The sequence below is a fragment of the Georgenia sp. X1117 genome (genome assembly GCF_057784635.1).
In genome coordinates, this window is sequence record NZ_CM173492.1 from 741962 (window position 1) to 1657938 (window position 915977).

Here is a 915977-nt window from a genome sequence, read left to right on the forward strand (position 1 = left end):
CGGGGGTCGTGACCAGCATCGTTGCCGTCTCGTGACCTACGGGACATATCTGTGACTCATCGCTCCACGTAGTGTGCCCTCCATGACCGAGACCACAAGGTCGGCCGACGGCGTTGTCGGCGCCGACACCGACGTCCCCCTCGTGTCCATGCGCTCCGTGGACAAGCACTTCGGGGATCTGCACGTCCTCAAGGACATCAACCTCGAGGTCGCGCGCGGCGAGGTCGTCGTCGTCATCGGGCCGTCCGGTTCGGGGAAGTCCACCCTGTGCCGGACGATCAACCGGCTCGAGCCGATCGACTCCGGCGAGATCCGCGTCGACGGCCAGGAGCTGCCCGAGGAGGGCAAGGCACTCGCGAAGCACCGCGCCGAGGTCGGCATGGTGTTCCAGTCGTTCAACCTCTTCGCCCACCGGTCGATCCTCGACAACGTCACCCTCGGGCCGACCAAGGTCAAGGGGATCCGCTCCGCGGACGCGAAGAAGCGGGCGATGGAGCTCCTCGAACGCGTGGGCGTGGCCAACCAGGCCCACAAGCGACCCGCCCAGCTCTCGGGCGGCCAGCAGCAGCGGGTGGCGATCGCGCGGGCACTGGCGATGGAACCCAAGGTCATGCTCTTCGACGAGCCGACGTCGGCCCTGGACCCCGAGATGATCAACGAGGTCCTCGATGTCATGACCGGCCTGGCGAGATCAGGCATGACGATGATCGTCGTCACCCATGAGATGGGCTTCGCCCGCAAGGCCGCGGACCGGGTCATCTTCATGGACGACGGCCGGATCGTCGAGGAGGCGAGGCCGAACGACTTCTTCACCAACCCGCAGACGGACCGCGCGAAGGACTTCCTGTCCAAGCTCATCACCGACTAGTCACCCACGGACCACCCCACCGGCCGGCCGCCCGGCCGACCGGACGCTCGAGACACCTGGAGATCCCATGCGACGCACCAGATACTCGACCGCAGCAGCGCTGCTGGCGGTCGGGACGTTCCTGGCAGCCTGCACCTCCGACGCCCCCGACGAGGGGGGCGACGCAGGAGACGACAACGGCGCCGACACCGGTGGCGGCACCGAGGAGAACGGCGGCGACGACGCCGGCGACGGCGAGACCTCGACCGACGGCGCCGCCGGCGGCGACGAGGGCGGTGACGAGGGCGGCGGCGACGGCGAGGGACTGACCATCGGCATCAAGTTCGACCAGCCCGGCCTGGGGTACCAGGACGGCAGCGAGTTCACCGGCTTCGACGTCGACGTCGCGTACTACGTGGCCGAGCACATGGGGTACTCGCCGGACCAGGTCTCCTTCGTCGAGGCGATCTCGGCCAACCGGGAGACCATGCTGCAGAACGGTCAGGTCGACATGATCATCGCGACCTACTCGATCACCGACGAGCGCGACGAGGTGGTGGACTTCGCCGGCCCGTACTTCGTGGCGGGTCAGGACCTCCTCATCCGCTCGGACGACGAGGGGACCATCACCGGCCCGGAGTCCCTCGACGGACTCAACCTCTGCTCGGTCTCCGGCTCGACCTCGGCCCAGCGCGTGCAGGACGAGTACTCGGAGGGCGTCCAGCTCATCGAGCAGCCGGGCTACTCCGAGTGCATCCAGTACCTCATCGGCGGTCAGGTCGACGCCGTGACGACGGACGACATCATCCTCGCCGGCCTCGCCGCCGACGAGGGCAGCGGCGCGCTCGCCGTGGCCGGGAGCCCCTTCTCCGAGGAGCGCTACGGCGTCGGCATCCCGGACGGGGAGACCGAGATGTGCGAGCAGATCAACGAGGCGATCCAGGCGATGATCGACGACGGCGCCTGGGAGGAGGCCGTCACCGCCAACACGGACGGCACGGGCTTCACGCCGGACGAGTCGCTCAACCCGCCGGAGCTGGACTCCTGCGGCTGAGCCGGTCCCCGGCACGCACGAGGGGTGGGGGCGCCACCGGCGCCCCCACCCGATCCCCCTTCCCCCCGACCGAAAGGCGGTGACCGGTGGGCGACTACCTCGAGATCCTCTCGAGCTACGACCTGCTCCACGCGTACCTCGTCAACCTCCGGCTGGCCCTCTTCTCGGCGCTCATCGCCCTGCTCATCGGCGTGATCCTCGTCCTCATGCGGATCTCGCCCGTCCCCACCATGCGGTGGGCCGGGTCCCTCTACGTCACGCTCGTCCGCAACACGCCGCTGACGATCATCATCGTCTTCGCCGCGCTCGTGCTGTGGCCGGTGCTCGGCCTGGAGTTCTCCCGGACCTTCGAGGTCAACTTCTTCTGGCTGGCCGTGCTCGCGCTCGGCGTCTACCACGCGTCGTTCGTCTGCGAGGCGTTGCGCTCGGGGGTCAACACGGTGCCGGTGGGCCAGGCCGAGGCCGCCCGTGCCATCGGCCTCTCCTTCCTCCCGGCGGCGCGCCTCGTCATCCTCCCGCAGGCGTTCCGGGGCGCGATCGCGCCGCTCGGCAACACCCTCATCGCCCTCATCAAGAACACGACGGTCGCCGCGGCGGCCTCCGTGTCCGAGGTGTCCCAGCTCATGCGGGCCATGATCGAGAACCAGGCCAACTACGTCCTGCCGATCTTCTTCACGATCGCGATCGGCTTCGTCGTCATCGTCATCCCGATCGGACTCCTCACCACGTACCTCTCCCAGCGTCTGGCGGTCGCCCGATGAGCTCGCACCAGGTCCTCTTCGACGCCCCCGGCCCGCGCGGCCGGCGCATCATCCTCGTCGGCAACATCATCGGCACCCTCGTCGTGCTCGGCATCGGCGCCTGGGTGCTGTGGACGATGTATGAGAACGACCAGTTCCGCGCCGAGCTGTGGGCACCGATGGTCGAGGCCCGCTCGTGGCAGTACTACTTCCTCCCCGGCCTGCAGAACACCCTGGTCGCGGCCGCCTACTCCGTCGTGCTGGCGATGTTCTTCGGCACGCTCTTCGGCGTAGGCCGGCTCGCGTCCAACCCGGTCCTGCGCTGGTTCTGCGGCATCGTCGTCGAGTTCTTCCGCGCGGTGCCGGTGCTCATCATGATGGTCGCCGGCTGGTTCCTCCTCGGCTCCACCGGATGGGTCTCCCCCTCGATGGCCCCGCTCGTCGCGGTCGTGGCGGCACTGACCCTCTACAACGGGGCGGTGATCGCCGAGCTCGTCCGCTCGGGCGTCCACGGTCTGCCGCGCGGCCAGCGCGAGGCCGGCCTGGCGATCGGCATGACCCGGCGCAGGTCGATCCAGCACATCGAGCTGCCGCAGGCCCTCATCGCCATGCTCCCCGCCCTGGTGAGCCAGTTCGTCGTCATCCTCAAGGACTCGGCGCTCGGCTCGATCATCACCTACAGCGAGCTGCTCCGGAACTCCCGGCTGCTCGGCTCGGGCAGCCCGTTCCCGATCCTCCAATCGCTGTTCGTGGCCGCGGTGCTGTTCATCATCATCAACTTCATCCTCACGAAGATCGCCGAGCTGGCCGCCCGCCGGGTGGGCTCCCTCACCTCCGGCCGAGGCGCGCCCCCGGGTCAGCCGGACGCCGCCGTCGAGGCCGCCGTCGCACGCGTGACCCTCGAGCCGAACCCGGACATCCCCGACCGGCCGCGACAGACGCCCTGACGGTCACCGGGAGGGATCACCCCGCGGCCTGACGCGCGCCGCCACCCACTCCGCGCGTGCCCGCGGGGGCTCAGTCCTCGACGTCGGTGGGGCCGAGGTCGTCGACGTCGACGTCCTCCTCGGCCAGGGCCGTGCGCAGGGCGCGCCGGGCCACGTCGCCGGAGAAGCCCTTGCGCCCCAGCGCGGCGACGGTGCGGCGATAACGCACCTCGTGCGCCAGGTGGCGGGTGGACCTCAGCCGGGACCGGGCCACCGTCAGGGCGGCCTGCTCCTCGTCGTCGTCGCCGAGCTGGTCGAGGGCGCGCGCGGCCACGTCCTCGTCGACGCCCTTGCGGCACAGCTCGAGGGCGATGGCCCGCCGCCCCTGATGGCGTTCGGCGTGGCGGGTGCGCACCAGACGTTCGGCCAGCTCGGCGTCGTCGAGGAGGCCGACGGCGGTGAGCCGGTCGAGCAGCGTGCTCGCCACGGCCTCCTCGACCCCCTTGTCCGCGAGCTTGTCGGCCAGCTGGGCGCGGGTGCGCGGCGCGGCGGCCAGGGACCGCAGGGCGATGGCCCGCGCTTCCTCGAGCGGGTCGACCTCCTCGGGGCCGCCCGCCCCCGGGCCCTCCGGCGCAGGGCCGTCGGGACCGGGGGCGCCGCGGCGGCGGGGCCGTGCGGTCAGAACGCCACCGGGACCTCGTCACGAGCACCGGCCGGTGCGCCCTGACGGGCGCCCCGGGCCGGAGCCTTGGCCGCCGGCGCCTCGCCGACCGGCACCTGGCCCTCGGGGGCGGCCGGCGCCTCGTCCTCGGCGGGTGCCTCCCCGATGCCGAGCTTGGTGAGGATCTTCTTCTCGATCTCCTCGGCCAGCTCGGGGTTGTCCTTGAGAAACTGCCGCGAGTTCTCCTTGCCCTGGCCGAGCTGGTCGCCCTCGTAGGTGAACCAGGAACCGGACTTGCGCACGATGCCGTGCTCGACGCCGAGGTCGATGAGCCCACCCTCGCGGGAGATGCCCTGGCCGTAGAGGATGTCGAACTCGGCCTGCTTGAAGGGCGGCGCCATCTTGTTCTTGACGATCTTGACGCGGGTGCGGTTGCCGACCGCGTCGGTGCCGTCCTTGAGCGTCTCGATGCGGCGCACGTCGAGCCGGACCGAGGAGTAGAACTTCAGCGCCTTGCCACCGGTGGTGGTCTCCGGCGACCCGAAGAACACCCCGATCTTCTCGCGGAGCTGGTTGATGAAGATGGCCGTGGTCCCGGAGGCGGACAGCGCACCGGTGATCTTGCGCAGCGCCTGGGACATGAGCCGGGCCTGGAGGCCGACGTGGCTGTCCCCCATCTCGCCCTCGATCTCGGCCTTGGGCACGAGCGCGGCGACCGAGTCGACCACGACGATGTCCAGCGCGCCGGAGCGGATGAGCATGTCGGTGATCTCGAGCGCCTGCTCACCGGTGTCCGGCTGGGACACGAGGAGGGCGTCGGTGTCCACGCCGAGCTTCTTGGCGTACTCCGGGTCGAGCGCGTGCTCGGCGTCGATGAAGCCGGCGATGCCGCCGGCGCGCTGGGCGTTGGCCACGGCGTGCAGGGCGACGGTCGTCTTGCCCGAGGACTCCGGGCCGTAGACCTCGATGACGCGGCCGCGCGGGAGTCCGCCGATGCCCAGGGCGACGTCCAGGGCGACGGAGCCGGTGGGGATGACCTGGACCTTGGGCCGGGTGTCGTCGCCGAGGCGCATCACCGAGCCCTTGCCGAACTGGCGGTCGATCTGGCTGAGCGCGGCCTCGAGCGCCTTGCTGCGGTCTGCTGCGGGTGCGGGCATGAAGTCTCACCTCTCGGCTGGGGGCGGTTCTCGCCCCGTCTGGACGGTCCGGGCTGGCCTTGTCAGGGGGTGTCCCCTCTCCGGGGCGCTACCTGAGACGACGCTATGTCCGACCACAGACATCCGCCCCGGAGGCCCTGCTGGGTTGTGGACCCGCCGGTGGCGTCGTCATCTGTGGAGCACACTACGCCGAACACCTGTTCGAGGTCGATCGACACGCCGGGCGTGTCCCGAACGATCGGCGCGACGGGACCACCGGCGCCCGGGAGCCGGCCAACACGTCCGCGTCCGGGAGCCGGCCAACACGTCCGCGTCCGGGAGCCGGCCGACACGTCCGCGTCCGGGCCGTGACCGGGTCCGCGGCGAGCAGCTCTCCGGCCCGGGGTGCTCAGTCCTCGGGCTCGCGGCGGTGGTGCCAGCGCGCGGACTCGCCGAGGTCGAGCTCGTCGACGAGGGCGTCCCACACGGTCTGGGGCCGCTCCCCCTGGTCCAGGGCCTCCTGCGCGGTCCGGTAGCCCACGCCCGCCAGGGTGAGGTCGCTGAGGTAGGAGGAGGCCGCGGCCTCGCCGAGGACCTCACGGGCGGTGGCGGTGAACTGGGAGCGCTTCACCCACCAAGGGTGGCACGCCGTCGTCGGCCGGCGCCGATGTCCGCCCGCGGTGCCACCATGGGCCGGTGACCTTCGGACCGGCGACCCGCGCCTGGTTCGCGAGCGCCTTCGACGGCCCCACGCCCGCGCAGTCGGGCGCCTGGGACGCCGTCGCCTCCGGTGAGCACGCGCTCGTGGTCGCACCGACCGGCTCGGGCAAGACCCTGGCCGCCTTCCTCTGGGCCCTCGACCAGATGCTCACCGAGCCGGTCCCGGCCCGGGAGGAACGCACGCGCATCCTCTACGTCTCGCCGCTCAAGGCCCTGGCGGTCGACGTCGAGCGCAACCTCGAGCGCCCGCTGACCGGCATCCGTGCGGAGGCCGCCCGGCTCGGCCTCGACCTGCCCGGCCTCCGGGTCGGGGTGCGGACCGGCGACACTCCCCCGGCCGAGCGACGCCGGCTGGTCACGCACCCGCCGGACATCCTCATCACGACGCCGGAGTCGTTGTTCCTCATGCTCACCTCCTCGGCGCGGGCGGCGCTGCGGCACGTGCGCACGGTCGTCGTCGACGAGGTGCACGCGGTGGCCGGCACCAAGCGGGGCGCCCACCTCTTCCTCAGCCTCGAGCGGCTCGACGCCCTCACGCCCTCCCCCGTCCAGCGCATCGGCCTGTCGGCCACGGTGCGGCCGGCGCAGGAGGTGGCGCGGGCTCTCGCCGGCGTGCGCACGCCCGCCGAGGGCGGGCGCCCGGTGCGGGTCGTCGCGCCGCCGTCGCCGCGCCGCCTCAAGCTCGAGGTCCGCCTGCCGGTCGAGGACCTGGCGGCCCCCGGTCCCCCGCCGGGCAGCCCGGCGCCGGAGCCGGGGCAGACATCGCCGGTCGGCCCGACGTCGGGCGTCTCGACCCCGGGCGCCCCGACACACGACGCCCCGACCCCGGACGGTCACCTCGCCGGGGACGACGCCACCACTGCCACCCCCGACGACGCGGCAGGCCTGGCGGGGCGGCCCGAGCCGCCGTCGATCTGGCCGCACGTGGCCGCGCTGGTCGTCGACCTCGTGCGCGCCCACCGCTCGACGATCGTGTTCGTCGGCTCGCGGCGCCTGGCCGAGCGGCTCGCCGCCCAGGTCAACGAGGAGGACGAGCGGCGCCGGGGCGGCCTGGGCGTGACCGGCGAGGGCGCGGCCTGGCCCGCCGCCGTGCCGGGCCAGTCGGGCACCGCGCTCGGCTCCGCACCCGTGCTGGCCCGGGCCCACCACGGGTCGATGAGCCGGTCCGAGCGGGCCCTGGCCGAGGAGGCGCTGAAGTCCGGTGAGCTGCGCTGCGTGGTGGCCACCGGCACCCTCGAGCTCGGCATCGACATGGGCGAGGTCGACCTCGTCCTCCAGGTCGGGGCGCCGCCGACCGTCGCCTCGACCGTCCAGCGGGTGGGCCGCGCCGGGCACCAGGTGGGCGGGACCTCGCGCGGGGTGCTGGTGCCGGTGCACCGCGCCGAGCTGCTGCCGACCCTGGTGGCCGCGGGGCACGCCCTCGACGGCGAGGTGGAGGAGACGGTGCTGCCCCGCTCCCCGCTCGACGTCCTGGCCCAGCAGCTGCTCGCGATGGTCGCCGTCGAGGACCTCACCCCCGACGAGGCGCTGGCGCGCGTGCGACGCGCGGCCAGCTTCGCCGACCTCGCCGAGGCCACCTTCTCCGGCGTCGTCGACATGCTCTCGGGCCGCTATCCCGCCGAGGAGTTCGCCGACCTGCGCCCGCGCCTCGTCCACGACCGCACCGAGGGCGTGCTGCGGGCCCGCCCCGGTGCGGCCCGCCTGGCGGTGACCTCGGGCGGGACGATCCCCGACCGCGGCCTGTTCGGCGTCTTCCTCGCAGGCGGCGCGGCGGGCGGCCGCCGGGTCGGTGAGCTCGACGAGGAGATGGTCTTCGAGTCCCGGGTCGGCGACACGTTCACCCTCGGCAACTCGACGTGGCGCATCGAACAGATCACGGCCGACCGGGTGCTCGTCACCCACGCGCCGGGCCGGCCGGGGCGGCTGCCCTTCTGGCTCGGCGACACGGTGGGTCGGCCGGCGTCCTTCGGTGCGGCCATCGGTGCGGCGGCCCGCACCTGGCCGGCCGGCGGGCAGGGGCCCGACGACGCCGCGGCGCAGCCGGGCCCGGGGCTCACCCTCGCCCCCGCCACGGAGCGCGGGGTCACCGCCTGGATCGACGAGCAGCGCGCGGCCACCGGCGCGGTGCCCGACGACCGCACCGTCGTCGTCGAGCGCTTCCGCGACGAGCTCGGCGACTGGCGCGTGGTCGTGCACAGCCTCGCGGGCCGCCGGGTCAACGCCCCCTGGGCGCTGCTGCTCGCCGCGGCCCTGCGGGAGCGCACCGGCGCCGACGCGCAGGCGATGGCCGCCGACGACGGCATCGTCCTGCGCCTGCCGCCCGGCGCGGACGAGACCCTGCACGCCTCGGACCTGCTCGTCGATCCCGAGGAGGTGCGCACCCGCGTCGTGGCCGCGCTCGCCGGCTCCCCGCTGCTGGCCGCCCGGTTCCGCGAGGCCGCTTCGCGCGCCCTGCTGCTGCCCCGCCGCTTCCCCGGGCGCCGTCAGCCGCTGTGGCAGCAGCGCCACCGGGCGGCCGCCCTGTTCACCGTCGCCGCCCGCTTCCCCGAGTTCCCCATCACCCTCGAGGCCGTGCGGGAGGCGCTGCAGGAGGACTACGACGTGCCGGCGCTGACCGCGCTCATGTCGGCGCTCGCGGCGCGCCGGGTCCGCCTCGTCGAGGTCACCACGTCCGGCCCGTCCCCGTGGGCGCGTTCCCTGCTCATGGGCTACACGGCCCGGTTCCTCTACGGCGAGGACGTGCCCCCGGGCGAGCGCCGGGCCGCCGCGCTCGCCCTGGACACCTCGTTGCTGGCCGAGCTGCTCGGCGGGGACACCGCGGACCTGGTCGACATCCTCGACCCGCGCGCGGTGTCCGAGGTCGCCGTGGAGGTCGCCCTGCTCGGCGAGGCGGCCCGTGCGCGCGACGCCGAGGGCGCCTTCGACCTCGTGCGCCGCCTGGGCCCGCTGCCCCGCAGCGAGCTGGCCGAACGGCTCGAGGAGCCCGGCCACGTCGACGCCCTGGCGGGCGAGCTCCTCGCGTCCGGCCGGCTGATCGAGGTCGACGTGGCCGACGAGCCGCACCTGGCCGTCGTGGAGGACGCCGGCCGGCTGGCGGGGGCGCTGGGCACGGCGCTGCCCGCGGGGCTGCCCGCCGAGCTCACGGCTGCGGTGGCCGACCCGCTGGGCGACCTGCTGCGCCGGCACGCGCGCACCCACGGCCCCTTCACCGCCTCGGACGTCGCCGCACGCCTGGGCCTGCCCGCGGGTGCGTTGCGGGCCGGACTGGACGCGCTGGTCGCCGAGGGCACGCTCGTGGCCGGACGGGTCACCGGTCACGCGGAGGGGGTCGAGCTCGTCGACGCCGACGTCCTGCGCCGGATCCGTCGGCGCTCGCTGGCGCTTCTGCGCGGCGAGGTCGACGCCGTCGAGCCGCAGGTGCTCGCGCGCGCCACCCTCACCTGGCACGGCGTGCGCGCCGAGGAGGTGTCGCCCGGCGGTCCGGGAGGCCCTGGCGAGAGCGACGCGCCGGTGGCGGACACCACCTCCACGCCCGCGTCCGCGTCGGGTCGGGCGGATGCGTCGCCGACGGCGGCGGCCGACCTGCTCGACGTCGTCGACCGGCTCGCCGGCCAGCCGCTGCCGCTGGTCGGTCTCGAGTCGCACGTCCTGCCCGCGCGCGTGCCCGGGTACCGGCCCGGTCTCCTCGACGATCTCGTCGCCGACGGCGAGGTGGTGTGGGTGACCCGCGGGCCCGCCACGCTGCCGGCGGTGCCCGACCAGGTGGTGCTGCTGCCGGCCGACGCCGTCGCGGACCTGGCACCGGCCACCGACGCGTGGCGGTCACCGTCCGCCGCATCCCCGCCGGGTACCGAGCCTCCCACCGAGGTGCTGCTGGCCGCGGTCGTGCGGGCCCTCTCCGACGGCGCCTCCCGCACCCTGGCGGACCTCGTGGCCGCGGTCGGCGCCACCGACCCGGCCGACCCCTGGGACCGCGGCGAGCCGGGCGGCGCTGCCGGCCCGGGCGGGCACGGCGGATCTGGCGACCTGGATCGGCCGACCGGTCCCGCCGTCGGGGAGGCGCTGTGGTGGCTGGCCTGCGCGGGGATCGTCACCACCGACTCCGCCGCGCCGCTGCGCGCACGGCTCGCGCGCGGCTCCGGCCCGGTGCGCTCGCGGACCGCGGCCCGGCCCCCGCGTCCGGTGCGCGGCGGCCTGCGCCGGCGGGCCACCGCCGCGATGCGGCCGACCTCCGCGCTGGCGGCGAGCCCGGCCGACCTCGTGGGCCGGTGGTCGCTCGTGCGCCGCACGACGCCCGCCCCGGACCCGACGACTGCCCTGGCCGCGCGCGTGGCCCAGCTCGTCGAGACGCACGGCGTCCTCACCCGCGAGTCGGCGGGCATCGGCGAGATCGCCGGCGGCTTCCCCGCGGCCTACGAGGTCCTGCGGCGACTGGAGGACACCGGCCAGGTCCGGCGCGGCTACGTCGTCGAGGGGCTCGGCGGCGCGCAGTTCGCGCTGCCCGCGATGCTCGAGACGATCCGGGAGACGCACGCGGCCTCCGAGTCAGGCCCCCGGCCGGTGCACGTGCTCGCGGCCGGCGATCCCGCCTCCCCGTGGGGCGCGGCGCTGCCCTGGCCCTCCGCCCCGGGCCGCGAGCAGGGCGCAGAGCCCGGTCATCGGCCCTCGCGGCGCCCCGGCGCCCTCGTCGTCCTCGTCGACGCGGTCCCTGCCCTGTTCGTCGAACGTGGCGGCCGATCGGTGCTCGGGCTCGGCGCTGACGGCGAGGCTCTCGCGCTCGCCGCGCGCGCCCTGGCGGCCCAGGCGCGCGACGGGCGCCTCCCCCGGGCCACCATCCGGCAGGTCGACGGCCAGGCGCCGGCGGGCGCCTCACGTGCGGGGCCGACCGAGCGTGCGCTCGTGGCGGCCGGCTGGGTGCGCGGCCCGGGCGGCCTGCACCCGCCGGCCTGACGGGCCCACACCGCAGCCTGCGGCACCGCGGTCCACGCGGGACGACGTCGCCCCGGTCCCCCGCCTACGCAGACCGGCCGGCCGGACCACGCACGCCCCCCCAGGCACGACGAAGGCCCCCCGCCACGGCGGGGGGCCTTCGGAGATCGTGGTGCCGGGCCGGACCGGTCAGACGGTGGGGGCCAGCTCGCCGAGCAGCTCGTCGGGCACCGTGTCGGGCACGCGGACGGGCTCGGTGGCCGCCAGACGCCCGGAGACGACCCGCATGATGTGGCTCAGCGGGGTGTTGAGCGCCTCGGAGATCGACGAGAGCAGCTCGGAGGAGGCCTCCTTCTGGCCGCGCTCGACCTCGGAGAGGTAACCGAGGGAGACCCGGGCGTCCGAGGAGACCTCGCGCAGGGTGCGGCCCTGGCGCTGGCGGACCTCGCGGAGGACGTCGCCGATGACCTGACGAAGCAGCACGGGGGTCCCCCTCTCCGGGTCGGTCGGTGCGGCCGGCGCGTGCGCGTCGGTCGCGGGTGTGGTCACACGGTACCTGGCGTGCGGCGCACGGCGGGATCCGTTGTGGTGGGCGTCTCGCCGGTCGGGACGACCGACCGGGCTGGCGAGGGAGGTGGGAGGCATCATCGCTCTCGACAACGCACCGGCCCGCCGAGTTGTTCCCGCTCCCCTCCTACCGCCGCCCGGGCCGCGGGAGCAGGTCCGCGGCGGCGTCGTGGAGCAGGGCGAGCGCCGCCCCCACCGCGGCTTCCCGCACGAGCGGGCGGGTCCCGACGACGAGGAGGCTGCGGGTGCGCGTCCCGCCGGGGTGGTGGCAGGCCACGTGGAAGGTGCCGGCCGGGTGACCGTCGGCCGGGCCGGGACCGGCGACCCCGGTGGTGGCCAGGGCGACGTCGGCGCCGAGGACGCGGGCCGCACCGCGGGCCATCTGGGCCGCCACCTCCGCCTGGACGGGGCCGCCGGAGCGGAGCAGGTCGGCGTCGACGCCGAGGAGCTCGGCCTTGACCTCGCTCGCGTAGGCGACGAGGCCGCCGCGCAGGATCCCCGACACCCCGGGGACCGCGGCGAGGCGGGCGGCCAGCGCCCCGGCGGTGAGGGACTCGGCCACCGCGAGGCGCACCCCGGCGGCGCTGAGGTCCGCGACGAGGGCGGCGAGCGGGTCGGGCGCCCCCACGGTCAGCCCTCGGCGCGCGCCTGCGGGCCGGCGCGCAGGGCGCGGGCCGCGGCGACGAAGTACTGGACCCCGGAGACGACCGCCACGCCGACGGCCGCCCAGGCGATGACGAGCGCGGTGGTGAGGATCGCGTCGGCGGCTCCGTCGCCGAGGATGCTCGCCCAGGGCACGAGCATCATCGTGAGGAAGACGAGCTGGAGGACGGTCTTCAGCTTGCCGCCCGAGGATGCGGGCATGACGACCTGGCGGCGCCGCATGACGTCGCGCAGGACGGTGACGGCCAGCTCGCGCACGAGCAGCAGGACGGTGATGATCCAGGGCAGCTCGCCGGCGATGGAGAGCACGATGAGGGCGGCCCCGACGAGCGTCTTGTCGGCGATCGGGTCGGCGAGCTTGCCGAAGTCGGTGATGAGGTTGCGCGAGCGGGCGAGGTAGCCGTCGAGCTTGTCGGTGATGGCCGCGAGCAGGAACACGCCGGCCGCCGCCCAGCGTGCCGAGGTCCCGTCGAGCAGGAAGAGGACGACGAAGACCGGCACGAGCGCGATGCGCACCATGGTGAGGATGTTGGCGATGTTCCACAGGGAGGCCTGCGGGGCGGCCGGCGTCGTCATGCGCCCAGGGTAGGTCCCCCTGGTGCCGATCCCGCGCCCGGCGCCCCGAGCGCCCTACCCTGCCTGTATGCCGCGTCTGAGCCGGACCACCCAGCTGGTCATCGTCGTCGTCCTGGTCGTGGCCCTCGCCGTGGGTCTCGTCGTGCTCGCCATGCGACTGGCCTCCGGCTCGGAGGGCGGCAGCGGGGACGACGCGGCGACCGCCCCGGCCGGCGAGGACGATCAGGAGAGCGGGGCCCCGCCGGAGGACGGGACGGACGACGGCGAGGAGTCGCCGTCGGAGGAGGAGCCCGCCGGCGAGGAGGTGTCCTTCACCCTGGCCGCGGCCGGTGACGTCATCACCTACCCGCTGATGAACGAGGAGGCCCGCCAGGCGGACGGCTCCTACGACTACTGGCCGATGATCGAGCCGGTCGCCCCGTACATCGAGGGCGCCGACCTCGCGCTGTGCAACCTCGAGGTCCCGATCACCGCCGAGGGCGCCGAGCCGGCGGGCTACCCGGTCTTCGCCGCGCCGGAGGACATCGTCCCCCTGCTGGGCCGGGCCGGCTACGACGGCTGCTCGACGGCGACGAACCACTCCGTGGACCAGCAGACCGACGGCGTCATCCGCACGATCGAGGTGATGACCGAGCACGGCCTGGGCTTCGCCGGCACGGCCCGCACCCCCGAGGAGCAGGCGACGCCGCAGATGTACGTCCTCGAGCGCGACGGGCGCGAGATCACGGTCGCCCACCTGGCCGCGACCTACTCCACCAACGGCATCCCGGTGGCCGAGCCGCACCTCGTCGACCTCATCGACGACGACCCGATCGTCGACCAGGCCCTCGCCGCGCGCGAGGCCGGGGCCGACGTCGTCATCGCCTCGATGCACTGGGGTGACGAGTACACCTTCGAGCCCAACGACTACCAGCGTGACGCCGCGCAGCACCTGGCGGACTCCGGCGAGATCGACCTCGTCCTGGGCTCCCACCCGCACACGCCCCAGCCGATCGAGCAGCTCGAGGGCGGCGTCGACGACCAGGGCATGTGGGTGGTGTGGTCGATGGGCAACTCGCTGGCCAGCCAGCAGCCGGGCAGCTCGACGATCATGGAGACCGCCGTCGGGCTGATGACCCGGGCGACGATCACCGTGCCGGCCGAGGGGCCCGCCCGCGTGGACTCGGTCGAGTGGATGGGCACCGTCATGGACTCCAACGGCGACTACGGGCTCGTCCCCCTGCACGAGGCGCTCGCCGACCCGTCGGCCACCGCCTGGGACCCCGCCCAGATCGAGTCCTACGACTCCTGGCTGAACGACCTCATGGGCGACGAGCCGCCGTCCTTCGACGCCCCGACCGAGCCGGGCGGCGAGCCGCCCCGCGTCGAGCCCCGCTCCTGACCGTGACCACGCGACTTCTCCTCGTCGCCGACACCCACGTGCCGGCCCGCTCGCGGCGGATCCCGGGCGAGGTGTGGCGGGCGGTCGAGGCGGCCGACGTCGTCGTGCACGCCGGTGACTGGGTCGACGTCGCCACCCTCGAGGCGTTCAAGGAGCGGTCCGCGCAGCTCGTCGCGGTCCACGGCAACAACGACGGCGCCGAGCTGCGCGCGCGGCTGCCGGAGGTCGCCCGCGCCCGGGTCGAGGGGCTGGACCTCGCGGTGGTCCACGAGACCGGTGCCGCCGCCGGCCGGGAACGCCGGATGGACGCGGCCCTCGCCGACGACCCGCCGGACGTGCTCGTCTTCGGCCACAGCCACATCCCGTGGGACACGGTGACGCCTGGCGGGATGCGCCTGCTCAACCCGGGCTCGCCGACCGACCGCCGGCGGCAGCCCGAGTGCACGATGATGACCGCCGTCGTCGAGGGCGACGAGCTGCGCGAGGTCCGCCTGGTCACGGTCGACCGGGAGTCGTGAGCGGGCCGGAGTCGCCCCCGTCAGGCGCCGAACAGCGCGAGCGGAACCACGGCGACGCCGTCCTGGCGGCGGTACGCCTGTCGCCCGGTCGTCAGCACGACGAGATCGACGACGTCGGGCACCTGGTCACGGAGCCAATGGAGGTGCCGGACGTCGGCGTCACCCACCGAGGAGGCGAGCTTGACCTCGATACCGAGCACCTGTCCCTCCGTCCCCTCCACCACGAGATCGACCTCGTGGTCCCCGTTCCGGGTCCGCAGGTGCCCGACCGTGGCTTCCGCGGCCTGGGCCGCCACACGCACTCCGAGGGTGGCGAGCGACTCGAACAGCGGCCCGGCCATGCTCGCGCCGGCGGCGCTCCTGAGCGTGGTGGCGGTCAGACCGAGGAGGCGGGCGGCAAGCGCTGGATCGGCGAGCTGGTGCTTCGGCGCCTGCTGGACACGGCTCAGCGGCCGTCGGCTGTGCGTCCAGCCCGGTACCGGATCGAGCAGCCACAGCCGCGTGAGCATCTCGCGGTAGACGATCGTCGTGGTCTTCGCTGGCTGCGTCCCGTCGCCGGCCGTGACCGCGTCGAGGATGGCGGAGTAGCTGCTCGTCGTCGATGACGCGGCGGCATAGGCAGCGAGCCAGCGCCGCAGGGTCTGCGGCCGCCGCACCCTGTGTCCGAGCTCAGGGAGATCGCGCTCGACGACCAGACCGAGATACTCGTCCAGCTGCGCGCGACGCAGCCGTTCGGGGCTGTGCCGCAGCCCGGGAAAGCCGCTCGCGACGATGGCGTCGAGATAGTCGGGGAGCATGCGGTCGCTGGTGCCCGAGAGTCGACCGGCGGATCCCGCGAGAAGCGCACGCATACTCACCGTCGGGTCCTCCGGCCAGCGCTCGTGCAGCGCCATCGGTCTCATGCGCAACGACAGCAGCCGCCCCGCACCGCTGTGCACCGACGACTCAGGAGCGGGCGACGCGCTCCCCGTGAGCAGGAAGCGTCCGGGGGGCGCACCTTGGTCGACCTTTCTCCGCACCGAGTCCCAGACGGCAGGCAGTCGCTGCCACTCGTCGAGGAGCAACGTGCCCGACGGCGCCCCGTCGAGCCGGAGGTCCGCTGCCAGGAGCTCGCGATGATCGGGGTCGTCGAGGAACCAGCTGTGGTCGGCCCGCCTGCTGGCGGTCGCCGACTTGCCGACCGCCTTCGGACCGTCGAGCGCGATCGCCGGTGCGAGCGCCAACAGCTCATCCAGCTCGGCGTCGACCGTCCGTCGCACGTACTCCACGCCGCTACGCTACCTTGAGCAGGGCTCCTACGCTACCTTGAGCAGGACTTCTACGCTACCTTGAGCAGGACTCTCGCACGACGTCGAGCAGCGCTCCGACGCTGACTCCGGCCTCCGTCGCGGGCGAGGTCGAGCACCGATCGCCGCTCACCTGCGGTCGGTCAGCTCCCAGGCGTCCTCGCCGCCGTCGTCGTCGCCGTACCCGTCGTCGTCCCACGACGGCGGGGCCACGACCTCGGTCTGCCCCTCCCCCGCGGCGGCCGCGGCGTCGAAGGGGACGTCGGCCGACGACGCTGCGCCCGCGGCCGGTACCGCTCCGGCACCGTCGGGCGCCGCACCACCCGAGGCCCCGCCACCGGGCGCCTCCTCGCCGCGCAGCATGGCCAGCGTGCCGGCCAGGTCGTCGGGCTGGACGAGCACGTCGCGCGCCTTGGAGCCCTCCGAGGGGCCGACGATCTCGCGGGACTCGAGCAGGTCCATCAGCCGCCCGGCCTTGGCGAAGCCGACGCGCAGCTTGCGCTGCAGCATCGAGGTCGACCCGAACTGGGTGGTGACGACGAGCTCGGCGGCCTGCAGGAGGACGTCGAGGTCGTCGCCGATGTCCTCGTCGACCTGCTTCTTCTCGACCGTCGGGACGACGTCGTCGCGGAACTCCGGGCTCGCCTGGGACTTCACGTGCTCGACGACGCCGTGGATCTCGCTCTCGCCGACCCACGAGCCCTGCACGCGCATCGTCTTGCTCGCGCCCATGGGCAGGAACAGGGCGTCGCCCTGGCCGATGAGCTTCTCCGCGCCGGGCTGGTCGAGGACGACGCGGGAGTCGGCCAGCGAGGAGGTCGCGAAGGCGAGCCGGGAGGGGACGTTGGCCTTGATGAGGCCGGTGACGACGTCGACGGACGGGCGCTGCGTGGCCAGCACCAGGTGGATGCCGGCGGCGCGGGCGAGCTGGGTGATGCGCTGGATCGAGGCCTCGACGTCGCGCGGGGCGACCATCATGAGGTCGGCGAGCTCGTCGACGACGACCAGCAGGTACGGGTAGGGCGAGATGACCCGCTCGCTGCCGGGCGGCGGGGTGACCTTGCCGGCCCGCACGGCGACGTTGAAGTCGTCGATGTGCTTGAACCCGTAGGTCGACAGGTCGTCGTAGCGCATGTCCATCTCGCGCACGACCCACTCGAGGGCCTCGGCGGCCTTCTTCGGGTTGGTGATGATCGGGGTCACCAGGTGCGGGATGCCCTCGTAGATCGTCAGCTCGACCCGCTTGGGGTCGACGAGGACCATGCGGACCTGCTCGGGGGTGGCCCGCATCATCACCGAGGTGATCATCGAGTTGATGAAGCTGGACTTGCCCGAGCCGGTGGCACCCGCGACGAGCATGTGCGGCATCTTCGACAGGTTCGCGACGACGTAGCCGCCCTCGACGTCCTTGCCCACACCGACCACCAGCGGGTGGTCGGTCTGCCGGGCGACCGCGGAGCGCAAGACGTCGCCGAGGGCCACGGACTCGCGGTCGGTGTTGGGGATCTCGACGCCGATGGCGGACTTGCCGGGGATCGGCGAGAGGATGCGGACGTCGGCGCTCGCCACGGCGTAGGCGATGTTCCGCGACAGGGCGGTGATGCGCTCGACCTTGACCCCGGGGCCGAGCTCGAGCTCGTACCGGGTGACCGTCGGGCCACGGGAGAAGCCGGTGACGGTCGCGTCGATGCCGAACTCGTCGAGGACCTGCGTGAGGGCCTCGACGACGCGGTCGTTGGCCGCGGAACGGACCTTGTGGGGCGGCCCCTGCTCGAGGAGCGACTCCTCGGGCAGGTCGTAGTCGCCGTCGGGCAGGGTGAGCTGCTCGCCGGCGCCGGGCAGGGAGCGGGTCGGCGGTGCCTCGGGCCCCGCGTCCTCCGGCTCGGTGGTCGCCTCCGCCGGCTGCCCGGCGCCGCGCACGGCGGCCGCCGCCGCACCCGGGACCACCTGCGTGGCACCGGACTCCCCGCCCGTGCCGAGGTCGACGTCGTGGGTCTGCGGGCGCCGGGCCCGGCGGGCGTTGGCCGGGCGCGGGGGCGGCCCGTCGTCCAGCGCGAGGGCCGGGCCGGGCCCGACGTCGGCGGCCTGGTCGAAGGCCTCGTCACCGGCGTAGCGGTCGAGGAGCTCGGTGCTGCCCTCGTCGCGGCCCCCGCGCCGGCGCGAGCGTCCCGTGCGTCGCGGCGCGTCCTCGGTGCCGTCCTCGGCGTCCTGCCCGCGACCGGGGGTGTGGCCGGAGATCCAGGCCGTGGCCGCCCGGGCCTTCGAGGGCAGCGCGCGCAGCGGGGTGCCGGTGAGCACGAGCGCACCGAACAGGCCGAACAGGACGAGCACGGGCACGGCGCCCCAGGGCGAGAGCAGGGCGTTGAGCGGCGTGCCGAGGAGCCAGCCGACGAGACCGCCGGCGTCCTCGACGGCGCTGAAGGAGTCCCCCGGGGAGGGCGAGCCGGCGAAGATGTGGATGAGCCCGGCGACCGCGAGGCCGAGGATCGTCACGCCGATGACCACGTGCGGACGCAGGTCGTCGTCGGGGTCCTCGGGGTCCTCCCGCCAGAGCTGGACCGCCAGGACGACGAGGACCACCGGGACGAGCCGGCCGAGGACGCCGACCAGCCCGGCCACGGCGTGGTGGATGACCACGCCGGCCAGGCCCGACAGGCCGAACCACTCGCGCAGGGCGACGACGATCGCCAGGGCGAGGAGGCCCAGGGCGATCGCGTCGTTGCGGAAGCCGGAGGGGATGCCGCCGCGCGGCCCCCTGCTCCCGTTCTGGTCGTCCTCGGGCCGCCTGCCTCGCACGCCGCCCCCTTCCTTCTTCGGTGATCGTCCCCCGGACGATCCGCGACCGCGCGACGAGCCGGCCGGGCCCGCGCCGTCGCGGGAACCGCCCCGGGGACGCGTGGGGCGCGCCGGCGAGGTGGAGGCACCGCGTGCCGTCCGGGCCGGCCGTGAGGGGGAAGACGCACGGGTAGCCATCGCCTCACACGATAGCGGCCGGGCGCCGCGATCCCCCGAGGTGGAGCCGGTGTTGCCCGCGCGAGGGTGGTCACGCCGTCGGGCCCGGGCGTGCGTGCGCCGGCCGGTGAACACTGCCCGCCGGGCTGGATATCGGCGTCGGCCGCACGAACTATCGTCGCCGCATGGGACATCGGCGCCGGTACGACGACAGCCTGAGGGCCGATCTCCTCCGGGCGGCCGCACGTGCGCTGGCCGCCGACGGGGAGGCGGCGATCTCGATCCGCGCGGTCGCGGCGGACGCCGGCACCACCACCGCCGGGGTGTACGCGCTGTTCGGCTCGCGCGACCAGCTCGTCGACAAGGTCGTCGGCGACGGGCTGGCGCAGTTCCAGCGGCGCATCGCCGAGCGCAAGCGGCACGAGGACCCGCTGGCCGACCTCGTCGGCCTGTGCCACGCCTACCGGCGCGCCGCCCTGGAGATGCCGCAGGTCTACCGGGCCCTCGGCGTGGTGGCGCGGCGTCGGGAGGTCCCCATGCTTGGCGGGCCCGAGCAGATGACCCTCGTCGGGCCCGCCGTCGCCCGGGTGCTGGGCACCGGACCGGACGACGCCGAGACGTATGAGCACGCGATCACGTTGTGCGCGCTTGTCCACGGGCTGGTCCTGCTCGAGATCGACAACGTCCTCACCGGTGGCGAGGGTGAGAATGGGGAGCGGTTCGGACGTGCGCTCGACCGACTCGTCCTGACCACGACGCGCCGGGCGCCCGCGCCCGGGACACCCACCGAGGAGAGTGAGCGATGACCGGGACGACGCACCCCCAGGCCGCGACCACCACCGCCGCGGCGGGCGGCGACCACGTCTCGGAGGTGGCGGCGCTGCGCTCCTCGGGCGGGAAGATCGCCTGGCCGCAGGACACCGACGTCTACGGCACGTTCATCGCCGAGTCCGACCTCGGCACCGCGCCGGTGGTGCTCGAGGCCCTGCACCGGGCCGTGGACGACCAGCTCCTCGGCTACCTCTCCCCCACGCTGGCCCGGGCCTGCGTCGAGGCCACGGCCGGGTTCCTGACCCGCCAGCACGGTGTGGAGGTCGTCCCCGACCAGGTCCGCCTCCTGCCCGACGTCCTCTCGGCGATGCACCAGCTCGTGAGCCGGCTGCCCGCCGGCGGGCGGATCATCCTGCCCACGCCCGCCTACCCCAGCTTCTACGGCGTGCCGCCCCGCTGGGGCACCGAGCTGGTCGAGGTCCCGCTCGCACCCGACGGCGAGAGCTGGACCTTCGACCTCGACGCCCTGGCGGCCACGATCCGGCGCGGCGACCTCGTCATCCTGTGCAACCCGCAGAACCCGACCGGCCGCGTGCACACCCGGGCCGAGCTCGAGGGCTTCGCCGAGGTGGTCGAGCGGGCCGGGGCGACCGTCTTCGCCGACGAGATCCACGCCTCGCTCGTGCGCCCCGGCCACACGCACCTGCCCTACGCGAGCATCTCCGAGACGGCGGCCGCGCACGCCACGACGGCGACCTCGGCGTCGAAGTCCTTCAACCTGCCCGGCCTGCGGTGCGCCCAGCTCATCGCCTCGACCCCGGAGGCGGCCCGCGAGTGGGACACGCACGGCGCGCACCTGGCCAAGGAGGTCTCCACGCCCGGGGTCGTCGCGGTCACCGCCGCCTACGACCGCGGCGAGGAATGGCTCGCCGAGCTGGCCGCCACGATCGACTCGCGGCACGACCTGTTCGCCGGCCTGGTCGCCGAGCAGCTGCCCGAGGCGCGGGTGGCGCCGGCGGAGGGCACCTACCTGGGCTGGCTCGACCTGCGCCCCTACGGCCTCGGCGACTCCCCGGGGCGCGCGCTGCGCGGGGCCGGGGTGCTGGCAGGCAACGGTCCGACCTTCGGCAGGGTCGGCGCCGGGCACGTGCGCGTCTCGCTGGCCACGACCACCTCGATCCTCACCGAGATCGTCGGCCGGATCGCCACCGCCTGCGGCGTGCGCTGACCGGCCGAGCCTGACCGGCCGCGGTTGACCGGCCGCACCCGGACACCCGGGGTGCGCGGCGTCAGACCTCGACGACGGTGGGCAGGATCATCGGCGAGCGCCGCAGGCGCCGCGAGGCCCAGCGGCCCACGACGCGGCGCATCGCCTGCTGCATCTGGTGGGTGTCGGCGTTGCCCCGCCCGGCGACCTCCTCGAGCGCCGCGGTGACGTCGGGCAGGATCCCGTCGAACACACCGGCGTCCTCGGCCATCCCGCGGGCCTCGATGTGCGGGCCCGCCACGACCGAGCCGTGCTGACGGTCCACCACGGCGAAGATCGAGATGAAGCCCTCCTCGCCGAGGATGCGACGGTCCTTGAGCTCGGTCTCGGTGACCTCGCCCACGGAGCTGCCGTCGACGTAGACGTACCCGCACTCGACGGCGCCGACGATGCGGGCGCGCCCCTCGTTCAGGTCGACGACGACGCCGTCCTCGGCGAGCACGACCCGGTCGGCGGGCACCCCGGTGCGCACCGCGAGCGCCCCGTTGGCGACCAGGTGGCGGATCTCGCCGTGCACCGGCATGACGTTCTTCGGCTGGACGATGTTGTAGCAGTACAGGAGCTCGCCGGCCGAGGCGTGCCCGGAGACGTGGACCTTGGCGTTGGACTGGTGGACGACCTTCGCGCCGAGGCGCATGAGGCCGTTGATCACCCGGAACACCGAGTTCTCGTTGCCGGGGATGAGCGAGGACGCGAAGATCACCGTGTCGCCGGGACCGACGTCGACCTTGTGGTTGCGGTTGGCGATCCGCGAGAGCGCGGCCATCGGCTCGCCCTGCGAGCCGGTGGCCATGAGGACGCGCTGGTGGGCGGGGATCGAGTCGATGTTCTTCTGGTCGATGAGGACGCCCGGCGGGACCGTGAGGTACTCCAGGTCCGCGGCGATGCCCATGTTGCGCACCATCGAGCGCCCCACGAGGGCGACCTTGCGGCCGTGTAGGGCCGCGGCGTCGAGAACCTGCTGGACCCGGTGCACGTGGCTGGCGAAGGAGGCGACGACGATCTGCCCCTCGGCCTGGCCGAAGACCTGGTCGAGGACCCCGCCGATGTCCCGCTCGTTGGCGGTGAAGCCGGGGACCTCGGCGTTGGTGGAGTCGGTCATGAACAGGTCCACGCCCTCCTCGCCGAGGCGGGCGAAGGCGCGCAGGTCGGTGATGCGCCCGTCGAGCGGGAGCTGGTCCATCTTGAAGTCGCCCGTGTGCAGGACGGAGCCGGCGCCGGTGCGGATCATCACGGCCAGGGCGTCGGGGATCGAGTGGTTGACGGCGACGAACTCGAGGTCGAACGGGCCCTGCGTGAGGCGCTCGTTCTCGGCGACGACCTGCAGCTGCGGGGTGATGCGGTGCTCGCGGAGCTTGGCCTCGATGAACGCCAGCGTGAGGCGCGAACCGAGCAGCGGGATGTCGGCGCGCAGGCGCAGCAGGTAGGGCACGGCGCCGATGTGGTCCTCGTGGCCGTGGGTGAGGACGACGGCGACGACGTCGTCGATCCGGTCCTCGATGTAGCTGAAGTCGGGCAGGATCACGTCGACGCCGGGCTGGTGCTCCTCGGGGAAGAGGACGCCGCAGTCGACGATGAGCAGCTTCCCGTCGTGCTCGAAGACGGTCATGTTGCGTCCGACCTCGCCGAGGCCGCCCAGGGGGACGATGCGCATGGCGCCCTTGGCCAGGACGGGAGGGACGGTCAGCTCAGGATGGGGATTGCTCACCGGGGCATCATCCCATCCCTGGGCGCTCACTCAGGCGGCGACCCGCTGCGGGGTGCCGGACGTGCGGTCGCTCGGCTGTCTGCGTCCCTTCGCGTGGCGGCGGCCCCACACCACCGTCGCCCCTGCGACCTGCGCGGCAGCGAGCACGATGAGGGCGAGCCCCACCCCTGGCTGCAGGCCGAACTCGCGGGTGGCGGCACCCAGCCAGACCAGCGTGCCGACGGTGAGTGCCGCACCGACCAGCAGCGACACGGCTACGGCGGCAAGCAACCGGGCGGCGCGCCGCTCGTCGGCGGCCGGAAGCTGCCACGCGAGCAGCGCGGCAACCTGGATGGGCACCAGGCACAGAACGACGGCGACGGTGGTGGGTGCCGAAAGGTGGGCTGCCTCCGGGTAGTGCGTCGCCAACGTGGCCGCGAACCACGGCAGAACCACCGCCTGAACGGCGAGGACGGCAAGCACGACCACCACGGCAGCGACACGCAGCGCAGGAAACTGTCGCGACTCGCTCGACATGATCTCTCCTCTCCGACTTCCCCTCGTCGGCGTCCGTCACCTGTGTTGACAGGCGATCAAACACCCATATCGTACCGATCTCCGTGCGTGAGTGACAGACCCAGAACCTGATGATCGAAGGTTGGAGATCCCGGGCTCCGCGCGAATCAGTCCGTGCGCCGCCGCAGGGTGAGCGTGCCCAGCAGGAGGACGCCGACGGCGAAGGCGAGGACCACCGCGAGGTGGCCCCAGGTGCCGTCCGCGACCTGGCCGTCCGCACCGGCCTGGACGCCCTGCATGGCCTCGACGGCGTAGGTCAGCGGCAGCACGGTGGACAGCGCCTCGGCGACGTCGGGCATCTGCTCGCGCGGGAGGAAGACGCCGCACAGCAGGAGCTGCGGGGCGACCAGGGCGGGCATGAACTGCACCGCCTGGAACTCGGTGCGAGCGAACGCGGAGATCGCCAGGCCCAGCGCGGTGCCGAGGAAGGAGCCCGCGGCCGCGACGAGACCCATCACCCACACCGGGCCGCCGACGTCCATCCCCAGCAGGCCGACGCCGAGGCCGATGACCAGGGCGGACTGGAACGCGCAGACGAGGACCAGGGCGGCCGCGTAGCCGAGCAGGATGTCCGCGCGCCCGACCGGCATCGCCAGCATGCGCTCGAGCGTGCCGGCGGTGCGCTCGCGCAGCATGGTGATCGAGGTGACGATGAACATCACCGTGAACGGCATGAAGGAGATGAGCGCCGGCCCGAACTGGTCGATCATCTCCGGGCCCGGACGGTCGGAGAAGGCCCACCACAGCAGCAGGAGCAGCAGGCTCGGCAGCCCGAGAAGCAGGGCGACGGTGCGCGGGTCGCGCCGGAGCTGACGCAGCACGCGGCGGGCGACGGCGGCGGTGCGCGCGGCGCTCATGCGGCCTCCTCGACCAGGGCGAGGAAGGCGTCCTCGACGGTGGCGGCGCCGGTCCGGGCCCGCAGCTCGGCCGGGGTCCCGGTGGCCAGCACCCCTCCCTCGCGCACGAGCGCGATGCGGTCGCAGCGCTCGGCCTCGTCCATCACGTGGGAGGAGACGAGGATCGCGGTGCCGACGGCGGCCAGCCTCCGGAAGGTGGCCCACAGGTCGTGACGCAGGAGCGGGTCGAGGCCGACGGTGGGCTCGTCGAGGACGAGCACCGGCGGGGAGCCGAGCAGCGCGGTGGCCAGCGAGACGCGCGAGCGCTGCCCGCCGGACATGGTGGCCACCACCTGGTCGGCCGCACCCGTGAGGTCGACGGCGGCCAGGGCGGCGTCGATGTCGTCGGGGCCGGCCGATACGACGGCGGCGAAGAACTCGAGGTTCTCCCGCGCGGTGAGGTCGACGTAGACCGCGGGCGCCTGGGTGACGTACCCGACGCGGCCGCGCACCGACGGGCTGCCGGCCGGTGCGCCGAGGACGCGCAGGTGGCCCGAGACGCGGGCCTGGACCCCGACGACGGCGCGCATGAGGGTGGACTTCCCTCCCCCGGACGGACCGATGAGGCCGACGAGCTCGCCGGCGCGCACCTCGAGGTCGACGCCGTGCAGGACCTCGCGGCCGCGCCGACCCCCGCGCACGACGCGCAGGTCGCGCATCTCGACGGCGGGTGGCTGGGGGGTCTCGTCGCTGCCGTCCATGTCTCCTCCGACCGATCGGTTGGTCAACGCGTGTTGACTCAGAAGGTACGCCGCTGCGCCCGCGTGGTCAACACTCGTTGACTACAGTGTCGCCATGGCCAGACGCACCGCCGAGGAGAACCGCGCCGCGATCACCGACGCCGCGCGCGAGCTGTTCGCGACCCTGGGTTTCGAACGCGCGACGATCCGGGCGATCGGCGAGCGCGCCGGCGTGGACCCCGCGATGGTCATGCGCTACTTCGGCTCCAAGGACGAGCTGTTCGCGCAGGTCGTCGGGCTGGATATCGGCGCGGAGAGCCTCGACCCACCGGCCGACGTCGAGCACCTCGGCGAGTTCGTGGCCCGCAACGTGCTGCGGATCTGGGAGGGCGACGGGACCCTGGTGGCGATCCTGCGCTCGGCGGTCGCGCACGACCGCGCCGCCGAGCGGCTGCGGGAGGTCATGGGCGACCAGGTCGTCCCGCTCCTGGTCCGTGCGGGCGTCGATCCCGACCAGGTGCGGCTGCGCGCCTCGCTGGTGGCCACCCAGGTCCTCGGCCTCGTCCTCGTGCGGATGATCGGGCGCGCCGAACCGCTCGCCTCGGCGAGCCCCGAGGACGTCGTCGCGCTCGTCGGGCCCACCTTCCAGCGCTACCTCACCGGCGACCTGCCTGAACTGGCACCGGGTGACACAACGTCGTAGCGTGACACCACACACACGCAGTCACGAGGACGTGGAGGAACCGTGGGAAAGCTGGACGGCAAGGTAGCGGTCATCACCGGCGGAGGGCGCGGCCAGGGCCGCTCCCACGCCATCGAGCTCGCCAAGGAGGGCGCGGACATCGTCGTCGCCGACATCGGCGGGCAGATCGAGGGCCTGACCTACGGGCTCGCGACCGAGGACGACATCGCGGAGACGGTGCGGCAGGTCGAGGCGCTCGACCGCAGGATCGTCGGCGTGACGGCCGACGTGCGCAGCACGGAGGACATGCAGCGCGTCGCGCAGGCGGCCATCGACGCCTTCGGCCGGATCGACGTCCTCGTCGCCAACGCCGGCATCCACCAGGTGCTGCCCGACACCTTCACGATGTCCGACGACGACTGGCAGCGGATGATCGACGTCAACCTCACGGGCGTCTTCAAGTCGGTGCGGGCGATGATCCCGCACCTGTCCGAGGACGGTGGCGGCTCGATCATCATCACCTCCTCGACCGACGGGCTGCGCGCGTCGCCGTCGTGGGGCCACTACGGGGCGGCCAAGGCCGGGATCATCTCCCTGGCCAAGACCCTGGCGGTCGAGCTGGCGCCGGAGCACATCCGGGTCAACGTCGTCGTGCCGACGGGCGTCAACTCCCCCATGGCCGAGGCGCTGATGGACACGGTGCCGAAGACGCTCGAGCGCTGGGGCTTCGCCACCGACCGCGCGAACCTCATGCGCGAGGTGGGCGTCATCGAGCCGGTCGACGTCTCGCACGCGGTGGTCTACCTGTCCTCGGAGAAGGCCCGCTACGTCACCGGGATCGTCCTCCCCGTCGACGCCGGGTACACGGTCAAGCACTGATCTCACGTCGGGTCAGACCCGGCGTCGGGTCTGACCCGAACGGCCCGCGGCCCCGCCCTCGTGGCGGGGTCGCGGGCCGTCGTCGTCGGTGCGGCGCGTGCCTACTGCTCGGGGAGCAGTCCCGCCGAGACCAGCGTCTCGCGCACGAGCTCGACCTCCTCGACGGTGGCGTCGGCCAGCGGGAGGCGCACGGTCGGCGTCGGGATCCGGCCGAGCAGGTGGCTGGCCACCTTGGCCATGACCGCGCCCTGGCCGCCGCCCATGATGGCGGCCACGACCGGCCGGAGGTGCGCGGCGACGGCGCGTGCGGCGGGCAGGTCGCCGTCGTCGACCGCCGTGACCATGTCCAGGTACTGCGAGGCGACCGCGTGGCCGGCCACGGAGACGACGCCGGAGGCGCCGTGCGCGAGCCAGGCGAAGTTGAGGGCGTCGTCGCCGGAGTAGTACTCCAGGCCGGTGCGGGACATCTTCTCGAAGCCGGCCGGGACGTCGCCGGTGGCGTCCTTGACGGCGAGGATCTGCTCGTGCTCGGCGAGCCGGTCAAGGGTGGCGTCCTCGAGCCGCACGCCGGTGCGGCCCGGGATGTCGTAGACCATGACCGGCAGGTCGGTGGCCTCGGTGACGGCGACGATGTGGCGGTAGACGCCCTCCTGGGAGGGGCGGTTGTAGTACGGGGCCACCACGAGCAGGCCCTGCGCGCCGGAGCGGGCGGCGCCCTCGGCGATGCGCACGGCGTGCGCGGTGTCGTTGGAGCCCGCGCCGCCGATGATCATCGCGCGTTCCCCCACCGCCTCGACGACGGCGCTGACCAGGGCGTCCTTCTCGGGCTGGTGGGTCGTCGGGGACTCGCCCGTGGTCCCGTTGAGGACGAGGGCGTCGCAGCCGTCGTCGACCAGGGCGAGCGCGAGCCCGACGGCGGAGTCGACGTCGATCGCCCCGTCGGGCGTGAAGGGGGTCGCCATCGCGACGGCCACGGATCCGAAGCTGCGCGAGGGGTGGTACGGCATGGTCATGCTCGAACGGTACTCGCGTCGCGGCCCTGCGGGCGGGTGGTGGCCGCTCGTGGGCATGGGCGTGGCGCTCTGCCTACCCTGGGGCGGTGAGCGAGCACCACGACGACGTCCTGTCCTCCCTGTCGGCCGGCCGGACGCCCGAGGGGCTGCCGACGACCTCGCGCGGCGGGCCCGACGTCTCGGTCCGCCCCACGATCCCCGCCGACGCCGACACCCTCGGTGAGATCCACGCGGCGACCATGCGGGCGGCCCTGGCGGCGGGGGCCGACCTGGCCGCCGACGACCCGTCCCTGCCCGGGATCGAGCCCGGGGACCTCGCGCTCGCGTGGGCCAGCGCCGCGGACGTCTCCCAGCGCGGGCACCACGTGCTCACCGCGCTGGATGCGGCCGAGGTCGTCGGGCTCGCCGCGATCGCTCCGGCGGCTCCCGCGACGCCGGAGGAGGACGAGCTGGTCGCCGAGGTCGCCGGCCAGGCCGCGGGGGGCGGGCAGCAGCAGGAGGTCGAGGACGACCTGGCCGGGACGGTGCTGGCGGCCGGCCGCGGCACCCTGGTGGAGATCATCGCCCTCGAGGTGGCGCCGGGGCACGAGCGGGTGGGGCACGGTTCCCGCCTGCTGGCGGCGTGCGCGGACCTGGCCCGGGACTCGGGGGCGACGGCGCTGTCGATCTGGGTGATGCGCGGCGACGAGCCGCGCCAGCGTTTCCTGGATGCCGCGGGGTTCTCACCCTCGGGGCGGCGCCGAGAGATCCCGGTGGCAGAGAAGCAGGCGATCCAGGACGAGTGGTGGGCGAACCTGGGGTCCGGCGGGTAGTCGCCGAGCAGTGCGGGCCGGAGCCTCCGGCCGGGCGGTGGTGGATCCGTCAGACCTCGAGCAGGGGGTCCAGGCCGCGCGTGAGGCCCGGCCTGCCCGCGACGTTCCGCACGGCCAGGAGCACGCCCGGCATGAAGCTCGCCCGGTCGAAGGAGTCGGTGCGGATCGTCAGCTGCTCGCCGGGGTTGCCGAGCAGCACCTCCTCGTGCGCGACGAGGCCGCGCAGCCGCACCGCGTGCACGTGCACGCCCTCGACCGACGCCCCGCGCGCGCCGTCGGGGTCGGTCTCGGTGGCGTCCGGCGAGGGCGCCACGCCCGCCTCGGCGCGGGCGGCGGCGATCCCGCGCGCCGTCGACAGCGCGGTGCCCGAGGGGGCGTCGACCTTGTCGGGGTGGTGCAGCTCGACGACCTCGACGGACTCGAAGTACGGCGCCGCCTGGCGCGCGAAGGACATCGCGAGCACGGCCGAGAGCGCGAAGTTCGGGGCGATGAGGGCGCCCAGGGGCTCCTCACCGTCGGCGGTGCGGCGCTCGTTGACCCCGTCCAGGTGCTCCTCGAGCTCGGCGAGCGCCTCGTCGGTCCAGCCGGTGGTCCCGACGACGACGTGCACGCCCGCCTCGAGGGCCGCCCGCACGTTCGCCCCGCTCACGCTCGGCACCGCGAACTCGACGGCGACGTCGGCGCCCGCCTCGCGCAGGCCGGCCGTCACGTCGTCCCCGGCATCGAGCTCGGCGACGAGCTCGAGGTCCTCCGCGGCGCGCACGGCGCCCACCACCTGCTGGCCCATGCGGCCGGCCGCACCGATGACCGCCACCCGGATCGAATCGCTCATGACGCCGACGATACGAGCCCGGTGGCGGCCGGCGCAGCCATGTTCACGGCGCGGTGACGACCCACTCCTCGCGGATCGCCACGTCGGCGGCACGGAACAGGCCCAGCGCCGGGCAGCGGCGGCTCGCCGCCTCCTTGAGCTGCTCGACCTGCGCGGCGTCGGCGCCGGTGGTGATCCGCACGGTGACCTCGAGGGACTGGATGTGGGCGGGGACCTCGGCGGTGCCGAGGAAGCCGCGGGTGTCGAGGTGGCCGGCCACATCGATGTCGAGGGCGTCGAAGGTGATCCCGAGCTCGCCGGCGACGACCTCGACGACCACCGACAGGCACCCGGCGGTGCCGCCGACGAACAGGTCCATCGGCGACGGCGCCAGGTCGGTGCCGCCGATCGCCTCGGGCTCACCGGTGGCGTAGGTGAAGTGGCGCGAGGTGAGGTCGGTGTGCAGGTCGCCCCGCCACACGCCGTGCGCCGCGGGGACGGCCTCGTGGGCGGCGGGGATGGTGGTGCGCTCGTCGATCGTCGTGGTCACGTCGTCTCCTTGAAGGCTGTGCGCCGGTCCGGTTCGACCGGCTGACCCCACTGTGACGATCGCGCCCGCTCCCCCGCCGGCGTCCCCCGGCTCGTCCCACCTCCTGGACACGGCGCCGGGGCGGGGGCCGTCCCCGCCCCCGGCGTGGGTCAGCCAAGGAGGCCGTCGGCGGCGTCGGGGGCGACGGGACCGACCACGCTCGCGGCGCGGTCCCCGGCCGCGATGAACGCGCACATGTCGGCGACGTCGCGCGCGGTGACGGCGTCGATGAGCTCGATGGTGGCGTCGATCGAGGTCAGCTCGCCGCGCACGATCTCGGCGCTGCCGAGCCGCGACATCCGTGAGCCGTTGTCCTCCAGGCCGAGCACGATGCCCCCGCGGAGCTGGCCCTTGGCCCGGGCGAGCTCGGCGTCGGTGGGCCCGTCCCCCGCCAGGTCGGCCAGCGTGCCCGCGAGCAGCGCCGCGACCTCGGGTACCGACTCCGGCGCGCAGCCCGCGTACAGCCCGGCGTACCCGGCCTCGGCGTAGGAGGTCGACCAGGCGTAGGTGGAGTAGGCCAGGCCGCGCCGCTCCCGCACCTCCTGGAACAGCCGCGAGCTCATCCCGCCGCCGAGGATCGTGGTGGCCAGGGCCATCGCCCAGCGGCGCGGGTCGCCGGCGCGCAGGGCGGGCGCCCCGATGACGACGTGGGCCTGCTCGGTCGGCCGCACCACGGTGATCGCCCGCGACGGCGCGGAACCGGTGCCCGGCTCCGCGACGGCGCCCCGGCCACGGGTCGGGTCCAGGGCGCTGCGGCGCGGGGCGGGCGCCTGGTCGGCGTCGAGCTCCCATCCGCCGTCGGTGAGCAGCCCGGTCAGCCGCTCGCACAGCTCGTCGTGGTCGAGGGAGCCGGCCGCGGTGAGCACGAGCTCGTCGCTGCGGTAGTAGGAGTGGTAGTGCTCGGCGACGACCTCGCGCGGCAGGGCCCGCACCGACTCCGGGGTGCCGCCCACCGGGCGGCCCAGCGGGTGGTCGCCGAGCACCGCGGCGGCGAAGCGCTCGTGGGCGACCTCCTGGGCGTCGTCCTCCGCGGCGGCGAGCTCGTCGAGGATGACGCCGCGCTCGTTCTCCAGCTCGCCCGGGTCGAGCGTGGCGGAGGTGACCATGTCGGCGATGACCTCGAGCGCGAGCGGGGCGTCGTCGTCGAGGACCCGCGCGTGGTAGCAGGTCGACTCCTGGCCGGTGACCGCGTTGGACTCCCCGCCGACGGCGTCGAAGGCCTCGGCGATGTCGAGGGCGCTGCGCCGGGCGGTGCCCTTGAAGAGCAGGTGCTCGAGCACGTGGGTCGAGCCGTGGTGGCCGCCGGTCTCGTCCCTTGCGCCGACGGCGATCCAGGCCCCCAGCGCGACGGAGCGCTGACCGGGGACCTGCTCGGTGAGGACGCGCACCCCGCCGGGCAGCACGGAGCGGCGGGACAGCGTGCCGCCGACCTCCCAGGACAGCTCGGTGCCGGGCGCGCCGGCGGGGGCGACGACGAGCGGGCGGGTGCCGGTGGAAGTGGTCTGTGGGTCGTGGGTCGCGGGGCGGCGGTGGTCGACAGGCATCGATCGATCCTAGGTGGCCGCACCGTCATCGACGAGAGACGACCGGGGGCCGGGCCATGAGGCCCGACCCCCGGTCGGTGGTCAGATCAGGCCGCGCGGCGGCCCGACGTCAGCTCGCTCACTCGCCGTCGGTGGAGCCACCGTTGTCGGAGGAGCGGGTGCGCGTGCGGGGACGACGCTCGCGCGGCGCGCGCTCGCGACGGGCCGGAGCCTCGCCCTCGGACGCGCCCTCGGCGGCCGGCTCGGAGCCGGCCTGGGCGCCGCCCGCGGACTCCTCGTCCTCGACGACGGCGTGCAGCGAGAGCTTGCCGCGCGGGTCGATCTCGGCGAGCTCGACCTGCACCTTGGCGCCGACCTGGAGGACGTCCTCGACGGCGTCGATCCGCTTGCCGCCGACGAGACGCTTGACCTGCGAAATGTGCAGCAGGCCGTCCTTGCCGGGGGTCAGCGAGACGAACGCGCCGAACGAGGTGGTCTTGACGACCGTGCCCACGAACCGCTCGCCCACCTCGGGCATCTGCGGGTTGGCGATCGAGTTGATCGCCTGGCGGGCCGCCTCGGCGGAGGGACCGTCGACCGCGCCGATGAACACGGTGCCGTCGTCCTCGATGGAGATGTCGGCGCCGGTGTCCTCCTGGATCTGGTTGATCATCTTGCCCTTGGGGCCGATGACCTCACCGATCTTGTCGACGGGGACCTGGACGGTGATGATGCGCGGCGCCGTCGGGGCCATCTCGTCGGGCGAGTCGATGGCCTCGTTCATCACCTCGAGGATCGACAGGCGCGCGTCGCGGGCCTGGGTCAGCGCGCCGCCGAGCACCGAGGCCGGCAGGCCGTCGAGCTTGGTGTCGAGCTGGATGGCGGTGACGAACTCCTTGGTGCCGGCGACCTTGAAGTCCATGTCGCCGTAGGCGTCCTCGGCGCCGAGGATGTCCGTCAGCGCCGCGTAGCGGGTCTCGCCGTCGACCTCGTCGGACATGAGGCCCATGGCGATGCCGGCGACCGGGGCGCGCAGGGGCACGCCCGCCTGGAGCATCGACAGGGTCGAGGCGCAGACCGAGCCCATCGACGTCGAGCCGTTGGAGCCGAGCGCCTCGGAGACCTGACGGATCGCGTAGGGAAACTCGGTGCGGCTGGGCAGCACCGGCACGAGCGCGCGCTCGGCGAGGGCACCGTGGCCGATCTCGCGGCGCTTGGGCGAGCCCACCCGGCCGGTCTCACCGGTCGAGTAGGGCGGAAAGTTGTAGTGGTGCATGTAGCGCTTCTTGGTGACGGGCGACAGCGAGTCGATCTGCTGCTCCATCTTGAGCATGTTGAGCGTGGTGACACCCAGGATCTGGGTCTCGCCGCGCTCGAACAGCGCCGAGCCGTGCACGCGGGGCAGGACCTCGACCTCGGCGGAGAGGGTGCGGATGTCCTTCAGGCCGCGCCCGTCCATGCGCACGCCGTCGGTGAGGACGCGGCGGCGCACGGCCGCCTTGGTCACCGAGCGGTAGGCGGCGGACAGCTCCTTCTCGCGGTCCTGGAAGTCGGCGCCGAGCGCCTCGAGCATCGCTGCCCGGATCTCCTCCTGGCGGGCCTCGCGCTCGGCCTTGCCGGCGATGGTGATGGCCTGCTCGACGTCGGCGGAGACGTGCTTCTCGACGGCGGCGTAGGCGTCCTCGGCGTAGTCCGGGAACAGCGGGAAGTCGCCGGTGGGCTTGGCGGTGGTGGCGGCCAGCTCGGACTGGGCGTCGCACAGCACGCCGATGAACCGCTTGGCGGCGTCCAGGCCCTGGGCCACGACCTCCTCGGTCGGCTTCGGGGCGCCGGCGGCGACGAGCTCGAAGACGTTGTCGGAGGCCTCGGCCTCGACCATCATCACGGCGATGTCCGAGCCGTCCTTGGTCTCGACGCGGCGGCCGGCGACGACCATGGAGAAGACGGCGCGCTCGAGCTCGGAGTAGCGCGGGAAGGCGATCCACTCGCCGTCGACGAGCGCGATGCGCACGGAGCCGATCGGGCCCGAGAAGGGCAGGCCGGCGATCTGGGTGGACATCGAGGCGGCGTTCATGGCCACGACGTCGTAGGCGTCGTCCGGGTGGACGGCGAAGACGGTGCCGACGACCTGGATCTCGTTGCGCAGGCCCTTGACGAAGGAGGGGCGCAGCGGGCGGTCGATGAGGCGGCAGGCGAGGATGGCGTCCGTCGAGGGGCGGCCCTCGCGGCGGAAGAACGCGCCGGGGATCTTGCCGGCGGCGTACTGGCGCTCCTCGATGTCGACCGTCAGCGGGAAGAAGTCGAAGTGGTCCTTGGGGTGCTTGCCCGCCGTGGTGGCGGAGAGCACCATCGTCTCCTCGTCGAGGTAGGCGACGGCGGAGCCGGCGGCCTGGCGGGCGAGGCGCCCGGTCTCGAAGCGGACGGTGCGGGTGCCGAAGCGGCCGTTGTCGATGACGGCCTCGGCGGCGGTGATCTCGGGTCCCTCCATGGGTCCCTCCCTTTCGGTGCGGGCCGCACCCACCCCCGACGGTCATCGATCGAGGCCCACGGACGCCTGTCGTTCGCGTCCGGAGGCCACTACCGAGGACCGGGCGAGCGGTCGGGCGCGGCGGTGTGTTCTGTTGTCCTGCGTGGGTCCCCCGTGCGCACCTGGCACACGGAGCGGCCCCGGTCTCCGTGTGGAGGCCGGGGCCGTGGCGTCAGCGGCGCAGGCCGAGACGCGCGATCAGCGAGCGGTAGCGCTCGATGTCCTCGGCGGCCAGGTAGGCGAGCAGTCGCTTGCGCTGACCGATGAGGAGCATGAGGCCACGACGCGAGTGGTGGTCCTGCTTGTGGGTCTTGAAGTGCTCGGTGAGGTCCTTGATACGACGCGAGAGCATCGCGACCTGCACCTCGGGCGAACCGGTGTCGCCCTCGTGGGTCGCGTACTCGGCGATGATCTGCTGCTTGACGTCGGCGGCGAGGGCCATGTGGTCTCCAGTTCGGTTCGTTGCACGGAGCTCCGGGGCATGTTCTCCCGGGCATGACGCATCCGTGGCCGGCTTGACGGCAGCGACCATCCTATCAACCGGCGGCCCCCCGGTCCGAGGTCCCCGCGTGACCCCGCCCACCACCGGAGGGGGCCGTGGGTTCAGCCGCGCAGGATGCCGCGCCCGCGGGCGGCCGCCACCGCGGCGGTGCGCGAGTCGACGCCGAGCTTGGTGTAGATGTGCGCCAGGTGCGACTTCACGGTGGCCCGCGACAGGAACAGGGCCGCGGCGATCTGCTCGTTGGAGTCCCCGCGGGCCAGGCGCTCGACGACCTCGACCTCCCGCGTGGTCAGCGCGGTCGCGGGCGAGCGCATGCGCCCCACGAGGCGCTCCTGGACCGCCGGGTCCAGCGTGGTGCGACCGGCCGCCGCGGCACGCACGCCGGCGACGAGCTGCTCGGTCGGGGCGTCCTTGAGGAGGTAGCCGGTCGCCCCGGCGTCGAGCGCGGCCAGCACGTCGGACTCGGTGTCGTAGGTGGTGACCACCAGGACGGCCGGGCCGCCCCTCCCCCGCACGGCCCGCGTCGTGGCGACGCCGTCGAGCGCCCCCGCGCCGAGCTGGAGGTCCATGAGCACGACGTCGGCGCTCCCGCCCGCGTCCAGGGCGGCCAGCAGGTCCTCCCCCGAGGCGTGGTCGGCGACGACGTCGAGGTCCGGCTCGGCGTCGAGCACCGCGCGCAGGCCGGCGCGCACGACGGGATGGTCGTCGACGATGACCACGGCGATCGGCGCGGTCATGCCTGCGCCCCCTCGTCCTGCGGTCCGGGCGCGCCGACCGCGGCGGGCCCGGGCGCCAGCGGGACGACGGCGCCGACCGTGCTGCCGCGAACGGCGCCGGCCTCGAGGGTGAGGCGTCCGCCGACGGCGCGCACCCGGTCGGCCATGCCGGCCAGCCCCGTCCCGCGGCCCGGGGCAGCCCCGGCGGCCTCGGCGTCGTCCGGGCGCGCGGCGAGGATCTCGGGCGGCAGGCCGACGCCGTCGTCGACGACGTCCAGGGCCACGGCGTCGCCCAGGTGGCTGAGCGTGAGGGTGAGCCGGCTCGCCGAGGCGTGCTCGACGGCGTTGGCCACCGCCTGCTGGGCGACCCGCCACAGCGCCTGCTCGACCGGGCCGGGAAGCTCGCGAGCCTCGCCGGTGGTGGCGAGGGTGACCTCGAGCCCGCCGCTCACCCGGGTCCGCTCGGCCAGCCGGGCCAGGGCGTCGGCGAGCCCGCTCTCGACCAGCGGCGAGGGCCGGTCGCGGACGAAGGCGCGCGCCTCAGCCAGGTTGTCCTGCGCCGCGGCGCGTGCGGCACCGACGAGCTCGCGCACCCGCGCCGGGTCGCGTTCGGCGACGGCGCCGTCGAGGGAGGAGTCCGCGGCGCGCAGGAGCAGCTCGATGGAGGCGAAGCCCTGGGCGAGGGTGTCGTGGATGTCGCGGGCCAGCCGCCGCCGCTCGGCCTCCACGGCGTCGGCCCGCTCGCGTTCGGCGAGGTCCGCCCGGGTGGCCGCGAGCTCGTCGGTCAGCCGGGCCCGCTCCTCGGCCTCGGCGACCACCGCGCGCACGCCGAGGACGACCGCCACGCACACCGCGGCGCCGAGCACCGGGCCGAGGGCCGCGCCCGCCCCGGCGCCGTCGTGGGTGAGCCCGGTCGCGACGGTCAGGGCCGTCGTCGCCGCGACGGCGAGCACCCCGGCGAGCGCGGGGAGCATGTGGAGCTGGACGAGGAAGACGGGGAAGGCGAGCCAGACGCCCTCCTCGCCGCGCAGCGCGGCCACGAGGGCCAGCGCGGTCAACGCCACGGTCCAGGCGATCGCGGCCCACCGGCCGCGGGTCCCGCGGGCGGTGCCGGGGCGCTCGTGGACGAGCCGCCCCACGGTGAGGCGACCCGCGCCGTAGACCAGCCCGAAGCCGAGCCCCCAGGGCCAGGCGGGACCGCCGCGCCAGAGCACGAGGGCGACGAGGACGATCACCAGCACGTCGAGCCCGAGCTGCACGCCCCGGGCGGCGCTGCGGGCGGTGGACGGACGGGGCACCGGGCCAGGGTAGGTGGGCCTGCCGCCCGGCGGCATCGGCCGAAAGGTCCATCCGGTCGTGCACCTCGTGGCGCGAGACGTCGGCCCGGCCGGCCGATGTGAGGGGCCGGGTCCGCGCCGGACGATCGAGACCTCACCGACCCGGAGGTTCACACCCATGTTCGTCGCCCGGCGCGACCTGCGCTTCGCCTCGGGACGCTTCGCCCTCGTCGCGGGCGTCGTCGTCCTCATCACCATGCTCGTCACCTTCCTCTCCGCCCTCACGCAGGGTCTGGCCCGGGAGTCGACGTCGGCGATCGCCGACCTGCCGGCCGACCACGTGGCCTTTGCCGCGGGCGAGGAGGACCCCTCGTTCACCGCCTCCCAGGTCGGCCCCGCGCAGTGGGAGGCGCTCGCCGCGCGAGGCGGCGTCGAGCACGCCGAGCCGCTCGGCGTGGCCACCACCCGGGCCGGCGCCGGGGACACCACGGCGACCGTCACCGCCCTGGGCGCCGAGCCCGGCGCGACGCTGCTGCCGGGCGACGTCGACCTCGCCGCCGGCCAGGTGTGGCTCTCGCCTGCCGCGGCCGAGGACCTGGGCGCGGGTGCCGGCGACACGCTCGCCCTGGCGGGCACCGAGCTCGAGGTCGCCGGCGTGAGCGGGACCGCCGCCAGCTACTCCCACTCGCCGGTGGTGTGGACGACCCTGTCCGACTGGCAGCCGATCGGCGCGACCACCGGCCCGGGCGCGACCGGTGAGGTCGCCACCGTCGTCGCGCTGACGACCGACGGCGAGGCGGACCTGGCCGCCGCGGACGCCGCGGCCGGCACCGTGACCGTCGACCGCTCGGGCTCGCTGCAGGCGATCGGTTCCTACGCCTCGGAGAACGGCTCGCTGATGATGATGCAGGGCTTCCTCTACGCCATCTCCGCGCTCGTCGTCGGCGCCTTCTTCACGGTGTGGACGATCAGCCGCTTCGACGACGTCGCCGTCCTCAAGGCCCTGGGCGCCTCGAACGGCTACCTCCTGCGCGACGCCCTCGGGCAGGCCGCCGTCGTCCTCGTCGTCGGCACGGCGCTCGGCACCGCGATCGCGAGCGCCGGCGCCCTGGCCCTGTCCTCGAAGATGCCGATCGCGCTGGGGTGGACGACCACCGCCGTGCCCGCGCTGCTGCTCGTCGTCCTCGGCCTGCTCGGCGCCGCCGTCGCCCTGCGCCGCATCACCTCCGTCGACCCGCACGCCGCGCTGAGCGCCGGCTGACCACACCAAGGAGACCGCCATGACCACGACCGCCACCCACTCCCCCGCCCCCACCTCCGGCACCACGGAGGCCGGCCTGGTCCTCGAGCACGTCACCCTCACCTACCCCGACGGCGACGCCCGCCTCACCGCGGTCGACGACGTCTCCCTCGCCGTCGCCCCGGGCACGACGACGGCGCTGCTGGGCCCCTCGGGCTCGGGCAAGTCCAGCCTGCTGGCCGTCGCCGCCACGCTCACGCTGCCCGACTCCGGCCGGGTGGTCCTCGACGGCCACGTCGTCGCCTCCGGCTCGTCCCACGCCTCCGACCAGGAACGCGCCGAGCTGCGCCGCACGGTCGTCGGCGTCGTGTTCCAGCAGCCCCGCCTGCTGGCCAGCCTCACCGCGCTCGAGCAGCTCACCGTCATGGCGCACGTCCGCGGGGTCTCACCGCGCGGGGCGAACGACCGCGCGAGGGAGCTGCTCGCGGCCGTGGGCATGGGCGACCTGACCGGCCGGCGCCCGCACCAGCTCTCGGGCGGTCAGCGCCAGCGGGTGAGCATCGCCCGCGCCCTGATGAACGAGCCGGGCGTGCTGCTCGTCGACGAGCCGACCTCCGCCCTCGACCACGAGCGCGGCCGGCAGATCGTCGAGCTCATCACCTCGTTGAGTCGCGACTCGGGCACCGCCACGCTGCTGGTGACCCACGACGAGTCGACGCTCACCGGCAGCGAGTCCGTCGCCCGCATCGCGGACGGTCGGCTCAGCGCGCGGTGACCGAGGCCGGGTCGAGCACCGGCGGGACGGGGACGCCGAGGATGCCGGCGGCGTCCTCGACGTCGGCCCGCATCTGGGCCATGAGCGGGTCGATGCCGTCGAAGGCCACCATCGGGCGCAGGGTCGCGACGAACTCGACGACCACCTCGTCGCCGTACAGGTCGAGGTCCGTGCGGCCGAGCACGTGCGCCTCGACGGTGCGCCGCGTGCCCTGGAAGGTGGGGTTCGAGCCGACGGAGATCGCGGCGGGCAGCCGGGTCGCCTCCGCGTCGGCCGCGCCGTGGGCGTCGAAGGGGCCGGGCAGCAGCCAGCCGGCGTAGACGCCGTCGGCGGGCACGACGCCCAGGTCGTCGGGGGCGAGGTTCGCCGTCGGGTAGCCGAGCTCGCGGCCCCGCTGGAAGCCGCGCACGACCTCCCCGCGCAGCCGGTGCGGGCGGCCCAGGATGCGGCCGGCCTGGTGGACGTCGCCGGCGGCGAGCGCCTCGCGCACCCAGGTCGAGGACCAGCGGCGCCCGGTGAGGTCGCAGGCGATGTCGGCCACGAGGACGAGCTCGATGCCGTACTCCGCGCACAGCGCCGCGAGCACGGTCGCGTCCCCGGCGTTGTCCCGGCCGAACCGCACGTCCTCCCCCACCACGAGGCAGCTGACCTCCAGCGCGGCGACGAGGTAGTCGGCGACGAACGCGCGCGGCGTGGCCGAGGCGAAGTCCAGGTCGTAGTGCTGGACGAGCACGCCGTCGAGCCCGAGCGCGGACAGGCGCTCGATGCGGTCCGCCGCGCTGGCGACGAGGACGAGGTCCTGCTCGGGGCGGTGGACCTGGGCGGGGTGCGGGTCGAACGTGAGCGCGACGGCGGGCAGGGAGCGGTCGGCGGCCTCGGCGACGGTGGCGGCCAGCAGCGCGCGGTGCCCCCGGTGCACGCCGTCGAAGACGCCGACGGTGAGCACGACCGGCCCCAGGTCCTCGGGGATCTCCTCGGTGTCGTGCCAGACCTGCACGTGTCCTCCACTACGTTCGGCCACCGCTGTCGGGGACCCGCGGGCGTACCGGGGACCAACTGTAGTTCGCGTGCCGTTCAGGTCGGGCCCCTAGCCTCCCGGCATGCCCGCACCCACCACACCCGCCCCCGCCCCGTCCGCGCTCCTGGCCGCGGTCCGCGACGCCGCCGCCCAGATCGCCGCCTACCTCCACGAGGTCTCGGGCGCGCAGGCCGAGCGCGAGCTCAAGCGCGACGTGCACGACATCGTCACCGTCCACGACCGCCGCAGCGAGGAGATCGCCGTCGAGGTGCTGCGCCGGCACGTACCGACCTGCCGGGTCCTCGGGGAGGAGGGCGGTCTCGACGTCGGGCCGGGTGCCGGTGGCGAGGAGGCCGGCGCGCTCTACCCGACGCCGGAGGGCGTGGTGACCTTCGTCGTCGACCCCATCGACGGGACGTCGAACTTCGCCGCCGGGCTGCCGATCTACTGCACGTCGATCGCGGCGCAGGTGGGGGATGCGACCGTGGCGGCGGTGGTGCGGATGCCCGAGCTCGGCCTCGAGGTCTTCGCCGACGACGACGCCTGCTGGGTCCAGCAGCTGCCGCTGGACGGGACGGGGCCGCAGGTGCCCGCCGCACGGGCCCCGGGGCCGGTCGCGCGCACCGAGATCGAGTGCAACCTCTCGACGGGCTACCCCTCCACCCGTGACCTGGCCGAGGACGCCGCGGGCGCGCTGGCCGCCTACGCCGAGCTGGGTCGGCTCGTGGGGGCGCTGCGCTCGATCGGGGCCGGGGCGGCCGAGCTCGCGCTGGTCGCCGCCGGCCGGCTCGACGCCACGCTGAGCACGCGGACCACGCCCTGGGACGTCGCCGCGGGCGCCCACCTCGTGACGCGCGCCGGCGGGAGCGTCGAGCACCTCGTCATGGACGGCGACCCGCAGGCACCGCCGATCCACCGGGCCGGCTACCTCGCGGTGGGGCCGGGGCGGGAGCTGCCCGGCGTGCGGGCACTGATGGACCGGCTGAGTGCGGAGCGGCGGGCCCGGGTGGCTGGTGGACCGGCCGCCGGGTCGGGCGACGGCGATGCGGTCGGTGGCGTGGCCGTGCCGGCGGACCTCGTGGCCGGCTACCGGGTCGACCGTGCGCGGGAGAGCGACCTGCCCGCGATCGCCGCCGTGCTGGCCGACGACGTCCTCGGCGCCGGGCGCGAGAGCGCGGACCTCGCCCCCTACGCCCGGGCGCTGCGGCTCCTCGACGACGACCCGCGGCACCTGGTGGCGGTCGTGCGCGACGAGGCCGACGCCGTCGTCGGCACCGTCCAGCTGACCGTGCTGCCCGGGATGTCCCGCGCGGGGACCACCAGGCTCCAGGTCGAGGGGGTCCGGCTCGCCCCGTCGGTGCGCGGCTCCGGGGTGGGCTCCGCCCTGCTCTCCTGGGCCGAGGACTGGGGGCGCGCTCAGGGGGCGACCCTCGCCCAGCTCACGGCCGACGCCACGCGCACCGACGCGCACCGGTTCTACGAGCGGGCCGGGTACGTCCCGAGTCACGTCGGGCTGAAGAAGCCCCTCCCCCTCGGTGACGAGTGAGCACTTTTTTGTCTCGACGTCGAGACAAAAAAGTGCTCACTCGCGAGAAGGGAGGTGGAGATCTGCTCGCTCGTCAGGAGGGGGCGAGGACGAGGAGGGGGCGGGTGCGGCCGGGGGCCGAGGTGTCGGCGGTGACGAGCGCGACCAGGTGACCGTCGGGGGCGAGGGCGGCCACGACGTCGGCGCCCTCGTGGGCGGGGTCGGCGTCGATGCGCTGGCCGTAGCCGAGCGCGCGGGCCTCGGCCTCGGTGAGCTCGCGGACCGGGAACAGGCGTCGGGCCAGGTCAGCGGCCGGCAGGGTGCTCAGCACCCCGTCTCCCTCTCCGCCGACCTCGTCCGCGAGGGCGTCGAGCGCGCGGCCCTGACCGACGTCGAACGGGCCGACGGCGCTGCGCCGCAGGGCGGTGAGGTGCCCGCCGACGTCGAGCGTCTCGCCGAGGTCGCGGGCGATGGCCCGCACGTAGGTGCCCGAGGAGCACCGCACGCGCACGTCGAGGTCGACGACGGCGGTGCCGGCGCCGGGCTCCCCCTCGCCCACGACGGCGTCGGCCGGGTCGCTGAGGGCGGTGAGCTCGTGGACGGTCACCGGGCGGGCCGCGAGGGTGACGTCCTCGCCGTCGCGGACCCGCGCGTAGGAGCGACGGCCATCGACCTTGATGGCGGACACGGCCGAGGGGACCTGCTCGATCGCACCGGTCAGGCCCGCCAGCGCCGCCGGCAGCCGCTCGGCGAGGTCCCCGCGGCGCGCACCGGCGGACGTCGTCGCCTCCCCCTCGGCATCGTCGGTGGTGGTGGCGACGCCGAGCCGGACGGTGGCCTCGTAGGTCTTGTCGGCCCCGACGACGTAGGTAAGCAGACGGGTGGCCCGCCCGATCCCGAGCACGAGCAGCCCCGTGGCCATCGGGTCGAGCGTGCCCGCGTGGCCGACCTTGCGCGTGGCGGCCAGGCGCCGCACCCGGGCGACGACGTCGTGGCTGGTCAGCCCGCCGGGCTTGTCGACGAGCAGGACGCCGTCCGCGGCCGTGGCGCGGCCACGGGGCACGTTCACGCCCGGTCGCCGGGGGCCGGGTCCTCGCCCTGCTCGGGCTCGTCGGCCTCGTCGTCGGGGGCCTCGCCGGACCCGTCCGTCGCGGCCGGATCCTCCTCGTCCGCGTCGGCGTCCTCGTCCTCGTCCTCGTGGGGGACGCGGTAGGGGTCCGGGTCGCCGGCGTAGCTGGCGCCGGCGGCCTCCGCGGCGATCCGCTCGTCACGCAGCTTGACCTCGGCCAGCTTGTCGGCCAGGTCCTGGGCGGTGGTGGGCAGGGCGTCGGGGACGAACTCCAGCGTCGGCGTCAGGCGCACGCCGGTCTGCTTGCCCACCTCCGAGCGGATGATCCCCGTGGCCGAGCGCAGGGCGGCGGCGCTGGCCGCGCGGTCCTCGTCGGAGCCGTACACGGTGTAGAAGACGGTGGCGTGCTGGAGGTCGCCGGTCACCCGCACGTCGGTGACGGTGACGAACCCCAGGCGTGGGTCCTTGATCCGCGTGTCGAGCATGCGGGCGACGATCTGCTGGATGCGCTCGGCGAGACGCCGTGCGCGGCCGAAGTCGGCCATGGTGACCTCCGTCGGGTCGGTGGCTCTCGCGAGCCGGGTGTCATGGGGGCAGCATGCCGGAAGGGGCCCGCGACGGGGCCCCTTCCGGCATGTGCCCGAGGGCCGGGTGCGGGGTCCGGTCGCCCGGACCCCGCCTCCGGTCAGGCGCGGGGCTTCTCCCGCATCTCGAACGTCTCGATGACGTCGCCCTCCTCGATCTCGCGGTAGCCGAGGTTGATACCGCACTCGAAGCCCTCGCGGACCTCGGTGACGTCATCCTTCTCGCGCCGCAGCGACTCGATGGTGAGCTTGTCGGACACGACGACGCCGTCCCGCACCAGCCGCGCCGAGGCGTTGCGGCGGATGAGGCCCGAGCGGACGATCGAACCGGCGATGTTGCCGAACTTCGAGGAACGGAAGACCTGTCGGATCTCGGCGGTACCGAGCTCGACCTCCTCGTACTCCGGCTTGAGCATGCCCTTGAGGGCGTTCTCCACGTCCTCGATGGCGTCGTAGATGACCGAGTAGAACTTCATCTCGACACCCTCGCGGTCCGCCAGCTCGGTGACCCGCTCGGCGGGGCGCACGTTGAAGCCGACGATGACCGCGTTGTCGACGGTCGCCAGGTTGACGTCGTTCTGCGTGATGGCACCGACACCGCGGTGGATGATCCGCAGCGCGACCTCCTCGCCGACGTCGATCTTGAGCAGCGAGTCCTCGAGCGCCTCGACGGCACCGGACACGTCGCCCTTGAGGATGAGGTTGAGGTGGTCGACCTTCCCCTCCTCGAGCGCCTTGGTGAAGTCCTCCAGCGAGATCCGCTTGCGGCGCTTGGCCAGCGTCGCGGCACGCTCGGCGGCCTCACGCTTGTCGGCGATCTGCCGGGCGGTGCGGTCGTCGGGCGCGACGAGGAAGGTGTCGCCGGCGCGCGGCACCGAGGCCAGGCCGAGGACCTGGACCGGACGCGAGGGCCCGGCCTCCTTGACGTTCTCGCCGTGCTCGTCGTGCATCGCACGCACGCGGCCGTGGGCGGTGCCCGCGACGATGGCGTCACCGACGCGCAGCGTGCCGGACTGGACCAGGACGGTGGCGACCGAGCCGCGCCCCTTGTCGAGGTTGGCCTCGATGGCCACACCGCGCGCGTCCTTGTCCGGGTTCGCCGACAGCTCCAGGGCCGCGTCCGCGGTGAGCAGGACGGCCTCGAGGAGGCCGTCGATGCCCTTGCGCTGCTTGGCCGAGACGTCGACGAACATCGTCTCGCCGCCGTACTCCTCGGCCACGAGGTTGTACTCGGTCAGCTGCTGGCGGATCTTGTCGGGGTTCGCGCCCTCGACGTCGATCTTGTTGACCGCGACCACGATCGGCACGTTCGCCGCCTGGGCGTGGTTGAGCGCCTCGACGGTCTGCGGCATGACGCCGTCGTCCGCGGCCACCACGAGGATCGCGATGTCCGTGACGTCGGCACCACGGGCACGCATGGCGGTGAACGCCTCGTGACCCGGGGTGTCGATGAACGTCAGCGCACGCTCCTCGTCCTCGTGCTCGACGGAGACCTGGTAGGCACCGATGTGCTGGGTGATGCCACCGTGCTCGCCGGCCACGACGTCCGTGGAACGGATCGCGTCGAGGAGCTTGGTCTTTCCGTGGTCGACGTGACCCATGACCGTGACAACCGGGGGTCGCGGCGCGAGGTCCTCGTCGGTCTCGGCGTCCAGCTCGGCGTCGAGGTCGATGTCGAACTGCTCGAGCAGCTCGCGGTCCTCGTCCTCCGGGGAGACGATCTCGATGACGTACCCGAGCTCCTCGCCGAGGACCTTGAACGTGTCCTCGTCGAGCGACTGGGTGGCCGTGGCCATCTCACCGAGGTGGAACAGGACGGTGACCAGCGACGCGGGGTTGACGTCGATCTTGTCCGCAAAGTCCGAGAGCGAGGCCCCGGCGCGGATGCGCACGACGGTGGTGCCGTCGCCGCGCGGGACCTGGACGCCGCCGATCGACGGCGCGCTCTGCTGCTCGAACTCCTGGCGCTTGGCGCGCTTGGACTTCCGTCCGCGCACGGGCCGGCCGCCGGAGCGGCCGAACGCACCCTGGGTCGCACCGCGACCACCACGGCCGCGGAACGCACCGCCACCGGGACCGCCGGGGCCACCGCCGGGCCGACCGCCGCCACCGGGGCGGCCGCGACCGCCGGGCCGCTGCTGGGTGGCACCGGGACGGCCCACGCTGGACTGGCCGGGCATCATGTTCGGGTTCGGGCGCGGGCCCCCACCGGGACGCGGGCCGGGCTTGGCGCCCGGACGCGGGCCGCCGGAGCCGGACGAGCCGCCCGGACGGGGCATCCCCTGGGCAGACGCGAACGGGTTGTTCCCCGGACGCGGGCCGCCGGAGCCGCCCGAGCTGCCCGGACGGGGCATCCCCTGGGCGGACGCGAACGGGTTGTTCCCCGGACGCGGGCTCGCCTCGCGGGAGCCGCGGGAGTCACGACCGCCACGGCCGCCGCCGCGACCGCTGTCCGCGGGCGCCTGACGCGGGCCCGGACGGGCCGTCGCCGGGGTGGGCGCGGCGCTCGCGGGAGTCGGGGTCGGGCTCGCCGGCTTGGGCCCCGGGGTCGGGGCCGGCGCGGCGGGGGTCGGCGCGGGCGCGGCAGCGCTCGGCGCCTCGGCACCGCCCGTGCTCGTGTCCGGAGCCTGGGGAGCCGGGGACTCGGCCTTGGCGGCCGGGGCCGCCGTCGCCGGGGTGGGAGCCTCGGCCTTGGGCGCGGCGGGGGCCGCCGTCGCCGGGGTCGGGGCGGCCGGCTTGGCCGGTCCGGGCGTGGGCGCCGCGGAACCGGACGAGGATCCGGAGCCCTTCGAGCGCGCGGCGGGCTTCGACCCGCCCTTGCTCGCGGCCGACCCCTTCGCCGGGGCCGGCGGGTGGGCGTCGAAGTGCTCCTTCAGACGCCGGATGACTGGTGCCTCCACCGTGGAGGACGCGGACTTGACGAACTCACCCTGCTCCCGCAGTGTCGCCATGACCGTCTTGCTGTCGACGCCGAGCTCCTTCGCGAGCTCGTGAACGCGGACCTTGGCCACATTTCTCCTGTCTCGGACCGTCCCGGGACAGGGCGGACCGTCGTTATTGCTGGCAGCTCATCGCTGGGTACTCATCGGGTGCCCATCGGCTTCCAACCCGCTTTCATCTCGAACTGACCTCGACGGCGGTCTGCCGTCGATCGTCCCGGCCCCGAACCATCGCGCCACGTCGTCGATGTCCACCGGCCCCGCTGCTCGCAGGGCACGTCCGAACGCTCGACGTCGTACCGCCTGGTCCAGGCAGGCCTGCTCCGGATGGAGCCAGGCCCCCCTCCCGGGTGCGGATGCCCGCTCGTCCACCGCCGCACGGGCGGGCGGGACGAGCACGATCCGCACGAGGTGCGACCGGTCGGCCCTGGTCCGACATCCGATGCAGGTGCGCACCGGACCTGTCGGGCCCGTCCCGCAGGGGACGGTGGCGCCAGAGCCGTCGACCATCGTACCCCGTCGCTCCTTCGGCGCCGAGTCCACCGGGGTGGCGCCTCTCACCCGGCCGCTGAGGTGTCGTCCGCGGGCGCGTCCTCCGCGGGCGCGGCGGCGTCGGGGGCCACGTCGACGGCGGGCGCGGGGGTGCCGGGCTCGGCCACCTCCTCCGGCGTCGCGACCGGCTCCGGCGAGGCGGCCGGCTCCGGCGTCGCGGCCGGGGCCGCCGTAGCCCCGGCGGGCACGGCCTGCGCAGCGGCCCCCTGCGCCGGGTCGGTGGCGGTGGGCACGCCGGCGGACGTGGTCGGCTCGGCGGGCGCGGCGTCGGACCGGATGTCGATGCGCCACCCCGTCAGGCGGGCGGCCAGCCGCGCGTTCTGCCCCTCCTTGCCGATCGCCAGCGAGAGCTGGTAGTCGGGCACGACGACTCGGGCGGCCCGCGCGGCCTCGTCGACGACGGTGACGCTGGCGACCTTCGCCGGGGACAGCGCGTGCCCGACGAACGCCGCCGGGTCCTCCGAGAAGTCGACGATGTCGATCTTCTCGCCGTGCAGCTCGCTCATCACCGCGCGCACGCGCGCGCCCATCGGCCCGATGCAGGCCCCCTTGGGGTTGAGTCCCGGCACCGTCGAGCGCACCGCCAGCTTGGTGCGGTGGCCGGCCTCCCGGGCGATCGCCTCGATGACGACCGACCCGTCCGCGACCTCGGGGACCTCGAGCTCGAAGAGCTGGCGCACGAGCTCGGGGTGGGTGCGCGAGAGGGTGATCTGCGGCCCCCGGGTCCCGCGCGAGACGTCGACGACGTAGGCGCGCAGCCGGTCGTTGTGCCGGTACGACTCCGTGGGGACCTGCTCGTGCTGCGGGAGCTCGGCCTCCACGCCGTCGGGCAGCTGGACGAGGACCTTGCGCGGGTCCCGACCCTGCTGGACGATCCCGGACAGCAGCCCGCCGGCCTTGTCCCGGTAGGACCCCATCACCTGGTCGTCCTCCGCGTCCCGCAGGCGCTGGACGATGACCGACCGGGCCGTCGCGGTGGCGATGCGACCGAAGCCCGACGGCGTGTCGTCGAACTCGCCGATCGCGTGGCCCTCCTCGTCGGTCTCGGTGGCGATGACCGCCACCGTGCCCGAGCGACGGTCCAGCTCGACGCGCGCCGGGGAGACCGCGCCCGGGGTGCGCTCGTAGGCGCCCAGCAGCGCGTCCTCGATCGCCGAGACGAGGGTGTCGAGCGGGATGCCCCGCTCCGCCTCGACCAGCTTGAGCGCCGTCATGTCGATGTCCATGGTTCTCTCCTTCAGGGGCCGGGCCGGTCAGCGTCCGGGGCGGTTGAGCTCGACCTCGACGCGGGCGCGCACGACGTCGGCGATCGCGACCTCGTGGGTGCCGGTGGCGTCGCTCAGGTGCAGGGTCTGGTCCTCGACGGACTCCAAGCGGGCGACGCGCTCGCCGCCGTCGGTGGTCACTGCGAGCAGTCGGCCGACGGCGCGGCGGAAGTGCCGCGGCTCGGTCAGCGGACGGTCCGTGCCCGGGGTGGAGACCTCCAGGGTGTGCGCACCCTCGACGACGTCGGCGTCGTCCAGGGCCGCCGAGACCGCGCGGGAGACGTCCCCGATCTGGTCCGAGTCCACTCCCCCGGGCCCGTCGGGCAGGTCGACGGTGAGGCGGACGACCCGCCGGGTGCCGGCTCCGGCGACCTCGACGTCCTCGATCATCAGACCGGCCTGCTCGACCGCGTCGGCGACCGCCGCGCGGACCCGTTCGGCCAGGATGCTGGGTGCGGTGGTCACGCGCGCTCCTCACGTCGACGACCCCGGTTGGCTCCCCGGGGCAGTCCCTCAGCCTACTAGGCCCGCGACCTGCCCTCGATGGGCGACGCCACCTGTCATGATCTGACGTGATGAGCGCGACCACCCCCCTCCCCGTCCGACGCCGCCGGCTGCGGTCCGCGCTCGCGTGCGCGGCTCTCGCGCTGACGCTGGCCGGGTGCGGCCTGCGCATCGACTCCGAGCCAGAACCGCCGAGCCCGGCCACGGCGGCCGAGCAGTGGCGCCAGGACGCGGCCGTGGAGAGCGTGGGCCTGGCCGAGGCAGCCCGCACCCTGGCCGCCGACCCCGCCACCGACCCCGCGGCCGTCGACGCCCTGGAGGACGTGGCCGCGGACCTCGACGCCCAGGTCGAGGCCCTGGGCGGGGTGTGGGTCGCCTGGCCGGACGGTCCGCCCGAGGGGCAGACGAACGACCCCGCGCCCGAGGCCCCGGCGGTCGCCGACGTCACCGAGCTGCGGGGGCTGCTCGTCTCCTCGGCCGACACCCTGGCCACGGTGCTCGCGGACGTGCCGGTGGCCGAGCGGGACCTCGCGGCCGTGCTCGCCGCCACGGCCGCGGGGCGCACGGTCGCGGCCGGCTCGCTCGACCCGTGGGCGGAGGGCGAGGCCACGGTGGAGACCACCGCCGTCGACCCGGCGGTGGTGTCCGCCGTCGCGGACGGGCCCACCGTCCTCGTGCTCGACCAGGCCCGCTACCTCGAGGAGACGCTGCTCGCGCAGACCGGGGACGAGAGCGCCGCCGCACGCAGCGCCGAGCTGCAGGTGCTCGTCGACACCGCCCTCGAGGCCGGCGCGCCGGACACGCGCGAGACGGCCTACCCCTGGCCGGACGGCGACGCCGCCGCGTTCCGGGCGGTCAGCGAGGCCGACCTGCTCGACCAGTGGATCTTCCTCTCGGGCACGGCGCCGGCCGAGCACCGCCCGGCCTTCGTCGACGCCGCGGCCGACTCGGCGCTGCGGCTGCTCGAGGCGGGCGTGGACCCCGGCCCCCTGCCCGGCCTGCCCGGCTCGGCCGCCGAGTCCCCCACCGGCTGACGAGCGAGCAGCTCCTTCTCGCCCGTCAGGCGGGCAGCGCGCCCGCGGCGCGCAGCCGCGCCAGGAGGTCCTCGACGGCGGCGTCCGGTGCCAGCTCGACGCGCTCGTCGGTGGCCCGCACGCGCACCTCGACGACCCCGTTCGCCAGTCCACGGCCCACCACCAGCGAGTACGGCACGCCGATGAGCTCGGCGTCGGCGAACTTCACGCCCGCCGACACCTTGGGCCGGTCGTCGTAGAGCACCTCGGCGCCGGCGGCGTCCAGGCGGGCGGCGAGCTCGGCCGCGGTGGAGAAGATTTCCTCCCCCTTGCCGGTCGCGAGGACGTGGACGTGGAACGGCGCGACCTGCACCGGCCAGGCCAGCCCCTTGTCGTCGCTCGTGGACTCCGCGATGGCCGCGATCGCCCGCGTCACGCCGATGCCGTAGCTGCCCATCGTCGGCGTGACGGCCTTGCCGTTGACGTCGAGGACCGTCAGCCCCAGGGCGTCGGCGTACTTCCGACCCAGCGCGAAGATGTGCCCCATCTCCATGCCACGGGCCAGCTCGAGCGGGCCCGACCCGTCGGGCGCGGGGTCACCGGCGCGCACCTCGGCGATCTCGACGGTCCCGTCGGCGACGAAGTCCCGCCCCGCGACGAGCCCGACGACGTGCCGCCCCTCGACGTCGGCGCCGGTCGCCCACACGCTGCCGTCGACGATGCGCGGGTCGAGCAGGTAGCGCACCGCCTTCTCGTCGCCGCGCGCGTGCTCGGAGCGCGGACCGATGTAGCCGCGGACGAGCTCGGGGTGGGTGGCGAGGTCCTTCTCCGTCGCGGTCTCGACCGCGGCGGGCGCGAATGCCACCTCGGCGCGCTTGGGGTCCATCGCCCGGTCGCCGGGCAGGCCGACGACGACGACCTCCCGCTCGCCGTCGGGGTGGGTCAGGGCGAGGACGAGGTTCTTCAGGGTGTCCTGCGCGGCCCAGGCGCGGCCGTCGGGGCGCGGCACCTCGGCGTCGAGGGCCGCGACCAGGGTGTCGATGGTGTCCGCGCCGGGAGTGTCGACCGTGACCGGGGCGGGCGGCTCCTCGGCGTGCTGCGGGAGCTCGGGCACCGGCGTCGTCACGGCCTCGACGTTGGCCGCGTACCCGCCGGGCGAGCGCACGAACGTGTCCTCGCCGACCGGCGTCGGGTGGAGGAACTCCTCCGACTGTGAGCCGCCCATGGCGCCGGCGTCGGCGGCCACGATCACGACCTCCAGGCCCAGGCGGTCGAAGATCCGCTGGTAGGCCTCGCGATAGAGGGCGTAGCTGGCGGTCTGGGCCTCGTCGTCGACGTCGAAGGAGTAGGCGTCCTTCATGACGAACTCGCGGCCGCGGACGATGCCGGCGCGCGGACGGGCCTCGTCGCGGTACTTGGTCTGGATCTGGAACAGCTGCAGCGGCAGGTCCTTGTAGGACGAGACGAGGTCCTTGACCAGGAGCGTGAACATCTCCTCGTGGGTGGGCGCCAGGAGGTAGTCGTTCTCGCGGCGGTCCTTGAGGCGGAAGAGGTTGTCCCCGTACTCGGTCCAGCGGCCCGAGGCCTCGTAGGGCTCGCGCGGCAGCAGCGCCGGGAAGTGCACCTCCTGGGCGCCGATGGCCGCCATCTCCTCGCGGACGACGGCCTCGACCTTCGCCAGCACCCGCAGCCCCACCGGCAGCCAGGTGTAGATGCCCGGGGCGGCGCGGCGGATGTAGCCGGCGCGGACGAGCAGCTTGTGGGACGCGATCTCGGCGTCGGCGGGGTCCTCGCGCAGCGTGCGCAGGAAGAGGGAGGACATCGTGGAGAGCATGGGGCCAAGGTTAGGCGGTGCCGGGCCGGCGGTCCGTCCGGCTGCGCCGCGGTGCGGCACGATGCCTCCATGCGGACAGCGATCACGGACCTCCTCGGCATCGAGCACCCCGTCGTCCAGGGCGGGATGCAGTGGGTGGCCACGGCCGAGCTCGTCGCGGCGGTCGCCGAGGCGGGCGGGCTCGGCGTCCTCGGTGCGCTGACCCAGCCGACGCCGGACGACCTGCGCGCCGAGATCGCCGGCACCCGCGAGCTCACCGACCGGCCGTTCGGCGTCAACCTCACGTTCCTGCCCGCGCGGACCCCGCCGCCCTACGCCGAGTACGTGGCCGCGATCATCGACTCCGGCGTGCGGATCGTCGAGACGGCGGGGGCCAACCCTGGCGAGGCGGTCGCGGCGCTCAAGGCAGCCGGGGTCACCGTCATCCACAAGTGCACCTCGGTGCGGCACGCCCGAACCGCGCAGCGGCTCGGCGTCGACGCGGTGACGATCGACTCTTTCGAGTGCGCCGGCCACCCCGGCGAGGACGACATCGGCGGGCTCGTGCTCGTCCCCGCGGCCGTCGCGGCCCTCGACGTCCCGGTGATCGCGTGCGGCGGCCTCGCGGACGGGCGCGGCCTCGCGGCCGCCCGCGCGCTCGGTGCCGAGGGGATCTCCATGGGGACCCGGTTCGTCGCGACGGCGGAGGCCCCCGTGCACGACGACGTCAAGCAGGCGATCGTGGCGGGCACCGAGACCGGTACGCGCCTCGTGCTGCGCGAGCTGCGCAACACCACGCGGATCGCCGACAACTCCGTGGCCCGCGAGGCGGCCGAGGTGCTCGCCGGCGGCGGGGCGTTCGAGGACGTCGCCCACCTCGTGGCGGGCTCCCGGGGGCGGGTGGTGCTCGAGACCGGCGACACCGAGGCAGGCGTGTGGACGGTCGGGCAGTCGATGGGGCTCATCGACGACGTGCCCACGTGCGCGGAGCTGGTGGGGCGGATCGTGCGGGACGCCGAGGAGATCATCCGCTCGCTCGCCCGGGGCTGAACCGCGCCCCGCGGCTCCCTCCCCTCCCGTCAATCGCCGGTCAGCACGACGGTGTTGCCGTCGGGGTCGGCGAGGACGAGGATCCGCGCACCCCCGCCCGGTGCGACGCCGTCGTGCGGGATCCCTGCGTGCGCGAGTCGCGCGACGGCGGCATCGAGGTCGGTCTCGCCGAGCACGCAGCCCGACCGGCCGGCCCGGCCGGCGTCGGCATAGACCTGGACGCCGCCCGCCTCCCCGACGCGCCACTCGATGAGGCCGGCCATGGGCCGGGTGTCGGGACCGCGTTCGAACAGCGCCGTGTACCAGCGCTCCGCACGGTCGAGATCGGCGACGGTCATCGAGGCGTGGACGTGGTCGAACATCTCGGTCTCCCTACCGGTGGTGAAGTGCAAGCGGTCCCAGCGTGGCACGAGCCGGCGTCGGATGCACGCGGCCCTCCGGCCACGCGCGGTTCACCGCCTCGCCACCCCGGGGTCGCCGACCGTTCGACCGGCGCTGACAGCGTGCGGGGGACCGCCCCCGCACTGCCAGAAGGATCGTCATGCCCTCGCGTCGTCGTCACCGTGCCGCCATGGCCTCCGGCCTCCTCGCCGTCCTCGCCCTCGGACCGGCCCTGGCCGCCTCGGCCGCCGAGCCGACGCCGGACGCCGTCGAGAACGTCACGCTCCTGGTGGGTGAGGACGAGAACGCGCGCAACTTCTCCTGGTTCTCGCGCCACCACGGCACGGAGACGCTGGTCATCGCCCCGACCGCGCAGATGGAGGGCGACGAGTTCCCCGAGGACGCGCAGCGCATCGAGCAGTCCGCCGGCGGTCTGGCTGTCAACCGGCCCGGCTGGTCCTACCACCACGCCGGCGTCGAGGGCCTGGCGCCCGCGACCGAATACACCTACCAGGTCGGCACCGAGGACGGCTGGTCGGAGCTGTTCACCTTCACCACCGGGTCGGGCGGGCCGCTCGAGCTCATCGTCGTCGGGGACCCGCAGATCGGGACCACCGACCTCGAGGCGGAGCGCGTGCAGTGGCACGACACGCTCGACCAGGCGTGGGCGACCTACCCGGACGCGCAGATGCTGCTCTCCGCCGGGGACCAGGTCGACCGGGTCATCGCCGACGACGCGGAGTACACCGCCTTCCACGAGCCCGACCAGCTCACCCGGTACCCGCTGGCCACCACCCTGGGCAACCACGACATCCTCCACCTGGCCACCTACGGCGACCACTTCAACCTGCCCCACGGCGGGGGCCGGGTCGGGTTCAACTACCACTACACCCAGGGCGAGACGCTGTTCATCCACCTCAACAGCAACAACGTGCTGCACGGGACGCTGGTGGACTACGCGCGCACGGCGATCGAGCAGAACCCGTCGCGCTGGGTGGTTGTCACCTTCCACCACTCGATCTACTCGGTGGCCACGCACGCCACCGACCTCGACGCCGAGGGCCTGGGCGTCATCGAGGGTCGGCGCGAGGCGCTCTCCCGCGGCATGTCCGACCTCGGCGTGGACCTGGTGATCTCCGGCCACGACCACTACTACACGCGCACGCCGCTGATGAACGCCGGCGTCGCGGTCGACGGCCCCGATGACGACGTCACCACCGGACCGGACCTGCTCGTCCCGGGCGAGGGTGACGTCCTGTACGTCACGGCGAACACCGCGACCGGGTCGAAGTACTACGGCCGCAACGACGAGCTGCCCGAGCCGGCGCCCTGGGGCGAGGTGGAGAACCAGGAGGAGATCGCGAACTACAGCCACCTGGCCATCGACGAGTGCGCGATCACCGTGACGACGCACCGCGCCGAGACCTACGCCGACCCAGAGACCGGCACGGTCCACGCGGACAACTCGATCGTCGACCAGGTCGAGCTCAGCGGGGACGAGACCGGACCGGCGATCACGGCCCCCGACGTCGAGGTCGTCGCCGGGGAGCGCTTCGACGCGCTCGCGGGCGTCACGGTCACCGACGCCTGCGACCCGGCCGCGCTCGTCCCGACCGTCACCGGTGAGGTCGACGCCGACACCCCCGGGACCTACGTGCTCACCTACGACGCGGTCGACCGCTCGGGCAACGTGACGTCCGTGGACCGCACGGTGACCGTGGTGCCGGCTCCCGAGGAGCCGACCGAGGAGCCGACGGAGACGCCGACCGACGGCGGGGAGAGCCCCACCGACGGGAGCGAGTCGCCCACCGACGGCGGCGAGTCGCCCACCGACGGCGGGGAGAGCCCGACCGACGGGAGCGAGTCCCCCACGGGCGGCGGGGAGACCCCGACCGACGACGCGGGCCCCGGACCGGTCCAGGTCGGTGGCCCCGAGGACCGGTACGGCTCGGGCGGCGGACGCGGCGGGTCGCTGCCGAGCACCGGCGCGACCGTCGGCGGGCTCATCGCGCTCGCGGGTGGCCTGGGTGCGGCCGGCGCGGTCCTCCACCTCGCGCGGCGTCGCTTCTCCTGACCGGCGCGGGCGGACGAGCGCTCACTCGCGGGGCAGAATCGCGCTCACTCGCCGGGCCGGAAACCGCTCACTGGTCAGAGGACGACGGTGGCGTAGGTGCCCTCCTGGCGCATGCCGAGGCGGCGGTAGGTGGCCCGGCCCGCGACGTTGTAGTCGTTGACGTAGAGCGACATCGTCGGGGCGATCTCTTTGAGCACGTCGCGCACCACGGCGGCCATGCCGTGCACGGCGAGCCCGGAGCCGCGCCGGTCGGGCGCCACCCACACGCCCTGGACCTGGGCGACGCCGAGGGCCAGCGCCCCGACGTCGGCCTTGAACACGACGCGGTCGGCGCCGGTGCGCGGGTCGGGCTCGGTGCGGATCCACGTGCGGCCGCGCTCGAGCAGGGTGCGCACCCGCCGGACGTACCCGTTCCCGTAGCGGGTGGGGTCGTAGCCGACCTCCTCGATGAACATGGCCACCGAGGCGGGGGCGACGATCGGCGACTCGGCGGGCACCCCGCGCCGCACCAGGGGGTCGGGCTCGATCGCCGAGGGGGCGTCCATCACCAGCAGCGGCTGGTTCGCGCGCACCTCGCGCGGCCGGCCCCACCGCGGCGAGAGCGCCTCCCACAGGTCGAGGACCTGCTCGGCGTCACCGAGCAGCGAGCTCGACGCGCGGCCCCGGTCGGCGATGGCCGCCGCGATCGCCGTCCGCTGCTCCGCGGTGGTGCCGACCGGCACGATGTTGGCGCCCACCCAGGTCAGCGCCGTCAGTGCGCCACCGGCGAGCACGCCGAGCATGGTCGAGCCGGGGGTGGTGGTGTCGAACCGCGGTCCGGCCACCTGCACGGCGGCCAGCGTGGCGGTCAGCGGGTGCCGGGCGCACAGCGCCAGGGCCTCCTGAGCGCGCTCGTGCGGCAGCGCCAGGACGGGGGCCACGGCGTCGCGGCGGCCCGACGCCCGGAACAGCCGCACGCCGGCTCAGTGGACGGTGACGGCAGGGGCGGCGCCGGCCTCGGCGTCGAGCCCCATCTCGGCGGCGATGCGGTTGGCCTCGTCGATGAGGGTGTCGACGATCTGGTCCTCGGGCACGGTGCGGATGACCTCACCCTTGACGAAGATCTGACCCTTGCCGTTGCCGGAGGCCACGCCCAGGTCGGCCTCGCGGGCCTCGCCGGGACCGTTGACGACGCAGCCCATGACGGCCACCCGCAGCGGGACGGTGAGGTCCTTGAGCCCCTCCGTGACCTCCTCGGCCAGGGTGTAGACGTCGACCTGGGCCCGGCCGCACGACGGGCAGGAGACGATCTCCAGGGTGCGGGGCCGCAGGTTGAGCGACTCCAGGATCTGGTTGCCGACCTTGATCTCCTCCACCGGCGGCGCCGAGAGGGAGACCCGGATGGTGTCCCCGATGCCCTGCGAGAGCAGCGCGCCGAAGGCGACGGAGGACTTGACGGTGCCCTGGAAGGCGGGGCCGGCCTCGGTCACGCCGAGGTGCAGCGGCCAGTCGCCGGCCTCGGCGAGCAGCTCGTAGGCGCGGACCATGACGACCGGGTCGTTGTGCTTGACCGAGATCTTGAAGTCGTGGAAGTCGTGCTCCTCGAACAGCGAGGCCTCCCACACCGCGGACTCCACGAGGGCCTCGGGGGTGGCCGAGCCGTACTTCTTCAGCAGTCGCGGATCCAGGGAGCCGGCGTTGACGCCGATCCGGATGGAGGTGCCGTGGTCCTTGGCGGCCTGGGCGATCTCCTTGACCTGGTCGTCGAACTTACGGATGTTGCCCGGGTTGACGCGCACCGCGCCGCAGCCAGCCTCGATGGCGGCGTAGACGTACTTCGGCTGGAAGTGGATGTCCGCGATGACCGGGATCGTCGACTTCGCGGCGATGACCTTGAGGGCCTCGGCGTCCTTGTCCGTCGGGCAGGCCACGCGCACGATGTCGCAGCCGGTGGCCACGAGCTCGGCGATCTGCTGCAGGGTCGCGCCGACGTCGTGCGTCTTGGTGGTGGTCATCGACTGCACCGAGATCGGTGCGCCGTCACCGACCGGGACATCGCCGACCATGATGCGGCGCGTCGTGCGCCGGGGGGCGAGCACCGGGGGTGCCTGCTTGACGGTGGGGATGCCGAGGTTGATCGGAGCGCTCACCGCACCAGTATCGCACCGCGCGCAAGGTCAGCCGGTGAGCGAGACCGGCACCACGATGTCGGCCACGACCAGCAGCACGGTCATGACGATCATCAGCCCGACGACGACGTAGGTCAGCGGCAGCAGCCGCGCGGTGTCGGCCGGCCCGGGGTCGGGCCGCCCGCGCATCCTCGCCCAGGTGCGCCGCAGCCCCTCCCACAGGGCCCCGGCCACGTGGCCGCCGTCCAGCGGCAGCAGGGGGACGAGGTTGAACAGGAAGAGGGTCATGTTGAGCGCCCCGAGCAGGGAGAGCAGGTCCGCCATCCGGTGCACGAGTGTGTAGTCGGGCGCCTCGACCGAGGCGATCTCGCCGGCGAACCGGCCCACGCCCACGAGCCCGACGACGCCGGGGTCGCGCTCCTCGAGGCCGAGGGTGGCCTGGGCGATGTCCACCAGGGCGACGGGCAGGCGCACGATGACCTGCGCCGTCCCGCTCAGCTGCTCCCAGGCCAGCGCCGGCACCTCGGTGGGCGAGAGACGTTCCTGGGCGAAGGCGGGGCCGATGCCGACGTAGGGCCGGGCCTCGGTGCCGCCGTCCTCCAGCGGGCGCTGGACGACCTCGGGGGTGACCTGGACCGTGTGGGTCTGGCCGTCGCGGCGCAGCACCACCTCGTCGGTGCCGGCGCCGCCGGTGGCGATGATCTCCTGCACCTCGGCCCAGTCCTCGACCTCGGTGCCGGCCCAGCTGACGATCTCGTCGCCGGGCTGCAGGCCGGCCACGGCGCCGGGCGCCGGCTCGCAGGTCGCCGCCTCGGGGTCGAGGCAGTCCTGGACGGAGTCCAGCGTCGTCGTCGGGGCGGAGATCCCCACCCCGCACACGACGATCGCCAGCAGCAGGACGGACAGGACGAGGTTGACCAGCGGGCCGCCGAGCATGACGACGATCCGCTTACCGACCGGCAGCCGGTGGAAGGCCCGCTGCTCCATGCCCGGCGGGACCTCCTCGACGGAGATCTCGCGGGCCTCCTCCGCCAGGGTGGGCCGGCCGTCCTTGCGGTGCGTGCGCGTACCGGGGCGGGCGGGGGCGAACATGCCGGCCAGGGAGACGAACCCGCCCAGCGGGATCGCCTTGAGCCCGTACTCGGTCTCGCCGCGCCTCGTGGACCACAGGGTGGGGCCGAAGCCGACGAAGTACCGCGGCACGTAGACGCCGAAGCGCTTGGCCGGGACGAGGTGCCCGAGCTCGTGCAGGCCGATGGAGGCCAGGAGCCCGACCACCAGGACGAGCACCCCCAGCAGGAAGCTCACTTCACCCCGAGGAGCTCGCGCGCCCGGGCGCGGGCCCAGGTCTCGACGCCCTCGACGTCGGCCAGCGTGGGCTCGGCCACGCCCTCGTGCTCGCCGACGACGCGCTCGACGACGTCGATGATCCCCAGGTAGGGCAGGCGTCCGTCGAGGAAGCCGGCCACGGCCTCCTCGTTGGCGGCGTTGACGACGGCCGGGTGGGTGGCCGACGCCGTCACGGCCGAGCGCACGAGCGCCACCGCGGGGAAGGTCGCGTCGTCGAGGGGCTCGAAGGTCCATGACGTCGCGGTGTCCCACGCGCAGGGGGTGGCCATCCCCGGCAGGCGACGCGGCCAGGACAGGCCCAGCGCGATGGGCAGGCGCATGTCCGGCGGGGAGGCCTGGGCGAGCGTGGAGCCGTCGACGGTCTCGATCATCGAGTGCACGACCGACTGCGGGTGGACGACCACGGTGATGTCGTCGGGCGCCACGTCGAACAGCAGCGAGGCCTCGACGAGCTCGAGCGCCTTGTTCATCAGCGTGGAGGAGTTGACGGTGACCACCGGGCCCATCGCCCAGGTGGGGTGGGCCAGGGCCTGCTCACGGGTGACGTCGGCGAGCTGGTCGCGGGTGCGGCCGCGGAAGGGGCCGCCCGAGGCGGTGAGCACGAGGCGGCGCACGTCGCTGACCCCGGTGCGCACCGGCGCGGTCAGGCCCTTCTCGTGGCGCACGCCGCCCAGGGCCTGGGCCATGGCGGAGTGCTCGGAGTCGACGGGGACGACCTGGCCGGGGCGGGTCGCCGCGCCGGTGACCAGGGCGCCGCCGGCCACGAGGGACTCCTTGTTGGCCAGGGCGAGGGTCGCCCCGGAGGCCAGGGCCGCCAGGGTCGGTCGCAGCCCGACCGAGCCGGTGATCCCGTTGAGCACGACGGCGGTCGGCACCTGCCACGGGTCGCCCGCCGCGGCGTCGGGTCCGGCGGGCGCGGGGCCAGCGGGTGCGGGGCCGGTGAGCATGCCGGCGACCTCGGTGGCGGCCTCGGGGCCGACGAGCAGCTCGGGCAGCGGCTCGCCGCCGAGCGCGGCGGAGATGGCCTCGGTGACGGCGGTGCGGGCGGCCGGGTCGGCGAGGGCCACGCGCTCGGGCCGGTGGGCGGCGACCTGCGCGGCCAGGAGGTCGGGCCGGGAGCCGGAGGCGGCCAGGGCGCGCACGGTGAAGCGGCCGGGCTCGGCGGCGTTGGCCTGCTCGACGACCTCGAGGGCCTGGGTGCCGATCGACCCGGTCGAGCCCAGCAGGACGACGTCGGTCGTCATGCGCGGGCGAGCACGACCTCGACCACGCGGTCGAGGTAGACGTCGACGACGGACTCGTCGTAGGCCTTGCGGCCCTGCGCCGGCGGGAAGGTCACCGCGCGTACCTCGTCGGCGCTCAGGCCGTGGCCGGTGTCGACGTAGTCGTGGACCCGGGCGAGGAAGGCGTCCACCGAGGCGGCGGCGTAACCGGTCGAGGCCGGGCGCACGAACCGCTCGCGCTCGGGGCGTCCCAGGCGCGGGCGCAGCGAGTCGGTGAGCTCGGCGACGTGGGCCTGCCAGCTCTCGTCGCCGCCCTCGCTCAGGGCCTGCTGGCGGCGCCGGCGGGTGTGGCTCTCCTCGAGGCGGTCGAGCGCGAGGTCGACCTGCTCGGGGTCGTACCCGGCCGGGACGAGGTCGAAGGCGGCCTGGCGGACGGCGGCCTCGTCGATGCCGCCGTCGACGTCGCGGGCGCGGGTGAAGAAGTCGTCGACCTGCTCGGGGTCGTATCCCTCGTCGCGGCGCGAGACCCTGGCGAAACCCCTCATGCGTCCTGTCCTTCTCTGGGCTGGTCGAGCACCTGGGCCGCGAGCTGGCCGCAGGCGCCGTCGATGTCGGAACCGCGCGTGTCGCGCACGGTGGTGGGGATGCCGGCGTCGCGCAGCTCGGCGACGAACGCGGCCTCGACGTCGCGCTCGGAGGCCGTCCAGATCGAGCCGGGCGTGGGGTTGAGCGGGATGGGGTTGACGTGCACCCAGCCCTTGCCCCGGCGGTTGAGCTCCTCGGCCAGGAGGCGGCCGCGCCAGGCGTGGTCGTTCATGTCCTTGATGAGCGCGTACTCGATGGACACCCGCCGCCCGGTGGCCTCGAAGTAGCGGCGGGCGGCGTCGAGGGCCTCCCCCACCTTCCACCGGGAGTTGATGGGGATGAGGTCGTCGCGCAGCTCGTCGTCGGGGGCGTGCAGCGACAGCGCGAGGGTGACGGGCATGCCCTCCGCGGCGAGCTTGTCGATCGCGGGCACGAGCCCGACGGTGGAGACCGTGATGTTGCGGGCGGACAGGCCCAGCCCGGCGGGCGCGGGGTCGATCATCCGGCGCACGGCCCCGACGACGGCCTTGTAGTTCGCCAGCGGCTCGCCCATCCCCATGAAGACGACGTTGCTCAGCCGGGTGGGCCCGCCGCCCAGGTCGCCATCGCGGCAGGCGCGGGCCGCCAGGCGCACCTGCTCGACGATCTCGCCGGTGGACAGGTTGCGGGTCAGGCCCTGCTGGCCGGTGGCGCAGAACGGGCAGGCCATGCCGCAGCCGGCCTGCGAGGAGACGCACAGCGTGGTGCGCGAGGAGTAGCGCATGAGCACCGACTCCACGACGACGCCGTCGAAGAGGCGCCACACCGACTTCCGGGTCGCCCCGGCGTCGGCCTCGAGGTCGGTCACCCGGGTGACCAGGGGCGGCAGCAGGGTGCCGGCGAGCTCGGCCCGGGCCGCGGCCGGCAGGTCCGTCATGGCCTCCGGGTCGTTGGTCAGGTGGCCGAAGTAGTGCCGGGAGACCTGGTCGAGGCGGAAGGCCGGCAGGCCGAGCTCCTTGGCCACGCCCGGGCGCTCGTCGACGGTGAGGTCGGCGAGGTGCCGGGGCGGCTTGCCGCGGCGCTTCGCGGCGAAGGTGAGGGTGAGCTTCTGGCCCGGCGCGGCGCCCTCGAGCGCGGGGCGCACCTGGCGGGCGGGCGCGGCGGCGGTCGTGGCGGTCGCGGCGGAGCCGCCGGTGGTCGGGGCGGGGCCGGTGGCGGGAGCGTCAGGGCGGGGCGGTGTCGTCATGGCGGGCTCAGTCTCTCACCCGGTCACCGGGCCGCGGTGGCCAGCGGGCCGAGCGTGAGGAAGACCAGGGGCAGGGTGACGATGATGGAGTCGAGCCGGTCGAGCAGCCCGCCGTGGCCGGGCAGCAGGTTGGACATGTCCTTGACGCCGAGGTCGCGCTTGAGCAGCGACTCGGCGAGGTCGCCGACGGTGGCGGTGCCCACGGCGGCCAGGCCGAGCCCGACGGCGAGCCACCACGGCTCGTCCAGGACGGCGGTGACGAGCACGAGGGAGACCGCCACGCAGCACACGACCGAGCCGCCCACGCCCTCCCAGGACTTCTTCGGGGAGATGGTGGGGGCCATGGGGTGGCGGCCGAGGAGCATGCCGAACACGTAGCCGCCGGTGTCGTTGGCGGCCGGCAGCAGGGCGGCGGTGAGCACGAGCACGATGCCGTCCTCGAGGCGCACGAGCAGCACCGCGAAGGAGACGAGGAAGGGCACGTAGGTGAGGACGAGGACGTCGGCGGCGGCGTCGCGGATGCCGTTGGTGCCGCCGCGGGCCAGGACGGCGACGGTGACGACGAGCGCGACCGCGCCGACGTAGGCGGCCACCAGGCCGCTCTCCCCCGCCAGCCAGGCGCCCACGACCATGGCGACGCCGCCGAGCGAGACCGGGATGCGGGCGATGGCGATGTGCCGCTGGGCGGCGGCCCCGGCGAGCTCGAACGTGCCCAGGACGGCGACGACGGCCACGAGGGCGACGAAGGGCTCGGGGCGGAAGGCCAGCGAGAGCACGAGCAGCGTCACCAGGCCGACGCCGACGGGGATCGCGCGGCTGAGCTCGCGGCCGGCGCGGGGCCCGGTCCGTTCCGCGGGCTCGGCCCCGGGCGCCGGGGCGGCGGTGGCCCCCGGTGCCCCGGCGGCACCCGGTGCCGGGGCCGTCACCGGCGACGGGGCGGTGAGCGGCACGTCGGCGACGGGCCGGCCGTGGCCGGGCCCCGTCGTCGGACGTCCCGTCTCGTTCATCGCGTCGGCAGGGTCAGACCTCGAGGAGGTCCTTCTCCTTGGCCTCGACGACCTGGTCGATCGTCTCGACGTGCTTCTTGGTCAGGGAGTCGAGCTCCTTCTCGGCGCGGTTGCCCTCGTCCTCGCCGACCTCACCGTCCTTGACCAGGCGGTCGAGCTCCTCCTTGGCCTTGCGGCGCACCGCGCGCACGGAGATGCGGGCGTCCTCGGCCTCGTTGCGGGCGATCTTGACGTAGTCCCGGCGCCGCTCCTCGGTCAGGGCGGGCAGCACCACGCGCAGGTGGTTGCCGTCGTCGGTGGGGTTGACCCCCAGGTCGGACTCGCGCAGCGCCTTGTCGATCGCCGACGCGGCGCCGCGGTCGTAGGGGGAGATGAGGACGGTGCGGGCCTCGGGGATCTGCAGGGAGGCCAGCTGCTGCAGCGGCGTCGGCGCGCCGTAGTAGTCCACGAGGATCGCGTTGAACATCGCGGCGTTCGCGCGCCCGGTGCGGATGTGGCTCATCCGCTCGCGGGCGACCTCGACGGCCTTGTCCATCTTGTCCTCTGCCTCGAGCAGGGTCTCGTCGATCACGTGGTCACTCCTCGTCCTCGGCGCCGGCGGTCACCAGCGTGCCGATCCTCTCACCCAGGATGGCCCGGGTGACGTTACCTGTCTCGTTCATGCCGAACACACGCATCGCCAGGCCGTTGTCCATGCACAACGAGAAGGCGGCGGCGTCGACCACCCGCAGGCCGCGGGCCAGGGCGTCCTCGTAGGTGAGGTGGTCCAGGCGCACGGCGGCGGGGTCGGTGCGCGGGTCGGCGGTGTAGACGCCGTCGACGCCGTTCTTGCCCACCAGCACCTCGTCGCAGTGGGTCTCCAGCGCGCGCTGCGCGGTGACGGTGTCGGTGGAGAAGTAGGGCATGCCGGCGCCGGCGCCGAAGACGACCACGCGGCCCTTCTCCATGTGCCGGATGGCGCGCAGCGGGATGTAGGGCTCGGCGACCTGGCCCATCGTGATGGCGGTCTGCACGCGGGTGCGCACGCCCGACTGCTCGAGGAAGTCCTGCAGGGCCAGGGCATTCATCACCGTGCCGAGCATGCCCATGTAGTCGGCGCGGGAGCGGTCCAGGCCGCGCGCGCTCAGCTCGGCGCCGCGGAAGAAGTTGCCGCCGCCGACGACGACGGCCACCTGGACGCCCTCGCGGTGGGCGTCGGCGATCTCGCGGGCGACACGCAGCACGACGTCGGGGTCGAGGCCGACCTCACCGCCGCCGAAGACCTCGCCGGAGAGCTTGAGCATCACCCGCCGCGGCCGGTCGGTGTCGAGAGGTGCAGGAGCGTGCGGGTCGGTGGCGGTCATCGGTGAGTTCTCCTTCGGGCGGCGGAGCGGGAGAGCGTGCACGTGGGGGGGGTCGGGCGCTGGCCGGGGCGTGCGGGCGGGGCCGGATAGGCGCGTGGCCCCGGACCGACGGGTCCGGGGCCACGCTGCGGGGTGTCAGGCCCCGACGCGGAAGCGGGCGAAGCCCGTCACCGTGCCGCCGGTGGCGGCCACGACCTGGCCGACCGACTGCTTGGGGTCCTTGGCGAACGCCTGGTCGAGCAGGACGTTCTCCTTGTAGAAGCCGTTCATGCGACCCTCGACGATCTTGGGCAGCGCCTGCTCCGGCTTGCCCTCGGCGCGCGAGGTCTCCTCCGCGACGCGACGCTCGTCCGCCACCGTCTCGGCCGGGACGTCCTCACGGGTGAGGTAGGTCGGGGAGTAGGCGGCGACGTGCAGCGCGACGTCGTGGGCCGCCTCGGCGCCGGCGGCGTCCGTGGCGACCAGGACGCCGACCTGCGGGGGCAGGTCCTTGGCGGTGCGGTGCAGGTAGGAGGCGACCTTCTCGCCCTCGACGCGGGCGACGCGACGGACCTCGATCTTCTCGCCGATGGTGGCGGCGAGGTTCTCGACGGCGTCCTTGACCGTGCCGTCGCCCGACGGGGCGGCGAGCAGGGTCTCGACGTCGGTCGCGCCGGACTCGACGGCGGCCGCGAGGACCGCGTCGGCCAGGGCCACGAAGCGCTCGTTCTTCGAGACGAAGTCCGTCTCGGAGTTGACCTCGACCAGCGTGCCGATCTCGCCCGCACCACCGGCGCGCACGTCGGCGGCCACGAGGCCGTCGGACGCCGCGCGGCTCTCGCGCTTGGCGATGCCCTTGAGGCCCTTGACGCGGATGATCTCCGTCGCCTTCGCGGTGTCACCGTCCGCCTCGTCGAGTGCGTTCTTGACGTCGAGCATGCCGGCACCCGTCGACTCGCGCAGGGCCTTGATGTCGGCCGCGGTGTAGTTGGCCATGGGTTCCTCTCTGTGCAGAAGGGGAGGGTCAGTTGGCGGTGGTGTCGGTGGCCTCCGAGGCCGGGGCCTCGGGGGTCGTCCCGGCGGCCGGGGCCTCGGTGGCCGCAGCCTCCGGGGTGGCCTCGGTGGCGGGGGCCTCGGTAGCAGCGGCCTCGGTGGCCGGGGCTTCCGGGGTGGCCTCGGCGGCGGGAGCCTCCGTGGCCGGAGCCTCGGCGGCGGGAGCCTCGGCGGCCGCAGCCTCGGCGGCCGGAGCCTCCGTGGCCGGAGCCTCCGCGGCGGGCGCGGCGGCGTCGGCCTCGTGGGCGGCGAGCAGCTCACGCTCCCACTCGGCGAGCGGCTCGGCCTCGGCGGCGTCGGCGCCCTTGTTCCCGCCGTGGCGGGTGACCAGGCCCTCGGCCGAGGCGTCGGCGATCACGCGGGTGAGCAGGGCGACGGAGCGGATCGCGTCGTCGTTGCCCGGGATGCGGTAGTCGACCTCGTCCGGGTCGCAGTTGGTGTCGAGGATCGCCACGACCGGGATGCCGAGCTTCTTGGCCTCGGAGACCGCGAGGTGCTCCTTCTTGGTGTCGACGATCCACACGGCCGAGGGCACCTTGGCCATGTCGCGGATACCGCCCAGGGTGCGCTCGAGCTTCTCCTTCTCGCGGCGCATCATCAGCAGCTCCTTCTTCGTGTGGTGGGAACCCGCCACGTCGTCGAAGTCGAGCTGCTCGAGCTCCTTGAGGCGCTGCAGACGCTGGTGCACCGTGGAGAAGTTGGTCAGCATGCCGCCGAGCCAACGGTGGTTGACGAAGGGCATGCCCACGCGGCGGGCCTGCTCCTCGATGGCCTCCTGGGCCTGCTTCTTGGTGCCGATGAACAGGATGGTGCCGCCGTGGGCGACGGTCTCCTTGACGAACTCGTAGGTCCGGTCGATCTCGGCGAGCGACTGCTGCAGGTCGATGATGTAGATGCCGTTGCGCTCCGTGAGGATGAAGCGCTTCATCTTGGGGTTCCAGCGGCGGGTCTGGTGACCGAAGTGGACACCGGACTCGAGCAGCTGACGCATGGACACGACGGCCATGGCTCTTCCTTTCGGCGCGGGATCGCCCGCGCTCGTTCGGCCCCGACGCTCGGCGACGGGGCCCTTTCCGTGGTTGTCGGTCGGGACCGGGTGGCCTCGACCCCTGGTGCCTGCGACGTCGGCGCCCGCCGGGCGGGACCGCTGCCGATCGCCCCGTCGACCGAGGCCGTCCGCGGGTGCGGGGGCTGGTGCGACGGTGGGCAGGCACGCGAAGTCGACCGGCACAGGGCCGGTCGCCCTCACATCGTAGCGGAGCCGGTCCCGGGCCCGCTCCCCACGGATCTGCGTCGTGCGACTCACCGGCGGGTCAGGTGGCGGGCAGGCGCTCCCGCAGGCCACGGGCGACGCCCGGCCACTCGTCGCGCAGGATCGAATAGGTCAGCGAGTCCCGCCAGGTCCCGTCGGGTCGCAGGCGGTCCCGCCGCATGACGCCGTCGAGGTGGGCGCCGAGCCGGGCGACCGCGGCGGCGGAGCGCTTGTTGCGGGAGTCGATGCGGAGGACGACCCGCTCCATGCCGCAGTCGTCGAAGGCGTGGCCGAGGAGGAGGAGCTTGGCGGCGGCGTTGACCCCGGTGCCCCACACCACGGGGGCGTAGGCGGTCCAGCCGATCTCGAGGTTCCGGTGGTGGGTGTCGACCTGCCCCAGCGAGGTCGTGCCGAGGACCTCGCCGGTGGAGGTGTGCGTGACGGCGTACCCGACGCCGCCGTCGCGGTCCTTCGCCCAGGCGGTCATCCGGTGGGCCATCGCCGCGGCGTCGCGTGGTCGCCCGGCCGGTCCCCCGCCATAGCCGTCCGCCCAGACGGCGTCGTGGTCGAGGGCGTCGAACAGGGCCTCGGCGTCGTCGACGACGAGCCGGCGCAGGGTGAGGGCGCCGAGCGTGAGCGTGCGGCCGTCGGGGCCAAGGGCGGCCCCTGACGTCGACCCGGGCGGGGGTGGGACGGTCATGCGCCCCATTGTCCACACCCGACGTCGGCGCACCTGCGTCCACCGGCGAGCGGGCGGGCGCGGGCGGGCCGACCGGTTCCCGGGTTGGCTCGCGCCATGCGATGCGACGACGAGGACGTCCCCGACCGACCGGCAACGCCGGGGCACCCGGTCGGCACAGCCGACCGGCGGCGTGCACGGCGATGGACCGCGCGACGGTGGACCGGACGGAGACGGGCGGCACGGCGGTGGACGCCGGCCGGGCGCCTCGCCCGGCGCCGCGTGCGCGGCCGCCTGCTCACCGGCCTGGCCGTGGCCGCACCGGTCGTCCTCGCCGCCCTGCTCGGCCCCGCCCCGGCGGCGGGCGTGCCCGACGACGACGCTCCCCCGCCGGTCGTCCTCGGCCCGCTGGGCGCGCACGTGGGCGGGCTCGCCGGCGGCGTGGTCACCGGGACCGACCACCCGTCCGCGGTGCGGGCCGACGGGTCCCCGGGCACGGGTGACCGGGAGTCAGCGGTGGAGCACGAGTGGCCCACGGGCGGGCCGGTCCCGGTGCTCGCCCCGTTCGAGGGTTCGGCCACCCCCTACGGGCCGGGCCACCGGGGCGTCGACCTCGACGTGCGGCCCGGCGAAGTCGTCGTGGCCTCGGCCGACGGCGTCGTCGCCTTCACCGGGATGGTCGCCGGCCGCCCGGTGGTCTCGATCGACCACGCCGACGGCCTGCGCACCACCTACGAGCCCGTGGCCGCGAGCGTGGCCCGCGGCGAGGAGGTGGCAGCGGGGACGCCGATCGGCACCCTCACCACGGGGCACTGCCCGCCGCCGGGCTGCCTGCACTGGGGGGCACGGCGCGGGAGTCACGACTACGTCGACCCGCTGTCGCTGCTGGGCGACGCGCCGGGGCCGGTGCGGCTGCTCCCGCTCGGCGGTTGAGGGGGCGACCCGGCGGTTGAGGAGTCGGTCCGACCGGCGCCCCGGTCCCCGTCCGCCGGGCGGCGCCCTCGCGGGACGCTGGTCCGGCCGGGGTCAGGCGCGCGGGTGCGCCTGGGTGAACACCGAGCGCAGCCGCTCGGGGCTGACGTGCGTGTACCGCTGGGTGGTGGCCAGCGAGGAGTGGCCGAGGATCTCCTGGACCGAGCGCAGGTCGGAGCCGCCGGCGAGCAGGTGGGTGGCCGCGGTGTGGCGCAGCCCGTGCGGGGCGAGGTCGCCGACCCCCGCCAGCGCGGTGGCCCGGTGCAGCATGGCGCGGACCGTGCGCGCGTCGATCCGTCGGCCGCGCACGCCCACGAGCACGGCGCGTTCGCCGGCCCGCACGGGCATGGCGGGCCGGCCCTCGTCGAGCCACCGGGCCAGGGCGTCGGCGGCGGGGCGGCCCAGCGGGACCACCCGCTCCTTGTCCCCCTTGCCCACCACCCGGACGGTGAGCTCGGCGAGGTCGACGTCCCCCAGGTCCAGGGAGACGAGCTCGCCGACCCGCAGCCCCGTGGCGTAGAGCAGCTCGAGGGCGGCGTGGTCACGCAGGTGGACGGGCGCCCCGTCGTCCGCGCGCCGCGCGCAGGAGTCGAGCAGCCGTCCGACGGAGTCCACGCCGAGCACCGTGGGCAGGTGGCGGTCGGGGCGCGGCGAGCGCAGCCGCTGCGTGGGGTCGACGGGCACGCGGCCGGTGCGTGCGAGCCAGGCACCGAAGGAGCGCACGGCGGCGGCCCGGCGGGCCAGGGTCGCCCGGGCCAGCCCCTGCCCACTCTGTTCGGCGAGCCAGGCCCGCAGCGCGGCGAGGTCGAGCGTCGCGAGGTCGACCGGCGCCTCGGGGTCGGTGTGGCCGAGGTGCGCGAGCAGGGTGTCGACGTCGCCGAGGTAGGCGCGCACGGTGTGTTCGGACATGCCCCGCTCCCCGGCGAGGTGCCGCTCGAAGGCGCGGGTGAGGGCCGCGAGCGGCTCCGGGGACGCATCGCCGTGCTCGTGCCCGCCCCCCGCGGGTCCCTGCGCTGTCGGGGCGGTCATGCGCGCCAGGGTACGCCCGGCCCGACGTCGGGGCCACGAGCGCCCTCGTCATCGGGCCGGTCCCCGGCGCGGGCGCCCGCGCATCGGTGCGGTCGCCGGACCACGGACGTCTCTGCCGTCAGGCAGCGCACCGCCGCCACCGCTGACCGACCCGTTCCGCGCGGCCGGCGAGCTCGAGCAGGCCGAGCGCGGAGCGCACCGTCCGCTCGTCCAGCCCGGCGTTGCGCACGACGGAGGCGGCGTCGGCCGCGCGCACCGCGGGCAGGGCGTCGAGGACCCGCGCGCAGGCGGGGTCCAGTCCGTCGAGCAGTCCCGGTCCGTCGTCGTGCGCCTGCCCCGAGCCACCGCCCGGTGCGCCGCCCCGCACGCGGGCCCCGCCGCCCGGCGCACCACCGGCGTGCCCGCCGAGGGTGGCCCCGATCGGCAGCGCGAGCTCGGCGAGCTCCTCCCAGGTCGTCACGCAGGTGGCCGCCTGCTCCCGCATGAGTCGGTGGCAGCCGGCCGAGGCCATCGAGGTGACGGGCCCCGGGACGGCGCCGAGCGGGCGGCCCAGCGCCGCGGCGTGCCGAGCGGTGGACAGCGCCCCCGAGCGCAGCGCGGCCTCGACCACCACCGTGGCCCCGGACAGGACGGCGATGAGCCGGTTGCGGGAGAGGAACCGGTGCCGGGCCGGGTTGCAGCCCGGCGCCGCCTCGGCCACCACCGCGCCCGCCTCGAGGGCGTCCTCGAGCAGGTCCGCGCTCCCGCGCGGGTAGAAGCGGTCGACCCCGCCGGCCATGACGGCGACCGTGCGTCCGCCGACCGCGAGCGCCCCGCGGTGCGCGGCGGTGTCGATCCCGTAGGCGCCGCCGGAGACCACGACCAGCCCCGCGTCGGCGACCCCGGCCGCGAGCTCGGCGGCCACGGTCATCCCGTAGGGCGTGGCCGCCCGGGAGCCGACGACCGCCACGGCCGGGCCGGCCAGGGCGCCGGCCTGCCCGCGGCCCCACAGTCCCGGCGGGGCGTCCTCCCCGAGGTCGTCGAGCCCGCCGGGCCAGTCCGCCTCGGCCGGCGTGAGGAACCAGCCGCCGAGGCGCTCCACGGTGGCGAGGTCCCGGCCGGGGTCGAGGTGGGTGAGCCGCGGCGCCCAGCGGGACACCGCCGTCGCCAGCGTGCCGCGCCCCACCTCGGTGCCCGCCGGCAGCGGCGGCAGCACGGTGGCGCTCACCGCCCGGCGCAGCCAGTCCAGCGCGGCGGCGGGCCCGAGCGCGGCGATGAGGCGGTGCGCCTGGGGGTCGGCGCCCTCGACGAGGCGGCTCCAGGCGGCGCGGGCGGAGCGGTCGCGCCCCTCCTCAGCCACGTCCCACCGCCACGTTGCGCAGCCGCATCGCCTCGCCGACGTGCATCGGGCCGGGCCGCGCCTCGCCGTCGAGGTCGGCGATCGTCCAGGCCACGCGCAGCACCCGGTCCATGCCGCGCATCGTCAGGGCGCCGCGGTCGACGGCGCGGGCGACGAGGGTCATGGCCTCCCCCGCGGTGCGCCGTCGCAGCCAGGCGCCGGTGACCTCGGCGTTCGTGTGCCAGCCGGTCCCGGCCAGGCGGGCGGCCGCGGCCGCCCGCGCGGAGGCCACCCGGGCCGCGACGACGGCGCTCGGCTCGGGGCGCTCCGCCACGGACGCGATCGCCCGGGTGACCCGATCGACGGTGACCTGCAGGTCGACCCGGTCCATGAGCGGGCCGGAGAGCCGGGAGAGGTAGCGGGCGCGGGCGGCCCCCGAGCAGGTGCACAGCCGCCCGTCGCCGACGCCGTTGCCGCACGGGCACGGGTTGGCGGTGAGGACGAGCTGGAAGCGCGCCGGGAAGCGGGCGGAGCCGGCGGCGCGGTGCAGGACGATCTCGCCGGACTCCAGCGGCTGGCGCAGAGTGTCGAGCACCCGGGTGGGGAACTCCGGGCTCTCGTCGAGCAGGAGCACCCCGCGGTGGGCCCGGGAGGCGGCCCCGGGGCGGGGCAGTCCCGAACCGCCGCCGATCACCGCCACGGCGGTGGCCGTGTGGTGCGGCTCCTCGAAGGGTGGACGCCGTACGAGGGTCTCCCCGGCGTAGACACCGGCCACCGAGTGCACGGCGGTGACCTCCAGGGCGGCGTCGTCGTCGAGGTCGGGCAGCAGGCCCGGCAGGCGGGCGGCGAGCATGGACTTGCCCGCCCCCGGCGGGCCGAGCAGGAACAGGTGGTGGCCGCCGGCGGCCGCGACCTCCAGGGCGCGGCGCGCCCCGTCCTGGCCGAGCACGTCGGCGAGGTCCGGCTCGGGCCGGGGCGCCGGGGCCGGCGGGGGTGAGCCCGCGGTAGGCGCGGCCTGGCGCGGGGTGGGCGGGCGGCGGGCCTCACCGCCGAGGGCGACGACGACGTCGGCGAGGTGCTCGACGGCCCGCACGGTCACGCCGGCCACGAGGCGGGCCTCGGCGGCGTTGGCGGCGGGCACCACGACCTCCTCGACCCCCTGCTCGCGGGCGGCGAGCACCGCGGGCAGGACCCCGCGCACCGGCTGGACCCGGCCGTCGAGCCCGAGCTCGCCGAGGAAGAGGCGTGGGCGGCGGTCGGTGACGTCCTTGGCGGCCACGAGCACGGACACGGCCAGCGCGAGGTCCAGGCCGGTGCCGTGCTTGTGCAGGGAGGCCGGGGCGAGGTTGACGGTCGTGCGCGAGGGCCGCCAGGGCGTCCCGCAGGAGGACATGGCGGCCCGGACGCGCTCGCGGGCCTCGGAGACCGCGGTGTCGGGCAGGCCGACCACCGTGAACGCGGGCAGCCCGTCGGCGATGTGCGCCTCGACGTCGACGAGGTGGCCGGTCGTCCCCACCAGGGCCACCGTCATCGCGCGGCCGAGCGAGGCGCCCATCAGGCCACCGACCGCAGGTGGGTGACCTGCGGGCCGTCGCCGCGGACGAGGACCCCGACCACGTCGATGCGCACCCGGGCGCCGCGGTAGGCCGCGACGCCCGCGTCGTCGTCCCAGGGCCGCTCGCCGCGGGCCCGGGCCACCACCCAGGCGTGGGCCAGGCGCCGCAGCCGGGCGGCCTTGGCGGTGGTGACGGCCTCGACCGGCTCACCGAAGGTGGTGCTGCGCCGGGTCTTGACCTCGACGGCCACCCACTGCTGCTCGCCGGGGTCCCAGGCGACCAGGTCGAGCTCGCCGTCGCGGACCCGCCAGTTGCGGTCCACCACCTCGAGCCCCTGCGCGTCCAGGTGCTGCTCGGCCACGCGCTCGCCCCAGGCGCCCAGCGCGATCCGTCCCCGGTCCGCCGGCGGGGGCTCCCCCGCCGGTTCCCGCCCCACGTGCTGGTCGACGTCGGTCATCGTCACCACCTCCGGGACCCACCCAAGCCGGGTGGGCCCGGCCGGGCGGGGCGCCGTCGGCGGTCCTGGGGACGGGCGCGGGCCGGGGGTGCCTGTGGGGACCGCGCGGGGCGGCTACGGCAGCTTGATGTCCGACTGGCTGAGCTCCTCGACGTTGACGTCCTTGAACGTCACCACGCGCACGCTCTTGACGAACCGGGCGGAGCGGTAGACGTCCCAGACCCAGGCGTCGGCGAGGTTGAGCTCGAAGAAGACGTCGCCGCCCGCGTTGCGCACCTGCACGTCCACGCTGTTGCACAGGTAGAAGCGGCGCTCGGTCTCGACGACGTAGGTGAACAGGTTCACCACGTCGCGGTACTCGCGGTACAGGCCGAGCTCCAGGTCGGTCTCGTAGTTCTCCAGGTCCTCTGCACTCACCGGACCATCATGCACCGCTCGGGCCCGGGAGCCGCCACGAGCGCCGGTGCCAGTCGCTCGCGCCGGACGCGGCGAGCGCGGCCAGGTGCTGCGCGGACCCGTACCCCTTGTTGCCGTCGAAGCCGTAGGCGGCCAGGGCGGGTCGACCGGCGGCCTCGGTCATCAGCGCGTCGCGCTCGACCTTGGCGAGCACGGAGGCCCCGGCGACGGAGGCGCAGCGCATGTCGCCCTTGACCTCGCACACCACGGGCAGCGGCCACGGGGGCAGGTCCGCGTCGTCGTCCCCGGCCACCGCGGGGACGTCCTGCGAGAACAGGTCGGCGACCGGCTCGGCGAGCCAGTCGTGCCTGCCGTCGAGGATGGTGGCCCCGGGGACCAGTCCCGCGCTCACCAGCACCCCGACCACCTCGCGCAGGGCGCGGCGGGCGGCGAGGCGCTGCGCGGCGAGGATGCCGACCGCGTCGATCTCGCCGGCCCGGGCGTGCCCGACCGCCGCGGCGAGTGCCCAGGCGCGCACGGGCTCGACGAGCCCCTCGCGCGCGGCGGGCCGCAGCATCTTCGAGTCGTGCAGGCCGGCGGGCATCTCACCGGTGCCGTGCCCGACGGCGCACACCCCCACGCTCACCGGGCCGGCCAGCGCCCCGCGCCCCACCTCGTCGACGCCGAGGACCACGGCGTGGGCGGGCAGGGCGGCGAGCAGCTCGCGCTCCCGGGACAGGTCGGGCCCGGGCGCGGTGGACCTCGGCGTCACGGGGCCGGGACGCCGGCGAACGTCTCCTCCGGGTCGGAGTGCCAGGTGAGGTTGCCCAGCGGCCACACGGTGGCGAAGGCGGTGCCCACGACGTTGTCGATCGGTACGAACCCGCCGCCGGGGCCGCCCATGTGGGCGCGCGAGTCGGCGGAGTTGTCCCGGTTGTCCCCCATCACCCACAGGTGCCCCTCGGGGACGACGACCTCGAACTCCAGGGACGAGGGCTGGGCGCCGGGCGCCAGGTAGGGCTCGTCGATGGGCTCGCCGTTGACCATGAGCCGTCCGCCGTCGTCGCAGCAGGTGACGGTGTCACCGGGCAGGCCGACGACCCGCTTGATGAGGTGCTGGCCGGCGTCCTGCGGGAGGATCCCCACGAAGGTCAGGCCGTCGGTGACGGCGCGCTGCACCGGGTTGCCCGAGGGCTCGGGCTGCTCCTCGAGCCAGCCGCCCGGGTCGACGAAGACGACGATGTCCCCGCGCTCGAGGTCGAAGGGGCCGGGGGTGAGCTTGCTGACCATCACGCGGTCCCCGACCTCGAGGGTGTCCTCCATGGACCCCGAGGGGATGTAGAAGGCCTGGACGAGGAACGTCTTGATGAGCACCGACAGCACCAGCGCGCAGACCACGATGATCGCCGTCTCACGCAGCCACGCCCCCACACCGCCACGGCGGCGCCTCGCCGGGCGCGCGCCGTCGTCCTCGGCGGGCGCGGGCCGCGCCGTCGTCGCGGGGTCGGTCCGGCTCTCCTCGACGGGTGCGTCGACCTCCGCGGGGGTGGGCGCGCTCGGTGGGGTGAGCGGCTGGGTCATGCGTCCTCCTCGGTGCGGCCGACCGGTCGACCCGGACGCCCGGCGGCGTGGCCGCCGGTAGGGCTCACGGTAGCCCGCGCAGCACGACGCCCGACGGACGTGTCGTCCGTCGGGCGTCGTCGCTCACCATGGGCTGCCCGATGCTGCTCAGGCGCCGGTGTTCTCGCGCTTCTCGCGGATCTTGGCGGCCTTGCCGTGCAGGTTGCGCAGGTAGTAGAGCTTGGCGCGGCGCACGTCGCCGCGGCTCACGCGCTCGATGGAGTCGATCGTGGGGGCGTGCAGCGGGAAGGTGCGCTCGACGCCGACGCCGAAGCTGACCTTGCGGACCGTGAAGGTCTCGCGCACGCCCTGGCCCTGCCGGGCGATGACGGCGCCCTGGAAGACCTGGACGCGGGAGCGGGTGCCCTCGACGACCTTGACGTTGACCTTGACGGTGTCGCCCGCGCGGAAATCGGGGATGTCGGTGCGCATCGACGCCGAGTCGATGAAGTCCAGGGTCTGCATGATCTCTCCTTCGTCCGTGCGCGCAGGTCACGGGCGGCTGGTCGGCGCCGCGCGCCGTTCGGTCCGGTGGCCCGCTGTGGCCGCGACCCCCTGCGGCAGGTCGGTGGCCGCGGCGCATGGCCGCGCGAGCCGCTCCATCCTGCCACAACGCCCCGTCGGGCCCCAGGGGGGTCGGGCTCAGGGGGCAGTGAGGTCGCGCACCATCACCGCATCCTCGTGAGTGGTCGCGCCGACCCGGAAGGTGCGGCGTCCGGCGTCGACGAACCCGGCACGCGCGTAGGCCGTGCGGGCGCGCCGGTTGCGCAGGTTCGTGCCCAGCCACAGGGCCGCCACCGGCCGGCCGTCGACCGTGGCGGCGGCCGCGGCCCGGGTCGCGCGCTCGAGCAGCACCGTGGCCAGGCCGGAGCCGATGTAGTCCGGGTCGAGGTAGATCTTGGACAGCTCGGCGGCCGGGCGGGCGGTGACGACGGCGGCCACGTCGGGCGCGTACGGGGGCTCGTCCGCGGCGGAGGGCAGGTGGGTGAGGGTGTAGCCCACCAGCCGGGCGCCGTCGGTGGCGACCTGGAGGATCGCGCGGGAGGAGGCGGCGTACTCGCGCATCCTGGCCGCCGACAGGTGCTCGACGACGAAGGCGGCGATGTCCTCGTCCGAGGTGCCCGGGGGGCAGGCCAGCGGGAAGGTGACCGCGGCGAGCGCGGCGAGGTCCTCGGCGTCGCCGAAGGTGGCGTCGCGGACCTCGACGGGCACGGGGTGCTCGGCGCCCGCCGGGAGCACCTGCCCGAGGCCGGCGAGGGTGCGGCGGTCGGAGGCGGTGAGCCCGGCGGCATCCAGCGCGGCGAGGAGGTCGGGGCGCCGCTCGGCGGTGCGCTCGAGGGAGCGGGCGCGGCGCCAGGCGCGGGCGGCGCCGTGGTCCCCGGACGTGAGCACGGCGGGGATCGCCAGGCCGCGCCACTCGGTGGGACGGGTGTAGACGGGGTACTCGAGGGTGCCGTCACCGGCGTGGGACTCCTCGGCCAGGGAGTCGGGGTTGCCCACGACGCCGGGCAGGAGGCGGACCACGCCCTCGACGAGCGCGAGCGCGGCCACCTCGCCGCCGTTGAGGACGTAGTCGCCCAGCGAGAACTCGAGGACGGTGACGTCCGCCCGCGAGCGGTAGTGCTCGGCGACGCGGGCGTCGATGCCCTCGTACCGACCGCAGGCCACGACGAGCGGTGCGCCCTCGGCGGCGAGCACGTCGAGGGTGGGCTGGGTCAGTGGCGTGCCGGCCGGGGCGGGGATCGCCAGGGTGCCGCCGCCGGCGAGGAGGGGGTCGAGCGCCTCGCCCCAGACGTCGGCGCGCATGACCATGCCCGCTCCCCCGCCGGCGGGGGTGTCGTCGACCGTGCGGTGGCGGTCGGTGGTGACGTCGCGCAGGTCGTGCACGGTCAGGTCGAGAAGGCCCTCGCGCCGCGCCCTGCCGATGAGGCTGAGGTCGAGCGGGGCGAGGTACTCGGGGAAGATCGAGACGACGTCGATGCGCACGTCACGGGCTCCCGGGGGCGTCCTCGGCAGAGCCCTCCCCCGTCACGGCGTCGGTCGCGCCATCGTCGGTCTCGTCCTCGGGCAGCGGGTCCGCGGCGAGCAGCCCGCGCGGGGGGTCGAGGACGACGCGGCCGGCGGCGACATCGACGACGGGGACGATCGCCCGCACGAAGGGCACCGGCGTGGTCGGCCCCTCCTCCTCGCGCACGAGCAGCAGGTCGTGGCCCGGTGCGCTCTGCAGCCCGACGACCTCACCCAGCAGGCGGCCGTCGACGTGCTCGACGCGCAGGCCGCGCAGCTCGTGCGGGTACCAGGCGTCCTCCTCGTCGTCCTCCTCGTCGCTCTCGAGGACGAGGCGCACCCCGCGCAGGGCCTCGGCGCCGGTGCGGTCCTCGGTGCCCTCGAAGCGCACGTAGATCGAGCCGCGGTCCTCACGCACGTGGGCGATCGTCAGCGGCCCGGCGTCGGCGGGGTCGGTCTCCAGCGTCTCCCCGACCGCGAGCCGGCCGGCCGGGTCGTCCGTGCGGACGTCGAGGCGGACCTCCCCCCTGAGCGCGTGGGGGGCGCCGACGACGGCGACGGTGAGCTGCACGGCTGGTCCTCCTCGAGGGTGTCGGACGGGTGGGACGACGCGGACCCGGCCCGTGGCGGGCCGGGTCCGTCGTTCGGTCGGTCGTGTCAGCGGCGGTCGGTGTCGACGACGTCGATCCGCACGGGACCGGAGGTCGACAGCGCGCCGACGACGGTGCGCAGCGCCTTGGCGGTGCGGCCCTGGCGGCCGATCACGCGTCCGAGGTCGGCGGGGTTGACCCGGACCTCGAGCAGGTCGCCGCGACGCAGCGAGCGCTCGGTGACGCGGACGTCGTCAGGGTTGTCGACGATGCCGCGCACGAGGTGCTCGAGCGCGTCGGCGAGCACGTCAGGCCTCCTCGGCCGGCGTCTCGGCCTCGTCGGTCCCCTCGGCCGCGTCCTCGGAGGACTCCGTGGAGGTCTCCGCGGCAGCCTCGGCGGCGGCCGCGGCCTCCTCCTCGGCCTTCTTGGCCGACGCGTCGGCCTTGCGCTTCTCGGCGGCGTCCTCGGCGGCCTTGACCGCGGCGGCGCGCTCGGCGGCGACGGTCTCCTCCGAGGCGTCCTTGGTGCGCAGCGTGCCCTCGGCGCCGTCGAGGCCCTTGAACTGCTGCCAGTCACCGGTGACCTTGAGCAGCGCGGCGACCTGCTCGGTCGGCTGGGCGCCGACGCCGAGCCAGTACTGCGCACGCTCGGAGTCGATCTGGATGAGCGAGGGCTCCTCCATCGGGTTGTACAGGCCGATCTCCTCGATGGCCCGCCCGTCGCGTCGGGTCCGCGAGTCCATGACGACCACGCGGTAGTGCGGGGAGTGAATCTTGCCGAGACGCTTGAGTCGGATCTTGACTGCCACTTGAGTGGGTGCTCCTGGTTCTGGGGTTCAGGTGGGCGGCCTGCGCCGACGGTGGGTCACGTCGACGCCGGTTGCCCGGGACACGGCGCGAGCGGGAGAGAGGGGCCCGAGCGCACCGGTGTACAGCCGGTCATTGTGCCAGACATCTCCCCGCACGGCACCGGCCCGGCTGGGGTCGGGCACGTGCCGTCGGCCACGTGCGGGGCGGGTGAGGGCCACGCGGGTCAGGGTCGGGACCGGGCCGGCGCGCCGCGCAGCACGAGCGCGAGCGCCGCCGCGAGGCAGGCGACGGCCGCCACGACCACCGTCGGCCCGACCCACGCGCCCGGGTCGCCCGGCTGCAGGCCTCCCAGGGCGCGCCCGCGCAGGTCGTACCCGGTGCCGAACGCCACCGTGGCGACCAGGACCGCGACGGCGGGCACCGTGAGCAGCACCGCGAGCAGCGTGGCCCCGCCGTGGAAGCGGTGGAACAGCGCGCCGACGACCTGCCCGCCGAGGGTGACCACGGTGGCGTTGACGGCGGTGACGAGCAGGACGAACCACCAGCCGCGCTCCCAGGAGCCGAGCTCCTCGGCGTCGGGCGCGACGTGCTGCCAGTCCGCGAGCCGGAAGGCGAGCGCCTCGAGCGCGAGCAGCGCCGTGCCGGCGGCCGCCCACACGAGACCGGCCACGGGCGCCGAGGCGAGGTTGCCGGCCACGACGGCCGGGCGGGTCGCGCCCTGCGGGACGAAGGTGAACATGTGCTGGCGCACGAGCGTGAGCGCCAGCACGAAGGGGATGCCGTGCTGGAGGGAGGCGAGGGAGACGACGAAGGACAGGTCCACGCTCCAGAACACGGCCTGCGCCGCGAGGACGACCGCGGCGAGGAGGACACCGATACCCAGGGCGATGGCGCCGACCGCGAGGTGGGCGGCGCACGAGGAGGCGGCGACGACCAGCCACTGCGGCCGGCGTGGCCCGGCCGGCCGTGCGGCGGGGACGAGCGGGTGCGCGGGTGCGGTCATGAGGGGCTCCCGGTGAGGTGGATGACGATGTCCTGCAGGCCCACGTGCCCGACGCCGATGCCCTGGCGGGCCAGCTCCGCCCGGCGGGCGGCGTCGAGGGTGGCCAGCACGGTGACCTCGCTCGTGGGGCCCAGGGTGCGCTCGGCGAGCACCTCCATCTCGGCGGTGACCTCGCGGACGGCCTCGGTGCGGCCGGTGAGGGTGGCCCCGCGCAGGCGCAGCTCCTCGGCGCCGCCGGAGTGCAGGACCCGGCCGTGGTCGAGCAGCACGACGTCCTCGAGGATGTTCTCGATCTCGGAGATGAGGTGGCTGGACAGGACGATGGTGCGCGGGTGGGCGGCGTAGTCGGCCACCAGGACGTCGTAGAACGCGACCCGGGTGGGGGCGTCCATGCCCAGGTGCACCTCGTCGAACATCGTCAGCGGCGCCCTGGAGGCGAGCCCGACGACGGCGCCGACCACGGATCGCTGACCGCGGGAGAGCTCGTTGGGACGCGTCGAGAGGTCGATGTCGAAGTGGTCGAGGAGCAGCTCGGCCCACTCCTGGTCCCAGGTGGGGCGCAGCTGCTCGGCGACCTCGAGGGTGTCGCTGATCTTCTGGTCACGGATGACGTCGCCGTCCTCGCGCACGAGGCACACCAGCGGCGCGAGGGTGGGGTCGTCGAAGGGGTCGCGGCCGTCGACGAGCGCCCGGCCCTCGGTCGGTCGTCGGAACCCGGCGAGCAGGGACAGGGCGGTCGTCTTCCCCGAGCCGTTGCGACCCAGCAGTCCGGTGATGCGGCCCGGGGCGATCTGGGCGCTCGACCCGGCGAGCGCCTCGGTGCGGCCGAACCGCACGCCGGCGCGTTCGAGGGCCGCGCCGAACGGTGCGGGCAGTGCCATGAGCTCTCCTCCGTGGGTGAGGGGTCGTGGGTGGACGGGGGGCGGTCGCGGCGTGGGTCAGAGGGCGCGCATGCGCAGGTCCACGTCGCGCAGCAGGAGGTGGGTGAGCGTGAGCGCGTAGGCCGCGACGAGCGCGAGCACCAGGGCGAGGGGTGCCGGCCCGTAGGTCCAGGTGGGCAGGTCGGGGATGGGGCCGAAGGTCACCGTGCCGTCCGCGACGAACAGCGCGACGAGGACCATCGGGAGGAGGGTCAGCGGCAGCGTGAGGACCGCGACGTACCAGAGGCCATCGGTGAACCGGTAGAACGCGGCGCCCACGAGCGCGCCGGCCAGCGCGGCGGCGACCAGGAGGGAGCCGCGCTCGAGGGCGACCTCGAGCCACCCCTGCGCCCACGGCCCGGGCTCGGCGACCCCGTCCTCGGTGGCGGCGACGTGCGCCCAGCCCGCAGCGCGGAAGAGCAGGCTCTCGAGCCAGAGCGTGACCACCGAGAGGGCCCCGGCGAGCGCTCCGGCGATCGTGGCGGCGGCCGGGACGGCGATGATGACCGCGCGGCGGGTCGCGCCGGCGGGGACGAGGTGGTCCATGCCGGCCCACACGGTCCAGATCGTCAGGCCGAAGGTGAACCAGGTCTGGATCTGCAGCCCGTACTGGACGAACGACTGCTGCGGGGTACCCACGAGGTGGAACACGAGCAGGACGATGCCGGCGAGCACGGTGACGCCGACGAGGACCACGGCGACCAGCCAGAGATGGACCGACAGGAAGTGCCTGGTGGCCGGCCGCCATTGCGTGCCGCTGTCCCGAGGGTGGTCGACGACGCTCATGCGCTCCTCCCGGTGAGGTGGATGACGATGTCCTGCAGGCCGACGTGCTCGATGCCGATCCCCCGGTCCGCGAGCGCGGCGCGACCCTCGTCGGTCAGCCCGAGCACGGTCAGCTCGGCCGTGGGGCCGAGCACCCGCTCCCCGAGCACCTGCAGGTCGGCGGCCGCCCCGCGGACGGTCTCGGCGCGGCCGGTGAGCCGGGCACCCATGGCCTGCATCTCCTCGACCGTGGTGTCGGCGACGACGCGGCCGGCGTCGAGGACGACGACGCGCTCGAGGAGGTGCTCGACCTCGGAGATGAGGTGGCTGGACAGGACGATCGTGCGCGGGTGGGCGGCGTAGTCGGCGAGGAGCCGGTCGTAGAAGCCCACCCGGGTGGGGGCGTCCATGCCCAGGTGCACCTCGTCGAACATCGTCAGCGGCGCCCGCGAGGCCAGCCCGACCACCGCCGCGACGACCGCGCGCCGCCCGCGCGAGAGCGTGGAGAGCTTCGCGCGCGACGAGACCTCGAAGTGGTCGAGCAGCTCCTCGGCCCACGCCTGGTCCCACGTGGGACGGAACCGCGCCCACAGCGCGAGCACGTCGCGCACCTTCTCGTCGGTGTCGAAGTCCCCCGACTCGCGCACGAGGCACACCCGGGCGTGCGTCGGCGCGTGCTCGAACGGGTCCCGGCCCCCGACGCCGACCGTGCCGCCGGTCGGTCGCCGGTAGGCGGCCAGCAGGGACAGGGCGGTGGTCTTGCCGGAGCCGTTGCGGCCGAGCAGCCCGGTGATGGTGCCGGGCTCGATGCGGAAGGTGGCGCCGTCGAGGGCGGTGGTCGCGCCGAAGCGCGCCTCGACGGCGTCGAGGTGCGCTCCGAGCGGTGGGTGGGCGGACATGGGAACCCTTCGTCGTGGTGCGAGTGCCGGCACGGACCGGGTGCCGGTCAGGACCAGCGGAACAGGCGGGCGGACAGCGGGTAGAGCACGGCGACGTAGCCGACCATGACGGCCAGCTGGAGCCACGGCACATCGGTGCCGAACCAGCCCTCGGTCATGGCCTGGCTGGCGGCCCCGAGCGGGGTGTAGGTGGCGATGCTCTCCAGGATGTCAGGCATGATCGGGCCCGGCGTCCACAGCCCCGCGAAGAACAGCATGGGGAAGTAGACGAGCATGCCCAGGCCGTTGGCGGTCGACGCCTTGCTGGCGACCGCGGCGATGAGCAGGCCGATCCCGAAGGTGGCCGCCGCCCCCAGGAGGAACGAGGCGACGAGGACGAGCGGCTGGCGCACGGCCTCGAGGTCGAACACCACCGCCGAGAGACCGACGGCGAGGCCCGCGGCCACGATGAACGCCAGCGTGTTGACGACGACCTGGGCGACGAGGATCCACTGCTGGCGGATCGGCGTCGTGGCCAGGCGGCGCAGGACGCCGCGCTCGCGGTAGCCGGCGATGTAGGACGGCAGCGTGGTCAGCGCCGGTGCGGCGATGGCCGTGGCCAGGATGACGGGCATGAACATGGCGATGACGAGCGCGCCGTCGTAGGGGTTGCCCGGCGAGTCCACCGGGTCGCGCATGCCGGGGATGGCGAAGCCGAGCCCGACGGCGAGGATCGTGGGGAAGGCGAGGGCGAAGAACACCGAGCCGAAGTCCCGGGTGAACAGGACGAGCTCGGAGCGGGCGAGGGCGCCGAACCCCCGCCACCTGCCGGTGCGGGCGGTGGTCGGCGTGGTCGGTGCGGCGTGAGCGACGGCGGTCATACGGGGACCTCCTCGGTGGTGCGCCCGGTGACGTCGACGAAGACGTCCTCAAGCGTGCGGGTACGGGTGGACAGGGCGGTGGGGACGATGCCGCGCGCGTCGAGCGCGGCGACGACGTCGGGCAGGGTGCGGTCGCCGCCGGTGACGCGGACGGTGGAGCCGCTGCGGGTGACCGCGGTGACGGCCTCGAGCCCGCGCAGGGCGTCCTCGGCGTCGGAGCCGGTGGGCAGGGCGATGGACAGCTCGGTCTCCGCGGCGCCCGCGGAGGTCAGCTCGGCGGGCGTGCCGGAGGCGACGACCCGGCCGGCGTCGATGACGACGATCCGGTCGGCGAGGTGCTCGGCCTCGTCCATGAAGTGGGTGACGAGCAGGACGGTGACGCCGGAGTCGCGGACCCGCTCGACGAGGGCCCAGGTCTCGCGGCGGCCGACCGGGTCCAGCCCGGTGGTCAGCTCGTCGAGGATGACGACCTGCGGGTTGCCCACGAGCGCGAGCGCGATGGACAGGCGCTGCTGGAGGCCGCCGGAGAGGTTGTCGAAGGCGGTGCCTCGTGACTCCTCCAGGCCGAGCATGGCGATGAGCTCGTCGATGTCGGCGGGCTCGGGGTAGAACGCCGCGTACAGGCGCAGCGCCTCCTCGACCCGGATCTTCGCCGGCAGCTTCGACTCCTGGAGCTGGACGCCGAGGACCTGGCGGACGGCCTCGGGGTCGACCTGGGGGTCGATGCCGAGCACCGAGGTGGTGCCGGAGTCGGGCCGCTGGAGGCCTGCGAGGATCTCGACGGTGGTGGTCTTCCCGGCACCGTTGGGGCCGAGGATGCCGACGATCTCGCCGCGCTCGACGCTCAGGCTGACGTCGTCGACGGCGACCTTCTCGCCGAAGGTCTTGCGGATGTGGTGGATCTCGATGGCGGACGGCATGGTGGTCCCCTCCTTCGGGGGTGGTCGGTCGTGCGGTCGGTGGTGGCGGGCGCTCAGCTCTCGACGCCGCCGATGGGGGTGCGTCGCACGACGGCGACGAACCAGAGGGCCAGGGCCACGGTGAGCGCGGCGACAAGGACGTAGACCCAGTCGCCGAGCCCCGCCTGGCGGCCGAGGGACTCGGCGCTCCCGAGGTCGACGAGCAGCTGGGCGGCGAGCACGGGCAGCAGGCCCAGCGGCAGCGCGAGGGTGCCGCGCAGGCCGCCGAACCGGTAGTAGCCGGCCCCGACGGCGAGGCCGGAGACGAGTCCGGCGAGCATCATGAGGGACCCCACGGCCCAGATGACGTGCAGGCCGGACTCCCAGATCCCCTCGACCACGACGCCGTCGTCCGTGCCCATCGCTCCGTGCACCCAGCCGAGCGCGTCGTAGATGACGCCCTCGAGGAGGAGAAGCAGGGCCATGACCAGGCCGTAGGCCAGGGCGACGACCGCCGATGAGGCCAGGGCGCCGCGGATGAAGGACCGGCGGGTCACCCCCGTCGCGACGTACACGGTGAGCGCGGCGGCGGCGATGACCACCGCGATCGAGAACGGGAACCAGAGCATCGCGTAGTGGGCGTACTGGACCATCGAGACGCGCACGGTGGTGAAGTGGTCGACGATGAGGGTCGCCACCACCAGCACGACGACGGTGGCGCCCCAGAACCAGGCGCCGAGCACCCCGTGGAGACCGAGCATGGTGCGCGTGACGCGCACCCACTGGGGTCGACGTCGGGCGGGGACGGCCTCGGCGGCCGCGGGCGTGCCGGTGGCGGTCATGAGGTGCGCTCCGTGAGGTGGATGACGAGCTCCTGGAGGCCGAGCCGGCCGACGGCCAGGCCCTGGGCCTCGAGGGCCGCGACGGTGGTGCGGTCGAGCCGCCCGTGGACGGCGGCCTCCTTGGTGGTGCCGAGGGTGCGTTCGGCGAGGACCTCGAGGCCGGCGACGGCCTCGTCCACGCGCGCGGCCGGCCCGGTGACGGTGGCCCCGGCCGCGGTGATCTCGTCGGACTCGCCGGCCAGGCGCAGGTGCCCGCGGTCGAGGATGACGGCGTGCTCGACGAGCCGCTCGATCTCGCTGATGAGGTGGCTGGAGAGCACGATCGTGCGCGGGTGCTCGGCGTAGTCGACGAGCAGCCGCTCGTAGAACAGCGCGCGTGAGGGCGCGTCCATGCCGAGGTAGACCTCGTCGAACATCGTCAGCGGGGCGCGGGTGGCCAGGCCGACGGTCGCGGCCACGGCCGAGCGCTGCCCGCGGGACAGGGAGTCGACCGACTTCGCCGGGTCGACCCCGAAGGCGTCGAGGAGCTCCTCGGCGAACCGCTGGTCCCAGCGGGGCCGGAAGTCGGCGAACATCGTGAGGTTGGTGCGCACCTTCTCGGTGGTCACCAGGTCGCCGGCCTCGCGGACCAGGCAGGTGCCCTCCATGAGCTCCTCGTCCTCGAAGGGGTCGCGACCCTCGACGCGCACGGCGCCCGAGGTGGGGCGGCGCAGCGAGGCCAGCAGGCCGAGCAGGGTGGACTTGCCGGCGCCGTTGCGGCCGAGCAGTCCGGTGATGGCGCCGGGCTCGATGCGCACGGTGACGTCCTCGAGCGCGGCGGTGCGGCCGTAGCGCACGGTGAGGTTCTCGACCTCGGCGCGGTAGCCGGTCATGACGAGGCTCCTTCGCTGCGGATGTGGGCGATGAGCTCCTCGGGGGTGATCCCGAGGACGGCGGCCTGGGCGAGCAGCGGGTCGAGCCGCTCGGTGAAGAAGGCGCTGCGGCGCTCGGCGCGCAGACGCGCGGGCGCTCCCGCTGCGACGAACATGCCCACCCCCCGTTGCTTGTACAGAACCTGCTCGTCCACCAGCAGGGCAAAGGCTTTTGCCGCGGTGGCCGGGTTGATGCGGTAGGTGGTGGCGAACTGCGTGGTGGAAATGACCTGCTCCTCCTCGAGGAGGTTGCCCGCGAGGATCTCGCCCCGCAGGTGCTCCGCGATCTGGAGGTAGATGGGCTCCGACCCGTCGAACATGCCCTCACCTACTCCCTTGGTTCATTACTCGACTAATGAACCACAGAACCGAAGAGGCGTCAAGGCATGGGACGCTCGTCACCATGAGCGCACAGCCCCGGCCGCTGCACCTGACCGGCACCGTCCTCGTCGACGGCGCGACCACGCTGGAAGAGATCTGGGTCGACGACGGCGTCGTCCACCTCGCTCCCCCGCCCGGGGCGAGCGGGTTCGAGGAGGTGCGGGGAGTCGTCGTGCCCGGCCTGGTCGACGCGCACGCGCACGTGGGGCTGGGCCCCGAGGGCGCGGTGGACGTCGCCGAGGCCGAGCGTCAGGCGCTGGCCCTGCGGGACAGCGGCACACTGCTCGTGCGCGACGCGGGTGCGCCGGTCGACACGCGGTGGGTCGACGACCGGGACGACCTGCCGCGCCTGGTTCGCGCCGGGCGGCACATCGCCCGGCCCAAGCGCTACATGCGCGGGTTCGCCCGTGAGCTCGACGACGTCGCGCTGCTGCCCGAGGCCGTCGCGGAGGAGGCCCGCCGCGGGGACGGGTGGGTCAAGCTCGTCGGCGATTGGATCGACCGCTCGGCGGGCGCCGATGCCGACCTCGCCCCGCTGTGGCCGCGCGAGGTGCTGGCCGACGCGGTGGCCGCCGCCCACGAGAACGGCGCGCGCGTCACGGTGCACACCTTCGCGACCGAGACTCTCGACGATCTCCTCGCCGCCGGCGTCGACTGCCTCGAGCACGCCACGGGCATGACCGGTGACCACATGGCCGAGGTCGCCGCCCGCGGGATCCCGGTGACGGTCACGGCGATGCAGGTGGGGCGCTTCCCGGAGTTCGCGGCGCAGGCGGGCACAAAGTACCCGGTCTACGCGCGGCGGATGCTCGACATGCACGCGCGCCGGGCCGAGCACTGGGGGCGGGCCGTGGACGCGGGCGTGCGCGTCCTCATGGGCTCCGACGCCGGCGGGTACAACGAGCACGGGTCGCTGCCCGAAGAGCTGGTCGCCTGCGTGGAGCTCGGCATCCCGGCGGCCGACGTGCTGGCGGCCGCGACCTGGGACGGTCGGGCCTACCTCGGCCTGCCCGGGATCGAGGAGGGGGCGAGCGCGGACCTCGTCGTCTACGACGCCGACCCGCGCGAGGACCTGGCCGTGACGAAGGAGCCAGCCGCCGTCATCCTCCGCGGCCGCCGCTGTCCCGACGAGTGAGCGTCGTTCTGCCTCACGAGTGAGCGGCTTTCTGCCTGGCGAGTGAGCACGGCCGACTCGACCTGCTCACACGTCAGGCAGATCACTGCTCTCTCGTCAGCGGAGGAACTTCTGGAGCTGGTCGAGGTCGACGTCCTCCGGCTTCGGCTGGACCGGGCCGGTCCCTCCCCCGCCGAAGGAGGCACCCGACGGCGCCGACGCGCGCGCGGCGAGCTCGCGCTCCTGCTGTGCGCGCTTGGCGGGGTTGCCGCTCTTGCCCTTCTTCTTCTTGACCTGCGGCGCCTGGCGGCCCTTCGACTTCTTGCCGCCGCCCATGCCCGGGCCGCCGGGCATCCCCGGCATGCCCCCGCCGCCCGAGGACATCTTCCGCATCATCGTGCGCGCCTGGTCGAACCGCTCGAGGAGCGAGTTGACCTGGGCGACGGTGGTGCCCGAGCCCTTGGCGATGCGCGAGCGGCGCGAACCGTTGAGGATCTTGACGTTGTCCCGCTCGGCGGGGGTCATCGAGCGGACGATGGCCTCGACCCGGTCGACCTCGCGCTCGTCGAAGTTGTCCAGCTGGTCACGCATCTGACCCATGCCCGGGAGCATCCCGAGCATCTTCTTCATCGAGCCCATCTTCTTGATCTGCTGGAGCTGACCGAGGAAGTCGCCGAGGGTGAAGTCGTCGCCGGCGAGCTTCTCGGCGAGCTTCTCCGCCTCGGCGGCGTCGTAGGTGCGCTCGGCCTGCTCGATGAGGGTGAGGACGTCACCCATGTCGAGGATGCGCGAGGCCATCCGGTCGGCGTGGAAGCGCTCGAAGTCCTCGAGCTTCTCGCCGGTGGAGGCGAACAGCACCGGCACGCCGGTCACGCCCCGCACGGACAGGGCGGCGCCGCCGCGGGCGTCGCCGTCGAGCTTGGACAGGACCACACCGGTGAAGCCGACGCCCTCGGCGAAGGCGTTGGCGGTGGTGACCGCGTCCTGGCCGATCATGGCGTCGAGGACGAAGAGGGTCTCGTCGGGCCGGACGGCGTCGCGGATGTCCGCGGCCTGCCGCATCATCTCCTCGTCGACGCCGAGGCGGCCGGCGGTGTCGACGATGACCACGGAGTGCATGGCCTGGCGGGCCCGCTCGACGCCGGTGCGCGCCACCTGGACCGGGTCGCCGATGCCGTTGCCCGGCTCGGGCGCCCAGACCGGCACGCCGGCGCGCTCGCCGACGATCTGCAGCTGGTTCACGGCGTTCGGGCGCTGGAGGTCGGAGGCGACGAGCAGCGGGGTGTGCCCCTGCTCGCGCAACCACCTGCCGAGTTTGCCGGCCAGGGTGGTCTTGCCGGCGCCCTGGAGGCCGGCGAGCATGATGACCGTCGGCGGGTGCTTGGCGATGAACAGGTCGCGGGACTCGCCGCCGAGGATCTCGACGAGCTCCTCGTGGACCATCTTGATGACCTGCTGGCCGGGGTTGAGGGCCTTGGACAGGTCGGCGCCGGTGGCGCGCTCGCGCACGGCGGCCGAGAACTGGCGGACCACGGGCAGGGCGACGTCGGCCTCGAGGAGGGCCCGGCGGATCTCGCGGATCGTCGTCTCGACGTCCTCCGCGGACAGTCGGCCCTTCCCGCGCAGGCCCTTGAAGGCGCCGGTGATCCGGTCGGAGAGGCTGGCGAACACGTGGGTCCTTCGTCGTGGGGTGGCGGCGGCGCGTGGTCCGGCTGGGGCTCGCGCGCTCGGCCCGGGCGTTGCCCGCAAGGGTAACAACGGGCCCGCCCCCGCAGCGGGGTCGGGCACTCAGGTGAGCGTGGCGTCCACCGCAGCGGTGAGCCGGTCGACGAGGTCGGCGCGCCAGGAGGTCCAGGCGCGCGGTCCGGCGGCCCGGGCGTCGGCCTCGGTCAGGGCGCGCAGCAGGTGGAGGCGCTCCCGGGTGCCGACCCGGTGGGCGACCTCGGCGACGACGGCCGGGTCCTTGAGGTCCCGTCCGGTCGCGGTCTCGGCGAGCAGGAGGTGCTCGGCGACGAGCGTGACGACGTCGTCGCGGTCGGCCGGGCGCACCCCGAGCCGGTCGAGGACGGGGCCTGCGATGTGCGCCCCGCGGGCGGCGTGGTCCCGCTCGCCGGGCAGCTTGCCGATGTCGTGCAGGAGCGCGGCGAGCAGCAGGCGCGCGTCGCCCGGGCCGCCGGCGGCGGTCAGCCCCGGCGTGGGGACCAGCTCGGCGAGGCCGGCGACGGTGAGCAGGAGGTGCCGGTCGACGGTGCGGGTGTGCACGGCGGTGCGCTGGGGGCGGTTGCGCACGGGGGCCCACTCGGGCAGCCAGGTCGCCACGACGCCGGCCAGATCGAGCGTGTCGAGGGCCTCGAGGGCGCGCTCCCCCGCCGCCAGGACGGCGAGGAGGTCGGCGAGCGCCTCCGGGGGCCAGGTGCCGTCGGGGCCCACCGGGGCGGGGCAGGCGGCCAGCGCACCGGCGGTGACCGGGGACAGCGGCAGTCCGCCCTCGACGGCGGCACGGGCGGCCCGCAGGGCGAGCAGCGGCTCGGCCTCGGGCCGGACCCCGGGGGCGAGGACGACCTCCCCCTCGTGCGCGACGAGCCCCTCGGCGATCGTGGTCAGCCGGGGTCCCCGGCCGGCGCGCAGGGCGTCGAGGATGAGCCGGCGGCGGGGGCGGGTGGCGGCGCGACGGGCGCTGCGCAGCGTGGTGTCGAGGGCGTGCCGGATGGTGCGGCCGGCCGCGCTGACGCCGGCGAGGAGCTCGTCGGCCGGGTCGGCACCGACCTCGGTGCGCCCCGGCGGAGCGCCCGGGGCAGGGACGGAGGCGCGCAGCTCGGCGAGCTCGGCGTCGCTCCTGGGGTTGCTCCCGCCGTCGCGGCTGCCCAGGCCCATGGCCGCGGCGACGGCGTCCTGGGCGCGCATGGTCAGCCGGTTGGTGACTCGTCCGGTCACGCGGTGCAGGGCGTCGCGCACGTCGCCCAGGTGGGCGACGGCGTCGTCGACGGTGCCGTGCGGGCGGTCGGTGAGCCAGCTGGCGACCAGGGCGAGGACGATGCGGGCGTCGCGCAGGCCGCCGCGGCACTCCTTGAGGTCGGGCTCGACGAGGTGGGCGAGGTCGCCCAGGCGCCGCCCGCGGCTCTCGACCGCCCCGGTGAGGTCGGCCAGGCGCACGCGGGCCGCGCCGCGCCAGTCGGCCAGCACCGCCGAGGCGGCCTCCGCGCCGAGGGTGGCGTCCCCGACGACGTGCCGCATCCCGAGCAGGCCGACGGCGGCTGGGACGTCGGTCGAGGCGACGGAGCGGCAGTCGGCCAGCGTGCGCACGGAGTGGTCGAGGGCCAGTCCCGCGTCCCAGATCGGGTACCACAGGGCGTCGGTGAGGGCGTCGAGGTCGGCGTCGTGCCGGGTGCCGTCGTGGAGGAGGACGAGGTCGAGGTCGGCCAGCGGTCCGCCGTCGCGGCGCCCGAGGGAGCCGACGCAGGCCAGGGCGACGCCGCGGCCCAGGTCCTGACCCAGCCCCTCGGCGGCCTGCCACCACAGCTCGGCGAGCGCGGCGTCGGTGAGGTCGGCCAGGGCGGAGCGGTACTCCCGGCCCGGCGTCCGGTCCCCCGCCGCGAGGGCGGCCGGGTCGGGCGGGGGGACGGCGAGGCGGGCGGACCGCAGCCCCGCCAGGAGCCGCGGTCCGCCCGCCGGGGTCACAGCGCCTCGGACCCGCGCTCGCCGGTGCGCACGCGCACGACCTGGGAGACGTCGGAGACCCAGACCTTGCCGTCGCCGATGCGGCCGGTGTGCGCGGCGCCGACGACGGCGTCGACGACCGTGTCGGCGACCTCCTCGTCGACGAGGACCTCGATGCGGACCTTGGGCACCAGGCGGACCTCGTACTCGGCGCCGCGGTAGACCTCGGTGTGGCCGTGCTGGCGGCCGAACCCGTTGGCCTCGGAGACGGTCATACCCGAGACCCCGGCGGCCTCGAGGGCCGCCTTGACGTCCTCGAGCCGGAACGGCTGGATGATGGCGGTGATGAGCTTCATGTCTGTCCTCACTTCTCCGATCCGGTGAGCAGGCGTCCGGTGCCGATGCCCTCGTAGGCGCTCTCGGCGTGCTCGACGGTGTCGATGCCGGTGACCTCCTCGTCCTCGCTGATGCGCCAGCCCATTGTCACCCTCAGCGCCAGCGCGATGACGAACGTGACCACCCCGGCGTAGGCCATGGCGACCACAGCGATGAGGATCTGCACGAGGAGCTGGCTCGCGCCGTGGCCGAAGATCAGGCCGGTCTCGTCGGCGAGGACGCCCACGAGCACGGTGCCGACGAGGCCGCCGACGAGGTGGACGCCGACGACGTCGAGCGAGTCGTCGAACTTCCAGCGGTACTTGAGGCTGACGGCGAGCGCGCAGAGTGCGCCGGCGATCGCGCCGATGACGATGGAGGTGACGGGGCCCAGCGCCCCGGCCGCCGGGGTGATGGCGACCAGGCCGGCGACGGTCCCGGAGGCGGCGCCGAGGGAGGTCATGTGGCCGTCGCGCAGGCGCTCGGTGACGAGCCAGCCGAGGATGGCGGCCGCCGTCGCGGAGGTGGTGTTGACCCAGGCGAGGCCGGCGACGCCGTCGGCGGTGAAGGCGGAGCCGGCGTTGAAGCCGAACCAGCCGACCCACAGCAGGGCGGCGCCGATCATCACCAGGGGCAGGTTGTGGGGCCGCATGGGCGCCTTGCCGAAGCCGCGGCGCCTGCCGACGACCAGGGCGAGGATGAGGCCGGCGATGCCGGCGTTGATGTGGACCACGGTGCCGCCGGCGAAGTCGATGGGCTCGGCGATGGAGCCGAAGGGGCCGTCGCCGGAGAGCAGGCCGCCGCCCCAGACCATGTGGGCCATGGGGAAGTAGGACAGGGTCACCCACAGGGCGGCGAAGACCAGCCATGTCGAGTACTTCACGCGGTCGGCGATCGCGCCCGAGATCAGGGCGGTGGTGATGATGGCGAAGGTCGACTGGAACGCCACCCCGACGTAGGCGGGGACGCCCAGGTCGTCGAGGAGGAACGCGCCGTCGGCGTCGGTCACCAGGCCGGACAGCGCGAAGCCGTCGAAGGGGTTGCCGAGGATGCCGCCGATGGAGCCGCCGTAGCTCATCGAGTAGCCCCACAGCGGGTAGATCACGCCGACCACGGCGATGACGCCGAAGCTCATCATCATCATGTTGAGCACGCCGCGCGAGCGGGTCATGCCGCCGTAGAACAGGGCCAGCGCGGGCACGGTCATCATCAGCACCAGGGTGGCGGACATCAGCATCCAGGCGGTGGCCCCCGTGTCGAGCTCGGGGGTCACGGCCGTCACCGTCACCAGATTCATGTCTCCTCCTCACCGGCTCGGTCGGCCGGTCATGGCAGGAGGTTCGCGCGGCGGTGTTTCGCTCGGTGACGTCTGGTGTTTCGCCCGGATGACGACCGTTGCCGCCAGGTGACGATCGTGTGTCGTGGCGCGGGGCCGGCCCCGCGCGCCTCAGCTGAGCAGGGAGTCGACGAAGTCCTCGGGGACGAAGGGCGCCAGGTCGTCGGGGCCCTCGCCGAGGCCGACGTACTTCACCGGGACGCCCAGCTCGCGCTGGACGGTGACGACGATGCCGCCCTTGGCGGTGCCGTCGAGCTTGGTGAGCACGATGCCGGTGACGGCCACCGCCTCGGAGAAGATCTTCGCCTGCTGCATGCCGTTCTGGCCGGTGGTGGCGTCCAGGACGAGCAGGACCTCGCGCACCGGCGCCTGCCGGGACATCACGCGCTTGATCTTGCCCAGCTCCTCCATGAGGCCGGCCTTGTTCTGCAGGCGCCCGGCGGTGTCGACCACGACGACGTCGGTGCCGGCCTCGCGGCCGGTGCGCACCGCGTCGAAGGCGACCGAGGCGGGGTCGGCGCCCTCGGTCTCGGAGCGCACGACGGGCACGCCGACGCGCTCGCCCCAGGTGGTCAGCTGCTCGGCGGCGGCGGCGCGGAAGGTGTCGGCGGCGCCGAGGACGACGGAGTGCCCCTCGGCGACGAGCACGCGGGCGAGCTTGCCGATCGTCGTCGTCTTGCCGGTGCCGTTGACGCCGACGACGAGGACGGTGGCCGGGTGGGGTGCGCCGTCGTCGCCGACGACGGGGCTGAGGTCGAGGCTCCGGTCGGCGTCGGGGCCGACGAACTCGAGGAGCTCGCGGCGCAGGATCTCGCGGACCTCGCCGGCGTCGGCCGCGCCGGTGACCTTGGCCTCGGTGCGCAGGGTGTCGATGAGCTCGGTGGTCGGGCCGATGCCGACGTCGGCGAGCAGGAGGGTCTCCTCGAGCTCCTCCCAGTCCTCCTCGCCGAGCTTCTCGCGCGAGAGGATCGAGAGCAGGGCCTGGCCGAACGAACCGGACTTCGCCAGGCGCGCGCGCAGGCGCTGGATCCGGGACCGGACGGTCTCGGGCTCCTCGAGGGTGGGGGCGGCCGGCTCGGCGACCTCCGGCTCGGCGACGTCGGTGTCGGTCCCGGGTTCGGCGACGTCGGTGCCGGGCTCGTCGAGGACGGCGGTGGGGGCCGAGGCGCCGGCCGGTGGTTCGGCGTCGCCCGGGTAGGGGCTGCGCTCGGCGGGCGGGAGCTGCTGGTCCCCCTTGCGCCGCGAGGGGACGAGCCAGAGTCCGGCGACCAGCCCGATGACGAGCAGGACGCCGACGACGACGAGAACGATCTGCAGGGTGTCCACGGCACCAGTGTGGCAGGGTCTTAGGCCCGCCGTCGGCCCGTCCGGGGTGCGCCCACGGCGCCTCGCTACGCGGAGGCGTCGGCCCGTTCGATGCGCTGGGAGATGACGGTGGACAGCCCGCCGCGCATGGTCACGCCGTACAGCGCGTCGGCGACCTCCATCGTGCGCTTCTGGTGGGTGATGACGATGAGCTGGGAGGACTCGCGCAGCTCGGCGAAGATCTCGATGAGGCGGCCGAGGTTGACGTCGTCGAGGGCGGCCTCGACCTCGTCCATCACGTAGAACGGGCTGGGCCGGGCCGTGAAGATCGCCACCAGGAGCGCCACCGCGGTCAGGGAGCGCTCGCCGCCCGAGAGCAGCGAGAGCCGCTTGACCTTCTTGCCCGCGGGGCGGGCCTCGATCTCGATGCCGGTGGTGAGCATGTCGTCCGGGTCCGTGAGCACGAGCTTGCCCTCGCCGCCGGGGAACAGGCGGGGGAAAACCCGCTCGAACTGCTCGGCGGTGTCGTGGAAGGCGGCGGTGAAGACCTCCTCGACGCGGGCGTCGATGTCCTTGACGATCTGCAGGAGGTCCTCGCGCGAGCGGGTGAGGTCGGCGAGCTGCTCGGTGAGGAACTGGTGGCGCTCCTCGAGGGCGGCGTGCTCCTCGAGGGCCAGGGGGTTGACCTTGCCCAGCCGCGCGAGGTCCTTCTCGGCGCGGGCGAGACGCTTCTCCTGCTCGGCGCGCACGAACGGGACCGGGTCGGGGGCCTCCTCGCCGTCGGCGAGCGGCGCCGTCGAGGGGACGAGCACGTGCGGGCCGTACTCCTCGAGCAGGACGTCGGGATCGGTGCCGAGCTCGGTGACGGCGCGCTCCTCGACCTGGCGCACGCGCATGGTGTGCTCGGTGCGGGCGAGCTCCTCACGGTGGGCGGCGTCGCGCAGCCGGAGCAGGTCCTGGTCGAGCTCGGCGAGCCGGGCGCGCACGGTGGTGGTGGCCTGCTCGCGGTCGGCGCGCTCGGCCTCGGCCTCCGAGCGGCGGGCGGCGGCCTCCCCGACGGCGCGGTCGGCCGCGGCGATGCCCTCCTCGGCGCGCTCGACGACCTCGGCGGCGACGGCCGCCTGGCGGCGCCGGCGGGTGGCGCGCTCGGCGGCGGCGGCCCGGGCGTTGCGCTCGGTGCGGGCGGCGGCCTCGAGGGAGGCGGCGCGGCCGGCGAGGCCCTTGGCCCGCTCCTCGACGGTGCGCAGGGCCAGGCGCAGGTCCGTCTCCTTGGCGCGGGCCTCGCGGGCGGCGGCGGTGGCGGCGTCGCGCTCGGTGGTGGCGCGCTCGAGGTCGGCCTCGGCCTCGGCGGGCTCGCGGCCGGCGAGCTCGAGCCGCTCGGCGAGCTCGCCGAGGACCTCGCGGTGCTCGGCCAGCGCCGTCTCGGCCTGCTCGCGGGCCGGTCCGGAGCGCTCGATCTCGGCGGCGGACTCGCGGATGGTCTGGCGCAGCCGGCCGAGGCGCTCGGTGACGGCGGAGAGCTCGGCGTCCGAGGCGTGCAGGGCGTCCATCGCGGTGGCGACCTGGGCGCGTGCGGCCTCGACCTCCTCGCGGGCCGGGCCGAGCGCGAAGCGGGTGGACTCGGCGCGGGTGGCGGCGGCCTCGGCGTCGGCGAGGGCCTGCTCGTGGGCGGCGTGCAGGCTGAGCACGGAGGACTCCTCGCCCCCGCCGCCCGACACGGCGGCAGCGCCCACGACGTCGCCGGCGCGCGTGACGGCGGTGAGCTCGGGCCGCTCGGCCACCGCGGCGCGCGCGGCGGTGAGGTCCTCGGCGAGCACGACGGCGCCGAGGAGCCGCCGCAGCGTGACGGCGACGTCGGTGCGCGCGGTGACCACGGAGGCGGCGGCCACGACCCCGTCGGGCAGGTCACCGGCGGCCTCGGGGGCCTCGGCGCCGGGGTCGGCGGCGACGACGAGGCGGAGCTTGCCGGTGCCCTGCTCGTGGCTGCCGCGCAGGGCGGTGACGGCGGCGTCGAGGGAGGCCACGACGTGGGCGGCGGCGAGCGGACCGAGCGCGGCGGCGACGGCGTCGGCCCAGTCGGGCTCGACCTCGAGGTGCTCGGGCAGCGGGCCGAGCAGACCCTCGACCTCGCCGCCGGGGGTGGCGTCGGAGGCGGCCAGGCCCAGGGCGAGGGCCTCGGCGCGGGAGCGGGCCGAGGAACGGTCGGCCTCGGCGGTGCGCAGCGTCTCGGCGAGCTCGGCCTCGGCCTTCTCGGCGGCGTCGAGGCGGTCGGCGGCCTGCTCGTAGGCGGCGTCGAGGTCCTCCTCGCCGTCCTCGGCGCCGGCGACGTCCCGCTCAAGCCGGTCGAACTCGCGCTGGGCCTCCTCGGCGCGGGTGCGGGCATCGGCCTCGGCCTTGTGCAGGCGGTCGAGCTCGCCCTGGGCGGCCTCGAGGCGGGAGCGCCGCTCCCCCACCTGGCCGGTGAGGCGGGCCAGGCCCTCGCGGCGGTCGGCGACGGCCCGGTGGACGGCGGCGAGCGCGTGCTCGGCGGCCCGCTCCGCGCCCTCGGCGGCGGTGCGCTCCTCCTCGGCGTCGGCGAGCGTGGCCCGGGCGGCGTCGAGCTCGACGCCGAGCTCGGCCTCGGCGGCGCGGGCCTGCTCGGCCCGCGCCTGCAGGACGTCGGGGTCGCGGCTGTCGTCGCGGCGGGAGCCGTCGTCGGAGGTCTGGTCCTCCTCCGCCGACCCGCCGAGCAGGCGGGCGCGCTCGGCGGCGACCTCGGCGAGCGCCCGGAGGCGTTCGCGGGCGCCGGAGAGCCGGTACCAGGTGTCGGTGGCGGCGCCGAGCCGGGGGGCGGCCTCGGCGGCGGCCTGCTCGAGGGACGCCAGGGAGCGGCGGGCGACGTCCTGCTCACCCTCAGCCACCCGCAGGCGCTCGGCCAGCGCGGTGGTGTCGCTTGTGGCCGCGTCGGCGGCGGCGCGCAGCTGGGCGAGGTCGTCGGCCAGCAGGCGGGCGCGGGCGTCGCGCAGGTCGATCTGGACCACCTGGGCGCGCCTGGCGACGTCGGCCTGGCGGGCGAGCGGGCCGAGCTGGCGGCGGATCTCTCCGGTGAGGTCCGTCAGGCGGGCGAGGTTGGCGGCGGTGGCCTCGAGCTTGCGCAGCGCCTTCTCCTTGCGGCGGCGGTGCTTGAGGACCCCGGCGGCCTCCTCGATGAAGCCGCGGCGGTCCTCGGCGGTGGCCTGGAGGACGGAGTCGAGCCGGCCCTGCCCGACGATGACGTGCATCTCCTTGCCCATGCCCGTGTCGGACAGCAGCTCCTGGATGTCGAGGAGCCGGCAGGACTCGCCGTTGATCTGGTACTCCGAGCCGCCCGAGCGGAACAGGGTGCGGGTGATCGTCACCTCGGTGTACTCGATGGGCAGCACGCCGTCGGTGTTGTCGATCGTCAGGGAGACCTCGGCGCGGCCCAGCGGGGCGCGCCCGGAGGTGCCGGCGAAGATGACGTCCTGCATGGAGCCGCCGCGCAGGGACTTCGCGCCCTGCTCGCCCATCACCCAGCTGAGGGCGTCGACGACGTTGGACTTGCCCGACCCGTTGGGGCCGACCACGCAGGTGATGCCCGGCTCGAGGTGCAGGGTGGTCGCCGACGCGAAGGACTTGAAGCCCCGCATGGTCAGCGTCTTGAGATACACGCCCGCGAGCCTAGGTCAGCGATCCCCTGATCCGCGGGATCCCGCGCCCCGCTCCCCTCTCGCGAGTGAGCGGAAACTGGTCTCGCGAGTGAGCACTTTTCTGCCTCCGGCGAGCACATCCGTGCTCACTCGTCAGGCAGAAAACTCCTCACTCGTCACGGTGCGGGGGTGGCGAACCAGAGGGCGATCTCGCGCTCGGCGCTCTCGGGCGAGTCCGAGGCGTGCACGAGGTTCTCGATGACCTTGCCGCCGCCCTCGTGGCCGAGGTCGCCGCGGATCGATCCGGGCGCGGCGGTGGTGGGGTCGGTCGCCCCGACGACGGTCCGCACGCCCTCGATGACCCGGTGCCCCTCGACGACGGCGGCGACCACCTGGCCGGAGGACATGAAGTCGACCAGGCCGGGGAAGAACGGGCGCTCGGCGTGCTCGGCGTAGTGCTCGGCGAGCAGGTCGCGGTCCGGGGTCAGCATGCGCAGCGCGGTCAGGGCGTAGCCCTTGGCCTCGAGGCGGGCGAGGATCTGTCCGGTGAGGTGCCGGGCGACGCCGTCGGGCTTGACGAGGACGAGGGTGCGCTCGATCGGGGAGGTCATGCGGGCAGCCTAGCGGCGCCGAGGCGCAGGTCAGGACCGGGGTGTCCGGTCGCGCGGCCGGCCGGTCAGCCGGCGGAGGTCAGGGTGCGGTGGTGCTCGAGCTCGGCGGCGTAGCGCTGCCGACGCTCGACGTCGATGTCCCCGCCGGTGCGCAGCGCGATCAGCCACAGCAGCGCGAAGACCAGCGCCAGGCCGAGCACCATCGGGACGACGAACGCGACCGCGACCAGCCCGAGCTGGATGAACCAGCCGGCCACGCCGATCTCCCGGGGGAACCGGCGGGTGAGCCCGGCGCCGAGAAGGCACAGCACCATGGCGGACATCCCCACGCCCCACACCCAGGGCAGCGGTGCCGCGCGCAGGCCGTGCGCGACGAGCGTGGCGAAGAGCATGACGAAGGCTTCGAGCGCGAGGATCGCGGTGAGGAACATGACCTTCGCCGACCGCGGTGGCCGTGGTGGCGGCGGGGTGGCGGGGTTGAGCTCGTCGGTCACGGCTCCAGGGTAGTGCGGGCGAGCACCGGGCGGATGCGGGCCAGCACGGCGGGCCGCTGGACCTGCGCGCCGTAGCGGACGTCGACGGGGATCCTCGGCAGGCGCAGCACGGCGGTCAGCCCGGGCGGGCAGAGGTCGGCGACGGCGGCGCGGGCCGCCGCGGCCAGGCCGGCGGGCGCGGCACCGGCACGGGCACGGGCCCCGCGGTGGTGGCGCCGGTCGGTCTGGAGGACCGCGACGACCCCCTGCCGCCCGCGCGGGCCCACGCCGACGACGCAGGCGGCGACCACCCCCGGGATCGAGCGCAGCGCGATCTCGAGCGCGACCGGGGTGACGACGCCGGTCGGCGTGGTGATCTCGTGGCCGACGCGGCCCTCGAGCCAGAGCCGCCCCTCGGCGTCGAGGTGGCCGAGGTCGCCGGTGCGGTGCCAGCCGGCGAGCATCTGGGCGCGGGCCTGCTCGGCGGCCGGCGCCAGGTAGGCGTCGCGCAGGTGGGGGGCGGCGCCGATGACCTCCCCGGTCACGCCGGGCGTGGTCACGGGCTCGCCGGCCGGCTGCCCGTCCTCGCCGAGGGGGACGATCGCGGCCTGCGCGCCGGTGACCGGGCGGCCCACGCAGGTGCCGCCGCCGGTGCCCGCGGCACTCGAGGCCCCGGCCGCGCGCAGCTCGGGCAGCGTGAGGTCGGTGAAGGGCAGCAGCCCGGCCATGCCGTAGGGGGCGTGCATCGCGGGGTCGCCGAGCAGGGTCGCGGCGCGCGAGAGCTCGGCCGCGGTCACCGGGGCCCCGCCGACGGCGACGGCGCGCAGCCGCCGCAGAGCCTCCCGCTCGTCGGGCCCGAGCCGGTTCGCGGTGGCGACGACGGAGGCGAGGCCCGCGGGGCTGACGGCCAGCGCCGGGGAGGGCACGCGCTGGACCGCGCGGGCGAGCCGGTGGCCGGTGAGGTCGCCGGGGCGGCCGTGCCCCGGGATCACCGCGGGCGCCCCGACGGCGAGCGCGAGCAGCGCGGCGGGCGCGAAGCCGGCGACGAGCCCGCGGTCGGCGTCGAGCGGGAGGACCTCCCGCGTGGCGGCGCACATCGCCGCCAGGGTGCGGTGGGTGTGCACGACGCCGGAGGGCCGCAGCGAGCCGGCCGCCTGGAAGACGACCAGCGCGTCGTCGTCCGCGTCGGGCTCGGCCGGGAGGGTGACGCCGCCGGCCTGGAGCTCGCGGCCGTGGTCGAGGAGCTCGCCGAAGACCCCGCGCAGCCCGAGCAGGCGCCGCTCGTTGGCGGTGATCGACCGCTCGAAGGGCGTGCGCACGAGGTAGCGGTGGTCGGTCCAGCCGCGCACCCGCGCCGCGCGGGCCGCCACGGGCGTGCCGAGGAGGTGGTCGAGGTCCGCGCCGCCGAGCGACCGGTCCAGGCCGCGGGCGCCGAGCCGGGGGTCGGCGAGCACCGCGACGGCGCCGATCCGCAGGATCGCGAAGAGGCTGGTCGCGAGCTCGACGCCGGGCGGGACGGAGACGCCGACCCGGTGGCCCGGCCGCACCCCCGCGTCGGCCAGGCCGAGGGCGAGGATCTCGACGTCCGCGGCGAGCTCACGCCAGGTCACCCGGCGGCGCACCGCGGGGTCGTCGAGCACCAGCGCCGCCGCCTCGTCGTGGCGCCGCTCGCGCAGCCGGTGCCACACCGGTCGGTAGGCGCCTGACCGGTCGCCGTCGTGGTCCATCACGGAAGTCAGCGTAATGACGCGCGCCCTCCCCGGCGCCCCGGCCGCCGTCCGCGTCATCCGCGTCGTCCCGCCGCCTCCGTCGTCCCGGGATGTGGAACCGCGCGGCATCGGCCGCACCCGGCGCGCGGGTCGGTGCCACTGTGGGCCCCGGCCCGCACCCACTGCCCGCCCAGTACTTCCTTCCCGTCGTCGAGAGGACACCATGTCGAAGGTCCGCACCACCCACGCCGGCTCGCTGCCCCGCACCGCCGCCCTCATCGAGGCCAACGCGGCGCGGGCCGAGGAGCGCATCGGCGCCGAGGAGCTGACCGGGCTGCTCGCCGACGAGGTCGGCGGCGTCGTCGCCCGCCAGACCGAGATCGGCCTCGATCAGGTCAACGACGGCGAGTACGGCAAGCTGATGAGCGAGTCGGTCGACTACGGCGCCTGGTGGTCCTACTCCTTCGGCCGCACCGGCGGGCTGACCATCGACCCGGACGACGCCTCCTGGGCCACCGCCGACGTCCGGTCCTCGCCCGGCGACGTCCGGCTCACCGGCTTCCTCCAGCGCCGCGACCGCGCCCTGTTCGCCGAGGCCTACGGGGACCCCACCTCCGGGATCTGGACCGGCGGCGACAATCCTCGCCCCTTCCCGGTGGTCACCGGCGAGCTGACCTACACCGGGCAGGAGGCCCTGCGCGCCGACGTGCGCCACCTCGTCGACGCCCTCGCCGCCCAGGGCCGCGGCCCGGAGAGCGGCTTCGTCACCGCCCTGTCCCCCGGCTCGGCCTCCCGCATCACCGACCGGTTCTACGGCGACGAGGACGCCTACCTCGACGCCTGGGCGCGGGTCCTGCGCGAGGAATACGCAGCGATCCTCGAGGCCGGCCTGTGGCTGCAGATCGACGACCCCTCGGTGGCGGAGAACTTCGACCAGATCACCCCCGAGCCCGCCGTCGCCGACTACGTGGCCTTCACCGAGAAGCGGGTCGCCGCGCTCAACCGGGCCCTCGAGGGCCTGCCGACGGAGCGGGTGCGCTTCCACCTGTGCTGGGGCTCCTGGCACGGCCCGCACGCCACCGACCTGCCGATGGCGGACATCGCCCCGACGATGCTCACCGTCGACGCCGCCGCCTACTCCTTCGAGGCCGCCAACGTGCGCCACGAGCACGAGTGGCGCGTCTGGGAGGACCTCACCCTGCCCGAGGACAAGGTCCTGCTGCCCGGCGTCGTCTCGCACGCCACCAACGTCCTCGAGCACCCCGAGCTCGTGGCCGACCGGGTCGAGCGCTTCGCCCGCCTCGTCGGCCCCGAGCGCGTGTGGGCCTCGACGGACTGCGGCCTCGGCGGCCGCGTCCACGCCCAGATCGCCTGGGCCAAACTCGGCTCGCTCGTCGAGGGCACGCGCCTGGCGAACGAGCGCCTCGCCCGCGGCTGACCACACCCGGTCGGCGGCCGGTACCCCGGCCGCACCCACGACGACGGCGGCGGGCACCTGAGGGTGCCCGCCGCCGTCGTCGTGGTCGGGTCAGCCCGCGAAGACCCCGATGCCGTTGGGCACCTCGCGGAGCACCTCGATGCCCTCGACGCGGCTGCGGCTGAGCAGCTCGAAGCCCTCGCCCAGGCTGGTGCGGCCCACCATCGTCGAGGAACCGCCGCCGTCGAGCAGGACCGCGTCCTCGGCGCCGAGCCCGGCGGTGAGCGTGGCGATGTCCACCGTCGAGATACCGACGCTGTCGGGGTTGCGCCCGTCGACGACGAGCAGGTACATCGTGTGCCCGTCGGCGCTCACGCCCGCCGTGGTGCGCGGGTTGAGCGGGTTGTCGCCGATGTCGGCGACCTCGCCGTCGCGCACGATCACGCCGCCGCCGATGGCCCAGTCGAGCCTGCCCGGCGCCTCGGAGCGGGTGCGCAGGTGGGTGTTGAGCCGGTCCCCGACCTCGACGGCGCGCAGCTGCTCGGCGCCCTCCTCGCGGCCGACGAGGACCTCCTGGCCCTCCTCGAGCACGCCGGCGCCGCCCGCCTCGGTGAAGATCCCGGCGACACGGCCGTCCTCGACGAGGACCTCGACGACGTCCTGCGAGCACGGCGCACCGCGGGACGTCTCGTCGCCGCAGACGACCCGCTCGCGCGTGGCCGGCCCCCGGCCGTCGCCCCACCGCTCGTCGTAGACGGTGATCTCGTCGCGCGCCATGGCGTAGCGGTTGAGGCCGTCGATGTCCACGCGCCCGACGCCGCGGGCGGTGAAGAAGCCGTCCAGCGTGACGTCGGTGACGACGCCGCGCCCGTCCATGGTCACGCCGACGACCTCGTCGCCGTCGTTCCAGGCGGGCGGCATCGACTCGCCGTGGCGCTGGCGGGCGGGCACCGCGGACTGGCGGATCTCGCCGTCGCGGATCTCGACCCCGACGGCGGCGAAGGTCGCCTCGATGTCGCCGTGCCCGGCGTCGACGGTGTTGTTGAAGAAGTCGCCGTTGACGGCGGCCAGCGCCCCGGCGTCGGAGGCGAGGTCGTCGACCCGGTGCGGGGTGGTGATGCTCGGGCCGGCCAGCAGGTCGGTCTCGGCGGTGCGCAGGTCGACGGCGAGGAGGTTGGCGGTGGAGGCCCCCTCCTCGGAGGTCACCCGGTAGGTGGTGTGCACGACGCCGTCGGCCAGGTCCCGCTCGGCGGTCTGCTCGACCTCGAGGTCGCCGGCGGCCACCGCCTGGGCGGGCCGGTCCTCGTCCGGCGCGGCCGGTGCGTCCTCGGCGGCCACGGGCCCCGCGAGGGCGGTGGTCACCGCCGTGGCGCCCAGGGCCAGCGTCGCCGTCGCGGCCGACCAGCGGCGCACGAGGCTGGTCGGTCGGGTGGTCGGTGCTGCGTTCGTTCCGGTCATCTGCGGGTCCCCCTGGTCGCGGTGGTGCTCGGACGGCGGCGACGGTAGGTGGGGCAGGTGACCGCGGAGCATCGACCCGGCCAACGGCACGCGACCCCGCGCGGACGGACCGCACCGCGACCGTCCGGATCCGGGTGGTCCGACGCACCACACGGCGTCCGGTTCGTGGAATGATCCACACCACGCCGTCACCCGCGGCGTCACGCCCGACGAAGGATCGCCCCCATGGCCACGCCCCACATCGCTGCCGAGCCCGGCGACATCGCCCCCGCCGTCCTGCTGCCCGGCGACCCCCGCCGCGCCGCCCGCATCGCCGAGCTGCTCATGCCCGACGCCGAGATCGTCTCCGACGTCCGGGCGAACAAGGTCTTCACCGGCGAGGTGGACGGTCGGCCGCTGACGGTCATGGCCTCCGGCATGGGCATGGCCTCGACCGTGCTGTACGCCAACGAGCTGTTCGACCACTTCGGCGTGCAGCGCATCGTCCGCGTCGGCACCGCCGGCGGGCTCGCCCCGCAGGTGCGGGTCGGCGACGTCGTCATCGCGCTGGGCGCGCACACCGACTCCGCCATCAACGTCGAGCGGCTGCCGGGCCTGCACTTCTCGGCGGTCGCGAGCTACGACCTCGTCGCCGCCGCCGTGGCCGCCTCCCGTGAGCTGGCCGGCGAGACCCCCGTGCACGTCGCGCCGATCGTCTCGCGCGACCACTTCTACGGGAACTCCGCCGAGCTCAACGCCACGCTCGCCTCGTACGGGACGCTGGCCGTGGAGATGGAGGCCGCGGGCCTGTACGGCGTGGCCGCGCAGTACGGGCGTGAGGCGCTCGCCGTGCTCACCGTCTCCGACCACCTGCTCGACCACTCCGGGGACATGTCGCCCGAGGACCGCGAGACCCGGTTCACCCTCGCCCTCTCCCTCGCCCTGGCCGCCGCCCACTCCTGAGCCCAGGGGCGTCCCACGGCCGGGGCGCCCCGCAGATGAAGGACCCCCCATGGACCACCAGTCGACCTCCCGGACGGGACGCCCCCTGCCCTGGGCGCGCACCACCGAGCCGGAACCGGCCACGGCTGCGGAGGACATCGACGAGGCCATCCCGGCGGCGCTGCCACCGAGGTGGCCCAGCCCGTCCGAGAGGGCGGAGCCGGCCGCGCGGGCACCCCGATCGACGTCGTCGGGCCGTCCGCGGGGGGCGGACCTCGAGGGCGACGACGACGTCGTCACCGACCCCTACCCGGAGGACAACCGGCCCTCGCGACGCCGGCCCACGATCTCGGGACGCCCCTTCGAGCCCTGGCTCGCCGCCGGGGACCGGCTGCCCCCGCCGGGCGGGTACGGGACGGACGGGCCGGGCGCCCGGGCGACGGCGCGCCGGCGACCCGACCGGCGGGCCACCGCGGCGGCCGCGCGGCGCGGGCCGGGCCGGCCGCGCAACGCCGACGCCGAGCAGAAGGCCTTCGGGGCGGTGCTCGACCTGTTCGGGCAGCGCGGCTGGGCCGGGCTCTCCCTGGACGCGGTGGCCGCCGAGGCCGGTCTGGGCAAGTCCTCCATCTACCTGCGGTGGACCGACAAGCAGGCCCTGCTCATCGACGCGCTCCAGCACATCGACCTCTCGGTCGTCACGCCGGAGGGCGAGGCACCCACCAGCGTGCGGGACATGCTCGTCCACGCCGCGCACCGGCGCATCGCCCAGTACGGCGGCGTGCACGGCCCGGCGATCTACCGGCTCAACATCGAGGCGCGGGTCTACCCCGAGATCTTCGCCACGATCTGGGAGGAGACGGTCGGGGCCTCCATCCGCGAGCTCTCCGCTGCGCTCCTGCGCAACGCCGAGGGCGCCCACCAGCCCACCGAGCAGGACGCCACCGACCTCATCGCCTCGGTGGAGGGCACGGCCCTGTACCTGGAGTTCGTCGCGCACCCCGCCTCGCCACCGAGCGACGCCGAGCTGCACGACCGGATCGAGCGCATGGTCGACCGCCACCTGCGCGGCATCCGCGAGCACCTCGCCCGTCGGGCCCACGGCCAGGACCGCTGAGCCCCGGGCCCGTCGATCGAGCCGGGCCCGGCCCTGGGCCCGTCAGTCGAGCAGGCCGCGGGCGACGAGGACCTCGCGGGCCCGGTCCGCGCCCTGCCACAGGTGGGCGTCCAGCCCGACGGCGGCCGCGGCCTCGACGTTGACCTCGCGGTCGTCGAAGAAGACGACCTTGTCGGCGGACCTCCCCAGGTGCCGTGCGGCGTCCTCGAAGGCCTCGGCCTCGGGCTTGCTCAGGTGCGTGTAGCAGGAGAAGCGCTGGACGGCGAAGGACTCCGACCACGCCTGCTCGTCGAAGGTCTGTGCCAGGGAGACCGGCGCGTTGGACAGCACCCCCATGCGCACGCCCGCCTCACGCAGCTCGCGGAGCAGGTGGAGCACCGGCGGGGCCAGGCGCGCCCACCGCTGGACGTCGGCCGCGACGAGCTGGGCCACGGTCTCGGCGGTGAGGGTGGGGCCGCCGGCCGCGTCGGACACGCGCTGCCAGTAGGCGGCGTCGTCGCCCGTGCGGTCGTACTCGGCGCGGTGCTCCATCACCGCGGCCGCGAGCCGCTCGGCCGGCTCCCCGGAGGTGGGCAGGCCGAGCAGGCGAGCGACGATGGGCACGACCGGCCCGTCGGAGGCCAGGGTCCCACCGACGTCGAAGAGCACGGCGAGGTCGGTCACTGCGGGGGCTGCTGTCTCGGTCACGACCCTCATCGAAGCACGCCCGGGTGTCCGGACGGTGACAGGCCGGGGCACCGGGTGACGGTAGAACGGACCCATGGACCTCGAGCACATCCGGGCCGAGCTGCGCACCTTCGCCGACGAGCGCGAGTGGGGACGCTTCCACACGCCCCGCAACCTGCTGCTCGCCCTGGTCGGCGAGGTCGGTGAGCTGACCGAGATCGCCCAGTGGCGCACGGACGACGAGCTGCGCGCCCACGCCGCCAGCCCCGACGGCGCACGGGCGCTCGGGGACGAGCTCGCCGACGTCCTGTCCTACCTCGTCCAGACCGCCGACAGCCTGGGCATCGACCTGGGCGAGGCGTGGGCGGCGAAGATGGTGGCCAACGCCGAGAAGTACCCGGCCGAGCTCGTGCGCGGCTCGAACGCCAAGTACACCGCCTACGAACGGCGAGGCGGGCCGGCGAAGGACCGGCCGACCGACCCGACGGACCCGGCGGACCCGGCGGGTCGAACTTCCCCCGACGCCGGTTGACCGCCGCGCCGCGGGCGGCGAACCTGTCTCGGGACGGCAGTCGCCGTCCTTCCCCGCCGGCCGTCTGGACCGGTCCGCCCGAAGGAGGTCCGGTGCCCGGCACCACCCGCGCGTTCCCCCGCCCCGCCGTCGTCGGCGCCGCGGTGTGGTCGATCCTGCCGCTGTACTGGCTGGTCGAGATCGTCGTCGCCTCGCAGGTGGAGGCGCCCTTCTCCTTCCTCACCCACACGATCTCCGACCTGGGCGCGTCGACCTGCGCGTGGATCCCCTACCGGTGGGCCTGGGTGGAGGTCTGCTCGCCGTGGCACCCGCTGATGAACGGCGCCTTCGCCGCCTTCGGGATCCTGCTCGCCACTGGCGCGTGGCTGGTGAGCACGGCGCTGGAGCCGAGCAGGCTGCGCGCACTGACGCGCGCGCTGTTCGTGGCCGCGGGGCTGAGCGCCATCGGGACGTCGCTCGTGCCGATCGACACGGACATCGACCTGCACTCGCTGGTCTCGGTGCCGATCTTCTTCTTCGCCCCGGCCGCGACCACGCTGCTGGCGGTGCTGCTCGCGCGCAGCCGGGGACCGCTGCGGGGCGTCGGGGTGGCGGGCGTCGTCGTCGGGCTCTTCTGCCTGATCTCCGCCCTGGTCACCGTGACGCTGGTCGCGATGGACCTCAACTGGTCGATCCCCGAGCGGCTCACGCTCTGGCCGCTGCCGCTGTGGGCCGCGATCCTGGGCGTGACGCTGCTGCGGGCGAACCGACGGGGGCCGGGCTCGGCCCCCTCCCCCGCGGCCGCGCCGACGGGCGGGGCGGGTCGGCAGCCGGCCGGCGCGGGTCGGCCGGTGGACGCCGGCCGGGGCGGCACCTGGGCCTGAGCCGGGTGCCGCCCGGGCCGTAGCTTCGGCCGACGCTCAGCCGTTCGCCGCTAGGGCATGCTCCACCCTCCCGACAGGTTGAGCGAGGACCCGGTCATGTAGCTCGATGCGGGACTGGTGAGGAAGGCGACGGCCTCGGCGATCTCCGCGGGGTCCGCGAACCGTCCGAGCGGCACCTGCCGGGTCGCGCGCTCCTTGTCGTCCTCGGGCATCACGGCCGTCATCTCCGTCTCGACGAGTCCCGGCGCGACACCGTTGACCCGGATGCGGCTCGCGGCGAGCTCGCGCGCGAGGCTCATCGTCAGGTTCTGCAGCCCGGCCTTCGAGGCCGCGTAGTGGGCCCCGATGGCGTAGAACGGTCCGAAGGTCGCCTCCGGCCCGCCGGACGCCCCGAGGACACCGCCCACCGAGTGGATGTTGACGATCGTGGCGGTGCCGTCGCTCGGCATGACGGGGGCCAGCGCACGGGAGGTGAGGAACGGCGCCCGCAGGTTGACCGCCATCACCTCGTCCCACGCCGCCGCGTCGATGTCGGCCAGCCGGCTCTGCCGGCCGTCCGTCTTCGGCGAGATCCCGGCGGCGTTGACCAGCGTGGTCACGGTCCCGAGCGACGTCGCGGTCTCGACGACCTGCGCGACGTCGGCCTCGACCGTCAGATCGGCTCCGAGCCCTTCGTGCGGTTCCCCGGCGTGGGCGATCCCGGCCGCGGTCTCCCGCGCGGCGCTCTCGCTCCGGTCCACCACGAGCACCCGGAACCCACGCTCGGCCAGCAGGGCGCTCACCCGCGAACCGATCCCGCCGGCCCCTCCGGTGACGACTGCCACCCGTGCATCCATCTCGTTCCTCCTCCGTCGTTCGTTCCCGCAGCCGTCTCCGGCTCCGGTCCACCCGTGTCCGGGGGACATCTTCGTGGCACGCTCCTGGCGTGCAGACCTTCGACTGGGAGCGGCCGCCGTACGCGATCGGGTCCGTCGACAACGCGCTGCAGTTGCTGCACCTCCTGCGCGACGAGGGCCCGCTCAGGCTCGTCGAGGCCGCGCAGCACCTGGGGGTCGCCACGTCCACCGCGCACCGTCTGCTCAAGATGCTCGTCTACCGGGGCTTCGCGGTCCAGGAGGGTGCCTACGGCCGCTACGCCGCGGGACCGTCGCTCGGTGCGGCCCCGGTGCGCGGCGATCTGCTGCGCGATCTCAAGGAGGTCGCCCGGCCGCACCTCGAGCAGCTCACCGCACGCGTCGGGCACACGTCGAACCTCTTCGTCAGGGTCGGCACGGACGTGCGGACGATCGACTCGATCGTCGCCGGGTCCGCCCATCATGTCGGCGATCGTCGCGGACTCGTCTTCCCCGCCGCCAGGGCGTCCGGCGGGAAGGTGCTGCTCTCCCAGCTCCACCGGAGCACGCTCGAGCACATGTACCTCACGCCGGGCCCCCGGGGCGGGGCCACGATGACCGCGGCCCAGTTCGAGAACCTCGTCCTCGAGCTCGACACCGTGCGCCGGCGCGGGTACGGCACCAACGAGGCCGACACCGAGAAGAAGGTCGCCTCCCTGTCGATGCCCGTGCTCTCCCCGGAGCGCGTGGCCGTCGCCGCGTTCGGCCTCTCGGTGCCGGTGGTCCGGGCCGCCGAGCTCACCGCGCGGGAGACCATCGGCGTCCTGGCGGACACGCGGGACGCCATCTCCGACGACGTCGCCCGGCACCTCCCTGCCTGGGTCACCTCTCCCTGGCGCCCGCCGTCCGACCGGTGACGGACGTCCCGCCCGCCGGCAGAAGGACGTCCGCCCACGCCACCGTGTTGAGGCCGCCGTCGGCGCGACGGATCCACAGGTGGAGGGTGACCCGCTCCCCGTCGTCCTCCGGGGCACGGCCGACCACCGTCCCCCCGATCGCCACCGTCTCGAAGACCTCGGTCGGGCGCAGGAACTTCACCCTCAGGTGTCCGCCGGCGATCCACGGGTCGCCGATCTCGCGCGCGAGCCGGTCGAAGAGGAAGGTGACCTGCTGCTCGCCCTGGACCACCGGCACCCGCAGGCCCTGCCCGCGGGCCTCGTCGAGCGAGTTGTGGACGTTCTTCACGTACTCCCCGACCCGCGAGTAGACGGCCGCCTCCTCGAAGGTCACGTCCATCTCCACCTCCGCGAGGCTCGCCCCGACCACGAGGCTCGCCGGGTCACCGGCGCGCACCTCGGGCGCGTCCGCCGCGACCTCGCCGGTCACCGGCTCGTCCGCGACCGCGCGCGGCGTCGAGGGGCCGGACGCGCTCCCGCCTCGACCGGCCACACCTCCGGGGTTCTCGGCCAGCATCTCCGCGCCCCGCCGACGCATGACGAGCCGGCCGTCCTCGCCGCGCGCCTCGGACTCGAAGACCACGTGCACCTGCCCGCGGCGCTCGTACGCCTCGACGTAGCGGCCGGACAGGGTGATGACCTCGCCCACCCGCACGGCCGACGCCGACCAGATCTCCTCGTGCGCGTGCAGCCCCCGCACCTTCGACGGCGAGAGGACGACGTTGTACAGCTGGAGCAGGTCGTTGCTGAGGATGGCGGGCGAGACGTGCTCCACCCCGTCGACGACCCAGGTCGCGCCCTCCTGGTGGATCAGCCGCTGGGTGAACAGGTGGCGGCCGAGCCGGTGCCTGTCGATGACGACCTGGACCGGGCCGACCTCGAGCCGCTCCTCGGCCACGTCGGCGGTCAGGAGGCCGAGCTCCGCCTCGAGGTCGTCCACCTCGCTCGCGCGACGCGGGTCGCTGATGTCGCGCCAGGGCGCGCTGGTCGAGGTCACGTCGATCGTCTCCTTCGTGGTGGGGTCGCTGGTGGTCGCCGGCCCGGTCATCGGGCACCGGCCGGCTCGAGGGCCTCGTCGGGGGTCTCGTCGAGCGGGCGCTCGAACACCTCACCCGGCATCTGGTCGACCTGCCCGACCACGACGTCGAAGTCGAGGTGGTCGAGGATGTCCCGTTCGACGTCCACGCCCGGAGCGACCTCGACGAGCGCCAGTCCCTCGGGCGTCAGGCGGAAGACCGCCCGTTCCGTGACGTAGAGGACCTCCTGCCCGCGCTCGACGGCGCGGCGACCGTCGAAGCAGATCTCCTCGACCTCGGGGACGAACTTCTTCACCCGTCCCTCCGTGCGGACGCGGAACCCGTCCTCGTAGTCGACCTTGAGACCGCCGGCGGTGAAGGTGCCGCAGAAGACGAGCTTGCGGGTGTTCTGGGCGATGTCGATGAATCCGCCGGTGCCCGTCACCGTGGTCCCGTAGCGCGACACGTTGACGTTGCCGTGCTGGTCGACCTGCGCGAACCCGAGGAACGCCGCGTCCAGCAGGCCGCCCTGGTAGAGGTCGATGAGGTTGGGCATGGGGACGACGGCGTCGTGGTTGACGCTCGCTCCGAAGATGGCTCCGGTCGCCGTCGTCCCGCCGATGACGCCGTGCTCGACGGTGGCGTTGACCTCCTGGTCACCCCGTTCGCGCAGGATCGTGGCGACGCCGTCGGGGATGCCGACACCCATGTTGAAGACCTCGCCCGGACCGAGCTCGGCGGCCGCGCGCGCCGCGATCACCCGTCGCTGGCCGAACGGCAGGGTGGCGACGCGCTCGGCCGAGCGTCGACGGCCGGAGAAGTAGTCGTTCGTCTCGCCCACGTAGCTCTGCATCTGCTCCGGGACCAGGGTCACCGCGTCGACGAGGATCCCCGGCAGCTGGACGTCGCGCGCCGGGATCTGCTCCACGTCGCGCTTGACCTGGACGAACACGCGCCCGCGCCGCCTGCCGTCCGCCGTGTCCCGCTCGCGGTGGGCCGCCGACGCCAGCTCGAGACTGTCCATGACGTACGGCTCGTCGTGCAACGACACGTTGCCGCGCGCGTCCGCGAAGCTCCCGCGGAGGAAGGCGAAGTCGATGGGGATCGACCGGTAGAAGAGGTACTCACGGCCGTCGATCTCGATGACGCTGACGAACGTCTCCGTCGACCGGGAGTTGAGCGCTCCTCCCTTGACCCGGGGGTCCACCAAGGAGCCGAGACCGATGTCGGTGACCAGGCCCGGCCGGCCCGCGGCCTCCTCGCGGTAGAGCTGGCTGAGCACGCCCTGCGGAAGGTTGTACGCCTCGACCCGCTCCTCGGCGATCATCGTCTTCAGCTCGGACGACAGGCCGAAGTGGCCGCCCACGAACCGCCGCACGAGTCCGTCCTTGGCGAGCGGACCGAGCCCGCGGGGCGACGCGCCGTCGCCGAGCCCGGACGTGTGCACGATCGTCAGGTCGCGCGGCGAGCCGGTCTCCTCGAACCTGCGGGCCAGGGCATCGATGAGCGCGGTCGGCTCGAGGATGCCGCCTCCCGCACCGAGGATCCCCACGGTCGCGCCGTCGAATATCTCGGCAACCATCTCGTCGATCACCTGATGCGTCATGCGGGTTCTCCTTCGTCTCCGTGGCGATGCCGGTGGGCCTCGGTGCCCCTGCCCGGGCCGGCCCGGACGAGCTCCGTGCCGGCGGTCGCAGCCACGGCGATGCTCGGCGCACGCGGCTCGCTCCCGCCAACGTTCTCTGCGTGGCAGAAACTCATGGGCCCGGGCGACGACGTCGACGGATAGTTCCGGAGGTGGCCGGGCACCGGTGGCGCCGATGCCGCCGGGCCTGGCCGGCACGCGGTCTCGGCACCGAGACGCACGGGAGGGCCCGACGACGGACCCGCACCAGCGAAGGAGAAATCGATGAGACGTCCCAGCACACGGCAGCTCCGCAGGTCCGTACCTCTCGGCACCGCGGTGGCGGCTGTCCTTGCGCTGAGCGCCTGCTCGAGCGGCGGGGACGCGTCCGCCGACAGCGACGGTGACGGACTGACCGAGCTCAACGTGGGGGTCATCCCGATCATCGACGTCGCCCCCCTGTACCTCGGCGTCGAGCAGGGCATCTTCGAGGAGCACGGTCTGGAGGTCACGCCCCAGTCCGGGCAGGGCGGCGCCGCCATCGTCCCGAGCGTCGTGTCGGGCGAGTTCGAGGTCGGCTTCGGCAACTCGATGTCGACCGCGATCGCCTCCTCCACCGGCCTGCCGCTGAGCGTGATCGCATCCGGGGTGCGCACCACGGGCGACCCCGAGACCGACCCGTTCACGGTGATGTCGGGCGATCCGGCGATCGACTCCGCCGACGACCTCGAGGGGGCGACCGTCGCCGTCAACACCCTCAACTCGAGCGGGGACGGCGCGATCATCCACACCGTCCGCGAGGCGGGCGGGGACCCGGACACGATCGAGTTCGTCGAGATGCCGTTCGACTCGATGCCAGCGGCGCTCTCGAGCGGTGACGTCGACGCCGCATGGATCGTCGAGCCCTTCGTCACGCTCGCCGAGGATGCGGGGGCACACGTCGTCTATCCGCTCCTCATGTCCCTGGCCGAGGACTTCGAGGTCTCCACCTACTTCTCGTCGGAGTCCCTCGCGGCGGAGAACCCGGAGGTCGTGGAGAGCTTCCAGGCCGCGGTGAACGAGGCCAACGAGTACGCCCAGGAGAACCCCGACGAGGTCCGTCGTGTCATGGACACCTACCTCGACCTGCCCGGCGACCTCACCGACCGGGTCCGCCTCCCCGCCTGGGGCGCGGGGGTCTCCCGTGAGTCGCTGGAGATCTACGTCGGGCTGGCCGACGAGCGTGGCCTCCTGCAGAGCGAGGTCGACGTCGACGCCATGCTCGAGCTGGCAGACGACTGACGCACGGCCCATGGACGCCGGACGGGGCGGCAGCCGGGTCTGACCCGGCTGCCGCCCCGTCCGGCGGTTCGACGCGCGGTCGGTCAGTCGGCGGAGTCCGCCGACCAGCCCGAGGCCGCCGAGACACCGGAGTCCGCCGACCAGCCGGAGTCGGCCGAGTGCTGCGGAGCCGGGGCGGGCGCGGGGGCAGGCGCCGGAGCAGGGGCGGGCGCGGGTGCCGGAGCAGGTGCGGGTGCGGGGGCGGGCGCCGGAGCAGGGGCCGCGGGCGCGGGGCTCGGGGCCGAGACCGGGGTCGGCGCGGAGACCGGGGAGACCGGGGAGACCGGGCTCGGCGCGGAGACCGGCGTCGGGGCGCTGACCGGGGAGGCCTGCGTGGGAGCCGAGGGCGCCGTGCGCGGGGAGCTCGCCGAGACCGAGAGGGTCTCGCTCAGCGGGGTGGACGGTCCGGCGGCCTGCGCGGAGGGCACCGACGGGGCCGAGGGGGCCGAGAGCACGCGCAGCTCGCGGCCGGAGTCCGAGCGGCCCGAGGTCTCGCTGCCCGCCGTGGCCGACTCACCGTCGGCGAGGGCGACCGTGCTGCCGCCGACGATCGCGGCGACGGCGAGCGTGCCGGTGGTGATCCAGATCTTCTTGCTCATCGCGTGTCCTCTCCTGGCCGCTGGGCCGGTCCTGCGGAGCGACCCTGCGGTCCTCCGTCGTGATGGCATCAGCCTCCTGCGCCGCGGTGGGAGGCCGAGGACAGGCAGATGAAGAGATTGTCATCACGTCGGCGGCCGGGGCCGCCCGCCCCGCTCGGGTCTCAGGCGGCGTCGCAGGCGGCCTGGGCGGGCCGCTCGCGACGTCCGCGTGTCCGGCGCCGGGCTCAGAGCTCCTGGCAGTAGGCGTCCCCCGCGACGACGGACTCGTCGAGCCTCTCGGTGTCGAGCCTCGTCATCCCCTGCAACGCATCGGCGGCCGCCTGCGACAGCTCCTCGTGCCCCGGTACCTCGTGGCCGTGCATCCCACCCATGAGGCCGGAGAACCCGGCCAGCTGCGCCATGCGGAGGGCGTCCTCGTCCCCCACCTCCGACCCGACCATCAGCCACTCCTCGGACGGCCGGCCGTCGGCCCCGACCTCCGTCACCAGTGCACAGGCGGTGGCGAGGCGGGCCTCCTCGGAGACGTCGATCTCGGCCTCCGGGAGCCCGCGCTCCTCGCAGCCGGCGACCAGTGCGTCGAGCCCCTCGGCCATCGCCTCGGTGTCGAGCCGCATGATCCCCTCGAGCACGGTGGTGGCGGGCTCCATCAGCTCCTCGTGGCCCTGGAGCGGAGCCTGGGTGGTGGCGCCGAGCATGCCGGTGGCGCCGGAGATCATGAGCACCTCCGCCTGCGTCTCCTCGCCGATGAACCCGTCCCACTGCTCGACCGGTGTGGCGCTCGCCTCGATCGCGAGCGCGCACGCGTGGTTCGCGAGACCGTCGGCGTCGGTGACGGGCACCTCATCGGCGCCCGCCCCGCACCCGGCCGCGACGAGCAGTCCGGCCGCCCCGAGCGCCAGCGCCCCGTACCTCGTCGTCCTCGACATGTCACCTCTCCTGCTCGGGCCCCACGCGGTCGCACGGGCGCCGTCCCAGGGTAGGTGCCCGGCCGGTCCGCGGAGCCGGGTCGGGCGGGGCACCGACCCGGCATAGGCTCGCGGCATGACGGGCTGGCAGTTCTGGATCGACCGCGGCGGCACCTTCACCGACGTCGTGGCACGCCGCCCCGACGGGACGCTGACGAGCCACAAGCTGCTCTCCCAGGACCCGGGCCGCTACCGGGACGCCGCCGTCGCCGGCATCCGCCAGGTGCTGGGGCTGGCTCCTGGGGAGCCGGTGCCCGCCGGGTCGATCGACGTCGTACGCATGGGCACCACGGTGGCGACCAACGCCCTGCTCGAGCGCACCGGCGAACCGACCGCCCTGGTCGTCACCCGCGGCTTCGCCGACGCCCTGCGGATCGGCTACCAGGAGCGGCCGCGCATCTTCGACCGACACATCGTCCTGGCCGAGATGCTGCACGAGCGGGTCATCGAGGTCGACGAGCGCATCACCGCCGACGGCGAGGTCCTCACCGCCCCGGACCTGGCCGCGCTCGAGCCCGAGCTGCGCCGCGCCCGGGCCGACGGCATCGACGCCGTCGCGGTGCTGTGCCTGCACAGCCACCTCCATCCGGCCCACGAGCGCGCCGTCGGGGACCTCGCCCGGCGGATCGGCTTTGCCCAGGTGTCCCTGTCCAGCGAGGTCAGCCCGCTGATGAAGGTGGTGCCCCGGGGCCAGACCACCGTCGTCGACGCCTACCTCTCCCCCGTGCTGGCCCGGTACGTCGACCAGGTCGACGCCGAGCTGCCGGGGGTGCGGCTGCTGTTCATGCAGTCCAGCGGCGGGCTCACCGAGGCCTCGCGGTTCCGGGGCAAGGACGCCATCCTCTCCGGTCCGGCCGGCGGCATCGTGGCGATGAGCGAGATGGCCGCCGGGGCCGACCTGGAGCGGGTCGTCGGCTTCGACATGGGCGGGACCTCGACGGACGTCTCGCACCACGCCGGCGAGCTCGAGCGGGTCTTCCACACCGAGGTCGCCGGGGTGCGGCTGCGCGCCCCCATGCTCGCCATCCACACCGTCGCCGCCGGCGGTGGCTCGGTGCTGCACGTCGAGGGCGGGCGCTACGTCGTCGGGCCCGACTCGGCCGGGGCCGACCCGGGGCCGGCCTGCTACCGGCGGGGCGGCCCGCTCACCGTCACCGACGCCAACGTCATGCTCGGCCGCATCCAGCCCGCGCACTTCCCCCACGTCTTCGGTGAGGGCGGCGACCAGCCCCTCGACGTCGGCACGGTCCGCGACCGCTTCGCCGCGCTCGCCGAGCGGCTGCGGGTCGAGACCGGTGACGAGCGCACGCCCGAGCAGGTCGCCGAGGGCTTCCTCGAGGTGGCCGTGCACCGCATGGCCGGGGCGATCAAGAAGGTCACCGTCGCCCGCGGTCACGACGTCACCGACCACGCCCTGGTCACCTTCGGCGGGGCCGGCGGACAGCACGCCTGCGCGGTGGCCGACGCCCTGGGCATCTCCACCGTCCTCGTCCCACCGATGGCCGGGGTGCTCTCCGCGCTGGGCATGGGCCTGGCGGACGTCACCGCGATCCGGGAGCGCTCCGTCGAGGCGCCCCTCGAGGAGGCCGGTGCGCTGGCCGACCTCGCGGGCGAGCTGGCCGACGAGGCGCGCGAGGAGGTCGCGGTCGCCGCGGCCGACGCTCCGGTCGAGGTCCGCGCCCGCGCGCACCTGCGCTACGAGCGCACCGACACCGCCGTCCAGGTCGAGCTCGCCGACGCCGCGGCCATGCGCGCAGCCTTCGAGGCCGAGCACCGGCGCACCTACTCCTTCCTCATGGACCGGCCGCTGGTCGTCGAGGCCGTCTCGGTGGAGGTGGTGGCCCGCTCGCCGCGGCCGCGCGTCGCCGTCGAGCCCGAGCCGGCCGGCGAGCCCACCGAGGTGAGCGTCCACGTGGGCGGCCGGACCCGGCAGGTGCCGCTGCGCCGTCGGGCGGGGCTCGCCGGCGGTGAGCGGGTGGACGGGCCGATGCTGCTGACCGAGGACGACGGGACGACGCTGGTCGAGCCGGGCTGGGCCGCCCGGGTGCTGCCCGACGGCGCCCTGCGGCTGGACCGGGCCGCGCCGCGCGATCGCCCCTCGGCGACGACGGCGGCCGACCCCGTCCAGGTCGAGGTGTTCGCGCACCTGTTCATGTCGGTGGCCGAGCAGATGGGCGCCCGGCTCGAGGCCACGGCGCAGTCGGTCAACATCAAGGAACGCCTCGACTTCTCCTGCGCGCTGTTCGACCCGGACGGGCACCTGGTCGCCAACGCGCCCCACATCCCCGTGCACCTGGGGTCGATGGGGGCGACCGTCCAGGAGGTGCTGCGGCGGCGCCCGGACCTCGCGCCCGGACAGGTCGTCGCCGTCAACGACCCCTACCACGGGGGCACGCACCTGCCCGACGTCACCGTGGTCACCCCCGTGTTCGACGACGCCGGCACCGAGCTGGTCTTCCTCGTCGCCTCGCGCGGGCACCACGCCGAGATCGGCGGGCTCACGCCCGGCTCGATGCCCGCCTTCTCCACCGGCGTGGACCAGGAGGGGATCCTCTTCGACGACTGGCTGCTCGTCGACGACGGAGGCTTCCGCGAGGCGGCCACCGAGGAGCTGCTCACCTCGGGCCCCTACCCCTCGCGGGACCCGGCGACCAACCTCGCGGACCTGCGCGCCCAGGTGGCGGCCAACGCCAAGGGCGTCGCCGAGGTGGGGGCGATGGTCAGCAGGTACGGGCTCGACGTCGTGCAGGCCTACATGCGCCACGTCCAGGCCGCGGCCGAGGAGTCGGTGCGGGCGGTCGTCGACCGGATCGAGGGCGGCAGCCACGTCTACGAGACCGACTCCGGGGCGCGCATCGCCGTCCGCGTGGAGGTGGACCGGGCGGCGCGGGAGGCCACGATCGACCTCACCGGGACCTCGGCCCAGCTGGGCACGAACCTCAACGCGCCGGCGTCGGTGACGACGGCGGCCGTGCTCTACGTCTTCCGCACCCTGGTCGAGGCCGAGATCCCGCTCAACGACGGCTGCCTGCGGCCGCTGCGGATCGTCGTGCCCGAGCCGTCGATGCTGGCGCCCGAGCACCCCGGCGCGGTCGTCGGCGGGAACGTGGAGACCTCCCAGGCGATCACCGGTGCCCTGTACGCGGCCCTGGGGGTGATGGCCGAGGGCGCGGGGACGATGAACAACGTGACCTTCGGCAACGACCGGTTCCAGTACTACGAGACCCTCGCCTCGGGGTCCGGCGCCGGGGAGGGCTTCGACGGCACCGACGTGGTCCAGACCCACATGACGAACTCGCGGCTCACCGACCCCGAGGTCCTCGAGTGGCGCCTCCCGGTGCTGCTGGAGTCCTACGCCGTGCGCCGCGGCAGCGGCGGGGCGGGCCGGTGGCGCGGCGGGGACGGCGGCGTGCGCCGGCTGCGCTTCCTCGAGCCGATGACGGTGAGCCTGCTGACCGGCAACCGGCGGGTGGCGCCCTACGGGATGGCCGGCGGCGCGCCGGGGACGACCGGGTACAACCGGGTGGAACGGGCCGGCGGCGAGGTCGTCGAGCTGGCCGGGGTCGACTCGGTCGAGGTCGGCCCCGGCGACGTCCTCGTGGTCGAGACCCCCGGTGGCGGCGGGTACGGGGAGGCCGACCGCGCCCGGTCCGGCGTCTAGCGTGGTGGCATGCGGACGATCGGCAACATCCTCTGGTTCGTGCTCGCCGGCTGGTGGCTCGCCCTCCTCTACGTGATCGCGGGCATCATCGCCTGCGTCCTCATCATCACGATCCCCTTCGGGATCGCCTCGTTCCGCATCGCCGGCTACGTCGTCTGGCCCTTCGGTCGACGCACCGAGTTCCGCCGCGACGCCGGCGTGCTCGCGATGATGGGCAACCTCATCTGGATCCTCGTCCTCGGCTGGGAGCTGGCGATCGCCCACCTGGTGGCGGGGTTCCTCCTGTGCCTGACGATCATCGGCATCCCGCTGGGCATCGCCTGCTGGAAGATGGTGCCGATCGCCTTCGTGCCGTTCGGGCAGCACGTGGTGCCCGTGCGCGGCCGCGCCGACGACCCCTTCGCCCGGAGGTACTGAGGCGCCGACGTCAAAGGTACCGGCGCGCGACGGCCACGGTCTCCGGCCCGTAGGAGCCGCCGAAGATGACGGCGTGCATGACGAGCAGCACCACCTGGTGCAGGCCGACCCGCTCGCGCCAGCCGCGCGCCAGGGGTGAGACCTCCTGGTACCCGGCGACGATCTCCTCCAGGTGCGGACAGCCGAACAGGTCGAGCGCGGCGAGGTCGGTCTCGGCGTGGCCGCCGTGCGCGGCGGGGTCGATGAGGACCCCGACGACGCCGTCCGCCGTGCCTGCGCCGTCGGCGCCGTCCGTGCCGCGCGCCCACACGACGTTGCCGGACCACAGGTCCCCGTGCAGGCGGGCCGCCCCGTCCCCGACGAGCGCGGGCTGGTCGTGGTCGAGGCGGCCGTCGGCGAGGCGGTCGACGAGTCGCTCGAGGACGCGGGCGCCGGCGTCGTCGATCGAGCCGTCGGCGAGCGCCCGAGGGATGTAGGGCCGCACCTGGTACTCGGCGTAGAACGCGCCCCAGGAGGCGTGGACGGGCGGGTCGTCGTGACCGTGCAGCGGCATCGTGCCCGAGCTGCGCGGGACGTCGCCCGACCACCCGGGCGGGGCGCAGCCGAGCGAGGGGGCGCCGGCGGCGTGGGTCCGGGCGAGCGCGCGGCCGAACCCCGCGGCCGCCTCGGCGCTGGCGCGGCCGTGCTCGAGCCGCTCGAGGTCGACCCACCCCTGGCCCTCGTCGAGGATGTCGACGACGGGGGCGCCGCCGTCGGCCTGGGCGGCCGCGAGCCAGCGCAGGCCCGCCGTCTCGAAGGCGAGCGTGCGCGGGTGGTCCGTCTTGCGATGCGTGGCCATCACCCCATGGTGCAGGCGGTCGGACGTGGGCGCATCGGGCGGCCGCGCCGGGACCGTTGACGTGCAAGCGCTTGCATGCGACAGTGCGCGCACCCGACAAGGAGGTTTGGGACCATGCGACGACTTCGAGCACTGACGGTGGCCACCGGGGGCGCGCTCGCCCTCGCCGGATGCGGATTCCTCACGGGATCGGAGGACGGTGGGGGCGGGACGGACGCGGACGGGGGCGGCGAGTGCGAGCCCGTGACGCTCCGCGTCGCGATGATCCGCACCGCGAACGACCCGGGCACCCTGGCGGCCGAGGCGCTGTCCGAGCGGGTCTCCGAGCGCACGGACGGCGACGTGGACGTCCAGATCTACCCCGACAGCCAGCTCGGCGACATGAACGACGCCTACGCCGGCGTCGCCAACGGCGAGATCAGCGCCTACTACGAGACCATCTCCACCTACTCCACCCTCGCCGGCGCCGAGGTCTTCACCGCGCTGACCGTGCCGTTCATCTGGGACAGCTACGAGCAGTTCCAGGCCGTGCTCGACTCGGACGAGTTCGCCGAGGAGTTCGACCAGGCGGCCGAGGCCACCGGGGTGCGCGTCGTCGAGGCGTCCGGGGACAACGAGCCGCGCGCGCTGACCGCGAACCGGCCGATCGAGACGCCCGACGACATGGAGGGTCTGCGCATCCGGATCGCGGACGCCCCGATCCCGCAGGCCTTCGCCGTCGCCCTCGGCGCCCAGCCCCAGGTGATCGCGCTGTCGGACCTGTACTTCTCGCTCCGCCAGGGAGTCGTGGACGCCCAGGAGACGGGCTCCGTCGCCGTCGTCAACAACAGCATCTACGAGGTGCAGGACTACTACATGCCCACCGACTACATCCGCGACGTGCGCGCGTGGTACGTCAACGACGACCTCTGGCAGGGCATGTGCGAGGAGCACCGGACGATCCTCTCCGAGGAGATGGAGCAGGCCGGCGAGGACGTCACCGAGGCCACGCGCGAGGAGATCGAGACCGCGATGGGGACCATCGAGGAGAACATGACCGTCGTCGACGTCGACGTCGAGGCCTTCCGCGACGAGCTCGAGGGCGAGTTCGACCAGTTCGACGGCGACCTGTGGCCCGAGGGGAGCCTCGACATGGTGCTCGAGCTCGCCGAGGAGCACGCCGACGCCGCCTGAGCCCCCGCTCCGGGCGCCCGTGCCGGCACGGGCGCCCGGAGCATCGCCCCACCACCCGCGACGGCCCCGCACACCGGTCCGGCCGTCGGGCCCGCTCATGCAAGCGCTTGCAGACCACGTTCGAGGAGCAGGAGAGCATGGACCCCCAGGCACCACCACCACGGACCACCGTGCCCACGCGTCGAGAACGGCTCGTCCGACGCACCGCACACGTCCTCGCCGCGATCTCCGGCGCCCTGCTGCTCGTCCTCTTCCTCGTCAACATCGTGCAGATCGGCGCGCGCCCGTTCATGGGCGGCTGGATCTGGGTCAACGACCTCAGCCGGCTGCTCATCGCCTGGGTGATCATGATCGGCGCGGCCGCAGCCGTCGGGCTGCGGGAGCACCTCGTCGTCGACTTCGTCGTCGAACGCGCACCGGCCGGGCTGCGCACCGTGTGCGGCATCCTTACCAGGCTCGCCGAGGTGGGGATCGGCGTGGTCCTGCTGGTCTCCGGCACGGTCGTCGCGCTGGAGCGGATGAACATCGGGTACATCCAGCTCGGCATCCCCACCGGGTTCGCCTTCCTGGCGATCCCGTTCCTCGGCCTGTTCATGGTCGTGTTCGGGCTGCTCATGTCCGTCCGGGCACCGGAGCTCGGCCCGTCGGTCGCCGTCGAGGGCGGTGCGGACTCATGACCGAGATCGCCGTCCTGTTCTTCGTCATGTTCGCGCTCATGGCCCTGGGCGCACCCATCTTCCTGGCGATGCTCGTCGCCGTCCTCGCCACCCTCGTCGTCGGCGACCTCGGCTCGGCGACGGCGCTGCCCACCCAGATGGCGGCCGGCATCGACTCCTACGAGCTGCTCGCGATCCCGTTCTTCGTCCTCATGGGCTCGCTCATGTCGACCGCCGGCCTGACCGAGCGGATCGTCGGCTTCCTCATGTACTTCATCGGCGGCATCAAGGGCGGGCTCGCGCACACGGTGATCGGTGCCAGCGCCTTCGCCTCCTCGGTGAGCGGATCGGCGCCGGCGGCCGCCTCGATGATCGGCTCGTCGATGCTCCCGATGATGAGGCGGTCGGGCTACCGGCAGGAGTTCTCCGCGGCCGTCGTGGCATCGTCCGCGGTGCTCGGTCCGGTCATACCGCCCAGCGTGCCGATGGTGTTCGTCGCGCTGGTGACGTCACTGTCGGTCGGTCAGCTCTTCATCGCCGGGATCGGTCCGGGCATCCTGCTCATCGTCGGGCTCATGGGCGTCGTCGTCCTGCGCAGCCGCGGGACCGACCGCATCCCCGGCACCGAGGCGGTCAACCCCTACCGCCAGGACGGCCTGGCGAAGGTGACGATCCGCGCCCTCCCGGCGCTGCTCACCCCCGTCCTCATCCTGGCGGGCGTCATCGGCGGGTTCGCGACCGTCACCGAGATCGCGATCGTGTCCTCGGCCTACGTCCTGGTGCTCGGCCTGCTCTACCGGAGCCTCGATCTCGGCTCGCTGCTGCGGGTCTTCAAGGAGACCGCACTGTTCTCGTCGACGATCATGATGATCTTCGCGGCCGTCGGCGGATTCACCTACATCGTCGCCCTCACACGCCTCGGCAGCCGGATCGACGAGCTCGTGGCGGACGCGGGGATGGGCTCCTTCGCCTTCCTCCTGGTCACGCTGCTGTTCTTCCTGGTGCTGGGGATGCTCATGGACGCCATCCCCGCGATCCTCATCTTCGTCCCGGTGCTCCTGCCGACGGCGACCGCGCTGGGGATCGACCCGATCCACTACTCGGCGATGATCGTCGTCAACCTCATGGTCGGCCTCATCACCCCGCCGGTCGGCGCGCTGCTGTTCGTCACGACCAAGCTGGCGCGGGTCTCGTTCGTGCCGCTGGTGAAGGAGGCCGCCCCCTTCATCGCCGTCTACCTGCTGGTCGTCGTCCTCACGGCCTTCGTCCCGGCACTGACCACCGCCCTTCCCGGCCTGCTGTTCTGACCCGTGGGCCACGGCCCACCGACGAAAGGAATCCCGTGCTGCACGGCTACCACGAGTACATCTCGACGATGCTGGGACGCATCGTCGAGGCGAACGAGACCGTCCTGCCGCTCGTCGTCGACGAGACCGCCCGGCGCGTGACGGAGGATCGCCTCATCTACGTCTACGGGCCCGGCGGGCACGCCAACCTCGCCACCCAGGAGGCCTTCTTCCGCGCCGGCGGCCTGATGAACATCGCGGCGATCCTCGACGAGGGGACGATGCTCACCGGCGGTGCCCGCCGGTCGATGGCGATGGAACGCACCCCGGGGTACGGCCGGGTCGTCATCGACCACTCGGGGCTCGGGGAGGGCGATCTCATCCTCATCGTCAACTCCTACGGGATGAACTCCGCCGTCATCGACTCGACGATGCGGGCCAAGGAGCTCGGCGCGACCGTCGTCGGGGTCAGCTCGCGGGAGCACGCGGAGACCATCGGCCCCGACCACCCTGCGCGGCACCCGTCGAAGCAGAACCTCCACGACCTCGCCGACCTCTTCCTCGACTCGCTCGTCCCGGTCGGTGACGCCGTGGTCGCCTTCGACGGCGACGTCCCCAACGCCGGCGCGGTGTCGACCTTCGCCAACGCCTTCCTCATGAACGCGATCCAGATGCTCACCATCGAGCGGGTGCTCGCCGAGGGCGGTCGACCCGCCGTGTGGACCAGCGGGAACGCGCCCGGCGGCGACGAGGCCAACGCCAGGCTCGTCGACCGTTTCACCGGCCGGATCCGTCACCTGTGAGCATCGGGAGCACCATGATCACCATCGTCGAACGTCCCACCCACGCCTCGCTGGGTGCCGCGGGTGCCGAGATCGCGCGCCGAGCGATCGCCCGCGCGCACGACGACGGGCGCGAGGCGCGGGTCCTGCTGGCCGCGGCACCCAGCCAGCTGCCCGTCCTCACGGCACTGACGCAGCTCGACGGGCACGACCGCCCCGTGCGCTACTTCCACATGGACGAGTACGTCGGCCTGGGGCCGGCGGCGCCGCAGTCCTTCGGCCGGTGGCTCGAGGCCAACTTCCTCGACCGGCTCCCGACCGGCCACGCCGCGACCTTCGAGCGGATCCCGGCGTCGGGGGACCCCGACGAGATCCTGGCCGCGTACGCCGCCGCGCTGCCCCCGGAGGACTTCGACCTCGTGCTGTGCGGCGTCGGGATCAACGGGCACCTCGCCTTCAACGACCCCGGCACGGATCTCGACGACCCGCGGCCCGTGCGGCTCGTCGAGCTCGCCGCGGCCTCCCGGACCCAGCAGGTCGACGAGGGGCTGTTCCCCTCGCTCGACGACGTGCCCACGCACGCGCTCACCCTCACCGTGCCGAGGCTGCTCGCCTCGCGTACCGTCGTGTGCTCGGTCCTGGGCACGGCGAAGGCCGCAGCGACCCGGGCGATGCTCGAGGAGGGGGTGACGAGCGAGGTGCCGGCGACCGCCCTGCAGTCCCACCCCGACGTCACTCTGCTCGCCGACCCGGAGGCGCTGAGCCGTGTCGACCGCTAGCCGCGAGGGGATCGACGCCGTCAGCGGTCGGGCGGTGCGGGTCTCGGTCCGGGGCTGCGTCATCGACTCGGTCGACCTGCTCGACGGCGCGCGCGACCTGCCGTGGCTGAGCACGGGGCTCGTCGACCTCCAGGTCAACGGCTTCGCCGGCACGGACGTCAACGACGCCGACCTCACCGTCGACGACGTCTCCCGGATGGCACGCGACCTGGCCACCCACGGGACGAGCCACTGGGTGCCGACCATCGTCACGCAGAGCGACGAGCGCATCGTCCACGCGCTGCGCACGATCGCGGCGGCCGTCCGGTCCGACCCCGTGGTGGCGGGGTCGGTGCGGTGCGCCCACCTCGAGGGCCCGTTCATCTCCGCGGAGGACGGTCCGCGCGGAGCCCACGACCGCTCGCACGTGCGCGGGATCGACGTCGACGCGGTCCGGCGGTGGCACGAGATCTTCCCCATCGGCTACCTCACCCTGTCCCCGCACGAGCAGGACGCCCCCGCACGTATCGCCGCGCTGCGGCGGCTCGGCGTGGCCGTCGCGGTCGGGCACACGCACGCCGAGGCGCACCAGGTCGCGGCAGCGTCCGCCGCGGGCGCCTCGATGTCGACGCACCTGGGCAACGGGGTGCGCGCCGAGCTCCCCCGCCACCCCAACCTGCTGTGGGAGCAGATCGCGGACCCGACGCTGGCGGCCGGTCTCATCGCGGACGGCCACCACCTGCCGGCGACGGTGCTCGAGAGCATCGTCCGCGCCAAGGGAGTCGACCACTGCTTCCTCGTCTCGGACTCGGTGGCGCTGGCCGGGTCGCCACCCGGGCGGTACACGACGCCCGTGGGTGGTGAGGTCGTGCTGTCGGCCGACGGACGGCTGTCGCTCGCGCACGACGATCGGCTGCTCGCCGGATCCGCCGTGTCGCTGGCGGACTGCGTCCGGCACGCGGGCACGCGCACCCGGCTGTCCGTGACGGAGGCGTTGACGATGGCCACCCGCGTGCCCGGTCGGCTGCTGGGCGAGCTGAGCGGCACCCGTGACGTGGGCATGCTCGTCCCCGGGGCACCCGCCGACGTCGTCTCGTGGGACGAGTCGCTGCGACCGACGGACGTGCTCCGCCCCGCACCGACCCGGAGCGTGGGGTGAACCGCGCGCCGAGCCCACGCGCGCCCCGGCCGGTCCCGGTGACGATCGCGGACGTCGCCCGGGCGGCGGAGGTCTCCACGTCCACCGCGTCCCGGGCCTTCAACCACCCGCACCTGCTCCGTGAGGACACGGTGGCCCGGGTGCGGGCGACGGCCGACCGGCTCGGGTTCCGCCACAACCGGAGCGCCAAGGCGCTCAGCACGGGGCGGCCCTCGGCGCTCGGGCTCATCGTCCCCGACCTGTCCAACCCGTTCTTCCCACCCCTGGTGCACGCCGCCCAGCTGGCGGCCGAGGAGCAGGGCTACTCGCTCTACATCCTCAGCAGCGAGCACAGCGTGGCGCGGGAGAAGCAGCTCGCCACCGTCGTCAGCCGCGACGTCGCCGGGCTCGTGCTCGCGTCGCCCAGGATGTCGAAGGTGCAGGTCCGGGCGGTGGCGGACCAGGTGCCGACCGTCCTCATCAACGCCCGGGCGAACGGACTACCGAGCGTCCTCGTCTCGGCGGCCCAGGCCATCGCCGACGTGGTCGAGGAGGCGGCGGAGCAGGGCATCACCGGGGTGGCCTACATCGGCAGCGAGGAGAGCTGGTGGCCCAACACCGAGCGGGAGACCAGCGCCCGCACGGAGGCGGAGCGTCACTCGCTCCCCTACCGCCGCCTGTCGATCAGCGAACCCACCTACGACCGGGCGCGCGCGCTGGTCGACACGATGCCGGTCGTCCCCGGCGAGCTCGTCGTCGCGTTCGACGACATCGTCGCCCATGCGGTGCTGGACGGGATGAGTGCGCGGGGCCTGGCCGCCCCGGCGGACTACCGCGTGCTCGGCTGCGACGACGCGCTGCCCATCAGCACCCAGCCGGCCCTGTCCACCGTGCACCTCGACACCCGTACGGCCGCGCGGACGGCGGTGGACCTGCTGCTGTCCTCGGACCACGACTCGAGCGCGCGGCAGGTGCTGATCAGCGGCACGTACCGCAAGGGTGAGACGACCTAGGGGGTCGGGCCGCCGCGCTCGATCCTCAAGACGCCGCACCACCACCCGGCCGCCACCCGGTCACCACCCGACCGCCACCCGGGCGAGGAGATCACCGGGATGTCGGGTCAAGCGTTCGGACACCGAAACGCTGGAATCCCCGATCGGCGGTCACCACCGTCGCCCCCTGCTCGAGCGCGATCGCGGCGTAGTAGGCATCAGGCACGTCGTTCCCTCGCAGCCGGTGCTCGCGCACCAGGTCGGCGAAGATCGTCCAGTGCCTGGCGGCGGGCCGGACGATCGCGACCCGTGGCGCGTCGAGCAGCACGCGGGAGAACTCGAGGGCCTCGCCCGGTGCCGAGGGCTGCTCGAAGACCTTGGGGTGGGTGACGATCCGTACCATCGCGCTCAGCGCCAGCTCGCAGACACCGATCGCCTCATGGCCGGCGAGGGCGCCGTCCAACCATTCCCGCATCGGCCGGCTCGACATCGACTCGTCGTTGCGCTGGGCCCCGACGAGCACGTTGACGTCCAGGAAAAGCACCTCAGCGGCTCGTCTCGCCGAGGATCCGTGCCATGCCGTCACGGTCGTAGAGGTCGACGCCCGGCTGCAGCCCACCTCCGTACCCGAAGTCCGGGAGCGTCACCGAGACATCGGTCGGCTCGGGATCGTGGAGGAGGCGGCGGAGCGCCTCCTCGAGCACGGAACCGATCGTCCGGTGGGTGCGGGCAGCCCGGAGCTTGGCCGCGGCGAGCAGCTCGTCGTCGATGTTCACCGTCGTGCGCATGTGCGCATCATATCACCACGCTGTCCGCATCACATCATCACGAGTGCCGCATGCGCCGGCCGGCCCGCCCGCTCACCCCCAGTCGATGCTGAGGTACTGGACCTCCTGGTACTCGCGGATCCCCTCGTGGCCGCCCTCGCGCCCCAGGCCGGACTCCTTGACGCCGCCGAACGGCGCGGCCGGGTCGGAGACGAGTCCCCGGTTGATGCCGACCATGCCGGCCTCGAACCGCTCGGCCACGCGCATCGCCCAGCCGAGGTCCCCGGAGAAGACGTAGCTGGAGAGCCCGTACTCGGTGCCGTTGACCGCCGCGATCATCTCCTCGTCGTCGTGCCAGGTGACGATCGGCGCGACGGGCCCGAAGATCTCGGTGTGCACGAGCGGGGAGTCGGCGGGCACGTCGCGCAGCACGGTCGGCGGGTAGAACCAGCCCGGAAGGTCGGGGACCCCCGCGCGGTGGGTGACCCGGGCGCCGGCCGCGACGGCGGCGTCGACGAGCTCGCGGACCCCGGTCAGTGCCTTCTCGCTGATGAGGGGCCCGATCTGGGTGTCCGGGTCGGCGGCAGGTCCGACGCGGAGCGCGGCGACCTTCTCCCCCAGCCGCTCGGTGAACTCCTCGACGACGTCGGCGTGCACGTACAGACGGTTCGCCGCGGTGCAGGCCTGGCCCCCGTTGCGGAGCTTGGCCAGCATCGCCCCGGCCACGGCCTTGTCGAGGTCGGCGTCCGCAGCGACGACGAGCGGCGCGTTGCCACCGAGCTCCATGGACGTCGACACCACCCGGTCGGCGGCCTGGCGCAGGAGCACCTTGCCGATCTGCGTGGACCCGGTGAAGGAGATCTTGGCGACGCGCTCGTCCTCGAGCCAGGCGGTGACCACCCGGGAGGCCGAGGACGTCGGCACGACGTTGACGACGCCGTCGGGCACGCCCGCCTCGGTGAGGATCCGGGCGAGGGCGAGCGCCGTGAGCGGGGTCTCCGAGGCCGGCTTGAGCACGACCGTGCAGCCGGCGCCGAGGGCCGGGGCGATCTTGCGGGTGGCCATCGCGGCCGGGAAGTTCCAGGGCGTGACCAGGGCGGCGACTCCGATCGGGCGGTGCGTGACCACCGAGCGCACCCCGCCCGCGGGGGCGATCGTGTACTCGCCGCCGGCGCGCACGCACTCCTCGCCGTACCAGCGGAAGAAGTCCGCGGCGTAGGCGACCTCCCCTCGGGCGTCGGTCATGGCCTTGCCGTTCTCGGCGGCGATGAGCGCGGCGAGCTCCTCCTGGCGGGACATCGCCAGGTCGAAGGCGCGGCGGAGGATCTCGGCCCGCTCTCGCGGGGCGGTCGCCGCCCAGGCCGGCAGCGCAGCCGCAGCGGCGTCGACGGCGCGGCGCGCGTCGGCCTCGTTACCGTCGGCGATCTCGGTGATCACCTCGGTGGTGGCGGGGTCGTGGACGGCGAAGGTGGCGCCGGCGTCGCCGGGTCCGCCCGTGCCGTCGATCCACACCCCCGCGTGCGGCTCGATCGCTCCGACGAGGTCGGTCACCGTCACGCCGCTGGTCTGCTGAGTCATCGTCGTCTCCTTGTCTGGTCCGGCACCTGGCCACAGGTCCGGTCCCACTGTGCGAGGTCCGTCCGCGCGCGTACAGGCCCCGATGGGGTACTGCTGGGGCTCGCGGCGTAGGAGTTCTCGCCCCGCCGTCGGCCGGGGTCAGTCCTTCGCGGTGCGCGCGAGGAACTGCTCGAGGGTGTGGAGCTTGTGGGCGCGGGCGACGCTCTCAAGGGCCGCGACGTCGATCTCCTCGGCGGCGACGAGCCGCAGGATCTCGTCGTGCTCCTCGACCGAGGTGCGCGCGCGCCCGGGGACGTAGCTGAAGCTCGACCGGCGGATGGCCGCCATCCGCTCCTGCTCGCGCGAGAGCATGTCCAGCAGGTGCGCGTTCGGGCACGGCGCGCACAGGACGGTGTGAAACTCCTGGTTGAGCCGGGTGAAACGGACCGGGTCGAAGTCCTCGCCCCGCATCCGCCGCAGCTGCTCGTTGATCTCGGCGGCCCGCGCGATCTCGTCCGGACCGAGGTGGCGCGCGGCAAGAGCCGTCGCGTACCCCTCCAGCAGCGCCATGGCCTGCATGACATCGGCGTAGTCGACCGGGTCGATCCCGGCGACCTCCGCCCCGATGTTGCGGCGGTAGGTCACCAGCCCCTCGGCCTCGAGCCTGCGCACGGCCTCGCGCACGGGCAGCGCGGAGGTGCCGAAGCTCTCGGCGACCTGGCTGAGGACGAGCCGATATCCGGGCGTGTACGTGCCGTCGAGGATCCGCTGGGACAGCTCGGTGTAGACACGCTCGGACTTCGACAGGGCCCGCGGCTCGGCAGCAGCACTGGTGTCGCTGGTCATCTCGTCCTCTCGCGTGACACTGGAGTCTAGTCGTCGCACGTCGCCGGGCCGGGAGACGCGGCGCGCGAGCCCGCAGCTCATGGCCCGACCCGGCGACCGGTTCAGCGTGCCCCAAAGCGGGCGGTGTGCACCGGGCCGAGCGAGACGTGCACCGCCTGCTGCTCGGTGTAGAAGTCGAGGGAGCGGTAGCCGCCCTCCTGCCCGAGCCCGGAGGCCTTGACCCCGCCGAAGGGCGTGCGGAGGTCACGGACGTTGTGGGAGTTGATCCAGACCATGCCCGACTCGACGGACTGGGCGAACCGGTGCCCGCGCTCGAGGTCGGTCGTCCACACGTAGGCGGCCAGTCCGTAGCGGACGCCGTTGGCGAGCGCGAGCGCCTCCTCCTCCGTGTCGAAGGGGGTGATCGCCACGACCGGCCCGAAGATCTCCTCCTGGAAGATCGAGGCGTCGGCCGGGACGTCGGCGAACACGGTGGGCCGAAGGTAGTTCCCCTCCTCGAGCCCGGCTGGTCGCGTCCCACCGGCCACGAGGCGCCCCTCGGTCCCGCCGGCCTCGACGTAGCTCCAGACCTTCTCGAAGTGCTCGGGATGGACGAGCGCACCGACCTCCGTCCCCGGGTCGGAGGGGTGCCCGACGACGATGGCGTCCGCCCGCTCGGCGTACCGTCGCACGAACTCCTCGTACAGCGACCGCTCGACAAGGATGCGCGAGCCGGCAGTGCAACGCTCACCGTTGAGGGAGAAGACACCGAACAGGGTCGAGTCGAGGGCCGCTTCGAGGTCGGCATCGGCGAAGACGATGGCCGGCGACTTGCCGCCCAGCTCCATGGACATGCCCTTGAGGCCCTCGGCGCAGTTGCGGAAGATCGTCTGGCCCGTGCTCGACTCGCCCGTGAAGGAGATGAGACGGACGTCGGGGTGCTTGACCAGGGCGTCGCCCGCGGTCTCCCCGAAGCCCCCGACGAGGTTGAACACGCCGTCTGGCAGGCCGGCCTCCTCCATGATCCCGGCCCAGAGCGAGGCCGAGAGCGGGGTGAACTCGGCGGGCTTGAGCACCACCGAGCAGCCTGAGGCAAGCGCGGGGCCGAGCTTCCACGACTCGAGCATGAACGGCGTGTTCCACGGCGTGATGAGGCCGGCGACGCCGACCGGACGGCGGTGGACGTAGTTGAGCTGCCCGCCCGGCACCTCGTAGGCGTCGGACCGCTGGGCGACGACAAGGTCGGCGAAGAACCGGAAGTTCTCCGCAGCCCGTCGCGCCTGGCCCCGTGCCTGAGTGATGGGCAGCCCGGTGTCGAAGGACTCCATGGCGGCCAGCTCGTCCTCGCGCGCCTCCACGGCGTCGGCGATGCGGTGCAGGACGCGGTGGCGCTCCCGGTTCTTCATCCGGGCCCACGGGCCGTTCTCGAAGGCGTCCTTGGCAGCGGCGACAGCCCGGTCGATGTCGGCCTTGTCCCCTGCGGCCGCCGTCGTGTAGGCGCGGTTCGTCGTCGGGTCGAGGACGTCGAAGGTCGCGCCGGAGACGGAGTCGACGTGCTTGCCGCCGATGTAGTGCCGGATGCGGTCGGGCATGTGCTGCGGGAGTCCCGCTACGGGTGCGGTGGTGGGCTCTGCGTGCGTGGTCATCTCGATCTCTCTCAACCTGCGGTGGGGACGTGGGCGGCGGCCGGTGCCGGCGTGAGGAAGCTGCTCGCCTGGTCGGCGAGCGAGGTCACGGTCCGGCGCCCCTCCTCGGACAGCCCGACGAGGGGGGCCCGCACGTGTGCGGAGGTGATGAGGCCGCGTTCGGCCATCAGCCACTTCGCCGGCGCCGGGTTGGTCTCGACGAAGAGCAGGTCGACGAGCGGGTGCACCCCGTAGTGGATCTCGCGGGCTCGGTCCCAGTCGCCGGCCTCGGCGGCCCGGTACATCTCGGCCACGGCGGCCGGTGCGATGTTGGCGAGCGCCGAGATGAAGCCCTGGCCGCCGAGCGCGAGCAGCGGCAGGCACAGCAGCTCGATCCCCGACCACATGAGGATCTCGGGTCCGGCGGCGTGCCGGACGCGCGAGAAGTGCTCGAAGTCCTTGGTCGTCTCCTTGACCCCGACGAAGTTGTCGAGGTCGCGGAAGAGCCGGGCGATGGTCTCGGGGGCCATCTCGACCGCGGTGCGCACGGGGACGTTGTAGGCGGCGACGGGCAGGTCGGGGAACTCGCGACACACGCTGGCGTACCACTGGTAGAGCGCCTCCTGGGTGGGGCGCGCGTAGTAGGGAGTGATGACCAGCGCGAGGTCGGCGCCGGCGTCACGGGCGGCCGAGGTGAGCTCGAGGGTCTCGTCAAGCTTCGCGCTGCCGGTCCCCGGGAGGAACGGGACACGTCCGTCGATGGCCTCGCCGACGGTGCGCAGGGCCTCGGCCCGCTCGCTGACGGTCTGCGCCGAGGGCTCACCGGTGGAGCCACCGATGGAGATGCCCGTGGATCCGGAGTCGATCTGCCAGTCGACCAGCCGCCTCAGGCTGGCGTGGTCGACGGCGCCGTCCTCGGCGAACGGCGTGACGATCGGGGCGATCGACCCCGTGATCGACGCCGGGTTCGAACGGAAGCTCATCGCTCTGCACTCCTTGCCGCGGACTGCTCCGCGCTCGTCTTCTCCGCCCGCCACGTCGCGTACCGGGCCTTCCATGTCTCGTTCATCGGGTAGAGACCGTCGACGGGGTGGCCGTCGCGTACCTGCGCGGCGATGTACTCCTCCTGCGCCTCCTGCGCCTCGGCGGCGCTGAGCACCTCGTCAAGGAGGCCGGGAGGGATGACGACCGCACCGTCGTCGTCGCCGACGACGACGTCCCCCACCTGCACGGTCGTGCCTCCGCAGGCGACGGTCACGTCGGTCTCCCACGGCACGTGGTTCCGGCCGAGGACGGCGGGGTGGCGCCCGGCGGACATGACGGGGAGCCCTGTCTCGGCCACCGCGACGGCGTCCCGGACGGCACCGTCGGTGACGATCCCGGCCGCGCCTCCGGCCAGCGCCCGCAACGCGAGGATGTCGCCCAACGTGCCGGCGGTGGCGTCCTGGCGGGCGTCCATCACGAGGACCTCACCCGACCCGACGGAGTCGATCGCGCGCTTCTGCGCGTTGTACCCGCCCCCGTGCGCGGCAAAGAGGTCCGGCCGGAACGGCACATACCTCAGCGTCCTGGCGGTGCCGACCAGCTTCGTGCCAGGTACCAACGGTGCGACGCCGTCGATGCTCGCGTCCGGGTGCCCCAGCCTGCGCAGCTGGGCCGAGATCGTCGCCACCGCGAGGCGTGCGAGCCGGTCGCGCCGGTCGTCGTCGAGCCACGAACGCTCGTCGGCGGCGGGATGGGACGCCGTCGTCACCGGGTCGGCAGCGGCCGACACCGCGGCCGGGGGGCGCTCCCGGAAGCTTCCCCAGGCGTCGTCGACGGTGGCGTCGTCCACGCGAGGCGGGGCTCCGCCGCCGGTGAGTGCCGGTCCGTCGACCACGTCGGTCGTCAGGCGTCCGGTGCTCAGTGCGGGGTCGTCGGCGCTGCGGACCTCGACCTCGACCCGCTGCCCCGGGAGGGCGACCGAGGCGCCGGCGGGGGTGCCGGTGAGGATGACGTCACCCACCTCGAGGGTCATCGTCCTGCTGAGGTCGGAGACGATCTGGGCGAACGGGAACAGGAGCTCGTCGGTCGTGGCCTGCTGGACGATCTCGCCGTCGATCCACGTGCGCACCGTCAGCCTGGCCGGGTCCAGGTCGCGGGCCGCCAGGAGTGTCGGCCCGACGGGGGTGTATCCGTCGCCGCTCTTGGACCGGAGGTTCGACCCGCGGTCGGCCCACTTGAGGTCCTGCAGGCCCAGGTCGTTGCTCGCGGTCACCCAACCCACGTGGGCCCACGCGTCGTCCTGCGCGATCTCGCGGCCGGCCGTACCGATGACCAGGGCGATCTCGCCCTCGAAGGTGAGCAGCTCGGTGCCGGCAAGGCGCTCGACCCGGCCGGAGCCGCACAGCGACGAGGCCACCTTGAGGAAGTACGAGGGGTGGTCGGGGGCGCGGCCACGCTCGGCGGCGCGCGACGCGTAGGCGACGTGGACCGCGACGACCTTGCCCGGCCGTCGACCGACGGTCGTCGTGATCGGGTCCGTGCCCGGGTGCTGGTTGCTCAGGCGTACCACGAGGTCAATCTCTTCTCTGCCCAGCTGACGAGCTCGTTGAGGATGACCGCGATGATCATGATGAAGACGGCCATCGCCCAGACGGACGGGAAGTTGCTCTCGTCGCCGAAGCGCGAGGCCAGTCCGCCGAGCCCGATGAGCGCGATGAACATCTCGCCGTTGATCATCCCCTTCACCGCCCGGCCGGTCCCCAGGCGGATGCCGGCAAGGATCAGGGGGACGGCGGAGGGGATGATGACCTTGACGACCGTCTTCCACCGCGAGGCACCGAAGGACGCGGCCATGTCGATGAGCGGGTCGTCGACGTCGCGGATGCCGGCCGCCGTGTTGATGATGATGATGAAGACGGCGTACAGGATGACGACCGCGATGCGGGTGATGTCGGACAGGCCGAAGGCGGCGAACAGGATCGGCGCGAACGTCAACGCGGGGACGAAGAGCATCGCGTTGACGTAGATGTCGAGCGCGGTGAAGATCCGGGACGAGAGCCCCATGAGGATCCCGACGCCGAGGCCGACGACCAACGAGATGACGAAGCCGATGAGCAGGGACCGAAAGCTCGCGACCAGGTGCGGCTGGATGACGCCGTCGGCGAACAGCTCGCCGAGACGGACCGCGACCTCGGTGAACGGCGGGAGCCACTGCAGCGTGAACACGCGCCCGATGAGTTCCCAGGCGGCGATGATGACGAGGATGCCGGACCAGGTGGAGAACCCCTGACGCACGGTGCGCGGGAGCCGAGGCTCACGCACGCGACGGGTGGTCGGTTCGCTCGCGGTGGCGACGGCGGTCATGCGGCGGCCTGCTCGTGCATGTCCCGGAGCCGCGTCCACAGGTACTCCTTGAGTCGGACGAGCTCAGGGCTGTTCTCCGCGGTCTCCGCCGACCGCGGCCGCGGGAGGTCGACGTCGATGACCTCCTCGATCTTGCCCGGACGTGCGGACATGAGCACGATCCGGTCCCCGAGGAGCACCGCCTCCTCCATGTCGTGGGTGACGAAGATGACGGTGCGCCGGTCCTGCTGCCAGATGTCCAGCAGCTCCTCCTGCATGTACCGGCGGGTCTGCTGGTCGAGCGCACCGAAGGGTTCGTCCATGAGCAGGATCGGGCTCTCCACGGCGAGCGCGCGGGCGAGTCCGACCCGCTGCTGCATGCCGCCGGAGAGCTCACGCGGGTACTTGTCCTCGAAGCCGGTGAGCCCGACCTTCTCGATGTAGGTCCGCGCCTTGGCCAGTCGCTCGTCCTTGCCCATGCCGGCGAGCTCGAGGCCGAAGGCCACGTTCTTCTCGACGGTCTCCCAGGGCAGCAGGGCGAAGTTCTGGAAGACGATGGCCGACTTCTGGTGCGGTCCGGTCACCCGTGCGCCGTCGATGGCGACATCGCCCTCGGTGGGCAGGACGAGTCCGCCGACCGCACGCATGAGGGTGGTCTTGCCGCAGCCCGAGGGGCCGATGACGGTGATGAACTCGTTGTCGTCGATGGTGAGGTTGACGTCCTTGAGGGCGACGGTCTCGCCGCGCCCCTCGCTGACGTAGCGGTGGTTGACGTTCTCGATGGTGATCATTTCGGCCTCCTGGGGCGAGGAAGAGTGCGGTGCGCCGTCACTTCCAGCGCTGGGCGCGGCGCTCGAACGCCTGCATGATGAGAGCGAGCACGATGCCTTCTACGGCAACGGCGATGGTGAGGGCGTAGAGCTTGTCCGCCTGGAAGAAGCCCCGGTAGTCGAGCATCAGCGAGCCGATGCCGATGGGGAGCATGATCAGCTCGACGATGATCATTCCCGCGAACGCCCGCCCGAGCCCGGTGCGCAGGCCGGTCATGATCGCCGGGAAGGCTCCCGGGACGAGGACCCGACGCCACAGCTGCGACTCGGAGGCGCCGTAGGAGCCGGCCATCTCGACCAGGGTCTGGTCGACGGCCCGCACGCCCGCCCGGACGTTGGTGGTGATGAAGACCCAGCTAAACAGCACGATGATGAACACGCGCGGGGTGAGCCCGAGGCCCATCGCCACCAGGACGACCGGGATGAGGGGCGCGATCGGCAGCGACAGGCTCACGGCCGTGATGGGTCCGAAGGCCCGGTCCACCCCCTTCCACCGGGCCATCGCGAGGCCGAGAGGCACGGCGATGACGACGGCGATGGGGTAGCCGATGAGGAGCGCGACGTTCGACCGAGCAAGCGCCGGCCACATCTCGCCGGTGACGAAGGCGATCTCCCAGAGCGCCGCCATGGCTTCGAGGAAGGTCGGCATGAGGAGTGAGTCGGTGAGCCGTGCGCCGATCTCCCAGACGAGTGCGAAGACGACGATGGTGGTCAGCCGCACGCCCCAGGACTGGGTCCGGGTCAGCTTCTGCCGGAGGGTGACCCTGGGGGTCGACGGCAGGTCGACGAGGGAGCGGCCGGTGGCGCGCTCCACATTGGCGGCCGCGGCGGTCACTGGTCGCCTCCTCCGGCGACGGAGAGGTCGGCGACGGTGTCCGCCGTGAGCTCGTCGCCGATGACCTCCGCGTCCCGGTAGAAGCCGATCGTCGCCTCCACGCTGGACTCGTCGAGTGCCGAGGACTCGGGGAACGTGCCGTTCTCGACGAGCGCCTCGAGGACGACCTGGACTTCTGCGGCGTCGGTGCTAAGGATCTCGGCAGCCGTCTCGGCGTAGGCCGCCGGGTCCTCGTTCACCAGGGCGAACTGTTCGTCCAGCGCGGCCAGGAGAGCTGCGGCGGCCTCGCTGCTGCTCCCCTCGGACCCGCCGTCGACGACGATGGTCTGGGTCAGCAGGTCGGCCTGGGTCTCGACCAGGTTGTCGATGACGTGGGCGACGCTCTCGTCGGCCTCGACCGACATCCAGTCCTCGACCCTGACGATGGTCCCGTCGATCTGCCCGTCCAGCAGCGCGGTGACGCGGTTGCCGGAGCCGGAGATGACGACGAACTCGGGCTCTGCCTCCGGGCAGGTGTCCGCGAGGTAGCGACGCAGGTGCGCCGTGCTGGTCGACCCCTCGGAGTGGTAGGCGACGGTCCTGCCGTCGAGGTCGGCACAGGTCTCGACGTCGGCTGCCCCGACGATGAGGTAGTCGAGGATGTTGTTGTTGCCGACCATGGTCAGCTCAGCACCTCCCTCGTCCGCGGCCATCACCGTGGCGGGACCCATCGATGCGACGTTGATGTCGCCGCCCATCAGGGCCTGGGTCTGGACGTCCGGCGAGTCGAACTCGATGTAGTCGGTGTCCCACCCGTCCTCGGCAAGCGCGTCGAGCGCCGCGATGATCGGGGCGTCGGTAGGGCCGATGGTGCCCGGGAAGCCCAGGGTGATGGACTGCGAGTCCCCTTCGTCCCCGTCCCCACCGCCGCATGCGGCGAGGGCGAGGGCGCCGACGGCGACAAGGACTGCTGCGGTAGGTACGCGCGTGGATGCCATGGCGGCTCAACTCCTTTGTTGTGGTCCCGCAGGTCGTCCGCCGGTCGGCTGACTCGACGCACGATCATACTGTAGACGAGATCATATACGATCTTTGATCGACGTCAAGGCCGTGCTGATTCTCGGCGCCCGGCAGCGGCAGGCACCACACCCCTGAGGGGGCCGACCACCACCACGCCTCAGCGGCTCCGCTCGTCCCGGGTCACAGGGGTCCGAGCACCGAGCCCGGGTCGGCGTCGAGGCGCAACGTCCCCAGCACGCGCCTGAGCGCGCGCTCCTCGTAGCGGAAGTGACTCTCCATGATCGCCGCGACGCCCTCGAGATGCCCGTCCAGCTCGTCGGGCGGTGCCGTCCGGTCCACCGCGGCCTGCAACCCGGCCAGGAGGTGGCCGATCATCGAGTGGTCCTGCTCGAGCGCGCGCAGGGTGTCGCGGAGCTCGGGGTGCGTGGCAGCGATCGCGGGGAAGAGCTCGCGGTCCTCGCCCCGATGGTGCGCGGTCAGCGCCACGCAGAACCCGTGGCAGAAGAGCAGCAGCTCCCGCGCGGCAGGTTCGGCAGGCGTGCCGTCGGCGAGCGCATCGCGGGTCAGGCGTAGCGCCTCACGCAGCCGGTCGTGGACGGCACGCAGCTCGGTGGCCCAGGCGACGAGCCTGTTCCTCTCGCCCTCAGTCACGTGAGGGCGAAGGTGACGACGTGGTCATCGTCGGTCTCCTTCGTACATCCGGCGCCTCCATGCCTGACACGGTCTGCCACCGGCACGCGACGCTCGTACCAGGGTACCGGTGGTCACTCCCGGGCGGCCGCGCCCCCGAGGGAGACGAACACGGACGAGGCCACGAGGGCGGCGATCATCTGGTGCACGGCGTCGGCGGTGGCGGCCGCGCCGCGGCTGCTCTCCATCAGCGCGGTGCCGTGGGCGTGGACAGTTCCCGACCATGGGATCTCGGGGTGCATGAACGGCGCGCTGCCGGAGGCGAAGAGGAGTGCGGCCACCGACCGCGCGTGCTCGCCGGCGGGCGTGCCGTCCACGAGCAGGCCGCGGACGTCGGCGAGGAGCTGCTCGCGCCGCCCGGTGGCGCCCAGGCCGATCCGGGTCGAGGGCATCAGGCCGAGGATCTTGCGGCGCTCGCTGGTGAGGTGACCGCGGGCGACGAGCCGGTCGATGACCGGTCCGCGCAGCCGCGGACCGATCTGGTGCACGACGGTCTGCACGTCCCGCGGACCAGCGGCGACGAGCTCCCAACCCAGCCGCAGCAGCTCGTCGTCGGGCGCGTCACCGGTCAGGGCGCGGACGGGGCCGCGGACCTCGGCGTCGTCCGGGCCGACGACGCCGTGCTCGGCGAGGTCGACGAGCAGGGCTCCCGCCAGGGCGTGGAAGAGGCGCTGCCCCTCGCCACGGAGGACCCCGTTCGCAGGGTCGAACAGCACGAGGAGCAGGTCCTCGACGACGAGGTCGTCGGAGGTGGTGGGCGCGGTCATGGCGGTGTCCTCTCGTCGGGCCGGCGGGGCCGTCGACGGTAGCGGCTGTGCCGGTACCCACGACGTACGAGCGTCACGGTAGTCGGGCGCGCGCCACCGACGGGAACACGACCCGGCCGGGCCGGGTTGGCCCTCCCGGGCGCCGGACCCAGGGCCCCGGTCTCACGCACCACGGACAAGGAGCAGCAGTGCCGCACCACCTCTTCGACCCCCTCAAGCTGCGGGGCGTCACCGCCCGCAACCGCCTGTGGGGCGCGCCGATGTGCCAGTACGCCGTCCACGCCCACGACGGCGTGGCCACCGACTGGCACCTCGTCCACCTCGGCTCCCTCGCCCGTGGCGGGGCGGGCGTGGTCATCGCCGAGGCCACCGCGGTCACCCCCGAGGGACGCATCTCGGCGGAGGACCTCGGTCTGTGGGACGACTTCCAGCGTGACGCGCTCACGCCGATCGTGGACTTCATGCACGAGCGCGGCGCCCTGGCCGGCATCCAGCTCGCGCACGCGGGCCGCAAGGGCTCGACGTACCCGGCCTGGGGCACCGAGCACCGCGGCTCGCGCCCGCTCGACGACGGTGGCTGGCCGACGGTGGGCCCCTCGACCACGGCCTACCCGGGCCTCGCCGCCCCGCGCGCGCTCGACCAACCCGGCATCGAGGGGATCGTGCGCGCCTTCGCCGCTGCCGCCCGGCGCGCCGTCGACGCGGGGTTCGACGTCCTGGAGATCCACGGCGCCCACGGCTACCTGCTGCACCAGTTCCTCTCCCCGCTGAGCAACGACCGGTCCGACGACTACGGCGGCTCGCTCGTGAACCGGGCGCGGTTCCTCCTCGAGGTGGTCGACGCCGTGCGCGCCGAGGTGGGCGACGCGACCCCGCTGCTCATGCGGCTCTCGGCCACCGACTGGACCGAGGGCGGGCTGACGACCGAGGACACCGTCCAGGTCGCGACCTGGCTCAAGGAGCACGGCGTGGACCTCGTCGACGTCTCCACCGCGGGCAACGTCCCGGCGTCGATCGAGGTCGGACCGGGCTACCAGGTGCCCTTCGCCGCCGCGGTCCGGGAGCGCGCCGGGATCCCCACCGGCGCGGTCGGTCTGATCACCGAGGCCGTGCAGGCCGAGCACGTCATCGCCACCGGCCAGACGGACGTCGTGCTCATGGCGCGCGCGCTGCTGCGCGACGCGCACCTTCCCCTGCGGGCGGCTCGTGGGCTCGGCGCCGAGGCACCCGTACCCGGCGCCTACGAGCGCGCGTACCGGTAGACGTCCGGCCCACGCGCCCCGGTCCGACCACCCGGTATCGACCCCGTCCGGATCTGCCGAGAGCAGATCGACGCGACCGTCCGGGCCCGGCCGCCCTACGCTCGGTGCATGACGAGCAACGCAGCGTCGACGACCGCCACGGCCGCCACCGACACGGGGCCGGTCCCGGTCCGCGACGCCGGGCGGGACCGGCCCGAGCCGCTGTGGCGCCACCTGGTCGGCGGGCGCCTGCGCGAGGAGCGCCACACACGCGGGGAGCGACTGACCGACGTCGCCGAGCGTGCGGGGGTCTCGCCGCAGTACCTCTCGGAGGTCGAGCGGGGCCGCAAGGAGCCCTCGAGCGAGATGGTCGCGGCGATCTCCTCGGCGCTCGACCTCACCCTCCTCGACCTCACCCGCTCGGTGGCCGAGCAGCTGGGCGCGGTGGGCGAGGTCCGCGCGCTCGGTCCCGCGCACCCCGCCGCCCCGGCGGCCCCCTTGGCCTGCGCAGCGTTCCTGCTCGCGGCCTGACGAGCGCCCGGAGCGCCGCCGCGACCGCCGCCCTCAGCGGTCCCGCAGGACCCGGTCGACGAGCCCGTACTCGCGGGCGCCCTCGGCGGTGAACACCCGGTCCCGGTCGGTGTCGGCGCGCAGCCGCTCCACGTCCTGGCCGGTGTGGTGGGCGAGCACCCCCTCGATGTCGGCCCGCAGCCGCACGACCTCGTCGGCCTGGAGGATGAGGTCGGGGATGCTCCCCCGGCCCTGCGCGGCGGGCTGGTGGAGCACGATGCGGGCGTGCGGGAGCGCGGCGCGCCGTCCTGCGGCACCCGCGGCGACCAGCACGGCACCCACGCCGAAGGCCTGACCCACGCAGGTCGTCGCCACGGCGGGCCGGATGTACTGCATGGCGTCGTAGATCGCGAGCATCGCGCTGGGATCGCCGCCCTCGCAGTTGACGTAGAGGTCGATGTCCGCCTCGGGCCGGTCGGACTCGAGGTGGAGGAGCTGGGCGACGAGCGTGTTGGCCACGCCGGCGTCGATGCCCGTGCCGAGGTAGATGATCCGCTCGGTGAGCAGGTGGGAGTAGACGTCCATGATCCGCTCGCCGCGTGGGTGCTGGGCGATGACGTTGGGCACCGTGTAGCTGCTCATCGGGCACCTCCTGTCGCGGCCGTCGCGGTGAAGCCGGCGGCCACCCGGTCTCGTGGCCGGATCTGCTCGAAGCTGGTGACGACGGCGTCGACGAACCCGTAGTCGCGGGCCTCCTCGGCGGTGAACCAGTGGTCGTGCAGCGAGTCCTCGACGACCCGGTCCACGGCCTGCCCCGTGTCCTGCGCGATGAGGCCGAGCACCGTGTCTCGGCTGTGCCGCAGGTCGTCGGCCTGGAGCTCGATGTCAACCGCCGAGCCGCCGATGCCGGCCGAGCCCTGGTGCATGAGGATCCGCGCGTGCGGGAGCGCCAGCCTGCGCCCGGGGGTGCCGGCCGAGAGCAGGAACTGTCCGGCGCTGCACGCCAGGCCGAGCGCGAGCGTGGCGACCTCGTTGGGGATGAGTCGCATGACGTCGCGGATGGCCAGCATCGCCGGTACCGATCCGCCGGGCGAGTGGATCCACAGCGCGACGTCGGCCTCGGGATCGGCAGCGGACAGGGCGACGAGCTGGGTGGCCAGCAGAGTGCCGTTGTCGTCGTCCAGGACGCCATCGAGCACGAGCACGCGCCGCTCGAACAGGGCCCGACGGGCGTCGGTGTCGAAGATGGGTGGTCGGTTCTCCTCGGTCATGCGGCCAGCCTGCGCTCCCATGCACCGCGCGGTCGCCCGGATCTGCCGGTGGCAGCACTGCTCACGGCAGCGCTGCCCCGGGCGTCGTCAGCGCTTCGCCGACGTCGAACCTGTCAGCCTGGGTGCATGACCTCCGCCGTGACCCTCATCCGTTCCGCCCAGCTCTCCGACGCCGCCGAGTACGCCTACGCCGCCACCGCCACCGCCGGGGCGCGGATGATCTTCCTCGCCGGGTCCTGCCCGCTGCTGCCCGACGGGTCCACCGGCGCCGTCGGCGACGTGGCCGGCCAGGCCGCCCTGTGCGTGGCGAACATGCGCACCGCCCTCGAAGCGGCCGGCGCCGGCATCGAGGACGTCATCAGCACCCGGGTCCTCGTGGCGTCGGCGGACCAGGCCGACCTCGTGGCCGCCTGGGAGGTCGTGCGCGACGTCTTCGGCGAGCACGACGTGCCCTCCACGCTGCTCGGCGTGACGGTGCTGGGCTACGACGACCAGCTCGTCGAGGTAGAGGCGGTGGCCGCCGTCATCGAGGAGTGAAGCGGCAGGAAGCGCAGCAAGGGATGATCGCTTCGATGGACGACCATGACGAGCACCCCTGGCCGGCGAGCGCCGAGGCACTCATGCGCTCCCGCTTCGCCGCCTTCCGCGACGGCGACGCCGCCTGGCTGCTCGCCTCCTGGCACCCCACGACCCGACCCGCCGATCTCGACCTGAGCGACAACCCCGACTGGCGCGGCCTGCAGATCGTCGACACCGTGGGCGGCGGGTCGGACGACTCCGAGGGGGTCGTCGAGTTCCGGGCGACCTACCGGCTGCCCGGCGGTGGCGTCGGCGTGCAGCACGAACACTCGAGATTCCGCCGCGAGGCGGGGCGCTGGTACTACCTCGACGGCGAGGGCCGCCGCTGATCCCGCCCCCTGCGACGCCCCCACCCGTGAGGCAGGATCGACCCATGCGTACCGTCGAGCTGGGCCGGACCGGGCAGCACCGGTCGAACATCGTCGCGGGGATGATGCGGATCGTCGACCGCTCGGACGAGGAGATCCGCGAGCTGTACACGACCGCCCGGGAGGCCGGGGTCGACGTCTTCGACCACGCCGACCTCTACGGCGCCGGCGCGCCCGGGGGCCACCGCCACCTGTGCGAGGAGCGCTTCGCCGAGGCACTGAGCCTGAGCCCGGCCGAGCGCGACGAGGTCGTGCTGCAGACGAAGACCGGGATCGTGCCGGGCGAGCACCTGCACTACGACTCCTCCTACGAGCACATCGTGGCCACCGCGGAGGAGTCGCTGCGGGCGCTGCGCACCGACCGCATCGACGTCCTCCTCCTGCACCGCCCCGACGCGCTCGTCGAGCCCGAGGAGGTCGCCCGAGCCTTCGACGAGCTCGAGGCCGCCGGCAAGGTGCGCGCCTTCGGCGTCTCCAACCACACCCCGCGCCAGATCGACCTCCTGCGCACCGCGGTGCGCCAGCCGATCCTGGTCAACCAGGTCCAGCTCTCGCTCACCCACTCGACGATCGTCACGCAGGGCATGGCGTCGAACATGATGGGCGAGGCGGACGCGGTCACCCGCGACGGTGGCGGCGTGCTCGACCACGCGCGCCTCGAGGGGATCACCCTGCAGGCATGGTCCCCGTTCCAGAAGGGCTTCCTCGACGGGGTCTTCCTCGACGACCCGGGGTACCCGGAGCTCAACTCCGAGCTGGCGCGGCTGGCGGACGCCTACGGCGTCACCCCGACGGCGGTCGCCACCGCGTGGATCACGCGTCACCCTGCGGACATGCAGGTCGTGCTCGGCACGACGACGCCGTCGCGGGTTCTCGAGGCCGCCGCCGGCTCGGACCTCCGGCTCACGCGGCCCGAGTGGTACGGGCTGGTGCGCGCCGCCGGGCACGCGGTGCCGTAGCGGCCGGCGGCCCCTGCCGCGCACCTCGACCTATGCTGCGCCCCATGAGCGCGATGCTGCTGGTGTTCCGCACGCCCGACGGCGTCGTCGACCCTGGGCTCTTCGCCGAGACCGGTGATCCCGACGACTTCCCGCCGCTCGGCACGCCCGAGGCGGTGGCTGATCGGTTCAACCGGGCCCTGCTCGACCGCGGCGTGGACCCGTCCTGGCGGGACGAGGGGTCCGGCGTGATCCTCCCCGACGGGGTCGACAGCGTCAGCTTCACCGTCTTCGGCGGCCAGGTGCGCCTCGTCGTCGTCAACGGCCCGACCGGCGACCTGCTCGACATCCTCGCCGACCGGCGGCGCCAGGACGGCTGGCACGTCCTCGACGCGGGCACGGGCGAACCGGTCGAGGGCTGAGAGCCGGCCGGGCCGGTCACCCCTCCTGCTGGACCACCTCGAATCCGAGCACCTGGACGTCCATGCCGCGCCGCTGGTCGTCCTCGTGGCCGCCGGTCGGGCGGGCGGCCGACCATGCCTCGTAGTCCTCGCGGCGCTGCCAGCGGGTGACGACGAAGTACCGCTCCTCTCCCTCGACCGGACGCAGCAGCTCGAAGCCGAGGAATCCGGCCTGCTCGTCGACCGTCCGACGCCGCGCGGCGAAGCGCCGCTCGATCTCGGCCTCCGCCCCGGGCGGGAAGGTCAGTGCGGTGATGTTGACGAACGGCATGGGCTCCACCTCCGGCTCGGGCCTCCCCGCCGGGCCGACGGGGTGGGCAGGGCCAGGCTAGGCAGCGCCGCCGGACCGCGCCCGCGACCAAGGTCCCTCCCGGCGCACCCCACGGCCGCCAGCGCCCCTCGAGGATCCTCTCGATCGCCGCGACGCGCATGTCCACCATGCCGGCGAACGCGTCCTCGGGCGTCCGGGTCGGGGCCTCGACCGCCTGCCTGCTGAGCGGTGCGGGTACCTCCGGGTGGGCGTCCGTCCCGGCGACCCTACTCGCCCGCGTCGTCGCGGTCACCGGCCGTCGGGTCTCTGATCCACGCGCGCCGGCGGGTGGGTCACCGAACGCACCCTGGACCTCGCCCACGGCTATCCACCACAAAACGGCTGAACCCCCGACAACCGGGGGTTCAGCCGTTCACGATGTCCTGGGACATCGCACTGTGGAGCTAGGGGGATTCGAACCCCCGACCTCTTCCATGCCATGGAAGCGCGCTACCAACTGCGCCATAGCCCCGGGGCCCCGAAGGGCGAGGACGAGTCTATGTCACGCCCGCCGTCCCGATCCAATCCCGACGGCCTCTTCCGCACGTGATCCCGCGCACGCCGCCGGGGGGCGGCACAGGACCACCGCGGCCGACGGCGTGCCCGGCCTCAGCGCTCGGGCACCCCGGTGCGGTCGGCGTGGCTCATCCGCCCCGAGGCGCCGGTGACCTGCTGGTCGTCCTCGCGTCCGGCAGAGCCACCGGCCGGCTTCTCGAACGTGCTCACGTGCGGGCGCGGCACGAGGTCGACGCCGACGTTGTGCACGCCGAGCCGCCAGTCGGGCTCACGCCCGGGGTTCTGGGCGAGCACCGACCAGTGGCAGTTGCCCATGCCGCCGAACCCGTACCACTGGGCACCCAGGCCGAGGACCGCGCCGACGCCGAGGGTGATGATCGCGCCGTGGGCGACGAGGGCGACCACCTCGCCGTCCTCGGCCGCCGCACCGACCTCGGTGATGACCTCGGCCATGCGGGCGGCCGCGTCCTCGCGGGTCTCGACGCCGACGCCCACCGGGTCGCCGCCGCCGCGCCAGACCTCGTACTCGGCCGGGTGGCTGGCCTCGAGCTCCTCGCGGGTGTGCCCCTCCCAGTCGCCGAAGCCGCGCTCGCGCAGCCGCTGGTCGATCTCGACGTCGATCCCCGTGGCCTCCCCGAGGCACCGGGCGGTCTCGGCGGCGCGGGACAGGTCCGAGGCGACGATCCGGCTGAAGTCGACCTCGGCGAGCACCTCGGCGGCGCGGCGCGCCTGCTCGCGCCCCGTCTCGTTGAGCGGGATGTCGATCTGGCCCTGCATGCGGAAGGCCTTGTTGTAGTCGGTCTGCCCATGCCGCAGCAGCACGATCGCGCGAGCGGTCACGCGCCGGCCCCCGTCGCCGGGGCGTCGTCGACGACAACGCCCGCGAGGTCGAGGTCGACGACCGGGCAGTCGCGCCACAGCCGCTCGAGCGCGTAGAACTCGCGGTCCTCGGCGTGCTGGACGTGCACGATGACGTCGTTGTAGTCCACGAGCACCCAGCGGGACTCGGTCAGTCCCTCGGTGCGCACCGGCTTGGCGCCCTCGGCGGCCAGCGCCTCCTCGACGGCGTCGACGATCGAGCGCACCTGGCGCTCGTTCGAGCCGGAAGCGACGAGGAAGACATCGGTGAGGACGAGGCGTTCGGAGACGTCGAGCGCGATGATCTCCTCCGCCTTCTTCGCAGCGGCCGCGCGTGCGGCCACGTTCGCCAGGTGGCGGGATCGCTCGTCGGCGGCCACAGAACTCCTCGGTCAGGGAACAGGTGGCCCCGATCCTACGGGGCGGTACGGGTCGGCGGCGTCGGTCAGCGGCCGAACAGGTACAGGCCGATCGCGGCCCCGACGCCGAAGAAGATCGCCGCCAGCAGGATGACGATGGCGATCCCGCGCCACCAGCGCACCGGACGCACGGGGCGGTCCTTGCGCCGGACCTTGCCCTCGCGCGACGACGACGTACCTCGCGCAGCCGTGCGTGAGCTGGCCACCGCGTCCCCCTCGCTGTCCTCGTCGGTGCTGTCCGTGCCGGCGTCGTCGGTGCCCGTGCGGTCGGTGTCCGTGCTGCCGGCGTCCACCGCGTCGTCCGTGCCGGGGCCGTCCGTGCCGGGGCCGTCCGTGCCGGGGCCGTCCGCGCCGGCGTCCGCCGCGGCACCTGCCGCCGACCGAGCGGCCGTGGCCTGCGCCGCCTCGTCCGGTGCCGGCGGGGGTGGCGGTGCCGTCCTGCCGTCGTCGTCGATGGGCCGGAAGGGCCGCACGACGGTGGGCTCGGGACCGCGGTCGTCGGCCTCCTGCGGCGCCGGGGGCACCGGCCTGCCGTCGTCGTCGATGGGCTGGTAGGGCCGCACGGCCGTCGGCTCGGGCCCGAGCTCGTCGATCTCCCGCGGCGGTGGTGGTGCGGGCGCGCCGTCGGGGGTGGTCCGCCCCTCCGCAACATCGTCACCGCCCGCGGCCTCGTCGTCGCGCGCGCTCCGCTCGGCGGCAGCCGTGCGTCGGGCCTCCTCGGCGATCGCGGCGGCCTCGCGGTTGGCCCGCTCGCGCAGTGCCCGCCGGGTCAGCGGCCGCGCCTCGCCCTCGGCCGGCCCGACGCCGTCGGCCTGTCCGGTGCCTGCGTTCTCCTCGCTCATGACGCCACCGTCGAGGGGTCGAGGTAGAGCTGGTGCTTGGCGATGTACTGCACCACGCCGTCGGGCACGAGGTACCAGACGGGCTTGCCGGACTGCACGCGCCTGCGGCAGTCGGTGGAGCTGATGGCCATGGCGGGCACCTCCTGGAGCTTGACGCGCCCCTCGGGCAGTCCCTCGGCCACGAGGTCGTGGCCGGGCCGGGTGACGCCGACGAACGTGGCGAGGTCCCACATCTCGTCGGCGTCCTTCCAGGCCAGGATCTGCGACAGGGCGTCCGCGCCGGTGATGAAGTAGAGCTCGGCGTCGGGCATCTGCGCGTGGATGTCGCGCAGCGTGTCGATCGTGTAGGTGTCGCCCTCCCGGTCGATGTCCACCCGGGAGACGGTGAACCGGGGGTTCGACGCCGTGGCGATGGAGGTCATGAGGTAGCGGTGCTCGGCCTCGGTGACCTTCCGATCCTTCTTGAACGGCTGCACACCGGTGGGCACGAACAGCACCTCGTCCAGGCCCAGCAGGTGCTGGACCTCCGACGCGGCGACGAGGTGGCCGTGGTGGATGGGATCGAACGTGCCGCCCATGAGGCCGACGCGGCGCCGTCGCCCCCGGTGCGAGCGGGCGTTCACGTCAGTGGCGCGTCCTGATCGACCGGAACGCCCAGGTCATGAGCAGGAGCATGAGCAGGATCGCCAGCACGATCCCGCCGCCGACGTAGGCGTTGAGGTTCGTGAGCATCGGCTCCGCCGTGGTGGGACCGGACATGTGCACCAGCGAGCTGGCCATCGCATCTCCCTTTCGTCGTCAGGTTCGAGGGTCAGTCTCGCACGCCACCGGCGTCCTCAGGTCTCACCACGGCCGATCTGCCCGGTCTCGCCGCGCACCCGGCGCAGCTCGGCCTCGATCTCGGCCTCGCGGCCCAGCCGTTCGAACTCCGCGCGCGCCTGGTGGGAACCGGCGTCGGTCAGGGCGATCTCCTCCCAGGCCTCCCGGCGGGAGGTGAGCTCGGCGACCTCCCGCTCGGCGGCCCGGATGGAGACCTCGGCCGATCCGGGCACGTCGGCGCGCATGGCCTCGGTGATCCGGGCCGAGGCGCGGGCCACCTCCCGGTCCGCGGCCAGGGCCCGACGCCGGGACTCGGTCTCCCGCAGGTGCTCCTCGAGCCGGGCGAGGTCGGCGCGCAGGGCCTGCTCCTTGTGCACGAGCGCGGCGACCTGGTCGGCCAGGCGGTCCCGGACACCGCCGGCCTCCAGGGCTCGGCCGAGCGCGGCGCGCGCCGCCTCGTCGTCCCCGTTCCCGACTGCGACCCGGGCCGCCCGCTCGTGGCCGGCGACCTGGTCCTCGGCGCGCTCGTGCAGGAGCTCGGTGCGACGGCGCTGCACGGCCAGCTCCCCGACGGCGCGGGCGGCGTCGTCGACGGCGAGGCGCTGCCCGCGCACGGCCTCGGCGATGCCCGCCGCCGGGTCGACCGGTTCCTCCTCGCCGCGGCGCCGGCGCCGACGCCGGTCCCCGCCCTCGGCGCGGCCGATGCCGAACAGCCGGCGGCCCACGCCCATCAGTCCTCCTGCGCGCGCCGGGAGCGCCGGACCCGGTCCTGCCCCCCGCCCGAGCGGTCCGTCTCCCCGTCGCCGAGCGCGGTCAGGGCCTGGGCCTCGAGCAGGAGGTCGTCGGCCGCGCGCTGTAGGGCCGGCGTCGAGGCCGACGAGCGCGAGCGCAGCAGCGACCGGCGCAGGTCGCCGGAGAGTCGCTCGTGGGTACGGATGTCAGGCAGCAGGTCGGTGAGCAGGCGGTGCCGCATGGCCGCGTCGGGCTCGCTCTCGACGACGCGCAGGTCGTCGTCGATCTCCCGGTAGGCGCGCTCGAGATCGTCGGCGACCTGCGGCAGGTCACCGACGGGCCGGCGGGCCTCCTTGGCCGCGGCCAGCGCGCTGGCGGTGGCGTCGGTCGAGCGGCGCATGGCCAGGCGGTGCTTGGCGACCTCGCGCACCGTGGGGTCCGAGGACAGGGCGCGCACGTTGAGCTCACCCTGCTCGATACGGCGGCGCAGGCCCTTGCTCCGGCTCAGCCGGCGCACGCCGTACCAGATCCCGCCCACCCCGAGCGCGGTGGTGGCCGCGCCGATGCCGGCGATCCACAGCAGGACCTCGACGACCTCGGGCATGTGGCCTCCAGCGCGGGTGGGTGGGCGATCGGCGGTCCGTCCAGGATACGGGGCTCGGCACGGGCGGCGCCCGCACATTCGCTGTGGGAGGAGCGCGGGCTACTCCCGGATCTGCCCCTGCCCCTCGACGATCCACGTGGTCGTCGTCAGCTCGCCGAGCCCCATGGGGCCGCGGGCGTGCAGCTTCTGGGTGGAGATCCCGATCTCGGCGCCGAGCCCGAACTGGCCGCCGTCGGTGAACCGCGAGGAGGCGTTGACGATGAGGGCGGCGGCGTCGAGCTCCGTGGTGAACCGGTGCACGGAGGTGGTGTCGCGGGTGAGGATGACCTCGGTGTGGCCCGAGGACCAGCGCCGGATGTGGTCCAGCGCCTCGTCGAGGGAGTCGACGACCCGCACCGCGAGGTCGGCGGAGAGGTACTCGGTGCCCCAGTCCTCCTCGGTGGCGGCCACGTGGGTCACGGGGCTGCCCTCGGCCAGGGCCTCGGCGCTTGAGTCCCCGTGCACGGTGACGTCCTTGCCGGCCAGCGCGGCGTAGAGCGCCGGCAGCAGCTCGTCGGCGACGTCGCGGTGGACGAGGAGGGACTCGGCGGCGTTGCACACGCCCACGCGCTGGGTCTTGGAGTTGAGGATGATCGGCACGGCCTGCGCGAGGTCCGCGCTCGCGTCGACGTAGAGGTGGACGTTGCCCACGCCGGTCTCGATGACGGGCACCGAGGCCTCGGCGACGACGGTCTGGATGAGCCCCGCTCCCCCGCGCGGGACGAGGACGTCGACCAGGCCGCGGGCCCGCATGAGCTCGACGGCGCCCGCGCGGCCGTGGGCGTCGACCGAGCGGACGGCCTCGGGCGGCAGCCCGACGCCGGCCAGCGCCTCGCCGAGGATCTCGACGATCACCTCGTTCGAGCTGGCGGCGGCCGAGCCGCCCCGCAGGACGACGGCGTTGCCCGACTTCAGCGCGAGTCCCGCGGCGTCGACCGTGACGTTGGGGCGCGCCTCGTAGATCATGCCGACCACGCCCATCGGGACCCGCACCTGGCGCAGGCGCAGCCCGTTGGGCAGGGTCGAGCCGCGCACGACCTCGCCGACGGGGTCGGGCAGGGCGGCGAGCTCGCGCAGCGCGTCGGCGATCGCGGCGACGCGGGGGGCGTCCAGGGCGAGGCGGTCGAGCAGGCCCGGGCTCATGCCGCCGTCGCGGCCCCGCGCGAGGTCCTCGGCGTTGGCGGCGACGATGCGCGGCGTGCCGGCCACGAGGGCGTCGGCCATCGCGTGCAGGGCGGCGTCCTTCGTGGCGCGGGTGGCGGTGGCGAGCGCGCGGCCGGCCGTGCGTGCCTCGGCGCAGATCGCTCGGACGGCCGCGCGGACGTCGGCGGTCTCGGTGGCTGCAGTCATGCGGCAAAACTACCTTCGCGGCGGCGGGAATGGGCGCGGTGTCTTCCGGGTTGGACCCGATGGAAGACGCGTGTCCCCCACGGGCGGCACGCCCACGGACGAAGGGAGCGCCACATGGCGACCACGCAGATCACGCAGGACGACTTCCAGGGCACGATCTCCGGCGAGGGCATCACGCTCGTCGACTTCTGGGCCGACTGGTGCGGCCCCTGCCGCCAGTTCGCGCCCGTCTACGAGAAGGTCTCCGAGGCCAACCCGGACGTCACCTTCGCCAAGGTCGACACCGACGCGAACCAGGAGCTGGCCGCCCAGCTGCAGATCACCTCGATCCCCACGCTCATGGCCTTCCGCGACGGCGTGCTGGTCTACAACAAGCCCGGCGCGGTCCCGGCGAAGAACCTCGAGCAGATCCTCACGGCCGTCCGCGAGCTCGACATGGACGAGATCCGCAAGCAGATCGCCGAGCACGAGGCCGGCCACGGGGACGCCGAGCAGGCCTGACCTCCGCGAGCACCCCGCGTCGGCAGGCGCGCGGAAGGGGCCCGGGACCGGCGTGCTGCCGGTCCCGGGTCCCTTCTCTGTCTGTCTCCGGCCCCTCTCACACCGAGGTGGACCATGCCCGTCCGAGGAGGACCTTCTCGAGGCCCATCTGGGCCGAGAAGGGTCCACCTCAGCGCGTTCTCGCACCGAGGTGGACCATGCCCGCCCGAGGTCGACCTTCTCGAGGTCCTTCCGGACCGAGAAGGGTCCACCTCGGCGCGGGCCGGTCAGACCAGGTTGTCGAGGATGGCGGTGAGATCGGCCGGGATCGAGATCGGCACGAGCACCAGGCCGTCGGCGAGGGCGGAGAAGCCCTGGGCCTCCTCGCGCACGTCCTCCACCGAGCCGATGACCGCGGCCGCGCCCTGCCAGGGCAGCGTGCGCCGCTCGACGGAGGCGATGTCCGCGACGAGCTCGGCGCGGGCCAGGGCCCGCTCGCGGGTCTCGGCGATGGCCACGTGCAGCTCGACGAGCACCCGCACGGTGGTGCCGGCCTCCTCGGCGCCGCGGCGCACCGCGGCCACGAACTCGCTCACGCGGGCGTGGTGGATGGCCCGCACGACCGCCGTGCCGCCGGCGCGACCGGCGGCCAGCCCCTCCTCGACGCTGTCGACGTAGGAGGCGGTGCGCAGCCGCGAGCCGACGGCGGTCGGTGCCGCGCCTGCGGTCCGCGCGCGGCTGTCGGCGACGCGGCGCGCACCGGCGGCGGTGAGCCCGGCGGTCGCGGCAGCCTGCTCACGCGCGGGTGCCCCGGGCAGGAGGACGTCGACGCCGGCGTCGGTCAGGCGCTCGCCGGTGCGGCGGGCGTCGGCGCCGGGCTCGGTGCGCCACGGGGCGTCCGAGCGCAGGTGGAAGGTCGGGGAGAGCGCGACCTCGGTGACGCCGGCGGCGCGGGCCGCGTGGGCCTGACGGGCCAGCCGGGGCAGGTCGGCGGCGTCGACGGGCAGGTCGTCCTCAGGGTCGGAGACGGCCGCGCCGAGGCCGGAGAGGTCGAGGGCGAGGGCGCCACCGACGGCGGCCGAACCCTCGGTGGCCGGGGTGGTGCGGGGCTCGCTGGTCCGGGCGGCGTCGGTGCGGGTCGTACGCGCGGCGTCGACGTCGGCGGTGGGAACGGGGGTACGGGTCAGGCTGATGCTCATGGCTGGGGTCCTCACAGGGTCCCGCCGTCGGGTGAGCCGACGGCTGTGCGTGCGCCGGAGGGCATGCGGCCACGACGTGCCACTCGTCGCGGGGGTCGCCGCCCGTCCGGTCTGACGCGGCGCGGGAGCGCAGGCGTCGCTGGGTTCTCCGGGCTGTCAGGCCGACATTCGCCGACAGCCCGGGCGCATGCACATCATCATCGCCGGGAGGAGGGCAGAGCTGGATCGGTGGGTGCTCACCTGCTGCATCATGTCCGGATCCTTCGTGCAAGGGCGCCTCGTGCGCCGGGCTTTGCCCCACTGACGTGGGGCCAGGTCATCACCCGGAGCACCCCCGCCACACGAGGAGGGTTGCCGACCAGCGAGCCGGGGCTTCGCACTGGTTCTCAAGACCTGTGGCGACACTAGGCAGCCGCGCCGCCCCGCGTCAACGCACCCACCCGGTCGTCTCACCTGTCGGTCAGCGCGGGCGGGCTCGGCCCCCGACGTCGCGCATGACCGCCAGGTCGTCGCGGTGCACGGCCGGGCGCTGGTTCGCCCGACGCCGGGCCGGTGCGGCCACCAGCTCGGTCAGCTCGCGCGAGTCGTAGCCGCTGACGCCGCGGGCGACGAGCCCGTCCGGCCCGACCATCTCGATGACGTCGCCGGCCTCGAAGTCGCCGACCACGTCGGTGATGCCGGGCAGCAGGAGGGACCGCTGCCGCTCCCCCACCGCGAGGGCGGCCCCGGCGTCGAGGACGACCGAGCCGCGCGGCCGGGCGGCGTGCGCGAGCCACAGCCGCCGGGCGGACATGCGGCGAGCCCGGGCGGCGAACCAGGTGCCCACGGGCCGGCCGGCCAGGGCGTCACCGGCGTGGTCGGCGTCGGTGAGGACCACCGGGATGCCGGAGCCGGTGGCGATGGCGGCCGCCTCGAGCTTGGTGACCATGCCACCCGTCCCGACGGCGGACCCGCGACCGGTGACCGTGATGCCCTCGAGGTCCTCCGGGCCGCGGACGAGGGGGATCCTGCTGCTCCCGGGGTCGCGGGGGTGGCCGTCGTAGAGACCGTCGACGTCGGTGAGCAGCACGAGCGCGTCGGCCCGGACGAGGTTGGCCACGAGGGCGGCGAGGCGGTCGTTGTCGCCGAAGCGGATCTCGTCGGTGGCGACGGCGTCGTTCTCGTTGACGATGGGCGTCACCCCGAGGGTGAGGAGCCGGTCGAGCGCACGGGCGGCGTTGACGTGGCTCTGGCGGCGCACGAGGTCGTCGGCGGTGAGCAGGACCTGCCCGACGCGCCGGCCGTGCCGCGCGAACGCCTCGGTGTAGCGGGCGAGGATCATCCCCTGCCCTACCGAGGCCGCGGCCTGCTGCGTGGCCAGGTCCTTCGGGCGGGCGGAGAGCCCGAGCGGGGCGATCCCCGCCGCGATCGCGCCGGAGGAGACGAGCACGACCTGCCGGCCGGCGGCCGCCCGGGTGGCGAGCAGCGTCGAGAGCTGGCCGATCCGCTCGAGGTCGAGAGTGCCGTCGGGCCGGGTCAGCGAGGAGGAACCGATCTTCACGACGACGCAGCTCGCGCGCGCGAGCATCGCGCGGTTGGCCAGGGGCCGGTGGACGGTCGGGAAGCTCACGGGGACATTGTGCGCGTCCGCGGGGCCGGCTCGGGTCATTGACCGCCGGCGGACGCCCGGCGGTGCGCCATCGCGATCTCGACCCAACCGGCGAGCTGGTCGTCGTCGGCGATCGTGTCCCCGTCGACCTCGATCCAGCCCGGGCCCATCGAGCGTCCCGCACCCATCTCGGCCTGCGTCGCGCCGGGGCGCCGGAGCAGCTCGTCGTGGTCCTCGGCGGGCACGCGCACGAGCAGCCCGCCGTCCTTGCGGGCCGCGGCGATCATCTTCTCGTCCACCATGACCGACCGACCGCCGAACATCGAGACCTCGCGGACGGTCTCGCCGACGAGGAGCGCGCGGACCCGCTCGACGAGGGCGGACTGCGCGGGAGTCACTGCGGCGGGCCGTAGGAGAGGCGGTCGAAGATGAGGACGCTGTCCCGGATGAGCCCGTCGCGGACGGTGAACAGCTCGGCGGCCGGCGTCGTCGAGGTCGTGGCCGTCTGCGGGTAGTAGAACAGGGCGACCCGCTCGCCGTCCGCGAGCTCGGCGATGTCCCCGATGCCGGTGAGCATCGGCGCGAACCCCCCGATGAACTCGGCGTAGGCGTCCTTGCCGTCGAGGTCCACCCCCGGGGCGCGGCAGGTGATGTCGTCGGCGACCAGCTCCATCGCCCCCTCGATGTCACCGGTGGTCCATGCGCGGTGGTAGGCCGTCACCGTCTCCTGCGCCGTGCTGCGTGCCATCTGCTGCTCCCTGCTCGCGTGCGGATCGTGTCGATATCGGTCGGGTCGGGCGTCGGTTCAGGCGTCGCCGGGCAGGTCGGGCGCCGGGAGCCACGCGGAGGGGCCGGGGTCCTCGCCGGTGCCGGCGCGGGCGAGCCGCGGCAGGAAATGCCCCCACCCGTCCGCGTGGCCGGGGACCTCGGTCTCGGGTAGCCCGTGGTGGCACAGGTCGACGCGCGTCCCGGTCGCGGTCGGCGTGAGGCGGACCTCGACGGTCGAGGCCCCGGGCGGCAGGTCGTCGTTGCCGGCGAAGCCCCAGGTGAGGACCACGCGCGCGGGGCGCTCGACGACGAGGTACTCCCCGCGCACGGGGTACCCGGCGACGTCGGCCGCGAACCGCCCGCCGGGCACGGCGTCGACGTCGGCGTTGCGCCCCAGCCAGGCCGTCAGCCCGTCGGCGGTCACCAGGTGGTCGAACACCGCCTCGGGGGCGGCCTCGATCTCGACGGAACCGGTGAACTCAGCCATGATCGGCCCGCTCCCCCGACTCGACGGCGTCCTTGAGCGCGGCCAGCCTCGCCGGCCAGAAGTCGTCGAGGTAGGCGCGCACGGCGGCGAGCCCGTCGGTCCGCACGGCGTACAGGTGGCGGGTGCCGTCCCGCGTCGCGGTGGCGAGGCCCGCCTCGCGCAGGACCCCCAGGTGGTGCGAGGTCGTCTGCTGGGAGAGCCCGAGCTCCTCGGCGACGGCGCCCACCGGCGTCGGGGCGGTGCGGATGGTGCGCAGGATCGCCCGCCTGTTGCGGTCGGCGAGCGCCCTCAGCGCCAGGTCGAGGTCGGCATCCTGCATGCCGTCGAATCTAATACAAGTCAGCGATTGTACACAAGGCCATGGGTGAATCCTCCGCGCTCAGTCCTCCCGCGCCGGGTCCGCCCAGTGCCCGGCCTCGCGCTCGGTCCACAGCTCGGCGCGCGCGGCGGCCTTGGCGTCCATCGACTCGTGGAAGTCGCGACGCTTCTCGGCGCGGGTGCGCCGCCCCTCGCCCTCGAGGCGCAGGTCGGTGCCGCGCGGGCCGAGGTGCTCGGCGCCGGTGGTCATCGTCGGCTCCCAGTCGAAGATCACGCCGCCGTCGGCCGGGCCGACGACCACGGTGTCCCCGGGCACGGCCCCGGCCTTCATCAGCTCGGTCTCCACGCCGAGGCGGGCGAGACGGTCGGCGAGGTAGCCCACGGCCTCGTCGTTGGCGAAGTCCGTCTGCTTGACCCAGCGCTCGGGGCGCGAGCCGCGCACCACGAAGAACGGCTCGTCGGCGGAGCCCTTGCGGGTGACGGTGAACCCGGCGTCGTCGACCGCCTTCGGGCGCAGGACGACCCGCGGGGCCACGGTCTGCGCGGCCGCGGCGCGCGCCTCGGACACGATCGCGGACAGGGTGAAGGTGAGCGGCCGCAGCCCCTCGTGGGTGGCGGTGGAGACGGCGAAGACCTGGAGCCCGCGGGCCTCGAGGTCGCCGCGGACGAACTCGGCGAGCTCGCGCGCCTCGGGGACGTCGATCTTGTTGAGCACGACGATGCGGGGGCGCTCCATCAGCGGGGCGGCGGCCCCGGCGATGTCGAGGTCCGCGGAGTAGGCCGCGAGCTCGGCCTCGATGGTGTCGAGGTCGGTCAGCGGGTCGCGCCCGGGCTCGAGGGTGGCGCAGTCGAGGACGTGCACGATGACCGCGCAGCGCTCGATGTGCCGGAGGAACTCCAGCCCCAGCCCCTTGCCCTGCGAGGCGCCGGGGATGAGGCCCGGGACGTCGGCGACGGTGAACCGCTCCTCCCCCGCCATGACGACCCCGAGGTTGGGGATGAGCGTGGTGAACGGGTAGTCGGCGATCTTGGGGCGGGCGGCGCTGATCGTGGCGATGAGCGAGGACTTGCCCGCCGAGGGGAAGCCGACGAGCGCGACGTCGGCCACCGACTTCAGCTCGAGGACGACGTCCCGCTCCTCGCCCTCCTCGCCGAGCAGCGCGAAGCCGGGGGCCTTGCGCCGTGGCGAGGCCAGCGCGGCGTTGCCGAGCCCCCCGCGCCCGCCGGCGGCGACGACGAAGGACGTCCCCTCGCCGACGAGGTCGGCGAGCACCTCCCCGTCGCGGGACTTCACCACGGTGCCGTCGGGGACGCCGAGGACCAGGTCGGTGCCGTTGGCGCCCTGGCGCATGTCGCCGGCGCCCTGGCCGCCGCCCGGTGCGCGCCGGTGGGGTGAGTGGTGGTAGTCGAGCAGCGTGGTCACCTGGGGGTCGACGACGAGGACGACGTCGCCGCCGTTGCCGCCGTTGGCGCCGTCGGGCCCGGCCAGCGGCTTGAACTTCTCCCGGCGGATCGAGGCGACGCCGTGGCCGCCGTTCCCGCCCGCGGCGTGCAGGACGACCCGGTCGACGAAGCTGGCCATCTGGGCCTCCTGGGGTGTCGGTGGTAGACGAAGGGGGCGGACGGCATCATGCCGTCCGCCCCCTTGACAGGTGTCTGTGCGGTGCTGCTCAGGCCTCCGCGGGCACGATGCTGACCACGCGGCGGTCGCGACGGCGACCGAACTCGACCGCGCCCGCCTCGAGGGCGAACAGGGTGTCGTCCTTGCCGCGGCCGACGCCGAGGCCCGGGTGGAAGCGGGTGCCGCGCTGGCGCACGAGGATCTCGCCGGCCTGGACGACCTGGCCGCCGAAGCGCTTGACGCCCAGGCGCTGCGCGGTGGAGTCGCGGCCGTTCTTCGAGGAACTGGCGCCCTTCTTCGTTGCCATCTCGCTGTGCTCTCTTCCGTGGGTGGTGCGCTCGCGCGCTGTCGCTGTGGGGGTGCCGGCCCGGCTGACGCCGGGCCGCGGGTCACTTGATGCCGGTGACCTTCAGCCGCGTGAGCGACTGACGGTGGCCCTGCCGACGGCGGTAGCCCGTCTTGTTCTTGTAGCGCATGATCGTGATCTTCGGGCCCTTCTCGGCCCGCACGATCTCGGCGGTGACGGTGGCGGAGATGCCGTCGGCGGTCGTGGTGACCTTCTCGCCGTCCACCAGGAGGATCGGGGTGAGCTCGACGGTGTCCCCGGGGGCGCCGTCGACCTTGTTGACGACGACGACGTCGCCGACGGACACCTTCTCCTGCCGGCCGCCGGCCTTGACGATCGCGTAGACCACGTTGCTGCTCATCTCTGTCATCTCGTCCTGGGAACCCTCGCGTCCGCTGCTGCGGACGCGCCACGGCCCGATGGGCGACGTGGGGTTCGTTCTGCACGGCGCAGCGCGCGCCGACGCCCTAGGTTACGCACCGCCCGCGGCGTCGGCAAGGCTGAGGCGCGCGCTCCCGCGCCGGACGGCCTGTGTGATCCCGCACAGCCCACCCGTGCGGCGATAGCGTGCACGGATGGTCCAGCCGCACACGCCCGGCGCCGCCCCGCTCACGCGGATGGCCGACGGCACGGTCAAGCAGGTCTCCCCGATCACCGGTACGCAGGTGTGGACGGTACCGGGGCGGGCGCACCGCCCGATCGGACGCCCGCCCGCCGAGCCCCGACCGCTGGACCACGACCAGGACGGGCGCCACTGCGCCTTCTGCCACCTGCGCTACCTCGAGACCCCGCCCGAGAAGGCGCGGCTCGTGCGGGATGCGGGAGCGACGTCGACCCCCACCGGGCCGGGCGGACCCGCCGGGCCGATCGACGACGTCGTGGCCCCGGCCGGGCACCGGCTGCTGCGCGACCTGCCGGCCGCGGAGCTGACGGCGACGGTGGCCGAGCTGCGCCGGATCCCCAACCTGTTCGAGATCCTCTCCTTCGACTACTGGCACGCCAACTACGGCTACGAGGTGCCCGAGGCGGTGGACCGGCGTCGGGAGCGGTACCTGGCCACGCCCGAGGGCGAGGCGCACGTGGCCGCCGTCGTCGACCAGCGGCTACGGGCCGCGGGCGACGACCAGACGACGTGGGCCGGCATGGACGACGCGGAGCGGCTGCGGCACGCCACGGGCTTCTTCGGCGGCGGGCACGACGTGGTGGTGGCCCGGCGGCACTTCACCGACGACGCCACCACGGACGCCGACCTGGCCTCCTCGGGCACCCTCACCCCCGACGAGCACCTGCGCTACACGGCCTTCACCGTCGAGGCGATGCGGTCGCTGTACGCGGCCAACCGGTACGCCCGCTACGTCGCGGTCTTCCAGAACTGGCTCAAGCCGGCGGGCGCGTCCTTCGACCACCTGCACAAGCAGCTGGTGGCGATCGACGAGCGCGGGGTGCAGACGGAGCTCGAGCTGCAGCGCCTGCGCGCGAACCCCAACCTGTTCAACGACGCGGCGGTCAACCTCGCCCAGTACCAGAACCTCGTCGTCGCCGAGAACGACCATGCGGTGGCCTTCGCCGGGTTCGGGCACCGCTACCCCACCCTCGAGATCTACTCGCGCTCGGCGCGCACGGCCCCCTGGGAGCACGCGCCGGCCGAGCTGGCGGGGGTCTCGGACCTTGTGCACGCCTGCCACGCGGCCACCGGGGCGCTCGTGCCCTGCAACGAGGAGTGGCACCACCAGCCGGCCGACGTCGACCAGCCGATGCCCTGGCGGATCATGCTCAAGTGGCGCGTCTCCACGCTCGCCGGCTTCGAGGGCGGCACGAAGATCTACCTCAACACCATCGACCCGTGGTCGCTGCGCGACCGGGTGGTCGAGCGGCTCTACGAGCTGCGGGACGCCGGGACGGTCGCCGCGGAGATGCGCATCGCCACCGAGGCCGAGTGCCGGCCCAACCCGCTGCGCTACCACCCGCTGGTGCGCTGAGGGTCGGGCCGGCGCCCGGGAGGGGTCCTACTCCGCCGCCTCGGTGGTGACGGTGCCGGCTGCGGTGGCGGTGGCGGCCGGCGCGCTGGTCGCCCGGCGGGAGCGACGCTTGCGAGGCGCCGGCTCGGGCTCGGGCTCGGGCTCGGGCTCGGGCTCGGGCTCGGGCTCGGGCTCGGGCTCGGGCTGAGTCTCCTCAGCGACGTCGGACGAGACCTCGGCCTTCTCGGCCTTCTCGGCCTTCTCGGCCTTCTCGGCCTTCTCGGCCTTCTCGGCCTTCTCGGCAGTTTGCTCCTCCGCCTTGCCCTCGCTGTCCTCGCGGTCGTGCGCGCTCGCGGCCGCCGCGGCGATCTGGGCGAGGGTCTGCCGCACGGCCTCCCGGTCGGGCTCGGGACGGTTGTCCGTCGCGCCGTCGGAGCTCTGCGCGCCGCCTCCCCCGGAGCCCTTGCCGGCCGACGAGCCCCCCGAGGACCCGTTGCCGCCCGAACCGTTGCCGCCCGACCCGCGGCCGGACTGACCGCCGCGACCACCGCGGCGACGCCTCGACCCGCTGTCCGAGGAGTCCGCGATCTGCGCCTCCGCGGCGTCGCCGCGCTCGATCGGGTGGTCGTGGACGAGGAAGCCGCGCCCGTGGCAGTGCTCGCACGGCGTCGAGAAGGCCTCGACGAGGCCCTGGCCGACGCGCTTGCGGGTCATCTGCACCAGGCCCAGGCTCGTCACCTCGGCCACCTGGTGGCGGGTGCGGTCCCGCCCCAGGCACTCCAGCAGGCGGCGCACCACCAGGTCGCGGTTCGCCGGCAGCACCATGTCGATGAAGTCGATGACGATGATGCCGCCGATGTCGCGCAGCCGGAGCTGGCGCACGATCTCCTCGGCCGCCTCGAGGTTGTTCTTGGTGACGGTCTCCTCTAGGGTCCCGCCCGAGCCGGTGAACTTGCCGGTGTTGACGTCGACGACGGTCATCGCCTCGGTGCGGTCGATGACCAGCGACCCGCCCGAGGGCAGCCAGACCTTGCGGTCCATGCCCTTGGCGAGCTGCTCGTCGACCCGGTGGGCGGAGAACAGGTCCGCGGCGTCGGTCCAGTGGTGCAGGCGCTCGGCCAGGTCCGGCGAGAGGTCCTTGACGTACCCGCTGATCGTCTTCCAGGCGGTGTCGCCCGAGACGGTCAGCGAGGTGAAGTCCTCGTTGAACACGTCGCGCACGACCCGCACGGCCAGCTCGGGCTCCCCCTTGAGCAGGGCGGGGGCCTTGGCGTTGCCGGAGGACTTCTTCTCGATGTCCGCCCAGATCTTCGTCAGCCGCTCGACGTCGTCGCGCAGCTGCTCCTCTGTGGCCCCCTCGGCGGCCGTGCGCACGATGACGCCGGCGCCGGTGGGCACGATCTCCTTGAGCGTCTTCTTCAGGCGGTTGCGCTCACCCTCGGGCAGCTTGCGCGAGATGCCGGTCATCGCGCCCGACGGGACGAGCACGAGGTGCCGCCCGGCGAGGGTGACCTGCGAGGTCAGCCGGGCGCCCTTGTGCCCGATGGGGTCCTTGGTCACCTGGACGAGGACCTGGTCCCCGGACTTCAGCGCCTGCTCGATGCGCCGCGGCTGGCCGGACATGCCGGCCGCCTCCCAGTTGACCTCACCGGCGTAGAGGACGGCGTTGCGCCCCTTGCCGATGTCGACGAAGGCCGCCTCCATCGAGGGCAGCACGTTCTGCACGCGGCCGAGGTAGACGTTGCCGACCATCGAGGTCTGCGTGTGCCGGGCGACGTAGTGCTCGACGAGGACGCCGTCCTCGAGGACCGCGATCTGGTTGAGGCCGTCGCGCTCGCGCACGAGCATCTTACGCTCGACCGACTCGCGGCGGGCGAGGAACTCCGACTCGCTGATCGTCGTGCGCCGACGACCGGCGTCGCGGCCCTCCCGACGACGCTGCCGCTTGGCCTCCAGGCGCGTGGAGCCCTTGAGCGCGGTGACCTCGTCGCGGGCGCGCGCGGCGCCGTCGTCGCCCTGGCCGCCCGAGCGGCGGCGCCGGCGGCGACGCCGCGAGCTCGAGCCCGAGGAGTCCCCGTCGCCGTTGTCCCCGTTGTCGTCGTCGGTGGAGTCGTCGTCGCGGTCCTGCGAGCGGGCCTGGCCGTTGCCCTGGTCGGCCCCGTCCCGGCCCGAGCGGGCGGAGCCGTCCTCGTTCCCGTCGTCGCCGGAGGAGTCCTCGTCGGAGGAGTCGTCGCCGGCCGAGCCGTTGCCGGACGAGTCGCCGGAGCGTCCGCCGTTGCGGTTGCGACGCCCGCGGCCCCCGCGGCGCCGACGACGGCGGTTGCCGCCCGAGCCCTCGGCGCCGTCCGAGCCCTCGGCGCCGTCCGAGCCGTTGTCGTCCTCGGAGCCGCCGTCGTCGTCGGTCCCCTCGGCGTCCGAGCCCGGGGAGTCCTGGTCGTCCGAACGCTCGGGACCGGCGGCCTCGGACCCACCCTGGGGCCGTCCGGCCCGGCGGCCGCGTCCGCCGCGGCGTGCGCCGGAGCCACTCGAGGTGCCCGACTCCTTCTCGTCCTGGTCGTCGGTGTCCTGCGTGGCGTCCTGGTCCTCGTCCGACGAGGTCCCGGCGTCCGGGGCCGCGGGCGCCGCCGGCGCGCCGAAGTGCAGCTCGGGGGCGCCGCCGGACGACACGGCACGACGACGCGGGCGGGACTCGGAGCGGGTCGGCGCCTGGAACAGCAGCGCGGCAGCGGGCAGCCGCGGGCCGGAGGTGTCGTCCGCGTCGGTGTCCTCGTCGGAGGTGTCGTCCCCGGTGGTCTCGTCGGTGTCGGTGTCGTCCCCGGGCTGATCGTCCGCGTCGCTCGTGGCCTCAGCGGTCGCGTTCTCGTCGCTCGCGTCGCTCGTGGTCTCGGCGGTCGCGTTCTCGTCACTCGCGTCGTCGGCGGTCGTGTCGTGGGCGGCGGCCGGAGCCGACTCCTCCGCGTCGTCGGAGGAGACCCCGAGCGCGGCGAACACGTCCAGGTTCTGGTCGGGCTCGCGGGCCGGTGCGGTCGCGCGGCGGCTGCGCCGGGCGGGACGACGTGCGGGCGGCGTGGCCGGCTGGGCCTGCTCGGCGTCGTCAGTCGCGGTGGCCCGTTCATCAGCCTCGGCGGCCTCGGGCGCCGGGGTGGTCACGGTCGGCTCCTCGGCGGGGGCGGCCTCGGCGGCGGGGACCGTGTGCGTCGCCGACGTCGCCCGACGGCGCGTGGTCGAGCGGCGGGTCGCCGGCTTCGAGGACTCCGGCTTCGAGGACTCCGGCTGCGTGGAGGCCGAGGTCTCGCCGGCGCCGAGCGCCGCGATGTCGGCGGAGAGGCCGGCCAGGACGTTCTCGTCGCGCGTCTCGGTGCTCCCCTGCGCGTCGGTGCCGGCCTGCGTGCTCGGGTCCTGCTCGGCGGCCGGGGCGTCGGGCGCCTCCGTGGTCGTCGCGGCGGTCGTCGACCGGGAGGTCGACCGGCGGGTGCTCGCCGCGCGGGTCCGGGTCGTCGTGGCCCGGGTCGTCGAGGTCCGGGTCGACCGGGTCCGGGTCGTCATCGCGGCGGGCTCACCGACGTCCTCCGACGCTGCCGAGCCCTCGCCGTCGTCCGTGGCGGGGGCGTCGTCGGTGGTGGCGGCCGGTGCCGCCGTCGTCGCGGTGGCCCGACGCGGGGCGCGGCGCCTCGTCGTCGGCGCCTTCGCGGCCGTCGGCTTCTCAGTCGTCGCCTCGGCGGTGGCCTCGCTGCCCGCGGCCTCGACGCTCGTTGCCTCTGCGCCGCTCTCGGGGGTGTCCGACATGCAGTTCCTTCCACCCGGAGCGCCGGCCGTCCCTCGGCGCTCGGGCTTCGTCGTCGTCCGCGGGTAGCGCGGACGGAAGTCCTGGTGAGGGCCCACCGGTACCGGCGGACGCCACGGCGGCGCGCCTCGCGGCCCCGCGGGCACCGGATGCCCTGCGGCCTGTCGGCTGCACAGTCCGGTCGCGGCGACGCTCCGAGGCGGCGCGATCCGGCCCTGCTCACCGACGAGAGACTCGTCGTCGTCCCCCGCGCAGCGGAACGGCGCCGCGCCGGGATCCTCGCGAGTATCCCACACAGACCCCCGTCCGGCCCGGCAACCTCGCGCACACGACCTCGCCGACCGTCGCGATGCCGAGGTACTGACGCGGCGTCGCCAAGCGGGACCTTGGTCCCGCCGTCCGGCAGGGCCTGCTTCCTACCTTTGTCGCAGCCGCGCACCCTGCGCGAGACGCTCTCCGAGAAGGACGGACCGTGGAAGCACTCGACCTCGCTCGATGGCAGTTCGGCATCACCACCGTCTACCACTTCATCCTCGTGCCGCTGACCATCGGCCTGGCACCGATGGTCGCCCTCATGCAGACCTTCTGGGTGCGCACCGGCAAGGACCACTGGCTCAGGCTGACGAACTTCTTCGGCAAGGTCCTGCTCATCAACTTCGCCCTCGGCGTGGCCACCGGCATCGTGCAGGAGTTCCAGTTCGGCATGAACTGGTCGGAGTACTCCCGGTTCGTCGGCGACATCTTCGGCGCCCCGCTCGCCATCGAGGCCCTCGCGGCCTTCTTCCTCGAGTCGACGTTCCTCGGCCTGTGGATCTTCGGCAAGGAGCGGCTCTCCAAGGGCCTGCACCTGGCCTGCATCTGGATGGTGGCCATCGGCGTCAACCTCTCCGCCTACTGGATCCTCGCCGCCAACTCGTGGATGCAGCACCCGGTCGGCGCGGTCTACAACGAGGAGACCGGCCGGGCCGAGCTCGACGGCGTCGGCGGCTTCCTCGAGGTCATCACCAACAACACGGCGGTCGCGGCCTTCTCCCACACCGTCTCGGCGTCCTTCCTCGTCGCCGGCACCTTCGTCGCCGGCATCTGCGGCTGGTGGATCGTGCGCACCGTGCGGGGCCAGGGCTCCCCGGCCACCGGCGTCGCCCGCACCGGCGAGGAGGCGGCCGACGAGGCCCGCCGGGTGTGGCGGCCCGGCGCGATGCTCGGCCTGGTCACCGTCGTCGTGGCCGGCATCGCCGTCATCGCCTCGGGCCACCACCAGGGCCAGCTCATGTACGAGCAGCAGCCGATGAAGATGGCCTCCGCCGAGGCGGTCTGCGACGGCGGCGAGGCCGTCCCGCTGTCGATCCTCGCCATCGGCGACCTGTCCAACGACTGCGAGAACGCCATCCACCTCTTCGAGCTGCCCGGCGTCACCTCCTTCATGGGCACCAACCACTTCACGGGCGAGGAGAGCTATCTGCCGGGCGTCAACGACGTCCAGGCCCAGTACGAGGAGCTCTACGGCGAGGGCGTCGACTACCGGCCCAACCTCGTCGTCACCTACTGGTCCTTCCGCCTGATGATCGGGCTGGGGGTCTTCTCCGCGGCACTGGCCGTGTGGGGGCTGTGGGCGCTGCGCGGCGGGCGCGTGACCGGCTCGAGGTGGTTCTCCCGGCTGTGCCTGATCTCCCTGCCGATGCCGTTCCTCGCCTCGTCGTTCGGCTGGATCTTCACCGAGATGGGCCGCCAGCCCTGGGTCGTCCACCCCAACCCGGACAACCCCGTCGACCAGGTGTGGCTGCGGACCATGGACGGCGTCTCGACCGTCGTCAGCCCGTGGACGGTGCTCACCTCGATGGTGGTGTTCGCGCTGCTCTACGCCGCGCTCGGCGTCGTCTGGTACTGGCTCGTGCGCCGCTACGTGCGCGAGGGCATCGACCCTGCGCCCGTCGAGGAACCCGAGGACACCGACCAGCCGCTGTCGTTCGCGTACTGAGAACCCGAGGGAGACCGACCGACATGACCGAGGCACTGCCCCTGATCTGGTTCATCGTCATCGCCGTGCTGTGGACCGGCTACCTGGTCCTCGAGGGCTTCGACTTCGGCGTCGGCATGCTGCTGACGATCCTGCCCCGTGGCGACGCCGAGCAGCGCAACCGCGAGAAGCGCACCATGCTGTCCTCGATCGGCCCGCACTGGGACGGCAACGAGGTCTGGCTCATCACCGCCGGCGGCGCGATGTTCGCCGCGTTCCCGGAGTGGTACGCGACGATGTTCTCCGGCATGTACCTGCCGCTGCTGCTCATCCTCGTGGCCCTCATCGTGCGCATCTGCGCCATCGAGTGGCGCGGCAAGGTCAGCGATCCGGCCTGGGGCCGGCGCTGGGACCTGCTGCACACGATCTCGGCGTGGGTGCCGGCCGTGCTGTGGGGCGTGGCCTTCGCCAACCTCGTCCAGGGCATGGAGATCGTGCGGGACGACGCCGGCAACGCCCAGCTCACCGGCGGGCTCCTCTCCCTCATCACCCCCTTCACCCTCCTCGGCGGCGCGCTCACCGCCTCCCTGTTCCTCGCCCACGGCATGGTCTTCCTCGCCTGGAAGACGGCCGGCGACGTGCACGAGCGCGCGACGGCGGCGGCCAAGCCGCTCTCCCTGCTCGCCCTGGCCGTGGGTGCGGTGTGGGCGCTGTGGGCCCAGCTCGCCCACTCGGCGCACGCCTGGACGTGGGCGCCGCTGGTCGTGGCCGCGCTCGCCCTGGTCGGCGCGGCCTTCTTCGCCCACCGGGAGCAGGAGGGGCGCGCCTTCGTCTGCAACGCGCTGGCGGTGACCTCCGCCGTCGTGCTCATCTTCGGGATCATGTCGCCCGACGTCATGCGCTCCTCGGTCGACCCCGCCTTCTCCCTGGGCATCCGGGAGGCGGCGGCGACCGGCCCGACGCTCGTCGTCATGAGCATCGTCGCCCTCGTCCTCGTGCCCGTCGTGGTGGCCTACCAGGCGTGGACGTACTGGGTCTTCCGCAAGCGCATCAACGCCGACGTGCTGCCCGCGCAGGCCGCAGGGCTGCCGGTGGAAGTGACGGCGCCTCGGCCCACCGACGAGCCGCGCTGACCCGGTGAGGCCGCTCGACCCGCGCCTGCTCGGGCACGCGCGCGCCGCCCGTCGCTACGTCGTGCTCGTCGCGCTGACCGGGGCGACGACGGCGGGGCTCGTCGTCGCCCAGGTCCTGCTCCTGGCGAGCGTGCTCGCCCCGGCGATCGAGGGGGGCGCCGACCTCGAGGACGTGCGCGGCCCGCTGGTGTGGCTCGCCGTCGTGCTCGGTGCTCGTGTCCTCGTGCACGCCGGCCAGGAGGCCGTCGCCCACCGCGCCGCGACCGACGTCGTCGCCGAGCTGCGCGTCTCGGTGCTGCGCCACGCCCTCGCCCTCGGGCCGCGCTGGCGCGCCGAGCACGGCGGGGAGACCCTCACCCTGGCGGTGCGCGGCCTCGACGACCTCGAGCCCTACCTCGTGCACTACCTGCCCCAGCTGCTGCTGGCCGCCACCGTCACGCCGGCGACGCTCGCCGTCGTCCTCCGCGCCGATCTCACCTCCGCGGCGATCCTGGCGGTGACGATCCCCCTCATCCCGGTGTTCATGATCCTCATCGGACGGCTCACCCAGCGCTTCGCAGACGCCCGGCTGGAGTCGATGTCGCGGCTCGGCAACCAGCTCGTCGACCTCATGGCCGGCCTGGCCACGCTCACCGCGCTGGGTCGCGAGCACGGGCCGGCGGCCCGCGTGCGCGAGCTCGGCCGGGCCTGGTCGCGGGCCACGATGCGTACGCTGCGCCTGGCCTTCCTCTCCGGCGCGGTGCTGGAGTTCCTCACCTCGATCTGCGTGGCGCTGGTGGCCGTGAGCGTGGGCATGCGCCTGGTCTACGGCCACGTGGGGCTCGAGGAGGCGCTCGTGTGCATCATGCTGGCCCCCGAGGTCTTCCGGCCGTTGCGCGAGGTGGGCACGCAGTACCACGCCTCCGCCGACGGCGTCGCGGCCGCCGAGCGCGCCTTCGCCGTGCTCGACGCGCCGGCCGCGACGTCGGGCAGCGCCGACGCCCCGGACCTGGCCCGCACGGAGATCGTCCTCACCGGCCTCACGGTGCGCGCCGGCGAGCGCCACCTGCACGCCCCGGCCCACCTGGACGCGACGATCGCACCCGGTCGGGTCACCGCGCTCGTGGGGCCCTCGGGCTCGGGCAAGACGACGACGGCGCTGGCCGTGCTCGGCGTCCTGCGGCCGGACGAGGGGCGGGTGCTGGTAGGAGGGACCGACCTCGCCGACGTCGACCTCGAGCAGTGGTGGGCGCAGGTCGCCTTCGTCCCGCAGCGGCCCACGATCCTTCCGGGCACCCTGGCCGAGAACCTCGGGGTCTCCCCCGGCCGGGCGGCCGACGCCGCGGCGCGCACGGGTCTGGACGTCGTGGTGCGGTCCCTGCCGCGGGGGTGGGACACGGTCGTCGGGCACGGCGGGGTCGGGCTGTCGGTCGGGCAGCGGCAGCGGCTCGCACTGACCCGCGCACTGGTCTCCGACGCGCCGCTGGTGGTCCTCGACGAGCCGACCGCCCACCTCGACGCCGTCTCCGAGGCGCTGGTGCTGGACTCCGTGCGAGCCCTGCGCGCCCAGGGACGCACCGTGCTCGTCGTCGCCCACCGGGCCGCGCTCGTCGCGCTGGCCGACACGGTGGTCGAGGTCGCTGCGGCCGAGGTGGGCGCGCGATGACGACTCCCGAGGCCGCCACCGATCGCACGATCCTGCGCCGGGCGACCCACCTGCTCGGGGTCAGCCGGGGCCGCGTGGTCTGGGCGGTGCTGCTCGGCGTGCTCGCCGTCGGGGCGGGGGTCGGGCTCACAGCCACCTCCGCCTGGCTCATCGCCCGCGCCTCCGAGCACCCCCCGGTGCTCACGCTGTCCGTCGCGGCGGTGGGCGTGCGGACCTTCGGCATCTCCAAGGCCCTGTTCCGCTACCTCGAGCGGCTGGCCTCGCACCGCGTGGCCCTCGACGGCGTGGCCACCCTGCGCGAGCGCACCTACCGGGCGCTGGCCGGCGGGCGGACCGAGGTGGTGGCCCGGCTCCATCGCGGGGACCTCCTCGCCCGTACCGGCGAGGACGTCGACGCCATCGGCGACCTCGTGGTCCGCTCGACGGTCCCGCGGGCGGTCGCCGCCGGTGTCGCGCTGGTCTCGGTGACGATCGTCGGGCTGCTCCTGCCGGCCGCCGGTCTCGTGCTGGCGGCGGGGCTCGTCCTGGCGGGCGTGGTCTCCCCGGCGGTGACTGCGGCGGCCGCGCGTCGGGCGGCCGCCGCGCAGGTCGCCGCCCGGGGCGAGCTCACCGCGCACGCGGGCACCCTGCTCGACGGCGCCGTCGAGCTGCAGACCTCGGCCCGCACCGACGAGGCGCTGGCCGCGCTGGCGGACACCGAGGGGCGCCTGGCCCGGGAGCGCGACGCGATCGGGCGGGCGCAGGCCCTGGCCGCCGGGCTCGACCTGGCCGGGATGGCGCTGGCGGTCCTCGGAGCGCTGGTCCTCGGCATCCCCGCCGTCGCGGACGGTCAGCTCTCCGAGGTGGGTCTGTGCGTCGTCGTGCTCACCCCGCTGGCCAGCTTCGAGGGAACGGCGGTGCTCGGGCAGGCGGCGGTGCAGCGGGTGACCAGCGCGGCGGCCGCCCGGCGTGTGCTCGAGCTGGTCGACGCGGCCGGTGAGGGGCCGACCCAGGGCACGGCCGCGTCGACGGGCGCGCCGTCGCCCTCGGACGCGGCTGACCACTCCCTCGTGGCCCGTGACCTCGAGGTCGCCTGGCCCGGCGGGCCCGTCGTCGCCCGGATCGACCTCAACCTCGCACCGGGCCGCTCGGTGGCCCTCGTGGGGCCCTCGGGCATCGGCAAGACCACCGTCCTGGCGACCCTGGCGGGGCTGCTCGAGCCGGCAGCCGGACAGGTGCGGATCGACGGCCGGGACACCTCCTCCCTCACCTCCGACGAGCGCGCCGCCACGGTCGCGCTCACCGCCGAGGACGCCCACGTCTTCGCCACCACCGTGCTGGAGAACCTGCGGGTGGCACGCGGCGACGTCGACGAGGACGAGGCCCGCGAGCTGCTCCGCGCCGCCGGGCTGGGCCGGTGGCTCGTCACGCTGCCCGAGGGCCTCGACACGGTGCTCGGCACCGACGCCCGCACGATCTCCGGCGGTGAGCGGCGTCGCCTGCTGCTCGCGCGGGCGCTCGCCGGCCGGGCGCCGCTGCTCCTGCTCGACGAGCCGGGCGAGCACCTCGACCCCGACCTCGCCGACTCCCTCGTCACCGACCTGCTCACGAGCGGAGACCGTGCGGGCGTGCGGCGCGGCGTGCTGCTCGTCACCCACCGGCTGGGTCCGCTCGCCGCCGCCGACGAGGTCGTGGTGCTCGGCCACGAGCCGGGGCAGGAGGACGGACCGGCGACCGTCGTCGCGCAAGGGACCCACGACGATCTCCTGGCGACCCACGCGCCATACGCTGAGGCCTACCGCGCCGAGCGCGCGGGACGTGGACAGGGTGGCCCGGTCCGCGACCGGCACCAGCGGGAGGAGCACCGGTGAGCAACCTGGAGGACGAGGTGCTCGGCGACGAGGTGCTCGGCGACGAGGTGCTCGGCGAGGAGGTCCTCGGCACCGCGCTCACGCTCACCGGCCACCTGGAGATCCGCAACGCGCTGGACGGGCTGGTCGCCTCGGCGGCCAACCTCACCGGGGCGCGGTACGCCGCACTGGGCGTGCTGGACTCCAACGGCGACACCCAGACCTTCATCCAGGTGGGGATGAGCAAGGAGGAGATGGAGATCCTCGGCCATCCCCCGAGCGGCGACGGCGTCCTGGGGGCGATCCCCGCCCACAGCGCGCTCGTTCTGGACGACCTCACCACCCACCCCGACTTCGGCGGCTTCCCGCCGGGCCACCCGCCGATGTACTCCTTCCTCGGCGTGCCGGTGCGGGCCCGCGGACGGGTCTTCGGCCGGCTCTACCTCGCGGAGAAGGAGGGTGGGCACTTCACCCGGTCCGACGTCTCGACAGCGATGGCGCTCGCCCGCGCCACCGGCGTGGCCGTCGCCAACGCGACCACCTACGGGGCGGCGCGCACCCGCGCCCGGTGGACCGCCGTCGCCAACGAGATCACGACCGCGCTGCTGGAGGGCACCGAGGAGGAGGAGGCGCTGGACCTGGTGGCCTCGCGCGTGCTGACGGTCGCCGAGGCGGACACGGTCATCCTCGTTCTGCCCTCGGTGGGCGACACGTGGGTCGCCGAGATCGTGCGCGGGGACCGGGCAGGGGAGCTGCTCGGCCTCGCCTTCCCGCCCGACGGTCGCGCCCAGACGGTCATCCGGGAACGGTCGGGGCTCATCGTCGACTCGCTGACCCGTTCACGGACGATGCGGATGCCCGAGCTGGCGAGCTTCGGGCCGGCCCTCTACGCGCCCATGCTCCTCGGCGGCGAGGCTCAGGGGGTGCTCCTGCTGCTGCGGAGGCAGGGGGGCGCGGAGTTCACCGAGCTCGAGCTGGAGATCGCCGAGCAGGTCGCCTCCCAGGCGGTGCTCGCCCTGCAGATCGCGGCCGCCCGGCACTCCGAGGATGTCGCCTCGATGGTCGAGGAGCGTGAACGGATCGGCCGGGACCTGCACGACCTGGCCATCCAGCAGCTCTTCGCCACCGGTATGCAGCTGTCGCGGGCGCGTGAGCGGGCTGAGGACCTGGAGGCGGGGGGCGCGGGAGCCGTCGCCGACGGGGCGGCCGACGGGCTGGCGCTCACCGAGCTGCTGGACGCCGCCGTCGACGCGGTCGACTCCTCGGTGCGGCAGATCCGTTCGATCGTGCACAACCTGCGCGAGCCCGACCAGGCGCTGCTGCTCGTCGAGCGCCTGCGCCGGGAGGCGTCGCTGGCGCGCACGACGCTCGGTTTCGCCCCCTCGCTCATCGTCGAGGTCGACGGTCGGACGGTCTCGGAGTCCGACCTGGGCGGGCCGGTCTCGGACACCATCCGTGAGCGGGTGGATGCCGATGTCTCCGACGACGTCGTGGCCGTGATCCGCGAGGGCATCTCCAACGCCGCGCGGCACGCGGGCGCCTCGTCAGTGTCGGTCCGGCTGCGCATCAGCGGGTCGGGGCCCAGCGGGAGCGTGCTGGTGGAGGTGGAGGACGACGGCCAGGGCATCGCCCCGGACCGCACGCGCTCCTCCGGCCTGGGTAATCTCGCCCAGCGGGCCAGGCGTCACCGCGGGACCTTCTCGGCGGGCCGCGGCGAGCACGGCACGGGCACCCTCCTGCGGTGGCAGGTCCCGACGACGGGGCGCGGGTAGCGGGGTACGGCCAGCTGCGGCCCGGTCAGCCGGGGCGTAGGCCCATCAGGGCGCCGGCCCTCCCGGTCGGTGGCGGTTCCGGTCGGTGGCGGTTCCGGTCGGCGGCCCGCCAGGAGCGAACTGCCACGCAACGCGTCGTCGGTCGCTACCGAGTCGTGCGATCTCCACCGCTGCGCCACCACGCATCGCCACTTCTCCGCACCCCCATACCGAGGTCCCCACAAGCACGCGTGTTGCGCATCCATCCACAGATATGCCCATTCATGGCGGTGAGTGCTTGTCAGTGTCAGTGGTGCCGGGTAGTCTCATAACAGGCTTCGAACACAAGTTCGACACGAGGGGGTGGGGGGCATGACCGAGCGGATGTGGATCGACGTCGAGAAAGAACTCATCCGCGACGTCGTCCCCACCCCGGCCGGCATGGCCTACGTCACCGAGGTCCTGGCCGACACGACCATCACCAGCGAGCAGGACGCGATCGACATCATCGCCCGCGGCGAAGACCTCAAGGCCGCCACCGCGGCCGCCCAGGCCCGCGCGGCCGCGGTACTGGACCTGCTGCGCCGCACGCGGGAGGACATCAACGGCCTGCCCCGCGAGAGGCAGGGCCGCGGCCTGGCCCAGGAAGTGGCCCTGGCCCGCCGCGAATCACCCCACATGGGCGACCAGCACCTGCGTGCGGCCAGGATCCTGGTCGACGACCTGCCCTACACCCTGGCCCGCATGGAGACCGGCGAGCTCACCGAGGACAAGGCCCTGCGCCTGGTCCGCGAGGTCGCCGACCTCGAGGGCAAGGACCGGCGGGTCGTGGACACCGAGCTCGCCGGCGAGATCACCCGCCTGAGCCTCCAACAGATCACCGACCGGGCCCGACGCATCGCCATGCGCCTGGACGCCGACGCTGCCGCCGAACGCGAACGAGCCGCCCGCGACGCCCGGCGGGTGACCGTGCGGCACGCGCCCGAGCCCGGCATGGCCTTCGTCACCGCCCACCTGCCTGTCATCGACGCCCGACGTGTCTACGACTCCCTCACCCAGGAAGCCGACACCCTCCTGACCACCCGCACCACCACCGACATCGACACCGGCGCGGGCACCGGTGAGGACCCGGCCCCCGACTGCCCACGCCAGATCCGCACCGCCTTCGGCAACACGCAGCACGACGCGACCTGCCACTGCACCACCACCGCCGACACCCCCGACGGCACGTCCGGCGAGACCGCGGGCGAGATCGCGGGCGAGACCGTGGATCGTCGCTCGCGCAGTCAGATCGTCGCCGACCTGCTCGTCGAACGCCTCACCGGTACCCCCACCACCGCGTCCCGGGACATCGACCTGACCCTGGTGATGACCGAGACCACCCTGCTCGGCGGCGACGAACCCGGCTGGGTCCCCGGCCTCGGCCCCCTGCCCGCACCCACCGCCCGGGCCCTGATCGATCCCGACCGGGCCGGCGCCGACCGGGCCGGCGCCGTCGAGCTGCGCCGTATCTGGACCGACCCCGCCAACGGCACCATCACCGCCACCGACTCCCGCGCCCGCACGTTCTCCGCCACCGCCAGGCGCGCCCTGGCGATCCGGGACGACGTCTGCCGCACCCCCTACTGCGGAGCACCCATCCGCCAGGCCGACCACGCCACCCCCTGGGCCACCGGCGGGGCCACCACCCTGGCCAACGCCTCCGGCCTGTGCCAACGCTGCAACCTGATCAAGGAACACGAGGGCTGGGCACACGAGGCCACCAGCAGCAGCCTCACCGTGCGCACCCCGACCGGCCACACCTACCAGGCCCCCACCAGCCACCTCGCCCGCCCCGACCCCACCGACCTGCCCCGCATCAGCCACCACCGACACGGAGCCGGCGGCGACCGCCACCCACCACCACAACCACACCCCGATGCGAACGACCCGCCCGATATGGCGGATGAACCCGAAGAGTCGGTGTGAGCCAGCGATTCCGAAGACCCTGGCGTTCTCGGTAAGTCCGGCGACCCCGGAGACCCGGGTGAGTCCGGCGACCCCGGAGACCCTGGCGACCTCAGTGAGCCCAGCGCCCCCGGCGCCTCGCCCGCCCCTCGCCAGCCCGGCACGACCTAACCGGCGGCGGTCAGCAGCTCCTGCACCGCCGTCCAGATCGAGACCACCGCGAGCAGGACGCCCAGCGCGAGCGTGAGGGTGCTCGGCCTGCTGCGGTTCGACAGGCGGGCACCCGCCTGGGCGGCGAGCGCCGACACCGCCGCGAACACGAGCACGACGACCAGGTGCAGGTGCACGCCCGCCGCGAGCCGCGTCGTCATCCCCACCAGCCCGGTGACGACCATGACGAGAAGGGACGTCCCCACCGCGTCGCGGACGCGGAAGCGCAGACCCAGCGTGAGCGCCGGCACGACGGCGAAACCACCGCCGACCCCGAAGAACCCCGTCAGCCCGCCCACGCCACCAGCCCAGGCCACCACCCCGGTCGCCCGCGGCGGCCGCTCGTCCTCAGCCTCAGCCGTCTCGGCACGCTCCCCGACCCGCAGCCGGTACCCCTTGCGGAACATCAGCCCCGCGACGACGAGGAGCAGACCCGCGAAGGTGGCCATCAGCACGACGTCGGGCACGGCGATCGAGCCGAGCGCCCCCGCAACCGTCGCCACCGAGGCAATGGCGGCGAACAGGAGCCCGGACCGCCATCGCACGTGCCCCGCCCTGGCGTGCGGGACGATCGCGCTGAGCGCAGAGATCGTCACCACCACCAGCGAGCCGGCCGCCGCCGACTGCGGCTCCTGCCCCATGACGTGCACGAGCACCGGCAGGGTGAGCACCCCTCCCCCGCCACCCAGCGAGCCGACGATCACACCGACGACAACGCCGGCGAATACCGCGAGGAGGACGTCAGGCACGAGCCCTCAGCACGGGCTCCTCAGCCACGCCAGCCGGCCGCCCGCTGCCCGGCCACCCAGGCGGCGACCTGCGTGCGCCGCTGGAGGCCCATCTTGCTCAGCAGCGAGGTGATGTGGTTCTTCACCGTCTTCTCGGCCACCCCGAGCTTCTCCCCGATCTCCCGGTTCGACAGCCCGTCGCCGATGAGGTCGAGGACCTTGCGCTCCGAGGGGGTCAGGTCCGCGGTGGGGTCGTCGTGGGCCGCGCGCCGCCGGGTGACGGTGCGCGCGTCGAGCAGGGTGCGCCCCTGGGCGACGGCGTGCACGACGTCGGCGATCTCCGCCCCGCGCACCGTCTTGAGCAGGTACGCCTTGGCGCCGACCTCGAGCGCGGCGGCCAGCGCGTCGTCGTCGTCGAAGCTGGTCAGCACGATGGGCCGGGCCGCCGGCACCTTCTCGCCGAGGGCCCGGATGAGGTCGATGCCGGAGCCGTCACCGAGCTGGAGGTCGACGAGCAGGACGTCGGGGCGCACGAGCTCGGCGCGGCGCAGTGCGTCGGCCACCGATCCCGCCTCGGCCACCACGGACAGGCCCTCGGCACGGTCGACGACCTCCGCGATCCCACGGCGCACAACCTCGTGGTCGTCGATGATCATCACGCGGACGTCGCCGCCGCTCGAGGTGCTGCTCATGGGACCGAGCCTATCCGTCGCCGCGGCGCGCGCCGCTGGCATCTCGGGCACGAGACCGACCGACGGTTCATGAACGGCTCGACCCGCAGCGGCGTCCCGCACCGGTCGCACGGCTCGCCGGCCCGGCCGTAGGCGTGCAGCTCGCGGGCGAAGTACCCGGGAGTCCCGGCGACGTCCACGTACAGCGCGTCGAAGCTCGTCCCGCCGGCCGCGAGCGCCGAGCGCATGACGTCCCGGGCGTGCCCGTACAGCTCGCGCAGCCGGGCGGCCGGGAGGGTGTCGGTGGCGCGGGTCCCGTGCAGCCGGGCCAGCCACAGGGCCTCGTCGGCGTAGATGTTGCCGACGCCGGAGACCAGCGTCTGGTCGAGCAGCGCCCGCTTGACCTCGGTGCGCCGGCGCCGGGTGCGAGCCACCAGGTCCGCGAGGTCGAGGTCCGGGTCGAGCAGGTCCCGCGCCACGTGCGCCACCCCCGTCGGCACCACCGCGGCGGGCGAGCCGAGCCCGCCCGGGAGCCCGTCCGGCGTCGGGACCGTGGCCTGCAGGTCGACGTAGCCGAAGGTGCGCTGGTCGACGAACCAGGCCTGCGCGCCGTCGTCGGTCGTCAGCCGCACCCGCAGGTGCGGGCCGGGCTCGAGCTCGACGCCGGGCCGGTGGACGAGGAACTGCCCCGACATGCCCAGGTGGGTGAGCAGAGCCTCGGCCCCGTCGTCGAGCAGCAGCCACAGGTACTTGCCGCGACGCACGACGGCGGTGACCACGCAGCCGCGCAGGGCATCCAGCCCGGCGGCTCCGCCGGCGGCGTGCCGCACGGCCCGCGGGTGGCGGACCTCGACGCCGGTGATTGTGCGGCCGACGAGCACCGGCGCCAGGCCGGCGCGGACGACCTCGACCTCGGGCAGCTCGGGCACTATGTCGTCGGCTCAGGCTGCGCGGTCGGTCCGGACTCGTCGTCGGTCACCGACTCGTCGTCCCCGACCCGCGCCCCGACCCAGGCGTAGGCCGCCTCGGCGGCCTCGGCCTCGGCCACCTTCTTGGAGGCGCCCGTGCCCGAGCCGGCGACCTCCTCGTCGAAGGTCACCACCGCGGTGAAGACCCGGGCGTGGTCGGGCCCCTCGTGGGTGAGGGTGTACGTGGGCGCCGACAGCCCGGCGGCGGCCGCCGCCTCCTGCAGCGAGGACTTCCAGTCCAGCGCAGCCCCGAGCGTGCTCGCCCGGCCCAGCAGCGGGCCGACGAGCCGCGTGACGACCTCGCGCGTCGGCTCGAGCCCGTGCCCGAGATACATCGCCCCGATGAGCGCCTCGACGGCGTCGGACAGGATCGAGTCCTTCTCCCGCCCGCCCGAGGACCGCTCCCCGCGCCCGAGCAGGATGTAGTCACCGATCCCCAGCTCCCGCGCGACGACGGCCAGCGCCTTCTGCGACACCGTCGCCGCCCGCATCCGCGCCAGGTCGCCCTCGGGGACCTCGGGATGGGTGCGGTACAGGTGCTCGGTGACGATGACGCCGAGCACCGAGTCGCCGAGGAACTCCAGTCGCTCGTTCGTGGGCAGCCCCCCGGCCTCGTGCGCGAAGGAGCGGTGCGTGAGGGCCAGGACGAGGAGCTCGGGGTCGATCGTCAGCCCGAGCTGCTCGGTGAGGCGCTCGACGTCGTCGCGGCGGGTGGGGCCCTCGTCGGCCGCACCGCGTCGGGAGCGGCCGCGGCTCACCGCTCGTCCGTGCTCTCGTCGGGCGCGCTCTCGCCGGCCTCCGGCTCACCCTCCCCGGACCCGCTCGCCAGGGCGGCGAGCGCCGCCCAGCGCGGGTCGAGCACCTCATGGCCGTGGTCGGGCTCGGCGTCCTCGAGCCGGATCCCGCACACGTCGCACAGCCCCTGGCAGTCGGGCCGGCACAGCGGGGTGAAGGGCAGGCCCAGCACGACGGCGTCACGCACCACCGGCTCGAGGTCGAGGTCGTCCCCGCCGATCACGGGGTAGTCCTCGGCGTCCTCGTCGCCCTCCTCGACGAGCCGGGCGCGCACGTCGGGGTGGTAGAAGAGCTCGGTCAGCTCCACCTCGCTCACCTCGTCGATGGGGTCGAGGCAGCGCGAGCACTCCCCGTGCAGGCGGGCGCGGACCGGCCCGGTGACGAGGATGCCGTCCGAGACGGCGGTGAGCGTGAGGTCGAGCTCGAGCTCGGTCCCCGCGGCGACGCCGAGCACCGCGGTCCCCATCTCCTCGGGGGCCGGCGCGGTGAAGGACATCTCCCGCACGCTGCCCGCGCGGCGGGCGAGGTCGCGGACGGAGACGGTCAGCGGGGCGCTCATCGGGAGGCCGCCCGTCCGTGCTGCGGGGTGTGCTCGCCCCGCTCCGAGCGCTCGGACCGCTGCGCCCGTTCCGACCTCTCGGGCTTCTCAGCCGGCTGACCGGCCTTCGAGCGGAGGAACTGCCGGCCAGCGCGGACCTGCTGGGTGATCGCCTCGAGCTCGGACTCGAAGCGGCCGAGCTGGTCGTCGGCGTAGGCGTCGGCGTCGGCGGCGCGCCGGGCGGCGGCCTCCTCGGCCTCGGCCACCAGGCGGCTCGCCTGCTCGTTGGCCTGGGCGATGACGGGCTCGTCCTGGACGAGCCGGGCCGCCTGCAGCTCGGCGTCGGCGACGATCTCCTCGGCCCGGCCGCGGGCCCGCTCGAGCACGGCGTCGGCGTCGGCGACGATGCCGTCCGCCGCCGCGATCGAGGCCGGCACGACGGCGCGCGCCGACGCCACGAGGTCGAGCACCTCGGCGCGGTTGACGATCGCCGAGGAGGACATCGGCATCGACCGCGCCTCGGTGACGATGCGGCGCAGCTCGTCGAGGATGGCGAGGAGCGACTCGCCGGCGTCGTGCGTGTCGTCCGTGGGCTCGGTGGTCATGCCGGGACTCCTGGGGGTCGGGGCGGCTCGGTGTCGGTCACCGGGCCGCGGCGGGATCGGCTCAGCGCGTCGGGCAGGGCCCGCGCGACGTCGGGTGGCACGAGGTCGTCGAACCGGCCCCCGTGCCGGGCCACGTCCTTGACCATCGAGGAGGCGACGTGGCCCAGGGCGGGGTCGCCCATGACGAAGACGGTCTCGACGCCGGTGAGGTGCCGGTTCATCAGCGCCATCGCCTGCTCGGCGTCGACGTCCGCGGCCCCCCGCAGGCCCTTGACGATGGCGTTGGCCCCGACGTCGGCGCAGTACCGGGCCAGCAGCCCGGGCACGCGCTCGACGACGACGCCGTCGATGTCGGCCACGGCGCGGCGCACGAGGTCGACGCGCTCGTCGTCGGTGAACAGGTAGCTCTTGGCGGCGTTGGTGGCCACGGCGACGACGACGCGGTCGAACATCGCCCGGGCCCGCCGTACGACGTCGACGTGCCCGAGGGTGACCGGGTCGAACGATCCGGGACAGACGGCAAGACTCATGGTGCGTCCACGGTAGCCGCCGCCGGGTCGAAGACCGCGAGGTGCACGGTGGTGTCGCCGTAGCGGCGCGACCGCACCGGGTCCAGGCCCGCCGGCCAGGTCGGCTCCGGGGCGCGCCGGTCCCGCTCGACGACGACGACCGCGTCCCCTGCGAGGTGGCCGTGCTCGACGAGCCGGGCGAGGACGACGTCGAGGTCGGTGGCGGACAGCTCGTAGGGCGGGTCGAGCAGGACGAGGTCCGCGGGCCGGCGCGCCGGCGCCGCCACGTGCGCGGCGACGTCGGCGGTGACGACCTCGACGCCCGGCAGCCCGAGGCTGCGCGCGTTGTCCCGCACGACGGCGGCCGCCGCGGGCGCGCGCTCGACGAGGGTGACGGCGGCGGCGCCGCGGGAGGCAGCCTCCAGACCGAGCGCGCCCGAGCCGGCGTAGAGGTCGAGCACGACGGCGTCCTCGACCGCGCCCATCGAGCCCAGGGACGAGAACAGCGCCTCCCGCACCCGCTCCGAGGTGGGTCGGGTCCCCGAGCGGGGCACCTTGAGGGGGCGTCCGCCGACGCTCCCGGCCACGATCCGCGTCACGGGAGCACCCTACGTCCGCGTCCACGTAGCCTGCCGACATGCTGCTCGAGGCGCGTGACCTGCAGGTCGGCTACGCCCTGCCGGTGTGCCCGCCGGTCACCTTCACGGTCGGCCCCGGCGAGGCGCTGGCGGTGGTGGGCGTCAACGGGTCGGGGAAGTCGACGGTGCTGCGCACGGTGCTCGGCCAGATCCCCTCCCTCGGCGGTCAGGTGCGCCTGGACGGACGCGCCGTCGACCCCCGCTCGGCCCGGCACCGGGCAGCCGTCGCGCACGACCTCGGCGACGAGGTCTTCCTGCCGGGGCTGTGCGCCGCGGAGCACCTCGAGCTCACCGCCCTCGGCCACGGCGTGCCCGACCCGGGCGCCGCCGCGGCGGAGCTGCTCGAGGAGATGGGCCTGACCGCCCGGGCCCGGGCGCGGCCGGCCGCGCTGTCCTCGGGCCAGCGGCGCCGGCTGCTGCTGGCCGCGGCACTCGTGCGCCCGCGCGAGCTGCTCGTCCTCGATGAGCCCGAGTCGCGGCTGGACACCTCGGCCCGCCACCGCATGGCCGACCGGCTCGCCGACGAGCGCGAGGCCGGCGGCGCCGTGCTGTTCGCCTCCCACGACCCGGCGACCGTCCAGCTGGCCGCCACCGCCGTGCTCGTGCTCGGCGACGAGGACGTGCGGCTGACCGACCCCGAGGACGGCGCCGACGTCGTGGCCGGGCTGTGAGGGGGCGCCCGGCCGACCCCGCCCCGACCGGCAGGCAGATCCGGCGGTGGACGGCGCTGCGCCGCGCGACGGGCGGGACGACCTCGGTGGTGGACACCGTCGCCGACGTCTACATGGGCGTCCTGGCCGCGGCGATGGCGCTCGCCTCGGCCCTGTATGCGGCCCGGGACAGCGTCCTGACCGCGGCCGGCGCGAGCTCCGCCGGCGGGGTCGACGGTCTCGACGGCAGGCTCGACGCCGCCTGGCTGTGGCTGCTCGCGCTGGTGGTCGCCCTGGTCGAGGTGGTGCGGCTCGCCCGCCGGCTGGGGCCGGTCGGTCTGGACGCGGCCCGGGTGCGGTGGTGGCTGCCCCTGCCCGTGGACCGCCGCGGACTGCTGGGGCCGGCCGCCTGGCGGTGGCCTGCGCTCGGCGCCCTCCTCGGGGCGTGCCTGGGGGCCGTCGGCGGCGTGGCGCTCGGCGGGCCGGACACCCCTGCCTCCTCGATCCTCGCCTGTGCCGCCCTCGCCGCCTCGGTGTGCGCGGCCGCCTGCCTCGCGCTCGTGCCCGCTCAGGCCGGTGGGGGGCGTTCCCGGCCCGTCGACCTCGCGCTCGTCGTGGCCCGCACCGTGGTGGCCGGCGGGGCGGCCGCCGTCCTCGTGTCAGCCCCGCCGGCCCCGCCGCTGCCGGGTGCGGCCGCCCTGACGGTCGCCACGGCCCTGGCCGCGGCCCTCGCCGTGGTGAGTGTCGTCGCCGCGCGCCGGGCCCTGCCCCGCGTGCCCGACGGCGAGCTGGCCCGCGGCGGGCGGGTCGCCGGCGCCGCCGCCGGGGCCGCGCTCATGCTCGACACCCGCACCCTCGGCGACCTCGGCGCGGGCGAGGGTGCCTCCCTCGTGCGCCGGCCGCTGCGCACGCGCCTCCTCGCCCGCCTGCCGGCCCGGCTGCGCGCGCCCGCCGCGCTGCTGACCGCCGACCTCGTGGCCACCCGGCGCCGGCCCGGGGCGGCGGCGCGGCCCCTGCTGGCCGTCCTCGCCGTCGCGCTCGTGGCCGCGGCGCGGGTGCCGGACTGGGTGCTGCCCGTCGCCGTCGGGGTGGGCGGGTACCTCGCGGCCACGGCCGGGGCGAGCGGGGCGCGCGTGGCCCGCACGGACGAGGGGCTCGACGCCCACCTGCCCATGGGGGCGCGCGCCCACCGGGTGGTGCGGCTGGCCGCCGCGTGGTGCGTGGCGGCGCCCTACGTCCTCGGGGCGGCGCTCGTGCTCGCCGGGGGCAGGCCGGCGCCCGCCCTGGCCTGGTTGGTCCTGCTGGCGGCGGCCGCGATCGGCTGGGCCGCCGCCGCGCTGCGCTGGGCCTACCGCAAGGACGACCACGGCACCGGCCCCGTCGCGCCCTCCCCGTTCGGACCGGTGCCGATCGGGTCGATCATGCTGCTGCTGACCGGGCCCGACCTCGCCGTCGTGGCGTCGGTGACGGCGGGCCTGGCGGTGTGGTCCGGCGCCCCGACGGCCGCACTGACCGCGGTGGCCGTCTCCGTCTCGCTCGGGCTCGCCTGGGCGGTGACGCGGCCCGCTCAGGTCTTGTCGAGGTAGGCGTCCTCGCCGTCGGCGAGCTCGATCGCCAGGGCGGCGACCAGATCCGGGTGCGCGTCGAGCGCCGGGTCCTCGGCGACGAGCTCGCGCGCGGCGGTGCGGGCCTCGGCGATGATCCCGGCGTCCCGGGCCAGCCGCAGCAGGCGCAGCCCGGAGGTCCGCCCCGACTGGGCGGTGCCCAGCACGTCGCCCTCGCGCCGCAGCCCGAGGTCGGCCTCGGCCAGGGCGAACCCGTCCGACGTCGAGGCGAAGACCTCCAGCCGCTCCCAGGCCACCGTCCCGGGCTCGGCCGCGCTGACGACGAGGCAGATGCTGGCCCGCTCGCCGCGCCCGACCCGCCCGCGCAGCTGGTGGAGCTGCGAGAGGCCGAAGCGGTCGGCGTCGAGGACGACCATCACGCTGGCCTCGGGCACGTCGACGCCGACCTCGACGACGGTGGTCGCCACGAGCACCGGCGTCTCGCCCGAGGCGAAGGCCGCCATCGCGCGCTCCTTGTCCTCGGCGGCCATCCGCCCGTGCAGGGTGCCCACGGCGACGCCGGCGAGCGCCGCCTCGGCCGCCAGCCGCGCCGAGGTCTCGGCCACCGAGGCCGAGGGGGCCTCGGGGTCGTCCTCGGCGTCGATCCGGGGCACGACGACGTAGGCGCGCCCCCCGGCGTCGACCTCCTCCCGCACGCGTTCCCACACGCGCGCCATCCAGCGGGCGTTGGCCGCGGGGACGAGCGTGGTGGCGATGGGCGATCGGCCAGCCGGCAGCTCGTCGAGCACGGAGGTCTCCAGGTCGCCGAAGACGGTCATCGCCACGGTCCGCGGGATGGGGGTGGCCGTCATGATGAGCTGGTGCGGGACCGCCTCGCCGCGGGTGCGCAGGGCGTCGCGCTGCTCGACGCCGAACTTGTGCTGCTCGTCGACGACGACCAGGCGCAGGAACGGGATCTGCACGGTCTCGGTGAGCAGCGCGTGGGTGCCGACGACGATGCCCGTCTCCCCCGAGGCCAGGTGGGCGAGCTCCTCGCGCCGGGCGGCGGCGCCCTGGGAGCCGGTGAGCAGGCCGACCCGGGTGGCCGGGCCGTCGGGGGCGTCGAGGCGGCCGGCCCGGCCGAGCGGCCCGAGCAGCGCGGTGAGCGAGCGGTGGTGCTGCTGGGCGAGGACCTCGGTGGGGGCCAGCAGCGCGGCCTGCCCGCCGGCGTCGACGACCTGGAGCATGGCGCGCGCGGCGACGACGGTCTTGCCCGAGCCGACCTCGCCGTGCAGGAGCCGCTGCATGGGGGTCGTGGCCGCGAGGTCGGCGGCGATGGCCTCCCCCACCTCGCGCTGGCCGCGGGTGAGGTCGAACGGCAGCGCCGCATCCAGCGCCGAGCGCAGGCCCCCCGTCACGGCGGCGCTGGGCTCGGCGGGGTCGGCCGCGGCCTCGGCCCGGCGGCGCGCCAGCGCGGTCTGCACGAGGAAGGCCTCCTCGTGGCGCAGGGTGCGCGCCCCGCGCTCGACCTCGCGCTCGTCGAGGGGGTGGTGGATGGCGCGCAGGGCCGCCAGCGAGCCGAGCAGGTCGTGCTCCTGCCGGTAGCCCGCGGGCAGCGGCTCGGGCAGGTCGCCGGCGCGCAACGGGTCCAGCACGGAGCGCACCGTCGAGGCGATGACCCACGACGGCAGCCCCCGGGTGGCGGGGTAGATCGGGGTGGGGCGCCGCGCCTCCTCGGCGGCCAGGGCCTGGGCGGCGGCGCCGTCGTCGCCGGCCTCGAAGGTCTGGTAGTCCGGGTGGGTGAGCTGGGGCTCGTCGCGGAAGACCGAGACCTCACCGGTGAACTGGCCGCGCACCCCGGGCCGCAGCCGCCGCGTGTGCATCCCGAAGGAGCGCGGGTGGGAGCCGAAGAAGACGAGGGTGAGATCGTCGGTGCCGTCGGTGATGGTGACGACCAGGCGGGCGCCGCCGCGGCCGCCGCCGCGCGAGACGCGGGTCTCGGCGCCGACCACCTCGGCCACGACCGTCACCGGCTCTCCCACCCGCAGGTCGGCCAGCGAGGTGAGGCGGCCGGGCGCGACCCAGCGGAAGGGGTAGTGGCGCAGCAGGTCCCGCTGCGTGCGGACGCCGAGCCGGGCGAACTTGTCCGCGGCGGCCTTGCGCACGAGGCGTGAGACAGGGGCGTCGAGCCCCGCGGGGTCGTGCGTCCGTCCGGCTCCGGTCACGGGGCCAGGTTACGGTGGCCCGCCGACGTCCGGCCCCGCACCTGTGGGGCAACGCACGCGTCGGGGCGCCGTCCCACCCTTGGGGGCACCGCGCGACCTCGGGTACGCTGTCCCGGTTGCCCGTCCGGCCCTGGCCGTCGCATGGGCGTGCCGACCATCGGCCCGCGGCTCCCGCCGCTGCCGTCCCGTACGAGTCAGGAGAACCACCGTGGCTGCGACCTGCGACATCTGTGGCAAGCACCCCAGCTTCGGCAAGACCGTGTCGCACTCCCACGTGCGCACGTCGCGCCGCTGGAACCCGAACATCCAGCGCATCCGCGCCAACGTCGACGGCGCGCCGAAGCGCATGAACGTGTGCACCTCGTGCCTCAAGGCCGACAAGGTCACGCGCTACGTCAAGAGCTGAACGCCCGGGCCGCGTGCCCGCACCGACGAGGGGCCCCGCCGATCGGCGGGGCCCCTCGTCGTCCCGTCTCACGCGAAGTGCTCGAAGCCCCCGACGCCGGCCACCGGCTCCCCGTCGAGGAGCACGACGCCGCCGCCTTCCGCCGGCAGGACCCGGCCGACCGGGCGGAAGCCCGCCGGCAGCTCGGCGTCGGCGGGGAAGGTCGCCAGCAGGCCGTGGTCCTCGCCGCCGGTGAGCACCCAGTCCATCGCGTCGGTGCCCAGCTCGGCGCCTGCCTGCGCGAGGGCGCCGGCCCCCGCGTGCGCGCCGGCGTCGTCGAGGCCGGCGGCACCCGCGAGCAGTCCGGCGTCGACGTCGACCACGACCCGCGAGGCCCGGGCGACGCGGCCCGCGTCCCGCAGCAGCCCGTCGGAGACGTCGATCATGGCGCTCGCCCCGGCGCGGGCCGCCGCGGGGCCCAGGGCGTAGGGCGGCGTCGGGCGCAGGAACGCCTCGACGACCGGGTCGCGGGGGTCCGCGTCGCCCGGGCGCGCGCCCGCCTCGAGCAGCGCGTACCCCGCCGCCGCCCGGCCGAGCACGCCCGCGTGCGCGAGGACGTCGCCGGGGCGGGCACCGGAGCGGAGCACGGGATCGAGCCCGCACAGGTCGCCGTGCACGGCCACCGAGACCACGAGCGCCTCGGCCGCCGTGAGGTCCCCGCCCACGACCCCGACCCCCATCGGCGCGCACTCGGCCGCGAGCCCGCGCGCCAGGTCGCGCACCCAGGTCAGCGGGGTGTGGCCGGGCAGGCCGAGGGAGACCACGAGGGCGATCGGCTCGGCACCCATCGCCACGACGTCGGCGAGGTTCTGCGCGGCGGCCCGGGCCCCGACGTCGGCCGCCGTGCCCCAGTCGGAGCGGAAGTGGTGGCCCTCGACGAGCATGTCCGCGCTGACCACGAGCCGGGCGTCGGAGGAGGCGACGACGGCGCAGTCGTCGCCGGGGCCCACGAGCGTCCCTTCGCCGGCGGGCAGCTCGGGCAGCAGGACGGCCAGCACCCCGTCCTCACCGACCTCGCGCACGGTGCGCTCGGCAGGCGAGACCTGGGGGCTGCGGCTGGGCGTGGGCACCGGGACACGCTACCCAGGTCGTGGACGTAGCCTGACGACCATGCCCCGCCGCCGCCTGATCCTGCTCGCGGGGGCGCTGGCCGCGCTGTCCCTGACCGGCTGCGGCACCCCGGTGTCCCTCGACCCGGCGCCGACCGCGTCGGCCCCCGACTGCGGCGACGTCCTGCAGTCCACCCCCGACGTCCTGTCCGGGTCCGACCGCCGCTCGACGACGGCGCAGGCCACCACCGCCTGGGGCGACCCGGCCGTCACCCTGCGCTGCGGCGTCGAGCCCCCGCCGCCCACCACCGCCGAGTGCCTGTCGATCGAGCTGCCCGACGGGCGGGTGCACGACTGGATCCACACCGACGCCGGGGCCACCCTCGACGAGGCCGGCCCGGCGGGCGTCGAGTCGACCTGGGTCTCCTACGGCCGCATCCCCGCGATCGAGGTCCGGGTCCCGGCCGAGCTGTCCGACCAGGCCTCCGCCGTGCTGGTCGACCTCGACGGCGCCGTCGAGATGACCGAGCAGGTCGCCACCTGCGTGGGCGCCGAGGAGGTCGCCTCCGCGGAGGCGACGACCGGCTCCTGAGGCAGGCCGAGTCCCTACCGCAGGCCGGGGCCCTAACGCAGGCCGAGTCCCTACCGCAGGCCGACCGGCCGCTCGAGCGCGAGCGCGACCAGCTCGTCGAGCAGCGCGGGGTAGCTCAGGCCGGTGGCCTCCCAGACGACGGGGAACATGGAGAACGGCGTGAACCCGGGCATCGTGTTGAGCTCGTTGACCACGACCGTCTCGCCGTCGACGAAGAAGTCGACCCTGGCCAGTCCCTCGCAGCCGAGCGCCTCGAAGGCGTGGACGGCGAGCTCGCGCACCCGTGTGGCCACGTCCTCGGGCAGGTCGGCGGGCGCCGCCATCTCGAGGCCGTCGGTGTCGACGTACTTCGCCTCGTAGTCGTAGAAGCCGGCCGGCGCGCCGTCGAGGACGATCTCGCCGAGCAGGGAGGCCCGGGGAGCGTCGCTGCCGTGACCGCCGAGGACCCCGCACTCGATCTCCCGCCCGGCGACCGCGGCCTCGACGACGACCTTGGGGTCGTGCTCCTGGGCTCGGGCGATCGCGGCGTCGAGGTCCTCGAGCCGGTCGACCTTGGAGATGCCGATCGAGGACCCGGCCCGGGCGGGCTTGACGAACAGCGGCAGGCCGAGGGCGGCGACCTCGGCGCGCACGCCGTCGGCGTCGGTGGCCCAGCGGCGCGCCGGGACCGCCACGTAGGGGCCCACCGGGAGCCCCCGCGCGGCGAGCAGCACCTTCATCACGTCCTTGTCCATGCCGGCCGCCGAGGCGAGCACACCGGAGCCCACGTAGGGCACGTCGGCCATCTCGAGCAGGCCCTGCAGGGTCCCGTCCTCGCCGAAGGGCCCGTGCAGCAGGGGCAGGACGACGTCGATCCGGCCCGCGAGCGCCGACCCGTCACCGGTGACCAGCTCGCGGCTGCCGTCGAGGCGCAGGAGCATCGCCGCACCGTCTCTCACCGCGCCGTGGGCGGCCAGCTCGAGGGAGTCGGGGTCGGTGGGCCCCTCGACCCACCGGCCGTCCCGGGTGATGCCGACGGGCACAATCTCGTAACGATCGGGGTCGAGGGCCCTCATCACACCGGCCGCCGTCGCGCAGCTGACCTCGTGCTCCCCGCTGCGGCCGCCGAACACCAGGGCGATGCGGATCCGGGGCGCTGTGGGGCGGGTCTCGATACTCATCCCCCGCAGCCTAACGGCCACCTGTTCGCCGCTTCCCCGTGACCACGCCGTGACGGGATCGCGTCTCGCGTGAGGCAAGATCGACGTCGACCTGGCGGGCCCCCGACCGCCGACCCCACATCCGTGAAGGAGAACACGTGCGCGCTCGTCGTGCGGCCCTCGCCGCCACCGCCGCCCTTCTCGTCACCCTGGCCGCCTGCGGCCCTGCCGACGAGGATTCCTCCGGCGGCGACGGCTCGAACGTCGAGGCACCGCCCTCGGCCGGCTCGTCCACCACCGACGCTCCCCCGAGCGAGGAGGCCCCCACCTCCGACGACGAGGACGGCACGACCGACGGCCCGGACAGCGACGAGTCCGGCAGCGACCCCGCCGAGCCGCCCACCGACGACACCGCCGGCGAGGAGCAGCCCCCGGAGGGCTCCAGCGACGAGCAGGAGCCGGCCGGCGAGGACGCGCAGTGGATCTCGCCGGGCAGCTCCGACGAGGGTCAGGGCGACCTGGCGGGCGGCCCGCTGCTCGCCGTCGACGTCCGCTCGGGCATCCACCCGTACTACGAGCGCGTCGTCATCGATCTCGAGGGCGAGGGCGGCAACCCCGGCTGGTACGCCGACTACACCGGCGACCCCGTCGAGGACGGGTCCGGCGCCCCGATCGAGCTCGACGGCACCGCCTTCCTGCACGTCAACGTCACCGGCTTCCGCTACCCCGAGCCCGACGAGGAGTTCGTCCAGGGCGTCGTCGACGTCGACACCGCCGGCGTCACCGAGGTCTACGTCTCCGCCCCCTTCGAGGGCCAGATCCAGGTGGTGCTCGGGGTGGACTCCGCGCGCCCCTACCGCGTGTTCGTCCTGCCGGACCCGATGCGGCTGGTCATCGACGTCGAGACCGCGGGCTGACGCTCACCCCCGCACCCGGCGCGGGTGCGGGTCGCCGTCCCGGCGCATGTCCCACGGGCGCCCCGGCGCCCGCTCACCCCGCACGACGGCGAGCATGGCCGTCAGCCGGTCCGTCACCATGGCGGTCGCCGCCCGGGCGAGCACCTCGGGGTCCTGCTCCGCCGGATCGACGCCGGCGAGCAGCTCCGCCCGGCCCATCGGGCGCCCCGCCACGACGTCGGCGCCGCGGCGCGGCAACGGGTGGAAGCGGCGGGTGAAGGGCGGCAGGACCCGCTGCCCGCCCCAGACCACGACCGGCACGAGCGGCACCCCGGCGCCGAGCGCGAGGCGGGCCGCCCCGGGGCGGGCGGTCATCGGCCACAGGTCCGGGTCCCGGGTGAAGGTGCCTTCGGGGAAGACGACGACGCAGCCACCGGCGGCCAGCCGCTCGCGGGCCACCTCCAGGGCGTCCGCGGCGGCCTCGGTCCCGCGCAGCACCTCGACCTGCCCGGCGGCCCGCAGTGCTGCGGCCACCGGCGCGCGGGCGAAGAGCTCGGACTTGGCCAGGTACGACGGCGGGGCACCGTGGGACCAGAGGAAGTCGCCCACGAGCAGCGGGTCGAGGTTGGAGACGTGGTTCACGGCCACGACCACCCCACCGGTGGCCGGCAGATGCTCGCCACCCAGCCAACGGCGGGACATGAGGAGCCGGGTCGGGGGCCGGATCAGCGCGGCGGCCAGGCGCAGCGCCGGCGGGGCGGGTCGGGGCACCGGCCGATGGTACGTGCGCCTCAGATCCAGCCGTGCTCGCGGGCGCGGTGCGCGGCCTCGTGGCGATTCACGGCGCCCAGCTTGCTCGTGGCCGAGGAGAGGTAGTTGCGCACCGTGCCGGCGGTGAGGTGGGCGCGCTCGGCGATCTCCTCCACCGGGGCCCCTTGGCCGGCGAGGTCGAGGACGTCGGCCTCGCGCGGGGTCAGCGGGGAGTCGCCGGCGCCGATGGCCTCCGCGGCGAGCTCGGGGTCGACGTAGCGCCCGCCCTCGTGGACCTGGCGCACCACCTGGCTGAGCACCGTGGCGGAGACCGTCTTGGGCAGGAAGCCGGCCACCCCGACCGACAGGGCGCGCTTGAGGTAGCCCGGACGGCCGTGGCTGGTGACGATGACCGAGCGGGTGCCGGGCAGGACCCGGGCGATCTCGGTGGCAGCCTCGATGCCGTCCAGGCCGGGCATCTGCAGGTCGAGCACGACGACGTCGGGCTCGTGCTTGCGGGCCGCGTCGACGGCCTCGGTGCCGGAGGCGGCCAGGGCGACGACCTCGAGATCATCCTCGAACCCGAGCAGGGAGGCCAGGGCGTCGCGGATGAGGGTCTCGTCGTCGGCGAGCAGGATGCGGATCATCGGGCGGCCTCCGGGACGCGGTCGGTGTCGCGGGCCTCGAGGTTCGCCGGGAGGCGGGCACGCAGGGTGAACCGGTCGCCGTCGGCCTCGGCCGTCAGCGAGCCCCCGGCGCGGTCGACGCGCTCGGACAGGCCGGCCAGGCCGCTGCCGCGGGGCGCCTCCGTGCCGCTCGTCGTGGCGGCGTCGTTGGTCAGCGTGAGCACCGCGTCCCCGCCGTCGACGTCGAGGGAGAGCTCGACCCGCCGCGCCGAGGAGTGGCGGACGACGTTGGTCACCCCCTCGCGGACCACCCACGCCAGCACGTCCTGGGCGGCGAGGCTGATGCCGGTGACGTCACCGGTGATCGACGTGACGGCGCCGGTGGAGCGCAGCAGGGAGCGGGCGCCGTCGAGCTCGTCGGTGAGGTCGGCGCGCCGGTATCCGGCCGCGACGGAGCGGACCTCGGCGAGCACCTCGTGGGCGAGGTCGCGCACGCTCGCCATCTCCCCCGGGGCCTCGGGGCGGCCCCGGCGGGACAGCTCGGCGGCGAGCTCGGACTTCACGGCGATCGCGGACAGGGAGCGGCCCACCGTGTCGTGCAGGTCGCGGGAGAAGCGCAGCCGCTCCTCGGCGACGGCGAGCCGGGCCTCGACCTCGCGGGCGGCCTCGATGCGGCGGACGACCCCGACCATCCACACCGACAGCCAGACGGAGAAGGCGAAGCCGAGGAGGATGCCGGCGGTGGCCAGGGAGAGGACCACGAGGTCCTGTGCCCGCAGGCCCGGGACGAGCGCGGCGGCGAGCATGACGACGCCGATGGCCGGCAGGGCGGCGAGGAGGACGACACGGGCCGACCAGCGGGGCGCGACGGCGGAGAAGGCGGAGGTGACGCTGGCGGTGACGAGGAAGCCGCCGCCGTTGGACCACACGACCGCCATCGGCACGAGCAGGACCCCGCCCAGCGAGGTGACGAGGGTCGTCGTGGCCAGCGCAGCCAGGTTGCCTCGGCGCCCGGTCCCACGGCCGAGCTGGATGTCGAAGGAGTCCCGCAGCACCCGCACCAGCACGAAGCAGTGGACGAGGGAGAGCGCGACGAGGAGGACCGTGACCGCCCCCGGCGCGATCTCCACCAGGGGCACGGCGGTGCCCTCGCGTCGCTCGCGGCCGGCCGCCACCGGGCCCACGAGGTAGATGATCGGGACGAGCACCATGATGCTCACGAGCGACCACCAGGTGTACGCCTCGAACCGGCGGGCGTCGCTCATCGATCGCCAGCGCTCGACCACGCGCATCCGTGGCACCTCTCCTCCGGTCGTCGGTCGGTGGACAGTGTCGCAGGCCGGGCCGGGCGCCTCCTGGCGACCGGCCGGGCCCGCGGCGTCGGGGTGCGTCAGCGGCGCGGCTCGAGCGGCATCTTCCTCGCGACGACGACGGCGAGCACGACGGACCAGACGACGAGCACCGCGACCGGCACGGCGGCCTCGACGAACGTCTCCGCGAAGCTCAGCTGCTCGCCGGCGGCGGTCGTCCCGCCGAGCCCGATCGAGACGAGCTCGGTGACCGGCATGACCGGGAGGAGCTCGATGACCGTCTGCACCCGCTCGGGGAAGACCGACGCCGGCACGAGGGCCCCGGAGAGGATGAGGCCGATGAGCATCATCGGCATCGTCGTCAGCTGCGCGGACTCCGCCGTGCGCGTGAGGATCGAGGTGACGTAGGCGAGCAGGACGAACACCACGGCCCCCAGCAGGACCCCGAGGACCGCGACGAGCGGGTTGGTCATCTCAGGGCTCTCCATCCGCCAGGCGACCACGCCGGTGCCGATGACGACCTGCGCGAGGAAGACGGTGACATTGGGGATCGCCAGCGCGGTGAGGACCTCCCACGTGCGGGCCGTCCCGGAGACCTGGCGCTTGAGGGAGAGGGACTGACGCCGGGCGACGGCCGCCGTCGTGAGGTTGAAGTAGACGGCCATGACGATGCCGAAGATGACGAGCATGCCGATCGCGCGCACCGCCATCGCCGGCCCGGCGGCCGAGGCGATGTCCTCCCAGACCGGCAGGGTGGTCATGAGGAGGAGCATCGCCGGGGCCATGAGGATGGCGTAGAAGGCGGCGACCGAGTTGCGCTGCAGGACCTTGAGCTCGGCGACGGCGAGCGCGGCGATCCGGCCGAGCGGGCCGCTGCGGCGGGGTGTGGCGGTCGGCAGCGCGGGGTTCGTGGTGGTGGGCTCGTTCGTGGTGGTCATGGGGTGCTCCTGGGTGGGGTGCGGACGGGTGTCGGCGGTCGCGCGGCTCATGCGGCGGCGTCCTGGTCGAGCTCGCTGCCGGCGATGCCGAGGAAGACCTGCTCGAGGGAGGCGTGCCGGGCGTCGAGGCCGTCGATGCGGACGCCGGCCTGGTCCGCGGCGACCATGAGCGCCGTGAGGGTGGCCTGCAGGTCGTGGGTCTCCAGGACGGTACGGCCCCGGGCCTGGGTGGGCCGGGCCAGCAGGTGCGGCAGGCCCGCGACGGGCAGGTCCTCGGTGCCGGCGGTCTCGAAGGAGATGCGCTCGGGCTCGTCGGCGACGATCTGGGCGAGGTCGCCCTCGCGGACGATCTCGCCGCGGTGCATGATGGCGATCCGGTCGGCCAGCCCCTCGGCCTCCTCGAGGTAGTGGGTGGTGAGCACGACCGTGGTGCCGGCGGCCAGCCGGGCCCGCACGAGGTCCCACAGGACGGCGCGGGACTGCGGGTCGAGGCCGGCGGTGGGCTCGTCGAGGAACAGCAGCTCGGGGTCGCCCATGAGGGCCAGCGCGAGGTCGAGGCGGCGGCGCTCGCCGCCCGAGAGCGAGGGGACGCGGACGCCTGTGCGGTGGGCGAGGTCGACCATCCGCAGGGCCTCCTCGGGCCCGACCGACCTCTCCAGGGTCCCGTGCCACGAGCGCGCCGTGTCGGCCACGGTCAGCTCGGCGACGAACCCGCTCTCCTGGAGCATGACGCCCATCCGGGGGCGGATCCGGGCGCGGTCCTTGACGGGGTGCCCGCCGAGGACGCTGACCCTGCCCTTGGTGGCGCGGCCGAGGCCCTCGAGGACCTCCATCGTGGAGGTCTTGCCGGCGCCGTTGGTGCCGAGCAGGGCGAAGAGCTCGCCCCGGCGGACGGTGAGGTCGACGCCGCGAACGGCCTCGAAGCGGTCGGAGCCCGTGCCGTAGGAGCGGCGCAGGCCCTGGGTCTCGATGACGGTGTCGGTGCTCGTTGCGTTCATGACAGCAACGATGCCGCCGGTATCGGGCCAGCACCCGTGCGTCAGCGCACCGATCGACGTGGCCGGTTCAGGGGCCACCCATGAGGTTTGTCAGCTGCTCATCGTCGCCGCGGCGCCGAGGGCGGTGAGCTTGTCGAGGAAGTGCTCGTAGCCGCGGTTGATGAGGTTGATCCCGGCGACGTTGGAGGTGCCCTCGCCGGCGAGCGCCGCGATGAGGTGGGAGAAGCCGCCGCGCAGGTCGGGCACGACGATGTCCGCGGCCCGCAGCGGGGTGCGGCCCGAGACGACGGCGGAGTGGTAGAAGTTGCGCTGCCCGAACCGGCACTGCGAGCCGCCGAGGCAGTCGCGGTAGACCTGGATCTCCGCCCCCATGCCACGCAGCGCCTCGGTGAAACCGAACCGGTTCTCGTAGACGGTCTCGTGGACGATCGACAGGCCCTCGGCCTGCGTGAGGGCGACGACGAGCGGCTGCTGCCAGTCGGTCATGAAGCCCGGGTGCACGCCGGTCTCGAGCACGATCGGCTTGAGGTCGCCGCCGGGGTGCCAGAATCGGATGCCGTCCTGGCGCACGTCGAAGGCGCCGCCGACCTTGCGGAAGGTGTTGAGGAAGGTCATCATCTCGGGCTGCGTCGCGCCCTTGACGAAGATGTCGCCGCCGGTGGCCAGTGCGGCCGAGGCCCAGGAGGCGGCCTCGATCCGGTCGGACAGACCGTGGTGGATGAAGCCCTCGAGCCGGTCGACGCCCTCGATGCGGATGGTGCGGTCGGTGTCGACGGAGATGATCGCGCCCATCTTCTGCAGGACGGCGATGAGGTCCATGATCTCGGGCTCGGTGGCGGCCCCGCGCAGCTCGGTGCGGCCGTCGGCGCGCACGGCCGTCAGCAGGGTCTGCTCGGTGGCACCGACCGAGGGGTAGGGCAGCTCGATGACCGAGCCGCGCAGCCCGCGCGGGGCGCTGATCGCGATGCCCGAGGGCAGCTTCTCCACCACCGCGCCGAACTCGCGCAGGATGTTGAGGTGGTAGTCGATCGGCCGGTCGCCGATGCGGCAGCCACCCAGGTCGGGGATGAAGGCCTCGCCGAGGCGGTGCAGCAGCGGCCCGCAGAAGAGGATCGGGATGCGTGAGGAGCCGGCGTGGGCGTCGATGTCGGCCACGTGGGCGGTCTCGACGTTGCTCGGGTCCAGCCGCAGGACCCCGGACTCGTGGTCGTGCTCGACGCCCACGCCGTGGATGCGCAGGAGGCCCGAGACGACCTCGACGTCACGGATGTCCGGGACGTTGTACAGCTCGGAGGGGGTCTCCCCCAGCAGCGCCGCGACCATGGCCTTGGACACGAAGTTCTTGGCGCCCCGCACGGTGATCTCGCCGGTCAGCGGGCGCCCGCCCTCGATCCTCAGGACGTCGTTCATCGTCAGCAGGTCGGTCATCGGGCCTCCGATCGTCGGTGCCCGACCGGGGGTGCCGGGCGCAGGTGGCTCCGGCCGCGGCCGGAGCGGTGCCCCGCGACGTTCGACGCGTGACGCCGAGCAGGATACGTCGGCGTCCGGCGCGACGCCGTGAGGGCACTCACCGCCGCGTCGGCGGGGGTCAGCTCAGCGCGGATTCCTCACCCACGGGACGGGCCAGCGTGACCTCGCCCGGCCCGAGGGTCCTCGCGGGGAGGGTCTTCGGGCGCCAGTCGGCGCGCGTGGCCTCGAAGGCGGTGATCGACTCCTCGCTCTGCAGGGTGAGGCCGATGTCGTCGAGCCCCTCCATGAGGCGCCAGCGGGTGTAGTCGTCGATCTGGAAGGGGACGGTGACGTCCCCGGCGGTGGCGGTGCGCGCCTCGAGGTCGACCGTGACGGTGGTACCGGGCTCGCCCTCGAGGATCTTCATCAGCATCTCGGAGTCCTCGGTGGACAGCTGGCCGGCGACCAGGCCCTGCTTGCCGGCGTTGCCGCGGAAGATGTCGGCGAACCGGGTGGACAGGACCACCGTGAAGCCGTAGTCCTTCAGCGCCCACACCGCGTGCTCGCGCGAGGAGCCGGTGCCGAAGTCGGGGCCGGCCACGAGCACCGAGGCGCCCGCGTAGGCCGGCCGGTTGAGGACGAAGTCCGGGTCGCCGCGCCAGGCGGCGAACAGGGCGTCCTCGAAGCCGGTGCGCGTGACGCGCTTGAGGTAGACGGCCGGGATGATCTGGTCGGTGTCGACGTTGCTGCGGCGCAGCGGGACGCCGACCCCGGTGTGCGTGGTGAACTTCTCCATCTCAGCTCCTCCTCAGACGCCTGCGCCGACGGGAACCTCGGCCGGCTCGAGGTCGGCGGGCGTGGACAGGGTGCCGCGCACCGCGGTGGCCGCGGCGACCAGCGGCGAGACCAGGTGCGTGCGCCCGCCCTTGCCCTGGCGCCCCTCGAAGTTGCGGTTCGACGTCGAGGCGGCGCGCTCGCCCGGGGCGAGCTGGTCGGGGTTCATGCCCAGGCACATCGAGCACCCGGCGTTGCGCCACTCGGCGCCGAACTCCGTGAAGACCGTGTCCAGGCCCTCGGCCTCGGCCTGCAGCCGCACGCGGGCCGAGCCGGGGACGACGAGCACGCGCACGTCCTCGGCCTTCTTCCGGCCCTTGATGACCTCGACGACGGAGCGCAGGTCCTCGATGCGGCCGTTGGTGCACGAGCCGATGAAGACGGTGTCGACGGCGATGTCCCGCAGCGGGGTGCCCGGCGTCAGCGCCATGTACTCCAGGGCGCGCTCGGCGCCCTTGCGCTCGTCCTCGTCGGCGATGTCGGTGGGGTCGGGCACGGCCGCCGAGATCGGCAGGCCCTGGCCGGGGTTGGTGCCCCAGGTGACGAAGGGCTCGAGGTCGTCGGCGCTGAGGGTGACCTCGGCGTCGAAGACGGCGTCGTCGTCGGTGCGCAGCGTCTTCCAGTGCTCGACGGCGGCGTCCCAGTCCGCGCCCTGCGGGGCGTGGGGGCGGCCCTTGACGTACTCGAAGGTCGTCTCGTCGGGGGCGATCATGCCCGCGCGGGCGCCGGCCTCGATGGACATGTTGCAGATCGTCATCCGCGCCTCCATCGAGAGGTCGCGGATCGCCTCGCCGCGGTACTCCAGGACGTAGCCCTGGCCGCCGCCGGTGCCGATCTTGGCGATGACCGCCAGGATGATGTCCTTCGACGTGGTGCCCGGCCGCAGCGTGCCCTCGACGTTGATCGCCATGGTCTTGAAGGGGGACAGCGGGAGCGTCTGGGTGGCCAGGACGTGCTCGACCTCGGAGGTGCCGATGCCGAAGGCCAGCGCACCGAAGGCGCCGTGGGTCGAGGTGTGCGAGTCGCCGCAGACCACGGTCATGCCGGGCATGGTCAGGCCGAGCTGGGGGCCGACGACGTGCACGATGCCCTGCTCGGCGTCACCCAGGGAGTGGATGCGCACGCCGAACTCCTCGGCGTTCTTCCGCAGCGTCTCGATCTGCGTGCGCGAGGTGCGGTCGGCGATCGGCACGTCGATGTTGACCGTGGGCGTGTTGTGGTCCTCGGTGGCGATCGTCAGGTCCGGCCGGCGCACCTGACGCCCCGCCAGACGCAGCCCCTCGAAGGCCTGCGGGCTGGTGACCTCGTGCACGAGGTGGAGGTCGATGTAGAGCAGGTCGGGGGCGCCGTTCTCCCCACGCCTGACCACATGTTCCTGCCACACCTTCTCGGCGAGCGTCCCGCTCATCGCGGCTCCTTCCGTCCGTCCCGTCCTGCGTCTCGCGCGTCCTACGCGTGCATCTCAGGGGATGAGATAGTAGTCTTGAACCATGGACAACTCTAGCGGAGTCGGCGTCCTTGACAAGGCCGCAGCAGTTCTCGCCGCCCTCGAGTCGGGGCCGGCCACCCTCGCCCAGCTCGTCGCGGCGACGCATCTCGCCCGACCGACGGCCCATCGCCTCGCGGTGGCCCTCGAGTTCCACCGCCTCGTCTCGCGCGACATGCAGGGACGGTTCGTCCTGGGCCCGCGTCTGAGCGAGCTCGCCTCGGCCGCCGGCGAGGACCGGCTGCTCGCCGCGGCGAGCCCGGTCCTCATGGCGCTGCGCGACCACACGAGCGAGTCCGCCCAGCTCTTCCGGCGCCAGGGCGAGAACCGCATCTGCGTGGCCGCGGCAGACCGGCCGGTAGGCCTGCGCGACTCGATCCCGGTCGGCGCGACGCTGTCGATGCTCGCCGGCTCGGCCGCCCAGACCCTGCTGGCCTGGGAGGAGCCGGACCGCCTGCACCGCGGCCTGCACGGGGCCACCTTCACCGCCACGATGCTCTCGCAGGTCCGACGCCGCGGCTGGGCCCAGTCGGTCGGCGAGCGCGAGGCCGGGGTGGCCTCGGTCTCGGCTCCGGTGCGCGGCCCGTCGGGTCGCGTGGTGGCGGCGGTGTCCGTCTCCGGGCCGATCGAGCGGATGGGGCGTCAGCCGGGGCGGCACTTCGCGCCGGGCGTCATGGCCGCGGCCAACCGGCTCAGCGAGGTCGTGCGCAGCACGGACGAGGACGCAGAGGAGTAGGGCGCGGGCACGACGAAGGCCCGGACCTCTCGGTCCGGGCCTTCTTCCGTACCCCCAGCGGGATTCGAACCCGCGCCGCCGCCGTGAGAGGGCGGTGTCCTAGGCCGCTAAACGATGGGGGCCTGCTGTGTTCACTTGGTCCTGCTGCACTTCTCGCGCCTCGGCGCCCGGAAGACGTTACCGGACAGCCGCCCCGACGTCACCCGGAAGGTGGTCGCGAGGCCGGTGAGGTCGATCACCGCGTACCCCCAGCGGGATTCGAACCCGCGCCGCCGCCGTGAGAGGGCGGTGTCCTAGGCCGCTAAACGATGGGGGCCTCCACCGCCTGCGCGGTGGCTCCGGCGCTGCGACGCCGGATGGCTGGGGTACCAGGACTCGAACCTAGAATAACTGGACCAGAACCAGTCGTGTTGCCAATTACACCATACCCCAAGGGGTCACCAGTCGGCTTCCGACCCGATCCCGAGAGCTCCCGGGGCCGCGTCCGCGACGTCGTACCGGCGTTGAACTTTACCTGCACTTGTTGGGCAGACCAAGCCGGATCGGCCCTCGGTGAGCGACCTCACGAGGCCGACGTGAGCCGCCCCTCAAGCCGGGCGATCCGCGCCAGCGTCTCGTCCTTGCCGAGGATCTCCATCGACTCGAACAGCGGCGGGGAGATCGTCCGCCCGGTGGCGGCGACGCGCAGCGGGCCGAAGGCGTGGCGGGGCTTGATCCCCAGCCCATCGACGACCGCCTCGCGCAGGGCGGTCTCGATCTGCGGCGTCGTGAACCCGTCCGCGGGCAGCGCGGCGAGCGCCTCGCGGCCGGCGGCGAGCACCGCCGGTGCGGTGTCGGCGAGCTTGGCCACGGCCTTGTCCTCGTAGGTGAGGTCCGCGCCGTCGAGGAAGAGGAAGCCGGCGAGCTCCGTGACCTCCCCCAGGACCTGCATGCGGGTCTGGACCAGGGGGGTCAGGGCATCGAGGATCTCGCGCTCGCGGTCGGTGAGCGCGTCGCGGTCGTCCGCCCCCACGACGCCGCCGGCGTACAGGAAGGGGACGAGCCGGCGGGCCAGGTCGTCCTCGGCCAGGCGGCGCACGTGCTCGGCGTTGATCGCCGTCGCCTTGTCGTTGTCGAAGCGCGCCGGGTTCGGCAGGACGTCGCGGATGTCGAACGCCGCGACCATCTCCTCGCGCGTGAACAGGTCGTTGTCCGGGGCGATCGACCAGCCCAGCAGGGCGAGGTAGTTGAGCAGGCCCTCGGGGATCATGCCGCGCTCGCGGTGCAGGAAGAGGTTGGACTCGGGGTCGCGCTTGGACAGCTTCTTGTTCCCCTCCCCCATAACGTAAGGCAGGTGCCCGAACTGCGGGACCTGCGCCGCGACGCCGAGGTCGACCAGCGCCCGGTGCAGGGCGATCTGCCTCGGCGTGGAGGAGAGGATGTCCTCGCCGCGCAGGACGTGGGTGATGCCCATGAGGGCGTCGTCGACGGGGTTGACCAGGGTGTACAGCGGCCGGCCGTTGGCCCGCACGACGACGAAGTCCGGCACCGAGCCCTGGGTGAAGGTGATCTCGCCGCGGACGAGGTCGGTGAAGGTGATGTCCTCGTCGGGCATACGCATCCGCAGCGAGGGCACGCGGCCCTCGGCCCGGAAGGCGGCGACCTGCTCCTCGGTGAGGTCGCGGTCGTAGTTGTCGTAGCCGAGCTTGGGGTCGCGGCCGGCCGCGCGGTGGCGCTCCTCGACCTCCTCGGGCGTCGAGAACGACTCGTAGAGGTACCCGGCGGCGCGCAGCTGCTCGACGACGCCCGCGTGGATGTCCGCCCGCTCGGACTGGCGGTAGGGGCCGTGCGGGCCGCCCACCTCGACGCCCTCGTCCCAGTCCAGGCCGAGCCAGCGCATCGTGTCGATGAGCTGCTCGTAGCTCTCCTGGCTGTCCCGGGCGGCGTCGGTGTCCTCGATGCGGAACACGAAGGTGCCCCCGGTGTGCCGCGCCCAGGCCCAGTTGAACAGGGCGGTGCGCACGAGCCCCACGTGGGGGTTGCCGGTCGGTGAGGGGCAGAAGCGCACGCGCACGGCGGCGTCGGGGGTCTCAGTCATGATGACGCCCAGGGTAGCCGCGCGACGCGGCGCGCCCGGCCCTCAGTCGCGGCGCAGGACGGGGTTGGAGAAGGAGCCGATGCCCTCGACCTCGACCTCCACGCGCCGACCCTCCTCGACGACGCCGTTGCCCGCCGGGGTGCCCGTGAGGACGAGGTCCCCGGGCAGGAGCGTGAAGATCTCCGAGACCTGGGCGACGATCTCGCGCACCCCGAGGACGAGCTGGGAGGTGCGGCCGTCCTGGGTGGTGGTGCCGTCCACCGCGGCGCGCACGGCCAGGTCGGTGGGGTCGAGGTCGAGCGCGAGGTAGGGGCCCACCGGCGTCGAGGTGTCCCAGGCCTTGGCCCGGGTCCACGGCGCTCCCGGGGCGAGCTGGTCCTTGGCGGTGTAGTCGTTGGCGGCGGTGTAGCCGAACACGACCTCGTCGACGCGCTCGACGGGTACGTCCTTGCACATGCGGCCGATGACCACCGCCAGCTCGGCCTCGTACCAGACCTCGGAGGCCCAGCGCGGCAGCACGACCGGGTCGTCGGGGCCGATGACGGACGTGTTGGGCTTGAGGAAGACGAGCGGCTCGGGGTCGGGCTCGCCCTCGACCCGGTAGCTGCGCGCCAGGCCGACGACCTTCGAGCGCGGGATGACCGGGGAGAGCAGGCGGACGGTGTCGAGCGCGATCCGCTCCCCCGTGGTGTCCAGACCGGCGAACAGCGGGTCGGACCGCAGCACGACGAGCTCGCCGGAGTCCTCGTCGAGGATGCCGTACCGCGGGTTGCCGTCCGTGACGAATCGGGCGATGCGCATGGCGTCGATCCTATGTCGGTCACGGGTGGACCGACCTACCCTGGGCCCGTGCGACTGACGGCCGAGGCGTGGCGGGGCCGCGCCGCGTCCCATGCCGCGCGGGCCGACGCCTTCACCGCGGACCACCGTGCCCGGCGCTCACGCGGCGAGAAGCACGCGGTCGAGGACTTCCTCTACAAGTACTACCCGTTCAAGCCGGGCAGGGTGCGGCGGTGGCACCCCGGCGTCGGGGTCGAGCTCCTGCCCGACGACGGCGCGCCCGGCGAGGTGGACGCGCCCGCCGCGGGCGACGGGCTCGCCGAGCGGGCCGCGTGGCGCTGGCACCGGCGCACGGCGGGCGGCGGGGTCGAGCTCGACGTCGACGCGTTCCTCGCCGACCGCGGCGACGGCGTCCGGTGGGTGGACCAGCTGCTGCGCCGCACGGCGGGCCGCGCGCCGACGCTCGGCTGCTTCGGCTGGCACGAGTGGGCGATGGTCTACCGGAGCTCCGAGCACCGCCACCCGCTGCCGCTGCGCCTGGGCCAGGCCGGGACCGACGCGGCCGTGGAGGCGGCGACCATCCGCTGCTCGCACTACGACGCCTATCGCTTCTTCACCCCCGAGGCCGAGGGGCTCAACACGCTGCGGCCCACGCGCGCTCGGCAGCTCGACCTCGACCAGCCCGGCTGCCTGCACGTGACGATGGACCTGCTGCGCTGGTGCCTCACGCTCGGTCCCGCCGTGCCCGGCGAGCTGCTGCTGGACTGCGCGGACCTCGCGCTGGACGTGCGCCGGCTGGACATGGCGGCCGCTCCCTACGACGTGTCGTCCTACGGGCTGGCTCCGGTACGGATCGAGGAGCCGGCCGGCCGTGCGGAGTACGCGCGCCGCCAGCGCGAGACGTCCGAGCGGGCCGCACCGCTGCGCGAGCGCCTCCTCGCCGTCACCACGGCACTCCTCCCCCACACCGATGACGACTGAGCGCCCGCCGGTCCGTGCGGACCGGCGGGCGCTCACCCGTCACATGGGACCGACGCTCAGCGTCGGACCGCGAGGGTGTCGGTGCCGTCGCCGTCCCAGTCGCCGACGAACACCTCGTCCGACGCGCGGCCGTAGCGCTGCTCGATCTCCGCACGCGTCGAGGTCAGGGAGTTCGAGACCAGGTACAGGTTCCCGCGACGCACCGCGAAGGAGTCCGACCCGTCGCCGTCCCAGTCACCGACGAGCACGTCGTCCGTGGCGCGGCCGTAGCCGAGCTCGGAGTCGGCCGCACCGCCGGTGAGCGAGTTGGCGATGAAGTAACGGTTCCCACGGCGCACGGTGAAGGAGTCCGCGCCGTCCCCGTCGTAGTCGCCGACGAGCACCTCGTCACCGGAGCGGCCGTAGTTCAGCTCGACCTCCGCGTTCCCACCCTCGAGCGAGTTCGTCAGGAAGTAGGCGTTCCCCCGGCGGATCGCGAAGGTGTCGACGCCGTCGCCGTCCCAGTCACCGACGAGCACGGTGTCGTTCCCCCGACCGAAGCCGAGCTCGACGTCCGCGTTCCCGCCGACGAGGGTGTTGCCCAGGAAGTACCGGTTGCCGCGACGTACGCCCAGCGTGTCGTTCCCGTCGCCGTCCCAGTCACCGACCAGCACCTGGTCGCCGGGCCGTCCGTAGGCGAAGACGTGGTCCGCCGTGGCGTCCCAGCCGTCGTTGAGGTAGAAGCCGCGACCCGGTGCCGGCACCTCGGGCTCGGGCTCCGGGTCGGGACCCGGCTGCTCGCCGTCACCGGCCGCCGTCGTGAACGTCCGGACCGGTGAGACGGCCGACCCGCCGGTCTCACTCTCGGCGACCGCGTACCAGCCGTAGGACGTGCTCGGCTCCAGGTCCGCCCACTGCGCGGTGGCCGTGCCCTCGCCCGCGACGTCGGCGGAGCCGATGACGTCGTCGGTGAGGACGGCGACGGAGACGGAGTCGGTGGCGATCGAGGTCGTGCGCGTGGACAGGTCGACCGGGACGGTGAACTCGTCCTCGGAGCCGTTGTAGCGCTCCTTCGGGTCGAACTCGGTGGCGCCGTGGTTGTCGAGCCACGGCGAGTAGGTGTCCACGGTCATCTCGGAGCGGTCGACGTCGAACTGCAGCAGGCGCAGGAAGCCGGTCATGAACTCACCGTCGACCTCGTAGGCCTGGTAGTCCGCGAGGAGCTCGACGACGTTGTGCCCGGGCTCGGCCACGTCCGTGCGGACGTTCATTCCGACGCCGTGGATGTGCCCGGTCAGCGTGAGGAACACGTTCGGGCTCTGCGAGACGACCTCGTCGTAGATGTTCTGGCCGTCCGGGTTGGCGAACGGAGCCCCCCGACCGTCCGGCGAGTCCGAGCCGTTGAGGTAGTCGTGCGAGGCGAGGATCGCGTTGCGGTCCGGGTGGTCGGCCAGCGTCTCGCGGGCCCAGGTCAGCTGGGCGTCGGAGGCCCAGAACGGGAGGTGGACCGCGATGAACTCGAGCCCGCCCGCGGTGAACAGGTCGTAGTGCGCGGAGTTGTCCCCCTCGCGCCACGGGCCGCCGTACTCGGCGTTCTCCCAGCCCTCGGACAGCGCCTCGTACCGCTCCGGACCGAAGTACTCGTTGTACAGGTCGTTGTCCAGGCCGTAGACGTTGTCGTGGTTGCCGGGCAGCACGCCGTTCGGCATGCCGGAGTCGTCGAGGATGCCCTGCAGCTCGTCGGCGAGCTCGAACTCGCCACGCACCTGCTCGTTCCACTCCTCGTTCTCGGTGAGGATGAAGTGGTTCTCGGTGATGTCACCGGTGTGGAACGTGTAGGCGATGTTGCGCTCCTCGGCGTTGTCCACCACCCAGTTGACCATCCCGCGGTAGGCGGCCTCGAAGTTCGCCCGCTCGGTCTCGTCCTCGCGCTGGATCGCACCCTCGGTGTAGTACTGCGTGTCGGTCATGTGCACGAGCGAGAAGTCGTACGTGCCCGGGTCGCGGAAGGCGCCGTCGGGTGCGTCGTCGATGTCGTCGGCGAACGGGTCGTAGCCCTCGACGAGGAGGTGCACCTCACCGGCGTCGACGTGCTGCATGCCGACGGTGCCGCCGAGCCGGGTCTCGGCGCCCGCGGTGCCGCGGGTGTCGCCGATCTGCTCCCAGGACGACTCGGTGACGTCCCAGGCGTAGAGCCGCACGCCGCGGGCCGGGTCGACCTCACCGGCCCACGAGAGGACCATCTCGTCGTCCTCGGCGGCCTCGACGGGCACGTCGAAACGCTGGAAGGTGACGTCCTCACCGGCAGGGCTGCGGAGCACCTCGCCGTCGACGGCGTCGAGCGCGTCGGTGGCTGCCTCCTCCTGCCCGGTGAGGTCGAGCTGACCGAGCGGGACCTCGCGGAGGGTGCCCTGGTGGGCGGCGCTCGGCGCGGCGCTGTCCGCCGCGTAGAAGGTCGTCGTGAGGTCGGCGCCGTTCGGGTCGGTCACCTCGGCCGACAGCTCGACTGCGTCGCCGACGTCGGTCGTGCCGTCCGCCGGCGCGAGCTCACCGAAGGCCGGGGTGCTCGGGGCGGTCGTGAACGCGACGACGTGGCGCGCGCCGTTCCCGAGACGGTCCTCGGCCTCGACGACGAGCTCGTGCTCGCCGGCCACGAGGTCGTCGGTGGCGAGGGTGTCGCCGGCCGTGACGGGCTCGCCGTCGAGGGTGAGCACGGTCTCGCCGCGCAGCCCCGCCTCGTCGGCGACCTCGGCCGCGATCGTCAGCTCGCCGATGACCGAGGCGCCGGCGGCGGGGCTCGACGAGACGAGCGCGGGCCCGGTGTTGTCGACCGTGTAGGTGTGGGTCGTCTCGGCGCCGGACTCGCTCGCGGCGGTGACGACGTGCTCGCCGTCCGACAGCGAGGTGGTGTCGAGCTCGTGGAGCAGGCCCGAGTCGTCGCCGGGCTCGCCAGGGATGGTGAAGGTGAGCTCGACGGACTGGGGACGGTCGGGGATGTGGCCGCAGTTGCCGTCGCCGAGGGTGATGACGGGGTGCTGCTCGTCGTCCCGGATCCGGGTGCCGTCGGCCAGCTCGAGGTTGAAGTTGGAGACGCCGAAGTCGTCGTAGTTGAGGCCGCAGTACGCCGGCGTGGCGCCGGAGTGCAGGACGATCGTGTTCTGGCCGTGCACGAGCAGGTCGTAGGGCACGGGGATCTGCGTGGTCTCGCTCGCGTAGGTCTCGAGGATGGCCACGCGCGAGCCGTTGACGATGAGGTAGTTGCCGTTGCCGCGCGCCATCGAGTTCGACCCGACGCCGGCCTGGAAGTACGCGACCTCGTCGCCGCCGAGCGTGGGCCGCGCGACGAGCTCCTCGTCGTCGACCGCGATGGAGGCCACCGGGTCGTCGGCCGAGGTGCGACCGGCGACCAGGGTCTCCGCGCCGGCGATGCGGGTTCCGTCGGCCGGGGTGAGCGTGGGGGCGCCGGAGGCCTCCTGCTCGGGGGTGGCCGTCGCGGCCTCCCACTCGGTGGGCTGGACGGGGCCGGCGGCCTCGTCCTCTGCCGCGGCCGGGGCGTCCGGCTCGAGCGGGGCCGGCCCCGGCAGGGCGGCGGCCGGTAGTGCGACACCGATGAGGGCGGTGCCGAGCGCCGCCGCGGCGAGGCGGCGCGATCGTGCGTCACTCATACAGGTACTCCTTGAGAGGGTTGGTCCCGGGCAACGCAGCCCGGCATGCGCACGTTGCCCATCGTGAACGACGCGAAGTCGTCCAACATGTGGCCGGGAGGTGAACTGACCTGCGACGATGCGCACGAGTGTGAGGATTCGGCAGGATCTCGCGCCTGCCGGACGGCGTGCGCAGATGAGCAGAACTGGCACGCGCACGCCTGAGCGCCCGCCGGTCCGTGGACCGGCGGGCGCTCAGGCGTCGTTTCCTCAGCGGCGGATGCCGAGGGTGTCGGTGCCGTCGCCGTCCCAGTCGCCGACGAAGACCTCGTCGCTGGCGCGGCCGTAGCGCTGCTCGATCTCCGCGACCGTCGACGTCAGCGAGTTGGAGACCAGGTAGAGATTCTCGCGGCGCACCGCGAAGGAGTCCGCACCGTCCCCGTCCCAGTCACCGACCACGACCGCATCCGAGGCCCGGCCGTAGCCGAGCTCGGCCTCCGCGTGGCCACCGGTAAGCGAGTTGTTGATGTAGTACCGGTTCCCACGACGCACGGTGAAGGTGTCCGAGCCGTCGCCGTCGTAGTCACCGACCAGCACGACGTCGGAGTCGCGGCCGTAGTTGAGCTCGACCTCCGCATCCCCACCCTCGTGGGTGTTGGTGAGGAAGTAGGCATTCCCCCGGCGGATCGCGAAGGTGTCGACGCCGTCACCGTCCCAGTCACCGACCAGGACCGCGTCCGAGGCTCGGCCGAAGCCGAGCTCGACGTCCGCGTTGCCACCGACCATGGTGTTGCCCAGGAAATACCGGTTCCCGCGGCGGACGGCCAGGGTGTCCGCCCCGTCCCCGTCCCAGTCACCGACCAGGACCTCATCCCCGCTGCGGCCGTAGGCGAAGACGTGGTCCGCCGTCGCGTCCCAGCCGTCGTTGAGGAAGAACCCACGACCCGGCGCCGGCAGCTCCGGCTCAGGCTCGGGCTCCGGGTCGGGACCCGGCTCCTGGCCGCCGTCGGCCGCGGTGGTGAAGGTCGCGAGAGGCGAGACCGCCCGGCCGCCCGCCGCGCTCTCGGCCACGACGTACCAGCCGTGGGCCTCTCCACCGGCCAGGCCGGTCCACCCCGCGGTGGCCGTGCCGTCGCCCGCCACCGTGTCGGTGCCGATGACCTCGTCGGACAGGACGGCCACGGACACCGCATCGGTCGCGATCGAGGTGGTCCGCGTGCTGAGGTCGACGGGGAGGGTCATCTCGTCCTCGGTCCCGTCGTAGCGCTCACGGTCGTCGAACTCGCTGGCGCCGTGGTTGTCGAGGCGCGGCGAGTAGGTGTCCACCGTCATCTCGGCGCGGTCGACGTCGAACTGCAGCAGGCGGAAGAAGCCCGAGGTGCGGGCGCCGTCGACCTCGTAGTTCTGGTAGTCGGCGAGCATCTCGACGACGTGGTGCCCCGGCTCGGCCACGTCCGTGCGGACGTTCGTGCCGACGCCGTGGATGTGACCACCGAGGGTGAGGAACACGTTCGGGCTCTGCGAGACGACCTCGTCGAAGATCGGCTGCCCGTCGGGGGCGCCGAAGCCCGCCCCGCGACCGTCCGGGGAGGTCGAGGCCCCCAGGTAGACGTGGGTCGCGACGATGCCGTTGCGGTCCGGGTGCTCCGCGAGGATCTCGCGGGCCCACGCCAGCTGGGCGTCCGAGGTCCAGTACGGCAGGTGCACGGCGATGAAGTCCAGGCCGCCGGCCGTGAACAGGTCGTAGTGCGCGGAGTTGTCCCCCTCGCGCCACGGACCGCCGTACTCGGCGTTCTCCCAGCCCTCGGACAGCGCCTCGTACCGCTCCGGACCGAAGTACTCGTTGAAGATGTCGTTGGTCGAGCCGTAGATGTTGTCGTGGTTGCCCGGCAGGATCCCGTTGGGCATCCCGGCCTCGTCGAGCACCGTCTGCATCTCGCTGGCGAACTGGTACTCGTCGTGGACGAGCCCCGTCCACTCCTCGTCGTCGGTGGTGACGATGTGGTTCTGCACGACGTCGCCGGTGTGCGCGGTGTAGGCGATGTTCCGCTCGTCGGCGTTGTCGACGATCCAGTCGACGATGCCGCGGTAGGAGTCCGCGAACAGCTGGCGCTCCTCCTCGGGCAGGCTGTTCGGCACACCGACGGAGGCGCCGACGGCGCCCTCCGCGTAGTACTGCGTGTCGGTCAGGTGCGCGAGCGAGAAGTCGTACGTGGCCGGGTCGCGGAACTCGCCGTCGGGCGCGTCGGCGATGTCGTCGGCGAACGGGTCGTAGCCCTCGACGAGGAGGTGGACCTCGCCGGCGTCGTCGTGCACGGCGGTTGCCGCGCCGGACAGGTGGGTCTCACCCTCGGCCTGGCCGCGCGCGTCCGCCAGCCGCTCCCAGGTCAGCTCCTCGGCGTTCCACGCGTACAGGCGCACGCCGCGAGCGGGGTCGACCACGCCGGACCAGGAGACGACCATCTCGTCGTCGGCCGCGGCCTCGACGGGCACGTCGAAGCGCTGGTAGGTCACGCCCTCGGCGGCCGGGCTGCGCAGGGACTCGTCGTCGCCGGGCGCCAGCGCGTCGGTCGCGGCCTCCTCCTGGCCCGTGAAGTCGAGCTGGCTCAGCGGGAGCTCGGCGGCCGTGCCCTGGTAGGCGGCGTCCGGCCGCGCGGGGTCGGCGGCGTAGAAGGTCGTCGTCACGTCGGCGCCGTTCGGGTCGGTGACGTCGACGGACAGCTCGACGGGGTCCTCCTGGTCGCGCGCGCCGCTCTGCGGGCTCATCTCACCGAACGTGGGCGAGCTGGGTGCGGTGGTGAAGGGCACCACGTGGCGAGAGCTGTTCCCGAGCCGGTCCTCGGCCTCGACGACGAGCTCGTGCTCGCCCGCGTCGAGGTCATCGGTGGCGATCGTGTCACCGATGCGCACGGGCTCGCCGTCGAGGGTGAGCACGGTCTCGCCGCGCAGTCCCGCCTCGTCGGCGACCTCGGCCGCGATCGTCAGCTCGCCGATGACGGAGTCGCCGGCGGCGGGGCTCGACGAGACGAGCGCGGGCCCGGTGTTGTCGACCGTGATCGACTGCGTGGTCTCGGCGCCCGACACCGTCGACGCCGTCACCTCGTGGGCGCCGTCCTCCACGGTGGTCGTATCGAGGACGTGCAGCAGGCCGGAGTCCTCCGTCGGGTCACCCTCGATGGTGAAGGTGAGGTCCTGGGTGGTGCTCCGGTCGGTGGCGGATCCGCAGTTGCCGTCGCCGACCGTCACGTTGTCCGGGTTGCGCTCGTCACGGATCTCGGTGCCGTCGGCGAGGACGAGCCGGAAGTCGTCCAGGACGAAGTCGTCGAAGTTCACGCCGCAGGCGGACGGGTGACTGCCGGCGCCGATTGTCAGGTGGTTCTCGCCGTGCACGAGGAGGTCGTAGGGGATCTCGATGCGCGTGGCCTCGCTCGCGTAGGTCTCGAAGATCGTCAGCCTCGTGCCGTTGACGATGAGGTAGTTGTCGAAGCCGCGCGACATGGAGTTGGTGCCGACGTTGACCTGGAACAGGGCGTTCTCGTCGCCGCCGAGGGTCGTGCGGGCCGGCAGCTCCTCGCCGTCGACGGCGAGGCTGTCGACCGGGTCGTCGGCGGAGGTGGGCGAGGCGACGAGCGTCTGGTTGCCCGACACGCGGGTCCCGTCGGCGGGGGTGAGGGTCGGCGCGCCGGCCGCCTCCTGCTCCGGGGTGGCCGTCGCCGGCTCGTACTGGAGCGGGAGGACGGGGCCCGACGTCGCGGCGTCACCTCCGTCGCCGGTCTCGGGTGTGGCGAGGGCCGGCGTCGCCGAGGCGACGACGGCGAACGCCGCTCCGACCGCCAGGAGGCGGCGGGTCACGCGTGGCATGGGATCACTCCTGTGTGCTGGTGCGAGGGACACCGGGCGAACACCCGGCCATGGCATGCTGCGGAGCCGACATGACCCCGCCATGAGCGGATGGTGACCCGGGCGTGAACGTCACCCCTTTCACTGTCATCGCCGGTCCGGACTTGATCGACCCCATGACCTGCGACGACGTCGCCGCCTGCGACCTCGCGTCACGGCCGAGGGGACATCTCCCCCGCCCGGATGCCGTCCGCGGCTCGTCGCCGGGCGGGTCAGGGGTTCAGACTTCGCGCATGCCACCGCACATCGGTACCGCCGTCGCGCCGCAGTCGCCGGCCCCCCGCAGCGCCGGGCGCCTCCTCGGCCTCGACCTCGCCCGCGGCATCGCCGTCCTCGGCATGGTCACGGCGCACGTCGGGTACACCACCGATGACCTGTCCACGCTGTCGGGCTGGCTCGGCTTCTCCCACGGTCGCAGCTCGATCCTCTTCTGCCTCCTGGCGGGCGTCTCGCTCGGCATCCTCACCGGCGGACGCACCCCCTACACCGGCATCCGCGCCCTCCAGGCCCGCACCCGGGTGCTCGTGCGGGGCGTCCTGCTCCTGGCGATCACGGCCGCGCTGGCCATGCTCGACACGTTCGTGGCCCTCATCCTCGGCTTCTACGCCGTGTGGTTCATGTTCTCGCTGCCCTTCCACCGTTGGGGGGCGCGCCGGCTCCTCATCACCGGCGGGGCGTGGACGCTCGTGTCCTCGGTGGGGATGCCCTACCTGCTCACGTTCATCGAGGCGGCCGGCATGGTCACGGACGGCTGGGGCGTCAACGGCGCGGTCCTCGACGCCATGCTCGGGCTCTACCCGGGCCTGGTCTGGTTCGGCCTGGTCCTCGTCGGCATGGGCCTCGCCCGCCTGGACCTGCGCAGCTGGAAGGTCCTGCTCATCGTCCTCGGCGCCGGGCTGCTCTCCGCCGGCGTCGGCTACGGCGGCGGGGCCGCGCTCCGCACCCTCGACGACGGCGGGTCGTCCTTCGCCCCCGAGACGGCGGACGACCCATACCCGGGCGAGCAGCGGTCGGTGCAGTTCCTGTGGACGGGCGCCAACCCGCCGGCGGTGGCGCCCACCGAACCCACCGGCCCCGGAGACCCCCTGATCGACGGCGGCGAGAGCGTGGGCGATCCCTGGCACCTGCCCGGCGTCCCGGGACTCACGTTCGACACCGACGCGCACTGGCCGGGGTGGGGCGAGCTGCTCGAGGCGACGGCGCACAGCGCGACACCGGTGGAGATGCTCGGCTCGGGCGGCGTGGCGCTGACGATCCTGGCGGTGTGCCTCCTGCTGCCGCGGGTGGTCCACGTGGTGCTGCTGCCCGTGCGGGCGATCGGCACGATGTCGCTCACCGCCTACTCCGCGCACGTGGTCGTCATCGACTGGTGGCCCGACACCTTCGCGGTGGCCCAGGACTCCAACCGCCCGCTCGCCTACCTGGCCGGCGGCCTCGCGCTCGGCTGCCTGGCCTGGTACCTCACGCTCGGGCGCGGTCCGCTCGAGCGGCTCATGCACGGCGTCTCCCTGCGTGCCGCGCGCACGGACGCCGGGACCGACGAGGCCGGGCGCACCGGTCCCGGCACGCCCCAGCCCGCCGAGACGCCCTCGCCGAACGGGTCGGCGTCGCCCGACGGGTCTGCGCCGTCGCCCTACGCCTCGTCACCGGCCTACCCCTCGTCACCGGCCTACGCGACCTACGCTCCCTCCCCCGCCTACGTCGGCGCCCCGCCGGGGACCCGCCACCCGACCGAGCGCGAGCGGTTCGGCCCGCCCGTTCATCGGCAGGACACCGACGCGACCTAGGGTCGCGAGGTGCGCGACTCCTCCGGAACTCCCCCCGGCGCGGCCGGTTCCCTCGATCGCCGGCTCGGGCTCCCGGGCGCCGTCGCCATCGGCCTGGGTTCCATGGTCGGGGCCGGCCTCTTCGCGGCCTTTGCCCCCGCGGCGGCCGCGGCGGGAGACCTGCTGCTCGTCGGGCTCGCCCTCGCCGTCGTGGTGGCACTGTGCAACGCGACGTCGACCGCCCAGCTCGCCGCCGCCTACCCGACCTCCGGCGGGACGTACGTCTACGGCCGCGAGCGCCTCGGCCCATGGTGGGGATTCACCGCCGGCTGGGGCTTCGTCATCGGCAAGACGGCCTCCGCCGCGGCGATGGCCACCACCTTCGCCGCCTACGCGGTGCCGCCCGAGTGGTCGCGGCCCACGGCGGCGCTCGCCGTCGTCACGCTCGTCGCAGTCAACCTGCGCGGCGTCACCCGCACCGCACGCGCCTCGGCGTTCATCGCCGGTCTCGTCCTCACGCTCCTGGCGGTCGTCGTCGCGGCGATCTGGCTGGGCGGCGACGCCGACCCGGCACGCGCACTCGGCTCGTGGGACGCCCCGGGCGGCGCGTACGGCGTCCTGCAGTCCGCGGGTCTGCTGTTCTTCGCGCTCGCCGGCTACGCGCGGGTCGCCACCCTCGGCGAGGAGGTCGTCGACCCGCGCCGGACGATCCCTCGGGCCATCGTCACGGCGCTGACGGTCGTCGTCGTGCTCTACGCCGTCGTCGCGCTCACGCTGCTGGCGGCCCTCGGCGCCGACGGGCTCGCCGGCTCCGGGGCACCGCTGGCCGACGCCGTCGAGCATGCCGGGCTCGGGTGGTGGGCGGACGGGGCGGTGCGCGTGGCGGCGGTCGCGGCCTGCCTCGGGGCGCTGCTCGCGGGGCTCGCGGGCGTCTCCCGCACCGCGTTCGCGATGGCCCGCAACCGCGACCTGCCGGCCGTGCTCGACGCCGTCCACCCGGTCCATCGGGTGCCGCACCGGGTGGAGCTGGTCGTCGGCGCGGTCGTCGCCGTCGCGGTGCTGCTCGTCGACCTGCGCGAGATGATCGGCTTCTCCTCGACGGGCGTGCTCATCTACTACGCGATCGCCAACGCGTCCGCGTTCACGCAGCGCGGTGCGGACCGTCGCTACCCGCGGGCGCTCCAGGTGGTGGGGCTCGTCGGCTGCCTCGCCCTCGTGGCCACGCTGCCGTGGGTCTCGCTCGTGGCCGGTCTCGCGGTGCTCGCCGTCGGCCTGCTCGGTCGGGCGGTCGTCGTCGGCCGGCGTGACACCCTGGGCCGGTGACCACCTCCCCCACCCCGGCACCGCCGCTCAACGTCCTGCTCGACCGCCTCGAGGACTCCGTGGACGGCACGCCCGACGGTGACGCCATCCTCGAGGGCTTCCTCGAGTGGGTCTCGTCCACCGGCCGGGAGCCCTACCCGCACCAGGAGGAGGCGCTGGTCGCGCTCGCCTCGGACGCGCACGTCGTCCTGGCCACGCCCACCGGCTCGGGCAAGTCGCTCGTCGCCGTCGGGGCCCTCACGCACGCGCTGGCGCAGGGCCGCCCGGGGGTCTACACGGCGCCGATCAAGGCGCTCGTCTCGGAGAAGTTCTTCGAGCTGGTCGAGCTGTTCGGCGCGGCCAACGTCGGCATGGTCACCGGCGACTCCTCGATCAACGCCGACGCCCCGATCATCTGCTGCACGGCCGAGATCCTCGCCAACACGGCGCTGCGCGAGGGCGCCGACGGCCCCACCGCGGCCGCGACGGTGGTGATGGACGAGTTCCACTACTACGCCGATCCCCAGCGCGGCGGCGCCTGGCAGATCCCGCTGCTCGAGCTGCGCCACGCGCGCTTCCTGCTCATGTCGGCCACGCTCGGCGACGTCGGTTGGCTGCAGGAGGACCTCACCCGCCGCACGGGCCGCGAGGTCGAGGTGGTCGACGACGCCGTGCGCCCGGTCCCGCTCACGTTCACCTGGTCGGTCCAGCAGCTCCAGGACCTGCTCGTCGAGCTCACGGCCACGCACCGCGCGCCGGCCTACGTCGTGCACTTCTCCCAGAAGGACGCCGTCACCCGCGCCCAGGCGCTGACCTCGGTGGCGGTGGCCACCCGCGCCCAGCGCGACGCGATCGCCGAGGCGCTCGGCGACTTCCGGTTCGGGCCCGGCTTCGGCGCCACCCTGTCCGGCCTGCTGCGCAAGGGCATCGGCGTGCACCACGCGGGGATGCTGCCGCGCTACCGGCGCCTCGTCGAGCGCCTCGCCCAGCGCGGCCTGCTGCCGGTCATCTGCGGCACCGACACCCTCGGGGTGGGGATCAACGTGCCCATCCGCACCGTCGTGCTCACCGCGCTGACGAAGTTCGACGGCGAACGGATGCGCCACCTCAGCGCCCGGGAGTTCCACCAGATCGCCGGGCGCGCCGGGCGGGCCGGCTTCGACACCTCCGGCGAGGTCATCACCCAGGCGCCCGACCACGAGATCGAGAACGCCCGCCTGCTCGCCCGCGCCGGTGACGACGAGGCGAAGAAGAAGCGCATCGTGCGCAAGAAGCCCGAGGCCGGGACGGTCAACTGGACCGAGAAGACCCACGAGCGGCTCGTCGAGGCCACCCCCGAGCGCCTCACCAGCCAGCTCCACGTCAGCCACACGATGATCCTCGCGCTGCTGGCCCGGCCCGGGGACCCGGTGGCCGCGGCCCACCGCCTGCTCACCGACAACCACGAGCCCGACACGCCGCGCAACATGCACCTGCGCCGGGCCATCGAGATCTACCGGTCGCTGCGCCAGGCCGGCGTCGTCGAGCACGCCGACGCCGCGTGGCGGCGTGCGCACCCCGGCGAGCCCTACGTCCGCCTCACCCTGGACCTGCCGAAGAACTTCGCGCTCACCGCGCCGCTGGCCCCCTTCGCCCTGGCGGCCATCGACCTGCTCGACGTCGACGACGAGCTGCACGCCCTGGACGTCGTCTCCGTCGTCGAGGCCACCCTGGAGAACCCCCGCCCCGTGCTCTACGCGCAGGAGCGGGCCGCACGCGGCGAGGCCATCGCGGCGATGAAGGCCGAGGGGCTGGACTACGACCAGCGGATGGAGGCCCTGGAGGAGATCACCTGGCCGCAGCCGCTCGCCGAGCTGCTCGGGGCCGCCTTCGCCACCTACCGGCGCACCAACCCGTGGGTCGCCGACCTCGAGCTCGCCCCCAAGTCCGTGGTGCGCGAGATGGTCGAGAGCGCGATGACCTTCTCCGAGCTGGTCTCCCGTTACGAGCTGGGCCGCTCCGAGGGCGTGGTCCTGCGCTACCTGACCGACGCCTACCGGGCGCTGCGGCAGGTCGTTCCCGACGCGCACCGCACCGAGCAGGTCACCGAGATCGTCGACTGGCTCGGGGCGGTGGTGCGCGCGGTCGACTCCTCGCTGCTCGACGAGTGGTCGGCGCTGGCCGACGGCACCGTCGACCCCGGGGACGCCACCGCCGCGGCGCACGCCGTCGGGGGCCTGGAGGAGCCGCGGCTCGGGGCCGACGCCGAGGGGAACGTGGCGCTGACGCGCAACACGCACGCGTTCCGCACCGCGGTGGTCAAGGCGACGACGGCGTACGTGCGGCAGCTCGCGAACGACGCCCCCGAGAGCCTCGAGCGGCTCACCGCCGGGTCGGGGTGGAGCTGGGGTGCGGGTGACGGCGTGTCGCCGGTGGCCGGGGTGCCCGTGACGGCCGAGGACTGGACCCGCGTGCTCGACGACTACTACGAGGCCCACGAGTGGATCTCGACCGGTCCGGACGCGATGAGCCGGCAGGTCGTCGACGTGACGACCGACCCCGACGACGCCGACCTCACCCTCGCCGGCGTCGACGTCGAGTCCGTCCCCCCGCCCGAGGAGCGGCGCTGGTGGCTGGTCACCCAGCGGATCGTCGACGAGAACGAGGAGCTCGACTGGGCGCTCACTGCGGTCGTCGACCTCGCCGCATCGGATGAGGTGGGCCGCGTGATCCTCACGGTGCTCCGGGTGGCCGCCGCGTAGCCCGCACCCAGGGTGGTCCGGCTGGGTCATCCGAAGGGACCAGTCCCGGTCGCGACGAACGGCGGACGGCGGCGCGGCGCCCCGTGCGGTTAACTGCTCCCGTGCGAGACGGACCACGAGGTGAGAAGGCGGGCGACCGCAGCGAGATCCGGCCCGTGACGGGCTGGCAGTGGGTGTGGCGCACCCAGCTGGGGACCACGGTCGACGGAGTGACCTGGGACGTCGAGTGCGACTTCTTCGACATCGAGGAGAAGGTCCACCTCTACCGTGACGGCCTGCTCGACCGGGTCCAGACCGGGACCTCGACCTTCGAGATCTCGCCCGCCCACCGGATCGAGGTCCGCTGGAGCACGTACGGCCTCAGCCGCGCGCACCTCGTCGACGCCGTCGGGAACGAGGTGGCACTCGAGCCGAGGCCGGGCACCGGCGAGCGGTGGCGGGCCGACCTCGAGCGAGAGCGGCCCGATCTCAGCCGACTGCTCGCCGCCGCCTCCTGGACGATCCTCGTCGTCGCCCTCCTGCTGCAGGTGCCGCAGCTGGTCGAACTCATCTCCTCGGTGACCGGTTGGTTCGAGTTCACCTCACCGGTCTCCCTACCCGGCCCGGTCAACGCGATCCTCGCGATCGCCGGCGTCCTCGCGGCCGTCGAGCGCGCTCTGCGGATCCGCCACCACTGGCTGCTCGACGACTGACGATCCGCATGGCCCGCACGCACGGTGAGGTGAGCCTCACCCACCCCGTGCCGACGTGAGGTGAGGCTCACCTGGGCTGCGGCCGGCCGCCCCTCGCAGACACCCCGGGGTGGTACGTGAGGCAAGCCTTTCCAACGATGACAATGCGTAAAGCACGGCGTAACGTCGCAGCCATGACCCTCTCCATCACCCCGTCGCCGGCCGCCGAGGATCGTCCGGAATCGGACGGGCCGTCAGCGCACGCGGCCGCCGCCGCGGCCGCGCACGACGAGCGCGTGGGGGCGACCGCGCGACTCAACCAGCTCCGCGCGGGCGTGCTCGGCGCCAACGACGGCATCGTCTCGGTGGCCGGTCTCGTGGTGGGCGTGGCGGGCGCCAGCTCCTCGGTGACCGCGCTCGCCGTCGCGGGCGTGGCCTCGCTCGTGGCGGGGGCCCTCTCGATGGCCGCCGGCGAGTACGTCTCGGTCTCCACGCAGCGGGACACCGAACGGGCGATGATCGACCGCGTCCGCACGGGCCTGGCCACCGACCCCGAGGGTGAACGGCTCGCCCTCGTGGGTTCGCTCGAGCACACCGGTGTCCCCGCGGAGGTCTCCGGACAGGTGGCCGACGCGATGACCGAGCACGACGCCCTCGACGCGCACCTCAACGTCCGCCTCGGCCTGGACGAGGAGCGTCTCGTCAGCCCGTGGCAGGCCGCCCTCGCGTCGCTGCTCGCCTTCACGCTCGGTGGCCTCGTCCCGCTCGCGGCGATGCTGCTCACGCCGGAGTCGCTCCGGGTGCCGGCGACGATGCTCGCCGTCGTCGTCGCGCTCGCACTGACCGGGCTCGTCTCCTCCCGTCTGGGGGAGGCCGCGCAGGGCCGGGCCACCGCGCGCACGATCGTCGGTGGGCTGGTCGCGATGCTCGTGACGTACGGGATCGGCTCGCTCGTCGGCGGTGCGATCGGCTGACGGACGCGAGAGGGCGGGCGGGTCAGCCGGCTCCGGCGACGTCGTCCCGACGCGCCCCGCCGCTCGGCAGGACGGCGAAGACGTCGGGGCGCGGGTGACCGCCGCGCACCACCGCCTCGGCGATCTCGCCGGTGATCCGGTCGGCCTCGGCCAGGTCGACCAACGCGATGGACGCCCCGCCGAAGCCGCCCCCGGTGAGCCGGGCGCCGTGCGCGCCGGCGGCCACGGCGGCGTCGACGGCGGCGTCGATCGCGGGCACCGAGACCTCGAAGTCGTCCCGGAGGGACACGTGCGCCTCCGTCAGCAGCGGGCCGATCGCCCGCGGCTCCCCCGCGGTGAGGAGCCGCGCGACCTCGTGGCAGCGGGCGGTGTCGGTGACGACGTGGCGCATCCTGCGGAGCTCGGCGTCCGGCATGCGCCCCTCCCAACCGGGGATCTCCTCGGGGGCGACCTGCGCCAGGTGCTCGACCCCCGCGACCGCCGCCGCCCGCTCGCACTCGGCCCGGCGTTCCCGGTAGCCCCCGGTGGTGTGGTCGTGGCGCACCGTCGAGTCGACGACGAGGGCCGCGAGCCCCGCCTCGGCGAGATCGAGGGGGACCTCACGCGTGGTCCCCCGGCCGAAGTCGAGGAGGAGGCCGGCACCGGGTCGGGTGAGCAGCGCGGCGGACTGGTCGAGGGCGCCGGTCGGTGCTCCGGCCACGACGTTCTCCGCGCGCTGGCAGACCCGCACCATGGTCTGCCGGTCGAGGCCGAGGCCCCACAGCTCGTCGAGCGCCACGCACACGGCGGCCTCGATGGCGGCGGAGGAGGAGACCCCGACCCCGACGGGGACCTCGGAGCCGATCCAGGCGTCGAACCCGGGCACGTCCCCGAGGTCGACGACCTCGCCGAGCGCCCACACGACTCCCAGCGCGTAGGCGCTCCACCCCGTCGGGTGCCGCGAGCCGTCGACGAGCGCCCCGACCTCGTGCGTGACGCGGTCCGGGGCGAAGCCGGTGCCGGCGCGCACCACCCGGTCAGGCCTCGGGGCCATGGCGACCCGGGCCCTGCGGTCGATGGCGAACGGCAGGCTGGCGCCGCCGTTGTAGTCGGTGTGCTCGCCGACGAGGTTGACGCGCCCCGGGGCCGACCAGGTGCCGGTGGGCGGGTACCCGAAGGCCGTCTCGAAGGTCCTAGACACCCGGCTGCCCCCCACCCGCGTCGCCAGCCGCCGCGTCGACCCGGGCGAGGGCCTCGCGCAGGCGCGCGGCACCGTCCTCGGGGACGATGTCGCCGACCCAGGCACCCATGGCGGCCTCGGACCCGGCGAGGTACTTCAGTCGTTCGGCGGCCCGGCGCGGGGAGGTGATCTGCCAGGTCAGGCGCACGTCGTCGCGGCCGTGGCGCACCGGTGCCTGGTGCCAGGCGGCGATGTACGGCGTCGGGGTGTCGTAGAGCGCGTCGACCGCGCGCAGCAGACGCAAGGAGAGGCGGGCGAGGTCGGCGCGCTCGTCGTCGTCCGTGGCCGCCAGGTCGGGGAGGTGGCGGCGGGGCTGGACGTGCAGCTCGATCGGCCAGCGGGCAGCGAAGGGCACGTAGGCCACCCAGTGCTCGGTCTCGGCGACGAGACGGGGGCCGGCGAGCTCGCGGGCGAGGATCTCGCCCTGCAGGTCACCGCCGTGCGAGCGGATCTGCTCAAGGAGGAGCTCGGTGCGGGGGGTGACGTAGGGGTAGGCGTAGATCTGGCCGTGCGGGTGATGCAGGGTCACGCCGATCTCGACGCCGCGGTTCTCGAAGACGAAGACCTGCTCGACCCCCTCCAGCGCGCCGAGCTCCTCGGTGCGCTGGGCCCAGGCGTCGATGATCGTGCGCGCCCGGCGTTCGGTCTGGGTGGCGAAGGAGCCGGTGCGGTCGGGGCTGAAGCACACCACCTCGCAGCGGCCGAACGACGAGCGGGTCTGCTCGACGCCGTCGCTCGGCACGGCCGCGCCGAGGTCGGGGCCGAAGGACGGCGAGCGGTTCTCGAACACCGCCACCTCGTAGTCGTCGGGGACCTCGCTGGGATTGGTCGGCGTCTGCGGGGCGAGCGGGTCGAACTCGGGCGGCGGCAGGTGGGCGCGCCCCTGCCGCGCCGAGGCCACGGTCACCCAGTCCCCCGTCAGCGGGTCGCGGCGCAGCTGAGGCGTGGCCGGCCGCGGGTCGAGGGTGCGCGTGTCCGGGCCGGGAACCCGCTCGGGGGCGCCGGCGGCGTCGAAGTAGAGCAGCTCGCGGCCGTCGGCGAGCCGCGTCCGCGTGCATGTGGACGTCCCGTGCGTGGTGGCGGGCGTCTCCGTGGCACTCATGGGGCGATGTCCTCCACAGCCTCTCGGTCATCGGTGCGGACGACCTCGCCCGACCTCCGTGTCGGACCGCGCACCGCGCGCCACGCTACCTCCCGCGGGCGGGCCCTCCCGTCCGCGGAGCACCGGCCGGGTGGCGCGCGGCGAGGGTTAAGGTGCTGCGATGACCGATCTCAGCACCCGGCTGCGCACCGTGCGTGACCGGGTCACCCATGCCGCCCACGAGGCCGGCCGGGACCCCCGGGAGATCCGCGTGCTCGTCGCGGTCAAGACCCGCTCGGCGCAGGACATGCTCGACGCGCTCGACGCCGGGGCCACGATCCTCGGCCACAACCGCGTCGACGAGCTCGCCGCCTCGGGCCCCGCGCTGGCGGCCGCCGACGTCCTCCCCCACGAGATGCACCTCATCGGTCACCTGCAGTCGAACAAGATCGGCGCCGCCCTGCCCTGGACCACCTGCGTGCAGTCGGTGGAGTCCCCGCGCCGCGCGCGCAAGATCGACGACGCCGTCGGCCGGCGCCTGGACTCCGGCGAGGGCATCGGGCCGCGCGCCCAGCAGCGCCCGCTCGACGTCATGATCCAGGTGAACACCTCGCGCGAGCCGACGAAGCACGGGGTGGCACCCGCCGAGGCGGTCGACCTGGCCGCCGACGTCGCCGAGCGCTCCCACCTGCGACTGACCGGGCTGATGACCATCGGGGCCAACAGCCCCGACGCCGGGCTCGTGCGCGCCTCCTACGTCGAGCTCGCCGAGCTGCGGGACGAGATCGGCCGGCAGGTCCACGGGCTCGGCGCGCTCGAGCTGAGCATGGGGATGTCCGGCGACCTCGAGCCCGCGGTCGCCGCCGGGGCGACGATCGTGCGGGTGGGGACGGCCGTGTTCGGACCGCGCGCGGGCTGACTGCCCGCGCTCAGCCGGTCGGCGCGGTCCCACGGCCGGCCCGCGCTCAGTTGACCCGCTCCCGCTCGGCCTCGACGAAGGCCGCGATCTCAGCCGCCACCTCACTCCCCTCCCGGACGAACAGGGCCGGCTCGCCGAGCGGCGCGTCGACCTCGAGCTCGCTGACCGCACCGGCGTCCCCGTGCACCTCGCCGCTCCACGCGCGCACCCACCGCCCGGGCGGCAGGACGACGTCGACGGACTCCTCCCCCGGCGCCAGGACGGGCGCGAGCAGCACGTCCGGGCCGAGCGCAATCTCGTGGTCGGCACCGCCGACGAGCTCCTCGTCGCCGTGCACGAACCACGGGTGGTGCTGGGCCGCGCCGAGCGGGTCCTCGGCGGTCAGGCGCTCCCGCTCGGGGGCCAGGGCGACGAACAGGCGCGCCGCAGCGGCGAGCGCCCCCGCCGCGTCCGGGTCGTCGGCGGCCTGGACGACGTCGGCCGGTCGGTTGCCCTCGTGCGTGCGCAGCACCGGCCCGAGCACGGACAGCTCGGCCCAGCGGGCGAACAGCTCGGCGTCGCGGGCGACGTCGGGCACGACCGGCAGCGCCAGGGAGGTGTACCCGCCGACGTCGGAGTGGACCTGGGCCATCCCGCTGGCGGCGGTCGCGTGCAGGAGCGCCGGGACCGAGGCCAGGCCGTCCTCCGCGGACCAGTCCTGCATCTGGTCGCCGAGCCAGAGGGCGTCAGAAGCGCCCGCGGAGGCGGAGTGACCGCTGCGGTGCCACACGAGCCCGGTGCTCGTCAGACCGGCGATCTCCAGCGCACGGGCGTTGACCTCCTGCCAGAGCACCGGCCAGGCGGCCCGCCACTGCTCGCCGGTGCTGCCGTCGAGCACCGCGTCCGGCGGTGGCCCCTCGGCGAAGTCGGCCATCCAGCCCGAGGCCCCGACCACGGCGACCTCCTCGGCGATGACCTGGGCGAACCACTCGCGTGCCGCCGGGTCGGACAGGTCGACCATGGCGGCGTCGAAGCCCTGCTGGTCGAGCTCGTAGACCTCGCCGTCGGGGTCGAGCACGAGGTGGCCCAGGTCGTCGGCCTCGGCGTGCAGGTCTCGGCCCCCGGCCTCGGCCGAGGCGGCGCCGCTGTCGGCGGAGAGGAAGGCGTTGGTGTACGTGAGCACGCGGATGCCCTCGGTGGCCAGCTCGGCCACCAGCTCCTCCCAGTCGGGGTAGCGCTCCTCGTCCAGGACCCAGTTCCACTGGAGGCGGTCGCCGAAGGAGGTCACGCGGCGTCCCGACCAGTCCTGCAGCCAGACCGCGGCGACGGGCACGCCCGCCTCGCGCAGGGTGGCCAGCTCGGCCCGGACCTCCTCGGTGCCGCCCTGGAGCCCGACGATCGCGCCCTGCTGGGTCCAGTCGGGCGGCGGCTCGGCGGCGCCCGCCCAGGTGCCGTGGACCGCCAGCGCGTCCTGCGGCGTGGCCGCGGCCGCCGCGGAGAAGACCGCGCTGGCGTCCCAGACCTCCCACACCAACCGGTCCTCGCCGGTGAGATCGACGCTCGCGATCTGCTCGCCCCGGTAGGCGAGGCTGCGCGCGTGGCTCGTCACCCCGACGCCGCTGACGAGGTAGGTGGTGTCCGGCCCGCCGGCGGCCGCCTCGGCCATGTCGACGGCGAAGGACAGCGGCTGGTTCCCGCGCCCGACGCCCTGCTCGCGGGAGATGAGCGGCACGCGCCGGCCGACGAGGTCGAAGTCCCCGCTCTGCGCGCCGAGGCCGTGGACGCGCTCGTCGTCGTCGAGCGCGGCGGTGAGGTAGAGCCGGTTCGGCGCGGGGCCCTGGGTGACGAGTCGAGCATCGACGTCGAGGCGGCCCTCGGCCCCCTGGACGAGCGTGAGCTCCCACCCGATCTCGCCCTCGTCGCCGGTCAGCCGCCCGCCGAGCCGGAGCTCGTCGCCGTCGAGCGCGGCATCGGTCAGGCTCTGGTCGGTCCAGGTTGCCACGTACTCGTCCGCGACGCGCAGCAGCCCGTAGTCGTCGCGGTAGGTGGCTTCGCCGTCGGCGGCGGTGAGGAAGGCCTGTCCCGGCGGGGTCGCCCAGACCGGAAGGTCGGCGTCGGGGTGGGTGACGGTGAGCCCGTCGTCGAGGGTCACCGTGAAGTCGCCGACCTGCCACGTGCCGCCGGTCCCGGCGTCGAGATCTCCCTCCGGCGGGTCGGCGAGATCCGTGGCCGGCGGCGGCAGCCGCCACAGGATCCCGGCGGCCGCGAGGACGAGGACGAGCGCCACGGCGCCGAGGAGGATCCACCGGCGTCGGCCGCGCCTGCGCGGTGGGCTCGTCGGCACGGGGCTCCCTCGGTCGGCAGGCACCCGCCGTCGGGCGCTCCCGGCTATCGTAAGTGTCGCCCTGCGGCCCCTCGTCGTCCCGCCGGAGGTGGCCCGGCCGGCGCGGCTGTGCCTCAATGGAGGGACGCGGTCCGCGCGCCCTGGCGCCCGCACGCCTTGAGGAGAGGACGTCATGACGATCCGCCCGCAGGAGACAGCCACCCGCGACGCGCGTCGCCTCGACGGGATCTGGGACTTCGCCCTCGACCCGGACGCCAGGGGCAGGACCGAGGGCTGGTTCCGAGGACGGCTGCCCGCACCCCGACCGATGGCCGTGCCCGCGAGCTACAACGACCTCGTGCCCGAGCGGGCGGTGCGCGAGCACGTCGGCGAGGTCTGGTACCAGCGGACCTTGCGCGTGCCGCGCGGCTGGACGGGTGAGCGGGTGGTGCTGCACCTGGAGTCGGCGACGCACCGCGCCACCGTCTGGGTCGGCGACACCGAGGTCGTCTCCCACGAGGGCGGCTACACGCCGTTCGAGGTCGACGTCACCGACCTGATCGACGCCGGGGCGGAGGTACGGCTGACCGTCGCCGTCGACAACACCCTCAGCTTCCGGTCGATCCCGCCCGGCGTCGTCACCGAGACCCCCGAGGGACGCCGCCAGAGCTACTGGCACGACTTCTTCAACTACGCCGGCCTGCACCGCTCGGTGTGGCTGTACTCCACGCCGCACGACCACGTCACCGACGTCACGGTCGTCACCGGGCTGGACGGCGCCACCGGCACCGTCGACTGGTCCGTCGCGGCCGAGGCCGACCCCTCCGTGCGGGCCGCCGTCGTCCTGCGCGACGCCGAGGGGGCCGCGGTGGCGGAGGGCGACCACCCGCTCGAGGACGGACGGGGCGCCGGGACGCTCACCGTCGACGGCGTCCACCCGTGGGCGCCCGGCGACGGCTACCTCTACGACCTCGAGGTGCGGCTCCTCGATGGCGACGAGGTCCTCGACAGCTACCACCAGAGCGTGGGGGTACGCACCGTCGAGGTCCGCGGCACCGCGCTCCTCGTCAACGACGAGCCCGTCCACCTCCGCGGCTTCGGGATGCACGAGGACCACGACGTCATCGGCAAGGGGCACTCCGACGCCCACCTCGTGCACGACACCGAGCTGCTGCACTGGATCGGCGCGAACTCCTTCCGCACGTCCCACTACCCCTACTCCCAGGACGTGCTCGACCACGCCGACCGCGAGGGCCTGCTCGTCATCGACGAGGTCGCGGCGGTGGGGCAGAACATGGGCCTCGGCGGCGGGATCTTCGGCGACCAGGGCTACACGACCTTCTCCCCCGAGACGATCGACGACGTCGCGCGCGAGACGCACGCCCAGGCCATCCGCGAGCTCGTCCACCGGGACAAGAACCACCCCAGCGTGGTGCTGTGGTCGATCGCCAACGAGCCGGAGTCGGACACGCAGGCGGCCGAGGACTACTTCCGGCCCCTGTTCGCGCTCACGCGCGAGCTCGACGCGACCCGGCCGGTGGGCTTCGTCAACGTCATGCTCGCCCCGCACGGCAGCTGCCGGGTCAGCCAGTTCGGTGACGTCCTCATGCTCAACCGCTACTACGGGTGGTACGTCGAGACCGGTGACCTCGCCGCCGCCGAGCGCGCCTGGCGCGGGGAGCTCGAGGCCTGGGCGCGGGACGGCAAGCCGATCATCGTCACCGAGTACGGGGCGGACACCATGGCGGGGCTGCACACCGTGCCTGCGCAGCCGTGGACCGAGGAGTACCAGGTCGAGTACCTGGAGATGAACCACCGGGTGTTCGACTCGATCGACGCCGTCGTCGGTGAGCACGTGTGGAACTTCGCCGACTTCGAGACGAAGTCGGGGGTCATGCGCGTCGGCGGGAACAAGAAGGGCGTCTTCACGCGCGACCGGCGGCCGAAGGCGGCCGCGTACGCGCTGCGGCGTCGCTGGTTCGAGCGCGGCGCCGGGCCGAGCACGGGCCCCGACGACGGGGTGTAGCCCGGTACGAAGCCGTCCGACCGGGCGCGCCCCTCAGCGCTGCAGGAGATCGATCACCTGGTCGACCTTGGTCCCGATGCCCCCGACCTTGGCGTCCAGCCCGTCGAAACGGGTCTCCAGCCCGTCGAAACGGGTCTCCAGCCCGTCGAAACGGGTCTCCAGCCCGTCGAAACGGGTCTCCAGTCCGTCGAACCGGGTCTCCAGTCCGTCGAACCGCTTCTCCAACCCACCCAGCCTCCTGTCGATACCGTCGAGACGCCTCCCGTGGTCGACCTGCGTCGTCGAGATCGTCTCGAGCATCTCGTAGATGGACTCGACATCGTTCTCGAGCCGCTGGACCCTGTTGTCGATCTCTGTCCCCGCCATGGCGTCGACACTAGCCCGCGCCGGGGCCCACCACGAGGGGACCGGGGCAGCCTGTGGACGACGGTCGTCGCCGCCCACAGGTCGCCCCGGCCCCGCCCCTTCGGGTCACCCCGGGGTTAGCGGATCGTGAACCCGCCGTCGACGAGGAGATCGGCGCCGTTGATCATCGCCGAGGCGTCGGAGGCGAGGAACACGGCCACCCCCGCGATCTCCTCGGGGTGGGCGAACCGGCCGTTCGGGATCTCGGCCTTGTGCGCGTCGCCCTTCGCCCCCGCCCACGCCTTGCGGCCCATGTCGGTGAGGACCACGGTCGGCGAGATCGTGTTGACCGTGACGCCGCGGCCGCCCCACTCGTTGGCCAGGTTCTTGGTCAGGCCGATGACGCCGAACTTCGAGGCGCCGTAGGCCACGTGCTGGTCGAGCGCCACGTTGCCGCCCTGAGCAGCCATGTTGATGACGCGGCCCTGGCCGGCCTCGAGCATGTGGCGGCCGACGGCCTGGGCAACGACGAACGAGCCGGTGAGGTTGATGTCGATCGTCGTGCGGAAGTCATCGACGGCGAGTTCCTCGGCGGGGCCGAGCAGGGCGACACCCGCGCTGTTGACGAGGATGTCGATGCGTCCGGCCTCGGCGACGACAGCGTCGACGGCCCGCCGGACGGAGGCCTCGTCGGACACGTCGCACTGCTGGGCCACCCCGCCGTCGAGGTCAGCGACCTTGGCGGCCGCAGCGTCGCCGTCGACGTCGAGGACGGCGATCCGGGCGCCCTTGGCGGCGAAGGCGTCGACGATCGCGGAGCCGATCCCCGCGGCACCGCCGGTGACGAGGGCGACCTTTCCGGCCAGGCTGAAGTCGAGGTCAACGGTGGGTGCAGTCTCGGACATGTCGGTACCCCTTCGGTCGTCGGCTGGCTGTCGGCGCGGCACTCGACCAGCGCCGCCTCCACGCTCTCATCGCCGGCACCGGCTCGCCTGGGACGTCGGGCCCGGCTCAGACCGACCGACACCGGCCGGGGCCACGCGCGCTCTTCAGATGCCGGCCACGACCCGCTCGCACGCCTGCGCGAGGTCGTCGGCCAGGGTGCGGGCGAGGTCGTCGTCAAGCTGGTGGACCGTGAGCCGGACGTGCCGCGAGGGATCCTCGGCGTCGACGGCGAACTCGTCCCCCGTGCGCACCAGCCACCCGCGCCCGCGCAGCTCCTCGGCGACGTCGCGGGCGGGGACGGGCAGCGGCACCCACAGGCTCAGCCCGTCGGTGTCGGGCACCGGCAGACCGCGCGCGGCGAGCAGGGCGGCGAAGGCCGCGTTCCGCTCGGCGTACCGCACCCCGGCCTCCTCGATCGTGGCGAGGGCTTCCTCGTCGGTGAGCAGCGCATGGGCCAGACGCTGGAGGATGTGGCTCACCCAGGTGGTCCCGGGGCTCAGTCGCATCGCCAGCCGCTCGGCGGTCTCCTGGTCGGAGGCGACCAGCGCGAGGGACAGGTCCGGGCCGAGGAACTTCGACACCGACCGCACCAGGGCCCAGCGCCGGTGCTCCGGCCCGACCAGCGAGCGGTAGGGGCGCCGGGAGAGCAGCGAGAAGTGGTCGTCCTCGACGACGAGCACCCACGGGTGGTCGTCCAGCACCGCGCGGAGCTCGGCCGCCCGGGTCTCGGTCAGGCTCGCGCCGGTGGGGTTCTGCGCCCGTGGCGTGCACACCACCGCGCGCACCCCTTCAGCCAGCGCGCGCCGCAGTCCGTCGACGGTGATGCCCTCCTCGTCGACGGGCACCGGGACTGGCCGGTAGCCCGCCAGGCGCACCGTGCGCAGGGTGGCGAGGAAGCACGGGTCCTCCAGGGCGACGGCGTCGTCGCGGGTCAGCGCCTGGGCGAGCAGGCGCTCGACGGCGTCGAAGGCCCCGCCGGTGACCGTCAGCGCCGTCGGCCCGACCCCGCCGGCGTCGGGCTCGAGCCAGTCGCGCGCGAGGGCGGCCAGCCCGGCGTCGAGGACGGGCTCGCCGTACAGCACGGGCCGGCTCGGCAGCGCGGCGAGGGCCCGGTCCAGCGGCGGGACGAGGCTCGGGTCCGGGTTGCCGGTGGCGACGTCGTGCAGGGCGCCCGGGGGCGCGTAGCCCTCCTCGGCGCCGGCGGCGAGGCCGGCCACCTGTGTGCCGCCGCGGCCCCGGGTGACGACCAGGCCGGCCTGGCCCAGCGTCCGGTAGGCGGCCACGACCGTGTTGCGGTTGACGCCGAGCTGCTCGGCCAGGGCCCGCACCGCGGGGAGCCGGTCACCGGGTCCCACCTCGCCGCGCTCGACGAGGGAGCGCACGCTGCCCGCGATCTGGGCCGCCGTCGTGCCGGTGATCGCGCGCGTGGTCTCGGATGGCGTCATCGGTGCCGAGCGTACCGAGCGGGCAGGTACAGTTTTGGCCTAGGCCAATAGATCGACGAGCCATCAGTCAACCGACCAGACCCACGAACGGACACCCGCGATGACCACCACCGCCACGACCGCCCCTGCCGAGCGCACCGCCGCGGAGCTCACCGACTCCCTGCGCGGGGGCGTCATCATGGACGTCGTCACCCCCGAGCAGGCACGGATCGCCGAGGACGCCGGCGCCGTCGCCGTCATGGCGCTCGAGCGGGTCCCGGCCGACATCCGCGCCCAGGGCGGCGTGGCCCGGATGAGCGACCCCGACCTCATCGACGGGATCCTGGCCGCGGTGTCGATCCCGGTGATGGCCAAGGCGCGCATCGGCCACTTCGTCGAGGCGCAGGTCCTCCAGCACCTCGGCGTCCACTACGTCGACGAGTCCGAGGTCCTCTCCCCCGCCGACTACGCCCACCACATCGACAAGCGCGACTTCACCGTCCCCTTCGTCTGCGGGGCGACCAACCTGGGCGAGGCGCTGCGCCGGATCACCGAGGGGGCGGCGATGATCCGCTCCAAGGGCGAGGCGGGCACCGGCGACGTCTCGGAGGCCACCCGCCACATCCGCACCATCCGGGCCGAGATCAACGAGCTCACCTCCCGCTCGGCCGACGAGCTGTTCGTCGCCGCCAAGGAGCTCCAGGCGCCCTACGACCTCGTGGTGGAGGTGGCGAGGGCCGGGCACCTGCCGGTCCCGATGTTCACCGCCGGCGGGGTCGCCACGCCGGCCGACGCGGCGATGATGATGCAGCTCGGCGCCGACGGCGTGTTCGTGGGCTCGGGCATCTTCGGCTCCGGGGACCCGGCCGCCCGCGCCGCGGCGATCGTGCGGGCCACGACCGCCTACGAGGACGCGGGCGTCGTCGCGGAGGTCTCGCGCGGCCTCGGCGAGGCCATGGTCGGCATCAGTGTGGCCGACCTGCCGGTCGCCCACCGGCTCGCCGAGCGCGGCTGGTGAGCCTGCGCCGGTCAGCCTGACGGGGTGAGCGCGGGGCGGCCGGCCCGCCCCGCGGTCCCGTCGCCGGTCAGGGGACCCGGTAGGTCCAGGAGTCGTCGGAGAACTTGGTCTCGACGAGCCGCTGGGCCGCCTCGAGCTCCTCGGGGTGGATGCCCGACTCGACGGTGTGCTGGCGCAGCCGCAGGTGGTCGAGGAACGCGGTGATGATCGCCTCGCGGCTCATGCCGGTCTGGCTGCGCATGGGGTCGACCCGCTTGACGGCGGACCGCACCCCCTTGTCGGAGAGCTTCTCGCGGCCGATGCGCAGCACGTCGAGCATCTTCTGCGCGTCGATGTCGTAGCTCATGGTCACGTGGTGCAGCAGCACCCCCGAGGCGAAGCGCTTCTGGGCCGCTCCCCCGATCTTCCCCTGGTCGGAGGCGATGTCGTTGAGCGGGACGTACCGCGCGTTGACGCCGATCTCCTTGAGGGCGTCGATGACCCAGGCGTCGAGGAACGCGTAGGACTGCTCGAAGCTGAGCCCCTCGACCAGCGCGGTGGGCACCACCAGCGAGTAGGTGATGCAGTTGCCGGCCTCCATGAACATCGCCCCGCCGCCGGAGATCCGGCGCACCACCGACATGCCGTGCCGCTCGAGCGCCTCGGCGTCGACCTCGTTGCGCACGGACTGGAAGGAGCCGATGACCACCAGCGGGGCGTCCCACTCCCAGAAGCGCAGGACCGGCCCGCGCCGGCCGGCGGCGACCTCGCCGGGGATGACCTCGTCGAGGGCGACGTGCATGGCGGGGTGCAGGGTGGGACCGTGGACGAGCTCGAGGGTGAGGTCCGCCCAGGACACGGCGCCGCCGAGGGCCCGCCGGACGGCGATGCCGACCCCCTCGGCGGTGAGCCCGAAGGGGTGGACGTCCGCGCGGTCGAGGACGCCGGCGGCCGCGGCGGTCAGGTCGGCCACGGACGACGACGCGCTCATGCCGGTCAGGGCCGCGTCCAGGTCGGCCAGGGCCGAGTCCGGCTCGAGGAAGAAGTCACCCGCCAGGCGGACCTCGGTCAGGCGGTCGTCGCTCACCTCCAGGTCGACGACGACGAGCTTGCCTCCGGGGACCTTGTACTGACCGTGCACGGGACGAGCCTACGCATGGGTCGGGAGCGCGAGGGCACCGGGGGTCAGCAGTCGGCGTCGTGCCGGTCGAGAAACTCGTAGACCTCGGTGTCGTCCACCCCGGGGAAGGTGCCCGGCGGCAGCGCCGCCAGCAGGTGGGAGTGCGCCCGGGCGCTCGGCCACGCGTGCGGCCGCCACCGCTGCGCGAGGGTCGCCGGCGGGCGACGGCAGCAGTCGGGGTCCGGGCAGGTGGAGGTGGCCCGCACGCCCGTCTCGCGACCGCGGAACCACTTGGCGTCGGCGAAGCGGACACCCACGTCGATGGCGAAGTCCCCGCCGGAGGTGCGCTCGACCCGGGTGGTGCACCAGTAGGTCCGCTGCCCCATGTCCGTGTACTGGTAGTGCGTCGCGTAGCGGTCCTGGCTGGCGAAGACCCGCCGGCACGCCCACTGGCGGCACACGGGCTGGCCCTCCATCGCGCCCGTGACGTCGGTGGGGAACCGGACGTCGTCGTTCTCGTAGGCCTTGTAGAGCACCCCGTCCTCGCCGACCCGCATGAAGTGGACCGGCAGCTCGAGGTGCTCCGTGGCGAGGTTGGTGAACCGGTGCGCGGCCGTCTCGTAGGACACGGCGAAGGCGTCCCGCAGGTCGTCGATGGCGAGCGCCTTCTCGGCCTTCGCCTCTCGAAGGAAGGCCGTCGCCGCGCGCTCCGGCATGAGCAGGGCGGCCGCGAAGTAGTTGGCCTCGACGCGCTGCCGGAGGAAGTCCGCGTAGTCGCGGGGGTCGGCGTGCTCGAGGGCGAAGTGCCCCAGGGTCTGCAGGACGATCGTGCGCGGGTCGTGGTCGCCGCGCGCGGTCGTCGGGAGGTAGATGCGCCGGTTGCGCAGGTCCGTGACGGAGCGGGTCGCCCGCGGCAGGTCGGCCGCGCGGTGGACCGAGAAGCCGAGATGCTCGGTGATCGAGTCGACGCCGCGCGCGGTGAGCGGCCCGTCGCGGTGCCCGATCGCCGTCGAGATCGACTCGGCCACCTGCTCGATCTCGGCGAAGTAGTTGTGCCTGCCGCGCATCTCCGCCCGCAGCTCGGCGTTCGCGCGGCGGGCCTCCTCCGGGGTCGCCGCCCGGATCGTGGCGGCCCGGTCGAGCTCTGAGTGCAGGCCGACCAGGGCCTCGAGGACGTCGTCGGGCAACGCGGCTCCGGCCCGCACGCCGGGCAGGCCGAGCTCCCGGTAGCGCGGCGACGCCTGGGCACGTTCGAGCGCGATCTCGAGCGCGGCCCGCCGCGAGGGCGGCTCGGGGCGCATGAGCTCGCCGACCGGGACCTCGAGGGCGCGCGCGATCGCGTGCACGAGGGTGAGGCGCGGTTCGCGGCGGCCGTTCTCGATCTGCGACAGCAGCGACGTCGAGCGCCCCACCTCGGCCGCGAGGTCGCCCAGGGTGGCGCCGCGGGACCGGCGGGCGTGCCGGATCCGCAGCCCGAGGGTGGCGAGGTCGAGCTCGGCGGCGTCCCCGCCGGTTGAGCTCGCACCGCCGACGGCGCCTGCCGGACCGGCCGCGCCGGCGTCGGCCCCCTCCTCCTGCACAGTGTCCACATCTTCTCCGCTCGTGAAATCTAACGAAACTTTACAGGTTTCAGCGCTGGAACCACCCGATCCACGCCACAAGAGTGAACTTTACCGGGAGCCGCACCGGGCTCCGTCGACACTCACGGGAGAGACATCATGACGAGCATCCTCGACCCCGCACCGCCCGCCACCTCGGACGGGACCGCCCCTCGTCCCCTCGCCGACCGCGTCCGCGCCGAGGCGGCCGACCTCGCCGCGGAGTGGGCGAGCGACCCGCGCTGGAGCGGCGTGCGACGGGACTACTCGGCCGAGGACGTCGTCCGCCTGCGGGGCAGCGTGCGCGAGGAGCTCACCCTCGCCCGCCGTGGCGCCGAGCGGCTGTGGGAGCTCCTGCACACCCGTCCGTTCGTGCGTTCCCTCGGGGCGCTGACCGGCAACCAGGCCGTCCAGATGGTCAGGGCGGGCCTCGAGGCGATCTACCTGTCCGGCTGGCAGGTCGCGGCCGACGCCAACCTGTCCGGCCAGACCTACCCCGACCAGTCGCTCTACCCGGTCAACTCCGTCCCCACCGTCGTGCGCCGCATCAACAACGCGCTCCTGCGGGCCGACCAGATCTCCTTCTCCGAGGGCACGGCCCCCGGCCACGACTGGCTCGCCCCGATCGTGGCGGACGCCGAGGCCGGCTTCGGCGGCCACCTCAACGCGTTCGAGCTGACGCGGTCGCTCATCGTCGCCGGCGCGGCGGGGGTGCACCTCGAGGACCAGCTGGCCTCGGAGAAGAAGTGCGGCCACCTCGGCGGGAAGGTGCTCGTGCCCACCGCGCAGCACATCCGCACGCTCAGCGCCGCGCGCCTCGCGGCCGACGTCTCGGGGGTGCCGACGATCATCGTCGCCCGCACCGACGCCCAGGCCGCCACGCTCATCACCTCCGACGCCGACCCGCGCGACGCGCGCTTCACCACGGGCGAGCGCACGGCGGAGGGCCACTACCGCACCACGGCCGGGACGGCCGCGGTCATCGAGCGGGCGCTGGCCTACGCCCCGTACGCGGATCTCATCTGGGTCGAGACCTCCACGCCGGACCTCGACCTCGCCCGCGAGGTCGCCGACGCGGTCCACGCCCGGTTCCCCGACCAGATGCTGGCCTACAACTGCTCGCCGTCGTTCAACTGGCGAGCGCACCTCGACGAGGAGACGATCGCCGGCTTCCAGCGCGAGCTGGGGGCGATGGGCTACGCGTTCCAGTTCATCACCCTGGCCGGCTTCCACCAGGTCAGCCACGGGATGTTCGAGCTCGCGCGCGGCTACGCCCGGGACGGCATGACCGCGTACGTCGACCTGCAGCAGAAGGAGCTCGCCGCGGAGGCCGACGGCTACACGGCCACCCGGCACCAGCGCGAGGTCGGCACCGGCTACTTCGACCTCGTCTCGACCGTGCTCAACCCCGACTCCGACACCCTCGCGCTGCGCGGGTCCACCGAGGAAGCGCAGTTCTGAGCGGTACCGCCGCCGACCCACGAGAAAGAGCCCACCATGACCGCCATCGCCCATGCCCCCTCGACCGGCACCGCCCCGGCGCGCGCGGCCCGGTCCGGCACCCCGGACGACCTCGCCCGCCGCGTCTCCTACCCGCCCGTCCCGGGCGCCGACCGGATCCTCACGCCCCACGCGCTCGCCCTCGTCGTCGAGCTGCACGACCGGTTCGCCCCGCGGCACGCCGAGCTCATGGCCGCCCGCCGGCGGCGCCGCCGGTCCCTGGCCGACGGCGAACCGCTCGCACTGCCCTCCGCCACCCGCGGGATCCGGGAGGAGCCGTCGTGGCGGGTCCCCTGGGCGGCACCGGGGCTGGAGGACCGCCGCGTGGAGATCACCGCGCCGGCGCGGTGCGCCACCGCGATCGCCGCGCTCAACTCGGGGGCGAACGTGTGGGTCGCCGACCTGGAGGCCGTGGGCACCCGGCGGTTCGTCGACGTCGTCGCCGGGCAGCTCACGCTCCGGGCGAGCGCCCGGCGCACGCTCGAGGAGGCGTGCGGCCAGGGCCCCACCCTGCACGCCGGGGACCTGCCCACGCTCATGGTCCGCCCCCGGGCCTGGCACCTGGCCGAGGAGCACCTGCGCATCGACGGCCGTCCCACGGTCGGCGCGCTCGTCGACGTCGCGCTGCACCTCGCGCACAACGCCGTCGCTCTGCTCGTGCAGAGCTCGACCCCCTCCCTGTCGTTGCCGAGGCTCGAGGGGCGGGCCGAGGCTCGGCTGTGGAACGACGTCCTCCTCGTCGCCGAGCGCCGGCTCGGGATCGAGCGGGGATCGGTCCGCGCGGCGGTGCCGATCCAGACGGTGACTGCGGCCCTCGAGATGGAGGAGATCCTGTTCGAGCTGCGCGAGCGCTCCGCCGGTCTCGTCGCCTGCCGGGGCGACCTGCTCGTCTCTGTCGCGGACGTGCTACGCGGCCGCGCGGGCCTGGCCACCCGGTCCGCGCGGGCGGGCGGACCGGCCGCGCCGCTCATGCGGGAGCTCGACGCGGTGCTCGTCGGTGTCAGCCACCGGCGCGGCGGGCACGCGATCGGCGGGACCGCCGGGTTCGTCCCCGTCGGCGACCCGCGGCGCGACGCCGGGGCGGAGGACCGGGTCCGCGCGGAGAAGCAGCGTGAGGCCGACCTCGGGTTCGACGGGGCGCGGGTGACCCACCCGGGCGCGGTGCCGGTGGTCCGGGAGGTCTTCGACGGCGTCCTGGGCTTCGTGGACCACCAGATCCGGCCGGACCGGGCGGTGCCGACCGCCGATGCAGCGGGTCTGGTCGGCGCCGTCGCGCGGGGCGCCGGCAACTGAACCCGGCCACGGTCGCGGCAGGGTTCCGTCGGAGGTGAGCGGCCGTCATCCTCGGGTATGAGCACCGACGTGCAGGTTCGCGGCGCCGAGGGTCTCGCGCGCTCGAGGGGCCGGCCGCCGGGCTCGCTACGCCGGCGCCAGAAGCGGGACGTCGGCGATCACCTCGTGCAGCGGTCCGCCGCTCCGCCCCTGCCCCAGCCGGGAGGAGACGAGCTCGACGGTCTCCGCTCGCCAGGTCGGGCCCTCGTAGACGGCGAGCGCCGCGGCGAGGCCGGCCAGGTCGGTGCCCCGCGAGCGGTTCGACGCCCGGGCGACGGTGAGGTGTGCACGCCTCCTGACCTCCCCGTGGTCGTCCCACCGCCCTTTCCTGCGTGAACGGGCACCGGGCGGTTCCTCGTCGTCCTCGTCGTGCTCCTCCTCCGCGTCACCGGCGTAGGGTGCCGACGCCGCGTCGGCCATGAGCGCCGTGAGCCGCCTGGTCTCCCCGCCGACGCCTACCCACAGCGTGCGCCCGGAGAACGACCCTGCACCACGCAGGCGCAGGTCCAGCGGGGCGTGCCGGGCGGCGGCATCGGCGAGGGAGTCGGCGACGTCGTCCGTCGCGCCGTCGGGCACCTCGCCGTAGAACGCGAGAGTAAGGTGCTGCTGCTCAACGGGCACCCAACGCAGCGGGGCGCCCGCACCGAGTCGGAGGTTCGTCAGCAGCAGCTCGAGGTGGTCGAGCACGTGCTGCGGCGGCCGGATCGCGGTGAACAGACGCATCCGATCAGCCTCGCGCCCGCGGCTCGAGCCGTCCATCCGAAACGACAGATCAATCGCGTCGTCGTTCGCGGTGGTTCGCCGAGGCTGCTAGCCGAGTCGCTGAAGAGTGGTCGCGACCTGGCGGACGTATGCGCGGTATCCGCTCCGTGCCTCGGGCACGGCCCGCGCCACCTGAAGAAGATCGACGCGCACGTATTCGTGGGTGAGGATGTTGCGCAGCCCGACGGAAGGTTTGAGGCCGGCCGCAATCTCCTCGTCGAGGAAACCGGCCTCGGCCATACGGTCAAAGCCTTCGCGATACTCCTCAGGCGGCCGGTCGAGCAGGGCGAGGGCCACATGCGCGTTGACCTCGGCGGCAAGGTTGACAAGCTGGGTGAGGATGCGTTCGACCTGGAGTCGCACGGCGAGATCACCCAGAGCCGCAGGAGTCTCGACATCGAGAGTGTCGAGGTGGTCGAGCAGTTCGCGCATGGCCGCAAGGCGCCGCGAGACCACCTCGGCGTCGAGTCTCGTCATCGGGTCAGGCTCTCGAGCACGGCCCGCCTCATCGGCGCGGCCTCGATGTACTGGGTGATCGCCACGACCTGGCGCTCGGCAAACAGGTGCGGCTCGGCCTCGTACAGCACCTCACCTCGCGTCAGTGCGCGGTGCGTGGCAGTCGTGCCTGCCAGCGCGAGGTCCATGACGTCGAGGTGATCACCGCCGACGAGCTCGGCCAGCTCCTCGATCACGGCGAGCAGGTCCGCTGACACGCCTCCGCGAGCGGCGATGGCCAGGTCGATGTCCCCCGGCTCGCGGGCCACCTGCACGTGTGAGGCCGCGCTGCCGAAGAGCACCATGAGTTCGAGGTCGTGCCGACGGCACAGTGCGGCCAGCTCGCCGCTGTCACGTGCGGCGAGCAGCCTGCGAAGCGACTGCGCGACCGTGCCCATGTGCCGATCGTACGGCTCTCGATCCATCGACAGCCGACATGTGACTCCGCCTGTGCCCGCACGGCCTCCACGGCGCTCTCCTGAGCCGGTGTGCCCTGCCCTACGCATCTCGTCGAGCCGCTCCACCTCGTCGGCGCACGGCCCCTTCCCCGCCTCCTGGGGCACGGACGTTCCGGCGCCGCCGTCCGGGGGCCGCCGCGGCATAACGTGCCCGTCACCCCCCGTCAGGTCGGGAGTGCGCCGCCCGCGCCGCGCCGCCGGTCGCGCATGTCCTTGAGCGCCACGGCGAGCGCCGAGAGCAGCACCACGGCGATGAGCCCGAAGCCGACCGACGCGGCCGTGGTCCAGCTGCTCACCTCGAGCACGGCGAAGGTGGCCGCGGTGATCACCGCGATGCCGACCGAGGTGCCGATCCGCTGCCCGGTCTGCATGATCGCCCCCGAGCTGCCCGCGTACTGCAGGGGTACGTCGGCCAGGGTGAGGGTCTGGTTGGGGCTGACCACGGCCCCGCCTCCTCCCCCGACGAAGGCCAGGGACAGCAGCAGCCACCACACGCTCAGCCCGACGGCGTCGTGCAGGAGCACCACCGCGATGGTCAGCACGATCCCGGTCATGGCCACGAGCAGCCCGCCGACGACGAGGGCACGGCCGTAGGTGAGGATCCGCCGGCCCGCCCAGCTCGAGGCCACCGCAGTGAGGATCGCCGAGGGCAGCCCGACCACGCCGGCCTCCATCGCCGATCGCCCCGCGCCCTGCTGCATGTACAGGGCGACGAGCACCCACACGCTGGTCATGCCGAGGAAGTACAGGCCGATCATCAGGGTGCCGTTGCTGAAGCTGGTGGTGCGGAAGATGTCGAGGTGGACCATCGGGCTGCGGCCCGACCGGGCGAAGCGCCTCTCCCACCACAACCAGACCCGCACGAGCGCGAGGCCGACCGGGACGAGCAGCCACATCGCCACCGAGGCGTCGCCCTCCATGAAGGGGAAGAGGATGGCCAGGACCGCCGAGCCCAGCAGCAGCGCACCGACGGGGTCCAGGGAGCGCTGGGCCCGGGTGACCGGGTCGGCGCGGCCCGGGGGTCGGATGAGCGGGCGGGGGAACCACAGCAGGGCCATGACGATCGTGGCGAGGCCGACGGGCACGTTGACCACGAAGGTCAGCCGCCAACCGAGGTCGGCCCCAGCCATGTTGATGAGCACCCCGCCCAGGACGGGCCCGACCGCGACCGAGACGCCCACGGCGGCGCCGAGGTAGCCGAAGGCGCGGGCCCGTTCGGCGCCCCGGAAGTACTGCTGGATCATCCCCACGCCCTGGGGGTTGAGCAGCCCCGAGCCGATGCCCTGGCCGAAGCGGGCCAGGTTGAGCCAGCCCGCGCTCGGGGCGACGCTGCAGATGATCGAGAAGAGGGTGAAGACGGCCAGCCCGATGAGGAAGATGCCGCCGCGGCCCATGACGTCACCGGCGCGGCCGGCCGCCACGAGCGCGACGCCGAAGGTCAGCGCGTAGCCGGAGAGCACCCACTGGAGGTCGGAGCCGGAGGCGCCGAGGCCGACCTGCATCGCCGGCAGGGCGACGTTGACGATGCTCACCGCGATCAGCGACATGGAGACCGCGCCGAGGATGGCCGCGAGGATGCGCCACCGGGCCGGCTCCGGGGTCTCCGCCGTCCGGTTCGGCTCGTCCTCGACCCGCACCGTCCAGCCCCTTCCACCCGGTCCGTCGCCGGTGCCTCGCGCACCGACCACCGCCGACCATACGCCCGCGCGGCACAGTCCCCTCAGGCTGCCCGGCGTCGGCGTCGTGGGTGCGCCCCACGGCGCGACGGCCACTCCTACCGGGGGGCGACCTCCGCGTGCACCAGGCCCCACACGACGGAGTCCACGAGCGCCTCCCAGGAGGCCTCGACGACGTCGGTCCCCACCCCCACGGTCGACCAGGTGCGCACCCCGTCCGTGGAGCGCACGAGCACCCGCACCGAGGCGTCCGTGCCCTGCTGGGAGTCGAGGATGCGGACCATGTAGTCGACCAGAGCGATGTGCTCGATCTCGGGGTAGGTGTCCACGAGCGCCTCGCGCAGGGCGTGGTCGAGGGCGTTGACCGGGCCGTTGCCCTCGCCGGTGCGCACGATCCGTCCCTGCCCGGTACGCAGCTTGACGGTGGCCTCGGCCTCGGTGCGGCCCTTCCCGTCGTGGGCGGTGACGTGCGCCCGCCAGGACTCGACGTCGAAGTAGGCCTCCGCGCCGCCCTCGCCCAGCTCCTCGCGCAGCAGCAGCTCGAAGGAGGCGTCGGCGGCGTCGTAGGTGTAGCCCCTGGCCTCGGCGGCCTTGACCCGGTCGGTGACCCGTCCGAGCAGCTCGGAGCGGCCCGAGAGGTCGAAACCCAGCTCGCGCCCCTTGAGCTCGATGGAGGCGCGCCCGGCCATGTCCGAGACGATCATGCGCATGTCGTTGCCGACGTGGGCCGGGTCGATGTGCTGGTAGAGGTCGGGGTCGACCCGGATCGCCGAGGCGTGCAGCCCGGCCTTGTGGGCGAAGGACGAGGACCCCACGTAGGGCTGCCGCGTGAAGGGCGGGATGTTGGTCAGCTCGGCGATCTGGTGGGAGATCCGGGTCGCCTCGCGCAGCCGCTCGGGCCCGATCCCCACCATGCCCCGCTTGAGCTCGAGGTTGGCGACGACGGTGACGAGGTCGGCGTTCCCGGTCCGCTCGCCGTAGCCGTTGACGCAGCCCTGGACGTGCCGCACCCCGGCGTCGACCGCGGTGATCGAGGAGGCCACCGCGGTGCCGGCGTCGTTGTGGGTGTGGATGCCCAGGCGGCCGTCGACCGACCCGCGCACCTCGGCGACGATCCGGCCGACCTCGTCGGGCAGGGTGCCGCCGTTGGTGTCGCACAGCACCGCCGTGGTCGCCCCGGCCTCGAGCGCCGTGCGGACGACGTCGGTGGCGTGCACGCGGTCGTGGCGGTAGCCGTCGAAGAAGTGCTCGGCGTCGACGTGCACCTCACGCCCGAGGGACACCAGGTGCGTGACCGTGTCCCGCACCATCCGCAGGTTCTCCTCCGGGCTCGTGCGCAGGGCCCGCTCGACGTGCCTCGAGTCCGACTTCGCCACGAGGGTGAGGACGCCGGCCCCGCTGTCGACCAGCGCCTGGACCTGGGCGTCCTCGGCCGCCGGCACGCCGGCCCGGGTCGTGGACCCGAAGGCGGCGATGCGGGCGTGGGTGAGCTCGAGCTCCTTCTCCGCGAGCTGGAAGAACTCGGTGTCCCGCGGGATGGCGCCCGGCCAGCCGCCCTCGATGTAGTCCACGCCGAGCTCGTCGAGGAGCCGGGCGATCGCCAGCTTGTCGCCGACGGTGAGGTTCATGCCCTGCTGCTGGGCGCCGTCGCGCAGGGTGGTGTCGTAGATGTGCAGCTCGTCGCTCATACCCGCCTCCCTCGGCCCGGCCCGCTCAGACCAGCTTGTACATCCAGCCGTGGGTGTCCTCGCGGCGCCCGTACTGGATGTCGGTGAGCTGGGTGTGCAGGGAGCGCGTGACGGCGCCGGGGGTGCCGTCGCCGACGACGACGTCGAAGTCCTCCCCGGCGAGGCGTCCTACCGGGGTGACCACCGCGGCGGTCCCGCAGGCGAAGACCTCGGCCACCGACCCGGACCGGATTCCGGCCAGGAGGTCGGCGAGCGCGATCGGCTCCTCACGGACCTCGCGGCCGGCCTCGGCCAGCAGTGTGAGCAGCGCGTCGCGCGTGCCGCCCTGGAGGATGTTGCCGGTCAGGTCCGGGGTGCGCACCGTGCCGTCGGCGTCGACGACGGCGAGGTTCATGCCGCCGAGCTCGTCGACGTAGGTGTTCGTCGAGGCGTCGAGGAAGAGGACCTGCTCGAAGCCGCGCTCCTGCGCCTCGGCCTGCGGGAGCAGGGAGGCGGCGTAGTTCCCGCCCGTCTTGGCGTCGCCCATCCCGCCGGCTCCGGCGCGGTGGTAGGTCGAGGAGACCCAGATGTCCACCGGCTCGAAGCCGTGCACGAAGTAGGGACCCACCGGGGAGGCGATCGCCAGGTAGCGCACCTCGCGGCCCGCGCGCACACCGAGGAAGGCCTCGGCGGAGAACATGAAGGGGCGCAGGTACAGCGAGGAGCCCTCGACGGAGGGGACCCAGCGCTCGTCGGCGGCCACGAGCGCGGCCAGCGAGGCGACCACGTCCTCGGCGGGCAGCTCGGGCAGCGCGAGCCGCCGGGCGGAGTGGGCGAGCCGGGCGGCGTTGTAGCCGGGCCGGAAGGAGCGCACCGAGCCGTCGGCCCACCGGTAGGCCTTGAGCCCCTCGAAGACCTCCTGGCCGTAGTGCAGGACGGAGGCCGCCGGGGACAGCTCGAGGGGCCCGAAGGGCAGCAGCTCGAGGGGCGACCAGCCGCCGGTGTGGGTCCAGGTGGCCGAGACCATGTGGTCGGTGAACGCGGTCCCGAAGGAGAGGGTGCCCATCACCTCGGCGTAGGTGGCGTCGTCGGCGACGTCGGTGCGTCGCCGGCCGCCCACCCGCTCGGCGAGCTCGGCCGCGGCCGGCAGCTCGGCCGCGGACAGGCCGGGCAGGTCCATCCCCCGGGCGCTGGTCGGCAGCGGACGCTCGGCGCCGCCCGCCGGCTCGGCGAGCTCCTGCCCGACGGCGGAGCCCGTGGGGTCGCCCGTCCCGCCGGTCATCGGTCGGCCCCCACGGCGGCGGCGACCTGGTCGCCGACCTGGCTGGTGGTGCGTGGCGCGGTGCCGCGCGCGGCGACGTCGGCCTCGACGGCGGCCTGGATGCGGGCGGCCGCTGCACTCTCGCCGACGTGCTCGAGCAGCAGCGCCACGGAGAGGATCGCGGCGGTCGGGTCGGCCTTGCCGGTGCCCGCGATGTCGGGCGCCGAGCCGTGCACCGGCTCGAACATCGACGCCGAGGTGCGGTCGGGGTTGACGTTGCCGGAGGCGGCGAGGCCGATGCCGCCGGTGACGGCCGCGACCAGGTCGGTGACGATGTCGCCGAAGAGGTTGTCGGTGACGATGACGTCGAAGCGGGCCGGGTCGGTGACGAGGTAGATCATCGCGGCGTCGACGTGGATGTAGTCGACCTCGACCTCGGGGAACTCGGCCGCGACGGCGTCGACGGTGCGCCGCCACAGGTGGCCGGCGTGGACGAGCACGTTGTGCTTGTGCACGAGGGTGAGCTTCTTGCGCTCCCGGACCTGGGCGCGGGCGAAGGCGTCCCGGACGACGCGCTCGACGCCGAAGGCGGTGTTGACGCTGACCTCGGTGGCCAGCTCCTGCGGGGTGCCCACGCGCAGCGCGCCGCCGTTGCCGACGTAGGGGCCCTCGGTGCCCTCGCGCACCACGACGAGGTCGATGGTGCCCGGGTCGGCGAGCGGGGTGGCCACGCCGGGCAGGAGCTTGGCGGGCCGGAGGTTGACGTAGTGGTCGAGGGCGAAGCGGAGGCGCAGCAGCAGACCGCGCTCGAGGACACCGGAGGGGACCGAGGGGTCGCCGACGGCGCCGAGGAGGATGGCGTCGTGCGCGCGCAGGGCCTCGACCTCGGCGTCGGTGATGGTCTCGCCCGTGCGGTGCCAGCGCGCGGCGCCCAGGTCGTAGGCGGTCTCGCGCAGCGTGACGCCCGTGCCCTCCAGCGCGGCGCGCGCGACCTTGAGGGCCTCGGCCACCACCTCCGGGCCGATCCCGTCGCCGCCCACGACCCCCAGGTCGATCTCGCGCTGCTCGTTCACCGTCGTCCTCTCGTTCGTCCGTGCGGGCCGGTGGCCCGGTGCGTGCCGCGGGTGCCTGCCCGTCGGCGGGTGGGCCGGTCCGCCGCGGGGGCGACGACCACCTGCGTGGTGGTCGTCGCCCCCGCCGGCGGGGTCCGGCTCAGGGGTTGCTCAGCGCCCGACCTGGCCCTGGGTGTAGTCCGCGTCGCGGGTCTCGACCCAGGCGAAGAGCCGGCGCAGCTCGAGGCCGGTGGCCTCGATCGGGTGCTCCTCGCCCTGCTTGCGCAGCGCGGCGAACTCCGGCGCGCCGGCGTCCTGGTCGGCGATGAAGCGCTCGGCGAAGGCGCCGGACTGGATGTCGGCCAGGACGGCGACCATGTTGTCCTTCACCTCGGGGGTGATGACCCGCGGGCCGGAGACGTAGTCGCCGTACTCGGCGGTGTCCGAGACGGACCAGCGCTGCTTGGCGATGCCGCCCTCGTACATGAGGTCGACGATGAGCTTGAGCTCGTGCAGCACCTCGAAGTAGGCGATCTCCGGCTGGTAGCCGGCCTCGGTGAGCACCTCGAAGCCGTACTGGACGAGCTTGCTCATGCCGCCGCACAGGACGGTCTGCTCGCCGAAGAGGTCGGTCTCGGTCTCCTCGGTGAAGGTGGTCTTGATGCCGGCGGCGCGCAGGCCGCCGATCGCCTTGGCGTAGGACAGCGCCAGCGGCCAGGCCTGGCCGGAGGCGTCCTGCTCGACGGCGACGATGACCGGCACACCACGGCCGTCCTCGTACTGGCGGCGCACGGTGTGGCCCGGCCCCTTGGGGGCGACCATGGCGACGTCGTGCCCGGCGGTCGGCTGGATGAGGTCGAAGCGGATGTTGAAGCCGTGGGCGAAGAACAGCGCGGCGCCGTCCTTGAGGTTCGGCTCGATGTCCTCGGCGTAGACCTTCCGCTGGTGCTGGTCGGGGGTGAGGATCATGACGACGTCGGCGCCGGTGACCGCCTCGGCCACGGTAGCGACCGCGAGGCCCTGCTCCTCGGCCTTGGCGCGGGAGGCGGACCCCTCGCGCAGGCCGACGACGACCTCGACGCCCGAGTCGCGCAGGTTGAGCGCGTGCGCGTGCCCCTGGCTGCCGTAGCCGATCACGGCCACCTTCTTGGACTGGATGATCGACAGATCGGCGTCGTCGTCGTAGTACAGCTCGGCCACGTGGGCCCTCCTTCGTCTCGTTGCGTGGGGTGGTGCGATGTGTCCGCGGCGGCCTGGGCTCAGGCCGTGCGGACGCGGTCCAGCGTGCGGTCGGTCAGCGAGCGCGAGCCGCGCGCCAGCGCGACGGAGCCCGACTGCACGATCTCACGGATGCCGTAGGGGGCGAGCGCCGTCAGCAGCGCGCCGAGCTTGGCGTCACCGCCGGTGGCCTCGATGGTCACGGCCTCCGGGGCGACGTCGACGACGTGCGCCCGGAAGAGCTCGACGACCTGCAGGACCGCCGTGCGGGAGGCGTCGTCGGCGCGGACCTTGACGAGCAGGAGCTCGCGCTCGACGGTGTTGCCCGGGTCGAGCTCGACGATCTTCAGCACGTTGATGAGCTTGTTGAGCTGCTTGGTGACCTGCTCGAGGGGCAGCTCGGCCGCGTCGACGACGACGGTGATCCGCGAGACGTCCTCGCGCTCGGTCGGCCCCACGGCCAGGGAGTGGATGTTGAACGCCCGGCGGGCGAACAGCGCGGTCACCCGGGTCAGGACGCCGGGCTTGTTCTCGACCAGGACGGACAGCGTGTGTCTGGTGCTCATGGCTTCCCCTCAGTCCTCGTTCTCGAAGTCGGGCGTGAGCCCACGGGCGTACTGGATGTCGTCGTTGGACACACCCGAGGCGACCATCGGCCAGACCATCGCGTCGCGGCTGACGACGAAGTCGATGAGCACCGGGCGGTCGTTGATGGACATCGCCTTCTCGATGGCGGGGTCGATCTCCTCGACCTTCTCCACCCGGATCGCCACGCACCCGTAGGCCTCGCCGAGCTTGACGAAGTCGGGGATGTGGACGGTGTCGTGCCCGGTGTGCAGGTCGGTGCTGGAGTAGCGGCTGTCGTAGAAGAGGGTCTGCCACTGGCGGACCATGCCGAGCGAGCTGTTGTTGATGATCGCGACCTTGATCGGGATCTGGTCGAGCACGCAGGTGGCGAGCTCCTGGTTGGTCATCTGGAAGCAGCCGTCGCCGTCGATGGCCCACACCGGGGTGTCGGGCAGCGCGGCCTTGGCGCCCATGGCGGCGGGGATGGCGTAGCCCATCGTGCCGAGCCCGCCGGAGTTGAGGAAGGTCTGCGGCTTCTCGTAGCCGATGAACTGGGCGGCCCACATCTGGTGCTGCCCCACGCCCGCGGCGTAGACGGCGTCGGGGCCGGCGAGCTCGCCGAGGCGGGAGATGACGTGCTGCGGGGCGAGCTGGCCGTCCGCCGTCGGGGACCAGCCGAGCGGGTAGCGCCGGCGCAGGTCGCCGAGCTGGGCCCACCAGGCCTCGAGCTCGGGCCGGCCGTGCTGCTCCTGGGCGGTGCGCAGGGCCTCGGTCAGCGCGGGGATCGTCTCGGAGAGGTCACCGACGATGGGCACGTCGGCGCGGCGGTTCTTCGAGATCTCCGCGGGGTCGACGTCGGCGTGCACGACCTTGGCGTGCGGGGCGAAGCTGTCGAGCTTGCCGGTGACGCGGTCGTCGAAGCGGGCGCCCAGGGAGACGACGAGGTCGGCCTTCTGCAGCGCCGCGACGGCCGCGACCGTGCCGTGCATGCCGGGCATGCCGACGTTGTTGGGGTGCGAGTCGGGGAAGGCACCGCGCGCCATGAGCGTGGTGACGACCGCGGCGTTCGAGACCTCGACGAGCTCGGCCAGGGCCTCGGAGGACTGGGAGCGGATGACGCCGCCGCCGACGTAGAGCACGGGGCGGGAGGCCGAGGCGATGAGCCGGGCGGCCTCCTTGATCTGGCGCCCGTGCGGCTTGACCGTCGGCTTGTAGCCGGGCAGGTCCATGACGGGGGGCCAGACGAAGTCGGCCTCGGCGACCTGGGCGGACTTGGCGATGTCGACGAGGACGGGGCCGGGCCGGCCGGTGGCGGCGATGTGGAAGGCCTCGGCGATGCGGGCCGGGATCTCCGCCGCGTCGGTGACGAGGAAGGAGTGCTTGGTCATCGGCATCGTCGCGCCGACGATGTCGGCCTCCTGGAAGGCGTCCGTGCCGATCATCGCGGCGGCGACCTGACCGGTGATGGCCACGATCGGGACCGAGTCCATGTTGGCGTCGGCGATGGCGGTGATGAGGTTGGTCGCGCCCGGGCCCGAGGTGGCGATGCACACCCCGGTCTTCCCCGTGGCCGCGGCGTACCCGACGGCGGCGTGGCCGGCGCCCTGCTCGTGGCGCACGAGGATGTGGCGGAGCCGGTCGGACTCGAACAGCGGGTCGTAGGTCGGCAGGATGGCGCCGCCGGGGATGCCGAAGATCGTGTCGACGCCGAGCTCCTCGAGCGCGCGCACGATGTTGCGGGCGCCGGTGGAGGCCTCGTGGATCTCCGCGTCCTGGGTGACGGTCTCGATGCGGCCGCCGCGCAGGACGACGCCGGTGCCGCCGGTGCCGCCGTCGGCGAGCGAGCGCTCGGCCACCGCCGCGGTGGCGAGGATGTCGGCCTCGACCTCGTCGATGCCGGGGGTCGGTCGCCGGGGCCCGGGGCGGGGCGACCCCGCGGGATGGGGGGCGACGACGGCGTCGTCGGTCCCGGTCCTGGCGGCGTGGACGTCGTGGCGCTGCGCCTCGCCGTCGGGCGCGGCGTGCTGCGACGTGCTCGTCATGGTCCCTCCTTCGCCTGACCGGCCCGCCGGGCCGGTGTCTCGGTGGCCCACGTGCGGGCCGGTTCGCCGGGCATGCAAAAGCCCCTCGACCCGGCGGGTGTCGAGGGGCGCGGCCGGACCAGCTCTCAGCGAGCGTCGGCCGCGCGGCCGACTACGAGAATGATGGTCCCAGGCACGGTCGTCACTGTACGCCCGGCAGCACGCCACGGGCGAATCGTCTCGATATATGGTTCACGCTCTCACGCTCTGAGACGTCAGGCGTCGGTGCCGCCCGGAGCGAGAGCGCGGCCGACCGCGCGCCGGGCGTCCGCGGCGGCCGGCACGTGCCGGGCGCCCTCTGCCACGTCCAGTGCGGCGGCCACGGCCACGCCGGTGACGACGAGCGCACCGGCCAGCTCACCGGCGGGCACCCCGGCCGCGCCGCTCGCGGTCGCGACGGCGGCCAGGGCGAACCCGACGACGGCCACCCCCACCCCGCGCAGCGTGCCCGTGGCGTCGGCGGCGCGCGCCTCCGCCTCGGCCAGCTTCTCCAGCGCCGCGCGGACCTCGCCGGGCAGGCCCTCGGGGTCGGCGGGCGGTGCCGGCGGCGCCCGGGCGGCGCGCGGGGTGGCGGTGCGCGCGGCGAGCAGCTCCTCGTCGTCGGCCGGGTCGAGCGTGTCGGCGACCGCGTCCTCCCCCGCGTCGGGCTCGAGGTCGCGGTCGGGGTCCACGAGGTGGGCGGCCACGGGCTCGACGTCGGTGGGCTCGGGCTCCTCGGGCGGCGCGAGCGCCTCGGCCACGGCGAGGGTGAGCTCGTGGCGGGCCCGGCGGCCGTCACGCACCGCGCGGGAGGCCGGCGCCGCGCCGGACACGGCGACGGCGAGCAGGACGAGCAGCGGGGCGGCGGCGACCAGCGGCAGGCTCGGGTGGACCAGGGCGAGGGCGACGGCGGCCCCGGCCAGCACCAGGGCGAGCGGGACGAGCCGGGCGTGGAGGTGCGCGACGACGTCGGCCAGGGCCCGCACGGAGTGCGCCCCGAGGCGGGAGACGACGGCGGGGTGCTCGGCGCTGCGGGCGACGACGCCGGCCAGCAGGGTGCGCGACCAGTGCTGGGCCAGGCGGCCGGCGAGGAGGTGGTCGAGCCGGCGGGCCAGGCCGAGCAGGGCGATGAGGCCCAGACCGACGAGGGCGGCACCGAGGAAGGCGTTGCGGGTGCCGGCGGCCTGCAGGTCGGCGACGGTGCCGGCGAGGACGACGAGCACGGCCCCGCCGACCAGGCCGACGCCGATCAGGCCGAGGGCGTGGAGCAGCCGGCCGCGGCCGAGCAGGCGTGGCAGCGGGGCGACCGGGGCCCGGACCTCAGCGCGGGTCATGTCGTCGCGCGTCGTGTCGTCGTGCTCGCCCTGCGCGTCCGGGCGGGCGGCCGGGGAGAGCGGGACCAGCTCGGCGGTGTCGTCGCTCGCGCGCCCGCCCGGGTGCACCGCGAGGCTGGTGGTCGCCGCCTCCGAGGCACCCTCATCGGTCGTCGTGGTCGCGGTGCGCGTACGGGCGACGGTGTCGGAGTAGGTCGCGGCGATGCGGGCGGCCGCGGACCTCGTCGGACGGTGGGGGCGGTCGGTGCGTTCGGTCATGGCTCTCGTCCTCACGGCTGTCGGGGCTCTCCCGGTGCTGCCGAGGCTAGGCCGGGCGATGGCGGCGGGCGGTGAGTCGCCGGTGACAGCCCTCTCACGACGCGAGCCGCGAGGCGCCCCGCGACGAGGCCGGACCGGCTACTCGAGGATGGCTCCTCGCGAGGCGGACTGGACGAGCTTCTGGTACTTGCCGAGGACGCCGGTGGTGTAGCGCGGCGCCACGGGGGTCCAGGAGGCGCGACGCTCCTCGAGCTCCTTGTCGTCGACGAGCAGGTCGAGCGTGCCGGAGCCGACGTCGAGCCGGATCCGGTCCCCGTCGGCGACCAGGCCGATCGGTCCGCCGTCGGAGGCCTCGGGGGCGACGTGACCGACGCACAGGCCCGTCGTGCCGCCGGAGAAGCGGCCGTCGGTCATGAGCAGGACGGTCTTGCCGAGGCCGGCGCCCTTGATCGCGCCGGTGATGGCGAGCATCTCGCGCATGCCGGGCCCGCCCTTGGGGCCCTCGTAGCGGATGACGACGACGTCGCCGTCGGTGATGGTGCCGTCCTCGAGCGCGTCGAGGGCGGCCCGCTCGCGCTCGAACACGCGGGCGGTCCCCTCGAACACGTCGGACTCGAAGCCCGCCGACTTCACGACCGCGCCCTCGGGCGCGAGCGAGCCGTGCAGGACCGAGATGCCGCCGCGGCGGGCGATGGGCTCGGACATCGCGTGGATGATCTTCCCGTCCGGGTCCGGCGGGTCGAGACGCTCGAGGTTCTCGGCCATGGTCGCCCCGGTGACGGTCATGCAGTCGCGGTTGAGCAGACCGGCCTCGTCGAGGGCCTTGAGGACGACCGGGACACCGCCGACCTTGTCGATGTCGTTCATGACGTAGCGGCCGAAGGGCTTGACGTCGCCGAGGTGGGGGACCTTCTCGCTCATGCGCTCGAAGTCGGCGAGGGTGAGGTCGACGTCGGCCTCGTGGGCGATGGCAAGGAGGTGGAGGACCGCGTTGGTGGAACCGCCGAAGGCCATGACGACGGCGATGGCGTTCTCGAAGGCCTCGCGGGTCATGATGTCGCGGGCCGTGATGCCCTGCCGGAGGAGCTCGATGACGGCCTCGCCGGCCTCGAAGGCGGCGGTGTCGCGACGGCGGTCGACGGCGGGCGGGGCAGCCGAGCCGGGCAGGGACATGCCCATGGCCTCGGCGACGGACGCCATCGTGTTGGCGGTGTAGAAGCCACCGCAGGCGCCCTCGCCCGGGCAGATGGCTTTCTCGATCGCGGTGACGTCCTCGCGGGACATGAGGCCGCGGGCGCAGGCACCGACGGCCTCGTATGCGTCGATGATCGTCACCTCCCGCTCCTCGCCGGAGGAGAGGCGCGCGTACCCGGGCATGATCGAGCCCGCGTAGACGTACACGCTGGCCAGGTCGAGGCGGGCGGCGGCCATGAGCATGCCCGGCTCGGACTTGTCGCAGCCGGCGAGCAGGACCGATCCGTCGAGGCGCTCGGCCATCATCACGGTCTCGACGGAGTCGGCGATGATGTCGCGCGAGACGAGGGAGTAGTGCATGCCCTCGTGGCCCATGGAGATCCCGTCCGAGACGGAGATCGTGCCGAACTCGAGCGGGTAGCCGCCGGCGGCGTGGACGCCCTCCTTGGACTTCTTCGCCAGGCGGTCGAGGGAGAGGTTGCAGGGGGTGATCTCGTTCCAGGAGCTGGCGACCCCGATCTGCGGCTTGGCGAAGTCGTCGTCGCCCAGCCCGACGGCGCGCAGCATACCGCGCGCGGCGGTCGCCCCGATGCCGTCGGTGACCTGTCGGGACCGTGGCTTCATGTCCGGTGCAGCGTCGGCGCTCATGGGACGAGTCTAGGTGAAAGCTGCGGGTGGCAACCGGCCGAGGCTCGGGAGAAGGATTGCCGCCCCGCAGGAGGGGCGCTCCGGAAAGCCGATACCGAACGACGCGCACCGGGTCCGAGGCGGTGTCGGGGCATGGGGAAGGGCCCCGGCACCAGTAGTGGTGTCGGGGCCCTCCCTGAATGGTGTGTACGGCGGTGTCCTACTCTCCCGCACGGTCGCCCGTGAAGTACCATCGGCGCTGAGGGGCTTAGCTTCCGGGTTCGGAATGGGACCGGGCGTTTCCCCCTCGCTATTGCCGCCGTAACCTGGCGGAACCAGCATTCAGTTATCCAACCCTTGACCCACCAGCCATCACCCGAGGATCTCGGGGCGGGCGGTGGTATCTGGGGTGGGTGGTTCCAGAACCGTACAGTGGACGCGCAAGTTGTTCAGACTTGTCAGTGCTCGCTTCTTGTGTGGCCTACCCCCAAACATGTGCGGGGGTTGGTGTATGAGAAGTTGTCGGCCAATTAGTACCGGTCAGCTTCACGACTTTCGCCGCTTCCACATCCGGCCTATCAACCCCATGGTCTATAGGGGGCCTTCCCACCCAAAGGTGGTGGAAACCTCATCTTGAAGCAGGCTTCCCGCTTAGATGCTTTCAGCGGTTATCCCTCCCGAACGTAGCCAACCAGCCATGCTCCTGGCGGAACAACTGGCACACCAGAGGTTCGTCCGTCCCGGTCCTCTCGTACTAGGGACAGCCCTTCTCAAGTTTCCTGCGCGCGCAGCGGATAGGGACCGAACTGTCTCACGACGTTCTAAACCCAGCTCGCGTACCGCTTTAATGGGCGAACAGCCCAACCCTTGGGACCTACTCCAGCCCCAGGATGCGACGAGCCGACATCGAGGTGCCAAACCATGCCGTCGATATGGACTCTTGGGCAAGATCAGCCTGTTATCCCCGGGGTACCTTTTATCCGTTGAGCGACGGCGCTTCCACAAGCCACCGCCGGGTCACTAGTTCCGACTTTCGTCCCTGCTCGACATGTCTGTCTCGCAGTCAAGCTCCCTTGTGCACTTGCACTCAACACCTGATTGCCAACCAGGCTGAGGGAACCTTTGAGCGCCTCCGTTACTCTTTAGGAGGCAACCGCCCCAGTTAAACTACCCACCAGGCAATGTCCCTGATCCGGATCACGGACCGAGGTTAGACGTTAGGAACGACCAGAGTGGTATTTCAACGACGACTCCACACACACTGGCGTGCATGCTTCACAGTCTCCCACCTATCCTACACAAGCCGTACCCAACACCAATACCAAGCTATAGTAAAGGTCCCGGGGTCTTTCCGTCCTGCTGCGCGTAACGAGCATCTTTACTCGTAATGCAATTTCGCCGAGTTCATGGTCGAGACAGCGGAGAAGTCGTTACGCCATTCGTGCAGGTCGGAACTTACCCGACAAGGAATTTCGCTACCTTAGGATGGTTATAGTTACCACCGCCGTTTACTGGGGCTTAAATTCTGAGCTTCACCCCACAAGGGGGTTGACCCGTCCTCTTAACCTTCCAGCACCGGGCAGGCGTCAGTCCGTATACATCGTCTTGCGACTTCGCACGGACCTGTGTTTTTAGTAAACAGTCGCTTCTCCCTGGTCTCTGCGGCCCGCCAGGCTCACACCCGCAAGAGGTGATCACCCATAGGGCCCCCCTTCTCCCGAAGTTACGGGGGCATTTTGCCGAGTTCCTTAACCATGATTATCTCGATCGCCTTAGTATTCTCTACCTGACCACCTGAGTCGGTTTAGGGTACGGGCGGCTAGTCCCTCGCGTCGAGGTTTTTCTTGGCAGCATAGGATCACCACTTTCCACCATACGGTGTCATCATCCGGCCTTGAGCTATATGAGATGCGGATTTGCCTGCACCTCGCCCTGCACCCTTGAACGATCCAAGCCATTAGGATCGCGCGGCTACCTTCCTGCGTCACCCCTGTTAATACGCTTACCTACTACCGGATCGGGTCCCACGCGCCCCACCACCAGACCCCGAAGGGCCACAGGCAGTGGTTTGGGTGGTTAGCATCACCGGCCTCGGTATGGGCGGTCCTTCGCCGGTCACGGGAGTATCAACCCGTTGTCCATCGACTACGCCTGTCGGCCTCGCCTTAGGTCCCGACTAACCCAGGGCGGATTAACCTGGCCCTGGAACCCTTGGTCATTCGGCGGACGGGGTTCTCACCCGTCATTCGCTACTCATGCCTGCATTCTCACTCGCGTAGGATCCACCACTGGGTCACCCCGCAGCTTCACCTCCCACGCGACGCTCCCCTACCCACCACGACCCCTGAACCCCAAAGGAGCTAGGGACATGTCATGGTGCCACGGCTTCGGCGGTGTGCTTGAGCCCCGCTACATTGTCGGCGCGGAATCACTTGACCAGTGAGCTATTACGCACTCTTTCAAGGATGGCTGCTTCTAAGCCAACCTCCTGGTTGTCACTGCAACTCCACATCCTTTCCCACTTAGCACACGCTTAGGGGCCTTAGCCGATGATCTGGGCTGTTTCCCTCTCGACTACGAAGCTTATCCCCCGCAGTCTCACTGCCACGCTCACACTTACCGGCATTCGGAGTTTGGCTGACGTCAGTAACCTTGTAGGGCCCATCGGCCATCCAGTAGCTCTACCTCCGGCAAGAAGCACGCGACGCTGCACCTAAATGCATTTCGGGGAGAACCAGCTATCACGAAGTTTGATTGGCCTTTCACCCCTACCCACAGGTCATCCCCTCAGTTTTCAACCTAAGTGGGTTCGGTCCTCCACACGCTCTTACACGTGCTTCAACCTGCCCATGGGTAGATCACTTCGCTTCGGGTCTAGAACGCGCGACTGGCCGCCCTGTTCGGACTCGCTTTCGCTACGGCTTCCCCACACGGGTTAACCTCGCCACACGCCACTAACTCGCAGGCTCATTCTTCAAAAGGCACGCCGTCACCCCAACCAAGGAGGCTCCGACGGATTGTAAGCATCCGGTTTCAGGTACTATTTCACTCCCCTCCCGGGGTACTTTTCACCTTTCCCTCACGGTACTAGTCCGCTATCGGTCACCAGGTAGTATTTAGGCTTAGCAAGTGGTCTTGCCAGATTCACACCGGATTTCACGGGCCCGGTGCTACTCGGGAACACATCCACACCACGACACGCACGGTACGCCTACAGGGGTCTCACCCTCTACGCCAGGCCTTCCCAGACCTTTCAGCTCCCACACGATGCCACAGCGCCCCTCCCGGCAGAGAGGAACGAACACGTCCCACAACCCCGCACGCACAACGCCTGCCGGCTCTCACGCACGCACGGTTTAGCCTGATCCGCTTTCGCTCGCCACTACTCACGGAATATCTCTTCCTGCGGGTACTGAGATGTTTCACTTCCCCGCGTTCCCTCACACGTCCTATACATTCAGACGCGCGTGACCGCCCATGACGGCGGCCGGGTTCCCCCATTCGGACATCCACGGATCACAGCTCGTTTGCCAGCTCCCCGCGGCTTATCGCAGGCTACGACGTCCTTCATCGGCTCCTGGTGCCAAGGCATCCACCGAATGCTCTTAAAAACTTCCCAACAACCCACCACACAAGGCGGCAGGCCACCAGGAAACAAAACACAACACAAAACTCAACAAAACATACAAAGATGCTCGCGTCCACTGTACAGTTCTCAAACAACCCACCCACACCCCCACCCACCACCACACGTACTGCGTGGCAGGGCCAGGAGCAGGGCCACCAAAGACACACACAACCCCAACCAGCAGGGGTGGATGGTCTCAGGACCCAACAGCGCGTGACAGCTCTCGACGTTCCACCCACGAACACGCCCCACGCCCCACAAACGGGGCCAGGCAAACCCGGTCGGGCCCACCCACCACCACACCCAACACCCCCGAACCACACGCCAATCAGGCGCACAGACAACGGGAAACCATCGGGTGTGATGCGCAGGTACTCTACGTGCTCCTTAGAAAGGAGGTGATCCAGCCGCACCTTCCGGTACGGCTACCTTGTTACGACTTCGTCCCAATCGCCAGTCCCACCTTCGACGGCTCCCCCCACAAGGGTTGGGCCACCGGCTTCGGGTGTTACCGACTTTCGTGACGTGACGGGCGGTGTGTACAAGGCCCGGGAACGTATTCACCGCAGCGTTGCTGATCTGCGATTACTAGCGACTCCGACTTCATGGGGTCGAGTTGCAGACCCCAATCCGAACTGAGACCGGCTTTCTGGGATTAGCTCCACCTCACGGTATCGCAGCCCTTTGTACCGGCCATTGTAGCATGCTTGAAGCCCAAGACATAAGGGGCATGATGATTTGACGTCATCCCCACCTTCCTCCGAGTTGACCCCGGCAGTCTCCCATGAGTCCCCACCATCACGTGCTGGCAACACAGGACAAGGGTTGCGCTCGTTGCGGGACTTAACCCAACATCTCACGACACGAGCTGACGACAACCATGCACCACCTGTATACCGACCTTACGGGGCACCCATCTCTGGATGTTTCCGGTATATGTCAAGCCTTGGTAAGGTTCTTCGCGTTGCATCGAATTAATCAGCATGCTCCGCCGCTTGTGCGGGCCCCCGTCAATTCCTTTGAGTTTTAGCCTTGCGACCGTACTCCCCAGGCGGGGCACTTAGTGCGTTAGCTACGGCGCGGAACCCGTGGAAACAGGCCCCACACCTAGTGCCCAACGTTTACGGCATGGACTACCAGGGTATCTAATCCTGTTCGCTACCCATGCTTTCGCTCCTCAGCGTCAGTGATGGCCCAGAGACCCGCCTTCGCCACCGGTGTTCCTCCTGATATCTGCGCATTTTACCGCTACACCAGGAATTCCAGTCTCCCCTACCACACTCTAGTCTGCCCGTACCCACTGCAGGCGCGGGGTTGAGCCCCGCGTTTTCACAGCAGACGCGACAAACCGCCTACGAGCTCTTTACGCCCAATAATTCCGGACAACGCTTGCGCCCTACGTATTACCGCGGCTGCTGGCACGTAGTTAGCCGGCGCTTCTTCTGCAGGTACCGTCACTTTCGCTTCTTCCCTGCTGAAAGAGGTTTACAACCCGAAGGCCGTCATCCCTCACGCGGCGTCGCTGCATCAGGCTTCCGCCCATTGTGCAATATTCCCCACTGCTGCCTCCCGTAGGAGTCTGGGCCGTGTCTCAGTCCCAGTGTGGCCGGTCACCCTCTCAGGCCGGCTACCCGTCGACGCCTTGGTAGGCCATTACCCCACCAACAAGCTGATAGGCCGCGAGCCCATCCCCCACCAATAAATCTTTCCACACCACCCCATGCGAGGCAATGTCATATCCGGTATTAGCCCCGATTTCCCGAGGTTATCCCGAAGTGGAGGGCAGGTTACTCACGTGTTACTCACCCGTTCGCCACTGATCCACCCAGCAAGCTGAGCTTCACCGTTCGACTTGCATGTGTTAAGCACGCCGCCAGCGTTCGTCCTGAGCCAGGATCAAACTCTCCGTAAAAAACACGCACACCCAACACCCCAACAACGGGGACGCCAGGCATGACCATCCATACGAAGACCAACCCCACCACCAACCGGCAGCAGAGCGATCCCAACAAAACCCCACCCCACCACCAACCGGCAGCCAGGCAGGACCAAAATAAACAAACAAAAACATGCAGAAACACCACACGAACCACCACCACAACGGCAACGGCCCACGCAATGCCCCCACACACATGGCATCAAAAACAATCACGCACTGTTGAGTTCTCAAACAACCCACCCACAACACCAGCCCACCACCACAAGCAGCAGACCCAGCATCAGGGCAACTTAACTATCTTATCCTTCTGTTTCTCGGCTGTCAAACCGCTCGATCCGAGCTGTTCTCCGGCCGTTCAACTTCCGGTCCCGGCGCGCACCGGCCAGGGCCGGTGTTTGTCGGTTGGCCTCCGGGTTCGGCCACCAGCTGGTGTCCGTCTGTCCCGTTCAGGCCTCGTAGAGATTAGGTCGCCGTCGGCTCGACGAGCAAGCCGGTGGCGAGTGCGCTCGGTCACAAGGTCGGTTTCGCCCGGGATCCCGCGGTTTCCTGGCTTCTTCCTACTCCCCGACGAGCCCGTCCACGGACTCCCGGAGGAGGTCGACGTGCCCCGCGTGCCGGCCGTACTCCTCGACCAGGTGGACGAGTACCCATCGCGCCGTCGCCGGCGGGTCCTCCCGGTCGACGTCACGGACGACGGTCGCCCCGAGAGGGTCGCCGGCCGCCGCGCCGTCGGACAGCAGCCGCCCGGTGACCGCGCGTGAGCGGGCCACGGCGCCCAGCCACCGGCCGCGCACGTCCTCCGGTTCGGCGCCCTCGCCCGTGCGCCAGTCATGGTCCGGGTCGGCCGCCCACTGCTCGTCGGTCCCGACGTTCTCGGTCCAGGTCCCGCCCAGGCAGTAGCTGATCCAGTAGTCCTCCACGAATGCCAGGTGCCCGAGCATGCCGCCCAGCGTCATCGTCGACGGTGGGCGGGTCTGCGCCATCTGGTCGGCCGTGAGGCCGCGTGTCTTCCACTCGACCGTCCCCCGCAGGAAGTCGAGGAACCCGAGCACGGTGCCGGCCTCGTCGAGACCGGTGCGTGCCTCGCTGCGACCGTGCTCGTCGACGCTGCCCTGCTCCCCCATGGTCCCAGCGTCGTACGGCAGATCATGGGTCCTCTGGTCGTCCGGCATCCCACGAGGGTAGTGACCGACCGCCCGGCCGCTGCGTCCGTGCACCGCTCCACCATCCGACGGCCCTCGGACGGACCCACCGACGGGCGTCCGCCGACGTTCTCGACAATCGGGACTTTCAGCCCACCCCACGCGCTTGCGGGCGGGCCATCATCTTCCTGTACCGATCGAGCAGCGACCCAGCCGCTGCCCCAACCACAAGGAGTCCGCCATGGCCACCACCACCGCCGGCACCCGGGCCGCCACGGTCTACCAGGAAGACATCGTCAAGAGCTCGTCGGCCCGCGTGTTCCTCGGGCTCTCCCGCATCGGCATCGGCCTCTACTTCCTGTGGGCCTTCGTCGACAAGACCTTCGGCCTCGGGTTCGCCACCCAGCCGGAGAACTCCTGGCTCAACGGCGGCACCCCCGCACAGGGGTACATCAACAACGTCGCCGTCAACGGGCCGCTCGGCGGCTTCTTCGAGCTCTTCGCCAACCCGTTCGGCGACGTGCTGTTCATGGCCGGCCTGCTCGGCATCGGCGTCGCGCTCGTCAGCGGCGCGGGCCTGAAGATCGCCGCCGTCACCGGTGCCCTGCTCCTGCTGTTCATGTACCTGGCCCAGCCGCCCTTCGCGGTCGACGCCGCCTCGAACCCCATCCTCGACAGCCACGTCCTCGAGGGCTTCCTCGTGGTCATCCCGGCCCTCACCCTCTCCGGTGACACGATCGGGATCGGCAAGTGGTGGGGCGGCATCGTCGGCAACAGCTGGCTCCGCTGAGCCGCACCCGCCACGCGCCCCCGACGCCGGCGCACGAGAAGGGCCCGTCCGTGAGGACGGGCCCTTCTCGTGCGCCGGGCTCAGATCGGGCGCCCAGGGGGTGGTACCCGTCCGATCACCCGGCGGTTCGCTCCCTGCCGCCGCAACGTCAGGGCAGCGGCGACGTTCAGGGGCCGATACGGCCGTGTCGGCCGCCCGGTCCCCGGCGCCCGCTCCGCCCGGGTCGGATCCCGGGTCAGATCACCTCGGCCCAGGGCTCACGGGTGGTGGAGCCCTCGATCACGGGCTTGTCCTTGCCGCTCGCGCCGGACGCGAGCTGGGCCGTGGCGTAGGCCTGCACCTGCGAGGAGACGGCCTCGGCCACGCGGGGGTCGAACACGCCGGGGATGATGAAGGAGGGGTTGAGCTCGTCCGCCCCCACCACGTCGGCGATGGCGACGGCGGCGACGCGCAGCATCTCGCCGTCGATGTGGCTCGCCCCCGCGTCGAGCAGGCCCCGGAAGAGACCGGGGAAGGCCAGGACGTTGTTGATCTGGTTGGGGTAGTCGCTGCGCCCGGTGGCGACGACGGCCGCAGTCCGGGCGGCCGCCTCGGGGTCCACCTCGGGGTCCGGGTTGGCCAGGGCGAAGACGATCGCCCCGTCGGCCATGGTCGCGATGTCGTCGCCGTCGAGGATGTCCGCCGAGGAGACGCCGATGAAGACGTCGGTGCCGGCGATGCCCTCCTTGAGCGAGCCGGTGAAGCCCGTGGGGTTGGTGTTCTCGGCGATCCACTGCCGCTGCGCGCTGGCCTCCTCCTTGCCCGCGTGCAGGGCGCCCTCGCGCCCGAACGCCACGATGTCGGTCGCGCCCTGCGCGGCGAGCAGCTGGATGATGGCGTGCCCCGCGGCGCCGACGCCGGAGATCGCGATCTTCACGTCCGAGAGCTTCTTGTCCACGATGCGCAGCGCGTTGATGAGCGCGGCGAGGACGACGACGGCGGTGCCGTGCTGGTCGTCGTGGAAGACCGGGATGTCCAGCTCCTCGCGCAGGCGGGCCTCGATCTCGAAGCACCGCGGCGCCGAGATGTCCTCGAGGTTGATGCCGCCGTAGGCCGGGGCGATCGCCTTGACGATGGAGATGATCTCCTCGGTGTCCTTCGTGTCCAGCGCGACCGGCCAGGCGTCGACGCCGGCGAACTCCTTGAACAGGGCCGCCTTGCCCTCCATCACCGGCAGGGAGGCCTCCGGGCCGATGTCGCCCAGGCCGAGGACTGCGGTGCCGTCGGTGACGACCGCGACCGTGTTGCGCTTGATGGTCAGCCGGCGGGCGTCGTCCTTGTTGGCGGCGATCGCCTTGCACACGCGGGCCACGCCCGGGGTGTAGGCGCGCGAGAGGTCACGACGGGTGCGCAGCGGGACCTTCGAGGTCACCTCGATCTTGCCGCCCAGGTGCAGCAGGAAGGTCGAGTCGGAGACCTTGGAGACCGTCGCGCCGTCGACCCCCTCGATGGCGGTGCGCACGCGCTCGAGGTGCTCACCGTCGATCGTGTCGGCGGTGATGTCGACCGTGATGCCCTCGGCCCCGGAGTGGACGACGTCGACTCCCATGACGGTGCCGCCGGCGTCCGCCACCGCGGTGACGACCTCGCCCGTCGCGCGCGGGGACGTGCCGACGAGGACACGCAGCGTCGTGGTGTAGGACGGACTGGGCACTGCCATAGGGACCTCCGTGGTTCGAGATGCTTATTTCGGATAGTGGTAAGTGTGCCCTATCTCAGGACTGCACGCGTTCGAGCACGAGCTCCTTGACCCGTCCGGCGTCGGCCTGACCCCGGGTCGCCTTCATCACCGCGCCGATGACGGCGCCGATCGGGCCGAGGTTGCCCGAGCGGATCTTCTCGGCGATGTCCGGCTGTGCGGCCAGGGTCTCGTCGATGACGGCGAGCAGCGGACCGTCGTCGGAGACCACCGCGAGCCCGCGGGCCGCGACGACCTCCTCGGGCGACCCCTCCCCGGCCAGCACGCCCTCGAGCGCCTGCCGGGCGAGCTTGTCGTTGATGCGCCCCTCGTCGACCAGGCCCTGGAGCTCGGCGACCTGCCGCGGGGTCACGGACAGCGCCTCGAGCTCGACGCCCTCGGCGTTGGCGGTGCGGGCCAGCTCGCCCATCCACCACTTGCGAGCAGCGCCGGCGGTGGCACCGGCCGCCACGGTGGCCTCGATGAGATCGAGCGCTCCCGCGTTGACGACGTCGCGCATCTCCGGCTCGGAGTAGCCCCACTCCCCCAGCAGCCGACGACGGCGCACCGCGGGCATCTCGGGCAGGCGGGCGCGCAGCTCCTCGACCCACTCCTTCGGCGGTGCGACGGGCACCAGGTCGGGCTCGGGGAAGTAGCGGTAGTCCTCGGCGTCGGACTTGACCCGGCCCGGGGAGGTCGTGCCCGTGTCCTCGTGCCAGTGCCGGGTCTCCTGGGTCACGCTGCCGCCGGCGGCCAGGATCGCCGCCTGCCGCTGGATCTCGTAGCGCACCGCCCGCTCGATCGAGCGGAAGGAGTTGACGTTCTTGGTCTCCGTGCGGGTGCCCAGCGCCGCCTCGGGCGACTCGCGCAGGGAGACGTTGACGTCGGCGCGCACGTTGCCGCGCTCCATGCGGGCCTCGGACACGCCCAGCGCGCGGAAGATGTCGCGCAGCGACTGCACGTAGGCGCGGGCCACCTCCGGGGCGCGCGCCCCGGTGCCAGTGACCGGGCGGGAGACGATCTCCACGAGCGGGACGCCGGCGCGGTTGTAGTCCACCAGGGAGTACTCGGCGCCGTGGATGCGTCCGGTCGACCCGCCCACGTGGGTGTTCTTGCCCGCGTCCTCCTCCATGTGGGCGCGCTCGATCGGCACGGTCACCTCGGTGCCGTCCTCGAGCTCGACGGCCAGGGCGCCGTCGAAGGCGATGGGCTCGTCGGACTGGGAGGTCTGGAAGTTCTTCGCCAGGTCCGGGTAGAAGTAGTTCTTCCGCGCGAAACGGCACGAATCGGCGATCTGGCAGCCCAGCGCCAGGCCGATGGTCACCGCGTGCTCGACCGCCTTGCCGTTGACCGCCGGCAGTGCGCCCGGCAGGCCCAGCGAGACCGGGGTGACGTGGGTGTTGGGCGCCCCGCCGAAGGCGTTGAGCGCGCCGTCGAACATCTTGGTGCGGGTGCCCAGCTCGACGTGGACCTCGAGGCCAATGACCGGATCGAACCGGCCGATCGCCTCGTCGAATGGCATGAGGGTGTCGCTCATCGCTGCGCCTCCGTCAGCTCCGGGGCCCGGTCGAGCAACGGCCCGCCCCACTTCTGGGTCAGTGCCCGCTCGAGCGCACCGCCCGCTCGGTAGAGCAGCTCGTCGCGGCGGGCGGGCGCGATGATCTGCAGCCCCACCGGCAGGCCGTCGTCGGACAGCCCCGAGGGCAGGGACAGGGCCGGGACGCCGGCGAGGTTGGCCGGGATGGTGGCGATGTCGTTGAGGTACATCGCCAGCGGGTCGTCGACCTTCTCCCCGATCGGGAAGGCGGTGGTCGGCGACGTCGGCGAGACGAGCACGTCGACCTGCTCGAAGGCCGCCGCGAAGTCGCGCTGCACCACGGTGCGCACCTGCTGGGCGGCGCGGTAGTAGGCGTCGTGGAAGCCGGCCGACAGGGCGTGCGTGCCGAGGATGATCCGCCGCTTGACCTCGTCGCCGAAGCCGGCTCCACGGGTCGAGGCCATCACGCGCTCGGCGGTGACCGGCCCCTCGGCGGGCTCGACGCGCAGGCCGAACCGCATGCCGTCGAAGCGGGCGAGGTTGGAGGACGCCTCCGCGGGCAGGATGAGGTAGTAGGCCTCGAGGGCGTAGGTGAACGACGGGCAGGAGACCTCGCGCAGCTCGGCCCCGCCGGCCTCCAGCAGCGCGAGCGCCTCGTCGAAGGAGGAGCGCACCCCGGCCTGGTAGCCCTCCCCGCCCAGCTCGGTGACCACACCGACGCGCAGCCCGGCGAGCTCGCCGTTGCGGGCGGCCTCGACGAGCCCGGTCACCGGGTCGGTCAGCGAGGTGGCGTCCAGCGGGTCGTGCCCGCCGATGGTCTCGTGCACGAGCGCGGCGTCGAGCACGGTGCGGGCCACGGGCCCGATCTGGTCCAGCGAGGAGGCCAGGGCGACCGCCCCGTAGCGGGACACCCCGCCGTAGGTGGGCTTGACGCCGACGCTGCCGGTGACGGCCGCGGGCTGGCGGATCGAGCCGCCGGTGTCCGAGCCGAGAGCGACCGGCGCCTGGAAGGAGGAGACCGCGGCCGCCGAGCCGCCGCCGGAGCCGCCCGGGATGCGGCTCAGGTCCCAGGGGTTGCGGGTGGGGCCGAAGGCCGAGTGCTCCGTGGAGGAGCCCATGGCGAACTCGTCGAGGTTCGTCTTGCCGAGGATCGGCAGGCCCGCGGCGCGCAGTCGGCTCACGACGGTCGCGTCGTAGGGCGGGACCCAGCCCTCGAGCATGCGCGAGCCGGCGGTGGTCACCTGCCCGTGGGTGACGATGTTGTCCTTGACGGCGATCGGCACGCCCGTCAGGGGTGCCAGCTCCTCACCGCCGACGCGTCGCTCGTCGGCGGCGCGGGCGGCGGCGAGCGCCTTCTCGGCGTCGACGTCGAGGTAGGCGTGGACGTCGCCGTCGACGGCGGTGGTGCGGTCCAGGTGCGCCCGGGTCAGCTCGACCGAGCTGACCTCTCCGGCGGCGAGCGCCTCGGCCTGCTCGGCGGCGCTCAGGCGGGTCAGCCGGCTCACGCGTCCTCCCCCAGGATCTGCGGGACGAGGAACTGGTCGTCCTCGGCGGCCGGCGCGGCCGCCAGCACCTCGGCCAGGTCCAGACCGTCGGTGGGCTCGTCGTCGCGGAAGACGTTGGTCAGCGGGATCGGGTGCGAGGTCGGCGGGACGTCGGGCGTCGCGATCTCGGAGACGCGCTCGACGGCGCGGGTGATCACCGCGAGCTCGCCGGCGAGGCGCTCGACCTCGTCCGGGGACAGCTCGATGCGGGCGAGCGCCGCGACGCGCGCGACCTCGGCGGAGTCGAAGGTGGGCATGGCGGGGAGTCTAGTTGTCGTGGCGTGGGCGCCGGGCACGGCGTCCGGCCGCGCCCCGGTCTCCTAGGCTGGGCCCATGCCCCGACGGACCGCCCGCACGCTCGTGCGCACCGGCGCCCGGATCGCCGCCGCCACCGCGGCCGCCCAGCTGACCGCGGCGGCCGCGATCATGACGGTCGACAACCTGCGCAAGCGCCGCGAGCCGCTGAGCGGGGAGTTTCCCGCCACTCCGCCGGTCGAGCTGGCCGTGCACGGTTCGCAGATGCAGGTCTTCACCTACGGCCAGGACCTCTACGAGGACATGCTCGAGGCGATCGACGGCGCCCGGGAGTCCGTCTACTTCGAGACCTTCATCTGGAAGCGCGACGCGACAGGCCTGCGCTTCAAGGAGGCGCTCGAGGCGGCCGCCCGGCGCGGCGTGGACGTCTACGTCGTCTTCGACTCCTGGGGCAACCTCAACCAGGGCCTGCAGTTCTACCGGTTCGCGGACCTGCCGCACCTGCACGTGCGGCGCTTCCCGCTCTTCCGCCCGGGTCTGCTCATCGGGAACCTGCGCCAGACCGGACGCGACCACCGCAAGCTGCTCGTCGTCGACGAGACCGTCGGTTACGTCGGCGGGTACAACATCGGTGACCTGTACGCCACGACGTGGCGCGACACCCACCTGCGCGTGCGCGGGCCGGCGGTGTGGGAGCTGGCCAACGCCTTCATCGACTTCTGGAACGACCACCGCACGAAGAACCTGCCCGAGCTGCCGGACCCTGGTGCGCGCGAGTGGCTCGCCCAGGTCGAGGCGCGCTCCAACACGCCCCACCGCATGCTCTTCCCCGTGCGCGGGATGTACCTCGACGCGCTGGACCGGGCCACGGAGTCGGTCGACATCACGATGGCCTACTTCATCCCCGACCGGGAGATCCTGCGGGCCCTGACGGCCGCCGCGCGCCGCGGGGTGCGCGTGCGGGTGATCATCCCGCACCGCACCAACCACGTCATCGCCGACTGGGTCTCGCGCCCGTACTACGACGACCTGCTCACCGCGGGCGTCGAGCTGTGGCTGTTCAAGGACGCGATGGTGCACGCCAAGACGATGACCGTGGACGGGCGCTGGACGACCATCGGCACGGCGAACATCGACCGGATGTCGCTGCAGGGCAACTTCGAGGTCAACCTCGAGGTGCACGACGACTCGCTCGCCGAGCACATGGAGCGGGTCTTCGCCACCGACCTGACAAACTCGATGCCGCTGACCCTCGAGGAGTGGCGGCGCCGCGAGTGGTGGCGCCACCCTCTCGAGCGGCTCCTGCGCCCCCTGGGGCCTTTGCTCTGACCCTCCCGGTCAGGACTCCTCGTCCGTGCCCGTGTCCGGATCCCCGTCCGGCTCCTCCTCGGGCGGTGGGACGACGGCGGCGAGTCCGCCGGCCAGCAGCGCGACGAAGCCGGCCTCGTCGGTGACGGGGACCCCCAGGTCACGGGCCTTGGTCTCCTTGGACCCGGCGTTCTCCCCGGCGACGACCACGTCGGTCTTCCTCGACACCGACCCCGAGGCCTTGCCGCCCCGGGCGAGGATCGCCTCCTTGGCCGAGTCGCGGGTGAAGCCCTCGAGCGAGCCGGTGACGACGACGGTGACCCCCTCCAGGGTGCGGGGCGTGGCGTCGTCGACCTCCTGGGCCGTGCGCACCCCGGCCGCCGTCCAGCGCTCGACGATCTCGCGGTGCCAGGCCGCGTCCTCGCCGTCCTGCCCGTCGGCGATCTCGCCGGTCGCGTCGTCGTCCTCGTCGTCCTCCGCGCCCTCGGCGACCGCGTCGGCGCCGTGGTACCAGGCGAGCACGGACCGCGCGATGGTCGGCCCGACGCCGTCGACCTCGGCCAGTCGCTCGAGCGGCGCGGCGAAGATCGCCTCGAGCGAGCCCATCTCCGTGGCGAGCGCCCGGGCCGCGGTGGGCCCGACGTGCCGGATCGACAGGGCCACGAGCACCCGCCACAGGTCCTTCTCCTTGGCCTCCTGCAGTCCCGCGAGCAGCTTCTCGGTGGTCTGCGTCGGGCGCGGCGGGGTCACCTCGTCGTCCTTGGTCTTGAAGGTGCGCACCGTCCGCTGGGTCCAGAACACGCGCCGGTAGGTCCAGTTCCCGGTGCGGACCTGGGCGCCCGAGGTGGAGCCGGTCTCCCGCGCGAGCTCGGGCCGGTAGGCGTGGACCTCGCGCAGGTCCTCGGCGGTGAGGTCGAACAGGCCCGCCTCGCTCGAGAGCACCGGGGTCTGCGGCGCGGGTGCGTCGGCGACGTCGGTGATCTCCCCGTCCTCGGTGATGAGCGCGTGGCCGGCCTCGATCGCGGCGAGCGCCGGCTCCCGGCCGCCGCTGGGGCCCTCGGGGGCGTGGGGGTCGCGGGTGGCGTCGGGGTTGGTCAGCGCCAGCGCGGTCTCGTAGCCGAGGGCCTCGACGTCGAAGGCGCCGCGGGAGCCGACGTGCTCGACCCGCTCGGTGAGCTGGGCCGGGCACGAGCGCGAGTTGGGGCACCGCAGGTCGACGTCGGCCTCCTTGGCGGGCGCCAGGGGCGTGCCGCAGCTGGGGCAGTCGGCGGGCATGACGAAGGTGGTCTCCGTGCCGTCGCGCAGGTCGACGACGGGGGCCACGACCTCGGGGATGACGTCGCCGGCCTTGCGCAGCACGACGGTGTCGCCGATGAGCACGCCCTTGCGGGCCACCTCCGACGCGTTGTGCAGGGTGGCCATGGAGACCGTCGAGCCGGCCACGAGCACGGGCTCCATCACCGCGTAGGGCGTGACCCGGCCGGTGCGGCCGACGTTGACCCGGATGTCGAGCAGGCGCGTGTTGACCTCCTCGGGCGGGAACTTGTAGGCCACCGCCCACCGCGGGACCCGGGAGGTGTGGCCGAGCCGGCGCTGCAGGGCCCGGTCGTCGACCTTGACGACGACGCCGTCGATCTCGTGGGTGCCCTCGTGCCGGGCGGCCCCCCGCTCGGCGATGTACCCCTCGACGGCGGTGCGCCCCGCGAGCAGGCGGGTGTGCTCGGAGACCGGCAGCCCCCAGGAGGCGAGGAGCTCGTAGAAGCCGTGCTGCGTCGTCGGGACCGAGAAGTCCGCCCCCTCGACGACGGCGCCCACGCCGTGGGCGAGGAAGTCCAGCGGGCGCGAGGCCGTAATGCGCGGGTCCTTCTGCCGCAGAGAGCCGGCCGCGGAGTTGCGGGGGTTGGCGAAGGGAGCCTTGCCCGCGGCGACGAGCTGCTCGTTGAGCTCGGCGAAGGCGGCCACGGGGAAGAACACCTCCCCGCGCACCTCCATGCTCTCGGGGTGCGGGCCGCCGTCGAGCACGTGCGGGACCGAGTCGAGCGTGCGGACGTTGAGGGTGACGTCCTCGCCGGTCACGCCGTCGCCGCGGGTGGCCGCGCGGGTGAGCCGGCCGGCCTCGTAGGTGAGGTTGACGGCGAGACCGTCGACCTTGACCTCGCAGGTCACCGGCACGTCGGGGGCCTCGTCGGCCTCGGTGCCGGTCGCGTCGGAGACCTCGGCACCGATCCGGGCGAACCACTCGGCGAGCTCCTCGAGGGAGAAGACGTCCTCGAGGGAGTACAGCCGCTCGGCGTGGTCGACGGCGGCGAAGTCGGTGGAGTAGGTGCCGCCGACGGACTGGGTGGGCGAGTCCGGGGTGCGCAGGTCGGGGCGGGACTCCTCGAGGTCCTCCAGCTCGCGGAACGCGGCGTCGTAGTCGGCGTCGGAGAGCGTGGGGCGCTCGCGCATGTAGTAGGCCCACCGGGCGGCCTCGACCTGCTCGACGAGCTCGGTCCAGCGCTGGCGCTCCTCGGCGGTGGCGGGTGCGGCGGCGACGGCGTCGTCCTCGGGCAGGTCGCCGCCCGCGGGCCCGCGGGGCTCCTCGGTCTCGCTCATGGCCCCATCCTTGCGCAGGGCGGGGACACGGGTGCGCGGCAGGCTGGGTCGGCGGGGCAGGGCGGCGTGCGGGACCTGACCGGTGGCGCCGCGGGGCGGACCCCGAGGACGATGTCGAGATCGATGTCGAGAACGCCGGTCCGGCTCCGTCCCCTGGATGAGCGACCGCACCGGGTCGCCGGACAGTGAAGGAGAGGACGACATGACCAGGTATCTCATGCTCAAGCACTACCGCGGGGCCCCCGCCGCGCTGAACGACGTGGCGATGGACCAGTGGACCGAGGCCGAGATGGAGGCCCACTTCGCCTACGGCGAGGCCTTCGTCGAGCGACTGCGGGACAGCGGCGAGCTCGTCGACAGCCAGGCGCTGACGCCCGAGGGCGAGTGGGTCCGGTTCGACGGCGAGGGGCAGCCGCCCCGCACCGACGGCCCCTTCGCCGAGACGAAGGACCTCGTCGCCGGCTGGGTGATCGTCGACGTCGACAGCCACGAGCGGGCCCTCGAGCTGGCCGGTGAGCTCTCGGCCGCCCCCGGCAAGGACGGTCGCCCGATCGGCGAGTGGCTCGAGCTGCGTCCGTTCGTCGCGCCGACGGTCTCGGTGACCGAGGCGAGCGAGATCATCACCCGCGAGCGCCGCTGAGTGTCCCCCACCCCGACGCCGGACGAGGACCTGCTGCGGCGGCACGCGCCCGCCGTGCTGCAGGCCCTCGTCCGGCGCGGCGCCGACTTCTCCGCCGCCGAGGACGCCGTGCAGGAGGCCCTCCTCGAGGCCTGGCGCTCCTGGCCGGACCCGCCGCCGACGGACCCGCGCGCCTGGCTGGTCACCGTCGCCTGGCGCCGGTACCTCGACCAGGTCCGCGCCGACAGCGCGCGTCGCCAGCGCGAGGACGTCGTGCACGAGGCGCCCGCGCCCGGCCCCGTGACGAGCCACGACGACTCGCTGTGGCTGTACTTCCTATGCGCGCACCCGCGCCTGACGGCCTCCTCGGCCGTGGCGCTCACGCTGCGGGCCGTCGGCGGGCTGACCACGCGGCAGATCGCCGAGGCCTACCTCGTGCCCGAGGCGACGATGGCCCAGCGGATCAGCCGGGCCAAGCGCACCGTCGCCGACGTGCGCCTGGACGAGGCGGGCCCGGTGACCACGGTCCTGCGCACCCTCTACCTCGTCTTCAACGAGGGGTACGCGGGCGACGTCGACCTCGCGGCCGAGGCGATCCGCCTCACCCGCGGCCTGGCCGCCGCGGTGCGCCACCCCGAGGTCGACGGTCTGCTGGCGCTCATGCTGCTGCACCACGCGCGGCGCCCGGCACGCACCGACGAGCGGGGCCGGCTCGTCCCCCTCGCCGAGCAGGACCGCACCCGGTGGGACACCGGCGCGATCGCCGAGGGCGTGGCCGTCCTCCAGGCGGCCCTCGCCCACGACCGGCTCGGCGAGTACCAGGCGCAGGCCGCGATCGCCGCCCTGCACGCCGATGCCGCCGTCGCCGAGGAGACGGACTGGGTGCAGATCGTCGGCTGGTACGACGAGCTGCTCGCGCTCACCGACAACCCCGTGGCGCGGCTGGGTCGGGCGATCGCCGTCGGGCAGGCTGACGGCCCGACCGCCGGCCTGGCGGCGCTGGCCGAGGTGGGACCCGACGTCCCGCGGCGGACCGCGACCGAGGCGTACCTGCGGCGCCGGGCCGGCGAGGACGCGGCGGCCGCGCGCCTCTACGCGGACGCCGCCGAGCGGGCCACGAGCGTCGCCGAACGCGAGCACCTCGCCCGCGAGGCCGCCCGCGCCCGAGCCGCGGCCGGGAAGGTGGACGAGCGGGACGACGGCTGAGCGCACCACGACGGCGGGACCGGCGTCGGTGACGCGTGGCACGCTGGGGGCATGTGCGGTCGCTACGCCAGCTTCAGGCAGGCCCAGGATCTCGCCGACGTCTTCGACGTCACCGCGGTGGCCGAGGAGGTCGCGGCCCTGCGGCCCTCGTGGAACGTGGCGCCCACGCAGGACGTGATGATCGTCGTCGAGCGGCTCGTGGACACCGAGGGGAATGTCGCCGGGCGCGAGGGCGCGGGCGAGCCGACCGGGCCCAGGCGGAGCATGGAGGTGGCCCGCTGGGGCCTGGTGCCGCACTGGGCGAAGGACCCGGCGATGGGCAACAAGATGATCAACGCGCGCAGCGAGACCGTCGCCGAGAAGAACTCCTTCAAGTCACCGCTGCGGAAGAACCGGTGCCTGGTCCTCGCCGACGGCTACTACGAGTGGCAGGCCCCGGCCGCCGGGAAGGGCACGAAGACGCCCTACTTCATCACCCGCGAGGACGGCGCCCCGATCGCGTTCGCCGGCCTGTTCTCCTGGTGGCGCGACCCCGACGGCGAGTGGCTGTGCACGACGACGATCCTCACCGCCGCGAGCGGGGGCGCCATGCGGGAGCTCCACGACCGGGTCCCGGTCATCCTCGAGCCGGGCGACGTCGACCTGTGGCTCGACCCGACCGTGACCGAGCCGGCCGAGGCCCTCGCCGTCCTCGGCACCCCCACCCCGGCGCTGACCTGGCACGAGGTTTCCCGCGCGGTCAACACCCCGCGCAACAACTCCGCCGAGCTCGTGGAGCCGGTCGGCAGCTGATCTCCTCGGCCGTCCACGCCTGAGCGCCCCGCCTGAGCCGCCGCGCGCCGGGGCCCGGACACCGGACGCAGGGGAACGGGCGACCTGTGCAGGCCCGGGCCGCGCGCCGTCGTCCACAGTCGGGGCGACGCCGGCCCCGGCGGCGGGCGACCGTGGGGGCGTGGCAGAAGATCTGACGTCGGTCCTGGCCGCCGACCACCTCGTGGTCGTGGACCGGGGCCCGGGGGTCGGCCGGGTCGTCGCGCTCGGGCGCGAGCCGGTGGTCCTCGGGCGTGGCGGCACCAGCGTGGACCTCGGGGACCCGCGCCTGTCCCGCGACCACCTCGAGCTGCGCACCCGTTCGGGCCGGGTCGAGGCGCGCGACCTCGGCTCCCGGCACGGCACCCGGGTGCGCGGGCCGGGAGTGAGGCGCGGACTCGGCGGCTCGCCGGAGGGGCGCCCCGCGCGGTTCATTCCCTCCCCCGACGGGCGGCTGAGGCGGCGGTGGCGCACGGTGGCCCCGGGCACGGTGCTGTGGGCCGGGAACACGATCCTGCGGGTGACCGGGCGGCCTGGGCGTCTCGAGCCGCCCGCCCCGGTGGTGACGCCGCCGGGCGGTCGCCGCGGCTGGCGTGCCCTGGCCCGGCTCGCACCCGTGCTCGTCGCGCCCCTGGTGATGATCCCCCTGCTCCTGGGCTCCTCGGCCGGGCCTTGGCGGTTGGCGATCCTCCTCGTCCCGGTGATCGGCATCGGCCTGTGGCTCCTGGCCGAGCGCGCACCCGGTTCCCGCCGGTCGCCGCGCCCCGCGGCCGCGGGCCTGCTCCTCGTGGCCGGCACGGGTGCCCGGCCGACCACGGGCCCCGGGGACGTTCTCGTCCTGCGCGAGCGGTCGGACCCCTCGCGGGTGCGCCGGCGCCGTCGGGAGCTCCGCCTGGACGCGGGCGAGGCCGTCGGCCTGACCGGTCCGGGCGCCGAGCGCCAGGCCCGCTGGCTGCTGGCGCAGGTGCTCGCCCACGAGCCGACCGCCACCGCCTCCGCCCCGGCCGGCTGGGTGCTGCCCCAAGGGCGGGGCGCGGAGGACGACCCCACCTCCGGCCGGAGCGGTGGTGGCGAGCCCTGGCACGTGACCGTCGCGCACGTCCCGCCCGGGGGACGCATGCCCGCCGGGCCGGCCGGGCGGCGCCACCTCGTCCTCGCCCTGGCGCGCGGGGCGGCGCCCGCCTGGTGCACCCGGGTGCTGGTCGCAGGCGAGCACGCCGGGGTCTCCCCCACGTGGGACCGGCGGCACGCCACGGCCCTCGGCTCCCGTGCCAGTCCCGGCGGCGACCTGCCCACCTCGGTCCTGCTGCCCGAGCTGACCGGCCCGCTGACCACCGCAGCGGTCCGCCGGCGGTGGGCCGCCGGCCGGGGCCTGCGGGTGCCGATCGGCCTCGGTCCCGACGGGCCGGTCGAGGTGGACCTCGTGGCCGACGGGCCGCACGCGCTGCTCGCCGGGGCGACCGGCTCGGGGAAGTCCGAGGCGCTCACCGCCTGGCTGCTCGCGCTCGCCGCCACGCGCTCCCCCGCCGAGCTGACGATGATCCTCGTCGACTACAAGGGCGGGTCGGCCTTCTCCCCGCTGACCGCGCTGCCGCACGTGGCCGCCGTGCTCACCGACCTCGAGCCCGCGGCCACCACCCGCGCGCTGGCCTCCCTGGGCGCCGAGCTGCGGCGTCGAGAGCGGATCCTGGCCGAGGCCGGGGCGAAGGACCTGACCGAGCTGCACGCCGGTGGCGGGACGCTGGCCCGGCTGCTGGTCGTCGTCGACGAGTTCCGGGCCCTGGCCGACGAGCACCCCCAGCTGCTCGCCGACCTCGTGCGCCTGGCCGCCCAGGGACGCTCGCTCGGGCTGCACCTCGTCCTGGCCACGCAGCGTCCGGCGGGGATCGTCTCGGCGGACGTGCGCGCCAACGTCACCGTTCGGCTGTGCCTGCGGGTGCTCGAGGCGGCGGACTCGCGCGACGTCGTCGGGACCGCCCGGGCGGCCGAGCTGCCCGCGGTGCCGGGGCGCGCCGTGCTGCGCACCGCGGGCACCCAGGAGGTGCAGGTCGCCTGGCTCGGCACGCCCGGGCACGGCCTGCTCGCCGACGCCGTGGCCGCCGTGCGCGCCGCCGCGCCGGACCTGGGCGCCGCGCCGGTGCCCTGGGCCCCCGAGCTGCCCGACCGGCTGCGGCCCGGTGCGCCGCACCCGCAGGGTGGCGGCCCCCTGCCGTCAGGGACCGTCGCGCTGCTCGACGAGCCCGACCGGCTCGCGCTGCGTGCCTGGGAGTGGGACGGGTCCGCGCTGCTCGTGCTCGGTGGGCCCCGGACCGGCCGCTCCACGGCGCTGCGTGCGCTCGGGGCGGGGGCGGCCGCGGCGGGCCGCCGGGTGCACGTGGTGGGCGGTCCGGAGGCGGTCGGCTCGGGCCCGCGCACCGCGACCGTCGCCCCGGCCGACGACCCGCGGCTCGTCCTGCGGCTGCTCGACCTGCTGGGCCGGGCGGACGCCGCGCCCGGTCAGGTCCTGCTCGTCGACGACGTCGAGCTGCTGCTCGACCGGCTCGACCTCGCGCTGGGCCCCGGCCAGGCCCTGGGGGCCCTGCCCGTCGCGCTGCGCGGCGTGCTGGCCCGCGGGCACCTGCTCGCCCTGGCCGGCTCACCGGGTTCCGCCACCACCCGCTGGGCCGAGCTCGGGCGCTCGCGCCTGGTCCTCAGTCCGCGCGACGCCACCGAGGCCACGCTCGCCGGGGTCTCGCGGTCGCTGGCCGGCGGCGCCACCGTGCCCGGCCGCGGGGTCCTCGTCAGGCCCGGCGGCCAGCACCGCGCCCAGGTCGTCGACGCCCCCGTGCTTCCCGCGGGCGCGGCACCGGGCACGGCTCCGGACGCGGCTCCGGCCGGGGACGGCGTCCCGCTCCTGTGCCCTCTGCCCACCCGGGCGCCCGAGATCCCCGTGACCGACGGCGAACGTCTCGGCACCGCGCTCTGCGTGGGGCTGGGTGGGGACGGGGCCGAGCCCCTCAGCGCCCCGTTCGCGGCCGGGCAGTCCCTGTTCGTGGTCGGCCCGGGCGGGTCGGGCCGCAGCACGGTCCTGGCCGCCCTGGCCCGCCGGCTGGCCGCGGCGGGCGCCCGGGTCGTCCACCTCCGGCCGTCGGGCGAGCCGGCGGTGCCGGCCTCCGGTCCGGGTGGGGCGCCGCTGTCGGCCGGTACCGGCGCAGCGCAGGGTGCCGAGAGACGGGCGGGCACCGACGTCGTGGTCGTCGACGACGCCGACCTGCGCGGCGCGGCCGACCTCGACCGGCTCGTCGGGGCCCTCGGTCAGGGTGCGCGGGTGCTCGCGGCGGCGAGCACGCCGGCGGTCCTGGCCGCGCACCGTCCGCCCCTGACCACGTGGGCCGGCGGGACGTTGCTCGTGCTGCGCCCGGACCTCGTGGCCTCCGCCCGGCTCGTGCCCGGCGGGCTGGGCGCCGGCGCGGACTCCCTGGCCGCGACCGTGCCGGGTCGGGCGGCGCTCGTGCGGACGGGTCGGGCGGTGCCGGTGCAGGTCAGCGCGTGACCGCGGCGGGCGTAGGGGCGGCAGGCAGCGGTCGGCGCCGCAGCGACGAGGGACGGCCGGCGTCGCGGCAGGCGGCGGTCAGCGCCGCCGCAGGAAGCGCCGGGTGCTGGGCCACATCAGCGCCACGGCACCCACCAGGCAGCTCGCGGCCGCCACGACGGCGATCCACGGTTCCAGGCCGATCGTCACCACCGAGAAGCCGGCGAGCAAGTACCAGGTCAGCAGGGCCGCCGTGACCGCGCCCCGCCCGCGGCCCACCTGCCGGGCCGCGACCACGAGGAGCGCGGCGACCAGCGCATACACGACCACGAGCATGACCACCGTCGGCCGCACCACGGCCGTGCCCGCGGCCAGGTCCGCCACCAGCACGACCGCGACGACCACGAGCGCGACCGCCTGCGCCAGGCACACCAGCTGGACGATGCGGACGGTGGGCGGAACCTGGCGTGGGGCGGCTGCAGTGGTCGGCACCCGGCCACAGTAGGTCGCCCGGCCGGTGGCGCGGCACCACGCCGACGAGGGTGTCCGGCACGTGTCCGCCCGGTGAAACCTTCTCCCTCACGCTGTGAGTAAACCCACGGCGCTCAGGTGAGCATGCCCGGATCGGGAGTCTTGTGAGGCGGTGGTGCGCGTGGGATTCTTGGTGTTCGCAGCGACTACATCGCACGGCGACCACCCCCACCCAGCGTGGTGGATCGACGTGCGTGCTTGGAGGAACTTGTGGACTGGCGTCACCGAGCCGCGTGTCTGACCGAGGACCCGGAGCTCTTCTTCCCCATCGGGAACACGGGTCCGGCGGTCGTCCAGATCGACGCGGCCAAGGCCGTCTGCGCCTCCTGCACCGTGGTCGACACGTGCCTCAAGTGGGCCATGGAGAACAACCAGGACTCCGGTGTGTGGGGCGGCCTGTCCGAGGACGAGCGCCGCGCGCTCAAGCGTCGCACCGCCCGCGCCCGTCGCGCCGGCTGACACCGCGCCTCGTCCGCCGAGCGCGCGCCGCGAGGGCGGCCACCTTCAGCGCAACCTGCGCCCCAGCCGGTCCGCACGCTGACCGTCCAGGGCCCGCGGCTGCCCCACGCGCACCCGGAGGTGGACCTCCGTGCCGCCGGGCTCCCCCGCACGCCACTCGATCGACCCGCCGAGCTCGCCGGACACGAGCGTCTTGACGATCTGGGTCCCCAGCCCGGTGAGCACCTTGCCCTCGGCCAGCCCCACGCCGTCGTCGGTCACGAAGATCTCCAGCTCGTCCGTGTGGTGCTCGACGCGCACCACCACCGCCCCGGAGCGGGCGGCCAGGCCGTGCTCGACGGCGTTGGTGATGAGCTCGGTGAGCACCACGGCGAGCGCCGTCGCGGTGTCGGCGGGGACCAGCCCGAACTCGCCGACCATCTGGGTGGTCACGTGCGCGTCGGGCGCAGCCACGTCCGCGGCCAGGGCGAACAGCCGGCCGAACACCTCGTCGAAATCGACGACCTCGTCCAGGCCCTGCGCGAGCGTGTCGTGCACGAGGGCGATCGTCGTCACCCGGCGCTCGGCCTGGCCCAGCGACTGGCGGGTCTCCTCGTTGGACGAGCGCCGCGCCTGCAGCCGCAGCAGCGCCGAGACGGTCTGCAGGTTGTTCTTCACCCGGTGGTGGATCTCCCGGATGGTGGCGTCCTTGGTGAGCAGCTGCTGCTCGCGGCGGCGCATCTCGGAGACGTCCCGGCACAGCAGCAGCGCCCCGTGCCGCTCACCGCCGTCGGTCAGCGGGATGGCCCGCAGGGTGAGGACCACGCGCCCGACCTGCACCTCGGTGCGCCAGGCCGCCCGGCCCATGACGACCACCGCCAGGGTCTCCTCGATCGACCCCTCCTCCTCGAGGAGCTCGGTCAGCGCCTCGGCGAGCACCTCGCCGGACAGGTCGCCGATGATGCCGAGCCGGTGCACGTTGCTCAGCCCGTTGGGGCTGGCGAAGGTCACGCGGCCGTCGACGTCGAGGCGCATGACGCCGTCGCCGACCCGGGGGCTGCCGTGCCGGTCCCCCGACGGCGTCCCGGTCTGGGGGAACTCCCCGCGGGCGACCATCGCGCACAGCGCGTCGCCCATCTCCATGTAGGCCACCTCGATGCGCGAGCGCATCATCGCCGGGGAGACGACCTGCTCGCGGCCGAGCACGGCGATCGTGCGGCCCTCGTGCGGGACCGGCTGCAGGACGGTGCGGACCTGGCGGCCGTCGTCGCGCACCACCTCCCGCGTGTGCGCGCCGCCGTCGGTCATCGCGTGCCCGATGAGCTCGGCGAGCTGGTCGTCGGGCCGGCTGCGCACGGCGTCGTCGAAGTGGACGGTCGCACCCGTCGCCGGCCGGCAGTGGGCGGCCACCGTGTACCCGCCGTCGCCGTCGGGCACCCACAGCAGCAGGTCGGCGAAGGTGAGGTCGGCGATGACCTGCCAGTCCCCGATCAGCTGGTGCAACCACTCGACGTCGCCCGCGGGGTAGGCGTCGGACTCGGACAGGACGTTGGACAGCGTCGGCACCCCACCAGCCTAGGTCCACGCCGACCACCCCGATCCGCGGCCCGGGTCCGCGCCGCCTACGCTGGGCCGTAGCCCACGCACACGAAGGAGCACCATGCGCTTCGACCAGACCGTCGAGTTCCCGGCACCGCCCGAGCGGGTGGCCGCCATGCTCGCCGACCGCGACTTCACCGACCGCCGTGTGCGGGCGGCGGGCGCCACGCAGCACACCGCGCAGATCAGCGAGGGCACGGACGGATCCTTCACCCTCGACGTCGAGGCCACCATCCCGACGACGATCATCCCCGCCACCTACCGCGGTCTCGTCGGGGACAGCTTCGTGGTGCGCATCGAGGAGAGCTGGAGCCCCGCCGCCGAGGACGGCTCGCGCACCGCCGAGTTCGCGCTCAACGTCTCGGGGGTGCCCGCGCGGGTCAACGGCAACCAGGCCCTGCGTCCCGACGGCGACGGCGCCACGGCGCTGGACTACGGCGGCGACGTCGTGTGCTCGATCCCCCTGCTGGGCAAGCGGATCGAGGCCGCGGTGGTCGGGGCGGTCGACACCGTCCTCGAGGCCGAGCGCCGGGTGGGGCTGGCCTTCCTCGCCGAGCAGGACGCCGCCGGGCAGTAGACGTCTGCACCGGCCGGGCTTCAGCCGGCCGGGTCGTCAGCGGGCCGGCGCCCAGACCGGGTCGTCGTCGTCCGCCCCGTCCTGGTGGTGCCCCGCGCCGAGGTGCCCCAGCCGGTGGAGGGTGGTCGAGACGGCCTGCTCGCGCAGCAGCCTGAGCAGCTCCCGGCGGCCGGTGGCCAGGACGGGGTCGGTGGACACGTCGTGGCGCACGTCGGCCAGCAGCTCGCCGAGCTCCTCGCGCTCCGAGCCGAGGACCCGCAGCCGGCCACGCCCGCCGGCCAGCCGCGCGGCGAGCTCCTCGGCGCTCTCCACGGCCGCGACGTGCTCGGAGAGCCGGCGCAGGCCGCGCCGGGCGGGCTCCCCCTGGGTGGCCATGGACTTGAGCCGCGCGGACAGGTCGGGGTGCAGCGAGAGCCGGATGAGCGTGCCCGTCACCTCGCCGGCGAGGATCAGCCGCACGACGTCGACCGGCCGGGCGTCGGCACCGGCCCGCACGTGCGCGGCCGGCAGCGGCCGGTAGCGCAGGACGTTGGACTCCGCGGCCAGTCCCGTGGGGTCGTGCTCGAGGGAGAGGTCCTCGGCCCAGGCCCGGGCGTCGGAGCCGACGGCGGCGCGCAGCCACCGCCGCTCGGACTGGACGGGCACCAGGCCGGTGAGGTCGGCGAGCGCCGCACGCACGTGCGGGGCGGGCTCGGCCACCTGCTGCGGGAGCCCGTCCTCGACCCAGCGGCCGAGCTGGGTGACGTAGTTCGGTCCGCCGGCCTTGGCGCCGGGCCCCACCGAGGAGCCCTTCCACCCGCCGAAGGGCTGGCGCTGCACGATCGCCCCGGTGCTGTGCCGGTTGACGTAGAGGTTGCCGGCGTCGACCCGCTCGACCCACCGCTCGATCTCCTCGGGGTCCAGCGAGTGCAGGCCCGAGGTGAGCCCGTAGTCGGTGGCGTTGACCAGGTCCACGGCCTCGTCGAGGCTCTCGGCGCGCATGAGCGCGAGGACCGGCCCGAAGAACTCGGTGAGGTGGGCGCGCGAGCCCGGGGCGACGCCGTCGAGCACGCCGGGGGTCCACAGCCGGCCCTCACCGTCGAGGCGGGTGGGGCGCACGAGCCATGTCTGTCCCTCGTCGAGCTCGGTCAGGGCGTGCAGGAGCGGGCCCGTGGCCGGTTCGACGAGCGGCCCGGTGGTGGTGCCCAGGTCCTCGGGGGGCCCCACGCGCAGGGAGCGCACGGCGTCGACGAGCTGACGGCGCAGGCGCTCGCTGGTGCCGGCCTGGCCGACGAGGACGGCCACCGAGGCCGCCGAGCACTTCTGACCGGTGTGCCCGAACGCGGAGCGGACGAGGTCGGCCACGGCGAGGTCGTAGTCGGCCGAGGCGGTGATGACCATGGCGTTCTTGCCGGAGGTCTCCGCGACGACGCCGTGCCCGCCCGGCCGCTCGGCGCGCCAGCCGGCGAACAGCTCGGCGGTGGAGGTGGCGCCGGTGAGGATGACGCGGTCGACGTCGGGGTGGGTGACGAGGTGGCGGCCGACCTCGTTCTCGCGGGCCCGCACCACCTGGGCGACGTCGGGGTCCAGCCCGGCCAGGCGGAGCACCTCGCGCACGGTCTCGACGACCATCTCGGTGAGCACGGGGGTCTGGGGCGCCGGCTTGGCGATGACCGCGGCGCCGGCGGCCAGCGCGGACGTGATCCCGCCGGTGGGGATGGCCACGGGGAAGTTCCACGGCGGGGCGACGACGACGAGCCGGTCGGCCTCGAAGCGGGCGCCGTCGGTGTCGAGGTGGTCGGCGAACAGGCCCAGGTCCTCGGCGCGGTCGGCGTAGTACCGGGCGAAGTCGATCGCCTCGGAGATCTCGGGGTCGGACTCGTCGATGACCTTGCCCGCCTCGGCGGCCGCCTGGCCGACGAGCTCGCCGCGGCGTTCCTCGAGGGCGTCGGCCACGCCGCGCAGCACGACGGCGCGCTCGCGCGGCTCGAGCGCCGCCCAGGCGGTGCCGGCCGTGAGCGCGCGCGTAACGGCAGCGTCGACGTCCGCGGTGGAGGTGGGCACGGGGGTGGCCGGCCGGCGCCGCTCGGCGCTCACGTGCTCGGCGGCCCATACGCGGGAGGCGGCCAGGGCGGCGTCGGTGTCGACCGCCGGCACGAACCGGGCGGCCGACCGGGTGCGCGCGCCCGTGCGGCGCGGCGGCGGGGCGGGTGAGCTCGCGTCGACCACCGAGGCGCGGTACCGCTCCTCCTGGGCGTCCAGGGCGGCCGGGTCGCCGGTGGCGAAGGCGTGGACGAAGTTCTCCGGCGCCGCGGACTCCTCGAGGCGGCGCACGAGGTAGCCGATGGCGGAGTCCATGTCGGCGGGGGCCACGACGGGCGTGTAGAGGACGATCCGCCCGGTGTCCGCCGCGACCGCGCGGGCCTGTGCCGGGGCCATGCCCTGGAGCATCTCCACGTCCATCATGTCCGCGACGCCGCACCGGTCGGCGAGCAGGTGGGCATGGGCGAGGTCGAAGAGGTTGTGCGAGGCGACCCCGAGGCGCAGGGCACCGAGGTTGGAGGGCTGCAGCGCACGGTCGAGCAGGCGCAGGTAGGCGGCGTCGGTCTCGGCCTTGGTGGTGAACGGGGCCTGCGGGCGGCCGCGCAGCTCGGCCTCGACGCGTTCCATCGACAGGTTGGCGCCCTTGACCAGGCGCACGGCCACCGGGGCCCCACCGGCGTCGCGGCGACCGCGGGCGAAGGCGAGGAGCCGGTCGAGGGCGGGGGCGGAGTCGGGCAGGTAGGCCTGCAGGACGATGCCGGCGGACAGCTCGGCGAACTCCTCCTCGGCGAGGATCGCGGTGAAGGCCTCGACGGTGAGGTCGAGGTCGCGGTACTCCTCCATGTCGAGGTTGACGAAGACCTGCGGGGTGCGGGCGAGAGCGGCGCGGTAGATCGGCCGCAGCCGCTCGGCCACGCGGGCCACGGTGCCCTCGGTGTCCCAGGTGGAGATCTGCGGGACCAGCGTGGAGACCTTGACCGAGACGTGCTCGACGTCGGGCCGCTCGACGAGCTCGAGGGTGCGCCGGGTGCGGTCGGCGGCCTCCTCCTCCCCGAGGACGGCCTCGCCGAGGAGGTTGAGGTTGAGCCGCTCGCCCTGCTCGGCCGCGCGGGCGAGCCGGTCGGTCAGGGCGGCGTCGGTGGCGTCGACGACGAGGTGGCCGACCATCTGCCGCAGCCGCCGCCTGGCCAGGGGGACCACGATGCTGGGGGCGAGCCGCCCGACGGCGGCGCCGGCCCCCAGCAGGAGCCGGTCGAGCGGGGAGAGGAAGGCGGCGCCCCCGCCCGAGCCCAGCCGGGCCAGCTCGCGGGCCGCGACGGACAGGTCCTCCGGCCGGGCCACGCGGTCGACGAAGCGCACCGCCAGGTCGAGCCCGGCGGGGTCGACCAGCAGGTCGGCCAGCCGCCGCGTGGCGCTGCGTTCCTCGGGCCACTCCCCGTCCTGACCGGCGGCGGCCCAGGTGCGCGCGAGGGCGACGGCCTCCTCGACGAGCGCGGGCCCGTCGCGGTGGTCCTGACCGTCCTCGCGCGTGTCCGTCACTGGCCGAGCATCCACCGGTAGGGCTGGGCGAGCTCGGCCGCGGCGGCGGGGCCCCAGGAGCCGGGCTCGTAGGGCAGCGGCGTGGGCCGCTCGGGACCCTGCAGCGGCTCGAAGGCCGCGAAGGCGGCGCGCAGGCCCTCGGCGGTGGTGAACAGCGACCGGTCGCCGGTGAGGACGTCGTGGATGAGCGAGGCGTAGGGGCTCAGCGCCTCGCTGCGCGGCACGTCGTTGAGGTCGAGCTGGGCACGGCCCGAGGAGAAGGTGAGCTCGGGGCCGGGGGTCTTGACGGTGATGTTGAGGGAGACCGTGCCGGCGCCGGCGAAGTTGACCTCGATGGTGTTCGGCTCGAGGCCCTCGTCGAACAGGGGGCCGTCGGGGCGACGCAGGACGAGCGTCATGCGCTGAGCCTTGCGGGCCATCCGCTTGCCGGTGCGCAGGAGGAACGGCACGCCGCGCCAGCGGTCGGTGTCCACCCACACGCGGGCGGCGACGAAGGTGTCCTGCTGGGAGTCCTCCGCGACGCCCTCGAGGTCCTGGTAGCCCTCGAACTGGCCCAGGACGACCTCCTTGGGGTCCAGCCGCAGGGCCCGCAGCGCGCGCTCGCGCTCGTAGAGGATCTGGTTCGGGTCGCGGATGTCGAAGGGCGGGTCCATGGCGACCTGGCCCAGGACCTGGAAGAGGTGGGTGACGAGCATGTCCAGCGCGGCACCGGTCTGCTCGTAGAAGTCGACGCGGTCGGCGACGTCGAGATCCTCGGGGACGTCGATCTGCACCTGTTCGACCGAGTGCCGGTCCCACTCGGAGCCGAAGAGGTGGTTGGCGAAGCGCAGGACGTAGATCGTCTGCACGCCCTCCTTGCCCAGGAAGTGGTCGATGCGGAAGATCTGGTCCTCGTTCAGGACCTTCTTCACGTCGCGGTCGAGCTGCTCGAAGCTCTTGGCGTCGGTGCCGTAGGGCTTCTCGAAGACCACTCGCGTGGTCTCGGTGATGAGGTCGTGGGCCTCGAGGCCGCGGGTGACCGAGCGGAAGCCGCTGGGCGGGACCGCGAGGAAGTGGATGACCAGCGGCTCCACGTTGGCGGCCGCCCACATGTCGCGGTAGACGTCGTTGAGGACCGTGGGCAGCTCGGACTCGTCACCGGGCCCGAACCGGCCGCTGGCGTAGTACAGGTGCCCGAGGATCTCGTCGACGTCTGCCGGCAGCCCGTGCGGGGCCTCGGCCAGGGACTCGCGCACGCGCCCGCGGAACTCCTCGTCCGTCAGGGGCTCCCGGGCCGAGCCGATCACCGCCCAGTGCTCGGGCATGAGTCCGCGGGTGCGGATCTCGGCGATGGCCGGCAGCACCATGCGGTGTGCGAGGTCACCGGACGTGCCGTACAGCACGATGATGACGGCCGTGGGTGCGTGGAGCTCCGGAGCTTCTGTACGACGCGCATTCACAGCGTCCAACCTAGGGCACCGCGGCCCGCCGTGCCCCGACGCCCGCGCCCCGGGCAGCGTCGGCGGACAGTGTGGTGGGTCGGACGGGGCGGCGACGTCGGCGGACAGGGCGGTGGGTCGGGCGGGGCGGCGACGTCGGGCGGGGTGGCGGGTCGGGACCGGGCCCACGCGCGCCCGGCGGGCCCGCGTGCCACGATCGTGCCTGTGACACAGGACGCCGAGACCCCCGGCCCGCAGCAGCCCGACGACCCCGACCTCACGGTGGTGCGCACCGGCGTGCGGACCGCCCGGGCCACCAACTCCCGTGGCGCGAGCGTGCTCATCGGCGGCGACGGTGCACCGGAGGCCTTTACTCCCGGCGAGCTTCTGCAGGTCGCCCTGGCCGCCTGCGAGGCGCTGTCCGCCGACCACCGCATCGTGCACGGGCTGGGCAAGGACGCCGAGGTCGTCACGCGCGTGGGCCGCACCAAGGACGAGGCCGCGAACCGGTACACCGACCTGGCGGTGGAGATGGACCTCGACCTCTCCGGATTGGCGGAGGACCGCGCGCAGCGGCTGCTCGAACGGATCGACGTCGCGATCGAGCGGCAGTGCACGGTCGGCCGCACGCTGCGGGCCGGCGCGCGCACCACCCTGACCGTCACCGACCGGGGCGAGCCGACATGAGCCGCGACCTCGCCGGCGCGGGGCGCGCGGGTGGCACCGGCGCGGGTAGCGCGGGTGGCACCGGCGCGGGTAGCGCGGGTGGCGCGGGTGGCGCCGGCACAGGTGCCGATTCCCCGGGCACCGAGGAGACGGGGCCGGAGGAGATCTCGCGCTCGCGGCTGCGGGAGATCGTCGACACCGCCATCCGGGTCGAGGGCCGACGCGCCCGCGCCACCGTGGGCAAGGTGCGCGGCCGGATGTGGCGACCGACCCCCGAGCGGGTGATCTCCCACCTGGAGAAGGACTACGTCCGCTCAGTGTCCCGCCTGGGCGGGGCGGTGGGGGCCACCGCCGCGCTGCCCGTGCTCGGCACCGCCGTGGCGGTCGGGCTCACCGGCGCCCAGGTGGCGGCCTTCGTCGAGGCCTCCACGCGGCACGTGCTCGCCGTCGCCGAGGTGCACGGCATCGAGGTCGAGGACGTGGAGAAGCGGCGCACCCTGCTGCTCGCCGCGCTGCTCGGCGAGGAGGGTTCGGCGCTGATCTCGGGCCGGCTCGGCCTCGGCACACTGGCGTGGGCGCGCACGGCGCTGAGTCAGATGTCCGCCGGCAGCGTCCGCTCGATCAACAAGGCCCTGGCCAAGCGGCTCGCCAGGGAGGGCGCGCAGCGGGGCGTGGGCGCCGCCGTCGGCCGGCTCGCGCCGTTCGGCATCGGCATGGTCATCGGCTACCGCGGCACCCGGGCCCTGGGGCGCGAGGTCGTCGAGGGGGCCCGGACGGCCTTCGGCCCACCCCCGGCCGAGTTCGCGGACTGACCGACCGCCTCTCTCAGCCGGCCGGCCCACGCCGCTGCCTACGTCGAAGCCTCGCGCCGCCTCCTGCCTCGAGACATCGGGTTGTGTCTCGAGACGATGCCCCCGGTCCATCGTCTCGACGCACACCCCATCGTCTCGCTGGATGTTCAGCCGCCCGCGCAGGCCTCCACTCCCCTCCCAGCCACCCGTCCGCCAGCCCTTCTGTCAGCCTTGAGCGAACTCGGCTCAACTTTGCTTCCCACCAGCGCTCAACCTGGCAACAATGGAGCCATGACACCGGGCACACCCGCCCGGCACGGATCACAGAGAGGAACCGACATGGCCACCACCTACCGCACCGCCGACCCGCTGCGCGAGCTCGAGCGGCTCTTCACCCCGCTGCGCCAGTCCCCGAGCGCGCCGGGCATGCCCCTGGACCTCTACCGCGCCGGCGACACCTACGTCGCGACGATCGACCTGCCGGGCGTGGACCCGTCCTCGATCGACGTCGACGTCGAGGACCGCACCCTCACCGTGCGCGCCGAACGCCCGGGCGCGGCCCCCGAGGACGCGCAGTGGCTGACCCACGAGCGCCCCGCGGGCACCTTCGCCCGTCAGCTCACGCTCGGCTACGGCGTGGCGCTGGACCGGATCGAGGCGACCTACACCGACGGCGTGCTCACGCTGCGCATCCCGGTCGCCGACGAGGCCCGGGCCCGCAAGATCACCGTCACCCACGGGTCCTCCTCGACCGCGATCGACGCCGAGAGCTCCAGCGACGAGGCGCCGACCGCCTGACCGACCCGGCGCCCGCGCCGGCGGCGCTCCCCGGAGAACCGACTCACCAGAGCGCCGGCTCACCACAGCGTCGCCTCGGCCATGGCATCCCCAGCGGCGGCCGTCCCCAACGGGACGGCCGCCGTCGTCGTCGGTGAGCGGTCGCCGCCGTCGCCGACACCACCGACGGCCACGGGCGCCACGTCGTCGTGCCCGCCTACGATGGCCAGCGTGACCGCCACCGCCACGACGACCGTCAGCACCGCCTACGAGCACCTCCTGCGCCTGGTGATGGAGACCGGCACGCGCAAGTCCGACCGCACCGGCACCGGCACGCGCTCGATCTTCGGCCACCAGCTGCGCTACGACCTCTCGGCCGGCTTCCCGCTGATCACCACCAAGAAGGTGCACCTCAAGTCGATCGTCGGGGAGCTGCTGTGGTTCCTCGCCGGCGACTCGAACGTGCGGTGGCTGCAGGACAACGGCATCCGCATCTGGAACGAGTGGGCAGACGAGGACGGCGAGCTCGGCCCGGTCTACGGCGTGCAGTGGCGCTCATGGCCCACCCCCGACGGGTCGCACATCGACCAGATCAGCGCGGTCCTCGACCAGCTGCGGACCAACCCGGACAGCCGTCGCATGGTGGTCTCGGCCTGGAACGTCGCCGAGCTGGACCAGATGGCGCTCATGCCGTGCCACGTGATGTTCCAGTTCTACGTCGCCGACGGCAAGCTGTCCTGCCAGCTCTACCAGCGCAGCGCCGACCTCTTCCTCGGGGTGCCGTTCAACATCGCCTCCTACGCCCTGCTCACCCACATGGTCGCTGCCCAGGTCGGACTCGAGGTCGGGGACTTCATCTGGACCGGCGGTGACTGCCACGTCTACGACAACCACGTCGAGCAGGTCACCGAGCAGCTCACCCGCGAGCCGCTCCCCTTCCCCACCCTGCGCCTGGCCGAGCGTCCGTCGATCTTCGACCACGAGATCGCCGACGTCGTCGTCGAGGGGTACGACCACCACCCCGCCATCAAGGCGCCGGTCGCGGTCTGAGCGTGGCCGAGCCCGCCGGCCCGGGCGCGATCTGGGCGCAGTCGCTCGACGGCGTCATCGGCGACGGCACCGCGATGCCCTGGCACGTGCCCGAGGACCTCGCGCACTTCCGGGAGGTCACCCGCGGCCACGCCGTCGTGATGGGCCGGCGGACATGGCTCTCCCTGCCCGAGCGGTTCCGCCCGCTGCCGGGGCGGACGAACATCGTGCTCACCTCCGCCGATCCGGCCGGCTTCCCCGGAGCCACCACGACGACGGACCTCGCCGAGGCGCTGCGCCTCGCCGGCCAGGACGGCTGGGTCATGGGCGGCGGGCAGGTCTACGCCGCGACCCTGCCGCACGTGCGCCGCGTGGTGGTGACCGACGTCGACGTCGTGCTCGGGGAGGACCCGACGCTCGTGCGCGCACCGGCGCTCGCGGAGGGCGAGTGGGTGGAGGTCGCCCGGGAGCCGGCAGACGGCTGGCTCACCTCACGCACCGGGACGCGGTACCGGTTCCGGGAGCTGGTCCGCCGCTGACGCGCGCCGCTCCCGGCGTGAGGCCTCACCCCGCGCCGAGCTCGTCGAGCAGGTCGACGGCGGCGCGCATGTAACCGCTGATCCACCGGTCGTGGATGCGCCGGATCGGCATGGGGGCGAGAGTGAGGTGGCGTTCGCGCCCGACCTTGCGGCCCGTCACCAGCCCGGCCCGCTCGAGGACCCGCAGGTGCTGGAGGACGGTGGTGCGGTCGAGCTCGGGCACCGCCTCGGCGAGCGCCCCGGTCGAGCGCCCGCCGTCCTTGAGCACGTCGAGCATCCGACGGCGCACCGGCGAGGCGAGAGCCTTGAAGACGCGGTCGTCGTCCGCGTCCGACCACGCACCGGCCTCACCCCCGTCACCGACGGCGGCAGCCTCGTCCGACCCTTCCGAGGGAACCTCTTCATCCCCCTTGTCATGCCGATCCAACATGTTGTAAAACTATCACATGACCACCGAGACCCAACCCACGTCCTACTCCTTCTCCGTGTCCGGGCGCGTCGCCCGGCCGCCGGCCGAGGTCTACGAGGCCATCGCCGACCCCGACCAGCTCTCCCGCTACTTCACCACCGGCGGCGCCCGTGGGCGCCTCACGGGCGGGACCGAGGTGACCTGGGAGTTCGCCGACTTCCCGGGCCCGTTCCCGGTCACCGTCGTCGAGTCCGACCCGCCGCGGCGCATCGTCATCGAGTGGGAGGCCGCCGACGGCACGGCTCCCGGCGGGACGACCCGCACCACCTTCGAGCTCGAACCGATCGACGACGGCGCCCGCACCCTGGTGACGATCAGCGAGGGCACGTGGCTGCCCACCGAGGCCGGCGCCCGCGCGGCCTTCGACAACTGCGAGGGATGGACGAGCATGCTCCACGCCATGCGCGCCTGGCTCGAGCACGGACTCAACCTGCGCGAGGGCTTCTACCGCTGAGTGAGCGCCGTACCCGACAGCGGGAATGGCCTCGGGAACGACGAAGGCCCGGACCTCTCGGTCCGGGCCTTCGTGGCGCCTTGCGCGTGGTAGCGGGGACAGGATTCGAACCTGCGACCTCCGGGTTATGAGCCCGGCGAGCTACCGAACTGCTCCACCCCGCGGCGACCCCTCAAGATTACGACACGGGAAACAGGGTCTCAACCGATGTGGGCGTGGGACGCCTCACGCTCGCCCCGATCACCACTGCCTCTCCCCTTTCCACGACGACGGCGGGGCCCCGACCACCCAAGGTCGGGGCCCCGCCGTCGTGCGCCGTGCGGTGCGGCTACTGCCCTGCCGGCGCCTCGGCCTCCGCGGAGGGGGCCTCGGACGGCGACTCGACCGGGTCCTCCCCGGTCACGCCGGCGATCTCGGCCTCGGCGGCCAGGGCGTCCTCGACGGCCGCGGCCAGGCGGTCCTGCGCCTCGCCGTACGCCGCCCAGTCACCCGCGGCCATGGCCTCGTTGGACTCGGCCATCGCGGCCCGCATCTCGGCCAGGGCGTCGGTCAGCTGCTGCTGCGCCCCCGCCGGGACCTCGACCGAGCCCGTCGGCTCCTCGGGCTCCGCGCCCTCGGACGGCGACTCGACACCGGCACCCTCGCTGGTCGCCGCGCCGGAGTCGCCCTCGAAGATCTGGTCGAGGGCCTCGTCCAGCGTCGGGGCGAACCCGATCTCGTCGCCGAAGGCCACGAGCACGCGCTGCAGCGTCGGGTAGGCCGTCCCGCCGGAGGACTGGATGTACACCGGCTGGACGTAGAGCAGGCCCTCACCCACCGGCAGGGTGAGCAGGTTGCCCAGCAGCACGTCCGAACCACCCGTCCGCAGCAGGTTGAGCTCGGTGGAGACCTCCGGGTTGGAGTTGAAGTTGTTCTGCACCTGACCGGGCCCGGGCACGGTCGAGTCACGTGGTAGCTCGATCATCCGCAGCTCCCCGTATCCGTCGCGCACCTCCCCCGGGGTGTTGCCCGTCTCGGAGTCGACGGCGAAGAACCCGGTCAGCACGTTCCTCGGGTTCTCACCACCCGGGATGTAGGCGGTCGACAGGGAGAAGGTCGCCTCGTCCTGGCCCGGCATCTGCAGGGTGAGGTAGAACGGCGGCTGCTGGACCCCCTCCCCCGAGGCGGTCGGGTCGGTGGGGATGTTCCAGAAGTCCGACCCGGAGTAGAAGGTCGAGGGATCGGTGACGTGGTACTGCGAGAGCAGGGTCCGCTGCACCTTGAACAGGTCCTCGGGGTAGCGCATGTGCGCCATGAGGTCACCGCTCATCTCCGAGATCGGCTGGATGCCGGCCTCGGGGAACACCGACTGCCACGCCTCGAGGATCGGGTCGGACGTCTCCTCGTCCTCCTGGCCCCACTCGTAGAGCGTCACCGAGCCGTCGTAGGCGTCGACCACGGCCTTGACGGAGTTGCGGATGTAGTTGACCTGCTCGGGGACGTACGCCGTGCCCGCGACGCCGGCCTGCCCCTCGGACAGGGAGTCCTCCGTGGCCTCCTCGAGCGACTCCCGCGCCGAGTAGGGGTAGTCGTTCGACGTCGTGTACCCGTCGACGATCCACACCAGCCGCGAGGGCGTCTCGGGGTCGTCGTCGTCGTCCACGACCGCCGGGTAGGCACGCGAGTCGAGCGTGAGGTACGGGGCGACGCGGGCGATGCGCTCGTGCGGGTCCCGGTGGAAGAGGATCTGCGACTCCGAGGTCACGCGGTCGGAGAACATCAGCTGGACGTCCCCGAAGCGCATGGCGAACATCGCGCGCTCGAAGAAGTTGCCGATCGAGGGACCTCCGTCGCCGGAGAAGGTCGAGCTGACCTGCCCGTTGGGGGCGTCGTCCGAGGGGTAGTCCAGCTCCCAGGGCTCGGTGCCCTCCGGGGCGCCGACCACGGAGTAGAAGTCGGTGTCCTGCCCGAAGTACACGCGCGGCTCGTAATCCCCCAGCGCGCCGCGCGAGGGGATCCCGGACTGGAAGAACAGCGGGCGCCCGTCGGTGTCGAGGGAGTTGCCCTGCGCCGCCACCACGCCGAAACCGTGGGTGTAGACGGTGTGGTCGTTGACCCAGGTGCGCTGCTCGTCGCTCAGGCCGGCGTGGTTGACCTCGCGCACGGAGATGACGGTGTCCTGCATCTCGCCGTCGAGCTCGTAGCGGTCGACGCTCAGCTGGTCGGCGAAGCCGTAGTACTGGCGGATCTGCTGGAGCTGGTCGAAGGTCGGCGAGACGAGGTTGGGGTCCAGGAGCCGGATCTGGGTCGTGGACTGGCTGTCCTGGCCCAGCTGGCCACGCTCGACCTCGGTGACCGGCTCGTAGGCCTCCGTCTGCACGCCGCCGAGCCCGTAGGCCGCCCGTGTGGCCTCGATGTTGCGCTGGATGAACGGCGACTCGGCCTCGATGGCGTTGGGGTCGACCTGGAAGCGCTGGACCACGGCCGGGTAGGCGGTGCCCACGACGACGGCCGCCACCACCATCATCGCGACGCCGGCCGCGGGCAGACGCCAGGTGCCGCGCACGGCCGCGACGACGAACATCACGGCCACCAGCACCGCGATCGCCGCCATGACCCCGCGACCGGGCAGCGCGGCGTTGATGTCCGCGTAGGAGGCGCCGGAGAAGCGCTGGTTGTTGCCCACGAGCAGCGAGTACCGGTCCAGCCAGTACGAGACACCCAGCAGCAGGGTGAAGATCGCGGCGAGGACACCGAGCTGGACACGGGCCCCGCGCGAGACCCGGTCCTCCTTGCGCGCCAGCGACAGCCCGCCGTAGAGGTACTGGGCGACGACCGTGGCCACGAGCGCGAGGACGACGATCGTCAGCAGCACCGAGAGCAGCACCCGCAGCGCGGGCAGGGTGAAGACGAAGAAGCCGATGTCGAGGCCGAACTCGGGGTCCGTCTCGCCGAAGGGCTGGGCGTTGAACCAGAGCATGAGCTCGCGCCAGGAGCCCTGCAGGCGCAGCCCCACGAAGATCGCCGGGAGGAGTGCCGCGGCCACGAACAACAGGCGGCGCCGGGGCTCGATCATGCCGCGGTAGCGGTCGAGGTTGCGTTCCTCGGGCGTCGTCGGTGCGTAGACCTTGCGCGAGCGGTAGGCGATCTCCAGCGCCGCGAGCACGACGCCGGCGGTGACCACGAGGCCGATGAGGAACAGCACCGCGCGGGTGCCCCACTCGCGGTAGACGACTCCCTCGTAGCCGACCTGGTGGTACCAAACGAGCTCGGTCCAGACCTGGGCGAAGGCGAACACCAGGGCGGCGATCACGCCGATGACGATGACCGTCAGGGCGAGAGTGCCGACCGTGCGCTCGTTGTTGCTGGAGCCCGAGCCCGGGCGCTGTGGCCGGCCCGGTCGGGAGATCGGTGGGATGGTCACGCGGAAGGCACCTCGGGAGTGTCGTTCGATCGGCCCGACGTCGGGCCCGCCGCCTGTCGGCGGTCCACTCCAGGGTAATTGGTGCGGGCCCTTCGCGGACGCCGCGTCCGGTCCTTCTCCGGTGGCGCAGCCCACGCACGGGGCCCGGGGCGACGGCGGTGGCCGCCACCGGCGCGTGCGCGCCCCTCGCGGTGCGCGAGGATGGTGCCATGACCGACCCGCTCACCCCCGCCGCACCGGGGCCCTCCCCCGACGACGCCGACCCGGCGGCGCCCGCCGCACCCTCCCCCCGGCAGTCGGCGGTGCGCGCCGCCGTCCTCGACCTCGAGCGGCACGCCGCGCGTGTGGGTTGGGACGGTCCCGTCATCGTCGCCGCGCTCGTGCGCACCGGCGAGGCGCTCGCGGCCGACCCGTCGATCGAGGTCACCCTGGGGGCCGAGGCGGTGGTGGCCGGGCGCTCGGACCCCGAGCACCTCTTCGCCGTCGAGCAGGAGGGGCTGCCGGAGTCCGAGACCCTCGAGGAGCTCCTCGGACAGCTGGCCTGGCCCGAGCAGGTCGCGGGGGCGGCCATCGTCGTCGAGCGGATCGTCGTGCCGCCCGAGGCGGAGGCGGGGCTGCCCGCCGACCCCGAGGAGTCCCTGGCCTCGCTGCGTGCGCACCCGGCGCGCGAGGACGTGCGGATGGCGGTGGGCGTGCTGCGCTCGGGCGAGTCGTGGTGCGCGCTGCGCACGCGGTCCAACGACGAGGACCTCATGGTGGCCGGCTCCCCCGACGCCGTGCCCGGCCTCGTGCACGCGCTCGCGGCGACGCTGGGCTGACCCGCGGGTCCAGGCTCGGGCTCAGCCCTCGGCGGCCTCGCAGGTGGGGAGGTCCTCGCCGCGGCCCGCGGCGATCTCCTCGACGGCGTGGCGGGCCTCGTCCAGGGTGGCCACCCGCACGACCCGCAGGCCGTCGGGCTCGTAGCCGATCGTCTCGGCGCAGTTGGCGGCGGGCGCGAGGAACCAGTCCGCGCCGTCGTCCGCCGCGCCGACCATCTTCATCCGGATCCCGCCGATCGCGCCGACGCGGCCGGCGAGGTCCATGGTCCCGGTGCCGGCCACGACCTCGCCCCCGGTCAGCTCACCCTCGGTGAGCAGGTCGATGATGGCCAGGGCGAACATCGTCCCGGCCGAAGGGCCACCGATGCGGTCGATGTCGAAGGCGATGTCCACCGGCACCTCGGGGTCGGGCAGGATCCCGACGCCGAGCAGCGAACCCTCCTGGACGGGCTGCCCGTCGGCGTTCACCGGCGGCGCGGTGGTGACGACGTCGAGCACCTCCTCGGCGCCGTCGCGCTCGACCTGCAGCTGGACGGTCTGACCCGGCGCCACCTCGGCGAGCATGCCGACGAGCTCGCCGTAGTCGGCCACCCCGACGACCTCCTCGCCGGGCACGCCCAGGCCGGTGATGACGTCGTCGACCTCGACCTCGCCCGCGGCGCCCGAGCCCTCGGCGACCTGCGAGACGGTGAGCGTCATCGGCACGTCGTAGCCGAGCTCGGTCAGCGCGGCGACGGTTGCGTTGGTCTGCGAGGAGAGCATCTGGGCCTGGCCGCGCTCGGCGATCTGCTCCTGCGTGTCGGCGGGGGCGAAGAGCGCCTCCCTCGGAACGACGACCTCCGAGCTCAGGACCCAGGACCGGATGACGTCCCCGGCGGTGACCGGGTGGCCGGGCCCGCCGAGCGTGGAGACGGTGGTCAGGCGCAGCTCGCCGCTCGTGTCGTAGGTCTCCGCCCCCTCGACGGTGATGAGCGGGTGGTCGTTCATCTCACCGAGGGTGTCCACGGTGGGGCCGGGCCGCTCGACGGCGTACGGCAGCGGGAGCAGCATGAGCACCAGCAGCAGGACCATCGACAGGGCGCCGGAGATCGCCAGCGTCAGCGTGCGGGCGGTGAGCACGACCCGGCCCGGGTCCTCCTCCCGGGCGCCCGTCCCGTGCGCGGGCGGCTCGTACGGGTCGGAGGGGGACGCGGTCTCGTCGCGCCGGTAGGGATGGGACACCCCGACATCATGCCTCCCACCCGTCCGCTCCGCGGGTCCCGGCGGTGGGCAGCATCCGTCGTCCCCGTCACCGCGGGTGCGGGGGCCGACGGTGGGCCCCGACGACGGGTGCGCCGAGGTGGGTGGGTGCTGCGCCGTCGGGACGTGCTCCGCCGTGGGCGAACCGATCCCGACCGCGGGCCGCGGGCGCACTACGTTGGGAGCCCGACCGACGCCGAGGAGTGCCATGAGCCAGGACCCCGCCCCGCGCGAGCCCGACGACGGCGACCGGACCAGCTGGGAGGAGATGCTCCGCTCGATGCTGGGCCCCGAGGCCGCAGAGCAGGCGGTCAGCGCCATGCGCCAGGCCGGCATGGACCCGGCCGCCATGGGGCAGGCCGCCGGCCTGCCCGGCGACGCCTCCGCGCTCGGCCCGCTGTTCGCCCAGGTCCAGGCGATGATGCGCCCCGACGGCAGTGGCCCCGTCAACTGGCGCCTGGCCACCGACCTCGCGCGCCGCACGGCGGCCACGGGCGGTGACCCGTCGGTGTCCACCGCGCAGGCCGACGCCGTGCGCGGCGCCCTGCAGGCCGCCGACCTCTGGCTCGACGTCGCCACCGACCTCCCGCCGGCGGGCGGCCCGCGCGAGGCGCTGGGCCGGGTGCAGTGGGTCGACCGCACGCTGGAGACCTTCCGCACCCTCGCCGAGCCCGTGGCGGCCTCGATGTCCCGGGCGCTGGCCGACGCGATCGGCCGGCAGATCGAGGACGCGCCCGAGGAGCTCAAGGCGTTCGGCGCCCAGCTCGGCGGCGAGGGCGGCCTGCTCGGGCAGATCGGCCAGGCCGTGTACGGGATGCAGCTCGGCCAGGCGGTCGGGACGCTGGCCCGTGAGGCCCTGGGCACCACGGACGTCTCGGTCCCGCTGCTCGCCGAGCCCGGCGCCGCGCTCGTGCCGGCCAACGTGGCCGACTTCGCCGAGGGCCTGGACGTCCCGCTGGACGAGGTGCGCCTCTTCCTCGCGGTGCGCGAGCTCGCCCACGCCCGCGTGTTCGCCCACTCCCCGTGGCTGCGATCCGGAGTCGAGGACGCGGTGGGCGCCTACGCGCGGGCCATCACGATCGACACCACGAAGATCGAGGAGGCCGTGCAGTCGGTCGACCCCACCGATCCCGAGGCGCTGCGCGGCGCGATGTCCGGCGGCGTCTTCGACCAGGAGAACACCCCCGAGCAGGAGGCCGCGCTCAGCCGCCTGGCCACGCTGCTCGCGCTCGTCGAGGGCTGGGTCGAGGAGGTCACCGCGCAGGCGGTGGCCCCGCACCTGCCGCACGCCGTCCAGCTGCGGGAGATGCTGCGCCGCCGGCGCGCGGCCGGCGGGCCCGCCGAGCAGACGTTCTCCACGCTCGTCGGCCTCGAGCTGCGGCCGCGGAGCCTGCGCGAGGCCGCCCGGCTGTGGGAGCTCTACGGCGCCGAGCGGGGGCAGAGCGCGCGCGACGAGCTGTGGTCGCACCCGGACGTGCTGCCCACCGCCGAGGAGCTCGCCGACCCGGAGGGCTTCGCCGCCGGCCGGGACAGGGCGGCGGAGGAGACCTCCGAGCTCGACTCCTTCCTCGCCGGGCTGTTCGCCGAGGAGGACGGCGCGGCCGCGGCCGCAGGTACGGACGTCGGCGACGGCGACGGCGACGGCGACGGCGACGGCGAGGCTCGCGCGGACGAGTCGGGTACGGACGACTCCGACGATCCCGCAGGTCCCGAGCAAGCCTGAGCAGGATCTCCGCGGCGGGCGGCTCGACGTCGAGGTCGGCGCGTCGCCGGGGAATCCCGGCTCCGGTCCGGCACCTGGGGACAACCGCAGCGAGGCGACCCTCATCGTTGGCACGCTCGGGCCAAGGGGGTGGTCGAGATGCGACTGGTGGCCGGGCTGGACGTGCTGTGGCGCCGTGCGGGTTCCTCGCAGGTGGGCAGCGACCCACGGTGCGCGGTGGTGCTCGACGACCTCTCGCCGGCCGAGCAACGACTGCTCGAGGCCCTGACCTGGTCCCCCTCCCTCGCCGACCTACGCCGGCTCGGCGCCGCCGAGGGACTCGAGGCGGCCCTGGTCGACCGGCTCGTCGAGCTGCTGGCCGGCGCCGGCGCGGTCACCGACCTGGGCTCCGTCGTCTCGGGCAGCCGGGAGATCGCCCGGCGTCCGGTCGGCGACGGGTCCACCGGGGACGCGCAGTGGCACGAGCGGTCGGCGCTCGCCGGTCTCGCGCCTCCGGCGGGGCGCGACGCGGCGGTGGTCGCCCTCACCGGGCTGGGCCGGACGGGGGCGCTGACGGCGGCCGGTCTGGCGGCCGCCGGGGTCGGCACGCTCCTGCTCTCGGACCCCCAGCCGGTGCTGTCCACCGACGTCCTGCCCTACCGGAGGATCGACGTCGGTCATCCGCGGGCGACGCGGGCCGCCGAGGACCTGCGCGCGGCGGTGCCGGGGCTGCGGGTCACGGCGCCGGCCGGGACCCGGCCCGACCTCGTCGTCGCCGTCACCCACCGGGTCGTCGACCCGGTGCTGCTGAGGCGCCTCGCCCAGGAGGACGTGCCGCACCTGGTGGTGGTCGTCGGAGAGCTCGGCACCGTCGTCGGCCCGCTCGTGCGGCCCGGTCACGGACCGTGCACGCAGTGCCTCGACCTCGCGCGGGCGGACGCCGACCGCTCCTGGCCGGCGGTCGCCACCCAGCTGCGGGTGCTCCCCGACCCGGCCGAGTCCTACGCGCTGGCAAGCTGGGCGGCCGCGAGCGCGACCCGCGCCGCGCTCGGTCATCTGGACGCCCCGGGCGAGCCGCACCCGCTGACGGGCGCGTCCGTCGAGCTCGACCTCGACGGCGGCGAGCTGCGACGCGAGTGGCCGGTCCACCCGGGGTGCGGGTGCGCCGGCCCGGACCCGGTGCGGGGGTCCGGACCGGCGTCGGTGGGCGGGTGAGCCTAGGCCGCCTCGCTCTTGCGCGGACGGCCACGGCCCCGCTTGGTGGCCACGACGACGCCGTCGACGAAGACCTGGCCGCCCCACACGCCCCAGGGCTCCTCCCGCTCGATCGCGCCGGCGAGGCAGGCGTCGAGCAGCGGGCAGGGTCCGCACGCGGCCTTGGCCGCCTCGACGTCCGCGGTCCGCTCGGCGAACCACAGGTCGGGGTCGTCCGCGGAGAGGCAGGGCAGGGACGTCTCCGGCGTGTCCTGGGCGGCAGCGCCGGCGGGGCGCTGGATACCCACGACGACGGGCCGGGTCGTCGTGGTCGAGGAGGGTCGGTGGTACGCAGTCGACTGCGTAGTCATGAAGTGCTCCGGTAGTGCGTCGGTGTCCGGCGGTGGACGGCGACGAGGCCGTCGGGAGGTCCCGACGGTGCACGCGGAGCGTGTCAGCCCAGGTCGGGACGGGAGTGCGCGATGCTTCGCGCGGCGCCTCGGGGGCGCAGGAGGACAGAGCTGTCCCCTGCGCGGGGCCGGCGATCGCCCATGCGGAGGTCATGCGGGGTCACCGCCGCATAGTCATCGCCGGCCATCGTCGGCTCGGTGTCGAAGCAGTTCCACATGAGTCTCACCTCCACATTCGCTCCCGGGGGATCGTCACGGCTGGCTAGACCCGATCCCGTTCAACACGGACATCTGCGACAGTAGGCGGCCTGCTTGCAGGGGGCAAGGGATTTAACGACGAGTTTTGCGACCTTCCCCGAATCGCTCTCCGACTCACTGTCCGGTGCGGGCGAACCACTCCTCGGCGTCGACCTCCTCGCCACGCACGACGGCGAGGACCTGACCGCCGAACCGGTCGAGCTTGGTGGCCCCGACCCCGCGGATGAGGCCGAGCTGGCGCAGGTCCGCGGGCCGCTGGACGGCGATCTCCTGCAGCGTCGCGTCGGGCAGCACGGTGTAGGCGGGCCAGCCCCGCAGGCGGGCGACCTCGGTGCGCCAGGAGCGCAGGCGTTCGAAGAGCTCGACGGCCTCGGGGTGCTCGGTCGCGAAGGCCTCCGACCGTGCCTTGGCCGCCGCCCGCTTGCCGGTCCCCGATCGTGCCGGGCCGCGGCCGCCCCGCTCGTCGTCCGGCCACATGCCGTCGAGGAACCGCGAGCGCTTCCGGCTCGCACGCCCGCCGACCTGCCGGGCGCGGGCAAAGCTGAGCTCGAGGTGCTCGCGCGCGCGGGTCACGCCGACGTAGAGGAGGCGGCGTTCCTCGGCGATCTCGGCGTAGTCGCCGGCGTGGGAGATCGGCAGCAGCCCCTCGGAGACGCCGACGAGGAAGACGGCGTCCCACTCCAGGCCCTTGGCCGCGTGCAAGGAGGCCAGGGTGACGCCCTCGACCGTGGGTGCGTGCTGGGCCGAGGCCCGCTCGTCGAGCTCGGCCACGAAGGCGCCGATGTCGGCCTGCCGGGTGGCAGCGAGGTCGTCGGCGAGCTGGACGAGGGAGTCCAGCGCGTCCCAGCGCTCGCGCGCCGCACCGCGCTGGGCGGGCGGCTCGGGGCTCCAGCCGGCGCCCGAGAGCAGGTCGCGGACGGTGGGGCCGAGCTCGGCGTCGGCCATCGTGCGCACGGCGCCACGCAGCAGGACGATCGCCTCGCGGACCTCCCGGCGCGAGAAGAAGCGCTCGCCGCCGCGCAGGAGGTAGCCGATGCCGCGCTCGGCGAGCGCCTGCTCGAGGGCCTCGGACTGGCCGTTGGTGCGGAACAGGACGGCGATCTCGCTCAGCGCCACGCCGGCGTCGCGCAGCTCGCCGATGCGGCGGGCGACGCCGGCGGCCTCGGCGGCGTCGTCGTCGTAGGTCTCGTAGCGCACCGGCACCGAGGAGGGCCGCTGGGCGACGAGCTCGACGGCGGCGCGGTCCCGGTCGCTGCCGGCGCGGGCGAGGATCTCGTTGGCCACCCGCACCACCTGGGGCGTGGAGCGGTAGTCGCGCACGAGCCGTACGACCGCCGCCCCCGGGTACCGCTTGGGGAACTCGGTGAGGAAGCGCGGGGTGGCGCCGGTGAACGAGTAGATCGTCTGGCTGACGTCCCCGACGACGCACAGCTCCTTGCTCTCCCCCAGCCACAGGTCGAGCAGCCGCTGCTGCAGCGGGGAGACGTCCTGGTACTCGTCGACGACGAAGCGGTTGTACTGACCGCGCACCTCGTCGCGCACGTCGGTGCGCTCGATGAGCATGGCGACCATCGACAGCAGGACGTCCTCGAAGTCGATGACACCCCGGTCGGTCTTCACCGACTCGTAGAGCTCGAGGAGCCGGGCGATGGTGGCGCGGTCGTGGCCGCCGACCTCGTCGCGGTCGCCGCGCGCCGCCGCCCGCGGGTAGTCCTCGGGGGTGACCAGGGAGACCTTGGCCCACTCGACCTCGGCGGCGAGGTCCCGCACCGTCACCCGGTCCGCCCCCAGGCCGAGGCGCCCGGCCGCCTCGGCGACGAGGGAGGCCTTGTGCGGGACGATCTGCGGGACCTGCCCGCCGACGACGCGCGGCCAGAAGTAGGACAGCTGGCGCAGCGCCGCGGAGTGGAAGGTCCGGGCCTGGACGGCGCCGGCGCCCAGGTCACGCAGGCGGGAGCGCAGCTCGCCGGCGGCGCGGGCCGTGAAGGTGACGGCCAGCAGGCGGCGGGGGTCGTAGGTACCGACGCGCACGCCGTGCGCGATGCGGTAGGTGATCGCGCGGGTCTTGCCGGTGCCGGCGCCGGCGAGCACGCACAACGGGCCGGTGAGGTGCTCGGCGACCGCCCGCTGGTCCGGGTCGAGCGCCTCGAGGAGCTCGGCGGGGTCAGGGGCGGGGATCTGGTCATGCGGCGCGGACATCGCGGCCAGTGTCTCAGGACCGGCCGACACCCGGACCCGGGGCTGTGGACGACCCGCGCCCGCGCGGGTGGCCGGGCCGCCGGGCACCTACCCTGACGCGGTGCACTCCTCCCCCGCCCGCTCCCTGACGGACCTCGACTGGCCTCGGCGCACCCGGCGCCTCGAGCTCCGACCCGCCGTCGCCGCCGACGCACCCGCCGTGTTCGCCTACCGGCGCCTGCCCGAGGTCGGGCGTTGGATGTCGGTGCTGCCCGGCGACGCGGAGGAGCACGCGGCGGCGTTCGTCGAGCAGCTCGGGTCCACGCTCGTCGTCGAGCGCGACGGCGAGATCATCGGCGACCTCATGGTGCGCATCCAGGACGCCTGGGGCCAGGCCGAGGTGCGCGAGCGGGCGCGGGGGACGCAGGCCGAGCTCGGCTGGTGCCTCGCGCCGGCCCACCACGGGCGCGGGTACGCGACCGAGGCCGTCACGGAGCTCATCGACGTCACCTTCGCGCTCGGCGTGCGGCGCATCGAGGCGGGCTGCTTCGCCGAGAACCTCGCCACCCGTCGCGTGATGGAGAAGGTCGGCCTGCGCCTGGAGGGGACGTTCCTGGGCGAGTCGCTCCATCGCGACGGCACCTGGCGCGACGGCATGTCCTACGCGCTCCTGGCCACGGAGTGGGCCGCTCGACGGTGAGCGGGCGGCCCCGTCAGCCGAGGAGCTCGCCGCCGTACCAGTCCTCGATGAGCGAGCGCGCGATCGAGCTGCGCATCGGCAGGTAGACCTCGCCCACCTGGACCGCCGTCGCCAGCTCCTCGCGGGTGAACAGGCGCAGCTCGCCGACCTCCTCGCCGTCGGGCCGCGCGTCCTCCACGCCCTCGATCCGCGCGGTGTAGCCGAGCATGAGCGAGCACGGGAAGGGCCATGGTTGCGAGCCGCGGTACTCCATGTGCGTGACCCGGACGCCGGCCTCCTCCATGATCTCGCGCCGCACGGCCTCCTCGGCCGACTCCCCCGACTCCACGTAGCCGGCCAGCGTGGAGAAGCGCCCGGCGGGCCAGTGCACGGCGTGCCCGAGGAGGAGCCGGTCGCGCTCGTCGACCAGGGCGACGATGACGGCGGGGTCCGTGCGCGGGAAGTGCTGCTCCTCGTCCGCCGGGCAGCGGCGCACCCAGCCCGCCGACTCGACGACGGTGGCCTCGCCGCACCGGGGGCACCGCGGGTGGCGGTGGTGCCAGGCGGCGAGGGCGACGGCCGTCGTCGCCAGCCCGGCGTCCCGGTCGCTCAGCGCGTCGCCGACGTCGCGCAGGTGGGCGAACTCCAGCGGGTGGACCACCTCCACGAGCGCCGCGTCCTCGACGATGGGCACGCCGTCGAGGTCGCGGACCTCGCCCAGGCCGTCGGGCAGGACGACCGAGAGGTAGGTGCCGTCGTCGTCGGCGCCGAGGAGGTGCACCTGCTCCGCGTCCCAGGTGATGCCCGGCAGGTCGTCGGGGTCGAGCAGGACGAGGGCGTCGTTCTCGACCGCGATCTCGCCGCGGCGCACGAGCATCACCCGCGTCGTCGGCTCGGCGCGGAGGCGCTCGTAGAGGTTCTCCTCGTTTCGCCGCTCGGCGGCCTGGTCGACGGTGGAACGGGCGAGGGGCAGGTCGGCGAGCATGACCCCACGGTAGGCCCGGGAGCGGTGCGCCGCGCCGCAGGTCGGGCGGGTGTCAGCCGCGGGCCGGGCGGTGAGTCGTAGGACGGGCGGTGTCAGCCGCGGCCGGAGATGGTGGCCTGGCCGAGCACGCGGTCGCCGAGGTAGACGACGAGGCTCTGGCCGGCCGCCACGCCGCGGACCGGCTCGCGCAGGTCCACGGTGAGAGTCTCGGCGCCAGGGCCGCCGGCGCGGGTGACGACAGCGGGGTGCGCCGCACCGTGGGCGCGGATCTGCACGGCCGCCTCGGTGGGGACCTCGGCGGGGTGGTCGGCTGCGAGCCAGACGACGTCGGCGGCCTCGATCCTGCGGGTGGACAGCAGCTCGGCGGCCCCGACCACGACGCGGGCCCGGCTCGTGTCGACGTCGACGACGTAACGCGGCCGACCGTCCGGCGCCGGCCGTCCCAGGCCCAGGCCCTTGCGCTGGCCGACGGTGTAGGCGTAGGCGCCGGCGTGCTCGCCGACGACGTTGCCCTCGGTGTCGACGATCTCGCCGGGCTGCTCGCCGAGGCGGGAGCGCAGGAAGCCCGCGGTGTCGCCGTCGGCGACGAAGCAGATGTCGTAGGAGTCGGGCTTGGTGGCCACGGGCAGCCCGCGGGCGGCGGCCTCGGCGCGGACGTCCGCCTTGGCGGCGACGTCGCCGAGCGGGAACAGGGCGCGGGACAGCCCCTCACGCCCGGCGACGGCCAGGACGTAGCTCTGGTCCTTGTCCGGCTCGGCTGAGCGGAACAGGCGCGGACCGTCCGCCGCGTGCTCGAGGCGGGCGTAGTGACCGGTGGCGACGGCGTCGAAGCCGAGCGCCCGCCCACGGTCGGCCAGGGCGGAGAACTTCACGTGCTCGTTGCAGCGCACGCACGGGTTGGGCGTGCGGCCGGCGGAGTACTCGGCGAGGAAGTCGCGCACGACCAGGTCCTCGAACTGCTCGGAGAGGTCCCAGACGTAGTACGGGATGCCGAGCCGGTCGGCGGCGCGGCGCGCGTCCGAGGCGTCCTCGATCGAGCAGCAGCCGCGCGAGCCTGAGCGGTGCTCGGCCCGGTTGCGGGACAGGGCCATGTGGATGCCGACGACCTCGTGTCCGGCGTCGACAGCGCGGGCGGCCGCGACGGCGGAGTCCACTCCCCCGCTGAGGGCGGCGAGCACGCGCATGTCGGGTCCTTCGTGGTGGTGCGGCTGATCTGCGGGACCCATTGTCGCGCAGCGGGGCGGGCTCCTCCTCCCGCCCCCGTCATCGAGACGATGGGTTGTGTCACCAGACGATGCCCCCGGTCCATGCTCTCGCGACGCAATCCCATGTCTCGACGCAGGGAGCGCGGGCGGGGCGGGACGGCACGGACAGCGCGGGAGGGGCGCGGTCAGCGGGGCAGGGCGCCGACCGCTCGCGCGGACTCGACCGCGCGCGGCAGCTCACGGATGACGGCCTCGACGTCCTCGCGGGTGGTCGAGCGGCCCATCGACAGCCGCAGGCCGGTGCGGGCGTCGGCCTCGGAGAGCCCCATCGCAAGCAGGACGTCGCTGGCGCCGAGCACGCCCGTGGTGCAGGCGGCGCCGGGCGAGGCGTCGATGCCGGCGGCGTCCAGGGCCAGCAGCAGCGCGTCGGGGTCGGCCCCGGGCAGCCGCACGTGCAGCACCGCGGGGCTGACCTGGGCGGACTCGGGGCGGTCGAGGTCGGGCCCCGAGACGACCAGCCCGGGCACCCTCGAGGCAAGCCCGGAGACGAGCTCGGCGCGCAGGGCGGCGAGCCGGGCGGCGTGCCGCTCCCGCTCGGCGACGGCGTGCTCGACGGCGACGGCCAGCGCCACCGCACCGGCGACGTCGAGCGTCCCGGAGCGGATCGAGCGCTGCTGCCCTCCCCCGCCACCGACCGGGGCGAGCGCCAGGTCGCGCCGCGCGAGCAGCGCACCGGTCCCCACCGGCGCCCCGATCTTCGGGCCGGCGATGGTCAGCGCGTCGAGGTCGTCGCCATGCAGCCGCACGGGCAGCACCCCGAGGGCCTGAGCGGCGTCGGTGTGCACGGGCACGCCGCGGGGTCGGCCCGGGCCAGCCGCCTCGCGCGCGATCGCCACGACCTCCCGCAGCGGCTGCACCACGCCGGTCTCGTGGCACACCGAGGTCACCGAGAGCAGCACGGGCGGGCAGGACAGGACCTCGCGCACGGCGTCGAGGACGATCCGGCCGTCGGGGTCGACGGGGAGCTGGTGGGCCACCGACAGTCCGTCGTCCTCCAGGTGGCGGGCCGAGCGGAGCACGGCGGGATGCTCGAGCGCGGAGTGCGCCACGCAGGTCGGTCCCGAGTCCGGCCCGAGAGCGGCGCGCACGGCGCCGACCACCACCAGCGAGTCCGCCTCGGTGGCCCCGGAGGTAAGCACCACCTCGGCGGCGTCGGCGTCGAGGGCGTGGGCGATGCGTTCGCGCGCGTCCTCCCAGCGGGCGCGGGTGGCGCGACCGGCGGCGTGCCCGCTGGAGGGGTTGGCCCCGCCGGCGACCTGGCGGGCGAGCTCCTCGGCATGCGCGGCCGCGGCCTCGGGGAGCAGGTCCGTCGCCGCGGCATGGTCGAGGTAGTGGCGCACGCCCTCACCCTAGGCACCCTCCTCCTTCTCCTCCTTGGCGAGTGAGCATCTTCTGGTCCGGCGAGTGAGCAACCTCCGGCGCGAGGGACCACAAGGTGCTCACTCGTCAGGCAGATTGCTGCTCACTCGTGGAGAGGGGGAATGTCCGGGCGGGGGGCTGGGGTTGGATAGGACCGTGAGTTCCACCGACCGACCGGGAAGCCCGCACGCCGGCCACTACCAGGACACCGGGGCGACGCCGGTGCCCGGCCCCGCGCAGCACCCGACCCGCCGCGGGGTCCACCTCGTGGGCGACGGCGTCGACGTCTCGGTCTTCGCCTCCCGCGCCTCCCGGGTGGACCTGTGCCTGGTCGACGAGGCCCCCGACGGCACGCTGAGCGAGCGCCGCCACACGCTGCGCGGCCCCGCCCACGGCGTCTGGCACGGGCACGTGCCCGGGGTGCGCGCCGGCCAGCGCTACGGGTTCCGCGTGCACGGCCCGTGGCACCCGGCCAACGGTCAGCGGCACAACCCGGCCAAGCTGCTGCTCGACCCCTACGCGCGCGCCGTCGTCGATGCGCCCCGGCTGGGCCCGTCGCTCTACGCCCACGTCGTCGACGAGCACCTGGTGCCCGTCGACCACACCGCCTCGCCCGACCCGCGCGACTCGGCCGCCGACGCGGCCCACGGCGTCGTCGTCGACGAGCGTTTCGACGGCGCGGTCCCCTCCCCGCGCACGCCGTGGCGGGACACCGTGGTCTACGAGGCCCACGTGCGCGGCCTGACCAAGGAGCTGCCCGGCGTGCCCGAGCACCTCCGCGGCACGTACGCGGGACTCGCGCACCCGGCGACCATCGCCCACCTCACGGCCCTGGGCGTCACCGCCGTCGAGCTGCTGCCGATCCACGCGAAGATGGACGAGCCACACCTGCACGCCAAGGGCCTGACCAACTACTGGGGCTACAACACACTGGGCTACTTCGCGCCCGAGCCGTCCTACGCCACCGCCGAGGCGCGCGCGGCCGGCCCGGCCGCCGTCCTGGCCGAGGTCAAGGGCATGGTCGCCCTGCTGCACGCCGCCGGCATCGAGGTCCTGCTCGACGTCGTCTACAACCACACCTGCGAGGGCGGCGTCGACGGCCCGACCGTGTCCTGGCGCGGCCTGGACGCCTCGGGCTACTACCTCCACGACAGCCACGACCGGGGCCGGATGCTCGACACCACCGGCTGCGGCAACACCCTGGACCTGCGGCGCACCGAGGTGGTGCGCATGGTGCTGGACTCGCTGCGGTACTGGGTCGAGGAGGTCGGCGTCGACGGGTTCCGCTACGACCTCGCCGTCACGCTCGGGCGCCACGCCGACCGGTTCACGGCCTACCACCCCTTCCTCGTCACGCTGGCCACCGACCCCGTGCTGCGGGAGGTCAAGCACATCGCCGAGCCCTGGGACCTGGGGCCCGACGGCTGGCGCACCGGCCAGTTCGCCGCACCGATGGCCGAGTGGAACGACCGCTTCCGCGACACCGTGCGCACCTTCTGGCTCGCGGACCCCGGTGCGGCCGCCAAGGGCGAGACCGGGCACGACCTGCGCGACCTCGCCACGCGGCTGTCCGGCTCGGCCGACCTGTTCGGCCACGGCGAGGTCACCGGGGGGCGGGGGCCGGCGGCCTCGGTCAGCTACGTCACCGCCCACGACGGGTTCACCCTGGCCGACCTGGTGGCCTACGAGCACAAGAACAACGAGGCCAACGGCGAGGACAACCGGGACGGGACCGGCGACAACCGATCGTGGAACCACGGCGCCGAGGGTCCCGTGCACCCCGACGACCCCGCCGCCGACCTGCTGCCGCTGCGCCGACGCTCGATCCGGAACCTGCTCGGCACCCTGCTGCTGTCCCCGGGCACCCCGATGATCACCGCCGGTGACGAGATCGGCCGCACCCAGCGGGGCAACAACAACACCTACTGCCAGGACAACGACCTCACCTGGCTGGACTGGGACCTGGCGTGGTGGCGCGAGGACCTGCTCGAGACCGCCCGGCACCTGCTGCGGCTGCGCCGCGAGCACCCGGTGCTGCGCCCCGAGCGCTTCTACACGGGCCGCACCGCGGAGGGGGACCAGGTCCCCGACCTGGTCTGGCTCGACGACGAGGCGCACGAGATGGGCGCCCACCGGTGGCACGACCCGCGCCACCGGGTCCTGCAGATGCTGCGATCGGGCGGGGGCCGCGACGCCGACGTGCTCGTCGTGCTGTCCGGATCGCTGGACTACGCCACGGTCACCCTGCCCGAGGGGCGCGGCGCGGACTACGAGCTGGCCTGGAGCTCGGAGTGGGAGTCGCCGTCGTTCGCCGAGGCCGAGGAGCACAGCGACCCGTGGGCGCTCACGGCCTCGCCCGGGGAGCCGGTCCAGCTCGACCCGCTCTCGATGCGCGTCTACCTCGCCCGGCCGCCCGCCCTGCGCGGCGGCGGGGCCCGCGCCTCGCTGCCGCACGGAGCCGGGCCGCACTGAGCCGGGCGGCACCGACCCGAGCCCGACCGACCCGGGCCGTACCGACCTGGGCCCGACCGACCCGACCCGTGCGGCACGCGCCCGCGCAGCGCACGTTGCTACGGTGGCGCCCACGGCGACGACGCCGCCCCCCGGGCGACCCGCCCGGACGGGTGACCACGACGAGGTGGGGACGACATGGACGAGCGGACGTTCGCAGGGCACGCCGGTGACATCCACGCGCAGAGCTGGCCGGCCACGGACCCGCGCTGGGTCGCGGTCCTCGTGCACGGCTACGGGGAGCACATCGGCCGGTACGAGTGGGTCGCGCAGACCCTCGGCGCCCACGGGGCGGCGGTCCACGGCCTCGACCACGCCGGGCACGGCCGCAGCGCTGGCGAGCGGGTCGTCATCAGCGACTACGACAACGTCGTCGCCGACCTCCACCTCGTGGTCCGCGCGGCGGCCGAGGCGCACCCGGACCTGCCTCTGGTGATGATCGGGCACTCGATGGGCGGGCTCATCGCCGCCCGGTACGCCCAGCTGCACGGGGACGAGCTCGCCGCGCTCGTCCTGTCCGGGCCCGTGCTCAACCGGTGGTTCGTCGTCGACGACCTCCTCCCCCAGGACCCGATCCCCTCGACGCCGATCGACATCACCACCCTGTCCCGCGACGACGAGATCGGCCGGATCTACGCCGAGGACCCGCTCGTGTGGCACGGCGACTTCCGGCGCGAGACCCTGCAGGCCCTCGCCGACTCGATGGCCGCGGTCACCGCGCACGGCAGCCTCGGGGACCTGCCCCTGCTCTACCTGCACGGCGAGGAGGACCAGCTGGTGCCGATCGGGCCGAGCATGGCGGGCCTGGAGTCCCTGCGCGGCCCACGCACCGAGGTCATCACCTACCCGGGTGCCCGCCACGAGATCTTCAACGAGACCAACCGCGCCGAGGTGCTCGCCGACGTGACCGCGTTCGTCGACCGGACGCTCGCCGACTGAGGGGCGCCCGGGCGCGCCGGGCACCTGCGCGCACCGGGCACCTGTGCGCACCGGGCGACGCCCGCGCCGCACGCGCGGTGGTCGCCGATCGGTGGCCGGCTACTCCGGCGACGTCGACGGCGTCGGCCGGCTGCGCAGCCGCGCGGGCGTGGGTGAGAGGTCCCCGCACCCGGGGCGACGGGCCCCTGGCCGTCGTCGTTACCTTGGTCTCGGTCACCCGATGATCCGGCACGCACCGACGACGCGGTGCCGGACCCACGACGAGGAGTGGATGATGCGCCCCCGCCGACACGACGCCCCCAGCGGTCCGAGCCACCCCCGCCCGATGGCCGAGCGAGGCTGGTCGGCGGCCCCGGCCGGCCCCGCCCCCGCGGGCGCCCCGGGCGGGCAGCTCGAGGGCAGCTACCTCCGCGCCGTGGACGAGGCGGCCCACGGACAGAGCCGGTCGATGCGTGAGCGATGGCGCCGGATGAGGAGCCTGGGCCAGCAGCTCGTCGGGTCGGCCCCGTTCTTCATCGTGATGGCGTTCATCGGCTCTCGATGGGCCGCCATGGACGCCCGCAGGGACAACACCCTGGGGCCTTTCCAGCCGACCTACGATCACGAGCCCAGCCTGACGGAGACGCTGATGGGCGTGGGCATCTGGGTCGCGATCGGTACGCTGGTCCTCGGCGTGGTCCTCCTGGCCGTCGGCACCTGGAAGCTGGCGCGCACGGCACGCTGAACGGCCCACCGCGAGCCGCCACCTACGCTGGGTCCGTGACCGACTCCTCCGACGACCTCTCGACCACCGACTCCGCCTCCCTGGCCCGCTCCCAGACGCGCAGCGACCTCATCGAGGCCGACCTCGCGGTCAACCCCGGGCGCTACCGGATGCTCACCGGGGACCGGCCCACCGGGCGCCTGCACATCGGGCACTACTTCGGCTCGCTGGCCAACCGGGTGCGCATCCAGGAGCTGGGGGTGGAGTCCTTCATCCTCGTGGCCGACTACCAGGTGATCTACGACCGCGACGGCGTGGGCGACATGCGCACGAACGTGCTCTCGGCGCTGGCCGACTACCTCGCGGTCGGCATCGACCCGGCCCGCTCGACGATCTTCACCCACTCCTCGGTCACGGCCCTCAACCAGCTGCTGCTGCCGTTCCTGTCCCTGGTCACCGACGCCGAGCTGCGCCGCAACCCCACCGTCAAGGACGAGCTGGCCACCTCGAACCGACCGATGTCGGGCCTCATGCTCACCTTCCCCGTGCACCAGGCCGCGGACATCCTGTTCTGCAGGGCCAACCTCGTGCCGGTCGGCAAGGACCAGCTCCCGCACATCGAGGTCACCCGGCTCATCGCCCGCCGCTTCGACGAGCGCTACGGACGCGTGGACCCCGACCGGCCGATCTTCCCGCAGGCCGACGCGCTGCTCTCCCCAGCGCCGCTGCTGCTGGGCATGGACGGGCACAAGATGAGCAAGTCGCGGGGCAACACCATCGAGATCGCGATGGACGCCGACCAGACCGCGCGGATCATCAAGAAGGCGGTCACCGACGCCGACCGGCACATCACCTTCGATCCGGCCGGGCGCCCCGAGGTCTCCAACCTCGTCCAGCTCGCCGCCCTGTGCCTGGACCGCGACCCGCACGAGGTGGCCGACGAGCTCGGCGACGCCGGCGGCGGGGGCCTGAAGAAGCTCGTCACCGAGGCCGTCAACGAGCACTTCGCGCCGATCCGCGAGCGCCGCGCGACCTACGCGGCCGACCCCGCCCAGCTGCTCGAGGTGCTGCACGAGGGCAACGCCCGGGCCACCGCGGTGGCCGAGGAGACCCTCGGCGAGGTCCGCGCCGCCATGCAGATGGACTACTGAGCGACCCACCGACGCCCAGACAGACCGCACCCGGTCGGGACAGACCTCTGCAAGGTCTGTCCCGACCGGGTGTGGTCCACCTCGACGAGATGGGTAGCCGGTCAGGCCCCGGGCCGGTCAGGCCCAGGTCCGGCCGGCCCGCGCCGGTCAGGCCTGGGCGGTGGCGGAGAGCCCGAGCTCGGTGACGCCGTCGAGCAGCCGGTGGTCGGGCACGACCCGCACGGAGTAGCCGAAGGCCCCCGCGGTGTCGAGCGCGACGTCGCCGCTGAACGTGTGCCGCCCGTCGACGCTGCCCTGCAGCGCGAGCGGGGTGACCGTGAGGTCGTCGAGCTCGTCGGAGTCGTCGACCCGGCCGGAGACGACCTGGACCTGCACGTCCTGCGGGCCGAGGTCACCGAGCGAGACCGCGGCAACCACCTTGAGCGCGTCGCCCACCTCGACGACGTCCGGCACGTCCTGGGCGTCGACCGCGTCCACGCGCACGGACGGCCAGGCGGCGCGCACCCGGCGCTTCCACGCGGCGAGCTCGCGGGCGCCGGCGTAGCCGTCCCCGCCGTCGAGGGTGCGACCGGCCGCGGCGACCGGCGTATACAGCTCCTCGACGTAGTCGCGCAGCATGCGGGTGGCCTGGACCTTGGGGCCCAGCGTGGACAGCGTGTGCCGCACCTGCTCCATCCAGTGCGAGGGCACGCCGTTCTCGTCCCGGTCGTAGAACCGGGGCACGACGACGTTCTCGAGCAGGTCGTACAGGGCGGCGGCCTCGAGCTGGTCGCGGTGCTCGGTGTCCTCCACGCCGTCGGCGGTGGGGATCGCCCAGCCGTTGACGCCGTCGAACATCTCGTCCCACCAGCCGTCGAGGATGGACAGGTTGAGCGCGCCGTTGATCGCGCACTTCATGCCCGAGGTACCCGAGGCCTCCAGCGGGCGCAGCGGGTTGTTCAGCCACACGTCGCAGCCCGGCATGAGGGTCTGGGCCATGGCGATGTCGTAGTTCGGCAGGAAGACGATGCGCTCGCGCACGCCCGCCTGGTCGGCGAAGCTGACGAACTTCTGGATGAGGCCCACGCCGGGCTCGTCGTCGGGGTGGGACTTGCCCGCCACGATGATCTGCACCGGACGCTCGGGGTCGGTGAGGATGCGCGTGAGCCGCTCGGGGTCCTTGAGCATGAGCGTGAGCCGCTTGTAGGTCGGCACGCGGCGGGCGAAGCCGATGGTCAGCGCGTTCGGGTCGAGCGCGTCGGCGGTCCAGCCGAGCTCGGCCGGGGAGGCGCCCCGGTCGAGCCAGGACTTGCGCAGCCGCTCGCGGGCGGAGTCGACCAGTCGGCCGCGCAGCTCGTTGCGGGTCTCCCACAGCTCGCGGTCGGAGAACCCGCCCTCGGCCTCGGTGCGCTCCCAGCCCTCGCCGAAGGTCAGCGAGCGCTCGCCGAGCCGCTCGGTGGCCTTCGCCGCGAAGGAGGGGTCGACCCAGGTGGGGCCGTGCACGCCGTTGGTCACCGAGGTGATCGGCACCTCGGAGACGTCGAAGCCCGGCCACAGCTCGGCGAACATCCCGCGCGAGACCGAGCCGTGCAGCTTCGCCACACCGTTGGCCCGGCGCGCCACGCGCAGGCCCATGACCGCCATGTTGAACACCTCGGGGTTGCCGCCCTCGAAGTCCTCCGCCCCCAGGGCGAGCACCTCGTCCAGGGAGACGCCGTCGATGGCGGCGTCGCCGCCGAAGTACTCCGAGATGAGGTCGCGGGAGAAGCGGTCGATGCCCGCGGGCACGGGCGTGTGCGTGGTGAACACCGTCGCGGCGCGCACCGACTCCAGGGCGGAGGCGACGTCGAGGCCGGAGCCCTGGACGAGCTCGCGGATGCGCTCGACGGCGAGGAAGCCGGCGTGCCCCTCGTTGCAGTGGTAGACCTCCGGCGCCGGCGCGCCGGTGAGGCGCGAGTACAGGCGGACCGCCCGCACGCCGCCGATGCCCAGGAGCAGCTCCTGCTCGAGGCGGTGCTCGGCCGAGCCGCCGTAGAGGCGGTCGGTCACGCGCCGCTCGCGCTCGTCGTTGTCGGGCACGTTGGAGTCCAGCAGCAGCAGCGGGACGCGGCCGACCTGGGCCACCCACACCTGGGCGTGCAGCATCCGGCCGCCCGGCAGGGCCAGGTCCACGCGCGACGGCGTCCCGTCGGCCTCGCGCAGCAGGGTCAGCGGCAGGTTGTCCGGGTCGACCAGCGGGTAGGTCTCGTGCTGCCAGCCCTCGCGGGTTAGCGACTGCTTGAAGTACCCGGCCCCGTAGAGCAGGCCCACGCCGACGACGGGCACGCCGAGGTCGGAGGCGGACTTGAGGTGGTCGCCGGCGAGGATGCCGAGCCCGCCGGAGTACTGCGGCAGCACGGAGGTGATCCCGTACTCGGCGGAGAAGTAGGCGACCGCGGCGGGCTTGTCGGCCGGCCCGTCGGTCTGGAACCAGCGCGGCTCGCTCATGTACGTGGCGAGGTCGGCGTCGAGCTCGCGCACGCGGGCCACGACGTCGGCGTCGGACGCGAGCTCGTCGAGGCGGGTGCGCGGCAGCGCGCCGAGCAGGCGGATCGGGTCCTGGTGGACCTGGCGGAAGACCTCGGGATCGAGCGACTCGAAGAACGCACGTGTCGGCTCGTGCCAGCACCAACGCAGGTTGGTGGCCAGGGTGTCGAGAGGCGCGAGGGCCTCGGGGAGGACGGTGCGGACCGTGAATCGGCGGATGGCTCTCACGGGGGCGAGCCTATCGGGTCGGCTGTCATCTTTCTGTCCTGTTGCAAGGCCCCGGCGGTGCCGGGCGCAAGGTCGCGAGCCGGTACCGGACCGGCGCCCGGCCGTTGCCGGACCGGTGCCGCGCCGGGCGCGCACCTCCGGCGAACTCGGTAGGTTGACGGGGTGAGCCACACGCAGCCACCCGAGTCCGTCGCCACGCCCGGGTCGACCGCCCCGCTGACCCCCTGGCCGCCGTCCGCCCGGCCGCCGGCCCCGGCCCCGTTCGCCCCGGTGGGGCGCATCCCCGTCGTCGAGGTCGCTCCCGTGATCGAGGACGGCCGCTGGCCGGCCAAGGCCACCGAGGGCGAGTCCCTGCCGATCTCGGCGACCGTCTTCCGCGAGGGACACGACCTGCTGGGGGCCACCGCCGTCCTGCTGCGCCCCGACGGCACCGAGCACTCCCGCGCGGCGATGGTCGACGTCGCCCCGGGCCTCGACCGCCTCGAGGCCTGGGTCACCCCCGACGCCCCCGGCGCCTGGTCCTTCCGCGTCGAGGGCTGGTCGGACCCGGTGGGCACGTGGGTGCACGACGCGAGCGTGAAGATCGAGGCCGACGTCGACGTCGACCTCATGCTCGCCGAGGGCGCGATCGTGCTCACCCGCGCCGCCGAGCGGGACCTCCCCGGCCACGCCCGCGAGGTCCTCCTGCGCGCGGCCGCCACCCTGGGCGACACGTCCCTCGAGCCCGGAGCACGCCTCGCCCGCGCCACCTCCGAGGAGGTCTTGGCCGTGCTCGCCGAGCACCCGCTGCGCGACCACGTCTCCCCCTCGGCGACCTACCCGCTGCAGGTCGACCGGATCCGGGCCCTCGTCGGCTCCTGGTACGAGATCTTCCCGCGCTCGACCGGCGCCTACCGGGACCCGGTGACCGGGCAGATGGTCTCCGGGACGCTGCGCACCGCCGCCGAGGACCTGCCCCGGATCGCGGACCTGGGCTTCGACGTCGTCTACCTCACCCCGATCCACCCGATCGGGGTGACCAACCGCAAGGGCCGCAACAACACGCTCGGCGCCGAGCCCGGCGACCCCGGCTCCCCCTACGGCATCGGGTCCGCCGAGGGCGGCCACGACGCCATCCACCCCGAGCTGGGCACCTTCGCCGACCTCGACGCCTTCGTCGACCGCGCCCGTGGGCTCGGCATGGAGGTCGCCCTGGACCTGGCCCTGCAGGCCTCCCCCGACCACCCCTGGGTCACCGAGCACCCCGAGTGGTTCACCACCCGGGCCGACGGCTCCATCGCGTTCGCGGAGAACCCGCCGAAGAAGTACCAGGACATCTACCCGCTCAACTTCGACAACGACCCCGAGGGCATCTACGCCGCCGTCCGCGACGTCCTGCAGACCTGGGTCGACCACGGCATCACGCTCTTCCGGGTCGACAACCCGCACACCAAGCCGCTGGACTTCTGGCAGCGCATCCTCGCCGACTTCCGCGAGCGCCACCCCGAGGTCATCTTCCTGTCCGAGGCCTTCACCCGCCCGGCGATGATGCGCACCCTGGGGGCCATCGGCTTCCACCAGAGCTACACCTACTTCACCTGGCGCAACACCAAGGACGAGCTCGCGGACTACCTCGTCGAGGTCGCCCACGAGTCCGACACCCACATGCGCCCGGCGTTCTGGCCCACCACGCACGACATCCTCACGCCGTACATGCAGCAGGGCGGGGCCGCCGCCTTCGCGGTGCGGGCCGTGCTGGCCGCCACCGGCGCCCCGACCTGGGGCATCTACTCCGGCTACGAGCTCGTCGAGAACGTGCCCCGGCCCGGCGCCCAGGAGCAGGTCGACAACGAGAAGTACGAGCTCAAGGCCCGCGACCACAGCCAGGACGAGGTGCGCGGGATCGCCCCGCTGCTGCGCACCCTCAACCGGGCCCGCCGCGAGCACCCGGCGCTGCAGCGGCTGCGCAACGTGGCGATCCACGAGTCGACCAGCGAGACGATCCTCGCCTTCTCCCGCCACCTGCCGGCCGAGCAGTCCCCCACCGGCGTCGAGGACACGGTCATCGTCGTCGCCAACCTCGACCCGTTCACCACCCGCGACGGGCTCGTCCACCTCGACCTGGCCGCCCTGGGCATCGAGGTGCCGCCGGGCACCGGCCCGGACGCGCACCTGCTCACCGTGCGCGACGAGCTCGACGGCGCCGTGTACGAGTGGGGCCGCAGCCCCTACGTGCGCCTGGCCCCGCACGAGCGCACCGCCCACGTGCTGACGGTGCTGCGATGAGCGCGCCCGCGATGCCCGGCCTGCCGCCGGAGGCCGCCGCCCAGGGCCGCCCGGGCCTGTCCGACGACCCGGAGTGGTACCGCACGGCGGTCTTCTACGAGGTCTACGTCAAGTCCTTCTCCGACACCACGGGCAACGGCGTGGGTGACTTCACCGGCCTGCGCTCCCGCCTGGACTACCTGCAGTGGCTGGGCATCGACTGCGTGTGGATCCCGCCCTTCTACCCCTCGCCGCAGCGCGACGGCGGGTACGACGTCGCCGACTTCACCGCCGTGGACCCCCAGTACGGGTCCCTGGAGGACTTCGACCTGTTCGTCGAGGAGGCGCACGCCCGGGGCATCCGGGTGCTCATCGACATCGTCGCCAACCACACCTCCGACGCGCACCCGTGGTTCCAGGCCTCCCGCAACAACCCGGACGGGCCCTACGGCGACTTCTACGTGTGGAGCGACACCGACGAGCGCTACCAGGACGCGCGGATCATCTTCGTGGACACCGAGGAGTCGAACTGGACCTTCGACCCGGTGCGCCGGCAGTACTTCTGGCACCGGTTCTTCTCCCACCAGCCGGACCTCAACTACGAGAACCCGGCCGTGCGGGAGGCCATCCTCGACGTCGTGCGCTTCTGGGCGCGCCGCGGCGTGGACGGCTTCCGGCTCGACGCCGTCCCGTACCTCTTCGAGGAGGAGGGGACGAACTGCGAGAACCTGCCGGCCACGCACGCGTTCCTCGCCGAGATCCGGGCGACGGTCGACGCCGAGTTCCCCGGCACCGTGCTCGTCGCGGAGGCCAACCAGTGGCCCGAGGAGGTCGTCGACTACTACGGCACGCCCGAGGCGCCCGAGTGCCACATCTGCTTCCACTTCCCCGTCATGCCGCGCATCTTCTACTCGCTGCGCGACCAGCGGGCCTCGGCGATCCGGGACATCCTCAGCGCCACCCCGCCGATCCCCTCGGGCGCCCAGTGGGGCACGTTCCTGCGCAACCATGACGAGCTCACCCTCGAGATGGTCACCACCGAGGAGCGCGCGGCGATGTACGGCTGGTACGCCGAGGAGCCGCGCATGCGCGCCAACGTCGGCATCCGGCGCCGCCTCGCACCGCTGCTGGGCAACTCCCGCAACGAGCTCGAGCTGGCCAACGCGCTGCTGCTCTCGCTGCCCGGCTCGCCCTGGCTGTACTACGGCGACGAGATCGGCATGGGCGACAACATCTGGCTCGCCGACCGCGACTCGGTGCGCACCCCCATGCAGTGGACGCCCGACCGCAACGCCGGCTTCTCCACCGCGCAGGACCCCGGCCGGCTCTACCTGCCGGTCGTGCAGTCCCTGGTGAGCACGTACTCGGCCGTCAACGTCGAGTCGCAGCTGGCCCAGCCGACCGCGCTGCTGCACTGGGTGCGCGGCATGCTCGAGGTCCGCCGCCGCTACCCGGTCTTCGGCGACGGCGACTTCGTCACCCGTGATGTCGACAACGAGGCCGTGCTGGCCTTCACCCGCACCAACATCGACACCACGGTGCTGTGCATCGCCAACCTGGCCAACACCGCCCGCTCGGCCCGCATCGAGGTGCCCGAGCACGCCGGCTGGCGGGCCACCGACGTGTTCGGCGGCGCCCGGTTCCCGGCGATCGGCCAGGACGGCACCCTCGAGGTCACGCTCGGCTCGCGCGACTTCTACTGGCTCGAGCTGACCCGGCCCGGCGCGGGCGCCCCCGCCCCGCTCGAGGGCCGCACCGACGACGGGCCCCCGGCCGACTTCCAGGGGCCGCCGAGCGTGGCCACCGGGCCGTCATACCCGGGCTCCGCCGACGGGGGCGCCGCGCGCGGCGTGCCGTCGACCCCACCCATGCCCACCCGCCGGCCCACCACCGGAATGTTCCCCGGCCTCGACGCCGGGATCGCCGCCGGCCCCACACCGCCGCTGCCGGCGGACCCCACCGAGATGTCCCCCGTCGACCAGGCGGTGGCCGAGCGGGACGCGAAGGACGACGAGGAGAGCTGATGGCGACCGTGTCCCCCCGGTTCGAGGAGTTCCTCCCGGCCTGGATCGCGCGGCAGCGCTGGTACCGGGGTTCCGGGGTCCCGGACCTCGCCCGCGTGGGCGGGGAGCGCATCGAGGACCCGGCCGGCGAGGTCGGCGTCGAGCTGTGGATGCTGCGCGACGACTCCGCCGCAGAGCCGGCGGTCTACCTCGTCCCGCTCACCTACCGGGGGGCGCCCCTGCCCGACGACGCCGGGCTGGTCGCGGTGACCGAGCACTCCGAGCTGGGCACGCGCTGGATCTACGACGCCGTGCGGGACCCGCTGTTCGGCTCGCTGGTGCTGCGCGCGCTGGCGGGCACCGCCGTGACGTCGGCGGGGCTGGCCGCCGAGCCGGGTGACCTGGCCGGGCTGCCCACCGGGCCCGGCCGGGCGCTCACCGGTGAGCAGTCGAACTCCTCGCTCGTCGTCTCCGCCGGGGGCGGGGGCCAGGCACCCGTCATCGTCAAGGTCTTCCGCGTCCTCGACGCCGGGGCGAACCCCGACGTCGAGCTCACCGCGGCGCTCTCGCACGCCGGCAGCCGGTCCGTGCCCCGCATGGTCGGCGCCCTGACCGGCGGCTGGGAGCAGGCGGACGGGGAGCGCGCGGAAGGCCATCTGGCGGTGGCCACCGAGTTCCTCGACGGAGCCACCGACGCCTGGGCGGTCGCCGTCGAGGCGGCCCGCACCGGCACCGACCTCACCGCGCGGGCCCACGCCCTGGGCGCCGCGGTCGGGGACGTCCACACCCACCTGTTCCCGCTGGGCACCGCGATCCCGGGCAGCTCGGCGCGGCAGGCGCTGACCGGCGAGGTCGAGGAGCGGCTGCAGCGGGCGGTCGCGGCCGCCGAGGAGGTCGGGGCACTGGCCGGGGCGGCGCGCGGCGCCGTCGCCGACGGGGTCGACGCCGACTGGCCGGTCCTCCAGCGCATCCACGGCGACCTCCACCTCGGGCAGGTCCTCGACGTGCCCGGGCGCGGCTGGGTGGTGCTCGACTTCGAGGGCGAGCCGCTGCGGCCCCTGGCCGACCGCCGGCTGCCCGACATCCCCGAGCGCGACGTCGCCGGGATGCTGCGCTCCTTCGACTACGCGGCCGGCACCGCCCGCGCCGAGGGTGCCGACCCGGAGGCCACCCGCGTCTGGGCGGCCGCGGCCCGCCGGGCCTTCCTCGACGGCTGGGAGTCGGTGGCGGGCCGCAGCGTGCGCGGCGCCCTGCTCACCGCCGCCGAGGTGGCCAAGGCCCTCTACGAGATCGACTACGAGGCCCGCTACCGGCCGACCTGGCTGCCGGTCCCGCTCGACGGGCTGCGCACCCTGGTGGCCGGTCGCGGCGACGCGGGGGCCCGCGTGGGGAACAATGACGCCATGACCGCCGCCGAACCGACCGCCGTCCCCGCCGCGGTGCTCGCCGCCGTCGCCGAGGGTGCCCACCACGACCCGCACGCGGTGCTCGGGGCCCATCCCGGGCCCACCGGGGTGACGGTCCGCGCCCTGGCGCACCTGGCCGAGTCCGTCGTCGTGGTCACCCCCGAGGGCCGCCACGAGGCGCGCCACGAGAGCGGCGGCGTGTGGGTCGCGCTGCTGCCCGGCACGCAGGTGCCCGACTACCGGCTCGAGGTCACCTACGACGGCGTCGCCACCCTCGTCGACGATCCCTACCGCTTCCTGCCGACCATCGGCGAGATGGACCTGCACCTCATCGGCGAGGGCCGCCACGAGACGCTGTGGACCGCGCTCGGCGCGCACGTGCGCAGCTTCCCCTCGGTCATGGGTGACGCCACCGGCGTCGCCTTCACCGTCTGGGCGCCCAACGCGCAGGCGGTGCGCGTGGTCGGCGACGTCAACGGCTGGGACGGTCGCCGCCACGCGATGCGCTCCCTGGGCGGCTCGGGCGTGTGGGAGCTGTTCGTACCCGGTGCGCAGGTCGGCGAGCGGTACAAGTTCCAGATCCGCACCCCCCACGGCCAGTGGGTCGACAAGGCCGACCCGATGGCGCGCTTCGCGGAGGTCCCGCCGAGCACCGCCTCGGTCGTCACCGCTTCCGAGTACACCTGGGGCGACGCGGACTGGATGACCGCGCGCGCCGCCGGCGACCCGCACGCCGGACCGATCTCGGTCTACGAGGTCCACCTGGCCTCGTGGCGCCCGGGCCTGAGCTACCGCGCGCTGGCCGACCAGCTGGTCCGGCACGTGCAGTACCTCGGCTTCACCCACGTCGAGCTCATGCCCGTCGCCGAGCACCCCTTCGGCGGGTCCTGGGGCTACCAGGTCACCGGCTACTACGCCCCCACCTCGCGCCTCGGCTCCCCCGACGACCTGCGCTTCCTCATCGACACCCTCCACCAGGCAGGCATCGGGGTCATCCTCGACTGGGTGCCGGCGCACTTCCCCAAGGACGACTTCGCGCTCGCCCGCTTCGACGGCACCGCCCTGTACGAGGACCCCGACCCGCTGCGCGGGGAGCAGCCCGACTGGGGCACCTACGTCTTCAACTACGGGCGCCGCGAGGTGCGCAACTTCCTCGTCGCCAACGCGACCTACTGGCTCGAGGAGTTCCACGTCGACGGTCTGCGGGTCGACGCCGTGGCCTCGATGCTCTACCTCGACTACTCCCGCGAGCCCGGCCAGTGGCGGCCCAACGCCCGCGGCGGGCGGGAGAACCTCGAGGCGATCAGCTTCCTCCAGGAGACCAACGCGACGGCGTACCGCCGCTCGCCCGGCGTGATGATGATCGCCGAGGAGTCCACCGCCTGGCCGGGCATCACGGCGATGACCTCGGCCGGCGGCATCGGCTTCGGCCTCAAGTGGAACATGGGCTGGATGAACGACACCCTCCGCTACCTCGCGGAGGAACCGATCAACCGGCGCTACCACCACGGCGAGCTGACCTTCTCCATGGTCTACGCCTACTCCGAGCAGTTCATCCTGCCGATCAGCCACGACGAGGTCGTGCACGGCAAGGGCTCCCTGCTGGCCAAGATGCCCGGCGACTACTGGCAGAAGCGCGCCGGGGTGCGGGCGCTGCTGGGCTACCAGTGGTCCCACCCGGGCAAGCAGCTGCTGTTCATGGGCCAGGAGTTCGCCCAGGGTGCCGAGTGGAACGAGGGCGCCGGCCTGGACTGGGCGCAGGCCCAGCAGCCCGAGCACGACGCGATCGTCCGTCTCGTCCACGAGCTCAACACGATCTACCGGGAGCGGCCCGCCCTGTGGTCGCAGGACTTCCGCCCCGCGGGCTTCGAGTGGATCGAGGCCGGCGACGGCGACCACAACGTGCTCACCTACCTGCGGCGCTCCGCCGACGGGAAGGACCACGTCATGGTCGTCATCAGCTTCGCCGGGACGGCCCACGAGGACTACCGGGTCGGCATCCCCGAGGGGGTGCCGGGCTCCTCCGCGTGGCGGGAGATCCTCAGCACCGACGACGAGCGCTTCGGCGGCTCGGGGATCACCAACACCGGCGACCAGGTCGCGACGGACGTGCCGTGGAACGGCCGCCCACGCTCGATCACGCTGCGGGTGCCGGCGCTGTCGGCACTGTGGCTCGTCCCGGCCGGCGACGACGCGGACGCGGCGTCCGACGACGACGGCACGAGGCCCGCGGGGGCCTGAACCGGGCGCCCGGGGCCGTCCCCTGCGGGGCGGGCGTCAGTACAGCGCGCTGGCCAGGAGCCGGCGGGCCTTGCCCACGGCAGGGTCGCTCGGGCCCTGGACGTCGAACAGCTCGAGGAGGCGCTTGCGGACGGTCTCGCGCTCGTCGCCGCTCGTGCGGCGTACGACGCCGACGAGCCGCGTGAAGCCCTCCTCGGCGCGGCCGGAGACGACCTCGACGTCGGCGGCCACGAGCTGTTCGACGACCGTGGCGCCCTCGGCGTCCCCGGCGGCCAGGGCGACGGCCGGGTCCTCGACCTGGGCGAGCCGCTTCGCCAGGTTCACCTGCGCGAGGGCGGAGATCGCCTCGGCGTCCTTGGGGTTCTGCGCCAGCGCCTTGCGGTAGGCCTCTGCGGCGGCGTCGAGGTCCCCGCGCTCGATGGCCGCGACGCCCTCGGCGTGCAGCGGCGGCAGGGGCTCGGGCTCCGGCTCGGAGTCGGGCGCGTCCTCCTCGCCGACCGGGATCCGGCCGGTCAGGCCCTGCTGCTCGGCGACCGAGAGCAGCTCGGCCAGCACGGGCCGCAGCTGCTCGGCCGGGTAGACGCCGGTGAACAGCGGCATGGGCTGGCCGCCGACGAGCGCGAGCACCGAGGGCACCTGCTGGACGCGGAAGGCCTGGGCCACGCGCGGCTGGGCGTCGCCGTCGACGACGGCGAGCTGGAGGCGGCCGCCCTGCTCGCGCACGAGCGTCTCGAGGGTGTCGCGCAGGTCGTCGGCGCCCTGGGCGCGGGCCGAGAGGATGGCGACCAGGACCGGCAGCTCCTGGGAGCGGGCGACGACGTCGCCGAGGTTCTCCTCGGTCAGCTCGACGACGAGGCCGTCGGCCGAGGTGGCCGGGCGGTCGCCGCCGGCGGCCGGGGCCGGCTTGGCGAGCGAGGACAGGTCGACGGCGCCGTACATGGAGGGCTGAGACATGGCGCCATTGTCACCCGTGGCGCAGCTGGCGCGCAGCCCGCTCCGCGACGGGCGAACCCGGGCCCGGCTCAGCCGTCCGAGGCGGCCTCGGAGCCGGACTCCGAGGGCGACCCCGAGCCGGACTCCCCGCTGGGGGACTCGACGACGGAGCGGCCCGAGGAGGTGGCCTGGGTGAGCACCGAGGAGGCCCCGAGCACCTGGATGGTCTGGTCCTCGGCCTCGGCCGAGGGGACGAAGAAGGCCACCGAGACCTCGGCCACAGCGCTCACCTCGTCCTCGACGACGCCGTCGTTGCCGAGCAGGTCGGCGAAGACGCCGCCGACGGAGAGCGTGCCCTCGGGCTCGGTCTTCGTCACCGTGGTGGTGGTCTCGATGACGCCGACGACGATCGCGCCGCCGTCGACGGTTTGCAGGGACAGCGGGCCGTCCTGGACGGCGGAGGCCGACACGGTCGCGTTGCCGGCCGCCGAGACGGCCTCGTTGAGCGACGCCGTCTCGGCGAAGACCTGGGAGCGGTAGTCGTCCTCGGCGAAGGTGCCGGCCCGGTCGCCCTCGGGGTCGGAGATGAGCTCGGCGTAGGCCGTCACCGTCTCCGCCGGGGACAGCGCGAGCGAGTCGTCGTCGCTCGGGATCGCCTCCGCGCCGACGTCGGCGGACAGGGTCTCGGGGACGGTGACGCCCGGGAAGAGCTGGACCCAGGACCACAGGCGGTAGTTGTCGCGGACGTCGGAGGTGGCCAGGGTCAGCAGCAGCGGCAGGTTCGAGCCGTCGGGGATCTGGCTGACCGCCATCGCGACGCGGGGGTACTGCTCCGAGCCGCCGACGATGTCCACCTGGGTGTCCAGCGAGAGCGGGTCGGGCTGGACCGTGCCACCGGTCGCCTCGGCGATGCGGTACTCGGCCGCGCGGAGCCGGTACGCCGGGCCCATCACCCGGTCGCGGAGGAGCTCGGGGTCCTGCGCCTCGTCGGCGTCGGCGACCGTGGTGGCCACGCCCTCGAGGACGGTCTCCATCGTCTCCTGGTCGAGGGCGGGTCCGCCGCGGTCCGACGGCGCCTCGGCGCTCGGGGTGGGCAGCTCCTCCTCCGCACAGCCGGCGAGCAGGCCGGCGGCGAGCACCGCGGCGATCATGGTCGTGGAACGGCGCTTCATCGCCTCTCCTCACGGTCGGTGGCGCCCCCCGGGCCGAAGCCCCACAGGTCGCGCCATTCGTCGTCCTGCGCCGGCTCGAGGCCGGCGGCCTGGGTGGTGTCCGGGGTACCGGCGGTCTCCGCGGTGTCCGCGGCGGGCTCCCCGGTACCGGCGGAGTCCTGCTCCCCCGTGGCGGTCGCGTCGACGGCGCCCGTGGCCCCGGCGGTGGTCGCGTCGGCGGCGCCCGAGGTCTCGTCGGCGGCCGGGTCGCCGGCGGTGTCCTGCGCCGCCCCGGCCGCGGTCGCGGAACCCGCCGAGAGCCGGCTGCGGCGCTCGAGCGCCCGGCGCTGGCGCCGCGTGAGCGGGCGTCCCTCGTCGGCCGCGGCCTCGGCGGCCCGGGCCAGCTCGGCGTCGGAGTCGGCCAGGCCCTCCGACGGGACGCCTGCGGACCCGACCGCGGTACCGGCGCGGTCGTCCTGCTCGCTCGCCGCAGGCTCGTCGGCGCCCTCGGTCGGGTCGGTCCCCTCGGCCGGGTGAGTGGCGTCGGTCCTCTGGGCCGCGTCGGCCGGGTCCTCGTGGTCGGCGGACGCGGGCTCCGGCTCGACGGCGTCGGTCGGGTCCTCGTCGTCGGCAGGGTCGTCGTCGACGGGGGCGAAGCGCGAGGTGCCCGCGGCGGCGGCGCCGGCCAGGGCGGCGCCGCCGGCCACCGCGGCACCGGCGAGGCCGTCCTCCTGGGTCTCGTCCGACGGCTCCGCGCTCCCGCGGGCCGCGTCGCTCGCCCCTCGGTCCACGTCGTCGCCCGCCTCGGGCGTGGCGACGACGGGGGCGTAGGGGTCGGTGCTCGCGTGCCCGGCGGCGGGCGCGCTGTCGTAGGCACCGCTGCGGCTGAGCGAGGCGGCGGCGTCGTCGCCGACCGGCTCGGCCGGCTCCACCTCGGCGTCGTCCGCGTCGTCGTCGGTGCCCCGGCGGCTCGGCCACAGCAGGAGCGCGAGGGCGGCGAGCAGCAGCACACCACCGGTGGCGAGGCCGGGCAGCAGGTAGGGGGTCGAGACGCTCTGGGGCCAGGTCAGCGTGATCGTCGGGGCGGGGGCGCTCCCGTCGACGACGGCGAAGACCGACCAGCGGCCCGGCTCGTCGGTCCACTCCATGGTGAGCTCCCCGGTGCCCTCCTCGCCGTCGCGGAACAGGTCGGAAGTGGTCGGGTGCGGGACCTCGGTCTCGGTGCCGTCCGTGCGCACGGACAGCTCGGTGCGCGAGTCCAGGCCGGCGACCACGGTGCGCGAGCCCTCCCCGACCCACTCCATCGCGCGGTCGGTGGGCACGATCGTCGCCCAGATGTCCTCACCGTCGTCGGCGGTGAGCGTGACGGTGACCTCCTCGGCGGCCATGTCGAGCACACCGGGGTCGGTGAGCAGGATCGGCGTGCCGGGCCGTTCGGGCAGCGTGGCGCTCAGCTCGTCCTCGCCGCGCCAGACGGTGGCCGACATGATCGCGAGCACGATCGCTGCCACCCCGAGGACGGCGAGCACTGCCGCGAGGATGCGTCGGATCACGGGCGGTCGTCCTTCCGTTCGGCGGCCGCCGACGGCGACCCGGGTCAACGCTCCAGGGTACGGTGTCATGCCCCTCCTCGCGGCGTGGGATGGCGCACGGTCCGGGCACGGCCCCCTGCCCGGGTGCACGTATTCTGGCGAGCAGCACCGCCCGTGCGTCGCCCGAGCGCGCCGCCCGGGGCACCCCGACCCTGAGGACCGACATGGATGAGCAGGCCACCTTCCCCGTCGTCATGCGCGGGTACGACCGCGCCCAGGTCGACCACCGCATCGCCGACCTCACCGGCCGGCTCGCCGCCGCCCGGGAGCACGTCGAGAGCCTCGACGCCCGGGTGCTGCGCCTGACCACCGAGCTGGAGGACCTGCGCGGGCAGCTCGCCGAGTCCGGCACGCCGACCTACGCGGGCCTGGGCTCGCGGACCGCCCACCTGCTCTCGGCGGCCGAGCAGCAGGCCAACGAGGTCGTCGAGCAGGCCGAGAAGGACGCCCGCCGCACGACCGAGCGCGCCCAGTCCTCCGCGGACCGGCTGCGCGAACGCTCGGAGCGGGAGGCCGCCGCGGTCCTCGGCGACGCCCGCCGGGCCGCAGACCTCACCACCTCGCGCGCCGAGTCCGAGGCCGCCGCCCGGGTGCAGGACGCCGAGGTGCGGGCCGAGGAGCTGCTCACCGCCGCCGAGCGGCGCGCGGGCGCCGTCCGCCGTGAGGTCGAGGCCGAGGAGATCACCCGCCGCGCCGACCTCGAGCGCGAGCTGGGGCTGGCGCGCGCCACGGCCACCGAGGAGATCGCCGCCGCCCGGGCCACCGCCGAGCGCGACCTCGCCGCCGCCCACGAGGCCGCCACCAGCGCGCGGGAGGAGGCCGTCCGGCAGGCCGACGAGCGTGCGGCGGCAGCGGAGGCCCGCGCCCAGCAGGCCCTCACGCTCGCCGAGGAGGTGACCACGGAGGCCGACGAGGAGGCGCGCTTCCGGGTGACCGAGGCCCGCGAGGAGGCCGAGCGGCTGCTGACCTCGGCCCGCGAGGAGGCCGAGCGCACCCGCACCGAGGCCGCCGAGGAGGCCGACCGGGCGCGCGTGGGCGCCGGCGCCGAGGTGGACCGCCTCGAGCGCCGCCGCGTCGTGCTCACGGACTACCTCGACCAGATCCGGGTCGCCCTGCACGAGGTGGTCGACACCGGGGCGCAGGACGGTGCCTCGGCGGCGGGCCGCGCCGACGAGGCGCTGCGCGGCGAGGCCTTCACCGCCGCCGTCGGGGACGACTCCCGTGCACCGGCCCGGGACGACTCTGACGACGCCGAGGACGCCCCTGCCGCGACCGACGGGCAGGACGCGGGCGGCGACCCGGACGAGACCGGCACCCCGGCCGGGAGCGGCACCGGTGCGGTGCCCCCGGCCCCGACGGCGCAGGACTCCGGCGTGCAGGACAGCGGCAGGCAGGACGGCGCCCTCGAGGACACCGCCGAGCAGGACGCCGTCGCGGAGCCCACCGCGACCACGGCGGACGAGGGCGACACCGTCGAGATGGAGGCCGTCGTCGTGGCCGAGGAGCCCGAGGACCCCGCCTCGCCCGCTCCGGCGGAGCGCCCGCGGCACGACTGAACGCGCCCCGACCCGGCGCGCCGGTGCTCAGCGCACCATCCGGACCGTGGGCAGCGGGCCGAAGGTGCCGGTGGCGCCGTCCTCGGTCAGGCCGTGCCGGCGGTAGAAGGCGCGGGCCCGCTCCTGGCCCGACCACACCCAGACGAAGGCCGGGGCGTCGCCGAGGGTCATCTGCATGAGGTTGTCGGCGGTGCCGCTGCCCTGCTCGGCGACGTCGAGGTAGATCATCTCCAGCTCGAGGGGGCGCACCTGTCCCCCACCGACCGCCGCGGCCCGGGCGAAGCCGACCGCCCGCCCCTCGCGGTGGGCGAGCCACACCGGGGCCGCCTCCGGCTCGGCCAGCAGCGACTCCCACGTCTCGGGGTACCGGGCGAGGCGCTCCTCGAGCCAGGCCGCCTCCACGGCGCCGGCGTAGGTGTCCCGCCAGACGCGGGCGTGCAGCTCGGCCAGGGCGGGCGCGTCGAGCGCGGTCGCGGGTCGGATCTTCGCCGTGGTCACCGCGCCTCCCCCGACGCCGCGGCGGGGTCGACGGCCCGCTCGTGCAGGTCGCGCAGCGCACGACCGACCTGCTCGGGGGCCTCCAGCGGGGCCAGGTGCCCCACGCCCTCGACGACGAGGGCCTCGGTCCCCAGCGCCTCGGCCATGACCAGGGCGTCGTCCTCGGTGGCCAGGCCGTCCTCGTCGCCCCGCAGCACGAGGGCCGCGACGCCGTGGGCGGCCAGCGCCTCGAGATCGGCCACGGAGTCCGGGCGGGCGGCCATCGCGCGGGCCGAGTGGGCGATGCCGGCCGGGCTCGCCTGGGCGGCCCACCCGGCGACGGCGTCGACGAGCGCGGGGTCCTGCTCCGCGGTCGTGGTGCCGAGCAGGGCGCCGAGCGTGGGCACCACGGCCCCCGCGCCGGCCTCCCCCTCGGCGGCGGTGGCTACCGCCTCGCGCCGCTCGCGCGCCTCGTCCGTGTCGGGGGCGGCCTTGGTGTCGATGAGCCCGATGCCGGCCAGGCGCTCCGGCGCCAGCGCGGCGAGCCGCATGCTCACGTAGCCGCCGATGGAGGTGCCGGCGACGACGAAGCGACCGACGCCCAGGGCGTCGAGGGAGGCCAGCACCGCGCGCGCGGTCAGCTCCAGGCTCGGGCCCCCGGTCCAGCCCGCGACCGCGGCCACCTCCTGCGGGGCGGGCGAGTCGCCGAAGCCCGGGGAGTCGACGGTGAGCACGGGCACGCCGTCGAGCTCCGGGACCGTGCGCGCGTACATCCGCGAGTCGAGCGGGAAGGCGTGCAGGAGGACGAGCGGGACGCCCTCGTCGGGGCCGTGGCGGTGCACTGCGAGCATCATGGCTCCAAGGCTGGCACGCGCCGACCCCCACGGCCAGCGACGACCCGCCGTCGCGTCAGAGCAGCCCGCGCCGGTGGCCGATCGCCACGGCGGCGGCCCGGTCCGGTGCGCCGAGCTTGGCGAACACGTGCTGCAGGTGGGTCTTGACGGTGGCCACCCCGATGAACAGGTCGGCGGCGATCTGCGCGTTCGTGCGGCCGGCCGCCACGAGGGTGAGCACCTCGTGCTCGCGCTCGCTGAGCACCGCCGGGCCGGGCTCGACCCGGGTGTCGAGGCGCCGTCGGACCGAGGGCGAGAGGGTGCGGCGTCCCCGGGCCGTCTCCCGCACGGCGTCGAACAGGCGGGCACGCTCGGTGTCCTTGAGCAGGTAGCTGCGCGCACCGGCGGCCAACGCGGACACGACGTCCGTCTCGGAGTCGAAGGTGGTCAGCACGAGCACCTCGACCCCCGGGTGGCCCGCGGCGATGCGACCGATGAGCTCGATGCCGTCGATGCCCGGCATCCGCAGGTCGGTGACGACGACGTCGACCGGGTCCCGGGCGAGGACGGCGAGCGCCTCGTCGGCGGAGCCGGCCTCGGCGGTGACCACGAGGTCGTCCACGCTGCCCAGCTGGCCGCGCAGGCCGTCGCGGACCATCGGGTGGTCGTCCACGAGCAGCACCCGGACCGGGCGGCTCATCCCGCCACCCCCGGCGACGTGGCGGCGCGCCGGTCCGGTCCAGCTTCCTCGGCGCTCACCGGGAGGGTGGCGGTCACCGTGGTGCCCTGCCCGGGTGCGGAGCGCACGTCGAGCGTGCCGCCGAGCCCCCGGGCCCGCTCGGCCATGATGTCGAGCCCGTGACCGGTCGAGGCCGTTCGGGGGTCGAAGCCGGCGCCGTCGTCCGCGACGTCGAGCGCGACGGCGTCACCGAGGTAGGAGAGCGTGACGTGGACCTGCTCGGCGGAGGCGTGCCGCCGGGCGTTCGTCAGGCACTCGCGGGCGATCCGCACCACGGCGTCCTCCACGGGGCCGGGGACCGGGTGCTCGGTGCCGGTGGTGCGCAGCCGGGTGCGGGTATCGGCCGAGGGGTCGGCCTCGGCGACGAGCGCGGCCAGGGCGGAGCGCAGGGTGCCCTCGCGCAGCACCGCCGGGCGCAGCGCCCGGATCGAGGCGCGGGCCTCGCGCAGGGCGTCCCGCGCCAGGTCGGTCGAGGTGCGCAGCCGCGCCCGCGCGCCGGGACCGGCGCCGCCCCCGGCGTCGAGGGTCCCCTCGGCATCGAGGGCCTCGAGCTGGCTGACGATGCCGGTCAGGGCGGCGGCCAGGGTGTCGTGGATGTCGGCGGCGATCCGGGCCCGCTCCTCGGCGATCCCGGACTCGCGGGCCTCCGCCACGAGCCGGTCGCGCAGGGCGAGGTTCTCGGCGAGGACCTGCTCGAGGTCCGCGTGGGTCCGGCCCAGGTCCTCATGGGCTCTGCCCAGGTCCGCCAGCGCGGCCCGGCGCGCGGCGGTCTCGGACTCCAGCCTGCGGATGCTCCAGCCGACGAGGCCCGCCACCGCCAGCCCGGCCAGCATGGCGAGCACGTTCGTCCCGGGCACCTGCAGCGGGCCCGGCGCCACGAGCGGGACCACCCCCGCCAGCACGAGCCCGACGTAGGCCCAGACGCCGGGCAGGGCCACGAACGCCAGGGCGTAGCACACGAGGTAGAGCGCGAAGTAGCTGAACGACAGCTGGAGCAGCGCGAGGCACAGGGCGATCATGCCGAGGTAGTAGGCGGCCATCGGCGCGAGCGCGCGTTCCAGCCATCGGCGGTTGGCGACGGCGAAGAACGTGTGCCAGCCGACGAGGACGGCCCCGACCCCCAGCGCCCACCCGGTCTCGTCGTCGGTGAGGTCGCCGCCGACGACGCCGTGGACCGTGGTGCCGACGACCACGAGGTAGGGCAGGACCAGCCAGCCCCAGTCGCTGCGACTGGTGGGCTCTCGGCGAGCACCCGTGGCGGTCATCGCCCGATCGTCGCAGCATCCGGCCGCCGTGCCGAGCCCCGGACGAACCTGCGCAGGAGCTCCTCGGCGGGACCGGGCCGCCCCGGACGGGCGGCGGCCAGAGCGACGGTCGCCGCCCAGGTCGCGAGCGCCAGCGCGAGGGCGGCGGCGGGCCCGACGGTCGCGCCCAGGCCGAGCGTGGAGGCCGGGAGCAGCACGGCGAACACCACCGACTGGGCGAGGTAGGCTGACAGGGACCGCTGCCCGGTGGCCTGCAGGGCCCGCGCGAGGGGTCCGGGGCGGCGCCCGCCGGACGTCATCCGCTCGGCGAGCAGGGCGATGAGGGCCGCGTACCCGAGTCCGCACAGGACGCCGGTGAGCACGTGCAGCGCGGAGAGCGCCGCGAGCGCCGCCGGGCCCGGTGTCCACAGCTGGGCGGTGACGAGCGCGGGCCCGGCCCCGCCCGCGAGGCCGGCGGCGATCCCGACGACCGCGGTCCGTCGCAGCAGGGTCCGGTGCCGCCCCGGGTGCTCGAGCAGGCGGTACCGGCCGGCCCACAGGCCGACCATCATCGCGCTGAGCACCGCGAGCAGCCCGAACGGGTTCATCAGCCACTCGGCCAGGCGCCACGCGGTGGCCCCGAGCGGCTCGTCGATGGCGTAGGACCACAGGTAGGTGCGCTGGGTGTGCGGACCGGCGTCGGCGAAGACCAGGCCCTGGACCGCCGACGCGATGACCAGCCAGGCGAGCGCCGCACCGAGCAGTGCCCGGTCGCCCAGCCGCAGGAGGACCATGGTCAGCAGCCCGAGCAGCCCGTACCACCCGAGGATGTCCCCGGAGAACGCGAGCAGCGCGTGGACGCCGCCGAAGAGGAGGAGCCCCAGTGAACGGCGCCGGACGACGCGGCGAATCTGCGCCTCGTCGGCACCCCGCTCGCGGCGCCGGCGGACCATGAGCACGAGCCCGTAGCCGAACAGCGCGGCGAACAGGGGGTAGGCACGGGCGTCGACGAGGAGGACGACCGCCGAGCTCGTCACCCGGTCGAGGATGCTGTCGGTGATGACGTGCTGGCGCAGCCCGTAGGGGCGGTCGTGGAGGAAGATCATCACGTTGGCCACCGCGATGAGGGCCAGCATGAGTCCACGGGCGAGGTCGGGGGCGAGGAGTCGGTCGGCGTGCGGGGCCGCGGCGGCCCCCGGTGCGGTGGTGGGCATGCGTTCGACGCTAGGAATCGCCTCAGCGGCGCAGTATCCACCGATCGGCGGATCCGCGAGGCTGGTCCCTGCGGCTGATCCGTGCGGCGGGGCGCGTCCCGCCGCCCGACCGGTCCCCTAGCGCCGGCGCGTGGGTCGCCGGTTGCCCCGGGCCCGCCAGCAGGCCGTGTGCCAGTGCCGGCGGTCCGCGGCCCCGGCGTCGGCGCCCCAGATGTGCTCGGCCGGCCAGGCGACCACGTGGCTGAGCCCGGGCGGGATCTCCTGGTCGCAGCCCGGGCAGCGGTAGGTCTTGTCCGAGGAGCGCACGGTGCGCACGTGGAAGTCCTCGCCGCCCGGCCCGCTCTCCTGGCGCGGCAGCGAGCCGAGCCGGTCCATGTCCAGCGGCACGTGCTCGGCGGACCAGGGGCGCTTGCCGGAGCGTCGGTTGCGGGCCATCAGCGCTCCAGGACCACCAGGCCGCGGACGTCGGCCCCGTCGTCGGCGGCCTCCCGCGCGGCCGCCTCGTGGTCGGCGAGCCCGGCGCCGTGCCCGACCTCGCCCTGGCCGGTGGCCACGGCCGCCAGCAGCGGGACGCCCTGGTAGGCGTTGTCCAGCGCCGCGAGGACCTCGTACAGGCCGGTGGGGTCCGCGGTGCGGCCACCGGCGGTGTCCTGCCGGTGCACCAGCCAGGCGTCCTCGGCGCCGGGGACCCCGGCCGGCCGGGCCGGCCCCTCCCCCGCCCCGCGGCGGACCGTGCGGGTACCGGCGTGCTCGACGAGCAGCACGTCCAGGCCGCGGCGCACGGCCACCAGGTCCCCGGCCAGCACGTGCGGCCAGGTCGCCAGGCCGGAGGCCGCCCGCGCCTCGAGGGGGTAGGAGCCGTCGAGCAGCGGGCCCAGGACGAGGTGGTTGCTCATGAGGTCGAGGTCGTGGGCGGCGTCGAGGTCCGGCACCGCGGTGGGGTCGGCGGGCCGGGTGACCTCGAGCTGCACCGAGGTGCCCACGACGTCGGCCCCCGCCTCCCGCAGGGCGTCCGCGGCGACGCCGTGGCCGAGCAGCAGGTGGTGCAGGGCCGCGAGGGTGGCGGCGACGTCCCCGCCGCCGGCGGCCCGGGCCGCCGCGAGGGGGTCGCGCATCGTCAGCCAGCCGGCGACGTCGTCGGGCCCGACCGCGGCCACCGCGGCAGCCGCGAGGTCCGCGCGGTCACCGGCCGAGTCACGCGTGGGCGCGGGGTCGTCGCCGAGCAGCACGAGGCAGGCCCGGCCCGCCAGCCGCACCCGGGCGACCTCCGCGGCGAGCTCCTCGCGCAGGCGGGCGTCGCCGCCGACCAGCGCGGGCGGGGCCGTGACGACGGTGGCATCCTCCGGGCCCCACCAGGTGCCGGGGGCGAGCTCGAGCACCGCGCCTCCTCAGAACAGGCGCGAGTCGACGTCGTCGACCCCGCGCATCGCGTCGTAGTCCAGCACCAGGCAGCGGATGCCCCGGTCCTCCGCCAGGGTGCGTGCCTGCGGCTTGATCTGCTGCGCGGCGAACACACCGGTGACGGGGGCCAGGAGGGGGTCCCGCCCGAGCAGGTCGAGGTAGCGGGTGAGCTGCTCGACGCCGTCGATGCCGCCGACGCGCTTGATCTCCACCGCCACGGCCGCACCCTGCGCGTCACGCACGAGGAGGTCGACCGGGCCGATCGGGGTGGGGTGCTCGCGGCGGACGAGACGGTGCCCAGGGCCGAGGAGGTCGACCTGCTCGGCGAGCAGGGCCTGGAGGTGGGCCTCGACGCCGTCCTTGACCAGGCCGGGGTCGACGCCGAGCTCGACGCTGGTGTCGGAGAGGATCTCGTGCAGGCGCACCACGAGCCGGTCGTCCGACTTCGCGGCGCTGACCTCCCACACCAGGGAGGTCCCGGCGGCCCGCTCGTCCTCGTCGGGCTCCCGCTCGCGCAGCGTGCAGGGGGCCGACATCCAGTTCAGCGGCTTGTAGCTGCCGCCGTCGGAGTGCACGAGCACCGAGCCGTCGGCCTTGACCATGACGAGCCTCGGCGCCAGCGGGAGGTGCGCGGCGAGCCGGCCCGAGTAGTCCACGGAGCAGCGGGCGAAGACGGTACGCACGCCGCCCTACGTTACCCGCCCGGCCTCAGGTGCTGCGCATCCGCGGCGGGGCTCCCTCGCTCCACGCCACCAGTCCCTGCAGCGCCGAGGGGGCCATCCGCAGGTCGGCGGTGCTGCGCCCGTCCGTGAACCGGGCCTCGACGACGGGCCGCCCCCCGGGGTCCGGGGGGCGCCGTTCGTGCGCGAGCAGCTCCAGGGAGGTGCGGTCCAGCCGCAGCCTCGGGCGCACGGACACCGAGGCGAACTGGAACCAGGCGAGCTCCTCGGCGCGCAGCTGCGCCAGGCCGCGCCGCCAACGGTCCTCCGCCACCCGCAGGCGGCACTCGACGGTGCCGCCGCGGCCGTAGAGCCGCAGCGCACGCCACAGCAGCAGGCAGACCACGGCCGCGCACAGGACGAGGACGGCGAGGATCCCGAGGAGGAGCCACCAGCCCGTGCGCGGCATCGCGGTTAGTCGCCGTCGGCGCCGTCGAGCGTGATGTTCATGGCGGCCTGCTCGTCGTCGACGACCACCGTGACGACGTCGTCGTCGACCGAGACGAACCCGCCCGAGACGTCGACCGAGGCGGGCGAACCGCCCGCGGTCACGCGGACCTGGCCGGGGCGCAGCACCGCCAGGACGGGCTCGCGTCCCGGCAGCACGCCCATCTCGCCGTGGGCGGCCGGGACCACCACGGAGGCGGCCTGCCCCGACCAGAGCACGCCCGTGGGCGAGACGACCTCGACGTTCAGGGAACCGGTACCGGCGGCCATCTCAGCGCTCGTCGGCCTGGATCTTCGACCAGGCGCGCTCGAGGTCCTCGATGCCACCGATGTTGAAGAAGGCCTGCTCGGGGACGTGGTCGTACTGGCCGTCGGCGATGCGCTTGAAGGCCTCCACGGTCTCGGCCACCGGCACGGTCGAACCCTCGACGCCGGTGAACTTGATGGCCGTGTAGGTGTTCTGCGAGAGGTACTGCTCGATGCGGCGCGCCCGGGCGACCGTCACCTTGTCCTCCTCGCTCAGCTCGTCGACACCGAGGATGGCGATGATGTCCTGCAGCTCCTTGTTCTTCTGCAGGATCGACTTCACCCGGGTGGCGACCTCGTAGTGCTCCTGGCCCACGAACTCGGGCGCGAGGATCCGCGAGGTCGAGGTCAGCGGGTCCACGGCCGGGTACAGACCGCGCGAGGCGATGTCGCGGGAGAGCTCGGTGGTGGCGTCGAGGTGGGCGAACGTCGTCGCCGGGGCCGGGTCGGTGTAGTCGTCGGCGGGCACGTAGATCGCCTGCAGCGAGGTGATCGAGTGGCCGCGCGTGGAGGTGATGCGCTCCTGGAGCTGACCCATCTCGTCGGCGAGGTTGGGCTGGTAGCCCACGGCCGAGGGGACGCGGCCCAGCAGGGTGGAGACCTCGGAGCCGGCCTGGGTGAAGCGGAAGATGTTGTCGATGAACAGCAGCACCTCCTGCTGCTGGACGTCGCGGAAGTACTCCGCCATCGTCAGCGCGGACAGGGCCACGCGCAGGCGCGTCCCCGGCGGCTCGTCCATCTGGCCGAAGACGAGTGCGGTCTTGTCGAATACGCCCGCGTCCTCCATCTCCTCGATGAGGTCGTTGCCCTCACGGGTGCGCTCGCCGACGCCGGCGAACACCGAGACACCGCCGTGATCCTGCGCCACGCGCTGGATCATCTCCTGGATGAGGACCGTCTTGCCGACGCCGGCGCCGCCGAACAGGCCGATCTTCCCGCCCTGCACGTAGGGGGTGAGGAGGTCGATGACCTTGATGCCCGTCTCGAACATCGTCGTCGAGCCCTCGAGCTCGTCGAACCGCGGGGGCTTGCGGTGGATCGACCAGCGCTCGTCGACCTCGAGGGTCTCGCCCTCGCCGAGGTTGAGCGGCTCGCCGGTGACGTCGAAGACGTGGCCCTTGGTCACGTCGCCCACGGGCACGGAGATCGGGGCGCCGGTGTCGCGCACCTCGCCGCCGCGGACCAGGCCGTCGGTCGGCTTGAGCGCGATCGCCCGCACGAGGTTGTCACCCAGGTGCTGGGCCACCTCGAGCGTGAGCTCGGACGTGCCCTGCCCCTGCGCGGACAGGTCGATCGTGGTCTTGAGCGCGTTGTAGACGTCGGGGATCTGCCCGGCCGGGAACTCGACGTCGACGACGGCGCCGATCACTCGGGCGATGCGGCCGACGCCGGCGGTCTCGGCCTGCGGCGTCTCGGACTGGGTGGCGGTCATGAGTTGCGTCCTCGGTCTCTGCTGGCGGTGCGATGCGTGCGGGGGCGGGGGGTCAGCCGGCGCTCAAGGCGTCGACGCCCGAGACGATCTCGGAGATCTCCTGGGTGATCTCACCCTGGCGGGCCTGGTTGGCCAGGCGCGTGTAGTCGCGGATGATGTCCTCCGCGTTCTCGGTGGCGGTGTGCATGGCCCGCTGCCGCGAGGCCAGCTCGGAGGCCGCAGCCATGAGCAGCTGGGACCGGATCCGGTTGGCCACGTACATCGGCAGCAGCTGGTCGAGCACGTCCTCGGGGCTCGGCTCGAACTCGTACAGCGGCAGGGGCTTGTCCCCCGGCTCGGACACGCCCTCGACGACCTCCAGGGGCAGCACCCGACGGCGCTCGACGACCTGGGTGACCATCGAGCGGAACCGGGTGAAGACCACGTGCAGCTCGCTGACCCCGCTCTGGCCGGGCTCCGCGGAGTAGGCCTCGAGCAGCGCCCGGGCGATGTCCTGCGAGACGGCCACCGAGGGGCTGTCGGACTCCCCGGTCCACACCCGCTCGATGCGGCGGCCGCGGAACTTGAAGTAGCTCTCGCCGCGCCGGCCGAACACGTAAAGGCGAGGGGTCTTGCCCTCCTCCTCGAGGTCGGCGACGAGCCGCTCGGCCTCGCGCAGCACGCTGGCCGAGTAGGCCCCGGCCATGCCGCGGTCGGAGGTGACCACGAGCACGGCGACCTCGGACGTGTCGGCGCGCCCGGTGATGAGCGGGTGGTCGAGGTCGGCGTGGGAGGCGACGGCGGACACCGCGCGGATCAGGGCCCCGGTGTAGGGGTCGCCGCCCAGCGCGGCGTCACGGGCCTTGCCGATCCGTGAGGCCGCGATGAGCTCCATCGCGCGGAAGACCTTCTTGAGCGTCTGGGTCGCCCGGATCTTCTGCTTGTAGACGCGCTGCTGTCCCGCCATCGATCAGGCCCTGCTGCCCTTGACGATCTGCTCCTGGGACGACTCGGCCTCGGACTCGTCGTCCTGGGGAACCTCCTCGAGGAGCTTGCCCTCGCCGGTGGTGAAGCCGGCGCGGAAGTCCTCGACGCCGGCGCGCAGCGCCTCGAGCGTGTCGTCCTCCAGCTTGCCGGAGGTGACGATCGCGTCGAGCACGCCCGTCGTCGAGCGCAGGTGGTCGATCATCTCCGCCTCGAAGCGGGACACGTCGGCGACCTCGACGTCGTCGAGGTAGCCGTTCGTGCCGGCCCAGATCGAGACGACCTGGTCCTCGACCGGGAAGGGGCTCGACTGCTGCTGCTTGAGCAGCTCCATCAGGCGCTCACCCCGGGTGAGCTGCTGGCGCGTCGTCGGGTCCAGGTCCGAGGCGAACATCGCGAAGGAGGCCATCGCCCGGTACTGCGCGAGGGTGATCTTCAGCGTGCCGGCGACCTTCTTCATCGCCTTGATCTGCGCGTCACCACCGACGCGGGAGACCGAGACACCGACGTCGACCGCGGGGCGCTGGTTGGAGTTGAACAGGTCCGACTGGAGGAAGATCTGGCCGTCGGTGATCGAGATGACGTTGGTCGGGATGTAGGCCGACACGTCGTTGCCCTTGGTCTCGATGATCGGCAGGCCGGTCATCGAGCCGGCGCCCAGCTCGTCGTTCAGCTTGGCGCAGCGCTCGAGCAGCCGGGAGTGCAGGTAGAAGACGTCGCCCGGGTAGGCCTCGCGGCCCGGCGGGCGGCGCAGCAGCAAGGACACCGCACGGTAGGCCTCGGCCTGCTTGGACAGGTCGTCGAAGACGATGAGGACGTGCTTGCCGCCGTACATCCAGTGCTGGCCGATGGCCGAGCCGGTGTAGGGGGCGATGTACTTGAAGCCGGCCGGGTCCGAGGCGGGCGAGGCGACGATCGTCGTGTACTCCAGCGCCCCGGCGTCCTCGAGGGTCTTGCGCACCGCCGCGATCGTCGAGCCCTTCTGGCCGACGGCGACGTACACGCAGCGCACCTGCTTCTCGGGGTCGCCCGACTCCCAGTTGGCCTTCTGGTTGAGGATGGTGTCCAGCGCGATGGCTGTCTTGCCGGTCTTGCGGTCACCGATGATGAGCTGGCGCTGGCCGCGGCCGACGGGGATCATCGCGTCGATGGCCTTGAGGCCGGTCTGCAGCGGCTCGTGGACCGACTTGCGGGCCATGACGCCGGGGGCCTGCAGCTCGAGGGCGCGACGCCCCTCCATGCCGCCGATCTCGCCCAGGCCGTCGATGGGCCGACCCAGCGGGTCCACGACGCGGCCGAGGTAGCCGTCGCCGACCTCGACGGACAGGACGTCACCGGTGCGGTGGACCTCCTGGCCCTCCTCGATGCCGGTGAACTCGCCGAGGACCACGACACCGATGTGGCGCTCCTCGAGGTTCATCGCCAGTCCGAGGGTGCCGTCCTCGAAGCGCAGCAGCTCGTTGGCCATCGCGCCGGGGAGGCCCTCGACGGTCGCGATGCCGTCGGCGGCGGAGATCACGTGCCCGATCTCGTCCGTGCTCGCGGCCCCCGGCTCGTAGGAGCTCACGAAGCTGTCCAGCGCCGCCCGGATCTCGTCGGGGCGGATCGTCAGCTCTGCCATCAGTGTTTCCTCACCTCGTCCGGTGCCGGTGGCGGCGCCGGGTAGTTGCTGCGTTGGGGTGCTCAGCCGGCGATGCGCCGGCCGACCTCGTCGATGCGGGTACGGATCGTGCCGTCGATGACGGTGTGCCCGACCTCGACGCGGAGACCGCCGATCACCGAGGGGTCGATGTCGACGTGCAGGGCGATGTCGCTGCCGTGCTCGGCCGCCAGGATCGCGGCCAGGCGCTCACGCTGCTCGCTCGTCAGCGGGATCGCCGCGGTCACGCGGGCGACCTTGCGGTCCCGACGGGCGGCCGCACGCTCGGCGACCAGCGACAGGGCCGCCAGCACGGAGCGCTCCTCGCGGGAACCGACGCCCCGCTGCGACAGGAGCAGCGCCTCGCGCGAGACCTGCTCGCCGATGACCCGGGTGAGGAGCTCGCGACGCGCGGTCACGGGCCGGGACTCCTCGGCCAGCGCCACCTCGAGCGACGGCGAGCCGGTGACGGCACCGCGGACGGCGAGCAGCTCGGCGCCGAGCTCGTCGAGCCGGCCCTCCCGCTCGGCGGCGGCGATGACCGAGTCCTGACCGAGCGTCTCCAGCGCCGTGACGATGTCCGTGTCCTGCGACCACCGCTCGCGCGCGAGGCCGCCCACGAGGTCGCTCACGCGACCGTCGACGGAGCCGCCCAGGACCCGGGTCGCCAGGGCGGCCCGGTCCTCGCCGGAGCGCGACGGGTCGGTGACCGAGCGGCGCAGCGGGGTGCTCTCCGCGAGGAGGTCGGCCACGGCGAAGATCGACCCGGCCAGGTCGAACGCGTCCGTGGCCTCACGGACGACGGGGTCCCAGCGGCCCTGGGCGTTGCCCAGGGCGACGGAGCTGGAGGCGCGCATGGGGGTCAGCCCTCCTGGGTCGTGGTGCCGGTCTGCACGGCGGCGCCGCTGCGGGCCTCGAGGTCGTCGAGGAACCGGTCGACGACGCGCGACTGGGCCGCGGCGTCCTCGAGCGACTCGCCGACGATGCGGGAGGCCAGCTCGACGGCCAGGGTGCCGACGTCGGTGCGCAGCGACTGGGCCGCCTGACGACGCTCGGCCTCGATCTGCCGCTCGGCGGCGGCGGTGGTGCGCTCCGCCTCCTCGCCGGCCTTGCGCCGGGCGTCGTCGACGAGCTCCTTGCCGTGGGCGTTGGCACGCTCACGGATGCCGGCGGCCTCGCGGCGCGCCTCGGCGAGCTCGGCGTGGGACTTCTCCTCGGCGTTGGCGAGCATCGACTCGGCGTCCTCGGCCTTCCGCAGGCCCTCCGAGATCTTGTCCGCGCGCTCGTCGAGGATGCCGGTGATCCGCGGGACGCCCCACCGAAGGACGGCGAAGGCGATGACGGCGACGACCACCAGCGACCAGATGATGTCGTACCAGGCGGGGATGAGCAGGTCGAGCCCGTCCCTGACCTCGGCGACGACGATGCCGCTGGCAGGCATCAGAAGATGAGACCCGCGATGAGGCCGAGCAGACCGAGGGCCTCGGCGAACGCGGCACCGATGAACATGTTGGTCATGAGGCGGCCGGCGACCTCGGGCTGCCGGGCGGTGGCCTCCTGCGTCTTGCCGACGAGGATACCGATACCGATGCCGGGGCCGATCGTGCCGAGGCCGTAACCAACTGCGGAGAGCGAGCCGTCCATGTGGTGCTTCCTTACTGTGTGGGTGGTGTCGTTCGTTCGGGGGGTGGGACTGACGCCGGCCGGAGCCGGCCTCGCCGGCCGTCCTAGTGGTCGGCCACCGAGAGCTGGAGGTACACCGCGGCCAGCAGCGTGAAGATGTAGGCCTGCAGCGCGCTGATGAAGATCTCGAACAGCGTGAACGCGAGCCCGGCGACGAGGGTGACGGCACCGAGGCCGGCCATCGCGGTGGAGGCCTGGAAGAAGAAGAAGTGCGTCGCGGAGAAGCAGAGCACGAGCAGGATGTGCCCGGACATCATGTTCGCCAGGAGACGGATGGTCAGCGTGACCGGCCGCAGCAGGAAGGTCGAGATGAACTCGATCGGCGTGAGGATGATGTAGATCGGCTTCGGCACGCCCGCCGGGAAGAGCTGGGCGCCGAAGAAGCTGCCGGCCCCGCGCTCCCTGATGCCGGCGTAGATGAAGCCGATCCAGGCGATGACCGCGAAGGTCAGCGGCAGCCCGACCACCGAGGTTCCCGCGATGTTGAGGAACGGGATGACGCCGGTCATGTTGAAGAACAGCACGCCGACGAAGAGCACCGTGAGCATCGGGGTGTACTTGCGGCCGAGCCGCTCGCCGAGGGAGTCGATCGCGATCGTGCGGCGGACGAACTCCTGGCCGAGCTCGAGCAGCGACTGGCCGCGGCCCGGGACGAGCTTGAGCCGACGCGTGCCGAACCAGATCACCAGCACGAGGGCGAGCGCCGCGACGAAGCGGACCAGCATGATCCGGTTGATCTCGAAGGGCGTGCCCTCGAAGAGGAACGGGGCGGGGAAGAACTCCTCGAGCCCCGGAGCGTGCCAGCCGTCTCCCCCCTCGGCGGTGACGATGCGGACCTGCGCCGCGGTCGCGGCGTGCGTCAGCGCATTCAGCACAGGTCGTCTCCCTGGTGTTCCGGTGGGCGGCGGCATCCGGCCCTCCCCGAGCGCTTCCTCGAGGCCTGCCGTCGCCGCCAGACTAACTCATCGGATCCGCCCCCCACCGCCGGGTCCGTGCCGTCGCAGAGCGACACGGGTCACGTTCGTCGCACCTGCGGGACCGATGCGGTCCTGTTCGCCCGGTCCTCGCCCCCGGTCCCGACCTCAGTCCTCCTCCGCCGCGCGTCCGTCGGGCTGGACGTAGGGGATGCGGGCGGTCATCACGGCGTGGGAGTCGATGAGCACCGAGCCGAGCACGGCGATCGCCGCGGAGGCGAACAGGACCCCGCGGTGGAAGAAGTCGGCGTCGCGCACGGCCAGCAGCACGAGGATGACGAGCACCGTCTTCAGCAGCCACGAGCCCATGACCGCGATGACCATGAGGTCCAGCGGCCGCTTGGCAGCGGCCCGGACGGCGACGACGGTGGTGATCGCGAAGATCGCGGCCAGGGCGGTGCCGAGCACCCCGCCCCACATGCCGCGGGTGCCGCCGATCAGCGCGCCGATCCCGATCGAGCCGACCGCCACCACGACGAGGAACAGCGCGAGGCGCCGCAGGATCCCGGTGAACAGCTCGCGGGGCAGGGCGGGGTCCTCGCTCGCGCCTGCCGACGCGCTCGTGCCCGGCTCGTCGGTGGCGCCGGCCGCCCCGGTGGCCCCGGTGGCCGCGGCCGGCGCGGTCGCGCCGGTCGGCTCGGCGGCCGAGGGCTCCCCCGTGGCCGCGCCCGCGGCGTCCTGCGCGGCGGTGTCGTCGTCGCGGTCGTGCTGATCGGTCACTGGTCTCTCCTGGTGCGGGTCTTGCGCTGCGTGGGCAGCAGTCGGGCGGTGAGCAGGATGGCCACGAGCGAGGCGGCGCCGGCGCCGACGGCCACCTGCTCGAGCGGGAAGAAGGCGAGGGAGACCGCGGTCAGCGAGAGAACCGCGGTCCACAGGTGGAGGATGCCGACGGCCGCCCGGTGGCTGTGGCCCAGGCGCAGCAGGCGGTGGTGCATGTGCGAGGCGTCGGCGTGGAACGGGGAGCGCCCCGCGCCGACGCGCCGGACCACGGAGGTGACGATCTCCATCAGCGGGACCGCGAGGACGGCGACCGGGATGAGGATGGGCACGAAGGCCGGCAGCGCGCGCCCGGCCGACAGGGCGGCGGGGTCGATCTGGCCGGTGACGATGATGGCCGCGCCCGCGAGCGTGAGCCCGAGGAACATCGCCCCGGAGTCGCCCATGAAGATCCGTGCCGGGTGCAGGTTGTGCGGCAGGAAGCCCAGGCACACCCCGGCCAGCGCCGCGAGGACCGCGGAGGCGACGTTGGCGTAGTTGCCCGGCGAGGCGTCGCGGGCGAGCAGGTAGGTGAACAGGAAGAACGACGAGCCGCCGATGAGGATCATCCCCGCCGCCAGGCCGTCGAGCCCGTCGACGAAGTTCACCGCGTTGACCACCACGACGACGATGAGCGTGGTGGCCAGCAGCGAGAAGCCCGAGGAGCCGATCGTCAGGCCGAACAGCGGGAAGGTGATGAGCTGGACGCCCTGCCAGGCCATGAGGCCGGCGGCGAGGAACTGGCCGGCGAGCTTGGTCAGCCAGTCCAGGTCCCAGACGTCGTCGGCCGCGCCGATGAGGCAGATGACGGTGGCCCCCAGGAGTACCCCCCAGGCCTGGGAGGACTGGGCGAAGACCGCCTCCAGGTAGGGGATCTGGGAGGCCAGGGTCATGCTCGCCGCGAAGCCCGCGAGCATCGCCAGCCCGCCGAGGCGCGGGGTCGGCACCGCGTGCACGTCCCGGTCGCGCACGGCCGTCAGCGCGCCGATCCGCACCGCGATGCGTCGCATCACGGGGGTCAGCAGGTAGGTGACGACGGCGGCGAACGCGGCGACGAGCAGGTAGGTCCTCATCGGGTGGCTGGTGGCTCCGCGGGCGGGGTGTCGGGGGCCGCAGCGTCCTCGGCGGACCCGCCCGCGACCTCGGCGGCGGCAGCCCCGGGATCCGCAGCGTCGTCGGGGGCCGAGGCGTCGTCGTCGGCCGCCGCGTCCTCGGCGAGCCCGGGCACGACCTCGGCGAGCTCGGGCACGGTCAGCGCGCCCACGCGCAGCACCCGCACTTGCTCGCCGGTGAGGTCGAGGATCGTCGAGGGCGAACCGGCGCCGACCTCGCCGCCGTCGAGGTAGACGGCGACCGAGCCGCCGAGCTGCTCCTCGGCGTCGGCGCAGGTCGAGGGGGCCGGACGGGTGGTCCGGTTCGCCGAGGACACCGCCGTCGGGCCTGCCCGGCGCAGCAGCTCGCGGGCGAGCTCGTGGTCGGGCATCCGCACCGCGACGGTGCCACGGGTGTCCCCCAGGTCCCAGCTCAGCGCGGGGTGGGCGCGGCACACCAGCGTCAGCGGCCCGGGCCAGAACCGCTCGGCGAGCGCGTCCGCGACCGGCGGCAGGTCGGTGGTCAGGGCGGTGAGCACCGCCAGGTCCCCGACGAGCACCGGCGGCGGCTTGTCGCGACCGCGCCCCTTGGCCGCCTGCAGGACCTCGACGGCGGCCGGGTCGAAGGCGTTGGCCCCCACCCCGTAGACGGTGTCGGTCGGCAGGACGACGAGCTCGCCGCGGCCGAGGGCGGAGACCGCGGCGTCCAGCCCGACGGCGCGCTCGCGCGCCGAGCTCGTGTCGAAGACGGTCATGACGGCGAGTGTTCCATGCGCGGGGTGCCAGGCCGGGGCGCGACCGCCGTGAGGTAGCGGTCCCGTCCGGTGAGGTCGGCGCCGGTGCGGGCGTCGACGAGGCCGCAGGCCGCCGCGTGCGCGCGCAGCGCCGGGCCCTGCTCCTCGGAGTGCTCGAGCACGAGGGTCCCGCCGGCCCGCAGCAGCGTGGCCGCCCGGGCCACGAGGGCGCGTGGCAGGTCCAGGCCGTCCGCGCCGCCGCCGTACAGGGCGCGGGCCGGGTCGTGCTCGCGGACCTCGGGGTCGCGGGGCAGGGCGTCGTCGGGGACGTAGGGCGGGTTGGACACGACGACGTCGCAGCGCCCGTCGAGCTCGGGCAGCGCCTCCCGGGCGTCGCCGGCGACGAGCCGCACCGCCGGGGCGTGCCGCTCGACGTTGGCGCGGGCGACCACCAGGGCCTCGGGCGAGATCTCCACGGCGTGCACCCGGGCGCCGGGCACCTCGGTGGCCAGCGCCAGGGCGATCGCCCCCGAGCCGGTGCACAGGTCGACGACGAGCGGTGCCGGGCCCGCGGCCCGGGCGGCCTCGATCGCCGCGCCGGCCACGAGCTCGGTCTCCGGCCGGACGACGAAGGCTCCGGGCCCGGCGACGAGCGCGAGGTGGCGGAAGTGCATGGTCCCGGTGATGTGCTGCAGCGGCTCGCGCCCGGCGCGCCGCTCGACGGCGTGCGCGTAGGTGCCGAGCTGGTCGGCGGTGGGGTCGGGAGCCATCATCAGCGGGGCGGCGCGGGCCACGTGCTCGGCGAGCAGGCGGGCGTCGACCAGGGGGCTGGGCACCCCGGCGTCGGTGAGGATCGCCGCGGCCCCGGCCACGGCCTCGCGCCAGGTCGGCGCGCCGCTCACGAGCCGGCGTCGGCCAGCCGCGCGGCCTCGTCCGCCTCGACCGCCGAGGCGATGACCGGACCGAGCTCGCCGTCGAGCACCTGGTCGAGGTTGTAGGCCTTGAACCCGGTGCGGTGGTCGGCGATCCGGTTCTCGGGGAAATTGTAGGTGCGGATCCGCTCGGAGCGGTCCACGGTGCGCACCTGGGACCGGCGGGCGTCGGCGGCCTCGGCCTCCAGGCGCGCGTTGCGCTCGGCGAGCAACCGGGCACGCAGCACGCGCATGGCCGCCTCGCGGTTCTGCAGCTGGGACTTCTCGTCCTGCATGGACACGACGATGCCGGTGGGCTCGTGGGTGATCCGCACGGCGGAGTCGGTGGTGTTGACGGACTGCCCGCCGGGCCCCGAGGAGCGGTAGACGTCGATGCGCAGGTCGGCCGGGTCGATCTCGATCTCGCCGGGGTCGTCGACCTCGGGCAGCGCGAGCACCCCTGCCGCGGAGGTGTGGATGCGGCCGGCGGACTCGGTGACCGGGACGCGCTGGACGCGGTGCACCCCGCCCTCGTACTTCAGGCTCGCCCAGGCGCCGTCCTCGGGGGCGACGTCGCCCTTCGTGCGGACCGACAGCGCCGCGTCCTTGACCCCGCCCAGACCGGTCTCGGTCAGCGAGAGGACCTGGGTGGTCCAGCCGCGCCGCTCGGCGTAGCGCGTGTACATGCGCAGCAGGTCGCCGGCGAACAGGGCCGACTCGTCGCCGCCCTCCCCCGCCTTGATCTCGAGGATGACGTCCCGGGAGTCGTCGGGGTCGCGCGGCAGGAGGACGTCGCGCAGCCGGTCGAGCGCCGCCGCGTGCGCCGCCTCGAGCTCGGGGAGCTCGGCGCGCAGGGCGTCCGCCTCCTCGCCGTCGGACATCTCGATGAGCTCGCCGGCGGCGGCGAGGTCCGCCGCCGCGCCCGCCTCCGCGGTCGCGGCCGCGGCCACCCGGGACAGCTCGGCGTAGCGACGAGCGAGCGACCGGGCGCGGCCGGTGTCGGAGTGGACGTCGGGGTCGGCCAGCTGCCGCTCGAGCTCGGCGTGCTCGAGGAGCAGCGGCTCGAGCGCCTCGGAGAGCTCGGGGCTGCTCATGGGGTCCTTCCGGCCGGTTCGACGACCGTCGCCGTCGGGTACGGACAGGGCGCCGGTGGTGGCGCCGCCCGTGGGCGGTCGCCTCCACCGGCGCCCGTCAGCGTCAGTTCGAGGTCTTCTTCTTGCCGTAGCGCGCCTCGAAACGGGCCACACGGCCACCGGTGTCGAGGATCTTCTGCTTGCCCGTGTAGAACGGGTGGCACGCGCTGCACACCTCGACGTTGATCGAGCCGGAGGTGGCGGTCGAGCGGGTCTCGAAGGTGTTCCCGCACGTGCACGTCACGGTGGTGGCGACGTACTCGGGGTGGATGCCCTGCTTCATGTGTGTCTCCAAGGGGTTGCACGGCGGACCGGGTCGCCAGGCTGGTGCCTGGCGTGAACCGGAGGCCGACGGGACATTCTGCCAGGGCGGGGCCGCCCAGGACAGGGCGCCCGGCGTGACCTGCGTCGCCGGGCGCGCGGACCGACGCGGTTACTGGATCGCGTAGTCCGGGTCGGAGTTCGCGGGCGTGGTGGGGGTGTTCTTCTGCACCGTCATGAGGAACTCCGCGTTCGACGTCGTCTCTCGCAGCTTGCCCAGCAGCAGGTCCGAGGACTGCTGGAGGTCGAGCGCGCCCATCACGCGGCGCAGCTTCCACATGATCTTCAGCTCCTCGGAGCCCATGAGCAGCTCCTCGCGGCGGGTGCCCGAGGCGTTGACGTCCACGGCCGGGAAGATGCGCTTGTCGGCCAGCTGGCGCGAGAGCCGCAGCTCCATGTTGCCCGTGCCCTTGAACTCCTCGAAGATCACCTCGTCCATCTTCGAGCCCGTCTCCACGAGCGCGGAGGCGAGGATCGTCAGCGAACCGCCGTTCTCGATGTTGCGGGCGGCGCCGAAGAACTTCTTGGGCGGGTAGAGCGCGGAGGCGTCCACACCGCCGGAGAGGATGCGGCCCGAGGCGGGGGCGGCCAGGTTGTAGGCCCGCGAGAGGCGGGTGAGGGAGTCGAGCAGCACGACGACGTCCTGGCCCAGCTCGACCAGACGCTTGGCCCGCTCGATCGCCAGCTCGGCGACCACGGTGTGGTCCGAGGCCGGCCGGTCGAAGGTCGAGGCGATGACCTCGCCCTTGACCAGGCGCTGCATGTCGGTGACCTCCTCAGGGCGCTCGTCGACGAGGACGACCATGAGGTGCACGTCGGGGTTGTTCACCGCGATCGCGTTGGCGATCTGCTGCATGATGATCGTCTTGCCCGCCTTGGGCGGGGAGACGATGAGCCCGCGCTGGCCCTTGCCGATGGGCGAGACGAGGTCGATGACGCGAGGCGTGATGGCCTTCGGCGTCGTCTCCAGGCGCAGCTGGTCCTGCGGGTACAGCGGGGTGAGCTTGCCGAACTCGGGACGGTGCCGGGCCCGCTCCACCGTCATGCCGTTGATGGTGTCCAGGCGCACGAGCGGGTTGAACTTCTGCTTCTGCCCGCGGCCGCCGCGGCCGCCCCCGCTGGTGACGGTGTGACCGCCGCTGCCGTCCTCGCCTGGTTGGCGCACGGCGCCGGTGACCGCATCACCGCGGCGCAGACCGAACTTGCGGGTCTGGTTGAGGGTGACGTAGACGTCGCTCGCACCGGGCAGGTAGCCCGAGGTCCGCACGAAGGCGTACTGGTCGAGGATGTCGACGATGCCGGCGACGGGGACGAGCACGTCGTTCTCGGAGACCTCGACCTCCTCGACGCTCACGTCGTCGTTGCCACCGCGCGCCCGGCGGCGGCGGTCGCGGTTGCGGTCCCGGCTGCGCCGGCGGCGGCCGCCGGGGCCGTCGTCGTCGCCGTCGTTGCCGCGCTGGTGGTTGTTCTGGTTCTGGTTGCGGTTCTGGCCGCCGCCCTCGCGCCGGCGGGAGGCCGCCTCGCCGAGGTCGTCGAGGGTGAGGTCGCCGGCGGCGTCCTCGCCCTGGCGGCCACCGTCGCGGCCGCCCTGACGGTTCGCCCGGTTGCCCCGGCCGTCGTTGCCCTGGCGCTCGTCACCCTGGCCACCCTGGCGGCCGTTGCCGTTGTTCGAGCTGCCGTTGTTCCCGTTGGCGTTGCGGCCGCCGTTGCCGCCGCGGTCCCCGCCGTCGGTGCGGTCGCTGTTGCCGTCGCCGGTGCGCCCGGAGCCGTCGCGGCGGGCGGCGCGCTCGTCCTGGCCGCGCTCCTGTCCGCCGCTGCGGTCGGGCAGGTCGATGCCGAGGTCGGGCAGGTCGCGCGAGGCCTCGGTGGGGGTGGAGGTCGCGCGGCGCGAGCGTCGCTGGCGCGGGGCCGCACCGCCGTCGTCGGTCGCGGACCGGTCGGCGGGGGCGTCCTGGCTCACGGGGGCGTCCTGGCTCACGGGCGCGTCCTGGCGGGCCGGGACGTCCTGCTCGGCGGGGGCGTCCTGGCCGGCCGGAGTCTCCTGGCCGGCGGAGGCGGATGCGGAGCCGCCGCGTCGGCCGCTGGCGGGAGCATCCGTCTGCTCACCGGCCGGGGACGCGGAGCCGCCGGACCCGGAGGTGCTGGGCGAGGCGGACGCGCCGGAGCGGCCGGCGCGGATCGCCTCGACGAGGTCACCCTTGCGCATGCGGGTGGTGCCCTTGAGCCCCATCTGGGACGCGATGGCCTGCAGCTCCGCGAGCTTGAGGGTGGAGAGCGCGCCCTGTCGGGCGGCGTCGATGGTGTCTGTCACGAGGTGCCTTTCCTCGGTCGGCGCCCGGGGGGACCGGGACGCTGCATACCCGGCTCGGTGCCGGGGAGGTGGGACTGCGCTCCAGGTGCGCGACACGCACGGGGCGGTCGGGATCGTGGAGGCTGACCGGTCCGCGTGTGACGAGTGCGCCGCGACGAGGCGGACGTGGACGTCCAGCGGGGATCCGGTACCAGCAGGATAACAGGCTTGCGGCCCGGCGTCTCGGCGCCCGGCCGTTCGCGATGGGGAGAGGTGCCCCACCTCACCCGCCGGGGCGCTCCGCCGGGCCCCTGTCCGGGCCGGCCGCCCGGCCCTCGCCCGTCCTCGCCGGGCGCCTGACGCTCAGCGTGGTGAGCGGGTGACCTGCGCGCCCCGGGTGTCGACACCGGGGGTGAGCACCCGCCAGCCGCGGTCGGCCAGGGCCGCGGCGGAACCCTGCGGCGTCGGGGCGAGGACGAGCACGCTGGGGCCCGCCCCGGAGACGACGGCCGGCAGCCCCTGGGCGCGCAGCTCGTCGACCAGCTCGAGGGTGGCGGGCATCGACGGGCGCCTCTGCTCCTGGTGCAGGGTGTCGGTCGTGGCCGCGAGCAGGAGCTCGGGGGCCCCGGCCAGCGCGTGCACGAGCAGGGCCGCCCGGCCGGCCGCCTGCGCGGCGTCGGCGTGCGGGACGGTCGGGGGCAGCACGCCCCGGGCGGTGCGGGTGTCGAGCCGGTCCACGGGCACGACGACGGTCGGCGCCAGCGCGGGGTCCAGCCGCAGGCGGACGGCCGTGGGCCCCTCCTCGGCGTCGACCCAGGCCACGGTGGCGCCGCCGAGCAGGGCGGGCGCGGCGTTGTCGGGGTGCCCCTCGAGGTCGGTGGCCAGCGCGAGGACGCCCCGGTCGTCGAGCGGCCCGCCCTCGGAACCCGCCTCGTCGTCGACCAGGGCGCGCCCCAGCAGCAGACCGGCGACGACTGCGGCGGCCGAGGAGCCGAGCCCGCGCCCGTGCGGCACCCCGTTGGTGCAGTGCAGCTCGAGACCGACCTGCGGGGCGTCGGCCGCCTCGAGGGCCAGGCGCAGGGCCCGCACCACGAGGTGGTCCTCCCCCGTCGGCACCGAGCCGGCACCCTCGCCGGTGACGGTCACGTGCGTGGGCCCGGTGGTGGCCTGCACCTCGAGCTCGTCGTGCAGACCGAGGGCCAGCCCGAGGGCGTCGAAGCCGGGGCCGAGGTTCGCCGAGGTCGCCGGGACGCGGACGCGGGCGGCGTCCGCGACGAGGCGGCTCACGGGCGCAGGCCGAGCGCCTCGGCCGCCGCCTCGAGCGTGCCGGGCACGTCGGTCAGCTCCAGGCCGGAGTGGCCCAGCGCCGTCTCGGTGTCCTTGAGCCCGTTGCCGGTCACCGTGCACACGACCTGGGCGCCGGCCGGCACCTCGCCGCGCCCGGCGGCGGCGAGCAGACCGGCCACGGAGGCCGCGGACGCCGGTTCGCAGAACACGCCGACCTCGGCGGCGAGCAGCGCCTGCGCCTCGAGGATCTCGTGGTCGGTGACGGAGTCGATGCGGCCCCCGGAGTCGTCCCGGGCCGCGACCGCGTAGTCCCAGGAGGCGGGGTTGCCGATGCGGATGGCGGTGGCCACGGTCTCGGGGTGCTCGACGACGGCGCCCTTGACGAAGGGGGCGGCGCCGTCGGCCTGCACGCCCCACATGCGGGGCACCCGGGTGGCGACGGGCGCCGCGTCGGTGGTGCCCGCCATCGAGGCGGCGGTGGTGCGCCCGGCGTACTCGTTGTAGCCCATCCAGTAGGCCGAGATGTTGCCGGCGTTGCCCACGGGCAGGACGTGGATGTCCGGGGCGTCGCCGAGCGCGTCGACCACCTCGAAGGCGGCGGTCTTCTGCCCCTGGAGGCGGTAGGGGTTGACGGAGTTGACCAGCGCCACGGGGTAGGACTCGGCCATCTGGCGCACGATGCGCAGGCAGTCGTCGAAGGAGCCGTCGATCGCGAGCAGCCGCGCGCCGTGCACCGCGGCCTGGGCGAGCTTGCCCGCGGCGATCTTGCCCGCGGGCAGCACGACGGCGCATGTCAGGCCCGCACGCACCGCATAGGCCGCGGCGGAGGCGGAGGTGTTGCCGGTCGAGGCGCACACGACGACCTCGGCGTCGGTGGCCAGCACCTTGGTCATCGCCATCGTCATGCCGCGGTCCTTGAAGGAGCCGGTGGGGTTGGCCCCCTCGACCTTGACCCAGACCTGGGCGCCGGTGCGCTCGGACAGCGCCGGCGCCTCGACGAGCGGCGTGCCGCCCTCGCCGAGGGTGACCGCCGGCTCCTCCCCCACGGGCAGGCGGTCGGCGTACTCGCGGATGATGCCGCGCCACGGCTGGGCCACGTCAGACTCCTTCGACTCGTCGCACGGGCAGGACGGCGCGCACGCCGTCCGTCCTGGCGAGCTCGGCGAGGCACCCGGCCAGGGTCTCCTCGTCGGTGCGGTGGGTGGTGATGGCGAGCGACGCGCTCTCCCGGGCGGCCCGCGGGTCCTCGGGCGGGGCGCCGTCGTAGGCGTCGTCGAAGACGTCGTAGAGGCTCTCGGCGTAGGCGGTGGGCTCGGCGTGCCCGGCCTGCCGGACGGCCTCGATGGAGATGCCGTGGCGGCCCAGCACCTCGGTGACCACCGAGAGCATCCCGGGGCGGTCCTCGATGTCGAGGGTGAAGCGGGCGGTGACGTGCTGCTGGGCGGCGGGCAGGAACGGCAGCCGCGCGTAGGCCGACTCCCGCGGTGCCCGTCCGCCGCCGACGACGTGCGAGGCCGCGGCGACGAGGTCCGAGAGCACGGCGGAGGCGGTGGGTGCACCACCGGCGCCCTGCCCGTAGAACATCAGCCGCCCGGCGGCCTCGGACTCGACGACGACGGCGTTGAAGGCGCCCCGCACCGAGGCCAGCGGGTGGTCGGCCGGCACGAGCGTGGGGCCCACGCGCACCGAGATGCCCTCGTCCGTGCGGCGCGCGACGGCCAGCAGCTTGAGCGCGTAGCCCTCTGCCTGCGCGGCGGCCATCTCGTCGGCGGTGATGTCCCGGATGCCCTCGACCGGGACGGACTCGAGGGGGATGCGGGTGTGGAAGGCGAGGGAGGCCAGCAGGGCGGCCTTCGCCGCGGAGTCGTGCCCGTCGACGTCGGCGCTGGGGTCGGCCTCGGCGAAGCCGAGCTCCTGGGCCTGCGCGACGGCGTCGTCGAAGCCGATGCCGTTGGTCGACATCTCGTCCAGGACGTAGTTGGTGGTCCCGTTGACGATGCCGAGCACGTCGGTGACGGTGTCCCCGGCCAGGGACTCGCGCAGCGCGTAGACGATGGGGATGGCGCCGGCGACGGCGGCCTCGTAGTAGAGGTCGACGTCGGCCGCCGCGGCGGCGTCGTGCAGCTCGGGGCCGTGGGCGGCGATGAGGGCCTTGTTGCCGGTGACCACCGTGGCGCCGGCGGACATGGCCGCCCGGACCAGCGCGCGCGGGGGGTCGATGCCCCCGATGAGCTCGACGACGATGTCCGCCCGGGAGACCAGGCCCTCGGCGTCGGTGGTGAGCAGCTCGCGCGGGATCCACGGGTCGCGCTCCCGCTCGGCGTCGCTCACGGCGATGCCGACCAGGCGCAGCGGTGCGCCGGCGCGGGCGGCGAGGTCCTCGGCCCGCTCGGCGAGCAGCCGGACGACCTGGGAGCCGACCGTCCCGGCGCCGAGCAGGGCGACGCGGACCTCGGTGGGCGGGGTGGTCACGGGCACGTCGACGTCCTTGCTGGTCTCGGGGCGGCTGGTCACGGTCCGGCCGGGCGGGACCCGGTCCGCCCGCCATCCTAGGTGCGGGGCCACCCGTCGGGCCGGGGTGTCCGCGGCCGGGGGCCGGGGGTCAGTGCGGGGCCGGGTCCTGGTCGAGGTCGGTGGCCAGGAGGTCCTCGACGCTCTCGCGCCGCACCATGACGCGGGCGGTCCCGTCCTCGACGCCGATCACCGGCGGGCGCGGCACGAGGTTGTACTGGCTGGACATCGACCGGCCGTAGGCGCCGGTGGCCGGCACGGCGAGCAGGTCCCCGCGGTCGGTGTCCTGCGGGAGGGCGACGTCGCGCACGACGATGTCCCCGGACTCGCAGTGCTTGCCCACCACCCGCGTGGGCACGCCGCCCGCCGCGCTCTGCCGGCCGGCGAGGGTCGCGGTGTAGTCGGCCGCGTACAGGGCGGTGCGGATGTGGTCGGACATCCCGCCGTCGACCGAGACGTAGGCCCGCGAGCCGCCGCCGTCCAGGGCCACGTCCTTGGTCGTGCCCACGCGGTACAGCGTCACCCCCGCCGGGCCGACGACGCTGCGGCCGGGCTCGACGGAGATACGCGGCACCGGCGAGCCGAGGCGAGCGCACTCCTGGGCGACGACGCGCGCGAGGGTGGCGGCGACGTCGTCGGGAGTGGGTGGGACCGTGTCCGCGCTCGTGTAGCGGATCCCGTACCCGCCGCCGAGGTCGACCTCGGGCAGGACCGTGCCGGTCTCGCGACGCACGTCCTCGCGCAGGGTGAGCACCGCGCGGGCCGCGGCCTCGAAGCCGGCCAGGTCGAGGATCTGGCTGCCGATGTGGCTGTGCAGGCCGACGAGCTCGAGGGCGGGGCGGGCGAGGACCTCGTCGACGGCCTTGCGGGCGGCGCCCGAGGCCAGCGACAGGCCGAACTTCTGGTCCTCGTGGGCGGTGGCGATGAACTCGTGCCCGCCGGCGTGCACGCCGGTCGTCACCCGGATCATCACCGGCACCGACGTGCCCCGCTCGGCGGCAATCATCGCCACCCGGTCGATCTCGGCCAGGGAGTCGACGACGAGGCGCCCGACGCCGGCGTCGATCGCGGCGGCGATCTCCTCGTCGGACTTGTTGTTGCCGTGCAGGCCGATCGCCGCGCCCGGCACGCCGGCGCGCAGGGCGGTGACGAGCTCGCCGCCGGTGGAGGTGTCGACGCGCAGCCCGGCGGCGTGCACGAGGCGGGCCACGCCGACGGTGAGCAGGGCCTTGCCGGCGTAGTAGACGTCGGCGCCGGCCATCCCCCGGGCCGGGTCGAAGTGCTCCGCGAAGGCCCGGGCGTAGGCGGCGGCCCGCTCGCGCAGGTCGGCCAGGTCGAGGACGTAGGCGGGCGTGCCGTGCACGCGGGCGAGGTCGGTGAGAGCCACGCCGCCGATCTCGAGCGCGCCGTCGACCCGCCGGGCGGTGCGCGGCCAGGGGCCGGCGACCGAGCCGTCGGGCTCGGGGGCGGGCGTCCGCGCGAGGTCCGGGCCCGTCGCGTCGGGGCCGGTCGCCTCGGGGCCGGTCGCGTCGATGCTCACATGCGCTCCGGCGCGCCGACGCCGAGCAGGCCGAGCCCGGTGGCGATGACCTGACGGGTGGCGTCGTTGAGCCACAGCCGGGTGTGGTGGGCGTCCTCGACCGGGTCCTCCCCGCGCGGGGTGACCCGGACCTTGCCGTACCACTGGTGGTAGCCGGTGGCGAGGTCCTCGAGGTAACGGGCCACCCGGTGCGGCTCGCGCAGGGACGCCGCCATCGCGACGATCTGCGGGAAGGAGCCGAGCAGGCCCAGGAGGGCGGCGTCGGCCGGGTCGTCGAGCAGCTCGGGGGCGAAGGCGGCGTCGCGGCTCACCCCGTGCTCGGCCGCGTTGCGCCCCACCGCGCAGGTGCGGGCGTGGGCGTACTGCACGTAGTAGACGGGGTTCTCGTTCGAGCGCTCCTGGAGCAGGTCGAGGTCGAGGTCGATCGCGGTGTCCGTCGAGGACCGCGCCAGGGAGTAGCGCGCGGCGTCCACGCCGACGGCGTCGACGAGGTCCTCGAGGGTGACGACCGTGCCGGCGCGCTTGGACATCCGCATCGGCTGCCCGTCCTTGAGCAGGTTGACCAGCTGGCCGATGAGGAGCTGGAGGTTGACCCCCGGGGTGTCGCCGAAGGCGGCGCAGACCGCCATCATCCGGCCCACGTAGCCGTGGTGGTCCGCGCCGAGCATGATGACGACCTCGTCGAAGCCGCGCTCGCGCTTGTCGAGGTAGTAGGCGATGTCGCCCGCGATGTAGGCGGTCTCGCCGTCGGACTTGACGACGACGCGGTCCTTGTCGTCGCCGAACGTGGTGGTGCGCAGCCAGGTCGCGCCGTCCGCCTCGAACATGTGGCCGGCCTCGCGCAGCCGTTCGATGGCCCGCTCGACGGCGCCGGAGGCGTGCAGGGAGTCCTCGTGGAAGTAGACGTCGAAGTCGACGCCGAAGTCGTGCAGGGCCGCCTTGATCTCGTCGAACATGCGGGCCACGCCGCGGGAGCGGAAGACCTCCTGCGCCTGCTCGTCCGGCAGTCCCGCGGGCGCGGGCTCGCCGGCGGCCACGGCGTCGGCGGTGACGGCCTCGGCGATGTCGGCGATGTACTGACCGCCGTAGCCGTCCTCGGGGGCCGCCTCGCCGCGGGCGCGGGCCAGCAGCGAGCGGGCGAAGCGGTCGATCTGGGCGCCGTGGTCGTTGAAGTAGTACTCGCGGGTCACCTCGGCGCCGCTGGCCTGAAGGATGCGCGCCAGCGAGTCGCCGACGGCCGCCCACCGCACGCCCCCGATGTGGATCGGGCCAGTGGGGTTGGCCGAGACGAACTCGAGGTTGACCCGGCGCCCGGCGTGGGCGTCGCCGCGCCCGTAGTCGGCGCCGGCGTCGACGATGGTGCGGGCGAGCTCGCCGGCCGCACCGGCCTCGAGGCGGATGTTGAGGAAGCCGGGCCCGGCGACCTCCGCGGAGGCGACGCCGTCCTGCTCGCCCAGCCGCTCGGCGAGCGCCGCGGCCAGGTCGCGGGGGTTGGTGCCGGCCTTCTTGGCCAGCTGCATCGCCACGTTCGTCGACCAGTCGCCGTGCTCCCGCTGACGGGGTCGCTCGACCTTGACGGTGGCGGGCACGGCGTCGGCGGGCAGCGCCAGGGTGCCGTCGGCGGCGAGCGCCGCGAGCTGGGCGGCGATGAGTTCGGCGAGTGCTTCGGGAGTCACCCCAGCAGCGTAGTTGCGTCGCGGGAGCCCGCGTCCCCCACCGCCGTGACGGTGGCCGCAACGGGCGCCGGGGTGGTCACAGGGTGTGGGACACGTACATCTCGTAGACCGGCCAGTCCTCACCGGCGAGGGTGAAGACCAGGCCCCGCCCGTTGTCCCACAGGTACTGCACGGGCGCCGCCTCGTCGGTGGTGTCGAAGATCCGCAGCGTGCCGGTGCCGTCGGTGTTGGTCACCGTCTCCTCGCGCACGGTGGCGCCGGCGGCCACGAGCTCGTCGGTGAGCGAGGAGGTGAACTCGTCGACGTCGGAGTGGGAGGTGAACCGGGCGGCGCCGTAGCTCACCGACGAGCCGTTGCCGGTGTAGGTGCCCTGCCAGGCCTCGGCCGCGCCGGCCTCGGCCGCCCCCGACCACTCGGTCCAGTCGCTGGTCAGCGAGTAGGTGGTGGCCTGCCCGTCGTCGTCGGTGTAGACCATCGAGTTCTCGATGCGGGAGGCCAGCTCGCGCTCGTCGATCGCCGGCGAGCGGGCGGCGTCGAGGATGAAGGTGCCGCCGATGATGACGCCCAGCAGCACGAGGGTGGACACGATCATCGTGACGATGAGCCTGGTGTCGGACCGCCCCCCCGTCCGTGCCGCCATCCCTGCGCCCTCCTCGGGCTCGTCGTCCGCGACCGGGCCGGCCGCCGGCGACCCGGACGGCCGCCGCTGGACAGGGTACGTGGTCGGGAGCACTCCGAGCGGCACGCGTTCAGCCTGCACGGCGGGATAGGATGCTCTGGCGCCTGCGGGTGCACGCCCCCGTAGCTCAGTGGATAGAGCGTCTGCCTCCGGAGCAGAAGGTCGCTGGTTCGAATCCAGTCGGGGGTACTTCCGTGCCCGGGGGCGCGCCGGTCGTCGCGGCCGGTCAGTGCCAGGGGCCCCGGCGGTCGAGGACCTCCAGGAGCAGGGACGGCCGGTCGGTGATGATCCCGTCGACGCCCATGTCCAGCAGCCGTTCCATGTCAGCGCGCTCGTCGACGGTCCACACGTGCACCTGGAGCCCGAGCCGGTGCGCGGCCGCCAGGGCCCGACGGGTGACCACGGGCACCCCGCGGTACCGCTCGGGGACCTGGAGCGCCACCGCACCGTCGTCGGGGCCCGGCACGAGGGCGGTGAGCACCCGACCGACCAGCGGGAGGACGGAGCCGGCCACCAGCGCCCCGACCTCCGCCGGCGAGAGCGAGGTGACGGCCGGCAGGGCGGAGCGGATCCGGGACAGGCGCTGCCCGGAGAACGCGGCGAGGCAGACCCGGTCGGCGGCGCCGGCGTCGCCGAGCACGGCGACGAGCGGGTCGACCACCGCGTCGGTCTTGGCATCGATGTTGAGGCGCAGGTCCGGGTGGGCGGCGAGGACGTCGACGAGCCGGGCGGGTGCTCCCCCGCCGTGCACGGACAGCTCCGCCACGGCCGACCACGGCAGGTGCTCGACCGGTCCGGCGACCCCGGTGGTGCGGGCGAGGTCCTCGTCGTGAAAGAGGACGACCTCGCCGTCGGCGCTCAGCCGGGCGTCGGTCTCCATGACGACGCCGAGCGCGGCGGCGTGCGCGGCGGCCTCGGCGGTGTTCTCCGGCACCTCCAACGAGCCGCCCCGATGGGCGATCGCGACCGGTCCCACGCCGGAGAACACGTGGGCCACGGTCAGCAGGCCCGGGCGGGGTCGACCGCGCCGAGGGAGTCGAGGAAGTCGGTGGGGTCGACCGTCTCGCCGTCGACGTGCACCTCGAGGTGGAGGTGCGGGCCGGTGGAGTTGCCCCAGGAGCCGATGTCGGCGAAGTGCTGCCCCACGGTGACGGTGTCCCCCTCGGCCACGTGCACGCCCGTGGGCGCCATGTGCGTCGACCACGTCTCGAAGGTGCGTCCCTCGTGCTCGTGCTCGATGATGACCAGCGTCCCGGAGCGCCCCTCGATGCCGGGGCCGACGTGGGTGACGACGCCGTCGGCGACCGCGTGGATCGGGGTCCCGAAGGGGGCCGCGAAGTCGTCGCCGGTGTGAAAGGACTCGGTGCCGCTGATGGGGTGGACGCGCCAGCCGTAGCCCGAGGACATCCGGTAGTGCTCGGCGGCGACGGGCATGACCGCGCCACCGGCGTCGTCGAGCGACGCGCGGGCGCCGGAGGCGGCGACCTCGGGCGAGCACTGCAGGTCCGCGCGGGCCTCGCTGCGGCTGGCCGCGGCGTAGGAGGCGCGCGCGCCGGCCCCGCCGTCGGCCATGAGCTCGGGGGCCAGGGTGGCCGACTCGCTCTCGTTGCTGGTGAGCACGGAGTACGAGGGGGCGCTCAGCGCGCTGACCTGCGGCTGCACGGAGACCTGGGCCTCGGCGGACGTCAGGTGCTGCTGGGCGACCGGGACGACGACCCCCAGGGTGCCCACGGCGGCGGCCGCGGCGACCAGGGTGGTGCGCACCGCCGGACGGGAGGTCCGGGACAGGGCCGGGCGCCGCCGTCCGCCCGCGCCGCGCACGGCCGGGCGGCCGGTCGCGCCGGTGGCGCGTCGCACGCGCAGCTCACGACGGGTGGGGGTCCGGGACGCCGCCGCGGCCACGTCCGCGGGTGCCTGCGGCACGGGCGGGACGGAGGCGGTCGGGTCCTCGGCCGGGTCCACGGCGTCGGCCGGGTCCGCGGCGTCGACCGGGTCTGCGGCCGGGCGAGCGGCGAGCGCCTCGGCGGCCCGGGCGGCGGCGCGCAGCGCGCGCCGGGTCCTGGGCGCACCGGCGGGCGCCGGTACGGGCGTCGCCGGCTCAGGGGCGGTCGGCTCCGCCGTCGCCCGCTCGGGCGCGGTCGCCTCACGGGTGGTCCGCTCAGTGGCGCCCGCCACCGGCGCGGACGGCACGGCGACCGGCACGTCCTCAGGCGCCGAGGTCACGCGGAGGTCACGGCGGCGCACCGGCCGCCCGGCCTGCTGCGCGGCCGCCGTGCGCGCGGCCTCCGCCAGACGGATCTCGCGCCGCGTGCGCGGTGCCTCCGACGTCGTCGCCGGCGCCTCAGCCGCTCCTCCGTGCGCGTCCGCGGTCCGCAGGTCCCGTCGACGGAGCCGGGGGCTCGACCCGGCGGGCGCTGACATGACGGACGGGACCTCATTCTGGTTCGGACACAGGGGCGCCACCTGTGGCACGGGTGAGCCCCACGCCGAGCGGTGGATGGTCACAGCACGGTAACTGTCCCGAGCAGGGCGGTCCAGGTCCCGCGGGCCCGCGGTGAGCAACCGCACGTCGGGCCGCGCCAGACGCTACCCGGCTCCCGGGGGCGCCCGGTTCGCCCGTCCACAACAGTCACCCCGGATCGCTCGACGATCGCGGGACCATCGACGGGCCGTTGCCAGGGTGGGTCTTGACCCCTGCTTGGCACGAGCGGTCCGGGCGCGACGAAACGGGGCGAAACCGGGCGTGTACCGGCCTCCTGGCTGGGGTCCGGGGCCGCCGTCCGCCTAGGCTTGACTGGCGTACGCGCGCTCCCACCCACACCGGAACAAGGCGGTTTCCCACAGTGTCCACCCAGGCTCACGACAGCTTCGGCCCGAACGCATGGCTCATCGAGGAGCTGTTCGAGAAGTACCAGCAGGACCCCACCTCGGTCGACGAGTCGTGGCAGTCGTTCTTCGCCGAGCGGGCGGCACGTGGCGGTACGAGCAGCGCCGGGCGTCCCGCACCGGCCCCGGCGCAGGCACCCGCCCAGCAGGCCCCCGCCGCGGCGCAGGGCACGTCCGCGCCGAGCGCCGCCGCCCCCTCGGCCCCCGCCTCCTCCGGGGGCTACCACGTCGAGTCCGCCCCCACCCCCGAGACTCGGCCCGCCGACAAGTACCCCCGCACCGAGTCCGACTCCCAGGTCCAGGACATCCGCGGTGACCTGCCTCCCGCCCCGCCGGCGGAGTCCCAGGCGGCGACCGCCACCTACCGCGACTCCACCAAGCCGATCGCCCGCTACAACCCCGACGGCGCCGAGGACCAGACCGTCAAGCTCCGCGGCGTCGCGCAGCGCACGGCGGCGAACATGGAGACCTCGCTGGAGATCCCGGTCGCCACCTCGGTGCGCGCGGTCCCGGCGAAGGTGCTGGTCGACAACCGGCTCGTCATCAACTCCCACCTCGCCCGCTCCCGCGGCGGCAAGGTCTCCTTCACGCACCTCATCGGGTTCGCGATGGTCGAGGCCCTCGCCGAGGTGCCGGACATGAACTACAGCTACGGGAGCACGGACGAGGGCAAGCCCGCCCTGGTCAAGCCGGCGCACATCAACTTCGGCCTCGCCATCGACCTGCCGAGGCCGGACGGCACGCGCACCCTCGTCGTGCCGAGCGTCAAGGAGTCGGAGACGCTCGACTTCGCGGGCTTCGTCGCCGGCTACGAGGAACTCGTGCGCAAGGCGCGGACCAACGAGCTGTCGGTCGAGGACTTCCAGGGCACCACCGCCACACTGACGAACCCCGGTGGCCTCGGCACCGTGCACTCGATCCCGCGCCTGATGAACGGGCAGGGCGTCATCGTCGGCGTCGGCGCGATGGAGTACCCCGCGGAGTACCAGGGCGCCTCCGAGCAGACGATCGCCCGGCTCGGCGTCTCGAAGATCCTCACCCTGACGTCGACCTACGACCACCGGATCATCCAGGGCGCGGCGTCGGGCGAGTTCCTCCGGGCGATCGCCACCAAGCTCCTCGGCGAGGACGGCTTCTACGACCGCGTGTTCGTCTCCATGCAGGTCCCCTACGAGCCGGTGCGCTGGAAGAAGGACACCGAGTTCGACGCCGAGACCGAGCTGGGCAAGCCGGCGCGGATCGCCGAGCTCATCCACGCCTACCGGTCCCGCGGCCACCTCATGGCCAACACGGACCCGATCTCCTACCGCCAGCGCAGCCACGCGGACCTCGACATCACCAACTACGGGCTCAGCCTGTGGGACCTCGAGCGGAAGTTCGCCACCGGCGGGTTCGGCGGCGCGAGCCGGCTCACCCTGCGCGAGATCCTCAACAACCTGCGCGACGCCTACTGCCGCACCGTCGGCATCGAGTACATGCACCTGGCCGACCGCGCCCAGCGCATCTGGTTCCAGGAGCGCCTTGAGCGGGCCTACACCAAGCCCTCCTCGGAGCAGCAGCTGCGGATCCTGTCGATGCTCAACAAGGCCGAGGCCTTCGAGACGTTCCTGCAGACCAAGTTCGTGGGGCAGAAGCGGTTCTCGCTCGAGGGCGGAGAGTCTCTCATCCCGCTGCTCGACACGGTCCTCAACGGTGCCGCCGAGAAGGGGCTCGACGAGGTCGCCATCGGCATGCCCCACCGCGGGCGGCTCAACGTCCTGGCCAACGTCGCCGGCAAGTCCTACAAGCAGATCTTCGGGGAGTTCGAGGGCAACTTCGACCTCACCGGCTCGGGCGACGTCAAGTACCACCTCGGCACGGAGGGCAAGCACGAGGCCCCCGACGGCGCCGTCACCGGCGTCTACCTCGCCGCCAACCCCTCCCACCTCGAGGCGGTCGACGGCGTGCTCGCCGGCGTGGTGCGCGCCAAGCAGGACCGCATCGACCTGGGCGACAAGGGGTACTCGGTCCTGCCGATCCTCATCCACGGCGACGCCTCATTCGCCGGCCAGGGCGTGGTCACCGAGACCCTCAACCTGTCCCAGCTGCCCGGCTACCGGGTGGGCGGCACGCTGCACGTCATCGTCAACAACCAGATCGGGTTCACGACCTCGCCGGCGTCCGCACGGTCCTCCTACTACGCGACCGACGTCGTCAAGGGCCTGCAGATCCCGATCTTCCACGTCAACGGGGACGACCCCGAGGCGGTGGCCCGGGTCGCCGAGCTCGCCTTCGAGTACCGGGAGAAGTTCCGCAAGGACGTCGTCATCGACCTCATCTGCTACCGCCGCCGCGGCCACAACGAGGGCGACGACCCCTCGATGACGCAGCCGGTGATGTACCGCCTCATCGACGAGAAGAAGACCGTCCGCACGCTCTACCAGGAGTCGCTCATCGGCCGCGGGGACATCACCGAGGAGCAGAGCGAGCAGGCGATCGAGGAGTTCCAGCGCACCCTCGACGAGGGCTTCACGGCCGCGAAGGAGCTCGACCCCGGCACGCCGTCCGACAGCGTCGCCGGCCTGGAGAAGCCGGCCGCGCAGCAGGAGGACGCCGGCCTCATGGTGGGCTGGTCGACGGCGGTGAGCCCCGCCGTCGTCGAGCGCGTCGGCGAGGCGCACGCCCGCGTGCCCGAGGGCTTCACCCTGCACCCCAAGCTCAAGCAGCTCACCGAGCGCCGGGTCGCGATGTCCAAGGAGGGCGGCATCGACTGGGGCATGGGCGAGCTCATCGCCTTCGGCTCCCTGCTCATGGAGGGCACGCCGGTCCGGCTCGCCGGTCAGGACTCGCGCCGTGGCACCTTCGTCCAGCGCCACGCCGTCTTCCACGACCACCACGACGGCTCGGAGTGGACGCCGCTGCGTTTCCTCACCCCCGACCAGGCGAAGCTGTGGATCTACGACTCCTCGCTGAGCGAGTTCGCGGTCATGGGCTTCGAGTACGGGTACTCGATCGAGCGCCCGGACGCGCTGGTGCTGTGGGAGGCGCAGTTCGGCGACTTCGCCAACGGCGCGCAGACGATCATCGACGAGTTCATCTCCTCGGCCGAGCAGAAGTGGGGGCAGTCCTCCTCGCTCGTCCTGCTCCTCCCCCACGGCTACGAGGGGCAGGGGCCCGACCACTCGTCGGCCCGCATCGAGCGCTTCCTCACCCTGGCGGCGCAGGACAACATGCTGCTCATCCAGCCCTCCACGCCGGGCAACTACTTCCACTACCTGCGTCAGCAGGCCTACGCCCAGCCCCGCCGCCCCATGGTGGTCTTCTCGCCGAAGCAGCTGCTGCGCCTCAAGGCCGCCTCCGCCTCGGTCGAGGACTTCACCCAGGGGCGGGTCCAGAAGGTCATCGGCGAGGTCGACCAGGACATCGTGGCCGCCGGCGACCAGGTCGACCGCGTCCTGCTGTGCTCGGGCCGGATCTACTACGACCTGGCCGCGGCGCGGAAGAAGGCCGGCGACACCCGCACGGCGATCGTCCGCCTCGAGCAGCTCTACCCCGTGCCGACGGCGGAGGTCGCCGCGGCGATCGAGCCCTTCGGCGAGGCCGAGCTGGTCTGGGTCCAGGACGAGCCGGGCAACCAGGGCGCGTGGCCGTTCCTGGCCGGGAACCTGCACATCTTCGGCCGGCCGATGCGCCTGGTGTCCCGCCCGGCGGCGGCCGCGCCGTCGGTCGGCTCGTCCACCGCGCACGTCCAGGAGAACGGGCGGCTCATGGAGGAGGCCTTCCGCCGCTGACCGTCCACCGACGCAGCCCGGACCCCGACCGAGGGGGTCCGGGCCGCGTCGTCGGTCGGCGCCTGCGGCGGCCGGGCGCCGCGGTGGGGCAGGATGGTCGGGCCCCGCACGGTGCGGGGACGGACGAAGGAGGGGTATGAGCGACGGCGTGCGGATCTGTGTGCTCGGGGACGAGCTGGTGGCCGGGCAGGGAGACGCCCGGGCGCTCGGCTGGGTCGGCCGGGTGCTCGCCCGCACGCGCCACGCGGTCGACCCCTTCGTCGCGTCGCTGCCCGTGCCCGGGGAGTCCTCGACCGGCCTGTCGGCCCGCTGGGAGGCCGAGACGGCGTCCCGCTTCGCGCCGCGCGCCGACAACCGTCTGGTGCTGGGCCTGTCCTCGGCCGACGTCGTCGGCGGGGTCTCGACCGCCCGCTCGCGCCTCAACCTGGCCAACATCCTCGACGAGGCCTCGGCCTCGGACGTGCGCTGCCTGGTGGTGGGGCCGCCGCCGCGCCTGCGCATCGACGAGCGCGCCCTCGGCACCGTCTCGGACGCCTTCGCCGACGTGTGCGGGCGCCGGCACGTGCCCTACGTGGAGACCTTCGAGCCGCTGCGGGCCCACGAGCAGTGGCTGGCCGACATGTACGCCGGCGACGGCGTCGTGCCCGGTCAGGCGGGGTACGGTCTGCTCGCCTGGCTGGTGCTGCACCACGGCTGGCACGGGTGGCTCGGTGCCGAGGACCGCTCGGCCTGACCGACGCGCCCTGATCTCCGTACCCTGATGGCGCCGAGGTGGACCACTCTCGGTCGAGGACGACCTCTGGACAGTCCATCTCGGACGAGACAGGTCCACCTCGACGAGGGGGGCGGGGTGCGGGTCAGGCTCCGGGGTCGACGGCGAGCTTGCCGGCGATCTCGCCGCGCATCATCCGCCCGAGCCCCTCGGGCACCGCGTCCAGCCCGCCGATCTCCTCGACCCGCGGCCTCACGCCGGTGGTGGCCAGCGCCCGTTGCAGCGCGGCCAGCTCGTCGCGCGTGCCCATCGTCGAGCCGAGCACCCGCAGCGACCGGAAGAACACCCGGCTGAGCTCGGCGGGCGGCGCGTCCCCGGAGGTCGCCCCGCACACCACGACCGCCCCGCCGGGCCGCAGGGAGCGCAGCGAGTGCGCCCAGGTGGCCCGGCCCACCGACTCGACGACGAGGTCCACCCGCGTGCTGGCGCGCCCGCCGGGTTCGAGCACCTCGTGGGCGCCGAGCTCGCCGGCCAGCGCGCGGCCGGCCTCGGTGCGGGAGGTCGCCACCACGCGCGCGCCCATGAGCCGCGCCAGCACGATCGCGGCGCCGGGCACCCCGCCGGTGGCGCCCTGGACGAGCACCGTGTCCCCGGCCCGCACCCGGCCCACCGTGGTGAGCATCCGGTAGGCGGTCAGCCACGCCGTCGGCAGCGCCGCCGCCTCGGCGAAGCTGAGCGCGGGATCCTTGTCCACGAGGTTGGCCGCCGGGACGTGGACCTCCTCGGCGAGGGTGCCGGGGTGGCGCTCGGAGAGGATCGCGCGGGCGGGGTCGAGCGTCTCGTCCCCGCGCCAGGCCGGGTCGCCGACGACGGCGTGCACGATGACCTCCCGCCCGTCCGCGGTCACGCCGGCGGCGTCGCAGCCGAGCACCATGGGCAGCCGGTCGGCCGGCAGGCCCACGCCGCGCAGCGACCACAGGTCGTGGTGGTTGAGGCAGGCGGCCCGCACCGTGACGCGCACCCAGTCCTCGGGCGGGGCGGGCGGGTCGATCTCGCCGACGACGAGGCCGGCGAGCGGGTCGTCGGGGTCGGTGCCGGCGGCATAGGCGGCGCGCATCCCACCAGGCTACGCGGGCGACCGGACGAGTGAGGGCGGGCGTACCACCGCGGGCTGGATCGCAGCGACGGGCGGTGGGACGACCGCGGCCCCCGGCATCTGCCGGGGGCCGCGATCTCGCTCAGCTGTTGGGGCGCTTACCGTGGTTCGCGTTGCCCCTCTTCCGCGCCTTGCGCTTGCGTCCGCGCTTGGACATCTCGCTCCTCGCCGTCTGTGACTCTCCCGCTCGGGCGGGATGATGGACAGACCATCCTTGCACATCGGCGCCGCGAGCGGCACCGGGCGGTGCGCCGGTGGTGTCAGCCGCCCCGCAGGGTCGTGGAGCGCACCACCGTCAGCTGGGAGACGATCCGGGCGCGCAGGGCGGCCGGGGCCTGCTCCGCGCAGGAGCGCCGCAGCAGCGCCTTGACGTGCGCGGCGGCGTCGACCTCCCCGCGGCAGGTCTCGCAGGTGAGGACGTGGGTGCGCAGACGCTCGCGGTACTCCTCGCCGAGCTCGGCGTCGATGAACTCGTAGACCTTGTCCGCGAGCTCGTCGCACGAGCAGGGTCCGGCCTGCTCCTCGGACGCGACGGCGTCGACGATGCGGTCGGCCAGGGCGTCGTCGTCGTGGGTGCTCACTTCGTGACCTCCGTGCGGATACCGAGCTCGCGGGCGTGGTCGGCCAGGAGCTCGCGCAGCTGGCGGCGGCCGCGGTGCAGGCGCGACATCACCGTCCCGATCGGGGTGCCCATGATCTCGGCGATCTCCTTGTACGCGAATCCCTCGACGTCGGCGAGGTAGACGGCCAGCCGGAAGTCCTCCTGGAGCTCGGCGAGCGCGTCCTTGACCTCGGAGTCCGGCAGGGACTCCAGCGCCTCGGTCTCCGCCGAGCGCAGCCCGGTCGAGGTGTGCGACGCGGCGGCGTGCATCTGCCAGTCCTCCACCGTGTCGGCGTCGGTCTGCAGGGGCTCGCGCTGCTTCTTGCGATAGGTGTTGATGTAGGTGTTGGTGAGGATCCGGTACAGCCAGGCCTTGAGGTTGGTCCCCGGGCGGTACTGGTGGAACGCCGCGAAGGCCTTGGTGAAGGACTCCTGGACGAGGTCCTCGGCGTCGGTGGGGTTGCGGGTCATCCGCATCGCCGCGCCGTAGAGCTGGTCGATGTAGGGCATCGCCTCGCGCTCGAACCGGGCGGCCCGATCCGCGTCGCTCTCGCCGGCCGGGGCGCGGTCGAGGTCCTCCCCCACGTCGAGGACGTCGGGCGAGCTCACGGCGCCGGTGCCCGGCGCATCGTCGGTGGTCATCCCGGCCCAGCCTAGTCCGGGCGGCGCGACTGGCCGCGTGAGGGTCGCCATGCTCATGCCCTCCACAACCACGCACCCGGTGCCAGGTATTCCACCGGCGTGCCTCCGAGCGCCGGATGTGGCAAGAATAGTGACATGAGCCTCCACTCGATCATCGCCCGCCCACTGCTCGCCGCGCCCTTCCTGGCCGACGGCATCGGGGCCATCACCCGGCCCGAGCGCCACGCGGAGAAGGTGGAACGGGTCCGCCCCACGCTCTCCCGCCTGGGCGTCCCCGAGCAGGTCACCGCCGCACCGGAGCTGCTCACCCGCGCCCTGGGTGTGGTCACCACCGTGTCGGCCCTCGCGCTGGCCACCGGTCGGCGCCCCCGCACGGCCGCCCTCACCCTGGCGGTGGTCTCTGCCCCGGTGGCGATCGCGCGCAACCCGGTGTGGGCCGCCCGCGACGAGGCCGAGCGCAAGGAGATGACCGCCGGCCTGCTCACCTCCGCCGGTCTGGTCGGCGGCCTGTTCACCGCCGCCGCGGACCGCGACGGCGAGCCCTCCCTCAGGTGGCGGGTGAGCAACAACCTCGACCAGCGCCGCGAGCTCAAGGCCGCCAAGGCCGAGGTCAAGGAGAAGGTCAAGGACCGCTACACCGACTGACCCCGGCCGACGCCGACCGACCCGGCCCCGACGCCCGCGACCCGCACCCCGGGTCGCGGGCGTCCGTCGTACCGGGGCTCCGCCGGCCCGTCCGTCCCGACGGTCCGGGGCTCTACCGGGCCCGGCCACCGCGACGGGCCGCCGGCCGCGCTGCGGCGCAGGATCCCGCGCCCGACGAGGACGACGGGCCTACCCTGGGGGCGTGACCACCTCCGACATCTGGCCCGCGCCCCGTTCCGGCGGTCCCCTGGACGCCACCGCGGACGTCCCGGGTTCCAAGTCGCAGACGAACCGCCACCTGCTGCTGGCGGCGCTCGCCCAGGAGCCCACGCTCCTGCGCCGGCCGCTGCGCTCTCGCGACACCCTGCTCATGGCCGAGGCGCTGCGCTCCCTGGGCGCGCGCGTCGAGGACGAGGGCACCGACTGGCGCGTGACCCCGGGCCCCGTCACCGGCGGCACCTCGGTGGACTGCGGCCTGGCCGGCACCGTCATGCGCTTCGTCCCGCCGCTGGCCGCCCTCGCCCCCGGGGACACCCGCTTCGACGGCGACGCCCACGCCCGGCAGCGCCCGATGGCCCCCCTGGTGGCCGGGCTGCGCGGCCTCGGGGTGGGCGTCGACGCCGCCGGCGGCCCGGGCGCGGAGAGCCTGCCGATGACGGTGCACGGGACCGGACGGGTCACCGGCGGCGAGCTGGTCGTCGACGCCTCGGGCTCCTCCCAGTTCGTCTCGGCCCTGCTGCTGGTCGCCCCCCGCTTCGAGCGCGGCCTCGACCTGCGCCACGAGGGCCCACCGATGCCCTCCCTGCCGCACGTGGAGATGACGGTGGAGACGCTGCGCGGGCTCGGCGTCGCCGTCGAGGTCGACCACGTCGACGGCGTGCCGGCGCGCTGGCGGGTCGCCCCCGGCCCGATCGCCGGCGGCGAGATGCTCATCGAGCCCGACCTGTCCAACGCCGGCCCCTTCCTCGCCGCGGCGGCGGTCACGGGCGGCACCGTGCGGGTGCCGGGGTGGCCCACGAGCACCACCCAGGCCGGCGATGCCCTGCCGGGCCTGCTGGCGATGATGGGCGCCGAGGTGGACTGGCCGGCGGAGGACGTCCTGTCGGTCACCGGCCCCGCCGAGCTGCGCGGCATCGACGTCGACCTGCACGACGTCGGCGAGCTGACCCCGACGGTCGCCGCCGTCGCCGCCCTCGCGCTGAGCCCGACCCGGCTGCGCGGCATCGCCCACCTGCGCGGCCACGAGACCGACCGGCTGGCGGCCATCGTCACCGAGCTCGGCCGCCTCGGCGGGCGCGCGCACGAGACCGAGGACGGCCTGGTCATCGAGCCGGCCTTCCTGCACGGCGGGACCGTGGAGACCTACGGGGACCACCGGATGGCCACCTTCGCAGCGATCCTCGGCCTGCGGGTCGACGGCGTGGGGATCCGCGACGTCGGCACCACCGCCAAGACGATCCCCGACTTCGTCCCGCGCTGGAACGCGCTGCTGGGATGAGGGCCTCGGCGGGGCGGGGACGTCCGTGAGCAGGCGCGACCTCGGCACCGACGACGAGCGCGTGCGCGTGCGGCCCGGACGCGGGACCCGGCCGCGCACGAAGACCCGCCCCTCCTACGAGGACGCCGTGCGCGGCCGCGTGCTGGCCGTGGACCGCGGCCGCTACCGGGTGCAGGCCGAGGACGGCACCCCGGTCACCGCCGTCAAGGCACGCGAGCTCAACCGCACCCGCACGGCCGTCGTCGTCGGGGACGACGTGGCGCTGGTGGGCGACGTCAGCGGCCGGCCCGACACCCTGGCCCGGATGGTCTCCGTCGGCGAGCGCCGCACGGTCCTGCGGCGCAGCGCGGAGGACGGGGACACCGCGGGCGTGGAGCGGCCCATCGTGGCCAACGCCGACCAGCTCGCAGTGGTGGCCGCGCTCAGCGACCCGCCGCCGCGGCCGCGGATGATCGACCGGATCCTCGTCGCGGCCTACGAGGCCGAGATGGACCCCCTGCTCGTGCTCACCAAGTCCGACCTCACCGACCCGGGCGAGCTGCTCGGGCTGTACACGGGCCTGGCCGTGCCGGCGGTGGTCGTCGGCGGCATGGGCACGCCCGACGGGGACGCGGCCGGGGTCGAGGAGGTGCGCTCCCGCCTGACAGGCCGCACCACCGTGCTCGTGGGCCACTCGGGGGTCGGCAAGTCCACGCTCGTCAACGCGCTGGTGCCCGACGCCGATCGGGCCACAAGTCACGTCAACGTCGTCACCGGCCGCGGCCGGCACACCTCCAGCTCGGCCGTGGCCCTGCCCCTGCCCGCCGGCGGCTGGGTGATCGACACCCCGGGCGTGCGCTCGTTCGGCCTGGCGCACGTCTCGTCGGAGTCCCTGCTCGCCGCCTTCGCCGACCTGCACGAGGCTGCCGAGCAGTGCCCGCGGGGCTGCTCGCACGCCGCCGACGCGCCGGACTGCGCCCTCGACGCGTGGGCGCAGCAGGCGGGCCCCGGCGCGGAGGCGCGGCTGGACTCCTACCGGCGGTTGGATGCGGCGCTGCACGGCGGTCCGGGTACGGTCGGCCCATGAGCAACGGCCCCGCCCGGCGTACCGACGACGACCTGCGCCTCGCCCACGTCATCGCCGACCAGGTCGACGCCCTGACCATGTCCCGCTTCGGTGCCGTGGACCTCCAGGTGACCCAGAAGCCGGACCTGACCCCCGTCTCCGACGCCGACCGCGGCGCCGAGGAGCTCGTGCGCTCCCAGCTGGCCCGCACCCGCCCGCGCGACGCGATCATCGGCGAGGAGATGGGCGCCACCGGCCACTCGCAGCGGCAGTGGATCGTCGACCCGATCGACGGGACGAAGAACTTCGTGCGGGGCGTGCCGGTGTGGGCCACGCTCATCGGCCTGGTCGAGGACGGCGAGGTGGTCCTCGGGGTGGTCTCCGCGCCGGCGCTGCAGCGCCGCTGGTGGGCCGGCACCGGCACCGGGGCGTGGACGGGCCGCTCGCTGTCCTCGGCGCGCCAGATCCACGTCTCGGCGGTCACCGAGGTGCCCGACGCCTCACTGTCGTACTCCTCGCTGGGCGGCTGGGCCGAGCGGGGCCGGCTGCGGGCCTTCCTGTCGCTGGCCCAGGAGTGCTGGCGCACCCGCGCCTACGGCGACTTCTGGAGCTACATGCTGCTGGCCGAGGGGGCCGTGGACATCGCCGCCGAGCCGGAGCTCGCGCTGCACGACATGGCCGCCCTGGTGCCCATCGTCACCGAGGCGGGCGGTCGCTTCACCTCCCTCGACGGCGAGGTAGGCCCCTGGGGCGCCGACGCCGCGGCCACGAACGGCCGCCTGCACGACACCGTGCTGGAGTACCTCTCCGACCAGGAGGACTGAGGCCCCGCCCGGGGTGTGGGTGGCCGGGGTGTGGGTGGCCGCGGTGCGCTGTGGGCGCGTGCGCCTAGCGTGGGCCGCATGCGGATCCTGCACACCTCGGACTGGCACCTGGGCCGGACGCTGCACGGGGTCGACCTCACGGGGGCGCACGCCGCCTACCTCGACCATCTCGTCGAGCTCGTACGTGCCGAGCGGGTCGACGCCGTGCTCGTGGCCGGGGACGTCTACGACCGCGCCATCCCGCCGACCGCCTCGGTCACCCTGCTCGCCGACGCGCTGGCGCGCCTGACCGCGCACACGCGGGTGGTGCTCACCCCGGGCAACCACGACTCCGCCGTCCGCCTGGGCTTCTCGGCGGGACTGCTGACCGAGCGGCTGGCCATCCGCGCCGTCGTCGCCGAGGTCGGCCGTCCGACGGTGCTGCCCGACGCCGAGGGTGGGGCGGGCGCCTACGTCTACGCGCTGCCCTACCTGGACCCCGACATGGCCCGGGACGCGCTGGCCGAGCCGGTGGACGAAGACGGACCGGACGGCGGTGAGGGACCGGACGACGACGACGGTCCGGACGACGACGGGCCGGAGGGCGCGGACGCGCGGCGGCGGCCTCCCCGGAGCCACGAGGGGGTCGTCGGCGCGGCGATGCGCCGCGTCCACGCGGACCTCGGGCGACGACGGGCGCAGGACCCCGCCCGCGTGCCGGCGCTGGCGATGGCGCACGCCTTCGTCGCCGGGGGCGAGGCCAGCGAGTCCGAACGGGACATCCGCGTCGGTGGGGTCGACGTCGTGCCCTCCTCCCTGTTCGCCGCCGAGGAGGCGGCGGCGCGACTGGACTACGTCGCGCTCGGTCATCTCCACGGTGCCCAGCAGGTCCGCGGGGCGGTGCCGGCCCGCTACTCCGGCTCCCCGCTCGCCTTCTCCTTCTCCGAGGAGCGGCACGTGAAGTCCAGCGTGCTCATCGACGTCGGGCCGGACGGGGTGCGCACCGAGCTCGTCGAGGCGCCGGTGCACCGACGCCTGGCCACGCTCACGGGCACGATGGCAGAGCTGACCTCGGGCCGGTACGCCGACCACGCCGAGGACCACGTGCGGGTCACCGTCACTGACGCCACCCGGCCGCGGCACATGCGTGCCCGGCTGCTCGAGCACCTCCCCCACCTGCTGGTCCTCGCCCACGAGCCGGTCGGCGCGCGGCCGGTGGGCGGGCCGCTGCGGGTGACCGCCCGGGAGGACCCGGTCGAGGTCGCGGCGGCCTTCGTCGCCGACGCCGGCGGTGCCGAGGCCACGGCGGCCGAGCGAGACGTGCTGCGCGCGGCCGTCGAGACCGCCCGGGCCTCGGCGGGGGCCGCCTGATGCGGCTGCACCGGCTCACGCTGCAGGCCGTGGGGCCCTTCGCCGGACGCCACACGATCGACCTCGACGCGCTGGGCGCCTCGGGCCTGTTCCTGCTCGAGGGCCCCACCGGCGCGGGCAAGACGACGATCATCGACTCGATCGTCTTCGCCCTTTACGGGGACGTCGCCGACGCCGACGGCTCGCACCGCTCGCGCATGCACTCCCAGCACGCCGAGCCCGGCGTCGAGCCCGTGGTCGACCTCGTGCTGTCCACCTCGCGCGGGATCTACCGGGTGCGCCGGACCCCGGCCTTCGAGCGGCCCAAGCAGCGCGGCACGGGCACGACGACGGTCAACCCCACCGCCCGGCTGTGGCGGCTGGCCGCAGATGCGCTCGAGGGCCTGGCGCCCGACGACGAGCCGGTCGGCGAGCAGGTCTCCGCGCACGTCCAGGAGGTCGGCGTCGAGCTGTCGGCGATCGTGGGCCTCTCCCGCACCCAGCTCACCCAGACCGTGGTCCTGCCGCAGGGGAAGTTCGCCACCTTCCTGCGCGCGAAGGTCGAGGACCGGCAGGAGGTGCTGCGGGAGATCTTCGGGACCCACCTCTACGACGACGTGCAGAAGGTCCTCACCGAGCGGGCCCGGGAGGCCGAGCGGCGGCTGCGGGCGGACAAGGAGTCCGCCGGCCGGCGGGCGACCGTGCTCGTCGAGCACGCGGGGCTGGACGCCGAGCAGGGGCGCGACCTCGTCGAGGCGGCCGAGGCGATGGACCTGGCGACCACCGAGGAGATCCTCGACCCGGTGCTCGCCGCGCTGGGACAGAACCGCGCCCGTGCCGAGGCGGCGCACGAGGAGGCCCGCCGCACGGACCAGGCCGCCCAGGCGCGGCTGGACGCCGAGCGGAACCTCGCCCGGGCGCTCGAGCGACGCACCGCGCTGCTGGCCGAGCAGGAACGGCTGGCCGGCGAGGCAGAGGGCGTCGCGGCCGACCGGGCCGCGCTCGCGGCCGACACCCGTGCCCGGCCGGTCGTCGTCGCCCTCGACGCGGCCGACCGGCGCGCCGCCGAGCTGGCGGCCGCGCGCACGCGGCTGCTCGACCTGCTCGAGCAGGGCGACGTCGAGGACCGGGAGGCCGACGGCGCCGCGGGGCGCGCCGGCGAGAACGACGGCGCGGCGCCGGAACCGGCCGGGGTCAAGGCCGCGGACGCGCCCGACGGCGATGCGCTGGACGCTGGAGCGCTCGGCACGGACACGCTGGCCGGGGACGCACTGGACCCGGACGACCTGGACGAGGAGGCGCTCGGCACCCACGCGGAGCGCCTGGACGCCGCACGCTCCGCGGCCCAGTCCGAGCTCGGCCGGCTCGCCGACGTCGTGGCGGACGAGAACGCCCTGCCCGCGCAGCGCCGGCAGGTCGAGGTCAGCGCCGCCGAGCTGAACGACCTCGCCGCCTCGATCGCCCGCCGTGAGGACCAGCTCGCCGAGCTGCCCGCCCGCCGCGCCGCGCTGGTCGAGCAGCGCACGCGGTCCCAGACCGGCGCCGGCGAGCTGACCGGCGCACGGGCCCGGGTCACCGCCGCCACCACCACGCTGGCCGCGGCGCGGCAGGCCCGGACCCGGCAGGAGGAGCTCGAGCGGGCCGAGCAGGCGCTGACCGGGGCACGGACGGCCGCCGAAGGGGCGGGCGCCGCCGAGGTCGCCCTGCGCGAGCGCTGGCGCAGCGAGGTCGCCGGGCACCTGGCCGCGCGTCTGACCGAGGGCGGGGCGTGCCCGGTGTGCGGCTCGACCGAGCACCCCGCCCCCGCGCCGACCACCGGCGACCCCGTGGCCGACGAGGATCTCGAGGCCGCCGAGGCCGCCCGGGTCGCCGCCGACCGGGCCCTGACGGAGGCCGCCGGCGCACGCACCCGGGCCGAGGAACAGCTCACCGCCGCGCGGGCGGCCGCCGAGGACCTGACCGTCGAGGACGCCCAGGCCGCGCTGACGGCGGCCCGGGCCGCCGTCGATGAGGCCGAGGAGCAGGTGCGCGAGCTCACCCGGCTCGAGGCCGCGCTCACCGCGCACGACGAGACGGCCGCCGAGCTCGAACGCGCCCGCGCGGCCGAGGAGGCACGGCGGGCCGGGCTGAGCGCCACCGTGCGCACCGGACGGGAACGGCTGGCCGAGGTCGAGCGTCGGGTCGAGGAGGCCCGGGCCGGCCACGCCACGGTGGCCGCCCGCGCCGCCGCACTCACCGCGCGCGCACGGAGAGCCCAGCTGCGCGCCGAGGCGGTGCGCGACCTGCTCGACCGCGCCCGCACCGCCCGCACCGAGTCGCTCGCCGCCGACGCGGCGCTGTCCGGCTCCGACCTGCCGGACGCCGAGGCCGCACGTGCCGCCCGGCTCGAGGATCGGGCGCGCGCGGCGGCCGAGGACCGCGTCCAGCGGCACGTCTCCGGCGTCGAGAAGGTCCGCTCCGGCCTCGCCGAGCCCGAGCTCGCCGCCCTGACAGGCACCGAGCAGGCCGATCCCGCCGGGGCCGAGCGCTCCCGCCTCGAGGCGGCCGCCGCCCTCGAGGCCGCGGCCCAGGCGCACGGCCAGGCCCGTCGCACCCTGGAGGCCGCCACCGACGCCGCCGACGCGCTGCGCACAGAGCTGCGGGCCGGCGCCGAGCGCACCGAGGCGGACGCCCCCCTGGTGCGGGTCGCCGAGCTGGCCGCCGGGCGCGGCTCGCGCACGAACGTCACGCTGTCGACCTTCGTCCTCGTGCGTCGGTTCGAGGAGGTGCTCGCGGCTGCCAACGAGCGCCTGTCCGCGATGTCCGCCGGCCGGTACGCGCTCGAGCGGACCGACGCCAAGGAGGCCGGCCAGCGCACCCGCGCGGTCGGGCTGGGGCTGCGGGTGCTCGACACGCACACCGACGCGCCCCGCGACCCGCGCACCCTGTCCGGCGGCGAGACGTTCTACGTCTCCCTCGCCCTGGCCCTGGGCCTGGCGGACGTGGTCACCGCCGAGTCCGGTGGCATCGAGCTGGGCACGCTGTTCGTCGACGAGGGCTTCGGCACCCTCGACCCCGAGACGCTGGACGCGGTGATGAACGAGCTGGGCGCCCTGCGCGACTCCGGCCGCACGGTGGGCCTCATCAGCCACGTCGGCGAGCTCAAGCAGCGCATCGGGGACCAGGTGCGCGTGCGTCACCGGGGCGACGGCCGCGGGTCGACCCTGACCGTGCACGCCGGCGAGGTGGCCGTACCGTGAACGCATGTACGTCCCCACCACCAACGCCGTCCACTCCGCCGCGGAGATCCGCGCGTTCGTGGCCGCCGTCGGGGTCGCCCAGCTGGTCACGGTCGGCGAGGACGGCACACCCGAGGCCACGCTGCTGCCGGTGGAGTGGCGAGGGGACCGGCTCGTCACCCATGCCGCCCGGCGCAACCGGCAGTGGTCCCGGCTCGCCGCCGGGCAGCAGCCGGTGCGCGCGCTGGCGGTGGTGACCGGGCCCGACGCCTACGTCTCCCCCACCTGGTACGCCGGTCGCACGGAGCACCGGCGCACCGTGCCGACCTGGGACTACTCGGCGGTGCAGCTGAGCGGCACCCTGACCACCTTCGAGGACCGCGACCGGCTCGCCGAGCACGTCTGGCGGCTCTCCGCGACGTACGAGGACGGGCGGCCGGGCGGCTGGCACCCCGGGGAGACACCCCACGGCTATCTCGAGGGCATGCTCCACGGGATCATCGGCGTCGAGCTGGAGATCGAACGGGTCGAGGCCCGCGCCAAGCTCTCGCAGAACCGGCCCGCCGCGGACCGGGCCGGCGTGGTCCGGGGCCTGCGCGACGTCGGGGGCACGCGGGAGGCCGACGTCGCGGATCAGATCGCGGCCGGCACGTGGCTGCCGGGCCGGGGCGACCCGGCGGCGGGCTGGTCGGGCCCCGACGCCGGTCCGCTGCCGGGGGCCTGAGGCGTCGGCCCCCTGACCCGGGCCTGAGGCGCCAGCCCTCAGCCCAGGCGGCGGGCGAGGTCGGCGCGCTCGCCGGCGTCGTACCAGAGCAGGTCACGCTCGGCGACGCGCTCGAAGGCCTCGTCGTCGGTCGTCGCCGCGGCGACCTCGCGCGCGGCCGACTCCTCGTCGACGTGGATCGCGGCCACGTCCTCCCAGGCCACGGGCCCGGCCAGTCGGACGAGGCTGGGCAGGTCGCCGTCCTGGGGCGTGACCGCCGAGTCGTCGACGTCCGCGGCGAGCACGACGCGCAGCGTGCGCCCGCCGGCGCCGGCGAGCTCGGCGTGCCGGCGCACGGAGTCGTCGGCCGCGGCGAGCAGGGCGATGACCTCCAGGCCCTCCTCGTCCTCGTCGGGGACGGCGCGGGCCAGGTCGTCGGTCACCGCGTGCGCCAGGGTGGCGTCCGGTCGGGTGGCGAGCTCGGCGGGGGTGGCGGGGAGGTAGATGCGCACGGGTCGATCATCCACTCCTCGACGCGCCGGCGCGCGCGGCGCGCCGCCACCAGCGGGAACGAGGAGCGTCGACGGCAGACAGGTCGAAGACGTGGCGGGCGAGCTCGGCGACGGCGCGGCGGGCGGGCCCACCGGGGGCGGACTCGCACCAGGTCTGTCCCGCGAGCAGGGCGGCGTCGGCGCCCGCCGGGTCGTCGGGCACGAGATGGGCGTCCTGGTCGCCGGCGTAGCGCCACAGCGCCTCGCGCACGGCGAGCGCCGGGTCGGGCCCGACGGCGGCGCGGCGCACCCGGTTGACCACGACGGTGCGGCGCGCCTCGGGGGCGAGCTCGCGCTCGCGCAGCTCGGTCAGGGCCAGGACGAGGCGGCGCATGCCCACCGGGTCCGCCGCACCGACGACGACGACCTCGTCGGCGGCCGCGAGCGCGGAGAGGGTCGCCTGGTGGCGGGCGGGCGAGAAGTCGCCGCCGTCGTGCTCGTCGGCCCCCGCGGCGACGTCGACGACGACGACCCGGGCGACCTCCCGCAGCACGTCCCAGACCACCTCGAGGGCCGCGCCCTCGAGCTCGCGCCAGCGGTCGGGGCGGGTGAGCCCGGTGAGCACGTCGAGGTGGTCCGCGGCGCGCACGAGCGCGGTGCGCACGGCGGCGGCGTCGAGGCGGCCGTGGGTGGCCGTCCTGGTCACGGCGGCGATCGAGGAGATGTCGTCGGTCAGCCCGAGGACCTGGGCGAGCGCGGGCGCCTCGGTGTCCGCGTCGACGAGCACGGTGGGCTGCCCGGCGCCGGCCGCCTCGGCGGCGAGGTTGAGGGCGAGCGTCGTGCGGCCCGGGGCGCCCCTCGTTCCCCACACGACGACGAGCCGACCCGGGGTACCGGCCTCGACGGGGAAGCTGGGCTGCCCGGGCACGGTCGCCTCCTCGGGGGTGCGGCCGACCGGCGGCGGGCCGGAGGTGACGACCGGGGCCGCCGGGGCGGCCGTGGCGGGGGCCGGGGCTCCGGCGGTGAGCCACCAGGGCACCTCCGAGATGACGTCCTCGGCGCCGGCCTCGGACGGTGTGCCGGCGTCGGGCAGGGCACCCGGGGTGGAGCGGTGCAGGTCGCGGCGGCGCAGCTGCTCGGGCGCCCCGGCCGACCCGGCACGTCCCGGGTCCGGCCGGTCCGAGCCGTCCGGCTGCCGGTGCCCCGTCCCGGACCCGCCCTCGTTCTCGAGCCCCCCCTCGTCGTCGGCCCCGGCGCCGTCAGCCCCGGACCCGTCTCCCCCGTCCTCGCTCGGTTCCCCGCCGAGGAGGTCGCGGACCGCGGCGTCGATCTCGGCCTCGCTGGCGGCCGCGCCCGGCGGCGGGACGCGGGGTCCGACCCGCTCCCCGCGAGCCAGGGCGATCGCCATCGCGGCGACCGTCTCGGGTGGGTCGGACTCGGTGGCCGTGCCGTGGGCCCCGAGCTGCGCGAGCCGGGCCAGGTCGGCGGTGGGGCCGACCACGAGCACCCGGGCCCCGGCGGCCACCAGCCGGCCCACCGAGGCCCGGTCGACGCCGAGGACCTGGCTGCTGAGGACGGCCACCGAGCCGATGCCGGCGCCGACGGCGCCCAGGAGCTCGGCCAGGTCCGCGCAGCGCCGCACGACCCGCGCCCCGGACCCGGGGGCGTCGACGGCGCGGACGACCTCGGCCTCGCCCTCGGTCAGGGCGAGGAGGATCCCGTGGGTCACTGCTGACTCACCGGGACCGAGTGGTGCGGGACCACGGTGAGCTCCTCGCCGGCCGCCACGGCGGCGAGCACCCCCTCGACGAGGTCGGCGGGCACGAGCAGCTCGACGGTGGCCGAGCCGGACACCGCGAGCACCCCCTCGTCCTGCCCCACGCCGGCCACGAGGACCTCCGGGGCGAGCACGACCGGGGCGTCCGCCGACTCCTGCGTCCGATCACCGGGCAGCGCGGGCGCGGCCTGCCACAGGTCGACGGTCGAGCCGGCCCCGAGCCCGGAGGGCAGCGAGGAGCCGACCGGCACGACGACGGGCCGCAGGTCCTGCTCGGTGGCGGTGCCGGTGGCGGCCACCGGCACCAGCTCGCCGGCGCCGACCAGCCGCGTGGCCACCAGGTCCGCGGGGATCTCCCCGTCCGCGAGCAGGTAGTGGTCGCCCGCGGCGCCGACGTTGACCTCGACGCGCTCCAGCCCGGCGTCCGCGAGCCGCTCACCCGGGGTGACGACGTCGGCGGCGGCCCACACCTGCGTGGTGCCGGCCGCCTCGTCCACCGCCCACGCGCCCACGCCGACCGACACCGCGACCAGCAGGACGCCGACCCCCAGGCGCGGGTCGCGCCAGCCTGGCCGCCGCATCCTGCGCACCGTTCCCGTCGTCTCCGTCATCCGAGCTCCCCCTCGCCCCGTGCCTCGTCCCATGATCGCGGTCTCGTGCCGACCGCGTGGCGCTCGTCCACACCCCCGGGCGTCGGGCACCGTCCGCCCACGCCAGTCCACAGGGTCCGCGCACGAGCGGGCCCGGGCGGCGATACTGGATGCGTGCCGCGCTTCCTCACCATCGCCGACGTCGCCGAGCAGCTCAACCTCTCGGTCTCCCAGGTGCGCGCCCTGCTGCGCTCCAAGGAGCTCATCGGGGTGCAGATCGGCGGCAAGGGCCTGTGGCGGATCGAGGACACGCAGCTCGAGGCGTACATCGCGCGGCTGTACGAGCAGGCCGCCACCAGGCCCGCCATGGAGGACGCCGAGAGCGAGCGCTGAGCCGCCCGCGCCCCACCCGGCCCCGGGCGCCTCATGCGGTGCGCACCACGTGCACCGCCGCGAGCGCCACGGCCAGCACCTGCCTGCCCGGGTCGACCTGCAGGTCGAGGTGGTCGGCGCCGACCTGGACGATGCGCCCCGTGCGCCCGCCGGCCACGTCCTCGAGCCGCACGAGGGTCCCCCCGCGGGCAAGCCTCCGTAGCGCCGCCGGGAAGGAGAACCGCTCGGCGACCGGTCCGGCCGCCCCCGCGGTGCGCGCCAGGCCGCGCACGATCACAACGGCGGGGGCCGGGACGAGCGCCCGCCGATCCCCCTCGGCGAGCAGCAACCAGTGCGGGTTCGCCTCGAGGAGCCGGCCGCGGACCTCCTCGCCCGAGCGCAGGGTGAGCCCGACCTCCGCCCCCACCCGTGCGCGCCACCGGTCGGCGAGCGTGCGGGTCGCGGCCTCGGCGTCGACGAGCTCGGCGGCCTCGACGAGCTGCTCCGCCCGTCGCTCCGCCTCGAGCTCGCCGCTGAGGTCGGCGAGCAGCAGGTCCTCCCACGCCACCCGGACAACCTAGGACGTCGACGCGGGCCCGGGGGCCGTTCGGGCGACCGGATCTCACCGCCTCGCACGCGACACGCCGACACTCTTGCGCCGCTCGTCACACCCATGGCACTCTGACGCCCTCATCAGAGATGAACCAGCACGAACAAGCATCATCGGGCGGTGACCACGATCATGGGGGAGATCATGCGACGGACGGACCAACGCGCGACGCCATCGGGCAGCGCCCACCACCACCGAACAGCGGGCCGGGCGGCGGTCCTGCTGCTCGCCGGCACGATCGGGGCGTGGCTCGCACCGGCCCTGGCCGTGCCGGCATGGCGCACCGGCCGGGAGGTCGCCGCCCACGGCCCCCTCACCACGGGCGACCTGCCGGACCTGGTGGCCGCGCCGCTGCTGGGCCTCGGCGCGGCCGTGGCCGCCTGGTACGCGCTCACCGCGCTGATCGGGCTCGGCCTGCTCGTGGGCGGCATGACGGGCCCGGGCGGCGCCCTGCGCGCGCGGGTGGCTCGGGTCGTCCTCGTGCTCGGCGCTCCCGCCCTGCGTCGGGTCGCGGCCGCGGGCTCCGTGGCCACGCTGTCGGCCGGGCTCGTCCTCGCGCCGGCCTCGGCGACCGTCGGCGCCCCCGGCCACGTGCCCGCACCGATCGCCACGCTCCCGGGTGAGCTGCCCGTCGTCCCTGGCCTCGGGCCGGTGCTGGACGCCTCGGCCGAGGACGCCGCACCGGCGCTCCCACCGGTGCCCGCCGTCCCCGACGTCGACGGCCCGGCCGCCGGCACGCAGGAACCAGCGCCGGGGCCGGACCCGGAGGCTGCACCGGCGCCTGAGCCGCCCGCGCCCACCGACGAGGGCGCCGATGGCGGGGCCACCCCGGCCTCCCGCGTCGTCACCGAGGGCGGGTCGCTGTGGCAGGTGGCGGCCGAGGACCTCGGGCCGGACGCAACGCCCGCCGAGATCGCCGCGGCCTGGCCCCGGTGGTACGAGGCGAACGCCGCGGTCATCGGCCCCGAGCCAGACCTTGTCCTCGTGGGCACCGAGCTCGTCCACCCGGACCTCGCCGACCAGGCACCGCACGCACCGCACCCGACCGCCGGCGGGACCACGCCGAGCCCCACCGAGGAGAACCGATGAGCGCCCAGGCCCTGCACACCCCGTCGCCCGCCCGTCCGACCACGCGGGCCCGGCTCGCGGCGGTGCCCGAGCACCCCGTGGCCGCCCGGCAGGTCCACGCCCGCCGCATCCCGGCCGTGGGCGCCGGGGCGCCGGTGACCTCCCACGGCCAGCCCTGGGACCGCGTGCGCTTCACCGGCGTGGCCCGGCCCGGGGCCGAGGACCTCGAGGACGAGCCCGTGGGCGCACCGGAGAGCGAGTGGCCCGCGGCCGACCGGCTGGCGGGGGCCGTGGCGCGGCACGCCGTCGAGGCCCTGCTGGGCGCCCGTTCACCGGCCCAGCTGGCCCGCTGGCTCGCACCGGCGCTCTACGAGGCGCTGTCGCGGCGCGTGGGCCTCGCGGGCCGCCTCCAGGGCCGGCCCCCGCGGGTCTCACACGTGGCCGTCCGGGCGACCAGCGGCAGCTCGCCGGCGCCCCACGCCCGCGAGGTCAGCGTGGTGCTGCACCACGACGGCCGCTCACGGGCCGCCGCGGTGCGGCTGGAGACCTTCCGGGGGCGGTGGCGCGCCGTCGCCCTCGAGATCGGCTGACCGCCCGCCGGCCGGGTCACATCGAGCGCAGCATCTGCCCGAGGTCGGGGACGGCGGCGAACTCGTCGGCCACCTCGCGCGGGGCCGTGGCGCGGACCGCCTCAGCGAGCTCACCACCGGCGCGGGCGATCCGGCTCGGCAGCGAACCGCCGGCGTCCGTCCCCTCCCCCGCCCAGTCGTCGGTCGCCGCGAACACGCCCGTGGCGACGTCGCGTCCGCGCAGGTAGGACACGAGGGGGCGCAGGGCGAAGTCGATGGCCAGCGAGTGCCGGGCGGTCCCGCCGGTGGCGCCGAGCAGCACCGGGGTGCCGTCGATCGCGCCCGCGTCGAGCACGTCGAGGAACATCTTCAGCAGGCCCGAGTAGGAGGCGGAGTACACGGGCGTGGTCAGCACGAGCCCGTCGGCGCCGGCCACGGCGTCCATCGCCTCCTCGACCGCCTGCGAGCGCACGCCGGTGAGCATGGTGTTGAGGACGTCGTGGGCGAGGCCGCGCAGGTCGATCGTCGTCAGGCTCGCAGGCACGCCCTGCTCGCCGAGCGCGGTCACGGTCGCCCGGCCGAGCCGGTCGGCGAGCATGCCGGTCGAGGACGGGTCGGAGGTGCCGGCCGACACGGACACGATCCGACGCTCGGGCCCATTCCCCGCCTCAGGACCGCCACCGGACCACACCTCGTGCTCCTGGCCGTACAGGTCGCCCTCGACGCTCATCGCAGCACCTCGCCGTCCTCGGCACGACGGCCGGTGACGTCGTCGCCGGTGGCACCCACGTGGGCCGGGCCGGCGCTGCCGTCGGTGCTCGCCGCGGCGACGCGGTCGGCGTGGCTCGGCGGGTCCGCGGGGACGTGCGAGGGGCGGATCGACTCGGCCTCGCGGCGCAGGACCGGGACGACCTCGGTGGCGAGGATATCGATCTGCTCGAGGACCGTCTTCAGCGGCAGGCCGGCGTGGTCCATGAGGAAGAGCTGACGCTGGTAGTGGCCCACGTCCTCCCACATCTTCCCGTAGCGGTCGATGACCTCCTGCGGGGAGCCGACCGTCAGCGGGGTCTCGCGGGTGAACTCCTCCATCGTCGGGCCGTTGCCGTAGACGGGGGCGTCGTCGAAGTAGGGCCGGAACTCGCGCACGGCGTCCTGGCTGTTGGCCCGCATGAACACCTGGCCGCCGAGCCCGACGATCGCCTGGTCGGCACTGCCGTGGCCGTAGTGCTCGTAGCGCTCGCGGTAGAACTGCACCATCCGCTTGGTGTGCCGCATCGGCCAGAAGATGTTGTTGTGCAGGAAGCCGTCGCCGTAGTACGCCGCCTGCTCGGCGATCTCGGGGCTGCGGATGGAGCCGTGCCACACGAACGGGGGCACGCCGTCCAGCGGGCGCGGGGTGGCGGTGAAGCCCTGCAGCGGGGTGCGGAACTTCCCCGCCCAGTCCACGACGTCCTCGGTCCACAGCCGCCGGAGCAGGGCGTAGTTCTCGATGGCGAGGTTGATGCCCTCGCGGATGTCCTTGCCGAACCAGGGGTAGACGGGGCCGGTGTTGCCGCGGCCCATCATCAGGTCCATGCGGCCCCCGGAGATCACCTGGAGCATGGCGTAGTCCTCGGCGATCTTCACCGGGTCGTTGGTGGTGATGAGGGTGGTCGCGGTCGACAGGGTGATCTGCGAGGTGCTCGCCGCGAGGTAGCCGAGCATCGTCGTCGGCGAAGAGGCCACGAACGGCGGGTTGTGGTGCTCACCGGTGGCGAAGACGTCCAGCCCGGCGGCGTCGGCGTGCTCGGCGATGGTGAGCATCGCCCGCACCCGCTCGGTGTCGGAGGGGGTGTGGCCCGTCGTCGGGTCGGTGGTGATGTCACTCACGCTGAAGATTCCGAACTGCATGTCGACCGTCCTCCGGGTTTCGATGCTTTTGCATGGACACCGCCGTCAACGATGCGGACCGTCGGTTCATTCCATGCCCCGGGTCCCCGCCGCGAGGGCTCGGTCACACCCCGGGAGGGACGAGGGGCGGGAACGACGACGGACGGGACCGACGTCGTCGGTCCCGTCCGTGATGCCGCGCTCGGGTAGCGCGTCGAGCCCGCACGGGGCGCCGCGGGAGCGCCCCGGTGGGCGGCGCCGCACGCGGGTGAGGCGCCCGGCCCGGGCAGGGCGTCGAGCCCGCAAGGGCCGCCGCCGCTGCCCCGGTCAGCCCTTCTTGCGGGCCTTCTTCGCCTGCGCGCGACGCTGGGCCCGGTTGAGGCCGTCGTCGCCGCCCTGGCCCTCGCCTGCGGGCTGCCGTGCGCCGCGGGCCGGGCGCCGGGTCGGCGCATCGTCGTCCGCCCCGGAGGTCGACGCGCTCGTCCCGGAGTAGGTCAGGCCGCTGGGCCGCCGCGGCGCGTCGAGGCCGAGCAGCTCGTCGTCGGTCAGCGTGCGCCCGTCGTCGCCGGTCGCCGGGGCCGCGTCCGCACCGTCCCCCGCCTCGTCCTGCCCGCCGAGGGAACCGGCGTCGGCCGCGGTGAGGTCGGGCGTGCCGCTCCCCTCCGCCGCGCCCTGCGCGGACTCCTGGTCGGCCTCCCGCGCGGCGGGCGCACCCGCGGCGCCGGCGCTCCTGGCACCCGGCATCGCCGGTGCGGCGCCGCCCAGTGCGGAGGCGGCAAAGGCCGAGCCTGCGGCGGCGGCCTTCTTCGTGGCCTCCGAGCCGCTGCCGGCCCGGGCACCCGCGGCAGCGCCGGCCGCGGTCGCGCGACCGGCCACGGAGGTCGCGGTCTGCGCGGCGGAGGCGGCGTCGACCGCGGTCTCGGGCGGCTTGATCTCCAGGTTGAACACGTAGCGCACCGTGTCCTCGCGGATCGCCTCGTTCATCGCCTGGAAGAAGGTGAAGCCCTCGCGCTGGTACTCCACCAGCGGGTCGCGCTGGCCGGCGGCCCGCAGCGAGATGCCCTGGCGCAGGTAGTCCATCTCGTAGAGGTTCTCCCGCCAGTGGCGGTCGAGGACGGAGAGCACCACGCGGCGCTCGAGGCGGCGCATGAGGTCCTCGCCGACCTCCTCCTCACGCGCGTCGTACGCCACGTCGATGTCCGAGCGCAGCTCACGGCGCAGGAGGTCCGCGCTCACCGAGGTGCGGTGCCCGGCCTGCTCGACCAGGTCGTCCTCGGTGATGTCGACCGGGTAGAAGGCGCCCAGCTCGCCGAGGATCGCGTCGAGGTCCCACTCCTCGGGGGTGCCCTCGGCGGTGTGCTGGTCGACGACGGCGTCGACGACGTCGCCGGCGAACCCGCGCACCTGGTCCTCGATGTCCTCCCCGTGCAGGACCCGGCGGCGCTGCTCGTAGATGACGGTGCGCTGCTTGTTCATCACGTCGTCGTACTTGAGGACGTTCTTGCGCTGCTCGAAGTTGCGCGCCTCGATGGCCTCCTGGGCGCGACGGATGCCCGAGGAGACCCACTTGTGCTCGAGGGCCATGTCGTCGGGGTAGGCGTCGTTGTCCATCAGGCGCGCCGTCGGGCCGGAGCCGAACAGCCGCATGAGGTCGTCCTCGAGCGAGAGGTAGAAGCGGGACTCGCCGGGGTCTCCCTGACGTCCCGCACGACCGCGCAGCTGGTTGTCGATGCGGCGCGACTCGTGCCGCTCGGTGCCCAGCACGTACAGCCCGCCGGCCGCCAGGACCTCCTCGTGCTCGTCCTTGACCTGCTCCTGGGCCTCCTCGAGGGTGCCGGCCCAGGCCGCCTCGTACTCCTCGGCGTGCTCCGCCGGGTCCAGGCCGCGGTCACGCAGGACGCCCTGCGCGATGTGCTCGGGGTTGCCGCCGAGCATGATGTCGGTGCCTCGACCGGCCATGTTCGTCGCCACCGTGACCGCGCCCTTGCGGCCGGCCTCGGAGACGATCGCCGCCTCTCGCTCGTGCTGCTTGGCGTTGAGCACGTCGTGCTCGACGCCGGCCTCGGAGAGCAGCGCGGACAGGCGCTCGGACTTCTCCACCGAGGTCGTGCCCAGCAGGACCGGCTGGCCGGCCTCGTGGCGCTCCTTGACGTCGGCGACGATCGCCTTGTACTTCTGCTCGATGTTCTTGTAGACGAGGTCGCCCTGGTCGATGCGGACCATCGGCTTGTTCGGCGGGATGGGGACGACGCCGATCTTGTAGGTCGAGGAGAACTCGGCCGCCTCGGTCTCGGCGGTACCGGTCATGCCCGAGAGCGTGTCGTAGAGGCGGAAGTAGTTCTGCAGCGTGATCGTGGCCAGCGTCTGGTTCTCGGCCTTGATGCGCACGCCCTCCTTGGCCTCGATGGCCTGGTGCATGCCCTCGTTGTAGCGCCGACCGCGCAGGCGACGGCCGGTGTGCTCGTCGACGATCGTCACCTCGCCGTTCTCGACGATGTAGTCCTTGTCGCGCTGGTAGAGCTCCTTGGCGCGCAGGGAGTTGTTGAGGAAGGAGATGAGCGGCGTGTTGAGCGACTCGTAGAGGTTGTCGATGCCGAGCAGGTCCTCGACCTTCTCGATGCCGGGCTCGAGGATGCCGATCGTGCGCTTCTTCTCGTCGACGTCGTAGTCGACGTCCCGCTCGAGCTTCGGCGCGATCTTCGAGAACGCCGAGTACCAGGGGTTGACGTCACCCTCGGCGGGCCCGGAGATGATGAGCGGGGTGCGGGCCTCGTCGATGAGGATCGAGTCCACCTCGTCGACGATGACGAAGTTGTGGCCGCGCTGGACGAGGTCGTCCGTGCTCAGCGCCATGTTGTCGCGCAGGTAGTCGAAACCGAACTCGTTGTTCGTGCCGTAGGTGATGTCGGCGGCGTACTCCTCGCGCCGCTGGGCGGGCGTCTGGCCCGAGACGATGCAGCCGGTGGTCAGGCCGAGGAAGCGGTGCACGCGGCCCATGAGCTCGGACTGGTAGGAGGCGAGGTAGTCGTTGACCGTGACGACGTGGACGCCCTTGCCCTCGAGCGCGTTGAGGTAGCTGGGCAGGGTGGCGACCAGGGTCTTGCCCTCACCGGTCTTCATCTCGGCGATGTTGCCCTGGTGCAGGGCGGCACCACCCATGATCTGCACGCGGTAGTGCCGCTGGCCGAGCACCCGGCGGGCCGCCTCGCGGACCACGGCGAAGGCCTCGGGCAGGATGCCGTCGAGCGTCTCGCCGTCCTCGAGCCGCTCCCGGAACTCCTGCGTCTGCTCGCTCAGCTCCTCGTCCGACATGTCGAGGAAGGACTCCTCGAGCGCGTCGACCTGGTCGGCGATCGAGTTCAGTCGCTTGACGACGCGGCCCTCGCCCATCCGCAGGATCTTGTCGAGGAAGGTGGCCACAGCGGCTCTCCGTGGGGTCGTCCGTCGCCCCGTGGGGCGGGCGCGCCGAGATGCCGCGCCACCCGCCATCGTAGGTGTCACCGGCAAGGGCCGGGGCACGGTCGACCGCACGGACCTCACCGACGGGCCGACGAGGGGTGCGCGCCGGCTCCTCAGGGGCGCGCGGCCAGGGCCGCGCGCAGGTCCGGGGCGAGATCCCCCACGGCACCGGCGGCGTCGACCCGGTCGGCCCCGCACCACCGCGCGACCTCGGCCAGCTCCTCGGCCAGCTCGCGGGCGACGTCCCCGCGCGCGGGCCACGCCCCGGGCCCCCGCGCGGGCAGGTCGGGCACCTGGGCGGGGTCCTCGGCGTGCGCCTCGCGCACGAGGAGCGCGCCGGCGCGGCGGTCGGCCTTGAGGTCCACGCGAGCCACCAGGTGCTCGCCAAGGAGGAAGGGCAGCACGTAATACCCGTGGGTGCGCTTCTCGGCGGGGGTGTAGATGCCGATCCGGTAGTGCATGCCCCACAGCTCGAGGAGCCGGTCGCGGTCGAAGACGAGGGGGTCGAAGGGGGCCAGCAGCGCCCGGGCCCGCACCGGGCGGGGCTCGGGGGCGCCGGCGGGCCGGACCATCGGCGCGCGCAGACCGCGGACCCGCACCTCCTCGAGCGCGCCGTCGGCCACGAGGTCGGCGACCGCCTGGGCGGTCTCGCGCACAGCGAGGCGGTGGTAGTCGGCCAGCGCGCGCACCGTCGCGATCCCGTGCGCGCGGGCGGCGACCAGCGTCAGTTCGCGCACCGCCTCCGGCCAGGACGGTCCGGGCTCGAGCGCCTCGGCGGGCAGGACCCGACCGGGCAGGTCGAGGACCTGCTCGAAGGAGGGGTTGCGGCCGGCCACGGCCAGGTGCCCCGTGCGCCACAGCCGCGAGAGCGCCACCTTGAGCGGCGACCAGTTCCAGCCCCAGTCCGTCTTGGCCGCCCGCTCGTGGGCCAGGTGGTCGTGCAGCTCGGCGGCCGTCGTCGCGCCCCGGTCGGTCACAGCCGCCAGGACCGCGGCCATCACGGACTCCTCGCCGTACCCGCGGTCGGCCATGCGCGCCTCGGTCGCGGCCCGGCGGCCGGCCTGCAGCGCGTAGGTGCGCGGCGGGACGAGGGAGGCCTCGTGGCACCAGGTCTCCACCAGGAGGCGGGGGTGCCGCCCGGCGACCCGGTCGAGGATCGCCGTGTCGTACGGGCCCACCCGCGCCAGGACCGGCAACTGGTGGGCCCGGGCGAGAACGTTGACCGAGTCGATCTGCAGCAGGGCGGTGTCCGCCACGGCACGGGCCACGTGGCGGCGGGCGGGGGTGGCGGGACGTCGGCGGGTCAGCCCCTGCGCGGCCACGGCCACGCGGCGGACCTGGCGCAGGGAGAGCTCGGTGGGCGGCACGCGGTCATGCTGCCACCGGGCACCGACGCCCGCGGCTCCCGGCCGCGGGCGTCGGGGTGCCGGCCGGGTCGGCCGGGCGTCGGGCTCAGCAGGTTGAGTCCAGGCGCAGCACGCCGTAGGACCAGCCCTTGCGGCGGTAGACGACGCACGGCTGGCGGGTCTCGGAGTCGACGAAGAGGTAGAAGGGGTGGCCGACCATCTCCATCTCGTACAGCGCCTGGTCGACCGTCATGGGTTCGGCCTTGTGGAGCTTGTCGCGCACCACGACGGGTGAGTCGCCCAGCTGGGTCTCGACCGCCTCGCCCGGGCTGGTCGAGGGAGCGGGGTGGTCGGCGATGGGGGCGTCGCCCTCGAGGCCGTCGGGCACGACGTCGTCGGTGGAGGTCTCCAGGGGCTGGGCCGGGAGCGCGCGCGAGGCGTGCCGCTGGCGGTCCTTGCGTCGGTCGTGGTGGCGCCGCAGCCGCTCGAGGAGCTTGCCGGAGGCCAGGTCCAGGGCCGCGTACCGGTCGGCCGCGCTCGCCTCCGCGCGGATGACCGGTCCCTTGTCCCGGAGGGTGATCTCGATGCGCTCGGCCTGGTCGGCCAGCCTGGGGTTCTTCTCCAGGGTGAGCTCGACGTCGACGCGCTGCGTGCGCGGGGCGAGCTGCGTGACCTTGGCGAGCTTGTCCTCCACGTGGGAACGGAAGCGGTCGGCGACGTCCGTGCCGCGACCCTTGACGACGATCTCCATGGTGACCTCCATCGGTCGGTGCGTGGGCGGGTGTTCACCCGCCGGCCGGTCGAGCTCGGGCGCCGTCGGCGCCCGTCAGCGTGCTGACCACCTCCTCCCGCAGCGGGGACGACACAGCCACCCGGTCCGACGCTCGGGTCCCGGGTGGCTCCATGGAGCAACGCTACCCGGCCCGTCGCGTCCCGGACACCTCGCGGTCACCTGGTGGTCCCCGACGGGACGACGCCGTCTCACCTGCCGGGCGTCCGCGCGCCGGCGACGACGAGGCCGGCCAGGACGGTGGCTCCGGCGTCCTCGAGGGCGCGGACGCAGGCGACGAGCGTGGCCCCCGTGGTGACGACGTCGTCGACGAGTACGACGTCGGTGCCGGACGGCACCGGTGCGCGGACCAGCGGCAGCGCGCTGCGGTTGGCCATGCGCCCCCGGGCCGAGGAGCCGCGCTGACGCCGGGGTCCGCCGGCGCGGCGCAGCAGGTCCACCGAGGCCACCTCGGTCGGCCCGGCCACCTCGGACGTCCCTGCCACCTCGGCCGGCGCCCCGTCCGGCCAGGCCGCGCCGGCGGCATCGGCGAGGCCCGCGGCGACGGCGTCGGCGAGCTCGGCCGCCACCAGCAGGCCGTGGCGCCAGCGTGTGCGGCCCGAGGGCGCCGGGACGACGAACAACCGGCGTCCGCGACGCTCACCGAGCAGCGGCCACAGGCGCGCCCCTGCCGCGCAGGCGGCCTCGCGGAGCACCGGACGCAGGTGGCCGCACCGGCCGGTCTTCCAGTCGATGACGATCCGGCGCAGCGGCCCCCGATACGCACCCAGGGACCAGGTGCGCAGCACCGGGCGGTCCACCCCGGCCAGCAGCGGGGCGCCGTCGGTGCACTCGGTCAGCTCCTGGCCCAGCAACGCCCGGCAGCCCGGGCACAGCGTGGTCCCCCACTCCCCGCAGCCGGCGCACTCCGCGGGGACGACGAGCTCGAGCGCGGCCCGCAGGTCGTCGGCCGGCCGCCACGGCCTGGAGATGGCTCCCACCCCGTGAGGGTGCGCCGCCCGGCCCCGCCGGAGCGGGCCGGTGCCGTGGCGCTGTGGGCGGGGCTCGGCGACGGCCGCCTGTGGTCACGTGGCGGCCGCGCCCCGCCCGGCCGGCGCGCCCGCCCGCCTCGCGTGCACGCCTTGCCCGGCCCAAGGCCGGCGACGTCGTGCGCCGCCGCCCGCCGCGCCGCGCGGTCAGCCCGGGTGGGCCGGGTCGGAGAGCCCGTCGGCGACCCGGGTCCACGAGGCGCCGGACTGCTCGTAGAGGCCGAGGTCGGTGGTCTGCACGACGATCGAGCTCGTGCCCCGGCCCGCCGTCAGCGCCACCGCGCCCTGCAGGCTGGGCAGCTCCTCGGTGTCCCCGCCGATGCGCACGAGGTAGGGCCGCTGGCCGGGGTCGGTGGCCGTGCGACCGAGCACGACCAGGGTCGTGGAGTCGACCCAGGCCACGTCGGTGGCGTCGACCAGGCGGGCCCCCACCCGCGCCTGCGTGGTGCCGATCGACCGCGGGGTGTCGTCGGCGTCGCGCTGGACGCCGGCGACCTCGATGAGGACCGAGCCGCCGGACTCCCGGATCACCGCCACGCGCGAGCCCTCCCTGGAGACGCTCAGCCCGCGCACCACCGAGCCGTCGAGCCACGGGGCGTCCACCTCGGTCATCCCCCCGCTGGGCACGGCGGCGCGCAGGGCGCCACCGTTGCTCCGCTCCCCCGTCCACGCCCAGCCGTAGCGGTCGAGAGAGGGGGCGAGCAGGTCCGTCCCCGAGGCGATGAGCCGTGCGCTGCGACCCGCCGACGGCGCCGCCATCAGCCGGGTGGGGCCGTCGAGGTAGACGTGGGAGTCGGGCGGGTCGGCCGGCGAGGAGGCCGGGGCGGAGGCGGTCCCGGTGCGCGGGGTCGCGGCGCCGTCGACCCGGACCGCCAGCCCGTCCTCGAGCTGGACGAGATCGCCGTCGGCGACCGCGAGCAGCGGCTGGGCGGTGTAGGGGTAGGTGGGCAGCTGCGGGACGGAGCCGATCGCCAGCGCGCTGCCGCCGACGGTGACGGTGACGTCGGTGATGCCCTGCACCGTGGTCAGGGTGCGCTGGAGCTGGGCCACGAGCAGCTCGCGCTCCCGGGTGCTGGCCTCGAGGACGTCGTCCGTGAGGTCGACGGTCGCCACCCCGTCGGCGACGTTGACCGAGCTGAGCAGCAGCCGGGTCGACGTCGGGACCGGCATCATCACCGCCGGCTCGAGCCAGGCGGAGGGGCCGGCGAGGATCCCCTGGACGAGCGAGGAGGCGAGGTTCTGCGCGGGGTAGTGGCGCAGGTCGGCCACGAGCGTCTCGCCGTCGGCGGCGGGGAAGTACAGCGGCACCGCCTCGAACTGCACCGAGAAGGACTCGGCCGACATGAGCACCCCGTCCTCGAGGTCGATGATGCGCCACTCCCCCTCCTCGTCGCGGGCCAGGGAGAACGAGGTCTGCACGGCGTTCTCGGCGGCGGCCTCGGTGTAGTGCCCCGAGCCGTCGACGACGGCGTGCAGCTGGGTGGAGACGGTGACCCCGCCGTCGTCGGTGGTCATGAGGTCGGTGACCTCGGAGTCGGGGTAGACGCGGGTCTGGGCCAGCGGCTGCCACTCGCTGGCGGCGCCGCCGCCGAGGAACTGCCGGGCCACGGAGAAGTCGTCGGCGAAGCCGGCCGCGCTGGCCCGCAGGAAGCCCTCGACGATCTCCTCGGGCTGGGCGCCGTCCTGCGGGCCCTGCGCGGAGAGCACGAGCGAGGGCTCGGCGCTGACGGTGGGGTCGGCCGCGACCACCGGCCCGTCCCCGGGCAGGCTCGCGCAGCCGGCGAGCGCCAGCAGCGCCGCGAGCGCCGCGGCGAGGACCCGTGCGGCGCGGCGGGCAGCGGGACGGTGCGCGTTCATCAGTCCGCCTCCCGTTCCGGTGACGTGACCTGGCCGGAGAGCTCGACGAAGGGCGCGGCGAGGGAGGGCTCGACGTCGTCGTCGGGCCACAGCTCGATCGGGCTCGGCCCGACCGGTTCGCCCTCGGTGCGCGGCAGGACGAGCAGGAAGGCGGCCCCCTCGCCCGGCCGGCCGGCGGCGGCGAGCGCGCCGCCGTGCAGCCCGACGTCCTCCTGGGCGATGGACAGGCCCAGCCCCGTGCCGCCGGTGGTGCGGGTGCGTGCCGTGTCGCCGCGCCAGAACCGGTCGAAGACCCGCTCGGCCTGCTCCTCGGACATCCCCACGCCGTGGTCGCGCACGAGGACCGCGGCGGTCTGCTCGTCCGCCCCCACCGTGATGTCGATGGGCCGACCCTCGGAGTGCTCGACGGCGTTGACCAGGAGGTTGCGCAGCACCCGCTCGATCCGGCGCGCGTCGACCTCCGCGGTGCACGAGGGGGTGGCGCGGTGGACCCGCACCTCGGCGCCCTTGCGCTCGGCGAGGATCTCGTGGCCGGCGACCACGCCGTCGACGAGGTCGCCGATGTCGGTGGGGCCGACCTCGAGGATCGCCGCGCCGGCGTCGAAGCGGGAGATCTCCAGCAGGTCGGCGAGCATGTGGTCGAACCGTTCGATCTGGGCCACGAGCAGCTCGGCCGAGCGGCGCACGGGCGGGGCGAAGTCCTCGCGCTGGTCGTGGATGAGGTCGGCGGCCATGCGGATGGTCGTCAGCGGGGTGCGCAGCTCGTGGCTGACGTCGGACACGAAGCGCTGCTGGAGGCGGGAGAGCTCGGACATGTCCGCGATCTGCTGCTGCAGGGAGTCGGCCATCTCGTTGAAGGACTCCGCCAGGAGGGCGACCTCGTCCGAGCCGCGCACGTCCATGCGCTCGTCGAGCAGGCCGGCCGCCAGGCGCTCGGCCGTGCGCGAGGCCTGCCGCACCGGCCGCAGCACCCAGCGCAGCACGAGGGCGGACATCCCGGCCACCAGGAGCACGAGCGCGACGGCGGCCAGACCGAGCACCGAGGTGACCACCCCGATCATCTGCTGCTCGGGCTCGAGGGAGTAGAAGGTGTAGAGCTCGTACTCGCCGGCCACCGGCAGCAGGACGGGTGCCCCGACGACGATCCCGGGCACCTCCTCGCCGTCGACGACGAGGGTCACCGACTGCCAGTGCAGGTTGGCGCCGGGCTCGACCGCCGAGCGCATCTCGGGGGTGACGAGCTCGCGCAGGCTGCCCGAGCTGGCGGGCTCGAGGATCGTCGGTCCGGTGGCGTGGTCGTCGTCGCGGGTGATGACCGTGCCGACGATCCCGGCCGAGGCCCCCTGGCTGAGGTCGACGATGTCGGTGGCGATCTGCTGGACCTCGCTGGGGGTGGCGGCGATCGCCCCGTCGAGGTTCGTCTGGGCCTCCGAGGCGCGGTCGGCGGCGTCGGCGATGACCTGCTCGACGCGCGCGTCGAAGAACCGGTCGCGGATCTGGGAGGTGATGACCGCGGCGATGACGCCGATCCCGACCATGCCGACGACGAGGGTCACGGTGACCACGCGCACGGCCAGGGAGCCGCGCCAGCTGCGGGCCGCGCCGAAGAGCCGCCGCCGCACGCGGGTGCGCCACGAGCGCGGGCGGGGCGCGGTCGCGGTGCGGGCGTGCGTGTCCGACCGGACCATGGCGGTTTCCGTCGTGGCAGGGGTCCCGTCCGTCGAGGTCGCGTCCGGGGACGCCGCCCCGTCAGGGGGTCCGTCGGCGTCGTCGCCGCTCACGCCTGGATGGGTCCGGCCCGGTAGCCGACGCCGCGGACCGTGACGACGACCTGCGGGTTCTCCGGGTCGATCTCCACCTTGGCCCGCAGGCGCTGGACATGGACGTTGACCAGCCGGGTGTCGGCCGAGTGGCGGTAGCCCCACACCGTCTCGAGCAGCTGCTCACGGGTGAAGACCTGACGCGGCTTGCGGGCCAGCGCCACGACGAGGTCGAACTCCAGCGGGGTCAGGGCGATGAGCTCGTCGCCCCGGCGGACCTCGTGCGCGGCGACGTCGATCTCCAGGTCGGAGATCCGCAGCCGCTCGGGGTCGACGTCGTCCTGGCGGCGCAGCCGCGCACGGATCCGGGCGACGAGCTCCTTGGGCTTGAACGGCTTCTGCACGTAGTCGTCCGCGCCGGCCTCGAGACCGGCGACGACGTCGAGGGTGTCCGAGCGGGCCGTGAGCATGACGATCGGGACGTCGGACTCGGCCCGGATGATGCGGCAGATCTGGATGCCGTCCAGGCCCGGGAGCATGAGGTCGAGCAGGACGATGTCCGGGTGGGTCTGCCGGAAGGTCTCCGGCGCGGCCGCGCCGTCGGCGACGTGGACGACGTCGAAGCCCTCGGACTGCATGACGATGCCGATCATCTCGGCCAGGGCGATGTCGTCGTCGACGACGAGGAGTCGCGCGTTCATGGCCCCAGTGTCCTACACGACGTGGGCACTTCACCCGGCGGGCGCGCCGAGGATGCGTGGCACGATGTCGTCGGAGCGAGACCGGGAGGTGCTGGTGGGACAGGGGACGAGCGACGACGGCGCGTACCGTCCGGGCGGTGCCGACGGCCCGCCCGGCGGGTGGGGCGAGCCGACCGCACCCGGTGGGTGGGGCACCCAGCCGACGCCCGGCGGGTGGGGCGACCCGACCGCGCCCGGTGGGTGGGCCGACCCGACCGCGCCGGCGGGCCGCTACGGGCAGTACGGCCCGGCCACACCGCCCGCGCAGGCGTACGGGCCGTACGGCCCGCAGCCGGGCACCACACCGCCGACGAGCCAGTACGGGCAGTACGGGGCGCCCGCGGGCGGCCCCCCGCCGCCCGGCACCCCGGTCGGCGGCGGGCCCGGCGGGTACGGGCAGTTCGGCGCCGCCGACGCGCCGGGGACCGGCAGCTGGGCGGCGGACACCCTCGCCGGCGGGCAGCCCGGGATCGTCCCGCTGCGGCCGCTGCGGGTCGGCGAGATCCTCGAGGGGGCCTTCCGGGCGGTGCGCCACAACCCCGGGACGATGTTCTTCTACGCCGCCGTCGTCAGCATCCTCACCGTCGCCCTGTCCTTCCTCGCCTCGTGGACCTCGACCTCCGCCGGCGGAACGCTGACGATCGAGGAGTCCACCGGTGTCCAGGCGCTGGGCTCCTTCGTCATCGGCGGCGTCAGCGCGCTGACCACCCTCATCGCCACCGGCGCGCTCGTCGTCTCGGTGAGCCGCTCCGCCATCGGCCAGCGCGTGACGATCGCCCAGGTGTGGCACGCGGTCCGGGGCCGGATCCCCGCCCTCATCGGGCTCACCCTGCTCATGCTCCTCATCTTCTGGGGACTGGCCATCCTCACGGTCATCATCGCCTCCTTCATCCTCTTCGCCGTCCTCGCCGGCCTGCTCTCGACGTCCCCGTCCTCGACGACCGGCTTCGTCACGGTCTTCTCCGCGATCCTCGCCGTCTTCGCGGTGGCGGCGATCCCGGCCGCGATCCTCGCCGTGCGGACCTCCATGGCCTACCCGGCGGTGGTCCTGGAGAAGGCCTCGCCCGGGCGTGCGCTGTCCCGCTCGTGGGCGCTGAGCAGGGGGTCGACGTGGCGGCTCATCGGCATCTACCTCCTCGCCGGGATCATCGCCGCGGTCGTCGCGGGCGTCATCGGCGTGCCCGTCGGGGTGCTCGGCGGCGCCGCGGGGCTGTCGTCGACGGTGGTCGTCGCGCTGACCACGATCGCGTCGGTCCTCGTCAACCTCATCATCACCCCCTTCACCGCGGGAGTGACCTCGCTGGTGTACATCGACCAGCGCATGCGGCGCGAGGGCCTCGACGTCCAGCTCGCCCGCTCCGTCGGACGTGGCTGACCGCGCCGTGCCGCTCCCCCGCGTCGAGGTCCCGGTCACGCCCGACGCCCCCGAGGCGCGGGACTGGGCCGTCGAGGAGCTCTCCCGGCGGATGTACGACGACTCCCCCGGACCGATCTCGCGATTCCTCGACTGGGTCGGCGGGCTGCTGGACGGACTGTCCGTCGGCGGTGGCGGCGGCGCCGCCCCGGCGGGGACGCTGCCCCTCCTGGTGGTCGCCGCGATCGTCGTCCTGGTCGTGCTCGCCCTCACCCTGTCCGGCCCGCTGCGCAGGCGCGTGCGGCCCCGCGGTGGGCGGGCCGAGGAGGTCCTCTTCGACGACGACCGCGGCTCGCGCGACCTGCGCGCCGCCGCGGACGCCGCCGCCCGGGCCGGGGACTGGGACCTGGCCGTGACCGAACGCTTCCGCGCCGTCGTGCGCTCCCTGGACGAGCGGGCCTTCATCGAGGACCGGCCCGGTCTGACCGCGCACGAGGCGGCCGGCCTCGGCTCGGCCGCGCTGCCCCCGGTCGCCGCGGAGCTGACCTGGGGCGGTCGGCTCTTCGACGGCGTGCGGTACGGCGACGCGCACGCCACGCCCGGCGACGACGAGCGGCTGCGCGCGCTCGACGACGAGGTGCAGCGCGCGCGCCGCCCCCGGGGCCAGGCCCCAGAGGAGTCCCGCGCGGCCGAGCTGCCACCCTCGCTGTCCGGGGTGTGGCGATGAGCACGCCGGGTGGGGCCGGGACCACCGACGCGACCCGGGCGGGCGCCGAGGACCCCGCGCGCAGCGGAGACCTCGTGCCGGAGGTCGGTCCGGCGGTCGGCCCCGCCGGCCCCGGCCCGTCGCGCCGGTGGCGCGTGCTGCGCGTCGTCCTCGTGGTCCTCGCCCTCGTCGCCGTCTCGGTGCTCGTGCGGGCGTGGACCTCGGAGCGGGACGACCTCCCGCTCTCGGCGCACAACCCCCGCCCCGACGGCGCGCAGGCGACCGCGGAGATCCTGCGCGACCAGGGGGTCGACGTCGACGTCGTCGACGACCTGCGCACGATCCTCGACCTCGCCTCCCCGGGCACCACGGTCCTGGTGACCAACGCCCGCCACCTCAGCCCGGAGGCCGCGGCGCAGCTCGCCGGCACCGCCGCCGACCTCGTCTGGATCGACCCGGCGACGCCCGCGCTGCGCGAGGCCGGAGTCCCGCTCGCCGCCGTCGGCGGTGGCGGACCCGGGCCGGTGCGCGCCGCCTGCGACGACCCCGACGCGAGCGCCGCCGACCGGATCGGCGGCTTCCGCGGCGGCCTGGAGCCCACCGACGACGCGGCGGGGGTCACCGCGTGCTTCCCCGGCGAGTCCGGCGCGAGCGCCTACGCCGTGTGGGCGGACGAGGACGCCGACCGCACGGTGCGCGTCCTCGCCGACGGCGACCTCATGACCAACGCGCGGCTCGACGAGGACGGGCACGCCGCGCTCGCCCTGCGGGCGCTGGGCCACCACGATCAGCTGGTGTGGTTCACCCCGACCGAGCCGGTGGCCGCGGTCGACCTCGACGAGACGCCCCCGCCGGCGGCGCTGTCGACCGGCTGGCTCACCCTCGTCGGGTGGGCGGCGGCCTTCGCGGTGCTCGTGCTCGCGCTGGCGCGCGGCCGGCACCTCGGGAAGGTCATCCCCGAGCCGCTGCCCGTCGTGGTCCGCTCCGCGGAGACCGTGCGCGGGCGGGGCACCCTCTACCGTCGCTCCGGGGCCACCGCCCACGCCGGGGCCGGGCTGCGCGCCGGCACCGCCGGCCGTCTGGCCAGGCGCCTGGGCCTGCCCCGGGCCGTGCACCGGTCCGACCTCGTCGCGGCCGTCGCCGCCGCGAGCGGACGCAGCGAGACCTGGGTGAGCGACGTGCTCTACGGGCCACCCCCCATCACCAGCACCGAGCTCGGCGAGCTGGCCACCGACCTGGACAACCTGGAGAGCGAGGTCCACCGATCGTGACCCACCCCCGTGACGACGAGCGGTTCGCACCGCACGACACCCCCTCCTGGGCTCCCGGGCGGCCCGCGCAGGGCGGCGCGCCCGGCCCGGCCGCCCCCCACGGCGGGCCCCAGCACGGCATGCCGTCTCCCGGCGTGCCCTCCCCTGGCATGCCGTCTCCCGGCGGACCGCAGCCTGGTCCGACCGAGCAGGGAGCCCCACGGCAGGGATCGCCCCAGCAGGGCGGCCGGCCACCGGTTGCCGGTCCGCAGCAGGGCCCCGGCCGCGCCCCGGGCACGGGGCGCGGGCACGCCGAGTCGGACGAGGCCCAGGCTGCGCGCGAGCGCCTCGGTGCGCTGCGTGCGGAGGTCGGCAAGGCCGTCGTCGGGCAGGAGGGTGCGGTCACCGGGCTGCTCATCTCCCTGGTGGCCGGCGGCCACGTCCTGCTCGAGGGCGTGCCCGGGGTCGCCAAGACGCTGCTCGTGCGCACCCTGGCCACCGCCCTGGACATGGACACCAAGCGGGTGCAGTTCACCCCCGACCTCATGCCCGGCGACATCACGGGCTCGCTCATCTACGACGCGCGCGCCGCGGAGTTCTCCTTCCGCCCCGGCCCGGTGTTCACCAACCTCATGCTCGCCGACGAGATCAACCGGACCCCGCCCAAGACCCAGTCGGCCCTGCTCGAGGCCATGGAGGAGCGTCAGGTCACCACCGACGGCGAGGCCCGGCCGCTGCCCGACCCGTTCATGGTCATCGCCACCCAGAACCCCGTCGAGCACGAGGGCACCTACCCGCTGCCCGAGGCCCAGCTCGACCGGTTCCTGCTCAAGCTCGTCCTCGACCTGCCCGCCCGCGAGGAGGAGATCGAGGTGCTGCGCCGCCACGCCGACGCCTTCGACCCGCGCGACCTCGGTGGTGCGGGCGTGCGCCCGGTTGCCGGCCCGGCCGACCTCGCCGTCGCCCGCCGGGAGGTCGCCCACGTGGAGGTGGCCCCGGAGGTGCTCGGCTACGTCGTCGACCTCGTGCGCGCCACGCGCACCTCCCCCTCGCTGTCCCTGGGCGTCTCCCCGCGCGGTGCCACGGCGCTGCTGGCGACGGCGCGCGGCTGGGCCTGGCTGACCGGCCGCACCTACGTCACCCCCGACGACGTCAAGGCCCTCGCCGTGCCCACCCTGCGCCACCGGCTCGCCCTGCACGCGGAGGCCGAGCTCGAGGGCGTCACCGCGGTCGGCGTCCTGCAGGGGCTGCTGTCCACCGTCCAGGTCCCGCGCTGATGCTGCCCACCCCGCTCGCCGCGGCCTTCGCCGCGCTCGGGGTGGTGGCCGTGGCGCTGCACCCCACCTGGGTGACGCTGGCGATCTGGGCGGTCGTCGTCGCCCTGGTCGTCGTCGTCGACGCGCTGCTCGCCGCCGACCCGCGCAGCCTGCGCATCACCCGCGACGTCGCCCGCACCGTCCGCCTCGGAGGCTCGACGACCTGCACCGTCACGGTCGCCAACGACGGCCGGCGCCGGGCCCGCGGCGTCCTGCGCGACGCCTGGCCGCCCTCGGCGGGCTTCGGCGAGGACGCCGGGCCGGAGCGGGCCGGCGCCGACCGGCACGCCCTCGACGTCCCGCCCGACGAGCGACGCCGGATGCGCACCACCCTGGTCCCCTCCCGCCGGGGCGAGCGCACGGCCGGCGCCGTGACGGTGCGCCTGCGCGGCCCGCTGGGCCTCGGCGCCCGCCAGCGCTCGGTCGAGGTGCCCGCCGCGCTGCGGGTCCTGCCCGCGTTCCGCTCGCGCCGGCACCTGCCCTCGCGCCTGGCCCGGCTGCGGGAGATGGACGGCCGGGCCAGCGTCCTCGTGCGCGGGCAGGGCACGGAGTTCGACTCGCTGCGCGAGTACGTCCTCGGCGACGACGTGCGGGCCATCGACTGGCGGGCCACCGCTCGCCGCGGCGACGTCCACGTGCGCACCTGGCGTCCCGAGCGCGACCGGCGGGTGCTCGTCGTCGTCGACTCGGGACGGCTCTCGGCGGCCCGGCTCGGCGACGCGCCGCGGCTGGACGCCTCCATCGAGGCCGTGCTGCTGCTCGCGGCGCTCGCCTCCCACGCGGGCGACCGGGTCGACGTCGTCGTCGTGGACGCCGGCGTGCGGGCGCGGGTGACCGGCGTGGCCGGGCCACGGCTCATGCCGAGCCTGGCCGAGGCGCTGGCCGGGGTCGAGCCGGCGCTGCTGGAGACGGACTGGACCACCGTGGCCCAGGCGGTCGGCCAGACCCTGTCCCAGCGGGCACTCGTGGTGCTGCTGACGGCGATCGACCCCTCGACGATGAGCTCGGGCCTGCTGCCGGTGGTGCGGCGCATGGCCCGCGACCACACCGTCGTCGTCGCCTCCACCGAGGACCCGGCCGTCGAGGAGCTGCGCCAGGACCGCTCGACCACGACCTCCGTGCACGACGCGGCTGCCGCCGAGCGGGTCGGGCTCGAGCGGGAGGCCGTGGCGGTGCGGCTGCGTCAGGCGGGGGCCGACGTCGTCCAGGGGCTGCCCGAGCAGATCGCGCCGCGGCTGGCCGACACCTACCTCGCCCTCAAGGCCGCCGGCCGGCTCTGACCGCCCGCGGCGCGCGGGACCGGGGTGCGCGGGTCTGCGGCGGGCTCAGCCCGCCTCGGCGAGGCGGTAGCCGGCCTCGTCGTCGGACAGGTCCGCGCTGAGGCGCTCGCGGTGCGCGCGGCCCCCGGCCCACATCGTCCACACCCAGAACGCGATCCAGACCAGCGCCCCGATGACGATCTTCATCCACCACTCGAGCGCGGTGGAGCCGGTGACGAACCCCTCGACGACGCCGGAGACGAGCAGCACGACCACGAGCGCCGCGGCGACGGTGATGGTGGTGCGGCCCTCGGTGGCCAGCGCGGTCATCCGGCGGCGCGGTCCGGGCACGAGCATCGTCCAGAAGAGCTTGAGGCCCGCGCCGCCGGCGACGAAGATCGCCGTCAGCTCGAGGAGCCCGTGCGGGGCGAGCAGCGAGAAGAAGACGGTGAGGTCGCCGTGGACGGACATGATCGCGCCGGCCTCGCCGATGCCCACCGCGTTGACCGCGAGGATCTGCGCCGGCAGCACGCCGGTGATGCCCAGGCCGATCGTGCGCGCGGCGATCCAGGCGTTGTTCGTCCACACCTGCGCGGCGAAGTCGTGCGAGGGGTAGTTGGAGTAGTAGGCCGCGAACTGCTCGTCGGCGTAGTTCTCCAGCTGGCTCTCGGTGCCCAGCTCGGCCATGGCGCCCGGGGTGGTGGCGTAGTAGAAGCCGGTGGCGAGCGCCACGAGCAGGAAGACGACCGTCACCCCGTGCGTCCACCAGCGCACGCGCCACAGGGCCAGCGGCATGGTGACGGTGAACAGGCGGCGCAGCGCGTACCAGCTGATCTCGTGGCTGCCGGCGATGCGTCCGCGGGCCCGCGCCAGCGTGTCCGAGAGCCGGCCGGTGACGTAGGCGTCCGAGGCGCGCGTGCGCACGCGGGAGAGGTCGGCGGAGGTGGACTGGTAGAGCCGGACGAGCTCGTCGGCCTCCTGTCCGGTGAGGCGCCGGCGCGCGGCCAGCTCGTCGAGCCGCTCCCACCGCCCGGAGCGCACCGCCCCCAACGCCTCGGCATCCACGACCAGTACCCTGCCACACGTGACCGCCCCGCCCGCCCGCCGCGTCCCCGCGCAGGACCAGGCGGGTGCCCTGACGGCGGCGGGCCTGGCCGGGGACGTCGTCGTCACCTCCGAGGCGGTCGCCCTGGACCTGGCCCCGACCGGGTTCGCCACCCGGGTGCTCTCCGGCCTGCTCGACGCCTTCGCCTACGTCCTCGGGCTGGGCGCCTCGCTGCTGCTCGTGGTCGGGCTGGCGGACGAGAACCTCAACGACGCCCAGCTGCAGACGCTCGTCGTCTCCCTCATGGCGCTGTGGTGGGTCGGCGTGCCGATGACCGTCGAGACGCTGAGCCGGGGCCGCACCCTGGGGCGGATCGCCACGGGGACCCGCGTGGTGCGCGACGACGGCGGCCCCGTGCGGCTGCGGCACTCGGCGGTGCGTGCGCTCGTGGGGGTCGGCGAGCTGTGGATGACCGCCGGCGGCGGCGCGGTGATCGCCTCGCTGGCCTCCGCGCGCGGCCAACGCCTGGGCGACCGGCTCGCGGGCACGATCGTCGTCTCCGTGCGGGCCGCCGAGGCGCTGCGCCTGCCGCTGGTCATGCCCCCCGAGCTCGGTCCGTGGGCGGACTCGGTCACCGTGCGGCCGCTGCCGGCGGGGCTGGCGGCCGCGGCGCGGGACCTGCTGGGACGCACCGCGCTGATGACCCTGCCCACCCGCGCGGCGGTGTCCCGCTCGCTGGCCGCGCAGATCGAGCCCTACGTGTCGCAGCCGGCGCCGCCGGGGGCGAACCCCGAGCGGTTCCTCGCCGCCGTGCTGGTCGTGCGCCGGGACACCGAACGGCGGCGCCTCGCGGAGGCCCAGGAGAAGGAGGACCGCGCCTCCGCCCTCATGCTGCGCCTGCCCTACGACATCCCCGACCACCCCTGACCCACGGTCGGTCGTCAGGGTCTAGCGCCGCGGGCTCGCCGCCGAGGTGGACCACTCCCGGCGGAGGCAGACCTCGCAGAAGTCCTTCTCGACCGGGCTGGGTCCACCTCGGCGCGAAGGGGCGGGGTCAGGCGTCCCGGGCGTCCTCGGCGTCGTCCTCGCCCTCGGCGTGCGCCCCGGGCGCCGGCACCGTCGGCTCGGGAGCGGGGTCGACCTCCCAGGTCTCGCGGTCGGCCCGGGGAGTGCCGTGCTCGTAGGGCGCGGGCTCGATGTAGATCTGCAGGCGCAGCGGCACCGAGGCCCGCGCGCGCCCCTCGGCGGCGTCGATGGCCCGCGCGACGTCGGCCGCGGTCTCGGCGGCGGGGACGGCGACCTTCGCGGCGACGAGGACCTCGTCGGGCCCCAGGTGGAGGGTGCGCATGTGGATGACGCGCTCGATGTCCTCGCCGTCGACCAGGGAGGCCTCGATCGCGTCGTGGTGCTCGGGCAGGGCGGACTCGCCGACGAGCATCGAGATCATCTCGCGGGCGAGGAAGACCGCGATAACCACGAGCAGCACGCCGATGGCGGCCGAGCCGATCGCGTCCCAGCGGCCGTCGCCGGTGCCGAGCGTCATGCCGACGCCGAACAGGCCGAAGACCAGGCCCAGGAGCGCGCCGGTGTCCTCGAGCACGATGGTGGGGATCTCCGGCGAGCGGGACTCCTTGAGGTAGCGCCACCACGACCGGTCCCCCTTGGCGGCGGCACCCTCCTTGAGCGCGGTGCGCAGCGCGAACCCCTCCATCGCCATCGCGGCGAGCAGCACGACCACCGGCACCCACTGCCAGTCGGTGATGGGGTGCGGGTCGGAGTACTTGTGCCACGCCTCGTAGATGGCGAACAGGCCGCCGAGGGTGAACAGGATGATGGAGACGACGAAGGCCGCCACGTAGCGCACCCGGCCGTAGCCGAACTGGTGGACCTCCGAGGCCCTGCGCGTGGCGCGCTTGCCGGCGATGAGCAGCAGCAGCTGGTTCGAGGAGTCCGCCACGGAGTGCACGGCCTCGGCGAGCATCGAGCTCGAGCCCGTGAGCAGCCAGCCCGCGAACTTCGCGACGGCGATGCCGATGTTGGCGAACAGGGCGGTGAGGACGGACTTCATGCCGGAGCCGGCGGCCATCGCGGTCCCTTACGGTCGGGTGTCAGGGCCGCGGGGCCCGCGGCGGCATGAGTCTAGGACCGGCACGGAGCCCGCGCGCACCCGGGGCCGGTCGCCCGGGTCGGAGCGTGCGGATGGGGCGCGCCGATGGCGCGCGGGTCAGAGCGCGCGGGGCCCGCCTGTCGTGCGCGTCGGACGCGTGGGCCCGCAGGTCCCGCGCGCAGGTCAGAGTTGGCGGGCCTCGTCGGCCAGCAGGATCGGCACGCCGTCGCGCACGGGGTAGGCCAGCCCGGCCTGCGCCGAGTGCAGCTCCGGGGCGCCGTCGGGGCCGGTCGCGTCGGTGAGCTCCCCGCCGGAGACCGGGCAGCGCAGCAGGGCCCGCACCCAGGGTTCGAGCTCGCCGGTGCCGACCACGGCGCCCTCGGCCCGGACGGTGGGGGCCTCCCGGCCGCTCGCGCTGTCCTCGACGTTCATCCGCGTTCGTTCTCCTCGGTGGTGGACTCCTCGCCGCCGCGCAGCAGCCGCAGGTGGCCCCGGCGGGCGATCTCGTGCTCGGCGCCCGGCGGGCGCGCGGTCACCGGTGCCGGACCGCCGCGCCCGCGCGCGACGGCCCGCTCGGCGGGCCGGTGCTCGCGCGGACCGCGGGCGGCGGCCGCGCGCACGGCGTCGGCGAGCGCCTCGATGTCGTCCGACGACGGCGGGGCCGCCTCGAAGGTCGTGCTCAGCCGGACCGCGTCCCACCCGCGGGGCACCGACAGGCGCGAGGCGTGCACGTCGCACAGGTCGTAGGCGTGCGGCTCCGGGGTGGCCGAGAGGGGGCCGAGCACGGCGGTGGAGTCGGCGTAGACGTACGTGAGGGTGGCCGCAGCCGCACGGGTGCACGACGGCTTGGTGCACTGGCGGACGGCTCTCACACCGCCTGACGCTACCTTCTCGCACCGTCGCCGCGCGGAGGCGGCCGGCGTTCCGTGCACCACTGTCGGCGCCGCTTCCGGCGGCGCTTCCGGCGCCCCTGCCAGCGCTGCTGTCGGCGCCACGACCAGCGCTACTCCCGGCACCACTACCGGCGCCGCCGTCGGCTCCCGACCGGCGCGCGACCCCGGCGGCTCGGCGTCGGGACGGGTGCCGACCTACGATGCTGCGGTGCGTGCGATCGACGGACCCGGCAACCCGGACGCGGACCGGGGCGGGGCACCGGCGCTGCCGGCCCTGCCGGTGCGCCGGCACGGTCGGCGCCGCGACCGGCGCGGCCGTGGCCCACGGGGGCCGCTGCTGCCCTGGCAGCTGCCCGGCTGGCGGACGCGGGCCGACCGCTTCGACGACCTCCTGCTCGACGCCGTCGAGCGCCTGGAGATCGGGTGGGCGCGCGAGCTGTCCGGCGTCGAGGTGGCGGTCGAGGACGTGCCGCCCTCGGACCCGGCGCCCTGGGAGCACCGGGCGATCGCGCTGGGCCGCTACTACCCCGGCGACCGGGCGGCCGGGATGCCGCCGCGGATCGTCGTCTACCGCCGGCCGGTCGAGTCCCGGGCCACCGACGCCGCCGACCTGGCCGACCTCGTCACCGCGGCGCTGGTCCAGCAGGTGGCCGCGATGCTGGGGCGGGCCCCGGAGGAGATCGACCCCGACGTCCCCATGATCTGAGACCGGGCGTCAGCGCACGAGCACGTCGACCTCGGCGGACTCGCGCGGGTCGGGGCTCGGGACGAGCGTGGCCACCAGCCGACCGGTGGGTACCTCGGCGTCGAGCAGCACCACGGAGACCACACCCGGGTCGGGGCTCGCCCCGCCCTGGCCTTCCGCGCCCGCCGACCCGGACGCCTCGGGACCGGCCGTGGCGGACTCCGCCCCCGCGGAGGGTGTCTCGACGGCGAAGCCCTCCGAGGGGGCCTCCGCGTCGTCGCTCGGGCTCTCCCCGCCGCTGGGGGTCTCGGCGTCGCTCGGACTCTCGCCGCCGACCTGGGTCTCGCCGTCGTCCTCGCTCGCCCCGACGTCCTCGGCGGTGACCCGCACCGCGCTCGCCCCGGCGGGCGCGCCGACGACCACCGTCGCGCCCGGCGCGACCTCGACGGTGTCGGTGGCGGTCCCCACCAGGTCGGTGAGCGTGACGACCTGCGTGACCTCGGAGGGGTTGGTCACGGCGACCCGTGCCTGCACACCGAGGTCGGCGGCCGGCAGCACGTGAACGGCGTCGGTGCGCGGGACGCCCGCACCGGTCCAGGCCAGGTCGAGGGCCGTGTCGCCCGACCCCTCGGGGGCCGAACCCTCCTGGGCGACGACGGCGGCCGCGACCACCGGGCCCTCCGCCCGCACACGCACCGCGTGCACGCCGGGGTCCACGCCGGTCAGCGGGACGTCGACGACCGCACCGGCCTCGATCTCCACGTCCTCCGCGCCGCCCAGCTCGCGCCAGCCGTCAGCGGTACCGAGGTCGACGGCGGCGGTGACGGTCTCCTCGCCGGGGTTGGCGATCCGCACGTGCGAGCGCTCCCCGTCGACGACGCCGACGCCGCCGACCACCTGGGTCTGCTCGGGCGGGGCCGAGGGGCCGACGAGGTCGAGCCCGGCCGAGACCAGGCCCTGGGTGCGCAGGTCCTGCAGGGAGGCCGCCACCGGACCGCCGTCGCCGGTCACGTGCAGCGCCAGCGCCTCGTCCTCCACCGAGGCCTCCACGGGGAGCTGGACGCTCTCGCGCGGGGGGACGACGACGTCGGACAGGGCCGGGGCGTCGACGACGCCGCGGCTGGTGTGCACGGTGACGTCGACCTGGACGGGGACCGCGCCGGGGTTGGTGAGGGTGAGCAGGGCGGTCGAGCCGAGCTCGGTCGAGCCGCCGACCAGCCAGGTCGACGACGACGGCGCCTGGCAGGTCTGCGCCGCCAGACCGCGCAGGTCGCCGGCGTCGGTGCGCACGACCATCGCCCCGCCGCCGGTGCCGGCCACGGGCACCTCGGCGCCGCCCACGGTCCCGCCCTCGTCCTCCTCGACGGGCGCGACGGTGAGCACGCCGGGGTCGCCGGCCTCGGCGACCAGGGAGCGCACCTCGGTGTCCCGCGCGGCCACCGTGTCGAGGTCGACGGCCTCGCCGGCGCCGGAGTCCGGGGCCCAGGTCGCCGCCGCGGCGGGCGAGCCGTCGGTGGGCCAGGTGTGCAGCAGCAGCGAGCTGCGCACGGTGCGGTCCCCCTGGTCCTGCTCGGGGTCGGCCGGGCCGGTGTCCTCGGTGGTGGGCACGGGCAGGGGCGCGCACACCGCCGTCGAGTCGGTCGCGGGCAGCCGGACCGCCCAGGGCTCGGCGCTGCCCGTGTCGGGCTCGGGCAGGGCGCTGCCCGCCCACAGGGCCCCGGCCGTGAGGCCGAGGACGGCCAGGGCCCCCACGGTCGCACCCGCCGTGCGGGCGATGCTCGGGCTCACCACTCCTCCTCCCGGCGCACGCGCAGGGGCAGCGCGAGGAGGAACGTGGCCCCCAGCACGACGCCCTGCGCGACGCCCGTCCATCTCGACCACGGCTCGCTGTGCCGCACCTCCAGCTCGCCGGAGGCCCCGGCGGGCACCGCGAAGGCCTGCTGCCAGCCGTGGTCGACGACGGCCAGCGCCGTCCCGTCCAGGGTCGCGCTCCAGCCGTCGTCGGCGCTCTCGGCGAGCAGGAGGACCCGGTCGGCGTCCTCGGCCGTGACGGTGGTGTCGACGTCGAGGGCACCTGCCTCGACGTCGGTGACCGCCTCGTGCTCGACCGTCCCGGCCCCGTCGTCGGCCTCGGCGTCGGTGCCCGGGTCGGTGTCCGGGGCGCCCTCCTCGAGCTGGTCGGCGTCGACCAGCCGGGCCCGGGCGATCGAGGTCGCCGAGCCCTCGACCTGCGGGTCGCGCGAGAGCCGGAGCACCGTGCCGGTCTCGTCGTCGGTGACCAGCTCGAGGCCGGGCACGGAGGCGAGCCGGCCGACCAGCGCGTCCCGGTCGGCCGCCGAGGCGCCCGGCAGCGGCTCGGGGTCGACCACGACCACGCCGACGGCGTGCCGGGCCAGCCGCTCGACGGCCAGCGGTCGGGAGCCGGAGGTCAGCAGGGCCACCGACTCGGCGAGGTCGGCGTGCGCGGGGGCATGGGCGTCGCCGAGGCGCAGCGTCGCGGCGGAGTCGGCCTCCCGGCGCCCGTCGCCGCGCCACAGCTCGGCGGCGACCTCGCCGTCGCCGGCCTCCAGGTGCAGCACGCGCGAGCGGAGCCCGGACGCCTGCTGCTCGACCGAGAGGGCGGGCACGGCGCTGCCGGCCCGGGGCTCGAGCAGGCTCCAGCTGCTGCCCGCCAGCACCCAGCTGGCGGCCGACACCAGCGGGACGGCCACGACGGCCACGGCGCCGAGCGCGGCGACGCCCTGGCGCCAGCCGGCCTCCCGGGCGCGCAGCGCCTCGGGCAGGGCGTCCCCGCCGGCGACCACGGCCAGCAGCAGGCCGAGCAGGACGAGGGAGACCCCGGCGCCCGGCCAGATGGTGGTGCCCACGCCGTGGGCGAGCCCGCCGTCCAGGTGCGCGGCCGCCGCGGCGGTGGCGACGCCGACGGCCACGAGGATCCAGCCCGCGCGCACGGCCCGCACCCGCGCCGGGCGGGCCAGCGCCAGCAGGGCGAGCAGCACGAGGACCGCCCCGGCGGCGAGGACGAGCAGGTCGCGCCAGGGCAGGGACGGCACGTCGAGCACGGAGTCCGGGGCGCCGCCGGCGAGGTCCTGGGGCAGGCCGAGCAGCGCGAGCCAGGTGGGGCCCGGCGCCCGGGCCAGGCCGTGCCCGGGGTCGGCCACCGCGATCTCCAGCGGGCCACGGGCCAGGGCGGTGGCGATCGTCGGGGCGAGCAGCACGACGGCCGGCAGCGGGACGAGCACGAGCAGGCCGCGCCGGCGCGGGACCAGCGGGGCGAGCAGCACGAGGCCCACGACGGCGGCCGGGAGCAGGATCGGCGCGCCCGCCGAGGCCAGCGCGAGCGCGAGGGCGGCCCCGGCGGCGCCCGTGATGGCGCCGGCCCGGGTGGGGCGTCGGGTGCGGGACAGCGCCGAGCCGGCCCCTGCCCCGCCGGAACCGATGGGCCGGTCAGGGTCGGTCCCGGTCGGACGGTCGGCGTCGGGTCCGTCGACCCGGGCGGCGTCGGCCAGGCCCGGTCGGATGACGTCGCGGCGGCGCACCCCGGCGATCCAGGCCACCCCCAGGGCGACCAGCGGCAGCGCCACGTGGGCGAGCACCGCCCCCAGGCGCCCCTGGCCCAGCGAGAGCCACAGGACCGGGGACATCGCCCAGGTCAGGGCGGCGGCGGCGCGCAGCAGCAGGGTGCGGGTCGCCGCGCCGGCGGCGGCCCAGGCGGTGAGCGCGGCCGCCGGCACGGCCAGGAGGACGGCCAGGGTGGCCACCCAGCCGGGCGAGAGCCCGACGAGGTCGAGCAGCCAGGCGGCGCCGGCCGCGAGCGTGAGCAGGGGGTCGGCCGGTCCGGGCGCGCCGACGCCGGCGTCGAGCCAGGTCGAGCGGGCACTCGTCCACAGCTCGCCCGCGCTCCGTCCGAGGTGGGCGAGGGCCCCGCCCACGGGCTGCCCGCCGCCGACGAGCGGCAGCACGAAGGGCAGGGCCAGGGTGAGCACGACGACCAGGACGAGACCCAGGGTGAGGCGACGACGTCGCCCGAGCTCGGCACGCTCGGCGAGCTCGAGCTCGGAGGGGGCCTCGGCGAGGCGGCGCGAGGTGGCGACCTGGCGGCGGATCGCGGCGCGCGCGGACCGGACGTCGCCCGGGGAGGCCTCGAGCTCGCGCAGCCCGGCCCGCGAGCCCCGGCTGACCGCGGCGATCCGACGACGCGCGGCCGGGACCGCCCCGAGGCGGCCCACGAGGCGGGCGACGGAGCTGATCTCGGCCAGCGCCAGCGGGGTGTCCTTGCCGAACGCGCGCCACAGGGCCCGCAGCGGGCCGAGCAGCACGTAGCCCAGGGCCAGCAGCGGCCAGGCCCGGGCGGCGAGCAGCGCGTTGTAGAGCTGGGCGGTGCGTCGGGCCCCGAAGGAGCGGGCCGGTGAGCCCGCGCGGGATCCCGGGTCCGTCGGCGCCGGGTCGGTGCCGGCCGCGTCGTCGGGCCTCCCAGGGGGCGGCTCCGTGCCCGCAGCGCCGGCGTGGCCGGGTCCCTCGAGGACCCGGACACCGCGCGACCCGCCGTCGCGCAGGCCGAGGTAGGCCGCCCGCCGGTGCCGGACGTGCGCGGTGGGCTCGACGACGACCCGGTACCCGGCGGCGCGGATGCGGCGGCACAGCTCGAGGCCGTCGCCGAAGGGGCCCAGGGTCGGGTCGGTGCCGGCCATCGACTCCCACACCGTCGAGCCGACGAGCATGCCCGCCATACCCACGGCGAGCACGTCCTGGCGGTGGTCGTGCTGGCCTTGGTCGATCTCCCGCGGCTCGACGTCGGGCACGCGCCGCGCGCGTCGGGTCGCCCGGACGCCGACCTGCAGGAGCCGGTCCGGCTCGTCCCAGTCGACCTGCTTGGCACCGACGACGGCGAGCGACCGGCCCGCCTCGGCCGCGCGCAGCTGGCGGTCCAGGGCCTGCGGCGCGGGGGCGGAGTCGTCGTGCAGCAGCCAGAGCCAGTCCGGGTGCGAGGCCGCGGCGGGGTCCAGCGCGCCGTCGCGCACCGCCCTGATCTCGCCGGTGGTCACCGGCGAGATCTCACCGGTCGCGGCCCGGAAGCTGGACCCGGTGGCCGGTGCGCCCGCGGCGCCCTCGCGGCGGCCCGCCCGGCGCGCGGCGCGCTCGACGAGCCTGCCGTAGGCGACGAGGCCGGCGCTCACCGCCCGGCCGAAGTTCTCCGCCTCGGGGGCCGTGACGAGCCGGACGCGCGTGACGTCCTCGAGCCCGGAGCGGTGCACGACCTCGAGCAGGGGCTCGCCCGTGCCGATGTCCCGGCCCGGGGCCGCGACGTCGACGAGGACGACGACGCCGGGGTGGTGTCGCTGGCGCGCGACGGCGCCGAGGGTCTCTTCGAGGTAGGGGGTCACCCCGCAGGTGACGATGACCGCGAGCGTCGTCGCCCGGGCTGGTGCTGCGGTGGTTCGCTCGACCACCTGCTAGACGGCGAGGCGCTTGACGCGGCGACGCTCACGCTCGGAGAGCCCGCCCCAGATGCCGAAGCGCTCGTCGTTGGCCAGCGCGTACTCCAGGCACTCCGCGCGCACGTCGCACGACGAGCACACCCGCTTGGCCTCGCGGGTGGACCCGCCCTTCTCCGGGAAGAACGCCTCGGGGTCGGTCTGCGCACACAGCGCCCGGTCCTGCCACGACAGGGGGCCGTCGGGCCCGTTGTCGAGGTGGTCGAGCTCCGAGAGGTCCACGTCCTCCCAGCTGGTGGTCAAGGGTCCGTCGCCCAGGATGTTCCACATAGTTCTTCAAGCTCCTCAGTCGCCGCCGTTGGCGTGAATTACACCCGTGTGATCCGCCGGGCGTCAAGGGGAGCGACCGGTATCACGGCGTGTCCCCCGGCGTGTCGCCGACCGACGTAGCCTGGGCCGGTGCACGATGCCCTGCTGGTCATGGACCACCTCGCCGCCCTCGGCGCGGCCCCCGCGCTGACCACCTACGCCGGGGACGGCCGGGTCGAGATCTCCGGCCGCGTCGCCCGTCAGTGGGCCCACAAGATCGGTGGGCTGCTGCGCGACGAGCTCGACGCCGAACCGGGCGACACCTTACGCGTCGACCTGCCGCCCGCGTGGCGCGCACCCCTGTGGGCGCTCGGTGCCCTGGCCGTCGGCGTCACGCCCGTGCCGCTCGGCAGCGGCGGGGGCACGGACTCCGCGACGGCCGGTGCAGGGGCCGACTCCGCGCCGGCAAGCGCCGGGAACACGGGGGCCGCCGGGGCCGACACTGCGCCGGCCGCAGCGACCGGGATCGCGCCGGCCCTGGCCACCGTCACCCACGACCCCACCACCGTGCCGGCCGACGGCGGGACCCCCCTGGCGCTGGCCGCACCTGCCCTGGCGATGCGCTGGACCGGGGACCTCCCCGCGGGCGCCCTGGACGCCTCCGCCGAGGCCCTGGCCCAGCCCGACGAGCTGATCTTCCCGCCCACGCCGGCCGAGGGGTCCGACCTGCTGGCCGCGGCCTCCGCCGTCGCGGGTGGGCTGGGCCGCGGCGCCCGCCCGGCGCTCGTCCCGGACGGGACCGACGAGGCGGTGACGTGGACGCTGGCCACCTGGCTGACGGGCGGCTCGGTGGTGCTGCTCGCTCCGGGCACCGCGCCGGACGAGGCGGTGCGACTCGCCGATGTGGAGCGCGCGACGCTGCGGGCGGCACACTAGGGCGATGCGCGGAATCATCCTGGCCGGCGGCGCCGGCACCCGGCTGCACCCCATCACCATCGGCGTGAGCAAGCAGATGGTCCCCGTCTACGACAAGCCGATGATCTACTACCCGCTGAGCACCCTCATGCTCTCGGGGATCTCGAACATCCTCGTCATCACCACCCCGCACGACCAGGCCCAGTTCCAGCGTCTGCTCGGCGACGGCTCGCAGTACGGGATCAACCTGTCCTACAAGGTCCAGGAGGTCCCCAACGGGCTCGCCCAGGCCTTCGTGCTCGGCGCCGAGCACGTCGGGAGCGACCACGCCGCGCTCGTCCTGGGCGACAACATCTTCTACGGCCCCGGCATGGGCACGCGGCTGCGGCGCAACACCGAGGTCGACGGCGGGGCCGTGTTCGCCTACCACGTGGCCGACCCGACGGCGTACGGCGTCGTCGAGTTCGACGAGGACCGCCGCGCGATCTCCATCGAGGAGAAGCCCGCCCGGCCGCGCAGCTCGTTCGCGGTGCCGGGCCTGTACTTCTACGACAACGACGTGCTCGAGATCGCGAAGAACCTCGAGCCGTCGGCGCGCGGGGAGTACGAGATCACCGACGTCAACCGCGCCTACCTCGAGGCCGGGCGCCTGTCGGTGGAGGTCCTGCCCCGCGGTACCGCCTGGCTGGACACCGGCACCTTCGACTCCCTGGCCGACGCCACCGCCTTCGTCCGCACGGTCGAGGCGCGTCAGGGCCTCAAGGTCGGTTGCCCGGAGGAGGTCGCCTGGCGCATGGGCTTCCTCTCCGACGACGAGCTGCGCGAGCGCGCCGAGCCGCTGCGCAAGTCCGGCTACGGGGAGTACCTGCTCGGCATCCTCGAGCGCGGCCGCTGACCCGGCGGGCCAGTCCCGCAGCACCCCCTGCGCAGCCGGCCCCTCGCTGCCGCCCACATCCGTCGAGCCCCCGTCCCTCGAGACATGGGGTTGTGTCTTGACCCAATGGGCACGGGGCATCGTCTCGACACACGACCCCATGTCTCGCTGAGGGGGACTCCCGGTGGCCCGGCGTAGCGGTGTGGCGCGCGACACGCACAACCTTCTCCCCCGGTTGTCATCGCATTTTCATGTCGGCGTGCTGGACTTCCATTCATGCAGACGTCACCTGCCGGTCACCTCGGGGCAGAGCCGCCCCCGGGCATCGACGGCGTTGCGCTCACGGCATCCGGCCCGGCCATGGCGAACGGTCCTGCCGCAGCCACCGCACCGGCGACGGCCACCGGGTCAGCCCCGGCCACCAGCCCGGCTGCAGCCACCGCACCGGTGACGGCGAACGGCCCGGACTCGGCGGTCTCAGCCGGCAACCGCGCGCACGCGGACCTCACCCCGCTGCCCTGGCGCCGGGTGCTGGCCGCGCTCTCCATCGCCTCGCTGCTGGTGGTCCTGGCCAGCTGGGTCCCCACGCGCTGGCCGGGCGGCGGCCTGCTCGTCGGCGGCGGCGAGTGGCACCACATCTTCGACGTCGGCTCCGAGCAGTCCGTCGCCACCGCCTGGTCCGCCGCGATCATGGTCTCCGCCGCCGTGCTCTGCGCGGTGTGCGCCTAGCTGACCTGGCGGCAGGGCGGTGCACCCACCTGGCCGTGGGTCGTCCTCGGCACGGGCCTGGCGCTGTTCGCCATCGACGAGGCCGCCAGCCTGCACGAACGGCTGCCGCTCATCGTCGCCTGGCTCGGCATCGACTCCTCGATGGGCTACGTCTGGCTCGTCCTCGGGATCCCCATCGCGATCGCGGTGATCATCGTCGTCGTGCTCTGCGCGATCCGCCTGCCGCGGACCGCCCGTGTACTCGTCATCGCCGGCGTCCTCGTCTTCTTCGCCGGCGGCATCGTCGTCGAGGGCATCACGGGCCAGATCCACGCGAACCGGCCCGACGTGTACGCAGTGTGGTTCTCCGAGCTCATCCATGCCGAGGAGCTGCTCGAGAAGCTCGGGATCTGCCTGGCCCTGTGCGCGCCGCTGAGCGCGCTGCGCGGGACACCCAGGGGTAGCGGGAGCGGAGAGCTGCGCCTCGCGGTCGCTACGCGCTGAGCGCGCTCCACCGGCCGCCGATCACCGGCCGCCGACCTCCGCGAGAACATGGTCTGTGTCGCGAGAGCATGGACCGCGGGCATCGTCTCGCGACACGAACCATCGTCTCGATGACGGGACGGCCGGGAGGTGGGGGCCCGACGACGCTGCCCCCGGCGTCCCCCGGCTACGCCCCGAGCACCTCGGGGGCCGCCGCCCGCCAGCGCTCGGCCCATTCGCCGATCGGCTCGACGCCGGCCGCGCGCACCGAGCCGTGGTCGAGGACGGAGAACGGCGGCCGGGGCGCCTTGGCGGGGAAGGCGTCCGAGGTGGTCGGACCCACCATGTCGGGGTGCTTGCCGAGGGTCTCGACGATGAGCCGCGTGAAGGCGAACCAGGTGACCTGCCCCGAGCTGGTGGCGTGGTAGCTCCCCGGTGCGGCGTCGGCCTCGACCAGGCGCACCACGAGGTCGGCGACGTCGCGGGTCCAGGTCGGCTGCCCGACCTGGTCGGTGACCACGCTCAGCGAGTCCCGCTCGCCGGCCAGCCGCGCCATGGTGCGCGGGAAGCACTTCCCGCCGGCGCCGTAGAGCCAGGCGGTGCGCACGACCAGCGCGCGCGGGTCCTCGGCCCGCACGGCCCACTCTCCCGCCGCCTTGGTGCGGCCGTAGGCGGAGGCGGGGGCGACGACGGCCCCGGCCGGGTAGGGCTCGTCCGCGACGCCGTCGAAGACGTAGTCGGTGGAGATCTGCACGGTGCGGGCACCCGCGGCCGCGGCCGCCCGGGCCAGCAGCGCGGCGCCGACGGCGTTGAGGCGGAACGCGGCGGGCTCGTGGTCCTCGGCGTCGTCGACGGCGGTCCAGGCGGCGCAGTTGACCACGACGTCGACGTCCACGACCGAGGCCGCCACCGCCGCCGGGTCGGTGATGTCGAGGTCGGCCCGAGCCAGCGCGCGCACGTCGTGCCCGCCACCCCGCAGCCGCTCGACGAGGTCCTGGCCGAGCATGCCGCCTGCCCCGGTGACGATCCAGCGCACGTGATCCTCCCTCGCTCCGCCCGGCACCTCCGGGCTGCAGGAGCCACGCTAGTGCGCCGCGGCTAGGCTGGGCGGCGCACGCGGCCCGGGTCGCGTGCGCCCGGCCCGTGGGTCGAGGACGGGTCCGCCGCGCGGGCCCACCACCGAGCAGGAACCGACGAGAGGGACACGCGATGCAGATCCGCGAGCTGACGATCGGCGGGGCGTACGAGATCACGCCGAAGCAGTTCACCGACCCCCGCGGCACCTTCTTCGAGGCCTACCGGAGCGACCACTTCGAGGAGGCCGTCGGGCACCGCCTCGACCTCCAGCAGACCAACAGCTCGGTCTCGGCCGCGGGCGTCGTGCGCGGCATCCACTTCGCCGAGCTCCCGCCGTCGCAGGCGAAGTACGTGTGGTGCCCGCGGGGCACGCTGCTCGACGTCGTCGTCGACATCCGGGTCGGCTCACCCACCTACGGGCAGTGGGACACGGTCCTGCTCGACGACGTCGACCGGCGCGCCATCTACGTCGGCGAGGGGCTCGGGCACGCGTTCTGCTCGCTGGAGGACGGCTCGACGGCGGTGTACATGTGCTCCACCCGCTACGCCCCGGGGCGCGAGCACGGCATCCACCCGCTCGACCCGGAGATCGGCATCGAGTGGCCCACGACCGACCGGGCGGGGAACCCGATGGAGCTGCTGCTCTCGGACAAGGACTCGCAGGCGCCGAGCCTCGCCGAGGTCGCGAAGCAGGGGCTGCTGCCCACGGCGCAGGAGGCCGCCGACTTCTACGCGAGCCTGCGGTGAGCCCCGCGCCCCAGGCGCGCACCGGGCGGCACGCGGCGCCGCCGAGCGACGTCGCGGTGGGCGCCGTCGTCGTCACCTACCGGCCCGAGACCGATCGGCTCGCGCCGCTGCTGGCCGCGTTGGCGGCCCAGTGCGCGGCGGTGGTCGTCGTGGACAACGGGCCCGGCGGGGCCGAGCTGGAGGCGCTGTGCCTCGAGCACGAGGCCGAGCTCGTCGCCCTGGGGCAGAACACGGGCATCGCGCAGGCGCAGAACGTCGGGGCCGCCCGGGCGGTGCTGGGTGGGGCCACGCACGTGCTGCTGAGCGACCAGGACTCGCTGCCGGCGCCCGACATGGTCACCCAGCTCCTGGCCGGGCTCGAGCGGGCCCGGGCCCAGGGGCGCGGGCCGGTCGCGGCGGTCGGGCCCGTCGCCGGCGACACGCGCTCGGACAGCGAGGAGCTCGTGTACGTCGCCCGCCGGTGGGGGCCGCGGCGCGCCCGCCCCGAGGAGACCGACGCCGACGGGCTGATCGAGGCCGCCTTCCTCATCGCCTCGGGCTGCCTGGTGACCGCCGAGGCGCTCGAGCACGTGGGTGAGATGAACGCCGACTGGTTCATCGACCACGTCGACCTCGAGTGGGGCCTGCGGGCGCGGCGCGCGGGCTACCGGCTGCTGGCGGTGGAGGCCGCCCGGCTCGAGCACGCGCTCGGCGACCGGCTGGTCAGGCTGCCCGGCCGGGCCCAGGAGGTGCACGTCCACTCGGCGTTCCGCACCTACTTCCTCGCCCGCAACACCGTGCTGCTGCTGCGCTCGGGGCTCCTGCCGCCGGCGTGGGCCGTGGGCTACGTCGTCTGGCTGGGCAAGTACCTCGCCTTCAACTCGCTGCTCGTGCCCGGCCGGCTCGAGCGGGCCGGACGGATGGCCCGCGGGCTGCTCGACGGGATCCGCGGACGCACGGGCCCCTCGCCGCGCTGACCGCCGACCGGTGGGTCGGGCCGGCGGCGGCACCGTCACCGGCGCCGCGTGAGCTGCCCACCGATCAACGGGCAAGGTGACCTGTCAGCCGACAGTGGCGGCTGAACGGTGGCTGAGGGGGTTGACCGGTCGCGTGTGGGCGGGCGCGGGACCCTCAGGTGGCGTGCGGGCGGAGGCGGGACCTTCCGCTCGTGCGCACGAGCGGGTCCGACCCGGCGTGGCGGGCCGCGGCAGCCCCCGAATCCCGGCCGTCCATAGCGGTGTGCCGCTTCGCGGGGTGCGCGACAATCGTCCGCGGACCGCCTGGTCCACCGACGCACAGGAGCTCGACGATGCCCGCTCTTCGACGGACGCGCGCCCGCGCCGCCACCCTCCTCCTCGCCCTGACGACGACGATCGGCCTCGGCGCAGCACCCGCCGTCGGGAGCACACCCGCGATCGGGAGCATCCCCGCCGGCCCGGCAGCCCTCGAGCCCGCGACCGACGCCGCATCCGCCCCCGACGGCGGGACGAACCCCGACGGCGTCGGGCCGGCCGAGGGGGCCGGAGACGTCGAGGCCGCACCGTCCGCCACCGTCGCCGCGACCGAGGTCTACCCCCGCCCCGACGACGGCACCTGGGAGATCGAGGGCCACGGCTGGGGGCACGGCATCGGGATGTCGCAGTGGGGCGCCCAGGGGGCCGCGCTCCAGGGCGTGCCGAGCGCGCAGATCCTCGCCTTCTACTACCCGGGCACCCGCCAGGCCGACATCGGCAACCCGGTCGTGCGCATCCGCCTGCTCACCCTGTCGGCCCGCACCGCCGTCACCGCCTGGGCGCCGTCGGGCCAGACCCTGCGCGCCACCGCCGGCGGCACCGCGCTGCCCGTCCCCGCCGGCGGGCGCCTCACCGTCACGCGCACCTCGAGCGGCTTCACCCTCGAGCACCGCGCCACGCCCGGCGGCACCGTCGGCTGGTCGACGACGACCACCGCGGCACCCACCCTGACCACGAACGACGGCGTCGTGCTCGGCACCTCGCCCACCGGCGGCGGCACCTGGTACCGGGGCGAGGCGGCCGTCACGCCCACCGGCGGCACGCTCGACGTCGTCAACCACGTGCGGATGGAGGACTACCTGCGCTCGGTGGTCCCACGGGAGTCGCCCGCGTCCTGGCACCAGGCGGCCCTCGAGGCGCAGTCGGTGGCCGCCCGCACCTACGCCCGCCACGAGATGCGCACCGGCGGCACCTACGACCTGTGCGACACCACCTCCTGCCAGGTCTACGCCGGGCGCGCGACCGTCGCGGCCGGCGGCTCGGCGTCGAGCAACGAGCACCCGCGCACCGACACCGCCATCGCCGCGACCAACGGCCGCATCCTCGAGGGCCAGCAGGTCGCCGGCGGGGCCTGGTCGCCTGCCTTCACCCAGTTCTCCTCCTCCAACGGCGGCTACTCGGTGGCCGGCTCGCGCCCCTACCTCGTCGCGCAGCCCGACCCGTGGTCCGGGTCCGCGCCCGGTGACCCGGTGTCGAGCTGGACCGCGACGCTGCGCGCCTCCGACCTCGACGCCCGCTGCGCCGCGGGCGGCCAGGTCCGCCAGATCGTCGTCACCTCCCGCGACGGGCGCGGGGACCTCGGCGGGCGCATCACGGGCCTGCGCCTGGACTGCACGACCGGTGCCGTCACCGTCGGGACCGAGTTCCAGCGGCGGCTCGGCATGCGCTCGAGCTGGTGGCGCCCGATCCCGGTCGAGCACCCCTCGATGTTCTTCCTCAACGACTCCTGGTCGGCGTGGGCGAACCACGAGGTGCCGCTCGGCGAGGCCACCTCCGAGCCCTTCGCCGGCGACTGGGACGGCGACGGCGTCGACACCGCCGCCGTGCGGGACGGCAACCGACTCACCCTCGCTACCGACCACACCGGCACCGCCACCAGCGAGCTGCGCTACGGGCGTGCCGGGGACCACCTCATGGTGGGCGACTGGGACGGCGACGGCACCGACTCCTTCGGCGTGCGCCGCGGCAACACCTATCTCCTGCGCAACGCGCTGACCGGCGGTGCGGCCGACGTCGAGATCGGCTACGGCCGGGTCGGGGACGAGGTCTTCGTCGGCGACTGGGACGGCGACGGCGTCGACACCCTCGCCGTGCGTCGGGGCAACGAGATCTTCATCGCCGACTCCCTCAGCTCGGGCCACGCCGACCGCGTCATCCGGTACGGCCGGCCGGACGACGTCATGCTGGTCGGTGACTGGGACGGGGACGGGATCGACTCCTTCGCGGTGCGCCGCGGCACCACCTACCTCGTGCGCAACTCGCTGACCTCGGGGGTGGCGGACATCGAGCTCAACTACGGGCGCACGGCCGACACCGTCGTGGTGGGCGACTGGGACGGCGACGGCTCCGACACCCTCGGCGTGCACCGGATCGTCCGCTAGTGCCGGCCGCGAACCGATGGCCGGCCGCAGACCGCATCCGCAGCGATCGGCTCGTGCTCGACCCGCTGCAGGTGTCCGACGCCGAGGACATGGTGGCCGTCCTGGCGCCGGTCGAGCTCTACGCCTTCACCGGTGGTGAGCCGCCGACGCTCGATCGGCTGCGGGAGCGCTACGCGATCCAGGTCGCCGGCCGCTCCCCCGACGGCGAGCAGGGCTGGCTCAACTGGGTCCTGCGGTGGGCGGGCAGTGCGGACCCGCTCGGTTACGTGCAGGCGACCGTGACCGAGCTCGACGGCGTGCGGGCCGCCGAGGTGGCCTGGGTCGTCACGCCGGCCCACCAGGGGCGCGGCGTGGCGGGCGAGGCCGCCGGCTCGATGGTGGCCTGGCTGCTCGAGCAGGGTGTCTCGACGGTGCTCGCGCACCTCCACCCGGACCATGCAGCCTCCGCGGGCGTCGCGCGGCGGGCCGGGCTGGCGCCGACCGACGTGTGGGAGGACGGCGAGCGACGGTGGGAGCTTCGGGCGACGCCGTCGAGGTCCGGCCCGCGCTGATCCCCTGCCGGGGCGGGCACCCGCCGGCCAGCCGCCCGGCGATCGACGATCGGCGATCGGCGATCGGCGCCGACGCACCGCCGCGTCGGGTGCGGCAATGCGGTTGACCCGGCCCGGACGTCGCCGTCAGGGTCGGGAACCATGGCCATCTCGGTGATCGACAGCGCCGCGCACATGCGTGCGGTCCTCGACGCGGACCCCGCGCAGCACGACGACCTGCTCCGGAGCATGTGGGCACCGATGGCCGGGATGTACCACTTCGTCCCCGGCGGCGTCGACCTGGCCACCGTGCACCGGCAGAGCTTCGGCTTCCGCCCGGAGGCCGACGCCGAGCGGGTGCGCGAGGGGCTGGCGGCCCTGGTCGAGGCCGACGCGTGGACACGGGTCCGGCAGGCCCTCACCGACGGCGTCGCGGCGCTGTCGTCCGCCGCCCCCGGCGCGACGGTCCCCGACCTCACCGTCCTGCTCGTCCTTGGTGACCCCACGAACGCGCACTTCGTCGATGAGGTGCAGGGACTCTCGGGATTCGGCGGCATCAGCGGGTACATCGCCCTCACCGTCTGGCCGCACGAGCGGGTCCTCGACCGGATCGAGGCCATCGCGGTCCACGAGCTGCACCACAACGTGCGGTACTCGCCCGGCGGGATCGTCTGGGACCCCGCGACCGTGACGGTCGGCGAGCACGTCGTCGCCGAGGGGCTGGCCGACGTCTTCGCGACCGAGCTGTACGGCGACGCCGGCCCCACCCACTTCGTGAGCGAGGCGACCCGGTCCGACGACCGCGTGCTGGCGCGGGTCGCCGACGGCCTGGGCGTGACCGGGATGTCGGACTTCGCCGCCTGGGTGCTCGGCGACGCCAGTGCGCGCCTGTTCGGTGCCGAGCCCGTCGGCCTGCCGACGGGGGCCGGGTACGCGGCCGGCGCCCGGCTCGTCCGGGCCTACCTCGACGCCACCGGCACCACGGCCGCCGCGAGCGTGCACACCCCGAGCGACGAGATCCTGCGCCACGCGCTGCCCCGCCTCGGCCTGCCGAGCCTGCCGCCCGGCTCGACGCCCTGAGCCGGGCCGTCGTCCGGGTGGCTCCGGCCGGAGAAGCACCGGCCCGCACGGCTCCGGACGACGCAGCGTCGTCCCGCGTGTCCGCGGTCAGGCGCAGGCGACGGGCCGGCCGGCCCGTTGCCCACGAGGCTCAGCCACGCAGCGTCCCGTCGTCGGGCGGCACGGGGCCGGCCTCGTCGACGGGTGACGGCTCGGCGGTCTGCGGCGCGCGTCGCCGCAGCAGCACCCCGGTGCCGAGGCCGAGCAGGAGGTCGACGGCGGTGAGCAGCACGCGCGAGACGAGGACGACGACGAGCACCGCGCCGGACGCCAGCAGCCCGGAGAGCATGACGCCGAGGATCCCCTCGCGCACGCCGACCCCCGCGGGGAAGACGATGGCCAGGAAGCCGACCACCCACGCCAGCGCGTAGCCGCTGACGGCGCGGGCGAAGGTCTCTGCGGTGGGCTCGAGGCCGACGGCGGTGGCCAGCAGCCACACCTGGGTGCCGGCAAGGAGCCAGCCGACGACCGCCCAGGACGAGGCCCGGACGATCCCGGCGGCCGAGAGCGGGTGCTCGAGCGGGGGGCGGCGGATGAGCCGCAGGGCCAGCGCGAGCAGCCGGTTGAGCACGGGTGGGAGCAGGACGACGATGAACAGCGGGAGCGTGAGCAGCACCCAGCCGATCTGGTCGCGCACCGCCGGGTCGAGGGCCACGGCCGCCACCGCGAGCGCGAGCCCGGTGACGATCGAGACGAGCAGGGAGACGACCATCCCGGACACGGAGCGCCGGCGCGGGATGTCGATGTCCTTGCCCATCTCGGCGGCCGCGACGATGTTCCACACCCCGCCGGGCAGGTACTTGCCGACCTGGGAGACGAAGAACAGCCGGGCGGCCGGGCCCAGCGCGAGCCGGGAGCCGAGGTCGATGAGGACCTCGCGCCAGGACAGCATGGTGGCCACGACGTAGAGCACCGAGATGACGAGCGCCACAGGCGTGACCCACCAGGCCATGTCCGCCAGGGCGGAGCTGAAGATGTCCCACTGGTTGGCGACGGCGAGCACCGCCGCGCCGATCGCCGCGATGAGGAAGGCGGCCCGCAGCCAGGGCGAGCGCAGGGCAGCGAGCAGCTTCTTCACCGGTGGCCCCCGTTCGGCCCGGGCGCAACGGTCAGCCGCTCCCACAGCGGCGCGACGACGCCGGCGGGGGTGTAGTCCCGTGCCCGACGCCGGGCGCGGGCCCGCAGGTCGGCGACCGCGGCCGGGTCGGCGAGCAGGGTGGCCAGGGCGTCGGCGAGCGCCACCGGGTCACCGGGGGGCACGAGCAGCGCGTCGCGCCCCAGCGCGCGCCGCTGCGGCGCGGTGGCGGAGGTGACGACGGCGCAGCCCGCGGCCAGCGACTGGTAGACCTTGTTGGGCACGACGTGCAGCGCCTTGGGGGTGTCGCCGAAGATGCCGAGCCCGACGTCGTGTCCGGCCACGAGGTCCGGCAGCTCGCCCGGGTCGACCCAGTCGAGCCACGTGATCCCCGGGACGCCGGCCAGCAGGGAGCGGGCCTCGGCGTGGTCCTGCCCGGTGCCCACGAGTGTGACGCGCAGCGGCGTGCCGCGCCGGTGGAGCTCGCGCAGCGCGCGCGCGATCGTCACGGTGCCCTGCAGCGGGGTGAACAGCCCGTAGAAGACCATGCTCGGCGGGGCCGACCCGCCGCCCGGCCCACCGTCGTCGGGAGCAGGAGCGGGGGCCTCGGCGGCGCGGCGGCCGGCCGCGGTCCAGGCGTCCGGGGCGCCGACGGGGACGACGACGGTGCGCCCGCGCACGGCCGGGGCCGCGAGCTCCGCGTGCTCCTCGGTGTCGACGACGACGACGTCGGCCGCACCGGTGGCCGCCCGGTCCAGCGCCCGCAGGGCGGTGGTGCGCAGCCCGGAGTCCACGCCCCGGTCGCGGGCCGTGCCGGCGGCGAAGATGAGGTGGTCGAGGACGATCGTCGAGCGCGGGAACAGCAGGCGCGCGAGCAGGACGTCGAAGTGGCCCAGGTAACCCACGAGCACGACGTCGGGGCGGTGCTCCCCCGCGTAGTCGAAGGAGCCGTCGGTCAGCGCGGCCCAGCGCGCGGCCAGGCGGGCGGCCAGGCGCGGCAGCAGCCAGGGGCGGTTGAGCATGGCCACCCGGTCGGCGGTGCTCAGGCCGAGGGGCCGGTCGAGCTCGCGGACCTGCGCGCCACGCTCGGCGAGCCCCTGGAGGAGGACGCCGGCGCGCGGGTGGACGGCCGTGTCGTACGTGCCGAAACCGAGGACCCTCACCGGGCCGGTCGACCCTGGCCGAGGTGCTCGGGCGCCACGCCCGCGGGGGCGGCGCGGCCCTCCGTCGTCACGTCGGCGTCCCGCACGGGCGCGACGTGGCCGTTCCCGTTCAGGCCCGCCTGCGCGGCGCCGTGCCCGGCGTCGTCCGCGGTGCGGGTGGCGGCACCGTTCACGGCACCGTCGGCGACCGGTGCGGCCTGCGACGACGCAGCCGGCGCAGCGTGCGTCGCGGCAGCCGGCGCCGGGGGCGGCTCCTCGTCGGCGCCGTCCTCGGGCAACGCGCCGACGGTGATGAGGGCACCGCCCCGCGCCCGCGCGGCGATGGCCTCGTCGCTGTACTGGAGGGACTTCACGCGTTCGAGGTTCTCCTCGAGCAGCACCCGGTTGGTGCGCAGGAGGTCCGCGATGACCATGAGCGCCAGGCTGAGCAGCGCCCCCACCAGCGCGGCGGTACCGAAGATGAGGGACTGGACGTGCCCGCCGGCGTCGCCCATGAGGAACAGCACGAGGAACCGGATGAAGGGCACCAGTCCGGCCAGCAGCAGGATGACGCCGACGGTGCCGAGGATCGAGTGCGGCTTGAACATGAGGTACGAGCGGATGATCGCCGTCCCCGACTTGCCCATGTGCTGGAAGATGTTCTTGAACAGGCGCGACTCGCGCGTCTTGGGGTTGGTGCGGATGGGCAGCGAGGCGATCCGCAGCCGCTTGTTGCCCGCCTGGATGATCGTCTCCATGCAGTAGGAGAACTGCGTGACGACGTTGAGGCGGATGAGCGCCTCCTTGGAGTACGCCCGGAAACCGGAGGCGGCGTCGGGCAGCTTCGTCCCGGCGGCGAGGTTGACGACGTCGGAGCCGACCTTCTGCATCGCCTTCTTGAACGGCGAGAAGTGCTCGATGGTGGCGGTCTGGCGGTCACCGATGACGACGTCGGCCTCACCACGCACGATCGGCTGGACGAGCTCGCCGATGGTCTCCTGCGGGTACTGGTTGTCCCCGTCGGTGTTGACCACGATGTCCGCGCCGTGGGCCAGGGCGTAGTCGACGCCGTCGCGGAAGGAGCGGGCCAGGCCCTGGTTGCGGGCGTGCCGCACGAAGTGGGTGACGCCCAGGTTGCGGGCCACCTCGACGGTGCGGTCGGTCGAGCCGTCGTCGACGACGAGGATGTGCACCTCGTCGATGCCCGGGATCTCGCGCGGGATGGTGGCGAGGACCAGAGGGAGCGTCTCCTCCTCGTTCAGGCACGGGATCTGGACGAACAGCTTCATGGGAACCTCGGAAGTCGGTCGCGGCCGCCCCGCACCGCCCCCCACCCGGCAGCGGTCGGGCTGGCCCGGAACGTCGCCAGGGTACCGTAGGGGCCGCGCGGGGCCTGGACGTCCCTTCGGCGTGGAGGGGAGATCACAGGTGCACGAGAGCGCGGACGGCGACGGGGAGACGCTCCCCGAGCAGACCGCACCCACCGCGTCCCCGGCCCCCTCCTGGTGGCAGCGCCTGCGCCCGGAGCTGCCCTGGGCGGGCGCCGTCGGGCTGCTGGCCCTCCTCATGAGCCTGACCGCGATCTTCTTCGGTTCCTCGCTGTCCGCCCTCGACGAGCAGACGCACCTGGACTACGCCTGGCAGGTCGCCCACGGCGAGCTGCCGGCCGACGGCGACGAGCTGGACGACTACGTGCTGCAGCAGTGGTCCTGCCGCGGGCAGACCAACCTGCCCGACCTGCCCTCCTGCGAGGGCGCCGAGGCCGGCGAGCACGAGCCAGGCGACTACCCGGCCAGCGGCCAGAACTACAACTCCTTCCACCCGCCCACCTACTACGTCACCCCCGCGCTAACCGGCCTGCTCGCCGAGGCCCTGGGGCAGGAGTTCTCCACCGGCGCCCGCCTGGCCAACGCGCTGTGGCTGACGGTCGGGATCGTGGCGGTCTACGCGGCGCTGCGAACTTGGCGCCTGCCCGCGCCGTGGGCGTTCTCGGGCGCGGCGGCGCTGCTCGCCTTCAAGCCGGTCATCATCTCCGGCTGGCAGGTGACCAACGACGCCCCGGCGATGCTCGTGGGCGCCGGCGCCCTGTGGGTGCTGGGCCGCTGGGCGCTCCACGGTCGCATCGGCTGGCTGTGGCCCACGCTCATCGCCCTGCTCGCCGCGTCGACGAAGGTGATGAGCTCGGTGGCGATCCTCGCCGTCGTCGGGCTCATCGCCTGCCTGGCGGTGGCCGACGTGCGCGCCCGCGACTGGCGCACCCTGGGCCGCCGGGCCGCCACCGTGCTCGCGCCGATCGCGGTGGTGGCCGCCTGCATGACCGCCTGGAGCCGCTTCCAGGCCGGCCGGGGCGACGCCGCCTGGGACAACCCGCTCTACGGCATCAGCACCGAGCCGGTCGAGGGCAGCCCGTGGGACGAGGTCGTGCCCACCCTGCTCGACGCCTTCGGCCTCATCAAGAACTCGCAGGTGCCCGGCGAGTTCCACGGGTGGCAGCTGGAGACGGTGACCTCCCTGTGGTGGGTGCTGCTGACCGCCGCGCCGTTCATGGTGGTCGTCGCCTACGGCGCCCGCCGCCCCGAGCGGCTGCTCGGCCTGGCCGCCATCGCGGGGACCGTGGGGGCGGGCATCATCGTCCAGGCGCAGGAGGTCATCTCCTCCGACCATGCGTTCCGTCTCATTTCCGGTCGGTACGCGATCACCTTGCTGCCGATCACGCTCGCAGCGTTCATGCTGCCCGTGTACCGGCGACGCCTCGGCGCGGTCGTGCACCCGGTGGTCGCGGTGTCCGTGGGCATCATGTGGCTCAGTCTTGGAGGAGTTCTATGACCAGCACCCCGCGCCGACGTCTGCCCGACGTCTTCCGCGTGGCGGTGGTCGCCGTGACGGTCCTCGTGGCCGGCATCGGGGCGCTGTGGGCCGTGCTGACCCCGGGCTTCCGTGCCCCGGACGAGCCCCAGCACGTCAACACGGTCGTCCGCCTGATGGACGAGGGAGGCTGGCCCGCGCCCGGTGAGCAGACCTTCCTGCCCGGGGTGCACGTCGCCGCCGACGAGGCGGGCTGGGTCGACGAGGGCCGCGAGCTCATCCGGCAGAACTCCCACGCCCATCCCGGCGCCTGGTGGGGCACCGGTCAGACCCCGTTCGTGCTGCTCGTCCCGGACCCGCCGCCCACCGAGCGCACGTCGATCCTCGACGTCGACCAGCGGGTCACGCTCTACCAGCAGGTCGACCAGATGACGCAGCACCCGCCGGGCTACTACGCCGTGGCGGCCGGCTACCTCACCGTGCTGGGCGCCGACGACTGGGCCTGGGACACCCAGCTGCTCGCGCTGCGGCTGCTCGACGTCGTGCTCGTCGCCGGGATCGTCCCCCTCGTGGTGGTGACGGTGCGCCGCCTGGGGGGCTCCCGCTCGGCGTCGCTGGTCGGGGCGCTCGCCATCACGGCCCCCGCCCAGCTGCTCTACGTCAACGCGGCGGTGTCCAACGACTCCCTGCTCAACCTGTTCGGCGCCGCGGTGCTCGCGCTGAGCGCGGTGGTGATGACCAGCCGGTGGGACTGGCGCCACGTCGTCGGGATGGGGCTGCTGCTCGGCGGTGGCCTGCTGACCAAGGGCTTCATGCTCGCGTTCATCCCCGTCGTCGCTCTCGCCTTCCTCGCCTCGACCGGCTCCGGACGTCCCCTGCGCAGCCGGGCCCTGGGCGGGTTCTGGGCGCTCGCGGTGGCCTTCGCCGTCGGCGGCTGGTGGTGGTTGAAGAACCTGTTCGTGCACGGCACCTTCCAGCCCGACGGCTACCCGGGACGCGAGCCGCTCGAGGACACCTCGCACCTGGGCCTCAACCTGTGGGACTTCGCCGTCGGCGCCGAGAACAGCCTGGTGACCAGCGCCTGGGGGAACTTCGGGTGGCTGGAGTCGCCCATGCCCACGTGGTTCCAGCGCCCGGCCACCTACCTCACCCTCGCCCTGGTCGTGGCCGCGGTGGTGCTCGCCGGGCGGCGACGGATCCAGCTGCTGGTCGTGCTCTCGGGCTGGATCGGCGTCCTGGGGGTCGTCATCTACGGGGCGCTGCAGGAGTACTACTCGACCGGACTGTTCGCCGGCCTGCAGGGCCGGTACCTGTTCGTCGGGGTCCTCGGCATTCTCGCGGCGATCGCGCTGCTGCTGGACCGCCTCACGTCCCGCCTCTCGCCGGGGGTGACCGTCGCGGTGCGGGTCGGGGCCGGCGTGGCCTTCCTCGGCCTGGCCCTGTGGGGCCTGCTGTTCGGGTTCACCGCCTTCTACGTCGAGTTCTACGAGGACCTGGCCCGCGGACTGAGCCGGTGGAACGACTGGAGCTCGTTCGGGATCACCAAGCTGGTCGCGCTCGTCGGGGCCACGGCCCTCGCGGGCCTCGCCTCCCTGGTGCTGCTGGGCCTGCAGTCCTGGCGCGACGCCACCGGGGTGGGCCCCGGCGGCATCGGTGCCGGCCGGGCCGCCCCCGGCACGGGTGTGGGCGACGGCGGGCGCGGGACCGCAGACGAGGACGGTCGCGCCGAGGCCGGCCGTTCGCAGGGCGACGGCGCGGACGGCGACGGCGCGGAGCGCGTCGGCGCAGACGGCGACGGCGCGCCGGCCGGCCGCGGCTCAGCGGCCGAGGCGCCGACGGACCTTGCCGGCGGCACGCCGGACGACCTCGCCCGTGCCGGCGTCCCGCTGGACCCGGCGGGCGGCGGCCAGGAGCCGGACGGGCCGGCTGCCGGTGAGAGCGGTCGGCAGGCGTAGGCCCGAGCGGGGCAGCGCGTAGGGCTCGACCCAGGCCTGCGCGACGTCCAGCGGCTCGTCGTCGGTGACCGGCTCCCAGCCCACCGAGACCCGCGGACCCTCACGGCGTACCTGCTCGGCGGTCGCGAGCAGCAGGTCGAGGTAGGTGCGCCCCTGGACGTGCGGCGACCACTGCAGCAGCGCCTCCCGGCGGGCCCGGGCGCCGACGAGCCTGCGCAGCGCGGGGTCCCGGACGAGGGAGTCGATCGCGTCGGTCCAGCCCTGCACGGTCTCGGGCAGGTAGCCGGTGACGCCGTCGACGACGGACTCGCGGAAGGGCTGGGTCGGGGAGGCGACCACGGGGGTGCCCACCAGCGCCGACTCGAGCCACTTGATGGCCGACTTGGACTCGTTGAAGATCGAGCCGGGCGTGAGGGGGGCGAGGGAGACGTCGACGTCGCGCAGCAGGCCCGGCAGGTCGTACCAGGGCACGAAGGGCAGGCGGCGGACCCGGTCGGCGTAGGGCGTGAGGGCCTCGGTGGGCCGCAGGTGCCCGCCGAGCCACAGCTCGACGTCGGGGTGGCGGCGCAGGACCTCGACGACGGCGGGCTCGACGAAGGCCCAGTCGGCGTCGTGGGTGGTGGTGCCCGAGAAGTAGCCGATGCGCACCGGCCCCTCGGCACGCTCGCGACGCAGCGCCAGGTCCGAGCGCCGGGCGAGCAGCCGGCCGACCCCGTTGGGGAAGCGGTGGGCAGGCATGCCGGTCACGGCGGTGGCGTGCTCGCACAGCGTCCGGGTGGAGCCGACGTAGGCGTCGGCCAGCTCCATCGAGGTCCGGTAGCGGCGCACGCCGCGCCACCACAGCGCCAGCTCCTCGGCCGGCATGCCGGCCAGGCCGTCGACCTGCCCCTCGAGGGCGGGGTCGAAGATGAGGTCGTCGATGTCGAAGAGCACCGGGACCGCCCGGTCACGCGCGCGCACCTGGGCGACGAGGTCGACGATCTGGTCGGTCGCCGGCACCCGGTAGAGCACGAGGGCGTCGCAGCGCCGGGCCTCCTCGACCAGGCGCGGGTCCCGGTAGTGGCGCACCCGCGCGGAGACCCCCTGCAGGCCCAGGCCCTCGGCGGCGAGCTGGGTGCGGTAGCGCTGGGGCGCGCCCTGGATGCCGCTGACGAACAGCACGCGCCGCATGAGCGCGCGTCCCGCCGCCCGGGCCCCCTCCCCCGGCAGGTCTGGGTCTCCCGCGAGCGCGAGGTCCGGGTCACCCGCCGGCGGCATGTCCGGGTCGCCCGCCCCGTCCGCCGACCCCGCCGAGGTGGCGCCGGACATCCGCGCGTAGCGCTCGATGAGCCCGGCGACCTGGTCCTCGAGCGCCCGGACGGGGGTGGCCGAGCCCTGGCCCGTGCGCGTGCGGGTGGCGGCGGGGTCCGCGACGAGGTCGCGCAGCCGGGCGAGGAGGGTGTCCTCGTCGCCCGCGGGCACGATCCACCCGTTGACGTCCTCGGCGACGGCCTCCTCGGGCCCCAGGGTGTCGGTGGCCAGGACGGCCAGGCCCGCGCGCAGCGCCTCGCGGGTGAGGATCGAGTGCGACTCGCGCATGATCGAGGCGAGCACGAGGACGTCGGCGCCGGCGAGCACCTCGGCGCGGTCCTCGGGCGCGAAGGGCGCACGGAGGCGGATCTGCTCCGGGAGCGGGCCGGCGCCGTCGTCGCGGGTGCCGTACATGTCGAGGGTCCAGGCCGCGGCCGGGTCCTCGGCGGCGAGCCGCCGGGCCGCGCGCAGCAGCAGGGGGCCGCCCTTGACCTCGTCGTTCCCGCCGGCAAAGAGCAGGCGCAGCGGGCCGTCGCCGGTGCGGGCCGGCGGCGGGGGGTCGTCGGCCCTGACGCCGGGCAGGCCGTTCTCGTCGACCTCGAGCAGCTCGGGCGGCACGCCGTTGGCGAGGAAGGTGCGGGCCGCCGAGGCGGAGGGGGCGAGCACAACGTCGGCGCGGGCCAGCTCGGGGGCCAGGGCCGCCAGGCGGGCGTCGGCGGCGCTGCGGCCCCGCTCGCAGGGGCACGCCCCACAGCCGACGACCAGGGAGCACGGCCGCATGTCCTTGTCGACGAGGAACTGCCGGGTGCACTGCCACCACCAGTCGTGGGCGGTGACGACGACCGCCGCGCCGGAGTCCTTGGCCGCCCGCACCAGCGAGCCTCCGAGCGTCTGCAGGGAGTGCAGGTGGACCACCTCGGGCCGCACCTCGTCCAACCAGGAGCGGAAGTCGGCCTCGACGGCGGGGTTCGCCCAGTTCTTCCTGTCCGACCAGGAGGTGTAGGGGTGGGTCTCGATCCAGCGCACGTGCACGGTGCCGTGCGCGCCGGTGTCGGTGTCGTCCCAGGTCGACAGGGCGGGACGGGAGTCGTCGAGGTGGCCGGCGTAGACGTGGGCCTCGTGGCCCGCGGCGGCCAGCGCCCGGGCGATCCGCCGGGGGACGAGGGTGCCGCCCGAGATGAAGTTCGGCGGGTAGTGGGCCGAGACCTGGGCGACACGCATGTGCCGATCCTAGGCAGCGGGCGCACTAGCGTGGCCCCATGCCGAACCGCCCCGAGTCCTGGCTCGCCGACCTGGCGGCCGCGGACGCCGACCTGCACGCCACGCTCGCCGGACGCAGCGAGCACCTGGCCCGGGCCGCCTGGTCCAGGCGCGTCGTCGAGGCGCAGGCGGCGCTCGGTCAGGCCCGCGCCACGATCGCGCTGCAGGACCGGCTGCTGCACGACCTCGCCACGCGGCACACCGAGCTCGAGGCCGAGGTCCATGCGCTGCACGGCACGCCGGCGGCCGACTCCCCCGAGTCCGTGGCCCAGGCGGGGGCGGAACAGCCCGTCGGGCAGCCGCCCAGTCGCCTGCACATCGCCCTGACCGACCCGGCGCGCGCCCTGCGGGCCGTGCGCCGCCGGCTGCCGGGCGGCCGCCCGTGACCGCGGACCGACCCGAGGACGCCGTCACCGACACACCCCCCGCTCCGGTCCCAGAAGGGCGTGTCCCGGACGAGCCGGCCGATCCGGCTCCGACCGCCACCCCCGACGACGACGCACCTCCCGCCGCACCACCGCGCCTCTCGCTGCTCGTGCTGCCCGGCGACGAGGAGGACCGCGAGCGCACCGACGCCTCGGTCGAGGCCCAGGGCGACGGACCCTGGGAGGTCCTCGAGGCGACCGAGGCCCAGGAGGCGCGCGGCGACTGGGTCGGGATCCTCGCCGCCGGCGACACCCTCGAGCCCGCCGCGCTGCCGACGATGCTCGCGGCGCTGGACGCCGCCGAGGGCGTGCGGGTGGTCTACGCCGACGAGCGCCTGCCCGACGGCCGCACCCACGCCAAGCCGTCGTGGATGCCCCGCGCGCTCGACCACCTCGACGTGCTGGGCCGGCTCACGCTGGTACGCGCCGACCTGCTCGCCGAGGTCGGCGGCCCGGGCGACCTCGGCACGGACCCGGCCGCGGAGTGGGACCTGCACCTGCGCCTGGCCAAGCACCTCGGCGCCGGGGACCCCGCCGCCCCCTCTCCCGACGTCCTCCACCTGCCGTTCACCGCGCTGGCCCGCGCGCAGGACCCGGCCAAGCTCCTTCCTGCCGGGGCCGCCGCCGTCGGGCGCTCCCTGACCCGGCGCGGCCTGACCTGGACCGTCGCCGAGGAGCACGGACCCGACCACCTGCGGATCGTGCGCGAGCCGGCGCGCACGCCGCTGGTGAGCGTCGTCGTGCCCACCGGTGGCGGGCGGCGCCCCACGCCCGACGGCGAGGTCAGCTCGGTCGACGTCGCCCTGACCACCCTGCTCGATGTGACCGACTATCCCGACCTGGAGGTCGTCGTCGTCACCTCGCAGGGCACCGACCCCGAGGTGGCCGAGCGGTGCGCCGCCCTGGACCCCCGCGTGCGCGTGGTGACCGCCGAGGGCCCGTTCAGCTTCTCCCGCTCGATCAACGTCGGCGTCGCGCACGCACGCGGCGAGCTCGTCCTGCTCCTCAACGACGACACCGAGGTCGTGGACCCCACCTGGCTGCGCAACCTCGTCGCGGTCGCCCTCGAGGAGGGGGTCGGCGCCGTCGGGGCACGCCTGCTCTACGGGGACGGGACGATCCAGCACGCCGGGATCGTCATGAGCGCCGACCGCACCCCCTCGCACCTGCTCGCCCACGAGCCCGACGGCGTGGCCCGCCTCGGCGTGGGCACGGCGGACCTGGAGTTCCTCGCCGTGACGGCGGCCTGCCTGCTCACGCCGCGCGCCACCTTCGAGCAGGTCGGCGGGCTCACCGAGGAGCTCCCGCTGAGCTACAACGACGTCGACTACTGCCTCAAGCTGCGCGCCGTGGGCCTGCGGACCGTGTGCGCCGCCGGCGTGCGCGTCGTCCACCACGAGTCGGTCACCCGCGACGCCCGCGTCACCGACCGCGAGCACGCCGCCGTGTCCTGGTGGTCCGGCATGACGGCACTCGACCCCTGGTACTGGGGCGTCTGACCCGGGGCGTCCGACGCCGGCGGTCGGGGTACCTGGGCCGGTCCCGGGACCGCGACCGCCCGCTCAGCCCAGGACCGCCAGGACGTAGAGGGCGAAGAGGACCAGGTGCGCGGCCCCGTGCATCGCGGTGACGCGCCTTCCGGCGAAGGTGGTCACCGACAGCCCCAGGCTCAGGCCGAGCACCACGAGGTTGGCCGGTCCCTCGGCGAGGACGACCTGCTGGTCGGTGAGGGCACCGATGACGAGCACGGCGGGGATCGTCAGGCCGACGGTCGACACCAGCGCGCCGTGGCACAGGTTGATCACCCGCTGCACCTCACCGGCGAGCGCCGCGCGCACGGAGGTGATCGACTCCGGCAGAAAGACGATGGCCGCGATGAGCAGCCCGGACAGGGCGACGGGGGCACCGACGCGGTCCAGGCCGTCGTCGAGGAGGGCGGCCATGTCGTGGGAGAGCAGGACGATCGGCAGCACGGTGGCCACGAGCAGCGCGGCCCGGCCGAGGATCTCGGTGCGGTGCTCGGCGATGACGGCACGCACGCCGGTGCCGGATCCGTCCTCGCCGGACCCGGCGGCGGACCCGCCACCGGAGCGGTCGGCGAGGCGCCCGGTCACGCGCGGGTCGACCTCACGGAAGTCCTCGGCCTGTGCCCCGGTCTGACGCAGCAGGAAGAAGGCGTAGAGCGCGAGGGTGAGGACGACGACGACCACCGCCTGCGCGCCGGTGTACGAGCCACCCTCGCCCAGGACGGCCGGCAGGCCGAGCGCGACCGCGGCGAGCAGCACGAGCATGGACAGGTACGCGGAGGTGCCCGTGCGGTTGTGCTCCATGTCCCCGTGGCGGATCCCGCCGACGAGCAGCGACACACCGATGACCAGGTTGAGGATGATCATCGCCACCGCCATGACGGAGTCGCGCGCGATGGTGGTGTGGTCGCCGGGGCCGAGCATGACCGCGGAGATGAGGATGACCTCGATCGCCACGATCGACAGCGTGAGGACGAGGGACCCGTAGGGGTCGCCGAGGCGTCGGGCGAGGTGCTCGGCCTGATCGACGACGCCGCCGGCACAGACGAGGACGACGCCGACGATCGCCACCAGTGCACCGACGAGCAGTGGGCCGGGCACGGGCGGGGCGAGCAGGGGGCCGGCGACGGCGAGCAGGGCGACGGCGACCCAGCCGGTCACCAGACGCGCCAGCGCGGAGCGCGTGAGGAGGGAGCGGACGGTGGTGGGCATGCGGTGGTTCTCCACGGGGCCGTCCCCGGGCCGAGCTGTACGGGCGGGCCGTCCCGTCCGTCGGCGTGCCCTCGCACGCCCCGGCAGGCTACGACACCGGCGCGGCCGCGGCAGCGACCTGGCTCACCGGGTGAGCCACCTGACCCGCGTGGGCGGCCCGGCGAGGACGGGGTGGACACCTGGGGGTCGAGTCATACGATGCCCATGTGTGACCACGACGCACCAGGGGGGATCAATGACGATCACATCGGAATCCGCGGAGGTCGACCAAGCGGTATCCACGGGACGGCTGCCGTCGTGGGACAGCGTGGAGTCGCTCGCCACCGCGGCCTTCAAGCGCTACCGGGGCGTCGGGGACGGCGCGGTCGCCGACTACATCCCCGCGCTCGCCGACGCGGACCCCGCACGGTTCGGGCTCTCGATCATCGAGACGAACGGCTCCTCCCACGACGTCGGGGACACGGCCCACCCGCTCTCGATCCAGTCGGTCTCCAAGGCCTTCGTGTACGCGATCGTGCGGGACGCCTGTGGCCACCGCACGGTCAAGGACGTGGTCGGGGTCAACAACACCGGGCTGCCGTTCAACTCTGTGATGGCGCTCGAGCTCAACGACGGCCACCCCATGAATCCGATGGTCAACGCCGGAGCCATCGCCACGACGGCGCTCGTCCCCGGCGCCACGGCGGGCGCCCGGTGGGAGTCGATCCGCTCCGGCCTCTCCGCCTTCGCCGGCCGCCGGCTGGAGATGGACGACGACGTGTACCGCTCGGAGATGCGGACCAACGCTCGGAACAAGGCCCTCGCGCGACTGCTCCAAAGCTATGGGCGGCTCGACGCCGACCCGCTCGAGATGGTCGACGTCTACACCCGTCAGTGCTCCCTGCTCGTCACCGCGCACGACCTCGCCGTCATGGGGGCGACGCTCGCCGACGGCGGCACGAACCCCGTCACGTCGCAGCGGGTGGTCTCCCCGGAGGTCTGTCAGGACACCCTGGCGATGCTCGCGGCGAGCGGGATGTACGAGCGGTCCGGCGAGTGGCTGTTCGAGATCGGCCTTCCGGCGAAGTCCGGCGTCTCCGGAGGGATCGTCGCCGTCGCCCCCGGGAAGGGTGCCGTCGGCACCTTCTCCCCTCCCCTGGACCCCGCGGGCAACAGCGTGCGCGGCCAGCGCGCCATCGCCTACCTCTCCCGGGGCCTCGGCCTGAACCTCTTCGCCTCGAGCGTCGACGCGCGCGCGGGGAGCAGCGCGTCATGACGGCCGCCGTCGCCGCGGAGCCCCGCCAGGAGCGCACGTCGTGGCTCCCGATGGTCGGCCTCTTCCTCGCTCAGATCCTCATGTCGTTCAACGTCGCCGCGTTGCCGATCTCCATCGGTGGGATGGTCAGCGACTTCGACGTGCCGCCGACGGTCGCGAGCACGACGATCGTGATCTACGGGCTCGTCGTCGCCGCGCTCGTGATGACCGGGGCGAAGCTCGGTCAGCGCGTGGGGTAGGTCCGCATCTTCCGCTTCGTCATCGTCGTGTTCGCCTGCTCGTCACTGGTGATGATCCTCTCCCCGACCGTCGGTTGGGCCATCGCGGGTCAGGCGCTCGCGGGCGCGTCGGCGGCGATCATCGTGCCCGCACTCGTCGCCCTCATCGCGGAGAACTACCGGGGCGACCAGCAGGCCACCGCGATCGGCTCGCTGGGCTCGGCCCGCGCCCTGTCCGGCATCAGCGCGTTCCTCATCGGCGGCACCCTCGGCACCCTCGTGGGTTGGCGGCCGGTCTTCATGATCGTGCTCGGCATCGCGGTCGTCGTCCTCGCGTTCAGCTTCACGCTCCGATCGACCGGCACGGGCGACAGGAGCATGAGGATCGACGTCGTCGCCGCCGTCCTCATCGGCCTCGCGATCATGCTGCTCACCCTCGGGTTCAACAACCTGGGCGCCTGGGGCGCGTTCTTCGCGAGCGCTCACGCACCCTTCTCCCTGGCTGGCGTGTCCCCGGCACCGATCCTCATCGTCGCCGGCGTGGTCCTCGGCCAGACGTTCCTCGTGTGGACCCGACGTCGGATGCGGCTCGGCAAGGAACCCCTCGTCGATCTCTCGGTGCTGGGTTCGTCGCGCGAGCGCGCCGCGGTCCTCGCGATGTTCGTCGTCGTCGCGCTCGAGGCGGCCCTGAACTTCACGGTCCCGATGTACATCCAGATCGTCCAGGGGCGCACCCCGTTCGAGACATCGCTGGCCATGATGCCGTTCAACCTCACGGTGTTCGTCACCGCGACCCTCGTGGTCCGCTTCTACAGGCGCTTCCCGCCCCGGACGATCGCCCTCACGGCCTTCACGCTGACGACCCTCGCGCTCGTCTGGCTCTCGCTCGTCGTCACGAACAACTGGGAGACGCTCCCCACGATCGTCGGTCTCGTGGTGTTCGGCATCGGCCAGGGTGCGCTCGTCACGCTCGTTTTCAACGTGCTCGTCACCGCCGCTCCTGCCGAGCTCGCGGGCGACGTCGGGTCGATCCGCGGCAGCACCCAGAATCTCGCCTCGGCGGTCGGCACCGCGGTCGTCGGCGCACTGCTCGTCGCCCTCCTGAGCGTCGGGGTCGGTCGCGCGGTCGTCGAGCACCCGGAGATCCCGGAGGAGCTCGTGGCGCAGGTCGACCTGGACAGCGTGAACTTCGTGTCGAACGCAGACCTGGAGGACGTCCTCTCGAGGACGGATGCCTCACCCGCACAGGTCTCGGCGGCCGTCGAGCTCAACGAGGAGGAGCGCCTGCGCGCCCTGAAGCTCGGGTTCCTCGTCCTGGCCGGCGTCAGCGCCGTCGCTGTCGTACCCGCGTCCCGGCTTCCGCGGTACACGCCGCACGAGCTCGCCGGCGCGGGCGGCGACCCGGGAGAGCCGAGCGACCCGGACGACCTGACCAGCCCGGGCCGCACGAGCGACCCGAGTGACCCTTACGGCTCAGCCGCCCCGCACAGCGGACCTACCGACCGAGGCGACGCCTGACCTTCCGCGCGAGCCCGGCGGGTCCGTCGCCGCGCAGGGTGCGCCAGGCGCCCGCGGCGTCGGCGCGCAGCCGGGTCACCCGCGAGACCTCCCCGGGACGGACACCGGCGCGGCGCTCGGCGGCGAGCCGGGCGGCGTCGGCGGAGCGGCGGGGGTCCCGGCAGAACGCCACGAGCGGGGCGAGGGCCTCGGACCACGTGTGCGTGGCGGCGACGCGGGCGACGGCGGCGCGTGCCTCGGCGATGCGCGTCTCGTCGGTGAGCAGGCCGACGAGGGCCTCGGCGAGGGCGTCCTCGTCCTCGGCCGGCACGGCGGCGCCCATCCCTTCGGTCGCGACGAGCGCGCCGAAGTGGTCGCCCTCGGTGCAGACGATCGGCAGGCCGGCCCAGAGGTAGTCGAGGATGCGGGTGCGGAAGCTGAAGGCGGTCTCGACGTGGTCGAAGTGGGCGGAGACGCCGATGTCGGCGTCGAGCAGGTAGTCGGCGCGACGCTCGTAGGGCACCCAGTCCTCGTTGAAGAACACGTGGGTGCCGGTCAGGTCGAGCTCGTCGGCGAGCTCGCGCGTGCGCACGGCCATCGCCATCTCGGGCACGTCGGGGTTGGGGTGCTTCATCCCGAGGAAGTACAGGCGCAGGTCGGGCACCCGCTCGCGGGCCCGGTCGACGGCGCGGATGACGGTCAGCGGGTCGAACCAGTTGTAGACGCCGCCGCCCCAGAGCACGACCGGGTCCTCGGGGCCGATGCCCTCGACCGCGCCCTTGATGCCGTGCGCCTGCCGGGTCGGGGCGCTCGCGTCGGTGCCGAAGGGCACGACGCTGATGAGCGAGCGCAGGGAGGTGTCGGCGTCGTAGGTGTCGGGGTTGACCCGGCCCGAGGCCGCCAGGTGCCCGATCCACAGGTCGCGCTGCTTCTCCGAGGCGCACAGGAACAGGTCGCCGCGGCGCGTCTGGGCGCCGAGCTCGCCGAGGGCACGGGCGAGCGCGGCGTGCCGCTCGGCGTCGGGCCGGAAGCGTTCGACCTCGAGGGACTCGAGGTGGAAGGGGTCGTAGAGGTCGACGACGAGGATCACGTCCGCGTCCTGGAGCCAGTCGAAGGTGGCGACGACGTACCCCTGGACCACGACGACGTCGGCCTGGGCGACCTCCTCGCGGAACTCCTCGACGGTGGTGCGGGCGGTGACGAAGCCCTCCCCCGCGCGCGAGCAGCCGCCGAAGGTGAGCAGGCGGACGTCGTGCTCGGCGCCCAGGGCGCGGGCGATCTCGAACGCCCGGATCGCGGGCCCGGCCATCTTCTCGGCGAGGGTGTCGAGGGTGACCACGAGGATGCGTCGGCGCTCGGTCATGCACTCTCCTGCTCGTCGCTGCCGTCCGACGCGGGGTCGGCCGCTTCCGTCGTTCCTCCGGCCCTACCCGTGGTTCCCCCGGCCGCGGTCTCCGTCGGTCGGGGCTCGGGCGCGCCGTCGGGCACCGCCCAGGCGGTGTCGGTCTGGATGTACCCGCCCCAGAACCGCTCGGCACCGTTCTCGACGACGAAGCGGGCCGAGTCCCGCACCCGGTCGTAGGTGTGCTGCGTCGTCGAGTCCGTCAGGGAGGTGATGACCACGTAGCCGCCGGGGGCGAAGGCGATCCTCGGTGCGTGGCAGTCGATGACGCCGCGGCCGCGGACCGTGCCGAGGCGCGGCCCGTGGTCGAAGGTGTTCGAGGCCCACAGGTAGGTGCCGTCGGTGTGCTCGACGCCGATGCCCATGACGGGGTCGGTCACCGGCTCGCGCGCGTCGTAGTGCACGCGCACGGTCATGTCCTCGCCCTGGCGCACGGAACTGCCCGGACCGCCCTGGCCGAAGACCTCGACCTCCTCGATGAGCAGCTCGCCCGAGCCCCAGTGCGTGCGGCCCGAGTCGTCGAGACGCACCGAGTCGTGGGTCGAGTCGGCGTACTGCTCGAGCACGGTGGCTGCCGGGCCGGCGGCCCGCAGCACGCCGTCGTCGAGCCAGGCCGCCTGGTCGGCCATCTGGCGCAGCGTGGGCATGGAGTGCGAGACGACGACGACGGTGCGCCCCTCGCGTCGGAACTGGGCGAACTTGGCGGCGCACTTCTCCTGGAAGGCGGCGTCGCCGACGGCGAGGACCTCGTCCACGAGGAGGATCTCCGGGTCGACGTGGATGGCCACGGAGAACCCGAGGCGCACGTACATGCCCGAGGAGTAGTTCTTCACCGGCTGGTCGATGAACTGCTCGACGCCGGAGAAGCCGACGATGTCGTCGAACTTCTTGTCGATCTCGGGTTTGGTCATCCCCAGGATCGAGCCGTTGAGGTAGATGTTGTCCCGGCCGGAGAGCTCGGGGTGGAAGCCGGAGCCGACCTCGAGCAGGGCGGCCATCCGTCCGCGGGTGGTGATGCTCCCGCTGGTCGGGTAGAGGATCTTGGCCAGGCACTTGAGCAGGGTGGACTTGCCCGACCCGTTGTCCCCGACGAGCGCGAACGTCGACGCCGCGGGGATCTCCAGGGAGACGTCCTTGAGCGCCCAGAAGTCCTCGTGGACGCTGCGGCGGCGCCGCATGACCGCGGCCTTGAGCGTCTGGTTGCGCTCGTGGTACACGCGGAACCGCTTGGAGACGTCGTCGACGGTGATGGCGGCGTGCGGGCCGGCGGGCCCGGGGCTCGATGCGTTCACAGGGCCTCGGCCAGTCCCTTCTCGTGCCGCGAGAACAGGTGCGCCCCGACGAGGAACGCCCCCAGCGCCCAGGCGAGCGCGACGAGCGTGGTCGACAGCTCGGGCAGGCGGTTGTCGTAGAGCAGGTTGCGGAAGATCTCGGCGAACTGCACCAGCGGGTTGAGCAGGTAGACGTCGAGGATCCCGACCGGGCCGACGAGGTCGCCGATCCGGTCGGACTGCTCGGCCACCAGCCGCACGGGGTAGACGATCGGCGTGAGGTAGAACCACATCTGGAACAGGATCGTCACGAAGTGCTGGGTGTCGCGGAAGTAGACGTTGGCGATGGCGGCGAGCAGTCCGAGCCCCATGGCGAACACCGCGAAGACGGCCATCGCCAGGACGAGCAGCGGCAGGAACGGCAGTGGGTTCGCGCCGAGCAGCAGCAGCACGACGGTGAGCACGCCCATCTCGATCGACCAGGTGAAGGCCCAGGAGGCCACGGTCGACACGATGAGGGCGCCACGCGGGAAGTGCACCTTCTTGATGAGGTTCTCGTTGCCCACCAGGGCGCCCATCGAGCCGTTGACGACGTTGGTGAAGAACGTCCAGGGCAGGAGCATGCACAGCAGCCAGACGGCGAAGATGTCCAGCCCCGAGGGGTCGCCCGGGTCGGGCTCGATGCGGATGATGAAGGCGAAGACCACCGTGTAGATGGCCATCGCGGCCAGCGGGTTGGCCAGCGACCACAGCTGGCCCAGCGCCGTCCGGCTGTACTTGCCCTTGACCTCGCGCATCGTGAGGTTGACCAGCAGCTCCTTCGAGCCGCGCAGGTCGGTCAGGAACCGCACGTGCGTCCGTCCTCCCGTGGTGCCGCCGGTGCTCCGCGGGCGCGGGGCACGGACCAGCGTAGACCAGCGCCCCGCCGCGGCACCGCGACGGGGCGCGGCCGGGCGGGGCGCTCGGGTACGGGGCCGGCCCACGGGGAAGGGCCGGACCGCGGGGTCAGGAGGGCAGGACGCGCAGGTAGGTCGGCGTCCCGCCGACCCAGGAGTTCGGGCCCACGCGGGTGCCCATGCCGGGGTTCCAGGCGGCGACGTTCTGGCCGTCGCCGAGGTAGATCGCCACGTGGCCGGGCCACCAGATGAGGTCGCCGGGGCGCGCCTCGGAGGCCGAGACCTGCTCGTAGCCGGCGAAGGGTGCCCACATCGTCGTGCGCGGGATCTCCACGCCGTGCTGGGCGTACACGTAGTGGGCGAACCCGATGCAGTCCCAGCCGGACGGCGACGTGCCGCCCCACCGGTAGGGGGCGCCGACGTGGCTCATGGCGGTGGAGACGACCTCGTCACCCATCCAGTCGGTGGCGGGCGGCTCGTCGCGCTCCTGGTCGCGCGAGGGTGCCTCGACGACGCGCGTGTCGCGCCGCACGCCGAGGGTGTCGACGCCGTCGCCGTTCCAGTCACCGACCATGACGGTGTCGCCCGTGCGGCCGTAGGATACGACCTGCTCGGCGTCACCGCCGGACAGCGTGTTGCGCAGGTGGTACTGGTTGCCGCGGCGCACGCCCAGGCCGTCGACCCGGTCGCCGTTCCAGTCGCCGACGATCACCTCGTCGTCCGCGCGGCCGTAGGGCACGACGGCGTCGGCCACGCCGGAGGAGAGCGTGTTGCGCAGGAAGTACTGGTTGCCCCGGCGCACCGCGATGGTGTCGGCACCGTTGCCGTTGAAGTCGCCGATGAGCACGTCGTCGCCGGCGCGCCCGTAGTTGATGACGACGTCGGCCACGCCGGAGGTCACCGAGTTGCGGATGTAGAAGGAGTTGCCGCGGCGCACCGCGAAGGTGTCCACGCCGTCGCCGTCCCAGTCGCCGACGAAGACCTCGTCGCCGGAACGCCCGTAGTTGATCGTCGTGTGGCCCGGGCTGGCGGTGTTGCCCGTGGTGATGGCGAACTGGTCGCCCCGGCGCACCGCGACGGTCTCGACCCGGTTGCCGGTGAAGTCACCGACGTAGGCGTTGCCGTCCGGGTGGCCGAACGTCATCGTCACGGCCGTGCGGCCGTTCGTGGAGTTGGTCAGGTGGTACTCGTCGCCGGACCCGCCGACGTCGCCACCGGCCGCCTGGGCGGCAGGGGCGAGCAGGGCGGCACCTGCCAGGGCGGTGATCGTGGCAGCGGTCAGTCGGGTTGTCGTTCGCACCAGGGTCGCTCCTCGTCCGGCCACCGTCCCCGGGGTCAGGGCGGGTCGCACAGCTTCGGTCCGGGCGTGGGTCTGGTGGTCCAGCCCGGTAGTGGGGGGGAATGTCGAACGTGACCTTACGGTGATACTCCTGTGACTGGTGGTGATCGTGAGGAGGATCACGTCCAGGTTACGGCGCGTCACGCGACGATGACGTCGATTCAGAGTAATGGCGATGGCAATACACCATCGTGGCCGCTGCGGCAAACGAGGCGGTTGTGACTGCTGTGCCGTCCATCGACGGTCGGCGCCCGTGACCTGCCCGTGACCTTCTGACCTGGGCCTTCGCCGTCGGGTGGCCCTCCACCCCCTCCGCCCCCCCACCCCACCTCTCAACCCCTTGATCCACCGGTCAACCGACCATGCGCACTGATCAGTGCCACAAGGTGTTGAACAGTGAGCGCGGACACCGGCACAGCGGGCGACGAGTCCTCGCCAGTGGGCACGGACCCGCAGACACGAAGGCGGCCCGCCACCGAGAGGTGACGGGCCGCCGTCGGGCGCGGTCAGGGCGCGGTCAGCGCACGACCCCGAGGGTGTCGGTGCCGTTGCCGTCCCAGTCGCCGGCCACCACGCGGTCGCCGACCCGGCCGAAGTTGACGGTGCGGTGCGCAACCCCGGAGGTGAGCGTGTTGCGCATGAAGTAGGTGTTCCCGCGCCGCACGGTGAACGTGTCGGTGCCGTTGCCGTCCCAGTCGCCCACGACCACCTCGTCACGGTCGCGCCCGTAGGAGAGCTCGACCGAGGCGGGCCCGCCGGCCAGACCGTTGTTGAGGTAGTACCGGTCGCCGCGCCGCACACCGAAGGTGTCGCGCCCGTTGCCGGTCCAGTCGCCCACGAGCAGCTCGTCGCCGACGCGGCCGTAGCCGAACTCCACGTGGGCGTCGCCGGAGCGCAGGTCGTTGCGCAGGTAGAGCCGGTTGCCGCGGCGCACACCGAGGGTGTCGGTGCCGTTGCGGTCCCAGTCCCCCACGACGATCTCGTCGCCGGGCCGGCCGTAGTTCAGCACCGTGTCGGGCACGGAGCGGTGGCCGTTGGTCAGCTCGAACCGGGTCCCGTTGCGCACGCCGACGGTGTCGGTGCCGTTGCCGTCCCAGTCGCCGACGAAGACCTCGAGCCCGCGCTCACCGAACTCGAACTCGATGTCGGCGGTGGTGCTCCACGAGTTCGACAGGAAGAACTCGTTGCCCCGCATCGCGCGGATCTCGTCGATCATGCCCGGCAGGGCGGCGGCGACGTAGGGGCCGGGGCAGATGGTGCGCGTCTGGTAGGCGACGTCGCGGTGGCCCATGATCGCCGGCAGCGGTTGGCCGGGGTAGGCGTAGGCGGTGCCGCGCGAGGTGATGCCGGTGGGGGCGTCGACGTCGACCTGCGCCAGGGAGAACCGCCAGGCGATGACGTCACGGACCGCGTTCATCGACGCCTGGGGGGCGGGCCCGTAGGAGAAGTCGCCCATGATCGAGACGCCGACCGTGTTGGTGTTCGCCGGGGCGGCGTGCGCACCGACGGTCATCTGCGCGTTCGGGGCACCCAGGGAGCCGTAGCGCCCTTCGTAGGTGCGGCCCCAGCGGTCGACGAGGAAGTTGTAGCCGATGTCCCCCCAGCCGCGGGTCTGTGCGTGGTAGTAGTAGATGCTTCGCACCACGCCCGGCGCCTCGGCATAGGTGTAGGAGTTGGTGCCGGCCGTGTGGTGGACGACCGCGGCCCGCAGCCGTGTGTACTGCGGCGGCCAGAAGAACCAGGACTCGTTCGCGCCCCAGCCCGCGCGCGAGATGATCGACGGCCGCGAGGCGATGACGTCCGGGCTGGCGGTCGCGTCGGGGCTGGCGGTGGCGTCCGGGCTCGCGCCGGAACCGCCGGAGGTCGCCGGCTCCCGGCCGGCCGCGCCGTCGGAGCCGGCCTCGCCGTCGGAGCCGGCTGCGCCGTCGGAGCTCGCCTCGCCGTCGGGGCTCGCACCACCCTGCGGGGCGGCCGAGCGCTCCTGCGCGGCCGCACCGGCCACGACCTCGCTCTCCTCGACGGCGACCGCCGCGGTGCCCGGCCCGCCCGGGGCGAGCTCGACCGCCCCGTCGACGTCGGCCGGGACGAGGTTGAGCTGCAGGTCGGCGGGCAGCTCGCCGCTGCCGAGGTCGATCTGGACCTGCACGCCGTCGGACTCGGTGGTGAGGAAGGGCTCGGTCCCGCCCGGCAGGGAGTCGTCGTCGGCGGACTCGGGCTCGAGGTCGGACCAGGAGGACCACTCGCCGCCGGCGCGGGTACGCACGTAGATCGCGGCGTCCTGCGGGAGCATCTCCCCCGCGGCCCAGGTCACGCCCGCCAGGACGAAGCCCTCGGTGTCCAGCTCCTCGGTGAGGATCGCCACGTCACCGTCGGCCTGGGCCCCGGCCACCTCAGCGTCGGTGGCGTTGGGGGCGGCGGCGCTCGGCAGCGCGCTGCGCGAGACGGCCGAGGGGTCGTCCGCCCCCGCCCGCGCGGAGCCGGTCGGGTCGCCGTCCGCACCCGTGAGGGCGAGGACCTGGATGGGGGTCGGGTCCGAGCCGGCCTCCGGGACGTCGCCCAGCGCCTCGGCCTGCGCGGGGTCGACGCCGTCGGGGGTCTCGGGGGAGGACGTCGCGGGGACGTCGTCGGTGGGTGCGTCGGGCTCGGCGACGGCGGGGCTGACGATCGCCGGCACGCACAGGGCGGTGACCAGGGCGGACGCAAGCACCGCCCGTCGTGGTCGGTTGGTGGTGGATGAAGGGCGCAGCAAGGCTGACATGGAGGACACCTCGGGGGAAGGACGGGGTGGGACATGGCTCGTGCCGCGCGCGACGGTACCGTGCCCTCATGAGAATGTCTGTAGTCGGAACGGGTTATCTGGGCGCCGTGCACGCCGCCTGCATGGCGAGCCTCGGCCACGAGGTGGTCGGCCTCGACGTCGACGCGGAGAAGGTCGCGATGCTGTCGAAGGGCACCGCTCCCTTCCACGAGCCAGGCTTCGACGAGCTCCTCGCGGAGCAGGTCGCCTCGGGCCGGCTGACCTTCACCACCGACCCGGCCGACGTCGCCGGGGCCCTCATCCACTTCATCGGCGTGGGCACCCCCCAGGTCCAGGGCGGGTACGCGGCCGACCTCACCTACGTCGACGCCGCCGTGGCCTCCCTCCTGCCGCACCTGGGCGAGGTCGACGGCCGCCGCCCCCTGGTGGCGGGCAAGTCCACCGTGCCCGTGGGCACCGCGGCGCGCCTGGCCGCCGACGTCGAGGCCGCCGGCGGCGTGCTGGCGTGGAACCCGGAGTTCCTGCGCGAGGGCTTCGCCGTCAAGGACACCATCGACCCGGACCGCATCGTCTACGGGCTGTCGAAGAACCAGGCCGACGCCGAGGCGGCCCAGGCCCTGCTCGACGAGGCCTACGCCGACCTGCTCGCCCGCGACATCCCGCTGGTCATCACCGACTACGCGACCGCGGAGCTGGTCAAGGTCGCCGCCAACTCCTTCCTCGCCACGAAGATCTCCTTCATCAACGCCATGGCCGAGCTGTGCGAGGCCACCGGCGCCGACGTCTCCACGCTGGCCGAGGCCATCGGGCACGACGACCGCATCGGGAAGAAGTTCCTCCGGGCCGGCATCGGGTTCGGCGGCGGCTGCCTGCCCAAGGACATCCGCGCGTTCATGGCGCGGGCCGGCGAGCTCGGAGTCGACCAGGCGCTGACCTTCCTGCGCGAGGTCGACCTCATCAACGACCGTCGGCGGCTGCACGCCGTCAACCTCGCCCGCCAGGCGGTGGGCGGCAGCCTGCGGGCAAAGAACGTCGCCGTCCTGGGCGCCGCCTTCAAGCCCGACAGCGACGACATGCGCAACTCCCCCGCCCTCGACATCGCGCGCCGCATCCACGACGAGGGCGCGAACGTGCGGGTCACCGACCCGGCCGCCGGGCCGGTGCTGCGCGAGCGCGGCACGCGCCTGGACGTCGTCGACTCCGTCGTCGAGGCCGCCACGGACGCCGACGTGGTCATGCTGCTCACCGAGTGGAAGCAGTTCAAGGAGCTCGACCCCGCCACGCTCGCGGAGGTCACGCGCGTCCGCACCATCATCGACGGGCGCAACGCGCTCGACCCCGAGCGGTGGCGCGCCGCCGGCTGGACCTACGTCGGCATCGGCCGGCCCTGACCCGCATCCACGAACCAGGAGACCTCATGCAGATCCTCGTCACGGGCGGGGCCGGCTTCATCGGAGCCAACTTCGTCCGCCAGACCGTGGCCGAGCGGCCCGACGCCGAGATCACGGTCCTCGACAAGCTCACCTACGCCGGGCACTCGGCCTCCCTGGCCGGCCTGGAGCGCACCCGCCTGGTCACCGGCGACGTCGCCGACCGGGATACGGTCGACCCGCTGGTCGCCGAGGCGGACCTCGTGGTCCACTTCGCCGCCGAGTCGCACAACGACAACTCGCTCAACGACCCCAGCCCGTTCGTGCAGACGAATCTCGTGGGCACGTTCCAGCTGCTCGAGGCCGTCCGCCGCCACGGGGTGCGACTGCACCACATCTCCACCGACGAGGTCTACGGCGACCTCGAGCTCGACGACCCCGAGCGCTTCCACGAGACGACGCCGTACAACCCCTCCTCGCCGTACTCGGCGTCGAAGGCCGGCTCGGACCTGCTGGTGCGGGCCTGGGTGCGTTCCTTCTCGATCGCCGCGACGATCTCGAACTGCTCGAACAACTACGGGCCCTACCAGCACGTGGAGAAGTTCATCCCCCGCCAGATCACCAACCTCATCGACGACGTGCGGCCTCGCCTGTACGGCGCCGGTCAGAACGTGCGGGACTGGATCCACGTCGACGACCACAACTCCGCGGTGTGGACGATCATCGAGAAGGGCACGCCCGGCGAGACCTACCTCATCGGGGCCGACGGCGAGAAGTCGAACAAGGAGGTCGTCGAGCTCATCCTCGAGCTCATGGGCCGCGACCGCGGCGACTACGACCACGTCACCGACCGCGCCGGGCACGACCTGCGGTACGCCATCGACTCCACCCGGCTGCGCACCGAGCTGGGCTGGGAGCCGCGGTTCACCAGCTTCGCCGACGGGCTGCGCGACACCATCGACTGGTACCGCGCCAACGAGGACTGGTGGCGCCCGCAGAAGGCCGCCGTCGAGGCCCGCTACGCCGCCCAGGGCCACTGACGGGTGCGCGCGTCCCCGCCTGGCGAGTGAGCAGTTTTCTACCTCACGAGTGAGCACCGGCGGCGTGGATCCCGACTCCACCGCGCATCGGGCTCACGACAGACCGACCAGGGGCTCCCGATCTCCACAGGAGGTCGGGAGCCCTTGCTTTCCACGACGACGGGGGCGGCGCGCCTCGCCGGGGCTCACCCGGGTCGCACTCTGGGCGCGTGTCCTACTTCGACGTGACCAACGATGTCCACGTTCCCGAGGTCATGCGCATGTCGAGGAGGGATGTGCACCGGCCGTCAGCGATCCGAGCGATCCTGCAGGACGTCAGTCGCCTGATCGTCCGGCCCGGGGCGATCGCCGACCTGCCCGACGACATCGGCGAGCACGAACGACAGGCCTCCGTTCATGCCGCGCGGGCGATCGACGCCAGTCGCCGCACGGGCGCGCACCACGCCCTCAGTCACAGCACCGCAGCCCTTCTCCACGGGCTGCCCCTCTGGACGCAGCCGACGCTCCCCGAGATCACGTCACCCGTGCACACGAGCGCGCAGTCCGACCGGGACGTCGTCCGCCACACCATGCCGCTTCCCGACGAGGACGTGGTGGAGCTTCACGGTGTCCCCGTGACGTCGCGCGACCGGACGGTCATCGACCTCGCCCGCTTCTTCCCGCCCATGGAGGCACTGCTCGCCGCGGACCGTCTGATGTCCTGGAACAGTGAGGTCGACCGTTTCGACCGCACCGCGACCGAACGACGTGCCCGGAAGGTGCGGTCGCGGTGGTATGCCCGTCTGGACGCCCTCCCGCTGCGCGCTCGCGGAATCCGTACCGCCCGCGCCGTCGTCGAGTGGGCGGTCCCCTGGTCCGAATCCGCGCGCGAGTCCTGGCTGAGGTGGGTGATCCTCACCTGGGGGCGGCGCGACGTCGTCGCGCAGTGCCCGATCGACACCCCCGACGGCGTGTTCTTCACCGACCTCGCACTACCCGACGGCGTGCTCGCCGACGGCTCGCGGCGTTGGGCGTGCAACGAGTACGACGGCGGGGAAAAGCTCGCGCACGACACCGCCACCGTCCTGCGCGAGCAGGAACGGCGGGAGCGCGCGATCACCGGTGCGGGGCACGGCATGCTGCGTTTCGACCGCGACACCGGCATCTCGTCGGTCCATGCGGTGGGGCGCATCACCGCATCCTTGACGGACCCGCTCGCCGAACGCGAGCCGGTCCTTGACCTCATCGCCCGACCCTCGCAGCTCGCGCGTACGCGGTGGAAGGCGGTCGACCCGATCCCGGTGGGTCGGGTCGAGTAACCGAGATCAGGTCCCGACGGCGGAGCACCGGCCCGTCATCAACGTCGTGCCTGATGCCGCCCACCCCGGGCGACAGACAGGCGAAAGCCCGCCGGGCAGAAAAGTGCTCACTCGCCCGACCGGATGCCGCTCACTGGTGAGGCAGAAAACCGCTCACTCGCCAGGCAGAAAACTGCTCAATCGCGGGTGAGGAGGGTGGCGCGCAGCCGGAGGCCGGCGGCGAGGCCGGCGCGGACGGGGGCCTGCCACCAGGCGTCGTAGCGACTGCGCAGGTAGCGCTCCGCGCTGCGGTGGTGGGCCCGGACCATCGGCGCGGGCCGCTCGCGCCAGCTCGCCCCCTGGTCGTGCACGACGCTCGCGCCCGGCACGTAGACGTTCTCCCAGCCGGCCCGGCCCAGCCGGTCCCCGAGGTCGGTGTCCTCGAAGAACATGAAGTACCCCTCGTCGAAGCCGCCGACCTCGTCGAAGGCCGCGCGCCGCAGGAGCAGGCACGAGCCCGACAGCCAGCCCACCGTCCGGTCCGCGACCGCCCCGAGACCGGAGCGCTGCTGGTAGCGCGCGGTGAACGGGTTGCCCGGCCACACGGGCGCGAGGACCGCGTGCCCGCCGCCGACCACGAGGCTCGGCAGCGCACGCGCCGAGGCGTAGACGGAGCCGTCGAGGTTGAGCACCTGTGGTCCGAGGGCCCCGGCGCGCGGGTGCCGCTCCCCCGCCGCCAGGAGCGCGTCGAGGGACCCGGGCCGCCACTCGACGTCGGGGTTGGCGACCACCAGCCACGGCTCGCTGCCCCCGCGCGCGCCGAGGTTCGCGCCCGTCCCGTAGCCGAGGTTGGCGCCCGGCCGGAGCAGCTCGGCACCGTGGGCGGCGACCACCTCGTCGACGACGCCGGACTCGCTGCCGTTGTCGACGATCGTCAGCCGCACCTCGGCCTCGGTGGCCCTCGCCAGGGTCTCGGCGAAGACGGCCAGCTCGGGCCCGGGGTCGTAGGCGACCGTGACGACCTGCACGCCGGCTGCCCCGCCGGCCGCGCCGTTCACCGCGCCCGCCAGGCCTTCCACGCCGAGTCGACCATCTCGTGCAGGCCGAGCTCGGCGGTGAACCCGAGCAGCTCGCGGGCCAGGGTGACGTCGGCGACCGAGCGCGCCGGGTCGCCGGCGCGGCGGGCGACGACCTCCGCCTCGGTGGTGTTGCCGGTGACCTCGCGCACGGCGTCGAGGACCTCGCGCACGCTGCTGCCGTGCCCGGTGCCGACGTTGACCACGGTGGGCGTCGGCGGCCGGCCGGCGGCCCGGCGCTCGTCGGCGCCGCCGAGGTGGTCGACGGCGAGCAGGTGGGCCCGCGCGAGGTCGACGACGTGGATGTAGTCGCGCACGCAGGTGCCGTCGGGGGTGGGGTAGTCGTCGCCGAAGATCCGGGGGCGCTGCCCGGCGTCGAGGCGCTCGAGAACCATGGGGATGAGGTTCTGCACGAAGGTGTCGCCCAGGAGCGGGGACGCGGCGCCGGCGGCGTTGAAGTAGCGCAGCGACATCGGGTCGATCGTGCCCGCGGCGGCCGCGTCGTCGAGGATGTGCTCGCCGACCAGCTTGGTGCGGCCGTAGGGGCTCAGCGGCGCCGTGGGGGCGGTCTCGACCAGCAGCTCGGCGTCGGACTGGCCGTACACCGACGCCGAGGAGGAGAAGACGATCCGGCGGCAGCCGGCGCTCTCCATCGCCCGCACGACGGTCAGCAGGCCGGCCACGTTCTGCGTCCAGTACCAGGTGGGTCGCTCGACGGACTCCCCCACCTGCTTGCGCCCCGCGAAGTGGATGACGGCGTCGATCCGCCGCTCGGCCATGACCCGACCGAGCTTCTCCTCGGCGCCGTCGGCCGCGAGGTCGAGGGTGACGACGGTGACGCCCGGGACGCGGTCGGGGTTGCCGGTGCTCAGGTCGTCGATGACGACGACGTCGTCCCCGCGCTCGAGCAGCGCCGCGACGACGTGCCCGCCGATGTAACCGGCTCCTCCGGTGACCAGGACTGTCATGGCCTCAGGCTATCGGCGCGGGCCCCGGCCGCCCGCTAGCGGCAGGCCGTGATCTCGTAGAGCTCGCCCGTGCCGCCGGAGTCGACGAGTTCGAAGCCCTCGCCCGGGCGGAGGTTGAACAGGGTGACGTCGCCCAGCGGTCGCATCTGGTCCCAGGGGTCCGGGCCGGTGTCGCGGGTGTTGGTGTAGAGATGCGTGACCCCAAGTCGGTCGATGGCCTCGCAGACGGCCGGGTCGGTCCCGATCTCGTCGATCCGGGCCTGCAGCAGCTGCCCGTGCGCACCGCGCGGCCCGGCCAGGTGCGGATAGACGACGTCGACGCCGCCCAGGGAGTACAGGTAGGGCGTGCCGCGGAACCGGTCCCCGAGCACGACCGCATCCTCGGGCAGGTTCTGGCCCGCGCGGCGGAAGAGCTCGAGCTCCTCGTCCGAGGCGAGCATGCGGAAGGTCGTGTGACCGGGAACGAAGCTCTCCACCGCGTGGTAGGTCCGCAGGGTCAGCCGCAGCCCGTCCGAGGCCAGCACCAGACCTGCGACCACGACGGCGGCCAGCGCCGCCTCCGCGATCGGCAGCCGGGCCGACGGCACACGCGTCACCGCCTGGGCCGCCGCCCGGACGAGCACCGCGAGCCCGACGGCGGCCAGCGGCGCGGCGCACACGGCCACCAGGGCGGCCAGGCGCATCGGCTCGGAGTACCAGACCCCGGTCAGCGGGCGCATCGGGTTGTCCACCGGGCCCCAGGCGAAGGCCGTGAGCACTACCGTGGCGAGCAGGCCGACGGCGAGCCACCGGCCGCGCCGCAGCCACCACACGAGCCCGGCACCGGCCACGGCCAGCCCGGCCACCAGCACGGGGCCGATCGCCCAGGTCCCGCCCACCCCGTAGTCGCCGAACGAGCGGAGCGGCCGGTCGACGAGCAGGGAGGTGAGGATCCACTCGTAGGACTCGTCACCGGGCCGTTCGAAGGCGGTGACCGACTCGACGACGCCGCCGGCCAGCAACGGGACCGAGGCCAGGGCCACGAGGCCGCCACCCGCCCACAGCCCGACCCCGAGGACGCGACGTCGCCCGGTGAGCCGCAGCCGCCGGAAGGCACCCACCGCGGCGGCCGCGAGCAGCGGGCCGGCGAGCAGGAGGGTGGAGAACCAGGCCGAGCCGTGCACGAGGGCCAGGCCCGGGGCGGCGATCGCGGCGGGCAGCGCGGGGGCGGCGGCGCCCCGGACGTCGGGCAGGTTGCGCACCGCCAGGACGACGAGGGTGAGCAGCCCGGGCAGCAGGACGTGGGCGTAGGTGTAGGGGAACTGGCCCATCTGGGTGATGAGGCCGACCGGCAGCGTGACGAAGGAGTGGGCCAGGACCGGGACGACGGCGGCCGCGACCGGCAGGTCGGGCCAGGTCGCGCGGGTCAGGCCGGCCACGGAGAGCGACCACAGGAGCCCGACGACGAGGATCGACGCGTTGACCGCGGCGGGCACCGGGTCCAGGAACGGGGTGACGGCGACGATGCCGTGCCAGCCCGAGGGGTAGAACGGCGCGTAGCCGTAGTCGTAGAGGCTGGCCAGGCCGCCGAAGGCGGAGGCGTCGCCGTGCTCGCGCACGGCCTGGATCGCGCTGAGGTGGAAGACGCCGTCCCAGACCTGGCTGGGCCGGTCGGGCACGCCGATCCCGCGGGCCATCGCGAGGACGTGCAGGCCGGTGGCGAGGGCGACGGCGAGGACGAGCAGGACCAGCACCGGACGGGTCAGCGGCGGTGGCTGGAGCAGGACGCCTCGGGCGGGCAGCAGGGACTCGGCGTCACGGGTGCCCGGGCGGCTCACGGCCACCTCGGCGACGTGCCGGGCGCGGCCCGCGGGGCGCAGCCAGTGCACCGGGCCGGCGGGTCCCGCCCGCTCGGTGAGGGCAACCGACCGTGGGTCGCCCTGACCCCTCGCCCGGCACGGCGCGGTTCCGAGCAGGTGTCCGATGCTGCCGCAGGCGGCGACCGCCAGCGCCATCCCGGCCAGGAAGGTCCCCAGGTTCCACGGCACTCCTGCCGCGCCGAGCAGCACGGCCCAGCCCGCGGACAGCGCGAAGGTCAGCGTCGCCGCGGGCCCGAGCGCGACCAGCCCCCGCAGCCCGAGAGCGCGCAGCATGGCCCAGCCAGGGGCGACCATGAGCAGCGCCATCGCCGCCAGTCCGGGCGCGGTCTGGACCCAGGTCATCCGGCGCCCCGGGTCACCCGGCGCCGTTCTCGGCAGCCGCGGGGTCGTCGCAGTAGGTCAGGCGCCAGATCGACGTCGTGCCCGCCCGGTCGACGAGCTCGAAGCCGTCCCCGGGCCGGACGTAGGCCAGGCCCTCGGTGCGGTAGGAGTACTTCTGGTCGTCCTCCTGCGGACCGCGCGGGTGGGTGTCGGTGATGACGTGCGTGACGCCGAGGTCACGGACGATCTCGCAGATCTCGGGGTTGGTGTAGATCTCGTCGAAGCTGGTGCCCAGCGTCGTCAGCTCCTCGGTGTCCCACTGCCCGAGCTGGCGGTAGAGCATGTTCACCCCGCCCAGGGACCACGCGTAGCCGGCGCCGGCGAAGGGGTCCCCGATGACGACGGCGTCCTCGGGCAGCACGTCCCCGGCCCGGATCATGAGGTCGATCTCCTCCTCGCTGAGCATGGTTCCCCAGGCGATGCGGCCGGGGACGTAGGAGTTGACGATCGCCTCGGCCTTGAGGTCGTGGCGCAGGCCGCCGGTGGCGAGCACGACGGCGCCGAGCAGGACCACGAGCACCGCCGTGGCGGCCGAGCGGGCGGACGACCGGCCGCGGGGGTCGTCCGCCGGCGGCGGCGCGCTCTCCTCGGCGGGCACCCGGACGTCCGCCTCGGCGGGCCCCTCGACGCGCTCGTCGGCGGGCTCCTCGACACGCTCGTCGGCGCGCTCGTCGACGCGCTCGGCCCCCGGGCCGGCGCTGGTCTCCCCCGCGTCGTTCCCGGTAGCCGCCCACCGGCGCACGAGCGCGCGCGCGACCGTCGAGGCTCCCAGCGCGGCGAGCGGTGCGGACATGATCGGGACGAGCACGACGACGCGGCTGGGCTGGGTGTACCAGAACCCGGCGAGCGCCCGGAGCGGGTTGTCCTCGGGGCCGGCCGCGAGCGCCGTGAGGACGAGGGCGCAGACCCACCCGAGGACGAGCCACCGGCCCTTGGCCATCTGGAACGCGGTCACGGCACCGAGGACCGCGAGCGCCGTGACCGTGACCTGCCCGACCGACTGCCGCCAGTCGTAGCTGTAGACCAGCGGGTTGTCGATGAGCAGCTGGCCGATCACCGGCAGGTAGGAGTCCTGCCCGCCGCGCTCGAACCCGAGCACCATGTCGAGGACCGGGAAGACCGCCAGGGCCACGACGACGGCGACGAGCCCGACCGCCAGCACGCCGAGGGTGACGAGGACGGGCAGGCGATGGCCCGCCACCCAGGCGTGGCGCGCCGCCCGGTAGATCCCCACGGCGACCAGGGGGCCGGCGAGGACGACCATCGTGAACGCGGCCGAGCCGTGCGTCAGGCCCACCCCGATGAAGCCGACGACGGCGGGGATCGCCAGTGCCGCCGTCGGGCCGGGGTGCGGCAGCTGCCGCACGGCGAGGACGATGAGCGCGAGCAGCCCCGGGATGGCGACGTGCGCGGCGGCGTAGGGCCACAGCGACACCACCCCGAGCAGGACGCCGGGCATGGTGGCGAAGGACGCGGCCACGAGCGGGGCGGCGACGGCGGCGAGCGGGCGGGACGGCCAGACGGTGCGGGCCAGCGCGGCGGCGCCGACGAGCCAGATCGGACCCATGACGAACGAGGACGCGTTCGCCGCCGTCGAGACCAGGTCGAACCCGGGCGAGATCGCGACCAGGCCGTGCCACACCGCCGGGTAGAAGGGGCTCTCGAGCGCGTCGTACATGGGGGCCAGCCCGCCCAGCGGGGAGGCGTTCCCCGTCTCCTGGATCGTGCGGATCGCCCCGAGGTGGAACACGCCGTCCCAGGTCTGCACCGGCCGGCCAGGCGCGCCCATGCCCTGGGCGAGGCTGAGGCAGTGGACGATCGTGCCGACCAGCACCATCGCCGCGAGCACGGTGACCATCGACCGGTCGAGCGCGACCGGCTGCACGATCGGCCGGGCCCGCTCGCCACGCACCCACGGCGCGGTGCCGAGGAGGTGCCCGATCCCGGCCGCGACGACCGTGCACAGCGCGAGCCCCGCGACCACCGTCGCCAGCGTGTACGGCACCCCGAGGGGGTCGTAGAAGACGCCGAGGCCCGCGGCGCCGGCGAGGGTGACGACCGCGCCGCCGCCGAGGGCGAGGAGCCCGCGCAGCCCGACCACGCGGAGCATGAGGTAGCCCGGAAGGACCGAGAGCACCAGCATGGTGATCGTCGGGAGCACGAACTGCGCCCAGGTCATCGGTCCTCCAAGTCGTCGGCCTGGCCATTGTGGTGGGCGGGCCTGGTGCGGCGCCGGTCGGTCCCGGTCACCTTCGTCACACCCGCACGGGCGGGTGGGGCGCGGCGGAGATCGGCTCCCGAGCGGCGGTCGGCCCTCAGGCGAGGGTCGGACCCGAGGCGGCGGGGCCCGGGCCGGCGGGCCTCAGCAGGCGATGACCTCGACGAGCATCGCGTCGTCGTGCTGCGCGACCGTGCGCACGGCATCGGGCGGGACCGCCGCGGGGTCGGGGTAGCTCCAGCCCAGGATCATGTGCTCGGGGGCGTCGAGGTAGAGGTGGGTGACTCCGAGCCGGTCGAGCTCCGCGCACACCGCCGGGTCGGTGCCGAGCCGCTCGAGCGAGCGCAGGGCCAGCACCGCGGGATTCTCGGGGTCGGGGTACAGCTCGGTCGGCAGGACCCGCCAGCCGGCCAGCGCCGGCGTGAGGACGGCACCGGACGCGGGCGAGCCGAGGACGAGCGCGTCGTCGTCGAGCGTGCCCTCGAGCGACCGGAGCCAGGCGGCCTCGCCGGTGGGGAGCATGACCGGCCGCTCGGGCACCGCCGGGCGCGGGCCCTGCCGGACGGTCTCCGCGGACACGGCCAGGTGCAGCCCACGGGTGGAGATCGCGACGGCGGTGACGACGGCGACCACCCCGGCGCCCGCGGCGAGGCGGGCGGGCAGGGAGCGGGCACTCGCCTGCCGCATCGCGACGGTGGGCCGCCGCGAGGTGGGCCCGCCTCGCCCCGGGCGCCCGGCCGCCCCCGACCGGTACCGGTCGGTCACCGACCCGACGACGGCCACGAGGATCGCGATGAGCGCGGCCCCGCCGGCGCCGGCGATCACCGCCATCGGTGCCACGAGCAGCGCCTCGAGGCGGTCGTAGTCCTTGTACCAGATCGCGGTGAGGTCCCTCAGCGGCCCGTCGGGGCCGGCCGCCAGCACCCGCAGCACGAGCAGGATGGCGGCGAGGCCGAGCATCCACCGCCCCGACGAGGTCTGCACGAGGGCGATCAGCCCGATCGCGGCGAGCGCCGTGAGCACCCAGGCGGGCTCCTGCACGCCGATGAGCGGCGGGACGGGCACGGCGTACTGGACCGTCTCGGTGATCTCGCCGAGCCGGTCGACGGAGATCCGCTCGAAGTCGCCCATCGACGCCAGCTGGGGGACCGTGAGCTGGAGGAACAGGGCCAGGGCTCCCACGAGCAGCGGGAGCGCGAGCACCGCGACGGCGGAGCCGACCCGCTCGGGGAAGGAGCCGCGCCGCACCCCGGTGGCGAGGCGGGCGCACGCCCAGGCGGTGACCGCCACGACGACGACCGCCGGTGCGGACCCGTGCGCGAGGACGGCGCCGAATCCGGCCAGCCCGAGGGCCACCCAACCGGTGGCGGCGCGCGGGTCGTGCAGGCAGCGCAGCCCGAGGACGAGGGTCGGCAGGGTGAGCACGACGGACAGCGCCCAGGGCCACTGCCCGTGGAAGTGCATCGAGTAGTAGGGGAAGGCCGTCGCCGCGCTCGCGACGAGGACCGCGAGCCCGGCCGCGAACGGCAGGCGCGGGGCGGCGGCGCGGGCGAGCAGCGCGACGCCGAGGAAGAAGGCCCAGGCCACGAGGGCCACGACGACGTGCGAGCCGAGCACGGCGTCGCCGGCGGCCGCGGGCAGCGCCGTCAGCCCGTGCCACAGCGAGGGGTAGTACACGCCGTCGGAGCCGGGGAAGAGGGCGTCGAGCCCACCGAGCGGGAACGGCGATCCGTCACCGGCGACGACGAGCGCCGTCGCGGAGTAGTGGAAGACGGCGTCGCGGTGCTCGATGGGCTGACCGATCCCCAGGCCCTCCAGGCCGCGGGAGCTGACCAGGAGCAGCAGGAACAGCGCCGCCACGAGGGCGAGCCCGGTGACCAGCCGGTCGGCCCGCCCCGCGTCGACGTCACCGGGCAGGACCGGGCGGCGCTCCGGACCGCGCTCCGGGCCGCGCGCCGTCGCCTCGGCCCGCCGGGCCACGACCGTCCGGACCACACCGGTACCGACGGCCCCGGCGGTGACCAGGGCGAGCACGGTCGCCATGGCCGGCACCCACGGCAGCCCCAGCGGCGGCACCAGGAGCGTGAGCAGCGCGACGATCCCCGCCGTCAGCGGCAGGGCCGAGGCGAGCAGCGTGAGGCGACGCAGCCCGAGCCAGGCGTGACCGACGGCGAGGCCGGGACCCAGCAGCGCGAGGAGCGCGACGAGGACCGTGCCGGCGCTCTCCCCCAGCGTCGTGCCGCTGGGGTCCAACTACTGCCCGCCGCCGACGGTGATGCGGGGCGTGCCCGCCCATGCGGCCGGGTCGGTCACGGCGCGACCGTCGGCGAGGATGCGGATGCCGGGCAGGTCGGCCGGCGTCAGCGTCTTGTACTCGGCGTGGTCGGCCTGCACGACGGCGGCGTCGACCGCCTCGCCCAGGTGGTAGGCGGTCCAGCCGAAGTCGGCCAGCTCCTCGTCGGTGTACATCGGGTCGTGGACGAGGACCTCGGCGCCGCGGGCACGCAGCTCGGTGACGGTCTCGAACACGCCGGAGAACGCGGTCTCCTTCACGCCGCCGCGGTAGCTCGCACCGAGGACGGCCACCTGTCGGCCCGACAGGTCGCCGAGCATCGACTCGAGGCGGCCGACCACGTAGGCGGGCATCGAGGCGTTGAGCTGGCGGGCGGTGCGCACGATCGTCGCGTCGGCGTCGGTGGACAGGTACAGGCGCGGGTAGACGGGGATGCAGTGCCCGCCGACGGCGATGCCGGGCCGGTGGATGTGGCTGAAGGGCTGGGAGTTGCAGGCGTCGATGACGGTCTGGACGTCGATGCCGACGGTGTCGGCGTAGCGGGCGAACTGGTTGGCCAGGCCGATGTTGACGTCCCGGTAGGTGGTCTCGGCGAGCTTGGCCATCTCGGCGGCCTCCGCGTTGCCCATGTCCCACACGCCGTTGGGGCGCGGCAGGTCGGGGCGCTCGTCGAAGGTGAGGACGGACTCGTAGAACTCGGTGGCCCGGCGCGTCCCCTCGGGGGTCAGGCCACCGACGAGCTTGGGGTACTTGCGCAGGTCGGCGAAGACACGACCGGTGAGCACCCGCTCCGGGCTGAAGACGAGGTGGAAGTCCTCGCCCTCGCGCAGGCCGGAGATCTCCTCGATGAGCGGCTTCCACCGGTTGCGGGTCGTACCGACCGGCAGCGTGGTCTCGTAGGAGATGAGGGTGCCGGGGGTGAGGTGCTCGGCCAGCGAGCGGGTGGCGGAGTCCATCCAGTCGAAGTCGGGCTCCCAGGTGGCGTCGTCGACGAACAGCGGCACGACGAGCACGATCGCGTCGGCGCCGGGGATCGCCTCGGCGTAGTCGGTGGTCGCGCGCAGCCGGCCGGCGGGGACGAGCTCGCTCAGCTTCTCCTGGAGGTGGGCCTCACCGGGGAAGGGCTCGGTGGCGGAGTTGACCGAGTCGACCGTGGCCGCGTTGACGTCGACCCCGATCACCTCGTGCCCGGCGTCCGCGAACTGCACGGCAAGCGGCAGGCCGATCTTTCCCAGGGCGACGACGGCGATGCGCATGTAGATCCTTCCGGGGAGTCACTGGTGGGCGCGGCGGTGGTACGGCCCTGGACATCGTAGGCCGCCCGCGCCGCCCGTCACGGAGGGGCGGGGTGGCCGGACCACGTGCGGGGTCAGCCCCGCCGGTCGAGCGTGGCCAGGTCCTGCGCCACGTGCCGGGCGCGCGCCGCCCAGGTGTGGCCGTGGCGGGCGGAGCGCACGTGCTCGGCGACGGCCGCCACCTCACCGGGGTCGGCGGCGAGCCGGGCGAGCACGGAGGTCAGCGCCTCGCCGTCGTAGGGCACGCTCCAGCCCAGGCCGCCGGCGGCCACCGTCCGGCCGGCGAGGGTGCCGTCGGTGGCCAGCACCGGCTTGCCGTGGCCGAGGTACTCGTAGAGCTTGACCGGGGCGGCGAAGTCCCGGTACTCCGAGGGCTCGACGACGATCGAGCACACGTCGGCGCGGGCGAACAACGGCAGCAGCCCCTCCCCGCGCTCGTGCACGACCTCGACGCGGTCGGTGAGCAGGTCGGCGTACTCCGCGCGGGCTGCCGCCCAGGAGTCCTTCGGCGTGCACAGCAGCAGGTGCGCTTCCGGGACGGCACCGACGGCGCGCACGAGCTCGTGCATCCGGTAGTAGGAGGTGACGTTGCCGACGTAGAGGACCGTGAACGGGCCGGGCACGGTCGGCACGTCGTGGATCGCCCCGCCGGGCGGCAGCGGCGCCATCTGCTCGGGCCGCAGGTGCGGGACCTGGGCCGCGATCTCCGCCGAGGGAACGTAGACGCGGTCGAGGACGCGGCGGTAGGCACGCAGCTCGGCGTGGTAGAGCGTGCGGGTGCCGGCGGCGACGACGCGGTTGACCCGCTCGGTGTACTCCGGGTAGCGCCAGTAGATGTCCCGGTAGAACACGCTCGTCGGTACGCCGTGGCGGCGCAGCAGGCGGGCGAGGCGCAGGTCGACGATCGGGTGCGTGGGCAGGTGGTGGGGCTCGGTGAGGACGGTCGGCATCGTGGACGACTCGCCGTAGGCGAGGTCGACGTGCAGCCCGTCGGCGAGGCGCCTCGCCAGTGCCGCGACCGACCGGGCCCGCTCCGTGCCGTGACCGGTCACCTCGATCACCTCGTAGCCAAGCTCACGGAAGGCGTCGCGCATGCGCACGGGCCGGATCCCCGACCCGGAGGTCGAGCCACCGCCGACCGGGTACGGGGCGTGGAAGACCATCGTGCGCCCGGCGCCCGGCCGGTCGGTGGCCGCGCCGTCCGGCCGGTCCGCGGTCGTGCCGTCCGGCCGGTCGGTGGTCGTGCCGTCCGGCCGGTCCCCTGCCCCGGCGCCCGGTCCCCCGCCCTGCGCCTCGTTCACCGCCGGCCGCCGCGGACCTCGCGGGCCAGAGCGTGCGCGGCGGCGTAGCCCTCGGCGACGGTCGGCACGGAGAACCGGTCCCCGATCGTGGCCGCGACGTCGTCGGCGGTCAGGCCCTCGGTGCGGACGTGCACGTCGATGACGGCTCGGGCGTAGGCGCCCGCGTCCTGGGTGTCGACGAGCGCGCCGACGCGGGGGTCGATGTACTCCCCCTGGCCGCCGGTCGAGCCCACGACGACGGGGCGGCCCGCCACCAGCGCCTCGGCGCAGGAGACGAAGAAGTTGTCCCCGCGGGTGGGCCCGAGGAAGAGGTCGGCGGCGGCGAGCTGCTCGAGCACGCCGTCCCGGTCCAGCGTCCCCGTCAGGTGGATGCGCTCCGCGACCCCGACCTCCTCGGCCCGCTCCCGCACGGCCCCGGTCAGCGGCCCGTCGCCCACGAGGGTGAGGTGGGCGGGGTGCCCGCGCCGGCCGAGCTCGGCGACGACGTCGACGGCGAGCAGCGGGTCCTTGCGCTCGACGAGCCCGCCGACGCTGACGAGCCGCAGCTCGCCGCTCGGTTCGGGCCGGGCCGGCACCTGGTCCAGCGGCGGCACGATGCAGGGCACGACGACGGTGTCCTTCTCCCCGCGGACCGCGCGGATCGGCTCGGCGAGGAACTCGCAGACGGCAGTGACGACGTCGGGGCGGTCGAGGAGCCCCCGCACGAGCGGCAGCACCGCGCGGGTGGGGAAGGTGAGGTTCTCCGGGCTGGTCAGTCCCGAGTAGTGCTCGGTGTGCACCCAGGGGGCCTTCGGCCGGGCGACGGCGAAGGGCAGCAGCGCGGAGATCGCGGTGGTGTGGACGACGTCGGCGTCGTCGAGGATCGCCGGCAGCGCGGCGGCGGCCGCGCCGACCTGGTCGAGCCGGGAGGGGGTCATCGGCAGGCGCAGGACCTTGAGGCCCTCGTGGCGCACGTGCCGGGTGCCGTCGTCCTGGTGGCTGGGCACGAGGTGGACGATGTCGACGGTGTCCCCGCCGGCGGCCATCGCCAGGGCGTCGCGGACGACGAAGGAGCCCGAGCTGGGCGCCAGTTCGGTGGGGAACCAGGTGGTGACCACGACGACTCGCATGGGGCGAAACTACCTGGCCGCGCCGCCGCCCGTCGGACCGGGCGCCGCTACGCTCGGTGACCGTGAAGATCCTCTCCGTCGTCGGTGCCCGCCCGCAGTTCGTCAAGCTCGCCCCGATCGCGCACGAGTGCGCACGGCGGGGCATCGAGCACGTCATCGTGCACACCGGACAGCACTACGACCCGCTGCTGTCCGACGTGTTCTTCTCCGAGCTGGACATTCCCGCCCCGGACGTCCACCTCGGCGTCGGCTCGGGCAGCCACGGCAGGCAGACCGGGGCGATGCTCGCGGCGATGGACGAGGTCCTCACCGAGCACCGCCCGGACTGGGTGCTCGTCTACGGCGACACCAACTCCACCCTGGCCGGGGCGGTCTCGGCGGCCAAGCTGCACGTGCGGATCGCCCACCTCGAGGCGGGCCTGCGCTCGTTCAACCGGGCGATGCCCGAGGAGATCAACCGGGTGCTCACCGACCACGCGGCGGACCTCCTGCTCGCGCCCACCCAGGTCGCGGCCGGCCACCTCGCCGACGAGGGGCTCGCCGGCCGGACCGTCGTCGTCGGCGACGTCATGACCGACGTGCTGCTCGCCACGCGCGAGTCGGTCGGCCAGGACCGGCCGGTCGCCCTGGCCGAGACCGGGCTCGACGACGGCGAGTACTACCTCGCCACGATCCACCGCGCCGAGTCGACCGACGACCCCGAGCGCCTGCGGTCGATCGTCTCCTCGCTGGCCGGTCTCGACGCCCCGGTGCTGCTGCTGGCCCACCCCCGCCTCGTGGCCAAGGCGGAGGCCGCGGGCATCGAGCTGAGCGGCGGGGCCCTGCGCACCCGTACGCCGCTGGGCTACCGGGACCTGGTGGGCGTGGCCGACCGCGCCCGCGGCGTCGTCACCGACTCCGGCGGCCTGCAGAAGGAGGCCTTCCTGCTGCGCACGCCCTGCACGACCGTGCGCACCGAGACCGAGTGGGTCGAGACCGTCGAGCTGGGCTGGAACGTCCTCGTCGAGCCGGGCGAGGCGCTCCTGTCGGCGGCGACCCGGCCGCGCCCGGCCGACACCGACGCCACCCCCTACGGCGACGGCGACGCCGCGGCCCGCGTCCTGGACGCCCTGACCTCCGCGGACTGACCCGCCGCGACCGACACGGCCGGCGCGGACCGGTCGACCGACCGACCGGAGAGAGCCATGACCTACGGAGACGACCCCCTCGACAGCTGGGGCCCCGGCCGTCCCGCGACCGGCGGTCCGCGGCAGCAGGATGCCGCCGGCCAGGGCCCGTACGGGTCGCCCGCGCGGCCGGGCGGGGCCGAGGCCGGGGCGGGGGCCGGCACTGGCGCCGGCACCGGCGCTGGACCGGGAACACCGGGCGGGGACCGCGCCGGCGACGCGCACGTCTCGACCGAGGCCCTGGCCACCCGGCTCGCGGGGATGCGGCGGGCACGCGCGCTGGTGCTCGGCTCGATGGTGGTCGGCGACCTCGTCATCATCGTCCTCGGCCTGACGCTCTTCGAGGCGCCCGTCCGCTGGATCCTCGTGGCGTTCGGCGTGCTGGGGTTCGCCGCCGCCGCCTACCTGTGGAACCTGCAGGGCAAGCCGATCCGCGAGGTCGAGGAGAAGCTGGCCCTGCGCGGCCACCGCCCCGCGACCTGACCCGCGCGCAGTCTGGTCCGCCCCCGTCCCGCCCGCTCGTTCATCGAGAACATGGGTGGTGTCGCGAGAGCATGCCCTCGGTGCATCGTCTCGAGACACGACCCATGTTCTCGGCGGGACAGCAGCTCAGCGCGTAGTGGTGCGGACGCTCAGCGCGCGGTGGGGCGGCCGCTCAGATCGCCAGGGCCAGGCAGGCGGTGGCGAGCACCCCGGCCACGGTCCGCACCGCGTTCCACCGCGACCAGGGTCGTTCGAAGGCGACGCGCGCCGCGCGCAGCTCACCGGGCCCCGCGGTCGGCGCCCGGTCGAGCACCTCGTTGAGCGGGACGTTGCGGGCGAAGGTCACCGCGAGCATCGCCGCGGTGCCGGCGAGCCCGGCGAGCGCCCCGGCTGCGCCCTCGCGTCCGTCGAGCACCGTCGCCGCGGCGCCGGCCACCGTCGCCACCGGCGTCGCCACGAGGACCAGGCCGAACACCGGGTTGCGGATCGCCCGGTTGACATTCCGGAAGGTGTCGACGAAGGCGCCGTCATCCACGCGCGTCAGGCCCGGCAGCACGGCACAGGAGAAGCCGAGGAAGAGCCCGGCCAGCAGCCCGTTGCCCACCGTGGCCGTCACCAGCAGCCCCTCGGCCGCGCGGCCGGCGTCGATCGGCACGCTCATCGCCGGGCCCCGACACCGGCAGCGGTCCCGGCCTCGGCGAGCACCCGTGCGAGGGTGGCCTCGAGCGGCGTCGTCACGCGGATGGTCCGGTCCCCGCGCGGCCCGAGCAGGCCGTCCTCGTCCGCGCGGTAGAGCTCGGCGAGGCTCGCGGCGACGTGCGCGGGGAACCCGGCCCCGGCCAGCGTGGCCTCCCACCCCTCGGCCGGCACGACGGCGACGTGCAGCTCGCGCCCGAGCAGCCCGCCGAGGCACCCCGCCACCTCCCGCTCGGTGTGCTCGGGGCCGAGCACGTCGACCACCTCGCTCGTTCTCCCGGGGGCCAGCAGCAGCTCGGCGGCCACCCGCCCGACGTCGGCGGTGGCCCCCATCGGCAGCGGGCGGTCGGCCGAGGAGGCCAGGACCGGGTAGACGCCGTCGGTGCTCGCCGGTCCCAGGACGTCGGCGACCTTCTCCTGGAAGTGGCCCGAGCGCAGGGTCGTGAGCGTCGTGGCGGACCGCAGGGCCCGCTCGAGCCGGTGCAGGCCGGCGATGGGCCCCGTCCCGGCCTCGAGGTCCGCTCCCCCGGAGGAGAGCATGACGACGTGGGCCACCCCGGCGTCGTCGACGGCACCCGCGACCGAAGCGACGAGGGCGTCGGCGTGGACGTCGAGGTCGTCGGCGGTGAGGTCGAAGGGCAGGAGGACGAACAGACCCTCCGCGCCGCGGCACGCGTCGGCGAGCGCGGACCGGTCGCCGAGGTCGAGCACCCGGGCCTCGGCGCCGCGCGCCTCCCACACGCGCGCGGCGTCCTGCGTCCGGACGAGGACGCGGACCTCGGCTCCGTCCTCGAGCAGCCGACGCGCCGCGGCGCCGCCCACCCGTCCTGTGGCTCCGGCGATGACGTACATGCGCACTCCTCTGCTCCGTCCGTGCCGGTCGATCCGGCGACACCACGACGCTAGAGAGCACGACCTGGCGTTCCCATCCCCGATCGCGCACGTTTCTTGCTCGTTCGTCCGGAGATGGCGTGCGCGCCCGGCGACATGCGCAAGGATCGGTCCATGACCGCCACGCTCCCCTGGGAGCCGAGCGACCGCCTGGCGCGCGCCCTGCAGACCCTGCGGATGCGCGGGATCTTCTACGGGCACTCCGAGCTCGGCGCGCCGTGGGCCCTGCGGATGCCGGAGGTGGCCGACTCGCTCACCTTCCACGTCGTCACCGCGGGGACCTGCACGCTGCGCACCCCCGACGGCGCGGAGGTGCGTCTCGGGCCGGGCGACCTCGCCCTGGTGCCGCACGGCCGCGGCCACGACGTCCTCAGCGGTCCGGGCGCCGGTCGCCCGCAGCCGGTAGAGGAGCTCCCCCAGGAATGGCTGGGCGAGCACTACGCGGTGCTGCGGCACGGCGGCGACGGCGAGCACACCCAGCTCGTCTGCGGGATCGTCGCCTTCGACGAGCCCGCCGCGCGGGAGCTGATGAGCCGGCTGCCGGCCGTCGTCCTGGCCCCCGGGGACTCGACCGCCGTCGGATCCCCGGTGCGCGACACGCTGCGCCTCATGGCCGGCGAGCTCGCCCACCCCCGGCCGGGCGCCGAGGCGGTGGCGACCCGGCTCGCCGACATCCTCGTCGTCCAGGTCCTGCGCGGCTGGCTCACCGACGACGACGCCGCGCGGGACGGCTGGCTGGCCGCCCTCCGCGACGAGCAGGTCGGGCGGACCCTCGACGCGGTCCACGCCGATCCGGGCGCCGACTGGAGCGTCGACCGGCTCGCGGCGACGGCGGCGATGTCGCGGTCGGCCTTCAGCCAGCGCTTCGCGACGCTCGTCGGGGAGACGCCGCACGCCTACCTCACCCGGTGGCGCATGCGCCTGGCCGAGGAGTGGCTCACCGCCGGTGAACGGACCTGCGCGCAGGTGGCGGCCGAGCTCGGCTACCGCTCCGAGGCCGCGTTCAACCGGGCCTTCACCCGCACCGTCGGCCGCTCGCCGGGGCAGGTGCGCCGCTCGGCCCGGACCGGCTGACCGCCGCGCTCCCCTACCGAGCCGCGGGTGGGAGAGGTCCCCGCCCGCGGTCGCCCGGCCCGGCACCGCCCTGCCGCACCATGTCCGGACCGACACCGAGGGGGACGCATGTCGAACCAGCCAGGACCGCAGGATCACGACCGGCGGGTGCCGGGCCCGCCGAGCGGAGGGCCTGGCCGACCAGGTCGGCCCGGACAACCTGGCCAGCCCGGCCACCCAGGCGATCCCGGCCCGCCGCATCAGCCCGGCCCGCGCGTGCGCGTCGCGCTCCGCCGTGACGCGGACTCCCCCGCCCTTCGCCTCATCGCCTACGGGATCGGTGTCCTCGCCGGGCTCGGGATCCTCGGCTACTACGGCTTCCGGCTCATCGAGGCCGTGCAGGACGGCGCCGGCACCTCGCAGATCTTCGCTCCGGCCGCGATGTCCCTGGTAGGCCTGGTGGCGGCCGGGATCTTCGTCGTCGGCATCGTCCAGACCCTGCGGGGCCGCCGCACCGGTGACGACGCCATCGACCTGCTCGTGACCGACGAGGGCGTGGTGGGCCCCGGCGGCCTGTTCGTGTCCCTGCCCGAGATCACCGGCGTGGCCGTGGCGGCGCTCCCCCTGGGCACCGGCGACGACGTCGTCCGACGCCTCATCACCTCCACCCGGCTGCGCTCCCTACGACGACCCGGCAGGAACATGACCGCCCGGGAGTACCGCCGGACGGAGCGGGCGCACGAGCGCGAGGTGCAGGCGCGCACGCCGGTGCTCGTCGCCGTCGAGCTCGCCGACCCCGGCCCGGTGCTCGCCCGGGCGACGACGCCCCGCCAGGGCGGCGCTGTCGTCGTCGGCCCGGGCACACCGCACGTGCGCATCGAGCTCATCGGCTACCCGGGCGAGGAGATCTCGGGGGCCGTCAACGCGCTGGACGCCCTGCTCGGCGAGCGCGGGATCGTCCTCCGCCGCGCCTGAGAACGACGGCGGACCGGCCGCCTCCGGCCCCGTCGCCCACACCCGCTCCCCCGGCCTCTGCGCGCGACGCACCGCGCCCCCGGTGCCGGGTCCTCCCGGCGCCCGGGGGCGCGGTGCGGGTGCCGGGGCGTCGGTGCCCCGGACCCGGTCAGTCGAGCAGCGCCGTCGCCGTCGGCGAGTCGGTCGCCGACAGCGACAGCTCCTCGAACTCGTTGACGCCGTCGAGCTCGGCGCCCATCGAGATGTTGGTGACCCGCTCGAGGATGACCTCCACGACCACGGGCACGCGCGACTCCTCGGCCATCGCCTGCGCCTTGGTGAAGGCGGCCTCGAGGTCGTCGGGGTCCGAGACCCGGATCGCCTTGCAGCCCAGGCCCTCGGCCACCTTGACGTGGTCGACGCCGTAGCCCTCGTGCTCGGAGGAGTTGATGTTCTCGAAGGCGAGGGACACGTGGTAGTCCATGTCGAACGCCCGCTGGGACTGACGGATCAGGCCCAGGTAGGCGTTGTTGACGACGACGTGGACGTAGGGCAGATGGTGCTGCGCCCCGACCGCGAGCTCCTCGAGCATGAACTGGAAGTCGTAGTCGCCTGAGAGCGCGACGACCTTCTTCTCCGGCACACCGGTAGCCACGCCGAGGGCCGCGGGCCCGGTCCAGCCGAGCGGCCCCGCCTGGCCGGCGTTGATCCAGTGCCGCGACCGGTAGGTGTGCAGGAACTGCGCGCCGGCGATCTGCGACAGGCCGATCGTCGTCACGTAGACCGTGTCCCGGTCGAACGCCCGGTTCATCTCCTGGTAGACGCGCTGCGGCTTGATCGGCGTCTCCGGGAAGTTGGTCTTGCGCTGCAGGCTGGACTTGCGCTGCTGCGAGTCGGCGACCCACGCGGAGTAGTCCGGCAGGGTGCCCGCCGCCGCGCGCTCCTTGGCGACCTCGACCGCGGCGGTCAGGAAGGCGCCGGCGTCGGAGGTGACCCCGTAGTCGGGCGCGAAGACGCGACCGATCTGCGTGGGCTCGATGTCGACGTGGACGAAGGTCCGGCCCTCGCGGTAGACGCTCAGCCCGCCGGTGTGCCGGTTGGCCCACCGGTTGCCGATCCCGATGACCGAGTCCGACTCGAGGAAGGTGGCGTTGGCGTACCGGTGCGAGGTCTGGATGCCCGCCATGCCCGAGGACAGCGGGTGGTCGTCGGGGATGGCGCCCCAGCCCATGAGGGTCGAGATGACCGGGACACCGAGGGTCTCGGCGAGCTCGACGAGCTGCTCCTCGGCGCCGGCGTTGATGATCCCACCCCCGGCGACGATGACCGGACGCTCACCGGCGAGCAGCAGGTCGAGCGACTTCTCGACCTGGGCACGGGTCGCGGCGGGCCGCTCGACGGGCAGCGGCTCGTAGGTATCCGGGTCGAACTCGATCTCGGCGAGCTGGACGTCCAGCGGCAGGTCGATGAGCACCGGCCCGGGACGGCCCGAGCGCATGAGCTGGAAGGCCTTGGCGAACACGCCCGGCACCTGCGCGGCCTCGAGGACGGTCTTGGCCATCTTCGTCACCGGCGCGGCGATCGAGGCGATGTCGACCGCCTGGAAGTCCTCCTTGTCGAGCTTGGCCACCGGCGCCTGGCCGGTGATGCACAGGATCGGCACGGAGTCGGCCCAGGCGGCGTACAGCCCGGTGATCATGTCGGTGCCGGCCGGACCGGAGGTGCCGATGCAGACGCCGATGTTGCCCTGCCGGGCACGGGTGTAGCCGTCGGCCATGTGCGAGGCGCCCTCGACGTGACGGGCGAGGACGTGGTGGATGCCGCCGTGACGGCGCATCGCGTCGTAGAACGGGTTGATGGCGGCGCCGGGCAGGCCGAAGGCCTGGGTGGCGGACTCCTTCTCGAGGATGGCCACCGCGGCGTCGACCGCTCTCATCCGAGGCATGGTGTGCTCCTTGTTCCTAAGAGGGGCCTACTTGCGCCCGGACAGGCCGGCGATCGAGCGGAACAGACCCGAGTGGTCGAGGGTGCCGTCACCGGCGGCGCGGGCGCTGGCCATGAGCTGGGCGACCAGGGCGCCCACCGGGGCGACGACGCCCTCCTCACGGGCGGCGGAGGTGAAGATGCCGAGGTCCTTGTGGTGCAGGTCGATGCGGAAGCCCGGGGCGAACTCGCGGCCGAGGATCTTCTCCGCCTTCTGGTTGAGCACCGCCGAGCCGGCGAGCCCGCCGCCGAGCACCTCGATCGCGGCCTGGGTGTCGACGCCGTAGGCCTCGAGGAAGACGACGGCCTCGGCGAGCAGGGCGATGTTGCCCGCGACGATGAGCTGGTTGGCGGCCTTGACGGTCTGGCCCGAGCCGGTGGGGCCGACGTGCACGACGGTCTTGCCGACGACGTCGAGGTAGGGCTTGGCCGCCTCGAAGTCCTCGTCCGAGCCGCCGACCATGATCGACAGCGCCGCGTTCTTCGCGCCGGCCTCGCCGCCGGAGACGGGGGCGTCGATCAGGCGGACGCCGGCCTCGCGGGCCTGCTCGCCCAGCTCGACGGTGACGTCGGGGCGGATCGAGGAGAAGTCGATGACGAGGGTGCCGGGCTCGATGGCGTCGAACACGCCGCCCTCGCCGGTGAGGACGTCGACGACGTCGGGCGAGTCGGGAACCATGACGGCGACGACGTCGGCGCCGCGCGCGGCCTCGGCTGCGGAGCTCGCGGCGGTGCCGCCGGCCTCGACCAGCGGGGCGGTCTTGTCCGGGGTGCGGTTGTAGCCCACGACGTCGTGGCCCGCGTTCTGGAGGTGGACGGCCATCGGGCTGCCCATGATGCCGAGGCCGATGAAGGCGATGGTGCTCATGTCTCCCCTTCCTTGGGGTGGTGGTGGGTCGGTCAGGCGCCGCGCTGCTCGCGGGGCAGCCAGGCGAACGGGTCGGCGTCGGCGGTCTTGTACTCCAGGCCGACCGGGCCGGTGTAGCCGGTGGCGCGGATGTCCTGGATCCACCGCTCGATGGGCAGGTCGCCGGAGCCGGGGGCGCCGCGGCCCGGGGCGTCGGCGATCTGGACGTGGGCGACGCGGTCGGCGTACGCGGCCAGGTCGGCGTCGACGTCGGCGCCGTTGACGGCCAGGTGGTAGACGTCGAGCAGGAGCCCGAGGTTGGTCGCGCCGTGCTCCTCGCGCACGCGGTCGAGCACGCCGACGACGTCCGCGGAGGTCCGCAGCGGGTAGGCGTCGGCGCCGGAGACCGGCTCGAGGAGGACGGTGCCGCCGATGCGGTCCACGGCCTGGGCGGCCAGGGCGAGGTTCTCCGCGCCGAGGTCGTCCTGGGCCTGCGGGTCCGCACCCTCGACCCGGTTGCCGTACAGCGCGTTGAAGGCGCGGCAGCCGGTGCGCTCGCCGATGGCGGTGACGACGTCGAGGTTGGCGCGCAGCTCGGCGGAGCGCTCGGGCCAGGAGATGAGGCCGCGGTCCCCGCCGGGCATGTCGCCGGCGTTGAAGTTGAGGCCGGTCAGCTGCACGCCGGCCGTGTCGAGCGCCGTCACGAGGGCGTCGATCTCGCCCTCGTCGGGCGTGGAGGTCCCGAAGGGCCACCACAGCTCGACGCCGGCGAACCCGGCGGCGCGCGCGGCGGCGGGCCGCTCGAGGAGCGGGAGGTCGGTGAGCAGGATCGAGCAGTTCACGGTGTACGGGACGTTGCCGGCCATACCCTCTCTTTTCCGCTAGGTGGATATCTACTTCCTGATGTTGGAAACGCTAGCAGCGGCCGAGGGGCGCGGTCAACGGTGAGGCGCGGTCAACGGGTCGACGCGGTCGACGTCGGCTCCGCGTGCTCCTCGGCCGCGAGCCCCGCGGCGATCTCGGCGACGGCCTGGCGCAGCAGCGGCACGGCGCGCTCGCCGAAGGCGTCGTCGACCCGCGAGGTGGGGCCGGAGACGGAGATCCCCGTGCGGACCGGGTCGCCGGGCACCGCCAGGGCGTAGCACCGCACGCCGATCTCCTGCTCCTCGTCGTCGATGGCGAAGCCCTGCGCGCGCACGACGTCGAGGCGGTCGACGAGCTCGGCGATGGTGCCTGCCGAGCGCGGGGTGGGCCGGGCGAGGGTGGCCGGGACGAGGCGTTCGACCTCGGCGTCGGACATCGTCGCCAGGATCGCCTTGCCCACCCCGGTCGCGTAGGCGAAGGCGCGTCGGCCGACCTCGGTGAACATGCGCATCGACCGGGTGGACTGGACCTGCCCGACGTAGACGATCATCTGGCCGTCGAGGCTGGCCATGTTCGCCGACTCCCCGAGCTCGTCGGCGAGCCGCTGCAGCACCGGCAGCCCGGTGACGCCCAGCTGACCCGAGGCGCTGTCCCCGAGCCGGATGAGGCGGGGGCCGAGCGCGTAGCTGCGGTCGGGCATCTGCCGCACGTACCCCGGGCCGACCATCGTGCGCAGGAGCCGGTGGATGGTCGGCAGCGGGAGGTCGACCTCCGAGGAGAGCTGGCTCAGCGTGATCTGCCCACCCGCGGACGCGATGATCTCCAGCACGCGGAACGCACGCTCGACGGACTGCACGCCGCCCGCACCGCCGGCCATCGCCGGATCAGCCCCGTCGGGTCGCCGGCCGTCCGGCCAGCGCGTCGACGTCGCCCGCCGGGGCACCGACGGCGGACTCGACCTCGGCGGTGGAGATCGCCCCGCAGTCCAGCCCGCGCGCGAGGAACCATGCCAGGGCGCGCGCGGTGGCCGGCTCGTCCATCACCGCACCCTCGACCTGCCCCAGGTAGGCACGCAGCCGCTGCGCGGCCGGGGCGAACCCCTCGCGGTAGTAGGCGTAGGTGACCGCGAACCGGCCCGGCAGGTGCCCGGGGTGCATGTCCCAGCCCTGGTGGTAGCCGCGCTCGAGCGAGCGCCGCACGAGCCGGCCGTGCAGGGCCCAGGCCTGGTGGACCTGGGCGCGCTCGCCCACCGGCAGCACGTTGGTCGAGCCGTCCGAGAGGCGCACGCCCGTGCCGGCCGCGGCCAGCTGCATGACGGCCTTGGCGTGGTCGGCCGCGGGGTGCTCCATCGACTGGTAGCGGGCGGCGATGCCCAGCGAGGCGGAGTAGTCGTAGGTGCCGTAGTGCAGCCCCGTCACCCGGCCGTCGCCCGCGTGGATCATCGGCGCGACGGTGGCCACGCCGTCGGGGCCGAGCACGGCCTGCGGGGTCTCGACCTGGATCTCGAAGCGCAGCCGGCCGGGCGCCAGGCCGAGCTGGTCCTCCAGCCGCCCGCACACGAGGACCATCGCCTCGACCTGCTCGACCGAGGTCACCTTCGGCAGCGTGACGACGAATCCCTCGGGCAGGTCCCCGTCCTCGGCCAGCGTGGACACGACGAGGTCGAGCGTGCGCAGGCCGCGGGCCCGGGTGGCGCGCTCGAGGCACTTGAAGCGGATCCCGCTGAAGGGCGGGGCGACGCCGTCGGCGATCTCGGCGCGCAGCGCGCGGGCCGCGGCGAGGGCGTCATCGTCCTCGGCGTCGCCGTGGTCGCCGTAGCCGTCCTCGAGGTCGATGCGCAGGTCCTCGACGGGCTCGGTGGCGAGCTTGGCCTCGACGAGCGCGCCCACCTCGGCGCGCAGGTCCTCGGGGACGCCGACGGACTCCAGCAGGGCGTCCGTGCCGCCGTTGTCCGCGAGGAGCTCGAGCGCCTGGGCGCCCCAGTCGCGCGTGAGGCCGGCCCGGTAGCGGTGGGCCGGCACGTACACGGTGTGCACGGGCTGGCGGGTCCCGTCGTCGCCCGGGTAGAGGCTCTCGAGGCGCCGGTCGGCGTCGGCGAGCAGCTCCTCGACGGCGGCGTAGGTCCCCTCGCCGAGCGCCGGGCTCGGCGCCGCTCCTCGCTCCGCTCGCTGTGCGGGGGTGCTGCTCTCAGGGCCTGGGCTGGTCATGCCGTCGCTCCGTTCGTGCGTCTGGTCGGTGGTGGAAGGTCTGTCCGGGGGCGGTGCCGCGGACCGCCGATCCGTGCCACTGTTCCGGCATGTGGAAGGATGGGCCCGGCGACTCGCCGAGCACGGGACGTGCCGACACCTCGGCGGCCGCCGGCGACGAAGGAGACACGATGGCCAACACCTCGGGCGTGCAGTCCGTCGATCGCGCGATCGACCTGCTCGAGCTGCTCACCGACCTCGGCGGCGACGCCGCCCTCAGCGAGCTGGCGGCGGCCTCCGAGCTGCCCCTGCCGACGATCCACCGGCTCATGCGCACGATGGTCTCGCGCGGCTACGCCCGCCAGCTGGAGTCGCGCCGCTACACCCTGGGACCGCGGCTCATCCGGCTCGGGGAGAGCGCCGGCCGCCAGCTCGGTGCCGGGGCCCGCCCCCACCTCGAGCAGCTGGCCCGCGAGCTCGGCGAGTCCGCGAACCTGGCGATGATCGACCGGGACATGGCGGTCTACGTCGCCCAGGCCTCCTCCACGCACTCGATGCGCATGTTCACCGAGGTGGGCCGGCGCGTGTACTGCCACTGCACGGGCGTGGGCAAGATGGTGCTCTCCCAGCTGCCCGACCAGACCGTGCGCGAGATCGTCGACCGGGTGGGCATGCCGGGGCTCACCGACCGGTCGATCACCGACGTCGAGGCGCTGCTCGCCGAGCTGGACCGCATCCGGGAGCGGGGCTACTCGGTCGACGACGGCGAGCAGGAGATCGGCGTGCGCTGCTTCGCGGTGACCGTCCCCGGCGCGCCCACACCGACCGCGCTGTCCGTGTCCGGCCCCGCGGCCCGGGTGACCTACGAGTTCGGCGAGAAGGCCGTGCCGGCGCTGCTCCGCTCGGCGCAGACCGTGTCCACCGCTCTCATGCCGACGGCCTGAGGAGGGCGCACGATGACCGACGAGGACCTGCCACCCGCGCTCGCCGCGATCGCCCGGGACCTCGCCTCGCTGCCGGCCGAGGAGCGCGTCCAGCTGCTCGTCGAGCTCGGCGACGAGCTGCCCGACCCGCCCGAGCGGCTGCGCGTCGAGCCCGGCCTGCTCGAGGCGGTGCGCGAGTGCCAGTCCCCGATCTACGTCCGCGCCGAGGTCGGGCCGTCGGGCGGCGGCTCCCCGACGCCCGACGGCGCGGCAGGCTCCGCCGTCGACGGCTCGGCCGTCGACGTCGTGCACCTGCACGTGTCCGCGCCGCCGCAGGCACCGGTGACGCGCGGTTTCGCGGGCCTGCTGCACGCCGGTGTCGACGGACGACCCGTCGACGAGGTGCTCGACCTGCCCGCCGACCTGCCCGCCCGGCTCTCGCTCGAGGGCATCGTCAGCCCGCTGCGGCTGCGCGGCATGGCCGGGCTGCTGGCCCGCGTGCAGCGCCAGGTGGCCGAGGCGACCGGGCGCTGACCGGCCGCGGGCCGGGCGCCCTGGTGTATGGGGAGCCCGGCCCGTGGTCCGGGCGGCGCCGGCGTCCGTCAACGCTCGGGCGTGCCGGTCGGCGCGTCGGAGGGCTTGTCGGACCCGGACCACCACGTGCCGGGCCGTCCCATCGTTGGCGGCACGGCGTCGGCGTCCCGGTACCGGTCGGTCTCGGTGTCGAGCGCCGCCGCGGAGCCGGACCTGCGCCCGTGGCCGGCGCGGCTGCGCACGGCCCGCTCCGTCGTGGCGCGCGCCGTGTGCTCGGCGCGCCGCCGCTCGTCGAGCTGCGCGAAGTAGGCGGAGCGACGGTCCTGGACCTCCTCCGCGACCTGGGCCCGGGCGGACGCACCCGCGGTGAACACCGAGGGATCCTTCGACCGGCCCCACCGGATCTCGTTGAAGAACAGGTTGAGGACGACGGCGACGATCGCGGCGGCGCTGATGCCCGAGTGGAAGATCATGCCCACCCAGGTGGGGAAGTCGTCGTAGAAGTTCGGCATCGCGATCGGGATCACGCCGAAGGCGAGCGCGGTCGCGACGAGGGTGAGGTTGAGGTTGCCGTCGTACTTCACCTTGGACAGCGTGCGGATCCCGGAGACCGCGACCGAGCCGAAGAGGACGATCCCGGCGCCGCCGAGCACGGGGTTGGGGATGGCGGCGACGACGCGCCCCAGGAGCGGCACGAGTCCGAACAGGACGAGCACGCCACCGCCTGCGGCCACGGCGAAGCGGCTCTTGATGCCGGTGATCGCCACGAGGCCGACGTTCTGGGAGAACGTCGTCACCGGGAAGGTGTTGAGGGCGGGTGCGACGACGGTCGTGATCATGTCCGAGCGCAGGCCGTCACCGACCCGGCGCGCATCGGCCTTGGTGTCGATGATCTCGCCGACGGCGAGGATGTCCGCCACGGTCTCGGTCATCGCGATGAAGATGACCACGGTCATCGAGATGATGGCGCCGACCTCGAAGGTGGGCATACCGAAGTGGAAGGGCGAGGGCAGGGCGACGACGTCACCCTCCGTGACGGCCGAGAAGTCCACCATCCCGATCGCGGCCGCGAAGGCCGTGCCGACGACGAGCCCGAGCAGGATCGACAGCCGCGAGATCGTCCCGGACGCGAAGCGGCTGAGCAGGAGGATGACGAGCAGGGTGAACATGGCCAGGCCGATGTTGCCCGCCGACCCCCAGTCCGGCTCGGTGTCCGAGGAACCCATCATCCAGCCGGCGGCGACGGGGAACAGCGAGACCCCGATGGTCGTGATGATCGTGCCGGTGACCACCGGTGGGAAGAATCGCACCACCTGGGAGAAGAACGGTGAGACGGCCAGTCCGATCGCGCCGGCGACCAGCACCGAGCCGAAGATGGACGTGATGCTCCCACCGCCGGAGACCACCGCCACCATGGTCGACACGGAGACGAAGGAGATCCCCTGGACGACGGGCAGCTGGGAGCCGAACCACGGCAGGCCCAGGGTCTGCAGCAGCGTGCCCAGCCCGCTGACGAGCAGACCCGCGGAGATGAGGATCCCCTGGTCGACCGCGCTGAGCCCGGCGGCCTGGCCCACGATGATCGGCGGCGCGATGATCCCGCCCAGCATGGTCAGCACGTGCTGGAGGCCGTACAGGACGGTGCGCCCGGCCGGGTAGCGCTCGTCCTCGGGCCGCCGGCCGACGGGGAGGGCGTCAGTCTCGCTCGTACTCATGCTCCCGGGCTCCTTTGCTCAGGTGGTGGGGACGTGGGAGGTGGTCGGGGTCAGCAGAAGCCGGCCGAGGTGGCCCAGGCGCGGGGCTCGGGCGCGAGGCCCTCGCGGCGCACCTCGGCCTCGATGAGGCCGTAGGGGCGGTCGGCCGCGTAGAAGACCTCGCCCGGGTTGTCGAGCCCGTACTGGTCGAGGTCGACGAGGAAGTGGTGCAGGTTCGGCATCGAGAAGCGGAACTCGGCGATCTCCGGGTGCGCCTCGAGCGCGCGCCTGCCCATCTCGAACAGGGTCTGCTGCAGGGCGAGCGAGTGCACGTCGGCGAAGGTCTCCAGCAGGATCCGGCGCACGTCGTCGTAGACGGAGTTGAAGTCGATGCCGGTGTTGAGGTAGCGCCACTTCGCCGTCACCGAGGTGGCCAGCACACGGTCGTCGGTCTCGACGAGCGAGGTGAACCGGTCACGCGGGAAGCCGTGGAACTCCGAGCCGGTGGACTTGAGGACCGCGAGGTCCTCCAGGCCGGCGATGACGAAGGTGTCCGCGCCGTCGCGCTGGACGAGCGCGGTGCGGGTCTCGATGCCCGACCGGACGAACGAGTGGTTGTGCTCCCCCTCGGAGGAGTTGTTCGCCAGCGTGGTGGGGATGTGCTCCCAGACGTACTCCTTGACCTCCCAGCGGCCGCCGGTGACCCAGTCGAAGCTGCCGGTGAAGTGGTCGGCGAGACGCAGGGCGAAGCCCTCGGGCGAGCCGATGCCGTCGCGCGCGAGGCCGTAGACCGTGTTCTTCTGCGTGTCCGTCGCGACCACGGGGCTGTTGTCACCCTCGGTGTGCGCCACGGTGAAGTCGCCGCGCAGCTGCGAGGTGACGTTGAGGTCGGTGATGCAGTGACGCGCCTCGTCGCGGTCGACCTTGACGAGCCGGACCTCGGCCTTGCCGTACTGGTTCTCGCCCAGGACGATGCCGCTCGTGGCGCTGGTGGTGTTCTCGGTCATGCCCACTCCCTCGGTGGTCGCTGCCCGTCCGGCCTGGCCCTCGCGATCTCGCACCCGCCTGCCGAGCTGGGGTGCGGGTCGGGGCCTCCGACCGCCTGACATCGTTGTCTTTTTCAGGTAGTGGAAGGACATCTCCACTATGCGACAGAAATCTACGGTCGCCGGTCGAGGGCTGTCAAGCGTTGGGCACTACGGTGGCCACCGCGGCGCGCCGGCATCGTCGACGCCGCCGAACGCGCCGCACCGCGCATCCCGCATCCCGCACGGAGGGACCCACCATGGCACGACCGCCCGAGCCGGCCCAGGCGCCCGTCGAGACTCCCCTGACCCCGTCCGACGTCGAGCTGCTCCGCCGCGCGATCGACCTCTCCCACCAGGCTCGCGCCGGCGGCGCCCACCCCTTCGCCGCGCTGGTGACCACCGCCGACGGCACCGTCGTCGCCGAGGCCGTCAACGGCTCCGTCGGCGACGACGGCGATCCCACGCGGCACGCCGAGCTGGTCGCGGTCGCGACCGCGGCACGCGCGCTCGATCCGGACGCCCGGGCCGGCTCGACCCTCTGGACGAGCGCGGAGCCGTGCGCGATGTGCGCCGGCGCGGCCTACTGGTGCGGGATCGACCGGGTGGTGTACGCGCTGAGCGAGACGCGCCTGCTCTCCCTGACCGGCGCCCACCCGGAGAACCCCACGCTCGACCTGCCCTGCCGCGAGGTGTTCGCCCGGGGCCAGCGCGACGTCGTCGTGCTCGGCCCGCACCTGGAGGACGAGGCGGCGCAGGCGCACGAGGGCTTCTGGACGTAGCCACACCCGCGCACCACCCCCACCGGATTTCCGTTCGATGAAACTTTTCTTCCGAATCTCTTGCGCACCGCCCGCCGCGGCGCTAACGTCCCTGTGCACCGAGGTCGTTGTTCCCGGCATGGATAACCATCGGCCCCGGGCAGGACCCCAACCGTGCCTCGTCAGCAGCCGACCCTTCGGGCTGCATCGAGGAGCAGACGGCGATGACGCCACCGCAGGCCTCCGCGCCCCGCACCACCACACCGGCGGAGCAGTCATGACCATCTACCGCGCCCGGGTGCTCGACACCCCCGGTGACCCGACCGCCGTCGACCGCCCGGTCGAGCTCCGCTCCGACGAGGACTGCGCCCTCGTCGTCGAGGCCGGCAGGATCCTCGCCCGCACCGACCTGGCCACGGCGCGCGCCGAGCACCCCGACCACGAGGTCGTCGACCTCACCGACGGCGTCCTGCTGCCCGGCATGGTCGACACCCACGTCCACCTCCCCCAGATCCGCGTCATCGGCGGCCTCGGGATGCCGCTGCTGGACTGGCTCGAGCGGTGCGCGCTGCCCGAGGAGGCCCGCCTCGCCGACGACACCTACGCGAGCAGCGTGGCCCGCGACTTCGTCGACGGGCTCGTGAGCGCCGGCACGACCACCGCGCTCGTCTTCGGCTCGCACTTCCCCGGTGCGGTCGACGCCCTGTTCGAGCAGGCCGCCGCCACCGGGATCCGCGTCACCTCCGGCCTGGTGGTCTCCGACCGGGTCCTGCGCGAGGACCTGCTGACCTCCCCCGACGCGGCGCTGGCCGCGGGCCGCGAGCTCGCCGCCCGGTGGCACGGCCACGGCCGGCTGCGCTACGCGGTGACCCCGCGTTTCGCCCTCTCGACGACGGACGAGATGCTCGCCGCCTGCGGCGAGCTCCTCGGCAGCGCCGACGACCTGTGGTTCACCACCCACGTCAACGAGAACCCCCAGGAGATCGCGGACGTCGCGGACCTGTTCCCGCACGCGCGCCACTACGTCGACACCTACGACCGGCACGGGCTCGTCACCCCCCGCTCCGTCTTCGCCCACAACGTCCACCCCTCCGAGCACGGCCTGTCGGTGCTGGCCGGCGCCGGGTCCACCGTCTCGCACTGCCCCACCTCCAACGCCTCGCTCGGCAGCGGTCTGTTCCCCCTGCGCGAGCACCTCGAGGCGGGCGTGCGGGTGGCGCTGGGCTCCGACGTCGGCGCCGGCAACGGCTTCTGCCTGATGAAGGAGGGACTGCAGGCCTACTTCACCCAGCAGCTGCGCCCGGGGGGCCTGGGCCTGACCGCGCCGGACCTCCTGCACCTGGCCACCCGGTCCGGCGCGACGGCGCTCGAGCTCGACGACGAGGTCGGGGACCTGTCCGTCGGCAAGCAGTTCGACGCCGTCCTGCTGCGCCCGGCGCCGCGGAGCACGCTGCGCACGGCGCTCGACCACGCCATGGACGCGAGCGACGCCCTGGCGAAGATCTTCAGCCTCGGCACACCCGCCGACATCGACACCGTCTGGGTCGGCGGCGACGCCGTCGGCCCGGCCGCCCGGCCGTGACCCGGCACCGACCCCGACCCTGATCCATCACCGCACCCGACCCGCACCCGATCCCACGACAGAGCCGTCCCGGACGATCCGGTCCGCGACCCCCTGCAGTCCTCAGAGCGACGAAGCCCATGGAGGCCAGCATGAACCCCAGCAAGGACGACAAGCGCAGGCGCGGTACCCGTGCCGTCACCGGCGACCACGCGGCCGCCCAGGCGCCGGCCGGGCCCGGCGCGGACGAGGTGGGCGCCGCCGACGGCGCCACCGGCGCCGAGCAGCCCGCCGCGGCCACCAGGCCCGGCCGCCCGGTGAGCGACGCACCGCCGAAGGGACCGTTCGACCGGTTCTTCGGCATCACCCGGATGGGGAGCACCGTCCCGCGCGAGCTGCGCGCGGGCCTGGTCACCTTCCTCACGATGAGCTACATCCTGTTCATCAACCCTCAGGTGCTCGGCGTCGCGATCGACGTGCCGAACTCCCAGGTGCAGATCCTCATGACGACGGCGATCTCCGCCACCGTGGGCTGCCTCCTCATGGGGCTCATCGCCCGCTACCCCTTCGCCCAGGCCCCGGGCATGGGCCTCAACGCGTTCTTCTCCTACACGGTCGTCCTCGGCATGGGCGTGGAGTGGCAGACCGCCCTGGGCGCCGTGTTCATCTCCGGCGTGCTGTTCGTCGTCCTCAGCGTCGCCGGCGCCCGCAAGGCGATCGTCATGGCGATCCCGATGAGCCTCAAGCTCGCCATCATGGCCGGGATCGGCTGCTTCCTCGCCTTCCTCGGCCTGCGCAACGCGGGTCTGGTCGTCACCGACGAGGCCACCCTGGTCACCCTCGGCAGCCTCTCCGAGCCGGGCGCCTGGCTCGCCGTCGTCGGGCTCATCGTCACCGCCGTGCTGCTCCAGCTCAAGGTGCGTGGCGCGCTGCTGTGGGGCCTGCTGGCCACCTCGCTGCTGGCCATCGTCACCCGCTCGGAGGTGTACGCCGGTGCGGACGGCGCCATGGAGGCCTTCGGCGGGTTCTCCGACGGCATCGTCGCCATGCCGGTGTGGCCCGCGGACCTGGTCGGTCAGCTGGACATCGGCGGCGCCATCGGCATCGGCCTCTTCAGCGTCGTCTTCACGTTCTTCTTCGTCGACTTCTTCGACGCTACCGGCACCCTGACGGGCCTGGCGCAGAAGGCCGGCTACCTCGACGAGCGCGGCGACATGCCCCGCGCGAAGACCACCTTCTCGATGGACGGCGTCGCCTCGATGTTCGGTGCCTTCATGGGCACCTCGACGGTCAGCGCGTACGTCGAGAGCGCCTCGGGCATCCAGGACGGCGGTCGCACCGGGCTGACCTCGACCTTCACCGGCGTCCTCTTCGCCGCCTCGATGTTCCTGTGGCCCCTGGCCGGAGCCATCCCCGGGGCCGCGACCGCCCCGGTCCTCATCCTCGTGGGCGCGATGATGATGGACGGGATCCGGCACATCGACTGGGACGAGATCGCCGAGGGTGTGCCCTCGTTCCTCACCATCATCGTCATGCCGCTGACCTTCTCCATCGCCAACGGCGTGAGCATCGGCGTCATCAGCTACTGCGCGATCAAGATCCTCACCGGCAAGTTCCAGCTCAACCAGATCGTCCTGTACATCGTCGCCGCGCTCCTGGCGGTCCGGTACATCTTCTTCGTCGTCTGAGCACGTCGAAGGACCATCCGGCTCCCGAACCGCCGCATGACCCCGCCCGACGGCGCCGGTCGCCCGCCGATCCTCCCGGCGGGCGACCGGCGCCCCACCCGAGACAGGAGAAGCTCATGCCCCACCTGTGGATCAAGACCCCCCTGGCAGTCTTCACCGGCACGGACTCCGGCGCGGGCGGGGGCCTCGTCGTCGACACGACGGCGGGGACGGTCGCCGAGCTTGTCGCGGACGGCGCGCGGCCCCGGATCGCGGTGGACGAGGTGCTCGACGCCTCGGGGCACGTCGTCGTGCCGGGCCTCATCAACACCCACCATCACTTCTACCAGACCCTCACGCGGGCCTGGGCGCCGGTGGCCGACGTGCCGCTCTTCCCCTGGCTGGTCAACCTCTACCCGGTCTGGGCCAGGCTCACCCCGCGGGCCCTCGAGCTGGCCACCACCGTGGCGATGGCCGAGCTGCTGCGCTCGGGGTGCACGACGGCGGCCGACCACCACTACATTTTCCCCGGCGGTCTCGAGGACGCGGTCGACATCCAGGCCGAGGTCACCCGGCGGCTCGGGATGCGCGCGGTGCTCACGCGCGGGTCGATGACGCTGGGCGAGCGCGACGGCGGGTTGCCCCCGCAGTCGGTGGTCGAGGACCCAGAGACCATCCTCGCCGACTCCCGGCGGCTCATCGCCACCCACCACGAGAGGGGCCCCGGCGCGCAGGTGCAGATCGCCCTGGCCCCCTGCTCACCGTTCTCGGTGACGACCTCGATCATGCGCGACAGCGCCGAGCTGGCCGCGGCCGAGGACGTGCGCCTGCACACCCACCTGGCCGAGACCGACGACGAGCAGGACTTCTGCCTCGAGCGCTTCGGGATGCGCACCGTGGACTACCTCGAGTCGGTCGGCTGGCTGAGCGACCGCACCTGGCTCGCCCACGGCATCCACTTCGACGACGACGAGATCGCTCGGCTCGGCGCGGCCGGCACCGCCGTCGCGCACTGCCCCTCGTCGAACATGCGCCTCGCCTCGGGGGTCTGCCGGGGCGCCGAGCTCGAGGACGCCGGCGTGCCGCTCGGCATCGGGGTCGACGGGTCGGCGTCGAACGACGGGTCGAACATGATCGCCGAGGTGCGCCAGGCGATGTACCTCCAGCGGCTGCACTACGGCGCCGACCGCATCACCGTGCGCCGCGCCCTGTCCTGGGCCACCCGCGGGTCCGCCCGGGCGCTCGGGCGCGAGGACCTGGGCGAGCTGGCCGTGGGCCGGCAGGCGGACCTGGCGATGTTCACGCTGGACGACCTGCAGTTCTCGGGCAGCCACGACCCGCTGGCGGCCCTGCTGCTGTGCGGGGCACAGCGGGCGGACCGGGTGATGGTCGGCGGGCGGTGGCGCGTCACGGACGGTGAGGTCGTCGGCCTCGACGTCCCCGCGCTCGTCGCGGAGCACTCGGCCGCGGCCCGCGCCCTCGTCGCCGGCTGAACCGGCTGCCGAGACTGGCGGGTCGCCGGGCGGGGCACGCCCGGCGACCCGCCGTCGTCGTCCGGTCCTGCGGCGCCCTCCGCCCGGGTGCTCGCCCTCCGTGCGGAGGGCGAGCACCCGGGGCGCGAGGCTCGGCGCGTTCCCGGGCTACCCCTGGGGCAGGGCGCTCGCGCCGGCCCACACGGCCGGCAGGGTCGCGACGTCGTTCGGCGACGGGCCGCCGGCCTCCGGGGCCACGGCCTCGTCGTCCTGCATCGCCCGCACGAGCGCGGCGGCGGCCGAGATGGCGATGACCTCGGGCTCCTTGCCGGTGATGCCCGGGATCCCGATGGGACTGTGGATGCGGTCGATCGCGGCGTCGTCGTGGCCGGCCTCGCGCAGCCGCTTGCGGAAGCGGGTCCACTTCGCCCGCGACCCGATGAGCCCGATGCCGCCGAGGTCGCCGCGGGTGATCGCGGCCTCGCAGAGGAACAGATCCTCGGAGTGGTCGTGGGACATGATGACCACGTGCGCGCCCGCCGGGAGGGAGCGCAGCACGGTCTCCGGCGCCGGTGCGTGGTGCGCGTGCACCGTCGCCGCCCCGACGACGCCGGCGAGCCGCTCCTCGGCGACCATCTCGGTCCGGGAGTCGACCAGGTGCAGCGAGATCGGCAGCCGGGCGAGGATGCGGGCCAGCTCGATGCCGACGTGCCCCATGCCGAAGACGGCCACCGCTCGGCGCGCACCGAAGGGTTCGAGCAGCACGACCACCTCTCCCCCGCAGCACTGGGTGCCGTGGACGTTCTCCACGTGCTCGTTGAGGGAGAACTCCATCTGCTCGGGCCGCCCCGCACCCTCGGCCACCATCTCGACGGCGCGGTCGATGACGCTCGCCTCGAGGTTGCCGCCGCCGACGCTGCCCCAGGTCTGCTCCGCGGTCACGACCATCTTGGCGCCGGCCTCGCGCGGGGCGTGACCGCGCACGGACAGCACGGTGACGAGCACCGCGGGCACGGAGGTGGCCCGCAGGTGCGTGAGCGCCGCGAGCCAGTCCATCAGACCCTCGCGACCGGCGCCGGGCTGGGGATGCCGGCGACGTTGGGGCTCGGGGCGACGTCGGTGCGCTGCCGCGTCGGGGTGGGCACCGCACCGTGCATGTGCGGCAGCGAGGACCGCGCCTGCTCGACGGCCCAGTAGACGCCCTCGGGGGTCGACGGGCACGCGAGCCGGGTCTCCTGCCCCGGGGCGCCGAACGCCGCGGCGGCCTGGCGCAGCGCCTCGCGCACCGCGAAGGACAGCAGTAGCGGCGGCTCGCCGACGGCCTTGGAGCCGTAGACGACGCCGCTCTCCTCGGCGCGCTCGAGCAGGTGCACGTTGAGCTGCTCGGGCATCTCGGAGAAGCTGGGCAGCTTGTAGGTGCTCGCTGCCTGGGTGGCCAGCCGCCCGCGCTTCTCGGTGTCCGAGAGGTCCCAGACCAGCTCCTCCTGGGTGAGCCACCCGACGCCCTGGACGTAGCCGCCCTCGATCTGACCGACGTCGATGAGCGGGGAGAGGCTGTCGCCGACGTCGTGGACGATGTCCGTGCGCAGGAAGCGGTAGGCACCGGAGAAGCCGTCGACCTCGACCTCGGCGACCGCGACGCCGTAGGCGAAGTAGCGGAACGGCTCGCCCTGGAAGGTCTTGGCGTCCCAGTGCAGGCCCGGGGTGCGGAAGTAGCCGGCGGCGAACAGCGGGACGCGCTGGAAGTAGGCCTTGCGGGCGAGCTCGGCGAAGGTCATCGACGCGTCCGCCCTGCCCAGGACGGTGACCTCGGACCCGGAGAACCGCACGTCCTCGGGGTGCGCGTCGAAGTGACGGGCGGCGACCTCGGCCATGTTGGACCGGATCTGCTCGCAGGCGTTCTTCACCGCGCCGCCGTTGAGGTCGGCGCCGGTGCTGGCGGCCGTCGCGGAGGTGTTGGGCACCTTGTCGGTCCGCGTGGGGGCGAGCCGGACGTCGCTGAGCTCGACGCCCAGGGCGGTGGCGGCGACCTGGCGCATCTTGGTGTGCAGGCCCTGCCCCATCTCGGTGCCACCGTGGTTGATGAGCACCGAGCCGTCCTTGTAGACGTGCACCAGCGCGCCGGCCTGGTTGAAGGCGGTGAGGTTGAAGGAGATGCCGAACTTCACCGGCGTCATCGCGATGGCGCGCTTGGTGTGCGTGTGGGTGGCGTTGAACTCCTCGACCTGGCGCGAGCGCTCGGCGTGGTCGGAGGACTCCAGCGCCTGCTGCCAGATCGTCTCGAGGCGCTCCGCGTGCCGCACCGGCATCCCGTAGGGGGTGGACTGGCCGGGCCGGTAGAGGTTGCGCCGGCGCAGCTCGGCCGGGTCGAGCCCGAGCAGCGGGGCGCAGCGTCCGAGGATGTCCTCCATGACGAGCGCGCCCTGGGGGCCGCCGAAGCCGCGGAAAGCGGTGTTGGAGGTCTTGTTCGTCTGCGCGATGCGGCCGTGGATCTCCGCGTCGGGGATGTAGTACGCGTTGTCGACGTGGCACAGGGCACGGGCGAGGACCGGCTCGGACAGGTCGAGGGACCAGCCGCCGTCGGCCGTGAGGGTGGCCCGCAGGGCCTGGATGTGCCCCTCGGCGTCGAAGCCGATCTCCCACGAGGCGTGGAAGCCGTGCCTCTTGCCGGTCATCGTCAGGTCCTGGGTACGGGTGAGCCGCGCCCGCACCGGGCGCCCGGTCAGCGCCGCACCGAGGGCGGCGACGGCGGCGAGGCCGTTGGCCTGGGCCTCCTTGCCGCCGAACCCGCCGCCCATGCGCAGCGACTGCACGGTCACCGCGTGGTTGTGCAGGCCGAGGACGTGGGCGATGATCTCCTGCGTCTCCGAGGGGTGCTGGGTGGAGGACTGGACGAAGACCTGTCCGCCCTCGTCGATCTTCGCCAGCGCCGCCTGGGTCTCCAGGTAGAAGTGCTCCTGGCCGGCGAACTCGAACTCGCCGGTGAAGCGGTGCGCGGAGGACTCCAGCCCGGTCGCGGCGTCGCCGCGGCGCACCGTGGGCTGGGCGCCCTGGAAGGCCTCCCGCTCGATCGCCTCGGTGAGGGTGAGCGTGGAGGGCAGGGGCTCGTACTCGACCTCGACGGCCTCGGCGCCCAGGCGGGCGGCCTCGAGGGTCTCGCCGAGCACCCAGCACACGGCGTGCCCGTGGTGCATGACCACCGGCGGGAAGAGGGGCTCGTCGGCCTTCGTGCCGGAGTCGTTGACGCCGGGGACGTCGTCGGCGGTGAGCACGCGCACGACGCCGGGGACCTCGTAGGCCGGCTCGGGGCGCAGCGAGACGATGGTGGCGTGGGCGTGGGGCGCCTGGACGGGCCAGGCGTGCAGCACGCCGGCGGTGGAGATCGTCAGGTCGTCGGTGTACAGCGCGGTCCCGGTGACGTGCTCGGCGGCGCTCTCGTGCGGGACGCTGCGGCCCACGACCGGGTTGACGGGACGCTCGGACAGGGAGCTCATCGGGCCACCTCCATGACCTTGGCTCGGGTGTTCTCGACGTAGAAGCGGCACAGGGCCTGGCCCAGCATCGCGCTGCGGTAGCGCGAGCTCGCGCGGTGGTCGTCCATGGGTGTGCCCTCGCCGGCCATGACCTCGGCGGCCGCGCTGACGGTCTCCTCGGTCCAGGGCCGCCCGCGCAGGGCCTCCTCGGTGGCCAGCGCACGGACCGGGGTGGCGGCGATGCCGCCGACGCCGATACGGATGTCGTTGACGACGTCGCCGGACAGGTCGGCCGCGATGGCCACGGCGACGCTGGAGATGTCGTCGAAGCGGCGCTTGGCGATCTTGTAGAAGGCGGTGGTCGGGGCCAGCGGCAGCGGGATGCGCACCGCCTTGATGAGCTCGCCGGGCTCGCGCACGGTCTGCCGGTAGCCGGTGAAGTACTCCGCGAGCGGCACGCTGCGCTCCCCCGCGCGCGAGGCGAGCACGAGGGCGGCGTCGAGGGCGAGCAGCGCCGGCGGGGCGTCGCCGATCGGCGAGCCGGTGCCGAGGTTGCCGCCCAGCGTGGCGCCGTTGCGGATGAGGCGGGAGGCGAACTGGGGGAAGAGCTCGGCCAGCAGCGGGACGCTGCCGTCGAGGGTGCGCTCGATCTCCGAGAGGGTGACGGCGGCGCCGATCTCGACGTGCGTCTCGGTGGTCTCGATCCGGCGCAGCTCCTCGAGCCGGTCGATCGCGACGATCGTGCCGGGCCGGGTGTGCCGGATGTTGAGCTCGACGCCGAGGTCGGTGGAGCCGGCGACGATCTGCGCGTCGGGCTCCTCGGCGAGGCGGTCGAGCACCTCGGTCAGCGTGGCGGGGCGGGTGAACTCGGCCTCGCCGTGCACGTAGCTGGTGGGGACGGGGCCGGGTGCGGCATGCGCGCGCCGCTCGGCGAAGGGGTCACCCTCCTCGGGCGAGCCCAGGGCGTAGGCGGCGTCGCGGATGGGTCGGTACCCGGTGCAGCGGCACAGGTTGCCGGACAGGGAGTGGATGTCGAAGCCGTTGGGGCCGACCTCGTGGGCGTGGGCGTCGGTGGGGTCGACGCCGGCCTCCTCGGTGGCGACCACCGTCGTCGTGCCCTCGGGGGTGGCCGCGAGCTCGGCGCCGTCGGTGCCGGCGGCGAGGTTGACCTCCGGTGCGGGCGCCGTGCCGGCGCGCTCGGGGCGGTAGTACTCCGCGGCCATCGAGCAGATGAAGCCCGGCGTGCAGTAGCCGCACTGCGAGCCGCCGCGGTCGGCCATCTCGCGCTGCACCGGGTGCAGGTCCTCGGTGGCGCACGCGCCCGGGGCGGTGCCCAGGCCCTCGGCGGTGACGATCTCCTGGCCGTCGTAGGCGAGTGCGGGCGGGAGGCAGGCGTTGACCGAGGTCCACCGCGTGCCACCCTCGCCGTCGGGCCGGGCGACCAGGACCGCGCAGGCCCCGCACTCGCCCTCCGCGCAGCCCTCCTTGGCGCCGGTCAGGCCCTGCTCGCGCAGGAAGTCGAGGAGGTTGGTGTGCACGGGCGTGCCCGAGAGCTCCCGGTCCGACCCGTTGACGTTCACCGTGATGCTGCCCATGGCTCACTTCCTTGTCGAGCTGGTTGTCGTGGGGCGGTTCGCGCGTCCCCGACCTTCCGGTCGATGCGTCCACCGTCCGGGCCCCACAGCGACCCCGGCGTGTGCCGACATGCTACGCGGTGACGCGCGGCCGCGGCAAGATTTCGAAAGAGTGTTTCCGTATCGTGAAGGTCTCGCCGGCCGGCGAGGCATCGTCGCCCCGCCGGTCCGGCAGCCCCGAGAGGCGGGTCGGGGCATCGTCGCCCCGACCGCCCGTCAGCTCCCGCGGTAGGTGGAGTAGGCGAAGGGGCTGAGCAGGCAGGGCACGTGGTAGTGGTCGCGCCCGGCCTCGACGAGGAAGTCGATGTTGACGGCGGGGAAGAACGTCTCGCGCCCCTGGGCGCGGAAGTACTCCCCGGTGGCGAAGCTGATCCGGTAGGTGCCCGGCTCGAGGCGCTCCGGCCCGAGCTGCTTGTTGCGCCCGTCGGCGTCGGTGACGCCGGAGGCGACCTCGGTCGCCGAGTCGCCCTCGACGCGGGCGAGGCGGACGCCGACGCCGGCGGCCGGGATCCCGGTGACGGCGTCGAGGACGTGGGTGGTGACGTGCGAGGTCATGCGAGCTCTCCCTGGAGTCGAAGGACGGCGATCTCACGCAGCTGCTGGGCCGCGTTGCGCCGCTCGGTGGCGGCGTCGTTCGTCAGGCGCTGCTCGAGCTGGCCGAGGATCTCCTCGGCGTCGCGCCCGGCGGCACGGACGAGGAAGACGTGGCCGAACCGCTCCTCGTAGGCGACGTTGCCGGCGCGCAGCCGCTCGACGACGTCGGCGTCGCGACCGTCGACCCCCGACTGCTCGCGCGCCGAGTGCGCGGCGTCCGGGTCGTCGCCGACCGCCTTCTCGCCGATCCGGGGGTGACGGGCGAGGGCACCGTCGACCTCCTCGTCGGTCCACGGCTCGGCCGCGCGCTCGGCCGCACGGACGACGTCGTCGACGCTCGCGTACGGGCGGCCCGCGAGGATCTCCTCGGCCCAGCGCGGCACCCGAACGCAGGCCAGGAGCAGGTCGCGGGCGAGCGCGGTGTCCTCGTTGAACGTGGTCAGTGTGGTCGTCATGGAGCAACCCCTGCTAGTTTCGGATATCGGAAGACACCTTCCGTCAGATGAAGGTATGGGACCTGCTTCGGCGCTGTCAACAGCATCGCCGCCCGGCGGCGTGCGGGTCGGACCGCCGGCCCGACCGGACATGCGCGGCACGCCCCGTGCCACCATGTCCGGCGTGCCACCGGTGGCGCCCGGCCGCCGGCCCATCACCGCGAGCCCTGGAGGAGCACCGATGACCGAGCCGACGTACTGGGCCACCCACGGCGGCCACCCGCCCCAGACCGACCTGCTGACCGACCGCGCGATGTTCCGCGAGGCCTACGCCGTCATCCCGCGCGGCACGCAGCGGGACATCGTCGCCTCGATCCTGCCGCACTGGGACGGCACCCGGCTGTGGATCCTCGCCCGCCCGCTCACCGGCTTCGCCGAGACCTTCTCCCAGTATCTCGTCGAGGTCTCCCCCGGCGGCGGCTCGCAGCGGCCCGAGGACGACCCGGAGGCCGAGGCCGTGCTGTTCGTCATGGAGGGCGAGCTCACCCTCACGGTCGGGACGGAGGCCGCCGAGCACCGCCTCGCCCCGGGCGGGTACGCCTTCCTCGCCCCGGGCGAGACCTGGACGGTCGTCAACCACGGCGCCGAGGCGGCCCGGTTCATGTGGATCCGCAAGATCTACCAGCGCGTCGAGGGCGTCGACGCCCCGAAGTCCTTCGTGACGAACGAGCGCGACGTCACCCCCACCGCGATGCCGGGCACCGAGGGACGCTGGGCGACGAGCCGCTTCGTGGACCCGGCCGACGTCCGGCACGACATGCACGTGACGATCGTGACCTTCCAGCCCGGCGGGATCATCCCCTTCGCCGAGACGCACGTGATGGAGCACGGCCTGTACGTGCTCGAGGGCCAGGCCGTGTACCGGCTCAACGAGGACTGGGTGGAGGTGCAGGCCGGGGACTTCATGTGGCTGCGCGCCTTCTGCCCGCAGGCCTGCTACGCCGGCGGGCCGGCCCCGTTCCGCTACCTGCTCTACAAGGACGTCAACCGGCACGTGCCGCTGGGCCTGGGCGGCATGCACCGCTGAGGCGTTGGCGCGGCGCCGCGACGGCGGCGCCGCACCCGGGTTCAGCCCTCGCCGCGGTGCAGCAGCCGGCCGCGCGGGTCGTCGTCGTCGACCTCGGCGCCACGCACGAAGGTGCGCCGCACGATCCCGGTCAGCTCACGTCCGTCGTAGGCGGAGATGGGGTTGCGGTGCCGCAGCTCCTTGGCCACCACGGTGAAGTCGTCGTCGGGGGCGAGCACGGCGAGGTCGGCGTCCTTCCCGACGGCGATGCCCCCCTTGCGCCCCAGGCCCACCCGGGCGGCGGGCCGGGCCGACATCCACTCCACGACCTGCTCGAGGGCGATGCCGCGGCGCCGCGCCTCGGTCCACACGATCGACAGCCCGAGCTGGACCGAGGAGATGCCGCCCCAGGCGACGGCGAAGTCGCCGTTCTCGAGGTCCTTGAGGTCGACCGTCGACGGCGAGTGGTCGCTGGCCACGTAGTCGATCGTGCCGTCGAGCAGGCCCTCCCAGAGCAGGTCCCGGTTGGCGCCCTCGCGGATGGGCGGGCAGCACTTGAAGGACGTCGCCCCGTCGGCGACGTCCTCGGCGGTCAGCGCGAGGTAGTGCGGGCAGGTCTCGGCGGAGATGTCCACGCCGTCGGCCTTGGCGCTGCGGATCATCGGCAGCGCGTCGGAGGAGGACAGGTGCAGGACGTGGGCGCGCGCGCCGGTCCAGCGAGCACGTTCGACGAGCTGGGCGATCGCGAGGTTCTCGGCCCCGCGCGGGCGCGAGGCGAGGAAGCCGGAGTACCCGGCTCCCGAGCACTGCGGGGCGCGGCCGATCGAGCGGTCGTCCTCGGCGTGCACGATCATCATCGCGCCGATGCGGGCGAGCTCGCCGAGGTGCTCCTCGAGCTCGTCGGCCTCGAGGTGCGGGAACTCGTCGACCCCGGAGCCGGAGAGGAAGCACTTGAAGCCGAAGACGCCGTCCTCGTGGAGCTCGGCCAGGTCGGGCAGGTTGCCGGGGACGGCCCCGCCCCAGAAGCCGACGTCGACGAAGGCCTGCGGCTCGGCGACGAGGCGCTTGTACTCCAGTGCCGGCCGGTTGACGGTCGAGGGGATGGAGTTGAGCGGCATGTCGATGATGGTGGTCACGCCGCCGGCGGCCGCGGCCCGGGTGGCGCTGGTGAAGCCCTCCCACTCGGTGCGGCCGGGCTCGTTGACGTGGACGTGGGCGTCGACGAGACCGGGAATGAGCACCTCGTCGTCGGCCAGCTCGACGACCTCCCCCGCCGTCAGGCCGGCGCCGAGGGGCTCGACCTGGACGATCTCGCCCCCGCGCACCCCGATCTCGAGCGGGGCGATGCCGTCGGGGCCGAGGACGCGCCGGCCGCGGACGACGAGGTCGAGGGTGTCCGTGCCGTCCGTGGCGCGCTCCGGCGCCGGGACTGCGGGCGCGGCGGCATCCCCGTCGGCCAGGCCGTGCTCCGCGCGGTAGGCGCGGATCTGCTCGCGGATGCGTGCGGGGTCGTTGACCTCGGCGACGACGCGGCGCGCGCCCTCGGGCGCGCCCGTCCGTTCGGCGGTCTCCTCGCTCATCTGATCTCCCTCGATCCTCTCCGGCATGCTCGCCACCGCCATCCTGCCAGGAGCGACTTCCGCATATCGGTACGTGCTTTCTGCTTACCGGAATTCTAGGTGAGTGGGACGGCCCCGTCGAGGACGGGCGGACCTGACCGGCGAGCCGGTGCCCGGCTAGCCTCGCCCTGCCAGGAAGGACGAGGGGCGAGGGGAACGCATGACGAGCGACGCCGTCGGGCAGGGTGACGGGGCGGGCGCCGCCCGTGGCGGCGAGCTGGTCCGGCTCGAGGCCGACCCCGCCGTCCACCGCCGGAAGGTGCGCAAGCAGGTCCTCGCCCTGGTCGGGTTCGGAGCGCTGGCGCTCGTGTGCATCGCCGGGATCGTCACCGGCGAGGTGACCCGCCGCCTCTTCATGATCGCCCTCCTGGGCGTGGTCGGCGTGCTCGGTGCGGGCGGCGCGCTGGTAGCGCTGGCCCGGCTGCGGGGCGAGCGGCGCACCGGGGCGGACGCGATCGACCTCGTCGTCACGGACTCGACGCTGGTCGGTCCCGGCGGCCTGGCGATCCCCTGGCCGGAGATCGCGGGCGTGGAGATGTCGCGCCCCGCGCGGCCCGCGGAGCCGGGCGAGGAGCGTGCGGGCGAGACGGGACCGGGCCGGTCCTCCGCCGTCGTGCGGCTCCTGCTCACCGATCCCCGTTCCACGCTCGAGCGCACGACGACGCCGCGCCAGGCGGCCGCGGTGCGCACCGGCGAGGGCGCCCCGCACGTGCGCGTCGAGCTGGACGATCGCGAGCCCGGCGAGCTCGCCCGGCTGCGCGAGGTGCTCGACACCGAGCTCGCCCCGCGCGGTCAGCGGGTCCGCGACATCACGGGCTGAGGCGCGTCCGAGGGCACGGCGCACGCTCGACCCCGCTCGACGCCGGAACCGCTCCCGCGGCCCGGGGCGACCGGGGTACCCGTGCCCGGCGGCCCTGCCTCGCGACCCGTGAGTCCTCGATACGGTCGACGCACGCCCTCCGGAAGGACCTCCGTGCAGCCCCTGATGCCCGCCGCGCAGCACCTCGACACCGCCGAGCTCGCCGCCTGGATCATCGCCCGCGACAACTCCCATCTCGAGCAGATCCAGCCGACCTCGGCCGTCGCGACCTCCAGCGGCTCGGTGGTCGTCGGCAGCCAGGCCGAACCACCCGGTCCGCTCACCGTCGTCGTCACCGAGCACGTCGGCCTCGACGCGGGGAGCCACTTCTGGCCGTTCGAGGACATCCGCGGCGCCGTCGTGCAGGTTGCCGGCCTGCTGCCCCCGGAGGAGGAGCAAGCGGCGCGGGACCGGTTGCTCGAGCTGCGGCCGTACGCGAGCCATCCGAACGTGGCGACGGCGATCGCGGCCGCCACGGACGCGACCCGGGTGGTCGATGCCTCGATCACCCTCGACGTCGCTGCCGGGCCGGTCGTCGTCCTGATCGACGGCGTGCGCCTGTTCCAGGTCGCCGGGCTGCACGCCTCCCTCTGGCTCGCCTGCCAGGGCCGTGCCGAGGTCGCCTGGGGTCCGTCCGACGTCGAGGCCGACCCGTGGTCCGAGCCCACCACGGAATGGCTCGCCGCCGGCGGACGATGGGAGGACGCCGAGAACCATCCGCTCCCCTGGCTCGGCGACGCGCCGCCGCTCCCGTCGCCCTGGATCGGCGCCGAGCCCGACGTCCTCCCGCAGGAGGACGCGGTGGCGTACCGCGAGCACCTTCTCGCCCGGCTTGCCGAGGACCCGCCGCCCGCGGTACTCCGTTCCGGGGACGGCCGGGGCGCCTCGGGCGATGGGTCCTCCGGCGGTCTGCTCGGGCGGCTGTTGGGCCGTCGCGGCGGGACGGCGGGCGAGGCGCCCCTCGTGCGCATCGACGACGCCGGCGTGCAGCTGCGCGACACGACGTACGCCTGGGCGATGGTCACCTCGCTCTCGCTCGTTCTGCGGCTCGACCTGCCGGTCGAGCACACAGCGACGTTCGTCTCGGGCCTCCGACGCGAGGGACCCAGTGCGGACGACGCCTTCATCGCCGACGTGCTCGCGCACGGCATCGATCCCGCGAGCCCGGTCGTCGCCGACGTGCGGCTCGAGACGTCCGACGGGACGCGGGCCAAGTCGCTGGGAACCCTGCTCCACTTCCGCCTCCTCGACCTGTACCGCGCCGCCGTGGCCGGCGCCGGGCCGCACGGCGTGCCGGTGCGGTGGCAGGTCCCGCCGTACCTCGGCAACCGTTAGGTGCGGGCGGCGCGCCGACCGTCGGCCGTCGCCGGCGCGAACACGAACGCGAACGCGAACGCGAACGCGACCAAGGTCTCCCGGCCCGGATCACCGGCCGCCGTCGCGCCAGAGCGGGCCCGCATACCCTCGACGACGATGACGGACAGGAGACCCGGACAGAGCGCGGCGCACGCGGTGACGACCGCCCGACGGCTGCACTGGGTCGACGTCGCCAAGGCCGTGGCGATCGTCCTCGTCGTGCTCTATCACGTCGGCGGGGCGGGGATGGACCGGATGTTCCCGGACAGCGTCGGCCATGCGGCCCCGTTCTGGGACCGCGTCAACACCGTCCTCCTGCCGCTGCGCATGCCGTTGTTCTTCCTCACCGCGGGCCTGCTCGCGCATCGGGCCGTCGCCCGGTCATGGCGGACGGTCGCACGGGCGCGGGTGCTGGCGCTGGTCTGGCCCTACCTGCTGTGGAGCCTGGCCTTCGCCGCGTTCGCGGGGTACGCCTATCAGCCGGCCGACCCCGGCGCCTACGCCGTCGACAGGCTCAAGGCGATCCCCTTCGCCGGCACCGCGTACTGGTTCCTCGCCGTGCTCACCGTGTTCTTCGTCGTCGCCAAGGTCCTGCGCCGGTGGCCGCTGTCGGTGCTCGCGGCGACGGCGGCCCTGGCCGCGGCTGCCCCGTACCTCGAGCCGGTGATCGACGAGTCCCTGCCGTCACTGATGACCTACGCGGTGGTGCGCGTCGCGCGGTATGCCTTCTGGTACTTCCTCGGCTGCTACGCGTACGACGTCGTCGCGCGGCTGGCACATACCCCGCCGTGGCCGGTCCTCGTCGTCGGCGGGGCCGGGTTCGTGGGCCTGACGGGCGCCGCGTACCTCCACGACCTGAGCCGGCAGCTCGCCTTCCCGCTGTCCGTCTCGGGCCTCAGCGCCGCCGTCGCGTGCTCGGTCCTCGTCGCGCGCTCCGCACGGGTCCGCTCCTGGGCGACGTACCTGGCCGCACGCACGCTGCCGATCTACCTCGTGCACCCGGTGCTCATCAACCTGCTCGTCCTGGCGACCATGCACCTCGGCGGCCCGCTGTCCCCCGACCCGACGCTGGCCACCGTCCTGACCCCGATTCTCGTGGTCCTGAGCGTCGCCGCCTCCTGCCTGGTCTACGACGCCTTGATCTCGACGCGCCTCGCCTGGCTCTTCCGACCGCCGCAGCGGCTCGCTCCGGCCCGCCGGTAGGCGGACGGGCTGACGAATCCGGCCTCAGCGAGCCCGCGCCGCGAGCGCAGCGACCGCGTCGGACCACGCGCCGACCTGGTTCTCGGCCGACAGGTCCCGCGCCGCGGCGTGCGACCCCGCCTTCCAGCGGGCAACCTCGGCCGGGTCGATCCGGTCGAGCAAGGCGGTGAGGTCGGCCTGGTCGTACCCGCCGGTCACCGCGCCGAGGTCGTGCTCGCGGACGAGGCTCGCCATCTCCGGGTTCGGGCCGACGACGATGCCCAGCCGGGCCTGGACGAAGTCGAAGAACTTGTTCGGCAGGGTCCACTCGAGGTTGAACGTGACCGGGGGGACGAGGAACAGCCCCACGTCGTAGCCGGCGAGGGTCTCGACCAGCTCGTCGGCCGGCACGGCGTCGTGCAGGGTGACGCGCTGCGAGCCGGCGGCCAGCTCGGCGAGCTCGGCGAGGTAGGCCTGGTCGGAGGGCATGAGGTAGAGGTCGAGGGTGGCCCGCGACGTCGAGGCCTCGACCGCGCGCATCATCACCTCGATGGCGCGCACCCGGGTGGCCCCGCCCGAGTGCACGAACCGCAGGGGCTCCCCGACCGGCGTCGGGACGGCGTCCCGGAACGGGGCGGCGTTGACGACGACGCCGGCCTTGACGCCGTACTCCCGCGCGTACTCCTCGGCCAGGCCCTGCCCCACGGTGGTCACGGAGCCACACAGCGGGAGGAAGCGGCGGATGATCCACCGGTAGTAGGGCGCCACGAACAGCCGCCACCGCGGGGAGGCCTCGTGCTGGCGCGGCGCGTACTCGTGCAGGTCGGCGTGGACGCCGCCGCGGGGACGCAGCGAGAGGGCGAGAGGGACGGTGTCGGCGTCGTTGGCCACGACCACGTCGAAGGCTCCCACCGGCAGCACCTCGCGCAGGTGGGCGTTGACCGGGCTGCGCCGGTAGGTCGCGGCGAAGCGGCGCTGCATGAGCAGGGTGCGGTCCTTGTGCCAGGCGACGATCTCGTCGGGGATGCGCACGTGCTCGACGACGCCGTCGGGCGCCGGGCCGTAACCGCAGGTGGTGACGTCGTGGTCCCGGACCAGGAGGCGGATCTGCCTCAGCAGCCGGGCGTCCGAGACCAGGGTCGAGTACGAGATCACGAGGACGGTCGGGCGGGCCGGGTGGCCGGCGGCAGTCGTCATGGCGTCATCGTCGCACCGCCGCGCACCCGGGCCGACGAGGTGGCGGCCGCTCGTCGGCGTCGCACGCACGGTCCGGGCACACTGTTCGCATGCCTCCCAGCCTGCGCGACGTCGTTGCGGCGGGTGTCCGTCGCCTGCCCGACCGGCCCCGCGAGTCGGTCGAGCGGACCGTGTTCGGCCGAGAGCTGCGGGCCGCCGGCGCCCTGGTGCCCGTGCTGCCGGGCGACCGGAGCGTGGGTCTGCTCGTCGGGCCGACGAACACCGCCGGGCAGGGGCATCTGTGGGCGCGGGCGGCCCAGGAGCACCTCGACGGCGTCGCCGCGCGCTCCGTCACCCTCGAGCGGCCCGGCGGGGTGGACCGCTTCAGCTACCCCACCGACGTCCGCCTGCCGTTGTCGCTGCGGCCCGGCCGGGCGGCCTGGCGCGACGGCGTGCTCGACGCCTTCACGCACGTGCTGCTCGAGACCGGCTACTCCCCCGTCGCCATGACGACGGCGGTCGCGGACCGGCCGGAGATCGAGCGCTACCGGGCAGCGGGCGTAGCGCCGGCCGTCCTGTTCCACGGCTCCGAGATCCGCGACCCCGCACGGCACGCGGAGCTCTACCCCACGAGCCCCTACCGCTCGACCGTCACGGTCGACGACGACGCCCGGGAGCGGATCCGCGCCGCGCAGCGGCTGCTCGAGGTGGAGGGCCTGCCGATCTTCGTCTCGACGCCGGACCTGCTCGACTTCGCCCCCCGGGCCACGCTGGTCCCGGTCGTCGTCGACGTCGAGCGCTTCGCCGCGCCCGCGGCCGCGGCCCTCCCGGCGCTCGAGCGGGAGCGGCCCGTGGTCCTGCACGCGCCCTCGAACCCCGCGCTCAAGGGGACTGCGGTGATCGAGCCGGTCCTCGAGTCGCTCGACGCCGCTGGCGCGATCACCTACCGGCGGCTGCAGGGCGTGCGTCACGAGGAGATGCCGGCGTTCGTGGCCGGGGCGGACGTCGTCGTCGACCAGATCGTCCTCGGCGGCATCGGGGTGCTGGCGGCGGAGGCGATGGCGGCCGGTCGCCTCGTCGTCGGGCACGTCCACGAGCGCGTGCGGGCGCGGCTCACCGGTGAGCTGCCCGTCGTCGACGCGACGCCGGAGACGTTCGCACGCGTCATGGACGAGATCCTGGGCGACGCTCCGAGGTTCGCCGAGATCGCGGCCCGCGGGCCGGCCTGGGCCCGCACGCACCACGACGGGCGCGCCTCCGCGGCTGCGCTCGCGCCGTTCCTCGGGGCGGGTCCGACCGCCGGGTAGCACCGGGCAGATCACCGGGTAGCGCCGGTCCGATCCGGCGGACAGCACCGGCCCGGTCAACAGATAGTGCCGGGCGTCAGCGGGTAGCACCGGACCGGTCAGCGGGTAGGACCGGCCGACGCGGGTCATGCCTGGCGAGCGAGCAGCTCCTCGACCGCCGTGCCCCACTTCTCGACCTCGGCCTCGGCGGCCAGCTCCTTCGCCACGGCATCGCTCGCGGCCTTCCAGCGGGCGACCTCGCCGGGCTCCAGAGCGGCGAGAGCCGCCTCGATGTCCTCCACATCGAAGCCGTCCGCGACCGTGCCGAGGCCGTTCTCCCGCGTCACGGCCGCCATCTCCGGGCTCGGGCCGACAAGGATCGCGAGCCGGGCCTGGACGTAGTCGTAGATCTTGTTCGGCAGGGCGTGCTCGTGGTTGAAGCCGTTGGGCGGCAGGACGTAAATCCCGACGTCGTACCGGTTGAGCGTCGTCATGAGCTCGGCGTACGGCACGGGGTCGAGCACCCGGACGTTCTCAGTCCGGGCGGCCTGCGCCTGCAGGTCCTCAAAGTGGGCCGGGTCGGACTTCATGAGGTACAGGTCGAACGTGAGGTGCTCGGGCAACCGGCCGGCAGCCTCGATCATCCGGCCCATGTTGCGCCTGGGCAGCGCCCCGCCGGAGTGCACCACCCGCACGGGCTCGGCGACCGGCCCTGGCTTCAGCTCGTGGTACGGGGTCGCGTTGGTGACGACACCGACGGTGGTGCCGGTCAGCGCCTCGTAGGCCACGGCGATCCCGCTCGACACGGTCGTCACCGAGGCGCAGCGCGGCAGGTACCGGCGGCAGAGGTAGTCGTAGTACGGGCTGATCCGCTTCTTCCACAGCTCGTTGTCCTCGCGCCAGCGCGGGAAGTACTCGTGCATGTCGCCGTGGACGCCGTGCCTCGGCCGCGTGCTGAGGGCGACCGGGACGGCCTCGATGTCGTTGGCGAGCGCCACGTCGAACTCGCGCCCCTTGAGCGCCTTGCGCGCCCAGCGCATGCCGCGCTGCGCCCACAGGGCCGCGACGTAGACGCGGGACGTGATGAGCCGGCCGTCCAGCTTGTTCGTGTGCGTCAGCGGGATCTCGACGTGGTCGGCGACCCCCTCGGGGGCGGGACCGAACCCGCACGTCGTCACGTCGTACCGCTCGGCGAAGTAGCGCACCTGCTTGATGACGCGCGGATCCGTCGCGATCTTCGAGAACGAGAGGATGAGCATCCGCGTCGTCTGAGCCATGCCGGGATTGTTCCACCCGATCGCGCCCGCTCCCCGCACATCGCGCACCCGCCGGCGCGCGGCGTCGCTCACCCCGCCGCGCTACGCGAGTCCCGCGAGGTCCGCCTGGTGGGCGAACTCCGGGTGCGCGGCGACGACCTCCTCGAAGGTGCCGCGCGCGGCGATGGTGCCGCCGGTCATGAAGCAGACGACGTCCGCGTGGCGGATCGTCGAGAGCCGGTGCGCGACGGTGACGACGGTGACCTCGCCGTGCAGCTCGCGCAGCGCGTGGGTGACGGCCTCCTCCGTGGCGGTGTCCAGCGCGGAGGTCGCCTCGTCCATCACGAGGATGAGGGGGTCCGTGTACAGGGCGCGCGCGATGCCGAGACGCTGGCGCTGGCCGCCGGAGAACGCGAGGCCGCGCTCGCCGACGAGCGTGCCGAGCCCGCCCCGCTCCTCGACGGCGTCGAGCAGCTGGGCGCGCCGCAGGCACTCGCGCACGCGGTCCTCGTCGATGGTCGACCCCCAGGCGAGGGCGACGTTCTGGGCGATCGACCCGTTGAACAGGGAGACGTCCTGCGGGACGTAGCCGACCCGCGAGCGCCAGTCCGCGAGCACGTCCTCGAGCGCCTGGTCGCCGACCCGCATCGTCCCCTCCTGGGGCACGAGGAGGCCGAGGAGGATGTCGACGAGCGTGGACTTGCCGGCGCCGGAGGAGCCCGCGAGCGCCACGTGGGTGCCCATGTGGATCGTCAGGTCGATGTCGTGCACGGCCGGGGTCGTGGACCGGGGGTAGGTGAACCCGACGCCCTGGAGGTCGAGCCGCTTGGGGGTCTCGACGATCGGCTCCCGGCCGACGGTCTCGGCGTCGCGGATGTAGCCGTCGGCGGCCTCGATGTCCCAGATGACGCGCTGCGCATGCGGGAGCGTGGTCGACGTCTGTGTGAGGATCGCCTGCATGCGCGTGATCGCGGGGATCATGCGGAACCCGGCGACGCCGAACATCGCCACGGCGGCGAACGCGTCGGTCGCGCCGCCCTGCCAGTAGCCCACCCCGCCGACGAGCACGAAGCCGCCGATGAGGGCCACCTCGAGGACGTACTTCGGGGCCTGGCCGAGGAACTGGCTGTTGGACCGGGCCCGCACGGCGTGGACGCGGTTGCTCCACACGACGTCGGCGACCTCGGAGGTCTTGTCCCGGAGCACGATCTCCTTCAGCGTGGCCACCATCTCGGTCATCAGGCGGGCGGTCTTCAGCGAGTAGTCGCGGTTGACCCGGCCGGCCACGAGGGCCTTCGGGTTGACCACGAGGTAGAGCAGGGCGGCAAGCGCGCCGAGGTAGACCACCGTGATGGCGGCGATCGTCGGCTCGGCGACGACGAGGACGAGCAGGACGGCCGCGGTGGTGGCGAGCTCGGTGGGCAGGCTCGCCACCGGCAGCAGCAGCCCGGAGGTGGTGTTCGCGATCCCGACGTCGGCCATCCGGACGAGCTCGGCGGAGTTGCGCGAGAGTCGGTCGGTCCACGGCGAGTGGAGGTAGGCGCGGAAGAGCCGGTCGCCGATCTCCATCTCGTACTCGGCGAACTTCCGGGTGGCCACCCAGCGCATGGCGAGCGAGGCGATGGACTTCGACGAGATGAGGATGCAGACCGCGAGGAGCACCCAGATGTACTGGCTCGTGGCGATGTCGCCGATGAGCGGCAGCGTCACGGGCTGGCCCGAGACCATGGGCGCCATGACGAGCGCGAGGATGCCGAGCGCGACGACGTCGAGGAGGGCGAGCAGCGCCGTGACCGTCGAGTAGATGACGAGGTAGCGGCGGGCACCCGTCGGAAGCATCGGCAGCAGCGTCCGCGTCGTCCTCAGTAGATCCTTCACCCGTGCTCCTGCTGCTCGTCGTCCGGGCGCCGGGGGCGACCGGTGGGCGCGCCGAACGGCGCGCGGACGTTCATCGTGCCACGCGGCGTCACGCAGGGACCGGGGTGATCCCGGTGCGTTCGGCCACGGCCGGCGGTTCGCCGTCGGCCTCCCGAACCACGCCGCGGCGCGGCGTCCCTATCCTTGCCGGGTGCCACGCCCACACCTGCTGTACGTCGCCTGGGGATTCCCGCCGTGCCGGGGCTCCGGCGTGTACCGCGCCCTCGCGACCGCCAACGCCTTCGCCGACGCCGGCTGGGACGTCACCGTGCTCACGGCGCCCCGAGCGGTGTTCACCGAGCTGTTCGGCGCCGACCTCTCCCTCGAGGCCCGCGTGCACCCCGCGATCAAGGTCCTGCGGGTGCGGCAGGAGCTCGCCCACATCGAGACCGACCTCGCCTCGTACTCCCGTGCCCGGGTCGCCTCGGAACCGGCGTGGTTCTCGGCGTTCATGCGCTCCACGGAGGCACGTTTCCCCGAGCGGGTGTACGGCGGCTGGGCGGCCAACCTGCGCGCCGCCGCCGATCAGGTCCACGCCGCCCACCCGGTCGACCTCGTCCTCGGGACCTCGAACCCGCACGTGGACTTCGTGCCCGGCGCGCGGCTCGCGCGGCGCGCCGGCGTGCCCTACGTCCTCGACTACCGCGACGGCTGGGCGCTCGACGTGACGACGGGCCGACGCGTGTCGGGGCCTCGCTCGCGGGCGTGGCGGACCGAGAAGGACCTGCTGCTCGGTTCGCTGGAGGCGTGGTTCGTCAACGCCCCGATCCGCGACTGGTACGACGAGACGCTGCCCGAGGTCGCCGACCGCACGCACGTGGTGGCCAACGGCTACGACGGCGACCTGGGCGCGGCCATCGACGAACTGCGCGTCGAGTCGGCCCCCGACGACGACGCCCCCCTCACCTTCGGCTACCTCGGCACGCTGTATGGCTCGGTGCCGGTGCGCGAGCTGCTCGAGGGCTGGCGCGCCGCACGATCACGGAGCCCGGAGATCGCGCGGGCGCGGCTCGTGCTGCGCGGGCACGTCGGGCACCAGGGCGCCCCCGACGAGCGGGCCATGGCGATGCTCGCCGAGTTCGCGGACGACGGCGTCGAGCACGGCGGGCCCGTGCCTCGGGCCGAGGTGGCGTCGGTGTACGCGGGCTTCGACGTGCTGGCGCTGCCGCTGATCCCCGGGCGGTACGTGACGAGCGGGAAGGTCTTCGAGTACGCGGCGACCGGGCTGCCGGTCGTCTCCGTGCACGGGCCCGAGTCGGCCGCCGCCTCCGTCCTCGAGGGGCACCCGGCGTGGGTGCTGCCGGAGTCCCTGGGCGCCGACGACGTCGCGGACGCGCTCGTCGCCGGGGCCGCGCTCGCCCGGGCGTCGACGCCGGGATCCGTGGCCGCGACCCGCGGGTGGGCGAGCCGGTACGCGCGCGAGGAGCAGCTCGCGCCGCGGGTGGCCGCGCTGGGTGAGTTCGTGGCGCGCCGGGCGACCGAGCTCGGCCTGCCGGTGCCGGTCGCGCAGCCGCACGAGGGCGTGGGTGACGGTGCCGATCACGGCTCCGCGCAGGGCGGGCGCCACCGTGCCCCGGGCCCGGCGGACGGTGGGACAACCGACGCGAGCGCCGCGGACGCCGGTCTGGCACCCGACGGTGCGGCACCGGACGGTGCGGCACCGGCGGGCGCGGGGGCGCCCGCCCCCGGCCCCGACGGCGGCCCGTCCGCCGCGCCGTCGCGGTTCGCGCTCGTCGTCGGCAGCGCCGACCCGGCCGACGAGGTGCTGGCCCGCGCGGCGGGCTCCGGCGACCTGTCGGAGCGGCTCGGCACCCCGGGCGCGCCGGCGCACGTCACGCTCGTGTGCCGCACGGCGCCGCGCGCGCCGGTGTCTGGGGTCGCCGTCGTGCATGTCGTCGCCGAGCACTCCTCGACGCCCGCCCGGATCGCGGACTCAGCCCGCTACCGGTCCCTCGACGCGGCCGCGCGGCGCAGCGTGCCCGGCCGGCTGCTCGCCACGCTCTCCCCGTTCGACGACACGCGCACCGTGTGGCGAGCCGTCCGCGCGGACGCCACGGCCGAGGCGCTGGCCCGGCAGGCGGACCTGGCGATCGCCGTCGACCTGCCCGCCGTGCGCACGGCGTGGAGCTGGCTGCGCGCCGGCGTCGTCCCCCTTGCTGTCCACGGGGTCGCCGCGGCCGAACGGCTCGTCCACCGGGAGGCCGGCGAGACGGACCGGGCCCGCGGGTGAGCTCCCCGAGCACACCGGACGGCGGGGCCACCGCCCGGCTGCCGCGCCTCGACTCGCTCACCGCCCTGCGGTGGTGGGCGGCGCTGGCGGTGTTCGCCCACCACATGACGAACCTCGCGCCGCTGCCGATCCACGGGCCGCTCACGCTCGGCGCCCAGGGCGTCGCGTTCTTCTTCGTGCTCTCCGGCTTCGTGCTCACGTGGTCCGCCCGGCCGGGAACGCCGGTCTCCACGTTCTACTGGCGGCGGTTCGCCCGCATCTGGCCGGCGCACATGGTCGCGCTGGCGCTGGCGGTCCCGGTGTTCGTCGGCCCACCGGCCGACGTCGGGGAGAGCTGGGTGCGGCCGCTGTCCGCCGTCCTGCTGCTGTCCGTCGTCCTCCTGCACGGCTGGTCGAACAACACCGAGGTCGTGTTCTCGGGGAACCCGGCGTCCTGGACGCTGTCGCTCGAGGCCTTCTTCTACGCGACGCATCCGTGGCTCGACCGGGTGCTCGGACGGACGGGTCGGCGCGCCGCGATCGGTGTGCTGCTCGCGATCCCGGTGGCGGCCGCGGTGCTCTACCTGGCCCGGTCGGAGATCTCGGCGATGGAGAACCTGCCGCGGCCCGTGCTGCGGCTGTGGGAGTTCTGCCTCGGGATGGCCCTCGCCCACGCGGTGCGCCTGGGCTGGCGTCCGCGCATCCCGGTTCCGGTGGCGCTCGGCGTGCTCCTGGTCGTGTGTGCGGGGGTCTTCCTCGGGCCGCGGCTCGCCCCCGAGGTGTGGGCGGACCTGCGACTGGGCCCCCTCACCCCGGTGGCGATCCCCACGGCCTGCGCGATCGTCATCGCCGCCTACGGCGTGCGCGAGCTCCGGGGCGTCGCGGACGGTTCCGGCAGGGGCGGGCCGGCCCGTGCGCTGGTCCGGCTCGGCGAGTGGAGCTACGCCTTCTACCTGCTGCACGCGACGATCATCTACGCCTGCCGCACCTGGTTCGGCCTGCAGCCGATGGGCTGGGGCAACCTGCTCATCTACGTGGTCGTGCTGCTGCCGTCGATCGCGGCCGCCTGGGCGCTGCACGCGTTCGTGGAGAAGCCGGTCGAGCGCCGGCTGCGCCGGTGGAAGGACGAACGAGATGCGCGGCGGGCCACCGCGTCCGGTCAGTCGGTCTCGCCGGATGCCGCGTAGTCGCTGCGGAACGCGTCCGCCATGTCGACGAAGCGACCGTCACCGGTCATCAGCGCTAGCTGATCGAACTGGTTCGTCACCCCACGGTGGTAGCTCGGCGGGCGCCAGTCCGTGTCACGGCAGTAGCCGGCCGCGCAGTAGTAGGAGATGCCGTCCGGCACCCGGTACTGCTCGTAGGTGCCGATCATCGTTGCCGCACCACCGTCGAAGAGCTGCGCCGCGTGCTCGTCGTCGGTCGCGTTGGCGTAGTCGTACAGGCCGAACATCGCGTACATGTGGCCGTTGACGACCTGCGTCGTCTGGATGCTCTCGGCGACGAACTCCTCTAACCACAGGTGCCCGTCGAGCACGTGCGCGAACCACGGCCCGTCGCCCGGTCGCGCGTGGAAGGTCTCGAAGGTCTCGTGGGCGGCGTCCATCCACCGGTCGTCACCGGTCTCCTCGTAGAGCCGGACGAGCAGGGAGAGCGCCTGCCCCTGGGCCATGCCCGAGTACCACGGGGCGAGCAGAACCATTCCTTCCTCGTCGCTGTTGAGCGAGTGGTCGAACGGGTACGGGTACCAGCGGGCTCCCTCGATGTCGACAGACCCCTCGAGGAGGTAGTCCGCGTTCGCGACCGCCCGATCGAGGTACTCCTGACCTCCGGTCACCCTGTAGGACTCGAGCAGGTAGAGCCCGTACCTGGCGAGGTCCACCGGGTGGTACCAGCGTGTCCCGCGCTGCCAAGGGATCTCCCAGTGCGCGACGCCGTTCTCGTCGACGGGCCGGTCTGGGTCGTCGAGGGCGATGACGGTCTCGGGAGTACGCGCGTAGGGCTGGGGATTGATCCGCCGGGGCTCGGTGCCGTTGAGCGCGTAGTCAGGCTCGGGAACACTTCCGGCGCACGCAGTGAGGACCAGGAGCAGGACGGCTAGAAGAGAGAGAGAGAGGGAACGGCGCTTCACGAGGTGCAGGATAGGGAAGGGAGCGCCCGCGATCGGGCGGGCCGTCGTCGTCGATGCAGCTGCTGTGCCGGACCTACCCGTCCGTCGCGCTGTTATGTACCGTGTGAGTCGTCGCCGGACACGGCACGAGCGAAGGGGCCACATCATGAAAACGCGTCTGCGCCGTACCGCGACCGCACTGCTTGCACTCGCCGGAGCCACCGCCGTCGTCACCAGCTCGGCCGGCGCGGACGCCGGGCGCCCCGACGGGATCTCCGACGCCGCCTGGGAGGACCTCCAGGGGCAGATCGCGCGCGGGGAGGTCGCGCCCGGGCAGGTCGAGAACCGGATCGCGATGCAGGAACGCGTCGCGCCGATCGCCAGCGACATCGCCGGCCGCCACCCGGACACTTTCGCCGTCTCCGAGATCCTCGACGACGGCACCGCCCGCCTGCACCTCACCGGCGAGGTTCCCGACGACGTCGTCGACCAGTTGGCCGGAGAGCCGGACATCACGGCGCACGGCGGCGCCGCCTACGACTCGCACACCTCCGACGCCGTCTCCGCCGCGGTACACATGGCGCTGAGCGAGCACCTGGGCGCGGACGCCTCGCTCTTCACCGTCGCGGACCCGGTGACCGGCGAGATCACCGTCGACGTCTCCACGGCTGCCGGCGCCCAGGAGCTCGAACGCGCCATCTCCGACGATGAGATCGACCTCGACGACGAGCTGCTCGCGCCCGCCTCCGGGGCCGGTGGCGTCACGGTCGACGAGGCGAGCGTCCTCGACTCCGTAGCGATCGGCGTCGACGAGTCGCTGTCCTTCGAGACGCTCGCGTTCCACACCGACGACGGCACCGCCCGCCCCGACGTCGGGCGGGGCTGACCCGGCCGCGCAGCGCTCAGCCGCGGATCGCGCCGAGCACCACCTCGGCGGCCGCCCGACCCGCCGCGGCCGAGGACGCGTGCTCGGCGACCCACCCCGCGAGGCGGGCGGCGTCGTCGGGCCCGGGTTCGCGCGTGAGCGCGGCGACCATGGCCTCGGCGACGGCTCCGACGTCGTGCGGGACCGCCCAGCCCAGGTCGTGCGCGGCGATGTCCGCCCGCGCCGGCCCCGGCCCCGCGTAGATCGCCGGGACCCCCGACGCCCACGCCGCGTACGCCTTGGTCGGGTAGGCCAGGTCGTAGCCGATCCCCGGGCGGATCGAGACCAGCGCCGCCCGCGCGCCGCGCTGCCACCTCGCGGCCTCCGCCTGCGGCACCAGCCCCCGCAGCTCGACCGTCCCGCGCGGCAGGCCCGCCGCCAGCCGCTCGAGCTCCGGCCACGCGCTGCCCTGCCCGAGGACGACGACCCGCGCGTCCGGCACCCGCTCGAGCACCCGCGGCATCGCGCGCAGGAAGACGTCCGCGCCCTGCCACTCCGAGGCAGTGCCCGCGTAGAGGAGGTAGGGGCGCCCGTGGGGGTCCTCGGGTCCGGGGCCGTCGGGGGTGAAGGTCTCGGTGTCCGCTCCCCCACGCACGACGACGACGTCCCGCGCGCCGAGCTCGGCCGCCCGGGCGGCCACGTCGTCGGAGACCGCGATCGCCCGGGCCGCGCCGGCGAGGATGGCGCGCTCGGCCCGGCGCAGCATCGCGACGACAGCGCCCGGCGCCCCGGTCGCTGCCGCGGCGTCGGACCACACGTCGGGGACGTAGGCCACGTACGGGCGACGGCGCAGCGCGGCCACCGCGCGCACGACCAGTCCCGTGGTCGGCGGGGGCTCGACGACGTAGACGTCCGGGGCCGGGTCCGCGAGCAGGCGGGCGGCCAGCGGGACGTCGAAGGAGAGGTAGGGGACGTAGCCGCGGAGATAGCCCTCGGCGTCGCGCAGGACCGGGGCACGGGAGACCCGGGTGCCGGGGTGGTCCGCGATCGTGGCGTCGGCGGGCGGCTGCGCGGTGAGCACCCGAGTGGCGGCGCCGGCGTCGCGCAGGCCGCGGGCGAGCGCCGAGAGCCGGAACGAGGCGGCCGCCGGCTCGGGGTCCCAGATGCGGGAGGCGATGGTCACCCGTGGTCGGCGCGCGGCTGGCATGGCACCCATTGTGGCGGAGGGCAGGGGGCGGGACCGCCGAGCGCGTCCCGTCAGGAATCCGGAAGTGATCGGTTCCTGCGCTGCGTCGAGTTGGACCGAACTCGGTCGAGACAGACTTCGGCGCGGTCCACCTCAGGCGAGACAGGTCCACCTGGGCAACAGTCGTCGTCGAGGTGGACCCTGCTCGGTCGGGACTGACCTCGGCGCGGTCCACCTCAGTCGAGACTGGTCCACCTGGGCGAGGGACCCGCAACAGCGAAGGAGCACACAGGACCTGTGCCTCACCCGCGGTCCACAGGCCCGGGCCTCCGCCGGGCGGCGTCCGGCTCGGCATCTCCAGACTGCGAGCATGTCCCACGCCGCAGAACCCCGAACGATCCATGTCCCGCCCGTCGCGCTGGGCGACGTCCGAGAGCTCACCCGTTCACTGACTCCCCGCGCGAAGCACAGGAACGAGCGGCTCGTGCGGATCCGACGGGGCAGCGTCGCCCTCGTGCCGACGGGCGTCCACCCTGCCAAGGCCGCGGAGGCCCAGCACCTCGCCCGGTGCCGAGCGGTGGACCGGCGCCTGACGGCGCCCCATGTGCTCATGCTCGAGTCTGCGGCCCTGCTGCACGGCCTGTACGTCTGGCGCGTGCCGGACAAGGTCCAGGTCGGTTCGCCGGCCGTGCGCAGCGGGAGCAACACAGCGCGCGACATCCGCCGCCACCGCGTCAACATCCCCGACCAGGACGTCGCCGAGGTGTCCGGCATCCGCGTCACCGACCCGTCGCGCACGGCGATCGACTGCGCACGCCTGCTCCATCCGCACGACGCTCTCGTCGTCGCCGACCATGTCCTCGCACGTCGGACCCGCGCCGACCGGAGCCAACGTGACCGCGTCGACCGGGAGGCCGAGCAGATCCGAAGCCAGTTGCTGGGCCGCCTGCGATCTGAGTTCGCCGGCGCGCGGGGCGTCCGTCAGGCCGTCGCCGTCCTCTCGGCGGCTACGCCGTGGGCCGAGTCCGCGTGGGAGACGCACGTGCGCTGGATCCTGCTGACCTGGGGGGCTCGCGACGTCGTCGTCCAGCAGCGGGTACCTGCGGGTGGGCGGCGGTACTTCGTCGACCTCGCGATCCGCATCGGGACGAAGACCGACGGATCGCCGATCTGGTTCATCATCGATTTCGACGGGCGGGTGAAGTACGGCGACGACCCGGCCGTCACCTCCGACGCGCTGCTGCGGGAGCGTCGTCGCGACCTCGACATCGAGCGCGCCGGCCACGTCATGCTGCACCTGACCGCGGCGCAGGCCGGGGACCCCGCCACCGTCGTCGGGCTTGTCCGGGAGAAGCTCCCGGCGTGGGCGTCGCTCGACCTCGACCCGGTCGCCGAGCTGCTGCCCCGCCCGCCGCGACGCACAGACGCGCCGAGGTAGACCGGACCCGACCGGGACAGACCTCGCGGCAGTCCACCTCGACCGAGAACGGTCCACCTCGGCACACGTAGTCGCCGAGGTAGACCGAACCCGACCGGGACAGACCTCGCAGCAGTCCACCTCGACCGACAACGGTCCACCTCGGCGGAGTACGGCGGAGGCGGAGACGGGGGACGAGGCCCCACACCGCGGCCCCCGCACCCGAGGACTCCCTACAGCTGGACGGCCACCCCGTCGCCGGCGGCGGACAAGATCGCCTCGACGACCTCGAGGGTGTGCACGCCCTCGGCCATCGACACCGCCTCGTCACCCGTGCCGAGCACGGCGTCGCGGAAGCGCTCCTGCTCCACCCGCAGCGGCTCGCGCTTGGGGATGGCGTACCGCGTGACGTCCCCCTCGGAGACCCCGCGGAAGTTGGCCACCGCGTCCCACTCGGTCGGCACCGTGCCGTTGGCGTAGAAGGTGAGGTCGATGGTCATCGTGTCGGCCACGAGCGCCCCGCGCTCACCGGTCACCACGGTCCTGCGCTCCTTGAAGGGCGAAAGCCAGTTGACCGTGTGGCTGACGATCGTGCCGTCGGCCAGCTGCCCGGTGGCCAGCACCATGTCCTCGAACTCGCGCCCGGACCGGTGCGTGGTCCGCGCCCAGATCGAGGCGTACGGCGAGCCGGCGACGAACGCGGCGAGGTCGACGTCGTGGGTGGCGAGGTCCTTGACCACGCCGACGTCCGAGATGCGCGCCGGGAACGGCCCCTGCCGCATGGTCTGGATCTGGTAGATCTCCCCGAGGAAGCCTTCCTCGAGCTTCTGCCGCAGCGCGACGATCGCGGGGTTGCACCGCTCGACGTAGCCGACGGCGCCGGTGAGCCCGGCCTCCTCGAAGGCCTGCGCCACGCGCCGCCCCGCCGGGACGTCGTGCGCGATGGGCTTCTCGACCATCGTGTGCACGCCGGCGTCGGCCAGCGCGAGCGCGACCTCCTCGTGGTACACGGTGGGGACCGCGACCATCGCGGCGTCGATGTCGGCGGCGATGAGCCAGTCGACGTCGGAGCCGACCTCGAGGTCGCCCGCGACGCCGAAGCGGTCGCCCGCCGGGTCGGCCACGGCCACGAGGTCCATGCCCTCGGTCTCGCGGATGACCCGGGCGTGGTGGCGTCCCATCGACCCGAGCCCGATGAGTCCGACCCGCAGGTCGCGCGCGCTGTCCACGTGCTCTCCCATCGCGATCACGCCCCCGCGCTCGTCACGGCGGCCACCGCGGTGACGATCCGCTCGAGGTCGCCCTGGCTGAGCGAGGGGTGCACCGGCAGCGAGATGACCTGCTGCGCGGCCCGCTCGGTCTCGGGCAGCTCCAGACCCGGCGCGAACACGGCGAGCGACTCCAGGCGGTGGTTGGGGATCGGGTAGTACACGCCGCAGCCCACCTTGTGCTCCTCGCGCAGCGCGGTGACGATGCGGTCGCGCTCCGCCCCGCCGTCGCCGTCGACGGGCACCCGCACCGTGTACTGGTGGTAGACGTGCTCCGCACCCTCGGCCACCGGCGGGACGACGACGCCGGTGAGGTGGGCGTCGAGGAAGGCCGCGTTCGCGCGGCGCTGCTCGGTCCAGCCCAGGACCTTGGCGAGCTGGACGCGGCCGATGGCGGCGTGCACGTCGGTCATCCGCGTGTTGTGGCCGACGACCTCGTTGGCGTACTGCTTCTCCATGCCCTGGTTGCGCAGCAGCCGCACCCGGCGGTCGAGGGTCTCGTCGGTGGTGGTGACCATGCCGCCCTCGGCGGAGGTCATGTTCTTCGTCGGGTAGAGCGAGAACGCGCCGAAGCGGCCGAAGGTGCCGACCTGCTGGCCGTGCAGCGTGGCGGCGTGCGCCTGGGCGGCGTCCTCGAAGATCTCCAGGTCGAGCTCCTCGGCGAGGGCGCCCAGGGCGTCCATGTCCGCGGGGTGCCCGTAGAGGTGGACGGGCATGATGCCGCGGGTCCGCTCGGTGACCGAGGCCCGCACCGACTCCGGGTCGAGGCAGAAGTGGTCCGGCTCGATGTCGGCGAACACCGGCGTGGCGCCGGTCAGCGCCACGGAGTTGCCCGTGGCGGCGAAGGTGAACGAGGGGACGATGACCTCGTCGCCCTCGCCGATGCCGGCGGCGGCCAGGCCCATGTGCAGCGCGGAGGTCCCGGAGTTGACGGCGATCGCCGTGCTGCCGGGGGTGAGCACCGCGGCGAACTCCTCCTCGAAGGCCTTGACCTCGGGGCCCTGGGCGATCATCCCGGTCTGCAGGACACGGTCGACCGCGGCGCGCTCGTCGTCACCGACGATCGGCCTGGCCGCGGGGATCATGGGCAGCTCGTCGTTCACTCGTCCTCCTCGGTCTCCGTCAGCACGCCGTCGGTCTCGACGTACCTGCGCCCGGTCAGCGGGCAGGACCATTGTTCCCCGTCCTGGACCAGTCGGGCGCCCGAACGACCCACCCATCCGATCCGCCTGGCTGGTACGCCGGCGACGAGCGCGAACGGGGCCACGTCCTTGGTCACGACGGCGCCGGCCGCGACGGTGGCCCACGCGCCCACCGTCACCGGCGCCACGCACACGGCCCGGGCGCCGATCGCGGCGCCCTCCTCGATGGTCACGCCGACGGCGTCCCAGTCGGAGGCCGACTTCAGCGAGCCGTCGGGGTTGACCGCGCGGGGGTAGGTGTCGTTGGTCAGCACCGCGGCCGGGCCGATGAAGACGCCGTCGCCGAGCCGCGCGGGCTCGTAGACCAGGGCGTAGTTCTGCACCTTGCAGTGCCGGCCCATCTGGACGCCGGTGCCGATGTAGGCACCGCGCCCGACGACGCAGCCCTCCCCCAGCACGGCGTCTTCGCGCACCTGCGCGAGGTGCCAGACCGAGGATCCGTCACCGACCTGTGCGGTCTCCGCCACGTCTGCGGAGTCCACGATACGTGCGGTCATGCGCTGCCTTCCGTGTCGGGGCACCGCCCTGCCGCCCGCTCGTCGCCCTCGCGACGGGCACGCGCACGGCCCGCTGCCCTGCTGTCGTCCACGAGCCTGCGAGAATGCGGCCCATGCCCATGGTGCCACCCGTGGAGGACGCCTGGCTCGTCATCCCCGTCTACAACGAGGCCGCCGTCATCGGCCGCGTCGTGGCGGAGGCCCGCGAGACGTTCCCCCACGTCGTCTGCGTCGACGACGACTCGACCGACGGCTCGGGCGCGCGCGCCGCCGAGGCGGGCGCCGTCGTCGTCACGCATCCCTTCAACCTCGGCCAGGGCGCGGCGCTGCAGACCGGCATCGAGTACGTCCTCACCCGCACCGACGCCGAGTACCTGGTCACCTTCGACGCCGACGGCCAGCACCGGGTCGTCGACGCGGTGACGATGGTGGACCGGGCGCGCGCGGAGGACCTCGCCGTCGTGTTCGGCTCGCGCTTCCTCGACAACCGCACCAAGCCGGGCCTGCTCAAGCGGATCGTGCTCAAGGCCGCGGTGTGGGTGACCAACCAGTCGACCGGCATGCGCCTGACCGACGCGCACAACGGACTGCGGGTGATCCGCCGCGACGCCGCCGCCCGCGTCGACCTGCACCAGGACCGGATGGCGCACGCCACCGAGATCGTCCTCCAGCTCGGGCGCACCGGGCTGCCGTGGTCCGAGCAGGCCGTGGAGATCGTCTACACCGACTACTCCAAGGCCAAGGGGCAGTCCCTGCTCAACTCCGTCAACATCCTCTGGGAGCTGGTGATCCGCTGATGGGCGCCTCGGGCGACACCCGCATCATCCAGGTCATCCTGCTGGCCGCGGTCGTGGTGCTCACGATCATGCTCACCCGCTCGACGGCGGGGTCCCGCCACCAGGCGATCCGCCGGCTGGGGCTGCTGGCCTTCGTGGTCCTGGCAGCGGTGTCGGTGCTCCTCCCCTCGTGGGTCTCCTCGGTGGCGCGCCTGGTGGGCGTGGGCCGCGGGACGGACCTCGTGCTGTACGTGCTGGTGGTGGTGTTCTTCGGCTACGTCGTGGTCACCGCGCGGGGGCACGCCCGGCGGGACCGGCAGACCACCGTCCTGGCCAGGCGGCTGGCGCTGCGGGAGGCCGACGACGCCGCCCGCCGGGCCGCCGGCGCCTCCCCCGACGACGACGCGCCCCCCGCCCCACCGGTCGCTCCCCCCGCCGGGCCCGCAGGACCCGCAGATCCCGTCGGGCCCGCCAGACCCTCGGGGCCCCCCGAGGAGGGCGGCCCGGCCCGAGACGTGCACCACACCGACGACTGACCGGGTGCGCCGCCCGACGGCGCCCACGGCCCCCACCTGCGCGGAGACGCGCCCCACAGCGCACGCACAGGACCTGGGCGGGGAGAGAACTCCCCCGCGCCGAGCCGAGGACGGACGTCCATCGACGGGCCGCCTCGTCCTATCGTGAACCCGATGCCGACCGATGCCCCGGACGGCGCGACGGACCGGGAACCGTCGCGCGAGGAGCCCTACCGTCCCCGGCACCTCAAGCGCGCACCGACACCTGCCCGACGCCGTCGCTGGCCGATCGTCACCGGCGCCGCCGTGGGTGTGCTGGCCGTGGGGATCGGCGCCCTGGCCGCGATGTACAACGACCTCCAGGGCAACATCACGACCGAGGACGTCGACCACCTGCTCCCCGAGGAGGACCGCCCCGAGGTCCACTCCGACCCGGACGACCCCAACGCCGGCGACGCGCTCAACATCCTCGTCATGGGCTCCGACACCCGCGAGGGCGACAACGCCGCGCAGGGCGGCCAGGAGGACGTGGAGGGGATGCGCTCCGACACGACGATGATCATGCACATCTCGTCGGACCGGGAGCGCGTGGACGTCGTCTCCATCCCGCGCGACACCCTCGTCGACGTCCCGGCCTGCCGGCTGGAGGACGGCACCCGCACCGAGCCGACCGAGGACACGATCTTCAACTCCGCCTTCCACACCGGCGGCCAGCACGGCGACGTCAGCGCCGCCGCGGCCTGCACGATCGCCACGGTCGAGGGCATGACGGACGTGCGGATCGACGACTTCGTCGTCGTCGACTTCGCCGGGTTCATCGGCGTCGTCGAGGCGCTGGACGGCGTACCGATGTACGTCGACGAGGAGATCTCCGACCCGGCCGCGGGCCTCGAGCTCGAGCAGGGCTGCCAGATCCTCGACGGCGACGACGCGCTCGGCTACGCCCGGGCGCGCCAGACCCTCGGTGACGGCTCGGACATCTCCCGCATCGGCCGCCAGCAGCAGCTGGTCAGCGCGATCGCCCGCGACGTGCTGTCCAGCCGGGTGCTCTTCGACCTGCCCCGGCTGTACTCGGTGCTCGACGCCGGCACGCAGACCCTGACGACGTCCCCGGAGTTCGGCAGCATCACCAACCTCGCCGGGCTGGCCGTCTCGCTGCGCAACCTCGACTCGGCCAACGTCGGCTTCGTCACCATGCCCTGGGAGCCCGCGGGCTACCGCGTGGTCCCCAGCGAGGAGGCCGACGACGTGTGGACCGCGCTGCGTGAGGACGACCCGCTGCCCGGGGCCACCACCGCCGCCTCCCCCGAGCTCGGTGGCGAGACGCCGTCGGCCGGCGGCGAGGGCGAGGGCGACGAGCAGCCCCGTGCCCGCGTCGGTACCGCCGGCGAGCTCGCGCGCGAGGCCCACGCGGCCGCCGAGGCCGAGATCTCCGGCGTCGGCCAGGGCGGAGCGGTCCTCGACCAGGCGCGCGCGGCCGCCGCCGAGGCCGCTGCCGCCGAGGACGCGTCCGAGGAGCCCGACGACGAGGCCGCCCCGACGGCGCAGGGCCCGGACGACGAGGAGGCCGCCCCCCTCCCCGTCTGCACCCGGTGACCCTGCCCGCGCACGACGACGGGCACCCGCCGCGCCCGCGTCGGGGTCGCTCCGCGCCACCCGGGTCGCGCCACCCGCTGGCCGACCTCCCGGCGCCGCGGCGGCGCACGCGTAACCTGCCCAGCGCAGACCGTGAGACGAGGGGGACCGCATGACCGACGACGACCCACCCCCCTCCTTCGCGCCCCGCCGCCGCTCGAGCCGGCCGCCCCGCCCGCAGCGCGGCGAGCCGCTGACCCCCACCGACGGCCGGCGCTCCCGGGCCGACGACGCGTCCGCACCGCGTGGTGACCACGGCCGCGGACGGGCCGCCGGCGGCCACGACGTCGACGACGGCGCCACCCGGGTCAACCCCGCGCGCCGGTCGGGCGGTGAGCGCCCCGCCGCGCGACGGGACGCCACCGAGCGACCGGCCGGCGACCGGTCCACGGGTCGTGTCCCGGTGCGCCGGTCGACCCGCCCCGCGCCGACCGGTTCGCCGCGCCGCGCCCCGGCCGGGCAGGACGGCATCCCCGCACGGCAGGACGGGTCCCCCGCTCGGCAGGACATCGGGGCGACGCGGGCGATGCCCGCCGTCGGGGCGGACGCCGGACGACCGTCGACCCCGCCGCCGGCGTACGCACCGCCGAGCTACGCACCGCACGAGGGCCCGCGGACGGCGGTCCAGCACGGTGCGCCGCCACCGCCCGCCCCGCCGTACGGGGACCAGCCGCCGTACCGCGACGAGCCGCCCCGCCCGCCGCGGACCAGGCGTCGGCGCCGCCGTCCGGGCCGGGTCGTCGCGCTGGTGCTCGTGGCGCTGCTCGTGGCCGTCATCGCCTGGCCGGTGGGCCTGGCGATCTGGGCCGACGGTCGCATCCAGCACACGGCCGCGCTCTCGGGGGCCGAGAACACCTCCGGCACGACCTACCTCCTCGCCGGCACGGACCAGCGCGGCGGGAACGTGCAGGACGGCGTGGAGGGCTCCCGGTCGGACTCGATCCTCGTGCTGCACGACCCACCCTCCGGCACGCCGTCGCTCATCTCGCTGCCGCGGGACACCCTCGTGTCGATCCCCGGCCAGGGCGACCACAAGCTCAACGCGGCCTACACCCTGGGCGGACCCGAGCTGCTGGTGCAGACCGTGGAGGGCCTGACGGGGCTGACCGTCGACCACTACGTCGAGATCGGCATGTCCGGGCTCGCGGAGGTGGTGGACACCGTCGGCGGCGTCGAGCTGTGCCTGGACTACGACGTCGAGGACGAGTTCTCCGGGCTGAGCTGGACCGCCGGCTGCCACGTCTCCGACGGCGCAACCGCCCTGGCATTCGCCCGCATGCGCTACTCGGACCCCACCGGCGACCTCGGGCGCGGGCAGCGCCAGCAGCAGGTCATCGGGGCCATCGCGGACGGTGTCTCGAGCACGTCGACCCTCCTCGACCCGCGCCAGCACGTGGCGCTGGCCCGGACCGGCACCGACGTCCTCACCACCGACGAGGACACCGGCATCGTCGACCTGGGTCGCCTCGCGCTGGCCTTCCGCAGCGCGTCGGGCGACGGTTTCGTCGGTGCACCGCCGATCGCCGACCCGGCCTACAGCGTGCCGGGGCTCGGCTCGACCGTGCTGCTCGACGAGGCGGCCCTGCCGGGCTGGCTGGAATCGGTGCGTGACGGGACGATCAGTCCGGCCACGGAGACGACGACCGCCCCCGCGGGCGGCTAGCGTCAGTGTGAGCGCGACGTCCCGGCCGCGCGAGGAAGGACGACGATGAACACCGACGCGCACGAGGGCCACGCCCCGCGCACCCCCACGCCCGACGACGACGCCCGCTTCGCGGCGGAGGTCGACCGCGCGGGGCACCTGCTCGACTCCGGCGACCTCGCCGCCGCGGTGTCGGTGCTCGGGGACGTGCTGGGCTGGGCGGACTCCCTGTACGGCTCGGGCGACCCCGACGTGCTGCTCGTGCGCGGGGAGCTCGGTCGGGTGCTCGGCCGACTCGGGCGCCACTACGAGGCGGTCGACGTGCTCGGGCCCGGCGTGGTGCTCGCCCGCGACCTGGGCCCCGACGACGCCGAGACGCGCGCCGAGCTCATCACCTCCCTCATCGCCGCGCTGGAGTCCTCCGGCCGCGGCCAGGAGACCCCCGCGCTCGAGCGCGAGCTCGCCGACGTCCGTGGCGCGGCGCCCGCCCAGGACGCCGACGCGGACCTCGACGGCGGGGCGGGCATCCCGCTGGTCGAGGACCTGCGCTCCGCCGCGGGGCGCGAGGACCTCACGGTCGAGGAGGCCGAGGGCCTCGTGGCCCGCGCGGACAACCCGGCCGAGCGGCAGCTCCTCCCCGACGCCCTCGGGCAGCTGGCCGCGGCGCACTCCCGGGCGGGCGACGTCGAGGGTGCCGTCCAGGCCCACGGGCGTCGTGCGGAGGCGGTGGCCTCGCTGGACGGGCCGACCTCCGGCACCGCGCTGCGGGCGGGCGCCCGCCACGTCACCGCCCTGGTGGAGGCCGGCCACCTCGACGAGGCGCTCGACGCCAACATGTTCCTCGGCCGCGACGCCCGCCGGTACCGGCCCGACGACCTCGAGCTCGCCGACCTCACCACCGCCCGCAGCGCCGACCTGCTGGCCGCCAAGGGGCGCTACGAGGAGGCCCGACAGGTCTTCGCCGAGCTGGTCGGGCTGCGCAGCAGCCGCGCGGGCATCGGGCCCGAGCACCCCAGCACGCTCGACGCCCGGCACCGGCAGGCGTGGGCGACCCTCGAGGTCGACCCGGCGACGTCGCTGGGGCAGTTCGAGCAGCTCATCGCCGACCTCGAGCGGCTGCTGCCGCCGGACCACCCGCTGCACGCCCAGGCCGCCAACGGCGCCGAGGAGGCCCGCTCGGACCTCGCCGCCCAGGGGTAGCGCAGCACGGATCCCGAACCGGACCCCGGAGCCCGGCGCCCGATCGCGGTTGACCAGGGCACGACCGGGGACGAGCGTGTCACACATGACGACAGCACGAGGCCCGGGGATCGCTGCACTCCTGGGCGCCCTCCTGCTTGCGGTCGCCGCCTGCGGGAGCACGGACACCGGCGACGACGCGACCACCGGCACGGGGAGCGCGTCGGACGACCCCGCACCCACCTCCGGCGAGGACGGGAGCCCGACGGGCGGTCCATCGTCGGGCGGCGTCCTGCCCGAGGTCGCCGAGGGCGAGCTGTCCGAGGTCGTCACGCACGACTCGGGCATCACGGTCCGCATCGACCTCGGCGAACGCGCCCCGACGTACACGGAGTCGCCCTCGGACGGCGAGACACGGGAGGCGGTGCAGGTCGAGGTCACCGTCGACAACGGCTCGGAGGAGACGGTCCCGGAGGACGGGATCCTCGTCCAGGTCGGTCACACCGATGCGACGGGCCAGGCGCCGGAGCTCGTCTGCGGCCCCGATCCCTTCACCTGCGCGCCGTCCGCCCCGATCGACCCGGGCGAGGAGGGCACCCACGTCCTGGGGTTCACGGTCGACCAGGGCGCCGACATCCAGGTGACGACGCAGGTCTGGACCGACGATGCCCCGCTCGCCGGCTTCCTCGTGCGCGGCACCGCCTGAGCCCGCCCGGCCACCTCGAGCGTCGGGTCGATCGCCGGGGCAGGGCCGCGATCGCCGACGCGCCGGTTGTGTAGTCCCGGTCGGCGGTTCGGCACCCGCAGGTTCGGTGCACGCCGGTTCGGCACCCGCCGGTTCAGTGCACCCCGTCGTCGTGCTCGTCGTCCCGGTCGGCGCTCAGCGAGGCGCGCAGGCGAGCGCCGCGCGCCCGGGCGGTGTCGGCGAGGTCCGACTGGAGGTCGACCATCCGCTCGCGCAGCTCCTCGGCGCGCCCGCCCTCGCCGGCGCCGAGGATCCGGGCGGCCAGCAGGCCGGCGTTGCGGGCACCACCGATGGAGACCGTCGCCACCGGCACCCCGGCGGGCATCTGGACGATGGAGAGCAGCGAGTCCATGCCGTCCAGGTGCGCCAGCGGGACCGGTACGCCGATCACCGGCAGCGGCGTCACCGCGGCGAGCATGCCCGGCAGGTGGGCGGCGCCACCGGCGCCGGCCACGAGCACGCGCAGGCCCCGGCGGGCCGCGGTCCGGCCGTACTCGAGCATCTCGTCGGGCATGCGGTGGGCGGAGACGACGTCGACCTCGTGGGTCACGCCCAGCTCGTCGAGCGCGGCCGCGGCGGCGGACATCACGCGCCAGTCCGAGTCCGAGCCCATGACGATCCCGACCTCGACCATGCCGTCTCCCTCACCCTCGGGCGCGGACCCGGCGCCCGCACGCGCGCCATTGTCCCCCACCCGACGGCCCACCCCGCGTCAAGCGGGTGCCTGACCTCCCCGGCGTACTCCCCCTCGTCGAGTTCGTGCCGGACTCACTGAGATCGTGCTCTGGCACGCACGACACTCACGGTCTTCAGCACGAACTCAGCGACCTGGGCGGGTGAGGTGGACTGAGCGACGTGGGCCCGGTTCAGGCCCCGTGCAGGAGGCCCACCGCCGCGCGCGCGGTGGCCAGCAGCTCCTCGTGGTCCGTGCCCACCGCGGTGACGTGGCCGAGCTTGCGTCCGGGGCGCACCTCCTTGCCGTAGAGGTGGACCTTGGCCTCCGGGTGCGCGGCCATCACCTCGGGGTAGGCCGCGGCGGGCTCGGGCCGGGCCGCCCCGAGCAGGTTGACCATGACCGCGGCCGGGGCGAGGGCGTCGGTCGCGCCCAGGGGCAGGTCGAGGACCGCGCGCAGGTGCTGCTCGAACTGGCTGGTCACGGCGCCGTCGATCGTCCAGTGCCCGGAGTTGTGCGGTCGCATGGCGAGCTCGTTGACCAGCAGCCGGTCGCCGTCGGGGCCGGGCGCGACGAACATCTCCACCGCCAGCACCCCGGTCACGCCCAGGCCGGTGGCCACCTGCTCGGCGATCTGCCGTGCCTGCGCCGCCAGGCTCGCGGGCGCCCCGGGGGCCGGTGCGAGCACCTCGGCGCACACCCCGCCCTCCTGCCGGGTCTCGACGACCGGCCAGCTGCGGACCTCGCCGGTCGCGCCACCCGGGCCCGTCCCACCGGGGCGCCTCGCGGTCAGCGCTGCCAGCTCGGCGACGAAGGGCACCTTCTCCTCCACCAGCAGCCGGTCGCCCGGGGCGAGGTCGGCCAGCCAGTCCGCGGCCGCGTCCGGGGAGTCGACGACACGCACGCCCTTGCCGTCGTAGCCGCCGCGGGCGGTCTTGACCACCACCTGCCCGCCGGCCTGGGCGATGGCTGCCGCCAGCCCGTCGGCGTCGGCGACCGTCGTCCACCACGGGCAGGGCACGCCGAGACCGCCGAGCCGCTCGCGCATGACGATCTTGTCCTGGGCGTGCACGAGCGCGTCCGGCCCCGGCCGCACGGGCACCCCGAGGGCCGCGACGGCGTCGAGCACCTCGCGCGGGGTGTGCTCGTGCTCGAAGGTGAGCACGTCGGCGCCCTCGACGAGGCGTCGCACGGCGTCCGGGTCACCCGGTCGTCCCACGACGACGTCGGGCACCACCTGCGCAGCGGGAGCGTCCGCGGACTCCACGAGCACCCGCAGGTGCACGTCGAGGGCGAGCGCCGCCGGCGCCATCATGCGGGCGAGCTGCCCACCACCGATCACGGCCACGGTCCGTCGGGTCACGGTCGCCCACCCTAGGTGCTCGGCCGCGCGCAGCGCCGCCCGGTCCGCGCTCTCAGCCCTTGCGGTAGAGCACCCGCACCATCCGGTCGAGGTTCTCCTCGACGGCGCGACCGGCCGCCACCGTCAGCGGGGAGAAGACGTAGGTCTCCGGCTCGTCGACGAGCAGCTGCTTGGCGGCCTCGAGCGCGGCCTTGTCGGCGTACGTGTAGTAGTTGATCTTCTGCACGCCGCGGGTGATGCACTCGCGGTACTCGTCGTCGGACAGGCCCGACCCGCCGTGCATGACGATCGGCACGCCGGTGCGCTCGCGCAGCGAGGTGATGAGCTCGTACTTCAGCTTCGGGGACGCCTTGTACAGGCCGTGCACCGTGCCGAATGAGCAGGCCAACGCCGTCACGCCGGTGGCCCGGACGAACTCGGCCGCCATCTCGGGGTCGGTGTACAGCGACTCGTCGCCGATGCCGCCGTCGGAGTCCTTGCCGTCCTCACGGCCCGGCATCACGCCGAGCTCGCCCTCGACGCCGGCCCCGTACTCGTTCGCCAGCTCGACGACCTGGCGGGTCACCTCGAGGTTCTCCTCGAAGGTCAGGCGCGAGCCGTCGATCATCGCCGAGTTGAAGCCGACCTCGAAGCCGCGGCGCACGTAGTCGATGGACTCGCCGTGGTCGACGTGCACCACCAGCGGCGCGCTCGACCGTTTGGCCAGCTCGAGCATCGCCGGCCCGATGTTCTCGATCGCGTTCACGGGCTCGTGGACCTGCGCGTGCTGGAGGATGAGCGGGACCTCGTGCCGCTCGGCCACCGTGATCGCCGCGACGAGCATCTCCAGGGTCGGGGTGTTGACGGCCGCGATGCCGTACCCGTTCTGCTCGCCGAGGTCGAGCGCTTCCTTCAGTCCGATGAGCATGTGCACTCCCTGTGGTTCGTCGTCGCGTCCCCGTGGGCCGGCGGGCGCCCGCCCATCTTCGCGCGCCGCCCGGCGTGCGGCACGAGCTGCCCTGTCCGTGGACGCACAGGCGCGGCCGCCGGGCAGGATTCGCTCATCTGAGCAGCCGTCGGCTCCTCGGGACGTCCCGTTCAGCGACCTGGATCACGGGCGCCGGCGCACGTGCCCGACGCCGGTCCCACCGGTCACCTCTCCCCCGCGGCCGGCCCCTCGCGGCGCCGATGCCCGACCTAAGGTGGTCCGGTGCGACGCCTCATCGACCTCCTCCTGCGCGGGCAGACCTGGCGGCAGTGGTGGATCGAGCTCGCCCGTTTCTGCACGGTGGGGCTCTCGGCCTTCGTCGTCGACATCGGCCTGTTCAACCTGCTGCGCTTCGGACCCGGCGAGGTCCTGCGGGACAGCCCGCTGACCGCGAAGGTCGTCTCCGTCTCGGTCTCCATCGTCGTCGCCTGGGTCGGCAACCGGCTGTGGACCTTCCGTGACCGGCGCCGTTCCTCGGCCCACCGCGAGGCGCTGATGTTCGTGCTGGTCAACATCGGCGGCATGCTCGTCGCCGTCGGGTGCCTGGCGTTCTCGCACTACGTGCTCGGCCTGACCTCCCCGCTGGCCGACAACATCTCCGCCAACGGGGTGGGCCTCGTGCTCGGCACGGCCTTCCGGTACGTCTGCTACCGCTACCTGGTCTTCACCGAGGACCGTCCCGCCCCCGAGGCCGACGCGGACGTCACCCCGGACACCGGCACGACCGGGGCGCCCGACGCCGCGACGGACACCCCCGACCCGGTCAGCGCCGCCGGTCGCTGATCCGCGCGCCGGGCCGTGCGGACCCGCCCCTGGCGGACCCGCCCCGCGCTCCGACACCGGCGGCCCGCTCGGCGCCCTCGACGCGTACCACCGCCGCGGCGAGGAGCACCTGGGCCGCGACGTAGGTGAGCATCACCCACATGCCGTGGCCGGGCAGCTCGACGTCGGCGAAGCTGCGCAGCGCGATGAGCGAGTCCGACAGGACGAAGAGCAGCGCGCCGACGGCGGCGGCCGTGCCCAGCGCCGGGGCCAGCAGCGCCATCGCGAGGATCGCGGTGGCGTAGGCGATGACGGCCGGCAGCATCGATCCCGCGCCCTGCGCGCACACGAGGACGAGCACCAGGCCGTACCCGATGAAGGGCAGGACGAGCGCGGGGCTGCGCCAGACCGGGGCCCGGCGGCGTCGGGGCCACAGGGCGACGAGCCAGGCGACGTGCGCGAGGAGGAACAGCGCGAGCATGGCCTCGAAGCCCCCCGTGGACAGCAGCCGGGGCACGAGGTCCCCGCCCCAGGACAGGGCGAAGGCGGGGAGCGCCCACGAGGTCGTCCACGACCGCGGGGCGGGGGTCAGCGCGAGCACCGCGACCACGAGCGGGAGCAGCAGCAACGGCTGGGTGATCTCCCTGAGGAGCTCGGGGCCGGCGAGCTGGGCGACGAGGTGGACGATCGTGACGAGCGCGAGCGCGACGACGCAGGCCATCGCCGTGGTCACCGCCCGCGGCCCGGGTCCGCGGCGTCGCGGCGCGGTCACCGTCGGCCCCGCCGCCGTCCGACGGCGACCAGGGCACCCTGCGGGAGCACGACCTCGGGGGTGAGGTCACGGGGGACGGCGTGGACGAAGATGCGGAAGATCGGCGGACGGCGCTGGGTCAGCTCGAGCCGTCCGCCGTCGGCGGCGACCAGCTCCCAGGCCAGCGCGAGCCCGAGGCCGGTGCCCGAGCCGCCGGAGACGTGCTTGGTGAAGATGTCGGGGGCAAGGTCGTCGGAGACCCCGTCGCCCTCGTCGGCGACGTCGATGAACACGCCCTTGGACCCTGAGGCCGACCGGGTGGTCACCGTCGTGGCCCCCGCCCCGTACTTCAGCGAGTTCTCGATGAGGGTGGCCAGCACCTGGGACAGCGAACCCGGGGTGACGAGCACCGGCAGGCCGGCCTCGTCGGAGAAGCTGAGCTCGCGGTCCGCGTGGACGAAGGTCTGGCTCCACTCCTCGTCCTGCTGGGCGAAGATCTCCTCGAGGTTGACCACCTCCGTCGAGCCGCCCCCGGCCGAGCGGGAGGTCTTCAGCAGGTCGTCGACCACGCCGGTGAGGCGCTCGACCTGCTCCAGCGAGCGCCGCGCCTCCTCGCGGACCTCCTCCTGGTCGCTCGTCATCTCGATCTCCTCGAGCCGCATCGACAGCGCCGTCAGGGGAGTACGCAGCTGGTGGGAGGCGTCGGCGGCGAACTGGCGCTCGGCGGCCAGGCGGCCGGCCATGCGGTCCGAGGTGCGCACCAGCTCGGCGGAGACCAGGTCGATCTCCTCGATGCCGGAGACCTGGATGCGCGGGCGGACCTGGCCGGAGCCGATCTGCTCGGCCGACGCGGCGAGGTAGATGAGCGGGGCGGACAGGCGCCGGGCCAGGCGGGAGCCGATGGCCACGGCGATCCCGAGGGCGAGGATCGAGGTCACCGCGATGATGCCGACGACCTGCATGACCCGGAACCACACCGAGGAGATGGGGATCTCCATGATGACCTCGGTCCCCGACGGCGTCCGGTTCACCGAGCGCATGACGTCGCCGGAGATGTCGGGACCGCCGGTGTAGACCTCGCCGTCGGGCGTGCGCACGACGATGTTGGCCGCGATGTTGTTCTGCCCGTTGACCCAGGCGACGAGCATGTCGTCGTCGAGGGGCTCCTCGGTGACGATGCGTCGCTCGACGGAGCGGGCGAGCGAGGAGTTGCGCAGGTCGAGGGTGGCGCGCTGGTCGCCCCAGATCATCGCCCCGCCGAAGACCGCCAGCGGTGCGCCGACGACCAGGACCGCCACCGTCACCGCCACGACGATCATGCGGATCGCGCGGCGGCGCACGTCACCCTCCGGAGGTCTCGAACCGGAAGCCGATGGCGCGGACCGTCGTGATGTAGCGCGGCTGGTCGGCGGAGTCGCCGAGCTTGCGGCGCAGCCAGGACACGTGCATGTCCAGGGTCTTGGTGGAGCCGGTGGGGTCGGTCCCCCACACCTCCTGCATGATCGCCTCGCGGGTGACCACCGAGCCGGCGTCGCGCACGAGCACCCGCAGGAGCTCGAACTCCTTGGCGGTCAGGTGCATCTCGCGCGTGCCGCGGAAGGCGCGGTGCGCGGCGACGTCGACCCGGACGTCCTGGGCGACCAGCTCGTCCTCCTCGGTGATGTCCCCGCCGGCGCGGCGCAGCAGCGCCCGCACCCGGGCGAGGAGCTCGGCGAGCCGGAAGGGCTTGGTCACGTAGTCGTCGGCCCCGGCGTCGAGACCGACGACGAGGTCGACCTCGTCGGCCCGGGCCGTGAGCACGAGGATCGGCACGCTCAGGCCGCGCGAGCGGATGGCCCGCGCGACGTCGAGGCCGTCCATGTCCGGCAGCCCCAGGTCGAGGACCACGAGGTCCGCGCCGTGCGCGAGGTCCTCCAGCGCGGCACCCCCGGTGGTGTGCGGCCGCACGTCGTAGCCCTCGCGGCCGAGGGCGCGGGCGAGCGGTTCGGCGATCGCAGGGTCGTCCTCGACGAGCAGCACGTCAGTCACGTGGTCATCGTAGGCCGTATCGTCAACGATTGGTCAAGTCGCCGCGTCGGAGGCCCGGTCGGGGCGGTGATCGGGCCCGTCCTCAGCCGGTGGAGCGGACGAGCTCGACGGGCGAGACCTGGCCGATCCCCTCGAGCCCGGCGGCCGGCAGGGGCACCATCCGGAAGGCCCCGTCGCGGTCCCGGGCGGAGAGCTCGTCGGCCGTCGCGGCGTCCATGAGCACCGAGCCGGCCGGGGCGACGTCGACGAGCCGGGAGGCGAGGTTGACGGTGGGACCGAAGACGTCGCCGAAGCGGGAGACCAGCTCGCCCCACACCAGGGAGGCCCGCACCGGCAGCATCCGCTCCTTGGCGGTCAGCGCGGCGATGAGGTCCACGCACACCTCGGCGGCGAGCACGAGGTCGTCGGCCACGTACAGCACGGCGTCGCCGATGGTCTTGACGATGCGGGCACCGGCGGAGGTGATGACGTCGCGCGAGGTGTACTCGAAGGTCTGGACGAGGTCGGCGAGCGCCGCGGAGCCCAGCTCGGTCGAGCGTCGCGTGTAGGCGACCATGTCGACGAAGCCGACGGCGCGGGTCAGCGGGTAGCGCTCGCCCACCGGCTCGTGCGACCCGCCGGGTTCCCGGGCGGCGACCTCGGCCTCGGTGCGGCGCAGCAGCGCGGCGAGCTGGCGGCGCCAGGCGTAGGCCAGCTGCTTCTCCAGCACGTCGGTGACGTCGCCGACGTGTTCGAGGAACACCCTACGCGCGCTGGTGTCGTCGAGGCCCTGCCGGCGCGAGATGCCCTCGACGAGGGCCTCGGTCTGCCACAGGACCAACCGGTCGGTGGTGTGCGACTGGGCGCGCAGGAGGGAGATCGCGGTGGACATGTCGACCCGCTCGTCGTCGAGCAGCCGGGCCATCGAGGCCAGGGCGGCGACGTCGGAGTCGGTGAAGACGACCTGGTTCTCGCGCACGTTGGGGAAGCCCATCGCCCGCCAGAACGTGTGCGCCAGCTCGAGGGAGGCGCCGGCGCGCTCGGCGAGCCCACGGATGGTGTAGACGGGGTCGGAGCCCACCAGGGCGCGCACGCGCTCGTCGGCGGCGGTGCGGTGGGCGGCCTGGTCGGCAGGGTCGACGGCGGCGCTCTCGTCGTGGGGTGCGCGGGCTCCGCCGTCGGTCGGGCCGACGGCAGGTCGACCCTCCGGCGTGCTCTGCGTCACAGGGGGATGGTAGTGGCTCGACGGCGATCGTGGGTCCCGGACCCGGGTGGTGGACCGGGCGCGCCCCTCAGGTCGACGGATCGGGCTGGGCGACGGTGCCGTCGCCGGTGGTCCCGTCCCCGGCCGGCACGGCGGCCTCGGGCAGGACGAACCGCACGTGGGTGACGTCGCCGGTGACCAGCACCCGCTCCTCCCCGCCGCCCTCCTCGACGACGACAAGGCCACCGGTGGGGTCGAGCCGTACCGCCGTGCCGACGACCTCGCTCTCGGCGGGCAGGGCCACGCGGACGAGCTTGCCCAGGGTGATGAGGCTGTCGGCGACCTCGTCGGCAAGACCGGCCGCCTCGGCGTCGCCGCCGTGCTCCTCGAGCCGGGCCACGAGGCCGGGCAGGTGCACGCCGATCGCGTCGAGCACCTGGGCGGGCGTGACCTCCAGCCCGATGTCCGCCAGGCTCGCCGCCCACGGCACGGGCGCGGAGCCCTCGGCCAGGTCGACGCCGATGCCCACCACGAGCGCGCGGGTGCGCGGGCTGACCTCGACGAGGATCCCGGCGACCTTGCGTGCCCGGCCCCAGCCGGGGACGGGCTCGCTGCCCGCGCCGAGCAGCACGACGTCGTTGGGCCACTTCGTCGTCGCCGGCGCCCCCAGGTCGGTCAGGGCCCGCTTGACGGCCAGGCCCACCAGCAGCGGGACCCAGGTGGTGCGCACCGGCGGCAGGTCCGTGCGCAGGACGAGCGAGGCGGCCAGGCCGGTGCCGGCGGGGCTCTCCCAGGAGCGCCCCGCCCGGCCGCGGCCCGCGCTCTGGTGCGCGGCGACGAGCACCGACAGGTGGGGCCACTCCTCGGGGTCCGAGTCCGCGAGGGTGAGCAGGTCGGCGTTGGTCGACCCGGTGGTTCCCACCTCGACGACGCGGCTGAAGGGAGACATACCGGTCAGCCAACCACGGGAGCGCCCGGGCCGGGAGTCGGTGTCGCGCGCAGAGGTGCGCGCTCGCGTCCAGATCCGTGCGGACACCGTCGAGACGGGGTCGGCCGCGCGTCGCCCTCCCGGGGGTGCGCGGGGGACCATCTAGGCTGCCACGGGTGAGCGACGCCAGGCCGGGACCCTCCGGCACCCAGGAGAAGATCGACGACCTTGCCCGACGCCGCGCGGAGGAGATCGACGCGGTGACCGAGGCCGGGGCGGCCAGGCAGGCCAGGCGCGGCAAGCGCAGCGCGCGGGAGCGCATCGAGGCGCTGCTCGACGTCGGCAGCTTCACCGAGCTCGACGCCTTCGCCATGTCGCGCTCGACCGCCTTCGGCCTGGACAAGAAGCGGGTCGCCGGCGACGGGGTCATCACGGGCCACGGCACCATCGACGGCCGTCAGGTGTGCGTCTACTGCCAGGACTTCACGGTGCTGGGCGGGTCGCTCGGTGAGGTGCACGGGCAGAAGATCGCCAAGGTCATGGACCTGGCGCTGCGCACCGGGGTGCCGATCATCGGGATCTCCGACGGCGGCGGCGCCCGCATCCAGGAGGGCGTGGCCGCGCTCACCCAGTTCGCGGAGATCTTCCGCCGCAACGTGGCCGCCTCGGGGGTCATCCCGCAGATCTCGCTCATCCTCGGGCCGTCGGCCGGGGGCGCCGTGTACTCCCCCGCCCTCACCGACTTCATCGTCATGGCCGAGGGCACCTCGAACATGTTCATCACCGGGCCCGACGTCATCCGGGCCGTCACCGGGGAGGACGTCGGCTTCGAGGAGCTCGGCGGGGCCTCGACGCACGCCACCCGCTCCGGCGTCGCGCACTACGCGGCCAGCGACGAGGACGACGCGATCGACTACGTGCGCGCCCTGCTGTCCTTCCTGCCGAGCAACAACCTCTCCGACCCGCCGGGCTGGCCGCCGGCCGACGGCGAGGACTCCGCCGAGATCGTCGCCGTGGACCACGAGCTCGACGACCTCGTGCCCGACTCGGACAACCAGCCCTACGACATGCACGCGGTCATCGAGCACATCGTCGACTACGGCGAGGCGCTCGAGGTCTCGGCCGCGTTCGCGCCGAACATCATCACCGCCTTCGCGCACGTCGAGGGGCGCCCGGTGGGGATCGTGGCCAACCAGCCCAGCCAGATGGCCGGGACGCTCGACATCGACGCCGCCGAGAAGGCCGCCCGGTTCGTGCGCACCTGCGACGCCTTCAACATCCCGGTCCTCACGCTCGTCGACGTGCCCGGCTTCCTGCCCGGCACCGACCAGGAGTGGCAGGGCATCATCCGCCGCGGCGCCAAGCTCATCTACGCCTACGCCGAGGCCACCGTCCCGCTGGTCACCCTCATCACCCGCAAGGCCTACGGCGGGGCCTACATCGTCATGGGCTCCAAGCAGCTCGGCGCGGACATCAACCTCGCCTGGCCCACCGCCCAGATCGCGGTCATGGGCGCCGGCGGCGCGGTCAACATCCTCCACCGCGGGGCGCTGAAGAAGGTCGGCGAGGAGGGCGGCGACGTCGAGGCCGAGCGCGCCCGCCTGACCGGGGAGTACGAGGACGCCCTCATCAACCCCTGGGAGGCCGCGCGCCGCGGGGACGTCGACGCCGTCATCGCCCCGCACGAGACCCGCTCCCAGGTGGTGCGGGCGCTGCGGGCGCTGCGCACCAAGCGCGCCTCGCTGCCCGAGAAGAAGCACGGGAACATCCCGCTGTGACCACGCAGGGCGAGGCCCGCGACTGGACCGGGCCCGAGGGCGACGACGAGCTGGTGGCCGCGGCCGAGCTCACGGGCGACGACGCCGCGCCGACGGTCGCGGACGCGGCCGCGCTGGCGGCAGTGACCGTGGTGTCGGGGACCCCCGACGAGGACGAGCTGGCCGCCCTGCTCGCGGGTCTGGCGACGGCGCGGGCGCTCGCGCGCAGCGACGCGGGTGCCGGCGACGGCGGCGAGCAGGGCGCGGCGGCCGGTGGGCACCGGACCGCCGGACGCCCGGGGGGCGACGCGTGGGACGACCACGGGCGCCGGCTGGGCGTGCGCCGCCAGGGTCCCGGGGCCTGGCGCTGGTCCGCGGCGCGGTAGCCGGCAGGACGGGTCGGCGGCGGTGCCGCGTCGCCGGCGGAGCGGCCTGCGGGTGAGGGGCAGCGCCGGTGCGGAAGCGTCGGCGGCTGCGGCGTCGGCGGCATGGGCTGCGCCCAGCCGTATTGACGGGCGAAGGCGGCGACGACGAGCGCACAGAGCACCGCCGCGCCGACCGCCTCCAGGTGGCTCGCCGCACGGGTGCGGCTGCCCTCGGTGAGGGCGACGCCGTACATGAGCAGTGCCATGGGCACGGCGGGCAGCGCCGCGCGTCAGACGTACCCGAGGAAGGGCGGGGAGCTCACCGGCACGAGTCCGTGGCCGGCCCGCCACCCCTGATGCGCCGGCCTCATCGCGCACCCGGCCGCGCGCCGGGCCCGTGGCTGCCGCCGGGGGTGCCCACCCGTACATGCGGGCGAGCTCGGCGGCGGTCTCCGGGCCGCCCGCGGCGCCCGTGTCGAGACCGAGCTGCGCGAGCACCCGCGCGTCGTGCTTGGGCATCCGGCGGGCCAGGACGTAGGAGCGCAGCGGCCGGTGCGCCTCCGTGCCCGATCGCAGAGCGACCCGGATCGTCCCTCCGTTCCGTGCGACCTTCGCCTGCACCCCGGCGCTGATCCTCAGGTACTGCTTCGTCGTCTTCTTGTACGAGGCGATCGCGACGACCGTGACCTCGGACTATCGGCGCGCGCTCGCCGGCGACGACGACCTCCCGGGTCAGGGGGTCGACGGTGATCCCGCGCCGCGTCCAGCGGGCCCAGAACGCGTGGATCCCCAGGGGGATGAGGGCGCCGACGAGCGCCCCGACGGCGGCCTCCGTGGGGCCGGACGGTACCACGCCGGGCCGGTGGCGCAGGGGCTGCTGGAGCGTGGCGAACAGCAGCAGGCCGGCGGGGACGGCGATGGCCAGCGCGCGCCGGACGAACCCGCCGAGCGGGGGGCGCGAGACGGTCACCGTCCCGGACGAGGGCGCGGGCACCCCGGTTCGTCCGGGCCACGGATCGCCGGGCGGTCCCCACCCGGTGCCGCCGTGGCTCACGTGCCCGATGCCTCGTGCCCGTACCGCTCCCACACCTGCCGCAGGCCCGCGTCCTGCGCGAGCTGGGCCTCCCGCTGCGCGGCGGGCGCGGCGGCGATGCCGTCGAGCATCTTCCGGGCCCCGGCCGGGTTGAGCAGGCGCACGTACTCGAAGAGGGCGGGCGTGAGGTCGTCCGCCGTGACGCCGGCCAGGTCACGGCTGCCGGTCGCCAGCAGGGTCACCGCCCGGGCGCGCTCGGTGGCGATCGCCGGGTCCAGCTGGTCCGACGTCCCGGCGTCGGTGCCCGAGGCACCGGCGGCAGCTCCCGGGCCGCCCGGCGCACCGGGCGCCTGGAGCAGGTCGACGCGGATCCCGGTCTCGGCCAGCGCACGGGTGACGTCCGCGCTGGCGCGCACGTCACCGGCGATCGAGGCCCGCAGCGCCTCGACCGGCAGGCCGAGGTTCTGCGCGACGCGCGTCAGGCCCGCCTCGTCGGGGCGGCCGGTGAGGGGCCCGACGAGGAGGTAGCGCACGATCCCCTGGGTGCTGTCCGAAGCGGGGATCTGGTGCCAGGCGGGCCGCTCGATGAACCCGCCGGCGACAAGGGCCTCGACGGCGTCGGCGGCCGGGGCGGCGCTGGTGCGGTGCATGGCCTCGGCGAGGAGCTGGGCCTGCGGTCGGGGGATCTGCCGCAGCGGCGCGCCGCGGAGGTAGACGGGGGCGACGACGTCCTCGCCGATACCGAAGGCCATGTGGATACCAGGGCGGCCACGCAGTCCGACCGGGGCGGGGCCGATGTGCAGCTGGTCGACGTCGGCCAGGGCCACCGTGCGACCGGCCGAAGTGAGCGTGCCGGCCCCGAGGTCGACCTCGACCCGCTTGTAGGTACGCACGATGAGCAGGGCGATCGGGACACCGATCGCCAGACCGATACCCGCACCGACCAGCAGCCAGACCCCCTCCCCGCCCCCGGCCGACCAGCCGGCGAACACGCCGACGAGTGCGAAGCCGACGATGAAGAGCGCGACGAAGGGCAGGTTCTCGACGAGCCCCCCGCGCGAGATGGTCTGCGGTCCCGAGGCGGGTGTGCCGGGCGAGGTCATGGGCCGAGGTTATCGGGCGCCCCACGCCCGTCCCGCTCCTCGTGAGACCGACCACAGGTCCTCGACAGCCCGCACGGTCACGATTTAGCGTCGGCGAGTAACTTTTCGATAACAAGGAGCCCCCCGACGTGTTTGCACCTCCGCGCGGACGCCACGCCCGGCGTCGCACCCTTGCCCCCCGAGTGACCACCGCGATCATCACGGTCGCCGCCGCCACCTCGCTGGCCGGCGCCGCCCAGGCGGCCGAGGTCACCACCGACGTCCGCACCGCGGGCCCGACCGTGATCCGCACCGACGCCGCCTGGCAGAACCAGGTCGCCAACGCGATCGCCGCCCAGACCAACGCCTACCGCGCGGCGAACGGGCTCTCCCAGCTCACCCGCACCGGCTCGATCGACTCCGTGGCCCAGTCCTGGTCCGACCACCAGGCCAGCATCGGCGCCATGGTCCACCGCGGCGACTACGGTCGCTCGGCGGTCCCGGCCGGCTCCTCGGGCACCTCCGAGATCCTGTCCTGGGGCATCTACCCCGACCACCAGGCCGACTACTTCATGAGCCAGTGGCGGAACTCCGCGGTGCACAACAACATCCTGCTCACCGGCTCCTACACACACTTCGGCGTCGGCGTGGCCGTCTCGGCCGACGGGCGCGTGTTCGCCACCCAGAACTTCGCCACCTACGCGGGCGGCGGCCCCTCCGGCAGCACCCCCACCGAGCAGGCGCCGGCCGAGCAGGCCCCGGCCACCCCGGAGCCCGAGGCCCCGGCCGAGCCCGAGGCCGCTCCGGAGACCGACGCGACCACCGAGGCGGAGGCGCAGACCCGTACGGACGAGGCGGCCTCCCGCGACGAGGCACGCACCGCCCCGGAGCCCGAGGTCGAGCCCCAGCCCGAGCCGGAGCCCGAGCCCGAGCCGGGCACCCCGCGCTTCCTGCTCAGCGACAGCCTCTCCGGCGATGCCGCGCACAACTTCCTCTACGGCGTCGAGGGCGACGAGATCTTCGTCGGCGACTTCGACGGCGACGGCACCGACACCGTCACCGTGCGCCGCGGGAACGAGCTGCACATCTCCGACACCCTGGGCAGCGGCCCGGCGGAGCGGGTCGTCCAGCTCGGCGAGGCCGGTGACGAGATCGTCCAGGGCGATTTCGACGGCGACGGCGTCGACACCTTCGCCGTGCGCGAGGGCAACGTGCTGCACATCGTCAACGACCTCGACAACCCGGGCGAGATCGAGCTGGCCGCCTTCGGCGTCGACGGCGACACCCTCCTGGTCGGGGACTGGGACGGCGACGGCACCGACACCCTCGCGGTGCGCCGCGGCTCCGACGTGGTCTACACGAACGACCCGGTCGGGGCCACGGTCGACGGCGAGTTCTCGCTCGGCCGCGACAGCGACCTCGTGCTCGTCGGCGACTGGGACGGCGACGGCACCGACACCCTCGCCCTCCAGCGCGGCGCCGACTACCTCGTCGCCGCGGAGAACAGCTCCGACACCGAGGTCGAGGAGACCCGCTACGGCCGCGACGGCGACACCGCCGTGTTCGGTGACTTCGACGGCGACGGCACCACGAGCCTCGGCGTCGTGCGCATCGAGCAGCTCCGCTGACATCGGCGGGAGGGGCCACCCGGTCCCGCCCGCACCCGAGACAGCCCTGGACGGGGTCGCCGGTCACCGACCGGCGTCCCCGTCCTCGTCCGCGCGCCCCTCGCGCGCCGACCGAGCGACCCGTTCGTCGGCGGCGCGGCGAACGACGCGATTAGTGTCGGGACCATGACGCTCCCCCGGCCGGCCACCGACGACGGCGCCCCCGGCCCCGACGGACCGGCCGCTGACGTCGGGGCCACCGCCCGCGCGCAGCGGCAGCGGCTCGGGCTGCGGGTGGGCGACGTCGCGACCCGCGCCGGGCTCTCGGCGGGCCTGGTCTCGCAGCTCGAGCGGGGCAACGGCAACCCCTCCCTGAGCACGCTGCGCTCGCTCGCGGACGCGCTCGGCCTGTCCCTGACGGACCTGCTGCGACCGCAGCACGAGCGGCAGGCGGCGCTCGTGCGCGCCGGCGACGGGCAGCGGCTGCGCACGCCCGACGAGACCCCGGGGCTCGATCGCGAGCTCCTCACCCCCACCCTCACCGCGCCGCTGCAGGTCATCCGGTCGGTCATCCCGGTGGGCCTCTCGAACGAGGAGCGCCCCTACCGGCACCTGGGCACCGAGACCGTCCACGTCCTGTCCGGCGAGCTCGACGTCACGGTCGACGGTGACACCACGCGACTGCGCGCGGGCGACACCTTCACCTACGACTGCTCGACCGGGCACTGGTGGGCAAATCCCGGCACCGTCGACGCCGTCGTCCTGGGCGTCACCGTGCCGCTGAGCAACTGACCCCGTCCGGGCGACCGCACGCCCGGCCCTCAGCCGACGTCGGCGACCCGCAGGCCGAGCAGCCGCGTGAGCTCGCCGACCGGGTCGGCGTGGTCGTCGACCCGCAGGTCCACCTCGGTCGCCGGCGGGGCAACGTCGGGGCCGTCCGTGCGCACGAGCACGAGCGCTGCCGACTGGCGGCCCCGCGAGTCACCGCCGGCGGCCTCGCCCGCGGCGAGGGCGGCGACCAGTGCGCGGGCAAACGGCTCCCAGGGCGGGCCGCCCGCGTCGGACGTGCCCGCCGTCGTCGATGCACCGCCACCGGCGGCGGCGCGGTAGGCGGTCACCATCTCCGCCAGCACGTCCGGCCCGCGGAGGAGGTTGCCGGCCACGACCATGCCGTCGCCCTCGGCGTGCCCGGCCCACGGGGTGCAGGAGCCACCCGTCCACGCCGCCGTCCGGCCGGCGAGGTCGACGATCCCGACCTGGCGCAGGTCGATCCGCGGGTCCTCGGCCGCGAACTCCTCGAGCACCTGCCCCGGTGACGCTCCGCCCCGCAGCAGGGTGAGCCCCCGCGCCCGGAAGCCGCCGTTGGTGTGCGCCTGCGTGACGAGGGCGCCGACGCCGGGCGCGAGCGCCGGCACGACCCGGCCGAGGGCGAGCGAGGCGGACGCGGTCGCGACGCCCAGGTGGGCGCCGTCGTCGGACAGGGCGACGATCGAGAAGGTCACGGGCTCTCCTTGCCGGTGCCCGGGCGGCGATGCGTGTCTCGCCCGGGTGACGTTGTGACGGCGATCATGATTCAGGCTTGCCAAGTGCGTCAGATCAAACCATAGTGAACACACGTTCATTTCGACGATGATGTCCTGCCCCGGAGGAGACCCCCATGCGCGCCTCAGCCCGCCCCCTGCGTGCCACGGCCGTCGCGGCCGCCGTCCTGCTCGCGCTCACCGCGTGCGGCAGCGGGGAGAGCGTCGACACCGACGGCGAGGCCGGGTCCGACGGCGCGCCCGCCGGCGAGCAGCTCGTCGCCGCCATCGCCGGCGAGCCCGACCAGCTCGACCCCCACTCGACGACCTCCTACTTCTCCTTCCAGATCCTGGAGAACGTGTTCGACACCCTCGTCGAGCCGGACGAGAACCTGGAGATGCAGCCCGCGCTCGCCGAGTCCTGGGAGACCTCCGAGGACCAGCTGACCTGGACCTTCACCCTCCGTGACGACGTGACCTGGCACGACGGCTCCGAGTTCACGGCCGACGACGTGGCCTACTCGTTCAACCGGATCATCGACGAGGAACTGGCCGCATCCTGGCGCTTCGCCGCCGTCGAGTCCGTCACCGCCGTCGACGACCTCACCGTCGAGATCCAGGTCTCCGCCCCCACGCCCAACCTCCTGGCCAGCATCGGCGGCTACAAGGGCGTGGCCATCGTCCAGGAGGAGAACGCCAGCTCCGGTGACATCGCGACCGACCCGATCGGCACCGGACCCTTCGTCTTCGAGACCTACTCCTCCGGTCAGCGCGTCGAGCTGAGCGCCAACCCCGACTACTTCGGGGGTGCGCCGGAGATCGGCGCGGTGGAGTTCCAGTTCATCGCCGAGGCCTCCACCGCGCTGGCCGCCCTGCGCTCGGGCGAGATCCACTGGACCGACAACGTGCCCCCGCAGCAGGCCGAGTCCCTGGCCGGCGAGGACGGGATCGAGCTCGGTCAGGTCGGCTCGAACGACTACTGGTACCTCGCGCTCAACCAGGCCAACGCACCCTGGGACCAGGTCGAGGCCCGCCAGGCGATCGCCTACGCCATCGACCGGGAGGCGATCACCGAGGCGACGATGTTCGGGGCGGCCACCGTCAACCAGACCGCGATCCCCGAGTCCTCGAGCTGGTTCACGGAGTACACGACCTACAGCCACGACCCGGACCGCTCGCTCGAGCTCTTCGACGAGATCGGGGTCGCCCCCTCGACGCTGACGATCGACCTCATGGTCACCTCGGAGTACCCCGAGACCGTGACCGCGGCCCAGATCATCTCCAGCCAGCTCGACGAGATCGGCATCTCGACGACGATCAACACCCTCGACTTCGGCACCTGGCTCGCCGAGCAGACCGACGGCAACTTCGACATGCTCATGCTCGGCTGGCTCGGCAACATCGACCCCGACGACTTCTACTACAGCCAGCACCACACCGAGGGGGCGAACAACCACCAGGGCAACGCCGACCCCGAGCTCGACGAGCTCCTCGAGGCCGGCCGCACCGAGACCGACCAGGCCGCGCGCGAGGAGATCTACGACGAGATCGCCACCCGGGTGGCGGACACCGCCAGCTACATCTACCTCTACAACCCCGACGTGGTGCAGGCCTGGTCCGAGGACGTGTCCGGGTACACCGCCCTGCCCGACCGGGCGATCCGCTTCCGCGACGTGACGATCGACGACTGACCGGCCGACCCGTGGCACGCCTCGTCCTCACCCGCATCGGCCACTCGCTGGTCGTCCTGCTCGGGGTCACGGTGGTGGTCTTCGCGATCGTCCACCTCGTGCCGGGCGACCCCGTGCGGATCGCGATGGGGACCCGGTTCGACCCCGACACCTACGAGGCCCTGCGGGAGCGGGCCGGGCTGGACCGGCCGCTCGTCGAGCAGTACTTCACCTACGTCGGGCGGGCGATCACCGGTGACCTCGGAGTGAGCTTCCGCTCCGGGCAGCCGGTGACCGACATCCTCGCCGAGCGGCTGCCGGCGACGGTCTCGCTCGCCGGGGTCGGCATCGTCATCGCCCTGCTCGTCTCCCTGCCCCTGGGCGTCTACACGGCCACCCACCACGGGTCGTTCGCCGACTCGATCACCCGGGCGGTCAGCCAGCTCGGCGTCTCGCTGCCGAACTTCTTCCTCGCCACCCTGCTCATCCTGCTGTTCTCGACCCAGCTCGGGTGGCTGCCGCCCTCGGGGTACACCTCGATCACCGAGGACCCGCTGGACTGGCTGAGCCACGTCATCATGCCGGCGCTGACCGTCGGCGTCGTCGCCGGGGCGATCCTCACCCGGTACGTGCGCTCCTCGGTGCTCGAGGTCCTGGCGATGGACCACGTGCGCACCGCGGAGTCCAAGGGGCTGCGGCGCCGGACGATCCTGTCCTGGCACGTCGTGCGCAACGCCATGGTGCCGGTCGTGACGATCGTCGGCACGCAGGTCGCCGCCATCCTCGGCGGGGTCATCGTCGTCGAGTTCGTCTTCTCCTGGCCCGGGCTCGGCTACCTCGTCTACGACGCCGTCGAAGCGCGCGACTACCCGGTCGTCCAGGGCGCGGTGCTGCTCATCGCCACCTTCTTCCTCGTCGTCAACCTCCTCGTCGACCTCGCCTACACGGTGATCGACCCGCGGATCCGGGAGGACGCATGAGCATCGACGACCGCCCCGCGCCCCTGGCCGCGGCCGAGGGCACGCCCGTCTGGCGGCGGACCCTGGGGCGGCTGCTCCGCCGCCCGGTGGCCGCGATCTCGCTCGGCTTCCTGCTCGTCGTCGTCCTCCTCGCGCTCTTCGGGGAGGCGATCGCGCCGCAGGGCATCAACGAGGTCGACACGGCCGCCATGCTGCAGCCGCCGAGCCTGGCCCACCCCTTCGGCACCGACGAGGTGGGGCGGGACATCCTCTCGAGGATCATCCTCGCGGCCGAGGTGTCGGTGCAGGTCTCGCTCGCCTCCGTCTCGATCGCCCTGGTCGCGGGCGTGGCCCTCGGGCTCGTCTCCGGCTTCTTCCGCGGCATCCTCGACACCGTCATCATGCGGATCACCGACGTGATGTTCGCCTTCCCTGAGATGCTGCTCGCGATGGCGGTCGTCGCCATCATGGGCAAGGGCACCACCAGCGTGACCATCGCGATCGCCGTGGTCTACACCCCGATCTTCGCCCGCGTCACCCGCGCCTCTGCGCTGTCGGTCCGCACCGAGACCTACGTCAGCGCCTCGAGGTCGCTGGGGGCCGGCCCGATGCGCCTCATGCTCGGGCACGTCCTGCCGAACTCGGTGGCGCCGATCATCGTCCAGACCTCCCTCTCGCTGGCCTTCGCCATCCTGTCCGAGGCGGCGCTCAGCTTCCTCGGGCTCGGCGTTCAGCAGCCCACGCCCAGCTGGGGCGGCATGCTCAACGTCGCCCGCGAGTTCCCGCAGCAGTGGTGGATGGCCGTCTTCCCCGGCATGGCCGTCTTCCTCACCGTGCTGTCCTTCAACCTGCTGGGCGACGCCCTGCGCGACGTCCTCGACGTGCGCGGCACCGCCGGTGAGGAGCGCCGATGACCACCGTCCCCGCCCTCGACGTCAGGGGGTTGCACGTCTCCATCGGTGACGCGCGCATCGTCCGCGACGTCTCCTGGTCGGTCGAGCGCGGCCAGACCCTGGGCATCGTCGGGGAGTCCGGCTCGGGGAAGTCGATGTCCGTGCTCGCCGCGACCGGGCTGATGGACGCCGGGCGCGCGCGGGTGACGGGCCAGGCCCTGCTCGGGCCGCAGGCCGGGTCGGGTTCTGGGTCGGGCTCGGGGCCCGGGTCCGGGTCCGGGTCTGGGGCCGACGACGACGCCGCACCGCGCTCCGCGGCGGGTGACGCCGCGGCGGCCGGAGCGGCGGACCTGCTGACGATGTCCGCCGAGCAGCGCCGGCGCGTGCGCGGGCGGCGCATCGGCTTCGTCTTCCAGGACCCGGCGACCTCGCTGAACCCGCTGCTCGACGTCGAGCGGCAGCTCACCGAGGGGACGATGGAGCACCTGGGGCTCACCCGGCGGGCCGCCCGCACCCGGGCGCTCGAGCTGCTCGAGCTCGTCGGCATCCCCGACCCGCAGCGACGCCTGTCCGCCTTCCCGCACCAGCTCTCCGGGGGCATGCGGCAGCGGGTGATGATCGCGATCGCGCTCGCCTGCGACCCGGACCTGCTCATCGCCGACGAGGCCACCACGGCCCTCGACGTCACCGTCCAGGCCCAGATCCTCGACGCCGTGCGGGACCTGCGCGACCGGTTGGGCACCGCGGTGGTGTGGATCAGCCACGACCTCGCCGTCGTCGGGGCCATCGCCGACGAGGTGGTGGTGATGTACGGCGGGGAGGTCGTCGAGCAGGCCGAGACGATCGAGCTGTTCCAGGCCACCGCGCACCCCTACACGCGGCGGCTGTTCGAGTCCCGTCCCCGGCTCGGCTCCGACGGTTCGGCGCTGACGACGATCCCGGGCGCCCCGCCCGACCCGCGCGAGGTGCCGCCGGGCTGCGTGTTCTGGGACCGGTGCGCCGAGCGGGGCGACGCCCGCTGCGAGTCCAGCCACCCCGAGCTGGTCGAGGTCTCCCCCGGGCACCTGGCCCGCTCCTGGTACGCCGGCGCGGCCGCCGGGCAGCGGGCCGGTGCCGGCGACGAGGGTGCGTCCAGCGCCGCCGCGGCCGGTGGAGCCAGTGGGGCCGCCGCGGCGCCGACCCGGGAGGAGGCCCGATGAGCGAGGACGCGCCCCTGCTCGAGGTCTCCGACCTCGTCGTCCGCTTCCCTGTGCGCGGATCGCGCACGGCGAAGGTGCACGCCGTCGAGGGGGTCTCGCTGACGATCCGCGCCGGCGAGACCCTCGGGCTCGTCGGCGAGTCGGGCTCGGGGAAGTCGACCGTGGGCAACGCGATCATGCGCCTGGTCCCGGCGACGTCGGGGGCGGTGCGGCTCGAGGGCCGCGACGTGCTCGCCGCGAGCGGCGCCCGGCTCAAGGAGCTGCGCCGCGACGTCGCCATGGTCTTCCAGGACCCGCGCGCCGCGCTCGACCCGCGCTGCACCGTGGCGACCTCGGTGGCCGAGCCCCTGCGCATCCACCGCATCGGCGACCGCAGGGACCGGGCCCGCCGGGTCGGCGAGCTGCTCGACCTCGTCGGCCTGCCCGCGCGGTTCGCCGACCGCTACCCGCACGAGCTCTCCGGCGGGCAGCGGCAGCGCGTGTGCATCGCGCGGGCCCTGGCCTCCGGGCCGAGGTTGCTCGTCCTCGACGAGGCCACCGCCTCCCTCGACGTCTCCGTCCAGGCGCAGGTGATGAACCTGCTCAAGGAGCTGCAGGCCGAGCTCGGGCTCGGGTACCTGTTCATCAGCCACGACCTCGCCTCGGTCGAGCACATGTCCGACGACGTGCTGGTGATGTACCTCGGCCGGGCGATGGAGTCGGCGTCCGCCGCCGCGCTGTACGGCCGGGCCGGGCACCCCTACACGCAGGCGCTGATGTCGGCGGTCCCGCTCGAGGACCCCGTCGCCGAGCGGGAGCGGCGCCGGATCATCCTCGCCGGCGACGTCCCCTCCCCGATCGACCCGCCGTCGGGGTGCGTGTTCCGCACCCGCTGCCCGATCGCCGTCGAGCAGTGCGCCGAGGAGGTGCCCGGGCCGGTCAAGCTGGGCGAGCGGCAGACGTCGTGGTGCGTGCGGGCCGGGGAGCGCGTCGTCGATGTGGCCGGCGACCTGTCGGCCGCGGGCTGAGCCGGCCGCGGGCCGAGCGATGCGGCGGGCGGAAGCGGTCGCATTATTCGCCTGCGCCCGCCCCTCACCGCCGCCCTACGCTGGGGCGATGACCGCGGAGCACACGCCCGAGCCCACCGACCGCCCCGACGACGGCGCGCGCCGGCCCACCGCCGTCGATGCGCTCGCGGAGCGCTTCCTCACCGAGTCGATCGCCCTGGACCCGACCGAGGCGACCGACATGGGCCTGCCGGGCCACGAGCACGAGTGGCCGGACCTGTCCCCCGACGGCGTCGCCGCCCGCGCGGACCTGCGGCGCCGCACGCTCGCGGAGCTCGCCTCCCTCACCGCGGCCGACGACGTCGACGCCGTGACCGTGGACGCGATGAACGAGCGCCTCGGCCTCGACGTCGAGCTGCACGAGGCCGGCGAGGACCTCGCCCCGCTCGACAACATCGCCTCGCCCGTGCAGTACCTGCGCGACACCTTCGACCTCATGGCCACCGACACCACCGAGCACTGGGAGTGGATCGCCGAGCGGCTGCACGCGCTGCCCGAGGCCGTGGCCGGCTACACCGCCTCGCTGCGCGCCCAGGCCGCCTCCGGGCGCCGGCTGACCGAGCGCCAGGTGCGCGTCGGCGTCGAGCAGGCCCGCCGCACCGCCGACGCCGACTCCTTCTTCACCACTTTCGCCGCCGGCGCCCGGCCCGACGGCGCCGAGCCCTCCCCCGAGCTCGCCCGCGCACTGACCCACGGCGCCCAGGCGGCACGCGCCGCCTACGCCGAGCTGGCCGACGTCATCGCCGGGCTGGGGGCCGACGCGGTCGCGGGCGACGCCGTCGGGCGGGAGCGCTACCAGCTCCACTCGCGGCGCTTCCTCGGCGCCGAGGTCGACCTCGAGGAGACCTACGCCTGGGGACTGGAGGAGGTCGCCCGGCTCACGGCCGAGCAGGAGGCGGTGGCCGCCGAGCTGTACGGGCCGCGCACCACCCCGACCGAGGCGATGGCCCGCCTCGACGCCGACCCCGCCCGCACGCTGCACGGCACCGAGGCGCTGCAGCGGTGGATGCAGGAGACCTCGGACCGGGCCCTCACCGAGCTCGCCGAGGCGTACTTCGACATCCCCGCGCCCGTGCGCCGCCTCGAGTGCCGCATCGCCCCGACCCAGACCGGCGGCATCTACTACACCGGTCCCAGCGCGGACTTCTCCCGGCCGGGCCGCATGTGGTGGTCCGTTCCCGCGGGCGTCACCGAGTTCGGCACCTGGCGCGAGCTGACCACCGTCTACCACGAGGGCGTGCCCGGGCATCACCTACAGATCGGCCAGACCGCCTACCGCTCGGCCCTGCTCAACACCTACCGGAGGATGGGCGTGTGGGTCTCCGGCCACGGCGAGGGCTGGGCGCTGTACGCCGAGCGACTGATGGAACAGCTCGGCTACCTCGACGACCCGGGCGACCGGATGGGCATGCTCGACGGCCAGCGCCTGCGCGCCGCCCGCGTGGTCATCGACATCGGCGTGCACCTGGGCCTCCCGCTGCCCGCCGACCTCGGCACCGGGACGTGGGACGCCGAGGCCGCCTGGCCCTACCTGCAGGAGAACGCCAACGCGGCGGACGAGATGAACGCCTTCGAGCTCGACCGCTACATGACGTGGCCGGGGCAGGCGCCGAGCTACAAGGTCGGCCAGCGGATCTGGGAGCAGATCCGCGACGACGCCGCCGCGCGCGAGGGTGCCGACTTCGACCTCAGGGCGTTCCACCGACGGGCCCTCGACGTCGGCTCGGTCGGCCTGGACACGCTGCGCCGCGCGCTGTCCTGACCGGTCGCCCTCCCGCGGTCGGCGAGCGTGCGGTCGGTGGCCGTCGGACATGCGGCCGGCAGCGGCACCGTTAGCCTCGCCAGGTGATCCGCCTGCTGCTCGCCTCCGCCTCGCCCGCCCGCACCAGCACCCTGAGCGCCGCGGGCATCGTCCACGACGTGCGGGTCTCCGACGTCGACGAGCCCGCCGTGCTGGCCGAGCAGGCCCGTACGGCGGCGGACGGGGCGCCCGCACCCACCCCCGCGGACCAGGTCCTCGCCCTCGCCCGGGCCAAGGCTGAGGACGTCGCCGCGCGGGTGACGTCGACGGGCCGGACCCTCGTGCTTGGCTGCGACTCGATGCTCGAGGCCGACCTCGGCGACGGCGTCGAGGTCGTCGGCAAGCCGCACGACCCGGCCACCGCCACCCACCGGTGGCGCGCCATGCGCGGCCGCACCGGCGTCCTCCACACCGGGCACTGGCTCGTCGACGTCGACCCCGCCGGGGCGACCGGCCCCGCGGCGAGCCCCCGCCCCGGGGGCGACGGGATCCCCGAGGCGAGCCCCGCCGTCGGGGACGTGTCCTCGGCCGTCATCCACTTCGCGAACCTCACCGACGCCGAGATCGACGCCTACGTCGCCTCCGGGGAGCCGCTGCGCGTGGCCGGCGGGTTCACGCTCGACGGGCTCGGCGGACCGTTCGTCGACCGCATCGAGGGTGACCACCACGGCGTCGTCGGCATCTCGCTGCCGCTCCTGCGCGACCTGCTCGGGCAGCGCGGCGTCGCCGTCACCGAGCTGTGGGGCTGAGCAGGCGGAGCGGCGACCGGTAGATCGCGCATGACGTCACACCGCCGGTCGTTGGGCGCCGGCTGGTGATCCGGCTAACGTAGCGGGGCAACGCGCGCGCACACCGGCGTCCGCGCTCCCACCGGCAGCTTGGAGAGGCATGGCGAACGAAGGGCCCTACCCGCTCCCGCGCAAGGTGCTCGTCGCCAACCGGGGTGAGATCGCCGTCCGGGTGATCCGCGCCTGCCGCGACGCGGGTATCGCCACCGTCGCCGTCTACGCGGACCAGGACCGCGAGGCGCAGCACGTCCTGCTCGCCGACGAGGCCTACGCCCTCGCCGGCACCCGCGCCGCCGAGACCTACCTCGACGCCGCCAAGGTCCTCGACGCCGTGCGCCGCTCCGGCGCCGACGCCGTGCACCCCGGCTACGGCTTCCTCTCCGAGGACGCCGAGTTCGCCCGGGCCGTCACCGACGCCGGCGTCCTGTGGATCGGCCCCCCGCCGGCCGCCATCGAGTCACTCGGCGACAAGGTCACCGCCCGCCGCATCGCCCAGTCCGTCGGGGCACCCCTGGTCCCCGGCACCAAGGACCCCGTCGCCGGCGCAGACGAGGTCCTCGCCTTCGCCGCCGAGCACGGCTACCCCGTCGCCATCAAGGCGGCCTTCGGCGGCGGCGGCCGCGGCCTGCGCGTGGCCCGTGGCGAGTCCGAGGTCGTCGACCAGTACGAGTCCGCCGTCCGCGAGGCCCAGGCGGCCTTCGGGCGCGGCGAGTGCTTCGTCGAGCGCTTCCTCGACCGCCCCCGGCACGTGGAGACGCAGTGCCTGGCCGACGCCCACGGCGGCGTCGTCGTGGTCTCCACCCGCGACTGCTCGCTGCAGCGCCGCCACCAGAAGCTCGTCGAGGAGGCGCCCGCGCCATTCCTGTCGAAGGAGCAGCACGCCCGCCTCGTCGAGGCCTCGACGGCGATCCTGCGCGAGGCCGGCTACGTCGGCGCCGGGACCTGCGAGTTCCTGCTCGGCGTCGACGGCACGATCTCCTTCCTCGAGGTCAACACCCGCCTGCAGGTCGAGCACCCCGTCACCGAGGAGATCAGCGGGATCGACCTCGTGCGCGAGCAGCTGCGCCTGGCCGCCGGCGAGCCGCTGGGCTACACCGAGGTCCCGCTGCGCGGGCACTCCATCGAGCTGCGGATCAACGGCGAGGACCCCGCCTCGGGCTTCATGCCCGCGCCGGGCACCGTCACCGAGCTGCGCTGGCCCTCCGGCCCGGGCGTGCGGGTCGACTCCGGCGTGATCGCCGGCGACGAGATCTCCGGCGCGTTCGACTCCATGCTGGCCAAGATCATCGTCACCGGGGCCACCCGCGAGCAGGCCGTCCAGCGGGCGCTGCGTGCACTGCGCGAGACGCACGTCGCGGGCGTGCCCACGGTCCTGCCCTTCCACGCCTCGGTGCTCGCCCACCCCGACTTCGTCGCCGAGGGGGGCAAGGACGCCTTCCGCGTGCACACCACGTGGATCGAGAACGACTACGCCGAGGAGCTCGCCGGCCTGCCCAGCACGCGGCCCGCGCCCGCGCCGGCCGACGACCCCGCCCCCGAGCCCGCGCCCACCGAGCGGGTCGTCGTCGAGGTCGGCGGCAAGCGCCTCGAGGTCGTCATCCCCGCGGGCCTGGGCATCACGCAGCAGAAGTTCGGAAGGGGCCCGGTCCGCCGGCCGCTGCGCCGCTCGGGCAGCTCGCGCGGTTCGGGCGGGACCGGCGCCAACGGCGGCGGCAACGCGCTGACCGCCCCCATGCAGGGCACCATCATCAAGTTCGCCGTGGCCGAGGGCGACGTCGTCGAGGTCGGCCAGACCGTCGTCGTCCTCGAGGCGATGAAGATGGAGCAGCCGCTGGCCGCCCACCGTGCCGGCAAGGTGACCGGGCTCAGCGCGAGCCCCGGGACCACCGTCTCCGCCGGCACCGTCATCTGCCAGATCGTCGACGCCGACGACGCACCGCCCACCGCGCCCGCCGACGTCCCCCTCCCGCCCGCCACGTGACCGGCAGCGCCGGGCCGCCCGCCGACCGGCGGCCCGCCCGGCAGCCCGGGGACGGGTGGGTCGAGTGCCGCTGCGGCGCCCGCCACTGGGGGCTCAACGGGGCCGCGGGGCTGCTGGCCTGGCGGCTCGCCGACGGCGAGGTCGAGGTCGCCCTCCAGCACCGGGCCGCCTGGTCCCACCACGGCGGGACCTGGGGCGTCCCCGGCGGGGCGATCGCCGACGGCGAGAGTGCCGTCGAGGGCGGTCTGCGCGAGGCCGCCGAGGAGTCCGGGCTCGCCGCCGGGCAGCTGCGGCTGCACGCCGGCCGCGTGCTCACCCACCCCGACTGGTCCTACACGACCCTGGTGGCCCGGGCCGACGACGACGCCGTCGTCCGCGCGACCGACGCCGAGTCGCTGGAGGTGCGGTGGGTCCCGCGCTCCGAGCTCGTCTCGGGCACCCTCCCGCTGCTGCCGGCCTTCGCCGACTCGCTCGACGAGCTGACCGCGATGCTCGGCCGGGTCGTCCTCGTGGTCGACTCGGCCAACGTCGTCGGATCTGTGCCCGACGGCTGGTGGCGCGACCGCGCCGGCGCCACCGAGCGGCTGCGCGACTCGCTGGCCGGGCTGGCCGTGTCGGGCCTCGACGCCGCCGACCTCGGCCTGCCGGGCACCCGGTGGTTCCCGGAGATCCATCTCGTCGCCGAGGGGGCGGCCCGCGGGGTGGGCTCGAGCGCGACCGTCACCGTCCACGACGCCCCGGGCGAGGGCGACGACGCGATCGTGGCCCTGGTCCGCGAGCTGGCCGGTGCGCAGGACAGGGGCGGCGCGGCCGCCGACGCCGGGATCGAGGGGGCCACCGTCCCGGGACGCGGAAGGCTCGCGCCGGGCTTCGTGCGCGTCGTCGTCGCGACCGCCGACCGGGCGCTGGCCAGGCGGTGCGAGGCGCTGGGCGCCGTCGTCGTCGGGCCGCGGACCGTGCGCCCGTCCTCGTGAGCTCCTGACCTCCTGCCCTCCTGCCCTCGTCGAGCTCGTGCTCGCCCCCGCGAGTGCGTGCTCGGGCAGGCCCGCACTCAGCACCGCCGGCACGAACTCAGCGAGGTGGGGTCCCTACCCGGGGTGACGAGCGTTCCCGAGCCCCATCTCCTCGTGGGTGCAGTCTGCACCCACGGGCGGTACGATGAGCCCATGGCGAAGATCGTGCATGTCCGCGACGTGCCCGACGACGTCCACGCCGCGCTGACCCGCGCCGCCCGCACGGAGGGACTCTCGCTCACCCGGTACCTGCACCGCGAGCTCGCGAGCCTCGCCCGGCGCCAGGAGGTGGCAGCGCAGAACGCCGCGACGATCCGCCAGGTCCAGGACCAGGTCGGGTCCCCGGTCGGCCGCGAGGAGATCCTCGCCGCGGTCCGTGAAGGACGCGGCGATTGAGGATCGTCGACGCCGGCGTGGTCGTCGGGCTGCTCGTCGGCGGCATCGACCACGAACGACTGGGCGACGACGAGCTCGGAGCACCGCACCTCATCGACAGCGAGGTGACGCACGCCCTGCACGGACTTGTCCGGCGATCGGCTCTCAGCGAGGACCAGGGCGGCGTCGCGCTGCGCGGGTTCATGGCACTGACGCTCACGCGGTTCCCCGTCACGGCGCTCCGAGGGCGCATGTGGGAGCTGCGGCACAACCTCAGCGGCTACGACGCGACGTACGTCGCCCTCACCGAGGCGACCGGCGCCACCGACCTGGTGACGACCGACGCCCGCCTCGCACGCGCCCCGGGCCCGAGGTGCCGCATCGAGCTGATCTGACCCGTCGTCGGGCCACTCCCACCTGCCCCCGTCGAATGCGTGCTCGACCCCGCGAGTGCGTGCACGGGCAGGCCCGCACTCAGCACCGCCGGCACGAACTCAGCGAGCTGGGCTCCCTGCGCGGGGTGACGAGCGACGCCGGACGCGCGCGCCGCCGTCGTCGGCCCGCGAACTACCCTGGCCCCATGACCTCCCGCACCGCCTGGGGCCACGGCCTGGCCACCCGCACCGCATCCGGCGAGACGCTCGACGTCTGGTACCCCTCCCCCGCGCTCGGCGCACCGCCGGCCGACACCGACCCCGAGGCGCTCGCCCGGCTCGCCGAGGCCGCGCGCACCGACGACGTCCGCGGCGTCGTCGTCGAGGTCGTCACCACCACGGTCGACCTCGACACCCCGCCGACCGACGTCGCCGACGGCTACCTGCGCCTGCACCTGCTCAGCCACCGCCTCGCCGCCCCCCGCTCGATCAACCTCGAGGGCCTCTTCGGCGTGCTGCCGATCGTCGCCTTCACCTCGCTCGGCCCGGTGCTGCCCGCCGATCTGCCCGCCGTCAAGGTGCGTGCCTCCGCAGCGGGGCTGCACCTCAGCGTCCAGCTCGTCGACAAGTTCCCGCGGATGGTCGACTACGTCGTCCCCTCGGGCGTGCGCATCGGCGACGCCGACCGCGTCCGGCTCGGCGCGCACCTGGCCGAGGGCACGACCGTCATGCACGAGGGCTTCGTCAACTTCAACGCCGGCACCCTGGGCCGCTCGATGGTCGAGGGGCGCATCTCCCAGGGCGTGCTCGTCGGGGACGGCTCCGACGTCGGCGGGGGCGCCTCGATCATGGGCACCCTGTCCGGCGGGGGCACCGAGCAGGTGACCATCGGCGAGCGCTCCCTGCTGGGCGCCAACGCCGGCGTGGGGATCTCGCTGGGCGACGACTGCGTCGTCGAGGCGGGCCTCTACGTCACCGCCGGCACCAAGGTCACGGTGCTGCCCGAGGAGAAGGTCGTCTCCGCCCGCGAGCTCTCCGGCGTGCCCGGCCTGCTCTTCCGCCGCCACTCGGTGACCGGCGCCGTCCAGGTCCTCACGCGCGAGGGGCACGGCGTCACGCTCAACGCCGCCCTGCACGCGTGACCCGGGCCGGCCGGCAGCGGTGAGCGACCAGGCACCGCGCCGCTCGGGGCTGTCCTGCCTCGGCGGCCTGCTCATCGTCCTTGTGGTGCTGGCCGTCCTGGTCGCCGGGGTCGTCGGGGTGCTCACCTGGGTCGTGCGCTCCCCCGCCGCCGGCACCTGCCGGGCCGAGGCCGGCGGCGACCTCGAGGCCTCCCTCGAGGGCGACCAGGCCGCCAACGCCGCACTCATGGTCGGGCTCGCCCAGCAGCGCGACCTGCCGATCCGCGCCACCACCGTGGCCATCTCGACGGCGATGCAGGAGTCCCGCCTGCGCAACATCGACTACGGGGACCGCGACTCGGTGGGGCTGTTCCAGCAGCGCACCTCGCAGGGCTGGGGCACGGTCGAGGAGATCATGGACCCCGTCTACTCGACGGGCCAGTTCTACGACGCGCTGGTCGAGATCGACGACTGGGAGTCGATGTCGATCAACGACGCCGCCCAGGCCGTCCAGCGCTCCGGCTTCCCCGACGCCTACGCCCAGCACGAGACGATGGCCCGCGCCTTCGCGGCGAACCTCGTCGGCCAGGTCGAGGGCGGCCTCGTCTGCCGCCTCGAGATGCCCGAGGCCGCCGAGGACGCCCCGGCCTCGCTCGCCACCACGACCGTCACCGACCTCGCCATGCGCGATCTCGGGCTGACCCCCGAGCGGGGCACGGCCGGCGTCCTCGTCATCGACGCCGCCGGCCTCCCCGCCGGGGCCGCGGCCGACGACGGCGGCACCGGGTCCGGGTGGGGCGTGGCCCACTGGGCCGTGGCCACCGCGGCGGAGACCGACGCCGTCGCCGTCGCCACCCACGAACGCGTGTGGCTGCGCTCGGAGGGCAACGACGCCGCCTGGGTGCCCCTCGACGAGGTCGGCTCGGAGCTCTCGCCGGTCGAGCAGGCCGTCGTCGACGCCGCCGCCGGGCTCGAGCCGGGGCAGGTCGCGGTCGGCTGACCGCCGGGCGGACCTCGTCGACCACCTCAGAACCGGTCCACGTAACCTGTCGGGACAGGTGCCAGCTCCACAGAGAGGTCGACGGATGACCGACAACCGGTACGTGCTCGGGATCGACAACGGAGGGACGGTCACCAAGGCGTGCCTGTACTCCGCGAGCGGGGAGCTCGTGGCCCACCACGGGGCCAAGGTGCAGACGCTGAGGCCCCACCCCCAGTGGACGGAGCGCGACGTCGACGCCCTGTGGCAGGCGAACGTCGATGCCATCCGCGGCTGCCTCGGGGCCGCCGCCGTCGACCCGGCGCAGATCGCCTCGATCTCGATCACGGGTCATGGCAACGGCCTGTACCTCGCGACGGCGGACGGCCGTCCCGCGCGCCCCGGCATCGTCTCCACCGACTCCCGCGCCCAGTCGATCGTGGACGGGTGGCTCGCCCGCGACGACTTCGACGAGCACGCCCGGGCGAAGACCCTCTCCACCACCTGGGCCGGTCAGCCCAACGCCCTCCTGCGGTGGCTCGACGAGAACGAGCCGGGGGCCTTCGAGGCCGCCGACTGGATCCTCATGGTCAAGGACTACATCCGCTTCCGACTGACCGGCGAGGTGGGCATGGAGCTCACCGACGCCTCGTTCATCTCCCTCATGGACGTGCCCTCACGCTCCTACGACCGCGAGCTCATGGCGTACTGGGGCATCGAGCGATGGTTCGACAAGCTGCCGCCGATACTGGGGTCCACGGACGTCGGCGGTCGCATCACGGCCGAGACCGCCGAGCTCACCGGCCTCGCCGAGGGCACCCCGGTGGCCGGGGGCTGCGCCGACGTCTCCGCCTCGGCGCTCGCCGCCGGCGTCGTCGAGGCGAACAAGGCGGCCGTCGTCACGGGCACGTGGAGCATCAACGAGTTCGTCTCCACCGAGCCGATCGCGGACACCGATGCGTGGTTGACCGCCGTGTACCCGGTTCCGGGCACCTTCATCATCCTCGACTCCAGCCCGAACGGCGTGGCCAACCTCGAGTGGTACCTGCGCGAGGTGGTCGGGGGCATCCTGCGGGGGTTCGCCGGCGTGGAGCCGGACGACGCGGCGATCCTCGAGACCTGCGAGCGGATGATCCGGGAGATCACGCCCGGCGAGGACGACCCGTTCTTCGTCCCGTTCATCAACGGGTCCGACGTCGTCCCCCACGGGCGCGCAGGCTTCATCGGCCTCGACGCGTACCACGACGTCCGCCACATGGTGCGGGCCGTGTACGAGGGCGTGGTCCTCATGCACCTGCACCACGTCACGCGCCTGCGCGACTACGCCCCGCTGCAGGACGCGATCACCTTCACCGGCGGCGCCTCCAACTCCGCGCTGTGGACGCAGATGTTCGCGGACGCGCTCGGCAGCCGGCTGGAGGTCGTCGACGCGCCGGAGGCCGGCACGCTCGGTGTGGCGGCCGTCGGCGCCGTCGCCGGCGGCATCTGGCCGGACGTGCGCACCGCGGTGGCACGCATGACGCGCGAACCGCGCGCCGTCGTCGAGCCGGATCCTGCCGCCACCGAGCTGTGGGCGAGGCGGTTCGCGCGCTTCACCGCCTACCTCGACACCCAGCGGTGACGGCCATGGATCTCGGACTGTCAGGCAAGCGCGCCCTCGTCACGGGCGGCGCCTCGGGGCTCGGCCGTGCGCTCGTGGAGGTCCTGCGCGCCGAGGGCGTGCAGGTGGCGTTCAACTACCGCAGCCGCACCGACGAGGCCGAGCAGATGGTGGCCGACCTCGGCGCCGACGGGACGGTGGCGCTGCCCGCCGACCTCGCCGACCGCGAGCAGGTCGCCACGCTCGTCCCGGCCGCGGTCGAGGCGCTCGGCGGGCTCGACATCCTCGTCAACAACGCCGGGATCTGGCTCTCGGGCTACGTCGGCGAGATCGACGACGACCACTGGGACAGGACCATGGACGTCAACCTGCGCGCCCCGGTCATGCTCTGCCAGCAGTTCGTCACCCATGCGCGCGAGACCGACCTTCCCTGGGGCAGCATCCTCAACATCTCCTCGCAGGCGGGCTTCCACGGCTCGACGACGGGGCACTCGCCGTACGCCGCGTCCAAGGCCGGGCTGTCGAACTTCACCGTGTCGCTCGCCCGCGAGCTCGGGAGCGCGCCGATCAACGCGAACAGCTTCCTCATCGGCATGATGCACTCGCCCATGTCCGCCGACGCCCTCGCGGCCCGCCCGGAGTACTACGCGAACCGGATCCCGCGCGGCCGGCCCGCGCAGCCGGCGGAGCTCGCGAGGATCGCGGCGTTCCTCGTCTCGCCCGTCGCGTCGTACATGACAGGCACGGCCGTGGACGTGACCGGCGGCATGCTCATGCGCTGACGGCGCGCGCCAGGGCTGGTCGGGCACGAGCCCGTCGACATCGATGCTCCCTGCTCGGGCTGCGCGACCGTGGACCGATGCGCGCACGGGGCCCCGATCCAGTACCGTCGGTAGGGACCGAGGCGTTCCTGCCTCGTTCGGAGCCACCCGGAAGTAGGCCCACCGTGACGGTGACCGACCTCACCCCCTCCCCCCACACCCGGCCCGACCGCCCCGCCCGCGGCGCGGGCGAGCGGTACGTCAGCTCGTTCACCACGCTCACGCGGTCCGTGAAGGACGCCGGCCTCATGCAGCGGGCGTACGGCTACTACTGGACCAAGTTCGCGATCCTCATGGCGTTGGGCGCGGGCCTCGTCGTGGCCTTCATCTTCATCGGTGACTCGTGGTGGCAGATGGGCATCGCGGCCGCGCTCGGCCTGCTCATGACCCAGACCGCGTTCATGGGGCACGACGCGGCACACCGCCAGATCTTCCGCTCCGGCCGGTGGAACACGTGGGCGGGCCTCGTGATGATCAACCTCGTCACCGGCATGGGGCACGGCTGGTGGAACAAGAAGCACAACAGGCACCACGCGGCGCCCAACCAGCTCGGCAAGGACCCGGACATCGATCCCGGACCGGTGATCTGGACGAACGAGGCGCTGCAGACGCGCAGGTCACGCCTGGGCCGCTGGTTCGCCAAGGTGCAGGCCTACACCTTCTTCCCCCTGCTCGCGTTCGAGGGGCTGAGCCTGCACGCCCAGGGCATCGCCCGCCTGTTCACCCGCAACAAGCTCGAGCACCGCTGGGTCGAGGCCTCCTTCATCGCGTTCCGGCTCGGGACGTACGTCGCGCTCGTCTTCCTCATCCTGCCGCCGGGCAAGGCCGTCGCGTTCATCGCCATCCAGATGGGCCTGTTCGGCGCCTACCTCGGGCTGTCGTTCGCGCCCAACCACGTCGGCATGCCGATCGTCGCCCGAGGCATGAAGGTCGACTTCCTCCAGCGCCAGGTCCTCATGAGCCGCAACATCACCGGCGGCAGGTGGGTCGACACGTTCATGGGCGGGCTGAACTTCCAGGTCGAGCACCACCTCTTCCCCTCGATGGCGCGCCCGAACCTGCGCAAGGTGGCCCCGATGGTGCGCGAGCACTGCCGCAGCCTCGGCGTGCGGTACACGGAGACGACGCTGTTCCAGTCGTACCGGGCCGTCACCGCGCACATCCATAGGGTCGGGCGCGGCGGTCTCGACGTCTGGGCCTGCCCGCTCGCGGGCCGGCTGCGCACGGCCTGAGCGACGCGCGGCCTGACACCGGCGTCGGGCTCGGATCCCGACAGAGAGCTGCTCACCCCTCGGAGTGAGAGGACAGACCGTCGCCGGGCGGCCGCTACCGCGTGAAGGCGCTCAGGCCGGTGATCGCGCGCCCGACGACGAGGGCGTTGATGTCGTCGGTGCCCTCGTAGGTGTAGATCCCCTCGGCGTCGGCGTGGAAGCGGGCGACGTCGGTGTCCAGCGTGATGCCGTTGCCGCCGCAGACCTCGCGGGCCAGGGCCACGGTCTCCCGCATCGACCGGCAGGTGTGCCGCTTGGCGAGCGCGGACTCGACCTCGTCGAAGATCCCCTCGTCCTGCCGCTGCGCGAGCCGCACGCAGATCCCCAGCGTGGCGGTGAGGTTGCCGAGCATGCGCGCGAGCTTCTCCTGGACGAGCTGGAACCCGCCGACCGGCCGGCCGAACTGCTCCCGGTCCAGGACGTAGCGGCGCGCGGCCTCCAGCGCGCCCGCCTGCACGCCCGCCGCGTGCCAGGCCACGCACGCGCGCATGCGCCGCAGCATCTCGCCGACGTCGGCGAAGGACTCGACCTGCTGCAGCCGTCGCTCCTCGGGCACCCGCACGCCGTCGAGGGTGATGTCGGCGTTGTTGACGATCCGCAGGGAGGTCTTGCGGCCGATCTTCTCCAGGGTGACTCCCTCGGCCTCGCGCGGGACGAGGAAGGCGCGCACCGGTCCGCGGTCGGGCTCGCGGGCGATGACGCAGAGCTGGTCGGCGTACGCGGCGGAGCCGATCCAGCGCTTGGCGCCGTCGAGGACCCACTCGTCACCCTCGCGCCGGGCGGTCGTGGCCAGGCCGCCGGCGACGTCGGAGCCATGCTCGGGCTCGGTCAGGGCGAAGACGCCGCGCATGCGGAAGGCGAGCACGTCGCCCAACCACCGCTCGACCTGCTCGGGCGAGCCGCCGACCTCGAGGTTGGTGCGGAACAGGGCGGCCTGCCCGTTGAACCAGGTCGCGAGCGAGGCGTCGTACCGGGCGAGCTCGAAGCTGCGGAAGCCCTGGAAGAGCCACCGCTCGGGCGCGCCGGCGAGCGCCTCGGGGGCCATGAACCCGCCCCGGGCGATCGGCTCCACCGCCTCGCCCGGGAACTCGCCGCGGTCCCAGTGGTCGCGGACCGCCTCGAGCGGGACGTGCTCGGCCACCGTCTCCCGCAGCCGGAGGATCTCGCCGCGCTCGGGTCCGGTCAGCAGGTCGGCGTACCGGTAGAGGTCGCTGTCGGGGTACAGAGGCTCCATCGCCCGTGTCCTTTCGGTGCGGTCGTGCGGGATGTCAGCGGTAGAAGCGGTACAGGCCGGTGAGCACGACGGCGGGCTTGGTACCGCCCTCGATCTCGATCGCGCCGTCGACGGTGATCTCGAGCCCGTCGCCGGCGACCTCCTTGACCTCGGCCACCTTCGCGACCATCCGGATCTTTGACCCGACGAGCACGGGGGCGGGGAAGCGGACCTTGTTCAGCCCGTAGTTGACCTTGGTGGTCACGCCGGTGACGTCGAGCAGCTCGCCCCACATGGGGATGACCAGCGAGAGCGTGAGGTAGCCGTGGGCGATCGGCCCGCCGAAGGGCCCCTCCTTGGCGCGCTCGGGGTCGGTGTGGATCCACTGGTGGTCGTCGGTCGCGTCGGCGAACGTGTCGACCTGGTCCTGGGTGACCTCCCGCCAGGCGGAGGTCCCCAGGTCGGTGCCGGCGAGCGAAAGGGCGTCGTCGAAGGAGACGGTGGTGGTCATGGTCCTCAGTCCTCGTATCTCGTGCGGATGATGTGCTTCTGGAGCTTGCCGGTGGCGGTGCGCGGCAGGGCGTCCACGAGGACGATCTCCTTGGGCACCTTGTAGCGGGCGAGACGCTGCCCGAGCGCCTCGGCGAGCGCGGACGGGTCGAGCGCGGCGCCCTCGTCGGTCTCGGCGACCACGACGTAGGCGTGGCCGACCTCGCCCCAGCGCGGGTCCGGCACCCCGATGACGGCGGCGTCGTCGACCCCGGGGACGTCGAGCAGCGCGTTCTCCACCTCGGCGGGGTAGATGTTCTCCCCGCCGGAGATGTACATGTCCTTGAGCCGGTCGCGCACCGTGAGGAACCGGTCGGCGTCGAAGGAACCCATGTCGCCGGTGTGGTACCAGCCCTGCCGGATCGCCTCGGCGGTCGCGTCGGGCCGGTTCCAGTAGCCCCGCATGACGTTGGGGCCCTGGGCGATGACCTCGCCGACCTCCCCGACCTCGACGTCCTGTCCGAGCGCGTCGACGACGCGGGCCTCGGTCCAGAAGTGCTCGGTGCCGGCGGACCCGGACCTCTCGAGGGCGTCGGCGGCGCGCAAGAGGTAGATCCCCGGGGCGGTCTCGGTCATCCCGAAGCCCTGCTGGACCGAGACGTCCCTCTCGTCCCAGGTCCGCAGCATGCGGTCCGGCAACGGGGACCCGCCGCAGACGACGTTCGTCAGGGAGGACAGGTCGGTGTCGGCGAACTCCGGCCGGGAGGCGAGGGAGTCCATCATCGCGGGGACGGCGAACATCGACGTCACGCGCTCGGAGCTGATCGTGGCCAGCACGTGCGCGGGGTCGAACCCGGCCTGGACGATGATCGTGCCGCCCTTGAGGAACGTCGGCATGGTGAGCATGTTGAGGCCGGCGACGTGGAAGAGCGGGGCCATCGACAGGGTGACGTCCGTGGAGACGATGTCCATGTCGACCAGCGAGTTGTAGTACTGCATGCTCAGCGAGCCGTGGGTGTGCGTGGCCCCCTTCGGGCGCCCCGTCGTGCCCGAGGTGTACATGATCATCGCCGGGTCGTCCCAGGTCACCCGCTCGTCGATCAGTGCCGTGCCCGCTGCCGCGAGCTCGGCCTCGTACCCCCTGACGACGGCGCCGGCCACCTCGATGGGTGCCTCACCCTCGTCGACCTGCAGCCAGGTGACGGGCAGGTGCGCGAGCCGGCGCACGTGCTCGTGGTGGTCCCGGCCGACGATGACGACCTGTGCGCCGGAGTCCTCGAGGATGTACTCCACCTCGGGCGCGGCGAGCCGGGCGTTGACGATGACCCAGATGGCACCCAGCTGCGCGGTGGCGAAGAAGGACTCGAGCAGCGTGGGGTGGTTGAACCCGACGTAGGCCACCCGGTCGCCCGGCCCGACGCCCGCGGCACGCAGGGCGTTCGCGAGGCGCCGGGAGCGCTCCTCGACCTCGGCGTAGGTGGACCGGCGCCCCTCGAACTCGATCGCGACCTTGGCGGCCGTCGACTTCAGCCGGCGGCGGGGCCAGGAGCCGACGCCGAGGTCACGCACCGTCGCCCCCGAGGCCGAGCACGCGGACCGCGTTGTCCTTGAGGACCTTGGCCATGACCTCCTCCGACCAGCCGAGGTTCTCGGCGTCCCTCAGCCAGCGGTCGGGGGTCAGCAGCGGGTAGTCGGAACCGAACAGCACCTGGTCCTGGAGCTGGCGGGCGGCCTGCCTGACGAGCTGCGGCGGGAAGTACTTCGGTGACCAGCCCGACAGGTCGATGAACACGTTGCCCTTGTGCGTGGCGACCGAGATCGCCTCGTCCTGCCACGGCACCGACGGGTGGGCCATGATCACGGTGAGCTCCGGGAACGCGGCGGCGACCTCGTCGAGCAGGATGGGGTTCGACAGGCCGAGCCGGAGCCCGTACCCGCCGGGCAGGCGGGCCCCGATCCCGGTCTGGCCGGTGTGGATGAGGGCCACGAGCCCGGCCTCGGCGATCACGTGGTAGATCGGGAAGTAGCGCTCGTCGGAGGGGTCGAAGCCCTGCAGGGTGGGGTGGAACTTGAACCCGCGCACGCCGAGGTCCTCGATCTGCCGCCGGGCCTCGTCCAGCACCCCGTCGGCCAGCGGGTCCACGGACCCGAAGGGGATGAGCACGTCGGCGTTGTCGGCGGCCCCGGAGACGAGGTCGTCCACGGAGTTGGGCGGGTGGGCGAGGTTGGTGGTGGCGTCGACGGTGAAGACCACGGCCGCCATGCCGCGCTCCCGGTAGTACGCGGCGGTCTCCTCGACGAGGTCGCGCTCGGTGGGGGCCTTGAAGTACCGCGCGGCGGCGTCAACGACCTCCCCGGGCAGCGAGCCGTGCCCGTCGTGGTCCTTCTCGATGTGGACGTGGATGTCGATCGCGCGCAGCGCACCGACGTCGACGGCGCCCTCGTAGCGGGTCGTCACCGTGCCTCCCCCTCGCTGCCGGGCTTCGGCGCCGGGGGCTGCGGCATCGGCTGGCCGACGCTCTCCCACGACTGGCCGAACAGGGAGTCGACCGTCTCGGTGAGGTGCTCGTAGGACCAGCCGCCCTCACGCAGGGCGACCACGGACTCGCGCGGGTGGGTGTAGAGCGCGAGGCGGTCCCCGCCGACGCCGATGGCCTGGCCGGTGACCCCGGCCGCGGCGTCGGAGGCCAGGTAGGCGATGACGCCGGCGACGTCCTGCGGGGTGCCGAAGCCGAGGACCTGACGGGCGAACGGCGGCATCTCCTCACCGGCGGCGGCCGTGTCGACGAACTCCTTGAAGAACGGCACGGTCTCGGTCATCGCCGTCGCGGCGACGGGGACGACGGAGTTGACGGTGATCTCGGCCTTCTTCAGCTCCATCGCCCACGTGCGGACCATGCCGACGATGCCGGCCTTGGCTGCCGCGTAGTTCGTCTGGCCGAAGTTGCCGCGCTGGCCGGTGGGCGAGCCGATGGTGATGATCCGGCCGCCCTCGCCGGCGGCACGCATGTGCGTGGCCGCGGCGCGCACGCAGGTGAAGGTGCCGCGCAGGTGGACGTCGATGACCGTGTCGAAGTCGTCGTCGGACATCTTCCACAGCACGGTGTCGCGCAGGACGCCGGCGTTGGTCACGAGGATGTCGAGGCGGCCGAATTCCCGCACGGCGGTGGCGACGAGCTCGTCGGCGGTCGCGCTCGGACCGACCGGGGCGACGACGGCGACCGCCCGGCCCCCGGCGTCGGTGATGCTGCGGACCGCGTCCGCGGCGACCTGCTCGTCGACGTCGTTGACGACGACGGCCGCGCCGAGGCGGGCCAGCTCCGTGGCGTACGCGAGACCGAGGCCCCGCCCGCTGCCGGTGACGATGGCGGCCTTGCCGTTGAGGCTCATTGCGCTCCCTTGCGTCGACGTACCGCCGGCACAGGGTCGGTCCGGCGGGTGCACGGCGGCGGCCGCACCCCTGCGGCCACTCCCTGCTCCCGACTCTGCCGCGAATGATTGCAAATTGTCAATCATTGACATTCGCAACGAATGCTCCTATCGTCGCCCCACGGTGCCGCGGTGGCGCCGAGCACAGGGAGGTGCATGGTGACGGTCCGCCGACAGACCCGGGAGACCGGTCTGCTGCTCTCGCTCGTGTCCTCCCGCACCTTCGTGGCAGCGGGCCGCGTGCTCCAGACGCACGAGCTGACCCCGCGCAGCTACACCGTCCTGGAGAACCTGTTGGAGGCCCCCCTCAGCCAGCGTGAGCTCGCGGAGCGCCTCGAGCTGGACCCCAGCCGCATCGTCGCCCTCGTGGACTCCCTGGTCTCGGCCGGGTACGCGGAGCGGCGCACCTCCGAGACCGACCGACGGGTCCGTCTCGTCACCGTCACCGACCGCGGCCGGAGCACGGCCGACGTCGCGCGCGTCGAGAGCGAGAACGCCGTCGACCAGGTGCTCGACGTGCTCGACGACGACGAGCGCGCCACGTTCGTCGCGCTCCTCGAACGGATCGTCGACCGGCGCTGAGGCCGGCACGAGCCCTGCTCCGGCCCGCCCGGGCGGCCGGACCCTCATCCATCGACCGACGGGACCGCCGTCACCCACCCATCCGGTCGGCGCTTCCGCCGACCGGGGCGACCAGCATCAGAAAGGACGACCATGCGTACCCGATCGACGACGACCGTGGCACTGACCGTCTCCGCCCTCCTCGTGCTCTCCGCCTGCGGCGGGGGTGAGGACGCCGACGACGGCGGCGGCGGGGGTGAGGACGGCCTGACCGCGGTCACGGTGGGCGCGCTGCCCATCGTGCCGACCGCCGGGCTGCAGTACGGCATCGACGAGGGGATCTTCGCCGACCACGGTCTGGACGTCACCCTGCAGACCGGCCAGGGCGGCGCCGCGCTCATCCCCGCCGTCGTCTCCGGCGAGATCGACTTCGCCACCTCGAACCCGCTGTCGGTGATGATCGGCCAGTCCACCGGGCTGCCGATCGACGTGACCTCGGGATTCGTCCACTCCCGCACCGAGGGGGACGACATCACGGGCGTCTACGCGATGCCCGACACCGGCGTCGAGAGCCCCGCCGACCTCGCGGGCATGACGGTGGCGGTCAACAACCTCAACACCCAGGGTGACCTCACCATCCGGGAGATGGTCCGGCAGGACGGCGGCGACCCGGAGTCGATCGAGTTCGTCGAGATCGGCTTCCCGGACATGGAGGCCGCGCTCGACTCGGGCCAGATCGACGCCGCGTGGGTGGCCGAGCCGTTCGGCACGGTGCTCACGGACAACGGGGCCGAGCTCGTCGGCTACAACTACCAGCTCGTCGCACCGGGGCTGCAGACGATGGTCATCATCGCGGGGCAGGACGTCGAGCCCGAGCTGCGCGAGCAGTTCACCACTGCGCTGGAGGAGGTCCTCGCCGCCGCGACCGACGACGAGGAGGGGGTGCGGGCGACCCTGGTCGACCTGCTCGACATGGACGAGGACCTCGCCGACCGCACGCTCATCGAGGAGTTCAGCACCGAGCTCGACCCGGCCCCGCTCGAGGTGCTGCTCGCGCTCGCCGACGAGCGCGGCCTGCTCGAGCAGCCGCTGACGATCGAGGACTTCCTGCCCGCGGAGTGACCGCCCGGGTCCTCGTACGGCACGAGCCCCGTCCCGCTGCTGCGGGACGGGGCTCGTGCCGTGTACCGGTCACCCTCCGGCGGGGCTCGCCGACCGGCTGGGCCCGGGCTCAGCGCTCCTCGACGGGCACGTAGTCCCTCTCGGTGGCGCCGGTGTAGACCTGGCGCGGACGCCCGATCTTCGTGTTCTTGTCCTCGATCATCTCCCGGTACTGGGCGATCCAGCCGGGCAGGCGCCCCAGGGCGAACAGCGGGGTGAACATCTGCGTGGGGAAGCCCATCGCCTTGTAGATCAGGCCCGTGTAGAAGTCGACGTTGGGGTAGAGCTTGCGCTCGACGAAGTAGTCGTCGTTCAGCGCGATCTCCTCGAGGTGCATGGCGATGTCGAGGAGCTGATCGTCCGTACCGAGCCGCTGCAGCACGTCGTGGGCGACGTTCTTGACGATGGCCGCGCGCGGGTCGTAGTTCTTGTAGACCCGGTGGCCGAAGCCCATGAGCCGGACGTTGTCGTTCTTGTCCTTGGCGCGCTTCATGAACGTCTCGACGGAGTCGTCGCTCTCCTGGATGCGCGAGAGCATGTCGAGCACGGCCTCGTTGGCGCCGCCGTGCTTGGGCCCGGACAGGGCGCCGACGCCGGCCGAGATCGAGGCGTAGATGCTGGCGTCGGAGGAGCCGACCATGCGCACCGTCGACGTCGAGCAGTTCTGCTCGTGGTCCGCGTGCAGGATGAGCAGCAGGTCCAGCGCCCGCACGATCTCCGGGTCGTACTCGCGGTGCTGGTAGGGCAGGTCGAAGGTCATCCGCAGGAAGTCCGCGGTGTAGCTGTACGAGGCGTCCGGGTAGAGCAGCGGCAGGCCCGAGGCGCGCTTGGCGATGTAGGCGATCATCGTCGGCAGCTTGGCCATGAGGAGCACCGTCGAGAGCTCCTTCTGGTACTCGTCGTACGGGTCCAGCGTGTGCGGGTAGTAGGTGCCGAGACCGGCGATCCCCGCCTGGAGCATCGACATCGGGTGCCCGTTGGGCGGGAAGGCCGTGAAGAAGCCCTTGAAGTCCTCGTGCAGCACGCGGTGGCGCTTGATGCGCCGGGTGACGGCCTCGAGGGTGTCGGCGTCGGGCAGCTCGCCGTAGATGAGCAGGTAGGCGGTCTCGAGGAAGCTCGAGCGCTCGGCGAGCTGCTCGATCGGGTAGCCGCGGTAGCGCAGGATCCCCGCGTCGCCGTCGATGTAGGTGATGGCCGACTCGGTCGAGGCCGTGTTGGTGAAGCCGTAGTCGAGCGTGACGGTGCCCGTCTCGCCGAGGAGCTTGTTGATGGTCAGGCCGTCGCTGCCCTCGGTGGCACGGACCCGCGGCAGCGCGAGCGTGTGGTCGTCGACGGTGAGCGTCGCGTCGTCTGTCATGCGTGATCCCCTTCGTGGATGGTGGGCGCCTCGTGGGCGCACGCAGGGGGCGGCGAACCGCCCCCGTCGGAGGTCGTCCGCGCTCCAAGATACCGCCGCCGGAGCATCGTCATGGCCCCTGCGCGGGGCGTGGACAGCAGGGGCGTCCACCCACCCCCGTCGACGCCGGGCCGATCAGCCGGTGAGGCGCTCGACCGCCGCGGCGACGCGCTCGTCGGTGGCGGTCAGCGCCATCCGCACCCGCCCGTCACCGGCGGGGCCGTAGAAGTCGCCGGGCGCCACGAGGATGCCCAGGTCGGCCAGCTCGTCGACGAGCTCGCGGCCGCGGGCCCCGTCCCGGCCCAGCCACAGGTACAGGCCGGCGACGGTCCCGGGGTCCGGGGTCAGGCCCCGGCTCCCCACGGCGTCGAGCAGCGCGGCCCGACGACGCCCGTACCGCTCCCGCTGGGCGGCGACGTGGGCGTCGTCGGCCAGCGCGGCGGCCATGGCGGCCTGGACCGGTCCGGGGACCATGAACCCCGCGTGCTTGCGCAGCTCGCGCAGGCGCCCCATCAGGTTCTCGTCGCCACCGATCAGGGCCGCCCGGTAGCCGGCCATCGAGGACTGCTTGGACAGCGAGTACGCCGCGAGCAGGCCCGAGTCGTCCCCGTCGGTCACCCGCGGGTCGAGGAGGCTGGGCACGCCCCGGCTCGCCCACGGCTCGGTCCAGGCGAGCTCGGCGTAGCACTCGTCGGCCACGACGACGGCACCCACCTCGCGCGCCCACGCCCGCACGGCCCGCAGGCGCTCGACGTCGAGGACGTGGCCGTGCGGGTTGGCCGGCGAGTTGAGCCAGACCAGCCGGACACCGGCGGTGGGCCAGTCCTCGGGCCGGGCGGGGTCCACCGGCACCGGGTCGGCGCCGGCCAGGCGCGCCCCGACGTCGTAGGTGGGGTACGCCACCCGCGGGTGCAGCACGGTGTCCCCCGCCCCGATGCCGAGCATCGCGGGCAGCAGGGCGACGAGCTCCTTGGAGCCGACCGTGGGCAGCACGGCCCGCTCCGTGAGCGTGACGCCGCGGCGTCGGGCGAACCAGGCGACCATCGCGGCGCGCAGCTCGTCGGTCCCCACGGTCGTGGGGTAGCCGGGCCGGTTCGCCGCCGCGACGAGCGCCTCCTGGACGACCTGCGGGGTGGGGTCGACGGGTGTGCCCACCGACATGTCGACCAGTCCGCCGGGGTGGGCGGCGGCGCGTTCACGGGCCCCTGCCAGGGAGTCCCAGGGGAAGTCCGGCAGGGCCGCACCGTGCAGCGTCACCTCACGCCTGCGGCGGGAGCGCGGCCACCACGGGGTGGTCGAAACCGAGCCGACCGGTGCGCGCGGCGCCGCCGGGCGAGCCGACCGGGGCCGACTGGCCCGGCATGACGTCCGAGAAGTAGTTGACGTTGACGTCGTAGTACTCGGACCAGATCGCCGGGGTGTCGTCCTCGTAGTAGATCGCCTCGACGGGGCAGACCGGCTCGCAGGCGCCGCAGTCGACGCACTCGTCGGGGTGGATGTAGAGCATGCGGTCGCCCTCGTAGATGCAGTCGACCGGGCACTCGTCGACGCACGCACGGTCGAGCACGTCCACGCAGGGCTGTGCGATTACGTAAGTCACGCACCCATCGTCCCATGCCGCGCAAACGGCGGCGCGGTCGTCCCGCATGGCGCCTGGCGCGTCTCGCCACTCGGTACCGCCCGACGCGGTGTGTCACGCTCGGGCGGTGGCACCGCACTCCTTCGACGGCTATCCCGGGCCCGACCATGTCCTGCAGCAGGGCTGGGCGGAGGGCGAGCGGGTGGTCGTGCGCTTCCGGGACGGCGCCGACGCGCGCGACGCGCTCGGGTACCTCTCCGAGGTCACCGAGGAGCACCTCACCGTGGAGACGAAGCGCGGCGAGGTGCGCGTCCCGGTGGGGGCGATCCTGGTCGGCCGGCGGGTCCCGCCGCCCCCGCCCCCGCGCGCCCGCCGGCGGTGAGCGGGAGCCCTCAGATCGGGTGGTGCCGGGGCTCGGCGGAGACGGTGACGTCAGCCGGTCGGCCCCCTCGTGCCGCCGCCGGCTTCCGCGTAGTCAGCCGCAGGCCACGCGGTTGTGCGGGGAGTAGGTCCACTCGTACTCCTCGCGGGGCAGGACCTCGTCGCCGTGGCTGCGCTCGCGCGAGACGGTCACCGAGAACCCGTTGACGCCGCCGTACTCGGGCACGCAGGTCGGCGAGGGGTTGACGACGTCCTGGGGCGCGGTGATGTTGTAGGGGCCGTTGATCTCGGTGGTCACGTCCCAGTACTCGGTGGACCACAGCCGGGTGTGCACCTCGCCGTCCTCGACCCAGGCCTCGACGAGCACGCCGTAGGGCGTGTTGTTCTCCCAGATCATGTTGATCGAGTTCTCGGGGTTGTCCTCGTCCACCCAGAGGGTGGCCTCCTGGCCCATCGGGTACCGGTCGAAGTACTTGCTGTGCGGCCGGTGCTCGATGTCGTCCAGGCCCGCGAGCCAGCCCACGTTGAACATGTTCGTCGACAGCTGGGACACGCCCCCGCCGAGCGCGGTGGCGTTGAAGCCGTCCTGGACGACGCCGGAGCTGACGAAGCCGTTCTCCTCGGTGATCGGCCCCAGCTCCTCGGCGAGGTTGAACTGCTCACCGGGCAGGACGAGCGTGTCGGTGACCAGGGCGGTGCCGTTGACGAGATTCTGCGTGCGGACGTCGTCGCTCGTCAGCGGGGTGCTGATCTCGGACACGACCTCCTCGACGCCGAGCTCCTGGGCGTCCTCGGTGGTGAACTCGGGCTCCTCCTCGACGACCTCGGCGACCGCCACGCGGTCCTCGGTGGAGGTCGCCGCGTCCGCGACACCGCCGGCGAGCGCCTCGGGGTCGATGACCGCGCCGTTCTCGCTGCCCACGATGTAGGGGGCGCCGTCGCGCAGGGTGATCCGGGCGTCGACGGGCTCGGAGCCGACGGTGGCACCGGCGTCGAGCACCTGGTCGGCGAGCGCCTCGCCGTCCATGCTCAGCTCCAGGGCGCCGTCGACGGGTTCGATGGTGGCCGCCGCGGTGAGCTGCTCGACCTCCAGGTCGACCTCCTCCTCCCCCACCTGCACGGTGACCGGGCCGGAGGTCAGGGGCGCGACGATCTCGCTCTGCGCGGTGGCGATCGCCTCGTCGTCGATCTCGGGGGAGGTCTCGGTCGCGACGGCCTCGATGGGTGCGGTCGAGACCAGCCAGCGGTCCTCGACGATGTCGGCGGTGGCGTCGACGTCGACCTCGGTGCCCTCGACGGGTTCGGTCACGCGCGGGGTGGAGCCGGAGAACTCGATCGCGCCGTCCACGGCCTCGGTGCCGAGCTCCTCGTCGACGGCCTCGATCGCCGAGCGCAGGGCCGCCTCGTCGACGGTGCGGACCGGGTCGTAGGCGCCCAGGCCGGTGAAGTGGCCGAGCAGGACGCGGGGGTCGACGGCGAAGCCGGTGAGGTTGTCGACGGTGCTCTGGGCGTCGAACGTGAGACCGGCCTCGGCGGAGCTGATCGTCGTGGCGCTCTCGCCCAGGGTCAGCTCGATGGGCGCCTCGACCTCGTCGGCGAGCTCGGTGCGCAGCTCCTCGACGGCGTCCTCGGCGCTGAGCCCGCCGATCTGGACGCCGGCGACGACGGTGCCCGTGGGGACCTTGTCCCCCATGAACCAGGCCAGGCCGAAGTACGCGCCGGCCAGGACCACCAGGGTCACGAGCACGCCGATCAGCCAGTTGCGCCCGCGGTGGCTCGTCCTGGTTCCGTCGAGCCCTGCGTCGCGCGCGTGGCGGGTCATGCGTTCCTCGTTCCATGGGTGGCCGGCGTCGTCCGGGCGGTGCGCTCCATCGTAGGGAATAACACCAGATCGGGACGACGGCGCGCGGCGGCCGAGATGGGGACGTCGGCCCCCGGTCCGCGCGGCGGGGTGGACCTCAGCGGCCGCCGGGGCGCCAGGGACGCACCCGGCCCAGGGCGTGCACCTGCGCGCCGTCATGGCCGGTGGCGCGTGCGCGCAGGACGTGGCCGGCGACGACGAGGTGGTCCCCCGCCTCCCTGGCCCAGGCGGTGCGGCAGACCAGATGGGCCGCAGCGGCCTCGAGGAGCACGGCCGTACCCTCGTCGGGCGTGAGGTCGATGCCGACGTCCTGACCGACCAGGGGCCGGCCGGGCTCGCGGACCCGGGCCAGCGCGGCCGCCGCGGCCGCCGAGCCGTCGAGCACCGAGAGCCCCCACCGCGCCTCCGCACCGGGTACGGGCTCCGCGAGCGCCTCGGCGGCGCGGGAGTCGGTGAAGACCGAGATCGTCACCATCGGCGGTCGCAGCGAGGCGGAGGCGACGTCGGTCAGCGGGACCAGCAGGGGGTGGCGGCCGGCCAGGACCCCCAGGACGACGACGCCGCCCGGCCGCCGGCCGAACGCCGTGCGGAAGTCGGTCACCAGCAGCTCGTCGGGGTCCTCGTGCTGGTCGGGGCGGGGGACGTGCGTCATGGTCGCGGCGGCGTCCCGTCCGAACCGGTCAGGCCGCCGGCGGCCGGGTCCGACCCGACGTCGGTCGGTCGCGCCCCGTCGATGCTCCGCTGCAGCCCGACGTCGGCCGGTCGCGCCCCGTCGGTGGTCCGCTGCAGCCCGACGTCCTCCGCCCCGCCGGCGTCCACCTCCGTCTCGTCGCCGCGGCCGGCGCGCCGACGCCCGAGCCGGACCGGGTCCTGACCGAACCAGCCGCGCGGGGCGGCCCAGCCGATCGCCGCGACCAGCGGCATCGTGAGGATCCACAGCATGGCCCGGGGCGTGGAGGTGACGAGCACGTCGCCGCCGGGTCCCCAGTACGTCATCAGCAGGACGATGCCGATCCCCAGCCCGCCATAGACGAGCAGCGCGGAGGTGCCGCTGACCGAGCGCACGAGGATCGCGCCGGTGAGGGCCAGCAGGATGCCGAGCACGATCCCCAGTGGGAAGGCGTCGACCTCCATCCGGTGGGTGACCGTGCCCGCGAGGGCCACCAGGGCCGTGAGCAGCACCGCGACGACGACCTCGAGCAGCCGCTCGCCGAGCCCGCGCCGCTGCGCCGGCTCCGTCCCCGCGGGCGACGACATCAGGCCCCCTGCCGCTTGGCCCGGGCGCTGGCGCGCGCCCGCTCGGTGGCGTCGAGGATGACCTTGCGGATGCGCACGATCTCGGGGGTGACCTCGACGCACTCGTCGTCGGCGGCGAACTCGAGGGACTCCTCGAGGGTGAGACTCCTCGGCGGCACGAGGGACTCGAAGCTGTCGGCCGTGGCCGAGCGCATGTTCGTCAGCTTCTTCTCCTTGGTGATGTTGACGTCCATGTCCTCGTTGCGCGCGTTCTCCCCGACGATCTGGCCCTCGTAGACCTCGGCGGTGGGCTCGACGAAGAACGAGCCGCGCTCCTGGAGGTTGATCATCGCGAACGGTGTCACGGCGCCGGCCCGGTCCGCCACCAGCGACCCGGTCGAGCGGTGCTCGATGTGCCCGTGCCACGGCTCGTAGCCCTCGGCGATCGAGAAGGCGATACCGGTGCCGCGGGTCTCGGTCATGAAGCGGGTGCGGAAGCCGATGAGCCCGCGGGCGGGGACGAGGAACTCCATGCGTACCCAGCCGGTGCCGTGGTTGGTCATCGCGTCCATGCGGCCCTTGCGCGCCGCGAGCAGCTGGGTGACCGAGCCGAGGTACTCCTCGGGGACGTCGATCGTCATCCGCTCCATCGGCTCGTGCCGCTTGCCGTCGACGTCCTTGGTGACGACCTGGGGCTTGCCGACGGTCAGCTCGAAGCCCTCGCGGCGCATCTGCTCGACGAGGATGGCCAGCGCCAGCTCGCCGCGGCCCTGGACCTCCCAGGCGTCGGGGCGCTCGGTGGGCAGCACCCGCAGGGACACGTTGCCGATGAGCTCGCGGTCGAGGCGGTCCTTGACCAGGCGGGCGGTGAGCTTGTGCCCCTTGACGCGGCCCGCCAGCGGGGAGGTGTTGATCCCGATGGTCATCGAGATCGCCGGGTCGTCGACGGTGATGAGCGGCAGCGGCCGCGGGTCGTCGGCGTCGACGAGGGACTCGCCGATGGTGATGTCGGGGAAGCCCGCGACGGCGACGATCTCCCCCGCGGAGGCGGACTCGGTGGGCACCCGGGTCAGCGCCTCGGTGCGCAGCAGCTCGGAGATGCGCACGTTCGACACGGTGCCGTCCTGGCGGGCCCAGCCCACGGTCTGCCCCTTGCGGATCGACCCGTTGTGGATGCGCAGCAGCGCGAGCCGACCGAGGAAGGGCGAGGCGTCGAGGTTGGTCACGTGCGCCTGCAGCGGGGCGCCCTCGTCGTAGGAGGGTGCGGGGATCGTCTCGAGGATGGTCTCGAACAGGGGCTCGAGGTCCTCGGAGTCGGGCATGCCGCCATCCTCGGGCTGGTTCTTCGAGGCGCGCCGGGCACGCGCGGAGGCGTAGACCACCGGCACGTCGAGGACGGCGTCGAGGTCGAGGTCCGGCACCTCGTCGGCCAGGTCCGAGGCGAGTCCGAGCAGGAGGTCGGTGGCCTCCTCGACGACCTCGGAGATGCGGGCGTCGCCGCGGTCGACCTTGTTGACGACGAGGATGACGGGCAGCTTGGCGGCCAGCGCCTTGCGCAGCACGAACCGGGTCTGCGGCAGCGGCCCCTCGGAGGAGTCCACGAGGAGGACGACGCCGTCGACCATCGACAGCCCGCGCTCGACCTCGCCGCCGAAGTCCGCGTGCCCGGGGGTGTCGATGACGTTGATGGTGATGCCCTCGGGCTGACCGGCCGCGGCGGCCGCCGGCCCGGCGTAGCGCACCGTGGTGTTCTTCGCGAGGATCGTGATGCCCTTCTCGCGCTCGAGGTCACCGGAGTCCATCGCCCGTTCGTCGACGTGGTCGTGCTCGCCGAACGCCCCGGACTGCCAGAGCATGGCGTCGACGAGGGTGGTCTTGCCGTGGTCGACGTGGGCGACGATCGCGACGTTGCGCAGGTCCTGGCGCTGGGACATCAATGGGCATCCTTCGGTTCCGGTGGCTACCTCCGGCGTCCGCGCGCGACGCGCGCACCGATCGGCACGGGCGCCCGCCCGTGCACGGCGGCGCCCCGGGTGGCGATCTTACGCGCGGCCCGCCCCCGCCGTCGCGGGCCGTCCCGGTGATCCGCCCGACGTGCGGGGCACCTGCCCCGCCCTGGTGATCCGCCCGACGTGCGGGCCCCGCCCCGCAGGCCGGCTCAGTGCTTGCGCTCGGAGGTACCGGGGTCCTGGGCGTCGTGCCCCTCGGTCCGGTGCCGGTCCAGCGCGCGGTCCCGCTCGAGCTCGCTGCGGTGGGCGACCTCCGCCGCCTCGGCGTCGACCAGCCCGTGCTCGTCGGCCGGTCCCTGCGCGGCCTCGCCGTCGTCCCCGTGGGAGTAGGCCTCGAGGATCGCGTCGCGGGTGGTGCGACGGCGCGCCTGCTCGTCCGGGTCGGGCACCGGGACGGCGGCGATGAGCCGCTGCGTGTAGGGGTGCTGGGGGTCGTTGACGACCTGCCCCGTGTGCCCGATCTCCACGAGGTTGCCCTTGTGCATGACCGCGATGCGCGAGGAGAGCATCTCGACGACGGCGAGGTCGTGGGAGATGAACAGGCAGGCGAACCCGGTGTCGGCCTGGAGCTGGGCGAACAGCTCGAGCACCCGGGCCTGCACCGACACGTCGAGGGCGGAGGTGGGCTCGTCCGCCACGAGGATGGCGGGCTCGAGGGCGAGCGCCCGCGCGATGCCCACGCGCTGGCGCTGACCGCCGGAGAGCTCGTGCGGGTAGCGGTTGCGCATGGCGCGCGGCAGCTCGACCTTGTCCAGGAGGTCCTCGACCTTCGCCTGCCGCTGGGCCCGGGTGAGCTCGGTGTGCAGCAGCAGCGGCTCCCCGATCGACTCACCGATGGGCAGCCGCGGGTTGAGCGAGGACCCGGGGTCCTGGAAGACCATGCCGACCCTGCTGCGCAGCGGCTTGAGGTCCTTGCGCCGGGCGCCCTTCATCTCGATGCCGTCGACGGTCAGCGAGCCCGACTTCACCGGCAGCAGCCCGACGATGGCCCGGCCGATGGTGGTCTTGCCCGAGCCCGACTCGCCCACCAGACCCACGACCTCGCCCGGGGCGATCTGCAGGTTGATGTCCTTGGCGGCCACGAACGCCGGCTGCCGCCCGCGCTTGGGGTACTCCAGGACGACGTCGGTGGCGGCCATCACCGGGGTGCCGTCCCCGTGCGGCGCGGACGCCGTGCCGGGGGCCGGCGCACCGTCCCGGTCGCGGACCCGGGCGCGGGCGGTCGCCGGGCCCTGCCCGCTCGCCGGGTCCTCGTGCTCGACGGTCGGGGCGTCCTCGCGGGCGGGGTCGCCGACCTCCCCGGCCACGCGCGCGTCGGCGGTGTCCGAGCCGAGGGCGACGAGGTCCTCGTCGTCGCCCGCGAAGCTCGACGGCGCCGACGTGTGCGAGCCCAGGTGCGGGACGGAGTCCAGCAGCTGGCGGGTGTAGGGGTGCTGGGGGCGGCGGAAGATGTCGTCGGCTGTGCCGCGCTCGACGATGATGCCGTCCTTCATCACGATGATCGTGTCGGCCATGTCGGCCACCACGCCCATGTCGTGGGTGATGAGCACGATGCCGGAGTCGATCCGCTCGCGCAGGTCCCGCATGAGCTTGAGGATCTCGGCCTGGACGGTGACGTCGAGGGCGGTGGTCGGCTCGTCGGCGATGAGCAGGCGCGGGCTGCACGCCAGGGCCTGGGCGATCATCGCGCGCTGGCGCTGCCCGCCGGAGAGCTGGTGCGGGTAGGAGCCGAACCGGCGCACCGGGTCAGGGATCTCCACCATCGTCAGCAGCTCGATGGCCCGCGCCTTGGCCGCCGCCGGCAGCAGGTGCTGGTGCGTGCGCAGGGTCTCGACGATCTGGAAGCCGACCGTGTAGACGGGGTTGAGCGCCGTCATCGGCTCCTGGAAGATCACCGCGATCTCGTTGCCGCGCACGTTGCGCAGCTTCTGTCCGCGCAGGCCCACGAGCTCGACGTCGCCGAGCTTCGCCGAGCCGGTGGTGCGCCCGTTGGAGGGCAGCAGGCCGACGAGCGACATCGAGGACTGGGTCTTGCCCGAGCCGGACTCGCCGACGATCGCGAGCACCTCACCGGGGTGCACGTCGTAGGTGAGGTCCTCGGCCGCGGTGAACCACTCGTTGTCGACGAGGAACTCCACCGACAGGTCGCGGACCCGCAGGATCGGCTCCTTGCCGGCGAACTGGCTCGAGGCGGGGGTCGTCTCGATGGTCTCGGTCACTGGTGCGTCCTCACGCTCGTGCTGGCCGTCCGGATCCTCGTGCGGGATCGGGATGCGAGGATCGGGTGGTGCGTCCCACCCTCGTCCTGCGTACCCGCGGCTCCCGACCGATCGCGGTGGCGGGCTGGGTCGTCTGCGGCGTCGTGGCCGTCCTGGTGCTCGTCGAGGGCATGGGGCCGGCCCTGCTGGCCTGGCCCGCGCTCATCGCGCTCGTGGCCCACGCGCTGTGGTGGCGTCCCGCCGTCGAGGTCTCCGACGGTGGCGTCACCCTGCGCGAGCCCCTGCACGACGTCCACGTGCCCTGGCCGGCGGTGCGCGGCTTCGAGTCCCGCTGGTCCTTCACCGTGCTCAGCGCCGAGGGGCGCCACGGCTCCTGGGCGCTGCCCGTCCGCTCGTCCTCGGGCCGAGCGCTGCGTGGCCTGCGGCTTCGTCCCGACGCCGCTCCCGGCGCCGACGTCATACCGGGCCACGACGCGCTGGATGGTCACGGGGAGGTCCCGGTCGAGCAGGTGCACGGCGCCGCCGAGACCGCCCTGGCCGCCGCGCAGGACCGGCTCGACGCGCTGCGCGAGGCCGGTCACCTGCCCGCGGACGCGCCCGTGCCGCCGGTCGCGCGTGCCTGGCACGTGGGCAGCCTCGCCACGGCCGCCGCGCTGCTCGCGCTGGGCCTGCTGCTGGGCTGAACGGGACACGGCGAGGGTCATCGCTCCTCCACCGCGCCGCCCTGCGCGCCGTCGCCCTGAGCGCCGTCACCCTGCCTGGCGGTGGCCGCCGCGGGCTCCTGCTCGCGGGCCGCGGCACGCTCCTTCGAGCGCCGCTGCGCCCGCCGGAGGGCACCGGCGGACGGCGTGCGGCGCTGGCGCGGGTCGAAGGCGTCGCGCAGGCCGTCGCCGATGAAGTTGATCGACAGGGCGATCGAGATGATGAAGAAGCCCGGCCACCAGAACGCCCACGGGCGGGTGGCGAAGGCGCCCTGGTACTCGGAGATGATCCAGCCCAGCGAGTAGTCGGCCGGGGGCAGGATGCCGAAGCCGAGGTAGGCCAGGGAGGTCTCCAGCAGCACCGCCGAGGCCATGAGGAGCGTGGCGTTGACGATGACCACGCCGACCGCGTTGGGCAGGATGTGCTTGAAGATGATCCGCGAGTTCGAGGCCCCGGCCACGCGGGCGGCGTCGACGAACTCCCGCTCGCGCAGGGCGAGGAAGTCACCGCGCACGAGGCGGGCCATGCCAGTCCACAGCACGAGGCTGAGCAGGATGCTGAACATCACCGGGAAGGACATCCAGCCCAGCACGGTGCCCAGCAGCGGGACCGAGTAGACCCGGTCCATCGTGTGCGGGTTGGCGAGGATGGCACCCATGAGGGCGCCGAGGACGACGACCGGGACGGTGATGACCAGGTCCGTGAAGCGCATGAGCGCGCCGTCGAGCCAGCCGCGGAAGAAGCCGGACAGCGCGCCGACGAGGACCCCGATGGCCGAGGCGATGACGCCGATGATGACCATGACGACCAGCGTCGTCTGGACCCCGGCCATGACCTGCGCGAACATGTCCTGCGCGATCTCGTTCTGCCCGAACGGGTGCCGGCCGAAGCTGACGAGACCGCCCCCCTCGGGCAGCACCTCGAGGGTGGGCGCGCCGAGCGGATTGGCGTTGCCCTCGGGGTCGCGGGCCCCGGGCGTCCACTTCCACCACCCGGGGATGCCGGCGAAGCCCACCGAGGTGAAGGCGAGGATGGCGATGAGGCCGAGGTAGACGAGGGAGACCATGGCCCCCACGTGCCGGAAGAAGCGCTTGCGGACGATCTGGCCCTGGGTGAGGCCGGCGACCTCGCGCAGCTCGAGCTCGTTCTCGGAACGGCTCGACCGCGACTCGTCGGCGGGCGTCTCGAGCGGGTTGGGAGTAGTCATCAGCTGAGCCTGATCCGGGGGTCGAGGACGGCGTAGAGGATGTCGGCGACCACGTTGGCGATGACCGCCATGGCCGCGGTGACGATGATGTAGGCCATGAGCGGGTCCAGCTCGGCCTCGTTGAGCGAGTCGAGGAACAGCTTGCCCATCCCCGGTCGGCCGAAGATCTGCTCGGTGATGATGGCGCCACCGATGAGCGTGATGATGTCGACCGGGGCGATGGTCGCCAGCGGGATGAGCGTGTTGCGGAAGCCGTGCCGGACGATGACGGTGCGCTCGTTGAGGCCCTTGGCGCGCGCCGTGCGCATGTAGTCCTGCCCGAGCACCTCGAGCATCGACCCGCGCGAGTAGCGCGTGTAGGTGGCGAACGAGATGAGCGTGAGCACGATCGTCGGCAGGATGAGGTGGGTGTACGTGTCGATCGCCTGGATCCAGAAGTTCCCGCCCAGGTTCGGCGTGGTGGACCCGATGGTGGCGATCGGCCGACCGTTGATGGCGTTGGCCCCGAAGTAGGCCGGCCAGGCGCGCATGCACCGGTCGACGACGATGAAGATCATCATGATCCCGGCCGTCATCCCGCCGACGCGCATCGACTGCCCCCAGTCGGGGCCGCGCATGGCGAACCCGACCGCCGCACCGACCGCGACCGCGCCGAGCACGAACAGGCCGATGATCCCCCAGGTCATGGAGTCGGTGAGGTCGACGAACAGCCCGTAGCTGATCCAGCGGTACAGGATCATGAAGAGCGCGACGACCGCCACGCTGGTGATGAGCGCACGGCGGTTGGACAGCCCCGTGGTCAGCAGGGTGATGCCGATGCCCACGGCCAGGGAGAGCACGAGGAGCAGCCCCCCGGACAGGTGCGGCTCGGTCCACCAGCCGCTCTCCTGGAGGTAGGCGAACATCGCCACGGTGGCGGCTGCGCCGGCGGCGCCGACGGCCAGGCGGCGCTGCCAGGAGCCCCCCACCGCGAGCGACCAGAGGAACCCCATGACGAGCCCGACGACGATGATCGTGGTGTAGGACAGCCGCGGGTCGCCGAGGAACGAGTTGAACCAGATCGCGCCGCCCTGCTTGAGGAGCACGGCCACCCAGAAGGACGGCAGCGAGAAGAGCACGAACGAGGCGAAGGTGATGGCGTAGTCGAAGGTGGAGTACTGCCGCAGCGCCGAGACGATGCCGACGGCGACACCGAGGAAGATCGCCAGGAACGTGGCGGCCGAGACCAGCTGGAGGGTGTTGACCAGCGCCTCGCCGAGCACGGACTCGACCTCGCGGCCGCTGCGCCAGGCGATGCCGAGGTCGCCGCCCAGCAGGTTGGTCAGCCAGTCCCAGTAGCGCTCGATCCACGGCCGGTCCAGGCCGAGCATCTCGATGCGGTCGGCGATCAGCTGTTCCTTGTTCGGGGCGGTCGACTCTTCGAGGTCCCGGAGCGGGTTGAGCGCCACCATGAGCATGGCGAACATGAGGAAGCTCGACACGAGCAGGACGGCGAGGCCGGTGAGCAGTCGCCGTACCAGGAATCGGATCATCGAAAGAGCTCTCGTCGGTGGGACGCGTAGGCGGGGAGCCTACACATGAACTAGCGGTGACCTGCGAGGTTCGGGGGTGGCGGGCCTGAGCGCGCCGGAGGCGCCGGGACCAGCGGTCCCGGCGCCTCCGACCCAGCAGGGGTTCCTGAGAACCGAGGGTCAGCTCGCCTCGGCGGCGCCGCCCGGCGTCCACTCCCAGAAGTTCCAGAAGATCGTGGGCGACATGGTGATCGCCTGCACGTCCGCGACGGTCTCGCTGTTCCACGCCGTCAGACCCGGGTGCTGGTAGAGCACCAGACCGAAGGCGTCCTCGAGGAGCAGCGCCTCCATCTCACCGACGAGCGCGGCCTGCTCCTCCTCGTCCGGGGTCAGCGCGATCTGGTCCCAGAGCGCGTCGACCTCCTCGTTCGAGTAGCCGTAGAAGTTGTTGATCCCGCCGGTGTAGTAGCTCGCCTGCGAGTTCGTCGCACCGGTGGAGGTGGACTGCCAGCCGAACAGCGCCGCGTCGTAGACGGTCGTGTCGGACAGGAGCGAGCCCCAGTCCGTCGAGCCGGCGTCGACGAGCGTGAACAGGCCCGACTCCTCGAAGGCGGAGGCCAGCAGCTGGAAGGTGTTCGACCGGCGGGTGTTCGCCGTGTCGTACATGAAGCGGACCTCGACGGGCGTCTCGACGCCCGCGTCGTTGAGGAGCTGCTCGGCGGCCTCGACGTCCGGCTCGTCGAAGTCGCTCATCCCGCTGGCCTCGACGACCTGGTCGTAGGTCGGCGCGCCGGGGACGATCGTGTAGCTGTTGCGGATCTCGGCCTCGGGGTTGAGCGGGGCGACAAGCTGGTCGAGGATGTCCTGACGGGGGATCACCCGCATGAACGCCTCACGGACGTCGCGCGCGGTCTCCGCGTCGCCCCCGTACGTGGCCGGGTCGAACGGGCCGTCGTTGTTCTGGGCCATGTCGATGTGCTCGAACGTGGCCGTGTCCTCCTGGGTGAAGGTGTACGGCTCGCCCAGGCCCTCGACGCGCGTGAGCAGGTCGGAGGTCGGCTGCGGGGAGACCACGGAGATCTCCTGGTTCTCCATGGCGTCCACGAGGGCGTTCGGGTCGCCGTTGAAGCGCACCGTCAGCGTCTCGTAGGGCGCGGGGTGCGCGCCGGAGTACTCCGGGTTCGCGGTGAGGGTGACGTACTCCTCGCCGCTGAGCTCGGACAGGACGTAGGGGCCGTTGGAGAGGTAGAGCGACTCGTCCTCCGGCAGCGCACCGTCGAACTGGAAGCCCTCGTTCCAGAAGGTCGAGACCGGGGCGAGCACCGCGGGGTCGTTGTTCTGGATGGCCTCCACCAGGGTGTCGACGGCCTCCTGCGGGTCGTCGATGTCCAGGGCGTGCATGGCCACGACGTGCGCCGGGACGAAGCCCGAGGCAAGCTGGAACTCCCAGTCGGCGAACGGCTCGCTGAGCGTGGCGGTCAGGGTGGTGCCGTCCTCGGAGATCTCCGGGGTGGGCTGGAAGTAGGCGACCGTCGGCGAGGTGCCGTTGAAGAAGACGCCCTCCTCGAGCTCCTCCTCGTTGGTGACCTCACCCTCCTCGTCGGTCTCCTCCTCGACGGTGTTGACGTGGCCGGAGGTGGCGGCCCACTGGAGCAGCACGTCGGCCGCGCTGACCGGGACACCGTCGGACCAGGTGACGCCGTCGGCGATGGTGTACTCGACGACGAAGGGGTCCTCGGAGACGACCTCCATGGTGCCGAAGTCCTCGTTGCGCTCGAACTCGAGGTCCGCGTTGAAGAACGCGAAGCGGTCGTTCATCAGGTACTCGATGTTGGCGTTCGCCGTGGCGTTGCCGGTGACCGTGTTGGTGTTGTACTCGTAGTACGCCTGGTTCCAGCCCACGCTGAGCTGGGTCGAGTCGTCGAGACCCTCGGCGTCGCCGCCGCCCGCGTCCGGGTCGTCCGGGTTGTCGGGGTCGTCCTCGCCCCCGCCGGCCCCGTCGGTCGACGTGGTGTCGCCGTCGTCGCCGCCGTCGTCGCTGTCGGACCCTCCGCAGGCCGCGAGTACCAGGGCCGTCGCCGCGGTGACCGCGACGAGCCCGGTGATGCGCCGGTTCTTCACAAGTTCCTCCTCAGGGTGGTGACCGCGTCCACGGGGGTGGAAGGGGCCAGCCGTCTGTCCGCGCGGACGGGTCGTTGTCCGGCGCGGTTGAGGCGAACTGTAACCACGTCTCGCACGTGGCGCGTCAACCTCGCGAAGGACCGGAGCGCATTCGTTACCTCATCGTGACTGCCGTGACGTGCGCGAACGCGGGCCGACACATGCCCGACACGGACGGGCCGGATCGGGGCGCGCCCGGCAAGGGCCACGCGCCGCGGCTCAGGACAGGAGGCGGACCTGGAAGGGGTAGTGGAAGTACTCGCCGCGCGAGGCGACGATCGCGCCGCGGATCGAGCACCACAGCTGGGCGACGAAGGCCACGACCCACAGCACGATCGCCACCGGGATGAGGATGATGGTGAAGAAGCAGATCCAGGCGACGATGCCGAGGATCGTGATGCCGATGGCGAAGTTGAAGGCGCCCGCCGAGGCGCCGCGCACCAGCGGCCCGCGCTCCCGGAACGCGAGCCACACCACGAGCGGGCCGAGGAAGGTCAGCCAGCCGACGGAGAGCAGGATCCCGGCCAGCGCGGACAGGTGCGCGAGGATCGCCAGCGTCCGCTCGTCGGAGGACGGACCGCCCGAGCTCTCGTCACGACCCGGGCCCTGCGTGGCGTAGGGGTTGTCGTAGGACATCGAGGTCTCCTGGTCGTCTGGTCGTCTGCTGGTCGATCGGGCGCTACCCGAGCGTAGCGACGTCGGACGGGGGTCGCGACGGCGGATCGGCGCCCGGGACGCCGCCTCCGTCCCGGTGGCACGAACCACCGTCGGCCACCGCCTACGCTGGCCCGGCGACCTGGCAGCGCAGGTCACCGAGGCGAGCGGACGGAGGCGGAGGTGCCCGACGGCGTCGTGCTCGCCTTCCTGCTCACCCTCGGCGCCGGTCTGGCCACCGCTGTCGGCGCGCTGCTCGTGCTCTCCCGCAGGGCGGTGTCCGACCGCTTCCTCTCCGGCGCGCTGGGGTTCTCCGCCGGGGTGATGATCTACGTGTCCTTCGTCGAGATCTTCCCCGAGGCGATGCGGCAGATAGGCGAGCAGCTCGGCGAGCGACCCGCCGCGTGGACGACGGCGGCCGCCTTCTTCGGGGGCATCGCCCTCATCGCCCTCATCGACCGCTTCGTCCCGGGGGCCGCGAACCCCCACGAGGTGCCGCCCGCGGAGCCCTCGGTCGCCGAGCGCGAGGCCCAGGCGCTGTTGCGCATGGGCACCTTCACGGCGGTGGCGATCGGCCTGCACAACTTCCCCGAGGGCTTCGCCACCTTCATCACCGCGCTCGAGCAGCCCGAGATCGGCATCCCCATCGCCGTGGCGATCGCCATCCACAACGTGCCCGAGGGCATCGCTGTGACGGTGCCGATCCTGCGGGCGACGGGCTCACGCGGCACGGCCCTGCGCTGGGCGCTGCTCGCGGGACTGGCCGAGCCCGCCGGCGCCGTCATCGGCTACCTCGTGCTCGCCCCGTTTATCACCCCGGTGGTGATGGGCGTGGCGCTGGCCGCCGTCGCCGGGGTGATGGTGTTCATCTCGCTGGACGAGCTGCTCCCCACGGCCGAGGCCTACGGGCACCACCACTGGTCGGTCTACGGCCTGCTGGCGGGCATGGCCGTGATGGCCGTCAGCCTGCTCGTCGTGGTCTGAGAGGGGCGGGGTTCAGCTGTCGAGGAAGGCGGTGTCGACGTCGATGACCGGGCGGCCGTCGGCGTCGCGCGCGACCCACGGGACGATGAGCGCGTGCAGGTACTCGAGCAGGTCGTAGCCCTGCGGCTCCTGCCCGTCGAGCATCCGCAGGATCTCGATGTAGCCGTGCACGCCGGCCCACAGGTAGGTGCTGACCAGGACCGGGTCGCCCTCGGCGAGGACGCCCTCGTCCATGAGTCGGCCGACGGTGCGGACGATCGGCGCGCCGTCCTCGGAGGCGCCGTGCTCGATGTGCGGCGCCCACGGCGGCGGCACGCTGCGGGTGCGCCGTTGGTCGGTGAGGATGACGTACATCGTGGGGAACTCCTGCGCCCAGGTGACGTACGCCTTGCCGATCCGGTAGAGGTCGAGCAGATCCTTGCCATCGCCGGCGGCCTCACGGTGCGTCTCGACGAAGGACTGGTCGGCCTTGGCCACGACCTCGGCGACCAGCGAGCCCCGGCTGCCGAAGAAGGTGTAGATCGCGTTCGTGGTGGTCCCGGCCCGCATCGCCACGTCGCGCACCGACAGCGACTGGACACCGTGGTCGGCGATGACCTGGGCCGCCTCGTCGATCAGGCGGTCCCTCAGCGAGTCGTCGTACGTGCGCTGTCTAGGCATGCCACACACTGTAAGTTAATGCGGCACCACGGGTGTACTTCCCGCGCGGCGTGCCGCACCGGATCGGCACCGTCCCGCCCTTGAGCGACGGCGGTTGTGCCGAGATCGACATTCGCCCGGGACCGGTCCGGTGCGAGACGGTCACTCCTGCATGAGTATCCATGGTCGGGCCGGTCAGCCGGCCGGCAGCTCGTCGTGCGGGGCGGGCGCGTGCAGCGCGGCGAGCGCCTCCTCCTCGCCGTCGGCGTTGACGTGGGCGAGCTCGGTCCAACGGATCGCCACCCCGGGCTCGGCCACGGTCGCCAGCCGGTGGACCCAGGCCGCGAAGCGGGCGATCTCGTCGAAGGCGCTCTCCCCGCGTGCCCGCAGCAGGACCTCGACGTACTCCCCCGCCCGCCGGGGCCGCGGGACGACGCAGCCGCCCTCGTAGGCGACCGGCGCGTCCTCGCTGCGCCGCTCGAGGTTCGAGGACCACCACCCCTCGATCGCCGCCCACACGTCGTCGCCGTCGGTGGGTGAGGTCAGGTCGGCGCGCAGGGTCACCACCGACCCCTCGTCCCACGGCTCCGGCCCCGCCTGCGCCCAGTCGTAGTTGACGATGTACATCTCGGCATCGGTCATGCGCCCAGCCTGCCAGGAGGACCTCAGGCGGCTCCGTCACCGCGTAGCGGACGGCATCACACTGGCATTTTTCCGCGGTTCGTGGGAGAATATGCGCTGCAGGTCCGTGAGTTACGGACGGTTCGCCGAGCCGTTCGGACTCATGTCCTCACGCGCCGGGAGTGCTCCGCCGTCGTCTGGACGACCGCCGCGCGAGCGGGCGGCCGGATCGACCGTCACGCCACGAGGAGAGCCATGCCCGTCGTCCCAGGCCAGACCGTCGTCCACCCGCACCACGGACCGAGCACCGTCGCCTCGGTCTTCACCCGCCCGGTCAAGGGCCGGAAGGTGCAGTACGCGCGGCTCGAGGTGCAGGGGCAGGACCTCTCGGTGGCCATCCCGGTCGACCGGCTCGAGGAGGTCGGCGTGCGTGACGTGATGGATGCCGACCGCGTCCGCGCCGTCTTCGAGGTCCTGGCCGCCGACTCAGCCCCCTTCGAGAAGGTGTGGTCGCGCCGGATCAAGGCCGCCCAGGACCGGGTCGCCACCGGCGAGGCGATCCAGGTCGCCGCCGTCGTGCGCGACCTCCGCCGTCGTGAGGACGAGCCGGGCATCTCCTTCGGCGAGCGCACGCTCATGCGCGACGCCCGCACGCCCCTGGTCGCCGAGCTCGCCATCGGGCTGCAGGTCGACGAGGAGGCGGCCGACGAGGCCGTCGACCGCGCGATCCTCGAGCGCGCCCTGCCGGAGATCCCCGACGACGCCGCGCGGCTCGCCTCCGCCAGCTGAGCCGCCTCCCGCACGTCCGACGGCGCCCGGTCCCCTCGCGGGACCGGGCGCCGTCGTCGTCGTGGGTCGCGGCCGTGCCGGATCAGCTCTCGGCGAGGGCCTTGAGCCGCTCGATCGAGGCGAGGAGGTTCTCGCTGGTCGTCGCGCGGGCGCGGGCGTGGCGGCGCTCGTCGTGCAGCGCGGTCCAGTCGTAGGTGTGGGTGACCCGGGTGCGGCCCTCCCCCAGCGGCTCGAGCTCCCAGCGCCACACGTGCCCGGCCGGGTCCTCCCCCACGGCGCCCGGCATCCAGGCCACGAGGCGGTCCTGCTCGAACTCGCTGACGGTGTTGGCGCGGGTCTTTCCGCTGGTGTTGAGCATCTCGAAGACCTCCCCGACGGCGGAGATCGGCGTCGACGAGGTCGAGCGGACGAGATTGTCGTTGCCGTCCCAGCGCGGCTGGTTGGCGGGCACGGCGATGAGCGCGAAGATCTCGGACGCGGGCGCCGCGATCTCCGCGCTCGCGCTGACGATGCGGGACTCCGCGGCGGGCATGGGGTCGGTGCTCATGCGGTCATCCAACCACCCGGGTGCCGCCGATCACACCCCTGGTCGCCCGGGGGTGCCTGGGCGGGGGTGCGGGCGGACCGGCCGCGAGGGCGCGGGCAGGGCGGACGCGGACCGGTCGGGTGTGGACCGGCTCGCGCGTGGACCGAGCATGGATCCGGCACGGCACACTGGTCGCATGCGACGCCACCTCGTCTGGGACATGGGCGGCACCCTGGTCGACACCTACCCCGCGCTCGACGCCGCCCTGCGCGCGGTGGTCCTCGCACGCGGCGGCGTGATCGAGGAACGCGAGGTCGCCGCGCTCACCCGGCTCTCGACCGGACGGGCGATCGCCACGCTCGCCGCACGCTTCGGCGTCGAGCCCGCCGAGCTGGAGGCCGCGCACGACGCGCTCAAGGCACGCTGGGCCACGAGCCCGCCACCGCTCATGGCCGGTGCGCAGGAGGCGATGGCCGCCGCCCGCGAGCGCGGCGGGCTCAACCTCGTGGTCACCCACCGCGACCGCGCCAGCGCGACGACGCTGCTGGACGGGCTGGGGCTCACGGTCGACGACATGGTCTGTGCCCCCGACGGGCACCCCCGCAAGCCGGACCCCACGATGTACGTCGACCTGCTCGAGCGCCACGGGCTCGACGCCGCGGATTGCCTCGCCGTCGGGGACCGACCGATCGACGCCGAGGCCGCCGCGGGGGCCGGCATCGACAGTGCCCTGCTGGTCACCCCCGGGCTGGAGATCCCCACCGGGGCGGCGCGCTGGCGCATCGGCTCCCTGCAGGAGATCCCGCCCCTCCTCGCCTCCACCGACGACGCGTAGGCGCCCCCGCTCCCGACGGCGGCGGCAGCACTCACCCGCCGGGCGCCACCGACCCGGCGCGAGCGAGACGTCGTCGCAGCCCGAGGTACGCGGCCACCGCGAGCGCGGCGCCGACGACGAGGACGATCCCCATCGGGACGGCGTCGTGCTCCCCGCCCACCCCCACGACCGGTGACACGAGACCGGCGAGGAGGAACTGGCCGGCGCCCATGATCGCCGAGCCCGTCCCGGCCGACCTGTCCAGCGCCTGCATCGCCAGCGCGGACGAGTTGCCCATGAACAGCCCCACGGAGAACGCGACGACGAACATCGCCACGAGCGTGGGGACGAGGGTCGGTCCACGCAGCGCGAGGACGAGGAGGGTGAGCGCGCCCGCCGAGAGCAGCGCGAGCCCGACGCCGAGGACGCGCATGATCGGCAGCCGGTCGGCGAGCCGGATCGCGATCGAGCCGGAGATCATGATGCCCACCGAGTTGACGCCGAAGACGACGGCGAACTCCAGTTCGCCCAGGCCCAGGATGTTCTGCAGCACGAACGGCGAGGCGGAGATGTAGGCGAAGAACGCCGCGAAGCCGGCCACGAACACTCCCGTGGCCAGCAGGTACGTGCGGTTGCGCAGCACCTCGCCGGCCGCCGAGACCAGCATGCGCAGACCACCACCGTGGCGGCCCTCCGCGGGCAGGGACTCGGGCACGACGGCGACGACGCCAATCACCATGACGACGACGAGCGCGCAGACCAGCCAGAAGATCGTCCGCCAGTCGCCGACCGTGAGGATCGCGCCGCCCACCGTCGGCGCGATCGCGGGCATGAGTCCGCCGAGGACCATCATCAGGCTCATGAGCTGGGCCGTGCGCGGCCCGCGGGTGAGGTCGGTGATCACCGCCCGTGAGAGCACGACGCCGGCCGCGCCGCTGAATCCCTGGACGAAACGCATGACGACGAGCACCGTCACGTCCGGCGCGAGCGCGCACGCGATGCTCGAGGCCAGGCACACGAGGGTGCCGACCAGGAGCGGGCCACGACGACCGAGGGCGTCGGACAGCGGCCCGATGACGAGCTGGCCGATCGCGAGGCCCACCATGAAGGTGGTGAGGGTGAGCTGGACGCCTGCCGCGGAGGTGCCCAGGTCCTGCTGCATCACGGGGAAGGCCGGCAGGTACATGTCGGTCGCCAGCGGCGAGACCGCCGTGAGCAGGGCGAGGGTGACGACCAGGAGGGTGCTGGGTCCGGCGGCGCCGTGGGCGTCGCGCGCAGGGGTGTCGGGCACGCGGTTCCTTGCTACGAGTGAGGCACGGACCAGTGTCCCACCGCCCCGCTCGCCCCCCCTCCTGGCGAGTGAGCAGAAAAGTGCCGCACGAGTGAGCGCCCGCCGGTCCGTGCGGACCGGCGGGCGCTCATTGGTGGAGCAGAAAACTGCTCGCTCGCCACATAGGCGATTGGTCAGCGGCGGATGCCGAGGGTGTCGGTGCCGTCGCCGTTCCAGTCGCCGACGAAGACCTCGTCCGTCGCACGGCCGTAGCGCTGCTCGATCTCCGCGACCGTGGAGGTGAGCGAGTTGGAGACCAGGTAGAGGTTCCCGCGACGCACCGCGAAGGTGTCAGTCCCGTCGCCGTCCCAGTCGCCGACCACGACGTCGTCCGAGGCCCGGCCGTAGCCCAGCTCCGCATCCGCGTTGCCACCGGTCAGCGAGTTCGCGATGAAGTAGCGGTTGCCACGGCGCACGGTGAAGGAGTCCGCGCCGTCGCCGTCGTAGTCGCCGACCAGGACGACGTCGGAGTCGCGCCCGTAGTTCAGCTCGATCTCCGCGTTGCCACCCTCGTGGGTGTTGGTGAGGAAGTAGGCGTTCCCACGGCGCACGGCGAAGGTGTCGACGCCGTCCCCGTCCCAGTCACCCACGAGCACGGTGTCTCCTGCGCGCCCGAAGCCGAGCTCGACGTCCGCATTGCCGCCCACGAGGGTGTTGTTGAGGAAGTACCGGTTCCCCCGACGCACCGCGAGGGTGTCCGAACCGTCGCCGTCCCAGTCACCCACGAGGACCTCGTCACCGGAGCGGCCGTACGCGAACACGTGGTCCGCCGTCGCGTCCCACCCGTCGTTGAGGAAGAACCCACGACCCGGCGCCGGCACCTCGGGCTCCGGCTCCGGCTCCGGCTCGGGCTCGGGCTCCGGGTCCGGACCCGGCTCCTCCCCGCCGTCGGCCACGGTGGTGAACGTCGAGACCGGCGAGACCGCCCGGCCACCCGTGGCGTTCTCCGCCACGACGTACCAGCCGTAGGTCGTGCCCGGCTCGAGGCCGGCCCACTCCGCGGACGCGGTCCCGCCCGAGGGGACGGTGTCGGTGCCGATCTCGTCACCGGTGGAGGACGTGACGAGCACGGAGTCCGTCGAGATCGACGTGGTGCGCGTGCTCAGGTCGACCGGGACCGTGAAGTCGTCCTCGGTGCCGTCGTAGCTCCGGTTGGTGGCGGAGTCGAACTCGTGGGCGCCGAAGTTGTCCAGGCGCGGGGAGTAGGTGTCCACCGTCATCTCGGAGCGCTCGACGTCGAACTGCAGCAGGCGGAAGAAGCCCGCGGTCTTCTCGTCGTCGACGAGGTACTCCTGGTAGTCGGCGAGCAGCTCGACGACGTGGTGGCCGGGCTCGGCGACGTCGTGGCGGACGTTGGTCCCCACGCCGTGCACGTGGCCCGAGAGCACGAGGAAGATGTTGGGGTTCTGCGAGACGACCTCGTCGAAGATCGACTGCCCCCAGTACGCCGTGTAGGTCGCGCCGCGGGCGTCGGGCGCGGTGGAGGCGTTGATGTACTCGTGCGAGGCGAGGATCGCGTTGCGGTCCGGGTACTGCGCGAGCACCTCGTTGGCCCAGGCCAGCTCCTCGGCGGTGGCCATGTAGCCCAGGTAGACGACGACGAAGTCCAGGCCGCCCTCGGTGAAGAGGTCGTAGTGGTTCTGGTTGTCGCCCTCGCGCCACGGCCCGCCGTACTCGGCGTTCTCCCAGGTCTCGGACAGCGCCTCGTAGCGCTCGGGTCCGAAGTACTCGTTGTAGAGGCTGTTGTCGTTGCCGTACTTGTTGTCGTGGTTGCCCGGCAGCACGCCGTTGGGGATGCCGGCGTCGTCGAGGATGGCCTGCGCCTCGTCGGCGACGTCGTACTGGGCGCGGGCGTGCGCGACGAACTCGGGGTCGTCGGTCACGACGGTGTCGTCGTTGACGAGGTCGCCGGTGTGCAGGGCGTAGGCGATGCTGCGCTCCTCGGCGTTGTCCGCGATCCACCGGGTCGTATCGAGGTAGGCGTCGCGGAAGCGCTCGGCGGCCGCGCCCTCCTGATCGACCGCACCCTCGGAGAGGTACTGGGTGTCGGTGTTGTGCGCGATGGCGAAGTCGTAGGTCTCCGGGTCACGGAAGGAGTCCGCGACCGGGTCCTCGACGTCGTCGGCGAAGGGGTCGTAGCCCTCGACGAGGAGGTGGACGGTGTCGCCGTCGATGTGGCGGGCGCCCGCGACGCCGCCGAGCTCGGTCGGGGCGTCGGAGCTGCCGCGCGCGTCCTCGAGGAGCTCCCAGACCAGGGAGTCGGCGTCCCAGACGTAGAGCCGGGCGCCGCGGGCGGGGTCGACCTGGCCGGACCAGGACACGACCTGCTCGCCGGCGGCGGCGTCGACCGGGACGTCGAAGCGCTGGAAGGTGATGCCGTCGGCGGCCGGGCTCAGCAGCACGGCGTCGTCCCCGGGGGCCAGCGCCGAGGGGTCGGCCTCCTGCTGCCCGGTGAAGTCGAGCTGGCTCAGCGGCAGCTCGTCGGCGGTGCCCTGCCAGGCGGCGGTCGGCAGCTCCGGCTGCGCGACGTGGAAGGTGACGTCGACGTCCCCGTCGTGGGGCTCGGCGACGGTCGCGGCCAGCGGGGCCTCGAGGCCGATGCCGGTCGAGCCGCTGCTCGGGGCGAGGTCGGTGATCTCCGGCGTGTTGGGGGCGGAGGTGAACTCGACGACGTGGCGCGAGGTGTTGCCCAGCGCGTCGGTCGACTCCACGACGAGCTCGTGCGCGCCCGCGGAGAGGTCGTCCGCGGAGATGCTCGTCCCGGCGGCCACGGGCGTGCCGTCGAGGATGAGCGTCGGGCCGGAGGCGACGCCGGCGTCGTCGGCGACCTCGGCCGCGACGGCGATCTCGCCGAGCAGGTGGTCCCCGTCGGCGGGCACGGAGGAGGTCAGCGCGGGGCCGGTGTTGTCGACGACGACGGTGCGCTCGGTGCTCGCCCCCTCCTCGGTGACCGCCGCGACGGTGTGCTCGCCGTCGGGCAGGTCCGTGGTGTCGAGCTCGAGGAGCAGGCCGGAGTGCTCGCCCGGCTCGGCGTCGACGGTGAACTCGGTGGTGAGGAAGCGCGGCTTGTCGCTCGAGCCGCAGTTGCCGTCGCCGATGTTGTACAGGCCGTCCGCGCCGGGGGCGGGACCCGTCGTCGGGTTGGCGGGGTTGGAGACCAGCTCGCCACCGGGCAGCTGCAGGCGGAAGTTGCCGATGACGACGTCGTCGTGGTTGATGCCACAGGTCGAGGCGCGGGTGCCCGTGTGGAACTCGATGACGTTGTGACCGAGGGTCAGCACGTCGGCGGGCAGGTTGATCGGGTGGTCGTTGACGTTCGCGATCTGTTCGAGGATGCCGACCCGCTCGCCGTTGACCATGAGGTAGTTGCTGTAGGCGATCTCGACGGCGGCGGTCACGTCGAGCACGAAGGCCGCGTCCGTGGGCGCGAGCGCCTCGGAGCCGAGGGTGACGCGCGCGTCCGCGGAGGCCTCGCCGTCGACGAGGAGCTCGGTCGGGTTCTGCCCAGCGACCGAGGGGGTCGAGATGACGGTGTGCCGGCCGTTGACGCGCTCGCCGTCGTCGAGGTTGAGGGTGGGCTCGCCGGCCTCGACCTGTCCGGGGTCGGGCACGACGGGGCCGTAGTTCGGCATCGCCGCGCCGGGGGTGGCGGGCGCCGTGGGGCGCCGACCGTCGTCGGTCGTGTCGTCGGGGACCGCGGCGGCCGGCAGCGTCGCTGCCACCACGGTCAGGGCTGCGGCCGAGGCGAGGAGCCCCGTCAGTCGCGTTCTGCGCATCGTCGTTCCACTCCGGGTGAGGAAGGGTGCCGCACGGGCGGCCGGGGAGGGCCACGGGGGTGGCCGGTCACGTGGGGCCGTGACCGGGAAGAGTTTCGTCCATAACCATGAACCGAAGGTGAGGTCGCGGGGTGCTCCAGGTGAACGGCCCCGCCGAGGCGCGGTGGCGGGCGCCGGATGCGAGCGGGGAGGACGTTGCTCACTCGCCGAGCAGAAAGGTGCTCACTCGTCACGAGCGGGGCGGAAGGGCTTGCGGTTGACGCGGCGTCAACCGGCAACGTGGTTCCCGCACCGAACGAGACACACGGAAGGAGCGGTCATGGCGAACCAGGAATGGTCGATGCAGGAGATCGTCCGGCTCACGAGCACGACGAGTCGGACGCTGCGGCACTACCAGGCGATCGGCCTGCTCGAACCGTCGCGCACCGGCGACGGCGGTGTGCGGTTCTACGACCGGACGGGCCTGCTGCGGCTGCAGCAGATCCTCGTCCTCCGTGAGCTCGGGCTGGGCCTGCCCCAGATCGGCGAGGTCCTCGACGAGGACGTCCCGGTCACCGAGGCGCTGCGGTCGTACGCCGAGCGCCTCGACCTCGAGCGCGAGCGGCTCGGCGCCGTCGCCGCATCGGTGCGGACCACCATCACCATGATCGAGAAGGGAGGAGAGCTCGTGGCACGCGACATGTTCGACGGGTTCGACCACACGCAGTACGAGGACGAGGTCAAGGAGCGGTGGGGCGAGCAGGCCTACGCCGACTCCGACGCCTGGTGGCGGTCGCTGAGCGACGCCGAGAAGGCGTCCTTCAGGCGCGAGATCCAGGACGTCGCCGAGGGCTTCGGCGCCGCGTCCGCGCGCGGTCTCGACGTCCGCAGCGACGAGGTCCAGGCACTGGCCCGGCGCCAGTACGACTGGGTCGGCGCCGGCTGGGGCGGCAAGCCCCTGAGCCGCGAGGTGTTCGTCGGCCTCGGCCAGATGTACGTCGACGACCCGCGCTTCGGCGCGACATACTCGGACGAGGGCCGCAGCTACGCGGCCTACGTCCGCGACGCGATGACGGTCTACGCCGAGGAGAACCTCAGCTGATGACGGTGCCCGGCGCCGGGTGTGCCACCCTCGGGTGGAGCACCCGGCGCCGGGTCCGTCGCACCCCGGGGCTCTCGGGCAGGAGGAGGTTGCCGTGACCACGGTTCGCGTCATCGTCGCCGGCCGCGTCCAGGGGGTCGGCTACCGCGCGTCCTGCCGGGAGGCCGCGCGCGCGAGAGCGGTGTCCGGCTGGGTCCGCAACCGGTCCGACGGCACCGTCGAGGCGCTCCTGCACGGCGCGCCGGAGGACGTCGAGCAGATGGTGGCGTGGTGCCGACGCGGGCCCGCCTGGGCGCAGGTGGACTCCGTGGACGTCGCGGACCACTCCCCCGCCCCCGACGACGTGCCCGCCAGTTTCGAGATCCGCTGACCAGGGCGTCCCTCGGGTCTGCACTGCTGCCGCCGCCGCGCCTCTGGGCGCCTCCGCCGGTGCGCCACACTGGGTGGCGTGGACGACCTGCACGTACCCCCGGGCCCCGGCGCGTCGCGCGGGATCACCGTCCCGGCGGGCGAGCTCGTCGAACGGTTCTCCCACGCGTCGGGCCCCGGCGGGCAGGGCGTCAACACCGCCGACTCCCGCGTCCAGCTCAGCCTCGACCTGGCCACGACGACGGCGCTCACCGACACCCAGCGCACCCGCGCTCTCGAACGGCTCGCCCCGCGCACGGCGGGGACCGTGCTCACCGTCGACGCCGCCGAGCACCGCTCGCAGCGGCGGAACCGGACCGCCGCGCGGCAGCGTCTCGCGGCGATGCTGCGCGACGCCGTCGTGCCACCGGTGACGCGCCGTCCGACCCGGCCCACGCGCGGCTCCCAGCGCCGGCGGCTCGCCGCCAAGCGGGTGCGCGCGGAGATCAAGCAGAACCGCCGTCGTCCCAGCGAGTGAGGCGGCCGGCGACCAGCTCGCGTCGGTGGGCGAGGTGGGCACGCTCGACGCCGTTGCCGCACCTGGCGATCGCCTCGTCGTAGGCGGCCAGGGCCTCCTGCGCCCGGCCGGAGCGCGCGAGCAGCTCGGCGCGGACGCTCGCGGGCCGGTGGCTGCCCGGAAGGTCGACACCGGCCATCGCGACCAGCCCCGCCTCGGGACCCGACAGCTCGGCCACGGCGACGGCGCGGGCGAGCTCGGCCGCCGGGGACGGGGCGATGCGCAGCAGGTCGTCGAAGTGGTCGACGATCCGGTCCCAGCGCGTGTCCTGCACGGACCCGGCGGTGGCGTGCTCGGCGGCGACGCGCGCCTGGAGGAGGTACGCGGCCGCCGTCGGGGTCAGCTCACGCACGCCCGACAGGTCGGCCAGGAGGGCGCGGGCCTCCTCGATCTCGGCCCGTCGCCAGCGGCTGCGGTCCTGGTCGGCGAGCAGGACAAGCTCGCCGTCGCTGCCGACGCGGGCGTCGCGCCTCGAGTGCTGCAGGAGCACGAGCGCGAGCAGCGCGGTGAGGACGGGCTCGGCGGGGCGCAGGTCGCGTACGACGCGCACGAGCCGCACCGCCTCACCTGCGACGTCGACGCGCAGCAGGTCTGGCCCGCTGCCGGGCGCGTAGCCGGCGGTGAAGGCGAGGTAGGCGATCTGTGCGACCACGTCGAGCCGTCCGGGCAACGCACCGGCGGTCGGCATGGCGAAGGGCAGGCCCGCCTGCACGATCTTCTTCTTCGCCCGGGTGATGCGGGCCGCCATCGTGGGTGTGGGGACCAGGAACAGCCGGGCGACGTCCTCGGTGGGCACGCCCATGACGAGCCGCAGCGCGAGCGCGGCAGCGGGCTCGGGGGCGAGCGCCGGGTGCGTGCACATGAGCACCAGGCGCAGCAGGTCGTCCTGCACGAGGTCGCCGGGGTCGGCGCGCACCGACCCGCGCGTCCCGCTCCGTTCCGCCTCCGTCACCAGGAGCGGTACGCGGCGCTGCCACGTGGCCTCGGCCCGCATCCGGTCGAGGATCCGGCGCCCCGCGACGGTGAGGAGCCACGCTGCCGGGCTGTCCGGGGTTCCGTCCCGCGGCCACGTACGGGCGGCGGCCTCCACGGCATCGCCCAGGGCGTCCTCGACGAGGTGGAGGCGTCGGTGGCGCGCGAGGAGCAGGGCGACGAGCCGGCCCCACTCCTCGCGCACCACGCGCTCGAGCGCACCGTCGGTCACGTGACGGCGACGACCGGACGGATCTCAAGCGAGTACGACGGCGGCAGGAGTGAGACAGCCGCGATCGCGGTGTCGAGGTCGGGCAGCTCGACCTCGTAGTAGCCGCCGATCGTCTCGGCGGTCTCGGCGAACGGCCCGTCGGTGACGATCACCTGTCCGTCGACGTGCCGGACCGTCGTGGCCGTGTCCGTGTCGGCGAGCGCGGCGCTCGCCACCTCCCTGCCGTGCTCGGCGACGTAGGCGGAGAACGCGGCGTGCCCCTCGAAGAACGCGGCCCGCACCTCCTCCGAGGCGGAGCTCCAGTCCGAGGGCTCGTAGGCGATGACGACGACGTAGCGGCGCACGTCAGAACTCGCCGACCGGACTGAGCTGGAGGTCGTAGTCGGGCAGCCGGGTCGTCAGCTCGAGCAGCGTGGCCAGGTCGGGCGTCTCGACGAGGTAGAACCCACCGAGGTGCTCGACCGCCTCGGCGTAGGGGCCGTCGGTGACGGTGCGCGCGCCACCGCGGGTGCGCACGACGGTGGGGACACCGTCGAGCGCCTCGCCCGAGAGGATCTCGACCCCGTCGTGGGCACGGCAGGCCTCGTCGAAGTCGTCATGGCGCTGCATCTCCGCGGCCTGCTGCTCCGCGGTGAGCTCCTCCCAGGGCGGCCCCTCGCCCCCGGACATCAGCAGGACGAGGTACTTCATGACATCTCCTCGGGTGCGTCGGTTGCGCTGTGGTCGGTCATGGCTCCGGTCCTTCCGGTCGTCGGCCCGCGTTCTCGCGGGCCCGGGCCGCGGTCGCGGCCTCACCGACATGTCGAACGAGCACCCGCGGTTTCGACAGTGACCTGCACCATAGTGGCGCGGCCCTCCGACGACGGCGTGCCGGCGGGACTACGGGGCGGCCAGACCGAGGGTGTCGGCCTGGCGCCCGACGAGCGCGTCGAAGAGGTGGTCGGCCGGGTCCGCGGTGCCGACGAGGTGGCCCGAAAGCTCCAGGGTGAGCACGCCCACCAGGGCGGCGAGCTCGGCCAGCACCGCGGCGGCGCCGCTGGCGGAGGCGCCGGAGCCATTGCCCGCGTCATCGACGTCGGCGTCGGCGTCGGCGTCGGCGAGGCTCGCGGCGAGCGGCCCGAGCTGCGCGACGAGCGCGGGGGCGTCGAACCCGGCGACGTCGGACCGCGCCCCGACGGCGAGGAAGTGCCCGGCCACCGCCGCGGCGACGGGAACGGTCTCCGGCGGAGCGACGTACCCGGGGATCGGGGTGCCGTAGATGAGCTGGAACTCGTGCGGGTGCGCGAGCGCCCAGCCGCGCAGCGCACGGCACAGCGCCGACCAGCGCGCGGCGGGAGCCCCGGCGGACGCCGCCGAGGCGAGCGCGGCGTCGAGCGCCTGGTAGCTCTCGACGATGAGCGCGGTGAGCAGGGCCTCCCGCGTGGGGAAGTAGCGGTAGACGGCCGAGGAGACGAGGTCCACCTCGCGGGCGACGGCGCGCATGGACAGCCCGCCGCCGCCGTGGATCGCGATCTGCTCACGGGCGGCGGCGAGGATCCTCGCGCGCGTCCGCTCCCTCGCCTGCTCCCGCATCCCGGCCATCGCGCCATCCTCGCACGACACGGAGAGCACCGCTCTTGCAGTTGGGAGAGCAGTGCTCTACGTTCTTCACAACGAGAGCACCGCTCTCCCGAACGGAGGAGCCCGCCATGGCACGTCGACCCACCGCCCTGCTCGCCCCGGCCGTCGGCGCCGGGGTGCTCATGGCCGCCTACCTGCTGCTGCGCCCCTACGGGGACGCGGCGGACCCGACGACGCAGGCGACCGCCGAGGCCTTCGCCTCGAGCAGATGGGTCGCGGCCCACGTGTGCGGCGCGCTGGCGATCGCCTCGGTCGCCCGGCTCGCCCTGCGGGTGTGCGACCTCGCCGGCACGACGACGGCGCGTCTGGCCCGCTGGAGCGGGCTCGCCGGCGCGACGCTCGCCCTGCCCTACTACGGGGCCGAGACCTTCGGGCTGCACGCCGCCGGGGCCCGCGCCCTGGCCGGCAACGAGGCCGCGCTCGAGCTCGTCGGGACGATCCGTGACCAGCCGGTCGCGCTGACGATGTTCGGCCTCGGTCTCGTCCTGCTCGCCGTCTCGGGGATCGCGACGGCGGCGGCCTGGCACCGATCGCAGCTCACGCGACCGGCCTGGGCCGCCTGGCCGATCGGGGTCCTCACGGCACTTCTGGCCGCGCAGTTCTACCTGCCGCCCGTCGGCCGGACGATCTTCGGCGTCGCCTACGCCCTCGCGGCGGCCGTGGCCGTGGTGGGCGTGCTCACCACGGTGCCCCGGCGCGTCGACGGCGACATCGACCTCACACCTCGGCCGGCTGGTGCGTCTACCGTGCGATGACGATGACCGAGCCCTTCGACCAGGCCGTCCGGCAGCACGGCGTGACCGTGCTGCGGGTGTGCCGCGCCGTGCTCGGGCCCGGCGCGGACGCCGAGGACGCCTGGTCGGAGACCTTCCTGGCCGCGCTCAGGTCCTGGCCGGACCTGCCCAAGCACACCAACCTCGAGGCGTGGCTGGTGCGGGTGGCCCACCGCAAGGCCATCGACGTCACGCGGACCCGGGCGCGGCACGCGATCCCCACCGACGAGGTGCCCGACCAGGTCTCGACGACGGGCATCCCCGGCAGCGACGAGCTCGGGCTGTGGTCGGCGGTGGCCGCGCTCCCCGAGCGCCAACGCCTCGCGGTCGCCTATCACTACCTCGGCGGGCTGCCGCACGCCGAGACCGCCGATCTCATCGGCGGCACCGCCCCGGCCGTGCGTCGCGCGGCGGCCGACGGCATCCAGGCACTGCGGGCGAGCTTCCGGGCCGACGCACGGACGACAGGAGGCACGCGATGAACGAGTCCCGGGACCGGACCGAGGACGCCGAGCTGTTCCCGGTAGCCGACAGCACGCTCGAGCAGTTGCTCACCCGCCTGGCCGCCTCGGCCGGGGAGGAGGACCTGCTCGACGTCGCCTACCGCACCGTCGACTCCCCGGTGGGCCCGCTCCTGCTGGCCGCGACCGGCGCCGGCCTGGTGCGCGTGGCCTTCGAGAGCGAGGGGTTCGACGACGTGCTGACCACGCTCGCCCAGCGGGTCAGCCCCCGGGTCCTGGCGGCACCCCGCCGTCTGGATGCGGCCGCGGGCGAGCTGGAGGAGTACTTCACCGGGCGGCGGAGGACCTTCGACGTCCCCCTGGACCACTCGATGTCCTCGGGCTTCCGGGAGGTCGTGCAGCGCTACCTGCCCTGGATCGGCTACGGCCGCACCCGCACCTACAAGGAGGTCGCCGAGCTGGTCGGGAACCCGCGGGCGGTGCGCGCCGTGGGCAGTGCCTGCGCGACGAACCCGCTGCCGGTGGTGGTCCCGTGCCACCGGGTGCTGCGTTCCGACGGCGGCCTGGGCGGTTATCTCGGCGGCCTGGCGGCCAAGAAGACGCTGCTCAGCCTGGAGCAGGCACGCTGACCATTCCCCTCGCCCCGACGGCGCAGGTCTGTCAGGCTGACCGGCCCCGGCAGGGAAAGGGCATCCGATGACCACACGTGTACGCGTCCAGAACTTCGGCGTCTCCCGCGACGGCATCGCCGCCGGCGAGGACCAGAGCCTCGAGCGCCCCTTCGGGCACGTCGACCCGTCCGAGCTGATGGCCTGGATGATCGGCACCGCTAGCTTCCCCGGGCGTGAGGGTCCTGGCGGCACCCGTGGCCTCGAGGACCGCATCGTCCGCGACTTCGACCACGGGATCGGCGTCGAGATCATGGGCCGGAACAAGTTCGGGCCCCAGCGGGGCCCGTGGCCCGACGACGGCTGGCGCGGCTGGTGGGGCGAGCAGCCACCGTTCCACACACCGGTCGTCGTGCTCACCCATCACGAGCGCCCGCCGCTGACGGTCGGCGACACCACCTTCCACTTCCTCGACGCCTCCCCCCGCGGACGCCCTGGCCCGCGCGACCGAACTCGCCGACGGTGGTGACGTGCGCATCGGCGGCGGGGTGACCACCGTGCGGGAGTTCCTCGAGGCCGATCTCGTCGACGAGATGCACGTGGCGATCGCCAGGGTCGAGTACGGGCACAGGCTCAGGCTGTGGGACCGCCCCGAGGACCTCGCCGCCCGCTTCCACCTCGAGCAGGTCACCGCACCGAGCGGCGTCGTGCACTGCTTCCTGCGGCGGCGGTGACCGGCGTGACAGCCGGAGCGGCATGGCATCCGTCGAGTACCGGTCCGGCACCGCCTTCACGCCGGCGGAGCTCGTGGCGCTCTACGACGCCGTGGGCTGGTCGACCTACACCTCGAACCCCGCTCGCCTGGCCGCGGCGGTCGACGCCTCGCTCGCCGTCGTCTCGGCCCGGACGGACGGCGAGCAGGTCGGCCTCGCCCGTCTCGTGGCTGACGGGCTGACCATCGCCTACCTGCAGGACATCCTCGTCGCGCCCGGCCACCAGCGCCGAGGCATCGGTCGCGAGCTCTTCCGACGGGTCTTCGCGCCCTACCAGGACGTCCGCCAGCACGTTCTGCTCACCGACGACGAGCCCGCACAGCAGGCCTTCTACGAGTCGATGGGCCTCACCGAAGCCGGCCGGCTCGATCAACCGGTCCGGGCGTTCGTCCGGTTCAGCTGAGTGCGGCGACGGCGACACCCGCACCCAGGACCCACCACGACCCGGCATCCTGACCGACGGACCACGCCACCAGCGCCAGGCCGGCGACGACCACGAGGGCGACGATCGGCGCCGCCGGGACCAGGCTGCGCGCCCGGATCAGCGGAACCAGGAGGCAGACCCAGCCGGCGAGGAGCATCGCCACGCCGACGAGGTCCCACGCCGTGGGCCCGTGCCCCGCGCTCAAGGAGAACACCCGGGGTCCGGCGTCGGGCACCAGCACGACCGCGACCCCGACCGCGGACAGCACCACCCACGCGAGCAGGCCGCGTCGCACCGCTCGTCGCGTCGATCCGCCGCGCTCCTCACGTCGGACATCCTCCTCGGTGATGGGCCGGTCGTCCCCGTCCTGCGCGAGGCGAAGGGGACGGGGACGAAGACGGAGACGGGACGGGATCACGCACGACGTGCTGCCGGCGCGCGGCGGATCATCTCGACCAACGAACTCGCCAGGGCCGCCGCGCGTTCCGACTCCCGATCCCAGTCGACCTGCTCCTCGCCCCGGTACTCCCGGACCGCCGCGCGAAGCAGCGCTGCTCCAGCGGCGTCGACACGTGTCGCCGCCAGTCCGGCCGCATGCACCTTCGAGGCGATCGCGCCCGTCTCGACCGTGTGGAGCGCGCGCGCCAGGGTCAGCAGGACGTTGCGACTGTCACCGTGCAGGTCGTCGACGAGAGCGGGCACGACGGCGAGCTGGGCGTCCCGCAGGAGGGCGAAGGGCACGTCGTCGACGAGACTGTCGAGGGGCGGGCCGTGCAGCACCCGGTGCGTCGACAGGGCGGAGGCCAGCAGGAGCAGGACGTCCGGATCACGCTCCGGTTCGGGCACATGCCCGAGGGTGAGGTCGCTCCGGAGCCATTCCCCGAACTGGAAGTCACGCCATGGGTCAGCGGTCAGAGGGTCGAGGGTGTCTGCGACCAGGCTCGTCACCTCGAGCGGGCGCCGGGAGGCGACGTCCGGGAACTCCTCGGCGTGGCCCTTCCACCCCGAGAGTCCCAGCAACGTGGCGACCATCGATCGGCGCTCCTCGCGCGTCAGCGACCGCTCGGTCACGAGCAGCAGGTCGAGGTCGCTCTCCGGACCGAGTCCCATCGTCGTGCTGGAGCCGTGGAGATACGCGCCGACGATCCGGCCGGGGTCGTCGGCGAGCACCCTGCCGAGGACGGTGGGGATCAGATCCTCCATGCCGATGGAGGCTACGTGCTGGAGGTCCGAGGTGAGCCGGCACCCGGTCGGCGCTCTCGTCGATGTCGACCTGTGAGAATGCTCGGGCGCGGTTCGCGCCCAGGTGCGTCACCGCCTCGCCGACGCATCGAGCGGGACCCGGAAGGCGCGGACGAACTCCTCGACCAGCGCTGCGGGACCGTCGACGTCGACCTCACCGGAGCTCAGTGCCGCCTCGACGTCGCCGTCGGCCAGGAGTCGGCGCAGGCCGGGCCCCCCGAGGCGGAGATCGGGATCGTCCATGGCGCCCTCGACCACGCTGATGCCGACCTCCCGCACCGTCGCGTGCGCCACGGCGTCACCGGCGACGACCTCGACGTCGAAGGGCGCCACCGCCGTGTCGGTGCGTCCCGCGAGCAGGGCCGCGGCCAGCGAGCTGTCGGTCGGCCGCTCGCCCGCACGCGGGGCGTCCATCCGCCGCGCTCCCCAGCGGCCGATCGCCAGGAGGATCGGCTCGAGGCCCTGCCCGTGCTCGCTCAGCCGGTAGACGACGCGGCGGCCCTCGACGGCGCGCTCGACCACCCCGGCGCCCTCGAGGTCGCCGAGCCGGGTGGTGAGGACGTTCGAGGGGATGCCCGGGATGCCCTTCCGCAGCTCGTTGAAGCGTTTCGGGCCGACGAGCAGGTCCCGCAGGATAACCAGCGTCCACCGCTCGCCCAGGAGCTCCGCCGCCCGGGCCAGCCCGCAGTACTGGCCGTAGGTCTTCATGGTTGACAGCCTACCGGCGACGGTTCAGTATCGAAACCATGGTTGTTTTTGTGAACCACTTGCCGGGTGGGCCGCCGCGATGACGACTCGCGAGGTGAACGGCGTGCGGCTCGGGGTCGAGCACTACGGCGACCCGGCGGCACCCCCGCTCCTGTGCGCAGGGGGCACCACCATGCTGTCCTGGCCGGACGCACTGTGCGAGGCCCTCGCTCGCGGCGGTCGCCACGTCGTGCGTTACGACCTGCGGGACTCGGGCGCGTCGACCACCGTCGACCCCGAGGATCCGGCGTACACGCTGCGGGACCTCGCCGCCGACGCCGCGGCACTCGCCGGCGCGCTCGACGATCGGCCGGTCCACCTGGCGGGCATCGGGGTCGGCGGGATGGTCGCCCAGGTCGCCGCCCTCGACCACCCGGGGTCGTTCTCGGCGCTCACGCTCATCGGCACCCGACCGGTCGCGCCGGGACCGGTCGACGGCGATCTGCCCGACCACGACCCGGCCACGATGGACCGACTGTTCTCCAGCCCCCTGCCCGACTGGTCGGACCGCGATGCGGTCGTGGCCCACGCCGCAGCCGGCGCCGACATCCTGGGCGACGACCCCGCGGTGGCGTCGACCATCGCTGCCCGGGTGTGGGACCGCACGCCGAGCACCCTGCCCGCCGTGCACATGGCCAACCAGCTGGGGACGGTGTTCGCCAGGCTCGACTGCACCCCACGCTGGCGCGAGCGCCTCGGCGAGCTCTCCGTGCCCACGCTGGTGGTGCACGGCAGGCGCGACCCGTTCTTCCCGGTCGGCAACGGCGAGGCGCTGGCGCGGGAGATCCCGGACGCTCGCCTCCTCGTGCTCGACGACACCTCGACGACGATCCCCGTTACCGCTGCGGACGCTGTCGCAGCGGAGATGCTGGAGCTCTGACATGACTGCGACCACCGCCCCTCGAGCCACGCTCGGCATGATCTCGATGATGACGCCCGACCCGCGCCGCCTCGGCGCCTTCTGGTCCCGGGTGATGGGCCTGCCGATCGCGGACGGCGCCTCGGACGAGGTGGTCATGCTCGACCTCGACCACGAGGTCGGCCCGATCACCTGGATCATCGAACGCTGCGACGACGTCGCCGCCGGAACCGCACCCGTCGCGCTCGACATCCACCGCGAGGACGCCGACGCGAGCCGGTGGCGCGACGTCGCCGACCGCGCCGAGGAGCTGGGTGCCACGCGCGGGGCCGAGCACGACGAGGACGGCGTCCGGTGGATCGAGATGCGCGATCCCGACGGCAACCGCTTCCGGGTCTTCGCGCCGCGACCGGAGCCGGACCGCTGATCGGGTGTCGAGCCCCCGACGCCGCGCCCCCGGACCCCGCTTCTTACCGATGTCGCCACGACGGGTGCGGGCGAACGACGACCTCAGACGTCGGTGACGTGCACCCGTTCTCCCTCGACCCCGTACAGCGCGAGGATCTCGGCGGGCCGGTCCGAGTGAACGTTGGCGAGCCAGTGCGGCGTCATCGTGTCGAACTCGGCGGCCTCGCCCGCCTCGAGCACGGTGCGCTGATCGGACAGCGCGAGCGTCACCGCACCGCTAAGGACGTACATCCATTCGCGTCCAGGATGGGTGTTGTAGCGCGGCGTACCAGCCCGCGGCGCGGGCGGGTAGATCACCTTGAAGCCCTGCACGCCTCCCGCCTGCACGCCCAGGGGGATGAACGTCAGACCGTGCCGGCGGACCGGCTTGAGGTGGACCCGCGGGTCGCCGACGCGCGGGGCAGCCACGAGCTCGTCGAGCGGCAGCCCGTAGACCCGGGCGAGCGGCAGCAGATGCTCCAGGCCCGGACGCACCAGCCCCCGCTCCAGACGCGAGATCGTGCTGGCCGTGAGCCCCGTGCGTTCCGCCAGCTCGGTCAGGCTCCACCCGAGCGCCTGTCGGAATCCACGGAGCCTGGGCCCCACGGAATCGAGCACCTCGTCGTCGCCCATCGCGCACCCCCGTTCCCGCCGACCCGCCGTTTGCACTACTGCAATCCTAGTGAAGCTTCCGCAAACGACAGTGCGAGCATGAACCGCCACCCTGAGGACCCGACGCCGACCTTCACGCATGACGAGGACTGCCACCAGGACCACGAGACGAACCGCTCAGCCGATGAGGTAGACGAACCCTCGACCGTCCGCCACCACTCCGGCCACGAACTCATGCGCACGGGCGAGGTACGGGCCGACGTAGTCGGATCTCGACTCGTCTCCATCTTCGGAGGGGTCCTCCGTCTCTGAGGGCATCGGCTCGTACGCCTCGAGCAGGTCGCGCAGGTCGGGCAAGATGCTTGCTGCCTCGCACGGGGTGATCGCGCGTGTCCACCCCTCCCACCCATAGTCGGTCCATCGGACAGCCCCCTCGAACATCCGGTGGGCGGGCCGTGCCCCTGAGGGGCTCCCGTCAGGGCCAACGGTCAGGTACTGCAGCGACGACCACGCCGTGTCGAGGTAGAGCAGGTCGCGCTCCGGAACGACCTGTCGGAAGTCCGTCGCGCCGCCCGTCGAGCACGGTTCGAGCCCCCAGGCGTCGGCGAGCGGATCCTCACCGATGACTGAGCTCGGATCCGCACGTGCCCGCTCGGTCTGCGCAGCCTCGAACGCGTAGGCGTAGTACCGGATTCCCATGCCGCGATGCTCGCGGAACACCGACACCCGGCATCGCGCGCGGGCACGGGACTGTGAATGGCTCCGCCGCCCCGGGACCTGTGGGGACGTCGCCTTCACGTGGTGCCGGCAGGACGTCGCTGCGCGTGGAACCAGGACGGGATCCCTCCCGCCTCCTGACAGCATGGCGGGATGCCACCGACGTTCCGGCTCGACGACACCCCGACGCGGGCCGAACTCACCGAGCTGTACGACGCCGTCGGCTGGACCGCCCACACGAGGGAGCCCGACCGCCTGGCGGCCGCCGTCGCCGGCTCCGCCGCCGTCGCGACGGCCCGAGACTCCGGGCGCCTCGTCGGGCTCGCGAGGGTCGTCGGCGACGGGCACACGATCGCCTACCTGCAGGACATCCTCGTCGCCCCGAGCCACCGGCGCCGGGGCATCGGCGGTGAGCTGTTCCGGCTCGCGCTCTCCCCGTTCGCGCACGTGCGCCAGCAGGTGCTGCTCACCGACGACGAGCCCGGGCAGCGCGCCTTCTACGAGTCGCTGGGGTTCACCGAGGCCGGCGAGCTCGAGCACCCGGTCCGGGCATTCGTCCGGTTCGACCGAGCCTGAGCCGGTCGACCTCAGGGGCGGCGGGGGCGATCGTGAGCGAATCGCGGATCTCGAACAGATCCGGCGGGAGCTCCTCGTCCCCGTGGGTGCTCGAGATGTAGATGTTGAGCACCGTGTCGTCCAGCTCGCCGATCCAGTTCTGCGACCTCACCCGGGTCGTCGGGCCCTGCTGCACCGCCTCGAACCCGCCGAACTCGACGCCGTCGATGGTGCTGGCGTCCAGGTCGACGACAGACTCGGTCCAGCTCGCAGCCGCAGCCTCCTCCCTGAGCACGTCTCGTGTCCCTGCGGCATCGAGACCGACGTCGAAGTCCGAGAAGACCACGTAGTAGAGCGGGTCCTCCGGCGGGCCCGCGCCCCGCGTGACGGTGATGAGGTCGTACTCGATGATGGCTTCGTCCGCCCCGTAGGCGTCCCAGCCGTCGGGGACCTCGACGCTCAGCTCGGTCCCCCCGGCGGGGGTCGTCGCGGTGAAACGCCCCTCGTCCGGATCCGACGAGGACTCGGAGGCGGGCTCCGACGTCGGCCCCGGGGTCGGGTCGGACCCGGCCTCGGTGGCCGGTTCCGTCGTCGGGTCGTCCGTGGGGGCCGACGGCGCATCTGACGTCGAGGCGTCCGTCGGATCAGGTGCCGCCGAGGTCTCGCTGCTCGAGTCGGCGCCGTCCCCGCAGGCGGTGAGCGACAGCGCGACGGCGATGCCGAGGGTCGCGCGCGCGACGCACCTACGCCTCATGCCGTCATCGTATTCGCGGCACCGGGGCGCCCCGGCCGCCCTCCTCAACCCTTGAGGACGTAGCGCAGCGTCTCCACGACCTGGTCGGTGGTCGTGCACCAGGCCTGCGCCTCGGCGTCGACCTCCTTGAGCGCGTGAATGATGTCCTCGTCGTGGAGGGTGATGTAGGGCTTGCCGAGCGCGGCGCAGTAGCCGGCGTCGAAGGCGGCGTTCCACTGCTTGTACTTGTCCCCGAAGCGGACGACCACGAGATCGGCCTGCTCGATGAGGGTGCGCGTGCGAATGGCGTTGACCTTCGCGGACTGGTGGTCGCGCCAGAACTGGCTCGGGGTCTCCCCCAGGTGGTCGCCCGCGGCATCGCTGGCGGGGTGGTCGGTCACCGGTGCGGTGAAGGTGATGTCCAGCCCGGCCGCCTCGGCGCCGCGCTGGATCTCCTCGCGCCAGTCCGTGTGGATCTCACCGGACAGGTAGACGGAAAAGCTCATCTCCGAAGGCTCCTCGGGGTCGTGCGGTCGGGCGTGGCCCGCTCTCGACCTCACCATGCCACCGGTTCGGCACGGAGTGCCACCGCACCATTGCCCGCACGCGCGACTGTTCTTACGGCCCCGCGCAACAGGCCCGGGGCAAGGCGGCGGTGCACGGCGGACAGCGGCCGGCAGACCACGCCGCCGGGCCGACGGTCGTACCGGAACATCGTCGTCAAGGAGACCTCCGAGTCCGTGGCGGCGACGACGAGTGCGGTGGCGATGGCCCACGACCCGGTCTCGAGCCGCACCCAGCCGTCGCCGCGCTCACCGATGCGCCAGCCGGCGACCGTCGAGGCGGCGCGCCCGCGCGCCAGGCGCAGCTGCAGGAACACCTGCCAGATCAACCGCTCCACGACGTCGGGCTCGTCACCGAACATGGCGCGGGCCCACCCTTCCGGCGTCGCCGCCGTCGCGTCGACGGGGCTGATCGTGAAGCGGTCCGCGTAGTCGGTCCTCGTCAGGCCCCCGCGCGCCAGCGACGTCGGTCCGACCGCGTCGACGCCGACCGCCCGGGCGACCCGGGGCTCCGTGGACATCTGCTCCGTCATCTTCTCGCCTTTCGATATACGGTGGCGTACACATCGACTGTAGCGCCATGCATACGGTGGCGTACATCGAATAGGCGGAAGGGGATGACCGTGGCCGGAAGGACGGTGACGTCGCGCGAGCGTTGGGTCGAGGAGGGGCTGGCGGCGCTCGCGTCCGGCGGCCCCGAGGCGGTGCGGGTCGAGGCGTTGGCCAAGCGCCTCCATGTCACCAAGGGCGGGTTCTACGGGCACTTCCGCGGCCGGGAGGCGTTGCTCGAGGCGATGCTCGACGCCTGGGAGACCGAGGCGATCGACGACGTCCTCGCCACGCTCGACCGCGAGGACGCCTCACCTGCGGGCCGAGCCCGACGAGCGGCGGCGCTCACCTTCTCCGACGACCGCCTGCTGCCCCTCGACCTCGCGATCCGCGAGTGGTCCCGTCGCGACGCGCGCGCCGCCGACCGGTTGCGCCGGGTGGACAACCAGCGGATGGAGCTCCTGCGGGCGACCATGCGGACCTTCTGCACGGACGAGGAGGAGGTCGAGGCACGCAGCCTGCTGGCCTTCACCGCCGCGATCGGCTCTCACGTGCTCGCCGCGGACCACGGGCCGTTCACCCGCCGCCGGGTCCTCGACCGGGCCGCGGACCTCGTGCTGGGCCGCGCGGGCAGCTGACCGCGCGCGGTCGGGGCGCGTCGTCGCGCTCGTCGGCCGCCTCGCCGCAGGGGCTGGTCACCGCTGCGAGGCCTCGACGCGCGGCTACCGGCGGGGCCGGGGCCGGCTCAGGCCGCGGTCTGGGCGAAGCCGCGCGGCTGGAGCACACTGGGTCGATGACCGGTGGCACGCCCACGCACGCCAACGACCGCCTCGGCGGCGACATCGAGGCCCGCCGCGCGAAGGTGGCCGCGAGCCTCGACGAGGTCGAGCAGGAGCTCGACGCGCTCCGACGCGCGCGCCGTGGTGGCTCCGACGACGACGAGCACGATCCCGAGGGTGAGCCCTTGTCCGCGCAGTGGTCGCGGCTCGAGGGGCTGCGGCGGATGCGGCTCGAGGCGCTGGAGCGGATCGACGAGGCGCTCGCCCGGCGCGACCGGGGCGACGGCGGGCGGTGCGCGGTCTGCGGCCGCCCCATCCCGCCGGCCCGGCTCGCGGTCCGGCCCGAGGCGACCACCTGCGTCGGGTGCGCGAGCTGAGCCGGCCGGCCTCTGGGGGCACCGCCCGATCGCGCGGTCAAGTCCCTGGCCGTGGTGTAGCGATCCTTCGCTTGGGGGTCAGGCGGTCAGGGCTGGCAGGGAGTTGGTGGTCACCTCCTCGCTGGCGGTGTCGGGTACGACGCTGAGACGGCAGCGGACCAGGACGTCCAGGCCGAGGTAGTGGCGTCCTTCGGCCCATTCGTCGGTCTGCTCGGCCAGCACTGCGCCGACGAGGCGGACGATGGCGTCGCGGGTAGGGAAGATGCCGACGGAGTCGGTGCGGCGACGGATTTCCTTGTTCAGGCGCTCGGTGGGGGTGTTCGACCAGATCTGGACCCACACGTCCTTGGGGAACGCGGTGAACGCGAGCAGATCGGCGCGGGCTGTATCGAGGTGTTCGGCCACGGTCGGGAGTTTCTCGCCGACGTAGTCGAGCAGCCGCTCGAACTGTGCGTGCACGGCTGCAGCATCGGGCTGGACGAGTTGCTGGTGACCGACACGGCGGTCGGAATGACCCGACTGCGGTGGCTGGGCACGGGGCCGGTGGAGGCGTCGCCGGCGGCGGTGAAGGCCGAGGTCGGCAAGCTGGCGTTCCTGCGCGGTCTGGACGCACACACTTTGGACCTGTCGGTGTTACCGGCGGAGCGAAGGCGGTTTCTGGCCACGGTGGGCCGTCGCTTGACGGGGCAGGCGTTGGCCCGGCGCGAGCCGCAGCGTCGGTACCCGATTCTGCTGGCGCTGCTGGCGCAGTCGGCGACCGAGGTGTTGCGCCCCGGGTTCGGTGGAGGCTCGGAACTGACGCTTCGACGGTAGTCGGAGCGGTGTTGTGACGGTAGTAGGTGTCCTCGAGCTCGGCGGGCGGGACCATGCCGATCTCGCCGTGCAAGCGTCGATGGTTGAACCAGTCGATGTACTCCGCGGTGGCGATCTCGAGGTCGTCGATCGTCTTCCAGGGCCCCTTGTTGCGCACGAGCTCGGCCTTGAACAACGAGTTGAACGCCTCAGCGGCGGCATTGTCATACGAGTCGCCCGTCGAGCCAACCGAGGCGACCGCGCCGGCCTCGGCCAGACGTTGCGTGTAGCGAATAGCGACATATTGGACTCCCTTGTCGCTGTGGTGCGTCAGCCCGGTGACGTCGTGCCCGTCGCGGGTGCGGGTCCAGATCGCCATCTCCAGGGCGTCCAGTGCCAGGTCGGTGCGCAGCGACTTCGACAGCTGCCAGCCGACCACCCGGCGGGAGTAGACGTCGGTGACGAAGGCGGCATACGCCCAGCCGGAGAACGTGCGGCAGTAGGTGATGTCGCAGACCCACAGCCGGTTCGGGGCGGTGGCGGTGAAGTCGCGCTCGACAAGGTCCGGGCGGGTCTCGGGCCCGCTGCCCGAGATCGTGGTGCGTGGCCCCTTGGCGCGGCTGATGCCGCGCAGCCCGGCGGTTCGCATGAGGCGTTCGACCGTGCAGCGCGCCACCGGCTGCCCGCGCCGGCGCAGTTCGGCATGGACCTTGCGGGCACCGTAGACGCCGTAGTTCTCCGCGTGCACCTGCTCGATCAGGGTCGTCGTGGCCGCGTCGGTGACCGACCTGCGCGACGGCGTCCGCGTCTTGGCCGCGTAGTACGTGCTCGGAGCGACCTGCATCCCTGCACCGGCAAGGACCCTGCAGATCGGCTCGACTCCGAACGCCTCGCGGTGCTGATCGATGTAGTCGACCAGCACCGCGGTACTCACTTGATCTTGCGGTCGAGCTCCGCCGCGGCGAAAAACGCTGACGCGGTCCGCAAGATCTCGTTCGCCCGCCGCAACTCGCGAACCTCACGCTCGAGCTCGGTGATCCGCGTCTGCTCCGCCGTCGTGGTTCCGGGCCGATCGCCGGCATCGACCTCGGCCTGGGTGACCCAGTTGCGCAGGGTCTCGGGGTTGATCCCGAGCTGGTCAGCGACCCGACGCAGCGCGCCGGTCTTGGCGGCCGGATCACGCCTTAGGTCGACAGCCATCCGGATCGCGCGCTCACGCAGCTCGTCCGGGTACTTCCTCGGTGCAGCCATGACTCTCATCCTTCCGTGGAATGAGAGCCTCCATCAGACCCGGGGCGCAACAGAACGAGGTCCTGCGCCGTGCGGCCGCGTATCTGTCGCAGGCGAACCTGCCGGGAAAATGATGTACCCGCTCGTCCGCGAGCTGGCCGAAGACGGGATCCCCGTCACGGTGACGTGCCGGGTGCTCAAAGTCGCACGTCAGCCCTACTACCGCTGGCTCACCCACCCAGTTACGGCCGCGGAGTACGAACATGCATATCGTGCCAACGCCCTGTTCGACGCCCACCGCGATGACCCGGAGTTCGGGTACCGCTTCCTGGTCGACGAAGCCCGCGAAGCCGGTGAGCCCATGGCCGAGCGGACCGCATGGCGAATCTGCTCGCGGCAGGGCTGGTGGAGCGCGTTCGGCAAGAAGCGCGGCAAGAACGGCAAGAGGCCCGGCCCGCCGGTCCACGACGACCTCTGCGCCGTGGCCGACGACAAGGGCAGGATCCGGCATCAGTTCACCGCCCCCGCCGTCAACGAGCTGTGGCTCACTGACATCACCGAGCACCGCACCGGTGAAGGGAAGCTCTACCTGTGCGCGATCAAGGACGCCTACTCCAACCGGATCGTCGGCTACTCCATCGACTCCCGGATGAAGTCACGCCTGGCCGTGGCGGCGCTCGACAACGCCGTCGCCAGGCGCGGTGACGTCGCCGGCTGCATCGTGCACTCGGACCGCGGGTCGCAATTCCGCAGCCGGAGATTCGTCCACGCCCTCAACCGCCACGACATGGTCGGATCGATGGGCCGCGTCGGCGCAGCCGGCGACAACGCAGCCATGGAGAGCTTCTTCAGCCTGCTCCAGAAGAATGTCCTGGACCGCCGCCCCTGGACCAACCGCGAAGAACTCCGAATCGCAATCGTCACCTGGATCGAAAGGACCTACCACCGCCGTCGACGACAGGACGCCCTCGGCCGGTTGACCCCCATCGAGTACGAGACCATCATCACCACGCCAGCCACCCAGGCTGCGTGACCCAACCTGTCACCTATCCGTGCAGCAGACCCCCTTGCGCGACTCGGCGAGTGCCTCGTTCGCGCGCTTGTTCGCTTGGTAAGTGCCGACGCCGGCGATCAGCAGCGACAGGGCCGAGATCACCAGCGCGAGGACATCCATGGCTCGATCCTGCCACTACAAGAAGCAGTTCCTGAAGCACTTCCGGCTATTGCTTGCCCGAGGCGCGTCAGCCGACTAACCCGCGCTCACTACGATGCTCCGCGCGGCGACCAATCCCTACAGCGCGAATCTCCACTCCACCGATTTCCGGTACATACCACCCTCTTGAGGTGTGCAGTGAAGCGCTCGGCCCCGCGTCCGGGACCGACAGCTTGCGTTCGACGTCAACGATAGGTCTCGTGCAACGCCTCCTCGATCTGAGACGGAGTCGGTGCACCGGCGTACCCGCGCTCAGTCGCGTAGACCCGGCACGCGAGCGAGCGAACCGGTTGCGTCGGAAACAGGTCGACGCCGTCGACGAGGATCGTGGGCGAGCCTCCGAATCGGGTGTTCGCCGCTTCGGTCTCGGTGTGGATCGTTACCAGCTCGATGGGCACTTCCGCGAGCTCGGCGGCATCCAGCGCGGCGCGCGCGTTTGCTTCGGCGATGGCCGTGTTCGGGCAGTCGACGATGTGCAGCAGTTCGACCTTCATGCGATCTGCTCCTTCCGGGGCCGGGCCGCGCGCAAGCCATTGAGGATCACGATGACCTCCGCGATCTCGTGCACGAGCACCACGGCAGCGAGTCCCAGGACGCCGAAGAGGGCGAGCGGGAGCAGGGCGATGATAATCAGCAGCGACAGGATGATGTTCTGGTTGATGATGTGCCGTCCGCGCCGGGCATGGTCGAACGCGCGCGGCAGCAGCCGCAGGTCGTGCCCGGTGAACGCGACATCGGCCGACTCGATCGCGGCATCCGACCCGGTCGCGCCCATCGCGATCCCGATGTCCGCGGCGGCGAGGGCGGGGGCGTCGTTGATGCCGTCGCCGATCATCGCCACCGAACCATGCTGGCCGAGCTCAGCGATCGCAGCGGCCTTGTCCTCGGGGCGCAGCTCGGCGCGCGCGTCCTCGATCCCGGCCTGCGCCGCGAGAGCGCGGGCGGTGCGGGCGTTGTCGCCGGTGAGCATCGTGACCCCGATGCACTGCGCGGCGAGCGTGCGGACGACCTCCGGGACCTCCAGGCGCAGCTCGTCGCGGACGCCGATCGCAGCGACCGGCTCGCCGTCGCGGTGCACGATGACGACCGTCATGCCCTGCTCTTCCAGCCCTGCGACCCGGTCGCCGAGCGTCCCGGCGTCCAGCCAGCGGGGGCTGCCGACCGTGATCCGCGCGCCGTCGAGCTTGCCCTCGATGCCGTGCCCGGCCTGCTCGGTCACGTCCTCGGCTACTGAGGCCCCCGGCGCGGCGGCGGTGATCGCGGCCGCGAGCGGGTGGGTGCTGTGTTGCTCCAGCGCGGCCGCCCACGCCAGCGCCTGCGCCTCGGTGGTCCCGTCGGCGGTGAGAACGGCGGTGACGACGGGCTCGTTTCGGGTGAGGGTGCCGGTCTTGTCGACGGCGACGTGGCGGATCACGCCGAAGCGCTCGAACGCGGCACCGGACTTGATGATCACGCCGAACTTGCTCGCCGAGCCGATCGCGGCGACCACGGTCAGCGGCACGGAGATCGCCAGCGCGCACGGCGACGCCGCCACGAGGACGACCAGGGCGCGAGTGACCCACAGCTCGGGGTCGCCGAACAGCGAACCGATCAGCGCCACCAGGACGGCGAGGACGAGCACACCAGGGACGAGGGGTCGGGCGATGCGGTCGGCGAGGCGGGCGCGGTCTCCCTTCTCGGCCTGCGCCTGCTCGACGAGCTCCACGATCGTGGTCAGCGAGTTGTCGGTGCCCGCCGCGGTCGTCTCGACTTCCAGCGCGCCGGCGGAGTTGATTGCACCGGCCGAGACTGCATCTCCCAGCTCGACCTCGACCGGGATCGACTCTCCAGTGATCGCAGACGTATCCAAACTCGAACGACCCGTGACCACGACGCCGTCGGTCGCGATCCGTTCGCCCGGCCGCACCAGCATCAGCTGGCCCACCTGGAGGTCTTTCGCGGCGACCTCGACCGACGCGCCGTCGCGGCGGATGGTCGCTGTCTCAGGGACGAGCTTGAGCAGCGCCCGGAGCCCGCCGCGGGCGCGGTCCATCGCCTTGTCCTCCAGCGCCTCAGCGATCGAGTACAGGAACGCCAGGGCGGCGGCCTCCTCGACGTAGCCGAGGATCACCGCGCCAATGGCGCTGATCGTCATCAGCAGGCTGATGCCGAGCTTGCGCTTGAACAGTTTGCGGATCGCGCCCGGGGTGAACGTCGACGCTCCCAGCAGCAGACCGAGCCAGAACAGCACCAGCGCCAGGATCTCGAGCCCGGACCACTCCAGGACGAGACCGGTCAGGAAAGCGACGCCGGAGAGGACCGGGACCATGATCCCGCGGTCCCGCCACCAGGGTCGCTCCTGCACCTCCTCAACTGCTTCGCCGACCGTGGTCTCGGGCTCGTCGCAGCCGCACGCCGCGCTCATGCGCCTGCCCCCGTCCCGCAGCAGCCCGGCACCGGGCACTGGTCATCAACGCATGGCGCGTGCTCGTCGACGGCCAGCGTCACATCCACGAGCGCCGTGAGCGCCGCAGCGAGGTGCGGGTCGGCGATCTCGTAGCGCGTCTGCCGTCCCTCGGGCTCGGCGGCCACGATGCCACAGTCGCGCAGACAGGTCAGGTGGTTCGACACGTTCGACCGGGTCAGCTCCAGCTCGCGCGACAGCACCGCCGGATAGCTCGGGCCGTCGAGCAGGGTCATCAGGATCCGGGATCGCGTCGGGTCCGCCATGGCTCGGCCGAGCCGGTGCATGACGTCGAGGCGTGAAGCAATGGTCAGCATGCACTGAACTATACAGTGACTGCTGACCTATTTTGCTCATCGCATCGGCAGGTCAGACCGCTCAATCGACGCCAGAGGTTATACGGCGAAACGAAATTCCACCACGTCCCCGTCCTGCATGACGTAGTCCTTGCCCTCCATCCGGGCCTTGCCGCGGGACCTGACCTCGGCGACGGAGCCGGCCTCGATGAGGTCGTCGTAGCTGATGACCTCGGCCTTGATGAAGCCCTTCTCGAAGTCGGTGTGGATGACGCCCGCGGCCTGTGGCGCCTTCCAGCCCTGGCCGATCGTCCAGGCGCGCGACTCCTTGGGGCCGGCCGTGAGGTAGGTCTGCAGGCCGAGCGTGCGGAAGCCGACCCGAGCGAGCTGGTCGAGGCCCGCCTCGTCCTGACCGGACTCGGCGAGCATCTCCGCCGCCTCGTCGGGCTCGAGCTCGACGAGCTCGGACTCGAACTTCGCGTCGAGGAAGATCGCCTCCGCGGGTGCGACGAGCTCACGCAGCCGCTGCTGCATGGCCTCGTCGGCCAGGCCGTCGTCGTCGGTGTTGAAGACGTAGATGAACGGCTTGGTCGTCATCAGCTGGAAGGAACGCAGGATCTCGGGGTCCAGTCCCGCGGCCGCCCCGGCGGCGGACAGCGTCTCGCCGCGCTCGAGGATCTCCACGGCGGCCTTCGCCGTCGCGAGCACCTCGGGTTCGCCCTTCTTGATGCGGGCCTCCTTCTCCAGCCTGGGGATCGCCTTCTCCAGGGTCTGCAGGTCGGCGAGCACGAGCTCGGTGGTGATCGTCTCGATGTCCGCCGCGGGGTCGACCTTGCCGTCGACGTGCACCACGTCGGGGTCGCTGAACGCCCGGGTGACCTGGCAGATCGCGTCCGCCTCGCGGATGTTGGCGAGGAACTGGTTGCCGAGCCCCTCCCCCTCGCTGGCGCCCTTGACGATCCCGGCGATGTCGACGAACGACACCGTGGCGGGCAGGATCTTCTCCGAGCCGAAGATCCGTGCGAGCTCCGCCAGACGCGGGTCGGGCAGCGGCACGACGCCGACGTTGGGCTCGATCGTGGCGAACGGGTAGTTCGCCGCGAGCACGGTCGCGCGGGTCAGCGCGTTGAACAGGGTCGACTTGCCGACGTTGGGCAGGCCGGCGATTCCGATGGTGAGAGCCACCCGGGGAGTCTAGGCGCCCGGACCCGCGCCCTCACCCCTGCGCGCGAGGAGGTCGCGGATCTCTCGTACCGCGGCGTCGAGCTCGGCGCGGCTCACGCTGCGGTCCTCGGGCCGCAGGTCGACCGCGACCTGCCCGCCGGGCGTGATCGTGGCCCGCTCGACCTCGGTGGCCGCATCGGCCCCCTGGGTCCTCAGCACGATCTCCAGCTCGGTGCGCGTCATGCCCAGGCGGCGCAGGGCTCGCTCGTCGACCACCCCGCCCTCGATGAGCACGGTGTCTCGCCCCTCGAGCAGGAACCCCAGCCAGCCCACCCGGGTAGCGAGCCGCTCGAGCCCTGCGTTGACGGCCACGAGGACGGCGACGCCGAGGACCGCGCCCGTCAGCGAGAAGTCGTCACCGATGATCGCGTTCTGGATGGCCTCGCTCAGCAGCAGCACGACGACGAGGTCCAGGCTGTTCATCTGCGCGAGCATCCGCTTGCCGGCCACCCGCACGATCACCGCCACCGCGAGGTAGACGAGGATCGTGCGCAGGAACTTCTCCACAGGGCCGATCTGCATGTGCAGCAGGTCCTGGACGAGGGTCGAGGTGAGGATCTCGTGTGTCACGGCCGGCTCCTTGGCTAGCGCGGTCGCGACCCGGCACGCCCGCGAGGGTCCAGCCTGGCACCGCCGACGTCGGTGGTCACTGTCAGGGTGGGGCCATGTCGACGCCGGTGGTCCTCTCGCTCGTCCTGCTCGCCCTGGTCGTGGGTGCCGTCGCGGGCGCCCTGGGGCACGCGGCGCGCACCTCGGGTCGGGAGTCGGCCCGGGCAGCCGACCGGGCGGCCCGCGCCGCCGAGGACGCGGCCGCCCTGGGCGCCGCGCAAGCCCGGGCCGAGGAGCTGGCCGCCCAGGTCACCGAGCTGAGGTCGCGGGCCGCGGCGGACGCCGACGTCCTGCAGGCGCTCGCCCCGCTGCGCTCGGGCCTGGCCGACGTCGGACGCCAGGTCCAGGTCCTCGAACGCGACCGGGCCGCCCAGGCTGCCGCGCTGGACGAGCAGCTCGCCGCCGCCAGGCGGGCCGACGCCGAGCTCGTCGCGGCCACCGGCGAGCTGGGCCGCGTCCTGCGGGCCACGGGCCCGCGCGGAAAGTGGGGTGAGGTGACGCTGCGCCGGGTCGTGGAGGCGGCCGGGATGCTCGCCCACGTCGACTTCGACACCCAGCGCACGGCAGGCACCCTGGCGGGGACCTCCTCGGCGCGCCGACCGGACCTGGTCGTGCACCTGCCGGGCGGCCGGACGCTGGCGGTGGACGCCAAGGTCCCGATGGACGCCTACCTCGAGGCCACTGCGATCCCCGAGCACGCCGCCGGGGAGGAGGGCGAGCGACGCGGCCGGCTGCTCGTCGCCCACGCCAAGGCCCTGCGCGGGCACGTCGATGCCCTGGCCTCCCGCGGCTACCACTCCGAGCTGCCCGGCAGCCCGGAGCTGGTGGTGCTCTTCCTGCCCTCCGAGCCGCTGCTCGGCGCCGCCCTCGAGGCCGACCCCGGTCTGCTCGAGCATGCGCTGGCTCGCGGGGTCGCGCCCACCTCGCCGTCCTCGTTGCTCGCGCTGCTGCGCGCGGTGGCCGCGGTGTGGAGCAGCGAGAAGGCCGCCGACGACGCCGGGGAGCTGCTCGAGCTGGGCCGTACCCTCGCCGACCGCCTCGCCGTCGTCGCGGGACACCTGGGCCGGGTCGGCTCCTCGCTGCGCTCGGCCGTGGGGCACTACAACAGCGCGGTGGGTTCCATGGAGAGCCGGCTGCTCGTCACCACGCGGACCCTGGAGTCGCTGGGGGTCGCGGACCTGGCCGTGTCACCGATCGACGCCGACGACGCGCAGGTCCGGTCCTTCACCGCCCCCGAGCTCGCCGCCGCGGCCGGCGAGGAAGAGGACGTCGATGGGGCCCGCCGCGCCGGTTGAGCGGCGCGGCGGAGCAGCGCCCTCCCGGCGTGCGGCCCGTCACACTCCCCCCTTCCCGCGACTCCACAGGCTCCACGCGGCGCCCACCAGCATCACCACCGCGCTCCCGAGCGCGACGTACGCCCCGAACCCGAGGCCGATCTCGATCCCGATTGCGAGGTCACGGATCGACACGATGCTGTCCCAGGCAGCGACGACGTGCAGCACGACGGCCAGGAAGGTGACGAGGGACGCGACTGCTGCGACGAGCCGCACCGGCTGCCACGCGCCACCGCGGACGATCACGCCCCCGGTGAGGAGACCGCCGACAGCTCCGAAGGCGGTGGCGAACGCTATGCTCGAGTTAGCGAACGCGTTCTCGGACACGTTCTCCGATCCGTTCCAGGACCCGGGCACGCTCATGACGATCCACGGCAGGACGAGCCCGACCATGACGCCGAGCCCGCCGATGACGACGACCAGACCGGCCGACGGAGACGGGGCCGCCCAAGCCCGGGACCCCTCCTGAGGCCGGCCGCCGGACGGGTCGCTCATCCGTCGTCCTGCCCCCTGGCCGACCGGCCTCAGACGGTCTTCTTCTGCACGAGCGCCCAGATCGAACCCACGAGCGCCACGGCGCCGCCGACCACGACCAGGTAGAGGCCGATCCCGATGCTGGCGATGTCCTCGATCCCCGTGGACTCGATCTCGTCCATGGCATCGATCAGGTCGTAGGCGCCGATGCCGGCGGCGATGAGCGAGAGCACCAGCGCGACGACGGCGAGCCAGGCGCGTCCCTTGCTCAGGCCGATGACCACGCCGGCCACCGCGGCGAGGATCGCCGCCGGCAGGATGATGACGCCGTCCCGGCCGTCGTCAAGGCCGTTGAACGACTGCTCGATCCCCTGGTACGAGACCTCCACCCACGGAAGCGCGCAGGCGACCGCGGCGATGATCCCGCCGATGACGATGACCCAGCCCGCGACGGGGGCCGACACCCGCCGGCCGGAGGGCTGCGCACCGTAACCGCCGTAGGGCGACGCGGCCTGCCCGTACCCCGGCTGGCCGTAGCCCTGGGCCGGCTGCTGGCCGAAGCCCTGCTGCCCGTACCCCTGGGCGGGCGCCTGGCCGTAACCCGGCTGCCCGTAGCCCTGCTGTCCGTAACCCTGGGCCGACTGCTGCCCGTACCCGGGCTGGTCCCATCCCTGTCCGCCGTACTGGTCGCTCATCGCTGGACCTCCTGTCCGTCTGGGTCGCGGGACGGGTCCTGCACCTCGTCCGCCCGCGGGTCTCGCGGTTCGCGTCCAGGGAAGCGTATCGGCGCGAGAGTTCGCCGCCCGACCACGGAACGGGTACCTCGCACCACGCCGGGACCGCGCGCCGGGTCCCACCGGCAGGCCGGTCCGGCCCGACGCTGCGGGCGTCGGGCCGGTGCGCGCCTCTCGTCAGGTGCGGGTGCGGGAGCGCTGACCGGTCAGCATCCGGGAGATCGCGGCGATGACGCCCTCTCCCCCGCGTCGCTGCGGCTGCTCGTTGTACGGCCGCACGGGCGAGTTGTGCGCGCCCTGGCCGCGGTTGGCGAACGCCTTGCCCCGGGGGGCGAAGGAGTGGTCCGCCTGGGGTCCGCCCCAGCTCTGACCGGACCACCGACCACGGGTTCTCGACGTGTCGTTCATGTCCTCACCTCCACCGACGGCCCGGCCGGCCACCTCGGTGTGGCTCCGACGGCTCGCGCCCGCGGTAGTGGCCAGTCTACCTTGCTGACGCAGTTATGCGCCCGATTGTTCCGCCGTGTCCTTTTCACGGCCGGCGCTGCGGGCCCGACGCGGGGCGTCGACCTGCACGCCGGAGGCCTTGAGGTCGGCGCGGAGGTTCTTCGGCAGGGAGAACAGCACGTCCTCGGTGGCGGTGCGCACCTCCTCGACGGCGAGGAACCCCAGCTCCTGTAGGCGCAGGACCACGTTGCGCACGAGGATCTCCGGCACCGAGGCGCCGGAGGTCACCCCCACCGACGTGGCGCCGTCGAACCAGGCCGGGTCGATCTCGTCGGCGGTGTCGACCCGGTAGGAGGACCCGGCACCGGCGTCGAGGGCGACCTCGACGAGGCGCACGGAGTTCGAGGAGTTCGCCGAGCCGACGACGATGACGACGTCGGCCTCGGGCGCGAGCTTCTTCACCGCGACCTGACGGTTCTGGGTGGCGTAGCAGATGTCGTCGCTGGGCGGGTCCTGGAGCGCCGGGAACCGCTCGCGCAGCTTGTTCACCGTCTCCATCGTCTCGTCGACGCTCAGCGTGGTCTGGGAGAGCCAGATGACCCGCTCGGGGTCGCGGACGGTGACCTGGTCGACCTCGTGGGGGCCGTTGACGACCTGGATGTGCTCGGGCGCCTCGCCCTGCGTGCCCTCGACCTCCTCGTGGCCGTCGTGGCCGATGAGGAGGATGTCGAAGTCGTCGCGGGCGAAGCGCACGGCCTCCTTGTGCACCTTGGTGACCAGGGGGCAGGTCGCGTCGATCGTGGCGAGGTTGCGGGCGGCCGCCTGGGCGTGCACCGCCGGGGAGACGCCGTGTGCGGAGAAGACCACGCGCGCGCCCTCGGGCACCTCGTCGGTCTCGTCGACGAAGATCGCCCCGCGCCGGGACAGGGTGTCGACGACGAACTTGTTGTGCACGATCTCCTTGCGCACGTACACCGGCGCCCCGTAGAGCTCGAGGGCCTTCTCCACGGCGTCGACAGCGCGGTCGACGCCGGCGCAGTAGCCGCGCGGGGTGGCCAGGAGGATGCGCTTCCCGTCGGGCGAGTCGAAGGACTCCACCTGCTGCGGGAACGCCGACGCGCCGGCCAGGGACTGGATCGTGTCGGTGGAGGTCACACCCCCAGGATAGGCCGCCGACGCAAGGGGGCGCCGGGTCGAGGCGGCCCTCACACCGGGGCCCGGGCGGCGTCGGTCAGCGCAGGGCCAGACCCCGCACGCGACCCGCCGTCCACACGAGGTAGCCGCACACCAGCCAGGCCGCCACGAGCATCCCGACCGTCTGCCAGAAGTCGCCGGCGTCGGGGTCGAGGAAGCCGTACATCGGGTAGCCGGTCCGGCTCGCGTCCCACATGTACAGGGCCAGGTAGCCGACCATCGGCAGCAGCCACACCACGGGCCAGAACCCGCCGAGCCGGTCCTGGTTGCGGCCCACGACCAGCCAGTCGAGGACCATCGCCACCGGCAGGACCTGGTGCACCACCAGCGAGAGGCGCTCGTCGAGCGAGCCATCGAGCAGGGTGAGGAAGATGATCGCCGTCATCACCGAGTAGGTCGTTACCATCCCCCGGAACCAGCCCACCGGCCCCTCGAGCCGTCGACGCGCCGGGCCCGGTCCGACCACCCGCAGCACCGAGCCGGTCATCGCCAGGGCCACCAGCACCGAGTTGACGGTGGTGAAGAACATCAGCTGTCGCCCCACGGCCTCCCACCCGCCGGCGTCGTGGGCGGGGACCAGCTGCTCGTACACCGACCAGATGGCCAGCGCCGCCACGGCCGCCCGCCACAGCACCGCCACCACGACCCCCGCGGGGCTCGCCGGCGGCAGGCCCCCGGCCCGGCGGTCGGCCGCGTGCGCACCCGCCCCGGGGCCGACCGGACCACCGGGTCGGCCGGGGCCGCCGGGTCCCTGGCCGGGCCAGGCGCCGACGCCGGGCTGCTGCCCGTACCCCGGCCCTCCCATCGGCGCGCCGCCCGGGCCGGGCCGCTGGTACCCACCAGGGCCACCGGGACCGCCGGCCCAGCCGGCACCGCCCCGGTAGCCCTGCGCGCCGCCGTACGCGGCCGCGCCCGCGGGCGCGCCCCAGCCACCGTGGCCCGGCCCGGCCGCGGGTGGACCGCCGAGGGGCTCCTGCAGCGCGGGCAACTCGGCCGTCGAGTCACGTACGTACGGGTCCTGCGGCGTCGCGGCGGAGACGTCCCCCGGTGAGCGGCCCGCGCCCGGCGAGGGCACGGCCGCCACCGAACCCGTCGAGCGCCACCGCGCCGGCGTCGTCCCCGGGACCGCCACCGTGGGTTCGACGTCGTCGTGCGCGTCCGGCGTGCGGTTCACAGCGGGTCTCCTCTCCGTCCTTGCCCGAGCCCGCTCGAGGCTATCCGGCGACCGGCCCGGGCGCCGGTCGGGTCGTGGTGAGGGCAGTCCATGTCCTGCCCCGGTGCGACGATGGGCGCATGGCTGACAACCTCCTGGCCCCCGACCCCGTCCACCTGCCCGCCGACGGGCCCGACGACGACGCGCGCCGCGCGCTCGAGGCCGGCACCGACCCGCGCGAGGTCGCCGCCACGCACCCCGCCTCCTCCCTGGCCTGGGCGACGCTGGCCCGTACCGCACTGGAGCAGGACCCGGTGGCCTCCTACGCCTTCGCCCGCACCGGCTACCACCGTGGGCTCGACGCCCTGCGCAAGGGCGGCTGGCGCGGTCAGGGGCCGGTCCCCGCCACCCACGTGCCCAACCAGGGCGTCGTCCTGGCGGTCCTCGCGCTGCGCGAGGCCGCCCGCGCCATCGGGGAGGACGCCGAGGTCGAGCGGCTCACCGCCCTGGTCGACGACTTCGACCCCCGCGCCGAGGCGCACCTGTCCGGCTCGTGAGCGCGGCCCCGGGCCCGGACCGCCCGCTGCCGGCCACGGCCGCCGCCACGACGGCGGAGCAGCCGTGGCCCGTGCGCCTGCTCTCGCAGAAGATCGCCGACTACGTGGCGCGGATGTCCGCGCTGTGGGTCGAGGGCCAGCTCGTCGAGGTCAACCGTCGTCCCGGGGCACGCACCACCTTCCTCACGCTGCGCGACACCGACGCGGAGATGTCCCTGCGCCTGTCCATCCCGGCCCGCCTCCTGGCCGAGGACGTCGCCGCGGGCGCCCACGTCGTCGTCCACGCCAAGCCCTCCTTCTGGACGAAGAACGGCAGCCTCAGCCTGTGGGCCGACGAGCTGCGTGCCGTGGGCGTCGGCGGGCTCCTGGCCCGGATCGAGGCGCTGCGCAAGGTCCTCGCCGCCGAGCGGCTGTTCGACGACGCCCGCAAGCGGCCCCTGCCCTTCCTCCCGCGCGTCGTCGGGCTGGTGTGCGGGCGGAACGCCAAGGCCAAGGACGACGTCCTGACCAACGCCCGCGCCCGCTGGCCGGCGGTGCGCTTCGAGGTCCGCGAGGTGGCCGTGCAGGGCGTGGACACCGTCCCCGAGGTGAGCGCGGCCCTGGCCGAGCTCGACGCCCATGAGGAGGTCGACGTCATCGTCGTCGCCCGCGGCGGCGGCTCGGTCGAGGACCTCTTCCCCTTCTCCAACGAGGCGCTCGTGCGGGCGGTGGCCGCCTGCACCACACCCGTCGTCTCGGCCATCGGGCACGAGGGCGACTCCCCCCTGCTCGACCTCGTCGCCGACGTGCGCGCCTCGACCCCCACCGACGCCGCCCGGCGCGTCGTGCCCGACTTCGCCCGGGAGAGCGCGGGCGTGGCCGACGCGCGCGCACGGGTGGGCCAGGCGGTACGGGCCCGGGTCGAGCGCGCCGCCGCCGACCTCGAGGCGCTGCGGGCCCGCCCGGTGCTGGCCCGCCCCCAGAGCATGCTCGAGGGCCCCACCGCGGAGGTCGACGCCCTGCGCGGGCGCGCCCGCGCGGCCCTGGACGGCCGGCTCGCGGCGGCGGCCGCCGACCTCGCCCGCGGGCACGGCAGCCTCGTCGCGCTGTCCCCGGCGGCCACCCTCGCCCGTGGGTACGCGGTGCTGCGCCGCCGCGACGGCGTCGTCGTCCGCGACCAGGCCGAGGTGAGCCCCGGCGACCGGCTCGAGGCGATCCTGCACGCGGGACGCCTGGGGGTGGAGGTCGTCGCCACCCGCGAGGTGTAGTTGACTGACCCGGTGAACGTCCGCATGCAGCACCCCGACTCCATCGACCCGCGCCGCGAGCTGCGTACGCAGGGCGCCGCACCCGAGGACGGGGACGCCGCCCCCGAGGGCGAGGGGCCCGCGACCGGGACCGCCGACCCCACCGAGGGCGTGGCCGAGCTCAGCTACGAGCAGGCCCGCGACGAGCTCGTCGCGGTGGTGCGCCGCCTCGAGTCCGGCGAGCTGCCCCTCGAGGAGGCCCTCGACCTGTGGCGCCGCGGGGAGGCCCTCGCCGACCGCTGCCAGTCCTGGCTCGACGGCGCGCGCCGCGCCCTCGACGAGGCCCGCGCCACCTCGCAGGACGAGGAGCCGGGCGAGGAGGGCCGTCCGTGAGCGCCGTCCCCGCGCCCTCGCCGACGCCGGCCGAGGCCTGGGCGCGCCTGCGTCAGGGCAACCTGCGCTTCGCCTCCGACACGATGGACCACCCCGACCAGTCGGCCGCCCGCCGCACCGAGGTGTCCACCGACCAGAAGCCCTTCGCCGTCGTGCTGGGCTGCTCCGACTCGCGCGTCGCCGCCGAGCTGGTCTTCGACCAGGGCCTGGGCGACCTGTTCGTCGTCCGCACCGCCGGGCAGGTCCTCGACACCACCGTCATCGGCTCGATCGAGTACGGCGTGGGCATCCTCGGCATCCCGCTGGTCGTCGTCCTCGGCCACGACTCCTGCGGCGCCGTCGGCGCGGCCGTCAAGGCGCTGGAGACCGGCCGCATGCCCACCGGTTTCGTGCGCGCCGTCGTCGACCGCGTCATCCCCTCGCTCGTGACCCGGGCCGTGCTCCCCGGCGAGCAGGCCCAGGACCCCGCGGCGGGCACCGGCGAGGGCGACGACTTCCGGCTCGCCCTGCCCCCGGCGCACGCCCTGCGCCGCCAGCACGTGCGCTCGACCGTGGAGATGCTCGTCGACTACTCGGCCATGGTGCGTGACGCGATCGCGGCGGGCGAGACGGCGGTGGTCGGCGTGGAGTACACCCTCGCCGAGGGCACCGCGATGCTCGTCGACGCGGTCGGCGACGTCGGGGAGGCCCCGCTCGCCCCCACCGCCCCGGCGCCGGCCTGAGGGCCCCGGCGCCGGGGGTCGGCGGGGACGGGGCCGCTCAGACCTCGTAGTTCTCGAGCAGGTCGGTGACCAGGGCGGCCACCGCCGAGCGCTCCGAGCGGGCGAGGGTGACGTGGGCGAACAGGTCGCGCCCCTTGAGCGCCTCGACCACCGCGGCGATGCCGTCGTGGCGGCCGACCCGCAGGTTGTCGCGCTGGGCGATGTCGTGGGTGAGGACCACCCGCGAGTTCTGCCCGATGCGCGAGAGCACCGTGAGCAGCACGTGGCGCTCGAGGGACTGGGCCTCGTCGACGATGACGAAGGCGTCGTGCAGCGAGCGGCCCCGGATGTGGGTCAGCGGCAGCACCTCGAGCAGGTTGCGGCCCATGACCTCCTCGACCACCGCCGAGTCGACGACGGCGCAGAGGGTGTCGAACACGGCGTCGGCCCAGGGGTTCATCTTCTCGGCCTCGGTGCCCGGCAGGTAGCCCAGCTCCTGGCCGCCGACCGCGTACAGCGGCCGGAAGACGAGGATGCGCTTGTGCTCGCGCCGCTCGAGGACCGCCTCGAGGCCGGCGCACAGCGCCAGCGCGGACTTGCCCGTGCCGGCCCGGCCGCCGAGGGAGACGATCCCGACGTCGGGGTTGACCAGGTGGTCGATGGCGATGCGCTGCTCGGCGGAGCGCCCGCGCATCCCGAAGATCTCCCGGTCCCCGCGCACCAGGTTCAGCCGCCCTCCGGCGGAGGTGCGCGCCAGGGCGGACCCGCGCGGCGAGTGCAGGACGACGCCGGTGTTGACCGGCTGGTCGGCCAGCTCACCGGGGGTGGCCAGGTCCTCGACGACGAGCTGCTCGTCGGACCACAGCTCGGCCATCTCCGACTCGGTGACCTCGGCGGTGGTCATCCCGGTGTAGCCGCTGTCGACGACCTGCCCGGCCCGGTACTCCTCGGCGTCGAGCCCGACCGCGGAGGCCTTGACCCGCATCGGCAGGTCCTTGGAGACGACGGTGACCGCGTGGCCCTCGGCGGAGAGGTTGGCCGCGACGGCGAGGATGCGGGTGTCGTTGTCGCCCAGGCGCAGGCCCGAGGGCAGCACCTGGTCGTTGGAGTGGTTGAGCTCCACGCGCAGCGTGCCGCCGTCCTCGCCCACGGGGACGGGCCGGTCGAGGTGGCCGTGGCGCACGCGCAGGCCGTCGAGCAGGCGCAGCGCGGCGCGGGCGAAGTAGCCGAGCTCGCTGTGGTGGCGCTTGGCCTCGAGCTCGGTGACCACGACGACCGGCAGCACGACGTCGTGCTCGGCGAACCTCAGCACCGCGCGCGGGTCGGACAGCAGGACGGAGGTGTCGAGGACGTAGGTCCGCAGCGCGGTGCCCTGGGGCTCGGAGACGCCGAGCTCGACGGCGACCTCGCTCCCGGTGCTGACGGCGTGCTCGGACGTGGTGTGCTCGGCAGAGGTGGTGCTCACGTCGTGCTCCCTCCGGCGCAGGTGCGCGGGTCAGGCTCCTCGGCCCGGCGCCAGGCGCCGGCCGCGGACTCGGGGCGAGCGGCCGGCCCACGAGGACCGGCCGGCCCCCGTCGTGCGCAACGTGTGCGCCATGGGCGACCTCCCGGAGGACGGCGGGCATGCCGTCCGTCACCACCGAACGTACGCCGCGCCCGACCCCGGGGGCGCGCGCCACGCAGGCGCGTCGCCCGGGTTCGACAAGTGTTCACGGAGCCGACACACATGTGACACGCGCGACACGCTCCACCGTCGTCGGGAGAGCCGTTCGTCGCCGCTCGGAGTGCGGCGGTTCCCGCCGGGAGAACGGTCCGTGGTCGTCAGCGGCCGAGGCGGCGCTCGCGGTGGGAGAAGTCGCGCAGCGCGCGCAGCAGGTCCACCCGCCGGAAGTCCGGCCAGTAGGTCTCGCAGAAGTACAGCTCGGAGTGCACCGACTGCCACAGCAGGAACCCGCCGAGGCGCTGCTCGCCGGAGGTGCGGATGAGCAGGTCGGGGTCAGGCTGCCCCGAGGTGTACAGGTGCCGCTCGATGTCCGCGACCGTGAGGTCGGTGGCCACCGACTCCAGGTCGGCCCCCTCGGCGGCCTTCGCCCGCAGGTGCGCGCGCACGGCGTCGGCGATCTCCTCGCGCCCCCCGTAGCCGACGGCGATGTTGACCACCAGCCCGTCCCCGGTCGGGGACGCGGCGGCGCGCAGCCGCTCGGCGATGTCCTCGGGCAGCAGCCCCAGGGAACCGACCAGGCGCACGTTCCACCGCGCCGTCGCGGCGATGGACGCCACCGAGCCGACGATGATCTCCAGCAGGTCGGCGACCTCGGCGGGGTCGCGGCGCAGGTTGTCCGTGGAGAGCATCCACAGCGTGACGACGTCGACGCCGACCTCCTCGCACCAGGCGAGGAGCTCGTGGACCTTGTCCGCCCCCCGCCGGTGCCCGTCCGCGGTCTGCGCCCCCACCGACCGCGCCCAGCGGCGGTTGCCGTCCAGCATGACGCCGACGTGCCTGGGCATCCGCGAACGGTCGATCTCACCGAGCAGGCGGCGCTCGTACAGCGAGTACAGCACGTCGCTGGAACGCACCCTTCACCTCCAACCGTCGCCGCGGTCGCGGCGTACGTCGCAGCGTAGCGACCGACGGCGCCCCCCCCGGTCACCTCGGGCCGACCAGGACTCCCGCCACAACCTACACAGGTGTAGGTTGTGGTCCATGAGCACCGGCACGGACACCCCCCTCCCCGCCCGTCCGCCGACCGACGACGCCCTCGACACCCGCACGGACGCCCCCCTTCCCCGCGCCCCCAAGCCGCGCCTGCGCGGCTGGATCCATCTCGTCACGACCCCGGTCGCCCTCGTCGTGGGCCTGGCCCTGGTGGTCGCCGCCCCCACGCTCGAAGAACGCATCGCCTGCGCGGTCTTCGCCCTGTGCGCCGTCCTGCTGTTCGGGACCTCGGCCGTCTACCACCGCGGGACCTGGGACAGCCGCCTGGAGACCCTCCTGCGGCGGATGGACCACACGAACATCTTCCTGCTCATCGCCGGCACCTACACGCCGCTGGCGGTGCTGCTGCTGCCGACCCGGACGGCCACCATCCTGCTCTCGGTGGTCTGGGGCGGCGCCCTGCTCGGCACGCTGGGGCGGCTGTTCTGGCTCTCGGCGCCCCGCTGGGTCTACACCCCCGTCTACGTGGCCCTCGGCTGGGTGGCGGTCTGGTTCCTGCCCGACTTCTGGCGCAGCGGCGGCCCGGCGGTGGTCTGGCTCGTCATCGCCGGCGGGCTCGCCTACACCCTCGGCGCGCTCGCCTACGCGCTCAAGCGGCCCAACCCCGTGCCCGGCACGTTCGGCTTCCACGAGATCTTCCACGTCGGCACCGTCCTGGGCTGGGCCTGCCACGCCGGCGCGGTCGCGCTGGCGACCCTGGGCTCCTGACTCCCCGCGGACGGGCCCCGGCCCACTAGGGTCGGGAGTCTTCCGATCGCGACAAGGAGCTCACCGTGGCCGACGACCCGTCCTGGACCACCCCGCCCGCCGCCCTGCTGCGGCCGGGGCCCGACTTCGACCTGGCCACCATGGACCGGGACGCCACCCCCGGCTTCGACGGCGACAAGGCCGACGGCAAGGCGCTGACCGCCGAGCGCGGTGTGCTGCTCTCCGAGCTCCAGGAACGCCTGTTCGCCGAGGGACGCTCCGGCGGGGAGCGCTCGCTGCTGCTCGTCCTGCAGGGGATGGACACCGCGGGCAAGGGCGGGATCGTGCGCCACGTCATGGGCATGGTCGACCCGCAGGGCGTGGCGCTGCGCTCCTTCGGGGTGCCCACCGAGGAGGAGAAGCGCCACAACTACCTGTGGCGGATCCGCCGGGCGCTCCCGCCCGCCGGCCGGATCGGGGTCTTCGACCGCTCCCACTACGAGGACGTCCTCGTCGCGCGCGTGGACGGCCTGGTCGAGGAGGAGGTCTGGCGCAAGCGCTACGCGGAGATCAACCGCTTCGAGCGCACGGTCGCCTCCCGCGGCACCACGATCATCAAGGTCGCCCTCATGATCTCCAAGCAGGAGCAGGGCCTGCGCCTGCTCGAGCGGCTCGACCGGCCCGACAAGCACTGGAAGTACAACCCCTCCGACGTCACCACCCGGAAGAAGTGGGACGACTACCAGGAGGCCTACGCCGACGTCTTCGAGCGCACCAGCACCGACGTCGCCCCCTGGCACGTCATCCCCGCGGACCGGAAGTGGTACGCCCGCCTGGCCGTCACCGAGCTCCTCACGCAGGCGCTCATCGACATGGCCCCCACCTGGCCGCGACCGAGGTGGCGGGTGGAGACCCAGCGCAACGCCCTGCTGCGGACCATGGACCCCGACACCGTGCCGCCCACGGAGGAGCGGCTCGAGGTCGTCGCCGAGTCGGTGGCCGAGGAGCAGGCCTTCGCCGCCGCCGTCGCGGCCGTCGACACCACGGAGCCCGAGGACCGGGCGGCCACGACGGACGACGACGGCAAGGACGAGAAGAAGGCGTCCAGGAAGAAGGACAAGAAGAAGGACAAGGGCAAGAAGGGCGACAAGAAGAAGTCGGGCAAGAAGGGCGGCAAGAAGGGCTCGAAGAAGTCCGGCAAGGACTGATCACTCCCGGCATCACGCGCCCGGTGAAGGAGATCACGCGATCGGCGGTCCCGATCGTGTGATCTGCTTCAAGACGTGCCCATTATCCAGTGATTGCCCTACCTTTCCCCGCCCCGGCACGAGAGCATGAGCGCAGGCGCGCCGCAGGGGCGCGCCGGCCCCCCAGGAGGACTCCCGTGCTCATCACCGACATCCCCGCCGACACCGACGTCCAGGCGGCCGACATCATCGCCGTCGAGCTCGACGGCGCCGCCAGGTCCGCCGCCGACCAGAGCCCGATCGCCCTCGTCGAGCTCGACCCGGACCCGGCCGACCTGCCCCGGCCCACCGCCGACGGCACCACGGCGTCGCCCGACAACGGCAAGGGCAAGCCCGGCAAGATCGGCTGGCGTCCGGTCTGGCCGTGACCCGCTCCGGCCACCTCGGTGGCCGGTAGCCGTCACCCCTGAGGCCGCCCGGACCGCGCCCCGACCGTCGACCTGACGGGCCGGGGCCCGGTCCGCTCAGCGCCCCTCGACCGGCCCCTCGGGAGCGTCCGCCCGTCCCTCGGACGCGTCACCGTCCTCGTCCGACGGCGACGCCGCGCGGGCGGCCGCCTCCTCGGCGGCGCGCAGGCGCGCGCCCTGGTCGACCCGCCGCATCTGTCGCACGACGAAGAAGCCGAGCACGACGACGGCGGCCGCGAGGGCGAAGAAGGCCCAGAAGCCCGCGATCCCCGGGGAGACGTCCCACGGCTGCAGCTCGCCGGTGGGGGTCTCCGCACCGGCGCGCAGCGCGCCCGCGAGCAGCGGCTGCGTCATCGGGCGGTCCGGTCGTGGCCGTGCCCGGTGCCCACCGCGTCGGAGTCCGCGGCGGAGGCCAGGTCGGCCCCCACGGTCACCACCGGCGCGCCCGCGGGCAGCCCCTCGGGCACCACCGAGGCGAAGAGGTCCTCCTCCACCCCCCGGGAGACCGGCACGCGCGCGAGCACCAGCTCGAACTCCTCGACGGGCCAGACCTCGGCCTCGACGTCGCGCGGGACCGAGAAGAAGAAGCCGTCGGGGTCGATCTGGGTGGCGTGGGCGCGCAGCGCCGCGTCCCGCGCGCCGAAGTGCTCGGCCACGTGCACGCGCGCGGTCGCCGGCCGCGCCTCGCGGCCCATCTGCTCCTCGCGCTCCCGGCGCCGCTCGATCCACTCGCCGAAGGGCGACTCCACCCCGCGGGCCAGGAGCTCCTCGTGGACGGCGGTGATCCGGCCGCCCGAGAAGGAGACGTCGTAGTACATCTTCTGCACCGCCCACGCCGGGCCCGCCTCGGGGAACTGCTCCGGGTCGGCGGCGGCGTCGAAGGCGAGCATGGCGATCTCGTGGACGCGCACGTGGTCGGGGTGGGGGTAGCCGCCGTTCTCGTCGTAGCAGGTCATCACGTGCGGGCGGAACTCGCGGATCTGCGCCACGAGGGCACCGACGACGACCTCGTCCGGCTCGAGCGCGAAGCAGCCCTCGGGCAGCGGCGGCAGCGGGTCGCCCTCGGGCAGGCCGGAGTCGACGAAGCCGAGCCAGACGTGCTCGACACCCAGGGCGGCGGCCGAGGCCGCCATCTCCTCGCGGCGCAGCTTGGCGAGGTTGGTCTCGACCGACTCCACGCCCTGCAGCCTGGGGTTGAGCACCGAGCCGCGCTCGCCGCCGGTGGCGGTGACGACCTGCACGCGGTGGCCCTCGGCGGCGTACCGCGCCATCGTCGCGGCACCCTTGGACGCCTCGTCGTCGGGGTGGGCATGGACAGCCATCAGTCGCAGGGGACTGGAAGTCACGGTGGTGCTCCTCATCGCTCTCGGGCCGCCGGGCGCGGCCCGTGCGACCCACGGTCGTCGGGGACAATGGTCTCCCACCGGGGCCCGCGCGCGCGAGCCGCGCCCCCGGTCCGGACCGAGAAGGAGAGCGACGGCATGGTGGACGGCCCGACCGCAGGACCGCGCGCGGGCGCGGGGGACCCCGACGACGCGCCCCACGCCGACCTGATCGCCCGCCGGTACGGCAGGGGACGCGCCGGCGCCGGGCGGCGTGCGCAGTGGCTCGCCCCCCTGCTCGGTGCGGTCGTGCTCGTGGCCGGGGCGACCGGCATCGCCCTGTACCAGGGGCGCGGTCCCGACGTCTCCGTCGAGCACGTGGGCTACACGGTCGTCTCGCCCGCGCAGGTCGAGGTGCGGTTCGTCGTCGTGGCGGACCCGGGGACCGAGGTGGTGTGCACGCTGCGGGCGGTCAACACTGACTTCACCGAGGTGGGTGCGCGAGAGGTCCGGCTGGGCCCCGTGGACGAGCGGCGCACCGCCGGCCTGGAGACCGTCACCACCTCCGAGCGGGCCGCCTCCGGGCATGCCGAGTCCTGCCGGGCCGCCTGAGCCCCGCGCCGGCACTCAGCCGACGCGGACGCCGGAAAGACGGGCCTGCGGCGCTCCCCGGTGCTAGACTCGCCTTTTCTCTCACCGCCCGGACCCACCTGGGGCCGGGCGGTTTCCGTCCGTCGCCACGGCGACGGGCACCAGCACACGACGTAAGGAGCCGTGATGTCTCAGCAGACCGGGACCACCTGGTTGACCCAGGAGGCGTACGACCGTCTGAGCGCCGAGCTCGAGCAGCTCTCCGGGCCCGGCCGCCAGGAGATCGCCGAGCGGATCGAGCAGGCCCGCTCGGAGGGTGACCTCAAGGAGAACGGCGGGTACCACGCCGCCCGCGAGGAGCAGGGCAAGCAGGAGGCCCGGATCAACCAGCTCACCGCGCTGCTGCGCAACGCGCAGGTCGGTGAGCCGCCGGCCGACGACGGCGTCGTCGAGCCGGGGATGGTCGTCACCGCGAAGATCGCGGGCAAGGAGCGCACCTTCCTGCTCGGCTCGCGCGAGGCGGCCGACGGTCTCGACGTCGAGGTCTTCTCCGAGTCCTCGCCGCTGGGCCAGGCCCTGCTGGGCAAGAGCGCCGGGGAGTCGACCTCCTACGAGGCGCCCAACGGGGCGACCATCTCGGTCGAGCTCGTCACGGTCACGCCCTTCGCCCCCTGAGCACCGCCGCGCCGCATGCTGCGGGCCCGGTCGCCCTCCGGCGGCCGGGCCCTTGGCATGTCCGCCCCCGGCACGGGATCAGTGCTCGCGCACGTCGATGCCGGCCTCGGCCAGCGCGGCGCGGATCTGCTCGCCGTGCTCGGGCCCCTTGGTCTCGAGCTCGACGGCGATCTCGACCTCGTCGACGGCCAACCCCGGGGCGGTGCGCGAGTGCTCGACGGAGGCGACGTTGGCGCCCACCGAGCCGAGCCGGGACAGGATCGCGCCGAGGGAACCCGGGGCGTCGGGCACCCGCACCCGCAGGGAGACGAACCGGCCGGCCGCGGCCATGCCGTGGCGGACGACCCGCAGCAGCAGGAGCGGGTCGATGTTGCCCCCGGAGAGCAGGACCACCGTCGGTCCGTCGGCGAAGTCCTGCGGGCGGGCGGACAGGGCGGCGATCCCGGCCGCCCCGGAGGGTTCGACCACCAGCTTGGCCCGCTCGACCAGGAGCAGCAGGGCGCGGGAGATCTCCTCCTCCGCCACGGTGCGCACGTCGTCGACCAGGGCATGGACGATCGCGAAGGGCACCGAGCCGGGCCTGCCGACGGCGATCCCGTCGGCCATCGTGCGCACCTCCTCCAGCGGCACCGGCTGTCCCTGCGCCAGCGAGGTGGGCCAGGCCGCGGCGTTCGCCGCCTGCACCCCGACGACGCGCACCCCCGGTCGGACGGCGGCCACGGCGGCGGCCACCCCGGCCAGCAGCCCGCCCCCGCCGGTGGGGACGACGATGGTGGCGACGTCGGGGACCTGCTCGAGGACCTCGAGACCGAGGGTGGCCGCGCCGAGGACGATGTCCCGGTGGTCGTAGGGGTGGACGAAGGTGCGTCCCGAGCGCGCGCAGGCCTCCTCGGCCGAGGCCAGGCACTCCATGAGGTGGCTGCCGGTCAGCTCGACCTCGGCCCCGTAGCTCCGGGTGGCCTCGACCTTGGGCAGCGCGGCGTCGGCGGGCATGTAGATCGTGGCCGGGATGCCGAGCTCGCGGGCCGCGAGCGCGACGCCCTGGGCGTGGTTCCCGGCCGAGGCCGCGACGACGCCGCGCCGGCGTTCGTCGCTGCCGAGCCGGCTCAACCGCACCGCCGCCCCGCGGATCTTGAACGACCCGGTGCGCTGCAGGTGCTCGGCCTTGAGCAGCACCGGCGCCCCCGTGCGCGCCCCCATCGACGAGAAGCTGAGGACCGGTGTCTCGTGGGCGATGCCGCGCACGATGTCGCGCGCGGCCGTCAGCTCGGCCAGGGTCGGCAGGCCCGGCAGGTCGTCGACGGCACTCATGCGGCCCCTCCCCCGCCCCCGGGGCGGTCGTCGCCGGGGTCACGCGCCCCGGAGGTGCTCGTACCCGTGCCGCCGCCCGGCGCCCCGCCCCGCGCCCCGCCCGGCGAGACGGGCGCGGCCGGCGAGACGTGGCCGGGGGCGTCGTCGCGGAAGGCATCGGCGAAGGGCTCGTCCTCGGCCTCGTCCGCCGTCGGGGCGAGCTCGAGGAGCGTGGCCGGCGGCCCGCCGGGCCGGTGGTAGTCCCGGTCGAGGTGCGGCTGCGGGTCGCGGCCCGAGAGGTAGAGGCCCACGGAGTTGACCACCGCGACGATCGGCACCGCGAACAGGGCCCCGACCAGCCCGGCGACCGCCGTGCCGCCGGCGACGGCGAGGAGCACGGCGATGGGGTGCACCTGCACCGCCCGGGACTGGATCATCGGCTGGAGCACGTGGCTCTCGATGAACTGGACCAGCAGCACCGCACCGAGCATGGCGAGCGCGATGTAGATGCCGGAGTCGACGACCGCCACGAGCACGGCGACGGTGCCCGAGATGAGCGCACCGATGATGGGGATGAACGCCCCGAGGAAGACGAGGATGGCGATCGGCAGGGCGAGCGGGACGCCCAGCAGCGCGGCGGCGACGCCGATGCCGACGGCGTCGATGAAGGCCACGATGATCTGCCCGCGCGTGTAGCCGCTGACGGTGAACCAGGCGCGCACCCCGGCCTCGTGGATGGTCGTGCGCGCCCGGACGGGCATGAGCCGCACCACCCAGGACCACAGCGAACGGCCGTCGGCGAGGAAGAAGAACGTGCAGAAGATGGCGATGAAGAACCCGGCGAAGACCTCCGCGACCGAGGAGGTCACCGACACGACGCCGGTGGCCAGCGACTCGGAGTTGTCCTGCAGGGCCTGCCCGGCCTGCTCCATCGCGTTGTCCAGCGCCGTCTGGTCGATCCCCAGCGGTCCGGTGGCGAGCCAGCTGACGAGCTGGTCGACGCCCTGCAGCGCCTGGTCGGCGAGCTGGCGGAAGCCCGAGGCGATCGACTGCCCCGCGAGCACCAGCAGCCCGGCGATGAAGACCAGCAGGAGGACGAGCGAGGACAGCGACGCGATGGTGCGCGGGAAGTGCAGCCGGCGGCGCAGGAAGGTGGCCACCGGGGCCAGGAGCACCGAGAGCAGGATCGCCACGAGCAGGGAGACGGCGACGACCTTGAGCTGGACGAGCAGCCAGCCGATGATCGCCGCCGCGACGCAGATGGCGATGAAGCGCCAGGACCAGGCGCCCAGGGCGCGGATCGTCCACGGCACGGTGCGCTCGGGCGCGGCCATGTGCTCGTCGTCGGCGTGGGCGGCGCCGGCGTCGACGTCACCGGCGACGAGCCCGCCGGCCGTCCGGGAGTACAGGTGGCCCTCCACCACGTGCTCGCCCTCCCCCGCGCCGGGGGCGGGTCCGCCGGGCCCACCCGTCCCGTCCGGCTCCCCGGAGCGCGCCGCGGCCAGGGCCGCCGAGGCCCGCCGTCCGGTCGCCCCGAGCGCGTTGCGCAGGGATCGGGAGAATCGGGGCATCGCCGTCCTTCGGCCGTGGTGGTGGGGTCTCCCAGACTAGGTGAGGGAAGGTCCGCGGTGCGTGCGGTGTTACCCGGACATGAACCTGTTCTCCCGCCCCGCCCGTCCGACGTCGGCGGCCACCGCGCTGTCCGGCCGCTCGGCCCCCGCCTACACGCCGCCGGAGCGCAACATCGTCCTCGGCTCCCCCCTGACCGGGCCGTGGTCCGAGGGGACCGAGGAGATCTACGTCGGCATGGGCTGCTTCTGGGGCGTCGAGCGGATCTTCTGGCGCATCCCCGGGGTGGTCGGCACCGCGGTGGGCTACACCGGCGGGTTCACGCCGCACCCGACCTACGAGGAGGTGTGCACCGGGCTGACCGGGCACGCCGAGGCTGCGCTCGTGGCCTACGACCCGGCTGTGGTCAGTCCCGAGCAGCTGCTCAAGGCCTTCTGGGAGAACCACGACCCGACGACGAAGGACCGTCAGGGCAACGACGTCGGCTCGCAGTACCGCTCGGCGATCTGGTGGACGACCGAGGGGCAGCGCGAGGCCGCCGAACGCACCCGGGCGGCCTTCCAGCGGGCGATCGACGAGGTCGACGGCCCGCCGATCGCCACCGAGATCGAGGCCTTCGGTGACCGGCCGTTCTACGCCGCCGAGGACTACCACCAGCAGTACCTGGAGAAGAACCCCGGCGGGTACTGCAACCACGGCCCCAACGGCCTGGTCTGCAACGTCGGCTGACCTGCGCCGCGCCGCGCTCCCGCGCCGAGGTGGACCGAACTCGATCGGGAGTGACCTCTGAGAGGTCGTTCTCGACCGGGCAGGGTCTACCTCGGCGAGGAGGGGCGGCAGGCAGCGGGCGGCAGGCAGCGGGCGGCAGGCAGCGGGCGGCAGGCAGCGACGTGTCGAGCGGTGTCAGACCCCGTCGATGATGGCGTTGAGCGTGGCCGAGGGGCGCATGACCGCGGAGGCCTTCGCCCCGTCGGGGCGGTAGTAGCCGCCGATGTCCGCCGGGCTGCCCTGGACGGCGATGAGCTCGTCGGAGATCGTCTCGGCCTGCGCGGTCAGCTGCTCGGCCACCGGGGCGAACCGCGCCGCGAGCGCCGGGTCGGCGGTCTGCGCGGCGAGCTCCTGGGCCCAGTAGGTCGCCAGCCAGGCGTGCGAGCCGCGGTTGTCGATCTGCCCGATCCGGCGCGCCGGCGAGCGGTTCTCCGTCAGCAGCTTCTCGGTGGCCCGGTCGAGGGCGTCGCCGAGGACCTGGGCGCCGGGGTTGGCGTCGACCTCGGCGAGGTGGCGCAGCGACTCCGCCAGGGCGAGGAACTCACCGAGCGAGTCCCAGCGCAGGTAGTTCTCCTCGACCAGCTGCTGGACGTGCTTCGGCGCCGAGCCGCCGGCGCCGGTCTCGAACAGCCCGCCGCCGTTCATCAGCGGCACGACGGAGAGCATCTTCGCGCTCGTGCCGAGCTCGAGGATGGGGAACAGGTCGGTGTTGTAGTCGCGCAGCACGTTGCCGGTCACCGAGATGGTGTCCTCGCCGCGGCGGATGCGCTCGATCGAGTACCGGGTCGCCGAGACCGGGTCCATGATCTCGAGCTCAAGGCCGTCGGTGTCGTGGTCGGCCAGGTAGGTGCGGACCAGGCCGATGAGGTTGCGGTCGTGGGCGCGGGTCTCGTCGAGCCAGAACACCGCCGGGGTGCCGGTGGCGCGGGCCCGGGTGACGGCGAGGCGCACCCAGTCGCGGACCGGGGCGTCCTTGGTCTGGCAGGCGCGCCAGATGTCGCCGGCCTCGACGTCGTGGGACATGCGGACCTCGCCGGCGTCGTCGACGACCTCGACCCGGCCGGGGGCGGCGATCTCGAAGGTCTTGTCGTGGCTGCCGTACTCCTCGGCCTTCTGCGCCATGAGGCCGACGTTGGGCACCGAGCCCATCGTCGTCGGGTCGAAGGCGCCGTTGGCGCGGCAGTCGTCGATCACCGCCTGGTAGACGCCGGCGTAGGAGGAGTCGGGGATGACGGCCAGGGCGTCGTGCTCCTGGTCGTCGGCGCCCCACATGTGGCCGGAGGTGCGGATCATCGCGGGCATCGAGGCGTCGACGATGACGTCGGAGGGCACGTGCAGGTTGGAGATGCCCTTGGCGGAGTTGACCATGGCCAGGTCCGGGCCGGCCTCGACCGCGGCGTCGAAGGCGGCGCGGATCTCGGCGCCGTCCGGGAGCTGCTCGAGGCCTGCGTAGATCGCTCCGAGGCCGTCGTTGGCGGACAGGCCGGCGGCGGCGAGGGCCTCGCCGTGGCGGGCGAAGACGTCGGCGAAGTAGGCGCGCACGGTGTGCCCGAAGATGATCGGGTCGGAGACCTTCATCATCGTGGCCTTGAGGTGGACGGAGAACAGCACGCCCTCCTCCTTGGCGCGCGCCACCTGGGCCTCGAGGAAGGCGTCCAGGGCGGCGGCCGACATGAAGGAGGAGTCGACGACCTCGCCGGCCTGGACCTTCACCGCGTCCTTGAGGACGGTGACCGCGCCGTCGGCGGCGACGTGGCGGATCTGCCAGGTGCCCGCCTCCTCCGCGATGACGGACTGCTCGTTGTGCCGGAAGTCGCCGGCGTCCATCGTGGCGACGTTGCTGCGCGAGTCGGCGCTCCAGGCGCCCATGCGGTGCGGGTTCGCACGCGCGTAGTTCTTCACCGCGACGGGGGCGCGGCGGTCGGAGTTGCCCTCGCGCAGGACGGGGTTGACGGCGGAGCCCTTGACGGCGTCGTAGCGGGCGCGCACGTCCTTGTCCTCGTCCGTGTCGACCGAGTCGGGGTAGTCCGGCAGGTCGACGCCCTGGGCCTGGAGCTCGGCGACCGCGGCCCGGATCTGCGGCACGGAGGCGGAGATGTTGGGCAGCTTGATGATGTTGGCGTCCGGGCGCTGGGTGAGCGCGCCGAGCTCGGCCAGGGCGTCGTCGACCCGCTGCTCGGCGGGGAGCCGGTCGCTGAACGCGGCAAGGATGCGGCCCGCCAGCGAGATGTCTCGGGTCTCGATCTCGACGCCCGCCGCCCTGGCGTAGGCCTCGACGATCGGCTTGAACGAGTAGGTCGCGAGGAACGGCGCCTCGTCGGTGAGCGTGAAGATGATGGTCGACATCGTCGCGTGGCCTCTTCCTCGGCTGCCGGGGATGGTTCGACGTCGAGATTATCCGATCGGGGCCCGGTGCGTCGCGGCCCGGGCCTCATCCCTGCCCGGGTGCGCGGCCCAGATGGCGGGCGAGGTGGCGGCCGGTCAGGCTCTCGGTGTGGGCGGCGACCTGGTCGGGCGTGCCGGTGACGACGATCCGTCCGCCGTCCTCTCCCCCGCCGGGACCCAGGTCGATCACGTGGTCGACGTTGGCGACGATGTCCAGGTCGTGCTCGACGACGACGATGCTCGCCCCCTTCTCGAGGAGCCGCTGGAGGACGCCCAGGAGCACCCGGACGTCGAGCGGGTGCAGACCCACGCTCGGCTCGTCGAGGACGAACAGGGTGCGCTCCTGGCGCCGGCCGAGCTCGGTGGCGAGCCGGAGCCGCTGGGCCTCCCCACCGGACAGCGTCGGCGTCGCCTCGCCGAGGGTGAGGTAGCCCAGGCCCAGGTCGATCAGGGTGCGCAGGCGGCGGCCCACGCCACGCACGTCGCCCACGACGTCGAGCGCCTCGGCCGCGCTCATGGCGAGCACCTCGGGCAGCGCCACGTCCCCGCCGCCGGGCACCGGGCGGCGCAGATCGTACGCCTCGGGCGCGTAGCGCGAGCCGGAGCAGTCGGGGCAGGCGACGTCGACGTCGGGCAGGAACTGGACGTCGAGGGTGATCTGGCCGGTGCCCTCGCAGCGCGGGCAGCGCAGCGAGCCGGTGTTGTGGGTGAGGTCGGCGGCGGAGATGCCCCGCTCGCGGGCCACGGGCAGGTCGGCGAAGGTCCGCCGCAGCTCGTCCATCACGCCGGAGTAGGTGGCCACGGTGGAGCGCACGTTGATGCCGATCGGCGTGGCGTCGACGAGCTGGACGCGCTCGATGCCGGCGGGGTCGAGGTCGGTGACGTGCGCCGGCATCGGCTGCGTGCCGGCGGCCGCGGCGAGGGCGGGGACGAGGCCCTCGAGGACGAGCGTGGTCTTGCCGGAGCCGGAGGGCCCGGTCACGGCGGTGAGCCGCCCGCGGGGGATGTCGACGGCGAGCGGGTGGACGGTGTGGATGGCGTCGGTGGCGAGGTGGATCGCCCCCTCGGTGAACACGTCCCCGGGCTCGGCCTGCTCGCGCACGACCACGGGCTCGGTGCCGTCGAGGAAGCCGCCGAGCCGTGAGGCCTGGTCGGCGATCACCTCGGCGACCGTGCCCTGGGCGATGACCCGGCCGCCGTCGGGCCCGGAGCCGGGGCCGATCTCGACGAGGTGGTCCGCCTCGCCGAGGACCGCGACGTCGTGGTCGACGAGGACCACGGAGTTGCCGTCGACCAGCAGGTCGCGGACCACCCCGAGCAGGCCCTCGACGTTGGCCGGGTGCAGGCCGATGGAGGGTTCGTCGAGGACGTAGAGCACGCCGGTGGTGCGGTTGCGCACGGCGCGGGCGAGCTGGGCGCGCTGCCTCTCGCCGGTCGAGAGGGTCGAGCCGGCCCGGTCGAGGGCGAGGTAGCCCAGGCCGAGCTGGACGAGCCGCTCGCACATGCCGAGCAGCGTGGTGGCGAGCCCGTCGGCCATCTCGCGCATCTCGTCGGGGAGCCCTTCGGCGACGGTCGGGGCCCAGGCGCGGACCTCGTCGAGGGTCATGGCGGTGACGTCGGCCAGGCCGAGGTCACCGATCCGGGGCGCGCGGGCCGCCGGGGAGAGCCGGCTCCCGTCGCAGTCGGTGCACACCTGGTCGGTGAGGAACTTGCCGACGCGGGCCAGGCGCTTCTCGTCGGTGGCCCGATCGAGCTCCTTGGTCACGGTCAGCCGGGCGTTGCGGAAGGTGAAGTCGAGATCGTGCAGGCCCTTGCTGGTAGTGACCGTGATGTGCCGCTTCTCCTCGGGCCCGTCCAGGACGATCGCCCGCTCGTCGGAGGTGAGCTCGCGGTAGGGGACGTCGGTGCGCACGCCCATCTCGCGGACGATGTCGGGCTGGACGTTGAAGTTGAAGGTCCGCCACGGCACGACCGCGCCCTCGTCGATGGTGAGGGACTCGTCCGGGACCAGGGTCGCGTCGTCGACCTCCCGCACGATCCCGGTGCCCGAGCACGTGGGGCAGGCGCCGCGCGAGTTGAAGGAGAGGTCCTCGGCGCCGGGCGGGTCGACGTCCGCCCCGCAGACCGCGCAGGTCATCGGCACCTCGGCGGCGACGTCGAGGGTGGGCGGCTGGGCGTGCCCGTTCGCGCACCGGTGCGAGGCGAGCCGGGAGAACATCAGCCTGAGGACGCTGAGCAGCTCCGTCGTGGTGCCGAAGGTCGAGCGCACGCCCGGCACGCCGGGGCGCTGCCGCAGCGCGAGGGCGGCCGGGACGTGCGCCACGGAGTCGACGGCGGAGCGGGGGGCCTGCGCGAGCCGGCGGCGCGTGTAGGTCGACAGGGCCTCGAGGTAGCGGCGTGAGCCCTCCGCGTACAGCACGCCCATCGCGAGGGAGGACTTCCCCGAGCCCGACACCCCCGCCACGGCGACGAGGCGCCGCAGCGGGAGGTCGACGTCGACGCACCGCAGGTTGTGCACGCGGGCCCCGCGCACCCGAATCACGCTCGGCTGGTCGTACGCGTCCATGCCCCCGATTCTCACCCCGCGCCGGCGGGCGCGCCGGGTCTCACCCCTGGACGGGCCGGTGCACCTCGGTCACGCGCTCGTCCAGCGGGGTCGTCGACGGGTCGCCGAGGTAGACGTTGAACGTCTTCCCCACGAGAGCGTCGGCGGCGCCGTCGGCCTCGGTCAGCCCGTGCTCGGCCACGTAGGCACCGATGTGGGCGTGCGCGTCGCTGATCTGCGAGTACGCCCCGACGACGCGGGCGACGACGACGTCCTGCGCGGGCAGGTCGTCGACCACCAGCGGGGCGGTCGCCGTCGTGCCGGGCGCCACCGGCAGGAACACGGACTCGTCGGGGTCGCGCTCGATGTAGGTGGGGTCGTGCTCGACGACGCCGCCGGGGCCGGTCGGGGTGATGCCCTGCCGGGCGAGCTCGGGCATGAAGCGCTCCCAGAGCCGCCCCTCGTCGGCGTAGGTGGGCACGGTGCCGCGCAGGGACACCACGGTCATCGGCTCGGTCGTGCGGCGGGTGATCTCGAAGGTGGTCATGTCATCGCCTCCCAGGCGTTCGATCATGCGGTCGATGGTTCGCAGGCGCTCGGTGGCGTCGGCACGCTCCTGCTCGAGGACCTCGCGCTGGGCGCGCAGCGCGGAGTCCAGTGCGGGGGTGTGGCGCGCGGCGAGCAGCGCCGCCATGGCCGAGACCGGGAACCCGACGTCGCGCAGCCGCCGCACGTCCACGGCGTCGACGAGCTGGGCGGGCGAGTACCACCGGTAGCCGGAGCCGTCCACGCGCTCCGGCACGAGCACACCGTGCTCGTGGTAGTGCCGGAGCATCCGGACGCTGAGTCGCGTCCGGTTCGAGAAGGCGCCGATGGCGATGGGCCGGTCGTCGGTCATGGCACGAGTCTGGGGCCTGACATCGTGGCAGGGTCAACGCCGCCTCACGCGGATAGCGTGGGCCCGTGCTCGACATCCTGGCGGGGACGCCCCTCCTCACGGTCTTCCTCGTCGTCGCGCTCGGTACCGCCCTCGGGGCGGTGCCCTTCGGCCCGCTGCGGTTCGGGGCCGCCGGTGCCCTGTTCATCGGGCTGGCGCTCGGCGCGCTCGACCCGCGTCTCGGCGAGGGGCTCGCGGTCGCGCAGGCCATCGGCCTCACGCTGTTCGTCTACACGATCGGCAACGCCGCCGGCCCCTCATTCTTCCGCGACCTGCGGCGGCAGGCGCCGCTCATGGGCGGCGCGACCGTCCTCGTCGTGCTCTTCGGCGCGCTCGCCGTGGTCGTGGGGCGGGCGGCCGACCTCGGTCCCGGCATCACGGGCGGGCTCTTCTCCGGCTCGCTCACCGCCACCCCGGCGATGGCCGCGGCGAGCGACGCGCTCGGCGGGTCGACGGACCCGGCGGTCGGCTACGCGATCAGCTACCCCATCGCGGTGGTCGTCACCCTGCTCGTGCTCTCCCGGGTCGCCCGCACCGACCTCCCGGCGCGCCGGGACCCGGCGCCGCTGTCCGCCGCGGGCCTGCTCACGCTCACCGTCGACGTCGAGCGGCCCGTGGCGATCTCCGACATCCCCGGGATCGCGTTCCTGCCGGGTGAGCCGGCGGGCGTGCGCGTGTCCTACCTGCTCCGCGACGGCGCGCTCGGCGTCGCCGACCCGGACGACGACCTGCGCGCCGGGGACCGCGTGCTCCTCGTCGGCGTGCCGGACGCCGTCCGCACCGCCGCGGAGGTCCTGGGCACGGCCGCGCCGAGCGACCTCGCGGACGATCACTCCGTGGTGACCTACCGGCGGTTCGTCGTCTCCGACCAGGCGATCGCCGGCGCGACGGTGGCCGACCTCAGGATCCCGGCCCGGTTCGGCGGCGTCATCACCCGCGTGCGCCGCGGGGACCGCGACCTCCTCGCCCAGCACGACATGGCGCTCCAGCTCGGCGACCGCGTCCGCGTCGTCTTCCCCCGCGGCCGGCTGGACGACCTGCGCCGCGAGTTCGGTGACTCCGAGCACCGCGTCACCGAGGTCGACTTCCTCCCGTTCGGCCTCGGCGTCGTGCTCGGCATCGCCGTCGGCCTCGTGACGATCCCCCTCGGCGGTGGGGCGGGCCTGGCGCTCGGCAGCGCGGCGGGTCCTCTCGTCGTCGGGCTCGTGCTCGGCCGGCTCGGGCGCACGGGTCCGCTCGTGTGGACGATGCCGCTGGCCGCCAACCTGACGATCCGGCAGTTCGGGCTCATGTTCTTCCTCGCCACCGTCGGCCTCGCGAGCGGGCAGGCGTTCGGCTCGACCGCGTTCACGGCCACCGGCCTCGCCGTGGCGCTGTCGGCGGTCGTCCTCCTGCTCGTCGTCCTCGCGCTCTTCTGGCTGCTCGGCCGCGCCGCCGGCCTGTCGTCGGCGCGCACGGCCGGGGCCATGGCGGGGTTCATCGGCCAGCCGGTGCTGCTCGGGCACGTGACGTCGATCGTCGACGACGACCGGGCCGAGTCCGGCTACTCCGCCCTGTTCGCCCTCGCCGTGGTGGTGAAGATCGTCGTGGTCCAGGCCGTCGTCGCGCTCTGACCCGCGGAGGGAATGCGATGGCGCGGCCCCCGCGCGCACGGGACGCTGGGCCCGTGCCCGACCCGATCTTCGACGACGCCCGCCTCGCCCCGCTGTACGACCCCTTCGACCCGGACCGCTCCGACCTCGACGCCTACGTGGACCTGGTGGGCGAGCTCGGTGCGCGGCGGGTCCTCGACCTGGGCTGCGGCACCGGGACGCTGGCGGTGCGCCTGGCCGCCGACGGCGTCGAGGTGGTCGGCATCGACCCCGCGGCGGCCTCGATCGACGTCGCGCGTGCGAAGCCGGGGGCCGACCTCGTGCACTGGGTGGTCGGCACAGCCGCGGACGCACCGACCGGCTGGGCGGACCTCGTGGTGATGACCGCGAACGTGGCGCAGGTCTTCCTCACCGACGACGCGTGGGCCGCCACGCTCGCCGAGACCCGCCGCGCGCTCGCGCCCGGCGGGCACCTCGTGCTCGAGACCCGCCGGCCCGGCGCACGCGCGTGGGAGGCCTGGGAGAAGGACCGTCTCCCGCGCACGCTCGACGTGCCCGGGACCGGCCGGGTCACCGAGTCCTTCGCGCTGACCGAGGTCGCGCTCCCCCTGGTCTCCTTCCGCCTCACCTACCGCTTCCACGACGACGGCGCGGTGGTCACCTCGGACTCGACGCTGCGGTTCCGCGAGGCCACGGAGGTGCGGGCCGACCTCGCGGCGGCCGGGTTCGCGACGACAGCGGTGCGCGAGGCACCCGACCGGCCCGGCAGGGAGCACGTGGTCGTCGCGGCCCGCCGGCCGTGGCGCGTACGGGCGGCCGTCGCCGACGACGAGGAGCTGCTCTGGGACGCGCTCGCCGGGGCGATGGGCTGGCGCGGCGACCGCGTCGACGCCGGTGCGCTGCGCGACGACCCCGCCGTCGCGCGCTACGTCGACGGGTGGGGGCCGGACGAGGGCGGCGCGGTCGCGGTCGTCGACGAGGACCCGGTCGACGGCGAACCGGTCGACAGCGACCGGTTGGTCGACGACCCGGCCGGCGACGACCCGGCCGCGGCCGGCACCGTCCTCGGGGCGGCGTGGCTGCGGCTGCTGCCGCCGGAGGCGCCCGGGTACGGGTTCGTCGCGCCGGACGTGCCGGAGCTGTCCGTGGCTGTCACGGGCGACGCCCGCGGCCGGGGCGTGGGCACGGCCCTCGTGGCCACCGTGCTCGAGCGGGCCCGCCAAGGCGGTCGGCCCGGCGTCAGCCTGAGCGTGGAGCGGGACAACGATCGCGCGCGCCGGATCTACGAGCGCCTCGGGTTCGTCGAGGTGGGCGGGGACGCGGGCGCCGCCACGATGCTGCGCCGGTTCTGACCCGCGGCCGTCCCGCGAGCCGGCCTGGGCCGGCCTGGGCCGGCGCCGAGTCAGATCGGTAGCTCGGCGGGAAGCAGCGGCCGCAGCACGCTCCAGGTCCACCACGTGCACGCCGCCAGCACCAGGAGGAACGTTCCGTTCCACAGCCACGCCGGCACCCCGGTGAGCTCCGCGAGCCGGGCCGGGTCGTCGCCCCGCCGTCCGGTGCGCATGACCGCCCCGAGGTGACGCCAGGCGCCGAGCAGGAGGAGCACCCCGGCGCCGAGGCACAGCGCGGCGGACACCTCCGCGTCGGCGAACCACCACACGCCACCGACGACGGCGGCGGAGCCGAGGACGGCCACCACCGTGTGCAGCGACCGGGCGAAGACGAGGGCGGCGAGGAGCACGACGAGGGTGACGAACAGGGCGGTGGACGACCAGCCGCGCAGGGCAACCTGGACGAGCAGGGCCCCCAGCAGGGCCGGGGCGGGGTAGCCGGCCCAGGTCGTCGCGATCATCCCCGGGCCGCGCCGCGGGCCGACGGTCACCGCGTGGCCGGACATGTCCGAGCTGACGACGAAGCCGGTGAAGCGCCGGCCCACGAGGATGCCGACGCCGGCGTGGCCGAGCTCGTGCGCGATGGTCACGGCCGGGCGGGCGAGCCGCCACAGCACCGGCAGGACGACGACGGCGAGCGCCACGCCGACCGCGGCGAGCGACCACCAGCCCTCCTCGGGGCGCCCCGCGGGCACGATCCGTCCCCACACCTCGCCCGCGACCTGCTCGACCTCCACCGCCCCATGATCGCAAGCGTGTCCGCGGGGCGGGTGGAGCGCCTCAACGACCGCGCAGCCTGAGGCCGAGCGCCGCGGCGCCGGCGAACCCGGCGAGGGCGCGCAGCGCGGCGGAGCCGGCGGTGGCCCAGTCGACGGGTCCGGGGCCGACCAGCGGGTTGGGCACGACCGTGACGACGGCGAGGTAGGTGCCCCAGGCGGCGAGCGCACCGGTGAGGACGAAGGCGGCGGCGACCAGCACCCGCGACCGGGTCCGGCCGGTGAGGGCGACGAGCGCGAGGGCGGCCGCTCCCCCGATGACCTGGTCGAGCACCCGGGTGCCCAGCGGCACGTCGGCGAGGGTGAGGTGGGCGATGCTCGCGACCACCGCGAGCGCCCCGGCGATCGGCAGCGCGGTCCGGGCGGCCGGACCGGGAGCGGGCGGACGGAGGTGCCCCCAGCGCCGCACGGCGTGCACGGCGAACGCGCCGAGCAGGCCGATCCCGAGTCCGGCGAACCCGGTGTAGACCAGGGCGTAGACCCAGTCGGCGATCGGCGGGACCTCCTGGGCCGGCGCCGAGGGCGACGTGGTGCCGATGAGCGCCGAGGCGAGGAGCTGGACGGGCAGCGCGAGGAGGATCTGGCCGAGCAGGCCGGCACCGATCCACAGCGGCGGGAGGATGAGTGCCCCGGGCAGCCGGGCGGCCCGGCCCGTGAGCAGGGCGAGCGCGAGGAGCAGCGCGACGACGTCGAGCAGCGCGGTGGCCACGTTGAGGGCGAGCATCCCTGCGCCTTCGTTGAAGCCCTCGGCGAGCCCCACCCTGGACCCGGCGAGCCAGGCGATCTTGAGGACGAGGTAGGGCAGCGTGGTGAGGACGGCGAGCGTCGCCAGCGCGCGCTCGAGCGGGCCGGGGCGCTGGGTCGTGGCGGGCTGGGTGGCTGTGGTCGCGGTGGTCATGACGACAGGCTGGCCGCCGGGACGAGGCCGCCACCTCACGCCCAGGGGTGGACGTGCTCCCTCGGGCGAGGGATACCGCCGGGCGGCGTTGCTGCCACGATGGTGCGATGGCGGGCCGCTGGGTGCGAGGGCTGCTCCACCTCCTGGTGGGCGGCGCCTGCGCCGCGCTCGTGGCCTGGCTCGGATTCGGGTTCACGCAGACCGTCCTCACCTCGGACGGCCCCACACGGGTGGCGATGGCCGCCCTGTCCGTCCTCTCCGCGGCCGTGGTGGTGACGCTGCTGCTCGCCCCGCCCGTGCGGACCGCGGAGGTGGCGCTCGCCCGCGGCCTGCTGAGGGTGGACCTGCCCGACCCCGCGGACACCACGTCCTGGGAGGCCCGCCGCCGCGGCCTGCTGTGGGCCCTCGTCGTCCTCGTGCTCGGTGCGACCTCCCTGCTCGCCCTGCTGTGGTGCGTCCCCCAGGGCGTCGCCCTGCTGCTGGGGGCTCTCGACCCGGGCGCGGTGGACGACGCACTGTCGGAGTGGCGCCTCGACCTGCCGCCGTGGGGTCTGGGGGCGCTCGGCATCGGCGTGCTCGCGGTGGGGGTCGGGGTCCAGCCACTGCTCGTCGTCGCCCTCGAGCGCCTCGCCGTGGCGGTGCTCGGTCCGACTGCGGCCGACCGGCTCGCCCACGCCGAGCGGGAGCACGAGCGGCTGCTCGCGGCCAACACCCTCGCCCGTGAGCTCCACGACTCCGTGGGCCACGCACTGACCGCCATCGGCGTGCAGGCCGAGGCGGGCGCCCGCGTCGCCGCGACCGACCCGGCGTTCGCGCGGGACGCGCTCACGCGCATCGCCGCGACGACCCACGGCGCCGTCGCCGAGCTCGACGAGGTCCTCGGCGCGCTGCGGCACGGGTACTCCCGGCACGGGACCGCCGAGCGCGGGACCTCCCGGGACGAGGCGGCCCCGCCCACTGGCGAGTCGGCGCGCGGCGCCGACCTGGAGCGGGTCGTCGAGGTCCTCGGCCCGGTGGGCCCGCGGGGAAGCGGTGCCGTCACGGTCGAGGCGGGCTCCACCCTCGACGACGACACCGCCCACGCCGTCCACCGCGTGGTCCAGGAGGGCCTGACCAACGCGCGCCGGCACGGGAGCGGCGAACCGTCGGGGCACGTCCGTGTCGCCGACGACCGGGTCGAGGTCCTGCTGGAGAACCCCGTCTCCGCCGGGGCGGGCGGGACGCCGGCGCAGCGCCGTCGGCGGGGCGGCCTCGGCCTCGTGGGCATGCACGAACGGCTGACGATGCTCGGCGGCGAGCTGGCGGCGGGTCCCGCCGACGGCCCGGACGGTCCGGTCTGGCGCCTCGAGGCGAGCGTGCCGATCCCCTCGACGCCTCCGGGGAGGGAGAGGCGATGACGCGGGTCCTCGTCGTCGACGACGACGCGATGGTGCGCTCCGGGTTCGAGGCGATCCTCGCGGCGGACGGGTTCGACGTCGTCGGGCAGGCCGCCGACGGCGCGGGAGCCGTGGCCGCCGCCCGGGCGCACGCGCCCGACGTCGTCGTCATGGACGTGCGCATGCCCGGCATCGACGGGATCGAGGCGACGCGGCGGGTGCTGCGCCTCGACCCCGCGCCGCGGGTGCTCGTGGTGACGACCTTCGAGCACGATTCTTACGTCCTCGAGGCGCTCGAGGCCGGGGCCCACGGGTTCCTCCTCAAGCGGGCCGGCGCCGACCAGCTCGTCCACGCGGTGCGCACCGTCGCCGCGGCGGACGGCCTGCTGTTCCCCGCCTCGATCCGCGACCTCGTGCGCCGCACCGCACCCGGCCGCGCGCCGCTGCCCCCGCTCACCGACCGCGAGGCGGAGGTGCTGCGGCTGCTCGCCGAGGGGCTGAGCAACGCGGAGATCGGCGCGGAGCTGTTCCTCGGCGTCGAGACCGTCAAGACCCACGTCCGCTCCCTGCTGGCCAAGCTGGGTGCACGCGACCGTACGCAGGCGGTCGTGGCCGCCTTCCGCTCCGGCTTCGCCGACTCGACCTGACGTAGCGTGGTGCGGCACCGCCGCCCCGCGCGGCCCACCGACGAGAGGACGTCCATGTCCGAGCAGCTGCCCACCGCCACCGGCTCCTTCGGCGAGAGCCCGACGCTGACCTTCCCGACGCCGACCGCACCCGAGGGCCTCCAGGTCCAGGTCCTCGCCCCCGGCGACGGCGAGGTCGTCGAGGCCGGTGACACGATCATCGTCAACTACCACGGTCAGGTCTGGGGCGGCGGCATCTTCGACACCTCCTACGCCCGCGGGGAGACGATCTCCTTCCCCATCGGTATGGGCGTGGTCATCGGCGGCTGGGACGAGGGCCTGCCGGGCAAGACCGTCGGCTCCCGCGTCCTGCTCTCGATCCCGCCGGAGCACGGCTACGGCGAGCGCGGCGTCCCCCAGGCCGGCATCGGCGGGACGGACACCCTCGTCTTCGTCATCGACATCGTCGGCGTCGAGCGGCACTGACCCCCGCGCCACCACGAACGACGGCGGCCGCCACCCCGTGAGGGTGACGGCCGCCGTCGTGTGCGGTCGCACGAGCGGGAGCGGTCAGTCGCTGCCGCGCAGGATGGCGATGATCCGCAGGATCTCGACGTAGAGCCAGATGAGCGTGACGGCCAGGCCGAAGGCGGCCGCCCAGGCGAAGCGGGCCGGGACGCCGGCCTTGACGCCGCGCTCGATCATGTCGAAGTCCTGGATGAGGCAGATCGCGGCGAGGACGACGGCGAACAGGCCGATGATGATCCCGAGCGGGATGCCCATGATCTCCACGCCGGTGCGCAGGCCCCACGGGTCGTTCGAGATGCCGAAGATCTGCAGGCCGAAGTTGATCAGCGAGAAGGCGCCGTAGCCGAGCATGCCGATGATGAGGAAGCGCGTGAGCTTCGGGCTGTTGCGCACCACCCGCGAGGCGTACAGGCCGAGCGTGACCAGGGCGACCGCGAACGTGGCCAGGACCGCCTGGATGACGATGCCCGGGTACACGGTCTCCATGAAGGCGGACAGGCCACCGAGGAAGACACCCTGGAAGAGCGCGTAGGCCATGATGAGCCCGGGGCTGGGGCTCTTCTTGAACGCGTTGACCATCCCCAGCACGAAGCCGACCAGCGCGCCGACGACCATCGGGGCGGCCATCGCCTCGAGCGGGACGACGAACGCCGTGGCGAGCGCCGCGAGGATGACGGTGCCCAGCACGAGGCCGGACTTGACGATGACGTCGTCGAAGGTCAGTCGGCCGGTGTCCGCGGGGGCCGCGGCCGCGCCGGCGTACTGCTGCTCGAAGCCGCCCATCGGCATCGAGCCGGGCTGACCCTGCTGGGCGTAGCCCTGCTGCGGGTAGCCCTGCTGGGCATACCCCTGGGGCGCGTACCCCTGCTGGGCATAACCCTGCTGGGCCTGGCCCTGAGGGGCGCCGGCGGGGGCGGCGGCGCGCTGTCGCTGCTGCGGATCGTCTGAGAAGACGCTCCGGTTGAAGTACGGGTTGCTCACTGGTCCTCCTACCCGCTGGGTGCGCGGGGAGCGTGGTAGTTACGCCACCAACGCGGGCCGACGGCGTGTGTCCCGCCCAGGGTATCTGCTCGGGGCCCCTCCGGTCAGGTGCGGTGGCGCCAGTTCTCCCCACGGCGAAGCGCCTCCGGGACGCGGTCTCGGGCCGCGCGGGCCCCACGTACTAGGTTGGGCGGCGTGACAGGGCCGAGCCTGCACCGACGACGGTCGAACGGATCCCCGGGGGGCGCACGATGATCGAGGCGCAAGGACTGACCAAACGCTACGGCGACACGCTCGCCGTGGACCGGGTCGACTTCCGGGTCGCCCCCGGCACGGTCACCGGGTTCCTCGGCCCCAACGGCTCGGGCAAGTCCACCACGATGCGGATGATCCTCGGGCTGGACCGGCCCACGGCCGGCACCGTCACGGTCGACGGCAAGCGCTACCAGGACCTGCGCGCCCCGCTGCACGAGGTCGGTGCGCTGCTCGAGGCCCGCGGGGTGCACCCGGGCCGCACGGCGCGCGCGCACCTGCGGGCGCTGGCCGCCACCCACGGCATCGGGCGGCGCCGGGTCGAGCAGGTCATCGAGCTCGCCGGCATCGAGAAGGTCGCCGGCAAGCGGGTCGGCGGCTTCTCCCTGGGCATGGGCCAGCGCCTCGGCATCGCGGCCGCCCTGCTGGGCGACCCGCGGGTGCTCATCCTCGACGAGCCCGTCAACGGGCTCGACCCCGAGGGCGTGCAGTGGGTCCGCCGGCTGGTCCGCGCGCTCGCGGACGAGGGGCGCACGGTGTTCATCTCCTCCCACCTCATGAGCGAGATGAGCCTGACCGCCGACCACCTGCTCGTCATCGGCCGCGGCCGGATCATCACCTCCGGCCCGGTCCAGGACGTCATCGACGCCTCGGTCCGGCCGGTGGTGGTCGTGCGCACCCCGCAGGTCGACCAGCTCCTGGCCGCCCTCCCGCAGGGCGGGACCGTCCGGCGCTCCGCCGAGGACCAGATCGAGGTCGAGAACATCCCCGCCCCCGAGATCGGTGCGGCCGCGCTGCACGCCGGCGTCGTCCTGCACGAGCTCACCCCGCGCAGCGCCAGCCTGGAGCAGGCCTTCATGACGCTGACGAAGGACTCGGTCGAGTACCGGGCCGGCGATCCCGGCCCTGCCCCGACCCCCGAGCAGACCGAGGAGCAGCGATGAGCACCGCCGTCGACGCCCGCACCCGCACCGGACGCGTGACCTGGCCGGGCACGCTGCGCTCCGAGGCCGTCAAGCTCTTCTCCCTGCGCTCGACCTGGTGGGTGCTCGGCATCGGGGTCGCGGCCTACGTCCTGTTCCAGTGGGGCACGGTCTGGGGCCTGACCACGACCATCGAGGACAGCGGCGTCGCCTCCTTCGCCGACCTCGACGGCGTCTACCTCATGGTGGTGGTCGCCGGACTGCTGGGGACGACCTCGGCGATCCTCGGCGTGCTCACGCTGACCTCCGAGTACGCCACCGGGATGATCCACTCCACGCTCGCCGCCCAGCCCGGCCGGCTGGCGGTGCTCTCGGCCAAGGCGGTGCTCGTGGCGCTGACGATCGCCCTCCAGTCGCTCGTGGCCTTCCTCGGCACCTGGGCGGTGACGAACTCCCTCGTCGCCGACGCCCTGGGCTCCGGCGTCAGCCTGACGGACGGATCGACCTGGACCGTGGTCGGCCTGTTCGTGCTGTACATGGTGGTCTGCGCGCTGATGGGGCTGGGGATCGCGGCGATCGTCCGCTCCACGGCAGGCGGGATCTCCGCGGTGCTCGTCCTGCTCATGCTCGTGCCGATCGTCCTGGAGTTCCTGCCCTGGGACTGGGTCTCGCACGTGCGGGACCTGCTGCCGTCGAACCTCGCCACCGACTACCTCTCGCCGTCCGGCGGGATCATCGGGATCGACACGGCCTACAGCGACACCGTCGGCGCGTCGCTCTCCGCCGCCTGGGCCGCCGTGCTGCTCGTCGCCGGCGGTGCGGTCATGGTGCGGCGCGACGCCTGAGGAGCGGGTGATGGCGGTCGACGAGCGCGCCGGGCCGGACGTGGCGACCACGCCCGCCGCGCCCGGTGGGCCCGCCGCGTCCGGTGTAGCCGCGGCCGGCGGGCACCGGCCCGTGGACCTGGCCGCCCAGGAGGCGGGCACCGTCCTCACCGGCCCGCTGGGGCGCTGGGCCGGGCGCTACCCCCTCGTGCTCGACATGCTCATCGCCACCGGGTACGTGCTCGTCATGCTGGGCCTGGCCGTCGTCGGCGCCCTGGGCCGGTACACCCCGGTGGCGCTGCTCGGCGTCGCCCAGACCCTCGTGCTCGGCGGGCTGCTGCTGCTGCGTCGACGGGCCCCGGTGTCGCTGCTCGCCGGCGCCCTCGTCGTGCCGACCCTCACGCGACTGGGTGACTCGGGCCTGGAGAGCGACCCACCGGTGGTCACCGTGTGGACCTACGACCCCTCGGCGCCGCTGCCGGTGTTCGACGTCCTGTCCACGCCGCGCATCGCCCCCGTGGAGATCGTCGCGGTGGCGATCCTCGTGCTGACCATCGCCATCGAACGCTCCGGACGCACCACCCTCGTGGCCTCGGTGGGCACGGCCCTCTACATCCTCGTCTCCTACCTCGTCTTCGGCGGTGGGGGCAGCCGGCTGCTCGACGGCGCCGAGGCCGTCGGCATCGTCCTCGTCGCCGCCCTGGTGGGGTCGAACCTGCGCGACCGGCTGCGCCGCGTCATCGAGCTCGACGACCGGGCACGCCGTCTCGCCCTCGAGCGCGACCAGCGCGAGCAGATCGCGGTCAGCTCGGAGCGCACCCGCATCGCCCGGGAGATGCACGACGTCCTGGCCCACTCGCTGTCGGTGATGGTCACCCTCGCCGACGGCGCGGCCCGCACGATGGACCGCGACCCCGCCCGGGCCCGGGCCGCGCTGGACCGCCTCGCCGGGGCCGGGCGGGACGCGCTGGCGGACACCCGCCGCATGGTCGGCATCCTGCGCGAGGACACCCGCCCCGGCCGCCCGTCTGGCTCCGACGGCGAGCTGCCCGGGGTGGCCGCCCCGATGGCCCCCCAGCCGGCCGCCGAGGACCTCAAGCACCTGGTGAGCTCCTTCCACGACGCCGGACTGCCGGTCCGGCTCACGCTCACCGGCCCGCCGCTGCCGCAGGACGCCACGCTCCAGCTGACGGTGTACCGGATCGTCCAGGAGTGCCTGACCAACGTGCTGCGCTACGCGCCCGACGCGCCGTCGATCAAGGTCCGCGTCGCGCACGCGGCCGGGCATGTGACGATCACCGTGGACAACACCTCCGGCGGGACCGCCGCGGCGGGCGGGTCCGGGCGCGGGCTCATCGGCATCCGCGAGCGGGCCGCCGTCTTCGACGGGACCGTGGTCGCCGGCCCGACGGCGAACGGCTGGCGGGTGGAGGCACGCCTTCGGGTGGACAACGGGACGACGGAGGCACAGCGATGAGCGAGACGCACGGGCAGCAGGGGGACCAGGGGGTCGTCACCGTCCTCCTGGCCGACGACCAGGCGCTCCTGCGGATGGGGTTCCGGATGGTCCTCGAGGCCGAGGACGACATCGAGGTCGTCGGCGAGGCGGGCGACGGCCGCACCGCCGTCTCCCAGGCCGCGGCGCTGCGGCCGGACGTCATCCTCATGGACGTGCGGATGCCCGACCTCAACGGCGTCGACGCCACGGCCCGGATCGTGCGGACCCAGCCGACGGCGAAGGTCCTCATCCTCACGACCTTCGACTTCGACGAGTACGCCTTCGCCGGGCTGCGCGCCGGCGCCTCGGGCTTCCTCCTCAAGGACACCCCGCCCACCGACCTGGTGCACGCCATCCGCCGGGTCGCCGTCGGTGACGCGGTCATCACCCCGCGGATCACGCGGCGGATGCTCGACCTGCTCGGTCCGCGCCTGCCCGTCACGGGCCGGGAGCAGTCCCCCGCCGAGCGCGACCCGCGCATCGGCAGCCTCACCTCCCGCGAGCTGGAGGTCTTCAGCCTCGTGGCGCGCGGGCTGTCCAACGCCGAGATCGCCGCCGAGCTGGTGGTCTCCGAGACCACCGTCAAGACGCACGTCGGCGCCGTGCTGGCCAAGCTCGACCTGCGCGACCGGGTCCAGGCCGTCGTCCTGGCCTACGAGACCGGCGTCGTCCAGCCGGCCTGAGGCCCGTCGCGCCCGCACGGTAGGAGAACCCATGTCCACGCACCGACGCCCGGCCACCTCGCCCGGCCGGGCCGGGTCGCTCGCACTGGTCCTGGCCGGCGGCACGGTCGGTGCCGGGGCGCGGGAGGCCCTCACCCTGGCCCTGCCCACGACCGGGGACATCCCCTGGACGATCCTCGGCATCAACCTCCTGGGCGCCCTCCTGCTCGGCCTCCTGCTCGAGGCCCTTGCCCGGCGTGGGCCTGACGAGGGGCGCCGCCGCAGCGTGCGCCTGCTGCTGGGCACCGGCCTGCTCGGCGGCTTCACCACCTACAGCGCCCTCGCGGTGCACACCGCCGAGCTGGTCGGCGCGGGCGATGTCGGCGCCGCCATCGGCTACGGCCTGGGCACTGTACTGCTCGGAGGCCTCGCCACCTGGGCCGGGATCCTCCTCGGGACGCTCACCCACCGCCCACCGGCGGGTGAGGAGGCGTGACGCCGCTGCTCTTCCTCGGCATCGCAGCCGCCGGCGGGCTCGGGGCGACGTGCCGCTTCCTCGTCGACGACGCCGTTCGCTCGCGTACGCGCAGCACCTCGGGCCTGCCCTGGGGCACGATCGTCGTCAACCTCACCGGCTCCTTCCTTCTCGGACTGCTCACCGGGCTGGCCACGCACACCTGGCTGCCGGAGGGCGTGCAGCTGGTGCTCGGCGTCGGCCTCCTCGGTGGCTACACCACCTTCTCCACGGCCAGCCTGGAGAGCATCCGCCTCGCCCAGGAGGGGCGCCGGGCGACGGCGAGCCTCAACGCCCTGGGCGTGCTCGTCGCCGCCACCGCGGCCGCCGGCCTGGGCCTCTGGCTCAGCTCCCTGCCCTGACGTCCCGTCGCCCCGGGACCCGCCCGCCCGGTCCTCCCCCCGTTCATCGAGAAGATGGGTCGTGTATCGAAAGGATGCCCTCTGTCCATCCTCTCGTGGCACAACCCATCTTCTCGACGCGAGGTGGCGGGCAGGCGGTGCGGGTCTGCCATGCGGGGGACGGGCACGGTACGGGGGCAGGCAGTGCGGGGGGACTCCTGCCCCCGTCCGGCCGTGCGGGCCGGGCCGGACGGCACCTAGCGTGTCGCCCTCGACCGCCCGGCCCCGACGGCCGGGAACGGAAGGAGATGGGCATGCGCTGGACCTTGAAGCCGCAGCACAGCTGGATCGGCATGATCATCCTCGGCGTGATCTTCACGCTCCTGGGGATCGCCGCCGGGGTCGTGGCACTCGTCGCCGTGACCGGGACGAGCGCACGGCTGGCCTTCGGGTTCATCGCCGTCCTGTGCCTCGTCGTGGGCGTCGTCGCCCTCGTGCTCGCACCGCGGACCAGGCGTGAGTCGGGCACGCGCTCCGAGGGTGCGCTCACCCCGGCCGTCCCGGATCCCGTCACGGCGGACCTCCCCCGGCCATGGCCGCTGGCGGCGGTCGCCGCCGCCCTGGCCCACGAGCTGCGCGACACGCCCTACGTCGTCGCCCACGACGACGAGACGATCCGCGTGCGCTGGGACCTCGAGGACCGGTCGTGGTGGGTGCTCGCCCAGCGCAACGGGACGGACCGGGTCTTCGAGACGCGTCTGGTCGTCGCCGGTCAGGGGCGGCTGACGCGCTCCGACCACTACTACGCGCTCGACTGGCAGGCGGGTGCGCCGGTCGTCGGAGAGCTCACGGGGTCCAGCAGCAGCGGCCGGGTGTGGCGCTTCGAGAAGCGCGTCGAGCTCGGCACAGGTGCCGACGGTCTGACGACCGCCGCAGGCTACACGCTGAACACCGGCGACCTGAACGAGCCGCTGCAGGCGGTCCTCGACCGTGCCGGATGGACGAGGCCGACGCTGGGTGCGGAGGCGAAGGGGGCGCTCGTCGTCGGGCTCATCGGGGCATCTGCCGCCGTCATCGTGCCGATCGTCTTCCTCGTCCAGTGGCTGATGAGCCGGTGAGCTCTGGGTTCATCGAGAGGATGGGGCGAGTCACGAGAGGATGTCCTGAGTCCATCCTCTCGTGGCACAGCCCATCCTCTCGACGCAGGGGCACGGCGGTGGTGCCCCCAGCGGGACTCGAACCCGCACTGGGCCGGGTTTAAGCCGGCTGCCTCTGCCGTTGGGCTATGGGGGCGAGCGCCTATCGTGCCAAACCGGCGCACCGCACCGACCGGACGACACCTCCAGACAACAGGAGGAAACTGCGCCACGGCACCCGCCGACCGCGCTTAGACTGCCGCCGATGCCAGTCGACGTCGACCCCAGCTGCGCCCGCCCCGTCGCGGGCGAGCGCCTCCTGCCCGTGCACGTGGGCACGAACGGGCAGGCGTCGACCTGGGGCGCGCTGCTGGCCGGCTTCCCGCCGAGGACCTGAGCCCGACGGCGTCGCGCATCGGCGCGCCGACCGTCGCACCGGCCTGATCCGTCCCCCTCCCCCTTGGTGGCACCGTTGCTCCTCCTCGTCCTCCTGGTCACGCTCGTGGCGTGCGTGGCCGCCGGCCCGCTCGGCCGCGTCCTCGGCCGGGGCGCCGGCGCCCTGCTCGCCGTCCCGCTGCTCGCCGCCGCCGGCCTCACCGTCTCCGCGTGGTCCGGCGCCGACGCCCCGGTCGCGGAGTCCTGGTCGTGGATGCCGACGCTCGGGATCGACCTGGCGCTGCGGCTCGACGGGCTCGCGCTCGTGTTCACCATGCTCGTGCTGGTCATCGGCGCGGCGGTGCTGCTCTACTCCACCCGCTACCTCGGCGGCGGGACGCACGGCAGGTTCTACCTGCTGATGACGCTCTTCGCCGCGGCGATGACGCTGCTGGTCCTCTCCGACGACCTGGTGGTCCTCTTCGTCGCCTGGGAGATCACCACGCTCAGCTCGTTCTTCCTCATCTCGCGCTCGGGCCCGCACGCCCACGAGCCGGCCGTGCGCACCCTGCTCGTCACGGTCGCCGGCGGGCTGAGCCTGCTGGCCGCCGTCGTGGTGATGATCGTCGAGACGGGGACCAGCAGGATCAGCGAGGTCCTCGCCCACCCCGCCTGGGGGGAGGGCGGCACCTTCACCACGACGGTCGCCGTCCTGCTCGCCGTCGCCGCCTTCACCAAGTCCGCCCAGTTCCCGTTCCAGGCCTGGCTCCCGGACTCGATGGTCGCCATCACGCCGGTCTCGACCTACCTGCACGCGGCGGCCATGGTCAAGGCCGGCATCTACCTCCTTCTGCGCTTCTCCCCCGTGCTCTCGGACGTCCCGGTCTGGTCGTGGCTGCTCATCTGCTCCGGACTGGTCACGGCCCTGCTCGGCGCCGCGGGAGCACTGCGCCGCCACGACCTCAAGGAGCTGCTCGCCTACTCGACGATCAGCCAGCTCGGGCTGCTCGTCGCGGCGATCGGCGTCGGCACCGAGGCCGCGCTCACGGCCGCCGTCGTACACACCGTCGCCCACGCGATCTTCAAGGCCACCCTGTTCATGCTCGTCGGCGTCGTCGACCACGAGGCCGGCACCCGCGACCTGCGCAAGCTCGCCGCGATGCAGGTCCGCATGCCGGTCACCGTCACCGCCGCGGGACTCGCGGCAGCCTCGATGGCCGGGGTCCCGCTGCTCCTCGGCTTCTTGTCGAAGGAGTCGCTGCTCGACGCCTTCCTCGGCACCCCTGGCCCCGACTGGGTCCCGGCGGTCCTCACCGCGGCGGTCGCCGCGACGTCGGTGCTCACCTTCGCCTACTCCGCCCGCCTCGTGCTCGGGGCGGCCGGACGCGGGACGGGCGGCCCGCGGACGCGGTCGGCCGCGGCGACGGCGGCACCGGCACCGGCGGACGAGGCGCGCCACCTCCACGAGGCCCACCCGACCTTCCTCGCGATGCCGGTGCTCGGCGCCCTGGGCTGCCTCGTGCTCGGTCTCGCGCCGTCGCTGCTCGACCCGCTCGTCACGGCCGGGGCGACCGGCGCAACGGGCCACGCCTCCGAGGCCCACCTCGCGCTCTGGCACGGCGTCACGCCCGCGCTGCTGGTCTCGCTCGGGGTGCTCACCGTCGGCACGCTGCTGGTCCTCGGCCGGGCCCGCGTCGAGACGGTCGTCGCCCCGCTCGCCCTGCCGGTCTCCGGTCTCGACGTCGTGGATGCGCTGCGGCGCGGGACGATCGCCCTCGGCGGCGCGGTCGGCCGGGTCACCGGTTCGGCCTCGCCGCGCCTGCACCTGGCGCTGCCCGCCCTGTGCCTCGGCGTCATCGCCGCCTGGACGCTCGCACGGACCGACACCCTGCCCGACGTCGTCGGCGACCGGTCCCGGCCGCTGGACTGGGTGCTCGTCGCCCTGGTCGCGGCCGGTGTCCTCGCCGCGGTCCGGGCCCGCACCCGGGTCTCGGCGATCGTGGTCACCGGCGTCGCCGGCTTCTCGATGACCCTGTGGTTCTTCACCCTGGGCGCCGCGGACGTGGCGATGACGCAGCTCCTCGTCGAGATCCTCACCGTCTGCGTGATGGTGCTGCTCCTGCGCCGCCTGCCCGAGCGGTTCCGCCGCGTCCGGCGTCGCCGCCAGGTGGGTCCCGTCGTCGCCGCGCTCGCCGCCGGGTTCGCCACCTTCGTCGGGGTCTGGGCGCTCACCGGTCGCCGCGACCCCTCCGACGCGAGCCTCTACTACCTGGCCGAGGGCGAGGCGACGACCGGCGGGGCGAACATCGTCAACACGATCCTCGTCGACTTCCGTGCGCTGGACACCCTCGGCGAGCTCACCGTGCTCGGGGTGGCGGCGGTGGTCGTCGCCGCGATGCTCGACGCGCGGCGCCCCACCCCCTCGCTGCCGTCGGCCACCGACCCGCGCTCGCCGCTGGCCGACCCGCAGGAGAACACGGTGTTCATCCGCACCGTCGCCCGCGTGGTCGGGCCGCTCGCCGTCGTCCTGTCGCTCGTCCTGCTGCTGCGCGGCCACCAGGAGCCTGGCGGCGGGTTCATCGCCGCCCTCGTCGGCGGCGCGGGCTGCGCGCTGCTCTACCTCTCCGCCCCGTCCGACCAGGCCCCGCGCATCCGCGGCCCCTACCTGCTGCTCGCCGGGTCCGGCATCGTCGTGGGCGCGGTGACCGGGGTCGTCGGCTACCTCGGCGGGTCGCTGCTCGCGCCGCTGCACGTGGACGTCCTGGGCTACAAGCTCACCTCGGCCCTCATCTTCGACGTCGGGGTCTACCTGGCGGTGCTCGGCGTCATCCTCGCCTCCTTCAACCTCCTCGGCCGGCCGCGGATCGCGGGACGGGCCTCGGGCGACGCCGCCACCGGCGCGCCCGGTGCACCCCCCGGACCGGGCGAACCCGCCGAGCCTGCCGAACCCGCCGCGCGAGAGGAGTCCGTGCGATGACCGTCGCACTCACGGCCGCCCTGCTGGCCGCCGGCGCCGTCTACCTTATGATGCAGCGCGAGATGCTGCGCGTCGTCCTGGGCTTCGTCCTGCTCGGCCACGCCGCCAACCTCGTGCTCATCGCGTCCGGCGGCACCTCCCGTCGCTCGATGCCCTTCGGGTCCCCCGAGGACGCCACCGCCACCGCGGACCCGCTCCCCCAGGCCTTCATCCTCACCGCCATCGTCATCGCGTTCGCGATCACCGTCGTCATGCTCGTCCTCGCGGTCAGCGGCGGCGAGGACGACGACACCTCCGACGGGACGCTCACGGACGACGACGGCGCCGGGCCCGAGCGCCTCGGTGACGCGGACGGCCTCACCCCCGACGGCGACTGGTCCGACCTCGAGGACGCCGACGCCCGTGCGGAGGTGACGCGATGAGCGCCGCCCTCCTGCCGCTCCTCGTGGCCGTCCCCCTGGCGATGGGGGGTCTGCTCGTCATGGTCGGCGACCGTCCCCGCCTGCACGGCGTCGCCCTGTTCGCCACGCTGGCGGCGTCGCTGACCGCGGCCGTCGCGCTCGTCGTCCACCTCCGCGACGGCGGGGCGATGGCGCACGGCGTGGGCACCTGGCCGGTGGGGATCGCCATCCCCTTCGCGGCCGACATGTTCACCGCGCTCATGCTCGTGGTCACCGGCATCCTCACCCTGGCGTGCAGCGCCTTCGCGTTCGCCTCCGCGACCGCCCGCTCGAGGTACTTCGCCCCGCTGCTGCTGGTGCTGACCGCGGGGGTCAACGGGGCCCTGCTGACGGCGGACATCTTCAACCTCTTCGTCTTCATCGAGGTCATGCTGCTGCCGTCCTACGGCCTGTACATCCTCGCCAGGCGGAGTTCGGCGACGCTGCGACAGGTGGCCGGGGCCCGCCTCTACGTCACCATCAACATGCTGACCTCGACGACCTTCGTCGCCGGTGTCGGCCTGGTCTACGGGGCGGCGGGGACGGTCAACCTGGCCGAGCTCGCGGGCGCCGCGAAGGAGGACGGCATGGTCGCCGCCGGCTTCGCCGTCGCCCTGTTCGCCCTGGGGATCAAGGCCGCCGTCGTGCCCGTCCACGGCTGGCTCGCCAACGCCTACCCGGCCACCTCCCCCGCGGTGACCGCCCTGTTCTCCGGCCTGCACACCAAGGTCGCCATCTACGCGATCTACCGGATCTACGCGGTGGCCTTCGACGGCGACAGCCGCTACCTGTGGATCGGCGTCGTGCTGTTCGGCGCGACGATGGTGGTCGGGGTGCTCGGCGCCGTCGGACAGAGCACCTCGCGCGAGATCCTCACCTTCCACATGGTCAGCCAGATCGGCTACATCCTCCTCGGTGTCGCCCTGTTCACCATGGCCGGGCTCACCGCCGGGATCTTCTACCAGCTGCACCACATGATCGTCAAGGCCTCGCTGTTCCTGTCGGCCGGCGCCGTCGAGGACCGGTACGGGACGGGACGGATCGGGGCCGTCACGGGCATCGCCCGCCGGGAGCCGCTGGTCGCGGTCGCCTTCTTCGTCGCGGCCCTGTCGCTCGCCGGCCTGCCGCCGTTCTCGGGGTTCGTGGCCAAGCTGTCGCTCATCACGGCCGCCGTCGACCTGGGGGAGATCGCAGCAGTCGTCGTCATGCTCGTGGTCAGCCTCATCACCCTGCAGTCGATGCTGAAGATCTGGTCGGGCGTGTTCTGGGACCGTGCGCGGAAGACGCAGCAGCCCGTGGGCGTAGGAACAGCCGCGGGGCCGCCGGCCGCCACCGGTACGGCGACCACGACCGCGCACTCGACCACAGCCGCGGCCGCGGCCGACGACGACCTCGAGGACGCCCCGGAGAAGCGGCGCATCGGTCTCGCCCTGGCCGCGCCGGGCGCCGTCCTCGCGGCGATCACCCTCAGTCTGGGGATCGGTGCCGAGCTCCTCCTCTCCCTCTCGGAGACGGCGGCGGCGGGCCTGCTCGACACGTCCGGCTACGTCGAGGCGGTGATCGGGCGATGACCTGGGTGACCTGGCCGCTGCGGATCGTCGCCTTCGCCCTGTGGTACGCGGGGCAGCTGGTGCTGTCGAACGTCGCGGTCCTGCGCGACAACCTCACCCCCGGGCAGGACTCGACGCCGGGGATCGCGCGGCTGGTGACCCGGTGCCGCACGGACCTCGAGCTCACCCTGCTGGCCGCGCTCATCACCCTGACACCGGGCACGTTGACGATCGGCACCGAGCGCGACGGGCCCGGCGGGGACCGGGTCCTCTACGTCCACGGCCTGTACAACAGCGACGCCGAGGACATGTGCCGGGACCTGCGCGACATGGAGAACCACCTGCTGCACGCCGTCCGTCGGAAGGGAGACCGGTCATGATCGGAGTGGTGATCGCCGTCGTCGCCGTCGGCCTGGCGGTCGCGGTGGCCACGTACCGGATGTTCGTCGGTCCCAGCGACGCCGACCGGGCGGTCGGCGCCGACCTGCTGACCTTCGGCGTCATCGCCCTGCTGCTGCTCATCGGGGTGTGGTCGGACATCCCGTTCACCTTCGACCTCGTCCTCGTCGTCGCGCTGGTCGCGTTCCTCAGCGCGATCTCGCTCGGCCGGGCCCTGACGAGGGGGCGGCGATGAACGACTGGATGAACGTCGCGGGCAACATCGTCGTCGTCCTCGGCGCGCTCGTGTTCGCGACGGCGGCCCTCGGCCTCGTCCGCTTCCCCGACGCCTACATGCGCATGTCCGCCGTCGGGACCGCCGGCGGGTTCGGCGTCATCCTCATGGTGCTCGGCTGCCTGCTGCTCGCCCCCTCGTGGCGCAACCTGGTGCTCGCCGTGCTGGTGATCGGGCTGCACCTGGCCACCTCCTCGGTCGGCACCATGGCCGTGGCCAGGTCCGCCTACCTCGTGCGCACACCGCTGCTGCGGAAGAACTTCGACGAGCTCGCCGACGAGACCGCGCGCAGGGGCGCCGCGGCGGGCAGCGCCGTCGCCGACGTCCCGGGCGAGGACGGCGACGACGGCGCAGGCCCCGGCGGTCCAGGCACCCACGGTGCAGCCCCGGACGCTCCCGGCACCCGCGGCCCCGGTCCGGACGCGGCCGGCGCACCGCCGTCGTGAGCGTGACCGACCGACAATTCGGCCACCCATCCGGCCGGGCGTCCGCTCCGAACCCTCGGCAGGAGGCGGCGACGACGGACGCCGCCCACCGCCAGGAGGTCACCACGCACACGACGAGACCTGATCGACGACGCGCCGGACGCACCACCGCTTCTCGGAGTGCCCGGGCCGGGCGTCCTCCCGCGCACCGGGTGCTGACCCGCCCTGCCACACTGACGACGTGACCCCGTCCGACAACGTCGTCGGCCCGGCGCCGAACCGCGCTCAACGCCATCGGCGTCTGGCGCTGCTCATGGACCGCGTGCGGACCGGCGACGAGGCGGCCTTCGACGAGGTGGCCGAGGCGGCCGAGGACGCGAAGGAGCGCGCGCGGCTCGGCACCTGCCTCGACCGGCTCACCGACCTCCCGCGCGACGCCATCGAGCGCGCATACTTCGGGGGCCGCACCTACCGCGAGGTCGCGGCCGACCTCGGTGCCGCGGCGCCGACCGTCAAGTCCCGCATCAAGGACGGCCTGGCCCGGCTCCGTGACTGCCTGGGCGTGAACCGGTGAGCGAGAACGACGACGTGCGCGACCTCCTGCCCGCCTGGGCGCTCGACGCGGTCGACGACGACGAGCGCGCGCGGGTCGAGCGCGCCGTCCGCGCCGACCCGACCCTCGCCGCGGAGGCCCGCAGCCTGCTCGAGACCGCGGCCGGGCTCGCGGCCGGTGCCGCCGCAGCCCCGCCCCCGGAGCTGCGGTCACGGGTGCTCGACGCCGTCCGCGACACCCCGCAGGAGGGGGCCGCCCCGCCCCGGGGTCGGGCGCACCTCCGGCCGGCCGGGGAGGCGCACACCGACCCGGCGCGTCCCGAGGCCGGCACGGGTCCGGACGCCGGCGCCGGACCTGCGGCCCGGCGGCCACGCCCGTAGACCCGGTGGGCCCTTGCGGCGTCGATCCTGCTCGCCGCCGCGATCCCCGGGGCGCTCGCGGTCCAGCAGTACCAGCGGGCCGAGCGGGCGGAGTCCCATGTCGCCGAGATCGCCGACACGCTCTCCCTGCCGGGTGCCGAGCTCGTCGTCGCGGTGGCGGCCGGCGGCGAGGCGCTCTTCCTCGCGGACGACCTGCCCGACGTCGGCGACGGGAACGACTACCAGCTCTGGCTCATCCACGGCGAGGACGTCGTCTCCGCGGGCGTCCTCCCGGTCGAGGACGGGCGCACACGCGCCGAGGTCCCCGACCTGGGCGAGGGTGCCGTCCTCGGCGTCACGGTCGAGCCGGCCGGGGGCTCCCCGCTCCCCACCTCGGACCCGATCCGCACGATCGCCGCGGGGTAGGCCCGCTGCTGCTCCGGCCGGCGACCGGTCAGCCGGCCAGCGCCAGCGCGATGCCGTCGAGGATGTCGTGCTCGGAGGTGAGGACCTCCCGGGTCGCGGCGCCGCCGCTTCGCTCGGAGACGTGGCGCACGACCTCGCTCCAGACGAGCGCTCCCCCGCCGATGACGTCGGTCCGCCCGGGATGCATGAACGGCAGCGCCGCGCGCTCCTCCCGGGTGGCGCCGAGCAGCTCGGCACAGGCGGCGAGAACGGCGTCCTCCGGCAGCGCCGCGCCGTGGATCCGCTCCGGGTCGTAGCGCGGCAGCTCCAGTGCATGCGCGGTGACCGTGGTGACCGACCCCGCGACCCCGATGAGCGAGCGCGCTCCCGCCAACGGCAGGTCGGCCGACTCGAGCAGCGCGCGGACGTCCGCCCGCGCGGCCGCGACCTGCTCGGCCGTGGGTGGGTCGTCGAGCAGGTGCCGCTCGGTCAGGCGCACGCAGCCGACGTCGAGGGAGACCGCAGCGGTCGGCTCACCGCCCGCCGGGTCGCCGACGACCAGCTCGGTGCTGCCACCGCCGATGTCGACGACGACCACCGGCCCGGGCGTCCCCGCGGGCAGCACCGAGGCGGCGCCCGCGAACGACAGGCCCGCCTCGACGTCGCCGGTGACGACCTCGGGGTCCACGCCGAGGATCTCGCGGATCCCGTCGACGAAGACCTGCCGGTTCTCGGCGTCGCGGGTGGCGGAGGTGGCGACGAACCGCAGCGCCTCGACCTCGTGCTCCCGGCACAGGCGCGCGTACTCGCGGGCGGCGTCGAAGGTGCGGGCGAGGGCGGTCTCGTCGAGGCGGCCGGTGCGGTCGACCCCCTGGCCGAGCCGGACCACGCGCATCTCGCGCACGACGTCGGTCAGCGGCCCGCCGCTGGTGCCCGGCACGTCGGCCACCAGGAGGCGGATGGAGTTGGTCCCGCAGTCGATCGCTGCCACTCGAGTCACCGGGACATGCTGCCACGCCGGTGGGACACGGAGGTCAGCAGGTGCACGTCCCGGGCGACCACAGCCCGCGCTCGGACAGCAGGTCGAGCGTCTCGTCGCCGAAGGGGTTGACCCCCCGCCCGACGGCGAGGGTGTGCGCGAGCAGCGCGTGCAGGCACTTGACCCGCTCGGGCATCCCGCCCGCGGAGATCCCCTCGATCTCCTCGACATGCCCGAGCTCCGCCCGGCGCGCGAGGTAGTCCTCGTGGGCGGCGCGGTAGGCGGCGGCCAGGGCGGGGTCCTCGGCCAGCCGCGCCTGCATGCCGGCCATCGTCTGCTCGGCCTCCAGGGTGGAGACGGCCCGCGTGGCGGGTGGGCAGGTGAGGTAGTACGACGTCGGGAAGGGGGTGCCGTCCTCCAGCCGCGGAGCCGTGCGCACCACCGTGGGCCGGCCGTGGCGGCAGCGCGCGGCGACGGCGACGACCCCGCGCGGGACGCGGCCGAGCTGCTCGCGCAGCGCGTCGAGATCGGCCTGGGCGACCGGTGCGCCGTCGGTCGCGACCGGTGCACCGTCGCCGCCCCCGGGGCCGGGTTGCTGCTCGCCCATGTCAGTCCGCCAGCGGTTCGGAGGTGGGCAGCTCGCCGGACGGTGCCTCCGAGGGGGTCTCGGGCGGCAGCTCCGGCTCGGGCACCTCGTCGACGGGGGCCTCGCCCGTCGCGGTCCCCTCGGTCGGCACCCGGCCGGCCTCCTCCACCGACTCCTGGAGGTTGAGGTACCAGGGACGCGACGCCGCCAGCGCCTCCTCCCGCTCGGCCTCCTCGGCCTCCGCCTCGGACAGGCCGCCGGTCACCGACTCCGGGTCGACGACGACGAACGGGGTCTCGCCGGGCATGATGTAGCCGAGCCGGTCGCGGGCCTGCGCCTGGACGTACTCGGGGTCCTCCCACAGCGCGAGCTCGTCGGCGAGGCGCTGCTCGGTCTCGTGGGCCCGCTCGAGCGCGTCCTCGGCCGAGCGCAGCTCCTCGGCCTGGACCAGCGCGTGCCGGGCGGTCGGCGCGACGATGGCGAAGGCGACCAGCAGGGTGAGGACGAGCGCCAGCGCCCGCAGCGAGAGCAGGGGGCGGTTGCCGTCGGGCGTCTCGATCGTCAGTCGGCGGCTGCCCCGCGCTCCGCCCGCCTTGCCCGGCGTGCTCGACGAGGTCGATGCGGTCCGAGCCCGACCGGTGCCGGCCGAGGGCCGCTCACCGGCGGCCGCACCGGAGCGCGTCCGGCCCGAGGGGCGCGAGCGGGAGCCCCGCCCCGAGGGGGGACGCGGCGCCGCGGGCTTGCGCGGGGAGGACGGACGAGGCACCTGCCCATGGTCCACCACGCCCCGGCAAGGCGCACGGACCGGCGCGTCGCGAGTCTCGTCACGCCCGCCACCGACGGCACCGCGGCGCGGGCCCGGTCACCGTGCCGCCACCCGCGGACATGCGTCGAGGGGGCGGTCGGTGGCTGACCGACCGCCCCCTCGACGATGTCAGGTCAGGCCTGGTGACGCGGGAAGGCGCTGCGGCCGGCGTACTCCGCCGCCTCGTCCAGCTCCTCCTCGATGCGCAGCAGCTGGTTGTACTTGGCCACGCGCTCGCCACGGGCCGGCGCACCGGTCTTGATCTGGCCCGAGTTCACGGCCACCGACAGGTCGGCGATCGTCACGTCCTCGGTCTCGCCGGAGCGGTGGGAGACCATCGCGGTGAATCCCGAGCGCTGGGCCAGGGCCACGGCGTCGAGGGTCTCGGTCAGCGAACCGATCTGGTTGACCTTGACCAGCAGCGAGTTGGCCGACCGCTCGGCGATGCCGCGGGCGAGGCGCTCGGGGTTGGTGACGAACAGGTCGTCGCCGACGATCTGCACCTTGTCGCCGATCGCGGCGACGAGCTGCGACCAGGCGCCCCACTCGTCCTCGCTCAGCGGGTCCTCGATGGAGACCAGCGGGTAGTCGGCGACGAGCTGGGTGTAGTACGCGACCATCTCGTCGGTCGAGGTGCCCTTGCCCTCGAACTGGTAGGCGCCGGCGGAGAAGAACTCCGTCGAGGCGACGTCGAGCGCGAGCGCGATGTCGGTGCCCGGCTGCAGGCCGGCCTTGCCGATGGCCTCGAGGATGAGGTCGAGGGCCTCGCGGTTGGAGCCGAGGTTCGGGGCGAAGCCACCCTCGTCACCCAGGCCGGTGGCCAGGCCGCGGCCCTTGAGGACGGACTTCAGCGCGTGGTAGACCTCCGCGCCCTGACGCAGCGCCTCGGAGAAGCTGGCCGCGCCGATCGGGGCGATCATGAACTCCTGGATGTCCACGTTGGAGTCCGCGTGCGAGCCACCGTTGAGGATGTTCATCATCGGGACCGGCAGCAGGTGCGCGTTCGGGCCGCCGATGTAGCGGTAGAGCGGCAGGCCGGCCGACTCCGCGGCGGCCTTGGCCACGGCCAGCGAGACGCCGAGGATGGCGTTGGCGCCGACCTTGCCCTTGTTGGCCGAGCCGTCCAGGTCGAGCAGGACCTGGTCGACGAGACGCTGCTCGGAGGCCTCGAGGCCGAGGATCTCCGGGGCGAGGATGTCCAGGACGTTGTCCCGTGCCTGCTGGACGCCCTTGCCGCCGTACCGCTTGTCGCCCGAGTCGCGCAGCTCGACGGCCTCGAACGCGCCGGTCGACGCGCCGGAGGGGACGCCCGCGCGGCCCGTGCTGCCGTCGTCGAGACCGACCTCGACCTCCACGGTCGGGTTGCCGCGCGAGTCGAGAATCTCGCGTGCGCCTACTTCGAGAATGGTGGCCACAGGTGCTCCTCAAGTGGTGGATGCCTGGAAGATGACAGGCCCCACGCTAGTACCCGCGGCGCGCTCGGGTCAGGGCCCCCCGTCCCGGTGGGACGCACCGCCCGGGGGCGTGGCCCGGGCACCTGCTCAGGGCTGGGTGGGCATCGCCTCGACGGCCTCGGGCTGGTAGAGCCAGGGGTGCGCCGGCGCGACGACCTGCATGCCGTCGTAGGTGCCGTAGCGGGGGTTGAGCTCGATCTCGATCTGGCCGACCAGCTCGTTGAACCGGTCGACGGCGTTCGGGTCCTCGGAGAGCGGGGTCACCACCAGCTGGCCGTTGAGGAACGTGATCGTGTCCTCGAGGAAGCCGTCGGGCCCGGGGTCGTACCCGGACTGGGCGGCCAGGTTCTCGAGCTGGGTGATCACCTCGGCGCGCGGGACCGAGATGCCGGACTCGGCGGCGGCCTGGAGGATCGCCTCACTCTGGGCGGTCGCGATCACCGCCTGCGCGGTGGGGATCTCCTGGGTGCTCAGCGCGGTCAGCTCGGCGGCCAGCTCCTGGGCCTCGCGCTCGGACATCTCCTCGCCGTCGATGACGGCGGCCGTGCCCGGGTTCGCCGAGCAGCCGGCGAGCAGCGCGCCCAGCGCGAGCGCCGGCACGATCGCCTGACGGATGGTTCGAGCCACAGTTCCTCCTCGATCTGACGCCGCGGGGCCGGCCCGGGCGGGTCCCATGCTATCCGCGCCGACGGCCCGTCCTGCGCGGCGCGGAGGTGGCGGCGAGCGCGACGCCGACCCCGGCCAGCGCGAGGGTGGTGACGGTCGCGGTGCGCACGAGCCAGGGCTGCATGCCGAAGGGCACCTCCACCCGCTCGACGTGCCGGAAGCCCTGCGACGGCGCCTCGCCGGTGCCGACGAGCCGGTCCGCCAGGCCGGAGCCGCCCCCCGAGGCGGCCTCGTCGGAGGCGGACCCGCCGGACGCGGCCTCGTCCGATGCAGCCTCGTCCGTGGTCGCCACGAGCGGGGAGGCCACCACGGTCTCGCCGGTCCCCGCGCCCGCGGCCGGAGCGGCACCCAGCAGCCCCCCGACGGCGAGGCACCCGACCAGGGCGAGCACCGCCGTCGGGCGGGGGCGGGGCGGTCTCATCGCGAGCCGCCGGACCCCGTGCCACCCGCGCTGCTGCCGACCGGCGACCCGAGCAGGGCGACGACGTCCTCGACCCAGTCGAGCAGGGCGATGTCGCTGAGCGGGCGGCCGGCCACCGGCGCCGTGAGCGGCCAGGGCACCAGCGCGGTGCGCACGGCGGCCTTGAGCACGGTTCCCTTGTGCACGCGGGTGAGCCGCATCGACTGCGACTCGGCGAGCTCGACGGGGAAGAACCGCACGTACTTGCCCTGCGCGGTGATCTCCTGCACGCCCGCGGCCCGGGCGTGCATCCGCAGGCGCGCGACGGCGAAGAGCCGCTCCACGCTCTCGGGCACCGGGCCGTAGCGGTCGATCAGCTCCTCGCGCACCGCCTCGATGCCCTCGTCGCCCTCGGCGGCGGCGATCTTGGCGTAGACCTCCAGGCGCAGGCGCTCGGTGTCGACGTAGTCGGTGGGCACGTGGGCGTCGATCGGCAGCTCGACGCGGACGTCGACCCGCTCGGGCTCGACCTTGCCGTCCCGCCAGGCGCTGACGGCCTCGGAGATCATCCGCACGTACATGTCGAAGCCGACGCCCTCGATGTGCCCGGACTGGTCGGCCCCCAGCAGGTTGCCGGCGCCGCGGATCTCGAGGTCCTTCATCGCCACCTGGATGCCGGAGCCGAGCTCGGTGTGCGAGGCGATCGTGCTCAGCCGGTCGTGGGCGGTCTCGGTCAGGGGCTTGTCGGCGTCGTAGAGGAAGTACCCGTAGGCGCGCTCCCGGCCGCGCCCCACGCGCCCGCGCAGCTGGTGGAGCTGGGACAGGCCGAAGGTGTCGGCCCGCTCGACGATGAGGGTGTTGGCGTTGGAGATGTCCAGGCCGGTCTCGATGATCGTCGTGCAGACGAGGACGTCGATGCTGCGGTCCCAGAAGTCCTGGATGACCGACTCCAGCTCGTGCTCGTTCATCTGCCCGTGGGCGACGCCGATGCGCGCCTCGGGGACGAGCTCGGCCAGGCGCGCGGCGGTGGCGTTGATCGAGCGCACCTTGTTGTGCACGTAGAAGACCTGGCCCTCGCGCAGGAGCTCGCGGCGGATCGCGGCGGCGAGCTGCTTGTCCTCCTTGGCCCCCACGTAGGTGAGCACCGGGTGGCGCTCCTCGGGCGGGGTCGCCAGCGTCGACATCTCGCGGATGCCGGTCACCGCCATCTCCAGCGTGCGCGGGATGGGGGTCGCCGACATCGACAGCACGTCGACGTTGGTGCGCAGCTGGGTCAGCGTCTCCTTGTGCTCGACGCCGAAGCGCTGCTCCTCGTCGATGATCACCAGGCCGAGGTCCTTGAACCGCACCTGCCCGGTGAGGAGGGTGTGCGTGCCGATGACGACGTCGATCGAGCCGGCCGCGAGCCCCTCGCGCACCTGCGTGGCCTCGGCCGTGGTCTGGAACCGGGACAGCGCCGCGACGTTGACCGGGAAGCCGGCGTACCGCTCGGAGAACGTGTCCAGGTGCTGGTTGACCAGCAGCGTCGTCGGGACGAGGACGGCGACCTGCTTGCCGTCCTGCACCGCCTTGAAGGCGGCGCGCACCGCGATCTCGGTCTTGCCGTAGCCGACGTCGCCGGAGATGAGACGGTCCATCGGCATGGCCTTCTCCATGTCCGCCTTGACCTCGTCGATCGCCCCGAGCTGGTCGGGGGTCTCGGTGTAGGGGAAGGCGTCCTCGAGCTCGCGCTGCCAGGGGGTGTCCGGGCCGAAGGTGTGGCCGACCGTGGCCTGCCGGGCCGAGTAGAGGCGGACGAGCTCGCCGGCGATCTCGCGGACGGCCTTGCGGGCCTTGCGCTTGGCCGCCGCCCAGTCCGAACCGCCCATCTTGTTCAGCGCCGGCGCCTCGCCGCCCACGTAGCGGGAGACCTGGTCCAGGGCGTCGGTGGGGGCGAACAGCCGGTCGCCGGGCTGGCCCCGCTTGGAGGGGGCGTACTCGATGACGAGGTACTCCCGGGTGGTGGCGGCCTCCCCCTTGCCCACGGTCCGCGAGACGAGCTCGACGAACCGTCCGACGCCGTGCTGGGAGTGCACGACGAGGTCGCCCGGCTGCAGCGAGAGCGGGTCGACGGCGGTGCGCCGGCGGGCCGGCATCTTGCGCATCTCGCGCGTCGAGGAGCCCGGCCGGCCGGTGAGGTCCGGCTCGGTGACGACCGCGAGGCGCTGCTCCTCGAGCACGAAGCCGCGGCCGAGGCCGGGGTGGGTGATGGTGACGATGCCCTCCTCGGGCATCTCGTGCAGACCGGTGACCAGGCGCGCGGGCACCTCGGCCTCCGCCAGGGAGTCGCGCATGCGCCGCGCCGGTCCCGCGCCCTGGGTGGTGAGCACGATGCGCCACCGGTCGTGGACGAGGGTGCCGAGGTCGCGCAGGGCGCCGGCGACGTCGCCCCGGTAGCGGCGCGTGTCCCGGGCGGCCACGACGTGCTCGTCGGCGGGGACGACCCCCGCGGCGGCCACGGCCGAGCCGGCGGCCGGGACGTCGTCGAGCTCGGCGTCGGTGGGCAGCGAGGTCAGGCTCCACCAGCCCTGCCCCTTGGCCAGGGCCAGCGCGCGGGCCTCGTCGAGCTCGGCGAAGGCGGCGGAGCGCAGGTCCAGCGGCACCTCGGCGCCCGAGGCGGCCGAGGTCCAGGCCGCGGCGAGGAACTCCTCGGTGGTGGCGACGAGGTCGGCGGCCCGGCGCCGCACCCGCTCGGGGTCGATCAGCATGACGAGGGACCGCTCGGGCAGCAGGTCGAGGATGGGCTCGAGACCGTCGGCGAGCACAGGGCTCAGCGCCTCCATGCCCTCCACGGCCACGCCCTCGGCGATGCGCTCGAGCATCGGGGCCGCCGAGGGCACGGTGGCCACGAGCTCCTTGGCGCGGGCCCGCACCTGCTCGGTGAGCAGCAGCTCGCGGCACGGCGGGGCCCACAGGCCCTCCTCGGCGACCTCGAGGCTGCGCTGGTCGGCCACCGAGAAGCGCCGGATCTCCTCGACGTCGTCGCCGAACAGCTCGAGGCGCAGCGGATGGGGGTCGGTGGGCGGGAAGACGTCGACGATGCCGCCGCGCACGGCGTACTCCCCGCGCTTCTCGACCATGTCGGTGCGGGTGTAGGCGGCGGCCTCCAGGGAGCGGACGAGGTCGTCCAGGGCGATGACGTCGCCGACCTGGACGCGCACCGGCTCGAGGTCGGCGAGGCCGCGCACGATCGGCTGGAGCAGGGCGCGCACCGGGACCGTGACCACGCGCGGACGGGCCGTGCGCGGCTCGGGCCCGGGGTGCACGAGGCGGCGCAGCGTGGCCAGCCGACGGGCCACGGTGTCCGAGCGCGGGGAGAGCCGCTCGTGCGGGAGGGTCTCCCAGGCGGGGATGGTCGCCACGTCGTCGTCGGGGAGGAACTCGCGCACCCCGGCGGCGAGGTCGTCGGCGTCACGGCCCGTGGCGGTGACGAGCACGACGGTGCGTCCCGTGGCGGCGAGCTCGGCGATGATGCCCGGCCGCACGCCGTCGGGGGCGGTGGTGGACCGGTGCGGCTCGAGGACGGGGGACGCGGCTGCCGCGGTGAGCGCGGCGATCGCCGGGTCCTCGCGCAGCAGGGGAAGCAGTCCGGTGAGGGACACGGGTCCTCCAGGACGTCGGAGATGAGCGGGGGAAGTCTACGGACCGCGCGGGTGCTCAGCCCGCGGTGTGCAGCCGCATCTGGGTGGGCTGCAGGCCGTGGGCGACGACGTCGGTCACCGTGTCCGCGGCGATCTCGAGCGTGACCCCGAGCTCGGTGCGCTCGGTCGGCGAGAAGTTCTGCAGGACGTAGTCGGCGGCGTCCATGCGGCCCGGCGGCCGGCCGATGCCCACCCGCAGGCGCGCGTAGTCCTTCGTGCCCAGCGCCCGGGTGATCGAGCGCAGGCCGTTGTGCCCGCCCTCGCCGCCGCCGAGCTTGAGGCGCAGCGACTCCGGCGGCAGGTCGAGCTCGTCGTGCACCACGAGCACGTGCTGCGGGTCGATCGAGTGGAACTGTGCGAGTGCGGCCACGGGCGGGCCGGAGAGGTTCATGTAGCTGCCGGGCCGGGCCAGCAGGGCCCGCGGACCGGGCGCGCCCCCGGGGGCGGTGCCGAGGCGGACGTCGGCCACGGTCGCGCGCGAGCGGTGGGTGGTGAACTGCGTGCCCGCGCGGGCTGCGAGGAGCTCGACGACCAGCTGGCCGACGTTGTGCCGGTTCCCGGCGTACCGGGGACCGGGGTTGCCCAGGCCCACCACGAGCCACAGGTCGCTGTCAGCCACGGGCAGTCACTCCTCACGGGCGGGCCGGCGCCTGGCCGGCCCGCCCGCATCTCGTCCTCGGACGGGTCAGTCCTCGTCGGAGGACTCGGACTCCTCGGCGGGCGCCTCGGCGTCGGCGGCGGGCGCCTCGGCACCCTCCTCGTCCTCGGCGGCAGGGGTCTCCAGGTCGGCCTCGTCCACGCGCGGGACGGAGACGAGCACGACGACGGTCTCCGGGTCGTCGGTGAACTCGACGCCGGCGATGGCGGGCAGGTCCGCGACGCGCACGGCGCTGCCGTCCTCGAGGCCCTCGATGTCGACGACGACGCTCTCGGGGATGTTGGTCGCGTCGGCGGTGACGGCCAGGGTCTGGCTCTCGACGGTGTGGATCGTGCCGGGGAAGGTCTCGCCCTCGGTGTACACCGCGACGTCGACGTCGACCTTCTCACCCTTGCGGACGACGAGCAGGTCGACGTGCTCGATGGTGCGCTTGACCGGGTCGACCTGGACGTCCTTGGTCAGCGCGAGCTGCTCGGTGCCGTCGATGTCGAGGGTGAGCAGGGCGTTGGCGTTGCCGCGCAGCGCGAGGAAGGTCTCGTGCGACGGCAGCGCGAGGTGCTGGGGGTCGGTGCCGTGGCCGTACAGCACGACCGGGACGAGACCCTCGCGGCGGGTGCGGCGCGCGGCGCCCTTGCCGAACTCGGTACGGGTCGTGGCGGTGATGACGGTCTTGTCGGCCATGCGTGCTCCAGATGGTGTCGTGGCTGGTCGTGGCGGCGGGCCTCGACGCGGGACGGCGGGCGGACGCGGAGGGCTCCACCGCGTCGAATCACGGACGACCGCGGGCGCCTGCCCGTCCGTCGTCCCTCGCCGAGGCAACCACAGGAGTCTAGCGGCTCATCCGGGCGCGGTCAGGCCCTCCCCGTGCGGCCTGCGGCACACCGGCGCCGCGCGGCGCCGGTCCCACGACCGGTCAGGAACGGGTCCCCTCCGGTCAGGAGCGGCCCTCGAACAGCGAGGTGACCGAGCCGTCGTCGAAGACCTCGCGGATGGCGCGGGCCAGCAGCGGGGCGATCGGCAGCACGGTCAGCTGCGGGAAGTGCTTGGTGATCGGCAGCGTGTCGGTGACGACGATCTCGCGCGCCCCGCAGTCCGAGAGCCGCTGCGTGGCCGGGTCGGAGAGCACGCCGTGGGTGGCGGCGACGAGGACGTCCTTCGCGCCGGCGGCGAGGAGGACCTTGACGGCCTCGGCGATCGTGCCGCCGGTGTCGATGAGGTCGTCGACGAGCACGCACGTGCGCCCCTCGACGTCGCCGACCACCCGGTTGGCCACGGCCTGGTTCGGCTTGGTGATGTCCCGCGTCTTGTGCACGAAGGCCAGCGGCACGCCGCCGAGCTTGTCCGCCCACTGCTCGGCCACCCGGATGCGGCCGGCGTCCGGGGAGACGACGGCGGCGTTGTTGAGGTCGATCCGCCCGCGCACGTAGTCCACGAGGATCGGCATGGCGAAGAGGTGGTCGACCGGGCCGTCGAAGAAGCCCTGGGTCTGGGCGGCGTGCAGGTCCACGCTCATCAGCCGGTCGGCGCCGGCGGTCTTGTACAGGTCGGCGACCAGGCGGGCCGAGATCGGCTCGCGGCCGCGGTGCTTCTTGTCCTGCCGGGCGTAGGGGTAGAACGGCGCGACGACGGTGATCCGCTTGGCCGAGGCCCGCTTGAGTGTGTCGACCATGATCAGCTGCTCCATGAGCCACTGGTTGATCGGGGTGGTGTGCGACTGCAGGACGAAGGCGTCCGTCCCGCGCACCGACTCGTCGAAGCGCACGTAGATCTCGCCGTTGGCGAAGTCGTAGGCGGTGGTCGGCAGCGGGTCGATGCCGAGCTCGCTGGCGACGTGCGCGGCCAGCTCGGGGTGCGCCCGGCCGCCGACGAACACCAGTCGCTTCTCGCCGCTCGCATGGATGCCGGTCATCGCGCTCTCCCCTCGCCGGGCGCCTCGGCGCCGTCCGTCGGCCCGGCGGTGCCCGGGCCGGTGTCCTCGTCCGCGGCCCTGGCCGCGGCGGCCGCGCGGGCCGCCGCCGTCCCGGGCCGCCGCTCCTCGACCCAGCCCTCGAGGACCTTCTGGCCGAAGTCGTTGAACGCCAGCGCACCGGCCGGGACGTCGTGCCGCACGATCGTGCCGGCGCCGGTGTACGCGCCGTCGCCGACCTCGACCGGGGCTACGAACATGTTGTCCGCACCGGTGCGGGCGTGCGCGCCGATGCGTGAGCGGTGCTTGTGCACGCCGTCGTAGTTGACGAACACCGAGGCAGCGCCGATGTTCGTGCCCTCCCCGATGTCCGCGTCGCCGACGTAGCTGAGGTGGGGGACCTTCGCGCCGGGGCCCAGGGTGGAGTTCTTGAGCTCGACGAAGGTGCCCACCTTGGCGTCCTCGCCGACGACGGTGCCCGGCCGCAGGTAGGCGAAGGGACCCACGCTCGCCCCGGGCAGGACCTGGGCGAGCTCGGCGTGGGTGCGCACCACGTGCGCGCCGGCCCCGACCTCGCAGTCGGTCAGGGTCGTCTCGGGGCCCACGGTGGCGCCCTCGCCGATGACGGTGGTCCCGCGCAGCTGGGTGCCCGGCTCGATGGTCACGTCCCGGGCGAGCTCGACGTCGACGTCGACCCAGGTGGTGCCGGGGTCGACGACCGTCACGCCCGCGCGCATCCACCGGGTGAGGATGCGGTCGTTGAGGCGGGCGGCGCTCGCGGCGAGCTGGACCCGGTCGTTGACGCCCTCGACCGTGGCCGGGTCGTCGACGGTCAGCGCGCGCACCGGCAGGCCCCGGCGGTGCGCGGCCGCGACGACGTCGGTGAGGTAGACCTCGCCCTGGTCGTTGTCCGTGCCCAGGCCGGCGAGCGCCTCGCGCAGGACGGCGGACTCGAAGACGTAGGTGGAGGTGTTGATCTCGGTGATCGACCGCTGCGCGTCCGTGGCGTCGCGCTCCTCGACGATGCCGACCACCTGCTCGCCCTCGCGCAGCACCCGGCCGTAGCCGAAGGGGTGCCCGACCTCGGCGGTGAGCACGGTGATGGCGTGGCCGCCGGTGGTGTGCGCCTCGACCAGGGCGGCCAGGGTCTCGCCGTCGAGCAGGGGGGTGTCGCCCGCCATCACGAGGAGCGGGCCGTCGGTGCGGGCGGCGGCGTCGAGCTGCTCGAGCGCGCACTGCACGGCGCGGCCGGTGCCGGGGATCTCGTCCTGGTCGACGAGCAGCGCGGCGGGGTCGACGCCGCTGACGAACTCGACGACGCGCTCGCGCTCGTGGCGCACGACCACCGCCAGCCGCTCCGGGTCGACCGCGCGGGCGGCCGCCATCGCGTGGCCGAGGAGGGTGCGCCCCCCGACCGCGTGGAGCACCTTGGGGGTCGCGGACCGCATGCGGGTCCCTGCCCCGGCAGCGAGCACGACGACGGCAGCCGGACGGGTGGGGCTCACGCAGTTCTCCTCGGTCACGACGGCGGAGGTGCCCCGGCGGAGCCGCGGGCCGTGCCACTGTACCGCCGGGCCGGACCACCGCGCGGCGGCGCGGCGGCGGGCGTCCCGCTCCGCCCCCAGGACTCGAACCCGGACCTCAAGGCACCAAAGGCCTGCGTGCTGCCGTTACACCAGGGCGGACCGCCGCGACCGGCGGCGCGGCACCGGCGGTGCCCCATCCTGCCAAACCCGCACGGGGCGGCTCGCCACCGGCGCCGGGCACAATGGCTCGGGTGACCAAGGACAGTGGCAGGCAGCGCACCCGGATGTCGGCCGGGCAGCGCCGCGAGCAGCTCGTCGCCGTCGCGCGCACCCTGTTCGCCGAGAAGGGCTTCGAGGGCACCTCGGTCGAGGAGGTCGCCCAGCGCGCGAAGGTCTCCCGCCCGGTGGTCTACGAGCACTTCGGCGGCAAGGAGGGGATCTACGCGGTCGTCGTCGACCGGGAGGTCCAGCTCCTGGAGTCCGTGCTGCTGGGGTCCATCGAGCAGGGCGGGCACCCCCGGCTCATCGTCGAGCGGACCACGCTGGCCCTGCTGGACTACATCGAGGAGCACACCGACGGGTTCCGCATCCTCGTCCGCGACTCCCCCGTCGCCCAGGCCACCGGCACCTTCTCCTCGCTCATCGGGGACGTCGCCACGCACGTCGAGCACCTGCTGGCCGCCCAGTTCCGCGCCCGCGGCTTCGACACCCGGGTCGCCCCGCTGTACGCGCAGATGCTGGTGGGACTTATCGCGCTGACCGGCCAGTGGTGGCTCGACAACCGCTCCCCGCGCAAGCAGGACGTGGCCGCCCACGTGGTCAACCTGGCCTGGCACGGGCTGGAGGGGCTGCGCCGCGAGCCCCGCCTCCTCGACGACGGCCGATGACGCGAGCATATGACAGATGCCATGTGTGGGCGGTGGCGAGGCCCACTACCGTGGGCGCGGCCCCGGCGGTCCCGAGAGCGCGCCGGGGGGACATCGGACAACCTAGGGGGTACAGGTGGGAGACCTTGAGCTCCGCGGCCTGAGCAAGGCGTACGGCACCGTCCGCGCACTGACGGACATGTCGTTCACCGTCGGCGCCGGCGAGATCTTCGGCTTCGTCGGCTCGAACGGCGCGGGCAAGACGACCACGATGCGCATCATCCTCGGCGTGCTGGCCGCCGACAGCGGCGAGGTCCGCCACGACGGTCAGATCCTCGACCTCGAGGCGCGTCGTCGGGTGGGCTACATGCCCGAGGAGCGCGGCCTGTACCCCAAGATGAAGGTCGGCGAGCAGCTGGAGTTTCTCGCGCGCCTGCACGGGATGAGCGCGGCGGACGCGAAGGCCTCGACCGAGCGGTGGACGGAGCGCCTCGGCGTGGCCCACCGCCGCAAGGACGACGTCGAGAAGCTCTCGCTGGGCAACCAGCAGCGCGTCCAGCTGGCCGCGGCCCTCGTGCACGAGCCGGACGTCCTCGTCCTCGACGAGCCCTTCTCCGGCCTGGACCCTGTCGCCGTGGACGTCATGAGCGACGTGCTCAAGGAGCGGGCCGCCTCGGGGGTGCCGGTCATCTTCTCCTCGCACCAGCTCGACCTCGTCGAGCGGCTGTGCCACCGGGTGGGGATCGTCAGCGCGGGCACGATGGTCGCGCTGGGCACCATCGACGAGCTGCGCACGGTCGACCAGCCCGTGTGGCGGGTCGTCGTCGACGCCGAGGGAGTCGACCTCACGCCGATCGCCGGCGCCGTCGAGGGCGCCGTGGCCGAGCCCGCCGAGGCCGGCGCCGGCAGGTCCGCCGCCCAGGTCATGCTGCCCGCCGGCACCACGGGCACCGAGCAGGCGCTGCTGACCGCCGCGCTGCAGCTGGGCCCCGTCGTCGAGTTCGGCGCCGTGCGCCCGACCCTGAGCGACCTCTTCCGCGACGTCGTCTCCGACAGCACCGCCGAGGAGAAGGACGGCAGCGCGGGCCGCGAGGGCCACGCGCCCGCCGCACCGACCACTCCGCAGGACGCGGGCACCACGAAGGAGGCCCGCCGATGAGCGCGGTGATGCTGGTCGTCAATCGCGAGCTGAAGACCCGCCTGCTGGCCAAGTCCTCGATCATCTCGATGATCGTCATGGTCGTCGTCCTGCTGGCGGCGGGCGCCGGGTACAAGATCTGGGACTCGAGCCGCGGGGAGGACTCCGGACCGCTCGTCGCGGTCGAGGCGTCCGCCGCCGACCTGGTGCCCTACCTCCAGTCGACCACCGCGGCCCAGGAGCTGCCGGCGGAGATCGAGGAGACCGCCGACGGCACCTTCGCCGAGCAGCTCGAGCGCGAGGACGACCCGGCCGAGGTCGTGGTCGCCCGCGACGGCGAGACGCTCACCGTCCACTCCCGCACCGACCCCGACAGCCAGCTCCTCGGCGCGATCGCCTCCGCCGCGCAGACCGAGTCGCTCAGCGCCCAGGTGACCGAGCTCGGCGGCGACCCCGCCGAGGTGCAGGGCGCCCTGGCCGCCAGCACCCCGCAGGTCGAGATCCTCGAGGGCGCCGCGACGGGCTTCAACAGTCCCGACTTCGACGGCCAGGCCTACGCCGCGGGCATCGTCACCATCTCGCTCATGCTGTTCGCCGTGCTCACCGCCGGGTCCACGGTGGCCATGGGGGTCGTCGAGGAGAAGACCTCCCGCGTGGTGGAGGTCCTGCTCGCCACGATCAAGCCCGCCCAGCTGCTGGCCGGCAAGGTCATCGGCATCGGCCTGTACACGCTGGTCTACATGCTCGTGCTGGTCGCCGGCATGATCGGGGCGCTGGCCATCGGCGGGCTGCTGCCGTCGATCGAGGTCCCGCTGGGGACGGTCACGGTGTGGGCCTTCGTGTGGTTCCTCGTCGGCTTCGGCATCTGGACGGTCGTCTTCGGCGGCTTCGCCGCACTGGTCTCCCGCCAGGAGGAGATCGGCTCGGTGACGACGCCGCTGATGTTCGCCCAGTTCGTGCCGTTCTACGTGGCGATGTACCTCGTGCCCAACCAGCCCGACTCGCTGCTCACGCAGGTGCTGGGGTACATCCCCTTCCTCTCCCCGTTCATGATGCCGATGCGTCAGGCCTTCGGGGCGAGCACGGTCGAGGGGCTCATCTCCGTGGCGATCGCGCTGGTGACCATCCCCTTCCTCGTGTGGATCGCGGGCCGCGTCTACCGTCGCGGCGTGCTGCACACCGGTGGGCGCCTCAAGCTGACCGAGGCTCTCAAGGGCTGACCGCGGGTTCCACGCGGGCGCTCACGCGACCGCGTCGACGGGCCGTCGCCGGCCGGGGAGACCCGGCGGGCGGCGGCCCGCCCTCGTCCGGTGTCTCGACGTCGAGTAATCTCCGGGCATGGGGACGACGGAGGGCGACGAGGTCGACGGGATCGTCGCCGCGTGGCGCCGCGAGCGCCCCGACCTCGACGTCGCCCCGCTGGCGGTGTTCTCCCGGATCACGCGGCTGGCCCGCCACCTCGACCTCGCCAGGCGTCGCGCGCTCGCCGGCCCCGACCTCGAGGGCTGGCAGTTCGACGTCCTGTCCGCCCTGCGCCGCGCCGGCGAGCCCTACGAGCTCACCCCCACCCGGCTCGTCGCCGAGACGCTCGTCTCGTCGGGCACGATGACCCACCGGATCGACAAGATGGCCGCCGCCGGGCTCGTCGAGCGGGCCCAGGACACCGCCGACCGCCGGGTCGTCAAGGTGCGGCTCACCGCCGAGGGGCTCGAGCGGGTCGACCGGACGATGGCCGACCTGCTCGACTCCGAGCGCGAGCTCCTCGCCGCGCTCGACCCCTGCGACGGCGACCGCCTCGCCGACCTGCTGCGCGAGCTGACCGTCCAGTTCGAGTCCCGGCCGCCCCGGCAGGACTGAGCGCCCGGGCAGGACAGAACGTCAGGGCGGCACAGAGCGCCCGGACCCGGCTGCCCACCCACCTGCCTTGCGTCCCGCTCAAGGTCCGCTTGCCCGCCGGGCGCCACCCCGACGCCGGGCCTCCCCCTAGCGTGGGAGCGGGCGCACCGACGCGCCCGCGCCGAGCGGAACGAGGAGAGACATGAGCAGCTACCGGATCGCGGTCGTGGCCGGCGACGGCATCGGCACCGAGGTCGTCCCCGAGGGGATCCGGGTGCTCGAGGCGGCCGCCGCCCGCTTCGGGATCACCCTCGAGCTCGAGCACTTCGACTTCGCCTCCGCCGCCTACTACCAGGCGCACGGCCAGATGCTGCCCGACGACTGGTTCGAGACCCTCAAGGGTTTCGACGCGATCTACTTCGGTGCCGTCGGCTGGCCCGAGGTCGTGCCCGACCACGTCTCACTGTGGGGCTCCCTGCTCCAGTTCCGCCGCCACTTCGACCAGTACGTCTCGCTGCGTCCGGTCAAGCTGCTCGCCGGCATCCCCTCCCCCCTGGCCGGGCGCGAGCCGGGCGACGTCGACTACCTCGTCGTGCGGGAGAACACCGAGGGCGAGTACTCCTCGATCGGCGGGAAGATGTTCCAGGGCACCGACCGGGAGGTCGTCGTCCAGGAGACCGTGATGACTCGCACCGGGGTGGACCGGATCCTGCGCTACGCCTTCGAGCTGGCCGCCACCCGCAAGAAGCACCTCACCTCGGCGACGAAGTCCAACGGCATCTCGGTGACGATGCCCTACTGGGACGAGCGCGTCGCCGAGATGGCGACCTCGTACCCCGAGATCGAGGTGGACAAGTTCCACATCGACATCCTCACCGCGCAGGTCGTGCTGCACCCGGACTGGTTCGACGTCGTCGTCGCCTCCAACCTCTTCGGCGACATCCTCTCCGACCTCGGCCCGGCCACCACCGGGACCATCGGCATCGCCCCGAGCGCGAATATCAACCCCGAGCGCACCTTCCCCTCCCTGTTCGAGCCGGTGCACGGCTCGGCGCCGGACATCGCCGGCACGGGCGTCGCCAACCCGGTCGGGCAGATCTGGTGCGGGGCGATGATGCTCGACCACCTCGGCGAGCCCGAGGCCGCCGCGGCGATCGTCTCCGCGTTCGAGGCGGTCATCGCCGAGGGGCGGGTGCTCACCCCGGACCTGGGCGGCACCGCCACGACGACGGAGCTCGGGTCGGCGATCGCCGAGCGGGTCGCGCAGGGCTGAGAGCGCGTCAAGGACGAACGCACGTGCTCCGCGCCCGGCCGGTGGCCGGGCGCGGAGCGTCGTCGAGGCGGTCGGCGCTCAGGCGGTGGGTGCGTCGCCGCCGAAGAACTCGCGCATCTCGGCGAGCACCTCGTCGGGAGCCTCCTCGGCGATGTAGTGCCCGCAGTCCATGGAGTGGCCGGTGACGTCGGTGGCCACCTGGCGCCACAGCGCGAGCGGGTCGAAGAGGCGCTCGATGACCCCGTGCCGCGCCCACAGCACCCGCAGCGGCACCTCGGTGCGCAGGCCCGCGTGCCGGTCGGCCCGGTCGTGCTCGAGGTCGATGCCGGCCGCGGCCCGGTAGTCGTTCGCCGGCCCGGCGGCACGCTCAGCGCCCTCGAGCGCCGCGACGTACTCCTCGAGCACCTCGGCGGGGAACGGCGCCAGCCCGGCGTGCCGGGCACCCATGACGCCCTCGACGTAGGCGCGCGGGTCCGCCCCGACGAGCGTCTCGGGCATGGGCGCGGGCTGGATGAGGAAGAACCAGTGCCAGTAGGCGCTCGCGAAGGCGCGGTCGGTGCCCTCGTACATGTCCAGCGTCGGGGCGACGTCGAGCAGCATCGCCCGGCTCACCCGCTCCGGGTGGTCGGCGACCAGTCGCGCGGCCACGCGCGCACCCCGGTCGTGGCCGGCCACGGCGAAGCGCTCGTACCCCAGCGCGGACATGAGAGCGACGGCGTCGAGCGCCATCGCGCGCTTGCTGTAGGCCGCGAGGTCGGTGCCCGGGTCCGGGCGGTCGGAACCGCCGTAGCCGCGCAGGTCCACGGCGACGACGGCGAACTCCTCCGCGAGCGCGGGGGCCACCCGGTGCCACATGACGTGGGTCTGCGGGTGGCCGTGGAGCAGCAGCAGGGGCGGGCGGTCGTCGGGCGTCGCGCCGCCCGGGTCGACGCCGGGGCCGACCCGGCCGGTGAGGCGGACGCCGTTCACCTCGAGGTCGAAGGGTGAGAAGTCGGGGAACAGCACGGAGCTCCTTCGGTCGTGGACCCGGCGGGAGTAGGACCCGCATGGTCGAGGTTAGGGTTGCCGCCACCGGGACGGCAGCGCGGCCGTCGCCAAGGTGGCTTGCGCGCGAGGCAAAAGGGGGTCGGCGTGGCGTCGGAGGTCGACGATCTCGAGTTCTTCGCCGTGCTCGCCGCGGCCGGGACGATGACCGCGGCCGCTCGGCACTGGGGCGTGTCGGTCTCGGCGGTGAGCCGACGCCTGCGCAGCCTCGAGGAGCGGCTCGGGGCGCCGCTCGCGCACCGGCGGGCGCGCGGTCTCGAGCCCACGGCCGAGGGGCGGCGCTACGCCAAGCGCGGCGCCGAGCTGCTCCAGGCCGTCCGCGACCTCGAGGAGTCGCTGCACCCGGGCACCGCCACGCTGGCGGGCCCGCTGCGGGTCGTCAGCACCGTCGGGCTCGGTCGCGCGCACGTCGCCCCGCTGCTGCGCGAGCTGCACGCGCTCCACCCCGGGCTGGTGGTGCGCCTCGAGCTGTCGAGCCTGCCGCTGGGGGCGTCCCTGCCGGGTTTCGACCTCGCGGTGCGGGTCGGACGGGTCCCCGACTCCGTGCTCGAGCTGCACCCGCTCCTGCCGAACCGCCGGATCGTCGTCGCCTCCCCCGCCTACCTCGCCGGGCGCGGGGCCCCGACGACGGTCGACGACCTCGCCGACCACGACTGCCTCGTCGTCCACGAGGGCGAGCGCGACGGCTGGGAGTTCGAGGTCGACGGCCGCCTCGTCCGCGTCCCGGTCGACGGCGTGCTCACCTGCACCGACGGGCTCGCGGTCACGCAGTGGTGCCTCGACGGCGCGGGGCTGGCCATGCGCTCGGCCTGGGACGTCGCCGAGCACGTGCGCAGCGGCGCGCTCGTCCAGGTGCTGGCCGACGTGCCGACACCGGAGGCCAACGTCGTCGCGCTGCACGCCGGGGGCGACCAGGCGCCGGCGCGCGTGCGGGCGGCGGTGGAGCACCTGCGCCGGGGGCTCGCCGCGCGCTGCGCACCGCTGCCCGCCTGAGGGCCGTCGTCGTCCGCCTCCCCGGCGCGAGAAAAGGTGTGGAGACCCGGCGTCGTCGCGCCCTAGCGTCCGGACGGCACAACGACGTGATGCCACGACCACCGGAGGACGACATGACCGACACCCGCCCGACGATCGAGATGCTCAGGAACGACCTCGACTGGGACGCTCTCGACGACGAGCAGGTGCGCCACGTGCGCGATGCGGCCAACGCGCAGCGCTCCTCCGAGGCGGCGCGGGTCATCACCGGCCACCCCGACGAGCGCGCCCGGATCGAGGACCACGTGCTCGACCTGCCCGGCCGACGCCTGCGGGCACGGGTGCACCGTCCGACCGACGCGCCGACCCCGCTGCCGCTCGTGCTCTCCTTCCACGGCGGCGGGTTCGTCATGGGGACGGCCGCCCAGAACGACTGGCTCAACAGCCGCGTCGCGGTCGGCGCCCGGGCCGTCGTCGTGTCGCTCGAGTACCGCCTCGCCCCGGAGCATCCGCTGCCGGCGCCGCTCGACGACGGCCGGGAGGCGCTGCGGCTCCTGCTCGACGAGCACCACCGGTGGGGCATCGACCCGGACCGCGTCGCGCTCCTCGGTGAGAGTGCGGGCGGGACGATCGTCGCGCTCCTCGCCCTGCACGCGCGCGAGCGCGGGCCGCGGATCAGCGCCCAGGTGCTCACCTGCCCGATCACGGACTGGACCGCGTCGATGACCGACCACCCCTCGATGGTCACGAACGCCGGTCAGCCCGGGCTCACGCTCCCCCAGCTGCGGGCGTGCCGCCGGTTCGCCGTCCCGGTCGGGCTCGAGCCCCCCGAGACCTCCCCGCTGCTGGCCGAGAGCGCCGCCGGACTCCCGGCGACACTGGTGGTCATCGGCGAGCTGGATCCCGCGGCGGACCATGGGCGGCGCTACGTCGACCGGCTCCGGGCCGACGGGACCGACGCGCACCTGCGCGAGCACGACGGCGCCGTGCACGCCTTCCTCAGCATGCCGGGACTCGTCCCCGCCGCCGGTCCCGCGGGCGACGAGGTCGTCGGCTTCCTGCGCACCCACCTGACGGCAGACGCCGCCGGCCGGTCGGTCGACCCCGGGACGTGAGCGCAGCCGCGCGGTTCTTCGCCCTCACCGCCGCGTTCTCGCTGCCGTTCCTCCTGCTCGGTGCCGTCCTGCGGACGCCTGAGGGCGCGGCGGTCGATCTGCCGCCGAGCGCCCTGCAGGTGCTCGCCCCCTTCCTCGCCGCCGTCGTGCTGGTGCAGCGTGCGCAGGGGTGGCGCGGCGTGCGCCGACTGCTGTCGGGCTCGGCGGACCTGCGCCTGGTCCGCCGCCCGGGTCCGGCCGCGTCGATGGTGCTCGTCATGCCGGCGGTCTACCTGGTCGCGGCGCTCCTCGCGGGCCTCATGGGGCGTCCCGCCGCGTTCGCCGGGGTGTCCCTGCCCACCGTGGCCGTGCTCGCCGGGGTGTTCCTGCTCGCCGCGTACCTCGAGGAGGTCGGCTGGACGGGGTACGCGCTCGGGCCGCTGCACCGGCGCCTCGGCCCGCTCGGCGCGGCCCTGCTCATCGGGGTGGTGTGCGCGGCCTTCCACGTCGTGGCGGACCTCCAGGGCGGTCAGGACCTCCGGTGGATCGTGTGGCAGCGCCTCGGCAGCGTGGTGCTGCGCGTGATCGTTGTCTACGCCGTCCTGCTGGCCGGGGGCACCACCGTCGTGGCGGTCGCCGTCCACGCGAGCGACAACATCTCCTGGGCCGTCGTCACCGGCGGCGGCGCCCATCACGACCCGATGCTCACCACCGCCGTGGCCGCGACCGCGGCGCTCGTCCTCGTGCTCTCGACCAGGCGGGTCCGCACCGGGGGTCGGTACCGCCCCCGGCCCGAGCGGCCCCGGCCCGGGCGCGCGCGGCGGTAGGCTGGCCCCCTGCACCGCGACGTCGAGAGGGCACAGCACGTGAGCACGGGGACCACGGCCGAGGCCGGCACGGGCGCGCCCGCGGCCGTCGCCCCTGCCGCCGACCCGGTCGGCACGCGCCCGGGGCGACGCTCGATGGTCTCCACGGCGCCGGAGACCGCGGCCGACCGGTTCATGCGCCGCCTCCTGCGCGTGCGGCTCACGGACCGGGACCTCGACGCCGCCGCGCACCGCCGCATGCGGCTGGCGCTGTTCGTCTCCGCGATCCGCTGCGTCGTCACCTACGTGCTCATCCCCGTCCTCGTCCCGCTGCTGAGCATCGCCGGCGTCCTCGCCGCACCCGTGGGCATCGCGCTGTGCGCGGTGGCCGTGGTCAGCGGCGTCGCCGCCCTGCGCCGGTTCTGGTCGACGAACCACAAGGGACGCTGGATGTACACCGCCTTCATCGCCGTCGTGTTCGCGGTCCTCGCCGTCGCCCTCGCGGCCGACGTCTCCCACCTGGCCGGTGCCGCGTGAGCGCCGGGCAGGACGACCGCACCCGCGGAGAGGCCCTGGAAGCTGAGCCCGAGGCGGCCGAGGGCGAGGTTGCCGAGGGCGCCGGGCCCGAGGAGCTCGACGAGCTCGTCGACGACCCGAACGACGTCCCCGAGGTCAACGCCTGGCTGACGATCGCGATGTTCGCGTTCTTCGTCCTCGCCACCGTCGGCTGCTACATCTGGCTCGACGGCTGGCACTGACGCCCCGCCCGGGCAGGTAGCCCGCACACCTGCCCCGTGGACCGCCCGCAGCGACCACCCGGTGGCCAGGTGGTCCGCACGGGGCGCTACTCGTTCGCCTCCCGATTCCCCCGACGAGGGGCCGCACAGCGTTTCCGCGGTCCTACGGTGAGCTGACCGGACACCCGGTCGAGCCGCCGAAGGATCCTGATGAGGATGACGCACCGACCCTCCGCACGGGGTGCGGCATGACCTCCCTCGCCACCCGGGAGCCGTCCCGCACGCGGCAGCCGCTCCCGCCCACGACGCCGCTCGAGCGCGCCACCGCCCCGGGGCGGGCCACCGGTGCGGGGCATCCGCGGGTCGAGCTGGCCGGCGTCGTCGTCGACCTCATGGACCAGCCCACGGCGGTGGGGTCGATCATCGGCCGCGCCGTGCAACCACCGGGCATCCAGCGCGCCGACGGTGATCCGGCCAGCCCACCGCTCGCGGTGGTCTCCGCCAACCTCGACCACCTCGTCCAGTTCGGCCGCACCGGCCGGTGGCGGCACACCCTGGGCGACTCGCTGCACCCCACCACCACGGACGTCGACGGCACCGAGCGGCCGCTGGACTGGGCGATCCTGCTCGACGGCGCCCCGCTCGTCGCGCGCTCGGCGCGCCTGACGGGGCGCGACTGGCCGCGGCTGGCCGGCAGCGACCTCGCCGACCCGCTGCTCGACGCCGCCGAACGGGCCGGGGTCTCGGTCGGTTTCCTCGGCGGGTCGTACGTGGTCCAGCGGTTGCTCTCGCGCCGACTGGCCCGCACCCGGCCCGGCCTGGAGGTGGCCGGCATGTGGTCGCCCGACCGGTCCGCGCTCTCCGACGACACCGCCTCCCTCCACCTGGCCGCCGACATCGCCGAGGCCGCACCCCAGATCCTCTTCGTCGGGTTCGGCAAACCCCGCCAGGAGCTGTGGATCTCCCGGTACGGGCCGGCCACCGGGGCGAACGTGCTCCTCGCCTTCGGCGCCGTCGTCGACTTCCTGACCGAGGCCGTCCCCCGGGCCCCGCACCCGGTCAGCGACCGGGGGCTGGAGTGGGCCTGGCGCCTCGCGCGCGAGCCGCGCCGGCTGGCCCGCCGCTACCTCCTCGACGACCCGCCCGGCCTGCTCCAGCTCCGGCGCGACAGCCGGAGCCTGGCCGAGACCGACCCTCCGGAGGTGAGGCGGTCGCCCCCGGTGCGTCCGACGGACGCGCCGGCCGCGTCACCGGCCGCCCCGTACGCCGTCGGGTCGCCCACCCCCTCGCCGGCGGGCCCGCCGGGCCCGCCGGCGAGGACGGGGCGGCAGGCACCTTCGTCCTGCCGGGCCACAGCGCCGAGGTCGCCGTCCTCGTGGTGACCTACGACAGCGCCGCCGAGGTCGAGGCCCTGGTGGCGAGCCTGCGGACCGAGGCCCGCGGATGCGGGTGGTCGTCGCGGACAACTCCTCCGCCGACGGCACGCTCGACGCGCTGACGCGCCACCGCGACGTCGTCGTCGTGCCCACCGGGGGCAACCTCGGGTACGCCGCCGGGATCAACGCCGCCGCCCGCCACGAGGGCGAGGTCGAGGCGCTGCTCGTGCTCAACCCGGACCTGCGGGTGCGGCCCGGCGCCGTCGCTGAGCTGCTGGCGACCCTGCGCCGCGGCGAGGCCGACCTCGTCGTCCCGCGGCTCGCCGACGAGGCGGCACCGGCCCGACCGCGACGACGACGGACGACGCCGAGCATGCCGCCCGCCGCCTGCTGGACTCCGGGCGCACGGTGATGCCGGTCGTGGACGCCGACCGGCGCCTGGTCGGGGTGCTGCCCATCGCTGATGCGGCCCAGATCGACCGGGCTGCGGTCGCCGAGGATCATGCCCGGTCGGGGGCGAGCGAACCGCTGCGCCGCCCCTACCCGCTCACCTCCGTCCGGGCGATCACGCGCGCCCGATTCACCTGGCTGCTGGTGCTGGCCGTCTCTGCCGTCCTCACCGTGCAGGTGCTGGAGCTGTTCGAGGCGACCCTGGAGCAGCAGGTCGCCCTCGCCCTGTTCATCCCCCTGGTCACCGGGATCGGGGGAAATACCGGCTCCCAGGCCGCGACCACCATCACCCGCGCCCTCGCGCTCGGCGACGTGCTTCTGCGCGACGTGCTCCGGGTCGTCCTCAAAGAGCTCCGGGTCGGCCTGTTCCTCGGCACCCTGCTCGCGCTCATCGCGTTCGCCGTCGCCTCCCTCGCCTACGACACCGCCATCGGGACCGTCATCGCGCTCACCCTGGTGCTGAACTGCCCGATCGCCACGACCGTGGGTGGCACGATCCCGCTCGTCGCGCGCGCCTGCAGGATCGATCCCGCCGTGTTCTCCACCCCGTTCATCACCACCTTCTGCGACGCCAGCGGGCTCCTGGTCTACTTCACCGTCGCCATCACCGTCCTCGGGCTCTGACGCGGGTGCGCGCCCGCGGGCGCGTCAGCCCTCGGCGACCTCGGCGGCCATGAGCCACTCCTCCTCGAGGGTGGCGGTCTCGGCGCGGAGCTGGTCGGCCTGCGCGGCCAGGGCGGTCACGCGGTCGAGGTCCTGCTCCTGGGCCGCCCGCGCCATCTGGGCGTCGAGCCGCTCGAGCTCGTTCGTCACCTTCGTCAGGCGTCGCTCGATGCGGCCGAGCGTCCGGCGGGCCTCGCGCACCTCGGCGCTGCCGGGACCGGCAGGGCCGCCGCTGCCGGCCTCGCCCGCACCGGCCGCACCCCCGGTGGCGGCCCCGCTCCCGCGGGTCGCCTCGCCGGCCGTCCCGCTGCCGCGTCCCTGCTCCGCGGCCGAGCGCTGCGCGCGGCGCAGCTCGAGGTACTCCTCGACGCCGCCGGGCAGGTCGCGCACCTGCCCGCCGAGCACCGCCACCTGGTGGTCGGTGATGCGTTCGAGCAGGTAGCGATCGTGGCTGACGACGATCAGCGTGCCCGGCCAGGAGTCGAGCAGGTCCTCGACGGCGGTGAGCGTGTCGGTGTCGAGGTCGTTGGTGGGCTCGTCGAGGAGCAGCACGTTGGGTCCGGCGACCAGCAGCCGGAGCAGCTGGAGGCGGCGCCGCTCGCCGCCGGAGAGCTCGGCGACCCGGGTCCAGGCGCGCTCCCGCGCGAACCCGAGCCGCTCGACGAGCTGGGCGGCCGAGAGGTCGGTCCCGCCGGCGCGCACGTGCTCGGCGACCTCGGCGACGGCCTCGACGACCCGCAGCTGCGGGATCTCGTCGAGCTCGTGGGTGTCCTGGGTGAGCACCGCCAGGTCGACGGTCTTCCCGCGCCGTACCCGTCCCGTGGTGGGCTCCTGGAGCCCGGCCAGCAGCCGCAGCGCCGTCGACTTGCCCGCGCCGTTCGCGCCGACGACTCCCACCCGCTCCCCCGGGCCGAGCCGCCAGGTGACGTCGTCGAGGACCGGCGGGGCGTCGTCGTAGCGCACGGTCACGCCCTCGAGGTCGAGGACGTCCTTGCCCAGGCGCGCACCGGCGGCGTCGGTCAGGGCCAGGGAGTCGCGCGGCGGCGGCTCGTCGGCGATGAGCGCGGCGGCGGCGTCGAGGCGGAACTTGGGCTTCGAGGTCCGGGCCGGGGCGCCGCGGCGCAGCCAGGCCAGCTCCTTGCGCAGCAGGTTGTTGCGCTTCTGCGCGGCCACGGCGGCGGCGCGCTCGCGCTCGGCGCGGGCCAGGACGTAGGCCGCGTACCCGCCGTCGTAGACCTCGACGCGGCCGGGGACGGGGGCTCGCCCGGCCGCGCCGTCGTGGCCCGGGACCACGTCCCACACCCGCGTGCACACCGCGTCGAGGAACCAGCGGTCGTGGGTGACCACGAGCAGGGCGCCGCGCCCGCCGCCGAAGCGCTCCCCCAGGTGCTCGGCGAGGAAGGCGACGCCCTCGACGTCGAGGTGGTTGGTCGGCTCGTCGAGGACGAGCACCTCCGCGGGGGTGGCCAGGGCCGCGGCCAGCGAGACGCGGCGGCGCTGACCGCCGGAGAGGGTGGCGACGTCGGCGTCGAGGGAGAGCTCGGAGATGAGGCCCGCGTGCAGCTCGCGCACCACCTTGTCCCCGGCCCACTCGTGCTCGGCGAGGCCGCCGTGGACGACGTCGAGGACGGTGGCGCCCGCGGGGAGGTCGTCGCGCTGGTCGAGGACCGCGGTCCGCGTCCCCGACGGGGAGGTGACCCGTCCGCCGTCGGGCTCCCGCCGCCCGGCCAGGGCGGCCAGCAGGGTCGACTTGCCGGCGCCGTTGCGGCCGAGCACGCCGATGCGCATGCCGTCGTCGACGCCGAGGCCGACGCCGTCGAGCAGGACGCGCGGCCCGGCCATGAGCCGCAGGCCCTCGGCCCCGAGCAGGTGGGCCATCAGTGCACCGCCTGATCGGTCAGGGGGTCGGCGGCCGGCGGGGCGGCGACCACGTGGGCGCCCGCGGCCGGGGCGGTGGTGGTGAGCACGCGGTCGGCGACCTCGGCGGCGCGCACGACGTCGGCGATCGAGGCGGCGTGCTCGGCGTCTATCGCCAGCGCGACGACGGTCGGTCCCGAGCCGGACAGCACCTGTCCCAGCGCGCCGGCCCGCTCGTAGGCGGCCAGGACGTCGCCCAGCTCGGGGCGCAGCTCGAGGGCGGGCTCGGTGAGGTCGTTGTGCAGGAGGCGGCCGAGCGCCTCGGCGTCGCCGCCGGCCAGCGCCTCAGTGATGGCCGCCTCGCCGGGGCCGGGTTGCAGCCCGAGGTCCGTCGGGTCGACCTGCGTGGGGTCGGCGCCGGGCGTGGGGGCGTGCAGGACGGAGGGGCCGGCCGGGGGGCCGCCGCGCGGGAAGCCGTGCAGGGAGTCGAAGACGCCGAAGACGGCGGGCGTCGACAGGCCGGTGGACTGGGTGGCCAGCACCCAGTGCCACGTGCCGGCGTCGGGCAGGACGACGAGCTGCTCCCCGCGGCCGGTGCCCAGCGCGGAGCCGCCGAACAGCGGGAAGGAGACGTCGGAGCCGAGGTTGGCGGCCAGCTCGTGCAGGTCGGAGACGCTGAGCCCGGTGCCCCACAGGGCGTCGCAGGCCAGCAGCGCGGCGGCGGCGTCGGCGCTGCCGCCGGCCATGCCGCTGGCCGCGGGGACGCGCTTGTCGATGACCAGCTCGACGCCGGCGTCGACCCCGGTGGCCGCGCGCAGCGCCTCGGCCGCCCGCGCGGCGAGGTTCGAGGCGCCCAGCGGGACGCCGTCGACGTGCTGGGCGAGCGTAACGGTGGTGCTGCCGCGCGGCGCCAGGCGGGCGGTGACGTGCTCGCCGAGGTCGAGCGCCTGGAAGACGGTGACCAGCGGGTGGAAGCCGTCGGGTCCCGGGGCGCCCACGCGCAGCGAGAGGTTGACCTTCCCCGGGGCGCGGACGGTGACGGTGCCCGGGTCGGTGGGCGCGTCCTCGGTCATCGGGCCTCCTCGGCGGGGGTGGCGGTCTGCTCGGCCGTGGGCGCTGTGGGCTCGGCAGAGGTCGTGGTGCTTGCGGCAGGGGTGGCGGTGCGTGCGGCGGCGATCGCCGCGAAGTCCGCGATCGTCAGAGTCTCCCCGCGGACGGAGGGCTCCACCCCGGCGGCGCGCAGCACGCGTTCCGCCTCGGTGGTCGAGCCCGCCCAGCCGGCCAGGGCCGACCGCAGGGTCTTGCGCCGCTGGGCGAAGGCCGCGTCGACGACGGCGAACACCTCGGCCCGCATCCCCGGGTCGGCGGGGGGCTCACGGCGGGTGAGCCGCACGAGCGCGGAGTCGACGTTGGGCACCGGCCAGAACACCTGCCGGCCGATGGTGCCGGCGCGCTCGGCGCTCGTCCACCAGGCGGCCTTGGCCGAGGGCACGCCGTAGGTGCGCGAGCCGGGGCCGGCGGCGAGCCGGTCGGCGACCTCGGCCTGGACCATGACGAGGACGTCGGTGAGCGTGGGCAGGTGCTCCAGCGCGGTGAGCAGCACGGGCACGGCCACGTTGTAGGGCAGGTTGGCCACCAGCCGGGTCGGGGGCGGCCCGGGCAGGAGGTCGGGCTCGGCGAGGCGCATGGCGTCCGCCCCGACGACGGTGAGCCGCTCGGCGTGCTGCGGTGCGTGCTCGGCGACGGTCGCGGGCAGGGCGGCGGCCAGGACCGGGTCGATCTCGACGGCGACGACGTGGGCCTCCGCCTCCAGCAGGGCGAGGGTGAGCGAGCCCAGGCCGGGGCCGATCTCGAGGACCGTCTCGCCGGGCCGGACGCCGGCCGCGCGCACGATGCGGCGCACGGTGCCGGCGTCGTGGACGAAGTTCTGGCCCAGGGTCTTCGTGGGGCGCACGCCCAACCGATCCGCGAGGGCGCGGACGTCGGAGGCGCCCAGCAGCCGGGTCGGGGACGGTGCGTTCACAAGGGGACAGCCTACGTGCGCGCGGTCCGCGCACCCTCCCGCGCCGAGGTGGACCGTGCTCGGCCGAGAAGGACCGTGCAGAGGTCGACCTCGAGCAACAAGGGTCTACCTCGGGGATGGAGGGGCATCCCCTCACGCCGAGGTGGACCGTGCTCGGCCGAGAAGGACCGTGCAGAGGTCGACCTCGAGCAACAAGGGTCTACCTCGGCGACAGCGTGGCGGGGCAGCCGGGGTCGGCTCAGTACCAGCCGACGCTCTGCGAGTGGCCCCAGGCGCCGCACGGGGTGCCGTAGCGGCCGGCGATGTAGTCCAGGCCCCAGGAGATCTGGGTGGCCGGGTTGGTGCGCCAGTCGGCGCCGGCGGCGGCCATCTTGTTGCCGGGCAGGGCCTGCGGGATGCCGTAGGCGCCCGACGAGGGGTTGCTCGCGCTGGGGTTCCAGCCGGACTCGCGCTGCCACAGGGAGTCCAGGCAGGAGAACTGGTCCGCGCCCCAGCCGCGCGCGGACACCATGGACTGGGCGATCGCGCGGGGGTCGCCGCCGGTCGCGGCCGGGGCCGGCTCGGGGGCGGCCTCGGGCTCGGGGGCGGCAGCGGCGGGCGCGGTCTCCTCCTCGGCGGGCTCCTCCGCGGGCTCCGGGGCGGCCTGGACCGGCGCCGGCTCCGGCTCGGGCTCGCGGGTGCCGACGAGGACGACCTCGTCGACGCGCTCGTCCACGCTCACGCTGGCCACGAGCTCGCGCGACTCCTCGTCGCCGGCGGTCGTGACGCGGTAGGTGTTGACCACGCGGCCGTCGACGCCCTCGGTCTCCACCCGGCGCTCACCGGCGTCGAGCTCGTCGGTCTCGCGCTCGGTGGTGCCGTGGGCGTCGATGACCTCCTCGGTCACCGTGTCCGCGGTGACCCGGATGATCTCGACGTCGGTGGGCGGGCCGGCCAGCGGGGCCGAGACCTCGTCGTCGGCGCCGACCTGGATGCCGGCCTCGCGCAGCGCCTCGTCCAGGGTGGCGGCCGAGGTGGTGAAGGTGAGGGTCTCGCCGTCGACGGTGACGGTGAAGGTGGTGCGCACCTCGGCCCCGCCCTCGAGCTCGAGGTCGAGCCGCTCGGCGGCGCTGCGTCCGGCGGCGTCGCCCCGGTCGACTGTCTCGACGACGGTGGCGGCCGAGGCGGAGGAGTCCGCGCCGAGGCCGTGGTTGGCGGCGAGGACACCGCCGGAGACGACGACGGCTCCGCCGGCGAGCACCGAGGCCAGGACGACGCGCTGGTGCCGGCGGAACCGGACGGCGCGGCGGGTGGACGTTGCGGGAGTGCTCACGGGGGACGGTCCGATCGTGTGGGAGGCCGGGGGGCGAGCCTGAACGTAACCGTTCTGTGATCTTCCGACAAGGTCGTCCCGCGCTTCGAGGCCAAGGTCACCCGGCGCAGCCGGGCGCCGCACCGCGCGCCCGGGTCGTGACCGGCCCGGGTCAGGCCGCCGGCCCGCGCACAGACCCGCTCAGGCCGCGGGCTCCCAGAACCGCCCGTACACCTCGGCGGTGGTGGCGGTCAGCCGCTCGCACAGCTCGGCTTCCCCCAGGCCGGTCAGCTCCGCGAGCGCCCGCACGGTGCGGGTCATCACGTAGGAGGCGTTGGGGCGCCCCCGGAACGGCACGGGCGTGAGGTAGGGCGAGTCGGTCTCGACCAGCAGGAGCTCGGCAGGCACGAGGGCGAGCGCCTCGCGCAGCGCGTCGTTCGTCTTGAAGGTCATCGGCCCGGCCACCGAGACGTACCAACCGTGCTGCGCGCACAGCCGCGCGAGCCGCTCGCCCCCGGAGAAGCAGTGGAAGACGGTGCGCTCGGGGGCGCCGTCGCGCAGGAGGATCTCGGCGACCTCGTCGTGGGCCTCGCGGTCGTGGATCTGCACGGGCTTGCCGAGCTCGCGGGCGAGCGCGAGGTGGTCGCGGAAGGCGGCCACCTGCGCGTCGTAGCCGCGGCCGGCGGCGGTGCGGAACAGGTCGAGGCCGGTCTCCCCGACGGCGACGACCCGCTCGTCGCCGGCCAGGGCGACGACCCGCTCGAAGGCCTGGGCCGGGGTGAGCTCGTGGTGCTCGCGCACGGCCGGCTCGAGGCCGTCGGGGGCGACGTCGAACACCCGCGCGTGCAGGGCGGCCTCGTTGGGGTGGATGGCGACGGCGGCGGCGACCTGCGGGTGGGTGTGGGCGAGCTCGACGGAGCCGGCCAGGCTCGGCACGTCGCAGGCGACGGTGAGCAGGCCGACCACGCCGACCTCGCCGGCGCGGGCCAGCTGCTCCTCGGTGGTCAGCGGGTCGACCCCGCCGGGCAGTCCGGCGTCGTCGGGGTCGACAGGCGTGCCGTCGGGGCGCAGCAGCGGCAGGTGGGTGTGGTTGTCGACGACGGCGCCCGCCAGCGCCTCCTCGGCCGGCGGGAACCCGCGCTCCTTCTTCTTCTTTCCTCCCGTCGCGCCGGGCTGCGCGCCGCCGCTCACGAGGTCGCGGCGCCGTCGACGCCGAGGCGGTCGAGCTCGTCGGCGACGATGGCGTCGTCGAGCTTGGTGAAGATCGGGGTGGGGCGACCCACCGGGGCACCGACCGTGACGTCGCGCGGGCCCCAGGGGGTGGGGTTCGAGTAGTCGCCGGTGATGACCGGGTAGCTCCGCTCGCCGCCGAGGTCCTCGACCTCCTCCAGGCGCGGCATCGGCTGGATGTCGCCGCTGCCGCCGATCGCCGCGTCGACGGCGTTGGCCGAGTGCGGCAGGAAGGGCGAGATCATCACGTTGAGGTCGCTGACCGCCTGGGCAAGGGTGTGCAGCACGGTGAGCAGGCGGGGGCGCTGCTCCTCGCTCTTGAGGCGGAAGGGCTCGGTCTGGGTGACGTAGGTGTTGGCCACGCCCACCAGCCGCATGACCTCGGCGATCGCGGCGCGCTGCCGGTGGGCGGCGACCAGAGCGCCGACCGTCTCGAACCCGGCGCGCACGGCGGCGGTCAGCTCCCGGTCGACGTCGGTGAGCTCGGCCTCGAACGGGGCGGGGACCTCCCCGACGTTCTTGGCGATCATCGAGGCGGTGCGGTTGACGAGGTTGCCCCAGCCGGCCACGAGCTCGCCGTTGGTGCGGCGCACGAACTCCGCCCAGGTGAAGTCGACGTCGTGGGCCTCGGGGCCGGCGGACGCCACGAAGTAGCGGAAGGCGTCGACCTGGTAGCGGGCGAGCATGTCCCGCACGTAGATGACCACGCGCTTGGAGCTGGAGAGCTTGCGGCCCTCCATGGTGAGGAACTCCGAGCTGACCACCTCGGTGGGCAGGTTGAGCGCGCCGAGGACGCCCGGCTCCCCGCCCTTCGCCCCACGCCCGGAGTAGGCGAGCAGCTCGGCCGGCCAGATCTGGGAGTGGAAGGTGATGTTGTCCTTGCCCATGAAGTAGTAGGACAGCGCGTCGGGGTCGTTCCACCAGGCCCGCCAGGCCTCCGGGTCGCCGGTGCGGCGCGCCCATTCCACCGACGCCGACAGGTAGCCGATGACGGCGTCGAACCACACGTAGAGCTTCTTCGTGGGGTTCTCCCGCCAGCCGTCCAGGGGCACGGCGATGCCCCAGTCGATGTCCCGGGTCATCGCGCGGGGGCGGATGTCCTTGAGGATGTTCTGGCTGAACCGGATGACGTTGGGCCGCCAGGTGCCGGCGGCCTCGCGCTCGTCGAGCCAGCGGCCCAGCTCCTCGGCGAGCGCCGGCAGGTCGAGAAAGAAGTGCTGGGTCTCGACGAACTCGGGCGTCTCGCCGTTGATCCGCGAGACCGGGTCGATGAGGTCGGCCGGGTCGAGCTGGTTGCCGCAGGTGTCGCACTGGTCGCCGCGGGCGCCGCCGGCCCCGCAGATCGGGCAGGTGCCCTCGATGTAGCGGTCGGGCAGGGTGCGTCCCGTCGACGGCGACACCGCCCCGTGGGTGGTCTGCTCGATGAAGTACCCGTTGGCGTGGACGCCGGTGAACATCTCCTGGACCACCTCGTGGTGGTTGGTCGCCGTCGTGCGGGTGTAGAGGTCGTAGGACAGGCCCAGGGCGACGAGGTCCTCGGCGATGAGCCGGTGGTTGGTGTCGGCGAGCTCCTGGGCGCTGACGCCCGCCTCGTCGGCGGCGATGAGGATCGGCGTGCCGTGCTCGTCAGAGCCGGAGACCATGAGGACGTCATGACCGGCCATCCGCGCGTACCTGCTGAAGACGTCGGAGGGGACGCCGAAGCCGGCGACGTGGCCGATGTGCCGGGGGCCGTTGGCGTACGGCCAGGCCACGGCGGACAGGATGTGGGTCATGGGACCAGGGTAGTTGCGCCCCGACGTGCCCGAGGTCTCCTCTCCCCTTGCTCCGGGCCCCGTCGATGGTGGCAGGATGGCGCGGCACCGGTCTCAACGGGAGCCGGTTCGTCGAATGGAGAGGTCAGATGAAGGGCGACCGCAGGCGCCGTCACCGGCGCGCACTGCTGGTGGTCGATGTCCAGCCCACGTTCTGCGAGGGGGGTGCGCTGGCCGTGGAGGGCGGCAACGAGATCGCCCGACGGGTGGCGGCCTACGCCGAGCGCCACCGCGACGACTACGACGCGGTGATCACCACCCAGGACTGGCACGTGGATCCCGGGAACCACTTCTCCGAGCAGCCCGACTTCGTCGACTCCTGGCCGCCGCACGGCGTGGCCGGCACCGAGGAGGCCGAGCTGCACCCCGCCCTCGACGGGCTCGACGCCGACGCCGCGGTGAAGAAGGGGGCCTACGAGGCCGCCTACTCCGGCTTCGACGGCGTCGACGACGAGGGGCGCACGCTGGCCGAGCTCCTCGAGCAGATGTGCATCGACAGCGTCGACGTGGTGGGGCTCGCCGAGTCGCACTGCGTGAAGGCGACCGCGCTCGACGCGCGCCGGCTCGGCCTGCCGGTCCGCGTGCTCACCGACCTCACCGCGCCGGTCTCCCCCGCGCAGGGCGAGATGGCGCGCGAGCTGCTGGCCGCCCGCGGGGTGGAGCTCGTGGACTCCGACCTGGGGGTCCTCGCCGCGCGCTGAGCCGGGGCTGTCCCGCCGGGCCCGGTCCCGCCGGGCCGACCCCGGCGAGCCGGGCCGGGCCCGGTCCTGCCGGGTCGGTCCCGCTGAACCCGGTCAGCCCTGCGCCGAGCGCTCCTGGAGCGCGGCCGCGTAGAGGTCGTTCTTCCGCAGCCCTGTGGCCGCGGCGACCTCGCCGGCCGCGTCCTTGAGGCGCATACCGTCGGCGCTGAGCGCGAGGACATGGGTGACGGCGTCTGCCTGGGTGACCCCGACGGGGGCCGCCCCGCCGACGACGACGCAGATCTCCCCGCGCACCTCGCCCTCCCAGGCGGCGAGCTCGGCAAGCGTGCCGCGGCGGACCTCCTCGTAGGTCTTGGTCAGCTCGCGGGCGACGGCGGCGGGCCGGTCCGCGCCGAGGGCCTCGGCCATCGCGGCGAGGGTGGCGAGCAGGCGGTGGGGCGCCTCGAAGAACACCAGGGTGCGCTGTTCCTGGGCCACCTCCGCGAGCGCCCGCGCCCGGTCGCCCGCCTTGCGCGGCAGGAAGCCCTCGAAGGCGAAGCGGTCGGTGGGCAGGCCGGACAACGCCAGCGCGGCCAGGACGGCGGAAGGGCCGGGCAGGGCGGAGACGCGCACCCCGGCCTCGATCGCGCGGCGCACGAGCCGGTAGCCGGGGTCGGAGACGGCCGGCATGCCGGCGTCGCTCACCACCAGCACCGTGCCGCCGGCAGCGGCGACCTCGAGCAGCTCGCCGGCCCGGGCGTCCTCGTTGTGCTCGTGGAGGCTGACCACCTTCCCGCTCACGGTCACCTCGAGGCGTCGGGCGAGGTCGCGCAGGCGTCGGGTGTCCTCGGCGGCCACCACCTCCGCGCCTGCCAGGGCCGCGCGCAGGCGCGGCGAGGCGTCGTCGGGATTGCCGATGGGGGTGGCGGCGAGCAGCACGACGCCGGTGGGCTCCGTCATGCCGCCAGTGTCCCCCGGGGCGGTGGGCCGGGGCACCGACGGCGGGCCGGAGCTCGCCCGGCCACCGCCGGTGCCCCGGTCGGCTCAGCCGGGCATCGCGATGCCGACGTACTTGGTCTCGAGGAACTCGTCGATGCCGGTCAGGCCGCCCTCGCGGCCCAGTCCGGACTCCTTGACGCCGCCGAAGGGGGCCGCCGGGTTGGAGACGACCCCCATGTTGAGGCCGACCATCCCCGTCTCGAGCGCCTCGCTCATCCGCAGCGCCCGTTCGAGCTCGCGGGTGTAGACGTAGGAGACGAGGCCGTAGGGGGTGTCGTTGGCCAGCGCGAGGGCCTCCTCCTCGGTGTCGAAGGCGGTGATCGCGGCGACCGGGCCGAAGATCTCGGCGCTCGCCATCTCGGCGTCGGCCGGGACGTCGGTGAGGACGGTGGCCGGGTAGAAGTGGCCGGCCCGCCCGGCCGGCTCCCCTCCGATCCGTACCTGCGCACCCCGCCCGACGGCGTCGCGTACGAGGGAGTCGACCTTGTCCACGGCGGCTCCGTCTACGAGGGGCCCGACGACGACGCCGTCCTCGACCCCGCGGCCCATCGGCAGCGCGGCCATCCGCTCGGTGAGCCCCTCGGCGAAGGCCTCGGCGAGGCCCCGCTGGACGAGGATCCGGTTGGCGGCCGTACAGGCCTGCCCGATGTTGCGCATCTTGGCCTGCATGACGCCGTCGAGCGCGGCGTCGAGGTCGGCGTCGTCGAGGACGACGAAGGGCGCGTTCCCGCCGAGCTCCATCGAGGTGCGCATGACCGTGGCGGCGGCCTGCTCGAGCAGCTTCTTGCCCACCGCCGTCGACCCGGTGAAGGAGAGCTTGCGCGAGCGCGGGTCGGCGATCATCGGCGCCATCACCTCCCCGGCCCGGCTGGTGGTGACGACGTTGACGACGCCGGCCGGCAGCCCGGCCCGCTCGAGGATCTCCGCCAGGGCCAGGGTGGACAGCGGCGTCTGCGCAGCGGGCTTGATGACCGAGGTGCACCCCGCGGCGATCGCGGGACCGATCTTGCGCGTGCCCATCGCCATGGGGAAGTTCCACGGCGTGATGAGCAGGCTCGGCCCGACCGGCTGGCGGGCCACGAGGAAGCGGGAGCCGCCGCCGGGCGCGGTCATGTACCCGCCGTCGATGCGCACGGCCTCCTCGGCGAACCAGCGGAAGAACTCCGCGGCGTAGGCGATCTCGCCGCGCGCCTCGGCCAGCGGCTTGCCCATCTCCAGGGTCATCACCAGCGCCAGCCGCTCGCGCTCGGCCATGAGCAGCCCGTGGGCGCGGGTGAGGATCTCGCTGCGCTCGCGCGGCGGGGTCGCCGCCCAGGCGGCCTGCGCCCCGGCCGCGGCGTCGAGGGCGGCGGCGGCCTCGTCCGGGTCGGCGTCGGCCACCTCGCACAGCACCTCACCGGTGGAGGGGTCCTCCACCGGCATGGCCTTGCGCGTGTTTACCCATCGTCCGCCGACGTACAGGTCCTTCGGGACCGATCCGATCGCTTCGCTCTCGTCCATGGCGCCTCCCTTGCCGTGGCCACCATCGTAGAAGTATTGTCGACAATCCGACAACCACCTCGGGAGGTTCCGATGACGACGCTGTCACCCCGCCTGCTCCAGGCCACTCCGGTCATCGTCGACCACGCGCGCGGGAGTCATCTCTACGACGTCGACGGGCGCGCCCACCTCGACTTCACCGCCGGCATCGGCGTCGTCAGCACCGGGCACTGCCACCCGAAGGTGGTGGCCGCCGCGCAGGAGCAGGTCGGCAGGCTCATCCACGGGCAGTACACGACCGTCATGCACGGCCCGCTCCAACGGCTGACCGATCGCCTCGCCGGCGTCCTGCCCGAGCACCTGGACTCGCTGTTCTTCGTCAACTCCGGCAGCGAGGCCGTCGAGGCGGCGCTGCGGCTCGTCCGGCAGGCCACCGGCCGGCCCAACGTCGTCGTCTTCCAGGGCGGGTTCCACGGCCGCACCGTGGCCGCGGCGACGATGACCACCTCGGGCACCCGGTTCTCCGCCGGGTTCAGCCCGCTCATGGGCGGGGTGCACGTGGCCCCCTTCCCCACCGCCTACCGGTACGGCTGGAGCGAGGAGGAGGCCACGGACTTCGCGCTGCGCGAGCTGGACTACCTCTTCGCCACGGTGACCTCGCCCGACGAGGTCGCCGCGTTCGTCGTCGAGCCCGTCCTCGGCGAGGGCGGCTACGTCCCCGGCAACACCCGGTTCTTCCAGGGGCTGCGCGAGCGGGCCGACCGGCACGGGATCCTGCTGGTGATGGACGAGATCCAGACCGGCTTCGGGCGCACGGGGCAGATGTTCGGCCACCAGCACTTCGACGTGCGCCCCGACGTCGTCACCATCGCCAAGGGGATCGCCTCCGGCTTCCCGCTCTCGGGCATCGCCGCGCCCGCCGAGCTCATGGGCAAGGCGTGGCCGGGCTCGCAGGGCGGCACCTACGGCGGCAACGCGGTGGCCTGCGCGGCGGCGGTCGCCACCCTGGAGGTCATCGAGGAGGAGGGTCTGGTCGCCAACGCCGCCGAGCGCGGCCACCAGCTCCTCGACGGCGCGAAGCGGCTCGCGTCCGAGGGCGTGGGCGACGTGCGCGGGCTGGGCCTCATGGTCGGCGTCGAGCTCACCACCGCCGACGGCGCGCCGGACTCCGAGCGGGCCAAGGCGGCGCAGCAGGAGGCCGCCCGCCGGGGGCTGGTCATGCTCACGTGCGGTGCGTACATGAACGTGGCCCGGATGATCCCGCCGCTGGTGGTCACCGCCGAGGAGATCGACGAGGGCCTGGCGATCTGGGCCGAGGTCCTCGAGACCGTCTGACGGAGCCCGGCGCTTCAGGCCGGGCCGGGCCCACCTCCTGACGAGGGGCGGGTCAGGCGAGGATCTGCTCGACGCGCCGCGCGACGGCGAGGACGAGGTCGTCCTCGTGCCGCCGGCCGACGATCTGCAGCCCCACGGGCAGTCCCGCGGGCGTGTGCCCCACCGGGACGCTGACCGCCGGCTGCTGGGTGAGGTTGAACGGGAAGCTGAAGGAGGCCCACTGCGGCCAGCGCGTGAGACCCGAGCCGGGCGGGACCTCGTGACCGGCCTCGAACGGGGGGATCGCGACGGCCGGCGTGAGCAGCACGTCGTACCGCTCGTTGAAGGCGCCGGCACGGATCCCCAGGTCGGCGGCCACCGCCCGAGCCTGGAGGTACTCCACGGCGGTGAAGGTCTCCCCGAGGTCCCACACGCGGGCCAGCCCGGGATCGAGGGTCTCCCGCGCCCCGGGCATCGTCCGCAGGAGGGTCGCCGCGCCGGCCGCCCAGAGCAGCTCGAAGGCCTCGAGCGCCTCGGGCAGGTCGGGGTCCTCGGCGGCCACGGGCAGGCCGGCCGCCTCCACCCGCCCCACGGCGTCCGCGACGATGCCCGCCACCTCGGGGGCCACGCGCACGTGACCGAGGTCCGGCGAGTACGCCGCGCGGACGCCGCCGACATCCGTCTCGAGCGCCTCGACGAAGGTGCGGGTGCGCGGGGGCTGGCCGGTGGGGTCGCGGTGGTCGTACCCGGAGAGCGCGTCCATGAGCAGCGCGGCATCGGTGACCGTGCGGGTCATGGGCCCGGCGTGGGCCAGCGGTCCGAACGGGCTGGCGGGGTACATCGGCACGCGCCCGTGGGTGGGCTTGAGCCCGACGATGCCGCAGAAGGAGGCCGGGATGCGGATGCTGCCGCCGCCGTCGGTGCCCACGGCCAGGGGCCCCATGCCGGCGGCCACCGCGGCTCCCGCACCGCCCGAGGAGCCGCCGGCGGTCAGCGAGGGGTCGACCGGGTTGCGGGTGACGCCGGTGAGCGGGCTGTCCGTGACGGCCTTCCAGGCGATCTCCGGGGTGGTCGTCTTCCCGACGAACACGGTGCCGGCGGCGCGCAGGCGGGCGGTGACGGGGGCGTCGACCTCCCAGGGCTGGTCGGGGTCGACCGAGCGGGAGCCGCGCAGGGTGGGCCAGCCGGCGGTGAGGAAGATGTCCTTGATGGACACCGGCACGCCGTCGAGGGGGCCGAGGGCCTCCCCCGTGCGCCACCGCTGCTCGGCGGCGCGGGCCTGATCGAGGGTGGTGTCGCGGTCGAGGTGGCAGAACGCGCCGAGCGCGGGGTCCGCCTCCTCGATGCGGTCGAGGACGGCGGTGGCGGCCTCCACCGGGGACAGCTCGCCGGCGGCGTAGGCGCCGGTCAGCTCGACGGCGGTCATCTCCGTGGGGTTCATGCGCTGCTCCCGGGGGTCGGCACGTATCCGAGCTGCTTGTCGACGACGTTGCGCAGCGGCTCCCCGCGCTGCCAGCGCCGGAAGTTGTCGGCGAACAGCTCGGTGAGGGACTCCCGCCAGCCGTGCACGTCCCCGGAGTTGTGCGGGGTGAGGACGACGCCGGGCAGGTCCCACAGCGGGTGGTCGGGCGGTGGCGGCTCGGGGTCGACGACGTCGAGCGCGGCGCCGGCGATGGTGCCCGAGCGCAGGGCGGCGACGAGGTCGTCGGTGCGGACGAGCTCGCCGCGGCCGGCGTTGATCAGCCGGGCGTGGGGCGCCATGGCAGCCAGGGCGGCGGCGTCGATCACCCCCCGGGTCTGCTCGGTCAGCGGGGCGAGGAGGACGACCCAGTCGGCGCGGGCGAGCTCGGCGCGCAGGCCCTCGGGGCCGGTGACCTCGCCGAGCTCGGGGTCGACGCGCCCGCGCCTGCCCGAGACGGCGACCTCGATCCCGACGGCGCGCAGCAGGGCGACGGCCGCACGCCCGATCGGGCCGGTGCCCACGACGAGCGCCCGGGTGCCGGCCACGCGCTCGTTCTCGCGGTGGCGCCAGGTGTGCTCGCGCTGCAGGCGCAGGGAGCCGGGGACGTCCTTGGCGAAGGAGAGGATCTGGGTGAGCACGTGCTCGGCGATGGGCCCCTCGTACAGGCCGCGGGAGTTGGTGACGGTGATGTCGCTGTCGCGGACGCCCGGGGTCATCACCCTGTCCACCCCCGCGGCGGCGACGTGCAGCCAGCGCAGGGAGTCGGCGGCGTGCCAGGCGGCCGGCACGGCGTCGGAGAGGAAGTCGTAGGCGAACAGGACGTCCGCGCCGCGCAGCGCCTCGGCGAGCCCGGCGCCGTCCGTGGCGCGGACCTCGGCGGCGTCGGCGACCGGGGCGAAGGGCCCGGCCGGCGGCACGCGGCCGTCGTGCAGGACGACGACGACGGGCGGGGTGGGCACGTCGTCAACGTAGGAGCCGACTTCCAGGATTGTCAACAATGTGGCAATCTGCTGCTCCGGCCACGCGTGCCGCCCGACGGGGGCGCGGGCGGCGGCCCGGGCGCCCAGCCCGGGGACGACGGCAGGACGAAGGCAGGACCATGGCGATCAGCGACCTCAGGCCCCGGCCGCGCCGCTCGACGGTGGAATACCTCGCCGAGGAGCTGCGCGAGGCGGTGATGTCCGGGCGGCTCGCGCCCGGCGCCCAGCTCGGCGAGGTGGACCTCGCCGAGCGGTTCCAGGTCTCGCGCGGGCCGCTGCGCGAGGCCATGCAGCGGCTCGTCTCCGAGGGGATCCTCGAGGCGATCGTCAACCGGGGCGTCTTCGTCACCGAGCTCACCCTGGACGGGATGATCGACGTCTACCGCACCCGCTCGGTCATCGAGCGCGGCGCGCTGGAGATCGTCCTCGACCGCGCCCGCGAGGAGGCCTACGAGGCCCTGGGTCCCGCCGTCGAGGACATGCGCACGGCCGTCGGGCAGGGGGACGGCGCCGCGGTCGCCGACGCCGACCAGAGCTTCCACGTCACCGTCGTCGCGTGCTCGGACAGCCCGCGGCTCATCCGCGCCATGCGGACCCTCGTCGTCGAGTCGCGGATGGCCCTGGGCGAGCTGGAGACGACCTACGAGGACCCGGGTGAGCAGCTGCGCGAGCACGTCGAGCTGCGCGAGGCGATCCGCTCCGGGGCGGCCGAGGAGGTCCAGGCGATGCTGGTCGCCCACCTCGACGACGCCGTCGCCCGCCTCACCGCCAAGCGCGACGGCCGACAGGGCTGTCGCCGTCCAAATGACACCACTCAGCTGGGGGCTCACGCCACTGCGAACCCCCCGTCACCGACGCTCGAGGAGCTGTAGCGCCGGCAGGTTCGCGCCCGACCGAAGCGGCTTCGCAGAACACTGTTGCCAACACCGCTGGTCCTCCAATAGCCTGGCGCATGTTCGAGCAGCAGCCGGTCGAACCATCCAACTCTGACGGGGGAAACATGTTCAAGTGGACGCGCGCACTCGCGCTGGCAGCAACAAGCGTGTTAGCAGTTGGCATCGTTGGCACGCCCGCTTCCGCCGAGGGTGACGAGCTCACGCCCGAAGAATGGTTCGCCGCCTTCGACGGCGACCCAGCAGCAGTCTCTCAGGTGGAGCAGGCGCTCGACGCGGTCGCAGCCGAGCAGACTTCCGACGAGGCGGCAGCGATCGCCGCAGATGGCTACGCCTGGGTGAGGTTCGACCTGGACACGCTCGAACCCGTCGTCGCCATCGCCTACCCTGACGAGGTGGTTGCGGAGCTGCCTGAGCGGTCGACGGAGGAGCTCTCGACCATGGAGATCGAGGCACAGCTTTCTGAAGTCACTCTCGATCAATCGGGCAGTGACGACAGTAACGCAACGCCGCTCGTAGCCTCGTGCGCCGACAATGCCGACGCCCGCATTCGCGACTATGTCGGCGGGAAAATCGGCTGCCGCGCATGGGAAGGGTCAATCACGCAGACCGTCAACATTCCCCGGGGGTACTACGCGTATGCCGGTGATCGGCGCACCGGGTTTCGAATCACTGGGCAGGGAACGCTTGCCCTTGAGGCAGGAGTGAACGCGACATGGCCACAGGGCTCGGACATCCCGTTCAATCGCGTCTCTCGGTGACACCCGAGATGATGAGGGCCCATTCCTGATCGATCGGGCCGTCCACCTGGTGACAGGAGACAACTGTCCGCAGGTTGCCGCCTGCAAGTAGTTTCAAGGATGCGACGCCACACGGCCCGAACCCGCCATCGGGGGTTCGGGCCGTGGTCTTCTACGGGCATTGACTGTGAGACCAAGATTCAACTGGACGTGCTGCCGCTGATTGGGCGGACCCCGGCTACGGGATGACGATGCGCGCCCCCTCGAGCGCGTACCGGTTGGCCGAGGCCATGGTCAGCGCGGTCCGGCGCGGCGTCACCCCGTGCTCGTGCCAGCGGGTGGCGAGGACCTCGACCTTCTCGAGCATCTCGCGGCGCAGCCGGTCGAAGGAGTCCGCCGGGTCGGCGCCGACCTGGCCCTGGAGCAGCCACCAGGCCCAGGCCGCGGCGCCCGCGTTCGCCACGAAGTCCGGGATCACGGGCACGCCGCGGGCGGCGAGCGCCTCCTCGGCCTCGGGAGTGGTGGCGGAGTTCGCCGCCTCGACGACGATCCGGCCCGCGACGGCGTCGACGGTATCCGCACGGATCGCGTAGGAGACGGCGGCGGGCACGAGCACGTCGACCTCGGCGCCGAGCACGGCGTCGCGCGGCAGCGCCTCGACGCCCACGGGGATGCGGGTGCGGTCGATCGTGCCGTGCTCGTCGCGCAGGTCGAGCAGGGCCGGCACGTCCAGGCCGCCCGGGGCGTGCAGGGTGCCTGCGGCGTCGGCCAGCGCGACGACCCGCACCCCGGCGTCGTGCAGGTACCAGGCGGCGGACCCACCCATGGTGCCGACCCCCTGGACCGCCGCCGTCGCCCCGACGGTCTCGACGCCGAGGGCGGCGAGCGCCCCGAGGCAGGCCTGGGCGACCCCGTAGCCGCCGATGACCTCGCCGAGCTCCAGGCCGTCCTCGGTGCGGGCGTCCAGGCCGGCGCGCACCCGGCGCAGCGCCGCGGCGGGGTCCGGGGAGCGCCGGATCGCCGCGTGGTAGGACTGCTCGAGCCCGAGCCGCTCGAAGACCGTATCGATGGCGGCCTGGGAGACGCCGAGGTCCTCGGCGGTCACCCAGTGGCCGTCGAGCCAGGGCAGCATGGCGGCGCAGAAGCGCTCGAGGACCTCGTCGGCGCGCGGGTCGTAGGGGTCGAGGTCGATCCCGCCCTTGGCGCCGCCGACGGGCAGGCCGAACGTCGCGGTCTTCAGCGCCATCCCCCGCGCCAGGTCGGCGACCTCGTCGATCGTGCAGCCGGCGCGCATCCGCGTGCCGCCGGTGGCGAGGCCGCCCACGAGGTGGTGCACGACGAGGTAGCCGCGCACGCCGGTCACCGGGTCGACCCAGGTGACCCGATGGGCGTCGTCGGCCAGCAGGGCAGGCCGCTCGGGCGGCGCCGCCCCGGGCGCGGTCACGGAGGCGGCCCCGACCGCCGCGGGCTGGGTGCGTGGGTCGTGCGTGATCGTCACCGGGACACCTCCGTCGTTGCTCGTGCCGCCAGGGTGGGATCGGTTCGACGCCGGTGTCCATCAACGGTTCGTGCACGGTGCCGTGCACGATTCCTGCACGATGGCCGGCACCCTCCGTGCGGCGTGTGGCCGGGCAGCGGGGGCCCGGGGTCCCTAGCCTGTGGAGATGGAGCTGTCGCTGCGCCGGCTACGCATGCTGCGTGAGCTGCGCCGCCGCGGCACGGTCACGGCCGTCGCCGCGGCGTTGCACTACAGCCCGTCGGGGGTCTCCCAGCAGCTCGCCCAGCTCGAGCGCGAGGTCGGGATGAAGCTCGTCGAGCGGCACGGCCGCGGCGTGCAGCTCACCGAGCTCGGCGTGCTGCTCTCCGAGCACGCCGAGGACATCCTCTCCTCGGTGGAGCGGGCCACCACCGCGCTGGAGAGCGCGCAGGAGGGCATCAGCGCGCGGCTGACCGGCGGCGTGTGGGCGTCGGTCGCGACCGGGCTGCTCCCCCAGGCCCTGGCCACCCTGGCCGGCGAGCACCCCGGCATCCAGGTCACCACCGTCGAGCTGGCCCCCGAGGCCACCGCCGAGGCCGTGCTGGACGGCAGCCTCGACTTCTCCTTCGTCATCGACTACTCCGACTACCCGATGCCGCTCAGCGCGGGTCTGGCGCGCGAGGTCATCGCCGTCGAACGGCTGCACGTGGCGGCGCCCGCCGGCGCGCTCCCCGCCGGGACGATGTCGCTGGCGGCCCTCGCCGAGTCGCCGTGGATCCTGGCCGGCCCCCGCTCCCACTTCGGGCGCGCGGTGCGGATCGCGTGCCGGCGACACAGCTTCGACCCCCGGGTCGGGCACGCCGTCGAGGAGCAGTCCACCGCGCTGGCGCTCGTCGCCGGCGGGCTGGGGGTCACCCTGGTCTCCGACCTCGCGCTGCGAGACGTCCCGGGCGGGATCGACATCCTTGCCCTGGACGAGCCCGTCATGCGCACGGTGTCGATCGTCCACCGGGGCGGCACGCCGCAGCGCCCCTCGCTCGAGCTCGTCGTCGACGCGGTGCGCGCCGCTGCGGCCGCCGCGGGGGTGGCCGCGAGCTCGAGCCTGCCCACCCCCGAGGAGACCTGAGCCGGCTCCGGCGCGGGGGCGTCGCGGGTGTGGGCAGTCTCCCCCTCGCCCGGCCCCCGGTCGGCGGCGCCCGCCGACCTAGACTCCCCGGGTGACGTCGAGCGGACCCGGGGGCGCCCCCGACCACGAGCCCGTGGCCGAGCCGGCCGCCGGGCCGAGGACCCCGTCCGAGCCCGATCCGGCACCCGGCACCGAGGCCGGGACCGATCCGGGAGCAGGGGCCGGGACCGATCCGGGAGTCGGCCCCGGGGCCGCGCCTGCGGCCGACCACGACCCCGCAGCCGTCGCCGAGACCGGGGAGAACGGCACCGAGCGTCGCCGCGACCGCCGTCGTCGTGGCCGCCGTCGGGGGGACGCTCCCCGACCGCTCGCCGGCGACGTCGACGAGGTCGAGACCACGCTGCGCGCCCGCCTCGGCCTGCGCCCGCTCGGCGAGGTCCTCGACCCGCGGGCCGGGAAGATCGCCTGGGCGGTCGCCCTGCTCATGGGGCTGGTCGCCGCGCTCGTGCGGCTGCCCCGCCTCGGCATCCCCGCCCGCCTCGCCTTCGACGAGACGTACTACGTCAAGGAGGCCTACTCGCTGCTCACCCTCGGCTACGAGGGCGACTGGGAGGGCGACGACGCCAACGCCCGCTTCGCGGACGCTGACTTCGGGGCGCTGAGCACCGAGGCGGACTACGTCGTCCACCCGCCGCTGGGCAAGTGGATCATCGCGATCGGGATGCGTCTGCTCGGCCCGGAGAACCCCGAGAGCTGGCGGCTGAGCTCGGTGGTGGCCGGCGTGCTCATGGCCGTCCTCGTCACCCGGCTCGGCACGCGCCTGTTCCGCTCGGCCCTACTCGGCGGCGTCGCCGGCTTCCTCGTCGCGGTCGACGGCGTGGGCATCACGGCCAGCCGGATCGGCCTGCTCGACATCTTCCTCGCGGTGCTCGTCCTGGGCGCCACGATGCTCGTGGTCAAGGACCGGGAGTCCACCCGCGCGATCCTCGCCCGGCGCTCGGCCGAACGGATCGCAGCCACCGACGACGGCCTGCTGCCCGGTCCCGCCCCCTCGGTGGGCTTCCGGTGGTGGCTGCTGGCCGCCGGCGTCGTCCTCGGCGCCGCCTGCGGGGTCAAGTGGTCGGGGGCGTACGCGATCGCGGTGCTCGGGCTGATGGTCTTCGTCTGGGACACGGCCGCCCGCCGCGCGGTCGGCTCGCGGCGGTGGCTGTCCGACGGCGTGTGGCGCGGCGGCGCACCGGCCTTCGTCGCGCTGGTCCCCGTGGCGCTGGTGACCTACCTGGCCTCCTGGGCGTCGTGGTTCGCGTCGCCGTCCGGGTTCCACCGCACGTGGGCCGCGGACCAGCGCGCCGCCGGGCTCGAGACGGGCTACCCCGGCTGGCTGCCGGACTCCCTGGTGTCCTGGTGGGACTACCACGCGATGATGATGGAGTTCCACACCGGCCTGGTGAACCCGCACGAGTCGCAGGGCCACCCCATGCTGTGGCTGCTCCAGCTGCGGCCGACGCTGTTCTACCGCGCGGGCGGCGAGGAGCGCACCGGCCTGGGCATGTGCGGCGACGAGTACTGCATCGCCGGCGTGAGCTCGATCGGGAACCCGCTCATCTGGTGGCTCGCCGTCGTCGGCCTCGGGGTGGTGCTCTACGGGGCGGTGCGGCTGCGCGACTGGCGGGCGTGGCTGATCCTGTCCGGCTACCTCTCGATGTGGCTGCCCTGGGTGGTGCTGTACTCCCACCGGACGATCTTCCAGTTCTACTCGATCGCCTTCCTCGCCTTCGTGGTGCTCGCGCTGACCTACGCGGTGGGTTGGCTGCTGGGGGTCCTGCGGCCGCCGACCGACGCTCCGGTGCCGCGCGGGCTCGAACGCGCCGACGAGGACGAGCGCTGGTGGCGGCTGCGCGGCCACTTCGCGCGCCCCGTGCCCTGGCGGGTGGACGAGCACGGCGTGCCGGGCGACGACGCCGGGCCCGCGGCCCGGGCGCGGCCGAGCACGGTCGCGCTGCTCGTCTCGGAGGACGGCGCCGTGCGGATCACGCGCTCGGCGTGGGTGACGCTGGCGATCGTGCTGGGCGCGGTCGTGGCGGTCTCGGCCTGGTACTACCCCGCGTGGACGGCCTGGAACCTCTCCGAGGCCGCCTGGGAGATGCGCGTCTGGGGCGGCTGAGCCGGTCGCCGGACCGGTCAACCGGGCGGTGTCGCGACGTCGAGCCGGCCCTCCTCAGCCTCGCCCGGCGCCCGGCCCCACACCGAACATCGCCCTGAGCATCGCGCGGGCCCGGCCGCCGTAGGGCGGGAAGGCCAGGGCAAGGGTGTCGGGCCGCATGGGCTTGGCCAGCACCGACTTCTCGTGGGAGAACCGCCGCACCGAGGCCTCCCCGTGGTACGCGCCGGTGCCCGAGCCACCCACCCCGCCGAAGGGCAGGTCCGGCGCGGAGACCTGGAGCATCGGGGCGCCGAAGGAGATGCCGCCTGCGCGGACCTCCCGCACGAACCGGGTCCGGTCCAACCGCTTGTCGGTGAAGGCGTAGGCCGCCAGCGGGTGCTCCCCCGCCCGGGTGAGCGCGATCGCCTCCTCCAGGCCGTCGACGGCCATGATCGGCAGGACCGGCCCGAAGATCTCCTCCCCCATCACCGGATGCTCGGGACGCACCCCGGTGAGCACCGTGGGCTCGAGGTAGCGCTCCTCCGCGTCGCGGCCGCCCCCGGAGGCGAGCTCGGCCCCGGCGGCGAGCGAGTCGTCCAGCAGCGCGGTCACCCGCGCGTGGTGGGCGGTCGAGACGAGCCGTCCGTAGTCGGGGCTCTCGGCCGGGTCGACCCCGTACATGCGCCGCACAGCGGCGGCCACGTGCCGGGCGAGCGGGGCCACCGCCTCCGGCGTGGTGAGCACGTGGTTGGGGGCCACGCAGGTCTGGCCGGCGTTGACGAGCTTGGCCCAGGCGAGCCGGCCCGCCACCGCGGCGAGGTCCTCGTCGGGGTCGACCCACACCGGGCTGCGCCCGCCCAGCTCGAGGGTGACCGGGGTGAGGGTGCGGGCCGCGGCGGCCGCGACGATCCGCGCCACCCGCGAGCCCCCCGTGTAGAAGAGGTGGTCGAGGCGCTGGTCGAGCAGCGCCTCGCTCGTGGCCGGCCCGCCCTGGACGACCTGCACGACGTCGGGGTCGAGATACCTCCCGACCAGGTCGGCGAGCGCCAGCGAGGTCGCCGGCGCCACCTCGCTGGGCTTGAGCACCACCGCATTTCCGGCCGCGAGCGCCCCCACCAGCGGGGCGAGCAGCAGCTGGACCGGGTAGTTCCACGGCGCGATCACCCCGACGACGCCGAGCGGCTCACGCACGACGGCCGCCGAGGCGGGGGCCAGCGCGAGCGGGACCCCCACCCGCCGCGGGGCGGTCCACCGCCGCAGGTGGCGCACGACGTGGTCGAGCTCGCCGATGGTGAACCCGATCTCGACGAGCCAGGACTCGGTGGCGTGCCGCCCGAGGTCGGCCTCGAGGGCGGCGACGAGCTGGTCGGCGCCCTCAAGGAGCATGCGGCGCAGGTCGGCGAGGTGCTCGCGCCGGCCCACCCGCGGCAGGGTCTGTCCGCGTTCGAAGGTCGCGCGCACGCGGGCGACGGCGTCGGCCACCTCCGCGCCGCTGGTCTCGGGGACGGCGGGTCGCTGCTCGGCCATGCATCGACGCTACCGGGGGCTGTGGACGGACGGCGCGCGGCCGGGGAGTGTGGAGAAGGGCGGCGGCCGCGCCGGTGCCGCGCGAGGATGTGGTCATGGCGAGCACCAGCGCAGCGCAACCACGGACGGGCCCGGACACGAGCCCGAGCCCTACCCCCGACGCGGGCGGGGCGCAGGACATCCCCGGCGTCGTCGTCGGTGAGGACGGGCTGGCGCGGCCGGCGTGGGCGGCGACCGACCCGCTGCTGCGCGAGTACTACGACACCGAGTGGGGCATGCCGGTGCGCGACGAGCGCGGGCTGTTCGAGCGGCTCAGCCTCGAGGTCTTCCAGTCGGGGCTCTCGTGGGTGACGATCCTGTGCAAGCGCGAGGCGTTCCGCTCGGCGTTCGCGGGGTTCGACGTGGACGCGGTCGCCGCGTTCGACGACGGCGACGTCGAACGGCTGCTCGCCGACGCCGCCATCGTGCGGAACCGGCGCAAGATCGAGTCGACGATCGACAACGCCCGCGCGACCGTCGAGCTGCGCGGCCGCGGCGGGCTGGCCGAGCTCGTGTGGTCGCACCGGCCGGAGGCGACCCCGGCGCCGCGCACTCCCGCCGAGGTCCCCTCCACCTCGCCGGAGTCCGCCGCCCTGGCCCGGGCGCTCAAGGCGGCCGGCTTCCGCCACGTCGGCCCGACGACGATGTTCGCCCTCATGGAGGCCGTCGGGATCGTGGACACTCACCTCGTGGGCAGCCACCGGCGTGGCTCCTCGGGGGTCTGGGAGAGCTGAGGGCCGTCCCACCTGGTGGGCACCCGGGGTGGGCACGCGCGCGCACGCGGGCGGCTGCGGTTCACTGCGGCGGTCATCGCCCCGACCCCGAGGAACAGCACATGAGCGAGCAGCCCACCCTGACCGACCGTCTCGACGCCGGACCGGTGATCTGCGCCGAGGGCTTCCTTTTCGAGCTCGAGCGCCGCGGCTACCTCACCGCCGGCGAGTTCGTCCCCGAGGTCGCCCTCGAGCACCCGGACGCCCTGCGCGCCCTGCACCGCGACTTCCAGCGCGCCGGCTCCGACGTCGTCGAGGCCTTCACCTACAACGGGCACCGCGAGAAGATGCGGGTCATCGGCAAGGAGGACCTGCTCGAGCCGCTCAATCGCTCCGCGCTGCGGATCGCCCGGGAGGTCGCCGACGGCGTGCCCGGCAACCTCATGGCCGGCAACATCTCCAACTCCAACATCTGGGACCCCGCCGACCCGGCCCGCCAGGGCGAGGTGCGGGCGATGTTCGAGGAGATGGTCGGCTGGGCCGTCGAGGAGGGCGCCGACCTCATCGTCGGGGAGACCTTCTACTACGCCGGGGAGGCGCTGACCGCCCTCGAGGTCGCCCGCGCCTCGGGCCTGCCCGTGGTCCTCACCCTCGCGCCGATGGCGCTGGAGGAGATGGCCGACGGCGTGGGGATCGTCGAGACCGCGCAGCGTCTCGAGCAGGGCGGGGCCGACGTCGTCGGGCTCAACTGTTTCCGCGGGCCGGCCACCATGCTGCCGTGGCTGCGGGAGATCCGCGCCGCGGTGTCCTGCCACGTCGGCGCGCTGCCGATCCCCTACCGCACCACCGCCGCGGAGCCGACGTTCTTCAACCTCTCCGACGTCGACGCCGCCACCCCGGTCCCCCACGGCCGCGCCTTCCCCACCGGCCTGGACCCGCTGTACACCAACCGGTACGAGATCGGCGCCTTCGCCCGCGAGGCGTACGACCTGGGCGTGCACTACCTCGGCGTGTGCTGCGGCGCGGCCCCGATCCACGTCCGCCAGGTCGCCGAGGCGGTCGGCCGGACCACCGAGGCGAGCCGCTTCTCCGAGCGCATGGAGAACCACTTCATGTACGGCAGCCACGACCGGCTGCCCGAGCACATCGCGGCGCTCGGCTCGCGCGCCTGACCCGCGGCGGCGGGCCGGGACGGCCAGGACGGACGGGGGTGGCCCGGCCCGTCCTGGACACCGGTCGACAGCCGGTCGCCCCACCGGTTACGGTCGGCACAACCCCCGGGGAGCGCCTGCCGGCGCTGAGAGTGCGGAGAGACCGCAGACCCGCTGACCTGATCCGGTTCGTACCGGCGTAGGGAGCAGGGAGCCTGTCGGCACACCGCGCCGGCGGGACTCGACGACACCCGCGGGCCGAGGACGGCACCGTGCACACCCAGCAGACCGAACCGCGCGACCACCCGACCGCCCCGGACGCGTCCGGTCGTGGCGCCCCCGCTCCCACCCCCGCCGAGCTCGGCATCGGGATGCGGCTCAGCGTCCACCCGCACACCGACGACTTCGCCGAGGTCATCGGCGGCGCCCTGGCCGACGTCGAGGAGCAGGGGCTCACCGCCGGCCTTGTCACCGAGACCGACACGGTGAGCACCTGGGTCGGGGCCCGCGAGCAGCCCGCCGAGCAGCGCCTGGTGGCCTACGCGACCGGCCTCGTCGCCGCGGCCTCGCGGGGCTCCGGGGGCGGGCACGTCGTCGCCCACATCCTGCTCTCGCGCGGCTGCCCCGGCGAGGTGACCTGCGACCTCCCGACGGGGGCCCGGGCTCCCCGCCCGGTCCCCGTCGACCTCGCGCGGACCGGCATCGACGCTCAGGCCCAGTGGTCCCTCTACCCCCTCCTCGACGGGTCCTCGGGCGGCGGCGAGCACATGGACCACATCATGGGGGCGATCGAGGGCGCGCGACGCCGCGGCACCGCCGCCTCGCCGGCGCACTACGCCACCCTGCTCGAGGGGGACCTCGCCGACGTCCTGACCACCGCGTCCGACGCCTGGGCCGAGGTCGGCACCGCCGTGCCGCACGTCGTCGCTCACCTCACCGTCTCGGTGGGCTCGCCCAGCCTGGGCGGGCGGGCATGAGCCCCCGCGAGGCCCGGACCGGGCCGGGGCCGTGGGCGCTGAAGGACCTCGTGCTCGTGGTGGTCCTCGGCGCCGTCTTCGGGTTCGTCTACTGGGCGCTCGTCCAGGCCTGGAGCGGGCTGCGCCTGCTCATGGGCCCGGCCGGCGACCTGTCCGAGCACGTGCTGTTCGGCGGCTGGCTCATCGTCGCGCCGATCGCGGTGGCGATCGTGCGGCGCCCCGGCGCCGGCGTGCTGGCCGAGGTCATCGCCGCCGTCATCGAGTTCGCGTTCCTCGGCTCCCCGGTCGGCCCGCTCCTCGTCATCGCCGCCGTGCTGCAGGGCGTGGGCTGCGAGCTGCCGTTCTTCCTCACCCGGTATAAGCGGTACGGCTGGGAGATCTTCGCCCTGGCCGGCCTGCTCGGCGCGACGCTCGTGTTCTTCTACTCGGCGTTCCGCTCGGGCTGGTACGGCCAGGACATCTTCGCCCTGCGGCTCGTCATCCAGGCGCTGTCCGGCATCGTGCTGGGCGGCCTGCTCGCCAAGGTCGTCGTCGACGCCCTCGCGCGCACCGGCGTCACCGACAACTTCGCCATCGGCCGGGCGGGGACCTCGTGACGAGCGCCCGCCCGGCGGGCTCCCCCGCGGTCGGGGTCACCCCGTCCCCCGACGGCGCGGCCACCGCCGTCGCGGCCCTGCGCGTGGCCGACCTCGCCGTGCGCTTCCGGGGCAGGTCCGAGCCGGTGGTGTCCGGTGTGTCCGTGTCCCTCGACGCCGGTGAGCAGGCGGTGGTCCTGGGACCCTCGGGGTCGGGGAAGTCGACGCTCCTGCACGCGGTCTCCGGCGTCGTGCCGCACACCGTGTCGGCGCAGGTCACGGGCGAGGTCTCGGTCCGGGGCGCCACCGACGTCGACTCCCCGGTCGTCGACCGTTCCCGGTACGTCGGCGTCGTCGCGCAGGACCCCTCTGCGGCGGTGTGCCTGCCCGGGGTGGCCCAGGAACTCGCGCTGCCGCTGGAGAACCACGGCACCGACCCGGATGAGATCGACGGCCGGATCGACGCGGCGCTGGACGCCGTCGGCGCCGCGCACCTGCGCGACCGCTCGAGCGCGGACCTGTCGGGGGGCGAGTCGCAGCGCGTGGCGCTGGCCGCCGCGCTCGTCACCGACCCGGACGTGCTGCTGCTGGACGAGCCGACGTCGATGCTCGACCCGGCCGGGATCGCCGCGGTGCGCGGCTCGCTCGACCGGGCGCGTGCCCGCCACGACCCGGCAGTCCTGCTGGTCGAGCACCGGCTCGACGAGTGGGCCGGCCCCGCGGGCCTGGCCGGGCTCCCGGAGCGGGCGGTCGCCCTCGGCCGCGACGGACGGGTGCTCGCGGTCGGGCCTACCATCGAGGTGCTCCACGAGCACGCGGCCGACCTCGTCGCGGCGGGCTGCTGGCTGCCGCTGGAGGCCGAGCTGCTCGCCGGCACCGGCGCGCCGGGCGGACTGGCCGAACCTCGCAACACCCGCCTCCTGGCCGGGCTCGCCCCGTCCGGCGACGGCCAGGTGGGTCGGCCGCCGTCACCCGCTGTGCCCGGCCCGGTCGTGCTCGCCGCGCGCGGCCTCGACGTCGGGCGGCCACCGCTGCGCGGCGGAGCGCCCGACCCGGTGCTGGCGGGCGTGGACCTCGCGCTCCGCGGCGGCGAGGTGGTCGCGGTGCTCGGCCCCAACGGCGTCGGCAAGTCGACCCTGCTGCTCACGCTCGCCGGGCTGCTCGACCCCCTGGCGGGTGATCTCGTCGGCGAGCCCGCCGGGCTCGTCTTCCAGAACGCCGAGCACCAGTTCCTCGCGCACACGGTCGCCGACGAGGTCGGGTACGGCCGGACCGGACCGGACAGCGCGGCCGCGGTGGCCGACCGGCTCGAGCGGCACCGGCTGGACCACCTGGCCGACCAGAACCCGTTCCGGCTCTCCGGCGGGGAGAAGCGGCGCCTGAGCCTGGCGGCGATGCTCGTCCACGAGCCGGCCACGCTGCTGGCCGACGAGCCCACCCTCGGGCTCGACCGTGGGGACACGATCGCCACCGTCCGGGCGCTGCGCGACGAGGCCGCCGCCGGCCGCGCGGTCGTGGTCACCAGCCACGACCTGCGCACGGTCGCGGCGCTCGCCGACCGGGTCGTGCTGCTCGCCGGTGGCCGGGTCGTCGCCGACGGACCGACCCACGAGGTGCTGCGCTCCCCGGGGCCGCTGGCCCGCGGCGGTCTCCGGCTGCCCGAGCTCGTCGCCTGGCTGCTCGACCACGTCGCGCCGGAGGAGCTCGGGCCGGTGCTCCGACGGCTCGACGAGGTGGTCGCCGCATGAGCGTCCTCGCGCGCGAGCCGCTCGCCCACGCCCCGCTGACGCGGCGCAACCCCACGGTGAAGCTGGCGGCGCTCACGGTCGTCTCGGTCGCCGTCGTGTTCGTGCTCGACCCGGTCACGCCGGCGGTGCTCTACGTGGCGGCGCTCGTCGCGGTCGCCGTGGGCACCCGTGCGACCGCCCGCACGCTCCTGCTCGGGCACGTCCCGTTCCTCGCGTTCGGGCTCGGCGTCCTCGTCGTCAACGCCCTCACCCGACCCGGGGAGGTGCTGTGGCAGTGGGGCGTGCTCCGCGTGACGGTCGAGGGGCTCAGCGTCGGGGGCGCCCTCGGCATCCGCTGCCTGGTCATCGGCGTGTGCGTCATCGGTTTCCTGCTGTCCACGGACGGCGTCGCGCTGATGACGAGCCTGCACCACAACGCCCGGCTCGGCGCGCGTCCCACGTACGCGGTGCTCGCCGGCTACCGGATGCTCCAGGAGATGCCGCGGGAGTGGAGCACCATCCGGCACGCCCACGCCGTCCGCGCGACTCCGCGACGGGCCGCGTCACCGCGCCCGCGCGCATCGGTCAGCCCGGCCCGCCGAGCCCGGCCCCCGCGCGGGCCGCGGCACATGGCGGGCGTGGTGTTCGCGCTGCTGGTCGTCACGGTGCGCAAGGGCGAACGGATGGCGCAGGCGCTGGAGTCGCGCGGCCTGGGACTGTCGCCACGCACCACCTGGCGGCCCACGCCCGTGCGGCCGGCGGACTGGGCGCTGCTGGCCGGCGTCGTCGTCGTGCTGGCCGCCGTGCTCGTGGCCGGCCACCTGGCCGGGACCCTGAGGGGGCCGGGTGCGCTCTTCGGATAGGTCCATGCACCTGGTCGCCCTCGTCGACGCCCCCACCAGCCAGTACGCGCAGGCATGGCGGCATCCGCTGACCCGCACCGACTGGCTGACGGCGGGCTTCTACGCCGACCTGGCCCGCACCCTCGAGCGCGGCCGGTTCGACATGATGTTCTTCCCCGACGCCCTTGCCGTCCCCGAGGACGGCAGGGGCAGCGTCGCCACGGCCCTGCGCACCGGTGGGAAGGGCACCATCCACCTCGACCCGGTGACGCTGGCCGGCGTCGCCGCGAGCGCGACCACCCACCTGGGCGTGGGCGCCACGATGTCGACGACCTTCCTGCCGCCGTACGCGATCGCCCGCACCATGCTCAGCCTCGATCACCTCTCCGGCGGCCGGACGGCGTGGAACGTCGTCACCTCCACGACCGACGCCGAGGCGAGGAACATGGGGATGGCGGCGATCCCGCCGAAGGGTGAGCGCTACGACCGGGCCGACGACGTCGTGTCCACCGTCCTCGACCTGTGGCACTCGTGGCAGCCGGACGCCCTGGTGCAGGACCGGGAGCGGCGCGTGTTCGCCGAGTCCGACCTGGTCGGACGGGTCGAGGGCGGGCTGAGCCGCGGCCCGCTCTCGCTGCCGCCCGGACCGCACGGTCACCCGGTGCTCATGCAGGCCGGCGCCTCGCCGCGGGGCCGGGACTTCGCGGCGCGGTGGGCGGAGGTGGTGTTCGTCGTCGCCGAGGACGCGGCGGCGATGCGGCGTCTGCGCACGGACCTGCGCGAGCGCGCGGCCGCCGCCGGCCGGGACCCCGACGAGCTGCGGGTGTTGGCCGCCGTCCAACCCGTGGTGGGCCCGACCGACGCCGCGGCCCACGCCAGGCTCGCCGAGCTGGCGGACCTGCTCGACGAGCGCGAGGTGCTCGTGATCCTCGGGCGGCTCCTGCACGCCGAGGGGCTCGCCCCGGACGCTCCGGCGGTGGACCTGCTGATGGCGCACCGGGGTGCGACCGGTAGCGAGGGCTTCGAGGACATGCTGCTCCGGGCGAGCCGGGCCGAGGACCTCACGGTGCGCGAGCTGGCGGTGCGCCAGGCGATCAGCCAGCTCAAGCCGATGCCGGTCGGCTCGCCGCGGACCGTGGCGGACGAGCTGTGCGCGATCGTCGAGGCGGAGGCGGCGGACGGGTTCGTCGTCATGTCCGCCCTGCTGCCCTCCTCGCTGGCGGACTTCGTCGACGGCGTGGTCCCCGAGCTCCAGCGGCGCGGTCACCTGCGCCGCGAGTACGCGGGCACCTCGTTGCGCTCGCACCTCGGGCTGGGGCCGGGGCACGCCCCCGCCGGTGGCTACCGGCCGACGGCGACCAGCCCCGACTCGTAGGCGGTGACGACGATCTGGGTGCGGTCCCGCAGCCCGAGCTTGGACAGGATCCGCGAGACGTGGGTCTTCACGGTCTGTTCGCCGAGGTAGAGCTCGGCGGCGATCTCGCCGTTGGAGCGGCCGGTGGCCACGAGCCGCATGACGTCGAGCTCGCGCTCGGTCAGCGGTGCCAGCACGGTGGCGTCGGGCCGTCCGGAGGGGCGGCTCGCGTAGTCGGTGATGACCTTGCGGGTGATCGCCGGGGAGAGCAGCGCGTCGCCGGCGGCGACCACGCGCACGGCGCCGGCGAGCTCGTCGGCGGTGGCGTCCTTGAGCAGGAAGCCGCTCGCGCCGGCCTCGAGGGCGGCGAAGACGTACTCGTCGGCGTCGAAGGTGGTGAGCATGACGATGCGCGGGTGCGTGTCGCCGGGCATGGCGAACACGGCGCGCGCGGCGTCGAGGCCGTTGACCCTGGGCATGCGGATGTCCATGAGGACGACGTCGGGGCTGGTGCGGCGCACGAGGTCGACCACCTCGCTGCCGTCGGCGGCGCTGCCCACCACCGTCATGTCCGTCTGGGCGTCGAGCAGGGCGCCGAAGCCCTGCCGCACCATCGCCTGGTCGTCGACGACGGCGACCCGGATGGTCGGCCCGGCGGAGGTCGGTGCGCTGCTCACCCGGTCACGGTAGCGGGGCCTCTCGCGCCGGCGGGGCCGCTGCCCTCCGGCGGTGCACGACCACCCGCAGGTAGGGGTCGGGTTCACCCCCGAGGGTGACGCGCGGCGGGCAGGCGTGCGGCGACAGTCCCTGTCATGTCCACGACCACCGACGCACCAGTCGGCTCCGCCACACTGTCCATGACCACCAGAGACGGACGTGACCCCATGACCACCTCCACCGCACCGCGCGGCTCGCGGATCGGGCGCGCCGTGCGCACCCTCGGGCGCGACCTCGGCTACCTCCTGCCGGGCATGGTCCTGTCGATCATCGCGTTCGCCGTGCTCGTCTCACTGTTCGCTGTCGGGGTGGCGACGTTCATCATCTGGATCGGCGCGGTCATCCTCCCGCTCGCCCTCGTCACCGCGACCGGGTTCGCCCAGATCTCCCGGTCCCGGCTGCGGGTCTGGGGTGCCGACGTCGCGACGCCCCGCTACCGCGAGCACCGCGGGGGGCTCGGCGGCTGGATCCGGCTCCTCGCCGACCCGAGGCGCTGGCTCGACCTGCTCTTCGAGGGTCTCCTCGCCCTCCCGCTGCGCCTGCTCACGGGCACCGTGTCCATCGTCTGGCCGGTCACCGCGCTGGGCGGGCTCACCTACTGGTTCTGGGGAATCTTCCTCCCCGAGGACGACGCGATGACCGGTATCGAGTGGCTCCTGTTCCAGCTCCCCGACGGTTGGATCTCCGACTCCTTCGCGCAGAGCTTCGCCGCCGACGCCCTCCTCACCGGTATCGCCGGGCTCCTGCTGGCCCTCACCACCCCGCCCGTCGTGCGCCTCATGGCGCTGATGGACGCGGGCGCGACCGCGGTGGCGCTCGGCGACACGGGTGCGCCGGCCGGGCGCGAGCAGGTGGCGCGATGAGCGCCGCCGAGAACCGCGACCCGCTGGCGGACCTCCTCGTGCTGCGCTCGTCCCGCCTGGGCTGGACGTGGCTGGTCGGCATCTACGCGGCCGTCATCCTGCTCGCCGTCGGCTGGCCCGTCCTCACCAACGTCCACGGCGTCCACGTCGCGATCTCCATGGTGCTCGCCCTCGCGAGCTCGGGGGCGCTCGTCGCGGCCGTGCGCTGGCCGGTCGTCGCGGTCGCACTCGCCCTCGCGGCAGCCGTGGCGACCGCGGCGGTGGCGTCGACGTCGGCCCCGTGGCCGTGGCCGGTCCCCACGATGATCGCCTACCTGCTCACGCTGCTCGTCCTCGCGCTGCGGCACGGGTGGCGCTGGGGCGCCGGCCTGTGGGTGGGCGGTGCGCTCCTCTCGATCGTCGCGCTCGTCGTCGGGCCCGACGCGGGCGGCGCGCTCGCCAACGCGATCGTGTGCGCGAGCGTCGGCGCCGGTCTGCTGGCGGCCGGCAGCGGCGTCGGGCTGCTCCTGCGCAGCCGGCACGCGCTCGAGGCCGAGCAGCAGGCCCGGGCCGAGGAGTCCGGTCGGCGCAGCGAGCTGCAGGAGCGCAACCGGATCGCCCAGGAGATGCACGACGTCGTCGCGCACTCGATGTCGGTCATCAGCGTCCAGGCCACGACCGCCCCGTTCCGACTGGAGGGGATGTCCGCGCCGGTCGAGGCCGAGTTCTCCTCGATCGCGCACTCCTCGCGCACGGCGCTGGCCGAGATGCGTGGCCTGCTGAGCATCCTCCGCGGACACGACGACGCCGACCTCGCCCCGCAGCCGGGACTCGGGGACGTCACCGACCTGGTGGACACCTCGCGCAGCTCGGGCGCCCGGATCGTGCTCGAGCAGGAGGCGGACCTCGACGCGGTGCCGCCCGCGACCGGGCTGACGGCCTACCGGATCGTCCAGGAGGGTCTGAGCAACGCCCTGCGCCACGCCCCCGGCGCCGAGGTCACCGTCACCGTGCGCACGAGGGCCGAGGAGGTCGAGCTCGCGGTGGTCAACGGTCCCGCCGAGGCCGGCGCGACGGCACCCGTCCGCGCCCCGGGCACGGGGCTGGGGCTGGCCGGGATCCGCGAACGGGTCCGCGCCCTGGGTGGGTACGTGGAGATCGGCCCGACGCCGGAGGGCGGGTTCGCGGTGCGGGCCGCCCTGCCGCTGGGGTGACCGGCTGCAGGACCCGGGTCAGGGACCGGCCGGGGCACCGAGCCCGCGGGCCACGGCCGTCACGGCGGGCAGCCCGACGAGGTCGTCGACGAGCTCGACGCGCGTGACCGGGGCGCCGAGGTTGAGCGACCGGAGCAGGTCCTCCTCGCGCCGGCGTCGCGCGGGCATGGGGCCCGCCGGCGCGAGGCGGTTGGCCACCACTCCCACGAGCGGCACCCCGGTGGCGGCCAGCTGCTCGGCCACCTCGAAGCTCTCCGCCGCAGGCAGGGGCTCGGCGACAAGCACGAGCGCGAAGCCGGTGCGGGTGGGGTCCTGCAGGAGGTCGCGCATGAGGGAGAACCGGGCCCGTCGGGCCAGCAGGGTGCGCCGCAGCTCGGCGTCCCGGTCGGAGGTGTCCCGGGTGCCGCCGAGCGCGCCGTAGGCCACGGCGAAGCGTTCGGAGCGGTCGCGGTTGGCCAGGAGGGACTCGGTCCACCCGGTCAGCCGTTCGGGCAGGGCCAGCAGGTGCAGCGTGTGCCCCGAGGGGGCGGTGTCGAGCACGACGACGTCGTAGCGGTCCAGGCCCGTCTCCAGGGCCTGTGCCACCCGTTCGAGCGTGGCGGACTCGTGCGTGCCGGGAGCGGTGCGGGAGCGCTCGAGGTGGTCCCGCGCCGCGGCGTGCAGCCGCTCGGGCAGGAGCCGTTCCATCGCCCCGGCGACGGCGGACAGGTGCCGCTCGACGGTGCGGGCCGGGTCGACCTCGATCCCGTCGACCCGGCCGGCGCCGTCCTCCCACAGCGTCGTCGGCTCGTCGCCGACCCGCGTCTGCCACAGGTGGCCCAGGCTGTGCGCCGGGTCGGTGGAGACCACCAGGGCACGCTCGCCGGCGGCGGCGCGCGCCCAGGCGATCGCGGAGGCGACCGAGGTCTTGCCGACGCCGCCCTTGCCGCCGACGACGAGGACCCGCAGGTCGGCGGTGTCGCTCAGCAGCACGAGATGTGGTCCAGGGGGCTGCGCTCCATCCCCATCCGCGTGTGCCAGCCGTGGAACTCCTCGTAGACGGCGGGCAGCAGCTCGGCGGTGTAGTAGGCGGCCGGGTCGGGGACCCCGAGGGACTCCCCGAGCACGACGAGCAGGAAGTGGTCGTCCTCGTCACGCCGGGCCCGGTCGAACGTCTTGCGGTACGGGCCCGCGTAGTAGTCGTTCAGCCCCTTGAGCAGGGCGGCCCAGCGTGACGAGGACACGGGTCTCAGTCCGCCGCGCCCACGGAGGCACGGACCAGGTGGTCCTCGAGGTCGGCGTCCTCGTGCTCGGGTGGCTCGGAGCGGGCGCGGCGCATGGCCACGACCCCCTCGCCCGCGACCCACAGGGCCGCGCCGATGATGAGGATGTCGAGGATGAGCAGGAGCCAGTTGGTGTCGACCCCGCCGTTCCAGAAGGTGCCGACCTGGACGATGGCCGCCCAGAACGCGGCGACGAACACGAACAGCAGCGGCACGAACGCCACGAGGACGTTGCGCCGCTTGCGGATGAGCATGATCGAGACGATGACGAGCGTGAGCGAGGCCAGCAGCTGGTTCGTGGTGCCGAACAGCGGCCAGATCGTCAGACCGCCCGAGCCGTCGGTGCCCTGGCTGAAGACCAGGCCCATGCCGATCACGACGACGAGGAGCGTGCCCACGAGCGTGTTGATCCGTAGGCCCACGGCCTCGCCGGCCTCCTGGAAGACGAAGCGCAGCAGGCGGATGCCGGTGTCCATCGTCGTCGCGGCGAACATCACGGCCATGGTGGCCAGGACCGTGGCCGACAGGGTGGCGGGCAGGCCGAGCCCCATCTCGATGAGGTTGCCGCCACCCTCGACGAAGGCGTTGACGCCGCCCTGGTTGAAGGCGCTGTAGATCTCGTCCCAGCGCGCGACGGTGCTGATGCCGGCGGTCGTGGCGATGATCGAGCCGAGCGCGAGCATGCCCTCACCCACGGCGCCGAAGTAGCCGACGAACCGGGCGTCGGTCTCCTTGTCGAGCTGCTTGGAGGTCGTGCCGCTGGCGACGGCCCCGTGGAAGCCGCTGATCGCGCCGCAGGCCACGGTGACGAACAGCAGCGGCCACATCGACGGCGTGCCGTCGGGGACGGCGTCGTTGAGCATCGGACCGACGAACCCGTTGCCGTGGACGAGTCCGGCGACGATCGTGCCTGCGAAGAGGATGGCCAGGCCGACGAAGAGCTGGACGCCGTTGATGTAGTCGCGCGGCTGGAGCAGCAGCCACACGGGCAGGAGCGAGGCGATCGCGCCGTACACGAACAGGGCGACGATCCAGAACGTCGCCGGGCTCATGCCCAGGACCGTCTCGGGCAGGACGACCGGGTAGGCGTCGCCGAGGACGATGAGCGCGTACAGGGCGACGACGCCGACGATCGTGACCACGCCGAGGTTGAGGCGGAGCTTGTAGACGGAGATGCCCACGAGCAGCGCGACGAGGATCGCCCCCCAGGAGGGGATGACCGCGGACGGGTTGGCGATGAGCAGGTCGGTGATGACGACCGCGAAGGCGGCGATGACCATGAGCAGCAGCAGCGCGATGACGAGCAGGAAGACGTAGCTGCCGCGGCGGCCGATGTACCGGCTGGCGAGGGCTCCGATGGATCGGCCCTTGTTGCGCTCGGAGGCCCACAGCGCGCCGAAGTCGTGCATGCCGGCGAAGAAGACGGTGCCGATGGTGACCCACAGGAAGGCCGGGAGCCAGCCCCAGATCACCGCGACGGCGGGGCCGACGATCGGCGCCGCGCCGGCGACCGAGGTGAAGTGGTGCCCCCAGAGCACGTACTTGTTGGTGGGGACGTGGTCCAGGCCGTCGTTCTTCTCGTGGGCCGGGGTGACGAAGGCACGGTTGAGCCGGAAGACGCGCTCACCGAGGTACTTCGAGTAGACGAGGTAGCCGGCGGCGAAGATCGCCAGGCCGACGAGCAGGAGGATGACGGAGTCCATGCGATCTCATTTCTGTCGACGGTGACAGCGGGGGAGGATCGGGCGGCGCGGAGGTGGTGCGGAGCTGGTACCGGTCACGCCGCCGTGCGCAGACCCTACGCGACCGCCACGGGCCGGGCCGGTTCATTCCCCCCTCCCGCGCGCCGCCGGGCGCTCGGGACAGCCGGCGCCCGCGCTCAGTCCCCGAAACCCCCGACCAGGAGACTGACCGTCATCGCGACGATGACGGTGTTGAAGGCGAAGGCGATGATCGAGTGCGTCCGGGCGACCGTCCAGCCCTGGCTCGTCCTGAACCGCACGCCAGAGCCCGACATCGTCGAGGTGAGCACCGAGAGCGTGAGGTAGTCCTGGAACCGGGGTTCGCCGAGAAGGTCGAACTCCAGCGCGTCCCGCCCGGCGTCCATGCGCATGTACCGGATCGCGTACTGGTAGGCCATGAGCACCCAGGAGCCGGCGCTCGCGGCCACGCCGAGCAGCAGCATCCACACCGAGGAGCGGAACTGGTCGGTCTGGGCGATGGCGAGGACCCCGGCGGCCGCCACCAGGGCACCCTGGACCGCCCAGGACTCGGCGCTGACGTCGCCCAGCATCGACCGCCACCACGAGGTGCGTCCGCGGTCCTGCGCACGGGCGACGCCCCGCAGCTGCGCAGGCAGCATCCGGCTGAAGACCAGGTGGGTGAGCAGGACGTGGACGGCGGCGAAGACCACCCAGAACACGAGGAAGATCGGCAGGAAGAGGTCGCCGAGGTAGTCGCGGAACCAGTCCCGGAGGGTCGGGTACTGATCGACCTGCTCGACCCGGACGATCATCGACGGCACGAAGGCCACCAGCGTGACGGCGAGCGCGATCGTCGAGGCCACGTTCATCCGGAAGATCTCGCCGCTGAGCCGCGGTGGCCTGCCCATCCCGTGCCCCTCGTCCGACGCCCCCGACCGCGCGCAGTCTGCCACGGGACTGTCACCGCACCGCGCCCTTCGTCGCAGCGCGTCACCTCGTGCGTCGGCGTCCCGGGACCGGTCACGGTCCCGGGGCCGGTGCTGCTCGTGCCCCCGCATCCGGAACGGACGGTCCCGGGCTGTTGACCGTTCGAGATCTGCCACTAGAGTGAGATTCAGAACACATAATCGGCGAGGGGGAGTCATGCGGTCCGACGCGGAGCGCCGGGGGTCATCGCCCCTGCCCCGCTGGGCCGCCCGCGGTCTGGGCGCCGTCGGAGGCCTGGTCGGGCTGACCGCCGCCGGCATCGCCCTCGCCTCACCCGCAACCGCCGACGACGGCGAGCAGGACTCCCCCGGGCTCGTCGAACAGCTTCTCGCCGGGGTCCTCGATCCCCTCACGGAGCACCTCCTCGACCCGGTCGCCGAGCACCTCACCGGTCCCGCGCCGGGTGCCGAGGAGAGCGCAGAGGAGCAGGGGGCGGTCGGGGACGAACCGACGGTCGAGGACGAGCCGGCGGCTCCCTCTCCCGCGGACCTCCCGGAGCAGGCACCGGCTCCCGCCGCACCGGACGCACCTCCCGCACCGACGATGGCACCGGAGCCGGAGGGGTCCACCGCGGTGGAGCCGTCGGCACCGTCGCCGGCCGACCCGGCCGCCGAGGTCGCTGCCGACGTCTCTGACCCGATCGCCGAGGCGGCAGCCCACATCTCCGAGTCGGCCGACGAGGCCGCTGCCGCCATCTCCGACGCGGCCGGGACACCGCCCGCCGACACGGACGAGCAGACCGCGCACGCCCCCGCCACGGCGGCCCCCGCCGAGGCTGCGGACGACGCGGCTCCCGACGCGCAGCCGAGCCCGAGCGACCAGCCGGCGGAGCCGCCGGCCCAGGACCGCGACGGGGCCCCGCTCACCGCGCTGACCGGCGCCGTCGGGGAGGTCCTCGAGGAGGTGACCACCCCGGTCGAGGAACTGACCGCACCCGTGGTGGGGCTGCTCGGCGAGGTGACCGACCAGGTCTCACCACTCACCGGCGCGGTGCTCACGCCGGTCGTGGACGACGTCGTCGCCCCGGTCGTGGATCCCGTGCTCGAGGCTGCCGCACCAGTCGTCTCGCCGGTCGCGGAGTCGCTGCCCCCGGTCCTCGCACCGGTCGGCGCCCTCGTCGATCCCGTCCTCGGAGCCACGCGCCCCGTGCTCGACCCGGTGCTGGAGGCGGCCGCGCCCGTCGTCGAGGTGGTCGAACCGGTGCTGCGACCGCTCGCACCGACGCTCGAGGACGTGGTGGCGGTGGTGGAGCCCGTGGTCGACCCGGTGGTCGACGTCGGCGAGCTCCTGCCCGAGGTCCTGCCGCCCACCCCGACGCCTGCGCCCGCGCCGGGGCCCGAACCTGCACCCGCCCCCACCCCTGAGCCCGGCCCGGCCACGCCGCCGACCGTCCCGGAGGTGCCTGAGGAGGACCAGACGACGCCGGAGCCGGTGGCGGAGACGCCCGCGGCGATCGATGCGGCGCCCGACCGACCGACGCCCACCCCCGCACCGGCCCCGCTCGCCGTCGACGACGCCGTCGAGCCCGCCGCCACCACGGCCGGTCCCGCTGCGACGCAGCCGGTGACGGCCCAGGAGGGGACCACCGGCGCCGCGGCCGCCACCACCACGGAGTCCGCCGCGCAGGACGAGGCTCCCCACGCGCTCGCGTCGGTGAACCCGGGTCATGGCATGGGCGGCGTCGGCCACGTGGTCCTCTCCCAGGTCACGGACACGGCGCCGCTGCGTGCCGCCGGCACCGACTCCACGGACGGTGCCCGCTTCCGTCTCGACCCCCTCACACTCTCCTGGCCGGTCGGTGACTCCGCCGACCGTGTGCCGAACGACGTCGTCCGAGAGGTCCCCGTCTCCCCTGCCTGAGGTGTGCCCGGCCGGCCGCGTGCCGGCAGACGCACCCCCGCGCGAGAGCGCACCCATGGCAGACACAAGGAGACACGATCATGCACACCTTTCTTCGACGCGCCCTGCGAGCCTCGGTGCTCGCGGGCGGCCTGATCGTCGCCGGGGCGGCCGCCGCCCACGCCGACGACGGATCGCTCGGTGACGGGTTGGTGGAGGACCTCCTCGCCGACAACTCCGTCACCCTGCCCGTGACCGTCCCCGTCGACCTCGGCGACATCACCGCCACGGTGCTGGGCGAGACGAGCATCAGCTCCAGCGAGCCGGCACCCGCCGAGCCCGCACCGACCTCGGTCGTCGAGGTCGCCCCGGCCGCGGAGGACTCCGCGGACGGTCGGGAGCCGTCGACGGCGCAGGACGTCGCGCCGGCCGGGACCGCGACCCTTCCGGTCGAGGAGCCCGCCTCGGACGAGAGCCTCGCGGAGGACACCATTGACGACGGCGGCCTGGTCGAGGACGTCGTCGCGGACAACACTGTCACCGCACCCGTGACGGTCCCGGTCGACGTCGACGACGTCACCGCCACCGTCCTGGGCGAGACCACCATCGAGGAGACCACCGAGGCAGAGGCCGCCCAGGAGTCGGCACACGCCGCGCCGGTCGCCACGACTGAGGTCACTACCACGCCGAGCGAGAACACCGACGCCGGCGAGGCGGGCCTCGTGGAGGACGTCGTCGCGGACAACACTGTCACCGCACCCGTGACGGTCCCGGTCGACGTCGACGACGTCACCGCCACCGTCCTGGGCGAGACCACCATCGAGGAGACCACCGAGGCGGAGACCGCCCAGGAGCCGGCACACGCTGCACCGGTCGCCACCACCGAGGTCACCACCACGCCGGCCGAGAGCACCGAGGCCGTCGAGGCGGGCCTCGTGGAGGACGTCGTCGCGGACAACACTGTCACCGCACCGGTGACCGCACCCATCAGCCTCGGCGACATCAACCTCAACCTCCTCGGCGAGACCACGATCGAGGAGACCAACCAGACCGGCACGGCACCCGCCACACCGGTCGCCACCACCGATGTCACCACCACCGGCGACACCGGCTCCGACGCCGGCCTCGTCGAGGACGTCGTCGCGGACAACACCATCACAGCACCGGTGACCGCACCCATCAGCCTCGGCGACATCAACCTCGCCCTCCTGGGCGAGACCACCATCGAGCGGACGTCGACGGGTACCCCCGCCGGCGCGGCTCCGGTCTCGGAGGTGGACGTGGCAGCCGGCTCCAGCTCGACCGGTGGCGGCTCGCTCATCGAGGACCTGCTCTCGGGCAACCTCATCACCCTGCCCGTGACGCTGCCGATCGATGTCGGTGACATCAACGTCACGCTGCTCGGCAGGACGGAGATCATCGAAGAGGTCGTCCCGACCGATCCGACGGACCCCACGGACCCGACCGATCCGACGGACCCCACGGACCCGACCGACCCGACCGACCCCACGGACCCGACCGACCCGACCGACCCCACGGACCCGACCGACCCCACGGACCCGACCGACCCGACCGACCCCACGGACCCGACCGACCCGGTGGACCCGACGGACCCGACGGACCCCACGGACGCGGTGGACCCGACGGTGCCCGGTGACCAGGGCGGCGACCCGTCCGACGACGACCGCCGTCCCAGCGTGGACGCCGGCCCCGTCGTCGTGGAGTCCTCGACCGGTGGCGACTCCGCGGCCCCCTCGGCCACGGGCACTGCCGGCACGGTGAACGAGCTCCCGGCCACCGGCGCCGGCGCCTCGCTCCCCCTCGCGGGGATCGCGGGCCTGCTCGTCGTCGGCGGGCTGCTCATGCGCAGGCTCTCGCGGGCCTGACGCCGCAGGGTCGCTGACCGGGAGGTCACCGGCCCTGATGCGGTCAGCGCCCCGGCGGCAGGCACATCGCCGCCGGGGCGCTCACCCCTGCCCGACGACGGACGGCCACCATCGCGCGCAGGTGCCCGGCGAGCGCCGTCGGGCGCTGGTCAGCGACCGCGGACGGCGGCCACGAACCGACGGACGAGCTCGTGGTCCTTGGTCCCGCGGACGGACTCCACCCCGCTGGAGACGTCCACACCCCAGGGCTGCGCGGCAGCGATCGAGGCGGCGACGTTGTCGGGGTCGAGACCGCCGGCGAGCAGCCAACGCCCCTCGGGGCGCCGGTCGAGCACCGACAGGTCCCAGGGCTCACCGGAGCCGGGCGTGCGTGAGTCGAGCAGGAGGGCCTCCTCGCCGTGCGCGCCCACGGTCGTGGGCCCCACGGTCGCCGAGGTCGCCCGCCAGACCCGGTCGAAGAGCGCGGCGCCGCGGCGGTTGTCGGCCTCGTCGTAGCCGTGCAGCTGGAGGACGTCGACGCCGATCTCCCGGGCGGTCGCGACCGCGTCGTCGACAGCGAGGTCGTGGCAGACCATCACGGTGGTCAGGCCCTCGGCGCCGGCCACGAGCTCGGCCGCGAGCGCCGGCTCCACGGCACGCGGGCTCGAGGAGCTGATGACCACCCCGATCGCGTCGGCGCCGGCCTCGCGCGCCACGCGCACGTCCTCAGGGGTACTCAGGCCGCAGATCTTGACGAACACCCGGCCGACGCTACCCGTCGGGCAGTCCTGCCCGGACTGCAGCTCAGGAGGCGGCCGCCTGCGCGGCGCCGGTCCAGCTCTCGACCAGGGTCTCCCCGGCGCCCCCGAGCGGACCGGTCACGGCCTCGACCTCCTCCTGGTCGAGCGGCTCGGCCCGCTCGACGGCGTCGATGACCCCGTCGACGGTGTCGGCGTTCTCGGACAGGCCGTCGAGGTAGTCCGGCACCTCCAGCCCCTCGTCGGTGACCCCGACCAGCGGGGTCCCCACCGCGGCGATCTGTGGGAAGACCGATCCGGGGATGCCGACGGCGACCTCCGCCGAGGCGGCGGCCTCCACCGACCCCTCCTCGGCGATCTCGAAGTCGCTCCACAGCGACTCGTCCTCGCGGGGGTGGAGCCCGACGACGACCTCCCACCCGTCCGCGTCGAGCGCCTGGGCCGCCTCGAGGAGCAGCTCGCTGCCGGGCGCGGCCGCGCCGGTCTCGTCCTCGTAGGTCACCGACGTCAGCACCACCACGGTGTCCTGCTCGGGCTCGCGCTCCGGGACGTCGTCCAGCGCCGGGGTCCCGACGACGTCGATCTCGCCGGGGTCCACCCCGAGGTGCACGGCGAAGGTCTCCCGCTCCGCCTCGGAACCGGCGGTCACCGCGACCAGCCGCTCCTCGACGTCCGAGGCGAAGGGGGCCTCCTCGGCCAGCAGGTACGCCGAGGAGCTCGCCACCACAGGGACGTCCTCGAGCGCCGCGACGACCTCGGCGGGCCACTCCGTGGCGCCGTTGACGACGAGCAGGTCGACGTCCTCGGGGCGCACCTCGTCGAGGGTCCGGACCGGCACGGGAGACTCCGGATCGACCTCGGACATGTCCGGGACGATCTGGGTGAAGGTGGCGCCGCCCTCCTCCACCTCGTCGAGCACGTCGTCGAAGTGATAGGTGCCCCAGGGCTCGTTGGTGGCGACGGCGATGCGCAGCCCGTCCGCCGCCCCCTCACCCGCACCGTCCGAGGCCGCCTCCGTGGGCGAGACTGCTGCACCGTCCGTGCCGGCGTCCGTCGGCGGCTCCTGCTCCGCGTCAGCGCTCCCCTGATCGTCGGCGCCCGCGCATCCGGCCAGGACCAGCGCGGACCCGACCGCCCAGAGGGAGAACGCGCGAGGGAGCCGGCCCCGCACCCGGGTGGGTCGTGCGTGCCGGTCGGTCGTCGTCCACGAGGTCCTCATGATCCGGACCGTACGTATGGCCGATGAACAGGTGCTGACGGCGCACGAACCGCCCACTGAACGGCGTCGCGTCGCCGTCAGTGCTGCCCGCCCCGGTGCGGGCTGTGCATGAGGCCGAGGACGTTGCCGAACGGGTCCACGACCGAGGCGGTGACGAACCCGGCGCCCCGCTCCGTCACCTCCTCGTGCACGGAAGCGCCGCGGCCGGTCAGCGTGGCGGCGACGTCGTCGGCGCACGCCTCAGTCCCTCCCGACCTCCCGTGCGCCGTCGGCGTACCTGTGCAGCCACCCGGCGAGCTCGCGCGGGCGGCTGAGCGCGACGCAGTGACCGCCCGGCATCTCGTCGGGGATGATGCCCAGTCGTTCCGGCACGAGCCGGCGGAAGAGGTCGGGCGGGAAGAAGCGGTCGTCACGGCAGAGCAGGAACCGGGTGGGCACGTCGGGCCACGTCGGCAGCGGCCAGGGCGCGGCCATGCACGCGGCCGAGGGATGGCGGCGCTCCCGCCTCATGGCCTCCTGCGCCAGCTCCCGCGGCACGTCGTGGTAGAAGCCGACGAAGGGGTCGGGGTTGCCGGTCAGTCCGCCGTCGCGTGCGGCCTGCTCGGCCACCGCGGCGGGGTAGCCCGTGCTCTCCCACCACTGCCCGGGCGCCTCGCCCGGCCGGGGCACCATGGCGGCCAGGAGGACCAGCACGCCCGCGCGCAGCCGATCGGCGACGAGCGGGGCGACGAACCCGCCGAACGAGTGGCCCACGACCACCAGGTCCCGCCGCTCACCGACCGCCCCCACGACGGTGTCGGCGTAGTCCCCGAGCGTCGCGGCGTCGTCGTCGGCGGGCAGGTCGACGGCGACGACGTCGTGCCCCTGCGAGCGGAACTCGGGCTCCACGAGGTGCCACGCCCAGGCGCCCTCGCCTGCGCCGTGGATGAGGACGTAGGTGCTCATGGCGGACCACTCCCCTCGCGGCCCACCGGCGGACCTCGGCCTCGAGGCTAGGCCCGCGCGGGCGGCGGGGGAAGACTCCACGTGGCCCGGGGGCTGTGCGGGCCGGTCCGGGCTGTCAGACTCCGCGCATGTCCGTGCCCGACGTCGTGCGCTCCCCCGACGTCGCGCGCTCCCCTCTCGCGTGGCGTCACGTCGCGGCGGCGATGCTCGTGCTCGGGGTCGTGCTCCTCGTGCTCGCGCCGCAGTACGGCTACCACCGCGACGAGCTGTACTTCCGGATGCTGCCGCCGGCGTGGGGGTACATCGACCAGCCGCCGCTCACGCCGCTGCTCGCGAGCGCCGCCATCACCGTGCTGGGCGACTCGGTGGTCGCCCTGCGTGTCGTCGCACTGCTGTGCGCCATGGCCTCGCTCGCCCTGCTGACGGCCGTGACCCGGGAGGTCGGCGGTGGGCGGCTCGCGCAGGCACTGACCGCCTGGGGCATGGCGGGGGCCACGCTGACCCTGGCGTTCGGGCACGTCCTGTTCACCACCTCGGTCGACCTCGTGCTGTGGCCGGCGGTGCTCCTGCTGGCGATGCGCGCGGTGCTCCGGGACGACGGGCGGTGGTGGCTCGCGGCCGGAGCCGTCGCCGGGGTGGGGTCGGCCAACAAGCTGCTCACGGCGGTGCTGTTGCTCGGGATCGCCGTGGGGCTCGCCGCGCTCGGGCCGCGCCGCTGGTTCCGGTCGGGCTGGCTGTGGGCCGGCGTCGCCGCCGCGGGTGTCCTGGCGCTCCCGGCGATCCTCTACCAGGCGACCAACGGGTGGCCGCAGCTCGAGATGGGGGCGGCGCTCGGGGCGGAGAACGGCGCCGAGGTGCGGGTCATGGTCTGGCCGATGCTCGTCCTCATGGTCGGGCCGGTGCTCGCGGTGTTCTGGGGCGTGGCCGTCGTCTCCCTGCTGCGGCGCCCGGAGTGGCGACCGGTGCGGTTCCTCGTGCCGACGCTGGTGGTCGTCGTGGCGTTCACGCTGCTCGGGGGCACGCAGGCGTACTACCCGGTCGGCGTGCTGGGGACGCTCGTCGCCGTCGGGTCGGTGCCGGTGGCCGAGTGGGCGCGCACGCGCGCCAGGCGCGCCCTGGTGGTGGGGGCGATCGTCGTCAACGCGGCGGGGTGCGCGCTGACCTCGCTGCCGGTGCTGCCGGTCGAGACCTTCGGCGACTCCGGCCTGGCGGCCGTCAACCCCGCGACGGCGGAGCAGGTCGGGTGGGAGGAGTACACCGCCCAGATCCGCCGCGCGGCCGCGGACGGCGGCGCGCAGGCGATCATCACGAGCAACTACGGCGAGGCCGGCGCACTGGACCGCTTCGGCTCCGGCGGCGTGCCGGTGGTCAGCGGGCACAACGCGCTGTGGGACCTCGGCGGGCCGCCCGCGGATGCCGAGATCGTGGTCCTCGTCGGGCTCGAGAGCCGCATCTCCTCGTTCGCCTCGTGCGAGGTGGCCGGCGAGCTCGACAACGGCGTCGGGGTGGACACCGCGGAGCAGGGTGAGGCGCTCCTCCTCTGCGAGGGGCCGGTCGCGCCGTGGGCCGAGCTGTGGCCGGAGTTCCGGCACCTGAACTGATCGCTCGGATTCAGCGGACGTCACGGTCACGCCGACGTCCGGCGTGACGGAACGGCACCGATCCGTCCGTTCACTCTTCACGTGTCCGACGGCGTCCTGTCGGTCGAGGTGCCGCCGACGCACGCGCGTCAGTTGGGCGCGGATCCGCCTCTCGCACGCGTGTGCTCGTCGGATCCGGCGGGTTCCTTCGGGTGCGACGACGGCGCGGACCCGCCCCGGCCGAGGATGAGGGTGCGCAGCCACCTGGGTTCGGCCAGGATCCCGTCGAACGGCAGCCGCTCGCAGATGGCGTGGAGCAGCACGGACAGCGCCACGGCACCCGTGACGAGCAGGACGAGGATGACGGCCTCGGCGCCGGGGAACGACTCGGCGAAGGGGCGCGCGGGCCCGATCAGCTTCCATCTCGCCAGGAGGATCAGGGGCATGTGGGCCACGTAGATCGCCAGGGTGCGGCGTCCCAGCCAGCTCCACATGCCGCCACCGGGCATCCGGGACAGCCCGATCCCCAGGAGTGCGACCGCCGGCATGCCGAGGAGCACCAGCAGGAGGGTGTCGACCCGGTCGTTCGTCAGGACGAGGTCAAGCTCGTTGCGCGCGAGGGCCAGGGGGATGAAGCAGAGCGCCGCCACGGCGCCCACCACCACGAGCCACCGCTGCCGGACCCGGACGACCGGGGCGACCAGGAAGCCGAGGAGGAAGAAGGGGGCCTGGGTGAAGAACGGCTCCGTCCGGGCGCCGAGGTCCGGGTGGACCGGGCTGAGGATCATGGCCAGCGCCAGTGCGCCGAGGACGACCGGGTACCCGCGCAGGAGGCGCGCCACCATCGTCATCACGGCGAGCGACCAGATGAACCAGAGGTAGTCCTCGGGCAGCAGCGCCTGGTCGGCCAGCCACCGCACCAGCCCGCCCGGGATCGCCAGCTCCCTCGGATACTGCGCGAGCCGCAGGAGCAGCTCGATGAGCAGCCAGACGCCCATCACCCACACCATGGGCACGATCCGGGTGCCGAGCACGGTCCGCCACGGGCGGCGGGCGGCGTGCCGGAACAGCATCCCGGAGAGCAGGAACAGGGCGGGGATGCGGAGGGTCTGCACGACCCGGACCGCCGGCTCGAGCTCGGTGACCGGCATGCCGCCCCGGCCCATGAAGAACATCGCGTGCCCGACCACCACGAGGACGACGAGGAACCCGCGCGCGGCGTCGATCCAGGCGACCCGGGTCCGGCCCGGACGTGACACGCCCGACGCCCCGGACGGTTCCACCTGCATCGACCTCTCCTCGTCAGCCCCGTCGGGCTTCGTTGTGTGTGCGCCGTTCCTCGACCGCGCGGCCGCGCGGCCGTCGTACCCGTGGGCTCGTCCGCAGCGCACCCGGGCTCCTTTCGGACCGCGCGGACCCACGATAGGGGCCGGGCCCGGCCACCGTGCCACCTGACTCGGACCTCCTGCGCGTCGACGGGGGCCTGGGACCCAGCTCGGAGCGGCCCCAGCACGTCCCGCAGCCGGTCATGGACGTGGCGGATCTCGTGGCTCCAGGCGACGATCCGGGTGCGCTCGCCCTCAGTCATCGACCGCGTCCGGGAGGTCGCCGCCCGCGAGGGCGTCGGCGCTCGCGGTGGCCCCGAGGACGACGCGGTCGCCGTGCGGCCAGAAGGCGGCCCAGGCCGGCCCGAACGGCGCCTCCATGAAGAACTCCTCGATGCCGGGGTTCGCGACGACGACGTGCTGACCGCGCACCGGCCGCACGCCCGTGCCGGCCAGCTCCCGCGATCCCAGGCCCGAGCAGTTCATCACCGCGAGGGCGAGGTCGGCGGCCTCGTCGAGCGAGGCGAGACGACCGATCTCCACCCGCGCCCCGGCGGCCTCGAACCTGCCGACGAGGTGGCGCAGGTACGGGACCATGTCGACGAGCGGCGTCGTCGTGCGGAACCCCCATCCGAAGCCGTCCGGCAGCTCGGCCGGTGCGGCGACGTCGATCGGCCGCCCGTCCAGGGTCATCGGGAACGGTGGCTCCTCACGCGCCGTCAGGGTCCCGGACCGGACGACGACGCCGGAGCCCGGCACCGTCGCCAGCTCGGTGAAGACCTGTCGACCCCGCCTCTCCCAGGCGAAGGCCGGTTCGTCCTGCGGCAGCAGGTTGGGCCCCACCATCGCGGACGCGACCGCCGAGGTCGTCTCGAGGGGCCCCTCGGCGGCCAGCACGCGCACGGCGTCCCCGCGCTCGGCGAGCAGGACCGCCGTCGTCAGTCCGACCACCCCGACCACGACCACGACCACGACCACGACCACGACCACGACCACCGTCACATCACCGTCCGGTGAGCTCGCCGGCACGAGATCGGATGCAAGCGCAAGCGGCCGGGATCATACTGATTCCCACATGAGGGAACGGGACGCGGTGAACTGGGTCCTGGGACGTGCACCCTCGTGGCCCGCCGCGCGTCCACCGGCGGACGGACGCGACCACACTGACGAGAGCGACTCGATTGCGCGCAGGAGAATCAGATCCCGTGGCGAGCTCGCCGGTGCGCGACTCGATGCCTACGGACGTTCCGTCATGGCTCGCACTGGCGGCTGAGGTGGAGCCACTGTTCGGACCGATGCCGGGAATCCGAGGAGTGATCGAGCGGGGCCTCGAACGGGGCACGGCACTCGTCACCGGCGCCCAAGGAGCGATCACCGGCGGGATGTTGCTCAGCCGTGACGACCAGGCCCACCGGATCAACTGGCTGGCTGTGGCGACGTCGGCTCGGGGCCATGGCCTCGGCGCGGCCCTGGTGAGCGCCGCGTTGGACCGCTGGCGCGTCGGCGACATCGACGTCGTCACGTTCACCCGCGACACGCCTGGCGGTGAGTCGGCTCGTCATCTGTACGAGCGATTCGGCTTCGTCCGCCTCGGTCCCGCTCCAGCCGGTTCGGATGGAATGCCGCGCGATCTGTACCGGCTGCGGCGGTAGGAGCATGGACGAGCGTCGGTCACCAGCATGCGGCGCAGCGGAGCTCAGGGTCGACCACCTGCCCGCGGTCCTGGTCAGAGTTCGAGCGGCGGATCGGCCCCATCGTCAAGCGTTGCCGACACCCGAGACGATCGCCTGGCGCATGAGCCACGACATCGACGACACCCCACGCGAACCCACGAAAAAGTCCTGAGCCGCGACACCATGGAATCGATGTCGCGGCTCAGGACAAGCGTGGACCTCCGTAGCAGCTTCTCAAACCCCCGGAAGCCGCTCGGATCGCTGATTTCCCGCGTCCTACGGAGATCGCCTGGTCGTCGGCCGCACACTCAGCGTGCTCAGATCGCCGATGGGCGCGGTCCGGTGCGTGAGAATTCGCGTCAGTCTCAAACCCGTTTGAGCGTCTCCAATCGAGCCGAGCTGGTCGCCGGTTACGCTGCTGGTGTGCCCGTGCGCGAGCTGGCGACACGATTCAACGTGCACCGCGGCACCGTGCGGGAGATAGCTCGGGAGGCGGGCTTGGCGGCGCGTCGCCCGGAGTTGCCCGACGCGATCCGAGTGGACGCCGCTCAGCTCTATGCGGGTGGGATGACGCTCGCTCAGGTCGCCGCGCGACTCGGAGTAAGCCATGAGGCCGTGCGCTCGGCGGTGCTCGCGTGCGGCGGGACCATCCGTGTCGGCGGTCGTCGCCGGGTCGGCGCCTGAGTTCTTCACACCTCACCGGTTACCTATCGCGTCCACCACGGCCCGCTCTTTTGCGTCGTCTGCTTCGCTGGGCGAGCTGGCGCGCTCGCGACGGGCGGTGACGGACTCGCGGACACGGGCGCGGATTAGGAGCACAGCGCTGACCGGCCCGATCCAGAGCATCTTGAGCATGTTCCAGATCGCCCACAGCACTGCGAGGTGGAGCCATCCGGGTGCGCCGTCCTCGATGAGTTGGACACAGACGTTCGCGATCAGGATGTACGGGACTGCGAGCAGCATCGCGGGGATACCCCACTTCAAGCCGCGTCGGTGAGTTCGGATCGCATCCAGCAGGATGTTGGTGGGCATGTAGCGCCGCAGGAAGTAGCGGGTGTGGACGCTGACGGTCCAGATCAGACGGATCATGGTCTTCCTCTCCATCGCACAGTTCATATGACGAGGCGGTGCGTTGAAGAGTGACCCGAGGGTCTGCCGCGAGCGGCGCATTACAGAGGAGAAATCCGCCTCGAGGCCAAGTCTACGCCTCGGGCCGGACGTGAAGGAAGGGACGGGCGAACTCGCACCGAGCCCAGGCCGATCGCCCGCTGCTGGGTCGCAACTATCGGTAGGAGCTGGGCGCCTTAGACCACTTGGCGCGAGCGCGTTCCATGACCTTGCGGGCGCCGCTGTGGTTCATCCTCCAGCGGGCGACAGCGAGGCTGACGTGGTAGGCATCCGCGGCCTCCTCGTCGGTGGCGTTCGCTCGGGCGAGCCGGAAGGCTCCGTCGTTGGGGATCAGCATCTCCCCCGAGAGCCAGTCGGCTTCGGCTTCTTGGTCGCCGCCCAGCCCACACTTCCTCTCGTCGGAAAGCGAAACGCCGAACTGGTGCTCCAGGACGACGTGGGCGAGTTCGTGGCACATGGTGGTGCGCCGACGAGTCAAGGGCTGAGCATCGTTCTCCAGGATGACCACCCCGCTGCCGTTCGGGATCAGCGCCCCGGATAGTGCGCTCCCGTCCGCTCGTAGGAAGTGGTCGCGCGCCACACCATCGAGGTCGCTGAGCTGGACGACGGGGATGCCGTACTCAGACGCGAAGGCATAGGGGTCGAACGGCGCGTGCGCGTCGAGGCCGATTTCGGTTCGTAGCTCCAACGCGAGGCGCTTCGCCTCGGTCTTGAATCCTCGACGCACGAGTCATCCCTGGGCCCGTGCACGTTCGATGGTCGCGCCGATCACCTGTTGCAGGTACTTGACGTCGGTTTCGCTGAGGTCCTTCCGGGCGCGCAGGAGCGGTGCGAGCTGGGCCATGAGGTCGGGTTCGCGAGTGTCGTCGGCGTCACGTTCTCCCTCGTGCTCGAAGAAGTCCTCGGCCGGGAGTCGGAGCCAGGCGATGATCGTGGCGAAGCCATCGGTGTCTGGCTTGAGGCCGTTGCCGAGCCGGGAGAGCAAGGAGGGGCTCACGCCGATCTCACCGGCCAGTGCTCGCCAGGAGAGTTGGCGCTCTTGACGCGCGGCGTCTAGGGCGGAGTACAGCGCGGCCGTGTTGATCGTGGTTTTGGCCATACCCCCAGTGTGTCACATCTGCGACAGTCCGTCGCCTCCGACACGGAGTGTGTTAGAATTGAAACGCAGCATCGAGTCTAGAACACCGAGGAGGTGAGGAGCATGGCAGGCAAGCGAGGGCGCAGCGCGGTCACGGGTCGGTTCGTGAAGCAGTCCACGGTGAAGCGTCACCCGAAGACCACGACCAACGAGACCACCGGCAAGCGCAGCAAGAAGAAGTAGGCAACGAGCCGCACCTGCTCGACGCAGCAATGTCGGTGGCAGTAACTACGGTGATCGAACGACGAACCAACCAGGAGAACGACTATGAGTGTGACGGACGCCTTCAAGACCTTTCAGGACGTCGTGAACGCTGACATCACACACGTCCGCGAAGCGCGCGCCCGGCGCGATCTCTTCAAGAGTGCCTTCGGCACCGAGGACGATGTGGAGGAAGTCATCGCGTCCGGATCGCTCGCGCGAGGGACGCACAAGGACCCGATCCATGACGTCGATGTGATCGTCGTCTTCGATCAGGACGATCATCCTGAGTGGGGAGCGCCGGGAGGTTCCGCCGCGGACGCTCTCGATCACACGCGCGAGCGTGTCAACGCGCTGCTCGGGGCGACGAACGGCACCTACGACCACGCCGTCCGACTGGCCCGGTGGCGCAACCATGCCGTCAAGTGCTTCCTAGATGACCCTGACGATCCTGACGCTTTCACGGTTGATGCCATGCCAGCACTTCGCCGCGATGGGCGGCTCCTCATTCCTGAAGCACTCTCGGAAGACTGGGTCGCTTGCGACCCCGAGTCCCTGATCGCCGAGGTCGCGGATAGGCACGCACAGTGGAACAAGTTCGCCGGCACTGTTCGGATGCTCAAGTGGTGGGCCGCCGAGCAAGACACCAAGATCAAGTCTCTCGTCATGGAGGTCCTCGCGCTCGACTTCCTGCCGACGGACGTCAACCAGCCCGCTGCGATCAAGCAGTTCTTCGTCAGCGCCTGCTACCACATTGAGGGTGGGAACGAAGTCGCCGATCCTGCTGGGCTCTGTGGACCGATTCAGCCTGACATCGACTACTGCGAGTTCGCCGATTCCCTTGGATCTGCACGAGATAACGCGATCAAGGCCTTCCAGGCACAGGCGAACAACGACACTGCCGCTGCGATTAAGCACTGGGGTGAGGTGTTTGGGGACGACTTCCCGAAGCCTCCCGCCTCCACTGGCAACCCGGCGCCTGCGGTCGTACCAGCGGCGCCCCGACCGGTGAAGGACACTCCGCAGGGATGACTCGCGCAACAGGGCCGGATCGCGGCGCGGGCACCGCGGCGCTCAACCCCGTGCTCTGGACTGAACGTGAACCTGTGCGACTGGCGCGCGACCAAGATGAAGTCCAGGCTTTCGCGCCGTTGCTCGAATACCAGAGTCCAGCAGACGACGGCTTGCCGCACGGCGGATGGATCGGCGTGCTCCCCCGCTGGCCGTTCGAGCGGCCGCAGCCCAATGCTCTCGACGAGCTGCTCGGGGACCAGGAACTGCGGGTGCTCGTCGCCTACTCCGCGGCGCACCCGATGGTGCCGCCGACCATCTACTCCCTCGATCCGGAGCCGTCGATCTGGGAACAGACACAGTCCGCATGGCACGTAGCCCCAGGAGGATCGCTCTGTCTGCTCCAGAGCGATGGCGGCTGGCAGCCCGAAGCCAGCCTCACCGAGCTTCTGGCGAAGGCATCGGGGTGGCGAATCGAGTACGCCCTCATGAAGGCTGGAGTCATCAATGAGATGTCGGTCCATGGCATCGTCTCTGACCCCTCACACGACCACCTGATTGACCGAGCGATTCAGCGAGCAGCTCCAACACCGGACCCGACCGAGGCGGGAGACACAGATGTCTCCCCATAACCCCTACATCGTGATGCCCAGAGACGCGGTCACCAAGATCGCAGGCTCCGACCTGTCGGGCGGATCGCTGGTACTACGCCGCGTTCCCGCGGACGATATGTATGTCGTCCAGACCGTGGAAACCGGCAAAGACATCCGTCTTCCAGCCGAAGTCCCACGCGAGTACGCCGCGCTTCGTTCAGGCGACCCTCACCATGCCGCTCAGTGGATCAGGGTGGCACCGAACGACGCCCATCTTCACCATCTCTTCTTGTCCAGACGCCCCGATATCTCCATAGGGTTCAAAGAATTCAGGGAGCTGGTGCCGGGCGTTGGCGATCCCGGCAACCACCTTGGCGTGGTCGTCACTCACGACCCCGATCTTCCACCGGAGCTGGTGGAGGCGGGTGCCTCGGAGTTTGCGGGATGGGCTGTCCGGCGCAGCGGTGTGGAACCTCTCGCTATCGAGATAGAGCCAGAAGTTGTTGGCCTGGCACAGTTGGCTCGCAAGTGGCCGATCGAGCAGCTCGCCGCCAACAGCGTCATGGTCGTGGGCTGCGGCAGCATCGGCAGCGCCGCAGCAGAAGCGCTCGCAGGATATGGAGTCGGACGTGTGGAACTGGTCGACCCGGACCGATTCCTCTGGCACAACATGCTCCGCCACACTCTCGGCGCCGAAAGCGTCGGGCGGTTCAAGGTGGCGGCCATGAAAGATCACCTCGCCCAGCACTGGCCGCAACAGACAGTGCTTGCCCACCGACGCGACGTGGTTGCCGAGGCGCACTACATCCGGCCTATCGTCGACCGCGTCGATCTGGTGCTCTGTGCCGCAGACGGTATTGCTCCCAGGCGTGTCGTCAGCCACCTCTCCAGGCGCGCACGGAGGCCGGCGATCTTGGCGTGCGTGCTCGACAATGGCTCGATCGGAGAAGTCATCAGGCTGCGACCAACACCCCGGTTCGGATGTCTCCTCTGTCTACGGCAGCAGCTTGCAGATCAGGGAGCGATGGACGCTGAGGCGGATCAGGAGTTGGATTACGGCACCGGGCGCGTCCACCAGCCAATGACGGCTGTGCCGCCTGATCTCCGATACATCGGCACGTTCGCCGCAAAAGTAGCGATCGCGACACTGCTGGAATCGCTTCACGGTGACCACACCCAGCAGGTTCCCGGCGAACACGCCATCATCGGTCTTCGACCAGCAGGTGACCTCGCAGCCCCTTTCGACCTCAGCCAAGCCGGCGATGTTCGGTGGTCGTCCATTCCCAGACCTCGTGCATCGTGCCCGACCTGCTCGCCAGGATGACAGGTCGAAGAGAGGTGCCTCCGGTGACGATCACTGACGTCGCACTCAGCACGATCGCGCGCGAGGCGTTGCGGTCCGTCGATGGACTCGAAACTGGCGGCATCCTGCTCGGGAACGACGCGACTGATGGGATCGACATCCGACACGCCGGCGGACCTGGACCCAACGCCACCCGCGGCGAACGCACCTTTATGCGAGACCTCGTCCATGCCCGGCGTCTCGCGGACTACGCCTGGTCGGAGGACCGTAGCCAGTGGATAGGCGAATGGCACACCCACCCGACCGGAGGACTCTCCCCGAGCGAGGTTGATCTCCACTCCTACATGCGCCATCTGCACGACCCCGAACTGGGGTTCGACAAGTTCGTCGCGATCATCGCTGGATTCGATTCATCGACACGAGTGGTCGTTGCAATTTGGCTCGTAGAACGGGACCGCATCTTGGCAGTGTCACCCGAGAGGCTTCCTACGGCGCCTGCTGTAAACAGCCCGCACGCCAGTGACGCGGTGAGGCACGCCACCTTCGTAACTGAAGAACACAAGGAGACGCCATGACATCCGATTCCGCCGCCCCTGACCCAGCAGACCCTGTCTTCATCTCGTACCGCCAGAAGGACGGTACTGGTGTTGCTACGGAGCTCGCCTGGCTCCTCCGGGCCGCCGGCATCCCTGTCTGGCGGGACCGAGACGATCTGCCGCCAGGCGACACCGAGGCCCGACTCAAGCAAGCGATAGCGGCCGGCATCTCCGGCGGCGTTCTCGTGACGACACCGGACGTGGTGAACAGCAGAGTCGTGAAGACGTTGGAAGCACCTCAACTCCTTGAGCTACACCGCGACCACGAAGTGTTTGCACTTGGCATCATCAACTCGGTGAAGACAGACGACGGCGGAACAGATTACGACGCTCCCGACCGGCTCCTAGAGATTCGTCCCGGCACCTTGAGCGGTGTAGATCAGCAATCCGCCGAGCGCGATGGTCTGCTGGCATTGATCCGCAGTTTGGTCTGGCACCGGATCGCGTCTCTTCGCAAGCGAATCGAGACAACCGACCAGACGTTCCACCTGAGCCTCCAGACCAGGAACACGCCACAGGTCTATGACCGAACCGGTGACGAACTGGACATCCGGCTCATGCCCTCCGATCACGAACGGCTTCCGAGCGCCGATGGGCTCCGAGACCTCAAGGACACCATCGGTCTCCTCCCCGATGCCGTGACCCGTTCCGGGGCACATCGCCTACGTGTTGCTGGAGGGGCTCATCTCTCCGTGGCCTTCGCGGTCGGGGCGGCCTTGCCTTCGTCTCGAATCGGACACATGGACGTGATCGACCAACAGGGCGCCACCTGGTCGAGCGATGGCGAAGCGCGGTTCATCACGCAAACGCAAGTGCAAATCGCAGATCAAGGCGGCGAGCCATCGGCGATCACGGCCGGCCGTCCCTCCGTAGCCGTGTATGTCGATCTCCTGCCCCAACGCAGCGACACCGCCTTCACCCGCTATATCGAAGACCATAGGCCGTTTCTCGCGGCCTGGCGTCATCTCACAAGTGCGAGCGGCACGCTCCTCGACCCCACTGATGCAGGCCTGATCGCCGCCGACGTCGCCGCGCACATCCGTGCCCTGTCGAACGACAACTCCAACGCCGAGGTGCACCTCCTGCTGCGGTGCCCGTTCCCACTTGCGCTTCTCATCGGGCGATTGACCAACACCCTGCGTGTAGTAGTCCATGAATGGGACGACTCCGACCCCATCGACGGTGAAGACTACCGCGCAAGGTACGTGCCCACCATGCGTTTACGTACGTCTGCAAGATCAGGTGTCATCGAAGATGTGCTCCTCCCGGATGCGTCTTGACTGCGCCAACCGACCTCGCGGTCGCCCGTAACACCATGTTGAGCGTCACTCTCGCGTGGAGGATTCGCTCGACGTCTAGACAACGGCGCTCCGAAGGACACGGACGTCTATGAGCTTCTCGCGCGATCCGGGCTTGCCCTACTCGGCATTCACTCAAGCGTGCCGCGCCTTCAAACCCAGCGAGCTGATCCCGGCGATCGCGCAGGCCTCGGCCTCGCTCGGCGAACCGCCGTATCCAGATGCTGTGAAACATCGGATGCCGCCGTGGGGATTGGCTGCGGCCGCGCGAGATTCGCTTCTCTACGGCAATGAGTATCGCTCAAAGGCCGTCGATGAGAAGGCGCTGCGGAAGCTGATGCACAAGTTCCAGATCGCGATGGACATCGACGATGCTGATGTGGGGTCCGAGGACTTCCTCGTCAAACTGATGACTCGGGTCACGTACGAGCAGTTCCCCTACCAGGAGTCGATGTTCGAGGAACTTGCTCGCTCCCACGCCTGGATGGTCGAGGGTCTGCCCGACGTCGAGACCCGAGTGATCACGGAGGACTCGCTGGCGGCCATGCTCGACGGAATTCCGTTCCGCGAGGCGATCGGCGCGACGTTCTTCCTCCAAGTGGGTGCCTTCCAGAACGGTGGAGCATACAAGCCTGGCTGGCTGGATCAGCCAAACTTCACTGAAGTGCTGAAGCTCTATCCGCGGACGAACATAGAGAAGATCGCCTCTCGACTCACCACGACACCCGCAGCCTTTCGGACTGCTTTCAACGACCACTCGGTCGGAACAGCCACAGCGGCCCGATTCGATTACAACCCGTTGATGGCGACGCCGTTCGTGGACATGGGCGACGGGGAGCCTGTTGCTCCAGCGACGCGTCTGATCATGCGGACGGTCACGCCGGGAGGCTTGTACTACGCCGGGATGACCAAGCACGGCAAGGCTTTCGCGGATGATCTCGGAGGCCTGTTCGAGCACTACATTGGTCGACAACTCAACCTGATCGAAGACGCGGAGGTCGAACCCGAGATTGTCTTCGGCAAGGGTGGCGGTCACAAGAGCGTTGACTGGTTTGTGATCCTGCCCAATCTGGTCATCTTGGTGGAGGTCAAGTCTCGCCGCCTCGCCCCGGCAGCACGGGCCGGCGATGCGACGCTGATGAACTCGCCCAGCGAGACCCTGGGCGGCGCACGGAAGCAGTTGACCCGGACTGTCAGCCATCTTGCTGACAGTCACCCGGCGTTCACGCACATCCCAACGGACCGCCCCATGTTGGGGTTGATCGTCACGGCGGAGCCGTTCTATACCGGGGCCGCGTACCTTCTCGACCATGACGTTGCGGTCATCCCCGGCGGGAGGCTCCCAGATGTTCCTGTAGCCGCGGCGAGCGCGCGTGAAGTCGAGTGGCTCGTGACGCACGGCAAAGACGTTGAGCCGCTGCTCCTCGCAGAGATGGTGGGTAGATGCTCAGTTCCACGGTGACCAGTGGCACCCGTGGACCGTGAGTCCATATCCGAGAGCTAGATGTACTGGCCGGCGACCTTGGTCGCACCGCGGGCGGTTCAGGGCTACTTTTCGCCGACCCCGTTGAATGTCTTTCTCTGTGAAGGGTTCAGCGCGTGTCCTGCGAAATCTTCACTACATCTCGACCGCTACAGCCATGACCCCCGTCGAGATCCGTCCTCTCACCAACTCGGACCGCAGCGCCGTCGAGGCCGTCCTCACCGCTGACGACGGCTACGCGCAGCGGGTGCACGGGCGGCCGCCCGAGCCCGACGACGTGACCGGTCTGTTCACGGCACGCCCGCCGGACACGCGGCCGGACCAGAAGCACCTTCTCGGGCTGTTCGTCGACCAGGAGCTGGCCGGCGTCGCCGACCTGGCCACCGACTGGCCGGAACCGGGGGTCAACTTCCTGGGGCTGCTCCAGCTGCGGGCGGACGCCCAAGGCCTGGCTCGGCACTTCCACGACCACCTGCTCGCCGCGCTCCCCACGGATCGGGAGTGGCGGCTGAACGTCCTCGACACCAACGCGGAGGCCCAGCCGTTCTGGGAGCACCTCGGGTATCGGGACACCGGCACGCGGAAGTCGTGGTCCAGCCCCACCGGACTGGACCATGAAGTAGTGGTCCAGGCGAGCGTGAGCGTAGGTGGGGGCGGCAGATCAGGATGAAGCCAGGCGCTCTCCTTCGGACCGGAGGATGCAGAATTGGTTCCCCTCAATGTCGGCCAAGGTGACCCAGCCAAGTTCATTGGCCTCCCGGCGGTCGGCAATAAGTGTTGCCCCCAGCCCGAGGACCCGCTCGACTTCCTCGTCGCGGGTACCAGTTCGAGGCCGTAGGTCCAGGTAGAACTTGTTCTTGCCCGGGGTCGGGTCCGGCACCTCGATGAACAAGAGGGTGTGGCCAGTCTCGGGGTCGAAGATCGGGCACTCCTCATCTCCGGGTTCGTTCGGCTCGTCGGTGTTCTCGACATACCCAAGGATGGGTCGCCAGAACTCAGAGAGGGCGTAGGCGTTGCGGCAGTCCACGGGGGTGTGAGACACGAAGCTTGTCATGCGAGGGGTGAAACATGTCACGCACGGCCCAGCCAGTGGGCTGTGCACTGTCCACGAACCGGCCTTAGGAGGATCTCCGCGCGGCGACCTCTCGCACGAGGATCATACGTGCAGATCCCTTCATGGGGGGCTTCCACCGGCCCGCCGTGAGCCTGAAAATACCGCTCCGGCGCCCGGGTGGCAGCGGTCGGATTCACTGTCCTCGCCGCTCTCTCAGACGAGCCTGCTTGTTCCGGTTCCCACAGATCGCCATCGAGCACCACTGGCCCGTACGGGAGCGCGAGTGATCGTAGAAGGCCCATTTGCACTCGTCGTCCCTGCAGGCCTTGAGGCGAGACCACGTTCCGTCCACCGTTGCTTGCGCGACCAGGGCGAGAATCCTCCCGGCGACATAGTGCGCTCCGTCTCTCCGAGGGATGAGGCGCAAGCCCTCCTCGGTAAAGGTCGCCTCGGCCTGACTCCAGGCCAGCATTCGATCGAGCACCTCGCGGACTGCCGGAGGCATTGAACCTCGCGAGTGATGAGCAAGCAGGCCCTCACGCAGTGCCTCACGAAGCTCACCCAGGAGCTGCCGGTCGCTCGCACTCGACTCGTTCGGGAGACCGCGTTCGGCGCACCACCGACCCCACGTTTCTGACGAGTCCAGGGCGTCCGTGCCCTTCTCGATGTCCAGGGTGTTCACGAACGTCCGCACCAGCTCGAGGTCACCCGGCGCGTTCGGCTCACTCGAAGATCCCATACTCCGATCTAACCATCGACCCGCCTAAGGCGGTTGCAAAGAACGTTGTCGTAAGTAACCATCTCTAGCATGACGAGAGTTAGCGCATGGCGCAGTCGGGACTTCCGCCGTCTCTGGGGTGCCTCCACGGCGTCAGCCTTGGGCGGTGAGATCGGCGAGCTCGCCCTGCCGGTTCTCGCTCTGGTGTGGTTGGGGGCCTCGGCCGAAGAGCTGTCCTGGGTACGAGCCGCGACGTTCCTGCCGTACCTGGTGCTGACCCTCTGGCTGGGCGTGCTGGTCGACCGGTGGAGGCGGCGGCGACTGATGATCACGGCGGAGATGGTCAGCGGGATCACTCTGCTCGGTATCGCCGGCACAGCATTGGCCGGGTGGCTCACCGTGCCAGTCCTGGTCGCCGCGGCCGCACTGCTGGGGGCGATGTCCGTGCTGCACATGCTCGCGGACTTCTCCTTCACCCCCCACGTGGTCAGCAGGGCCGCGCTTCCGGATGCGAACGCGAAGATGACAGCCACTTACTCGGCGATCGGCATCGGGGGCTCCGGAGTCGGCGGCGCGCTTGTCCAGTGGATCACGGCACCGTTCGCCGTCGCGATCAACGGGGCGGGGCGGCTCCTCTCCGTCCTGTTGCTGCGACGTATTGAGACCCCCGAGCCGCCTGCGCCGGCTCCTGGCGCTTCGGCTCGACAGCAGGCTCGGGAGGGGTTCATGGCCCTACTTCGCCACCGAGTCGTTCGGGCTCTTGCCGCGGAGGCGACGATCTGGAACCTGGGCAACGAGGTCTTCATGCTTGCCCTGACCGTCCTGATCGTGGATCTCCGACAAGATGGCCCCCTCATGCTCGGGCTGATCTTCATGGCCGGCGGACTCGGTGCCTTCCTCGGGGCGGGCATTAGTGCGCAACTGACCGAGCGGTTCGGGTACGGGCGATCCCTTGTCACGGCCATGCTCGTGGGCAACACGGCGCCGCTGGTCGGCGTGCTGTTCAGCTCCGACACCTCCGTGACGTCCCTGGTGGTCCTCGCCGCGGCCTTCTTCGCGTCCGGGTTCGGCACCGGAGTCGCGAACTCCCAGGCCGTCACCGTCCGTCAGGTCACGGTTCCCGAGGAACTCCGCGGGAGGGTCAACGCCAGCTACCGCATGCTCTCCTGGGGCGCCCTCGCAATCGGTGCACTCTTGGGAGGCTGGCTGATCTCGGCTGTCGGGGGATGGCTTGCCGCCGCGCTGGGCACGGCCGCGATGGCGGCTTCCACCCTTCCCGTCGCCCTGTCTCCAGTGCGGCAGATGCGGGACCTCGACGACGGCGCCCCACCCGCCGCCGAGTAACTCAGCCCCCGCCTAGGCTGGGGAGCGATCTCAGAACGGACCAGGTCAGCGATCGCGGCAAACGAGGCGTGCGGTCGCACCGTCCAGCGCTTGTAGGGTCGTGAAGGTCACCTGACGAGTCTCGCACGCCTCCACTTGGGCGATCGAACTTCCGGACCTGCCGCACAGAGAACGGGCGTGGCGGTTGACGGTGGGATGCAGCGTGCACCCCTGCATGGGGGTTGGCGGGGCGGGTGTCTGCTTGTCTATGGGCTGGTGAGGAAGGTCAGGAGGGTGTGGGTCAGCTGGGCGGGATTCTCCTCGGCCATGTGGTGTCCGGATTCGATGACGGCGGAGACGGGATCCTGCTCGCACCAGGCTCGCCAGATCACCGAGGGGTCGCCGTAGAGCTGGCCCATGTCGTCGAGGCTGGACCACGCCACCAGCGTGGGGCAGGCGATCTTTCGGCCAGCTTCTCGATCACTCTCGTCAGTTGCCCGGTCCACGTGGAGGCCGGCCCGGTAGTCCTCGAGCATGGCTCGTACCGTTGATGGCTGCCTGATGGCGGTCACCATGTCCTCGTAGTTCTCGAGCCCCATCGACTCCGGGTCGGGGCGGTACCACGCCAACGGGTCGGCGGTGATCACTCGCTCGGCCTGGTCGGAGGATGCGAAGAACCAGTGCCACCAGGCCTCGGCGAAGCGCGCGTCGGCGCGCTCCAGCGCCTCGACGATGGGGACACTGTCCAGGACGGCCAGCCGGGCCACCCGGTCAGGGTGGTCCAGGGCAGTGCGGTAGGCGACGTAGCTGCCGCGGTCGTGACCCACGACGGAGAACGTGTCGTGGCCGAGACGGGACATCAGGGCCGCTACATCGCGCGCCATCTCCCGGTCGCAGTAGCCGACATGGTCCGCGTCTGGCTGCGGTCCCCGAGATTGACCGTAGCCGCGCAGGTCTGGGCACACGACGGTGAACCCGGCCTCCACCAACGCCGGCGCGACCCGGTACCACGTCGTGTGAGTGCGCGGATGCCCGTGCAGCAGCACGACCGCGGGACCGTGGCCGCGATGACGCACCCGGAGACTTACCTCGTTGTCGAGCTCCACACGCTCCAGGGAGAAACCGTCAAAGAACTCCACCCCAGCATCCAAGCACCTCACCAAAGCACGCGCCGCCGCCCTGAGGACGCAGCCTGTGGATGACGTCCGCTCATGCCGCGAGGCGCGCGGCAGACAGCCACAGGAGGGATGGACCTCATCCGCTGCTTTCGCGGGTGCTGGGGTATCGGGCCCAGGTGCTGCCGGCTTCTTGGGCGCGACGTTCGGTGGTGTTGATGTGGTAGCCGAGCATCTGGCTGACGATGGCTGGGGGCGCTTGGAGGGTCAGACGGGACAGGGTGCTGGCACGGGCTGCCCGGGGTTGAAGGCCGAGGTGTTCGAGGCGTAGTCGCAGGGTGGTGGGGTGCACGGGCTGGGTGCCGCGTCGGCCTGGGAACAGCCAGTGGCTGTCGGGGTTTGCGGCGGTGGGGGAACGGTGAGTGGTGAGGTAGTCGGTGAGGAGCTGGTCGAAGGGGGCTGGGACGGGGGCTGGTGGTGTACCCAGGTGGATCTTGACCGCTGCGTCCTCGCCGCGGGTGATGTCTTTGGTGCGCAGCTGTGCGAGGCGACCCAGGGGTTGGGCGTAGAGGAGCATCAGTGCGAGAACGACCCGGTCGCGGTGGTCGAGGGAGTCGTCCAGGGCGGCGCGGCGTAGCCAGTCCAGGCGGTCCGCCTGGCTGATGGGTCGGATCTGCTGGTGCACGCTGGGCGTGATGCGCAGGGGCGGGGCCAGGCCGCGACGGGCCGCCCAGGCCAGGAAGGCTGCTACCGGGGCGCGCTGCCATTGCTTGTGGTCGCTGACCCAGCGGTCCAGATCGTCCTGGGTGAGTGTGTCCAGGTTCTGCTCCTGGCCTCGCAGCCAGGTGAGGAAGGCGTTGGTCTGTCGTAGCGCGACGCGGGTGTTCTGGTCTCGGTAGGGGTGCAGCATTGCCCGGTCGGCGTCTTGGCGTAGTCGCCGATGAAGCTGCCAGCGGGCGTAGCGTTCCAGCACGGGCCGCACGTCGGGGTCGACCTGATCGTTCAGGTAGACGGTGGTCCATTCCTGGACGCGGCGCAGGGTTGGGTCGACCTCGGGCAGGACGCCGGCGGCGATGAGAAGCTGGCGCAGGTGCGCGACCGCGCGGTAAGGCTGGAGCGTGGCCAGACCGTCGTGGGTGAGGTCGACCTGGCCGGTGGCCAGGGCGTCGAGCAACCTGGTGGTGTGTGGTTTGGTGAGCCACAGGATCCCGGTGCGGGGGCGGGGCATGGCCACCAGGTGCTCCAGCAGCGGTTGCAGGGCGGGGGCCACGGTGCCGGTGCCGTCGTCAAGGGCGGCGGTCAACCGGTCTGTCAGCACGCACCGTCCGCAGGTGTTCTTGTAGTGGTTCCATCCTTCTTGTCCGCACCGGGTGCAGGTGAAGTTGCCGATGCCGCCGGCGCAGTCGGTGCACACCGTGCGTCCTTGGTCCAGTCCAGGCAGAAGCCGGTGGGTGCCGCATCCGGGGCAGGTTCCGTAAGTCTCGCGGGCCTTGGCGTAGCAGCCGGAGCAGACCGGACCCTCGGGCCAGTTCCGGACGGCGACCACGAACCCTGGCCGGCGGCTGCTGGTGGTCGAGCCCGGGGGTGCTGGTGGCCGGAGCGGGCGGGCGCAGCGGGCACACGAACTGTCGGGGCGGGCCTGCTGGTTCACCTCTGCTCGGGTGTGTCCGTGGTGGTCAGCCGGACGTGGACCGGGCGCACTGGTGGACTGGTCTGGTTACGGCGGGGGTGGGGGTCGCCGACGGCCTGGGGACGGACACCGATGAGGTGGGTCTGGCTGTCGATGAGCTCGTCGGAGGTCACGCCCAGGATGTGGCAGAGCGCGGACAGGACGTGCAGGTTGAGCCGTTCGGGGGTGCCGGTGACCAGGCGGTGGGCCTGGGAGCTGGACAGGTTGATCCCGTGCTCGGCCAGGTGCGGGATGATGTCGGTGGTCATGTACATGCCGCGCTCGGCCATCAGTGCGCGCAGTCGCCAGGTGTAGGTCGTGTTCCACAGCTGGGCCATCAGCGGGTTCCTTCCAGAGTTTTCTCGGTGGGGGTGCGGGCCAGTGCTTGGGCGATATCGGCGTCCAGGGCGCGGCGCAGGGTGCGGACGCGGAAGTCGGAGGACACGCAGGTGTACAGGCTCGTGGTCGAGCCGTAGTCGTGCCCGACCTGGTCCTGGACGAATCTCAGCTCGAAACCTTGCTCCATCAACGTCGTGACGTAGGAGCGGCGCAGGGAGTGGAAGGTCAACGCCGGGTTCAGACCCAGCTCGTCGCAGTAGGCGCGCAGCCGCCGGGACAGGACCTCCCCAGCGATCCGCTCGCCCCGCTCGGTAGGGAACAGGGCGTCGCCGCCGTTGGTGTGCAGCAGGGGCCGGACCTCCTGCAGGTACTGCTGGACCACGTCCACCGTCCAGGGCCACACCGTGAGCACGCTGCGCCGTTTGGGGGCTGAGCCCCGCTGGGCCTTACCGTGACGGATCAGCAGGACCCCGAAAGCGCCGAACTCCGGGGCGTGCGGGTTGGGCGAGAAGTCGGTGACGTCGAGCATGCGGACCTCATTGCGCCGCATCCCGTACCCGTAGGCGAGCTTGAAGATCACCCCGTCCCGGAACACCGAGGCCCACCCTTTGGTGCCGCGGGCGGCCCGGTCCATCGCGGTCGCGTCGACGTGCGCGAACAGTGACTCCAGCTCGGCGAGGGTGAACGCCCGGCGGGTCGGCAGCCCCTCGTAGTCGGCCACGTGCGCTGCGCTGTTCACCTCGTTGAGGACCTGCGTGGGGACCGCGTCGAACCGTTCCTGGCACACCAGCGGCCACTCGTAGGCAGGGTCGGTGACGTACCCCCCGAAGATCCGCAACCCGACCTGGTAGTTCCGGATCGTGGACAGGGCAAGGCCTTTCACCGACCGCAGATCGGCGAACCACTCATCGGCGTGGCGGGGCATCCAGGTCCACGGGTACTCGTTGGAATGCTCAACGAACGCGCGCACCTGCGCACGCCGGTTGCGGACTGTGACCACGGAGAGGTTCCGGGCGAGCATCTGCCGTTCCCAGCCGTCGAGCATCGCGTCCAGCACCTGTTCCTCGGGCCGGACCAGGCCCACCCCCGAGGTGATCAACGACAGCGCTGACAGGCTTCGCGGCATCCGGTCCTGATCGTCCATCTAGGCCTCCTGGCTCGCCCGTCTATCGTGACAATAGCCCGCCTATCGCCCGGGTGGCAAAAGGGGCGCCGCCACCTGCACGAACGCCGCCATAGCCCTGAGACGCTGCACGGCGAGCCGCCAGGAGCAGCGTTCCGAGAGCGTCCCTGGCCTGGAAAATCACTCGCCATGACCAGTCCCGGCAGCCGGGATTTGTCACGCTTTAGCGAAGAGTGCAGGAGGTGTCGTCAGCCTGCGTGACATCGGTAAGAACGCTGATACCGAGAATCCGATTCTGCTGAACGCTTGGAATGCGTATCCCTGGCCGACCGGCGAAGGTGATGGCGATGGCGATGGCGAATCATCAGCGACGCCGTTCGGCAACGGCTGACCCTCACAATCGAATCAAGTCGACTGCAAGCTTCGGAAGTGCCGAATTGCGCCACACTTACAACGAGCGCTCGATGTCCTCGCGTCCCGGTGAATGCTGCGGTACATCGCTCGCTTGGATGATGAAGCCACGTGCTCGATCGAAAGCAGTTCGTGCACGGGCGGCGTCAATGCTCTGCGCCGTGGACTGCGGCGGCGGTCCCAGAGGTCGGGCATCCGTGACGCCGTATCTGTCGCGGTAGGCCGCAACGGTGCGCCCGTAACGTCGCCACGCAGCGGCTTGGCGCTGATCGCGGGGTGGCTCGCCAAGATGCTGCACCCACGCTTCGCCGGTCTCGCGTGCGGTGTCGAGCACGGCATCAGCGCGAGCTTCGATCATCTCGCGCCGCTCATCGAGGGCCTGCCGCATATCGTCGGTCATCGGGCCGTCCGCAGCCGGGATCAGTCCGGCGATCAGCCGCGGCGTCTTGCGAGCACGACCCGAGCCCGCCGGGCGGGCGGTGGCGCGCGCAACGCGGTAGTGCAGCACGGAGGCGATGTCGTCGGCGTCGGTGAATCCGCGCGCGGCGACCAGGCGCGGAAACAGGGTGTCGACGTTGTGGTGGTTGGCCTCGGCGCGGAGCAGTTCGGCGGTGAGTGCGCCGAACGCCTCGGACTCGATCGCGGTGTCGGCTTGTTCGGCGGTGAGGCCGGCGGATCGGATGAGGGTGGCCCAGCGGTCTCGTTGGGCTGCGGCGGCGATGGTCTCGTACTCGGCGGCGAGCTGGGCGATCGACCCCCAGTTCTCCTGTTCGGCAGTGATGGTCTGGTGCGCGGACAACTCAGCACCCACATGCTGGAGCACCCCGAACAACACCGACCGGCCGGTGGCGTCGGGATTCTCACCGGGATGCGGCTGGGCGTGCTCGTCGGCCCGGTCGAGCATCACGTAGGCGTGGTTGGACTGCTTGCCGCGGGTCATCGCGACGTAGAAGTTCTCCCTCGTCGTGGTCGGCTCCACCAGCACATGCGCGGTATCGACAGTGACGCCTTGCGCCCTGTGGGCGGTGACCGCGTATCCCAGATCGACGTGATCGGCCACGTAGGAGGCGGGGAGGGCAATTGAGCCGCCGAACCGGTGGCCGGTCTTGCGGATCGTGACCGAGCCGTCGTCGCGGACGCCGGTGATGGTCCAGGTGTCACCGTTGCGCACCCACGTCTTCCCGTTGCGGAGGCGGCGGTCGTTGCGGCGGGTGATGATCGTGTCCCCGACCCCAGCAGTGGTGCCGTCGTTAAGCTCGACCTCCCGACCAGGTGTCAACGTGCCGTCGAGAATCAGATCGGCACGAGCGCGCTGGTTGAGGGCGCTCACGTGGTCGCGGGTCTCGGCGACCAGCACCGACACCAAGCCTTGGTTCCGGTCGGCGCGCCAGGCGGTGTAGGCGGCGTCGGTCATCGCCTCGGCGTCGCCGTCGTGGATGCGGTCGTGGGCGAGGTAGGTGTCGATCACCTGCGTGCGACCGTGGCGCAGTGCCAGGGAGGCGGTCTTCTCCCACTCGTTGGTGAACCGGTGCACGTCGACCAGCTCGGGCGCATCGTCCCGGTCACCCACGAGGAGCCCGAACGCGCCACCGGCGTCCACCGACTGGAGCTGGGCGAAGTCGCCCACCAGCAACACCTTCGCCCCGGCCCGCTCGGCCAGGTGCGTGATCCGCTCCAACGAGAGCGTGCCGGCCAGAGAGGCTTCATCGATGATGACAAGCTGACCCGCCTGGAAGTCGGTGCCGTGGACGAGGTGGTTCTGCCACCACTTCGCCGTGTTCTCCGTCGCGATTCCCAAGTCCTCGGCGAGGACCTGCGCGGCCACCGCGGACGGTGCCAGCCCGACCACGGACCCGGCACCGTGCGCCTTCTCCCACGCCCGCCGCAACGCCGACATCGCCGTCGTCTTCCCGGCGCCGGCCGGGCCGACCAGCACGTCGAGCAAGCGCCCGGAGACCGCGATGCGTGTCAGCGCCTCCGCCTGGTCGGCACCGAGCATCCGTCCCTGACGGTCGGGCTTGGTGGTGATCTTCTCGACCGTCGCCACCGACACGGTCGGCGCGGTCAGGGTGCGGGTGCGGTCGAGCAGCCGGTCCTCGGCCGCGAGGAGTTCCTCGGAGGAGAACACGGTCGAGTGCTTCGGCCGGAACACGCTGGTGCCGTCCACGCGGCGGAACACGGCTGGGCTGGTCGCCAGGTCCGGCGGTGTCAGCCGCAACGACACAGCTTCGGCGGCGTCGGCGACCATCGCGACGATCGCCTCCCGGTCCTGCATGGACGCGAAGCGCCACCCCATAGTCTGCCGGGACGCCTCGGCCATCAGGTTCCACCGCCGCCACGTCGAGCGCTTCTCACCCACCACGCCGACCACGCTCCGGCCGAGATCGGCGACCACGTCCAAAGGCACGTCGTCAGCGCGCAACAGCAACGGCTTGTCGTTGTCTGTCACCTCACGCGCCCAGGCCGTCGCGTCGGTTCCGAGCACTCCGGCGGCGCGGGTGCGCCACTCGGTGGTGAGGTCGGCAAGCGACCGGACCTTCTTCTCCGGACGCGTGGCGAGGGTGGCTTGGGCGCGGAGCTTGATGATCGTCGCCGTCGAGGGCTGGCGGCCGTGCCGGGCGACGTAGTCGGCGATCAGTCGGTCCTTCTCCACCTCGATGTGCCGCGCTCGGGTGGAGAACTCGGCTACCAGCTCCTCCGGCACGCTGCTGATCGCCCAGGCGGGATTGCGGTCCCGGCCCATGTCGCGAGCCTCCCATTCGACGCCGAAGCTGCGGGTCATGTGGTCGGCGAACACCGCCTCGTGCAGCTCCGACAGGGCGACCACCGCGGCGTGCATCGGCCGCCCATCCAAGCTCCGCCACTTCCCGTCCAGCACGGTCTGCACCTTGTTGCTGATCACGACATGGGTGTGCAGATGAGGATCACCCGAGCGGGAGTCGAAGTGATCGAACGCCGTCGCCACCAAGCCGGCGACATCGACCTGCGCAACGGCCCCGTCGCCCGCGGTTGCACCGGTGCGGGTGGCCGCAACCTCCCGCTCCATGAACGCAACCACCTCCGCAACCGCCCGATGATGCGCCTCCCCGATCAACGCCTGGGTGCCGGCGTCGGCCACCGCCCACAACGCCGAGGCCGACTTCGGGACCGAGAACGTGAAGTCGAACCCCGCCACCGCACGACGCTTCCCACGCTCGGCCTCCTCGGCCTCGATCCGCGCGACCGCCTCACCTTTCGCGCCCGGACTCAGCGATGGGTCGAGATCGGCGATCCGCGCCTCGACCCGCTCCGGAACCGACTTGTAGACCGGGAACGCGAGGCCGAGCGGGTCGCCGGTGATCGGATCACGGCCCATCCCCATCACGAGCTGAAGCTGGGCCTCCGACACCCGATCACCGACCGCGAGCTGACCCTTGCCGAGCGCGGCGACCCCAGAGCCGAGCCACTGCCCCGGTGGGGTACCTTCCTCCGCGTAATACCGCGTCAACGGAGTGGAGAGCGAGCGGTCGCCATCCGCGGCGACCACGCTACGAAGCAGATACTTGTGGCCGTCGCCGGCGCTCATCACCCGCATCGAGACCGTCATGCACGTCAGGTGCGCACTGCGCCGGTAGCCTCACGATCGTTATGCAGCGGGGCGGCGGTGGCTGGCCGCTACAGGGTCGTGCCCGTGAGCGGGCAGCTTTGCTGGCCGCCTATGGGAAGATGCGAATGTCCTGTGGACGGTCCTTCGTGGACGAGGCGTCGGTACCGACTCGGGGTGACGCCGACGGCCTCGCGGAACACCCGGGCGGCATGTCCACGGCTGTGCCATCCCACTTCACGCATCGCGGCCTCGATGGGGAGGTCGGTCTGTCGCAGGAGTCGCGTCAGGTTCTCCACCCGGATTGTTGCGAGGCAGCCCAGGGGTGTCTTGCCGTAGGTCTGGACGAATACTCGGCCGAGCTGGGACGGCGAGAGATGCACGGCTGCGGCAAGCTCGCGCAGGGTCCATCGCTTGGCTGGTGCGTCACGTAGCAGGTCGATCACGGTGCGGACCTCCTCCCGCAGCGGCGCAAGTTGTCGGATCTCCGGCGCGCCACGGCGTGTAGTGCCGCGCTGAACCGAAGGTGGTGGTGTCGGCGTCGTTGTCACGTAGGGAGCGATGACGTCGAGAACGGCGAACAGCAGCGCTTGGGCGCGGTAGAAGCGTTCCGGGGCGGGGCGGTCGAGACTGAGGGTGGTCAGCTCATCGAGCCAGGGCATGATCATTCCTAGCCGTTGTTTGCCGAGCCGGAGGATCTGAGCGGGTGGGCAGAACAGCTTTGCGAGGATGTCCTGCGCGGCCCAGCGATCTGTCAGGAGGTGGGCGTACTGCCAGAACACCTGGTCGGCGACGTAGTCGCGGTCGAGGTAGATCGTCGTGACGGTGACCGCGTGCTCGGGCTCGCTCCCGCATAGCGTGCTCGCACTGAGCAGGATGACGTCGCCGGCGCTCACCGGCTTCTCACCGAACTCGCTCAGCAGGATCGCCGAGCCTGACCGGACCGCGATGAGCTTCACCCTGTCGTAAGCCACCGGTGTGATCGGGGCATGGATCGTCGTGGTCCTGACGACAATCGGAGTGAGTGCCCCACCAGCAACCGTCACGGCGTGGTGCGGCGCCAGGCCGGCTCGTGCGACATTCTTCACTAGGCGGTGTGGACGGCCTGTTTACGGCGATGATCGGCGACCATCAGGCCCGGGGCGGAACATGTCGAAGCGGTGGTGTTCGTCGAGTGTGAAGTAGGTGCCTGGCCCGCCGCCGCGCAGGACCGGGCCGGCCAGCGCGGTCTGGTAGATGCCCTCGGCCAGCAGGCCGCGGTCAATATGCACGCCCACCACCTCACCGAAGACCACGCGGGTGTCGGTGAGGGTCCCGGTGGCGGTGTGGAGGGTGACGATTTGTGTGGCGCGGCATTCGAACACCGCTTGGGATTCGGCGACGTGCGGGGTGTCGATGATGCGCGACGGCGCGGGGGTCAGGCCGGCGAGGGCGAACTCGTCGACCTCCGGGGGCGCTGCCGCCGAGGTGACGTTCATCGCTTCTGCGAGTTCTCGGGTGACCAAGTTCCAGCAGAACTGTCCGGTCGCTTCGACGTTCGCAAGAGTGTCCTTCGAGCCGTTGCTGGCGAATCCGATGATCGGCGGGGTGTAGTGGAAGGCCGTGAAGAAGCTGTACGGCGCCAGATTCAACACCCCATCGACGTTCCGGCTCGATATCCAGCCGATCGGCCGAGGCGCGATGATGGCGTTGAACGGTGAGTGCGGAAGCCCAGTCCCGGATGCGGGCTCGTAGAAGTAGTAATCTCGCTCTGCCTGGACAGTCATTGACGCCCCCTCCGTCGTTACCGTGCGGCACGGTGGTCCCTGTCGTGGAAGTGACTTTCCCGGCCCGTCTGCGCGGTCCGCACCCGGCGTGGGGACACCTGGTTTCTCGTTTCGCCCCGGCGGCCCCACGCCGCGCTGCTCTTGCAGCATGGTCAGGACTGCTGATCGGACGCTCCCGGTTCGGAATCTGTCTGGTGGGCGGTGAGCTTGGGGCTGTCGGCGAGCTTGAGCCACACAACGCCGCCGATGATGACCGCCAGCCAGAACGCCTTGGTCATCGTCAGGGTCTCGTCGAAGAAGACCGGGCCCAGGAGTGCGGCACCGATGGCGCCGATGCCTGCCCAGACGGCGTAGCCGATCCCGACGTCGATGCCTTTGAGGGCGACGCTGAGGAAGAACAGGGTGAGCAGGAAGAAGACGACGGCGACGATGGACCAGACGAGGTTGGTGAATCCCTGGCTGCCGTTGACGCTGAGTGCGTAGCCGACCTCGAATCCTCCGGCCAGCAGCAGGGCGAGCCAGGGGCCCGTCTTCTTCTCGGCGGTACCCGATGCCGGGGTGTGCGTCGTGGTGGTCATGGAGTATGTCCTTTCACAGTGTTTGCGCGGGGGTGGTTCAGGCGGTGCTGGCGAGGTTGAGCCCCACGACGCCGCCGATCACGATGGCGATGCCGAGGAACTTCTTCCACGTCAGGCGCTGGCTGAGGAAGAGTGCACCGACGATGACGATCCCGACGCCGGCCAGCGAGGTCCACAGCGCGTAGCCGACGCCGACGTCGAAGGTCAACAGCGCGAGGCTGAGGAAGAAGGTGGCAATCCCTCCGCTGACCAGGGTTGCGATGGTCCACCACAGCCTGGTGAAACCCTGCGCCTTGCCGGCAGAGATGCCGACGGCGACTTCGAAGATGACGGCAATGCCGAGGTAGAGCCAGCTCATGATGGTGTTCCTTTACGTCAGTTCGTTGTGTGAGCGCCCTTGTCAGCGCCCGTGAAGTGTGTAGTTGTGGAGGTACCTGGTGAAGGGCTCTGCGCCCCGCTGAACGGGCAGGTGACGCAGGAGGCCGGCGCGCAGCTCGTCGGTGATCTCCAGCGCCGGGTAGCTGCCGCGGTAGTCGAAGCCGAAGTCCGCGACCGCATCGCGGTCAACGGCGACGTGGATGGCGTCAACGCGGTGGTCGATCGCGAAGCGGTAGCACATGCCGCAGGGCTCCCCGGTGGCCAACAACGCGGTCCCGGCCAGACTTTGAATCCCGTGCGAGACCATCGCGTCTCGCATCGCCACGATCTCGGCGTGTGCGCTCGGGTCACCGGTTTCATGCACCCGGTTGACGCCGAACTCGGAGACGACCCCGCCCTGATCCACGACGACGCCGACGAAGGGCAGACCACCGGTCGTAACGTGCGCGATGCACTCCTCGACCGCCCGCTCCATGACCGCCCGCAACCGGGCCGGCCTCACGGCTCGGGCCTCGGAGGGACGTCCTGTGCGGTGAGCTGGTCGACGACCTTCTTCAACCGGGTCGCGCTGGGCACTCCACGCAGCAGTTGGCCCTCGACAACGATGCCCGGCACCGCTTCGATCCCGACGGTGTTCACCGCATAGTCCTGATCAGCGCGCTGCCGGTCCCGGCGCTGATCGCTGTGCAGGGCCTCTTCCACTTGGGAGCGGTCCAAGCCCACCGAGAGCGCCACCTCGATGATCACGGCGTCGTGGCCGATATCGCGGTCGTCCTGGAAGAACGCTTTGAACATTGCCTCGGTGTACTCCTCGGCCTTGCCCTGTTCCTGAGCCAGCTGCAGCACCATGAACGCCTTCTCGGTGCGCGGCTGCGGAGAAATCGACGGCAAGGTGATATCGACGCCCAGACGCTCGGCCATCGGATACACCGAGGACTTCCACACCCGCGGCAGGTACTCATCCTCCGGCCGCAGAGTCGGCACCGGATCAGGCCGTAGCTCGAACGGCCGAATCCGCACTTCCACATCCCGGTCACGCTTCAACTCCTCGACCGCTCCCTCGACCAGGAAGCTGAACGGGCACACGTAGTCCACGAAGACATCGACCTGCGTACTCACCTGATGGGCTCCTTCTCGCGTTGTCATTCTTGGCGATTTACTTACATGTACATGCATGTACTACTCCAAAGGATCTGGCGGGTGCCGTGCGGATTCAGGACCCGATCACCGCTCCGACCTCATCCAGGGCGCGGCCGAGCTGCCCCGCATCAAGGTGCGGAAAGTGCAGCGACGGCCGGTCCAGCAATTCCCGAACCCGGTCCTCGTAGGGTTCCCGCACCTGGCGCAGCAGCCCCTCTCCCTGCTCAGTAATCACTGCGTACACACCGCGCCCGTCGTCCTCGCAGACATCTCGGCGAGCAAACCCCTTGACCTCCAACCGACTGACCAGGCGGGTCGCCGAACTCTGGGTCAACCCCACGCGCTGCGCGAGGTCATTGACGCGCAGTTCCTTGTCTGACGACTGACTCACGAAGACCAGGGCGCGGAACTCCGTCAGCCCGACCCGGTGCGTGTCCGCGAGCCACTTGTCCAAGCTCGCATCCACCGCCGACGCGAACGCGGCGACCTTCGACCAAGCGGCGCTGACACCGCTGCCGAGCGAAGCCTCTGTTGCGTCTGTCTGCATGTGCATGCATGTACCGTATCACGACCTATCCCTGCCAGGAAACGGGCCGGTCGCCTTCACCGCGCAGGGTCGAATGCCGAGGTGCTCACCCCTGGTCGGACGCGAGCTTCTCAAGGCGAGATCAGGTACGGACTGAGCGTCCTCCCCAATACGTCAAGGCCCGCATCGGCGAGTTGCTGGCGAAGGTTCACTCCGGCGACCGCGCTCACTTGGTGATCGCCGTCTACGACCATCGTCTCATTACGCCGATCCACCGAGGATAATCCGCCGACGGCGAGGCCGACGCGTGCCACCGACACTGGCCACCCTGCACGACGCCAGTGTTCGAGTCGGCATCGAGCAATCACGACGCGACTACTCTTGCCGCACACGGGGTAACCTGAACCCAGCAATCACGCGGAGCGCGACGCGACTACTTTTGCTCCCCTACGGGGTGCCCGCCTCCACGTAGTACCTCGTCAGCGGCGTCGACAGCGAACGGTCCCCATCAGCGGCGGCCACCGTGCGCAGCAGGTACTTGTAGCCATCGCCGGCACTCATCACCCGCATCGAAACCGTCACGCTGCGAGGTGCGCGCTCGCCCACATGCCAACGCCGGTCACATCGATAGAGTCACAGCATGAGAAAAGCGTCGCCCAACGATGTAGCTGCGGCCTTCACCACGGCGACGGCCGACGCACTCGCGGACTGGGAGACGATCGACGCAGCGCTTGCGTCGCAGTCGCTTAGCCTCCGCCGTCGAGCAGCCTCTGACGCCTTCCTCTCGCTAGCTGTCTCGTGGGAGTCGTTCCTCTCACGCTGGTTGGTCGCCGCAGTGAACAAGGATGCGTCGCAGGCCGTGAGGCAACTCGCAACCCGCTTGCAAGAGCACGCGGAGGAGGAGCTTCGTGTCCCTAGCTCACATCTTGCAGGGGGCTGATGCAAGCTCGGGTGACATTTCCGTCTTCGGGGTTCAGGCCGCGAGTGCGACAGCCGGTGCTTGCAGAGCTTCTTCAAACACCACTGGCGTCATCCGGCCGAGTCCTTCCTGCTTCCTCCTGCGGTGATACGTGCCCTCGATCCACGACACGATCCCAGCCCGCAGGCCCGCTCTCGTCGACCACGAACCGGTGTCAAGCACGTTGTTCTGCACCAAGGAGAAGAAGCTCTCCATCGCCGCGTTATCACCAGCAGCCCCGACCCTGCCCATCGACCCGACCAAACCGTGATCCTTCAGAGCACGCTGGAACGCTCGGGACCGGAATTGAGATCCGCGGTCGGAGTGCACCACGCACCCGCCCGTGTCGACCCCCGCACGTGATCGGTTCGCGACGGCGCTCCCCAACGCCCTGACCGCCAGGGACGCCGTCATCCTCGAGTCGATGGCATAGCCGACGATCCGCCGTGAACAGGCGTCCTTGATCGCGCACAGATACAGCTTGCCCTCTCCCGTTGGGTGTTCCGTGATGTCCGTCAGCCACACCACGTCCAGTGCTTCAGCGGTGAAATCGCGCTGGAGCAAGTCGTCATGGACCGGTCGGCCCGGAGGAGTCGTCTTGCGCTTTCTGCGAGTGATCGCCGAAGCGATGCCCTGCCCCCGGCACAGTCGCCACGCGGTGCGCACGGCCATCGGCACGCCCGCCTCCGCCGTCTCGTCAGCCAGGTACCGATACCCGTACTCCGGGTCATCGGCATGAGCGTCGATCAGCGCGTTGATGCGATAGGCCTCCTGCACTTCGGAGTCAGTGATCGGGTCGGCCAACCATCTGTAATACGGCTGGCGGGCGATCTCAAGAACCCGGCACGTCACCGTCACGGGGATACCGTCAGCGGCGAGATCACGAACGAGCGGGTACGTCATTTTGACGGTAGCTGGGCCTGGCCGAAGTAGGCCGCGGCGCGGCGCATCACCTCCAGCTCCTGCTCCAGGACACGGTTACGACGGCGCAGCTCGCGCAGTTCGGCTTTCTCATCCGTCGTCGGGCCTGGGGCCCGGGGCGTGGGGCTGCCGGTGTCGAGATCGGCTTGCCGCAACCATTTCTGGATGGTGCCTTCATGCAGGCCGAAGTCCTTCGCGATCTGGGCCAGCGTGGTCTTGGAGTCCCTATTGCGGGCGATGTTGATGACGTCCTCGCGGAACTCCTTGGGGTACGGCTTGGGCATAGTGACTATCCTTCCCGGTTCGCGAAGAGCGAGCCAGATCAGCTGTCACCTCCCATTGCATCACGCCCCAGCGACCCTCATCACGCAGTCTCACTTCAGCCTGAATCTGGTTCGCCAGCTATTGGACCCGCAGGAGAACAACATCGTGATTCGTGAACACGGCGATCTCGATAAGTTCGCTCGGCGGTGGCTCGCCGACCCTTACCGGACGGCACTGGGTGGAATCTCCTCGTTTCAGTTCAAACCCGTGCTCGCCACCCGACTCATTCGCAACGCGCTCGCACACCAGTCAGAGTCCGCACTCAAGCGAGCGAACGATGAGCTACGGAAGAGCACAGTGCCTTTAGGCCTTCGAGTGACTGGAGATCGTCGGCTCAGCGTGGACGGATGGCGGCGCTATCTTCTTTCAATCAGCAGCACCCGCCCGAGAATCGCCGTGCTACACGACGAACTTGTGGCAGTCGCGGGTCTGCTCGTCGTTCCGTGACGCGGTTGGCCGTACCGTAGCGGCTCGATCTACCTCGACCTGCAAGACGCGTGGCAGTTCCGATGGTGGGCTGAGCGAGAGACGGATCGGGGTCGGGCCGACGGCCGGGAGTGGGCGTGCCTGGTCGTGTTGTCAGCGAGGCATCGGCGGCCGTTGATCGGGGTCGCGCACCTGGCAGGTGATCAGCCCGGCGAAGGGGTCCGCGAGGGGTTCGGGTCCGGGATCACCGAACCGCCGGAGCCCTCATGCGCAACCACTCGGTTCCACCCGAGGGCTGTCGTCTGCGGGTCGGGTCGCTGTTTTCCGGATACGGCGGCCTCGACTTCGCCGTCGAGCACGTCTTCGACGCTGAGACGATCTGGTTCTTCGAGATCGAATAGCCCTCACCCGGGTCTTCGCCCACTACTGGCCCGACGCGCCGAACCTAGGTGCCGTCACCACCATCGACTGAAACGCCGTCGAACCGGTGGAGATCCCCTGCGAAGGATTCCCCTGACAGAACGTATCCACTGCCGGCAAGCAGGCCGACCTCGCGCCCAGCACTCACTCGGGGTTCTGGTCGCACATGGGGCCGCAATCGAGGCCTTGCCCCCGGAGTTCGTGGTGATCGAGAACGGTCGTGGTCTGCTCTTCGCACCGGCAGTCCGCAACCTTCCCGGAGGCGCAACCGATTCCCGATGCAACCCCACCACCGCAGCCCCGGCGACGATGCAAGTGCGATCCTTCGCCAGGTGGAACCCGCCCCGTGGCAACTGGGAGAGGGCTCAGTCCGGGGCTGGCGGGTAGGGCACGGAGCACTTGGTGGGGTCCACCGGGGTTCAGGACTTCTGGGGGTAGGTCGATGGGTTCGCCGCCGAGCGGAGCGCACGGCGGTGAGGCGCAGCCAGACGTGTTCACGGGGTATCGCGTTGCAGGGCTGGCGCCGGAGGAGACGCCGAGCCTGAGTCGTCCGCCGCTGAGTAGGTCGGCGGTGGCGGCTTACTCGGCGAGCTTGCCGGGGTCTTCGCCGGCGAGCGGGATCACCCCGGCGCCCAGGCCGATCGGGCTGGTCCCGCGTGCGGCAGCGAGGAGCGCGAAGGGTGCGGACAGGGTGCGTTCGTGCATCTATCTATTCAGTTGGCTAGAAGTGGTTGGAAGAAGCGCGGGCACCACTAAGGAAGCGTTGCCGTAGGGGCCCGGGTGCGAATGTGGAAGTCAGGACTCAGCGACCGGGAAGGTCGCAGCGCTTGGTCTCGGATTTCAGGTCTGCGAGCACGGCGTGGAGTTCGGCGATCCGGCGTTCGGCGTCAGCGATGAGGTGGTCGGTCAGTCGCTGCCAGTCCTCGGGTGTCGGCTCATCCGGAACATCCTCCAGCACCTTGGCGATCTCCTGCACGGACAACCCAACGCGCTGGGCCACTCGGGCCACGCGAACCACGCAGGGAACCCAGGGCTGGTAGCGGCGCTGGTTGCCGGAGGTGCGCTGTGACTCGATCAGTCCTTGCCGCTCGTAGAACCTGATCGCTGAGGTTGCGGTGCCGCTGAGCTCAGCCGCCTCGCCGACCGTCAGCAACTCGGGGGCGTGAGTCTCGATGGTGGTCATGCTTCCAGCATGGCTTGACTTCAACCAATGTTCAAGTTCTAGCGTCGTGGGTATGAAGATGAATCCGCGCCAGCGTCTGGCCCTGACCACGTTGCTGCTGCCGGTAGTGGTGGTGTCGATGGATCTCACGGTGCTCTATCTCGCGGTGCCGTCGCTGAGTGAGCAGTTGCGCCCGTCGGGTTCACAACTGCTGTGGATCATGGACGCCTACGGGTTCATCCTGGCTGCACTCTTGATCCCGGCGGGCAGGCTCGGGGATCGCATCGGACGCCGCCGCCTGCTCGTGATCGGGGCGGTGCTGTTCGGGCTCGCATCGTTGGCTGCCGCGTTTTCGACCTCAGCCGGGTGGCTGATCTTCGCTCGCGCGATGATGGGAGTCGGCGGTGCCACGCTGATGCCCTCGACGCTCGCACTCATCCGCACGACGTTCACCGACGAGCAGCAGCGTGCTAGAGCCATCGGCCTGTGGACGGCAGCGTTCGCGGCGGGCGGTGCGCTGGGGCCGGTGGTCGCAGGCGGACTGCTTGAGTTCTTCCCCTGGGGGTCGGTGTTCATCATCAATGCCCCCGTCGTGGTGCTCCTGCTGCTCGGGTTGCGGCTGTGGGTGGCGGAGTCTCGCGCCGAGGCCTCTGCGCCGTTGCCCCTCGTCGGTGCTCTGATCGGTCTCGCGTTGGTCGTCTCGGCGATGGCGTTGCTGAAGCAAGCAACCTCCGGCGGCTGGGGTGTGACCGAGTGGCTGCTGCTCGCTCTCACGCTGGCAGCGGGTGTCGGGTTCGTGTGGCATCAGCGCCGCGCACGGCATCCCCTGATCGACCGCGACCTGATCCGCGTGCCCGGCGTCAGGCTCGGACTGCTGATCGTCGCGGTCGGAATGTTCGCCCTCACCGGGCCGAACATGTCGCTGGCCCAGTACCTGCAACTCGTACTCGGCCTCTCTCCGCTGCTCGCATCACTGGCGATGATCCCGATGGCCGTGTTCGGCATCGGCGGCGCGATCCTGGCCAGCGTCCTCATCACCCGGCTATCGAAACCGCGCGTCATCGTCCTCGGGCTGGGTGCCGCAAGCCTTGGCCTATTCGGTATCGCCTTGGCCACCCCCACGCAGTCACTCGTCTTGGTGCTGCTGAGCGGTGTCGCACTGAGCGTTGGCGTGACCGCGTTTCTCTCCCTGGCCACTGACCTCACCGTCGCTGCCGCGCCGCCCGATCACGCGGGGTCGGCTTCGGCGCTCTCGGAGACCAGTTCCGAACTCGGCGCAGCGCTGAGCATCGCTGTCCTCGGCACTGCCGCCTCGGTGGTCTACCGCAACGGACTCTCGCTTCCGTCAGAGCTAAGTGCCAGCGATGCCGAGCAAGCCGGGCAGTCACTCCAGAACGCCGTCACAACTGCCGACACCCTTCCCGAAACGGTCGGGAACACGCTATTGGAGGCGGCGCAGTCGGCTTTCAACGCTGGACAGTCCACCATCACCGCCGGTGCCGCCGTCCTGCTCCTGGCGCTGGCCTGCGTCGTGATGATGACCAGCAGGGGCAGGTCTCTGAAAGACGGACAACCTCCCTCACCAGCGCCAGCGAACGCTGGCGAACGGTCTGCCGATGGCTAGTCGTTCATCCCACTCGCGGTTCAACGACCGCCCTTGACTTCAACATATGTTCAACCCTCAGTCTGGAGAAATATGACATCACCGAGACCACAGCCCACCGAGCAACAAACTGCTCCCGCACCCGCTCAGAGCCGGATCGCGGTCATCTCTTCCAGCATTCGCGACGACCGTATGAGTCCGAGCATCGCCGACTGGGTGCTGACCTCCCTGGCCGAGAATCACGGCATCGAGGTCGATCTGATCGACCTGGCTCAGATCGCACTGCCCGATGACAACCTGCTCTCCCCAGGCGGCGGACCAGCGACAGAGGTAGGCGAGCGGATCGAGGCGGCTGCTGCATTCGTCTTCGTCACCCCGGAGTACAACCACTCCTACCCGGCGTCGCTGAAGCGGCTGATCGACTGGCACTACACCCAGTGGAAGTTGAAGCCCGCCACCATCGTCGCCTACGGCGTACACGGCGGATACTCGGCGATTGAGCATCTACGCGGAGTGCTGGCCGAACTGAACATGGTCACCACCCGCCGCTGTCTCGGACTGCCCGCCCCGTGGGAGGCCGTAGACGATGCCGAGCGCTTTGCACCGAGCGAGACCGTGGCCAAGGCGCTGGAAGGTGCCCTGGCGGAACTGGCTTGGTGGGCCGACCTGCTTACCGACGCCCGCGCCCACCATCCGTTTCCCAACTGAGCGCTGCGCTATTGCCGCGATCCGAGCATTCACAGAGGAGCTTCCCCATGACCGATCAGCGACACCAGAGTCCATCCATCTCGATCAACACGTTCACCGCTGTTGAAGGCGGCATCGACGCACTGACTGTCTTCCAGATAGCCGAAATGGAGGACATGAGAGCAGAGGCCACCGCGCACGGCTGGCTGGGCAACGAGGTCTATCGCTCAGACGACGACACCAGCCTGATCGTCCTCACCCGCTTCCGATCCGCAGAGGCTAAGGAGAACTGGGCGCAGACGGATCGCTTCCGACGGCACTTCGAAGGTCTCAAGCCACTGATCCAGAACGGCACATCAATCCCCGTGACCTTCGTCGTGGCCCATGGCCAGAATCTCTCACCCCAAGACTCGACAGATTGGCCCTGAACTCAGGGCATGTCTGCGCCCTCGACTCCGCACAGCCCGGTGTTGCTTTGAGGATGGTCGTCGGCCCACCGGTCCTAGCCGCTGCAGCCGTGGGCGGCGCCTTCGCCACCGTTGCGTTGAACGTCGGTGCCGTCGTCGGACCCATCACCGACCGCCTCGCTATCGAAGCCATCGGCGTGCGCGGCCCGGTCTTCATCAGTGCGGTCCTGGTGATTCTCACCGTCCTCCTGTGGCGCACCGTGTCAATGCTCTCGCGCCGCGGCGGGCCGGCACCAGTAGCTCGATAGCCAGTTGGTCGATCCTCGATGACCGGCGCTTCGGTACCACCACGAGCTGGGACCGTGAGGCGCGCTAGCAGCTTCGGGCACAGGCCGGACCAGCCGGGGAACAGTCAGCCGGGGCCGAGATCGTGAACGACGGCGAACCACTGCAACGGTGCCCAGAGCGGTCAGCGCTCGATGAGGCCACGTTTGCGCCCATCGTGGCACGCTCCACCACCGTTTCGTCGGCGCGGCCACCAGTCGCCTACGACTGCGTGAAGCTCATCTTCGTCCGGTACGGTTCGTCGATCCTGCTCAGCGAGTTCGGCGAGCGCCACGTCAAAGTCGGTGATGTGATCGCACTGGCTGCGAACACGCTGTGCGGGAGCGAGCCCGAGGGGTCGATCACCGTCACAACGCTCTATCTGGATCGGGACTATGTGACCGATCAGGTGTTCTGGCAGCACGCAGGGCTCTTGACCGACAGGCTCGACGCCCAAGACTTCACCGCTGAACTGTACTCCGACCCGGCGCAGATTCTCCGCCTCGGCGAGGAACGTGCTGGGATGCTCATGCCCTGGCTGGATGAACTGGTGGCTCTGAGCCTGGACGGACCATCACCGGAACGGTTCTACCGGATGCAAGCGCTGCTGTTCGCGGTCCTGGACGTGATCGCGCCCTACGCGAAGACCACCGCGGTGCGCCGCTCGCCGACCCAGCGCAGGACGGCGCACCCGAGTAGCCCGCGCCACCGTAAGTTCGTGCCCCTGCGGGAAGAGGCGCGAGAAGCCGTCGAGTTGCTGCGTGCTGATCCAGCCGGGCGGTGGACACTCCAGGGTCTGGCCGAGGCGGTGCACTTGTCGCCTTCGCAGCTCGGCCGGGTCTTCGTCGACGCTTACGGCAAGACCCCGATGACGTACCTGGTGACCATCCGCGCGGAGCAGCTCGCCCGGTTGTTGCGTGAGACCGACCTGCCGATCGAGGAGGCGATGCGACGGGTCGGCTGGTACAGCCGAGGTCACGCTGCTCGGATGTTCCGCCAAGCCGTGGGCGTCACCCCGGCCCGCTACCGCGAACTGAGCCGACAGAAGACTGCCGCCTGAGAAGGCGCGGGCGATACAGATCGCCGCAACGCCGATACAGGTATCCGCATCATCGCCGGCCTCGGCGCCCGAGACCGCTGAGGGGCTGATAGTCCGGTACGGACTCGTCGGGTTCGCCACACGCCTGACGGTCACGTCATCCGTTGTCCGTCTCGTCATTGCTGGTGATCCCGGCGCACCTGGTGGTCACCGGGGCCTGGTTCGGCCCGGTGCTCAGGGTATCGGAGGACACGACGATGGCGACAACACGGGAGCAGGCCAAAGCCGCGCGGGAGGCGAAGCTCGACGAGCTGCACGAGCGTCTGACCGGTGCGGTCGAACAGCTCGTCTCCGGTGAGGACTGGGCGCGGGCGCTCGCGTTCGCGGCACGGTTCAGGGCAAGATCGTTTTCCAACACGCTGCTGATCTGGGAGCAGCACCAAGGTGCTTACGAGGCTGGGCTGGTGCCCGAGCCGTTCCCGTCGTATGTGGCCGGGTATCGGCAGTGGCAGGGCCTGGGTAGGCAGGTGCAGAAGGGCCAGTCGGGGTATCAGATTCTCGCGCCGGTCACCGGACGTTTCGCCACCGCCACCCCGGCGGATGCTGAGTCGTGGCGGCGCCTGGGCAAGGGCGAGAAGCCTCGTGCCGGTGAGGTCGTGCGCACGCGGATGGTCGGCGTCCGGCCCGCCTATGTGTGGGACGCCTCCCAGACCGCCGGCGACCCCATCCCCGAACCACCGGCACCGAAGCTGCTGGAAGGCCAGGCCCCGGCAGGGCTGTGGGACGGGCTGGCGGCGCAGGTCGAGGCAGCCGGGTTCACGGTGCTGCGAGTGCCGCACGAGGGCATGATCCACGGCGCCAACGGCATGACCGACTACACCGCGAACACGGTCGCGGTGCGGGAGAACATGGACCCGGCCGCGCAGGTCAAGACCCTCGCCCACGAACTCGGCCACGTCCTCCTCCACGGCCCCGATCAGGACGAGGCGCGGCAGCATCGCGGCATCGGGGAGGTCGAAGCCGAGTCCGTCGCGCTGATGGTCGGCGCCGCGCACGGGATGGACACCAGCGGTTACACGATCCCGTACGTCTCCACATGGGCGGCACGGGTTGATGGCAAGGAGCCGGTGGAGGTGGTCAAGGCGACCGGGGAGCGGGTCCGCAAGACCGCGCTGACGATCCTGGACCAGCTCGACACGACGCAGGTCGGTGACGGCACCCCGCCGGGTCTGGACCGAGACGCGACCCGCCGCGACGCAGCCGCGCAGGCATCGCCGGTGCCGGAGCCGGCTTCGCCGCGGCGGACGGCTCCATCGCTTGAGCCGGCCGCGCGACCCGCCGCGGTGTCGGCGGTCGTGGGGCGGGGGCTGTGATGATCGAGCACGGAGTCGTTTCCTCGGTGCTGCTGCGGATGAACGCGGCGTGGCCGCTGTCGGCCGCCGCGCGGGAGTTCGCCCGTGCGGGGGTGCCGGTCTTCCCCTGCGCACCGTGGGGGAAGCGTCCGGCCACCGGACACGGGTTCCACGACGCCACCACGGACCTGGATCAGATCGAGGCGTGGTGGCGGCAGTCGCCGGGCGCGAGCATCGGGGTTCCGACCGGCGCCGCCTCGGGCGCGGTCGTGGTGGATGTCGACGTGCACGGCCCGGTCGATGGGCGGACCCGTTTCGATCGCGCCGCCCGTGCCGGGCTGGTGGAGGGGTGGGAGCTGCTGGTGCGCACTCCCACGGGCGGGATGCACGCCTACTACCCGGCCACGCCCGGCACGGAGCAGCGGTCGTGGCAGGCGGCACGTGCTGGGATCGACTTCCGCGGCGACGGTGGCTACATCGTCGTCCCGCCCTCGGTCCGCTCCATCGAGGGCACCACAGTCGCCTACGAAGTGGAAACGATCAACACCGGCCCCGCCAGCAGCACGCTGGATGCGGGAGGGCTGCGGGACTTCCTCGACCCCCGCCCCACACCGCGCCCCGCGCCCGCGGGTCTGGATCGGGGTGCCGATGTATCGCGGCTGACAGCGTGGGTCGCTGCCCGTGATGAGGGCGAGCGGAACCGTGGACTGTTCTGGGCGGCGTGCCGGCTCGCGGAGAACGGGCTACCTGCGTCGGAGGCGCTCGATGTGCTGACCGCGGCCGCCGGTCACGCCGGGCTCGCCGAGCGCGAGATCACCGCCACGGTCCGCTCCGCCTACCGCACCGTCCACCCCACCCCCGCCCGGCGCGGCGCACACGATGGGTCGTCGCCGGCGCGGGGTGAGCCGCCGCTGGCCGCGGACGGCTGGTTCGACCGCAACACCAGCACCCGCCCGTCGGCGGGGTCGTCGAGGGTGCGGGGGCTGTGATGACCACCCCGATCACGAGCAGCACGGTCGCGAGCAGGGCGGCGGGTCGCCGCTGGGCGGTGGTGACGGCGGTGTCCGGGACGGTGTTCATCGCCGCCGGCGCCTTCTGGCTGTCCTTCACCGCGTTGGCAGACCTCGCCGCCAGGTCCGGGATCGGTGCCGGGCAGGCGTGGGCGTGGCCGCTGATTGTGGATGGCATCATCGTGGTCGCCACCGTCGCCGTCGTCGCACTCGCCGGCCAGAAGACGGCGTGGTATCCGTGGGTGCTGCTGATCGGCGGCGCCGCGGTCTCGGTGACCGCCAACGCCCTCCACGCCGTGGTCGCCGCCGACGCCGACGTACCGGGCGTGCTGGCCGCCGCAGTGGCGGCGGTGCCGCCGGTGGTGCTGCTGGCGATCACCCACCTGACCGTGATCCTCACCCGACCACTCCCAACAGCCGCTGAACTCGACACGGGCGCAGTCGACCGCGAGCAGCTCGCGCCCGTGGAGCATCCGACGCAGTCGCCTGTGCCCGTCGAAGCCCCGGCGGAGAGTGCCGCAGATGGGGACAGCGCGCCAGTTGCCCCGCCACCGCCACCGCAGGGGGTCAACTCACGCCTGCGGGCCGGCGCCACGAGCTCGGATCGGCGTGAGCGTGCCGCGAGGCTGCGTGAGCAGGGGTGGTCGAACAAGCGCATCGCCCGCGACCTCGGCGTGCACCCGTCCACGGTCGGCCGCTGGTTCACGTCCGCGCACCTTCCCGACAAGCAGACCGTCGAGGAGGCGAAGACACCATGAATACCACAGACCAGGCCCGCCACCAGCACGAGCGCCGGCAGAACGCACCCGAGCCGACCAAGGACCACTCGGTCCCGGAGGAGCCGGAGAAGGCGGGGACGCCGGAGGCGGTGCAGGCCGCCAAGGTCGCCCAACGCAACCGTCCCGACAAGGCCACGATCGCGGATAGCGCGCGGCGGGCGCGGAGTGTGGAGTGGATGCGGCCCACCGACCTGCTCGCCCGCCAGTCCGCGGCGGTGGCGGGGCGGGGTATCGACTTCGAGGTCGAACTCGCCCGCCGCACCCGCAAGCTCACCAGCCACGTCACGCGCGCCAGCGGCCGCGGTCTCGGCAAGGCTGGCAAAGCCATCAGTGAGCGGGCGCGGCGGCTGCCCGATGTTTCGGAGTTCGGCCGTAGCAGTCGGCATCAGTCGTGGGTGTCTCGTTCGGGGATCGGGCTGGGGTGACCTGAGATGCGCGCCCCCACCACAACGTCGCCGACGCTGCCGGTGGTGTGGGGACGTGCGCGCACCTCTCTGTCAGGAGGTGCCAGACCATGACCACGACCACCAACCGACACACTCCCGGCGGCACAACCGGGGAGGACTTCGCCACCAGCAACGGGCTCCGCACCCTGCTGCACCGGCTCCACGACGCCGGGCCAGGCTCGTGGAGCCATGATCCGACGGCCGCGGAGCTGATGGCCCACACCGCGACCAAGTACGAACCCCTCGCCCGCAAGCACGGCCTCGACCCGTGGGAAGCCGCCAGCGCGGCGTTCAAGGTGATGATCACCCGCGCCGCCCGCGAAGCACGCGACCCCTGGGCGGTGATCACGCACGCGGTGCGGATCACCTGCATCTTCGAAGAACGCGCCCAAGGCCTGCTCTGCTCGGTGCATCAGGCTCGTCGTCCGCACGTCTCGGCGTTCCACGATCCGGAGCGGTTCTCCGACCGGGAGAACGCGTTGATGGACTATCACCCGGCCTTCCAGATCACCGACCCCCACAACCACGCCACCGGCGACGCGGAGACGGACGCTGGCGGGGCGGGCTCCGATGATGGTGGGCGCGGTTCGGATCGGGCGTGCATGTCCGCTGGGTCGGCGGCCGAGGACGCCATCGCGCTGTTCACGCTGCTGGGCTGGGACCCGGCGACCGCCCGGGCCGGGGTCGAGCATGTCTGCGTCGCGTTGACCAAGACCGGCACCCGCCAAGCCGCCTACGAGGCGTTGCGGCGGGACAAGCACGCCCGCGCACTGCTGGACGTACCGCGTTCCTCGTGGACGGCGCTGCTGCGCGCCTTGTTGGGCAACCCGCACCCCGCCTACGCCGCTACGACCGCGGGGCGGGGTGTGCTGTTGCGGCTGCTGATCGGCGAGACCCTGCCGGTGCTGCTGCGCGATGACGACCTCATCCTGACCATCTCCCTGGCCGCACCCGGCACCCATGAGGACCCCGACGATTCTGGTGGTGGTCGGTCGTGACCGCACCGGCCGGGTACATCGAGCTGGAACGCACCGTCGACTCGATCCGGGTCGGGCGCCGACACCGGACCGCGTTCGGCAACATCGACGAACTCGCCGCCTCGATCGGCCGGGACGGGCTGTTGCAGCCCATCACCATCACCCCCGACGGAGTGCTGGTGTGCGGGGCGCGCCGGTTGGCGGCGATCAAGAAGCTCGGCTGGCGCAAGGTCAACGTCTGGGTCCGCTCGGGCATCTCCGACCGCCTCGGGCACCTGCTGGCCGAGCAGGACGACAACGTGCTCCACAAGCCGCTGACTCAGATCGAGGCGGCCGCTCTGTATCGGGAGCTGAAGACGCTGATGGCCGAGGACGCCGACCGCAGGAAGGCAGCGACCCAGTTCAGTGCCCAGAATCAACCCGGCGCTGACGGTCCCGCAAATTTTGCGGGACCGTCAGGAGCGTTGGGCGAGGCACGTCAACAGGCGGCAGCGATGATCCCCGGTGGTGCCTCGCACACGACGTTGGAGAAGATCGGCTACCTCCAGAAGATCGCCGAAGACCCTGCCCAGCCCGCCGCGCTCCGGGCACAGGTGAGCGCTGAGCTGGAGCGCATCGACGCCGGGGCTCCGGTGCATCCGATCTTTGAGGCGATCCGCGCCGCCGGCCAGAGCGCGCAGGCCGAACGTGAGACCGACCTGCATCAGCTCGCCGCCGACGCCCTCGCCCGCGCCAAGCAGACGAAGACCGGTAAGCGCCCGCTCCGGCCCCGACCGGTCACCGACGACGGCGAGCCCGCCCAGTACCCGGTGCGGGCATTCGTGCTCACCTGGGGCGAGCTGGACGGGTGGTGGAGGCACTACGACGTCGAACATCTCGCCGCTGAGCTGAGCGATGAGCAGATCGAGTTGTTTCTGACCACCGTCGAGGGAACCAGCCGCTTCGCCGAGGAACTGCGCGCCCTGCGCGACCGCGACACTGCTGACGATGAGCCGGTGCCGGCCCGCGTGCATCTGCGCGCCCTCTGACGGCCACCCTTGACCTGCCTCGGTTGGTGGTGGGAGTGCACCTGGTGGGTATGAAGACTCCCGACCTCTCCGAACCTCGTACCCGCCGCCGACTCATCGCCGCCCTCACCGCGGCGGTCATCGTCCTCGTGCTGGCCGGTGTCGGCGTTTACGGCCTGCTGGTCGGACCACCCAGCCCGGGCCGGGACGATGACGGCGGCAGCCCTGAGCCGAGTGTCACCGCGCCGTCCGATCCGGTGCCCACGACCACGCCGCGGCTGCCGGTGGTGCGGGCGTCGGACGATCCGCAGACCTTCGCCCGCAACGTCGCCACCGTGCTGTTCGAGTGGGACACCGCCAGCGGGTTCATGCCCCTGGACTACACCAGCGTGGTCCTCGATGTCGGCGACCCCACCGGCCAAGAGCAGGCGGGGCTCGCCTCGGACATCGCCTCCTACCTCCCGAGCCGGGATGCCTGGCTGGAGCTGCGGCAGTACGCCACCGCCCAGCACATCACTATCGACAACGCGTTCGTCCCCGACGCGTGGGCGGCCGCGGTAGAGCAGGCCCAGCCTGGTCAGCTTGGCGAGGGCACGGTCGCGGTCACGATCGAGGGCACCCGCCACCGCACCGGGCTGTGGAACGACGAGCAGGTGACCTCCGAGCACGCGGTGGCGTTCACGGTGTTCGTGGTCTGCGGCCCGACCTACGAGACCTGTCATCTGCTGCGGCTGTCCCAGCTCGACAACCCCCTCCGATAGGTCGGTGACGCGTTGTGTTGAAGAAGCTCGCCATCGCCGCCCTCGCACTGGTCTTCCTCGCGCCGTCGCTGGTGCTGATCGGGATCGGGGTGGTGATGAACCCCGCCCTGACGGCCACCGGCTCCTGCACCATCCCCGGCGGCTCGAACGTCACCGTCGGGGACGTCCCCGACGAACTGGAGGTCACCACCGCGAACGGTGAGACGTTCACGCTGAACCGGACCCAGCTCACCCATGCCGCGACGATCATCGAGAGCGGCAGCAGCATCGACGGGATCACCCGCGATGGGCTGGTGATCGCGCTCATGGCGGCACTGACCGAGTCCACGCTGCGGATGCTGTCCAACACCAGCGCCTACCCCGAGTCCGCGGACTATCCCAATGACGGCGACGGCTCCGACCACGACTCCCTGGGCTTGTTTCAGATGCGGCCGCAGTCCGGCTGGGGCACGGTCGCGGAGCTGATGGACCCCGTCTACCAAGCGCAGGCGTTCTTCGGCGGCCCCACCGGACCCAACCACCCCTCACCTCGGGGACTGTTGGACATTCCCGGGTGGGAGGAGATGGACAAGGGCGAGGCCGCCCAAGCCGTCGAGGTCAGCGCGTATCCGGACCGGTATCGCAACTACGAGCCGGTCGCTGAGACCATCCTGTCCACCCTCACCACCACAGCGTCCGGCACGGACGCGTCCGCCGGCGATGCTGTGGTCCCGGCTGCCCAGACGACAACGGCATCCACGTCGCGGGTGGTGTTCCCGATGCCCGAGGGCACCTGGGTGCTCACCAGCGAGTACGGCCCGCGAGTGCATCCGATCACTGGCGAGGACTCCTTCCACACCGGCACCGACTTCGCCGCACCCGACGGCACACCCCTCCTGGCTGCCGCGGACGGGACCGTGACGGTGGCGGAGTTCTCCGGCGGCTACGGCGGCCTCATCGTCATCGAACACACCATCGACGGCGACACGGTGGCCACGGCGTATGCGCACATGTGGGAACACGGCATCCACGTCGCCCCCGGTGACACCGTGACGGCTGGTCAGCACATCGGCGACACCGGCAGCTCCGGCAACAGCACGGGGCCGCATCTGCATTTCGAGGTCCGCCTCGGCGGCACGAACGGTGAGCACACCGACCCCGCCGCCTGGCTGAATGCCCACAACGCCGCCGACCTCCCCGAACCCGAAACCGGAGCGCCCAACGGCGACTGCGACACCAGCAACGGCACACCCGGCGGTGACCCGGACCCCCTCGACGGCGAACCCGACCGCCTGGTCGACGATCCGACCTCGGATGGGCAGATCACCGCGCGGATGCTGCACCTCTACACCCAGACCATCGCCGCGTTCCCCGACACGAGCTGGGCCTGTTACTCACCCCGGCCCGGCACCGTCTCCGAGCACCCCCTCGGGCGCGCCTGTGACGGGACGTTCGGCAACGCCATCGGCGAACACCCCACCCCGGAGCAGCGCGAACTCGGGTGGGAGGTGACGAACTGGATGCAGGACCACGCCCAGACCCTGGGCGTGGAGTACCTGATCTGGGACGGCCTCATCTGGTCCCTGGCCCGCGATGCCGAGGGCTGGCGTCCCTACGACGGCGGCGGCATGCACGACCCCGACAGCATCACGGGCTCGCACGCCGACCACCTCCATGTCACCGTCCGGGCGGGGAGCTGAGTCGTCATGGACGTGTTCCCCGACTTCGAAGGTCTCGGTGGGATCGGTGACCTGCGTGAGGTGATCGGTGCCCTGCTCACCTTCGTGCTCATCATCGCGGTGCTGATGCTGATCATCTGCATCATCGTGTGGGCGCTGTCGACCGCGAACGGCCATCACGCCGCTGCCACCAAAGCACGTGTCGGCGCCTGGACCGCCCTGGGCGCAGCAGTCCTCGCCGGGGGTGGCGTGGCCTGGATGAACTGGCTGATCGACCTCGGCCAACAACTCTGAACACACCCCATTCGCGGACCCCTTCATGGTCCCGACTGTGTGGGGCGGGCGGTGCACCTGATCGGCGAGACCCACTGTTTCGCCGACGCCCCGAAGGAGCACCCCGCCATGACCGTCCTGAGCCTGCTCACCGAAACCACCGCCACCGCCACCGCCACCGCCTTGCCGATGGTGCTGCCGGCCAACATCGACATCAACCCCAACGACTCCGGACTTCCCGGCATCAGCCAGCTCCGCACCATCGTCGGCGCCGTGATGACCATCGGGCTGATTCTGTCCGTCCTCGCGCTGATCATTTCGGCGATCGTGTGGGGCTTCGGCGCCAACTCCTCCAACCCGCACCTGGCGGGCAGGGGGAAGGTCGGCGTCCTCGTGAGCTGTGGCGCCGCCGTCATCTGCGGCGCCAGCGTCACGCTGATCAACTTCTTCTGGGACGTCGGCCAGCAGGTCTGACCCCACCCACTCGACTCTGCTTCGTGAAGGAGTGATCTGCGGTGGGTGTGTGCGATATCCCCCTTGTCTCAACTGTCTGTGACACCGCCGGCGAGGCCGCCGCCTCGCTGGTCTCCGCTCCGTTCGACTGGCTCGCCGGCGCGATGGGCGCCGCCGCCGGCTGGATGTTCGAGGCCGTGTGGTCGGTGTTCGACACGACGACCCTGGTCGACGTCACGTCGCCGGAGTATGTGGCGGTCTACAACATCCTGTTCGGCATCGCGGTGTTCGTGATGCTGCTGTTCTTCTGCCTCCAACTCATCACCGGACTGATCCGCCGCGACCCCACCGCGCTCAGTCGTGCAGCCCTCGGCCTCGCCAAGTCTGTGCTGGGGTCGTTCGTGGTCATCACCCTGACCGCGTTGCTGTTGGAGATCGTCGATCAGCTCTGCATCGGGATCATCCAAGCCGCCGGCGAGACCACCGAGTCGATGGGCGACAAGATCACCCTGCTCGCCGCAGGGCTGGTGGGGATCAACATCGCCGCACCAGGGGTCGGCGCGATCATCACCATCTTCCTCGCCGGGCTGGCGATATCGGCCGCCACCATCGTCTGGCTCAGTCTCTTGGTCAGGAAGGCGCTGCTGCTGGTCGCGATCGTGCTCGCCCCGCTGGCGTTCTCCGGCGCCTCCTGGGATGCGACGAAGGGGTGGATCAGCAAGTGGGCGATGTTCGTCATCGCCCTGATCGTCTCCAAACTCGTCCTGGTCGTGATGTTCCTCGTTGCCATCACCCAGGTGTCGGCACCGATCGACGGCGACCTGGCCTCCGTGGCGGACCCGATCGCCGGGATCGTGCTTATGGCGATGGCCGCCTTCGCCCCCTACATGACCTACAAGTTCCTGAACTTCGTCGGGTTCGACATGTACCACGCCATCGGATCGGAGCAGGACGCCAAGAACGCCCTCAACCGCCCCGTCCCCACCCCCTCCAAGCCCGGCGGCAACGGGAACGAGCCGAAGAAGGTGCTCGACGGCGGTGACGACAAGTCCGGTGGAGGCGGGAGCGGCGGTGGGGGTGGAAAGAAGCCCCCGGAGCCGAAGAACCCGAAGCCGCAAGCATCCAGCGGCACCGCTGGCTCGGCCGGGGCCGGTGGCGGGAAGGCGGCCGCGAGCAGCGGTGCAGGTGCTGGGGCTGGGGCTGCAGCGGCGGGGCCCGCAGCAGCGGCCGTGGTGGCGGCGAAGGTCGCCAAGGACGCCGCGACCGCCGGACCCAAGGCCGGCAAGGCCCTGGGCAACCAGGGCGAGACCGCGGCCGACTCCGCCGGGCAGACCGGCAGCACCCCGCCGTCCGCGCAGGCACCCCCGTCGTCGACGCCTCAGCCCAAGGCGCCCACTGGTGGGGCGTCGGGGACGGAGGCGCGTCCGCCGAAGCAGCCCCCACCGCCGGCACCAAAGCCGACAGGGAAGGAGTGAATCCGCAATGCCCACGAAGCAGACCGAGCCCGCCACGTCGGCGGAGTTGGTGCCGGTGAAGTTCTCCCGGCTCACCCGCCGCGGCATCCTCCTGGGCCTCTCGCTGTCTCAGCTCATCACCCTCGCCACCGGCATCCTCTCCTTGGTCGGGGCCCTGTATGCCGGTGGCGGCATCCTGCTCGCCTACACCGCCCCGGTCTGGGCGATCGCCGCCGCGCTGACGTGGATACCGATTGCCGGCCGGCCCGCGGTGGAGTGGCTGCCGGTCGCGTTCTGGTGGCTCTGGCGTTCGACCGGCGGACAACTCCTGTACCGCCGTCGGGTCGTCACCCCACGCCCGGCCGGGGCGCTGGCGCTGCCCGGTGACATGGCCAGGCTGCGCGAGTACACCGACCCCGAAACAGAGGCCGGGATGATCCACGACCCCCACGCCCAGACCCTCACCGTGGTCTGCGAAGTGTCCCATCCGGCATTCGTACTCCTCGACCCCGGCGAGCAGGAACGACGAGTCAGCTCCTGGGGCCGCGTCCTGGCCACAGTCTGCCGCTCCGGACGCATCGCCACGTTGCAGGTGCTAGAGCGGACGCTGCCGGACTCCGGCACCGGACTGGCCGAGTGGTGGGCCGCCCACGGCACCGCCGACGACACCTGGGCCGCGACCACCTACGCCGAGCTGATCGACCGCGCCGGACCAGCCGGCGAACGCCACGCCACCACCCTGAGCTTGTCGCTGGACATGAAGTCCTCCGCCCGGCAGATCAGAACCGCCGGCGGCGGCATCCGCGGCGCCGCCGCCGTCCTGCGCCAAGAGATGTCCACCCTCGTGGCCGCGCTCCGGTCCGCCGACCTGACACCTTCGGGATGGCTGTCACCGGGCGAGATCGCGGTGATCCTGCGCTCGGCGTATGACCCGGCGATCGCCGCCACCTTGGAACGCCACGGCGAACTCGGCCAATCCCTCGCCACCGCCGGGCCGGTCGCGGTCAACGAGTCCTGGACCCGCATCCGCACCGACTCCGCCCACCACGCCGTGCTGTGGGTCTCGGAGTGGCCCCGCTCGATGGTGTATCCGGGGTTCTTGTCCCCGGTGCTCTTGTCGACCGGCATCCAGCGGTCGTTCTCGCTGATCTGCACCCCAATGCGCTCCGACCAAGCCGCACGCGACATCCGCAAGAAGAGGGTCGAGCACATCTCCGACCAAGCTCAGCGGGCAAAGATCGGGCAGATCGAAGACGCCGCCCACACCGCCGAATACCAAGACGTGCTCCAGCAGGAAGCCGACCTCACCGCCGGCCACGGCGTCCTCAGATACACCGGCCTCATCTCTGTCTCCGCCCCGACAGTGGAAGAGCTCGAAGCGGGGGTGGCGGCGATCGAGCAGGCCGCCATTCAGGCCTCGTGCGAGACCCGGTTACTGGTGGGCCAGCAGGCCGCGGCGTTCACCGCCGCCGCACTGCCGTTGTGCCGCCGCGTCTGAGCTGACCAGCCGGGGGTGGGTGCCGGTGTGCACCTGAGGGGTGAGCCCGAACTACCGGGTTCGCCCCTCTCTGTTCGCCCATCGTCTTGGAGGCTGTGATGCCCACGTTCCACGATCCGCTCGCCGATGCGGCCGAGGCCTCCGAGGCCCTGCGGGGCCTGGCCCACGCTTCCCGCGTGTTCGATGATCCGGCGGACACGTACCGGGTGTTCGGTGACCTCGTGGCGGGGGTTCGGTCGCTGCTCCAGGTGCTCGACCAGCTCGCCAGCACCCACCTGGGTGCGCGGGATCGGGCGTTCGACGATGACGGCGACCCCACCGCGGGCGCGGCGTCCGCGCTGGCCGCGGCCGATGAGCTGCACCAGGCCGGCACGCTGCTGGATCAGGCCTATGACCGGCTCGACGCGGCGTTCTCGCACTCCGGGAGGATCGCCTGGCACCCCGAACCGGTCGTCGACCGAGACGCCGCCCGGGAACGACTGGTGGCACGCCTCGGCGGCGACCCCGCCACCACGACCGTGCAGGCCGGTTCGCTCACGTTGGCGGTGTGGACCGATGCGCCGGTGGGTGAGCATCAGCGCTACGCCTACCGGATCACCGACACCACCACCGGCGAAGCGGTGGAGGGCCGGGACCTGTTCACCGGCGCCGGCACTCCCGTCGACCCCGACCGCGCCATCCGCGACCTCGTGACCTTCCTGAGCGCCGCGGGTGAGGCTCGCCAGTACGCGATCGATCATCCCGGCAGCAGCCCTGATCACGAGGGCCTGTTCCCGGCGTGGGTGGCCGAGGCCGCCCGCACCAACGCCGACGCCCTGGCCGAGCTGAGCGAGCACGGCTCCACCGAGCGCGTCGCCGGACCGGCGCGGGTGGGGCGGCGGTGGCTGAACGTGGCCTTCCTCCAGGGCGAGGAGACCGATGCGGTGCTCGATCTGATCGACAGCGACGGCGCCGAGGCTGCCATCGGACGCCTGAGCGGGTACGACTATGGCGAGGAGACCACCCAGGCGGCCTTGGAGAACGGGTACGTCTACGACGACCAACCGCCCACCGGCAGCACCGACCGGACCGTCCAGGACGGCGGGTACGCGCTGACCTACAACCACGCGCTCGGGCATGTTGGCCTGTACCGCGAGTTCGACACACCATCAGACGCTTCGGTGCACGAGGCCGAGCAGCCACACCGGGACCCCGCACCGGCTCGGGAGGCGTCGGCTGCCCGGCGCGCCGCCCTCGGCGCGGACCGCGACTGGTACGCCACCCCCTCTGGCAATTCGGCCGGTTCGGGACGGGGGCTGTCACTATGACCGGCGAGGGAGACGAGCGGGAGCGGCTGCACACCTCGGTCCTCGTCGCCCCCGCCGCCGAGCGCCGCCGCCTGCGCAGGCAACGCCGGAAGGCAGCCGCCAAACTCCTGACCGAGCAGCATGCCGCCGAGAAAGCCGCCGCGCGCGCGAAGGCCGAGGCTGAGCGCGCCGAACGCCGCGCCACCCGCTACCTACCCGCCGCTGGCGAACCCGGCCCGGCTGCGCTCAGGTCACCGGGTCGGTTCCGGCTCCCGCGCCACCAGGACACCTCGGCGACGTTGGCGGGGGCGTATCCGTTCGTCGCCGAAGGCGGGCTGGGCTCCGACGGGGTGTTCGTGGGCCAAGACCTCTACTCCGGCGGCAGCTTCGTCTACGACCCCTGGGTCTTGTACGCCCGTGGCATCATCACCGCACCCAACGTCGTGTTGGCCGGGATCGTCGGCTCCGGCAAGTCGAGTCTCGCCAAGTCCCTCTACACCCGGTCCCTGCCGTTCGGGCGCCGCGTCTACGTCCCCGGCGACCCCAAAGGCGAACACACCGCGGTCGCGAACGCGGTCGGAGGCCGGGCGATCGTCCTCGGCCACGGCCTGAACACTCGGCTCAACCCTCTCGACGAGGGCCACCGCCCCGGCGGGCTCAGTGATGAGCAGTGGAAGACGACCGTGGCCTCCCGCCGCCGGGACCTCATCGGCGCCCTGGCGGAGACCGTCCTCGCGCGCGGGTTGACGCCATTGGAGCACACCGCCATCGACCTCGCGTTGACAGCCACGGTGCGGGAGAACGACGTGCCGATCCTGCCGATGGTCGTCGACCACATCCTCAACCCCAGCACCTCAGAGGCAGACGCCGACAGTCGATTGGCCGAGGATGGCCGGCTCGTCGGCCACGCCCTACGCAGGCTCGTCGCTGGTGACCTTCAAGGGCTCTTCGACGGACCGAGCACTGTTGCGTTCGACCCGTCGCTGCCGATGATCAGCCTCGACCTGTCGCGGGTGACGGAGAACTCCACCCTCATCTCGGTGCTGATGACGTGCTCCAGCGCGTGGATGGAGTCCGCACTGCTGGACCCGGCCGGTGGGCAGCGGTGGGTGATCTACGACGAGGCCTGGCGTCTCATGTCCCACCCGGCGCTGTTGAAGCGCATGGACGCGCACTGGCGGCTCGCTCGTCATTACGGGATCGCGAACATGCTGATCTTCCACAAGCTCTCCGACCTCGACAACGTCGGCGACCACGGCTCAGCCATGCGCTCCCTCGCCAACAGCCTGCTGGCGAACGCCGAGACGAGGATCGTGTACCGGCAGGAATCCGACCAGCTCGGACCTACCGCCACCGCCCTCGGACTGACCGGCACCGAACAGAAGCTGCTCCCCTCGCTGGGGGTCGGGCAGGGGTTGTGGCGGATCAAGGATCGCTCCTTCGTGACCCAGCACCAGCTTCACCCCGCCGAGCTGGGACTGTTCGACACCAGCTCCCGCCTCACCCAGGGGGTCATCTGATGGCATCGAAGAAGCCACGCCGCACCACCGGGCAGGACCGGGCAGAGACCCCGGTGCTGCTGCCACACGTCATCGTCACAGTCGCCGAAAACGGTGCCCTGGACGTCACCGTCGACGGCACACCGTTCCCGCCACCACAACAGGGCGCCGCGTGGACGCGCAGCACCTTCGGTGAGCTGATGGACGCGATCACTGCGGACCGGACCATCGCGGTGCGGATCGAGGTCCGCGAGGTCGACGGGTCCGTGTTCACCGACCTCATCCGCGCCCGCAAGCCCACACCGGCAGAACCCGCGGAGACCAAGCCGCAGGAACAGCGTGACAAGCACACCAAGACCAAGCAGGGGCCGGAGCTGGTGGAGGTCACCGGTGAGGGGTTCGTGCCCGGTGAGGACATCGCGGTCGCCGTCGTCGTCGCTCACACCGACGCCACCGGCACCGGCCACGCCCGCGCCCTGATCGACACCGACCAGCTCGCGCCTGTCCTGGCCGGCGGCGCCGGTGAGGTCGTGCTGCTGGGACGGGTCTCAGGCACCCTGCACATCCGGCGGTTCTCACGGTGACCGGGCAGCGGCAGACTGGGAGCATGGGCGATGAGCTGACCAATGCCGCCATCGTCACCCTGATCGGTGCCTTCGGCTTCGCGCTCGTCCTGCGCGCCGCAGGATCAGCGGCCGCGCTCCTCACCGGCACACCCCAACCCGCCTCCGGCCCTGCATCCGGGCTCAGAGTGCTGTTCAACCCCGCCGACCCCGCGACGGCGCTGGATGCGGATGGTCTGAACCCGGCTGCGTACTGGATCACTACCGCCGTCCTGCTCGGCGTGCTCGCTGCGGCGGGGATGTGGGTGTGGGTACGGCTGCGTCGCCACTCGCGCAAGGTCGAGACCGACCCGCGTCGCCTGGCCGGCACCGCCACGGCACATGAGGTCACCCAGACCGCGTCTTCGAAGGCATTGCTACGCCGCGCCGCGACGTTGCGTCCCTCGCTCGACGAGGCCGCACCGTCCGATGTGGGCTACCTGTTGGGTCGTTCGCGCGGCAGGCAGGTGTGGGCTTCGGTGGAGGACTCGATCCTGCTGATCGGCCCACCCCGCTCGGGTAAGGGCCTGCATGTGGTCATCAACGCCATCCTGGACGCGCCCGGCGCTGTCGTCACCACTTCGACGCGGCCGGACAACCTCACCGCCACCCTCCGCGCCCGCCAACGAGACGGTCGGCCGGTGGCGGTGTTCGACCCCCAGCACCTCGCAGAAGGCATCCCCGCCGGGATGCGGTGGTCACCGATCCGCGGCTGCCACGACCCCCTGACCGCGATGATCCGCGCCACCGGACTCGCCTCCGCCACCGGACTCTCCGCCGGCGGGGTGGAATCCGGCGGGTTCTGGGAAGGCAAGACCCGCACCGCCCTCCAAGCCCTCCTGCACGCCGCCGCCCTCGACCACCGCCCACCCGCGGAGCTGTTCCGCTGGACTCTCGACCCGACCGCCGCCGCCGAGGCCGTCGCCATCCTCACCAACACCACCCAGGCCGCGACCGGGTGGGCGGACTCGCTCGGGGCGATGATCGACTCAGACCCCAAGACCAGGGACTCCATCTGGCAAGGCGTGGCGCTGGCCCTCGGAGCCCTGGCCGATCCTCGCGTGCTGGATGCGGTCTCACCGGGGCCGGGTGAGGGCTTCGACCCCGAGACTTTCATCCAAGACCGCGGCACCCTCTATCTGCTCGCCACCGGCGCCGGAGCCGGCGCCTCGGCCGCTCTGGTGGCGGCGTTCGTCGAAGACCTCATCGAGACCGCCCGCCGGATCGCCGCACGCTCACCCGGCGCACGCCTCGACCCGCCGCTGCTGCTGGCACTCGATGAGATCGGCAACCTCGCCCCGTTGCCCTCCCTGCCGACGCTGATGGCCGAGGGCGGTGGCACGGGGATAACGACCCTGCCGGTGTTGCAGTCGTTGGCCCAGGCGCGGGAGAAGTGGTCCGACAACGCCGCCGGAGCCATCTGGGACGCCTCCATCGTGAAGGTCATCCTCGGCGGTGCCTCCAACTCCCGCGACCTCCAAGACCTCTCCACCCTCATCGGCGAACGCGACGAATACACCGACTCGGTGACCCTGGGCGATCACGGCACCCGCTCCAATCAGCGCTCGGTGCGCCGGGTGCCGATACTCCCGCCGGACCGGATCAGGACCCTGCCGTTCGGCACCGGGGTGACCCTGCTGCGTGCCGCATCGCCGATCGTGACCGATCTGCGTCCTTGGCCCTCGCGGTCTGATGCCGCCCAGCTCAAGGGTGACCGGGCCGAGATCGAAGCGCTGTTGCGCCGCCCTGGCTCCTGACCACGTCTGGTCGCGTGGGTGCACCTGTCTGACACGAGCGGTCCTGCACGTGGGGTCGCGTGATGTGTCAGGAGGAGAGTCAGATGGCTATCCGCACCCAGCAGTCGTTCTCGGGGTTCGTGGCGTCCGACCCGCAGCTCAGCCACACCGAGAGCGGTGATGCCCGCCTGTTCATGAAGGTCGGCAAGGAGCACTACCGGCAAGAGGACGACGGGTCGTTCACCCAGACCGAGACCACCTTCCACAACCTGGTCGCGTTCAATGCCGCCGCCGAGCAGGGCCACGAACGTCTGGCCAAGGGCGACAAGTTCGTCGCCGAGGGGTACGTCCGCGAGTACACCTACCAGCGCGACGGGCAGAACATCGAAGGCGAGGAGTTCGTCGCCCGCCGCCTCGGCCATGACATGGCCCGCACCCGCTACGACGTCGACCGCACACCCCGCCGCACCGCACCCGAACGCGACTCCGCCGCGTTCACCGCACCCGAGCGTCGACCGGCCACCCAGTCGGCGCCGGCCGTGAGTATGTGACCGACAGGGGCTATCGACGATGAGCAAGCACACTCCCGAACCAGACGAACCCGACCACCCAGGCGACGAGCCGGACTATCTGGACGACGAGCCCGACACCGACGACCCAGCCGGTAATGTGGCTGAGCCACCGCACCCGGTGAACTGGAACCTGCTGAGCGCCGATGACCTGGAAGCCGAGTGGCTGGCGCTCAATGACTGGGTCGCCTGGCTGCGCCGCACCTACGGGCTCCCCGCGTCGGTGGTGCCGCCGTTCTGGCACCGCCACCCCGAACTCCTCTGGGAACTATCCGCGCTGCACCTGCACTGGCTGTGCGCCTACGACCCCGAACAGAACGGGTCCGCACCCAACGGCTGGCACCGCGACTTCGCCGACACCCGCAATCGGCTCCGCGAATGGGTAAGTGCTTCCGGCACCCGCCTCGACCGGGACCGGACCACCCGCCAGACCGTCTGGCCTGGCGAGGACCCCGCACCGCCGGTGGAGGAGACCGTGATCGCCGACCGGGGTGAGGACTTCGTACAGTTCGTCTTCGAGCAGGTCCAAGCCCGCCGCGAAGCCGAGGAGGCGTTCTTCCGCACCCTCGATGAACCCACCGGAGAAGTCTCATGACCCGCCCACACCGGCCCGCACGAGACGAGCGCCTGCCGGAGCGGATGCGCGACTACCGCATCGAGGCCGAACCACGGCAGAGCCCGGACCTGCACAAGCTGGTCCAACTGTTCATCGGCGTGGCCCGCGCCCGCACCCAAGATGCCCAACGCCCCGCACCATGGCCCGAGCCGGACAGTACCGGGCCTGTCGGAGGCGACGAGGTAGAATCGAGCACGCAAGAAGCCAACGGCTGAACCCGCGCGTGGTTCAGCCCGTGGTGCGCAGTCCTGTTTGGCCTTCGTGGCTTACCCAGCAGGAACCGCTGAAGCGGAACCCGCTGGGTCGTGTTTCCCCGTTACGAGTCGCACCGCACCAGCGGACCAAGTCCCGCTGGTGCTGGCCCGACCATTCGGGAAGGGAAAACACGACCCATGAGCACCACAACACAAACCCCCTCTGCCACCGAGGTTCTGGATCACATCGGGGAGACCACCACCCTGGCGGTCTCCTACCTGCGCGTCTCCACCAAGGAACAGGCGTCCAAGGGCGGACGGGATGAGGGCTTCTCCATCCCCGCCCAGCGCGAGGCGAACCTGCGCAAGGCCCAGGGGTTGAACGCGATCATCGTCGAGGAGTTCATCGACGCCGGTGAGTCCGCACGTAAGGCCGACCGGCCCGAGCTGATGCGGATGATCGAGTACGTCAAGACCCACCAGGTCGCCTACTGCATCGTCCACAAGGTCGACCGGCTCGCCCGCAACCGCGCCGACGACGTGACCATCCACCTCGCCCTCAAAGAGGCCGGCGTCATGCTCGTCTCCGCGACCGAGAACATCGACGAGACCCCCTCGGGGATGCTGCTGCATGGCATCATGTCCACCATCGCGGAGTTCTACTCCCGCAACCTCGCCGGCGAGGTCTCCAAGGGCATGAACCAGAAAGCACGGAGTGGTGGCACCAACGGCAAGGCCCCGATGGGCTACCTTAACGTCACGCGACGCGACGAACTCGGCCGTGAGGTCCGCGCTGTGGAGGTCGATCCCGACCGGGCACCGCTGGTCAAGTGGGCCTTCGAGGCCTACGCCACCGGGAACCACTCCACGATCAGCCTGCGCGAAGAACTCATCGACCGGGGCCTGACCACCGTCCCGACGCCGAAGCGGCCCTCGAAGCCGCCGGTGCTGTCCACGATCCACAAGATGCTCACCAACCCCTACTACAAGGGCAGCGTCCGCTTCCGCGGCGCCACCTACGAGGGCCTACACGAACCCCTCGTCGCCCCCGAGGTCTGGTACCGCGTCCAGGGCGTGCTCACCGCGCATCAGACCTCCGGGGAGAAGACCCAATCCCATGACCACTACCTCAAGGGCAGCCTCTACTGCGGCCAATGCGGATCACGCTTGACGTTGACCAACGCCAAGAGTCGCCGCGGCGTGATCTATCCGTACTTCATGTGCACCGGGCGGCACGCCAAGCGCACCAACTGCGAACGCAAGTCCATGTTCGTGCCCGACATCGAAGCCGCCGTCGAGGACCACTACCGGCACATGCAGATACCCGAACACGTTCTGCCAGCGCTCCGTGAGCTGGTCACCAGCGAGTTCGACCGACTCCACCAGGTCGCCAAACAAGAGGCCCAGGGGTACAAGGCCGAACGAGACGCCCTGCGCGACGAACGGCAGAAACTCATGCAGGCCCACTACGCCGGCGCAGTACCCCTCGACCTCCTAGGGACCGAGCAAGACCGCATCGCCCGTAGGCTCGCGTTCCTCGACGCCCAGCTCAACGCCGGGGACATCGAATACGAGCAAGCCAAGGCGCACCTGGATGACTGCCTCGCCCTCGCAGGCGACATGCACGCCATCTACATGAGCATCAACGACTCGCTACGGCGGATCGCCAATCAAGCCTTCTTCGACAAACTCATCGTCCACGACGACGACACCATCCACGCCGAACCCGGAGTGCCGTTCAACGTGTTCCTCGACCCGGACGTCCAGACCCTCGCCGTCCGCCGCCAAGGACAGACAGTCGAATCCGGAACTCAAACTGGTGATGTCGTTGGTTTGAACAACGACCTTCTGGTGGAGCTAGGGGGATTCGAACCCCCGACCTTCTCATTGCGAACGAGACGCGCTACCAACTGCGCCATAGCCCCATGCGCACCGGCGGGCCGGTGAGCGAGAAAAAGTCTAGCACCGAGCCCCGGCCGGATCCCCGCCGGTCGGAGTGTCCTCCGTCATGACCGGGCCCGCGGCGCGGCCGACGCTCAGGCGCCCTTGGCCCGCCGCCGGGCCAGCGCCGCGTCCAGATCGAGCACCGAGGCGCGCGGGGCCCCCGGCTCCGGGGCGTCGGCCCCCGAACCGGCGACGACGCTCGAACCCATCGAGCTCGGCCGCGTCGGGCGCAGCGGGACCCGCGCCGAGGGCGCGGCCGGGGCCTCGAAGGCCGGGGCGGTCCGGCGCGGCGCGTCCGAGCCGTCGCCGGCCCAGCGGGAGGCCGGGACCGGCACCGGGGTCCAGCCGCTCTCGTCCTGCGCGGTCTGCGCCGGCGCATCGCCGCGACCGGTCCCCTCAGCCCCGTCGTGCGCGGGCACGAGCCGCTCCTGGCGGTCGGCAACCGTCCCGGCCGCGTCGGACACCCCGGAGGTGAGCCGGTCGGAGGAGACCGTCGCCCAGGTCCGCGCGGCGACATCGTCGGAGCGGGTCGAGGTCTGACCGCCGGTCTCCCCGGCGGCGATCTGTGCCGTCGCGTCCGCCGCACCCGGCTCGGCAGCCGCCTCGATGCCCGCTTCCAGCTCGCGCTCGCGCGGACGGCGGGACAGGGCACGCAGCTCGCCGTCGATCCGACGGATCTCGGCCCGGTCGACCGAGTTGAGCGTGCGCCGCTCGCCCGCCGCGCGCACGGACAGCGCGACGACGGCCACGAGGAGGACGGCCGGGACGATGACGGCGGTCAGGTGCCATCCCGCATAGCTCACCAGCGCCCACGCCGCCACGGTGAGCAGCCCGAGGACCACCTGGTACATCACGCGCCGGTTCCGGGCGGCGTCGCGGCGGCTCATGCGCGCGGCACGCTGCGACCGGGCGTGCGCGAGGTCGCGGGCGCGCCTGGCCGGCTCGGAGAGGCGGGGCTTGATCGTGCTCATGGCTCGTGACTCCGGTCCGATGGGCAGCAGCTGCGGTGCGGTGGGTCGGTGCGCCGTGTCGTGCATGACGCGACCGGGATGGCCGGGCGAGGCCCGGCCCCGACGTCCGCCGTCGCCGACGGTCGCCAGGACCCGCAGCCGGTCCGAGTGCCGGTCCTCCAGCCGCGTGGCGGCCATGAGGCGGCGCCGGTCCGCGACCGCGGGCAGCGCGTAGACCAGGAGCATGACCACCGCCGCAGCGAGGACGTAGCCCTGAAGATCCACGCATCCCACGCTAGGTCGACCCCCGCGCCCCGCCGTGGAGGCGCGCGGACGTGATGGTGACCGCTCTCCATTCCAACCGGCTCCGGGCAGGATCTCGCCTACCTAGACTCCGTCCCAGCCCCCCAGGGGCGACCGGACAGGCCGCCCCGGCCTGATGGCACACCCATCCGACCCGAGGAGAACCACCCATGCGCAGGACCACCCGCTGGGCCATCGCCCCGATCGCCGTCGCGACCGCCCTCACCCTCGCCGCGTGCGGCGGGGACGACGAGGAGACGAGCTCCCCCGCCCCCGTCGAGGAGCCCAGCGAGCCGGAGGCCCCCGAGGAGCCGGAGTCGGAGTCGGAGGACGCCCCCGAGGAGACGGAGTCCGAGGACGCGCCGGAGGAGACCGAGTCCGAGGACGCCCCCGAGGAGTCGGAGTCCGACGAGCCCGCGGCGGACGGCGAGGCCGGTGCCGGCTCGGCCGCCCCCTGGGCGAACCCGATCACCGAGGACGGCGAGCTGCTCGGCACCATCGAGCTCGGCGACGTGACCGTCGACGTCTACGAGGTCGCGCGCGACCAGGCCACCCGCTCGAGCATCTGGGCGGACCCGGACACCGAGGAGCCCATCGTCAACGAGGGTGACGACGTCCTCGTCCTCAACTACGTCGTGACCAACAACGGCGAGCCCGTCAACCTCAGCTACGGCCTGGTCGAGGTCGGCCTGAACTACGACTCCTGGCCCTACATGCAGCAGCCCTCGGTCGCGGACAACGACCTGCTGGCCGAGCTCGGTGTCAACGACAACGGGGTCAACTCCGACTCCCTGGGCGAGGACGTCTACACGCTCGGCTCCGGCGAACAGTACTCCGTCGGCCAGGTCATGCTCCTCCAGCCCGGCGAGGCCTACACCATCGAGGCGGAGTTCGAGGGCCGCGACGAGGCCGGCGAGCGCAACGGCGACGAGCGCGAGGGTGAGCTGACCGGCACCGTCGAGTAGTCCGGCACCCGCTCGCACCGCGGGCGACGCCACCGGCGTCCGGCCCCGTCCCGCACCCGCGGGGCGGGGTCGTCGTCGTTCATCGGCCGGCGTTCACCGGCCGGCGACGGCCAGGCGCCGGCCGGTCCCCCTACCGGCCGCGGTCGAGGCGACGCCGGACGGCCCCCGGACCGGGTCCGAGGTCACCCGCGATGAGGGCGAAGGACCGGTGGTCGCGCCAGTGCCCGTCGACGAACATCAGGCCACGGCGCACCCCCTCCTCGACGAACCCGAGCTTGGCCACCACGCGCAGGCTGGCCGCGTTGCCCGGCCGCACGTCGATCTCCACCCGGTGCATCCCCAGCTCGTCGAAGAGGTGGTCGACGAGCAGGGCCACCGCGCGCGGCGCGATCCCCCGGCCGGCGACGTGCTCGGAGACCCAGTAGCCCACCGAGGCCGTCCAGCTCGACCCACGACTGATCGGCTGGGCCGTCACGGCACCGACGAGCTCACCGTCGCGCTCGACGACCAGGGACAGACCCGTGCCCGCGCGCGCCTGGTGGCGGACCTCCTGCAGGTGCTCGGCGAAGGTCGCCCGACGCGCGGGGACCGGCGGACCGGCCGACCACGGCGCGAGCCAGTCACGGTTCGCCGCCAGCAGGGCCTGCCAGCGACGACGGTCCCGACGGCGCAGCGCCCGCACGCGCACGTCCTCGTCGACGAGGACCGGATCCCCCACGCCCTGCTCGGCCACCCCCCGAGAGTAGGTCCCCCACGCCCCCGCTCCGACCGCCGGACGGGAGGCTCGGACGACCCGTCGACCACCCCGCTTCGCTGACAGCGATATCGTCAGACGTACCCATCTCCGAGGGCTGCCGCGCCTCGCGAACCTTGGCATGATGGTGGGCATGCACCGGGGCATCCTTGACCTTCCGCGCGTGGACCACCTGGACCTCGACGAGTCGAAGCAGGTCCTGCGTGATGCCGTCCGGTCCCACCGCGCCCGGCGTGGCGAGCACGAGCGTTCCCGCGCCGGGATCGACATCGCCCGTCGTCTGCTCCCGCTGCTCGACGGCGCCGGGACCGTCGCCCTGTACGTCTCCCGACCCACCGAGCCGCCGTCGCTCCCGACGGTGGAGACCCTGCACGAGGCCGGGGCACGCATCCTCCTGCCGGCCCTCGGGCCCGGCCTGGCCCGCGCCTGGGCGGAGTTCGCCGGCCTGGAGGACCTCGCCGAGCGTGCACCGGGGCGCCCCGCGGAGCCCTCGGGCGAGTCGCTGCCCTCGGAGGCGATCGCCGAGGCGGACGTCGTCATCGTCCCCGCCCTCGCGGTCGACCGCCAGGGCAACCGGCTGGGTCAGGGCGGCGGCTGGTACGACCGGGTGCTCAAGCTCATCCCGGAGGGCACGCCCGTGTGGGCCGTGCTGTTCGAGGGCGAGCTCGTCGACGGCACGCTGCCGCACGGGGAGAAGGACGTCCCGGTGACCGGCGTCGTGCAGCCCGGCGGCGTGACGGTCCTGCGGCCCGGACCCGATGGTTTCGGGAGCCTGTCGACCGAGTCCACCGCCTCGGTCTGACCCGGGACCGCCCGGCCCGGCCCGGCTCGGCCAGGCTCCGCCCGGCCCGGCACGCCCCCGCCCGATCCGCGGCGCGCTCAGTGCGCGTCGGGCGTGAGCACCAGGCGGTCCTCCTCTGCGGCCTCGACCGCCTCCCGGCTGAACGCCCACGGGAAGGTCTCGCCGGTCACCCAGGCCTCGGCCTGGTCGTCGTAGTGCCCCGAGGCGGGGTGCCCGCTCGTGCCCGAGGAGGTCACCCAGGTCGAGGCGTCCAGGTCCGCCAGGTCGACGACCATCCGCATCGAGGGGCCGGCGGTCACCCGGTAGCTCGGCCGCCCGTACTCGTCGCGGGCGGTCGCGTCGTAGGAGGTGGCGTTGACGATGGACGGACCGCCCGAGACGCCCACGGGCTCCGGGTTGACGAACTGGCGCACGAGCGTCGGGACGCCCTCCCCGCCCAGGACGGGGTGGCGCGGCTCGAAGGTGTGCAGGTCGCCCCACCGCCAGGTCGCGGGGTCCTTCCCGAGCCGGGCGGTGAGCTGGTAGCGGCCCTGGACGAGGGCCTGGCCGAGGATCTCGTCGCGGGTCTCGACGACGTTGACGGTCGTGCGGTCGTCCCAGTGCCGGCCCTCGGGGTCGGCGAGGTGCTGCTCGAGGACCTGGAGCCAGCGCGCCCCTCCGCTCGGCGCCTGCGCGGCGGGCAGCTCGTCCCCGAAGGTCATGTCCAGGACGTCGACCCACACGGCGTTGAAGTAGGCCGCCCCCGGGGAGTCGACGTCGTTGGGGTACCCCTCGGCCGCCCAGTCCTCGAGCAGGTCGACCGCCTCGGCGACGAAGGGGTCGGTGACGTCGACCTCGAGGAGGTAGGGCACGAGCACCTCACCGAAGGGGCTGGCGTCGTCGAGCATGATCTCGTCGGCGTCCTCGACGGTCAGCGGCTCCCCGGCCGCGATCTGCTCGGTGAGCAGGGTGCGGATCCGTTCGGAGCGGTAGCCGGCGTCGTAGTCGCCGGTGAGGAAGGGGTCCATGTCCACCGGCTGCACCGCCTGGTTGGCGGCCACGATGAACCCCTCGGCGGGGTTGAGCGCGGCCGGCATGTCGGCCGGGTCGACGTAGCCCTGCCACTGGTAGCGCTCGTCCCAGCCCGGCCGCGGCCAGGACCCGTCCGAGGGCAGCGGTGCGTCGGTGACCTCGGCGCGCACCGGGATCCGTCCCGGCGCCTGGTAGCCGATGTCCCCGTCGGTGGTGGCGAAGACGATGTTCTGGCTCGGCACCTCGAACAGGGCGGCCGCGGCGGCCACGTCCTCGGCGTCGGCGGCCCGGTTGAGGGCGAACACCGCGTCGCCGGTGCGGCCCGGGGTCAGCGCGGTCCAGCGCAGCGCCACGGAGTACCCCTCGAAGTGGGCCTCGGGCGAGTCCTCGGGCACGGGGACGCCCGCGGCGGCCCGGGTCCCGGTGAGGACCTCGGAGACGATCGGCCCCTCGGCGGTCTCGAGCACCTCGAGGGTGACCGGGCTCGCGCCGTCGACGAGGATCGTCTCCGTGCGTCGCTCGAGGGGCATGCGCTCCTCGCCGCGCAGGTAGGTGCCGTCGGAGAAGGTCCGCTCCAGGGACAGGTCCATGACGTCGGCCCCGAGGTTGGTCAGGCCCCAGGCGAGGTCGTCGTTGTGGCCGATGATCACCCCGGGCATGCCCGCGAACGAGAAGCCGGTGACGTCGAAGGTGCAGTCCGCGGTGAGCTCCACGCAGTGCAGGCCGACCTGGTACCAGAGGTTGGGCTGGTCGATGGACAGGTGCGGGTCGTTGGCGAGGATCGGTTCCCCGGTGGCCGTGTGCTCGCCGGCGACGACGAAGGAGTTCGAGCCGATCCCGTCGCCGCGCCCGAGCAGGACCGGGACCGCGTCCAGCGCCGCTCCCGCCCGCACGACCGAGGAGGCCGCGTCCCGGCCGTCCGCATCCACGGCACCCGCCTCGGCGTCGGAGCCGGCGTCGGGGCCGGCGTCGGCCTCGGCGGAGGGGGCCTCGGCCCCGGGCTCCGACGGCGTGGCCTCGTCCGAGGGGCTCTCCCCCTCCTCCGCCGGGGCGTCGGAGGGGCTCTCACCGCCCGCGGCCGCGCCGTCGCCGCCGTCGGGCAGGATCGGGGAGTGCCGGTCGACGGGGTAGTCGGGGAACAGGCCGTCGACGACCTCGACGTCGCCGAACATCGGCCGCAGCGCGGCCGCGCGCGAGACCTCGTCCTCGTAGTTGCCGCGCAGGTCCCAGGCCATCGCCTTGAGCCAGGCCAGGGAGTCGATGCCGGACCAGGGCTCGATCTCCCCGACGTCGGTGGTCAGCGACAGCACCGTGTACTCGATGCCCAGCCGGGACGCCTCCCGGTCCTCGAGGTAGGCGTTCACCCCGTCGGCGTAGGCGGTGTAGAGCTCGCGGGACTCCTCGCTGAGCAGCTCCCACTCCTCCTCGGCGACGTCGCGCCACCCCATCGTCCGGATGACCATGTCCGCCTCGATCGCCTCGGGGACGTCGCCGACGAGCTCGGCCATGCGGCCGGCGGTGACGTGGCGGCGGTAGTCCATCTCGAAGAACCGGTCCTGGGAATGGACGTAGCCGAGGCCCGCCATGAGGTCCGCGTCGGTCTCAGCGTACAGGTGGGGCACCCCGCGCTCGTCCCGGATCACCTCGACCGGTGCGGTCAGGCCCGGGACGTGCTGCTCGCCGGAGTGGTCGGGCAGGGGGCGACGCACGAGGTAGGTGGTCACCGCCGCCAGGGCGAGACCGAGGAGGAGCACGACGGCGAGCACGCCGACGAGCACCTTGCGCCAGGTCGAGGTCGGGGATTCCGCTGCCACCGACCGAGCGTATGCCGCCGGCCGGGCCCGGCGACGCAGGTCACTGCGCGCGTGCCGCTCTCGGGGCTACCATTGGCACTCGACGAGGCCGACTGCTAACACGGCCCCAGAGACCGGAGGTCCACGAGGTGCCGACGTACGCCTACCGCTGCACGATGTGCTCCCACGAGCTCGAGGTGAAGCAGTCGTTCAGCGACGATGCCCTGACGATCTGCCCCGACTGCGGCGGCGCCCTGCGCAAGCTCTTCAGCTCGGTCGGCGTGGTGTTCAAGGGCTCGGGCTTCTACCGCAACGACGCCCGCTCCTCCACCTCCGGCGGGTCGGGGTCGTCCTCGCGCTCCGGCGGGTCGACCTCCTCGAGCGGCTCGGACGCCGCCGCGTCGTCCGCGGGCGGGTCGGACTCCGGCGCCTCAGCCCCGGCCGCGTCCGGATCGGGCAGCGGCGGGTCCGCCTCGACGTCGGGCTCGAGCACCGCCGGCGCGAAGGCCGCCGGCTCCGCCGCCTGACCGGTCCCCGGTCCGCAGCCCGCCCCGCACGGAGCGGCGACGACCGTGCGAGTCGCTGACGCGCCCCGTGGGTCCCACAGGCACGGCACGCACCCGCTGATCCACAGGGCCGCCGAGGCTCCGCGGGGCCGCGGGTGCCCGCGCACCTAGCGTCGCGGGCATGAGCCGAGCCGCTCCCCCGCCCTCCCGGACCACCGGCGCCCGCCTGCGACGCGCCGCCTGGCGCTGGCGCCACGCGATCGCCGCGGTCTGCCTGGCGCTGGCGGCCTCGATCGCCGTGGCCGAGCTGCGGCCCCCGCCCCCGCCGACGACGGCGGCCCTCGGGGCGAGCGCGGACCTGCCTGCCGGGCACGTCCTCGAGGAGGGCGACCTCACCGCGCTCGACCTGCCCGCCGAGGTGGTCCCCGCGGGCGCGCCGGTCGACGCGGCCGACCTGCTCGGCCGGCCCCTGGCGGTGCCGCTGCGCGCGGGGACGATCGTCGCCGACGGCATGCTCGCCACGCCGAGCGTGGCCGCCGCCCCGGGGGAGGTGGTCGTGGCGGTGCGCATCGCGGACGACGGCAGCGCGGGGCTGGCCTCGCCGGGCGTCCGCGTCACCCTGCTCGCCCCACCGACCGACGGCGGGCCCGCCGAGACGGTGGCCGAGGACGTCCTCGTGCTCGCGTCGATCAGCGAGGAGGGCGGCGGACTGCTGGGCAGGGAGGAGAGCGACGTCACGGAGATGTACGTTTCAGCAAGCCCATCCGACGCTAGTCTCCTCGTTGGCTCCAGTGCCTGGACCCCGTTGAGCGTCGTTCTCGGGCCCACCTGACGGGGACCGGCGTGGGCCGGGACGTCCCGACACTGCTCCCACCCATCCCCCACCCGTCAGCCAGCCCACCGGAGGAACATCATGCTCAACGGCTTCAAGGAGTTCATCTCCCGAGGTAACGCCATCGACATGGCGGTCGGCATCATCATCGGTGGCGCGTTCACGCCCATCGTCACCGCGGTCACCGACCGCGTGCTGCTGCCCCTCATCGGCGCCATCTTCGGCCAGCCGAACTTCGACTCCGTCGGCCAGTTCGTGGTCAACGGCGCCACGATCCAGCCCGGCGCGATCGTCACCGCACTGGTCAACTTCCTGCTCATCGCCGCCGCCCTGTACTTCGCGGTCGTCATGCCGATGAACAAGCTCGCCGAGCGTCGCAACAAGGGCGCCGAGGAAGAGGAGGAGAAGGCGGACGACGTCCTCGTCCTCGAGGAGATCCGCGACCTGCTGCGCGCCGGCAACACCGGCACCACCGGAGCCGGCCAGCAGCTCTGACCTCATCCGCGGCCCCGTCCCACCGGGGCCCGCCGACGGCCCGTCACCGCGAGGTGGCGGGCCGTCGTGCGTGCGGGATGGGCTGCAGCGGGTGGGTCGCCCCTGGCTGGTCGGACGAGAGCCGTCGTGCGTCCGGGACGGGCGCGGCCTGCGGCCCGCAGGCCGCGGTGGTCAGACCGGAGCCGGGGCGGTCACAGGCGGCCGAAGTGCGGCGGGACCTCGCGCAGGAGACGTTCGTCCTCGGCGGAGGGCCGGCGCGAGCGCGCCCGTCCCGCACGACCGGGCGGCGCGGCCCGACGGGGCGCCCCCGTGGCGACGTCGCTCGCCGGAGCGGTCACGGGGTCGTCCGCGGGGCCGCCCGCTGGTTCGTTCGCGGAGTCACCGGACGGGCGCCCCGGGACGGGACCGGGCGCGCCCGCGTCCTCCTCCGACGCCGGGGGCTCCGGCTCGCCGAGGGCGTCCTCGGGGCGGGCGAGCTCACCGCTGGCGAGGCGCCGGCGGTCGGCCTCCGACAGGGCGATGACCCGCCGACGCCCCCGGGTCACGGCTGCCCGTCGTCCGGGGGCGGCGCCGGGGCGTCGGCCGGGCGCGCGGGGCGACGCGCCGCGACCTCGTCGAGCACGACGCGGCGCAGCCGGTCCGCCTCGGCCTGGGGGTCGAGGAACACCGAGACCGTGAAGGCCCGCTCGACCCGCCAGCCGGCGCGGGCGAGCACGGCACCACGGTCGAGCCGGCGGCGCAGGCTGTGCTCGCCCGCGTCCTCGCCGGCGTCGGTGAGCAGGGCGACCAGCCGCTGACCGGGCAGGTCCGGGTGGCCCAGAGCGATCGGCACGTCGACCGCGCCGTGCAGGTCCTCCTCGACGATCAGGCCGAGCCGGCGCAGGCGGCGCACGAGGTCGCCGAGGATCTCGTCGGTCGGCGCCTCCTCGGCCGCCTCGCCCGTCCGTTCCTCGCGCAACCAATCCCGTCCGCCGTCGGCAGCCGCGGAACCGGACTCCGTCCCCTCGCGGGTGGCCGGCGCATCGGTGTGGTCGGACTCCTCCGCCGACGCCACGTCGCTGGTGCTGGTGTCGGTGTCCTCGGACAGGGCGCCCTCCGCAAGAGCGTCCTCCGACGGGGCGCCCTCGGTGGAGGCGCCGTCCACGGGCGTGTCCTCGGCGAGCGTGTCCTCGGCAGGGGCGCCGTCGGACAGGGTGCCCTCGGCGGGAGCGTCCGCACCGGTGACGGGCTCGCCGCCGGCACCGTCCGCGCGGGCCGCCTCCGGCGCGGCCTCGGCGGGAGCCTCCTCGGCCGACGTGCCGCCGTCGGACCCCTCGCCCGCCGTCCCCGCACCACGGAGGTCGGCGCCGTCGGCGATCTCCAGCAGCTCGGCGAGCATGTGCGCGCCCTCGTGGTGCACCCGGGACGGGTCGATGGCGCCCGGGGCGATGGTGGAGACGACGACGAGCGACTCCCGCGCAGCGGCGAGCGCCGTGACCATGCGGGTACGCCCCACCGGGGAGGACAGCTCGCCGAACCGGTGGACGAAACGCCCGTGGGCGTTGGCGCCGAAACCCACCGAGAGCACGACGACGTCGCGCCGCAGCCCACCGGCGTCAGCCAGGTCGGCAACCACCAGCGGCTCGACGAGCCGCGGGTCGAGCGCGGCCTCGAGCGCCGGGTCGGCGACGGCGGCCTCGGCGATCGCCTCGCGCACGCGGGCGGCGTGCCGGGCCGACGGCGTGACCACGGCCAGCGAGGCGAGCGGGGCGGCGTGCACCTCCTCGCGGACCACCTCCACCGCGCGGTGCACCTCGGCGTCGACCGACTCCACGGTCTCCGAGCCCGGGGCGGGCGTGCCGTAGCCGTCGACGTGCTCGAGGCGGACCCCGCCGTCGGTGCGCACCGAGGGCACCGGCGCCACCACGCCCTCGTAGCCGTGGGCGGCGAGCAGGCGCGCGGCTCCGGGCACCAGCGGCCCGCGTACGGAGGGCAGCCGCATGGCCGGGAGCACCTCGGCCAGCGCGGAGGCCGCACCGCCGGGGTGGCGCTGGGTGTCGGCGACCACCACGACCTGACGGGCCCGGCCCAGCACGGAGACGACCTGGGCGATGGGGAGGAGCTCGATGCCGTGCAGGACGGCGAGGTCGACCGTGGGGCCGGGCGGCAGGATCTGCGCGGCCAGGAGGGGCGCCGCGGCGCGGACCGGTCGGATCGTCGGCGCGACCTCGGGGTGCTCGGCCAGCGCCTTGCCCAGGGTGGCGCCCCGGTCGGCGGCCAGCTGCTCCCACAGGTGCGCGGCCTGCGTGCGGTGCGTCCGCACGGCGCGCCGCAGCCGGTCGGCGGCCGCCGAGCGCACGGCCGGGACGAGGGTGGCCCGCTGCTCGGCCTCGAGGCGCTCGAGGTCGGCCAGGTCGGCGGCCAGCGCGGCCGGCTCCCGGCCGGACAGGGCGGGCTCGTCGGCCAGCACCTGCTCGAGCACGGAGCTCCACCAGGCCAGGTCCAGCTCGGCCACGACGAGGTCGTCCGGAACGGTGCGCGCGGCGAGGTCGTCGAGGAGCTCGCCCAGTCCCTCGGCGCGCAGCTCGTCGACCAGGCGGGTGCGTTCGGGCAGGGTCCGCAGGGCGGTGGTGTCGGCCTCGAGGGCCTCGACCGTGCGGCGCAGCTCGTCCAGCGGGAGGTCGGCGAGCGCGCCGCGCCCCTGGGAACGGTCGAGCACCGCGTCGAGGGCGGCCACGTCCTCGGCGGTCTCCCGCTCGAGCTCGCGGATGTCGGCCAGCCCGTCGGGCAGCCGGGGCCAGCCGCCGCCGGTGGAGTGCCGGGTCCAGATCTCGCGCTGCTCCTGGACGCGCAGCAGCTCGGTGTGCAGGTCGGCCACCGAGCGGCCCGGCCGCACGAGGTCGCGAGCCTGCCGGACGAGGCGGCGCCGGGTGCCGCCCGGCATGACGGTCTCCTGCGCGCGCCGGTCCTGACGCGGCGCGGTGGCCGTGACCATGTCCGCGGCGGAGTGCTCGAAGATCTGAGGGAGGAAGACGTCCAGAGCATCGGCCACGCCGTCGAGCATCTCGAGCTGCTCGTGCCATTCACGCAGGGTGGTGGCGCGCTTGAGGCCGGTCTGCACGGCCGTGGAGCCGACGAGGTCGTCGACGGCCGGGAGCTCGACGCCGGTGAGCCGCTGGACGCGGGCGAGCGCGTCGGCGGCCTCCTGGTTGGTCGTCAGGCGGGCGCCGTACCAGGGGGTGCTCGATCGCCTGAGCGTGAAGGCACCCAGGGTCGCGGCGCGGGCGAGCCGGGCGGCCGCTCCGGTGCGGGCGCTCCCGCTGAGCGCGCGCAGGTCCTGCCCGGCAATGCGCGCACCGGTGCGGGGGCCGGGGTTCTGCGCGGTGAGGCGGGCCAGGGCCTGCAGCGCGTCGAAGACCGAGACCCCCCAGCCCTCGTGACGCCGATGCAGCGAGTCGAGCTGCTCGCGCACCTGCGAGCGGGCGGCGCGCAGCTCCTCGCGGGTGCGTCGCACGGCGGCCTCGTCGACGGCGACCGCCGGCGCCTCCATCCCCCGCCGCACCGAGCGGGAGGCCTCCTCGCGCCAGCCGCCGTCGGCGCGCAGGTCGAGCACGAGCTCGCCGAGGCCCAGCTCGTGGAGGTGGGCCACGGTGGACCGTCCGGTGCGCCGGTCGCCCGGCACGTACAGCACCGTGCGCCCGTCGGCCGCGGCGCGGGCGAGGGTGGCCGCGACGACCCCGACGTCGTCGGCGCCGGGCGGTGCGTCGACGACGAGGTGCCCGCCCTGCCCGACCAGGCGGACCGCCTGCTCGCCGGCGACCTCGACGTCGCCCACCGCGCGCTCCTCGTCGGGGTCGGGGTCGGTGTCCTCCTCGGGCGGGAGGGCACCCCCGAGGGCGGCGCGCGCCTGGTCGTGCCCGGCGAGCGCGGCCACGACGTCGGAGGAGGCCAGGTGCGGGACCATCGCGCGCAGGTCCTCCACGGCCACCTGGCCCGGGTGCAGGAAGGTGCCGACGACGACGCGGTCCTCGATCTCCAGGCCCGGCAGGTACCGGGCGGCCAGCTCGGCGACGCCGACCAGGGCCTCGCGCTGGCTGGAGGCCGGACCGAGCGGCGGGAGGTGGTCGACGGCCTCGCCGGGCAGGCCCGCCTCGGTCAGCGCGCGGGCGAGGACGGGGTTGAGCTCGACGGTGCGCTCGAGGGTGAGCTCGACCTCGCCGTCGGCGGAGACCGGCTGCAGGCGTACGCCGCGCAGGAAGACCGGGGTGCGGATGGTGCGCACGATCGGGGGCTCGACGCCGGCGTCGTCCGCCCGGCCGGCTGAGGTCGAGGACGGGTCGAGGTCGTCGTCGAGGACCGGCGGCGGGAGCGCGGACCAGGTGGCCACCCCGGTGGCGAGGTACGTCGGGGCCACGCCGAAGCGCTGGGCGAGGTCCTCGGCCCGCGAGCGCACCGCCCGGGCGTCCTGGTGCGCCGTGACCGCGGCCTGCCGCTCGCGCACGAGGTTGGACAGGCGGGTGGGACGGCCCGCGTAGAGCTGGGCGGTCCCGCCGGGGTGGGCGTGAGTGAGGTCGAGGACGGCCTCGCCGAGGTCGTCGTCCTCCCCCAGCCCCTCGGCGCCCAGCGCGGTGAGGTCGGCGATCCAGCGCTCGACGGCGCGGGCCACGGCCCCGGTGCGGGTCCCCGGCCGGGGACCGTGCGGGGCATCCTCGGGCCGGGCATCCTCGGGCCGGGCGGCGTCCCCGGCACCCGCGGGGGCACCCGCGGCGGTGGTCTGGTCGGCGTCGGGCGAGCCGGCATCGTCCCCGCCGGCGGCCGCCTCACCGGTGGCGTCCTCGGCCGCGTGGGCCGGCTGCCCGGTGGTGGCCGGGGCGTCGGTCGTCGGGGCGGACCTGGCGCGTCGCCGGTCGCTGTCCCGGCCGCGGCGGAAGGGCGGGATCGGCGGAGGCGTCATCCCACCAGGGTAGGCGCGCGACGGCCCGCGCGTCGGAGCGACGGCAGTGGTGTCGGGCGCTGGCCGGCGGCGGGGTGGCGGCGTCGCGGCCTCGGCGCCGCGGGCGACCCGCCCGGACAGACAAGAACGGAGCGTGACGCGCAGGGGGGGCAGGCGTCACGCTCCGTCTGACGACAATCATGCCCACCCGGACGGCTGAGCGCAAGCCCGCTCGCTCGCGGCCTGGGTCACAGGACCACGGGGGCGGGCGACGGGGTGCCCTCGGGCGGATTCGAACCGCCGACACCCGCTTTAGGAGAGCGGTGCTCTATCCCCTGAGCTACGAAGGCAGGAAGGCCGACCAAGGATAGCGCGCCACGGACGGGGGCCGCGTCCCACCTGGCGACCCCGCTGACCATGGGGGCACGGAAGTGTGGCAGGGTTCACGTCAGGTGCAACGTCGCACCGATTTCTCACCGGGGGCACCACATGCGGTCCACAGTCACCACCACAGCGACCACACTGGTGGTCGAGGCCGTGCTCGACGTACCGGCGCACGCGATCTGGCTCATCCTGTCGACGCCCGCGCTGCACGTGTGTCAGTTTTCGAAGTCCACTGCACGAGTGTCCGAAGTCGACTGCACATTTTAAGGTTGCGCAGCCGTTGTCTGGTGAGGCGCCATGGTGAGGGCTGCGGCGGCCAAGGAACGCCGTAGCGCAGCCGGGCACTGGTGACAGCACGCCCGGACGGTCCGAGGCGCGACCCTTTTGCGATCGCTGAAGCGAGGGCACGGTGCTGGGAACGGTGCGGATGTTAAGCTGGTGAATGACGCGGGGTGCCGTGCTGGTACGGCTGAGATCACACCCGTTGAACCTGATCTAGTTCGTACTAGCGAAGGGAACGTCGCCGATGTCGGCACCTTCTTCCGTCCCTACTGTCCCACTCGATGCTGCCGCTGTGGGCGAGGCCTTGGCTGCGATGCGCGGGCATGCCCCGCTGGTGCAGTGCCTGACCAACGTCGTCGTCGCTCAGTGGACAGCGAACGTCCTGCTCGCGGTCGGCGCCAGTCCGTCGATGGTGGACAACCCGGAGGAAGCCGGGCCGTTCGCCGCCGTCGCCGACGGGGTCCTGGTCAACCTCGGCACGCCCCAAGAGGCGACGGTGGCTGCGATGCACGGCGCGGTCAGTGCCGCCGCGGCGGCCGGCACCCCGTGGGTGCTCGACCCGGTCGGGGTGGGTGGGCTCGCCTGGCGCAGCCGGGTTGTCGTCGACCTGCTCGCCCACGCCTCCCCGGCACTCGTCCGTGGCAACCCCTCAGAGATTCTCGCTTTCGCCGGTGGGGGCAGCGGTGGGCGGGGTCCGGAGAGCGTCGACGCCGCCGAGGATGCCCTCGACGCCGGCCGGGCGCTGGCCCGGGAGCACGGCACCATCGTCGCGGTCTCCGGGGAGGTCGACCACCTCACCGACGGCACCCGGCTGGTGCGGGTGGCCAACGGCCATCGATGGTTGACCCAGGTCACTGGCGGTGGGTGCGCGCTGGGCGCACTCATGGCTGCCTTCGCCGCCACCACCGACGACCCGCTCCTGGCCGCCACGGCCGCGACCGCGACGTACACCGTGGCCGCCGAGGTCGCGGCCGAGCGTGCCGCCGGGCCGGGGAGCTTCGCCGTTGCGCTGCTGGACTCTCTCGCCACCCTCAACCCGCAGGAGCTGACCGAGAAGGTGGTGCTCCGGTGACCCGCCGACCGGTGAACCTCAGCCTCTACCTGGTCACCGACACCGGTTTGTGCGGCCCACGGGGGGTGCCCGCGACCGTGCAGGCTGCGGTCGCGGGCGGAGTCACCGTGGTGCAGTTGCGTGACCCGGGCGCCACCGACGCCCACTTCGTCGCCCTCGGCGTGGCGGTCCGCGAGGTGCTGGCGGGGACCGGGGTGCCGCTGATTATCGATGACCGGGTCCACCTCGTTCAGGACATCGGCGCCGACGGCGTCCACGTCGGTCAGCGCGACATGCCGCCTGCTCAGGCCCGGCAGTTGCTCGGGCCGGACGCCATGGTCGGGCTGTCGGTCAGCACGATCGAGCAGGTTCGCACAGCACGCGGGCTCGGTGACGGCGTCTTGGACTACCTCGGCGTTGGACCGGTGTGGCCGACGGCGACCAAGCCTGACCACGGCACTCCGATCGGCCCGGGCGGGGTGGCTGCGGTGGCCGCCGCGAGCCCGTGGCCGGTCGTCGCCATCGGCGGCATCACCACGAAACGCACCGGCATGCTGCGCCACAGCGGCGCCGCCGGCGTGGCGGTCGTCTCGACGGTGTGCGCCGCGGAGGAACCAGCCGTGGCGGCCGCGAGCCTGCGGGCCGCGTGGGACGGGCAACCGTGAACCCCCGCCCACCGATCGCGCTGACGATCGCCGGCTCCGATCCCTCCGGCGGGGCCGGTATTCAAGGCGACCTCAAGACCTTCTCCGCACTGGGTGCCTACGGCACCGCGGTGCTCACCTCACTGACCGCCCAGTCCACCCAGGGAGTCACCGGTGTCCACGTCGTCCCCGCGGACTTCGTCCGCGCCCAGCTGGGCACCCTCGTAGACGACGTGGCGGTTGACGCCGCCAAGATCGGGATGCTCGCCTCCGCGGCCACCATCGAGACCGTCCTCGCCTTCCTCGACAAGCGCTCCGACGCGGTGCCGGTTGTGGTCCTCGACCCCGTCATGGTGTCCACCGCCGGTTCCCGGCTGCTGGCCGAGGACGCCGTCGAGCCGATGCGCCAACTCCTGCCGTACGTCTCCCTCATCACGCCGAACGTCCCCGAGGCCGCCGTGCTGCTCGACGCCGACCCCGCCGAAGACCTCGACACCATGCGCGCCCAGGCCATCGCGCTCCGGGAGCTGGGCGCCGCGCGGGTGCTGGTCAAGGGGGGCCACCTCGGCGGCGACGCACACGCCACCGACCTGTGGCTCGACGACGCGGGCGAGCAGCTGCTGACCGGCCCGCGGGTAGCCACGGTCAACACCCACGGCACCGGGTGCGCCCTGTCCTCCGCGATCGCCGCACTCGCCCCGCGCACCGGGTCCCTGCTAGAGGCCACCCGCCAGGCCAAGACTTGGCTCACCGGCACCCTGCGGGCCGCCGACGCGCTCCACATCGGCCACGGACCCGGCCCCGTGCACCACTGCCACGACATCTGGAAAGACGAGAACGACTGGAAGGACAGCGACCGATGACCAGCCCACACACCTCCATGCCCGAGACGATTCGCGACCACGACGACACTGGCGTGTTCAGCACCGTGGCGTGGCATCGCACGGCCAGGGTCCGCGAGGCGATCGACGCGCTGCCCTTGTTGCACCAGCTGAGCGACGCGACCCTGGCGGAAGAGACGTTCCGGCACTACCTCGCCCAGGACGCGCTCTACCTGGCCGACTACGGCCGGGTCCTGGCCGCGGCCGCCGCTCAGGCCCAGGCGTCGGAGGAAATGGCATTCTGGGCGCAGGCCGCGCGGGAGGTGGTCGAGGTCGAGCGGCAGCTGCACGCCACCCACGTCACCGACCTCACCGCCGCCGAGCCCTCACCGACCACGGTTGCCTACACCTCCTACCTGCTGAGCCTCGCGACAGCGGGAAACTACCCGGTCCTCGCGGCCGGCATACTGCCGTGCTTCTGGGTCTACGACGACGTCGGCACCCGTTTGAAGGCCGCCGTCGGTGACCTGAGCACGCACCCGTACGGGGACTGGATCGCCACCTACGGCGATCCAGACTTCACCGCCGCCACCGACACCGCCCGGGACATCGTGGACCACCTCGCCGACCAGGCCAGCCCCGGCACACTGGCGCGCATGCACACCGCGTTCCACCGCGCCACCCAGTACGAGTGGATGTTCTGGGATGCCGCCCACCGGCAGGAGACCTGGCCCATCTGAGGTCATTGGTCGGTGCGCCCTTGGGCGCGCGCTCATCATGATCTTTCGAGAGCTGGTCGCCGCCCTGGAGACTCCTACCGTCCGGTGGTGTTGCTCGGACGGTGGGAGACCGGACCCGGGGTTGATCAAGGTAAACGGCGCGCTCAGGCCGGTGCCCCGCACGAGAAGCGCCAGCGCTTTTGACACCATGCGCCCCGAAGGGGATGCGTCCTATCAGTCGATGAGTCCTGTGTCGCCTGAGAGGGCGTCGGTGAGCCACCGCGGGTGCATGGGGAGCAACGGTGCCGGAAGCTCATCCGGGGAGAAGAAACCCGCCTGTGAGGTCTCCACACCATCAGGGTGCATCTGACCGCCGCGCGGGAGGCAGGCGAAGGTGGTGGTGACGAACTGGGTCACTCTCCCGTCGGGATAGGCGAAAACCTGCGAGGCGGGGTCCGAGTACACCCCCACCAGCCGCTGCACTTGCACCTGCAAGCCGGTCTCTTCGGCGACCTCCCGCACCGCCGCCTGGGCGGCAGTCTCGCCCACCTCGACGTGTCCCGAAGGCAGTCCCCACAGCCCGTTGTCCAGCCTGCGCCCCAGTAGCACGCGCCCGGCCTCGTCGAAGACCACCGCGGCCACACCCGCCCGCACCTCGTCCGGCCACGGGTACGGCGACGGGCGCATCGGGCCGATGTCAAGGGCCGGATCAAACAGCCCGGCCAGGCCCGTGACCGTGGCCTCCGCAACGGTGGGATCACACTGCCGACGGCCGCTGCTCGGCGTCGCGGGAGCGACGAGGATCGCCGGCAGGCCCGCGCAGTGCGCCCCGACGACGTCCGTAGCCGGGGTGTCCCCCACGACCACCACTCTCGTCGTAGCAGGGAGCCCGCGCTGGGCCAGGCGGAACATCTCCGGTCCCGGCTTGCCCACCACGACCGGTCGGCGCCCACTGGCGGTCTGGATCGCTGCGACGACCGCGCCGGTGGCCGGCCACGGGCCGCTCGCTGTGGGGAACGTGGCGTCCACGTTCGTGGCCACGAACGGCACGCCGGTACGCAGGAGGGCGGTGGCCTGGGCGAGGTCCCGGTAGGTCACCGTCTCGTCGCAACCGACCACCACCGCCTCGGCCCCAGACCCCTCCACGGATTCCACGCCTTGGGCCGCGAGTTCGCCGCGGAGGCCATCACTGCCCACCACATAGGCGCGGGTAATGCCCTGCTGGCGCAGCCAGCACGCCGTAGCCCACCCGGAAGATACGATCTCCTCGACGGTGGCCCTCACGCCCAGGCGGCCCAGACGGTGGACGACGTCTTTGCGGGACGGGCGGGGATCGTTGGTCACGAACCGGACCACCCGGCCCTGACTCCGCAGGCTGGCCAAGGCTTCGGTCACGCCGGAAAGCAAGGTGTCTCCGACGTAAACCACGCCGTCAAGATCAAGCAGAAAAACATCGAACTGGTCAACGAGCACAACAACCTCCGAGGTCAAGGGACAGTCAGCGCGCATGCTGGCGCTGAGCCATCCCCCTCGGGCATTTTGTGCCAATAGGTGCCCTCCCGCCTGTTCGGCGGAAGCTGCAGCGCTCGGTCACAGACCCCCAGCCGGCTGGGGCGGAACCCTAGCTGCCTTCTCCCGGCTCGCCCACAATCCTAACCGACCCGACACGAAGTAGCTGAGCGGTGGAAGTCCCCCCGCGGGCGTGCGAGAGTCGCGGGAACGTACCCCGCTCATTGACGTTCGTAGGTTCCGGACAACAGAGGTTACCTGGCTACCTTGCTGCGGTCCTTGGCCAGGAGCTTGCGTCCGTCCTCGCGGAGTTCGCCGGTGGGTGAGACGTGGCGGTAGAGGGTCTGGCGGGTGATGCCGAGTTCCTTGCAGAGGTCACCGACGTTGGTACCGGGCTTTCCCATGGAGGCCATGGCGAGGCGGAGCTTGGCGGGGGTCATCTTGTAGGGGCGTCCGCCTTTGCGGCCGCGGGCCCGGGCGGCGGCTAGGCCGGCGATCGTGCGTTCGGAGATGAGTTCGCGTTCAAACTCGGCCAGGGCGGCGAAGATGCCGAAGACGAGCTTGCCGGATGCGGTGGTGGTGTCGAGGGCCGCGCCTTGCCCGGTGAGGACCTTCAGGCCGATGCCGCGTTGGGTGAGGTCGTGGACGATGTTGACCAGGTGACGCAGGTCGCGGCCGAGCCGGTCCAACTTCCACACCACCAGGGTGTCCCCGTGACGTAGGGACTTCAGGCACGCCGCAAGCTCGGGACGGTCCTCCTTCTTGCCCGAGGCCCTGTCCTCGTACAGAGCCTCCGGGTCGACGCCCTCAGCTAGGTGTAGGACGCCAGGACGTTGTGGACGCGAAGCGGAACCAGCGTCGCCGGTGGCTGCAAGTCCGCCGCTCCATGCGGCCGGTGGTAGTTGTAGTGCAGGTTCCAGACGTCAAGGGCCGCGCTGCGCTGCGCTTCCGACGTCCAGGTCCGGACGTAGAGAAACTCGTCGGCAAGGATTCGGTTGTAGCGCTCGATTTTCCCGTTGTGCCGAGGCGTGTACGGAGTGATCCGTTGGTGTCGCGAGCCGTCGAGCGCGGCGGCGAAAGCTGCAGCGCGGTAGCAGGCCCCGTTGTCAGTGACGATCCGCTCGATGTGTGTGATGCCGTGACTTGCGAACCAGTCGCGGGCACGGGCGAGGAATCCGACCGCGGTCGCGGCCTTCTCATCAGCGAGCGCCTCGGTGTAGGCGAGGCGCGAGTAGCCGTCGATCGCGGAGTGCAGGTAGACGTATCCGGTCTTCAATCCCCGGGTCTTGGTGCGCGCGACCGCTCGGGCTTGCGGGCTGTCCTTGCCGTGGGCTCGCCATCCGCCACCGTCCGGGATCCTGCCGACCTTCTTGACGTCGAGGTGCACCATGTGACCGAGTCGCCGAGCCGTGATCTTGCGGGGTGCTCGATTGGAATCGCCGTCGAGATCAATGGATCGTCGGCGGTTCAACCCAAGGGCGGCCAGGTGCCGGGTCACTGTGCGCCGACTGATGGTGATGCCTTCGGATTCGAGTTCGAACGCGATCCGCGAAGCGGACCACTTGTGGCTGCGACGCAGAGTTTCGATCCGCGCTACAACCTCGGCGGGGGTGGCTGTCGGCTGCCGACGTGGCGTCGAGGGACGGTCGAGCAGGCCGAGTTCGCCGTGGCGGCGGTAGCGATTGACCCACTTCGAGGCGCAGGCGCGAGATATCCCCATGTCGGCGGCAACGTGGGCGATCGGTCGTGTTCGGCAGCGCTCGATGAGTCGTCTTCGACCTTCGAACGATAGCGGAGCATTCCGGTGGGTCATTTGGACTGGCCCCGGAGCTCTCCACCGATGACCCACAGGTGGCCAAACGGGTCCTTGACCCGGCCTTGTCGCTTGCCGTAGGGACGGTCGTCGACTGGAAGCACCACTTCCGCCCCGTGCTCCACCATGTGGTCCGCTGTCGCGTCGGGGTCCGGCACGGTGAGCATGATCAGGACGGGCGAGCCGCCCATTGAGAGTGGATCGTTCCAACCCCACTCCTCCACACTCTGCGCCAGGGCGAAGGTGACGAAGTCGAGCGCGAGTTCAGCGTGGTTCACCACGCCTTGGTCATCTGCGACTCGGAGGTTGACCCGTGCGTTGAGTGCCTGGGTGTAGAACGTGATCGCTGCGTCGGCATCGGAGACCAGCAGTTTGGGGATTAGTTGGAGGTTCATGCCTCCAACGGTCATGGAGCGGGGCGTTGCCAGCCTTGTAGATTTCGGCCCTCCTCATCCAGCCACCCCGTCGGGGTCGTGCCCATGAGCCTGCGGAAATCATGTACCAGATGGCTCTGGTCGTGGTAGCCCGACTCTGCTGCTACTTCGGCCCAGGAGCCCGCCCCCGCGCTGGCGCGGCTCACCGCGCGCCCCAGACGGGCCACGCGGGAGGCAAATTTTGGAGTGGTTCCTAGTGTGTCCAGCATTACGGACCGCAAGCGCCGCGCACTCAGGTGCACGTGGCACGCGAGATCCTCAACCGAGACCGCACCTCCGGTCGCGCGGATGAGATCCAGCGCCTGGAGCGCGTCCTCGGCTCCGGTGGGGTGATCATCCCGGTTCAGTCGCTCAAGGAGTCGGGCTCGCAAGACACCTTCGCGGTAACCGACGGGATGATCTGTCAGTTCCTCGGCCAGTGAGGTCACCCATGGCAGAACCGCATCAGTGCTGACACCGCCTGCGTCCACCTCGCTGAGCGGTACCCCTGTCAGACGCCGCAGTGCCGATGGAGACAGCTCGACGTAGGCCGTTGGCTGCCCTGAGCGCAGCGTGGTAGTCGGACTCGCGAGGCCCGGCCGCATCAGCCCCGCGACGAACCCCGGGGCCTGCGCTACGTTCGCGCCGTACCGAACTTCAATCGGGCCGTCCAGGCTCACTGCCAACCGAGCTGACAGTGCTGGCACGGTTCGATGCAGGCGAGGCTGACCATTGTGCTCGCTGATGGTCACCACGCCGATGCCCGAGGCCCGACATGCCTGACGCAACTCCACCGCCGCATTATCACATCCGCTGAATCCTCACCCTCAAAGCCAGCGGCGCTCCGCGCGCGTCAACAGGGTCATGGCCAGCAACAGCTAGGAGCGCATCCCGCTGCAGGTTCGTGGTCTGCGATCCGTCGGCCTTCGAGACGCGCATGTAGCCGACCAGCACGAGGTGCCTCCCATCTATCACTTATACGACCGTTTACGTGACAGCACCGGTGCCGCCAGCTCGCTGGGGGTCAATGCGTCACGTAACTAGTCACCTAATCTAGGTTACGCGAAGGTGGTCCGCTGCTGAATAAGTGACAGTCGCGTCCGAGCCGGTCCGAGTCTTTGGTGGATGCGTCTCGGCCAGTGTCGGTGGAAGGTGGCCGTCGGGGATGCCGGCGGTGATCAGGTCCTCGCGGGTGCGCTGGAAGCTTGTCTCGCTGCGGGTCATGGAGGTGAGTCCGGTCAGCAGCTGCCGGCCGGCGGCGGGGTCGTGTCGGGCGAGGGAGATGGCCTCGTCCATCGCGTCTCTGGCTTCTTTCCAGTAGTCCCGCCGTGCGGGGGCCGGTGGGGTGCCGTCAGGAACGGGCCGATGAGGCTCGGGGGTCAGGAGCTGGGCGAGGGTGCCGTGGCCGAGGATGTCGCCGGTTTCGATTAGGTCCAGGGCGGTGGCGGCGGCGTCGAGGAACGTCTGCTGTTTTGGCCAAGGAAGTGCCTCGTAGCAGCGCCAGTGACCGACGAAACCGGCACGGACGGGGTGGCCGGCCCTCTGCCAGATGTGGTCCATGGTGCGCCGGGACCGGATGCGCAGCTTCGAGTACGGGGTGGACAGCTCGTCGATGAGCGTGCGCAGCAGACGGAACCAGACCCCGACGTGGACCGGTCGGCGCAGCAGAGTGAGCGTGCCCATGCGCAGGCCCTGGTGCGTGCGCCGATCCATGGCAAGGGCGGCTTCCGAGGGCGCGGAGGCCGTCATGTCCGCGGGTCCCCAGCCGAGGAACGTGCCGGCGGCACCGATGGTCGGCGTGAGTGTGCAGCCGTGCTCGGGGCAGCTGAGCGTCAACGGCAGCTGAGAGACCACAGTGAAGGCCGGCGCCGTCGTCATGCAGTGGCGGCAGGCGCGACGCAAGGGGCCGGAGGCCGGCAACCAGGCGCGCCAGCCGGGTACCGGGCGGTGGCGTCGTTCCTTGGCAGTCAGGAGCAGCGAGTCCTGATGGACGTAGGTGTCGAACGCCGCCCCGGGCTCCGGCTCTGGGCCGAGGGTATCCAGCAGCCAGGGCACCTGCCCGGCGATGGTCATCCGGCGCACGTCGCCGAGAGCAACGCCGGTGCGTTCTGACAGCGCCAGCAGCACTGAGGTCGGCGGGTCCCAGTCCAGATCGCCGCGCGTGCGGACGGGGTCGGTTCCGGGCGGGGCGAGGTCGTGCCGGAGCAGTTCCTCGACCTCCATGTCGTAGAGCGCGGCCAGCCGGTGCACCCAGGACGAGAGTGCCTCGTCGTTGCGCGGTGGCGGGTGCAGCGGCCAGCGGCGCCTCATGCGAGTTCGCGTTCGAACATCCGGCGTCGTTCGGTGGGGCCGGCATAGGGCGTCATCAACAGAGTGCGCTGGTTGATGGCCTCTTCGCCGGACTCGATCGCGGCTACGGCGGCGTCGGTGAGCAGGTGGGTGAGCTCGCCGATGGTGCCCTCGCTGCGGGTGAGTAGGTAGCGGGCCATGTCCTCGGTGGCGATGGCCGAGCGGCGGCGTAGCGGGAAGGCGGCGGCGAAGCTGGCCAGCAGCGCACGCGTCTCCTCGCCGGGTTCCCACCGGGGCAGCGGGACAGGCTCGAAGCGGTTCTCCAGCTGGTCATCGGAGCGGATCGCCAGGTACGCCTCGCGGGTGCCGACCCCGACCAGCGGGATGCGCAGCTCGTTGCCCAGGAACCGGATCAGGTTCAGGAACTCTCGTCGGGTGTTCCCGCGGCCGGCCAGGACGTTGTGTAGCTCGTCGATGACCAGGACCCGCACCCCGACCGCGCGCAGCAGCGACAGTGTGGCTTGCTCCAGCTCGGCCACACGCTGCCGGGACCGCAGCGGCGCACCCATCGCGGCCAGCAGCGCGACGTAGAACCGGCTCACTGTGGGCTCCGAGGGCATCTGCACGGCCAGCACCGGCATCTGCTCACGATCGGCGTGGGACGTGGGCGGGTGGAGGCGGCGGAACTTCTCGATGATCATCGACTTGCCGTTGTTCGTCGGGCCGATCAGCAACAGGTTCGGCATGCGTTGCTTGCTCGGCCACGCGTACAGCGTCTCCAGTCGCTCCAGCGCCGCGGTGGCGCGCGTGTAGCCGATCCACCGATCGGCGCGGACGTGCCGCAGCCGCTCCTGTGCCGGCAGCCGCGCCACCGACCGAGCGCTCTCATGCAGATGGTCCAGGTCGTGAACCGTGAAATCCGCGCCGGACCAGTAGTGGCCCTCGGTCACCACTGTTCGATCACCTCGAACGGTGCCACGGACTCCGCGTCAGAAGCATTGCCGTTCTCGTCAACGGCAGCCGGGATGTCATCGGGCGGCGCGGCGGCGGGTTTCGCCCGTGAGGCTGCGTTGCCCGCGTTGTTGCGGCGTTCGGTGTCTCGGCGGGCCTTGCGCGTGGTGGACTCGGCGGTGTCGGTGATGGTGCGCATCTGCTCAACCATCCGGAACAGCGCCTCCTCGTCGACCTGTGCCCGGCCCTCGGCCCGGAGCCGCTCCAGTGCGGCGCGGTGCTCCCACACGCTCACCGCCGGATGCGACAGCGTCCGGTAGGGCACCGGCAGATAGGACGCACCCTCGGGATCCAGGACCCAGATGCGGCTGAGGTCGCGTGGGTCGCGGCGGATGACGAACCGGTCCAGTCGGTCGCGGCGGGCGATCCACGGCTTGAGCGTGTCGTTGAAGTAGTGCACGTGGTCGATGACGAACCCGGTGCGGGTCAGCGTCCTGCGGAACACCGGCAGGAAGTCCACCAGGAACGCCGTCTCATTGGCCACCGTTACAACCGGCGTCTGGGCAGTACCGGCGGCCCAGCGGGCCTGCGGGGTCTGCCCGATGGTGCTGTGGACCTGCCCGTGATAGCTCGCCACCGCCAGCGCCAGCCACTTCTCCAGCTCCGCGACCGTCAGGACGGCCTTGGTCTCGGAGTCGTAGTCGCCGCGCTGTGCCGGGTTGGAGAACGTCGTACCGGGCAGCTCATGGACCATCTCCATCAGCGTGCCGATGACCCGCTCGACGATGCCGCCGTAGTGCGGGCGACCCGGGGGCCGGTAAGCCAGCCTGATCCCGTGCTCCTCACAGCCTCGCCGCAGGGCCTCGCTCTTGAACTCCGCGGCGTTGTCCATAAACAGCTCGCCCGGCTTGCCGGCCATCGGCCAGTCCACCTCGATGCCGAGGCGCTCGACCCAGGCCCGCTTGTCGGTGACCATGTGCGCCAGACACAGCCCGACCGACAATGCCGAGGGCGCCTCCAGAGTGATCACCAGACCCACGATGGACCGGGAGAAGACGTCGATCGCGACCGTCACGTACGGCCGCCCGATCGGCAGACGGTGCCGTTCATCGACCACGATCAGGTCCACCACGGTGTGATCGATCTGGACCTGCTCCAGCACGCCGGACACCGGTGGCACCCGACCGCCGGCTGACTCCAGTGGCCGAGCCGCGTCTCGCCCCTCGCGGGCCACTGTCCCGGCGTGTGGGTCCAGGGCGGCGATGCGACGCATGACCGCTCCGCGTGAGGGAACGGGCAGGCCCCGAGTCCGGCACGTCCGCATGATCTCCCGGTGGACTGCCGCGGTCTTTTTCCGCTGCCGGGTCAGGTAATGCTTGCCCAGCACCTCCCGGATCACCGCCTCAACCGCGGCCGACAGTCGCTGCCCGCCACGGCCGCCGCTGGAACGACCCGGGATCAGGTCCGAGACCACGCCCTGGCCCTCGCGCCACCGATGCAGCAGCACATAGATTTGCCGCCGGGAGATGCCCAGCTGGTTGGCTGCGGTCTCCACCGCATCTCCGCCGGCCGTTCCGGCGTCGGCCAGCGGACCGATCACCTCGGCCCGACGGACCGCCAGAGCCCACATCTCATCGGAGACGGCCAACAGACCGCGCTCAAGAACCACGTCATCATCGACTGCGTCGTCGCGCACAAGACTATGGAACAACGAGTCGACCGTGCACACGGGTACGGACACGCCGAACGGCCACACCCCTGTTCACCCGACCCCAAACACGCAGGTCACCTATGCAGACAACTTCGGACATTGACAACGTGGCCGCCGACGCCAGCGACATGCTGCGCGGCGCCCACTCGCCCGAGCCGATCACCTCGCTGGGCGACCAGTTCACGATGGACATGCAGCAGGGCCCGGAGGGGGACCACTACGTCACGGTCAACACGGTTAGCGACTTCGTGCCCGAACGCTCGATCGGCTGGGTCGTCAGCACGCCCGAGGAACGGCTCGGCTGGGGATGGCGCTACGACCTGGAGTCCGTGGGCCCCAACGGCTGGCGGACCCTGGTCCGGCTGACCTACCACTGGGGGGACGCGGACCCCGAGGCGCTGGCCGCCATCGGCAGGCCGATGCCGGCCATCCCCGCCGAGACCCTCGTGCGCGGCCTCGAGCTGCTCGAGGTCGAGGCCGCCCTGACCCAGCCCGCCGACGACGGGCTGCCGCCGGCGCCGCCCCTCCTCGACGACCCGCACGCCGAGGCGGAGCTGGCGCCCGGCACGGCACGGGCCCGGCAGCCCGGCAGGGCACCATGACCGCCGGGTCCCGCCTCGCACGGAACTACTCCCCCCTGCCGGTGCGGATCACCGACGCGGAGGGCGCCCGGGTGGTCGCCGACGACGGTCGGCGCTACCTCGACCTCCTCGCCGGGTACTCCGCGCTGAACTTCGGGCACCGCCACCCGGCGCTCGTGGCGGCCGCCGAGGCCCAGCTCGGCCGCTCCACCCTCGTCTCGCGGGCCTTCGAGCACGACCTGCTCGAGCCCTTCGCCGAGGCCGTCACCGACCTGACGCTCACCGAGATGCTGCTGCCGATGAACACCGGCGCCGAGGCCGTCGAGTCCGCCATCAAGGTGGCGCGCCGCTGGGGCACCGAGGTGCGCGGCACGGACCCCGACCGGGCCACGATCGTCGTCGCCGAGAACAACTTCCACGGGCGCACCACCACGATCGTCTCCTTCTCCTCCGACCCGGTCGCCCGCGACGGGTACGGCCCCTACACCCCCGGGTTCCGCACGGTCCCCTTCGGAGACGCCGCGGCGCTGGCCGACGCGGTCGATGAGAACACCGTGGCCGTGCTCCTCGAGCCGATCCAGGGCGAGGCCGGCGTCGTCGTGCCGCCGCCCGGGTACCTGGCCGAGGCTCGCTCGATCACCGAGCGGGTCGGCGCGCTGCTCGTCCTCGACGAGATCCAGTCGGGGCTGGGACGCACCGGGCACGTCCTGGCCCAGGACCGCGACGGCGTGCGCGCCGACCTCACCACCCTGGGCAAGGCGCTGGGCGGCGGGATCGTCCCGGTCAGCGCCGTGGTCGGCCGCGCCGACGTGCTCGGGGTGCTCACCCCCGGCAGCCACGGCTCGACCTTCGGGGGCAACCCGCTGGCGTGCGCCGTCGGGCTCGCCGTCGTCGACCTGCTCCGGGACGGGACCCTGGCCGCGCGGGCGGTCACCCTCGGGGAGCGACTCGGGTCCCGGCTCGAGTCCCTGGCGGCCGAGGGGCTCCTGTCCGGGGTCCGGCGGGCGGGGCTGTGGGCGGGCATCGACGTCGCCCCCGGGCTCGGCGTCGACGGGCACGGGCTGTGCGAGGCCCTGGCCGAGCGCGGCGTGCTCGCCAAGGACACCCACGGGTCGACCGTGCGCCTCTCCCCGCCGCTGACGATCCGTGACGAGGAGCTCGAGGAGGCGCTCGACGCCGTCGAGCGCACCCTGCGCGAGCTGGCCGGCGCCTGAGCCGGCCGACCCGGCGCCTGAGCCGGCCGACCCTGCGCCCGCCGTCAGCCGCCCGCGTCCGGGGCGAGCCCGACGTCCTCCGCGCGGGCGGGGGTGACGATGACCGGGCATCCGGCCTGGTGGAGCACCGCCTGCGAGGTGGACCCGAGGATGAGCCCGGCGAAGCCGCCGCGCCCCCGGCTGCCGACGACGAGCGCGTCGACCTGACCGGTCAGCTCGCTGAGCACCGCCGCGGGGTTGCCGTCGATCGCCTGCCGGTGCACGGTGATGTCCCGCCCGGCCAGGATCGGGTCGACGATCTCGTCGACCGAGGCCCGCACGTCGCGCAGGATCTCCTCGTGGTCCACGGTCGAGGGCAGCCAGGCCATCGCCGAGGCGCCCGCGGTCAGCGGGACCGCCGCCACGGCGTGCACCTCGGCCCCGAAGGTCTCGGCCAGGTTGAGGGCGACGGTGACCGCGAGGCGAGCGGAGGGCGAGCCGTCCACGCCGACGGCGATGCGCCGCATCGGCACGAAGGGTTCGTCCCGGGCGGGGGGCACGACCACGGCCGGGCTGTGCGCGTGCGCCGGCACCGCGGAGGGGACCGCCCCCAGCAGCCGGTCGGCGAACCCGCCGCCCCCGCGGGTGCCGCACACGACCGCGCGGGCGCTGCGGGAGAGCTCGATGAGGATGCCGGAGGGGTCCCCCGGGTCGACGGAGGTGCGCACCGCGAGGTCCAGGTGCGCCACGCGGGCGGCCGCCTCGTCGACGACGGCCTGGGCGCTGCCGCGCACCGACTCCTCGTCGACGACCACCGATCCGGCGCGGCCGTCGGCGATGTAGCTCGGCAGCCGGTAGGCGCACACGATGTGCAGGTCGAGCCCGCGCGCGTGGGCCACCGCCGCGGCCCAGTCCAGCGCGCCGAGACTGATCGGCGACCCGTCCACCCCGACGACGACTTCCTGTGCCATGACGCTCACCCTTCCTCGACGTGCGCGAGACACCATTGTGCCGCTCCGGAGCGTGCGCGCGGGAGGTCGAAGGTCACGGATCCGGCACGGTCACGACCGGGGAGGACGACGACGCCCCGCCCCGCACGAGGCGGGACGGGGCGAGGTCAGGGCCGGACGTGGTGTCAGCCGACGCGGATGTAGACCGGCGAGCCTCCGGCCCAGGCGTTCGGTCCGACGGTGGTGCCCATGCCGGGGTTCCAGGCCGCGACGTTCTGGCCGTTGCCGAGGTAGATGGCGACGTGGCCGGGCCAGTAGAGGATGTCGCCGGGCTGGGCCTGCGAGGCCGGGATGCGGGTGCCGGCGCTGAGGACGGCAGCCGGCGTGCTGCCGACCTCGTAACCGAGCTGGCGGTAGACGTAGGAGACGAAGCCGATGCAGTCCCAGCCGGAGGGGCTGGTGCCGCCCCAGACATAGGGGGCGCCGACGTAGGACTGGGCGATCGCGGCGGCGGAGGCGCCGACACCGCTGCTGGCGGGGGCCGGGGCGGCGGCCGGCTCGGCCTGCTCGGTCGCGGCGGGGGCGGCCTGCTCGGTGGCGGGTGCCTCCTGCTCGACCACGGGCTGCTCGGCGACGGCCTCGCGCTCGTCGTCACGGCTCGCGGCGGTGGTGTCCTCACGGACGACCGGCTCGGGGGCCGGCTCCGGCTCGGGCTCGGGCTCCGGCTCGGGGGCGGGCGCGGCCTCGGCGGTGCCGAAGACGGAGGCGGTGTCGACCGAGTAGCTCGCGTCCGTGGCCACGGTCAGCGCGGCGTTGGTCGGCAGGACCTGGTCCGAGAGCGAGCCGATGCGGTCGGAGGTCTTGGCGTCGGTCTCGACGCTGGGGTCGGCGGCCGCGGAGCTCGCCGCGACGGCGACGATCATCGAGGCGGAGATGGCCGCGACGGTGCCGCGGCGCGCAGAGGTGCCCTGGAAGGTGGGGTACGTCATGGTTCAGCCCGCCACTCGGATGTAGGTGGGGTTCGCGCGGTAGATCGGCGACTCGTGGGTCGGCGTGCCCGGGTTGCGGGCCGCGATGTGGTTGCCGTTGCCGGTGTAGATGCCCACGTGGCCGGGCCACCAGACGAGGTCGCCGGGGCGAGCCTCGGCGGCCGAGACGATCTGGCCGGCGCCGCCCTGGGCGGACGAGGAGCGCGGCAGCGAGATGCCGGCCTGCGCGAAGACGTAGGAGGTGAAGCCGGAGCAGTCCCAGCCGGTCGGGCTCGAACCGCCCCAGACGTAGGGCACGCCGTTGTACTGGCGGGCGATGGCGACGATCTGGTCGCCGATCGCGGAGGAGGAGGCGGCCGGCGCGGCCTCGGGGGCGGGCTCCGCCTGCGGCTCGGGCGCGACCTCGGCCTGGGTCTCCTCGACGGTCTCGGTCTGCTCGACCGCGGGGGCCTCCTCGCGGACGGTGTCGCGGGTGGCGGCGGCCTCCTCGCGGACGACCGGCTCCGGCTCCGGCTCGGGCTCGGGCTCCGGCTCGGGGGCGGGCGCGGCCTCGGCGGTGCCGAAGACGGAGGCGGTGTCGACCGAGTAGGCCGCGTCCGCGGAAACCGTCAGCGCGGCGTTCGTCGGCAGGACGGCGTCGCTGAGCTGGGCGGGGCCGCCCTGGCTCTTGTCTGCGGCGACCTCGGGGGCGGGTGCTGCGGCGGCCGACGACGCGGCGACCGCGACGACGATCGACGCCGAGACGGCCGCGATCGACCCGCGGCGGGTGGAGCTCTGCACGATGGGGGACCTCTCCGGTGACACCTGCGGGGTGAGCTGTCGGGTTCGGACACGGAGAGCATCCGGCCCGGCCCGAAGGCCCGGCTTCACCCCAAGGCCGGTCGCCCGGCCGTACTGCTTGGTTCCCCCGCCCCTGTCGCGGTGGTTCGCACCTACCCGGGTCGGCGACAGGGCTAGATGTCCGGCCGGGTGTGCCCCTGGTGAGAGGCACGAGTAGGACAGTAACCATCTCGTGACCAAAAGTCACACCCTGGTAACGCTTCTGTGCGGAACGTCACGGGACGGACACGCCCGGCGCAAATATCCCGGAGAACCGCGGGATTCCGGGGTAGTCGCGTGGTCCACGAGGGATCCACAGGCGCCCGGGCAGGCAGCCGGCCGTCCCCTGAGGGCACCTGGCGAGGTCACGATCGCGCAGCGGCCGTGACCGTGCCGTCACCTGCGCGGGGTCACGCGTCCGCGCGTGACCAGGGTCGACTCTATCTCACGGACGCACGGCCAGGTGCCGGGCGGCCGCGAGGTCCATCTCCAGGGCCAGGTCCGCGCGGGCGGCCAGCTCGAGGACGTCGTCGCGACGGGTGACGGTGATCCGGGCTCCGGGCACGAGCGCGAGCCGCTGCATGTCTCCCAGCAGCGCGGTGTCGACCTGGAGCGGCTCACCGATGCGCGCCAGCTCCAGCTCGAGGACCCCGCCGTCGTCGAGCCCCTTCGCCGCCTCTGCCAACGAGGTGAGCCGGCCGTCGGGCACGTCCGCCCCCGAGCCCGGGATCGGGTTGCCGTACGGGTCGGCGGTGGGCCCGTCGAGCAGGTCGACGAGACGCTCCTCGACCCGGCCGGACATCACGTGCTCCCACCGGCAGGCCTCCTCGTGGACGTAGGCCCAGTCCAGACCGACGACGTCGACCAGCAGCCGCTCGGCCAGCCGGTGGCGGCGCATGACGCCGGTGGCGGCCTCGCGGCCCACCTCGGTCAGCTCCAGCTCGCGCGAGGGGCTCAGCCGCAGCAGGCCGTCGCGCTCCATGCGGCCCACGGTCTGGGAGACGGTGGGCCCCGAGTGCCCGAGCCGCTCGGCGATCCGGGCGCGCAGCGGCGGGACGCCCTCCTCCTCCATCTCCACGACGGCCTTGAGGTACATCTCGGTGGTGTCGATGAGGTCGCTCACGGGGTCTCCACGGCTCGAAGGGCGGCGGACGGGCCCGCACCGCGGGTCCTGGCACTGTGTCAGATCCTACCCACCCGCTCCGACGCCGGACCTGGTCGTCCATGCCCCGACCCCGCCCGGGGTGGGAGACTCCCCCGGTGGCCGACGTGACGATCCCCGCCCATCTCCTGCCCGCCGACGGACGCTTCGGCTCCGGCCCGACCCGCGTGCGCGCCGGTCAGGTCGCCGCCCTGTCCGCCGCCGGCGCCACCGTCCTGGGCACCTCGCACCGCCAGAGCGCGGTGCGCAGCCTCGTGGGCCGGGTCCGGGCCGGGCTCGCCGAGCTCCTCGACCTGCCCGCGGGCTACGAGATCGCGCTGGGCAACGGCGGCTCGACCGCCTTCTGGGACGCCGCGGCCTTCTGCCTCGTCCGCGAGCGCGCCCAGCACGCCGTGCACGGGGAGTTCTCGGGGAAGTTCGCCACGGTCACCGACCGCGCCCCCTTCCTGGCCCCCACCGTGCGCGCGACGGCGGAACCGGGCTCGGTCGCCCGGCTCACCGCGGTCGACGGCGTCGACACCCACGCCTACCCGCACAACGAGACCTCGACCGGTGCGTTGTCACCGGTCGAGCGGATCGGCGGGTCCGAGGCGCTCACCCTCGTCGACGCGACGTCGGCGGCCGGGGCCGTCGAGGTCGACCTCGCCGCCACCGACGCGTACTACTTCGCCCCGCAGAAGGCCCTCGGCTCCGAGGGCGGGCTGTGGCTGGCCGCCCTCTCCCCCGCCGCGGTGGCCCGGATCGAGGAGCTGACCGCCGAGCGCTGGGTGCCGGCCTTCCTCGACCTGGGCGTGGCCCTGGACAACGCGCGCAAGGAGCAGACGTACAACACCCCCGCGGTGGCCACGCTCCTCCTGCTCGCCGAGCAGGTCGAGTGGCTCCTCGAGCGCGGCGGGCTGGCCTGGGCGGCGGCGCGGTCGGCCGAGAACGCCGCGCACGTGTACTCCTGGGCCGAGCAGCGCCCGTGGGCGTCGCCCTTCGTCGAGGAGCCCTACCGCTCCCCCGTCGTCGCGACGATCGACCTCGAGGGGGTCGACGGCGCCGCGGTGACCCGGGTGCTGCGCGAGCACGGGGTGCTCGACGTCGAGCCCTACCGCGGGCTGGGCCGCAACCAGCTGCGCGCGGGCCTGTTCCCCTCGGTCCCGCTCGCCGACGTCGAGGCGCTCACCGCGTGCGTGGACCACGTCGTCGAGCGACTGGCCTGACGGCCGGGCCCGCTCAGGAGGCGACGTCGCGCCCCTCCTCGGCGGCCCGGGCCGCGCGCTCGCGCGGTCCCTCGTAGATGAGGTGGCGCGTGGCGCGGCGGTCGTAGGAGACGCGCACGTCCCAGTGCCGACGCACCCACCAGGCGGCGCCGGCGGCGACGAGGACCGAGGGCACCGCACCGACGAGGATCGATGCCCGCGCACCGAAGACCTCGGCCACCCAGCCCACGAAGGGCGCCCCGAACGGGCCCGTGCCCAGCAGCACCATCATGTACAGGCTCATCACACGGCCCCGGTAGGCGGGCTCGGTGGAGATCTGGATGGTGGCGTTGGCGGAGGTGAGCATCGTCAGGACGGTGAACCCCACCAGCACCAGGGAGAGCGCGAAGAGCCAGAACGTGGGCGCGAGCGCCGAGAGCGTCGAGGAGACCCCGAAGGCGAACGCGGCGAGGACGACCGTGCGCACGCGCGGGTGCCGTCGGCGGGTAGCCATGAGCGCGCCGGCGAGCGAGCCGACCGCCATCACCGAGCCGAGCACGCCGAACTCCTCGGGCCCCCGGTCGAAGATCTCCCGGGCCATGACGCCCTGGGTGACGGCCTGGTTCATGCCCAGGCTGGAGACCACGCCGACGGTGACCATGACGACGACCAGGTCCGAGCGCCGTCGGACGTAGGCCAGCCCCTCCCGGAACTGGCCGCGGGCGCGCGGGACGACGTCGCGCGGGTTGAGCTCGCCCGTGCGCATGAGCAGCAGGGCGACGATGGTGGCGCCGAAGAGCACCCCGTTGGCGACGAACACCCAGCCGGTGCCCACCCAGGCGATCGCCAGGCCGGCCAGCGCGGGGCCGGCCATGCGGGCGAGGTTGAACGACGTCGAGTTCAGGCCCACGGCGTTGGGCAGGTCGGCGGGCTCGACCATGTCGGAGACGAAGGTCTGCCGCACGGGCCCGTCGAAGGCCGAGGCGCACCCCAGGGCGAACGCGAAGCCGTAGACCATCCACAGCTCGACCGCGCCGGAGAGCACGAGGATCCCGAGACCGAGGGCGAGCGCCCCCATCGACCCCTGGGTGACCATGAGCATGCGGCGGCGGTCGACCCGGTCGGCGGTGACCCCGGCGACCGGGCTGAGCAGCAGAGCGGGCAGGAACTGCAGGCCGGTGACGATGCCCATCGCCAGGCCCGAGTCGTTCGTCAGCTCGGTGAGCACGAGCCAGCCCTGCGCCACGCGCTGCGCCCAGGTCCCGGTGTTGGCCACGAGGGAGCCGAAGAACCACAGCCGGTAGTTGACGTAGGACAGCGAGTGGAAGGTCGAGCGGAAGAACCCTCGGCGAGGGGCGGTGGGACCAGGGGCGGTCATTCAGCGATCAGATTCCCAACGCGTCCTGGATGGGGCCGATCGCGAAGTAGACGAGGAAGGCCACCGACACGCCCCACATGAGCGGGTGCACCTTGCGCAGCTGCCCGGTCGCGGCCATGAGCACGGCGTAGGCGATGACCCCGACGCCGATCCCCACCGCGATCGAGTAGGAGAACGGCATGAAGATGATGGTGAGGAACGCCGGGACGGCCAGCGAGAGGTTCTTCCAGGGGATGTCGACGACCTGCTGCATCATGAGGAACCCGACGACGACGAGAGCCGGGGTGGCCGCCTCGTAGGGCACCGCCTCGGCGAGCGGCGCGAGGAACGTGGTGAGCAGGAAGCACACGCCGGTGACGATGGAGGCCAGGCCGGTCCGGGCGCCGTCGGCCACGCCCGCGGCGGACTCGACGAAGGAGGTGTTCGACGAGACGCCGCCCGCACCACCGGCGGCGGCCGCGACCGAGTCGATGACGAGGATGCGGCGGGTGGCCGGCGGGTTGCCCTCGGCGTCGAGCAGGTCGCCCTCGGCTGCGACGGCGACCATCGTGCCCATGGTGTCGAAGAAGTCGGCGAGCATGACCGAGAAGACGAGGACGAGCACGGCGACGACGCCGATCTTCTCGAAGGCCCCGAACAGGGAGAACTGGCCCAGCGTGGCGAAGTCGGGCACCTGGACGATGCTGCCCTCGATGGCCGGCACGGTCAGGCCCCACCCCTCGGGGTTGGAGCCGTCCGGCGACTGGGCGCCCACGCCGGCGACCGCCTCGACGATCACGGCGAGCACCGTCGCCACGACGATGCCGATGAGGATCGCCCCGCGCACGCGACGGGCCATGAGGATGAGGATGAGGAAGAGCCCGACGATGAAGACCACCAGCGGCAGGGAGGCGATCGAGCCGCCGATGCCGAGCTCGAGGGGCGTGCCCTCGGCGGGGCGGACGATGCCCGCGTTGACCACGCCGATGAGGGCGATGAACAGGCCGATGCCGACCGAGATGCCGGTCTTCAGTGCCGGGGGGACGGCCCGGAAGATCGCCTCGCGCAGTCCCGTGAGCACGAGGATGAGGATGACGATGCCCTCGAGCACGATGAGGCCCATCGCGTCTCCCCAGGTCATGCCCTCCATGCCGACGATCGTGTAGGCCAGCAGCGCGTTGATGCCGAGCCCCGCGGCGACCGCGAGGGGGAAGTTCGCCACCGAGCCCATGAGGATCGACATCACGCCGGCCACCAGCGCGGTGCCGGCGGCGATGGCGGCGAAGTTCGCGCCCTCGGTCCCCCCGCCCAGGTAGTGGCCGGTCGAGTCCGGCGTCGAGAGGATGATCGGGTTGAGCACGACGATGTAACACATCGCGAAGAAGGTGACGAGGCCGCCGCGCACCTCCCGCCACGGCGTCGATCCGCGCTGCCGGATCTTGAACAGGCGCTCGAGGAGGGAGTCGTCGGTCGCGGTCGCGGGCGCTCCGCCGGAGGTGGGCTCCGGTCCGGTGGCGGGGGAGTCAGGGGTCACAGTCGTTCATTATGGACGTTCCGGACGGTTCTCCATAGCCCTGCGCCACAGTGGACGGCGGGCGGGCGGACGCGCGCGCCGGGTACCTGGAGGATGGTCGACATGAAGATGCTGGTCACGCGCAACACCGAGCTCGGCCTCGAGCTGCCCGACGGCGTCACGGCCGTCCCGCTGCGGGAGGGCCGGGCGGTGCCCGAGGAGGACCTCGACGCCGAGGCGGTGGTGGCCTGGGGTACCCCGCAGTCGCTGGCCTCGATGGCCCACGACATGCCGCGCCTGCGCTGGGTCCAGTCCCTGGCCGCGGGCACCGACGCCTTCGAGGCCGCGGGGCTGCCCGAGCAGGTGGCGCTGACCTCCGGCCGCGGGCTGCACGACCGCACCGTCACCGAGCACGCGGTCACGCTCATCCTCACGCTCGTGCGCCGGATGCCCGAGCTGCTGGCCGCCCAGCGCGAGTCCCGGTGGGCGCGGGAGCTGCGCAAGCCGCGCATGCTGCAGCCGCCGGAGCGGGTGGCGTCCGTGATCGAGGCCCGCGTGCTGATCTGGGGATTCGGCTCGATCGGCCGCCGCCTGGCCGACGTGCTCACCGCGATGGGCGCGAGCGTGCGGGGCGTCGCCCGCAGCGCGGGCACCCGGGGCGGCTACGAGGTGCTCGCGGAGGAGTCGGTGGCCGAGGCGCTCGCCGAGACCGACATCCTCGTCATGGTCCTGCCGTCGACGCCGGCCACGGAGCGGGCGCTGGACGCCGACCGGCTGGCGCGCCTGCCCGAGCGGGCGGTGGTCGTCAACGTCGGCCGCGGCTCGACGGTGGACGAGGACGCTCTCGTCGACGCCCTCGAGGCCGGCCGGCTCGCCGGTGCGGCGCTCGACGTCATGCGCGAGGAGCCGCTGCCCGCGACCTCGCGCCTGTGGACGGCGCCGCGGACCGTCCTCACCCCGCACGTGGCGGGGTTCCGCGCCGACGGCGGCAAGGAGCTCGTCGAGCACAACCTGCGCGCGCTGCTCGCGGGCGAGACGTCGTCGATGCGCAACCTCGTCCCCCGCCCCACCCCCTCCGGCGAGTGAGCAGTTTCCGGTCCGGCGAGTGAGCACCTTCCTGCCCGGAGAGCGCCCGTTCGGGCGGTGACCGGACAGCTCTCTGCTCACTCGACAGGTAGAAAACTGCTCACTCGCCGAGGCGGGGCGGTACCGAGCCGTCGGGGCGCAGCCCTGCCGCCCGGCGGGTGCGCCGGTTCGCGTGCACCGAGTAGCGCGGCAGCCACCGCAGCTGCGCCAGGACCGAGGCCCCGGCCGTCGTGGAGGTCACCCAGACCACGACGGCGAGCGAGCCCAGCGCCGGCCCGGCGGCCAGCAGCAGCGGGCTCGCCGCGGCCCCGAGATCACCCTGGAGCCGCCAGGCCGCCAGGAACTGGGACTGCCCCTCCCGCGGCGCGGCGTCGGAGCCGATCGTCATGAGGATGCCCGAGGTCAGGCCGTTGCCGACGCCCAGTACCAGGCCGACGACGCCGAGCTCGCCGGCCGTCGAGGTGAGCGGCACGAGGGCGAGGGCCACGCCCATGACCAGCATGCCGGGCACGCCGACCCACAGGCGCCCGAAGCGGTCCATCACCTGGCCGGCGGGGTAGAAGAGCACCATGTCCATCGCGGCGGCGACGCCGAAGACCACCGACGTGGTGGCCCCGTCGAGACCGATGTGCTCGCCCCAGATCGGCAGGACGGTCTGCCGGGCCCCGCGCACGGCGGCGATCGTCAACGCCACCGCGCCCAGCCGGGCGAGCATCGCCCGATGCCTGCGCAGGACCTCGCCCATCGACACGCGCGCGGTGCCCGCCGGCCGCACGTGCCGGTCGGCCGCGCCGGAGCCGGCGGCCAGCACGACGCCGACCGCCAACAGGGAGGTGACCACCCCGATCGCGAAGGCCCACGGCGTGGCGGCGACGGTGAGCACCGCGGCGCCGACGAACGGGCCGACGAACAGCCCCACCCGGAAGACCCCGGCGATCGTGGACAGGACCCGTGCCCGGCGTTGCGGCGCCGTCGTGCTCGTGAGGTACGCGTGGCGGGCGATGGCGAAGACCGACTGCGCCGCACCGAGGACGAGGGCGGTCCCGGCGAGGGTGACCACCGAGCCGCCGAGCAGGCCCAGCAGGAAGCCGCCCACGGCGACGATGCCGGCGGCGACCATCGCCCACCGGTCCCCCACCCGCGCGGTGAGGGCCCCGGCCGGGACGTCGGCGAGGATCTGCCCCACCGGGACGAGCGCGGCCACGAGGCTGGCGAGCCCGAGGGAGGCGCCGAGGTCGGTGGCCCGCGTGACGAGGATCGGCAGGGCGGCGCCGACCCCGACCTCGAGGAGGAACGTCGGCACCATCGCGCCGAGCACGACGGACCGCAGCGGGAACATCGGGCCCGCGGCGTCGGGCCCGCCCGGCGAGGAGTTCACCGCGGGATATCGTCGACCATGACGGCGATGTCCTCCGCCGTGTACAGGGCGTTGATCTGGCGGTCGTTGGCCCCGCCGTAGCCGTTGGACTCGAACAGGCCGGTCTGCCAGGGTCGCTCGATCTCGCGGAAGTCGCGGGGGCGGTTGTGCACCTGGCGCACGCGCGTGCCGGTGCGCAGGGTGTGCCAGTGCAGCCAGATGTCGTCGGCCTTGGGGCAGCGTTCGAGGAACGCCAGGCCGGAGGCCCGCAGCGCCTCGAGCATGACCGGGGGGTGCAGGACGCCGGAGACGCCGGTGGCGAAGTGCCGGTGCGAGGCCTGGGTGGAGCGCACCGGGTGCCAGGTGAGGTACGGGGTGAGCACCCTGCCCTGCAGCCGCACCCGGTGGGCGCGCATGGCCACGCAGTCCTCGGGGTGGCGCTCGTGGACGGCCCAGATCTCCTCGAGCCACCGGTACGGGTAGATGACGTCGTCGTCGGCGGTGACGATCGGGAGGTCGTGCGACTCGCGGCTCGCCGCGTACGGGTAGTACTTCTTGTGCGGGCCGAGGTCCTCGCACGGCAGGAGCTCGACGCCGCGGGCCATGAGGCGGCGCAGCGCCTGCGGGGGGTCGGCCAGGACATCGGGCTCGTCGACCCACAGGATGAGTCGCGCGGGCCGGACCGAGCCGCGGGCGATCGACTCCAGGGCGAGGTAGACCGTGCGGCGCAGCCGCTTGCCGTAGCTGGTCACCGACACCACCGCGGGGACCGTCCCCACCGCGGGCTCGTCCCGGTCGAGGACGTTGCGCAGGCCGAGGCGGATCTCGTGCCCGGTGGCGGTCCACCGGTGCCGGATGAAGCCGCCGGCCCAGCCGGCGAGGTTCTTCAGCGCCAGGCGCTGCCGTTCCTCCTCCTGGTCCCCCCAGGTCTGACCGTTCGTCACGCGCGGTCCGGTTCGTCGGGCGCCTCGTCCGCGCCCGACGGCGGTGCGTCGCCCGACGCGGATGGGTCGCCCTCGGCCGTGCTCGCCTCGTCGGAGCTCGCCTCGGCCGTGCTCACCTCGGCCTGCGGCTCCGGCTCGGCGTCGGTCGTCGACTCCGGCTCGGCCTCGTCAACGCTCGCCTCGTCCTTGTTCGCCGCCGCCTGCGGCTCGGCCTCGGGATCGGTCGTCGAGTCCCGCTTGGCCTCGGGCTTCGACTCCCGCTCGGCCTCGGGCTCCGGCTCCGGCTCCGGCTCCGGCTCCGGGTTGAGCATCGGCAGGACGAGGAGGTCGGCCTCGTCGCGCACCGGCGGGGTCGCGTCCCACAGCGGGGCCGGTTCGGGCGCGTGGGTCTCCGAGTGCGCGCCGCAGCCGTGGTCGACCGCGACGACGCGACCGTCGTCGGGGGACCACTCGTTGGCGCAGACGCCGAACATCTGTCCCGCGCTGCCGGCGAGCGGCATGAAGAACCCGCACGAGGCGCAGGGCGCGGCCGCGGCGCGGGCGGCGGGCGTGCCGGGTCCGGCGCCACCCTCGTACCACCGCGCCAGGGAGTCGACGCGACCGCGCGGGGACAGCACCCGGGCGCGACCGAGGTCCAGCTCCTCGGCGAGCTCACCGTCGGCGTCCTCGGCCTCCCCGGTGAACTCCCAGGCCTGGACGAGCCGGTCGTCCTCGGCCACGAACGGCAGGACGTCGCCCGAGCCCAGGTCGCCGGGCCGGAGCCGCTCGGCCCACGGCACCCACGCCGGCGCCAGCAGGGCACCGTCGCCGGGCAGGAGCTCGACCTCGCTCACGCTGGCTCGGCGCCCGCGCGGCACGCGGGCCACGGTCACCGCCCAGCGCCACCCCTGGTAGCCGGGGACCTCGGAGGCGAAGTAGTGGGTGCCGACCCGGTCGGCCAGCAGCTCGAAACCGAGATGCTCGCCCACGTGCCCGCCCACGGCGACGTCCTGCGCGGCCCCCCGGGCCGTCTCGACGGCGCCGGACAGGACCTGATCCTTGGCGGGAGCGCGGGTCGCGCGGGCAGCAGACACCCCAGCAGTCTAGGTGGGGATCGCCCACGGGGCGCCGCCGGGCACCGGCCCCTGGGCCGATCGGCGGATGGGTTCGGTCACGCCCGGGGCCGCGGCGGCCCCGGCCGCGCTCAGGCGTCGAACTGGTCGGCGACGGCCCGCAGCATGGCTGCGAGCTTGGCCCCGTTGTCCGGGTAGCGGCCGCGGTTGAGCGTGTTCGAGGCGCGGTCGAGGGTCTTGATGAGGTCCTCGACGATGGTGGCCATGTCCTCGGCGGGCCGCCGGTGCGCGCGCGCCACCGAGGGCGGCGCCTCGAGGACCGTGACCGACAGCGCCTGCGGGCCCCGGCGGCCGTCGGCCACGCCGTAGTCCACCCGGGCGCCGGCCCGCGGGCTCGCACCGGCGGGCATGGCGGAGGCGTGCAGGAAGACCTCGGTGCCGTCGTCGCCGGCGATGAACCCGAACCCCTTGTCGGGGTCGTAGAACTTGACCTTGCCGGTGGGCACGGCGGGACCTCACTCCTCGTGTCGCGGCCGACCTGGTCGGCCTCGCGGCGCTCGCCCCGGGGGGACGGACCGGCGGCGCCGGACGCGCACGATGATACCCGCGCACCGGGCGGGCGTCGCGGCTCCCGCCCCGCGGGACGGGCGCACCACTGCGCGGGATCTCGTTGCGACGACGGCCACATCAGGACAAGATCGACTGGTGAGCCCCGTCCCCCGTCGCCCGCGCCTCCCTCTCGCCCTGCTGGGTGCCCTCGCGGTCGCGGGCGCGCCCGCGCTGCTGGCCGGCCCCGCCCTGGCCGCGGACCCTTCGAACCTGCCGGACGGCGTCGTCGACGAGGCCGACGTCCTGACCGACGCCGAGGAGGCCGACCTCGAGGCGCTCTTCGCCCAGATCGAGTCCGACTCCGGGGTGCAGCCCTTCATCGTCTACGTCGCCGACTTCGGCGGGATGCGGGCGGAGGACTGGGTCGAGCAGACCGCCTCGATGTCCAACCTCGACGACGACGAGGCCCTGCTCGCCGTCGCCGTCGACGAGAGCGCCTACGGCATCGCGGTGGCCGAGAACGCGCCGATCTCCCACTCGGACGCCGAGGACGTCGTCGCCGGCGACGTCACCGACCACTTCCGCTCCGAGGCGTGGAGCGACCTGGGCACCGCCTGGGGCGAAGGCGTCGGCGACGCCACGTCCGGCGGGTTCGGGATCGGCGGGCTCCTCGTCGGCGGCGTCGTGGTCGTCGCCGTCGGAGTCGTGGGCGTGGCCGCCTGGCGCAGGCGGACCGGCCGGAGCGGCGCCAAGGACCCGCTCGAGAACCTGCCCGAGGACCACCCCGCCCGGCTGCCCCTGCCCGAGCTGCGCAAGGAGGCCGGCTCGGCGCTGGTCGGCGCCGACGACGCCGTGCGCTCCTCGACCGCCGAGCTGGAGTTCGCCCGCGCCCAGTTCGGACTGCGCCGCACCGACGAGTTCACCGAGGCGCTGGCCGCGGCCCAGAAGGCCGTCGACGAGGCCTTCGCGGCACGCCAGACCCTCGACGACGACCACCCCGAGACCGAGGAGGAGGAGCGCCGGCTGCTCCTGCGCATCCTCGACCGCTCCGAGGTGGTCGGCAACACCCTGAGCGCCCAGCAGGCGGAGTTCGAGCGGCTGCGGGACATCGAGTCCCGCGTGGAGCAGGTGCTCGCCGAGACGAAGGTGCGCGCCGAGGAGGTCCGCGGGGAGATCGAGAACTCGCGCATCCATCTGCGGGCGCTCGGCGAGCGCTACCCCGCCTCGGCCCTGGCCTCCGTGCGGGAGGACCCCGAGCAGGCCGAACGGCTGCTCGACTCCGCGCTGCGCAGCGTGGACGAGGGCCTGGCCGCCGCCGACCGCAACCGCCGGGCGGCCGTGACGCACGCCCGCGTGGCCGAGGAGGCCGTCCAGCAGGCGGCCCAGCTCGCCGACCGGGTGCAGGGCGCCGGCCAGCAGCTGGAGTCGGCCTCGACCGACCTCGCCCGCGCGCTGTCCTCGATCTCCTCCGACGTCGACGACGCCGACCGGCTCGCGCAGGGCGACCCCGGGGTCGCCGCCGCCCGGCAGGAGGCCGTCGCGGCGATCACCCAGGGCGAGGAGGCGCGCAGCGGTGGCGACCCCATCGCCGCGCTCGACCGGCTCGCCGCGGCGGAGGCGGCCATCGACGACGTCCTGGCCCCCCTCCGCGAGCGCGAGGAGGTCCAGCGCCGACGCCGGACGATCGCCACCCAGCGCGTGCGCTCCGCCGAGTCGAAGTACCGCTCGGTCGACCAGCTCCTCGCCACCCGCCGCGGGGCGGTCGGCGACGAGGCCCGCCGCGACCTGCACCGGGCCCGCCGCGCCCTGGACGAGGCCCGGGGCGCCGTCGAGTCCGCCCCGGACCAGGCGATCACCTCCGCCGACCAGGCGCTCGCGCTCCTGCGTCGCACCGAGCAGGAGGTCGAGCGCGACGTGACGGCCATGCAGATGGGCGGCGCCGGCTGGGGCGCCAACCCCTACGGCCGCGGCTACCACCCGCGCCGCGGGGGCGTCGACGTCGGCTCGCTGGTCATCGGCGGGATCATCGGCGGGCTGCTCGGCGGCGGCAACGACCACCGCGGCGGCTGGGGCGGCGGGGGCGGCTTCGGCGGCGGCTTCGGGGGCGGAAGCTTCGGCGGTGGCGGCTTCGGCGGCTCCAGCTCAGGGGGCCGCTTCTAGGCCGACCCACCCGGCCCGACCACGGGCCACGCGGGGGCACCCGCCCCGCACACGCACGACGTCGCCCCGGCGGCGTGGCACGACCAGGACCAGGACCTTCACCACCACCGACAGGGAGATCAGATGGCTCAGAAGCAGAGCATCTTCGGACGTATCGCCCAGCTCACCCGGGCGAACATCAACGCGCTGCTCGACCGCGCCGAGGACCCGGAGAAGATGCTGGACCAGATGGTGCGCGACTACACCGACTCGATCAAGGAGGCCGAGGACGCCGTCGCGCAGACGATCGGCAACCTGCGCCTGGCCGAGCGGGACTACGAGGAGGACGTCCGCGACGCCCGCGACTGGGGCAACAAGGCGCTGGCCGCCTCGAACAAGGCCGAGGAGCTGCGCACCGCCGGAGACGCGGCCGGTGCGGCGAAGTTCGACAACCTCGCCAAGGTCGCCCTCAACAAGCAGATCACCGCCGAGGGCGAGGCCGAGTCCGCGCGCCCGATGATCGAGTCGCAGAACGAGGTCGTCGAGAAGCTGAAGACCGGCCTCACGCAGATGCGCGGCAAGCTCGACGAGCTCAAGAGCAAGCGCGACCAGCTCGTCGCCCGCCAGAAGACGGCGGCCGCGCAGAAGCAGGTCCAGGGCGCGATCAGCTCGATCAACGTCCTCGACCCCACCAGCGAGATCTCCCGCTTCGAGGACCAGGTGCGCCGCGAGGAGGCCTACGTCGCGGGCCAGGCCGAGATCTCGTCCGGGTCCCTGGAGGACCAGTTCGCCGAGCTGGCCGACCACAGCAAGGACACCGAGATCGAGGCCCGCCTGGCCGCGCTCAAGGCCGGACGCTCCCCGCAGGCGATCACCTCCGGCTCGGACGACGCCGGCGAGTACGTCCCCGGCGCGCGCAGCGCCGAGCCGCAGGGCGAGGACCGCACCACCTACTGACCGCGCGGCACCCGGGCTCATCCGCCCCGGTGCCCGCACACCTCCCGGGCACGGCCCGGGGTCGACGTCCCGCGTCGGCCCCGGGCCGTCGTCGTGCCTGCCCGGGACCGGATCGTGGGACGGGCGGCCAGGGGGTTCCCCACCCGGGCGATCCGTGCTTGTATGTGAATCGTCAACCAACCAGTCCGCATCGCGGACGTGACTCGGGAGCAGCGTGGGCAACCTCTGGCACCTCACCTGCCGGCTCGACGTCGACCTCGGTCGCCGCTCGACGTCGGGCTGTCGCCGCCTGCCCGCGCGGCCGGTCCGCTGACCCGCCCGTAGCTCCTGCGCGCCGCCCACCGGCGCACCCTGGTCGGTCACCATCGCCCGACCCCCTCCCCGGCGACGAGAGCCGGCCGGCGCGCGAGCGCGCGCCTCCCTCACGAACGAAAGGCACAGCTGTGTCCACCCCTTCCACGACCGCGCGCCCGCGCGGGCTGCGGCTGCCCTCCTTCAGCGCGCAGATCATCATCGGTCTGGTCGCCGGCGTCCTGCTCGGCTGGCTCGCCCTCGAGCTGGGCACCACCGGGCCCGAGGAGGAGCCCAACGCGCTGACCACGACGCTGTCGACGATCGGTTCGGTGTTCGTCGGTCTGCTGCGGGCGATCGTCCCGCCGCTGGTCTTCCTCGCGATCGTCACCTCGATCGCCAACCTGCGCGGCATCGCCAACGGCGCCCGGCTCGCGGCGCAGACCCTCGTCTGGTTCGCCGTCACCGCCCTGGTCTCGGTGCTCATCGCCATCGGCCTCGGCCTGCTCCTGCAGCCCGGCAGCAGCTCGGGCGTCGACGCCTCCGAGGCCTCCGCCCCGGGGCGTGAGGGCGGCTGGCTCGACTTCCTCACCGGCATCGTCCCGGCGAACTTCCTCGGCCTCGAGGTCGACGGGTCCCTGGAGACCGGGGCCGACGGCGCCGTCGAGGGCCTGAGCACCTCCGCCGGCTTCAACGTCCTGCAGATCATCGTCGTCGCGCTCGTCGTCGGGATCGCCGCGCTCAAGGTGGGCCGGAAGGCCGAGCCGTTCCTCTCGGTCTCGGCCTCCCTGCTCGCGGTGGTGCAGAAGGTCCTGTGGTGGGTCATCCGCCTGGCCCCGATCGGCACCGTCGGCCTCATCGGCAACGCCGTGGCGACCTACGGCTGGAGCTCGATCGCCCAGCTGGGCACGTTCACCCTGGCGATCTACCTCGGCCTCGCGCTCGTGCTGCTCGTCGTCTACCCGGTGGTCCTCAAGGGGCACGGCCTGTCGGTGACCCGCTACTTCCGCGGCGCCTGGCCGGCGATCCAGCTGGCCTTCGTCTCGCGCTCCTCGATCGGCACGCTGCCGGTCACCCAGCGCGTGACCGAGCGCAACCTCGGCGTGCCGCGCGGCTACTCCTCCTTCGCGGTCCCGCTGGGCGCCACCACCAAGATGGACGGCTGCGCCGCGATCTACCCGGCGATCTCGGCGATCTTCGTCGCCCAGTTCTTCGGGCTCTCCCTGGGCGTGACGGACTACCTGCTCATCGTGTTCGTCTCCGTGGTCGGCTCGGCCGCGACCGCCGGCATGACCGGGGCCACCGTCATGCTCACCCTCACGCTGTCCACGCTGGGGCTCCCCCTGGAGGGCGTGGGCCTGCTGCTCGCCGTCGACCCGATCCTCGACATGGGCCGCACGGCGGTCAACGTCGCCGGCCAGGCGCTCGTGCCGGTCGTCGTCGCCCACCGCGAGGGCATCCTCGACCGGGCCCAGTACGACTCCGCCACGGCCGAGGACCTCTTCCGCGAGGACGAGGAGGAGGACGCCGGCTCTGACGTCGCGTCCGCCACCGACGACGCCGCGAAGGACCGCGCAGCGGCCGACGGTGACGGTGACGACCGGAGGGCGTCGACCGACGGCGCGACCGCCCGGCCCGCCGCACCCGAGGACGAGCCGGCGCTCACGCGCTGACCGACCCGCCGCGCCCCCGGGCGTCGGCCCCGCCCCCACCGGGCCCGGGCCGGCACCCGGGGGCGCGGCATGTCCGGCCACCGGCCCCCTAACCTGGGGTCATGAGCGAGAGCCCGTCCACCTACCTCGTCGTCGACGGCGAGAACATCGACGCCACCCTCGGGGTGAGCATCCTCGGGCACCGGCCCAACCCCGAGGAACGGCCACGCTGGGACCGGGTCCTCGCGCACGCGGGCCGGGTGTGGGGCGGGGACGCCAAGGGCCTGTTCTTCCTCAACGCGACCTCCGGCAACCTCCCGGCCTCCTTCATCCAGGCCCTGCTGGCCATGGACTACCGGCCGATCCCCCTGGCCGGGTCGGGCTCGGCCACCGAGAAGGTCGTCGACATCGGCGTGCAGCGCATGCTCGAGGCGATCCTCGCCCAGGGGCACGGCGACGTCCTGCTCGTCTCCCACGACGGCGACTTCCTCCCCCAGGTCGAGGACCTGCTGGCGGCCGGCCACCGGGTCGGCGTGCTCGCCTTCCGGGAGTTCCTCAACCTCGAGCTGACGGCGCTGACGGCGCAGGGGCTGACGATCTTCGACCTCGAGGACGACGTGCGTGCCTTCACCTCACCGCTGCCGCGCGTGCGCGTCATCCCGCTCGAGACCTTCGACGCCGCGCAGTTCCTGTGACCGCCGCGGCGGGGGTGGCGGACACCACCACCGCCCCGTCGGCGACCCCCGGCCCGTTCCCAGGAAACGTCCAGGCAGCGGGTCGACCATGTGCCCATGTCCCCTGACCGCGACGCCTCGGGCGAGGCGCACCTGCTTGTCGTCGACGACGAACCCAACATCCGCGAGCTGCTCACCGCCTCGCTGCGGTTCGCCGGCTTCGAGGTGACCCCGGCCGCCGACGGCAACGAGGCGCTGCGCCGCGCCGCCGAGAACCGGCCCGACCTCGTGGTGCTCGACGTCATGCTCCCCGACATGGACGGGTTCACCGTGCTGCGCCGGCTGCGCGCGCACGACGAGTCGCTCCCGGTGCTGTTCCTCACCGCGCGCGACGACCTCTCCGACAAGGTCCACGGACTGACCGTCGGCGGCGACGACTACATCACCAAGCCCTTCAGCCTGGAGGAGGTCGTGGCCCGCATCCGCACCGTGCTGCGCCGCGTGGGCATCACCGGGCAGACCGAAGACCAGGTGCTGCGCTACGCCGACCTCGAGATCGACCAGGACGCCTACGAGGTGCGCCGGGCCGGGGTCCTCGTCAACCTCGCGCCCACGGAGTTCAAGCTGCTGCGCTACCTGCTCGTCAACGCCGAGCGGGTGGTGTCCAAGGCGCAGATCCTCGACCACGTCTGGGAGTACGACTGGAACGGGGAGGCGACGATCGTCGAGTCCTACATCTCCTACCTGCGCCGCAAGGTCGACTCCGCCGCGTTCCTCGGGCTCACCGGCGCCGACGCCGAGGCCCTCGTCCCGCTCATCCACACCCGACGCAACTTCGGCTACGTGCTGCGGCGGCCCACCTCCTGATGCTGGGTCGCGCACGACGCTCCGGCCCGACGGCGCCGGGCGGCGGGGGCTGGTCCCTCTCCGCCCGCCTCGTCGTCTCCGTCGTCCTCATCCTCGGGCTCGGGCTCGGGCTGGCCGGGACGACGGTGGTCGCGGTCCTGCGCAGCCAGCTCATCGACCAGCTCGACGAGAACCTGCACGACACGGTCGACACCATCGCCCAGCAGGACCTCGAGGAGATCCGGGCGGGCGACGACCAGGTGGTGCCGACCCGCTACGTCGTCACCGTCGACCTCGAGGGGCAGCGCACCACCACGGTCGCCCACCCCCAGACCTCCGAGGTCGTCGGGCTGCCCGTGCTCCCCGACGACCCGGCCTCCCGCCCGACCACCGTGCGCGGCACGGAGAACCGGATCACGTGGCGCTCGCTCGCCCTGCCGCTCGTGAGCTCGACCGGCCAGCAGGTCGGCGTGCTGACGATCTCGACCCCGATGGACGAGGTCTCGGCCACGGTGCGCGACACCGGCAAGTACGTCGTGCTCATCTCGCTGGCACTCGTGGTGCTCGGCGCCACCGGCGGCTACGTCCTCGTCCGGCACGAGCTGCGCGACCTGCGCGCCATCGAGCGCACCGCCGGGGCGATCGCCGCCGGCGACCTCACCCGCCGCGTCCCCGCCGGCGCGCCGGGAACGGAGATCGGCAACCTGTCGGAGTCCCTCAACACGATGCTCGCCCAGATCGAGCGGGCCTTCGCCGCCCGCTCGGCCTCCGAGCGGCGGATGCGGCGCTTCGTGGCCGACGCCTCCCACGAGTTGCGCACCCCGCTGGCGACGGTGCGCGGCTACGCCGAGCTGCACCGGATGGGTGGGGTGCCCGAGCCGGAGGTGCCCGCGGCGATGGGCCGCATCGAGGCCGAGGCCTCCCGGATGGGGTCCCTCGTGGAGGACCTGCTGGCACTGGCCCGCATCGACGAGGCCCGCCGGCTCGAGCTCACCGAGGTCGACCTCGCCGGCCTGGCCGCCGACGCGGTCCGCGACCTCAAGGCGCTCGACCCCACCCGCAGCGCCCGCCTCCTCCCGCTGCCCGGGGCGCCCGGGCCGACCGTGGTGCGCGCGGACACCGACCAGATCCGCCAGGTCTTCGCCAACCTCGTGGGCAACACCGTGCGGCACACGCCGGCCGGCACCGACGTGGAGATCTACCTCGGGCACCGCGCGGCCTCCGACCGGAGCTGGGCCGCCGTCGGACGGCTCGACGCCGAGCAGGACGCCGCGCGCGAGAGGGCCGACCGCTCCCCCGACGACGCCGCCTCCCCCGCGGGGGACGCCGGGTCGGCCGGGGACGCCGGGTCCGAGGGGGGCACCGGGTCCCGCGGTGGCACCGGGTCCGAGGGGTCCGACGGGGGCGCCGGGACCGCCGCGGACGGCGCGGCGGGGCGCGACGGCGCGGGACCGCAGGGGGCCGGCGCGCAGGGGGCCGGGGCGCCGGCCGGCGGCACCCGCCGGACCGCCGACGGCAGGACGCCCGACGGCCGGGCGCAGCCGGACCGGCGGGTGCGAGCCCTGCGCTGGGGCCGCGCGGAGGCCGAGGTCGCGACGGCGCCGCTGGCGAGCGAGCCGCTGCCCGTCGCGCACGTCGTGCTGCGGGTGCAGGACCACGGCCCAGGCATCCCCGCCGAGGAGGCGCGCCGGGTCTTCTCCCGCTTCTACCGGATCGACCAGTCCCGGGCCCGCTCCGCCGGCGGCGGCTCCGGCCTCGGCCTGGCGATCGTCGACTCCGTCGCCCGGGCGCACGGTGGTCGCGCCCGCGTGCTGCCCACGCCGGGCGGCGGGGCCACGATCGAGCTCGAGCTGCCCGTCGACGGTCCGCCCGCGGACCCGGCCACGGCCGGCAGTCCGCCGCGGCCCGTCTAGATGTACTGAGCCGGCAGCCCCCTGCGGACCGTCCAGGCCGCCGCCCGCAGTCCGCCGCCGGCCGTCCAGCCCACAGCCAGCAGCCCGCCGCGGCCCGTCCGGGTGGGGATCGCCCTGGTCACCGGCCCACGGACGGGCCGGCGACCGAGTTCACCACTCGCGGTGGCGCGGCAGGAGCGAGCCGGGGTTGAGGCGCCGTCCGGGGTCGGCCGAGCGCAGCAGGCCGACCATGAGGTCCACGCCCGCCTCGGAGATGTCCTGCTCCATCCACGGGGCATGGTCGGTGCCGACGCCGTGGTGGTGCGAGAGGGTGCCCTCGCCGTCGATGAAGGCCTGCTGCACCGCCTCCTTGACGTGCCAGTACTGCTCGAGCGGCGCCGCGGCGTCCGGCCCCTCGGCGGCGGGGAAGGCGAAGGTGAAGTACAGGCAGGCGCCGGAGTGGTAGCTGTGCGAGAGGTGGCACATGATGTAGCCACGCACGCCGAGCTCGTCGAAGGCGGAGCGCGCGCCCGAGATCACGCGCTCGTAGATCCCGCGCAGGCGCGACCAGGGGGCGGCGGTCTCCGAGACGTCGGCCAGGGCGCCCTTGTCGAGGAGGAAGTCACGGATGTAGGGCGTGTCGAACTTCTTCTGGTCGTACAGGGCGCCGGGCCCGGTGCCCAGCGGGATGCCCCCGTGGGCGGCGACGATCTTGCCGACCGCCTTGCGCTGGTAGGCCACGTGACGCGGGGAGCCCTCGTAGCCGACGTAGCTGAGGCACACCTGGTCCAGGTCCCAGCCCCGGGCGGCGAGCAGGTCGAAGACGCCCGCGGAGATCTTCCCCTTGAGGCCCTTCTGCTCCTTCTGCGTGGACAGTGAGAACTGGGTCTCCATGGGGTCCGAGACGCGCGTGACCGAGGGGTGCACGTCGGAGGTGGAGATGTCGTGCATCGCCTCCAGGGCCGAGCCCCAGTTCTGGAACAGGTAGGCCACGATGAGCCGCTTCTCGGGCAGGCGGTGGACGTTGATCCACGCCTCGGTGATGACGCCCAGGCGCCCCTCGGAGCCGAGGATCATCTCGCGCACGGACGGACCCGTCGACGTCGACGGCAGCGGCCGCAGCGCGACCACCCGGCCGGGCAGCACGGTGCACAGGCCGCGGGTGATGTCGGCGATGTCGCCGTACCGGTCGGACTGCATGCCCGAGGACCGGGTGGCGATCCAGCCGCCGAGGGTGGAGTGGCGGAACGAGTCGGGCTGGTGCCCGGAGGTCCAGCCGCGGGCACCGAGCTGCTCCTCCAGGTCGGGCCCGAGGACGCCGGCCTGCACGCGGGCGAGCCCGGCCTCCTCGTCGATCTCGAGCACCTTGTTCAGCCGGCCCATGTCCAGGGAGACGATCGGCCTGGTCTCGGCGGGCTCCGGCGTCAGCGAGCCGGAGATGTTGGAGCCGCCGCCGAAGGGGATGAGCACCGCGTCGCTCGCGTCGACCAGGTCCACCACGGCGCGCACGTCGTCCTCGTCGCCGGGGTAGACGACGACGTCGGGCACGCGCGGGAGATCGCCCGCGCGCACGCGCACGAGGTCGCTGATGCCCTTGCCGTAGGTGTGCACCACGCGGTCGAGGTCGCCGGTGACCACGTACTCGGCGCCGACGGCGGCCCGCAGACCCTCCGCGAGCGCCTCGGGCAGCCGCGGGGCGGGCACGTCGATGTCGTCGAAGCTGGGTGGCGGCGTGCCGCCCTCGGAGAGGTCGAGCCCGACATGGTCCAGCACGAAGGGGGCGAAGTTTGGCTTGTTGTCGTAGGTGAACGTCACGCCCTCGACGCCCCACCCCCACCACTTCTGATGCTGGACCTGCGTCACGATGCCTCCTCCTGGCCGCCCCTGCGGCCCTTGGTGCCGGCTCCCGGCCGGGCGACGACCACGTCGGGGGTGCGTGCCTGGTACATGGCCGTCACCTGCGCCTGGATGCGCTCGTTGAACTCCCGGATGCGCTCCCCGCTGCGCGGGCGCAGGGGCCGGCCGATGACGACCTTGAGGGGCGGGCGCCCGCGGGAGGGCAGCGACTGCCCCACGGGCATCGCCTCGTGGAAGCCGATGAGGGCCACCGGGATGCACGGGATGCGCCGGGTCACGCACAGCGCGGCCACGCCCGGCTTGAACCGCCCCATCTGCCCGTCGCGCGAGCGGGTGCCCTCGGGGAAGATGAGCAGGGGCACACCGGCGTCGACCAGGCGGGCGGAGAGCCCGGCCTTGCGGCGGTTGCCCGAGCGGTCGACGGGGTAGGTGTTGAAGAACAGGGCGGTGAGGACCCGCGTGAGCCGCTTGGTGTAGAAGGTGTCGCCGGCCGCCGCCGTGGCGACCCGGCCCGCGTGCTGCCACGGCATCGTGGCGTGGATGACCGCGGCGTCGAGGTGCGAACTGTGGTTGGGCGCGATGACGAACGGGCCGCGCACGCCCTGGAGGTTCTCCCGCCCGACGACCTCGATGCGGGTCATGGTGTGCACCAGCGCGTTGAGCGGCCCCTTCTGGGCCGCGACGCGTCCCGCGCGCCACAGCCCCGAGGTGTACTGCAGCAGGCTGTCGCCCGCCGCGTCGACGAGCCGGCCGGCGGCCTGCCTGGCCGCGCGGGCCGCCTGGTGCGCCTGCGCGCGCGCCGTCGGGCCCGCGACCTCCCCCTGCTGGTGGTCCTCGTGGACCGGTGCGGCGCTCATCGTCTTCCTCCCTGGATGGCGCGGGCCACGGCCCGCACGGCTGCCTTGGGACCGCGTTCGGCCGCGAACGCGATGATCTTGTACCGCCACGAGGGCACGACCCGGTAGTCGCCCCGCTCGGCGGCGTCGAGGGACTCGGTGGCGACCTGGTCGGGGCCGATCCACAGGGCGTCGGGGATCTTCCCCGTCGGCATCCCCGCGCGCTGGTGGAACTCGGTGCGCACCCAGCCCGGCATCACGCAGGTGACGGTGACGCCGGTGCCCTCGAGCTCGGTGCTCAGGGACTCCGCCCACGTGTTCGTCCACGCCTTGATGGCGGAGTAGTGGCCGGTGGCGATCATCCCCGAGACCGAGCCGATGGGGATGATGACCCCGTGCCCGCGGGCGACCATCGTGCGCGCCGCGGCCGCCCCGGTGTCGAGGACGGCGCGGATCATGAGGTCGATCGCGGCATGGTGCGGGGTCATGTCCTCCGCCGCCAGGGAGGCGTAGAGCCCGTGCCCGGCGTTGTTGACGTAGACCTCGACCGGACGCTCCTCGTCCTCGAGGCGAGCGACGACGGCGTCGGTCCCCTCGCGGGTGGCCAGGTCGGCGCGCAGGACCTCGACCTCGACGCCGAGCGCGCGCAGCTCGGCGGCGGTGGCCTCGAGCCGTTCGGGGTTGCGGGCCACGAGCACGACGTCGAGGCCCCGCAGCGCGAGGTGCCGGGCGACGGCCAGGCCGATGCCCGAGGTCCCGCCGGTGACCAGTGCCCTGCCGCGCAGGCGCGTGCCGCTCACGACCGGATCCCCCGCACGGCGCGCCACACCGGCGCGATCCGCGACTCGGCCGTGCCCGTCCAGCTGACCACCGGCCAGCGGCGGGCGCGCGCGAAGGTGTACAGCGCGGAGTCGGGGTTGACGGCGGTGGGGTGGCCGACGACCTCGAGCCAGGGACGGTCGGCGTAGGCGTCGCCGTAGGCGAAGGAGGCCGGCAGGTCCCAGCCGTGCTCACGGGCCGCGCGCACGAGCCAGGCCGCGCGCGCCTCCCCCACCAGCGGGGACTCGGCGAGGTGGCCCGTCCAGCGGCCCTCGTCGTCGACCTCCATACGGCCGGCGACGATGTGGTCGAACAGGTCGTGCAGGGGCTCGACGAACACGTCGATCTCGCCGGTGACGAGGACGGTGCGGTGGCCCGCGGCCCGGTGCTCGGCGATCCGGGCCAGCGCCTCGGAGTGGATGTTGGCCCGCAGGGAGGGGGCGAGCCGCTCGTCGACCAGGGCGCGCATCCGCTCGTCGGTCACCCCGGTGTAGCGGCGCATGACGGTGCGGATGAACTCCCCGCGGTCTCTACGGTCGGCCGAGAGGTAGCCGGGCGCCTGGGCGACGACCTCGGCCACCGCCTTGGGCCAGGAGGCGGGCGACTTCGCCTCGAGCTCGGCCCACAGCAGGTGCTCGACCGGCGTCGAGCGGGCGATCGTGCGCTGCAGGTCGAAGACGGCCACGACGTCCTCGCGCCGGGCCAGGGCCGAGCCGGGGACGGGACGCACCCCGCCCGAGGCCGAGCGGCGCTGACGCATGAGGCCCGGGACACCGGGGATGTGGACCTCCTGGAGGTAGACCTGCCAGTCGATCTCGGTGACGTCGAAGCCGTGCTCGACGACCCGCTCGGGCGGGAGCGCGGCGTGCAGCTCGCGGGTGCGGCGGTCGTCGAAGATGACCTCGGTCTGCGTGTAGGGCTGGTAGAGCTCGGTGAACTTGCGCAGCGTGCGCAGGTCCCGGCCGGCCTTGTACAGGGTCGAGGACCACTTCCGCGAGGTCTCCGAGCCGGGCAGCATCGCCACCGCCCGGTCGGCCAGGGACACCAGCCGCTCCCGGCGGCTCAGGCCGCGCTCGACGGCGTGGCCGTGCGGGAAGGACCAGGCCGGGACGGTGACCTTCGCGCCCTCGGCGTCCGAGAGCGGGTGCGCCTGGAAGTACTCGCGCACCAGGGAGTAGAGCCGGCCGAAGCGCAGCGGGTTCGTCAGTCCGGAGCCCACCTGGTAGTAGGCCGGGGTCCCGCGCGGCGGCGGTGCGGCCGCGGCGGCGAGGACGGCGTTGACGACGAAGTCGACCGGGATGACGTCGAGGATGGTGTCGGCCAGGGCGGGGAACTCCGGCAGGAGGCCGCGGCCGTAGGCGGCGATGAGGGGGTCGGCCACCTTGAAGCCGTCGATCCACCCCGGGTAGGGGTGCCGGAACGCCGACTCGATGATGGTGGGTCGTACGACCGAGAGGTGGTGCTCCGCGCCCCACCGGTCCTCGGCGACCCGCTCCCCGAGCGCCTTGGTGAAGGTGTAGACGTCGGGCCAGCCCAGGGTGCGCGCGCGGTTGCGGCCCGCGGCGACGAGCTCGTCGCGCACGTGCCCCTCGCGCGCCTCCTCCGCGGCGGCCGAGACGGCGCGGGCGCCGGCGCGGCCGTGCTCGTCGGTGGCGTCGGCGAGGAAGCCGGCCAGGCGGTCGGCGTCGCGGGAGGCGTGGTCGGCGCGGGTGCGAGCCACCTGCGAGGCCTCGAGCTCGACCCGCCAGTCGACCTCGTGCTCGAGGGAGGTCTCCTCGGAGACGCCCTTGCGCAGGCCGGCCACGTAGGAGGTCGAGACGTGGACGACGTGCGGATCGGCGCCCGAGGCGAGGATCGCGTCGTAGAGCGAGACCGGGCCGCCGACGTTGGCGGCGAAGGCCTCGTCGATGGGCAGGTCGAAGGAGACGGTGGAGGCGGAGTGCACGACGACGTCGAGGTCGCCCGGCAGCGGCGGCACGTCGCCGAGGTCGCCCTCGAGGACGGTGACGCGCTCGGCCAGGGCCGCCTCGACACCCTCGTCGCCGACCGCCTCGCGCCAGGTGGAGAACACCGGCTTGCGGGTGATCCGACGGATGCGCTCGGCACCGGAGATCTCGCCCCGGGGACGAACCAGCAGGGTCATCCGGGTCGACGGGTAGGCCGAGAGCAGCTTCTCCAGCACGGCCTGGCCCACAAAACCTGTGGCGCCGGTGATGAGGACGTGCGCATCCTCCAACGGTTGAGTCACCCTGGCACTCTACTGGCCGGGGCACGGGGCGTCCTGCCCCGCTCCGTCGCGCTCGTCACCCGGATGCGTGCACCCGGCGGCCCCCGACGGCGCGACCCGCACGGTACGCACCACCTTCCGCCCCTGGGCCCGCCGGTGCCGGACGGGGCTACCATCGTCGGCGCGGACCCGACGGGCCGCGCAGCACCCCCGACCGGAAGAGGCTCGCTCCTATGGGCGTCACCGACGCTCCGCAGTGGCTTCCCGCCGCCTTCGCCCGAAGCGCCGCGGCCGTCGGCGCCACCCTGGGCCGCGAGGAGCTCGAGGCCCACGCCCGGGACCTGCTCGCCCGCTGGGCGGAGCCCGGGCGGCACCACCACGGCGTCCGGCACCTGACGTTCGTGCTGATGAAGGTCGACGAGCTCGCCCAGGAGACGCACCACCCCGACCTCGTGCGGCTCGCCGCCTGGTACCACGGCCTGGTGTTCTCCGTCGCGGAGCAGCAGGCATACCGCCGCACGGCCGGGGAGGACGAGGTGGCCTCCGCCGAGGTGGCGCGCACCGAGCTGGTGCGCCTCGGCCTGCCGAAGGAGCTCGCCGACCGGGTCGCCGAGCTCATCCTGCACCTGCGCGGGCACGAGGGCGACCACGACGACATCGACCGGCTCGCGCTGGCCGACGCGCACCTGGCGGTGCTCGCCAAGCGGCCGCAGGAGTACCGCGCCTACCGGGAGACCGTGCGGCGGGAGTACGCCCACATCCCCGCCCGGCACTATCTCCAGGCGCGGATCGCCATCGTCACGCACCTGCTCGGGCGGCGGCAGATCTACGCCAGCCCGATGGCCTCGGCCTGGGAGCCGGCGGCGCGGGAGAACCTCACCTCCGAGCTGGAGATCCTCACCGCCGAGCTCGCCACGCTCGGCGAGTGCGGACCGGAGGGCGACCTACCCGACGTCGGGACCGGAGGCGCGGTACCGGGTGCCGACCGGCACGGGCCGTTCCGACCCGCCCACGCGCAGCCGCCCGAGCCGGCACCCGGCCCGGAGCCCGTCCGACGGCCGGTCGCCGAGCGCATGGTCACCGCCCCGCCCGCCGCCGCGGAGCCGGGCCGCCCGGGCGACGCAGACCGGGAGCCGCCCCCCGCCTCGACGCTCGAGCTGGGTCCCGACGAGCTCTTCGCCCGCCCGCGGCCGGGCGGCCCACGGCCCGGCGCCCTGCGCCCCGGCGTGCAGGCGCCTCCGCATGCGGCAGGTCATGGCCGGAGGGTCGACGCCGGCCCCGGCGTTCCACGCCCGGACCTCGTGCGCACCGGCGCCTCGGCCGGCTCCCCGGCGAGAGCCGAGGAGGACGAGCAGCGCGAGGATCCCTCGGCGGGTGCCGCACAGGAGGACGTCGGCTCCGGCATGGAACGCGGTCCGGACGACCTCCTGCGGCGTCGCCGGCGCTGACCCGCGCCCGGCACCCACAGGCTCGCCGCCGACGCGGCGCTCCACAACGCGGTCGATCGGCCGGCCGGCCCGGCCCGCCGCACTCCTAGCGTCGTCCCCGTGGCCCGCACCGGGTGGGCCGGAAGGGGGACGGACATGGCACGGTTCCAGGTCGACAGCGGGGAGGTCGCGACCGCGGCCGCCCAGGTGCGCACCACCGCGGGTGCGGTGCGCTCGGAGGTCGCCGCGATGATGGCGCACCTGGTGGCGCTGCAGGGCACGTGGACGGGCGGGGCCTCGGCGGCCTTCGGTTCGTGCGCCGAGCAGTGGCGCACGCTGCAGTCGCAGGTCGAGGCGAACCTCGACCAGATCTCGCTCGCGCTGGACTCGGCGGCCCGCGGGTACGACGAGGCCGAGAGCGCGGCGCACGGCATGTTCGCCGTCTGACCCTGCCGGCGGGGCCCGCGGCGTCAGGCCCTGCTCGCCGCCGCGGGCCCCGTCGCCGGACACCGCCTAGCATCGCGTCAGTGTGAGGCTTCGTGGTGCCGCGGATGTCGCGGTGGTTGGATCCTTTCCATCCGGTGATTGGCTCCTAACGTGGCTGCTGCTCCTGGCTGAGTTGGCCTGCATGCGTATTGCCGTCGCCGGATGGGAAGGACCGGCCGGCGTGACTTGATATGAGCGTGCAGCTGGCCCACTGAGGTTTGTCCGCCGACCGGCCCGACCGTTCGACCCCCACTCGGATTCAAGGGAGGCAGTCACCATGGTGGTGCTGATCGGCGCGGACGTCCACAAGAAGTCACACACCTTCGTCGCGGTCGACGCGGCGGGTAAGCAGATCGGGCAGGTCACGGTCCACGCGACCCACAGCGGTCATGAGAAGGCCTACCGATGGGCCCAGAAGAGTTTTATCGAGCAGGACCGCCGGTGGGGGCTGGAGGACTGCCGCCACCTCACCGGCCTGCTCGAACGCGACCTCCTCGCTCACGGAGAGCCAGTGGTCAGAGTGCCGGCAAAGCTGATGGCCCGCCAACGCGCCACCGCGCGCACCCGTGGGAAGTCCGACCCCATCGACGCTCTCGCCGTCGCGCGGGCGATGGCTCGCGAAGAGGATCTGCCGACCGCGTCCACCGATGAGCAGGCACGAGAGGTCAAGCTCATCCTGGCCCGCCGGGAGGACCTGGTCGCGGAGCGGACCCGGGTGATCAACCGCCTGCGCTGGCACCTGCACGAGCTCGATCCCGAGGTCGACCCACAACCACGCGCGCTGATCCATCGGCCGGCCCAGGCACGGGTGCGGGAGGTGATCGAAGCCAGCGAAGGAATCGTCGCGGAGATCGCGGGCATGGTCCTGGCCGATCTCGAACGGCTCTGCCACTTGATCAGCGAGCTCGACACGCGGTTGCGGGCCATGGTCCGAGAGGTCGAGCCGGTGCTGCTGGAGATCCCCGGCTGCGCAGACCTGTCGGCCGCGAAGATCATCGCCGAGACCGCCGGGATCACACGATTCGCGAACGAGGGGAAGTACGCGATGTTCGCCGGCTGCGCCCCGATCCCGGTCTGGTCGGGCAAGACAGAAGGTCGAGTCCGCCTCAACCGTGGCGGGAACCGGCAGCTGAACTGCGCGATCCACCGCATCGCCATCACCCAGATCCGCCTCGAGGGACCAGGCAAGGACTACTACGAACGCCTCCGCGAACAGGGCAAGACCGTCATGGAAGCCCTCCGCTGTGTCAAGAATGCCATCGCCCGCCGCATCTGGCGCACCCTCACCCGAGCCCACCGGCAACGCGCCCTCACTCCCCCTCCGATCCCCCTGACCCCCACCTCAACGACTTGCGTCCAGCAAGCCGCTTGACATAGGAGATACGCATGGCCCTGCTCGTGGACGACCCCCTGTGGGAGGCGCACTGCACGACGTGGGCGCACCTGGTCTCGGACTCCTCGCTGGAGGAGCTGCACGACTTCGCCGCGGCCCACGGACTGCCGCCGCGCTCCTTCGACCTCGACCACTACGACGTGCCGGCCTCGGCGCTGCGGCGCCTCGAGGCGGGCGGCGCGACGCGCGTCGACCGGCGCACCCTGCTCACGCGGCTGGCCGCCTCGGGTCTGCGGGTGCCGCAGGTCGATCGCCCGGCCGCGCGCCGGGCGCAGCGGCGTCGGCGCCTGACCGCGAGCTGGGCGGACCTCGCTGAGCTCCTGGCCTTCGAGGCCGGGGGCGGCTGGGACGCCGACGCCTCGCGCGAGTGGGACGCGCTCGGGGCCGAGCTGCTCGAGCGGTGGGACGAGCCCCATCGTCGCTACCACGACCACCGGCACCTCGAGGAGATCCTCGGCCACCTCGACGACCTCACCGTCGACGGCGCCCTGCACTCCCCCGTCGTCCTGCTCGCCGCGTGGTTCCACGACGCCGTACATACCGGGCGCACCCCGGACGACGAGCAGGCCTCGGCCGAGCTCGCCCTCGAGCGACTCGGCCGGCGCGGGCTCGAGGAGGCCCTGCCCCCCGGCACGGCCGCCGAGGTGGCCCGCCTCGTCCTGGCCACGGCCGACCACCGGGCCGAGGACCCGGCCGCGGCCGCGCTGTGCGACGCCGACCTGGCGATCCTCGCCGCGCCCGCCGCGCGCTACGCGCAGTACACCGCGGACGTGCGCGCCGAGTACCCGGGGGTCGGGGACGCGGACTTCGCCGCCGGTCGTGCGGCCGTGCTGCGCTCGATCGGCGCGGCGGCGCACATCTTTGCCACCGCGCCGGGGCGGGCCCGTTGGGAGTCGCGGGCGCGTGCGAACATCGCGGCCGAGCTCGAGCCCCTCACGGGCGCGGCCGGCGATCCGTCCTAGCGCCCGCCCTCGCGGCGCGGGGCACCGATGGGGCGGTCGCCGGTCGCCGGCACGCCGGCGAGGACCTGGCAGATCGCGAGCCCGACGCCCACGAGGCAGCCGGCGAACCAGTCGCCCGTGACGCCGTAGAGCCCGCCGAGCGCCGCCGGGCCGAGCGCCGCGAGGGCGTAGGCGGCCGACTGCACCATCGCCGAGACGCTGCGGCCGTGGACGGCGTCGATCGGGCGGACCGCGATGAGCGTCATCCCCATCCCGATCCCGATGCCCTGACCGACGCCGGCGATCACCGCCCACAGCGGCCATGCGGCCGGTGCGAGCAGCAGCCCGGCGAAGGTCACCCCCCAGAGCACGCCGGGCGCCGGGGAGGCGCGGCGGTAGCTGCCGAGCACGCGGACGAACAGCGGGGTGAGCAGCGAGCCGGCGATCCCCAGCAGGAAGTACAGGGTGAGCGCGAACCCGCCCTCGGTCCGCCCCACGCCGGCGCGGTCGGCCAGGATCGCGGGCAGCCACGCGGCGGCGATGTAGAACAGCGTGGACTGGATGGCGAAGAACAGGGCCAGCCACCAGGCGTCGACGTCGCCCCACGGCGAGCGCCGCGCCGTGCCGACCGCCGGCATCGCGGGCTCCGTCGCCGCCGTCGCGTCCGCGGTCGCCGCCGTCGCCCCGCTGCCGGGCACCGCCGTACCGCCGGACGCCTGAGCGCGTCCCCCGCGGCCCGGTCGCCGGGCACGGGCCGCGGCCATCCGGACGCCCCACAGGATCGCGGCGAGCGCCGCGGGCACGGCGAGCAGCGCCAGCATGGTGCGCCAGCCGTACCGGTCCTCGATGTCGACGGCGACCAGGGAGGCCAGCGCCGCACCCGTCGAGAGGGCCGCGGTGGACAGCGGCATGAGCAGGCCCACCCGTCCCGGGGGCGCGTCCCTGCGCACGACGACGGGCTGGAGCACGTTGGCGACGGTGATCGCCGCCCCCACCGCCACCGTGCCCGCGAACAACAGCGTGGCTCCGCCCCAGGGGCGGAGGGCGACCGCCAGCGTGAGGAGCACGAGCCCGCCGAGCATCGTCACGTCGACGCCGAGGCGCCGCACGAGCGCGGGCACCACGAGGCCGACGACGGCGAAGCACAGCAGCGGGACGGACGTCAGCGCGCCGGTGAGCGCCGGGCCGATCCCCAGGTCGTCGGCGAGGAGGTCCTGGACCGGTGGGATCGCCGTGATCGCCGGCCGCTGGTTGAGCCCGATGAGCAGCACGGCCGCGACGAGCAGACCGAGGCCCGCCCCGGATGGGGCGGGCCTACGGTCGTCGAGCCCCCGTGGTGGCAACGGGACCTCCCCTTTCGCTGCTGCGGGGCTCAGCCCCCGGTGGCGCCGTGCCCGTGCGCCGCGGCGTCGTCGGCGGCCTGGTCGGCCGCGGTGCGGCCCTCGGCGTAGATGTAGTCCTTGCCCTCGCCCCGGTACCCGCCCTTGGCCTTCTGCACGAGCGTGTGTACGTGGGTGCGCAGCTCGGCGAAGCGCGGGTCGTTGCGGGTGACGAGCTGGCTGCGCTCGTCGGGCAGGTCGACGACGACGTCCTCGAGGATGATCGTCGGCCGGTGCGAGAGCACGAGCACCCGCTGGCCGAGGTAGATCGACTCGTCGATGTCGTGCGTGACGAACAGCAGCGACATGCCCAGTCGGCTCCACAGCTCGCGGACGAGGTCCTCGAGGTCGGCGCGCGTCTGCGCGTCGACCGCAGCGAACGGCTCGTCCATGAGGAGCACGTGCGGCTCGTATGCCACGGCGCGGGCGATGGCCACGCGCTGCTGCATACCGCCGGAGAGCTGCCACGGGTAGGAGTGCGGCACGTCGCCGAGCCCGACCGCCGAGAGCGCGGCCTCGACCTTCTCCTTGCGCTCGGTCTTCGGCATGCCCCGCTCCTTGAGCGGCAGCTCGACGTTCTTGTAGACGGTCAGCCAGGGGAACAGCGAGCGCGCGTACTCCTGGAAGACGACCGCCATGCCCTTGGGCGGGCCGCTGATCCGCTCGCCCTCCATCTGCAGCGAGCCGCTGGTGGGTGGCAGGAGCCCGGCGATCGAGCGCAGCAGGGTCGTCTTGCCGGCACCGGAGGGTCCGACGATGCAGACCATCTCGCCCGCCTTGAGCGAGAAGGAGATGTCGTGGATCGCCTCGTTGGCGTCGGGACCCGACCCGTAGACCTTGTTGAGGTTGTTGACGGTGAGGATCTCGGAACCGACCTCAGGACGGTGGGTGGACATCAGTTACCTCCTCGCTGGGCCCGGTTCATACCGGAGTACCAGGAGAGCACGAAGTGCTCGACGACACGGAAGATCAGGGACAGGATGACGCCGACGACTCCGAGCAGGATGATGCCGGTCCACATCTGGGGGATCGCGAAGCTCCGCTGGAACTGCACGATGGTGAAGCCGAGGCCGTTGTTGGCCGCGAACATCTCGGAGATCACCATGAGGATGATCCCGATGGACAGTGCCTGACGGGCACCGGCCATGATCTGCGGGCTCGCGCCGCGCAGCAGCAGCGTCGAGAACTTCGTCTGCGGGCGCAGCCGGTACACCCGTGAGGTGTCCCGGAGCAGCTCGTCGACCCCGCGGACACCCTCGATGGTGTTGAGCAGGATCGGCCACGTGCAGCCCATGGCGATGACGAAGATCTTCATCGGGTCACGGATGCCGAGGAAGAGCATGAGCACGGGGACGAGCACCGGCGGGGGGATCGCGCGGAAGAACTCGAGCGTCGGCTCGAGGAACGCCCGCACGCGCGGGTAGGAACCGATGAGCATCCCGAGCAGGATGCCGACGACCACGGCGAAGCCGTAGCCGATGAGCAGCCGCTCCACCGAGGGGATGACGTCGGTGAGGATGCGCCGACCGGTGCCGCGCTCCTCGAGCCAGGTCGGTCGGAACTCGCCGACGATGCGCTCGAGCGGGGGGAAGAACGGGTTCGTCGAGCCGGCGGAGAGGAACCACCAGCCGGCGATGAGGATGATCGGCAGGGCGATCGCGAGCAGGATCTTCAGCCACAGCGGCCGGCCCTTGCGCCGCGCCTTCTTCGCGGGCGGGGTCGGGGCGGCGGCTCCGACGGGGGCTCCCGTCGTGGCGCCAGGTGTCGTGGTCATCAGGCGTTCGCCTCCCGTCGGACCGAGGTGTGCCAGAACAGGAGCCGCTTCTCCACCGCGCGCGCGGCGAGGTTGACGAGGACCCCGAGGATGCCGGTGACGAGGATGAGCCCGTACATCGAGGCGACGGCGCCCGACTGCTGGGCCACCGAGATGAGGTTGCCCAGACCGGGTGTGCCGATGATGAGCTCACCGGTGATCGTGAGGATGAGCGCGACCGAGGCCGCGAGACGGAATCCCGTGACGACGTACGGCAGCGCCGTGGGCCACACGACCTGGTAGGCCTGGACCCACCAGCGGAACTTGTAGGTCCGCGCCGTGTCGCGCGCGACCGGGTCGACGTCCTGGGCGCCGTACATCACCTGGAGGAGGATCTGCCAGAACGACGCGTAGACGACCAGGAGCAGGGTCGACTCGCGTCCGGTGCCCAGCGTGAGGACGACGAGCGGGATGAGCGCGACCGAGGGGATCGGCCGCAGGAACTCGATGGTCGACTGCGTGAGGTCCTTGACGATGGGGATCGAGCCGATGACCATCCCGAGGATCGTGCCGGCGACCATGGCGATCGCGAGGCCGATGAACCACGTGAGCAGCGTGTCGCCGAGCGCGATCCAGAACTCGCCGCCCTGGACGCGGGTGGCCAGCGTCGAGATCCACTCGGAGAACGGCGGGAGGAACCGCGGGTTGACGACACCGGTGCGCGGGAGCAGCTCGGCGAGCGCGATGACGACGACGAGGCCGGCCACGCCGAGCAGCTGACGCTCGCGTGCGGCGCGCGCCCTGCGGCGGCGCGCCGGGCGGACGTTGGTGGGGACGACGACCGTCATGACCGATCACCTCTCCCGCCGGGGGGTCGCGCGGGTCGGCCGGGCCCGCGGCGGGGCCGGCCGGTGCGCATGGGGGTGGTGCGCATGCTGGGGAACTCCTTCGTTCTGGATGCTGTCGTCCGCGACAGCCTCGCCGACTGTAGCGCTCGTGCGGCATGGCGCGGCCCGCGGACCGAGCCGCGGGCCGCGCCAGGTGCCGTCAGTCGCCGGGGGCGCCCTTGACGGCGAGGACGGGGACGTCGGCCTTCATGAGGATCTGCTGGGCGTTGGAACCCAGCAGGAGCTTGCCGACCTGCGAACGGCGCCGGAGGCCGATGACGATGAAGTCGGCGTCCTCCTTGCTGGCCACCTCGACGAGGTCGTCCGCGGGGTCCTGGCCCTTGATGAGGGTGCGCACCTCGTGCTCGACGCCCGCGGCCTCGAGGTCCGTGCGCACGCGTGCGAGGTCGTCCTCGAAGCGCACGGACTCCTGGGGGTCCCAGGTGCGCCCGCCGTGCTGCGAGTTGACGACGATGAGCTTGGTCTGGCGCAGCCTGGCCTCCGCCGCGGCGCGCCGCAGCGCTGACCGGCCCTCGGGGGTCGGGACGTAGCCCACGACGATCGACATGGGTGCTTCCTTCCGGTGGTGTCGGACGCCCGGCCTCCCTGCCGGGTCCGGGGACATCCTATGGAGCGGCCTAGAGCCAGGCGGGCAGGTCCGGGAGCCGGTCGCCCTCGGCGGAGAGCCGGCGGGCGCCGCGGCCGGTGAGCCAGCGTACGAGGTCCGCCTGGGTGCCGCTCACCCGGGGACCGCCGTCGCCGACGACGACCTCGCCGTCGCGGTCGGTCGCGTCGAGGACGAGGCCGACCCCAACCCCCTTCCGCTCCCACACGGCCCGCACGTCCGCGGCGAGGCGGTCGAGCAGCTCGGGCGGGAAGTCGCGGTAGGAGCCGTGGTTGTCGAGGTCGACGGCGTGGATCCACACCTCGCGGGTGCGCATCCAGGCGGTCTCCCGCACGGGGACCGTCCGGCCCTGCGCGGTGACGACGTCGTGGTCCCACTGCTCGTCGGTGAGGTCGCGCCACTCGACGTTGAGGTGGACCACGGAGTGGTCGACCAGGTTGCGCAGCGCGATCGGCGGGAGCGTGGCGCCGAGCTCGATCTCGGCGTCGCGCTGACCCGGCGCGTACATCGGCGTCTCGACGCCGGTGCGCGCCCACTCCGTGAGCCGGGTCAGCGCACGGGCGTTGTAGCCGACGTGGGCGACCAGCTCGCGGCGGGTCCACCCGGGCAGGAGGCTGGGGCCGTCGAGCTCGGCGTCGTCCAGCTCACGCAGCTTGCGCAGGAAGTACGCCGTGCCCGAACGGGCCCACCGCAGCTCGAGGGCGGGCGCCTGCTCGGCGTCGTACCTGGCCCCCGCCCCCTGCCGCTCCATGAGGGCCCGGACGGCCGCCTCGTCGTAGGGCGAGCTCACGCGCGGACCGCCCGGTTGGCGAGCTCGCCGACGCCGTCGATCGTCACGGTGACCTGCTGGCCCTCGCCGATGTACACCCCGGGCTTGCGGGCGTGGCCGACGCCGCCGGGCGTGCCGGTGAGGACGATGTCGCCGGGCCGCAACGTGAAGATCGTCGAGATGTACGAGACCAGCGCGGCCGGCCCGAAGACGAGGTCGTCGACCGGGGTGCGCTGCATCTCCGCGCCGTCGAGGCGGGTGACGAGCTGCGCGCCGTCCGCGAGCTCGTCGGGCGTGACGAGGTGCGGGCCCACGGGCGTGGACGCCTCCCAGGCCTTGCCCTGGAACCACTGGGTGGTGCGGTACTGCCAGTCGCGCATGGTGATGTCGTTGGCGACGGTGTACCCGGCGATGGCCTGGGCGGCCTCCTGCTCGTCCGCGCGGCGCACGGGCGTGCCGATGACGAGGGCCAGCTCGCCCTCCCAGTCCACCTTCGGGGACTCGGGGGGCAGCACGATGTCGTCGTACGGCCCGATGAGGGCGTCGGCGTACTTGGTGAACAGGGTCGGGGCCTCGGGCAGCTCGCGACCCATCTCGAGGATGTGGTTGCGGTAGTTGAGCCCCACGCAGATCACCTTGGCCGGCGTGGTGACGACGGGCGCGAGGTCGGCGCCGGTGAGGTCGTGCCGCTCGCCGTCCGCGGCGGCCGCCTCACCCAGCCCGCCGCCGCGCAGGAGGTGCGCGACGTCCCCGTAGCCGGGGACCTCCACCCCCGTGTCCCCCTCGACGCGGACGACGAACGTGCCGCCTCCGCGGCGCAGCGTGGCGAGCCTCATCGGGTGCCTCCCTCGAGCTTGGTGCGGTTGAAGTGCAGACGCTCCATGATCGGGGCGTCCGAGAAACGGAACAGGTCGAACTGCGACTCGGCCTGGAGGGACCAGTCGACCCAGGACGGGACGACGAACATGTCGCCCTTCTCGAGCGGGTGCTCCGTGCCGTCCATGACGACCTGGCCGGTGCCCTCGAAGACCTGGAAGACGGTGGAGCCGACCTCGCGGCGGGCCTGCGTGGCCGCGCCGGCGCGCAGGCGGTGGAACTCGGCGCGGATGGTGGGCATGACGTCCCCGCCGGTGGTGGGGTTGACGTAGCGGATGGCCGCGTGGCCCTGCTCGACGGTGGCGGGCTGCCCCTCGTCCTCGAGCAGGAGCTGCTCGGTGAGCGCGCGGTCGGTGTACTCCCAGCGGTAGGCGCCGATCGGTGAGGACACCGTGTCCTGGAGGCCGGACAGCGGGCGCAGACCGGGGTGGGTCCACAGCCGCTCGCCGCGCGAGTAGTTCGGGGTGGCGTAGTCGGTCACGCGCTCGGAGCCGAACTCGAAGAAGCCGACGTCGGTGTAGTGCGAGAAGGGGATGTCGAGCCCGTCGATCCACGCCATCGGCTGGTCGGTCTCGTTGTGGTGGCCGTGGAAGTTCCAGCCCGGGGTGAGCAGGAAGTCGCCGCGGGACATGCGCACCGGGTCGCCGTTGACGACCGTCCACACGCCCTCGCCCTCGACGACGAACCGGAAGGCGTTCTGCGAGTGCCGGTGCTCCGGAGCGGTCTCCTTGGGCCCGAGGTACTGGATCGCCGCCCACAGGGTCGGCGAGATGTAGGCGTTGCCCGGCAGGCCCGGGTTGGACAGGGCGATCGCGCGGCGCTCGCCGCCGCGGCCGACCGGGACGAGGTCGCCGGAGCGCTGGGCCAGGGGCAGGAGGTTGCCCCACTTCCACACGTGGGGGACGGCCTTGGGCGCCGGGTGCATCGGCATGAGCTCGTCCAGCTGCGTCCACAGCGGGATGAGGTTCTCCTTCTCGAAGTCCGCGTAGAGCTGACGCAGCTCCGGCGTGTCCTCGGGAGCCATCGAGTTCTCGGTCGTGGCGTGGTCCTGCTGCTCGAGGGTCATGACCTTCCTCCTTGATCGGTCGCGGGGTAGGCGGGTGGCAGGGGGGCGGGCGGGCGTTCCGACTCGCCGACCACGGGCCCGTAGAGCCAGTCGACGAACGAGTAGTCGGTGATCTCGCGGGAGGCAAAGACGTGGTCGCGCATGTAGACGGAGGCGGGGTCCTCGACGTGCCAGATGTCGCCCCACACGCGGCCCACGGTCTGCACCGAGCCGGCCGCGTCCACCCGGTCGTCCTCGTAGGCGGCGAGGGCGGCCTCGATCGCGGCGGGCGTCCACTCCCCCTCGATCGCGGCGAGGCGCGCGGTGAGGGAAGCGCCGTCGAGCAGGGACTGGCCGGCCCCCTGGGCGAGGTACTGGAGCATGGCGTGCGCGGCGTCGCCCAGGAGGGTGACCCGGCCGTCGGTCCAGCGCTCGAGCGGCTCGCGGTCCGCCATGGGCCACCGGTTGATGCGCCCGAGGGAGGGGATGGCGCTGCTGACCGGCTCCGCCATGTCGGCGTAGGTGGCGTCGAGCTCTTCGGGCGTGCCCCAGTCCTCCTTGCCGTCGAGGTACTCCTGGCTGCGGAAGACGGCCACCTGGTTGTAGAGCTTCCCGGCGCGCACCGGGTACTGGACGAGGTGCAGGCCCGGCCCGAGCCAGACGTTGACGTCGTCGAGCGCGAGGTGCGCCGGCGCGTCGTCGAGCGGGACGGCGCCCCGGTAGGCGACGTAGCCGGAGGGGACGGGCTCGTCGTCGACGAGCAGGCCGCGCACGACCGAGCGCAGACCGTCCGCGCCGACGAGCACGTCGCCGGTGAACCGGCGTCCGTCGGCGGTCACGGCGGTGGCCCCGTCCGCGTCCTGCTCGACGCGCTCGACCCGCGCGTCCGTGCGCAGGTCGACGACGTCGAGCTCGCGCGCCGCCTCGACGAGGGCGTTGTGCAGGTCGGAGCGGTGCAGGACGATGTACGGCCCGCCGTAGCGGGCGCGGGCGTCGGCCAGGTCGAGGTGGGTGAGCTCGCGGCCCGTGGCCGCGTTGCGGAAGACGAGCCGGTTGGGCACCACCGAGAGCGGCAGGATCTTCTCGAGCACGCCGACCTCGTCGAGCATGCGCGTGATGTTGGGGGCCAGCTGCAGGCCCGCCCCGACCTCGCCGAACTCCGGCGCCTGCTCGAGGACGGTCACGCTGATGCCGGCGCGGCCGAGCATGAGCGCCGCGGCGACGCCGCCGATCCCGCCGCCGACCATGACCACCCGGGTCCGGGCCGGCGCCCCCTGGGTCTCGTCCTCGTTCATGCACGCCTCCTCGTCGAAGCCGGACGTCGCGCACCCGGTGCGCGAGCTGCTGCGCCGACGATCGTCGGCCTGGCATGACCTTAGTCCCGCTATTCCATTCAGCGCAAGGGTTAGTTAGGCTCATTCCATGCAGCGGAACTCAATGGAGAGCGGGCCGGCCGTCGTCGAGTCGGTCGACCGGGCGCTGCGGCTGCTGACCACGCTGAGCACCGACGGCGCGGCCGGCGTCGTCGACCTGGCCCGTGAGATCGGCGTCGCGCCCTCGACCACGCACCGGCTCCTCGTCACCCTCGCGGCCCGGGGATTCGTCGTCCAGCTCGCCGACCGGCGCTACGACGTCGGGCCGGCGCTCCTCGCGCCCGGCATCGCCCGACGCGGCGGTTCGGCGGCCGAGATCGTGCGTCCCTACCTCGAGGACCTGCGCGCCGCCTGCGGCGAGACGTGCCACGTGCTGGCCCGCACCGGCGCCGAGGTGGTGTTCGTCGACAGCGTCGAGTCGGAGCAGGGACTGCGGGTGACCTCGCGGACCGGCATGCGGATGCCGGCCTGGACCACGTCCGGCGGGAAGGCGATGATCGCCGAGCTCGGGCCCGAGGAGAGCCGCTCGCTGGTCCGCGGCCCGGCGGCCGGCGAGGCGCAGGAGCCCGGTGAGCCGGAGTCGCCCGGGTGGGTCGCCGCGCTCGAGCGCGAGCTCCGGCGGATCAGGGAGCGCGGCTACGGCCTGAACGAGAACGAGTCCGAGCAGGGGGTGACCGCGCTCGGGGCGTCGCTGGGGTTCGTCGCCGGGCAGCACGTGGCGCTGACCGTGTCGCTGCCGAGCGCGCGCGCGACGCCCGAGCTCCTCGACCGCCTCGGCAGGGCCACGCTCGAGGTCGCCGGGCGCGCCCGCGCCGCCCTCGGCACGGCGTCGGGCACCGCCGCGGGGGCGGCCGGCGCCTGAGGTCCGGCGCCCGGGGACGGCTTCTGAGGTCCGGCGCGAGGCCGGGCACGACGACGGCGGGCCGCCTCCCCGAGGGGAGACGGCCCGCCGTCGTAGGTCAGGAGCGGATCAGAAGCCGCCCATGCCTGCCATCTCGTCGCCACCGGCGGGGGCCGGCGGGTTCTTCTCGGGCTTGTCGGCCACGATCGCCTCGGTGGTGAGGAAGAGGCCCGCGATCGACGCGGCGTTCTGCAGCGCCGAGCGGGTGACCTTGACCGGGTCGTTGACGCCGGCGTTGAGCAGGTCCTCGTAGTCGCCGGTGGCGGCGTTGAGGCCGTGGCCCGCCGGGAGCGAGCGGACCTTCTCCACCACGACGCCGCCCTCGAGGCCGGCGTTGACGGCGATCTGCTTGAGCGGGGCGTCGACCGCGGTGCGGACGATGCTCGCGCCGGTGGCCTCGTCACCCTCGAGGGCGAGCCCGTCGAAGGCGGCAGCGGCGGCCTGGATGAGGGCCACGCCACCACCGGCGACGATGCCCTCCTCGACGGCGGCCTTGGCGTTGCGGACCGCGTCCTCGATGCGGTGCTTGCGCTCCTTGAGCTCGACCTCGGTGGCCGCGCCCGCACGGATGACGGCGACGCCGCCGGCGAGCTTGGCGAGGCGCTCCTGGAGCTTCTCGCGGTCGTAGTCGGAGTCGGAGTTCTCGATCTCGCCGCGGATCTGCGTGACGCGACCCTCGATGAGGTCGGCCTCGCCGGCACCCTCGACGATCGTCGTCTCGTCCTTGGTCATGACGACCTTGCGGGCACGGCCCAGGACGTCGAGGTCGGCGTTCTCCAGGGTCAGACCGACGGTCTCGGAGATGACCTGACCACCGGTGAGGATGGCCATGTCCTGCAGCATCGCCTTGCGGCGGTCGCCGAAGCCCGGCGCCTTGACGGCGGCGGACTTGAAGGTGCCGCGGATCTTGTTGAGGACCAGCGTGGTGAGCGCCTCGCCCTCGACGTCCTCGGCGATGATCGCCAGCGGCTTGCCCGACTGGATGACCTTCTCCAGCAGCGGGAGCAGGTCCTTGACGTTGGAGACCTTGGACTCGACGAGCAGGACGTAGGCGTCCTCGAGGACAACCTCCTGGCGGTCGACGTCGGTGACGAAGTACGGGGAGAGGAAGCCCTTGTCGAAGCGCATGCCCTCGGTGAGCTCGAGCTCGAGCCCGAAGGTGTTGGACTCCTCGACGGTGACGACACCCTCCTTGCCGACCTTGTCCAGGGCCTCGGCGATGAGCTCGCCGATGGCCGGGTCGCCGGCGGAGATCGCGGCGGTCGCGGCGATCTGCTCCTTGGTCTCGATCTCCTTGGCGTCGGCGAAGAGGCGCTCGACGACGACCTCGACGGCCTTCTCGATGCCGCGACGCAGCGCGATCGGGTTGGCGCCGGCGGCGACGTTGCGCAGACCCTCGCGCACGAGCGCCTGGGCGAGCACGGTGGCGGTGGTGGTGCCGTCACCCGCGACGTCGTCGGTCTTCTTGGCGACCTCCTTGACGAGCTCGGAGCCGATCTTCTCGTACGGCTCCTCGAGCTCGATCTCCTTGGCGATCGAGACACCGTCGTTCGTGATCGTGGGCGCGCCCCACTTCTTCTCGAGGACGACGTTGCGGCCCTTGGGGCCCAGGGTGACCTTCACGGTGTCGGCGAGGACGTTGAGCCCACGCTCCATCCCGCGACGGGCCTCCTCGTTGAAGGCGATGGACTTTGCCATGCTGGTGTGTTCCTCCACTGGGTGGTGGCGTCCGGCCCGGGTGCCCGCGACGGACGACCGCGCTCCGGCGCGTTCATGTCCCGCGCCGTCGTGCGGCCTCACCGTGGGCCGGTGGGATTGTCACTCTCGGGTCGAGAGTGCTAACCGCAAGTCTGGCACTCTCGGTGGTCGAGTGCAAGGAGACCGGTCGGGCCACCACGGCGCCGACGCCCGGCACGTAGGGTGCCCGGGTGCCTGCCGAGACGTCGACCGGGGACCGCCCGTCCCGTCGGCGCCGGCGCACCGTCCGGATCCGGGTCCTGGTGGCCCTGCTGGCCACCTGCTGCGTCCTCGCGCTGGTGGGCGTGGACGTGGTGCGCGGCGAGCGCGGCGGCACCTCGGCCCACATCGCCCTCTACCTCGACGGCGTCGCCACCGGCGGCGACGGGCGCGTCCGCGCGGTCCCGGCCGGGCGGGGCGCCGAGTACCTCGACGGATCGCGGGTGGTGCTGCCGCAGTCCCCGCTCGAGCGGCCGGCGGCGCGCGCGCAGGCCGCCCGGGAGCGGGCCTGGCTCGCCTCCGGGCACGTGCCCGGGCAGGGCACCGCCTGGGAGGAGATGGTGGCCGGGGCGCTGCTGGACCTGCACACGCTGCAGGGCGCCCGCGGCGAGGCCGAGCAGGTCCGGGACACCGACCCGCGCGCGGTCCTGGCCGCCTGGCACCCCCGCTGGCAGTACGTGTGGCCGCGGGACACGGCCTTCGTGGCCGTCGCCCTGGCGCGCACCGGTCACGTCGACGACGCCGTCGGCGCGCTCGCGGCGCTCGACGAGGTGGCGGTCGACGACGGGCTCATGGTGCCCCGCCTGCTGCCCGACCTCTCGGGCCCGCCGGACGACCGGGCGGCCCAGGGCGACGGACCGGGGTGGATCCTGTGGGCCGCCGGGCAGACGCTGGCCGCGTGCCGGGACCAGGCCGACGATGCCGACGGCGCGGAGGAGGCCGCCGGGGAAGGGACGTCCGCCGACTGCGACGAGGTGGCCGCGGACCTCGGGCCGCTGGTGGTGCGCTCGACCGAGGCGGTGCTCACCGCGACGGACACGCCCTCGCACCTGCCCGAGGTCACCTCCGACTACTGGGAGATCCCCGAGGAGCGCCTCCCCCTCGGCGCGGTCGCCCCGCAGCGGGCCGGTCTCCTTGCCGCACCCGAGCTCCTCGAGGCGGTCGGTGCGCAGCCCCTGGCCGAGCAGGCGCGCACCCGCGCCGACGAGGTCGGGGCGGCGATGGAGTCCGCCTACGGCGTGCGCGGCTGGACCCGCTACTCCTCCTGGGACCCCACCGCCGCCGTGCGCGGGGTCTCGGGCCGGGACGCCTCGACCGCCTTCCTGCTCCCACCGTTCACCGACGAGGCCCCGCCGGGCGCCGAGGCGGCCTGGCAGGTCTCGGCCGGGGAGATGGCGCGGCCCGGCGGCGGGCTCGCGCCGGGCAGCAGCTGGCGGCGCGACGGCATCTCGTGGACCCCGCAGACGTCGCTGTACGCGTGGGTGGCCGCCGAGAACGACCACCCCGAGCAGGCGGTGGGCCGGCTGGCCTGGATCGAGGCGCACCGCACCGCCTCGGGCGCGATCCCGGAGAAGGTCCTGGCCGACGGCTCCCCCGCCGCCGTGGCGCCGCTCGCCTGGTCGGCCGCGAACGTTGTGCTCGCCGTCCTCGCCCTGGAGGAGCGCGGCGAGCTGCCCGCCGAGATCCCTCCGGCACCGGGCGCCGGGGAGTGAGCGGAGTCCGGCGGCTGAGCGAGCGCCGTCGCCGGCCGGGCGGAGGACCGGACGGGTGGACCGACCGACAAGAAGGAGGGGCGCACCTCGCGGTGCACCCCTCCCCCGGTGGTCGTCACCGGGCCGGTCAGCCCGACTTGCGACGGAACGTGCGCTTGAGGTCGGGGGCGGCGACGTCGTGGGCCTTGCCCTCGCCGTGCCCGCCGTCTCCGTGGACGGTGCCCTCCCGCGCCTTCTTGCGCTCGAGCGCCTCTCGCATCTTCGCCTTGACGTCCTCCGTCGAGGGCTGCGCGCTGTCGTCGGCCATGGCGCCTCCTTGCCTCCTCGTGGGCACCCGACACCGGGTGCCGGTCGCCCCATCCTGCGGACCGCGGCCGCCCGACGCCACCCCATATCCGCACGGGCCGCGGGGGCGTCGCCCCGGGGCCGCTACTCCTGGAAGTCGGGGCGCAGGATGACGACGACGTCGGAGGCGCCGACGGACTCGACGTTCTGCTCGACCGCGTCGATGCCGAGGATGTCGGCGATCTCGACGGCGGTGGCCTCCATCGCCGGGTCCCCGTAGTAGATCGTCGAGGTCTCGGGCGGGCCCTCGCCGATGTTGTCGGTGCCCACGGTGGTGAAGCCGGAGCCGGCGAGGGTGTCGGCGGTGCGACCGGCGATGCCGGCGACACGTGCGCCGTTGACGACGACCACGTCCGCGCTCGGGTCCACGGCGCCGGCCGGGCCCTCCTCGCTGGGGGTCTCCTCGCCGCCGGTCCCGCCGTCCGTGGGCGTTTCGCCGCCGTCGGTGGGGGTCTCGTCCGGGCCCTGCGTGGTGGTCTCCGACGGGCCCTCGGTGGGGGTCGCGGTCTCGTCGTCGTCGCCACCGACGAGGAGCGCGACGACCCAGACGACGACGACCAGCGCCACGAGGACGCCGATGAGGGGCAGGAGCGAGGCGCGTCGGGCGCGCTCGCGGTGCGAGCCGCGGGCCGCGCGGTTGCGCGCGGCCTCGTCGAACTCGTCCTCGGGGTACTGGTCGGGGGCGCTCACCTAGGTCACGCTACCGGGACCGGGTCGCAGGGCACGGCAGACGCTCAGGGGAGATGAAGCCGGCGGACGCTGCGCTCGCGGTGGCGCTCCGAGCGCAGGCGTCGCAGCCGCTTGACGAGCATGGGGTCGTGCGCGAGGGCGGCCTCGGAGTCGAGGAGCTGGTTGAGGATCTGGTAGTAGCGGGTGCCGCTCATCCCGAGCCGTTCCCGGATCGCCGTCTCCTTGACCCCGGAGTAGCGCCACCAGCGTCGCTCGACGTCCAGCACGCCGGCCTCGACCTCGGTGAGTGCGGCGGGCGAGGCGGTCGACCCGGCTCGTGCCGCGTCGCTCCCTGCCTCGGGCATCGCTGCCGCCATGTCACGCTCCTCGATCGGTCGGTCCGGTGCGCCCACGAGCCGCCGGCGCTCGACCCATCGTAGGGGTCGAACCACACCCGTGTCATTCGGCTCGCCGACTAGCCTGGCGGCCATGCCCCAGCGCCCCCTGTCCGAGATCATGGAGCCCGGCTGGGCCGCCGCGATGGAGCCGGTCGCCGACCAGGTCGCCGCGCTCGGGGAGCGCCTGCGCGCCGAGCTCGCGGCGGGCCGCGACTACCTCCCGGCCGCCGAGAACGTGCTGCGGGCCTTCACCTACCCGCTGGAGCGGGTACGCGTCCTCGTCGTCGGGCAGGACCCCTACCCCACGCCCGGGCACGCGGTCGGGCTGAGCTTCTCGGTGGCGCCGCACGTCGCCCCGCTCCCGGCCTCGCTGCGCAACATGTTCACCGAGCTCGTCGACGACGTCGGCGCCGCCCCGCCGTCGAGCGGGGACCTCACGCCGTGGGTCGAGCAGGGCGTCATGCTCCTCAACCGGGTCCTCACCGTGCGCCCGGGTGCGGCCGCCTCGCACCGGGGGATGGGCTGGGAGGCTGTCACCCAGCACGCGATCGAGGTCCTCGTCCGCCGCGGCGGACCGCTCGTGGCCATCCTGTGGGGCCGTGACGCCCAGACGCTGCGGCCCATGCTGGGCGACACGCCCGTGGTGGCCTCGCCCCACCCGTCGCCGCTGTCGGCCCACCGGGGGTTCTTCGGGTCGCGCCCCTACTCGCGGACCAACGAGCTGCTCGTGGCCGCCGGCGCGGAGCCGATCGACTGGCGCCTGCCGTAGCCACGGACCGACGCGTGCCGAGGGCGCCTGGAGCCGACTGCGGGACTCGAACCCGCGACCGTCCGCTTACAAGGCGGGAGCTCTACCAGCTGAGCTAAGTCGGCACGGGCCCGGCCGACGGCCGGGCCCGGGAGGAGGGTACGTGAGCGTCAGGGTGCGACGGTCGGGCTCTCCCCCGACGGCGCCTCCGAGCCGCTCTCGGCGGCCGGCTGCTCCTCGCCCGTCACGGCGAGGTACAGGCCGCCCGGGGTGTAGCGCTCGTCGACGAACTCCTCGCCGTCGATGAAGATCGTGGGCGTGCCCTCGACGCCGTCGGCCGCGGCCTGCGAGGTCGTGGCGTCGACGTAGTCGGTGAACTCGTCCTCGGTGATCCGCGAGGCGACGTCGGCGGGGACGCCGACCCCCTCCAGCGCCGCGATGATCTGCTCGTCGGTGGGCTCCTGCCCGGTCGACTGGGTGGTCTCGAGCTCGGTCAGCCACAGGTCGAACAGCGCGTCGTTCGCCTCGAGGATCAGCTCCGGGCCCCCGTCGGCGACCACGTACAGCGCCTCCGCGCCGCGACCGGAGAAGCCGGTGAAGTCGCCGGACCGGTCGAGGAAGGCCACCGGGCGCAGCGCGGCCTGGGCATGCCCCTCGCGCACGAGCATCTGCAGGCCCTCGCCGTTGGCCTCCTCGAAGGTGGCGCAGTAGGAGCAGGTGTAGTCGGCGTAGACGTCGATGACGGGCGCGCCCTCGGTGGTGCTGCCGGCCGCGCCGTCCGTCCCCACCGAGATCGAGCCGTCGCTCTCGACGTTGGCCGGCACCTCACCCGCGTACTCGTCCAGGGGCGAGCGGGTGCCCTGGTAGATGATGTAGCCGAGCACACCGACGACGAGCAGCGCGAAGGCGACGCCACCGGCGATCCACAGCACCTTGTTGCGCCGCGCGCGCCGTTCCTGCTCGGCCTTGAGCTTGCGGGCACGCTCCCGAGCGGCCTCACGCCGCTCGTTCGCGGTCAGGCGGTCCTTGTTGGCCATGGATGACGTCCTCCGAGGTGCAGTGGGCCCCCGTGACACGGCGGAGGCGCACCCACACTACGACGCGGCGCGCCCCGGACGGGGTTCGCGACCAGGACCGTCCACGGATCGTGGCCGGTGTCTCAGGAACGCCACGATCCGAGATCGGGCAGCGGCCACCAGCTCGGCTCGGGCGCCGAGCCGGTGAGCACCACCCCGGACGCCGCGACGGCGATCGCCAGCAGGGCGGCGACCAGCACGACCCGCACCAGGCGGGTCGGGGCGACCGCGCCGACCACCGAGCGCAGTCCCTCGCGCGCGTTGCCGCCGGTGGGTGCCAGCCAGACGCCGCACACCGCGAGGAGCCCGGCCACCAGGAGCATCGGCGGTGCGGCGGGCTCGCCGGTGAGGAGCTCGGTGCCGAGCACCACCGACGCGGCCAGCACCAGGCCGATGACCACCCCGATCGAGCTGGTGAGGACCCCCACGACGAGGTGCCAGGGCAGTCCCGCGACCATCCGGGTGGTGTCCCCCGGGCGCGGGCCGCGCCGCAGGCGCGCGTTGCGTCGCGAGCCGGTGGCCTGTCCCCAGGTCGCCATCGCCACCGCGCCGACCACGAGCACGACAATGAACCAGCCCGGCGCGTGGGGGGCGAGGGAGGCCAGCGCGAGGCCCAGCGCGGCGGCGATGCCCGTCCGCTTCGCCGGCGGTCGGGCCCACCCCGGCACCCGGCCGTCCTCCTCGAGGAAGGCGCGCGCGGCGCCGCCCGGCGGCAGGCCGCCGCCGACGTTGCCGTAGGCCGCGACCCCGTCGGCGCTGCGTCCGTAGGGGCCGACCGGCTCCTCGGGCCGGTCCAGACCCAGCGGGCCGAGCGAGCCCGGCCGCCCCTCGCGGTCCGACGACCGGCCCGGGCCCGAGTGATCCTCGGGCCCCTGCGGCGGGTAGCTGCGCGGCGTCTCCGCGCCCGACCGGCCGGCGCCGTGGCTCTCGACGCCGTACCCACCGGCCCCAGGCTGTCCCGCGCCGGGCTGCCCGGCACCCGGGTACGCGCCCTGGTAGGGGTACGGAACCTGGTGAGGCGCGAAGCCCTGGTACGCCGTCGGCGGGTCCTGCCCCCCACCGGCTCCGTGCCCACCGGCCCCGTGCAGGGCGCCGGCCCCGGCGACCTGGGTCCAGGCGGCGTCGGCGGGCATCCGCCCGGTCGCGCCGTCGTCGGCCGGGAGCACCCCGTGGGCGGCACCGCCCGGCGGCAGCGACGCGCGGGACCGGATGCGCCGGTCGAGCTCCTCGCCGTCGATCTCGCCGTCGACGACCCCGAGCACCGTATCCGGATCGAGCCGGTGGGCGGGGTCCGGGCTGAGGGCCGCACCCAGCGCCCGTGCCAGGAGCGGCTCGACTCCCTCGAGGTCGACCCGCCCGGTGGCCACGCGACCGAGCACCGCCGCGGTGGGGCCCCTGCCGAACGGGGGTCGGGCGGTCAGCGCATGCACGAGGACGGCCGCCCAGGCCCACCAGTCGCAGTCCGGGGACGGCTCGGCGCCGGCCAGGACCTCGGGGTCGAGGTAGCCGGGGGTGCCCGTGACCAGGCCCGTCTGGGTCAGCCGCTCGTCGTCGACGACCTGGGCGATGCCGAAGTCGATGAGGACCGGCCCGTTGCGCGAGAGCATGACGTTGCCGGGCTTGAGGTCGCGGTGGACGATGTCGGCGGCGTGGATGGCGCGCAGCGCGTCGGCGAGCCCGTGGGCGAGCATGACGACCTCCTCGGTGGAGAAGGCGCCGTGCTCGGCGACGTCGGCCTCGAGGGTGGGCCCGTCGACGAGCTCGGTGACGACGAAGGCCTCGCTGTCCTCGACCTCGGCGTCGATGACCCGCGCGACCCCCGGGGCCCTGACCCGGTGCAGCAGGGCAACCTCGCGGGCGAGCCGGATGCGCGAGGCGGCCTCGCGCGCCACGTGGGGGTGGAGGAGCTTGAGCGCCACCCGGTGCCCCTCGGCGTCGACCGCCTCGTGGACCTCGCCCATGCCGCCCGAGCCGATCCGGCGCACGAGCCGGTAGCCCCCGATCTCCCGGGTGGCCTCCGGCGGCGCGGGGCGGGCCGGTCGACGGGACGGGTCCGGACCGTCCTGGCCGCCGACGGCGCGCTCCGTGTCCGGTGCTGTGTCCACGCCCCGAGGCTAGCCGGGCGGCGCGGCCGAGGCGGGGTCGGCGACCGGCGAGCCCTCCCCGCCGGGCGGGGCCCACCTGCGCGCGGTCCCCACCTCCGGGCGGCGCCCACCCGCGGGGAGCGCACGCCCTCGGGTGCACCGCCCGTGGCGTGGGCCTACGGTGGAGGGGCGCGGTGCGCGCCAGAGGAGGAACGATGACGACCACCAGTCCCGAGGAGCAGCAGGACCAGGATCGGCAGGACCTCGACACGGCCGGGGACGGCTACGACCTCGTCGTCGTGGCCAACCGGCTCGCGGTCGACGCCGTCGACGGACCCGACGGGAGCCGGACCTGGCGCCGCTCCCCCGGCGGGCTGGTGACCGCCCTGGCCCCGATCATGCAGTCCGTCGACGGCGCCTGGATCGGGTGGACCGGCGCCGCGGCCGAGGAGGACGAGACGCCGGCCCCCTTCGACGCCGAGGGCATGCACCTCGTACCGGTGCCGCTGCGCGCCCAGGAGGTGGAGCGCTTCTACGAGGGCATGTCCAACGGGACGCTGTGGCCGCTCTACCACGACGTCATCGTCCAGCCCGAGTACCACCGCGAGTGGTGGGACGCCTACCGCCGCGTCAACCAGCGCTTCGCCGACGCCGCCGTGGGGACGGTCGCGCGCGGCGGCACGGTGTGGGTGCACGACTACCAGCTCCAGCTCGTGCCGTCGCTCATCCGCTCGCGTCGCCCCGACGTGCGGATCGGCTTCTTCAACCACATCCCCTTTCCGCCGGTCGAGCTGTTCACCCAGCTGCCCTGGCGCCGGCAGGTCGTCGACGGGCTGCTGGGCGCCGACGTCGTCGGCTTCCAGCGCGAGTCCGACGCCGGGAACTTCCTGCGCGCCGTGCGCCGCCTCACCGACCACCCCACCCGCGGCGACCAGGTGCGGGTGCGGCCGAGCAGCCTGCTGCCCGAGGAGCGCTCGGTGCGGGCCCGCGCCTTCCCCATCTCCATCGACTCCGAGGGCTTCGCCGCGACGGCGGCCCGGCCGGAGGTGCGCGAGCGTGCCCAGCAGATCCGCAAGGAGCTCGGCGACCCGCGCACGGTGCTCCTGGGCGTGGACCGGCTCGACTACACCAAGGGGATCCTCCACCGCATCAAGGCCTACGGCGAGCTCGTCGCCGACGGGCTGCTGCGTGCGGACGAGACGGTCCTCGTCCAGGTCGCCTCGCCGTCGCGGGAGAGGGTCGAGCAGTACCAGGTGCTGCGCGACGACGTGGAGATCGCGGTGGGCCGGATCAACGGCGACCACGGCGACCTCGGCTCGGCCCCCATCAGCTACCTGCACCAGTCCTTCCCCAAGGAGGAGATGGCGGCGCTGTTCCTCGCCGCCGACGTCGCCCTGGTGACCTCCCTGCGCGACGGCATGAACCTCGTGGCCAAGGAGTACGTCGCCGCCCGGGAGGACCTCGGCGGGGCGCTGGTGCTCTCGGAGTTCACCGGCGCGGCCGACGAGATGCCGCAGGCCTTCCTCGTCAACCCGCACGACATCGACGGCCTCAAGGCCGCCATCGTCCAGGCCACCCACGTCAACTCCCGGGAGGGCAGGCGCCGGATGCGCTCGATGCGTCGGCGCGTGATGACCCACGACGTCCAGCGCTGGGCCGACGACTTCCTCGGCTACCTCGCGATGGCCACCCCCCGCGGACTCGTCGAGGACCCGCCGGCCGACCCCGCAGAGCACGCCGACCAGCAGGAGGAGTCATGACCGACGCGCAGCGCACGGACGACCCGGGGGTGCCGGGCCCGGGCATCGACTCCCCCCTGTTCATGTCCCACCTCGACGCCGGTCTCGAGGAGGCGCTGCGGACCTTCGCCGCACGGCCGGGTATCCTCGTCGCCCTCGACTTCGACGGCGTCCTCGCCCCGCTGGTCGACGACCCGGCCACCTCGCGGATGACCGAGGGCTCGGTCCTGGCGATCGACCGGCTCACCCGCGCCCCCGGCGTGCAGGTCGCGATCGTCTCCGGGCGCGACGCCGCCACGCTCGCCTCCCTGGCCGACCTGCCCGACGGCACGCTGGTGGTGGCCTCGCACGGCGCCGAGCGCGGCCGGATCGCCGTCGACGCCGACGGGTCAGCACGGCTCGCGGCCGAGCCCGTCGACCTCGACGAGGACCTGACGGCGCTGCACGAGGCGGTGCGCAGCGGCACCGAGCAGGTCCTCGCCGACCACCCCGGCACCCGGATGGAGGTCAAGCCCGCCTCGGTCACCCTGCACACCCGCGGCCTGCCCGAGGACCAGGCCCGGCGCGCCACCACCGCGCTGCTCACCGGCCCGGCCGGGCTGCCCGGGGTGCGGGTCATCTCGGGCCACGACGTCGTCGAGATGGCCGTGCTCACGGTGACCAAGGGCGACGGCGTCCTCGACCTGCGCGCCGAGACCGGGGCCGACGCGGTCCTGTACGCCGGCGACGACCGCACCGACGAGGACGCCTTCGCCGTCCTCGGAGATGACGACGTCGCCGTCAAGGTGGGCGACGGGACCACCGCGGCCCGCTTCCGGGTCGCCGACCCCGACGAGGCCGCCGCGGTCCTCCAGCGCCTGGCCGAGCTGCGCGACGGCGACCTGGCGGACGACGGCGACCGACCGCGCGACTGGGTCTGACCGCAGACCGGACGGGCAGGATCCGTGCGCCCGCGCGGGGCACCCCCGTGCCATGATGATCCTGCGGCCCGGCGACGTGCCGTCCGCGCGTGTCGGGGAAGACACACCCGCACTCTTCACGACGGATCGTCCGGCACGTACCTGCCGGTGAAGGGATTCATCCACCATGGCTTCAGTGACTTTCGACAAGGCCACGCGCGTCTACCCGGGCTCGGAGCGGCCCGCGGTCGACGCGCTCGACCTCGAGATCGCCGACGGCGAGTTCCTCGTCCTCGTCGGCCCCTCCGGCTGCGGCAAGTCCACCTCGCTGCGCATGCTCGCCGGCCTGGAGGACGTCAACGCCGGCCGCATCCTCATCGGGGACCGGGACGTGACCGATGTCCAGCCCAAGGACCGGGACATCGCGATGGTGTTCCAGAACTACGCCCTCTACCCGCACATGAGCGTGGCCGACAACATGGGCTTCGCCCTGAAGATCGCCGGCACGCCGAAGTCCGAGATCGAGTCGCGGGTGGCCGAGGCCGCCAAGATCCTCGACCTCACCGACTACCTCGAACGCAAGCCCAAGGCCCTGTCCGGCGGTCAGCGCCAGCGCGTGGCCATGGGCCGGGCGATCGTGCGCCAGCCGCGGGTCTTCCTCATGGACGAGCCGCTGTCCAACCTCGACGCCAAGCTGCGCGTGCAGACCCGCACGCAGATCGCCTCGCTGCAGCGCCGCCTGGGCGTGACCACCGTCTACGTCACGCACGACCAGACCGAGGCGCTGACCATGGGCGACCGCATCGCGGTGCTCAACCAGGGCCTCCTGCAGCAGGTGGGCACCCCGCGGGAGATGTACGACCGGCCGGCCAACGTCTTCGTCGCCGGCTTCATCGGCTCGCCCGCGATGAACATCGGCGAGTTCACCCTCGACGGCGAGCGGGCCACGCTCGGCGCGGCCACCATCCCGCTGCGCCCGGCGGCCGCCGCCGCCCTGCGCGAGGAAGGGGCCTCCACGGTGACGATCGGCTTCCGTCCCGAATCCGTCGAGCGGGTCGGCGCGGAGTCCGAGGGTGCGCTGGGCGTGACGGTCAACCTCGTCGAGGAGCTCGGCTCCGACGCCTTCATCTACGGCGAGCTCGTCGGGCGCGAGGCGGCGGCCGGGATCGGCTCGGGCGAGGACCCCGACCAGGTCGTCATCCGCATCGACCCGCGCGACGTGCCCGAGAAGGGGTCGGTCATCCACGTCGCCATCCGCCCCGACGAGCAGCACGCCTTCTCGCCCAGCACGGGCGAGCGACTGCCCGACTGAGCCGGCGCGAAGGGAGCCGGGTGGCACAGGAGCGCCAGATCACGGCGTCCGTCGTGGACGCCGGGCTCATCGCGCTGCCCTGGGACACCCCCCTGGAGGACTGGCCCGACGACGTCCTGGCGGCCCTGCCCCGCGGCCTGTCCCGGCACGTGGTGCGCTTCGTGCGCACCACGTCCGGGCTGGTCGCGGTCAAGGAGATCGGCGAGACGGTCGCCTACCGCGAGTACGAGGTGCTGCGCACGCTCGGGCGGCTCGACGCACCGGCCGTCGAGCCGCTCGCGGTGGTCACCGGCCGCACCTCCCCCGAGGGCGAGCCGCTGAACTCCGCCCTGGTCACCCGCCACCTGGAGTACGCGCTGCCGTACCGCGCCCTGTTCAGCCAGCACATGCGCCCGGAGACCATCGGGCGGCTCATCGACGCCCTGGCCGTGCTGCTCGTGCGCCTGCACCTGCTGGGCTTCTTCTGGGGGGACGTCTCCCTGTCGAACACGCTGTTCCGCCGGGACGCCGGCGCCTTCGCCGCCTACCTCGTCGACGCAGAGACCGGCGAGCTGCACCCGCCGCTGTCCGACGCCAAGCGGTCCTACGACCTCGACCTCGCGCGGACGAACATCATCGGCGAGCTCATGGACCTCCAGGCCGGCGAGATCGCGCCGGAGGACATCGACACCATCGCCGTCGGCGACCAGATCGTCTCGCGCTACGAGTCGCTGTGGGCCGAGCTCACCCGCCGGGAGAGCTTCAGCGCCGGCGAGCTGTGGCGGGTCGAGCAGCGGATGAACCGGCTCAACGAGCTCGGCTACGACGTCGACGAGATCGACATCCGCACCGACGTGTCCGGCACGACGGTGTCCATCCAGCCCAAGGTCGTCGACGCGGGGCACTTCCACCGCCAGGTCATGCGGCTCACCGGCCTGGACGTGCAGGAGAACCAGGGCCGACGCATGCTCAACGACCTCGAGCAGTTCCGGGCCACCCGCGGCGGCACCGGGGACGACATCACCGTCGTCGCCCACGACTGGCTCGGCGAGGTCTTCGAGCCCACCGTGCGGGCGGTGCCGCGGGACCTGCGCCGCAAGCTCGAGCCGGCCGAGCTGTTCCACGAGATCCTCGAGCACCGCTGGTACATGTCGCAGGCGCAGGGCCGCGACGTGCCCACCGACGAGGCGGTGCAGTCCTACATCGAGAACGTCCTCACCCATCGTCGCGACGAGCGGCGCCTGCTCGACCCGCGCGAGACGCTGCCGGGCTGAGGGGCCCGGCCCGCGGCCGCGTCCGCCCGGAGGCGCATCCGCCCGGAGGCGGCTCGGCCCGGGGGCGGGTCGGTCCCGGGTCAGTCCGCCGGCGAGCCCGCGGGACGGGGCGGCAGGACGAGCCGGCCGGCGTCGTCGGTGTGCCGACGCGCGTAGGCCTGGACGAGGAGCTCACCGACCACGTCGGTGGCCAGCACGACGCCGGCGAGGCGGGCGAGCGTCCCTGGCCGGCGCAGCAGGGCGAGCGCCGTGACGCCCTCGAGGGCGACCAGCCCGCGCAGCACCCAGGGGCGCTCGACGGCGATCGCGCGGTAGAAGCCCCACAGGTCGCGCACGGCCAGGGGGATCTCGGGGTCGCGCTCGTCGAGCACGAGCCCGTCGCCGGCCAGCAGGGCCTCGGCGGCCCGGTCGAGGTACTCGTCCGTGGACGCGGGGCGCGGGTCGGTGCGCTCGCTCATCGCGGGTCCTCCTCCGTGGCGTCCCCCGGGGCGGGCGCCGCAGCCTCGTCGCGACGCCGGGAGACCTCGTACAGGGCGATGCCGGTGGCCACGGCGGCGTTGAGCGACTCGACGTCGGCCTCGATCGGGATCGACGCGACGACGTCGCAGGTCTCGCGCACGAGGCGGGAGAGCCCCTTGCCCTCCGAGCCGGTGACGAGCACGAGCGGCTCGGTGGCCAGGTCGAGGTCCCGGATCGAGACGGTGCCCTCGCCGTCGAGCCCGACGACGAAGCAGCCCGCCTTCTTCGCCTCGCCGAGCGCGCGGGTCAGGTTGGTCTCGCGGGCGACGGGGACGCGGGCGGCGGCACCGGCCGAGACCTTCCACACCGTCGAGCTCACGCCGGCCGAGCGGCGCTCGGGCAGCAGCACGCCGTCGGCGCCGAAGGCACCCGCCGAGCGCAGCACGGCACCGAGGTTGTGCGGGTCGGTGACCGAGTCGAGGGCGACGACCAGGGGCGGGTGCCCGCGGCGCGCGGCCCGCTCGAGCAGGTCGGGCAGCTCGAGGTAGCGGTAGGGCTCGACGGCGATCGCCACGCCCTGGTGGGTCCCGCCGTCGGTGAGGAGGTCGAGGTCCACCCGGGTGGTCTCCACGAGGGGGGCGCCGAGCGCGGTGGCGGTGCGCACGAGCTCGGCGAGCCGGTCGTCGGAGGCGGCCGCCCCGGAGATGAGCACGTGGGACATGGTGACCCCGGCCCGCACGGCCTCAGCCACGGGGTTGCGGCCGACGACGAGCTCGGAGTCGGCGGGGATGCCCAGGCGGTTGCGCAGCCGCGCGGCCCGGTCGGCCGCGAGCGCGGCCTGCGCCCGCGGGTCGGTGCCGGCCCGGCGTCGGTTGGACTCGGCGCGCTTCGCGGCCGGGTGGTAGCTGCGGTCCTCGGCCCTCGGCGTCGGGCCGCGCCCCTCGAGACCCTGGCGGCGCTGGCCGCCGGACCCCTTGGTCGGTGCCTTCTTCGAACCGGACTTCCGTACGGCGCCACGACGTTGGGAGTTGCCCGCCATCATCCGCCTCCCGTCACGTGCCAGCGGGCCCCGCCCGCGCCGTCCTCGACCGAGATCCCGGCCGAGGCGAGCCGGTCGCGCACGGCGTCCGCGCGCGCCCAGTCCTTGTCCGCACGCGCCGCGGAGCGCTCCTCGAGCGCCCCCTCGACGAGCGCGGCGAGCGCCGCGCGGAGGCGGTCGCCGCCGCCGGTCCCCGCCGACCCGAGGGTGCCCGTGCGCCAGGGCTCGGCGAGGGGGTCGAGCCCGAGCACGTCGAGCATCGCCCGCACGCGGACCTGCGCGGTGCGGGCCCGGTCCGCCTCCCCCTCGGCGAGCGCGGTGTTGCCCGCGCGCAGCTCGGCGTGGACGTGCGCGAGCGCGGCGGACACACCGAGGTCGTCGTCCATCGCCGCGGTGAAGGCCGCGGGCAGGGCGGCGTCGGCGGCCAGCTCCTCGGCCCCGGCCTCGCCGGCGACCTCCACGCTGCGCACGACGAAGGAGGTGATGCGCTCCCACTGGGCGGCGGCCTCGGCGAGGGAGACGTCGGAGAACTCCACCGCGCCCCGGTAGTGGACCGAGGCCAGCGCGAGGCGCACGACCGGCGCCTCGGAGCGGCGCAGGACCTCGGAGACGGTGAGCGCGTTGCCCAGGGACTTGCCCATCTTCTCGCCGGCCACGACCACCCACGCGTTGTGCATCCAGATCCGCGCGAACCCGTAGCCGGCGGCCCGGGACTGGGCCTGCTCGTTCTCGTGGTGCGGGAAGCGCAGGTCGATCCCGCCGCCGTGGATGTCGAACTCCTCGCCGAGGTAGCGGTGGGCCATCGTCGAGCACTCGAGGTGCCAGCCCGGCCGGCCGCGACCGTAGGGGGTGTCCCAGGCGGCCGAGGCGGGCTCCCCCGGTCGCGGTGCCTTCCACAGGGCGAAGTCCAGCGGGTCACGCTTGTCCGGGGCGGCGTCGGCCTCGTCGACGCCGGTGCTGCCGGCGCGCTGGTTGGTCAGCGACCCGTAGTCGGGGAAGGAGCGCACCGAGAAGTAGACGTTGCCGCTGTCGCCGGCGTACGCGTGCCCGCGCTCCTCGAGGCGCGCCATGAGGGCGACCATCTCGGTGACGTGCCCGGTGGCGCGCGGCTCGTAGGTGGGCGGCAGGACCCCCAGGGCCTGGTAGGCCGCGGTGAACTCGCGCTCGTAGCGGTAGGCCCACGCCCACCAGGGCACGCCCGCCTCCCCGGACTTGACGAGGATCTTGTCGTCGATGTCGGTGACGTTGCGCACGAGGGTGACGTCGAGCCCCGAGCGGCGCAGCCAGCGCACGAGCACGTCGAACGCGATCGCCGAGCGCAGGTGCCCGATGTGCGGGGCGCCCTGGACGGTGGCGCCGCACAGGTAGATGCCCACCCGTCCCGGGACGACCGGGTCGAGGGGGACCTCCCGGCGGGAGGCGCTGTCGTGCAGGTGCAGGCTCACCGGTCCAGACTAACGAGGAGCGGGCCCGGCGCCCGTGCACCGCGGGCGCCCGGGGCCAAAGTCACCTCGCAGACACCCGGTGGGGCTAGGTTGCGCGGGTGACCCACCCCCACTCCCCCGACTCCCCCGGTCCCGACCGCGCCCCCGTGCCGGCCTACGGCCCCGACGCCGTGTCGCAGTACGGCCCGCCGGGCGCGCAGGACGAGCTCGCCCCGACCACCGCCGACGAGGTCGCCCGCGCCGAGGCGCGGCGGATGTCCTCCGGCGGCACGGTCCTGGCCTGGGCGATGTGGGACTGGGCCTCGGCCGCCTTCAACGCCGTCATCACCACCTTCGTCTTCACCGTCTACCTCACCAACGAGGACCTGTTCGGGGAGGGGGCGGACGGCACGCTGGCCGTCGTCCTGGCGGTGGCGGGCGTCGTCGTCGCCCTCATCGCCCCGGTGACCGGGCAGCGGGCGGACCGCTCGGGCAACCGCGCCCTCAACCTCGCCCTGTACACCGGGGTGATCGCCGTGGTCACCGCGCTGCTCTTCCTCGTCCAGCCCGCGCAGCGGCCGGACGGCACCTTCGAGGAGCAGTGGCTCTGGCTCGGCCTCGTCCTGCTCGCCGTGGGCAACGTGGCCTCCGAGCTGGCCGGGGTCAGCTACAACGCCATGCTCAACGACATCTCCACCCCGCGCACGGTCGGCCGGATCTCCGGGTTCGGGTGGGGCATGGGCTACGTCGGCGGGATCGTCCTGCTGCTGGTGGTCTACTTCGGGCTCATCAACCCCGACGTCGGGCTGTTCGGCGTGACCAGCGAGGACGGCATGGACGTGCGGGTGACCACGCTCATCGCCGCCGCCTGGACCGCGATCTTCTCCGCCCCGCTCGTCGTCGGGTCGCTGCGGCAGGCCCGCCGCCTGCGCGAGCGCACGGACGGCGCCCAGGACAAGCCCCGGGAGTCGGTGCTCGAGTCCTACCGGCGCCTCTTCCGCACGGTGGCGGCCCTGTGGCGCACCGACCGTCGCACGGTGCAGTTCCTCGCCGCCTCGGCGGTCTTCCGCGACGGCCTGGCCGGGGTGTTCACCTTCGGCGGCATCATCGCCGCCGGGACCTTCGGGTTCAGCGCGGGCGAGGTCATCATCTTCGCCGTGGCAGCGAACGTCGTCGCCGGCCTGGCGACGATCACCTTCGGCCTGCTCGACGACCGGGTGGGCCCCAAGCCCGTCATCGTGCTGTCCCTGGTGTGCATGGTCATCGCCGGTCTGGGGATCTTCTTCCTCCACGACCTCGGGGCGGGGCTGTTCTGGGGCCTGGGCCTGACCCTGTGCATCTTCGTGGGACCGGCCCAGTCGGCCTCCCGCACGTTCCTCGCGCGGCTCATCCCGGCCGGCAAGGACGGCGAGGTGTTCGGGCTCTACGCCACCACCGGGCGGGCGGTGTCCTTCCTCGCGCCGGCGATGTTCGCCCTCGCCCTGGACACGGGCGAGGCGGTGACCGGCCTGTCCGGCAACGCCTCCCAGTACTGGGGGATCCTCGGCATCGTCCTCGTCCTGGCCGCGGGACTCGCGCTGCTGCTGCCGGTGCGCTCCGACGACGTCACCCCCGACCGGGCACGCGCCACGGCCTGAGGAGGACCTCGCCGACCGGACGGGCCCGAGGGGGCCCGGGGCGGCCGGGGCCCGTCAGGGGTGGCGGGCCACCAGCGCGGTGGCGAGCGCGGCGACGCCCTCGCCGCGCCCGGTGAGCCCGAGGCCGTCGCTCGTGGTGGCCGACAGCGACACGGGCGCCCCGAGGGCCGAGCTCATCGCCTCCTCCGCCTCGCCCCGGCGGGGGCCGAGCCGCGGGCTGTTCCCCACGACCTGCACCGCGACGTTGCCGATCGTCCAGCCGGCGGCGCGCACCCGGGCGCCCATCTCGGCGAGCAGCTCGGCACCCGAGGCACCCTTCCACCGCGGGTCGGAGGTGCCGATCTGGGTGCCCAGGTCCGCCATCCGCGCCGCGGACAGGACCGCGTCGCAGGCCGCGTGGGCGGCGACGTCGGCGTCGGAGTGGCCCTCGAGGCCGACGACGCCGGGCCAGTGCAGGCAGGCCAGCATCATCGGGCGCGCCGGGTCGGCCGAGACCGCGTGCACGTCGGTGCCGATGCCGGTGCGGGGCAGCTCCATGACCGCGAACCTACCGGTGCGCGCCGTCGGCGAGGACGAGCCCGGCGACCCGCAGGTCCCAGGCGGTGGTGATCTTCAGGGCGGCGGTGCTGCCCGGCACGAGCACGACGGTGCCGCCCAGGGCCTCGACGAGCCCGGCGTCGTCGGAGGCGGCCAGCGCCTCGTCGCACGCGCGGTGCGCGCCCTGCTCGTGCGCGGCACGCAGCACCTCGGCGGTGAAGCCCTGCGGGGTCTGGACCCCGCGCAGCTCGGCGCGCTCCACGGTGGCCAGCACCGGCTCGACGCCGTCGGCCAGGGGGGCGGAGACCCGCTTGAGGGTGTCGGTCACCGGCAGGGCGGGCACGACGGCGCCGTGCCCGGCACGGACGGCCGCCACGACGTCGCGGACCTGGGCGGGCGGGGTCAGGCAGCGGGCGGCGTCGTGCACGAGGACGACGTCCTGCCCCGCCGGCGTCGCCAGGGCCTCTAACGCGTCCAGCCCAGCCACGACCGAGGCCTGGCGGGTGGCGCCGCCCGGGGCGACGGCGAACGTCCCCGGATGCCCCTCGGCGGTGAGGACGCCGCCGGCGAGCGCCTCGACCTCGCCGATGCGGTCGGCCGGCGCCACGACGACGACGCTGTCCACGACGCCGGAGCGGGCCAGGCCGCGCAGGGCGTGCGCGAGCAGAGGCTCTCCGCCGAGCTCGACGAGGGCCTTGGGCCCGCGGGCGCCCAGGCGGGTGCCGGAGCCGGCCGCGACGAGCACGCAGTGGACGCGGTGCACGACCGTCCCCGGGCGGTCGGTCAGGAGGCGGGGACGTCGGCGGACTCGGCGGCAGCCGCCTCGGCCGCGGCGACGGCCCCGACCTCGAGGACCTCGTCGAGCAGGCGCTCGGCCTCCTCCTCGGAGACGTCCTTGGCCAGCGCCAGCTCGGAGGCGAGGATCTGGCGCGCTTTGGCCAGCATCCGCTTCTCGCCGGCGGACAGGCCACGGTCGGTGTCCCGGCGGGAGAGGTCGCGCACGACCTCGGCGACCTTGTTGATGTCGCCCGACGCGATCTTCTCGACGTTGGCCTTGTAGCGGCGCGACCAGTTGGTCGGCTCCTCGGTGTGGGGGGAGCGCAGGACCTCGAGCACACGCTCGAGCCCCTCCTCGCCGACGACGTCACGGACGCCGACCAGGTCGACGTTCTCCGCCGGGACCTGGATGCTCAGGTCGCCCTGGGCGACCCGGAGGTGGAGGTACGTCTTCTCCTCGCCCTTGATCTTCCGGATCGTGATGTCCTCGATGAGGGCGGCCCCGTGATGCGGGTAGACCACGGTCTCGCCCACTGCGAACGTCATGTGTGAAGTGCTCCCTCAGGCTTGGCGACGAACCATTCTACCACGCTGAAACGGCGTGATTCCGCGCCTCGTGGCGGGCCCGCGCACCGGGTCCCGGGCGGTGCGACCGCCCGTCCCCGCAGGTCTAGTACCCTCGGCGACAGATCCCACCTCGGCGACGAAGGAGCACGATCATGTCCGCCCACCAGCGCACGGCACGCGCGGGAGTCGTCCTCGTGTCCGCCGCCATGCTCTCGTCGTGCATGCTGGCCGCCGACGTGACCACTCTCAACGCCTACGCCCCCTCGGACGGCACCCGCATCCAGGTCGCCGACGACGTCGCGGTGGAGAACCTCCTCGTGCTGACGGAGGCCGAGGGCGAGGTCGGGCACGTCGTCGGCACCATCGTCAACAACACCGGCGAGCCGGCCACCGTGCTGCTCGACGTGGGCGAGACCGGTGCGCCCACCCCGTTCGAGGTCCCGGCTATGGACAACATCGCCCTGCACGAGGCCAACGTGACCATCGCGTCGGTCGAGGCCGCCCCGGGCTCGACGCTGGCGACCGCGGTCCAGGGTCCCGACGGCTTCGCCGACGTGCGCGAGATCCCCGTCCTCGACGGCACGCTCGAGGAGTACGCCGAGTTCCTCGAGCAGGCCCCCTCGCCGGAGTCCGGCTCGGAGTCCGCCTCCTGACCGCGGCGGGTGCCCGCGGTGCGGGCCCCGCCGGCGACGCGGTCAGTCCGCGTCCGTGACCAGCTTGTAGCCCAGCCCCCGCACGGTGTGCAGCATCTGCGGGTTGGCCGGGTCCACCTCGATCTTGCCGCGCACGCGCTTGACGTGGACGTCGAGCGTCTTGGTGTCGCCGTGGTAGTTCGGGCCCCAGATCCGGTCGATGAGCTGACCGCGGGTGAGCACCCGGTCGGGGTTGCGCAGGAAGAGCTCGAGCAGCTCGAACTCCCGCAGCGGCATGGCCACCGACTCACCGTCCACGGAGATCTCGTGCCGGTCGACGTCCATCCGGACGCGGCCCACGGACAGCACCGAGCTCTCCCCCGCCTCGACCGGGGTGCCGCGGCGCAGGACGGCGCGCACCCGGGCGACGAGCTCGCGGTAGGAGTAGGGCTTGGTGACGTAGTCGTCCGCGCCGAGCTCGAGCCCCACCACCTTGTCGATCTCCGAGTCCTTGGCCGTGAGCATGATGACGGGGACCTGCGAGCGCTGGCGCAGCTGGCGGCAGACCTCGGTGCCGGACAGGCCCGGGAGCATGAGGTCGAGCAGGACGAGGTCGGCGCCGTGCCGGTCGAAGGCCGCCACGGCCTCGGCCCCGTCGCCGACCGCCTCCACGGTAAACCCGTCCCGCTCGAGCTTGAACGTCAGGGTCTCGCGGTAGGTCTGCTCGTCCTCGACCAGCAGGATCTTCGTCATTCAGCTCTCCTCGTTCGCTGTCACGTGTCGGGGCTCGGCGCTCTCGGCGTCGGCCCCTGAGGTGGGTGTCGGTGTCGCTCCCGGCTCCTGGGCCTCGGGAAGGACGAGTGTGAAGGTCGAGCCGCGGCCCTCGGTGGACCACAGCTCCGCGCGTCCGCCGTGGTCGGCGGCGACGTGCTTGACGATGCTCAGACCCAGGCCCGAGCCGCCGGTCTCCCGCGAGCGGGCCAGGTCGCCGCGGAAGAAGCGCTCGAAGACCCGGTCGCGGGCGTCGGCCGGGATGCCCGGCCCCTGGTCGACGACGGCGACCCGGATGAGGCCGCCCGCGTGCGAGACCCCGACGGAGGCCGTCGAGCCCGCCGGCGAGTAGCGCACCGCGTTGTCGAGCAGGTTGCGCACCGCGGTGGTGAGCATGGCCTGGTCCCCGTAGAGGCGCAGGCCCTTCGTCCCCCCGGACCGGATGGTGACCTCGCGGGCGTCGGCCTCGACCCGCACGCGGTCCACGGCCTCGGTGACGACCTCGTCGACCTCGACGACGGTGGGGTCCACCAGCGCGTCGGGCTCCTGGAGCCGGGAGAGGTCGATGATGTCCTGGACGAGCTCGGCCAGCCGCTGCGACTCGGTCTGCATCTTGGTGGCGAAGTGCCGCACGGAGTCCGGCTCGTCGGCGACGTCCTCGACCGTCTCCGCGAGCAGGGACAGGGCGCCGACCGGGGTCTTGAGCTCGTGGGAGACGTTGGCGACGAAGTCACGGCGCATGTCCTCCACGCGGCGCGCGCTCGTGCGGTCCTCGGCCAGCAGCAGCACCCGGCCGTCCTTGAGGGCGGCGACGCGGACCTGGAGGTGGACGGTCCCGGCGCCGGCGACCGGGCCGCGCGGCAGCGCGAGCTCGACGTCGCGGATCTGCCCGTCGCGCCGCAGCCGGGCCACCATCTCCGCCAGGGGTGCGTGGGCGAGCCGGTCGTGGCGCACGAGCCCGAAGCCGTAGGCGGCCGACGACGCGCGCACGACGTCGTCGTCCGCGTCGAGGACCACGATCGACTGCGGAAGGACCGTGAGGACGGAGATGACGTCGTCCTCCAGGCCTGCGGGGCTGCCGGGGGCGTCGAGCTCGGCGGCGCGCTCGCGGTCGGAGGCGCGCAGCACCAGGCCTGCTCCGAGCCCCACGAGGAGCCCGAGCACGGCGACGACGAGCAGCTGCCAGGTGTCCTGCACTCCCCGAGGTTAAGCCGAGCGGGAGCGGTTCACCCACCGAGCGCCGCCCCGTCCCCGGCCCGCCACCGCACGTCCACCGGGAGTTCACCGGGGACGTCTTGGCTACCCTTGGACCGTGCGGCCGCGAGACGGCCGCCTACCCGGATGCGTCGGAGGCGACATGCGCAAGATCTTCACCCACGACCTGGAGCAGCTCCAGGACAACCTGGTGCGGCTCGCCGAGGCGAGCTGCCAGGCGATGACCAAGGCCGCGGAGGCCCTGCGGACGGCCAACCTCCAGCTGGCCGAGCAGGTGATCGACGCCGACGACCGGATCGACGAGCTCGACCGTCAGCTCAACGAGCAGGGCATCGCGCTGCTCGCCCTGCAGGCCCCGGTCTCGCGCGACCTGCGCCAGATCATCTCGGCCCTGCGCCTGTCGGGCACCATCGAGCGCATGGGCGACCTCGCCCAGCACGTCGCCTTCGTCGCCCGCGGCCGCTTCCCCGACCAGGTGGTCGGCGGGTCCGCGCACGACCTGCTGGTGGAGATGGCCGACGAGGCCGTCCGGGTCGCCGAGGACGTCGTCGAGCTCATCCGCGGCGCGGACCTCGACAAGGCCCGCGAGCTGGAGGAGAAGGACAACATCCTCGACGCCCTCCACCTGCGCACCTTCGAGACCGTCCTCGACGACTCGATCGACCTCAGCCGCCAGGAGATCGTCGACATCATCCTCCTGGGCCGCTACCTCGAGCGTTTCGGGGACCACGGCGTCTCGGCCGCCCAGCGGATCAACTACCTGGTCACCGGCACCACCGACACCGAGAGCCTCGGCGCGGACCCGTCGACCGACCCCGGCGACGCCTGACCGGCGCCCGGACCCGCTGACGACGACGGCGCCCGCCCACCTCACGGTGGGCGGGCGCCGTCGTCGTCGTGCGCCTGGGTCCTAGCGGCCCTGGTTGGCGACCACCTCGATCGCCGCGGCGGCGGCGTCGGGGTCGAGGTAGGTCCCGCCCGGGGTCAGCGGGCGCAGGTCCTCGTCGAGCTCGTAGAGCAGCGGGATGCCGGTGGGCACGTTGAGGCCGGAGATGGTCTCGTCGTCGATGCCGTCGAGGTGCTTGATGATGGCCCGCAGGGAGTTGCCGTGCGCGGCGACCAGGACGGTCTTCCCGGCACGCAGGTCCGGCACGATCTCGCCGTCCCAGTAGGGCAGGGCCCGCTCGAGGACGTCCTTGAGGCACTCCGCGGCCGGGATGGGCTCACCGGCGTAGCGCGGGTCGGCGTCCTGGCTGAACTCGGAGCCGGCCTCGATCGGCGGCGGCGGGACGTCGTAGGAGCGACGCCACTGCATGAACTGCTCCTCGCCGTACTCGTCGCGGATCTCCTTCTTGTTCTTCCCCTGGAGCGCGCCGTAATGGCGCTCGTTGAGGCGCCAGTGCCGCCTGACCGGGATCCAGTGCAGGTCCGCGGCGTCGAGGGCGAGGTTGGCGGTGGAGATCGCGCGCCGCAGCAGCGAGGTGTGCAGGACGTCGGGGCGCACGCCCGCGTCGGTCAGCAGGGTGCCGCCGCGGCGGGCCTCCTCGACGCCCTTGTCCGAGAGCGGGACGTCGACCCATCCGGTGAAGAGGTTCTTCGCGTTCCATTCGCTCTCGCCGTGACGGAGCAGCACAAGTCGGTAGCTCATGGGTTCATCCTTCCACCTCGTCGCCGCGGGGGCGACGCCGGTCCGCGAGCCCGACGGCGGACGTGCGACGGCCCGCGGACCCGGTGGGTCCGGCGGGCCCGTCGCCGTATCCGTGGCCGTGGCCGGTCAGCGGTTGTTGTACTGCTCCACGATCTCGGCCTTGATGCGACCGCGGTCGCTGACCTCGATGTTGTTCTCCCGGGCCCACTCGCGGATGGCCTGGGCCTCGGAGCTGCTCGTGCGCGAGCGGCGGGGCGCCGACGACGAGCGCGCGGTGCCCTTCCCACGGGTGCCGCGCACCGGACGAGCGCCCGCGATCCACGGGGCCAGGGCCTCGCGGAACTTCGCCGCGTTGGCGTCCGAGAGGTCGATCTCGAAACGCTCGCCGTCCAGCGCGAAGGTGACGGTGGAGTCGGCGGGAGAACCGTCGAGATCGTCGATGAGCTTGGTGATCGTCTGTCGAACCATGAATGACCCTCCCCGGTCGTGTGTGACCGACGACTGAAGATGTTCATCGGCTGAAAGAACAATAGAACGATATGCGCGCCGATGTCATCCCGATTCGGGTGGTCGGCCATATTTATCGACCATTTGCGTGAGGAATCGCACGCCGGGCACCATCCGTCGGCATCTGAATAGGCGAGATCGACGACGGATTCTCGCGCGGTGGGCGAGTGGATGCCCGCGCGGGGTGCGCGAATGTCGCCCTGAATTGTCGGTGGTTTACTCGCGGTCCGTCGCCGCGGGGCGCCGGGCCTCGGACGCCCCGGCGTGCTGCGCCGCCGCGTCCTGGGGCGTGGCGTCCTGCGCCGCGGGTGCCTCGTCGTCGGGCTCACCCTGCGCGGGCCGGTCCTGCGCGGCGGCCTGATGCGCACCGGCCACCGAGGACCGCGAGGGGGGCAGGGGCGCAAGATCGAGATCGGGGTGCGCCTCGCGGAATGCCTTCTCGGCCGCACGTTCGGAACGGTCCGCGCCGAGCACCGCCCGAAGGATGACGACCAGCGCGATCAGCAGGCCGACCGGCGGCACGAGGGCGATCACGTAGTCCATCACCGCTCCAGGATAGCCCTCGGCCCCGACGGGGGGATATCCGGGGCGAGGGGCGCGGCCACGGGCCGCGCGCATGGTCTCGGCGTCATCGATGGACGCCGGTGGAGCCGCCTGGGAGAATCGAACTCCCGACCTATTCATTACGAGTGAATCGCTCTGCCGACTGAGCTAAGGCGGCCTGCCGCCCGCGGGCAGCGCCGTCCATGCTAGCGGCCACCCTCACGCTCGGACGACCCGGACGGACGCGCCATACGTCACACCGCGCGGCGCCCCCGCCCGGTTCGGGCGGGGGCGCCGGTGCGCGAGGTGGTGGGGGCCGGCTGCCGCGGGGCCGGCCTCCCACCGGTCAGCAGGTGAGCTCGTCCTCGGGCGCGGTGCCCTCGAGGAAGTAGGCGTCGACGGCGTCCTGGACGCAGTCGTTGGAGCGGCCGTAGGCGGTGTGCCCCTCGCCCTCGTAGGTCACCAGGACGCCCTCCTCGAGCTGGGAGGCCAGACCCTCGGCCCACTCGTAGGGGGTGGCCGGGTCGCCGGTGGTGCCGATGACGACGATCGGGCCGGAGCCGCTCGCCGAGACCGGTCCGGGCTCCCGCTCGGACTGGTAGGGGAAGTTGAGGCACAGGTGGTCGTTGCTGCCGCCGAAGAACTGCCCGAAGGAGGGGGCGACCTCCTCGAGCTGCTCGAGCTGGTCGGCGAGCTCCTCCTCGCTCAGCTCGCGGGCCGGGTAGTCGAGGCAGTTGATCGCCCAGTTGGCCTCGGTGGAGTTGTCGGCGAAGGTGCCGTCGGAGTTGCGCACGTTGTACAGGTCGGCGAACTGCAGGAGGGTCGCCCCGCTGCCGGCGTTGATGGCCTCCTGGAGCGCGGCGGTCAGCGCGGGCCAGCTGGCCTCGTCGTACATCGGGGTGATGATGCCGGTGAAGGCGAGCGACTGGGTCAGCGGTCGGTCGTCGTCGCCGGTGGACAGCGGGTTGGCCTCGGCGGACTCCAGCAGCTCGACGATCTGGTCGGCGCCGTCGTCGACGCTACCGGTCAGGGGGCACAGCGGCCCCGACTGGCAGTCCTCGATGTAGGCGCGCAGCGCGCCCTCGAAGCCGCCGGCCTGGCCGAGGGTGACGTCGAAGCTCTCCGAGGTCGGGTCCAGCGCGCCGTCGAGGACCATCTGGCCGACGTTCTCGGGGAACAGGTCGGCGTAGGTCGAGCCGAGGAAGGTGCCGTAGGAGTAGCCGAGGTAGTCGAGTTCCGTCTCGCCGAGCGCGGCCCGCACGACGTCCATGTCACGGGCGGCGGACTCGGTGTCGACGTTCCCGGCCAGCTCGCCGGACTGCGCCTCGCAGCCGTCGCCGATGAGCTGGGCGTCGGCGTCCCAGGCCGCGTCGCCCTCGTCGGTCTCGGGGTAGTCGGTGGACAGGATGCGGTCGAGCTCGGCGTCGTCGACGCAGTCGATCTGGGCGGAGTTCTGCACGCCGCGGGGGTCGAAACCGACGACGTCGTAGACGGCGGTGACCTCCGGGGAGATCGAGGAGGTGGCGTACTCGACGAACTCCACGCCGGAGCCGCCGGGGCCGCCGGGGTTGATGAGCATCGACCCGACCGGCTCCCCCTCGCTCGCGGGCAGCCGCTTGAGGGCCAGGTCGATCGACTCCCCCTCGGGGTCGTCATAGTCGAGGGGCACCTCGATGTCCGCGCACTCGAAGCCGTCGTCGCAGTCGCTCCACTCGACGTCCTGCTCGTAGTACTCCTCGAGGCCGTCCGGGGCCGGGGGCATCTCGCCCGAGCCCTCGGCGCCCGCACCGTCGGTGCCGGCCTCACTGCCCGTCTCGGGGTCGTCGGGGGGCGTCCCGTCGCCGCTGCACGCGGCGAGGACGAGCGCCGCTGCGGCGACGGTGGGCAGGAGTCTGGTCAGCCTCGGCATGCTCACCAAAATAAGGCACGCACGGTCCGCCGTCGGTACCGGACGGCCGGGGAGCCCTCCCCGTCACCTGGTGGTTCGCTGGTCAGAGTCGCGCCAGGTCGGTGCCCGACCACAGCTCGACCATGAGCGCCTCGGTGGCCAGCAGCGGGGGCACGTTGAGCGTGAGGCGCGTGCGGGCCGTCGCCACCGCGTCCATGCGCCGCAGCGTGGCCTCGGCGGTCGACCCTGCGGCGAGCCGATCGACGGTGTCCGCCGCGGCGGTGTTGACGAGCTGGACGTCGGAGCCGAGCTGGCGCAGCAGGACGTCGCGGTAGAGCGACATGAGGACCAGGAGGGAGCCGTCGAGGACGTCGCGCTGGGCGCGGGTGGTGCGCCGCTTCTGCTCCTCCTCGAGCTGGCGCACCTGGGCGCGCAGGGCCGGCGGGAGGCGGCCGCCCTCCTCGGCGCCGAGCGTGCGCATGAGCTCGGCCCGCTCGGCGGCGTTGCGGTCCTCGCTGCGCGCGGCGGCGTCCTCGGCGGCGATCTCGACGAGCCGGGCGGCGGCCAGCACCGCGTCGCCCACCGAGCGCAGCCCGAGCGGGACCGCCAGCAGCTCGCGACGGCGCTCCCGCGCGTCGGGGTGCAGGGCCAGGCGCCGGGCGAGCCCCACGTGGGACTGGGCGGCGTGCGCGGCCTCGAGGGCGAGCTCGGGATCGACGCCGTCGCGTCGCGCGAGCAGCTCGGCGACGGCACGCGGGTCGGGGATGCGCAGGTCGATCGAGCGGCAGCGCGAGCGGATGGTGGTGACGACGTCGCGCGGGCTCGGCGCGCACAGCAGCCACACGGTGCGTGCCGGTGGCTCCTCGATCGACTTGAGCAGCAGGTTCGACGTGCGCTCGACCATCCGGTCGGCGTCCTCGACGATGACCACGCGCCACGCGCCGGAGCCGGGGGCGCGCTGGGCGAGGGTGACGAGGTCGCGGACCTCGTCGATCGAGATGGTCACCTTCTCGGTGGCCAGGACGGTGACGTCGGCGTGCGCGCCGGACAGCGCCGTCGTGCAGCCGGTGCAGGTCCCGCAGCCAGGCTCGCCCTCGGCGGTGCACAGCAGGGCGGCGGCGAAGGCGCGGGCGGCCACCGAGCGGCCGGAGCCGGGCGGTCCGGTGACGAGCCAGGCGTGGGTCATGGCGGCGGCCTGGCCGTCCTCCCCGGCGCGGGCGGCGCGGGCGGCCGCGGCGAGGGTCGCCACCACCTGGTCCTGGCCGACGAGGCTGTCCCAGACGCTCATGCGGCACCGGGCCCTCTCGCGTCGGTACCGGTACCGACATCGGTGCCCGCGTCGGCATCGGTCCCGGCGTCGGCGTGCGTGCCGGCCGCAGCCTCCGCGCCGGCGGCAGCATCGGCGTCGAGCAGGGGTGCCACGATCGCGCGGACGCGCCCGTGGACCTGGTCGGGGGTGCCGTCGGCGTCGACCAGGCGGACCCGGTCAGGCTCGGCGGCCGCGATCCGGGCGAACTCCGCGCGCACGCGGGCGTGGAAGTCGTCCCCGGCGGCCTCGAGCCGGTCGGCCCGCCCGGTGCGGCGGGCGGCGGCCGCGGCGGGGTCGATGTCGAGCAGGAGGGTGAGGTCGGGGGTCAGGCCGGCGGTGGCCCAGGCGGACAGCTCGCGCACCTCGTCGGTGCCCAGGTCGCGGGCGGCGCCCTGGTAGGCGACCGAGGAGTCGGTGTAGCGGTCGGTGACGACGACGGCGCCGCGGGCCAGCGCGGGGCGCACGACCGTGGCGACGTGGTGGGCGCGGTCGGCGGCGTACAGCAGGGCCTCGGCGCGGGCGTCGACGTGCTCGCCGTGCAGGATGAGCCGGCGCAGCTCGGCGCCCAGTTCGGTACCGCCCGGCTCCCGGGTGGCCACCACCTCGCGGCCCAGGCCGGTGAGCCAGTCGACGAGCATGCGCTGCTGCGTGGACTTGCCGGCGCCGTCGCCACCCTCGAGGGACACGAACAGCGCGCGTGGGGTGGTCACCGGTCCAGGGTATCGACGCCCGCCCACGGCGCCTGCCGAGGGCGGGTGCCTGTGGACGGGGCGGCCGTGGACCCGGCGGCCGTGGACCGGGCCGACCCCCGCCGTCGGCCGATCAGTCCGAGCCCTTGGTGGTGGAGCGCTTCGCCGCCGGCTTCTTGGCCGCCGGCTTCCTCGCGGTCGTCCTCTTCGCGGGCGCCTTGCGCGCGGCCGGCTTCTTGGCCGGTCCCTTGGCGCGCTTCTCGGCGAGCAGCTCGTAGGCCCGCTCGTTCGTCAGCGTCTCCAGGGGGTCGTCCTTGCGCAGGGTGGCGTTGGTGGTGCCGTCGGTGACGTAGGGACCGAAGCGACCGTCCTTGACCACGACCGGCTTCTCGGAGACCGGGTCGGTGCCCAGCTCCTTGAGCGGCGGGCGGGCCGTCGCACCGCGCCGGCGCTTGGGCTGGGCGTAGAGCTCGAGCGCCTGCTCGAGGGTGATACCGAAGATCTGGTCCTCGGTCTCCAGGGAGCGCGAGTCGCTGCCCTTCTTGAGGTAGGGGCCGTAGCGGCCGTTCTGCGCGGTGATGTCCTCACCGCTGGTGGGGTCCTGGCCCACCACGCGGGGCAGGGACAGGAGCTTGAGCGCGTCCTCGAGGCCGACGGTGGACAGGTCCATGTCCTTGAACAGCGAGGCGGTGCGGGGCTTGGGCTGGCCGGGCTTCTTCCGCCCCGAGGGGGTGCGCTCGGGCTCGGGCAGCACCTCGGTGACGTAGGGGCCGAAGCGCCCGTTCTTCGCGATGATCGCGTGCCCGGTCTCGGGGTCGGTGCCGAGCTCGCGCCCGTCGTCGGCCTGGGCCTCGAGCAGCTCCTTGGCCTTCGCGACGGTCAGCTCGTCGGGGGCGACGTCGTCGGGGATGGAGGCCCGGCGCCCCACCGGGGCCGACCCGTCGGCGCCGGGCGTGGCGTCCGCGGCGGGGGCCTCTTCGACGTAGGGGCCGTAGCGACCCACGCGCACCGTGATGCCCTCGCCGATGTCGATCGAGTTGACGGCACGGGCGTCGATGTCGCCGAGCCCCTCGACGAGGGCACGCAACCCCTCCCGGCCCTCGCCGCCCCGGTAGAAGTGCGTCAGCCAGTCCACGCGGTCCAGCTCGCCGGAGGCGATCTTGTCGAGGTCGCCCTCCATCTCGGCGGTGAAGTCGTAGTCGACCAGCCTGGGCAGGTTCTCCTCGAGCAGCCGGACCACGGAGAAGGCGAGCCAGCTCGCCACCAGAGCCTGCCCGCGGCGGGTGACGTAGCCGCGGTCGGTGATGACGCCGATGGTGGCGGCATAGGTGGAGGGGCGGCCGATGCCGCGCTCCTCGAGGGCCTTGACGAGCGAGGCCTCGGTGTAGCGCGGCGGCGGGGAGGTCTCGTGGCCCGAGGCCTCCGCGCCGTGGACCTCGAGGAGGTCGCCCGCCGCGACGTCGGGCAGGCGGGTCTCGCCGTCGCCCTCGCCGTGCCGCTCGGCGTCGCGACCCTCCTCGTAGGCGGCGAGGAAGCCGCGCTCGGTGATGACGGTGCCCGATGCGGTGAGCAGGGCGCGCTCGGCGCCGGCCGAGGTGCCGGTGACGTCGGCGGCGATGCGCAGGGTCGCGGTCGAGCCGGTGGCGTCGATCATCTGCGAGGCGACGGTGCGCTTCCAGATGAGCTCGTAGACGCGGCGCGCGGCCGGGTCGAGCTGGCTCGCCACCTCGTCCGGCGTGCGCATCTGGTCACCGGCGGGGCGGATCGCCTCGTGCGCCTCCTGGGCGCCCTTGGCCTTGCCGGCGTACAGCCGCGGCTTGTCCGGGATGCTCCCCGGCCCGTAGAGCTCGGTCGCGCGCCGCCGCGCCGCCCCGACGGCCTCCGCGGAGAGGTTGGTCGAGTCGGTCCGCATGTAGGTGATGAACCCGTTCTCGTAGAGGCCCTGCGCCACGCGCATGGTCTCCCGCGAAGCCAGGCGCAGCTTGCGCGACGCCTCCTGCTGGAGGGTGGAGGTGGTGAACGGGGCGGCCGGGCGGCGCCGGTACGGCTTGGTCTCCACGCCCTCGACGGCGGTGGTCGCCTCGCGCAGGGCCTCGGCCACGGCCTGCGCACGGGTCTCGTCGAGCACGACGACGCCCGCCGCCCGCGCGGTCAGCTCGCCGTCGTCGCCGAAGTCGCGGCCGGTGGCCACCCGGGCGCCGTCGAGCTCGAGGAGGCGCGCGTCGAAGGTCTCCGGGGCGTCGGCGGCGCTGTAGGTGCCGGTGACCGACCAGTACGAGGCGGTGCGGAAGGCCATCCGCTCGCGCTCGCGCTCGACGACCAGGCGGGTGGCCACGGACTGCACGCGGCCGGCGGAGAGGCCGGAGCGGACCTTGCGCCACAGCAGCGGGGAGACCTCGTATCCGACGAGGCGGTCGAGGATGCGGCGGGTCTCCTGGGCGTCGACGAGGGGGGCGTCGATCTCCCGCGGGTTGGCCAGCGCGCGGGAGATGGCGTCCTTGGTGATCTCGTGGAAGACCATCCGGTAGACAGGGATCTTCGGGTTGAGGACCTCGTGCAGGTGCCAGGCGATGGCCTCGCCCTCGCGGTCCTCATCAGTGGCGAGGTAGAGCTCGTCGGCCTCCTTCATCTTGCGCCGGAGCTCGGCCACCTTCTTCTTCTTGTCGGCGTCGACCACGTAGTAGGGCGAGAAATCGCCGTCGACGTCGACGGCGAACTTCCCGTAGGGGCCCTTCTTCATGTCCGCCGGGAGCTCGGAGGGCTGCGGGAGGTCGCGCACGTGCCCGATGGACGCCTCGACCTCGAACTCGGGGCCCAGGTACCCGCCGATGGTCCGGGCCTTGGCGGGCGACTCGACGATGACGAGCTTGCGGGGCATGCGCTGGACGGTCCTTTTCGCTGGGGTGTCTGCGGCCGACGGTAACAGCGCGCCGTCGGCGGCTACCGTTCCTTCGGTGAGGTGCGAGTACTTCGACGACGGACGCTGTGCGTCGTGCACGTTCCTGGGCACACCGTACGCGGACCAGGTCGCGGGCAAGGTCGCCGACCGCCGCGAGCTGCTCACCACCGTGCCCGACGGCGCCTGGCTGGCGCCGGTGCTCTCCACCGAGGAGGGCTTCCGGAACAAGGCGAAGATGGTGGTGGCCGGGACGAGCGCCGCACCCACCCTGGGGATCCTCGACCCGGCCGGGGCCGGGGTGGACCTGCGCGGCTGCCACCTCTACCCGGGGCCGGTCACCGCGGCGCTGCCGATGCTGGCCGCCTTCGTCACCCGGGCCGGCCTCATCCCCTACGACGTGCCGGGCCGGCGCGGGGAGCTCAAGCACGTGCTCGTCACCGTCTCCCCCGACGCCGAGCTCATGGTCCGGTTCGTCCTGCGCTCCCGCGACCAGCTGGGGCGGGTGCGGCGGAACCTGCCGTGGCTGCTCGAGCAGCTGAGCGACCTGGCGGTGGTCACCGTCAACCTGCTGCCCACGCACGTGGCGCTCCTCGAGGGCGAGGAGGAGATCGTCCTCACCGGGCGGACGGCGTTGCCGATGCGACTGCGCGGCGAGCGGGTCGACCTCGACCTCGAGCTGCCGCCGCGCTCCTTCTTCCAGACGAACACCGCGATCGCCACGGCGATGTACGACCAGGCGGCGGCGTGGGCGGACGAGGTCGGGGCACGCACGGCCTGGGACCTGTACTGCGGGGTCGGCGGCTTCGCGCTCGCCGTCGCCGGGGCGGGCACCGGGGCCGGGGGTGCCGCCTGGGCGGGGCCCGGAGCCAAGGGCGCCGCAGACTCCGGCGGGCGCCGCGTCGTCGGGATCGAGACCTCGACCGACGCGGTCGACGGCGCGCGGGCGGCCGCGTCCCGGGCCGGCTTGGCCGGCCGGTTGTCGTTCGCGGCCGGGGACGCCACCACGCACGCGCTCGCGGCCGAGCCGGCGGGGGCGCCGGACCTCGTCGTGGTCAACCCGCCCCGGCGCGGCCTGTCGGACGAGCTCGCCTCCTGGCTCGAGTCCTCCGGCGCGGGCCACGTCCTGTACTCCTCGTGCAACGCCACCACGCTCGCCCGGGACCTGGCGCTCATGCCGAGCCTGCGCCCGGTGGCCGCGCGACTGTTCGACATGTTCCCGCACACCCGCCACGACGAGGTGATGGTCCTCCTCGAGCGGGGGTGACTCACCGCTCGCCGGGCGGCCTCCAGCCGATAGCGGGGGCCACGTGGCGGGCGAGGTTCTCCAGCAGGGCGGCGTTGTAGTCGACGCCGAGCATGTTGGGGACCGTGACGAGCAGGGTGTCGGCGGCCTGCACGGCGGCGTCGGCGGCGAGCCCGGCCGCGACGACGTCCGGCTCGCCGGTGTAGCTGCGCCCGAACCGGGAGCGCACGCCCTCGAGCAGGCCGACCTGGTCCTCGGCCTCCTCGGCGCGCGAGCCGAAGTAGCGGCGGTCGAGGTCGGAGACGACGGGGACCACGGACCGGGAGACCGAGACGCGCGGGTCCCACTCCCAGCCGGCCTCGGCCCAGGCATCGCGGAAGACCTGGATCTGCTCGGCCTGCAGCTCGTCGAAGGGCACGCCCGTGTCCTCGGTGAGCAAGGTGGAGGACATGAGGTTGAGGCCCTGCTTGGCGGTCCAGCGGGCCGTGGCCCGCGAGCCCGAGCCCCACCAGATGCGCCGGTCGAGCCCCTCGGAGTGCGGCTGGACCGCGAGCGGCTGGCTCACGCCCGTCTGGGCGGGGTCCGACATCACCACGCCTGCGCCCCGCATCGCGTGCAGCGCGAGGTCGGTCTTGGTCCGGGCAACGTCGGCCATGGTCGTCCCCTCGGCCGCGCGGTACCCGAAGGCACCGGCGCCGTCGAGCGCCGGCTCGGGTGAGCCGCGGGAGATGCCGAGCTGGAGGCGGCCGCCGGCAATGAGGTCCGTGGCGGCGGCCTCCTCGGCCATGTACAGGGGGTTCTCGTAGCGCATGTCGATCACCCCGGTGCCCATCTCGATGCGCGAGGTGCGGGCGGCGATCGCGGCCAGCAGCGGGAACGGGGAGGCCAGCTGCGGCGCGAAGTGATGGACGCGCAGGTAGGCGCCGTCGAGGCCGATCTCCTCGGCGGCCTCGGCCAGCTCGATGGTCTGCAGGTGGGCGTCGGCGGCGGTGCGGACGGCGCTGCCGCCGATGTCGCGCCAGTTGCCGAAGGTGAGGAAGCCGATGCGGGAGACCATGCCGGCACCAACCCCGCGGGGGCGCCACGTGTTCCGCGGCCCGTGCTCGGTCGATGGATCGGACCGTCGTGATCGCCCGCGGTGCGCAGCGCTCGGCAACGGCGGATCCCGATGTGGAGGTCCGGTGCGACCGCACCGCTCCTCGACCCGGATCGCCGTTGCACAGCGCGCTACGGTTTCGTGATGAGTGATCAGATCAGTCGGCGCGAGCTGCGCAACGACAGTGGTCGGATCATGCGTGCGCTCGACGACGAGAAGTCCTTCCTGGTGTCTCGGCACGGCCGTGTCCTCGGTGAGCTGAGGCCGCTCCGGCGCGACCGGTTCATCGATGCGCGTGACGCCCTCGAAGCCATGCGTGGTGCGCCGGAGGTCGAGCGGGAGCGACTCCGCGCAGACCTCGACGAGGTGGCGGTTCAGGAGCTCGATCCTCGAGACTGAACGGCTGGCGCCAGGTCGCCAGCCTCGGACGCGATTCGCCGACCTGCTCATCGCCTCGGTTGCCGTCGCCGAGGGGCTGCCGCTGGTCACGAGGAACGACGCTGACCTCGTCGGCCTCGAGGAGCTCCTTCAGCTGGTCGAGGTCTGAAGCGGCAGGTCCTCAGTCAAACTCGAGCCCGAGCAGCGCGTTCTCGGTGACCTCGGGCAGGGCGGGGTGGATCCAGTACTGCCGGCGGGCGACCTCGCGGACGTCGAGATCGAAGGCCATGACGGTGATCATCTGCTGGATGAGGGTGGCGGCCTGCGGCCCCATGTAGTGCGCCCCCAGCAGCCGGCCGGTGGCCCGGTCGGCGACGAGCTTGGTGATGCCGGTGGTGTCCTCCATGGCCCACCCGTAGGCAACGTCGCCGTAGTCCTGCACCTTGACCGTGACATCGTGGCCGGCCGCCCGCGCGTCCTCCTCGGTCAGGCCCACGGTCGCGATCTGCGGGTGGGTGAAGATCGCCGAGGGGACGTGCTCGTGCGGCAGCGTCCGCAGGTCGTCGGGGTGGAGGAGGTTGTGGGCGACGGTGCGGGACTCGGCGTTGGCCACGTGCTTGAGCATGTAGGGCGAGGAGACGTCGCCCAGCGCCCACACCCCCGGCGCCGAGGTGGAGCGGCCGTGCTCGTCGACCGCCACGCGGCCGTCCGACGTCGCCGCCACCCCGCCGGCGGCGAGGTCGAGCCGGTCGCCGTTGGGCATGCGCCCGGTGGCCACGAGGAGGACCTCGCCGGAGGCGGTGGTGCCGTCGTCGAGCCGGAGCTCGACGGTGCCGTCGGACTCCGAGAGGCCGTCGACCGTCCGCCCGGCGCGCACGTCGAACCGCTCCTCGGCGAGGGTGTTGAAGCGGTCCCGCAGGTCGGCGTCGAGGTGGCGCAGCAGGGGTGAGCGAGACACGATCGTCACCGCCGTGCCGAGCGCGGCGAACACGTGGGCGAACTCCATGGCGATGTACCCGCCGCCGAGGATGACCATCGAGGCCGGCTGCTCGGGCAGCCGCATGATGTCCTCGTTCGTCCGGTACGTCACGCCCGAGGCCTCGATCGCCTCGGGGACGAAGGGCCGCGACCCCGCCGCGACGACGACCTGGTCGCCGGAGATCACCCGCTCCTCGCTGCCCTGACCGGTGCGCAGGGTGCGCTCGCCGACGAAGACGGCGTGCTGGTCGTAGACGTCGATGTTCGGCGTGCGCGGGCCCCGGCGGTATTCCTCGCCGCCGGCGGCGATGGGGTCGATGCGGCGCCCGAAGACCCGGTCGACGATGCCGGGCCAGTCCACCGAGCGCACCTGGGCGTCGAGCCCGAGCCGGCCGGCGGCGGCGGTCTCGTGCGCGACGTCGGCGGCGTAGACGTACATCTTGGTCGGGATGCAGCCGACGTTGAGGCACGTGCCGCCGAACCTCCCCTCCTCGACGATGGCGATCGACCGGTCGTCGAACTCCGGGCCGGGGAGCATGTTCCCCGAGCCGGCACCGATGACGATGAGGTCGTAGTGGCGGTCGGCTTCGGGGGCGGCCGTGGTCATGCGTTCTTCTCCTCGGGTGGGTCGGCGGGGACGAGCATGCCGGTGGCGACGAGCTCGCGCAGCCACCAGGCCAGCTCGGCGGTGAGGTCGGCGGGGTCCGTCTCGAGCAGTGCCGCGACGGCGTCGACGAGCGCGCCGAGGGCCAGCTCGCCGTCGCAGGCGCCGACGACGGCGGCCAGGCCGGTCGTGGCCCGCACGGTCCGGCCGTAGCCGCCGCCCTGGACGAGCTCGATGACCTCGGCCTCGGGCGCCCCGGGCCGGTGGTGGCGCACCTCGGTGACGTCGGGGGCGACGACGAGGTGGGCCGCGCGCAGGGCGGCCTCGTCGGTCAGCACGGGTCGCAGCGTCTCGACGGCGCCCAGCACGGCGGCGACGTGGCCGGCGAGGCGATGCCGGACCGGCCCGGCCGCCTCCTCGAGCCGGCGCCAGGGGGCGCCGCCCGTGTCCGTCTCGGCCCGTCGGCGCACGGTCACGTGCCCCATGCCGATGCCGGTGACCCCGCGGGCCTCGAGGTCGGCGAGCCAGGCGTGGGCCGCGGACTCGAAGGCGGCGAGGTCGCGGGCGGGGTGGGTGCCGCCGTCGCGCAGCCAGGTGTCGACGTAGGTGGCGGGGTCGACGGCGTCGCGACGCACGACCCACAGGTCGAGGTCCGCATCCACCCAGCCGTCGACCCGCTCGCGCCAGTCCTCGCCCTCGCGTTCCTCCCAGTTGGCCAGCAGCTGGGCGGTGCCGCCGGGCGCCAGGTGGGCGCCGAGTCCGCCGAGGAGCTCGGCGAGCAGCGAGTCCCCCGGCGCGCCGCCGTCGCGGTACGTCAGGGCGTCCTCCCCGGAGCGGGGCGAGATGACGAACGGCGGGTTGGACACGATCCGGTCGAAGCGCTCCCCGCGGACGGGGTCGAGCAGCGAGCCGAGCCGCAGGTCGACGTGGGTGTCGAGGCCGCTGATCTCCGCCCCGGTGCGGGCCATACCCAGCGCGCGCGGGTTGACGTCGGTGGCGACCACCTCGGCGCCCCGGGTGGCGGCTGCGAGGGCGAGGTAGCCGCTGCCGGTACCGACGTCGAGGACCGCCTCCCCGGGGCCGGCGGGCAGGGCGAGGTCGGCCAGCGTCCGCGTGGCCGGGCCGGGGACGACGACGTGCTCGGGGCCGGGGTCGCGGCCGGGGATCGCCCGGTCGGCGAGGACCCAGCCGGCGTCGACGGGGGTGACGGTGACCAGGGGCGTCAGCGTGTCGCCCTCGCGCTCGGCGAGGCCGAGGGCGACGAGCACGATGCCGAGGTCGAGGCCGGTCGCCTCGCCGTCGGGCCCGGCCGCGTCGCCACCGTCCTCTCCGTCAGGGCTGTCGCCGTCGGGCTCGTCGTCGGGGGCGAAGGCGTCGGCCGGGACGGGCTCGCCGACGACGAGCAGCCGCACCCAGGTGCCGAGCGCCCCACGGGCGTCGCGCGCGGCCCGCAGGGCCGGGACCCGGTCCCCCGTGGCGAGCAGCGAGGCGGCGACGGGCCCGAGGAGGCCGGCCACGCCGTCGGGGGTAAGTCCGTCGCGGCGCCAGGCGGCGGCGAGCGCCTCCTCGGGTAGCTGGGTCACCCCTCGAGACTAGGAGATCCCGGCGTCGGCGAGCTCCTGCTGCTCGGCGCGCACCGCCCGCACGCGCGAGAGGAGGACCGCGCCGATGGCCACGCCGCCGGCCACGACCGCCACGGCGATGCGCAGCGTGTGGTTGGCGTCGGCGGGGACCGACCACTGCACGACCATCGGGGCGATGAGCAGCGCGACGAGGTTCATCACCTTGATGAGCGGGTTGATCGCGGGCCCGGCGGTGTCCTTGAAGGGGTCGCCGACGGTGTCGCCGATGACGACGGCGGAGTGCTGGGCGCTGCCCTTGCCGCCGTGGTGGCCGTCCTCGACGATCTTCTTCGCGTTGTCCCACGCGCCGCCGGAGTTGGCCAGGAAGACGGCCATGAGCACGCCGGTGGCGATCGTCCCGGCGAGGAAGCCGGCGAGCGGGCCGACGCCCAGCCCGAAGCCGACGGCGATGGGTGCGAGGGCCGCCAGGAGGCCCGGCGTGGCGAGCTCGCGCAGGGAGTCACGGGTGCAGATGTCGACGACCTTGCCGTACTCGGGGCGCTGCTCCCCGGTCATGATGCCGGGCAGGTCGCGGAACTGGCGGCGCACCTCGCGCACGATCGCGCCGGCGGAGCGGGTGACGGCGTCGATCGTCAGCCCGGAGAAGAGGAAGACCGTGGCGGCGCCGAGGATGACGCCGACCAGGGTGATCGGGCTGATGATCTCGTAGCTGAGCATCGCCCCGACGATCCCCTCGGCCTGGGCGCGCCCCTCGGCGGCCAGCTCGCCGACGGCGGTGGAGACGACGTCGGCGTAGGAGCCGAACAGGGCGGTGGCCGCCAGGACGGCGGTGGCGATGGCGATGCCCTTGGTGATGGCCTTGGTGGTGTTCCCGACGGCGTCGAGGTCGGTGAGGATCTGGGCGCCCTCCTCGTCGACGTCGCCGGACATCTCGGCGATGCCCTGGGCGTTGTCGGAGACCGGGCCGAAGGTGTCCATGGCGACGATGACGCCGACCGTGGTGAGCAGGCCGCAGCCGGCCAGGGCGACGAGGAACAGGGCGAGCCAGACCGAGCCGCCGGCGAGCAGGAAGCAGGTGCAGATGGCGGCGGCGATGACGCCGGCGGTGTACACGGCGGACTCGAAGCCGACGCCGATGCCCGCGAGCACCACGGTCGCGGGGCCCGTGCGGGAGGTGGCGGCGACGCGCTGGGTGGGGCTGGTGCCGGTGCCGGTGTAGAAGCCGGTGATCCACAGGATGACGCCGGCCAGGGCCACGCCGACGAGGACGGCCAGGGAGGCGACGACGCGGGGGTCGTCGATGGGCACGCCGGTGATGGCCCCGGTGGTGCCGGTGGTCTCGGCGAAGGTGCCGGGCAGGTAGACGAAGGCGACGGCGGCGGCCAGGACCACGCCGGCGACCGCCGAGAGGTAGAAGCCGCGGTAGATGGCCTTGAGGCCGGACTCGGCGCCCCGCACGCGGGTGACGAGGACGCCGAGCACGGCCACGACGGCGCCGACGGCGGTGACCAGCAGCGGCAGGATCATGCCGTGCTCGCCCATGGCGGCCCGGCCGAGGATGAGGGAGGCCACCAGGGTGACGGCGTAGGACTCGAACAGGTCGGCGGCCATGCCGGCGCAGTCGCCGACGTTGTCCCCGACGTTGTCGGCGATGGTGGCGGCGTTGCGCGGGTCGTCCTCGGGGATGCCCTGCTCGACCTTGCCGACCAGGTCCGCGCCGACGTCGGCGGCCTTGGTGAAGATGCCGCCGCCCACGCGCATGAACATCGCCAGCAGGGCGGCCCCGAAGCCGAAGCCCTCGAGGACGACGGGGGCGTCGGTGCGGAAGACGAGGACGGTCAGCGAGGCGCCGAGCAGTCCGAGACCCACCACGCTCATGCCGACGACGCCTCCCGTACGGAAGGCGATGCGGGCGCCCTCGGCGCGGCCGGCGGCGCGGGTCGCTGCGGCGGCCACGCGCACGTTGGCGCGCACGGCCAGCCACATCCCCAGGTAGCCGATGGCCGCGGAGAACGCCGCGCCCAGGAGGAAGGCCACCGAGCGGCCGATCCGCACGTCGAGCGCGCCGGGCAGCAGGAGCAGCGCGGCCGTGATGACGACGACGAACACCCCCAGGGTGCGGAACTGCCGGCCGAGGTAGGCGGCGGCGCCCTCCTGGACGGCGCGCGCGATGTCGACCATCGCCGGGGTGCCCGTCTCCTCCCTGAGGACCTGCCGCCGCAGGACGACGGCGAAGGCGAGCGCCCCGACGGCGATGGCTCCCACGACGACGGCGATGACGAGTGACGGTGTCGACAGCTCCTGCACGGGTCCTCCACGTTGAGGTCCGCCCGCTGTGGGCGGTGACGGCGCTGGTCGTGGGGCTGCGTCGCTGCCAGGCCCCACCACCGGCGGTGATGCGTGGAGCCTAACCGACGAGCGGCACGCGTCACACCGACCGGCCCGACGAGGCCGGCGTGGTCGGCCGGCGTGCGCGGCGTCCGGGCGGTGTGCGGGCAGTCGGCTGGGAGCGCGGCGGCACGGTGATGGGTCTGTGGGTCGGTGGGCGGCGGGGCAGGGGTGTTCTGACCGTCGCCGGCGGGTCGTGCAGCCGGTGGCGTCGGGCAGGGTGGAGGCATGACCACACGCCCCACCACCGTGCCCGGGCGGCTGGGCGCCGCTGCCGCGGTCCTGGCCGCCGGCGCACTGCTCGCCGCCTGCGCCGACGAGTCACCGACCACGGAACCCGGCTCCTCGACGCCCGGCGAGGAGCTCGAGCCGCCCTACGGCCAGAGCGTGGAGCTGACCGACGATCTCGAGCGGCTCTGCGGGCTGCCCACCAACCAGACCGCCGACTTCTACGTGCAGGGACCGCCGGGCGACGACGGCGGGGCGGTCGTCGGTGACGGCGTGGACGACGGCGGAGTGGCCGTCGCAGCCGGCGCGGACGACGGCGGGCACGCCGTCCGGGCGGGCACGGGCACCGGCACCTCGCTCCCCACCCTCGTCCCGCCGGACCCCGGCGTCGTCGAGGACGTGGGCGTCGAGGTGGTCGACCCGCCCACCGCCACCTCCACCGCCGTCGAGGTCGACATCACCCTGACCGGGCCCGAGCAGGACGAGCCCTACGTGGCCGAGGAGGTGAGCGTGTCCTTCCTGGCCGAGGGGGACGACGGACGCCAGTGGGTGGGCTTCGTGCTCGACGAGGACGTGCCGACCCGCCGCCTGCCCTTCGACGAGCCGGTCTCGCCCTCCCCCGGCGGGACCACCACCACCGTGACGCTGCAGCCGCTGGCCTGCCCCGAGGAGGACCTCGAGGTCGGCGAGACCTTCGAGGCCCGGCCGCTGGCCGACGGCAGCTACGTGCTGTCGATCTACGGCCACCTCGAGCAGCCGTCCGGCGAGGGCACCCAGGAGGGCAGCTCGGTCTGGGGCCAGGAGCTCACCGACGTCTCCGTCGTCGACGGTCGGGTCGAGGGCATCGGCTACGACGGGCCGAACGCCTACGACGACTAGGACCGCCACGGCCCCCGGGACCGCCGGCTACGTGCGGGTCCGACGCCGGAAGAGGACCGCCGCCGCCGTCACCCCGACGAGCGTCGCGCCCGCGAGCCAGGCGGCCGCGACCCAACCGGCGTCGCCGACGGGCTGGTCGAGGAGCCAGCCGCGCAGTGCCTGGACGATCGGCGTCATCGGCTGGTGCTCGGCGAAGGCCCGCAGCCCGGACGGCATGCTGGCGGCGGGGACGAACGCGTCGGAGGCGTAGGGCAGGAACAGCACGAAGAAGGCGAAGGAGCCAGCCGCCTGCGCCGAGCGGACCAGCAGCCCCCACACGACGCCGAGCGCCGACAGGGCGAGCATGTAGCCCAGGACGAGGGCAAGCACGAGCAGGCCGTCCAGCAGCGACATCGAGGGCCGAAAGCCGACGAGGACCGCGGTGAGGACGGCGACCACGGTGGTGGCCAGGTTGCGGACCACCGAGGAGACGATGTGGCTCGAGGGCACCGTCCACGCGGCCACCGGCAGGGTGCGGAACCGGTCGACGATGCCGCCGGACATGTCCTCGGCCACGCTGACCGCGACGTTGGCGGAGCCGTACCCGGCGGCGAGCATGACGATCGCCGGGGTGACGAAGTCGACGTAGCGGATGGAGCTGTAGCCGAGGTCGATCGCGCCGCCGAAGACGAACACGAACGCGAGGGTGATCATCACGGGCATGAGCAGCCCGATGAGGATGCCGTCGACCTGACGGACCTCCCGGCGCAGCGAGCGGCCGGTGAGCAGGGCAAGGTCGGCCAGGTGGCTGCCCCGCGGCGCGGCGGCCGCCTCCACCGGTGGGGCGGCGGCCGGCGTGGTGGTGGTCAGTGTGGTCATGCGGGGGCTCCCGTCAGGGTGAGGAAGACGTCGTCGAGGGTGGGGCGGCGCAGGTCGACGTCGCCGGCCGGGATGCCCGCGTCGTCGAGGGCCACGAGGGCGCGGCGGAGGTGGTCGGTCTCGTGCAGCGGGACCTCGACGGTGCCGGTGGCCACGACGGCCGCACCGTCACCCAGGACGGCGAGCGCCCGGTCGACGTCGCCGGGGGCGAGGGCGAGCGAGAGCCGGTCGGTGCCGATCCGGCGCTTGAGCGCGGAAGCCGTGTCGGTGGCGACGATCCGCCCGCCGTCGATGACGGCGACGCGGTCGGCGAGGCGGTCGGCCTCCTCGAGGTACTGGGTCGTCAGGAGGATGGTCGTGCCGGCGTCGCCGAGCTCGCGCACCACCTCCCACAGCTCGGAGCGGCTGCGCGGGTCGAGGCCGGTGGTCGGCTCGTCGAGGAAGAGGATGCTCGGCCGGGCGACCAGCGAGGCCGCGAGGTCGAGGCGACGGCGCATCCCGCCGGAGTAGGTGCCGGCCGTGCGCCGGGCGGCGCCGGTGAGGTCGAAGCGTTCGAGCAGCTCCTCGGCCCGCCGGCGGGCGTCGCGGCGCCCGAGGCCGGTGAGACCCGCGAAGAGCCTGAGGTTCTCGAACCCCGTCAGCAGCGGGTCGACCGTGGCCTGCTGGGCGGTCAGCCCGATCCGGGCGCGGACCTGCGCGCCGTGGGTGGCGACGTCGAGGCCGTCGACCCGCACGGTGCCGGAGTCGGCGGGCAGCAGCGTGCTGAGGATGCGCACGGTGGTGGTCTTGCCCGAGCCGTTGGGGCCGAGCAGGGCGAGCAGCCCGCCGCGGGGTACGGCGAGGTCGAGGCCCGCCAGGACGCGGGTGGGGCCGAAGGACGTGACGAGGTCGGTGACCTCGATGGCCGGTGGCGACATGCGACCTACTTTCTGCGTAGTTTACACAGTGTGCGCCATACACTAAAGACTCCTGGCTCCCCCGTCTAGGGTGTGGTCGACGTGAGGAGGGCCATGACGACGAGCGCCGAGGGGGGCGACCCGCGCGCCGACGACCTCGCTGCCCTCGCTCCCGCGCTGGCGCGCCGGTGGGGCTTCGCCCAAGAGCCCCGGCGCGGTCCGCGGCCCCGGCTCACCCACGCGCAGGTCGTCGAGGCGGCGGCCGCGCTCGCGGATGCCGACGGCCTGGGGGCGGTGTCGATGGCGGCCGTCGCCGGGCGGCTCGGCGTCGCGACGATGTCGCTCTACCGCTACGTCGACGGCAAGGACGAGCTGCTCGAGGCGATGTCCGACGCGGTCTGGGACGACCCGCCCGATCCGGACGGCTCCGGCTGGCGCGACTACCTGCGCCGATGGACGCGGGCCAACCGCGACGCCTACGTCGCCCGTCCCTGGCTCGTCGACATCCCGCGCAGCGGCCCGCCGCTCGGTCCACGAGCGATGCTGTGGTTCGACCGCGCGCTGGTCGCGCTGCGCGCCACCCCCCTCGACGGCGGCGAGAAGGTCAACGTCATCACCACGCTGTCCACCTACGCGCACAGCGAGGCCCGGCTGACGATCACCCTCGGCCGGGGCGCCGAGCAGCGCGCCCAGGCCGGGATCGGCGCGGTCGAGGACTACGGCCGGGTGATCGCGGTGCTGGCCCCCGAGCACGGACTGACGGACGTGGCCGAGCTCGCGGGCTCCGGGGTGTTCACCGGCGGCGAGGACTGGATGATCGACGAGGACTTCTCGTTCGGGCTCGACCTCGTCCTCGACGGCATCGCCGCGCTCGTGGCCCGGCGGGCGGGCGACGCCGGCTGAACCGCGGCGGTCGCTCCGCGCACGCCGAGCCGGCATCGATGACGACGCCGAGAACGCCGACGACAGCCGGTGACGAGAACAGATGAAGGGGGAACCACCGATGACCACGGCAGGACGACCGCGCGGCGCGGGCAAGCACATCGTCCCCGTCGTGCTCCTGACCGCACTCCTCACCGCGTCCTGCGGGAGCGGCACGGACGGGAGCGGCACGGACGGGAGCGGCACGGAGGACACCAGCACCGACGCGAACGCCACGGAGGAGATCGCGACCGACGGGAACGAGGAGGGCTCCACGCAGGCCGCCCCCACCGTCGAGGTCACTCCCGCGGCGCGGGTCGGGTGCGGCCGGACCCAGGAGGAGCTGGCCGGCGGGAGCGCCCCGGACCCGGGCTCCTCGGAGGCGACGGAGAACCACGACGCGGAGGACGGTGACCGCGGCGGCGCTGTCGCACAGGTGTCCGCACGCACCGCGCCGTCCGGACCGGATCCCGAGGTCCTCCAGAGCTACGAGCACCGCATGCTGGCCGACCGCTCCGTCGACGGCGTGCTCGCGCTCGAGCTCACGCTGCACGGGCCCGAGGACGCTGCGCACACGCAGCGGCTCGACTCGATCGAGGTCGACATCCGGGACGCGCAGACCGAGCGCTGGGTGGGCTACCCCGTCGTCGACGGCGCCGTCAGCGAGTCCGTCCCCGCCGACCCGCCCGTCGACGTCGGCGCCGAGCCCGTCACGACGACCGTCGAGATCGAGCCCTGGGCCTGCCCCGAGGACCTCGGCGACGCGACCGAGGCGGCGTGGGACCGCCTGCCCGACGGCGAGTACGACCTCGTCCTGCACGGAGCGCTCGCGCCCGAGCCCGACCAGGCAGCAGGCCCGAGCGGCATCTGGTCCACCGAGCACATCCCACTGTCGGTCGAGGACGGTGAGCTGAGCGTGAGCGACACGCAGGGCCCGGTGGACAACCACTACGGCGAGACCGGGGCCGGCTGACGGCATGACCTCCGACGCACCGAGGACGCCCCGTCCCGCCGGGGCCCTGCTCCTCCTTCTCCCAGCCCTCGCCCTGGCCGGCTGCGCCGGTGGCGGCACGTCCCCGGGACTCGACGGGACGGGCGGGCCGGGCAGCGACCCCACGGGCGACGCCGCGCCCTCCCGGGTCACCTGGACGCAGCGTGCGGCGGAGGTCTGCGGGGTACCGCTCGACGACGTCTACCGCCCCCGGGGGGACTCGAGCGCCGTCGACCTCGCCGAGGCGACCCTGCTCGGCACGTCGGCGGCGGACCGCCTGGAGGTCGAGGTCACCCTCGGCGGCCCGGGGTACCCCGACATCGACCTGCGCGCCTCGGACGTCTTCGTCGTCCTCGTCGACCCCGCCACCGACGAGGTGTCCGCCGTGATCGCGGAGGGCGGCGAGGCGGCGACGTTCACGGACCTGGCCGAGACCCTGACGATCGGCGAGCCGGCATCGACGACGGCGACCGCCGTCCCGGTCCCGTGCGGGGACCACGAACCGGGCGCCGAGGTGGGCGTCGACCCGCTGCCCGACGGCGACTACGAGCTCGTCGTCGAGGGCGACCTGGGGTCCCCGAACGCGGACTTCGGGCAGCCGGTCAGCTGGGCGGCCGACCCGGTGCCGCTCGAGGTCTCCGGCGGCGCGGTCACCGCCGGATGACCGCGGTGGCGGGCGGCTCGGCACGCCCCACGTCCGCGTGAGGGCGGGAGCGCCCGCGTCTCGGCGCACAATGGCGCGGTGACACGTGACCTCGTCGACCTCCTGCGGCGCGTGGGCGCCGAGGACGATCGCCTGGTCCACCTCGAGCACCTGCCCGCCCGACCGGCCCGCACCGCGCCCTGGCCGGCCTGGGCCGATCCCGACGTCGTGGCCGGCTACCGACGCCTGGGCGTGGACGAGCCGTGGGTCCATCAGGCCGAGGCCGCCGAGGCCGTCCACGCCGGCCGGCACACGGCCGTGGCCACCGGGACGGGCTCGGGCAAGTCGATGGCGGTGTGGCTGCCGGTCCTGTCCGCCGTGCGGGCCGGGGCGCTGGCCGCCGTCGGGCCCGACGCGGGGTCGATCGCCCGGCACACCCGGCGGCCCACCGCCCTCTACCTCGCCCCGACCAAGGCGCTCGCCCACGACCAGGCCGGCGCACTGGGCACCCTGCTGACGGCGGCGGGCCTGTCCTCGGTGCGGGTGGCCACGTGCGACGGCGACACCCCCGACGCCGAGCGCGACTGGGCGCGCGAGCACGCCGACGTCGTGCTCACCAACCCCGACTTCGTGCACTACTCCGTCCTCCCCTACCGCCGCCGGTGGGAACGGGTGCTGCGCGGCCTGACGGTCCTGGTGATCGACGAGACCCACGCCTACCGCGGGGTGCTCGGCGCCCACGTCTCGCTCGTGGTGCGCCGGCTCCTGCGGGTGGCCCGCCACCTCGGCGCCGACCCTGCGGTCGCCCTGCTGTCGGCCACGAGCGCCGACCCCGGCCCGGCCGCCGCCCGCATGGTCGGCGCGTCGCCCAAGGAGGTGGTCGTCGTCGACGACGACGCCTCGCCCGCCGGGGACCGCTACCTCGCCCTGTGGCAGCCCGCACCCGCCGACCGGTGGGGAGGATCGCCGTCGGAGGGCCGGTCGGGCGACACCGCCGGGTCCGGTGGGGCCGGCGGGTCCGGCAGCCCCACCGTCGACCCCTGGTCGGCGCCGGCCGGCGGGTCGGCCGAGGACCCGTGGGCCGTTCCGGAGGAGGCCGTCGCGGCCGAGGAGGGCGTCGTCGAGGCACCCGACGGCAACGAGGGGGCCGACGAGGACGACGTCCAGCGTCGCTCCGCGCTCGCGGAGTGCGCCGACCTGGTCGCCGACCTCGTCCCCGCCGGCGCCCGCACCCTGGCCTTCGTCCGGTCGCGCCGCGGCGTGGAGGCGCTCGCGGAGTCGGCCCGCAGCCACCTCGCCCACGTCGCCCCGGCCCTGGCCGGGACCGTGCGCGCCTACCGGGGCGGCTACCTGCCCGAGGAGCGTCGCGAGCTCGAGGCGCTGCTGCGCTCGGGGGAGATCCTGGCGATGGCCACAACCAACGCCCTCGAGCTGGGCATCGACGTCTCCGGGCTGGACGCCGTGCTCATGTGCGGGTGGCCGGGCTCGCGCGCCTCGATGTGGCAGCAGGCCGGTCGGGCGGGCCGGGCCGGCGCGGACGGCGTCGCGGTCCTCGTGGCCTCGGCCGACCCGCTGGACGCCTTCCTCGTCCACCACCCCGAGTCGGTGGTCGGCGAACCGGTCGAGGCCACCGTCTTCGACCCGACCAACCCCCACGTGCTGGCCCCGCACCTGTGCGCGGCGGCGGCCGAGCTGCCGCTGACCGAGGCGGACCTGGACCTGTTCGGGATCGACGACGAGCGCGGCCGGGCCCTGCTCGAGCACCTGGTCTCCGGGCTCGGCCTGCTGCGGCGGCGCCCCTCGGGCTGGTTCTGGGACGTCGCCAACGACGTGCGCCCGCAAGACCTCACCTCGCTGCGCGGCTCGACCGAGCGCGAGGTGCAGATCGTCGAGGCGACCACCGGGTCGGTGCTGGGCACCGTCGACGCGGCGCGTGCCGACACCGTCGTCCACCCCGGCGCCGTCTACGTCCACCAGGGTCGGGTCCTGCTCGTCGACGACCGCTCCGACGACGTCGCGATCGTCTCCGACGGCTCCCACCTGCCGTACCGGACCAGGGCGCGGAGCAGCTCGAGCGTGCGGTTCCTGTCCGAGGACGACGTGGTCACCCACGGCGACGTGCGCTGGGTGACCGGCGAGGTCGAGATCACCGAGCAGGTCGACTCCTACGTCCGCTACCGGGTGCCCGACCAGCGGCAGATCGGCGTCGAGCAGCTGGAGATGCCCGAGCGCCGCTTCCGCACGGTGGGGACCTGGTGGACGCTGGGCGCGGAGTCGCTGGAGCGGGCGGGCGTGGCCGACGGCCGGCTCGGCGGGGCGCTCCACGCGGCCGAGCACGCCTCCATCGGCCTGCTGCCGCTGCTGGCCACGTGCGACCGCTGGGACATCGGCGGACTGTCCACCGAGGTGCACGACCAGACGGGCCTGCCCACCGTCGTCGTGCACGACGGCTTCCCCGGCGGTGCGGGCTTCGCCCGGCGCGGCTTCGACGTCGCCGGGCAGTGGGTGCGGGCCACGCTCGAGCAGGTGCGCTCGTGCCCGTGCACCACCGGCTGCCCGCGGTGCGTGCAGTCGCCCAAGTGCGGCAACGGCAACTCCCCCCTGGACAAGGACGGCGCGGTCCGGCTGCTCACCGTCCTCGCCGAGGCGGCGGGCGCGACGACCCCGTAGTCGCGCGGGACCGCGATCCTCAGCCCGTGGGCCCCGCCCGGGCGCTCGCCGCCGCCTCGTGCGTGCCCAGGGCGCCGAGGCCGACCTCGACGGTGGCCCGCACGACGACCTCCTCCCCCTCGACCGCGCAGGACCCGGTGCGCGCCCCGTTGGCGCGCACCACCCGCTCGGCCGCCGCGCAGGCCTGCGCGGGCGAGGCGTCCCGCTGCAGCGCCCCGGCCGCGGCCAGGGAGCCGAGGTCGGCCGCCCCCTGCGCGTCCTGGCGGGCGAGCTGGACCTGGGCCAGCGCGAGCGCCAGGACGAGCGCGGCGAGCATCGCGCCCAGCACCCCGGCCACCAGCACGGTCGAGGCCCCCGCCTCCCGGTCGAGGGGCCGCCGGGTGCTCACGGCGCCACCGGCCCGACCAGCTCGTCCTCGGGCACGGCGCCGGCACTGGCCTCGACCTGACCGCCGGCCACGGCCAACGGCCCGGGCCAGGGGGCGACGACGGTGACCACCACCAGGCCGTCGGCCTGGCTGACGGTGATCCCCGCGTCGTCGGGGGCGAGCTGCTGCGCGTGGGCGAGGACGACATCGTGGCTCTCCCCGGCCGCCGCGGCCCGGGCGCCGGCCTGGGCGGCGTCGGTGGCGCGGATGTGGGCGACGCCGGTGGCGATCGCCGACAGGACGAGCATCAGGACCAGGCCCACGGCCGGCAGCACGATCGCCAGCTCGGCCGTCACCATCCCCCGCTCGTCCGACGCTGGGCGCCCCGCGGGCGCGGCCGGGGGCCGGGCATGACGCCCGGCCCCCGGCTGTGCGCGCTGGAGCATCAGACCCCGAGCGCCCGCGTGATGAGGCCCGTGACCATGCCGATCACGGAGTCCCCGTTGAGGATGGTGATGAGGGCGGCGGCCAGCCCTGCGGCCGCCACCGTCCCGATGGCGTACTCCGCCGTCGCCATCCCTGCCTCCGGGTCGGCCGCCACCTGCGCGTGCCGAGACCGGACCTGCTGCGTGAGGCGGTGCGCCGCCCCGACCATCGTGTGCATTCCGACTTCCTCCCCCGGGCCCTCGCCCGGACTGCGCCCGGCCGGTTGCCGGGCTCGCGATCACCACGGTGCCGATCGGGGGCCGGTGCCCGCGGGCGAGGGGAGCCGACCTGTGCGCGGCGGTGCGGGCGGCGCACCTGTGGATCAGCGACCGAGGAGGTCGAGGCCGGCCCCGAGCACGACCGGGACGATGCCCAGCACGACGAACGCGGGCAGGAAGCACAGGCCCAGCGGCAGGACGAGCCGCACGCCGAGCCGGGCGGCGGCCTCCTCCGCGGCGCGGGAGCGGCGTGCCCGCACGGAGGCGGCACGCATCTGGAGCAGCGGGGCCGGGTCGGCCCCGTCCCGCCAGGCGGGCTCGAGGCAGTCCGCGAGCACCCGCGCGTCCGGTGGCGCACCCTGCCAGGCCTCCTGCCAGGAGGCGCCGAGCAGCAGGAGCTCCCCGGCCGTGGACAGGGACCGGGCGGTGCGCCCGTCGCCGACCTCGGCCAGGGCGTCCCCCAGCGCGCCGAGCACGCCGGGCACCGAGCCGCCCGCGGCGAGCGCCGCCCCGCACAGGTCGAGCAGGACGGCGGGGTCCAGGCGCAGCCCCGGCAGCCGTGGTCCCTCGGGAGCGGGGTCCGCGGGAAGGGGTCGGGACAGCAGCCAGGGCAGGGCGCCGAGCAGCGCCAGCGCCACGAGCTGGCCGGTCATGCCTGCTCCGTCTCCGCGCGCCGCTCCTCGCGCAGCACCCACCACCAGCCCACGGCCAGCAGGACGAGCCCCACGGCCAGCAGGGCGGTGCCCGGCCCGCCGTCGAGCAGGACCTCGAGCGGGTCGGCACCGACCGCGGCGCCGAGCACGAGCCCGACCACCGGCAGCCAGCCCAGCAGGCGGCCGGTGGCCCGGGGGCCGGCCAGGGCCACGGTTCGTGCCCCGGCCGCGCGTGCGGACTCGGCGATGCCACCGGCGGAGCGGTCGAGGATCTCGGCCAGCGGCGCCCCGGTCGCGTGCGTCACCCGGCAGGCCACGACGACGCCGGCGAGCGCCCCGCGGGTGGCCGCCCGCTGCGCGCGGTCGCCCAGGCGCGGGGCGCGGCCCGGCTCCTCCTCGCCCGACCGGTGCCCCGCGCCGCCGGGGCCGCCCGGGCTGCCTGGACCGCTCGCACCGCCGCGGTCACCCGTTCCGCCCGAGCTACCCGGACCACCTGGACCACCTGGGCCACCCGCCCCGGCGGGGTGCCTCTGCCGATCCCGTCCGCCCCGGCGGCCACGCCCCGCGCCGAGGCGGTCGGCGAGCGTGAGCAGCGCGACCGGCACCCCGGACCCGTCCAGTCCCGGGCCGTCGGGGCCCTGCAGCCCCTCACGGTGCAGGGTCTGGGTCCAGGCGCGGGTCGGCTCGGCGCCGGCGCGCAGCCGCATGGCGACCTCGGAGACGAGCAGCCCGGGGTCCAGCTCGCGTGCCCGCGGGCGCCTGCGGGGACCACGCCGGGGCCGGCGCCCGTCGCTGCGGCGGGCCGGTCGGCGCACGCGCCGCGGGGGCGGGGCGAGCGTGAGCAGCGCGAGCGCGACGAGCAGCCCGGTGAGCATCACGGAGCCGGTCACGGTGCCGCCCGTCGGCCTGGGGGCCGCGTCGGCGCCCCGTGCACGACGTCCTCGCCCAGGCGCCGGGCGAGCCGGTCGAGCTCGGGCCCGGCGCTCACTGTGCCGTCCGGCGCCGCGGTGAGCGCGGGCGCGCAGGTCAGCCGGCCGCCCTCGCGGCGCAGGACGCCGATCTCGGCCACGTGCCGCCGTCCGCCGACCCTTCTCAGGTGCACGACGGCGTCGATGCCGGCGGCGGCCTGGGCGGCGAGCGTGGGCTCGTCCATCCCGGCCAGGGCGGCGAGGGCGACGAGCCGGGCGGGGACGTCGCGGGCGGAGTTGGCGTGCAGGGTGGCCCAGCCGCCCTCGTGCCCGGTGTTGAGCGCGCCGAGCACGTCGCGCACCTCGGCGCCGCGACACTCCCCCAGCACGATCCGGTCGGGGCGCATGCGCATGGCCGCGCGCACGAGGTCGGCGAGCGTGACCTCGCCGGCCTGCTGGACGTTGGGCCGGCGCACCTGGAGGTGGACGACGTGCGGGTGCGCGGGGCGCAGCTCGACGGAGTCCTCCAGGCAGACGATCCGCTCGGCCGGGTCGGCCAGGGAGAGCAGGGCGGCGAGCATCGTCGTCTTGCCCGTCCCCGTGGCGCCGGACAGGACGACGTTCGCACGCCGGGTGACCAGGGCGGCCAGCACGGGGGCGAGCGCCGCGGGCACCGAGCCGAGCCCGACGAGCTCGTCGACCGTGAGGGTCCGGGACCGGAAGGTGCGCATGGAGATGGTCGTCCCGTCGGCGGCCAGCGGCGGCAGCACGGCGTGCAGCCGGGTCCCGTCCGGCAGGGTGCCGTCCACGACCGGGGCGGCGTCGTCGAGCCGGCGTCCGCAGGCGGCGGCCAGGCGCGTGGCCAGGCCCCGCACGGCGGCCTCGTCGCCGAGCACGCGGCGCGGGTCGGGCACGGGGACGAGCCCGGCCCCGCGGTCCACCCACACCCCGGTGGGCCCGTTGACGAGGACGTCGGTGACCTCCGGCGCGGCCAGCAGCGGCGCCAGCAGGGTCCCGGCGCCGAGCAGCTCGGCCCGTAGGTCGTGCTCGAGGCGCAGCAGGGTGCCCGAGCCCAGGGCGGCGCGCGTGCCCGCCCCGAGGGCCTCGCCGACGCTGGCTCCCCCGGCCACGGCGCTGCGCACCGAGATCGCGTCGGTGCCCGCGGTCACGACGCGATCCCCAGCGCCCCGGCGAGCTCCTCGGCGGCGCTGCGCAGCGGGCCGCGCCGGGCGCCGGGCACCACGCCGTGCTCGACCCCGGCGTCGAGCCCGCGCGCGTGGCGCACCACGGCCCGCAGCGGCAGGCCGGCGGCCTCGGCGACGTCGGTAGCCAGGACGTCCTCTCCGCTGCGCCGCCGCACGACCAGGGAGAGCTCGGGTCCCGCCGGCCCGTCGGCGGTCAGCATGCGGGCGGCGCTCGCCGCGGCCGCCCCGCCGCGCAGCCCCGCCTCCGCGACGAGCACGAGGTGGTCGAGCTCGCTGAGCAGACTCCCGCCCGTCTCCTCGGCCAGGACGGCGCGCGGGAGGTCGAGGACGACGACCTGCGCGGCGCGGCTGACGGCGCGCACGGCCCGCGCCGCCGCAGGTTCCGCGGCGTCGACGCCGCCGCGCAGGTCACCGCCGAGGACCCGCACGTGGGAGTAGGCCGGCAGGGAGGTGGTCAGCCGCTCGGGCAGCAGGCTGCCCTCCTGCCGGCGCAGGTCGGCCCAGCGGGTGCCCGGGTCCCGCTCGATGCCGGTGACCAGCTCGACGACGCCGCCGGCCGGGTCGAGGTCGACCAGCGTGGTGGGCCGCCCGTCGCGCACGGGCACCAGGGCGAGCGCGACGGCGAGCACCGTGGCCCCGGCGCCGCCGTGGGCGGCGAGCAGGCCGACGCGGGTCGCGCGGGCGGGGACGGCGCCGAGCATGAGGTCCAGCAGCCGCTCCTCGTCACGCGGGACCTCCAGCCGGGTGCCGACGCCCGGCCCGGCCACCACGGTCAGCGCCCCGCCGCCGACGTCGTCGAGGACCAGGGCCGCGCCCTGCACGTCCTCGCTCACCCGCACCCCGCCCAGCTCGCCGAGCCGGCGGACCGTCCGCGTCCCGGCCGACCCCTCCTCGGCGCCCCGTACCGCCACCACTGCCCCGGACATGACCTCTCCCATCCCCGCGGCACGGTGCCGCGCCCTTGGACCGTGCCGCAGGCGGAGCCCGTGCCGTGGCCGACCTGTGGACGGACGGAGGGGCGCCGGGGCTGTGGGACCGGGTCGGGGCGCAGTCGCCGGGGGCTCGCTATCCGGCGTGGCCTCAGTCCCCGGGGGTGCCGGCCAGCACCGTGCGGGCCAGGTCCGCCCCGAGGCGGGCCCCCTCGGCCAGCCAGGTCGCCTGCGCCTCGATCCAGGCGAGCACGCCCTCGGCGTCGCCGCTCGCGTACCCGAGCAGCGCCTCCCGGTAGTCGAGCGGCCGCCGGGCGGCGGCCTCGTCGGGCAGGGCGACGCCGGTCGGGTCCAGCCCGCTGCGCACGGCCAGGTGACGCGCGACGGCGCGGGCCAGCGGGCCGTTGGCGGCGACGAAGGGTCGCACCAGGGCGAGCTCGGCGTGGGCGACGGCGGTGCGCACGAGGGCGGGCGCCCGCTCGGCGTCGACGACCGCCAGGACGACGTCGAGGCGGGCCGGCACCTCCTCGGCCCGGGGCACCGCCAGCCCGGCCGGGGTGTCGCGGGGGTCGGTGGTGCGCGGCCGGGCGACGTCGTCCTGGTCGAGCCCGCCGTCGGACCCCAGCAGCGGCGCCACGAGGTCGCGGTGCAGGCCGGCGACCAGCTCGGCGGCGGCCGGCACGACGGGTCGGCCCCGGCCGGCGAGGGCGGGCATGAGCGAGGTGAGGTGGACCTGCGCGCGCCACACGCCCGCGGCGGTGCGGTGCGCCGGGTCGCCGGCCGTGCCCTCGAGCAGGTCGGCGCGCCAGGGCCCGTCGAGCCGGACGCCCTCGAGCTCGGCGGAGGCCCGCGCCGAGCGCAGGGCCGCCTCGGCGCGGGCCTCCCGCCAGCGGCGCCGCAGGGCGGGGTGCCAGCGCAGCTCGGCCACCGGTGCGTCGATGCTGCCCGCCGCGGCGCGCACCCGGGGGCGGTCGCCGAGGGCGGTCAGGGCGGTGGGCAGGTCCATCCCGGTCAGCGTAGGTGGGCGGCCTGGGCGCGTGACTACCCTGGGGCGGTCGTGCCCGACCCGCGGGCGGAGAAGTGGGAGGCCCTGCCCGATGTCGACGCCGTCGGCGATCACCCCGTCCCCGGGATCCGCCGCCAGTGCGGACGAGCCCGACGACGGCGCCCCAGCCGTACGCGCCCGGCCGGCCCCGCGGCCCCGCCGGCGCTACCGCCGGCGCACGCGCCTGCCGCAGCACGCCTGGGCGGTGTTCTTCGCGCTGCTGCTGGTGCCCGGGACGCTCGGCGTGCTCGCGGTGCTGCCGTGGGCCTCGCACCGGGTGGTCGCCGCCTCGGGCACCGGCGAGGCGCTCGGCCCGGTGGCCGCGCTGCTGGCGCTCACCCTGGCCGGATCGGTGCTCAGCTGGCTGATCGGCTGGGCGACGGCGGTCTTCTCCTCGCTGACGACGTGGCTCTACGCCCTGGGCGGCTGGCTGGTCGTGGCCCTGACGGCTCAGCGGCTGGGAGCGGCCGAGGTGGCTGCCCCCTTCGAGCGGGCCTTCGACGGGCTGCACCTCCTCGCGGAGCAGGGCACGGCGGCGGTGATGGTCGTCGTGCTGGCGGGCGTGGCGGTGGGGACCTCGCTGGCCCGGCGCAACGGCCGCTCGGACGAGCGCGCCGAGGCGGTCACCGGCCACGAGCGCTCCCGGCGCGGCGACCACGTCCTCGCGACGGCGCCCGCGCTGACCCTGGGGGCGGCGGGCACGTGGTTCCTCGCCCTGGCCTCCCCCGGACTGCCGGACGGTGACGGCTGGAGCTCGTGGCTGCTGCTCGGCGGCCTGCTGCTGGCGCTGTGCGCGGTGACCGCCGGCGTCTCCTCGATCGGCGGGCAGGTGGCCGGCGGGCTGCTGGTGGCCGTGTGCCTCCTGCACACCACGCTGCTGGGGACCGGACCGGACGCGGTGGCCCTCGACCCGGGCCAGTCCTCGAGCGCGTTCGCCGACGGGACGCTGCTCGTGCTCGGCGTGGGCCTGTGGCACGGCACGTCGGGCGCCCACTGGGCCAGGCGGTCCGGGAAGCGCTACGAGCGCACCGAGATGGCCATCGCCCAGGTCGCCCGGCCCGGTGACCGCCCGGCGAGGCGCGACCGGCGTGGCGGGGGGTGACCCCGGCACCATGGGATGTGACCGGCGTGGCGGCATGTGACCGGCCTCGCCGCGTGTGACCCCGGCAACGCGCCGGGGCGCCTCCGCCGGGCCCACGCCGCGCGGCCGTAGCGTGGCCGCAGCCGGTAGGGCGCCGTCCTGCCGGGGGCAGGACACATCGAGGAGGCACCCACGGTGACGGACAACCCGACCCGCGACGGGTCGCGCACGGCCGCCGACGACGAGCTCGCGGCGCTGCGTCGGCGCGCGCTGCTGCCCACGTCCTCGCCCGAGCGCATGGCCTCGACCGGCGCCCAGGAGCAGTCCGACGCCGAGGCCGACGATTCGGCCGACGTCGAGGGGACGCCGGCCGAGACCGGTGAGCAGAGCGTCACCGCTGAGCAGCCCGCCGTCGGTGAGCAGACCGAGGTCGAGGAGCAGGGCTTCGCCGCGGAGCGGTCCGACGTCGACGACCCGACTGCCGCCGAGGACACACCCCACGTCGAGGACACGCGCGAGACCCAGGTGCCGGCCGGGGCGACCGGGGCCGGCGCGAGCGTCGCGCAGCCGGACACCGCTCGCGCGGACGAGCCCGCCACCGACGCAGCGGCCGAGTCCTCCGCCGAGCCCACCGCCGCCCCCACGCCCGCGCCCGACGAGCTCGACACCGCCTCCTGGGAGGAGCAGTTCGCCGCGGCGGAGCGCGGCGAGCCGACGCGGGAGTTCACCGTCGACCCGGCCGAGCCGGACGCGGCCGCCCAGGACCTTGCCGAGCGGGACACCGCCGCGACGGCGGCGACGGACAGGCCCGCCGACGACGAGCAGACCGTCGCGGAGCAGGCCGACGACGAGGCCGCCGCCCACCAGGTGACCGACGAGGAGCCCGCCGACGAGGACACCACCGCGGCGTCCGAGCCCGGCGACGACGACGAGAGCTGGACGCCGCTGTTCGTCGCCTCCCGCGACGCCGTCTCGCGCGGGGCCAGCGCCGACGCCGCCGCCTCGCCCGACTCCGCCGACCCCACCGTCGCCGCACGCACCGCGGACGGGTCGACCCCGACCGGCACCACGTCCGGCACCACCACCGACGGCGCGACCACCGCCCTGCCGGCGGGTGCCGCCGCCCGCCGGGGGCACTCCCCCGAGGAGCGCGCCGCCGGTTCCGCCGCGACCGGCTCGACGGACGCGACCGGCTCGGCGGACGACTCCACGCTGCCGGACACGTGGCGCACCACCGCCCCGCAGGACGCGCCGCCGAGCCGCGGCGTCGGCACCCACGTGTGGGTGCTGCTCGCCTCGATCGTGCTCGCGCCGGTGGCCTGGTACCTCGTCTCCGACGCCGGTGCCCGCCTGACCAACGGCGAGAACACCTCCTGGGTGACCGGCCAGGTCGAGGTCGCCCACGTCGTCGAGCTCGCCGCGGGCGTGGTGATCGCCGCCCTGTTCATCCTCATCGTGCGCGCCAGCTCGATCGGCGCCTGGCTGTGGGGCGTCCTGGCGACCGTCGCGGGCGTGGCCTGGGTCGCCCTGCCCGGTCCGACCTCCGACCTGGTCAACCCGGTACTGGACGGCCTGGCCGACCTGTCGGGCGTGGACGCCGTCGGCGAGAACGTGGCCAACCACCTCGTCTCCGACGGCACCGCGGGCCGGCTGCTGCTCTACGGCGTGGCCCTGCTCGCCGTCGCGATCACGGTCCCCGGGGCCCGCCGCGGCGGCCGTGCGGAGGGGGTCTTCCAGGCAGAGGAGCGGCACGCCACCAGGTCACGGGGCTAGGCTCGGGACCGGACGTGATCCGGTGGGCCCGCCAGGGCCCGTGACGGCGAAGGGGCCCGAACATGACGACTGACGACCTGTCCGGCGGCGTGGACAACCTGCTCACGGAGACCCGCACCTTCCCGCCGGACCCGGCGTTCACGGCGCAGGCGAACGCCGGTCCCGAGCTCTACGAGCGTGCGGCCGCCGACCGGGAGCAGTTCTGGCTGGACCAGACTCGCGAGCTGCTCACCTGGCGCACCGAGCCCACGCAGGCGCTGGACTGGTCCGGCGCCCCGGTGGCCCGCTGGTTCGCCGACGGCACCCTCAACGCCTGCGAGAACGCCGTCGACCGCCACGTCGCGGCCGGCCACGGCGACCGGGTGGCGATCCACTTCGAGGGCGAGCCCGGGGACCGCTACGACCTCACCTACGCCGAGCTGCTCGAGCAGGTCTCCCGGGCCGCCGGCGCCCTGGAGGCGCACGGGGTCACCACCGGCGACCGCGTGGCGATCTACCTGCCGATGATCCCCGAGGCGGTCGTGGCGATGCTCGCCTGCGCCCGCATCGGCGCGGTGCACTCGGTGGTCTTCGGCGGCTTCTCCGCCGACGCCCTGCACTCGCGCATCATCGACGGCGACGCTCGCCTGGTCATCACCGCCGACGGCGGGTGGCGGCGCGGCAAGCAGCTCCCCCTCAAGCGCGCCGTCGACGACGCCCTGGCCAAGGGCGGAACGAACGTCGAGCACGTCCTCGTCGTGCGCCGCACGGGCCAGGACACCGACTGGACCGAGGGCCGCGACGTGCACTGGGAGGAGGCGCTGGCCGCCGCGCCCGCCACGCACGAGCCGGTCGCCGTCGAGGCCGAGCACCCCCTCTTCCTGCTCTACACCTCGGGGACCACGGGGAAGCCCAAGGGCATCGTGCACACCACCGGCGGCTACCTCACCCAGTCCCAGTTCACCTTCCACCACGTCTTCGACCACAAACCCGGGCAGGACGTCTTCTGGTGCACCGCCGACGTCGGCTGGGTCACCGGCCACTCGTACGTCGTGTACGGACCGCTGGCCGACGGCGTCACCCAGGTGATGTACGAGGGCACCCCCGACAGCCCGCACCAGGGCCGCTGGTGGGAGATCGTCGAGCGCTACGGCGTGACCATCCTCTACACCTCGCCGACCGCGATCCGCACCTGCATGAAGTGGGGCGAGGACGTGCCCGCCGGCTTCGACCTGTCGAGCCTGCGGGTGCTGGGCAGCGTCGGGGAGTCGATCAACCCCGAGGCGTGGATGTGGTACCGCCGGGTCATCGGCGGTGAGCGCACGCCGATCGCCGACACCTGGTGGCAGACCGAGACCGGCGCCATCATGATCTCCCCGCTGCCGGGCCTCACCTCGACCCAGCCGGGCTCGGCGACGAAGCCCCTGCCCGGGATCAGCGCCGAGGTGCTCGACGACTCCGGCGAGCCGGTCGCGAACGGGCAGGGCGGCTACCTCGTGCTCACCGAGCCGTGGCCGTCGATGACCCGCGGCATCTGGGGCGACGAGCAGCGGTTCGTCGACACCTACTGGTCGCGGTTCCCGGGCCGGTACTTCGCCGGCGACGGGGCACGCAAGGACGACGACGGCGACATCTGGCTGCTCGGCCGGGTCGACGACGTGATGAACGTGTCCGGCCACCGGCTGTCGACCACCGAGATCGAGTCCTCCCTCGTCTCCCACCCCAAGGTCGCGGAGGCGGCCGTGGTCGGCGCGAGCGACGACACCACCGGTCAGGCGGTCGTCGCCTTCGTCATCCTGCGGGCCGAGGCGGTCCACCTGGCCGACGAGGAGGGCGAGGGCGCCGACGTCGTCGCCGAGCTGCGTGCGCACGTCGCCAAGGAGATCGGTCCGATCGCCCGGCCGCGGACTGTGCACGTGGTCGCCGAGCTGCCCAAGACCCGGTCGGGCAAGATCATGCGGCGCCTGCTGCGCGACGTCGCCGAGGGGCGCGACGCCGGTGACGTGACCACGCTCGCGGACTCCACCGTGATGGAGCAGATCACCAAGGGGATGGCGCAGGAGTAGCCCGGAGGCTCGGCCCGGGCGGGCCGGGGCCCGCCCGGGCGAGGCCGGGTTTGGCGAGGTCCGCCCGGGCGAGGACCAGCTTGGCGAGGTCCGGCCGGGCGCGGACCGGCCTGGCGATATCCACCCGGGCGAGGACCAGCTTGGCGAGGTCCGGCCGGGCGCGGACCGGCTTGCTGACGTTCGGTCAGGCGACGCCGACCCGCGGGCAGAGGTCGCCGACCGGGCATGCCTGGCAGGCCGGCGCCCGCGCGGTGCACACGGCGCGGCCGTGGGCGATGAGCCGGTGGCAGGCGAAGGTCCAGTCCCGCTCGGGCAGCTCGCGGGCCAGGTCCCGCTCGACGGCGGTCGGGCTGGTCGCCCGGGTCAGCCCGAGCCGCCGGGCGAGCCGGCCGACGTGGGTGTCGACGGTGATCGCCGGGACGCCGAAGGCGTTGCCCAGGACGACGTGCGCGGTCTTGCGGCCGACGCCGGGCAGGGCGACGAGGGCCTCCCGCTCGCCGGGGACCGCGCCGTCGTGGTCGCGCACGAGGGCGGCGGCCAGGCCGACGAGCTGGCCGGCGCGGCGCTCCTGGAAACCCAGCGGCCGCACGACGGCGCGGACCTCGTCCGGGTCGGCGGCCGCCAGCGCGGCCGGGTCGGGCCAGCGGTCGAAGAGCTCGGGTGTGATCGTGTTGACCCGCTCGTCGGTGGTCTGGGCGGAGAGCACGGTGGCCACGAGCAGCTCGAAGGCGTCGCGGTGGTCCAGGGCGCAGCGGGCGTCCGGGTAGGCCTCCTGCAGCCGGGCGTCCAGCGCACGGCCGCGCGCGGTGCCCACGGAATCCCGTACCGTCCTCGCAGGTCCCCGCTCCACGACCCGATCGTACGTTCCGGCGAGGCCAGGTGCCTTGGGTCACAAGGGGATGGCAGGATGGGGCGGAGGTGCCCCGAGGTACTGCTGTCTGAGAAGAAGGAGAATCGCCGTGGATGGTGACGTCATCGACTCGGTCCCGCTGTTCGAGGACCTGGAGGAGGCCGACCGCTCCGCCCTGCTGCAGGTCATGGGGCAGATCAAGCTGCGCCGCGGCGAGATCCTGTTCCGCGAGGGAGAGCCGGGCGACCGCCTCTACATCCTCGTCGACGGGAAGGTGAAGGTCGGCCACCGCTCCGCGGACGGCCGGGAGAACCTGCTGGCCGTGCTCGGCCCGGGCGAGCTGCTCGGCGAGCTCACCCTGTTCGACCCGGGTCCGCGCTCGACGACGGCGACCGCCGTCGCACCGACGAAGATGCTCGTGCTCGAGCACCGCGACCTCATGGAGTACATCGACACGCGCCCCGGCCTGGGCAAGCGGCTGCTCCGCTCGCTGGCCCAGCGGCTGCGGCGCACGAACACCGCGCTCGGGGACCTCGTGTTCTCCGACGTGCCCGGCCGCGTGGCCAAGGCGCTGCTCGACCTGGCCGACCGGTTCGGGGAGTCGACCTCCGAGGGCGTGCACGTGCCCCACGACCTCACCCAGGAGGAGCTGGCGCAGCTGGTCGGCGCCTCGCGGGAGACGGTCAACAAGTCGCTGGCCGACTTCGTCTCGCGCGGCTGGATCCGGCTCGAGGGCCGCGCCGTCCTGCTGCTGGACATCGAGCGCCTGCGGCGCCGGGCCCGCTGAGGGGCCCCGTCCTCAGCCCGTCACCTCGACGGTGATCTCCACCTCCACGGGGACACCGAGCGGGAGCACGGCGACGCCGACGGCCGCACGGGCGTGCCGTCCGGCGTCGCCGAAGATCTCCCCCAGGAGGTCCGAGGCGCCGTTGACGACCTGCGGCTGACCGGTGAAGCCGGCCGCCGAGGCGACGAAACCCGTCACCTTGACGACGCGCGCGACCGCGTCCAGCGATCCCGTGAGGGAGCGGACGGCGGCCAGCGCGTTGAGGGTGGCCGTGCGGGCGGCGTCGTAGGCCTGCTCGGGGGTGACCTCGTCGCCGACGAGCCCGAGGTGGGTCGGCGTGCCGTCGACGACGGGCAGCTGGCCCGAGGTCTGCACGTACAGCCCGGTGCGCACCGCGGGGACGTAGGCGGCGACCGGGGTCGCCACCGCAGGGAGGGTGAGGCCGAGCTCGCCCAGCCGGTCCTCGGCGCCCATCAGGCGTCCGTGGGGCGCTTGAGGTACGCGACCAGGTTGGACGAGCCCTCGGGGCCGGGGACGACCTGGACGAGCTCCCACCCGTCGGCCCCCCACTGGTCGAGGATCGCCTTGGTGGCGTGGATGAGCAGTGGAACGGTGGCGTACTCCCAGGTGGTCATGCTGCGATCCTAGGGGTCGCCGCCGGGGGCGTCAGGAGCTCGAGCGCGACATGAGCAGGCGGGGCGCCTCGGCCTGACGGAGCTGGGCGATGACCGCGTCGTCCTCCCGGCGCAGAGCCTCGCTCCACGAGGTGACCGCGGGGTAGCGGCGGCGCAGCGCGCGTCGCTCGCGCTCGGTGAGCCCGCCCCAGACACCCTGCACGGAGCCGGCCTCCAGCGCGTCGGCCAGGCACTCCAGTCGGACGGGGCAGGCGAAGCACAGGGAGCGCACCTGGCGCTGGGCCGGTCCCTCGGCGAAAAGGACGTCGGGGTCCATCTCCGCGCACGCTGCCTTCATCGTCCAGCTTGCGTCAGTCAACGCGTCACACCTCTCTCGCGGAATCACACCGCACTGCCCCGGACGCTGCCGGGTCGAAACACAGTCAGGCTGAAAGTAACCGGATGATCGAGTTATGGGAAGACCCTTCCATGCAGATGAGACGAGATCGCCACCTGATGGTCACCCGCGACGTGACGCGCGTTGCACCCGTGCGCACGGGCCGGTGCGTACCCTGAACGCATGACCCGCGGCTCCTCCACGCCCCGGCGCAGCCTTCGCGTCGACCAGGCGATCGTCATGCTGCTCGCGTTCGTCCTGGTCTCGATCGCCGGCGGTCTGCTCAGCGCCGCCCTGGTGATGCCGGCCGTGGCGACGTCGGGGCAGGTCACCCGGGCGGGCACCGACCTGTTCAGCGACCTGCCGGCCGAGCTCGGCATCCCTGAGCCCTCCGAGCGCTCGACGATCCTCGCGGCCGACGGCACGCTGCTGGGGACGTTCTACGCGGAGAACCGCATCATCGTGGAGTCCGACGCGATCTCCTCGAACATGAAGTACGCGGTGGTGGCGATCGAGGACGAGCGGTTCTACTCGCACAACGGCGTGGACCTGCAGGGCATCATGCGCGCCACCGTCAACAACATCACGGGCGGCGCGCTCGCCGGTGCGTCGACGCTCACGCAGCAGTACGTGAAGAACCTGCTCATCGAGCAGGGCCGCCGCACGGGCGACGCCGAGGCGATCGAGGGCGCGGTGGAGACCTCGCTCGGCCGCAAGCTCCGCGAGGCCCAGCTCGCCATCGCGCTCGAGCAGCAGCAGTCGAAGGACGAGATCCTCACCGGCTACCTCAACATCGCCCAGTTCGGGCCGTCGGTGTACGGGGTCGAGTCGGCGTCGTGGCACTACTTCAACCACTCGGCCGCGGAGATGACCGTCGCCGAGGCCGCCCTCATGGCGGGCATCACGCAGTCGCCGGCCCGGTGGGACCCGGTGGAGCACCCGGACAACGCCGAGGTGCGCCGCAACCTCGTGCTGGACAACATGCTCCGCCTGGACTTCATCACCGAGGAGCAGCACGCCGAGGCGGTGGCCACCCCGGTGGCCGACATGCTCGACGTCACCTACACGCAGAACGGGTGCGGGGCCGCGGGCAACGCCGCCTACTTCTGCGACTACGTCGTCAAGGAGCTGCTCGCCAACGAGGCGTGGGGCGACTCGCTGGCCGACCGGCAGGGCATGCTCTACCGCGGCGGTCTGACGATCACCACGACTCTCGACCTCGAGCGTCAGGCCGCCGCCTACGAGACGGTGACGACCAACGTGCCCGTCACCGACCCCTCGGACATCCGCATGGCGCTGACCTCCCTGGAGCCCGGGACGGGCCGGATCCAGGCGATGGTGCAGAACACCAACTACGGCCCGCCCACGGAGACCGACCAGGACGCGACGCTCATCAACCTCAACGTCGGCACGGACCGCGGCGGGGGCAACGGCTTCCTCACGGGCTCGTTGTTCAAGGTCTTCACCCTCACCGAGTGGGTCAACGAGGGGCGCTCGATCAACGACCGCGTCTCGGCCACCGACCGCACCTTCCGGCGCGCCGAGTGGGACATCTCCTGCGCGCCGAGCTGGGCGGCGGACTACGAGCCCGGCAACCTCGAGTCCGGCCTGGGTGCCGCGCGAGGGCTGGTGACGGTCCGCGACGCGACGGCACGCTCGATCAACACCCCGTTCATCGAGATGGCCGTCGACATGGACCTCTGCGACATCCTCGACACGGCCGCCTCGATGGGGGTCGACGAGCAGGCCAACGGCTCGGACATGAACCCGAACCCGGCGATGATCCTCGGCTCGAACCAGAACACCCCGATGCAGATCGCCGAGGCGTTCGCCACCCTGGCCGCCGACGGCGTGCACTGCGACCCGGTGGCGATCCTCGAGGCCACGGACTCCGCCGGCAACGAGGTGCCGCTGCCCGAGGCCACCTGCACCGAGGCGCTCGCGCCGGAGGTCGCCGGCGAGGTGACGACGGCGCTGGCCGAGGTGGTGCAGCCCGACTCGACGGGCGCCAACGCGGTCCTGGCGGACGGCCGTCCGGCCGCCGGCAAGACGGGTACCGCCAACGCGGACGCCGCCGCATGGTTCAGCGGGTTCACCCCGCAGCTGGCGACGGCGGTGTGGATGGGCCACATCGACTCCAACGAGTCGATGTTCGACTCCACCATCAACGGGCAGTTCCACGCCGAGGTCTACGGCGGCCTGTACCCGGCGATGGTGTTCGCCCAGTACATGGACCGCGCGCTCGAGGGCGAGGAGGTCCTCGAGCTGTCCACGGCCACGAGCAACCGTCAGGCGGACGACGACGACGGACCCAGCGTCCCCGTGCCGGACGTGGTCGGGTACTCGGTCGACGACGCGACGACGCTGCTCGAGCGCGCCGGGTTCACGGTGAGCGTGGGCACCCCGCGCGCCTCCGAGTGGCGCGCCGGCGGGATCGCGGCCAGCAGCCCGGCCGCGGGCACCTCCGCCCCGCGCGGCTCGGTCGTCAACATCTACCCCTCCTCCGGGCCGCCGACCGAGGAGCCGGCCACCGAGCAGCCGCCGCCGGACGAGGAGAGCGACGACTCCGGCGAGGACGAGACGTCCGACCCGCCGCCCACCGAGACGCCCTCGGGCGAGGACGACTAGTGGGCGTGCCCTGGCGCGCCGCCGGCTCGGCCGCCTGGCGCGGTGCCCGCCGCGTGACGAAGGCGGCCTGGCCCTACGCGCTGGCGGCCGTGCCCGCCGCCGTGGCCACCTGGTCGGTGGCCGAGACGCGCATGTTCACGCTGCGCCACCATCGGGTGACCACGCTCGCGGGCGGCAAGGAGCCGCTGCGGATCCTCCACCTGTCCGACCTGCACCTGCTGCCCACGCAGCGGGCGAAGCTGCGCTGGCTGCGCTCCCTGCAGGACGTCGAGGTCGACCTCGTGGTCGCCACCGGTGACCTCATCGCCTCGCCGGACGCGATCGAGCCCCTGCGCCAGGCCCTCGGCGGGTTCCTCGACGTGCCGGGCTTCCTCGTGCTCGGCTCCAACGACTACGCCGCGCCCGAGTGGCGCAACCCGCTGCGCTACCTCACCGGCCCGTCGACCGAGCACGAGGCCGCCGACGACGACTCCGGTCCGAGCCCGCTGCCGACCGGCGAGCTCGTCGACATGCTCACCTCCGGGGCCTGGATCGATCTCAACAACCGTCGCGACGCCGTCGAGGTGCGGGGGGTGCGGGTCACCGCCGTCGGGGTCGACGACGCCCACCGTGACCTCGACCGGTTTCCGGCCCCGGCCGACGCGCCCGCGGGTGCGACCCCCGGCGGGGACGGGGCCGTGCCCACCGTCCACCTGGGGGTGACGCACGCGCCGTACACGCGCGTGCTCGACGCCATGGCCGACGACGGGTGCGACCTCATCCTGGCCGGGCACACGCACGGCGGGCAGGTGTGCGTGCCGTTCTACGGGGCGCTGGTGACCAACTGCGACCTCGACCGGGGCCGCGCCTCGGGCCTGCACGGCTGGCCCGGTGCGCGTCCGGACCGGCCGGGCGGGGAGGTCTCGACCTGGCTGCACGTCTCCGCCGGCCTCGGCACGAGCCCGTACGCGCAGGTCCGCCTCGCGTGCCGGCCCGAGGCGACCGTGCTCACGCTCGTCGCGCCGCGCGGCGAGGGCTGAGGCCGTCGGCGTCGCCGTGTGTGCCGTACCACCTGGTGCGCGTGCGCCGCGGCCCGATCCGCCGGGTAGGCTGGTCCGGTTCCCTCGGGGTGTGGCGCAGCTTGGTAGCGCGCTTCGTTCGGGACGAAGAGGTCGCAGGTTCAAATCCTGTCACCCCGACCACGTGAAGGGCCGCCGACCTGCGGAGACGCAGGGAGGCGGCCCTTCGTCGTTCGCGCCCGGCCCGACCCCGAAGGATCGGGGGCTCACCGTTCACTCGAGGACGACCAGGTGCTGCGTCGCCCGCGTCATCGCGACGTAGCGGTCGACGACGCCGGCGACGACCGCACCGTCACCGCCGCCCGCGTCCCACCGCGACGGCGCCACGAGGACGACGAGGTCGAACTCCAGGCCCTTGGTGAGCTCGGGGGCCAGCGACCGGACCCGGTCGCGTTCCGGGAACGACGGGTGGCCGACGACGCAGGCGACGCCCTCCCCGTGGGCGGCGACCTCCCGCTCCCAGCGCGCGAGGACGTCCTCGAGCTCGTCGACGAGGCCGTGATGCACCGGGATGCCCGAGCTGCGCACCGAGGTCGGCACCTCGGCGTCGGGCAGCACGGAGCGCACCAGGGGCTCCGCCTCCGCCATGACCTCCTCGGGCGTGCGGTAGTTGACCGAGAGGCCCGCCCGCCGCACGTGCGTCAGGCCGTTGCGCCCCAGCCGCTCGTCCCAGGACTCGGCGAAGCCCCCGCGCGCCTGCGCGCGGTCGCCCACGACCGTCATGCTCCCGGACGGGCAGCGGGCACGCAGCATCCGCCACTCGGCGTCGGTCAGCTCCTGCGCCTCGTCGACGACGACGTGGGCGAAGGGGCCGGCCAGGTCGTCGACCTCGGGGGTGGCCCGCGTGATGCCCCTGTCGAGCGCCGCACGCAGGTCGCCGCCGCGGAGCATGACGACGGGGCTCTCCGGGTCGTCGTTCGCCGCGAGGATGCGGTCCACGGCGTGGTCGAGCTGCTCCTGCTCCACCTCGACGGCGAGGTCGGCTGCGCGCTCCGAGCGCGTCCGCCCACGGCCCGCCCGGCGGCGGGCCGCGTCCAGGAGCGGCAGGTCCGCCGTCGTCCAGGACCGGGGCTCGGCGCGGCGCAGCAGGCGACGCTCGTCGGCCGTCAGGCCCGGCGCGCACCGCCGCAGCAGGGCCGGCACCTCCCACATGTCCGCCACGACGTCGGTCGGGTCGAGGACGGGCCACGCCCGCTCGAGGGCCGCGCGGAGCCCGCCGTGCGTCCGCAGCGCTCGACGCACCCGGTCGTGCGTGAGGTCCCCGTCCTCGACGACCTTCTCCACGAGCAGCTCGACGAGCTCCTCCCAGACCTGGTCCTGGGCCTCGTTGTGCGGGAGCCCGAACTCCGGGGCGCGGAACGCCGTCGCCCAGTCCTCGGGCTCGACCACGAGCTCGGTCCACGGCATGTCCACGACGAGCCGCTCCTGCGGCGGCTCCTCGTAGAGGTCGACCACCGCGGCGACCGCATCGACGAGCGTGGCGGAGGCCTTGAGGTGCGCCACCGCCGGGTCCTCCTCCGGCTCCGCCGACGCGCCCTCGGGGACGAGGTCGCGCAGGGTGCACGCGCGCACGCCGTCCTCGCCGAGGTTCGGCAGCACGTCCGCCACGTACGACAGGTACGGGTCGTGCGGTCCCACGAGCAGCACCCCACCGCGCCGGTGCCCGAGCCGCGGCTCGGCGTGCAGGAGGTAGGCCGCCCGGTGCAGGGCGACGACGGTCTTCCCGGTGCCCGGGCCGCCCTCCACCACCAGGGTGCCGTCGGCGCCGGCGCGGATGATCGCGTCCTGGTCCGCCTGGATGGTCGCGAGCACGTCGCGCATGCGCTCCGATCGGCCGGCGCCCAGGCTCGCGAGGAACGCCGACCGGTCGTCCGGTGCGGTGACGTCGTCGACGTCGCCGGTGAAGACCTCGTCCCAGTAGTCGGTGACCCGCCCCCGGCTCCACCGGTAGCGGCGGCGGGAGGCCAGGCCCATGGGGTCGGCGTGCGTCGCCCCGAAGAAGGGTTCGGCGGCGGGCGAGCGCCAGTCGACCAGCAGGCGCCGCCCGCGGTCGTCGGTCAGGCCGGTGCGCCCGACGTACACCGGCGCACCGCCGTCGGCGGGCTGCATGCGCCCCAGGCAGGTCTCGGCGCCGAAGCGCAGGGCGGTCCGCAGCCGGCCGGTGAGGCGGTGCACCTCCTGGTCGCGCTCGAGCGCCTGCTGACCGCCGCCGGCGGGGTCCTTGCGGACGCGGTCCAGCCGGGCGGCGAGCCGGGCGACGCGGTCGTCGAGGGCGGCGACGACGGCGGCGAGGTGCTCGTCGTCGTCGGCCAGGAGGGCGGGGTCGTCCTTGGCGCGGAGGTGGTCGGCGAGGTCGAACATGCGTGCGGCGGTCACAGGGCTCCCGTTCGGGTCGGCGCGCGGAAGCCGAGATGCTGCCCCACGAGGGGGGCCTTGCCGCAAGTCCCCCCTCGCGCCGTACCATGGAGGCAACAGGGCGGTGGCGTGCTCGACGACGAGCGCGACCGAGTCCGACCCACACACCCCGAAGACGACCGAAGGGCCGCAGGCTGTGTGCCTGCGGCCCTTCGTCACGATGTGCGCGGTCCCGACGAACCCCCCTGCGATCCGTCCGGCGCCTGCGCTGAAGTTCCGTGGCGCGTCCCGGCTGTCCCCCCGGATCGTCCGGGACGCGCCACGGTGTACTTCTCGGACGCCCCCGCGCCCACGAACAATGGTGCCAAGCCGCCGTCGACGGGGAGACCCTCGGCAGGCTGAACTTCCCGCCGATCTTCTCCGCCCCCAGGATGAGGCACCTCTCCCCTACCTCCGCGTGACGGGTGCCCCGCAGGATGTGGTAGAGGGTCCCTGCGCGCGCACGGCGGAGCCGATCAGGGGCAGGACCGGAGGGCCTCGTCGACGGTGTCCGCGTACAGCCGCGCGCCCTCGGTCCCCGGGTGGATGCCGTCGCTCGCGAGCAGGTCCGGGGACCCCTCGGCGACGGCGTGCCAGTCCGCGACCACGACCCGCTCGTGCGCCTCGGCGGCCTCGCGGATCGTCTCGTTCGCGCCGGGCACCCAGGTGGCGCTCGGTGGCGCGTGACCGGTCACGAGCACCACGCACCTCTCCCCCGTCGCCGCCAGCAGCCGGTCGAGGTGGTGCGGCGCGATCTCCCCGTTGGTCGCCCCCGCGAGGACCACGTGCCCCCGCAGAGTGCCCTCGGCGGCCATCCGCTCGACGATGTCCACCTCGGCCGGGAAGAACCGCGAGGTCTCGGCGTCGACGGTCACCCCGGGGAGGGTCTCGCCGATCGCTGGCCCCGAGGCGAGCGTGACCGAGTCGCCGACGACGCTCACGTCCTCACCGGGCACGGGCTCCCCCGCCGGTGACGCCTCCTCCTCCGGCCGGTCCTCGTCGGGTCGTTCGCCGTCGGGGCGGTCCTCGTCGGCGTCGCCCTCCTGCGACGGCGACTCCCCGGAGGGTGACTCCGCGGACCCGGGGTCCTCGCCGCGCGGGTAGGTGGTGACCCCGCCCTCGCCGATACCCGAGGCGAACAGCTCCTCGGCCTCGGTACGGGCCGGGGCCCGCTCGACCGCCCAGACCGTGCCGCCGAGGACAAGGACGGAGGCCATGGCCGCCGGCACCCCCAGCGTGACCGCGCGCCGCCGCAGCACGCGCAGCACCCCGGCCACCCCGTGGCGCCGGAAGGGGGTCTCGACCCAGCGGTGGCTGGCCTCGGCCGCGAGCAGCGTCGCGGCCAGCACGCCGAGGGCCACCACGCGCTCGTCGGCGGTGGGCCACTGCGCGTGGGCGAGCACGAGCAGCGGCCAGTGCCACAGGTAGATCGAGTAGGAGCGCTCCCCGGTCCACACCACCGGCCGCAGCTCGAGCACCCGGATGAGGGAGCGGCCCGGGGCGGCGGCGAGGACGGCCGGGGTCAGCGCCTGGACCACCGTCACGGTGAGGACGGAGGCGGCCAGCAGCAGCCAGGGCGTGGCAAGCTCGGAGGAGGCGGGCACGAGGACCGCCAGGGGGACGAGCGCGACGAGGGCCGCCCAGCCCGCCGCCCCGCGCACGCCCGCCCGCGCCGCGCTCGGCGTCGGGCCCCAGCCCGGCGGGTACCACAGCGCCTGCGGGTCCTGGCGGCGCGGCACGAGGGCCAGGGCGAGGGCCGCCCCGAGCATGAGGCCGTAGAGGTGCGTGTCGGTGCCGAGGTAGGCGCGCGAGCCGCCGAGCACCGCGGCCAGGGCGAGGGAGGCGGCGCCGACGGCGAGCGCGAGCCAGGGGCGCACCCGCTGCGGGGCGCGCCAGATGAGCAGCAGGAGGAAGGGCCACAGCAGGTAGAACTGCTGCTCGACACCCAGCGACCAGGCGTGGGTGAGCGGCGCCGGGGTCTGCTGGTCGAAGTAGCTCTGCCCCCCGGCGACCTGCACCCAGTTCGCGGTGAAGGTCAGCGTGCCCGCGAGCTGCCGGCCGATGCCGACGAGCACGTCACCGCCGACCCAGGCCGCGAGCGCGGTGACCGCGAGCGCGCACACGACCACCGCCGGGGCGAGACGGCGCAGGCGCCGGCCGACGAAGGCGACGACGTCGACCGAGCCCGTCCGGCCGATCTCCCCCACGAGCAGCGTGGTGATGAGGAAGCCGGAGACCACGAAGAAGACGTCGACGCCGATGTTGCCGCCCGGCGCCCAGGAGGGCCACAGGTGGTTGACGAGGACCAGTGCGCAGCCGAGGGCCCGCAGTCCGTCGAGTCCCCGGATCCGGCCGCCCGTCGTCATGCCTGCGTGCCCTCCCCGCTCCTCGTGCTCATGGACGGCGACCATGAAACACCACGGTGCTCGCGAGGTGGTGGAGGTCCGCGGGACACTCCTCCCCCGCGTCCGGCCCGCACGCGGGCAGGGGCCGGTCACTGGCCGGACCCGCCCGGTCGCCGGTCCGGCGACCGGCCGGAGGCCGGGATCGCTCAGGCGTGTGGTTCGCTCAGGCGCCGAGCTCGGCGGCGAGCAGCTCGGCGATCTGGACGGCGTTGAGCGCGGCCCCCTTGCGGAGGTTGTCCCCGACGACGAACATCGCCAGGCCGTGCCCGTCCGGTGCCGCGCCGTCGGCCCGGACGCGGCCGACGAAGGTCGAGTCCTTGCCGGTCCCCTTGAGCGGGGTGGGCACGTCCTCGAGCTCGACGCCGGGCGCGGCGGCGAGCACCTCGAGGGCGCGGGCGGGGTCGATGGGGCGCTCGAACTCGGCGTTGACCGCCATGCCGTGGCCGGAGAAGGTCGGCACGCGCACGCAGGTCCCGGCCACCCGCAGGTCGGGCAGGCCCAGGATCTTGCGCGACTCGTTGCGCAGCTTCTGCTCCTCGTCGGTCTCCCGCGAGCCGTCGTCGACGAGGTTGCCCGCCAGGGCGACGACGTTGAAGGCGATCGGCTCGGCGTAGACCTCGGGGGCCGGCAGCTCGACGGAGGTGCCGTCGACGGCGAGGCCCTCGATCTCCTGGGACATGCCGGCCTTCAGCTGGCCGGACAGCTCGCGCACGCCGGCCACGCCCGAGCCGGAGACGGCCTGGTAGCTGGTCACGGTGAGCCGGACGAGGCCGGCCTCCTCGTGCAGCGCCTTGAGGGTCGGCATCGCGGCCATCGTCGTGCAGTTGGGGTTGGCGATGATGCCGCGCGGGCGGTCGGCGAGGGCCTCCGGGTTGACCTCGGAGACCACGAGCGGCACCTCGGGGTCCTTGCGGTACGCCGAGGAGTTGTCGACGACGACGGCCCCGGCCTCGGCGAAGCGCGGCGCCCACTCCCGCGACGTGCCGCCGCCGGCGGAGAACAGGGCGACGTCGATCCCGGCGGGGTCGGCCGTGGCGATGTCCTCCACGACGATCTCCTCGCCGCGGAACGGCAGCCGCGTGCCGGCCGAGCGTGCGGTGGCGATGAACCGCACGTTCGAGGCGGGGAAGTGGCGCTCCTCGAGGAGGGCGCGGATGACCCGACCGACCTGACCGGTGGCACCGACCACCGCGACGTTGATCCCGCTCATCGTCCGGTCCCCCCGTACACGACCGCCTCGGTGTCCTCGGCATCGAGCTCGAACGCCGTGTGCACGGCGCGCACGGCCGTCGTCAGGTCCTCGATGCGGGTGACCACGGAGATGCGGATCTCCGAGGTCGAGATCATCTCGATGTTGATGCCCGCGTTGTACAGGGCGTCGAAGAGCTTGGCGGAGACACCCGGGTTGGAGCGCATGCCGGCGCCGACCAGCGAGAGCAGGCCGACCTCCTCGTCCGCGCGCAGCTCCCCGTAGCCGATCTCCTCGCGGGCCGCCTCGAGTGCGCGCCGCGCGGCTCCGACCTGGGCGGTCGGGAGCGTGAAGGAGATGTCGGTCGTGCCGGTGGCCTTGGCCGAGACGTTCTGGACGATCATGTCGATGTTCGCGTCGGCCGCGGCGACGACCCGGAACAGGCGGGACGCGGAGCCCGGGATGTCCGGGACGTCGACGACCGTGATCTTCGACTGGCTCTCGTCGTGGGCGATGCCGGAGATGATCGGTTCTTCCATGTCGGCTCCCTCATAGGTGTCCTCGGAGGTGACCAGGGTCCCCTCCAGGTGCGAGAACGACGAGCGCACGTGCAGCGGCACGCCGTATCGGCGGGCGAACTCCACGGCCCGCAGGTGGAGGATCTTCGCCCCGTGGGAGGCGAGCTCGAGGGTCTCCTCGAACGAGATCCGGTCGATCTTGCGGGCGGCGGGCACGACGCGCGGGTCGGCGGTGAACAGGCCGTCGACGTCGGAGTAGATCTCGCAGACGTCGGCGTCGAGCGAGGCGGCGAGCGCCACGGCGGTGGTGTCGGAGCCGCCGCGGCCCAGCGTGGTGACGTCGTTGCGCTCGTTGACGCCCTGGAATCCGGCGACGATGGCGACCTGGTCGTCCTTGAGGGACTGGAGGATCCGCCCGGGCGCCATCTTGACGATCGAGGCGCGCCCGTAGTTGACGTCGGTGACGAGGCCGGCCTGCTGCCCCGTGTAGGAGCGGGCGCTGATCCCCTCGGCCGTCAGCGCCATCGCGAGCAGCGACATCGAGATGCGCTCGCCCGCGGTGAGCAGGATGTCGAGCTCACGGGCGGGCGGGTCCTCTGGCATCACCTCGCCGGCGAGGTCGAGGAGGTCGTCGGTCGTGTCGCCCATCGCGGAGACCACCACGACGACGTCGTGGCCCGCCCTCCTCGTGGAGGCGACCCGCCGGGCGACCCGGCGCAGCGCCTCCGCATCGGCGACGGACGACCCGCCGAACTTCTGCACGACCAGTGCCACTGAGGTGCCTCCAGGTGTCGATGGTGGACCGACGGCCAAGGCACCGCCGACTCCGTCGTGCCAACCAGGATAGGGGGATGCCCGACTGGCGGACGGGCGATCCCGCCCAGCGGACCCGTCTGACGGGTCACGCCGGGGCTACCACCAGCCCGACTCCTCGCCCGCCTGCCAGCCCAGGCGCAGGACGAGGATCGAGACGACGACGACGAAGACGACGCGCACGAACCCCGAGCCGTGGGCCACGGCCATCCGGGCGCCGACGTAGCCGCCGGTGAGGTTGCCGACGCCGACGGCCAGCCCCGCGGCCCAGACGACGTGCCCGGCCGGGACGAAGAAGGCCAGCGCGCCGAGATTGGTGGCGAGGTTGACGATCTTGGCGATGCCGGAGGCCTGGAGGAACGCGTACCCGAGGAGACCGACGAGGCTGATGACGAGGAAGGACCCCGTGCCGGGGCCGAGCACGCCGTCGTACACGCCGATGACGGCGCCGATGGCGCAGGCGGCGAGCAGGTGGCGGGTCCCCGTCAGGCGCAGCGCGTTCTCCCGCCCGACGCTGGGGCGGGCCACGGTGTAGACCAGGACCGCGACGCAGGCGGCGAGGATGACGGGGGTGAAGGCCCGCTCGGGGATCGAGGAGGCGATCGCGGCGCCGCCGACGGCGGCCACCAGGGCGGCGCCGGCCATCGGCAGCGCCGTGCGCAGGTCGACGTGGACGCGCCGGTAGTAGGTGATCGAGCTGACGGTGGTGCCCATGATCGAGCCGACCTTGTTGGTGGCCACGGCCGCGAGCGGGCTCATCCCAGGGACCAGGAGCAGCGCGGGGAGCTGGATGAGCCCGCCGCCGCCGACGACGGCGTCGATCCAGCCGGCCACCGCCCCGGCCAGGACCAGCAGCAGGAGGACCGTGAGGTCGGGCTCGGGCATCGCCGCGCTGGGTGTCGGGCCGTCAGGCGGTGATCCGCTTGCGGCCCTCGAACGACCGACCGAGGGTGACCTCGTCGGCGTAGTCGAGGTCGCCGCCCGCGGGCAGGCCGACGGCGAGGCGCGAGACAGGGATCTCGAGCTGGCCGAGCATGCGGATGAGGTAGGTCGCCGTGGCCTCTCCCTCGATGTTGGGGTCCATCGCCAGGATGACCTCCTCGACGGGGTGGTTGCCGAGGCGGGTGAGCAGGTCGGCGATCCGCAGGTCGTTGGGGCCGATGCCGCGCAGGGGGTCGATGACGCCGCCGAGCACGTGGTAGCGGCCCCGGAACTCGCGGGTGCGCTCGATGGCGACGACGTCCTTGGGCTCCTCGACGACGCACAGCTGGGCCCAGGTGCGCCGCGGGTCGGCGCAGATCCGGCACTGCTCGGCCTCGGCGACGTTGCCGCACTCGTCGCAGAACCGCACCTTGGCCTTGACCTCGACCAGGGCGGTGGCCAGGCGGGCGACGTCGTCGGGGTCGGCTGCGAGGACGTGGAACGCGATCCGCTGGGCAGACTTCGGCCCGATGCCGGGCAGCTGCCCCAGCTCGTCGATCAGGTCCTGAACCGCGCCGTCATACACGCGGGAAGCCTACGTCCCCGGGGGGACATCCGGCGTCGGAGCGCGCCGCTCGAGCACGCGGGCACCGAAGACGGACACGAGGAGGTCGACGCCGACCAGGCCCGATCCGTCGGCGTCCTGGTCGTCGGGCGAGGGCTCGTCGTCGGCCGGGTCGACCCGCCCGTCGAGGGCGCGCTGGCCGGGCAGGACCGTCGGGGGCGGCGGGCCGGTCTCCTCACCGTCCTCGGGGGCCGGTTCCTCCTCCGGGTCGGGCGGCGCCTCACCGTCGGCGTACGGGACCGGGTCGGGTCCGACGACGGAGCGTTCGTCGACGGCCTCGCTCGGGTGCGGCCGGGCGCCGGGGCCGGGCGCCCAGGGGTCGTCGGCCGGCTCGGGTCCGGGCAGGTCGGCGGGGTCCTCGTCCTCGTCGGGCTCGGCGAGGGGGTCGGCAGGAGGGCCGGCCGCGACTCGCGCGCTCCCGACGCCGGTCGAGGCGTCGGTGCTGGACGGGGCGTCGGCACCGGCGGCCGCGCGGAGCGCGGCGCCGGGCACGGCCACCGCGGGCCAACCGTCGGGGCCGACGGGGGCGGGCTCACGGGCAGGCGGAGCGCTCTCGCGATCCGGTGGCGTCGACCCGCGGCCGGGCGAGGGAGTCTCACGGGCGGGCGGGGCGGTCGCACGGCCGCGAACGGCAGGCGTCCCGTCCGTGTGCGCCTCCTCGCTCGGGCCACCGTCGGGGTCGACGGCCGGCTGCCCGACAGGCGTCAGCGGGACGCCGGGCGCCGGGCCGCCGTGCGCGCCGGCGTCGCCCTCGTCGGCGGGGCGAGCCGCACCGGCGCGGCTGTTCTCGCCGTGGCCGGCCGGACCGGCCGCGGGGCCGGGCTCATCGGCCGCCGGCCGGCCGGGCCGGGCCCCCGGTTCGCGGGGGTCGTCGTCGGGGCCGCCCGAGGGCGGGCGGGAGGAGCGGTCGGGGCGTGGGGCGCGCTGCCGCGCCCCGCCCTGCGTCGCCCCGTGGGCCGCGCCCGCACCGCCGGGGGCCGCCCCGGCGACGGCGCCGACGGCGCGCAGCCGCACGCCGAAGGTGCGGTGCACGGCCTCCTCCACCGGCTCCGCGTGGCCACCGTTGCGGAAGGCCTCGGCCAGGCCCGGGCTCGGGAAGTCCAGGCGCACGCCCTCGGCGCTGACGTCACCGACGACGGCGTTCATCGACACCAGGGTCCAGGTGGCCCGCCGCAGCCCGGCCAGGACGTCGACGACCTCGTTCCACCGTTGGCGCACGGCCGCCGGGTCGACGCCGCCGGGCTGCGCGTCGGTCGGCGCCTGAGGTGGGGCGGGCGCCTGCGCTGGGGCCGGCACGGCCGGTCCCTGCGCCGGGTCCGGGCCGCCCGTCGTCCGGCTCGCCGAGTCCTGCGGCTCTCCCTCGCCGCCGGCCTGCGCGGCGGCCTGCCGGGCCGCCTCGGCCGGCTCGGCGGGATCGGGCACGCGTGCGGCGGGTGACGGCGCGCCGTCGTCCGCCACGGCTGCCGGCCGGTCGTCGGCCGGGGTGGGGGTCTGCTGCGGCGCACCACCCGTCGAGGCACCGGCGGGAGCGTCGGGCGAGGAACCGCCAGAGGCAGCTCCGGCGGGCGGCGCACCGGCGGCGGAGGCACCGCTGCCCGGCGCCGAGAGGACCGCCCGCCAGTCCGGCACCGGCTCGGGCGCGCGCGTCGGCGGGTCGTCGCGGGTGGACGGGGCGTCGGCGGCAGCATGGTCGCCCGCACCACCGGCTCCCGGCGTCGTCGCGGGGGCGGCTCCCCCCGCCGCCGCGGGCGTGGGTCCCGGCGTCGTCGGGGATCCCGCCGACCCGGCCGACTGCTCGGGGGCGGATCCGGTCCGCACCGGGGCCCCTCCCCCGGCGCCCTGCGCCGGGACGCCCGAGGCGAGCGCCTGCTCGACGCTCTCGACCCGCGCGAGGACGGCGGAGTCCGCGTCGGCCACGCCGGGCAGGAGGATCCGCGCGCAGAGCAGCTCGAGGTGCAGCCGCGGGCTGGTCGCCCCCGTCATCGCCGAGAGCGCGGCGTTGGTGAGGTCGGCGGCCCGCGTCAGGCGAGCCGGACCCATCGCGTGGGCCTGCTGCTGCATGCGCGCAAGCTGGTCCTGCGGGACGCCGCGCAGGGCGGCCTCGGCCTGCTCCCCAGCAAGTGCGACCACGACGAGGTCGCGGAGCCGCTCGAGCAGGTCCTCGACGAAGCGGCGCGGGTCGTGGCCGGTGGAGACCACGTCGTCGACGACCCCGAACAGGGCGGCGCCGTCGCGGTCGATGAGCGCATCGACGACCGCGTCGAGCAGGGCGGCGTCGGTGAAGCCCAGCAGCGCAGAGGCCCGCTCGAGGGACAGGGCCCCCTCGGCCGCACCGGCGACGAGCTGGTCGAGCACCGACAGCGAGTCACGCACCGAGCCGCCGCCGGCGCGCACGACCATCGGCAGGACGCCGTCGGCGACCTCGACCCCCTCGCTCGCGGTGATCTCGGCGAGGTAGGCGGTGAGCACCCGCGGTCCCACGAGCCGGAAGGGGTAGTGGTGGGTGCGCGAGCGGATCGTCCCGATGACCTTGTCCGGCTCCGTGGTGGCGAAGACGAACTTCACGTGCTCGGGCGGCTCCTCGACGAGCTTGAGCAGAGCGTTGAAGCCCTGCGGGGTGACCATGTGCGCCTCGTCGAGGATGAAGATCTTGAACCGGTCGCGCACCGGGGCATAGCTGGCGCGCTCGCGCAGCTCGCGCGCGTCGTCGACGCCGTTGTGGCTGGCGGCGTCGATCTCGACGACGTCGAGGGAGCCGCTGCCCCCGCGGGCGAGCTCGACGCAGGAGTCGCAGGTGCCGCAGGGGGTGTCCGTGGGGCCCTGCTCGCAGTTGAGGCAGCGCGCGAGGATGCGCGCCGAGGTGGTCTTGCCGCAGCCGCGCGGGCCGGAGAAGAGGTAGGCGTGGGTGATGCGGTCCGCGCTCAGAGCCGTCATCAGCGGTTCGGTGACGTGCTCCTGACCCACGACCTCCTGGAAGGTGTCCGGGCGGTACCGGCGGTACAGGGCTGTCGTCACGGGGTCGACCCTAACCGGGCCGGCGGACACCGCGCCGCCCCCGTCCCCGACCTGTGCACGAGCAGGCGCGTGCGGACATGAAGGGACCCCCCGCGCACCCGGTAGAGCCCGTCTACCCTTGCTGCCTTCCGGCCCTGGGGGGGTTCGACTGGGTACCGCCGCACGGGGGGTCTGCCGTCCAGTCTACAAGTTGGGCGCCGCGGGGCCGAGGCCCGTGAGGGTGGCCCGTCTCTCG

The 915977-nt window shown here is 73.7% G+C and carries 817 protein-coding genes, 13 tRNA genes, 3 rRNA genes, 1 other RNA gene, 16 pseudogenes, 4 riboswitches and 1 other annotated feature (1 of these 855 cut by a window edge); of the genes and pseudogenes, 350 read left to right on the plus strand and 500 right to left on the minus strand.

Annotated features, from left to right (window positions below; translation table 11 throughout):
* The 5 genes from AC3D3D_RS03330 to AC3D3D_RS03350 all read left to right on the plus strand — a co-directional run.
* Positions 1–12, plus strand: the final stretch of a protein-coding gene (locus AC3D3D_RS03330) for an aminoglycoside phosphotransferase family protein (RefSeq protein WP_488512377.1). The gene continues 525 nt to the left of window position 1, outside the view; only the last 12 of its 537 coding nucleotides appear in the window; the start codon falls outside the window, past its left edge; it ends in the stop codon at positions 10–12.
* Positions 13–148: 136 nt separating this feature from the next.
* A complete protein-coding gene (locus AC3D3D_RS03335; RefSeq protein WP_463661065.1) occupies positions 149–868 on the plus strand; it encodes an amino acid ABC transporter ATP-binding protein in 720 nt (239 codons plus the stop codon).
* 67 nt (positions 869–935) lie between these two features.
* Positions 936–1901, plus strand: coding sequence for a glutamate ABC transporter substrate-binding protein (locus tag AC3D3D_RS03340; RefSeq protein WP_463660948.1), 966 nt, complete (start codon positions 936–938; stop codon positions 1899–1901).
* Positions 1902–1987: 86 nt separating this feature from the next.
* On the plus strand, positions 1988–2662 hold the full coding sequence (locus tag AC3D3D_RS03345) for an amino acid ABC transporter permease (protein WP_463660947.1): 675 nt from the start codon (positions 1988–1990) through the stop codon (positions 2660–2662).
* Positions 2659–3588, plus strand: a complete 930-nt coding sequence (locus AC3D3D_RS03350) for an amino acid ABC transporter permease (RefSeq protein WP_463660946.1) — start codon at positions 2659–2661, stop codon at positions 3586–3588. The genes AC3D3D_RS03345 and AC3D3D_RS03350 overlap by 4 nt, the downstream gene beginning before the upstream one ends.
* Before the next feature lie 70 nt (positions 3589–3658).
* Here the strand turns inward: AC3D3D_RS03350 and AC3D3D_RS03355 are convergent, their stop codons facing one another.
* The 4 genes and pseudogenes from AC3D3D_RS03355 to AC3D3D_RS03370 form a co-directional block, all read right to left on the minus strand.
* Positions 3659–4054, minus strand: a complete 396-nt coding sequence (locus tag AC3D3D_RS03355; RefSeq protein WP_488512379.1) for a regulatory protein RecX — start codon at positions 4052–4054, stop codon at positions 3659–3661.
* Between the two features lie 30 nt (positions 4055–4084).
* Positions 4085–4249 (minus strand): annotated as a pseudogene (locus tag AC3D3D_RS03360) (hypothetical protein); the annotation flags it as partial.
* Positions 4246–5385 (minus strand): recombinase RecA, encoded by a 1140-nt coding sequence (gene recA / locus AC3D3D_RS03365; protein WP_463660945.1) that lies wholly within the window; start codon positions 5383–5385, stop codon positions 4246–4248. The gene recA and the pseudogene AC3D3D_RS03360, both read right to left, overlap by 4 nt.
* A gap of 388 nt (positions 5386–5773) precedes the next feature.
* Complete coding sequence (locus AC3D3D_RS03370; protein WP_463660944.1) at positions 5774–5995, minus strand: DUF3046 domain-containing protein; 222 nt, start codon at positions 5993–5995, stop codon at positions 5774–5776.
* 65 nt (positions 5996–6060) lie between these two features.
* Between AC3D3D_RS03370 and AC3D3D_RS03375 the strand changes: the two genes are divergently transcribed.
* Complete coding sequence (locus AC3D3D_RS03375; RefSeq protein WP_463660943.1) at positions 6061–11034, plus strand: DEAD/DEAH box helicase; 4974 nt, start codon at positions 6061–6063, stop codon at positions 11032–11034.
* 168 nt (positions 11035–11202) lie between these two features.
* Here the strand turns inward: AC3D3D_RS03375 and AC3D3D_RS03380 are convergent, their stop codons facing one another.
* The 3 genes from AC3D3D_RS03380 to pgsA all read right to left on the minus strand — a co-directional run bounded on the left by AC3D3D_RS03380 (position 11203) and on the right by pgsA (position 12819).
* Positions 11203–11496 (minus strand): helix-turn-helix domain-containing protein, encoded by a 294-nt coding sequence (locus AC3D3D_RS03380; protein ID WP_463660942.1) that lies wholly within the window; start codon positions 11494–11496, stop codon positions 11203–11205.
* Positions 11497–11707: 211 nt separating this feature from the next.
* Entirely contained in the window at positions 11708–12208 is a 501-nt protein-coding gene (locus AC3D3D_RS03385; protein WP_463660941.1) for a CinA family protein, read from the minus strand.
* Positions 12209–12210: 2 nt separating this feature from the next.
* Positions 12211–12819: a CDP-diacylglycerol--glycerol-3-phosphate 3-phosphatidyltransferase gene (pgsA, locus tag AC3D3D_RS03390; protein ID WP_463660940.1), complete on the minus strand. Its 609-nt coding sequence runs from the start codon at positions 12817–12819 to the stop codon at positions 12211–12213.
* 67 nt (positions 12820–12886) lie between these two features.
* On the opposite strand from pgsA, the gene AC3D3D_RS03395 reads away from it, so the two are divergent.
* Both AC3D3D_RS03395 and AC3D3D_RS03400 read left to right on the plus strand, forming a co-directional pair.
* Positions 12887–14200, plus strand: a complete 1314-nt coding sequence (locus AC3D3D_RS03395) for a CapA family protein (protein ID WP_463660939.1) — start codon at positions 12887–12889, stop codon at positions 14198–14200.
* A 2-nt stretch (positions 14201–14202) separates the two neighbouring features.
* Positions 14203–14718 (plus strand): metallophosphoesterase family protein, encoded by a 516-nt coding sequence (locus tag AC3D3D_RS03400; RefSeq protein WP_463660938.1) that lies wholly within the window; start codon positions 14203–14205, stop codon positions 14716–14718.
* Positions 14719–14738: 20 nt separating this feature from the next.
* Here the strand turns inward: AC3D3D_RS03400 and AC3D3D_RS03405 are convergent, their stop codons facing one another.
* Together AC3D3D_RS03405 and AC3D3D_RS03410 are read right to left on the minus strand one after the other, a co-directional pair.
* Positions 14739–15986 (minus strand): ATP-binding protein, encoded by a 1248-nt coding sequence (locus tag AC3D3D_RS03405; protein ID WP_463660937.1) that lies wholly within the window; start codon positions 15984–15986, stop codon positions 14739–14741.
* A 147-nt stretch (positions 15987–16133) separates the two neighbouring features.
* Positions 16134–18977, minus strand: a complete 2844-nt coding sequence (locus AC3D3D_RS03410; protein WP_463660936.1) for an FtsK/SpoIIIE family DNA translocase — start codon at positions 18975–18977, stop codon at positions 16134–16136.
* Positions 18978–19141: 164 nt separating this feature from the next.
* Between AC3D3D_RS03410 and AC3D3D_RS03415 the strand changes: the two genes are divergently transcribed.
* Positions 19142–19762, plus strand: coding sequence for a TetR/AcrR family transcriptional regulator (locus tag AC3D3D_RS03415; RefSeq protein ID WP_463660935.1), 621 nt, complete (start codon positions 19142–19144; stop codon positions 19760–19762).
* Positions 19759–20955 (plus strand): MalY/PatB family protein, encoded by a 1197-nt coding sequence (locus AC3D3D_RS03420; RefSeq protein ID WP_463660934.1) that lies wholly within the window; start codon positions 19759–19761, stop codon positions 20953–20955. Before AC3D3D_RS03415 ends, AC3D3D_RS03420 begins: the two co-directional genes overlap by 4 nt.
* 61 nt (positions 20956–21016) lie before the next feature.
* On the opposite strand, the gene AC3D3D_RS03425 is transcribed toward AC3D3D_RS03420, so the two are convergent.
* The 4 genes from AC3D3D_RS03425 to AC3D3D_RS03440 form a co-directional block, all read right to left on the minus strand.
* Positions 21017–22648 (minus strand): ribonuclease J, encoded by a 1632-nt coding sequence (locus AC3D3D_RS03425; RefSeq protein ID WP_463661063.1) that lies wholly within the window; start codon positions 22646–22648, stop codon positions 21017–21019.
* Between the two features lie 84 nt (positions 22649–22732).
* Positions 22733–23218: a DUF2975 domain-containing protein gene (locus tag AC3D3D_RS03430; protein WP_463660933.1), complete on the minus strand. Its 486-nt coding sequence runs from the start codon at positions 23216–23218 to the stop codon at positions 22733–22735.
* A 146-nt stretch (positions 23219–23364) separates the two neighbouring features.
* Positions 23365–24114 (minus strand): ABC transporter permease, encoded by a 750-nt coding sequence (locus AC3D3D_RS03435; RefSeq protein ID WP_463660932.1) that lies wholly within the window; start codon positions 24112–24114, stop codon positions 23365–23367.
* Positions 24111–24854, minus strand: coding sequence for an ABC transporter ATP-binding protein (locus tag AC3D3D_RS03440; RefSeq protein ID WP_463660931.1), 744 nt, complete (start codon positions 24852–24854; stop codon positions 24111–24113). Before AC3D3D_RS03440 ends, AC3D3D_RS03435 begins: the two co-directional genes overlap by 4 nt.
* A 94-nt stretch (positions 24855–24948) precedes the next feature.
* Between AC3D3D_RS03440 and AC3D3D_RS03445 the strand changes: the two genes are divergently transcribed.
* Both AC3D3D_RS03445 and AC3D3D_RS03450 read left to right on the plus strand, forming a co-directional pair.
* On the plus strand, positions 24949–25536 hold the full coding sequence (locus AC3D3D_RS03445) for a TetR/AcrR family transcriptional regulator (protein ID WP_463660930.1): 588 nt from the start codon (positions 24949–24951) through the stop codon (positions 25534–25536).
* A 42-nt stretch (positions 25537–25578) separates the two neighbouring features.
* Positions 25579–26394 carry a mycofactocin-coupled SDR family oxidoreductase gene (locus AC3D3D_RS03450; protein WP_463660929.1) on the plus strand — a complete coding sequence of 272 codons (816 nt, stop codon included), beginning with the start codon at positions 25579–25581 and terminating at the stop codon, positions 26392–26394.
* Positions 26395–26495: 101 nt separating this feature from the next.
* Here the strand turns inward: AC3D3D_RS03450 and dapA (AC3D3D_RS03455) are convergent, their stop codons facing one another.
* Positions 26496–27401 carry a 4-hydroxy-tetrahydrodipicolinate synthase gene (dapA, locus tag AC3D3D_RS03455; protein ID WP_463661062.1) on the minus strand — a complete coding sequence of 302 codons (906 nt, stop codon included), beginning with the start codon at positions 27399–27401 and terminating at the stop codon, positions 26496–26498.
* A gap of 92 nt (positions 27402–27493) precedes the next feature.
* On the opposite strand from dapA (AC3D3D_RS03455), the gene AC3D3D_RS03460 reads away from it, so the two are divergent.
* Positions 27494–28219: a GNAT family N-acetyltransferase gene (locus AC3D3D_RS03460; protein ID WP_463660928.1), complete on the plus strand. Its 726-nt coding sequence runs from the start codon at positions 27494–27496 to the stop codon at positions 28217–28219.
* A 49-nt stretch (positions 28220–28268) separates the two neighbouring features.
* Here AC3D3D_RS03460 and dapB read toward each other — a convergent pair whose 3' ends face one another.
* The 7 genes from dapB to AC3D3D_RS03495 form a co-directional block, all read right to left on the minus strand.
* Positions 28269–29051, minus strand: a complete 783-nt coding sequence (gene dapB / locus AC3D3D_RS03465) for a 4-hydroxy-tetrahydrodipicolinate reductase (RefSeq protein ID WP_463660927.1) — start codon at positions 29049–29051, stop codon at positions 28269–28271.
* Positions 29052–29094: 43 nt separating this feature from the next.
* On the minus strand, positions 29095–29580 hold the full coding sequence (locus tag AC3D3D_RS03470; protein WP_463660926.1) for an OsmC family protein: 486 nt from the start codon (positions 29578–29580) through the stop codon (positions 29095–29097).
* Positions 29581–29729: 149 nt separating this feature from the next.
* The gene (locus AC3D3D_RS03475) at positions 29730–31163 is read right to left on the minus strand and encodes a M16 family metallopeptidase (protein ID WP_463660925.1); all 1434 of its coding nucleotides are present in this window, start codon (positions 31161–31163) and stop codon (positions 29730–29732) included.
* A 118-nt stretch (positions 31164–31281) separates the two neighbouring features.
* Positions 31282–33630: a polyribonucleotide nucleotidyltransferase gene (locus AC3D3D_RS03480; protein ID WP_463660924.1), complete on the minus strand. Its 2349-nt coding sequence runs from the start codon at positions 33628–33630 to the stop codon at positions 31282–31284.
* Positions 33631–33841: 211 nt separating this feature from the next.
* Positions 33842–34111: a 30S ribosomal protein S15 gene (rpsO, locus tag AC3D3D_RS03485; RefSeq protein WP_463660923.1), complete on the minus strand. Its 270-nt coding sequence runs from the start codon at positions 34109–34111 to the stop codon at positions 33842–33844.
* A gap of 161 nt (positions 34112–34272) precedes the next feature.
* Entirely contained in the window at positions 34273–34908 is a 636-nt protein-coding gene (locus tag AC3D3D_RS03490) for a response regulator (protein ID WP_463660922.1), read from the minus strand.
* Positions 34905–36185 carry a sensor histidine kinase gene (locus tag AC3D3D_RS03495; protein WP_463660921.1) on the minus strand — a complete coding sequence of 427 codons (1281 nt, stop codon included), beginning with the start codon at positions 36183–36185 and terminating at the stop codon, positions 34905–34907. The genes AC3D3D_RS03490 and AC3D3D_RS03495 overlap by 4 nt, the downstream gene beginning before the upstream one ends.
* 157 nt (positions 36186–36342) lie before the next feature.
* Between AC3D3D_RS03495 and AC3D3D_RS03500 the strand changes: the two genes are divergently transcribed.
* Entirely contained in the window at positions 36343–37425 is a 1083-nt protein-coding gene (locus tag AC3D3D_RS03500; RefSeq protein ID WP_463660920.1) for an ABC transporter permease, read from the plus strand.
* Between the two features lie 19 nt (positions 37426–37444).
* Complete coding sequence (locus tag AC3D3D_RS03505; protein WP_463660919.1) at positions 37445–38179, plus strand: ABC transporter ATP-binding protein; 735 nt, start codon at positions 37445–37447, stop codon at positions 38177–38179.
* Here the strand turns inward: AC3D3D_RS03505 and AC3D3D_RS03510 are convergent.
* A complete protein-coding gene (locus AC3D3D_RS03510; protein WP_463660918.1) occupies positions 38166–39176 on the minus strand; it encodes a bifunctional riboflavin kinase/FAD synthetase in 1011 nt (336 codons plus the stop codon). The two genes, AC3D3D_RS03505 and AC3D3D_RS03510, sit on opposite strands and share 14 nt — an antisense overlap.
* A 103-nt stretch (positions 39177–39279) precedes the next feature.
* On the opposite strand from AC3D3D_RS03510, the gene AC3D3D_RS03515 reads away from it, so the two are divergent.
* A complete protein-coding gene (locus AC3D3D_RS03515) occupies positions 39280–40743 on the plus strand; it encodes an inositol monophosphatase family protein (protein ID WP_463660917.1) in 1464 nt (487 codons plus the stop codon).
* Positions 40744–40816: 73 nt separating this feature from the next.
* Here AC3D3D_RS03515 and truB read toward each other — a convergent pair whose 3' ends face one another.
* The 6 genes and pseudogenes from truB to AC3D3D_RS03545 all read right to left on the minus strand — a co-directional run bounded on the left by truB (position 40817) and on the right by AC3D3D_RS03545 (position 47596).
* Positions 40817–41791, minus strand: coding sequence for a tRNA pseudouridine(55) synthase TruB (gene truB / locus AC3D3D_RS03520; protein WP_463660916.1), 975 nt, complete (start codon positions 41789–41791; stop codon positions 40817–40819).
* The gene (gene rbfA, locus AC3D3D_RS03525) at positions 41788–42336 is read right to left on the minus strand and encodes a 30S ribosome-binding factor RbfA (RefSeq protein ID WP_463660915.1); all 549 of its coding nucleotides are present in this window, start codon (positions 42334–42336) and stop codon (positions 41788–41790) included. Before rbfA ends, truB begins: the two co-directional genes overlap by 4 nt.
* A 140-nt stretch (positions 42337–42476) precedes the next feature.
* Complete coding sequence (gene infB, locus AC3D3D_RS03530; RefSeq protein ID WP_463660914.1) at positions 42477–45386, minus strand: translation initiation factor IF-2; 2910 nt, start codon at positions 45384–45386, stop codon at positions 42477–42479.
* Between the two features lie 57 nt (positions 45387–45443).
* The gene (locus AC3D3D_RS03535) at positions 45444–45824 is read right to left on the minus strand and encodes a YlxR family protein (RefSeq protein ID WP_463660913.1); all 381 of its coding nucleotides are present in this window, start codon (positions 45822–45824) and stop codon (positions 45444–45446) included.
* A 281-nt stretch (positions 45825–46105) separates the two neighbouring features.
* Positions 46106–47092: pseudogene (gene nusA, locus AC3D3D_RS03540) on the minus strand (transcription termination factor NusA); the annotation flags it as partial.
* A 27-nt stretch (positions 47093–47119) separates the two neighbouring features.
* Positions 47120–47596: a ribosome maturation factor RimP gene (locus AC3D3D_RS03545; protein ID WP_463660912.1), complete on the minus strand. Its 477-nt coding sequence runs from the start codon at positions 47594–47596 to the stop codon at positions 47120–47122.
* A gap of 110 nt (positions 47597–47706) precedes the next feature.
* On the opposite strand from AC3D3D_RS03545, the gene AC3D3D_RS03550 reads away from it, so the two are divergent.
* Positions 47707–48669, plus strand: coding sequence for a hypothetical protein (locus AC3D3D_RS03550; RefSeq protein WP_463660911.1), 963 nt, complete (start codon positions 47707–47709; stop codon positions 48667–48669).
* A 25-nt stretch (positions 48670–48694) separates the two neighbouring features.
* Here AC3D3D_RS03550 and AC3D3D_RS03555 read toward each other — a convergent pair whose 3' ends face one another.
* Positions 48695–50482, minus strand: a complete 1788-nt coding sequence (locus AC3D3D_RS03555) for a proline--tRNA ligase (RefSeq protein ID WP_463660910.1) — start codon at positions 50480–50482, stop codon at positions 48695–48697.
* Positions 50483–50551: 69 nt separating this feature from the next.
* Here AC3D3D_RS03555 and AC3D3D_RS03560 point away from each other — a divergent pair, with 69 nt between their 5' ends.
* Positions 50552–51511, plus strand: a complete 960-nt coding sequence (locus AC3D3D_RS03560; protein ID WP_463660909.1) for an NAD(P)H-dependent flavin oxidoreductase — start codon at positions 50552–50554, stop codon at positions 51509–51511.
* A 29-nt stretch (positions 51512–51540) separates the two neighbouring features.
* Here the strand turns inward: AC3D3D_RS03560 and AC3D3D_RS03565 are convergent, their stop codons facing one another.
* On the minus strand, positions 51541–51873 hold the full coding sequence (locus tag AC3D3D_RS03565) for a VOC family protein (RefSeq protein ID WP_463660908.1): 333 nt from the start codon (positions 51871–51873) through the stop codon (positions 51541–51543).
* 209 nt (positions 51874–52082) lie between these two features.
* Between AC3D3D_RS03565 and AC3D3D_RS03570 the strand changes: the two genes are divergently transcribed.
* A complete protein-coding gene (locus AC3D3D_RS03570) occupies positions 52083–53966 on the plus strand; it encodes a fibronectin type III domain-containing protein (RefSeq protein ID WP_463660907.1) in 1884 nt (627 codons plus the stop codon).
* Positions 53967–54040: 74 nt separating this feature from the next.
* Here AC3D3D_RS03570 and AC3D3D_RS03575 read toward each other — a convergent pair whose 3' ends face one another.
* From AC3D3D_RS03575 to AC3D3D_RS03630, 12 genes are all read right to left on the minus strand, one after another.
* A complete protein-coding gene (locus AC3D3D_RS03575) occupies positions 54041–54922 on the minus strand; it encodes a GNAT family N-acetyltransferase (protein WP_463660906.1) in 882 nt (293 codons plus the stop codon).
* Positions 54923–54928: 6 nt separating this feature from the next.
* Positions 54929–56011 carry a flavodoxin-dependent (E)-4-hydroxy-3-methylbut-2-enyl-diphosphate synthase gene (gene ispG, locus AC3D3D_RS03580; RefSeq protein WP_488512618.1) on the minus strand — a complete coding sequence of 361 codons (1083 nt, stop codon included), beginning with the start codon at positions 56009–56011 and terminating at the stop codon, positions 54929–54931.
* 111 nt (positions 56012–56122) lie between these two features.
* Complete coding sequence (locus tag AC3D3D_RS03585; RefSeq protein ID WP_463660904.1) at positions 56123–57382, minus strand: M50 family metallopeptidase; 1260 nt, start codon at positions 57380–57382, stop codon at positions 56123–56125.
* A complete protein-coding gene (locus AC3D3D_RS03590; protein ID WP_463660903.1) occupies positions 57379–58668 on the minus strand; it encodes a 1-deoxy-D-xylulose-5-phosphate reductoisomerase in 1290 nt (429 codons plus the stop codon). The genes AC3D3D_RS03585 and AC3D3D_RS03590 overlap by 4 nt, the downstream gene beginning before the upstream one ends.
* Positions 58665–59192 carry a DivIVA domain-containing protein gene (locus tag AC3D3D_RS03595; RefSeq protein ID WP_463660902.1) on the minus strand — a complete coding sequence of 176 codons (528 nt, stop codon included), beginning with the start codon at positions 59190–59192 and terminating at the stop codon, positions 58665–58667. The genes AC3D3D_RS03590 and AC3D3D_RS03595 overlap by 4 nt, the downstream gene beginning before the upstream one ends.
* Complete coding sequence (rlmN, locus tag AC3D3D_RS03600; protein WP_463660901.1) at positions 59189–60457, minus strand: dual-specificity RNA methyltransferase RlmN; 1269 nt, start codon at positions 60455–60457, stop codon at positions 59189–59191. The genes AC3D3D_RS03595 and rlmN overlap by 4 nt, the downstream gene beginning before the upstream one ends.
* A 23-nt stretch (positions 60458–60480) precedes the next feature.
* Entirely contained in the window at positions 60481–61464 is a 984-nt protein-coding gene (locus tag AC3D3D_RS03605) for a phosphatidate cytidylyltransferase (RefSeq protein WP_463660900.1), read from the minus strand.
* Between the two features lie 13 nt (positions 61465–61477).
* On the minus strand, positions 61478–62035 hold the full coding sequence (frr, locus tag AC3D3D_RS03610) for a ribosome recycling factor (RefSeq protein WP_463660899.1): 558 nt from the start codon (positions 62033–62035) through the stop codon (positions 61478–61480).
* A 4-nt stretch (positions 62036–62039) separates the two neighbouring features.
* Positions 62040–62807, minus strand: a complete 768-nt coding sequence (gene pyrH / locus AC3D3D_RS03615) for a UMP kinase (protein ID WP_463660898.1) — start codon at positions 62805–62807, stop codon at positions 62040–62042.
* Between the two features lie 135 nt (positions 62808–62942).
* Complete coding sequence (gene tsf, locus AC3D3D_RS03620) at positions 62943–63782, minus strand: translation elongation factor Ts (protein WP_463660897.1); 840 nt, start codon at positions 63780–63782, stop codon at positions 62943–62945.
* A 28-nt stretch (positions 63783–63810) separates the two neighbouring features.
* A complete protein-coding gene (rpsB, locus tag AC3D3D_RS03625; RefSeq protein ID WP_463660896.1) occupies positions 63811–64845 on the minus strand; it encodes a 30S ribosomal protein S2 in 1035 nt (344 codons plus the stop codon).
* Positions 64846–65152: 307 nt separating this feature from the next.
* Complete coding sequence (locus tag AC3D3D_RS03630; RefSeq protein WP_463660895.1) at positions 65153–65791, minus strand: GNAT family N-acetyltransferase; 639 nt, start codon at positions 65789–65791, stop codon at positions 65153–65155.
* A gap of 261 nt (positions 65792–66052) precedes the next feature.
* On the opposite strand from AC3D3D_RS03630, the gene AC3D3D_RS03635 reads away from it, so the two are divergent.
* Positions 66053–66703 carry a murein hydrolase activator EnvC family protein gene (locus tag AC3D3D_RS03635; RefSeq protein ID WP_463660894.1) on the plus strand — a complete coding sequence of 217 codons (651 nt, stop codon included), beginning with the start codon at positions 66053–66055 and terminating at the stop codon, positions 66701–66703.
* Between the two features lie 93 nt (positions 66704–66796).
* Here AC3D3D_RS03635 and AC3D3D_RS03640 read toward each other — a convergent pair whose 3' ends face one another.
* From AC3D3D_RS03640 to AC3D3D_RS03740, 21 genes are all read right to left on the minus strand, one after another.
* Entirely contained in the window at positions 66797–67771 is a 975-nt protein-coding gene (locus AC3D3D_RS03640) for a tyrosine recombinase XerC (protein ID WP_463660893.1), read from the minus strand.
* Positions 67772–67889: 118 nt separating this feature from the next.
* A complete protein-coding gene (dprA, locus tag AC3D3D_RS03645) occupies positions 67890–69110 on the minus strand; it encodes a DNA-processing protein DprA (RefSeq protein ID WP_463660892.1) in 1221 nt (406 codons plus the stop codon).
* Positions 69103–70644 carry a YifB family Mg chelatase-like AAA ATPase gene (locus AC3D3D_RS03650; RefSeq protein WP_463660891.1) on the minus strand — a complete coding sequence of 514 codons (1542 nt, stop codon included), beginning with the start codon at positions 70642–70644 and terminating at the stop codon, positions 69103–69105. The genes dprA and AC3D3D_RS03650 overlap by 8 nt, the downstream gene beginning before the upstream one ends.
* Positions 70644–71102, minus strand: coding sequence for a YraN family protein (locus AC3D3D_RS03655; protein WP_463660890.1), 459 nt, complete (start codon positions 71100–71102; stop codon positions 70644–70646). Before AC3D3D_RS03655 ends, AC3D3D_RS03650 begins: the two co-directional genes overlap by 1 nt.
* 114 nt (positions 71103–71216) lie before the next feature.
* Complete coding sequence (locus tag AC3D3D_RS03660; protein WP_463660889.1) at positions 71217–71519, minus strand: DUF2469 domain-containing protein; 303 nt, start codon at positions 71517–71519, stop codon at positions 71217–71219.
* A gap of 7 nt (positions 71520–71526) precedes the next feature.
* On the minus strand, positions 71527–72270 hold the full coding sequence (gene rnhB, locus AC3D3D_RS03665) for a ribonuclease HII (RefSeq protein WP_463660888.1): 744 nt from the start codon (positions 72268–72270) through the stop codon (positions 71527–71529).
* Complete coding sequence (gene lepB / locus AC3D3D_RS03670) at positions 72267–73079, minus strand: signal peptidase I (RefSeq protein WP_463660887.1); 813 nt, start codon at positions 73077–73079, stop codon at positions 72267–72269. The genes rnhB and lepB overlap by 4 nt, the downstream gene beginning before the upstream one ends.
* A gap of 147 nt (positions 73080–73226) precedes the next feature.
* Positions 73227–73583: a 50S ribosomal protein L19 gene (rplS, locus tag AC3D3D_RS03675; protein ID WP_463660886.1), complete on the minus strand. Its 357-nt coding sequence runs from the start codon at positions 73581–73583 to the stop codon at positions 73227–73229.
* Between the two features lie 177 nt (positions 73584–73760).
* On the minus strand, positions 73761–75104 hold the full coding sequence (trmD, locus tag AC3D3D_RS03680) for a tRNA (guanosine(37)-N1)-methyltransferase TrmD (RefSeq protein ID WP_463660885.1): 1344 nt from the start codon (positions 75102–75104) through the stop codon (positions 73761–73763).
* Position 75105: 1 nt separating this feature from the next.
* A complete protein-coding gene (gene rimM, locus AC3D3D_RS03685) occupies positions 75106–75696 on the minus strand; it encodes a ribosome maturation factor RimM (RefSeq protein ID WP_463660884.1) in 591 nt (196 codons plus the stop codon).
* An 86-nt stretch (positions 75697–75782) separates the two neighbouring features.
* Positions 75783–76022 carry an RNA-binding protein gene (locus tag AC3D3D_RS03690; protein ID WP_463660883.1) on the minus strand — a complete coding sequence of 80 codons (240 nt, stop codon included), beginning with the start codon at positions 76020–76022 and terminating at the stop codon, positions 75783–75785.
* A 1-nt stretch (position 76023) separates the two neighbouring features.
* Complete coding sequence (rpsP, locus tag AC3D3D_RS03695) at positions 76024–76524, minus strand: 30S ribosomal protein S16 (RefSeq protein ID WP_463660882.1); 501 nt, start codon at positions 76522–76524, stop codon at positions 76024–76026.
* A 224-nt stretch (positions 76525–76748) separates the two neighbouring features.
* Complete coding sequence (locus AC3D3D_RS03700; protein WP_463660881.1) at positions 76749–77528, minus strand: hypothetical protein; 780 nt, start codon at positions 77526–77528, stop codon at positions 76749–76751.
* The gene (locus AC3D3D_RS03705) at positions 77525–78409 is read right to left on the minus strand and encodes an ATP-binding cassette domain-containing protein (protein WP_463660880.1); all 885 of its coding nucleotides are present in this window, start codon (positions 78407–78409) and stop codon (positions 77525–77527) included. Before AC3D3D_RS03705 ends, AC3D3D_RS03700 begins: the two co-directional genes overlap by 4 nt.
* 57 nt (positions 78410–78466) lie before the next feature.
* Positions 78467–79234: a hypothetical protein gene (locus AC3D3D_RS03710; RefSeq protein ID WP_463660879.1), complete on the minus strand. Its 768-nt coding sequence runs from the start codon at positions 79232–79234 to the stop codon at positions 78467–78469.
* Positions 79231–80112: an ATP-binding cassette domain-containing protein gene (locus tag AC3D3D_RS03715; RefSeq protein WP_463660878.1), complete on the minus strand. Its 882-nt coding sequence runs from the start codon at positions 80110–80112 to the stop codon at positions 79231–79233. The genes AC3D3D_RS03710 and AC3D3D_RS03715 overlap by 4 nt, the downstream gene beginning before the upstream one ends.
* Before the next feature lie 47 nt (positions 80113–80159).
* The gene (locus AC3D3D_RS03720) at positions 80160–80972 is read right to left on the minus strand and encodes an ABC transporter permease (protein ID WP_463660877.1); all 813 of its coding nucleotides are present in this window, start codon (positions 80970–80972) and stop codon (positions 80160–80162) included.
* Positions 80969–81892: an ABC transporter ATP-binding protein gene (locus AC3D3D_RS03725; protein ID WP_463660876.1), complete on the minus strand. Its 924-nt coding sequence runs from the start codon at positions 81890–81892 to the stop codon at positions 80969–80971. The genes AC3D3D_RS03720 and AC3D3D_RS03725 overlap by 4 nt, the downstream gene beginning before the upstream one ends.
* A gap of 53 nt (positions 81893–81945) precedes the next feature.
* Positions 81946–82713, minus strand: a complete 768-nt coding sequence (locus tag AC3D3D_RS03730) for a hypothetical protein (protein WP_463660875.1) — start codon at positions 82711–82713, stop codon at positions 81946–81948.
* Positions 82710–83585, minus strand: coding sequence for an ATP-binding cassette domain-containing protein (locus AC3D3D_RS03735; RefSeq protein ID WP_463660874.1), 876 nt, complete (start codon positions 83583–83585; stop codon positions 82710–82712). The genes AC3D3D_RS03730 and AC3D3D_RS03735 overlap by 4 nt, the downstream gene beginning before the upstream one ends.
* Positions 83582–83944, minus strand: a complete 363-nt coding sequence (locus tag AC3D3D_RS03740) for a GntR family transcriptional regulator (protein WP_463660873.1) — start codon at positions 83942–83944, stop codon at positions 83582–83584. Before AC3D3D_RS03740 ends, AC3D3D_RS03735 begins: the two co-directional genes overlap by 4 nt.
* 83 nt (positions 83945–84027) lie before the next feature.
* Between AC3D3D_RS03740 and AC3D3D_RS03745 the strand changes: the two genes are divergently transcribed.
* Complete coding sequence (locus tag AC3D3D_RS03745; RefSeq protein ID WP_463660872.1) at positions 84028–85140, plus strand: amidohydrolase family protein; 1113 nt, start codon at positions 84028–84030, stop codon at positions 85138–85140.
* Between the two features lie 96 nt (positions 85141–85236).
* Here AC3D3D_RS03745 and ffh read toward each other — a convergent pair whose 3' ends face one another.
* The 9 genes from ffh to AC3D3D_RS03790 all read right to left on the minus strand — a co-directional run bounded on the left by ffh (position 85237) and on the right by AC3D3D_RS03790 (position 98250).
* Complete coding sequence (gene ffh / locus AC3D3D_RS03750; protein WP_463660871.1) at positions 85237–86790, minus strand: signal recognition particle protein; 1554 nt, start codon at positions 86788–86790, stop codon at positions 85237–85239.
* Between the two features lie 117 nt (positions 86791–86907).
* On the minus strand, positions 86908–88797 hold the full coding sequence (locus AC3D3D_RS03755; protein WP_463660870.1) for a [protein-PII] uridylyltransferase family protein: 1890 nt from the start codon (positions 88795–88797) through the stop codon (positions 86908–86910).
* Positions 88794–89132, minus strand: a complete 339-nt coding sequence (locus AC3D3D_RS03760) for a P-II family nitrogen regulator (protein WP_463660869.1) — start codon at positions 89130–89132, stop codon at positions 88794–88796. Before AC3D3D_RS03760 ends, AC3D3D_RS03755 begins: the two co-directional genes overlap by 4 nt.
* An 8-nt stretch (positions 89133–89140) precedes the next feature.
* Positions 89141–90448 carry an ammonium transporter gene (locus AC3D3D_RS03765; RefSeq protein ID WP_463660868.1) on the minus strand — a complete coding sequence of 436 codons (1308 nt, stop codon included), beginning with the start codon at positions 90446–90448 and terminating at the stop codon, positions 89141–89143.
* A gap of 150 nt (positions 90449–90598) precedes the next feature.
* Positions 90599–91804, minus strand: coding sequence for a signal recognition particle-docking protein FtsY (ftsY, locus tag AC3D3D_RS03770; RefSeq protein WP_463661061.1), 1206 nt, complete (start codon positions 91802–91804; stop codon positions 90599–90601).
* Positions 91805–91878: 74 nt separating this feature from the next.
* Positions 91879–95460: a chromosome segregation protein SMC gene (gene smc, locus AC3D3D_RS03775; RefSeq protein ID WP_463660867.1), complete on the minus strand. Its 3582-nt coding sequence runs from the start codon at positions 95458–95460 to the stop codon at positions 91879–91881.
* A gap of 155 nt (positions 95461–95615) precedes the next feature.
* Positions 95616–96050 (minus strand): nucleoside-diphosphate kinase, encoded by a 435-nt coding sequence (gene ndk, locus AC3D3D_RS03780; RefSeq protein WP_463660866.1) that lies wholly within the window; start codon positions 96048–96050, stop codon positions 95616–95618.
* Between the two features lie 65 nt (positions 96051–96115).
* Positions 96116–96544, minus strand: coding sequence for a DUF4233 domain-containing protein (locus AC3D3D_RS03785; protein WP_463660865.1), 429 nt, complete (start codon positions 96542–96544; stop codon positions 96116–96118).
* On the minus strand, positions 96541–98250 hold the full coding sequence (locus AC3D3D_RS03790; RefSeq protein ID WP_463661060.1) for an AMP-binding protein: 1710 nt from the start codon (positions 98248–98250) through the stop codon (positions 96541–96543). Before AC3D3D_RS03790 ends, AC3D3D_RS03785 begins: the two co-directional genes overlap by 4 nt.
* Positions 98251–98455: 205 nt before the next feature.
* Between AC3D3D_RS03790 and AC3D3D_RS03795 the strand changes: the two genes are divergently transcribed.
* A complete protein-coding gene (locus AC3D3D_RS03795; RefSeq protein ID WP_463660864.1) occupies positions 98456–99670 on the plus strand; it encodes a cobalamin-independent methionine synthase II family protein in 1215 nt (404 codons plus the stop codon).
* Positions 99671–99760: 90 nt separating this feature from the next.
* On the opposite strand, the gene AC3D3D_RS03800 is transcribed toward AC3D3D_RS03795, so the two are convergent.
* On the minus strand, positions 99761–101107 hold the full coding sequence (locus AC3D3D_RS03800) for a phosphodiester glycosidase family protein (RefSeq protein WP_463660863.1): 1347 nt from the start codon (positions 101105–101107) through the stop codon (positions 99761–99763).
* Positions 101108–101332: 225 nt separating this feature from the next.
* Here AC3D3D_RS03800 and AC3D3D_RS03805 point away from each other — a divergent pair, with 225 nt between their 5' ends.
* Both AC3D3D_RS03805 and AC3D3D_RS03810 read left to right on the plus strand, forming a co-directional pair.
* The gene (locus AC3D3D_RS03805; protein WP_463660862.1) at positions 101333–102049 is read left to right on the plus strand and encodes a purine-nucleoside phosphorylase; all 717 of its coding nucleotides are present in this window, start codon (positions 101333–101335) and stop codon (positions 102047–102049) included.
* Positions 102050–102098: 49 nt separating this feature from the next.
* Positions 102099–103142, plus strand: coding sequence for a TetR/AcrR family transcriptional regulator (locus AC3D3D_RS03810; RefSeq protein ID WP_463660861.1), 1044 nt, complete (start codon positions 102099–102101; stop codon positions 103140–103142).
* A 42-nt stretch (positions 103143–103184) separates the two neighbouring features.
* Here AC3D3D_RS03810 and AC3D3D_RS03815 read toward each other — a convergent pair whose 3' ends face one another.
* The gene (locus tag AC3D3D_RS03815) at positions 103185–103829 is read right to left on the minus strand and encodes an HAD-IA family hydrolase (protein ID WP_463660860.1); all 645 of its coding nucleotides are present in this window, start codon (positions 103827–103829) and stop codon (positions 103185–103187) included.
* Between the two features lie 73 nt (positions 103830–103902).
* On the opposite strand from AC3D3D_RS03815, the gene AC3D3D_RS03820 reads away from it, so the two are divergent.
* Both AC3D3D_RS03820 and AC3D3D_RS03825 read left to right on the plus strand, forming a co-directional pair.
* Positions 103903–104340 (plus strand): nucleotide pyrophosphohydrolase, encoded by a 438-nt coding sequence (locus AC3D3D_RS03820; protein ID WP_463660859.1) that lies wholly within the window; start codon positions 103903–103905, stop codon positions 104338–104340.
* A gap of 92 nt (positions 104341–104432) precedes the next feature.
* Positions 104433–105203 carry a DUF998 domain-containing protein gene (locus AC3D3D_RS03825; RefSeq protein ID WP_463660858.1) on the plus strand — a complete coding sequence of 257 codons (771 nt, stop codon included), beginning with the start codon at positions 104433–104435 and terminating at the stop codon, positions 105201–105203.
* Between the two features lie 50 nt (positions 105204–105253).
* Here the strand turns inward: AC3D3D_RS03825 and AC3D3D_RS03830 are convergent, their stop codons facing one another.
* Positions 105254–106039, minus strand: coding sequence for an SDR family NAD(P)-dependent oxidoreductase (locus AC3D3D_RS03830; protein WP_463660857.1), 786 nt, complete (start codon positions 106037–106039; stop codon positions 105254–105256).
* An 89-nt stretch (positions 106040–106128) separates the two neighbouring features.
* Between AC3D3D_RS03830 and AC3D3D_RS03835 the strand changes: the two genes are divergently transcribed.
* Positions 106129–106953, plus strand: a complete 825-nt coding sequence (locus tag AC3D3D_RS03835; protein WP_463660856.1) for an IclR family transcriptional regulator — start codon at positions 106129–106131, stop codon at positions 106951–106953.
* Here the strand turns inward: AC3D3D_RS03835 and AC3D3D_RS03840 are convergent.
* Together AC3D3D_RS03840 and AC3D3D_RS03845 are read right to left on the minus strand one after the other, a co-directional pair.
* Entirely contained in the window at positions 106919–107989 is a 1071-nt protein-coding gene (locus AC3D3D_RS03840; protein WP_463660855.1) for a hotdog family protein, read from the minus strand. The two genes, AC3D3D_RS03835 and AC3D3D_RS03840, sit on opposite strands and share 35 nt — an antisense overlap.
* A 47-nt stretch (positions 107990–108036) precedes the next feature.
* Positions 108037–109614, minus strand: coding sequence for a CoA-transferase (locus tag AC3D3D_RS03845; protein ID WP_463660854.1), 1578 nt, complete (start codon positions 109612–109614; stop codon positions 108037–108039).
* 303 nt (positions 109615–109917) lie between these two features.
* Here AC3D3D_RS03845 and AC3D3D_RS03850 point away from each other — a divergent pair, with 303 nt between their 5' ends.
* Positions 109918–110913 carry an ABC transporter substrate-binding protein gene (locus AC3D3D_RS03850; RefSeq protein WP_463660853.1) on the plus strand — a complete coding sequence of 332 codons (996 nt, stop codon included), beginning with the start codon at positions 109918–109920 and terminating at the stop codon, positions 110911–110913.
* 83 nt (positions 110914–110996) lie between these two features.
* Here AC3D3D_RS03850 and AC3D3D_RS03855 read toward each other — a convergent pair whose 3' ends face one another.
* Both AC3D3D_RS03855 and AC3D3D_RS03860 read right to left on the minus strand, forming a co-directional pair.
* Entirely contained in the window at positions 110997–111551 is a 555-nt protein-coding gene (locus tag AC3D3D_RS03855; protein ID WP_463660852.1) for a hypothetical protein, read from the minus strand.
* Positions 111552–111775: 224 nt separating this feature from the next.
* Positions 111776–112477 (minus strand): hypothetical protein, encoded by a 702-nt coding sequence (locus tag AC3D3D_RS03860; protein ID WP_463660851.1) that lies wholly within the window; start codon positions 112475–112477, stop codon positions 111776–111778.
* A gap of 115 nt (positions 112478–112592) precedes the next feature.
* Here AC3D3D_RS03860 and AC3D3D_RS03865 point away from each other — a divergent pair, with 115 nt between their 5' ends.
* Complete coding sequence (locus AC3D3D_RS03865) at positions 112593–116177, plus strand: hydantoinase B/oxoprolinase family protein (RefSeq protein ID WP_463660850.1); 3585 nt, start codon at positions 112593–112595, stop codon at positions 116175–116177.
* 9 nt (positions 116178–116186) lie between these two features.
* A complete protein-coding gene (locus AC3D3D_RS03870) occupies positions 116187–116594 on the plus strand; it encodes a YccF domain-containing protein (protein WP_463660849.1) in 408 nt (135 codons plus the stop codon).
* 10 nt (positions 116595–116604) lie between these two features.
* Here the strand turns inward: AC3D3D_RS03870 and AC3D3D_RS03875 are convergent, their stop codons facing one another.
* The gene (locus AC3D3D_RS03875) at positions 116605–117432 is read right to left on the minus strand and encodes a fructosamine kinase family protein (RefSeq protein ID WP_463660848.1); all 828 of its coding nucleotides are present in this window, start codon (positions 117430–117432) and stop codon (positions 116605–116607) included.
* A gap of 114 nt (positions 117433–117546) precedes the next feature.
* On the opposite strand from AC3D3D_RS03875, the gene AC3D3D_RS03880 reads away from it, so the two are divergent.
* The 7 genes from AC3D3D_RS03880 (at position 117547) to AC3D3D_RS03910 (ending at position 124238) form a co-directional block, all read left to right on the plus strand.
* Positions 117547–118605, plus strand: coding sequence for a TRAP transporter substrate-binding protein (locus AC3D3D_RS03880; protein ID WP_463660847.1), 1059 nt, complete (start codon positions 117547–117549; stop codon positions 118603–118605).
* A gap of 137 nt (positions 118606–118742) precedes the next feature.
* A complete protein-coding gene (locus AC3D3D_RS03885; protein ID WP_463660846.1) occupies positions 118743–119282 on the plus strand; it encodes a TRAP transporter small permease in 540 nt (179 codons plus the stop codon).
* Positions 119279–120568 carry a TRAP transporter large permease gene (locus AC3D3D_RS03890; protein WP_463660845.1) on the plus strand — a complete coding sequence of 430 codons (1290 nt, stop codon included), beginning with the start codon at positions 119279–119281 and terminating at the stop codon, positions 120566–120568. Before AC3D3D_RS03885 ends, AC3D3D_RS03890 begins: the two co-directional genes overlap by 4 nt.
* Positions 120569–120603: 35 nt before the next feature.
* Positions 120604–121350 carry a sugar isomerase domain-containing protein gene (locus tag AC3D3D_RS03895; protein ID WP_463660844.1) on the plus strand — a complete coding sequence of 249 codons (747 nt, stop codon included), beginning with the start codon at positions 120604–120606 and terminating at the stop codon, positions 121348–121350.
* Positions 121351–121364: 14 nt separating this feature from the next.
* Positions 121365–122108 (plus strand): 6-phosphogluconolactonase, encoded by a 744-nt coding sequence (locus AC3D3D_RS03900; protein ID WP_463660843.1) that lies wholly within the window; start codon positions 121365–121367, stop codon positions 122106–122108.
* Positions 122095–123246: an N-acetylglucosamine-6-phosphate deacetylase gene (locus AC3D3D_RS03905; RefSeq protein WP_463660842.1), complete on the plus strand. Its 1152-nt coding sequence runs from the start codon at positions 122095–122097 to the stop codon at positions 123244–123246. Before AC3D3D_RS03900 ends, AC3D3D_RS03905 begins: the two co-directional genes overlap by 14 nt.
* The gene (locus tag AC3D3D_RS03910; RefSeq protein ID WP_463660841.1) at positions 123243–124238 is read left to right on the plus strand and encodes a LacI family DNA-binding transcriptional regulator; all 996 of its coding nucleotides are present in this window, start codon (positions 123243–123245) and stop codon (positions 124236–124238) included. Before AC3D3D_RS03905 ends, AC3D3D_RS03910 begins: the two co-directional genes overlap by 4 nt.
* Before the next feature lie 91 nt (positions 124239–124329).
* Here the strand turns inward: AC3D3D_RS03910 and AC3D3D_RS03915 are convergent, their stop codons facing one another.
* The 13 genes from AC3D3D_RS03915 to AC3D3D_RS03975 form a co-directional block, all read right to left on the minus strand.
* Positions 124330–124761 (minus strand): TA system VapC family ribonuclease toxin, encoded by a 432-nt coding sequence (locus AC3D3D_RS03915; RefSeq protein WP_463660840.1) that lies wholly within the window; start codon positions 124759–124761, stop codon positions 124330–124332.
* A gap of 1 nt (position 124762) precedes the next feature.
* Positions 124763–125005, minus strand: coding sequence for a type II toxin-antitoxin system VapB family antitoxin (locus AC3D3D_RS03920; RefSeq protein ID WP_463660839.1), 243 nt, complete (start codon positions 125003–125005; stop codon positions 124763–124765).
* A 72-nt stretch (positions 125006–125077) separates the two neighbouring features.
* Positions 125078–126562: an NAD-dependent succinate-semialdehyde dehydrogenase gene (locus tag AC3D3D_RS03925; protein ID WP_463660838.1), complete on the minus strand. Its 1485-nt coding sequence runs from the start codon at positions 126560–126562 to the stop codon at positions 125078–125080.
* A 138-nt stretch (positions 126563–126700) separates the two neighbouring features.
* The gene (locus tag AC3D3D_RS03930; protein ID WP_463660837.1) at positions 126701–127387 is read right to left on the minus strand and encodes a GntR family transcriptional regulator; all 687 of its coding nucleotides are present in this window, start codon (positions 127385–127387) and stop codon (positions 126701–126703) included.
* A gap of 101 nt (positions 127388–127488) precedes the next feature.
* The gene (gene hpaE / locus AC3D3D_RS03935; RefSeq protein WP_463661059.1) at positions 127489–128958 is read right to left on the minus strand and encodes a 5-carboxymethyl-2-hydroxymuconate semialdehyde dehydrogenase; all 1470 of its coding nucleotides are present in this window, start codon (positions 128956–128958) and stop codon (positions 127489–127491) included.
* A 65-nt stretch (positions 128959–129023) separates the two neighbouring features.
* Positions 129024–129974 (minus strand): 4-hydroxy-tetrahydrodipicolinate synthase, encoded by a 951-nt coding sequence (dapA, locus tag AC3D3D_RS03940; protein ID WP_463660836.1) that lies wholly within the window; start codon positions 129972–129974, stop codon positions 129024–129026.
* Positions 129971–131545 (minus strand): fumarylacetoacetate hydrolase family protein, encoded by a 1575-nt coding sequence (locus AC3D3D_RS03945; protein ID WP_463660835.1) that lies wholly within the window; start codon positions 131543–131545, stop codon positions 129971–129973. Before AC3D3D_RS03945 ends, dapA (AC3D3D_RS03940) begins: the two co-directional genes overlap by 4 nt.
* Positions 131533–132339, minus strand: a complete 807-nt coding sequence (locus AC3D3D_RS03950) for an ABC transporter permease (protein WP_463660834.1) — start codon at positions 132337–132339, stop codon at positions 131533–131535. The genes AC3D3D_RS03945 and AC3D3D_RS03950 overlap by 13 nt, the downstream gene beginning before the upstream one ends.
* On the minus strand, positions 132336–133109 hold the full coding sequence (locus AC3D3D_RS03955; RefSeq protein WP_463660833.1) for an ABC transporter ATP-binding protein: 774 nt from the start codon (positions 133107–133109) through the stop codon (positions 132336–132338). Before AC3D3D_RS03955 ends, AC3D3D_RS03950 begins: the two co-directional genes overlap by 4 nt.
* Positions 133110–133146: 37 nt before the next feature.
* Positions 133147–133983, minus strand: coding sequence for an ABC transporter permease (locus AC3D3D_RS03960; protein ID WP_463660832.1), 837 nt, complete (start codon positions 133981–133983; stop codon positions 133147–133149).
* The gene (locus AC3D3D_RS03965) at positions 133980–134960 is read right to left on the minus strand and encodes an ABC transporter substrate-binding protein (protein WP_463660831.1); all 981 of its coding nucleotides are present in this window, start codon (positions 134958–134960) and stop codon (positions 133980–133982) included. Before AC3D3D_RS03965 ends, AC3D3D_RS03960 begins: the two co-directional genes overlap by 4 nt.
* A 202-nt stretch (positions 134961–135162) precedes the next feature.
* Positions 135163–135633, minus strand: coding sequence for a hemerythrin domain-containing protein (locus tag AC3D3D_RS03970; protein WP_463660830.1), 471 nt, complete (start codon positions 135631–135633; stop codon positions 135163–135165).
* Positions 135634–135746: 113 nt separating this feature from the next.
* Positions 135747–136439, minus strand: coding sequence for a GOLPH3/VPS74 family protein (locus tag AC3D3D_RS03975; protein WP_463660829.1), 693 nt, complete (start codon positions 136437–136439; stop codon positions 135747–135749).
* Positions 136440–136627: 188 nt separating this feature from the next.
* On the opposite strand from AC3D3D_RS03975, the gene AC3D3D_RS03980 reads away from it, so the two are divergent.
* Positions 136628–137701, plus strand: coding sequence for an NADH:flavin oxidoreductase/NADH oxidase (locus tag AC3D3D_RS03980; protein WP_463660828.1), 1074 nt, complete (start codon positions 136628–136630; stop codon positions 137699–137701).
* Between the two features lie 108 nt (positions 137702–137809).
* Positions 137810–138211: a helix-turn-helix domain-containing protein gene (locus tag AC3D3D_RS03985; RefSeq protein WP_463660827.1), complete on the plus strand. Its 402-nt coding sequence runs from the start codon at positions 137810–137812 to the stop codon at positions 138209–138211.
* 33 nt (positions 138212–138244) lie between these two features.
* Here AC3D3D_RS03985 and AC3D3D_RS03990 read toward each other — a convergent pair whose 3' ends face one another.
* Both AC3D3D_RS03990 and AC3D3D_RS03995 read right to left on the minus strand, forming a co-directional pair.
* On the minus strand, positions 138245–138832 hold the full coding sequence (locus AC3D3D_RS03990) for a ClpP family protease (protein WP_463660826.1): 588 nt from the start codon (positions 138830–138832) through the stop codon (positions 138245–138247).
* Positions 138829–139461, minus strand: coding sequence for a ClpP family protease (locus AC3D3D_RS03995; RefSeq protein WP_463660825.1), 633 nt, complete (start codon positions 139459–139461; stop codon positions 138829–138831). The genes AC3D3D_RS03990 and AC3D3D_RS03995 overlap by 4 nt, the downstream gene beginning before the upstream one ends.
* A gap of 126 nt (positions 139462–139587) precedes the next feature.
* Here AC3D3D_RS03995 and AC3D3D_RS04000 point away from each other — a divergent pair, with 126 nt between their 5' ends.
* From AC3D3D_RS04000 to AC3D3D_RS04015, 4 genes are read left to right on the plus strand one after another with little or no spacing between them, the layout of a single operon-like run.
* Positions 139588–139998 carry a RidA family protein gene (locus AC3D3D_RS04000; protein ID WP_463660824.1) on the plus strand — a complete coding sequence of 137 codons (411 nt, stop codon included), beginning with the start codon at positions 139588–139590 and terminating at the stop codon, positions 139996–139998.
* A 35-nt stretch (positions 139999–140033) separates the two neighbouring features.
* Positions 140034–140369, plus strand: coding sequence for a YchJ family protein (locus AC3D3D_RS04005; protein WP_463660823.1), 336 nt, complete (start codon positions 140034–140036; stop codon positions 140367–140369).
* Between the two features lie 44 nt (positions 140370–140413).
* Positions 140414–141367, plus strand: coding sequence for an aldo/keto reductase (locus AC3D3D_RS04010; RefSeq protein ID WP_463660822.1), 954 nt, complete (start codon positions 140414–140416; stop codon positions 141365–141367).
* A 44-nt stretch (positions 141368–141411) separates the two neighbouring features.
* On the plus strand, positions 141412–141768 hold the full coding sequence (locus tag AC3D3D_RS04015; RefSeq protein WP_463660821.1) for a hypothetical protein: 357 nt from the start codon (positions 141412–141414) through the stop codon (positions 141766–141768).
* Positions 141769–141784: 16 nt separating this feature from the next.
* Here AC3D3D_RS04015 and AC3D3D_RS04020 read toward each other — a convergent pair whose 3' ends face one another.
* From AC3D3D_RS04020 to AC3D3D_RS04065, 10 genes are all read right to left on the minus strand, one after another.
* Positions 141785–142078: an antibiotic biosynthesis monooxygenase family protein gene (locus AC3D3D_RS04020; protein WP_463660820.1), complete on the minus strand. Its 294-nt coding sequence runs from the start codon at positions 142076–142078 to the stop codon at positions 141785–141787.
* Between the two features lie 438 nt (positions 142079–142516).
* Positions 142517–142589: transfer RNA gene (locus AC3D3D_RS04025), tRNA-Ala, on the minus strand.
* A 137-nt stretch (positions 142590–142726) separates the two neighbouring features.
* Positions 142727–143473 (minus strand): histidine phosphatase family protein, encoded by a 747-nt coding sequence (locus tag AC3D3D_RS04030; protein WP_463660819.1) that lies wholly within the window; start codon positions 143471–143473, stop codon positions 142727–142729.
* Positions 143470–143871: a ribosome silencing factor gene (rsfS, locus tag AC3D3D_RS04035; RefSeq protein ID WP_463660818.1), complete on the minus strand. Its 402-nt coding sequence runs from the start codon at positions 143869–143871 to the stop codon at positions 143470–143472. The genes AC3D3D_RS04030 and rsfS overlap by 4 nt, the downstream gene beginning before the upstream one ends.
* A 65-nt stretch (positions 143872–143936) precedes the next feature.
* A complete protein-coding gene (locus AC3D3D_RS04040) occupies positions 143937–144752 on the minus strand; it encodes a hypothetical protein (RefSeq protein WP_463660817.1) in 816 nt (271 codons plus the stop codon).
* Positions 144749–145330 (minus strand): nicotinate-nucleotide adenylyltransferase, encoded by a 582-nt coding sequence (nadD, locus tag AC3D3D_RS04045; RefSeq protein WP_488512422.1) that lies wholly within the window; start codon positions 145328–145330, stop codon positions 144749–144751. Before nadD ends, AC3D3D_RS04040 begins: the two co-directional genes overlap by 4 nt.
* Positions 145331–145376: 46 nt before the next feature.
* Positions 145377–145532, minus strand: a complete 156-nt coding sequence (locus tag AC3D3D_RS04050) for a hypothetical protein (protein ID WP_463660815.1) — start codon at positions 145530–145532, stop codon at positions 145377–145379.
* A 56-nt stretch (positions 145533–145588) separates the two neighbouring features.
* Positions 145589–146302 carry a PspA/IM30 family protein gene (locus AC3D3D_RS04055; RefSeq protein ID WP_463660814.1) on the minus strand — a complete coding sequence of 238 codons (714 nt, stop codon included), beginning with the start codon at positions 146300–146302 and terminating at the stop codon, positions 145589–145591.
* Positions 146302–146907: a hypothetical protein gene (locus AC3D3D_RS04060; RefSeq protein ID WP_463660813.1), complete on the minus strand. Its 606-nt coding sequence runs from the start codon at positions 146905–146907 to the stop codon at positions 146302–146304. The genes AC3D3D_RS04055 and AC3D3D_RS04060 overlap by 1 nt, the downstream gene beginning before the upstream one ends.
* Before the next feature lie 99 nt (positions 146908–147006).
* A complete protein-coding gene (locus AC3D3D_RS04065; protein WP_463660812.1) occupies positions 147007–148296 on the minus strand; it encodes a glutamate-5-semialdehyde dehydrogenase in 1290 nt (429 codons plus the stop codon).
* Between the two features lie 114 nt (positions 148297–148410).
* Here AC3D3D_RS04065 and trxA point away from each other — a divergent pair, with 114 nt between their 5' ends.
* Positions 148411–148797, plus strand: coding sequence for a thioredoxin (gene trxA / locus AC3D3D_RS04070; RefSeq protein ID WP_463660811.1), 387 nt, complete (start codon positions 148411–148413; stop codon positions 148795–148797).
* A gap of 266 nt (positions 148798–149063) precedes the next feature.
* On the opposite strand, the gene AC3D3D_RS04075 is transcribed toward trxA, so the two are convergent.
* The 9 genes from AC3D3D_RS04075 to rplU all read right to left on the minus strand — a co-directional run bounded on the left by AC3D3D_RS04075 (position 149064) and on the right by rplU (position 155464).
* Positions 149064–149975 carry a hypothetical protein gene (locus AC3D3D_RS04075; RefSeq protein WP_463660810.1) on the minus strand — a complete coding sequence of 304 codons (912 nt, stop codon included), beginning with the start codon at positions 149973–149975 and terminating at the stop codon, positions 149064–149066.
* A gap of 282 nt (positions 149976–150257) precedes the next feature.
* A riboswitch (SAM riboswitch) is annotated at positions 150258–150369 on the minus strand.
* A gap of 66 nt (positions 150370–150435) precedes the next feature.
* Positions 150436–151542, minus strand: a complete 1107-nt coding sequence (gene proB, locus AC3D3D_RS04080) for a glutamate 5-kinase (protein WP_463661058.1) — start codon at positions 151540–151542, stop codon at positions 150436–150438.
* Between the two features lie 77 nt (positions 151543–151619).
* Positions 151620–151961: a TfoX/Sxy family protein gene (locus AC3D3D_RS04085; protein ID WP_463660809.1), complete on the minus strand. Its 342-nt coding sequence runs from the start codon at positions 151959–151961 to the stop codon at positions 151620–151622.
* Complete coding sequence (locus AC3D3D_RS04090; RefSeq protein ID WP_463660808.1) at positions 151958–152311, minus strand: nuclear transport factor 2 family protein; 354 nt, start codon at positions 152309–152311, stop codon at positions 151958–151960. The genes AC3D3D_RS04085 and AC3D3D_RS04090 overlap by 4 nt, the downstream gene beginning before the upstream one ends.
* Positions 152312–152368: 57 nt before the next feature.
* Positions 152369–152818 (minus strand): SRPBCC family protein, encoded by a 450-nt coding sequence (locus AC3D3D_RS04095; RefSeq protein ID WP_463660807.1) that lies wholly within the window; start codon positions 152816–152818, stop codon positions 152369–152371.
* Entirely contained in the window at positions 152811–153137 is a 327-nt protein-coding gene (locus AC3D3D_RS04100) for an ArsR/SmtB family transcription factor (RefSeq protein WP_463660806.1), read from the minus strand. Before AC3D3D_RS04100 ends, AC3D3D_RS04095 begins: the two co-directional genes overlap by 8 nt.
* A 60-nt stretch (positions 153138–153197) precedes the next feature.
* Complete coding sequence (gene obgE / locus AC3D3D_RS04105; protein ID WP_463660805.1) at positions 153198–154718, minus strand: GTPase ObgE; 1521 nt, start codon at positions 154716–154718, stop codon at positions 153198–153200.
* An 88-nt stretch (positions 154719–154806) separates the two neighbouring features.
* Entirely contained in the window at positions 154807–155064 is a 258-nt protein-coding gene (gene rpmA / locus AC3D3D_RS04110; RefSeq protein WP_463660804.1) for a 50S ribosomal protein L27, read from the minus strand.
* Between the two features lie 82 nt (positions 155065–155146).
* Positions 155147–155464, minus strand: coding sequence for a 50S ribosomal protein L21 (rplU, locus tag AC3D3D_RS04115; RefSeq protein WP_463660803.1), 318 nt, complete (start codon positions 155462–155464; stop codon positions 155147–155149).
* Positions 155465–155678: 214 nt separating this feature from the next.
* Between rplU and AC3D3D_RS04120 the strand changes: the two genes are divergently transcribed.
* The gene (locus AC3D3D_RS04120; RefSeq protein ID WP_463660802.1) at positions 155679–157082 is read left to right on the plus strand and encodes a DUF4921 family protein; all 1404 of its coding nucleotides are present in this window, start codon (positions 155679–155681) and stop codon (positions 157080–157082) included.
* A 27-nt stretch (positions 157083–157109) separates the two neighbouring features.
* On the opposite strand, the gene AC3D3D_RS04125 is transcribed toward AC3D3D_RS04120, so the two are convergent.
* Positions 157110–160847 carry an Rne/Rng family ribonuclease gene (locus AC3D3D_RS04125; protein WP_463660801.1) on the minus strand — a complete coding sequence of 1246 codons (3738 nt, stop codon included), beginning with the start codon at positions 160845–160847 and terminating at the stop codon, positions 157110–157112.
* A 470-nt stretch (positions 160848–161317) separates the two neighbouring features.
* Between AC3D3D_RS04125 and AC3D3D_RS04130 the strand changes: the two genes are divergently transcribed.
* From AC3D3D_RS04130 to AC3D3D_RS04155, 6 genes are all read left to right on the plus strand, one after another.
* The gene (locus AC3D3D_RS04130) at positions 161318–162823 is read left to right on the plus strand and encodes a cytochrome ubiquinol oxidase subunit I (RefSeq protein WP_463660800.1); all 1506 of its coding nucleotides are present in this window, start codon (positions 161318–161320) and stop codon (positions 162821–162823) included.
* 23 nt (positions 162824–162846) lie between these two features.
* On the plus strand, positions 162847–163935 hold the full coding sequence (gene cydB / locus AC3D3D_RS04135) for a cytochrome d ubiquinol oxidase subunit II (protein WP_463660799.1): 1089 nt from the start codon (positions 162847–162849) through the stop codon (positions 163933–163935).
* A gap of 4 nt (positions 163936–163939) precedes the next feature.
* Positions 163940–165580 (plus strand): thiol reductant ABC exporter subunit CydD, encoded by a 1641-nt coding sequence (gene cydD, locus AC3D3D_RS04140; protein ID WP_463660798.1) that lies wholly within the window; start codon positions 163940–163942, stop codon positions 165578–165580.
* Complete coding sequence (gene cydC, locus AC3D3D_RS04145) at positions 165577–167430, plus strand: thiol reductant ABC exporter subunit CydC (protein WP_463660797.1); 1854 nt, start codon at positions 165577–165579, stop codon at positions 167428–167430. Before cydD ends, cydC begins: the two co-directional genes overlap by 4 nt.
* Entirely contained in the window at positions 167427–169181 is a 1755-nt protein-coding gene (locus tag AC3D3D_RS04150; RefSeq protein WP_463660796.1) for a sensor histidine kinase, read from the plus strand. Before cydC ends, AC3D3D_RS04150 begins: the two co-directional genes overlap by 4 nt.
* Before the next feature lie 351 nt (positions 169182–169532).
* Positions 169533–171128, plus strand: coding sequence for an HNH endonuclease (locus AC3D3D_RS04155; protein ID WP_463660795.1), 1596 nt, complete (start codon positions 169533–169535; stop codon positions 171126–171128).
* 146 nt (positions 171129–171274) lie between these two features.
* Here AC3D3D_RS04155 and AC3D3D_RS04160 read toward each other — a convergent pair whose 3' ends face one another.
* Genes AC3D3D_RS04160 through rsmD form a run of 8 tightly spaced genes read right to left on the minus strand, consistent with a single transcriptional unit; the run spans position 171275 to position 176730 of the window.
* Complete coding sequence (locus AC3D3D_RS04160) at positions 171275–172066, minus strand: sulfite exporter TauE/SafE family protein (RefSeq protein ID WP_463660794.1); 792 nt, start codon at positions 172064–172066, stop codon at positions 171275–171277.
* Positions 172067–172086: 20 nt separating this feature from the next.
* The gene (locus tag AC3D3D_RS04165) at positions 172087–172737 is read right to left on the minus strand and encodes a response regulator (RefSeq protein ID WP_463660793.1); all 651 of its coding nucleotides are present in this window, start codon (positions 172735–172737) and stop codon (positions 172087–172089) included.
* Complete coding sequence (mutM, locus tag AC3D3D_RS04170) at positions 172734–173645, minus strand: bifunctional DNA-formamidopyrimidine glycosylase/DNA-(apurinic or apyrimidinic site) lyase (protein ID WP_463660792.1); 912 nt, start codon at positions 173643–173645, stop codon at positions 172734–172736. Before mutM ends, AC3D3D_RS04165 begins: the two co-directional genes overlap by 4 nt.
* Positions 173645–174442, minus strand: a complete 798-nt coding sequence (gene rnc / locus AC3D3D_RS04175) for a ribonuclease III (RefSeq protein WP_463660791.1) — start codon at positions 174440–174442, stop codon at positions 173645–173647. Before rnc ends, mutM begins: the two co-directional genes overlap by 1 nt.
* Complete coding sequence (locus AC3D3D_RS04180) at positions 174439–175038, minus strand: YceD family protein (protein WP_463660790.1); 600 nt, start codon at positions 175036–175038, stop codon at positions 174439–174441. Before AC3D3D_RS04180 ends, rnc begins: the two co-directional genes overlap by 4 nt.
* A complete protein-coding gene (locus AC3D3D_RS04185) occupies positions 175035–175622 on the minus strand; it encodes a hypothetical protein (RefSeq protein ID WP_463660789.1) in 588 nt (195 codons plus the stop codon). Before AC3D3D_RS04185 ends, AC3D3D_RS04180 begins: the two co-directional genes overlap by 4 nt.
* On the minus strand, positions 175619–176152 hold the full coding sequence (coaD, locus tag AC3D3D_RS04190; RefSeq protein ID WP_463660788.1) for a pantetheine-phosphate adenylyltransferase: 534 nt from the start codon (positions 176150–176152) through the stop codon (positions 175619–175621). Before coaD ends, AC3D3D_RS04185 begins: the two co-directional genes overlap by 4 nt.
* Positions 176149–176730, minus strand: coding sequence for a 16S rRNA (guanine(966)-N(2))-methyltransferase RsmD (rsmD, locus tag AC3D3D_RS04195; protein WP_463660787.1), 582 nt, complete (start codon positions 176728–176730; stop codon positions 176149–176151). Before rsmD ends, coaD begins: the two co-directional genes overlap by 4 nt.
* A gap of 38 nt (positions 176731–176768) precedes the next feature.
* On the opposite strand from rsmD, the gene AC3D3D_RS04200 reads away from it, so the two are divergent.
* Both AC3D3D_RS04200 and AC3D3D_RS04205 read left to right on the plus strand, forming a co-directional pair.
* Entirely contained in the window at positions 176769–177440 is a 672-nt protein-coding gene (locus AC3D3D_RS04200) for an ABC transporter ATP-binding protein (protein WP_488512430.1), read from the plus strand.
* Positions 177437–179005, plus strand: coding sequence for a DUF6297 family protein (locus AC3D3D_RS04205; RefSeq protein ID WP_463660784.1), 1569 nt, complete (start codon positions 177437–177439; stop codon positions 179003–179005). The genes AC3D3D_RS04200 and AC3D3D_RS04205 overlap by 4 nt, the downstream gene beginning before the upstream one ends.
* On the opposite strand, the gene AC3D3D_RS04210 is transcribed toward AC3D3D_RS04205, so the two are convergent.
* The gene (locus AC3D3D_RS04210) at positions 178987–181188 is read right to left on the minus strand and encodes an ATP-dependent DNA helicase RecG (protein ID WP_463660783.1); all 2202 of its coding nucleotides are present in this window, start codon (positions 181186–181188) and stop codon (positions 178987–178989) included. The two genes, AC3D3D_RS04205 and AC3D3D_RS04210, sit on opposite strands and share 19 nt — an antisense overlap.
* Positions 181189–181396: 208 nt before the next feature.
* Here AC3D3D_RS04210 and rpmB point away from each other — a divergent pair, with 208 nt between their 5' ends.
* Complete coding sequence (gene rpmB / locus AC3D3D_RS04215) at positions 181397–181594, plus strand: 50S ribosomal protein L28 (protein ID WP_463660782.1); 198 nt, start codon at positions 181397–181399, stop codon at positions 181592–181594.
* Positions 181595–181662: 68 nt separating this feature from the next.
* Here the strand turns inward: rpmB and AC3D3D_RS04220 are convergent, their stop codons facing one another.
* Positions 181663–182703, minus strand: a complete 1041-nt coding sequence (locus AC3D3D_RS04220; protein ID WP_463660781.1) for a thiamine-phosphate kinase — start codon at positions 182701–182703, stop codon at positions 181663–181665.
* Positions 182704–182743: 40 nt separating this feature from the next.
* Here AC3D3D_RS04220 and AC3D3D_RS04225 point away from each other — a divergent pair, with 40 nt between their 5' ends.
* Positions 182744–183274 (plus strand): DUF3515 family protein, encoded by a 531-nt coding sequence (locus tag AC3D3D_RS04225; RefSeq protein ID WP_463660780.1) that lies wholly within the window; start codon positions 182744–182746, stop codon positions 183272–183274.
* A 50-nt stretch (positions 183275–183324) separates the two neighbouring features.
* Here AC3D3D_RS04225 and AC3D3D_RS04230 read toward each other — a convergent pair whose 3' ends face one another.
* Complete coding sequence (locus AC3D3D_RS04230; protein ID WP_463660779.1) at positions 183325–184434, minus strand: D-alanine--D-alanine ligase family protein; 1110 nt, start codon at positions 184432–184434, stop codon at positions 183325–183327.
* A 137-nt stretch (positions 184435–184571) separates the two neighbouring features.
* Between AC3D3D_RS04230 and AC3D3D_RS04235 the strand changes: the two genes are divergently transcribed.
* Entirely contained in the window at positions 184572–185330 is a 759-nt protein-coding gene (locus tag AC3D3D_RS04235) for an AMIN-like domain-containing (lipo)protein (RefSeq protein WP_463660778.1), read from the plus strand.
* Positions 185331–185333: 3 nt separating this feature from the next.
* Here AC3D3D_RS04235 and AC3D3D_RS04240 read toward each other — a convergent pair whose 3' ends face one another.
* The 8 genes from AC3D3D_RS04240 to leuC form a co-directional block, all read right to left on the minus strand.
* Positions 185334–186080, minus strand: coding sequence for a lysophospholipid acyltransferase family protein (locus AC3D3D_RS04240; protein WP_463660777.1), 747 nt, complete (start codon positions 186078–186080; stop codon positions 185334–185336).
* A 20-nt stretch (positions 186081–186100) separates the two neighbouring features.
* The gene (locus tag AC3D3D_RS04245) at positions 186101–186706 is read right to left on the minus strand and encodes a response regulator transcription factor (protein ID WP_463660776.1); all 606 of its coding nucleotides are present in this window, start codon (positions 186704–186706) and stop codon (positions 186101–186103) included.
* On the minus strand, positions 186703–187977 hold the full coding sequence (locus AC3D3D_RS04250) for a sensor histidine kinase (protein WP_463660775.1): 1275 nt from the start codon (positions 187975–187977) through the stop codon (positions 186703–186705). The genes AC3D3D_RS04245 and AC3D3D_RS04250 overlap by 4 nt, the downstream gene beginning before the upstream one ends.
* A 98-nt stretch (positions 187978–188075) precedes the next feature.
* Positions 188076–188933, minus strand: a complete 858-nt coding sequence (locus tag AC3D3D_RS04255) for an ABC transporter permease (RefSeq protein ID WP_463660774.1) — start codon at positions 188931–188933, stop codon at positions 188076–188078.
* A gap of 47 nt (positions 188934–188980) precedes the next feature.
* Entirely contained in the window at positions 188981–189931 is a 951-nt protein-coding gene (locus AC3D3D_RS04260) for an ABC transporter ATP-binding protein (protein WP_463660773.1), read from the minus strand.
* 90 nt (positions 189932–190021) lie between these two features.
* The gene (murA, locus tag AC3D3D_RS04265) at positions 190022–191341 is read right to left on the minus strand and encodes a UDP-N-acetylglucosamine 1-carboxyvinyltransferase (protein WP_463661057.1); all 1320 of its coding nucleotides are present in this window, start codon (positions 191339–191341) and stop codon (positions 190022–190024) included.
* Between the two features lie 178 nt (positions 191342–191519).
* Positions 191520–192176, minus strand: a complete 657-nt coding sequence (gene leuD / locus AC3D3D_RS04270) for a 3-isopropylmalate dehydratase small subunit (RefSeq protein WP_463660772.1) — start codon at positions 192174–192176, stop codon at positions 191520–191522.
* A 12-nt stretch (positions 192177–192188) separates the two neighbouring features.
* Positions 192189–193622 carry a 3-isopropylmalate dehydratase large subunit gene (leuC, locus tag AC3D3D_RS04275; protein ID WP_463660771.1) on the minus strand — a complete coding sequence of 478 codons (1434 nt, stop codon included), beginning with the start codon at positions 193620–193622 and terminating at the stop codon, positions 192189–192191.
* Between the two features lie 82 nt (positions 193623–193704).
* Between leuC and AC3D3D_RS04280 the strand changes: the two genes are divergently transcribed.
* The gene (locus AC3D3D_RS04280) at positions 193705–194436 is read left to right on the plus strand and encodes an IclR family transcriptional regulator (protein ID WP_463660770.1); all 732 of its coding nucleotides are present in this window, start codon (positions 193705–193707) and stop codon (positions 194434–194436) included.
* 49 nt (positions 194437–194485) lie between these two features.
* Here AC3D3D_RS04280 and AC3D3D_RS04285 read toward each other — a convergent pair.
* The 5 genes from AC3D3D_RS04285 to AC3D3D_RS04305 form a co-directional block, all read right to left on the minus strand.
* A tRNA-Glu gene (locus AC3D3D_RS04285) sits at positions 194486–194558 on the minus strand.
* 121 nt (positions 194559–194679) lie between these two features.
* Positions 194680–194752, minus strand: a tRNA-Glu gene (locus tag AC3D3D_RS04290).
* A 41-nt stretch (positions 194753–194793) separates the two neighbouring features.
* Positions 194794–194868: transfer RNA gene (locus tag AC3D3D_RS04295), tRNA-Gln, on the minus strand.
* A gap of 130 nt (positions 194869–194998) precedes the next feature.
* Complete coding sequence (gene gltX / locus AC3D3D_RS04300; protein ID WP_463660769.1) at positions 194999–196513, minus strand: glutamate--tRNA ligase; 1515 nt, start codon at positions 196511–196513, stop codon at positions 194999–195001.
* Positions 196514–196555: 42 nt separating this feature from the next.
* Positions 196556–197314, minus strand: coding sequence for a fumarylacetoacetate hydrolase family protein (locus tag AC3D3D_RS04305; protein ID WP_463660768.1), 759 nt, complete (start codon positions 197312–197314; stop codon positions 196556–196558).
* 12 nt (positions 197315–197326) lie between these two features.
* On the opposite strand from AC3D3D_RS04305, the gene AC3D3D_RS04310 reads away from it, so the two are divergent.
* Positions 197327–198274 carry a 3-methyladenine DNA glycosylase gene (locus tag AC3D3D_RS04310; protein WP_463660767.1) on the plus strand — a complete coding sequence of 316 codons (948 nt, stop codon included), beginning with the start codon at positions 197327–197329 and terminating at the stop codon, positions 198272–198274.
* Positions 198275–198330: 56 nt separating this feature from the next.
* Here AC3D3D_RS04310 and AC3D3D_RS04315 read toward each other — a convergent pair whose 3' ends face one another.
* Positions 198331–201918 (minus strand): metallophosphoesterase family protein, encoded by a 3588-nt coding sequence (locus AC3D3D_RS04315; protein ID WP_463660766.1) that lies wholly within the window; start codon positions 201916–201918, stop codon positions 198331–198333.
* A gap of 249 nt (positions 201919–202167) precedes the next feature.
* Complete coding sequence (locus tag AC3D3D_RS04320) at positions 202168–205758, minus strand: metallophosphoesterase family protein (protein ID WP_488512438.1); 3591 nt, start codon at positions 205756–205758, stop codon at positions 202168–202170.
* Between the two features lie 272 nt (positions 205759–206030).
* On the opposite strand from AC3D3D_RS04320, the gene AC3D3D_RS04325 reads away from it, so the two are divergent.
* From AC3D3D_RS04325 to AC3D3D_RS04345, 5 genes are all read left to right on the plus strand, one after another.
* Complete coding sequence (locus tag AC3D3D_RS04325; protein WP_463660764.1) at positions 206031–207584, plus strand: heparan-alpha-glucosaminide N-acetyltransferase domain-containing protein; 1554 nt, start codon at positions 206031–206033, stop codon at positions 207582–207584.
* Positions 207585–207686: 102 nt separating this feature from the next.
* A complete protein-coding gene (locus AC3D3D_RS04330) occupies positions 207687–208886 on the plus strand; it encodes an APC family permease (protein ID WP_488512619.1) in 1200 nt (399 codons plus the stop codon).
* Entirely contained in the window at positions 208883–211606 is a 2724-nt protein-coding gene (locus AC3D3D_RS04335; protein ID WP_463660762.1) for a DEAD/DEAH box helicase, read from the plus strand. Before AC3D3D_RS04330 ends, AC3D3D_RS04335 begins: the two co-directional genes overlap by 4 nt.
* A gap of 101 nt (positions 211607–211707) precedes the next feature.
* Complete coding sequence (locus tag AC3D3D_RS04340; protein ID WP_463660761.1) at positions 211708–212298, plus strand: hypothetical protein; 591 nt, start codon at positions 211708–211710, stop codon at positions 212296–212298.
* A 173-nt stretch (positions 212299–212471) separates the two neighbouring features.
* On the plus strand, positions 212472–213251 hold the full coding sequence (locus AC3D3D_RS04345) for a VIT1/CCC1 transporter family protein (RefSeq protein ID WP_463660760.1): 780 nt from the start codon (positions 212472–212474) through the stop codon (positions 213249–213251).
* Between the two features lie 22 nt (positions 213252–213273).
* On the opposite strand, the gene AC3D3D_RS04350 is transcribed toward AC3D3D_RS04345, so the two are convergent.
* On the minus strand, positions 213274–214431 hold the full coding sequence (locus AC3D3D_RS04350; RefSeq protein ID WP_463660759.1) for a galactokinase: 1158 nt from the start codon (positions 214429–214431) through the stop codon (positions 213274–213276).
* Complete coding sequence (gene galT, locus AC3D3D_RS04355) at positions 214424–215572, minus strand: galactose-1-phosphate uridylyltransferase (RefSeq protein WP_463660758.1); 1149 nt, start codon at positions 215570–215572, stop codon at positions 214424–214426. Before galT ends, AC3D3D_RS04350 begins: the two co-directional genes overlap by 8 nt.
* A 160-nt stretch (positions 215573–215732) precedes the next feature.
* Here galT and AC3D3D_RS04360 point away from each other — a divergent pair, with 160 nt between their 5' ends.
* Positions 215733–216470 carry a YggS family pyridoxal phosphate-dependent enzyme gene (locus AC3D3D_RS04360; RefSeq protein WP_463660757.1) on the plus strand — a complete coding sequence of 246 codons (738 nt, stop codon included), beginning with the start codon at positions 215733–215735 and terminating at the stop codon, positions 216468–216470.
* 46 nt (positions 216471–216516) lie between these two features.
* Here AC3D3D_RS04360 and AC3D3D_RS04365 read toward each other — a convergent pair whose 3' ends face one another.
* Positions 216517–218793: an alpha-glucosidase gene (locus AC3D3D_RS04365; protein WP_463660756.1), complete on the minus strand. Its 2277-nt coding sequence runs from the start codon at positions 218791–218793 to the stop codon at positions 216517–216519.
* 172 nt (positions 218794–218965) lie between these two features.
* On the opposite strand from AC3D3D_RS04365, the gene uidA reads away from it, so the two are divergent.
* The gene (gene uidA, locus AC3D3D_RS04370; protein WP_463660755.1) at positions 218966–220798 is read left to right on the plus strand and encodes a beta-glucuronidase; all 1833 of its coding nucleotides are present in this window, start codon (positions 218966–218968) and stop codon (positions 220796–220798) included.
* A gap of 33 nt (positions 220799–220831) precedes the next feature.
* On the opposite strand, the gene AC3D3D_RS04375 is transcribed toward uidA, so the two are convergent.
* The 3 genes from AC3D3D_RS04375 to AC3D3D_RS04385 form a co-directional block, all read right to left on the minus strand.
* Positions 220832–221164 carry a hypothetical protein gene (locus tag AC3D3D_RS04375; RefSeq protein ID WP_463660754.1) on the minus strand — a complete coding sequence of 111 codons (333 nt, stop codon included), beginning with the start codon at positions 221162–221164 and terminating at the stop codon, positions 220832–220834.
* 116 nt (positions 221165–221280) lie between these two features.
* Entirely contained in the window at positions 221281–222048 is a 768-nt protein-coding gene (locus AC3D3D_RS04380) for a GolD/DthD family dehydrogenase (protein WP_463660753.1), read from the minus strand.
* 144 nt (positions 222049–222192) lie between these two features.
* On the minus strand, positions 222193–223533 hold the full coding sequence (locus AC3D3D_RS04385; RefSeq protein WP_463660752.1) for an aminotransferase class I/II-fold pyridoxal phosphate-dependent enzyme: 1341 nt from the start codon (positions 223531–223533) through the stop codon (positions 222193–222195).
* A gap of 100 nt (positions 223534–223633) precedes the next feature.
* Between AC3D3D_RS04385 and pdxS the strand changes: the two genes are divergently transcribed.
* Positions 223634–224530: a pyridoxal 5'-phosphate synthase lyase subunit PdxS gene (pdxS, locus tag AC3D3D_RS04390; RefSeq protein ID WP_463660751.1), complete on the plus strand. Its 897-nt coding sequence runs from the start codon at positions 223634–223636 to the stop codon at positions 224528–224530.
* Between the two features lie 67 nt (positions 224531–224597).
* Here the strand turns inward: pdxS and lplAB are convergent, their stop codons facing one another.
* Both lplAB and AC3D3D_RS04400 read right to left on the minus strand, forming a co-directional pair.
* Positions 224598–225650 (minus strand): lipoate-protein ligase LplAB, encoded by a 1053-nt coding sequence (gene lplAB, locus AC3D3D_RS04395; protein ID WP_463660750.1) that lies wholly within the window; start codon positions 225648–225650, stop codon positions 224598–224600.
* Positions 225651–225694: 44 nt separating this feature from the next.
* Entirely contained in the window at positions 225695–227218 is a 1524-nt protein-coding gene (locus AC3D3D_RS04400; protein ID WP_463660749.1) for a helix-turn-helix domain-containing protein, read from the minus strand.
* Positions 227219–227347: 129 nt separating this feature from the next.
* On the opposite strand from AC3D3D_RS04400, the gene aceA reads away from it, so the two are divergent.
* The gene (gene aceA / locus AC3D3D_RS04405; protein ID WP_463660748.1) at positions 227348–228688 is read left to right on the plus strand and encodes an isocitrate lyase; all 1341 of its coding nucleotides are present in this window, start codon (positions 227348–227350) and stop codon (positions 228686–228688) included.
* 36 nt (positions 228689–228724) lie between these two features.
* The gene (locus AC3D3D_RS04410; RefSeq protein WP_463660747.1) at positions 228725–230020 is read left to right on the plus strand and encodes a malate synthase A; all 1296 of its coding nucleotides are present in this window, start codon (positions 228725–228727) and stop codon (positions 230018–230020) included.
* Positions 230021–230146: 126 nt separating this feature from the next.
* On the opposite strand, the gene thpR is transcribed toward AC3D3D_RS04410, so the two are convergent.
* The 16 genes from thpR to AC3D3D_RS04490 all read right to left on the minus strand — a co-directional run bounded on the left by thpR (position 230147) and on the right by AC3D3D_RS04490 (position 251379).
* The gene (thpR, locus tag AC3D3D_RS04415) at positions 230147–230782 is read right to left on the minus strand and encodes an RNA 2',3'-cyclic phosphodiesterase (protein ID WP_463660746.1); all 636 of its coding nucleotides are present in this window, start codon (positions 230780–230782) and stop codon (positions 230147–230149) included.
* Between the two features lie 87 nt (positions 230783–230869).
* On the minus strand, positions 230870–231298 hold the full coding sequence (gene hepT, locus AC3D3D_RS04420) for a type VII toxin-antitoxin system HepT family RNase toxin (protein ID WP_463660745.1): 429 nt from the start codon (positions 231296–231298) through the stop codon (positions 230870–230872).
* A complete protein-coding gene (locus AC3D3D_RS04425; RefSeq protein WP_463660744.1) occupies positions 231295–231714 on the minus strand; it encodes a nucleotidyltransferase domain-containing protein in 420 nt (139 codons plus the stop codon). The genes hepT and AC3D3D_RS04425 overlap by 4 nt, the downstream gene beginning before the upstream one ends.
* Positions 231715–231938: 224 nt before the next feature.
* Positions 231939–233321 (minus strand): MFS transporter, encoded by a 1383-nt coding sequence (locus AC3D3D_RS04430; RefSeq protein WP_463661056.1) that lies wholly within the window; start codon positions 233319–233321, stop codon positions 231939–231941.
* Positions 233322–233548: 227 nt separating this feature from the next.
* Positions 233549–235138, minus strand: a complete 1590-nt coding sequence (gene cimA / locus AC3D3D_RS04435; protein WP_463660743.1) for a citramalate synthase — start codon at positions 235136–235138, stop codon at positions 233549–233551.
* Positions 235139–235163: 25 nt separating this feature from the next.
* The gene (locus tag AC3D3D_RS04440) at positions 235164–236297 is read right to left on the minus strand and encodes a branched-chain amino acid aminotransferase (protein ID WP_463661055.1); all 1134 of its coding nucleotides are present in this window, start codon (positions 236295–236297) and stop codon (positions 235164–235166) included.
* A 98-nt stretch (positions 236298–236395) separates the two neighbouring features.
* Entirely contained in the window at positions 236396–237451 is a 1056-nt protein-coding gene (locus tag AC3D3D_RS04445) for a 3-isopropylmalate dehydrogenase (RefSeq protein ID WP_463660742.1), read from the minus strand.
* 150 nt (positions 237452–237601) lie between these two features.
* On the minus strand, positions 237602–238630 hold the full coding sequence (ilvC, locus tag AC3D3D_RS04450) for a ketol-acid reductoisomerase (RefSeq protein ID WP_463660741.1): 1029 nt from the start codon (positions 238628–238630) through the stop codon (positions 237602–237604).
* A gap of 59 nt (positions 238631–238689) precedes the next feature.
* Complete coding sequence (ilvN, locus tag AC3D3D_RS04455) at positions 238690–239214, minus strand: acetolactate synthase small subunit (RefSeq protein ID WP_463660740.1); 525 nt, start codon at positions 239212–239214, stop codon at positions 238690–238692.
* A 9-nt stretch (positions 239215–239223) separates the two neighbouring features.
* Positions 239224–241257, minus strand: a complete 2034-nt coding sequence (locus tag AC3D3D_RS04460) for an acetolactate synthase large subunit (RefSeq protein ID WP_463660739.1) — start codon at positions 241255–241257, stop codon at positions 239224–239226.
* A gap of 254 nt (positions 241258–241511) precedes the next feature.
* The gene (locus AC3D3D_RS04465) at positions 241512–242867 is read right to left on the minus strand and encodes a hypothetical protein (RefSeq protein ID WP_463660738.1); all 1356 of its coding nucleotides are present in this window, start codon (positions 242865–242867) and stop codon (positions 241512–241514) included.
* A 138-nt stretch (positions 242868–243005) separates the two neighbouring features.
* Positions 243006–244709 carry a dihydroxy-acid dehydratase gene (gene ilvD, locus AC3D3D_RS04470; RefSeq protein ID WP_463660737.1) on the minus strand — a complete coding sequence of 568 codons (1704 nt, stop codon included), beginning with the start codon at positions 244707–244709 and terminating at the stop codon, positions 243006–243008.
* A 186-nt stretch (positions 244710–244895) separates the two neighbouring features.
* Positions 244896–245012: ribosomal RNA gene (rrf, locus tag AC3D3D_RS04475) — 5S ribosomal RNA — on the minus strand.
* A 186-nt stretch (positions 245013–245198) separates the two neighbouring features.
* Positions 245199–248307 (minus strand): 23S ribosomal RNA (locus AC3D3D_RS04480).
* Positions 248308–248707: 400 nt separating this feature from the next.
* Positions 248708–250228: ribosomal RNA gene (locus tag AC3D3D_RS04485) — 16S ribosomal RNA — on the minus strand.
* Together the 16S, 23S and 5S rRNA genes form the textbook arrangement of a ribosomal RNA operon.
* A 584-nt stretch (positions 250229–250812) precedes the next feature.
* Positions 250813–251379 (minus strand): DinB family protein, encoded by a 567-nt coding sequence (locus AC3D3D_RS04490; RefSeq protein ID WP_463661350.1) that lies wholly within the window; start codon positions 251377–251379, stop codon positions 250813–250815.
* 259 nt (positions 251380–251638) lie between these two features.
* Here AC3D3D_RS04490 and AC3D3D_RS04495 point away from each other — a divergent pair, with 259 nt between their 5' ends.
* Positions 251639–252187: a DoxX family protein gene (locus tag AC3D3D_RS04495; protein WP_463661349.1), complete on the plus strand. Its 549-nt coding sequence runs from the start codon at positions 251639–251641 to the stop codon at positions 252185–252187.
* Positions 252188–252422: 235 nt separating this feature from the next.
* On the opposite strand, the gene AC3D3D_RS04500 is transcribed toward AC3D3D_RS04495, so the two are convergent.
* From AC3D3D_RS04500 to gatC, 4 genes are read right to left on the minus strand one after another with little or no spacing between them, the layout of a single operon-like run.
* Positions 252423–253886 carry an NAD-dependent malic enzyme gene (locus AC3D3D_RS04500; RefSeq protein ID WP_463661348.1) on the minus strand — a complete coding sequence of 488 codons (1464 nt, stop codon included), beginning with the start codon at positions 253884–253886 and terminating at the stop codon, positions 252423–252425.
* Positions 253887–253941: 55 nt separating this feature from the next.
* Positions 253942–255441 (minus strand): Asp-tRNA(Asn)/Glu-tRNA(Gln) amidotransferase subunit GatB, encoded by a 1500-nt coding sequence (gene gatB, locus AC3D3D_RS04505; RefSeq protein WP_463661347.1) that lies wholly within the window; start codon positions 255439–255441, stop codon positions 253942–253944.
* The gene (gene gatA / locus AC3D3D_RS04510; RefSeq protein WP_463661346.1) at positions 255438–256946 is read right to left on the minus strand and encodes an Asp-tRNA(Asn)/Glu-tRNA(Gln) amidotransferase subunit GatA; all 1509 of its coding nucleotides are present in this window, start codon (positions 256944–256946) and stop codon (positions 255438–255440) included. Before gatA ends, gatB begins: the two co-directional genes overlap by 4 nt.
* Positions 256943–257242, minus strand: coding sequence for an Asp-tRNA(Asn)/Glu-tRNA(Gln) amidotransferase subunit GatC (gatC, locus tag AC3D3D_RS04515; protein ID WP_463661345.1), 300 nt, complete (start codon positions 257240–257242; stop codon positions 256943–256945). The genes gatA and gatC overlap by 4 nt, the downstream gene beginning before the upstream one ends.
* 76 nt (positions 257243–257318) lie before the next feature.
* Between gatC and AC3D3D_RS04520 the strand changes: the two genes are divergently transcribed.
* Positions 257319–258569 carry a phospholipase D-like domain-containing protein gene (locus AC3D3D_RS04520; RefSeq protein WP_463661344.1) on the plus strand — a complete coding sequence of 417 codons (1251 nt, stop codon included), beginning with the start codon at positions 257319–257321 and terminating at the stop codon, positions 258567–258569.
* A 9-nt stretch (positions 258570–258578) separates the two neighbouring features.
* On the opposite strand, the gene ligA is transcribed toward AC3D3D_RS04520, so the two are convergent.
* Positions 258579–261143, minus strand: a complete 2565-nt coding sequence (ligA, locus tag AC3D3D_RS04525) for an NAD-dependent DNA ligase LigA (RefSeq protein WP_463661343.1) — start codon at positions 261141–261143, stop codon at positions 258579–258581.
* Positions 261144–261345: 202 nt separating this feature from the next.
* On the opposite strand from ligA, the gene AC3D3D_RS04530 reads away from it, so the two are divergent.
* From AC3D3D_RS04530 to AC3D3D_RS04545, 4 genes are all read left to right on the plus strand, one after another.
* Positions 261346–261783, plus strand: a complete 438-nt coding sequence (locus AC3D3D_RS04530) for a YciI family protein (protein WP_463661342.1) — start codon at positions 261346–261348, stop codon at positions 261781–261783.
* Complete coding sequence (locus AC3D3D_RS04535) at positions 261784–262968, plus strand: RNA polymerase sigma factor (RefSeq protein WP_463661341.1); 1185 nt, start codon at positions 261784–261786, stop codon at positions 262966–262968.
* Positions 262969–263019: 51 nt separating this feature from the next.
* Positions 263020–263760: an SOS response-associated peptidase gene (locus tag AC3D3D_RS04540; RefSeq protein ID WP_463661340.1), complete on the plus strand. Its 741-nt coding sequence runs from the start codon at positions 263020–263022 to the stop codon at positions 263758–263760.
* A gap of 160 nt (positions 263761–263920) precedes the next feature.
* Positions 263921–267310, plus strand: a complete 3390-nt coding sequence (locus AC3D3D_RS04545) for an FtsK/SpoIIIE domain-containing protein (protein WP_463661339.1) — start codon at positions 263921–263923, stop codon at positions 267308–267310.
* 78 nt (positions 267311–267388) lie between these two features.
* On the opposite strand, the gene AC3D3D_RS04550 is transcribed toward AC3D3D_RS04545, so the two are convergent.
* Positions 267389–267781: a hypothetical protein gene (locus tag AC3D3D_RS04550; RefSeq protein ID WP_463661338.1), complete on the minus strand. Its 393-nt coding sequence runs from the start codon at positions 267779–267781 to the stop codon at positions 267389–267391.
* A gap of 249 nt (positions 267782–268030) precedes the next feature.
* Between AC3D3D_RS04550 and AC3D3D_RS04555 the strand changes: the two genes are divergently transcribed.
* Positions 268031–268279: a WhiB family transcriptional regulator gene (locus AC3D3D_RS04555; RefSeq protein ID WP_463661360.1), complete on the plus strand. Its 249-nt coding sequence runs from the start codon at positions 268031–268033 to the stop codon at positions 268277–268279.
* A gap of 45 nt (positions 268280–268324) precedes the next feature.
* Here the strand turns inward: AC3D3D_RS04555 and AC3D3D_RS04560 are convergent, their stop codons facing one another.
* Entirely contained in the window at positions 268325–269824 is a 1500-nt protein-coding gene (locus AC3D3D_RS04560; protein ID WP_463661337.1) for a sensor histidine kinase, read from the minus strand.
* A gap of 94 nt (positions 269825–269918) precedes the next feature.
* Between AC3D3D_RS04560 and AC3D3D_RS04565 the strand changes: the two genes are divergently transcribed.
* Positions 269919–270434, plus strand: a complete 516-nt coding sequence (locus AC3D3D_RS04565; RefSeq protein WP_463661336.1) for a DUF2505 domain-containing protein — start codon at positions 269919–269921, stop codon at positions 270432–270434.
* Positions 270435–270470: 36 nt separating this feature from the next.
* Here the strand turns inward: AC3D3D_RS04565 and AC3D3D_RS04570 are convergent, their stop codons facing one another.
* Together AC3D3D_RS04570 and AC3D3D_RS04575 are read right to left on the minus strand one after the other, a co-directional pair.
* On the minus strand, positions 270471–273995 hold the full coding sequence (locus tag AC3D3D_RS04570) for a bifunctional proline dehydrogenase/L-glutamate gamma-semialdehyde dehydrogenase (protein ID WP_463661335.1): 3525 nt from the start codon (positions 273993–273995) through the stop codon (positions 270471–270473).
* Entirely contained in the window at positions 273992–275434 is a 1443-nt protein-coding gene (locus AC3D3D_RS04575; RefSeq protein WP_463661334.1) for a glucose-6-phosphate dehydrogenase, read from the minus strand. The genes AC3D3D_RS04570 and AC3D3D_RS04575 overlap by 4 nt, the downstream gene beginning before the upstream one ends.
* Positions 275435–275638: 204 nt before the next feature.
* Between AC3D3D_RS04575 and AC3D3D_RS04580 the strand changes: the two genes are divergently transcribed.
* The 5 genes from AC3D3D_RS04580 (at position 275639) to AC3D3D_RS04600 (ending at position 279215) form a co-directional block, all read left to right on the plus strand.
* Positions 275639–276100 (plus strand): OsmC family protein, encoded by a 462-nt coding sequence (locus AC3D3D_RS04580; RefSeq protein WP_463661333.1) that lies wholly within the window; start codon positions 275639–275641, stop codon positions 276098–276100.
* Entirely contained in the window at positions 276097–276891 is a 795-nt protein-coding gene (locus AC3D3D_RS04585; protein WP_463661332.1) for a hypothetical protein, read from the plus strand. The genes AC3D3D_RS04580 and AC3D3D_RS04585 overlap by 4 nt, the downstream gene beginning before the upstream one ends.
* A 318-nt stretch (positions 276892–277209) precedes the next feature.
* Positions 277210–277668: an Hsp20/alpha crystallin family protein gene (locus tag AC3D3D_RS04590; protein WP_463661331.1), complete on the plus strand. Its 459-nt coding sequence runs from the start codon at positions 277210–277212 to the stop codon at positions 277666–277668.
* 270 nt (positions 277669–277938) lie between these two features.
* The gene (locus tag AC3D3D_RS04595; RefSeq protein WP_463661359.1) at positions 277939–278697 is read left to right on the plus strand and encodes a thymidylate synthase; all 759 of its coding nucleotides are present in this window, start codon (positions 277939–277941) and stop codon (positions 278695–278697) included.
* 2 nt (positions 278698–278699) lie between these two features.
* Positions 278700–279215 carry a dihydrofolate reductase gene (locus AC3D3D_RS04600; RefSeq protein ID WP_463661330.1) on the plus strand — a complete coding sequence of 172 codons (516 nt, stop codon included), beginning with the start codon at positions 278700–278702 and terminating at the stop codon, positions 279213–279215.
* 25 nt (positions 279216–279240) lie between these two features.
* Here AC3D3D_RS04600 and AC3D3D_RS04605 read toward each other — a convergent pair whose 3' ends face one another.
* Positions 279241–279645 (minus strand): ArsR/SmtB family transcription factor, encoded by a 405-nt coding sequence (locus AC3D3D_RS04605; protein WP_463661329.1) that lies wholly within the window; start codon positions 279643–279645, stop codon positions 279241–279243.
* A 16-nt stretch (positions 279646–279661) separates the two neighbouring features.
* Here AC3D3D_RS04605 and AC3D3D_RS04610 point away from each other — a divergent pair, with 16 nt between their 5' ends.
* Entirely contained in the window at positions 279662–280138 is a 477-nt protein-coding gene (locus tag AC3D3D_RS04610; RefSeq protein WP_463661328.1) for an SRPBCC domain-containing protein, read from the plus strand.
* A gap of 87 nt (positions 280139–280225) precedes the next feature.
* On the opposite strand, the gene AC3D3D_RS04615 is transcribed toward AC3D3D_RS04610, so the two are convergent.
* A tRNA-Met gene (locus AC3D3D_RS04615) sits at positions 280226–280302 on the minus strand.
* A gap of 164 nt (positions 280303–280466) precedes the next feature.
* Positions 280467–283541 carry a UPF0182 family membrane protein gene (locus tag AC3D3D_RS04620; RefSeq protein ID WP_463661327.1) on the minus strand — a complete coding sequence of 1025 codons (3075 nt, stop codon included), beginning with the start codon at positions 283539–283541 and terminating at the stop codon, positions 280467–280469.
* Positions 283542–283750: 209 nt separating this feature from the next.
* On the opposite strand from AC3D3D_RS04620, the gene AC3D3D_RS04625 reads away from it, so the two are divergent.
* Positions 283751–284359: a PPA1309 family protein gene (locus AC3D3D_RS04625; protein WP_463661326.1), complete on the plus strand. Its 609-nt coding sequence runs from the start codon at positions 283751–283753 to the stop codon at positions 284357–284359.
* 21 nt (positions 284360–284380) lie between these two features.
* Here AC3D3D_RS04625 and AC3D3D_RS04630 read toward each other — a convergent pair whose 3' ends face one another.
* Entirely contained in the window at positions 284381–285580 is a 1200-nt protein-coding gene (locus AC3D3D_RS04630) for a YlbL family protein (RefSeq protein WP_463661325.1), read from the minus strand.
* 226 nt (positions 285581–285806) lie between these two features.
* Between AC3D3D_RS04630 and AC3D3D_RS04635 the strand changes: the two genes are divergently transcribed.
* The gene (locus tag AC3D3D_RS04635) at positions 285807–287321 is read left to right on the plus strand and encodes a zinc-dependent metalloprotease (protein WP_463661324.1); all 1515 of its coding nucleotides are present in this window, start codon (positions 285807–285809) and stop codon (positions 287319–287321) included.
* A 138-nt stretch (positions 287322–287459) separates the two neighbouring features.
* On the plus strand, positions 287460–288515 hold the full coding sequence (locus AC3D3D_RS04640) for a thiamine biosynthesis protein ThiF (RefSeq protein WP_488512456.1): 1056 nt from the start codon (positions 287460–287462) through the stop codon (positions 288513–288515).
* Positions 288516–288517: 2 nt separating this feature from the next.
* Here AC3D3D_RS04640 and AC3D3D_RS04645 read toward each other — a convergent pair whose 3' ends face one another.
* Together AC3D3D_RS04645 and AC3D3D_RS04650 are read right to left on the minus strand one after the other, a co-directional pair.
* Complete coding sequence (locus AC3D3D_RS04645; protein ID WP_463661322.1) at positions 288518–288865, minus strand: WhiB family transcriptional regulator; 348 nt, start codon at positions 288863–288865, stop codon at positions 288518–288520.
* Positions 288866–289276: 411 nt separating this feature from the next.
* Positions 289277–291361 carry an ATP-dependent DNA helicase UvrD2 gene (locus AC3D3D_RS04650; RefSeq protein ID WP_463661321.1) on the minus strand — a complete coding sequence of 695 codons (2085 nt, stop codon included), beginning with the start codon at positions 291359–291361 and terminating at the stop codon, positions 289277–289279.
* A gap of 100 nt (positions 291362–291461) precedes the next feature.
* Here AC3D3D_RS04650 and AC3D3D_RS04655 point away from each other — a divergent pair, with 100 nt between their 5' ends.
* Positions 291462–292040: a GNAT family N-acetyltransferase gene (locus AC3D3D_RS04655; RefSeq protein ID WP_463661320.1), complete on the plus strand. Its 579-nt coding sequence runs from the start codon at positions 291462–291464 to the stop codon at positions 292038–292040.
* Between the two features lie 13 nt (positions 292041–292053).
* Here the strand turns inward: AC3D3D_RS04655 and nudC are convergent, their stop codons facing one another.
* The 3 genes from nudC to AC3D3D_RS04670 form a co-directional block, all read right to left on the minus strand.
* A complete protein-coding gene (nudC, locus tag AC3D3D_RS04660) occupies positions 292054–293004 on the minus strand; it encodes an NAD(+) diphosphatase (RefSeq protein ID WP_463661319.1) in 951 nt (316 codons plus the stop codon).
* A 92-nt stretch (positions 293005–293096) separates the two neighbouring features.
* A complete protein-coding gene (mnmA, locus tag AC3D3D_RS04665) occupies positions 293097–294188 on the minus strand; it encodes a tRNA 2-thiouridine(34) synthase MnmA (RefSeq protein ID WP_463661318.1) in 1092 nt (363 codons plus the stop codon).
* Positions 294189–294394: 206 nt separating this feature from the next.
* On the minus strand, positions 294395–295609 hold the full coding sequence (locus AC3D3D_RS04670; protein WP_463661317.1) for a cysteine desulfurase family protein: 1215 nt from the start codon (positions 295607–295609) through the stop codon (positions 294395–294397).
* A gap of 241 nt (positions 295610–295850) precedes the next feature.
* On the opposite strand from AC3D3D_RS04670, the gene glgX reads away from it, so the two are divergent.
* The 4 genes from glgX to trpS all read left to right on the plus strand — a co-directional run bounded on the left by glgX (position 295851) and on the right by trpS (position 300932).
* The gene (glgX, locus tag AC3D3D_RS04675) at positions 295851–298100 is read left to right on the plus strand and encodes a glycogen debranching protein GlgX (RefSeq protein WP_463661358.1); all 2250 of its coding nucleotides are present in this window, start codon (positions 295851–295853) and stop codon (positions 298098–298100) included.
* Positions 298101–298277: 177 nt separating this feature from the next.
* On the plus strand, positions 298278–299078 hold the full coding sequence (locus tag AC3D3D_RS04680; RefSeq protein WP_463661316.1) for an alpha/beta hydrolase: 801 nt from the start codon (positions 298278–298280) through the stop codon (positions 299076–299078).
* Positions 299079–299403: 325 nt separating this feature from the next.
* Complete coding sequence (locus tag AC3D3D_RS04685) at positions 299404–299802, plus strand: hypothetical protein (protein ID WP_463661315.1); 399 nt, start codon at positions 299404–299406, stop codon at positions 299800–299802.
* Positions 299803–299837: 35 nt separating this feature from the next.
* On the plus strand, positions 299838–300932 hold the full coding sequence (gene trpS / locus AC3D3D_RS04690; protein ID WP_463661314.1) for a tryptophan--tRNA ligase: 1095 nt from the start codon (positions 299838–299840) through the stop codon (positions 300930–300932).
* Between the two features lie 147 nt (positions 300933–301079).
* On the opposite strand, the gene glgP is transcribed toward trpS, so the two are convergent.
* Positions 301080–303665: an alpha-glucan family phosphorylase gene (glgP, locus tag AC3D3D_RS04695; protein WP_463661313.1), complete on the minus strand. Its 2586-nt coding sequence runs from the start codon at positions 303663–303665 to the stop codon at positions 301080–301082.
* A gap of 162 nt (positions 303666–303827) precedes the next feature.
* Between glgP and AC3D3D_RS04700 the strand changes: the two genes are divergently transcribed.
* The 3 genes from AC3D3D_RS04700 to glgB are packed head-to-tail and all read left to right on the plus strand — an operon-like array spanning position 303828 to position 311559.
* Complete coding sequence (locus AC3D3D_RS04700) at positions 303828–305930, plus strand: alpha-1,4-glucan--maltose-1-phosphate maltosyltransferase (protein ID WP_463661312.1); 2103 nt, start codon at positions 303828–303830, stop codon at positions 305928–305930.
* On the plus strand, positions 305927–307933 hold the full coding sequence (treS, locus tag AC3D3D_RS04705; RefSeq protein ID WP_463661311.1) for a maltose alpha-D-glucosyltransferase: 2007 nt from the start codon (positions 305927–305929) through the stop codon (positions 307931–307933). The genes AC3D3D_RS04700 and treS overlap by 4 nt, the downstream gene beginning before the upstream one ends.
* Positions 307933–311559, plus strand: a complete 3627-nt coding sequence (gene glgB / locus AC3D3D_RS04710) for a 1,4-alpha-glucan branching protein GlgB (protein ID WP_463661310.1) — start codon at positions 307933–307935, stop codon at positions 311557–311559. The genes treS and glgB overlap by 1 nt, the downstream gene beginning before the upstream one ends.
* A gap of 36 nt (positions 311560–311595) precedes the next feature.
* Here the strand turns inward: glgB and AC3D3D_RS04715 are convergent, their stop codons facing one another.
* The 3 genes from AC3D3D_RS04715 to AC3D3D_RS04725 all read right to left on the minus strand — a co-directional run bounded on the left by AC3D3D_RS04715 (position 311596) and on the right by AC3D3D_RS04725 (position 315196).
* Complete coding sequence (locus AC3D3D_RS04715; RefSeq protein WP_463661309.1) at positions 311596–312513, minus strand: tetratricopeptide repeat protein; 918 nt, start codon at positions 312511–312513, stop codon at positions 311596–311598.
* 68 nt (positions 312514–312581) lie between these two features.
* Positions 312582–313664 (minus strand): DUF8094 domain-containing protein, encoded by a 1083-nt coding sequence (locus AC3D3D_RS04720; RefSeq protein ID WP_463661308.1) that lies wholly within the window; start codon positions 313662–313664, stop codon positions 312582–312584.
* Positions 313661–315196 (minus strand): hypothetical protein, encoded by a 1536-nt coding sequence (locus AC3D3D_RS04725; protein WP_463661307.1) that lies wholly within the window; start codon positions 315194–315196, stop codon positions 313661–313663. Before AC3D3D_RS04725 ends, AC3D3D_RS04720 begins: the two co-directional genes overlap by 4 nt.
* Positions 315197–315399: 203 nt before the next feature.
* On the opposite strand from AC3D3D_RS04725, the gene AC3D3D_RS04730 reads away from it, so the two are divergent.
* Positions 315400–316791, plus strand: coding sequence for a coiled-coil domain-containing protein (locus AC3D3D_RS04730; RefSeq protein WP_463661306.1), 1392 nt, complete (start codon positions 315400–315402; stop codon positions 316789–316791).
* A 27-nt stretch (positions 316792–316818) separates the two neighbouring features.
* On the opposite strand, the gene AC3D3D_RS04735 is transcribed toward AC3D3D_RS04730, so the two are convergent.
* The 30 genes from AC3D3D_RS04735 to AC3D3D_RS04880 all read right to left on the minus strand — a co-directional run bounded on the left by AC3D3D_RS04735 (position 316819) and on the right by AC3D3D_RS04880 (position 345752).
* Positions 316819–317289, minus strand: coding sequence for a GNAT family N-acetyltransferase (locus AC3D3D_RS04735; protein ID WP_463661305.1), 471 nt, complete (start codon positions 317287–317289; stop codon positions 316819–316821).
* Positions 317286–318122 (minus strand): alpha/beta fold hydrolase, encoded by an 837-nt coding sequence (locus tag AC3D3D_RS04740; protein WP_463661304.1) that lies wholly within the window; start codon positions 318120–318122, stop codon positions 317286–317288. The genes AC3D3D_RS04735 and AC3D3D_RS04740 overlap by 4 nt, the downstream gene beginning before the upstream one ends.
* A gap of 55 nt (positions 318123–318177) precedes the next feature.
* The gene (locus AC3D3D_RS04745) at positions 318178–318801 is read right to left on the minus strand and encodes a response regulator (protein WP_463661303.1); all 624 of its coding nucleotides are present in this window, start codon (positions 318799–318801) and stop codon (positions 318178–318180) included.
* Complete coding sequence (locus AC3D3D_RS04750; protein WP_463661302.1) at positions 318798–320105, minus strand: sensor histidine kinase; 1308 nt, start codon at positions 320103–320105, stop codon at positions 318798–318800. The genes AC3D3D_RS04745 and AC3D3D_RS04750 overlap by 4 nt, the downstream gene beginning before the upstream one ends.
* Positions 320102–321298, minus strand: coding sequence for a DUF418 domain-containing protein (locus AC3D3D_RS04755; RefSeq protein ID WP_463661301.1), 1197 nt, complete (start codon positions 321296–321298; stop codon positions 320102–320104). Before AC3D3D_RS04755 ends, AC3D3D_RS04750 begins: the two co-directional genes overlap by 4 nt.
* A gap of 117 nt (positions 321299–321415) precedes the next feature.
* Positions 321416–321733 carry a hypothetical protein gene (locus AC3D3D_RS04760; RefSeq protein ID WP_463661300.1) on the minus strand — a complete coding sequence of 106 codons (318 nt, stop codon included), beginning with the start codon at positions 321731–321733 and terminating at the stop codon, positions 321416–321418.
* Positions 321733–322677 carry a family 1 glycosylhydrolase gene (locus AC3D3D_RS04765; protein ID WP_463661299.1) on the minus strand — a complete coding sequence of 315 codons (945 nt, stop codon included), beginning with the start codon at positions 322675–322677 and terminating at the stop codon, positions 321733–321735. Before AC3D3D_RS04765 ends, AC3D3D_RS04760 begins: the two co-directional genes overlap by 1 nt.
* 9 nt (positions 322678–322686) lie before the next feature.
* The gene (gene nucS, locus AC3D3D_RS04770; RefSeq protein WP_463661298.1) at positions 322687–323382 is read right to left on the minus strand and encodes an endonuclease NucS; all 696 of its coding nucleotides are present in this window, start codon (positions 323380–323382) and stop codon (positions 322687–322689) included.
* 25 nt (positions 323383–323407) lie between these two features.
* Positions 323408–323827 (minus strand): DUF2550 family protein, encoded by a 420-nt coding sequence (locus AC3D3D_RS04775; protein ID WP_463661297.1) that lies wholly within the window; start codon positions 323825–323827, stop codon positions 323408–323410.
* Positions 323828–323832: 5 nt separating this feature from the next.
* Positions 323833–324135, minus strand: a complete 303-nt coding sequence (locus AC3D3D_RS04780) for a F0F1 ATP synthase subunit epsilon (RefSeq protein ID WP_463661296.1) — start codon at positions 324133–324135, stop codon at positions 323833–323835.
* A gap of 1 nt (position 324136) precedes the next feature.
* Positions 324137–325603: a F0F1 ATP synthase subunit beta gene (atpD, locus tag AC3D3D_RS04785; RefSeq protein WP_463661295.1), complete on the minus strand. Its 1467-nt coding sequence runs from the start codon at positions 325601–325603 to the stop codon at positions 324137–324139.
* A gap of 52 nt (positions 325604–325655) precedes the next feature.
* Positions 325656–326549 (minus strand): F0F1 ATP synthase subunit gamma, encoded by an 894-nt coding sequence (locus AC3D3D_RS04790; RefSeq protein WP_463661294.1) that lies wholly within the window; start codon positions 326547–326549, stop codon positions 325656–325658.
* 3 nt (positions 326550–326552) lie between these two features.
* On the minus strand, positions 326553–328187 hold the full coding sequence (gene atpA / locus AC3D3D_RS04795; protein WP_463661293.1) for a F0F1 ATP synthase subunit alpha: 1635 nt from the start codon (positions 328185–328187) through the stop codon (positions 326553–326555).
* A gap of 62 nt (positions 328188–328249) precedes the next feature.
* Positions 328250–329062, minus strand: a complete 813-nt coding sequence (locus tag AC3D3D_RS04800; protein WP_463661292.1) for a F0F1 ATP synthase subunit delta — start codon at positions 329060–329062, stop codon at positions 328250–328252.
* 5 nt (positions 329063–329067) lie between these two features.
* Positions 329068–329646 (minus strand): F0F1 ATP synthase subunit B, encoded by a 579-nt coding sequence (locus AC3D3D_RS04805; RefSeq protein WP_463661291.1) that lies wholly within the window; start codon positions 329644–329646, stop codon positions 329068–329070.
* Positions 329646–329849, minus strand: coding sequence for an ATP synthase F0 subunit C (gene atpE, locus AC3D3D_RS04810; protein WP_463661290.1), 204 nt, complete (start codon positions 329847–329849; stop codon positions 329646–329648). Before atpE ends, AC3D3D_RS04805 begins: the two co-directional genes overlap by 1 nt.
* 83 nt (positions 329850–329932) lie before the next feature.
* Positions 329933–330763 carry a F0F1 ATP synthase subunit A gene (gene atpB, locus AC3D3D_RS04815; RefSeq protein WP_463661289.1) on the minus strand — a complete coding sequence of 277 codons (831 nt, stop codon included), beginning with the start codon at positions 330761–330763 and terminating at the stop codon, positions 329933–329935.
* Between the two features lie 207 nt (positions 330764–330970).
* Positions 330971–331582 (minus strand): Cg1360 family ATP-synthase-associated protein, encoded by a 612-nt coding sequence (locus tag AC3D3D_RS04820; RefSeq protein WP_463661288.1) that lies wholly within the window; start codon positions 331580–331582, stop codon positions 330971–330973.
* Positions 331579–332691, minus strand: coding sequence for an MraY family glycosyltransferase (locus tag AC3D3D_RS04825; protein ID WP_463661287.1), 1113 nt, complete (start codon positions 332689–332691; stop codon positions 331579–331581). Before AC3D3D_RS04825 ends, AC3D3D_RS04820 begins: the two co-directional genes overlap by 4 nt.
* Positions 332688–333464 (minus strand): L-threonylcarbamoyladenylate synthase, encoded by a 777-nt coding sequence (locus AC3D3D_RS04830; RefSeq protein WP_463661286.1) that lies wholly within the window; start codon positions 333462–333464, stop codon positions 332688–332690. The genes AC3D3D_RS04825 and AC3D3D_RS04830 overlap by 4 nt, the downstream gene beginning before the upstream one ends.
* Positions 333461–334345: a peptide chain release factor N(5)-glutamine methyltransferase gene (gene prmC / locus AC3D3D_RS04835; protein ID WP_463661285.1), complete on the minus strand. Its 885-nt coding sequence runs from the start codon at positions 334343–334345 to the stop codon at positions 333461–333463. The genes AC3D3D_RS04830 and prmC overlap by 4 nt, the downstream gene beginning before the upstream one ends.
* Positions 334342–335448 (minus strand): peptide chain release factor 1, encoded by a 1107-nt coding sequence (gene prfA, locus AC3D3D_RS04840; RefSeq protein WP_463661284.1) that lies wholly within the window; start codon positions 335446–335448, stop codon positions 334342–334344. The genes prmC and prfA overlap by 4 nt, the downstream gene beginning before the upstream one ends.
* A 103-nt stretch (positions 335449–335551) precedes the next feature.
* Entirely contained in the window at positions 335552–335770 is a 219-nt protein-coding gene (gene rpmE / locus AC3D3D_RS04845; RefSeq protein WP_463661283.1) for a 50S ribosomal protein L31, read from the minus strand.
* A 150-nt stretch (positions 335771–335920) separates the two neighbouring features.
* A complete protein-coding gene (gene rho, locus AC3D3D_RS04850) occupies positions 335921–338119 on the minus strand; it encodes a transcription termination factor Rho (protein WP_463661282.1) in 2199 nt (732 codons plus the stop codon).
* A gap of 342 nt (positions 338120–338461) precedes the next feature.
* Positions 338462–339385 carry a homoserine kinase gene (gene thrB, locus AC3D3D_RS04855; protein WP_463661281.1) on the minus strand — a complete coding sequence of 308 codons (924 nt, stop codon included), beginning with the start codon at positions 339383–339385 and terminating at the stop codon, positions 338462–338464.
* Positions 339382–340482 carry a threonine synthase gene (gene thrC, locus AC3D3D_RS04860; RefSeq protein ID WP_463661280.1) on the minus strand — a complete coding sequence of 367 codons (1101 nt, stop codon included), beginning with the start codon at positions 340480–340482 and terminating at the stop codon, positions 339382–339384. Before thrC ends, thrB begins: the two co-directional genes overlap by 4 nt.
* A gap of 1 nt (position 340483) precedes the next feature.
* The gene (locus AC3D3D_RS04865) at positions 340484–341863 is read right to left on the minus strand and encodes a homoserine dehydrogenase (protein ID WP_463661357.1); all 1380 of its coding nucleotides are present in this window, start codon (positions 341861–341863) and stop codon (positions 340484–340486) included.
* A 124-nt stretch (positions 341864–341987) separates the two neighbouring features.
* Positions 341988–343430 carry a diaminopimelate decarboxylase gene (lysA, locus tag AC3D3D_RS04870; protein ID WP_463661356.1) on the minus strand — a complete coding sequence of 481 codons (1443 nt, stop codon included), beginning with the start codon at positions 343428–343430 and terminating at the stop codon, positions 341988–341990.
* A gap of 2 nt (positions 343431–343432) precedes the next feature.
* Positions 343433–345112, minus strand: a complete 1680-nt coding sequence (argS, locus tag AC3D3D_RS04875; protein WP_463661279.1) for an arginine--tRNA ligase — start codon at positions 345110–345112, stop codon at positions 343433–343435.
* Positions 345113–345188: 76 nt separating this feature from the next.
* Complete coding sequence (locus AC3D3D_RS04880; protein ID WP_463661278.1) at positions 345189–345752, minus strand: hypothetical protein; 564 nt, start codon at positions 345750–345752, stop codon at positions 345189–345191.
* Positions 345753–345907: 155 nt separating this feature from the next.
* On the opposite strand from AC3D3D_RS04880, the gene AC3D3D_RS04885 reads away from it, so the two are divergent.
* A tRNA-Arg gene (locus tag AC3D3D_RS04885) sits at positions 345908–345980 on the plus strand.
* Positions 345981–346017: 37 nt separating this feature from the next.
* Here AC3D3D_RS04885 and AC3D3D_RS04890 read toward each other — a convergent pair.
* Positions 346018–346779 (minus strand): glycerophosphodiester phosphodiesterase family protein, encoded by a 762-nt coding sequence (locus tag AC3D3D_RS04890; RefSeq protein WP_463661277.1) that lies wholly within the window; start codon positions 346777–346779, stop codon positions 346018–346020.
* Positions 346780–346790: 11 nt separating this feature from the next.
* Positions 346791–348212, minus strand: a complete 1422-nt coding sequence (locus tag AC3D3D_RS04895; RefSeq protein ID WP_488512471.1) for a M23 family metallopeptidase — start codon at positions 348210–348212, stop codon at positions 346791–346793.
* A 422-nt stretch (positions 348213–348634) separates the two neighbouring features.
* Between AC3D3D_RS04895 and AC3D3D_RS04900 the strand changes: the two genes are divergently transcribed.
* Positions 348635–352447: a multifunctional oxoglutarate decarboxylase/oxoglutarate dehydrogenase thiamine pyrophosphate-binding subunit/dihydrolipoyllysine-residue succinyltransferase subunit gene (locus AC3D3D_RS04900; RefSeq protein ID WP_463661275.1), complete on the plus strand. Its 3813-nt coding sequence runs from the start codon at positions 348635–348637 to the stop codon at positions 352445–352447.
* Positions 352448–352583: 136 nt separating this feature from the next.
* A complete protein-coding gene (locus AC3D3D_RS04905; protein ID WP_463661274.1) occupies positions 352584–353180 on the plus strand; it encodes a GDSL-type esterase/lipase family protein in 597 nt (198 codons plus the stop codon).
* A gap of 124 nt (positions 353181–353304) precedes the next feature.
* Here AC3D3D_RS04905 and AC3D3D_RS04910 read toward each other — a convergent pair whose 3' ends face one another.
* The 4 genes from AC3D3D_RS04910 to AC3D3D_RS04925 form a co-directional block, all read right to left on the minus strand.
* The gene (locus AC3D3D_RS04910; protein ID WP_463661273.1) at positions 353305–354276 is read right to left on the minus strand and encodes a zinc-binding dehydrogenase; all 972 of its coding nucleotides are present in this window, start codon (positions 354274–354276) and stop codon (positions 353305–353307) included.
* Between the two features lie 121 nt (positions 354277–354397).
* Positions 354398–354472 (minus strand): 50S ribosomal protein bL37, encoded by a 75-nt coding sequence (locus tag AC3D3D_RS04915; RefSeq protein ID WP_463661355.1) that lies wholly within the window; start codon positions 354470–354472, stop codon positions 354398–354400.
* 103 nt (positions 354473–354575) lie between these two features.
* Positions 354576–354896, minus strand: a complete 321-nt coding sequence (gene rsrA / locus AC3D3D_RS04920; RefSeq protein WP_463661272.1) for a mycothiol system anti-sigma-R factor — start codon at positions 354894–354896, stop codon at positions 354576–354578.
* Positions 354893–355558 carry a sigma-70 family RNA polymerase sigma factor gene (locus tag AC3D3D_RS04925; RefSeq protein ID WP_463661271.1) on the minus strand — a complete coding sequence of 222 codons (666 nt, stop codon included), beginning with the start codon at positions 355556–355558 and terminating at the stop codon, positions 354893–354895. Before AC3D3D_RS04925 ends, rsrA begins: the two co-directional genes overlap by 4 nt.
* Positions 355559–355693: 135 nt before the next feature.
* Here AC3D3D_RS04925 and AC3D3D_RS04930 point away from each other — a divergent pair, with 135 nt between their 5' ends.
* The 7 genes from AC3D3D_RS04930 to AC3D3D_RS04960 all read left to right on the plus strand — a co-directional run bounded on the left by AC3D3D_RS04930 (position 355694) and on the right by AC3D3D_RS04960 (position 364841).
* Entirely contained in the window at positions 355694–356203 is a 510-nt protein-coding gene (locus tag AC3D3D_RS04930) for a DoxX family protein (RefSeq protein WP_463661270.1), read from the plus strand.
* A 202-nt stretch (positions 356204–356405) separates the two neighbouring features.
* On the plus strand, positions 356406–357701 hold the full coding sequence (gene aroA, locus AC3D3D_RS04935) for a 3-phosphoshikimate 1-carboxyvinyltransferase (protein ID WP_463661269.1): 1296 nt from the start codon (positions 356406–356408) through the stop codon (positions 357699–357701).
* A gap of 25 nt (positions 357702–357726) precedes the next feature.
* Positions 357727–358767: a ribosome small subunit-dependent GTPase A gene (rsgA, locus tag AC3D3D_RS04940; protein ID WP_463661268.1), complete on the plus strand. Its 1041-nt coding sequence runs from the start codon at positions 357727–357729 to the stop codon at positions 358765–358767.
* Positions 358764–359570 (plus strand): histidinol-phosphatase, encoded by an 807-nt coding sequence (gene hisN, locus AC3D3D_RS04945; protein ID WP_463661267.1) that lies wholly within the window; start codon positions 358764–358766, stop codon positions 359568–359570. The genes rsgA and hisN overlap by 4 nt, the downstream gene beginning before the upstream one ends.
* Before the next feature lie 78 nt (positions 359571–359648).
* On the plus strand, positions 359649–360920 hold the full coding sequence (locus AC3D3D_RS04950) for a metallophosphoesterase family protein (protein WP_463661266.1): 1272 nt from the start codon (positions 359649–359651) through the stop codon (positions 360918–360920).
* Entirely contained in the window at positions 360920–364138 is a 3219-nt protein-coding gene (locus AC3D3D_RS04955; protein WP_463661265.1) for an AAA family ATPase, read from the plus strand. The genes AC3D3D_RS04950 and AC3D3D_RS04955 overlap by 1 nt, the downstream gene beginning before the upstream one ends.
* 4 nt (positions 364139–364142) lie before the next feature.
* A complete protein-coding gene (locus tag AC3D3D_RS04960) occupies positions 364143–364841 on the plus strand; it encodes an FMN-binding negative transcriptional regulator (protein WP_463661264.1) in 699 nt (232 codons plus the stop codon).
* Between the two features lie 38 nt (positions 364842–364879).
* On the opposite strand, the gene AC3D3D_RS04965 is transcribed toward AC3D3D_RS04960, so the two are convergent.
* Genes AC3D3D_RS04965 through AC3D3D_RS04975 form a run of 3 tightly spaced genes read right to left on the minus strand, consistent with a single transcriptional unit; the run spans position 364880 to position 367699 of the window.
* Entirely contained in the window at positions 364880–365332 is a 453-nt protein-coding gene (locus AC3D3D_RS04965; RefSeq protein ID WP_463661263.1) for a DUF6912 family protein, read from the minus strand.
* Between the two features lie 7 nt (positions 365333–365339).
* The gene (locus tag AC3D3D_RS04970; RefSeq protein ID WP_463661262.1) at positions 365340–367040 is read right to left on the minus strand and encodes a CpaE/TadZ family protein; all 1701 of its coding nucleotides are present in this window, start codon (positions 367038–367040) and stop codon (positions 365340–365342) included.
* Positions 367037–367699, minus strand: a complete 663-nt coding sequence (locus AC3D3D_RS04975) for a hypothetical protein (RefSeq protein ID WP_463661261.1) — start codon at positions 367697–367699, stop codon at positions 367037–367039. Before AC3D3D_RS04975 ends, AC3D3D_RS04970 begins: the two co-directional genes overlap by 4 nt.
* Before the next feature lie 153 nt (positions 367700–367852).
* Here AC3D3D_RS04975 and AC3D3D_RS04980 point away from each other — a divergent pair, with 153 nt between their 5' ends.
* Positions 367853–368071 (plus strand): helix-turn-helix domain-containing protein, encoded by a 219-nt coding sequence (locus AC3D3D_RS04980; protein ID WP_463661260.1) that lies wholly within the window; start codon positions 367853–367855, stop codon positions 368069–368071.
* Positions 368072–368102: 31 nt separating this feature from the next.
* On the opposite strand, the gene AC3D3D_RS04985 is transcribed toward AC3D3D_RS04980, so the two are convergent.
* Positions 368103–368618 carry a hypothetical protein gene (locus AC3D3D_RS04985; RefSeq protein WP_463661259.1) on the minus strand — a complete coding sequence of 172 codons (516 nt, stop codon included), beginning with the start codon at positions 368616–368618 and terminating at the stop codon, positions 368103–368105.
* A 162-nt stretch (positions 368619–368780) separates the two neighbouring features.
* Here AC3D3D_RS04985 and AC3D3D_RS04990 point away from each other — a divergent pair, with 162 nt between their 5' ends.
* Both AC3D3D_RS04990 and AC3D3D_RS04995 read left to right on the plus strand, forming a co-directional pair.
* Entirely contained in the window at positions 368781–369749 is a 969-nt protein-coding gene (locus AC3D3D_RS04990; RefSeq protein ID WP_463661258.1) for a LysM peptidoglycan-binding domain-containing protein, read from the plus strand.
* Positions 369746–370318, plus strand: a complete 573-nt coding sequence (locus AC3D3D_RS04995; protein ID WP_463661257.1) for an Rv3235 family protein — start codon at positions 369746–369748, stop codon at positions 370316–370318. The genes AC3D3D_RS04990 and AC3D3D_RS04995 overlap by 4 nt, the downstream gene beginning before the upstream one ends.
* Before the next feature lie 16 nt (positions 370319–370334).
* On the opposite strand, the gene AC3D3D_RS05000 is transcribed toward AC3D3D_RS04995, so the two are convergent.
* The 9 genes from AC3D3D_RS05000 to mtrA all read right to left on the minus strand — a co-directional run bounded on the left by AC3D3D_RS05000 (position 370335) and on the right by mtrA (position 383107).
* Complete coding sequence (locus AC3D3D_RS05000) at positions 370335–371027, minus strand: CE1759 family FMN reductase (RefSeq protein ID WP_463661256.1); 693 nt, start codon at positions 371025–371027, stop codon at positions 370335–370337.
* Entirely contained in the window at positions 371024–372187 is a 1164-nt protein-coding gene (locus AC3D3D_RS05005; protein ID WP_463661255.1) for an LLM class flavin-dependent oxidoreductase, read from the minus strand. Before AC3D3D_RS05005 ends, AC3D3D_RS05000 begins: the two co-directional genes overlap by 4 nt.
* Before the next feature lie 306 nt (positions 372188–372493).
* On the minus strand, positions 372494–375586 hold the full coding sequence (secA, locus tag AC3D3D_RS05010; protein ID WP_463661254.1) for a preprotein translocase subunit SecA: 3093 nt from the start codon (positions 375584–375586) through the stop codon (positions 372494–372496).
* A gap of 152 nt (positions 375587–375738) precedes the next feature.
* Positions 375739–376992 (minus strand): winged helix-turn-helix domain-containing protein, encoded by a 1254-nt coding sequence (locus AC3D3D_RS05015; protein ID WP_463661253.1) that lies wholly within the window; start codon positions 376990–376992, stop codon positions 375739–375741.
* An 85-nt stretch (positions 376993–377077) separates the two neighbouring features.
* A complete protein-coding gene (gene hpf, locus AC3D3D_RS05020; protein WP_463661252.1) occupies positions 377078–377722 on the minus strand; it encodes a ribosome hibernation-promoting factor, HPF/YfiA family in 645 nt (214 codons plus the stop codon).
* Between the two features lie 230 nt (positions 377723–377952).
* Positions 377953–378741: a phosphoribosyltransferase family protein gene (locus AC3D3D_RS05025; RefSeq protein WP_463661251.1), complete on the minus strand. Its 789-nt coding sequence runs from the start codon at positions 378739–378741 to the stop codon at positions 377953–377955.
* 195 nt (positions 378742–378936) lie between these two features.
* Positions 378937–380646 (minus strand): LpqB family beta-propeller domain-containing protein, encoded by a 1710-nt coding sequence (locus AC3D3D_RS05030; protein WP_463661250.1) that lies wholly within the window; start codon positions 380644–380646, stop codon positions 378937–378939.
* On the minus strand, positions 380646–382334 hold the full coding sequence (gene mtrB, locus AC3D3D_RS05035; protein WP_463661249.1) for an MtrAB system histidine kinase MtrB: 1689 nt from the start codon (positions 382332–382334) through the stop codon (positions 380646–380648). Before mtrB ends, AC3D3D_RS05030 begins: the two co-directional genes overlap by 1 nt.
* A gap of 89 nt (positions 382335–382423) precedes the next feature.
* Positions 382424–383107, minus strand: coding sequence for an MtrAB system response regulator MtrA (gene mtrA, locus AC3D3D_RS05040; protein WP_463661248.1), 684 nt, complete (start codon positions 383105–383107; stop codon positions 382424–382426).
* Between the two features lie 64 nt (positions 383108–383171).
* On the opposite strand from mtrA, the gene AC3D3D_RS05045 reads away from it, so the two are divergent.
* From AC3D3D_RS05045 to AC3D3D_RS05065, 5 genes are all read left to right on the plus strand, one after another.
* Positions 383172–384521 carry a DUF7847 domain-containing protein gene (locus tag AC3D3D_RS05045; protein ID WP_463661247.1) on the plus strand — a complete coding sequence of 450 codons (1350 nt, stop codon included), beginning with the start codon at positions 383172–383174 and terminating at the stop codon, positions 384519–384521.
* 7 nt (positions 384522–384528) lie between these two features.
* Positions 384529–385227: a DUF4129 domain-containing protein gene (locus tag AC3D3D_RS05050; protein WP_463661246.1), complete on the plus strand. Its 699-nt coding sequence runs from the start codon at positions 384529–384531 to the stop codon at positions 385225–385227.
* Complete coding sequence (locus AC3D3D_RS05055) at positions 385224–386477, plus strand: DUF4350 domain-containing protein (RefSeq protein WP_463661245.1); 1254 nt, start codon at positions 385224–385226, stop codon at positions 386475–386477. The genes AC3D3D_RS05050 and AC3D3D_RS05055 overlap by 4 nt, the downstream gene beginning before the upstream one ends.
* A gap of 149 nt (positions 386478–386626) precedes the next feature.
* Positions 386627–387733: an AAA family ATPase gene (locus AC3D3D_RS05060; RefSeq protein WP_463661354.1), complete on the plus strand. Its 1107-nt coding sequence runs from the start codon at positions 386627–386629 to the stop codon at positions 387731–387733.
* Positions 387733–389052: a DUF58 domain-containing protein gene (locus AC3D3D_RS05065; RefSeq protein ID WP_463661244.1), complete on the plus strand. Its 1320-nt coding sequence runs from the start codon at positions 387733–387735 to the stop codon at positions 389050–389052. Before AC3D3D_RS05060 ends, AC3D3D_RS05065 begins: the two co-directional genes overlap by 1 nt.
* 45 nt (positions 389053–389097) lie before the next feature.
* Here AC3D3D_RS05065 and AC3D3D_RS05070 read toward each other — a convergent pair whose 3' ends face one another.
* Positions 389098–390096: a stage II sporulation protein M gene (locus AC3D3D_RS05070; protein WP_463661243.1), complete on the minus strand. Its 999-nt coding sequence runs from the start codon at positions 390094–390096 to the stop codon at positions 389098–389100.
* 19 nt (positions 390097–390115) lie between these two features.
* On the opposite strand from AC3D3D_RS05070, the gene AC3D3D_RS05075 reads away from it, so the two are divergent.
* Positions 390116–391003: an RDD family protein gene (locus AC3D3D_RS05075; RefSeq protein WP_463661242.1), complete on the plus strand. Its 888-nt coding sequence runs from the start codon at positions 390116–390118 to the stop codon at positions 391001–391003.
* A gap of 127 nt (positions 391004–391130) precedes the next feature.
* On the opposite strand, the gene AC3D3D_RS05080 is transcribed toward AC3D3D_RS05075, so the two are convergent.
* From AC3D3D_RS05080 to AC3D3D_RS05090, 3 genes are all read right to left on the minus strand, one after another.
* Complete coding sequence (locus tag AC3D3D_RS05080; protein ID WP_463661241.1) at positions 391131–392162, minus strand: cation diffusion facilitator family transporter; 1032 nt, start codon at positions 392160–392162, stop codon at positions 391131–391133.
* A gap of 204 nt (positions 392163–392366) precedes the next feature.
* The gene (locus AC3D3D_RS05085) at positions 392367–392555 is read right to left on the minus strand and encodes a Trm112 family protein (RefSeq protein ID WP_463661353.1); all 189 of its coding nucleotides are present in this window, start codon (positions 392553–392555) and stop codon (positions 392367–392369) included.
* Positions 392556–392611: 56 nt separating this feature from the next.
* Entirely contained in the window at positions 392612–393055 is a 444-nt protein-coding gene (locus tag AC3D3D_RS05090; RefSeq protein ID WP_463661240.1) for a DUF3499 domain-containing protein, read from the minus strand.
* A 229-nt stretch (positions 393056–393284) separates the two neighbouring features.
* Here AC3D3D_RS05090 and AC3D3D_RS05095 point away from each other — a divergent pair, with 229 nt between their 5' ends.
* Complete coding sequence (locus tag AC3D3D_RS05095) at positions 393285–393782, plus strand: metallopeptidase family protein (protein WP_463661239.1); 498 nt, start codon at positions 393285–393287, stop codon at positions 393780–393782.
* Positions 393783–393791: 9 nt separating this feature from the next.
* On the opposite strand, the gene AC3D3D_RS05100 is transcribed toward AC3D3D_RS05095, so the two are convergent.
* The 3 genes from AC3D3D_RS05100 to AC3D3D_RS05110 are packed head-to-tail and all read right to left on the minus strand — an operon-like array spanning position 393792 to position 399526.
* Entirely contained in the window at positions 393792–395549 is a 1758-nt protein-coding gene (locus AC3D3D_RS05100; RefSeq protein WP_463661238.1) for a DUF5719 family protein, read from the minus strand.
* Positions 395546–399211: a glycosyltransferase gene (locus tag AC3D3D_RS05105; protein ID WP_463661237.1), complete on the minus strand. Its 3666-nt coding sequence runs from the start codon at positions 399209–399211 to the stop codon at positions 395546–395548. The genes AC3D3D_RS05100 and AC3D3D_RS05105 overlap by 4 nt, the downstream gene beginning before the upstream one ends.
* 3 nt (positions 399212–399214) lie before the next feature.
* A complete protein-coding gene (locus tag AC3D3D_RS05110; RefSeq protein ID WP_463661236.1) occupies positions 399215–399526 on the minus strand; it encodes a WhiB family transcriptional regulator in 312 nt (103 codons plus the stop codon).
* A 129-nt stretch (positions 399527–399655) separates the two neighbouring features.
* Here AC3D3D_RS05110 and AC3D3D_RS05115 point away from each other — a divergent pair, with 129 nt between their 5' ends.
* The 4 genes from AC3D3D_RS05115 (at position 399656) to AC3D3D_RS05130 (ending at position 402506) form a co-directional block, all read left to right on the plus strand.
* Positions 399656–400441 carry a TIGR03089 family protein gene (locus tag AC3D3D_RS05115; protein WP_463661235.1) on the plus strand — a complete coding sequence of 262 codons (786 nt, stop codon included), beginning with the start codon at positions 399656–399658 and terminating at the stop codon, positions 400439–400441.
* A gap of 4 nt (positions 400442–400445) precedes the next feature.
* Entirely contained in the window at positions 400446–401315 is an 870-nt protein-coding gene (gene rfbA / locus AC3D3D_RS05120; RefSeq protein ID WP_463661234.1) for a glucose-1-phosphate thymidylyltransferase RfbA, read from the plus strand.
* Positions 401316–401654: 339 nt separating this feature from the next.
* Positions 401655–402023: a hypothetical protein gene (locus AC3D3D_RS05125; RefSeq protein ID WP_463661233.1), complete on the plus strand. Its 369-nt coding sequence runs from the start codon at positions 401655–401657 to the stop codon at positions 402021–402023.
* A 72-nt stretch (positions 402024–402095) separates the two neighbouring features.
* Complete coding sequence (locus tag AC3D3D_RS05130; RefSeq protein WP_488512623.1) at positions 402096–402506, plus strand: hypothetical protein; 411 nt, start codon at positions 402096–402098, stop codon at positions 402504–402506.
* A gap of 166 nt (positions 402507–402672) precedes the next feature.
* On the opposite strand, the gene rfbD is transcribed toward AC3D3D_RS05130, so the two are convergent.
* Positions 402673–403521 carry a dTDP-4-dehydrorhamnose reductase gene (gene rfbD, locus AC3D3D_RS05135; protein ID WP_463661231.1) on the minus strand — a complete coding sequence of 283 codons (849 nt, stop codon included), beginning with the start codon at positions 403519–403521 and terminating at the stop codon, positions 402673–402675.
* Between the two features lie 173 nt (positions 403522–403694).
* Here rfbD and AC3D3D_RS05140 point away from each other — a divergent pair, with 173 nt between their 5' ends.
* The 5 genes from AC3D3D_RS05140 to AC3D3D_RS05160 all read left to right on the plus strand — a co-directional run bounded on the left by AC3D3D_RS05140 (position 403695) and on the right by AC3D3D_RS05160 (position 409292).
* The gene (locus AC3D3D_RS05140; RefSeq protein WP_463661230.1) at positions 403695–404309 is read left to right on the plus strand and encodes a dTDP-4-dehydrorhamnose 3,5-epimerase family protein; all 615 of its coding nucleotides are present in this window, start codon (positions 403695–403697) and stop codon (positions 404307–404309) included.
* Positions 404306–405265: a glycosyltransferase family 2 protein gene (locus AC3D3D_RS05145; protein WP_463661229.1), complete on the plus strand. Its 960-nt coding sequence runs from the start codon at positions 404306–404308 to the stop codon at positions 405263–405265. Before AC3D3D_RS05140 ends, AC3D3D_RS05145 begins: the two co-directional genes overlap by 4 nt.
* 332 nt (positions 405266–405597) lie before the next feature.
* Positions 405598–407682, plus strand: coding sequence for a SpoIID/LytB domain-containing protein (locus AC3D3D_RS05150; protein ID WP_463661228.1), 2085 nt, complete (start codon positions 405598–405600; stop codon positions 407680–407682).
* Positions 407683–407735: 53 nt separating this feature from the next.
* Complete coding sequence (locus tag AC3D3D_RS05155; RefSeq protein ID WP_488512484.1) at positions 407736–408233, plus strand: GNAT family N-acetyltransferase; 498 nt, start codon at positions 407736–407738, stop codon at positions 408231–408233.
* A gap of 141 nt (positions 408234–408374) precedes the next feature.
* The gene (locus AC3D3D_RS05160; RefSeq protein WP_463661226.1) at positions 408375–409292 is read left to right on the plus strand and encodes a DUF2268 domain-containing putative Zn-dependent protease; all 918 of its coding nucleotides are present in this window, start codon (positions 408375–408377) and stop codon (positions 409290–409292) included.
* Between the two features lie 130 nt (positions 409293–409422).
* On the opposite strand, the gene AC3D3D_RS05165 is transcribed toward AC3D3D_RS05160, so the two are convergent.
* From AC3D3D_RS05165 to AC3D3D_RS05175, 3 genes are read right to left on the minus strand one after another with little or no spacing between them, the layout of a single operon-like run.
* On the minus strand, positions 409423–410409 hold the full coding sequence (locus AC3D3D_RS05165) for a lysylphosphatidylglycerol synthase domain-containing protein (RefSeq protein ID WP_463661225.1): 987 nt from the start codon (positions 410407–410409) through the stop codon (positions 409423–409425).
* On the minus strand, positions 410406–411569 hold the full coding sequence (locus tag AC3D3D_RS05170; protein WP_463661224.1) for a glycosyltransferase: 1164 nt from the start codon (positions 411567–411569) through the stop codon (positions 410406–410408). Before AC3D3D_RS05170 ends, AC3D3D_RS05165 begins: the two co-directional genes overlap by 4 nt.
* Positions 411566–412837 carry a glycosyltransferase family 2 protein gene (locus tag AC3D3D_RS05175; RefSeq protein WP_463661223.1) on the minus strand — a complete coding sequence of 424 codons (1272 nt, stop codon included), beginning with the start codon at positions 412835–412837 and terminating at the stop codon, positions 411566–411568. The genes AC3D3D_RS05170 and AC3D3D_RS05175 overlap by 4 nt, the downstream gene beginning before the upstream one ends.
* A 139-nt stretch (positions 412838–412976) precedes the next feature.
* Here AC3D3D_RS05175 and AC3D3D_RS05180 point away from each other — a divergent pair, with 139 nt between their 5' ends.
* Both AC3D3D_RS05180 and AC3D3D_RS05185 read left to right on the plus strand, forming a co-directional pair.
* On the plus strand, positions 412977–414374 hold the full coding sequence (locus AC3D3D_RS05180) for a glycosyltransferase family protein (RefSeq protein WP_463661222.1): 1398 nt from the start codon (positions 412977–412979) through the stop codon (positions 414372–414374).
* A gap of 407 nt (positions 414375–414781) precedes the next feature.
* Positions 414782–415231 (plus strand): annotated as a pseudogene (locus tag AC3D3D_RS05185) (glycosyltransferase family 39 protein); the annotation flags it as partial.
* A 939-nt stretch (positions 415232–416170) separates the two neighbouring features.
* On the opposite strand, the gene AC3D3D_RS05190 reads toward AC3D3D_RS05185, so the two are convergent.
* Positions 416171–418819, minus strand: coding sequence for a glycosyltransferase (locus AC3D3D_RS05190; protein ID WP_463661221.1), 2649 nt, complete (start codon positions 418817–418819; stop codon positions 416171–416173).
* 38 nt (positions 418820–418857) lie between these two features.
* Between AC3D3D_RS05190 and AC3D3D_RS05195 the strand changes: the two genes are divergently transcribed.
* Together AC3D3D_RS05195 and AC3D3D_RS05200 are read left to right on the plus strand one after the other, a co-directional pair.
* On the plus strand, positions 418858–419244 hold the full coding sequence (locus AC3D3D_RS05195) for a hypothetical protein (RefSeq protein WP_463661220.1): 387 nt from the start codon (positions 418858–418860) through the stop codon (positions 419242–419244).
* The gene (locus AC3D3D_RS05200) at positions 419241–420782 is read left to right on the plus strand and encodes a glycosyltransferase family 2 protein (RefSeq protein WP_463661219.1); all 1542 of its coding nucleotides are present in this window, start codon (positions 419241–419243) and stop codon (positions 420780–420782) included. The genes AC3D3D_RS05195 and AC3D3D_RS05200 overlap by 4 nt, the downstream gene beginning before the upstream one ends.
* Positions 420783–420845: 63 nt before the next feature.
* Here AC3D3D_RS05200 and AC3D3D_RS05205 read toward each other — a convergent pair whose 3' ends face one another.
* Positions 420846–422021 (minus strand): calcium:cation antiporter, encoded by a 1176-nt coding sequence (locus AC3D3D_RS05205; protein ID WP_463661218.1) that lies wholly within the window; start codon positions 422019–422021, stop codon positions 420846–420848.
* Between the two features lie 235 nt (positions 422022–422256).
* On the opposite strand from AC3D3D_RS05205, the gene glsA reads away from it, so the two are divergent.
* Positions 422257–423276 carry a glutaminase A gene (gene glsA, locus AC3D3D_RS05210; protein ID WP_463661217.1) on the plus strand — a complete coding sequence of 340 codons (1020 nt, stop codon included), beginning with the start codon at positions 422257–422259 and terminating at the stop codon, positions 423274–423276.
* Positions 423273–424877 (plus strand): annotated as a pseudogene (locus AC3D3D_RS05215) (MFS transporter); the annotation flags it as partial. The gene glsA and the pseudogene AC3D3D_RS05215, both read left to right, overlap by 4 nt.
* A 112-nt stretch (positions 424878–424989) precedes the next feature.
* Here AC3D3D_RS05215 and AC3D3D_RS05220 read toward each other — a convergent pair.
* From AC3D3D_RS05220 to AC3D3D_RS05240, 5 genes are all read right to left on the minus strand, one after another.
* Positions 424990–426354, minus strand: coding sequence for a glycosyltransferase family 4 protein (locus AC3D3D_RS05220; protein ID WP_463661216.1), 1365 nt, complete (start codon positions 426352–426354; stop codon positions 424990–424992).
* Positions 426351–427685 carry an ABC transporter ATP-binding protein gene (locus AC3D3D_RS05225; protein ID WP_463661215.1) on the minus strand — a complete coding sequence of 445 codons (1335 nt, stop codon included), beginning with the start codon at positions 427683–427685 and terminating at the stop codon, positions 426351–426353. The genes AC3D3D_RS05220 and AC3D3D_RS05225 overlap by 4 nt, the downstream gene beginning before the upstream one ends.
* Positions 427682–428515: an ABC transporter permease gene (locus AC3D3D_RS05230; protein WP_463661214.1), complete on the minus strand. Its 834-nt coding sequence runs from the start codon at positions 428513–428515 to the stop codon at positions 427682–427684. Before AC3D3D_RS05230 ends, AC3D3D_RS05225 begins: the two co-directional genes overlap by 4 nt.
* Before the next feature lie 154 nt (positions 428516–428669).
* Positions 428670–429860, minus strand: a complete 1191-nt coding sequence (locus AC3D3D_RS05235; protein WP_463661213.1) for a C40 family peptidase — start codon at positions 429858–429860, stop codon at positions 428670–428672.
* Positions 429861–430416: 556 nt separating this feature from the next.
* Positions 430417–432606: an N-acetylmuramoyl-L-alanine amidase gene (locus AC3D3D_RS05240; protein ID WP_463661212.1), complete on the minus strand. Its 2190-nt coding sequence runs from the start codon at positions 432604–432606 to the stop codon at positions 430417–430419.
* Positions 432607–432725: 119 nt separating this feature from the next.
* Between AC3D3D_RS05240 and AC3D3D_RS05245 the strand changes: the two genes are divergently transcribed.
* Both AC3D3D_RS05245 and rfbB read left to right on the plus strand, forming a co-directional pair.
* On the plus strand, positions 432726–434048 hold the full coding sequence (locus tag AC3D3D_RS05245; protein WP_463661211.1) for a UDP-glucose dehydrogenase family protein: 1323 nt from the start codon (positions 432726–432728) through the stop codon (positions 434046–434048).
* A gap of 26 nt (positions 434049–434074) precedes the next feature.
* Positions 434075–435067: a dTDP-glucose 4,6-dehydratase gene (gene rfbB, locus AC3D3D_RS05250; RefSeq protein ID WP_463661210.1), complete on the plus strand. Its 993-nt coding sequence runs from the start codon at positions 434075–434077 to the stop codon at positions 435065–435067.
* Positions 435068–435354: 287 nt separating this feature from the next.
* On the opposite strand, the gene AC3D3D_RS05255 is transcribed toward rfbB, so the two are convergent.
* A complete protein-coding gene (locus AC3D3D_RS05255; protein ID WP_463661209.1) occupies positions 435355–435543 on the minus strand; it encodes a hypothetical protein in 189 nt (62 codons plus the stop codon).
* Between the two features lie 138 nt (positions 435544–435681).
* Between AC3D3D_RS05255 and AC3D3D_RS05260 the strand changes: the two genes are divergently transcribed.
* The gene (locus AC3D3D_RS05260) at positions 435682–436365 is read left to right on the plus strand and encodes a hypothetical protein (protein ID WP_463661208.1); all 684 of its coding nucleotides are present in this window, start codon (positions 435682–435684) and stop codon (positions 436363–436365) included.
* A gap of 176 nt (positions 436366–436541) precedes the next feature.
* Here the strand turns inward: AC3D3D_RS05260 and AC3D3D_RS05265 are convergent, their stop codons facing one another.
* From AC3D3D_RS05265 to AC3D3D_RS05300, 8 genes are all read right to left on the minus strand, one after another.
* On the minus strand, positions 436542–437423 hold the full coding sequence (locus AC3D3D_RS05265) for a glycosyltransferase family 2 protein (protein ID WP_463661207.1): 882 nt from the start codon (positions 437421–437423) through the stop codon (positions 436542–436544).
* Positions 437399–438388 carry a UDP-glucose 4-epimerase GalE gene (gene galE / locus AC3D3D_RS05270; RefSeq protein ID WP_463661206.1) on the minus strand — a complete coding sequence of 330 codons (990 nt, stop codon included), beginning with the start codon at positions 438386–438388 and terminating at the stop codon, positions 437399–437401. The genes AC3D3D_RS05265 and galE overlap by 25 nt, the downstream gene beginning before the upstream one ends.
* A gap of 35 nt (positions 438389–438423) precedes the next feature.
* The gene (locus tag AC3D3D_RS05275; RefSeq protein ID WP_463661205.1) at positions 438424–440589 is read right to left on the minus strand and encodes a DUF6541 family protein; all 2166 of its coding nucleotides are present in this window, start codon (positions 440587–440589) and stop codon (positions 438424–438426) included.
* Between the two features lie 13 nt (positions 440590–440602).
* Complete coding sequence (locus AC3D3D_RS05280; protein ID WP_463661204.1) at positions 440603–442807, minus strand: DUF6541 family protein; 2205 nt, start codon at positions 442805–442807, stop codon at positions 440603–440605.
* A 183-nt stretch (positions 442808–442990) separates the two neighbouring features.
* Complete coding sequence (locus AC3D3D_RS05285; RefSeq protein ID WP_463661203.1) at positions 442991–445099, minus strand: DUF6541 family protein; 2109 nt, start codon at positions 445097–445099, stop codon at positions 442991–442993.
* Complete coding sequence (locus tag AC3D3D_RS05290; RefSeq protein WP_463661202.1) at positions 445100–446395, minus strand: nucleotide sugar dehydrogenase; 1296 nt, start codon at positions 446393–446395, stop codon at positions 445100–445102.
* Between the two features lie 113 nt (positions 446396–446508).
* Complete coding sequence (locus AC3D3D_RS05295) at positions 446509–447735, minus strand: glycosyltransferase (RefSeq protein ID WP_463661201.1); 1227 nt, start codon at positions 447733–447735, stop codon at positions 446509–446511.
* Entirely contained in the window at positions 447732–448844 is a 1113-nt protein-coding gene (locus AC3D3D_RS05300) for a glycosyltransferase family 4 protein (protein WP_463661200.1), read from the minus strand. The genes AC3D3D_RS05295 and AC3D3D_RS05300 overlap by 4 nt, the downstream gene beginning before the upstream one ends.
* 62 nt (positions 448845–448906) lie before the next feature.
* Here AC3D3D_RS05300 and wecB point away from each other — a divergent pair, with 62 nt between their 5' ends.
* Together wecB and AC3D3D_RS05310 are read left to right on the plus strand one after the other, a co-directional pair.
* Positions 448907–449971, plus strand: coding sequence for a non-hydrolyzing UDP-N-acetylglucosamine 2-epimerase (wecB, locus tag AC3D3D_RS05305; protein ID WP_463661199.1), 1065 nt, complete (start codon positions 448907–448909; stop codon positions 449969–449971).
* A gap of 57 nt (positions 449972–450028) precedes the next feature.
* Positions 450029–450493, plus strand: coding sequence for a hypothetical protein (locus tag AC3D3D_RS05310; protein ID WP_463661198.1), 465 nt, complete (start codon positions 450029–450031; stop codon positions 450491–450493).
* A 172-nt stretch (positions 450494–450665) separates the two neighbouring features.
* On the opposite strand, the gene AC3D3D_RS05315 is transcribed toward AC3D3D_RS05310, so the two are convergent.
* Both AC3D3D_RS05315 and AC3D3D_RS05320 read right to left on the minus strand, forming a co-directional pair.
* A complete protein-coding gene (locus AC3D3D_RS05315) occupies positions 450666–451154 on the minus strand; it encodes an anthrone oxygenase family protein (RefSeq protein WP_463661197.1) in 489 nt (162 codons plus the stop codon).
* Positions 451151–452041 (minus strand): NmrA family NAD(P)-binding protein, encoded by an 891-nt coding sequence (locus AC3D3D_RS05320; protein ID WP_463661196.1) that lies wholly within the window; start codon positions 452039–452041, stop codon positions 451151–451153. The genes AC3D3D_RS05315 and AC3D3D_RS05320 overlap by 4 nt, the downstream gene beginning before the upstream one ends.
* A 153-nt stretch (positions 452042–452194) precedes the next feature.
* On the opposite strand from AC3D3D_RS05320, the gene AC3D3D_RS05325 reads away from it, so the two are divergent.
* Positions 452195–453154, plus strand: coding sequence for an AraC family transcriptional regulator (locus AC3D3D_RS05325; protein WP_463661195.1), 960 nt, complete (start codon positions 452195–452197; stop codon positions 453152–453154).
* 255 nt (positions 453155–453409) lie between these two features.
* Positions 453410–454108, plus strand: a complete 699-nt coding sequence (locus AC3D3D_RS05330) for a hypothetical protein (protein ID WP_463661194.1) — start codon at positions 453410–453412, stop codon at positions 454106–454108.
* Positions 454109–454256: 148 nt separating this feature from the next.
* Here AC3D3D_RS05330 and gcl read toward each other — a convergent pair whose 3' ends face one another.
* The 5 genes from gcl to AC3D3D_RS05355 all read right to left on the minus strand — a co-directional run bounded on the left by gcl (position 454257) and on the right by AC3D3D_RS05355 (position 459988).
* Positions 454257–456032 carry a glyoxylate carboligase gene (gcl, locus tag AC3D3D_RS05335; protein WP_463661193.1) on the minus strand — a complete coding sequence of 592 codons (1776 nt, stop codon included), beginning with the start codon at positions 456030–456032 and terminating at the stop codon, positions 454257–454259.
* A 27-nt stretch (positions 456033–456059) separates the two neighbouring features.
* Positions 456060–456938, minus strand: coding sequence for a 2-hydroxy-3-oxopropionate reductase (locus AC3D3D_RS05340; protein ID WP_463661192.1), 879 nt, complete (start codon positions 456936–456938; stop codon positions 456060–456062).
* A gap of 32 nt (positions 456939–456970) precedes the next feature.
* Positions 456971–457783 (minus strand): hydroxypyruvate isomerase family protein, encoded by an 813-nt coding sequence (locus AC3D3D_RS05345; protein ID WP_463661191.1) that lies wholly within the window; start codon positions 457781–457783, stop codon positions 456971–456973.
* A gap of 89 nt (positions 457784–457872) precedes the next feature.
* Positions 457873–458658, minus strand: a complete 786-nt coding sequence (locus AC3D3D_RS05350; RefSeq protein WP_463661190.1) for an IclR family transcriptional regulator — start codon at positions 458656–458658, stop codon at positions 457873–457875.
* Between the two features lie 7 nt (positions 458659–458665).
* A complete protein-coding gene (locus AC3D3D_RS05355; protein WP_463661189.1) occupies positions 458666–459988 on the minus strand; it encodes a DUF6986 family protein in 1323 nt (440 codons plus the stop codon).
* A 170-nt stretch (positions 459989–460158) separates the two neighbouring features.
* On the opposite strand from AC3D3D_RS05355, the gene AC3D3D_RS05360 reads away from it, so the two are divergent.
* Together AC3D3D_RS05360 and AC3D3D_RS05365 are read left to right on the plus strand one after the other, a co-directional pair.
* A complete protein-coding gene (locus tag AC3D3D_RS05360; RefSeq protein ID WP_463661188.1) occupies positions 460159–460911 on the plus strand; it encodes an IclR family transcriptional regulator in 753 nt (250 codons plus the stop codon).
* A gap of 12 nt (positions 460912–460923) precedes the next feature.
* On the plus strand, positions 460924–461424 hold the full coding sequence (locus AC3D3D_RS05365; protein ID WP_463661187.1) for a SufE family protein: 501 nt from the start codon (positions 460924–460926) through the stop codon (positions 461422–461424).
* Positions 461425–461492: 68 nt separating this feature from the next.
* Here the strand turns inward: AC3D3D_RS05365 and AC3D3D_RS05370 are convergent, their stop codons facing one another.
* Both AC3D3D_RS05370 and pucL read right to left on the minus strand, forming a co-directional pair.
* Positions 461493–463139 (minus strand): nucleobase:cation symporter-2 family protein, encoded by a 1647-nt coding sequence (locus tag AC3D3D_RS05370; RefSeq protein ID WP_463661186.1) that lies wholly within the window; start codon positions 463137–463139, stop codon positions 461493–461495.
* 50 nt (positions 463140–463189) lie between these two features.
* Positions 463190–464125 carry a factor-independent urate hydroxylase gene (gene pucL / locus AC3D3D_RS05375; RefSeq protein ID WP_463661185.1) on the minus strand — a complete coding sequence of 312 codons (936 nt, stop codon included), beginning with the start codon at positions 464123–464125 and terminating at the stop codon, positions 463190–463192.
* A gap of 278 nt (positions 464126–464403) precedes the next feature.
* Between pucL and AC3D3D_RS05380 the strand changes: the two genes are divergently transcribed.
* The 4 genes from AC3D3D_RS05380 (at position 464404) to AC3D3D_RS05395 (ending at position 469625) form a co-directional block, all read left to right on the plus strand.
* Positions 464404–464925, plus strand: coding sequence for a nucleoside deaminase (locus AC3D3D_RS05380; protein ID WP_463661184.1), 522 nt, complete (start codon positions 464404–464406; stop codon positions 464923–464925).
* A gap of 256 nt (positions 464926–465181) precedes the next feature.
* A complete protein-coding gene (gene guaD / locus AC3D3D_RS05385) occupies positions 465182–466486 on the plus strand; it encodes a guanine deaminase (RefSeq protein ID WP_463661183.1) in 1305 nt (434 codons plus the stop codon).
* Between the two features lie 350 nt (positions 466487–466836).
* The gene (locus AC3D3D_RS05390) at positions 466837–468153 is read left to right on the plus strand and encodes an NCS2 family permease (RefSeq protein WP_463661352.1); all 1317 of its coding nucleotides are present in this window, start codon (positions 466837–466839) and stop codon (positions 468151–468153) included.
* A gap of 116 nt (positions 468154–468269) precedes the next feature.
* The gene (locus tag AC3D3D_RS05395) at positions 468270–469625 is read left to right on the plus strand and encodes an 8-oxoguanine deaminase (RefSeq protein ID WP_463661182.1); all 1356 of its coding nucleotides are present in this window, start codon (positions 468270–468272) and stop codon (positions 469623–469625) included.
* 147 nt (positions 469626–469772) lie between these two features.
* Here AC3D3D_RS05395 and xdhC read toward each other — a convergent pair whose 3' ends face one another.
* From xdhC to uraD, 5 genes are all read right to left on the minus strand, one after another.
* Positions 469773–470660: a xanthine dehydrogenase accessory protein XdhC gene (gene xdhC, locus AC3D3D_RS05400; protein ID WP_463661181.1), complete on the minus strand. Its 888-nt coding sequence runs from the start codon at positions 470658–470660 to the stop codon at positions 469773–469775.
* Complete coding sequence (gene xdhB, locus AC3D3D_RS05405; RefSeq protein WP_463661180.1) at positions 470660–473098, minus strand: xanthine dehydrogenase molybdopterin binding subunit; 2439 nt, start codon at positions 473096–473098, stop codon at positions 470660–470662. The genes xdhC and xdhB overlap by 1 nt, the downstream gene beginning before the upstream one ends.
* Positions 473095–474672 carry a xanthine dehydrogenase small subunit gene (locus tag AC3D3D_RS05410; RefSeq protein WP_463661179.1) on the minus strand — a complete coding sequence of 526 codons (1578 nt, stop codon included), beginning with the start codon at positions 474670–474672 and terminating at the stop codon, positions 473095–473097. The genes xdhB and AC3D3D_RS05410 overlap by 4 nt, the downstream gene beginning before the upstream one ends.
* 255 nt (positions 474673–474927) lie before the next feature.
* Positions 474928–475266 (minus strand): hydroxyisourate hydrolase, encoded by a 339-nt coding sequence (uraH, locus tag AC3D3D_RS05415; protein ID WP_463661178.1) that lies wholly within the window; start codon positions 475264–475266, stop codon positions 474928–474930.
* Positions 475263–475760 (minus strand): 2-oxo-4-hydroxy-4-carboxy-5-ureidoimidazoline decarboxylase, encoded by a 498-nt coding sequence (gene uraD / locus AC3D3D_RS05420; RefSeq protein WP_463661177.1) that lies wholly within the window; start codon positions 475758–475760, stop codon positions 475263–475265. The genes uraH and uraD overlap by 4 nt, the downstream gene beginning before the upstream one ends.
* A gap of 220 nt (positions 475761–475980) precedes the next feature.
* Between uraD and AC3D3D_RS05425 the strand changes: the two genes are divergently transcribed.
* A complete protein-coding gene (locus tag AC3D3D_RS05425) occupies positions 475981–476826 on the plus strand; it encodes a bifunctional allantoicase/(S)-ureidoglycine aminohydrolase (protein WP_463661176.1) in 846 nt (281 codons plus the stop codon).
* A 41-nt stretch (positions 476827–476867) separates the two neighbouring features.
* On the opposite strand, the gene allB is transcribed toward AC3D3D_RS05425, so the two are convergent.
* Positions 476868–478385: an allantoinase AllB gene (gene allB / locus AC3D3D_RS05430; protein ID WP_463661175.1), complete on the minus strand. Its 1518-nt coding sequence runs from the start codon at positions 478383–478385 to the stop codon at positions 476868–476870.
* A 199-nt stretch (positions 478386–478584) separates the two neighbouring features.
* Here allB and AC3D3D_RS05435 point away from each other — a divergent pair, with 199 nt between their 5' ends.
* The 3 genes from AC3D3D_RS05435 (at position 478585) to AC3D3D_RS05445 (ending at position 481842) form a co-directional block, all read left to right on the plus strand.
* Positions 478585–479244: a hypothetical protein gene (locus AC3D3D_RS05435; RefSeq protein ID WP_463661174.1), complete on the plus strand. Its 660-nt coding sequence runs from the start codon at positions 478585–478587 to the stop codon at positions 479242–479244.
* 153 nt (positions 479245–479397) lie between these two features.
* Positions 479398–480618 (plus strand): hypothetical protein, encoded by a 1221-nt coding sequence (locus tag AC3D3D_RS05440; RefSeq protein WP_463661173.1) that lies wholly within the window; start codon positions 479398–479400, stop codon positions 480616–480618.
* 138 nt (positions 480619–480756) lie between these two features.
* Entirely contained in the window at positions 480757–481842 is a 1086-nt protein-coding gene (locus AC3D3D_RS05445; protein ID WP_463661172.1) for an acyltransferase family protein, read from the plus strand.
* A gap of 24 nt (positions 481843–481866) precedes the next feature.
* On the opposite strand, the gene AC3D3D_RS05450 is transcribed toward AC3D3D_RS05445, so the two are convergent.
* Positions 481867–483018, minus strand: a complete 1152-nt coding sequence (locus AC3D3D_RS05450) for a glycosyltransferase family protein (RefSeq protein WP_463661171.1) — start codon at positions 483016–483018, stop codon at positions 481867–481869.
* An 89-nt stretch (positions 483019–483107) separates the two neighbouring features.
* On the opposite strand from AC3D3D_RS05450, the gene AC3D3D_RS05455 reads away from it, so the two are divergent.
* Positions 483108–484304, plus strand: coding sequence for a glycosyltransferase (locus AC3D3D_RS05455; protein ID WP_463661170.1), 1197 nt, complete (start codon positions 483108–483110; stop codon positions 484302–484304).
* Between the two features lie 125 nt (positions 484305–484429).
* Here AC3D3D_RS05455 and AC3D3D_RS05460 read toward each other — a convergent pair whose 3' ends face one another.
* The gene (locus AC3D3D_RS05460) at positions 484430–485560 is read right to left on the minus strand and encodes a glycosyltransferase family protein (RefSeq protein ID WP_463661169.1); all 1131 of its coding nucleotides are present in this window, start codon (positions 485558–485560) and stop codon (positions 484430–484432) included.
* A gap of 81 nt (positions 485561–485641) precedes the next feature.
* Entirely contained in the window at positions 485642–487378 is a 1737-nt protein-coding gene (locus tag AC3D3D_RS05465) for an ABC transporter ATP-binding protein (RefSeq protein WP_488512504.1), read from the minus strand.
* A gap of 229 nt (positions 487379–487607) precedes the next feature.
* On the opposite strand from AC3D3D_RS05465, the gene AC3D3D_RS05470 reads away from it, so the two are divergent.
* A complete protein-coding gene (locus tag AC3D3D_RS05470; protein WP_463661167.1) occupies positions 487608–489686 on the plus strand; it encodes a glycosyltransferase in 2079 nt (692 codons plus the stop codon).
* Positions 489683–490852 (plus strand): acyltransferase family protein, encoded by a 1170-nt coding sequence (locus tag AC3D3D_RS05475; protein ID WP_463661166.1) that lies wholly within the window; start codon positions 489683–489685, stop codon positions 490850–490852. The genes AC3D3D_RS05470 and AC3D3D_RS05475 overlap by 4 nt, the downstream gene beginning before the upstream one ends.
* On the opposite strand, the gene AC3D3D_RS05480 is transcribed toward AC3D3D_RS05475, so the two are convergent.
* Positions 490825–491796 carry a D-glucuronyl C5-epimerase family protein gene (locus AC3D3D_RS05480; RefSeq protein ID WP_463661165.1) on the minus strand — a complete coding sequence of 324 codons (972 nt, stop codon included), beginning with the start codon at positions 491794–491796 and terminating at the stop codon, positions 490825–490827. The genes AC3D3D_RS05475 and AC3D3D_RS05480 overlap by 28 nt on opposite strands.
* Before the next feature lie 145 nt (positions 491797–491941).
* Here AC3D3D_RS05480 and AC3D3D_RS05485 point away from each other — a divergent pair, with 145 nt between their 5' ends.
* Positions 491942–492661 (plus strand): hypothetical protein, encoded by a 720-nt coding sequence (locus AC3D3D_RS05485; RefSeq protein ID WP_463661164.1) that lies wholly within the window; start codon positions 491942–491944, stop codon positions 492659–492661.
* 16 nt (positions 492662–492677) lie between these two features.
* Here the strand turns inward: AC3D3D_RS05485 and AC3D3D_RS05490 are convergent, their stop codons facing one another.
* Complete coding sequence (locus tag AC3D3D_RS05490; RefSeq protein WP_463661163.1) at positions 492678–493847, minus strand: glycosyltransferase; 1170 nt, start codon at positions 493845–493847, stop codon at positions 492678–492680.
* A gap of 463 nt (positions 493848–494310) precedes the next feature.
* Between AC3D3D_RS05490 and AC3D3D_RS05495 the strand changes: the two genes are divergently transcribed.
* Positions 494311–495264 carry a type IV toxin-antitoxin system AbiEi family antitoxin gene (locus AC3D3D_RS05495; RefSeq protein ID WP_463661162.1) on the plus strand — a complete coding sequence of 318 codons (954 nt, stop codon included), beginning with the start codon at positions 494311–494313 and terminating at the stop codon, positions 495262–495264.
* A 212-nt stretch (positions 495265–495476) separates the two neighbouring features.
* On the opposite strand, the gene AC3D3D_RS05500 is transcribed toward AC3D3D_RS05495, so the two are convergent.
* Genes AC3D3D_RS05500 through AC3D3D_RS05510 form a run of 3 tightly spaced genes read right to left on the minus strand, consistent with a single transcriptional unit; the run spans position 495477 to position 498210 of the window.
* The gene (locus AC3D3D_RS05500; protein ID WP_463661161.1) at positions 495477–496484 is read right to left on the minus strand and encodes a Gfo/Idh/MocA family protein; all 1008 of its coding nucleotides are present in this window, start codon (positions 496482–496484) and stop codon (positions 495477–495479) included.
* Between the two features lie 5 nt (positions 496485–496489).
* Positions 496490–497596: a DegT/DnrJ/EryC1/StrS family aminotransferase gene (locus AC3D3D_RS05505; RefSeq protein WP_463661351.1), complete on the minus strand. Its 1107-nt coding sequence runs from the start codon at positions 497594–497596 to the stop codon at positions 496490–496492.
* Between the two features lie 14 nt (positions 497597–497610).
* Entirely contained in the window at positions 497611–498210 is a 600-nt protein-coding gene (locus AC3D3D_RS05510; protein ID WP_463661160.1) for an acyltransferase, read from the minus strand.
* 104 nt (positions 498211–498314) lie between these two features.
* On the opposite strand from AC3D3D_RS05510, the gene AC3D3D_RS05515 reads away from it, so the two are divergent.
* The 6 genes from AC3D3D_RS05515 (at position 498315) to AC3D3D_RS05540 (ending at position 504663) form a co-directional block, all read left to right on the plus strand.
* The gene (locus AC3D3D_RS05515) at positions 498315–499007 is read left to right on the plus strand and encodes a glycosyltransferase family 2 protein (protein ID WP_463661159.1); all 693 of its coding nucleotides are present in this window, start codon (positions 498315–498317) and stop codon (positions 499005–499007) included.
* Positions 499007–499522 (plus strand): DUF2304 domain-containing protein, encoded by a 516-nt coding sequence (locus tag AC3D3D_RS05520; protein WP_463661158.1) that lies wholly within the window; start codon positions 499007–499009, stop codon positions 499520–499522. The genes AC3D3D_RS05515 and AC3D3D_RS05520 overlap by 1 nt, the downstream gene beginning before the upstream one ends.
* Positions 499523–499675: 153 nt before the next feature.
* Positions 499676–501097: an LCP family protein gene (locus AC3D3D_RS05525; RefSeq protein WP_463661157.1), complete on the plus strand. Its 1422-nt coding sequence runs from the start codon at positions 499676–499678 to the stop codon at positions 501095–501097.
* A 151-nt stretch (positions 501098–501248) separates the two neighbouring features.
* Positions 501249–502799, plus strand: coding sequence for an LCP family protein (locus AC3D3D_RS05530; protein WP_463661156.1), 1551 nt, complete (start codon positions 501249–501251; stop codon positions 502797–502799).
* Between the two features lie 45 nt (positions 502800–502844).
* The gene (locus tag AC3D3D_RS05535; RefSeq protein ID WP_463661155.1) at positions 502845–503978 is read left to right on the plus strand and encodes a hypothetical protein; all 1134 of its coding nucleotides are present in this window, start codon (positions 502845–502847) and stop codon (positions 503976–503978) included.
* Between the two features lie 85 nt (positions 503979–504063).
* A complete protein-coding gene (locus AC3D3D_RS05540) occupies positions 504064–504663 on the plus strand; it encodes a hypothetical protein (protein ID WP_463661154.1) in 600 nt (199 codons plus the stop codon).
* 133 nt (positions 504664–504796) lie between these two features.
* Here AC3D3D_RS05540 and purE read toward each other — a convergent pair whose 3' ends face one another.
* From purE to AC3D3D_RS05555, 3 genes are all read right to left on the minus strand, one after another.
* The gene (purE, locus tag AC3D3D_RS05545) at positions 504797–505336 is read right to left on the minus strand and encodes a 5-(carboxyamino)imidazole ribonucleotide mutase (RefSeq protein WP_463661153.1); all 540 of its coding nucleotides are present in this window, start codon (positions 505334–505336) and stop codon (positions 504797–504799) included.
* 232 nt (positions 505337–505568) lie between these two features.
* The gene (locus AC3D3D_RS05550) at positions 505569–506738 is read right to left on the minus strand and encodes a 5-(carboxyamino)imidazole ribonucleotide synthase (RefSeq protein WP_463661152.1); all 1170 of its coding nucleotides are present in this window, start codon (positions 506736–506738) and stop codon (positions 505569–505571) included.
* Positions 506739–506790: 52 nt separating this feature from the next.
* Complete coding sequence (locus AC3D3D_RS05555; RefSeq protein ID WP_463661151.1) at positions 506791–507645, minus strand: class II fructose-bisphosphate aldolase; 855 nt, start codon at positions 507643–507645, stop codon at positions 506791–506793.
* Positions 507646–507927: 282 nt separating this feature from the next.
* Between AC3D3D_RS05555 and AC3D3D_RS05560 the strand changes: the two genes are divergently transcribed.
* Complete coding sequence (locus AC3D3D_RS05560) at positions 507928–508488, plus strand: GtrA family protein (RefSeq protein WP_463661150.1); 561 nt, start codon at positions 507928–507930, stop codon at positions 508486–508488.
* Here the strand turns inward: AC3D3D_RS05560 and AC3D3D_RS05565 are convergent.
* From AC3D3D_RS05565 to AC3D3D_RS05585, 5 genes are all read right to left on the minus strand, one after another.
* Positions 508469–509239, minus strand: a complete 771-nt coding sequence (locus AC3D3D_RS05565) for a lysoplasmalogenase family protein (protein WP_463661149.1) — start codon at positions 509237–509239, stop codon at positions 508469–508471. The genes AC3D3D_RS05560 and AC3D3D_RS05565 overlap by 20 nt on opposite strands.
* On the minus strand, positions 509236–510558 hold the full coding sequence (locus AC3D3D_RS05570; protein WP_463661148.1) for a sensor histidine kinase: 1323 nt from the start codon (positions 510556–510558) through the stop codon (positions 509236–509238). The genes AC3D3D_RS05565 and AC3D3D_RS05570 overlap by 4 nt, the downstream gene beginning before the upstream one ends.
* A gap of 1 nt (position 510559) precedes the next feature.
* Positions 510560–511246, minus strand: a complete 687-nt coding sequence (locus AC3D3D_RS05575; RefSeq protein ID WP_463661147.1) for a response regulator transcription factor — start codon at positions 511244–511246, stop codon at positions 510560–510562.
* An 82-nt stretch (positions 511247–511328) separates the two neighbouring features.
* A complete protein-coding gene (locus AC3D3D_RS05580; RefSeq protein WP_463661146.1) occupies positions 511329–512450 on the minus strand; it encodes an adenylate/guanylate cyclase domain-containing protein in 1122 nt (373 codons plus the stop codon).
* 67 nt (positions 512451–512517) lie between these two features.
* Entirely contained in the window at positions 512518–513378 is an 861-nt protein-coding gene (locus AC3D3D_RS05585) for a biotin--[acetyl-CoA-carboxylase] ligase (protein ID WP_463661145.1), read from the minus strand.
* Positions 513379–513533: 155 nt separating this feature from the next.
* On the opposite strand from AC3D3D_RS05585, the gene AC3D3D_RS05590 reads away from it, so the two are divergent.
* Together AC3D3D_RS05590 and AC3D3D_RS05595 are read left to right on the plus strand one after the other, a co-directional pair.
* Positions 513534–515135 (plus strand): acyl-CoA carboxylase subunit beta, encoded by a 1602-nt coding sequence (locus tag AC3D3D_RS05590; RefSeq protein WP_463661144.1) that lies wholly within the window; start codon positions 513534–513536, stop codon positions 515133–515135.
* A complete protein-coding gene (locus AC3D3D_RS05595; RefSeq protein ID WP_463661143.1) occupies positions 515132–515500 on the plus strand; it encodes an acyl-CoA carboxylase epsilon subunit in 369 nt (122 codons plus the stop codon). Before AC3D3D_RS05590 ends, AC3D3D_RS05595 begins: the two co-directional genes overlap by 4 nt.
* 1029 nt (positions 515501–516529) lie before the next feature.
* On the opposite strand, the gene AC3D3D_RS05600 is transcribed toward AC3D3D_RS05595, so the two are convergent.
* Positions 516530–517615, minus strand: coding sequence for a hypothetical protein (locus tag AC3D3D_RS05600; protein WP_463661142.1), 1086 nt, complete (start codon positions 517613–517615; stop codon positions 516530–516532).
* A gap of 182 nt (positions 517616–517797) precedes the next feature.
* Between AC3D3D_RS05600 and AC3D3D_RS05605 the strand changes: the two genes are divergently transcribed.
* Positions 517798–519222, plus strand: coding sequence for a CAP domain-containing protein (locus AC3D3D_RS05605; RefSeq protein ID WP_463661141.1), 1425 nt, complete (start codon positions 517798–517800; stop codon positions 519220–519222).
* A 165-nt stretch (positions 519223–519387) separates the two neighbouring features.
* Positions 519388–519993: a helix-turn-helix domain-containing protein gene (locus AC3D3D_RS05610; RefSeq protein ID WP_463661140.1), complete on the plus strand. Its 606-nt coding sequence runs from the start codon at positions 519388–519390 to the stop codon at positions 519991–519993.
* A gap of 29 nt (positions 519994–520022) precedes the next feature.
* Here AC3D3D_RS05610 and AC3D3D_RS05615 read toward each other — a convergent pair whose 3' ends face one another.
* Entirely contained in the window at positions 520023–520703 is a 681-nt protein-coding gene (locus tag AC3D3D_RS05615) for a DUF1028 domain-containing protein (RefSeq protein ID WP_463661139.1), read from the minus strand.
* Between the two features lie 155 nt (positions 520704–520858).
* Here AC3D3D_RS05615 and AC3D3D_RS05620 point away from each other — a divergent pair, with 155 nt between their 5' ends.
* The 16 genes and pseudogenes from AC3D3D_RS05620 to AC3D3D_RS05695 all read left to right on the plus strand — a co-directional run bounded on the left by AC3D3D_RS05620 (position 520859) and on the right by AC3D3D_RS05695 (position 538573).
* Positions 520859–522412: an ABC transporter substrate-binding protein gene (locus AC3D3D_RS05620; RefSeq protein ID WP_463661138.1), complete on the plus strand. Its 1554-nt coding sequence runs from the start codon at positions 520859–520861 to the stop codon at positions 522410–522412.
* 11 nt (positions 522413–522423) lie between these two features.
* A complete protein-coding gene (locus tag AC3D3D_RS05625) occupies positions 522424–523371 on the plus strand; it encodes an ABC transporter permease (RefSeq protein ID WP_463661137.1) in 948 nt (315 codons plus the stop codon).
* On the plus strand, positions 523368–524264 hold the full coding sequence (locus AC3D3D_RS05630) for an ABC transporter permease (protein ID WP_463661136.1): 897 nt from the start codon (positions 523368–523370) through the stop codon (positions 524262–524264). The genes AC3D3D_RS05625 and AC3D3D_RS05630 overlap by 4 nt, the downstream gene beginning before the upstream one ends.
* A pseudogene (locus AC3D3D_RS05635) lies at positions 524261–525325 on the plus strand (ABC transporter ATP-binding protein); the annotation flags it as partial. The gene AC3D3D_RS05630 and the pseudogene AC3D3D_RS05635, both read left to right, overlap by 4 nt.
* Before the next feature lie 113 nt (positions 525326–525438).
* Positions 525439–526449 (plus strand): ABC transporter ATP-binding protein, encoded by a 1011-nt coding sequence (locus tag AC3D3D_RS05640; protein WP_463661135.1) that lies wholly within the window; start codon positions 525439–525441, stop codon positions 526447–526449.
* Between the two features lie 88 nt (positions 526450–526537).
* Positions 526538–528250 carry a DUF885 domain-containing protein gene (locus tag AC3D3D_RS05645; RefSeq protein ID WP_463661134.1) on the plus strand — a complete coding sequence of 571 codons (1713 nt, stop codon included), beginning with the start codon at positions 526538–526540 and terminating at the stop codon, positions 528248–528250.
* 83 nt (positions 528251–528333) lie between these two features.
* A complete protein-coding gene (locus tag AC3D3D_RS05650; RefSeq protein ID WP_463661133.1) occupies positions 528334–529038 on the plus strand; it encodes a Maf family protein in 705 nt (234 codons plus the stop codon).
* Between the two features lie 139 nt (positions 529039–529177).
* Positions 529178–531058, plus strand: coding sequence for an acetyl/propionyl/methylcrotonyl-CoA carboxylase subunit alpha (locus tag AC3D3D_RS05655; RefSeq protein WP_463661132.1), 1881 nt, complete (start codon positions 529178–529180; stop codon positions 531056–531058).
* Complete coding sequence (locus AC3D3D_RS05660; RefSeq protein WP_463661131.1) at positions 531055–532032, plus strand: NUDIX domain-containing protein; 978 nt, start codon at positions 531055–531057, stop codon at positions 532030–532032. Before AC3D3D_RS05655 ends, AC3D3D_RS05660 begins: the two co-directional genes overlap by 4 nt.
* A gap of 192 nt (positions 532033–532224) precedes the next feature.
* A complete protein-coding gene (locus tag AC3D3D_RS05665) occupies positions 532225–532467 on the plus strand; it encodes a hypothetical protein (RefSeq protein WP_463661130.1) in 243 nt (80 codons plus the stop codon).
* On the plus strand, positions 532464–532841 hold the full coding sequence (locus AC3D3D_RS05670) for a type II toxin-antitoxin system VapC family toxin (protein ID WP_463661129.1): 378 nt from the start codon (positions 532464–532466) through the stop codon (positions 532839–532841). Before AC3D3D_RS05665 ends, AC3D3D_RS05670 begins: the two co-directional genes overlap by 4 nt.
* A 185-nt stretch (positions 532842–533026) precedes the next feature.
* Entirely contained in the window at positions 533027–533962 is a 936-nt protein-coding gene (dapD, locus tag AC3D3D_RS05675; RefSeq protein WP_463661128.1) for a 2,3,4,5-tetrahydropyridine-2,6-dicarboxylate N-succinyltransferase, read from the plus strand.
* A gap of 19 nt (positions 533963–533981) precedes the next feature.
* Entirely contained in the window at positions 533982–534941 is a 960-nt protein-coding gene (locus AC3D3D_RS05680; RefSeq protein ID WP_463661127.1) for a hypothetical protein, read from the plus strand.
* A gap of 85 nt (positions 534942–535026) precedes the next feature.
* The gene (locus tag AC3D3D_RS05685) at positions 535027–536541 is read left to right on the plus strand and encodes an FGGY-family carbohydrate kinase (protein ID WP_463661126.1); all 1515 of its coding nucleotides are present in this window, start codon (positions 535027–535029) and stop codon (positions 536539–536541) included.
* A gap of 5 nt (positions 536542–536546) precedes the next feature.
* On the plus strand, positions 536547–537302 hold the full coding sequence (locus AC3D3D_RS05690; protein WP_463661125.1) for an SDR family NAD(P)-dependent oxidoreductase: 756 nt from the start codon (positions 536547–536549) through the stop codon (positions 537300–537302).
* A gap of 164 nt (positions 537303–537466) precedes the next feature.
* Positions 537467–538573 (plus strand): fatty acid desaturase family protein, encoded by a 1107-nt coding sequence (locus AC3D3D_RS05695; RefSeq protein ID WP_463661124.1) that lies wholly within the window; start codon positions 537467–537469, stop codon positions 538571–538573.
* Positions 538574–538667: 94 nt separating this feature from the next.
* Here the strand turns inward: AC3D3D_RS05695 and AC3D3D_RS05700 are convergent, their stop codons facing one another.
* Genes AC3D3D_RS05700 through AC3D3D_RS05720 form a run of 5 tightly spaced genes read right to left on the minus strand, consistent with a single transcriptional unit; the run spans position 538668 to position 543704 of the window.
* Positions 538668–539846, minus strand: a complete 1179-nt coding sequence (locus AC3D3D_RS05700) for an acyl-CoA dehydrogenase family protein (protein ID WP_463661123.1) — start codon at positions 539844–539846, stop codon at positions 538668–538670.
* 34 nt (positions 539847–539880) lie between these two features.
* Positions 539881–540336, minus strand: a complete 456-nt coding sequence (locus tag AC3D3D_RS05705; protein WP_463661122.1) for a MaoC family dehydratase — start codon at positions 540334–540336, stop codon at positions 539881–539883.
* A 5-nt stretch (positions 540337–540341) separates the two neighbouring features.
* Complete coding sequence (locus tag AC3D3D_RS05710; RefSeq protein ID WP_463661121.1) at positions 540342–541883, minus strand: acyl-CoA synthetase; 1542 nt, start codon at positions 541881–541883, stop codon at positions 540342–540344.
* The gene (locus tag AC3D3D_RS05715; RefSeq protein WP_463661120.1) at positions 541876–542772 is read right to left on the minus strand and encodes an amidohydrolase family protein; all 897 of its coding nucleotides are present in this window, start codon (positions 542770–542772) and stop codon (positions 541876–541878) included. The genes AC3D3D_RS05710 and AC3D3D_RS05715 overlap by 8 nt, the downstream gene beginning before the upstream one ends.
* The gene (locus AC3D3D_RS05720; protein ID WP_463661119.1) at positions 542769–543704 is read right to left on the minus strand and encodes an SDR family NAD(P)-dependent oxidoreductase; all 936 of its coding nucleotides are present in this window, start codon (positions 543702–543704) and stop codon (positions 542769–542771) included. The genes AC3D3D_RS05715 and AC3D3D_RS05720 overlap by 4 nt, the downstream gene beginning before the upstream one ends.
* 195 nt (positions 543705–543899) lie before the next feature.
* Between AC3D3D_RS05720 and AC3D3D_RS05725 the strand changes: the two genes are divergently transcribed.
* A complete protein-coding gene (locus AC3D3D_RS05725; RefSeq protein WP_463661118.1) occupies positions 543900–544325 on the plus strand; it encodes a MarR family winged helix-turn-helix transcriptional regulator in 426 nt (141 codons plus the stop codon).
* 132 nt (positions 544326–544457) lie between these two features.
* Entirely contained in the window at positions 544458–545426 is a 969-nt protein-coding gene (locus AC3D3D_RS05730) for an ABC transporter substrate-binding protein (RefSeq protein ID WP_463661117.1), read from the plus strand.
* 109 nt (positions 545427–545535) lie between these two features.
* Here AC3D3D_RS05730 and AC3D3D_RS05735 read toward each other — a convergent pair whose 3' ends face one another.
* The 3 genes from AC3D3D_RS05735 to fdxA all read right to left on the minus strand — a co-directional run bounded on the left by AC3D3D_RS05735 (position 545536) and on the right by fdxA (position 548461).
* On the minus strand, positions 545536–546822 hold the full coding sequence (locus tag AC3D3D_RS05735; protein WP_463661116.1) for a citrate synthase: 1287 nt from the start codon (positions 546820–546822) through the stop codon (positions 545536–545538).
* A 174-nt stretch (positions 546823–546996) separates the two neighbouring features.
* The gene (gene dapC / locus AC3D3D_RS05740; protein ID WP_463661115.1) at positions 546997–548118 is read right to left on the minus strand and encodes a succinyldiaminopimelate transaminase; all 1122 of its coding nucleotides are present in this window, start codon (positions 548116–548118) and stop codon (positions 546997–546999) included.
* A 1-nt stretch (position 548119) separates the two neighbouring features.
* Positions 548120–548461: a ferredoxin gene (gene fdxA / locus AC3D3D_RS05745; RefSeq protein WP_463661114.1), complete on the minus strand. Its 342-nt coding sequence runs from the start codon at positions 548459–548461 to the stop codon at positions 548120–548122.
* A 106-nt stretch (positions 548462–548567) separates the two neighbouring features.
* On the opposite strand from fdxA, the gene AC3D3D_RS05750 reads away from it, so the two are divergent.
* Positions 548568–548822: an LSm family protein gene (locus AC3D3D_RS05750; RefSeq protein ID WP_463661113.1), complete on the plus strand. Its 255-nt coding sequence runs from the start codon at positions 548568–548570 to the stop codon at positions 548820–548822.
* A 93-nt stretch (positions 548823–548915) separates the two neighbouring features.
* On the opposite strand, the gene AC3D3D_RS05755 is transcribed toward AC3D3D_RS05750, so the two are convergent.
* From AC3D3D_RS05755 to AC3D3D_RS05775, 5 genes are all read right to left on the minus strand, one after another.
* Positions 548916–550643, minus strand: a complete 1728-nt coding sequence (locus AC3D3D_RS05755; protein ID WP_463661112.1) for a VanW family protein — start codon at positions 550641–550643, stop codon at positions 548916–548918.
* A gap of 136 nt (positions 550644–550779) precedes the next feature.
* On the minus strand, positions 550780–551334 hold the full coding sequence (locus AC3D3D_RS05760; RefSeq protein WP_463661111.1) for a flavin reductase: 555 nt from the start codon (positions 551332–551334) through the stop codon (positions 550780–550782).
* Positions 551331–551939: a hypothetical protein gene (locus tag AC3D3D_RS05765; protein ID WP_463661110.1), complete on the minus strand. Its 609-nt coding sequence runs from the start codon at positions 551937–551939 to the stop codon at positions 551331–551333. Before AC3D3D_RS05765 ends, AC3D3D_RS05760 begins: the two co-directional genes overlap by 4 nt.
* Positions 551939–553852, minus strand: a complete 1914-nt coding sequence (gene typA, locus AC3D3D_RS05770; protein WP_463661109.1) for a translational GTPase TypA — start codon at positions 553850–553852, stop codon at positions 551939–551941. The genes AC3D3D_RS05765 and typA overlap by 1 nt, the downstream gene beginning before the upstream one ends.
* A gap of 224 nt (positions 553853–554076) precedes the next feature.
* The gene (locus tag AC3D3D_RS05775) at positions 554077–556146 is read right to left on the minus strand and encodes an ABC transporter ATP-binding protein (RefSeq protein ID WP_463661108.1); all 2070 of its coding nucleotides are present in this window, start codon (positions 556144–556146) and stop codon (positions 554077–554079) included.
* Positions 556147–556214: 68 nt separating this feature from the next.
* Here AC3D3D_RS05775 and AC3D3D_RS05780 point away from each other — a divergent pair, with 68 nt between their 5' ends.
* A complete protein-coding gene (locus AC3D3D_RS05780) occupies positions 556215–556829 on the plus strand; it encodes a PH domain-containing protein (protein WP_463661107.1) in 615 nt (204 codons plus the stop codon).
* A 17-nt stretch (positions 556830–556846) separates the two neighbouring features.
* Here AC3D3D_RS05780 and AC3D3D_RS05785 read toward each other — a convergent pair whose 3' ends face one another.
* The 4 genes from AC3D3D_RS05785 to AC3D3D_RS05800 form a co-directional block, all read right to left on the minus strand.
* Positions 556847–558055: an ABC transporter permease gene (locus AC3D3D_RS05785; RefSeq protein ID WP_463661106.1), complete on the minus strand. Its 1209-nt coding sequence runs from the start codon at positions 558053–558055 to the stop codon at positions 556847–556849.
* Positions 558055–559587: an ABC transporter permease gene (locus tag AC3D3D_RS05790; RefSeq protein WP_463661105.1), complete on the minus strand. Its 1533-nt coding sequence runs from the start codon at positions 559585–559587 to the stop codon at positions 558055–558057. The genes AC3D3D_RS05785 and AC3D3D_RS05790 overlap by 1 nt, the downstream gene beginning before the upstream one ends.
* Before the next feature lie 159 nt (positions 559588–559746).
* The gene (locus AC3D3D_RS05795; RefSeq protein ID WP_463661104.1) at positions 559747–561687 is read right to left on the minus strand and encodes an ABC transporter family substrate-binding protein; all 1941 of its coding nucleotides are present in this window, start codon (positions 561685–561687) and stop codon (positions 559747–559749) included.
* Between the two features lie 258 nt (positions 561688–561945).
* Positions 561946–562362, minus strand: a complete 417-nt coding sequence (locus AC3D3D_RS05800; RefSeq protein WP_463661103.1) for a DUF4870 domain-containing protein — start codon at positions 562360–562362, stop codon at positions 561946–561948.
* A 201-nt stretch (positions 562363–562563) separates the two neighbouring features.
* Here AC3D3D_RS05800 and zupT point away from each other — a divergent pair, with 201 nt between their 5' ends.
* Positions 562564–563364 carry a zinc transporter ZupT gene (zupT, locus tag AC3D3D_RS05805; protein WP_463661102.1) on the plus strand — a complete coding sequence of 267 codons (801 nt, stop codon included), beginning with the start codon at positions 562564–562566 and terminating at the stop codon, positions 563362–563364.
* 12 nt (positions 563365–563376) lie between these two features.
* Here zupT and AC3D3D_RS05810 read toward each other — a convergent pair whose 3' ends face one another.
* Together AC3D3D_RS05810 and AC3D3D_RS05815 are read right to left on the minus strand one after the other, a co-directional pair.
* Complete coding sequence (locus tag AC3D3D_RS05810; protein ID WP_463661101.1) at positions 563377–564024, minus strand: TetR/AcrR family transcriptional regulator; 648 nt, start codon at positions 564022–564024, stop codon at positions 563377–563379.
* A 174-nt stretch (positions 564025–564198) separates the two neighbouring features.
* Positions 564199–564645 carry a hypothetical protein gene (locus AC3D3D_RS05815; RefSeq protein ID WP_463661100.1) on the minus strand — a complete coding sequence of 149 codons (447 nt, stop codon included), beginning with the start codon at positions 564643–564645 and terminating at the stop codon, positions 564199–564201.
* 234 nt (positions 564646–564879) lie between these two features.
* Between AC3D3D_RS05815 and AC3D3D_RS05820 the strand changes: the two genes are divergently transcribed.
* Positions 564880–565413 carry a CarD family transcriptional regulator gene (locus AC3D3D_RS05820; protein ID WP_463661099.1) on the plus strand — a complete coding sequence of 178 codons (534 nt, stop codon included), beginning with the start codon at positions 564880–564882 and terminating at the stop codon, positions 565411–565413.
* Positions 565414–565495: 82 nt separating this feature from the next.
* Here AC3D3D_RS05820 and AC3D3D_RS05825 read toward each other — a convergent pair whose 3' ends face one another.
* Positions 565496–565960, minus strand: a complete 465-nt coding sequence (locus tag AC3D3D_RS05825) for an SRPBCC family protein (RefSeq protein ID WP_463661098.1) — start codon at positions 565958–565960, stop codon at positions 565496–565498.
* 175 nt (positions 565961–566135) lie between these two features.
* Here AC3D3D_RS05825 and AC3D3D_RS05830 point away from each other — a divergent pair, with 175 nt between their 5' ends.
* Positions 566136–566774 (plus strand): HAD-IA family hydrolase, encoded by a 639-nt coding sequence (locus AC3D3D_RS05830; RefSeq protein ID WP_463661097.1) that lies wholly within the window; start codon positions 566136–566138, stop codon positions 566772–566774.
* A 31-nt stretch (positions 566775–566805) separates the two neighbouring features.
* Here the strand turns inward: AC3D3D_RS05830 and AC3D3D_RS05835 are convergent, their stop codons facing one another.
* Both AC3D3D_RS05835 and AC3D3D_RS05840 read right to left on the minus strand, forming a co-directional pair.
* Positions 566806–568044 (minus strand): multidrug effflux MFS transporter, encoded by a 1239-nt coding sequence (locus AC3D3D_RS05835; RefSeq protein ID WP_463661096.1) that lies wholly within the window; start codon positions 568042–568044, stop codon positions 566806–566808.
* A gap of 173 nt (positions 568045–568217) precedes the next feature.
* Positions 568218–571859: a metallophosphoesterase gene (locus tag AC3D3D_RS05840; protein WP_463661095.1), complete on the minus strand. Its 3642-nt coding sequence runs from the start codon at positions 571857–571859 to the stop codon at positions 568218–568220.
* A 319-nt stretch (positions 571860–572178) separates the two neighbouring features.
* Between AC3D3D_RS05840 and AC3D3D_RS05845 the strand changes: the two genes are divergently transcribed.
* The 3 genes from AC3D3D_RS05845 to arfB all read left to right on the plus strand — a co-directional run bounded on the left by AC3D3D_RS05845 (position 572179) and on the right by arfB (position 573826).
* On the plus strand, positions 572179–572940 hold the full coding sequence (locus AC3D3D_RS05845) for a MerR family transcriptional regulator (RefSeq protein WP_463661094.1): 762 nt from the start codon (positions 572179–572181) through the stop codon (positions 572938–572940).
* 94 nt (positions 572941–573034) lie between these two features.
* Positions 573035–573310 carry an acylphosphatase gene (locus tag AC3D3D_RS05850; protein WP_463661093.1) on the plus strand — a complete coding sequence of 92 codons (276 nt, stop codon included), beginning with the start codon at positions 573035–573037 and terminating at the stop codon, positions 573308–573310.
* Positions 573311–573388: 78 nt separating this feature from the next.
* A complete protein-coding gene (gene arfB / locus AC3D3D_RS05855) occupies positions 573389–573826 on the plus strand; it encodes an alternative ribosome rescue aminoacyl-tRNA hydrolase ArfB (protein ID WP_463661092.1) in 438 nt (145 codons plus the stop codon).
* Here the strand turns inward: arfB and AC3D3D_RS05860 are convergent.
* The 4 genes from AC3D3D_RS05860 to AC3D3D_RS05875 all read right to left on the minus strand — a co-directional run bounded on the left by AC3D3D_RS05860 (position 573795) and on the right by AC3D3D_RS05875 (position 576650).
* Positions 573795–575069, minus strand: a complete 1275-nt coding sequence (locus tag AC3D3D_RS05860; protein WP_463661091.1) for an RNA polymerase sigma factor — start codon at positions 575067–575069, stop codon at positions 573795–573797. The two genes, arfB and AC3D3D_RS05860, sit on opposite strands and share 32 nt — an antisense overlap.
* Positions 575066–575413, minus strand: a complete 348-nt coding sequence (locus AC3D3D_RS05865; protein ID WP_463661090.1) for a YciI family protein — start codon at positions 575411–575413, stop codon at positions 575066–575068. Before AC3D3D_RS05865 ends, AC3D3D_RS05860 begins: the two co-directional genes overlap by 4 nt.
* A 1-nt stretch (position 575414) precedes the next feature.
* Positions 575415–575759 (minus strand): YciI family protein, encoded by a 345-nt coding sequence (locus AC3D3D_RS05870; RefSeq protein ID WP_463661089.1) that lies wholly within the window; start codon positions 575757–575759, stop codon positions 575415–575417.
* A 189-nt stretch (positions 575760–575948) separates the two neighbouring features.
* Positions 575949–576650 (minus strand): TetR/AcrR family transcriptional regulator, encoded by a 702-nt coding sequence (locus AC3D3D_RS05875; protein WP_463661088.1) that lies wholly within the window; start codon positions 576648–576650, stop codon positions 575949–575951.
* A gap of 107 nt (positions 576651–576757) precedes the next feature.
* Between AC3D3D_RS05875 and AC3D3D_RS05880 the strand changes: the two genes are divergently transcribed.
* The 5 genes and pseudogenes from AC3D3D_RS05880 to AC3D3D_RS05900 all read left to right on the plus strand — a co-directional run bounded on the left by AC3D3D_RS05880 (position 576758) and on the right by AC3D3D_RS05900 (position 579707).
* Entirely contained in the window at positions 576758–577444 is a 687-nt protein-coding gene (locus AC3D3D_RS05880) for a hypothetical protein (RefSeq protein ID WP_463661087.1), read from the plus strand.
* Between the two features lie 2 nt (positions 577445–577446).
* Entirely contained in the window at positions 577447–577944 is a 498-nt protein-coding gene (locus tag AC3D3D_RS05885) for an RNA polymerase sigma factor (protein ID WP_463661086.1), read from the plus strand.
* Positions 577941–578552 carry a methylated-DNA--[protein]-cysteine S-methyltransferase gene (locus AC3D3D_RS05890; protein WP_463661085.1) on the plus strand — a complete coding sequence of 204 codons (612 nt, stop codon included), beginning with the start codon at positions 577941–577943 and terminating at the stop codon, positions 578550–578552. Before AC3D3D_RS05885 ends, AC3D3D_RS05890 begins: the two co-directional genes overlap by 4 nt.
* Before the next feature lie 67 nt (positions 578553–578619).
* Positions 578620–579265: pseudogene (locus AC3D3D_RS05895) on the plus strand (dihydrofolate reductase family protein).
* A gap of 22 nt (positions 579266–579287) precedes the next feature.
* Complete coding sequence (locus AC3D3D_RS05900; protein ID WP_463661084.1) at positions 579288–579707, plus strand: GNAT family N-acetyltransferase; 420 nt, start codon at positions 579288–579290, stop codon at positions 579705–579707.
* On the opposite strand, the gene AC3D3D_RS05905 is transcribed toward AC3D3D_RS05900, so the two are convergent.
* From AC3D3D_RS05905 to AC3D3D_RS05915, 3 genes are all read right to left on the minus strand, one after another.
* Positions 579700–580023 carry a hypothetical protein gene (locus AC3D3D_RS05905; RefSeq protein WP_463661083.1) on the minus strand — a complete coding sequence of 108 codons (324 nt, stop codon included), beginning with the start codon at positions 580021–580023 and terminating at the stop codon, positions 579700–579702. The genes AC3D3D_RS05900 and AC3D3D_RS05905 overlap by 8 nt on opposite strands.
* A 119-nt stretch (positions 580024–580142) precedes the next feature.
* Positions 580143–580931, minus strand: coding sequence for an aminoglycoside adenylyltransferase domain-containing protein (locus AC3D3D_RS05910; RefSeq protein WP_463661082.1), 789 nt, complete (start codon positions 580929–580931; stop codon positions 580143–580145).
* A gap of 108 nt (positions 580932–581039) precedes the next feature.
* Positions 581040–581678 (minus strand): winged helix-turn-helix transcriptional regulator, encoded by a 639-nt coding sequence (locus tag AC3D3D_RS05915; RefSeq protein ID WP_463661081.1) that lies wholly within the window; start codon positions 581676–581678, stop codon positions 581040–581042.
* A gap of 79 nt (positions 581679–581757) precedes the next feature.
* On the opposite strand from AC3D3D_RS05915, the gene AC3D3D_RS05920 reads away from it, so the two are divergent.
* Both AC3D3D_RS05920 and AC3D3D_RS05925 read left to right on the plus strand, forming a co-directional pair.
* Entirely contained in the window at positions 581758–582597 is an 840-nt protein-coding gene (locus AC3D3D_RS05920; protein WP_463661080.1) for an alpha/beta fold hydrolase, read from the plus strand.
* Between the two features lies 1 nt (position 582598).
* Entirely contained in the window at positions 582599–583003 is a 405-nt protein-coding gene (locus tag AC3D3D_RS05925) for a VOC family protein (RefSeq protein ID WP_463661079.1), read from the plus strand.
* A gap of 83 nt (positions 583004–583086) precedes the next feature.
* Here AC3D3D_RS05925 and AC3D3D_RS05930 read toward each other — a convergent pair whose 3' ends face one another.
* Entirely contained in the window at positions 583087–583656 is a 570-nt protein-coding gene (locus tag AC3D3D_RS05930) for a helix-turn-helix domain-containing protein (RefSeq protein WP_463661078.1), read from the minus strand.
* 156 nt (positions 583657–583812) lie between these two features.
* Positions 583813–584334, minus strand: a complete 522-nt coding sequence (locus tag AC3D3D_RS05935; RefSeq protein ID WP_488512534.1) for a DUF1877 domain-containing protein — start codon at positions 584332–584334, stop codon at positions 583813–583815.
* 171 nt (positions 584335–584505) lie between these two features.
* Here AC3D3D_RS05935 and AC3D3D_RS05940 point away from each other — a divergent pair, with 171 nt between their 5' ends.
* Positions 584506–584928, plus strand: a complete 423-nt coding sequence (locus AC3D3D_RS05940; protein WP_463661076.1) for a GNAT family N-acetyltransferase — start codon at positions 584506–584508, stop codon at positions 584926–584928.
* Here the strand turns inward: AC3D3D_RS05940 and AC3D3D_RS05945 are convergent.
* The 3 genes from AC3D3D_RS05945 to AC3D3D_RS05955 are packed head-to-tail and all read right to left on the minus strand — an operon-like array spanning position 584867 to position 586736.
* Positions 584867–585661 carry an RAD23 family protein gene (locus tag AC3D3D_RS05945; protein WP_463661075.1) on the minus strand — a complete coding sequence of 265 codons (795 nt, stop codon included), beginning with the start codon at positions 585659–585661 and terminating at the stop codon, positions 584867–584869. The two genes, AC3D3D_RS05940 and AC3D3D_RS05945, sit on opposite strands and share 62 nt — an antisense overlap.
* Positions 585662–585705: 44 nt before the next feature.
* The gene (locus tag AC3D3D_RS05950; protein ID WP_463661074.1) at positions 585706–586146 is read right to left on the minus strand and encodes a YtoQ family protein; all 441 of its coding nucleotides are present in this window, start codon (positions 586144–586146) and stop codon (positions 585706–585708) included.
* Between the two features lie 50 nt (positions 586147–586196).
* Positions 586197–586736: a hypothetical protein gene (locus AC3D3D_RS05955; RefSeq protein WP_488512537.1), complete on the minus strand. Its 540-nt coding sequence runs from the start codon at positions 586734–586736 to the stop codon at positions 586197–586199.
* Positions 586737–586826: 90 nt separating this feature from the next.
* Here AC3D3D_RS05955 and AC3D3D_RS05960 point away from each other — a divergent pair, with 90 nt between their 5' ends.
* Together AC3D3D_RS05960 and AC3D3D_RS05965 are read left to right on the plus strand one after the other, a co-directional pair.
* On the plus strand, positions 586827–587390 hold the full coding sequence (locus tag AC3D3D_RS05960; RefSeq protein WP_463661072.1) for a TetR/AcrR family transcriptional regulator: 564 nt from the start codon (positions 586827–586829) through the stop codon (positions 587388–587390).
* A 155-nt stretch (positions 587391–587545) separates the two neighbouring features.
* On the plus strand, positions 587546–587908 hold the full coding sequence (locus AC3D3D_RS05965; RefSeq protein ID WP_463661071.1) for a TraR/DksA family transcriptional regulator: 363 nt from the start codon (positions 587546–587548) through the stop codon (positions 587906–587908).
* 78 nt (positions 587909–587986) lie between these two features.
* On the opposite strand, the pseudogene AC3D3D_RS05970 reads toward AC3D3D_RS05965, so the two are convergent.
* Positions 587987–588400: pseudogene (locus AC3D3D_RS05970) on the minus strand (transposase); the annotation flags it as partial.
* On the opposite strand from AC3D3D_RS05970, the pseudogene AC3D3D_RS05975 reads away from it, so the two are divergent.
* Positions 588383–588676 (plus strand): annotated as a pseudogene (locus AC3D3D_RS05975) (Tn3 family transposase); the annotation flags it as partial. The pseudogenes AC3D3D_RS05970 and AC3D3D_RS05975 overlap by 18 nt on opposite strands.
* A 61-nt stretch (positions 588677–588737) precedes the next feature.
* On the opposite strand, the pseudogene AC3D3D_RS05980 reads toward AC3D3D_RS05975, so the two are convergent.
* Positions 588738–589951 (minus strand): annotated as a pseudogene (locus AC3D3D_RS05980) (IS3 family transposase); the annotation flags it as partial.
* Positions 589530–589673: a sequence feature (AL1L pseudoknot), on the minus strand. (Overlaps the previous pseudogene by 144 nt.)
* 109 nt (positions 589952–590060) lie before the next feature.
* Between AC3D3D_RS05980 and AC3D3D_RS05985 the strand changes: the two are divergent.
* A complete protein-coding gene (locus tag AC3D3D_RS05985) occupies positions 590061–590963 on the plus strand; it encodes an IS3 family transposase (RefSeq protein ID WP_463662666.1) in 903 nt (300 codons plus the stop codon).
* 9 nt (positions 590964–590972) lie between these two features.
* Here AC3D3D_RS05985 and AC3D3D_RS05990 read toward each other — a convergent pair whose 3' ends face one another.
* From AC3D3D_RS05990 to AC3D3D_RS06015, 6 genes are all read right to left on the minus strand, one after another.
* On the minus strand, positions 590973–591104 hold the full coding sequence (locus AC3D3D_RS05990) for a hypothetical protein (protein WP_463662665.1): 132 nt from the start codon (positions 591102–591104) through the stop codon (positions 590973–590975).
* 224 nt (positions 591105–591328) lie between these two features.
* Complete coding sequence (locus tag AC3D3D_RS05995) at positions 591329–591637, minus strand: hypothetical protein (RefSeq protein WP_012397801.1); 309 nt, start codon at positions 591635–591637, stop codon at positions 591329–591331.
* A complete protein-coding gene (locus tag AC3D3D_RS06000) occupies positions 591634–593547 on the minus strand; it encodes a heavy metal translocating P-type ATPase (RefSeq protein ID WP_463662664.1) in 1914 nt (637 codons plus the stop codon). The genes AC3D3D_RS05995 and AC3D3D_RS06000 overlap by 4 nt, the downstream gene beginning before the upstream one ends.
* The gene (gene cmtR, locus AC3D3D_RS06005) at positions 593544–593903 is read right to left on the minus strand and encodes a Cd(II)/Pb(II)-sensing metalloregulatory transcriptional regulator CmtR (RefSeq protein WP_012397799.1); all 360 of its coding nucleotides are present in this window, start codon (positions 593901–593903) and stop codon (positions 593544–593546) included. The genes AC3D3D_RS06000 and cmtR overlap by 4 nt, the downstream gene beginning before the upstream one ends.
* Before the next feature lie 78 nt (positions 593904–593981).
* The gene (gene ychF, locus AC3D3D_RS06010) at positions 593982–595067 is read right to left on the minus strand and encodes a redox-regulated ATPase YchF (RefSeq protein WP_463662663.1); all 1086 of its coding nucleotides are present in this window, start codon (positions 595065–595067) and stop codon (positions 593982–593984) included.
* Between the two features lie 9 nt (positions 595068–595076).
* A complete protein-coding gene (locus AC3D3D_RS06015) occupies positions 595077–595676 on the minus strand; it encodes a DUF421 domain-containing protein (protein ID WP_463662662.1) in 600 nt (199 codons plus the stop codon).
* Between the two features lie 95 nt (positions 595677–595771).
* Here AC3D3D_RS06015 and AC3D3D_RS06020 point away from each other — a divergent pair, with 95 nt between their 5' ends.
* A complete protein-coding gene (locus tag AC3D3D_RS06020) occupies positions 595772–597010 on the plus strand; it encodes a DNA recombination protein RmuC (RefSeq protein WP_463662661.1) in 1239 nt (412 codons plus the stop codon).
* A gap of 39 nt (positions 597011–597049) precedes the next feature.
* Here AC3D3D_RS06020 and AC3D3D_RS06025 read toward each other — a convergent pair whose 3' ends face one another.
* The 5 genes from AC3D3D_RS06025 to AC3D3D_RS06045 form a co-directional block, all read right to left on the minus strand.
* A complete protein-coding gene (locus tag AC3D3D_RS06025) occupies positions 597050–597544 on the minus strand; it encodes a hypothetical protein (protein ID WP_463662660.1) in 495 nt (164 codons plus the stop codon).
* Positions 597545–597573: 29 nt separating this feature from the next.
* Positions 597574–598218, minus strand: coding sequence for a hypothetical protein (locus AC3D3D_RS06030; RefSeq protein ID WP_463662659.1), 645 nt, complete (start codon positions 598216–598218; stop codon positions 597574–597576).
* Between the two features lie 216 nt (positions 598219–598434).
* A complete protein-coding gene (locus AC3D3D_RS06035; protein WP_463662658.1) occupies positions 598435–598665 on the minus strand; it encodes a hypothetical protein in 231 nt (76 codons plus the stop codon).
* Between the two features lie 93 nt (positions 598666–598758).
* On the minus strand, positions 598759–599832 hold the full coding sequence (locus tag AC3D3D_RS06040) for a 4-hydroxy-3-methylbut-2-enyl diphosphate reductase (protein ID WP_463662676.1): 1074 nt from the start codon (positions 599830–599832) through the stop codon (positions 598759–598761).
* 103 nt (positions 599833–599935) lie between these two features.
* Positions 599936–601072 (minus strand): hypothetical protein, encoded by a 1137-nt coding sequence (locus tag AC3D3D_RS06045; protein ID WP_463662657.1) that lies wholly within the window; start codon positions 601070–601072, stop codon positions 599936–599938.
* Positions 601073–601191: 119 nt separating this feature from the next.
* On the opposite strand from AC3D3D_RS06045, the gene AC3D3D_RS06050 reads away from it, so the two are divergent.
* From AC3D3D_RS06050 to AC3D3D_RS06065, 4 genes are read left to right on the plus strand one after another with little or no spacing between them, the layout of a single operon-like run.
* A complete protein-coding gene (locus AC3D3D_RS06050; RefSeq protein WP_463662656.1) occupies positions 601192–601608 on the plus strand; it encodes a DUF3151 domain-containing protein in 417 nt (138 codons plus the stop codon).
* Complete coding sequence (xseA, locus tag AC3D3D_RS06055; RefSeq protein ID WP_463662655.1) at positions 601605–602855, plus strand: exodeoxyribonuclease VII large subunit; 1251 nt, start codon at positions 601605–601607, stop codon at positions 602853–602855. Before AC3D3D_RS06050 ends, xseA begins: the two co-directional genes overlap by 4 nt.
* 12 nt (positions 602856–602867) lie before the next feature.
* A complete protein-coding gene (locus AC3D3D_RS06060) occupies positions 602868–603227 on the plus strand; it encodes an exodeoxyribonuclease VII small subunit (protein ID WP_463662654.1) in 360 nt (119 codons plus the stop codon).
* On the plus strand, positions 603224–603949 hold the full coding sequence (locus AC3D3D_RS06065; RefSeq protein ID WP_463662653.1) for a carbonic anhydrase: 726 nt from the start codon (positions 603224–603226) through the stop codon (positions 603947–603949). Before AC3D3D_RS06060 ends, AC3D3D_RS06065 begins: the two co-directional genes overlap by 4 nt.
* 37 nt (positions 603950–603986) lie before the next feature.
* Here AC3D3D_RS06065 and phoH2 read toward each other — a convergent pair whose 3' ends face one another.
* Together phoH2 and AC3D3D_RS06075 are read right to left on the minus strand one after the other, a co-directional pair.
* Entirely contained in the window at positions 603987–605291 is a 1305-nt protein-coding gene (gene phoH2 / locus AC3D3D_RS06070; protein ID WP_463662675.1) for an RNA 5'-3' helicase PhoH2, read from the minus strand.
* A gap of 458 nt (positions 605292–605749) precedes the next feature.
* Positions 605750–606505 carry an isoprenyl transferase gene (locus AC3D3D_RS06075; RefSeq protein ID WP_463662652.1) on the minus strand — a complete coding sequence of 252 codons (756 nt, stop codon included), beginning with the start codon at positions 606503–606505 and terminating at the stop codon, positions 605750–605752.
* Between the two features lie 127 nt (positions 606506–606632).
* Between AC3D3D_RS06075 and trhA the strand changes: the two genes are divergently transcribed.
* The 3 genes and pseudogenes from trhA (at position 606633) to AC3D3D_RS06090 (ending at position 608946) form a co-directional block, all read left to right on the plus strand.
* Positions 606633–607352 carry a PAQR family membrane homeostasis protein TrhA gene (gene trhA / locus AC3D3D_RS06080; RefSeq protein ID WP_463662651.1) on the plus strand — a complete coding sequence of 240 codons (720 nt, stop codon included), beginning with the start codon at positions 606633–606635 and terminating at the stop codon, positions 607350–607352.
* Between the two features lie 65 nt (positions 607353–607417).
* Positions 607418–608260: pseudogene (locus AC3D3D_RS06085) on the plus strand (PPK2 family polyphosphate kinase); the annotation flags it as partial.
* A gap of 455 nt (positions 608261–608715) precedes the next feature.
* Complete coding sequence (locus tag AC3D3D_RS06090) at positions 608716–608946, plus strand: hypothetical protein (protein ID WP_463662650.1); 231 nt, start codon at positions 608716–608718, stop codon at positions 608944–608946.
* Positions 608947–609042: 96 nt separating this feature from the next.
* On the opposite strand, the gene AC3D3D_RS06095 is transcribed toward AC3D3D_RS06090, so the two are convergent.
* The gene (locus tag AC3D3D_RS06095) at positions 609043–609339 is read right to left on the minus strand and encodes a hypothetical protein (RefSeq protein WP_463662649.1); all 297 of its coding nucleotides are present in this window, start codon (positions 609337–609339) and stop codon (positions 609043–609045) included.
* Positions 609336–610307 (minus strand): mycothiol conjugate amidase Mca, encoded by a 972-nt coding sequence (gene mca / locus AC3D3D_RS06100; RefSeq protein WP_463662648.1) that lies wholly within the window; start codon positions 610305–610307, stop codon positions 609336–609338. The genes AC3D3D_RS06095 and mca overlap by 4 nt, the downstream gene beginning before the upstream one ends.
* A 159-nt stretch (positions 610308–610466) precedes the next feature.
* On the opposite strand from mca, the gene AC3D3D_RS06105 reads away from it, so the two are divergent.
* Both AC3D3D_RS06105 and greA read left to right on the plus strand, forming a co-directional pair.
* Complete coding sequence (locus tag AC3D3D_RS06105) at positions 610467–610919, plus strand: DUF4307 domain-containing protein (RefSeq protein ID WP_463662647.1); 453 nt, start codon at positions 610467–610469, stop codon at positions 610917–610919.
* Positions 610920–611084: 165 nt separating this feature from the next.
* Positions 611085–611573: a transcription elongation factor GreA gene (gene greA / locus AC3D3D_RS06110; protein WP_463662646.1), complete on the plus strand. Its 489-nt coding sequence runs from the start codon at positions 611085–611087 to the stop codon at positions 611571–611573.
* Positions 611574–611651: 78 nt separating this feature from the next.
* Here greA and ilvA read toward each other — a convergent pair whose 3' ends face one another.
* Positions 611652–612884, minus strand: a complete 1233-nt coding sequence (ilvA, locus tag AC3D3D_RS06115; RefSeq protein WP_463662645.1) for a threonine ammonia-lyase — start codon at positions 612882–612884, stop codon at positions 611652–611654.
* Positions 612881–614434, minus strand: a complete 1554-nt coding sequence (locus tag AC3D3D_RS06120; protein ID WP_463662644.1) for an AI-2E family transporter — start codon at positions 614432–614434, stop codon at positions 612881–612883. Before AC3D3D_RS06120 ends, ilvA begins: the two co-directional genes overlap by 4 nt.
* A 79-nt stretch (positions 614435–614513) precedes the next feature.
* Here AC3D3D_RS06120 and msrA point away from each other — a divergent pair, with 79 nt between their 5' ends.
* The gene (msrA, locus tag AC3D3D_RS06125) at positions 614514–615161 is read left to right on the plus strand and encodes a peptide-methionine (S)-S-oxide reductase MsrA (RefSeq protein WP_463662643.1); all 648 of its coding nucleotides are present in this window, start codon (positions 614514–614516) and stop codon (positions 615159–615161) included.
* Positions 615162–615335: 174 nt separating this feature from the next.
* Here the strand turns inward: msrA and AC3D3D_RS06130 are convergent, their stop codons facing one another.
* From AC3D3D_RS06130 to AC3D3D_RS06140, 3 genes are all read right to left on the minus strand, one after another.
* Complete coding sequence (locus AC3D3D_RS06130; protein ID WP_463662642.1) at positions 615336–617546, minus strand: NADP-dependent isocitrate dehydrogenase; 2211 nt, start codon at positions 617544–617546, stop codon at positions 615336–615338.
* An 85-nt stretch (positions 617547–617631) separates the two neighbouring features.
* The gene (locus AC3D3D_RS06135) at positions 617632–620151 is read right to left on the minus strand and encodes an excinuclease ABC subunit UvrA (protein WP_463662641.1); all 2520 of its coding nucleotides are present in this window, start codon (positions 620149–620151) and stop codon (positions 617632–617634) included.
* 40 nt (positions 620152–620191) lie between these two features.
* A complete protein-coding gene (locus AC3D3D_RS06140; RefSeq protein WP_463662640.1) occupies positions 620192–621028 on the minus strand; it encodes a MerR family transcriptional regulator in 837 nt (278 codons plus the stop codon).
* 65 nt (positions 621029–621093) lie between these two features.
* Between AC3D3D_RS06140 and AC3D3D_RS06145 the strand changes: the two genes are divergently transcribed.
* The 3 genes and pseudogenes from AC3D3D_RS06145 to AC3D3D_RS06155 all read left to right on the plus strand — a co-directional run bounded on the left by AC3D3D_RS06145 (position 621094) and on the right by AC3D3D_RS06155 (position 624011).
* Complete coding sequence (locus AC3D3D_RS06145; protein ID WP_463662639.1) at positions 621094–622680, plus strand: aspartate:alanine exchanger family transporter; 1587 nt, start codon at positions 621094–621096, stop codon at positions 622678–622680.
* A gap of 53 nt (positions 622681–622733) precedes the next feature.
* Positions 622734–623453: pseudogene (locus AC3D3D_RS06150) on the plus strand (class I SAM-dependent methyltransferase); the annotation flags it as partial.
* Positions 623454–623522: 69 nt separating this feature from the next.
* Complete coding sequence (locus AC3D3D_RS06155) at positions 623523–624011, plus strand: GNAT family N-acetyltransferase (RefSeq protein WP_463662674.1); 489 nt, start codon at positions 623523–623525, stop codon at positions 624009–624011.
* A 50-nt stretch (positions 624012–624061) separates the two neighbouring features.
* Here the strand turns inward: AC3D3D_RS06155 and AC3D3D_RS06160 are convergent, their stop codons facing one another.
* Together AC3D3D_RS06160 and AC3D3D_RS06165 are read right to left on the minus strand one after the other, a co-directional pair.
* A complete protein-coding gene (locus AC3D3D_RS06160) occupies positions 624062–624787 on the minus strand; it encodes a M50 family metallopeptidase (RefSeq protein ID WP_463662638.1) in 726 nt (241 codons plus the stop codon).
* A 43-nt stretch (positions 624788–624830) separates the two neighbouring features.
* The gene (locus tag AC3D3D_RS06165; RefSeq protein ID WP_463662637.1) at positions 624831–625724 is read right to left on the minus strand and encodes a hypothetical protein; all 894 of its coding nucleotides are present in this window, start codon (positions 625722–625724) and stop codon (positions 624831–624833) included.
* Between the two features lie 107 nt (positions 625725–625831).
* On the opposite strand from AC3D3D_RS06165, the gene AC3D3D_RS06170 reads away from it, so the two are divergent.
* From AC3D3D_RS06170 to AC3D3D_RS06180, 3 genes are read left to right on the plus strand one after another with little or no spacing between them, the layout of a single operon-like run.
* The gene (locus AC3D3D_RS06170) at positions 625832–627121 is read left to right on the plus strand and encodes a sensor histidine kinase (protein WP_463662636.1); all 1290 of its coding nucleotides are present in this window, start codon (positions 625832–625834) and stop codon (positions 627119–627121) included.
* The gene (locus tag AC3D3D_RS06175) at positions 627118–627747 is read left to right on the plus strand and encodes a response regulator transcription factor (RefSeq protein ID WP_463662635.1); all 630 of its coding nucleotides are present in this window, start codon (positions 627118–627120) and stop codon (positions 627745–627747) included. Before AC3D3D_RS06170 ends, AC3D3D_RS06175 begins: the two co-directional genes overlap by 4 nt.
* Before the next feature lie 54 nt (positions 627748–627801).
* Positions 627802–628212, plus strand: coding sequence for an FKBP-type peptidyl-prolyl cis-trans isomerase (locus tag AC3D3D_RS06180; RefSeq protein ID WP_463662634.1), 411 nt, complete (start codon positions 627802–627804; stop codon positions 628210–628212).
* A gap of 84 nt (positions 628213–628296) precedes the next feature.
* Here AC3D3D_RS06180 and AC3D3D_RS06185 read toward each other — a convergent pair whose 3' ends face one another.
* The gene (locus tag AC3D3D_RS06185; RefSeq protein WP_463662633.1) at positions 628297–629235 is read right to left on the minus strand and encodes a Bax inhibitor-1/YccA family protein; all 939 of its coding nucleotides are present in this window, start codon (positions 629233–629235) and stop codon (positions 628297–628299) included.
* A 251-nt stretch (positions 629236–629486) separates the two neighbouring features.
* On the opposite strand from AC3D3D_RS06185, the gene AC3D3D_RS06190 reads away from it, so the two are divergent.
* From AC3D3D_RS06190 to AC3D3D_RS06220, 7 genes are all read left to right on the plus strand, one after another.
* The gene (locus AC3D3D_RS06190; RefSeq protein ID WP_463662632.1) at positions 629487–630431 is read left to right on the plus strand and encodes an ATP-binding cassette domain-containing protein; all 945 of its coding nucleotides are present in this window, start codon (positions 629487–629489) and stop codon (positions 630429–630431) included.
* Positions 630428–631255 (plus strand): hypothetical protein, encoded by an 828-nt coding sequence (locus tag AC3D3D_RS06195; protein ID WP_463662631.1) that lies wholly within the window; start codon positions 630428–630430, stop codon positions 631253–631255. The genes AC3D3D_RS06190 and AC3D3D_RS06195 overlap by 4 nt, the downstream gene beginning before the upstream one ends.
* A 10-nt stretch (positions 631256–631265) precedes the next feature.
* A complete protein-coding gene (locus AC3D3D_RS06200; RefSeq protein ID WP_463662630.1) occupies positions 631266–632711 on the plus strand; it encodes a sensor histidine kinase in 1446 nt (481 codons plus the stop codon).
* Entirely contained in the window at positions 632708–633415 is a 708-nt protein-coding gene (locus AC3D3D_RS06205) for a response regulator (protein WP_463662629.1), read from the plus strand. The genes AC3D3D_RS06200 and AC3D3D_RS06205 overlap by 4 nt, the downstream gene beginning before the upstream one ends.
* A 31-nt stretch (positions 633416–633446) precedes the next feature.
* A complete protein-coding gene (locus AC3D3D_RS06210; RefSeq protein ID WP_463662628.1) occupies positions 633447–633890 on the plus strand; it encodes a CrcB family protein in 444 nt (147 codons plus the stop codon).
* Positions 633887–634270 carry a fluoride efflux transporter CrcB gene (gene crcB / locus AC3D3D_RS06215; protein WP_463662627.1) on the plus strand — a complete coding sequence of 128 codons (384 nt, stop codon included), beginning with the start codon at positions 633887–633889 and terminating at the stop codon, positions 634268–634270. Before AC3D3D_RS06210 ends, crcB begins: the two co-directional genes overlap by 4 nt.
* A 293-nt stretch (positions 634271–634563) precedes the next feature.
* A complete protein-coding gene (locus AC3D3D_RS06220; protein ID WP_463662626.1) occupies positions 634564–635367 on the plus strand; it encodes a hypothetical protein in 804 nt (267 codons plus the stop codon).
* A 99-nt stretch (positions 635368–635466) separates the two neighbouring features.
* Here the strand turns inward: AC3D3D_RS06220 and AC3D3D_RS06225 are convergent.
* A tRNA-Leu gene (locus AC3D3D_RS06225) sits at positions 635467–635542 on the minus strand.
* Between the two features lie 108 nt (positions 635543–635650).
* Here AC3D3D_RS06225 and AC3D3D_RS06230 point away from each other — a divergent pair.
* From AC3D3D_RS06230 to AC3D3D_RS06275, 10 genes are all read left to right on the plus strand, one after another.
* Positions 635651–635782 carry a hypothetical protein gene (locus AC3D3D_RS06230; RefSeq protein WP_463662625.1) on the plus strand — a complete coding sequence of 44 codons (132 nt, stop codon included), beginning with the start codon at positions 635651–635653 and terminating at the stop codon, positions 635780–635782.
* 66 nt (positions 635783–635848) lie between these two features.
* The gene (locus AC3D3D_RS06235; RefSeq protein ID WP_488512554.1) at positions 635849–638737 is read left to right on the plus strand and encodes a DUF4040 family protein; all 2889 of its coding nucleotides are present in this window, start codon (positions 635849–635851) and stop codon (positions 638735–638737) included.
* Positions 638734–639159, plus strand: a complete 426-nt coding sequence (locus AC3D3D_RS06240; protein ID WP_463662623.1) for a cation:proton antiporter subunit C — start codon at positions 638734–638736, stop codon at positions 639157–639159. The genes AC3D3D_RS06235 and AC3D3D_RS06240 overlap by 4 nt, the downstream gene beginning before the upstream one ends.
* Complete coding sequence (locus AC3D3D_RS06245; protein WP_463662622.1) at positions 639156–640748, plus strand: monovalent cation/H+ antiporter subunit D family protein; 1593 nt, start codon at positions 639156–639158, stop codon at positions 640746–640748. The genes AC3D3D_RS06240 and AC3D3D_RS06245 overlap by 4 nt, the downstream gene beginning before the upstream one ends.
* Positions 640745–641107, plus strand: coding sequence for a Na+/H+ antiporter subunit E (locus tag AC3D3D_RS06250; RefSeq protein ID WP_463662621.1), 363 nt, complete (start codon positions 640745–640747; stop codon positions 641105–641107). The genes AC3D3D_RS06245 and AC3D3D_RS06250 overlap by 4 nt, the downstream gene beginning before the upstream one ends.
* Positions 641104–641361 (plus strand): MrpF/PhaF family protein, encoded by a 258-nt coding sequence (locus AC3D3D_RS06255; RefSeq protein WP_463662620.1) that lies wholly within the window; start codon positions 641104–641106, stop codon positions 641359–641361. The genes AC3D3D_RS06250 and AC3D3D_RS06255 overlap by 4 nt, the downstream gene beginning before the upstream one ends.
* Positions 641358–641846, plus strand: coding sequence for a cation:proton antiporter (locus AC3D3D_RS06260; RefSeq protein ID WP_463662619.1), 489 nt, complete (start codon positions 641358–641360; stop codon positions 641844–641846). Before AC3D3D_RS06255 ends, AC3D3D_RS06260 begins: the two co-directional genes overlap by 4 nt.
* Before the next feature lie 220 nt (positions 641847–642066).
* Positions 642067–642399, plus strand: coding sequence for a sigma factor-like helix-turn-helix DNA-binding protein (locus tag AC3D3D_RS06265; protein WP_463662618.1), 333 nt, complete (start codon positions 642067–642069; stop codon positions 642397–642399).
* A complete protein-coding gene (locus AC3D3D_RS06270; RefSeq protein ID WP_463662617.1) occupies positions 642396–642758 on the plus strand; it encodes a hypothetical protein in 363 nt (120 codons plus the stop codon). The genes AC3D3D_RS06265 and AC3D3D_RS06270 overlap by 4 nt, the downstream gene beginning before the upstream one ends.
* Positions 642759–642800: 42 nt before the next feature.
* On the plus strand, positions 642801–643163 hold the full coding sequence (locus AC3D3D_RS06275; RefSeq protein ID WP_488512625.1) for an anti-sigma factor domain-containing protein: 363 nt from the start codon (positions 642801–642803) through the stop codon (positions 643161–643163).
* A 28-nt stretch (positions 643164–643191) separates the two neighbouring features.
* On the opposite strand, the gene AC3D3D_RS06280 is transcribed toward AC3D3D_RS06275, so the two are convergent.
* The 12 genes from AC3D3D_RS06280 to AC3D3D_RS06335 form a co-directional block, all read right to left on the minus strand.
* A complete protein-coding gene (locus AC3D3D_RS06280; RefSeq protein ID WP_463662616.1) occupies positions 643192–644142 on the minus strand; it encodes a Ppx/GppA phosphatase family protein in 951 nt (316 codons plus the stop codon).
* A 34-nt stretch (positions 644143–644176) separates the two neighbouring features.
* Positions 644177–644728, minus strand: a complete 552-nt coding sequence (locus AC3D3D_RS06285) for a DUF501 domain-containing protein (RefSeq protein ID WP_463662615.1) — start codon at positions 644726–644728, stop codon at positions 644177–644179.
* Between the two features lies 1 nt (position 644729).
* Positions 644730–645473, minus strand: a complete 744-nt coding sequence (locus tag AC3D3D_RS06290) for an FtsB family cell division protein (protein ID WP_463662614.1) — start codon at positions 645471–645473, stop codon at positions 644730–644732.
* Positions 645474–645646: 173 nt separating this feature from the next.
* Positions 645647–646927 carry a phosphopyruvate hydratase gene (gene eno / locus AC3D3D_RS06295; RefSeq protein WP_463662613.1) on the minus strand — a complete coding sequence of 427 codons (1281 nt, stop codon included), beginning with the start codon at positions 646925–646927 and terminating at the stop codon, positions 645647–645649.
* Positions 646928–647053: 126 nt separating this feature from the next.
* Positions 647054–647593 carry a SurA N-terminal domain-containing protein gene (locus AC3D3D_RS06300; protein WP_463662612.1) on the minus strand — a complete coding sequence of 180 codons (540 nt, stop codon included), beginning with the start codon at positions 647591–647593 and terminating at the stop codon, positions 647054–647056.
* 49 nt (positions 647594–647642) lie between these two features.
* The gene (locus AC3D3D_RS06305) at positions 647643–648053 is read right to left on the minus strand and encodes a hypothetical protein (protein ID WP_463662611.1); all 411 of its coding nucleotides are present in this window, start codon (positions 648051–648053) and stop codon (positions 647643–647645) included.
* Complete coding sequence (mfd, locus tag AC3D3D_RS06310) at positions 648050–651673, minus strand: transcription-repair coupling factor (protein WP_463662610.1); 3624 nt, start codon at positions 651671–651673, stop codon at positions 648050–648052. Before mfd ends, AC3D3D_RS06305 begins: the two co-directional genes overlap by 4 nt.
* Before the next feature lie 55 nt (positions 651674–651728).
* The gene (pth, locus tag AC3D3D_RS06315; protein ID WP_463662609.1) at positions 651729–652331 is read right to left on the minus strand and encodes an aminoacyl-tRNA hydrolase; all 603 of its coding nucleotides are present in this window, start codon (positions 652329–652331) and stop codon (positions 651729–651731) included.
* Positions 652332–652397: 66 nt separating this feature from the next.
* Entirely contained in the window at positions 652398–653051 is a 654-nt protein-coding gene (locus tag AC3D3D_RS06320; protein ID WP_463662608.1) for a 50S ribosomal protein L25/general stress protein Ctc, read from the minus strand.
* Positions 653052–653304: 253 nt separating this feature from the next.
* Positions 653305–654279 carry a ribose-phosphate diphosphokinase gene (locus AC3D3D_RS06325; RefSeq protein WP_463662607.1) on the minus strand — a complete coding sequence of 325 codons (975 nt, stop codon included), beginning with the start codon at positions 654277–654279 and terminating at the stop codon, positions 653305–653307.
* Positions 654276–655781 carry a bifunctional UDP-N-acetylglucosamine diphosphorylase/glucosamine-1-phosphate N-acetyltransferase GlmU gene (gene glmU / locus AC3D3D_RS06330; protein ID WP_463662606.1) on the minus strand — a complete coding sequence of 502 codons (1506 nt, stop codon included), beginning with the start codon at positions 655779–655781 and terminating at the stop codon, positions 654276–654278. Before glmU ends, AC3D3D_RS06325 begins: the two co-directional genes overlap by 4 nt.
* Positions 655782–655889: 108 nt before the next feature.
* Positions 655890–655961: transfer RNA gene (locus tag AC3D3D_RS06335), tRNA-Gln, on the minus strand.
* Between the two features lie 83 nt (positions 655962–656044).
* On the opposite strand from AC3D3D_RS06335, the gene AC3D3D_RS06340 reads away from it, so the two are divergent.
* From AC3D3D_RS06340 to AC3D3D_RS06360, 5 genes are all read left to right on the plus strand, one after another.
* Positions 656045–656689 carry a TetR/AcrR family transcriptional regulator gene (locus AC3D3D_RS06340; protein ID WP_463662605.1) on the plus strand — a complete coding sequence of 215 codons (645 nt, stop codon included), beginning with the start codon at positions 656045–656047 and terminating at the stop codon, positions 656687–656689.
* A gap of 115 nt (positions 656690–656804) precedes the next feature.
* Positions 656805–657827, plus strand: coding sequence for an ABC transporter ATP-binding protein (locus AC3D3D_RS06345; protein WP_463662604.1), 1023 nt, complete (start codon positions 656805–656807; stop codon positions 657825–657827).
* Positions 657824–659026, plus strand: coding sequence for an ABC transporter permease (locus AC3D3D_RS06350; protein WP_463662603.1), 1203 nt, complete (start codon positions 657824–657826; stop codon positions 659024–659026). The genes AC3D3D_RS06345 and AC3D3D_RS06350 overlap by 4 nt, the downstream gene beginning before the upstream one ends.
* Before the next feature lie 118 nt (positions 659027–659144).
* Positions 659145–659663, plus strand: a complete 519-nt coding sequence (locus AC3D3D_RS06355; RefSeq protein WP_463662602.1) for a MarR family winged helix-turn-helix transcriptional regulator — start codon at positions 659145–659147, stop codon at positions 659661–659663.
* Between the two features lie 181 nt (positions 659664–659844).
* Positions 659845–660915: a tartrate dehydrogenase gene (locus AC3D3D_RS06360; protein WP_463662601.1), complete on the plus strand. Its 1071-nt coding sequence runs from the start codon at positions 659845–659847 to the stop codon at positions 660913–660915.
* Between the two features lie 78 nt (positions 660916–660993).
* Here the strand turns inward: AC3D3D_RS06360 and AC3D3D_RS06365 are convergent, their stop codons facing one another.
* Positions 660994–661917 (minus strand): alpha/beta fold hydrolase, encoded by a 924-nt coding sequence (locus AC3D3D_RS06365; RefSeq protein WP_463662673.1) that lies wholly within the window; start codon positions 661915–661917, stop codon positions 660994–660996.
* Positions 661918–662046: 129 nt separating this feature from the next.
* Here AC3D3D_RS06365 and AC3D3D_RS06370 point away from each other — a divergent pair, with 129 nt between their 5' ends.
* The 8 genes and pseudogenes from AC3D3D_RS06370 to AC3D3D_RS06405 form a co-directional block, all read left to right on the plus strand.
* On the plus strand, positions 662047–662952 hold the full coding sequence (locus AC3D3D_RS06370) for a LysR family transcriptional regulator (protein WP_463662600.1): 906 nt from the start codon (positions 662047–662049) through the stop codon (positions 662950–662952).
* 113 nt (positions 662953–663065) lie between these two features.
* Positions 663066–664046: an alpha/beta hydrolase gene (locus AC3D3D_RS06375; RefSeq protein WP_463662599.1), complete on the plus strand. Its 981-nt coding sequence runs from the start codon at positions 663066–663068 to the stop codon at positions 664044–664046.
* Complete coding sequence (locus AC3D3D_RS06380) at positions 664043–664852, plus strand: CPBP family glutamic-type intramembrane protease (protein ID WP_463662598.1); 810 nt, start codon at positions 664043–664045, stop codon at positions 664850–664852. The genes AC3D3D_RS06375 and AC3D3D_RS06380 overlap by 4 nt, the downstream gene beginning before the upstream one ends.
* Before the next feature lie 39 nt (positions 664853–664891).
* Positions 664892–665368 (plus strand): hypothetical protein, encoded by a 477-nt coding sequence (locus AC3D3D_RS06385; protein ID WP_463662597.1) that lies wholly within the window; start codon positions 664892–664894, stop codon positions 665366–665368.
* A complete protein-coding gene (locus tag AC3D3D_RS06390; RefSeq protein WP_463662596.1) occupies positions 665365–665589 on the plus strand; it encodes a hypothetical protein in 225 nt (74 codons plus the stop codon). Before AC3D3D_RS06385 ends, AC3D3D_RS06390 begins: the two co-directional genes overlap by 4 nt.
* A gap of 227 nt (positions 665590–665816) precedes the next feature.
* Entirely contained in the window at positions 665817–666950 is a 1134-nt protein-coding gene (locus AC3D3D_RS06395; RefSeq protein WP_463662595.1) for a WecB/TagA/CpsF family glycosyltransferase, read from the plus strand.
* A 61-nt stretch (positions 666951–667011) separates the two neighbouring features.
* On the plus strand, positions 667012–667356 hold the full coding sequence (locus AC3D3D_RS06400) for a glycosyltransferase (protein WP_463662594.1): 345 nt from the start codon (positions 667012–667014) through the stop codon (positions 667354–667356).
* Positions 667293–668018, plus strand: a pseudogene (locus AC3D3D_RS06405) (magnesium transporter); the annotation flags it as partial. The gene AC3D3D_RS06400 and the pseudogene AC3D3D_RS06405, both read left to right, overlap by 64 nt.
* Positions 668019–668042: 24 nt before the next feature.
* Here AC3D3D_RS06405 and AC3D3D_RS06410 read toward each other — a convergent pair.
* The 6 genes from AC3D3D_RS06410 to metG all read right to left on the minus strand — a co-directional run bounded on the left by AC3D3D_RS06410 (position 668043) and on the right by metG (position 676233).
* Positions 668043–669935 carry an ABC-F family ATP-binding cassette domain-containing protein gene (locus AC3D3D_RS06410; protein WP_463662593.1) on the minus strand — a complete coding sequence of 631 codons (1893 nt, stop codon included), beginning with the start codon at positions 669933–669935 and terminating at the stop codon, positions 668043–668045.
* Complete coding sequence (locus tag AC3D3D_RS06415; RefSeq protein WP_463662592.1) at positions 669935–670987, minus strand: 4-(cytidine 5'-diphospho)-2-C-methyl-D-erythritol kinase; 1053 nt, start codon at positions 670985–670987, stop codon at positions 669935–669937. The genes AC3D3D_RS06410 and AC3D3D_RS06415 overlap by 1 nt, the downstream gene beginning before the upstream one ends.
* Positions 670984–671937 (minus strand): 16S rRNA (adenine(1518)-N(6)/adenine(1519)-N(6))-dimethyltransferase RsmA, encoded by a 954-nt coding sequence (rsmA, locus tag AC3D3D_RS06420; protein ID WP_463662591.1) that lies wholly within the window; start codon positions 671935–671937, stop codon positions 670984–670986. Before rsmA ends, AC3D3D_RS06415 begins: the two co-directional genes overlap by 4 nt.
* Positions 671938–672175: 238 nt before the next feature.
* Positions 672176–673249 (minus strand): resuscitation-promoting factor, encoded by a 1074-nt coding sequence (locus AC3D3D_RS06425; protein ID WP_463662590.1) that lies wholly within the window; start codon positions 673247–673249, stop codon positions 672176–672178.
* A gap of 180 nt (positions 673250–673429) precedes the next feature.
* A complete protein-coding gene (locus AC3D3D_RS06430) occupies positions 673430–674419 on the minus strand; it encodes a TatD family hydrolase (RefSeq protein WP_463662589.1) in 990 nt (329 codons plus the stop codon).
* A complete protein-coding gene (gene metG, locus AC3D3D_RS06435) occupies positions 674416–676233 on the minus strand; it encodes a methionine--tRNA ligase (protein ID WP_463662588.1) in 1818 nt (605 codons plus the stop codon). The genes AC3D3D_RS06430 and metG overlap by 4 nt, the downstream gene beginning before the upstream one ends.
* A 128-nt stretch (positions 676234–676361) precedes the next feature.
* Here metG and AC3D3D_RS06440 point away from each other — a divergent pair, with 128 nt between their 5' ends.
* Positions 676362–676973 carry an isochorismatase family protein gene (locus AC3D3D_RS06440; protein WP_463662587.1) on the plus strand — a complete coding sequence of 204 codons (612 nt, stop codon included), beginning with the start codon at positions 676362–676364 and terminating at the stop codon, positions 676971–676973.
* 93 nt (positions 676974–677066) lie between these two features.
* Here the strand turns inward: AC3D3D_RS06440 and rsmI are convergent, their stop codons facing one another.
* Together rsmI and AC3D3D_RS06450 are read right to left on the minus strand one after the other, a co-directional pair.
* The gene (rsmI, locus tag AC3D3D_RS06445) at positions 677067–677912 is read right to left on the minus strand and encodes a 16S rRNA (cytidine(1402)-2'-O)-methyltransferase (protein WP_463662586.1); all 846 of its coding nucleotides are present in this window, start codon (positions 677910–677912) and stop codon (positions 677067–677069) included.
* A gap of 84 nt (positions 677913–677996) precedes the next feature.
* Positions 677997–679451 carry an NAD-dependent succinate-semialdehyde dehydrogenase gene (locus AC3D3D_RS06450; RefSeq protein WP_463662585.1) on the minus strand — a complete coding sequence of 485 codons (1455 nt, stop codon included), beginning with the start codon at positions 679449–679451 and terminating at the stop codon, positions 677997–677999.
* A gap of 72 nt (positions 679452–679523) precedes the next feature.
* On the opposite strand from AC3D3D_RS06450, the gene AC3D3D_RS06455 reads away from it, so the two are divergent.
* Positions 679524–680765, plus strand: coding sequence for an aspartate aminotransferase family protein (locus AC3D3D_RS06455; protein WP_463662584.1), 1242 nt, complete (start codon positions 679524–679526; stop codon positions 680763–680765).
* Positions 680766–680817: 52 nt separating this feature from the next.
* Here AC3D3D_RS06455 and AC3D3D_RS06460 read toward each other — a convergent pair whose 3' ends face one another.
* Together AC3D3D_RS06460 and AC3D3D_RS06465 are read right to left on the minus strand one after the other, a co-directional pair.
* Entirely contained in the window at positions 680818–682185 is a 1368-nt protein-coding gene (locus tag AC3D3D_RS06460; protein WP_463662583.1) for an amidase, read from the minus strand.
* Entirely contained in the window at positions 682182–683165 is a 984-nt protein-coding gene (locus tag AC3D3D_RS06465) for a D-2-hydroxyacid dehydrogenase (RefSeq protein ID WP_463662582.1), read from the minus strand. Before AC3D3D_RS06465 ends, AC3D3D_RS06460 begins: the two co-directional genes overlap by 4 nt.
* Before the next feature lie 140 nt (positions 683166–683305).
* Here AC3D3D_RS06465 and AC3D3D_RS06470 point away from each other — a divergent pair, with 140 nt between their 5' ends.
* Together AC3D3D_RS06470 and AC3D3D_RS06475 are read left to right on the plus strand one after the other, a co-directional pair.
* Positions 683306–684058, plus strand: coding sequence for a GntR family transcriptional regulator (locus AC3D3D_RS06470; RefSeq protein WP_463662581.1), 753 nt, complete (start codon positions 683306–683308; stop codon positions 684056–684058).
* A gap of 80 nt (positions 684059–684138) precedes the next feature.
* Positions 684139–684840: a hypothetical protein gene (locus AC3D3D_RS06475; protein WP_463662580.1), complete on the plus strand. Its 702-nt coding sequence runs from the start codon at positions 684139–684141 to the stop codon at positions 684838–684840.
* Between the two features lie 217 nt (positions 684841–685057).
* On the opposite strand, the gene AC3D3D_RS06480 is transcribed toward AC3D3D_RS06475, so the two are convergent.
* On the minus strand, positions 685058–686263 hold the full coding sequence (locus AC3D3D_RS06480) for a Glu/Leu/Phe/Val family dehydrogenase (RefSeq protein WP_463662672.1): 1206 nt from the start codon (positions 686261–686263) through the stop codon (positions 685058–685060).
* A 220-nt stretch (positions 686264–686483) separates the two neighbouring features.
* Here AC3D3D_RS06480 and AC3D3D_RS06485 point away from each other — a divergent pair, with 220 nt between their 5' ends.
* Both AC3D3D_RS06485 and AC3D3D_RS06490 read left to right on the plus strand, forming a co-directional pair.
* Positions 686484–687422 carry a LysR family transcriptional regulator gene (locus AC3D3D_RS06485; RefSeq protein ID WP_463662579.1) on the plus strand — a complete coding sequence of 313 codons (939 nt, stop codon included), beginning with the start codon at positions 686484–686486 and terminating at the stop codon, positions 687420–687422.
* Positions 687423–687513: 91 nt separating this feature from the next.
* Positions 687514–689586: a dolichyl-phosphate-mannose--protein mannosyltransferase gene (locus AC3D3D_RS06490; RefSeq protein WP_463662578.1), complete on the plus strand. Its 2073-nt coding sequence runs from the start codon at positions 687514–687516 to the stop codon at positions 689584–689586.
* 54 nt (positions 689587–689640) lie between these two features.
* Here AC3D3D_RS06490 and AC3D3D_RS06495 read toward each other — a convergent pair whose 3' ends face one another.
* A complete protein-coding gene (locus AC3D3D_RS06495; protein ID WP_463662577.1) occupies positions 689641–691092 on the minus strand; it encodes an aldehyde dehydrogenase family protein in 1452 nt (483 codons plus the stop codon).
* Positions 691093–691187: 95 nt separating this feature from the next.
* Between AC3D3D_RS06495 and AC3D3D_RS06500 the strand changes: the two genes are divergently transcribed.
* From AC3D3D_RS06500 to AC3D3D_RS06530, 7 genes are all read left to right on the plus strand, one after another.
* Positions 691188–691865 carry a DNA-3-methyladenine glycosylase I gene (locus AC3D3D_RS06500; protein WP_463662576.1) on the plus strand — a complete coding sequence of 226 codons (678 nt, stop codon included), beginning with the start codon at positions 691188–691190 and terminating at the stop codon, positions 691863–691865.
* Between the two features lie 101 nt (positions 691866–691966).
* Positions 691967–693016, plus strand: a complete 1050-nt coding sequence (locus AC3D3D_RS06505) for a homocysteine S-methyltransferase family protein (RefSeq protein WP_463662575.1) — start codon at positions 691967–691969, stop codon at positions 693014–693016.
* A gap of 96 nt (positions 693017–693112) precedes the next feature.
* Positions 693113–693220: riboswitch (TPP riboswitch) on the plus strand.
* A 47-nt stretch (positions 693221–693267) separates the two neighbouring features.
* Positions 693268–693972, plus strand: a complete 705-nt coding sequence (locus AC3D3D_RS06510) for a YkoF family thiamine/hydroxymethylpyrimidine-binding protein (protein WP_463662574.1) — start codon at positions 693268–693270, stop codon at positions 693970–693972.
* Complete coding sequence (locus AC3D3D_RS06515; protein WP_463662573.1) at positions 693969–694568, plus strand: ECF transporter S component; 600 nt, start codon at positions 693969–693971, stop codon at positions 694566–694568. The genes AC3D3D_RS06510 and AC3D3D_RS06515 overlap by 4 nt, the downstream gene beginning before the upstream one ends.
* Complete coding sequence (locus AC3D3D_RS06520) at positions 694565–696295, plus strand: ABC transporter ATP-binding protein (protein WP_463662572.1); 1731 nt, start codon at positions 694565–694567, stop codon at positions 696293–696295. The genes AC3D3D_RS06515 and AC3D3D_RS06520 overlap by 4 nt, the downstream gene beginning before the upstream one ends.
* A complete protein-coding gene (locus AC3D3D_RS06525) occupies positions 696292–697137 on the plus strand; it encodes an energy-coupling factor transporter transmembrane component T family protein (RefSeq protein ID WP_463662571.1) in 846 nt (281 codons plus the stop codon). Before AC3D3D_RS06520 ends, AC3D3D_RS06525 begins: the two co-directional genes overlap by 4 nt.
* 4 nt (positions 697138–697141) lie before the next feature.
* Positions 697142–698491, plus strand: coding sequence for an NtaA/DmoA family FMN-dependent monooxygenase (locus AC3D3D_RS06530; RefSeq protein ID WP_463662570.1), 1350 nt, complete (start codon positions 697142–697144; stop codon positions 698489–698491).
* On the opposite strand, the gene AC3D3D_RS06535 is transcribed toward AC3D3D_RS06530, so the two are convergent.
* Positions 698458–699084, minus strand: coding sequence for a response regulator (locus AC3D3D_RS06535; protein WP_488512628.1), 627 nt, complete (start codon positions 699082–699084; stop codon positions 698458–698460). The two genes, AC3D3D_RS06530 and AC3D3D_RS06535, sit on opposite strands and share 34 nt — an antisense overlap.
* Positions 699085–699354: 270 nt before the next feature.
* Here AC3D3D_RS06535 and AC3D3D_RS06540 point away from each other — a divergent pair, with 270 nt between their 5' ends.
* Entirely contained in the window at positions 699355–700050 is a 696-nt protein-coding gene (locus AC3D3D_RS06540; protein ID WP_463662568.1) for a sensor domain-containing protein, read from the plus strand.
* The gene (locus AC3D3D_RS06545) at positions 700047–701243 is read left to right on the plus strand and encodes a sensor histidine kinase (protein WP_463662567.1); all 1197 of its coding nucleotides are present in this window, start codon (positions 700047–700049) and stop codon (positions 701241–701243) included. Before AC3D3D_RS06540 ends, AC3D3D_RS06545 begins: the two co-directional genes overlap by 4 nt.
* 18 nt (positions 701244–701261) lie before the next feature.
* On the opposite strand, the gene AC3D3D_RS06550 is transcribed toward AC3D3D_RS06545, so the two are convergent.
* From AC3D3D_RS06550 to AC3D3D_RS06565, 4 genes are all read right to left on the minus strand, one after another.
* Positions 701262–702215: an ArsA family ATPase gene (locus AC3D3D_RS06550; protein ID WP_463662566.1), complete on the minus strand. Its 954-nt coding sequence runs from the start codon at positions 702213–702215 to the stop codon at positions 701262–701264.
* Positions 702206–702466 carry a cory-CC-star protein gene (locus tag AC3D3D_RS06555; RefSeq protein WP_463662565.1) on the minus strand — a complete coding sequence of 87 codons (261 nt, stop codon included), beginning with the start codon at positions 702464–702466 and terminating at the stop codon, positions 702206–702208. Before AC3D3D_RS06555 ends, AC3D3D_RS06550 begins: the two co-directional genes overlap by 10 nt.
* Before the next feature lie 5 nt (positions 702467–702471).
* A complete protein-coding gene (locus AC3D3D_RS06560) occupies positions 702472–704208 on the minus strand; it encodes a carbon starvation CstA family protein (protein ID WP_463662564.1) in 1737 nt (578 codons plus the stop codon).
* Between the two features lie 176 nt (positions 704209–704384).
* Entirely contained in the window at positions 704385–705116 is a 732-nt protein-coding gene (locus AC3D3D_RS06565) for a DUF1345 domain-containing protein (protein ID WP_463662563.1), read from the minus strand.
* Between the two features lie 235 nt (positions 705117–705351).
* Between AC3D3D_RS06565 and AC3D3D_RS06570 the strand changes: the two genes are divergently transcribed.
* Both AC3D3D_RS06570 and AC3D3D_RS06575 read left to right on the plus strand, forming a co-directional pair.
* Complete coding sequence (locus AC3D3D_RS06570) at positions 705352–707055, plus strand: hypothetical protein (protein ID WP_463662562.1); 1704 nt, start codon at positions 705352–705354, stop codon at positions 707053–707055.
* A gap of 80 nt (positions 707056–707135) precedes the next feature.
* Positions 707136–708920: a hypothetical protein gene (locus AC3D3D_RS06575; protein WP_463662561.1), complete on the plus strand. Its 1785-nt coding sequence runs from the start codon at positions 707136–707138 to the stop codon at positions 708918–708920.
* Between the two features lie 149 nt (positions 708921–709069).
* On the opposite strand, the gene AC3D3D_RS06580 is transcribed toward AC3D3D_RS06575, so the two are convergent.
* The 3 genes from AC3D3D_RS06580 to AC3D3D_RS06590 form a co-directional block, all read right to left on the minus strand.
* Positions 709070–709660, minus strand: coding sequence for a phosphoribosylanthranilate isomerase (locus tag AC3D3D_RS06580; protein ID WP_463662560.1), 591 nt, complete (start codon positions 709658–709660; stop codon positions 709070–709072).
* A gap of 43 nt (positions 709661–709703) precedes the next feature.
* Positions 709704–710876: a hypothetical protein gene (locus AC3D3D_RS06585; protein WP_463662559.1), complete on the minus strand. Its 1173-nt coding sequence runs from the start codon at positions 710874–710876 to the stop codon at positions 709704–709706.
* 240 nt (positions 710877–711116) lie between these two features.
* Entirely contained in the window at positions 711117–711821 is a 705-nt protein-coding gene (locus AC3D3D_RS06590) for an alpha/beta fold hydrolase (RefSeq protein WP_463662558.1), read from the minus strand.
* A gap of 128 nt (positions 711822–711949) precedes the next feature.
* On the opposite strand from AC3D3D_RS06590, the gene AC3D3D_RS06595 reads away from it, so the two are divergent.
* Positions 711950–713422 carry an ArnT family glycosyltransferase gene (locus AC3D3D_RS06595; RefSeq protein WP_463662557.1) on the plus strand — a complete coding sequence of 491 codons (1473 nt, stop codon included), beginning with the start codon at positions 711950–711952 and terminating at the stop codon, positions 713420–713422.
* Positions 713423–713550: 128 nt separating this feature from the next.
* On the opposite strand, the gene AC3D3D_RS06600 is transcribed toward AC3D3D_RS06595, so the two are convergent.
* Complete coding sequence (locus AC3D3D_RS06600) at positions 713551–714690, minus strand: acyltransferase family protein (protein WP_463662556.1); 1140 nt, start codon at positions 714688–714690, stop codon at positions 713551–713553.
* A 291-nt stretch (positions 714691–714981) separates the two neighbouring features.
* Positions 714982–715722, minus strand: coding sequence for an FAD-dependent oxidoreductase (locus AC3D3D_RS06605; protein WP_463662555.1), 741 nt, complete (start codon positions 715720–715722; stop codon positions 714982–714984).
* Between the two features lie 209 nt (positions 715723–715931).
* Between AC3D3D_RS06605 and AC3D3D_RS06610 the strand changes: the two genes are divergently transcribed.
* Both AC3D3D_RS06610 and AC3D3D_RS06615 read left to right on the plus strand, forming a co-directional pair.
* On the plus strand, positions 715932–716378 hold the full coding sequence (locus AC3D3D_RS06610) for a GNAT family N-acetyltransferase (RefSeq protein WP_463662554.1): 447 nt from the start codon (positions 715932–715934) through the stop codon (positions 716376–716378).
* A 444-nt stretch (positions 716379–716822) separates the two neighbouring features.
* Positions 716823–717083 (plus strand): helix-turn-helix domain-containing protein, encoded by a 261-nt coding sequence (locus AC3D3D_RS06615; RefSeq protein WP_488512580.1) that lies wholly within the window; start codon positions 716823–716825, stop codon positions 717081–717083.
* Positions 717084–717095: 12 nt separating this feature from the next.
* Here AC3D3D_RS06615 and AC3D3D_RS06620 read toward each other — a convergent pair whose 3' ends face one another.
* From AC3D3D_RS06620 to AC3D3D_RS06630, 3 genes are all read right to left on the minus strand, one after another.
* Complete coding sequence (locus tag AC3D3D_RS06620) at positions 717096–717488, minus strand: hypothetical protein (protein ID WP_463662671.1); 393 nt, start codon at positions 717486–717488, stop codon at positions 717096–717098.
* 193 nt (positions 717489–717681) lie between these two features.
* Positions 717682–718254 (minus strand): ImmA/IrrE family metallo-endopeptidase, encoded by a 573-nt coding sequence (locus AC3D3D_RS06625; protein WP_188550640.1) that lies wholly within the window; start codon positions 718252–718254, stop codon positions 717682–717684.
* Between the two features lie 3 nt (positions 718255–718257).
* Positions 718258–718626, minus strand: coding sequence for a helix-turn-helix domain-containing protein (locus tag AC3D3D_RS06630; RefSeq protein WP_188550641.1), 369 nt, complete (start codon positions 718624–718626; stop codon positions 718258–718260).
* A gap of 306 nt (positions 718627–718932) precedes the next feature.
* Between AC3D3D_RS06630 and AC3D3D_RS06635 the strand changes: the two genes are divergently transcribed.
* From AC3D3D_RS06635 to AC3D3D_RS06665, 7 genes are all read left to right on the plus strand, one after another.
* The gene (locus tag AC3D3D_RS06635) at positions 718933–719898 is read left to right on the plus strand and encodes an SMODS domain-containing nucleotidyltransferase (RefSeq protein ID WP_188550642.1); all 966 of its coding nucleotides are present in this window, start codon (positions 718933–718935) and stop codon (positions 719896–719898) included.
* On the plus strand, positions 719895–720509 hold the full coding sequence (locus tag AC3D3D_RS06640) for a ubiquitin-conjugating enzyme family protein (RefSeq protein ID WP_188550643.1): 615 nt from the start codon (positions 719895–719897) through the stop codon (positions 720507–720509). The genes AC3D3D_RS06635 and AC3D3D_RS06640 overlap by 4 nt, the downstream gene beginning before the upstream one ends.
* Positions 720496–721794 (plus strand): HesA/MoeB/ThiF family protein, encoded by a 1299-nt coding sequence (locus tag AC3D3D_RS06645; protein WP_463662552.1) that lies wholly within the window; start codon positions 720496–720498, stop codon positions 721792–721794. The genes AC3D3D_RS06640 and AC3D3D_RS06645 overlap by 14 nt, the downstream gene beginning before the upstream one ends.
* 23 nt (positions 721795–721817) lie before the next feature.
* Entirely contained in the window at positions 721818–722348 is a 531-nt protein-coding gene (locus AC3D3D_RS06650; protein WP_463662551.1) for a Mov34/MPN/PAD-1 family protein, read from the plus strand.
* Positions 722345–723649 carry an SAVED domain-containing protein gene (locus AC3D3D_RS06655; protein ID WP_229586873.1) on the plus strand — a complete coding sequence of 435 codons (1305 nt, stop codon included), beginning with the start codon at positions 722345–722347 and terminating at the stop codon, positions 723647–723649. Before AC3D3D_RS06650 ends, AC3D3D_RS06655 begins: the two co-directional genes overlap by 4 nt.
* Before the next feature lie 109 nt (positions 723650–723758).
* Complete coding sequence (locus AC3D3D_RS06660) at positions 723759–725129, plus strand: hypothetical protein (RefSeq protein WP_463662550.1); 1371 nt, start codon at positions 723759–723761, stop codon at positions 725127–725129.
* 178 nt (positions 725130–725307) lie between these two features.
* A complete protein-coding gene (locus tag AC3D3D_RS06665) occupies positions 725308–725820 on the plus strand; it encodes a GNAT family N-acetyltransferase (RefSeq protein WP_463662549.1) in 513 nt (170 codons plus the stop codon).
* Here AC3D3D_RS06665 and AC3D3D_RS06670 read toward each other — a convergent pair.
* Positions 725812–726204 (minus strand): VOC family protein, encoded by a 393-nt coding sequence (locus AC3D3D_RS06670; protein WP_463662548.1) that lies wholly within the window; start codon positions 726202–726204, stop codon positions 725812–725814. The two genes, AC3D3D_RS06665 and AC3D3D_RS06670, sit on opposite strands and share 9 nt — an antisense overlap.
* A 193-nt stretch (positions 726205–726397) precedes the next feature.
* Complete coding sequence (locus tag AC3D3D_RS06675; RefSeq protein ID WP_463662547.1) at positions 726398–726943, minus strand: CGNR zinc finger domain-containing protein; 546 nt, start codon at positions 726941–726943, stop codon at positions 726398–726400.
* A gap of 138 nt (positions 726944–727081) precedes the next feature.
* Here AC3D3D_RS06675 and AC3D3D_RS06680 point away from each other — a divergent pair, with 138 nt between their 5' ends.
* Positions 727082–728266, plus strand: a complete 1185-nt coding sequence (locus AC3D3D_RS06680) for an MFS transporter (protein ID WP_488512584.1) — start codon at positions 727082–727084, stop codon at positions 728264–728266.
* Between the two features lie 245 nt (positions 728267–728511).
* On the opposite strand, the gene AC3D3D_RS06685 is transcribed toward AC3D3D_RS06680, so the two are convergent.
* The 12 genes from AC3D3D_RS06685 to AC3D3D_RS06740 all read right to left on the minus strand — a co-directional run bounded on the left by AC3D3D_RS06685 (position 728512) and on the right by AC3D3D_RS06740 (position 740900).
* Complete coding sequence (locus AC3D3D_RS06685; protein WP_463662545.1) at positions 728512–729384, minus strand: alpha/beta fold hydrolase; 873 nt, start codon at positions 729382–729384, stop codon at positions 728512–728514.
* Positions 729385–729499: 115 nt separating this feature from the next.
* Positions 729500–730774 (minus strand): hypothetical protein, encoded by a 1275-nt coding sequence (locus AC3D3D_RS06690; RefSeq protein ID WP_463662544.1) that lies wholly within the window; start codon positions 730772–730774, stop codon positions 729500–729502.
* Between the two features lie 233 nt (positions 730775–731007).
* Entirely contained in the window at positions 731008–731367 is a 360-nt protein-coding gene (locus tag AC3D3D_RS06695; RefSeq protein WP_463662543.1) for a helix-turn-helix domain-containing protein, read from the minus strand.
* A complete protein-coding gene (locus AC3D3D_RS06700) occupies positions 731367–732512 on the minus strand; it encodes a tyrosine-type recombinase/integrase (RefSeq protein WP_463662542.1) in 1146 nt (381 codons plus the stop codon). Before AC3D3D_RS06700 ends, AC3D3D_RS06695 begins: the two co-directional genes overlap by 1 nt.
* A 427-nt stretch (positions 732513–732939) precedes the next feature.
* Positions 732940–736488: a MobF family relaxase gene (gene mobF, locus AC3D3D_RS06705; protein ID WP_463662541.1), complete on the minus strand. Its 3549-nt coding sequence runs from the start codon at positions 736486–736488 to the stop codon at positions 732940–732942.
* Between the two features lie 68 nt (positions 736489–736556).
* Positions 736557–737501: a helix-turn-helix domain-containing protein gene (locus AC3D3D_RS06710; RefSeq protein ID WP_463662670.1), complete on the minus strand. Its 945-nt coding sequence runs from the start codon at positions 737499–737501 to the stop codon at positions 736557–736559.
* Positions 737502–737594: 93 nt separating this feature from the next.
* Positions 737595–738251, minus strand: a complete 657-nt coding sequence (locus tag AC3D3D_RS06715; RefSeq protein ID WP_463662540.1) for a flavin reductase family protein — start codon at positions 738249–738251, stop codon at positions 737595–737597.
* Positions 738252–738403: 152 nt separating this feature from the next.
* Entirely contained in the window at positions 738404–738829 is a 426-nt protein-coding gene (locus AC3D3D_RS06720) for a DMT family transporter (protein WP_188550652.1), read from the minus strand.
* A gap of 37 nt (positions 738830–738866) precedes the next feature.
* Complete coding sequence (locus tag AC3D3D_RS06725; protein WP_188550653.1) at positions 738867–739187, minus strand: DMT family transporter; 321 nt, start codon at positions 739185–739187, stop codon at positions 738867–738869.
* Between the two features lie 42 nt (positions 739188–739229).
* Positions 739230–739709, minus strand: a complete 480-nt coding sequence (locus tag AC3D3D_RS06730) for a deaminase (RefSeq protein WP_463662539.1) — start codon at positions 739707–739709, stop codon at positions 739230–739232.
* The gene (locus tag AC3D3D_RS06735) at positions 739706–740326 is read right to left on the minus strand and encodes a DsbA family oxidoreductase (protein WP_463662538.1); all 621 of its coding nucleotides are present in this window, start codon (positions 740324–740326) and stop codon (positions 739706–739708) included. Before AC3D3D_RS06735 ends, AC3D3D_RS06730 begins: the two co-directional genes overlap by 4 nt.
* A gap of 94 nt (positions 740327–740420) precedes the next feature.
* Complete coding sequence (locus AC3D3D_RS06740) at positions 740421–740900, minus strand: MarR family winged helix-turn-helix transcriptional regulator (protein ID WP_463662537.1); 480 nt, start codon at positions 740898–740900, stop codon at positions 740421–740423.
* A 613-nt stretch (positions 740901–741513) separates the two neighbouring features.
* Between AC3D3D_RS06740 and AC3D3D_RS06745 the strand changes: the two genes are divergently transcribed.
* A complete protein-coding gene (locus AC3D3D_RS06745) occupies positions 741514–741813 on the plus strand; it encodes a hypothetical protein (RefSeq protein WP_463662536.1) in 300 nt (99 codons plus the stop codon).
* 33 nt (positions 741814–741846) lie between these two features.
* Here AC3D3D_RS06745 and AC3D3D_RS06750 read toward each other — a convergent pair.
* Positions 741847–743036 (minus strand): IS3 family transposase gene (locus tag AC3D3D_RS06750; RefSeq protein WP_463662535.1). Its coding sequence is split into 2 segments (ribosomal slippage): positions 741847–742749 and positions 742752–743036, totalling 1188 coding nucleotides; the frame shifts between segments, so codons are not numbered across the junction.
* Positions 743037–743768: 732 nt separating this feature from the next.
* Between AC3D3D_RS06750 and AC3D3D_RS06755 the strand changes: the two genes are divergently transcribed.
* The gene (locus AC3D3D_RS06755) at positions 743769–743903 is read left to right on the plus strand and encodes a hypothetical protein (RefSeq protein ID WP_463662534.1); all 135 of its coding nucleotides are present in this window, start codon (positions 743769–743771) and stop codon (positions 743901–743903) included.
* A gap of 598 nt (positions 743904–744501) precedes the next feature.
* On the opposite strand, the gene AC3D3D_RS06760 is transcribed toward AC3D3D_RS06755, so the two are convergent.
* Together AC3D3D_RS06760 and AC3D3D_RS06765 are read right to left on the minus strand one after the other, a co-directional pair.
* Positions 744502–744627, minus strand: coding sequence for a hypothetical protein (locus AC3D3D_RS06760; protein ID WP_255662369.1), 126 nt, complete (start codon positions 744625–744627; stop codon positions 744502–744504).
* Between the two features lie 97 nt (positions 744628–744724).
* Positions 744725–745105 (minus strand): MerR family DNA-binding transcriptional regulator, encoded by a 381-nt coding sequence (locus AC3D3D_RS06765; protein WP_188550658.1) that lies wholly within the window; start codon positions 745103–745105, stop codon positions 744725–744727.
* A 52-nt stretch (positions 745106–745157) separates the two neighbouring features.
* Between AC3D3D_RS06765 and AC3D3D_RS06770 the strand changes: the two genes are divergently transcribed.
* The 25 genes and pseudogenes from AC3D3D_RS06770 to AC3D3D_RS06890 all read left to right on the plus strand — a co-directional run.
* Entirely contained in the window at positions 745158–746708 is a 1551-nt protein-coding gene (locus AC3D3D_RS06770; RefSeq protein WP_463662533.1) for an MFS transporter, read from the plus strand.
* Positions 746709–746879: 171 nt separating this feature from the next.
* Positions 746880–747395 (plus strand): NAD(P)H-dependent oxidoreductase, encoded by a 516-nt coding sequence (locus AC3D3D_RS06775; RefSeq protein WP_229586865.1) that lies wholly within the window; start codon positions 746880–746882, stop codon positions 747393–747395.
* A gap of 47 nt (positions 747396–747442) precedes the next feature.
* Positions 747443–747802: a putative quinol monooxygenase gene (locus tag AC3D3D_RS06780; protein WP_188550661.1), complete on the plus strand. Its 360-nt coding sequence runs from the start codon at positions 747443–747445 to the stop codon at positions 747800–747802.
* Between the two features lie 89 nt (positions 747803–747891).
* Entirely contained in the window at positions 747892–748089 is a 198-nt protein-coding gene (locus tag AC3D3D_RS06785; protein ID WP_229586864.1) for a hypothetical protein, read from the plus strand.
* Between the two features lie 248 nt (positions 748090–748337).
* Entirely contained in the window at positions 748338–749165 is an 828-nt protein-coding gene (locus AC3D3D_RS06790; RefSeq protein WP_463662532.1) for a helix-turn-helix domain-containing protein, read from the plus strand.
* Between the two features lie 236 nt (positions 749166–749401).
* Complete coding sequence (locus tag AC3D3D_RS06795) at positions 749402–750517, plus strand: ArdC-like ssDNA-binding domain-containing protein (RefSeq protein WP_463662669.1); 1116 nt, start codon at positions 749402–749404, stop codon at positions 750515–750517.
* A complete protein-coding gene (locus AC3D3D_RS06800) occupies positions 750517–751485 on the plus strand; it encodes a bifunctional DNA primase/polymerase (RefSeq protein WP_463662668.1) in 969 nt (322 codons plus the stop codon). The genes AC3D3D_RS06795 and AC3D3D_RS06800 overlap by 1 nt, the downstream gene beginning before the upstream one ends.
* A complete protein-coding gene (locus AC3D3D_RS06805; RefSeq protein WP_188550663.1) occupies positions 751485–752264 on the plus strand; it encodes a DUF2637 domain-containing protein in 780 nt (259 codons plus the stop codon). The genes AC3D3D_RS06800 and AC3D3D_RS06805 overlap by 1 nt, the downstream gene beginning before the upstream one ends.
* Positions 752261–752710 (plus strand): hypothetical protein, encoded by a 450-nt coding sequence (locus AC3D3D_RS06810; protein ID WP_229586861.1) that lies wholly within the window; start codon positions 752261–752263, stop codon positions 752708–752710. Before AC3D3D_RS06805 ends, AC3D3D_RS06810 begins: the two co-directional genes overlap by 4 nt.
* 89 nt (positions 752711–752799) lie before the next feature.
* A complete protein-coding gene (locus AC3D3D_RS06815) occupies positions 752800–753729 on the plus strand; it encodes a hypothetical protein (RefSeq protein WP_463662531.1) in 930 nt (309 codons plus the stop codon).
* Complete coding sequence (locus AC3D3D_RS06820; protein WP_188550666.1) at positions 753726–754736, plus strand: ParB N-terminal domain-containing protein; 1011 nt, start codon at positions 753726–753728, stop codon at positions 754734–754736. The genes AC3D3D_RS06815 and AC3D3D_RS06820 overlap by 4 nt, the downstream gene beginning before the upstream one ends.
* 50 nt (positions 754737–754786) lie before the next feature.
* The gene (locus AC3D3D_RS06825) at positions 754787–755476 is read left to right on the plus strand and encodes a hypothetical protein (protein WP_463662530.1); all 690 of its coding nucleotides are present in this window, start codon (positions 754787–754789) and stop codon (positions 755474–755476) included.
* A 14-nt stretch (positions 755477–755490) separates the two neighbouring features.
* Entirely contained in the window at positions 755491–757155 is a 1665-nt protein-coding gene (locus tag AC3D3D_RS06830; protein WP_229586859.1) for a M23 family metallopeptidase, read from the plus strand.
* Between the two features lie 6 nt (positions 757156–757161).
* Complete coding sequence (locus tag AC3D3D_RS06835) at positions 757162–757428, plus strand: DUF6112 family protein (protein ID WP_463662529.1); 267 nt, start codon at positions 757162–757164, stop codon at positions 757426–757428.
* 168 nt (positions 757429–757596) lie between these two features.
* Positions 757597–757881 (plus strand): DUF6112 family protein, encoded by a 285-nt coding sequence (locus AC3D3D_RS06840; RefSeq protein ID WP_370658518.1) that lies wholly within the window; start codon positions 757597–757599, stop codon positions 757879–757881.
* A 41-nt stretch (positions 757882–757922) separates the two neighbouring features.
* On the plus strand, positions 757923–759335 hold the full coding sequence (locus tag AC3D3D_RS06845) for a conjugal transfer protein TrbL (RefSeq protein ID WP_463662528.1): 1413 nt from the start codon (positions 757923–757925) through the stop codon (positions 759333–759335).
* A gap of 7 nt (positions 759336–759342) precedes the next feature.
* On the plus strand, positions 759343–760812 hold the full coding sequence (locus AC3D3D_RS06850; protein WP_463662527.1) for an SCO6880 family protein: 1470 nt from the start codon (positions 759343–759345) through the stop codon (positions 760810–760812).
* 98 nt (positions 760813–760910) lie between these two features.
* A pseudogene (locus tag AC3D3D_RS06855) lies at positions 760911–761279 on the plus strand (hypothetical protein); the annotation flags it as partial.
* A gap of 836 nt (positions 761280–762115) precedes the next feature.
* The gene (locus tag AC3D3D_RS06860; protein WP_463662526.1) at positions 762116–763618 is read left to right on the plus strand and encodes an ATP-binding protein; all 1503 of its coding nucleotides are present in this window, start codon (positions 762116–762118) and stop codon (positions 763616–763618) included.
* Positions 763618–764181: a hypothetical protein gene (locus AC3D3D_RS06865; protein ID WP_463662525.1), complete on the plus strand. Its 564-nt coding sequence runs from the start codon at positions 763618–763620 to the stop codon at positions 764179–764181. Before AC3D3D_RS06860 ends, AC3D3D_RS06865 begins: the two co-directional genes overlap by 1 nt.
* Before the next feature lie 23 nt (positions 764182–764204).
* On the plus strand, positions 764205–765956 hold the full coding sequence (locus AC3D3D_RS06870) for a type IV secretory system conjugative DNA transfer family protein (RefSeq protein WP_188550674.1): 1752 nt from the start codon (positions 764205–764207) through the stop codon (positions 765954–765956).
* Between the two features lie 83 nt (positions 765957–766039).
* Complete coding sequence (locus AC3D3D_RS06875) at positions 766040–766486, plus strand: single-stranded DNA-binding protein (protein WP_463662524.1); 447 nt, start codon at positions 766040–766042, stop codon at positions 766484–766486.
* Positions 766487–766505: 19 nt separating this feature from the next.
* The gene (locus AC3D3D_RS06880; RefSeq protein WP_188550676.1) at positions 766506–767099 is read left to right on the plus strand and encodes a hypothetical protein; all 594 of its coding nucleotides are present in this window, start codon (positions 766506–766508) and stop codon (positions 767097–767099) included.
* Positions 767096–767335 (plus strand): hypothetical protein, encoded by a 240-nt coding sequence (locus AC3D3D_RS06885; RefSeq protein ID WP_188550677.1) that lies wholly within the window; start codon positions 767096–767098, stop codon positions 767333–767335. The genes AC3D3D_RS06880 and AC3D3D_RS06885 overlap by 4 nt, the downstream gene beginning before the upstream one ends.
* 177 nt (positions 767336–767512) lie before the next feature.
* A pseudogene (locus tag AC3D3D_RS06890) lies at positions 767513–768565 on the plus strand (recombinase family protein); the annotation flags it as partial.
* Here AC3D3D_RS06890 and AC3D3D_RS06895 read toward each other — a convergent pair.
* The 3 genes from AC3D3D_RS06895 to AC3D3D_RS06905 all read right to left on the minus strand — a co-directional run bounded on the left by AC3D3D_RS06895 (position 768476) and on the right by AC3D3D_RS06905 (position 770493).
* The gene (locus AC3D3D_RS06895) at positions 768476–768781 is read right to left on the minus strand and encodes a hypothetical protein (RefSeq protein WP_463662523.1); all 306 of its coding nucleotides are present in this window, start codon (positions 768779–768781) and stop codon (positions 768476–768478) included. The pseudogene AC3D3D_RS06890 and the gene AC3D3D_RS06895 overlap by 90 nt on opposite strands.
* A 382-nt stretch (positions 768782–769163) precedes the next feature.
* Positions 769164–769239: transfer RNA gene (locus tag AC3D3D_RS06900), tRNA-Ala, on the minus strand.
* 111 nt (positions 769240–769350) lie between these two features.
* Positions 769351–770493 carry a hypothetical protein gene (locus AC3D3D_RS06905; protein ID WP_463662522.1) on the minus strand — a complete coding sequence of 381 codons (1143 nt, stop codon included), beginning with the start codon at positions 770491–770493 and terminating at the stop codon, positions 769351–769353.
* A 188-nt stretch (positions 770494–770681) separates the two neighbouring features.
* On the opposite strand from AC3D3D_RS06905, the gene AC3D3D_RS06910 reads away from it, so the two are divergent.
* Positions 770682–771476, plus strand: coding sequence for a hypothetical protein (locus AC3D3D_RS06910; protein ID WP_463662521.1), 795 nt, complete (start codon positions 770682–770684; stop codon positions 771474–771476).
* Positions 771477–771606: 130 nt separating this feature from the next.
* Here AC3D3D_RS06910 and AC3D3D_RS06915 read toward each other — a convergent pair whose 3' ends face one another.
* Positions 771607–772209, minus strand: coding sequence for a GNAT family N-acetyltransferase (locus AC3D3D_RS06915; RefSeq protein WP_463662520.1), 603 nt, complete (start codon positions 772207–772209; stop codon positions 771607–771609).
* Between the two features lie 154 nt (positions 772210–772363).
* Between AC3D3D_RS06915 and AC3D3D_RS06920 the strand changes: the two genes are divergently transcribed.
* A complete protein-coding gene (locus AC3D3D_RS06920; RefSeq protein WP_463662519.1) occupies positions 772364–773032 on the plus strand; it encodes a 5-formyltetrahydrofolate cyclo-ligase in 669 nt (222 codons plus the stop codon).
* 77 nt (positions 773033–773109) lie between these two features.
* Here the strand turns inward: AC3D3D_RS06920 and AC3D3D_RS06925 are convergent, their stop codons facing one another.
* Positions 773110–775857 carry a penicillin acylase family protein gene (locus AC3D3D_RS06925; RefSeq protein ID WP_463662518.1) on the minus strand — a complete coding sequence of 916 codons (2748 nt, stop codon included), beginning with the start codon at positions 775855–775857 and terminating at the stop codon, positions 773110–773112.
* Between the two features lie 128 nt (positions 775858–775985).
* Here AC3D3D_RS06925 and AC3D3D_RS06930 point away from each other — a divergent pair, with 128 nt between their 5' ends.
* The 3 genes from AC3D3D_RS06930 to mscL all read left to right on the plus strand — a co-directional run bounded on the left by AC3D3D_RS06930 (position 775986) and on the right by mscL (position 777669).
* Complete coding sequence (locus AC3D3D_RS06930; RefSeq protein WP_463662517.1) at positions 775986–776363, plus strand: FmdB family zinc ribbon protein; 378 nt, start codon at positions 775986–775988, stop codon at positions 776361–776363.
* Positions 776364–776523: 160 nt separating this feature from the next.
* Complete coding sequence (locus AC3D3D_RS06935) at positions 776524–777174, plus strand: SAF domain-containing protein (protein WP_463662516.1); 651 nt, start codon at positions 776524–776526, stop codon at positions 777172–777174.
* Positions 777175–777255: 81 nt separating this feature from the next.
* On the plus strand, positions 777256–777669 hold the full coding sequence (gene mscL / locus AC3D3D_RS06940) for a large conductance mechanosensitive channel protein MscL (protein ID WP_463662515.1): 414 nt from the start codon (positions 777256–777258) through the stop codon (positions 777667–777669).
* A 191-nt stretch (positions 777670–777860) separates the two neighbouring features.
* Here the strand turns inward: mscL and AC3D3D_RS06945 are convergent, their stop codons facing one another.
* The 3 genes from AC3D3D_RS06945 to AC3D3D_RS06955 form a co-directional block, all read right to left on the minus strand.
* Positions 777861–778214 (minus strand): hypothetical protein, encoded by a 354-nt coding sequence (locus AC3D3D_RS06945; protein ID WP_463662514.1) that lies wholly within the window; start codon positions 778212–778214, stop codon positions 777861–777863.
* Entirely contained in the window at positions 778211–782602 is a 4392-nt protein-coding gene (locus AC3D3D_RS06950) for a hypothetical protein (protein ID WP_463662513.1), read from the minus strand. The genes AC3D3D_RS06945 and AC3D3D_RS06950 overlap by 4 nt, the downstream gene beginning before the upstream one ends.
* Before the next feature lie 256 nt (positions 782603–782858).
* Positions 782859–782931 (minus strand) — tRNA-Arg (locus AC3D3D_RS06955).
* A gap of 472 nt (positions 782932–783403) precedes the next feature.
* Positions 783404–783500, plus strand: a riboswitch (TPP riboswitch).
* On the opposite strand from AC3D3D_RS06955, the gene thiM reads away from it, so the two are divergent.
* The 4 genes from thiM (at position 783492) to AC3D3D_RS06975 (ending at position 786503) form a co-directional block, all read left to right on the plus strand.
* The gene (gene thiM / locus AC3D3D_RS06960) at positions 783492–784319 is read left to right on the plus strand and encodes a hydroxyethylthiazole kinase (RefSeq protein ID WP_072626064.1); all 828 of its coding nucleotides are present in this window, start codon (positions 783492–783494) and stop codon (positions 784317–784319) included. It overlaps the preceding riboswitch by 9 nt.
* Complete coding sequence (gene thiE, locus AC3D3D_RS06965; protein WP_006590956.1) at positions 784316–784963, plus strand: thiamine phosphate synthase; 648 nt, start codon at positions 784316–784318, stop codon at positions 784961–784963. Before thiM ends, thiE begins: the two co-directional genes overlap by 4 nt.
* The gene (gene thiD, locus AC3D3D_RS06970; RefSeq protein WP_181743510.1) at positions 784960–785805 is read left to right on the plus strand and encodes a bifunctional hydroxymethylpyrimidine kinase/phosphomethylpyrimidine kinase; all 846 of its coding nucleotides are present in this window, start codon (positions 784960–784962) and stop codon (positions 785803–785805) included. The genes thiE and thiD overlap by 4 nt, the downstream gene beginning before the upstream one ends.
* Positions 785802–786503 carry a TenA family protein gene (locus AC3D3D_RS06975; protein ID WP_017824196.1) on the plus strand — a complete coding sequence of 234 codons (702 nt, stop codon included), beginning with the start codon at positions 785802–785804 and terminating at the stop codon, positions 786501–786503. The genes thiD and AC3D3D_RS06975 overlap by 4 nt, the downstream gene beginning before the upstream one ends.
* A gap of 213 nt (positions 786504–786716) precedes the next feature.
* Here the strand turns inward: AC3D3D_RS06975 and AC3D3D_RS06980 are convergent, their stop codons facing one another.
* The 5 genes and pseudogenes from AC3D3D_RS06980 to AC3D3D_RS07000 form a co-directional block, all read right to left on the minus strand.
* The gene (locus tag AC3D3D_RS06980; RefSeq protein ID WP_488512593.1) at positions 786717–787955 is read right to left on the minus strand and encodes an HAD-IIA family hydrolase; all 1239 of its coding nucleotides are present in this window, start codon (positions 787953–787955) and stop codon (positions 786717–786719) included.
* A 290-nt stretch (positions 787956–788245) separates the two neighbouring features.
* Positions 788246–788803, minus strand: a pseudogene (locus tag AC3D3D_RS06985) (recombinase family protein); the annotation flags it as partial.
* Positions 788803–789804 carry an IS481 family transposase gene (locus tag AC3D3D_RS06990; protein WP_463663639.1) on the minus strand — a complete coding sequence of 334 codons (1002 nt, stop codon included), beginning with the start codon at positions 789802–789804 and terminating at the stop codon, positions 788803–788805. The gene AC3D3D_RS06990 and the pseudogene AC3D3D_RS06985, both read right to left, overlap by 1 nt.
* Positions 789801–790199, minus strand: coding sequence for a VOC family protein (locus AC3D3D_RS06995; protein ID WP_094450497.1), 399 nt, complete (start codon positions 790197–790199; stop codon positions 789801–789803). The genes AC3D3D_RS06990 and AC3D3D_RS06995 overlap by 4 nt, the downstream gene beginning before the upstream one ends.
* An 11-nt stretch (positions 790200–790210) precedes the next feature.
* On the minus strand, positions 790211–790447 hold the full coding sequence (locus AC3D3D_RS07000) for a helix-turn-helix domain-containing protein (protein WP_411267718.1): 237 nt from the start codon (positions 790445–790447) through the stop codon (positions 790211–790213).
* A 33-nt stretch (positions 790448–790480) separates the two neighbouring features.
* On the opposite strand from AC3D3D_RS07000, the gene AC3D3D_RS07005 reads away from it, so the two are divergent.
* Complete coding sequence (locus AC3D3D_RS07005) at positions 790481–790660, plus strand: hypothetical protein (RefSeq protein WP_229116000.1); 180 nt, start codon at positions 790481–790483, stop codon at positions 790658–790660.
* Between the two features lie 415 nt (positions 790661–791075).
* Here AC3D3D_RS07005 and AC3D3D_RS07010 read toward each other — a convergent pair.
* The 4 genes and pseudogenes from AC3D3D_RS07010 to AC3D3D_RS07025 form a co-directional block, all read right to left on the minus strand.
* A pseudogene (locus tag AC3D3D_RS07010) lies at positions 791076–791171 on the minus strand (recombinase family protein); the annotation flags it as partial.
* 99 nt (positions 791172–791270) lie between these two features.
* Entirely contained in the window at positions 791271–792527 is a 1257-nt protein-coding gene (locus AC3D3D_RS07015) for a TniQ family protein (RefSeq protein ID WP_141927232.1), read from the minus strand.
* Positions 792524–793456, minus strand: a complete 933-nt coding sequence (locus tag AC3D3D_RS07020; RefSeq protein ID WP_419719809.1) for a TniB family NTP-binding protein — start codon at positions 793454–793456, stop codon at positions 792524–792526. The genes AC3D3D_RS07015 and AC3D3D_RS07020 overlap by 4 nt, the downstream gene beginning before the upstream one ends.
* The gene (locus AC3D3D_RS07025; protein WP_170221989.1) at positions 793453–795087 is read right to left on the minus strand and encodes a Mu transposase C-terminal domain-containing protein; all 1635 of its coding nucleotides are present in this window, start codon (positions 795085–795087) and stop codon (positions 793453–793455) included. Before AC3D3D_RS07025 ends, AC3D3D_RS07020 begins: the two co-directional genes overlap by 4 nt.
* A 161-nt stretch (positions 795088–795248) precedes the next feature.
* Here AC3D3D_RS07025 and AC3D3D_RS07030 point away from each other — a divergent pair, with 161 nt between their 5' ends.
* Both AC3D3D_RS07030 and rocD read left to right on the plus strand, forming a co-directional pair.
* On the plus strand, positions 795249–795770 hold the full coding sequence (locus AC3D3D_RS07030; RefSeq protein ID WP_463663539.1) for an SRPBCC family protein: 522 nt from the start codon (positions 795249–795251) through the stop codon (positions 795768–795770).
* The gene (gene rocD, locus AC3D3D_RS07035) at positions 795767–796963 is read left to right on the plus strand and encodes an ornithine--oxo-acid transaminase (protein ID WP_463663540.1); all 1197 of its coding nucleotides are present in this window, start codon (positions 795767–795769) and stop codon (positions 796961–796963) included. The genes AC3D3D_RS07030 and rocD overlap by 4 nt, the downstream gene beginning before the upstream one ends.
* 44 nt (positions 796964–797007) lie before the next feature.
* Here rocD and AC3D3D_RS07040 read toward each other — a convergent pair whose 3' ends face one another.
* The 4 genes from AC3D3D_RS07040 to AC3D3D_RS07055 all read right to left on the minus strand — a co-directional run bounded on the left by AC3D3D_RS07040 (position 797008) and on the right by AC3D3D_RS07055 (position 800823).
* Positions 797008–797913: a universal stress protein gene (locus tag AC3D3D_RS07040; RefSeq protein ID WP_463663541.1), complete on the minus strand. Its 906-nt coding sequence runs from the start codon at positions 797911–797913 to the stop codon at positions 797008–797010.
* A 164-nt stretch (positions 797914–798077) separates the two neighbouring features.
* Positions 798078–798881, minus strand: a complete 804-nt coding sequence (locus AC3D3D_RS07045; protein WP_463663542.1) for a C40 family peptidase — start codon at positions 798879–798881, stop codon at positions 798078–798080.
* A 3-nt stretch (positions 798882–798884) separates the two neighbouring features.
* The gene (locus tag AC3D3D_RS07050) at positions 798885–799661 is read right to left on the minus strand and encodes a C40 family peptidase (protein ID WP_463663543.1); all 777 of its coding nucleotides are present in this window, start codon (positions 799659–799661) and stop codon (positions 798885–798887) included.
* A gap of 5 nt (positions 799662–799666) precedes the next feature.
* Positions 799667–799815, minus strand: a riboswitch (cyclic di-AMP (ydaO/yuaA leader).
* A gap of 330 nt (positions 799816–800145) precedes the next feature.
* Entirely contained in the window at positions 800146–800823 is a 678-nt protein-coding gene (locus tag AC3D3D_RS07055; protein WP_463663544.1) for a metal-dependent transcriptional regulator, read from the minus strand.
* A 101-nt stretch (positions 800824–800924) separates the two neighbouring features.
* On the opposite strand from AC3D3D_RS07055, the gene serC reads away from it, so the two are divergent.
* Positions 800925–802067, plus strand: a complete 1143-nt coding sequence (gene serC, locus AC3D3D_RS07060; RefSeq protein ID WP_463663545.1) for a phosphoserine transaminase — start codon at positions 800925–800927, stop codon at positions 802065–802067.
* Between the two features lie 13 nt (positions 802068–802080).
* Here the strand turns inward: serC and AC3D3D_RS07065 are convergent, their stop codons facing one another.
* Both AC3D3D_RS07065 and AC3D3D_RS07070 read right to left on the minus strand, forming a co-directional pair.
* Positions 802081–803424, minus strand: coding sequence for an MFS transporter (locus AC3D3D_RS07065; protein ID WP_463663546.1), 1344 nt, complete (start codon positions 803422–803424; stop codon positions 802081–802083).
* A gap of 7 nt (positions 803425–803431) precedes the next feature.
* Positions 803432–804937, minus strand: a complete 1506-nt coding sequence (locus tag AC3D3D_RS07070; RefSeq protein ID WP_463663547.1) for an NCS2 family permease — start codon at positions 804935–804937, stop codon at positions 803432–803434.
* Between the two features lie 102 nt (positions 804938–805039).
* Here AC3D3D_RS07070 and AC3D3D_RS07075 point away from each other — a divergent pair, with 102 nt between their 5' ends.
* Positions 805040–806002 (plus strand): NAD(P)-dependent oxidoreductase, encoded by a 963-nt coding sequence (locus tag AC3D3D_RS07075; RefSeq protein WP_463663548.1) that lies wholly within the window; start codon positions 805040–805042, stop codon positions 806000–806002.
* A 100-nt stretch (positions 806003–806102) separates the two neighbouring features.
* Here the strand turns inward: AC3D3D_RS07075 and AC3D3D_RS07080 are convergent, their stop codons facing one another.
* From AC3D3D_RS07080 to AC3D3D_RS07095, 4 genes are all read right to left on the minus strand, one after another.
* Positions 806103–807380, minus strand: coding sequence for an MFS transporter (locus AC3D3D_RS07080; RefSeq protein ID WP_463663549.1), 1278 nt, complete (start codon positions 807378–807380; stop codon positions 806103–806105).
* Positions 807377–808303 (minus strand): hypothetical protein, encoded by a 927-nt coding sequence (locus AC3D3D_RS07085; protein ID WP_463663550.1) that lies wholly within the window; start codon positions 808301–808303, stop codon positions 807377–807379. Before AC3D3D_RS07085 ends, AC3D3D_RS07080 begins: the two co-directional genes overlap by 4 nt.
* Positions 808300–809376 (minus strand): DUF3027 domain-containing protein, encoded by a 1077-nt coding sequence (locus AC3D3D_RS07090; protein WP_463663551.1) that lies wholly within the window; start codon positions 809374–809376, stop codon positions 808300–808302. Before AC3D3D_RS07090 ends, AC3D3D_RS07085 begins: the two co-directional genes overlap by 4 nt.
* A gap of 110 nt (positions 809377–809486) precedes the next feature.
* Positions 809487–809861, minus strand: a complete 375-nt coding sequence (locus AC3D3D_RS07095) for a cold-shock protein (protein ID WP_463663552.1) — start codon at positions 809859–809861, stop codon at positions 809487–809489.
* 199 nt (positions 809862–810060) lie between these two features.
* Here AC3D3D_RS07095 and AC3D3D_RS07100 point away from each other — a divergent pair, with 199 nt between their 5' ends.
* The 6 genes from AC3D3D_RS07100 (at position 810061) to AC3D3D_RS07125 (ending at position 818376) form a co-directional block, all read left to right on the plus strand.
* Entirely contained in the window at positions 810061–812064 is a 2004-nt protein-coding gene (locus tag AC3D3D_RS07100) for a TPM domain-containing protein (protein ID WP_463663553.1), read from the plus strand.
* A gap of 123 nt (positions 812065–812187) precedes the next feature.
* Positions 812188–813000 carry a PspA/IM30 family protein gene (locus tag AC3D3D_RS07105; protein WP_463663554.1) on the plus strand — a complete coding sequence of 271 codons (813 nt, stop codon included), beginning with the start codon at positions 812188–812190 and terminating at the stop codon, positions 812998–813000.
* A 443-nt stretch (positions 813001–813443) separates the two neighbouring features.
* Entirely contained in the window at positions 813444–814964 is a 1521-nt protein-coding gene (locus AC3D3D_RS07110) for a dicarboxylate/amino acid:cation symporter (RefSeq protein WP_463663555.1), read from the plus strand.
* A gap of 101 nt (positions 814965–815065) precedes the next feature.
* Positions 815066–815638 carry an NYN domain-containing protein gene (locus AC3D3D_RS07115; RefSeq protein ID WP_463663556.1) on the plus strand — a complete coding sequence of 191 codons (573 nt, stop codon included), beginning with the start codon at positions 815066–815068 and terminating at the stop codon, positions 815636–815638.
* Between the two features lie 96 nt (positions 815639–815734).
* Complete coding sequence (locus AC3D3D_RS07120; RefSeq protein ID WP_463663557.1) at positions 815735–816484, plus strand: response regulator transcription factor; 750 nt, start codon at positions 815735–815737, stop codon at positions 816482–816484.
* A complete protein-coding gene (locus AC3D3D_RS07125) occupies positions 816484–818376 on the plus strand; it encodes a sensor histidine kinase (protein WP_463663558.1) in 1893 nt (630 codons plus the stop codon). Before AC3D3D_RS07120 ends, AC3D3D_RS07125 begins: the two co-directional genes overlap by 1 nt.
* 150 nt (positions 818377–818526) lie before the next feature.
* On the opposite strand, the gene AC3D3D_RS07130 is transcribed toward AC3D3D_RS07125, so the two are convergent.
* Genes AC3D3D_RS07130 through AC3D3D_RS07145 form a run of 4 tightly spaced genes read right to left on the minus strand, consistent with a single transcriptional unit; the run spans position 818527 to position 824115 of the window.
* Positions 818527–820218 carry an FAD-binding oxidoreductase gene (locus AC3D3D_RS07130; RefSeq protein WP_463663559.1) on the minus strand — a complete coding sequence of 564 codons (1692 nt, stop codon included), beginning with the start codon at positions 820216–820218 and terminating at the stop codon, positions 818527–818529.
* Positions 820215–821069 carry a lysophospholipid acyltransferase family protein gene (locus AC3D3D_RS07135; RefSeq protein ID WP_463663560.1) on the minus strand — a complete coding sequence of 285 codons (855 nt, stop codon included), beginning with the start codon at positions 821067–821069 and terminating at the stop codon, positions 820215–820217. The genes AC3D3D_RS07130 and AC3D3D_RS07135 overlap by 4 nt, the downstream gene beginning before the upstream one ends.
* The gene (locus AC3D3D_RS07140; RefSeq protein ID WP_463663561.1) at positions 821066–821848 is read right to left on the minus strand and encodes an SDR family NAD(P)-dependent oxidoreductase; all 783 of its coding nucleotides are present in this window, start codon (positions 821846–821848) and stop codon (positions 821066–821068) included. Before AC3D3D_RS07140 ends, AC3D3D_RS07135 begins: the two co-directional genes overlap by 4 nt.
* Positions 821845–824115 (minus strand): SDR family oxidoreductase, encoded by a 2271-nt coding sequence (locus tag AC3D3D_RS07145; RefSeq protein ID WP_463663562.1) that lies wholly within the window; start codon positions 824113–824115, stop codon positions 821845–821847. The genes AC3D3D_RS07140 and AC3D3D_RS07145 overlap by 4 nt, the downstream gene beginning before the upstream one ends.
* A gap of 212 nt (positions 824116–824327) precedes the next feature.
* Between AC3D3D_RS07145 and AC3D3D_RS07150 the strand changes: the two genes are divergently transcribed.
* The 4 genes from AC3D3D_RS07150 (at position 824328) to AC3D3D_RS07165 (ending at position 828362) form a co-directional block, all read left to right on the plus strand.
* A complete protein-coding gene (locus AC3D3D_RS07150; RefSeq protein ID WP_463663563.1) occupies positions 824328–825542 on the plus strand; it encodes an HD domain-containing protein in 1215 nt (404 codons plus the stop codon).
* A 135-nt stretch (positions 825543–825677) separates the two neighbouring features.
* The gene (locus AC3D3D_RS07155) at positions 825678–825968 is read left to right on the plus strand and encodes a WXG100 family type VII secretion target (protein WP_463663564.1); all 291 of its coding nucleotides are present in this window, start codon (positions 825678–825680) and stop codon (positions 825966–825968) included.
* 316 nt (positions 825969–826284) lie between these two features.
* Positions 826285–827379, plus strand: a complete 1095-nt coding sequence (locus AC3D3D_RS07160) for an IS110 family RNA-guided transposase (RefSeq protein ID WP_463662327.1) — start codon at positions 826285–826287, stop codon at positions 827377–827379.
* Between the two features lie 14 nt (positions 827380–827393).
* Positions 827394–828362 carry a DUF4031 domain-containing protein gene (locus AC3D3D_RS07165; protein ID WP_463662787.1) on the plus strand — a complete coding sequence of 323 codons (969 nt, stop codon included), beginning with the start codon at positions 827394–827396 and terminating at the stop codon, positions 828360–828362.
* Here AC3D3D_RS07165 and AC3D3D_RS07170 read toward each other — a convergent pair.
* From AC3D3D_RS07170 to AC3D3D_RS07210, 9 genes are all read right to left on the minus strand, one after another.
* Positions 828359–829612: an MFS transporter gene (locus AC3D3D_RS07170; RefSeq protein ID WP_463662786.1), complete on the minus strand. Its 1254-nt coding sequence runs from the start codon at positions 829610–829612 to the stop codon at positions 828359–828361. The two genes, AC3D3D_RS07165 and AC3D3D_RS07170, sit on opposite strands and share 4 nt — an antisense overlap.
* Before the next feature lie 101 nt (positions 829613–829713).
* Positions 829714–830616, minus strand: coding sequence for an ABC transporter ATP-binding protein (locus AC3D3D_RS07175; RefSeq protein ID WP_463662785.1), 903 nt, complete (start codon positions 830614–830616; stop codon positions 829714–829716).
* The gene (locus AC3D3D_RS07180; RefSeq protein ID WP_463662784.1) at positions 830616–831494 is read right to left on the minus strand and encodes an ABC transporter permease; all 879 of its coding nucleotides are present in this window, start codon (positions 831492–831494) and stop codon (positions 830616–830618) included. Before AC3D3D_RS07180 ends, AC3D3D_RS07175 begins: the two co-directional genes overlap by 1 nt.
* The gene (locus tag AC3D3D_RS07185) at positions 831494–832321 is read right to left on the minus strand and encodes an ABC transporter permease (protein WP_463662783.1); all 828 of its coding nucleotides are present in this window, start codon (positions 832319–832321) and stop codon (positions 831494–831496) included. The genes AC3D3D_RS07180 and AC3D3D_RS07185 overlap by 1 nt, the downstream gene beginning before the upstream one ends.
* Before the next feature lie 199 nt (positions 832322–832520).
* A complete protein-coding gene (locus AC3D3D_RS07190) occupies positions 832521–832928 on the minus strand; it encodes a universal stress protein (RefSeq protein ID WP_463662782.1) in 408 nt (135 codons plus the stop codon).
* Between the two features lie 70 nt (positions 832929–832998).
* Positions 832999–833736, minus strand: a complete 738-nt coding sequence (locus AC3D3D_RS07195) for a maleylpyruvate isomerase family mycothiol-dependent enzyme (RefSeq protein WP_463662791.1) — start codon at positions 833734–833736, stop codon at positions 832999–833001.
* Positions 833737–833771: 35 nt separating this feature from the next.
* The gene (locus AC3D3D_RS07200; protein WP_463662781.1) at positions 833772–834590 is read right to left on the minus strand and encodes a fumarylacetoacetate hydrolase family protein; all 819 of its coding nucleotides are present in this window, start codon (positions 834588–834590) and stop codon (positions 833772–833774) included.
* A complete protein-coding gene (locus AC3D3D_RS07205) occupies positions 834587–835696 on the minus strand; it encodes a cupin domain-containing protein (RefSeq protein WP_463662780.1) in 1110 nt (369 codons plus the stop codon). Before AC3D3D_RS07205 ends, AC3D3D_RS07200 begins: the two co-directional genes overlap by 4 nt.
* Positions 835693–836970 carry an FAD-dependent monooxygenase gene (locus tag AC3D3D_RS07210; protein ID WP_463662779.1) on the minus strand — a complete coding sequence of 426 codons (1278 nt, stop codon included), beginning with the start codon at positions 836968–836970 and terminating at the stop codon, positions 835693–835695. Before AC3D3D_RS07210 ends, AC3D3D_RS07205 begins: the two co-directional genes overlap by 4 nt.
* Positions 836971–837097: 127 nt before the next feature.
* Here AC3D3D_RS07210 and AC3D3D_RS07215 point away from each other — a divergent pair, with 127 nt between their 5' ends.
* Positions 837098–837910: an IclR family transcriptional regulator gene (locus AC3D3D_RS07215; protein WP_463662778.1), complete on the plus strand. Its 813-nt coding sequence runs from the start codon at positions 837098–837100 to the stop codon at positions 837908–837910.
* 108 nt (positions 837911–838018) lie between these two features.
* Here the strand turns inward: AC3D3D_RS07215 and groL are convergent, their stop codons facing one another.
* Positions 838019–839647 carry a chaperonin GroEL gene (groL, locus tag AC3D3D_RS07220; protein ID WP_463662777.1) on the minus strand — a complete coding sequence of 543 codons (1629 nt, stop codon included), beginning with the start codon at positions 839645–839647 and terminating at the stop codon, positions 838019–838021.
* Between the two features lie 230 nt (positions 839648–839877).
* Here groL and AC3D3D_RS07225 point away from each other — a divergent pair, with 230 nt between their 5' ends.
* Positions 839878–841398: a glycoside hydrolase family 15 gene (locus AC3D3D_RS07225; RefSeq protein ID WP_463662776.1), complete on the plus strand. Its 1521-nt coding sequence runs from the start codon at positions 839878–839880 to the stop codon at positions 841396–841398.
* A 127-nt stretch (positions 841399–841525) separates the two neighbouring features.
* Here the strand turns inward: AC3D3D_RS07225 and AC3D3D_RS07230 are convergent, their stop codons facing one another.
* The 3 genes from AC3D3D_RS07230 to AC3D3D_RS07240 form a co-directional block, all read right to left on the minus strand.
* On the minus strand, positions 841526–841705 hold the full coding sequence (locus AC3D3D_RS07230) for a DUF5302 domain-containing protein (protein ID WP_463662775.1): 180 nt from the start codon (positions 841703–841705) through the stop codon (positions 841526–841528).
* A gap of 122 nt (positions 841706–841827) precedes the next feature.
* Positions 841828–842433 (minus strand): LytR C-terminal domain-containing protein, encoded by a 606-nt coding sequence (locus AC3D3D_RS07235; RefSeq protein ID WP_463662774.1) that lies wholly within the window; start codon positions 842431–842433, stop codon positions 841828–841830.
* 44 nt (positions 842434–842477) lie between these two features.
* Complete coding sequence (locus AC3D3D_RS07240; RefSeq protein WP_463662773.1) at positions 842478–842789, minus strand: DUF3263 domain-containing protein; 312 nt, start codon at positions 842787–842789, stop codon at positions 842478–842480.
* A 112-nt stretch (positions 842790–842901) separates the two neighbouring features.
* Here AC3D3D_RS07240 and AC3D3D_RS07245 point away from each other — a divergent pair, with 112 nt between their 5' ends.
* Positions 842902–843579, plus strand: coding sequence for a uracil-DNA glycosylase (locus AC3D3D_RS07245; RefSeq protein ID WP_463662772.1), 678 nt, complete (start codon positions 842902–842904; stop codon positions 843577–843579).
* 28 nt (positions 843580–843607) lie between these two features.
* On the opposite strand, the gene AC3D3D_RS07250 is transcribed toward AC3D3D_RS07245, so the two are convergent.
* From AC3D3D_RS07250 to AC3D3D_RS07260, 3 genes are all read right to left on the minus strand, one after another.
* A tRNA-Thr gene (locus tag AC3D3D_RS07250) sits at positions 843608–843683 on the minus strand.
* A gap of 45 nt (positions 843684–843728) precedes the next feature.
* Positions 843729–844595 (minus strand): DsbA family protein, encoded by an 867-nt coding sequence (locus AC3D3D_RS07255; RefSeq protein ID WP_463662771.1) that lies wholly within the window; start codon positions 844593–844595, stop codon positions 843729–843731.
* 122 nt (positions 844596–844717) lie between these two features.
* On the minus strand, positions 844718–846739 hold the full coding sequence (locus tag AC3D3D_RS07260) for a protein kinase domain-containing protein (protein WP_463662770.1): 2022 nt from the start codon (positions 846737–846739) through the stop codon (positions 844718–844720).
* Between the two features lie 194 nt (positions 846740–846933).
* On the opposite strand from AC3D3D_RS07260, the gene AC3D3D_RS07265 reads away from it, so the two are divergent.
* From AC3D3D_RS07265 to AC3D3D_RS07280, 4 genes are all read left to right on the plus strand, one after another.
* A complete protein-coding gene (locus AC3D3D_RS07265) occupies positions 846934–848478 on the plus strand; it encodes an alpha,alpha-trehalose-phosphate synthase (UDP-forming) (RefSeq protein WP_463662769.1) in 1545 nt (514 codons plus the stop codon).
* Entirely contained in the window at positions 848475–849377 is a 903-nt protein-coding gene (gene otsB, locus AC3D3D_RS07270; RefSeq protein ID WP_463662768.1) for a trehalose-phosphatase, read from the plus strand. Before AC3D3D_RS07265 ends, otsB begins: the two co-directional genes overlap by 4 nt.
* A gap of 166 nt (positions 849378–849543) precedes the next feature.
* Positions 849544–850668 carry an ABC transporter ATP-binding protein gene (locus AC3D3D_RS07275; protein ID WP_463662767.1) on the plus strand — a complete coding sequence of 375 codons (1125 nt, stop codon included), beginning with the start codon at positions 849544–849546 and terminating at the stop codon, positions 850666–850668.
* A 20-nt stretch (positions 850669–850688) separates the two neighbouring features.
* A complete protein-coding gene (locus AC3D3D_RS07280) occupies positions 850689–851921 on the plus strand; it encodes a DUF4032 domain-containing protein (protein ID WP_463662766.1) in 1233 nt (410 codons plus the stop codon).
* A gap of 80 nt (positions 851922–852001) precedes the next feature.
* Here the strand turns inward: AC3D3D_RS07280 and AC3D3D_RS07285 are convergent, their stop codons facing one another.
* The 3 genes from AC3D3D_RS07285 to cysS are packed head-to-tail and all read right to left on the minus strand — an operon-like array spanning position 852002 to position 854864.
* The gene (locus AC3D3D_RS07285; protein ID WP_463662765.1) at positions 852002–852379 is read right to left on the minus strand and encodes a hypothetical protein; all 378 of its coding nucleotides are present in this window, start codon (positions 852377–852379) and stop codon (positions 852002–852004) included.
* Positions 852376–853419, minus strand: coding sequence for a 23S rRNA (guanosine(2251)-2'-O)-methyltransferase RlmB (gene rlmB / locus AC3D3D_RS07290; protein WP_463662764.1), 1044 nt, complete (start codon positions 853417–853419; stop codon positions 852376–852378). The genes AC3D3D_RS07285 and rlmB overlap by 4 nt, the downstream gene beginning before the upstream one ends.
* Positions 853419–854864, minus strand: coding sequence for a cysteine--tRNA ligase (gene cysS / locus AC3D3D_RS07295; protein WP_463662763.1), 1446 nt, complete (start codon positions 854862–854864; stop codon positions 853419–853421). The genes rlmB and cysS overlap by 1 nt, the downstream gene beginning before the upstream one ends.
* Positions 854865–855118: 254 nt before the next feature.
* Between cysS and AC3D3D_RS07300 the strand changes: the two genes are divergently transcribed.
* Entirely contained in the window at positions 855119–856480 is a 1362-nt protein-coding gene (locus AC3D3D_RS07300) for an MFS transporter (RefSeq protein WP_463662790.1), read from the plus strand.
* Positions 856481–856534: 54 nt separating this feature from the next.
* Here AC3D3D_RS07300 and ispF read toward each other — a convergent pair whose 3' ends face one another.
* From ispF to AC3D3D_RS07315, 3 genes are read right to left on the minus strand one after another with little or no spacing between them, the layout of a single operon-like run.
* On the minus strand, positions 856535–857017 hold the full coding sequence (gene ispF / locus AC3D3D_RS07305) for a 2-C-methyl-D-erythritol 2,4-cyclodiphosphate synthase (protein ID WP_463662762.1): 483 nt from the start codon (positions 857015–857017) through the stop codon (positions 856535–856537).
* A gap of 10 nt (positions 857018–857027) precedes the next feature.
* Positions 857028–857780 (minus strand): 2-C-methyl-D-erythritol 4-phosphate cytidylyltransferase, encoded by a 753-nt coding sequence (gene ispD, locus AC3D3D_RS07310; RefSeq protein WP_463662761.1) that lies wholly within the window; start codon positions 857778–857780, stop codon positions 857028–857030.
* Between the two features lie 20 nt (positions 857781–857800).
* Entirely contained in the window at positions 857801–858340 is a 540-nt protein-coding gene (locus tag AC3D3D_RS07315; protein ID WP_463662760.1) for a CarD family transcriptional regulator, read from the minus strand.
* Positions 858341–858513: 173 nt separating this feature from the next.
* Between AC3D3D_RS07315 and AC3D3D_RS07320 the strand changes: the two genes are divergently transcribed.
* Complete coding sequence (locus tag AC3D3D_RS07320; protein ID WP_463662759.1) at positions 858514–859014, plus strand: hypothetical protein; 501 nt, start codon at positions 858514–858516, stop codon at positions 859012–859014.
* Between the two features lie 42 nt (positions 859015–859056).
* Here the strand turns inward: AC3D3D_RS07320 and AC3D3D_RS07325 are convergent, their stop codons facing one another.
* Entirely contained in the window at positions 859057–859746 is a 690-nt protein-coding gene (locus tag AC3D3D_RS07325) for a response regulator (protein WP_463662758.1), read from the minus strand.
* Complete coding sequence (locus AC3D3D_RS07330) at positions 859747–860961, minus strand: sensor histidine kinase (protein ID WP_463662757.1); 1215 nt, start codon at positions 860959–860961, stop codon at positions 859747–859749.
* A gap of 160 nt (positions 860962–861121) precedes the next feature.
* Between AC3D3D_RS07330 and phoU the strand changes: the two genes are divergently transcribed.
* Complete coding sequence (phoU, locus tag AC3D3D_RS07335; protein WP_463662756.1) at positions 861122–861808, plus strand: phosphate signaling complex protein PhoU; 687 nt, start codon at positions 861122–861124, stop codon at positions 861806–861808.
* An 81-nt stretch (positions 861809–861889) separates the two neighbouring features.
* On the opposite strand, the gene AC3D3D_RS07340 is transcribed toward phoU, so the two are convergent.
* From AC3D3D_RS07340 to topA, 8 genes are all read right to left on the minus strand, one after another.
* Complete coding sequence (locus tag AC3D3D_RS07340; protein WP_463662755.1) at positions 861890–862627, minus strand: phosphoglyceromutase; 738 nt, start codon at positions 862625–862627, stop codon at positions 861890–861892.
* Between the two features lie 126 nt (positions 862628–862753).
* The gene (locus tag AC3D3D_RS07345) at positions 862754–863095 is read right to left on the minus strand and encodes a histone-like nucleoid-structuring protein Lsr2 (RefSeq protein WP_463662754.1); all 342 of its coding nucleotides are present in this window, start codon (positions 863093–863095) and stop codon (positions 862754–862756) included.
* 255 nt (positions 863096–863350) lie between these two features.
* Entirely contained in the window at positions 863351–863680 is a 330-nt protein-coding gene (locus tag AC3D3D_RS07350; RefSeq protein WP_463662753.1) for a hypothetical protein, read from the minus strand.
* A 99-nt stretch (positions 863681–863779) separates the two neighbouring features.
* Positions 863780–863855, minus strand: a tRNA-Thr gene (locus tag AC3D3D_RS07355).
* Between the two features lie 168 nt (positions 863856–864023).
* Positions 864024–865586 (minus strand): alpha/beta hydrolase, encoded by a 1563-nt coding sequence (locus tag AC3D3D_RS07360; protein ID WP_463662752.1) that lies wholly within the window; start codon positions 865584–865586, stop codon positions 864024–864026.
* A gap of 82 nt (positions 865587–865668) precedes the next feature.
* Positions 865669–866853 carry a DNA polymerase III subunit delta' gene (locus tag AC3D3D_RS07365; RefSeq protein WP_463662751.1) on the minus strand — a complete coding sequence of 395 codons (1185 nt, stop codon included), beginning with the start codon at positions 866851–866853 and terminating at the stop codon, positions 865669–865671.
* Complete coding sequence (tmk, locus tag AC3D3D_RS07370) at positions 866850–867584, minus strand: dTMP kinase (RefSeq protein WP_463662750.1); 735 nt, start codon at positions 867582–867584, stop codon at positions 866850–866852. Before tmk ends, AC3D3D_RS07365 begins: the two co-directional genes overlap by 4 nt.
* Before the next feature lie 112 nt (positions 867585–867696).
* Positions 867697–870441 carry a type I DNA topoisomerase gene (gene topA, locus AC3D3D_RS07375; protein ID WP_463662749.1) on the minus strand — a complete coding sequence of 915 codons (2745 nt, stop codon included), beginning with the start codon at positions 870439–870441 and terminating at the stop codon, positions 867697–867699.
* Positions 870442–870517: 76 nt separating this feature from the next.
* Between topA and AC3D3D_RS07380 the strand changes: the two genes are divergently transcribed.
* Positions 870518–871726: a methyltransferase domain-containing protein gene (locus tag AC3D3D_RS07380; protein ID WP_463662748.1), complete on the plus strand. Its 1209-nt coding sequence runs from the start codon at positions 870518–870520 to the stop codon at positions 871724–871726.
* 1 nt (position 871727) lies between these two features.
* Here the strand turns inward: AC3D3D_RS07380 and AC3D3D_RS07385 are convergent, their stop codons facing one another.
* The gene (locus AC3D3D_RS07385; protein ID WP_463662747.1) at positions 871728–872762 is read right to left on the minus strand and encodes an LLM class flavin-dependent oxidoreductase; all 1035 of its coding nucleotides are present in this window, start codon (positions 872760–872762) and stop codon (positions 871728–871730) included.
* 183 nt (positions 872763–872945) lie between these two features.
* Between AC3D3D_RS07385 and AC3D3D_RS07390 the strand changes: the two genes are divergently transcribed.
* Entirely contained in the window at positions 872946–873200 is a 255-nt protein-coding gene (locus AC3D3D_RS07390) for a hypothetical protein (protein ID WP_463662746.1), read from the plus strand.
* Between the two features lie 160 nt (positions 873201–873360).
* Here AC3D3D_RS07390 and mtr read toward each other — a convergent pair whose 3' ends face one another.
* The 3 genes from mtr to AC3D3D_RS07405 are packed head-to-tail and all read right to left on the minus strand — an operon-like array spanning position 873361 to position 878651.
* Positions 873361–874764, minus strand: coding sequence for a mycothione reductase (gene mtr / locus AC3D3D_RS07395; RefSeq protein ID WP_463662745.1), 1404 nt, complete (start codon positions 874762–874764; stop codon positions 873361–873363).
* Positions 874761–876344, minus strand: a complete 1584-nt coding sequence (locus AC3D3D_RS07400; protein WP_463662744.1) for a methyltransferase — start codon at positions 876342–876344, stop codon at positions 874761–874763. The genes mtr and AC3D3D_RS07400 overlap by 4 nt, the downstream gene beginning before the upstream one ends.
* A gap of 9 nt (positions 876345–876353) precedes the next feature.
* Complete coding sequence (locus AC3D3D_RS07405) at positions 876354–878651, minus strand: sodium-translocating pyrophosphatase (protein WP_463662743.1); 2298 nt, start codon at positions 878649–878651, stop codon at positions 876354–876356.
* Positions 878652–878960: 309 nt separating this feature from the next.
* On the opposite strand from AC3D3D_RS07405, the gene AC3D3D_RS07410 reads away from it, so the two are divergent.
* The gene (locus AC3D3D_RS07410) at positions 878961–879839 is read left to right on the plus strand and encodes a hypothetical protein (protein ID WP_463662742.1); all 879 of its coding nucleotides are present in this window, start codon (positions 878961–878963) and stop codon (positions 879837–879839) included.
* Between the two features lie 27 nt (positions 879840–879866).
* Here the strand turns inward: AC3D3D_RS07410 and AC3D3D_RS07415 are convergent, their stop codons facing one another.
* Positions 879867–880697 (minus strand): ABC transporter permease, encoded by an 831-nt coding sequence (locus AC3D3D_RS07415; protein WP_463662741.1) that lies wholly within the window; start codon positions 880695–880697, stop codon positions 879867–879869.
* Positions 880694–881614: an ATP-binding cassette domain-containing protein gene (locus tag AC3D3D_RS07420; RefSeq protein ID WP_463662740.1), complete on the minus strand. Its 921-nt coding sequence runs from the start codon at positions 881612–881614 to the stop codon at positions 880694–880696. Before AC3D3D_RS07420 ends, AC3D3D_RS07415 begins: the two co-directional genes overlap by 4 nt.
* Before the next feature lie 93 nt (positions 881615–881707).
* On the opposite strand from AC3D3D_RS07420, the gene AC3D3D_RS07425 reads away from it, so the two are divergent.
* From AC3D3D_RS07425 to AC3D3D_RS07440, 4 genes are all read left to right on the plus strand, one after another.
* Positions 881708–882496: a TetR/AcrR family transcriptional regulator C-terminal domain-containing protein gene (locus tag AC3D3D_RS07425; protein ID WP_463662739.1), complete on the plus strand. Its 789-nt coding sequence runs from the start codon at positions 881708–881710 to the stop codon at positions 882494–882496.
* 100 nt (positions 882497–882596) lie between these two features.
* Entirely contained in the window at positions 882597–883487 is an 891-nt protein-coding gene (locus AC3D3D_RS07430; RefSeq protein WP_463662738.1) for a hypothetical protein, read from the plus strand.
* Positions 883488–883491: 4 nt separating this feature from the next.
* A complete protein-coding gene (locus AC3D3D_RS07435; protein WP_463662737.1) occupies positions 883492–884169 on the plus strand; it encodes a hypothetical protein in 678 nt (225 codons plus the stop codon).
* Positions 884170–884247: 78 nt separating this feature from the next.
* A complete protein-coding gene (locus tag AC3D3D_RS07440; protein WP_463662736.1) occupies positions 884248–886818 on the plus strand; it encodes a DEAD/DEAH box helicase in 2571 nt (856 codons plus the stop codon).
* Positions 886819–886837: 19 nt separating this feature from the next.
* Here the strand turns inward: AC3D3D_RS07440 and AC3D3D_RS07445 are convergent, their stop codons facing one another.
* The 8 genes from AC3D3D_RS07445 to AC3D3D_RS07480 form a co-directional block, all read right to left on the minus strand.
* Positions 886838–887206, minus strand: a complete 369-nt coding sequence (locus tag AC3D3D_RS07445) for an Rv3654c family TadE-like protein (protein ID WP_463662735.1) — start codon at positions 887204–887206, stop codon at positions 886838–886840.
* Positions 887203–887544, minus strand: a complete 342-nt coding sequence (locus AC3D3D_RS07450) for a TadE family type IV pilus minor pilin (protein ID WP_463662734.1) — start codon at positions 887542–887544, stop codon at positions 887203–887205. Before AC3D3D_RS07450 ends, AC3D3D_RS07445 begins: the two co-directional genes overlap by 4 nt.
* Before the next feature lie 86 nt (positions 887545–887630).
* Positions 887631–887849: a DUF4244 domain-containing protein gene (locus AC3D3D_RS07455; RefSeq protein ID WP_463662733.1), complete on the minus strand. Its 219-nt coding sequence runs from the start codon at positions 887847–887849 to the stop codon at positions 887631–887633.
* A gap of 144 nt (positions 887850–887993) precedes the next feature.
* Entirely contained in the window at positions 887994–888542 is a 549-nt protein-coding gene (locus AC3D3D_RS07460) for a type II secretion system F family protein (RefSeq protein ID WP_463662732.1), read from the minus strand.
* On the minus strand, positions 888539–889432 hold the full coding sequence (locus AC3D3D_RS07465; protein WP_463662731.1) for a type II secretion system F family protein: 894 nt from the start codon (positions 889430–889432) through the stop codon (positions 888539–888541). The genes AC3D3D_RS07460 and AC3D3D_RS07465 overlap by 4 nt, the downstream gene beginning before the upstream one ends.
* Positions 889429–890619, minus strand: coding sequence for a TadA family conjugal transfer-associated ATPase (locus AC3D3D_RS07470; protein ID WP_463662730.1), 1191 nt, complete (start codon positions 890617–890619; stop codon positions 889429–889431). Before AC3D3D_RS07470 ends, AC3D3D_RS07465 begins: the two co-directional genes overlap by 4 nt.
* The gene (locus AC3D3D_RS07475; protein ID WP_463662729.1) at positions 890616–891581 is read right to left on the minus strand and encodes a CpaE-like family protein; all 966 of its coding nucleotides are present in this window, start codon (positions 891579–891581) and stop codon (positions 890616–890618) included. Before AC3D3D_RS07475 ends, AC3D3D_RS07470 begins: the two co-directional genes overlap by 4 nt.
* A 154-nt stretch (positions 891582–891735) precedes the next feature.
* Complete coding sequence (locus AC3D3D_RS07480) at positions 891736–892590, minus strand: Fic family protein (RefSeq protein ID WP_463662728.1); 855 nt, start codon at positions 892588–892590, stop codon at positions 891736–891738.
* Between the two features lie 91 nt (positions 892591–892681).
* On the opposite strand from AC3D3D_RS07480, the gene AC3D3D_RS07485 reads away from it, so the two are divergent.
* The 3 genes from AC3D3D_RS07485 (at position 892682) to acs (ending at position 897528) form a co-directional block, all read left to right on the plus strand.
* Complete coding sequence (locus tag AC3D3D_RS07485; protein ID WP_463662727.1) at positions 892682–893731, plus strand: hypothetical protein; 1050 nt, start codon at positions 892682–892684, stop codon at positions 893729–893731.
* A 174-nt stretch (positions 893732–893905) separates the two neighbouring features.
* Positions 893906–895483, plus strand: coding sequence for a hypothetical protein (locus AC3D3D_RS07490; RefSeq protein WP_463662726.1), 1578 nt, complete (start codon positions 893906–893908; stop codon positions 895481–895483).
* Positions 895484–895545: 62 nt separating this feature from the next.
* Complete coding sequence (acs, locus tag AC3D3D_RS07495; RefSeq protein WP_463662725.1) at positions 895546–897528, plus strand: acetate--CoA ligase; 1983 nt, start codon at positions 895546–895548, stop codon at positions 897526–897528.
* 184 nt (positions 897529–897712) lie between these two features.
* Here the strand turns inward: acs and nth are convergent, their stop codons facing one another.
* Positions 897713–898342, minus strand: coding sequence for an endonuclease III (gene nth / locus AC3D3D_RS07500; protein WP_463662724.1), 630 nt, complete (start codon positions 898340–898342; stop codon positions 897713–897715).
* A 145-nt stretch (positions 898343–898487) separates the two neighbouring features.
* Between nth and AC3D3D_RS07505 the strand changes: the two genes are divergently transcribed.
* Positions 898488–899165 (plus strand): Crp/Fnr family transcriptional regulator, encoded by a 678-nt coding sequence (locus tag AC3D3D_RS07505; protein WP_463662723.1) that lies wholly within the window; start codon positions 898488–898490, stop codon positions 899163–899165.
* Between the two features lie 12 nt (positions 899166–899177).
* Here AC3D3D_RS07505 and AC3D3D_RS07510 read toward each other — a convergent pair whose 3' ends face one another.
* The 3 genes from AC3D3D_RS07510 to AC3D3D_RS07520 are packed head-to-tail and all read right to left on the minus strand — an operon-like array spanning position 899178 to position 900137.
* The gene (locus tag AC3D3D_RS07510) at positions 899178–899639 is read right to left on the minus strand and encodes a RidA family protein (protein ID WP_463662722.1); all 462 of its coding nucleotides are present in this window, start codon (positions 899637–899639) and stop codon (positions 899178–899180) included.
* Positions 899639–899800, minus strand: a complete 162-nt coding sequence (gene sp36 / locus AC3D3D_RS07515; RefSeq protein ID WP_463662721.1) for a Sp36 family protein — start codon at positions 899798–899800, stop codon at positions 899639–899641. Before sp36 ends, AC3D3D_RS07510 begins: the two co-directional genes overlap by 1 nt.
* A 31-nt stretch (positions 899801–899831) precedes the next feature.
* The gene (locus AC3D3D_RS07520; protein WP_463662720.1) at positions 899832–900137 is read right to left on the minus strand and encodes a WhiB family transcriptional regulator; all 306 of its coding nucleotides are present in this window, start codon (positions 900135–900137) and stop codon (positions 899832–899834) included.
* A 222-nt stretch (positions 900138–900359) separates the two neighbouring features.
* Between AC3D3D_RS07520 and AC3D3D_RS07525 the strand changes: the two genes are divergently transcribed.
* The 3 genes from AC3D3D_RS07525 to AC3D3D_RS07535 all read left to right on the plus strand — a co-directional run bounded on the left by AC3D3D_RS07525 (position 900360) and on the right by AC3D3D_RS07535 (position 903985).
* On the plus strand, positions 900360–902804 hold the full coding sequence (locus AC3D3D_RS07525) for a transglycosylase domain-containing protein (protein ID WP_463662719.1): 2445 nt from the start codon (positions 900360–900362) through the stop codon (positions 902802–902804).
* Positions 902804–903823 (plus strand): metallophosphoesterase, encoded by a 1020-nt coding sequence (locus AC3D3D_RS07530; RefSeq protein WP_463662718.1) that lies wholly within the window; start codon positions 902804–902806, stop codon positions 903821–903823. Before AC3D3D_RS07525 ends, AC3D3D_RS07530 begins: the two co-directional genes overlap by 1 nt.
* 85 nt (positions 903824–903908) lie before the next feature.
* Positions 903909–903985, plus strand: a tRNA-Pro gene (locus AC3D3D_RS07535).
* A 90-nt stretch (positions 903986–904075) separates the two neighbouring features.
* On the opposite strand, the gene helR is transcribed toward AC3D3D_RS07535, so the two are convergent.
* From helR to ffs, 8 genes are all read right to left on the minus strand, one after another.
* Positions 904076–906223 carry an RNA polymerase recycling motor ATPase HelR gene (gene helR / locus AC3D3D_RS07540; RefSeq protein WP_463662789.1) on the minus strand — a complete coding sequence of 716 codons (2148 nt, stop codon included), beginning with the start codon at positions 906221–906223 and terminating at the stop codon, positions 904076–904078.
* Positions 906224–906732: 509 nt separating this feature from the next.
* Entirely contained in the window at positions 906733–908667 is a 1935-nt protein-coding gene (locus tag AC3D3D_RS07545; RefSeq protein WP_463662717.1) for an acyltransferase family protein, read from the minus strand.
* A 157-nt stretch (positions 908668–908824) separates the two neighbouring features.
* Positions 908825–909871 carry an aspartate-semialdehyde dehydrogenase gene (locus AC3D3D_RS07550; RefSeq protein ID WP_463662716.1) on the minus strand — a complete coding sequence of 349 codons (1047 nt, stop codon included), beginning with the start codon at positions 909869–909871 and terminating at the stop codon, positions 908825–908827.
* Positions 909868–911142 carry an aspartate kinase gene (locus AC3D3D_RS07555; protein ID WP_463662715.1) on the minus strand — a complete coding sequence of 425 codons (1275 nt, stop codon included), beginning with the start codon at positions 911140–911142 and terminating at the stop codon, positions 909868–909870. Before AC3D3D_RS07555 ends, AC3D3D_RS07550 begins: the two co-directional genes overlap by 4 nt.
* A 138-nt stretch (positions 911143–911280) precedes the next feature.
* The gene (locus AC3D3D_RS07560; RefSeq protein ID WP_463662714.1) at positions 911281–912066 is read right to left on the minus strand and encodes a sulfite exporter TauE/SafE family protein; all 786 of its coding nucleotides are present in this window, start codon (positions 912064–912066) and stop codon (positions 911281–911283) included.
* A 22-nt stretch (positions 912067–912088) separates the two neighbouring features.
* Positions 912089–912688, minus strand: coding sequence for a recombination mediator RecR (gene recR, locus AC3D3D_RS07565; protein ID WP_463662713.1), 600 nt, complete (start codon positions 912686–912688; stop codon positions 912089–912091).
* 9 nt (positions 912689–912697) lie between these two features.
* Positions 912698–915742, minus strand: coding sequence for a DNA polymerase III subunit gamma and tau (locus AC3D3D_RS07570; protein ID WP_463662712.1), 3045 nt, complete (start codon positions 915740–915742; stop codon positions 912698–912700).
* 78 nt (positions 915743–915820) lie between these two features.
* Positions 915821–915917, minus strand: an RNA gene (gene ffs, locus AC3D3D_RS07575) — signal recognition particle sRNA small type.
* Positions 915918–915977: the final 60 nt, after the last annotated feature.

Bases quoted from the DNA above. Each gene is read 5' to 3' on its own strand.
- AC3D3D_RS07420 (WP_463662740.1), bottom strand. From the start codon at position 881,614: ATGTCGCCACCGGCCATCGAGGTCACCGACCTCGTCACGTCCTTCGGC.
- AC3D3D_RS03475 (WP_463660925.1), bottom strand. From the start codon at position 31,163: ATGCCTGTCGACCACCGCCGCCCCGCGACCCACGACCCACAGACCACT.
- AC3D3D_RS06810 (WP_229586861.1), top strand. From the start codon at position 752,261: ATGAATACCACAGACCAGGCCCGCCACCAGCACGAGCGCCGGCAGAAC.
- mscL (WP_463662515.1), top strand. From the start codon at position 777,256: ATGCTCAACGGCTTCAAGGAGTTCATCTCCCGAGGTAACGCCATCGAC.
- AC3D3D_RS06865 (WP_463662525.1), top strand. From the start codon at position 763,618: ATGGCATCGAAGAAGCCACGCCGCACCACCGGGCAGGACCGGGCAGAG.
- mtrA (WP_463661248.1), bottom strand. From the start codon at position 383,107: ATGAACGCGCGACTCCTCGTCGTCGACGACGACATCGCCCTGGCCGAG.
- AC3D3D_RS06375 (WP_463662599.1), top strand. From the start codon at position 663,066: ATGACCGACACCCGCCCGACGATCGAGATGCTCAGGAACGACCTCGAC.
- AC3D3D_RS06140 (WP_463662640.1), bottom strand. From the start codon at position 621,028: ATGACCGACGACCGGCCCATCGCCATCGGCGCCTTCTCGAACCGGACG.
- AC3D3D_RS05685 (WP_463661126.1), top strand. From the start codon at position 535,027: ATGACCGACAACCGGTACGTGCTCGGGATCGACAACGGAGGGACGGTC.
- AC3D3D_RS05345 (WP_463661191.1), bottom strand. From the start codon at position 457,783: ATGGCCGGCAACGTCCCGTACACCGTGAACTGCTCGATCCTGCTCACC.
- AC3D3D_RS05390 (WP_463661352.1), top strand. From the start codon at position 466,837: ATGGGGAGCACCGTCCCGCGCGAGCTGCGCGCGGGCCTGGTCACCTTC.
- AC3D3D_RS06990 (WP_463663639.1), bottom strand. From the start codon at position 789,804: ATGACCCACCGGAATGCTCCGCTATCGTTCGAAGGTCGAAGACGACTC.
- AC3D3D_RS04780 (WP_463661296.1), bottom strand. From the start codon at position 324,135: ATGGCCGCCGGTACCGGTTCCCTGAACGTCGAGGTCGTCTCGCCCACG.
- AC3D3D_RS04825 (WP_463661287.1), bottom strand. From the start codon at position 332,691: ATGAGGACCTACCTGCTCGTCGCCGCGTTCGCCGCCGTCGTCACCTAC.
- AC3D3D_RS05445 (WP_463661172.1), top strand. From the start codon at position 480,757: ATGACGGACAGGAGACCCGGACAGAGCGCGGCGCACGCGGTGACGACC.
- AC3D3D_RS07215 (WP_463662778.1), top strand. From the start codon at position 837,098: ATGCAGCGGAACTCAATGGAGAGCGGGCCGGCCGTCGTCGAGTCGGTC.
- nadD (WP_488512422.1), bottom strand. From the start codon at position 145,330: ATGGGCGGCACGTTCGATCCCATCCACCACGGCCACCTCGTCGCCGCG.
- AC3D3D_RS03570 (WP_463660907.1), top strand. From the start codon at position 52,083: ATGGCCTCCGGCCTCCTCGCCGTCCTCGCCCTCGGACCGGCCCTGGCC.
- AC3D3D_RS07285 (WP_463662765.1), bottom strand. From the start codon at position 852,379: ATGAGCGAGCGCACCGACCCGCGCCCCGCGTCCACGGACGAGTACCTC.
- AC3D3D_RS05325 (WP_463661195.1), top strand. From the start codon at position 452,195: ATGACCGCCACGCTCCCCTGGGAGCCGAGCGACCGCCTGGCGCGCGCC.
- AC3D3D_RS04090 (WP_463660808.1), bottom strand. From the start codon at position 152,311: ATGGCACGCAGCACGGCGCAGGAGACGGTGACGGCCTACCACCGCGCA.
- AC3D3D_RS05645 (WP_463661134.1), top strand. From the start codon at position 526,538: ATGACCGCGGAGCACACGCCCGAGCCCACCGACCGCCCCGACGACGGC.
- AC3D3D_RS06500 (WP_463662576.1), top strand. From the start codon at position 691,188: ATGGCGAGCACCAGCGCAGCGCAACCACGGACGGGCCCGGACACGAGC.
- AC3D3D_RS05810 (WP_463661101.1), bottom strand. From the start codon at position 564,024: ATGCCTAGACAGCGCACGTACGACGACTCGCTGAGGGACCGCCTGATC.
- AC3D3D_RS05840 (WP_463661095.1), bottom strand. From the start codon at position 571,859: ATGCGCAGAACGCGACTGACGGGGCTCCTCGCCTCGGCCGCAGCCCTG.
- AC3D3D_RS06660 (WP_463662550.1), top strand. From the start codon at position 723,759: ATGAGCTTCTCGCGCGATCCGGGCTTGCCCTACTCGGCATTCACTCAA.
- AC3D3D_RS05125 (WP_463661233.1), top strand. From the start codon at position 401,655: ATGGCGAACGGTCCTGCCGCAGCCACCGCACCGGCGACGGCCACCGGG.
- AC3D3D_RS04960 (WP_463661264.1), top strand. From the start codon at position 364,143: ATGTACGTCCCCACCACCAACGCCGTCCACTCCGCCGCGGAGATCCGC.
- guaD (WP_463661183.1), top strand. From the start codon at position 465,182: ATGACCATCTACCGCGCCCGGGTGCTCGACACCCCCGGTGACCCGACC.
- AC3D3D_RS06120 (WP_463662644.1), bottom strand. From the start codon at position 614,434: ATGCCCCGATTCTCCCGATCCCTGCGCAACGCGCTCGGGGCGACCGGA.
- AC3D3D_RS04095 (WP_463660807.1), bottom strand. From the start codon at position 152,818: ATGGCTGAGTTCACCGGTTCCGTCGAGATCGAGGCCGCCCCCGAGGCG.
- AC3D3D_RS06240 (WP_463662623.1), top strand. From the start codon at position 638,734: ATGACCGTCGCACTCACGGCCGCCCTGCTGGCCGCCGGCGCCGTCTAC.
- AC3D3D_RS04125 (WP_463660801.1), bottom strand. From the start codon at position 160,847: ATGTCGGACACCCCCGAGAGCGGCGCAGAGGCAACGAGCGTCGAGGCC.
- AC3D3D_RS07525 (WP_463662719.1), top strand. From the start codon at position 900,360: ATGACCCGCGGCTCCTCCACGCCCCGGCGCAGCCTTCGCGTCGACCAG.
- gatB (WP_463661347.1), bottom strand. From the start codon at position 255,441: ATGAGCGACACCCTCATGCCATTCGACGAGGCGATCGGCCGGTTCGAT.
- AC3D3D_RS05220 (WP_463661216.1), bottom strand. From the start codon at position 426,354: ATGACCGAGCGCCGACGCATCCTCGTGGTCACCCTCGACACCCTCGCC.
- AC3D3D_RS06935 (WP_463662516.1), top strand. From the start codon at position 776,524: ATGAGCCGAGCCGCTCCCCCGCCCTCCCGGACCACCGGCGCCCGCCTG.
- AC3D3D_RS04625 (WP_463661326.1), top strand. From the start codon at position 283,751: ATGACCGACCCGCTCACCCCCGCCGCACCGGGGCCCTCCCCCGACGAC.
- AC3D3D_RS05540 (WP_463661154.1), top strand. From the start codon at position 504,064: ATGACGACAGCACGAGGCCCGGGGATCGCTGCACTCCTGGGCGCCCTC.
- AC3D3D_RS06645 (WP_463662552.1), top strand. From the start codon at position 720,496: ATGTCTCCCCATAACCCCTACATCGTGATGCCCAGAGACGCGGTCACC.
- AC3D3D_RS04065 (WP_463660812.1), bottom strand. From the start codon at position 148,296: ATGACTGCAGCCACCGAGACCGCCGACGTCCGCGCGGCCGTCCGAGCG.
- AC3D3D_RS05610 (WP_463661140.1), top strand. From the start codon at position 519,388: ATGACGCTCCCCCGGCCGGCCACCGACGACGGCGCCCCCGGCCCCGAC.
- AC3D3D_RS06440 (WP_463662587.1), top strand. From the start codon at position 676,362: ATGAAGGGCGACCGCAGGCGCCGTCACCGGCGCGCACTGCTGGTGGTC.
- AC3D3D_RS04720 (WP_463661308.1), bottom strand. From the start codon at position 313,664: ATGAAGCGCCGTTCCACGACCATGATCGCCGCGGTGCTCGCCGCCGGC.
- AC3D3D_RS06285 (WP_463662615.1), bottom strand. From the start codon at position 644,728: ATGGGCGAGCAGCAACCCGGCCCCGGGGGCGGCGACGGTGCACCGGTC.
- ispG (WP_488512618.1), bottom strand. From the start codon at position 56,011: ATGGTCGGCGATGTCCCGGTCGGTGACGGCGCACCGATCTCGGTGCAG.
- AC3D3D_RS04640 (WP_488512456.1), top strand. From the start codon at position 287,460: ATGCGACTGGTGGCCGGGCTGGACGTGCTGTGGCGCCGTGCGGGTTCC.
- serC (WP_463663545.1), top strand. From the start codon at position 800,925: ATGCCCCGACCCCGCCCGGGGTGGGAGACTCCCCCGGTGGCCGACGTG.
- AC3D3D_RS06850 (WP_463662527.1), top strand. From the start codon at position 759,343: ATGCCCACGAAGCAGACCGAGCCCGCCACGTCGGCGGAGTTGGTGCCG.
- AC3D3D_RS04500 (WP_463661348.1), bottom strand. From the start codon at position 253,886: ATGGCAGTGCCCAGTCCGTCCTACACCACGACGCTGCGTGTCCTCGTC.
- AC3D3D_RS05705 (WP_463661122.1), bottom strand. From the start codon at position 540,336: ATGACCACCACCGTCTCCTTCGACGACGCCCTTTCGCTCGCCGGCACC.
- AC3D3D_RS04315 (WP_463660766.1), bottom strand. From the start codon at position 201,918: ATGAGTGACGCACGATCGCGCCGCCTCGCCGCGGCGGCGCTCGGCACC.
- AC3D3D_RS06410 (WP_463662593.1), bottom strand. From the start codon at position 669,935: ATGGCCCACCTGCTCGGGGCCGAGGGCCTGCGGCTCATGGCCGGGCCG.
- dapA (WP_463661062.1), bottom strand. From the start codon at position 27,401: ATGCCGTACCACCCCTCGCGCAGCTTCGGATCCGTGGCCGTCGCGATG.
- AC3D3D_RS04805 (WP_463661291.1), bottom strand. From the start codon at position 329,646: ATGCCTGCCAGCGGCATCGTCGTCGCCGAGGTCAGGGACGGGCTCGAC.
- AC3D3D_RS03995 (WP_463660825.1), bottom strand. From the start codon at position 139,461: ATGACCGAGGAGAACCGACCACCCATCTTCGACACCGACGCCCGTCGG.
- AC3D3D_RS03800 (WP_463660863.1), bottom strand. From the start codon at position 101,107: ATGACCGGAACGAACGCAGCACCGACCACCCGACCGACCAGCCTCGTG.
- AC3D3D_RS04360 (WP_463660757.1), top strand. From the start codon at position 215,733: ATGACCGATCTCAGCACCCGGCTGCGCACCGTGCGTGACCGGGTCACC.
- atpA (WP_463661293.1), bottom strand. From the start codon at position 328,187: ATGGCAGAGCTGACGATCCGCCCCGACGAGATCCGGGCGGCGCTGGAC.
- AC3D3D_RS05940 (WP_463661076.1), top strand. From the start codon at position 584,506: ATGCCACCGACGTTCCGGCTCGACGACACCCCGACGCGGGCCGAACTC.
- AC3D3D_RS03765 (WP_463660868.1), bottom strand. From the start codon at position 90,448: ATGAATCTGGTGACGGTGACGGCCGTGACCCCCGAGCTCGACACGGGG.
- AC3D3D_RS04325 (WP_463660764.1), top strand. From the start codon at position 206,031: ATGCCACCGCACATCGGTACCGCCGTCGCGCCGCAGTCGCCGGCCCCC.
- AC3D3D_RS03595 (WP_463660902.1), bottom strand. From the start codon at position 59,192: ATGAGGGGTTTCGCCAGGGTCTCGCGCCGCGACGAGGGATACGACCCC.
- AC3D3D_RS04585 (WP_463661332.1), top strand. From the start codon at position 276,097: ATGAGCCGCGACCTCGCCGGCGCGGGGCGCGCGGGTGGCACCGGCGCG.
- AC3D3D_RS06870 (WP_188550674.1), top strand. From the start codon at position 764,205: ATGGGCGATGAGCTGACCAATGCCGCCATCGTCACCCTGATCGGTGCC.
- pdxS (WP_463660751.1), top strand. From the start codon at position 223,634: ATGACCACCACCGCCACGACCGCCCCTGCCGAGCGCACCGCCGCGGAG.
- AC3D3D_RS06635 (WP_188550642.1), top strand. From the start codon at position 718,933: ATGAGTGTGACGGACGCCTTCAAGACCTTTCAGGACGTCGTGAACGCT.
- AC3D3D_RS07195 (WP_463662791.1), bottom strand. From the start codon at position 833,736: ATGGAGCGGCAGGGGGCGGGGGCCAGGTACGACGCCGAGCAGGCGCCC.
- obgE (WP_463660805.1), bottom strand. From the start codon at position 154,718: ATGGCCAGCTTCGTCGACCGGGTCGTCCTGCACGCCGCGGGCGGGAAC.
- AC3D3D_RS05150 (WP_463661228.1), top strand. From the start codon at position 405,598: ATGCCCGCTCTTCGACGGACGCGCGCCCGCGCCGCCACCCTCCTCCTC.
- AC3D3D_RS07365 (WP_463662751.1), bottom strand. From the start codon at position 866,853: ATGAGCGTCTGGGACAGCCTCGTCGGCCAGGACCAGGTGGTGGCGACC.
- AC3D3D_RS04015 (WP_463660821.1), top strand. From the start codon at position 141,412: ATGAGCGCGATGCTGCTGGTGTTCCGCACGCCCGACGGCGTCGTCGAC.
- ilvA (WP_463662645.1), bottom strand. From the start codon at position 612,884: ATGAGTGCCGTCGACGACCTGCCGGGCCTGCCGACCCTGGCCGAGCTG.
- AC3D3D_RS06780 (WP_188550661.1), top strand. From the start codon at position 747,443: ATGACCGATCAGCGACACCAGAGTCCATCCATCTCGATCAACACGTTC.
- AC3D3D_RS03500 (WP_463660920.1), top strand. From the start codon at position 36,343: ATGTTCGTCGCCCGGCGCGACCTGCGCTTCGCCTCGGGACGCTTCGCC.
- AC3D3D_RS03565 (WP_463660908.1), bottom strand. From the start codon at position 51,873: ATGTTCGACCACGTCCACGCCTCGATGACCGTCGCCGATCTCGACCGT.
- AC3D3D_RS06575 (WP_463662561.1), top strand. From the start codon at position 707,136: ATGCACACCTTTCTTCGACGCGCCCTGCGAGCCTCGGTGCTCGCGGGC.
- AC3D3D_RS06210 (WP_463662628.1), top strand. From the start codon at position 633,447: ATGTCCACGCACCGACGCCCGGCCACCTCGCCCGGCCGGGCCGGGTCG.
- AC3D3D_RS05030 (WP_463661250.1), bottom strand. From the start codon at position 380,646: ATGAACGCGCACCGTCCCGCTGCCCGCCGCGCCGCACGGGTCCTCGCC.
- AC3D3D_RS04590 (WP_463661331.1), top strand. From the start codon at position 277,210: ATGGCCACCACCTACCGCACCGCCGACCCGCTGCGCGAGCTCGAGCGG.
- AC3D3D_RS06800 (WP_463662668.1), top strand. From the start codon at position 750,517: ATGATCGAGCACGGAGTCGTTTCCTCGGTGCTGCTGCGGATGAACGCG.
- AC3D3D_RS06130 (WP_463662642.1), bottom strand. From the start codon at position 617,546: ATGTCGACCATCATCTTCACGCTCACCGACGAGGCGCCGTTCCTCGCG.
- AC3D3D_RS06355 (WP_463662602.1), top strand. From the start codon at position 659,145: ATGGGGACGACGGAGGGCGACGAGGTCGACGGGATCGTCGCCGCGTGG.
- AC3D3D_RS04410 (WP_463660747.1), top strand. From the start codon at position 228,725: ATGACCGCCATCGCCCATGCCCCCTCGACCGGCACCGCCCCGGCGCGC.
- AC3D3D_RS06505 (WP_463662575.1), top strand. From the start codon at position 691,967: ATGAGCGAGCAGCCCACCCTGACCGACCGTCTCGACGCCGGACCGGTG.
- AC3D3D_RS05820 (WP_463661099.1), top strand. From the start codon at position 564,880: ATGCCCGTCGTCCCAGGCCAGACCGTCGTCCACCCGCACCACGGACCG.
- AC3D3D_RS05350 (WP_463661190.1), bottom strand. From the start codon at position 458,658: ATGGCCGGCGGTGCGGGCGGCGTGCAGTCCGTCGAGCGTGCGTTCCGC.
- AC3D3D_RS05910 (WP_463661082.1), bottom strand. From the start codon at position 580,931: ATGGAGGATCTGATCCCCACCGTCCTCGGCAGGGTGCTCGCCGACGAC.
- AC3D3D_RS03810 (WP_463660861.1), top strand. From the start codon at position 102,099: ATGGACCACCAGTCGACCTCCCGGACGGGACGCCCCCTGCCCTGGGCG.
- rlmB (WP_463662764.1), bottom strand. From the start codon at position 853,419: ATGGCGGGCAACTCCCAACGTCGTGGCGCCGTACGGAAGTCCGGTTCG.
- AC3D3D_RS03930 (WP_463660837.1), bottom strand. From the start codon at position 127,387: ATGACCAGCGACACCAGTGCTGCTGCCGAGCCGCGGGCCCTGTCGAAG.
- AC3D3D_RS05355 (WP_463661189.1), bottom strand. From the start codon at position 459,988: ATGACCAGCCCAGGCCCTGAGAGCAGCACCCCCGCACAGCGAGCGGAG.
- AC3D3D_RS07015 (WP_141927232.1), bottom strand. From the start codon at position 792,527: ATGAGGCGCCGCTGGCCGCTGCACCCGCCACCGCGCAACGACGAGGCA.
- AC3D3D_RS05665 (WP_463661130.1), top strand. From the start codon at position 532,225: ATGGCGAAGATCGTGCATGTCCGCGACGTGCCCGACGACGTCCACGCC.
- AC3D3D_RS03875 (WP_463660848.1), bottom strand. From the start codon at position 117,432: ATGGCCACGCATCGCAAGACGGACCACCCGCGCACGCTCGCCTTCGAG.
- AC3D3D_RS06765 (WP_188550658.1), bottom strand. From the start codon at position 745,105: ATGACCACCATCGAGACTCACGCCCCCGAGTTGCTGACGGTCGGCGAG.
- AC3D3D_RS03720 (WP_463660877.1), bottom strand. From the start codon at position 80,972: ATGACCGCCGTCGCTCACGCCGCACCGACCACGCCGACCACCGCCCGC.
- AC3D3D_RS04595 (WP_463661359.1), top strand. From the start codon at position 277,939: ATGGAGACCGGCACGCGCAAGTCCGACCGCACCGGCACCGGCACGCGC.
- AC3D3D_RS04790 (WP_463661294.1), bottom strand. From the start codon at position 326,549: ATGGCGGGACAGCAGCGCGTCTACAAGCAGAAGATCCGGGCGACCCAG.
- AC3D3D_RS05920 (WP_463661080.1), top strand. From the start codon at position 581,758: ATGACGACTCGCGAGGTGAACGGCGTGCGGCTCGGGGTCGAGCACTAC.
- AC3D3D_RS04950 (WP_463661266.1), top strand. From the start codon at position 359,649: ATGCGGATCCTGCACACCTCGGACTGGCACCTGGGCCGGACGCTGCAC.
- AC3D3D_RS05585 (WP_463661145.1), bottom strand. From the start codon at position 513,378: ATGTCTCCCTTCAGCCGCGTCGTCGAGGTGGGAACCACCGGGTCGACC.
- metG (WP_463662588.1), bottom strand. From the start codon at position 676,233: ATGACCCACATCCTGTCCGCCGTGGCCTGGCCGTACGCCAACGGCCCC.
- AC3D3D_RS06795 (WP_463662669.1), top strand. From the start codon at position 749,402: ATGGCGACAACACGGGAGCAGGCCAAAGCCGCGCGGGAGGCGAAGCTC.
- AC3D3D_RS04955 (WP_463661265.1), top strand. From the start codon at position 360,920: ATGCGGCTGCACCGGCTCACGCTGCAGGCCGTGGGGCCCTTCGCCGGA.
- AC3D3D_RS05995 (WP_012397801.1), bottom strand. From the start codon at position 591,637: ATGAAGGTCGAACTGCTGCACATCGTCGACTGCCCGAACACGGCCATC.
- AC3D3D_RS03730 (WP_463660875.1), bottom strand. From the start codon at position 82,713: ATGACCGCCACCGGCACGCCCGCGGCCGCCGAGGCCGTCCCCGCCCGA.
- AC3D3D_RS06320 (WP_463662608.1), bottom strand. From the start codon at position 653,051: ATGGCCGACAAGACCGTCATCACCGCCACGACCCGTACCGAGTTCGGC.
- AC3D3D_RS05370 (WP_463661186.1), bottom strand. From the start codon at position 463,139: ATGAGTACGAGCGAGACTGACGCCCTCCCCGTCGGCCGGCGGCCCGAG.
- AC3D3D_RS04005 (WP_463660823.1), top strand. From the start codon at position 140,034: ATGGACGACCATGACGAGCACCCCTGGCCGGCGAGCGCCGAGGCACTC.
- AC3D3D_RS05160 (WP_463661226.1), top strand. From the start codon at position 408,375: ATGGCCATCTCGGTGATCGACAGCGCCGCGCACATGCGTGCGGTCCTC.
- thiM (WP_072626064.1), top strand. From the start codon at position 783,492: ATGTCGGCACCTTCTTCCGTCCCTACTGTCCCACTCGATGCTGCCGCT.
- AC3D3D_RS06655 (WP_229586873.1), top strand. From the start codon at position 722,345: ATGACATCCGATTCCGCCGCCCCTGACCCAGCAGACCCTGTCTTCATC.
- allB (WP_463661175.1), bottom strand. From the start codon at position 478,385: ATGAGCGAGGAGACCGCCGAACGGACGGGCGCGCCCGAGGGCGCGCGC.
- atpE (WP_463661290.1), bottom strand. From the start codon at position 329,849: ATGGACGGCTCGCTCTCCGCAGTTGGTTACGGCCTCGGCACGATCGGC.
- AC3D3D_RS04185 (WP_463660789.1), bottom strand. From the start codon at position 175,622: ATGACCACCGAGCCCACGGACGACACGCACGACGCCGGCGAGTCGCTC.
- AC3D3D_RS05435 (WP_463661174.1), top strand. From the start codon at position 478,585: ATGACGAGCGACGCCGTCGGGCAGGGTGACGGGGCGGGCGCCGCCCGT.
- AC3D3D_RS04905 (WP_463661274.1), top strand. From the start codon at position 352,584: ATGAGCGACGGCGTGCGGATCTGTGTGCTCGGGGACGAGCTGGTGGCC.
- AC3D3D_RS04680 (WP_463661316.1), top strand. From the start codon at position 298,278: ATGGACGAGCGGACGTTCGCAGGGCACGCCGGTGACATCCACGCGCAG.
- AC3D3D_RS04520 (WP_463661344.1), top strand. From the start codon at position 257,319: ATGCCCCGACGGACCGCCCGCACGCTCGTGCGCACCGGCGCCCGGATC.
- AC3D3D_RS04380 (WP_463660753.1), bottom strand. From the start codon at position 222,048: ATGTCCGAGACTGCACCCACCGTTGACCTCGACTTCAGCCTGGCCGGA.
- AC3D3D_RS06340 (WP_463662605.1), top strand. From the start codon at position 656,045: ATGGCTCGGGTGACCAAGGACAGTGGCAGGCAGCGCACCCGGATGTCG.
- AC3D3D_RS06395 (WP_463662595.1), top strand. From the start codon at position 665,817: ATGACCTCCCTCGCCACCCGGGAGCCGTCCCGCACGCGGCAGCCGCTC.
- AC3D3D_RS04430 (WP_463661056.1), bottom strand. From the start codon at position 233,321: ATGTCGCTGATCGCGGTGAGCATCGTCAACGTCGCCCTGCCGGCGATG.
- rplS (WP_463660886.1), bottom strand. From the start codon at position 73,583: ATGCAGACCCTGGACTTCATCGACTCGGCGTCGATGCGCACCGACATC.
- AC3D3D_RS04320 (WP_488512438.1), bottom strand. From the start codon at position 205,758: ATGCCACGCGTGACCCGCCGCCTCCTGGCGGTCGGAGCGGCGTTCGCC.
- treS (WP_463661311.1), top strand. From the start codon at position 305,927: ATGAGCGCGCCCGCGATGCCCGGCCTGCCGCCGGAGGCCGCCGCCCAG.
- gatC (WP_463661345.1), bottom strand. From the start codon at position 257,242: ATGCCCACCTTCGACTCCGCCGAGGTCGCGCGCGTCGCGGCGCTCGCC.
- AC3D3D_RS07325 (WP_463662758.1), bottom strand. From the start codon at position 859,746: ATGACGAAGATCCTGCTGGTCGAGGACGAGCAGACCTACCGCGAGACC.
- AC3D3D_RS05360 (WP_463661188.1), top strand. From the start codon at position 460,159: ATGGCCAACACCTCGGGCGTGCAGTCCGTCGATCGCGCGATCGACCTG.
- AC3D3D_RS03735 (WP_463660874.1), bottom strand. From the start codon at position 83,585: ATGACCGGCTACCGCGCCGAGGTCGAGAACCTCACCGTGCGCTACGGC.
- AC3D3D_RS07120 (WP_463663557.1), top strand. From the start codon at position 815,735: ATGTCCCCTGACCGCGACGCCTCGGGCGAGGCGCACCTGCTTGTCGTC.
- AC3D3D_RS05875 (WP_463661088.1), bottom strand. From the start codon at position 576,650: ATGGCCGGGATGCGGGAGCAGGCGAGGGAGCGGACGCGCGCGAGGATC.
- AC3D3D_RS06525 (WP_463662571.1), top strand. From the start codon at position 696,292: ATGAGCGTCCTCGCGCGCGAGCCGCTCGCCCACGCCCCGCTGACGCGG.
- AC3D3D_RS05455 (WP_463661170.1), top strand. From the start codon at position 483,108: ATGCCTCCCAGCCTGCGCGACGTCGTTGCGGCGGGTGTCCGTCGCCTG.
- AC3D3D_RS06770 (WP_463662533.1), top strand. From the start codon at position 745,158: ATGAAGATGAATCCGCGCCAGCGTCTGGCCCTGACCACGTTGCTGCTG.
- uraD (WP_463661177.1), bottom strand. From the start codon at position 475,760: ATGACGACCACACTGACCACGTTCAACGAGGACACCGCGCTCGCCCGC.
- AC3D3D_RS04685 (WP_463661315.1), top strand. From the start codon at position 299,404: ATGGCCGAGCGAGGCTGGTCGGCGGCCCCGGCCGGCCCCGCCCCCGCG.
- AC3D3D_RS06415 (WP_463662592.1), bottom strand. From the start codon at position 670,987: ATGACCGAGGACGCGCCCACCGACCCGGGCACCGTCACCGTCCGCGCC.
- AC3D3D_RS06920 (WP_463662519.1), top strand. From the start codon at position 772,364: ATGCACCGGGGCATCCTTGACCTTCCGCGCGTGGACCACCTGGACCTC.
- AC3D3D_RS07075 (WP_463663548.1), top strand. From the start codon at position 805,040: ATGAAGATGCTGGTCACGCGCAACACCGAGCTCGGCCTCGAGCTGCCC.
- AC3D3D_RS03920 (WP_463660839.1), bottom strand. From the start codon at position 125,005: ATGCGCACGACGGTGAACATCGACGACGAGCTGCTCGCCGCGGCCAAG.
- AC3D3D_RS03990 (WP_463660826.1), bottom strand. From the start codon at position 138,832: ATGAGCAGCTACACGGTGCCCAACGTCATCGCCCAGCACCCACGCGGC.
- rfbB (WP_463661210.1), top strand. From the start codon at position 434,075: ATGCAGATCCTCGTCACGGGCGGGGCCGGCTTCATCGGAGCCAACTTC.
- AC3D3D_RS05825 (WP_463661098.1), bottom strand. From the start codon at position 565,960: ATGAGCACCGACCCCATGCCCGCCGCGGAGTCCCGCATCGTCAGCGCG.
- AC3D3D_RS07125 (WP_463663558.1), top strand. From the start codon at position 816,484: ATGCTGGGTCGCGCACGACGCTCCGGCCCGACGGCGCCGGGCGGCGGG.
- AC3D3D_RS06245 (WP_463662622.1), top strand. From the start codon at position 639,156: ATGAGCGCCGCCCTCCTGCCGCTCCTCGTGGCCGTCCCCCTGGCGATG.
- AC3D3D_RS07255 (WP_463662771.1), bottom strand. From the start codon at position 844,595: ATGGCCAACAAGGACCGCCTGACCGCGAACGAGCGGCGTGAGGCCGCT.
- mobF (WP_463662541.1), bottom strand. From the start codon at position 736,488: ATGACGGTCTCGATGCGGGTGATGAGCGCCGGCGACGGCCACAAGTAT.
- AC3D3D_RS04010 (WP_463660822.1), top strand. From the start codon at position 140,414: ATGCGTACCGTCGAGCTGGGCCGGACCGGGCAGCACCGGTCGAACATC.
- AC3D3D_RS05830 (WP_463661097.1), top strand. From the start codon at position 566,136: ATGCGACGCCACCTCGTCTGGGACATGGGCGGCACCCTGGTCGACACC.
- AC3D3D_RS07480 (WP_463662728.1), bottom strand. From the start codon at position 892,590: ATGGACCTGCCCACCGCCCTGACCGCCCTCGGCGACCGCCCCCGGGTG.
- AC3D3D_RS03760 (WP_463660869.1), bottom strand. From the start codon at position 89,132: ATGAAGCTCATCACCGCCATCATCCAGCCGTTCCGGCTCGAGGACGTC.
- AC3D3D_RS05790 (WP_463661105.1), bottom strand. From the start codon at position 559,587: ATGATCCGATTCCTGGTACGGCGACTGCTCACCGGCCTCGCCGTCCTG.
- AC3D3D_RS05655 (WP_463661132.1), top strand. From the start codon at position 529,178: ATGGCGAACGAAGGGCCCTACCCGCTCCCGCGCAAGGTGCTCGTCGCC.
- ligA (WP_463661343.1), bottom strand. From the start codon at position 261,143: ATGAGCGAGACCGAGGAGCCCCGCGGGCCCGCGGGCGGCGACCTGCCC.
- AC3D3D_RS05080 (WP_463661241.1), bottom strand. From the start codon at position 392,162: ATGGCCGCCGGCTCCGGCATGAAGTCCGTCCTCACCGCCCTGTTCGCC.
- typA (WP_463661109.1), bottom strand. From the start codon at position 553,852: ATGTCCCAGCGCCAGGACCTGCGCAACGTCGCGATCGTCGCCCACGTC.
- AC3D3D_RS03745 (WP_463660872.1), top strand. From the start codon at position 84,028: ATGAGCGCACAGCCCCGGCCGCTGCACCTGACCGGCACCGTCCTCGTC.
- thpR (WP_463660746.1), bottom strand. From the start codon at position 230,782: ATGCGTCTGTTCACCGCGATCCGGCCGCCGCAGCACGTGCTCGACCAC.
- AC3D3D_RS04635 (WP_463661324.1), top strand. From the start codon at position 285,807: ATGAGCCAGGACCCCGCCCCGCGCGAGCCCGACGACGGCGACCGGACC.
- AC3D3D_RS07430 (WP_463662738.1), top strand. From the start codon at position 882,597: ATGACCACGGCAGGACGACCGCGCGGCGCGGGCAAGCACATCGTCCCC.
- AC3D3D_RS07320 (WP_463662759.1), top strand. From the start codon at position 858,514: ATGTCCGCCCACCAGCGCACGGCACGCGCGGGAGTCGTCCTCGTGTCC.
- AC3D3D_RS05410 (WP_463661179.1), bottom strand. From the start codon at position 474,672: ATGGGCAGCATCACGGTGAACGTCAACGGGTCGGACCGGGAGCTCTCG.
- AC3D3D_RS06665 (WP_463662549.1), top strand. From the start codon at position 725,308: ATGACCCCCGTCGAGATCCGTCCTCTCACCAACTCGGACCGCAGCGCC.
- AC3D3D_RS05530 (WP_463661156.1), top strand. From the start codon at position 501,249: ATGACCGACGACGACCCACCCCCCTCCTTCGCGCCCCGCCGCCGCTCG.
- AC3D3D_RS07545 (WP_463662717.1), bottom strand. From the start codon at position 908,667: ATGGTCGCCGTCCATGAGCACGAGGAGCGGGGAGGGCACGCAGGCATG.
- dapB (WP_463660927.1), bottom strand. From the start codon at position 29,051: ATGAGCGATTCGATCCGGGTGGCGGTCATCGGTGCGGCCGGCCGCATG.
- hpaE (WP_463661059.1), bottom strand. From the start codon at position 128,958: ATGCCCGACCGCATCCGGCACTACATCGGCGGCAAGCACGTCGACTCC.
- AC3D3D_RS07425 (WP_463662739.1), top strand. From the start codon at position 881,708: ATGACGACGAGCGCCGAGGGGGGCGACCCGCGCGCCGACGACCTCGCT.
- AC3D3D_RS06515 (WP_463662573.1), top strand. From the start codon at position 693,969: ATGAGCCCCCGCGAGGCCCGGACCGGGCCGGGGCCGTGGGCGCTGAAG.
- AC3D3D_RS06450 (WP_463662585.1), bottom strand. From the start codon at position 679,451: ATGGACGAGAGCGAAGCGATCGGATCGGTCCCGAAGGACCTGTACGTC.
- AC3D3D_RS04345 (WP_463660760.1), top strand. From the start codon at position 212,472: ATGACCCTCTCCATCACCCCGTCGCCGGCCGCCGAGGATCGTCCGGAA.
- AC3D3D_RS06540 (WP_463662568.1), top strand. From the start codon at position 699,355: ATGACCACCTCCACCGCACCGCGCGGCTCGCGGATCGGGCGCGCCGTG.
- AC3D3D_RS07455 (WP_463662733.1), bottom strand. From the start codon at position 887,849: ATGCACACGATGGTCGGGGCGGCGCACCGCCTCACGCAGCAGGTCCGG.
- AC3D3D_RS03700 (WP_463660881.1), bottom strand. From the start codon at position 77,528: ATGACCGCACCCGCGCACCCGCTCGTCCCCGCCGCACGGCCGGCCGGG.
- AC3D3D_RS05195 (WP_463661220.1), top strand. From the start codon at position 418,858: ATGCCGAACCGCCCCGAGTCCTGGCTCGCCGACCTGGCGGCCGCGGAC.
- AC3D3D_RS07360 (WP_463662752.1), bottom strand. From the start codon at position 865,586: ATGCCGAGGCTGACCAGACTCCTGCCCACCGTCGCCGCAGCGGCGCTC.
- AC3D3D_RS06675 (WP_463662547.1), bottom strand. From the start codon at position 726,943: ATGGGATCTTCGAGTGAGCCGAACGCGCCGGGTGACCTCGAGCTGGTG.
- AC3D3D_RS05950 (WP_463661074.1), bottom strand. From the start codon at position 586,146: ATGAGCTTTTCCGTCTACCTGTCCGGTGAGATCCACACGGACTGGCGC.
- AC3D3D_RS04120 (WP_463660802.1), top strand. From the start codon at position 155,679: ATGGTCCAGCCGCACACGCCCGGCGCCGCCCCGCTCACGCGGATGGCC.
- AC3D3D_RS05945 (WP_463661075.1), bottom strand. From the start codon at position 585,661: ATGAGGCGTAGGTGCGTCGCGCGCGCGACCCTCGGCATCGCCGTCGCG.
- AC3D3D_RS04060 (WP_463660813.1), bottom strand. From the start codon at position 146,907: ATGCCCGAGGTCGTCGAGGTCCTGCTGTGGATCGCCGGCATCGGCGCG.
- AC3D3D_RS06530 (WP_463662570.1), top strand. From the start codon at position 697,142: ATGCACCTGGTCGCCCTCGTCGACGCCCCCACCAGCCAGTACGCGCAG.
- AC3D3D_RS07160 (WP_463662327.1), top strand. From the start codon at position 826,285: ATGGTGGTGCTGATCGGCGCGGACGTCCACAAGAAGTCACACACCTTC.
- AC3D3D_RS04280 (WP_463660770.1), top strand. From the start codon at position 193,705: ATGGACAACTCTAGCGGAGTCGGCGTCCTTGACAAGGCCGCAGCAGTT.
- AC3D3D_RS07175 (WP_463662785.1), bottom strand. From the start codon at position 830,616: ATGTCCACCCACCGTCCTGAGGTCGGTTCCGAGATCCTCACCGTCAAC.
- AC3D3D_RS03395 (WP_463660939.1), top strand. From the start codon at position 12,887: ATGCCGCGTCTGAGCCGGACCACCCAGCTGGTCATCGTCGTCGTCCTG.
- AC3D3D_RS06815 (WP_463662531.1), top strand. From the start codon at position 752,800: ATGACCACGACCACCAACCGACACACTCCCGGCGGCACAACCGGGGAG.
- AC3D3D_RS07155 (WP_463663564.1), top strand. From the start codon at position 825,678: ATGGCACGGTTCCAGGTCGACAGCGGGGAGGTCGCGACCGCGGCCGCC.
- AC3D3D_RS05175 (WP_463661223.1), bottom strand. From the start codon at position 412,837: ATGAAGCTGTTCGTCCAGATCCCGTGCCTGAACGAGGAGGAGACGCTC.
- AC3D3D_RS06250 (WP_463662621.1), top strand. From the start codon at position 640,745: ATGACCTGGGTGACCTGGCCGCTGCGGATCGTCGCCTTCGCCCTGTGG.
- AC3D3D_RS07205 (WP_463662780.1), bottom strand. From the start codon at position 835,696: ATGACCCTCGAGCAGCAGGACCACGCCACGACCGAGAACTCGATGGCT.
- AC3D3D_RS04460 (WP_463660739.1), bottom strand. From the start codon at position 241,257: ATGACGAGCACGTCGCAGCACGCCGCGCCCGACGGCGAGGCGCAGCGC.
- AC3D3D_RS04895 (WP_488512471.1), bottom strand. From the start codon at position 348,212: ATGTCAGCGCCCGCCGGGTCGAGCCCCCGGCTCCGTCGACGGGACCTG.
- AC3D3D_RS05460 (WP_463661169.1), bottom strand. From the start codon at position 485,560: ATGGCTCAGACGACGCGGATGCTCATCCTCTCGTTCTCGAAGATCGCG.
- xdhB (WP_463661180.1), bottom strand. From the start codon at position 473,098: ATGAGCTCCCTGTCCGAGCGTCCCGTCAACCCGGTCGTGGGCCGCAGC.
- AC3D3D_RS03890 (WP_463660845.1), top strand. From the start codon at position 119,279: ATGACCGAGATCGCCGTCCTGTTCTTCGTCATGTTCGCGCTCATGGCC.
- AC3D3D_RS05205 (WP_463661218.1), bottom strand. From the start codon at position 422,021: ATGCCCACCACCGTCCGCTCCCTCCTCACGCGCTCCGCGCTGGCGCGT.
- AC3D3D_RS06950 (WP_463662513.1), bottom strand. From the start codon at position 782,602: ATGACGCCTCCGCCGATCCCGCCCTTCCGCCGCGGCCGGGACAGCGAC.
- pucL (WP_463661185.1), bottom strand. From the start codon at position 464,125: ATGACCGAGAACACCACCAGCGCCACGAGCGGCATCGTCCTGGGCGAG.
- AC3D3D_RS06620 (WP_463662671.1), bottom strand. From the start codon at position 717,488: ATGATCCGTCTGATCTGGACCGTCAGCGTCCACACCCGCTACTTCCTG.
- AC3D3D_RS06020 (WP_463662661.1), top strand. From the start codon at position 595,772: ATGTCGACGCCGGTGGTCCTCTCGCTCGTCCTGCTCGCCCTGGTCGTG.
- AC3D3D_RS07025 (WP_170221989.1), bottom strand. From the start codon at position 795,087: ATGTGGGCTCTGGCGGTCCGTCGGGCCGAGGTGATCGGTCCGCTGGCC.
- AC3D3D_RS03490 (WP_463660922.1), bottom strand. From the start codon at position 34,908: ATGACCGCGCCGATCGCCGTGGTCATCGTCGACGACCATCCCGTCGTG.
- AC3D3D_RS07315 (WP_463662760.1), bottom strand. From the start codon at position 858,340: ATGACGTTCGCAGTGGGCGAGACCGTGGTCTACCCGCATCACGGGGCC.
- AC3D3D_RS06570 (WP_463662562.1), top strand. From the start codon at position 705,352: ATGCGGTCCGACGCGGAGCGCCGGGGGTCATCGCCCCTGCCCCGCTGG.
- AC3D3D_RS05890 (WP_463661085.1), top strand. From the start codon at position 577,941: ATGAACGAGTCCCGGGACCGGACCGAGGACGCCGAGCTGTTCCCGGTA.
- AC3D3D_RS05005 (WP_463661255.1), bottom strand. From the start codon at position 372,187: ATGCAGTTCGGAATCTTCAGCGTGAGTGACATCACCACCGACCCGACG.
- AC3D3D_RS04565 (WP_463661336.1), top strand. From the start codon at position 269,919: ATGCGCTTCGACCAGACCGTCGAGTTCCCGGCACCGCCCGAGCGGGTG.
- AC3D3D_RS07450 (WP_463662734.1), bottom strand. From the start codon at position 887,544: ATGGTGACGGCCGAGCTGGCGATCGTGCTGCCGGCCGTGGGCCTGGTC.
- AC3D3D_RS03855 (WP_463660852.1), bottom strand. From the start codon at position 111,551: ATGAGCAAGAAGATCTGGATCACCACCGGCACGCTCGCCGTCGCCGCG.
- AC3D3D_RS04495 (WP_463661349.1), top strand. From the start codon at position 251,639: ATGGCCACCACCACCGCCGGCACCCGGGCCGCCACGGTCTACCAGGAA.
- AC3D3D_RS03605 (WP_463660900.1), bottom strand. From the start codon at position 61,464: ATGAACGAGACGGGACGTCCGACGACGGGGCCCGGCCACGGCCGGCCC.
- AC3D3D_RS06805 (WP_188550663.1), top strand. From the start codon at position 751,485: ATGACCACCCCGATCACGAGCAGCACGGTCGCGAGCAGGGCGGCGGGT.
- AC3D3D_RS03725 (WP_463660876.1), bottom strand. From the start codon at position 81,892: ATGCCGTCCGCCATCGAGATCCACCACATCCGCAAGACCTTCGGCGAG.
- leuD (WP_463660772.1), bottom strand. From the start codon at position 192,176: ATGGAGAAGTTCACCACGCACACCGGGGTCGGCGTCCCGCTGCGCCGC.
- AC3D3D_RS07185 (WP_463662783.1), bottom strand. From the start codon at position 832,321: ATGACGGTCGTCGTCCCCACCAACGTCCGCCCGGCGCGCCGCCGCAGG.
- AC3D3D_RS07340 (WP_463662755.1), bottom strand. From the start codon at position 862,627: ATGAGCTACCGACTTGTGCTGCTCCGTCACGGCGAGAGCGAATGGAAC.
- acs (WP_463662725.1), top strand. From the start codon at position 895,546: ATGACGACTGACGACCTGTCCGGCGGCGTGGACAACCTGCTCACGGAG.
- AC3D3D_RS06640 (WP_188550643.1), top strand. From the start codon at position 719,895: ATGACTCGCGCAACAGGGCCGGATCGCGGCGCGGGCACCGCGGCGCTC.
- AC3D3D_RS05755 (WP_463661112.1), bottom strand. From the start codon at position 550,643: ATGACCCGCCACGCGCGCGACGCAGGGCTCGACGGAACCAGGACGAGC.
- AC3D3D_RS07165 (WP_463662787.1), top strand. From the start codon at position 827,394: ATGGCCCTGCTCGTGGACGACCCCCTGTGGGAGGCGCACTGCACGACG.
- otsB (WP_463662768.1), top strand. From the start codon at position 848,475: ATGACCGACGCGCAGCGCACGGACGACCCGGGGGTGCCGGGCCCGGGC.
- AC3D3D_RS04000 (WP_463660824.1), top strand. From the start codon at position 139,588: ATGACCTCCGCCGTGACCCTCATCCGTTCCGCCCAGCTCTCCGACGCC.
- rocD (WP_463663540.1), top strand. From the start codon at position 795,767: ATGACCGCCGGGTCCCGCCTCGCACGGAACTACTCCCCCCTGCCGGTG.
- AC3D3D_RS06470 (WP_463662581.1), top strand. From the start codon at position 683,306: ATGGCGATCAGCGACCTCAGGCCCCGGCCGCGCCGCTCGACGGTGGAA.
- AC3D3D_RS06000 (WP_463662664.1), bottom strand. From the start codon at position 593,547: ATGAGCGCGGCGTGCGGCTGCGACGAGCCCGAGACCACGGTCGGCGAA.
- rlmN (WP_463660901.1), bottom strand. From the start codon at position 60,457: ATGACGACACCGCCCCGCCCTGACGCTCCCGCCACCGGCCCCGCCCCG.
- AC3D3D_RS06670 (WP_463662548.1), bottom strand. From the start codon at position 726,204: ATGACAAGCTTCGTGTCTCACACCCCCGTGGACTGCCGCAACGCCTAC.
- AC3D3D_RS06740 (WP_463662537.1), bottom strand. From the start codon at position 740,900: ATGCACATGCAGACAGACGCAACAGAGGCTTCGCTCGGCAGCGGTGTC.
- AC3D3D_RS05110 (WP_463661236.1), bottom strand. From the start codon at position 399,526: ATGTGGAACATCCTGGGCGACGGACCCTTGACCACCAGCTGGGAGGAC.
- AC3D3D_RS05620 (WP_463661138.1), top strand. From the start codon at position 520,859: ATGCGCGCCTCAGCCCGCCCCCTGCGTGCCACGGCCGTCGCGGCCGCC.
- AC3D3D_RS06755 (WP_463662534.1), top strand. From the start codon at position 743,769: ATGCGCAACCACTCGGTTCCACCCGAGGGCTGTCGTCTGCGGGTCGGG.
- cydC (WP_463660797.1), top strand. From the start codon at position 165,577: ATGACGACTCCCGAGGCCGCCACCGATCGCACGATCCTGCGCCGGGCG.
- AC3D3D_RS05515 (WP_463661159.1), top strand. From the start codon at position 498,315: ATGCGGCCCATGCCCATGGTGCCACCCGTGGAGGACGCCTGGCTCGTC.
- AC3D3D_RS03415 (WP_463660935.1), top strand. From the start codon at position 19,142: ATGGGACATCGGCGCCGGTACGACGACAGCCTGAGGGCCGATCTCCTC.
- AC3D3D_RS05380 (WP_463661184.1), top strand. From the start codon at position 464,404: ATGGCACGACCGCCCGAGCCGGCCCAGGCGCCCGTCGAGACTCCCCTG.
- rsmI (WP_463662586.1), bottom strand. From the start codon at position 677,912: ATGACGGAGCCCACCGGCGTCGTGCTGCTCGCCGCCACCCCCATCGGC.
- xdhC (WP_463661181.1), bottom strand. From the start codon at position 470,660: ATGGACTGGCTCGCGGCGCTCACGCACCTGCGGGCCACCTCCGTGCCC.
- AC3D3D_RS04605 (WP_463661329.1), bottom strand. From the start codon at position 279,645: ATGTTGGATCGGCATGACAAGGGGGATGAAGAGGTTCCCTCGGAAGGG.
- AC3D3D_RS04530 (WP_463661342.1), top strand. From the start codon at position 261,346: ATGACCAGGTATCTCATGCTCAAGCACTACCGCGGGGCCCCCGCCGCG.
- AC3D3D_RS07385 (WP_463662747.1), bottom strand. From the start codon at position 872,762: ATGGTCTCCCGCATCGGCTTCCTCACCTTCGGCAACTGGCGCGACATC.
- AC3D3D_RS04200 (WP_488512430.1), top strand. From the start codon at position 176,769: ATGCTGCTCGAGGCGCGTGACCTGCAGGTCGGCTACGCCCTGCCGGTG.
- AC3D3D_RS06585 (WP_463662559.1), bottom strand. From the start codon at position 710,876: ATGAGGACCTCGTGGACGACGACCGACCGGCACGCACGACCCACCCGG.
- AC3D3D_RS07210 (WP_463662779.1), bottom strand. From the start codon at position 836,970: ATGAACGAGGACGAGACCCAGGGGGCGCCGGCCCGGACCCGGGTGGTC.
- AC3D3D_RS07115 (WP_463663556.1), top strand. From the start codon at position 815,066: ATGAGCGAGAGCCCGTCCACCTACCTCGTCGTCGACGGCGAGAACATC.
- purE (WP_463661153.1), bottom strand. From the start codon at position 505,336: ATGGTCGAGGTCGGGATCGTCATGGGCTCGGACTCGGACTGGCGCGTG.
- AC3D3D_RS06350 (WP_463662603.1), top strand. From the start codon at position 657,824: ATGAGCGCGGTGATGCTGGTCGTCAATCGCGAGCTGAAGACCCGCCTG.
- AC3D3D_RS06135 (WP_463662641.1), bottom strand. From the start codon at position 620,151: ATGGACGCGTACGACCAGCCGAGCGTGATTCGGGTGCGCGGGGCCCGC.
- AC3D3D_RS06155 (WP_463662674.1), top strand. From the start codon at position 623,523: ATGGGCTGGCGCGGCGACCGCGTCGACGCCGGTGCGCTGCGCGACGAC.
- AC3D3D_RS05935 (WP_488512534.1), bottom strand. From the start codon at position 584,334: ATGGGAATCCGGTACTACGCCTACGCGTTCGAGGCTGCGCAGACCGAG.
- AC3D3D_RS07510 (WP_463662722.1), bottom strand. From the start codon at position 899,639: ATGGGCGCCGAGGACCGGCTGGGCGAGCTCGGCCTCACCCTCCCTGCG.
- AC3D3D_RS06030 (WP_463662659.1), bottom strand. From the start codon at position 598,218: ATGAGCGACCAGTACGGCGGACAGGGATGGGACCAGCCCGGGTACGGG.
- AC3D3D_RS03705 (WP_463660880.1), bottom strand. From the start codon at position 78,409: ATGGCACTGCCCGCACCGTTCGGCGCGGCCCTCGAACGCGCCGGCGTG.
- AC3D3D_RS04745 (WP_463661303.1), bottom strand. From the start codon at position 318,801: ATGAGCCGCCCGGTCCGGGTGCTGCTCGTGGACGACCACCCGATGGTC.
- AC3D3D_RS05720 (WP_463661119.1), bottom strand. From the start codon at position 543,704: ATGAGCCTCAACGGCAAGGCCGCCATCGTCACCGGCAGCGGGCGGGGC.
- AC3D3D_RS05525 (WP_463661157.1), top strand. From the start codon at position 499,676: ATGCCGACCGATGCCCCGGACGGCGCGACGGACCGGGAACCGTCGCGC.
- AC3D3D_RS05915 (WP_463661081.1), bottom strand. From the start codon at position 581,678: ATGAAGACCTACGGCCAGTACTGCGGGCTGGCCCGGGCGGCGGAGCTC.
- rpmA (WP_463660804.1), bottom strand. From the start codon at position 155,064: ATGGCAACGAAGAAGGGCGCCAGTTCCTCGAAGAACGGCCGCGACTCC.
- AC3D3D_RS05900 (WP_463661084.1), top strand. From the start codon at position 579,288: ATGGCATCCGTCGAGTACCGGTCCGGCACCGCCTTCACGCCGGCGGAG.
- AC3D3D_RS03410 (WP_463660936.1), bottom strand. From the start codon at position 18,977: ATGGCTACCCGTGCGTCTTCCCCCTCACGGCCGGCCCGGACGGCACGC.
- AC3D3D_RS04050 (WP_463660815.1), bottom strand. From the start codon at position 145,532: ATGGCCAGCTCGCTGGTGCACATGTCCGGTCCCACCACGGCGGAGCCG.
- AC3D3D_RS03480 (WP_463660924.1), bottom strand. From the start codon at position 33,630: ATGGAGGGACCCGAGATCACCGCCGCCGAGGCCGTCATCGACAACGGC.
- AC3D3D_RS05290 (WP_463661202.1), bottom strand. From the start codon at position 446,395: ATGCGCATCGCCGTCGTCGCCCTGGGAAAGATCGGCCTGCCGCTTGCC.
- AC3D3D_RS04425 (WP_463660744.1), bottom strand. From the start codon at position 231,714: ATGGGCACGGTCGCGCAGTCGCTTCGCAGGCTGCTCGCCGCACGTGAC.
- AC3D3D_RS04075 (WP_463660810.1), bottom strand. From the start codon at position 149,975: ATGAGCATCAGCCTGACCCGTACCCCCGTTCCCACCGCCGACGTCGAC.
- AC3D3D_RS07345 (WP_463662754.1), bottom strand. From the start codon at position 863,095: ATGGTTCGACAGACGATCACCAAGCTCATCGACGATCTCGACGGTTCT.
- lepB (WP_463660887.1), bottom strand. From the start codon at position 73,079: ATGACCCAGCCGCTCACCCCACCGAGCGCGCCCACCCCCGCGGAGGTC.
- AC3D3D_RS07065 (WP_463663546.1), bottom strand. From the start codon at position 803,424: ATGACCGCCCCTGGTCCCACCGCCCCTCGCCGAGGGTTCTTCCGCTCG.
- uidA (WP_463660755.1), top strand. From the start codon at position 218,966: ATGACGATCCGCCCGCAGGAGACAGCCACCCGCGACGCGCGTCGCCTC.
- AC3D3D_RS04230 (WP_463660779.1), bottom strand. From the start codon at position 184,434: ATGAGTATCGAGACCCGCCCCACAGCGCCCCGGATCCGCATCGCCCTG.
- AC3D3D_RS06260 (WP_463662619.1), top strand. From the start codon at position 641,358: ATGAACGACTGGATGAACGTCGCGGGCAACATCGTCGTCGTCCTCGGC.
- AC3D3D_RS04310 (WP_463660767.1), top strand. From the start codon at position 197,327: ATGTCGGTCACGGGTGGACCGACCTACCCTGGGCCCGTGCGACTGACG.
- AC3D3D_RS06165 (WP_463662637.1), bottom strand. From the start codon at position 625,724: ATGACCACCGCGACCACAGCCACCCAGCCCGCCACGACCCAGCGCCCC.
- AC3D3D_RS03880 (WP_463660847.1), top strand. From the start codon at position 117,547: ATGCGACGACTTCGAGCACTGACGGTGGCCACCGGGGGCGCGCTCGCC.
- AC3D3D_RS06195 (WP_463662631.1), top strand. From the start codon at position 630,428: ATGAGCACCGCCGTCGACGCCCGCACCCGCACCGGACGCGTGACCTGG.
- coaD (WP_463660788.1), bottom strand. From the start codon at position 176,152: ATGAGTCTTGCCGTCTGTCCCGGATCGTTCGACCCGGTCACCCTCGGG.
- rpsB (WP_463660896.1), bottom strand. From the start codon at position 64,845: ATGGCCGTCGTGTCCATGCGTCAGCTGCTCGAGTCCGGTGTCCACTTC.
- AC3D3D_RS05880 (WP_463661087.1), top strand. From the start codon at position 576,758: ATGGCACGTCGACCCACCGCCCTGCTCGCCCCGGCCGTCGGCGCCGGG.
- AC3D3D_RS03535 (WP_463660913.1), bottom strand. From the start codon at position 45,824: ATGGTCGACGGCTCTGGCGCCACCGTCCCCTGCGGGACGGGCCCGACA.
- AC3D3D_RS04730 (WP_463661306.1), top strand. From the start codon at position 315,400: ATGGATGAGCAGGCCACCTTCCCCGTCGTCATGCGCGGGTACGACCGC.
- AC3D3D_RS06695 (WP_463662543.1), bottom strand. From the start codon at position 731,367: ATGGCCCAGCTGTGGAACACGACCTACACCTGGCGACTGCGCGCACTG.
- pyrH (WP_463660898.1), bottom strand. From the start codon at position 62,807: ATGACCGCCACCGACCCGCACGCTCCTGCACCTCTCGACACCGACCGG.
- AC3D3D_RS06775 (WP_229586865.1), top strand. From the start codon at position 746,880: ATGAGTCCGAGCATCGCCGACTGGGTGCTGACCTCCCTGGCCGAGAAT.
- AC3D3D_RS06910 (WP_463662521.1), top strand. From the start codon at position 770,682: ATGCGCAGGACCACCCGCTGGGCCATCGCCCCGATCGCCGTCGCGACC.
- AC3D3D_RS04910 (WP_463661273.1), bottom strand. From the start codon at position 354,276: ATGCGCGCCGCCTATGCCGCCGGCACCGACCCCGACGACCCGCTCGCC.
- mtr (WP_463662745.1), bottom strand. From the start codon at position 874,764: ATGACCACGGCCGCCCCCGAAGCCGACCGCCACTACGACCTCATCGTC.
- AC3D3D_RS03435 (WP_463660932.1), bottom strand. From the start codon at position 24,114: ATGAGCGCCGCGCGCACCGCCGCCGTCGCCCGCCGCGTGCTGCGTCAG.
- AC3D3D_RS06190 (WP_463662632.1), top strand. From the start codon at position 629,487: ATGATCGAGGCGCAAGGACTGACCAAACGCTACGGCGACACGCTCGCC.
- AC3D3D_RS05885 (WP_463661086.1), top strand. From the start codon at position 577,447: ATGACCGAGCCCTTCGACCAGGCCGTCCGGCAGCACGGCGTGACCGTG.
- mtrB (WP_463661249.1), bottom strand. From the start codon at position 382,334: ATGGTCCGGTCGGACACGCACGCCCGCACCGCGACCGCGCCCCGCCCG.
- AC3D3D_RS03655 (WP_463660890.1), bottom strand. From the start codon at position 71,102: ATGACCGACGTCGACCAGCACGTGGGGCGGGAACCGGCGGGGGAGCCC.
- AC3D3D_RS07105 (WP_463663554.1), top strand. From the start codon at position 812,188: ATGGCTCAGAAGCAGAGCATCTTCGGACGTATCGCCCAGCTCACCCGG.
- AC3D3D_RS05700 (WP_463661123.1), bottom strand. From the start codon at position 539,846: ATGGAGCCTCTGTACCCCGACAGCGACCTCTACCGGTACGCCGACCTG.
- AC3D3D_RS06485 (WP_463662579.1), top strand. From the start codon at position 686,484: ATGGAGCTGTCGCTGCGCCGGCTACGCATGCTGCGTGAGCTGCGCCGC.
- AC3D3D_RS04465 (WP_463660738.1), bottom strand. From the start codon at position 242,867: ATGACCGAACGCACCGACCGCCCCCACCGTCCGACGAGGTCCGCGGCC.
- AC3D3D_RS04260 (WP_463660773.1), bottom strand. From the start codon at position 189,931: ATGAACGCAACGAGCACCGACACCGTCATCGAGACCCAGGGCCTGCGC.
- AC3D3D_RS05930 (WP_463661078.1), bottom strand. From the start codon at position 583,656: ATGGGCGACGACGAGGTGCTCGATTCCGTGGGGCCCAGGCTCCGTGGA.
- AC3D3D_RS03555 (WP_463660910.1), bottom strand. From the start codon at position 50,482: ATGCTCTCCACGATGTCCTCCCTCTTCCTGCGCACGCTGCGCGAGGAC.
- AC3D3D_RS07560 (WP_463662714.1), bottom strand. From the start codon at position 912,066: ATGCCCGAGCCCGACCTCACGGTCCTCCTGCTGCTGGTCCTGGCCGGG.
- AC3D3D_RS04880 (WP_463661278.1), bottom strand. From the start codon at position 345,752: ATGGCGGCACGGACGGGGGGGCGGTCCGACACCAGGCTCATCGTCACG.
- AC3D3D_RS05955 (WP_488512537.1), bottom strand. From the start codon at position 586,736: ATGACGGAGCAGATGTCCACGGAGCCCCGGGTCGCCCGGGCGGTCGGC.
- AC3D3D_RS06360 (WP_463662601.1), top strand. From the start codon at position 659,845: ATGAGCAGCTACCGGATCGCGGTCGTGGCCGGCGACGGCATCGGCACC.
- AC3D3D_RS03950 (WP_463660834.1), bottom strand. From the start codon at position 132,339: ATGACCGCCGTCGCCACCGCGAGCGAACCGACCACCCGTCGCGTGCGT.
- tsf (WP_463660897.1), bottom strand. From the start codon at position 63,782: ATGGCCAACTACACCGCGGCCGACATCAAGGCCCTGCGCGAGTCGACG.
- AC3D3D_RS06175 (WP_463662635.1), top strand. From the start codon at position 627,118: ATGACGCGGGTCCTCGTCGTCGACGACGACGCGATGGTGCGCTCCGGG.
- AC3D3D_RS03430 (WP_463660933.1), bottom strand. From the start codon at position 23,218: ATGTCGAGCGAGTCGCGACAGTTTCCTGCGCTGCGTGTCGCTGCCGTG.
- AC3D3D_RS03900 (WP_463660843.1), top strand. From the start codon at position 121,365: ATGATCACCATCGTCGAACGTCCCACCCACGCCTCGCTGGGTGCCGCG.
- AC3D3D_RS03965 (WP_463660831.1), bottom strand. From the start codon at position 134,960: ATGGCATCCACGCGCGTACCTACCGCAGCAGTCCTTGTCGCCGTCGGC.
- AC3D3D_RS06035 (WP_463662658.1), bottom strand. From the start codon at position 598,665: ATGAACGACACGTCGAGAACCCGTGGTCGGTGGTCCGGTCAGAGCTGG.
- AC3D3D_RS05640 (WP_463661135.1), top strand. From the start codon at position 525,439: ATGAGCGAGGACGCGCCCCTGCTCGAGGTCTCCGACCTCGTCGTCCGC.
- AC3D3D_RS05500 (WP_463661161.1), bottom strand. From the start codon at position 496,484: ATGGGAGAGCACGTGGACAGCGCGCGCGACCTGCGGGTCGGACTCATC.
- AC3D3D_RS04800 (WP_463661292.1), bottom strand. From the start codon at position 329,062: ATGCGCGCCTCCAGCTCCGTCGCCCTGGGCAACGCCCAGGGCCGCTGG.
- AC3D3D_RS03590 (WP_463660903.1), bottom strand. From the start codon at position 58,668: ATGACGACCGACGTCGTCCTGCTGGGCTCGACCGGGTCGATCGGCACC.
- AC3D3D_RS07045 (WP_463663542.1), bottom strand. From the start codon at position 798,881: ATGACGTACCCCACCTTCCAGGGCACCTCTGCGCGCCGCGGCACCGTC.
- AC3D3D_RS07180 (WP_463662784.1), bottom strand. From the start codon at position 831,494: ATGACCACGACACCTGGCGCCACGACGGGAGCCCCCGTCGGAGCCGCC.
- hepT (WP_463660745.1), bottom strand. From the start codon at position 231,298: ATGACGAGACTCGACGCCGAGGTGGTCTCGCGGCGCCTTGCGGCCATG.
- AC3D3D_RS04975 (WP_463661261.1), bottom strand. From the start codon at position 367,699: ATGACGGAGACGACGGGAACGGTGCGCAGGATGCGGCGGCCAGGCTGG.
- nudC (WP_463661319.1), bottom strand. From the start codon at position 293,004: ATGCTCGCCGACCTGCCCCTCGCCCGTTCCACCGTCGACCAGGCCGCC.
- AC3D3D_RS06885 (WP_188550677.1), top strand. From the start codon at position 767,096: ATGACCCGCCCACACCGGCCCGCACGAGACGAGCGCCTGCCGGAGCGG.
- AC3D3D_RS03550 (WP_463660911.1), top strand. From the start codon at position 47,707: ATGAGCGCGACCACCCCCCTCCCCGTCCGACGCCGCCGGCTGCGGTCC.
- AC3D3D_RS04760 (WP_463661300.1), bottom strand. From the start codon at position 321,733: ATGGCCCGCAACCGACGCTCCGGCAAGCGCCCCTGGTCCGCCGAGCAC.
- AC3D3D_RS05555 (WP_463661151.1), bottom strand. From the start codon at position 507,645: ATGCTCATCGGACTGAAGGAAGCGCTCGACCTCGGCGAGCAGAACGGG.
- AC3D3D_RS04020 (WP_463660820.1), bottom strand. From the start codon at position 142,078: ATGCCGTTCGTCAACATCACCGCACTGACCTTCCCGCCCGGGGCGGAG.
- AC3D3D_RS03710 (WP_463660879.1), bottom strand. From the start codon at position 79,234: ATGAGCGTCGTCGACCACCCTCGGGACAGCGGCACGCAATGGCGGCCG.
- AC3D3D_RS06095 (WP_463662649.1), bottom strand. From the start codon at position 609,339: ATGACGCAGCCGCTGCTCGCGGGCGCGCTGCGCGCCGGTGCGGAGACC.
- AC3D3D_RS04375 (WP_463660754.1), bottom strand. From the start codon at position 221,164: ATGGCGGGGACAGAGATCGACAACAGGGTCCAGCGGCTCGAGAACGAT.
- ndk (WP_463660866.1), bottom strand. From the start codon at position 96,050: ATGACCTCCCCGATCGAGCGCACCCTCGTCCTCGTCAAGCCCGACGGC.
- AC3D3D_RS05765 (WP_463661110.1), bottom strand. From the start codon at position 551,939: ATGTCGTCGCCCGCGGGGACGGAGCCGGCGCAGCGGCGCGGGCTCGGC.
- AC3D3D_RS04930 (WP_463661270.1), top strand. From the start codon at position 355,694: ATGAGCCTCCACTCGATCATCGCCCGCCCACTGCTCGCCGCGCCCTTC.
- rplU (WP_463660803.1), bottom strand. From the start codon at position 155,464: ATGAGCAGCAACGTGGTCTACGCGATCGTCAAGGCCGGCGGCCGGCAG.
- AC3D3D_RS03830 (WP_463660857.1), bottom strand. From the start codon at position 106,039: ATGGATGCACGGGTGGCAGTCGTCACCGGAGGGGCCGGCGGGATCGGT.
- AC3D3D_RS07230 (WP_463662775.1), bottom strand. From the start codon at position 841,705: ATGGCCGACGACAGCGCGCAGCCCTCGACGGAGGACGTCAAGGCGAAG.
- cmtR (WP_012397799.1), bottom strand. From the start codon at position 593,903: ATGCTGACCATTGCTTCACGCCTCGACGTCATGCACCGGCTCGGCCGA.
- AC3D3D_RS03885 (WP_463660846.1), top strand. From the start codon at position 118,743: ATGGACCCCCAGGCACCACCACCACGGACCACCGTGCCCACGCGTCGA.
- AC3D3D_RS05985 (WP_463662666.1), top strand. From the start codon at position 590,061: ATGATGTACCCGCTCGTCCGCGAGCTGGCCGAAGACGGGATCCCCGTC.
- AC3D3D_RS05465 (WP_488512504.1), bottom strand. From the start codon at position 487,378: ATGCTTCCGACGGGTGCCCGCCGCTACCTCGTCATCTACTCGACGGTC.
- AC3D3D_RS06400 (WP_463662594.1), top strand. From the start codon at position 667,012: ATGCGGGTGGTCGTCGCGGACAACTCCTCCGCCGACGGCACGCTCGAC.
- AC3D3D_RS05245 (WP_463661211.1), top strand. From the start codon at position 432,726: ATGAGAATGTCTGTAGTCGGAACGGGTTATCTGGGCGCCGTGCACGCC.
- AC3D3D_RS07390 (WP_463662746.1), top strand. From the start codon at position 872,946: ATGAGTGATCAGATCAGTCGGCGCGAGCTGCGCAACGACAGTGGTCGG.
- AC3D3D_RS07040 (WP_463663541.1), bottom strand. From the start codon at position 797,913: ATGGCACAGGAAGTCGTCGTCGGGGTGGACGGGTCGCCGATCAGTCTC.
- AC3D3D_RS05280 (WP_463661204.1), bottom strand. From the start codon at position 442,807: ATGACCTGGGCGCAGTTCGTGCTCCCGACGATCACCATGCTGGTGCTC.
- AC3D3D_RS06475 (WP_463662580.1), top strand. From the start codon at position 684,139: ATGTTCGAGCAGCAGCCGGTCGAACCATCCAACTCTGACGGGGGAAAC.
- AC3D3D_RS07410 (WP_463662742.1), top strand. From the start codon at position 878,961: ATGACCACACGCCCCACCACCGTGCCCGGGCGGCTGGGCGCCGCTGCC.
- AC3D3D_RS05000 (WP_463661256.1), bottom strand. From the start codon at position 371,027: ATGAGCGTCGAGGGCGACCTGTACGGCCAGGAGCACGAGGTGTGGTCC.
- AC3D3D_RS04755 (WP_463661301.1), bottom strand. From the start codon at position 321,298: ATGCCCACCACCGCACCGGGGGCCGCCGCGGCCCCGCACGCCGACCGA.
- AC3D3D_RS07475 (WP_463662729.1), bottom strand. From the start codon at position 891,581: ATGTCCGGGGCAGTGGTGGCGGTACGGGGCGCCGAGGAGGGGTCGGCC.
- AC3D3D_RS06835 (WP_463662529.1), top strand. From the start codon at position 757,162: ATGGACGTGTTCCCCGACTTCGAAGGTCTCGGTGGGATCGGTGACCTG.
- AC3D3D_RS03350 (WP_463660946.1), top strand. From the start codon at position 2,659: ATGAGCTCGCACCAGGTCCTCTTCGACGCCCCCGGCCCGCGCGGCCGG.
- glsA (WP_463661217.1), top strand. From the start codon at position 422,257: ATGACGATCACATCGGAATCCGCGGAGGTCGACCAAGCGGTATCCACG.
- AC3D3D_RS07240 (WP_463662773.1), bottom strand. From the start codon at position 842,789: ATGGCGGCAGCGATGCCCGAGGCAGGGAGCGACGCGGCACGAGCCGGG.
- AC3D3D_RS06600 (WP_463662556.1), bottom strand. From the start codon at position 714,690: ATGCAGGTGGAACCGTCCGGGGCGTCGGGCGTGTCACGTCCGGGCCGG.
- AC3D3D_RS06025 (WP_463662660.1), bottom strand. From the start codon at position 597,544: ATGAGCGACCCGTCCGGCGGCCGGCCTCAGGAGGGGTCCCGGGCTTGG.
- AC3D3D_RS05505 (WP_463661351.1), bottom strand. From the start codon at position 497,596: ATGATCCCCGCGGCCAGGCCGATCGTCGGTGACGACGAGCGCGCCGCG.
- gltX (WP_463660769.1), bottom strand. From the start codon at position 196,513: ATGACTGAGACCCCCGACGCCGCCGTGCGCGTGCGCTTCTGCCCCTCA.
- AC3D3D_RS05060 (WP_463661354.1), top strand. From the start codon at position 386,627: ATGCCGTCTCCCGGCGGACCGCAGCCTGGTCCGACCGAGCAGGGAGCC.
- AC3D3D_RS06760 (WP_255662369.1), bottom strand. From the start codon at position 744,627: ATGCACGAACGCACCCTGTCCGCACCCTTCGCGCTCCTCGCTGCCGCA.
- uraH (WP_463661178.1), bottom strand. From the start codon at position 475,266: ATGACCTCGCACGTCACCACCCACGTCCTCGACGCCGTCACCGGGATC.
- rfbA (WP_463661234.1), top strand. From the start codon at position 400,446: ATGCGCGGAATCATCCTGGCCGGCGGCGCCGGCACCCGGCTGCACCCC.
- AC3D3D_RS04330 (WP_488512619.1), top strand. From the start codon at position 207,687: ATGGTCGGGGCCGGCCTCTTCGCGGCCTTTGCCCCCGCGGCGGCCGCG.
- AC3D3D_RS03630 (WP_463660895.1), bottom strand. From the start codon at position 65,791: ATGACCGTCCCACCCCCGCCCGGGTCGACGTCAGGGGCCGCCCTTGGC.
- AC3D3D_RS04385 (WP_463660752.1), bottom strand. From the start codon at position 223,533: ATGACGCCATCCGAGACCACGCGCGCGATCACCGGCACGACGGCGGCC.
- atpD (WP_463661295.1), bottom strand. From the start codon at position 325,603: ATGACCGCCACCCAGTCCGAGACGCCGCAGGCCGAGACCGCCGGCGTC.
- AC3D3D_RS05300 (WP_463661200.1), bottom strand. From the start codon at position 448,844: ATGCGAGTCGTCGTGGTCACCACCTGGTTCCCCACCGAACTGGCGCCC.
- AC3D3D_RS04830 (WP_463661286.1), bottom strand. From the start codon at position 333,464: ATGACCGTCTTCGACACGAGCTCGGCGCGCGAGCGCGCCGTCGGGCTG.
- AC3D3D_RS06255 (WP_463662620.1), top strand. From the start codon at position 641,104: ATGATCGGAGTGGTGATCGCCGTCGTCGCCGTCGGCCTGGCGGTCGCG.
- AC3D3D_RS06995 (WP_094450497.1), bottom strand. From the start codon at position 790,199: ATGAACCTCCAACTAATCCCCAAACTGCTGGTCTCCGATGCCGACGCA.
- AC3D3D_RS04055 (WP_463660814.1), bottom strand. From the start codon at position 146,302: ATGGGCGTGGGCCGCCGGCTGTTCGGCATCGGCCGCGCCGAGGGCGGG.
- rpmE (WP_463661283.1), bottom strand. From the start codon at position 335,770: ATGAAGCAGGGCATCCACCCCGAGTACGTCGCCACCACCGTGACGTGC.
- aceA (WP_463660748.1), top strand. From the start codon at position 227,348: ATGACGAGCATCCTCGACCCCGCACCGCCCGCCACCTCGGACGGGACC.
- leuC (WP_463660771.1), bottom strand. From the start codon at position 193,622: ATGAGCGGGACGCTCGCCGAGAAGGTGTGGCAGGAACATGTGGTCAGG.
- groL (WP_463662777.1), bottom strand. From the start codon at position 839,647: ATGGCAAAGTCCATCGCCTTCAACGAGGAGGCCCGTCGCGGGATGGAG.
- glgB (WP_463661310.1), top strand. From the start codon at position 307,933: ATGGCGACCGTGTCCCCCCGGTTCGAGGAGTTCCTCCCGGCCTGGATC.
- msrA (WP_463662643.1), top strand. From the start codon at position 614,514: ATGAACCTGTTCTCCCGCCCCGCCCGTCCGACGTCGGCGGCCACCGCG.
- topA (WP_463662749.1), bottom strand. From the start codon at position 870,441: ATGCCCCGCAAGCTCGTCATCGTCGAGTCGCCCGCCAAGGCCCGGACC.
- AC3D3D_RS06230 (WP_463662625.1), top strand. From the start codon at position 635,651: ATGCCAGTCGACGTCGACCCCAGCTGCGCCCGCCCCGTCGCGGGCGAG.
- AC3D3D_RS04155 (WP_463660795.1), top strand. From the start codon at position 169,533: ATGACCGAGCGGATGTGGATCGACGTCGAGAAAGAACTCATCCGCGAC.
- AC3D3D_RS06560 (WP_463662564.1), bottom strand. From the start codon at position 704,208: ATGGACTCCGTCATCCTCCTGCTCGTCGGCCTGGCGATCTTCGCCGCC.
- AC3D3D_RS06220 (WP_463662626.1), top strand. From the start codon at position 634,564: ATGCGCTGGACCTTGAAGCCGCAGCACAGCTGGATCGGCATGATCATC.
- AC3D3D_RS05310 (WP_463661198.1), top strand. From the start codon at position 450,029: ATGACCTACGGAGACGACCCCCTCGACAGCTGGGGCCCCGGCCGTCCC.
- AC3D3D_RS05815 (WP_463661100.1), bottom strand. From the start codon at position 564,645: ATGACCGATGCCGAGATGTACATCGTCAACTACGACTGGGCGCAGGCG.
- AC3D3D_RS06875 (WP_463662524.1), top strand. From the start codon at position 766,040: ATGGCTATCCGCACCCAGCAGTCGTTCTCGGGGTTCGTGGCGTCCGAC.
- AC3D3D_RS06745 (WP_463662536.1), top strand. From the start codon at position 741,514: ATGAGAAAAGCGTCGCCCAACGATGTAGCTGCGGCCTTCACCACGGCG.
- AC3D3D_RS07435 (WP_463662737.1), top strand. From the start codon at position 883,492: ATGACCTCCGACGCACCGAGGACGCCCCGTCCCGCCGGGGCCCTGCTC.
- AC3D3D_RS03650 (WP_463660891.1), bottom strand. From the start codon at position 70,644: ATGGGCGCCTCGCTCGGCCGCGCGATGACGGTGGCCCTGGTGGGGACG.
- AC3D3D_RS04995 (WP_463661257.1), top strand. From the start codon at position 369,746: ATGAGCGCCCAGGCCCTGCACACCCCGTCGCCCGCCCGTCCGACCACG.
- AC3D3D_RS06715 (WP_463662540.1), bottom strand. From the start codon at position 738,251: ATGACTGTCCAGGCAGAGCGAGATTACTACTTCTACGAGCCCGCATCC.
- recA (WP_463660945.1), bottom strand. From the start codon at position 5,385: ATGCCCGCACCCGCAGCAGACCGCAGCAAGGCGCTCGAGGCCGCGCTC.
- AC3D3D_RS05785 (WP_463661106.1), bottom strand. From the start codon at position 558,055: ATGACTACTCCCAACCCGCTCGAGACGCCCGCCGACGAGTCGCGGTCG.
- AC3D3D_RS04245 (WP_463660776.1), bottom strand. From the start codon at position 186,706: ATGATCCGCATCCTGCTCGCCGACGACGAGACCCTCATCCGCGACGCC.
- AC3D3D_RS05965 (WP_463661071.1), top strand. From the start codon at position 587,546: ATGACCGGTGGCACGCCCACGCACGCCAACGACCGCCTCGGCGGCGAC.
- trxA (WP_463660811.1), top strand. From the start codon at position 148,411: ATGGCGACCACGCAGATCACGCAGGACGACTTCCAGGGCACGATCTCC.
- AC3D3D_RS03425 (WP_463661063.1), bottom strand. From the start codon at position 22,648: ATGCGCATCGTCCCCCTGGGCGGCCTCGGCGAGGTCGGACGCAACATG.
- AC3D3D_RS03420 (WP_463660934.1), top strand. From the start codon at position 19,759: ATGACCGGGACGACGCACCCCCAGGCCGCGACCACCACCGCCGCGGCG.
- AC3D3D_RS04165 (WP_463660793.1), bottom strand. From the start codon at position 172,737: ATGAGCAGCACCTCGAGCGGCGGCGACGTCCGCGTGATGATCATCGAC.
- rpsO (WP_463660923.1), bottom strand. From the start codon at position 34,111: ATGGCCCTCGCCGCCGACGTCAAGCAGCAGATCATCGCCGAGTACGCG.
- AC3D3D_RS07030 (WP_463663539.1), top strand. From the start codon at position 795,249: ATGCAGACAACTTCGGACATTGACAACGTGGCCGCCGACGCCAGCGAC.
- AC3D3D_RS05490 (WP_463661163.1), bottom strand. From the start codon at position 493,847: ATGCCAGCCGCGCGCCGACCACGGGTGACCATCGCCTCCCGCATCTGG.
- AC3D3D_RS03505 (WP_463660919.1), top strand. From the start codon at position 37,445: ATGACCACGACCGCCACCCACTCCCCCGCCCCCACCTCCGGCACCACG.
- AC3D3D_RS03440 (WP_463660931.1), bottom strand. From the start codon at position 24,854: ATGGACGGCAGCGACGAGACCCCCCAGCCACCCGCCGTCGAGATGCGC.
- AC3D3D_RS03820 (WP_463660859.1), top strand. From the start codon at position 103,903: ATGGACCTCGAGCACATCCGGGCCGAGCTGCGCACCTTCGCCGACGAG.
- AC3D3D_RS06460 (WP_463662583.1), bottom strand. From the start codon at position 682,185: ATGAACCCCACGGAGATGACCGCCGTCGAGCTGACCGGCGCCTACGCC.
- AC3D3D_RS05320 (WP_463661196.1), bottom strand. From the start codon at position 452,041: ATGTACGTCATCGCCGGAGCCACAGGACGGGTGGGCGGCGCCGCGGCG.
- hpf (WP_463661252.1), bottom strand. From the start codon at position 377,722: ATGGAGATCGTCGTCAAGGGTCGCGGCACGGACGTCGCCGACCGCTTC.
- AC3D3D_RS06170 (WP_463662636.1), top strand. From the start codon at position 625,832: ATGGCGGGCCGCTGGGTGCGAGGGCTGCTCCACCTCCTGGTGGGCGGC.
- dapA (WP_463660836.1), bottom strand. From the start codon at position 129,974: ATGAGCTTCCGTTCGAACCCGGCGTCGATCACGGGGTCGATCGCCCCG.
- ispF (WP_463662762.1), bottom strand. From the start codon at position 857,017: ATGGAGCTGCCCCGCACCGGCATCGGCACCGACGTGCACGCGGTCTCG.
- AC3D3D_RS05760 (WP_463661111.1), bottom strand. From the start codon at position 551,334: ATGACGCACGTCCCCCGCCCCGACCAGCACGAGGACCCCGACGAGCTG.
- AC3D3D_RS05425 (WP_463661176.1), top strand. From the start codon at position 475,981: ATGACCGAGCCGACGTACTGGGCCACCCACGGCGGCCACCCGCCCCAG.
- AC3D3D_RS05730 (WP_463661117.1), top strand. From the start codon at position 544,458: ATGCGTACCCGATCGACGACGACCGTGGCACTGACCGTCTCCGCCCTC.
- AC3D3D_RS05800 (WP_463661103.1), bottom strand. From the start codon at position 562,362: ATGTCCTACGACAACCCCTACGCCACGCAGGGCCCGGGTCGTGACGAG.
- hisN (WP_463661267.1), top strand. From the start codon at position 358,764: ATGAGCAACGGCCCCGCCCGGCGTACCGACGACGACCTGCGCCTCGCC.
- AC3D3D_RS05690 (WP_463661125.1), top strand. From the start codon at position 536,547: ATGGATCTCGGACTGTCAGGCAAGCGCGCCCTCGTCACGGGCGGCGCC.
- helR (WP_463662789.1), bottom strand. From the start codon at position 906,223: ATGTTCGACCTCGCCGACCACCTCCGCGCCAAGGACGACCCCGCCCTC.
- AC3D3D_RS06825 (WP_463662530.1), top strand. From the start codon at position 754,787: ATGAAGACTCCCGACCTCTCCGAACCTCGTACCCGCCGCCGACTCATC.
- AC3D3D_RS07520 (WP_463662720.1), bottom strand. From the start codon at position 900,137: ATGAAGGCAGCGTGCGCGGAGATGGACCCCGACGTCCTTTTCGCCGAG.
- AC3D3D_RS06325 (WP_463662607.1), bottom strand. From the start codon at position 654,279: ATGACCGGCATCCATGCGAGCGGCGAGAAGCGACTGGTGTTCGTCGGC.
- AC3D3D_RS05365 (WP_463661187.1), top strand. From the start codon at position 460,924: ATGACCGACGAGGACCTGCCACCCGCGCTCGCCGCGATCGCCCGGGAC.
- AC3D3D_RS06565 (WP_463662563.1), bottom strand. From the start codon at position 705,116: ATGGGCAGGCCACCGCGGCTCAGCGGCGAGATCTTCCGGATGAACGTG.
- AC3D3D_RS07485 (WP_463662727.1), top strand. From the start codon at position 892,682: ATGTCGACGCCGTCGGCGATCACCCCGTCCCCGGGATCCGCCGCCAGT.
- AC3D3D_RS05735 (WP_463661116.1), bottom strand. From the start codon at position 546,822: ATGACAGACGACGCGACGCTCACCGTCGACGACCACACGCTCGCGCTG.
- AC3D3D_RS05340 (WP_463661192.1), bottom strand. From the start codon at position 456,938: ATGAGCACCATCGCCTTCATCGGCCTCGGCATCATGGGCAGCCCGATG.
- AC3D3D_RS03515 (WP_463660917.1), top strand. From the start codon at position 39,280: ATGCCCGCACCCACCACACCCGCCCCCGCCCCGTCCGCGCTCCTGGCC.
- AC3D3D_RS06205 (WP_463662629.1), top strand. From the start codon at position 632,708: ATGAGCGAGACGCACGGGCAGCAGGGGGACCAGGGGGTCGTCACCGTC.
- ilvN (WP_463660740.1), bottom strand. From the start codon at position 239,214: ATGAGCACCAGACACACGCTGTCCGTCCTGGTCGAGAACAAGCCCGGC.
- cimA (WP_463660743.1), bottom strand. From the start codon at position 235,138: ATGAGCGACGAGCTGCACATCTACGACACCACCCTGCGCGACGGCGCC.
- AC3D3D_RS03955 (WP_463660833.1), bottom strand. From the start codon at position 133,109: ATGATCACCATCGAGAACGTCAACCACCGCTACGTCAGCGAGGGGCGC.
- AC3D3D_RS05925 (WP_463661079.1), top strand. From the start codon at position 582,599: ATGACTGCGACCACCGCCCCTCGAGCCACGCTCGGCATGATCTCGATG.
- AC3D3D_RS05395 (WP_463661182.1), top strand. From the start codon at position 468,270: ATGCCCCACCTGTGGATCAAGACCCCCCTGGCAGTCTTCACCGGCACG.
- AC3D3D_RS03715 (WP_463660878.1), bottom strand. From the start codon at position 80,112: ATGTCCGCCCACCCACCGCTCGGAGCGCACCTCGACGCCGTCGAGGCG.
- AC3D3D_RS03795 (WP_463660864.1), top strand. From the start codon at position 98,456: ATGTCGAAGGTCCGCACCACCCACGCCGGCTCGCTGCCCCGCACCGCC.
- AC3D3D_RS04250 (WP_463660775.1), bottom strand. From the start codon at position 187,977: ATGCGCGTGGTCGAGCGCTGGCGATCGATGAGCGACGCCCGCCGGTTC.
- AC3D3D_RS03985 (WP_463660827.1), top strand. From the start codon at position 137,810: ATGACGAGCAACGCAGCGTCGACGACCGCCACGGCCGCCACCGACACG.
- AC3D3D_RS06050 (WP_463662656.1), top strand. From the start codon at position 601,192: ATGGCTGACAACCTCCTGGCCCCCGACCCCGTCCACCTGCCCGCCGAC.
- AC3D3D_RS03640 (WP_463660893.1), bottom strand. From the start codon at position 67,771: ATGACCGCCCCGACAGCGCAGGGACCCGCGGGGGGCGGGCACGAGCAC.
- AC3D3D_RS06840 (WP_370658518.1), top strand. From the start codon at position 757,597: ATGGTGCTGCCGGCCAACATCGACATCAACCCCAACGACTCCGGACTT.
- AC3D3D_RS03870 (WP_463660849.1), top strand. From the start codon at position 116,187: ATGCGGACGATCGGCAACATCCTCTGGTTCGTGCTCGCCGGCTGGTGG.
- AC3D3D_RS05510 (WP_463661160.1), bottom strand. From the start codon at position 498,210: ATGACCGCACGTATCGTGGACTCCGCAGACGTGGCGGAGACCGCACAG.
- AC3D3D_RS04305 (WP_463660768.1), bottom strand. From the start codon at position 197,314: ATGCGCATCGCCCGATTCGTCACGGACGGCAACCCGCGGTACGGCATC.
- AC3D3D_RS06880 (WP_188550676.1), top strand. From the start codon at position 766,506: ATGAGCAAGCACACTCCCGAACCAGACGAACCCGACCACCCAGGCGAC.
- AC3D3D_RS06200 (WP_463662630.1), top strand. From the start codon at position 631,266: ATGGCGGTCGACGAGCGCGCCGGGCCGGACGTGGCGACCACGCCCGCC.
- galE (WP_463661206.1), bottom strand. From the start codon at position 438,388: ATGACAGTCCTGGTCACCGGAGGAGCCGGTTACATCGGCGGGCACGTC.
- AC3D3D_RS03340 (WP_463660948.1), top strand. From the start codon at position 936: ATGCGACGCACCAGATACTCGACCGCAGCAGCGCTGCTGGCGGTCGGG.
- AC3D3D_RS06860 (WP_463662526.1), top strand. From the start codon at position 762,116: ATGACCGGCGAGGGAGACGAGCGGGAGCGGCTGCACACCTCGGTCCTC.
- pgsA (WP_463660940.1), bottom strand. From the start codon at position 12,819: ATGACGACGCCGGCCGCCCCGCAGGCCTCCCTGTGGAACATCGCCAAC.
- AC3D3D_RS03805 (WP_463660862.1), top strand. From the start codon at position 101,333: ATGGCCACGCCCCACATCGCTGCCGAGCCCGGCGACATCGCCCCCGCC.
- dapD (WP_463661128.1), top strand. From the start codon at position 533,027: ATGACCTCCCGCACCGCCTGGGGCCACGGCCTGGCCACCCGCACCGCA.
- AC3D3D_RS03335 (WP_463661065.1), top strand. From the start codon at position 149: ATGCGCTCCGTGGACAAGCACTTCGGGGATCTGCACGTCCTCAAGGAC.
- AC3D3D_RS07190 (WP_463662782.1), bottom strand. From the start codon at position 832,928: ATGTCGATCGTCGTGGGCTACGTCCCGACCCCCGAGGGCCGGTCAGCG.
- galT (WP_463660758.1), bottom strand. From the start codon at position 215,572: ATGAGTGCCACGGAGACGCCCGCCACCACGCACGGGACGTCCACATGC.
- AC3D3D_RS04740 (WP_463661304.1), bottom strand. From the start codon at position 318,122: ATGATGCTCGCAGTGCACCGCCACGGCCCCGACGAGGGCGTCCCGCTC.
- trhA (WP_463662651.1), top strand. From the start codon at position 606,633: ATGAGCACCGGCACGGACACCCCCCTCCCCGCCCGTCCGCCGACCGAC.
- AC3D3D_RS07200 (WP_463662781.1), bottom strand. From the start codon at position 834,590: ATGAGGCTCGCCACGCTGCGCCGCGGAGGCGGCACGTTCGTCGTCCGC.
- AC3D3D_RS04540 (WP_463661340.1), top strand. From the start codon at position 263,020: ATGTGCGGTCGCTACGCCAGCTTCAGGCAGGCCCAGGATCTCGCCGAC.
- AC3D3D_RS05485 (WP_463661164.1), top strand. From the start codon at position 491,942: ATGAAAACGCGTCTGCGCCGTACCGCGACCGCACTGCTTGCACTCGCC.
- AC3D3D_RS03975 (WP_463660829.1), bottom strand. From the start codon at position 136,439: ATGACCGCGCCCACCACCTCCGACGACCTCGTCGTCGAGGACCTGCTC.
- murA (WP_463661057.1), bottom strand. From the start codon at position 191,341: ATGAACGACGTCCTGAGGATCGAGGGCGGGCGCCCGCTGACCGGCGAG.
- prfA (WP_463661284.1), bottom strand. From the start codon at position 335,448: ATGAGCAGCCCCGAGCTCTCCGAGGCGCTCGAGCCGCTGCTCCTCGAG.
- mnmA (WP_463661318.1), bottom strand. From the start codon at position 294,188: ATGCGCGTGCTCGCCGCCCTCAGCGGGGGAGTGGACTCCGCCGTCGCG.
- phoU (WP_463662756.1), top strand. From the start codon at position 861,122: ATGCGCAAGATCTTCACCCACGACCTGGAGCAGCTCCAGGACAACCTG.
- AC3D3D_RS05520 (WP_463661158.1), top strand. From the start codon at position 499,007: ATGGGCGCCTCGGGCGACACCCGCATCATCCAGGTCATCCTGCTGGCC.
- AC3D3D_RS07415 (WP_463662741.1), bottom strand. From the start codon at position 880,697: ATGACCACACTGACCACCACCACGCCGGCCGCCGCCCCACCGGTGGAG.
- AC3D3D_RS05725 (WP_463661118.1), top strand. From the start codon at position 543,900: ATGGTGACGGTCCGCCGACAGACCCGGGAGACCGGTCTGCTGCTCTCG.
- AC3D3D_RS03860 (WP_463660851.1), bottom strand. From the start codon at position 112,477: ATGTCGAGGACGACGAGGTACGGGGCGCTGGCGCTCGGGGCGGCCGGA.
- AC3D3D_RS06180 (WP_463662634.1), top strand. From the start codon at position 627,802: ATGTCCGAGCAGCTGCCCACCGCCACCGGCTCCTTCGGCGAGAGCCCG.
- sp36 (WP_463662721.1), bottom strand. From the start codon at position 899,800: ATGACCACCTGGGAGTACGCCACCGTTCCACTGCTCATCCACGCCACC.
- ilvD (WP_463660737.1), bottom strand. From the start codon at position 244,709: ATGAGCGCCGACGCTGCACCGGACATGAAGCCACGGTCCCGACAGGTC.
- AC3D3D_RS03740 (WP_463660873.1), bottom strand. From the start codon at position 83,944: ATGTTCGACGGGTCGGAGCCCATCTACCTCCAGATCGCGGAGCACCTG.
- gcl (WP_463661193.1), bottom strand. From the start codon at position 456,032: ATGCCTCGGATGAGAGCGGTCGACGCCGCGGTGGCCATCCTCGAGAAG.
- AC3D3D_RS04040 (WP_463660817.1), bottom strand. From the start codon at position 144,752: ATGAGCGAGGAGAACGCAGGCACCGGACAGGCCGACGGCGTCGGGCCG.
- AC3D3D_RS04750 (WP_463661302.1), bottom strand. From the start codon at position 320,105: ATGACCGCCACGGGTGCTCGCCGAGAGCCCACCAGTCGCAGCGACTGG.
- AC3D3D_RS07300 (WP_463662790.1), top strand. From the start codon at position 855,119: ATGTCCTCCGGCGGCACGGTCCTGGCCTGGGCGATGTGGGACTGGGCC.
- AC3D3D_RS04610 (WP_463661328.1), top strand. From the start codon at position 279,662: ATGACCACCGAGACCCAACCCACGTCCTACTCCTTCTCCGTGTCCGGG.
- AC3D3D_RS05990 (WP_463662665.1), bottom strand. From the start codon at position 591,104: ATGGATGTCCTCGCGCTGGTGATCTCGGCCCTGTCGCTGCTGATCGCC.
- AC3D3D_RS06305 (WP_463662611.1), bottom strand. From the start codon at position 648,053: ATGAGACCGCCCCGCCCCCGCCCGACGGCGGTGCTCGCCCTGGTCGGG.
- AC3D3D_RS06975 (WP_017824196.1), top strand. From the start codon at position 785,802: ATGACCAGCCCACACACCTCCATGCCCGAGACGATTCGCGACCACGAC.
- AC3D3D_RS06455 (WP_463662584.1), top strand. From the start codon at position 679,524: ATGACGACGCTGTCACCCCGCCTGCTCCAGGCCACTCCGGTCATCGTC.
- AC3D3D_RS04925 (WP_463661271.1), bottom strand. From the start codon at position 355,558: ATGACCACCGACGATGCGCCGGGCACCGGCGCCGTGAGCTCGCCCGAC.
- AC3D3D_RS05630 (WP_463661136.1), top strand. From the start codon at position 523,368: ATGAGCATCGACGACCGCCCCGCGCCCCTGGCCGCGGCCGAGGGCACG.
- AC3D3D_RS07550 (WP_463662716.1), bottom strand. From the start codon at position 909,871: ATGAGCGGGATCAACGTCGCGGTGGTCGGTGCCACCGGTCAGGTCGGT.
- AC3D3D_RS03925 (WP_463660838.1), bottom strand. From the start codon at position 126,562: ATGACTCAGCAGACCAGCGGCGTGACGGTGACCGACCTCGTCGGAGCG.
- AC3D3D_RS07000 (WP_411267718.1), bottom strand. From the start codon at position 790,447: ATGCTGGACACACTAGGAACCACTCCAAAATTTGCCTCCCGCGTGGCC.
- AC3D3D_RS07460 (WP_463662732.1), bottom strand. From the start codon at position 888,542: ATGACCGGCCAGCTCGTGGCGCTGGCGCTGCTCGGCGCCCTGCCCTGG.
- AC3D3D_RS04225 (WP_463660780.1), top strand. From the start codon at position 182,744: ATGCCCCGCCGCCGCCTGATCCTGCTCGCGGGGGCGCTGGCCGCGCTG.
- AC3D3D_RS06595 (WP_463662557.1), top strand. From the start codon at position 711,950: ATGTCCGTGCCCGACGTCGTGCGCTCCCCCGACGTCGCGCGCTCCCCT.
- AC3D3D_RS05140 (WP_463661230.1), top strand. From the start codon at position 403,695: ATGCAGATCCGCGAGCTGACGATCGGCGGGGCGTACGAGATCACGCCG.
- AC3D3D_RS06725 (WP_188550653.1), bottom strand. From the start codon at position 739,187: ATGAGCTGGCTCTACCTCGGCATTGCCGTCATCTTCGAAGTCGCCGTC.
- AC3D3D_RS05275 (WP_463661205.1), bottom strand. From the start codon at position 440,589: ATGACCTGGGTCCAGACCGCGCCCGGACTGGCGGCGATGGCGCTGCTC.
- AC3D3D_RS03865 (WP_463660850.1), top strand. From the start codon at position 112,593: ATGACGGGCTGGCAGTTCTGGATCGACCGCGGCGGCACCTTCACCGAC.
- AC3D3D_RS06590 (WP_463662558.1), bottom strand. From the start codon at position 711,821: ATGAGCACCTACGTCCTCATCCACGGCGCAGGCGAGGGCGCCTGGGCG.
- greA (WP_463662646.1), top strand. From the start codon at position 611,085: ATGTCTCAGCAGACCGGGACCACCTGGTTGACCCAGGAGGCGTACGAC.
- AC3D3D_RS05535 (WP_463661155.1), top strand. From the start codon at position 502,845: ATGAACACCGACGCGCACGAGGGCCACGCCCCGCGCACCCCCACGCCC.
- AC3D3D_RS03790 (WP_463661060.1), bottom strand. From the start codon at position 98,250: ATGGACCACGACGGCGACCGGTCAGGCGCCTACCGACCGGTGTGGCAC.
- AC3D3D_RS04490 (WP_463661350.1), bottom strand. From the start codon at position 251,379: ATGGGGGAGCAGGGCAGCGTCGACGAGCACGGTCGCAGCGAGGCACGC.
- AC3D3D_RS05055 (WP_463661245.1), top strand. From the start codon at position 385,224: ATGAGCACGCCGGGTGGGGCCGGGACCACCGACGCGACCCGGGCGGGC.
- AC3D3D_RS05045 (WP_463661247.1), top strand. From the start codon at position 383,172: ATGTCGTCGGAGCGAGACCGGGAGGTGCTGGTGGGACAGGGGACGAGC.
- AC3D3D_RS06105 (WP_463662647.1), top strand. From the start codon at position 610,467: ATGGTGGACGGCCCGACCGCAGGACCGCGCGCGGGCGCGGGGGACCCC.
- AC3D3D_RS06720 (WP_188550652.1), bottom strand. From the start codon at position 738,829: ATGACCACCACGACGCACACCCCGGCATCGGGTACCGCCGAGAAGAAG.
- mca (WP_463662648.1), bottom strand. From the start codon at position 610,307: ATGGCTGTCCATGCCCACCCCGACGACGAGGCGTCCAAGGGTGCCGCG.
- AC3D3D_RS06700 (WP_463662542.1), bottom strand. From the start codon at position 732,512: ATGGACGATCAGGACCGGATGCCGCGAAGCCTGTCAGCGCTGTCGTTG.
- AC3D3D_RS06535 (WP_488512628.1), bottom strand. From the start codon at position 699,084: ATGGTGCGGCAGGGCTTCGGCGCCCTGCTCGACGCCCAGACGGACATG.
- AC3D3D_RS05845 (WP_463661094.1), top strand. From the start codon at position 572,179: ATGGCGAACCAGGAATGGTCGATGCAGGAGATCGTCCGGCTCACGAGC.
- AC3D3D_RS03445 (WP_463660930.1), top strand. From the start codon at position 24,949: ATGGCCAGACGCACCGCCGAGGAGAACCGCGCCGCGATCACCGACGCC.
- AC3D3D_RS04180 (WP_463660790.1), bottom strand. From the start codon at position 175,038: ATGAGCGCCCCGCTGACCGTCTCCGTCCGCGACCTCGCCCGCCGCGCG.
- AC3D3D_RS06630 (WP_188550641.1), bottom strand. From the start codon at position 718,626: ATGGCCAAAACCACGATCAACACGGCCGCGCTGTACTCCGCCCTAGAC.
- AC3D3D_RS05450 (WP_463661171.1), bottom strand. From the start codon at position 483,018: ATGACGACTGCCGCCGGCCACCCGGCCCGCCCGACCGTCCTCGTGATC.
- AC3D3D_RS04775 (WP_463661297.1), bottom strand. From the start codon at position 323,827: ATGCCGCGCACGGGCTGGTGGCTCCTCCTCGGGATCCTCGCCGTCCTC.
- AC3D3D_RS04440 (WP_463661055.1), bottom strand. From the start codon at position 236,297: ATGGACCTGCCCGGCCTGTCCGCGGCCGAGCTGCCGGCCGCGGCCGAG.
- rbfA (WP_463660915.1), bottom strand. From the start codon at position 42,336: ATGGCCGACTTCGGCCGCGCACGGCGTCTCGCCGAGCGCATCCAGCAG.
- AC3D3D_RS06545 (WP_463662567.1), top strand. From the start codon at position 700,047: ATGAGCGCCGCCGAGAACCGCGACCCGCTGGCGGACCTCCTCGTGCTG.
- AC3D3D_RS04645 (WP_463661322.1), bottom strand. From the start codon at position 288,865: ATGACTACGCAGTCGACTGCGTACCACCGACCCTCCTCGACCACGACG.
- AC3D3D_RS03845 (WP_463660854.1), bottom strand. From the start codon at position 109,614: ATGACGCATCAGGTGATCGACGAGATGGTTGCCGAGATATTCGACGGC.
- AC3D3D_RS04255 (WP_463660774.1), bottom strand. From the start codon at position 188,933: ATGACCACCACGAACGAGCCCACCACCACGAACCCCGCGCTGCCGACC.
- proB (WP_463661058.1), bottom strand. From the start codon at position 151,542: ATGCTCGCGCGCGCGAGCTGCGTCGTCGTGAAGATCGGTTCCTCCTCG.
- AC3D3D_RS03850 (WP_463660853.1), top strand. From the start codon at position 109,918: ATGAGACGTCCCAGCACACGGCAGCTCCGCAGGTCCGTACCTCTCGGC.
- AC3D3D_RS05600 (WP_463661142.1), bottom strand. From the start codon at position 517,615: ATGACCTCGCCCGGCACACCCGCCTCGGGACCGCAGACCATCTCGCGC.
- AC3D3D_RS07135 (WP_463663560.1), bottom strand. From the start codon at position 821,069: ATGAGCGCCGCACCGGTCCACGAGGACCACCAGCAGGGGGAGGTCGCG.
- AC3D3D_RS05065 (WP_463661244.1), top strand. From the start codon at position 387,733: ATGCTGCCCACCCCGCTCGCCGCGGCCTTCGCCGCGCTCGGGGTGGTG.
- AC3D3D_RS04715 (WP_463661309.1), bottom strand. From the start codon at position 312,513: ATGTCTCAGCCCTCCATGTACGGCGCCGTCGACCTGTCCTCGCTCGCC.
- cydB (WP_463660799.1), top strand. From the start codon at position 162,847: ATGACCGAGGCACTGCCCCTGATCTGGTTCATCGTCATCGCCGTGCTG.
- AC3D3D_RS07265 (WP_463662769.1), top strand. From the start codon at position 846,934: ATGACGACCACCAGTCCCGAGGAGCAGCAGGACCAGGATCGGCAGGAC.
- AC3D3D_RS05870 (WP_463661089.1), bottom strand. From the start codon at position 575,759: ATGAAGTACCTCGTCCTGCTGATGTCCGGGGGCGAGGGGCCGCCCTGG.
- AC3D3D_RS04100 (WP_463660806.1), bottom strand. From the start codon at position 153,137: ATGCAGGATGCCGACCTCGACCTGGCGCTGAGGGCGCTCGCCGACCGC.
- AC3D3D_RS07275 (WP_463662767.1), top strand. From the start codon at position 849,544: ATGGCTTCAGTGACTTTCGACAAGGCCACGCGCGTCTACCCGGGCTCG.
- AC3D3D_RS05315 (WP_463661197.1), bottom strand. From the start codon at position 451,154: ATGAGCGTGCCGATCGACGCCGGCCGCGCGGCCGAGGGGCTGCTGGTG.
- AC3D3D_RS04650 (WP_463661321.1), bottom strand. From the start codon at position 291,361: ATGTCCGCGCCGCATGACCAGATCCCCGCCCCTGACCCCGCCGAGCTC.
- AC3D3D_RS06495 (WP_463662577.1), bottom strand. From the start codon at position 691,092: ATGGCCGAGCAGCGACCCGCCGTCCCCGAGACCAGCGGCGCGGAGGTG.
- AC3D3D_RS07150 (WP_463663563.1), top strand. From the start codon at position 824,328: ATGGGCGTCACCGACGCTCCGCAGTGGCTTCCCGCCGCCTTCGCCCGA.
- AC3D3D_RS05190 (WP_463661221.1), bottom strand. From the start codon at position 418,819: ATGCGTGTCGCCCAGGTCTCGGCCCACTACCCGCCGAACTTCATCTCG.
- AC3D3D_RS03560 (WP_463660909.1), top strand. From the start codon at position 50,552: ATGCGGACAGCGATCACGGACCTCCTCGGCATCGAGCACCCCGTCGTC.
- AC3D3D_RS07245 (WP_463662772.1), top strand. From the start codon at position 842,902: ATGCCCCAGCGCCCCCTGTCCGAGATCATGGAGCCCGGCTGGGCCGCC.